Source organism: Pseudoalteromonas nigrifaciens (assembly GCF_002221505.1).
GTDB lineage: Bacteria > Pseudomonadota > Gammaproteobacteria > Enterobacterales > Alteromonadaceae > Pseudoalteromonas > Pseudoalteromonas nigrifaciens.
This window is the reverse complement of record NZ_CP011036.1, coordinates 173,014-1,095,759: the sequence shown is the minus strand read 5'-3', so window position 1 is coordinate 1,095,759 and position 922,746 is coordinate 173,014. Positions and strand designations below refer to the sequence as shown.

Sequence of the window (922,746 nt, the reverse complement as noted above, 5' to 3'; positions counted from 1 at the left end):
TGCAGAGCTAAAACAAGAAACCAGCTATGTTAAGCACCATATTCAAAAAATCTGTGCATTTTTTTGCGCTATGGAAAACTTTGCAACAGCATTAAACCAAGCCGGATTTAATGTACTGCATTTAACATTAAACGAAACCTGTAATGATGAAGATTTACCCGCATTGCTTACCCGTATAGCAGCGCAACATCAATGCAATACTATTGAGTACCAATACCCAGACGAATATAGATTAAAAACCCAGTTAGCCCACTTTGCAAACACCAGCCCATTAACGGTTAGCCGTGTTGACAGCGAGCATTTTTTACTGCCCTTTGAGGAAATAAAACACCGCTTTATAAAAGATAAACACATAACAATGGAGCATTTTTATCGCGCAATGCGCAAACAATTTAATATATTAATGGATAGCAACAAACCACACGGTGGAAAGTGGAACTTTGATAGTAATAACAGAAATAAATTTTCAGCCGCCGACTTAGCACAAATCCCGCCACCTAAATTATTTAATAACGATGTAAGCGCTATAATTGCGCGTTTAAATAAACATAATGTTAGCTACTTTGGTAAAGCCGCAGAGCAACTTCCCTGGCCCACAACCCGAAAACAAGCCATTAGCTGCTTAGATTATTTTTGTTTGTATTTACTGCCTCATTTTGGCCAGTTTCAAGATGCAATGACAGAGCAAAGTAAACATAACAGTAGCCTGTACCATAGCCGCTTATCGTTTGCTTTAAATGCAAAGTTAATACACCCACTGTTTGTAATAAAGCGCGTAATAGCCCAGTACGAACAACGTCCTAATGATATTTCTATTGCTCAAGTAGAGGGATTTGTTAGGCAAATACTGGGCTGGAGAGAGTACGTACGCGCAATTTACTGGATTAACATGCCAGATTACGCAACTAAAAATCAGCTTAAAGCCAAAAATACATTACCGCCGTATTTTTGGCATGCTAAAACTAAAATGAACTGCATGCACCATGCGCTCTGTGAAAGCTTAACTACAGCATACGCCCATCATATTCAGCGCCTCATGGTTATAGGTAATTTTTGTTTATTAACGGCTATAAACCCAGATGACGTTGATGCTTGGTATTTGGGCGTTTATATAGATGCTATTGAATGGGTAGAAATGCCCAATACTCGGGGTATGAGCCAATTTGCTGATGACGGAATTATTGCCACCAAACCCTATGCGGCAAGCGGTAACTATATTAATAAAATGAGCGACTACTGCAAAAACTGCCACTATAAAGTAAAACAAAAAGTGGGTGATGACGCCTGCCCGTTTAATAGCCTTTACTGGCATTTTATGCACACGCACAGAGCAAAGTTAGAAAAAAACCCACGTATTGGTATGGTGTATAAAAACTGGGATAAACAAGAGAATACGTTACAACAAAGTACATTACAGCAAGCCACTTACTATTTGAATAATATAGCAAGCCTGTAACTTTTAACTTTTTATCAGAACAGCAAAAAGCCGCTAAAAAGCGGCTTTACGGGGATAATCAAAAACTAAGCTTATTAAATTACTTGCCTTCTATAAGGCTACCACTGCCTATTTCAATTTTGCGTGGCTTAAGTGCTTCTGGTATTTCGCGTTCAAGGTTAATGCTCAATAAGCCATTTGCTAAATCGGCACCAAGTACTTTTACGTGATCCCCCAGCTGAAATTTACGCTCAAAGTTGCGCTCTGCAATACCTTGATGAATAAATTTACGCTCACTGGCTTGCTCTTTACCCGTTTTAATACCCGCAACAACAAGTGTGTTGTTTTCTGACTCTATGCTCAGCTCGCTTTCGCTAAAACCAGCAACTGCCATAGTAATTCGGTATTTGTCTTTATCGAGCGCTTCGATATTGTAAGGAGGAAAGCTTGGCTGCTTATCTGAACTCGCTGCCGCATCCATTAAAGACGCTAAATGATCGAAACCGATGAATGAACGATAAAGGGGTGATAAATCTACTGTACGCATAATAATATCCTCATATTTAAGCGATATTTCAGTTGTGTTTTTCTAATGAACAAACACAAATGAAGTTTAATTAATAATATAAATTTCAATTACTTCTGTTTAACAAGGACCCATCAGGCGTCCTCTACTTATCTATATATGGACGTTAAAATTGTTTTCAAGCAAATAACAAATAATTTTTTAAATTTACTCTTTTAAAATACACAACAAGGTCGTTAAACATAAATTACAATGGTAAAAATACCGCCTCAAGCGAGGCGGCTAAAACAGTGGAAAATATTTAAAGTGAATTACTTATCTTCGAGCAAATCATTGCCACCGATTGCTATTTTGCGCGGTTTTAACGCTTCAGGTATTTCACGTTGTAAATCTATGCTGAGTAAACCATGGGCTAAATCAGCAGCGATAACTCTTACATGATCTCCTAACTGAAACTTACGCTCAAAATTGCGATCTGCAATGCCTTGGTGAATAAATTTACGCTCTTTACTATCGTATTTACTTTGTTTAACCCCGCTAACTTTTAGGGTGTTATTTTCTGACTCGATTGTCAGTTCGCTATTGCTAAAACCAGCAACCGCCATAGTGATTCTATATTTGTCTTTATCGAGCGCTTCGATATTGTAAGGAGGAAAGCTTGGCTGCTTATCTGAACTCGCTGCCGCATCCATTAAAGACGCTAAATGATCGAAACCGATGAATGAACGATAAAGGGGTGATAAATCTACTGTACGCATAATAATATCCTCATATTTAAGCGATATTTCAGTTGTGCTTTTCTAGTGAACAAACACAAATGAAGTTTAATTAATAATATAAATTTCAATTACTTCTGTTTAACAAGGACCCATCAGGCGTCCTCTACTTATCTATATATGGACTGCAAAATTGTTTTCAAGATGATTTTTCAAAAAATTATTTATTTTACTTTTAACACCACATTAAGCGCCCAATAACAGTAGCGATTATTTAAAAACGCTGATCCCTAAGGCATATCAATAAAAGCGAACAGCTTAATCGCTTGTTTGCTCTTTAATATTTAACTCAATTGGTTACACTAGTAGCAATTTAATTGAGGAGTTCACTATGTTAACTGTAATTTTTGGTCGTGAAGGCTGCCCATTTTGTGTTCGTGCTAAAGACGTAGCAGAACAACTATCAAATGAACGTGATGATTTTAAATTTCGCTATATCGACATTATTAAAGAAGGCATAAGTAAAGAAGATCTTGAAAAGTCTGCCGGCAAACCTTGCCCAACAGTGCCGCAAATCTTTGTAGACCAAAAACACATTGGTGGTTTTACAGAGTTTGAGGCCTACGCCAAAGAGAATCTTGGACTTTATCAATAAGTTCTGTATCAAATATGTTAACCAGTTAAATAATTAAGTCACTTAACTGGTTAAATTTCGACCAACATCAACCACCTATAAATTAGTTGTAATTTCTACAAGCATTTACCGCATTTATCCTTTATAATGCGCGCCTCTTTAAATTCGTTGAGGCGTATTAATGTCAGAACCAGTCACGTTTGAATCTCTAAATCTTTCTCCTGCAATTTTGAAGGCAGTTGAAGAGTTGGGTTACAAGACACCATCTGAAATCCAAGCTCAATGTATACCGTTATTGCTAGAAAGAAAGGACGTACTGGGACTAGCTCAAACGGGTACAGGTAAAACCGCAGCATTTGCACTACCACTATTAAATAATATTGACCCGTCTGTGAAACAGCCACAGATCCTTGTACTCACACCAACCCGTGAGCTTGCGATCCAAGTTGCTGAGGCATTTGAACAATATGCTAAACATGTTCGTGGTATTGAAGTATTGGCACTTTATGGTGGCCAAAGCTACAGTATCCAACTAAGTGCACTTCGTCGTGGCGCGCAAGTTATCGTAGCTACTCCAGGTCGCTTAATCGATCATATTAACCGTGGCACTATCAAGTTTGATGCTCTACAAGCACTTGTACTTGATGAAGCCGATGAAATGTTACGTATGGGCTTTATCGATGATGTAGAAAACATCATGGAAAAAACACCGCGCGAAAAGCAAACATGTCTTTTCTCTGCGACCATGCCTAAGCAAATTCAAAACATCAGCAGCAAGTATATGAACAATCCTGAACAGGTTCATATTTCTGCGCGTAACTCAACTGTTTCATCAGTAGAGCAAGTGTTTTGGAATGCAAGCATTCATAAAAATAAAGCCATTGTTCGCTTTTTAGAAGCTGAGCAATATGAAGGCGCTATTGTTTTCGTACGTACGCGTAACGATACAGTACAACTTGCTGAATTATTAGAGCGCGAAGGTTTCTCTGCCGCTCCACTTAACGGTGACATGAACCAGCAAGCACGTGAACGCACAGTAGAGCGCTTAAAAAGCGGCATGCTAAATGTTGTTATTGCAACAGACGTAGCGGCACGTGGTCTAGATGTTGACCGTTTAAGTTTAGTTATCAACTACGATATTCCACAAGATTCTGAAGCCTACGTTCACCGTATCGGCCGTACAGGTCGTGCTGGTCGTACTGGTAAAGCAATTTTATTCGTAAAACATAACGAACGTTATTTACTTAAAAATATCATTCGTCATACGAATTCAGATATTGCACAAGTTGAATTACCAACAGCTAAAATTGTTGAAGAAAAACGTATCGAAGCGTTACAAGCCAAGTTAACACTTGCTCTTGAAAACAAAGATATTACTTTCTTTAATGAAGTAGCAGCAAACATGGCTCAAAAGCTTGAACTTTCTGCTGAAGACCTTGCTGGTGCGTTACTGTGTTTAGCACAGCAACAATCTCCAATTAAGGTTGAAGAAGTTAAGATTCAACCTCGCGAACGTAACGAGCGCAATGATCGTAACCCACGTAGCAATGACCGTGGTGATCGTGGTCGTCGTAACGAACGTGGCGGTGAACGTGGTGGCGAGCGCGCTGAACGTAAACCTCGTGAGCGTAACAGCCGTGATGCAGGTCCTATGGATACATACCGTATCGAAGTAGGTCGTGAACATGGTGTTCAGGTTAAGAACATTGTTGGCGCTATTGCTAACGAAGCTGACATTTCAAGCAAGTTTATTGGTGATATTCGTCTACACGATAATCACAGCACGGTTCAATTACCGAAAAACATGCCTAAAGATGTACTTGATCATTTCCAAAAAGTGTTTATTTGTAAACGTCCTATGGGCTTAACAATCACTGCTGATCAAGGTCCTGCTGAGCCACGTGGCGAACGCTCTGAGCGTCCAGCTGGCGGTGAAAAACGCAGCTTTAATAAAGATGACAGCGCACGCGGTGATAAGCGCAGTGGTCCTCGTAAAGAACGTCGCCCAGTAAGCTTTACAACGCCGAAATAAGCAACGACTCTTTAATAAAAACCTTGCCACGTAAGTGAGCAAGGTTTTTTTGTGCCTAAAATAAAGCTCTAGGCTCTAGGCTCTAGGCTCTAGGCAGAAAATAATAATCCCTAATAAAGTAGGCTTGGCGTTTTTTCTACCTCACAGCTAAATTCTCGCCTGCACACCCCTTTCTTATCTGCACTGCTCTATTACTTCTCTAAAGCGCAGTGTCTCCTATCCTCTTGGTGAATAACTCACTTAAAAGCATTTAAACAAAGAGCAGACAATCAGCAGTAAATGAGGAAGGCAATGCCATAGTAACTTTTATTGGCATTACTTTTATTGGGTTACTTTATTCGGGGTACAGTGTTTGCCCTACGGTTAAATCTGATCTCTTAACACAAAAAAGCCCCACCAATTTCATGATGAGGCTTTTACTATATTACCTATTTGTTTTACGTTAAGGCGCTAGCGCTGGGTAAACGTAGCTGGCATCAAGCCCGAGTGGGATACCAAGTGCCCAGTAACCTAATAAAAAGATACTCCAGCCAATCATAAAGGCGATTGAGTACGGTAGCATAATAGCAATTAAAGTGCCTATGCCGGTGCCTTTCACATACTTTTGACAGTACACCACCACTAATGGGAAATAGGGCATTAACGGTGTAATAATATTAGAGCTTGAGTCACCAACACGATAAGCCGCTTGAGTTAAGTCTGGCGAAATACCAAGTTGCATTAACATAGGTACAAATATGGGGCCAAGTAATGCCCATTTTGCTGAACTTGAACCTACAAATAAGTTAACAAAGCCGGTTAAAAAGATAATTCCCACAACCGTTACTGCACTTGGCAACTGCATTGCTTTTAATAACTGCGCGCCTTCGATTGCTAGCAATGCACCTAAGTTTGATTTACTAAATGCGGCAATAAATAACGAACAGAAAAATGCCATTACAATATAATATGCCATGCCGCTCATCGCTTTACTCATGGCATCTATCATGTCTTTAGAGGTTTTGAAGGTGCCTACGGTAAAGCCGTAAACCGCGCCGGGTATCCAAAATAATAAAAAGATTAACGGTACGATAGATTGCATTAATGGCGAGCTAAAATTAGTTAACGAGCCATCGCTGCTGCGCATTGCCGAGTTACTATCTGCCGATACATAAGCAAGTAACGCAAGGCCTGCAACCATAACTGAACTGGCAATTATAAATGCACGTTTTTCATCACTGCGGGCATCTTCAAATACGGGTAAATCTTCTTTAGCGCCATCTACCGCGGTTTTTTGTAAACGTGGTTCTATAATTTTATCGGTAATATACCAGCCTAATGCCACTATAAATAAGCTAGATGCTGAAGCAAATGCCCAGTTATTTAACGGGTTAATTGTCATTGCAGGATTAATTATTTGCGCCGCACTTTGGGTAAAACTTTGTAGCAATGGGTCGATACCCGATGGAATAAAGTTAGCCCCAAAACCACCACTCACACCCGCAAATGCAGCAGCAATACCCGCAAGCGGATGGCGCCCTGCAGCATAAAATATAACCCCAGCTAGTGGAATAACTAATACATAACCTGCATCAGTTGCGGTATGGCTTACAATGGCCACTAAAATAATTGAAGGCGTTAATAACTTTTTAGGCGTCACTTTAAGCATTAACTTAAGGCCGGTATTAATAAAGCCCGAATGCTCTGCAACACCCACACCTAACATAGCCACTAACACTACGCCTAAGGGTGCAAAGCCGGTAAAGGTTTTTACCATAGAGGATAAAAAGGTGGCGAGCGAATCACTTGCTAACATATTATTGATAATAATGGCTTCGCCGGTACGTGGATCTATTGCATCAAAGCTTACGCCTGAAAACCACCACGACAAAAACCAAATTAGTAACATGGCAAACAAAAATATAATGGCCGGATCAGGAAGCTTATTACCTACCCGTTCAACAAAATTTAAAAATCGTGCAATTAAACCAGTTGGCACTGCACTTTGGTTATTATTCATTCTTTAAAGCTCTCTAAATCATATTTTCAATAACCATATCCTATCTTTACACAACAGTAAATTAACCTGAGGCTAACTCCCTCATATCAATACTTTTAAACAAAAAAAACGCGATAAGCCAGTAGCGTATCGCGTTTAAATTAGTTTTAGCCTAGGTTTACTCAGGCCAATGCTTTTACTTCTTCCCACAAACGAGCAACAAGGGTTTTGTCATCTTCATTAAGTTCACCATTATGATAAGCCTTCACTAAGCTTTGCTCTACGGTTTCGTTAAGTTCATCTGTGCTAATAGTTAGCTTTTCTACTTGCGCATACCCTACTGCTAAGTCAAAGTGACCTCGCAAATAGCCTCCTGCAAATAATTCATCATCGGTGGCTTTAATCACTAAATCATCAAAATAGTGTTGGGCTGCATCAATATAGTTTACTAAACTCATTTATTCTGTCTCCTGGTTTTGCAATGGGTATTAATACCCTACTGCATACATAATGTGGTCGTTAAATCCGCATGTAACTTTAATATAACCGGTTAGTTCATCATCTAAACTGCTATCGCCGGTGTCACAAATAAGTGGGCGGCCATTTAAAGCCTGCAATTTTGTTTTTGTAGCTACTACAATAATGTTATTAGTGCCAATAGCGCGAATAAGCGCGGGGCTAAGCTGTTGATTACCACGACCAAAAATATGTCCTTGGCCGCCAATTAAGGTGATCACTAATTTAGTTTTTTGACCTTGCGTATGCTCAAGTAATTGCGCTGCGGTTAGGTCTTGCGCTATGAGTGTTTGATCTTTAACTAAATCGACACCTAACAGTGTATTTTCTAGCCCCATTTCTTCCATCACTGCAGCAACGGTTGAGCCACTGCCCATAATGTAAAAAGTGTCCTCATCCATTTCACTCACCACATAGGCGGCAATATCTACAAGCACTAACTCGTCGGTTTCTTTACCGCCATTTTTAACCGCTTGCATGTAACGCACTTCGCTTGGTACTTGCATTTCGCCATAACGTTTAGCTTTAACTGTGCCTTGTCTAAATGCCTCTTCGTCAATGTCCATTACATCGGCGTCACCTAAGGTAACTAAATCGCCTTTTACCAGCATTTCGACTACACGCCCTGCTGCTTTTGGCGTGATTGCATATACCCCTGAATGTATTTTGCAGCCAGCAGGAATACCCAGTACGGGTATTGTGTCCTCAACAGCATGGCAAATATTACGCGCTGTGCCGTCGCCTCCAGCAAATAAAACTAAATCTACACCTAGCTCTTTAAGTGCTTTTACAGCCTGCTCTGTGTCGTTGGCTGTGGTTATAGCATTGCTGTTATATATTACTTGCACCTTAAAGCCGAGTGCTTTAGCACAGTGCTCGCCCATATCGCCATTTACTGTATAAATAGTTAATTGGTTTTTATAAGGCAGTAATACTTCAAGTGCGGCTTTTGTACGACTATTAGCTTTAGGCTGAGCGCCAAGTGCTAGCGCTTTGGCTGCAGTTGCTGCGCCATCGCTACCTTTTAACGCTACAGTGCCGCCTAAACCCGCTAGCGGGTTTATAATTAAACCTAACTTAAACTGCATCCTTGAGCTCCTTGGGATGTTGCCAATTAAATTGCTGTGCACTCATTGGCCATGGCGTATTATAAAAATGGCTTAGTGCTTTTAGCAATGCCTCGGTACGGGAGTTAAAACCGTTATTAATAAGTGTTAAAACTTGTTGGTGTACTCGCTGCTGAAAATCAAAACGACACGTTTGCTCGCCATTTAAATTATCTACCGACACATTAAATTCAAAACCTGCGGCGGTACTCAATAGCCACTCAATGGCTTGCGGTTTTATTTCTACATTTTCAAATTCGGCTTGTTTTTGCTTATCGCGGCCGTCGGGGCAATACCAATAGCCGTAATCTTCAAGTAAACGGCGCTTATCGCCCGCCACCAGCCAATGTGCTATTTCGTGCAGGGCACTGGCGTAAAAACCATGAGCAAACACAATTTGGTGATACGGCGTTTTATCACAGCTAGGAATATAAATAGGTTCGTGCTCGCCTTTAACCAGCCGCGTATTATAGCTTTGGTCAAAAGTGGCTGCAAAAATAGAAATTAAATCAGCAATTTTATGCATAAAAGTTTAATTACTTACTCTGAATATAGGGCTTACTGCTCATTATATTAAAAATGTGCGCGCTAAAAACGAGGTGAATTGTACGGGCTTTCGCAGCGAATGTAAAAAATTGGATAGCGGGTTAACACTTCCATGTAACGGCGTTTTATAAAGCCCGTGGGGTTAGCTAATAATAGCTATATAAGGTGCTGTCAAATAGCTGGTATTTATACTGTTTGGCGTATTTACTGCTTGAGCAATAACCCTTACCATCACTATAACGACAGAGCTGCTTAATGAAATACTAAAATTATGTTTAAACTAATGAGTATAAAAATGGTTAAATTTTTATTTATTGCCCTGCTTGGGCTTTTGGGTGTATCACAGCCTGCTGTTGCAAAAAACATCAGTATTAATGTGTTTGCTATTCCTTCGCAACCAATCATTACTTTAATGGCGCAAACCAGTGATGCATTAAAACAAGCGGGTATGGTTAGCTTTTACGATAAAGGCATGCCGGTACACGCTACTTTATATTTAACTGACTTTGCACCCGGTACAGAGGAGGCAATTAAACTTGCGGTAAAAAACATCGTAGCGCAACAACAGCCTTTTCCCATAACCGCTGAAGGCTTTAGCGTAACGCAAAGTAATTGGGCCTTTATTAATTTACAGCCGTCGCGACAATTACAAAGACTATCTGACGAGGTAACACTTGCTATTGAACCGCTGCGCGAGCGAAATGCTACTGTGCCTACTTGGGTTAAAAACTACCCCAACAAGTTAACTGCATTTAAGCGCTACGGCAGCCCTAATGTTTTTCAAAACTTTCAGCCACATTTAACATTGTTAGCTAACGAAAAAAGCCCTCAACTGGCTGTTATAAATAAACAAATGCAGGCTAACCCACCTAAAGCGCAGGGGCAAATAATAGGTGTAGGTATAGGAGTTTCAGATCAGTTTGGTCAACAAAAGCAGGTTATTGCAGAGTACTTTTTTAACAAGGGTAAAAGCTAAATTGCTTTATTACTTTTGCTGCGCTAAGTATTTTTTTAGTAGCTGGGTGTTTCGGGTATTTGCTTTAAAGTAAGCATCAAAAATATCGCCTACTATGGGTAGTAGACCGCCCACAAAGTCGATAAGCATATTAGCTAATATACGTAGTTTTATAGTCCAGCTAACACCTAAGCGCTGCGCTTCAATTAATACATAAGCAGATAAAATAAAACCGGCCATATCACCGGCAACGGGCAATAAACCAATAATCGCATCGGCACCAACTTTAAAATTAGTAAAAGGAATTTTTAAACTACTGTCGGTAATGAAGCTAAATCGCTCCAGCCTTCTCAGTGCAGCTTGTTGTTGAGCCTTTACGTTATTTGTCATTGTCACATTTAGCTCCCTCAAACCTGTTTAATTAACTTTAGTAAAAAAGTTGAACTTGCACTGATAAATAAATACAAAAAACGCGGATCGCCCGCGTTTTTATTATCTACTTAATGTAACTCTAATTATACCGAACCGGGTATCGGCCCATGCTCGTGGTGTACATGTGGGTTTTGTCCACGTTGACGTAGCAAATGATCCATTAAAGTAATGGCCATCATCGCCTCAGCAATTGGCACAGCACGAATACCTACACACGGATCGTGACGACCTTTGGTGATCATCTCAACCGCTTCGTTTTCAGTATTGATACTGTTACCCGGTATAGTAATGCTTGAGGTAGGTTTTAGCGCAATAGAAGCAATAATATCTTGCCCCGTAGAAATACCGGCTAATACACCGCCCGCATGGTTTGAAGTGAAACCATTAGGTGTTAGTTCATCGCGGTGCTCTGAGCCTTTTTGCTCAATTACATCAAAGCCGTCGCCAATTTCAACACCTTTTACCGCGTTAATGCTCATTAATGAATGCGCAAGTTCAGCGTCTAATCTGTCAAATACTGGCTCGCCTAACCCTACAGGTACATTACTTGCCACTACTTTTACTTTTGCGCCTACTGAGTCACCTTGCTTTTTAAGGCCGCGCATATACTCATCAAGTGCTTCTAACTTGCTCACATCAGGAAAAAAGAATAAGTTGTTTTCAACTTCGTTCCAATCAAAAACGTCTGCTTTAATCGGCCCTAACTGACTTAAGCAGGCTTTTATTTCGATACCATGAAATTGTTTTAAGTATTTTTTAGCAATAGAGCCCGCAGCAACACGAATTGCCGTTTCGCGCGCTGATGAGCGACCACCACCGCGATAATCGCGCAGGCCGTATTTATGCCAATAGGTGTAATCGCCATGACCTGGGCGAAACACTTCTTTAATTTTGCCGTAGTCTTTTGAGCGTTGATCGGTGTTTTCAATCAGTAAACCTATGCTAGTACCTGTGGTTTTACCTTCAAAAACGCCTGAAAGAATTTTTATCTGATCGTCTTCACGGCGCTGCGTGGTATAACGACTTTGCCCCGGTTTACGACGGTCTAAATCTATTTGTAGGTCGGCCTCGGTGATTTCAAGACCTGCTGGTGTACCATCAACAACGCCGCCTAATGCAACGCCGTGGCTTTCACCAAAAGTAGACACTTTAAATAACTGTCCAATGCTATTACCTGCCATTACTTTTCCTCATTCCTAATGACGACTAAATGCCGAGCTCAAAGCTCGGCGGTATTTTTATACTTTTATTTATCTGCAAAGTAAGTATCAAGTTGCTGTTTGCTAATAACAAACACACCTAAACCACCTTGTTCAAACTCCACCCATTCAAATGGCGCACCCGGATACAATGCATCCATATGTACCATAGAGTTACCTACCTCTACAAACAACAAACCGTTTGCAGTAAGGTGCTTACTTGCTTCGCTTAATATAGTGCGGGTTACGTCTAGGCCGTCGTGGCCTGAAGCCAAACCAAGTTCTGGTTCATGATGAAACTCACGCGGTAAGTCGGCCATGTCCTCAGCATCAACATACGGCGGATTAGCTATGATCAGGTCATATGTTTGCCCTGGTACACCACTAAACACATCTGACTGAATTGGCAATACTCGTTCACTTAACTGGTAGTCTGTAATATTTATGTCGGCTACTTCTAGAGCTTCATAAGAAATATCAACCGCATCTACCTGCGCATTTTCAAACGCTTGTGCAAGCGCAATCGCAATACAACCAGAACCCGTACATAAATCTAAAATACGCTTAACCGACTCAGGCTCTTCAAGCCAGGGGGTAAAACGGTTATTAATTAACTCTGCAAATGGCGAACGTGGAATAAGCACGCGCTCGTCTACATAAAATGGCATATTAGCAAACCAAGCAATGTTGGTTAAATATGGCACTGGGGTAAAATCATTAATACGCTCAGCAATTAAGCCCGCTAAGCTATTTTTTTCTGTACTCGTTAAACGCGCATGCATTAATTCTTTCGGCGCATCTATTGGTAAGCTTAATGCGGGTAATAATAAATTTACCGCTTCGTCCCACGCATTATCAGTACCGTGACCAAAAAAAATACCACTGCTAGCAAATTGGCTTGTAGTCCAACGTAACCAGTCGTGTAAGGTTGAAAGTTCTGCTACAGCTTCTTCTAGCGTTGCTTCTTCTATTTGTAATTCACTCATGTGTATTGCCTGCCTGCTACTTTCAAAATTATTAATTCAATCGAGGCCACAATCGCCTCCCGATTGCCCTATTGTAACGCCTTTTATCTCGATTTTTACCCTTTTTTTGTTTAGACTGCCGCTATGAAAAAAGATCCTTATTCAAACAGCCCAATTAGCAATGATGACATTGACATGTTTCGTCAAAGCATCAGTGGTGCGCGCGTTTTTAAACAAGACACTCACCGCTTTACTAATAAGCCTAAAGTGTCACAAGCAAAGCAGTTTGCCCAGCAAAAAAAGCAACAACAGTCAGAATTCTTCTTTTCGGATGAATATATACCTGATATTGATACCAATGGTACGGTTAATTATGTACAAGATGGCCAAGACCGCTTTTTAGCTAAGCAACTTCGCCGTGGTGACTTTGTTCCAGATTTAACCCTAGATTTGCATGGCTTAAATAAAGAGTCTGCAAAGGATGAACTAGCTGGTTTGATCCACGAATGCAAAAAGAAACATTACTACTGTGCATGCATAATTCATGGTATTGGTGGGCATATACTCAGGCACAAAGTACCGCAGTATTTAGTACAACACCCAGACGTAATTGCAATGCACCAAGCACCGCTTGAATATGGTGGTAAAGGCGCTGTACTTATTTTAATTAATTTACCGCAAAGTGATGAGTTTAGGCGTTAAATAACCACAGCTCTGGTTAAATACTATTTAAGGCGATATTAGTGTCTATTTTTTCAATTATATTTCCGCTGGTATTTATTGTTACTGCTGGTTTTATTAGCACTAAGTCACAATTTTTAGAACAACAACATATAACTGGTATTAGTAAATTTACCTTTTATATTAGTATTCCCGCTTTTTTATTTTTAAATATGGCGCAAGCTAACTTACACAATAGTGTGAGCTTAAATGGCTTTTTAAGTTTTTATATTGCGGTTGTGGGTGTTTTTATAATTGGCGCTTTAATAGACCGATTTTTAATTACTAAGCACAGTGATTATCAACGCCATAGCGTATTTGCTCTTGGCAGTAGCTATTCAAATACCGTACTGGTTGGCTTACCAATAATTATTGCAGCAATTGGCCGTGAAATGATTGGTATAGTATTTATGATTATCACTTTTCATAGTGCATTGTTATTTACTCTCACCTTTTTAGTGAGTGCAAAAAGCGAAAAAAGTGCGTTTTCGTGGCAACAATTTGCCAAAAACATGCTGTTAAACCCTGTGGTACTTAGCATTAGCCTAGGGTTATTGGCTAATGTTTTAGGCCTTACATTGCCACTGGATATTATTAATGGCTTAAATTTACTCTCACAACCCGCTATTGGCTGCGCACTATTTGTGTTGGGAGCTAATTTAGCATTTTATAAAATAAGCCAAAACTGGCAACCCGCGCTAATCGCCACATTATTAAAGCTAGTATTACTGCCCTGCTTAGTATTATTGTTAGGCCGATTTGTGTTTATGCTAGAGGCGCAACTACTCAACGTACTTATATTATTAAGTGCATCGCCTTTAGGTGTTAATGCCTACCTTATTGCTAATCAAATAAAACAGCACCAAGCAACGCTTGCCAGCACTGTGGTTATGTCGACCGTTTTAAGTGGTATAAGCTTTAGCATTTGGTTGTGTCTTTTATTGTAGTTCCTCAACATACTCTGCTGCCCATCAAACAAAACAAGCTTAAAAGTAATCGCTAAGTTCACTGTAGGCATTAGTAATATACTCGATCAGCAGTTTAATTTTTTCTGGCTGATGGCGCGTATACGGATACACAGCATATACCCCTAGTTCACGAGGTTGATACTCAGGTAAAATAGCCACCAGTTCGCCAGTTAGCAAATGCTCATACACACAACAACGTGGTACATAGACAATGCCATAACCCGATAGCGCATTTTGCCTAAGTGCTTGTGCGGTATTAGCCGAAAAGTTTCCTTTAATGGCAATACTAACCTCCTCACCTTGGTGAGTAAAACGCCATTCGCGAGCACCTTTATTTTGATAGGTATAGGCTAAACAGTTATGTCGACTTAGATCGTCTAAGTTGCTTGGTTCGCCAAATTTTTCGATATAATTAGGCGCACAACACACCACCCAACGCGATTTAATAATAGGCTTTGCAATTAAACTTGAATCTGCTAATACGCCGGTTCTAATCGCTAAATCAATGCGTTTATCAACCAAGTCAATAAAGTCATTCTCTAGCCGCATATCAACATTCACATTAGGGTACTTTTCACAAAATTGGCCCACTACTTGCGCTAACAGTAGCTCCCCTGAAATGGTCGGTACGGTCATTTTAATCGAACCACTAATTGCTCCACGGTAGGCACTAACACTATTTAATGCGTCATTTAATTGTAATTCTATTGACTTTGCATGTTGATACAGCGAGCTGCCCGCTTCGGTTAAGCTTAGTTTGCGGGTAGTTCGATATAATAGCTGCACACCTAAATCCTTTTCTAGCCTACTGATTTTTTTAGAAAGAGCCGGGGTCGATATCCCCGCAACCTCTGCTGCTTTATTAAATGATTGTGCGTCAACTACTAATGAAAATAACGTCAGTTCATGGGCATTAGCCATTCATTACACCTTTTTTGGAAACAATTCATTAATTTACAGACTATATATAAACAATAAATTAACTACTAGAGTAACAGCATAAAAATTACTATAAAAAATTAAGCGTGGTTACTCTATGTCGATATACCTGCAAGCCCTGCTTGCTTTTACTCCTATCTTACTTGCCGCTTTATTGCTGATCCCGTTGCAATGGCCAGCAAAGCGTGCCATGCCCGTGGTGTTAATCGTTACTATGGCTATTGCTTATTTTGCCTGGGAAATGTCATTTAACCGTATTTTAGCAAGCAGCCTTCAAGGTATGCTGGTGACCATCTCTGTATTATGGATTATTTTTGGCGCCATTATGTTGCTCAACACATTGCAACACTCTGGTGCGATCAGCACGATTCGCAGTGGTTTTGCCGATATCAGTCCCGATAGGCGGATTCAGGTTATTATTATTGCTTGGTTATTTGGCTCATTTATTGAAGGCGCAACCGGTTTTGGTACACCCGCTGCGATTGCAGCTCCCCTCTTGGTAGCGATGGGCTTTCCTGCTATGGCAGCGATTATGATTGGCATGATGATCCAATCGACACCGGTATCGTTTGGTGCGGTGGGTACGCCGATTATTATTGGTGTTAGTAATGGCTTAGATAAAGCGTTACTCAGTGAACAATTACTGACAAATAACAGTAGCTGGGAGCAATTTTTAGTATTAATAACCTCTGAAGTTGCCATTGGCCATGCCATTACTGGCACTTTAATGCCGTTATTAATGATCTGTATGATGACGCGCTTTTTTGGCAAAAATAACAGCTGGCGCGAGGGCTTTCAAGTGGCTCCTTTTGCTCTATTTGCTGGACTTGCGTTTACCATCCCGTATGCGTTAACCGGTGTTTTTATCGGCCCTGAATTTCCTTCAATAATTGGTGCCTTGGTTGGGCTAGCGATAGTCGTACCGTGCGCGAAAGCTAAGTTTTTAATACCCACTCAGTCATGGGACTTTGCCCCGCGCGAAAAATGGCCAACAACTTGGCTGGGGAATATTGCTTTTAGCGCCCCCACTAAAATCAAAGCCCCTATGTCGTTATTTAGAGCGTGGCTGCCGTATTTGCTAGTGGCGTTATTATTAGTGGCGAGTCGTTTGTCAACAGATTTAAAAGCACTGCTTAATCAATTCTCATTACAATTTAACCTAATTTTAGACGAGCCGGATATTAGCGGCAGTATTGCGCCATTGTATTTACCTGGTGGTATTTTGTTGTTTGTATCATTGCTGACGCTGTTTATTCATAAAATGAAAGTATCTGAAATTACTGATGCCGCTAAAGATGCCTCAAAAGTACTATTCAGTGCAGGCTTTGTGTTAATTTTTACCATTCCTATGGTACGTATTTTAATTAATTCTGGCGTGAACGACGCCGGCTTAGACGCCATGCCTGTTGCTATGGCTAATTTAATTGCGTTGACTTTTGGTGACATCTACCCACTTTTTGCTCCTATGGTAGGCGCCCTAGGCGCGTTTATTGCCGGCTCAAATACCGTGAGTAATATGATGCTTAGCCAGTTTCAATTTGAAGTGGCCAATGCGTTGTCTATTTCCGGCGCGTTATTGGTTGCGTTGCAAGCCATCGGCGCTGCCGCTGGGAATATGATTGCAATTCATAATGTCGTTGCCGCCTCTGCAACGGTGGGTTTACTCAATCAAGAAGGGGCAACCATAAAGCGTACTATCATACCCACATTCTACTACGTACTCACTGCTGGATTACTCGGTTTGATCGCCAGTTACGTCTTTAATATTACCGACCCACTTAACCATTTAGGATAACAAGGATTAGCAATGAGCCAGTTAAATACAATACACCTAAGACACTACCCGACAAACCCAACCCAGGTTTACTTATTCGGCACCTGCCTCAACGATACGCTGTTTCCTGACTCAGGTATTGACGCAATTGAGTTTTTAGAGCGCCAAGGCATTGAGGTTATTTTTCCGCAGGGGCAAAGCTGCTGTGGCCAACCCGCTTATAACTCTGGCTATACCGAGCAAGCCAAAGCGGTGGCGCGTGAGCAAGTGAAGCATTTTGCATTAGATATTCCAATTGTGGTTATTTCTGGTTCTTGTGGCGGTATGATGCGCCATCACTACCAAGAACTACTTAAAGATGAGCCTAACATAAATGCGTTTTGTGACCGTATTTTTGAGTTCACTGAGTTTTTAGTGCATGCATTAAAAATAAAACTAACCGATAGCGGCCCTTATGAACGGGTTGCAATGCATACTTCCTGCGCTGCACGCAGAGAAATGGGCGTGCATATCACCAGCAAAAAATTATTATCCCAGCTCAGCCAAGTCGAGTTAATAACCCATGACTATGAAAGTGAATGCTGCGGCTTTGGTGGCACTTTTGCAGTAAAGCATGGTGATATCTCTAATGCAATGGTGGCCGATAAAAGCGCCAACTTACTAGCCGCCGACGTAGTACGTTATGTCAGTGCTGACTGGGGATGTATGATGAACATTAATGGCGCACTGAGGCATCAAAAAGCGCCATTACAAGGGGAGCATATCGCCAGCTACCTATTAAGTCGCACCACCGCAGGAGGTGAGATATGAGTGAAAAACATATCGATCCACGTCAAGCGACACAAGACGAAAGTAAATATGCCGCTTCAGCGCGTTCTTTCAAAGAAAATGTTAAACGCGACCTAGCTAACGATGAACTGCGCAGTAATTTTCGCGGCGCCATGGATTATCTGGTCGAGAAACGCAAAAATGCTTTTAGCGACCTTGATGAGCTAGAAACACTTAGAGAGCAATGTAAACTAATAAAACAACGTAGTTTAGTAAAGTTACCGATTTTGTTAGAGCTGTTAGAGCAACAACTGACACAAAACGGTATTAAGGTTCATTGGGCCGAAACCTGCTCGCAAGCCAACGAAATTATTAGCGCAATTATTGCTGATAAAGATGGCAAAACGGTGGTTAAAGGCAAGTCGATGGTGTCTGAAGAAACCGCGCTTAACGATCATCTCGAAGCTAATAATATTGAGTGCTTAGAATCTGATATGGGTGAGTACATAGTACAACTCGCTAAACAGCACCCGTCACATATTATTATGCCGGCGATTCACCAAAATAAGCAGCAAGTCGCCGATTTGTTTACAAAAAACATCGCCGGTTTTGAGCACACCACCGACGTAGATGCACTCATTCAGCAAGGGAGAAAAGTACTTCGCGATAAATTTTGCCATGCCGATGTGGGTATCACTGGGGTTAATTTTGCCGTTGCCGAGACGGGCACATTATGTTTAGTAGAGAACGAAGGCAATGGCCGTATGTGTACCACAGTGCCCAAGTTACATATTGCCATCACCGGCATAGAAAAAGTGGTTGAAAAGCTTGTTGATATTCCCCCGCTTCTGAGCTTATTAACACGCAGTGCAACCGGCCAAGCGATCTCAACCTATTTTAATATGATTAGTCACCCACGCCAGCTCGGTGAAAAAGATGGCCCAGAAGAGGTACATTTGGTGTTACTCGATAATGGCCGTAGTCAAATGTATAGCGATGAAGAGCTACGTCAAACATTACAGTGTATTCGCTGTGGTGCCTGTATGAACCACTGCCCCGTGTATACTCGTATTGGTGGTCATGCTTATGGCACAGTATACCCTGGGCCTATCGGGAAAATTGTCTCGCCCCACATGCTTGGGCTAGAAGCAACTACTCATCACCCCAACGCCTCGTCGTTATGTGGCGCATGCGGTGATGTATGCCCGGTTAAAATTCCGATCCCTAAATTACTGTTACGACTACGCCAAGAAAGCGTCAAACCAGCATCGCAGCAACCACATATAATGAAAGGCCAAGGCAGTGGTCGTAAAAATAAAGAAGTGTTGATATGGAGTATCTGGTCCATCATTCATCGCTCTCCTTGGCTGTATCAATCGAGCATGTGGCTAGTAACACGGCTACGGTTTTTATTACCCGCGAAACTTGGCCCTTGGACCGAAGCTAGAACAGCGCCAAAACTAGCGTCAAAAACATTGCACCAACGGGTGAAAGAACGTGAAAAAGCAAAGCAGCTAAAGCAACGCAAGGAATCATAATGAGTAATGCACGCAGAAGTATTTTAAACAAGCTGAAACAGCAGATACAAGAAGTAGATTATGACAAACTTCCTCAAGAATACGCTGTTAACTATGCTAAGTTAACCCCGCAGCAATACCTTGAGCAGTTTACTACACAATTAAAAAGTAACCATGCGCAAGTGATAAGCATAGCTCGCAGCGAATTAGCGACACATATTTATATTGAATTAAAAAAACGTAATATTAATCACTTACTATACGGCGAGCAGTGCCAATATACTAACGAGATTGAACAGCTAAACAGCGCGATCACTCTCGAAAAGTATAACTTTGACTTTAGTGAACATAAAGAGCGGTTGTTTGATCAGGTAGCGGCTGGTATTACAGGCTCACGCTGCGCAATTGCGCAAACGGGCACGATTGTGTTGTGGCCTACAGTTGCTGAGCCGCGCACTTTATCGTTAGTGCCCCCTGTACACTTTGTTATTGTGGATAGCCAAACACTCTACCCCACTTTTAGTGAGTTACTTGAAAAGGAGCAGTGGCATAATAAGCTGCCTACTAATGTGGTGTTTATTTCGGGTCCATCAAAAACTGCCGATATTCAACAGACGCTTGCCTATGGCGCACATGGACCCAAAGAGTTAATTGTATTAATCATCTAAGCATTTTAAATTCAAAAGATTAGCAGCTTAATAGCTGCTAATTACTTAACTGCAGCAACAACCGAAATTTCAACAAGCAAGCCATCTCGAGCCATTTTAGCTTCAACACAGGCGCGTGCAGGGGCATAGCCTTCAGGTACCCAGGCATCCCACACCTCGTTCATCTCAGCAAAATACTCCATGCTTTTTACATATATAGTCGCGCTTAGCATATTCTCTTTCGAGCTGCCGGCTTCATCTAGTAAAGTAGCTACTTTATCGAGCATAGTTTGAGTTTGCTCTTTAATATTTTTTTCAGCGTCTGCACAAACTTGTCCACACAGATAAATAATACCGTTATGCTTTACTATGCGGCTCATACGCGCATTAGTTTGAAGGCGTTCAATTGTCATAATTTATATTTTCCAAATTGTTTGGCATTAAACAGTGTCAGGCGCATTTATGTTTTTATATTCGCTGCGCTGGGTTTGCTCATTATAATTAATTACGGCAACTGCACCGGTATTAAAAATAGGCATATGGCCCACACATAACTGATCAACCAAATAACTTACTATGGGCATGTGCGCCACTACTAGCCAAGTATTACACGCAGGATGCGCCGCTATTAACGTTTCGATGTAATCGGCTGCAATTTGCGGTTTACCTTCAGGTATAATGTCTTTGCAGGTTTCGCTAAATTTAAACGTGTTATTTTTAGCAACCCCTTTTGCTGTTTGTTGAGCTCTAATGTAAGGACTAACTAACAGCGCATCGGGTGAATAGTTTTTTGCCAGCCACAGCCCCATTTTTTCAGCTTCAATATGACCCTTTTGGGTTAACTGTCTCGCTGCATCATCGGCCTGCATTGGCGTTGCTTCGCCGTGGCGCATTATTAAGATTGTTTTCATAATAAATCAACCAATTAAAGAATATAAAACAGTAGCCAATTTGCCCGTTCTTCCGCTATATTAACAAGGTAACACTATTTATTTCTTAAATAGTTCTGTCATGATATTCAGGTAAATCTTATCGCTGTATTTCTCTGTCCTGAAGTTATCATCTGTTGTTAACAAGTAAACATTTAGTTTCAGGAGCATCATTTGAATATCAGTCGCAATGATAACAGAGCCTACCGCGCTCTAACACTGGACAATGGTCTAAAAGTACTCTTAGTGCAAGATAAAGATGCAACAAAAGCCGCTGCGTCTATGGCTGTTAATGCTGGACATTTTGACGACCCTGTTGATAGACAAGGCTTAGCACACTTTTTAGAGCACATGCTATTTTTAGGCACAGATCAATTTCCTGACTCAGGTAGCTTTAATAATTTTGTATCACAAGCGGGCGGCAATACCAATGCCTGGACCGGAACTGAGCACACTTGCTACTTTTTTGACATTAATAATCAAGAATTTGAACATGCGCTAAAGCAATTTAGCCGGTTTTTTATTGCGCCATTATTAAATGCTGCAGAAACAGAAAAAGAACGTAACGCGATAGAAGCAGAATTTAAATTAAAAATTAAAGACGACGGCCGTCGTATATACCAAGTACATAAAGAAACGGTTAATCCGGCTCACCCTTTTGCTAAATTTTCGGTGGGTAATTTACAAACATTAGCCGACAGAGAGCGCTGCATTAGCGACGAGCTAAGAGACTTTTTTAAGCAGTTTTACCAAGCTCAATACATGACTTTGGTCATATGCGCTAATGAGGAGCTCGACACTCTCCAAGCATGGACAAAACAATACTTTACTGCGGTTTGTGGTAACGCCAAGCAACCAAAACCCGCAATTAGTGCGCCGCTATACCGAGCGCAAGACCTAGGAAAACTGCTGCACATTGAACCTCATAAGCATATGCAAAAGCTTATAGTGAGCTTTGCAATGCCTAATATTGATGACTTTTATCGTCACAAAACAGTGAGCTTTATTGCACACTTACTCGGTTATGAAGGTGCGGGCTCCTTATACTCTATTTTAAAACAGCAAGGCTGGATAAATGCACTTTCTGCCGGGGGTGGCATTAATGGCAGTAATTTTAAAGACTTTAATATTAGTATGGCACTAACGGATGAAGGTATTGAATACTTTGAAGATATTATTGAAATGATCCTTGAGTATATTTGCCTCATTAATAACAATATTGAACAGCTACCGCGCTTATACCAAGATAAAAAGAAGCTATTGCAAATTGCCTTCGATAACCAAGAACAATCGCGCTTAATAGACTGGGTAAGTAACTTAAGCATTAATATGCAACATTACGATCAGCCTAACTACTTACAAGGCGACTATTTAATGGAAGGCTTTAAACACGCCACCCATGAAATGGCCATGCAATGGTTAAAGCCACACAATATGCGCTTGGTACTTATTCACCCCGGGGTTGAGCCTCAACATAAAGCAGCTTGGTATAATACACCTTACAAGGTTGAAAAAATTTCGACTAGTTGGCTCGATGCACTAAGTAACATTAATAAACCACTCAATGAAATGCGCTTACCTGTTGTTAATCCTTATTTAACCAAAGACGTTGAGCTGTTTGATATAATTGAGCCACAAACAAAACCTGAGCTAATAGTCACAGAGCCTGGTTTTGATTTTTGGTTTAAACAAGACAACACCTTTCGCGTTGCCAAAGGTCATTTTTACTTGGCAATGGACTCAGACTTTGCAATAAAAGATGTAAAGCACATGGCACTCACCCGCCTCTTTTCTGATTTATTTATGGATAGCGTTAGCGAGCAATTTTACCCTGCCGAACTTGCAGGACTTAGTTATCACTTAACGTCTCATCAAGGTGGGTTAACACTACATACAGCGGGGCTCTCATCAAGCCAGTTAGAGCTGGTTGATGAACTCATTGATGCTTTATTTAACGTAGAAATTTGCTCTAAGCGTTTTGCCGAGTATAAAAAGCAATTAGTAAGGCATTGGCGTAACAGTAATCAAAATAAGCCCGTAGGTGAGCTGTTTAGCATGTTAGGCGCAAAAATAATGCCGTGGAATCCACAGCCAGACGAATTGGCTGACGCATTAAAAAACACGTGTTTTCAGCAATTTAATGAATTTAGACAAGACTTTTTTAAAGCCCTGCATGTAGAGTCTTTTTTACATGGTAACTGGCAACAAGCTGATGCAATTAGTTTTCAGAAAAAAGTAGCCGCGCACTTAAAAAGCGCCGCTGTAATAGCCGATTTAACACGGCCATTATTTAAAATTAACAAAGTAACGCGCTTTGAGTTAACGCTTCCTTGTAATGATCACGCTATGCTTATTTACTATCAAGCACAAACCGACTGTGTAAGTGAAAAAGTAAAAATGATGGCGCTAAATCATCTAATCAATCAAGATTACTTTAACGAACTACGCACCACGCAACAATTAGGTTATTTAGTTGGTGCCGGTTACGCGCCTTTTAACACCCGCGCGGGCATTGTTTTTTATGTGCAATCACCCAAGTTTGAAGCCAAAACAATACTGCAGCGCCATAATAACTTTATTCATGACTATTTAACCAATATAGATAATTTAACCCCGCAAGATTGGTTACAACAAAAGCACGGCCTAACCACACATATAGCCGAAGCAGATAAAAACCTGCGACTGCGCTCGCAACGATTATGGTTAGCTATTGGTAATCGCGATCACGAGTTTCATATGCAACAACGCTTGCTTGATGCATTAAATGCATTAACCCTTGCAGATATAAAAGCATACGCGCTAAGCCTTTTTAATGAAAATAGACCTAGATATGAGTTTTTAAGCTCTGCAAAGCCTAATAAAGCGCATAATCAGGCCCTTTACTCGCATTCTCTTTGACAGTGAGTAACGCTTGATTTAGATTGTCGTTTGAAAATTAAATGTTATAAAAACAATAAAAATAATGATCACAATAATAATAAAAATAAGCTTACTATTAGCCCTATTAGTTGCCTCGCATAGCCTATATGCCTTAGAGGCAACTTTTAACTTAAATTTAAATACCGTTGCAGTTACGGCAAGCGCAATAATTGTGCTTGTTTTATGCTACATGCTAACGGTTATATATAAACTTAAGCGCTCGCGCTATCAACTTATGCTTTCTGAACAACGCTTAAAAAGCACTGTTGAAGGCAGTGGCGATACCCTTTGGGATTGGAATATAAAAACCGGTAAAGTACTTCGTATTAACGATAAGTACTTAATGGATTCAATATTATCAACAGAGTTTCCACCTAATAAAAGCCTTATTCACCCAAGCGACATTACCCAAGTAGAATATTTACTTAAAAAACACTTTGCTCAGCAAACTCCTTTTTTTGAAGCGACTTATCGGATTAAAGATCATTTTGGCGGCTGGCTCTGGGTACTCGATCGCGGCAAAATAATAGAAAAAGACACCAACCTTAGTCCCTTACGCATGACAGGCACAGTGCGCGACATTTCACAATTAAAGCTAACCGAAGAGCGCTTAAACCTTTTTGCAAAATGCGTTGAATCGCTAACCGATGCCCTGGCTATTTACGATAAAAACTTTAAGTTAGTGGATATTAACCCCAGCTTTTTAACCTTATTTGGTGGCGTGCGCGAGCAGTACCTTAAAAAAGATTTTAATTTGCCCGGCTACGATAAAAGTTACATTAACACCATTAAAAAAACCGTATACCAGCGAGATAGCCTGCAACAAGAAGTTAAATTACGCAATAGTGCACATGTTTTATTACCCATAGAAATTTCGATTGATGAAATTAGAAATGATCAAAACCAAATAACTAACTATGTCGTTGTATACTCTGATTTAACCGAGCGTAAAAAAGCCGAATCGCAACTGCATAACCTCTCCAATAGAGACCGCACCACCAACCTGCCTAACCGTAATTTGTTTTTTACCGACTTACAAAAATTAGGGCAACTAAACTCGCACCATGCTTTGTTAGTTTTCGACTTAGATAACTTTAAAAAAATAAATGACTCTTTAGGGCACCAACTAGGTGACAGCTTATTAGCTAAACTCGCTATGCGGCTAAATAAACTCACTCGCGAAAATGACGTGTTTTATCGTTTAGGCGGCGATGAGTTTGCACTGGTAATGTCTGATACTAACGACATATATACTATTACCCGCACCGCTAAACAGTTTTTAGCGGCTATTGCTACGCCTTTTAAAATGGCCGGACATGAGCTTGCCATTACCTCAAGCGTTGGCATTGTGTTGTTCCCTGAAGATGGTAATACCCCAGAGCTACTATTAAAAAATGCCGACACAGCTATGTACCACGCTAAAAAGAAAGGTAATAGTTATCTGTTTTTTAATGACACCATGAACCGTGAAGCCGTAAAGCGCCTGCAAATAGAAAACCTAATGCGCTTTGGTTTAAAAGAAAATCATTTTGCCGTGTATTACCAACCAAAAATGAATATTCATACCGGTAAACTTGTGGGAATGGAGGCATTAGTACGCTTTATCACGCCTAAAAAAGGTATTATTAGCCCGGGTGTTTTTATCCCAATAGCAGAAGAAACAGGGCAAATAATAGAAATTGGTGAAGTGGTTTTAAATAAAGCCTGTCGCGATGTAAAAGAGTGGCTTGATGCGGGCTTATTTAATGGCAGAGTTGCTGTGAATTTATCGGCAAAGCAATTTAGTTTACCCGACCTAACAACACGTATTGATGTGATTTTACAAAAAAATGCATTGCCCTCTTACTTTTTAGAGCTAGAAATTACCGAAGGCACGGTAATGGACGACCCTAAAGATGCTATCGCAATAATGTGCTCACTCAGCGCCCGAGGTATTCATTTAGCAATGGACGACTTTGGTACCGGCTACTCTTCGCTGGCCTATTTAAAGCAGTTTCCGCTTAATACGCTTAAAGTTGATAAAGCCTTTATCGATGACATGAAAAACGAGCGCGGCCGCAATATGGTCGACTCAATTGTTACTATTGCCCATAACCTTGACCTACATGTGGTTGCAGAGGGCGTAGAGCAAGCGTCGCAAATAGAAATACTCAAACAATTAAACTGTGAAACAGTACAAGGCTACTATTACTCTAAGCCGCTATCAAAAGATGAGTTTACCGAATTTTTAAAACTCCAGCACAGCAAGTCTGTACCTAGTTTAATTAGCCAGATTAAAAAAGTAGCTGTCACTAATTAAAGTTAAAAAACAGAAATAAAAAATTAAGGACGCCATATGCAAGGGTTAATGCCTACACTTCGCAGTAACGCACGGCGATAATGTAAATTAAACAAACACCATGCAACCGGCCCAAGTAAACCCGCTAACAACAGCCAACGCTTAACCGGCATGCCCTTTTTAATCGCCTCTAAATACATAATCGCTATAAACACTGCGCTTAATAAAACAAAAATCAAAGCAATACCTAAACCTGTAAAAACAAGCCGCGTATTTTAACCATAAAATGACTATTTTTAAAGCTATGCACTTACTATTTGAATCTAAGCAATAAAAAAAGCCGAACAAGTCGGCTTTTTAATATAAATAATTAGGCGCTTACTTTTCAGCACGGCCCATAAATTTATGCTCTGCAGTATTGATACGAATACGATCGCCTGTAGAAATATGCTCAGGAACTGAAATATTTAACCCTGTAGACATACGCGCCGGCTTTGAGCGTGCACTCGCCGAAGCACCCTTAATAGATGGGTCGGTTTCTTCCACAACCAGTTCAACACTTGATGGCAAATCTAGGCCAACCGGTGCGCCATCTATTACAATAACGTGCACGCCTTGAGTTTCTTCATTTACGAACAAAATCTCTTCGCTAATCGCATCTTTACTTAGATTATATGGCGTGTAATCTTCGTTATCCATAAACACATACTCGTCACCATCAATGTACGAAAGCATAGCTTCACGACGAGTTAAATCAGCAAGTGTTAACATATCACTGTCTTTAAATGTTTCATCCACTTTGCTGCCCGTTACTACGTCGTATAAACGCATACGGTACAAACTACCACCAGCACGACCTTGTGGAACTGAGCGTACTATATCTTTTACAACTAAAACGCGACCATTAAAATCAATGGCTGTCCCTTTTTTAACTTCACTCGCCTTTGGCATGAATATATTCCTATTATTTTTGACTCTGAGAAACATACCACGAACTAGATTTTGTTCAACTAAAACTGCTTCAAAACCCCGCTATACCTTGGATTAACTCATAAAATTATGATTTTTACAAAAATACATATAATCAAACATTAAAAAAACTGTTATGGTAGTTTCATCGAGTATGACTTCAAGGAATGGATCATGGACCAACAAACTGTACATGAGTATTTAGTTAACAAACCACTAGTTAAAGTAACCCAACCTTTTTCTAAAGAAGTTGATGTTTACAAGGTAAACCATAAAATGTTTGCCACCCTTGCACTGGGTAATGATGAAAATAACGACGCCAATGGCGAGCCTATTTGGTGGTTAAATTTAAAATGTGACCCCGACGAAGCACTAGCATTAAGAGATATGTTTACTGCAGTGATCCCTGGCTATCATATGAATAAACGCCTTTGGAATACCATAATACTAGATGGCACAATCCCGCAAAACGAGATTAAGCGAATGATTGATAATTCATTTGATTTAGTGGTAGATAACATGCCAGAAAAAGATAAAAAAATTATCGCCGCCCATCTTTAAATACCCCATTTTATTTTAAATACGCTTGAAGCACTTCAAGCGTATTTATTACTAACATTTAGCCCAACCCTAACGATACCCCTGTTATATACCTCTAAATTAAAGCTAGTAGTGATGATACATCTAATAGTGAGAGATGGTATATATGGAATCCTAAATGGTTCAATATTATAAATTAACACCATAGTTCCTTGCTATGCTCTATACTCCAACAATTTCTTAATTCCTTTTTTTGAATCTTTGACTGGATATTTTTGACCTAACACATCCGTTAAAAAGTATTTTTTAAACAACGCACCACCATTATTAACAGCGTATAACTTTGTATAATTATCATGTTCAATTCGATACTCATAAATTTCTCCATCATCTAACCTCACACCGACATCATGAACAAAATAACTAGATACGACCGATGGTATTCCATGTTCATCGTAAACTATTGGCTCATCCTTTAAAGCCCAAAAACTTGATGACTTTCTTGAAATATAACCACAAAGATCAGATAAGAATATCGGCCTTTTCCCTGTATTCACGGCATATATACGTAGAAAAGGAGGTGGGTTGTCTAGGTTTTCAGATTCATCCTTAGAGCAGTCATATACTACTTTGCAAAAAACCTTAACCCGACTTTTATCTCGATAAATTGCATACGCACTCACCAACAAACTGACAACTGAAATCAACAAAGCTAACCAAGGTACGAGACTTCCCAAATTCATTTCTTTCCCCACAAGGTAGAATGCCCAAATAAGGGGCTAAAAGTTGTTTGCTATAATATTAAGACACAAAACAGAAAAATGTTTATTGTTCGTATTGATCCATTGATTTCGGGGTTGGAATTACTCCTATAAATCTAGCTAAACTAAGTAATGTCATAAACAATCCAATCATTGCTTGGCCAATAACAAGAGAGTAAGCCAGAACTCCAAGTGGAGTAACATTATAAAACCCGAAACTAGTCATAACAACAAAGCTTGTATATACGGCACCTAAAACACTTTCATGAGAACCTTGTACTGTAAAGTTAAAAATATGTTGAAAGAAAATGTATTGAGCTGCAAACCAAAATATTATTTCAAAATAGTTTTGAATTAATAGAATTATCATCCTACGATAACCATTTAACGCATAACTTTTACCTGCTTTATTCGCCCTATATTCATCAAATAAAAGTACATTAATTTGATAGATTACAACTTCAAAAACTCTCAACAATGCGTAAAATGTAATAATGAAGCTTATATAATCATTTTTTATATACAAAACAGCGGGGACTGAAAGGATTGATAAAAATACGTGAGTAAGTGCCCAAGCCTCAGAAAAAATACCAGTTCTAGATTTTGGGAATATCCAGCGAACTAAATTAAAGAATGAAACTTTTCCCAAATATAGGAAAGTTTTTGCCCAAAAGTCGACAATAAATGTATTGCTCATACAAGTAACTCCTAGTTTTGATAACGAGACTGTAGATTAACTCGCTTTTAAATTTATTTTTATTGATAAATAAAACCATAGCCGAGTTCCTCGTTTGGTACAATTGATTAATATATTTTATGCTGAATATAAAAAAGATATTTGGTATTGTTTTAATTGGTTTTTGGAAAGAACACAGGCCATTGAGTGTCTTTATTTCGATTAAAAGGATTACATTCTTAATAGAGTATTTTTATATTATGAATTAAGTAATACTGTTACCTTTACTCGCCCACTTTTGTTTGCCCGCGTAAGGTCAGTTTGTTCATACATTTATTCACCTTAATATTTCCGAATACGAGCTCTATACACCCGAGTCATTTATTACATAATCGTGGGTCTATCTTATTTTCGTCCTGTCGATGTAGCTTAGTTTTTTTGCGTGATTCAGTATTTATAAATTACTGCTGAAGCAGACGCGCTTCACAGTTTCTAACTAATCGCGGCATACCTTTATTTAGCCATAAAAAAACCGCATATAAAATGCGGTTTTTGTTAGTTAATGCTTATTTACTTATTCTTTAGCACTTGGCGCTGCAGCTTCGTCAGTGGCTTGCTCTGCAGGCTCTGACTCAACTGTTGGCTCTGGGCTTGGCTGAGCGGCATAAAACTTAGCGCCTGACTCTGCCATTGCTACAAGCGTGTCGCAAGGGGTAAAAATTGCATTGCTACTGCCTAATGTAGACATGTCTGAGCTTATTTTACTTGCGCCTAGTTTATCCATATAGCTAAATGGTCCGCCAAAGAACGGTGGAAAACCAATACCAAAAATAGCACCAATATCACCGTCACGTGGGCTGGCAATAATGCCTTCGTCTAAACAACGAACCGCTTCATTAAGCATTTGTGCAATACAACGTTTGGCAATTTCGCTTTTATTTAAACGCGGAGCTGGGGTAACGTTAAGTAGTTCATAAACTGACTCGTCAACCTTTTTGCCTTTTTTATCGTACTCATAAAAGCCACGACCAGTTTTACGACCAAGGCGTTTTGACTCTATCATACGAGTAAATGCATCGGGTGCTTTAAAACGCTCGCCTAGCTCTTTTTCTAAAATTGGCGCAATTTTAGAACCAATATCAATACCCACTTCATCAAGTAATGCCAGTGGGCCTACCGGAAAACCAAACTCAACTAAAGCTGCATCAATTTTTTCAATTGGCTCACCTGCTAGCATTAAGTTAGCTGCTTCGTTTAAGTAAGGCGCTAAAATACGGTTTACATAAAAGCCAGCGGTATCTTTTACTACAATAGGTGTTTTACCTTGTTTGCGCGCAAAGTTTACCACACGAGTAATTGTCTCTTTTGAGGTGCCGGCGTGTGGAATAATTTCTACCAGTGGCATTTTCTCTACTGGCGAAAAGTAATGTAAACCAATCACGTTTTCAGGGCGCTGAGCTTGAGCTGCAATTTGCGAAATAGGTAATGACGAGGTATTGCTCGCAAAAATAGTATTTTCTTGGCATTCACGCTCTACATCAGCAACCATGCCTTGTTTAAGCTCAAGATCTTCAAATACCGCTTCAATTACTAAATCTATATTTTTAAAACCGCTGTAATCGGTAGCGCCTGTAATACGGCTCATTGTTAGCTGCATATCGGCTTTAGACATAATGCGGCGCTTTAAGCGCTTATCTAAAATTTTATAGGTATAGCTCATTGCATTACTAATGCCCTGCTCTGCTACATCTTTAATACGTACCGGTACTTTAGCTTTAACGGCACTTACGTGCGCAATACCTGCGCCCATTAGTCCGCCACCTAACACTGCGGTTTTGTTAATTACTGGTGCGTCGTCGTTACGCCAGTCTTTTTTCATTTCTGTGGTTGCAAAAAACACACTACGCAGCGCTTTTGATTCATCGCTCATTACCAGCGTTGCAAAGCTTTCAGCTTCGGTTTTATACGCTTTTAGCTTATCGAGCTCTACGCTTGCACGTACCGCTTTAATAATTAAAAGTGGCGCAGGGTAATGTCCGCCCGTTTGTTTAATGACGTTTTCTTTTGCTTTTTTAAAGATAAAGTTACGGCCAAACGGATTTGATTCTAGCAGCTTGATCACGGTGTCGAGTTTTGGCTCTTTAGCTGGTGCTTTGCCTTTAGCGGCAAATTCTTTCGCTACTTTTAATAGCACGCTATGTGGTACGCAATCATCTAATACACCGGCTTTTTTAGCTTGCTTTGCACGAATTTGCTTACCAGTTAGCATCCATTCTAAGCCTTTTTGAATGCCAATTATTTTAGTTAAACGCTGAGTACCGCCACCGCCAGGTAATAAACCTAATTGCACTTCTGGCAAACCAATTATGGTAATACCACTGTCGGTGCCTACGCGATAATCACAGGCTAGTGCAAACTCTAACCCGCCACCTAAAGCTGCGCCATGAATAGCACTAACAGTAGTAAAAGGTAGGTTTTCCATGTCAAAAAATGCATGGTGACATAACTCGCTAATAGCTAAAGCATCTTCACGCTTTTGCACACTATCAAGCATTTTAACGTCAGCGCCAGCAATAAAGTTATCACTTTTACCACTAATAAATACCATGCCTTTTACAGACTGCTGCTTAGCTTCGGCTAGTAAGGCTTTTAAATCATCGGCAAAACTACTGCGCAGGGTATTCATTTTTTCGCCCTGCACATCTATAGTTACTACGGCGATTTTATTTTCATCAACCGTTAAATTAAATACTGAATCTGACATTACGCACTCTCCAATACAAAAGCTGCACCTAAACCACCTGCAGCACAGGCTGTTGTTAATGCTAAACCGCCACCACGACGCTTAAGCTCGTATAAGCTTTGCGTAATTAAGCGAGCACCGGTTGCTGCAAATGGATGTCCATAAGCAAGCGATCCACCTAATACGTTAAACTTATCCATGTTAATTTCGCCAATCGCTTTGCTGCGACCTAAGTGCTCTTGCGCAAACTTATCTGAGGCAAACATTTTCATGTTAGCGAGTGTTTGCGATGCAAACGCTTCGTGCATTTCTATTAAGTCTAGGTCGGCAAGGGTAATACCCGCTCTATCTAGTGCGATAGGCGTGGCATGAGCTGGACCCATAAGCATATCTTTTTCAACACCAATGGCTGAAAACGCAAAACTGCGTACATAACCAAGGATTTCGTAACCCAGTGCTTTTGCTTTGCTTTCGCTCATCATTAATACCGCAGCTGCACCGTCGGTTAATGGGGTGGCGTTTGCTGCAGTTACTGTACCGTGTTGGCGGTCAAATACTGGCTTAAGCTTAGCGTAGCCTTCAACCGTTGAGTTTTTACGAATGTTGTTATCTTCTTCAATAAAGCTTTTATATGGCGGTAAGTGCGCCGTCATTACTTCATCTTTTAATTTTCCATCTGCCCATGCTTGGGTTGCTAATGAATGCGAGCGATGCGCTAATGCATCTTGATCTTCACGGCTAATGTTATGTGTTTTAGCCATTTGCTCAGCAGTTTGCCCCATTGAAAGGCCTGTTGAGTACTCTGCAACTGCAGGAGGCACTGGCAATAAATCTTTTAAACGCAACTTTGAAAATATTTTTAAGCGCTGACCTAAGGTACGCGCTTTATTTAAATCAACTAAACTGCCAGCTAATTTTTTGCTCACGCCAATGGGTAGTACCGATGAAGAATCGGCGCCGCCCGCAATACCTACAGTAACAGAGCCGGCCATAATAGACTCAGCAACGTTGGCAATAGCCTGAAAACTAGTCGCACAGGCACGTGAAACTGAATACGCATCAACCGATACCGGCATGCCAGTACCTAATACAATTTCGCGTGCTATATTTGGTGCTTCTGGCATTTGTACTACCTGACCAAATACAAGTTGATCAATTTCTGACTTGTTGAAATTTAATCGCTCAAGCATTTCGTTAACCACAAGTTTACCCATATCAAGTGCAGGTACATGGTGGAACGCAGTTGCTTGCTTGGCAAAAGGTGTACGTAGGCCGCTAACTATGGCTATACGATCGCCTTTTGGTGTTTTAAGTATGTTTTGCTCAGACATTAATTATGCTCCCGCTGACAGGTCTGACCTGTTTGTTTTACTCGATTCTAAACAACCCGTGTACTAAAGCCAATAGATAAACTGAAATTTATCGATTAGTAGGCAAATAAAATTCTCTAAGACCTACTATATAAGTACTACAATAGGCTTTTTTAGACGCATTTACAAAGTTTTGTGATAGGCTAAAAGTCGTTAATAAATAACGAACTATTTTTAAAAATACAGTCTAACTCTTGAGTTATCCAATTTTAAACCTTATAACTAGGTCAGTATTTCGTACCCAAATAACTTTGGTATTATTCCAGCTGACGAGGACAGTCTATTTATTATGGCAGCTAACGCATTTTCACAATTAAAAACGTACTTAGATACACAAATTATTGGCCAGCCAGAGCTTACTCAAGCGCTACTTATTACCATTTTAGCTGACGGCCACTTATTAGTAGAAGGCCCTCCTGGCCTTGCAAAAACGCGCGCCGTAAACGCCTTAGCTAAAGGCATTGAAGGCTCGTTTCAGCGGGTGCAATTTACGCCCGACTTGCTCCCTGCCGATATTACTGGTACTGATATTTATCGCCAGCAAACCAGTGAGTTTGTATTTGAAAAAGGCCCACTGTTTCATAATCTTATTTTAGCTGATGAAATAAACCGTGCCCCAGCTAAAGTACAATCAGCTTTATTAGAAGCCATGGCAGAGCGCCAAGTAACTGTGGGTAAAAATACTTATCCGCTAAGTGACCTATTTTTAGTAATGGCCACACAAAACCCGCTGGAGCAAGAAGGCACTTACCCGCTACCTGAAGCGCAGCTTGACCGCTTTTTACTGCATTTGAGTATAGGTTACCCCGGCGCAGAGCACGAATTAGACATACTGCGTTTAACCCGAGGCGAAGCATTAAACGAGCAACCAGCGGTAATGCAAAAAATTAGTCAAAGCGATTTATTTGCCGCTCGTAAAGCTATTTTAGGCCTTTATTTAGCACCACCACTTGAGCAGTATTTAGTGCAGCTTATTATAGCTACCCGTGAAGGTGCTAAGTTGGATGCACAACTAGGTAGCTGGATTGAGTTTGGTGCTAGCCCACGTGCCACTATTGCCCTTGATAAATGCGCCCGTGCGCATGCTTGGTTGCAAGGCCGCGATTTTGTAGCGCCCGACGATATTCAGGCAGTAGTACATAATGTATTGCGCCATCGTATTATTTTAAGTTACGAAGCCCAAGCCGATGGCATTACTAAAGATCAGGTAATTAGCCGTATTGTTGAACTTGTAGCCGTACCGTAACTTATGCAAACACCATTAGATCCCCAAGCATGGCTTGCACAAAGCCATAGCCACGGTGTAAATTTAGCGCTTAAAGAGCTGATGTATTACAAAGCCAAAGCGCAATTGCTAGAGCTGGCTCCTAAAGTAAAAATTAAAAACACCTTAACCGGGCAATACCTTGCGCCGCATAAAGGCCGTGGTATGGAGTTTGCTGAAGTACGCCACTATCAACAAGGCGACGATATTCGCTCTATTGATTGGCGTGTAACTGCGCGCACTGGCGAAACACACACTAAGCTTTTTCAAGAAGAGAAAGAGCGCCCAGTGTTTATTTTTACTGATTTTTCAAACTCGATGCTATTTGGCTCGCAGTTGTTATTAAAATCGGTGCAAGCCGCGCACATTAGCGCATTGGTTGCTTGGTCGGCCTGCCAACGTGGTGACCGTATTGGTGGCATTGTATTTAATCAGCACTCTCATTTAGAACTCAAGCCCAGCGCCCGTGAAAAAGCGGTATTAAAGCTGTGTCATAATTTGTGTGATAGCCACCAGCAAGCCCTTAACGCAATTGACGAGCAAGCCACTAACAACTTTAGCGATAACTTAAAGCGCCTTAACCATTTGGCTAAACCCGGTAGTTTAGTGTATTTAATTTCTGACTTTAATGCCCTAGACGACGCCAGCTTTAAACAGCTCGAAATACTAAGCCGTCACTGCGAGCTAATTGGTTGCCACATAAGCGATCCATTTGAGCATCAGTTACCGGCATTTAAACAAGCCGTTACAGTAAGCGCCAATGGCCAAGACTTTGCCCTACCACTTATGGATAGTAGTTTTAGAGCGCGCTTTGCTAAAAATGCCGAACAGGCATTTAGCACACGCTTTAATCGCTTAACTAAATCGGGTCTTAATTTAATATCATTCAATGCAGCCACACCGCTTGAGCTGCAATTAGTGAGAAAATAACCATGCAAACGTCTCCACTTGATGGCCTACACGACATAATAGCGCCAAGCCAAGTAAATTGGTGGCCACTTGCCCCTGCTTGGTGGGTTATTATTGCCGTTTTGTTATTGCTGCTAAGCGCCGCAATTTATATGGCTTATAAGCGTTATAAATTTAAACAACCAAAACGCTTCGCGGTTAATTTAAGCCAACAGCACACTGATCCTCAGCAATTACATATTATTTTAAAACGCTTAGTCATTGCCTATTACGATAAACGCCTTGCTACGCAATCTACCAAGCAGTGGTGTAATACGCTTAATACACTAACCGGATTAAGTTTTAGTGAACAAGAAATTCTCAGTGTTTATAATCTTGAGCAAAACAATAGCGCGCTAGAAAATAAGTTTCGCCAAGCAATTAAGCAATTTAAGTTAAAGGAAGTGGTTAATGTTTGAATTTAGCTGGCCATGGCTGTTTATATTACTCCCCCTGCCTTTATTACTATTATTACTAAAACCGGCTGTAAACAATGCGCACACTCGACTGCGGATCCCAAGCTTTGCCAAACATAACTTAACCAGCCAAAGCATTGAAGCTCACGCACGGCGCTTAACCCCGTTCGAGTGGGTTATATGGCTATTACTGGTAATAGCTGCGGCAAACCCTACTTGGTTAGATGATCCTATTTCAATGCCAAACGAAGGCCGCGATATAATGCTGGCGGTTGATTTATCAGGCTCTATGACCGAGCAAGACATGGCTTACAATGGCCAATATGTTGACCGCTTAACTATGGTTAAAGCGGTATTAACTGATTTTATAGAGCAGCGCCAAGGCGACAGGCTCGGCCTTATTTTATTTGGCGACACCGCCTTTTTACAAACCCCCCTTACGCGTGATGTAAAAACCGTAAGTAAAATGCTTTCTGAGGCACAAATTGGTTTAGTTGGCCGCGCCACTGCCATTGGCGATGCTTTAGGGTTGTCGGTAAAACGTTTTGCAAACAAAGATAAAAGCAATCGTATTGTGGTGCTACTAACCGACGGGCAAAACACTGCGGGTAATTTACAACCCGAAGAAGCCCTACTGCTTGCCCGCGATGCTGGTATAAAAGTGTATACCATTGGCGTTGGCTCAGATAATCCTCGTGGGTTTAGTTTATTTAATATGGGCGGTATGAGCGGCGACACAATAGATGAAGGGTTATTAAAACGCATAGCCGAGCAAACTGGCGGCTTGTACTTTAGAGCTAAAGATGTAGCCGGTTTACAGCAAATTTATGCCGAACTAGACAAATTAGAGCCCATTAGTGTAGATGAGCAAACCTTTCGCCCGCAAAGCTCATTATTTTACTTGCCGTTATTAATCGCTATTTTATTAATTAGCTTAAAAGTAATGTTAACAACCCTGCGCGCAATAAAGGAGCCTAACTAATGGATTTTGAATTTATTCGCCCTGCTATTTTGTGGTTACTCATACCCGCAGTTGGGTTATTTTTTGTTGCCTTAATTAAGCGCAAAAAAGCCACCAATGAGCAGCTAATTGCACCGCATTTAGCACAGTTTATTATGAGCGACGCAAGCACTAAAACTAACCAGCCACTTTGGTTATTAGCGCTATTTTGTAGCTTAGGGATTATATTTAGTGCCGGCCCCAGCTTTGAAGAAAAACAAGTACCTGTGTTTCAAAGCAAAAATGCTCGCGTTATTGTTATGGACATGTCGTACTCTATGTACAGCACAGATATTTTACCAAATAGATTAATGCAGGCGCGTTTTAAAGCCCTCGATATGATTGATTTATTTAAAGAAGGCGACACAGCGCTAGTAGCCTATGCAGGCAGTGCTTATACCATTTCACCGCTAACCAACGACGCCACTACACTTGAAAACCTAATACCTAGCTTAAGCCCAGAAATAATGCCCGACAAAGGCTCTAATGTTTTAGCTGGCCTTGATATAGCAAAAGAGCTATTAGGACAAGCCGGTTACCTAGACGGCGATATTATTTTAATAACCGACGGCATTGATCAGCAAGAGCAAAGTGAGGTGAGCACCTTTACTAAAAACACCCAATACCGATTAAATATCTACGGTGTAGGCACCGCCCAAGGTGCGCCAATTAAACTACCCGAAGGCGGATTTTTAAAAGACCACTACGGGCAAATTGTAGTGCCAACTATTAATACCAGCCAGCTAAAAAGTTTAGCTACAAACAGCGGCGGTAAATTTGCTAGTTATCAGCCAAGTAGCGCCGACATTGCTGTTTTTGCACCTAGCGCTAATGGTGAGTTGTTAAAAGATGAAAAACAAAACCATGCGCTTTGGCGTATAGACGCCGGTATTTATGGCTTATTACTGCTACTACCTTTAAGCCTTTATTTATTTAGACGTGCGGCTTTGCTGAGTGTGTTTTTAGTGTTTAGCTTTTTACCACAGCAAAATGCCTATGCCGTAGAGCTGCCCACAGTTTTAAAAAACACCGATCAGCGAGCGCTTGATGCTTATAACAATAAAGATTATGAGCAAGCAATAACAGCCCAATCGAGCCAATTAAAAGGCGCTGCACTTTATCAGCAAGGGAACTTTGAGGCCGCGGTTAATCAATTTAGTGATGATAAATCGGCAACCGGTTTTTATAACTTTGGTAACGCACTTGCTAAAGCGGGCAAGCTAGAGGAAGCAATTAATGCTTATCAACAAGCTCAAGCATTACACCCTAACTTTACACAAGCCGCAGACAACCAAGCACTGGTTGAGCAATTACTGAATCAGCAGCAAGAGCAACAAAGCCAAGACGGCGGCGAATCACAAGACGGGCAAAAAAGTGATGAGCAAAACCAACAGCAAAATTCTGATGAAGCCAAGCAAGATCAGCAACAAAATGATGAGCAAGGCGAAGCGCAAAGCGACAGTGAAAAAAACAGTGACGATAAATCGGATAAAGACTCTGAGCAAGCACAAGAGCAAGCTGATCAACAAAATAAACCTGACATGCAAGCTGAGCCGCAAAACGAGCAAAGTGAAAATCAACCAGCCGAACAGCCAAATGATAACGCTGAGCAACAAAGTGAGCCACAGGCTGCAAACGAACCTGCGCCCGACGAGCAACAACAAACTGCCGAGCAACAAGCGCAAGCAGTACAAGCCAGTGAGCTGACTAACGAAGAAAAAGAACAAGCACAGCAGCTTAACCAGCTGCTGCGAAAAGTGCCCGACGATCCCGCTATTTTATTACGGAATAAAATGCAATTAGAAGCCCAAAAAAGACAATATCAACGTCGCCCCACAGGAGTAGAAAAGTCATGGTAATGCGATTATTTTGCTGTTTATTGCTATTAAGTGCGATGCCATTGATGGCTGCCACCAAACTCGAAGCCAGTGTAAATAAAAACCCGGTGTTAGCGGGTGAGTTTTTTATTCTTAATATTACAGTAGACGACACAATTAAAGATGAACAACCCGATACCTCAATGCTGTTAAAAAACTTTGTGGTTGGCCCTACTAGCTTAAGTACCCGCACCAATATTATAAATGGCAGTATGAACAAGCAAACCACCTGGTCGGTTAAACTAATGACCCGCCGCGAAGGCGAATACACTATACCGTCGTTTACTGTTGCGGGGCTCAGCTCGCAGCCTATTACTTTAAAAGTTGCCAAGCGCGCAGCTGATGCCGATAAAAATAACGATATATTTTTAAAAACATCGCTCTCAAGTAAATCTTTGTTTGTACAAGAAGCCGGTGTTTATACGCTTAAACTTTATTTAGCTAAAGAGCTACTTGACGGCAGCTTAGGCACACCTAGCATGGAAAATGCACAACTTAGCCAATTGGGTAAACAAACAGAGGATTATGAACTGGTTGACGGTAAACGTTATTTAGTCATTACTCGAGAGTATTTAATTCAGCCGCAAAAAAGTGGTGACTACACTATTGCCGGCCCTGCTTTTCAAGGCCGTGTGCAGCAAAATTACCGCCAGTTAGAAGTGTCGGCGCTTGGCAATGATCAGCAAATAGAAATAAAGCCTATTCCAAGTAATTACAATGGCGCTTGGCTGCCTAGTGAGTTAGTAAGCTTAGATGAGCAATGGCAACCAGAGGATAATACTGTTGAGGTAGGCACTCCTATCACACGCACAATTACCTTAACGGCACTTGGTGTAACTAAAGAGCAACTCCCCGAAATATCAATGCCCGATATTACAGGGATCCGTAGCTACCCAGACCAAAAAGAAAATAACAACGCGGTGCGTAATGGCCGTGTAGTATCGCAGCAAATTGCCTCTTATGCTTTGTTACCACAAACACCTGGCACTTATACGCTGCCCGAAATAAAACTGCCTTGGTACAACACTAAAATAAATCGTATTAGCTTTGCTACTTTACCAGAGCGCACTATTACTGTGCTCCCTAGTAGCAATGCTGCTAATCCTGTAATTATAAATGATTCGCAAAATACCAATAACCAAGCAGCAGGACAAAATAGTGTTGATGCAACTAACCCACAGCAAATACAAAGCTCAACACCATTATGGTTAATAGTTGTTGCTGTACTGGGCTATTTATTATGGGTTGTGACTGCAATTTTTTATTGGTTAAGCCGTTCTACTCATAATGCGCATGTAGCAACTATAACTGATGAAGCACCCGCGCTGCCTAGTTTGAAAAACTTATTACATGCAGCAAATAAAAACGATGCAAAAATGTTTTATAGCGCATTAAATATATATGCAAAAACAGTAACTAAGCAAAATATGGGCGCTATTGATACTTTATGCCGTGCTATTAATGATGCAGAACTAACTAATAATGTGATGCAGTTACAAACACAATTATACAGTAATAAAAAAACAACCAGCGATCTTACAGCTATAGTTAAATTACTTAAAAAGTATCAGGCTCAAACATTAAAGTCGCAACAAGCTGTATTAAAAGACCTTTACCATTAAATTTTAATGCGTGTAGACCTTTTATTATATTAAATAATATTTAACTAAAAAAGAACTTATGTTTGGAAATAAAAAATCGAATAATCAGGTCTTAATTGATATGGCACAAAAGCAAAAGCGCTACGAAGCCTTGGTTCATGTTTACCATAAAGAGCTTTACCGCTTTGCCTATTGGTTATGCCGTGATCCACACATTGCCGATGACTTAGTACAAGAGACTTTTTTGCGTGCCTGGCGCTCGCTCGACTCTTTACTGGATCAAAAAGCAGCAAAGTCGTGGTTACTTACGATTTTACGTCGCGAAAACGCGCGACGATTTGAGCGCAAACAATTTGATTATAGCGATATAGAAGATGAATTATTGGTTGATGAAACCAGCCACTCTTTAGACGATGAAATGGAGCAAACTGTTATTCAACGCCAAATAGCACTCTTGCCTGATGAATACAAAGAGCCATTATTACTGCAAGTAGTAATGGGCTGCTCAGGCGAAGAAATTGCAAATATACTCGATTTAAACAAAAACACGGTAATTACACGCCTATACCGTGCTAGAAACCAACTTAAAGAGGCTTTAAGCCGTGATGATGAGCAACTTAAAGGGGCATCAAAATAATGGATGAGCTTGAGTTTCGTCGCCGCACTATTGCGCAGCCAAACGATATTGACAATGAGCTTACCGAGTTTGCTAAAGACAACTCAGAGCGACAACGGTTTATTAACGACATGAAAGATTTCGATAAATATTTACAAAGTGCAGCTAATGACGTTCCGGTACCTGAAAACCTAGCCGAGCGAATTCTTTTAAACACCTCTTTAAAAGAAAAAGCACAGCAACAAGCGCAAATACCGGCTAATAAAAACGTTATTGCATCGCGATCGCGCTTTAAGTTTGACCGAGTACATTTAGCCCTAGCCGCTTCGTTTGTTGTTACTATAAGTGCATTCTTTTTTAGTTCTGAGCAAAATACCTATGGCGCAGGTGAGCATGCTTTAGCCCACGTTTATCACGAAATAAATTCTCTCGATAAAACACAAGCAATTAGCCTGCAAAGCGTGAATGAAAAGCTCGCCTTACTTGGCGGACAATTAAGTGAGCTACCCGGTAAAATTACTTACGCTATGTTTTGTGACTTTAAAGGGGAGAAAGGCATACATTTAGTGTTTGAATCTGACTTTGGCCCTATGACGGTATTTATTGTGCCAACTAAAAATAAAGTGTTTGAAATGGGCTCTGATGACTTTCATGATGACAGATTTGAAGGCCATATTAATAGAGGCCAACAAGCCGATACCGTATTAATTGCCAGCTTAGGTGCGCCGGTGAATATGTATAATGAACGTGTTTCTGGCGCTATTCGCTGGCTGTAACCTTGTAGCTTCTCGCACCGCTTAGACCAGCTAAGCGGTGCGCTTAATGTTTAGTAATTTACTCCTGCCCCTTAAATATTACCAACCAGCCAACTGATTTTTAAAGTAAATAATATTTCTATAGGTATAATCGACACTTTATTTTATTTAAGGATTTTCATGAAGAATTTTGTCGTTATTTTATCTTTGTTGGCCTTGCTAATGACTGCAAGCTTTGATGCACAAGCACGTAAAAAGTTTGGTAGTAGCAAACGTGGTAAAACTCCAGCTACGCAACAAACCGCACAAAAGCAACAAACAGATACCAAGGCAGTTGCGCCTGCGGCAAAGCCAGCATCTAATAAAAAAGGCATTATGGCGGGTGTATTTGGTGGACTGCTTGCTGGTGGCTTAATTGCTGCTATGTTAGGTGGTGATTTTGAAGGGTTTCAGCTGCTAGAGATGATTTTACTTGCGGGTGCAGCCTTTATAATATTTAAACTTGTTCGTGGCTTTATGCGCGCAAGGCAGTCGCCTCAACTGGCCAGTGCTGGCATGTCACAAAATGCATTTAAACAAGCACCTATTGAGCATGAACAAACAACAAGTACAGGATTTGCTAATAGTACTGCGCACGGCGACGATGTGCCTTTTAACTTACCGCCTGGCTTTGATACAAACGGCTTTTTACAAGGTGCTCGTGAGCATTACCACACACTACAAAATGCGTGGAACGAAGCTGATTATCACACTATGGCTGAGTATTTAAGCCCTGAATTAGTGGCCGAATTTAAAGCAGAGCGCGAAGCAATTACAAGCGTAGCTACTGAAGTGATGTTTATAGATGCAGAACTAGTACGCGCAGATACGCTGACTGACAAGTGGCAAGTAAGCGTACGCTTTAAAGGTAAGTATCGCGATTTAGCAGATAAACAAGAACAACCTATTTTAGAAATTTGGCATTTAGAGCGTTTAACGCTTACTGATGCACCTTGGCTGATTGTTGGCGTTGAAGATTTAATAGACGCATAGGCTCTAAATACGAGGCAAAAATAAACCGCACTAACCTAAGGTTGTGCGGTTTTTTAGTTAAATAATTTAACTAACCTGAGCTCCGGATAATAAACTTATCTCAAGCAGCTGTTTTCAGCGCTAACTGCGTTGAATTTACTTGCAATAGGCCAGCTATTGACGCGTAAATTCGCCTTGTTTTCACTGAAAACCTCTGGCTAGAGAAAATAAAATTAAATATAACGATGATTCAATATGTTAGTAAATCTCTTAACCAGAGTTCAGGTTAACTATTATGATTTACATACGTCGGCAACTGCATTTGCAAAGTATTCAATATTTGCATCACTCACGCCCGCTACGTTTACACGACTTGAGCCAACAATATAAATGCCGTACTCTTTTTGTAGGCGAGTAATTTGCTCTTTATTAATTCCTAAGAAAGAAAACATACCGTGCTGACGCTCAATAAACGAGAAGTCTTGCGCTATGTCTTTAGTCGCTAGTGTTTCTTTAATTTGTGTACGTAAACCATTTATACGGCTACGCATTTCATCAAGCTCTTGATGCCACATTTGCGTAAGCTCAGTGCTGCTTAAAATTGTATTTACAATGTCAGCACCATGCGCTGGCGGCATTGAATAAATACTACGTACAACACTAAGTAATACTGAGTTTGAAATATCAGCAGTTGCGCTGTCTTTTGCAATTAGTGAACACGCACCAATACGTTCGCGGTAAAGACCAAAGTTTTTAGAACATGAAGAACAAATAATTAACTCTTCAACTGCGTCAGCTAAAATACGTAAACCACGTGCATCTTCTTCTAGTGAAGAGCCAAAACCTTGGTATGCAATATCAACAAGCGGCGTAAAGCCCACTTCTTTTGCAAGCTCAGCAACTACCTTCCACTGTGCTTCGTTTAAATCCATACCACTTGGGTTATGACAACACGCATGTAGTAAAACCACATCGCCTTTAGGCACTTGCTTAAGTGTGTTGATCATCTCATCAAATAATAAGTCTTTATTTTCGTAATCGTAATAAGGGTATTCTTTTACTGTTAAGCCCGCTGCTTCAAATAAGCTAATATGATTAGCCCATGTTGGCGTAGTTACCCACACTGTTGCTTTTGGATTACAACGCATAATAAATTCAGCAGCAACACGTAATGCCCCAGTACCACCTGGCGCTTGCGCCGTACGTACACGGTTAGCTAGTAATGTTTTGTGCTCACCTAATAGTAAGCTTTCCATTTTTTGGCAGTAATCTAAATTACCCGCTAAACCAATATAAGATTTGCTGGTTTCATTTTCTAAACGAAACGCTTCTGCTTTTTTTACCGCTTTAAGTACCGGTGTATTGCCTAGCTCATCTTTATAGACACCCACACCTAAATCAATTTTATTAGGGTTAGTATCTTGCTTATAGGCCGCCATAAGGCCAAGAATAGGATCTGTGGGTAATGGTTTTAATACTGAGAACATTGACTATCTCTTATCATTATTTAGGGGGTTGGTGTGAGCTTAAGCTTATCATAAAAACACGCTAGGTTGACTAGTGTTATTGGTACAAAAAAGTGAGGAATTTTAATACAGCATGCCATTAATACAGTTAATACCTTGTGCATGCAAAAAATCATTATTAAAAACCTCAACATAGTCTATTTTTGTTATTTAAACTAAAAATTGAGGAATTTTAATACAGCATGCAATTAGGACTGCGAGTACTTTTTCATCAAAAAAATCATTATGAAACGCCTCAGCATCAATAATTCCTACGCATTCACCACTCCTATTAAATAAAGGTAAGCACACCTCAGACTTAACCTTTGGGTCGCAAGTATAATACTCCCCTCCTTGGCTTAAGTATTGCTCAACATTATTAATAATACGGCCCGTTTTAGAGAGCGCAACTTGCACGTTGTTACTGCCCGCGGCAAAATCGGCTGTAAGCGGAAAAAGCGGCCTACTTGGCGCGCCATGATAAGCTAACTTTAAAAGCTGTTTACCCTGTGCAGTATCGTGAGTTTGATAAATACCATACCAATCAACCCCAGTTTGCTGCTGTATGTAGTTTACAATAGCCTGTAAGTTAGCAAGCTTAGTGTGCGTTTGCTCATTGTTAGTTACGTAAGTAGTTAACTTAAACGGTTCATCTTGCAGATAACCAAATAAACTACATGCTCCGCCCTCACCTAACTGTGGAATTTGATAATGCCAGCGAACTTCAGGCAAGCTAGTGCTTGCAAGTGCTTGCTCAAGCGCTGTTAGCTCTGCTGAAATTAAACGGGTGTCAGCACTGAGTTGTGCTTGTTGTAAATAGGAACTAATCATTTGGCCATCCATACTTCTATAGTGTGCAAATATTAGCATGGATTTTTTTACAGTGCTAGCTCAACTTATAACACATTTCAACTTGGTTCCCACTGCTGTTATAAGTCACTCTCTGTGCTATTTCGTCAAGCAGTGACAGCCCGCGACCAAACTCAGCTGCGTCATTAAACAGGGTATCTTGCTGGTGAGTGTACCCGCAGCCGCTGTCGCAAATAATAAAGTATAAGTTCAAGCTATCAGGGCAGTAACTTACATCTATAGAGAGTTTTGCATTACTAAGTTCTGCAAGTTTTTTTGCGCGCAATTCATAATATTTAAAAAAGCCATCATCTTGAGTTTTTAATTGTGAGTCTAATTTAAGTACACCATGATCAAGCGCATTATTGTATGCCTCCGATAGGAGTAAAAATATATTCGCTCTATGTGCTTTTAAGCCACTAATACTGCTGAGCATATTTACTAAATCATAAACCGGATCGGTGTTTTTTATTTGCTTCGAATCTAAACTCAATGACATATTAAACGCTAATTTAGAAAATGCCTCTCTGGGTTCCGGCTTTACACTTAGTGGTAAACAATTGAGTAACACTATGCTTATATCGTCTTGTTGTTTAGTACCATCAGCAAACTGACTTACGCTATTAACGATGTTTTCGCTGCTGATCATCGGGTTCATTTTTAAGGTTTCGATAAAGCGTAGTTCACTAAAAAAAACACCTTGTTTATTCGTTGTTTCAATTATGCCATCGGTTGCAAGTACAAGCCGTGTTTGCTCATTTACTTCAAAGTGAATAACCTCATGTTCAAACTCTTGATTGTTTAATATACCCAATGCCATATGTTGCGATTCGAGCGTTTTTTTAAGGTTACCTTGCTTATCTATTAAGTAAGTATCGGGAAGTCCGCCTAGCCATGCCGATATACTTTTACCAGATACACTTAGCTCTATAATAGTTGCAGCGCAAAACATATGTCCGGGCAGTAAATTGTATAATAATAAGTTTAATTCGCGGGCAATGTCGTGTAACGCCATACCTTTTTTAACCATAGTGTAAAACACACGCGATGCAGGTAAAGCGCCTATTGCCGCCGCTAAACCATGACCGGTAAAATCACCTAACATGCAATATAAATTACCTATAGGACTTTGCGCGACTAAAAACATATCGCCGTTAAACATGGTGGCAGGCGATAAATTAAAATCGAGGTGGGTTTTAAATTGATCTTGATTTTCGAGGGAGTTATTAAAAATATGCTCAATAATTTCATACTCTCGCTCACGCTGATTTTGATGCTCCTCAAGTAATATTTTTTGCTGGTTAGCCTTTTTACTTAATTCACGGGTTCTGCAGTGGGCTTTAATTTTGGCGTGTAAAATTACTTTTTCGAACGGCTTTTGAATAAAGTCATCACCGCCAACCGCTAAACAACGCTCAAAGCTGGCGTGATCATCCAGTGCCGTAATAAAAATAATAGGTAAATGAATATCGTTAAAGCGTTGTTTTATTATTTTTGCCGTTTCAAAGCCATCCATAATAGGCATTACTACATCAAGTAGCACAATATCAATTGGGGTTTGCGCGAGTATCTTTAGAGCGGCAACACCATTATACGCCAAAGAAACTGTATAGCCTTCTTGTGTTAATAGCCTTTGCAGTAATATTCGGTTAAGGGCTTGATCATCAACAACTAAAATATGCATCATAGGGCCTGTTTATCTTTCGAGGTTAAATTTGCAGCAGTATGTTTGGTATTTAGGCAAAGCAGAGCCTATGTAGTGTGGTTATTCCCCATAAATAGGCGATAACGCAGCATAAATGCCAAACATGCGCTGCCCTTTGGGTTCTTTCTAGGGACGATTAACTCTTTGTTGTTCGGTTTTTACTTAGCCCACTAGGTTACAAACCTCGCGCCGCGATTTAATCGCCCCTAGATTGAACAAATTTTAATCCTGAAAGGTCAACAGGCCCTAGCTAATATCAAACTTCTTATCAAACCGAGATATTTGTAATATTTTTTTTAATTGTGGTTGGCAGTTGCTGATCTCAAATTTATTGACCTGTGTATCTATGCTTTTTTGCATATTTAGCAGCATACCTAATGCTGAGCTGTCCATGTAATCGGTTTCCCTTAGGTCGATAATTACTTTAGTAATGCTTTTATCTATTTGCGCATACGCTTGGCGAAAAGATTGCACTAAATTAAAGTCAAACTTACCCTTTATATGTATTGTTAACGTAGCTGCATCGGCCGATATACTTTTAGTTAAACTCATATTATGTCCTATTAATATTCTTTGAATCAAATATAACTGTTTAAAACTAATTAGCAAAAATAAAAACATCAATACACAAATTTGCTATTATTTACGCCATTGTTTGATTCAATTTTTGTATAGGGTAATGATGAGCGATAGTCACTTAGTATATTCAACACAAACGGGGCGAATAGAGCAACCAAAACCAGAGAAAGAAGTTGCAGGTAAACTATTTAAAGACGGGTTTGTGCGTATTGAGCGCCAAACAAAAGGACGCAAAGGCAAAGGCGTTATGCTGGTAGTTGGAGTCGATCCTAAAGAGCATGATTTAAAAAAATTAGCTAAAGCACTTAAAAGTAAAATGGGCCAAGGCGGCGCAGTAAAAGACGGTCTTATTGAAGTACAAGGTGATGATCGCGATAAACTAAAAGCTATTTTAGAAAGCTTAACCTTTAAAGTAAAAATTGCGGGTGGTTAAACCCGCATTTTAATTTTATTTTTCGTCCTTCGCCATTTGCTCCAATCGTTCAAAAAGCGTGGGTAAATCGCGCTCTGCAATTGGCGGGCTAAAGTAATACCCTTGTACTATAAAGCAATTGTTATTTTTCAAAAACTCTACTTGCTCAACGGTTTCTACCCCTTCGGCAACCACATCGAGTTTTAGCTTTTGCGCCATGGCTATAATTGCCGCTGTTATTGCCATATCATTATTATCATCTGGAATATCTTTTATAAATGAGCGATCAATTTTAAGAATATCCACCGGAAAACGTTTCAAGTAACTTAATGAAGAGTAACCAGTACCAAAGTCATCTATAGAAATAGAAACCCCGAGTCCCTTTAATTCATGTAGTTGTGCTATAGCAGCTTCTACATTGCCCATCAGCATACTTTCGGTTAATTCTAAATGTAGGCTTTTAGCCGACACCTGTGTACTGGCTATTATTTTTTTCAGTGTAGGTAATAAGCTGGCATCTTTAAACTGTCTGGCCGATAAGTTAATCGCAATATTACTCGCTCTACCTTGGCGCTCTAACTTAACTGCAAAATTACATGCTTGGTGTAATACCCACTCTCCCAGTTCAACAATTAAACCGGTAGCTTCTGCAATAGGTATAAATTTAGTGGGTGCAATCGCCCCTTCTGTTGGATGAAACCAGCGTAACAATGCTTCGTAACCCACTATAAGCTGAGTGCGGCTATCAATCTGCGGCTGATAATAAACCGTGAGTTGTTTATCTTTTATAGCTTGGCGTAGCTCGTTTTCAATAAACAAGCGTTCATTTGCAGCAGTATTGAGCTCTTGGCTATAAAAATGAAAGGTGTTACGCCCTTTTGCTTTTGCTTCATACATGGCTAAGTCGGCATGCTTTAACAGTTGGTCTTCTTCTTGGCTGTCGTATGGGGCCATAGTAATGCCTATACTGGCACTAATAATAACTTCGTTACTGCCAAGTTGAATAGGCTCATTAAGGGTTTTTTGAATCGTATTTGCCACTTGAGTTGCATGCTCTTGATGCTCAATGCCACTGAGTAATATAGCAAACTCATCACCGCCTAAACGCGCAATAGTATCTTCGGCTCTTAGGCGTTGCTTTAATCTATTTGCAACTTCAACGAGTAATTGATCGCCTGCATTATGGCCTAAGGTATCATTAATACGTTTAAATTCATCTAAATCAAAATAAAACAATGCAAAGGCATAATGCCCGCGTTCAGCGAGCGCCATCGATTTACGCAGCTGCATTCTAAAAAATGTTCGATTAGCAAGTCCTGTTAAAGTATCAAAATAAGCAAGCTGTTCCATTTTACGCTGGCTTTCTTTAACAAACGAAATATCCTGCGCAGAGGCTACGTAACTGGTAATTGTTCCGTCATCTTCGCGAATAGGTGAAATACTTAAAGAAACCCAAATAGGCGCTTTATTATTGCTTTCAATTAAGGTGTCGCCACGCCAACAATTACGACTGCGTAAATCAACATCTATATCATCAATTAATATAGCCATTTCGCTTGCAATAATGCTTAATAAAGGCGCTCGATTAAAATGTTCCTCTGAAAAGCTGGTCATTTCAAGCATTTTAGGGTTTACGTATTCAATGACAAAGTTTTTATCGGTGATCACCACACCAGTACCAGAAAACGCCACGGCTTTGGATAGTCGCCTGGCTGCTTTTTCTGCAATTTCTTTTTCAATAATACGCTGGTTAAGCCCATCTATTAGCTTTCTAATTTCAATGGTCATGTCTTTAAATGAGCCGTTGAGAGTGCCTATTTCATCTTTGTTTTCTTTTGGAAATTCTATTTGTAACTGGCCTTGACCAAAGTTTGTAACGGCATAAACCAAAGAATGTATACGCCTAAGTACTAGCTGATAAAGTGCTTGATGTAAGAGTAAGGCGACTAAAATGGCATAGAGTATAAATAGCCCAAAAAACTTCATCTTTAAATCTGCTAATGCTGAGAATGTTGAAGAACGTTTTTTATATACCCCTACATACCAATCTAAGCCATCTATTTTATGAATATTAATAATATACGCTTCATTATTTAATTTGAATGAGTCGGCATATTCAGACCGTTGCATTTTAATCGCATCATCTACAATTACTTGTAATGTGGGATCAATAAAGTCCTCAGGGAGTAGTTTTTTACCTGCTTTACCATATTGTGCATAACTTGATTGGGTTAAATTGGGGTGCGCTAATAACTGCCCTTGGCTGTCAAATACCACTAACTGTTTTTCTTTTCCGCCAATTGGCAATTGCGATATTAATGTTTTTAGCGCGATGTCACTGCCAGTAACACCTAAAAACTCACCCTCTTTATAAATAGGAACCGTTAAGCTAATAGCCCATTTATGCCATATAGTATCGTAATAAACTTTAGACCAAACAGGCCTATGTTGAGGATTAGTAAGCGCCTTAGCGTAATTAAAGCGCGTACTTTGTGTAAATGTATAATTAGCTGGCGCATTTAAAGCCTCGTTAGGCGGCGCTATGCGAATAAAGTTATCTTTAGTAATAAGGTAAAAATTAAAAAAATCTTGAGTTAGTGGTGGCGATATAATTTTCCAGAGCGTTTCAGAGTCTGATATTAATTGTTTATAAAAAGGTGTATAGCTAGTTTGTGGGATAAATGCAGCCGAAAGCCCATCAGTAGAGGCACTGCGTATCGTACCGTCATTATTTAATTGCAGTGTATTTACTTTATTACTTATTAACGATGACTGATCACTAAATAGCTGCTCACCCACGACTATATTTGCTTGCTGAGCAACTTTAATTTTAGTGTTTAGTAAGTTTTTGAATTGTTTTATAAGTAATTCGTTAGATTCTTTTAATACTTCATGCTCTTCAAAAACCAGTTGTTTTTCTTCAGATTTGAGCATTAACGCGGCCGCACACACTCCAGCAATTAAACATATTGCAGAAATCAACAATGACAACTTGACGCTAAGTGAGTTTATCCCGAAACGAGATGGGGGGCGTCGATACACCACAGGCTAACCTTTTTATTATTAATAATTATTATTATTTGAACCAGTAATTGAAATATACCAGATCCAAGATCATATTTATAAATTATTTGTAAACTATATAAAAAAACAAAGGGAACAAGACAAATTTATGCAACAATCACGGCCTATTACAAGTAAATCCAACACAGTTAACCTTGAAAATAGCCACTAGTGATAGATTTATTTTTCAGAGCTTAAGTTATTTAACAAAAGCGCTGTTGACATTAACAGTAACTCTCCATACATTATCAGCATGAACATTACTTACGCAGTTACTTTTTTTTCGTTTTTTAGCTTCTTTATATAGAAGAGGCTGAACTGTTTGTGAGATAAAATCAATCGAATAGCAAAGCCTCCCAACCGGGAGGCTTTTTTGTTTTTGCTGTATGAACAGCATACTTTTGGAATGAGGAAAGCCAAATGAGCAATGATGTACTAAATACACTTCGACACGATATAAATGAGATAGATTCTGATTTACTGGTTTTACTAGCCAAACGACGTCGTATTAGCCATGGTGTGGTGGAATATAAAATAGCGAACAATAAACCGATTCGTGATGAAGCTCGTGAATTAGCACTTCTAGAAAAGCTGATAGGTTATGGGAAATCGTTAGGGTTAGACGCCTATTACGTAAATAATGTTTTTCAAACTATTTTAGAAGACTCTGTATTGCATCAACAAGCTATGCTGCAAAAAAACCTTAACCCAGATGCGTTAAGCGAAACCCATCGTGTTACGTATTTAGGTGGGCAAGGCTCATACAGCCAGTTGGCCTGTCATAAATACTTTAGCCGTCGCCCAGGTAAGTTAGTTGAAATAGGCTGTAGCTCGTTTGACGAAATTACCGGTAAAGTAGAAAACGGCCAAGCCGATTTTGGTTTGCTGCCTATTGAAAACACCAGTTCAGGCAGTATCAACGAAGTATTTGATTTACTACAACATGCACAAGTGTCTATTGTTGGTGAAGTAACGCACAGTGTTGAACATTGTTTACTTGCCAACCCAGATACTGAGCTTAGCCAACTTACAAAAATATTTGCTCACCCGCAACCGTTTGCTCAATGTAGCCGCTTTTTACAAGGCCTTGGTGAGCTGCAACACGAAACCTGCGACTCAACTTCAAGTGCCCTGCAATCAGCACTAAATACGCCAAATAGTGCCGCTATTGGCTCTGCCCAAGCAGGTAAAAATGTAGGCCTAGAAGTGATTAAATCTAACTTAGCAAATCAAAGCGAAAACCACAGCCGCTTTATTGTTGTAGCGCGTAAGCCATTACAGGTATCAAAGCAAATACCCACTAAAACCAGTTTAATTATGGCCACTAAACAGCAGGCTGGTTCACTTGCCGATGCATTAATGATTTTTAAACAACATAAAATTAATTTGGTTAAGTTAGAGTCTCGCCCTATGCCAGGTAACCCATGGGAAGAAGTATTTTACGTCGACTTAGAAGCGAACCTTGCCGACAGCCAAGTAAAAAATGCATTAGAGGAGCTAAAAGAATACACTCAGTATGTACGTATTTTAGGCTGCTATCAAAGCGAAACGCTCCAAGCTGTGAGTGTAAATACGCAATAACGCACAGCTTATAATGTAAAAAGGGCTTAATTAAGCCCTTTTTTGTTTTTCTGTTTTAATCTAGCACTTTTGCGTCATTCGCTTTATTTAACAGGCTGCGACTTTGGGTTAAAAAGTGCGCTGTCGAATCTGAAAAATAAGCTTTTGCATCAGCAAAGGCATCAATAAGCGCGGGCTTATCTCCTGCTTTTAACTTTTTAAGTGTGTCTGCAAAAGTCTGTTGATACTGCGCCAGTAAGCTCTCTACGTTATCAAATTGCGCTAACATAATATCTGAATATAACTCTGGCGATTGCGCAAATAAGCGCCCAACCATCATTAACTCTAATTGATAGATAGGTGATGAACAGCTACGTAACTCCGCTAATGTATGGCTTTGTTTTGCTAAAAACTGCCCATATACAAAGGTGGTTAAATGGCGCATTACCTGAATTATTTGCATTGCTTCGTCATGTTTTTTCGCATCAAGTTCAACTAGCTGGCAACCCCACACTTGCAACTGTGCTAACAAGCCCTGTGCAACATCGTGGTCACGCCCTTCACACACCACCACTGTTTGCTTAACCCAGTGCGAAATATCTGGGCCAAACATAGGATGCAGCCCTACAACTGGGCCGCTATGCGCTGCTTTTAGTGCTTTAATTGGCGCTTGCTTAACCGATGTTATATCTACCAATAAACAGCCTTCATCTAACTTAGGTAGTTCAGCAACTACAGTTTCTAACGCATTAATAGGTACACTTAATAGTACTAATTTAGCGCCTTTTAAAATTGCTGCAGCGTTTGCTTGATCTTGCTTATCAAGGGTTTTCACTTCGTAACCAGAGCGCTGAAATTGCTTAGCAAATAATTGCCCCATAGCACCTTGCCCACCCACAATAACAATGGGTGATAAATGCGGTGCAGCACATGCAAGTTTAGCTTGCTGATTCTGATACGCTTCGCGCATCATACGCCTAAGAATATCTTCAACTAACTCTGGACTTACTCCCTGATTAATTGCTTCTTGGCGCCTTGCAGCTAATAAATCAGCTTCACGATCGGGTGCATGAAGTGGCGCACCAGTTTGCTGCTTTATTGCGCCAATTTTTTGAGTAAGCGAATTACGCCTTGCCAGCAGTGCCACCAACTGTGTATCACACTCATCAATACCCACTCTTAACTGGGCTAAATCATTTATATCCGCCACTTGCATACCACCTTAAAAAGCAAAAACGCCAACTTAAGTTTACATTAAAGTAAACTAATCAATACGATAAATACTAACAGGATCAATAGCCTGATAAAAGACTAAATAAGTAAAAGGTTAAATTGAAAAACAATACTTTGAGAAGCAACGAATACCTTTAAAGTAAATATTAATTATTTACCCTAAAAGCCGCAGTCAATAAAAGTAAATTAGCAAGCTAAAAAGCCTGCATTTGTTGCATAGTAGAGTTATCACGTTTATTCTTATATTATTCATATAGTAATTAAAATAAACAGGATCCATAAAATGGAAGAAGTTTTAGGAACAGATGTAGACGCTTCACAATTAATAGACCAAGCCATATCACTCGTTATGACTTACGCACCAAAATTTGTGCTCGCTATTATTACTTTACTGGTTGGCCTATGGCTGATCAACCGCTTTGTTAAGGTTTTAGATAATCGACTAGGCAAAAAAGATCCAACACTAAACAAGTTTTTATGTGGCTTAATTAGCGCTGTAGTGAAAATTATGCTGCTTATTTCGGTGGCCTCTATGGTAGGTATCGAAACCACCTCGTTCATCGCGGTGATTGGTGCTGCAGGCCTGGCAATAGGTCTTGCACTGCAAGGCAGTCTAGCTAATTTTGCTGGCGGTGTGCTGTTGCTGATTTTTAAACCGTTCAAGGTTGGCGATACTATCGAAGCACAGGGTTTTATGGGCGCAGTCGTCGAAATTCAAATTTTATACACGGTAGTAGATACCTTCGATAACCGCCGCATTGTTATTCCAAACGGTAGCCTATCGAATGCGACACTAGTGAACGTAAGTATTTATGACAAACGCCGCTGTGATATGACCTTTGGAATTTCGTATAACGACGACATAGATACGGCAAAAGCTATCTTAAAACGCCTGTTTGAAGAAGACGAGCGCTCTTTAACAGATCCGGCACCACGTATTTGTGTTGCCAGCCTTGGCGATAACTCAGTTAATTTAATGTTTCGCGCTTGGGTTGCAACAGGTGACTTATGGCCTTACTACTGGGATATGCAAGAAAAAGTGAAAAAAGCGTTTGATAAAGAAGGTATTTCTATTCCTTTCCCACAACGCGATGTACATGTTCATAACGTTAAGTAATTTGTATTGTGCATAGGTTCAACTAGCCTAATAACTTAGTCGCGGTAAGGTCGTATAAAGCGCCCTTACTGCCCATCCAATACCCCTTCAAGTTATACCTAGTTACACTTGGCTCCACTTTTTGAGCTATTTTCATCACCCTACTTCCTTAAATAACCAGAGTTCAAGGTTAAATACTATAATTCATCTGCCAAATTTTTATTTTCTGTGCTTTATTTGGCTTAGGTATATTTAGCTTAAGTTTTGCTTGAGCAAAGTTATGCTCATACTGGCGTTAATTGGGTTATTACGTATTCTGCGGGTAAGTTGAAAAGGTGTTTAAAACACATATTGATAAAAATTTATTGAGGTGCACTTTGTGTTTAGCAATAAAGGAAGCCTAACTATACTGGTGAATATTACGACAGTGAGACTCCTAGTCCGACAGCTGTGGTTTAAGCTTTAGTATTTAGCCTGAAATTTTATGTTATAGAAACCAAAACGGGTTGCAACCCGAAGGATGCAACCCGTTTTTTTGCGTTGATAAACAGCGCGTATTAGTTAAGTTTTTCTCTAATACGTGCAGATTTACCAGAACGCTCACGTAGATAGTAAAGCTTAGCACGACGAACTGCACCGCGACGCTTAACTGTTACGCTATCAATAAGAGGGCTGTGCGTTTGGAATACACGCTCAACGCCTTCACCGTTCGAAATTTTACGAACTGTGAATGCTGAGTGAAGACCACGATTACGCTTAGCGATTACAACACCTTCAAAGGCCTGTAGACGCTCTTTAGCACCTTCTTTTACTTTTACCTGTACAACTACTGTATCACCAGCGCCGAATGCAGGTACGTCTGTTTTAAGCTGCTCATCTTCAAGCGCTTTAATAATATTTTGGTTTACTTTTGCCATTATGTTTCTCACTTTCCTAGGTGTAACTGTCTTCTAGCCACAAGCTTTTTGGTACTCTTGCTGAAATTTCGCGAGTAATACCGCTTGCTCCTCAGTCAGAGCTAGGTTATGCAACAAGTCAGGACGGCGTAGCCAAGTTCTGCCTAATGACTGCATAAGCCGCCATTTTGCTATCTCTTGGTGGTTTCCGCTGAGCAATACAGCAGGCACCTGTTTGTCGTCCAATGTTTCTGGCCGTGTATAGTGAGGACAATCTAACAAGCCATCCGAAAATGAGTCTTGTTCTGCTGATTGGTTATGACCTAATACGCCAGGCACTAATCGCGCTACTGCGTCAATTAATGTCATGGCTGGTAGTTCACCACCACTCAAAATAAAATCACCAATTGACCATTCTTCGTCAACGTATGACTCTATTATTCTCTCATCTATACCTTCATAGCGACCGGCAATCAAAATCAGTTTTTTAGAGCTTGCGAGTTCGCTAGCTCCTTGCTGATCTAGTTTGCGCCCTTGTGGGGACATATAAATTACTTTAGCACCATCACCTGCAGCTTTTTTAGCCTCGGCAATCGCTTTTTTTAATGGCTCAACCATCATTAACATACCTGGTCCGCCCCCGTAAGGACGATCGTCCACGGTTCTATGCTTATCTAAAGCGTAGTCTCGCGGATTCCAGCAGTTAAAATCAATTAAGCCACTTTTTACTGCGCGACCGGTAACACCCTGGTCTGTAATAGCGTCAAACATGTCAGGAAAAAGGCTTATCACCCCTACCCATAATGAACTCGTTTGCGTCATTAAAACCCTGGATCCCAGTCTACGGTAATTTCTCTTGCGTCGTGTTTAACTTCGATAATAACTGTATCAGTTAAAAACGGAATTAAACGCTCTGCTTGACCAAATGCGTCTTTACTGTTTGCTTTAACAACCAGTACGTCATTTGACCCTGTCTCCATTAGGTCATCAACAATGCCTAAATCGTAACCTTTATCAGTTACAACCGACATGCCAATGAGATCTCGCCAATAGAACTCACCTTGCGGGAGTTCTGGTAATTGCGCTGAATCCATTGAGATTTCTGCGTGGGTATAAGCCACTGCTTCGTCTCGATCGTTTACTTGCGCAAATTTAGCGATAAAGCCTTTGTTGTGGCGACGCCAGTCGACCACTTCTAAGGTCTGCCATTTACCTTGCTGCCCTATCAACCACGGGCTGAAATCGAAGATCCCTGCGGGATCATCAGTAAATGAATGTACCTTAAGCCAGCCCTTTATACCATACGGGGCACCGAGCTTTCCTACGACAATTATTGATGAGGTGTTCTCTTGACTCATGGTTACACTTACGCCTATTAAGCCGCTTTACGAGCGTCTTTTACTAACTTAGCTACGCGATCTGAAAGAGACGCGCCCTGACCTACCCAGTGTTCAACACGTGGTAAATCTAAACGAATTTTTTCTTCTTGACCTGCAGCAATTGGGTTAAAAAAGCCTACTTTCTCGATGAAGCGACCGTCACGCGAGAAACGGCTATCCGCAACCACAATTTGATAGAAAGGGCGTTTTTTAGCGCCACCACGTTGCAAACGAATAGTTACCATACCGTCCTCTATAAAGATTGACTGTTTTCATTAATAAGATTTACTCCCCAGAATGGGGAGCTGGGGAATTGTACGAGTTTTTAGCAACAATGCAAGTAAGAAGTGATGCTAAAAGCCAGTTTAGTAGGTTAAAGCGTGATCCCAACTTTAAATTAGCGTTAATAGCGTTTAGCACGCATAATTTATTCAACAAAAAAGGAGCCATTTGCTCCTTTTCATATATTTTATATCGTTACATTTAAGCTACGTTAAACTCAACTTTAAAATTTAGGGCCACCGCCACCCATCATTCCCGGCGGTAACATACCTTTCATGCCGCGCATCATTTTGGTCATGCCACCTTTGCCTTTCATTTTTTTCATCATTTTTTGCATTTGGGTAAACTGTTTTAGTAGTTTATTAATTTCTTGTACTTGCGTACCAGAACCTGCTGCAATACGTTTTTTACGTGACCCTTTAATGATTTCTGGGCGGGCGCGCTCTTTTTTTGTCATTGAGCTAATAATGGCTTCCATTTGAATGAAGGTTTTATCGCCCATTTGGCCTTTAACAGCATCGGGTAAGTTAGACATACCTGGCAATTTATCTAGCATCGACATCATGCCGCCCATGTTTTTCATTTGCTTAAGTTGATCCGCAAAGTCATCAAGGGTAAAACCAGCGCCTTTAAATACTTTTTCAGCGACTCTGGCAGCTTGCTCTTTATCTACTTTCATTTCGACTTCTTCGATCAATGAAAGTACATCACCCATGCCTAGAATACGTGACGCTATGCGGTCAGGGTGGAAAGGCTCAAGTGCATCAATGCGCTCACCCACACCCATAAATTTAATTGGCTTACCGGTAATATGACGAATAGATAAAGCAGCACCACCGCGTGCATCACCATCAGTTTTAGTTAATATAACACCAGTTAGTGGCAGGGCTTCGTCAAATGCTTTAGCTGTATTTGCCGCATCTTGACCTGTCATTGCATCTACAACAAACAAGGTTTCGATTGGGTTAATTGCTTTGTGAAGATTTTTAATCTCATCCATCATGTCGCTATCAACATGCAATCGACCTGCAGTATCGACTAATACCACATCAATAAATTTCTTTTTCGCATGAGAAATAGCTGCGGTTGCTATATCAACCGGCTTTTGCGAAATATCACTTGGGAAAAAATCAACACCCACTTCAGCAGCGAGCGTTTCTAGTTGCTTAATTGCTGCAGGGCGGTATACGTCGGCACTTACTACAAGTACTGATTTTTTCTTGCGCTCTTTTAAAAACTTAGCCAGTTTAGCAACACTGGTGGTTTTACCAGCACCTTGCAGACCCGCCATCATAACAACAGCAGGGGGTTGTGCATTTAGGCTTAGCTCTTCGTTGGCTTCACCCATGGCTTTTTCGAGTTCTTCACGTACTATTTTTACAAATACTTGGCCTGGGCTTAAGCTTTTTGTAACTTCAACACCTACCGCACGCTCTTTAACTTGTTTTACAAAATCGCGAACAACGGGCAACGCCACATCGGCTTCTAAAAATGCCATGCGCACTTCACGAAGAGTGTCTTTAATATTCTCTTCTGTTAGGCGGCCACGGCCACTAATGTTTTTTAAGGTTTTACCTAATCGTTCTTGGAGATTCTCAAACATATTACGGTTCCGATAAGACGTTTATACCAACCCAATTAAAGCGCCTTTAACTCTGTGCGCTGTATTAATAGAATTAATATTATTAAATTTCAATTAAAAGCAGTATACCGTAAATGGTGTCTTACAATACAGTGTTCAAGTGCAGCTTGTTGAGTTTCTTTTTTTAAGGTCTATGCATTTGCTTTGCTATAAAATACAATGGCTATATAACAATCATTAATTATTTGACTCAAATTAAGTGGCCCAAGCACAATGCTGATTATTAGCTTAACTATTATTGCCAGTTTATTTTATGTGTTAGCAACGTCTTACGTGCTCTCACGGTTGTTTCATCAACAAGGCCCTAGCCAAAAGCTAACTATTATATTGAGTACTGTGGCTATTTTGGCGCACATGCTGTTGTTAGTAAATTCGGTTTTTAGAGCAGACGGACAAGATTTAAGTATTGTCAATGTGGCGCTTTTAACCTGCTGGGTTATTGTGATTTCTGTCACTACGGTATCGTTAAAGTTTCCGGCGACCTTATTATTGCCGGTCGTGTACGGCTTTGCTGCACTTCTAACTATGGCAAGCTTGTTTATACCACACCATATTTTACTGCAAAGTATTGATGTTGATGTGGGCTTAGTAACCCATATTTCGTTATCATTACTCGCTTACTGCATTTTAATTATTGCTACTTTATATGGCGTACAATTTTACTTTATTGATAAGCGCTTAAAGCGTAAAGATTTAGCTATTGTACACAGCCATTTACCACCACTAATGGTGGTTGAACGCCAACTGTATCAATTGGTTAACTTAGGTACTATATTACTCACTTTGGCACTATTGTCGGGATTTGTATTTCTCGATGGTATGTTCGCTACTCAATTTATCCATAAAACGATATTATCGCTTGTTGCATGGTGTATTTTTGCTGTGATTGCGCTTGGCCATATGAAAAAAGGCTGGCGTGGTAAACCTGTGGTTATTGCTATTATGGTTGCTGCTTTTATTCTTACACTGGCTTATTTTGGCAGTCGTTTTATACAAGAAGTTATTCTAAATAAATTTTAACTTGACTCTACTAACTCACTCTAGCCTAATACACGCTAGTTTATAATAAAAGGATCCATCGTTGGACGCCATATCGACCAGTACCTTGTTTATCATTTTAGGTTTTTTGGTACTTTTTTCTGCTTATTTTTCTGGCTCAGAAACCGGAATTATGTCAATCAATCGTATACGCCTGCGACATCTCACCAAAGAGAATCATCGCGCTGCTAAACGTGTCAGTAAATTACTTAGTCGTCCGGATAGGCTCATTGGTTTAATTTTAATCGGCAATAATTTAGTTAATATTGCCGCTGCACAAGTTGCTACTATTATTGGTATTCGTTTATACGGTGATTTAGGTATTGCTGTGGCAACAGGTGCGCTAACCTTAGTAGTGCTTATTTTTGCAGAAATAACCCCAAAAACACTTGCTGCTCTCTACCCTGAAAAAGTTGCCTTCCCAAGTTCTGTTGTGCTTAAAGGATTACTAAAAATCCTTTTCCCATTTGTCGTTGTTATTAACTGGCTAACCAACGGCATCTTGCGGTTATTTGGTATTAGTGCGGCACAAATAGATGAGCACAGCATGAGTAAAGAAGAGCTAAAATCAGTACTTAATGAGTCTGGTGCACTTATTCCTGCGCGTCACCAAAGCATGTTGACCTCAATTTTAGATTTAGAACAAGTAACCGTTGAAGATATTATGATCCCACGTAACGAAATTGTGGCCATAGATATTAACGATGAATGGAAACTTATTAGCCGCCAACTGACTCATGCACAACATACGCGTGTATTGTTATATAGAGATAACATAGATGACGCGGTGGGGTTTATTCATTCGCGTGATGCGCTTAGGTTACTTACAAAAGAGCAATTTGATAAACCATCGTTGCTACGCGCTGTACGTGAAATTTATTTCATTCCTGAAGGCACATCACTAAATACGCAGCTATTAAAGTTTCAGCAATCTAAAGAGCGTATTGGCTTGGTGGTAGATGAGTATGGCGACATTCAAGGTTTAGTTACCCTAGAGGATATACTTGAGGAAGTGGTAGGCGATTTTACCACCACCCAAACTCGTACGCCAAGCGAAGAAGTAACCACACAAACCGATGGCTCGTGCATTGTAGATGGCGGTGCTAACGTGCGCGACTTAAATAAAGAAATGGGCTGGGAGTTTCCACTCGACGGGCCTAAAACACTCAGCGGCTTAATAGTTGAGTATTTAGAAAACATTCCTGATGCCAATTTAAGTTTGCGTATTGCCGGCTACCCTATTGAAGTACTTGAAGTAAAAGAAAACATGATAAAGCTGGTTAAAATACAGCCGAAAAAACGTAAAAAATAAACTAAAAAAGGAGCCAATTGGCTCCTTTTTTGTAGGCTAAATAAATACAACAGATGTTATTAGCCAAAAAACAAACGCTCTAACCACCCTTTATTTAAATCTGCTTCACAACGCTTTAACTGCGCACCATAACGGCTCGCACGGTGTTTTACTTTATTAGCGACACCCATTAACCATTTTTTCTTTTTGTAAGTACCGCGTTTGTAACCGCCCCACCCTTCGTGATAATTAAGATACTGACCGTAGGCATCCCATTTAGATACGCCGTTTATTTTATGGGTTTTATAAGCAAACCAGCCCATAAAGTCGATAGCATCATCAAAGTCGTCTCTATCGGCGCCACTATTCTTACTTTCACGAATATAATCAGACCAGGTCATCGTTTTTGCTTGTGAGTAGCCATAAGCAGAGCTTGCTCTACCGGTAGGAATAATCCATAAGAAATACTGCATTGGTGGAGCTGCGTCATGTTTAAACGAGCTTTCTTGGTACATCATGCTCATAAGTACGTGCTTGGGAGCGCCCCATTTTTCTTGAGCATCTTTGGCACCAAAGTACCAACTTCTTTTTTCTTCAAAAATTTTACAAATATCATCAGGCTGCTTTGGTGGAGCTGTGGCACAACCGGCTAAACTAAGCGCTAATGATAAAACAACTACATTTTTTTTCATTTGGTTTATCTCGCTGAACTTTTGCAAAAATCAGTAGTCTGATTTTAACAATGCAGCAGAGCAGCATTGTTTCTTCCCTAAAATAATTACGCAGCTACCTTGAGCTGCGTTTTTTTTGCTTAAAACTAACTATTTATTTAGGATCAAAATAAGCATTTAAAAATGCGGTAAATGATACTGAGTCACTTTGCTCAATAGCACGCTGAGCGTCGTTAGAGCGTGTAACTTGCTCCTCTAACCATTGCTTTGAAAACACTTGATAGTCTGCAGCTTGATGGCTTTGCTTATACTTTTCAGCAATTGCTAGCGCATAATGGCCGTTATCTAGCCCTGAAGCTTCTAACTCAGCTACATAACGCCCAGAATATGTAAGTCCTGGGTTATTAATCCAAGTTGCCATGCGCTCAATAGTACTTGAATAATAACTAACGCCGTAGGCAGTATCCATGTATTTTGCCACTTCACTTAATTGCGAAAATATATCTTCACCCCACGATTGAAGGGTACGTGGTTGATTAAAGTAATTAAGTTCAAGGCCTTTTTCTCGCCCTTTATTTACTACTGTATCAAGATTTTCTGTGCTGCGTGTTTGCTCTTCCCAATCCATTGCCGGTGAGCTTTTTAATAAACAATACGTTAAAAACACATCTAAAAAGTGGAACTGCTCTATATCTATGCCCACTTCACTAAATGGATTAACATCTAATGCGCGAATTTCGACATATTCAATACCGGCTCTAAGTAGTGCATCTGTTGGTGTTTCACCGTTTTTAGCATTACGTTTAGGGCGAATTGGCGAATAAAATTCGTTTTCTATTTGCAGAATATTCTTATTTAACTGTTTTGGATTTTCGCTGGTGTAATCGTCAAGGTTGCCGTAAATATCTGAAGGTGTGTTAATTGATTTTTTCAAACCAGCTACATATTCATCTAACGAGTTATACATTACACGCAGTGATGATTGTGCGCTATTGGTGTAACCTAAGTTACCTAAGCGCAGCGCAGTGCCTACTTCTAAATACAGGGTGCCTTTACCTAGCTTTTTAAATGGTAAATCGGTTTTTCTACCCTGTAAAAACGAACTACATAACGCAGGTGATGCACCAAATAAATAACTGATCAGCCATAATTCACGTTTAAAATTACGAATAAGCGCTAAGTAACCATCAGATATAAAATCCTCTAAACTAAGGTCGCTATTTTTTAGCGTATGTAATGACTGCCACAATGAATCTGGAAACGAAATATTAAAATGCACACCAGCAATAGCTTGCATCATACTGCCGTAACGGTTTTTTAACCCTTCACGGTAAAGCGTTTTCATTTGCCCTACATTTGAACTGCCAAATTGCGCAATAACTATGTCGTCTTGATGTTCAATAAAGCACGGCATACTAATAGGCCAAAGTAATTCGTCACCCATTTTTTCTAGGGTAAACTTTTGTAAGTCTTTTAATTGCTGCAGCGTTTGTGTGGACGATTCACTAACTGGGGTAATAAATTCAAGTAACGACTCTGAAAAATCGGTCGTAATTTGGCCATTGGTAAGCGCACTGCCCACCCCTTCTGGGTGTTTTTGTGCAGAGATAACGCCATCACTTTTAATTCTTAGTGACTCACGCTCAATACCACGTTTTATTCCGTTAATTGCATGTTTATGCTGCGTTACTGAAAGAGCGTCAAGCGCGTTTGTTAGATCATGTGTTGCCAAAAAATACTTCCTCGAGCCAAGTGGCTTAATCATAAGGTTATGGGGTCTAATTACCTATACTCAAGATAAATACTAAGAAAAAATACTATTTATAGTTCTATTGTATCTGCTTTGCTTTAAACACGCTTTATTTAACGCCATAAACGATAATCTTGCCATTGCTATACAAAATATACAATTGCTTTGCACTATTATTTATCTTATCAAAACAAAAACTAACCGTACTAAAGTAAATAATTAGCTAACTATTAGCCGTATTAGTCCCATACTGGTATGTTATATATAGCTTATATAACTTTAATCTTGATTTAGATCATAAATACAGGCAATAAATAAACTGAGTGACCTTCATAATGGGATTACCCTACTACCGCTTTATATAAGCAAGTATAATAGTAAGTATTACAAAGGATGATTAAAGAATAATATGCGTCGTAATCAAAGCTTAATAAATGAAGAAGTGGCCTTCGAAGAACAACAAGAACTGGTATCAACAACTGATTTGCGCGGAGTAATCACTTACGCTAATCAAGCATTTTGTACTATAGCCGGGTATGATATAGCAGAACTTATGGGTAAGAACCATAATATAGTGCGCCACCCCGACATGCCAAAAGCTGCATTTAAAGAAATGTGGGAAACATTAAAGCAAGGCCACTCTTGGCGCGGCGCAGTTAAAAACCGTTGTAAAGATGGCCGCTATTACTGGGTTGATGCATTTGTAACTCCTATTTTTGAGCACAGCCAGTTAATTGGTTATCAATCTGTAAGAACCAAATTAAGCCCACAGTTAAAACGCCGTGCAGAACTATTTTACAGTAAAGTAAATGCTAAAAAGTCATTCTTTAATTGGCGCGAACGCACAAGTTTAAGACAAAGCTTAAGTGTATTTGCTTTATTATGTTGGTTAGTTGCAACTGCTGTATGGGCTTCATTTGCTATTGCACTAATTAGCTTAGTGGTTTGCTTAGTTATACTTGCTTTAAACTATGATGAGCTAATAACAACACCAAGAATATTAAAGCAGCAAAAACAACAAGCCGATTCTATATCTCGTTATATTTATAGTGGCCGACACCCTCACAGTATTAGTGATTACAGAGAGCAAATGCTAAGCGCTAAATTACGCACTGTACTGGGGCGTATGAAAGACTCTACCTTAAGCTTTAATGATATTGCTTTAAATTTAGATCAACAGTCAACGCTTACAGAGCAAGGTATTTCATCGCAAGGCTCGCAGCTTGAGCAAATAGCATCTGCAATGGCGCAAATGAGTTCGACTATAGGTGAAATATCAAGTAACACCTGCACCACTGCCGATAAAGTAAGTGTTACTTATCAAAGTTGCTCCGATATAAAAGTACACATTGCCGATAATAATGCCATGGTTTCTGATTTAGCCGTTCAGGTAGAGCAAGCAGCAACAACCGCTAACAGCCTAGCGTCAGAAGCCGATAAAATTGGCCAAGTAATGAGTGAAATTGAAGGTATTGCCGAGCAAACTAACTTACTTGCGCTAAATGCTGCCATAGAAGCTGCAAGAGCAGGTGAGCATGGCCGTGGTTTTGCTGTAGTTGCCGATGAAGTAAGAGCGCTTTCATCAAGAACACAAAATGCCACTGCGCAAATTCACAGCTCAATAAAGGAAATTCAAGACACCTTGTTTAGCTGGTCAAAAATAATGCAAAACACGAAGCAACAAGCCGACAGTTGTGTAAATACTACAACGCAAACACAGCAAGAGCTTGATAGCATTTTCACTCAAATTAGCGAAATAGCGCAACTCGCTACTGGTATTTCGGCTGCTGCAGAAGAGCAACAAGTAGTGAGCCACGACATAGGTACTAATGTAGAGCAGATTAAAAACCTAGGTGATGATAATTTAAACTTAAGTTTTAATGTTGCCAGGGGCGCTGCTGAGTTAGTTGAAGGCTCAAGAAAGATCAACGACTTACTGCTTACTTTTAAAATTTAATTGTCAGCACAAATAAAAAAGCCGCTATGTTAGCGGCTTTTTCGTTTTTACTTTATAACGCTTAACGGCTTGAAAACACTAAACCGTCGTCATTTGCATCAATTACAACAACACTGCCTGGCATATAATCACCATTGAGTAATTTTTGTGCTAATGGATTTTCAATCGTTTGTTGAATAGCTCGTTTTAACGGACGCGCACCATAAACCGGATCAAAACCACTTGCGGCAATACGATCTAAAGCAGCGTCGCTTATTTCGAGTAAATAACCCATTTGCGTTAAACGCTCACGTAATTTACTTAACTGAATATCAGCAATCTCTTTAATGTGCTCGTTAGCCAGTGGGTGGAAAACAACGGTTTCATCAATACGGTTAATAAACTCAGGTCTAAACTCATTGATTAAAACATTCATTACTTTTTCTTTCAAAGTAACGTAATCGTTATTGCCCGCTTGCTCTTGAATTATATCTGAGCCTAAGTTTGAGGTCATGATGATAACGGTATTTTTAAAATCAACCGTGCGTCCTTGACCGTCGGTTAAACGTCCATCATCTAAAACCTGTAGCAAAATATTAAACACATCTGGGTGTGCTTTTTCTATTTCGTCCAATAAAATAACTGAGTAAGGTTTACGACGCACGGCTTCGGTTAAATACCCGCCCTCTTCGTAGCCAACATACCCAGGAGGCGCACCAACTAAACGTGCTACTGAATGTTTTTCCATAAACTCAGACATATCAATACGCACCATGGCACTTTCGGTGTCGAACATATAGCCGGCGAGTGCTTTGGTTAATTCTGTTTTACCGACCCCGGTTGGGCCTAAAAACAAAAACGAGCCAATCGGGCGATTAGGATCGGCAAGCCCTGCACGTGAGCGGCGAATAGCATTAGCTACCGCTACAACGGCTTCATCTTGTCCGATTACTTTTTCATGTAGCTTTTCTTCCATCTGCAATAGTTTTTCTCGCTCACCTTGTAGCATCCGCGATACTGGAATACCGGTCCAACGAGAGAGTATTTCGGCTATTTCATCTTCGCCCACTTGGTTTTTTAGCAAGGTCATTTCTTGCATTTCTGCTTGCGATGCTAAATCAAGTTTATGCTCAAGCTCTGGTATGCGGCCATATTGTAGCTCCGACATACGCTGTAAATCGCTGGCTCTTCGAGCTACATCTAAATCAAGTCGTGCTTGTTCTAGCTCAGCTTTAATAACTTGAGTGCCTTGTAAAGATGCTTTTTCGGCAGTCCATATCTCATCAAGCTCATTGTACTCTCCTTCAAGCTCGGTGATCAGCTCTTGCATTTCAGTACGGCGTTTTAAACTTGCTTCGTCTTTTTCTTTGGCGAGTGCGTTATCTTCAAGTTTTAATTGAATAATACGGCGCTCTAACTTATCTAACGACTCTGGTTTTGAATCTATTTGTAGACGAATAGAAGAGCCCGCTTCATCTATAAGATCAATCGCTTTATCGGGTAATTGACGGTCACTAATATAACGATGCGATAATTGCGCAGCAGCAACGATAGCAGGATCGGTAATTTCAACAGAGTGATGCAGCTCGTAGCGCTCTTTTAGGCCACGTAATATAGCAATAGTATCCTCAACCGAAGGCTCCTCTACCAATACCTTTTGAAAGCGACGCTCAAGGGCGGCGTCTTTTTCAATGTATTTACGATATTCATCAAGAGTGGTGGCACCTACGCAATGTAATTCGCCACGGGCAAGTGCCGGTTTTAGCATATTGCCTGCATCCATTGCGCCATCACTTTTACCTGCGCCTACAATTGTGTGTATTTCATCAATAAATAAAATCACTTGGCCTTCTTCTTTAGCCAGTTCATTTAATACTGATTTTAAACGTTCTTCAAATTCGCCACGGTATTTAGCACCGGCCACCAGCGCGCCTAAATCAAGCGAAAGTACCCGCTTGTTTTTTAATCCCTCGGGCACTTCACCATTAATAATACGCTGTGCTAAACCCTCGGCTATCGCGGTTTTACCTACACCTGGTTCACCTATTAACACTGGGTTATTTTTAGTTCGGCGTTGTAAAACTTGAATTGTTCGGCGAATTTCATCATCTCGACCAATAACAGGATCAAGCTTACCTTGCTCTGCACGTTCGGTTAAATCTATGGTGTATTTTTCAAGTGCTTGGCGTGTTTCTTCGGCATTTGGATCATCTACCTTTTGCCCACCACGCACTGCATTAATGGCCGTTTCTATTTTGTCGGAGGTGATATTTAAGGTTTTAAAAATATTACCCAGCGGGCCTTTATCGTCGCAAGCAGCTAATACAAACAGTTCGCTAGAAATATATTTATCTTTACGCTTTTGCGCATACTTATCGCATAAGTTGATCAAGGATATAGTGTTGTTCGATAGCTGCACATCGCCGCCTACGCCTTCCACTTTAAATAGTTTTTCTATTTCTTGGGAAAGCTTAGTATTAAGCTCGTCAGCACTAACACCTGCTTGTGCTAATAACGCGCGCACGCTTGAGCCGCTTTGCTTTAACAAAGCATACATTAAGTGTACCGGCTCAATAAATTGATGATCGCGGCCAAGGGCTAAAGATTGCGCATCAGAAAGCGCAGACTGAAATTTACTGGTAAATCTATCTAAACGCATTGGGGTTACCTATTAATAAAACTCATTGCTTAAATAATGGGTATGTTAGGGGGGTTGTTCAAGGTGTTGCAGAAAATATAATCATTATATTGATAAATTAGTTGCGCCAGATCAAACTTGCCATGCGTCCGGTTTGGCCGTCGCGTCGGTACGAAAAAAACTGTTCAGTTTGAGAAACCGTACAGTGCTCACCACCGGTAATATTTATAATCCCTAATTGACGCAATTGAATACGTGCAAGGTGATAAATATCGGCAAGGTACTTTTGGTTTGCACACGCTTTAAACGCTTTGGCAAACAAAGGGTTTTGGGCATTAAACAATGCAAACACCTCGCTACCTACCTCAAATTTATCAGCCCCTATTGCGGGACCTAACCAGGCACTTATTTCACTTTTTTTGGCATTAAAGCAGTTTAGCGTATTTTTAATTACACCTTGCTCTAATCCACGCCAACCAGCATGTATGGCAGCTACTTCTTTTCCATCGTTACTGGCAAGTAAAATGGGCAAGCAATCGGCGGTCATTATTGCCAAAGGCTGAGCAACGAGTTGTGTATATAGTGCATCTCCTTGATGGTGAGCGTTAAATTTAAATTGCCCATCAACAATGAGTACATCGCCACTATGAACTTGATCTATCCATACAGCACTATTTGGCAAATGCTTATCCAACAAAGCACGATTTTTTAATACCTGTTGTTTATTATCACCAACATGCAGCCCTAAATTAAAACTCTTAAACGGCGCTTCTGAAACACCGCCTACACGTGTGGTACTTAATGTACTCACACCTGTTATAGGGACTTGCCATGCTGCTGATAAAAACTGCATTATCTATCTATGTCAGGATTAGCTTTTGTGTCTTCACGCAGTGCCAGTGTCATAGCAACCATGTCATCTGGAATAGGTGCTTGCCATGTCATCATTTCACCCGTAATTGGGTGCGCAATACTTAATTTAACCGCATGTAATGCTTGGCGTTTAAAACTACGCAGCAATTCAAATAACTCAGGCGTTGCCCCTTTAGGTGGACGCGGACGGCCGCCATAAGACTGATCGCCAATAAGCGGATGATTTAAATAAGCCATATGCACACGTATTTGGTGAGTACGACCGGTTTCAAGGCGTAAACGTAAACGTGTATGAGCACGAAACTTTTCAGCAACACGGTAATGCGTAATGGCTGGCTTACCCTGTTCATGTACATCCATATGCGTACGTTGCGTTGCATGGCGGCCAATAGGCTTTTCAACCATGCCACCAGCGGTCATTGTGCCATTGCAAAGCGCTTCGTATTCTCGCGTGAAATTTTCACGTTTTTGCAGTGCGGTTACTAAATGCGTTTGTGCCGGAATAGTTTTAGCTACCACCATAAGACCAGTAGTGTCTTTATCTAATCGGTGCACAATGCCCGCGCGAGGTACATTAATAATTTCTGGGTGGTAATGTAGCAATGCATTTAGCACTGTGCCATCTGGATTACCTGCACCAGGATGAACTACCAAGCCCATAGGTTTATTAATTACCAAAATATCATCATCTTCATAAACAATGTCTAATTTGATATCTTGCGCTATGTATTCACGAGGTGCTTCAATGGTTGTTTCAACATTAAGTACTTCACCACCAAGCAGTTTAGTGCGCGGTGTGTTGAATATTTCGCCATCAACGGTGATTTTATCATCCAAAATCCACGTTTTTATCCTTGATCGTGAATAATCAGGGAACAATTGTGCTAATACTTGGTCTAGACGTTTACCACCTAAATCGGTTGGAACGTCGGCTTGAAGAGAAATTTGCTCTGACATTAGTAATTTTACCCAATTTACCAGTGCAAGCTTTGCTCGACTGGGTTAGAATCGCTTTTAATAAAAGCATAATATAATACGCATAGTTTACTCGGTTTTACCGACTTGGCCTAGCCGTAGACAACGAAGGTAACAAATAAAATGATAAATAAAATAGGGAAACGTGCATTCGCCATTGTTTTTTCAGTTTCAGTGCTTAGTTTAGGTGCTTGTTCGTCGGCTCCTGACCAAGAAGACATTCAACGTGTACCTAATAAATCGGCTCACGCTTTGTATGAAGATGCCAAGCAAACTTTAGATTCTGGTTTATATGCACGCGCAATCGAACTTTTAAGTGCTATTGACTCTCGCTACCCGTTTGGCCCATTTTCTAAACAAGTACAAATGGATTTAGTCTATGCGCATTACCAATCGGGTAATACCGAGCAAGCACTAGCAACAATCGACCGTTTTATTCGCTTAAACCCAAATCATAAAGATTTAGACTACATGTATTACATGCGTGGATTAGTTAACATTAAAGCCGATAAAAACGCATTCCAAGAATATTTTGGTGTTGATAGAGCTGACCGCGATGCTAACCGTACACGTGTGGCCTTTACCGATTTATCAACCTTGGTTAAGCGTTTCCCACAAAGTGACTACGCCCCAGAGGCAAAACGTCGTTTAGTGTGGTTGTTAAACCGTATGGCAAGGTATGAGCTAAAAGTGGCCACTTACTATTATGAACGTGAAGCCTACTTAGCAGCAGCTAACCGCGGTAAGTTTGTAGTAGAACATTACTCGCAAAGCAGCTACTTAAATTCTGCACTTGAAATGATGGAAAAAAGCTACGATAAGTTAGGCTTAAGTGAGCTTAGTGAAGACGCTAAACAAACACGAATTTTTAACAGCAGAAATAAATAATTAAAAAGGCGCTTACTAACTTGAGTAAGCGCCTTTTTAGCGTACTTGTTGTAATAAAGCTTAAATCGCTTCTTCATCTTCCTCAGCGGTACGAATACGCACAACACGCTCAACTTCAGTGACAAATATTTTACCATCACCAATTTTTCCTGTTTGTGCCGTTTTAATTATTACCTCAATTGCACGGTCAACATCATCATCGCCCAGTACAATATCTAATTTAACTTTAGGTAAAAAATCAACCATGTATTCCGCACCACGATACAACTCGGTATGGCCTTTTTGACGCCCAAACCCTTTAACTTCAGTTACTGTCATACCTGTAATGCCTACTTCTGATAGGGCTTCACGCACATCATCAAGCTTAAAAGGTTTAATGATTGCTTCTATTTTTTTCATATTAATTACTTTTTAAAGCTACAGTTGCCTCGATTTTAGACAATCACAAGGCTCATAGCAAACAAAGTGACTGTATTACGCTGATAAAACAATCTGCCATGCTATGATTATGCTAATAAAAATAGCTATACTAAAACAATAAGTAACCTACGGGATCAATATGAAAAAAATACAATACGGATTCACTTTACTCGAGCTGATGGTGACTGTGGCTATTGTAGGTATTATTGCCACCATTGCATTGTGGAACAGTAGCGACATGCTAGAGGAAAACCGCGCCGAGAACTTTTTATTAGAACTAAAACGTAATATTAGTTATGCGCGCGCGCAAGCGGCAAGCACCGATGAAATAGTCGTTGTATGTCCTGCTTCTAGCGCTAATGTTGCAAGCAATCAGCCAACTTTAACTTGTCAAAGTCAATGGGGAGCGACGAGTAGTGTTATTTTATTTGTCGATGCTGATCGTGATGGCAACTACAAAAAAGATAATGATAGCCTATTGCGTGTAATGGAGGCCGTTTCTAGAAATGATAAAGTGGAATATAGCGGTAAAGTTAACAGCCTTCGTTTTAACACCAGTGGCCGCATTACCACAAGCCCTGGGGATTTTATATATTGCCCTAATAGCGATAACGAGAATAATAAAGCATTAACTGTATCTCAATCGGGCACTGCCTTTTACGTTGGAGACACCAACCTTAAGTGCAGTTAAAAACAAGCTCCATATTGTTATTTTTTGATTATTTACTAAACTAAAATAATCACCTCTCCATTTAAGGCTTCAGGGATGAAGTTAATAACATATTCAACTAAGCATAATGGTATAACCTTACTTGAGCTAATGGTAACAATTGCTATTGTGGCTATTATTAGCCAGCTTTCTATGTGGTTTTTTCCTGATTTTTTAGCGCTAAACCGTGCTGATAATCAAGTAAACTTATTACACCGAAATATTAACTATGCTCGCCTTTACGCCATAGAAAACGGTACATACGTTACTTTATGCGCGTTAAAAAACAATGAATGTCAAAAAGGTGATTGGAAGGAGCAAATATCGTTATTTATCGATAACGATAAATCTACTTCTCTTAATAACGATGAGCTAATGCTAAGCACCTTTGAACACACCCATGAGTTTGATAGCTTAGAGTACCCCCGAGAGGCACTTACTTTTAGGCCCGATGGCTCATTAAACGGTTTTCAAAATGGGACTTTTATATATTGCCCTAATAGCGATAAAGCCAATCTCGAAGGATTGGCTTTATCTGTAAGTCAAACTGGCAGAATACGTATTAAATCGACTGATAAATGCCAGGAAAGGTAACTCTAATTATCTTCCCCAACAATAGTCAATATCCTTTCCTTCGTTTGTTTTTGCTCCTTGCGCACCTTTAGTACCTATATCAGTTATAGATAGTGCAGTGCAATCACCATCTCCTTTTACCGGCCCTGCAATAGGTTTTGCTGTGATTGTAAAAGTATTTTTATCAACTACTTTAATCGCTAATTCGAAATGCCCATTCTCTGTTTTACTTTGAATCCCTAAATCACTCGCTAATTCTGTATATTCTCTGTTATCTACAAAGTACTGCTCTTGCTTATTAGCTGCATCTAATAATGCAGCAACTGCCTCTGCACGCGAAGCACGCTTCACATACTCTGTATAATTAGGCAATGCAATTGCTGCAAGTATGCCGACGATAGCAACAGCTATCATCAGCTCAATTAAGGTAAACCCACGTTGTTTTTTATTCATTTAAACACCCTTAATCATCTTAATTAGATTTGATTTCGTCGTTTTCTTCGCGCTTATAAATGTAAGTTTGCTGGGTTTTAAAACCAAAACCGACAGCTTCGCTACTTACCAGCTGTATTTTTCCGTCTACTACTTTTAACCCCGGCCCAATAACATCCACTGGTCTCATTGGGTTTTGAGCATCTTTCCCTTTTATACCCGGGCCAATTAAATAAAACTGGCTTTCCTGCTTAACATCAACGGTCGGGTTATCGTCACATTTACCATCACCATTGCCATCAGAACACGACGGTCCTTCACCAAAGTACAGTTGCGGGGTATCGGGTACGTCATAACTGGTCGAAAATTTCAGCTCGTCGTATACCTTAGTACCATAAAGTAAGTGAAACGCATACAGTGAGCCTCCACCACCACTAAGTGAACACTGGTTTACTGTTGCTGTATCTGAAGCCGGGGTAAACGAGGTAAAATAAGCCACTCCGCCCACAACTGTAGCTGCGGCAAGTGATTTTTCACCGGTTGCTAATTCATATCGCCAACCTTTAACTTTAGCTAAATTAGCCTCTAGTTCAATAAACCCATCTACATCGTCTAATAAATTACCAAATGGGTCGCTATTCATCAGCATTAAATCAGATGCCTTGATTGTTGCTGGTGCCCTTGTTTTAAATGACTTAGTCACTGTATTTTCATCTCGAATCATAAATAACTGATCTTGCTCATTAGTATCAGTCGGTTTAGAGCGATTACCACTACCTATAACTATGGCATCGTAAGGAGTATCTAAGCGCGTGGTAACTACTTCCCCTTTTTCGCCGGTGGTTTGAGTCACTTTACTAAACATAGTGCGCGCAACTAATGGCTTGTAAAAAAAACGCCTATCTTGGGTAGCACTTGTACTACCTAGCTCAGCTAATTTAAAATGGCTGAACTCACTAGTATCACTGCCCGGCATATCAATCCGCCAAATATTACCACCTGTATCTGACGCATAAATTCTATCTATATAGCCGTCATAATCAGAGTCGAGTGTGGTTAAATCGGCTGCAATACTGTGCTTGCCTGTAAAGCCATTTTCACCGGGTGTTAATGCCCAAACTTTTTTACCTGTTTTAGCTTCAACAATATAAATACCGCGGCCAGTCTTATCCTCACTACGAATAGCAGCATCTTTATTTGTATCGTAACCAGCACCAAATACCAGTAGAGGCTTATCGCCAAATGCTTTTATGTAGGCTATTTGTGGTTTAGACCAACTTTGAGCAAGTTCAGTAAAGTCACCTTTCCCGCCTTCAATTGGTTTATCCCAGAGTTTTTTCGGAGCATTTGGTGCTGTAATATCTAGTGCATAGTAGTTTTTACCACCACGGCGCATTCCTGCAAAAGCCCATACTTCATCGCCTTTGCTTGCATCTATAATGCCGTCATTTAATCCTTCACCGTTTAAACTTTTATTACTAAAATAAACACTGATTGCTCCATCCATGCCATAAACTTTAGTTTCAGCCTGGTTTTCACGCAGTGGTTTAATAATCTTGTATAGCGCAGAGGGAATAAACGCCCAACTCTCACTCACTGTATTTCCTGCGTCTTTAAACATATGTAAAAAGCCAGCATTGGTGCCAATAAGCAAACGAACGTCATCATTACCGTAATCAATTGCTACAGGTTTAGAGTGCAGCGGATCGCCAAAAATATCTTGTCGTTGGTCTTGCTTTGAGCCGTCTCTGTCCTCATCATCAACATCAACCCCCATCGCCCATTTTATATCATCACTTGCTAAGCTAAGTGTATTATCTGGAGTCGTATTAAGAATATCACTTACCACTGTAGGGCTAAATTTAACAAGCGCTCCTTGGTTCTCGGTATATAGGTTACGGCTTTGGGTATCTAAAGTAGTTAAATGTAAATTAACCCCACCCTGCGCTACTGCATTACCATCAGCAGGCTGATTACTTGGCAGCCAGAACGTTTTTGCATCTTTGCTAATTAAGCCATTATCATCCAGCGCTCCCTTAGCCTTTGAATCAACTATTTGATCACCCGAAACTTTCAACTTTTTTAAATTACCACGCCAGCGCGCACCGGTTTCGGGATAAAACATCGCAAAGTAAATCGCATCGCGGCTACGGGTTTGATCTACGTTGTTACTCGCTACAGAAGGCGATGAAAAGCTGTCGTTCACTTCTCGAATGCGCGAAATTGTATTTTTAAGTGCATCAGACAACTGCGCAGCAGTATTTGCATGCAAATATTGACCACCGCCATAATCAGCAGTTTCAGTAAGTAAATTTTTACCCGAATTACTCATACCTGTACCAAAGCCAATAGGAAATACACGGCCTATATCAAGTACATTCTTAGTGTTTTTATATAAATCGACTTCCACATCATCAGTACCATGAATTATTTTAGCTAGGGCTGCTAAATAACTATTACTAACAACAGGTGGGTTTTCAGAAAAATAGTCGCGATGAAGATCGTAAATATCATCATTTCTGTTGGAGTCATTACTTGGGTCTCCATCAGTCATTAAGATAATATTAATACTGTTATCACATCTAAGTGGCTCACCGGTAACTGGGATAAAAGGCGATTTATAATACCCAGAAGATTCGGCTGTTTTGTCACGTTCGTTTATATTAGTGCCGTAATATACTTTTTGGCCTGTTATGTATAAATAAGCTTCCCATAATGTTTCAGTCAAAGGCGTTGCACCGTTTGCAGGCAACCCTTCTATTTTATCTAGCAAGAATTTTTTTTCGGTCCCAATTCTTGCTAAAACATAGCCACCGTCACTTCCATTAAAGCGCATTAAGCCAAAATCAATATCATCATTATCATTAACTAATTGTTTAATCGCATTTTGTGCAACGTTTAGCCGACTATCATTACATGTATTGTCATAGTAATTGTTACTGTAACTGTAATCGTACCCATTTGTTGTTGGCCCATTATAAAATCGACCTCGCTTGGTGCCTGAGTTAGCTTTTTTGAAGCAATCTTTTGTATCGCGAGAGCCTGAGCTCTCAAAACATGTACTTTGATAAAACCGAGGGGAACTTGTTGAACCTCCATCCCATTGATAACATTGCTCTCCATCGGTAACATCCCAAGCCATACTTCCAGAAGTATCAAAAATCATCATGACCCGGGGTTTTTCTTTTGTCTCAACATTATAATTTACATAAAGCTCTATATCTTCAGCAATAACCGACATACTTATGGCCAACCCCACCAATGAGGCTAACACTGCATTTAATTTAAACTTCATTTTAAATCCCCTTACCTGTGCTAGCCATTTCTTGGGCTACACCAGTAACTATGGTTAGTTGATGCTTACTTTTTGAACCATATTCTATAGTGGTAGCTACTTGCACCATATTGCAGGATACTCCTGCGGTAAAATTAAATCGGCGTGGGCATTCTAAATTGAGTGCCCCTTTATTTAAGTTAATCATTTTACTTTGCATGTCATTGTGCTTAGCGATTACCATGCCACTCTCATCACCTGATGCAATGCTGGTTACTTCGTCTGGGGTTAAAAAAAACTGATTGCCTGCCCCCTTATTTGCTTCGCCCGAAATCATCCGCTGCACTTCGCCAATCAACTCATTTTCAGCAACTTCACGCTCTTGAGCTGCATTGGTGATTTTAATATCTATAGTGCTACTACTCATTAATGTTACAGCAATGCCAGTTACGGCTATTACCATAATTAATGCTGTTATAAGCACCACGCCTTGTTGCTTATTTGGTAACAACTTTAAATTTTCCATAAGTTCCCTCCAACATTACTTAAGCGAATAGTGGTAGTAAATACCGTACGCCTGTAGTTATCGGTAAATGTTAGCTCTCGTTTATCGCTACCTTCACCCAGTATATATGTTTGATTTTTAATTTTAACTCCAGGATCGGGTTGCAACGCTCTAATCAATAAAAATAGCTGTACTGTTAAAATACCTTTTCGATTTTCCCAATCAGTAGGGTTCATGTCTTTAATGCTGCGGTAAGTATCTACTCGGCTATCATTGGTAGTGTCTAAGCCAAATACAAAACGCATGTTTTCAACACCTTCCATTATCGTTTCAGAGGTCATTTTTCCATTTACTAATCGTTTTCGTCTTAATGCGGGGACTTTTATTTCTTTATTGTTTACTAAATATTTTTCTTCTTTAATATAATAAACATGATGACTATATGGCCAAATAGTTGCATTAATATTTGTTGGGGTATGTTTACCGGTTACAAAACTTGCTTGTTCTTGTTCTGCGATAAAGTAATTTATTTTATCGCTAGTAGTATTAGTACCTGCAACAGCATCATATTGAGGATCACCTTGTAAAAACTTGAGCTGAAGAATATCGGTCTCTTTATTATCAGCAGGAATAATGCCATCGTTTATGCAATTTAGGTTATCTTTACTCCTAGTCGTTTTTGCATAAATAGTACGAAAATTACTACTACTGGTTAAATCTGGAAAACTGCCGTTATTAGTTCCATCAGCACCAACGCAATCTGTAGTGGGTGCTAAAGAGCTAACAGTTGTATTTACAGCTGTGAACGAGTCATCGTAATAAGTTCCCCAAAAACCAACCTGCTCTATATCGCGTTGCATAATATTTATAGCTAAACGTCCTGACTCTTGAAGCTCACCAATTGTCATAGTGTCTTTTGTGGTTACTTTCATACTAATAAAAGTAAACATAACACCGCCGAGGATCAAGCCACCAATAAATAGTGAAATCATTACTTCTATGAGCGTAAAACCTGTTTGTTTCATGCTAGCTCCTCACATAAATATAGCTAGTTAATACCACTAATCGACGTTTATTGTTAGGGTCATCACCACAGGTAACTTTTCCTGTATCTGTGTTTGCTGTAAATTCTTGCCGCCCTTGCCATGATATAATTACCTCAATATTGAATCCTTTCCCGCCAGTGCCATCTTCTGAGGTAGACTTTATACATATGGTGGCATCATCTAAAGAGCCTGTATTATTACGTGCGCTAATAGCGCGCTTCCATTGCACGACATCCAAACCCACTATACCTTCGGAGCCACAGCTACTATTAAAGCAAGCTGATGATTCGGTCTCCGTGCTATCACTTTTTATTGCTTCCTTGCCGTTATAAGAACCATAAAGTTTAATAGACGTAATGGTATCGTTAGCACGGATACGCTGCACAATATCATTACCAAGTGCAACTGCTGCTGCACGCTGCATAGAGTCAAAGCTCGCTTGTTTGGCTTTTGCTTGCAGTGCAACGGCGCCTAACAAACCAAAGCTGAGGATGATAAAGGCAATAAGTACTTCTATTAAAGTAAAGCCTTTGCGTCGCTTAATTGGGTGTAAATGCATAATAAAACCAAATAAATATTATCTTATTATAAGTGTATGCAAATAAAATATAGATTCAAGAACTACTAAGACTAACGGTTGATTTTGTTGATAAACGGTTAATAAACACTGTTTTTGCCAAAATAGCTTTATAGTAAATGAGTTAACACAAGCTAGATTTAACTGTTTTTAGCTCGCGGCGACTAACCGCTAACAGCTCTTGGCAATTTTGTAGTTCAATAGCATGACTACCGCTACTTAATGAGTGCAGAGCAACCACCCTATTTTTATTTACTAACGTATTGCGGTGTACTCTTAAAACATGTGTGGGATAAAGGGTTTCTAATTGTTTTAAACTTTGCTCTATAAGCGCACTGCCCCCTTTAAATACCATTTTTGTATATTTTTCTTCAGCAGCAAAATAATAAATACACTCCATTTCTATACTTTTTAATGTGCCCGCGAGCTGATACGTAATTTTTGTTGTTTGTTGTTTTTGTATATGTACTTTATTTAAGCGCCCAAGTTGTTCAACTACTTTTTGTAATGATTGCGCCGATACAGGCTTTACCACATAACCCGCCGCATTTAATTGCAATGCGTCTAGCGCGTGCTCAGGGTGGGCGGTAATAAATACAATGGCGGGTGGAACTGCAAGTTTGTTAAGCTCACTTGCTACCTCCAAGCCATTAATACCCGGCATATCAACATCTAAAAACACTAAGTCAGGCTGGTTTACTTTACTTAACGCAAGTGCTTCTGTGCCATTGCTCGCTTCATTTTGTACAACTATATTTTGAGCCGCCAATAAACGTACTAAACGCGCTCTAGCTAAGGGTTCATCATCAACAATAATTACATTCATAATTGACTCTCAATATGTTTAGGGATCACTACTTTTACTCTAAATACGCCATTTTTATTAGCAATAGTGAGCTGCGCTTTACCCTTGTAATAAATATTAAGTCGTTGGCGAATATTTTCCAGCGCCATGCCGTTACTTGGCCGAGTATTAGTGGTTGCCACGGCTATTGGGTTAGTGACTATAATAGTTAAATAGCCACTTGTAACATGCAGCTCAACTTTAATGACAGCGCCTGTTTCGCTAGGCTCTACGCCATGGCACACGGCATTTTCAATTAAAGGCTGCAAAGTTAAACAGGGAATATTAAGCGCGGGAAGCTCATTGGGTATTTGCCAATCGAGCTTTAAGCGGTTACCAAAACGCCATGCTTCTAGTGCAACATATTGCTTGCTAAGGGTTATTTCGTCCTCTAATGGCACACTTTGCCCTGAGCGCATTGCCGCTTGCGATAAAGCAGCTAAGGCTAAAATAGCCTGCTCAGCTGCGGTTGCATCATGATGGGTAAGCTCTGCAGCGGTATTTAAACTGTTATATAAAAAGTGTGGGCGAATACGTGCTTGTAATGCATCAAGCTCTGCGCGGGCAAGCGCTTTAGTTTGCTGCTCTTTTTCAAAATAAATTAATAAAAACTGGACGAATAAAGCAGTCAGTAAAGCCACTATAATACAATTACGAAGTATGAAATAAATTAGGCTATTTGTATCATCTATATCAAAAGCAAAATGAGAAAATAAAATACTAAAAATGCATGTAGATAATAAAAAAAAGACAAAAAACAAACTTAACTGAAAAGTTTGAGTACGTTTTTGTAAAAAAAATCTACAGAAGTATAAAGAAGAGGTACTGACTAACACTATTAAGTGTAAAAATAAGCTTATTATTCCAAGGCGAAGCCAAATATCACCTTCTACATTGGGTGCAAAAGCCAGAACAATAGCAACAACTTGCGATACAACTAACGAGGCAAGTACGCCTCGCTCATTAAAAAGAGCCGAAAAAAGCAACCCATCCACTTGTGGCGATTTGCTCATAACGGCTCCCTTTTAAGCTAATTAATTAAATATATATTTAATTTAGATTAGCGCAGCTCAATAGGAACAGCAAATACAATGTTCTCTTCTTCGCCAGGATTTTCAGTAACTTGATTGCCACCTAGTTCTTTTAAGCGGGTTATAACCTGTTGCACTAACACTTCAGGTGCTGATGCTCCTGCGGTTACCCCAACTGCATTAACACCAGTGAACCATGACTCTTGCAAGTTTGTGGCATCGTCAATTAAATAAGCTTTAGTGCCCATTTTATCGGCAAGTTCACGCAAACGATTTGAGTTAGAGCTGTTTTTAGCGCCAACCACTAACAATACGTCTACTTTGTCGGCTAAGTCGCGAACGGCGTCTTGACGATTTTGCGTCGCATAACAAATATCATCTTTGCGCGGCCCATCAATAGCAGGGAACTTAGCGCGCAGCGCATCAATTACATCAGCAGTATCATCTACCGAGAGCGTTGTTTGACTGCAGTAAAATAAGTTGTCAGCATTTTTTACATTCAACTTAGCTACGTCTTCTACAGTTTCTACCAGGTAAATACCGCCGTCGTCATTGCCATACTGCCCCATGGTGCCCTCAACTTCTGGGTGTCCTTGGTGGCCAATTAAAATACACTCTATGCCTTTGCGGCTCGCACGGGTTACTTCCATATGTACTTTAGTAACCAGTGGGCAGGTCGCATCAAATATTTTTAAGTCACGACGCTTTGCTTCGGTGCGTACCGCTTGCGATACGCCATGCGCACTAAATATAACTATGCTGTCGTCAGGTATCTGATCAAGCTCTTCGACAAATACCGCACCGCGGCTTTTTAAGCCGTCAACCACATAGCGGTTATGCACCACTTCGTGGCGTACGTAAATTGGCTTTTCAAAAATATCTAAAGCGCGCTCAACAATACTAATAGCGCGATCAACCCCTGCGCAAAAGCCTCGTGGGTTGGCTAGTAATATTTCCATTAACCTTGCACCTCAATAATATCTACTTCAAAGGTTAAACGCTGACCCGCTAACGGATGATTAAAATCAATCGTTACCGACTCGCCTTGCACTTCGCGTACTAAACCCGGAAGCTCGGTACCATCAGGCTGAGTAAACGCTATTATAGCGCCTACTTTAGCTGGGGTTTCTGGGCCAAATTTACTGCGATCAACATAGTAAATGTTATCTGGATTTGGCTGACCAAATGCATCTTCTGGTTCTAGCTCAAAGGTTTTGCTCTCACCTGCGTTTAAGCCTAATAAGCACTTTTCAAAGTTAGCTGTTAAGCTACCATCGCCCATAGTTAACTTAGCAGGCTTGTTATGCACTTTGGTTGAGTCGGCAGCAGAGCCATCTTCTAACTTAATAGAAAAATGAAAAATAACCTGTGAGTTTTCACCAATTACAGCTTGGCTCATGCTTTATGCTCCTTCGGACTTTCGCCTGTAAAGGCGTCAAATAATAATAATGCTGCACCAATACAAATAGCGCAATCTGCAACATTAAATACCGGAAAATGTGAGTTTTTATAAAATACGTGTATAAAGTCAATTACATAACCGTATGCAATACGGTCGTATAAGTTACCAATTGCACCGGCAAGTACCAATGAATAGGCAGCGCATAATACTTTATTAGTTGCTGGCAGGCGTTTTAACCACCACACCAGCAATCCACTAATAGCAATTGCAATAGCACTTAAAAACCAACGTTGCCAACCACCTGCATCACTTAAAAAACTATAAGCTGCACCGTAGTTATGTACATAAGTAATACTAAAAACAGGCAGTAAATTAATCGACTCTTGATAAGCCATACTACTTACAACAAGTGTTTTACTAGCAAAGTCTACTACTAACAGCAGTAGACTTAACCATAGCCACACTAAACCACTTTTTTGGGCTAGTTTGCTCACTAATTAACTCCTAAGCGAATTGACGTTGCTCGCCTTCACCGTCAACATTGCTTACACAGCGTCCACAAATTTCAGGGTGAGCAGGCTCAACACCTACATCAGCGCTATAATGCCAACAACGCTCACACTTTTGTGCGTCGGTTGCAGCAACACTAATATAAAGACCATCAATTTCGGTAGTTTGTGTATCTGCTGGCTGGCTATCAACTTCGGTTACGTTTACTGCAGATGTTAAAAATACAAAACGCAGCTCGTCGCCAAGTGCTAATAATTTAGCTGCGAGCGCTTTGCCTGTATATAAATTAACAGTTGCTTGGAGCGTTGCACCAATTACTTCTTCTTTACGTGCAGCTTCTAATAGGCGGTTTACTTCATCGCGCACTGTTAGAATTTCTAACCAATCATCGTTACTAAATTGGCTGTTAGTAGGAGCTTGTAAGCCTTCGTACCAGGTTGATGTAAATACGTAGTCACTACGCTCACCCGGTAATGCTTCCCAAATTTCTTGAGCAGTAAAGCTCATAATTGGTGCCATCCAACGCGTCATTGCTTCAGCAATATGGTACAGCGCTGTTTGACAAGAACGACGTGCGTGGCTGTCACTCTTAGCTGTGTATTGGCGGTCTTTAATTACGTCTAAATAGAACGAGCCAAGCTCACCGGTACAAAAGTTCATTAGCTTTTGCGTTACTAACAGCATTTGGTAGCTATCGTAGGCAGCTAAAATTTCTGTTTGTAATTGTGCTGCACGGCCAACAATCCACTTATCAAGCTCAACCATATCATTAACAGCTACTTGATCTGTTTTTGGATCAAAACCATTTAGGTTAGCTAATAAGTAACGACTAGTGTTACGAATTCGGCGGTAACGATCTGCTGAGCGGTTAAATATTTCATCCGACACCGTCATTTCTGCGGTGTAATCGGTAGAGGCAACCCACAAGCGTAAAATATCGGCGCCTAGTTTATTCATCACATTTTGTGGTGAAATAACATTACCTAACGACTTAGACATTTTACGACCGTTTTCATCAACGGTAAAACCATGAGTAAGTACTTGGCGGTATGGTGCATGGCCGTTAATAGCGACCGATGTCATCATAGACGACATAAACCAACCACGATGCTGATCAGAACCTTCAAGGTATAAATCGGCAGGACCAGTTAAGTCTTCACGCGCATCAACAACACACGCATGCGATACGCCCGAGTCAAACCATACATCGAGAGTGTCTTGCACTTTCATGTATTGCTTAGCATCTTCTTCACCTAACAGTGTCGCTGGGTCTAAATCGTACCATGCTTGAATACCTGACTTTTCAACCAATTGTGCTGCTTGTTCAATTAACTCTTGCGTATTTGGATGAATAGCACCGGTGTCTTTATCAGCAAACAATGCAATTGGTACACCCCAAGTACGTTGGCGTGATATACACCAATCTGGACGGCCCTCAACCATGTTTGCAATGCGGCTTTCGCCCCACTCTGGTAACCACTGCGTGTTTTTAATTTCGTTTAATGAATCTTGACGCAAATTAGCCTGATCCATACTAATAAACCACTGCGGTGTAGCACGGAAAATAATTGGCGTTTTATGACGCCAGCAATGTGGGTAACTATGCGTAATAGCATGGTGATGCATTAATGCGCCATGCTCTTTAAGCACTTCAACAATGCTCGCATTTGCTTTAAACACATGCTGACCGGCAAATAACTCAGTGTCTGGTAAGTACACACCATTTGCGCCAACCGGGTTAGCCACTTCTAGTTTGTATTCAAGTCCAGCCACGAAATCTTCTTGACCATGCCCTGGAGCCGTATGTACAACACCCGTACCTGAGTCGGTCGTAACATGTTCAGCTACAATTACAGGAACACTAAAGTCATAAAAAGGGTGTGCTACTTGTAAATTTTCAAGCGCCGCACCTTTAACATAACCTAATACATGAAAGTTATTAAAACCAAAACGGTCCATTGCATCTTTAACGAGCTCAGAGCCTAATATTAAGCGTTGCTGCTTACCTTCATCTTCAACTTGTACTAGTGCATATTCTAATTCTGCATGTACTGCTACTGCTCGGTTAGCAGGCAGCGTCCACGGGGTGGTAGTCCAAATAACAGTACCAACTTTACCTGTACCTTTATGACCATCGGCTAAATCAAACGCACTTACTACTGCGTCTTGGTCGTTAAAAATAAAGCGTACGTCAATTGCTGGTGATTGCTTATCTTGGTATTCAACTTCGGCTTCGGCTAAAGCAGAACCACAATCTGTACACCAATGCACAGGCTTAGCACCTTTATGTAAATGGCCTTTTTCAATAATACGACCAAGTACACGAATAGCATTCGCTTCAAAATCAAAGTTCATGGTTAAGTAAGGCTTGTCCCAATCGGCAAATACACCTAAACGTTTAAAGTCGACCTTTTGACCTTCAACTTGCTTTTTAGCGTATGCACGGCACTTTTCGCGAAACTCGCTCGCGGTTACTTTAACGCCTGGCTTGCCAACTTTTTTCTCAACCATTAATTCTATTGGTAAACCATGACAATCCCAACCAGGTACTAATGGCGAGTCAAAGTCAGATAAGGTTTTAGACTTAACAATAATATCTTTTAATATTTTATTTACTGAATGGCCTAAATGGATATCGCCGTTTGCATACGGAGGTCCATCATGCAAAATAAAGGTTTTTTTACCTTTTTTAGCACTGCGAATTTGACCATATAGGTCGTCTTCATACCATGCTTTTAGCATTTTTGGTTCACGTTGTGCCAAATTGCCACGCATTGGAAACGGTGTTTCCGGTAAGTTCAAAGTATGTTTATAGTCGCTCATTAATCCTACATTCCGTATCTATCGGCTACCTAATTTAAACCAAAACACTGTTTAGCGGCGGCAACGTCAGTTGCTATTTGCGCCGTTAATTGTGTTAATGTCTCGAATTTTTTCTCATCGCGGAGTTTTTTAATCAACTCCACATGCATAAATTGTCCATAAATGTCTTGTGCAAAATCAAAAAGATGAACTTCTAATAAGGCACGAGTTCCATTAAAAGTGGGCTTATTGCCTATATTGGCAACCCCATAAACTTGTTTCCCTGCTATGGTTGCTTGCACAGCAAACACCCCATTTACCGGGCAAACTTGACGTTTAAGCGCTATATTTGCGGTTCTAAAACCCAGCTCTCGGCCACGTTTCCAACCATGTATAACACGCCCCGAAATGGCATAGTTGTGACCAAGCATTACCTTTGCAGTGCTTAAATCACCAGCGGCAAGCGCTTCACGAATTAAAGTACTGCTTACTCTAGCATTTAATTGGCGAAAACTCGCGGTGCTTTTAACATCCATGCTCGCTTGTTTGCCCATACTTACTAGTAAGTCAAAATTACCTTGTCGCTGCTTGCCAAATCTAAAATCATCACCAACCGTTAATGCTTTAACGCCTAGCTTTTTAATTAAAATATCACTAACAAATTGCTCTGCATGCATATTTGCAAATTGCTGATTAAAGCTAATACAAATAACTCGTTCAATACCTAACTCGCTGAGCAGTAGCAGTTTATCTCGTAAGCGAGTTAAACGCGCTGGCGCATTACTTTTAGCAAAAAACTCTTGTGGTTGAGGCTCAAACAACATTACCGTACTAGGTAAATTATTTGCTTTAGCATCAATAAGTAAGCCTTTTAATACTTCAGCATGACCTAAGTGAACACCATCAAAATTACCAATAGTAAGCACACAACCAAAATGTTGTGAGCGAATATTGTGTATACCTCTAATTAACTCCATGCCACCCAATGCCTTTTTAAGCGAGTTATTAATTCACAACTCAAAATTGAATGAAGTTGCAGAGTTGCCGATTATAATCTTTTTTTTAGTTCGATTCAGTAATTGCTACACTTTTTATCGTATTTAGTCGCACACCCATCAAAAATAACAGCGTAAAGTAACTTAACCCTGCAATTGCTAGCAACACTAGGAGTAAAATAACCTGTTCGCTAAAGTGCCAAGTCGTCCAACTATACTGCTCGCTGGTAAACCAAACCAGTAACCCCATAACAATACTTGCAACAAAGCATTTAAGGGTAAAATATAAGCTCATTGACGAAAACTGGTACACATTTTCTTTTTTAAGCTGCCTGTAAAGCAAAAATGCATTACAACTTGCCGACATTGAAGTGGCTAAGGCCAATCCTAAATAGCCAATAAAAGGCGCAAGCATTATATTAAACACCATATTAAGTACCAAGGTAATAATACCAATGCGCACTGGGGTTTTAGTATCTTGGCGGGCGTAAAATCCAGGGGCTAATACCTTTATTAGCATAAAGCTGACTAAACCAACCGAATAAGCCATTACCCCTAAGCTCACCGCTTTAACATGATCAATCCCCGCTTCTTTAAATGCACCATGATCAAACAACACAGTAATAATAAGTGGGCTAATAATCATTAACCCTATCATAGCAGGCAGGCCCAAAAATATTACAAAACGCACCCCCCAATCTAAGGTATGCTGAAAATCGCTGCTTTTTTTACTACTGTGTAATTTTGACAGTGCCGGTAAAATAACCGTTGCTATACCAATACCAAATAATCCCAGCGGAAACTCTATTAAACGGTCTGAGTAATACAACCAAGCAATTGAGCCGGTCATGAGTAATGAAGCAATAACGGTATCGAGCAATAAGTTTATTTGGCTAATAGATACTCCAAACAAAGCAGGCAGCATTAATTTACGTACTTTTTTTACATTTTCGTCTTGCCAAGCCCAGCGCGGGCGCGCCAACATTTTTGCCCGATATAAAAAAGGCAACTGAAACAGTAATTGCACCACACCACCAATAAATACACCGATAGCTAATGCATATGCACCTACCGAAAATTGGTCATGTAAAAAAATAGCACACAAAATAATAGATATATTTAATAACACTGGGGTAAACGCAGCCACAGCAAAGCGGTTATATACATTCATAACCGCCCCACTTAGCGCCACAAGGCTTACAAAAAACAAATACGGAAATGTCAGCTTTAATAATGCACTGGCAAGTTCAAACTTTTCGCCATCAGGGCCACCTTGCCACCAATCTATAAACCAACCTGTGCCAAATAGTGCAGCAATAACCGGAGACGCAACCACACCTACAATTGTCACTATTAATAAAATAGTGCCTAAGGTTCCTGCTGCTTGCGCAACAAAAAGTTTAACCTTGTCGTCGCCTTGCTGCTCTTTTATTTCGCTTAATACAGGTACAAATGCTTGAGCAAACGCACCTTCTGCAAATAAACGACGTAAAAAGTTAGGAATTCGATTAGCAAACAAAAAAACATCGGCCGCAGCACCGGCTCCCAGGAGGTTTGCAACAACCGCATCGCGAACTAACCCTAAAATACGCGATATCATTGTCATACAACTAACAATCATACCGGAGCGAAATAAACCTTTTGACACCGCAAACCCACACTAAAAATCATTAAGATAAGTAATTATGCCATAGTCTTTTTTATAAATCGCTTTAAAGCACTAGGCTGAATCCTCATGCTTTGTTACAATGTCGATATTAACTGCTAGAGCGGCAAATTGATGTTCGTTATAAGGAGCAGTTTTTCTTGGATTGTCAAAATTAAATTGACATTCATGATAAAAACAGGCATATTCCACGGCCTTTAATTTAAGCTTTATTTAAGATTGTTAGGAGCAAACCTTGGCTAACATCAAGTCTGCAAAAAAACGCGCTATTACAAGCGAAAAAAACCGTCAGCACAACGCAAGTCGTCGTTCAATGATGCGTACTTACTTCAAAAAAGTAATCGTAGCTATTGAAGCTGGTGATAAAGAAGCTGCACAGCAAGCTTTTTCTGTTGCTACACCTATCCTAGACCGTTACGCAACTAAGGGTCTAATTCACAAAAACAAAGCTGCTCGTCATAAGAGCCGCATAGCTGCTAAAATTAAAGCACTATAATTTGTTTTTGCAAGAATATAAAAACCGGCCTTGGCCGGTTTTTTTTTTGCTTTATATTTAATATTTACAGCGTTAAACAGATATATAGCTAATTCATACAGCAAAATCATCACACATTCTTATTTAGGGCAGTTGCGCTTAAATAAGCGCTTTTAATAAAATGGCGCGTAAGTTATTAAACCCCTTCTAGCTCGGGATAAAACTTTTTCAGCATAGCTGCTATTTTTTTAGGAGAGAAAGGCTTTACCACAAAACCTTTAGCCCCTTTATCAATTGCATCTTTTACATTTTCAACCCCTGAGTGCGCCGACACCATAACCACGTTTGTTTCTGGGTTCAGTTGATTAATTTGCTCAATTAACTCTTTACCATCGCCATCAGGTAACTCTATATCTAAAAAAATCATGTTATAATTTGCAGCACGACACTCATTAATACATTGTGCGGCAGTTGATGCTTCTTTTACGTTTTCTATGCCTAAATGCATCAATGTTTGGCTTAAAAAGCTGCGCACAGTACTAACGTCATCAACGATTAAAATTGCAAGCTGCGTGTTCATATTTGATCCTTATAGGCTAAAAGCAATGTTTGCAAATGCTATCATTTGCTTTAAATACAGTTATTTATTATAGAGAACTACACCAAAAAGGCCAGATTTGCTTTATGTCTACAAATACAAAAAAACAATCATTACTAGGTAAAGCACCTAGAAGTACAAAAACAACAAAAAACAAGCAAAACCGCAGTACGGCTACAAAGCCTAATAATATTAAACAAAGTGCTAATACAAGCGCTAACAATAAAGCAGCGCAAAAGTCTAAAAGCAGCTTGCTGACCACGCTTGGACTATTACTATTTATAATAATTATAATCCCTAAGCCTACACTGCTTAGTTATCATAAATTAGGTATGGTGAGTAATAGCATTTATTGGCCTGGGGTATTTGGTTACGGCGCAACGCTCCTCGATTCAAACTTACAGCCACAGCTAGACAGTAAGCGTAAGGCACTTTATTTATGTACTGATACGGTTAACTCAAAAAGCTGTCAAAAATATAAAGTAATTGCCGATAATGGAATTATTGCGGCAATAAAAGCTTACTTTTAGCATTAAAAAAACTAATCTGAAAATTTAAAATTACTTGGTTGAAAGGTGTGCAAAAGATCAACATAATGGCGCTCCTTTTTTCAACAAATGAACTATTGAAACTACCATGCTGAACGAGCTAGATTGGCTTTTAAACACGATATTACTTGCACTAGGTTTAGGTGCATTCTTTATTAACCAACTCACATTACTGCGTATTGCCGCGGTTAGTGCCTGTGGTTTGCTATTTTTATCATTTAGCTTAGATCTTATGTCGTCGAGTATTGTTTCGAATATGAGTTTGGTGTTAATCAATACATTTTATTTGTTTAAAGTTTATACTTTTGGGCAATTTACTGTAACCCAAAATTAAGCACTTCTCCTTAGAATATTTTATAGCCCAGCTTAGCTGGGCTTTTTTTTGCCTAATATTTAACAACCAAGCTGATTGCAGCTACTGCTAACTCATTACGATAGTTAACTGCAACTGAATTAACGCCGTATAGTTACTACTTTACAACTAAAAAAGAGCCTAGTTGGCTCTTTTGCTGCTTAGCATCTCTATATTTTGTGCCTTAGCTTAATATAGGCGGCCTTTTATCTGCCCACGGAGCGGCTTGCTCTAATTGCGCGGCCAGCGTAAGCAACTGCGCCTCACTGCCATACGCACCGGCAAACTGCACACCAATTGGCAAGCCATTCTTATTCCAATGCAGTGGCACCGACATTGCTGGTAAACCTGTCATATTAAATAACGCTGCAATGGGTGATGCTTTTAATACCTGTTGCACAAATGAGTCGTAGGGTTGATTTAAACTAAGTTCACCAATTTTTGGTGGTGGCGCTGTGGTCACTGGCGTCAAAATAAAGTCGTAGTCGTTAAAAAACACGTCAAAAGCTTGCCCACCTTGCTCAAAAGCACTGCGGGCGGCTAGCATTTGCTGAGCTGTAAATTCTTTAGCCCGCTGCAGGTGTCCCCAAACAATGGCTTCAAATTCGTTTTCGCGTGCTGCACGCCCTAGTTTTAATTCTCTAGCTTGTACCGCATTAAGCATACCGCTTGAAGTGGCTATGCCCATGCCGTTAAACATTTGCTCAAGTGGCAAGGTTGGCTGTGCTACTTCAACAATATGGCCTAAACTAGTCAGTAATTTAACGGTTTTATCTAAGGCGTCGCTACAATCTTGATGCACAGGGTAACCAAACGGATGGCTTTGCATTAATGCTATTTTAAGAGGCTTTGGTTTGGCGTTAACCGCAGCTAACATATTATCGTTGGGCAGGGTAACACGCGACCCTGGCTCTGCCCCTTGTGTTAGCTGCAGCAGCAATGCACTGTCGCGCACACTACGGGTAAGCGCATGATGAACCGATAACCCCATTGAGCTTTCTAAGTTAGTGGGGCCAGATGCCACCCGGCCACGGCTTGGTTTGAGCCCAAATAGTCCACAATGCGATGCAGGTATACGAATAGAACCGCCACCATCGCTACCATGAGCTGCGGGTAAAATTCTCGCGGCAACCGCCACTGCAGAGCCTGCCGAGGAGCCACCACTGCTATAGCGGGTATCCCACGGGTTAAGCGTGTCGCCATGTAAGCTCGACTCACCTGTAGGCGTTTGACCAAACTCAGGACTGGTAAGCTTAGCCATAATATTTAGTCCCGCTGCTTGATAGCGATTAACTAAGGTTGAATTTTCAGCCACACGGTTATCTTTAAAAAAACGACAACCATTAGTGGTAATAGTACCGGCCATAGTTACGCCTAAATCTTTAAGCGCAAACGGCACTCCCAACAGCGGCGCGCTGGCCATTTTAGCTGTTCGCTGGGCTGTGCTTAATTGGTTTAACTTTTGTGCTTGCTCACGCGCTTGCTCAAAATGATTAACGGCTATCATATTAAGCGCAGCATTTGTTTCAAACCTTGCAATTGCACTGTCGGTTAATTCTAATGGGCTAATATCGCCTTGGCGTAATAAATCCGCCATGGTCGACATATCCCAACTGTCGTAGTCACCAAGCGGCTGTTTAGGAGTGTTTACTGTTGCAGCCGCCGATGCTTGACTTGCAAGTGATAAACCTAGCATAGACGCACCACCAATTGCGCCGCACGCCTGTATAAGTCGTCGTCTATCTAAATCTATCTTAGTCATTATTTACTACCCCATACCTTTTGTGGTGCCACAGCTTGGGCATTTAATTGATCAATCACGCCGGCAATTTCATTTACATTTAAGCGTGCGCCTTTATCAATAGTAGGCCCAGTGCGCCAGCCATCACATAATGAGATACGCCCGCCTTGCGTTTCAAATATTTGCCCTGTTACGGCAGATGATGCCTCACTGCCTAACCAAACAACCAGCGGCGCTACATTTTCCGGTGCCCAAGCATCAAAGCTATCATCTTCTGGCTTTTTCACTAGATCAGGCATTGCTGATTCGGTCATTGCGGTGCGTGCTGCCGGTGCCAATGCATTAGCAGTAATACCGTAACGCGCCAATTCCGACGCTTGTACTAAAGTAAGCGTAGCAACACCGCCTTTTGCCGCAGAATAGTTTGCTTGCCCTACCGAGCCTTGTAAGCCTGCGCCCGAGCTGGTGTTTATAATACGTGCAGCTACTGGGTTACCTGCTTTTGACTGATCGCGCCAGCGACGGCTTAAAATATTGGCTAAACAAAAGTGCCCTTTAAGGTGCACTCGCATTACCATATCCCAGGCATCTTCATCTGAATTAACAAACATACCATCGCGCAGTACGCCGGCATTGTTAACTAGCACATGCACTTCGCCAAAAGCGGCAATGGCATCATCTACTATCTGCTGCGCCGTAGCCGTGGTAGTAATATCGCTGCTATTAGCAATTGCTTTACCGCCGGCAGTAATAATTTCATCAACCACTGCTTTTGCAGCATCAAGACGAATGTCGTTCACTACCACATTGGCGCCTTCTGCGGCAAAGGCAAGTGCATAAGCACGGCCTAATCCACCGCCACTTCCGGTAATAATAACTGTACGCTGTTGGCAAATACCCATACCTTTCTCCTTAATTATAATCGTTCAATGATAGTGACATTGGCTAAACCGCCGCCTTCGCACATTGTTTGTAGGCCATAACGCCCGCCTGTACGCTCTAATTCATGTAATAATCCGGTCATTAAGCGCACGCCGGTAGCGCCAAGGGGGTGGCCCAGTGCAATGGCACCACCATTAACATTAGTTTTTTCATGGCTGTAACCGGTTTCTTTTAGCCATGCCATTACTACAGAGGCAAACGCTTCATTAATTTCTACTAAATCAATATCATCAAGCGTAAGATTCGCTTTTTTTAATGCCGCGATAGTAGCTGGAATAGGTGCTCTAAGGTGCCAAATAGGATCATCTCCCAGCACACTAACATGATGAATACGCGCTCTTGGGGTCAGGTTATATTTTTTTAATGCGCGCTCAGACACAATAAGCATTGCTGCTGATGCATCGCACACTGAGCTCGAAACCGCTGCGGTAATACTTGGGTAAGTAGGGTCAACCGGCTCAAGTTCTGCCATTTTAGCCAAACTACTTTCTCTAGGTGTTTCATCAAATGTTAATCCTTCAATCGCCACTATTTCGCGATCAAAGCGTCCCTCTGCTGCGGCTGCTAATGCACGGCGATGACTTTCTAGCGCAAACACTTCCATATCGGCGCGGCTTATACCCCAATGTTCAGCAATGCGCTGAGCGGCATAAAACTGATTTACCGGCGCATCGCCAAAGCGGGCATGCCACAATTTACTCTCTGCAAATGGCGTACTAAAGCCAAGTGGTTGCCCGGCAAGCATTGCTGACGAAATAGGAATTTGCGTCATTGTTTGCACGCCCCCTACCGCTATCACATCTTGCGTGCCGCTCATAATCGCTTGCGCAGCAAAATGCACGGCTTGTTGCGATGAGCCACATTGTCTATCAACCGTTGTACCCGGTACATTCATTGCTAGTCCCGCCGCTAACCAACTGGTGCGGGCAATGTTTCCTGCTTGCGAGCCTATCGTGTCTACACAGCCAAAAATCACATCATCGTAATCTTCTGCTGGTATGTTATTGCGCTCAACCAAAGGTTTTAATACTGCTGCACCTAAGTCTATGGCATGCACATGGGCAAGGCCCCCTTTGCGTCTGCCTGTAGGTGTACGCAGTGCGTCTACAATATATGCATGGGTCATAGTATCGCCTCAAAAGTTTTAGAAGGAGCCAAATCGACATCAGAGTTAAGTACATAATCTTGCACTCGTGCACGATGAAAAATACTGTCACCCCAGGTGTTGTTTAATGCCCAACTGCGTTTCATAAACATTTGCAGGTCTACTTCCCAGGTATAACCCATAGCACCGTGGATTTGAATCCCGTGGCGCGCTGCAAGTGCGGCTGCTTCGCTGCAAAAATTACGCGCTTGTGAAACATGCACGTCAGTTAAAGGGTGGTTATTTTCTAGTGAACACGCCGCGCGATACAGTACTGGTTTTGCAATTTCAATTTTTCCTGCTACATCGGCCAAATGGTGCTTAACAGCCTGAAAGCTACCAATTGCTTTGCCAAACTGTTTACGCTGTACACTATAATCAACGGTTAAATCGAGCATGCGCTGCGCTAAACCGAGTAATTGCCCAGCAACCGAGAGCGCCCCGCGATTAAGCGTGTCATTCCATATTTTTTTGCCCGCCTCGCCCTGTGCAATACAGGTTTCGGCTGTTGGCTGCCAAGTTACTTGCGATAAGCGGCGCGACGAATCAATACTTAAATTAACGACGTTATCCACTTGCTCACGCGGTACTAAATGCACTTCATCAGCGTGTTGCATAAGTAGCACCTGCGCTAAATGTGCATCCGATACCAGCTCACTGCATTGATGGCCAATAGCTAAGCGCAGCTCGCCATCACAAATTTTAGCTAAGTAATCAGCTTTACAAGCCACGCTATCATCAAGGGCTGAAAATACGCCACTGCCTACATAAGCCGTATCGGCAAGCGAATCAGGAATAGCGTAATAACCTAGCTCTTGGGTCATTAATGACCACGCTATATCGCCCATTCCCAAACCACCAAACTGCTCTGGCACCGATAGCGCAGTAAGCCCTTGCTCTGCCATTTTATTTCTTAATTCGGGAGAGCGACCCGCGTCGGTTTCCCATATTTCGCGTAGTGTTTCTGGTGCTGCTTCAGTCATTAAAAAACGGCTGATAGCTTCACGAAACATTAATTGGTCTTCAGTAAAGGTAAAATCCATAGTTTCACTCGCTATCTAGGTAGGCCAAGCATACGCTCAGCAACAATATTTCGTTGAATTTCATTGGCACCCGCATAAATTGGCCCAGCTTGAGAGAATAAAAAGCCGTTTAACCAATAACCATGCTCCTCGGCAAGTGGTGCCGATGAGAGTAACTCACCACAAGTACCCAAAATATCCATCGCCGTTTGATGAATGAGCAAATCTAGCTCTGACCAAAACACTTTATTTAGGCTCGATTCAGCGCCAATTTTATCGCCATGACTAATACGTCCTACAGTGTTGTAAGCCGACAACGCATAGGCTTCTGCATCAGCCCAACATTTAGCCACCGCAGCACCAATGGCTGGGTCGCGATCGGCAGCCGCTTTGTTATCCCGGTACAGTTGTACTAGTTTGCGCACAGGTTGCTGAAAACGCGCCGGTGAGCGCAGCAACAAACCCCGCTCAAAACCTGCCGTTGCCATTGCCACATGCCAGCCTTTGCCTTCTTCGCCTATGCGGTGTTCAACCGGTACTTTGACGTTATCAAAGAATATTTCTGCAAAGGCATCTTCGCCATCCAGCGCTTTAATTGGGCGAATAGTTACGCCCTGTGCATCCAGCGGTACCATTAAAAAAGACAAACCATGGTGGCGCTGCGAACCCGCTTCTGAGCGAAACAAGCCAAATGCCCAATCGGCATAAGTAGCACGGGTAGACCAGGTTTTTTGGCCATTCACAATGTAATGGTCGCCATTGCGAATTGCTTTACTACTAATGTTGGCCATATCTGAGCCGGCATTAGGTTCAGACCAGGCTTGCGCCCACATGTCTTCACTTGATGCCATACGCGGTAAAAAGTGCGACTTTTGCTGCTCTGTACCAAATTCGAGTAAAGTAGAGCCAAGTAATAGCTGGCCATTTTGATTTACTCGTCCTGGTGCACCTGCGCCGTAGTATTCTTCTTCAAAAATAAGCCAGTCAATTAAGTTACACCCGCGGCCGCCATATTCTTTAGGCCACATAACCATTGAAAAACCCGCTTTATGTAGCTTGCGCTCCCATTGGCGGTGCAGCTCAAAGCCTGCTTTGGTGTCGTAAGTGGGCAGTTTTTCTGCAGGTACATTTTCTGCAAGCCACTGACGCACTTCCATACGGAAATTTTGTTGCTCTGTTGTATAAGTTAGTTTCATAGTCGGCCTCAAAAATTCGCTTCGCGTTTGTCTACAAACGCACGGCGGGTTTCAGCAGAATCTGGGCTGGTATAAGCTTGCAGCGTAAACCCTTGCTCCCAACGGTATTTAGCTTCTAGGTCACCGTCTTCAATACCATTTAGGCTTTCTTTAGCAATGCGGATCATATCGGAGCTTTTTGCGGCAATTTTGCTGGCAATTTCCAGCGCGGTATCGCGTAATTGCTCTTTAGGTACAATGCGTTCAATAAAGCCGTATCTATCGGCATCTTGTACCGAAATAGTTTCGCCAGTAAAAAACAAGTAACGTACTTTTTGCACCGGAAATAAGCGCTGTAAATGCGCGCCGCCGCCCATAGCGCCACGATCTACTTCTGGTAGCGCAAAAGTGGTACATTCTGACGCCACCACAATATCGGCCGCACCAGTAATACCAATACCGCCACCCAGCACATAACCATGCAGCGCAACTATTACTGGTATTGGACACAAATGTACCGCTTTAAACGTTTCGTAATTACCGGCGTTAACGCTAACAATACGCTCTGGGTATTTATCTAACTCTTTAATATCAACACCGGCACAAAAACCACGCCCTTCTGAGCGAATAATTAATACCCGAGCAGCCAAATTTTGGCCAATACTGTTGATCAGATCGGCGAGCGCTTGCCATTCAGCACTGTCGAGTGCATTTACCGGTGCTTTATTTATAATTATTTCGGCGATACCGTTTTCGATATGGCTTTTAAATGCTGGGTTCATAGCTTAGGCCTCTTCTTCGACTGACCGGTTAGTCCGGCGGATTAACAATTGCTCAAGACAGGTGTCTGCCTCGGCGATAATTTCGTTTATTAGTGTCTCAACGCTAGGTAAGTTATTTATTACCGCCGCCACTTGGCCGCTGGGTAAAATACCTTCGTCGGGTTTACCTTCAACCATAGATTTTTGAATTAACACCGGTTGATTAGCCGACATTACCAATGTTGCTGCAGCTTTGGGATCTTCACGCAGGCCATTAAAAAACACTTTGAGCATATGCAGCGATGTCATGCCGGTTTCTTTTTGCCAATGGCGCGCACTTTTTAGTGCCAACCATAAGCGCTTAACACCACCCGAGCGCTCTAAATTATCAATAAATGGCGTGTTGATCATCCGGTGACGCAGGCCATCTACCGCGGTAGAAATGCGAATGTCAGCACTGTCTTTAGTATCAAGATAACGCTGCTGGGTGACTTTTGGCGTGGGTGCATCGCAGGTCAGCAAAAAGCGCGTGCCCATTGCCATACCTGCAGCGCCTGCGCCTAATACTGAGGCCAAACCACGCCCGCACGAAAAGCCCCCTGCGGCAATTACTGGTACCGACACCGCATTTAACACTTGCGGTAACAAAATAGTGCTCGGTACGCTGCCAGTATGACCGCCCCCTTCACTGCCTTGAATGGTGATCATATCGGCGCCCATGGCAACCGCTTTTACTGCATGCTTTACTGCGCCTACGGTGGGAATGCACAGCACACCTGCCGCTTTGAGTCGCTCAATAGTGGCTTTATCGGGGCCGCGTCCGTAGCTCACCGCACGCAATTTGTAACTAATAGCTAAATCAAGACATTGCTGCGCGTTTTCTTGAAACATATGAAAATTAAGACCAAAATTACTGGTCCCTGTGGCAGCAATTACTTTTTTTATGGCACTTTCCACTTCTTCAGTGTTCATCGTCGCGCCAGCTAAAAAACCAAAACCGCCCGCACGCGTTGTTGCTATTACTAAGTTTGCATCAGAGACCCAGCCCATCGCCGTTTGAATAATCGGATAACGACAGCCCAGTGCCTCTGTTAACGGCGTATTCCAGCGGCCATCGGCATTATTGTGCTCTGTGCTCATATTTATTTTTCCTTGGCTGCTGATTTATTGGCTTGAGCCATCGCTTTCGCGTCAAAGCCACCTAAGCGGTCACCCGATATTGTTTCGTTATGCGCATGCGCAAAATGATGCAAACCAAACGCCATATCCATGGTTGAACGTTTACCCATTAAATCTTCGGCGTTATTAATTACTTGCTTAGTTAATTGCAAACCCAGTCGTGGCATTTGTGCAATCTGATTAGCTAAAGTAAAGGTCGTCTCTTCTAAATTATCCCTTGGCACTACGCGATTCACCATGCCCATTTGATAAGCACGGTCTGCCGACATACGATCGCCGGTAAATAAAAACTCTTTGGCAATACGTGGATTAAGCTCGTGCACATGCGCAAAATACTCAACCCCAGGAATACCCATGCGCACGACCGGATCAGAGAAAAATGCTTTGTCATCGGCAATAATTAAATCACATACCCACGCCAGCATTAAGCCACCAGCCACACAGGCACCTTGTACCATAGCAATCGTTGGCTTAGGCAAATCGCGCCAGCGACGGCACATTCCTAAATACACTTCGTGCTCGCGAGCATATAAAAACTCACCGCCGGGCTTATTAGCGTGATCGTAAAAAAGGTTAGTACGATCAAAGCTTTTATCAACATCGCGCCCAGGGGTGCCAATGTCATGACCAGCAGAAAAGTGCTTGCCGTTACCGGCAAGTACAATTACTTTTACTTCGTCGTCGTTACACGCAAGCTGAAAAGCCTTATCTAGCGCGTAGGTCATTTGCGAGTTTTGCGCGTTGTTATATTCAGGACGATCCATGGTAATAACCGCCACTTGAGCGCGCACTTCGTATAACACTACGTCATCTATTGTTTGAACTTCACTCATTACGACTCCTCTGGGCGTACACCCGGTGGGTTGTCTTTTAGCTGTTTAGCTCTAATATTGTGAGGATCCAATTTAGCAATTAATGCTAACTGCTCAGCTGTAGGCGCTGGTGTGGTTGGAGTGTTTGCCTCAACGTGAATTTCAAAGCCTGTTTTTTCAATTACTTCTTGTACACTCACACCAGGGTGAACGCTCACTAAGCGCAATTGATGCTCTGGACCTTGCCAATCCATCACACAAATATCGGTGATCACTAAACGAATATCGACATCCGATAGCTGATAACCTTTTGGCAAACGTGCTGGGTTGTAACCAATTGAGCACACCACATCACATTCTTGCTCTACAAATACGCGTTTACTGTGGCTTGGCACAAAAAACGAGTTAGCATGGCTAATTGAGTTACCCGGTAAACCACGTACGCCTAACATTTGTATTTTAGGTTTATCGTAGTCGCCCCCTAGGGCTGAAATATTACTTTGCCCGTACTTATCAATTTGCGTTGGCCCTATCATGGCGTGGCGTTTACGGCTCCACACATTGTCAAAAATGCGTGAAAAACCCATCCATGTTTCGTTACGCTGTACAAAATCATCGCCACGTGCGCCAATCGGATTTGGCTCACTCAGTAAGTAGGCTTCTGAGTCTGTCATCATTAAATCTGGGTTGTTAGTACTCATAGAAATACTCGCCGCTAAACGCGGAATAACCCCAATGCCGGTGGCAAGCACTTCACCATCGTTATCAAATGCGGTTGCTGCGGCACAAATCATTAATTCTGCCAAGCTGTATTGAGTTGCTGTCATTTTAATGTCCTGCCTTAGTAACTTGTGTTAGGGATTTGACGGATCGCATCGATGCCGCCTAATTTAGCTTGGTACTCTTGCTCTGATTTATTATTAATAAACTCATCAAAGTAAGCACTAAAGCCGCCTTCTTTTGCGTATTTGTTATATTGCAGCAAATGTTTATTATCAATGCCGTAAAATGGCGGACAACTGCTTGGATGCGCGCCCCCAGGTACTTCACTTACGGCCGTTGTTAAGCTGCGTTCCCAAAATACTTTATCTGCCGCTGTGCGATCATAAAAATGATCGCTGCTAACCAGCTTGTCGCAGGTGACATAGCTTTTATTTGCTGCGCGTACAAACCAATCGTCTAGGTAATGATCTGGACCTGAAATCTGGCACACACCACGCTCATCAGCATGATCAACATGTACCAGTGCAGCGTCGAGTTTAAGCGCTGGCATTGCCACCCATTCTTTATCGTCATAGGGGCTATCAATCACTTGAATATCTGGGTTGTGGGTAAGTACATCTGTGCCTAAACCAACTTGAGTTGGAATATAAGGACAGCCCCACGCCGCAGCACGAAGGCCAAGTAACAACATACCTTCGTCAATTTCCATTAGCTCAAGCTCGCCATGTTCACGGGCTTTACGAAAAAAAGGTTCTAGTGGAATAAAGTCTAGCGATACAAACGCAAAGATTAATTTTTTTACTTTGCCGGCTGCGCATAACATACCCACATCGGCGCCGCCATACGCCACAATAGTAAGATCTTTAAGATCCGATTTTATAATTTCGCGAATAAGCGCCATAGGTTTACGGCGCGGGCCCCAACCACCTATGCCAATTGTCATGCCATCACTTAGCTCAGCCACCATTTGCGCTGTTGTTTTTACTTTATTCATTATTTTTCTCCTACTGAGAAATCGTGGCCCCACAGGCTCACTCGGCTAAATTCAAAAGCGCAATGCTCTTCCCAGTTTTCAACTTGTAAACCACCAAAGCCATACTCTAAATCGAAGCCTGATGGTGTTTTCATATAGAATGAGGTCATTTTGTCGTTAAGGTGCTGACCTAAAGTGGCCGACAGTTGTACTTGATGTTGTTGTTGTCTGTCGTGAGCGCGGCCTACTTCTGTCATGTTTTCAACTTCGACCATGGCATGCACGCAACCGCTTGGTACCGGAAATTCACAAATAGCTAAACTGTGGTGACGTGCGTTGCCACAATGCATAAAGTAAATGCGAATTGGATCGGCCTCTGGTGCAGGTTTAAAATTAAATAAATCTGATAATTCAAACCCTAATACGTCGGTTAAAAACGCAAAGGTTTCATCAAAATTTGGCGCAGGTAGTACGGTGTGGCCAAGGCCCATATCGCCGGTAATAAAAGCGGGTACACCTTGAGGAGAAGTAAACGGTTGGCAGTCTGAAACATGACCCCAATACAGTTCGTGACGATTACCAGCTGGGTCATTAACTATGAGTATATTTTGTACGCGGCGCTGCTCACATAAGGCTTTATTAGCCTCTTCAAAGGCAATGCCTTTATCAAGTAATGTTTGTTTAGCGTTGTTGTAAGCTTTTGCACCTGTTAGTTCCCAACCAGAAGCAAAATAGCGCTTGTCTGCGCCGGGTATAACCAACATGCGGTATGGGCGCTCATCCATTTTGATGTAGAATCCACCGTCGTCAGTTGGCGCCGTCATCATCCCTAATACTTGCTCTGCGTAGTGTTGCCACTCTTGTGGAGCGTCAGTCTGTGCTACGAAATAACCTAATGCGCGAATATCCATGAACCCTCTCTTACAAAATTGTGATTAGGTTCATTATTAGGGCAAATTACTAATGCTTCATCGTCCATTGAGACTAACCAAAAAAACGAAAAAAAAGCATTAAGAGTCATAAGCTTAAAACTAAAAAAACAAAAAACCGCTGAGCAATAATGTTGCTCAGCGGCTTTATATTTACCAAATTATTTACTGTGTTTAGCGATACAGGATCACCAAATCGTTGATCACACTTGGTTTATCATTGCCAACCACATGAATGTTCATTTCTAGGGTTAATTGCACCCCTTTGTGCGACACGCTAATGTCTTTTACCTTACTACGGCCATAAATAGTTGCGCCCGCAGGCACTGGCGCAGGAAAACGTAAACGGTTTGAGCCATAGTTAACCATGTTGTTAAAGCCGATAATTTCAAATGGTAGTGCAATCGTTAAACGCGACTGCAGCACTTGTACTAACGAGCCATGGGCAATGGTGGTTTTAAACGGGCTATCTGTTTTTGCGCGCTCAGGATCGGTATGCAACCAGTAATCATCCCCCGATAAATCGGCAAAAGCGTTAATCAGGTCTTGATCAACAACAACCACATTACTCCAGTCAGTATATTTATTATCGGCCAGTGCATAAAGCGCAGCAAGGTTACTTAGCGGTACTTGTACTTGCCCTTTGTCGTTGCGCTCAAGCCCATTGAGCGGATTAATATATTCACGCACACCACCGGCATTATTAATAGAGGTAAAACGTAGCAAGGTATCGCCATCGCTACTCACTTTATCAAACACCGCTTTAACAGGCATGCCTATTTTAATGTCTTGCTCTGCCACATCTATTAACGTGGTATTGATACGAACGCCTTGAGCTAGTTCGACCACGGCTAATGCTTGCGGCATTTCGTCACTAAATTCTGGCATAGTTGGAATACGTGTAAGGGTGTATGAATATAAGGTGCCCTCACCGCTCACTTGTTGCCACTGCAGCTCATGCGCTAAACAATGACTACAATGATTACGTGGAAAAAACACCCACCCTTCGCACTGCTTACATTGCTGAATTTTTAACTGATTTTCTTTTAGCGCCTGCCAAAATGGTGCAGAAATTTTTGTTGCGACTGGCATAGGTTTTAACGTTGCCATACTAGCCTCCTTGTAATATCAATGCGCCCTGCTCACTCATCACGCCACCGGTGCCACTAACAAATACATTGTCACACCTTTTTAGCTGTCGTTGATCGGCAGAGTTTGAAATTTGATGGAAAGCCTCAATAACTTGAGAATAACCGCCCGCTGCTGCAGCTTGACCAAAACTAAGTTGCCCGCCGTGGGTGTTCATCGGAAAGTCGCCTTTAAAGGTGAGGTTATGCTCTTTAATAAAGCGCATGCCTTCCCCTTTAGGACAAAAGCCTGCATCTTCAAGTGATAACAACACAGTAATGGTGTAACAATCATAAATTTGCGCTGCATGTATATCTTTAGGCGACAGCCCGGCCATAGTAAACGCACGCTTTGCGGCTTCGGCAACTGGCGTCACTGTCATATCTTGCGCATACGATGGCGATTTAAATGATAAACGCTCACCAAAACCGGTAATAAATGCAGGGCGTTTTTTCGCTCTTGCAGCCACTTCTTTAGAGGCCACAATAACCGCCGCGCCACCCGATACCGGCATGACTATTTCTAGTACATGCAGTGGGTCGGCTACCATTTTAGAAGCTAATACTTGTGCAATAGTTAGCTCTTTGCCTTTAAAAATAGCGTCTTTGTGGTATTGCGCATTAAAGCGCTGATCGACTGCTATTTTAGCCATAGCCGCTTGATCGTAGCCATATTGCGCTGCGTAACGCTGTGCAATCATTGCATAACCGGTGTTTTGCCCCATGTGACCATAGGGCAAATCAAACTCTGCTTCTGGTGCGCCAAATGCCGTACTGTGGCCGCCATAGCGCATAGCTTGCGCCATCCAAGCTGGGTCTTCATTTGGTGCCATTGGTGCCATGCGAGCGGGAATAACACACAGTACCGCTTGGCATAACCCCAGCTCAATCGCTGCCGCTGCACGCCAAATTTGTGCAACTGCGGTACAGCCGCCTAAATCAACTACTTCGGCAAAGTTTACTTCTATTCCTAAATATTCTGCGGCCATTGCCGGCACAAATACTGAGGCCTCGTGAAAATGTGGGCCATTAATAACCAAACCATCTAAATCACTTTTTTGTAGCCCAGCATCTAATAATGCTTGATTGGCTAAGTCGGCCACTTGTTCTAAATGAAACATTTGCGGCGCGGTTTGGTATTTCTCTGGTTTATATTGCGCCGCACCAACAATCGCGGCGTTTCCTGCTAAGCCCATTATTTTTCCTCCTGATTGCTACAGAACGGTAAAAATCCTGCCGCTTGCAACGCACTTTCACAGTATGGCTGGTAGCAGCCTAACTTATCGTTACGTATGTAAATTGGCTCATTACACGCTACTGGGTCATAACCTTGTTTTTGTAAGTCGACTTTACGCAGTTTATAGGTTGATGTCATGTCGGCGGCTTTGCTTACCCTAATAAACTGAGGGGCGGCGTAATTAGGCACTTTTTCTATGGTTAAAGCATAAAACACTTGTGGATCAAACTGCCGCCCTGGTTGCATAACAATGGCCGCCATACCTGCTCGTCCCTCATTTTCAGGAACCTGTACGCCATAAATATTAACCAGCTCGGCGCCATCGTATTCAGCCAAAGCGGTAGCCACTTCTTGCGATGATACATTTTCACTTTTCCAGCGATAGGTATCACCAATGCGATCTACAAAATAAAAGTAACCATTGTCATCGTAGCGCAGTAAATCGCCCGAGCGCCAATAGGCGTCACCTTGCTGAAACACATTGCGTAAAATTTTCTGCTCAGTGCCTTGTTTTGAGGTATAGCCCTCAAAGCGCCCGCCACCAAAATCAGGCATGTTAATTATCATTCCCAGCCCTTCCCCTACTTCGCCAGGTTGGCATAAAACATAATGCCCGTTCGCATCTTTAACATGGGTTTCGGTTTCGGTATCAAATTTAACTAATCTAAAATTGGTGCGATCCCAGCGCGGCACGCGACCACACGAACCAATATAGTTATCTAAATTAAGTAAGTTAGTATTCGCTTCGGTAGATCCCCACCCTTCTAGCACGTCCATTTCGCCAAAGTACTCAAGCCAACGATGCCAACTAGTTTCGGTTAAACCGGCGCCTAACATGCAGCGCAGTTGATGATCTTTTGGCTTAATTCCCGTGGCCTCGGCGTAGTTAAGCAGGTAGCGGCAAATCTCACCTATGTATTGGCAAACGGTAATGTTATGCGTTTGAATATCATCCCAAAATTGCCTAACACTAAATTTACGCCTAACCACTATGCTTGACCCCGCCGCGAGCGCAGTTGAAGTCACTGAAGTGGCTGCAGCGCCGTGGTATAAAGGTAAACAACAATAAAATACGTCATTTGGTGTGGCATCAATGGTTTCAACCATCACATCACCCGAGGTTAACCAACGCATATGGCTGTAAATCGCCGCTTTAGGTAACCCGGTAGTGCCTGAGGTAAAAATAAGTAAAGTTGGGGTTTCGCCCACCGTTGAGCCACGTGCCTGCTTACAACTTGTGCCACTGCGCGCAGCCACATCGCTATCAAAGCTGCTATCAATCCACTGAGGAAGTACCGGTTTATCAACTACCTCATCATCGCCTACCAGCCAAATTGACTTATTTGCCAGCTCTGGTGTGTCAATAAAACGCTGTACACATTCTTCACCAACAATAACTACATTGGCATCTGTGGTGTTAATTGCATGTTCAAGCACGCTGCCTTGTACTTGAGTGTTAATAAAAGCGACCACTACGCCCAGCTTGGTTAAGCCAAACCACGCAAAGAAAAACTCAGGGCGATTTTCAATCGCAATAGCACACACATCACCTTCCATTAAACCACGGGCCTGTATCGCTTTAGCAAATTTACTTGCTTGGGCATCTACTTCGCTGTAGCTGTAGCTTTTACCTCGATAAATCAAAAATGGCGCATCGCCATGTGCTACTGCTTGCGCTTCTAGGCGGTCGGCAATGCTGTACTTTTGCGACGGACTAACCGAGCGTACTGCTAGTGCGCGCTTATCCATTTTTTGTTGTGTGGCGGCTCTAGATACTGGCGCGTTGTCGAGACTTCCAGCATAAGGAATTTTATTATTGTCCAACATATTATCTCCTTTGGTGTTAATCAACGAACGCGGATTTTAGGTGCTGGGGTATCACCCCGCATGGTGCGTAAAAACTGTTCAAGTGGCGCAGGAGTTGCCACTTCGGGTAACTCATCTGAATTAGGTCGATGCTGCCAAAACGACTGCCATGATGGGAATAAATCATGAAAGGTGCCGGTGTAAGGTTCGCGACCCGGCCAGCGCATTTTCATATCGCCAATTGGCGCTGAATTTATATCACTGGCGTACCAATAACATGGCAGACGACGGCGGAAGTACCACACCCCATCAATGCGTTGGTAGTCATCCCAATACAGCATTTGCATCAGTACCCATTCACGCCCGGTTTCATGCTCATTTTTAGAGTACACAACACCAATGGCGTTGTTCTCATCAACAAACTCAATAATGTGCTGCCCTAAATGATGCGATGTGCCGGTGAATTGATCGCGCAAGGTTGAGTCAACCCAGGCTTTTAAATGAGCTCGGCCGCTTTTTCCACCCCCGACACGTACATCGGGAGCAAATAAGCCTACATGTGCGTCAATGTCACGCATATCTAATGACAACGAGTATTTACCCGCGAGCTGACGAATTGACTCAATAGACTCTAAGCGGTCAATTCGTTGTTCAAGGCTTGAACTTAAGTCACTCATATTCACTCCTAAATAAAGGCCATGCCGCCATTTACTGCGATATTTTGGCCAGTAATAAAGCCAGAATCATCACACGCTAAAAAGCTCGCTACTTTGGCAATGTCTTCACCTTCGCCCATGCGCGCTAATGGAATAGCCGCGATCATTTGCTGCGTCCACTCCTCTGGAATATCAGCCATCATGGGTGTATTGGTTGGCCCTGGTACTATGGTATTTACCCGAACGCCTACTGGCGCTAGTTCGCGTGCCATACTACGCGTAAGCCCCATAACACCGGCTTTTGATGCACAATAATGACTTGGGCCTTCGCCGGTTAATGCCGCCGTGCTGGAAACATTAATAATGCAACCCGATCCTTGGGCTTGCATAACTTTCGCCGCCTCACGACAGCATAAAAAAGTACCGGTTAAGTTAACTGCAATCACTTTGTCCCAGTGCTCATCTGGGGTATCAACAAATGCATCAATAGAGCCCACACCAGCCACATTAATAATGGCATCGAGTCGGCCAAATTTTTCCACTACAGCGGCAATGGCATCACGTACTGAGTCGCTTTTTGCTATGTTGGCAGTAATAGCCACAATATTGCCGGCAACGTTTGCATTTAATTCATTAACGCTGGCATTTAATGTGTCGGCGTTAATATCTACCGCGGCGACATTAGCGCCTGCAGTAGCAAAATAACTTACTATTGATTGGCCTATGCCTTGCCCTGCACCTGTTACTAGCACAACTTGATCCTGATGTTTCATTTTTATCCCCTTGCTTTTCTCAAGCCAATTTGGCGTATATAGAGCAACATTTGCAGTCGCACCAATATTAATTTTCCAATTCATACTGGGATATGTAATAAAAACCAGCATCGTCCAATAAGACTAACCAACACAAACAAAACACTGGTCTAAATGGACGATGTTTTAAGCAAACGAGCAACGCAGTATTGAGTAGGAAAATTATATAAATAAGCAGAGGTGGTGAGCGTTCATTACCTTGTTAGCAAGGCAAAATTAGGAGTAAGAGTTTTGAATCAGCAAACAACTAATCCAGAGAAAGCACAGGATTTACCGTTACCACTGGGACACTTTGTTACCCTAGAAAACGGCCTTAAATTACATTATTTAGAGCAAGGCCAAGGCCCTATTGTTATTTGGCTTCATGGTAGTGGCCCAGGTGCCAGTGGTTTTAGTAACTTTAAAGGCAATTATCCTGAATTTGCTGATGCGGGCTATCGTAATATTGTGCTCGACTTACCTGGTTTTGGTCGCTCAGATAAACCCGATGACGTTAATTACGATTTAGCTTTTTTTGTCACAGCACTTAATGGTTTTATAAACGCCCTTGATTTACCTAAGGTGACTTTATTAGGCAATTCTTTAGGCGGTGCTATTGCGCTGGGGCAAGCTCTCGATTATCCCGATACGGTAGAGCGCCTAATTTTAATGGCTCCGGGTGGTGTTGAAGAGCGCGAAACGTATTTTCAAATGGAAGGTATAGTGCGTATGGTAGAAGTATACAGCCGTGGCCCTATGGGTGTTGATCAAATGCGCGAAGTAATGTCGTTACAACTTTTTGATTCAGCTGTACTTTCTGATGATATATTAGCAGAGCGCGCTGCAGTGGCAGTTACTCAACCGGCTAATTTATTTAGCACTATGATGGTGCCAAACATGACCGAACGCCTTGGCGAGCTTAACTGCCCAGTGCTTGGCTTTTGGGGCACTAACGATAAATTTAATCCACATCAAGGCATGCATAAAATTTTGGATAACGTACCAACAGCGCGCTTTATTATGCTTAATCGTTGTGGTCATTGGGTACAAGTAGAACATCAACGCCTGTTTAACAGCAGCTGTATTGATTTTTTACAACACGGCTAATACAGCACCTCAAAAAACATAAATAATAAGAGGTAATAATCTATGTCACATTATCAGCACTTGCTTAAACCAGGGAAAGTAGGCGGACTAACGCTGCGTAACCGCATTATGATGGCGCCAATGGGCTCTAATTATGCTGACCCTGATGGCCATTGTAGTGAGCGTATTCAAGCTTTTTATGAAGCCAGAGCAAAAGGCGGTGTGGGCCTTATTACTATGGGATCTATTGCTATTGCGTTTCCCGCAGGCACTGCCGAACCTTATCAGGTGGGTATTTCTAAAGATGAGTTTATTCCTGGATTAAAAGCACTTACCGAGCGGGTGCATAAGCATGGTGCAAAAATTGCGGTGCAATTACAGCATGCTGGTAAAACGGCAGTACGCGATTTAGCCGAAGGCCGCGAGCTTTGGGTTCCTTCACTGCCCCCTGCGCCACCACAAAGCGATATTATGCAAGCGGTAACACCAACAGAATTAAGTACCTTTGTTAGACCTCCAGCAGATAAACCCGTTACCATAAAAGTAATGGAAAAAGCCGATATTGTCCAAATGGTCGAATGGTTTGCCGCAGCGGCAAAACGTGCTCAGCAAGCGGGTTTTGATGCTATTGAGCTGCACAGCGCGCACTCGTATATTTTGGCTGGCTTTTTATCGAGCTATTATAATAAACGTGATGACGAATATGGCGGCAGTATTGAAAACCGCGCACGTTTACTACTCGAGGTAATAGCGGCAATACGCGAACGCGTAGGCCAAGATTTTCCATTGTGGGTACGCCTAGATGCGCACGAACTCAACACCCCTGGCGGTATTACCCTTGAGGACTGTATTGCAGTGAGCAAAATGGTTGAACAAGCGGGTGTAAATGCCGTTAGTATTTCTGCTTATGCCACCTTAACCACAGGCTCTGCATTTACCGCCGCGCCGCTAGTGCATAAACCAGCAGGCTTTTTAGATTGGGCTGCGGCAGTGAAGAAAGAAGTGTCTATACCGGTAATTGCCGTTGGCCGCTTAGAGCCCGATATTGCCGATGCTGCTATTGCCAGCGGTAAGTGTGATTTTATTGCAATGGGACGTAAATTATTAGCCGATCCCGAACTACCAAATAAACTCACCGCAGATCGTGAAGCCGACATTCGTCCCTGTATTTATTGCTATGTATGCGTAAGCCAAGTATTTATTAATCAGCGCGTTAAATGTGCGGTTAATGCCGCGACTGGTAAAGAATTTGAACTAAAAGTAATAATGACCGATAAGCCCAAACATATTGTGGTAATTGGTGGCGGGCCTGCTGGCATAGAAGCTGCTGTAACCGCCAGTGAACGAGGCCATAAAGTAACCTTGTTAGAGCGCAGTAAACGCTTAGGCGGCACATTATTTTTTGCAGCGCTGGCCTATCCCGAAAATGGCAAGTTACTCGACTACCATTTAAGGCAACTAGCCCAATCTAAGGTTACAGTAAAACTGAATACCACAGCGACTCCGAAATTAATTAGCACACTAAATGCCGATGAAGTATTTGTAGCAACCGGCGCCAGCCGTGGCATGCCCGATATACAGGGTTGTGAGTTAAGCCACGTTTGGTCTGGCGAACAACTTAGACAGTTACTTACCGGCGAAGTAAGTACTAACACTAGCAATAAGCTAACCGCGCTACAGCGCTTAATGTTAGGAGCGGGCAACACCCTGGGCTTAACAAAACACGTAGATAAATTACAACGCTTATCGCATTTATGGATGCCACTTGGCAAGCGCGTCACTATTGTTGGCGGTGGCTTAGTGGGCTTAGAGCTGGCCGAGTTTTTAGCTGAGCGTGGCCGCGAAGTGACCGTTATAGAAGCCGGACGTAACTTAGGCATCGAGCTGAGTATTGTTAGGCGCTGGCGGGTACTTGATCATGTTAGGCAATTAGGCGTTACTTTAATTACTCAGGCAGACGTTACCGCTATCGATACCTACGCTGTGCACTATAAAGTGGACGAGCAACCCCGCAGCTGCCTTGCCGATACCGTAGTAATGGCAACGGGTATTACCACTGATAATAGCTTAACAAACAGCTTAATTGCAGCTGGCCATACAGTAAAAGATATTGGTGATTGTAATGACGTTGCCTATATAGAGGGTGCAATTAGTGCCGGTTATAGAGCTGGCTTAAGCTGCTAATAGCGACTAATTACTAACTACTAACTACTAACACTTTTAACATAGGGGCACTCGCCCCTATTTTATTACCATAATTAAAGCTGCTGCCTTTTTATGGCTCAGCAAGAACCTCAGCAATAATACTTACAACTATTTTAAAGCGAGAAACTAACAATGAAAAACGCTACACATTTAACCAATAAAGTCGCCTTAGTTACCGGTGCCGCACGGGGTATCGGTAGAGCAATATGCCAAGCACTGGTTGACTCTGGAGCCACTGTTATAGCCACTGATATTTTAACTGAAGAGCTTAACCAAATGGCGCAAGAGCTTGGCGACAAGGTTACGCCAATGACACACGATGTAACCGATGAGCTACAATGGCAGTCGATCGTATCAGCAACTTTAGAAAAGCACCAAAAAATAGATATTTTAGTTAATAATGCGGGGATTTTACTGTTCGCAACGCTCGAAACCACAGAGCCGCAGCAGTTTCGTAAATTAATCGATATTAATATTACCGGCACCTTTTTAGGCTTACATAGCGTGATCCCCTGCATGAAAAAAGCCGGCAGTGGCGCTATTGTTAATATTTCATCAGCCTCGTCTATTTTACCTAACAATGGCACAGGTGCGTATGCTGCAAGTAAATATGCAGTAAGAGGGTTAACTCGCACCGCAGCGCTTGAGCTAGGCCCGTTTGGTATACGTGTAAATAGTGTGCATCCTGGTGCTGTAAATACCCCCATGACTAACCCACAGGGGCTAAGTAGCGAAGAGCTGAACCCACGCTATAAATTTATTCCACAGCAACGTGGTTGTCAGCCTGAAGAAGTAGCCAATATGGTTAACTTTTTAGTCTCGGATCAGGCATCTTACTGTAATGGCACCGAAATGGTGGTAGATGGCGGCCTAACGGCTGGTCAATATTATTATGGTGTACCTGGCGCGCCAGCACAGTAATAGCGACCTTCAACGCGCATTAAGGCTCTCAGCGCATGAAAAAAACCAGCCAGCAGTGAATAACTGTTGGCTGGTTTTTTTATGTTTAACTCAAGATGAGTTTTAAGGCGCTAAAGCTGCAAACCGCGCTTGATGGTAATCGGCATCACCAAGGCACATTTGTGCTACGCGAATGCGCTTTAGGTAAAGACCAATGTCTAGCTCATCAGTAACCCCAATGCCGCCATGCATTTGCACCGCTTCACCGCTGATTAAATCGGCTACTTTTGATAGTTTCCATTTAGCTAAACTAGCGCTTGAGGCTAAATTTGCGTCAGCCTTATCTGCATCCGAAAGTGCGGCTATAACACAAGATTGAGCTAATTCTAATTCTACATAACAGCGTGCCGCACGATGTTGTAATGCCTGAAAAGTACCAATTTTTACACCAAATTGTTCACGTACCTTTAAGTATTCTATAGTCATATCAAACAGCGCTTTAATAGCACCAAGCATTTCAGCACTTAAACATAAACGACCTAAATCGAGTGCTTGTTGCAGTGCTTTTAAGCTATTGCCAGCATCGCCTAATAAGGCTTCTGCGGGTAGTTTTAAGTCATTAAAAGTAAGCTCGGCGTAATTGCGTGCATCGATAAGGTTAAGGCGCTTAACCTTTACTTGCTCACTAAATGGCACAATAAACACACTACAGCCAGCGTTATGCTGCGCCGCAACTATCCAACCATCGGGGCTGACACCATCAATAACCATGGTTTTTTTACCATTTAACACAAAGCCATCTACCGCTGTTGTTGCCGTTGTTTGCATGCTGTCGGGATCGTGCCTTGCGTGTTCGTCAACCGCTAAGGCTAAGCGTTTTTCACCACTCATTATTGCTGTTAACCAGGTTTGCTGTTCTGCGTTGGCTAGTTGTTGTAATAATGAACCACACAGGGTTACCGACGATAACATTGGCGAAGCACTCAGGTGTTTACCCATAGCTTCAAATATTGCGCCCATTCCTTTATAACCAAAATCTAGGCCACCCAGCTCTTCGGGAAAAGTAATTGCTCCCCAACCTAGTTCCAGCATTTGTTGCCAAATTTTTTCATCAAAATTAACTGCGGTTGGCTTATCGCGTAATGCGCGCTGCGCTGCGACAGGGCTTTGCGCACTTAAAAACTCTTCGGCGGTATCTGCCAACATGCGATCGTCTTCGCTATATACCATACTCATCAGCTTACTCCTTTATTTTCAGGTAATTGCAATACACGCTTTGCTATCACGTTCAGCTGAACTTCTGAGGATCCGCCAGCTATGGTTTGCGAAAAACTATTTAGCCAAGCGCGAGTAATTGCTTGCTCTTGCTCGCTAAAGCTATCATCTTCCCAACCTAAACCTCGGTAACCCATTGCATCGAGTAATAATTCAAATTTAATTTTTTCTTGTTCGGTATGCACTAACTTCATAATCGACATTAAACCAAAACAGCTTTGCCCCGCTTGCATTTCTGCACCTAAGCGTTGCACCGTTAAGTTGTATGCCTGCTCTTCCATATTGGCTGCAACCGCCTTATTTAGAAGCGCGGCTTCACTAGCGCTGTGTGGCGCTGGCATGTAATCACTCATTAGTGACATTAAGTCAAAGTGCGTGGGTAATTGAAACTCACCAAACTTAGACATTGCGCTGCGTTCGTGTTGCAGCAATTCTTTAGCCAATTTCCAGCCGCCATTGAGCTCACCTATAAGATTTTCTTTGGGTACGACTACATTATCGAAAAACACTTCACAAAAAGAAGATTTACCGCTAATTAAATCAATAGGTTTGGCTTGCACACCTTGGCTGTGCATATCGAGGAGTAATAAGCTAATGCCTTGGTGTTTAGGGGCTTTAGCATCAGTGCGTACTAATGCGTACATCCAATCGGATTTGTCACCGTAAGAAGTCCAAATTTTACTACCATTAACTAAGTAATGATCGCCTTGATCAATGGCGCTGGTACGAATACTGGCCAAATCAGAGCCGGCGTTTGGCTCACTAAACCCTTGGCACCAACGTACTTCACCGCGAGTCATTGGTGTTAAAAACTGTTGTTTTTGCAGCTCAGTTCCGTGCTCTAACAGCACAGGACCTAACATCCAAATACCTAAATTAATTTGTGGCGGGCGACACTTTAAACGGCGCATTTCACTTTCTAATACGCTGTTTTGCTGCGCAGTTAAAGCACCACCACCGTACTGCGTTGGCCAACTAGGACAAAACCAATGTTTGTCGCGCATGCTATTAAACCACTGGCGTTGATCATCAAAAGTGAAGTTAACCTCACTCCCGCTCCAAATGAGCTCGCCATCAGGCGTTGGGGTGCGCAGCGACATAGGACAATTTGCCTCTAGCCAAGTACGAACCTGCTGGCGAAATTCAGTTAACTCACTCATGCTGTTATCTCCTGTTAGCGCACTGCACGTGGCATACCAATACCAAATTGGGCTATTAGTTCTCGTTGTAACTCATTAGCACCACCACCAAAGGTTAAGGTAACCGAGGCACGTACTTCGTATTCCAGCTCACCCATTAAAAATGACGCGGCAGAATCATCGCGAACCATGCCATTCATTCCCACAATATCAATCAGCTTACGCAGTATTTCAATTGAGCATTCTGAGCCATATACTTTAGTAATTGACGCCAGAGCAATATCCATATGGCCTTTTTCTAAATCGGCGGCGATGCGAAAGTTAATTAAACGCATGGCTTCTAACTTAGCGTAACACTCAGCTAACGCTGCGCGCACCCAAGGGTTATTAGCAGCAGACTTGCCTTGCTCATCTGCGGTATTAGCCCACAAATATACTCGACGAAATAAGCCAACCACTTTATCAGACCACGAACCTAAACCTAAACGTTCATGGTTAAGTTGCGAAGTAATTAAACGCCAACCGCCATTTAATTCACCCACCAGCATTTCTTGAGGTACTTTTACGTTGTCGTAATAAGTAGCCGCGGTTGGGTTTGAACACGTTGGAATAACTGTGCTGCTAAAGCCTTCACTTTGGGTATCTAAAATCATAATAGAAATCCCTTTGTGACGCGCCAGCTCTTGATCGGTTCGTGCAGCTAACCAAATATAGTCGGCCGACTCAGCGCCTGAGGTCCATAGCTTATTGCCATTAACAATAAAGTTGTCGCCCTCTAGGCTGGCTTTGGTTTTTAAAGTGGCTAGATCAGAGCCCGCATTTGGCTCTGAATAACCAATGGCAAAATGAATTTCACCATTAGCAATACCAGGCAAAAACTTTTCTTTTTGTAACTCAGTACCGTACTCCATTAACGCAGGACCTACTGTGCTAATAGTAACAAATGGTAGGGGCGCGCCTGCAATATTGGCTTCTTCAAAAAAGATTAGCTGCTCGGTGGCTTGATAACCTTGGCCGCCGTGCTCTTTTGGCCAACCAACAGCTAACCAGCCGTCTTTACCCATTTGACGTACAACCTTACGGAAGTCTTCGCCGCCTTCACTGCCTCTTAGCTTTTGACGCAGTTCGGGTGTCATTAATTGCGAAAAGTAATCACGTACTTCTAGGCGTAACGCCCGTTGTTCTGGTGTTAAATCAATGAACATTTTGCACTCCTACTCTGCGCCTAAAATTAAGCCGCTGGTGGGTACACCAGTGCCTGCTGTAACGAGTACATTTTCAACATTATCAACTTGGTTTACTGCTGTACCACGCACTTGTCGTACTGCTTCGGCCACGCCATTCATACCATGGATATAGGCTTCACCTAATTGTCCTCCGTGGGTATTAATAGGTAACTTACCACCACGTTGATGATGACCTGCGCGAATAAACTCTTTTGCTTTACCACGTTCCACAAACCCAAACTCTTCAAGTTGTGGTAATACAAATGGGGTAAAGTGATCGTAAATAATCGCAGTTTGAAAATCATCTGGCCCTAGGCCCGATTGTGCATAAAGCTCTTTTGCTACTATGCCCATTTCGGGTAAACCGGTAATGTCGTCGCGATAATACGAGGTCATACTTTGCTGACCTTCGGCAATACCTTGCGAACCGGCTTTAATTACTACAGGTTTATTTTTTAGCGTTTTTGCACGCTCAACACTGGTAATAATCATTGCCACCGCACCATCAGATTCTTGACAACAATCAAGTAAATGTAGCGGTTCACAAATCCACTTAGACGCTTGGTGATCGGCCAAAGTAATTGGTTTTTCGTAAAAGAATGCCGCAGGGTTAGTTGCTGCGAAGTCACGTGAGGCAACCGCAACAAGACCAAAATCTTCTGATGTAGCGCCATACTCATGCATATAACGCTGTGCAAACATACCCACCCAACTTGCAGGAGTATGAAAACCATGGGGCATGTAATAACCGTAATTCACATTTTCAAAAATAGGGGTTGATGAAAAGCCATAATCGCCAGTACCAAAACGATACCAAGAACGCTCGTTCATCGCCCGATATACCACTACGGTTTTAGCCACACCACTGGCCACAGCCATTGCCGCATGCACTATAGGTGCACACGCTGCGCCGCCGCCATGAGGTATTTGTGAAAAAAACTTAACTTCTTTACAGCCTAATAAACGCGCAATTTCGTACTCTGGTACTTTATCAACTGAATAACTACTAAAGCCATCCACTTCACTGGGATCAATTCCCGCATCTTTTAAAGCTGCTAATGTTGCCTCCATGGCTAAACGTAATTCAGTACGCCCTGAATTTTTAGAAAACTCTGTGGCACCCAGACCTACAATGGCAGCTTTACCACTAATTGACTCACTCATCTTGTCTCTCCTAAATTTTATGGCAATACCAATTGCACGGTACCTGTAACATGCATGCCGTATTTATTTTTGCCGGCTAAACCTACATCCACAGTGCGGGTTGTGGCATCGGTTGCGGTTACTTCGCCCATAAAGGTCATCACATCGCCTGGGTAATTAGGCATACCTAATTTAATATCAATATTTTTTAAGCGACTTTGTGGGCCGCTCCAGCCTTCTACATAGCTTTGCACTAAGCCATTAGTGGTTAAAATATTCATAAAAATATGTGGTGAGCCCAGCGCAATAGCGGCATCTTTATCGTGATGGCCTGGAAAAAAATCACGCGTTGCTAAAGCCCCATTAGAGATAAGTGCCACGGTAATTGGAATCGCTTTTTCAGGTAGCTTGTCACCTACGTTTATGTCGTTAAATTGCATTGTTTTCATCAAGGTCATATTTCCACCCCAGCTTATTATTTTCGGTTAAGGCATCGCCAAGTTTTGCCAATAATGCGGGACTCCCGCCCAAGTTTAGGCTAATAGCCCGGCTCCAATAGAGGTATCGGTAGATAACGTAACTAACATCTACACCAAAACCGCCATGCACATGTTGCGCTTTGTGACCAATAGAATGACCCGCTTCGCAGGCATGCCACGCTGTTGCTAACGCTTCGTGATCGCAGCCTAAGTTATTATCAAGGCGATAACACAACTGCCATACATTACTGCGTAATGCCTCAAGGGCAATTTTGGTATCGGCCATGGTCATTTGTACTGCTTGAAAGGTGCCTATAGCGCGACCAAACTGTTGGCGTTCACTAATATATTCAACGGTTTTTTTAATTTGCGCTTCACTAACACCTAACTGTAATGATGCCAAAGAGGCGAATATTCTTGGTACTAACCAGTCATTAGCTTTGCTATCGAGTAACGCTGCATTACTTACAAGCAGGTTATTTAGTTGTAAGTCTGCAACTTCTTCGCCTTGGGTCATCTGCCCTTTAACTAGGGTTAAACCTGGCGCTGTTGTTGCCACTAGTGCCCAGCGTGTTTGCTCATCAAGGGTTAGTGGTAGTAAAACAAAGTCAGCGAGTCCTGCAACTGCCACCGACTGCACTAAGCCATTAATACTTAAGCCGTCATTCGTTTTTTCTACGTTGAGCGTCGCTTCGCTGTGGGTATTTACTAAGTTAAATGCCAGCGTTAATAGGTTTGTGCCCTCAGCCGCAGCTTGTGCAACTGTTTGCAGCTGTGCACCCGCAAACTTTGCAATGGCAGTAGCCACCAGCTGATGACGCCACAAAGGAACTTGCCCTAACGCCCCGCCTTGCGCCTGTAATACTAAACTCAGTTCGGTCATACCTAAATCAATCCCGCCTATTGCTTCGGGAATAATTACCCCGTGCAGCCCGGTTTCTATACACGAGTTCCATAACTGCGTCATGGTGCCTTGGCCTGCTTCGTCATAGTCACGCAGAAAGTCATCGGTACAGGTATCGGTAAATAAGCTATTGGCCATTTCTGCAATGGCTGATTGCTCTTCGCTTAAATTAAAATCCATTACGACTCCTTAGTTGGAACAAGTCTAAATTGTGGCAAGGTCAGCTCACCATCAAATGTGTGATATTCGACTTGCACTTTTTGGCCAATTTTAGGAGCTACACCTTCTTCAACTCCGATTAAGCCTGCTGGAATACGTACGCCTTCTTCAAGCTCAATCAAACCAATAGGATTTGGGCTATCAAATGGGGCTACATGTGGGTAGTGCATTATCACAAATGAATACAGCTCACCCTTACCACTAGCTACTTGGTAATCAAGTTCAAACGAATGGCAATGCATGCACACAGGTGCTGGTGGGTGTTGTAATTTGTCGCAGCTTATACAATGTTGAATACGCAGCTCTTGCTCGCCAAATCCTTCCCAAAAGAAGCGATTATCGTCGCTGATCCCAGGCTTAGGACGCTTTCTAGCCGGTGCTTCTTTAGCGGGCGCTGTTTGCTCAGGCCTTTGCGCTGGTTTAAACTTAATGACTCTAAACATCATGTCGCCTACTTTTTCGTCGGCTTCACCATTGGTTTTTTCTGAGAAATAAGTCATTTTTAACGTAACAAAAAAGCCGGTGCCCAGTGCGGTGGTTTTTTCTTCACTGATGCTATCGAGTACTGTGGTGTAATAAAGCTTTTCACCCATAGTAATGTAGCGATCAAACGTTAGGTTAGAATTAACTGCCACGACCGCTGGGTAGCCATTTTTTTCAAGTATTTCGAGTACGCCATACGGGTTTTCGGTAGTTGAACCTGGTGCTAAAATTTTGTCACCAAAGCCCGCTAAACACCAACTTTGTAACATTGCTGGTGGTGCTACTAGTTGCCCATACTCGGTTGTTGCCGCGTAGTCTGCATCGGTGTAAAGTGGGTTTTCTACCCCCATAATTTCACACCACTGACGTACCATAGCTTCATTAACCTTGTCCCACGCATAGATACGACCATATTGTCGCCCTATCATCGCTTCTATTTCTGCAAACCATTCATATTTAGCCAATGTTCGTCTCCTGCATTTATCAAGATAAATTCTAAAAATTAAAATTATTAATTATTTAGTTAGTTTCGCTAGCACTAAGAAAAGCGGGCATTTCACCGCCGCCATTTAGCAGTAAATTACAGCCACTTGCATAACTTGCTTCTGCTGAAGCTAAAAACAAACAAGCGTTAGCAATATCATCTGGTTGCGCCATACGCCCTGCTGGAATTGTTGCGCTTACTGCGGCAATTCCGGCCTCATCACCGTAATGTAGGTGTGAGTTTTCGGTATGTACTAACCCTGGGCTTACCGCCACAACACGCACTTTAGGTGCCCACTCTACTGCAAGTGATTTTACTAAAGATAAAATACCCGCTTTAGCAGCGCCATAAGCCGCCGTACCTGGTGAAGCTCGCATGGCACTAATACTGCCTATAAAAATAATGCAGCCACTGTTATTTGCTTGCATTATTTCGTTTGCTTGCTGTGCTACGTTTAACGGTGCAATTAAATTAAGCTTAAGAATAGCCTCATGAAAACGAGGAGATGCTTTATCGGCCAAAGCAAATGGACTGCCGCCCGCATTATTAATGAGTACATCAAGCGTGCCATATTCTTTTACTATGGTGCTAAACATGGCTGCAGTACTATCAATATCTTTCACATCTGCTTGAATAAAGTGTGCCTGACGAGTTTTTCCATCAAGGATTACCTGTGGTAGCTGCTCTACTTGTTCACGACCACACACTACTACTTTAGCGCCTGCCGACAAGAAACCTTGTGCTATACCAAGGCCAATGCCTTTAGTACCGCCGGTTATGAGTACCACTTTATCTTTATAGTTTTTACTCGCATGCATAATTAAGCCTTGTCATAAAATAATTCCATAAAAACAGTGTACAGGCAGTATTAGATAACCAGCTTCGTCTAAATGGACGATGCTGTGTTTAGCGACAACAAGTGACAATAACAACATAGAAATTTTACTGTACGTTGCCTAGCAATGTTTTGGAGTATTGAATGACAGATACAAACGAGCCTAGCGTTTTACTAAGTTTCCCTGAGCCTGGCGTGGCCGAGTTAACGTTAAACCGACCCAGTGCCACCAATGCATTAAGCTTAGAGCTGCAAACATTACTATCTAAGTACTTTACTGAGCTGGCAAACAATAAAGACATTCGCTGTATTTTATTAACCGGTGGCGACAAAGTATTTGCTGCAGGCGGCGACATTACTAGCTTAATAGATGCAGACCCAATTGAGATTTACCAGCGCCATACAGAACGCCTATGGGCACCTATTGAGCAATGCCCAATTCCTGTAGTTGCTGCAGTAAATGGCTACGCGTATGGCGGTGGCTGTGAACTGGCCATGTTGGCCGACATTATTATTGCCGGTAAAGGCGCAAGTTTTTGTCAGCCCGAAATAGCCATTGGCATTATGCCAGGTATTGGTGGCACGCAGCGTTTAGTACGTGCAGTAGGTAAAGCTAAAGCAATGCAAATGGCGCTTACAGGTAAGCCTATTAGTGCTTACGATGCTTGGGTAGGCGGACTGGTAAGTGAGCTGTGCGAAGATGACGATGTATATAAACAGGCACTAGCAAATTGTCGTCGCATAGCACGTATGCCTCCGCTAGCGGCAGAGCAAATAAAAGAAGTTATTTTAGCAGGAATGGACGCTCCACTTGCCAGTGCTATGGCGCTGGAGCGCAAAGCAAATGCGTTATTATTTGCATCAAAAGATCAACGTGAAGGTATGGAGGCGTTTTTACAAAAACGCCATCCTGTATTTAGCGGAAAGTAAGGGTAATAGTCATTAATTTAAATTAATTAACACTCCCCTTTGTTAATTTTAGCCAGCATTTAGCTGGCTTTTTTTTGCCTACTTATTTTTACTTTAAGGTAAGGCAGGAATCGTTTGTAATAAAGTTTACAAGCTATTTCTGTCGTCGTAGCCCAGCGCAGCGACACTATTTAAAAACAATCTAACTAACTCTGTTTGCCTGCGTACACCGGTTTTAGAAAATATAGAACGTAAGTGAGCACGCGCTGTGTTACGGCGAATATTTAGCTCTTCAGCAGCTTCTTCTAACGATAAACCATTAGTTAACTGCAGTGATAGCGCAGTTTCTGCCGGCGTTAAACCAAATAGCTTTTTCGATATTTCAATACTGGTGGTCGATTTACCTACCGCATCGCGAATGTAAATTACGGCCTTGTTTTGCCCTTTACCTTCAGCCCAACCTAATGAGGGAATAACTTCAATTACTACACCAAGAGCTATTTCGCCTGATGGACGAGTAATCGACATTGCCTCTGGCATAGTTTGCTTGCCATCAGCATTAGCAAACGTTGCTTTAATTAAGCGTTTTAACTCGCGATTATCACTGTTATCTTGCGCGGTTAGTTTACCACCAATTATTTTAAGCCCGTCTTCGGCGTCGAGTATATGGCTAGCAAATACGTTTTTATCGAGTACTTTGCCATGCTCATCAATAGTAATAGTAGCAATAGACAAACGACCAATAGCACGAGAATATAACGAGCCTAAAGAGGCACTACTATAAAGCTGTAAAAAAGTAGTAATTGCGCGTCTAAAATGCGGGATAAGTAACTCTACAAACGCTTTATCAGCTTGAGAAAAATCTTCTTGTGCATCGGTTCGCGTAACCCTAAACCTTAAATGACCAACATTAGGAGTGCTAATATCGGCAGTGAGTACATGGTAAATGTTATTTTTTTCGCACCAGTGTTCTCTATATGATGAATTTTTCCATTCGTTTTCATCCATAAAATCCGCAACAGTTAACACTGTATCAAGTGGTTGATCAGCAAAAGGGGTTAATTTATATTGATAGGGTAAATGCTGAACGGTGTCCCCTTCTTCTAAACCTTCACCTACTGCGATCATTAATCCTAAATCGTCTTCCTCGGGAACTTTTAATATTAAGGTGACATAGTTTGCTTGAAGTATGCTTTGGATTAGCTTTAGAGGGATATTCCAACTTGAAGAACTGGTATCTGCCGACGCTTCATATAATGCATTTATTAATTCATTATATGCATCGAGACTTATATCTAATTGTGCCATTTTTCAACCTATAGTTATTTTTTTTGATTAAAACTTGAAAATAAAACAAAAAAATAAGCATGCTATATTATTAATTTATACTGCTATTTAATATTTCACTTACTCCACTATCACCGTTATTAGCAAGGTTTGCAAGTGACTCTTTGATTATCATTTAGTCTAATTAAAGTAATATTAATCTATTTTAACGATTAAGTTTATTGTATGAAAACTATGACAAATGATGAAATGAAGCTATTGAGTGTTGCAGCACATATTATGTTGCAACACTCAATAACAGTACTTTATTATGCGTTTGGATAATCGGTGTAGCCTGCCGCACCTGGGGTATAAAGTGTTTCACGTTTAAACTTTGCCAGCGGTAATTGCGCTGCAAAACGAGTTACTAAATCAGGGTTAGCAACATAGTGACGAGCAAATGAAATCGCTTCTGCTTGGTTTGAAGTAACCGCCTCAGCAGCAGACTCGCCATCAAAGCCATCATTAATGATCAGAGCGCCTTTAAATGCTTCTCTGCCCATTTTAAAGGCGTCGATATCGGCTGTCGGCGCACGCATAATATGCAAATAAGCAAGATCTAAATCGGCCACCGCATGCAGCAAGGCCAAATGACTTTCTGCTGGGTTTTCATCTTTGGTATCGTTAAAGCGGTTTCCCGGATTCATCCGCAAACCAACTCGCCCTGCGCCAAATACCGTCGCCATAGCTCGTATACATTCACTAGCAAATTTAGCGCGTGCTTGAGCGCTACCACCAAACTCGTCGTTGCGTTGGTTTGAATCAGAACACAAAAATTGCATAGGTAAGTAGCCACTGGTGCAATGCAGTTCAACACCATCAAAACCAGCTTCTTTTGCATTTTCGGCAGCTTGGCGATGCTCATCTATTACTTGCCACACTTGCTCTGTAGTTAAGGCCTCAGGCATATCAAATGGCTGCATACCCGCACTGTCGGTATACACTTCGCCACGAGCTTTTATCGCTGAAGGAGCAACAGTAGCTACATCACTACCTTTAATATGGTGCGAGCCAATACGCCCTGCATGCATAATTTGCAGCACTATTTTACCGCCCGCCTGATGTACTGCATCGGTTACCTCGCGCCATGCTTGAATTTGCTTTGGCGTTTCTATTCCCGGTTGGCGATTATACGCTTGCCCTGTAACAACAGGCCACGAGCCTTCAGCTACAATCAGCCCAGCACTTGCTCGCTGTGCATAATAGTCACGCATTATGCTATTAGGTGTACCATCTGCATCAGCGCGATTACGCGTCATTGGCGCCATTATTACTCGGTTTGCTATTTCTATATCACCCAATTTGCATGGGGTTAATAGTGGGTTATTTGTGGTCATACAATGTCCTTAATCTAAAGCGGTTACCAATACTGCTGCGCGGCCACCATCAACAGGTAAAGAAGCCCCTGTTATATAAGATGCGTCATCGCTGGCTAAAAAGGCAATTGCACTGGCTAACTCATCGGCGCGGCCAACACGACCCATAGGAATAAGCCTGTTGGTATTATTTAGCATACCCTCGTCACTTAACATACCTGCCGTAGCCGGGGTTTCTACTACTGCGGGTACTACCACATTAACGCGAATGTTATGCGCTGCACCTTCTGCCGCAGCCGCACGTGAAAAATTAACTACCGCCGCTTTAGAGGCGCTATATCCGGCCATCATCGGCGTACCTAATTCACCACAAATAGATGAAATATTAACAATAGCACCGCCTTTTTCTTTCATTAATTGCATTGCCGTTCGGGTGCCCCAAAATGTACCATCGACCGAGGTTGTAAAGTTGCTATGCCACTGTTCGGTGCTCATATCTTCAATTGCCCCATACGTAAAGGCCATGGCATTATTAACTAAAATATCGAGGCTGCCATATTGCTCCGCCGTTTGCTCAAGTGCTGTAACAAATGCTTGCTCGTTGCTTACATCGGCTTGTACTGCATGAGCGTTACCGCCTTGCTGGCGAATAGTCGCTACTACTTCGTCTAATGGTGCTTTATTGCGACCACAAATAATTACTGTGGCGCCCTCTTGTGCAAGTCGCTGTGCAGTAGCTGCACCAATTCCGCTGCCACCACCTGTTACGAAAGCGACTTTATCTTTAAAACGAGATTGCATGAGAAATTCCTTATATCGGAAACGTGCAAACAATGTTGCACTGAGTGAATGAGTGATAACGCGTTGCGTTACTGATATTAATATTAAGTGTTAGGTATATTTGAGCTTAAGCTCACTGGTTAAAGGCACTGCTTGGCAACTTAGCGTTAAGTTGTTTGCTAAATCTTTTTCATCGAGCACATCATTATTATTAAGTTTTACTTGCCCTGACACCACTTCACACATACACGAGGCACACATGCCCTCGCGACAAGAGTAGGGTAATTCAATACCTATTTTTTCAGCTGCATCAAGCACGGTTTGTCCGCTCTCACAAGCAATAACATAATGTTCGCCATCAAGTTCAAGCTGTATTGTTGCCGCTGGCATATTTGCTTCATCAACAACAAGTTCTGCGATATTGTCTTGAATCGGTGTTTTTAATGAATTGGCTGGTACCGGTTTTGTTGTGATTTTTGGCACTGCACTAGAAAAGCGTTCAATATGGATACGACTAGCAGGAAATTTAGCGGCTTTAACGGCCAATTCCATTGCATCCATAAATGGCCCAGGGCCACAAATAAAAGCACGTCCTTGTTGCATACCATCGGCTAACGAAGTTAACAGTGATAATGAAGGAATGCCTTGTAACGAATCTAATAAATGAATCACTTCAAGACGCTCTGGGTACTGCGCCGATAATGCCTTAAATGTTTGCTGAAATATAACCGAGGCTTCATCGCGATTAGCGTATATAACCCGCACCTTTCCGGTGCCATTAATTAACACATGTCGCAAAATAGACAGCACAGGAGTAACACCACTGCCCCCTGCACATAACAAATGATCTTCCGCTAAATCTTTTGGCACAAACAGCCCAGCAGGTTGCATCACTTCTATGTTGCTACCCGCTTTAAGATTATCGCAAATCCAGTTTGAACCTCGCCCGTCTGCTACACGCTTAACCGTGACACGTAATCCTGTATCTTGGCTTGGCGTGCTCGACATAGAGTAACAACGCATCAAAAACGCCCCTTCATAAGGGAGTTTAAGGGTCAAAAATTGACCCGGCTGATAGTCAAATTGCTCGGTTAACGATGCTGGTACGTCAAATACAATAGAGTTCGCATCAGCGGTTTCTTGTATTACTTCAGCAATAGTTAAATTATGATAACGAGACATAGCGACTCCCTAGCTTATACAAAAGGATCTGAGTTAGGTAAACCTAGCATTACAGTGCCATGTGCACGCATGTAAGTATCTGTATTGTTAGCAATATGACCACGAGACTGATTTATATCGCGAAAAATTCGCTCAATCGGATTACCTTTATAAGTTCCCGACGCTGCACAAGCGCGCATAATCTCGTTAATTCTTTCACTACACTGTTTAGGCACAGCTGCTGATTGCGCGCGCTGTAGTAAACGGTCATTAACTGGCATCATTTCGCCATTTTGAGTATGCTTTACCACTTCTGCAAAATTACGAAACAACACCAACTTCAACTGATCGCTGGTCATTATTGCTTCGGTTACTGCCATTTGCGCATTCACGTCTTCTGCAGTTTTACCACCGTGTTTACCCACATGTTCAGCGCAGCGATGACGAAATTCAGTAACAGCACCATCCAGTGCACCAATACACGCGGTAGATACAGCACGCTGAAATATCTGCACAAATGGGATACGGTATAACCAGTTATCATTAATCGCGCGCCCTTTACAAGCTGCGTCGCTGTAGTCATTAGTTTGGTGGGTGCGATACTCAGGAACAAATGCCCCTTCAACCACAATATCGTGACTACCAGAAGCGCGTAGTCCAAGTACATCCCAGTTTTTTACCACTTTAAAATCAGATTTAGGTAATAAGAATGTTCTATGTTCAAGCTCTTTACTGCCTGGTGATTTAGGCACTAAGCCACCTAAAAATATCCATTCACAGTGCTCTACACCGCTTGAAAAACCCCAACGGCCTGAAAAGTTAAAACCACCTTCCACTTTTTCTACTTTGCCCACTGGCATATAAGTAGAAGCAATCAATATTTCTGGGTTTTCAGCAAGTACTTCTATTTGTGCCCTTTCATCAAACAAGCCAATTTGCCAGTTATGTACGCCAATAACACCATAAATCCAAGCGGTAGACATACAACCTTGCGCTAGCGTCATTTGAATAATATAAAATACTCTAGGGTCAAGCTCATATCCGCCCCAGCGTTTAGGTTGTAAAACACGGAACAAACCTGCTGCAATCATTTCTTTTATTGTTTCATCAGGTACTTTACCAGCAGTTTCTGCAGCTTGGGCGCGCTCAAGTAAGTTAGGAACCAACTTCTCTGCCGCTGCGATGAGACGATTAGCTTCTGGTGTAAGAAAATCATCTGAGATACCTGTAATATCAATTTTATATGGAACACTCATGGTTGTTATCCTTCATAGAATTAGCGCGCAATTGCACTGGTTAAACTCACCAACTTGCTTAACACCAGATTTTCACACTAGCCACTATCTCTCATCGTCAATATGGACTAAGCAAAAAAACTTCTCATTCCACGCAATAATTAACAGCGCTATTAAGCAACTCACATAATAAAGAACAATATTTCCAAACTCAGTGATATCACTTTAAATTCAACAGCTTAACCAAAGAAAGGGGATTAAAATATGGGTGTAAAACTCAAGTGAACAAATACGGCAACGGACACTAACTTATATAACGCTTATAAAACAACACCAAAGCAGCAGTTTGTTTACCTCTTATTTACACATAGTCCAAATGCGTGATGCTCAACAGATCACTTATCGCTACTTTCAAACCGCAGTGTAAAAAAAGTACAACAAAATAGCGGTTAGGCATTTCCTCTTTGATAAGCTTTACTCAATGAGGGTTGCAGTAGTTAGTGAATGCCTATCGCTGAAATAAATATAAAAAATCATCGAGGAAGTGTAATGAATTTAAATGACAATAGGTTTGCATCAAATCTCACTATAAAACCGTTAGCGTTTGCTATTGCATGTGCTGTATCTGGTCAGGCATTTGCAGCGCAAGAACCAGAGCAGGCCGAAGCTAAACAGACCGCAGTTAAAGGCATTGAGCGTGTTTCGGTAACAGCCCAAAAACGTATTAGCACATTACAAGAAACGCCTATCGCCATTACCGCTTTTAACGCTGAAGCAATAGAAAACCTGGGTATTGAAGATATCAGTGATGTTAATGCGCAAGCACCCAACGTCAAAATTTTTCCTCCATATGGTAGTACCTTTAACGTTGGCATGGATATTCGCGGCCTAGGGACATCTGAACCTTCATTAGCGATTGACCCTAAAGTAGGTATTTATTTAGATGGCGTTTATTTAGCACGTAACTCTGGGGCTATTTTTAATATCGTTGATTTAGAGCGTATGGAAATACTACGTGGACCTCAAGGTACACTTTGGGGTAAAAATACAACCGGTGGTGCGCTTAACTTAGTCACTAGAAAACCATCAGATGACTTTCAATTTAAGCAAAAGGTTACTGTAGGTAATAACAGCTTACTTAGCTCAACCACATCAATTGATACCGGCGCAATTGGTAATTTTACCGCCAGACTTACGTATATGACCAGTGAGCATGATGGTTGGGCTACCAATACCTTTGCTGGTGCAAAAGAAAAAAACTTAGGTGCAGAAGATGTTGATGCACTGCGTGTTGCACTGCGTTATACCGGTGATGATTTTACCGTTAACTACAGCTATGACAATACTGATGGCAGTTCAGTCGCTATGCCTGTACAAATTAGCAATGTGCGCCCGCAATATACAGATCCAAATGTACCCACTATGGACCTATCTACGGGTAAGCTCTATGCCGGCAACGTATTTGCAATGATGGCCGCCAATGAGAAAGCGCCTGGCCGTCAAACCGAGTTTGAATTAGATCAACATGGCCGTGAGTATGTTGATATTGAAGGACACAACTTAACGTTTGAATGGGATTTTTCTGACAACCATACCTTTAAATCGATTAGCTCATTTCGCAGCTATGACTCAGATTTAAGCGAAGGTTACGATACCGATGGCGGTGCTTATTTTGCTCCAGCTTTAGATTTCAGTACTTCGCCACCAAGTGTTGACACCAGTGACGTGCTTGCTATTCCGGCGTTTCAATATACTAGCGTGAAATCACAAGAGCAAAAATCACAAGAATTTCAACTACTCGGTCAGTTTTTAGAAGGTGATTTAAAGTACGTAGCTGGGTATTATTACTTCAGTGAAGAAGGTGAAGAAAACAACCCGTGGAATATAGGTATTTTTACAGGCCAAGGCGCTAACGTATTATTCACCGGCTCACTACCATGGGGTAGCTTTTATAAAGTAAACGCTAAATCATCGGCGCTTTTTACCAATGTTGATTATAAATTAACGGACGAGTTAAATGTGGTTGCAGGGATACGCTATACAAAAGATACCAAATCTCTGACTAACGTAGCAAAGCATGATGCAATGTTAAGAAACGATTTACACTCTGAAACTGACTGGTCAAAAACAGTGGGATCACTGCTATTTAATTATGTAGTAGATCAAGATTTAACTATGTACGCTAGTATCTCACAAGGGTACGCTGCAGGGGTTTACAACCCAGGTTCTATCGACCGATTTGCTTATCTTAATCCAGCAAATATGGGCGAAGCAAACTATGAAGGAACACTAACACCTGCCGATCCTGAAGATACCACAGCGTATGAGGTTGGTGTTAAAGCAATGCTGCTGGATGACCGTTTAATGCTTAATACCGCTGTATTTTTAAATAATAACACTAACCTACAAAAAACCATTTTCGATGGCAGTATTCGTCGTTCACTTAATACTGGTGAGTCGAAAAATAAGGGGATCGAGATTGATGCTAAATTTGCTGCTACCGACAGCCTATTCTTTACCACCAGCCTTGGGTATTTAGATACGAAATACAGTGATATTACATTTACCGACAACACCTCTTATTCGGCATCTGTTGCAATGAATTGGACTATAGCCGAATTAGACTTTGGTAACTTAGCACTCAATACAAACTATGTGATGGTGGATGACTATCAATTTTCTGTATCTGACCCAAGCTTAGTGGGTGATAACTATGCGCTACTCAATGCACGCCTAACATTATCTAATATCAAGATAGGTGAGCGTTCAAACCTTAAAGTATCGCTTTGGGGGAAAAATATTACCGATGAAGAGTACATTGTATTTGGTTCAAACTTTAACTTCTTTGATGCGCAGGCATACGGTACGCCAAGAACCTATGGCATAGATGTTAGTTTTGAGTATTAATTAAATAATTATTATAGTGAAAAAGGGCCTTAATATTTATTAAGGCCTTTTTATTTGTGCTGCTATTGTTGCTACGAATACAGCTGTATTTGCACAGTAATGATCGTTGAGATAGGGTTAATACGCATAATTTGGTAGGTAGGATATAAAGTTATATTAATTATAACCTTGCTGTAATTGCGCTTAATTGACCTAGCACAAAGCAGCAAGATTATATGAGGTTCGATTATTTAGGTAGGTTTAACTCGCGCGCTAACTTTTGTGCGGAGATGGTACTGTACTGCAGCTCATCTGCTGCAGAGTTATCTGCAATCCATAACAATACATTACCTATTTCATCCGGTTCGGCTACAGCCTGCTGCAAGCCTTTAATACCCTGATCGCCAATAGTCGCTCTTAGCGTTTCAGTGTTAACAACTCCCGGGTTTACTGTAAAAGCGCGAATACCTTGATGACCATGTTCACGGCAAATAATACCCGACAGTCGCGACACTGCAGCCTTACCTGCACCGTATGCATAACCCCAGCCCCCTTTAGATGCAGGAATAGGCGGATCTTTTTCACCCGCTCCCGAGGTTATATTTATTATACAACCGCTTTGTTGCGCTAACATACTTGGTAAAACAGCTTGTGCTATTTGCACTGGCGCGCCTATGTAACCTCTAGCAACTTTTTCAAGCGTTTGCTGCGTTACATCTAGTAAAGAAGCATTAAGGCCAGCCCCCTGATAAATAGCATTATTAACAACCACGTCAATTTTACCAAAGTGTTCAAACACCTGCTTTAGAGCACTAGCAACGGAGTTAAAATCAAGTAAATCCATTTTTAGCGCAATGACCTCACAACCTAATTGCTCCATCATTTGGGCTGTTTGTTTTAAACTCCCTTGCGTACTTTGCTGTGCTACCTCGCTATCTAATTCACGAGCTGTTATTGCTACTCGATAGCCTGCTTTTGCAAATGCGATGGCTGTTGCACGACCAATACCTCTACTTGCACCTGAAATAAACGCTACTTTTGACACAAATTATCTCCTATTTTTTATTTAACTTAGCATCAATTTAGCATTGCGGCATAGTTTAAATGGACCAAGGATTTTATTGTTATATGAAAATGCTACATAACTGATTACACAAGTAATAATGTGTGTTCTAAAAGCATCTGTTGTTAGATTAAATAAGTGATTTTGTGAGGAGATTTTGTGGTAATAAAGGTTAACGTTAGCTAAAAGCAAAAAACCCAGCAACGTTAGTTACTGGGTTTTAAATTTGGTGCGGATGGGGGGACTTGAACCCCCATGCCCTAAAGCACCACCCCCTCAAGGTGGCGTGTCTACCAATTCCACCACATCCGCATTTTTTAAGCTTGCGCTTAGGTGTTAAACTTTATGATTTATTTGAGGAGTATAAATCGTTTAACGTTTTAGCTTTTACGCTAAATTAATTTGGTACGTCAGAGCGTTGCTCTTTCGAAGATGTAACTGGCACATCTTCTTCAACAGGAATAACTGTTTCTAAAGCTGGTGCTGCTTCAAGGTTTTCCCATTCATCAGTCTTTTTAATATGACTTGCAGTAAGGTTGCCCAGTACTATGCTTAATATAAAAAACACAGAAGCTAAAACTGTCGTTGTTTTAGTCATAAAGTTACCTGCACCTGATGATCCGAAAACAGTTGACGAAGCACCCGCGCCAAATGAAGAACCCATATCGGCACCTTTACCTTGCTGGATTAAAACCATTCCAACAAGCGCTAAAGCTACAACTAAATAAACTACTAGTAAAATTTCGTACATTTATACGGTCCCTTTTGCACTGTTGCAGATAGCAGTAAATGAATCTGCTTTTAAACTTGCGCCACCAATTAGGCCGCCGTCTATATCTGTTTGTGCAAATAATAATTCGCTATTTTTTTCGTTAACGCTACCACCATATAAGATGGTTAGCCCTTGTGCTAAATCGCTGTTTAATGAAGCGATTTTGTCACGGATAAATTTATGAACGCTTTGTGCCTGTTCTGGCGATGCAGTCTTACCTGTGCCTATGGCCCAAACGGGTTCATATGCTATCACAGAATCTTTGAGTGCTGCTACACCTAATTTTTCAATTACTGCATCAATTTGTGCAGCAACTATTTGTTCTGTTTTACCGTTTTCTTGCTCACTTTCGCTCTCTCCAACACATAAAATTGGCGTTAAACCAACTTGTTGTGCGCGAGCAAATTTTGCAGCTACGACATCATTGCTTTCTTTGTATATACTACGACGCTCTGAGTGACCTACTAATACATATTGGGCGCCCAACTCTTTAATAAGTTGTGCATCAACTTCACCGGTAAATGCACCGGGGGTATTTTCTGACACAGTTTGAGTTCCCGTTGAAACACCGCTGGCTATCATTGCTGACACTAACGGAAACGGAGGAAATAAAACAATGTCTATCTCGTTTGATTTAACATTGTTAATAGCATCAGACATTTGTTTAACCAGCTCTAAAGAGCCATTCATTTTCCAATTGCCTGCGACCATCGCCTTGCGTGCTGCCATTTTTCCACTCCACATGAGAAAGCGGTCGAGATATTAACTCGACTCGCCCAAAGTTACAAGAGGTTATTGTTATCAATCAGTTTGTTTGCTCATAGATTCAACAACCGTGGCTATTTTTTCTGCGCTGTCGATTACTAACTTCTCTTGTTCGGCCTCAACCATAACACGTACAACAGGTTCAGTGCCTGATTTACGTAGTAACACACGCCCCTTTTCACCTAAAGTTTGCTCAACGTCTGCTACTGCAGCTAATACTGCAGGCGCTTTTGTCGGATCTGTACCTGGGGTGTAACGTACGTTAATCATTTTCATTGGGTACTTAGTAAAACCAGTACCTAAGTCTTGTAATGTTTTATTTTGCGCAACCATAGCAGCTAGTACTTGCAAGCTTGAAATAATGCCATCGCCGGTGCTAATTAAATCAAGGTTTAATACATGGCCCGAGCTTTCGCCGCCAATAGTCCAGCCTTTTTGTTGTAGCAATTCCATTACATAACGGTCGCCTACTTTACTGCGTGCAAATTCAATACCTTTGGCTTTCAATGCATTTTCAAGGCCCATGTTTGACATAACAGTGCCAACAACACCACCACCTAAATTATCATCTTGCGCTGCTTGACAGGCAATAATATACACTAAGTCATCACCATCAAACACACGACCATTATGATCAACCATCATTACACGGTCGCCATCGCCATCATAGGCAATGCCCACATCTGCATTATGTTCAAGCACTTTACGTTTTAGGGTATCTACGTGAGTAGCGCCGCATTCATGGTTAATATTTACACCATTGGGCTCACACGCATGCGTGATTATATTTGCACCTAGTTCGCGCATAACTGATGGTGCAATATGGTAAGTTGCGCCATTGGCACAATCGAGTACAATTTTTAATCCTTCAAGCGACAAGCTTTGTGGAAATTGGCTTTTACAGAATTCGATATAACGACCATCAGCGCTAGTTAAGCGACTCGCTTTACCTAATTTATCTGACTCAACACAAGTCATTGGTTCATCAAGCATGGCTTCAATTTCAAGCTCTACTTTGTCATCAAGCTTTAAACCGCGACAGTTAAAAAACTTTATGCCGTTATCGTAATACGGATTGTGCGATGCACTAATTACTATGCCGGCCTCGGCTCTAAATGTTTGTGCTAAATAAGCAATCGCAGGGGTTGGCATAGGGCCCAGTAATACAACATCGATTCCTGCTGCAATTAACCCTGCTTGTAATGCGGTTTCTAACATATAGCCTGAAATGCGGGTATCTTTACCTATCATCACTTTTTTAGTGCCATTTTCTGATAGGACACGGCCCGCAGCCCAACCTAGTTTCATTGCAAACTCAGGATTTATAGGATGCTCACCCACGAGCCCGCGTACACCATCGGTGCCAAAATATTTTCTTTCTTTCATTTAAAGTACTCCTTGTTTGCAGGCTTGTAGTACGTTAAGTACATCTGCGGTTTCTTTTACGTCGTGTACACGAATAATATGCGCACCATTTTGTGCTGCGATTAATGCGCCCGCTAAACTGCCGGCCAATCGCTCATTTGTATTTCTATTTAATAAGTTGCCAATCATCGACTTACGCGATAATCCCGCTAATAACGGTAAACCAAACTGATTAAAGTCATTAAACTGCGCCAGTAGTTGGTAATTGTGGCTGAGTGTTTTACCAAAACCAAAACCAGGATCAAGAATAAGTTGTGTTTGCTTAATCCCCGCTGTTTTACACGCAGCAATACGCTGACTAAAAAACTGTTTTATATCTGCAAATAAATCATCATAGTGCGGCGCTGCCTGCATGCTGCGAGGTTGTCCTTGCATATGCATTAAACACACCGCAACATCAGGAAACTGCGCCACTACGTTCAGTGCGTCGCTTTCTTGTAATGCACGTACGTCATTAACAATATCGGCCCCAGCTAAAATAGCTTGGTGCATTACTTGTGCTTTACTGGTATCAATAGATATAACGCAATCACTGTTTTCACGAATTGCTTTAATCGCTGGTATTACACGTGCTAATTCATCCTCAAGGCTCACATCAGGAGCACCTGGGCGAGTCGACTCTCCGCCAATATCTATAATTTGCGCCCCGTCGTCTAACAATTGCAGCGCACGCTGCAGCGCAATATCAGGGTCTATAAACTTCCCGCCATCTGAAAAAGAATCGGGAGTAACATTAAGTATTCCCATAATTACTGGATTTGCCAAACTTAGTGTACGTTTGCGAGGCAAGTTTAGTAAATTATTCATGATGACCTTTTTTGTTTGAATTAGCTGAAGTTTATTTTATACGTTTGATACAAAAAAGCCCCGAGGTTCGGGGCTTTTAGTTTAGCTATTTTAACGATTATTCAGCTTTGTCATCAAGGTTTGTTTCATCTTTTTTAGCTTCATCAGTTGGTTTTTGATCTTCATCAACTAATTTTTCTGCTGAAACATCTTCTTTAACTGGCTTTTTTTCATGGCGGTCATGCGCATCGCGTGGTTCACGAACTTCTTGGCGCGCCATTAAATCATCAATTTGCTTAGCATCAATCGTTTCGTACTTCATCAGCGCATCTTTCATTGCGTGTAGAATATCGATATTTTCTTTTAATATCGCTTCTGCTCGCTGATAGTTACGATCTGATAATAAGCGTACTTCGCTATCGATAATTTTAGCTGTTTCGTCCGATATACTCATAGAGCGGCCACCGCCCATGTACATATCGTTTTGATCTTCTGCGTAAAGTAGTGGTCCAAGTTTTTCACTTAAACCCCAGTGCGTTACCATTTTACGGGCAATATCACTCGCACGTTCAATATCGTTACTAGCACCTGTGGTTACTTTATCTGCACCATAAATAAGTGCTTCTGCGATACGTCCGCCATACAGGCTTGAGATCATCGACTCTAGCAATTCTTTCGAATGGCTTACACGGTCTTGTTCAGGCAAGTACATAGTTACACCTAGCGCACGGCCACGTGGAATTATAGATACTTTATAAACAGGATCATGCTCTGGCACCATACGACCAACAATAGCATGGCCAGCTTCGTGGTACGCTGTCATGGCTTTTTCTTGCTCGCTCATCACCATGGTTTTGCGCTCAGCGCCCATCATGATTTTATCTTTAGCAGCGTCAAACTCAGCCATACTAACAACACGTTTATTACCGCGTGCCGCATAGAGTGCAGCTTCGTTGACTAGGTTTGCTAAATCAGCACCTGAAAAACCCGGTGTACCGCGTGCAATTAAAGCTGCTTCAACGTTGTCGCCTAATGGCACTTTACGCATATGTACTTTAAGTATTTGCTCACGACCACGAATATCAGGTAAGCCAACTTCAACTTGGCGGTCAAAACGACCCGGACGAAGTAAGGCTGGATCTAATACGTCTGGGCGGTTAGTTGCAGCAATAACGATAATACCTTCGTTACCACCAAAACCATCCATTTCTACTAGCATTTGGTTTAGCGTTTGCTCACGTTCGTCGTTACCGCCGCCCATACCAGCACCACGTTTACGACCTACAGCATCTATTTCATCAATAAAGATAATACAGGGTGATGCTTTTTTAGCTTGCTCGAACATATCTCGTACGCGAGATGCGCCCACACCAACAAACATTTCAACAAAGTCCGAACCAGAAATAGTAAAGAACGGCACTTTTGCTTCACCAGCAACGGCTTTAGCAAGTAACGTTTTACCTGTACCAGGAGGACCAACCATCAACACGCCTTTAGGAATGCTGCCACCTAATTTTTGGAATTTTGATGGGTCGCGTAAAAAATCTACCAATTCTGATACATCTTCTTTTGCTTCATCACAGCCAGCAACATCGGCGAAAGTGGTTTTAATTTGATCTTCGCTCATTAAGCGCGCTTTGCTCTTACCAAACGACATTGCGCCTTTACCGCCACCGCCTTGCATTTGACGCATGAAAAATATCCACACACCAATAAGCAGTATCATTGGGAACCAAGAAATAAATATACTTGCTAAAAATGACTGCTCTTCAGGTTTAACCCCTTTCACATTGACGTTACTTTTTAACAAATCATTTAAAATGTCTTTGTCGTAAATAGGCATAATCGTTTGAAAACGTTCGCCACTGGTTTTAGTACCTGTAATTGTGCCACTGGTACTTTCAATTGCCACTTCTTGTATAGAGCCACTGCGGGCATCTTTAACAAATTGACTATAACTTGTTTGACGATCTACTTGATCGCCGCCATTAAAGCTCTGAAATACTGACATCAGCACAACTGCAATAACCAGCCAGAGTATTAGATTTTTTGCCATATCGCTCAAGGGGTTAACCTCTTGTATCCAATTAATTTAAATTCAACTAAACGCCCAACAACTGTACTACAGTTTATATCCAGTCGCTACTATATATACTTCCCGTGAACGGGCGCGCGAGGCATCTGGTTTACGTATCTTCACTGTTTTAAAACTATTACGTACATCTTGCAAGAACTGATCAAAGCCTTCACCTTGGAATACTTTAACAATAAATGCACCATTTTTCTTTAATACTTGATTACACATATCCAGTGCAAGCTCGACCAAATACATGCTACCAGCTTGATCAACTGAATTGTTACCACTCATATTTGGTGCCATGTCAGAGAGTACCACATCAACATTTTTGCCATCAATACGTTTTAACAATGCACTTAACACTGCTTCTTCACGAAAGTCGCCTTGTAAAAAGTCAACACCCGCTAATGAATCCATAGGGAGGATATCGCACGCTATAACTTGTCCTTTATCTCCTACTTTTTCTGCCAAGTATTGTGACCAACTACCCGGTGCAGCCCCTAAATCAACAACAGTCATTGCTGGGCGGAGTAACTTGTCTCTACTTTGGACCTCATCTAATTTAAAAACAGCTCGAGAACGCCAACCTTTTTTTTGCGCCTCTTGAACATATTTATCATCAAAATGTTCTTTCAGCCATCGCTGTGAACTGGCTGACTGTTTTTTATTTGTCATAAATTAACACGCAACTAATTAGTAATATTCTTTAGATGGCGGTAGAATACCCTTAATTCAAGCCATATTCAGCAAAATTTGTATAAACATGACATTATCAAACAAACAAAAGCAGTTTTTAAAAGGTCAGGCACATAGCCTCAAGCCTGTAGTTTTACTAGGTTCTAACGGTTTAACCGAAGGCGTAGTAGTAGAAATTCAAAGCGCATTAGAAATTCACGAATTAATTAAAGTGAAGGTTCCAACTGATGATCGCGAAACTAAAGCGCTCATTTTTGAAGCAATTGTGCGTGAAACTGGTGCAACTAAATTACAATCAATTGGTCACACTATTGTGCTTTACCGCCAAAGTGAAGAGAAAAAAATTAAATTACCGCGTGGCTAAACACCTACTTGTAGGATTTACCCGGTAATATAAAAAAACCAGCACCCGCTGGTTTTTTATTATCTGTCACTTTTAAATTAATGATTAAAATCCATAGTGAGTTCACTGACCCTATATTGTGGTGCATCTTTTGGGGCTTTATCGCGTATTTTATCTAGTATGTAATAGCGCGAAAACTCATCTTCAGACATAGCACTCACCGTACCTTTTGAAAGCAGTGCCGTAAGTTCAGGCGTGGTGTTACTGTGTCCTACAACAATTACAACACCCTGTAATTTTAGTAGTTTACTTTCAAGTGAAGCTAAATCAGCTGCATCATACATTTTTACTGTAGTGCTTAAGTAAGTAGCCATTGGCGCTGCTGTTTGTAATGTACGCTTATAATTGCTGCTAAATAGCTGCACGTTTTTATGTTGTTTTATTAACTGTACCAAATACTGTGCACGTTGTGCGCCAAGCACTGTAAGCGACGGGTTTTTACCGGCTTGTTTTTCACTGTGGCGAAATAAATAAATCTTATCTGGGGCGGCAAATACAAATTGGCTATTAAACACCATAACCAGTAGCGCCAAGATTAAAAGCCTTTTATCTTTAATCATGATTTTTAGCCTCGCTTATATTTAAGCACTCTATTTATAAACTCTGTTGTAAGTTCATTTATCACCCCAGTTTCGGCATTTATTATTAAGCTAAAACCCACATTTAAATGAGGAAAAACCACTAAATCGGTGCGATAGCCTTGCACCCAACCACTATGGTAATAAAGAGTTTCATCATCGTAGTTATATACCCGCCAACCTAGCCCATAAAAAGTCTCACTAAGATGACCTTTCCATACTCGTCGGTATTGCTCTTTTTTGGTATGCGTATAGGGACGTGTTTGTACCGCTAATGCATCGAGCGATAATACATTTGGGTACTGACCTAACTGCGCCTTTAGCCATATTGCCATATCGGCGGCACTGGCATTTATGCCTGCAGCGGGGGCTACTTTATAATAATTTTTTTTCAGCTTAGCGCTATACCAGCGTTTTTTCCCTCTTACATGTGGAAATGCGTAGTTTTTATCTTGCACCATAGCGTCGTAGCCTAAACTAGTGTCATGCATTTTTAAGGGGGTAAAAATAGCGTCATTTAGCCACTGAGAGTAACTTTTATGAGTACTCCTTAAAATTACATCGTCAATTAAACTAAACATCACATTTTGATAGCCATAACACTGCCCAGGATCGCATATGGGCGCTACCGTAAGTAGCTTTTCAACAATATCTGGATAACTCATTCGTGATTCAATTAGGTTATCGTAGGCGTTGGGAACTAGGCCACTAGAGTGACTTAAAATATGATAAACCTTTAAATTATCTTTGTAGTCGGTGTTAGAAAATTCAGGAATATAGTCGCTAATAGGCTGGTATAAATCTATTTCCCCTTCACTTGCAAGCTTAGCAGCTAACGATCCTGCAAAGGTTTTAGATACTGATGCTAATCTAAAACGTGTATGTTGATTAACCCTTTGAGAGCTACCCACTTTGGTAAAGCCCATGGTATGAATATAATCACTCGACTGCATATTAACAATCGATAAAGCCGCGCCAGGTATACCTTTTCGTTTAAGCTTTTTTTCTGCGTAACGCCCATATTTTTTTACAAATGCAGGCCAATCTGGATCTACATTTGCAGCAACCTCTGAGTGGGTTATTAAAATACAAAAGGCGAGCAGGTAATAAATCGAGTAATTAAGGTACTTCATCGGTGGCTGTTTTTTCTTTTTTTAATTGCTTCTATGCATATAATATCATGAACTTTTGTCAAGACTAACGTACAATATGTTGATTATTGGCCTTTTACTGAGTGTGAAGTATTTATGCGTTTTTTAGTTGTACCACTTTTTATATTATTTTCATCGGGTTGCACTATAACCACAACAACAAATCAGCCTGCTGAGCCATTGGCAATGCCCTTAAAGCCAATGTTAAAAAGCCAAACATACCAACTGGAGTATGAGGCACAACACACCTCGCCTAAAGTAAAGTCAGTGCAATTACCAGCTCATAAAGTAATGAAAAACCAAACGGTTAAAATTGTTACCGACAGAGTAAGTGTAACCGACACTTTACTGGCGCAAATAAGCCAAGCGCTCAATGACAAACAACTAAAAGTAACTACTAAAAACGATAGTGATTACACACTTGCTATTCATCAAGTTGATCTGTCATTTACCGATGATAGTAAATACACGTTAAATCAGCCCAAACAACCTTATGCTCTATACTCTAAAGTTGCACAGCAATTTCCAACCCAGCAGTGTGCAACTATTTTAGCGCAAGTTAGCATGCGCTTAACGCATAAAGCCTCTGGTGATGTTGTTTGGTTTGCAAAATCATCTTTAGATAGTACTAGCTTTCATCGTGAATCACTGATTTATAGCTTTACCGAAGAGCAAAAAATCACTAATGAACTTGAAGTAGTCGCCTTTGTCCACCAGCAAAATACCGAACAAGCTCGTTTAGCACGCGCCGAGGCAAATACAAAGGTAACTATTCCTAAATATAATACAATGAGCAAGCTTAGCACACTGACTAAAGTGCAAGGCCCGTGTACTCGCACAGAAATAAGTGCTTTAGCACCAATGATGCAGTTTTATTTAAGCAGTATATTAATCGACAAAATTAAAGTGATATAAGCGTAAGTTAAACACTACATTTTTTTACAGGTTTAAAGGAACGTTTAACAATATACTACGCTTTATAATCATTACTTATTTAGGTTCCAAGGATGAAGCACTCAATACTTAGCTATTTTTTATGTTACACCTGCTTATTATTTGCCTGTGTATTTAGTGCCCATAGTACTGCCAGTAACCGCTATTATGCTGATAACACCTTAGAGCCTATTCAAGGCTTTGCATGGGACTGGAGCGCCGGTACTGGTTATTATATTGAAGACTCTTACCTTATCGGCATGGACTCCTATGACGATGGTATTGAATTAGATCTCAGCCTTGCGGTTTCTTTTGATAACTTTTATCTCGATTATGACCATAACCAACTCAGCGGCGGCCTTGTTATAGGCTACAGTCTAATTAACAAATATAATTGGGAGCTCGATATAATCGGTGCTAACGCCCAAGCTGGGTTTGGTCAAAAAGGCTTGGGGTTTTATAACAATGGTGTGGTTGAGGAATTACGCGGCATTAAAAAGCGTAAGTATGACTTTAATACAGGCCTTAGATTTACCCACAGATTTGATGGCTCACAGGTTTCTATTGAATTTTTGCATGACATTTCAAACGCCCACAATGGCTGGGTATTTAATTCTTTTTTTAGCAAAATACAACCTTGGCGTAACTGGGAGTTTCGCTCAGGCATAGGCTTTAGTGCCTACTCTGCTGACTTTACTAACTATTATTTTGGTATTGAGCAAAGTGAAGTTACCTTGCTGCGTCCTGCCTATAAAACCAATGCCAGCAGCAGCATTATGCTTGAGTTTCATGCTGAGTACCCGCTTAACCAAGACTGGGTGTTTTTAGCCGGCTGGTTAACGACTTTATTTTCTAAAGAAATTGACGACAGCCCTATTATTTCTCAAGGGTACCAACACAAAGCCAAGCTAGGCGTGCGTTATGTATTTTAGACGCTGGTGTTATTTACTATTAGCTTACCCTGGCAGTTTACTCGCCGAGGTGCCCCAAGAGGTAACCGCACTTAGTGCAATACCTAATACCTGCGTGGCACTACGTGAAGGCCGCCACTGTTATACTGAAGTGGTTTTATCATGGCAGCAGCCCACAATAGGTAACTACTGCTTACGAGACGCTACCTCAAAATATATTATGCAATGTTGGCTTAAGCAGCAACACGGCGTTTTTAATTATGCATTTGACTCTGAGCAGAGCTTATCATTTGAATTATTTGATAGTAATACTGCAAAAGTCATAGCCACCACTGAAGTAAAGTTACAGTGGGTTTATCAAAACAGGCAGAAAAAACGCCGTTGGCGATTGTTTTAATAAGGAAGTCTTATGGATAATTACGGTACTATTTTACTCGTTGAAGATGATATTTCTTTGGCACAATGGGTGGCTGAATATTTAACAGAGCAAGGCTATTGTGTACATGTTTGTCATCGCGGTGATGAAGTTGTTGGCCAAGTTAAAACCTTGAAACCGCAGTTAATACTACTTGATATTATGCTTCCTGGGTTAGACGGCATAAGCGTTTGTCGCGAGCTACGTAGCTTTTATCAAGCTCCTATTATTATGCTAACAGCTCTTGATGACGAAATGGATGAAGTGATTGGCTTAGAGGTAGGTGCCAGTGACTACATAATGAAACCGGTACGCCCTCGTGCATTACTAGCAAGAATAAAGTCTGCCCTTAGACTTACCATCCAAAGCAGCCAATCTCATAAACAGCATAGTATTATTAATGTGGGGGCTTTGAGCATTAATAGTGAGTCGCGAAGCGTTAAGCTTAACGATATCGATATAAATATATCTAGCGCTGAGTATTTATTGCTGCATTACTTAGCCAGTAACGCAGGGCAAGTTGTATCACGCGATGCGGTGTTTAAAGCAACCAAAGGACGCGAGTACGACGGCCTTGATAGAAGTGTTGATGTGCTAATTTCTGCGCTGCGTAAAAAGTTTAATGACGATCCGCAAAACCCTGAAAAAATTAAAACAATTTGGGGACGAGGTTATTTACTCGTTGCCACTGCTTGGTAGCTACAAATGAAAAAGTTTTATATTGCACTGCTTAGCAGCGCACTGCTTTCGATTATTGTTTTAGGCTGGCTTATTGACGCTTTTAGTCAAAATACACACGCCCCTTTAGACGAATTTAGCATGCAAAGTAAAATGATTGCAGGGTTTAGCAAGCAGCTTACTACTCTCCCCCCTGCACAGCGCAGTAATTATGTTACAAAGTTAGCCAACGACTTTAGCCTGCCGCTTACCTATAAGCTAAACGACACTTTAGCGCTTAGCCCAGCCTTACTTATGCAAATGCAAACCCATGGTGGGTTAATTTTAGAGGGCGAACAGGGTTTTCATATGCTTTATAGCAACCAAGCATTAAGCCCTTATCATTTATCTATGCGCCTCGATAACTCATTTGAAGCAGAGCAACGCGACGATATTATTCTAACCTTATTATTTTACGCTGGGCTGTGTGTATTTATGGGCTTTATTATTTATCCCTTAGCCAAACGCTTGAGCGTGTTAAATGAAGCAGCTAAAAAATTTGCATCGGGTGATGTTAAAACTCGTATCAAAGTCTCTCATTTCACGTATATAAAAGATGTAGAGCTCACCTTTAACCGTATGGCGAGTCAAATAGAAAAGCTGGTTGCTGAAAATAAGCTAATGGCTTCGAGTTTATCCCATGACATTCGCACCCCCATAGCTTGCCTGCGATTTGGTTTAGATGCTGCAATAGATAGCAATGACATGCCAAAAGTGAAGCAATATTTAACCCGCATGGAAAATGACTTAGACCATATGGAGTCTATGCTAAAAAGCTACCTAGCCTTTGCCACGCTAGAACAAAATGCCAACCGCTTAACCTACTCTGCAACCCATATGCGCAGCTACTTTGAAGATATTTTAGCGCAGCTATCGCCTAAATTAGACTCCCACAAACTCAGTGTGCAACTTAATAGCAGTAACGATGTTATTTATGCCGACTTACATTGGCTTGCCAGAGCCGTTACTAATTTAATTAATAATGCCTGCGACTTTGCCCTGCAACATATTTATGTAAGTGCCACTGTCAATGAGCAACATATTATTATTACCGTAGAGGACGATGGCCCAGGCATAGCAGCTGAAAACTTTAGCAAAGTATTTAGCCCTTTTTTTCGCGAAAACAACCACCGTAATCGAGCTGATAAAAGTTATGGCCTCGGATTAGCAATTGTTGAAAAAGTAGCTGACTGGCATCACGGCCGTGTTTATGCAGGCAAAAGTAAGCAGTTAGGTGGAGCTTGTTTTACCCTGAAAATAGCTCAACAACACCCTAGTGTAAAGTAAAGGCTACACACTGTAAATTAACAATTATTAAACAATATCAAGCTGTTAATTTTTAGTTTTAAGTTACTAAACTAAAATCTATGTTCATAACACAGAGTTTAATAAAGTAATTGTGCTAGATCAGCAAATTAGCACTTTTTATTTTTTTACATTTCCAGTAGATTGTCTGCGCCGTCACAAAATAGAGAAGTACAATAATATGAGTGCAGTAAGAGGCGAGTTTAGCTCTCGCTTTGGTTTTATAATGGCCGCCGCAGGATCTGCTGTAGGTTTAGGTAACATTTGGGGTTTCCCTACACAAACCGCAAGTAATGGTGGTGCCGCATTTTTAATTGCGTATTTAGTACTGGCATTCTTTTTGGCTTATCCTGCTTTAATGGCGGAGCTAATGATTGGTCGTCATGGCCAAGCAAATGCGGTTTCTTCACTTAGAAAAATATCTAATAAACCTTGGCAAAAACATTTTTCTTTTGCGGTTGGTTTTGGCGGTATTTTATGTGCTGGCTTTATTTTAAGCTTTTATGCCATTGTTGCTGGTTGGATGCTAAGTGCAACAGTAGAACCTATTACAACGTTAGTAGGCGCAAACTCTGCATCTGCTTGGCTAGGTGAACAGTCACTTAGCAGAAACATCATTTTCACTATGATTTTTATTGTACTAACCGTTGCTATTATTAGTCGTGGCGTTGAAAACGGAATCGAAAAATGGTCAAAACGTTTAATGCCTGCTTTGCTCAGCATTTTATTTGCGTTAATTATTTATGTAATGACCCAAGATGGCGCTATTGAAGGCTTAAAGGCGTATTTAGTACCTGATTTTTCATCTGTTTTTGATGCTAACTTGTTAGTTAGTGCACTAGGGCAAGCATTCTTTTCATTATCACTAGGTACCAGTGTGATGATTATTTATGGCTCGTATATTAGTAAAAAAGAGAACTTAGTTTCGTTAGGTGCTTATGTCACGCTTATTGATGTATTTATTGCTTTTGTCGCAGGGTTATTAATCATTCCTGCTATGTATGTAGCACAAGCACAAGGGATTGAGATTTTCTCACCGACTACCGGAAAGCTCCTCTCTGAAGACACATTAGTATTTCAAGTATTACCTGCACTTTTTGATGGTATGGGTGGTATGGGGTTATTTGTTGGCTTTGCGTTTTTTGCGCTAATGAGCATTGCAGCACTCACCTCCTCTATTTCAATGCTCGAAGCGCCGGTATCTTATACGGTAGAACGCTTTGCAATGTCTCGCTTACAGGCCACTTGGGTAATTGGTGCATTAATCACTCTAGTGAGCATCACGATAGTGTGTAACTTAGAGTTACTGTTTGGCTTAGTGATCACCTTAACCACTAAAGTGGCACAGCCATTATTAGGTCTTATGTGTTGTATATACGTAGGCTGGATTTGGTCAAGAGGCTCATTACTAAAGGCCATTCAAGAAGGTAACCCTGAAGTACACAATACCTTATTTTGGAAAGTATGGCCTTGGTACACTAAGTTTGTATGCCCACTGGCGATAGGCCTGGTATTTTTACATTCATTATTAAGCTAAAGTTAGTTTCTGCTCTTAACAACAAAAAAGCCCACATTGTGGGCTTTTTTAATCAAGGTACTAGTTGTAAAACCATATCTTGATGAGCAATGCCATCTTCTAAATATTCAGCATTAATACTTTCAAATCCGAATGAGCGATAAAACTCCAGTAAGTACGTTTGTGCACCAATATAAATATCACGTTCTGGCCATTGGCTTTTACAGCAATTAATGGCCTCTGTAACCAATTGCTGAGCCAATCCTCTGCCTCGCTCCTCTTTAGTGACTAACACGCGACCGATCGCACTGTATTTTGCGTTTTTTTCGTAGCATCGAGCATAAGCTTGTAGCGTATTATTTTTCACAGTGTAAATATGCAAGGTACTTGGTGCTATATCATTATCGTCAAGCTCTGGATAAGGGCACATTTGCTCAACTACAAATACCTCTACGCGCCCACGCATTATGGAGAATAAGGTTTGCGTATTGAGCGCAGTAAAAGTTTCACATTTAAACGCCATTGTAACTCCTGTCGTTGGCTCTAATAGACATAAAAGCCTATACGTTATTAGGGCTAGGCATAATAGCAGTAATGCAGCTAGGGGCTTAATTAACCGCTATGCTATATAATAAAATGGCTTAAAACAAAAACCCAGCATAAGCTGGGTTTGTTTTAAGTAATTATCTACCTTAGGTAAATAGTCGCTCTAACTGATCGCATAATTGCGAGAGATTTACATGGTCGTGCTCTATGGTTAAATCTACATAACCATCGCCTTTAAATGCTCTATCTAACTCAATTAACACATGGGTTTTATGTGCTTCTGGAATGAATGATAATTCAATTTCTTTCACTCCAAATAAACTGCGGCTGTTAGGCTTGTATTCTAGCTCTTGATAACAACCAGACACTGATTGAAACGTTGATGCGCGCAAATGGCCTTTTTCAACATCAGCTTTAGTTAGGCTAAAACCTAGCTTTTCCATGGCCTGCATACACGTTTTAACAGCTTCATTGGGGTACACATGTAAATGGTCTTTATCACTTGGATCAAGCGCTAAATCAATGTCCAGCCCAGTTTCAAGCCAAACATAAGATTGGTTATACCCTGCATTAATTTCAGTAATAGGTGTTTCTGAATGCAACCGTGCTTGAAAAGGAATCGTTTTAACTTCCCCTGGCTCTACCGTGCCTATATCTGTAATGCGCCACTGCTCTATAACGTGGTTGGTAAAATAGTCACCATCTTCATTTGATGCTTTAACTCGCGTCATTAATAGTAAATCTAACCCTGCAATTTCTTGGCTTACATCACCAGCTGTAATAACGATTTGCGCATTAAATAATTGCCCAGGCTGAAGGTGCTCTGTTTCTAAAATAGTGTCTACTTTGGCGGCACCAATACCAACCGATGCTAAAATCTTTTTAAACATATTTTTCTCCTTAAGCTGAGCGGCTCTATAATGTGCTCTAACTTAAACTTCGTCGTTAGCGCATCTTAACCACATTTAAATGCTCTTGTCAGTGAAAAACTACTATTTACATGCTGTTTACGATTAAATAAGTGTTAAATGTCCATTTTTCATACGCAACAGAGCAAGTATTTGATTAAACGGCGCTTAAGCCTAATCTTTTATGAAGGACTTATTGTATGAATAAAATGGTGAGTATTTGTATATTTATTTTCAATGGTATTGATTTTTCGTTACACTAAACCTCCCAATGAAGTGATATTTATAATTATGGAACTAATTTACTTTGCCGCCGCGTTTGTGTTTGGCTTTGCTGTTTATCAGCTAAAGCTCCCTCCTCTTATCGGTTTTTTACTTGCGGGATTCGCGCTTAATTTAGCGGGCTATAAAAGCACCGAATTACTCAACACCATTGCTACCTTAGGCGTTACGCTTTTATTATTTAGTATTGGTTTAAAGCTAAAAGTAAATAGCTTAATGAAACCACAAGTGTGGGCTTCTGCTACTTTACATATTATTTTGAGTAGTGCGTTATTTAGTGGCTTTATGCTATTACTTAGCCTATTTGCACTACCATTATTTGTTGATTTGAGCTGGCAAAGCGCTTTATTAGTTGGCTTTGCATTGAGTTTTTCTAGTACCGTTTTTGCTGTTAAAGTGTTAGAAGAACGCGGTGAAATGGGCAGCTTACACGGAAAAGTAGCCATTGGTATTTTAGTTATGCAAGATATTTTTGCCGTGGTATTTTTAGCTATTAGCACAGGTAAAATCCCTAATATTTGGGCTTTGGTACTTATTATTTCACTGCCGCTAGTACGCCCAGTTATGGGGTGGATACTAAACCGCTCTAAACACGGCGAACTCCTGCCATTATTTGGGTTTTTCTTTGCACTTGTGGCTGGTTATCATGCATTTGAGCTAGTTGGTTTAAAAGGTGATTTAGGGGCATTAATAATAGGTATGATGATTGCGCCTCATAAAAAGGCCAGTGAACTTTCTAAGTCATTACTTAATTTAAAAGATATTTTATTGGTTGGCTTTTTCTTAACAATAGGTTTAAACGCAGAGCTTACCACCAGCTCATTACTTGCCGCATTATTATTGGTGTTAGTATTACCAATCAAAACGTTTTTATATTATGTGCTAACAAACATGTTTAACTTACGTGCTCGCACCTCATTGCTAACCACTTTTAGTTTAGCTAATTATAGCGAGTTTGGTTTAATAGTTTGCGCTGTAGCCGCCTCTACAGGCATGATCACCTCTGAGTGGTTAGCCGTTATTGCAATTGCCGTATCAATTACCTTTATTATTGCATCCCCTTTAAATAAGCGCTCTAACGAAATTTACGCAAAAATAGAGCCTTGGCTACTAAAGTTTGAAAGTAAAACTCGTTTATCCGAAGAACTGCCTGTTAACCTTAACGACACTAAAATTGTTATATTTGGCATGGGCAGAATTGGCACAGGTGCTTATGAAACAATAAATGCTACGCACCCACAGCTAGTTGCAGGTATAGACATAAAGCCTGAAGTAGTTGATAAGCACATAAAACGCGGAAGAAATGTATTAATAGCAGATGCGACCGACCCTGACTTTTGGCAGCGCGTAAATCACTCTCGTGTTGAAATGGTCATGCTAACAATGCCACAGCATATGCAAAATATTTTTGCGTTAGAGCAATTAAAAGCATCGGGTTATAAAGGGCAAGTTACCGCTATTGCTAACTACCCTGATCAGCAAAAAGAGTTAGAAGAAATGGGTGTAAATTCTACCTATAACTTTTACTTAGAAGCCGGTAGTGGTTTTGCTGAGCACGTTAAACAAAAATTATTTTCGTAAAGCAGCACTAATTTGAATTTACATTCTTTTACAAGCTAATTCTCTAACATAGAAAAAAGCAGGTAAACTAAAGACTATTGGTAAATATTAGCGCAAGCACCTGCCCCTAGTTAGACTCCAGCTAACGAAGGGCTTACTAATAAAATATATTAATCCAGAGGGCCTGCTCCCTCGTTAAATAGGCTGTTACTTGCCCGTCACAGCCTATTTTATCTCTTTAATATACCTTACACTTAGCTATGTTTTATAAAACCTTTAAAGCCAATGGATCCTACACAGCTAAAAATTGCCGTTAATACTATTATGCCCTTTGGAAAGTACGCAGGCCGCCCTTTACTGCTTTTACCCGAGCCCTATTTAGTATGGTTTAAACAACAAGGGTTTCCCGACTCAAAGCTAGGCAGCCAACTAGCCATGATGTATGAGGTAAAGCTCAATGGGCTAGAGCAAATGTTAATGCCATTACTAGAAAAGAAAAATAATTAAATTAAGAACTTTTTTATAAAGGGGCTGTCTATTACTTTGCTACTTGTTGATTTTGATTAAAACCCAAAAAAGCGCCCTTGTTAACAAGGGCGCTTTTTTATTGAGTGTTTTTTATCTGTGTACTTTTTATTTATGTACTTTTTATTTATGTATTAAAAGCTGCTATTTATTAATCGGTAAGCTGACAATAAATTTAGCTCCGCCTAAGCTTGAATCTTCAATTGTACACTGACCTTGATGCCAAGAAATAATTTTACTGACAATAGCCAACCCTAAGCCAAACCCACCGGTTTTTTTATCTCTACTTTTATCCAATCGAGTAAATGGCTTAAATACGTTTTCACGCTCAACTTCAGCAATACCATTGCCATCATCTTCAACAATAAAAACTATATTATTAGCTTGCGCTAATAAGGTTATTTGCACACTATTATTGGCATGCTTTAAAGCATTACCTACCAAGTTTTGCATTATTCTCGCCATAAAGTGACTGTCGCAGCGGTAAATCAGTTCACTGGGTAATGTAGTGCTTAACTTTATTCGCGTATCAAAACTGAGTTTTTCAACCACCGTTTTAACCACTGCCACTAAATTACAATTGATCAGCTGTAAACTCGGTTGCTGTGAATCTAAACGTGCATACTCAAGCATTTCAGAAACCAGTGCCTCAAGTTCATTTATATCGACTTGCATATTAGCTAAGTATTTTTCGGCTTTATCATCGAGCATTCGGTCTTGAAGCATTGCAATGGCAAATTTTAACCGCGCCAGTGGCGTTCTAAATTCATGCGATACCGATGAGGTAAGCTCTTGCTGCGCGGTTAATAAAAACTCAATTCGCTGCTGCATCACTTGCAAGGTGCCCGTTATAGGTAAAAAAAATGATTTAGAGCTATCTGTTAATTGAAAGTCCTGTGAGCCACCTACGGCCTCGCATGCATTACGCAGCTTAGCAAAGTCTCGCCACAGTAAAAAACTCCACAAACCAACAGGAATGCCTACAATTAATAACAGCAATAAGTAGGGTAAAACAGAGGCAACGGGCTTGGCTGCCCCCCCTATAGGGCCAACCTGTAATAGTTGTGTGGCGTTAAGTTGAACATACCAAACTATGCGCTGTTGTTTATCATATAAATAAAGGTAGTGATTTTTTAATAGCTGAGCTTGTTGCTCGGCGGGTAATATTAAATCGCGCTGAGCAATTACTTGACTAGAAAAATGGTTTTTTAGCTTTGTAAGCCCATTAGGGGTTTGTGATAATAGCCACAAAGACTGGCCAAACTCATCGTCGAGTAGCACCTGCTGCTGCGATTCTTCATATGGCCAAAGCTGTTCAATTACCCCGCTGACAATAAATAACGAGACAATAATATACACATACAGGCTTATAAACAGCTTGCCCATTAACGCAGCTTAACACTAAGCATTAATTACATATCCCACGCGTCAGAAACAAATAAATAGCCTTGCCCCCAAACAGTTTTAATCCGATAAGGTTTGTCGCTGTTATCGCCCAGTTTTTTGCGAATTCTTGAAACGCGTACATCTACGGTGCGATCTAGGCCATCGTATTGTCGCCCTATCATATGTTGGTGCACATGTTCGCGGCTCAATACTTCTCCGGCATTTGATGCTAGTAGCCAAAGTAATTCAAATTCATGTGAGGTTAGGACTATTTCTGCACCCGATAACTTAACAATACGGCTGGTTTTATCAATAAATAAGTCGCCAAACTGCAGCTCTTCGGTGGCTTTTAAGTTAGGTTGCCCACGGCGTAATAATGCGCTAATTCTTGCTAATAATACACGTGGCTCAGCCGGTTTAATAACATAGTCATCAGCGCCAAGCTCTAGCCCTATTACCTGATCAAAGTCTTCACCTTTGGCCGTTAACATTAAAATAGGAGTGGTGTATTTATCACGTACTTGTCTGCAAACACTAAAGCCATCTTTACCTGGCAGCATTACATCTAAAATAATCAGGTCGACGGGATTACTTTCAAGGTAAGTAAACACTTCATCACCACGATCTAGTACGTCGACTTCTAAGCCATTATGTTCGAGGTAATCTTTGGTTAATTGCTGTAAACCAAGATCATCTTCAACAAGTAATATTTTTGGCATTTACTACTCCTAAATTAAAAAAAGCTCCACGGTGAACGCAGCCGATACTGTTTTTTAGTATGGGCACTTTGTACTTCAACGAGTACGCTCGCAAGTGAGTCACCGGTGTGAGGATTGATCAGGGAGTATATGGTCTCCACCTGAACACGCGCTTTATAGCTAAACTGACCAGAACCTTGCTGTTGCCAGCATCGTATTTGCATATTTTGTTGATACAAACACACATCTTTAACCGCTAACTGCTGCCATTTAAACTGCAAATTGAGATCGCAAAAATCATGCTGTTCAGAGACAACACAAACTTTGGGAGATACATCAAGAATTGTTTGCGCCACGCTAACGCCACTAAGTAGTGAAGAAATAAACACAAAAAAGATTAAATACTTCATATTAAAAAGTATGTTCAAATCCTATAAAGGCAGTCGTTGAATAATGACGTTCAAACAGCGGGCTACTATCCATAGCCGAATAGTCATAATATGCTAAATGAAAACGAAGAGCGTTGGCCTTGCTAAGGGGCCAGCGGGCATCGATTTTAGCATAAGGTTGCCAACTACTACCAACTACTATTTTACCTAACAGTGTTTCATCACTGTTTAAACCGTAATAATAGTCGTTTAATTGCGCAGACTTATAATTAACTCCCACAGTGGGCTTTAATTGCAAATTACCTACTTGCCCATGATACTGCCATTGTATTGCAGCTCGCCAACCATTATAAGCTGAGTTTACATCGTGCAATGCTTGCACGGATAACATCTGCTGTTCAGCTACAAAGGAGTAACTAATACCTGCATCTAAAACGAGCTTGCGCTTACTAATATTATTAATATTTATTTGTTGAGGCGAGGTATCTGTTTCTAACTGGGTAAATTGATTATTTGAACTAGCACTTTTTAGCGCAAATATATTTTGCGGGTGCCAATCAATAAAAAAACGCGACTCAGGGTTTAATTCTGTTACTAGGCTTAAGTTATGCTGTTGCGTTTGTTTAATCGAGTAGCCAACTCGGCCATTATCAAAAAACCACTGTTGCCCATAAAAGGCTATTTGAGGAATGATCACCAACGGAATATTATCTGCACCATATAATGGATTAGTTATTACTCCCGCCCCTATACTCATACTTAAATGCAGTTGCTCTGTAGATATATGTGCATCTACAGGCTCGTCACTTTGCGCTAATACCTGAGCATTAAACGAAAGAGAGATTAATAATATTATTATAAAATAAAACCGCATTGTGTTCATCGTACATATATAAAAAGGCCATTTATCCATAGTAGCAAGGTCATTGAGAACAAGCTCTAGGCAGTTACAATCATTAACAACTTTTATACAATTATGATTACTTTGCGGCTTATATGCTTAGCCTAACAGCTCTATTGATAGGCAATAGAGGAGCGGTAGATTAAAGGCTTACGCTATCTGGGCTTTTATACTAAGAGCAACCTTAGTAAGTGTATTGCATTAAATTATTTTTTCACCCATATTTTGCGCTATATTCCACAAGGCACTTATAGCCGGGTCGTTTAATTCCTTATGTAATACTGCCAAGCCAATATCAATACCTTTAGGTGCATGTGTATTTGTTTGTAAAACGTGTACTTTGTCTTGTAGTGGACTGTTATCTAAAACTATTTTAGGGATCATTGCTATACCAAAGCCAAGGCTCACCATAGATACCATCGCTTCGTGCCCTGCTACTTGTGCATAAATTTTTCCCTGAATATTATTTTTTCGCCACCACTGCTCCAAGCGTTGCCTAGCAAACCCTTGCTCTGGCACAATAAACTCAAGCTCTGACCAATCTATACTAGGTGTATTACTAGCAAGCTTTTGCGTAATTGAGCACGCAATTTTAGGCGCAATAAATACCAGCGGTGAATAGCCAATATCAACAAAGGCAATTTGTGCAGGTAACTTATTTGGCTTAGCAGCAATAGCCATAGATTCGTGGCCATCTAAAACACGGTTTATTGCCAGCGCAGGATCGCCGGTATTTAGGGTGATTTCTATATGCTGATGTTGAGCGCGTAACTGCTCTAAAATATGATGTAAAAAACTGTACGACGCGGTTACTGAACAATAAATACTCACGTTGCCATAAATATACTGCTGTGGCTCTTTTAGGTTCGCTTTAAAGCGCTGCCAATTAGCCAATGTGGATGTGGCGTAGTCAATAAATGCCAGCCCTTCGCGGGTTAATTTTACACTGCGGTTATCACGTAAAAATAGCATTACCCCCACTTCGCTTTCAAGCTGCTTAATATTACGGCTCAATGTCGGCGCACTTATATGACAAAGTTCACTGGCACGCGAAAAGTGCAATGTTTTTGCCAACGCTAAAAAGTAATTTAAATGCTTGTGATCCATAACCAACTCAGTATTTCATATTATGAAACACTCTAATGCAAATATATCAGTTTACGCAAGAAAAGATTTTTCATATGGTTGAGTTAAGCAAAGCAACAGCAATGCATCTAACAAACTGAATCAATAGGACACTAACATGGCGAATTATTTTAATACCTTACCCTTACGCGAACAATTGGCGCAATTAGCCCAATGTGAATTTATGAACGCAGACGAGTTTACTGACGGCGTTGATGCTCTTAAAGGTAAAAAACTGGTTATTGTAGGCTGTGGCGCACAAGGCTTAAACCAAGGCTTAAACTTACGTGATTCTGGTTTAGATGTGTCGTATACGCTGCGTGACTCGGCCATTAGTGAACGTCGTCAATCATTTTTAAACGCGTCTGAAAATGGCTTTACTGTAGGCACTTACCAAGAACTAATTCCAACTGCCGACGTAGTATTAAATTTAACGCCTGATAAACAACATACTTCAGTGGTAAACGCAATTATGCCACTAATGAAACAAGGCTCAACCCTTGCCTACTCTCATGGCTTTAATATTGTTGAAGAAGGTATGCAAGTACGCGACGACATTACCGTTATTATGGTAGCACCTAAATGCCCAGGCTCTGAAGTGCGTGAAGAATACAAGCGTGGTTTTGGCGTACCAACTCTAATTGCTGTACACCCAGAAAACGACCCACAAGGCCATGGTTTAGCTCAAGCTAAAGCCTATGCTGCAGGTACTGGCGGCCACAGAGCCGGCGTACTTAAGTCGTCATTTATTGCTGAAGTAAAATCAGATTTAATGGGCGAGCAAACCATTTTATGTGGCATGTTACAAACCGGTTCTATTTTATGTTTTGATAAAATGATTGAAAAAGGCATTGATGCAGGTTACGCCTCAAAACTAATTCAATACGGCTGGGAAGTAATTACTGAAGCCCTTAAATACGGTGGCGTAACCAATATGCTTGACCGTCTTTCAAACCCAGCTAAAGTAAAAGCGTTTGAATTAAGCGAAGAACTAAAACAAATTATGCGCCCACTATATAACAAACATCAAGATGACATCATCGATGGTACTTTTTCACGTACCATGATGGAAGACTGGAATAATGATGATGCAAACTTACTTAAATGGCGCGCAGAAACAGCCGAAACTCACTTTGAAAAAACCCCAGCGGGCAATGTTGAAATTGCTGAGCAAGAATTTTTTGATAACGGTATTTTAATGGTCGCTATGGTTAAAGCAGGCGTAGAGCTTGCATTTGAAACCATGACTGCCGCAGGCATTATTGCAGAGTCGGCTTATTATGAGTCATTACATGAAACGCCACTGATTGCTAATACCATTGCGCGTAAAAAGTTATTTGAAATGAACCGTACAATTTCGGACACGGCTGAATATGGTTGTTATTTATATAACCACGCATGTTTACCTTTACTACAAGACTTTATGCAAAAAATTGACACCGACGTAATTGGTAAAGGCTTAGGTGAGCATAGTAATCAAGTAGACAACCAAACGCTAATTCAAATTAATACAGCATTACGTGAACACCCTGTTGAAAAAGTAGGCGCTACATTACGCGGTTACATGTCAGCAATGAAAAAAATAGTTTAATCCCAAGTTAATCTAAGTTTCACTTGTTAGAAACCAAGCCCACCTGCTTTTGCGGTGGGCTTTTTCGTACCTGTATGGCGCGCTATTCATCACTCGCTCAAAATATATAATGTGTTAAAATAATCACCTACTTGGTTCAGTTGTAAACAAAATTACCCTTATGATGATACAAAACCTTTCTATTACTCAAAAAATCACCGCTTTAGGCAGTGTTATAGCAATCTGTGTTGCCGCGCTCATAGGCTTAACATCGTTACATAACGCAGAGGATATCATCGAAAAGCGCATGATAGAGTCTGAACTTCCAAGCAAGTTACAAACTATTAGTAACCATATTGGTGGCGAAATAAACGAGCTTTTAGGCGCCGCAGAACAACTTTCTTCAAATGTATTTCTGATTGATTGGGCAAATTCAGCCACCGAGGACGACTCTCAAATTCTTAATGAGTTAAATAGATTAGTACAGCAGTACGATCTTGCTACTGCATCATGGGCAAATAGAGACACCGCACAATACTGGAACCAAAATGGCTTTTTACGCGTATTAAAAAACGATGCCGCAGATGGCTGGTTTTTCGCATTTAAACAGTCAAAGCGCCCTTATGACATCAGTATTTATCAAGAATCTGCTAACGATGTAAAAATGTTTATTAACCATCAGCAACCCAATGGTTTAGGTTTGGCAGGGCTTGCTAAAAGCATTACCGATATGCAAAAGCTACTGCAGCAATTTAAGATTGAGCAATCTGGATTTGTTTTTCTTGCCAATAAAAATGGCTTGATCCAGTTACACAAAGACGCCAATAAAGTGGCTAAAGTAAATATAGATGCCCTGTACGGCGAAAATATACATAATAAATTATTAAATAGTAATGGCTTTTCATTGGCAGAAATTAACTTAGCCGGTGAAGACACCCTGGTTGCTGCAACACCAATAAAAAATACTGACCTTTTTGTTGTAGCCCAAGTACCTAAAAGCGAAGTGTTTTCGAGTGTGAGTAAATTAGAATGGCAAATTTTAACCTTCACTATAATTATCGCCCTTATAGCGAGCTGTATCAGTTATTTGCTTGCTCGCTCATTGTCGTCGCCACTGTCGAAAATAGCCGAGCTATTCTCTCGTTTAGGCACAGGCGATGCTAATTTAGCATATAGACTGCCTTACTCTGCGCAACCTGAGCTAAATAATTTAACCGATGGTTTTAATCAATTCATCGAAAAAATAGACACAGCAATTAAACAAGTTGCCCATGAAAGCCATGGGATCCGCCAAAGCTCTGACCACGTGTTTGCGCAAGCAAAACATAACTCACAAGCAATTGATCAGCAAAAAGAGCAAACAATATCGGTTGCTGCCGCCATTAACGAAATGGGCGCAACAGTACAAGAAATAGCACAAAGTGCCGCCAACACGGCGAAGTTAACCAATAGTAGCCGTGAAAACACCAGTAAAAGCCATCAACAGGTACTGCAAAGCCAAACGACTATTGCAGCTCTTGCTAGCGACATAGATGGCATTACAGAGCAAGTAACCTTACTTTCTAAAAAAACGCTTGATATTGCTAGTATTGTTGACTCAATTAGAGGTATTTCTGAGCAAACAAACTTACTTGCGCTTAATGCTGCTATTGAATCTGCGCGTGCGGGTGAGCACGGTCGCGGTTTTGCTGTTGTTGCCGATGAAGTGCGAGCGCTGGCTAATCGTACCTCACAATCAACCACTGAAATTCAGTCGATGATTGAAGAATTAACCCAAATATCGAATGATGTTGTTACCGATATTAGTCAGTCCAAAAGTAAAGCTCAGCAAAGTGTAGGGGCAATGCAAAACTCAGTTGAGCTGCTTGATACAATTACTGAAACAGCAAATCAAATTAATGATATGGCAACCTTAATCGCAACAGCAACAGAGCAGCAAAGTAATGTAGTAGCCGATGTAGGACGTAATATTGAGCAAATTAGTGAAATTAGCGACAAGTCGATGAATGAGCAATTAAATACTGAGCAGGCTATTCGCGATTTAGCAAATAGCGCACAAACGCTTGCGTCACTTGTTGCCACTTTTGAGGCAAATCGCTAACTCATTTTTTGTAACATTTAAATTATACCTCTGAGTAAAATTACAACTACACTTAACTGGTAAGTAGTTTTGCTTAGAGGTGTTATATGAAAGCCACTCAACTTAAATATTATTTATCATTTAGCTTTATACTTTTTTTGTGTGCGTGTAGCTCACCGCCAAAGTTAGCGCTGCCGCAACTCATTGAGCCAGCAAACTTTAAGCTACAACAGATCGAAACTCCAGCAGAAATATTTAAATTAGATACCAGCTTAACGCGGCAATTAGATTCTCATTTAAACAGTCAAAATTCAGCCCAACATATTGCACAAGGCATATTTAGCTTTTTATTAAAAAATGGTGATGACTCACTTGCCTATCGCTCATCTGCCACTTTAACCGCTGCACAAAGCTATCAAAATCTAAACGCTAACTGTTTGTCATTATCTATATTAGCGTATAGCTTAGCGGAGCACTTAGGCTTAAAAGCGCAATTTCAAAAAGTACATATCCCTGAATATTGGGCACTTGATCAAGGCGTTAATTTATTAACCGGACACATAAATTTAAGCCTTAATAGCCAACCTCTAATAAAAGATGCTGGCACTTTATTTTACCAACGAGATCAGCGCTTAATTATCGACTTTGACTCTAACAGCCGACAAGCACGCTTTAAAACAACACGATTATCAAAAAATACTGTTACCGCTATGTTTTATAATAATAAAGGTGCTACTGCGCTAATAAATAAACAATATGAATTAGCCTATAGCTACTTTAATGCAGCAACCAAGGTAGCACCTAATTTTAGCGTTGCATGGGGGAACTTAGGTGTTTTATTTAGGCAATTTAACTATTTAAATGAAGCCGAGCAAGCTTATAATTATGCCCTTCATCTTGATAAAAACAACAACACAGCACAAGGTAATCTTGCTATGTTGTACTTACTTACAGAGCGAGAGATGCAAGGAACTCAAATACTTAATCAGCTTGATAAACAGCGCCAAAGTAATCCTTATTACCATATATCACTTGGTAATACCGAGTACGTACATAAATATTACGCTAAAGCACTCAAACACTTTAAAAAGGCCTATACATTATCCCCCACACTTCACGAAAGTCATTTTGGCTTGGCGCGAGTTTACTTTCAGTGGGGCGATACAAAGCAAGCAAAGTACCATTTGCGTAAAGCCGGAAAAAATGCTGATTTTTTACATGACAAAAAACGTTATGGCGCAAAGTTAAAAGCGCTGCAATCATTAACCGCAAAGGTAGGTGCCCATTAAACAATTAACTGTCGTTATTATTTTTCTGCTTTTAAGCCCTTTTGTTAATAGTAAAACGGCGCAGCAGCTACTTATTGATGATTTATATTACTTAGCAGACCAGCAACTTGCAGGTAGAAAAACAGGTTCTCAAAGCGCAGAGCTTACAAGAAGCTATATAAAACACAGATTAAGCCAAGTTAATAATAACGTGGTCGAGCAGCCATTTTGCTATAAATCGGGCCTATTTAGCCAAGCGTGTGGTATTAATATTATTAGTTCCAACATAGGGGCTCTAGAGGCAGTAACAAAGGCAAGCGACCCATTACAAAAAGCCACTCGTATTATTATTACCGCACACTATGACCATTTAGGTAAACGTGGCGGAAAACTGCATCCTGGAGCAAATGATAATGCCACCGGTATTGCTGCTTTAATTTATTTAGCAAGCGTATTTAATGATAAGCCACTGCCTTTTTCTCTTACCTTTGTAGCCACAGATGCAGAGGAAAACGGCTTACATGGCAGTAAATATTTTGCCAAAACACTGCTACCAAATAGCGTTATTATGAACATAAATTTAGACATGCTAGGGGTTAAAAAACGTCGTAGCAACTTATATGTATTAACCTCTAGATCGTTAAAAAACACCTTAAATAGTGTGTTTTTAGCCGTTAAAAATAATAATGTAAATTTAAAACCGGTTTACTCCGCAGCGCAAATGAGCAGATATATAAAATCTAAAAATATAAACTGGCATAAAGCGAGCGATCACTATTCGTTTGCAAGACAAAAAATCCCTTATGTTTACTTTGGCATGGGCTACGACAGTGCCCATCATACAAGTAATGACACCGCTGAGAATATTAACAGCAAACTTTTTACTGATGCAGTGCTATTAATAGAAGCCTTTATTAACCAGCTTGCTAAAACACCACTCCCACTTAGCCCGTCTTAAATGATGCTACATAGGCTTCTTTTTTAGCCCTAGATAATTTTTTCACTTGGTATTCTAATTTACTTGCTGCACTTTTATTGCCAACACTGTGCTGATGAATAAGTAAAAGTGGGCCTTTACCTTTAAGGTTTTTTGCACCATTACCCGCTTGGTGCGTAGCAAGACGTTGCTCAACATTGGTCGTTATACCCGTATACCAATGGCCGTAGCGGGTTTGTACTATATACAAATACCAGATAGATGGCTTTTTTAAGCAGCTCTGATCACTGCATTTTAAACTTTTTTGATTATCAGTGGTCAAATCGCTACCTTAACTTAATGCCCTTAACAAAAAACAATTGCTTAAAAGGGTTTTACCTTCAGTGACTAATCGGTATCATGCAGATTATAAAAAATAAGGATCACAACTAACAATGCAGTCGTTAAAAACTTTTTCTCTTTGGCTTATCGTTGCTTTAACGCTTAGTTCAGCAGCTGGGTGTTCTAGCTGGGTATACAGAATCAACATCCCTCAAGGTAACTTTTTAGAACAATCTGATGTTGATAAACTGCGTGTAAACATGACTCGTGAGCAAGTTGTTTATGTATTAGGCAAGCCTATCGCCGAAAATGCATTTGATAATAACACTTGGCGTTATGTATATAGCTTTAATAAAGGCCGTAGTAACGAGCAGTACAAATCACTGGTTATTAACTTTGAAAATGAAAAGCTTGCTTCTATTTCAGGTGATTACGAACAGCCAGAAAACTTTACTACTCCACTCGAACAATAAGCACCCTCGCTTATAAAATTATAAAGGTGAGTTAAGCTCACCTTTATAATAGCTAAAACCTTATGCTATCGCTCTATAGGACGGCCACCGGTTACTTTATTTGCTCGCCCTTCTTCTTTCGCTTTTTCAGCTCGTTTTCTACGCGCATCTTTAGGATCGGCAATTAAAGGACGATAAATTTCAACTCTATCCCCCTCTTTTAGCTCTTGATTAGGCTTTACAGTTCTATTCCAAACACCGAGTGTTAGTGCTGTAGCATCTATTTCTGGGTGTTTTTCGATAATTCCTGATTGAATAACAGCTTGTTCTACCGTTGTTCCCTTAACAACTTCTATTGTTAAGCTTGTTGCTGTTTCGGGTAGTGCAAATACAACTTCAACATCAATCATACTCTCGCTCCATAAACCTGTTTCGCGCGCTGAGTAAACGCACTCACCATATTTTTTGCAACATCATTAAATATTTTACCAAACGCTAACTCAATCAACTTACTCGAAAACTCAAAGTCTAATTGTAACTCTACTTTGCAAGCATTTGCGTCAAGTTGTTGAAAGTGCCAACGCCCCTGCAACATTTTAAACGGACCATCTACAAGATTTAATACCACGGTTTGCTCATCAACAAAGGTATTTTCTGTGGTAAACCACTTTTTTATACCTGCTTTTGATATTTCTAAACTCGCGGTCATGCTATTATTGTGTTGCTTAATAATTTTTGAGTCTGAGCAATTAGGTAAAAACTGAGGATAGGCTTCTACATCATTAATAAGGTCAAACATCTCTTTAGTGCTGTACATAACCAGCGCACTTTTTTTTATTTGTGGCATACTCACTCCCAACTGTGTGGTGGAATTTTAGCAAGCTTTACGCGTTTCCCCAAACTTTCACGCTGCTTAAATTAATTACTAAGCTTTTAAATGCATTATTAAAAAATCGATGTAAAACATCTCGTATTACGTATAATATAGGGCACTATGGCTAAGAATAAATCATCAAAATCGACAAGCAATACCATCGCGCTTAACAAAAAAGCGCGACATGAGTATTTTTTACACGATAAGTTTGAAGCGGGTGTAGAGCTCCAAGGCTGGGAAGTAAAAAGCATCCGAGCTGGCAAAGTTAACATCACTGAAACTTATATCCATCTTAAAAACGGTGAAGCATTTTTATTAGGCGCCCAAATCCAGCCTCTTAACAGTGCATCTACCCATGTAATTTGTGATCCTTTACGTTATCGTAAGTTACTATTAAGCAGACGCGAGCTAGATCGCTTAGTAGGCGCAACTGAACGCGATGGCTATTCATTAATTGCTACTGCTATGTATTGGAAGAATTGCTGGGTGAAACTTGAGTTTCATTTAGCAAAAGGTAAAAAATTACACGACAAACGCGAAGACGGTAAAGATAAAGACTGGTCGCGTGAAAAAGAACGCTTAATGAAGCATAAAGCATAAATAAAAACGCCTAATTTATTAGGCGTTTTTTTATTTATTTTAAAATAATTTAACGCACAATTTTAAACCAAACTGCATAAATATACTGCAACTTAGTGGCTGTTAATAAAAGAATAAATTATTACAAAATAAGTGCTCACTAAACTATTTAATTCTTACCACTAATTGCAACGCAAGATTTATATTAAAACCCCGCTTTACGTCGAACTTCTATCTCCAAGTAAATAAAACACACTGACTATTTTACCAGCAACACCCAGACTAAAGTCACACCACACCGCTATTGCTAACACCTTTGTTACATGGTATTAATATGGAGGCTTTTTTAGCTACCAAATTCAACAAAACTAACAAGGACTTAAAGATGAAGCAATTTGCATTTACCCCTAGCTTAATTGCAGGGGCTACTTTGGCATTAACAGCTGGCTTTACAACAACAACATACGCCGCTGATGAAGTGAAAAAAGTAGAACGCATTGAAGTAACGGGCTCTCGTATTAAACGTTCTGATATGGAAGGCCCTTCTCCGGTTCAATCTATCAGTAGAGCCGATATTGATAACATGGGTTATGACAACCTACAGCAGTTGCTTGAAAGAATGCCTGTTGCAGGTAGCGGTACTTTCTCTACCCGTGGTAATAACCAAGACTCTACTGCAAATGGTTCTGCAGCGGTAAGTTTACGTGGCCTAGGTGCTGACGCAACTTTAGTACTTATTAATGGCCGCCGTGTTGCTATTAGTGCATTCGCTGAAGGTATTACTAACTCATTTGTTGATATTAACAGTATTCCTGTTTCAGCGATTGAACGTATCGACATTTTAAAAGATGGTGCATCGGCTATTTATGGCTCTGATGCTGTTGCGGGTGTAGTTAACGTTATCTTGAAAAAAGATATTGATGGTATTGAAGTAAACTTAGGCTACGGTGGCACTGACGGTCCTAATTACGAAGAAACATCAGCCAGCATCGTTTGGGGTACAAGTAACGAAAAAAGCAGTGCTTCCGTTATTATTGACTACTTTAAAAACACCTCTTTATCGTCAAGTGAAATGGGCAGTTTAGGCACTGCAGATCAAAGAGCTTTAGGTGGTGAGGACTTTCGTTCATCACGTGGCTTCCCTGGTTACTTTTACGTTGATGGTGTAAAAACCATTGACCCTGCTTGTCCAGCCGATAGCGCAACTGCCAGTGGCAGCTGTTTGTTCGATTACGGCCCATACGGCTATATTGCACCAGCATCTGAACGTATTGGGGCTATTTCGCAGTTTGAATATAATTTTGATAATGGTATTACCGCATTTTTAGAAATGGCAGTACAACACAATAGCTCTGTGGCTATGGGTGCGCCAACCCCGCTAGATGAAGATGCAGGGCTTACTGTGCCAGCAAATCATCCTAATAACCCATTTGGTAAAGATATAGATATTGGCCGTTACAGAACGGTTGATGCCGGTGCTCGCCAATGGGATATTGAATCAGATACGATGCGTTTTGTAGCGGGTTTACGGGGCGAGTTTAACGACTGGAGCTGGGAGACAGCGGTACAAAAAGGTCGTAGTAAATCAATGCAAACTGGCGATCGCTCACAAGGCTGGGTGCGTACCGACTTTTTACAACAAGAAATAGATGCCGGTAATTACAACCCATTTGGCGGCACTTATAACGATCCTGCAGTAATCGACAGAATCACTACTAGCTTAGTACGTCAAGGTGAGTCACATATGACCTCATTTGACGCAAACATTAGCGGTGAAGCATTTAGCTTTGGCGACGATGTGGTGATGATGGCAGCCGGTATTGAGTACCGCGAAGAAGACGTTACAGATATCCCTGATGATCAGTTCCGTCGCGGTTTAATTTTTGGTACTGAAGCTGTATCAGCCGCAGCATCGCGCGATCAATATGCTGCTTATGTTGAATTTTCAATTCCACTAGCTGATACATTAGAATTGCAACTTGCTGGACGTCACGATGACTATAGCGATTTTGGCACAACTACCAATCCAAAAGTTGCACTTCGCTGGGCACCTAGTGATGAAATCACGGTTCGTGGCTCATGGGCACAAGGCTTTAGAGCCCCCTCTTTAGCACAAGTTGGCCTAGGTCCATCAGAAAAAAGTCAGTTCTTTATTGATACTCAACGCTGTCAACAAACGGGCTTAGACTGTCAGTTACTTGATTACAACATTCAATTCTCTGGTAATGCAGACTTACAACCTGAAGAGTCTGAATCTTGGAACGTCGGCTTCATTTGGGCCCCTAGCGCAGAGTTTGGTTTAAGTGTTGATGTGTGGAGCATCACCCAAGACAATAAAATTGACCAAGAAGAGTTTGGTCCAATTTATGCTGCCGAGTGTGGTAACCAAAACAGTACTGTATGTGTTCGCTTACCGCCTACTAATGGTGAAAGCTTAGGTTCAATTCAAAAAATCTATAGCACATTTGAAAACGTCTCTTCACAAGAAGTATCTGGCATCGACTTTTCAGCAAATTACAATCATTCATTGGATGATTTAGGTTTATTGAAATTCAATTTAGAGTGGGCTTACCAAAACAAATTTGAAAAAGATGGCCGTGATTACTCTGGTGAGTATGGTTACCCTGAGCATCGTTGGATTTTCTCAACTAACTGGGAAGTGGGCGACTTTAATACTAATGTTAACTTAAGTTATGTTGGTGAGTTTGAAGACACACCTGATATCGACTTTGACGGTAACTTAGATTTTGATAGCAATACATCACGTATGATTGATTCACAAGTGTTGGTTGACTTACAAACGTCGTACCGTATCACTGAGTCAGCTAAATTATCACTAGGTATTAATAACTTGTTTGACGAAGAGCCTCCTTTTGCAATTGGTGATGGCGATTCTGACCTTTACGGTTATGCGTCTGGGGTTCATAACCCACGCGGTCGTTATATTTATACTAAAGTAAGCTTCTCGTTCTAAATTAGAAGCAACAAAAAAACCGCCAATTGGCGGTTTTTTTATTTAAAACGAGAGCTAAATTATAGATCGCCTTCGTTTTCAGATAGGAACTTAGCAACGCCTTCAGGGCTTGCATCCATACCTTTTTTACCTTCAGTCCAACCAGCAGGACATACTTCACCGTGCTCAGTGTGGAACGCTAGCGCGTCAACCATACGTAGCATTTCATCAATGTTACGACCTAGTGGTAAGTCGTTCACTACTTGGTGACGTACATTGCCTTCTTCATCAATTAGGAAAGAACCACGAAACGCAACACCCGCTTCAGGATGCTCAACGTCGTATGCTTTACAAATTTCATGTTTAATATCTGCAACTAGTGCATATTTAACTTTACCGATACCGCCATCTGCAACAGCAGTGTTACGCCATGCGTTGTGTGAGAATTGTGAATCGATAGAAACACCAATTACTTCAACGCCACGTTTTTGGAATTCTTCATAACGCTTATCAAATGCAATAAGTTCAGAAGGACATACAAACGTGAAATCTAGTGGGTAAAAGAAAATAACTGCTTTTTTACCTTTAATTTTTTCATGAAGGTTATAGCTATCTACAATTTCACCGTTACCAAGAACTGCTGCAGCGGTAAAGTCTGGTGCCTGGCGGCCTACTAATACACCCATTTTATTCTCCAAATATTTTGAGTTTGTTGTCAATTGCTTATGCAATGCTGATAGTTATATGGGCTCTAAAACTTAAAAACCAATAGCGCACATATAATTATTATTATTCTAGAGAGAACTGGTGCGAAATGACAATCGTATTTAACGATTCCTCCCATCGATAATACTGAACACTAAAAAGTGGTGGGGTTTATTTTATTAGCTCAGTTTCTTGGTTATAAAGTATTAATAAAATGAAGACACAAAAAAACCTGCAAATGCAGGCTTTTAAAATAGGTTTAATCCATTATGTCGCTGGGCATATCGCCACGAATTTGTTGCCAAATTTCACCGGTTTGATGACCATATTTACGCATCATCATGATCGCACCGTCGTGTTCTCTGTTTTCAGCCAATTTAGTTAAGTCTTTATAAAACTGGCGAGCCAACTCACGCGTCCCCGGATCTGAAAAATAATGACAACCTATTTTTGAATAAAATCCTTTAAAGCCATTGAGTATAAGCACGTAAATACGATTATTACCTGCAACAGCTAACTCGTGATGCACTTTATAATCGTAATCAGCAAATGCTTGCGCACTGTCTTCTAACTCATCGCTTTGTGAGAGAATTTCAATCACACGTTCTGGATTTAACTTTATAGCTGCACGCGTATAAATTGCGCTTATATTAGTGCGTGCAGAGAGTAACTGGTCGGTTAACTCTGGCATTTTATCTTCATCAAGACGTGCTAACGTTTCAAGAATATTTAGTCCTGACGTTTCCCAAAAGTTATTCACTTTTGTTGGCTTACCATGTTTAATAGTTAACCAGCCATCTCGAGCCAATCGCTGTAATACTTCACGTAACGTCGTTCGGGTAACACCTATTAACTCTGAGAGTTCACGCTCAGCAGGTAGAATAGATCCAGGAGGAAAATCGCCATTCCAGATAGACTCTACTATGTATTCTTCAGCAAATCCTGCTGGGCTTTTCGCTTTAAAAATTCTCATCCAATTCCCACTCGAATTAATTCACACTACTACATACGATTAACCGACTGATTGTACCAGACGACGCTCAAGTAACAAGTAAAGTACGCCATATTACTGCCAGTATGCGATTAAAATATTTGTGTCTATAAAATGCTTTATATTTTTTACTAACACTTGTCGCAAGCACTTATATATTCACCCTAGATACATTTTAAGTAGTTATTTACTTTAAGTTCGCGCCTTGCCTTATTAACTTATTACGTAAAGTCACCTCACACACATACTTTACTCGTTTAAAGGGCTACCTCTTTATTCACATTATTGGATTTTTATTGGCTTTTAGAATTATAACCTTAACTTTAATCATCATAAATGCATGTGGGTAGGCTTTAAGTCGTTTTGCTTGCCCCTAACTTTATCCTACGTCATAATCTAGCGTCTTATTTAAATACGGATTTATTATGAACTGGCTTGCACAATTACCCACCCAACGTACTCCTTGGCTTTTGTTTAGTGGTATTGTTTTTCTGCTTGAAATAACGGCACTGTTTTTTCAATATAAAATGGGATTGGCGCCATGTATCATGTGCATATATCAGCGTACTGCGGTATTAGGTTTACTTATTGCAGGTATTATTGGTACAAGTAATCCAGAGCATAGAGGGGTTCGCTTGCTCGCCTATAGTGTATGGGCTGTTTCTAGTGTTTGGGGATTTATAATTGCCCGCGAGCATATCGAAATGCAAACAACCACTGATCCTTTTGCATTTAGCTGTGAGTTTGAACCTAACTTTCCTGCCTTTATGCCATTACATGAGTGGATCCCAAGCTTTTTTGCAGCCACTGGTGATTGCGGAAACATTGACTGGCAATTTGCGGGGCTAAGTATGCCGGCATGGATGGAAGTAATATTTGCGCTGTTTGCAGCCACTTTATTTTTACTGGTAACGAGTCGCTTAATGACTAAAAGGTCGCTGTAATGCTTGTGTTTTTTTCAAGCCAAATTAATGCTCTAAAACATTTAAAAATACGTGACAGACAAGCTGTTATAGCGATTTCTTTAAGTATGCTTTCACCTGTTAATAAAGTACTACTTCGTATTATAAAATTATTATTACTCAGTCCGCTGTTTTTAATATTTGCCGTATTTGAAGGCTGGTTACTCATCCCTTTTTTACTACTCGGTGGGTTGTGTTACCCACTACTAACGACTCCAATTGAGATTAACTTTGCTAAAAAGCATTTATGTGAAGCATTAACCCAATATACTAAGGGCGCTTAACGCGCCCTTTTTAACTTAAAACGAAATCTTACCTTCAAGCTTTGCAGCTAATTTTTTACCTATACCTTTTACCATTTTCAAATCCTCTAACGATGTAAAGTTACCCTTTGCTTCGCGATAATCTATAATAGCTTGTGCTTTTTTCTTACCAATACCAGGGAGCTTAGATAGCTGGCTAACATCAGCAGTATTAATATTTAAAGCCGCCTGTTTTACTTGCTGAGTTATTGCTGAGGTATCAACATTTGCGTAGGTAAGAGTTACTGGCAACATACAAAAAGCTGCAGCTAAAATACTATATTTTAGTTTTTTCATCTTTCTTCCTTTTTTGTTCATACATGAACATTTACTTTGTTGTTTATATGTTTAAGTCATAACGCAAAAGGCTTTTTACACCTGCACTTTATTAAATACTTAAACCTAACATTCACTCCCTGTGAGATCCTTAACTGCAACGGTACACAAAAGTGATTAAGTTAAATAAAGTAAAGTTAATCTTTGTTGTCAACTATTATCACTTAATATTAATTAGGGGACTTGCAAATTTAGGCACAAACTTGTACTGTACATAAAAACAGTAATCTAATGGTTTATATATACTATATGCCACGCAAGTAAGCAGGAGAAATCATGGCTGTTGTTGTTAAATATGTTGTAGAACGAAACGGAGTCGAGCGCATGACGTTTACTACCAAAAAAGAAGCTGATGCCTATGATAAAATGCTCGATATTGCAGAGTCGCTTGAAATTTTGCTAGAAAAAGTTGATGTACCATTAAGTGAGCAACAAGTAGAGTCACTCGCTTTAGAAATGGCAAAAAGTAAAGATGACTTCATGACAATATTAAAAGGTGGTAAAGAGCCTATAGCCCCTAAAGCTGCTGTAAAAGGCAAAAAAGCAGATAATGTTGCACCCATAGAAGAAAGTAGCGACAAAAAAGCGAGTTAATAAATTTTGCATAAAAAAAGGGAGTAACCTAAGTTACTCCCTTTTTTTGTTTATAACTTTTTATAGTTCTTGTTCTACTTCATCAAATAAGGTTGTAATTTCTTTAGCTGGCTCATTGGTCATTAAGCTAACTAATACAATCGCAATACTTGATAAAATAAAGCCTGGGACTATTTCATAAATAACGCTACTTAAACTCGCACCATTAATGGTAATTGGTGCGTATATCCATATAAGTACTGTTGAAGCCCCCACTAACATGCCTGCTAAGGCGCCAGCAAAGTTCATTCTTCTCCAGTAAAGGCTAAACAATACGAGTGGTCCAAATGCAGCGCCAAAGCCTGCCCACGCATTACTCACTAAGTCTAAAATAGAACTATCTCTATCGTAAGCTAAGTAAATAGCAAACATAGCAACTAATGCCACACTAATACGCCCAACAAAAACCAGCTCTTTTTGAGAGGCTTCGCGATGCAGGTATATTTTATAAAAGTCTTCAGTTAACGAGCTTGAACACACTAGCAATTGTGAAGAGATAGTACTCATTACAGCCGCTAAAATAGCTGCTAATAAAAAGCCAGCAATCAATGGATGAAAAACCAATTCAGATAGCACTAAAAATATTGTTTCTTTATCATTTATCGGCATTTCATTTTCTAGTATGAAGGCTGCCCCAAATAAACCAGTTAGTACTGCGCCTATTGCAGATAATGTCATCCAAGACATACCAATGCGTCGCATTGCTGGAATATCTTTAACTGAACGTACCGACATAAAGCGTACTATAATATGAGGCTGACCAAAGTAACCAAAGCCCCAAGCTAACGCAGAAATAATTGCGATGGTAGAGCCACCAGCAAACCAATCTAGCATATTTAGAGAGTGAACTTCACTGGCCTTTGGCGAGATAAGTAACAGGTCATAGCTTGCATTAGCGAGCGTTTCCATTACTGGGTGATCAAGCATAGTAAACGTTACTATTGGTACGACTAATAGCGCAATAAGCATAATGCAACCTTGTACAAAGTCGGTCAAACTTACCGCTAAAAAACCACCAAAAAGCGTATAAAGTACTACAACGCCAGTAGTAACATAAAGGCCAACTTCATAGCTCATTCCAAATGAATTTTCAAATAACTTACCACCAGCAACCACGCCAGATGAGGTATAAAGTGTGAAGAAAACAATAATAACAATAGCTGAAATAACACGTAATATATTCTTATTGTCCGCAAAGCGATTTGCAAAATAATCCGGGATCGTAATTGAATCATTTGCTTTTTCAGTGTAAACACGAAGCCTAGGTGCAACTAAGAAGTAATTTGCCCAAGCACCAAGTACTAAACCAATCGCAATCCAAACCTTACTCAAACCAAAAAGATACATAGCGCCGGGAAGGCCCATAAGTAACCAACCGCTCATATCAGATGCACCTGCAGATAGCGCAGCAACACTTGGTGATAAATTACGGCCCCCTAACATGTTACCTGAAACATCGCTGGTTGATTGCTTAAATGCATACAATCCTATACCTAGCATTACAACAAAGTATAATGCTAGTGAAATAATCATTCCTGTTTCCAAATTCGCCTCCACTAATAAATTGCAACAGGCTTTTGATCCAAATAATGACTCTTAAAATATTATAGTTAAGACAGTATTGGGATAAAAACCATTCTCTGTCACTATAGCATGGGTAATAGTTAAAATTCCAACATGTCAACTTTAGTGAATTAAAAACAAACAAATCGTATATATTTAAGTCAAAATTTCTGTAACTTATTAAAAATATGTTATTAATCTAAGATAAGCTTATTTACATCATGCTATTTTTAATGTTTTGCCATATATTGTTACAATCAATAGTTATTTTTTATCTATACGGAATTTTTTATGTACTTTTACGCTGCACGCCAACCGATCTTAGATCGCGATAAAAAGCTTATTGGCTATGAATTACTATTTCGTGATGGTGTAAATAACGTGTTTCCCGATATAGATGGAGATGAGGCAACAACACGCCTAATAGAAGGCAGCCAGTTTAATTTTGGCCTTGAGGATTTAACTGACAATAAACCAGCATATATCAATTTTACTCTAGAAACTTTACTAAAAGGCTACCCTACTTTACTGAGTAAAGACGCTGTGGTGGTAGAGATACTCGAAACGGTGCAACCTGGTAAGCGTTTACTTGCTATTGTTAAAGACTTAAAAGAAAAAGGTTATACATTAGCCTTAGACGACTACATTCATCAACCTGTGTGGCGCCACTTTTATCCATTTATTGATATTATAAAAATTGACTTTTTAACCTGTAATATAGAAACAATTAAAACAATTATTGATGATTTAAAACCTTATCCACATCTAAAATTACTTGCTGAAAAAGTTGAAACCCATGAGGTGTATAACCAAGCATTGGAACTTGGCTTTGATTATTTTCAAGGGTTTTTCTTTTCAAAACCAGAGATGATCCAAAGTAAAGCGCTTCCCCCCTCTGGTATGACATTAGCCGAACTACTTTATGAGACCTCAACGCTTGATATGGATCTAAAAAAGATCACCGATATATTTGAGCGAGATGTAAATCTATCTTATAAGTTACTGCGTTATTCAAACTCTGCAGCATTTGCTAGACGTGCAAAAATAAGCACAATAAAACAAGCGCTTATCACCCTTGGTGCCAATGAAATTAAAAAGCTTTTATCTTTATTATTTGCAGCGCAAGTTTCAACAGATAAGCCTATGGAGCTAATTAGGTTATCGCTCACTCGGGCGCGTTTTAGTGAGTTACTGGCTATTTCGCATGGTAAGTTTAAAGACACAGGAATGGTTTTTTTAACCGGCATGATGTCGCTTATGGATGCTATATTAGATGAGAGTATGCAAAGTGTGATGCAAAAGCTGCCATTATCTAATGAGATTAAAGCCGCTTTACTTAATGACGAGGGCTTGCTTGCAAGCTACTTAAACTTGGTTAAGTTTTATGAGCAAGGCAATTGGCAGGCAGCTAATCAGATCAGCCAACAACTTGGTTTAGATGATAAAGTACCCGATGCTTACCACGAAGCAATTAGCTGGGTGAACGAGCAAATGCAGTTAATGAGCAATGTTTAATAACAACTTTCTAATCACTAATGAGAAAATAAAACGCCAGCATTGCTGGCGTTTTTAATAGGTTTACAAACTTTCTAAAAAATCTTCATCAAAGTCATCAGGCTCTTCTTTGATTGGCGGGTTACCGTCGTAAAGTTCGTATAATTGGCGTTGAAAATAAATATCTTTAATAAATAAGTAAGGGTCTAGTGAATCGTTCAATAAACCTTCTTGCGCAATTAGTGATGCACGGGCCTCAACAGCTTTTAACGCAAACACTAAAATTGTTTGTGGTGTAGTTAACGCTATTTCAGGTAAAACAAAGTTATCAACTACATCGCCGGTTAAGTTACGCGCTGTAGAAGGCCCCATAGCAGGTAGCATCAAGTAAGCACCATCACCTGCACCCCATACACCTAATGTTTGCCCAAAATCCTCATCTACATGTTCTAGCCCTAATGAGCTGGCCACATCAAATAAACCAAAAACACCTACGGTCGAGTTAACTAAAAAACGTGCTAAGCTAACACTGGCATTACCTGGTTTACCCTGTAAACCGGCGTTGATCATATCTACCGGCGCACTAATATTATTGGTAAAATGCACTAAGCTTTGACGCACTGGTACAGGGGTCACCGTGATATACCCTACGGCGGCCGGTCTTAGTATGTATGTGTCTAAAACATCCATATTAAAGTCGTATATTGGGCGGTTAATATTTTGTAGTGGATCGCGCTCGTCCTTTTGGCTATCAGGTACTTGTGCACACCCGGCCAGCACTAACAAAAATATATAAATTAAACCATGTTTTAACATCGCGTATCCTTAAGGTATTAATGTGTCTATTTGCAGTTGCAACTGACGGGTACTTTCACGTTTTAATGCTGCTGAATGCCCTTCTAACTCACCGCTACTTGGCATTACTGAATCATCATTAGAGATACGTGCAGTAATAACTATATCTTCTGCGCTTGACAAGTTTAATCCTGCAACCATAGAGTTTGCATCACTTAGTTCAACTGTAATAGGAAATTGATACTCGTTAAGCTTAGCAACCGCTATTGGCATTGGAGAGCCATTTAACGCTTTTGCAAAAACAAATAAAATTCCGTTTTCAGGTTGTTTATTTTTAAGCTCTGTACTTACATTTACTGTCACTTTAATTGCTGCACTCTTTGTAACGTCAACATTTTGTGCTTGTTGCTGTTCAATCTCACTAATACGCTGCGCAATCATATTATAGCGGGTATCTGCTTTATCCATACTGGCAAGTAATACTTCAAACGCTGCTTTTGCTTGTACCCAATCTTTACGTTCGTAAGCAATGAGTGCTAATAAAGAAATAGCATCTAAATTTTGCGGCTCTTCTTGCAGTACTTTTGAAAGCATACCTGCAGCACGTGTCATGCTTGCTTCACTGCCCTCAAGTAACAGCACTTGGCTGTAACTAATAAGCACCTGCATATTGGCAGGATTCATTTGCAACGCTTTATCAAACGACTGCTGCGCCATATCAAATTCGTTCAATGACATAGCCACACGGCCCAGTAACATCCAAGCAATTTCGTCATCCCCCGTTTGGCTAAGCTTAGTTCGCAGTGCCAATGCAAATGCTTGCAGCTCGTTTTCACTCAGCGGCTCGCCTTTTTGCATAACAGCTCGCTCACCGTACTCTGCCAAGTTATCCATAGCATCGTGCCAAGCCGATATTTGCTGCTGATTACCGGTCATAGAGTAAAAAATACCGGTTAGGGCAATCACAAACGCACCGCCTGTTAAGGCAAAAATACGATTATTACCACGGCTATTAAGTGACTTTTCAGGAGAGAGCTCATTGAGTAAGCGACGTTTGAGCTCGATCACTGACTCACTGTAATTTTGTGCATCAATTCGCTGGTTTTCTAAGTCGTTTTGTAGCTCAACTAAACGCTGTTCATAAATACTAATAAGTTCTGCGTTCGCATTGTGCGTAATGGTTTTAACACGCTCTTTTTTTAAAAAAGGCAACATCACAAACAACAGTGCAATAAGTGTGAGTAAAGCAAAAGACGCCCACATTAAAATCATTTAACTTTGCTCCTGACGTTTATTTTTAGCAATTAATTTAACTAACATTGCTTCGTCGTTGTTGCTCCAGCTTTGTTTTACCGATGCTTTGCGTTGGCGAATAACAATAAAACCAAAACCAAAAATCACAATCAATACCGGTAAAACCCACAGCACTAAAGTTGCAGGGGTTACTGGTGGATCGTAATGTACAAAGTAGCCATAACGATCGATCATATAATCTATTACTTCGTCTTTCGTTTTACCATCTTTTACTAAAGCTAATACTCGCTCGCGTAAATCTTTTGCTACTACCGCATCAGAGTCGGCAATATTTTGATTTTGACACTTAGGGCAACGTAACTCTTTGGTTAGCTCTTCAAAGCGAACCGCTTGCTCGTTACTGTCAAATTGGTAACGGTCTTGCTGAGCAAGCGCCCCCATACTGACAAAAAGGCTAAGGGTTAATAACAACCACTTCATTATTTGAGCTCCTGCATAATTGGTGCAAACTTAGCACGCCACACTCGCGGATTTATATCACCGGTATGGTGCAACAAAATGGTGCCGCTTTTATCAACTAAAAAAGTCTCTGGCGCACCCGACACACCTAAATCTAACGACAGTGTGCGATGTAAATCTAAAATATTAAACTGATATGGGTCGCCAGCACGCGTTAGCATATTGGTTACGTCACTACGCAGTGCTTGCATATCAAATGGCCCGTCAAAATCGGCATCGTAACCTTGCACATAGTACAAGCCTATAATTTTAACGCCTTGCTCGCGCAATTTAGTTAAGTAGCCTAGCTCTGCTAAACATGTAGGGCACCAGGTACCCCATACATTTAATAAATAAACCTCACCTTTTAACTGCTCATTGCTCCACAGCTTATTATCTTGCATTAGATCTGGCAGGCTAAATTCTGGCATAGATTGCCCTAATCGCCCTGTTTGTATTTCCCTCGGGTTAGCAAATAACCCTTGGAATAAAAACACACAAATAAAAGCAAAAACCAGTAACGGTGCTATAGCTAAAAGCTTACGATTCATGCTTCGCTCTCCGCTGTTTCTTTTGTTGATTGAGGCGATGAGGTGCGATAGCGTTTATCAAATAAAATTACAAACCCTGCTAACGAAATTAATATACCGCCAATCCACATCCAACGCACAAATGGCTTATGATAAATTCGTAATGACCACGCGCCTTCGCTTAATTGCTCACCTAACGCTAGGTATAAATCGCGTGTGAAGCCTGCATCAATTGCTGCTTCTGTCATAAACTGCATGCCAATATCGTAACGGCGTTTTTCGGCATGTAACTGAGTGACTAGCTTGTCATTTTTTAATACCGATACAACACCCGCATGGCCACTGTAATTAGCTCCGCGAACATTTTTCACTCCTTCAAAGCGGTATTGATACTGATTAAGCTGCACCGTATCACCTGGTTTCATTGATACGTCGCGCTCAACCGAGTATGCCGAAGTAAGGGTTACGCCAGCAATTACAAAGGCAATACCTATATGGCCAAGTACCATAGCCCAATAACCTAAACCTAAGCGCTTAAAGCCTTCTTTAAAGGTGCTATGTACGGTAACTTTACTGTACAAATCAATACCTGTTGTAATTACAATCCATACAGCTAACGTGGTTGCTAATAAGGTAAGCGGTGCAATCACATCATAGCTAGAAAATAACCAAGCAAAGGTAATAATAATACTGACTAATACACCCATTAGTATTTTGTTTTGTAAAAACGCCCATTTATTTTGCTTCCAGCGTAAAAACGGCCCAATACCCATTAAAATAGCAAATGGCACTAGCAGTATTGCAAACATCTTATTAAAAAATGGTTCGCCAATTGAAATGCTGCCTAAGCCCATTTCTTTGTGTACCATAGGCAATAAAGTACCTAGTAATACAATTAAAGTAGCAACCACTAAGAATATATTATTTAGCCACAGTGCTACTTCGCGCGATACTAACTTGTAACGCCCTTCGCTTCGCACTTGCGATACGCGCATGCCATAAAGTGCTAATGCACCGCCAACAACAATAGCTAAAAAGGCCAGTATAAATAAGCCTCTATCAGGGTCAGTTGCAAAAGCATGCACAGATACAATAATACCTGAGCGCACAATAAAGGTGCCCAGTAAGCTAAGTGAAAATGCTGCAATTGCTAACAGTACTGTCCATGATTTAAATACACCACGTTTTTCTGTCACACTCAATGAATGTAATAGCGCCGTTGCTACTAACCAAGGCATTAAAGATGCGTTTTCTACTGGATCCCAAAACCACCAGCCGCCCCAGCCAAGTTCTGAATACGCCCACCAACTTCCTATGGTAATACCTAAAGTTAAAAAGCCCCACGCGGTCATAGTCCAAGGACGAGACCATTTGGCCCAAGTATTATCTAGCTTGCCAGTTAAAAGTGCCGCAATTGCAAAAGCAAACGCTACAGATAGCCCTACATAACCCATATAAAGTAACGGCGGGTGTATGATCATACCCGGATCTTGTAGTAGCGGATTTAAGTCGCGCCCCTCTACCGGAAAATAAGGTAATAAACGCTCAAATGGGCTTGAAAGCAATAAGGTGTACATCATAAAGCCAACACCTAAAAAGCCAAGCACACCAAGTACACGAGCACGCAATACCCAAGGTAGTGCTTTAGAGCGCAGTGCAACAACAGCTGTCCAACCTGCTTGCATCAATAACCATAATAAAATAGCGCCTTCGTGCCCACCCCAAGTTGAGGTTATTTGATAATACCAAGGCAAAGAGCTACTTGAATGATACGCCACATATGCAACCGTAAAGTCATTTGTAAGGCTGGCATAAATAAGGGCGGCAAACGAAATAAATACAAATACAAATTGCCCTACCGCTAACGAAGGGGCAGCACGCATTAAGCGTAAATTACCGGTATGTGCCCCCCACAGCGGAAAAACACATAATAAAACGCTTAGCACCATGGCAAGCGTTAAAGAAAAATAACCAAGTTCTGGGATCATTATTAATTACCACTATCTAGGTTGTATTTAGGTTTCTCGTGTTTAATTCCTTTTAACGCTTCTGCCACTTCAGCAGGCATGTATTCTTCATCATGCTTAGCAAGTACTTCAAATGCTTCTATTACATTGGGCTCCACAAGTACACCTTGTGCAACTATGCCTTGGCCTTCGCGAAATAGGTCAGGCAAAATCCCCTGATAACGCACTACCACGGTTGGGCCTGTATCAACTAAAGTAAAGCTTACTTTTAAACTTTGCTCATTGCGCTCTACCGAACCTGGTACAACCATGCCACCAATGCGTAGCTTTTGGCCTATTTGTGGTTTTTCTTTATTGGGGCCTTTACCGTCAACAAGCTCACTTGGGGTATAAAATAAATTAATGTTTTCTTGTAATGCATACAGTACCAAGCCTATTGAGGCACCAATGCCAAACAGCACTGCAACAATAACTAAAAGGCGTTTTTTACGTCTTGGGTTCATTATATTTGCTCCTGCTTAGCATTTTTAATACGAACTTCTCGCGCTATTTGTTGCTCTACCGATGCCATAATATGTTTAGTCTCTCTGAGTGAACTAAATAAAATACCTAATAAAATAAGTGCGCATGTACCAAAAGAAAGCCACACATAAAATCCATAGCCTCCCATTGCAATAAAATCAGAAAATGAGTCAAACTGCATAACTACCTCTTAGTTAACAACTGGCGCACCCATGGGCGATGCTTTTCACGTTGTAATATTTCATTTTTAAGACGAATTAAAGTAACAGTGCCAACAAAAGCCGCAAACGCCAAAATGTTTACCATTAATGGCCAAAACATACTGGGATCAATTGCTTTGGTATCTAGCTTAGTTATTGAGGCTCCTTGGTGTAGGGTGTTCCACCACTCAACAGAGTAATGAATAATAGGTAAATTAATAACCCCTACGATAGCCAAAATAGAAGCGGCACGACCCGCTGCCTTTTTATCTTCAAAGGCATGGTACAAAGACAACACACCCAAATATAAAAATAATAAAATTAGCTCTGAGGTTAAGCGCGCATCCCATACCCACCAAGCGCCCCACATAGGTTTACCCCATGCAGCACCGGTTATAAGTGCAATCGCAGTAATGCATGCCCCTACAGGCGCAATTGCAATAACTGCAAGTTCAGCGTTTCGTAACTGCCAAACCAGCGCAATAATGGCAGCAATTGCCATTGATGAATAAGCACCCATAGATAAAATAGCCGAAGGCACATGAATAAAAATGATACGGTAGCTGTCTTTTTGTTGGTAATCGGCAGGCGCAAAACCAAGCCCCCATACCCAACCAACTAACATACTAATAACCGTAACTACGGCAAAATAAGGCAATAACGTATTGCATAGCTTATATGCACGCTCTGCTTTAGCATAGGGATGTAACCACTTCCACATATTAACTTACACTCACTTTTAATGCTGACGATATGGCGATTGGCGCACTAATAATAGCAATAACTAACATAGCGCCAAGAATGGCAAGCTGCCCACTATAATCCAGCGACATAGTACTGGTATCGATAGCTGACGTTGCAAAAATTAAAACCGGAATATACAAAGGCAACACCAATAAACTCATTAAAATACCGCCTTTTTGTAATCCTACAGTAAGCCCAGCCCCAATTGCGCCAATAAAGCTCAACAAAGGCGTACCTAATAATAGCGTTAGTAACGTAGCCATTAATGCTGTGTTATCTAAATTCAATAGTAGTGCAAACAGTGGGGTCATTAATACTAAAGGAAGCCCAGTGATCACCCAATGCGCGGCTACTTTAGCCAACACAGTTAACGATAACGGATACGACGATGCAATAAGTTGTTCAAGTGAGCCATCGTTATAATCATCTCTAAACAGCTTATCTAACCCCAACATAGTTGAGAGCAAAGCAGCCACCCAAATTATACCCGGCGCCATTCTTGCCAGTAGACCGGGCTCTGGCCCAATAGCTAACGGAAATAATGAAATAACAATTAAAAAGAACAAAATAGGATTGATAATTTCAGCGCGCTGACGAAAAGCAAGTTTAACATCTTTACTAAACACGGCTTTAAAAAGTAACCAATAGGAGTGTTGTCGGGTCATTAGTGACGATACTCCAAAGTGAGTGTTTGTAGGTCGCTAAAATGAGCCGTTAAATCTTGATGCGTGGTTAGCAATATAGCTCCGCCATTTTTTAAATGCTCAACAAAACGTTGCTGTAAAAAGGCAACACCACTTTTATCAAGTGCTGTAAATGGCTCATCTAAAATCCATAGCTTAGCTTCACTTAACCATAATCGAGCTAACGCAACACGGCGTTGCTGCCCAGCAGAGAGCGTTCTAACCGGTACATCTTCAAGGCCTACTAAGCCAAGCTTACTTAATAAAGGGTATAAATCACCTTCATTAGTGTAGCCATTAATTGCCAACCAATGTTTAACGTTTTCAAGCGCACTGAGCTGCACATTAACCCCGGTTTTATGGCCTATAAATAATAGATCTCTGGCGTACTCTTCATAGTACTTTTTAATCGACTGATTAAGGTACAGAATATCGCCTTCATCAGGCATAGAAAAGCCCGCTATAATACGTAATAAAGACGTTTTACCAGCACCATTAGCACCTGCTAATTGCATGATTTGGCCGCTATTAAGGCTAAAATTAAGATCCGCAAACAAACAACGTTCTTGCTTGATGCAGGTGACGGACTTAATGTGTAACAAGATGACGATTCTCTCTGCCAAAAATTAGGCGTTAGTCTATCATAATGATAGGGTAATACGAATATTGCTTTAAAATCGATTCACTAAAAATAAAGAAAACTTGATTTAAAATAATGAATACACCTACGCAAATTACATTATCTAATTCATTGGTTAATAACCTAACCTCTAATGCGCCTAAGCATAACTTAACCTCGCTTCCTGGCGAGATGCTTGCGGCAAAAAACATTCAGTTTTCTAAAGAATCGATTACCCTAGATGTATTAATAAATAAGCACTGGCAAACTCTCAGGCTTGGTATTACAACTGCGCCAAAAAACTTAGACAAAATAGCCAGTGCGAGCATACAGCTCAGTAACGAGGGCAAGTCACTTACAATTACCCCCAACAATACAAGGCTTACACTTAATCAACCGGTGCAATTACAGCAATTTTTAAATTATATAAATACCGGAAGCGAGTTACAAAATAATCCTATGCCGGCGCAGGTCGTATTAACGCCTACACCCAAGCTGGTAATTGAAAAGCTTAATGCCAGCATTGCAATTAATAAAGAGGTAGCGCAACTACTGGCCGCCGAGCAACCATTAAAAATAATAATTAGCACTAATAATAAAGGCGCGCAGCTAGACGTTATCAATCGCTTTGCTGAATCCGTGCATACACAACCCATAACTCAAGCAAAACTAGCAAGTTTACTTGCGCAAAATTTGCCAAATGCACAGCTACAAGCAACCCCTAAATTTGCAATTTTAACGCATGCACAACAAGCAGGTTCATTTAAGCTTAATATAAACAATAATCAACTTAACCAACTTTCGCATACCGTAACAAACGTAAACTTGAGCAGCCAAGCCAACAAACTGTTAATTCAAACTAATATAAACAGTACCACTGTCATACTTAAAAACTCGTTCACAAAACCGTTTAATCAACTAACTTCGGCGCAGCAAAGCAGCGTATCAACAAGCAATTTAAATAACCCTACTAGTCCATTAATAGCGGCTAATAACAGCCCTATTGATTCTTGGTTAAAAAGTAGTTTTGGTGAACTAAAAACGCGTATAAGTGATGCAGTAAAATACTTCGAAAACAAACCTTTTGCCGCTATAAATCAAACGACAACTGGTATTAATAAACTAAATGTCGCCGAGCAGTTAAACCAGCAACCTAACCAGTTGCCACCTTTAGTGCAGTTAACCCAATTAATTAAATCAAGTGTTAGCTTATGGCAGTTGCCAACAAGCATGCTCTTTGCAACAACAAGCAATGGCAAACTAAGTTCGCAAAATCAATTACATCCTTTAGAAGCTAAATTACTCGCTCCATTGCTAAACCAACTCAGTGCAGCTAGCGCAATAAACACACCCAATAACACGCCGCTTTTAAGCAGCAAAATAGCAGATATTGCACAGCAGTTATCGCAGCAACCAGCCGACTTAACGCGCCTCGTAAATCAGGCATTTAATCGGATGGTTTCTAGTAATAATTTACACCCAACAGCTATACAGCGCGAAATTCTTGCCACATTACAACCAACGCAACTGACAAACGACACGCTGCAAAGCAGTTTTAGTAAGGGATTAGAGCAACTTGCAGTAAGCATTTTAGCCGCGCCTATTATTAGCCAAACAACTACACCTATTAGCATTAATAATCAAACCGGCTTAGATGCACTACTGCAGGTGTTATTACCCACATTTAAAACCGGCAACTCTGGTGCTAAATTACTTGAGCAACTGCAACAAAGCCAAGTGCAAGCACTTGCGGGGGAGTTAACACAAGTTAAAAATACCCTTGGCCAAGTAAATGTTACCCCTGCTAATCAGCTAGCCGACTCAAACCCCTTGGTAAACTTTTTATTACCAATGAAATTACCGCCAGAAGCGGCGCAAACAGAAATAACATTAGGCCAATATAAAAAGCCCAGTGGCGATAAGCTAGCAGAAAAAAATGTCTGGTTTGTTAGGTTAAACTTTGATTATGCACAGCTTGGTCAGTTACAAATTACTGCCGAATTAATGGATAAAGCACTTGATTGCCAGTTATTTGCATCAAGCCAAGAAGTGACCGCTATGGCTCATCCGCATCTTGATAATTTAAGATCAAAATTAGCCAAGCATGGTTTGCAAGTAGGTGATCTTACTTTAAAGCAAGGCGATGCAAGCCATCAAGCTTTTTATAAATCGCATGCCATTATTAATATTAAGGTATAAAAAATGAGTGACTCAGCCAACAACAAATCTGCGATTGGGCTTTTATATGCAGCCGGAAACTCGCCAATGGTAAGTACCAAGGGCTTTGGTAAATTAGCTGATGAAATAATAGCAGCGGCTGAAAAAAAAGGCATTATGATCCATCAAGATGAAGCATTAGCCAAAACGTTATCACACTTAGAGCTTGGGGAAGAAATACCTAAAGAGTTGTATTATGTAATTGCTGAGCTAATTGCATTTTCGTATGTATTAAGAGGGCAATTTCCGCCAGGCTGGCAAGACTTTCAAGGTAAGTTAAATATTAAGGCGTAGCTTTAACAGCATTAAAAAGCAAAAAAGACGCTAAGCGCCTTTTTGTTTATGCAATGAAAACAGCAGTTCTGCTTCTGCTCTAGGTAATTCGCATTCACGAATTACTTCTTCTAAATCAGCTCCAAGTTCGACCATTTTTACAGCACGAGAATAAATTTTTGCATCTGGATCGTCATACTTTTGCGCTGCTTGTTGTTGAGTTAGCTCTTCATTTTGCTGCTCAACTTCAAGTACTCGCTTACCAATACTTAATAACCCAGTGCGCAACTCTTGTACCTCACTGCGTAAAATATTAATTTGCTCAGCCGAGTCTTTAAATTGCTGCAGCTGAGAGGTAAGCTCACTTGCATAGCTGCTTTTAAATAGAATGATCATCGCCAATGCTATAAGGGCAACAGCTAACGCTATAATTGCTAAACTGAGTAATAACATAATTTTTAGTGGTAAAGCTTATAAATCGCTCAACTCATCCCATTCGTCGTCACTAAGTAGCTTATTTAAATCAACTAAAATAAGTAACTCGTTTTCGCGATTACACACACCCTGAATAAACTTAGCGCTTTCTTCTGTGCCTACATTCGGCGCACTGTCTATTTCTGAGCTGCGCAAATAAACCACTTCAGATACGCTGTCGGCTAAAATACCAATAACTTGCTCTTCAGCTTCAATAATTAAAATTCGCGAATTATCTGTTGCATCCGTACCGGCTAAACCAAAACGGGCACGAGTATCAATAACCGTAACCACATTGCCACGTAAGTTAATAATACCAATCACGTACGAAGGTGCACCAGGTACAGGGGCTATTTCAGTGTAGCGTAATATTTCTTGCACTTGCATTACGTTAACACCGTAAGTTTCGTCTTCTAACTTAAACGTTACCCACTGTAGTATTTCATCATTATTATCTGCATTTTTATTTGCTGACAGTAACTTATCTTGGTTCATGCTGTTTCCCCGTAATGGTCATTACTACTGACGGCTGTCTAGGCCTTTCTCTAATAATGCATTTAAATTATTTACATCTATTAAAGCGCACATTTTTTCTTTAATAACACCGGCAAGCCATGGGCGCTTACTTTGGTTTGTACGCCATTTTACATCTTCTTTACTCAATGTAATGTTATTTATTAGCTTTTCTGCCAATAATCCCCACTGACTGTCGCCTAGTGTAATTAAATACTTGTAGTTAAGTGACGCCTCTAACTTTTCGTCATACTTTTCTGGCATAACCCAACGTGCGGTATCAACCACATTAAGTTTTTCATCTCTATTGAGCATAACGCCTTTAAACCACTTTGGTTTACCAAATAAATGATTTACTTCACTTAATTCATGTATACCGCCTAACGCTTTAAGCGGCACAGCTAGCGTTAATCCTGCCACTTCAAAAAATAAGGCTTGAAACTGCCCGTCAAAATAATCAGCTTGGCTTTGTGCGGCTAATATTTGCTCGGCCGACAGTGTTTGCTCAGCAGAGGTGACTAGGGCTTTGATTTCTTGCGCTATCGGCTTTTTAATAATTTCTGGCACAACTTGCTCAAATACTGGCGTACTTTGTGTGCTCTGCGCTTCTAAATCTGGGTGTTCAGTTTTTTTATCCGTTACTTGCTCAAGTAATTTTGCAACGGGTTCAAGATTATCTACAGGCTCGTCTTCGCACAATAACGCGCCTAGATATTGAGTCATTACTTTTTCATTAGCAAATAATTGCTTACTCATTGATTAACCTTGTTCTATTAAATAGTCGAGCAATGCCTTGTAGGCATATACCCCGCGAGACCGTGGGCAAAATTCACTTGGAACTTGTTGCGCTAAACTGGCGTCTCTAAATTTGGTATCTACCGGAACAACGCCCGGCCACACTTTATCAGTATAAGTATTTTGCAGTGTTTTATATGCCTCTAACGAGGCTTTAGTGCGCTTATCGTACATGGTGGCAATTATAGTATATTCATAGCTTTTAGCTTGAGATGTTTGCATTAACTGCATAGTACGCATCATTCTGTCGAGCCCCTTTAGCGCTAAAAACTCGGTTTGTACCGGCACTAAAATGCGTTCACTCGCAGCTAGCGCATTAACCATTAATACGCCAAGTACTGGGGGGCAATCGAGGATTGCATAGTCGTAATATTCGCTTATTTTTGCAAGCGCTTTTTTTAATATTAATCCCATGCCGGTTTTATTGCCCATACTTCTATCTAGAGTAGCGATAGCCATAGTGGCGGGTAATATATCTAAGTTTTCAATACTAGATGGACATAATGCTTGGAGTATTTCTTCGCTTTGCATGCTAGTTCCGCGTACAAAAATATCGTATACGCTAACCTCTAAATCCTCAGAATCAATGCCAAAGTAATAGGTTAATGAGGCATGAGGATCGGTATCAATCAATAATACGCGCTTACCTTGAGATGCTAAAATACCTGCAAGGCTAACCGCGGTTGTGGTTTTCCCTACTCCACCTTTTTGATTTGCTACAGTCCAAATCTTCACATTGCATCCTAATTACAGTTCATTTCGAGTCGATATACGAATACCGCCATGGGGTAAACGAATTATTTTTATTGTATTATCGTCAGAGGGTAATTCTGCTTCAGGCTCAGGTTTAACGACTACTTGTTGCGGCTCAACGCTTACTACTTCTGCTGTTGGTGGCAACCCATATTTAGATAGGGCAATAACTACTTTGCGATTTTCAGCACGCCCTTGCTTAGTATCGTTAGTGGCAAAAGGAGAATATTGACCATATCCCTCAATCGCCATTCGCGCTGAATTTATACCTAGCCTTTCAAGCTCAACTAAAACGGCTGTTGCACGCGCCACCGACAACTCCCAATTCGAGCGGTACATTTCATTACCTATGGTTTGGTTGTCAGTATAGCCGCGTACTCTAATATAGTTATCTACCGGAGCAATTATATCTTTAATTATTTTAACAACTTGCTTAGCTCGAACTTGCGCTACACTACTGCCACTTGAAAATAGCATGCCAGAACTAAGCTCAATGATCAGCCAATCTTGGCTGAGTTCTAAACTTGCTTCACCATCGCGTATTTCATCTATTAATGACGATTGCAGCTTAGCCAACAAACTATCGAGTGGTTTGCCAAGGTGTTTTTGATCAATATTACTGGTATCGCTTTGTCCGTCCAGCAGCTTTGGCCCGTGTTCTTCTTTTAAAATACTTTCGCCGTAGAGCACTTCTTGCTCTGGGGTTACTCTGTCTGTCAATATTGCGTCGCCATTTACCCCAGTTCCTTGCTGCGAATGTTGACGGGCTGACTTATCAAATACATAACCAATCGAATCGGACAGCACTTGAAATTTCTCTTCTTTGTTAATTGCTATTGCGTACAAAACCACAAAAAAGGCAAACATAATCGTCATATAATCAGCATAAGACACCAGCCAACGTTCTGTGTGTTGACTTTTAGTAGTGGTGTTGCGTAAGCGACGACGTAACATAATAGGGGCTACTCAACCACGACATTTGGGCGGTCAACCCGATAGGCTTCAAGCTTTAATTCAATGCTTACTGGGCTTTCGCCTTGGCTTATTGCAATTACGCCCTCGGCAAGCATTTCGTGATAAAGCATTTTTTGCTCAACCCGTTGCTTTAACTTATTAGCCATAGGTAAAAATAATAAATTAGCTAAACCCACGCCATAAATAGTTGCTATAAAGGCAGTGGCAACACCGGCTCCAAGCTTTTGCGGATCTGTAATAAACGACATTGCCTGAATAAGACCAAGCACGGCCCCTAAAATACCTATGGTCGGACTATAACCGCCCATAGCTTCATAAACACGACTTGCCTCTAGCAGACGTTCGCGCTCTAACAGTAAATCTATTTCTAACGTATCGCGCAGTTTTTGATCTGAGCAACCATCAACTAATAATCCAAGCCCTTTTGCAGCATAGGCATCTGGGTGGGTAAGCGCTTCGTTTTCAAGGGCTAAATAACCTTCTTGACGTGCTTTATGTGACCATCCTTTTACTTGCTCTATGGCATCTTCAATATTGTATTTAGGCGATACAAAAACCCAGTGCGTAATTTCTAGCATCTTTTTAAAAGTACTGGCTGATGTTTGTAACATTACAGCACCCAATGTGCCGCCCAGTACAATGATCAACGCAGGTCCGTTAAATAATGCCGATACCACACCGCCCTCTAACGAGTAACCTATAGCAATGGCGCCCAAGCCAATAAGTAAACCTAGTACGGAAAGCTTATCCACAGCCCACCTCTGTCTTTAAACGTATTGCTACTTCATCTAATGGCAGACTTTCGCTCGCTAAACCAGCATTAGCAATTGCTTGTGGCATACCATAAACAACACAGCTTTTTTCATCTTGTGCCCAAATGGTTGCCCCTGATTGTTTAAGCATACGAGCGCCTTCACGCCCATCTGCGCCCATACCAGTTAATACTATAGCTAATACATCACCTTGATACGCTTTAGCGGCACTGGCGAAGGTTACATCAACGCTTGGTTTGTAACTAATGCGCTCGCTGTTATCTTCAAAAACTCGTAGTGTTCTACTTGCCCCACGACCATCAATCATCATTTGCTGGCCACCCGGTGCTAAGTAAGCCACACCTGCTTGCAGTCGATCTCCTTGCTGCGCTTCTTTTACCTGAATTTTACACAAACTATTTAAGCGTGCCGCAAAAGCCGGAGTAAACGCAGCAGGCATATGCTGAATTAATAATATAGGGTGCGGAAAGTTAGCAGGAAGCTGAGTTAATATAGTTTGCAGCGCAACAGGTCCACCGGTTGATGTGCCAATTGCAACTAGTTGATAGTGCTTGCCACTCGTGCGCTTTGTTACTATTGCACTGCGACTAGTTACTGGCGAATTATTAAAGCTTCGCTCTGGTTGTACTACTGTTGTTGCTGTTTTATTTGTTTGTGCAAACCTTGCTGCTAATGCGCTTGGCGCTGAAGTAGGTGTAAATAAAGGTTTGTTTATACTGGAGGGGCTAGGGCTAGCAACACGTCTAATACGTTGGCGGCCAATTTCTTTTACTTTGCTTTGCAGCAGCTTAATGGCATCTTCGTTATTGCGAGCAATGTCTTCAAATTTTTTCGGTAAAAAATCCATAGCACCAGCATCAAGTGCATCTAAAGTTGCAGTTGCACCGGAGCGAGTTAACGAAGAAAACATTAAAATTGGCGTCGGGTTACTGGCCATAATTTCTTTTACAGCACTTATACCATCCAACACCGGCATTTCTACATCCATAGTGATCATATCAGGACGTAAACTAGCTGCTTTTTCTACAGCATCTCGGCCATTTACGGCAAAGCCAATTACTTCAATCTCGCTATCTAATTCAAGAATCTCACTCACTCGACGGCGAAAAAAGCTCGAATCATCAACAACTAAAACTTTAACGGCCATTTTGCTCTCTTATTTTTATTGTGTAGACGTATAAAGTATACGTCTACTTTATTATTTACCTGCGTAGTGTTTTAACATACTCGGTACATCTAATATAAGTGCAATACCACCATCCGAAGTAATAGTGGCACCTGCCATTCCAGGCGTACCTTGTAATAAAGCGTCTAACGGCTTAATAACCACTTCTTCTTGACCAATTAACGAATCAACCACAAAGCCAACTTGTTGTGTACCTATTTGCACAATAACCACATGCCCTTGCGCTTTACGGCTTGTACGATCGGCACCTTTCACTAGCCAATGCTCTAAATAAAATAAAGGCACTGCTTTTTTACGAACAATAATAGTTAACTGACCATCAACCACATTCGTTTTAGTAAGGTCCAAGTTAAATATTTCACTTACCCCTGCTAATGGTAGTGCAAATGTTTGCTCACTCACTACCACCATTAAGGTAGGTAAAATAGCCAAAGTTAACGGTACTTTAATTTCAAGTATAGTGCCCACACCTAGTTCTGACTCTATGCTAACCGAGCCATTTAACTGGGTGATTTTAGTTTTAACCACATCCATGCCAACACCACGACCAGAAATATCAGATATTGCTTCTTTGGTAGAAAACCCTGGCGCAAATATCAGATTGTAAGCTTCGGTGTTAGACAAACGGCTTGCTTGCTCTTGATCAAGCACACCTTTTTTAATTGCTATTTGTTTTAGTTTTTCAGCATCCATACCTGCGCCATCATCTTTAATGGTAAGCAAAATATGATCCCCCTGCTGCGAAGCAGAAAGCGTAACGGTACCTGTTCTCGGTTTACCCGCAGCTTCACGATCATCTGGCATTTCTATACCATGATCAACCGAGTTACGTACTAAATGCACTAATGGATCGGCCAGTGCCTCAACTAGGTTTTTATCTAAATCGGTTTCTTCGCCAACCAGCAATAAATTAATATCTTTATTTAAGGTACGTGCTAAGTCGCGAACAACACGCGGAAAACGGCCAAATACTTTTTTGATTGGCTGCATTCGCGTTTTCATTACCGCGCCTTGCAAATCAGCTGTAACAACATCTAAGTTAGATATTGCTTTACTCATAGATTCACTTTCTGAACTGGTGGCTAAACTCACTAAACGATTACGTACTAATACAAGCTCGCCCACCATATTCATAATTTGATCAAGGCGTTTAGTATCAACCCTTACTGTCGTTTCAGCTTGTGCAGGCGGCGCTTTTTTAGCAACTGGCGCAGCGGTATTGGTATTAGCACTTGCTGCTACAACAGCCGCTTGTGGCTGCTTAACTTTATCAACTGCTACTGGTGAGGATTTAACTACAGCTGCTTTAGGAGCCGTAACTTTATTTACAGGTGCAGGTGTTGCCGCGCTTTCTTTAGATTTTGGCGCCGCTCCCTTGCCATGCAGCTCATCTAGTAAAGCTTCAAACTCATCGTCACTTATTTCATCATCGTTAGTGCTAGCAGCCGGACTTTGAGCTGCTTGAGGTTTTGGAGTTTTATTTACCGCACCAAAACTTCCTACTCCATGAAGCTCATCTAATAAGCTATCAAATTCATCGTCGGTAATATCGCCACTTAAGTCGCTGCTATTACTTAATGACTCTTTTATTGCAGGGCCTTTACCTTTGCCATGAAGTTCATCAAGTAAGTTTTCGAATTCATCTTCGCTAATTTCATCAATATGCGCATCGTTTGCTGTAGCGTTTGTTGCTGCACTGGGTGCATCAAACAACTCATCAAATGCAAAAGGGTCATCATCTAAATTAGCATCTTGCGTTATTACTGGCGCAATAGTGTCACCACCAAGCTCTTCTTCTGTGGGCGGTAAACCTAATTTATGTAATATTTCGAGTAACTGAGGATCGGCAGGCTCTGGTTGCTCACGATTTTTAATCGTAGCAAACATTTCGTTAATAGTATCAAGTGCTTGAAGTATAACATCCATTAACTCAGAGTTAACTGTTCGCACTTTTTGACGCAGTAAGTCAAACACGTTTTCTGCGCCATGACAGGCATCTACCAGCTCTGACATCGCTAAAAAGCCCGCGCCACCTTTAACAGTGTGAAAGCCTCTAAAAATAGCGTTCAATAATTCAGTATCTTCTGGGTTATTTTCCAGTTCAACTAATTGTTCAGATAAAAGCTCAAGGATTTCTCCAGCTTCAACTAAAAAATCTTGTAATATATCTTCATCGACTTCAAAGCTCATGCAGTTACTCTCCTATTAGAAGCCCAAACTTGATAAAAGATCATCAACTTCGTCTTGATCAGATACAACATCATCACGCGATTCTTTATCAATAATAGGGCCTTCTGGGCCTGCTAATGCTTGTGCGGCAATCGAGTTTTCTGTTTTTTGTTGCTCTTGGTTATCGTTTTCATCTTGTGCTGCAAACGCAGTTAACAGATGAATTAAACTTTCTTCAACTTCGCGTACCAGCTCAATAACACGGCGAATTACTTGTCCGGTTAAATCCTGATAATCTTGAGCCATTAACACATTAGTCATTAATACTTGCAACTCATCGGTTTTAAGATGCGAGCTGTTCATAAATTTATCAATGCTATGACACAATGTTTTAAATTCACCAAGTTCAAGATCGCGGCTCATTAACCGATCCCAGGTTGGCTTGATATGCGAAATATCATCAGCTAATTGCTGGGCTAAAGGCAGGCTCGCTTCAACCGCATCCATGGTTTTGTTGGCGGCGTTTTCTGTCATTTCTATGACATAGTTAAGTCGCTTTTTAGCATCCGGAATGGCATCAGTGGTTAAATCTGTTATGCGGGTGTCAAGCTCAAAACCCTTTAAAGACTCGTGCAACTGGCGCGTTAATTTACCTACTTCTGCAAACAAATATGATTGTTCTTGAGAGGCAGTTTCTAAAATTAACTGATCAGCTTTATGTTGCTCACCGTTTTCTAAAAAAGTGACCAGCTGACGTGCTTGCTCTAAAGTAATCTGAGGCGCAGCAGGTGCTGACATAAGCCTCTCCCCTTATTAACCTAAGCGTTCGAACACTTTTTCTAATTTAGTTTTTAATGTACCCGCAGTAAATGGCTTAACAATATAACCATTAACACCTGCTTGGGCTGCTGCAATAATTTGCTCTTTTTTAGCTTCTGCAGTAACCATTAAAACCGGAAGATGCTTTAATTTGTCATCTGCGCGTATTGCTCTTAACAAGTCAATACCTTGCATGCCCGGCATATTCCAATCTGTTACTACAAAGTCAAATGATTGATTTTGCAACATAGGTAAAGCAGTTGAGCCATCATCTGCTTCTAAAACATTGGTAAACCCTAAATCACGCAATAGGTTTTTAATAATACGTCTCATCGTTGAAAAGTCATCAACAACAAGAATTTTTATGTTTTTATCCAAAACATCCTCCAGTGAGGCCTAAACCTGTATTTACTTACTTCTAATTTATCCAGTCATTGATTTTTGCTTTTAGCTTAATCATCGCCTGACCATGTATCTGACTTACACGCGACTCACTTACATCGAGTATCTGTCCAATTTCTTTTAAATTCATTTCATCGTTATAGTACAACGAAAGCACCATTGCATCTCGCTCTGGTAGGGATTTAATTGCACTTAATAAAGATTCATTAAACCTTTCATTTTTAACATTATTAAAGGGTTTGTCTAGTGCTAAATCGTGCCCAACAGGTGTTATAACATCCTCATCAATACCTAAATCTTCTATTCCCAAGATTTTACTGGAATTAACATCGGTTAAAATATGATGATATTGCTCTAGTGTAATTTCAAGCTTTTGGGCAACTTCACTGTCTGTAGGTTCACGATTCAGGCTGCTTTCTAATGCTGAAATAGCTTCTATAACCTGGCGGCTTTTACGATGTACTGAGCGAGGAGCCCAGTCTCCACGGCGCATTTCATCAAGCATAGCGCCCCGAATACGAATACCCGCAAAGGTTTCAAAACTAGCGCCTTTAGTGGCATCAAAGTTTTTTGACGCCTCTATTAATCCTATCATTCCTGATTGAATTAAATCATCGAGTTGTACACTAGGGGGTAAACGAGCAATTAAATGACATGCTACTTTTTTTACTAATGAAGCATGCTTTTCAACAATCATATTTAAATTTTGTGTTGATTCATATCCCATAGCTCTATTCACCAATGTAGTCATAGTTAGCCGTTAACGAGTTTCTCAATGAAAAATTCTAAATGACCCGAAGGCTGGTTCGGTATTGGCCACTTTGTTATTCTTGTTGCTAATGTTTTAAAGGCAAGTGCAGCTGGAGAACTAGGAAACAGTTCAACAATTACTTTTTGACGACGTGTTGCTTTACGCATATTTTCATCATAAGGAACGGTTGCAACCAGCTCCATTGATATATCTAAAAATCGGTCTGTAACCTTTGATAGCTTTGCAAATAACTCTTGCCCTTCGCGTAATGAACGCACCATGTTGGCAACAATTTTAAATTTATACACGCCATGTTCGCGGCTTAATACTTTGATCAGTGCATAGGCATCGGTTATTGAAGTAGGCTCGTCACATACCACAACCAAAACATCTTGTGCAGCGCGAGAAAAACTCAGCACCATATCCGATATACCGGCAGCGGTATCAACAACTAATATATCAAAATCAGTATTGAGTTCGCTAAAAGCACGAATAAGCCCAGCATGTTCTGCAGGCGACAACTCAACCATACTTTGTGAACCCGAAGTCGCTGGTACTATTTTTATCCCAGCGGGGCCTTCTACTAGTATTTCATCAAGCTCACATTCGCCAGATAACACATGCGATAAATTACGCTCAACACGTAGTCCAAGCATTACATCACAATTGGCTAAACCCAAATCGGCATCAAGCACTAACACTCTATTGCCTTGCTGACCTAAAGCGATCGCAGTATTTAACGATACATTTGTTTTTCCAACGCCACCTTTACCGCCAGTGACGGCGATAACCTTAACGCCGTTATTATTATTTTTGCTCATTTTACGCAGGCCGCTTGCTTGATCTAATACTGTGTTAATCATACATCTCTACTGTGCTCGACGCCACTGATTGGTGTCGTGAATGTTGTACTTTTGTTCTCTTTAAATATAATTGCTCAGCTTTTTTCACTAGTTTTTCTGCATTTGCAACTCGAATATCTTCAGGTACTCGTTGACCATTAGTAAGATACCCTATTGGCAGGCGATTTTGAATCGCAATACTAATTATCTCGCCTAAACTTAATGATTCGTCGAGTTTAGTGAAAATACAACCGCTTAACTGTACTTTTTTAAAGTGTCTTACGGTTTCTTGTAACACATTTATTTGCGCAGTGGCACTTAATACTAAGTAATTACGAATATCCACACGCTGATTACGCATTAAGGTATTTAGCTGCTCAGTTAAACGTAAATCACGTTGGCTCATACCTGCGGTATCTATAAGTACTAAGCGCTTGTTACGTAAATGATATAACACTTCAGCCAGTTCGTTCGCATCTTTAACTTGTTTAACCCCACAGCCTATAATACGGCCATATGTTGCAAGCTGCTCGTAAGCACCAATTCTGTAAGTATCGGTAGTAATTAGCGCTACTTTATCAGCACCATATTTTTGTGCACCTAATGCCGCGAGCTTAGCCACTGTAGTGGTTTTACCCACACCGGTTGGGCCAACTAATGCGTAAACACCACCTTGGCGCAAAATTTCGTTATTCGTGGTTTGCATCTGATCTTCAACCATAGTTAACAGCGCTTTCCAGCCCTGCTGACGCGGAACATCTTCAGGTACAAAACAAGCCATTTGCTCAGCAACTTCTTTATCGATTCCCATGCCTACTAAGCGGTCAATCATGCATGCGCGCGTTGGGTCACGGCGCGCCATATCTTGCTGCATTAAACCCGACACTTGGTGCTCTAATAACTGGCGAATTGCGTTCATTTCTTCACGCATTGTGCTCATTGCTTCACTTTCGGTATTTTTAGTCGTGTGTTTTTGCGCAACTGGCGTGTCTAACTCATCAAAATCACGGTCTAGGTCATCAAAACCTAAGCTGTCAGCTTGCGTTTGTGGGCGTGCTTGCGCAGCTTCTTCACGCGCAAACATATTTGTAGGGCGTTGTTTAGCGACCGGCTCTTGATAATGCTCTGAGGTATCTATACCTGATTGCGAAAACATTGAGGCCAATTCTGCTGAACGTGGACGCGGCGACTGGCGCTCTAATAATGCTTGTAAGCTGTCGGCTACCTTTGCTTGTGGCTCAGGTCTAGCACGCTGTGGCTCTGGTTTTACAAAGTTATGCATGCTTTGCGAGTGGGCAGAATGTGCCGTACGCTGCTGCAGCGGCGCACTTTGTTGTGGCGCGGCGGCTTTAGGGGCTGCTTTGTCATAATCAACCGCTGCGACAATTTCTACGCCGTTTGCGAGTTTTTTATTAGACATAATAACCGCATCAACACCTAGCTCATCTTTAACTTCTTTAAGTGCTGTGCGCATATCTTTAGCAAAAAAACGTTTAATCTTCATGGTTCAACCCCTTTAAAATCTTATTGTTGGCCTACTGAGCTAACAATCTTGATCTGCCTTTCGTCTGGTATCTCTTGATAAGACATCACTCGCAATCCTGGAATGGTGTACTTAACAAAACGAGATAACACAGTGCGTAACATTCCTGACGTTAACAGTATTGAAGGTTCACCGGCCATTTCTTGATTTTGATGCGCTTCGTTTAATGACACTTGAAGTCGCTCTGCAAGTCCTGGCTCTATTCCGGCACCTTCGTCGCCTGCATTTTGTAATGACTGATGCAACATCTGTTCCAACTCAGGCGCCAAGGTTATGACAGGGATTTCTGAAGACATGCCCACTGCATCTTGAACTATTAATCGACGCAGTGAAATACGTACCGCAGCGGTTAAAACATCTGGGTCTTGGCTACGTGGGCCATACTCTACAAGGGTTTGTACTATTGAGCGCATATCGCGAATAGCCACACCTTCGTTTAATAAATTTTGCAAAACTTTAACTATAGTAGTTAATGGCAATACATCAGGCACCAAGCCTTCTACTAACCTTGGGTGACTTTTTGCTAGCATATCTAATAGGTTTTGTACTTCTTCGTGGCCTAATAATAACGCCGCATTATTGGTGAGTAATTGGCTAATATGAGTGGCAACCACAGTCGCCGAATCAACCACGGTATAACCAAGCGATTGCGCTTCATCTTTTTGATCAGGCTTGATCCACACCGCATCTAAACCAAAAGCCGGATCTTTAGTTTCAATCCCTTTTATAGGACCAAATACTTGCCCCGGATTAATTGCCAATTCATCGCCGTGTTTTAGTTCGCCTTCGCCACTTGATACGCCCATTAAGGTAATTCGGTATGCATTTGGGTCTAGCTCTAAGTTGTCGCGTATATGTACCGGGGGCACTAAAAAGCCTAATTCTTGAGAGAGCTTTTTACGCACGCCTTTAATGCGGTTTAGCAATTCACCACCTTGGGATTGATCAACCAATGGAATAAGTCGGTAACCTACCTCTAAACCAATTACATCAACCTGCTGCACATCGTCCCAGCCTAACTCTTTTTGTTCTTGCTTATTGGCAATGCCTGTACCTACTGCGCTGCCATTAGCGGTTTCCTCAGCAAGTGCTGCTGCCGCTTTTAATTTATTTTGTTGAGTGTAGTAAGCTAAATAACCTAATAGTGCGCCCAAGCTTAAAAACGCTACGTGCGGCATACCAGGTACTAAGCCCATAATGATTAAAATGCCTGAAGCAATAAATAACGACTTTTCGTTACCGAGTTGTTTCTTAAATTGATCGCCCATGTTGTGCGACTCATTTTGACGCGTTACAACAATAGCAGTACCAATAGAGAGTAATAATGAAGGGAGTTGCGCAACCAAGCCATCACCTATGGTGAGCAAGGTATAAATTTCCATGGCATTGCCAAAGCTTAAATCGTGTTGGATCATGCCAACAAATAAGCCACCAACAATATTAATAATTAATATAACAATACCGGCAATAGCATCGCCTTTTACAAATTTACTGGCACCATCCATAGAACCATAAAAGTCGGCTTCGCGGGTAACTTCTTCGCGGCGCTCTCGGGCTTGCTCAGCGCTAATAAAACCCGCATTCATGTCAGCATCAATTGCCATTTGTTTACCCGGCATAGCGTCAAGGGTAAAGCGCGCCGACACTTCAGAAATACGCCCAGCACCTTTAGTAATTACCACAAAGTTTATGATAATCAAGATTAAAAACACCACTAAACCTACCGCATAGTTACCACCAATAACCACAGAGCCAAAGGCTTCAATTACTTTACCGGCAGAGTCACCACCATTGTGGCCCTCAAGTAATACTACTCGGGTGCTAGCAACGTTAAGTGCCAAACGCATAATAGTGGCGATTAGTAACACAGCCGGAAACATACCAAATTCAAGTGGTTTCATGGTGTATACAGTTACCAGTAACACCACCAAAGCAAGGGCAATATTAAAAGAAAATAATATATCAAGCAGGAACGGAGGAAGAGGTAAAATGACCATACCCAGCGCAGCAAGTACCATTAATGGTGTACCTACGCCTTTGGCATACTCTTTTTTATCTTTGTTAAGTTGTTGTAATACCGCTTTAAATCCCATAACCCTACAATTTCAAAAAATTGACACTACTTTGAAATTGCAATAACTATTCCAAGTTATAGGTTATTTAAATTAATACTGATAATCGTCAGGAATAGGCAGTTTTTTATTAAGTTTGGTGGGGCGTTTTCCGCGCCCTTTATTAAAGCGCTTAAGCTGAAACACATAAGCTAATACTTGCGCAACTGCGGTAAATAACTGATCCGGAATTTGCTCCCCCACTTCTGCAGTATGATAAAGCGCTCGAGTAAGCGACGGCGATTCTAAAATAGGCACTTCATTACCAATCGCTATTTTACGAATTTGCATTGCCATTTCATCAATTCCTTTGGCAACTACTATAGGTGCTCCGGCGCGTTCGGTGTCGTACTTTAAAGCCACAGAGTAATGGGTAGGGTTAGTTACAATAACATCGGCATCGGGCACATCTTGCATCATACGTTTTTGCGACATTTGCCGCTGGGTTTGTCTTATGCGCGCTTTTATTTGCGGGTCACCCTCTGAGTTTTTATACTCGTCTTTTACTTCTTGAAGGGTCATTTTAAGTTGTTTATTGTGATTATAACTTTGAAATGGCGCATCAATCGCAGCAATAATAATTAAGGTACAAGACAAGCCTAAAAACATCCAAGCCAATATTTCTAAGGCATGAATAATATTACCTGGGGCGCTTTCTACACTTAAGTGCAGTATTTCATCAAAAAAGGTATTAATTAAAAACACTGCAAAACTGGCAACTAAACCAAATTTTAACAGCGACTTTAACAGCTCCACCCCAGCTTGGGGGCCAAACATACGTTTAAAGCCTTTAGCGGGCGACATTTTACTAGCTTTAGGCGCAGCAGCTTGCCAACTAAAATTAAAGCCACCTAACATGGTGTTACCAATAAAAGCAGCTAATACAATAATAAATACAAACATTGCCATAGGGAACATCAGCGCATCGGCCACTTCGCCCCATACGGCAAACATTTTGGTGGTGTCGTAGGTTTCGTTACGGTTAAGGCTAAGCATTCTACCCATTACGTTATACAAACCTTTACCAATTTCGGGGCCGTACATGAGCAACGAAATAGCCGAAAAAATAAGCACAAACATAGTGCCCAGCTCTTTGGAGCGTGCTATTTGGCCTTTCTTTTTGGCATCCTCTACTTTTTTGGATGTGGGTTCTTCGGTTTTTTCTTGTCCAGAATCTTCAGACACAATAACCTCCTAAGGCGAGCAGCCCACTAATGAGCACATTAACTCGACCATTTTTAGCCACTGAAACTCAAACTGCGATACAAAGTTACCTAAGGTCGCCCAAATAATGATAAGCCCAGCAACTAAAGTAAACGGAAAACCAATAGAAAAAATATTTAGCTGTGGCGCGGCGCGGGTCATAATGCCAAACGACATATTAATTACCAGCATAGCGGTAAGCGGTGCCAGTGATAGCACCAGCGCTGTAGTAAACATCCAGCCGCCCCAAGTTACTATGTCCCAGTAATGATCCACCGACCACCAATTACCGTCAATAGGCAGCACTTCAAAGCTATGTATCACCATTTGAATCATCATTAGGTGACCATTAAATACAAAAAATAATAAGGTCGCTAAAATAAGATAAAACTGCCCTACTGCAGGCACACTTAAACCATTAGAGGGGTCAACCACAGAGGCAAAACCAAGACCCGTTTGCATAGCCAATATTTGCCCAGCTAACACAAAGGTATTTAACAATAAGGTAGATGCAAAGCCAATCGCAATGCCTATTAGCATTTGCTGAATAACCACTAAAATCATTTCAAACGAAAACAAATTAGTAAAGGTAGCAGGCGGCAGCATAGGCACAGCAACAAAGGTAACAACAATTGCTAAGCCCATTTTTATACGAGTAGGTACGTTTTTAGCGCCAAGGCCAGCCATTACCATAATCATTGAGCTAATGCGCACTAACGGCAGTAAAAAGTCACTCAACCATTGAATAACGACAGCAAACGGTAATTCCATACCTAGCCTGCAATTTCAGGAATAAGTAATACTAGGCGGGTAAAAAAGTCCATTAACTCTTGGGTAAACCAGTGGCCGCCAACAATAAGCGCACTTATAGTAATAAGTAAGCGTGGTAAAAAACTCAACGTTTGCTCGTTAATTGAAGTTGCAGCCTGAAACACGGCAACCACTAAGCCCACAATTAAGCCCGGCACTACAATAGCAGAAACCAATTTAATTACTAAAAACAGCGCGCTACTTAAAATATCAACAAATACTTCTGGTTCCACGGCGTACTCCTAGTGCGTAATTCGCTTAGTGTTAAGTAAGGTCATGTGCCTAAACCAAAGCTTTTTGCCAAGGTTCCCATCACTAAGCTCCAGCCATCAACCAACACAAACAGCATTATTTTAAACGGCAAAGACACTATCATTGGCGATAACATCATCATACCCATGGCCATTAATACCGACGCCACCACTAAATCCACGATTAAAAAAGGAATAAAAAACATAAAACCAATAATAAAGGCCGTTTGCAGCTCACTGGTTACAAACGCCGGAATAAGTACAATTAACGGCGTGGCCTCTGGCGAGTCTAACTGATCGTATCCTGCTATTTTGGCAAAGGTTTCTAAATCTTTAATACGCACCTGCGACAGCATAAAGGCTTTCATTGGCTCTTTTGCTAGCTCCAATGCTTCCATTGAAGTGACTTGCTCGCTTAGGTAGGGCTCTATAGCGCGCTCGTTCACTTGCTGATAAATAGGCGCCATAATAAAAATACTTAAAAATAAAGACATGCCTAGCAATACTTGATTTGAAGGGGTTTGTTGTAAACCTATGGCTTGGCGTAAAATAGCCAGCACTACAATAATACGGGTAAACGAGGTCATCATGATTATAGCCGCCGGAATAAAGCTCAGCGCGGTCATAATAGCCAATACTTGCAGCGTTACCGAGTAATCTTGGGTGCCATCTGCATTTGTGGTAATGGTTAGTGCGTCTATTCCTTCTGCACTTACATTTGGTACAAACAGCATGACAAAAATAAGAAGCAGGCATTTAGTCATAATTTTAATTCTTTTTATTTTGATTTGCTTGTGGATTTAAAAGCTTACTAAAGCGTTTTGCTAATTCTGGTAGCTCTTTTTCACTCAAAGGTGTATCTAATTTATGTAAATAGTTAATGCTGTGCGGGGTAACCCCTAACAAATGTTGTGCGTTGTCTATTTCTACCACCATTAAACGCTCACGCGAACCAAGCGGTAAACTACGCACTACTTTAAACTCATCACTATTTGCTAAATTTGGATTAAACTTTTTCACAAAAAATGCCAGTACTATAATTAGCACCAGCACCATAACAAGCGATAACACCATAGAGAGAATATCGCCTGTGGGTGTTACCTGCTCTGCTTTTGTAAATACCGAGCTGGTTAAAGCAACAACCATACTCATCGTAATTTTTTGATCCGTTCTACTTGGCTAATTACGTCAGTTAAACGAATACCAAACTTATCGTTTACTACCACCACTTCGCCATGGGCAATTAAAGTACCATTAACCAGTACATCTAACGGCTCACCTGCAACACGGTCAAGCTCTACCACCGAGCCTTGGTTTAATTGTAATAAGTTACGAATATTAATTTTAGAGCGCCCTACTTCCATAGAAATAGTCACAGGTATATCTAAAATTGTATCGAGCTTGCGCTTTTCATCGCCACTGATCTCGTGTTTTGCATCGCTTAATTCATCGAGTTCAGTTACTTTTGCTTGGCCACTGTCATCAGTGCCCTCAGCTTCGGCTAAAGCTGCTGCCCATTCATCCATAGTGTCTTGATCATCGCTCATACATTTAACCTTTTAATCAATTACCAGTCTAAGTCTACACCGTCAGAGAGGTGTAAATCATCTTCTAGTTCTGCTAATTCTGCATCTGAATCAATTTTCTTGCCGCCTTTGGTAAATACATGCAGCTCAGATTTAACTGAATCAGGTCGTTTAATTTTTTCACTAATTTGCAGCGCAACACTATCGCGTGAGCGGCCCATTTTAGCTCTAAATGTCGGTAACTCTTCAACAAATACAGTTATATGCTCAGGCATTTCTACCGGAATAATATCACCAGCTTTGAGTTCCATTATTTGTTTTAGCGTTAAATCCACTTCCAATAACTGAGTAGATAACTCAACCTCTACGTCCATTATTTCATCGCGTAGTGCCTTACTCCAACGTAAATCGGTGTCTTCGGTATCCGATTGCACACCCGCGTCAAGCAGCTCTCTAATTGGCTCCAGCATAGAATAAGGTAGAGCAATATGAAAGTCCCCTCCGCCGCCATCCAATTCAATATGAAAAGAGCTAATAACCACCACTTCGGTTGGACTTACAATGTTAGCCATAGCAGGGTTTACTTCAGAATCTAGGTATTCAAACGATACATCCATTACCGGTGCCCATGCTTCTTTATAATCTTCAAAGATTATTTTTAGTAGCATTTGCACAATGCGTCGCTCTGTAGGGGTAAATTCACGCCCTTCAATTTTTGCATGGTAGCGGCCATCACCACCAAAAAAGTTATCAACCAAAATAAACACTAAACGTGCTTCCATGGTTATAAGGCCGGTGCCTTTTAAAGGTCTAAAACGCACCATATTTAAACTAGTTGGCACAAACAAAGTATGCACATACTCGCCAAACTTAATCATTTGCACGCCATTTATAGACACCTCAGCGGTGCGGCGCATCATGTTAAATAGGCTAATTCGCATATGACGAGCAAAGCGTTCGTTAACAATTTCCAGTGTCGGCATTCGTCCACGTACGATCCGATCTTGCGAAGAAAAGTCATACTGAAGCGTATTGCCTTCACCGTCTTCACCTTCGGGTATATCTTCCTCGTCAACGTCATCAACACCATGCAATAACGCATCAATTTCGTCTTGGGATAATAAATCGCTCACGCTAGCCCCTTATTGCATCACAAAGCCGGTAAATAATACCCGCTCAATTACTTTACTGCCTTCAACGTCCATTAAGCTAGCTTGTACTTTTTCTAGTGCTGCAAAGCGTAAGTTTTCTTTACCTACACTGGTGCTTAGTTCGTCAGCCGTGGTCATAGAAAATATACTTAATAATGTACTTTCTATTAGTGGAATATGCTTTTTAGCGGTTTCTTCGTTTGCTTCGCCGCGCACTAATAATTCCACTTTAATTTGCACAATTCTATCGCGACTAGAGCCCGGTATGTTAAATACAAAAGGTCTTGGCATTGCAACATAAAGTGCGCTGCCTATTTTGGCCGATGAACCTGTAGAAGAGCTTGCTTGCTGTGCTGTAGCGGCTTCATCATTTAACGTTTCCGCTGGCGTGTCTGAGCCCGAAAGCAAAAAATAACCAACAACAGCTGCAACAATAACAAGCAATACAGCTGCAATAATTACTATGATTTTCTTTTTGCTGTTACCTGTTTCTTCTATTTCTAAATTAGTCTCTTCAGCCATGATATTTCCTTTATTAGCAAAGGTACTTGCTTGTTTTAGCTATTATAATAGCAGTACTTAGGCATAGTAATCTATTGATGATGACGTTTGTTGTCGAGAACTTGGCATTTGTGTATTAATTTGCTCATCGTTTTCATCAGTAGTCAATTCATTATTAGCTAAACGACGACTATCGTTGTCATCATTTTGCTCTGCTCCTTGCCCTCCAGGCTCACCATAAGAAATAGTACTTTCGCCTAAATCTATGCCTTGTTGGGCAAGCATTTCGCGTAAGCGCGGAAGCGATTGTTCAAGCGCTTCTTTAGCTTGCTGGTTTTGTACTACAAAGTTTATTTGTGCTTGCTCTGCATCGCTTCTGATGCGAATTTGCATACTGCCCATTTCTGGTGGGTCGAGACGAATTTCTGCTACTTTATTATTTATGCTAAGCATAGAGCTCACTCGCTCTTGCAACATTTTTGCCGCGTCACTTTTTATAATATTAAGCGCTTGCATAACGCCTGGGTCCAAGCTTGCTTGTTTAACTTGCGCTGTGCTTTGTAATTGCCCAGCCTGCAACGCTTGCATATCAATTATAGTTTGCTCATACCCTACACTATCGTATAGGCCTAAACCATTTACCGTACTGGTAATTTGCGTCAATAATTGTGCTGCTCGGGGTGATAACTGTTCAGTGTTATTTTTTTGCAATGACTCTAACGATTTAGTGAGTTCTTTATCGCTAAGTGCGTTTAATGCTTTTTTATCAATCGATGCGCTTAAATCTGCAATTGTTTGCTTAATACTTGCTAGTTGCTCACCTTGGGGCTGCTCATTTTTAATATAGCTATTTAACTGGCTCAGTAGCGCTTGTTTTTCTGGTGTGGTCAAAGCATTTATTTGAGAATTTAAGGCCTGTTTAGCCGTGTCTGCCGCGCTTGCTTTATCACTTTCAACAACATATTGAGTAAGCATTTGCTTTAACGTTGCTAGGTTGTCGTTGCCATTGGGTTTGCTACTTGCCTGCAGCTGCGTAGTTAATTGCTCATGCTGCTCGGGTGTTAGTTTAGCAAGTAACGGATCTGCTTTAATTGCCTCGCTATCTTTGCTTAGCAAGTTCATTACTGCGGCATCTACAGATTGTTTTTGCGCTGTTGCATCGCCTTTATTATTTGCAGTGGCCATACTTTGAGATAAGGGCATTAGCTTTTCGTTTGCCGCCTCAGCGCTTGCTGCAACATCGCTAAGCACACCTTTTTGCGGTGCAATTACAATAGGGGCAAGCTGATCATCAGGCTTCCCTTTTAATTGCTTAGCGTCTTCATCTAAAGCCTCGGCTTTAGCATCAGCGTTCTTTTTAACTGTGGTGTCTATAGTGTGCGCAGCATTTATTTGCGCCAACATACTATCGCCCGAAACAGCATCGTCTTGTGTTTCAGGCTGCTCAGCCTTAGCATTGCTAGCGCCTGCTTTAGCTTTGCTGTTATTATTGTAAGCCGCTTTATTGGCATCTTCTAACTGATTAAAAAAACCAGTATCAGAGTCATCATTACGTCTTGAGTTACTCGTTTGTTTATTAGAGTAAGCGTCTTGCTCAGATACCGCTAACATTGAAATATCATTAATCGTCATAAATCACCTAATATAAAGCGGCAACAAACCACCCAATAATGCCTAAAATTATAGTTCATTTAACAACAGAGCAATTAACGTGCCTTTGTTTATAAGGTACAAGCTTTTGTTAAAGCGGTTAAAGTACTCGCTACTTACTAAAGTCGATTGTTGTGTCGTTGAAAAAATTGATTAGCCGAAAATTCATCCAACATTTTTTGCTCATTTTTAGCCACTAGCACATCGGCCTTTAACTGTTGTTTTTCTATGAGTTTAGCGACTGCTTTAGCCTTAATTTGCTGCTTTAACCACAGGGTTTTACGCTGGCTAACCACTTGTTTTGCAGTGTTAACTGTATTGGCTTGTTGGCGAATTGCTTCTTCTATTTTAGCAATAAATGCATGAAACTGACTAAACCCAGCACTTGATAAGCCCGACTGCCCTTTAATGTGTAATTGCTGGGTGTATTCCAATCTAAAGTTATTTAAACCTTGGAGTTTTTGCTGGTTTGCCTGCAAATTTTGATTCGCCTGCAAATAGCTCATCCGCAGCGTTTCTTCTTTATCGTTTTCAATCTTTAGTAATAAATGCAGTTTGTTTTTAGCCATTATGCTTGCCCTAATAACTGCGCTAGCCCTTGCAGGCCGTCGTCGTAACTAATTACATCACGCATGCCTTGCTGTAAGAAGGCATTTACTCTTGGCATCATATTTATGGCTTGATCAAGCATTTGGTCTGTCCCTTTTTGATACGCACCCAAGGTGATCATGTCTTTATTTTGCTGGTACATAGAATATACCTGCTTAAGCACTCGCGCTTGTTGCATATGCGTCTCAGATACCACTTGTGGCATCACTCGCGAAATGGATTTTTCTATATCAATTGCCGGGTAATGACCGCTGTCGGCCAGTTCCCGCGAAAGTACAATATGGCCGTCGAGTATAGCGCGCGCCGCATCGGCAATGGGGTCTTGCATATCATCGCCTTCACTTAGTACGGTAAAAAAGGCAGTAATAGAGCCTTGCCCTTCTCCGCCGTTACCGGCACGTTCCACCAGCGCTGGCAGTTTTGCAAACACCGAAGGCGGGTAGCCTTTAGTCGCCGGTGGCTCGCCTACTGCAAGTGCTATTTCACGCTGCGCCATGGCATAGCGCGTTACCGAATCGAGCAATAACAAAACGTTTAATCCCTGATCGCGAAAGTACTCTGCAATTGTTACCGCACTTTCGCAGCCTTTTAAACGCATTAATGGTGAAGAATCTGCCGGTGCTGCTACAACCACCGAGCGTTTACGCCCCTCAACACCAAGTATTTCTTCAATAAATTCTTTTACTTCGCGGCCACGCTCGCCCACCAGCCCCACCACAATAACATCGGCTTCACTACCACGAGTCATCATACCAAGCAGTACCGACTTACCTACACCCGAGCCTGCAAACAAGCCCATTCGCTGGCCTTGTCCTACTGTTATTACTGAATTTATAGCACGCACACCTACATCCATAGGCTGGCTTATGGGTCGTCTTGAAAGAGGGTTTATCGGTTTTTGGGCAAACTTAAGATAGTGCTCGGCATTAATTTTACCTAAACCATCAAGAGGACGACCTAAGCCATCAACTACGCGGCCCAGCAAACTCATGCCTACAGGTAAACCTGTGTCGTTAAGTTGGGGGATCACCCGAGCACCAGGGAGCACCCCCGATATATGATCGTTTGGCATTAAATATAAGGTTTGGTCGTTAAAACCAACTATTTCGGCATCAACAAAGCCGTTCATAGTTTCTATTTTACATTGGCTACCTACAGGCGCACGTAAGCCTTTAGCCTCAAGGGTAAGGCCAACTACTCGCGTTAAAATACCCGCTACAGCAAGTGTTGGCGGTTTAATATGCTGTTTGTATTGAGATAAGCGTTCGCTTAATGAAACATCTAAAGCAGACATAACAGACCAATAAAATAGTTAGATACTACTGCTATGCAAAAAACTATCCAATGTTTCTTTGACACGCGTTTTAAGTGTCATATCAAGCGATGATTGCGCCGTTTTAACTTCGCAGCCGCCTCGCTCTAACGTTGGCTCTGCAATCAACTGCCAGTTATTATCTGTCACTGTTTGCTCGCCATAACTTTGCTTTATTAGCTCTAAATCTTCGGGGTGTAAATGAATGCGTACTTTTTCTTGCTCGGTATTAAGCGCATCAATACTGTGTTTAAGGGTGTGTAAAATAACATCAGGAGAGGTTTTTACTTCTTGATAAATAATGGCCTCTGCAAGCATAACGGCTAATTGCACTAATTGTTTTTCAGCTTGCTCATCTACTTTACTTAGCGGCGCGGTTAACCCCTCTAAAATACTACGTAGGCCAGTTAACTGCTCTTCTATTAGTGGTTTTACATCTTCTTGGCCTTGGGTTTTTCCCAGCTCTAAGCCTTCTTTGTAGCCAGCTTCTTTACCTTCGGTAACGCCTTTATCAAAACCGTCTATGTAACCTTGCTCGTGTCCTTGTTTTACACCTTCTTCAAACGCATCTTGTCTAATGCGCTCAAGTTCGGCCATAGTAAGCGCAGGTAACTCAGGTTCTTGCGGCTCTTCAATTAGCGACTCTTCAGCCATTTCTTTTCGATACAACTCAGCAAGCGGTGTACCAAAGGCAGTAGAGCGATTACCAAAGCTTTTTTCATCGGGTGCTACATCAGGAACATCCCAGTGCTTTAATAGTTCATCGGCTTCATCTGCGTGCAGTGGACGCCCTTTGTGCATTGACGATTTAGTCATGGTTTATAAAAACTCCTCGCCGCCGCCGCCGCCAAGCTGTATTTCGCCCGAGTCAGACAATCGACGCGCCGTAGAGAGTATTTCTTTTTGCGCTGCTTCTACTTCACTAATACGCACCGGCGCCATTGCCTCTAAGTCATCGGCAAGCATTTCGGCAGCACGTTTAGACATATTACCGAGTATTTTTTCTTTAAGCGCATCGTCTGTGCCTTTAATCGCTTTCATTAGTACGTCTTGTTGTACTTCGCGTAAAATTGCTTGAATACCACGGTCGTCTACGTCCATTAAGTTTTCAAACACAAACATAAGATCTTGAATTTGTTGCGACATTTCTTCGTCATGCTCACGAATAGAGTCCATTAACTGCCCTTCTACGTTGGTATCTAGGTAGTTCATAATATCGGCAGCCGCTTTTAAGCCACCCATTTTCGCAGCTTGCGCACCCGCTTGGCCTGCAAACTGTTTTTCCATAATTTCGTTAAGCTCTTGCAAGGCAGCTGGCTGCACTTCTTCAAGGTTAGCAATACGCATGGTTAAATCCAGGCGCACTTTATCAGGAAACTGCGCCAGTATTTCGGCAGATTGCTCAGGCTCTAAATAAGATAATACAATGGTTTGAATTTGCGGATGCTCATTACGAATAATGTTAGCTACTTGCTTCGAGTCCATCCACTTTAACGAATCTAGCCCTTTAGCGCCCGATCCCATTACTATTTGGTCAATTAAGCTGGCGGCTTTATCTTCACCTAATGCAGCAGTAAGCGCTTTTTTAATAAAGTCTTCTGATTGAAAACCAATTGTACTAAAACTTTGAATTTGCTCTATAAATAAATTATGTACTGCGCTTATTTTAGCTTGCGATAGATCCTGCAAACCGGCCATCGCCATACCCACTTTTTGCACCTGTTTGGGCTCTAAGTGTTTGAGTATTTGCGCTGCATCTTCTTCAGATAAACTTAATAGCAGTATGGCCGCTTTATCTACGCCATCTAGCTTATCAACATCGAAAGCTGCTGGGAGTTGTTTTTGGTTTTGATCAGTCATCTTCGGTTAACCACGCTTTCACTACTTGTGATGATAGTTCTGGTTCATTAGCTACAAGGGCACGTACGGCTTTAAGTAAGTCTTCGTCACCATGTAAATCGGGTAGCTGCAGTGTACCATCGCTTGAGAAGCCAACTGAAGCAGAATCAAAGTCTTTATTTAGCATATCTAAGCTATTATCGCCAATATCAACCCCTGAGCTAAGTGCATCTTCATCGTACTCATCAAGCGTGCTGTCCGGGTAAATTAAGCGTTTTAGCATAGGTTTAACTACAGCCATAATCAACACAATAATAACCAATGCAGCCAGTACTAAGCGTACTATTTTCATAAACCAGTCTTGTTCCCATAAAGGTACTTCAAAACTCATATCTACGGCTTCTCGTACAAAGGGAACTGTTACTACTTCTAGGGCATCGCCGCGCTGTATATCAAAGCCAACACCACCTTGTAATAAACGTCGAATATTTGACAGTGCCTCAACCGAGCGAGGGGTCATGGTGGTTTCACCGTTTTCGCCCACTGTTGGCAAATAATCAACTGCCACCGACACGCTAATTCTGCGAATCGTGCCGCTTTGTTGGCGCTTATGCGAAATAGTAGTATCGAGCTCATAGTTACGCGTGGCTTCTTTATGCGTGCGGCTCGGTGAAGTAGCACTTCCTGCGCCGCCTTGGCCTGCCACTTCTGGAATATCTGAATTTACCGGAGGCTGATTACTTAACGCGCCAGGAATACCCACAGCTAAGCCGCCTATGTTGTTTTCCTCAAACGTGGTTTCGCTTCTTACCGCTGGTAGGTCTGGGTTATAACGTTTTTGCGTTTCTTCTAATGAGCTAAAGTCCATGCTCAAATCAACTTGCGCAGTGTAATTACTCAAACCAACAATAGGGATTAAAATGCTATCAATTTTTTCTAGGTATTCTTGCTCGCGCTTACGCTCTAGGTCGTACTCTTTACGAGAACGCGCAGAAAGTGAGCTTTGTGAGCCCGAATTTAATAAACGGCCATTTTGATCGGTAACCGTTACGCGTGCAGGCTCAAGCCCTTGCACTGCTGAGGCTATCATATCCACCACAGAGTCTACTTCTTCGCTGTTAAGCGAGCGTCCGCGTTTAAGCGTAAGCACCACAGTTGCTGATGGTTTTTTCTCTCTGCGGGCAAATACGTTTTCTTTTGGAATAGCTAACAGCACCTTGGCGCGAGTGATGTTATTTAGCTCTTCTATAGTGCGGGCAAGTTGTTGCTCTCGGCCATGCTTTAGGCGCTCGCGCTCTAAGCGCTGGCTTACACCAAAGCCCATGTCTTGCATTATTATGTCTGAACCAGAAGTAGGACCTTGATCCAAGCCTTCGCGAGTCATTAGTAATTTTATATTTTGGTATTCGCTTTCATCAACCGACACTACATTGCCATCTAGTTGATAATCTATTTTTTGCGCATCTAAAAAATCAAGTGTTTGAATTAGCTCCTCGGTAGGCATTTTACCTAACGGGCGCATATCTGGCTGACGTGCCCAAATAATCACAAAAATGGCAATCGCCAAACAAATAGTTAATGCAATAATAAGGGTAACTTGACGCAATACATCAACACCGCTTAGCGCACTTAAATAGCCCGACTTTTGTTCTTGTTGATCGTCACTATCACCATGCTCAATACCGCCATCAGCAAGTGCAAGATCTGTAGATTGATTAGATTGCGCCACAATTATTCTCCACTACCTAAATTAAACAGGCATATTCATGATTTCTTTATAGGCTTCAACAAGTTTATTACGAACTTGTACGGTCGCCTCAAATGCAACAGAAGATTTCTGCGAAGCAATCATCGCCTCAGCAAGCGATACACTTCTGTCGCCCATTTCAACCGCTTTTACTTTTTGACCTGTGTCTTGCTGTAACTCATGCACAGTATTGAGCGCATTGCTGAGCATATCACCAAATTGTGCTGAAGACGTAGGCTGAGCTTGTGTAGGCAATTTATTAATTTGATTATTACGGCCCGCTTCTAAGGCCATAGATTGCATTTCTTGAAATACAGCGCTATTTTGAATTTTCATTATTTGTCTCTAACAATGCAGTTAACTCTTAAGGTTAAGAATGCACAAAGCGTGCCACTTAATTAACCCTTTAAATACAGTGTGTTAGAGTTTATTTACTTAGTCAGAGTTTTGACAGCCCTAAATTCAAGATGTTGAATTTAGGGCTTTTTTGTAGGTTATGCAGGAAGTGAAATACCTAAGTCGCGCATTTGCGCTAGTTTATAACGTAAAGTTCGCGGGCTAATACCCAAAGTTTCGGCTACGTCTTTACGCTTGCCTTGGCAACGCGCAAGTGTTTCTAAAATAATTCGATGCTCTTTATCTTTAAGCTCATCTTTATAACTGCCTGTATCTTGAGCGAGTAAATCTGATTTTTGCTCATTCGGTGTTTGCTCATCAAGCTTTTCATCACCCGACTTTTCGTCATTAATAATGGCTGTTGTTTTACTATCGTAATAGGCGCTAGTTAACGCACTTTCACTAATTGCTGGCTCTACTACAAAGTTACTTGGGGCTAAGTTTTCAATAAAAATAGCTTGCTCACTTATGCTGTTGTCACTGCGCAGTATAAGCGCACGCTGAATTACGTTATCAAGCTCACGCACATTACCTGGCCATGTATGGCTAAGGAGCTTTTGCTCAGCTTGCTTATCTAAAATAGCCAGCGGCTGCTTAGCTTTTATTAAATGGCGTTCAATTAAGTGCTTCGCCAACACAATTATATCGCCAGGGCGCTCGCACAATGGCCGCCACATTAGCGGAAAAACGTTAAGGCGATAATATAAATCTTCCCTAAACTGATTATTCGCTACCGCTTGTTTTAAATCGCGGTTACTGGTTGCGAGTATGCGTACATCCAGCGTAATCGTTTTACGGCTACCTAAGCGTTCAACTTCACGCTCTTGTAATACACGCAGTAGTTTAACTTGTAAGCCTAAATCCATTTCGGTAATTTCATCAAGTAAAATTGTACCGCCCTGTGCTTGCTCAAACTTACCTGGGCATGCCTGAATCGCGCCAGTAAACGCGCCTTTTTCGTAGCCAAATAATGTTGCTTCTAGCATGTTTTCAGGAATCGCCGCACAGTTAATAGCCACAAAGGGCTTTGCAGCACGCGCTGATTTATCATGAATAAACCGCGCTAATACTTCTTTGCCCGAGCCACTTGGCCCCAGCACCATAACACTGGCGTCTGATTTAGCTACCCTGCTTGCAAGCTCCAGCAATTGAATACTCGTTGGGTCGGCAACAATAGGGCCGTCGGTTTCTTTGGGTTTTTCGGGCAAATAGCGGCTCACCATATTTAATAGCACCTCGGGTGCAAATGGTTTGGCCATATAATCAATCGCGCCTAAGCGCATTGCCTCTACCGCATCGTCAATAGTTGCGTAAGCGGTCATCATTAATACCGGTAAATCGGGGTAATTTAATTTAATACTGCGCAGTAAATCTAGGCCGCTCATAGTGCCCATTTGCACATCGCTCACCACTAACGAAAAGGATTCTTTTTTAAGTAGTAACATCGCCTGCTCTGCACTATCGGCAGCAACGCATTCAATACCCGACATTTCTAGGGTATCTATTAATGCTTCGCGAAGCCCTGCGTCGTCCTCTACAACTAAAATAGTATTACTCATAACGATTCCTCTAATTTAGATGCTGCGCTAATTGGCAATAACAGGTTAAAACAAGCGCCGCCATGTACATTATTAGTCACCTCAATACGCCCTTGGTGCGCATTAGCAACAGAGCTAACAACCGCCAACCCTAAGCCTGTGCCTTGGCTGCTAGTGGTAAAAAATGGTTCAAACAGTTTATCTACCTGCTGTAGGTCAACACCTGGGCCATTATCACTCACGCTAATGCGTACAAAATCTGGGGTTTGCAAATCGCGCATTGCACTTACTTGCACTTGTGCCCCTGCGCCTATAATTTGAATACTGTTATGAATCAGGTTTTGAATCGCACTGGCAAGCGCGGTTTTATTCCCTAAAATCGCAATGTCGGGCTCAGGTAAGCTTACATCAAGCTCACTGTTATTAAGCGTTACCATGGCATCTGCACCGGTTTTTACTTCGCTTAATAATTGCTGCATAGACACCTGCTCAACCACATGCTGATCGCCACTTTTGGCAAATAGCAGCATGTCGTTTACTTGGTTTTCTAAATCTTTTAAGCGCGACATTAATTTAGTTTGAAAGTTATCGCGCGACGCTTCGGGTAAGCGTTTTGAACCTAAATTAGCAGCATAAAGCATAGCCGCCGACAGCGGCGTACGTACTTGGTGCGCCAAAGATGCCACCATTTTACCCAGCGCACTTAAACGCTGCATATGTGCAACCCGCTTTTGTAAGCGGCGGGTTTCACTCAAGTCTGTCATTAAAATAAGTTGCCCAGGCTCTGGGGCAAGTGCAGTAATATCAAGTTTTATTAAGCGCCCGTCTTTTAAAGACACTTCGTGGCCATCATCTTGCTGAGGCCGAAAAGAGCGCTGAATAACACTAAACCACTTTTCGCCTTCAAGCGGCTCGCCAAGCATATCAATCGCAATTTGATTCGCTTTCGCTATCATGCCTTTACCATCAAGCACAATTACTCCTGCGGGCATAGTATCTACTAAATGCGAAAGCCAACTAGCCTGTTTACGCAGATCACTTAACTCCCCTATATACTCCTCTTGAAGTAAACATGGGTTATACTGATTTGCAGAAATAAACTGTGGTTTTAACACACTAGCAAGTGCCATAATCAAATCTCTAATTGATGCAGATACAGTTTCAAATGCACAATTTATACCACCTTTTATTACCATGTATATCATTGAGTTACACAGTAAAAATGCGCGACATTAAAATGACGCGCAAATAAAAGCACCGCAACTAAGGAACTATAATGACCAAGCAAACCCGTTGCTCATGGCTCGACACCAGCAAACCCGACTACGTTGCATACCACGATAACGAATGGGGAGTGCCTGTGTATGACGATAAAAAACTGTTTGAATTTTTAACGCTGGAGTCGGCGCAAGCAGGATTGAGTTGGTACACTATTTTAAAAAAGCGTAATGGTTATAAAAATGCTTTTGCCGACTTTGATGTACACAAAGTAGCAGCATTTACCGAGCAAGATATTGAGCGACTAATGCTTGATGCGGGTATTGTGCGTAATCGCTTAAAAATTGCCGCTACTGTAAATAACGCCAAATGCTTTATTAAAATTCAGCAAGAATTTGGTAGCTTTAGTAACTATCAATGGCAGTTTGTTGGCAATAAGCCGCAAGTAAATAATTTAAACTCTGATGATGACACACCAGCAATTACCCCTACCTCAAGCGCATTTGCTAAAGATTTAAAAAAGCGTGGTTTTAAGTTTTTAGGGCCAACAACCGTATACGCCCATATGCAAGCCTGCGGTATGGTTAACGATCACAGTAATAAATGTTTTAGAAAAGAAGAAGTTAAAAAGCTAGGGGCTAGGCAAACAGTCTGATTTCAGGCTTTTAATCAAGCCTCTGTAATTAGTGCGCGCGTCAGCAAGCTTAACGCAGCAAAAGCTAAACGCTGTGCTTGGTTATTTTTTACCTAAAGCCTGAACCCTGACACCTAAAACCTGATAGCTACCCTTAGCTTTTAATCTCTCGACAAGTTATATTTTTTCATTTTTTCGACCAAAGTAGTGCGGCGTACTCCGAGTATTTCGGCGGCGCGAGCAACTACATAATCAAAGCGCTCTAATGCTTGAGTAATTAAGTTAATTTCTAGCTCAGCTAAGTATTCTTTAAGTTGAATCCCTTCGCTGGGTAACAAGCCTGAATCTGCTGCTGTAGAGTGTTCTGGCTCATCGTCATAGTCGCTAAAGTCAGTGCTAAATATGTCGTTAAAAGCATCGCGCTCCATTAACTCTTCTGGGTACTGTGGTTCATAGGCTTCAACTTCAATATAACGATACTTAGCCGGTAAATCAGGAACATCTACCACTTTTTCCGGGAACATTATCACCATCCGCTCAACTAAGTTTGCAAGCTCGCGAATATTACCCGGCCAACTATGCTCTTTTAAACTTTCGACAGCGCGCTCTGTAAACTTAGCGGTTGAGCCACTTTGCTCATTAACGCGGCGCATTAACTCTTTTAATAGCAGCGGTATGTCATCGGCGCGCTGGGTAAGCGACGGGCTTTCAATAGGAAATACGTTTAATCGGTAGTATAAATCTTCACGAAACGTACTTTCCTCTATCATGGTTTCGAGGTTGCGATGGGTTGCAGCAATAATGCGTACATCAGCCTGAATCGCTTTAGTGCCGCCTACTCGCTCATAACTACGCTCTTGCAATACGCGCAGCAACTTAACTTGCATTTGCAGCGGCATATCGCCTATTTCATCTAAAAATAGTGTACCGCCTTGCGCCAGTTCAAAACGCCCTTTACGAGCAGAAATTGCCCCTGTAAATGCGCCTTTTTCATGGCCAAACAATTCACTTTCGAGCAACTCCCCCGGAATCGCACCACAGTTAACTGGTACAAAAGGCCCTTTAAGGCGTTTAGACAATAAATGTACGTTACGCGCCACCACCTCTTTACCTGTGCCCGACTCACCTAAAATAAGTACATTAGCATCGGTTTTTGCTACTTGCTCAATTAAAAAGCGCAGGTCTTTAACCGCAGATGTTTCACCTACTAGGCCATCAAAAGTATTGTGTGGTTTACTGTGTTTGTGCTCAATAGGCAACATGCGCTGATATTGTTGGCAGTCGTGTAATAGTTGCGTGGTTATTTCGTGGCTAAATGGCTCACAAATTAACCCCACTACATTAGCAATACTCAGTAAAGGCTTGAGTGTTTCGCCAATTAGTAAAAAAGGAAACGTAGGGTAGCGTTTAATTAAACTTTCGTGATCGAGCGCCTGCAATGCACCTAAAATTACAATGCATTCTTTACTTTGATACTTACTACACGCTTGCTCAAAGTCGGCTTCCGTTTGTAATTGCACCGCTTCACCTATAAAAGTAAGTGAGGCATATAATCCTATCGAGCGATTGTTATTATTATCTAAAATTAAGATCATATTTAGCGGGCCATTCATTTCACTAATTTATTTTGTTAATCAAATTGTAAGCCAGTTGAAATTGTATGCAAGCACTAGTGGCGACTTTTTGACATTAACGCCAAAAAACAGACACTTTAATTAAAGCAACAATACTTAAGGATTAACCATTAAGTATTAAGGTTGTAAATACCCCTACATTCGCATAATAAGTTAATCGCAAAGCTTAATACTTAAATTAGAGATGTAAAGTAACTTTATAATAAAAATATTCACTAATATTTACTTAAGTTGCCGCTTTAAATGCCGATAAGTAACTATATATAAAATGCTTGGCATTATAATTGCTGGCATTGTATTAATATTTTTAGTTATCAAAATTTAGGATCTTCTCATGGCACATGCATCAATTAAAAAATACGGTCAAGTTCGTGCAAGCAGTATTAGCGAAATGACACCTTACGAACAAATAAACCTAATTTTTAGTAACATTATTGGGCGCTTAGCTGCAACCAAAGGTTTTATTGAACGCAAAGAAATTGAAAAAAAGGGCGAAAACATTTCAGCCTGCATTTTACTTTTTGGCGCATTACAAGACACACTTAATTTTGACGTTGAGCAAGGCTCAGGAATTTCAAATAATTTAGCCGCGCTATACGACTATTGTCAGCGTACACTAACTAAAGCTAACTTAAATAACGACACAGCAGCAATTATGGAAGTTTCTAGCATAGTGAAAGAAATAAAAGAAGGGTGGGATAATATTCCTGCTAGCGAACGCTCTCCTGCAGTTTAATTTATTATGCCTTTAATAACTGACCAACAGCCAGCAGAGCAAATTAAACAATTGCTCTGCGAGCTTGAAACACTGGTAAATAACAACGATGCTGACGCGGCAGCTTTACAGCTTGAAGCATTAAATACGTGTTTAAAAAGCTGGTGCGAAAGCGCTGAGCAGCCAAGTAGTGACGAGCTTATAACAACACAAGCGCATATTAATGCTATTTTAACTCAAGCTAACATCCATAAAGACGACTCGTTTAAAGCCTTGTTAAAGCATAAAAAGTCAGACAAAGCGATCAGCGCTTACAAAAGCACTTAAAAAGACAGTTAGCATAATAAGAAGTAAATTAAACGATGGTTTTATACTTTTCTTCTCTAAAGCGCAGCGCCTCTTAATATCTTTTTGTGAATAAATTATTTAAAGATCATTTTTCACAAAGAGAAAACAATGAGAGTAAATGAGGAGTAAATTAAACACATAATTGAGTGTCTTTTTTCTTCTCTAAAGCGCAGCGCGCTCTTATCCTCTTTGTGAATAAGTTATTTAAAGATCATTTTTCACAAAGAAAAAACAATGAGAGTAAATGAGGAGTGAGTTAAACACATAATTGAGTGTCTTTTTTCTTCTCTAAAGCGCAGCGCCCTCTTAACCTCTTTGTGAATATATTTACTTAAATCAAATATGCATAGCGAGGAGAGGACGCGGGGAATGAGAAGTGAGTTAAACAAGTAATTTAGTGCCTTTTCTTCTCTAAAGCGCAGCGCCTCTTAGCCTCTTTGTGAGTAAATCACTTAAAGCCTTTTTGCACTGTTTTAATCTGTTTAACGCAAAAAGTGCGGTATTGTTGTTATTAAATAAAACCGCACTTATATAACTAACAACTGCCCTTTGGTAAGCTCAGTGTTTGTATTAGCCTAAAGCCTAGTATACTCCCTAGAGCTTGAGCCCTTAATTACTTAGACTTTCTAACTACGCCAGGCATGTTATCTAACTGAGATTGAAGGTAACTACTGGTTGAATTTAAGCTTGCTACCAATAAATCCATGCTGTTGTACTGCGCATAAAGGCGCGACTCTAACGACTCCATTTTACGTGCAAACGATACTCGCTGGTCATCAATCCCACTAATTTGTTCCTTTTTACTGTCTATTCTGTTTTGAATTAAGCCATCTGATTTAGTATAAAAGTTCATTAAATCATCAAACGATTGGGCAAAGCCGCCTTCTTCTTTATTTTCGTCAATAAAAAACTGCTGTACTAAATCAACATCATTTTTTACTTGCTCGTCTAAGCGTTCGCTATCTAAGCTTAATTTACCATAGCGGTCGGCCTCAACACCTAACTGCGACAGCGATAAAGAGTTACCACCGCCTAAGTCAACACTGTTGGTAATTTCTTGCCTTAACTTTGACATAACACCACGTAGCAGAGAATCACCCGCCATTACGCCAGCACCATCTTCGCCAGATTTACCCAAGTTTTTACTTAGCTCTAACAGCTCGTTATAACTTTCGATAAACCCATTTAAGCCAGCTTTTATATTATTGTTATTTTCTTTAACGGTTAGCTTACTTAGGTCGTCGTCAACACCCTGTGCTTTTTTAGCGGTAATAGTCACGCCATCAATCACGTTTTTAAATTCGTTAGTGCTACTAGTTACCGTTACTGTGCCGTCAATAGTTATTGACGCATCAACAGCGGCAACTACTTCGCTCACATTTTTTACTCCTGCTGGTGCAGGGTCAAACGCTAAACGCGAAAGGCCTAGGGTATCGGTGTTGTTAGCATCGTCATCGGCCACTGCAATTTTAATTTGGTTTTCTACACCACTGGTTTGAGCCGAAAACACTAAGCGCTGGCCAGTATCATCGGTAATTATAGTCGCGTTTATACTTTTATTATCTTTACTGTTGTTTATTGCATCGCGCACTTCGCTTAGCGTTGCAGTGTTTGACACTGCAATATCAAAGCTATTATCGCCCGAGCTTAACGTCATGGTGCCGGCGCCAACAGGATTGGCGGCATCAAAAGCACTCGACATTATTTTATGTTCAGTGGCTAAATTATTTACTTTTACCGAGTAACCACCTGGTTGAGCGTCTTTGTCTGAGCTAAGCGATATAAAATTATCATTACCCGATATAGTACGTTTTTGATAGTTATCAACGTCGCCTAGTCCTGTCATCGACTGCTGTACCTTTTCAAGCGCGGCCTTTAATGCCCCCACCGCCGATATATCGGTAGTTAAGCTACCTTCTTTTCTATTTAAGCGCGCTTCAAATGGGGCTTTTTCGGCATTAACCAATGCACCTACAATTTCAGATACTTGTAAGCCTGATCCTAAGCCAGTAAACGAAATAGCCATGTTTATACCCCTTTACACTATTAAATAAAAAACAAAAAACTTAAAAAACGCAGCTGCTATTTAGTTATATACTTATATAGCTATACCGTTTGGTCAATCAATAAACCCGCAGTTTCAGACAACTTTGATACTAAACTTAACACTTCTTCCGAAGGGTATTGTTTAATAACATCGCCAGTTGCCTTATCGAGCACTTTAATTACATCGCGGCCTGAATCTTCATCAACCTGAAATTGCAAACTACGGTTCATTTCGCCCATAAAATCCTGCAATTGCTGCGCCACTTTTTCAAGCTGTTCATGCTCTAGCGGTTGTTGCTGCTGCGTAGCAGTGTCAGCATTACTTTGATACTGCTGCGCTTGTGAAGCACTTTTTTTAACATCATCAATAGCACTAGCCGTTAGTACCGTAGCTATTTGCCCTACTTTACTTTCGCTAGCTTGCCCAGCATTACTTGCCGTTACTAAAACTTCTGCGCCTGAGGTAATTGTATTCATAACGCCTCCTAAATAGTTTTAAACATTATACACTATTTATAAACTAGCTTAATTTAGTAAGTTAAACGACAAAAGGAGATGAACAAAGCCATCTCCTTTTTTAAGTTACTAATACTGACTTTTAATATTAGTTAGCTATTAATAAGCTAATGAACTATTGACCTAATTAGCTATTAACCTAGTAAGCTAAGTGCTGCTTGTGGTAACTGGTTCGCTTGCGACAAGATAGACGTACCCGCTTGTTGCAATATTTGGTTCTTCGTCATTTGCGCCGTTTCAGTAGCGTAATCTGTATCCATAATACGACTACGTGATGCCGACGCATTTTCTTGAATATTCGATAAATTGCTAATAGTTTGGCTAAAGCGATTTTGTATGGCACCTAGCTCTGCACGCTCATTACCAATTTGCTGTAACGCCGCATCTATTACATCAATGGCAGATTGAGAACCACCTGATGTTGAAATATCTAAATCCGCAATGCTGGTTTTTTTTGTATCAGCTGATAATGTTGCTGCACCACCACCACCAGTTACCATAGCTCCTGCTGTAACATCTAAAGAAACTGTGCCATATTTACTATCAAGAATTGCTGAAGAATAATCTAAACGCCCAGTAACTTCTGCAGAGACACTAGCAGTAGTAGAAATAGCAGCAGTTACAGTTTCAGCCGTTCCTGCTACCGAACCTGCAACGCCGGTTGCATCCGTAGTCCAAGAAGAAATCTTACCTACAGCTCCATCTGATGCCCCACCTACTATTTCCATGGTTACTGCAACATTTTCACCAGTGCTGTTCGTAAACACTAACATGTTATCTGTACCGTCGCTTTGTACACTTGCTGTTATACCTTGTGCAGTAAGAGCATCTGCAGTAGCTGTTGTTATAGCTGTATTTAAACCATCAACAATCGCATCATTATCATTACCAGCACCAGTTGTGTAAGATATTTCTACGCCCGCTACGTTTAAATTAATCTTATCGCCAGCTGTAGTATTTGTCGTGAAGTCACCTACAGCTACCTGAGTCGTTGCACCAACACCAAACACGCCCTCAACGCCATTAATTTGACCCGCTAGATTGGCAGCGCTCATACCCGTAGATACTTCAAGATTTGTCGTTTTTCCACCAACAGTAACTGCTAGTCCGTCTGTTGTTATTGCTGTAGGTGTTTTGCGTATATCTGAAAAGCCAGCCAGTGCAGAAAAAGTCATTCCCTTGCCTTCTAGACCAATATCTTTAGCTGCCGATGAGTTCAAGGTCACTCCAATAGTTTGATTACTATCAGAACCTACTTGGAATTGCTGCGTACCGTAACCACCATCTAATAACTTTTGTCCACCAAAGGTGGTGGTATCGGCTATACGGGTTAGTTCGGTTTGTAATGCGGTTACTTCTTTTTGCAGTGCTTCACGGTCAGATGTAGAGTTAGAGCCGTTTGCTGATTGCAGTGCTAAGTCACGCATGCGCTGTAGAATATCGGTAGATGATTGCATAGCCCCTTCAGCGGTTTGTGCCATAGAAATACCATCGTTAGCGTTACGCTGCGCTACACCTAAACCGCTAATTTGCGACGTTAAACGCGTTCCGATTTGCATACCAGCCGCATCATCTTTAGCACTGTTAATACGCATTCCTGATGACAAGCGTTCCATTGAAGTAGCTAAACCCTGTCCAGATTTAGAAAGGTTACGCTGAGCGTTTAGTGAAGATACATTTGTATTTACTGATATAGCCATGATAAAACTCCTGATTACTTTCGTAATATTGCTTGTTTAATTTAACCAAGAGCTGCCACAAATGTATGTTCAGCTCCGTACTGATTAAGTTAACGGCAGGAGGTAAGTTATCTTTAGAGACATTTTAAAAATAAATTGGATTATTTATTAAACAAAATGTAACTAGCTGTATTTAATGAAAATAATTTAAATTTTTTGCGACAGAATAGAGAGTGAAATTTTTAGTTGCTTTTATTATCTAAAAAATAAAAAACGCACTTCAAATTGAAGTGCGTTTATATAAACAATTACTAGTAAACCGAATAATTAACCACCTAGTAAACTAATTGCAGCTTGTGGTATTTGGTTCGCTTGCGAAAGTATTGACGTACCCGCTTGTTGCAATATTTGGTTCTTCGTCATTTGCGCCGTTTCAGTAGCGTAATCTGTATCCATAATACGACTACGTGATGCCGACGCATTTTCTTGAATATTCGATAAATTGCTAATAGTTTGGCTAAAGCGATTTTGTATGGCACCTAGCTCTGCACGCTCATTACCAATTTGCTGTAACGCCGCATCTATTACATCAATGGCAGATTGAGAACCACCTGATGTTGAAATATCTAAATCCGCAATGCTGGTTTTTTTTGTATCAGCTGATAATGTTGCTGCACCACCACCACCAGTTACCATAGCTCCTGCTGTAACATCTAAAGAAACTGTGCCATATTTACTATCAAGAATTGCTGAAGAATAATCTAAACGCCCAGTAACTTCTGCAGAGACACTAGCAGTAGTAGAAATAGCAGCAGTTACAGTTTCAGCCGTTCCTGCTACCGAACCTGCAACGCCGGTTGCATCCGTAGTCCAAGAAGAAATCTTACCTACAGCTCCATCTGATGCCCCACCTACTATTTCCATGGTTACTGCAACATTTTCACCAGTGCTGTTCGTAAACACTAACATGTTATCTGTACCGTCGCTTTGTACACTTGCTGTTATACCTTGTGCAGTAAGAGCATCTGCAGTAGCTGTTGTTATAGCTGTATTTAAACCATCAACAATCGCATCATTATCATTACCAGCACCAGTTGTGTAAGATATTTCTACGCCCGCTACGTTTAAATTAATCTTATCGCCAGCTGTAGTATTTGTCGTGAAGTCACCTACAGCTACCTGAGTCGTTGCACCAACACCAAACACGCCCTCAACGCCATTAATTTGACCCGCTAGATTGGCAGCGCTCATACCCGTAGATACTTCAAGATTTGTCGTTTTTCCACCAACAGTAACTGCTAGTCCGTCTGTTGTTATTGCTGTAGGTGTTTTGCGTATATCTGAAAAGCCAGCCAGTGCAGAAAAAGTCATTCCCTTGCCTTCTAGACCAATATCTTTAGCTGCCGATGAGTTCAAGGTCACTCCAATAGTTTGATTACTATCAGAACCTACTTGGAATTGCTGCGTACCGTAACCACCATCTAATAACTTTTGTCCACCAAAGGTGGTGGTATCGGCAATGCGGGTTAGCTCGGCCTGCAATGCAGACACTTCTTTTTGCAGGGCTTCACGGTCAGATTTTGAGTTAGATCCATTTGCTGATTGCAGTGCTAAGTCACGCATACGCTGTAAAATGTCGGTAGATGATTGCATTGCCCCTTCAGCGGTTTGCGCCATAGAAATACCATCGTTAGCATTTCGCTGCGCTACAGCTAAACCACTAATTTGTGAGGTTAAACGCGTTCCAATTTGCATACCAGCCGCATCATCTTTAGCGCTATTAATACGCATACCTGATGATAAGCGCTCCATTGAAGTAGCCAAACCTTGGCCTGATTTTGTTAAGTTACGTTGTGCGTTTAGTGACGACACATTAGTATTTACTGTTAATGCCATTTTACCATCTCCGAGTGTTTAACAGGATGTGGTTCAAAATGCTTTTGCAGGAACCACTATTAGATGCAGTTAACAAAGCAGGTTTTGTGCCAACTCACCTAACAAATTCAACGCATTGTTTTTAAAGTAAAATATAAATATTAAACTGAGTTTTAGAGTAAAAGTGAGCTTTATAATGGAAGGTTAATAAATAGTGACATTTTTTTGCCGCTTGGTTTAGTGGGGATATTCGGGGGGCGATTACCGGGGTATAACATGTTTTTACTTTAGTGTATTTGGCTCTCTAAAGCGCAGCGCCCTCTTAGCCTTTTTGTGAATAAAGCATTTAAATATTATTGCGCACAAAGAGAAAACAATGAGAGTAAATGAGGAGTAACTTAAACACATAATTTATGTGTTTTTCTTCTCTAAAGCGCAGCGCCCTCTTAGCCTTTTTGTGAATAAAGCATTTAAATATTATTGCGCACAAAGAGCAAACAATGAGAGTAAATGAGGAGTAACTTAAACAGGTAATTTATATGTTTTTCTTCTCTAAAGCGCAGCGCCCTCTTAGCCTTTTTGTGAATAAAGCATTTAAATATTACTGTGCACAAAGAGCAAACAATGAGAGTAAATGAGCAGTAACTTAAACATAATTTATGTGTTTTTTCTTCTCTAAAGCGTAGCGCCCTCATAACCTCTTTGTAAATAAATTTACTAAACCCATTTGCACAAAGAACAGTAAATTTCAGATAGTCGAAAACCAAAAAACGCGGTATAAAACCGCGCCTCCATCAACAAAAACGCCTAGCTTGGCTTGTTTTTGCCTAAAACCTGATACCTGACACCTAAAACCTGCTCTTAACCTTTAAATATAATCAAATAACGAGAGTTTGGCTAAGCGGCCGAAAGTAGCTTGCGACGCTTGGAGTGCGGTTTCTTGCTGAGTGAGTTCGCTAATTGCAGCAGCCATATCTACTTCAAGCAGGCTTGAACGATTACTTTGGTTTTGAATGTCTAGCGCAGAGTTAGAGTCGGTTACTCTTTCTAGCACATTCATCCGCCCACCTAAACTCGCTTGGGTAAACACAACTTGTTCGCTGGCATTTTGTAACTGCGTTACACCATCGTTAAGTGCTTGCTGAAAATCGTCCCCCGTAAGCGTGCCATTATTTAAGCCTGTAATTAAACCTTGTAGCGTATTAAGTACGTTTTCTTTATGAGGTGGCTCGAGACTAAAATCAAGCTGCCCAGGTGCAGCGCCGCTTAGCTGAATTTTCATGCCCGCAAATTCAATTGGCTCGCCTGCTTGTACCGCCCCGGTAACAGGTGGGTTTAATGGGTTACCTGCGCGCTGAATTTCATATTGCTGCGGATCGCCTGGGTTAGTTCCCGCAGAAACCACTATATTAAAGGTATTTGCCGAAGGTGCGGCAGTGGGATCAGCATTATATTGCTCTTTATGAAACTGATCGAACACTCCTTGTTTATCTACATACACACTACCCGCTGTAATGTTATTTGGGGGTGTTAATGTAGGAATACTGCCGGTATTTGACGCCACATTTAGCCGTGCATTGGTTTTTTCAAAGGTGTCGTAGCCGTTGTCGCTAGATTTAATCGACACACCTTCGGCAATAGTAATTTTATGCTGACCTTGATCGCCTTGGTAATTGTATGTGCCGCTGGCAGCATCAAACTGATACGGTTGCGTGTTGTCTTGGTAGCCTGAAAATATGTACTTACCATCTTCTGAACGGGTGTTCATTAAATTAGCTAACGTTTTTTGTATTTCGCTTAGCTCCGACGCTAACGACTTTAAGTCGTCTTTACTGTATGCGCCATTACCTGCTTTTAAGGCAATATCTTTAGCCGCTTGAATACTTTCGTTAATACCTTGCAGTACGCTTTCTTCGGTTTTGAGTCGGCCATTGAGCTGGTTAATATTTTTTGTATATTGCTCATTGCTTTGTATTTTATTGGTATACAGCATAGCTTGCGATATGTCGGCAGGCGCTTCTGAGGTAGATAAATACTTTTGCCTAGTATTTACTCGCTCTTGTGCGTTTGCTACGCCATTTTGATTTTGTAATATTTTATTAATGCTGTTTTGATACATTAAGTTATTTGATAAACGCATAATTACCTCGTGGCACTAAGTAAAGTGTCAAAAATAGAACGTGCAGCAGAAAGCACCTGAGCTGAAGCCGCATAAGATTGTTGAAAGCGCAGTAAATTGGCCGCTTCTTCGTCAAGGTTTACCCCAGATAACGACTCGTACCATGCCTCTGACTGCTGTGCGAGTGCGTCGAATGCTGCGCCGTTTGTTTTAGCTTGGCCTGTTACCACGCCAATGTCGGTTACTAATCCGGCATACGCTTGGTTAAACGTTTTATGGTTATCGGCATCTGAGCTTGAAACAACATTTTGGCGCACCAAGTCACCGTTTTGTAACTCGGCTAACTTTAAGCCATTGCGGTTATCGTCAAAGCCGCCTTTGTTAAACTCTAACGTAAAGCTATCGCCTGTGGCTGGCGAGCCTTCAATATCAAAGTCAAAACCATAACCGTCATAAGGAGCACCAAGGCCAGCCAAAACATTTTTGCCTGGTGGTGCAATAGTAATTGGCACATTAGCGCCGTTTCCATCGCTAATTAAGTAATCATTTGTACCCGCTGCTTTAACAATGGTTATATCTCCATTAGCGAGTGCAGGAGGAGTGGTAGTTGTAAAGCCACCAGCGGTAACACTACTCACACTGCCAGCAGAAATAGCGCCGCTACCGGTGTTATTTATGTAATCGGCGGTGCGTATTGGCGATGCTAACGCTAGGTCTTCACCGCGCCCAGTGGCGAGGGTAATATTTGCTGCGGCTTCTGAATTGAGCTTAATTTGAAATTTATCGCCTTCATTACCTGCACCAGCCATAGTTAACTGCAAACCAAATAAATCAACACCTGGGTTATTTGCCGAGTTAATTTCACCGCCTACAAATGTTGCTGTTGTAGCGGCGCCTAATGGCTCGCCTTTATTATCTACTGGCTGAATACTCACTTCGTTTGGATTTGCGGTATAAGTCACAATAAAATCACTGGCAGGTAAATTACTGCCTTTGCCGGGCTCTACTGTTGCACTAACACCCGCACCGCCGGTATTAGCTTGATAGGCAAACCCTTTTGCCGTAGGTATATTGAATATATCGCCACCCAATTTACCGTTAGCATCCATTCCCAAGTGATTTTGCTGATTAAATGCATCAGCCAACGCTAAACCCATTTGGCCTATTTGATTTTGTGCAGGTACTAAAATATCGTCTCTGAAGGCAAGTAAACCACCTATTTTGCCTTTTAATTTACTGGCATCAACTTCAAGCGGCACAGCTTTGCCGCCATTTACATCTAAGCGCAGTTCTTTAAAATTTGGATCGGGGTCGCCGCGCATCGAAAACAAGTTAAACGAGCCGTTTTGCATTACAACCGCTTCACCGCTGCCCATAAAAACGAGCTTTTCACCATTAGGGCCGTCAAGCGTTTCAATGTCGATTAACTCTGATAAATCGCGAATCGCTTTATCGCGCTCGTTATATGTGCCGCTTGCAGCAGATGCGTTGTTAGTACCATTAACACCAGCAATTTGTTGGTTTAACGATCCTATTTTTTGAATTAAGGTGTTGGCTTCATCGGAGAATATTTCGAGCTGCTCATTTACAACATTTTTTTGATCCAGCACTATTCCCGACAACCTATCCATTTGGCTTATTAAGCTGTCGGCGTTAGTCATTACTAACGAACGTGCAACCGTTGACGATGGCTGATTAAGCGCTTCTTGCACGTTATTAAATAGCGAGTTAATACCGGTCGATAAGCTATTCGCTTCTTGCGAAAATAACGTATCGACCCGGTTTGCTTCACTTACAAACTGATCAAAAAACGTTTTATTTGAGGTGTCTCGGTTTAATTGTTTTTGTGCAAATTCATTAAGCAATCTGTAAGTATTACCTTTGCCAACTTGATTGCCGATCATGGTGCCATGCTCTGTACGCTCGCGCACATAGCCGTCAGTATTTACATTAGTAATATTTTTACTGGTTGTTTGCAACAGATCAGTGTTTGCTCTTATTCCTGAATTAGCAATGTTTAATAAATTAAACGACATGTTACTTTACTCCTTGGCGGATCACGTTTGTTGCAATATTTTTAAGCTCGCTACTGTTAAGTACGCGCTTTATTTTATCCGCATAATTTGGGTCTGTTGCATAACCGGCTTGTTGTAATGAGTCTAAAAACACTGCCGGTTTGGCGGTATTTTGTAATGCTTGTTGATAGCGTGGATTTTGAGTTAAAAAATCAACAAAGTCGTTCACGCTGTCTTTTATTGAGTCGTAAGCCCTAAAACTGGCTTGTTTTTTAACTGCAGCGCCTTGTTCAAACTCTAAGGTTACTTTGTTAGCTTTTTCACCCTGCCAGCTTTTATCTGACTTAATGTTAAATAAGTTATTTGAGCTGTTACCGTCGCTTTTATTAATAATATGCTTACCCCAACCGGTTTCAAGTGCCGCTTGTGCAACCATTACCGCAGGATTTAAACCAATTTTTTGCGCTGCAGTTTTAGCGTGTTCCCATACTGAACTTACAAACTCTTCGGCCGTTTCAAAGTTTGGCTTAGCTACTTCTGGCTTTTCGGTATTCATAGCGCTTTTATCTACAGGCTCGGTTACGGCTTTTTTACGCTGTTGCTGCGGCAACTCTATGCCAGCACGCTGATCGCTTAAAAGATCGTTACTGGTTCTGAGTACTGAAGCTGGGGTGTAATTTTTTGCCGTAGGAGAAAGTTGCTGCACTATTAAGTCGGCAAGCCCTAATGAACCATTAGACGAGAGCTCTGATGAAAGTTGCTGATCGTGCATTTCTTCAAAAAACTTTACGCTACTTGAATTTAATGGGCTTTCTTTGTCTTCGAAGGCTTCGCTGGCTTTGCGCATGCTTTTAAGCAACATTTGCGTAAATATGGCTTCAAATTGTGCCGCTGCTTTTTTGAGAGCCGCTTTTGAGGCATCACTAGACGCGTCGCCACTGTTTAGGGCATCTTTACGCAAAGCGTTTAAGTTACCTAAATCAAAAAAGTTTTGCTTATCGAGATGATTTGTTTCCATCAGCTTTTTGACACAATAATGAATAATGTATAAAGCAATGCAAAAATTGAGCCAGAGGGGAAGGTGTTAAGCAAAATGCCATCGGTTACCAGCTTTTAAAACTGACCACCGATAGCATTACGTTGTTTTAAATTACAACTAGCTGGCCGTTTATTGCGCCAGCTTCTTTTAGGGCTTCTAGTATTGCCATTAAATCGCCAGGCGCGGCGCCTACTTCGTTTATAGCGCGTACTAGGTCATCTAGGCTCACTCCGGGGTTAAATACAAATGCCCGTGAGTCGTCTTGTTTTATATCTATAATACTTTGCTGGGTAACAACGGTATCGCCATCACTAAAAGCATTAGGTTGCGATACGTTTTGTTGCTCCGCAATAGTTACTGTTAAGCCACCATGGGTAATAGCCGCAGGTTGTAGCTTTACGTTTTTACCAATAACAATAGTACCGGTACGCGAGTTAACGATAATTTTTGCCGCTGTATCTGCTGGGGTAAACTCTAGGTTTTCGAGCGTTGATAAATAAGACACGCGCTGCGAGGCGTCTCTTGGGGCAATAACTCTAATAGACGCTGCATCGAGTGCTTGGGCGCTATTTGGGCCAACTAAATCGTTTATGGTTTTTTCTAATCGCTTAGCGGTAGTAAAGTCTGGGCGATTTAAGTTAAAAGTAATATAGTCGTTTTGCATAAATGGGCTTTTAACTGCGCGCTCAACGGTTGCGCCATTTGGAATGCGCCCCACTGTTGGCGTGTTTATAACGACTTTACTGCCATCAAGCCCCTCTGCGCCTAAACCACCTACAATTAAACTACCTTGGCCAATAGCGTATACGTTGCCGTCGACCCCTTTTAAAAAGGTTTGTAGTAAAGTACCACCGCGTAAACTACCTGCACTACCAATAGATGATACGGTAATATCTATAGTTTGCCCGGGCTTTCTAAAAGGCGGTAGCTCTGCATGCACTGCAACCGCAGCCACGTTTTTAATTTTTGGTTTTAAGCTTGCTGGTAACGTAATGCCAAAGCTGTTTAACATGCCTTTAAAGCTTTGCTCGGTAAATCGGCTTTGCTCGCCCGTACCAGGTAAGCCAACAACTAGGCCATAGCCTACTAATTGGTTTGAGCGTACGCCCTCAACCATAGACACATCTTTAATGCGCTCGGCCATGGCAGGAAGTTGCCAGCCAAGTAACACCATTAAACAAAAAACTTTAAATACATTCATAATGAATGTCCTCTAAAAAGGAAAAAGTGAGCTACTAAAAAAGCGTGTTAGCCAACCGGCACTTTGTGCTTCTTGAGTTTGCCCTTTGCCCGAATATTGAATTCGTGCATTAGCAATTCTATTTGACTGTACGGTATTGTCTGCAGTTACATCTTCTGGCCTTACTAATCCCTCTAAACGAATAAATTCTTCGCCTGAGTTTAACGTTAGCCATTTTTCGCCGCGAATAACTAAGTTACCATTAGGTAAAACACGCATTACATTTACCGATATATCACCGGCTAAACTATTTGACTGATTTGATTTTGAGTCGCCTTTAAATGACGCGTCGCTGCCAATACCAAATTGAATGCTGTCGCCGCCAATATTTACCGGTAATCCGCCTAAACCAATAACGGGGTCGAGTTTTGCGTCTGACTGTTTATCAGTTTCTGTTTTTGCCGCTTTAGAGGCTTGCGTAGATTCTTGCAATTTAACCGTAATTATATCGCCGGTACGCAGTGCTTTTTTATCAGCGTATAAGTCGTTCGATAAATACGTATTAAACAGTGAGCCATTAGCAACTGCCGGTTCAACATTGGGTTCTGGGTACATGGGTGCGTAGTAAGGATCGTCTTGTACTACATCACTATTTTGTGTAGACACACAGCCACTTAACAATAAAGTACCCGCTGCAAATAATATAATATTGCGCATAATAACCTCTAAAATATTATAATTGCTGATTGATGTAGCTCATCATTTCATCAACTGCCGAAATTACTTTTGAGTTCATTTCGTAAACACGTTGGGTTTCTATTAGGTTTACCAACTCTTCGGTTACGTTTACGTTTGACGTTTCTAGTGAGCCTTGAATAATAGTGCCTAGCCCATCAACCCCAGGGTTACCCTGCACCGGCGCGCCACTTACCGCAGTTTCGGTGTAAAGGTTTTGCCCTATAGGCTCAAGGCCCGACGGATTAATAAAGTCACTAATGGTAATTTGTCCAATAACCACGTTATCGGCCTGCCCTGCAACACGTACAGACACTTCACCGTCTTGCGATACAGTTATTGATTGCGCGTCGTCGGGTACGTTCATTTCAGGTTGAACTACATAACCGGCACCCGAGGTTACAACTCGCCCGTCGCCATCGGTGGTAAATTGTCCGTTGCGCGAATAAGCAATATTGCCATCTGGCTGCAATACTTCAAAAAAGCCTGAACCAGAAATCATCCAATCTAGTGAATTTTCAGTAGTTAGCATATTACCTTGCGAAAAGTTTTTTTGGTTAGCTACCACTTTAGCACCAGCACCTAGCATTAAACCTGATGGCATTTCGGTATCTTGCGATGAGCGACCGCCTGGCTGATTAATGTTTTGGTAAAGTAAATCTTCAAAAACGGCGCGGCTTTTTTTATAACCAACCGTACTGGCGTTGGCTAAGTTATTTGAAATAACCGAAATGTCGGTTTGTTGGGCGTCAAGCCCAGTTTTACTGATCCACAATGCTGGATTCATAATCGTGTCCTCATTTTAAAGTTAAACTATGCGCAACAGCTGATCTTGCGATTGATCTATTTCTTCTGCTGTTTTCATTAGCTTTACTTGTAATTCAAATTGGCGTTGATGGCTGATCATATCGACCATTTCGTGTACCGGATTAACGTTCGACATTTCTAATGCGCCGCTTATCACTTGTACGTTAGCTGAGGTTTCAACCGTTTGATTTGGTTTTGGTCTAAATAAACCATCGTTACCTTTTTCAAGTGTTGAGTTATTTGCCTCAACCACTTTTAAACGATCAACCTCTTCTAAAAAGTTAGCCGGCGCGCCTTGTGGGCGTACTTGTATGGCACCGTCTTTACTAAATTCTATTTTTTCAATCGGGACTGGCAAAATAATAGGGCCGCCTTCGCCAATTACTTGACGACCACCGCTGGTAACTAACATGCCTTCGGCGGTAATATTAAGCGTACCTACTTTTGTATAAGCTTCGTTGCCGGAGGCGTCTTGTACACTCAGCCAGGCGTTATCGCTCATGGCAATGTCGAGCTCGCGACCGGTTTGCTGTATGCCACCCGATGTCATGTTTGAACCTGGGCGCTCTTCCATAGAAAACACCCGCGATGGCAAACCTTCACCAAACGCTTGCATAGATCGAGCTTGGGCAAAGTCGGCTTTAAAACCTGTAGTGTTTGCGTTCGCCAAATTATTGGCTTTAAGGGCAAGCCCCATTAAGCTTTGCTTAGCGCCAGACGCGGCAATGTAGACCATTTTATCCATAACATCGACTCACTTAAAAATCTCTGTAAGAACAAATGCAATATATGCGCCATTGTTAAATACAGCAGTAAAACTGCACCGCCAAGCAATGTGGTATACCGCCGGTAGCTGCAGAAATTATAGGGATGAGGTTCTAGGGGCTAGGTTCTAGGTTGATACCTGACGCCTCAAACCTGATCTTATAAACAAAAAAGGCTGCAATTAAGCAGCCTTGAATATTCAAATTAATAAATTGTGCTTTATCTAATTTGCAGAATACTTTGCTGAATTGTTGAGTTAACTTCCAGCGCTCGCGAGTTTGCTTGGAAATTACGCTGTGCGCTAATCAAATCAACTAGTTCGTTAGTTAAGTTTACGTTTGACTGCTCAAGCGCTGATGAGTTGATATTACCTAATGTGCCAGAGCCTGGTTCACCAGCAATAGGCTCGCCTGACGCTATACTCGCTTTCCAACCTGTGCTGCCCACTTGTTGTAAACCTTGCGAGTTTGAAAAACGCACCATAGCCACTTGGCCTAAAAATGTTGAGTCGCCATTACTGTACGAAGCCACAACTTTACCGTCGGCGCCAATATCAATACCCGCTAAACGGCCAACCGTTGCACCGTCTTGCTCAAGTGCTTTTACTTCAAAGCGACTTGCGTATTGAGTAGGTATTTTATTAGCTGTACCGGTTTCATCACGCCAGTTAATTTCAACAGGCGCTGGGAAGGTAGCGCCATTGGTTAATAAATCAGAAAGCCCCGCTGTACCACCGCCACCAGCTGCAATAGACAATGGATTAAAAGTGTTACTTACGTTTGGCGTGCCGTCTGTACTTTGCGGTAAGCCACTTGAGTCAAACTGAAAAGTAGTCATAGGAGTGTACGGAGCTACTGTTTGCTCAACCCCATTGGCACCAAAGGATTTACCATCAAGTGTTGAATGTACGCTCCATTGATTTTCATTACCGGGTACTGCAGGGTCGCTTTTCACAAAAAATAGCTGCAATACATGTGGCTCACCGAGTGAGTCATACACGGTTGTTGAGGTTGATGAATTATAAGTTGCACTTTCGGTAGGGTTAAACGCAATTGTAGGTGCAATTGATCGTGAGTCTAAATTAAACGAGCTATACACGCTTGAAGTAGCACGCGGCGATCCTGACGAGTCAGGTATTTGTAAAGCCGATGAAGTGCTTAAACTCACTGATGTAGTATCGCCTGTTGAAGGGTCAACCGGAAAGCCTTGTAAAAAGCTGCCATTTGCATCTACCACAAAGTTGTCTTTGTTTAACTTAAATGCGCCGGCACGTGTGTAAGTAAAATCTTGCGCGCCTAGGTCTTGGCTGGTTGCAAAGTAACCTTCACCGGTAATCGCTAAATCTAACGAGTTATTGGTAAACTGTAATGATCCTTGATGAAATTGTTGTGCAACCATAGTCGTTTGCACGCCGTCACCATTTTTTGTTTTACCCGAACTAAATACCGACGATGCATACACGTCAGCAAATTCTGCGCGCGACTCTTTAAAACCCGTAGTATTTACGTTGGCTATATTATTTGCCGTAACGTTTAAATCTTTTTGTGCGGCAGCAAGGCCGGATAATGCAATATTGAAGCTCATAATTGACCTCTAAACTATTTAATTTTTAGCCCGCTGGCTAATGAATCTTTTACGCGATTTCTGCAACATCAGTCAGCCTAACCGCACCTTCTTTAGTGTTAATAATGATGCCATTTGCACCATTAATATTAACACTCTCAATATTTTTAAAGGTAGCAATTGGCAGGCTCGAAAACTCACCATTAGTACTCCCCTCAGCTTTAATTTTATATTCGCCAGGAGGTAGGCGCTCACCCGCTTCGTTTTTACCATCCCATGCAAAACGCACTGCACCAGCTGGTTGCGAGCCTAAATCTATGGTTCTAACTAACTGCCCAGACTCATCTTCAATTCTAAGCTTTAAGCTTTCAACTGGCTTTTCGGCAACAACTGAGCCTCGTGCATCACCTGCTTCATTTAAATCTAATGTGTCAGACTCTAAAAGCGCCTGCTTGCCTACTAATGTAGATGCTTGCAGTGCTGAATTTGATGTCATTGATGCAGCTAAAGCTTCAAAGTTAGAGTTTAAATTTGAAATTCCCTCAGCCATAGTAAAGCTAGTCATTTGCGCAATCATCTGATCGTTATCAGCCGGTTTACTCGGATCTTGAAACGACAGTTGCTGCGTTAGTAATGAGAAAAAATCTTCTTGGGTTAACGCATCACTCTTGTCTTTACTGGCTGCTTGTTTTTCTTGCCACCGTAAAGAGTCTAAATAGGATGAAGATGTACTAATATCGTTACTCATAACCTACCCTCTGTTACCGCTGGCCTAGCAGCAGTGTTTTACTTAACATTTGCTTTGCTGCATCGGCAACTTGCACATTTGTTTGATACGAACGAGAGGCAGAAATCATGTTTGCCATCTCCTCAACAACATTAACGTTGGGTTTATAGATATAGCCATTTTCATCCGCACTTGGATGGTTTGGGTTATATTCGATTTGTAATGGTTTGTTGCTCTCAACAATGCCTAATACTTTAACGCCAACAGCGGAGCCCTGTGGATTACTTGCTGATGCTGAAGCTTTAGTAAGCTCAGCAGCAAATACAGGTTGTCGCGCTCGGTAAGTTTTATCCTGAGAAGAACTAATAGTATTCGCATTAGAAATATTACTTGCGGTGGTGTTTAAACGCACATTTTGTGCGCTCATACCAGAACCAGCAATATCAAAAACATTATATAAACTCATAATTATTATCCTTGGCTACCGAGTGCTTTTTTCAGACCTTTAAATCTGCCGCTTAAAAATTGCAAGCTGGCCTGATACTCCATAGCATTCTGTGCATACAAGTTTCGTTCCACCTGTATATCAACCGAGTTGCCATCACCTGTATCTGGTTGATTTGCATTACGAAACATTTCTGAACCACCTACTTCTTTACTACCACCGGCAATGTGTTTACTGTTGGTTCTGACCATACTATTGCCGCCTTGTTGGTGTGACTTTGCCGTTTTTAGTGCAGAGGCAAAGTCTATATCTTTTGCTTTATAGCCCGGCGTATCAGCATTAGCGATATTGGTAGCGAGCATTTCGGCTCTTTGCGAACGGATCAACATAGCGTGCGGGTGCACACCAAGCGCTTTATCAAAACTGATAGCCATAACCATCTCCAAAAAATTGACTTAGCTTGAACAAAGCAAGAAATAAGCCATTTAACTAATTTTTGTTTAAAGTTATTTACTAAGCTGATTAAATATAGCTATTTAAAGTGCAGGTTTTAGGGAGATTTTAAGGCAATAAGTAAATTGATATGAGCCAATAAAGTTATTATAAAAATGCCAGCAGTTAAAAACTCTAAAGCACATTTGCACAATGGATGCGAATGGGAGTATATGAGCAGTGATTTAAACAGATAATTTATCTATTTTTTCTTCTCTAAAGCGCAGCGCCCTCTTAGCCTCTTTGTGAATAAAGCATTTAAATATTATTTTGCACAAAGAGAAAACAATGAGGGTAATTGAGCAGTGATTTAAACACATAATCTAGTGGTTTTACCTCTCTAAAGTGCAGCACTTCATAGCCTTTTTGTGGATATGTATGTTCGCTTAAACATATTGGCACAATGCGCTTTAAATAAGGGGATGTGCGAAGCTATAACTTATACACAGTGCTTGGTAATACACAAAGCTTGGCTAATTACTTGCTTATCGCTAAAACGAAAAACGACGCTAAATGCGTCGTTTAAAATAATGCTTAAAATGTGCAAACTGCTCACACTTCACACTTGCAGTTATTTCTTTTGGTAAATAATACCAGGATTACATCTAACCATATCAAAATCATTACTTAAACCGCTCATTGATTCCGACGCACCTAAAAGTAAATAACCTTTAGGATTAAGTGCTTGAGAAAATTTAGCAATAATTTTTGCTTTTACTTCTGGTGCAAAGTAAATCAACACATTGCGGCAAAATATAATATCAAACTTGCCTAAAAGCGCGTATGAGTCGAGTAAATTAAGGTGTCTAAAGTTAACCTGCTTTTTTATTGGGTCGATAACCTGAGCCATACCATTGCCGCTGTCTTTAAAAAACTTTTTGCGGCGTTCGGCCGAGAGCCCTCTTGCTAGTGCTAACGCGTCATACTCGGCGTGTTTACACATATCCAGCATAGTATTTGATATATCGGTAGCCACTATTTGCGCTCCCATGCGTAAAACCCCAGGAGAACTTGTCTGAAACTCAGCAACCGACATAGCAATTGAATATGGTTCTTGACCAGAAGAGCTTGCCGCAGACCATATTTTTAATGGCCTGTTAAGCCCTTTAAACTCTGGAAACAGTTTAGTTTTTAATAACTCAAACGGATATTGATCTCTAAACCATAGGGTTTCATTGGTGGTCATTGCATCAACCACTGCAGCGCGTAATTGGCGCTCATGCAAACCCAAGGTTTTATTTACTAGCTGTGACAAAGACTCAACATTAAATCGCTTCATTAACGGCGCTAAACGGCTTTTAACCAAGTATTGTTTGTTTTCGCCTAATACAATACCGCACTGTTGTTCTAAAAATAAGCGAAATTGATCGTATTCACTTTGCTGTAAATCTTTACTATTCAAATCAATAACACCTATATTTATTAATCACAATGAACCCATTTTCTTACTGCTGTTGCGAGTTCGTCGGGATTAAATTTTGCAATAAAGTCATCTGCACCTACTTTTTCAACCATGGCCTGATTAAACACGCCACTTAACGAGGTATGTAAAATAACATGTAATGGTGCCAATTTAGGATCCGCTTTTATTTCGGCGGTTAATGTATAGCCATCCATTTCAGGCATTTCTACATCCGAAATAAGTAACCCTACACGTTCTGTAATATCGTTTACGCAGTCATGTTCGGCTATTTCTTTTAATCGCTTAAGTGCTTCTTTACCATTTTTGGCAAGCTCAGTTTGAACGCCAAGTGGCTCTAATGCTCGCTTAACTTGGTTTCGTGCTACTGCTGAGTCATCGGCAATAAAAACAATTCGCTCGCCTAAATCTTTTTTAATGTCACCTTGTGTAGCCGCAACATCGGCACTTACTTCGGTATTAACTGGGCAAATTTCGTTTAATATTTTTTCTACATCTAAAATTTCAACTAATTCGTTTTCTATTTCAGTTACAGCAGTTAAGTAAGAATACCGGCCTGCACCTGGCGGTGGCGGCATTATTTTTTCCCAGTTCATATTTACAATACGCTCTACACCGCCAACTAAAAAACCTTGAACGGTACGATTATATTCAGCAATAATTATAAAACTGTCTTTAATATTTTCAATTGGACGCCCACCCACAGCCATAGAAAGGTCAATAACCGAAATAGTTTGGCCGCGAATATGGGCAACACCACGAATGTAAGCATTTGATTTTGGCATATTGGTAAGAGGAGGACATTGCAGTACCTCTCTCACTTTAAACACATTAATCCCAAAACGCTGACGCCCTCTGAGTTTAAATAGTAGTAGCTCTAAGCGGTTTTGCCCCACCAACTGGGTTCGTTGGTTTACTGAGTCTAAAATACCTGCCATTCAAATCTCCTAAAAAACAAACTATACGGAACGATAATTGCTTTGAATCTATAAAGTCACATAATACAACGGGAGCGTCTACTTTTTGACGCTAAATATTTATACCCTGTTTTAACCTATAAGCATAGCCGAAACATTATGAGTTTGTTAAAAAAAATCAGAAGATACAGTGTTTTTTATGTTCTTACTAGCCTCTGTTTAACTTTGCCTTTAGAGGCTAAAGTATTTAGCAAAGACATATTACAACAAATGGCTATAACTCATGTTGCTGCGCAAATTAACAACCTTGATGAAAATAAAATACAGCTTAGTGCGTTACCGCTCGACCCCCGCACTCCCGATCGCAGTTGCGAATCAGAGCCTGAGTTATTACTCCCCAGCGATCCGCCTTTTAATCGCCAAGTAACATTACAAATAAAATGTAACGACACTAACAACTGGGCCCAGTATGTACACGTAAGAGTAACCGAAACGGCTCCTGTTGTAGTTGCTAATGTAAATTTAGCTCGCGGCGAAGTAATAACTGCGGCGCATTTAAGTATTGAAATGCGCTCAACTCACTTTATCAGAGTACAATATTTAGATAACCCAGCATTATTAATAGGCAGCCGAAGTAAACGAAATATACGCAGCGGAATGCCACTTTTATTGAGCCAAATATGCATGGTGTGCAAAGGCGATGCTGTAAATATTAATGCTAATATTAAGGGCTTAAAAGTTAAAACAACCGGTATTGCACTTGAAGATGGTAGCCTTGGCGAGCAAGTTAAAGTAAAAAACAAAAAAACCGGTAAAGTTTTAAATGCTCGCGTAGATGGTGTAGAGTCTGTACAAGTTAATATATAATTTAAATTTATACTAAAGTATCTTATGTATATGCCGATAACTTGGCATTAGTTGGGTAATATACAGGTTTATTATTATGGTCGGTCAAGTTAATAAAGGTAATCAACAAGCAAATGTGTTAACTAACACTAAGCAGCAAAAAGTTGATATACAAAGAGATAATGCAAATACGCAAGCTGCACAGTCTTCGGCGCCTAAAGCTGCCAGCGACTCTGTAAGCTTAACCCCGCAAGCTAAACAGCTAAAAACCCTGCAAGATAAAGCGCAGCAGTCTCCTGGTTTTGATACCGATAAAGTGGCAGAGCTTAAAAAAGCAATCACTGAGGGTAAATACCAAATAGACAGCGAAAAACTTGCAAAAAACCTAGCTGAATTTGAGTTTAACGTTTATGGCTGATCACAATAGTTTAATTACCATTAAACTAAATGAGCAACACAATTGCTTAGAATCACTTAATATTTTATTAAATGACGAGCTAACATCTATTGCCTCGCGCCGTGGTGAAGGTTTAAAAGAAATTGCCCAACAAAAAATGTCTTTTTTAACCACGCTAAGCAACCTCGATAAAGAGCTCAACAAGTTGATTGCCAATAACGATGAGCAAACAACCGAGATCACCGATTTAATTAAACTAATACGCAGCAAGCTTGAGCAATGCCAAAAGCAAAATGAAGTAAATGCCCACGCAGCGCATCAAGCACAATTAAGCGTTAAACAATTAAAAGATATTTTAATTGGTGCCCCCTCTTCTATGACCTACGACCAAGCCGGTAGTGTAATAAACACCGATAATAATTTGGTACGTAATTTAAAAGCTTAATTAAAAAACAACTTCTTACATAATAAAAAAGCCTTAACTGTTGATCAGCTAAGGCTTTTTTGTTTTTAGAGTTACTAACGTTTTTAGGGGGACTAGGGTCTGTTGATCTTTCAAGGTTAAATTTGCAGCAGTGTGTTTGGTATTAAGGCAAGGCAGAGCCTATGTGGTGTGGTTATTCCCCATAAATAGGCGATAACGCAGCATTAATGCCAAACATGCGCTGCCCGAAGGGTTCTGCCTAGGAGCGATTGACTCTTTGTTGCCTACATGGATGTAGGTAAGGGGCGTGAGCAGGACGCGGAAGCTTTGCTCGGTTTTTACTTAGCCCACTAGGTTACAAATCTCGCGCCGCGATTAAATCGCCCCTAGCTTGAACAAATTTTAATCCGCAAAGGTCAACAGACCCTAGTAATAAGTTACTTTTTTAACTTCTCGGGGTTTAATTTCGCCTATGTACAGGTCGTGCACGCGCTTCATATTTAGTTCAAGCTCAGTTATATAGGTGTCGTCTACCGCGTAGGCTTTTATAACTTGTGCGCCTTTAATAATGCCCTGCACTTTGCTTTGTAGGTAATCGTCTTGTGCTATTGAACCTGCAACTGTAGTACCTGCGGTAATTTGTTGCCCATACACTTGCTCTGCAAGCTCTCGATACGCTTCTAGCTTAGAAGCTTTAATAGCCATTAACTGCTTTTGCGACTTATTAACACCCGACTGCAGGCTAATAGGTGCATAACCCACGGCTTTTAATACCGGATAATTGTTTGGCTCTACATATTTGTATTCAACGTGCTTATCAAACATATTGCTACAACCGCTTAAGGTTATGCATCCTAACGTGATAAGTAATGGCATTACTCGCATAGTACCTAGCCCTAAAAAACAAATTAAATAATTATACGATACTTATGCAGGTTTAATGCCATTGACACTTAAGTGGTGTTTACTCACAAATAATATTGGTACGCTCCTTGCTGTGTAACTTATGCTAATAGCTAAAATTTAACTGGAGTAAATGTATGAATTCGTTTTTATCATCGGTATTTGCAGGATTAAGCGCAACTGCTTTATTAACGTTTTCGCCTTTTACTGCAGCGCAGTGGTATGAATCGACCGGCCATGCACAAGTTAAAAGTAGCGATGTAGGCGCAGCTAAATCTGCAGCAATTAAAGATGCCATTACACAAGCGTTAGTGTTCTCTGGTGCGCGGGTAAGCTCGGTGCAAACCTTAGTAGACGGCGTGCTAATGCAAGATCAGCTTAAAATAAGCAGCCATGGCGAAATTCAAAAAATAGAACTTGTGAGCGAAGAACGTCATAATAATCAGCTAGCTATTACACTACGCTTAGATATTTTTGCGCAAACAGAGCAATGCCCACAAAGTAGTTTTAAAAAGTTTGTGGCCGTTACCCAAAGCCAGCTTAATCATCGTGAACAAGCCCGCATGGGTCAAATATTTGACATAGATAAAGCGGTTAGCAAAAATATTTATACCGCATTGCAAAAGTCAAAAATGAGCGCTGTACCAATCGCTTATTACAATAACGCAATAAAGGTCGATAAGTATTTTTCGCAGCAACACGACTACTCTAATGCGCAACTAGAAGATATTTCCTCGCGTAGTAACGCGCAGTACGTTTTATTAAGCCAAATAACCAACCTATCAACTAGCGATAAGCTCAATAGCGACTATGCCTTTTGGCAAGACGAAAGCTATCAACGTAGTTACCAAATAGAGTTTACCCTTTTTGATGGCACTACTTATGAACAGCTTTGGCAAAATAGCTATAAAAACCAAGCTATTTGGCCATTTGAAAAAACCGCTATTGTTGATGTTAACAGTAGTATGTTTTGGCAATCACCCTATGGGCAAAGCATAAACGATATAAACCAAACGCTAAGTTACGATTTACAATCAGCTATGGCCTGCTTGCCTACTCAAGGAAAAATTATGCACCTTGATCAGGGCAACATAGTGATTAACTTAGGTAAAGCACATGGTCTTAAAAAAGGTCAACTACTTAGCATAGCACACCACAATTACCTAACAGACGCTTTAGGCAATACTATGCCGCATAAAGTAATTACCCTTAATAGCATTCGTGTTGAGCAGTTATATCAACAAAGTGCCATTGCGGTAAGCATTAATAATGCACCACTTCCGGGCGTGCAAATTAACGATATAGTCGAAATAGTTAGCCAAAACCTTTAATTCAACGATTTAGTTAATTTAGCCTTTAAATTAGGGTGAGCCGACAACCATTCACCCAATTGTTCAACCCCCGATAAATGCGGGTAATGCTTTCTACATGCAAATACTATATTGCGCTGCTGATTAGGATAAATAGCTAAATAATTAACCCCTACGCGCTCAGTACAAGCCAATTTAGGCACAAATGTAACCCCGTCATCCATAGCCACCAGCGCCAGTAATGTTTCTAAACTATTACCCTGATACTGGCTCGACACATTAACTCCTGCCGAAAAACAAAACTGTTGGGCTTGATCTTTAAAGCAATGGCCATCACTTAACATTAATAGGCTGCATCCTTGTAATTCGCGCAGCGCTACTTTTTTTTGCTGAGCTAATGAATTATCGTGTGATACAGCCACTAAAAAATCTTCTTTGTATAAATTAACGCTATGGTACTTTTTGAGCTCGGGTACATCAGCCAAAATTGCAAAGTCGAGCTCACCGTTATCTAGCGCTTCTAAAATTGTAGCGGTTTGCATTTCAATAAACGAAAAGCGACTATTAATAAACGCCTCTTTCATTGAAGTGAGTAATACCGGCAGTAAATAAGGCGCAATGGTTGGAATAATACCAATAGTTAACTTACCCTGTAGCGGCTCGTTTGACGTAGCAGCAAGCTCTTTAAGTATTTGTGTTTGTTCTAAAATAACATTAATTTGTGTTAATAAACGCTCGCCTTTAGCGGTTAATGTTACCTGCTTAGTAGAGCGGTCAAATAAAGTAACACCTAGCTCCTGTTCAAGTTTTTTTACTTGGCCACTTAAGGTAGGCTGGCTTACAAAGCACGCATCGGCCGCTTTACGAAAGTGCTTAAAGTGCGCTATGGCTTTTACATACTCTAAATCTTTTAAGTTCATATTCATTACCAGGCTGATAGCTTATACCTATCAGTTTAATACAAACAAACGATTGGAACTATATTTAAATCACCGCCATAATGGCTATCAACAAATCAAGAGGAACAAAAATTATGTTAAACAATATTGAAGGCAAAACAATCCCAAGCGTTACATTTGCAACTCGTCAAAACGATGAATGGAAATCAGTAACAACAGACGACATTTTTAAAGGTAAAACGGTTGTTGTATTTTCACTACCGGGTGCATTTACACCAACGTGTTCGTCTACTCATTTACCACGTTACAACGAACTAGCTGGCGTACTTAAGCAAAACGGCGTTGACGAAATTGTATGTTTATCGGTAAACGACACCTTTGTAATGAACGCATGGGCTGAGCATCAAGAAGCGCAAAACATTACTTTACTACCAGACGGTAACGGCGAATTTACTGACGGCATGGGCATGTTAGTAGATAAAAATGACCTAGGTTTTGGTAAGCGCAGCTGGAGATACTCTATGCTTGTAAAAGATGGCGTGATCGACAAAATGTTCATCGAACCAGATTTACCAGGCGACCCGTTTGAAGTATCTGACGCAGATACAATGCTTGACTACATCAACCCTAAGCAAGCTAAACCAGAGCCAGTAACTGTATTTACTAAACCTGGTTGTCCGTTCTGTTCAAAAGCTAAAGCGCTTCTTACAGAAAAAGGCTTTGCATTTGAAGAAATTGTTATGGGCTCAGGCGCATCACTAACAAGCCTTAAAGCAGTATCTGGCCGTGAAACCGTTCCACAAGTATTTATTGGCGGTAAGCACATTGGTGGCTCAGACGATTTAGAAAAATACTTTGCTTAATTAATAATTTTGCTCAATTAGTAAATATAAATAGGGGCACTGGTTGCCCCTATTTTATAAGGAAAAAATAATGAAAGAATTGCAAACCGACGTTGTTGTTATTGGTGCGGGTACTGCGGGTTTAAGTGCTTATCGTAATGCTAAACAATTTACAAATAACGTACTTATGATCGAATCAGGCCCTTACGGCACTACCTGCGCACGAGTTGGTTGCATGCCGAGTAAATTATTAATTGCAGCTGCTGAAGCTGCGCACTCAATCACAATGGCACCTGCATTTGGTGTACACAGCTCTGCACCACGTATTAATGGTAAAGAAGTGATGGCACGCGTTAAAAGTGAACGCGACCGCTTTGCCGGATTTGTAGTAGAAGCTGTAGATGAGCTTCCAAGCGATGACAAAATTCGTGGCTATGCTAAATTTTTAGACGCAAACCGCATACAAATAGATGATCACACCGTAATTACTGCTAAACGCTTTGTTATAGCAACCGGCTCACGCCCTTCATACCCTGGCGTATTTAATAATTTTGGCGACAAATTAATTATAAACGACGACGTATTTGACTGGGACGACCTTCCAGAATCGGTAGCCGTATTTGGCCCAGGTGTTATCGGCCTTGAAATTGGCCAAGCACTGCACCGTTTAGGCGTTAAAGTAAAATTATTTGGTGTTGGTGGTGCAATTGGCCCCCTTACCGACCCAGTAGTAAAAGACTACGCAAACACCGTATTTGCCGAAGAATTTTTTGTTGATACCGACTCAAACGTATCCGACATGATGCAAGTAAACAACAAAGCGCAGCTTACTTACACCGACAAACAAGGTGCTAAACACACCGAGCAATTTGACTACGTACTTGCCGCAACGGGGCGCGTACCAAACACAGATAAACTCGGCTTAGAAAACACCGGTATTGAACTTGATGAGCGCGGCGTACCTGTTGCTAATGCTAAAACAATGCAATGTGGCGATTCAAATATATTTATCGCAGGCGACGCCAGTAATATGCTGCCACTATTACACGAAGCATCCGATCAAGGTCTAATTGCTGGCCAAAATGCTGGACGCTTCCCCGATGTACAACCAGGATTACGCAGAGCAAAAATTGCCGCCGTATTTAGCGACCCGCAAATAGCCATGGTTGGCGAAAGTTATAAAGAGATCACCACTCGCTTAGGCAGCTGCGACTGTTTTGAAATAGGCGAAGTAAGCTTTGAAAACCAAGGCCGCAGCCGCGTCATGCTTAAAAACAAAGGCCACATGCGTGTTTACGCCGAGCAAGGCACAGGGTTATTTTTAGGTGCAGAATTTATCGGCCCACAAGCCGAGCATTTAGCTCACCTACTAGCATGGGCGGTACAAAACAAAATGACCGTACCACAAATGTTAGAAATGCCTTATTACCACCCAGTGATCGAAGAAGGGCTACGCACAGCGCTGCGCGACTTAAACGCCAAACTTAAATTTGGCCCAGACATTATTAACCATTGTATGGAATGTGGCCCGGGGGCATAAGCTTAGGGCTTAGGGCTTAGGGCTTAGGGCTTAGGGCTTACAAGGCTAAATAAAAATAATCAGCGAGTAAATTTATTTACTCGCTTTTTTATGCTCAACTTAAAGCGAGTGACAGCCAATCGATAATGCAAAACAGCGATATTAATTGATAACATAATTTTTCGTTGGGTTTCGCTTTGATCAAGCCAACCTACGTAAAAATTAACCACCCATGTTACGTTTAACACGACTCGCCAGCGCGACAAAACCTGAATAAAGTTTTTTATATCACGGCCTAGCTTTAACTTAGTGCTGTAATATTTATTCGACTGAAGTGATAAATTGAATTAGATGTTTAAAATACAGAAGTATTAATAATCTTTTTTTGAAAATGAATGCCTGAGTTAGCACAGCTACATATGTGCTAGATAAAGTTTGAACTTCAAAGCACCAACCCCATAACTCATTGATTTTACTGGTAGCCCCTGCAAGAATCGAACTTGCAACTGCCCCTTAGGAGGGGGCCGTTATATCCATTTAACTAAGAGGCCTAAACTGAGGCTAAAATTATAACGGCATTGTCTTTTTTGGATCAAGTGCAAACTGTGTTTAATTACTTGATAAGTAGATATCTTCTTTGTTTAAAACGTATATTGGTATAAATTTTCGGCTACTGGCAACGACTTGTTTATTATTTACGTTTATAACTCGGGTATTCACTGTAACGCCATTAGCGCGGTATATTAACGTACCACCGAGTACATGGCTTGCCATATGCTTTTTGCTAAGGTTTTTTATGTCTCGTGAAAAAACAAAGTCGCCACGGCGATTTACGTTTATTGCATCACTCGTTTTAAAATCAACCACCCCATAACCAAACTTTTGTAGTTGATGAATGAGTGTTTCTGATATTTGGTTACCCAGCTGGTTGCTGTTATTTAGGGTGGCATCTAAATCGACTATGCTTGTCACCGCTATATTTATGCTCTCATCAAGCTCACTAACAGACTCTAGAGTGTCGACTAAATCAAGCGCCATTTGCTCTACATAATTAACCAAGGTTTTATGATGTTTTAACGGCGTAAATTGTCGCGACGCGTCGTATTCGCTCTGCGTTTTTAGCCCTTGTGCATGCTCATAACGAGCATTCACATCAAAATGAGTGTCTGCATTATTAGTTTTAACCTGCTTATTATTACCCGCAGTAGAGCACCCTGCCAATCCTAGCAGGATAAATAATGCGGTAACGCTATTTAATTTGTAACCCATTATTGCCTCGCTCATTTACTGGCTTGTTTAAGCATAATGCCATCGGTTCTGTAGCTACTATTAAGTGCATCAACCACTGACTGAGGAATAAAGCCTTGCGCTGTTCCTACTACGGCTTTACTAGCTAAGCCAATAATACGTGCATTTACAAGCACACCACCTTGATGGCTTACTAAAGTACCGGCTAAAACATAGTTAAAGTTTTGATCTTGGTTTAGCTCAAGGTAGTCGCGGCTAAATACAAAGTCGCCGCTTGGGGTTACGCGCATATAATCGGTAGTTTTAAAGTCGATAACAGGTATGCCAAAGCTGTGTAGTTCATGCATAAAACTTTCGGCAATTTGATTTCCTAACAAACTTGCGTCGTTGTAATCATCATCTAAAAACACAAAACTTGAAACGGCCAGTGGTGTTTTTTCGTTCACATATTGTAGGTTTTCTACCATGCTTTGCATTATGCCACGCACATAATGATTAATGTTTTTACGTGATGGCGTGCTCGATTTTGAATAATTAGTATGTTGCCCTAACCCCGACTGATATACCTGATTGTCGGTCATTGGGGCTGCCACTGCACGCTCGCCATTAGCCAATTGTACTGAGTTGTTTTGATTTTTTTGTGTGGTGTCTGAGTTCATGCCTGTTAGCATTTGTGAGCACCCAAAGCCCAATGGCAAACATAATGTAAGTAATAGCTTTTTCATTTTGTGCTCCTAATTAGTATTCGCTGCGATATAAGTTATTATCGCGTTGCTGAACTTTTTCACTGCCCCACATTACATTAATCGGGATTTCGGTACTGCCAGCTGATAAAACGTGTTTATTATTAATATTAACCAATCGGGCATTAACAATGTAAGCATGTTGCTGGCGCGTAACTGTGCCGGTAATAATTAAGTCAATATTCTGACGTTCGCGCAGTTTAGTTATATCTCTGCTAAGCGCGCTGTCGGCGTTAGATGCTAAATTTATATTATTACTTAAACGGTACTCAACGGTGTTATATCCCAATTGAGTGAATTGTGTTAGCAGGCTTTCTTGAATTTGCTGGCTTAAACCTTCAGCTTGGCCGCTGGGAAGCTTTGAATCTAGCGCGTTTGCGTAATAAAAGCTGCTTACCCCAATGCGAGAGTTACCGCTTAAAGGCCCTTTAAAGTGACTAAGCTGATAAGTTAAGTTATTTACGTAGTCGTTAACCGTATAAGGTGCCATGGTTGCTATACGCGCAGGCGTGCTCACACTTGGCTCAGGCTGTGGTGTTAAGCTACATGCTGCTAAGTTTACTAATAATAACGGTAATAAAAGGCGCATAGTTGCCATCCTCAAAAAACATGACAATAACAAAGCAATTACTATGCCTATTTATAATTTTAATGGTTGTTCTGTGTAATTACTAACAATACAACCCACTTGATGCTGCTTTAGTATATCGCAATCTGCCGTTGCATTTTTTTGAAGTTTATAAGCGCCAATTTTTAAGCGATAAAAAGTAACCCCTTTAACCTTTGCGGTTTCTACGTTGGCAATAAATGGGCTTGCTAATAGTTTTGTAGCCTTAGATTTCACTTCATTATAACTTTGGGTTAATCGTATCCAATCGGTAACCGATGCGACCTGCAGGGCAAACAATGGCTGTATTACTTTAGGTTGTACGGTTGCTTTGGCTTGCACATTAACAGCCTCTTCTGACGCTGTAGTGTCTTGATTTAGGTTGCTCCCCTCTTGCTTTAGATTACTTTGTGTTGTCGATTCTCGTTGCGCTACTTCATTTAATTGGCTAATAAGTAACTTTAAATCGTGTTCAATAACAAGCAAACGTCTAACGCCTGCTTTGGCTTGTTGCCATTGTTGAGATGATGCTCTTAATTGCGCTAATTCTTCTGCCGAAATAGTAACCTCATTACTAACCTTATTTGTGGTAGTAACATTGTGTTGAGCCTCTTTAACTTTACTACTGCATCCACAAAGTACAATTAGGCTAATACTTAACAATCTCATTAGCTGTTGTTTTATCACCTAGATTCAAATTGTAAGTGCATAACTTGTTTTGGCTAGATAAAGTGGTCAGTTGCTCATAAGCTAACTGCTTTTTCTCCGGCAAGAGATTTTACAATGAGACATTACAAACAACTGACCTATGCGCAAAGATGCCAGATCGCCGTTCTAAAGAAAAGCGGTTTTACGCAACAAAGTATTGCTGAGCTAACTAATTTATCGCAATCTACGATTTCAAGAGAGCTTTCTAGAAATACAGGTAAGCGAGGTTACAGACACAAACAAGCTCATGAGCGGGCTTTGTTTCGTCGAAGAAGTGTAAGAAAACCGCTTAAGATGACACCTGAAATGATAGCTTTAATTACCCAGAAGCTTAATGAGAAGTGGAGTCCTGAACAAATAACGGGATGGTTACGCAAAGAAAGTGAACGGTCTGTCAGCCATGAATGCATTTATCTGTATATCTGGGAAGATAAAAAAGCAGGTGGTGAGTTATACCTACATCTGCGCCGACACGGTAAGAAATATCACAAGCGCAGTCATTGTAAAACAAACCGAGGGCAAATAAAAAATCGCGTTAGCATTGAAGAACGTCCACAAATAGTTGATGAGAAAGGCCGTATCGGAGATTGGGAAATAGATACCGTCATAGGTAAAGGTCATCGAGGCGCCCTTGTTACCATTGTAGAGCGGGTCACCCAATTCACTGTATCAACTCAGGTGGCAGGAAAAACAGCGGAAGCCGTCACTACGGCGACGATAGAACTATTAAGGCCATATAGGTCAGCGCTTCATAGCATCACGGCTGACAATGGAAAAGAGTTCGCTTATCACGAGCAAATCACAGACGCTTTAAGTGTTCCTGTTTATTTTGCTCACCCTTATCACTCATGGGAGCGCGGATTGAATGAAAACACGAATGGATTACTACGTCAGTATTGGCCGAAGAGCACAGATTTTAAGGCGGTAACACCAGCGCAAGTTATACCAGTACTTGAGCAACTTAATAATCGTCCGAGGAAGACACTTGGATTTGAAACGCCTGCAAAATTGATGCAGGATCACTTGGCGGCTAAAGCCGCCTAAACGTTATGCACTTCAGATTTGAATCCGCGTCATATTATTTGCCTTTTAAATTTTTACTTGGCTATTAAATTAGCATTGAACTTACAAACTGCATTGCTGGGTTTTAACTGCTGTATTAATTTTAGCTCGACTTATAGGTATGTGTTAGCACACAGGTAAATTGAGTTTCAACGTTATAACTAATCAGCTTTAAATACCTAAAACATACTTCGCTAAATTTTTTGGGTGTAATTGCCCACAAAACAAGCTACTTGCTGCTGTATTAAGGTTTTACAATCGCTTTGTGCTGCAGCTTTACTTTTATAAGAGCCTAGCTTTAATCGATACAAAGTAACTTTGTTAGCTACTACAGGCTCGATATTAACGACTGTTTCAGTATGTATTATGTTTGGGGCTTTTAACTTTAATTGCGCTAATGCGCTATGAAGTGCGGGCTCATTTTTAAAAGCACCGACTTGTATAGAAAATAATGCTGGGGGTTTATCTAACCGAGTATTTAAATTAAATATTGTTTCTTTAGGTTCGCTTAAGGGGGGTTCTGACTGCTCTATTTGTTGCATAAGAGTGGCTGTTAGCTGCGTTAATTTGTGTTCTAGCTGGCTTATTTTGTCAACATTAGTTTGAGCATTTTTCCACTGTTTTGCAGAGTCTTGTAGTAAAACTAAATCTGCTTTTTTAATAAGTATACTTTGCGGCGCATTTACTGCGCCTTGTTTTACAAGCGGTTCTGCGCTTTCATTTTGCTTAGTTGTATTGCATGCACTTATAACTAATGACAATCCTAGTATTAGTGTAATGCGCTTAAAGTTCCATTTTAAAAGCATTAGGATTATTAACCTTTTTTGTTTATTTTTTTATAATTAATTTATAAAAAGCAGCTTAGGTAAGCTGCATATTCTATTGATAAATAAAGCATAAGCAACTTTATATTTAAAGCTAGTTGGTATAACTACAGCTTTACCGGTTTATCTGTGTAGTTACTTACTATGCAGTCGAGTTTATAAAGTTTAAACACGTTGCAATCGGCTTGGGCATTTTTAAAGTTTTGATACACGCCTAACTTTAATCGATAGTAGGTTTTATTATTAACATTTGCTGTTTCAACATTGGTGCGAATTTTATCTCTAAATAACGGCGCAGCTTGCTCATTGAGTTCTTGCCATGCTTTAACTAAGTCTTTTTCGGAATCGAGCGACGCAACTTGCAATGCAAAAACGTGCTTTGGGGTGTTTAATTTTACCGTTGGCTTTGTATTATAAGCTGGTTTAATTGCTTGCTGAGCTTTACTTGAGTAGCGTTGTTTGCGCGTGGGGCGATTATATTGGTTGTGATTTTTTTGATTAGACTGCGCAATTGCTTTGCTATTTATAATATCTATATGGTTTACCAAATAGGTAATATCTTTTTCTAGCTTTAAAAGTCGTTCAATCCCAGAGCGGGCTTGCTGCCATTGCATTGCAGCATCTTTTAATTGCGCCAGCTCTAATGCAGTAATAGACACATATTCAGGCGAGTCGTTTATTGGCTCTGCTAATAGCGTTTTGTTGGGCGCAGTTGCACAAGCAGTGCTAAACAAGAGTATAAGCAAACTCAATATTAAAGTATTATTTTTTTTATATTTAAACATGCATTCGCTGCCCTGAAAGTAGTGTAAGTACACTTACATTTCAGTTAAACATTCTTATAAGTAAGCGTTTAACTTTATTAATTGTGCTTGGATATATAACTGAGTTTATTTTATATCAATGATTACTGAAGCAATTAATGTACTTTTTAGCTTAGTAGTCAACAAATCAAACAGTAATTAACACAAATGTTACATTATATTTTGCAGCGTGTCTGCAGTTATAATGTTTTTATCGCCAAAGACTACGATATTAACGACTATAAAACAAAAAAGACGCCATATAGGCGTCTTTTAGTTACTTTTATAAAAAGTAGGTATGTTAAATTAATGTTTTAATAAACGTTTTTAACTCGTCAGCAAATTCTTCACGACGCAGTGCAAACTCAATAGTTGCTTTAAGATAACCAATTTTACTACCACAATCGTGGCTGCGCCCTTTAATTGCGTATGCATCAACAGTTTCGTGCTGCATTAGCATGGCAATAGCGTCAGTAAGCTGAATTTCGTTACCAGCTCCTTGCGGGGTTTTAGCGAGTAATGGCCAAATATTTTTACTTAATACATAGCGCCCTACTACTGCAAGGTTTGATGGTGCTTCATTAACTGGTGGCTTTTCTACCATGTTATGAATTGGCGAACTTTCGCCTTGTTTTAGCTCAACACTGCCTAAGTCAACAACACCAAATTGATCAACTTCAGCCATTGGAACTGGCTCTACCATTATTTGGCTATGTTGAGTTTGCTCAAAGCGGCTGATCATTTCGGCCAAGTTATCTTTACTAAGATCACTTTCCATATCATCAATTATTACATCGGGTAAAATAACCACAAATGGTTCGTTACCTATAATTGGCGCTGCACAGTTAATTGCATGCCCTAGGCCTTTGGCCTCGCCTTGGCGTACTTGAATAATGGTTACATCTTTAGGACAAATAGACTGTATTTCGGCAAGTAGCTGTCGTTTTACTCGTTTTTCTAGTGTGGCTTCAAGCTCAAAACTGGTGTCGAAGTGGTTTTCGATTGAGTTTTTACTTGAATGCGTTACCAGTACTATTTCTTTAATACCTGCGGCAACGGCTTCGTTAACTACGTACTGAATTAGTGGACGGTCAACAACCGGCAGCATTTCTTTTGGAATTGCTTTGGTGGCTGGTAACATGCGTGTTCCGAGGCCCGCTACGGGGATCACTGCTTTCATGGTGTTTTCCTTAATCTGTTTTGTTATACCGAAAATGGGTATTGAATAGCTTCGTGACACTCATAACCTGTCACTTCAAAGTCATCGCGTGTTACCCAGGTTTCTATATCGTTTAGTGATTTAATGTTTGGATTAATTTTTAACTGCGGCGATGCAAATGGCTCGCGTTTTAACTGCACATCGCGCATTAGCTCAAGCTGGTTTTCATAAATATGCGCGTTGGTAATTTTATGATACGCCTTACCCGCTTTATGCCCAGTAATTTGCGCCACTAATGCCAGTAATACAAAACACTGAATTTGATTAAAATTAAGCCCTAGCGGTACGTCGCAGCTACGCTGAATTGACGTTAAATAAAGTGTGTCACCTAATAATGAAAACGTGTGCGTGTGCATGCACGGGCGTAAACAGCCAAGCTCAAATTCGCCTGGGTTGTAAAAACTAATTATTTCACCGCGATCGTCTATACCATTTTTTAAGTTATTAATTACTTTTGCTAGTTGGTCTAGCGTTGAGCCATCTGGGCGCTGCCAAGCACGCCCTTGTACGCCATAAACACGCCCCATGTCGTCCTCACCTTTACGGTGCAGATTATTAAGCCAAGCGCTATTTTCGTTTGCGTTTGCATCCCAGGTTTTACAGCCTATTTCGCGAAACTGTGCCGCGCTATCGTAGCCACGCAAGTAACCGAGTAATTCGGCAATAGCTGCTTTGTAATAGCTTTTACGTGTGGTGATCATAGGAAACTGATTATTCGCCACATCGTACTCTAAATCGGCGTTGATCACGGTTAAACAGCGTGTGCCCGTACGTTTGTTTTCTACCCACTGGCCTTCATCAACAATACGCTGACATAATTGTAAATATTGTTTCATGGTATTTATTCTAACCCTTTACCGCTGTTTTTTGTGGTGCTTGCTTATAAGCCCAAATTAATAAGCCTAACCCGCCTACTATCATAGGCAGCGAGAGTATTTGCCCCATCGAGATAAAGTCGGCAAATAAACCCAGCTGTGCATCTGGTTGGCGAAAGTACTCAATACAAAATCTAAATGTGCCGTAACCTAGTAAAAATACACCCGCTACACTACCAGCAGGGCGAGGCTTTTTAATAAACCACTGTAAAATTAAAAATAATACTAAGCCTTCAAAAAATGCTTCGTATAGCTGCGATGGATGGCGTGCTAACGGCCCGCCGGTTGGAAATACCATAGCCCATGGTACATCGCTTACTCGACCCCAAAGCTCACCATTTATAAAGTTACCTATACGTCCAGCTAATAAACCTACCGGTACAAGCGGTGCAACAAAGTCGCCTACTTGCAGTATTGACTTTTTACGTGTCCAAGCAAAAATAACAACCGCGGTTATCACTCCTAAGGTGCCACCATGAAACGACATTCCACCTTGATCTATCCTGAACAAATATAGGGGGTTTTCTATAAAATAGCTAAATTGATAAAATAATACATAACCAATACGCCCACCAAGAATTACCCCTAGCATGCCGTAAAATAGGAAGTCGCCTACTTGGTCTTTAGTCCAACCTGAATTTGGTTTTGCCGCTTGGCGATTTGCAAACCACATTGCAAATGCAAAACCTATTAAATACATTAATCCGTACCAACGTACACTCAGTGGCCCGACAGAAAATATGATCGGATCGATTACAGGAAATTCCAGTGCCATAAAAATAAACCTTTAGCTAAAAACCATTTTAATTGCGATGATAACAAGTAACACCGCGAAAACTTTCTTTATTGTATTAACCGGTAAATAGTGGGTTGCTTTAGCGCCAATAGGCGCTATAAACCACGAGGTAATTACAATCCCAAATAATGCGGGTAAGTATACAAACCCTGCAAAACCGTGTTCTAAATCGGTAACCTGCCATCCGGCACTGATATAACCAATAGAGCCAAAAAAGGCGATAACAATTCCGCATGCTGCAGCGCAGCCTATGGCCTTTTTAATATCAACCGAAAAATAATGCAGTAAAGGCACTATTAGTGCGCCACCACCTATACCTATTAATCCAGATAGTGCCCCCATAATGGCGCATAAGCTGCCTAGAATAGGACCCGACGGTAAAGGTTTTTCTGACAAAGGTTTATTGCGAGCTGATAACACCATTCTTAAAGCAATAAATACCACGCTTACAGCAAATACTGTGCGTAATATTTGCTCGGGTATTAAGCTTGCAGCAAAGCCACTAATTAGCGCGCCAACAGCTACGCCCGACATAACCCAAGGTGCAATAACCCAAGGCACGTTATCATTTTTATGATGAGCCAGCGCTGAAGATGTAGAGGTAAACAAAATAGAAGCAAGCGATGTTGCAATGGCAATAACTAATACGTTTTCAACAGCCGTTACATTAAAAGCGAGTAATAAGGCACTTAATACGGGAACAATAATTAAGCCACCACCAATTCCGAGTAATCCGGCTAAAAATCCGACAACACAGCCTAGTAGCGCGCAACTTGCAACCAATAATCCTAGATCATACATAGTTATCCCATATACCTTTTATTATGCGCGTATCTTAATGGATTCTGATTACAGTTAACACGAGAATTTATTTTGGGGTGTAAAATAAGTTGCCTAATTCATGCTCTATCATAAAGCTGCGAGTTAAACGTAATACTTGCTTAGCCGACGATTGCGCTAAGCACTCTTTAAGTAATGCTTCCATTTCGCTGACATGTAAGCGCCTAAGCACCCATTTAACTTTATTTAATGATGATAAGTTCATACTTAAACGACGATACCCCATGGCAATAAGTAATATTGCGCCTTCAGGATCGCCGCCAAGCTCGCCGCATAAACTAAACGGTAGCTCGTATTGCTGGCACTCACGAGCCACATTATTTAACACTCTGAGCACTGCAGGGTGATACGGGTTAAACAGTTCTGCAACCCGCGCGTTTGATCTGTCTACAGCGAGCAGGTATTGCGTTAAATCGTTACTGCCCACTGAGCAAAAATCGACTTTTTTAGACCAGTCTGCCAGCATAAATACACTCGACGGTACTTCAAGCATAATACCTATATCGGGTCGTTCAATTGTTTGCTCTGGGTATTGCTCGTTAAGCTCAAAATACGCTTGCTCAAAAAGAGCTAATGATTCGTCTACTTCTTCTGTACCACTTATCATCGGCAGCATTATTTTTAAATTACCTAAGCCTATATTTGCTTTAAGCATGGCTTTGAGCTGATCTAAAAATAGCTCAGGGTGATCTAAACTAATGCGAATACCGCGCCAACCTAAAAAGGGATTTTCTTCGGTAATATTAAAATAATCGAGAACTTTATCGCCACCAATATCCAACGTTCGCATTACTACCGGATTAGGGTAATAACTATTAAGCACTTCTCGGTACCAGGTTTCTTGCTCTGATTGCGATGGAAACTGCCCTTTTTGCATAAACCAGGCTTCGGTGCGGTACAAGCCAACGCCGTCACAAATATGGGCACTGTTTTGCTGCGTGTTTAACTCCAGCCCCGCATTGAGTAGTAAACTTATGTGTTCACCATCAAGGGTGACCGCTGTAAAGTTTTGCTCGGCTAAAAAACGATTATTAAGTAAGTTGTCTTGGTGTTGTAATTCTGTGTATTCATCAATTAGCATTTGCGATGGGGAAATATATAACCGCCCCGAAAACGCATCCAAAATCATTGGTTTACTATTTAATTGCAGTAATGGAATATCTTCGATGCCCCAAATAGCAGGCACGCCCATAGCACGGGTTAATATTGACGCATGACTGTTTGCCGAGCCATTTATGCTCACCACCCCCACTAGGCGATCGTTAGGCACCTCAGCCAGCATGGCTGGAGTAAGTGTATGCGCTATAAGTATGGTATTGGGTGGATAATCTTTTATTGCGAATTCGGTATTAACAAGGTGGTGCAACACTCGCAGGCCAATGTCTTTAACATCAACCGCGCGCTCTTTTATGTATGGGTCTTGCATGGCATTAAACTGAGCGATTAAACGCTCAATTACTATTTTTAAGGCGCTTTTTGCACACCAACCTTGTTGCAACTCCATCTCAACGTTATGACCTAAGCTTTTAGCATCGAGTAATTGCTGATAAACATCAAAAACAGCCAAAGCCTCATGCGGAATAGAATCACTTAGTGTCATTGATAGTGTATTAAATTCTTTTCGGGTTGCCGCTACGGCTTGGGTAAATAAGCGTCGTTGCTCATTTACATCGCTTTCTTTTTCAAGCTCAATTGATTTAAAGTTAACTTTAGGAATAACTACAAATGCATGGCCAATACTAATACCCGGAGCACTCGACACCCCTTTTAATACCGAGGTTTGATGAGAAGACTCATCTTGACGCAATACTTCTTTTATTTCAGCATGCGCTAATTGTGAGGCAAGTTGCGCCGACAAAGTAATTAAAAACGATTCTTCATCTTGGCTAAATACACGCGCCATTTTTTGTTGTACTACAATAACGCCCAGTACTTTTTTTTGATGCACCACAGGCACAGACAAAAATGCGTTATAGCCTTCTTCGTTTACTTCTGGGGAGAGCTTAAAGCGGGGATGAGATTTGGCAAAGGCAATATTAATTGCCTCCTCGCGCTGTGCCACCAGCCCTACTAGGCCTTCGGTAAAGCCAATTCTAAACTTACCCACCGCATCGGGGTTTAACCCTTCGGTGGCCATAAGTACAAAGTTATCTTGGCTGTAGTCAGCAAAATAAATAGAGCAGCACTGGGTTTGCATGGCTTCTTTAACCATTGTCACAAAGCACGCTAAAGCACTGTCTAAATTCGCTTGTTGCGAAACCGACTCTGCAATAGACCTAAGTGTTGCCAGCATGTCCTGCTCCTTTAATTTACTAAACTAACTACCTTTTATTTCGCCAATGATCTTTTTGCTGTTCGCGTTTATTAAAAGGCATAGCAAAAGGAGCAAACTCTTTCATTACACGCCGATAAACATCGCGTTTAAACGACACCACCTGCCTTACCGGATACCAATAACTTACCCAGCGCCAATCATCAAATTCAGGATGATGGGTTTTAAGTAAATTTACGTCCTCATCTTTACAGCGTAGTTTTAGTAAAAACCATTTTTGTTTTTGCCCAATACATACCGGACTTGAGTCACGGCGTATTAATCGTTTGGGTAACTTATAGCGTAACCAATGTTTAGAACTTGCGACTATCTCTACATCTTCTGGTCGCAAGCCTACTTCTTCGTGTAATTCGCGGTACATGGTTTGTTCTGGCGTTTCACCATCGTCAACACCGCCTTGGGGAAATTGCCAAGAATGTTGACCATAACGTCTAGCCCAAAACACTTGTCCTTGGTTATTGCAAATTACAATTCCGACATTGGCACGAAAACCTTCGGCATCAATCACCTTAGTGCCTCATTTGTAAGTCGATTTTTAATGATTGTTCCACATTACCTGCTTTACGGCAAACAATATTGGAATATTTACTGTGGTTACTCACAGCTTGTGCATAACTTTTGTAAAACACGCTCATTTAGCAAACAAATCCACAATATAAGATCGCAAAACTGGATTTCTCCACAGATTCTGTGGATAAACATGTTTATATATGTGTACTCATTCAAACAACCTTAGTGTCACTTAATGAAAACTGAACAGTTTATTTTTAAATTTCATTATAATTCATGGGCTTATATTTATTTAACTGTTTATTAAAGTGTGTAAAATTGCACCAAACCCAAGGTGCACAAAAAACACTCAAAGGCAAAGATATCCACGGCTGGACTGATTTGCTATCATGGCGATGGTATTTATTCAACTTAAATAAACAGTATGCGACCTATAAAACCACATTCAATTAATGACTTAATGCAGCGTGTTAATAATATTGCTGGGCTTACCCTTGGCCAATTAGCCAATGAGTATAACTTTAAAACGCCTGACGATTTACTCCGTGAAAAAGGCTGGACGGGGCAATTAATTGAATATGTATTAGGCGCAACTGCTGGCTCAAAACCACTGCCCGATTTTGAAGATTTAGGCATAGAGCTAAAAACATTGCCAATTTCTTATAAAGGCAAGCCGCTAGAAACCACCTTTGTGTCGGTAACCCCACTCATTAACGTTACTGGCATGACCTGGCACGTAAGCAGCGTGCGTAAAAAACTAAACCATGTACTTTGGTTGCCTATACTCAGCGAGCGCGACATAGCCCCGTTTGATAGGATCATAGGCAGCGGCTTTTTATGGCAACCCACACCTGAGCAAGACGCTTTACTGCAACGCGATTGGGAAGAACAAATGGAGCTTATTGCGCTAGGGCGTATTGATGAAATATCGGGGCATTTAGGTGACGCAATTCAAATTCGCCCTAAAGCCGCGCACAGTAAAATAGTAACCGATGCTATTGGCCCTAATGGTAAAATTATTAAAACCCTGCCCCGTGGCTTTTATTTAAAAACCAGCTTTACCGGCGAAATTTTAAAACAGCAGTTTCAACTTTAATTTGTACAAATAGAAGTAAATTAGGGCGGCATAAAATTAAACTTGAGGCGACAACTAACTTGAAAAACTCCGTTGTGAGTAAATCATTTAAAATTTTTGCACAAAGAGAAAAAATGAGAGTAAATGAGCAGTGACAAGACACATTATTTAGTCTTTTTAGCTTCTCTAAAGCGTAGCGCCTCATAACCTCTTTGTGCATATATTCACTTAAAGTCTTTTCACACTACTTTTAACATATTTAAACTAAAAAGAGAGATAGAAAACCCCACCTAAAAATCGTATTTAAACTGTTACTGACAGTTATCTCACTTCTGATTTTCTGGTTACTGTTTTACTTTTTTTACCTAGGCAAAAAAAATCCCCACCAAAGTGAGGATTTATAAGCTTAAACATCATATTCTAATTAAAGAATTACTGACCTTTAACTTCTTTTAAACCGTTGTACGGTGCTTTAGCGCCTAATTGCTCTTCAATACGAAGCAATTGGTTGTACTTAGCAACACGATCAGAGCGGCTTAATGAACCAGTTTTAATTTGACCTGCGGCTGTACCTACTGCTAAATCTGCAATGGTTGAATCTTCAGTTTCGCCTGAGCGATGAGAAATAACAACTGTAAAACCAGCATCTTTAGCCATTTTAATTGCAGCTAATGTCTCAGTTAAAGAACCAATTTGGTTAAACTTAATTAAGATTGAGTTAGCAATACCGTTGTCGATACCACGTTTTAAAATCTTAGTATTGGTTACAAATAAATCGTCACCCACTAATTGGATTTTATCACCCATTAGTTTAGTTTGGTGTGCAAAGCCATCCCAGTCAGACTCATCAAGGCCATCTTCGATAGACACGATTGGGTACTGCTGAGTTAAATCTTGTAAGAAGAAGTTAAATTCTTCAGAGGTGAACTTTTTGCCTTCACCTTTAAGATTGTAAATATTTGCTTCTTTGTCGTAAAACTCAGAGGCAGCACAATCAAGCGCTAATGTAATGTCTTTACCTAGCTCGTAGCCTGCATTTGCAACAGCTACTTTAATTGCAGCTAGTGCCGCTTCGTTAGATGCAAGGTTTGGTGCAAAACCACCTTCGTCACCTACCGCTGTTGAGTGACCGTCTGCTTTTAGTACTTTAGCTAGGCTGTGAAATATTTCTGCGCCCATGCGTAGAGCTTCACGGAAGTTTTTAGCGCCAATAGGTTGGATCATAAACTCTTGAATATCTACAGAGTTATCTGCATGTTCGCCGCCGTTGATAATGTTCATCATTGGCAATGGCATAGAGTAAACACCCGGAGTACCGTTTAAGTCAGCGATATGTTCATAAAGCTCAACTTTTTTAGATTGTGCAGCAGCTTTAGCCGTTGCTAGCGATACTGCTAAGATTGCGTTAGCACCTAGTTTTTCTTTGTTTTCGGTACCATCTAAATCTAGCATTACTTGATCAACAGTGCTTTGCTCAAGTGCATTTTGGCCTGCTAAAGCGGTTGCGATTTCATTATTAATAAAACCAACGGCTTTTAATACGCCTTTACCTAAATAACGAGATTTATCACCATCGCGTAATTCTAATGCTTCGCGAGTCCCTGTAGATGCGCCAGACGGCGCCGCAGCACGGCCCCATGAACCATCAGCTAAATGTACATCAGCTTCAACAGTTGGGTTACCACGCGAATCCATAATTTCGCGACCAATTACTTTTACGATTACTGACATCTTGATTCCTCTATATTCCCAAAATGGTGAATTACTGCCAACTTAATTTAAACTAATTTGGTTGGCATTTAAAACAAATAAGCCGTGCAATATGCACGGCCTATTAATATTACGAAGACGCTTTTTGGTGGATGTGAGCCGCAGCTACAAACCCTTCAAATAGCGGGTGACCATCGCGTGGTGTTGAAGTGAATTCCGGGTGGAATTGCGCTGCAATAAACCAAGGGTGATCTTTGTTTTCAATAATTTCTACTAGTTTTTTATCTTCTGATAAACCAGTAAAGCTTAAACCTGCTTTTTCTAGCTGCTCTACAAAGTTATTATTAACTTCGTAGCGATGACGATGACGTTCTACTATTTCATCGCTACCGTATACTGCATGCACTTTAGAACCCGGTGTTAAATGACATTTTTGTGCGCCTAAACGCATAGTGCCACCTAAGTCTGATTTTTCATCACGCTGCTCTACTTTACCTTCAGCATCTAGCCATTCGGTAATTAAGCCAACTACAGGGCTTGCAGATTGTGCGTTAAATTCAGTTGAGTTTGCATCAACAAGGCCGGCTACGTTACGAGCGTATTCAATTAACGCCACTTGCATACCTAAACAAATACCTAAGTAAGGCACTTTGTTTTCACGCGCGTATTTAGCCGCTAATATTTTACCTTCAACGCCACGACCACCAAAACCACCAGGCACTAAAATAGCATCTAGATGAGCTAACGAATCAACGCCTTTGGTTTCTAAGTCTTGTGAGTCAATGTATTGAATATTTACCGTTAAACGATTTTTCAGACCGGCATGTTTCAATGCTTCGTTTACAGATTTATACGCATCTGGTAATTCAATGTATTTACCTACCATACCAATAGTTACTTCACCTGTAGGGTTAGACTCTTGATAAAGTACTTGTTCCCATTCAACAAGGTCAGCTTCAGGGACATCTAAATGAAAACGACGACATACAAAGTAATCTAAATCTTGCGACTTTAATAGCGCAGGAATTTTATAAATACTGTCTACATCTGGTAGTGATATAACCGCTTTTTCTTCTACGTTGGTAAACAATGCAATTTTTGCACGTTCGTTACTTGGCAGCTTACGATCTGAGCGACAAATAAGAATATCTGGTTGAATACCAATTGAACGTAGTTCTTTAACCGAGTGCTGCGTTGGCTTAGTTTTCACTTCGCCTGCAGGGCCTAAAAATGGTACTAGCGTTAAGTGAATAAATAACGCACGCTCACGGCCTATTTCTGTACCCATTTGACGAATTGCTTCTAAAAATGGTTGTGACTCTATGTCACCCACTGTACCGCCAATTTCAACAAGTGCTATATCATAACCTTCAGCGCCAGAATAAACACGTTGCTTAATATCGTTGGTAATATGTGGAATTACCTGAATTGTTGCTCCAAGGTACTCGCCACGTCGCTCACGATGTAATACATCTTTGTATACACGACCTTGTGTAAAATTATTGCGACTTGTCATCTTGGTGCGAATAAAGCGCTCATAGTGACCTAAGTCTAGATCGGTCTCTGCGCCGTCTTCTGTAACGTATACTTCACCATGTTGAATTGGGCTCATTGTGCCTGGATCAACGTTGATGTAAGGATCCAGCTTTAAGATAGTAACATTTAAGCCACGGGCCTCTAAAATAGCTGCCAATGATGCTGCTGCAATACCTTTACCCAACGAAGAAACAACCCCGCCGGTAACGAAGATAAATTTTGTACTCATGCGAACCCTAGAATATCAGGAATTAAAAGGAATATAATACCCAAACAAGTGATTTTGGAATATAAACAGGACGGGGAGAAATTGTACCAAAGCATAGCCAATCAATCCAGCTAAAATTAGAAATTGTAAGCACAAAAAACAGCCATAATTTTACTACAAACTATTTGACTTTTTTGATCTCATCCCATGCTGCATCCATCTCATCAAGCGTGGCAGACTCTAAACATTTACCTTGGGCATTTAAATAAGCTTGGACTTTTTCAAAGCGAGTTGAAAACTTGTCGCTGGCGCTGCGCAGTAATTGCTCTGGGTCGCGCTTTATATGGCGCGCAACGTTTACTGTAGCAAACAGTAAATCGCCCAGCTCTTCTGCACTATGATCTGAATACGGATTGTGAGCGAGTGCTTCTTTTACTTCGTCTACTTCTTCGCTCACTTTATCCAATGCACCATGGTAACTTGGCCAATCAAAACCAAGAGCTGCTACCCGCTGCTGAATTTTTTTAGCTTTGCTTAAGCTTGGCATATTAACGGGAATATCTTGCCACAGCGAAGATGTAGCGCTTGCAGTTTTAGCGCTGCGCTCTTGTGCCTTAATTGCTTGCCACTGCGCTGCAAGCTCATCATCGCTTAGCGCTGTTTGCTTGTCGAACACATGAGGATGGCGGCGCGTAAGTTTAGCGTTTAATTGTGTCACTATATCGTTAAAATCAAATAGTTTTTGCTCATTTGCAAGTTGAGCATAAAACACAATTTGAAAGAGTAAATCGCCAAGTTCATTTTTAAGCTCACCTAAATTGCCCGATTCAATGCAATCGGCCACTTCAAACGCTTCCTCAATAGTGTGCGGCACTATTGAGCTAAAAGTTTGCTTACGATCCCAGGGGCAACCAAGCTCAGGATCTCTTAGCGTTTTCATTATATTTAGTAGTTGCGCAAGCGCGGCGTTATCTGCCATATTTATTGCCCTCGCTTTGCACTGTGTACACCTTCAATTTGGTGTAACTTAGAAAGCACTCTATTAGTACCCGACAGATCGTGTACCTCTATTTGCATAGTAAATATAGCAATTTGATTATCATCAACGGTATTTACATTCATATTTAGCACATTCACTTTTTCGTTGGCTAACACTACACTTATGTCACGAATTAAACCTGAGCGATCGCTGGCTTCTATTCTAATACTTAGCGCATAGGAGTTATGAATATCGTCTGACCAGCTTACAGAAATAACCCGCTCTGGGTGCTGAGTTTTTAAATTATCAAACGAGTCGCAATCATCACGATGTACACCAATACCGCGCCCTTGCGTTATATAGCCAATAATTTCATCCCCCGGAACCGGACGACAACATTTAGCAACATGACTCATTAAACTGCCTACGCCGTCAACCACAATACCGTTATTATCGCCGGTTACTTTTGTTGGGGTTTTAAAGCGTATTACCGGCTCGTCTTCGGGGCGATCGGTAACAAAGTTAAGCATTTGATTAAGGCGAATATCGCCTGCGCCAATGGCGACCATTAAATCGTCGAGCTCTTTAAAGTTAAAACGCTTAATAGCGGGTGCTAAGTCTCTATAATTTAAATCGAGCTTTTGCAGTTCGTTATCAAGTATTTCTTTACCGGCACTAAGATTTTTGTCGCGATCGAGCTGTTTAAACCAATGGTGTATTTTTGCTCTAGCACGCGATGATTTTATATAGCCTAATGACGGGTTTAACCAATCGCGGCTGGGGTTTGGCTGTTTTTGGGTAAGAATTTCTACCTGATCGCCGGTGCTTAATTGATGGGTAAATGGCACTATTTTGCCAAATACTTTAGCGCCAATACAACGATGCCCCACATTAGAGTGAATATAATAAGCAAAATCTAATGGTGTTGCTCCCAGTGGTAAATCAAAAATATCGCCGCGCGGGGTAAATACGTATACACGGTCTTCTACCACTTGGTTTTTAAGCTCTTGCGCTAGGTCGCTGCCATCAACCACTTCTTCTTGCCATTGTAATAGTTTACGCAACCAGCTAATTTTTTGCTCATAACCTGAGCCTCGCCCTGGCAATGCGCCTTCTTTATACATCCAATGCGCAGCAACACCCAACTCGGCATCTTGGTGCATATCGCTAGTGCGAATTTGAATCTCTACCGTTTTGCCTTCGGGGCCAAATACCACGGTATGAATAGACTGATAGCCATTTTGCTTTGGCGTGGCTACGTAGTCGTCAAACTCTTTATGCAAATGACGCCAGTTAGTGTGCACTATGCCCAGTGCGCCGTAACAATCTTGCAGGCGCTGCACCACAATACGCATTGCACGAATATCAAACAGTTGATCAAACTCGTAGTTTTTTTGCGCCATTTTTTTATAAATGCTGTAAATATGCTTTGGTCGCCCGTAAACCTCAGCTTCTATGCCCGCCTCGCTTAAGCGCCTTTTAACTTGCGCTACCATGTCTTCCATGTAGGCTTCACGCGCTAAGCGTTTGTCATCAAGCTGTTTGGCAATGTTTTTATAAATATTGGGGTGTAAATACCTAAACGATAAGTCTTCAAGCTCCCACTTTAATTGCCCTATACCTAAGCGGTTTGCCAGTGGTGCAAAAATGTCGGCGGTTTCTTTGGCGGCAATAACGCGCTCTTCTTCTGCGGCATTTTTTACATTGCGTAAATGACATACTTGCTCTGCTAACTTAATAACAACCGCGCGCACATCCTCTACCATAGCAAGTAACATACGGCGAATATTATCAACCTGTACCGTGCCTTTTCCTTGATGCGCCAAAGTGCTAATAGTCGCCATTTGTGCGACCCCGTTTAGCAATACCGCAATACTGCTACCTAGCTGCTCTTCAACAGTTTCAAGGGTGACTAAGTTATTTATAAAATACGGCGTTAAATAAGCAGTAGCTAATGAGTCTGCATCAAGATTAAGCTCGGCTAAAATTTCGACCATTTCAATGGCTGTGCTTTGTCGGGTGGTATTGTCGCACGCTAAACAAAGTGCCTGTGCTTTATTAAGCAGCTCTACTTTTTCTGCCGACAGAGCAAGTAACTTTAAGCGACTAGCAAAATCCCCGGTTTCATCCTGTTGATGTGATTGACGTGTAGCTACCATAATGCGCTTTACCTCCGTTGAAATAACGCCATAGTTTCAATATGTCCGGTGTGCGGAAACATATTCATTAGCCCAATTTTATGCAGTTCAAAGCCTGCTTGCGAAATAATAGCGCTGTCACGGGCTAAAGTAACAGGGTCGCATGAGACGTATAAAATAGTTTTAAACTGCTTTAAAGGAAGTTGTTCTAATACCGTTATCGCCCCAGTACGTGAGGGGTCTAACACCAGTACATCTAAATTTTTATTAAACCACGAAGCCGTTTCAATTTTATTTGTTAAATCAAAGCAATTAAATTGAGCATTAGTGATTGAGTTAGTGTGCGCATTTTGCGTTGCCATTGCAACCGCTGAAGCAACCCCTTCTACACCAATTACTGTTTTTGCTTGTTTTGCCAGCACTAGTGAAAAGTTACCAATACCACAAAATAAATCTAATACGTTTTCGTCGCCTTTTAGTGCCAGCCAATTTTGTGCTTGTTTAAGCATTGCTTGATTAACGCTAGCATTAACTTGGATAAAGTTATTTAAGCCAAATTCAAACTTTAACCCTAACTCTTCAAGTGCATAAAATGGCATGGCTAAATGTGAGTGTTCAATCACTTCACTTTCGCTTTGCCACACTAATTGCCATTGTTGCTCAGCGGCACTTTGTGCTACCAGTGCTTTTATATCCTCTGAAATAGGTTTTGTGTGGCGAATAATAACAAAGTTTTGCTCATCGCCTTGGCACAATTGCAAGTGAGATACACTGTGCAATGCCTTGTGTTGATTAATTAAGTTATCAAATACAGTAAATACATTTGCAAATACTTCACTTAGTACTGGGCACTCATTAATACTAATAATACTTTTAGAGCCACTTGCTCTATAGCCTACATGCATTTTTTTTGCTTTTTTATCAAACATTACCGCTAAACGAGCACTTCGTCGGTAATGAGTGGCTTTACTTAATAAGGGTGCTTGCCAGTTTAATTCATCAAGCTTGGCAAACTTTTCAAATAATTTGCTCACTGCTATTTGCTTTTCGACTACCTGTTGGCTGCTATCTAAATGCTGTAACTGACAACCACCACATTGATTATAATGCTCACAAAACGGCGCTACGCGATATTCACTCGCCTGTAATACTTTATGTGTTTGCGCTTCGCTGTAACGCGCTTTGTCGGCAACAATGGTGGCTTTTACTTGCTCGTTTGGCAAAGCATTACTTACAAAGCACACTTTATTATTGTGTTTCGCTATGCCGCGACCATGGTGATCCATGGCGGTGATATCGAGCACTAAAGACTGTTGTTTTAGCGGTTTTTTTGTTGCTTTAAATATTTGCGCCATTAGGCATTACCTTAAACATTTGATGAATCGACTCCAATTGCAGAATACCTCATTATCCGTATATACTCTGAGCATGCTGATAACAATAATAACGCTCCCAATATGACTAAATTAGGCTTACGCGATTCTGTTTTAACACTCACTCTGATCCCCACGGTGATCATTGGATTGTTACTCGGTGGTTATTTTACAATAAATCGTTACATTGAGCTTGATGAAATTTTATATCAACAAGGGACTACTATTTCAGAGCCCCTTGCTATTGCACTTGAGCAGCCATTACTTGAAAAAAACAAACAACTACTAAATCGTGTCATTAGCTATACCCACAATAAGCACTCCCCAGTAGTAAAAGCGATTGCATTATTTGACGACAATAATAAGCTAATAATAACCAGTAACTATCATCGCTCGTTTGATGACTTGCTCAACAACGAGCAACTAAATAATCTTAATGCCACTCAAGTTCATAAAACAGATGATTTAATTACCTTTTTTACACCCATTATTAATCACACAAGTCCTGATACAAAATGGGATAAATCGATATTTCAAACCTCACTAGGAACTGTAGTATTACAGTTAAATAGAGATCAAGCAGTTATTGGTCAGCAAAGGGCCTTACTGGTCAGTGGTATTGTTATTATACTAGCCTTGGTCTTGGCCGCCATTTTAGCACTTAAACTTAGCCATATGTTTATGAGCCCTCTTAATAAATTAGTACTGGCAACCGATAGGCTCGTGGAAGGTAAAAGAGAAACTGGTTTAAACGAATCTATGGTTGGTGAGTTTGAGTTGCTCCGCGAAGGGTTAAATACTATTTCTTACTCTATGGTGATGCAAAAAGATGAAATGCAAAAAAACATTGATCAAGCCACCAGTGATTACCGCGAAACACTAGAGCAGTACGAAACGCAAAATATTCAGCTCACTATGGCCAAAAAAGAAGCCCAAGATGCCAACCGGGTTAAATCTGACTTTTTGGCAAAAATGAGTCATGAGCTACGCACCCCTTTAAATGGCGTGATTGGTTTTACGCGTCAGCTGCATAAAACGCCATTAAATAAAAACCAAAAAGATTACTTAGATACCATTGAACTGTCGGCTAATAGTTTAATGACCATTATTAGCGATATATTAGACTTTTCAAAATTAGAAGCAGGCGCTATGGAACTTGAGTCTATTCAGTTTCAGTTGCGCGATACCGTTAACGAAGTAATGACGCTGTTAGCCCCAAGCGCCCATGATAAGCAGCTTGAGCTGTCTATTTATATTAGCCCGCAAGTGCCCGATCACCTAACCGGTGATCCTACGCGATTAAAACAAGTTTTAATTAATTTATTAAGTAACGCAATTAAGTTTACCGAAAAAGGCGCTATAAAAGTCGACATTAGCCATAGACTACTCGATGATGAGCGCACCTCTATTTTAGTCTCAGTGGCCGATACCGGCGTAGGTATTCCTGTTGATAAGCAAGATGCATTATTTACCGCCTTTGGCCAAGCCGATTCAAGTATTACCCGTAAATTTGGTGGCACTGGCTTGGGGCTAATTATCACCAAGCATATTGTAGAGGCCATGAGTGGTAAAATTACACTTAACTCAGCCCCTGGTAATGGCACCTGCTTTACCTTTAATGGCGTATTTAGACTGCCTAATCATGTGTTTGCCAGTGACTTACCAACTAAATCTTTGCTCGGTAAGCATGTTTTATATTTAGAGCCACACGAGCACACCCATCATGCTGTTTTATCTTTGCTTAACGAATGGCAAATAAGTGTGACCGGCTGCTTTAGCGATGCAGAATTTTTAGCAGCAATCGACAATAAAGAGCAGCAATATGATATTTGTATCATTGGTGATATGGCCTCGGTTAACGATATGCAGCGTTTAAAGGCTCATGTAAAAGCGGTGCGTGAATCAACCGACTATTTATATTTAATGCTCAACACGGTATCGCATAGTATGCGTGAAGCCTTTATTGGCAGCGGCGCTGATGCCTGCTTAAGTAAACCGCTTAACCATCGTAAATTGTGTGAACTACTTGCCGCGCCGTATCGATTAGATCACCCGGTGCACAACATTGAGCAAAATGAGCAAACACTCTTGCCGTTAAAAGTATTAGTAGTTGACGATAATGACGCTAACTTAAAATTAATTTATACCTTACTTAATGAGCAGGTTGAGCTAATAGACACTGCGCACAATGGCTCGCAAGCTTACAGTTTGAGTAAAAGCCACAAGTACGACGTAATATTTATGGACATACAAATGCCAATTATGGATGGTATTACTGCCTGTAAGTTAATTAAAGAATCATCATTAAACGAAGATACTCCAATAATTGCAGTGACCGCACATGCACTGCATAGCGAAAAAGAGCAGTTATTAAAAGACGGTTTTGAAGGCTATTTAACTAAACCGATTGATGAGGACATGCTCAATCAAATTATTTGCGATCACAGCCCACAACTACCGGTTAGCCGCGATAAACTAAAAAACATGCCACAAAGCCCGCCCCCTTTTAAGAGTGTGCGCCTTGATTGGGGCATAGCACTGCAACATGCTGGCGGTAAAAGTGAGCTGGCATTAGAAATGCTCAATATGTTATTACTCAGCGTGCCCGAAACACTTAGCCTATTAGCACAAGCTATTGCCGATGAAGACTGCAAACAGGTACTTAGCATTATTCATAAGTTACATGGTGCGTGTTGCTACACTGGCGTTCCTAAATTAAAGTCGCTGGCCGAAACAATCGAAACCGCGTTAAAAAGTAACTGCGTATTAGCCAGCATTGAACCTGAGTTATTTGAACTACAAGACGAGCTAGAAAACTTACTACTTGATGCTAAAAATTAAAGGCTCAAAACTATAAAACGATAGCTATTGCGCCATCAGTACAATAAATAGGAAGAGACTTTATGAGCAATAACAAGGTAATTGGTAGTATTGAATGGCGCGATCTTACTGTGGCTGATGCACAACAAATCAGCGACTTTTATGCACACGTTGTTGGTTGGCAAAAAGAGCCTGTAGATATGGGCAGTTACAATGATTTTAATATGAATAACGCACAAGGGACAATAGCAGGCATTTGCCATGCTAAGGGCGATAACGCCGATTTACCAGCACAGTGGTTAATGTATGTTCGCGTAGAAAATGCTCAGCTTAGCGCACAAAAAACGCTGGAGTTAGGAGGTGAAATTATTAAAGGGCCGATTGAATATGGTGGCGAAAGCTATTTTATTATTCGCGACCCAAGTGGCGCTATTTTGGCAGTATATTCTTAACTTTTAGTGGCTTTAATTGTACTCACCCAAGCTAGTTGCTAACTTGCATAACAGCCGGGCTCAAAATTAGAAGCTCCATGCACCTAATATAACTAAGTAGCAAGAAGCTTCAAGTAGCTTATTTAAAGCGAGGCTTTAGGCACGCGCTTCAAGCATTAAGCGTTTCATATCGCGTACGGCTTTATCTAGCCCATCAATGGCGGCACGAGCAATAATGGCGTGACCAATATTAAGCTCATAAATTTCTTCCATTGCGGCAATTGGTTTTACATTATGGTAATGCAAACCATGGCCCGCATTGACAATTAAGCCAATACTGGCTGCGTATTTAACGCCTTGGCGAATATGTTCAAGCTCTTTGCTTATTGCCTCATCGGTTGTAGCATCTGCATAAGCACCGGTATGAATTTCAACATACGGAGCGCCTGTTGCTTTAGCTGCATCTAGCTGCGCTTTATCGGCATCAATAAATAACGAAACTTTAATACCTGCGTCGCTCAAGGTTTTTGTTGCTGCGGTAATTTTTTCAAGATTACCCGCCACATCAAGTCCGCCTTCGGTGGTTAGCTCTTCGCGTTTTTCTGGCACTAGGCATACGTACTCAGGTTTTACCTCAAGTGCAATATTGATCATTTCATCGGTTACGGCTGTTTCAAGGTTCATGCGTGTTTGTATGGTTTTAGCCATTACATACACGTCACGGTCTTGAATATGACGGCGATCTTCACGTAAATGAATAGTGATACCGTCGGCTCCTGCATGCTCAGCTACACTTGCTGCATGTGCTGGATCAGGGTAGCTAGTGCCACGTGCTTGGCGAAGTGTTGCAATATGATCAACGTTTACACCCAAAAGAATATCTTTCATTATTTTACCTGTAAAATTACGTTTATTGAGAGGCCGCAAATAACTCACGACTTTTTAATGGTTTATTACCAAGTAGTGGCTTTAATAAGTAGCGGCTTAATTGCTTTGCCATATATAGCACATCTGCTTGGCTAAAGTCATGATTAGCTATGGCATTAAGTTGCAAACCGCTAAATCCAGAGCGCGGATCGTCTTGTACTAAAAAGCCAACTTCTGCAAAATAGCTATACGTTCGCTTTTCATCTATGGGTTCACCGCTGGCGTCAAAACTAAAATCGACGCCATAACCTAATAGTTCTAATAGTTGAAATTCGTAAGAACGCAGTACTGCTTGTAAATTAGCACCGCTATTAAGGTTTTTTAAGTGCGTATTATAAAGCTGAAAAACCTGATCAATCGGTTCATTAATTGGCACAATTCGATTAGTTAATTCATTTAAATAAAAGCCGCAATAAAGCTCATCACCTTTTAAAAAAAGTGGCGTACCGTGCAGTTCAAATTTGTTGATGTATTTTAAATCGTACTTGCCGTTGTAATGTACCAACAAGGCTTGGAAAGGTTGTAATTGCGCTTTATGTTTAGTGGCCTGGCGGCCACTAATACGGGCTAGCATTCTAAGTTGGCCAACGCCTTCTACTAGCATATCAAGCATTACTTGGGAGTCACTATAAGGACGCCGATGTAATAAATACGCTCTGTAGAAGTCGCTATCCATAATTTAAACTGCTAGCAGATTATTAGTCTTCACCATAACCTAGGCTTCTTAATGCGCGCTCGTCATCAGCCCAACCCGATTTAACTTTAACCCAAAGCTCTAAAAACACTTTATTATCGAGCATTTCTTCAAGATCTTTACGTGCTTCGCGACCAATGGTTTTTAGCTTTTCGCCTTTATTACCAATCACCATACGCTTTTGTGTTTCGCGCTCAACGAGTATTAAACCATTGATATGCCAAATACCGTTTTCTTGCCATTTAAACTGCTCTATTTCAACAGTAACAGAATACGGTAGCTCCTCGCCCATAAAACGCATTAGCTTTTCACGAATGGTTTCTGCTGCCATAAAGCGCATTGAACGGTCGGTTACGTAGTCTTCTGGAAAATAAAATTCACTTGGCTGAAGGCGTTTAGTTACTTCAGCTTTGATCAAGTCGATATTTTTACCTTGCTCAGCCGACACTGGCATAATACCAATAAAGTCAAACTTGTCGCCTAACCACTTCATATGAGGCAGTACTAGGTCGCGATCTTTTACTAAATCTATTTTATTGATCACCAATAATACCGGCTTACCACTTTGCGATACTTTATTAAGTACCATGTCGTCATCGGCATTCCAGTGGGTGCCTTCAACTACAAATATAATAAGCTCTACATCACCAATTGAACTAGATGCTGCGCGGTTCATTAAGCGGTTAATAGCACGTTTTTCTTCAACGTGTAGCCCAGGTGTATCAACGTAAACAGCTTGATGCTTACCTTCGGTATGAATACCCATAATACGGTGGCGTGTGGTTTGTGGCTTACGTGAGGTAATACTAACCTTTTGCTCAATAATTTTATTAAGTAAAGTAGATTTACCTACGTTAGGGCGCCCTACTATTGCGATCATGCCGCAAAACGTATCTATATCGCCATCGTGTGGTTGTATTAAGGTATCAAGGTTCATTTTTGAGTATCTTCAATGCTTTTTCAGCAGCTTTTTGTTCGGCTTTACGACGCGAGCTACCAACAGAAATAATGCTATCCATGCCATCAACAATACATTCAACCGTGAATGTTTGATTGTGTGCCTGGCCTTTTGTATCAACAACTGTATAGCCCGGTAACGATAGTTTACGAGCTTGCAAATGCTCTTGCAGCAGGGTCTTAGGATCTTTTTGATTAAGCCCTGGTGAAATAGCATTTAAACGCTCTTCATACCAAGATAAAATTAATTCGCCACAGCGTTCAATATCCGAATCTAAAAACACAGCGCCAATAATCGCCTCTACGGCATCGGCAAGTGTTGACTCGCGACGAAAGCCGCCACTTTTTAGCTCGCCTGGACCTAAGCGTAAATAATCCCCTAAGCCAAACTCTAAGCCAAATTCAGCCAATGTTTGACCACGCACTAAGGTAGAGCGCATACGGCTTAAATCGCCTTCACGCGCTTTAGGAAACTTAGCATACAGCGCATTTGCAATCACAAAGCTTAAAATTGAATCGCCTAAAAATTCTAGTCGCTCGTTATGCTGACCTTTATGACTACGATGCGTCATTGCTTGCTCAAGCAAGCCTTGATCTGCAAATATGTAGTCTATTGTTTTGTATAGTTCTGTTACATTTTTTTTCATTGCTATTGAATATTACCTAGGCGTTCAAAACGAACACCAGTTGGAACCCATCCTGGTAAAATGTCATCTGGGCCATTATCAAATTCAAAACTCATCCATATAAAGACAGCTTTACCCACCAAGTTTTCTTTTGGCACAAAACCCCAAAAGCGACTATCTTGGCTGTTATCGCGATTATCACCCATCATAAAATAATGATCAGCAGGAACAACCCATTCATCGGTAGGTGTACCTGGTTGCTGATAATAACGCCCTTTACGTTCAGGCGCCTGAGGGTTAATTAAAATATCATGGCTTAACGTAGTTAAGTTTTCATTTAAACGCGCTAATGCCATTGAGCCTTGCTTAAATTCGTCATCATTAATTAATTTAAAATCAATTTTATTAAATTCATTACAAAGCAGCTCACCCTGCTGGGTTTCACCAGCTTTACAATTAGGTTGAATATATAAACGCTTATCACGATAAACAATTATATCGCCAGGCAAGCCTATTGTGCGTTTAATAAAATCGACCTTTTCGTCTAGCGGGTATTTAAAAACAATAATATCACCACGCTCAGGCTCACCTACATCAACTAATTGGCTGCGCCATACTGGGTCTTTAATTCCGTACGAATACTTTTGCACTAAAATAAAATCTCCTACTAATAAAGTAGGCATCATTGAACCTGAAGGTATTTGAAACGGTTCAAACATAAACGATCTAAATATAGTGATAGCAGCAATCATCGGAAAAATCGACTTTGCTGTTTCAGTAAGCATAGGCTCTGGTGCGATTAATGCGGCAGTTTCTTCATCTAATTTACCACCAGCAGAAGCCTCTGCCATAGCCAAATGCGCATTTCGTTTCGGCGCAAACATTAAGTGGTCTATTAACCATATTAGACCTGAGCCTAAGGTTAATAGCACCAATAAAACTGAAAAATAGCCAGCCATTTATAATCCTTTGTTTTTATTTACCAACTTTTAAAATAGCTAAAAACGCTTCTTGAGGCACTTCAACGTTACCTACTTGCTTCATGCGTTTTTTACCATCTTTTTGCTTTTTAAGTAGCTTTTTCTTACGACTCACGTCACCGCCGTAACACTTAGCAATTACGTTTTTACGCATCTGTTTTATCGTAGTACGGGCAATAACATGTCCGCCAATAGCTGCTTGAATCGCAATATCAAACATTTGACGTGGAATTAGCTCTTTTAGTGCATCGGCTAATTGGCGACCACGTGATTGCGCACTGTCGCGGTGAGCAATGATCGCCAGCGCGTCGACGCGCTCTGAGTTGATTAAAATATCAACACGTACCATATCTGATGTTTGGAAATGCTTAAAGTTGTAATCAAGCGACGCAAAGCCACGACTGGTTGATTTTAACTTATCAAAAAAGTCCATAACTACTTCTGCCATAGGCAGTTCGTAAGTTACCGCAACTTGCTTACCATGATATGACATTTTAGTTTGCATGCCACGCTTATCAACACACAAGGTAATAACACTACCTAAGTATTCTTGCGGCACTAAAATATTGGCTTCTACAATCGGTTCACGAATTTCTAAAATATCGTTTACCGCAGGTAAATCAGATGGGTTATCAATTTGGAAAGTCCCGTCTTTTTTAGTCACTACTTCATAAATTACGGTTGGTGCTGTGGTAATTAAATCAATATCGTATTCACGTTCTAAACGCTCTTGAATAATTTCCATGTGTAGCATGCCTAAAAAGCCACAACGAAAACCAAAACCAAGTGCTGTTGAGTTCTCTGGTTCGAAAAATAACGACGCATCGTTTAAGCTTAATTTATTAAGCGCATCACGAAACGATTCATATTCATCAGAAGCAATTGGGAACATACCTGCATACACTTGTGGTTTTATTTTTTGAAAACCAGGTAAACGCAATGGTGCCGCATTTTTTTGATGAGTAATAGTATCGCCAACAGGTGCACCATGTATTTCTTTAATACCAGCAATTACAAAGCCTACTTCACCGGTTCTTAAAATACCTGTGTTAGTTTGCTTTGGTGTAAATACACCTACCTGATCGGCTGTGTGTACGTGATCGTTCGACATGATTTTAATTTTGTCGCCCGCGCGCAATTCACCGTGCTTAATGCGCACTAATGATACAACACCTTGGTATGGGTCAAACCATGAGTCAATTATAAGTGCTTGAAGAGGAGCATCTTTATCGCCAACCGGTGGCGGTACATCTTTAACTATCATTTCAAGTACTTCAGCAATACCAACGCCAGTTTTAGCGCTACATTGCACTGCATCTAGGGCATCAATACCAATAATATCTTCAATTTCTTCAGCCACACGAAGCGGATCGGCTTGTGGTAAATCTATTTTATTAAGTACAGGAATAACTTCTAAGTTCATTTCAATGGCAGTGTAACAATTTGCCAGTGTTTGTGCTTCAACACCTTGACCAGCATCTACAACGAGTAACGCACCTTCACATGCTGCTAATGAGCGTGATACTTCATAAGTAAAATCAACATGCCCTGGGGTGTCGATAAAGTTAAGCTGGTAGATCTCGCCGTCATTGGCTTTATAATTCAAGGTTACACTTTGCGCTTTAATGGTAATACCACGTTCGCGCTCAATATCCATTGAATCCAAAACCTGTTTTTGCATTTCACGGTCGGTTAAACCACCACAAACTTGGATCAAACGATCTGAAAGGGTCGATTTACCATGGTCAATGTGGGCGATGATCGAAAAATTACGGATATGCTTCATAAAATGGATTCTAAACTCTATTTTAATGGACTAAGTAGATATACCTAAACAACTTGAAAATATTTATTTTTATATTTTCAAGTTGCTGTGGCGTAAGCGGGCAATTTTACATTTAATTGGCATCAATCACCATCTATTTGAGTTAAAGGAAGGCTAATTGGATGAATTTTTATCACTTTGATATCATGCCTGAATGATTTAACCCACATTTTAGCCATTAAAAAGCCAATACCGCCACCCAAAGCAGCAGCTAAAATTTGCCATCCTTCGGTAACTAACAGTAATTCAGCGGCAACTAGCGCAAAGCCTAGGCTTAAAAATAGCGGCAACATATATACAGTAAAGGCGTGTTTAACAACGTGGCTGTCATCAAGCGACAAGGTGATTTTTTGTCCCACCACTACGGGCGTGTCAAATTTATAGGGAAAGGTTTTTTTAGCACTGCCAAATAACTTACTAAACACCTGCGATCCACAACGACCATTACAGCCTTCGCATGCTTGTTTTTGTTGTGCCTCTAAATGTGCAATGTGGCCACTAAGGGCCACAACTTTTAAGGTTTGTTCTATCATAACAACTCTTTATAAATCGTTTATAATGCGCGGGTCACCGACTCTGCAATTTTTTTGGCCGTTAAACTAGGAATATTACCCACCACCGAAACATCAAAATTACCGCCGTTGTGCATATAAACTGTGGTTGCCCCAGAGGTGAGTGAGCCACTTAAGCGCTTACCCGGCAAAGGTCTTTGTATAAATACCGACACTTCTACAAAGCCATCTGAAAATAAATAGTAGTCGGTTAATTCATTATTTAAATCTAATTTATGGCGGTCTGATTTTAATAATTCAAAGCCTGCTGGCAACCAGTCTATTTTCCACGTTTTTGCCTTATCACTGACCAATGTTTCGAGTGAGTTATTTGGTAACGGGGTTGGAAAGTTGCGATTAAGTATTTCCAGCAACATACTAGCAGGCTGCTCTGTAACACTTATGTGGGTAAGTTGCAGTTGCTCTAAAGCTTCGCCTTGATGATTAACATAGGCTGCTTTTAGTAATAAAGAGGATTCCATATCAAGCCAAATCCAGTAGTTATATTTGTCTTCATCTTTAGATTCTATACGTACTAACTGAGCTGCTCGTCCTGATATACGCCCTTTTCCACCAAGTACAAAGTCATAATGGCCACTTAAACGCTCAACGTTTTTAAACAGTACTTCAGGAATTGGCCCTGCAATTGAATCAGTTGTAAGTGAATAAGGCTCTGATTGCGGCTCAAAATAAGTAACTTGGTTGTCAACGCGTACCATTTCTAGGCCCGCGCCATTGAGTAAACTTAAGTGTTCTATCTCAATGTCATCTTGTTTTGCATGTAACCAACGGTAGGGTTCCATGGTTTTACCTTTAACAACCACAAACGAGGCGTCAAAGTTACGGGTATGAACGGCATTAGCCATTTTAAGCAGTAAATCTTTGGCAGGATTGGTGTCGCTGGCAAAGGTATTAAAGCTGATTGCCAGCGACAGAATAAAAGTAATTACTTTCATTTAATTAGTTGTTTTCCTCTGGTTTTTTTGCATCCGTTTGCGCAGCCTCTAATGAATGTGCAACACGAGCTTGGCGTTGATGCTCTAAAACAAGTGCGCCAATACGTTGCTGCTGCAATTCACGCAAACCATTTTCTGCGTTTTTAAGCGCGGGCTCCGATGAATAACTCACTGGTGATGCAGTACCTGTAAAAGGTGTTGTTTGCAGCAATGGAATTTCGCTTTGTTGCGCGCCATCGCCCTGTGGCAACATATTTACGCCTACAATAGCAAACATAGCAACACTTGCTGCAATTGCAAGTTGCGCCACTGGCTTGCGCCAATTAAATGCCACAACTTTATTGTCGTTTATAGTATCACTTTGCGGCGCAGATTGCGCTTTAGACTGACTGAAATCTGCATATACTGGTTCGCTTTCGAGTGCTAACGCAACACGCTTGCTAATATCAATATGAATATCGCTGTGATCTTTTTGAGCTCGCATTGCATCACCAATTAACGCATAACGGCCAAAGGTAGCAACGTCTTGCTCTGCAATTTTTGCATCTGCTAGTTGTTGCTCGCCGTCAAGTAATGCAGATAACGATTCGTCATCTAACCTGTTAACGTGTGCTTTTATCATACTAAGACTCGCCTATTAATGGGTTTAATTTGTTATCAATTGCTTCACGGGCACGAAATATACGCGAACGTACCGTCCCGACTGGGCAATCCATTACCACAGCTATTTCTTCATAGCTCATCCCTTCAATTTCTCTGAGGGTGATTGCGGTTTTAAGATCTTCAGGCAAACTATCAATCGTATTAAAAATAACAGCGCGTACTTCTTCGCTCAGCAGTAAATTTTCAGGAGATGCGTTAGAACGCATTGAGTCCGCGCAGTCATAAAATTCGGCATCTTGTGCGTCTATATCACTTGCTGGCGGTTTACGCCCCTGAGCTACTAAATAATTTTTAGCACAATTTACTGCAATACGGTACAACCAAGTATAAAAGGCACTATCGCCCCTGAAGTTAGGAAGCGCACGATAAGCTTTTATAAACGCTTCTTGTGCTACATCTGCAATATCACCCTGATTTGACACATAACGTGAGATCAAACCGGCAATTTTGTTTTGATACTTCTTTACTAATAGGTTGAAGGCGTTTTTATCTCCTTGCTGAACCCTTTTTACTAGCGCTAAATCTTGATCCTGCTCGCTCATTCGAGCCGGTACTCCTGTGTCTAATTTTTGCTTATCATTCATAGTGTCGCCATTGTTCACAGATACTCTGACTCTTACATGAATAAAAAGTTCTGCTTTATATTGTTTTTTTATTAAATAGTCGTAAATAACCGTAGTTAGAGCCAAAATTACTACTTGGTATGATGGCAAATATGATACAACTACCACTATTGAAAACAAACATTGCTCTATATGGGCATTGTAACCGCAAAGTACCTCTGACATGAACCAAAATAAACATCACATTGCAGATGTCGCTATTATCGGTAGCGGCGCAGCGGGCTTATCACTTGCCTTATCTTTAGCTAACTATTGTAACGTTACCGTAATCAGTAAGGGAGCACTCACTGAAGGCTCCACACTCTATGCCCAAGGTGGTATAGCCGCGGTATTTGATAAGAAACATGACAGTATAGAATCACATGTGCAAGACACGCTCGATGCGGGCGGTGGCTTATGCGACAAAGAAGCAGTGCACTATACCGCTAGTAATGCCCACGATTGTTTGCAATGGTTAATTAATCAAGGCGTACCGTTTGATATAGAGCTGGATAGCCATGGTAAAGAGCGTTTTCATTTAACGCGTGAAGGCGGCCACAGCCACCGACGCATTTTACACGCCGCCGACGCTACTGGTAAAGCCGTACAAACTACATTAATCAGCCAAGTTCAAGCCCACAAAAACATCACCCTGTTAGAGCATTACAACGCCATTGATTTAATTACAGATAAAAGCGGCAATAAAGCCAGCTCGCATATAAATGGCATGTATGTATGGAATAAAAACGCCAAAAAAGTAGAAACAATTGCGGCTAAATTTGTTGCTTTAGCTACAGGTGGCGCTAGTAAAGTGTATTTGTATACTTCAAACCCTGATGTCTCCAGTGGTGATGGTATTGCTATGGCATGGCGTGCGGGTTGTAGAGTGGCGAACATGGAATTTAACCAGTTTCATCCAACCAGTTTGTACCACCCTGAATTACAAAACTTTTTAATTACCGAGGCAATGCGTGGTGAAGGCGCTTATTTAAGACGCCCCGACGGCAGCCGATTTATGCACGAGTTTGATGAGCGTGAAGAGCTTGCTCCTCGCGATATTGTTGCTCGCGCTATCGACTTTGAAATGAAACGTTTGGGTGCCAATTGCGTATTTTTAGACATTAGTCACAAAGATAAAGATTTTATTATTGAGCACTTCCCCACTATATATGCAAAGTGTCTAAGTGTCGGGCTCGATATTACCAAAGATCCTATTCCTGTTGTACCTGCAGCGCATTATACCTGTGGTGGAGTAATGACTGACTTTAATGGTAAAACCGATTTAGATAACTTATATGCAGTAGGTGAAGTTGCTTATACCGGCTTACATGGTGCTAATCGTATGGCGAGTAACTCATTACTAGAGTGTATTGTGTTTGCCCATGCGGCTGCAAAAGACATTTTAAGCAAAATTGAACATGCACCAGAGCCCATTAATCTGCCGCACTGGGATGAAAGCCGCGTAGCTAATTCAGATGAAGAAATAGTGATTACTCACAACTGGCATGAACTAAGGTTGTTTATGTGGGACTACGTGGGTATTGTGCGCTCAACTAAACGCTTAGAGCGTGCACTACATAGAGTTGAGTTGTTACAGCAGGAAATACATGACTATTACGCTAACTTTAGAGTTAGTAATAACTTGTTAGAGCTGCGTAATTTGGTACAAGTTGCCGAACTAATTATTCGCAGTGCACTTGAGCGTAAAGAAAGCCGTGGCCTGCACTACACTATTGACTATCCAGAGCAAAACGCTAATCCAACACCTACTATTTTAACTCCACAGCGTTAATTGCATTAAGTGTGGCGCGTTTTAGGCGCGCATAGCTTTGTACATCAACACTATTGGCTGTAATAATCAGCCAATAGTTGTTATTAAAACCCTTAATATAAAGCCAAACACTGTTGCCAATTAAGCGGCTTTTAGCACTTATTTCGCCTTGAATTAACCGTGTGCTATTTTCAAACCTAAACTGCTTTGGGGCTAAAATAATAACGCCTTCAAGTGGCTGTACTGCCTGCATTTTTAGCCATACAAGTATGGCCGCTACAAAGTTAACAACTATGCAAAAAATGATTGCCTCGAGTGAACTTAAAAATAAGCACAGCAATAATGTTAAAACACAAAAAAAGACCACAATAGGTTTATGGTCTGTTTTGTTTGCTGTAACTGTAAACCTATACACGAACTCGGTCTAAAATAAGTTGCACCATGCTGTTGAGCTGCTCATCTTTACATTCTTTATGGCCCATAAACCAAGCAAATAAGTCAGGATCTTCTTCGGTAAGTAAACGCTGAAAAATAGCTTGCTGTTCAACGCTAAGTGAATCAAAAGCATCCTCTACAAAGGGCATAAACAATACATCTAGCTCTAGCATGCCACGGCGACAAGCCCAACGGATACGTGCTTTACTATGAATTTCAGTCATTTTAAACCTCATATTTAATTGACCTGAGTTTAACAAATACCAATTAATTTAGCAGCTCTTAATCACTTATTAAAATAATAAAAACCCGTACAGAGTTAGCTGCTGTACCCAAGGTTGTATCTACGTTATTATGTTACCTCATTAAATAGTCAAAGAAGGTGTTTATGTCGATTGTTCATGCATGTGCTTTATCTCATCAGCTTATTAGCTTCTCTGGCGCAGATAAATTATCTTATCTTCACGGACAAATCACTCAGGATATCAACAAGCTAACCAACAACAATTATCTTTGGGCCGGGCACTGTAGCGCCAAAGGTAAGTTATGGGGCGTGTTTAAATTATTTTCTCATCAAGATCATTACTATTTAATTGGCTCTAAGGCTGAAGTGGAGTGCTCTTTAGCCGAGTTAAAAAAGTATGCGGTATTTGCTAAAGTAGACATTAACGTAGCACCACAGCGATTAATTGGCTTAATTAGCGACGACTTTACTGAGTTACTCACACAACTTAATATCGAATTTGCGGCGCAAGACACTGCATGCGATTTTAGCCATGGTAAAGCTCTTAAGCTTACCGGCAATCGACTTTTACTAATGGTAGATGAGCAATTTAACTTGCCTGATAACGTAGTAACGCTTGAAAACGATATGCTATGGCAACAAGCTGCTATTTTAGCCGGCGAGCCACAGCTTAATGAGCAAGCGATTGGTGAATACGTGCCGCAAATGGTTAACTTGCAAGCAATAGGTGGCATTAGCTTTAAAAAAGGCTGTTACGCAGGGCAAGAAACCGTAGCGCGAATGAAATACTTAGGTAAAAATAAGCGTGCTATGTATATCGTTTCAGGGCAAAGCGATGGGTTACTTACTGAGTTGGATCTAGAAAGACAACTAGGCGAAAACTGGCGCCGCGCTGGTAAACTTATCAGCCAGAGCTTTAATGAACAAAGTAAAACACTTACTGGCCTTGTCGTGTTGCCAAACGATACTGATGTTACTCAGGTACTTCGTGCAAAACACACTCCTTCGGTAGAGCTAAACATTCTTCCTCTACCCTACTCTCTTGAAGATGAATAAATAGGACTGACTATGATCGTTGCAGCAAACAAAGTGGTAAAAATGCATTATTCGGTATTAGATAATGACGGCAATACCATTGATAACTCGTTCGATGGCGAACCATTAATTTTTATTATTGGCACCGGCTATCTAATTTCAGGCCTAGAAAATGCTCTGCAAGGCAAACAAGCTGGCGACACGTTAAGCGTAAAAGTTGAACCTGATGAAGGTTACGGCGAACGTAGTGACAACTTAATGCAAGCTGTGCCTAAAGAAATGTTTGAAGGCATGGAAATTGAAGTGGGTATGCAGTTTCGTGCATCAACCGATGATGGCGATCAATCAGTCATGATCATCGACATTCAAGACGAAGAAGTTATTGTAGATGGTAATAACCCACTGGCTGGTATTACGCTTAACTTTAATGTAGAAATTTTAGAAGTACGCGATGCAACCGAAGAAGAACTAAGCCATGGTCATGTACATGGTGAAGGCGGTTGTGGTCACGACCACTAAAATGCCCTAAGCAAATAAAAAAGCGCCTAAGGCGCTTTTTTTGTTACTAAACTCAATTTAATTACATTTAAACCGCAGCAGGTTTAACATCATCGGTAGCTGCTTTAAGTGTTTCTGCAGGTTTTACCTTCAAGCGCTGTGAGTAAGCCTTGCTGATCATTAGTACCCACTCTGTATAAAGTGCCATCTTTAAGGGTAAGTTGAATCGCACTAAAACCAGACACTGTATATATCCAGCCATCGTGGGTAATACGAATACCAATACCATGACGATACGAGTTTTGCACCGCTTTAGCTTCTGCAATATCTGCAAGTGCAATACTTTGCCCAGCAACACCTGGACCAAATGCCCAACTAATATGAGTGTCATTTACTTTTACGGTTAAGCCATGAAACAAAAAACCCACCAGCACTAAAATACCGGCAAACACCATAAGTGGGCCATCAGCCCCAATTAAATTCCAGGCAAGGGCTACAAAGCCACCAATCCAGACTAATACAAAAAATATAAATAGCGCATACTGCTTATGCTGATACATAACACTCTCAAAATTAAATAACGATACGATTAAAAATAAAACAACTTAAAAGCTATAAACTAATGTTGCGCTGAGCTCTGAGTCAAACTTGAGCTTATTTTCTTCAGGTTTGGAATTATAACGATACATATAAGCAAACTTAAGTGATACCCCACCAATTACTTGGCTGATCAAGGCTGTTTCTGACTTTAATCGTGAATTAAGCCCCGACAAAGACTGCTCTATACTTACATCTTGGTTAAAGCGCGTTCGCTCAGAAACCAACCGCTCCCATTGCATAGCAAAACGCACTAAATAACCTACTTTGTTTTTATCATCTTCGCTAACATCAGACTGCTCCTCAGCCACAGAGCGATACAAACCAGGTCCTATATCAATATCAACTTTATTTTTAACGCCTTGGTAAACGCGCGCACCATAACCTGTTGCTACAGTACTTTTAAACGCTAGACCGCTAAATTTATCTTCTTCGTAATCGCCATAAATAAAAAATGAGGAATTCTTAACGCCTACTTTGTAGTTACCTTGCGCTGATATAAACACCCGGTTAGCGGTCACATCAGACTTTCCGGTGTCATCGTTATGATCGCGTTTGTATAAAGAATCTATTTTAAATTGATTACGCCAGCTTTCAAAATCTTGATAAAGGTTACCTTTGAGTTTAAAACTGGTCGAATTAGTATTGCCTTTACTTAATATAAAACCAAATTCGGTGTCGCCGTAAAGCATTTCGCCTTTATGTAAATCATGAATTTCTTCATCCGAGAGTTGTCCGTATTCATGAAAATCTTCAAAAGGATCGACAGCCCAACTTGGGCGGCAAACCATTAAAAAAATTAAGAATAAAAACTTACGCAAAACACTCTCTCTTGTAGGTGATCATAAAACAACTTTAACTAAAACTGAGTTACTCAGTCTCTTTCCATAAAATGTGACAAAAAGGCGCGTCTTTATCACGGCTAATTAAAATTTTAGCGAATAATACATCGTCATTTTCAAATTCTAAGCCTACTAACACCTGCAAAAAATGATCAGCTTCAACTTCTAGAGCAACAAAATCCTGCCATTGCTCATCGGGCTCGCCCTCTTCAATAAAACCAAGTTCTTCTCTGTATTGATTAAAAGTTTCAACGTCTTGCTCATTCAGGTTGCTTGGTGCCAACTCTAAAAAAATATCGTACGCTTGATGAGTTGCTTCTTCTTCTGTGTATAAACGCGGGCCTGACATGAGTAGTTAACCTTTGAGCTTTTAAAGTATGATCATAATACCAAAAGTTATCGTTGTTTTGAGAAAAAAACGCTGAAAAAACTGACTTTCTTCAGTCTCTTAATTGTTATAAGTAAAATCAATCAATTGAGACCTACCGCTGAATAATAAATTCATTTTATTTTAGGGTCTGTTGACCTTTGCGGATTAAATTTGTTCAAACTAGGGGCGATTTAATCACGGCGCGAGGTTTGTAACCTAGTGGGCTAAGTAAAAACCGAGCAAAGCTTCCGCGTCCTGCTCACGCCCCTTACCTACATCCATGTAGGCAACAAAGAGTCAATCGCCCCTAGGCAGAACCCTTCGGGCAGCGCATGTTTGGCATTGATGCTACGTTATCGCCTATTTATGGGGAATAACCACACCACATAGGCTCTGCCTTGCCTAAATACCAAACACACTGCTGCAAATTTAACCTTGAAAGATAAACAGACCCTAATCAACCACGCTCACTTTACTTAACTTAAATAACATCATAAGCTCAGGCAACAGGTCAGAGGAGTGCAAAATGATAAAGTTAGAAAAACAACAAGGCATTGCAATTGTCACACTAAGCAGAGCTCAAAAACAAAATGCTTTAAGCTTTGCTATGTTTGTTGAGCTTAATAAAATAATAAAAAAGCTTAAAAAAGATCGCAGCATCCGCGCCGTAGTTTTAAAAGGCGATGGCGATCACTTTTGCGCGGGGTTAGATATAGCCGCAGTTATGGCGTCGCCGCTTAATATTATTAAATTATTATTTAAATGGTTACCTGGCAATAAAAATTTAGCCCAGCGGGTAGTATTGGGTTGGCAATCGCTTAGCGTGCCGGTTATTGCCCAAATTAATGGCAACTGCCTTGGCGGTGGATTGCAAATTGCACTCGGCGCTGACTATAGAATAGTGCACCACGATGCCCAATTTGCCATTATGGAAGCGCGTTGGGGGTTATGCCCAGATATGGGGGCTAATGTTGTAATGAGCGGTTTAGTAAAACGCGACCAAGCACTATGGCTTGCCAGCCATGCTGATCCAATAAGTGCGCTACAAGCAAAAGAGCTTGGCTTGGTCACTCAAGTAACTGATGACACCGAGGCTGCCACACAAAAAATGTTGGAAATACTATTAGCCCGCTCGCCCGACACTCTGGCGGCAATTAAGCGCGTTACCCAGCAAAGCTATAAAACTCAGCAACGCAACATACTCGCCAAAGAAACCTTTAGCCAAATTAGATTATTACTTAGCCCAAATACCAAAAAGGCAATTGCTAAAGCAAAGGGTAAAACCGATATTCATTATGCCAACCCTAAACGCTGGTAAGATGATGCATGCATAAATAACAGGGATTTGTTAAAGTTAAATTCCTGACTTTCCAATGAGTTCTCTAATGAAATATGTGTTAAGTAGCGCAATTATTTTACTCTGCTTAGCGGCGGCTAAATTCATTATGCACAGTATTGGCGGCAGTTTTCCTGCGCCTTTACTAGCAATGGTTATTTTATTGCTGCTACTGTTAACTGGCATAGTAAAAGAGCATCAATTAAAGCCCTGCGCTTCACCTATTTTAAATATTATGCCCATCTTTTTTATTCCTGCGGGGGTTGGCTTTATTGAGCACCTTGGCTTAATAAAGTCGCATTGGCCTTTTTTAGTTGCCATTGTATTGCTAGTCCCTATTAGTACCTTATTGTTAGTGAGTAGTGTTATTGCCTACTTTAAAGGACGCGTAAATAATGACTGAGCAACTAAAATCGCTAACAACACAACTAACTCCAGATTTATGGTGGCTTAGCGTACCGTTTATTATTGCGCTGTTTTTATTATTAAGGCTACTTAACCAGCGGGTTAAGCATGTTATTTTAAAATCACTTACTAACCCTGTATTTTTAAGTATAGCTATTATTGCTTTACTCTTGGTTAATTTAAACTTGCCTTACACTAAATTTGCTAGCCACAGCCAATTACTAAGTTGGCTGTTAGAGCCCGCTATTGTGGCACTAGCATTACCTTTATATCAGCAGTTTGTTCATGTACGTAAAAACTTACTCTTAATTGTAACCACTTGTAGTTTAGGGATTATTAACGCCACTGTAGTGGCTTTTTTACTCAGCATGATATTTGCTGTACCCACACAACTTAGCGCCTCAGTTGCAGCATTGAGTGTAACAACTCCTATAACGCTAATTGTAACCGAGTCATTAGGCGGTATTGACTCACTCGCTGCTGCCTTGGTTATTTTTATTGGTTTATTGGGTGCTTTATTTGGCTTTGTACTTTTTAAACTAATTAAAATTTATAACCATGAAGCGCAAGGCGTTGCCATGGGTACTGCCTGTCACGCTATTGGCACCGCAGCAGCATTGGTTGAGCATCCTAAAATAGGTGCATTTTCATCGGTTGCCATGGCATTAAGTGCGCTTTTAACGGCTGTAATAGTACCGTTTTTATATCCAATCTTAGTCAACACTTTGCTATAGTTAGCAAAAATATTTAACAGCCATCTTAAGAGCATATATGATCAGCCCAGAAATAGAACAGTTTGAAAAATACTACGCCATGCTTACCGAGTATTTAGTTACCTATAGCATGCAAATTGTAGGTGCTATTTTCATACTCTTAATTGGCTTATGGGTTGCGCAAAAGCTTGCCAACGTAGTGGCTAATTTAATGGCTCGCCATAATATTGACGTCACGTTAACTAACTTTGTGAGTAACCTAGTTAAAGTGTTGCTCATAATAATTGTCATTATTATTGCGCTGGGCAAAATAGGCATTAGTGTTACCCCTTTTGTGGCCGCTATTGGTGCTGCGTCGCTTGGTGCGGGTTTGGCAATGCAAGGTATGTTGTCTAATTATGGTGCTGGCCTTGCTATTATTGCCACTCGTCCTTTTGTGGTTGGCGACACTATAGAGGTTAAAAATGTCAGCGGGCAAGTTAAAATAATAGAGCTGGGGCATACAGTACTTATTGACGAAGAAAAGGTAGAAATAACTATACCCAATAAGCATATCCTCGGTGAAATACTCCATAACTCGTTTAAGTTTTCATTGGTAAAAGGCGAAATTACCATTGCTTACAGCGCGTGCTCAAATACCGCAGTTCAACTAATTGAAGATGTTGTGAATGGCCATGAGCTTGTGGCTAAAGTGCCCAATGCACAAATTGGTATAGAACGCTTTGCCGACAATGGCGTAACTATTAGCTACCGCTACTGGGTACCAACCACTAAAATAATCGAAACCAAGTTGGCTATTAATGGTGGGGTTTATAGCGCTATGAATAAAGCGAATATTGAAATACCTTTACCGCAGCGCATTGTTAGTATTATTAAAGGTGATTAATTTATAAACCTAAACCGTTTAAAGCGGTTTAGGTTGATCTATACTGGGGTTTAATTCAAGTTTAGGCGCACTCATACCTTTTAGTAATCGGCCAAAAATATCAGCCCCAGTAATAATGCGTTTTTCATCGCCCCATACCAGTACTACATCGTGCTCAATTGCCCCATCGAATGACTTGTCTAATGAATGACTGGCGCGAATTTTTAAAATAACGTCACTTAAGCGCATACTTTCATCGATCACTATTATTGGTCTGTGGCAAAAGTGGTACGGATCAAATGTGTCTGGCTCAAACAAAGCTGCGCGTAAAAAGCCATCCGCATCAACCACTAACAAAGGATCACCGGCCTGATTAGTAATAATTACCCAGTTGTAACCAGACTTGTGCAGTTTGCGTAAAAATTCATTATCGGCACTGAGTGTTAGTTCAGGAAATATTGGTAAATCAAGCTTGGTTGGTAACGCTATGATTGAGTCGGGATCTATCACTTCGCCTTCTTGAGTAACACTAATTTCATCTAAACTAAAAAAGTTAAGTGCACCAATACCTTCTACGTGCTGTACATCGGCTTCTTCAGCTTCTATGTGCTTACGAATAATGCCTCTGAGCTCACTCTCTGCAAAGTAGGTAATACCTTCTTTGCCTAACCAAGCATCGAGTATTAGCCCTGTAGGCTTAGCAACGACATAAAACAGTAATTGATAAAACTTAATTAACGGCGACAACATGCTGGCCATTTTTAACGCATTACGTGAAAAATACGCCTGTGGTGTAATTTCGCCAATAATAGTAATAGCAATAGTTGAGAATAAAAAAGAACTTGCACCCATTAATACCGAGTCAGAAAGTAAGGTCAGCAGTACGTTAATACCTACGTTTCCCCACAAAATAGTCGAGAGTAAAAAGTTTGAATCGTTACGCAGTGCCATTACTTTTATCGCAGCGGCGTTACCTTTACTGCTTTCCATTTCGAGTTGTAATCTACTTAGCGAAAAAAACGCCAAGTTTAAACCCGAAAATATTGCTGACTGCGAAATACACAGTGCAATAGCACACCAAATCATGACATCAAAAGTCATTGTTTTTCCTATTTATTTACGCGTTCCTTGCGATACAAGGCACTATAACAGTAGCAAACTACCTAAACCTAAAAAGGTAACAAAACCAACTATATCGGTTACTGTAGTTAAAATAACTGAGCCCGAAAGCGCAGGATCTATTTTCATTTTATCTAAAATAGAAGGGATCACTACACCGGCTAACGATGCTGCAACTAAGTTAAGCAAAATAGCCACGGTAATAGTAATACTTAGCATAACGTCGTTAAACCACAAAAAGGTCAATGCGCCAATAACAAAAGCCCATACAAAACCATTTACCGCGCCCACTCTTAGCTCTTTTTTAAGTAGCGCTGCGCGGTTAGAGTCGGTTACCTGGCCAAGTGCCAAGCCACGTACAATAACGGTGAGCGTTTGACTCCCGGCAATTCCGCCCATAGAGGCCACTATTGGCATTAATACCGCTAAAGCCACTACTTGCTCTATAGTTGCACCAAACAGGCCAATAAACCACGAGGCTAAAAATGCAGTCGCCAAATTTATACCTAACCAAATACCTCGGTTTTTAGCACTTTTTCGCACACTCGCAAATAAATCTTCGTCTTCACGCAGACCACCCGCTTTAGCGGCAGCCTCGTCGGTTATTTCTTGGCGTAACTCATACGCTGAAGCAATGGTTAAACGGCCCAGTAATTTGTTATCAACATTAACAACCGGCATTGCCATTTTTTCGCTATGAATAACCACTTCCGCAGCTTCGTATAAATCATCATCTGCATGCAGCGATACATAGTCATGGTTTGCTAAAGTAATTAAACTGTCGTTGTCATTGGCTTTTATTAAATCATTAATTGCCACTTCACCAATTAAACTGCCCTTACGGCTCACTAAATAAATAACCTCTGTGAACTGCGGCAACCCTTTATGGAGTAACTTTTTAGCGCCTCCCGCGGTTAACTTTTCAGACACTTTTAAAAAGTCAAAACCTAACCAGTGACCTATTTGCTCAGAAGGGTATTGTTGCGCTAATTCATATTGCTTTGTTTGTGCTTCATCGAGTTGTTTTTTTGCATACTCAACAAATCGCTCAGGAATTACTTCTTCAAGCTCAAGCAGCTCTTCTACATTAACTTCGTCTAATAGTTTAAAACCGTCGCTATCATCTAAAGTTTGCAGTAACCATAAGGTGCTGTCATCGCTTAAATTAACAAATATTTCGTGTTGCGTGTCTTCATCTAACAACTGCCAAATTTCAAGGCGCTGCTCTTTAGGTATTGCTTCAAAAAGCAATGATAAATGCTCAGTTGATAATGTTAATTGTGCGTCTATTAATAACTTATTTTTGCGCTCTGTGGTGTCGCACTGTAATAAGTCATTTATGAGTTGGGGTAGTTTATCAACCGGATACTCAATCATCTTAAGCCTTAAATTTTAGTAGGTTATATTAGTAAATAGTCACTTATTAATATGTATTGCTATTAGTGTAACGTAGCGGGCATAAAATATTGAAAAAATATGCAAACTCATCCGCTTTTTTCGCATTGTATGCGTAAAAATAACCAGCGGTTAATGTTTTTTTATTATTTTTTAAATTTAATTATACAAGCACAATCACGACTTACTTTTGATATGATTTCAGATGCTTAAGTGTAGGCAATTTCATACATCTTCATTAACTAACCTGAACTCTGGTTAAGAGATTTACTAACATATTGAATCATCGTTATATTTAATTTTATTTTCTCTAGCCAGAGGTTTTCAGTGAAAACAAGGCGAATTTACGCGTCAATAGCTGGCCTATTGCAAGTAAATTCAACGCAGTTAGCGCTGAAAATAGCTGCTTGAGATAAGTTTATTATCCGGAGCTCAGGTTAACTAGGAAGGATTTTTTGCAGCAGGCAAAATAAAAGCCGTAACTAAAAATTACGGCTTTATAAATGATTAAATTTAAAAATATGTCTTAAATTTTAAACTGCCCTACCAATTCGCCTAAGCTTTCACCACGACCAGCTAAATGTAAACTTACCGATGACGTTGTTTTACTTGACTCTGTTAGCTCATTTACAATTTCTTGAATAGCAAAAACATTACGGTTTATCTCTTCAGTTACACTACTTTGCTCTGTTGCAGCTGTTGCTATTTGGGTACTCATATCGTTTATTGTGGTAACCGATGTAGTAACCGCGCCTAAGCTTTCTGAAATAGCACGTGATGACTCAACTGAGCGATTACAGCTTTGCTGACTTGCTTGCATAGCGTTAACCGCCGCAGTAACTAAGTTATGCAGCTCACTAAGCATTTCGCTAATTTCTAACGTACTTACTTGTGTACGACTTGCTAAGCTTCTTACTTCATCAGCAACGACTGCAAAACCTCTGCCCTGCTCACCCGCACGAGCCGCTTCAATTGCTGCGTTAAGTGCCAGTAAATTTGTTTGCTCTGCAATACCACCAATAACGCTTAATACACTATTAATCTTTTTAGATTGCTCACTTAATGAATCAACCTGTTCTGCAGCTGTATTTATTTCGGCCATTAAGTTTGATACTTCACTTAAAGATATATCAACACATTCTTGCGCTCTTGCTACTTCTTGCGTTGCTGCCTGAGTTGACACCGCAACTTGGGTCGTATTTTGAGCCACTTCGTGAGAGGTTGCAGACATTTCAGTAATCGCGGTCGCGACTAAATCAGTTTCATGATTATGTTTTAATAACTTATCTTCAATCACCAAAGTTTGCGTATTTATATCTACTGATGCTGTTTTAACATCGTTAGTTACATCAACCACACTGGCTATAATACCGTGCAATTTACTCACGAATATATTAAACGACTCACCTAATTGGCCAATTTCGTCGTGGCTGTCAATTTCTAAACGTCTAGTTAAGTCGCCTTCACCTTTAGCTATGTCATCAAGGCTTTGCACCATTCTTTGTATTGGTTTAAGCATATGGTTGGCAGCAAATAAAGCACCCGCAATAGTTAATAACAAACAAAAGAACGCAATGATCAATAAGGTGGTTACTTTTTCGTTCATGCTTTTTTGCATAGATAGCTCAAAGCCTTCAAGCTCTGCTTCTATGTCGTCCATATAAGCGCCAGTGCCTAGCATCCAGTTGGTTCCAGGGATCATCGCTGCATAACCAATTTTTTCAACTAAGCCGTTGGTATTTGGTTTTTGAAAATGATAGGTAAATGCTCCGCCACCCTGGCGTGCTTGTGCAAGTAAGCCCACAATGATTTTTTTACCATTGGGATCAGTCATGGCTATTTTGTTTTGCCCTTCTATCGCATCACCTAACATGGCATGAAAAACACTCACGCCATTAGTGTCATAAATAAAGAAATAGCCGTCTTCGCCAAAGGTTAGTTTTCTTAATGCATTTTTAGCATCTTGCTCAGTGCCATTTGCAAGCTGGTGCTGTACTACTTGACTACCAATTTCAATTTCAGTTTTTAATAGCGTTTGTTTATCTTTTAATAACTTACTTTTAAAAGTGTCAAAGCTGTGCTGCTGACTTTGCATTTCTAAATAGTACGAACTTGATAAAAAGCTGACCAATAATAATATTAGCGGCAAAATAGCTAGTAGTAACAATTTGCTTTTCAAGCTTAAATTACTCATTTCTTCTCCAAATAAACACATTGCAAGCTGTAAAAGCCCTACTCTTATTTTGTAACTTAGTCGCTGCAAAATTTATAATTTACTCTAGCCCCCCTTCATCACATAAACGGCTAAGTCTATTTAATTTAGGTAGGTACTTACTTAAAAGTATAACTAATGGCTAGTGATTATAGTCGTAGTTACTTTGGTTTAATACTAAAAGACGCCATTGTCATTAATAAACCTAAGCTGAATAGTAATAAAGTTGCAACTTACTCTAGTATAATTAATAGCCTTTAAAGTAAGTAAAACACCTAATACAGGTAAAATATTTAATTAATTGCCGCAATGATGAGCAAGCACAACATAAAATACTACTTACAATATAAACAATTTAAATTTGTTTAGTTTTTTTGCTTTTTGTAACATATAATTAAAATATTAATACTAAACTCCTATAACAAATCAGGTACAATTATTTTAATTGCACCTTGGCTATTTATTAATTAAAACGAAGGGTTAATGAAGTATTTATTTTTTATACTGCTATTTATCACCGCAAATGTAACTGCTAAACCTGAGACTAATAATAGTATCGCTTTTTATTACTCTGCACCTATGCCCTTAGCTGAAATGACTTTTTATTCGCGTGTAGTAGTGCAACCCGAGCTAATAACCAAGCACGAGCTGAACTGGCTCAAACAGCGTAACATTGCTGTTTATGCTTATTTAAGTGTTGGCGAGTCGTTTTCAAAAAGTGAGTCTTCACTTAGTGTCAATCCTAATTGGAATAGCCATATTAGCGACTTAACTGCAGCGCAGTGGCAACAGCATATACAAAATAGTGCGCTATCACTAAAGGCACGTGGCTTTAATGGCTTATTTTTAGATACCCTTGATAGCTACCAGCTATTAGACAAAAAACATAATAAAAGCGCCCAGCAAGCGTAATGCCGATCAGTTAAGGTTAATTGATCGGTTGACCGATCTAAATGATCGTGAATAATCCGTAATTAGTTTCGCTAATTACGGTTTTTTTATGGATATTCAAACAGCTCTTTCAACCACTTTCTCATCTGCTGATGAATTTACAACGCTTGATAACTTATCTGGCATATTAGATCCCGAATTACTTAACCAAGCTTTTAAAAAGTCAGGTGTCGCCACCGTTCGTAAACGTCGCTTACCACTCGATGCTGTCGTTTGGTCTGTGATTGGTATGAGCTTATTTCGTCATGAATCTGTTTGGGATATAGCCTCTAAAATGGACATCGCATTACCAGGTAAAGGGAAACTAGTTGCCCCTAGTGCCATGGTTCAAGCGAGACAACGCTTAGGTGAAGGTGCTGTCGAGCAGGTCTTCAAGATGATGGCGTCACGGCATTATAATCATGCCCACTTTGATACATTTTGTGGCTTAAATCTATTAGCTGTTGATGGCGTTGTTTTTCGTACACATGATACGCCAGAGAATAAAGACGTATTTGGGTGTGGCTCAACCCAGTATGGTGAAAATACCTATCCGCAAATTCGAATGGTATGCCACATGGAGCTAACGAGCCATCAACTCATTAATTGTACTTTTAACGGGCAACATCAAGGGGAAATGACACTCGCTGAAGAGCTCATTGAAGGTACACCGGATAACTCATTAACCTTATTTGATCGCGGTCATTATTCATTAGGGCTTTTGCATCGTTGGCATCAAGCAGGGACTGAAAGGCACTGGATGATACCTGTCAGAAAAGGCTTAACGGTTGATACCATAAAGAAAATGAGTAAAAATGACCAGTTAGTGCGTCTTAAAACATCGCCACAAGCGCGAAAAAAGTTTACTGACTTGCCAGAGTTTATAGAAGCTCGTCTGCTTACTTACACGCATAATAATAAGCAGTATCAGATTCTTACATCAATGCTTGATGTAATGCGTTACCCATCAAAAGAAATCGCTGATTTGTACATGCATCGCTGGGAAATAGAAATAGGATATCGAGAAATAAAACAAACAATGTTGCACTCAAACTATATCCTACGCTCAAAAAGGCCGGATATGATAAGGCAAGAATTGTGGGGGTTACTAATTGCCTACAATATTATAAGAATAGCCATGCGTGAGGCAGCAGAGTTACTAGAAGTATGGCCAAATCAACTGAGTTTTTCTCATTGTTCAAGACATATCAATGTATTTCTGTTAACTATCCCACTGACAAGTCCGGGAAATTTACCAAAACACTATGAGCATTTATTAGAAACGCTGACGCTATTTCAGTTACCAACAAGGCGTCATGAGCGCAGCTTTCCACGATGTGTGAAAAAGAAACCATCTAAATATCCCTATAAAAAAAAGCCAGTCAGTGTTAACTGACTGGCATTAGTATTATAGCCTGTTCTTTTGTGGCTTGTTTTACAATATAGGTGTTTGGGCTGATAAAATTATTTTTTGGTACTCTCCTAGTACTTCAATAGAAATTATCGGCACTCTCAGGGCAAGTCCTATTTACGACTTACCCATATTTTTAGCCTACTTGTCTATTATTCCTGGTATGGCCGTGTTTTTAGTAAGAATGGAAACCGACTTTGTAGAGGAGTACGACCGTTTTTACACTGCAATACGCGAAGGTGCCTCTTTAAATGAAATTTATTTATTAAAAGATAATATGATACAAACTGCTCAAGGTGGTTTATACGATATATTTAAAATTCAGGGTATTACTGTAGCTTGCTTATTACTTTGGGGTGAGCAAACACTCACTTTTATAGGCATAGATCCTAACTACAAAACCTTATTATTTATCGATGTAGTGGGTGTGGGTGTACAGGTTATCTTTTTATCAATACTCAATATTTTATTTTATTTAGATAAACGTTTTACTGTACTGGTACTCGCTGCAATATTTTTAGTCGTAAATGTTGTTTTTACCTATTTATCGGTTGCACTTGGACCACAGTTTTATGGCTATGGCTTTGCATTTGCAACTATTATTAGCTCGGTTGTGGGTTTGTTTTGGTTATCTAAACAGTTTGAAGATTTAGAATACGAAACCTTTATGCTGCAATAATAAACGCTTAACATTTCAGGCTATTTGCTTAAACCAAGCTTATAATGCTAAAACTAATAAATAAGTGTAATAAACATAAATTGATTATTACACTTATTTCTCCCAATAAAATTCTTTTATAAAGGAATATTCAATGGCTTTTGATTATGGATCGATTGATCTTGGACTTAAAAACCCCTTCAAGCTTGAAGGTAAAGTAACCGCACTAAGAGGTGTTATAGAGTCAATTACCGGCATTACGCTGCTTGTTGTTGCTGCAGGGTTAGTTAAAGAAGATGCAACTGCTGGGTGGATCTTGATGCTTTTTGGGATGATTATTTTAGGGTTTGGCATTGCTTCACTCTCAGCAGGTATTTATGCCACACTAAAATACTTTGTTGGCCGTAATCACCCTACGTCTCTGGCTTATAACTACAGTAAATCGCAAAGCTCTACCGCAAAAGAAGAAAAAAAAGAAGTTGCCTATAACGACCAAGAACTAGAAGAAATGCTTATGGGTCGTAAAAATATTACTTTTAAAGAGCCTAAAGGCTTTTTATCTCGCTTGTTGCATAGCCTTATTCCTAAACTAATGTTTTTACCCTACCCGATGCGTAATATTGCCCAGCAATTATTTGGCTCATGGGTAAGTACCTTTGTGGCACTTATTGCGTATGGACTGGTAGCTTTTGTATCTTTGTCGGGCTTTACCGGTGAAGCAGGCGAATTAGCATTTCCCATATACAGTAGCATTTTAATGTTTTATGTATTGTTCTCATGGCGCTCGGCAGGTAAACCAACCACTCGCAATGCTGCAAGAGAAATTGAACCACTTGGTGGTGGTGCACTGGCTAAAATTATTTCGCTATCGTTTATTTTACCCATTATTATTGGCCTTTCTATGTCGTGGTTAATGCAAGAACAACACATTAGTAAAGCGCAAATAGATGTTTGGTTTGAACAATTACCCAACCTACATGCGGGCATGTATTTAGTCGCTATTATTATTTTAGCCACCTTGAGCTGCGCACTGGTTTTTACTATGTTAAAAGCACGATTAAATACCATAACACCAAGCACTGAGGTATCTGAGCTGCGCGAAAACTGGCAAGAATCTGTACACCCTACTGAAATTTTTATTAATTTAGATAACCTAGTAATGGCTAACCGTCGTTATAAAGAAGTGCCTAATCGCGTATACCGCGAGCTCAACCCACAACTGCAAGAGCAAGTAGAAGGTAAAGGCGGCTTTAAAGGAGAAATAATTCAAGAAATACAACCTAAACTACATGAGCTAGATTTAGGTAAAGGTTTTAGTATGGCTAGATTATTGGCGCTACTTAGTGGTAATTTTCTGTATTTAATCGCGCTTATTTTCACGGTATTATTAGCCTACTCTTTCATCGATATTTATCGTTATATTGATAGCGCAAATATCAATTCAATAGAGCAAGCACTTAATAATCGTCATATTTCACCTATCAGCGAGCTAGTAATGGCAAGCGTACACTTATTACTGATAGGTGTATTAATTAAAGCCTTTGCTCAGCTATTAAGTAGCAATGCACATTTGTTTTTTGCTGAAATGCAATTTGAATCACTTCTGGTCTATTTTAAATGTGAAGGTACATTTACTGAGTCTAAAATATCAACCGGTACAGGTATTCACGACAGCACTCGCTCTGAAAACACCTTAGTACGTAGCAGCATTACCCCTTGGGTTATTGTTTCGCGAATAGTAACCACCACTTTTGCAGCAACAGGTATGAAAAATCTTGAGCATCCACGCCATATTATGGAAATGCACAAAGACGAAGGTCAGTTACAAGCAATTAAAAACGATGTGATTGCGTTCTTAAAAGATCGTGAGTCAATAGCCTCAATTACCAGTGAGCGTGATTTAGGTAACGCGTCGCAAATTCATCAGCTTAATCAGCAAACACGCGCTATGCCAACACAACAAAGCGCAATTACAAAAAATGATGAAGAAGCCGCCGGCTTTATCAGACAACAAGATGATTTAGCCTCAGAAACCAAGTCATAACACGGTAACTTAATTATATATCAATGCCACTGGCAATCAGTGGCATTTTTAACAGCAACTATACCTTTTTAAACCCCAGTTAACTTTGCTCACTTTAATGTCATGCTTGTTCTAAATTAAACCTTGTAACAACACACAAAGCCCTTGCTTTATGCGCTAAAACGCAAATAATAAAGCAATCTATAATTGGGTAAGAATGAGAGAATGAGCTACATACTAACCACACAATGCGCCGATGATGTAGGGCTAATAGCCAAAATCACCGGGCTTTGCCACCAGCATAATTTAAATATTACACGTAATAATGAATTTGTAGACAAAGACGCTAAACGCTTTTTTATGCGTACAGAGCTCACTGGTGAGCCACAAAGTAACTTTTTACCACTACTACGCGAAATACTACCTGCAGACGCTAAAGTGGCTTTACACAATGGTACAAAAACTAAAGTTGTGTTACTTGCTACTAAAGAAGCACATTGCTTAGGTGGCGTATTATTAAAGCAATTCGAACAAGCGCTAAATATTGAAGTGCAAGCCGTTATAGCAAACTACCCTATTTTAGAGCCGCTTGCTAAAGGGCTTAATGTCCCTTTTCATGTTATCTCTCATGAGGGATTAACACGCAGCGAACACGATCAACAAGTAGGCGATTTAATTGCCAGCTATAACCCTGACATTATTGGTTTAGCTAAATATATGCGTATTTTAAGCCCTGAGTTTGTACAACGCTTTGAGGGCAAAATTATTAATATTCATCACTCGTTCTTACCCGCTTTTATTGGTGCAAAACCTTATCATCAAGCATTTGAACGTGGCGTAAAAATCATTGGAGCCACAGCTCACTTTGTCAATAACGAGTTAGACGAAGGGCCTATTATTTTGCAAGATGTTACGCCTGTAACCCACGCAGAAACTGCAAAAATGATGGCCAATATGGGTAAAGATGTAGAAAAAACAGTATTTTGTAAAGCGCTACAACTTGCCTCTGAGCATAAGCTATTTATTAACGGTAATAAAACCGTGGTGTTTTCGTAAAACAAAAATGCCAGCAAATTATGCTGGCATTTTTAAACGATTAAATAATACTTATTGTATTACCCAGGTACTATTAAGGCGTGTAATAAGTGGGTGATCCTGGCCCTACTGGCATACCCAATACAAATACCCATAAATAAAACAAAACAACCCAACCAACAAAAAATATCATACTGTATGGCAACATAGTGGCTACCAGTGTGCCTATACCCATATCTTTTTTGTACTTAGCTGCGACAGCGAGGATCAAGCCAAAATAGCTCATCATTGGCGTTATTAAGTTAGTAACCGAGTCACCTATACGATAAGCCGCCTGAATGGTCTCTGGCGCGTAACCAACTAACATTAGCATAGGTACAAAAATAGGCGCGGTAACAGCCCATTGCGCCGAAGACGACCCTAAGCTTAAGTTAACCAATGCACACATTAATATAAATAATACAAAAACTTCGGGGCCAGTTAAGTTTAAAGCTTGCAGTAATGCAGCACCGTTAATTGCTAAAATAGTGCCTAAATTGGTCCATTTAAAAAACGCGACAAATTGCGCAGCAAAAAACACTAGCACAATATACATGCCCATTGAGCTCATACTTTTGCTCATCGCATTAATTACGTCTTTGTCGTTTTTCATAGTGCCAACAACGCGCCCATATACAAAGCCCGGAATACCAAAGGTTACAAAAATAAACACCACTATGCCTTTCAAAAAGGGCGAGTGGGCTACTAATCCGGTTTCGGGGTTACGTAAAATGCCATCGGCTGGCACTATGGTCCATGCAAGTAGCAGCGATACAACTAATAACGACACCCCTGCCCACTTTAAACCCGACTTTTCTTTGGCCGTTAACGCGGCAATATTATTTTGTGCAAGATCAGCACTGGCCTCTTCAGGATTATATTTACCTAAACGTGGTTCAACAATTTTTTCAGTAACTAAGGTGCCTAAAATCGCAATTAAAAACACCGACACCATCATAAAATACCAGTTAGCTTCTGCGCCTACTTGGTAAGTTGGGTCGATCATTTGCGCCGCTGGTGTGGTAATGCCTGCCAGTAAGGGATCTATTGTGCCTAATAATAAGTTAGCACTATAACCACCCGACACCCCAGCAAACGCCGCTGCTAAGCCCGCTAATGGATGACGCCCTAAACTATGGAATATCATTGCAGCTAATGGAATAAGTACCACATAGCCCAGCTCAGAGGCGGTATTAGATAAAATAGCGGCAAACACCACCATAAAGGTCACTAACCGCTTTGATGCGCCCATTACCATGCCGCGCATTGCTGCCGACAGCAGTCCTGAGTGCTCAGCAACACTCACACCAAGTAAAGCTACCAGTACCGTGCCCAGTGGTGCAAAGCTGGTAAAGTTAGTTACCAAGCCAGTTACAATACGCTGTAATCCCTCGGCACTAAGTAAGCTCACTACTTCAATAACACCATCGGGTTCGCGCCCAGGCGAGCCCTCAGGTCGAGGATCGATTGCACTTAGGCCAAACCAATCCGCCACTCCACTAAATACAACAATTACGATACAAAATATTGCAAATAAGGTGATGGGATGCGGTAGCATATTGCCTAAAAATTCTACGCCGGCTAAAAAGCGGTTAAACCAGCCTTTATTTGCGCTTTCATTACTACTTTGGGCCTTGGAGTCTAAAGAGTCTGACATACCATGTTCTCTTAATTATAAAATGCCCGTAAGCTAGCATTATTTTTATAGGAGATCATGTAATAAAGGTGAATGGCTTGTGATAATTGCGTATATAAGCGTAAATAAGACTAAAAAAGAGGCTTTGTGCCTCTATTCTATGCATGGTTTTATATTTGCTCTATAGGTGCTAATTGTAGTTTTGCAGCAATTAATACCGCTTGTGTGCGGTTATATACGCCAAGCTTTCTAAATATGGCGGTAATATGCGCTTTTACAGTGGCTTCTGAAATATGTAACTCATACGCTATTTGCTTATTTAGCAAACCTTCGTGCAGGTATTGTAAAACACGGTATTGTTGTGGGGTAAGTGAGGCAACTTGCGCTGCAATTTCTCGGTCTTCGCCTTGAATTTCGGCGACTTTATTTTTTAATTCTGTTGGTAACCAAGTATCGCCTTCGAGTATTTGATTAATTGCATTGGCAATATCATCTGATGATGATGACTTAGGAATAAACCCCATTGCGCCGTAACCCATTACTTTAGATACAATATTAGCGTCTTCACTTCCCGAAACTACCGCAATAGGTAAACTAGGATAGTCTTCTCTAATACGAATAAGGCCGTATAAATCACCATTACCTGGCATGTGTAAATCCAGCAGTAATATATCAAGATCTTCTTGCTCGCTTAACACCTGCAATGTACTGTCAAAATCAGATGATTCAAATACTTCTAAATCGTCAAATTTTACAGTTAGTGCACCCTTTAGTGCTTCACGAAATAACGGATGGTCGTCCGCTATTAAAAACTGACTCATGGTTCACTCCTAATAAATTCGGCTGTGCCCTATCTAGTAGAGCACAGCCGATATACTACGTTTAGAATCAACTTGTAATCAAGCTTTTAACGCGCATTTAACGATTTAATCGATTTTCAATTAACTCATCAACCACAGATGGATCGGCAAGTGTTGATGTATCACCTAGTTGTTCGTGCTCGTTGGCCGCAATTTTACGTAAAATTCGACGCATTATTTTACCAGAACGCGTTTTTGGTAACCCTGGTGACCACTGAATCATATCGGGTGACGCAATTGGGCTTAACTCTTTACGAACCCAGTTACGAATTTCTTTGGTTAACTCATCGCTTACCGTTATACCTTCGTTAGGGGTAATGTAAACATAAATACCTTGGCCTTTAATATCATGCGGATAACCTACTACAGCGGCTTCAGCTACTGCTGGGTGTGCAACCAGTGCGCTTTCTATTTCAGCAGTGCCTAAACGATGCCCCGAAATATTAAGTACATCATCTACGCGACCAGTGATCCAATAATAACCATCTTCGTCACGACGACAGCCATCGCCACAAAAATACACACCTGGGTAGGTAGAAAAGTAAGTTTGTTCAAAACGTTCATGATCGCCATAAATAGTACGTGCTTGCGATGGCCAGCTATCTAAAATAACTAAGTTACCATCAGCTTCACCTTCAAGCGTATTACCCTCAGCGTCAAATATTGCCGGCGCAATACCAAAAAATGGACGCGTTGCAGAGCCTGGTTTTAAATCGGTAGCACCTGGTAATGGGGTGATCATAATGCCACCCGTTTCTGTTTGCCACCAGGTATCAACGATAGGGCAATTTGACTTACCTATTTGCTCGTAATACCAGTTCCATGCTTCAGGGTTAATTGGCTCACCAACCGATCCTAAAATTCGTAAACTATTACGATGAGATGACGCTACAGGCTCATCGCCTTTTGCCATTAAGGCACGAATAGCGGTAGGCGCGGTATATAAAATAGTAACACCGTGTTTATCAACAACTTCGCCCATACGCCCTGCGGTTGGGTAAGTAGGTACACCTTCAAATACAACTTGGGTACAACCATTTACCAGCGGACCATAAGCAATATAACTGTGCCCGGTGATCCAACCTACATCGGCGCTACACCAAAAAACATCGTCCTCTTTTACATCAAATATATATTCGTGCGTCATCGATGCATAAACTAAATAACCACCCGTGGTATGCACCACTCCTTTTGGCTGACCTGTTGACCCTGAGGTGTATAAAATAAATAACGGGTCTTCAGCGTTCATTACCTCAGGCTCGCACACAGGCTCTTCGCCTGCTACTAAATCGTGCCACCATATATCATGGTCGTGCCAATCAACATCGCCACCGGTAAGTTGGTGCACAATAACATGCTCTATACTTGTTACAGACTCTTGCAACACAGCTTCGTCAACGTTTGCTTTAAGTGGCACGCAGTTACCAGCACGGCGTCCTTCGTCTGAAGTAATAACCACTTTTGCGCCCGAATCCTTAATACGATCGGCAATCGCAGAGGGTGAAAAACCACCAAATATAACTGAGTGAATAGCACCAATACGTGCACACCCTTGCATTGCGTAAATAGCTTGTGGGCTCATTGGCATATAAATAGCGACGCGATCACCTTTTTGTACGCCCAGCTTTTTTAAACCATTAGCAAACTTTGCTACTTCATCATGTAACTTTTGATAAGTAATATGCTCGCTTTGCGATGGGTTATCGCCCTCCCATATAAGCGCTACTTTATTGGCTTTTGTTTTTAAGTGGCGGTCAATACAGTTATACGATGCATTAAGGTAGCCATCTTCATACCACTTAATATTTATGTGGCCTTTATCAAAGGTGGTATTTTTTACTTTAGAATAAGGAGTAAACCAATCAAGGCGCTTACCGTGTTCAGCCCAAAAACTTTGTGGATCATCAATCGAGTGTTTATACATTTTATTATATTTATCGTTATCGACGAGAGCTGTGTTTTTAATATGCGTAGGAACTGGATAGATATTTTTTGACATCTTGGTCTCCATTTAAATTACTTGCCTTAGGCTTTTCTCAAGGATTACTCAGCAATGCGCTATTAAGTATTAGACCTTAGTTGTAAAGCTATTCTAATTACTAATTTGTTGTTTATAATCGCTGCGCTATTTATTACTTTTACATAAATAATACATGATGTTAAATGTAAGTAAATAATCACATTGTAATCATTACACCTTAGTCTTATAGACTAATAGATGATTGAGTAAATAGTGTACATATTTAAAAGTGTTTCACCTAAGTATTATAATATTTGCATTAATTAGCTTTAATTTTTATTTAACGAATAAAAAATCTTTAAATTAACTTTTATTCGTAAGTAATACTCTCGCTATTAATACACTCTAAATAAAAAGCAATAATCAACACGTAGCCTATAAAGGACGCAACAATGAAATTTACCCCATTAAAAACACTTGCAGCAAGTGCTGTACTATGTGCACTTTCAAGCACAGCTTATGCAGCCACTGCAGCAAAAGTTGGAGATACTGAATTTACTTACGGCGGATACATTAAATTAGATGCTATGTGGAGTGACTATTCTGCAGGCGCACCAGCGGGCACTAACGTGGGTCGTGACTTTTACGTACCGAGCACAGTGACTGTAGGCCCAGACAATAGCTCTGACGCTGTATTTGATATGCATGCCCGTGAATCTCGTTTTAACTTTGGTACAGCTACATTACTTGATAATGGCAAAACCATTAACACCAAAATTGAAATCGACTTTTTAGCTTCAGCCCCTGGTGGTAACGAGCGTGTATCTAACTCTTACGCTCCACGTGTACGTCATGCATTTATTAGCTACGATGGTTGGTTATTTGGCCAAACATGGTCTAACTTTCAAAACGTTGGCGCACTACCTGAAGCACTTGATTTTATAGGCCCAGCAGAGGGCACAGTGTTTGTACGCCAAACTCAAGTTAAATACACTACTGGCGCTTGGTCTTTCTCATTAGAAAACCCAGAAAGCACCATTACTACTGCTGGCGGCGGTATGGCTGTAACCGACGATGCTTCACTTCCTGACTTTACTGCACGTTATACCCATAAAGCTGACTGGGGTAATTTAGTAGTTGCTGCACTTGCCCGTCAACTTACTTATAAAGTAGGTGCTATTGATGCCGATGAAACATCATTTGGTGTTAGTGCATCGGGTATGGTTAAACTAGGCGAAGACAACTTTAAGTTTATGCTTACACAAGGTAAAGGCTTAGGCCGTTATGTTGGTGTTAATGTAGCCCATGGTGCAGTACTCAATGGCGATGATTTAGATGCTATTGATTCAACTTCTGGCTTTGTAGCGTATCAGCATAAGTGGAATAGCCAATGGCGTTCAACTTTCTTATATTCATTTTTCAGTGCTGATAACAACACAGACTTACTCGCCCTTACAGTCGATCCAACTAAATCAAGCCAAAGCTACAGTGCTAACATTTTATATTCACCAGTTAAACGCTTAACTTTTGGTGCTGAGTTTAAGCATGCCGAGCGCGAGCTTGAAAGCGGTAACGATGGCGATATGGACCGTTTACAATTCTCGGTTAAGTATGCATTTTAAGCGTACATAGTTTACTTCCTTGAGCGGCTTTGGCCGCTTTTTTTTGTTAATTAATTTATAAGCATCATCTGTTTTATCAACTTCATCACTCTTTATTAATCCCTATAGTACAAATTGTTATAAATAAAAACCAATAACGCAATTGCAAATCAATATCATTTAGATTAAGTTAAGCGCTTTATTTTTGAACCTTTTGGAAAACACCATGTCGTCCTCTAAAGTTTTGCGTTTATCTAAACTAAGCCTTATTACCTCTTTAATTTTATCTGGGCATGCATTTGCAAAAAACGATAAAAGCGAGCAGCAAATTGAAAAGATTGCTGTGTATGGTCAACATCATAAAAACTATATTACCGAAGAAGCACAATCGGCAACCAAACTAGGTTTAACCATAAAAGAAACTCCGCAGTCTATTTCAGTTGTTTCTCGCGCTTTAATGGATGATTTTTCACTCGATGATATAAACGCAGTGCTAGAAAGCACGCCGGGTGTAACGGTAGAGCAAATAGAAACCGATCGTACTTATTTTAAAGCCCGTGGCTTTGATATTACAAATTTTCAAGTTAATGGTTTAGGTATTCCACAAAGCTCGGGATCAATTCAAGGCAGCCTTGATACCTCAATTTACGACCGTGTAGAAATAGTTCGTGGCGCGAACGGTTTAATGACAGGTACAGGTAACCCTTCTGCTACTGTAAATATGGTGCTAAAAAAACCAACTTACACAACCCAAGCTAATGCATCTGTTTCGTACGGTTCATGGAATAAAAAACGCTTAGATTTAGATGTATCAACGCCTATTAATGAAGAGCATGCTGTTAGAGCTGTATTTACCAAACAAAAAGCCGACTCATATCTAGATCGCTACGAAACAGATAAAACCGTTATTTATTTAGCCTACGAGGGAAAGTTAACCGATAACACCCTGCTAAGTGTTAACTACGTTAATCAACAAAAAGATGCCGATAGCCCACTTTGGGGTGCACTACCACTTTATTATACCGATGGCACACCAACAGACTATGACGAATCAACTAGCACTGCGGCTGACTGGTCTTACTGGGATAACAGTGCCGAGCAAGTATATGTAACGCTTGAACAAAATTTATCAGCAACATGGGTGGCTAAAGCGCGTTACGCTCATGTTGAAAACGAGCAAGACTCTGAATTATTTTATGTATACGGTACCCCTGATAAAGACACCGAACTTGGCTTAACCGGTTACGCAAGCCGTTATGATTATAGCGATAAGCACGACTTATTTGATCTATATGCGAGTGGTAAATTTGATTTATTTGGCCAAGAGCACGACTTGTCATTGGGTGTTAGCCAAGCAAAAATGGATTACACCGAGCAATCTCTTTACGATTACACTACAGGGAATGGTTTTCCGGCAATGCCGTCACTTAAAACATGGGATGGTGTAATACCACAAGCAACACTTACAGATAGTGTAAATGGTAGCAATATAACTAATGAGCAAAAATCTGCTTATATTTCTACTCGTATCAAATTAAGCGAACCTTTAAGCCTACTAGCTGGCGTGCGTTACACTGATTGGAAAACAACAGGCACAGCTTATGGCGTTGCGCAAACACAAAGTGATTCACAGCTAATACCCTACATTGGCACTGTGTATGACTTTAACGAGTCTTTATCGGCTTATGCAAGCTACACAGAAACATTTGTGCCGCAAAAGGAGCTTGATATAAATGCCAACCAACTTGCACCTATTACAGGTAAAAGTAGCGAACTAGGTGTTAAAGCCCAGCTTTTAGACGAGCAAGTTTTTGTAACACTTGCTTACTTTGATACAAAACAAGATGGCCTTGCTATCGCTATACCTAACTCATTACCCGACGATACTCGTTACTACGCAGCGGATGGTATTAACAGTAATGGTTTTGAAGTAGAGCTAAGCGGTAAGTTTACAGATGACTTGAGTGCAAGCATTAGCTTTAGTAATTTAAGCATTGATGGCGATGACACAGTAAAAGATTACACCCCTGAGAATCAACTCAAGGTTGCAGCAATCTATCAAGTTCCTTTCATTGATGGTTTATCGTTTGGTGCAAATTATCGCTGGCAAGATTCAACAAGCCGAGTCCAAGTCAAAGATACTAACAAAATCGCAAGCGTGACTACAAAGCAAAATGCCTACGGATTACTTGATTTAATGGCAACCTATAAATTGAGTGAAAATATAGGCGTTACTTTTAATATTAATAACACCACAGGTGAAAAATACTTACACAGCCTATATTGGGCTCAAGGTTACTATGGTGCACCGCGTAACTACGCTCTATCTGTAAATTGGCAGTTGTAAATTTAAACCAAAAAAAAGCGCTAACCATTACTGGTTAGCGCTGCTTTAAAGCTCGGGTCAAATCAAGCTTAAATATTTAATACTGCTTAAAGGTCAGCTTCATCGCCTAACTTATCTTCACCATCGTCTGGTTCAATAGTTGCTTTAAGTAAAAGCATTTCGCGTAACTTGCCTTCAATTTCGTCTGCGATTTCTGGGTTTTCTTTTAAAAACTTAATTGAATTAGACTTACCTTGGCCAACTTTATTACCACAGTAACTGTACCAAGCACCTGCTTTTTCAACAATTTTGTGCTTCACACCTAAGTCAATTAGCTCGCCTTGTTTAGAAATACCTTCACCATACATAATGATAAATTCGGCTTGCTTAAATGGCGGTGCTACTTTGTTTTTAACAATTTTAACCCGGGTTTCGTTACCAACAACCTCATCGCCTTCTTTTACCGAACCAATACGACGAATATCAATACGTACCGATGCGTAAAACTTAAGTGCGTTACCACCCGTTGTTGTTTCTGGGTTACCAAACATTACACCAATCTTCATACGGATTTGGTTAATGAAAATACATAAGGTGTTCGAGCGTTTAATATTACCTGTTAGCTTACGTAATGCTTGCGACATTAAACGTGCTTGTAAGCCCATGTGCGAGTCGCCCATGTCGCCTTCAATTTCAGCTTTTGGTGTAAGTGCTGCAACCGAGTCAATAATAACTACGTCAACCGCGCTTGAGCGTACTAGCATGTCACAAATTTCGAGTGCTTGTTCGCCAGTATCTGGTTGCGATACAAAAAGCTCATCTATGTTTACACCAAGCTTTTGTGCATAAACTGGATCAAGAGCATGCTCAGCATCAATAAAGGCACATGTTTTGCCTTCTTTTTGTGCTTCAGCGATAACTTGCAAAGTAAGCGTTGTTTTACCAGACGACTCAGGACCATATACTTCTACAATACGCCCCATAGGTAAGCCACCTATGCCTAAGGCAATATCGATACCTAATGAGCCTGTAGATACAGATTCAATGTTTAACGCTTTGTTATCACCCAATTTCATAATTGAGCCTTTACCAAATTGACGTTCAATTTGTGATAAAGCCGCGTCCAACGCTTTTTGTTTGTTATCGTTCATTTTACTCTCCAAATCCAGCTAATGCGACAAGTATACTGTATGAAATCACAGTATCAAGTTAATTTTATTATTTTATCTGCTCTATTATAGTTTTTAAAGAAAATACAATAGCTTGCAGTCTAACCTGTGCTCTATCGCCGGTAAATACTTGTTTAAATACCAGCTGCTTGTCGTTAATGTGTAGTCCAAACCATACTAAGCCTACCGGCTTATCTGGGGTTGCTCCTCCTGGGCCTGCAATACCCGATACAGTAATCGCAATATCGGCATTAGTTGCTGCAATTGCGCCTAAAGCCATCTCACGCACCGTTTGCTCGCTTACCGCCCCATATTGCGTTAATGTGGCGGCACTTACATTTAGTAAATCTTGCTTTGCTTGGTTACTGTAAGTTACAAATGCACGGTCAATATAGGCAGAGCTTCCAGGGGTGTCGGTAAGTGCATAACTTACCCCGCCACCAGTACATGACTCAGCAGTAGTGATCCATAAGCATTTATCCGTTAAAATAGCGCCTAATTGCGCAGCAAGTGTTTTAATCTCTTGATGTAATTCCATATTCAGCCTTTGGGTAAATACATGTCGTTTGATCTTTATGCTCCACACACTATAAAACAACAAACCCCTATGATGCAGCAGTATCTAAAAATAAAATCAGAGCATCGCGATATTTTATTGTTTTATCGGATGGGGGATTTTTATGAACTCTTTTTTGATGACGCAAAACGCGCCGCTCAATTACTCGATATTTCGCAAACTCAGCGCGGTAAAGCCGGTGGCGATCCTATTCCTATGGCCGGTGTACCTTATCATGCCGTAGAAAACTATTTAGCCCGTTTAGTGCAAATGGGCGAATCTGTTGCTATTTGCGAACAAGTAGGCGATCCGGCTACCAGTAAAGGGCCTGTTGATCGCAAAGTGGTGCGTATTGTCACCCCAGGTACTATTTCTGATGAAGCCCTACTGCAAGAGCGCCAAGACAACTTACTTACCAGCGTATGGCAGAGTAAAAATGGTACTTATGGCATTGCATACCTTGATATTAACTCGGGTCGTTTTAACGTTGTAGAAGTTAATACCGACGAGGCATTTACTTCAACTATTCAACGCCTCGCCCCTGCAGAATTACTGTATAGCGAAAGCTTCGAAAATGTTCATTTAATTGAGCACATTAAAGGCGCGCGTCGCCGCCCTGAGTGGGAGTTTGATTTAGACACCGCCCAGCATTTATTGTGTGAGCAATTTGGTACAAAAGATTTAGTCGGTTTTGGCGTTGATAAAGCCCACTGCGCCTTAGTTGCCGCAGGTTGTTTAATGCAATACGTTAAAGACACTCAACGTATTGCATTACCCCATATTCGTGCCATTACTCTTGAACACAACGAGCATGCCGTTATTTTAGATGCTGCTACTCGTAAAAATTTAGAGCTGACCGTTAATTTATCGGGTGGATTTGAAAACACGCTAGCGCAAGTACTTGATAAAACAGCAACCCCTATGGGATCTCGTTTACTTAAGCGCCGTATTCATACCCCAGTGCGTAATAAAGACGAGCTAAACTCGCGGTTAAACGCTATTAGCGCAATTTTAGATGTACAGCTTTGTGGTGAGCTACACGAATCATTAAGAGAAATTGGCGACGTAGAACGTGTTATTGCCCGCCTTGCTTTGTGCACTGCTCGTCCTCGCGATTTAACTCGTTTGCGTAGCGCCTTACAAGCACTTGCACCGCTGCATACTTTATTAAACGATGCCAGCGATCCGCGCATTGCCAGCATTATTAAGCAATCGCCTGAGCTACCTGATTTACAAGCGCTATTAGAGCGTGCAGTAATCGAAAACCCGCCGGTACTTATTCGCGACGGTGGTGTAATTGCCCCTGGTTATAACAGCGAGCTTGATGAATGGCGTAACTTAAGCAAAGGCGCAACCGATGTGCTTGATCAGTTAGAGTTACGAGAGCGTGCACGTACAGGGATCAGCACCCTTAAAATTGGTTATAACCGAGTACACGGCTTTTTTATTGAAGTTAGTCGCGCCAATGCGCATTTAGTGCCTGCCGATTATATTCGCCGCCAAACACTTAAAAATAATGAACGCTATATTATTCCTGAGCTAAAAGAGCACGAAGACAAAGTACTTGGCAGCCAGTCAAAAGCATTAGCGCTCGAAAAGCAGCTTTACGAAGAGCTATTTAGATTTATTGCGCCGCATATTGAGCAATTACAAACAATGGCAGCCGCCCTTGCCGACTTAGATGTGCTAAATAACTTAGCAGAGCGTGCACTTACACTTAACTACGCTAAGCCGATACTTTGCGATAACGACAACATAAGCATTAAACAAGGTCGTCATCCTGTGGTTGAGCAAGTAATGAAAGAACCCTTTATTGCCAACCCAGTAGAGCTAAATGCACAACGTAAAATGTTAATAATTACCGGTCCAAACATGGGTGGTAAATCAACCTATATGCGCCAAACTGCACTTATAGTGCTAATGGCTCATATTGGCAGTTACGTACCCGCAGACAGCGCTAAAATAGGCAATATTGACCGTATATTTACTCGCATTGGCGCAAGTGACGATCTCGCCTCAGGGCGTTCTACCTTTATGGTAGAAATGACCGAAACCGCCACGATTTTAAATAATGCCACAGCGCAATCTTTGGTATTAATGGATGAAATTGGCCGCGGAACAAGCACTTACGATGGGCTTTCGCTTGCGTATGCTACTGCCGATCATTTAGCGTCAAAAATATCAGCAAAAACCTTGTTTGCCACCCACTACTTTGAGTTAACCGAGCTTGCAGAGCAAACGCCTGGGCTGGTAAATGTGCACCTTGATGCCATAGAGCATAACGACACTATTGCCTTTATGCACACGGTACTTGATGGCGCAGCAAGTAAAAGCTTTGGCTTACAAGTTGCTGCACTTGCTGGCGTACCCAAGTCTGTAATAAATCAGGCAAAACAAAAGCTTAAACTACTCGAAAATCACCAAAGTGTCACCGCGCCTAATATTGAGCAGCAAGCATTTACCTTTAATAATCAAGCCCAACAAATTAGCCCTTCTGAAGTAGAATTGCAGTTAACGGCTATCGATCCTGATAATCTATCACCGCGACAAGCTCACGATTTACTCTATAAATTAAAAGCACTTCTTTAATTTACAAACAAAAAAAAGCTGAAGAATAAAACCTTCAGCTTTTTTACACATAACATGGTACTTTATTAAAACTTACGCAAAGTGCTCAAATAAACTCTCTGTACTTAAGCCTTCTTGTTGCAAAATATCTTTTAAGCGACGTAATGCTTCTACCTGAATTTGTCTAACGCGTTCACGGGTTAACCCTATTTCGCGGCCAACATCTTCAAGCGTTGATGGCTCATAGCCTAATAAACCAAAGCGACGGGCTAATACCTCACGCTGCTTTGGGTTTAGCTCTCCTAACCAGTCAACAATGTGTTTATTCATATCGTTATTTTGTACTTCGCCCTCAGGACCAACATTGTTGTCATCGGCAATAATATCGAGCAAAGCGGTATCGTTTTCGCCGCCGATCGGCATATCAACCGAGGCTATTTTTTCATTCAAGCGCAGCATTTTGGTGACATCTTCAACCGGCTTATCTAAACAAGCTGCTATTTCTTCGGCGGTTGGTTCATGATCTAATTTTTGAGTTAGCTCGCGCGCGGTACGTAAATATACGTTAAGTTCTTTTACTACATGTATTGGCAAGCGAATAGTGCGCGTTTGATTCATAATGGCGCGTTCTATCGTTTGGCGTATCCACCATGTTGCATAAGTAGAAAATCGAAAGCCACGCTCAGGATCAAACTTCTCTACGGCGCGAATTAAGCCTAAGTTACCCTCTTCAATTAAATCAAGTAACGCTAAACCTCGGTTGTTATAACGACGAGCAATTTTTACTACAAGGCGCAAGTTACTTTCAATCATGCGCTTGCGAGACGCTTCGCACCCTTTTAAAGATTTACGAGAAAAAAACACCTCTTCCTCAGCGCTTAACAACGGAGAAAAACCAATTTCACCTAAATAAAGCTGAGTAGCATCTAAATTTTTAGTGACTTCTTCTTTGACAAAAACGTCATCATCCACAGCTTCAAGCAGCGGTGTTGAATCATCATCAACAGCAGTTTCATCTAATTTATTATCTACGAGGGTGTTTTTATCAACTTTTGCTGCATCAGCCATAAGACTTCTCCTGAGCAAGTTATCAATATCTTTAAAAATTAGGGAAGGTACTTAGCAGGATTTACAGCTTGCCCTCGGTAGCGAATTTCAAAACGAAGTGCCGTTACCGCAGATTCTGTATTTCCTATCTCTGCTATTTTCTGTCCAGCCTTAACTTCCTGTTTTTCTTTAACAAGTAGTTTCGAGTTGTGTGCATAAGCACTCAAGTAGTCGTCATTATGTTTTAAAATAATTAAACTACCATAACCTCGAAGCGCATTACCCGCATAAACCACTGTTCCTTGTGCGGCGGCTAAAACGGCAGCCCCTTTTTTATTAGCAATCTGTAAGCCTTTGTAGCCATTTTCCTTGTTCGAAAAGCGTTGTGTTATTTTGCCTTTTGCTGGCCAAAACCACTGCACTTTACTACTCGACAAATGCTTAGAGTTACTAATTTTTTTATTGGCTTGTTTCTGAACATACCCTCGTTGTTTAGGCTTATCAAGCTCTTTCTTTGATTTATTGTTATTTTTTTGTGAAGTTTTTGCGGCTTTTTTAATAGGAGGAGTGTATTTTTTTGTCTTTTTGTATTTTTTTGCTATGGCAGAAAAGGAAATACTCTGCCCGGGGAATATTGTGTAAGGTGCTGGTATTGAATTATTTTTTGCTAAGGTTCTAACATCTTGGCCTGCACTAAATGCAATTGAATAAAGTGTATCGCCTTTTTGAACAGTATATTTATCGCCATTAATGTTAATTTTTCTGCCGTAATTATTAACATCATTATTTAAACTACTGACAGGCGCCGGAACATGGCTAGACGAGCAAGCAAAGAGCAAAATACTAATAAATAAAGCAACATAACATTTTATTTGTTTATTCACTGTATTTAGCTCCTTATGTTAATAACATTATTTTATAGTGCTTAACGTAATAAAATGTATGCAACTGCAATTAAAAGCACAACTGCCCATCCAAGCACTTCAATGTATTGACGTAATTTTTGCTCCATTTTAACACCGCCCCACTTCATCAGTGCAGCAACTAAAAAGAACCGAGCGCCTCGCCCTACTGCAGACGCAATTAAAAACGGCAAAAATGCCATTTGTAATACCCCTGCTCCTATAGTAAATACTTTATAAGGAATAGGCGAAAAACCCGCTATAAACACCACCCACACGCCATAGTTTTTAAACCAATCAAGTGCAATATCAAATTTATCTTGCCAGTGCATTTGTACTATAAGTGGCTCAACAACCGGTTCAAATAACCAAAAGCCGAGTAAATAACCTACTATGCCACCAACAACAGACGCTATAGTGGCAAAACTTGCAAACCGCCATGCTTTTTTAGGCTGAGCAAGCGACATTGGTGCCAGCATTACATCAGGAGGGACAGGAAAAAACACAGACTCTGCAAAGCTCATTGCAGCTAAATAACGCTCAGCATGACGGTGCTTAGCCCACACTAGAGCCATATCGTATAACTTAGTAAACAACTTCAAAATGAATTCCTATTCAATATCACCAGCGACTAGCGGTACAAATCTAACCGGCGCAATTACGTGTTCTGTGTAGTTATTGCCATTGCGAATAACCATAGTTAATTTTTGCTCTTGCTCGCCTATTGGGGCAAGTAACACACCACCATCAGCTAATTGAGCTAATAGATCTTGCGGGATTTTAGCCGCGGCTGCAGTGACTATAATGCCGTTAAATGGCGCTTGCGACTCCCAACCTTGCCAGCCATCGCCATGCTTCATTGCCACATTATATAAATCGAGCTGATGTAAACGACGCTTAGCTTGCCATTGCAATGCTTTAATACGCTCTACTGAGTAAACCTTGGTAAATATTTTAGCCAATATTGCCGTTTGATAGCCCGATCCTGTGCCTATTTCTAGCACCTTGTCGCGCACACCAGCTAATTGCAACAGTTCGGTCATACGCGCCACAATATAAGGCTGCGAAATAGTTTGCCCTTGGCCTATTGGTAACGCAGTATTTTGATACGCTTTATGTTGCAGCACGTCACCCACAAATATATGTCGTGGTATTTGTGCAATCGCATCTAGTACTTGTGTATCCTCAACACCTTCACGCTGTAATAGCGCTGATAGCGCCTTGGCGCTGCGGGTATAATTAGCCAGCACGGTTTATCTCCAAATCAGCTAACCACTCCCCTACCGCTTTAATGCTCTCGTTAGCGGTCATATCAACACTCAGTGGGGTAACCGAGGCATAGCCATTATTAATTGCATGAAAATCGGTACCTTCTCCAGCATCACTTTCTGTCCCTAAAGATCCGTACCAGTAAATATCTCGACCCCAAGGATCGGTTTGCTTGGTCATGGTTTCGGCTTTATGGCGCGCACCCAAACGCGTTACCTGCACGCCTTTTAATTCGCTTAGAGGAATGTCGGGTACATTAATATTTATAATTTGATCTTTTGGTAGCGGATGCGACGCTAAACCTTTAATAATACTTATAGTTACCGCTGCCGCCGTTTCAAAATGCTCGCCGTGGTGCGAACACAAAGACACCGCAATAGCAGGCAAACCTAAATGGCGTCCTTCGGTTGCTGCAGCTACCGTGCCTGAGTACAAAGTGTCGTCACCTAAATTAGCGCCGTGGTTTATACCTGCGACCACTAAATCGGGCATTTCATCAACAAGCTGGTTAACGCCTAAATGCACACAGTCAGTAGGTGTACCATTAACCGATATAAAGCCATTTTCAAGCTTTGTAGCACGCAGTGGGTTAAGCAAAGTTAACGAGTTACTTGCACCACTGCAGTTTCGGTCGGGGGCAACTAAAGTGACCTCGGCAATTTGCATTAATGCTTGATATAACACCGCAATACCTTTAGCGCCTACACCATCGTCGTTACTTAATAGGATCTTCATCTTTGCTGTCCTTTTCTTTTCGCTCGCGTGGGCTTGCGTCTGTGTAATCCACCAGCTCACGTAATAATGCCGTAGCAAAACAGCCTTTTGGTAAACCAAAACTTAACTTCAAAGTGCTTTCATCTATGGTTTCTACGCTAAAATCTTGCGGGATTAAACGCAGCATTCTGCGCTCATTTTTTAGCCCTAACTCGCCTAAACCATCGCACCAAGACTGATAAGGCCCAAGCCATACTTTTTCTTGTTCGGTGAGCCCTTTTTCGCTTTTACCTACCATAGGTGCCGACATCATAATATCGCCAGAGGCTAAGCGGGCAATATTTTCATCGCTAATAGCGTCTTCAAAAAAGGCGTTACTGCCGCTGAGCATAAATACTTCACGGTGCATGGTTTTAGCTAAACCATGCTCCTTTACTCGTAAACTTACGAGTTGATTAAATACATGCGAGCGCGCTGCAGAAATAATAATACCGCGTAATTTTTTATCGCGAATACGCTCACCTGCAAACATTTTTTCAGCCATTACCAGGTTATGGCCATCACGGCCAAAGCGTTGCTCGCCAAAATAGTTAGGCACGCCACTGCGTACCGCATTAATACGGCACAAAATATCCAGAGGATCGGTAACATTGCGCAGCGTAATAGTAAATTTATTACCTTTATGACAGCCCGTTCTCAGTTTACGTTCGTGGCGTTGCTGCGATACAACAAACACGCTTTCGCTGTTTAAATCACTAAAATCAATCGGTTTTTTAATGGGTACTTTTACACTAAACCACTGCGAACACACTCCGTGGCGATCTTTCATCCCGGCATAACTTACATCGCGTGGTGATACTCCAGCTCGCTGCGCAATTAACTTTGCTACGTACTGGGTGTTTTCGCCTTTTTTTACTACTTGCAAACATACATGCTCGCCGCTACCGGTAAACTCAATGCCTAAGTCTTCATCTACCATAAAGTCTTCGGCTGTGGTTTTAAAGTCAGCTTTTGATAACGGTGCGCCGTATAAATAATTTAAATCGCTCATGCGTTTGTTTTACTCATTGACTCTTTGTTCATAATTACCACTGCATGGCTCGAAATGCCTTCTTTTCGCCCTTCAAAACCGAGCTTTTCGGTGGTTGTAGCTTTAACATTTATTTGCGATAGTTCGCAGTTTAAATCACTTGCAAGGTTGCTACGCATAGCTTGAATATGAGGCAACATTTTTGGCGCTTGTGCCACTATAGTTACATCTCCATTGCCCAATACATAACCTTGCTCTTTAGCTAAGCTCACCACATGACGCAGTAATATTCGGCTGTCGATATTTTCATATTCACTGGCCGTATCTGGAAAGTGTTTACCAATGTCGCCCATTGCAAGCGCGCCTAAAATAGCATCGCACAGAGCATGAATAGCAACATCGCCGTCGGAGTGCGCTAAAAAACCTTGCGGATAATCAATCTTTTCGCCGCCGATAGTTAATGGGCCAACACCGCCAAATTTATGCACGTCAAAACCATGACCAATTCGTATCATAATGCATTCTCGTTTTGTTGTTTTTGAAGTAAAAAACCAGCCAAGTCTAAATCCTCAGGAGTGGTTATTTTAATATTATCGCTACGCCCTGGTATTAATTTTACTGGCTTGTTAGCCCATTCAATGGCGCTTGCTTCGTCGGTAATAACTGCGCCGCTTGCCAGTGCATTTTGCAGCGCATTTTTAAGATCTTCGTATTTAAAAAACTGCGGAGTAAGGGCTTGCCATAAATCATCTCGGGGTACGGTTTGCTCAGCATAAATATGGCCACGTTTTATAGTGTCTTTTACTTTACTGGCTAAAATTCCGCCTTCATCGGCGCTTATACACTCATTTATAAGTGTATTTATGTCGTCAACAGTAACTAGCGGGCGGGCAGCATCGTGCACAAGTACCCAGTCAGGCGGGTTGGCGGCTAAAAAAAGCAAACTATTTAAAACGGAATCTGCACGCTCTTTACCGCCACAAGTACGCACAATGCGCGCATCAATCACTGGCAATTGTTCAAAGTAAGGATCGTTTTCATTTAGGGCTACAACAATTGTATTAAGCTGCGCTAAAGCAGATAATTTTGTGAGCGTATGCTCTAAAATAGTTTTACCTGCTAATTTAATATACTGTTTAGGTGCATTATGCTGCATTCTGCTACCAACCCCGGCAGCAGGTATAATGGCAGCTATAGTTGGTTTATTTGTCATATTATTGTTGAGCTGGTAAAACACGTATAAATGTTTCGCCCGCTTTAATCATTCCTAATTCGTTACGTGCGCGCTCTTCTATGCCTTCATGGCCAAGCTTTAAATCTTCTATATCGGCGGTTAATACTTTATTGCGTTTAATCAATTTTTCGTTAGTTTGTAAATGAGATGCAACCGCACTTTTTAAACGTGTGTAGTCTTGTACGCCATTATGGCCAAACCACAATCTATACTGCACAAACAGTGCTAAACATAACAAGCCAACCTGAAAAAACCGCATTTAACACTCCTTATTTAAAATTCAAATAAACTTATTTAATTAACCAAGTTACGTTTGTAATCGTTTTACATTGCGCCAATTTATACTTCCTGCCAGTAGCATTTCGCGCAGCGATAAAACCCGTGGCAAACAACGCTTTGAAAACTGCCATTGGTGCCCGCAACACGCCGCGGTTAATGACACTTTACTCGGCGTTAATAATTGCGCGTTTGGCAGCTCAAGTCCCTGCCCCGAAAACGCAAACCAACCTAGCTCATTACAATGCACTTTATTGTCGCTTACTTGGTCTAGGCTGTCTATTCTAACGCGAATTTGCTCATCACTACGCACTAAAATAGGGATTATTAACCCGACTTTGGCATTATGTTGATAAAAAAGTTCATTTGCTTGAATGTTAATCTCTGGTGGGGTCGGTTTTTGCTTTGCAAGCCAAGAGCCATTTTGCGAATCTAGTTTAAAAGGCGAGCTTGTATTAGCAACTAATGTGGCAGCACGTTCAATGTAATAAGGTAGACTTTTTAATTGGCGACGCAGCCTATCGCTATTAGGCTCAGCGACTAAACGCTGAACCTCACGTTGATAAAATGCATTACACAATTGTGCATATAACACTTTTTTTGCATCGGCTTGCCACATTTCAACTTGTTGTGGCGCGCCAACAGGCTCATTTTTTGCTGCCAATTGCCGTACTCAAAAACACTTAGGTAAATGTTTTATAACACAGTACTGCATAATTTTTAAGCGCCGAGTGCTAAATTAAGCGCTTGGCTTTTCACCTAATTTAGCTATGCCCGACTCTAAAAACTGCACTACAGTATTGCGTTTTTTACCTATGAGTAAACTGCCGTCGGCTAAAAACATAAAGTTTTGCCAGTTGCGTTTAAACACATCAAAGGTGGTTTCAATAATATTGTCGCGTGCCATGCAAAAATAAACAGTGGTATTAGCTTGCCAATCTAAGTGCGCTAAAATAGCTTCGGGAAGTTGTTCATCGCCGTTTTCCCATGCGCTTTCCCAGTTTACTTCTTGGCTATAACTTTCATCTTGACCACACCAATCTGTTTTATCAAAAAAATCTGGGTGATCAAACTCACGGCTCACCATAGTTGTCCACAGTACAGCTGCGCGCTCAAGGCTCATAGGTTTAATGTTTGCAGCATCGTCGGCTGAAACAGGCATGTCTTTATGGCGAAAAACCCATGCTTTTTTGTAATCATCTAGCGTAATATAGTTCATAGTATTGGCAAATTAGTTAGCATTAAAAGTGCAGAAACAAATTATACAAGAGATCAAAACATGACTACAGCAATAAAACCAATTTCCCTCAAATCAGGCATATACCAACACTACAAAGGGGCACAGTACAAAGTGCTTTATGTAGCCACTCACAGCGAAACCAGTGAGCAACTGGTAATTTACCAAGCGCTATACGGTGAGTTTGGTATATGGGCACGCCCTTTAGAAATGTTTAGCGAAACAGTTGAAAAAGATGGCAAAACTATTCCTCGGTTTAGCTACCTTGGTGAAGCCGGTTAACTATGGCATGATAGGATTATAAAAACTCATCTGACCTGTGACGAAAAGAAGGTAATAAAGTGCAATTTAATTCAACCGACAATTACATCGCCAGCTCTGCGCTTAAGCAAGCTGTAAACGCGGCTATTATGCTCGAAAAGCCACTTTTAATTAAAGGTGAGCCGGGTACAGGTAAAACCATGCTAGCTGAAGAGCTGGCAAAAAGTTTAGATACCGAACTTATTCAATGGCACATTAAATCGACCACCAAAGCGCAGCAAGGTTTGTATGAATACGATGCGGTTTCGCGCCTGCGCGACAGCCAGCTGGGCGACGAGCGCGTACACAACATTAGTAACTACATAGTTAAAGGCAAACTGTGGCAAGCATTTACTTACGCCGACCAACACGGTAAACGCCCGGTATTATTAATAGATGAAATAGACAAAGCCGATATTGAGTTTCCAAACGATCTACTGTTAGAGCTCGATAAAATGGAATTTCATGTTTACGAAACCAGCGAGCGAGTAGTAGCAAAAGAGCGCCCTATTGTGATCATCACCTCTAATAACGAAAAAGAGCTGCCCGACGCATTTTTACGCCGCTGCTTTTTTCATTACATTGATTTTCCATCTGCCGATGAAATGCAGCAAATTATTGACGTGCACTACCCTAATGTTAAGCAAGATTTAGTACGCCAAGCACTCGAAGTGTTTTTTAACCTACGCGAAGCAAACGGTCTTAAAAAGAAGCCATCTACCAGCGAATTACTCGACTGGCTTAAGCTCCTTATGGCAGAAGACATAGACGCAAAAACACTGCACGACAAAGCTAAAAAAGGCGGTTTAATGCCAATGTTTGGCGCACTACTTAAAAATGAGCAAGACATAAGCCTAATCGAAAAACTCGCGTTTATGAGCCGTCGTTAATATGTTAGTACAGTTTTTTTTCACGCTGCGTAAATACCGTTTACCGGTAAGCCTGCGCGAGTTGCTTGATTTAATTAACGCCTTAAAAAAGGGTGTTATATTTGCCGACGTAGACGCCTTTTACCATTTAGCACGCACCATAATGGTAAAAGACGAAACCCACTTTGACCGCTTCGACAAAGCCTTTAGCGACTACTTTAGTGGTATTGCCGACCTTGATTTACTCGAGAGCTTAAAGCAACAGCACAACTTACCAGAAGATTGGCTGCGTAAAGAGTTTGAAAAAAACCTTAGCGATGAAGAAAAAGCGCAACTTAAAGCCATGGGCGGCCTCGACGAGCTAATGAAAACCCTAAAAGAGCGTTTAGAAGAGCAACAAAAACGCCACGCAGGCGGTAATAAATGGGTTGGCACCGGCGGCACATCACCTTTTGGAGCATACGGCTATAACCCCGAAGGTGTGCGTATAGGCCAAGACGGCAACCGTAACCGCCAAGCAGTAAAAGTGTGGGATAAACGCGAATATCGCAATTTAGACTCCGACCGTGAAATTGGCTCGCGTACTATTAAACTTGCCCTTAAAAAACTGCGTAAATTTGCCCGCACTGGCGCCAGCGACACGCTAGATTTAAACGAGACCATTCGCGCTACCGCAAAACAAGGCGGCATGCTTGACGTAAAAATGGCACCAGAGCGCCACAATGCAGTAAAAGTACTCATGCTGTTTGATATTGGCGGCTCAATGGATGACTACATTCATACCTGCGAAGAATTATTTAGCGCCGCCCATGGCGAATTTAAACACTTAGAGTTTTACTACTTTCATAACTGCCTATACGAAAATGTTTGGCAAGACAACGAACGCCGTCACTCAAACGTAATAGACACCATGACGCTAATTAATAAGTTTACCAGCGACTACAAAGTAATATTTGTAGGCGATGCCACTATGGGCCCGTACGAAATAGCCTACCCCGGCGGCTCGGTAGAGCACTACAACGAAGAGCCCGGCAGTGTATGGTTACAACGTGTCACCAACCACTTTGATAAAGTGGCTTGGCTCAACCCACAACCGGTTGAACACTGGCCGTACTATCAATCAATAGGTTTTATTAAAGAGTTAATGAACAACCGCATGTATGCGCTGAGTTTAGATGGAATAAGTAGAGCGATAAAAGAGCTGAGTTGATATTGCTATTAATGTCAGCTCAGTACAAGTAAATGTCACTCAAAAAGTAGTAAAGGCAGACGCGACTCCATTCTCTATTACTTTTGTGAGTGTTTAATGACATGTAACTGACTACAAGTAGATTATGGACCTAAGAAGTATGGATAAATCAGATAATGAAAACATAGCACACACGGTCAAACTTTATTTGTTTGAAGCGAAAGATCATCCAATAAATGATGAGTGTAGAAAGTATAAAAGTAAGCGCGCAATTAAACCCACATACCAATATTAATGCTACCTATGCATAATTTACTCAGCATATTAACCTGAGGTAATTATGAATAAACAGCAAAAAATAAAACACTGGCAAGGCATTTTTGAGCAGCAAAAATCGAGTGGTTTAGCCATCATTCAATTTTGTCGTGATAACAACATTAACGCATCGACTTTCTATGTTTGGCGTAAACGCCTTTCTGACGAAACGATAAGGGTTAAAAAGCAACAGGTGATCCCGTTTGTTATTCATGAGCAAGCCTTTACACACCCTTCAATCATTAAACTCACCACACCAAACGGCTATCAAATAGACTTCGAGTCGACATTAGCGCACCAAGCACTCGCCAAATTATTGAGCGTACTGTGACACCTTGCACCCACCAAGTTTACTTGGTCACGGGATTCACCGACATGCGAAAATCAATCAATGGGTTAAGTATTATTGTCAGCGATACCCTATCTCTCGATCCTTTAAGCCAAGCGTGGTTCGTTTTTTGTAATAAACAACGCGATAAATTAAAAATTTTGTTTTGGGATACCAATGGTTTTTGGCTTTATTATCGTCGCTTAGAGCAAGGACGATTTCAATGGCCAAATCATGCTCAAGCACACGTAGCCATGGGGATTGAACAACGGCAGTTACAATGGTTATTATCTGGCTTACCGGTAAATAATAAAACCCGCCACTCAACTTTATCAGGGTTATCAGTGATATAAATTAACCAGATCGTTTTTTTTACTTGAACGATCTTTCCCATGTGTCATGCTATTAAAATGCCAGACACTATTCTCATCACCGAACTACAAAATCAGCTTGCACTTATGCAGGCTAAGCTTGATGGCTTAGAAAAAGATAAAATTTCACTGCAAGAAGATAAGGTTGAAATGCAATCGCGGATTGACCACTTGCTTGCTGAGCTTAAGTTAAGTAAATCCCAAAAATACGGTAAAAAAAGTGAAAAAGCCCCACGGGGCACCTTCAATGAAGCGGAGCAGCATAAAACGACTGAGCCGCCTAAACACCATAAGAAAGGTAAACAAATACTGGCTGAGCACTTTGAACGAGAAGAAGTTGAGCACACCTTAACCGAGTTAACGTGTCAGTGTTGCGGTGAACAACTACATCAATGTGGTAGTGAAGACAGCGAGCAAGTGAAGATTATTCCGGCGAAAGTCAGTGTCATTAAGCACAAACAATTTAAATATGCTTGCAGACATTGCGAGCATGAACAATTGGCCAGTAAAATAATCACCGCGCCTAAACCCAAGCAGCCTATTCCTGGCAGCATTGCGAGTCCAGAAGCGTTATCGGCGGTTGTTACGGGCAAATACTGCGATGCCTTACCGCTTTATCGTTTCGTTGACATACTGGGCCGTGGCGGCCTTGAACTATCGCGCGGAACATTAGCTAATTGGTGTATTAAAGCGGGCCTGCTAATCAGCCCCTTAGTGGCAGCCATGCAACGTCACTTGCTTAGTGAGCATAGTTTATGTGCCGATGAAACCCGTACACAAGTGTTAGATGAAGGTGACAACCCTAGCAGCAATTCCTACATGTGGGTTTATCGCAGCAATGAGGTCAGCCGTGAGCCTGTCGTGATTTACGATTACCAAGCAGGTCGAAGTCGCGCTTGCGCAAAAGAATTTCTTGCCGGTTATCAAGGCTATTTACAGTGCGACGGTTACCGTGTTTATGACGGTATTGAAGGCATTACCCCTGTTGGTTGCTGGGCACACGCTAGACGCAAATATAACGATGCCTTAAAAGCAGAGTCGAAAAACAAAGGTCGAGCGCATAAAGCCATCAGCTTTATCAGCCAATTATATAAACTGGAAACCCACGCTAAAAACAAACAGTTATCTCCTCAAGCGCGGTATCAGTTACGACAAGAAAAAGCCTTACCCATATTAATGCACTTTAAAGCGTGGCTTGATGAAGCCGAAGGTAAAGTAACGGCGGGGAGTTATATTGGCAAAGCGATAAAATACACGCTTAATCAATGGCCGAAATTAATGCGGTATAGTGAAGATGGCGAACTAGGGATTGATAATAATATTACTGAGCGAGATATTCGGCCGTTTACCACTGGTAGAAAAAACTGGCTATTCTCAAAATCGGTTAATGGTGCTCAGGCCAGCGCGATACTTTATAGTATTGTGATGACCTGCCGTGCCAATGACATCAATCCTTATTACTACTTTGTGCATTTATTTAAAACGTTGCCGAATCGAGATGAGGGTGATGATGATTTTACCGACCTAATGCCGTGGAATGTGCAGCTAGACTTCGATTATAGCTAAGCGCACTGCTTAAATGCGCGCTTACGTATAAAATTCAGTTACTAGCATACTCATCGCTGGCATACTTTTTGTTACTATTCCTCAAAGGTCGAGAAATTACTTCTTTTTTAGGAATAAAGATTGATCCAGGAGTATCTTCTCTTACATTAGCTGGGGCACTATGTTTTATAATTGCTTACTATATGTTTGTTTACTGGTTAACATTACAAGAATCAATCAACAGTTGGTGCATCAAAAGTGGTAAGTCATCAAGTCCTATTAAAAAACAAAATATTAGTGATACCTTTGATTTTATCCCTTCATCTTCTTTAGCAGTAAATAATTCGAAGGCTATTGCTGCACGTGAAGAGAGTAATGATGCTTTTTACAAAATAGATCGCTTAATACCAGAAGATTGGCGTGAAGAAAGTCTCAAAGCAGAGTTGGCAACACTTGAAAAGTTTACAAAGAACAATAACTTTAAAAATACCATTCCATCTAGCTATGAAAATCTAAGTGATACATATGAGCACTACTTCAATTCGCTAACTACAATTGCAATAACCTTTCAAGAGATGCATAAGCGCTTAAAGCTAGGAGGGAAAATAAATCAAAGTAATTTAGACGACGTTGAATATAAATTACAACAATTAAAAGAATTTTACGGAGATAACCAGCCTGAATTAGTTGTTGTACTCCCTATGGCAAGGCAAGTTCATCAAAAAATGAAATCGTTAGCTGATTATTACAGCGGAATCACGACAACATTCCAACAAGTTGAAAATGAAAGGTGTCAGATAATAAACAATATTTTGAAATCCAATGACTACTTGTCAGAGCAAATTTATACAAAATTAGATAGCTTATCTTTAAAAAGAAACTTTTTTAACGAAACATTGCCATATAAACTAATCCCTTTTGGTTACTCGAGTTTGGTAATACTTTTAACAGTATATTTTTTTGTTTGCCCAGCAGCTAAGTGAAGGAAACCCTCACTCGTATTTTTAGCTTGTTTAAGTGTAGCGAGAAAATAGGTATCAAACACTACATTGAGATCAAAAAATCACATTAAGGTCAGGTCTTTTTTTTGACTTTTAAGATAAATAAGCGGGTTTACCTAAATGCCTCATTCATTTTGATAAGGCTTATAAAACTCTACAACTCAGCTATATGATTCAATGTCTCAGGATGACGCTGCACAAGCTTTAATAAAGTAATTGCTTGCCCATTAGGCGCGCTACGTCCTTGCTCCCAGTTTTCGAGTGTTCTCGCTGATGTATGTAAAATGTTTGCAAATACACCACGCGACATATTAAATTTTTCTCGAATATTTACTATTTCATCAGGTGAAATAGCAAGGTCGTTAAACTCATTTACTGTATGGGTACGCAATGTAAGTTTGCCTTGTGAGTGTGCTTTAGCATCAACAAGGGCTGTAGTTAATTCTGAAAATAAATCACGTTTGCTCATTTTTCCATACCTCTAAAAACGCTTTTAATTGCTTTTTATGATCTGCTGTTAAATCTGTCACTTCGTTTTTACTGTAGATAGTTAGTAAGTAAAAACGTGTTTTATCGTCCAAATAATAATATATAACTCTTGAGCCGCCGCGTTTACCTTTCCCCTTGCTCGCAACTCGTATTTTACGTAAGCCACCTGTACCTTGAATCACATCGCCCTGTTTTGGGTTAACCATTAGATCTGCTTGAAATAAACGATATTCGTCATCATTCAAGTACTGTGCTCGGTACTTTTCAAATACAATTGATTCAACAAATAAGCTTTTCATACGCCAAAGTATACGCAATTAGCGTACAAATGCAATGTACGCTAATTTATTGCTTTATTGAATTTTTTTACTTACATCATCATCCACACAACAAATGCCACAGAAAAACCGACTAAGTACAGCAGCCCTATCCAGCTTAAACTTTTAAGTAGTACGCCGTGTTTAATGCTGGGCTCAGAGCGCACTAGGCTAAAGTTTAGCCAAGCAAATATAGGAGTGGTTACAAATGACAGTGTCATGGCAAAGGTAAGCATAGGACCTAAGGCTGATTCAAAAAATAAAATAACCGCCATACCAGCAAGTGCTTGCAGTATTAGCCATGTGTTTAAGCTGTGTTTTGATTGCTTAAAACCAAGTAATTTATGCGATTCGTTTAAAGTACGCGCGTAACCATCTAGTACCGTTAATGTGGTGCCAAACATACATAAAAAAGCAATGGCTGATACTAGCGGCCTTGCCCACTCGCCAATGGTAAGTGCGTACATATCAATAAGCTGTTTGGCAAAAGCGACTCCGCCGAGTTCTATATTACTGCTTTGCCCGTATTGCACTAATACACCTAAGCTAAAAAACACCAGCGCTAAGCCTGCGGTTAACCAGTAACCCACGTTAAAGTCGAACAAGCCTTCGCGTTTAGATATTATTTGTTGTGCTTGTTTTTCTTTTAACCACAGTGAGCTAAGTGCGGATATTTCAATGGGGGCGGGCATCCAGCCCATTAATGCCACCATAAAGCTAAGCATGGCTAACTCATACGGTGAAGGGCCTACATAGTCAGCAGGTGCCATTGGGCCATTACTAAAGGCAATAGCAAGTGCTATTAATGTTGCTAATGTAAGTAGCCCCATAATGCCTTTTGCCACGTTATCTAGCGCTTTAAAGTGCCCTAGCAAAAGTATGGTTAAGCACACGCCAAGTAAAATCCAACACAGCAGTGTTATTTCTATTGTGATAGGTAGTGCGTAATGCAACAAGCTTGCGGTGAGTAATAATACGCCTGCGGTATTAACGATAGCGGCAACAACATTTAGGACAATGAAGCTGTAAAAATAAAATGGCCCTTTGCTTTTATAACCCTCTACTAGGCTATTTTTGGTAGCGAGTGTGTACTCCATGCCAAAGCGAAAAAATGGGTACTTTAAAACGTTTACTACTAAAATAAGCCAAAATAATTGCCAGCCAAATATGGCTCCCGCTTGGGTTGATGCCACTAAATGTGAACCACCAATTGCAGCGGTTGCCATTAGAATTCCCGGCCCCAATGCATTTAAGCGAGTTTGCCAATTTGATACTACAGAGCGCATGTGTGTACTTACTGTTTATTTATAATAATGAATAAATTACAGAGTTTTAACGCAAAATGAAAGCTGAAAAGTATTAATAAATGAGGGGGTAAAACGAAGCTAATAAATAATGGTTTTAGGCCCTAAAAGTTAGGGCCTAAACTCTAAAAACGTTAACGAAGATCCATCTCTTGGATGATTTCGTGTGCAATTTCTGGGGTTGTTATTTCTGGTTTTTCATGCAAATTAGCTTTAATTTGCCCTTTGCGATGTTTTAGTGACGTATCTAGTTTTTTTGCGGCACTACTAATTGCTGGATACAGCACTTCGTTTTCGCCCTTAACCGATATACGTGCACCTTCGTAAATAGTGCTAATTTCCGCTTGAAGCTTGTTGTGAACTTTAGAAAGAATAATGTCGAGCGCGATCAAAGATGGAAAGTGATTCGCTATTTTTGAAAACTTTTCGTTTACGTGTTCTCTAATTGAATCAGTAACGTCAACATGGTGACCTGTAAGATTAATTTTCATTTTATATCCTTTTATGTGTTACTTCATAGTTAGTATTGGGGGCAATATGAATTAACACAAGGAGAAATGTAACTATTTAAGCAAATATTTGTTAGTAAAGCTGATTTAGATCACTCACTGAACATTAAACATGCAAAAGCCCGCATTATACGGGCTCTTTAAGCGGTTAAATAACATACTAACCGCGTTATATTTGTGCTATTAATCTGTGTATGAACAGCAATAATCAGCAAAATCGCTTACTTTTACCTTAAAGCTTACGTTTGCATCAACATTAAATGATTCGCCCGCATTAAATGTTTTCCACTCGCTTTCACCTGGCAATAAAATATCCCACTGCCCTGCTAATAATTCCATACATTCTTTTTGGTTAGTGTCGAACACAAACTCACCTGGTTGCATAAAGCCTAATGTTTTTGCTTCACCACTGCCTAATAAAACGGTTCGGCTTGACACTTTGCCATCAAAATACACATTGGCTTTTTTAATTACACTAACATTTTCGAACTTTGACATATTTAGCTCCTGCTAATAATTTAAGATTTTTATTTATAAATTTTATCGCACTACCTTGCCTGATAGCTTACTTTCTTGCAAGGAAAGCAGTATTGCTTTAAGTGAAGTTGTTTCATATTCGGGCATAAAAAAACCCGCAACATATGCGGGTTTTTCAATTGCTTACTTTATTTAATCAAAGGCGATTAAAAAAGTTCGTTTGCTTTGTTTACTATGTTCTCAACAGTAAAGCCAAAGTGCTCAAACAGCTCACCAGCAGGCGCTGACTCACCAAAGGTAGTCATACCTACTACTGCGCCATTTAGGCCAACGTACTTGTACCAGTAATCAGCAATACCTGCTTCTACTGCTACGCGGCGTGAAACAGATGCTGGCAATACACTTTCTTTGTATGCTGCGCTTTGCGTTTCAAAAGCATCAGTACACGGCATAGATACAACACGTACCTTTTTACCTTGCTTGCGTAGTTCGCTTGCAGAATCTTGTGCTAGTTGCACTTCAGAACCCGTTGCAATGAAAATAAGCTCTGGATTGCCGTCGCAGCTAAGGATGTAACCACCCTTTTTAACGTCGCTCAGTTGCTGTGCGTTACGTGCTTGTTGCTCTAAACCTTGGCGAGTAAAGATTAGTGATGTAGGACCGTCTTTACGCTCAATAGCTTGTTGCCATGCAATTGCCGACTCAACTTGGTCACATGGACGCCAGTTGTATAAATTAGGCGTTAAACGCATGCTTGCAATTTGCTCTACTGGTTGGTGAGTTGGACCATCTTCACCTAAACCAATTGAATCGTGCGTGTATACAAAAATGCTTGGTTGCTTCATTAATGCAGCCATACGTACGGCATTTTTTGCATATTCAACAAACATTAAGAACGTAGCACCGTAAGGAATAAAGCCTTTATGCAGCGCAATACCATTCATAATTGCCGACATACCAAACTCACGTACACCGTAATAAATGTAGTTACCGCTTGCATCGTCGCGTGTTAAGCCTTTAGAGCCATCCCAAATTGTTAGGTTTGAGCCAGCTAAATCGGCAGAGCCACCCATAAATTCTGGTAATAACGGGCCAAATGCGTTTAATGCATTTTGCGACGCTTTACGAGACGCTGGGTTTGCAGGGTTTGCTTGCAGCTCTTCAATGTATGCTTGAGATTTTTCAGCCCAATCGCCTGGCAGTTCGTTGTTAATACGACGCTTGTATTCTGACGCTAGCTCTGGGTATGCTTTTGCGTATGCTGCAAATTTTTCATCCCAGCTTGATTCAAGCTGTTGACCTTTTTCTTTGCTATCCCATTGTGCATAAATGTCTGCAGGGATTTCGAATGCATCGCCAGTCCAACCTAAAAATTCGCGAGACGCTTTAATTTCGTCCTCACCTAGTGGTGCACCGTGACAATCGTGGCTACCCGACTTATTAGGTGAGCCGTAACCAATAATTGTTTTACAACAAATTAGTGATGGCTTATCGGTAACACTTTTAGCTTCTGCGATTGCAGCACTTATAGCATCGCTGTCGTGGCCATCAACACCGCTAATTACATGCCAACCGTACGCTTTAAAGCGAGCTGGCGTATCATCGGTAAACCAACCTTCTACTTCGCCATCGATTGAAATGCCGTTGTCATCCCAAAATGCAACAAGTTTACCCAGACCTAATGTGCCTGCAAGTGAACCAGCTTCATGAGAAATACCTTCCATTAAGCAGCCGTCGCCCATAAATGCATAGGTAAAGTGATCAACAATATCGTGACCTTCACGGTTAAACTGTGCAGCTAGCGCTTTTTCGGCAATTGCCATACCTACTGCGTTAGTGATCCCTTGACCTAACGGGCCGGTAGTAGTTTCGATTCCTGGTGCATAACCGTACTCTGGGTGACCAGGTGTTTTTGAATGCATTTGACGGAAGTTTTTAATTTCGTCTAACGGTAAATCATAACCCGTTAAATGTAATAAAGAATAAATAAGCATTGAACCGTGGCCGTTCGATAATATAAAGCGATCTCGGTCAGCCCACTCTGGGTTTGTTGGGTTATGTTTTAGATAATCGCGCCATAATACTTCTGCGATATCTGCCATGCCCATAGGGGCTCCAGGATGACCAGATTTGGCCTTTTGTACTGCGTCCATTGACAAGACACGAATAGCATTTGCAAGTTCTTTGCGAGATGGCATGAATTCTCCTACCTTAATATATTTTTGCGCGGGTATTTATGTATTCGATTATGCCGCCGTATAACTTGGCGACTAGTGTATAGTCCATTCTTACTTATTGTAGGGGCGGTGTGCAATTAAAAACCCATAATAATAGGTCATTATGAATATTTTTTGAGACCGAAAAGTTATTAAATATTTTATTTAGACGTCTAGGCGTAAAAACACTATGCAAGGTGTTTTGTTTTCGATAAAATACGCCCCTTAATTTTTAAGCGCTAATACCGACGTTTGTGAAGCGCAATATTTGTGAGCAGAAATACAATGGCAAAACATTTATTTACTTCTGAATCTGTTTCTGAAGGTCATCCGGATAAAATCGCCGATCAAATCTCTGATGCGGTACTTGATGCTATCCTTGAGCAAGATTCTCATGCCCGAGTTGCGTGTGAAACTTACGTAAAAACCGGTATGGTTATGGTTGGTGGTGAAATCACTACTAGCGCATGGGTTGATATCGAAGAAATTACACGTAAAACAATTCGCGACATTGGCTACACTAATTCAGATATGGGTTTTGATGCAGATTCATGTGCAATTTTAAACACTATTGGTAAACAGTCTCCTGACATTAACCAAGGTGTTGACCGTACTAGCCCAGAAGAGCAAGGCGCTGGCGATCAAGGCTTAATGTTTGGTTACGCATGTAACGAAACTGAAGTACTAATGCCTGCTCCTATTACCTACTCACACCGTTTAGTGCAGCGCCAAGCACAGGTTCGTAAAAGCGGCGAGCTTAACTGGTTACGCCCAGATGCAAAATCACAAGTTACGTTTGCATACGAAAACGGCAAGCCAGTAGGTATTGATGCTGTTGTACTTTCTACGCAGCACAGCGAAGATATTTCACAAAAAGATTTAATCGAAGCGGTGATGGAAACTATCATCAAGCCGGTACTTCCTGCTGAGCTAATTACTAGCGCGACTAAGTTTTTTATTAACCCAACAGGTCGCTTTGTAATTGGCGGACCAATGGGCGATTGTGGCTTAACCGGTCGTAAAATCATTGTAGATACCTACGGCGGCATGGCTCGTCACGGTGGCGGTGCTTTCTCTGGTAAAGATCCATCAAAAGTTGACCGTAGTGCTGCCTATGCTGCACGTTATGTTGCTAAAAACATTGTTGCTGCTGGCCTTGCTGATAAGTGTGAGCTACAAGTATCGTACGCTATTGGTATTGCAGAGCCTACGTCTATAAGCGTAGAAACCTTTGGTACCAGCAAACTAGAAGAAAGCCGTTTAATTGAGCTTATTCGTGAGCACTTTGACTTGCGCCCTTACGGTTTAATTAAAATGCTTGATTTAGAGCGCCCTATCTACCTTCCAACGGCGGCTTACGGCCACTTTGGTCGTGAAGAGTTCCCTTGGGAGCGTACTGATAAAGCAGAAGCACTTCGCGCTGCTGCTGGCCTTTAAGCCAACATACTATTAAAAATATAAACGGCCCTTTTAAGGGTCGTTTTTATATCTAAAGCTTATTATTCAAGCCGTGAAACATAAATCACTCTCGAATTGTTTTGCACTTTCGGTATATACTCGTTTTACTATAAAAGCTTAGGGAATTAAAAATGGCCGACAACTTTCGTGTTACCTTTGTAGGACTCGCTGAGGGCGTTGACAGCAAAGCTGTTACTGCCATGCTTGCTACTAAATTAAAAACATCAAATGAAAAAGTGTCGCTTTTTTTTAATGGTAAACCGCTATTTGTGCCAAGCAATAAAGACAAAGCCCTAAAGCAAGCCAAACTACTTGCCAGCTTAGGTATTAAAAGTAAGCTGCAGGCTGTTACCAACCCTAATCAAAATACTCAACTGGCAAGTGCAACGAGTAGCCAGCGCGATGACAGAATTTTTGATGCGCTTGATTACATTACCAGTAGCTTAATTCGTCTTGAAGAAAAACTAGACGAGCTTGAACAGCGCCTACCCGAGGTTGAAGCCACAGCAATTACCGATGAACACATAGAGTGGCAAGACGATGATCTTATGCTTGATGATGAGTTGCTCACGCCACTGCAAAAACGCAGTAATGTGTTGTTATATTCACTCATAGCAACTGTGGTTACTTTGCTTATTTTATTAGCAATATATTTAACCGTCCCTAACTTATTCTCTTTTTAATTACGGGGTGAAATCCTAAAGTGAGCAATAAACGTGCAACAATAAGAGCGTCTGTCCGCGAACTGCGTAATAATTTATCAAGTAACCAACAATTAATTGCCGCCCAATCGCTAAAAGTGAATTTTATTCAATACTTAAATGGCAAAAAAAACACTAAAAAAGAGCATATTGCCATTTATTTTAGTAACGACGGCGAGTTAGATACCTCATTGTTAATTAATGAATTATGGGATAAAGGGCACACCCTTTACCTACCTGTAATCCACCCCTTTAACGGGGCTAATTTACTATTTCAGCGTTATGAAAAAAACTCACCCATGAAGGCAAACCGCTATGGTATCTTGGAACCTAAGCTCAATTGTACTCAAATATGCCCGTTACCAGAGCTTGATTACCTACTTATGCCATTAGTGGCATTTGATAACCAAGGTAATCGCTTAGGAATGGGGGGTGGGTTTTACGATCGGACATTGGCGCGGCTACACCAGCAACACTGGCAAAAGCCGCAACTTATTGGTTTAGCACATGAATGCCAAAAAGTAACAGCTTTACCCATAGAATCATGGGATGTGCCACTTAAAACAATTATCACCCCAAATAAAACCTACTGTTGGTAAAGCGTTACTTTGTATACCAGCAGAAATTTTTGACATAAATGAGCATAAAACAATGACACAAGACGAATTAAAAAAAGCAGCTGCTTGGGCAGCGTTAGAGTTTGTAAAAGAGAACACTATTGTAGGCGTAGGTACAGGCTCAACGGTTAATCACTTTATTGATGCACTAGGCTCAATAAAAGACACCATTAAAGGTGCAGTTTCTAGTTCAGAAGCCTCAACAGCTCGTTTAAAAGCGCTAGGCATTGAAGTATTTGAACTTAATGACGTTGATGTTTTAGATGTATACGTTGACGGCGCTGATGAAATTAACGCCCATAACGAAATGATTAAAGGCGGCGGTGCAGCCCTTACTCGTGAAAAAATAGTAGCAGCGGTAGCTAAACAATTTGTGTGCATTGTAGATGACACCAAATTAGTAGCAACCTTGGGTGGTTTTCCACTGCCGGTTGAAGTTATACCCATGGCACGCAGTTACGTAGCACGCGAATTATTAAAACTTGGCGGTGATCCTGTGTATCGCCAAGGTGTAGTTACCGATAACGGTAACGTTATTTTAGATGTACATAATTTAAAAATTACCCAAGCTAAACAACTTGAAACACAAATTAATCAAATTGTTGGCGTAGTTACCAACGGCCTATTCGCAGAGCGTGGCGCTGATAAAGTGATTATCGGCACTAAAAATGGGCCACAAATTAAATAGGATGAGGTTATGAGTAAGGTATCGTTGGCAAAAGACAAAATTAAAATTCTTTTGCTTGAAGGTGTTCACCAAAGCGCTGTTGAAACGCTAAAACGTAACGGTTATAGCAACATCGACTATGTTAAAACATCCTTACCTGAGGACGAGCTAAAAGAACGTATTAAAGACGTACACTTTGTGGGGCTTCGTTCTCGTACTCATATTAACCAAGCTGTGTTAGAAGCAGCTGAAAAGCTCGTTGCGGTTGGCTGTTTTTGTATTGGCACCAACCAGGTTGACTTAAATGCGGCGCGCGAACGTGGTATTGCAGTATTTAACGCACCATTTTCTAACACCCGCTCGGTTGCAGAGCTTGTACTTGGTGAAATACTGTTGCTATTACGCGGTATTCCTCAGCGTAATGCTGCTGCACATCGTGGCGGCTGGTTAAAAACCGCAAACGGCTCGTTTGAAGCTCGTGGTAAAACATTGGGTATTATTGGCTATGGCCACATTGGTACCCAGTTAGGTATTATGGCCGAAAATATTGGTATGCATGTTGAGTTTTACGATATTGAAGATAAGTTATCACTTGGCAACGCTAAGCAAGTACATAATTTAACTCAGCTATTACAACGCTCTGATATTATTACTTTGCATGTACCTGAAACCCCACAAACTAAGAACCTTATTGGCACTGCCGAACTTGCGGTTATGAAACAGGGCGCTATTTTAATTAATGCGTCTCGCGGTACTGTAGTTGATATTGATGCATTGGCAGAAGCGCTTACCGATAAAAAACTCAGCGGCGCAGCAATCGATGTATTCCCGGTTGAGCCTAAATCTAACGATGAAGAGTTTGTATCGCCACTGCGTAATTTCGACAATGTTATTTTAACGCCGCACATTGGTGGCTCAACTCAAGAAGCGCAAGAAAACATTGGTATTGAAGTAGCTGGAAAACTAGCTAAATACTCAGATAACGGCTCAACTATTACTGCTGTTAACTTCCCTGAGGTTTCACTACCAGAGCTTGCTAATCGTAGTCGCTTACTGCATGTACATCACAACCGTCCTGGCGTATTAACACAAATAAACCAAGCGTTTGCGCAGCACGGTATTAACATTGCCGCGCAGTACCTACAAACAGATGAGTCAATTGGTTATGTAGTTATTGATGTAGATACCGACCACTCAGAAGTTGCCCTTAAAGAGCTAAGCGCTGTTGAAGGCACGATAAGAGCACGTATTCTGCATTAACTAATTTAAGCTCTAGAAAATTTTAAGCCGCGTTTGCTTTATAACAAACGCGGCTTTTTTATTGCCCTACTTAGCGGTAAAACTAATTAAAAGAGTAATAAATTTAATTTTGATTAACGGCCTGCTCTATTCTTTTATCTGGCACTAACCATAGCAGCGCCACTGCTACATATATTACTTGTGCTAACCATGGTGCTACAAATGCTACGCCTACTGCCGATAAGTAAAGCGCCATAGACACTTTGCCTTTCCAGTCTGCACCGATTGCTTTGCGCAATACAGAGCTGCAGCCATCTGTCGCCATTATGCTGCGTTGTAAAATATTATACGCAATCGCCGCCATAAACAGCACGGCACCATAAGTCGCGGTAGGTAGCGGCTCAAAGTGATTACCTCCCATCCAACTGGTCGAAAACGGGAATAATGATAACCAAAAAAGTAAATTTAAATTTGACCACAATACCCCACCCGAAACACTGCCAGCAGCGTGTAATAAATGATGATGGTTATTCCAGTAAATCCCTACGTATACAAAACTTAAAACATAGCTAAAAAAGTTAGGGAGCATAGGCACAAGTGCTTCAATTCCTGCGCCTTCAGGTATTTTTAGCTCCAATACCATAATGGTAATAATAATTGCCAACACACCATCACTAAAAGCTTCTAATCGACCTTTTCCCATCTGTAACCCCATTCAACTTTAAGTAATTAGTTTGAGCCTTAATGGCTATTTAATATGATAAATAACAGTTTTTGTAGTAATGAATACTAACGATTAAATGAGTGCTGGTAAACTAATTGTTAATTTTGAGAGTTAACACCTAGTCTAAACGCAAAATTTACGCATAAAAAAGCGCGAGTTAAACTCACGCTTTAATTATGTGTATCGTGCTATCATTTTTAACTGATATCGCGATTGCTATAGCTACTTTTAGTCGCCTTTAACTTCTAGATTAATGTACTCTACAAGCTTTTCAGGCTGGCCTATTAGCATCATTATTTGTTGGTTAACTTCCATCATAGTTTTGCCTTCAGGTAGTTTTGCCGACACGCTAAATGAATTTAAGCCTTTAACAAAGCCGCTAATCGCTTCTGCAATTTCTTCGGTTACTGGCGCTTGCTGTAGCTGCTGCTCAACCATCATTTGCATTTGCTCAACACTCATACCTTGCTTAATAAGCTCGCTTTCTAGCAATGCTTTAAGCTCGCCTTGGTTATTAAGTTCAAAGTTAACACTGCGCGGCTCTAACTTACTCATAGCTTGCATTATTAGCGTTTGCTGCTGTAATTCTTGCTCATAAGTTAAAGGTTCGCTGCCCGCTGCTTGCTGTGCTTTACTGATCGCAAGCGATGCATCCATAAGTGCTTGTGTGTTTGCCAGACCCATATTCATATTAAAGCTAACAATGTCTTTTGCATCTAACTTAACTACCACATCGCTGTCGCCCGATTTTTCATCGTAATCAAGTGATGAATGTAAATCGTAACTGGCCGACGCTAACATAGTATTTGTATCGGCTGGTAATTTAGCCACAAAGTCTTTATTAAATTGAAAGCTTTTTACATCAAATGTAGTGTGTGGTGAAATTTTATCGGTTTCGTAGCCTGTCACTTCAATGCTTTGAATACTGGCAACATTATCGCCTTCAGAACTAATGACTTCCATATTGCTAATTTCTACACTATTGGAAATAACACTAGCCGATAAGTCTGCATACTTAAATGTAGCGCCGGTTTGCTCGCTCACTAGTGCTAGTTGCTTATCTATTTCTGCACGTACTTCTTTAGTGGCTACGTGATTTGCATAACTTACGCCACCAACACCGGCAGCTACAATTGCTGCAGCTATAACTAACTTTTTCATGTTATTTCCTTATTTAAGTCTTTATATAAATTGTTTCAGCTCAAGAGTAACATTGCAGAACATCACCGATAAGCGTTTTTGCTAATTAATTAAACTAAGTAACTCATGTACTGTTTTTATCGGGGTGATCTTAGCGCCCAGCCCTTCCATTGATTTATGGTAATTACGAAATGGAATAAATATTTCCGTAAAGCCATGCTGCGCAGCTTCTTTAACGCGCGGTACGCCACTGTCTATTGGGCGTACGTCGCCATTTAAACTCAGCTCTCCCATAATACAAGTGGTACGTGGCACCACAAAATCATTTAAGCTGCTAAGTAGCGCAGCAACCAACGCTAAATCTATACAGGTTTCTGATTCATCAATTTTTAAGCCACCCACTATATTAAAAAACGTATCGTGAAATATTTTAGTTTTTGTGTGCTTACGCAGTATGCCGGTGAGCATTTTTATTCGGTTCATGTTTAAACCAACGCAAACACGCTGCGGAAATTCCGCCTCAATTTCAGTGGTTAAACATTGAATTTCGAGTAATAAATTACGATTACCTTTACGAATACACGTAATTGCAGAGCCAGGTGAATCTGTAGTTGAGCCTGATAAAAATATTTCGCTGGGGTTATCAACGCTGAGCATACCGCGTTCGCACATTCTAAAAATACCGACTGTATCTATATCACCAAAGCGGTTTTTATTTGCTCGTAAGGTACGAATTTGCCCATCGTTAGTATCTATATGCAATAGTGCGTCAACTATATGCACCAGCGTTTGCGGACCAGCTATTTCGTTGTTTTTATTTACATGGGCAATAATGAACATAGTGACATCATTTTGCTTACAGTATTGCGTAAGTGCTTGCGCGGCACTTTTTACTTGCGAAGGCGAGCCTGGGCTACCGTTAGCTGTGTCGGTGACCACTGCTTGAATGGAGTCTATTACTGCAAACTTAATTTTATTTTTATCGAGTTCTTCAATGATGGTTTCAACACTGGTTTCGGAAAGTAAATAAAGCGCATCAGGGTTATAATTTAACTTTAAACGATTCACTCTGTTTTTAAACTGCGATAAAGATTCTTCTGCGGTACAGTAAAGTGAGGGCATGCGTTGTGACATTCGTGCCACTAAATCAGATAACAAGGTTGTTTTACCAGCCCCTGGATCGCCAGAGATTATATTAACTGACCCCGTTGTTACACCGCCACTTAAAACACGATCGAGCTCGCCAATTTCAGTTAACTGTTTTTCAGTTTCTGCGGTAGCAATATCATTAATTTTTTTAGAACCGCCACCAATCCCCCCAGCATAACCACCTACACTTACGCGTGCCGATGCTTTTTTACTTTGCCCTGCTGACGGTTTAAATTCTGCTAATGTGTTCCATGCACCACAGCGGCATTGACCTTGCCAACGTTGGTAGTTCATGCCACATTCGGTACAAACAAACTCTACTTTTGCCGCTTTAGCCATTTATAACTTTACCTACTATTCTTTAATTTTAAAAATACTTAATGTTAAGTGCTTATTTTACCATTTTAAACTTTCGCCTAACAATGAGTCATGCCAACAAGATAATTTAGCACTACTATTATTATCTATAAATGCTGTTTTCTTTTTTACTATACTTTAGGGCATACTTATTGCTTGAATAATAGTTTAAAGTAACTTGCCAATAAATTGGTATTTAACACATAATAACAAGCGCTAAACTGTAGTTACTCGAATAATCGTACCTATATTAACAACAATAACACGATACGACATTTATTGAGTTTTCTAATAAATGGATTTAATAGTATACCTACTTTTTTAATTAGACGGTGATGGTTTTATAAATGGCTGAAGACATACTGCTCAAGCACGAAGATCTTATATCTGAATTAAAACATTATTTAGGCAACCCTAAATTTGATTTAATTTTTAAGTCTAAAATAGCTGGGCTTACAAAGCCTGAACAGTTTTTAATGAAAATGGAAATGACACGCTTATCTCAGCCGATAGCGCGCTTTATTGACTTACGTGGTTTAGTGACTGGGCAGGTAAAGCCTTATGATCACAATGGCAAGCAACATTTCATGGATGAAACAGCGATTGAAGTATTTGAAGCTGCGCTAAAACAACACGGTGGTTATACCCTTGCCGTTTATGAGGCAGTGATGAACACCGAAAATAATCATCGGGTGTTACAACGCAAAACCACAGAAAAAATTGCAGAGCAAGCCATTGATGACTCCCTTAATACAAATGTTATAAAGTTTGCCTCTTATGAAAGCCGCTCTGAAGAGCGAATGAACTATTCAATTAAAGTAACGGTTGAATACAACGACAAAAAAAGTATTGCTGCTAGCACTTCCGATATATCCCTCAGTGGTTGTAAAATAAAGCTAGCCACTCGTTATGTGCTAAAAAAAGGACATTTAATCGCCTTGCGTTTGGTAGGTTTAGAGCAAGACTTTGAGCTAGGTTTAAAAAATGGCATTCAGTATGAGGTTGTCGCCGTAGAAAATATTTCTAAAGAGTTTAATCATATTCGTTTAAAACGCACCTTTATTGAAAATAATGAAGCGTTTGATAATTTTTTAGAAAGCTTTATCCACGGTAATAAACGTCGCTATAAAGTAAACCTTGATAATACGCTCGATGCTGTGGTTTCTAAGGGTTACGAGCAATACTATATTCCACGCGTCACCTCTTTATATGTGTTTTTAAGTAAAAAAGACAATGTACTTTATCCTAGCTTAAGTCTAACCACCGAAAACAACATTTTTATTCAACGTTACTTTACCGATGAACGCCAAAACCCTTGTTTATACAGTGTGCTTAATGAGCAACGTATTAATGCATTACTTTTAAAACAGACTCCAGTTAAAGAAGATTATTTATATACTTTTACTCATATTTCAGCGGGCAAAATTTATTATTATTCTGCAACACGTAATGAGCTTGAACAAAACCCTCAGCTAAAAAACTTATTTTTAGCTTTTGGCAGTCAAAAAGACACCTGGCAGTGCTTTAAAATACAAATTATGCCAAGCCATCCAGATGACTCATTTATTCCTTTATCGTTACCAAACACTGTAAGTAAAAATATTGAAAAGCTCAATAAGCCGCCTTCTCCTCGGGTAGAAGGGTTAGTGAAAAATGTAAAATATATGGTGGTACTAACTGCTATTGGTAATAAAACTGAACAGCAACACAATCAGCAATTAAATTACGATAAAGCTTTGATTAATCAATTGAAGCATTTTGGCCATAGCAAAAGTAAGTCTGCGCCTTATTTAGATATTGTACCTTTAGAGTATGTAAATCTTCGCTCTGATAAGCGCTACTTATATAAAACGAATGTGTCGATTAGCGTAAACGATGAGGTAGTACATGGCCTTACTCGCGACTTTTCGGTTATGGGCTTGCAGCTTGAATGCAAACAACCAGTAAGCTTAAAAAAAGGCGACATTGTTTTACTCTCGTTTCCTGACTTACAAAAAATAACCAAAACATATCAGCTTAGTGAGCTAAAGTACGAAGTGATGGCTGTAAATAAGTCGTTCACTATTATTAATTTAAAAGCCAGCCGAGTTGCCGACTTACCCCATGCTGGAGTGCTGTTTTTTACGCAGTTAATTAACAGTAATAAAGATAAACTAAAAGTGTCAGAAGAAGCGCCCAAAGTGCCTGGGCTCTCTACAGCACTTAGAAATATGGTAACTAAAAGCGTTTGCCAGTTCCCACTTTATTTACATAAAGAAGGAGCGCACTTTAAAGCAGGTGCAATTGGCTTTGGCTTATACCCTAGCCCACTACATGTGCTTTTACAAAACTTTGGTTTGTTGGGTAATAAAACCGATTTATCGAGCATTATTACTGATGAGCAAATCGTTAATGTGATCACCCCACAGATAAAAGATCTTAGCCGCCAAGATCCGCCAAGCGCCTTTACACTTGTGATTAATTTTGATCCCCGTAAGGGCAGTATTTCAGAGTCTATTACCAGTTATTGCATAGCAGGTGAGGATTATAATGATTTTCAGGAACAAATAAGCAAAGGCTTAAAGTCGAATCTTATTTTTGTTATGCGCTTGTATATATCACGTACTGGACGCCCAGATACCGATTATTTATCTAACGAACTAAAATATGTGAGTCAATATGCGCTGCATAAAGCAAGGGAATTAGAAGAGGCATTGTGGTCTGTAGCGGGTGTCGGTGATATTGTCGATATCACCGAAGAAGCCTTAAGCCATTTAAAACTTGAACAGCAACAAGTTGACCAAATGGGTCGCCGCAAACTGCTTTGGCTAAACCGCCTGCGTTAAACAGTAGCCTCACTATTTAATGGTATAGCTAGCATATACAGTAATTGTAATAACGAGCCTTGGCAAATAGCTGCTTGGGCTTGCTCAACCACTTTTGCTTTACCATGTACTGCTACACCTAGCCCTGCTGTTGCCATCATTTTTAAATCGTTAGCCCCATCGCCAATCGCCACTGTTTGCGACTTTATTAATCCCAGCTGTTGCTGTAATGACTCTAAAATAACGGCTTTTTGCTGTGCATCTACAATTGTGCCTAATACTTTACCTGTGAGCTTATTATCTTTAAATTCAAGCACATTAGCGTGTACTTCATCTAAATTGATTAACGCTTGTACTTGCTCTGCAAAGGGTACGAAACCACCCGACGCAATGGCTAAGTGCCACTGATGCTGTTTAAGTATTTGGCAAAGCATTTTAATACCCGGCATTAAAGGTAAATTATTTTTTAACTCATCTATTAAGCTTTTTTCAATTCCGGTAAGTTTAGCGACGCGCTGATTTAGGCTTTCACTAAAATCAAGCTTACCAGCCATTGCCAGTGCTGTTACCGAAGCAACCTCATCGTATACGTTAGCTAAGCGTGCAATTTCATCTATGCACTCAATAGTAATAGCGGTTGAATCCATATCCATTACCAATAAACCTGGCTCATACAAGTTGGGTGGGCAAGCTATTTGCACTAGCTGAAAATCAAGTGTGCTGGAAAATTGTTGTAATACTAGCGGGTTAATCGGCAGCTCTGCTTGCTTAATATAAAAACACAGTGCCGCTGGTAAACTTAAGTCCGGCTGATACTGGCAAAGCCCTGTAACGGTTTGATTATGCTTCGCAAAAAAATCTATTATGGCTTTAATATGGGTAATACTAAAATTGCCAGCAAAGGCAATACTAAATAAACCTTGGTGTTTATTAGGTAGGTTTTTTAACGGTAAAAACACCTCATCCTGATAGCTAAACCATTTATTTAATACTAACTGCGTTAATGGTTGCTCAGCACCAGGCTGTGCCATGTTCGTTTGCGACATGGATTCTCCGTGAATTTTTTTGTTATCCTGATAGCTACTTACAAAATGTTAAATATATTACTTGCGCTAAATTCGCCATCAGGTGGGGTTTAAGGTTATAGTATACCCAAACAACTTGGGTATAGCATTTGTAACATCAAATCAAAATGCTGTCAGTAGTATATACGGTGACTATGAAAAATAACCATCTTAAAAACCCTATCACTGCCTCACAAAAAAAACGCTTAGTGCGTTTATTGCTTGCTACTGCCTGCTTAATATTACTGAGCTGGGTGGGCATTAATAGTAGTTTTCAAAGCCATCAATTACTTTATGACAGTGCCGATAGTACGGCAAAATCGCTCACCAAATTTATGGCATTAAATGCTAAAACCCCGTTAATTGAAAAAAACAAACCGCAACTTAATGCATTATGTAACAACATAAGCAAAGATGAATTTGTACTTTCAGCCACAATTTACGACCAGCAAGGCATGCTTATAGCCAGTAGCGATAATTGGCAATCGCTGCATGTTAACGGCCAGCTATCTGAATCAACTCCTGGTGTTAGTAAACTTAAAACACCGTTTATAGAGCCCGTGGTAAGTGACGACGACAGACCTGTTGGTTTTGTATCTATTACTTATTTAACCCGTGCGGCAGTTACATCTAGCCACAATCATTTTCATGACTTAGGTCGCCAAGTATTATTAATGTTGGTAATTGCATGTATTTTTACTTGGCAATTTGGCCGTGGCTTAAAAATATGGCAGGTTAATCGTTATATACAAAAAACATCACAGCATGAGTCGTAAAGCTCTGTAGCTAGTTGCTCTTTGTGTTGTTTGGGCTTTAATTCACACAATACATCAAATACCCGCACTATTTGCAGCGGCGTATTGATCTTCCCTTGATAACCACATAGCGGCATTGATGGCGAGTCGGTTTCAAGCACTAGGTGCGATGTATTTATATTGGCAATTACATCGCGCGTTTTAACCGCTCGCGGGTAGCTAATAACACCGCCTACACCGAGCTTAAAACCTTGCTTAATATAATATTGAGCTTGTTGAAGTGATCCCGAAAACGCATGAATAACCCCCCCATACTTAGGCTTACAACGCTTAAACGACTGCGCTATTAAATCATGGCTTTGCCTATGATGCACAATTAACGGTAATCCTAGCTGATTAGCCAGTGCTATTTGTTGTTCAAATAAAAAGGTTTGTTTGGAGAGGTTTTCAATACTTCGATCTAGACCGCATTCGCCAATTGCCACCAGCTGGTTTTTATTGGCCGTAGCAAATGTAAATAGCAGCTCTATATGGGACTCTTGATGCTGATTTAAAAAGTAAGGATGCAGTCCTGCAGCTATTTTTACGCCTGCAAAGTTAATTTTAAATTCAAGTAGTGCACGCGATTGGGCCAAACTAATACCGGGCACCACAAACTGCTCAACTCCCTTTGCTACACACTCGCTAATGAGTGACTCGCGGTTTGAGTCAAACTCTGTAAAGTCGAGGTGGCAATGAGAGTCAATAAATTGCATTGTTACTTACTCATCGATTTATTAAGGGTTTAAGCGTGTAATTTGCCAGCTGTTGTCTGCTTGGCGCTGATACATAAAGCGGTCGTGCAGGCGGTGTGCCCCACCTTGCCAAAACTCAATTTTTTGCGGTACAACACAATAGCCACCCCAAAAGTCAGGTAAAGGAATTTCACCTTTAGCAAACTTGTTTTTCATATTGGCAAAGGTTTCCATCAACACTTTACGCGATGAAACTGGGCGACTTTGTGCTGATGCCCACGCTGCTAGCTGGCTTTCTTTAGGGCGAGATAAAAAGTACTTAGCCACCGCAGAAGTAGGTAAAGGTTTAGCCTCGCCATACACAATTACTTGGCGTTCCATAGGGTGCCAAGGAAAGTGCAGCGATATTTTATTATTACCTTTAAGCTCCTGCGCTTTGCGCGAACCTGTATTAGTAAAAAACACAAAACCATCATTATCTAAATGCTTAAGCAATACAATACGCTGCGAAGGCTGCCCGGTATCATCAACTGTCGCCACTACCATAGCGGTTGGATCACGTAAATTACTTGCTACAGCTTGCTCAAGCCAGGTTTCAAACTGTTTAAACGGATCATCAAGCAAGTTATCTTCGCTTAACGCGTTTTGCAGGTATTCACGACGGATATCTTCGAGTTTCATAATAAATCCTTTAAATAAAGCGTTAGAAAAGAGCTTAGAGTAACGAGCTTAAATAGTGATGCTAGTAACAACAAACATCAAGCTTTAGGTACATTCGATAGCAATAAACACAGAGTCTCAGGTGTATCGTTGGGTTTCGTTTCATTCAACCCAACCTACGGTGTAAAGCGTTACATCTGCAAGTGTAGGAGTGCTAGCAAGGCGGTAAAACTATTTATGCCAAGGAGCATACGGTTTGTATGTGACTTAGGCTAAATAGTTTTATCAACGCAGCTAAAGCGAACTACACGCAGCAGACAGTTCACCTAAGTAGTTTAGCCTAAGACAAGGCGTCCAATCCGGCTTATCCCTATGAGCATACGGTTTGTATGTGATTAGGGTAAGTCGGATTGGATAACGCAGTATTAGGTTAAAATACGACGGTGATTACATTTGTTCCATGACTTCAATGCCTAGTAAGTCTAATCCCGTTTCTAATGTTTTAGAAACCAAATTACATAACACTAAACGGCTATCACGTACGTTTGGCTCTACGCCTTCTTTAAGTACTGGGCAGGCTTCGTAGAACGTCATATATAAGCTTGCTAGTTCATATAAGTAACCACATAGTACGTGTGGTGTGGCTTCGCTGATCATTAAATCAAGTACTTCTTCAAGCTGCAGTAACTTAAGCGCTAGCGCTTTTTCTTGCGGCTCTACGATAGTAACGTTTGAATTTAGTGTAGCTGCATCAACGCCTGATTTACGAAAAATACTGCGTATACGCGTATAGGCATATTGTAAGTAAGGTGCTGTTGCGCCTTCAAAGCTTAGCATGCTGTCCCAGTTGAAAATATAATCACTGGTGCGGTGCTTAGAAAGGTCGGCATATTTAACTGCGCCAATACCTACTTTGCGGGCAATTTCGCTGCGCTCTTGCTCTGATAAATCAGATTCACGCTCGGCTAATTTTATTGCTGCGCGATTAATCGACTCTTCGAGTAAATCGGCAAGTTTAACTGTGCCACCGGTACGGGTTTTAAATGGTTTGTTGTCGGCGCCCATCATGGTGCCAAACGGGCAAAACTCATAGCTAGTTTCATCGCGTAAAAAACCAGCTTTACGTGCTGTAAGCTCTACTTGGTTAAAGTGCAGGCTTTGGCGCGCATCAACAAAAATTAAGATACGATCGGCACCCAACTTATTTGAGCGGTAATCACATGCGGCTAAATCTGTAGTTGCATATAAAAAGCCGCCACCCGATTTTTGTACAATAAATGCCGATGGTTCGCCATCTTTGTTTGCTAGTTCATCTAAAAATACAACCTGTGCGCCTTGCGACTCCACGGCAATATTTTTATCTTTTAATAAACTAATAATGTCATTTAGCTCAGCGTTGTATGCGCTTTCAGCCATAATATCAGCTTGTGTAAGCGTTACATTTAAGCGCTTATATACTTCTTCAGAGTGCTTAACTGAAGTGGCAATAAAAAGCTTCCACAGTTTTTCACAATGCGCGTCACCGCCTTGTAATTTAACTACATAATTACGTGCTTTGTCGGCAAAGCCTTCTTCATCGTCAAAACGTTTTTTAGCGTCGCGGTAAAAGGTTTCTAAATCGGCAAGTGCTACTGTATCTAAATCTACGCCTTGGCTAATTTGATCTTCTAAATGCGCAATCAACATACCAAATTGTGTGCCCCAATCACCCATGTGATTTTGACGCACAACGCTGTCGCCTCTAAATTCAAGCGCACGCACAATAGCATCACCAATAATGGTTGAGCGTAAATGGCCTACGTGCATTTCTTTAGCAAGGTTTGGCGATGAGTAATCAACAACCACTTTTTGTGGATTAGCGTGTTCATTAACCGCTAATTTTGCATCACTGTTCGCCGCTTTAACGCTTTGTGCTAAAAATTCAGGCTTTAAATGAATATTTATAAACCCTGGACCCGCAATTTCAGTTTTTTCGGCAATGTCGCTTACATCTAGGTTATCAATAATTTTTTGCGCAAGCTCTCGTGGGTTGCTTTTCATTTTTTTAGCCGCGCCCATAGCTGCATTAATTTGGTAGTCACCAAATTGTGGACGAGTACTTTGTGTAACTGCTGGGTTAGTATCTGCTGGTAAGCCTACAGCTGTCATAGCGGCAATGGCTTTTTCTACTAAAATAGTACGAATGTTCATATTTTTTACCTTAATAAGCCCGCCAAAGCAGGCTTTTAAAATTTTACTAAGCTGGCTTTAGTTTTCGCGTGTATGGCTAAAGGTGACTTCTGGGTAGCGCTCTACTGATAAATTAAGGTTTACACGGCTTGGCGCTATGTAAGTTAAATTATCGCCGCCATCTAAGGCTAGGTTGCTTTCACATTTACGCTTAAAGTCTTCAAACTTTTTAACGTCGTCGCTGCTTACCCAGCGGGCTGTATTTACGTTAACCCCTTCGTAAATTGCATCTACGTTATATTCTGCTTTTAAGCGCGCTACAACCACATCAAACTGAAGTACACCTACTGCGCCTACAATTAAATCGTTGTTTATTAGCGGTCTAAATACCTGTACAGCACCCTCTTCTGAAAGTTGTACTAAGCCTTTTAATAACTGCTTTTGCTTAAGCGGATCACGTAAACGAATACGGCGGAATAATTCCGGTGCAAAGTTAGGAATACCACTAAACTTAAGCTTTTCACCTTGGGTAAAAGTATCACCTATTTGAATCGTACCGTGGTTATGTAAACCAATAATGTCGCCAGCGAATGCATCACCTGCGCGCTCACGATCGCCAGCCATAAACGTAACCGCATCAGAAATACTTACTTGTTTGCCAATTCGCACATGATTCATTTTCATGCCTTGGCTGTATTTACCCGACACTATGCGCATAAAGGCAATTCGGTCGCGGTGTTTCGGGTCCATATTGGCCTGAATTTTAAATACAAAGCCAGTAAAGTTCTCTTCAGTGGCAACTACTTGGCGGTCTTCTGTTTCACGTGGCAATGGCGTTGGCGCCCATTTAGTTAAGCCGTCAAGTACATGGTCAACACCAAAGTTACCTAGTGCTGTACCAAAATAAACTGGCGATAGTTCGCCGGCTAAAAACAGCTCTAAATCAAATTCATTGGATGCGCCAATAACCAGCTCTAGCTCATCGCGTAATTGCGCGGCAAGATCGTCACCAATAGCATCAACCAGTTCTGGGTTATCTATCCCTTTAATGGTGCGCACGTCTTGAATTTTATGACCTTGGCCAGTTTTATATAAAACCGCTTCATCGTTATGAATATGATAAACGCCTTTAAAGCCTTTACCGCTACCAATTGGCCAAGTAATAGGCGCACACGCTATTTTAAGCTCGGTTTCAACTTCGTCAAGCAGCTCCATTGGGTCGCGTATATCACGGTCACATTTATTCATAAAAGTAACAATTGGCGTAGTACGCAGGCGTGTTACTTCCATTAATTTACGCGTACGGTCTTCTACACCTTTGGCCGCATCAATAACCATTAAGCACGAATCGACTGCTGTTAGCGTACGGTACGTATCTTCTGAGAAGTCTTCGTGTCCAGGTGTGTCGAGCAGGTTAACCAAGGCGTTTTTATACGGAAACTGCATTACTGAGGTAGTAACAGAAATACCACGCTCTTTTTCCATGTCCATCCAGTCAGATTTAGCATGCTGGTTAGAGCCACGGCCTTTTACTGTACCGGCTTTTTGGATAGCTTGTCCGAATAAGAGTACTTTTTCGGTGATGGTGGTTTTACCCGCATCTGGATGCGAAATAATCGCGAAGGTACGTCGTTTATTAATTTCACTGAGGAGATTTTGCTCTGCCATTAAAAAGTTCTTTTAGTTTGAATACGGACATTTATGTATGCTGACGTTTCAGAGCTAATATTGCTCAACCCCGAAAGCTCAACACACCCTAGGAAGAACCCAATTTGGCTCCTCACACGCGATCCGTTATGTTAATCGTAATTGAAGACTATTTTCGCTGATCTTCACTCTATAAACAATCAATGCTTAGTTATTAACTGATTCTTTTTTTATTAACTCTCCCAGAGCGCGTATTTACTCAATTATTGTCCTAGATTGTGCTTAGTTATAAATATTACCAGCACAATAAACAAACGCTAAGCTTGAGTAATATAGCTGTAAAACATATTATTACTAACATTACATGGAGGATGTGTTGTTTGGTAATGAAAACCAGTAAGTTAAGCATTAGGTTATTATGGTATATAACGCCGTTAGTTATACTTCCGCTGTTATTTTTAGGTGGTTTTACGCTAACTAATGTAACCAACTCAACACAAAAACAAGCTGATTTAATTATGAGCCGGTTTGTTGAACAACAACAACAAAAAGTATTTAACTATATTGACTCATTTCAATCCACTGCCAAGCTATTATCCACCTCACCCGTATTGAACGATTTTTTAGCTAACGATTTACATGCTGATGGTGGCTACACCTATCGCCTAGGTGCGTTAATGGATGTGTTTGCCAGTTATAGCGAGGCCTATCCCGATATTATTAGCATTAACTTAATGTCGGTAAATGGCAAAAGCGATGCCTACTACTCAAGTAATTTAAGCATAGCGCCAAAATCGTATCCTTTTTTTGACAAAGTACAGCAAAGTAATTTAAGCCAACAGCAGTTTATGATGCAAAAAGCAGATGGCACCACCAGCTTGTATTTTATTCAGCGTATTTATAGCATTGACTACTATCTTAAGCGCCCACAACAGCTTGGTTTTATAGTACTGCATATTGATCCTTCTATTCTTAACACCAGTATTTTAGAAGCCCCCTACAACAACACCCTCAACTTACTCGTTAGTAATGAGGGGAAAATTTTATTTAGTTCCGATTATAATATTCGTGGCCAATATATTAGCGAATTTGAGCTCAACCAAGTACATAACTTAGCCGACATTGGCTCTTTATCAACCATAGAGCTTTCGAGTATAGATAAAATAGAGCGGATGATTTTTGCGGTGCAAATGAGCGGTGGTTATTATGTATCGACTATTCCTAAAGCCGTTTTGTATCAATCGGGTAAGGCTATTAGCTTAATTACCGGCTTAATTGTTATTATTTCGGTTATTACGCTGCCAATACTTATTTTTATTGTAGTGCGTAATTTATTACTTAATCCTATTGAGCTATTAGGTGCAGCTAGCCACCGTGTAGGTGATGGCGATTTAGGTGTTTCACTGCCCGCGCACACCGATGATGAAGTAGGCATATTGTTTAACGACTTTAATCACATGGTTAATCAAATTAGGCATTATCAAGAGCAGTTAGAAGAATATAAACATCACCTCGAAGACAAAGTAGAAAGCCGCACCAAAGCGCTAGAAACCATGAATAGCCAGTTAGAGCTTGCGATTGGCCAAGCAGAGCAAGCAAATCAACTTAAAAGTCGCTTTTTGGCTAATATGAGCCACGAAATTCGTACCCCACTCACGGCAATAATGGGCTTTACCGAACAGCTTTTACATAACGATAAAATCACCAACAACAAACAGCATTTAGGCACTATTTTACGCAACTCTAAGCATTTACTAGAGTTAATAAATAACATTTTAGATTTGTCTAAAATTGAAGCCGAAAAAATTGCTGTAGAGCAAGCCCCACTAAATGTAGTGCGCTTAATTCACGACATTGAGTCAATTATTGAACCGCTGGCACAACAAAAAAAGCTAAAGCTTAGTATTAATTATCAACTCCCGTTACCACACACTATAAACAGCGACGAAACCCGCTTAAAACAAATACTGATCAACATTGCCAGCAATGCAGTTAAGTTTACCGAGCAAGGCCATGTATCTATAACGGTTCATTACCTACCAAGCCAAGAGCTGATGTTTGTAATACAAGATAGCGGAATTGGTATGGTTGAAAGTCAAATTAAGCGCTTATTTACTCCTTTTGAGCAAGCAGACGCTACCACAACCCGTCGCTTTGGCGGCACCGGGCTTGGGCTATGTATTTCAAAAAATTTAGCACAACGTCTTGGCGGTGATATAACCGTTAAAAGTGAATTAGATGTAGGTAGCTGCTTTACTATAACCATAGCCTGTAATTTACAAACGCCATTAGCCGATAACCTGTTTTTAGAGCAATCCAATCAACTCATTCCAGAAAAAGATCCGCTGCTTTCCTTCGCTAGTAATAATTTTGATGCACATATTTTAGTGGCCGAAGATAACCCCGATAATCAATTATTAATAAAGCTGCTGCTGCAAACTTGGGGATTAGAGCCCGACATAGCAAACAATGGCGCTGAAGCGGTAGAAATGGCGCTAGTAAACGACTATCAGTTAATTATTATGGATATGCAAATGCCAGTAATGGGTGGCCTAGAAGCGACTAAAATATTACGCCATGCAGCATACGACGGCCCTATAATCGCACTCACTGCGAATGTAATGAACCATGACGTAGACACATATATTGCTGCAGGATGCGACAAGGCTCTGGCGAAACCTATAGATAAAGACGCCCTAGAAAGCGTATTAGTAAGTTACCTACACCTTGAAAAAGACAATCAAAATAAATGGGACGACATACTCAAAAGTGAAAAATTCCAACAAATAAATGCAAATTACGTCGCTAACCTGCCAACTTATTTAGCTGAAATAAAAAGCTTACAATTTTCGGGTAACTTAGTCGCATTACGCGCATTAGCACATAATATAAAAGGCAGTGCTGGGTGTTTTAACTTTGATGATATTTATCACTGTGCTGCGCGTTTAGAAGATCATTTAAAAAGCGATAGCAAAGCCGCGTTAAACGAATTAACAGCTAACTTAATTAACGCTATTGAGCAGGTTATTAGTGAGCAAAGTAAGCCGGTATAAGTTATCGGCTTACTGCAACAATATTCTTTATACAGTTATCACTGCAAACTCTTCACTACAAAATATTATTGAAAGTTTAAGCCCAGTGCCATGCCCATTAAAATAGCGTCTTCAAATCCGTTTTTAGCAGGATTGTCGCTTGGGTAATAGTTTTTACGCACTGACATTTCTATAAAGCCTGCATTTTCGTAGAGCTTTATTGCGGGGGTATTTGATTCGCGTACTTCTAAAAATAAATTTTCAGCATTTTGCTGCTCACCATAATCAATAAACTGGTTCAGTAGCTGTTTTGCAATGCCTTTTCCTTGCTCGCTTGGGGCAACGCAAATATCCATCAAGGTAAAGTCGGGCCCGGCCTTTTCGCCAATATAAAAACCTACCATGGTATCGCCGTTAAACGCTGCTAAATTAAAATAGCGCCCACCAATACATGAGCTCATAGTATTTAACGTCCACGGGTGGCTGTGGCATGCGGTTTCTATAGCCATTAATTGCGGTATAGCGGTTGCGTCTACTGATTTAAAGTTTATCAAGATGGTCACTCATTAAAGCCCATAAAGCACGTTTATCGGCAGTACTGAGCTGTGAATTTGTTAAAACTAACTGATCGCCATGTAATTGCATTGCCGTGCCTTGTATTACACTATTGATGGTAATGGGGGCTATGGCACGCTTTATATCTGCAAATAGCTGGCTTGTGAGCGAAATAGGCTCAGGCGCGACGCTGTCTGCTTTAGTGTCAGTTGCTTTATTATTTATTGGCTGGTTATTAACCGTTTGATAATGCTGATTTAATTCGAGGTTTTCTATACCAAAAACAGCTGCGTAACGTGAATGCATAACGACTCGATGAAATTAGTAAGTAAGGTAATATAAGAAGTAATAAATTCGATGTAAAGAAGAAATGGCAGGGGCGGAGAGATTCGAACTCCCAACCGTCGGTTTTGGAGACCGCTGTTCTACCAATTGGAACTACGCCCCTGCAATACCGACGAATTATAGAGACCTTTGGCCAAAGGTAAAGAAAAAAATCATCTTTTTGGTTTGATTGCCTTTTAAATAAACAAAACGACGAATTAGCAGGCTAATTCTTCATTTTTTAATTACTTAGACTCAGGCAAATATTAATAGCCGAGCACTAAATTAATTATTTTTACGTTTTGTGAATAAAAATATAATAGCAATAAAGTGCTGTAGCTTACTTTATCTCACTGTGCTGATACTACTATTTGTTGTGGTTCAATAAAACTAGGCACTAATTTAGATAGTTTGCTAATAACTTACTGATAGCTTGCTGATAGCTTGCTGATAGCTTGCTGATAATTTGCTGATAGTTTGCTGATGGTTTGCTGATGGTTTCTAGGCAGCTTTTAGATACTTTTTAAATAGTTTTTACAATTTGAATAACTCAAGCTCCCTGCCTTACTAATTTTAGCATGCTCTTAAATCTTCGCTATTCCCTTTAAACTTGCTCTTGTAGCTAAATTATCACCTTCAAACCATATTGATAAGAACAAAGCGTACTACTATTCCGCCCCCCTTTGGCTATCGCCTTTTGGCGCATTTTTAGAGCCATGCTGGTGATAATATTACCGGTTACACAAAATAAAATGTAAAGCCGATAGCATTGACACAGAGTCGATTCCTCCTTACCATTGAAATAATAGACCAGTCGTTATAATTTGAGGTGTTTTAGTTATGAGTGAAAAAGTAAAGCCGAAAGACGTTCTAATTGAGACGGCATCACGCTTATTTAGAGTGCGCGGATATTGCGGAGTGGGCCTAAATGACATAATTGAAGAAAGTGGCGTACCTAAGGGCTCCTTGTATTACTACTTTCCAAAAGGCAAAGAGCAGTTGGCGACTGCTGCAATTAACAATACTAAAAGACTTGTTATGGAAGATATTCAAAAAAACTTTGCGGGTGTATCCAATCCAATAGATGCTTTTCAAGCTTATGTTTATGAATTATCCAGAGTGTTTGGACAAGGCGGAACCCCTCTTGGCTCTCCAATTGGCACTATTGCTGGAGAAAAACATTCCACTAGTGAACCTATTCGCTTGGCGTGTGAAGCGACCTTTAAAAGTTGGCAATCTATTTATACTGAAAAGTTTCTTGAAGCAGGCTACACAGAGCAACAGTCCACAAGTTTAGCTACTGTTTTTCATGCGCTAACTGAGGGCGGTATTCTCTTAGCTTTAACAATGAAAACGGGCAAGCCGCTTGAAACAATAGCAGAGCAAATTCCCTCATTGCTTATTAAAAAGCAAATTTAAAAAGTAAATAAAGTATCAATCAACACAGGTCAATTTAGTTAATCAGCGAAGAGAGTTTTAATGTCTACAATTGCATATGAACAAGATAAAACAGTTATAAGACCAGTCCCTATTCTAATATCCTTTTTAATTGCCGGATTCATTGGCTTATTTAGCGAAACTGCTTTAAATATGGCACTTGGCAATTTAATGAGTGAATTAGATGTTGTTTCCTCTACCGTGCAGTGGATAACAACAGGTTACTTACTGACTATGGGGATCCTTATTCCCGTTTCTGCACTATTAATACAATGGTTTAGTACTCGGCAATTATTCGTTGCTTCGTTACTTTTTTCGATTATTGGAGCGATAGTTTCCGGTATAGCCCCCTCTTTTAGTGTTTTGCTGTTAGGTCGTATTATTCAGGCAATCGGAACCGGCTTATTAATTCCCTTAATGTTCCATACAGCCCTCATCATTTTCCCTGTTCATAAAAGAGGCACTATTATGGGATTGATTGGCCTTGTTATGATGACTGCACCGGCTGTTGGACCAGCTACTTCGGGGCTAATTATTGAGCTGTTGAGCTGGAATTGGATTCTTTGGTTACTCATTCCGTTTCTTGTTTTTTCATTAGTATACGGGCTGGCTTATGTGCAGAACGTTTCTGTTTTGAGTAAGCCTAAAATAGATGTGCTGTCAATTTTGTTATCGACTGTCGGGTTTGGTGGCATTGTATATGGCTTTAGTATTGCAGGTGAAAAAGGATGGGGGAACTTACTGGTAATTAGTACCATTATAATTGCGCTAATCTCTCTTATTATATTTTCGTTAAGACAGTTTAAACTCGATAAACCAATGTTAGATTTACGTACTTTAAAATACCCAAAGTATACTTTAGGTTTATTGAGTGTATCTGCCACATTCATGATTATTTTATCAACCATGATTCTTTTGCCTTTATACTTACAAATTGGCCTTGGATTAACTGCGCTTACTGCTGGCCTTGTGCTTATGCCAGGTGGAATAATAAATGGGGCTTTGTCTCCGATCGCGGGGCGCATATTTGATAAGTTTGGCTCTAAGTGGCTACTTACACCTGGCTTTATTATTATGATTATTACGCTATGGAATCTGTCGAATGTAACCACAGAAACCTCTATTGCAATGGTTATCTTTTTGCATTCATCTCTCATGATTGGCGTAACATTAATTATGATGCCTGCGCAAACAAATGGTTTAAATGAGCTCCCCAGAGAACTATATGCTGACGGGACCGCTTTAATAAACACTTTACTGCAAGTATCTGGCTCAATTGGCACCGCCTTGGCGATTACAATCATGTCGGCTTCTCAAAATAGTTTTTTGGAAAACGTGGCCGATCCATCAGCGCCCTCTGCAGTAAGTAGCTCATTAACAGCGGGTGTACAAACAGCGTTTATTTTGGGAATTGTACTTGCGATTAGCGGGTTAATTATGTCGTTCTTTATAAAGTCATCTAAAAATACTTAAAGTAATATTAGCAACAAAAAAGCCCATGAAATCATGGGCTTTTATTTTTATATACTGCTAATACTAGCTAGTAGCTAACGCGCGATTATTCCCACTCAATAGTTGCAGGTGGTTTACCCGAAATATCGTAAACAACACGCGAAATACCATCAATTTCATTAATGATACGGTTTGAAACCACACCTAAAAATTCATATGGTAAATGTGACCAGCGCGCGGTCATAAAGTCGATAGTTTCCACGCAGCGCAGTGATACAACCCAATCGTATTTACGCGCATCACCCATAACCCCTACCGATTTAACCGGTAAAAACACAGTGAACGCTTGGCTTACTTTATGGTAAAGCTCTGCTTTGTGAAGCTCTTCGATGAAAATAGCATCGGCGCGACGCAGTAAATCACAGTATTCTTTTTTAATTTCGCCAAGTACACGCACACCTAAACCTGGTCCAGGGAAAGGATGACGGTAAAGCATGTCGTACGGTAAACCTAGCTCTAGGCCAATTTTACGTACTTCATCTTTAAATAACTCACGTAGCGGCTCAACTAGGCCCATTTTCATGTCTGCTGGTAATCCGCCCACATTGTGGTGCGATTTAATTACGTGTGCTTTACCGGTGGCAGATGCCGCAGATTCAATTACGTCTGGGTAAATTGTACCTTGCGCTAACCATTTTGCATTTTTAAGCTTTTTAGCTTGCTCATCAAATACATTAATAAACGTGTGGCCAATGGCTTTACGCTTATCTTCTGGGTCTGACTTACCAGCAAGGTCATTTAAAAATTGCTCTTCGGCTTCAACTTTAACAATGTTTAGGCCAAACTTATTACCAAACATGTCCATAACTTGCTGGCCTTCGTTTAAACGAAGTAGGCCGTTATCAACAAATACACAAGTTAGCTTTTCGCCAATTGCACGGTGAATAAGCATAGCCACAACCGATGAATCAACACCGCCCGAAAGACCTAAAATAACTTCGTCATCGCCAACTGTTTCTTTAATGCGCTCAATGGCATTATCGATAATTTTTGCTGCAGTCCATAATTTTTCACAACCACAAATATCAATAGCAAAACGCTCTAATAAACGCTGCCCTTGATGTGTGTGCGTTACTTCTGGATGAAACTGTACGCCGTAAAAGCGTTTTTCTTCGTTCGACATTGCCGCATGCGGACACGTAGATGTTTTAGCTGTGGTTTTAAAGCTTTGTGGAATATCCATTACTTTATCGCCATGGCTCATCCATACATCTAGTACGCCATTGCCGCCGTCGGTGATATGATCTTCTATCGCATCAAACAACGCACAATTACCCACTTTTTCTACTTGGGCGTAACCAAACTCTTTTTTATCAGAGCTGTGTACACTGCCGCCAAGCTGAGCTGCCATAGTTTGCATGCCGTAGCAAATACCTAGTACTGGCACACCAGCATTAAATACATATTCAGGAGCGCGTGGGCTGTTTTCAAGTGTTGTCGACTCTGGGCCACCAGAGAGAATAATACCTTGTGGGTTGAACTCGCGAATTTGCTCTTCGGTCACATCCCATGCCCACAGTTCACAGTAAACACCAATTTCGCGCACACGACGGGCAATTAATTGAGTGTATTGTGAACCAAAGTCTAAAATGAGAATTCGTGAATCGTGAATGTCTTTGCTCATGGAGTATCTCGTAAAGTCAGATGCTAAATAATGCTACTGATATAGTGAGTAGCTATTTAAAAAGGGCTAGTAAAACTAGCCCATAAATTGATGTAATTACGGCTGATTAGCCTAAACGGTAGTTAGGTGCTTCTTTAGTGATTTGCACGTCATGTACATGCGACTCACCCATACCAGCTGAAGTAACACGTACAAACTGTGGTTTGGTGTTTAGCTCTTCAATAGTGGCACAACCGGTTAAGCCCATTGCGCTGCGCAGGCCGCCCACTTGCTGATGGATAATAGTTGCAATAGGACCTTTGTACGCTACGCGACCTTCAATACCTTCTGGTACTAACTTGTCGGCTTCGTTTGATTTTTGGAAGTAACGATCTGATGAACCTTCTTTTTGATCCATCGCGCCTAACGAGCCCATACCACGGTATGATTTGTAGTAACGGCCTTGGTAAAGCTCTACTTCGCCAGGTGCTTCTTCAGTACCAGCAAGCAAAGAGCCCACCATTACACACGATGCACCAGCAACAAGTGCTTTTACAATATCGCCAGAAAAACGAATACCGCCATCGGCAATTACCGGAATATCGCGGCCTTTTAAGCCATCAACAGCATCTGAAATAGCCGTAATTTGTGGCACACCACAACCCGTAACAATACGCGTAGTACAAATAGAACCTGGGCCTATTCCTACTTTAACCGCATCGGCTCCAGCGTCTGCAAGCGCAACAGCGCCTTCTGCTGTTGCTACGTTACCAGCAATAATTTGTAAGTCTGGGTATTCTTTGCGGGTTTTCGCAACGCGGTCAATAACACCTTGAGAATGGCCGTGCGAAGTATCGATAAGTAATACGTCAATACCTGCTTCTACTAATGCAGCAATACGCTCATCAGTACCTGCGCCAACACTCACAGCAGCACCTACACGCAAACGACCTTGGTCGTCTTTACAGGCATCTGGTTTTTCTTGTGCTTTTTGGTAATCTTTTACGGTGATCATGCCCTTTAGTTTAAACGCATCATCAACCACAAGAATTTTTTCAATGCGGTGTTCGTGCATTAAGCCTAAAATCTCTTCGCGCGCAGCACCTTCGTTTACAGTAACTAGCTTGTCTTTTTTAGTCATAACAGTAGAAACAGGCTGTTCAAGCTTAGTTTCAAAGCGCATATCACGCCCTGTTACAATACCAACAAGATTGTTATCGCTATCGGTTACTGGAAAGCCCGAAAAACCTTTTTCTTGCGACAGCTCAAGTGCATCTGCAATGGTTAAGTCGGCAGTTACTGTAATAGGATAAGTAACAATACCCGCTTCATAGGTTTTAACTTTACGAACGTTTTTCGCTTGTTCTGCAATAGTCATGTTTTTATGAATAAAACCAAGACCACCTTCTTGCGCAAGGGCAATAGCTAAACGAGCTTCGGTAACAGTATCCATAGATGCTGAAACAAGCGGCAAGTTAAGTTTGATTCCACGCGTTAAGCGAGTTGAAATATTTGCCGTATGTGGCAAAACAGTAGAATGACCAGGTACTAAAAGTACGTCATCAAAGGTAAGAGCTTCTTTAGCGATTCTAAGCATTTTGGCAACTTCTCACATGGTGGATCTAAGATAAGGAATTGCGGCCAAATTTTAACAGCGTTGCTGGCACTAGTAAATCATATTTTGTAAATATTTATGATAAACTAGGGTTATAAATAGTTTTTGGTAGTTTTTTATGTTTTCGAAGCCTTTGCAAACGATTTACACCGTGTCACGCCTTAATAGAGAAATACGCGCCCTACTCGAGCAAGGCTTTGCCTCGCTGGTACTAACTGGCGAAATTTCGAACTTTATTACTCCGGCGTCTGGGCATTGGTATTTTTCGTTAAAAGACGATAAAGCACAAATAAAAGCAGCCATGTGGCGCGGCAATAATCGTAACCAAAGTTACCGACCCATTAACGGTGCGCAGGTAACGGTAAAAGCGCGCGTTTCACTTTATGAACCACGCGGCGACTATCAACTTATTGTTGAGCATATGGAACCTGCTGGCGAAGGACAACTTAAGCAAGAGTTTGACGCCCTAAAAATGCGTTTAGCCGCTGAGGGGCTATTTAGCTCGGTTTATAAAAAACCTCTACCGCAAAACATTAACCGTATCGGGGTAATAACCTCTGCAACTGGCGCGGCCATAAAAGATATTTTAACCGTACTAAAACGCCGCGCACCGCAGTTAGAAGTTATTATTTACCCTGCTATGGTGCAAGGTAAAGACGCACATCTGCAGTTAATTAAACAAATAGAGTTGGCTAATATTCGCAGCGAAGTAGACGTGCTTATTTTAGGGCGTGGTGGCGGCTCTTTAGAAGATTTATGGTGTTTTAACCATGAGCAACTTGCACGCGCTATATTTAATAGCCAACTGCCTATTGTGAGCGCGGTAGGCCACGAAATCGACACCACTATTAGCGACTATGTAGCCGACGTACGTGCAGCTACGCCTTCTGCGGCGGCAGAGCTGGTAAGCCCTAATACGCAAGAGTTACATAATAAAGTAACTCAGCTAGTTAACCGTCTTGCTAATGCGTTTAAACACGATATGAGCGAAAAGCGCGCTCAAGCATTACAACTACAGCACAGGTTAAATTTATGCCATCCGCGTAATCAGTTAAATCAAAAAGCGCAGCGCTTGGATGAGCTAAGCATTGCACTACAACAAGCTATGCGTAATAGTTTATATCAACAAGAGCGCACCCTTAATAATTTAACGCCTAGATTAATGCGCCAATCACCCGACAAAAAGCTCACTCAAGCAAGTCACCAACTCGCACAATTACAAACTCGGCTTAACCAAGCAATACAGCAGCAATTACAGCAAGCTAATAACAGCTTAGCACTGCAGGCAAGTCGCCTAGATTCGGTAAGTCCACTTAATGTATTAGCGCGAGGCTATAGTATTACAAAAACAGATAAGCAAAAGGTGGTTAAATCGGTAGCGGATGTAAAAGTCGGAGATACTTTAATTACTGAACTGGTTGACGGCACGTTACACTCGCAAGTACTAAGTTAGCAGCGTCTTACTCTTTAGTGCTCACTATAAAGTCTATCTGTTCATCGGTTGAATTTGACGAAGTGAGCTTAAATTGCTGCCACCATGGCATTAGCGCTAACTTATCGTTCAGCTCGCGCCACTGCACATGCCCTTGCTGATTAGTTTTATCGGCAACTAGGCTAAACTTACAAAGTGTTTGTTTGCACTCTAAACTAGTTAGTTGCGCGGTATTACTTAAATCGCTGGTAATTAAAAAATCAGTTAGCGCGGTTTCTACTTCGTAGCTCCACTGGCTATTTTCATCCTCAGCTATAAACTTCTCTTCTAACTGCTTAGCAAAATCAAGCTGATCTAGTTGCGCTAATTTTAACGCTTGTTCAACGCGTTTAAGTTGTTTGGTTTTAAGCTCAAGCTCATTGGTAAGCGTGGCAATTTTATGCGTATATGGCGCAATACTCTCAGCCTGAAAGTTACCATCGGCAGGGTTAACATGCTCGTCAGTACTATTGAGTGACTCATCGTTAGCTTGCTTTATAACAATACTTTTATAAGGAAACGGCTGGCTTTGTTGCGCTTGAATAGGCATAGAATGTAAAAACAAAAAGTAACCACTGGTTAATCCTACGCCTAAAATAAAACAGCACAGGCCAAGTAAGTTACTTTTGTTTAGCATTTTAAATTGCTCATTACTTTATAGCATAGAGCTAGTATGCGATTCATTTTCAGGCTCAGGTTTAGCTAAAAAGTTTTGGTTCATACTTTTTGCAGGGCATTCGCAATCTGGGCGACCAATAATTTTTGCCGGTACACCTACCGCTGTAGTGTGTGGCGGTACATTACTTAGCACAACAGAGCCTGCGCCAATACGCGCGCCCGCCCCCACTTCAATATTGCCTAATATTTTAGCCCCAGCACCAATAAGTACCCCGGCTCTAATTTTAGGGTGACGATCGCCTTGCTCATTGCCCGTGCCACCTAAAGTAACCGACTGCAGTATTGATACGTTATCTTCAATTACCGCCGTTTCACCAATAACAATACCGGTTGCATGGTCAAACATTATTCCTTTACCCACTTTACAAGCAGGATGAATATCAACGCCAAATACTTCTGAGCTACGGCTTTGAATAAAGCGCGCCAACTCTTTACGGTTTTGCGTCCACAAACAATTAGCTAAACGATGCGCCTGAATAGCATGGAAACCTTTTAAATTTAATATTACCGTAAGGTAAGTTTCGGCTGCAGGGTCACGATCTTTTACCGCTTTAATATCGTGAGCAACGTGCGTTAGCATACGCTCACACCTTACAAATGACTGATCAAATAGCTCACGAATAGTAAATGCCGACACCACCGCATCTGCCAATTTATTAGCAACAATAAAACTCAGCGCCGCCCCTAAACATTCATGGTTCAAAATACACGAATAAACATGGCTCGCTAAAAGAGGTTCGCGTTTTACTACTTCATTTGCTTCGCTGCGAAGCTGTTGCCAAATTTCATGTCGCATATTACTGCCTTTGTTGATCAAAAAGAGCCTTTTGCTAAGTTTAACGGATTTAGCCGATAAGGTGTTAATTCCTTCTTTATTTTATCTGGTTATTAGATATAACCGTAATGAGCATAAGGTAGTACAGCAAAGCCCACATTAGCTTAAATCTGTCACTCGCACGCTATTTTTACCGGCTGTTTTTGCTTTATAAAGCAGTTTATCTGCTTCATTAAGTAAATCTTCAGCGCAGCTGTTATTACTTGGTATTATGGTCGCTATTCCCACACTTACAGTAACTATTTTACTTGGTAATGAGTGCTTATTTTCGATATTTAGTGCCTTTAATTGCGTAACAATCCGATCTATGTTGGCCGTTGCTTGTAAAGAGTTTGTATTGCCGTAAATTAATACAAACTCTTCGCCTCCAAAACGTGCACATAAGTCGCTCGGCCTTTTGCTATATTGCTTTAACAAGTTAGCAATTTGTTGTAAGCAAACATCACCTTGTTGATGACCATAGGTATCGTTTAACAGTTTAAAATTATCTACATCTATCATCGCAATTGATAAAGGCAGAGCCAAACGCTCGCAGCGCCTCCACTCACTATTTAATACGCTATCAAAATACCTGCGGTTAGCAATTTTCGTCAACCCATCAAGTCTTGCCAACTGTTTAGCTTTATTTTCGGCCTGTTTTCGCTCGGTTATATTGTTATGGTTAATAACATAGTATTCACTGTTATTATGACTAAATGGCATCACCCTCATCATAAACCAACGTTGTTCATCATCGCTGTGACATGGATATTCTAAATAAAAATCAGCCTGTTTATGGCTTATTACAGCAGTAATTCCCTTCAAAGCACTGACACCAAACTCATCGCCTTGTTCTGCCGCCTTTTTGCATTCATGTAAATAATTATACTGTTGTGACATAGCTATATAATTACTGCTATTTTGTACGCCAAAAGATTGCCAACTTTTATTTTCATAAATAATTTCACCAACCTTATCAATCACCACAATGTGATCAGGTATGGTATTTAATATCGATCGTAAAAATACTTTGTCGTCTAACATCTCTCCTCCATACCTATTTAATGTCACTTTATTTACTGTAATTAATAACTCAAAAAAGCAGTTTTTAACTAACTAAAAAAATACCCCGAATATATCGGGGTATTTTACTAAGTTAATTTTAATTGTTGCACTAATTACTTACTTAAATACTTTATCTACTGCTATTACTGCAATATTTTTTGCCGGAATAGCTAATTTGTAATCGGCAATCACTTTATCTTCTGCAACAAGCTCTGCTGGTTTATCGGTATTATAAACCATTGGCGATGTTTGCTCAGGCGCTAAACGCTTTTGCATATCAGCGCCGTCACCGGTAATAAATACATAATGGATATTATCGGTTTGTAGATTATCTTTAATAACGCGGTTTACATCCTTTACTGTTAGCGTTTTAAGTTTGTTAGTTACGTAACTTACAAAGCTGTCGGTATTGTAAAACTCACTATCAAGTGCATAACCTAGTTGGCGATTTTGGCTTGCCACCATTTGCGGCACAAAGTTAATTAAAAAGTTACGCGTGGCTTCAAAGTCGTCTTCACTCATGCCATTTTTAATTAGCTTATCAAGCTCAAACAAGGCGGTACGAGTCGCAAAATGCGCATCGTTATTAGAGCGAAGTGGGCGTAACCACACTTGAAATATTTGCTCAGAGCGTCCTAGGTTTGCATCAGGCTTAGTTTGAAACATACCTCGCGGAAAGTATTCAATGTACGCGTAATCGCCGTAGTTCATGCCACGGGTTTCACGAATACGCTCATATAAAAAGCTGTTAGAACTACGGTGCTCACCAAAGTAAGAACGCACTAACCACAGTGCAGTCCAGTCCTCACTACTTCTTATTGTATCAATTGGAAAACCAAACGATACCGCTGTCGACTGCGCACTCTTTTCAACAATAGTAGCATGATGGCCTTTAAGCTCAGGCGCATCAGGAATACTTAAACGGCTTTGCTCGCCTTTAGGCAGGCCTGCTAAATCAGCTAACATAGTAGCTTTTAGTTTTTCCGGTACTGCACCAATTAAGCCAAGTGTTAGCTTAGATTGCGTAAGCTCTGTGTTATAAAACGTTTTAACATCATCAAGCGTAAGTGCTTCTAAATCTGAAATATCACCATAGTTGTAGCTTTCATAAGGATGGCCTTTGTAAAGCGCGCTGTAGAGTACTTCTTTACCTAGTTCTTCATCGTTAGATGCTTTTAAGCCCGATTTAATACCGTCAATTAGCTCTTTTTTAAGGCGCTTAAAGTCATCTTCTCTAAAACCGGGATTAAGTAACTGATCGCTCACTAATGCATACCACTTAGCAGCGTTATCTTTATGAATACGCCCTTGAAACGACAGCATTTCTTTATCTATTTGATAACCAAAGCTACCTGCCAGCGGATAAAGTGCTTGTTTAATATCTTTATAGCTTGTTGATTGTGAGCCACCTTGCGCCAGCATAGCTGCAGTTAATGCGCCAAGGCCTTTTTTACCTTGCGGGTCAGCAGCAGCCCCGGTATTGAATAAAAAGTTTACGTCGATTAATGGCGAGCTGTTAGTTTTATCTAGCACTTTAAATGCAGCAGCCTGAGGTGCTTGCTCCAGTTTTGCAACCAGTGCGTTTAAATCAACCTCTTGCTCAAAATTTGGCGCTTTATCAAGTGCCGACATAGTCACGGTAGTGCGTGCATTATCAACAAAATACTTGTTAGCAATTGCTTTAATATCTTCAGCTGTTATTTCATCTGAGGTTTTATATAGCTGGTTTATTACCCTAGGGTCACGCTCAAAATGCATATAGCTTGCAAGGGTTGCAGCAATTGCTTGCGACGAATCTAAACCATTTATAAAGCTGTATTTAAGGTTAGATTTTAAGTCGCTGAGTTTTTGGCTATCTACTAACTCAGTACGCGCTTGAGCGTAGGTACGATTGATTGCATCGCGTACTTTGGCTAAATCGTCTGCTTTTTCTACTTTTACAAATACATGCAGTAAACCCGGATCTTTGGTTTCTGGGTTATAGCTAAACATTTGGCTGGCAATTTGTTTATCTACCACTAGCTCTTGGTATAAATCTGAGTTGTTTGAAAAATAAAGCTGCGAGAGTAAATCAAGCGCAGCTCTGTCTTTTTTAGCCGGCTCCCACGCAGTGCCTTTATACGATACTAATAACCAATGCCCTGGTAAGCCTGGGTTTTGTTGATGACTATATTTTGGCGCTTGCTGTGTTGGCTCTGCTTTAATGTCGGCAACATAGTCACCCTTTTTCCACGCACCCCAGTGTTTTTTAACCATAGCCATAGTGGCTTTTGGGTCTACATCACCCACAATTACGAGTGATACATATTCGGGCTTATAAAATTTGGCAAAAAATTCTTTACCATAAGCCATTTGATCAGGCATGGCTTCTATGTCTTTAAAAAAGCCCATAGTGGTGTGTTTATAAGTGTGTTGCTCAAAGGCCTCTTCGCGTACTGCGCTAAGTAATTTACGCACTGGGCTGGCATTATTTTTTAAGTACTCGCCTTTTACCGTTTGCGCTTCGGTTCTAAATTGCTCTTCGGTATAGGTTAAGTTTTGAAAAATATCAGCTTCAAGTTCAAGTACTTTATCAAGATGCTGCTTTGAAAAGTTTAAATGATAGTTAGTGTAATCGTTGGTGGTGTAAGCGCGGTTATCAACGCCAGAATTTTTTAAAATACTTGAATACACAGCCTCAGGAAATTTTTCAGAGCCTTTAAACATCATGTGTTCAAAAAAATGCGCAAAGCCCGTTTTACCCGCTTGCGTTTCATTACGTGATCCTACCGATACAGGAATTTGCAACGAGACTACATCAGGGTAATCGGTTTTAACCACCATAACGCGCAAGCCATTTTCAAGCTCTTCTAGTAAGTAGTCTTGTGAAAAAACGCCCTCGCCCGTAGTGTTTGTTTGTTGTTGTGTTACTGCTTGGCTCGTTTGATTTTGTTCAATAGCGCAACCCGACAGTGCCAGCGATACCGCTAAACTGGTTGCTAAAAATTTAAATTTCATTGTTTTTCCTTTTATAGCAATCAATTTTAATCGCTAAACGTTGAGCTAGTTTAATAAAAAGTACCATCTGATTATGCCGCAAAGCCGCCAATAATAAGAGCCTAAAGCGTTGTTATTATGTAAACAACTGTATCAAATTTACTAATTGGTAACGAGCTTGTATGAATAAACCTCACTACGATTGAAAAACTTTCATTAAATAAAGCTATCTAGCCATCTAAATGGCTGCTATATTAATTCCATCGTAACAAACTAAGCTGGAATGAGGATTATGGCTTTATCACTTCAAGAGAAAATAGAAGATAGCAATCAAGGCGTATACCTTATTGGTACTACGCCGCCAAAAATTGGTACCGATAAAGCGCAACTAAAAACCATTGCAGAAAAGCTATTGGGTCGCCTACACGAAATTGAATACGACGGCGTAATAATTTACGACATTCAAGACGAAAGCAGCCGTACTAATCAAGCGCGTCCGTTTCCATTTAGGCAAACTGTCGATCCACGTGAATACAGCAACCTATTACGTGGCTTATCGCACCTTGATGTAATTACCTATAAAAGTGTGGCGCAACGCAGTGCGAACGAGTTTAAAGATTGGCTAAGTGAAACTAAAAACGACTACGATTTAAAAAATATTGTTTTAGTAGGTAGCCCATCATCGATAGGCGATATAAAACTAAGCCTACCAGATGCGTATAAAACGCTGGCAGAGCAATCTGATGACTTCTTTTTAGGCGGCGTTACTATTGCAGAGCGTCATTCTAATAAACGTAATGAACACGAGCGCCTAATAGAAAAAACCGCTCAAGGCTGTAAGTTCTTTATTTCGCAAGCGGTTTACGACGCACAAGCAACAATAGAGTTAATAACTAGCTATGCACGTAGTTGTAAAGCACAAGGGCTTGAGCCTAAGCGCCTTATTTTAACTTTTACTCCGTGCGGCGGCGAAAAAACCTTAGAGTTTATGCAATGGTTGGGGATCTCAGTGCCAGAGGCCACTAAATGGCGCATGCTTGATGCGAACAATACGCTGAGTGAGTCGGTACGTATTTGCCGCGAAAATCTCGATTTAATACTTAAAAGCTGTGCGCATTTAAACGTGCCGCTGGGCTTAAATATAGAAAGCTTAACTAACCGTAAAGAAGAAATTGACGCATCAATTAACTTATACCGCTTATTAAAAGCCACCATGGAATTAAATCTAGCTGAAAAGTTAATAGCTTAAGGGCTAAGCATTTAATACAAAACCAGATTAATTAGTTACACTCTTTGGCAAGCCTTATAGCTTGCCTTTTTTTATTTTAAATTTGAGAAGTAACGTATTTAGTTAAAGGTAAGGGGGAATTAGCAGTTATGTGCTAAATGCATTTTGCGCTTTATTATCAATGTTAACTATGTTTACTTTTGTTGCTGGCCGCTTTTGTTACTAACCTTTTGCCCTGAATAGCTTTTTAACGCAGCTCCCATAGCAGCGCACATAACACCAAAAATAACTCCTTCGTTAGATATAAACCTAAAGCTGGTAAAAACATCTAATAAACTTATTATTGCCAGCGATAAAACTAAACCTATGCCTGAATACAGCAACCATATTTTAGTAACTTTGTTCATAAATTAATTCCTTTTAAATGCTAAATTTAGCCTAATACAACCCCGCGGCTATTTTTCGGGGTCGTATTATTTCACTGACAATTGAAAGCCAAAACTAAAAAACTGTTATTTACGTCTTCTACTTGGCTCTCTTTGTCCTGTAATGCGTTTTTTATCGCGGTCTTTTCGTGATTTATTGGTGTTTTTGCGGTTATCTTTTGGCTTTTTGTTTGGATCTGGCTCGTAGCCTGCTAGCCACTGTGGCGTTAAGCGGGTATCTAACAGTACTTCTATTTCTTCAAGTAACCATTGCTCGTCAATACTTACTAGCGACATTGCAAGCCCTTGCTCACCAGCGCGACCTGTACGGCCAATGCGATGTACGTAGTCTTCGGCTATGTATGGCAGTTCAAAGTTAATTACAAACCTAAGTGTCGGAATATCCAAACCACGTGCGGCTACATCGGTAGCAACTAATACACGGGTAATGCCTTCTTTAAAGTTTTGTAGTGCACGGTCGCGTGCGCCTTGTGATTTATCACCATGGATTGACTCGGTTTTTAAACCGTCTTTACACATTTCTTTAGCCAGTTGGTCGGCCATTTGTTTGGTGCGAGTAAAAATAAGCACTTGGCGCCAATTTTTCATGCCGATCATGTGCGATACCAGCTCGCGCTTGCGATCCTCGTCTACTGAGTAAATTACTTGCTCAACCTCAACTGCTGCTGAGTTGCGTTTATCAACTTCAACTAATTCTGGGTTTTTAAGTAGTTTTTTACTAAGCGCAAATACGCTGTCATCAAAAGTCGCCGAAAATAACAAAGTTTGGCGATCGCCTGGAATATGGCGCAATATACGTTTAATTTCGTCAATAAATCCCATATCAAGCATACGATCGGCTTCATCAAACACCAGTGAGTCAACACTTGAAAGCACCACACTGCCTTTAACAATATGATCGAGTAAGCGCCCCGGGGTGGCTACTATTACTTGCGCATCTTTTAGGGCTTTTATTTGTGGGCCTATGCTTGCGCCGCCATACGCTAATGCCCCTTTAATATTGGTGCCTTGGGCATATTTTTCAAAGCTGGCAAATACTTGCTGAGCAAGTTCGCGAGTTGGCGTTAAAATTACCACGCGAGCAACACCTGGCTCATCTTTTTTAGGGGTGTTTAAAAGTTTGTGTAGCAGTGGTAGTACAAACGCTGCGGTTTTACCTGTGCCAGTTTGTGCACTGCCCATTACATCACTGCCCGCTAAAATAGGCGGGATGGTTTTAATCTGAATTGCGGTAGGTTGAGTGTAATTATTTTGCTCAATCGCAGTTAATAACAACGGGTCGAGATTAAGTGATGAGAACGTAGTGGCAGACATAGGCTTAGCTTTAAAATGACAAAGAGCGCTATTGTACTCATATTCACTCATGCCGTAAATTAGAGTGCTTGAGAAAACTATTTAATCGTATTTATCTGCTTTTATTTGTGCCAATAAAAAAGGCGCTAAATAGCACCTTTTAAAATTCATCTCGTTTTTAAGCTGGTTTTAAATTTGCTTTGCGCTCGTTGTAAAAAGCAATCAAATCATCAACCGTAGCTTGGCAGTACTCGCGAATACCCGATACCACCATGTGCTTTTCACCAAAACCCACTTTTTTACCGTTTTCTAGCAAATTAAAGCGCAAAGTAATTTTGCCGCGTTTACCTGCGTATTCAAAACTAGGCTCTGCAAATTCAAGTGTCGGTGCACTAATTTCAACAGTATCAAGATTTATAATCATCGATTCGTAAATAATCATCGGGCGTGCAGGGTTAATCATTACCTCTTGCTTACCCATGAGCGGAATAATCACGTGCGGAAACGCCGCGCCTGAAAACTCAACATAATTTTTAATTAAGCTATTAGTAAGTGCTGGGCATTTGCTGGTTTTACCTTCGCGTTTTACCTTTAAAATTACTTTATCGCCGTTTGTTACATCAAATTCATCGGCCTCTGCAGGGAAGCTAAGTTTGGTATTTTCGTCAACCATACCCGCAAAAGTAAACTCCATGCGTTCACTAATACCGTAACGATCTAATACTAATGAAAAAAGTAAGTCTCCTGGAGCACAAAATTTCTTCGCATCTTTATCGTGAAGTGGGTTGTAATCATCAGCAATACACTTGGCGAAACGACAGCCTTGCTCACGAGAGATCGAAACATAATCAGCATGTTGCTGATAAAAAGGACTTAACATAGGGTGTTCACTACTTAAACGGCTTATAACCTGGCTATACTAACAGAAAAAATAAAATGAGAGGTCGAATCTGTTAGATTAGTTACTAAATAAAACAGAGTAATAAAAAAATAATGACTTTTTATTTATTAGCATTATCGATTATATGTGTTTTTCCGTACTGTAAAGTATCAATAATACGGCAACCACTTTGGCACTACTTAATGGCTTTAAGTGTTATATGTGCGTATTTTGAGGGTTATATAAATTTATATGGACTGCTCAGTACTGGGCTTTACGTTGTTTTATATCACTTTGTGCTATATACAAAGCAAACAATAATACGCGCTATATTAAGCACTGTTTTTATAGTTTCCTCATTGGCATTAGCGCTTCATTGGGTGCCTGGTTTTAACAACCTTCCTATTGCTATAAACGAGCATATTACCAGCGATGCAATTGCTTTTACCCTTTATGCTAATTTTGATAAAGCTATGGCTGGCCTCTTTCTTTGTGCTTACTTTTATTCAAATATAAAGCCTTTAAAAGCAGAGTCTAAAAAGACGACTTCATTAATTAACCCCCCTATTTTAATAATTATTACTACCATTTTAGCCGCACTTACTGCAGCTTTAATGCTTGGGCTGGTAAGCTTTAACCCTAAGGTTCCTGACTTCTGGTTAGCATTTATTGCTATAAACCTTTTATTTACCTGTGTTGCTGAGGAAGCTTTATTTAGAGGCTTATTACAAACCAAGCTTAGCCAAATTATTACGCCTACCCGCTTGGCAATATTTGCGCCTGTAATTACTGCAGGTATTTTTGCTTTGGCACATTTTGCTGGGGGAGTTAGCTATGTATTAGTTTCATTTATTGCAGGTTTGGGATACGGCTATGTTTTTTATAAAACGCAGCGTTTAGAGTGGGCTATTTTATGCCATTGGTTAGTAAATATTTGTCATTTCTTTTTGTTTACTTATCCTATGCTAAGTAAAACCGAGTGCATATAAAGTCATTTACAAATACTAACAATTTACTCAGTAGTAAACATTGCCCACATTCGATTTTGTTAGTAATTTACTACTTCAAACAATAAATTAAAGGACTAATTAATATGCTACGTTTTATGGCAATAATAACTGCACTGGCTACTTTAAGTGGTTGCTCAAACATGACTTTTCATACTGATATAGACAACGACGTTTTATCTCAAGAAATTGGTACCTACGTTAATAAAAGAGATTTGCAGCAGTTTTACAGCGACCAAGAAGCACACGAAAGTGGCGCTACACTTTTAGGCCGAATAGCAGGTGAAAGCTGTGATGGCGATGGTATGGGTAACAATAATGTAAGCTATAACCGTTCTAAATCAAATGCTATTGATTTACTTAAAGCTGATGCCATGCGCAGAGGCGCAAATGCTTTTACTATTAACTCTTGTAGCGAAACCTCTGTATCGTATTGCGACCTATCTGTTTTATGTACCGGACAGGCCTACGACTATTAATAAATCATATATTAAGTGCAAAGCTCAGTAGCACACGCTTTCCAGACTCGATTTTAGATACGCTGTGTTCGTACTTATCGGGCCTAAATAAATACACCCTATTAAACCAGTTAATAATACATTTAGCGCATTTAAACACCCCACCGCTTTTAGGTTTTACTAATACAAAGTTGAGTTTGTAATAGCGCCCTTGCTGCACCGGATCAATGTGGTTCATTACGCTGTGATTAGTTGGGTAAGTAACAAGGTTTATCGAAAATGTATTACTGCTAAAAATGGCTTTGTTTTTAACGGTTGCAATCATACGGCCTCCTATGAGTTTATATGCCGCATTATAGCATTTAGTAAATTATGAATGCTTAGACTAAACAATATCAAAATACGATGTCATATAACTAAACAACCTGAAACAAAAAAGCCGAACTTATTTACTAAGCTCGGCTTTTAAAAATGCATTATTTAGCAATTATGCACTTGGGTATTCGCGGTAGGCACGTTCGATATTTTTAGCCTGCTTTTTAGAAATACCTAAATGCGCCAATGCTACACGTAAACGAGCACGCGATAGGTCAGAGCCTAATATTTCCATAGCATCAAGCACAGAGGTAGATGACGTTTTACCCGTAATTGCCACAAAAATCGGCTCTAAAAAGTCTTTAATTTTAAGCTCGTGGAACGTTGCTACTTCTTTTGCAATGGCAAAAATAGCTGATTTATCAAAGCTACGTAGGCCTTCTAGCTGCCATACAAAAAATTGTAGTGCTTGGCGAATTACGTCTTCATCGGCTTTGCCCGCTGTTAATAGCGCAGGATCATAAGTAGGTATACCGCCTACAAAGTGCCCTGCTAAGTCAACTAAGTCCGACAATGTGTTAATACGTGCTTTGGCTTCTGGTAATACTTTAGCTAGCATTTCGCCATTAAACTTCCAATCAACAAAGCGCTGAATTAACTGCTCGTCAGTTAGGTTTTCGCGGATCCACATGCCGTTTAACCAGCTAAGTTTATCTACGTCGAATACTGGGCCACCTAGTGACACGCGCTTCATATCGAAGTTTTCAATCATTTCGTTAAGAGTGAATTTTTCACGCTCATCTGGCATTGACCAACCCATGCGGCCTAAATAGTTAAGCACGGCTTCTGGCAGGTAACCCATTTCTTTATAGTAGTTAATAGAGGTTGGGTTTTTACGCTTAGACAGTTTTGACTTATCTGGGTTACGCAGTAGCGGTAAATGCCCAAGTACTGGCGCTTCCCAACCAAAATCTTCGTAAAGTTTTAATAGTTTAGGCGCTGAGTTAATCCACTCTTCGCCACGGAAAATATGGCTAATTTGCATATGGTGATCGTCAACTACGTTCGCTAAAAAGTAAGTTGGGAAGCCATCAGCTTTTAATAGCACTTGCATATCGACGTTTTCCCACGGGATCTCAATTTCGTCGCGTAGGTAGTCGTTAAATTTAAAAGTGCCTTCGCTAGGGATTTTCATACGTATAACGTAAGGTTTACCCGCTGCTAGGTTTGCTTTAATTTCGTCGTCTGTGTGGTTTAAGCCACGGCCGTCGTATTTAGGGCGTAGACCTTCTGCCATTTGCTCTTCGCGCATTTTATCCAGCTCTTCGCTTGTTGCAAAACAGTAAAATGCTTTGCCGTCGTCAACGAGTTGGTGTGCGTATTTTTTGTATAAATCGCTACGCTCAGACTGGCGGTACGGGCCAAACTCACCGCCCACATCTGGGCCATGATCCCACTCGAGTCCTAACCAACGCAAACTATCCATAATTGCTTGCTCTGACTCGGCAGTGCTACGTACTTGGTCGGTATCTTCAATGCGAAGTACAAATTCACCACCTTGCTGTTTAGCAAAACAGTAATTAAATAAGGCGATATAAGCGGTGCCAAGATGCGGGTCGCCAGTTGGCGACGGGGCAACACGGGTGCGAATTGTCATGGTAATGTCTCTTTTAATAAGTGAGATGGTAAAGTTATTTATGCTGCTACTTTGTTTATATAAGCAATAATATCGTTTGATTCGTATAGCCAAGTTACTTGGCCATTTTGCTCGATGCGCAGACAAGGCACTTTAACTTTTCCGCCTTGTTCTAGCAGTTCTTGACGATATTGCTCATTACTTTTTGCATCACGCGTTTCTATTTTAAGGCCTTCGCGCTTAATAGCACGGCGCACTTTTACACAAAACGGGCATGCTTTAAATTGATAAAGCTTAAATTGTGCGGTTTGCTGATCAAGCTGCTGTTGCACTTCTGGAGCACGTTTTTTACTACGTGGCGTAAATACAAAATTAAAGAATAAAATTATACTTCCTAATAACCAACGAACTAATTTCATTAACTGCACTCTATTTACAACAAATTTAAGGTGCCAGATTTTAACACAAAAATAGCAGCAAAAAAGCTCAAATATACTCAGCCAGTATATTTGAGCTTTGTAAGCTCAACCTCGGGTCAGGTTAATTATTTAGCTACTAAAATGGGAGCTTATTTATTCAGCTATACTGCTTTTTATTACAGTAAAATTAAGTCATCGCGATGCAGTACTTCTGCCCCGCCATCGTAATCAAGTAATTCACCTATTTGCTTAGAGTGCGCGCCTTTAATTTTATTAACTTCGCTGCTGCTAAAGCGGGTTAACCCACGAGCAATAAGTTGTTTGTCGCTATTTATTACACTTATTAGATCGCCGCGCTCAAATGCCCCCAACGCATTGGTCACGCCTTTAGCAAGTAAGCTTGCACCTTTAGTTTGCAGCGCGGTTATTGCACCGGCATCAATAACAATTTGCCCGCTACTTTTAGGTCCAGCGAGTAACCACTTTTTACGCCCTTCTTTTGGCGCAGTGAGCTTTAAAAAACGTGTGCCGGGCAGTTGCTCGCTCATACATTTTAAAATGACATTTTTACCCGCACCTTTGGCAATTATAACCTCAACCCCAGCACGCCTTGCAATGTCGGCTGCTTGTAGTTTGGTTGCCATACCGCCGGTGCCCAAGTTTGTGCCACTACCACCAGCAAGCTGGCGCAATTCGTCGTTAATATCACTCACTTCACCAATTAATGTGGCATCGGCATTAGTGCGCGGATCGCTGGTAAATAATCCTTCTTGATCGGTAAGCAATAACAGCTTATTGGCATTAGCTAAAATAGCCACCAACGCTGATAAATTATCGTTATCGCCTACTTTTATTTCACTAGTAGCAACCGCATCATTTTCGTTAATGATGGGCACTACGTCGTAGTTTAATAATGCATTTAGTGTATCGCGGGCATTTAAATAGCGCTCTCGGTCGTTAACATCGGCGCGGGTTAACAGCATTTGCCCTACGTTTACACCATACAAAGCAAACAAGCTTTGCCAAATATGAATGAGCTGGCCTTGACCAACTGCTGCTAGCATTTGCTTATCTATTACGCTGCGGCCACAGGGCTTTAGTAATTGTTCTCGTCCGGCCGCCACGGCTCCGCTCGAAACTAAAATAACGTGATGCCCTTGCTTTTTAAGCTCACAACATTGGCGCACTAGTTCAACCATATGCGCTTTATCTAGCTTATCGGTGCCGCCAGTCAGTACGCTTGTACCTAGCTTTACAACGATTACCTGATCCCTTTGCATTTATTTTTACTACTGAATAATTAAAGATGAATTTATTTATACCAGCTGGGTATTTTTCAACAAGTAAAATATATTCATGCTAGGATCTGATTTTATTCAATTGTGTAAATTACCTGCTATGCCTGCCAGTTTATGTTTAATTATTGCCACCTTTTTATGGGGTAGTTCCTTTATTGCACTTAAGTATGCCATTGCTATTTACGACCCCGCTTTGGTGATATTTTTACGCATGCTAACCACATTATTTTTATCGCTGTGCTTATGGCGCTATGTAATACGCTTTGAATACAGAGTTGGTGACTGGAAGTATTTAATTGCTATGTCGCTGGCTGAGCCTTGCTTGTACTTTTTATTTGAAGGCCATGCAATGGAATATACCTCGGCATCGCAGGCGGGGGTAATTGTGTCGTGCTTGCCTATTATTATTGCTGTACTGGCTTTTTTTATGCTTAAAGAATACATCAGTAAATCTATTATTATTGGCTTTACTTTTTGTATTGGTGGCAGCATTTTGCTCACTGTGCTTTCACCAAACTCCGATCAAGCGCCTAACCCATTATTAGGTAATTTTTTAGAACTTATGGCCATGGTATGTGCGGCGTTTTATACCGTTTGCATTAAACACTTAGCGAGTCGTTATTCACCGTTAACGCTTATAGCGCTGCAAGGCATTAGTGGCAGTTTATTTTTTGCACCGTTTTTGCTTTTTATCGACCTACCAAGCGAAAATCAACACAATATAACCGCTTTATTAAGTATTTTATATTTAGGCTCGTTTGTTACTTTAGGCGGTTATGGTATGTATAACTACGCTATTAGTAAGGTATCGGTATTAACCGCAGCGGCTTATTCAAATTTAATTCCTATATTTACGCTGATTCTTTCGGCCATCATTTTAAATGAAGTGCTTAACTTGTGGCAGTGGCTGAGTATATTTGTGGTATTTGTTGGCGTAATGATCAGCCAACGTCATCAAGAATTAGTGGTTGATATCCCCAGCGCCGAGTCGGGCGAGGATATTTCCACCGATCTTACTACCTCCGATATCATATCGGCCGAAACCAATAGCCTAAATTCGGTTCCCGATGCTAACGCGTCAAAAGGGTAGCACGTTAGTAAATACAATTGTGCAGTGTGTAAAAATGTGTTTTCTGACCCATGAATTACCTCGCTGCCGGTTACTTTATAATGCTGCAAGGTGCCATTTTGTAATTGCAGGGTAAACTGCTCTCCCACTTTAACGTGCTGTAAAAAAGCAAAGTGAGTGTCGTTATGCCCTGCAATGAGTGCCCCAGCTTGTTTACTACCAAGCTCTGCTGCGGGTAAAAAGTGGCTGGGCGCAAAGGCTAAATTACGCCCGCTAGCACCTGCTAATACGGTGAGTTTTTCATTATGCGCCGGCCAATTTAATTGTGCGGTTACATAACTATCGGCGTAAAACCATGGCTTAACTTTTGCTTCAGGCGTTTTAAGAGCCTGCTGCCAGGCCTGTTCAATTAGTAATTGCGCCAGCCATGCTTTGCCTTGCATGTAAGCGCCATGACCAAATAACCCCAAACCAAGTATTAATAGCCCCGCGCTTAGCCACTTTTTCATTTAAAACGCCTTACTAGCACAAACCCACTTAACAATAAAATTCCTAATATTATATGTACTTTGCTTTGCCCATCGGTTTGTGGCAAACGCATTGCCATACCCTGAGGAACTGCGTTAGTAGCATTAGCTGTTTGTTGTGCTATTGGATTAATTTGTGTTTGCTCTATTGCTATAAAAGCCGTGAATGGGCTGAGTAATTGATGAGTAAGCGCCAATTGTTGCACTTCGTCTTTAACTGCATTTTGTGAGTTATAGAGCAGCAACGACTTAATTTTTTGACGAGCCCACAGCTTAGCAATTCCTTTAGCATTTGAGCCTGCTTGTGTGTTTAGGTTAATACTAATAGGCCCTTGTGCAGTTTGCCCGTTTAATATTACATTACTGGCATTATTGAGCTTTATAGCCACCATTATTGGCTCATTAAAATAGAGATCTGGCAGTGGCGAAGGCCAAAAGTCTAGGCTATTACCGTTTTCATCGCTTAGCGCTAAATTAGTAATTGCAGGATGTGCGAGCTTATCAAATAACTGCTGCATTTTAGGTTGCACCTCGCTAGTGCTGCCTATAAAAGTAAACGAGCCCTTGCCTACATCTGCCGCACGGCGCATAAAAAAGCTATTGGGGGCGCTGCCAATACCAACTGTAAATAAGCGGCTATCGCCTAATTTAGCTTGAATACTTTTAAACAGTGCATCTTCGTTGCTTACGCTACCATCGGTTAAAAATATTACTTGGCGTACAAAACCATCAAACTGCGAACCATCTAAAACGGCATCAAGTGCGCCTTGTATTTCTGTACCGCCGTCGGCTTGTAACCCATATATAAAGCGCTCTGCGCGGCGTAAATTAAAGCCACTTGCAACTAAAGGTTTATCGCTCATTAGGGTTACTACATTATCAAACCCTATAATGTTAAAACTGTCGTTACTGTCTAGCAGCGATAGCGCATAAAACAATGCGTTTTTAGCTTGCTCCATAGACTGCCCATGCATAGAGCCCGAAGTATCGACTACAAATACTGTTTCGCGGGCTAATCGCTGCGTTGCTATAAAGTTATCTGCAGGCGGCATTAGCATAGCGAGCCCGTAGCGCTCGCCATTTTCAAACTGCTCGGTAAAAAATGCAGCTTGGGCTTGCTCTTTTTGCAGAGGTTTAAACTCCAGTACAAAGTCGCGGTTTAGCGCATTTTGCTCATTTAACTCTATTGAGTATTGTCCAAATGCAGTGTTTTGAATATTTACATTATGAAATTTAGAATTTATATCTACCAGCTCTAAACCTACGTCTATATCTAAGTTTAAATTAAACTGACTACTTGGCTTATCGTCATTTTTTTGCGTGCTATAAACTGGGCTTAGCCAACCATGTGGTAGCGAGTTAGTTGGTTTTTGGCTTTCTTTATTTATGTCAATTTCACCTTGGGTTACATGATAACGCGGTGTGATTGTGCCCGGAAAGCGCACTGTAAAGGTGCCGCTGCTGTAATCAATTATTTCTTGATATTCCAGCTCAATAATAACCTGCTCCCCAGGGGCTATATTAGCTACGTTTGTAATAAACATATTAGCGCGTTGCTGGCGTACTAGTGCTGCTTGCTTGCCGGCCTGTTTGGCTTCTGCGTATTTTTTTTCGGCCGCCACTTTTTTATCAATTTGGCCCTTAATTACTCGCTCGCCAATACGCATGGTCATAGCATGTACTGCGCTTTCATCGGGCAGCGGAAACACATAACGCGCATTAACAGCAAACGGGTTTTGGTTTTGATAAGTTTGTTTAACTACAACATGATTTATAAGTCCGGTTAATGTCATATTTGCATCACTTTTTAATATTATTGCAGGGCCTGCTTGTGCGCCGCTGCTATCAAAAAGTTCTAACTTGGGAGAGTGTGCGTGGCTTTTAAAGCTCGTTAACATCACCAGTATACCCAGTGTAAAAAGGCTTACCCATTTAAGGGTAAGCACTTTGCTTGGTTTACTCAAAAAAAACATAAAATCACTCCATCGAAGGCTTTAATTTAATTACTTGCTGTTTGGCTATTTACAGGATTTATTAAACGAGTAGTAAGGGTTACCCGCCGATCAAACGTGTTGTCTTCTACTGTGTTAGTTTTAGCAAGTGTTTGCTGCTCACCAAATGCTTGCGTGCTTAAGCGCGTGTGGCTTACGCCCTGTTTTATTAAATAGCTTTGCACCGCATTTACACGTGCTTTTGAAAGTAAAAGGTTGGCTTGTTCATCACCGCGTTGATCGGCAAACCCACTTAAATCGAGCGCTAACTGTGGCTGGTTTTTTAAAAGCGTAACGAGTTGGTCTAACTGCAATGCAAAATGTGGCGCAATAACACGTGAGCCGGTTTTAAACTGTACTGTCATGGCAAGTAAATTATTAATTTGCGATTGTGTTAACTGCTCATTTTGATTAGCAAGCACTTCGATTTGTTGCTCTAACTGGCTGTTATGGCTAAGCAGGTGTTGGTAGTCGTTGGTTTTTTCTGTCATTACAATTATTGCACGCTGTTGCTGGGCAATTTTGTTATCAGCAACTTTTGCATCGCCTATTAAACCACCAGCAAATGCTCCCACAAAAGCACCAATAGGGCCGCCTACTACACCACCTATAATAGCGCCCGATCCTAAGCCTATTGCGGTTTCGGTGTGCGCTTCTTTTGTAGCCGTATTATTAGAGGTTGATGCTAATGCGGGACCGCAAAAAACGGCCGCTAGGGTTAGCGCTATTAATGTCTTCTTCATGATTGATCCTTAAACTTACTTTTTAATTTATGATGTTTTGTTTTGATGGGTGTATTAAAACAAGCTCAAGTGGCAACAAAGGGGAGCAAAAATGGCAAACCACTGAGCAATTGTGGCAAAAAAAAGGCAATTGCCTTTTTAAGCGTACTTAGCTTAAAAACTTCGTTATAGTGCGTTGGTAATAAAGAGGATAAACCCAGAAATGAAAAAAATAGCCATCATTGAAGATGAACCCGCCATTCGCGAAAACTACACTGAAATGCTCAGCGCACAAGGTTATCAGGTAACTGGGTATGCAAATCGTAGTAGCGCAGAAGCGGCGTTTAAAAATGCCCTGCCCGATTTAGCCATTGTTGATATTGGCTTAGGTAATGAAATAGATGGTGGGTTTTTGCTGTGCCAAACATTGCGATCACTGTCTAAAACGCTGCCTATTATTTTTTTAACCGCTCGTGATAGCGAAATAGACACTGTATGCGGCCTACGTATGGGCGCCGACGACTACCTCACAAAAGATATTAGTTTGGCTCATTTAGCGGCGCGTATTGGTGCGCTATTTCGTCGTATGGAAGCACTTAAACAACCTGCCGACGAAAATGCACTTATAACTCGTGGGCCGCTAACGCTCGACACACAGCGCATGCAGGTGTTTTGGCAACAACTATTAGTTGATTTAACAGTAACCGAATTTTGGATGTTGCACTCCCTCGCACAGCGCCCCGGACATGTTAAAAGCCGTAATGAATTAATGAGTGATGCTAAAATTTATGTAGACGACAGCACCATAACTTCACACGTAAAACGTATTCGTAAAAAATTTATAGCACTCGATAGTAACTTTGACTGCATAGATACAGTGTATGGCATGGGCTACAGGTGGGAGCAAATTTAATGTTGCGATTTGGCCTACGTAGTAAGTTTATTTTACTTTCTTGCTTTTTATTTTTATTGCCCTGGTTGGGCTACGAATATGTGTGGGAAATGGAAAAGTTTTTACGCCAAGGCCAAGAAAAAACCTTAGTAGGCACTACCCGTGCCCTCGCCACTGCCCTGCATGAACGCCCTGCATTATTTGATCAGCAAACTAGTTTTTTAGATCAAGTTGTAAAGGGCCGCGATCTATACGCGTACAACCTTAAAAATCCTATTCAACTCGATGGTAAGCTCACAGATTGGGAGAGCTATCAGGCATTATTTTGGCAATACGACAAACGCTACTTACAAAAAACCGACAACAAGCATCAAGCCAGCGATCTGTCGTTTGAGCACATGGTAGGAAAGTTTGATAATTACCTTTATGCACTGTTTAAAGTAACTGATAACCAACTCGTTTATCGGCCAAAAAACAGTTTAAGTATTACTAATAACGACCATTTAAAAATTGGCTTAAAAACACCTGATGGGCAGTTTAACCGCTATATTATTGCGCCACGGCAAGATGGCTGGGTAAACGCTTTTAATGCAGATAGCAAAGTACCCTTTACAAAAATTCAGGGCTATTTTAGCAGTACGGCGGCTGGCTACAATATTGAGCTACGCTTTCCTATTAGTATGCTTGGCAATAAGCTTGGCTTTGCCATTGTTGATGTAGATAACAAAGAGCCCTTGTTAGAACCTAAAATAATGTCGACCTCAAATTTAAATAACCCCAGCGATTTAGGTTCAGTACTTGTGCCCTCTCCCGAAATTAATCGTATTTTAAAAGGCATGGGCCACAGTGGCAGCCGTATTTGGGTGGTCGATAAGCATCATAGAGTATTAGCACAATCGGGCTCGATTCATCATGCCGATGGCGTATGGGCTGACGGCCTTGCCAATCAAGCTCCTGAAACTTGGTGGCAACAGTTTGAGCAAAACTACTTGCATCCCCTTTATTATAAAATTTTAACACGCCCCGAAAACGAATTTTTAGATACTCTGCACGACGTAGCAGCTATGCAAGGCAGTCATTTAGCCAAAGCACTAAAAGGCCAGCCTGCATCATCGTGGCGATTAACCCCCGACAGTAAAGCCGTTATTTTATCGGCTGCTTACCCTATTTGGATCCAAGATAAAGTAATTGGCGCGGTAATAGCCGAGGAAACTACCAATGGCGTACGTACACTGCGTAATAAATCGCTCGAAAAATTATTTAACGTTATTTTAGCCGTGATGCTTATTGGCACAGTAACGTTATTCTTTTTTGCCTCTCGAATATCGAGCCGTATTAGGCGTTTGCGCGATACTGCAGAGCAAGCTATAGATGCACAAGGGCGAGTTACTGGCAGTATTAATTACAGCGATGCTAATGACGAAATTGGCGATCTATCACGCAGTTTTGCTAATATAGTCAGCCGCCTTGGTGGCTATACCAACTATTTAGAAAATATGTCGTCGCGGTTATCGCACGAGCTGCGTACACCTGTTGCGGTAGTGCGCTCATCGCTCGAAAACCTACAAATGCAACCACAAAGCGAGCTGAGTCAAAAGTACTTAGATCGTGCCAGTGAAGGCGTTGAACGCTTAGGTAAAATTATTACCACCATGAGCGAAGCCACTCGCTTAGAACAAAGTATTCAAAGCAATGAGCCTGAGCCATTCGACTTACAAAAAGTAATAAGTGGCTGCATGCAGGGCTACCAGCTTACTTACCCTAAGCAGCTGTTTACACTTGATATATGCCAAGCTGCGCTTCCTATGCAAGGCGCACCAGAGTTTATAGCGCAACTGCTCGATAAGTTAATTAATAATGCAATTGAATTTAGCCACGCAGAAAAGCCAATTAGTGTTAGCTTAAAACAAAACGACAGTGCAGCAATTTTAACCGTAGGTAATTATGGTCCATTATTACCTGCAGGTTTAACTGAGCATATTTTTGATTCTATGGTGTCGGTGCGTAGCCAGCAAATGCAGCAACAGCCACATTTAGGATTAGGACTCTATATTGTAAGGTTGGTGTGCGACTACCATAATGCCAGTGTAACCGCTAAAAACAATCAACAGGGCGATGGCGTAGTGTTTACTGTAAGCCTGCCATTAGTTAAGTAAAAGTGGGTTGTAATTTACTTAACTAATACTCGCCACTGGGTTGGCTTTTTTTGGGTTACAATTTAGTAAGAGTTAAAATGTAACTGTTCACTTTTAATTCAGTGGCAAGACCCTAACCTAGCGCTAATCACACTAAGCTAAGGTTTAATCATGCACCCACTATTAGAACAAGAAGAGCTAGATTTTATATTTGAATTATATAGGCCAACAACAAGCACTAAACCTGTAAGCGAGCAGAGCCAAAACCGCAACTATAAAAAAGTAACGCAGCGCCAGTGCAATAAAGATAACAGCACATCAAGTTACTTAATTTAATTACTTTTAATACCCTACTCACTGTGCCTGTTTTTCTCGTGTTAAAAACGCTTTTACACAGTTTATTTCCGCTTGTTTAACTTCCTCGCCTATTTCTGGGCCTTTTTTGCCGCTGTTAAGTGCAGCTTGTACCACTTGTTTTTTATCTAGCTTTAATAGTTCTGCATGAATAGCACGCAGCTTAGCTGCTTGCGGGTAAGGTTTATCTACGAGTGTTTCGCCGCGCCCTTGTGCATCGCATTGGCATGCTTGAGTAAAAGCAATAAAACGTTGTGGATGAACCAAGGCGTTTAAATTAGTCACAATTAACTTATGAACCGTTTCGGGCCTTAATTGCTCTAATGTATGACAAAGAGTGTGATTATCGCTAGTAAGTACGCCAATATCGCGAAAGCAATTAGGTATTTTTAAACGTTCACAAAACTGTTCAACTACAGCAACCCCATCTCGTTCATGGCCACGTAAATTACCGCGTTTTTTAAAACTGATCGCTTTACCAAAGTCGTGAGTTAATGCAGCAAAACGCGTTGCTAAATCAAAATTCAAATCGGCTGCACGCCTAAGTACTAACATGGTATGCACAAACACATCACCCTCGGGGTGATGTTGTTTAGGTTGCGGCACATTAACCATTTTCTCAAGCTCGGGAAAAATCCCTAAGCCTTGCAACGCTTGAAAATAAAGTTCGGGATGCTTTTCACCCAGGGCTTTTTCGGTCTCTAACCATACTCGCTCTGGCACTAAATGATTAAGCTCGCCTTGCTGCTTAAGCTGTTGCATTAGTGCATAAGTGCTCGGATGTATACGCCACTCGCTGCCAAAACGGGCTAAAAAGCGAGCTATACGCAACACCCGCACTGGGTCTTCTACAAATGCATCTGTTGTATGGCGCAGTATTTTATCTTTAAGGTCTTGTTGGCCGTTAAATGGGTCAATTATATTGTCGTTAGCATCGAGCGCCATAGAGTTTATAGTTAAATCACGTCTGGCTAAGTCTTCCTCTAGAGTCACATCTGGGCTGGCATCAACCACAAAACCGGTATAGCCTTTACCACTTTTTCGCTCAGTGCGCCCAAGTGCATATTCTTCTTTGGTTTTTGGGTGTAAGTAAACCGGAAAGTCGCTACCTATTGGCACAAAGCCTAACGCTTCCATTGTCTGTGGCGTTTCGCCAATAACAACATAATCGTTGTCATTTGATGCTCTTTTTAGCAGTAAATCACGCACTGCACCACCAACTAGGTAAACCTGCTCCAATGCTTTATCCACGTAACCTCCAAAAACAAATACCAAAACTGCAATTAATGGTACTAATTATACCCAAAACCATATTAAAAGTCTGAGTAGTTTGACCTACCGCTAACTTGCTCATTACAATAGCGCTTTATTTTTAGCTAAAGTCATAACAACAATGAAAAAGCACTCTGCAAAAAAAGAACTCATGCTACTGCCTATATTACTGGTGGTTATTTTAATGTGTGTGGTGGGGCACTTTTTTATGCAAGCAGATTATCAAGACAGTAACATGATTGAATACATGTTAGCAGCGCTACCATTTGCAATGTTTGGCTTAGTGGTTGTAGCCTTTAAAATGGCGGCTAAAAGCGAAAAAAAAGAACAAAACGAGCAGGATTCTTAATCCTGCGTTATGTGTTTAAAGTACATGATAACCAAACCAATCAGGTTTAATTTTTTGTGCTTGCCCACTTGGGGTCAGTTTTATACTAAGCTGGCTGTCGAGTAAATCTATTGCAAAGCAATCGTCTACGTCGTGTAAATCATCTTTATGAATATGGCTAAAGCCAGCGAGTAAATCGTTTTTAGCGCGCTGTTTGGCCTCTTGACTACTGCTTGCTACATACAGTGCAAAGTCGTGTTGCTCAGCCATTAAATCGCTTCTGTAGGCGCCTAAGTTTACAAAGTAAAGCTGTTTAGTTTGCTCAACGGGCGTGTCGCTTACTGTAACTTTATAACCATCTATGTGGTTAATTGCCATATAGCTATCCATATGCACGCTGTTTTTGTCGCCCACCCATTGGCTTTTTAATTTAGTATAGGTTTGCTCAATGTTTTGCCCAACTACAAAACGAATGTCGTGCATTTCTATATGACAGCCCTGAATTCGCCCACCTAAATACACCATAAATAACTGCATGTTTAGTTCCTATAAATTGGTTATTTAAGCTAAATTATCAACATCTATATTGTGCTTTTTAATCAGTTTATAAAAATCTGAACGGTTACGTTTAGCTAGTTTTGCGCCTTCGGCGACATTTCCACCAGCCATTTTAAGGGTGTTTATTACGTAGTCGCGTTCAAATTCTTTTTTAGCGTCGTTTAGCGACAATGGCTCTACATTTTTTTCGTTGCTATTTAATGCACTTAGCACTAAATGCTCTGAAATAACTTCGCTTGGGGTAAGTGCTACAACTTGCTCTACCACGTTTTGAAGTTGGCGAATATTACCTGGCCAGTCGTAACGCACGAGTGCGTGCATGGCGTCGTTGGCAAAGTGTTTTTCGCTTTGCTTCATTCGCTTTGCAATACTGGCGCTAAAGTATTGTGCAAGTAGACTTATATCTTCGCGACGCTCGCACAAAGGAGGGAGTTTTAAATTAACCACGTTTAAGCGGTAGTATAAATCCTCCCTAAACTGCTGATTTATAATCGCTTCGGGGAGGTTTTTATGAGTTGCCGATACAATGCGAACATCTATGGCTATTTCTTCTTGAAAGCCGACTGGACGTATGGTTTTTTCTTGCAATACGCGCAGTAACTTAACTTGTAAATTAAGCGGCATATCACCTATTTCATCTAAAAATAAGGTGCCTCCCTCAGCTTGTTGAAACAGTCCTTGGTGATCTTTTATTGCCCCAGTAAACGAACCTTTTTTATGACCAAATAATTCTGACTCTAGCAGTTCACCCGGTACTGCGCCGCAGTTTATCGCTACAAATGGGCCTTTACTTACATGGCTATGCTGATGAATAGCTTGAGCTAATAACTCTTTACCCGTACCACTGGCTCCCGATATTAATACGTTAACTTGCGTTGGCCCTAGCAGTTTAACTTGCTCTAGCAAATGTAGCATAGCGCCGCTACGGGTAACTATATTGCTAGTGGGTATTATTTCATCGGCATTTACGCCGTGTATTTCTATCGCTTTTGCTAAGCTGTCGAATAACTCGTCTTTATCTATTGGTTTGGTAATAAATGCAAAAATGCCTTGTTTGGTAGCCTCTACCGCATCAGGAATAGAGCCATGCGCTGTCATCATAATAACGGGCAATGCCGGATAGCGGCTTTGCAATTGGCGGTGCAGTGCCATGCCATCCATTTCGTCCATGCGCAGGTCGGTTACTACGGCATCGAACACTTGGCTTTTTAATATTTGTAACGCAATTAGGCCGCTCTCGCAGGTGGTAACCTCGTAGCCTTTTGATTCGATACGAATAGCGAGCAATTTTAATAAGCTGGCATCGTCATCCACTAATAATACTTTTGCACCTTGCGGTTTTATTGCTGGCATAACTACTGCTCCTTAGTTTCTTCGCGTAATAACAGTTGCTGCTCTATGGTTGCTAATGACGAGAGCGTTTGTTGCATTTTATTATTAAGTGCTTGCTGCTCTTTTTTAGCATTTATTTGTAGTGTTACTTGTTGTTTTTGTAGCCATAAATACTGTTTTATATCGTCTGGCCAATAGTAAGCTTGGTCAAGTTTAAGTAACTTACTCATTACCGTATTAGGATCGCTACTAGTGTTTAAACACATAAATTGAAAAAAGTTTTTTAGTTCTTTTTCGCCAACAAAATCTTTGTTATCTGGGGTTAACTTAAAACCACCACATTTATTAGCATGCCAGGCTATTACTTGCTCCGCAGGGGGATACATAGGATCGCTTTTAGGCCGAGGCTTTGGGCTTGGCTGGCTGTTTTTATCGCTCGTTACTTTAGTTTGAGTTTGCGCCACAGGGCTATCAACCACTTGCTGTTGGGGGTTATTAGTTTTGCACCCCGATAAAATGATGGCACTGCCACACACACATAAAATAGCCATTAAACGCGAGGTCATGCTAGTTAACTCCTTGATTTGTTATTATGGGAAGCGTAATTAAAAATCGACAACCTTGGGGTTCATTTTGCTCTATTAATAATTGTCCGTTTAATTGCTCTACTGACTCTTTAACAATAGTTAAGCCTAAGCCACTGCCTTGTAGCGTAACATTTTTGCTATGCTTACCTTGATAAAATGCGCTAAAAACATGTGCTTTTTCGTGCTCTTTAATTCCGCATCCCTCGTCGCTTATCGCCATTTTTAGCTTACTGTGCTCAAAGGTTAACGCTATAGATACTGCCTGCCCGTGTTGTGAAAACTTTAAGCCATTAGAAATTAATTGCACTAAAATCATTTCAATTAACTCCCCAGGTAACGCAAGCGCCTTATTAGGTAAGTTGTTATGCCAAATAAGGATTTGCTCTCGGGCTGTTAGGCGGTGCTCAAAATGACTATTAATTTTATTAATTAAATGATTAAACTCAACCTCACTTACGCTGTCTTTACTAGTACGAATCGCGTTATAACTAAGTAGGCTGTCAATCATAGTACGAAGGCGCACCATAGACTGGCTAATAAGCTCAAGTACAGCGCGTTGCTCTTTAGTTATAGGGCCAACTATTTCATCGCTGAGCAAGTCGGTGCCCTCGACCATTGAGGCTAGAGGTGTTTTAAGTTCGTGGGTAACGTGGCGTAAAAAGGTGTCTTTTTGCTGCTCAAGTATATGTAACTGAGCTTGCACCCATTGTAATTTATTACCTAATTCAACTAGCTCTGCTGAGCCTTGCACGGCTATTTTTTGTTGCCAGTCACCTTGCCCTAATTTACCAATAATTTTAGTCAAGCTTTTTAAGCGGCCACTTATACGCCACAAAAAACCGCCTCCTACTAAGAGTGTTAGCGGAATTAGCGCCACCAGCCAGTTAATAAATGAAGTTTGTAACTGCGCTATTTCTTTTTGATTATTAGTAATTTGGGTTTCGCTTTTATCGCGTAACCATAAGGTAAGTTCGGCGAGTAAATCGCTAATAGGTAAAAACAAGGCTACCTGCTGTTGTTTTTGTTCAACAAGTTGAGTGTGTGCTAGTTGCAGAGTATTCGTTAAACGCTGCCATTGTGCGGTGTGACTTTTACTGGGCGCTATACGTGTAAGATCTTCAATACTTTGTAGCGATGCTTGCCACTTATCAACTATGAGCGTATCGAGTGACTCACTTTTTAGTACCCAATTTTGCCGAGTAGCGCGCTCTAAACTATTGAGTTCTTGTTTTAAAATATTAAACGATTTAGTTACTTGGTAGTTATTACTAACAATTTGCTGAGTTACAGCTAACTGCTTATTAAGCGCATTTAAAAATACAATAACCACTAACGATAAGGGTAATAACGACAGCAGCATACTCATTACAAACTGGCTAATTAAATTAGGGCGCCAATTAAGTATTGCTTTGTATTTTTCAGCCATCGCTGCTGGCATTGCATCCATCCTTTAGTAACTTTAAACAGCCTATTATTAAGCGTTTAAGTTATACACTAGCTGAATCAATTTATATATCTGTTATTCGTACTGTAAAGCCGCCTGTTGCCAAACAGCAACAACTCAACTCTTTGATTTGTATTGCTTCTTTATTTATAAGCCAAATTTCGTTGCAAAAAACACACAGATACCTGTAAAACTTGCTTAACCTATAACACCAAAAACCATAAGCAACTGAATTTAAAAGATAAAAATAATTGGCATCGTTTTTGTAATAGTTAATCTAAGTTTATCTTATAAGGAAATGACCATGAGTAATCGCTTTTTAATTATTATGCCAATCGTTGCGCTAGGCTTTTTGAGCGCTAACGCGCTGGCAATGGATGTACAAGCTACTTTTAATGAACTTGATAAAGACAGTAACGGTACTCTCAGCGAAGCTGAAGCTGGTGAGGACGCTGTACTTCATGAAAACTTTTCACAAATAGATACTGATCAAAATGGTCAGTTGTCGCTAGATGAGTTTAAACAGTTTATTAAGTAACTAACCTAGTAACCAAAGGAGTTTTTTATGAAACAGCTTATAGCCGCATTTTCGTTACTGTTTTTAGTTATTAGTGCTACTGCCCTGGCTTCATCGTTTAATGCTCGTTTTGCTTTTTTAGATAAAAATATGGATGGAAAAATATCTATTACCGAAGCCAAAAAAGATAAAGAAGTAATGAAACAGTTTTCTGATTTAGATGTAAATAACGATGAAATGATCTCTAAAAAAGAGTTTGAGGCGTTTAAGCCTTAAGTTTAAATTCAAGTTTAATCTTGTAAAATTAACTAAAAGTATTTGCTATAACCCCTGAGGGAGTGTGTAAATGGATTTAATGTTGGGCGTTAAATTATGGCAAGTACTTTATTTTATTACGAATGACATTAAAATGAGCTTTGCGAAGGAGCACCATGAAGATACGCGCTTGTTTAGTTAGTTGCTTATTATTACTAAGCTTTAATTCATTAGCACTTGATGTAAAGCAACGTTTTGATCACCTTGATACAGATCAAAGCGGCTATTTAATTCACCATGAGCTTGAGGCTCAACCGCACTTACTAAACAACTTTAGCAAATGGGATAAAAACCAAGATAATAAAATTTCATTGGTTGAATTTAAAAATTATCTTACGAATAACCTCTACTGAGTAATTTATGAAAAATATAAGCTATATAGCGCTCGTTGCGCTTAGTATTTGTAGCACACCAAGCTTTGCCAGCAGCAATAACATTGCCAAGCAATTTGAAAAATTTGATCGTAACCAAAACGGCTTATTAAGCCGAGCAGAAACAGCCAGTGACCCTGCCCTATGGTCTCGTTTTGCAAGTTACGATAAAGACAAAGACGGCCACCTTTCTTTAAGCGAATTTACACTTTATGCAAGTCAGTAATTAATTTACCAATAAATTAACTGGCTTACTCTGCACAAATAACAATCCAACCACCTCAAGTGGTTGGTATTATAAAAGTGAGTTTGTTATGTTAAAGCCATTAACAATAAAAATAAGCTCACTATGCCACTCAAAAAAATAATCAAACCTTTGCTACTCGCTTGCCTTTGCGCAGGCTCAAGCCTTGCGGTTGCGCAAACTAAAGTTATTTACAACGCCAACGGCTACACACCTTTGTACAAAGGTGAAGTGCAGCAGTTTTCTACTTTAGTTATAAAAAACGGTAAAGTAGTTAAACTTGGCGGCGATACGCTGAAAAATAGCTTTCCAGATGCCAAGCTTATTGACGCTCATGGCAATACGCTATTACCGGGTTTAATTGACGCACACGGTCACATTATTGGTTTAGGCAATAACCTGTCACAATTAGATTTACGCGGTGCGCTTTCTATTGATGAAGTTACTAATAAACTCAAGGTATTTGCAAATAACAAACAAGGTTGGATTATTGGCCGTGGCTGGAATCAAGAGCTGTGGCAAAAAAAGCAGTTTCCTACCGCTGCCGATTTAGATAAAGTAGTGAGCGATCGCCCTATTGTACTATCGAGAATTGATGGCCACGCTATTTGGGTAAATAGCAAAGCCCTAGAGCTTGCGGGCATTACTGCAAACACCCAATCGCCAGAAGGCGGCGAAATTATTAAAGACGAATTTGGCAATCCTACTGGTATATTTGTAGATAAAGCAGAATCGTTAATTAAACAATTTATGCCAAAACCATCAAAACAAACTCTTAGTGACTCTTTAGATGCTGCCGGTAATCATTTATTAAGTTTAGGGATTACCTCAACCCATGATGCGGGTATAGATAAAACCACTTGGGAATTATACAAAGAACGCGGTGAACTAGGCAATTTACCACTGCGTATTGTGGCAATGCTCAGTGGCGCGAGTCCTGATTTAAAAACCATGTTAAAAGCAGGTCGATACCAAGATGCCAACGACTTTATGTCTATTCGCAGCGTTAAGGTTTATGCTGATGGCGCATTAGGTTCGCGTGGCGCGGCGCTAATTGAGGATTATGCCGATAGAAAAAACCACCATGGCTTAATGCTCGAAACCCAGCAAAAACTAGAAGAGTTATTTACGCTTAGTTTTAAAAGCGGTTTTAGTGCCAACACCCATGCAATTGGCGACAAAGCTAACCACGTTGTATTAGATGCTTATAAAAATGTATTTAAAGCAACCGGCGGAATTTTACTACGTAACCGTATGGAGCATGCACAAATAGTAACGCTTGATGATATTAAGCGCTTTAAAACATTAAAAATTATTCCTTCAATGCAACCAGTGCATGCCACCTCTGATATGCACATGGCAGAGCAACGCTTAAGCGAAAAGCAATTAGCGGGTGCTTATGCATGGCAAACCTTTTTAAAACAAGGGTCAGTGATTGCAGCAGGATCTGACTACCCAATAGAATTGGCAAATCCTTTTGATGGCTTGTATGCAACAATTACTCGTATGGATCACAACCAACAACCAACCCAGGGCTGGCGCGCTAGCGAAGTATTAAGCCGTGAAGACGCACTGCGTGCTTTTACCCTAGGCGGCGCTTATGCAGCGCATCAAGAGTTTAAAGTGGGTAGTTTAGAGCAAGGAAAGTGGGCCGACTTTATTTTAATAGATAAAGATTATTTTAAAGCCCCGGTTGATGAACTATATAAAATAAACGTATTACAAACATGGATTGCAGGCAAACTTCGTTACGAAAAAGAGGCTGTGACTGCGCAATAAACTGAATACAAACTGAAAATAACAAATTAATGATAAAATTTAATTAAAGTAATCAAAAAGTGTGTCGATAAAGTGGGGTATTTAAAAATTCTCTTATGTTTCAGGAAGAAAACATGTTATCTAAAAAAATATCTCTTACTTTATCGGCACTTTTTACCCTTTCACTTTCAGCTTGTTCTAGTCACCCTGTTTACAATGGTCACGCTCCTCATAATGACTATTCTCATAACAAAAGGCACGTTCAAAATGACTCGCCTCGCGTGAGTAACTGGCAGTTTCCAGAAAAAAATTACCGCCCAATAAATAGCAGTAAATTACTTAGTAATTACACCGAACAATTAGCCATGAAGCTAATTGAAAATATGAATTACATAAATAGTAATACCCCTATTGCCATTACTTCTTTTGTAAATTTAGATGATAACCTACAAACAACTAATATTTTTGGTAACCATTTAGCTGAGAGCTTTATTACTGAACTACAAGAGTTTGGATTATCTGTTGTAGATTACAAACACACAGGAACTGTACATGTAACCCCAAATGGCGACTTTTCATTTAGTCGTAATGGTCGAGAAATTAAAGGCTACCCGCATATTGAATACACTTTGACTGGCACACTTACTTATACCAATCGCGGTGTTATTGTAAACGCACGTATTATTGGCGCTAAGTCAAAGGTAGTGGTGTCTTCGGCTAAAGGATTTGTGCCTAGTTTTGTGGTTGAGTCGTTATATCCCACTCGCCGCGTTGACGGCATAGCGCTTGACGCAATCTTATAAAAACCAAAAAGGATTAGCTTAGGCTAATCCTTTTTAGGCTCTGGCTGTTTATTACGGTATAATTTAAAAATATGATACGCGTTTACAAACGCGAGTAAGCCGTTAGTAAAGGCAACGGGTACTGCACCAATAGCTAAGCCATAAATAGTAAAGGCGATACACCCAAATAAATTATACCAACGCAGCTTTACCACGTCGGTCATTGTTAACGATGCAACCAGTAAAGCAGATGCTATATAACCTAAATATTCCCAACTCAATTGTTCTCTCCTAGGCTTTAGGTTAGCATTGCATATTAAACTTTAGTACATTGAATCTGTACAGCAACGTAACAGCTAAATAAAAGTTAACCTATAAATGGCTTAAAACTCTGTTGGTTATCAGCAGCTATACTGCTCAAATAATTAGTCCAACAGTGCCAGCCCATTATATTAGCAGCACCTGATATGTTAATTAATTTAACATAATTTCTTAGAGCTTTGATGCTATCGCCATTAAGGTGCAATAAATAGGACAATTGTCCGAAGAGTATGATTGATGTTTCAATACCATTTTTCCAGTTATCTTGTTGAACAACTACTTACCTTTGCCGGTAGTAGTTATCAGCAATCAAAAAAAGAAATATTAATACAACAAGACCAGCCTTTAACTAAGTTGGTACTTGTGCGCAGCGGAACTGTGTCGTTTAGTTACGATGTAGGTAACGGACGACGCCTGCTGCTTGGTCAACTCGATTGCAATAACACCCTCATTGGTGAAATAGAAGCGCTCAATAATAACCCCTGCATTTATACAGTAACCTGCTTTAGCGATGTAACTTATAATTTAATTGAGTTAAAGCATTGGCGTGCGTTATTACTTGAAAAACCTGAGCTGAGTTTATACACAGCACAAACTATAGCGGCTAAATTTCAAGAAAATCAAAAAATAAACCTAGATAAATTATTATTGCCACTGAGCTATAACATAGCTAAAGACTGCCTACTAAGAGCCGAGAACAACAACCCTACACTGCTGCGTGCATATCCTACGGTAAATGCCGAAGCAGAACGTTTTGCAACCACTGAGCGCGCTTACAGGCGCGTTGTAACAGAACTCGTAGAAAAAAGCTTAGTACAAAGAAGTACCCAAGGTTTATTAGCAGTAGATATACCGCGCCTAAGCCAATATGTAGATAGCTTTGCGCAATTGTAATTTATTACATCAGGTTACATAGGTTGAAACGTTAAGTTTTATCCATAAAAAAAGGCCTTAATGGCCTTTTTTTTATTTATGCAGGTTGATTATTTTTCTAGCAAAATGTCATGTATTTTTGCTAGGTCTGATTTGCCAGCAATAATTTCATCCGGTGTTAAACCCGATAACTCATGCGGAAACACTAGCCATTCTTCAGACTCATGAATATAGTAATCTGGCTTCATGTCTACTTTAGAGTTTTTAGGCTTGTAGTAAGGGCATGCAATGCGAATATCGCGCGGTAAGTTTAAACGCATTAGCTCTGAAAGCTTTTCTTTTAATGCAAAAATACTGCGGCCAGAGTCAAACACATCATCAACAATGAGTAATGAGTCACCTGCATTAGCATTTTCTACAATGTAGTGTAAACCATGTACTTTTATCTCTTTAGATTGCTTTCCAATGCCATAATAAGACGATGTACGTACCGCAATGTGATCGGTTTCAATGCCTTTGTAATCGTAAAATTCTTGCACTGCAATACCTATGGGTGCACCACCTCGCCAAATACCAATAATGAAATCTGGACGAAAGCCATCATTATACACTTGCGCTGCTACGCGAAATGAATCTTCAAGTAATTGTTGAGCCGTGATATAGCACTTATCTGACATAGTTAGGATCCCAGTGGTGAGTACAACATTTGAGCGCAGCTTAGATTAAAGCTGTAAATGAAACGTTCAAACATCTAAGGCGAGGGATTTTACCGTAATTTAAATCAAAATGCTTGTTTGCAGCACAAAAAAATAGGCACCAAACGGTGCCTATTATAATTTTTTAATAAACTAACTCTGCAAATATTACGCTTTTTCTAACAAGGTGCGAGCAACAGTACGCATGCCTTGTGTGGTAGCGCCTGCAGCCCATTGGTTAGTGCTGCTCATATTAAATGCAGCTGCCAGATCAATATGCACCCAGCCTTTGCCATCATTTGCTACAAAGCGCGATAAGAAACCAGCCGCATTTGATGCACCACCATAACCACCGCCTTTTTGCGCACGGCTGTTAGCTGTATCGGCATAAGCCGATGGGCAGTTTTGCTGATGCCACTTTTCAAGTGGTAATGGCCACGCTGCTTCCATTTCTTGAGAAGCAAAGTCTTCAACTTCACGTACTAGCTCTTTATCAAGTGCAAACAAAGCATTGTACTCTTGGCCAACAGCAACTAGCGCAGCGCCGGTTAGTGTTGCAGCATCAATAATTAATGGCGCACCACTCTCACCTGCGGCCATTAAGCCATCAGCTAATACTAAACGCCCTTCAGCATCGGTGTTTACAATTTCAACTGTAGTGCCATTTTTATACGTTAAAATGTCACCCAATTTATAAGCATGGCCAGAAATTAAGTTTTCTGCACAGCATAAAAACAGCTTAATACGTTTTTCAATACCGCGATTAATAGCCAGTGCCAAACCAGCCGTTACTGTAGCAGCACCGCCCATATCGCACTTCATGCCTAGCATACCTTCGCTTGACTTAATTGAGTAACCGCCTGAGTCAAACGTAATCCCTTTACCTACAAGCGCAGCGCTTACTGGCGCATTTGCGTCGCCTGTTGGGTTGTAATCAAGCTCAAGTAAAACTGGCGGGCGAACACTACCACGGCCAACAGCATGAATACCGATCCACTGTTGCTCTAATAATGCATCGCCTTTAATAATTTGGTAGCTCACATGCTCAGGCGCTAACGATTGAATAAATTCAGCGGCTTTTTCAGCAAGGCTTTCTGGGTAAATGTCATCGGCAGTACCGTTAACCATTTCGCGAGCCCAAATAGCTGAGGTTTTTAAGTTACCTAGCTCTTTAATATCTGACTGTGCGTTGTCAACAAAGGTAACGCCATTTAACGATTTAGGCGTTACAAACCCTTGATAAAACGCCCACTGGCTTTCGGTACACCAAGTATCGCCAGTTAGTTCAACAGCTTTTACGCCTTGAGTAGCAATAGTACGCGCTGCTTTTTGAACATTTTTTAATGTTTCTTGCTCAGATAAATGAACGGTTGCCCCGTGTTCATTAAAAGATAACGACGCGTTTTCGCCCCAATGGCTTGGTGCTGACTGCTCGCTTAGTTGAACAACAAATTTTTCACTCATGTTAGAATATCCTTGCACTTAAATGTGCCACCGAGTTTACTATAGAGCGCTTGAGTTCCCAACAGCTTGAGATAAATAACATAAATTACGCTACGGAAGTTATTATGAAGTACCAACCTGCCCTGCAATCAGCCACCTTATTAAAACGCTATAAACGTTTTTTAGCTGATTTACAGCTCAGTGATGGCTCAGAGTTTACCGCCCATTGTGCCAATACAGGTAAAATGACTGGCTGCGCTGAACCCGGTTTTAATGCTTTTTACTCCACCAGTACTAATAGCAAACGCAAATACCCGCAATCGTTAGAGCTCACCCAAAATAGCTTATCGCAACTTATTTGCGTTAATACCGCAGTGGCAAATAAAGTTGTTGCTGAAGCTATAAATGCCAATCTTATTAGTGAGCTTAGCAATTATGAGCAATTACAAAGCGAAGTTAAATATGGCAACGAAAACAGCCGTATCGACTTTTTACTAACCAGCGATGAGCGTCCTAATTGCTACGTTGAAGTTAAATCGGTAACGCTATTAAGCCAAGATAACCCCCGCAGTGGCCAAGGCTACTTTCCTGATGCACCAACTCTGCGCGGGCAAAAACATATTCGCGAATTAATAGAGATGGTAGAGCAAGGTCATCGTGCAGTATTGCTTTTTGCTGTACTGCACCAGGGAATAAACCAGGTAAGCGCTGCTGCTCATATAGACAATAAATATGCACAGTTACTAAATGAGGCAATTAACCAAGGCGTTGAGGTATTAGCATATAAAGCAGATATTTCTACCAACGAAATCATCTTAAAAGAGAAGCTCCCTTTTATATAATCATCATTTAATACAAAGTGTTGTAATTAGGTTTTGGTAAATACAAATATAAAGCAGCGGTAATGGGCTAAATATATAAAGTAAACTTTAAGTAACACCTTGTTTTTTAAATTTTAGCCCACATATATAGGCAAGTTTAGAAACCGATAGTGCGATTAAAAAAAGTACAAATATTACTTATCATACTTTTAAATCAATAAACGTGGTTACAGCTAATTCGATTAATTAAAAATAAATTTGCCTAGGGTATGAGATTCTGTTATTTATACCGCCGGCTAATGCTGAGGCATTAAATTAAGGATTTAGGAGAGAGTTATGCCAAACCAAAATAGATTAGGATTATTGGCTCAAGCCGGTTTAGAACCATACCAAGAAAAACCAGGTGAAGAGTATATGAATGAAGCACAACGTGTTCATTTTAAAACAATTTTAGAAACTTGGCGTAACGATTTACGCAACGAAGTTGATCGTACTAAATCGTATATGCAAGATGAAGCTGCTAACTTTCCTGATCCAGTTGACCGTGCTGCGCAAGAAGAAGAGTTCTCTTTAGAACTGCGTACTCGTGACCGCGAACGTAAACTGATCAAAAAAATTGAAAAAACAATCAACTTAATTAAAGAAGATGATTTTGGTTTTTGTGAGTCTTGTGGTATCGAAATTGGTATTCGCCGCTTAGAAGCGCGCCCGACTGCTGATTTATGCGTAGACTGTAAAACACTTGCAGAAATTAAAGAAAAGCAATCTGGACGTGGCTAATTAACTTATATTAATTAGTTATGTTTACTACAGCCGTTATTACGCCAACGCGTAAATACTGCGGTCGCTTTGCACCGTCTCCTTCTGGGCCATTACATTTTGGCTCATTAGTAGCGGCTGTAGGTAGCTATCTTGATGCTAAAGCTAACCAAGGAAAATGGTTAGTTCGCATCGAAGATATAGACACCACTCGCGTTGTAAAAGGCGCCGACACCGACATTCTAAATACCTTACAAGCCTATTCTCTGCACTGGGATGAAAACGTCGTTTATCAAACACAACGTTTAGATTTATACCAAGATGTTGTTAACTCTTTACACAATAAAAACCTTATTTATGCCTGTAGTTGCTCGCGCAAACAAATTAAAGCTATTGGCGGAATTTACCAAGGTCATTGTAAAAACCTGCACCAAGATATAACCCACAGTGCCCTGCGCCTTAGCCAAAGCTTTGCCACCAACCAATTTAACGATTTAATTCAAGGCGACATAAACGTTAATAACGCCTTTGCTGCTGAAGATTACATAATAAAGCGCAGCGATGGTTTATTTGCCTACCAGCTTGTGGTGGTAATTGACGATATAGACCAAGGGATCACGCGCATTGTTAGAGGGGCTGACCTAATTGAGCCTACCGTTCGCCAGATCAGTTTGTTTAAACAACTTAATAGCCCAGTCCCCCAATTTGCTCATTTACCCTTAGCGGTTGCAAAGCCAGGCTTTAAGCTCTCAAAGCAAAATTATGCGCCAGCAATTTGTAAGCAAAACCCTAAACCGGTACTTATCGATGTGTTCGCGTTTTTAGGCCTAGCGGTACATAACCAGCTTATGGACTTAAATATTGAGCAACTACTTGCATGGGGGGTAAATAACTTTAGCTTAAATCAAGTGCCAAACCTTGCTGAAATTCAAATTTAGCAGCCCACAACTCCCCGCGCGCAATAATTTAGACCTTTAAGTAAATAAAAATCGCTAAAAATGGCTTAATTTCAGTGCAGCAACTTAATTTTTAAACCTTGCTGGTATATGATAGCCGCCTAAATATATGCTATTTACATTAATCAGCCAGTAATAGGTTATAACACCTACATTTGCTGTAATTTTGATTGCAATGGCAAGTCAATCAACACCTTCTAGGAGACAGACTATTATTTCCAAGCTTTTTCAATTTTGTCGACAAATAATCGGCCCTAATGCCAGTGCCGAAAACACGGCAATAAGCAGCGAACCGCTAGTGATCTCACGAGGTGAACATGGTATTTCTCGTAAACAATTTAGCCCAAATGCAATCAAAGTTTTATACCGTTTAAAAGACGGTGGTTTTGACGCCTACCTAGTTGGTGGTTGTATTCGCGATGTATTGTTAGGTCAACAGCCAAAAGATTTTGACGTGGTAACAAATGCCACGCCAGAACAAGTTAAAAAGTTATTTAGAAACTGTCGTTTAATTGGCCGCCGCTTTCGTTTAGCTCACATTGTATTTGGTCGTGAAATAATAGAAGTAGCTACCATGCGCGGGCACCACGAAGCGCCAGAGGACAAAAACCAAATAAGCCAATCGAGTGAGCAAGGACAATTGCTACGCGACAACGTATTTGGCAGTATTGAGGAAGACGCAGAACGCCGTGACTTTTCAATCAATGCACTTTATTACTCAATTAACGATTTTTGTATTTACGATTACGCCAATGGTTTAGCCGCAATAAAAGCTAAACAAATTGAGCTAATTGGCGATCCAGAAACGCGTTACCGTGAAGATCCGGTGCGCATGCTACGTGCGGTACGCTTTGCCACTAAGCTAGATATGAAAATTGCACCAAACAGCGAAAAGCCGATGACTGCTTTAGCAAGTTTGCTAGATAACATACCACCAGCGCGTTTGTTTGAAGAAATACTCAAACTGTTTTTAAACGGCAAAGCACAAGCTAACTACTTAATGCTGCGCAAATACGGCCTATTTAACTCACTGTTTCCAGAGCTAAACCGTATTTTAGATAATAATCCTGGCGGGCTTGAAGCCACTTTTATTGAAAACATGTTTAAAAATACAGACGATCGTATTAACGCAGATAAAAAAGTAACCCCTGCGTATGTATTTGCTGCGCTACTTTGGTTTCCGCTATTAGAGCGCACCAAAACAGTACAAAATGAAGAGCAGCTCTCTGAATACGATGCATTTTCGCAAGCAATTAATAGTGTACTTAGCGATAACGCCCAGCACATAGCTGTTCCTAAACGCTTTACTTTAGGCGCACGCGACATTTGGCATATACAGCATCGTTTAGATAAACGTGCCGGCCAACGTGCATACAGATTAACGCAGCAACCTCGCTTTAAAGCCGCATACGACTTTTTATTAATGCGTGTAGAGGCAGGCGAAACACAACATAGCGAGCTTGCTCAGTGGTGGACACAATATTTGAGCCTAGATATTAATGGCCAAAAAGAAATGGTAAGAACCTTGGGTCAGCCTGCGGGGCCAAAACCACGCAGACGCGCTCGCCGCCGCACACCTAAAAAGCCAACAGAGTAACTTCTATGCACTGTGTTTATTTAGGTTTGGGTGCCAATTTAAACTCACCAAAAAAGCAGCTTGATAACGCTATTGCCGCGCTTAAAAAGCTGCCAGATTGTGAATTTATAAGTGTTTCGCATTACTATGCGAGTAAGCCCATGGGCCCACAAGACCAACCTGACTATATTAACGCCGTTGCCTGCATAAACACTACGCTTAGCCCTGAAAAGCTGCTTGATTTAACCCAAGCAATTGAGCTTGAGCATGGCCGTGTTAGAAAAGCCGAGCGTTGGGGGCCACGTACTTTAGATATAGATATGTTATTGTTTGACGCACAAACAATTAATACCGAGCGCCTTATAGTGCCTCATTATGGTTTAACTGAACGTGAGTTTGTTGTGTATCCACTGCTAGAACTTGCGCCAAAACTTATTTTACCCAGCGGCATTGCACTACACACTATTGCAAATACATTACCGCTTAACAATTTACAACAATTACCACAGTAATTAACTAAGGCTTATGCCGGTGAGAAAATTATGTCTAAAATAACAGTTTCAACTTTAAATAAAATGAAAGCAGAAAAAAATAAAATTACTGCTTTAACAGCTTATGATGCCAGTTTTGCTAAGTTATTTCATGATAACGGCGTTGAAGTTATTTTAGTTGGCGACTCTTTGGGTATGGTATTACAGGGCGGCGACGATACACTTGGCGTAACTAATCAAGATATTGCCTATCACACTCGTTGCGTACGTGCGGGTAGCCGTGAGCTGTTTGTAATTGCTGATATGCCGTTTATGACTTATTCGAGCCCCAATGACACCTGTAAAAATGCCGCTGAGCTAATGCGTGCTGGTGCAAACATGGTTAAGTTAGAAGGGGGTGAATGGCTTTTTGAGAGCATTGAAGCCCTAACTCAACAAGGTATTCCTGTGTGTGGTCATTTAGGCCTAACGCCGCAGTCGGTACATGTGTTTGGTGGTTTTAAAGTACAAGGGCGTGCAGAAGAGCAAGCACTAAAAATAATTGCCGATGCTAAAGCCCTTGAAGCGGCTGGCGCACAATTATTAGTACTGGAATGTATTCCAAGCGCACTGGCAAAACGCGTTACCGACGCATTAACTATTCCTACTATTGGCATTGGCGCGGGTAATACTACCGATGGTCAAATATTAGTAATGCACGACTTAGTAGGTATTTCTGCTGGGTTTATTCCTAAATTTTCGAAAAACTTTTTACTCGAAACAGGCAATATGCCTGAAGCCGTTAAAAAGTATTGTACCGATGTAAAAAGCGGTGCCTTTCCAAGTGCCGAACACGAGTTTAAATAATGCAGTCAATTACTGAAATTAAATCATTACGTAGCCAAATTAAAGCATGGCGCCAAGCCGGATTAAGCATTGCCCTAGTACCCACTATGGGCAACTTGCACTTAGGCCACTTTTCGTTAGTCGAAAAAGCAAAAATGATGGCCGATAAAGTCGTAGTAAGCATTTTTGTTAACCCTATGCAATTTGGCGCTAATGAAGACTTAGACAATTACCCTCGTACCCTTGATGAGGACAAGCGTGGCTTAGCCGACCTTGAAACTGATATTGTATTTACGCCAAGTGTAGAGACTATTTATCCTAATGGTTTAGCTGCACAAAGCTTTGTAGATGTACCTGATATTTCATTAGGTTATTGTGGTGGTTCACGCCCAGGGCACTTTAGAGGTGTGGCAACAGTTGTTACTAAACTCTTTAATTTAGTGCAGCCAGATTACGCTTGTTTTGGCGAAAAAGACTTTCAGCAGCTACAAGTAATTAAAACTATGGCTCGCGACTTATCGATTCCGGTTGAAGTTATTGGTGTATCAACTATGCGTGAAGTCTCTGGGCTTGCTATGAGTTCGCGTAATGGTTACTTATCGAATGAGCAAAAAGACAGTGCCACCGCACTTTTTAAAGTGCTTAATAACTGCGCTGAGCAACTTAAAAGTGGTAATACTGACTTTGCTACGCTGGAAGAAACAGCCAAACAAAGTTTACAGCAAGCTGGATTAAAACCAGACTATTTTTCGATAGCTCAACGAGATACGTTAAAAGCTGCTACACTCGATGATAACAAATTTGTTATTTTAGCCGCGGCCTATTTAGGCAGTGTTAGATTAATCGATAACCTTCAGGTTGAAGTTTAATATAACCGCGACTTTCATTTAAGGATAAGCATGCATACTTTAATAAAAATGAGCGCAGTAGCCCTTACATTTATGCTATTAGCAGGTTGTCAGAATAACGCTGGAAATCCAGAGTTAAATCAATGTGCACAACAAAACTATCAATGCGAAAGTAGTTGTGAGCAACAATCAACTGGCGAAGGTTTAAAGCAGCAAGTATGCTCAGCTAAGTGTGTTGAGAGCTATAATCAGTGTAAAGCACAAGCCGAAAACTTAGGTAACATATAAGTATTAGGCTTGTACCTGAACAGTAAATATAAAAAACCGCTCAATGAGCGGTTTTTTATTGCGTATAATTTAGTGACTTAATTTAAGCCTAACTTTTTAAGCTCAACTTCAGCCAATTTGGCTGAAAGCGGTACATAACCGTCTTTTTCTACAATTTTCTGCCCATCTTTCGACAATACCATTTTTAAAAATTCAGCTTCAATTGGTGCTAATGGTTTATTCGGGTGCTTGTTCACGTAAAGGTATAAAAAGCGCGACAGCGGATACTTACCTTGTGCTACATTTTCAAGCGTTGCATCAACAAAGTGGCTGCCTTTTTTGGCCAGTGGAACTGTGCGTACACCAGAGGTTTTATAGCCAATTCCTGAGTAGCCAATCGCGTTCAATGAAGATGAAATAGACTGCACTACAGATGCTGAACCCGGTTGCTCATTTACGTTATTACGAAAGTCGCCTTTACACAGTGCTTTCTTTTTAAAGTAACCATAAGTGCCTGATACCGAGTTACGCCCATACAATTGAATATCTTTGGCAGCCCATTCTCCAGTTAAACCTACGTCACTCCAGCGGTTAACTTGCTGCGTTGCACCGCACTTACGAGTAGATGAAAAAATAGCATCTATTTCATCAATACGTAGCCCTTCTATAGGGTTGTCTTTGTGTACAAATACCGCAAGTGCATCGATGGCAACCCGTACTTCTGTGGGTTTATAACCATGGCGTTTTTCGAATGCTTCAACTTCTTTTGATTTCATTTTACGGCTCATTGGCCCTAAATTTGCTGTGCCTTCGGTTAATGCCGGTGGCGCAGTTGATGAGCCAGCTGCTTGTATTTGAATATTTATATTTGGATAAATACGTTTATATTCTTCAGCCCAAAATGTCATCATGTTCGCTAATGTGTCTGAACCTACCGATGAAAAATTCCCTGAAACACCACTAATTTTTTGATACTCAGGTAGTGCGTTATCCAAAGCGACTGCTTGTGCAGATACAAACGTTGTAACAGCCACACCCATTGCGGCAACTAAGTTTTTAAATTTCATGTGGGGTTCTCCAATTTGTTCGTCCCATTTTTTAACTGTGTTCACTGTAAATTGTGTAGATGACAGTGATATTACCCTTAAATGACACTTTTATGACTTGCCACTTGTTTGTACTGTGCTGCTCATAGGTACTATTTTATTACTTGAAAAATCAAAAGAAAAACACGAACCTTGACCCAAAACACTACTAATATTTAACTGGCTATTGTGGCGAGTTAATACGTGTTTGGTAATTGCGAGCCCAAGGCCTGAACCACCTGTAGTGCGACTGCGCGCTTTATCTACCCGGTAAAAGCGCTCCGTTAAACGATTTATATGCTCAGGCGCAATACCATCACCATTATCGGTTACGCTAAAGCAAGCTCGATCGTTTTGACGCTGCCAACATATTGTTATTTTTCCGCCTGGTTTAGTGTAATGAATGGCGTTAAAAACTAAATTAGAGAATGCACTGCGCAGTTCATCTGCTGATCCGCTAATATCTAAGGAAGTATCAATATTAAAAATAAGCTGATGCTTTTTTTGCTGATTAATTGAGTTAGCTTCTGTTTGAATATAGTTAAGTAGTAAGGGTACATTAACCGCTTTATCGTTATTTTGCTTACGCGCACCTTCTATACGTGATAGTGATAGCAGCTGAGTAACTAAACTGTCCATGCGTTTGCATTGCTCAAGCATAGTATTTTGGGCTTTATTCCACATTGCGGGCGGTGGCATCATGTCGCTATCCATCATCTCAAGATAGCCTGTAACCACCGTGAGCGGGGTTCGCAGTTCATGCGACACATTGGCAACAAAGTCTTTGCGCATTTGTTCTAGTTGCTTTAAGCGGGTTACATCGCGTACTACTACCATTAACTGTGTGCTGGCATAGGGCATAACTCTAAACTCAAGTATTTGCTCTATGTTATGACCACTTTCAAGCTCCAGTGGCTCGGTAAATTGGCCGCGGTGCATATACTTAGCAAATTTAGGTTCACGAATTAAGTTATCCAGACGCTGCCCTTGATCTGTAGGCCACTGCAAGCCTAATACTTTTAATGCCAGTTGATTACACCAATAAATGGTTAAATCATTTTGCAGCACTATCACCGCATCAGGAATGGCTTCAGCACCATCACGAAAGCGATGAATTAATGCCGATAGTTCATTACGCTTTTTACGATTACGATGCTGCAGCTGATAAATACCTTCGAATACCTGCTCCCATGCGCCCTCTCCTTCGGGCGGGTTAAAGCTTTGTTGATTAAGCAACCAATCACTTAAACGATAAAGTTGGTAGTAGTGCCAAATAAGTAGCGAAAATGAGCCTAAAAATAACAACAAAAATGGGGCACCTACTAACAGCCCTATTAGCAGTAAAGGTATAAAATAGATAAACAGCCGTTTAACTAAGGTGCGTTTATTAATAACTCTATACATACACTGTTACCTTAAAGTCGCTATCCATTGGTACTTAGTTAAGCTGCAAGTACATTATAATTTACTTGAAAAGCGATAACCTGCTCCGCGTACCGTTTGCACTAAGCGGTCATGCCCTAAGGGTGAAATAGCTTTACGTAAGCGGCGAATATGTACATCAACCGTACGGTCTTCAACGTATACGTTAGTACCCCAAACTTGATCAAGTAATTGCTCACGGCTATATACGCGCTCGGTGTGGGTCATAAAAAAGTGTAGTAATCTAAATTCGGTAGGCCCCATATCAAGCTCACTGCCACCTGAGGTAACGCGGTGCGAAATAGGATCAAGGCGCAGGCCATGTACGTCAATTGCTTCTTCTAATGAGGTGGGCGACACACGACGTATAACCGCTTTAATGCGGGCCATGAGTTCTTTGGGCGAAAATGGCTTAGTAACATAGTCATCGGCACCTACTTCTAGGCCGCGTACTTTGTCTTCTTCTTCGCCACGAGCGGTGAGCATAATAATGGGAATAGCGCGCGTGTATTCATTTTGTTTAAACTTTTTAGCAATTTGAATTCCACTACCCCCAGGTAACATCCAATCGAGTAATACCATATCTGGGTATGGCTCTACCATTGCCGCAATAGCAGAGTCGTAATCTTCTGCTTCAATTGCCTGAAATCCATTTTGTTCTAAAACAAAAACCAACATTTCTCTGATCGGTGCTTCATCATCAACGACTAATACTTTACGTGACATTCCATTTATCTCTTAGCTATCGAATTTGTTTTCATTATTATGACTAAGTATGACACTTTTATGAAAACCTAGCGCGTAAGTTAATATAACAGTAAAAAAACACAAAATAGTGACAAAATAAATATTTACACGCAATTATAGCGATAAAGCAAAGCGTATAGCAGGATCATTATTTTACTAACATTGTGTGTTAAAGCAGCCAACTTTGCTCAGTTAAATAGCATACGCTAACCTAGTAATACAATTATGATCTGCATTGTGATGATCTTAAATTAAAAGATCAGAGTTTTATTAAGCAGATCCGTTTTGGGATCACTATTATACCCAGTGAAATAGCTAAGCTGATGATTGTTTGTACTATTCTTTTATTTAATAATGAATTTAAGCGCCAACTAGGGCTAAAATACCGGTTTACTTAGTAAAGTAATGATCTCAAACTGATCACGTTAGTAATTCAGTGATCCTAATTACCTGCTGTTAGTAAGATATTGATCCCTAAACGGCATAAAAAAAGCCAGTGACAATGCAACTGGCTTTAGTAAAAAGTCTAAAATGATCAATTATTTAATGCGTGGGTCTAACTCGCCGCTTAAATACTTAAGATGCATTTCATCTAATGAAATTGGTTTAATTTTGCTAGCTTGGCCTGCTGTACCAAACGACTCATAACGCGAAATACAAATATCGGTCATGGCTTGAGTTGCTGCCGCTAAAAATTTACGCGGATCGAAGTTTGCCGGATTAAGCGCCAAATGGCGACGCACCGCACCGGTAGATGCTAAACGTAAGTCTGTATCAATATTAACTTTACGTACGCCAAACTTAATCCCTTCAATAATTTGCTCTACTGGCACACCGTAAGTTTCTGGAATTTCGCCACCGTACTGATTAATTATTTCTAACCATTCTTGTGGAACCGATGATGAGCCATGCATTACTAAGTGAGTATTTGGAATACGTGCATGAATTGCTTTAATACGATCAATCGCTAAAATATCATCCGTTGGTGGACGAGTAAATTTATACGCACCGTGCGATGTACCACAAGCAATTGCCAGCGCATCAACATGGGTTTTATTTACAAAGTCAGCCGCTTCTTCTGGATTAGTTAGCATTTGCTCAGTGGTTAATTTACCCTCTGCGCCAATACCATCTTCTTCGCCTGCTTCACCTGTTTCAAGCGAACCTAAAACACCCAGTTCGCCTTCAACAGAAACACCACACGCATGTGCCATTTCTACAGTTTTACGGGTTACTTCTACGTTATATTCGTAGCTTGAAGGTGTTTTACCATCGCTCAATAATGAGCCGTCCATCATTACTGATGAAAACCCAAGTTGAATTGAACGCTGACATACACCCGGTGATGTACCGTGATCTTGATGCATAACCACTGGAATATGTGGCCACTCTTCAACCGCTGCTAAAATCATATGACGAATAAATGGGGCACCAGCATAAGCACGTGCGCCTGCAGAACCTTGCACAATTACAGGGCTATTGGTTTTGTCAGCCGCTTCCATTATTGCGCGCATTTGCTCTTGGTTGTTAACGTTAAAAGCAGGTACGCCATAACCATGCTCAGCGGCATGATCCAGAAGTTGTCGCATACTGATTAAAGCCATTGGGTTTTCTCCAATTTTTTGATAGCAGTTCTCTGCCATCTAGTTTGAACGGATGTGTTAGTTTGGCGCAATCACTGCGCCACGAATTAGTACTGATAAACAGTAACTAACGCGTAAAAATCAATTATTAAATTAGGGTGAGAGGTATTTAATAATTAATTATTGCGGATGAAGTAACCTCCATCCGCTTACGCCTAAATAAAATAAATTACTTAGCGCGCGATTCTAGCATTTCAACTGCTGGTAGCTTTTTGCCTTCTAAAAACTCTAAAAACGCACCACCACCAGTAGAAATATACGATATTTTATCGCTAATGCCGTACTTATCAATTGCCGCTAAGGTGTCGCCACCGCCTGCAATCGAAAACGCATTTGAATTAGCAATAGCTTGGGCAATAGCACGAGTACCGTTACCAAATTGGTCAAACTCAAACACGCCAACAGGGCCATTCCATACTACAGTACCTGCATTAGCAATTATTTTTGCCAGCTTGTTTGCTGTATCTGGGCCAATATCAAAAATCATATCGTCGCTGGTAACTTCACTTACATCTTTAAGTGTTGCTACTGCTGAGTCTGAAAACTCATTACCTACAACAACATCAGTCGGTACTGGAATTTCACCATTGTTAGCAACAGCCGCTGCGCATAAGCGATTCGCTTCATCCATTAAATCAGCTTCGTAAAGCGATTTACCAACAGGATAACCCGCCGCCGCAATAAAGGTATTAGCAATACCGCCACCGGTTACTAGCTGATCAACAATTTTTGATAGTGAATCAAGCACTGTTAATTTAGTAGACACTTTTGAACCACCCACAATCGCCACTAATGGGCGAGCTGGGTTATCAAGTGCTTTGCCAAGAGCTTCAAGCTCTGCCGATAATAATGGCCCTGCACACGCAACATCTGCAAATAATCCTACACCATGGGTAGAGGCTTGTGCGCGATGCGCCGTACCAAATGCATCCATTACGTAAACATCACATAATGCTGCAAGTTGTTTAGATAGCGCCTCGTCGTTATTTTTTTCGCCTTTGTTAAAGCGTACGTTCTCAAATACCACCACTTCGTTATCAGCAAGTTCAACACCGTTTAGGTAGTCTTTTTCTAAACGTACTGTTTGCTCTAGGGCATCGTTTAAGTAATTAACGACAGGAGCAAGAGAAAACTCTTCGTCATATTCCCCTTCCGTAGGGCGGCCAAGGTGTGACATAACCATTACTTTTGCGCCTTTTTCAAGGGCTAACTTAATTGTTGGTAGCGCCGCACGAATACGCGCATCTGACGTCACTTTACCTGCTTTAACGGGTACATTTAAATCTTCACGAATTAATACACGCTTGCCGTTTAAATCTAAATCTGCCATTTTTATGACCGACATGAACATCTCCTTAGTTAACGATACTAAACCCAATAAAAGGCGGTTATTTTATATTAGTTATTTTTTCTAACGCGACCATTGCACGCGCAGTGTCGAGCATTCGATTAGCAAAACCCCACTCGTTATCGCACCAAACTAGTAACTTTATCAGTCGTTTATGACTAACTCGTGTTTGGGTACCATCTATAATACAAGAATGTGGATCATGATTAAAATCAATCGATACTAGTGGCTCTGCGGTGTAACTTAAAATGCCTTCAAGGCGATCTTTAGCTTGTGCTTTAAGCGCGTTATTTACTGCATTTAAATCTACATCGGTATTAACCGTTACACTTAAATCCATAGCCGTTACGTTAATAGTAGGCACGCGTACAGCAATGGCTTCAAAGCGGCCTTTAAATTTAGGTAAAATACGGTCTATACCGCGGGCTAGTTTTGTATCAACTGGAATAATAGATTGGCTGGCTGCGCGTGTACGGCGTAAATCGTGGTGGTAGGCATCAATTACCGGCTGATCGTTCATCGAGGCATGTATTGTGGTAATAGCACCCGATTCAATACCAAATGCATCATCTAACACTTTAATAACCGGCACTACACAGTTAGTAGTACACGAACCATTAGAGACGATAGTGTGCTCTGGTTTTAGCTCATCGTCGTTAATACCATAAACAATAGTGGCATCAACATCGTTATCAGCTGGATGCGAAAACAACACTTTTTTAGCGCCTGCGGTTAAATGTAGCTGTGCATGTTCGCGCGAGTGATAAACCCCAGTACATTCAAGTACTACGTCTACACCTAAGGTTTTCCAAGGTAATTCCGCCGGATTTGGCTCACAGAAAAGAGCAATAGCATCGCCTGCTACGCTAATGGTGTCCTCACCAAGCTTTACAGGAAAAGAGAAACGACCATGAGAGGTGTCGTATTTTAATAAGTGAGCAATAGCTTCAGGGTCAGCAAGTTCGTTAATCGCAACAATTTTTATCTCGTTGCTCAAACCTGATTCGTATAACGCGCGGACAATATTTCGACCAATACGACCAAAACCATTAATTGCAAGTTTGATTGCCATGAAATATAAAATCCACTCTTTTGCGTGCAGATAAAGGCAATATGCCTTTTAGATGGCGGTATTGTAATCGACCTTGAGCTTTATTATAAGAGGGAGCGATTAGAAACTTTAAATAAATGATAAGTTAAAAATTAAATATTAACTTATAAGCTGCTAGAGGCTCGGCTATATAAGGTAATAACCTTAGCTATAGCCGAAGCAGTTAAATTTTATGTAGTGTTACTCTAATTAATAGCTACACCCTAGCAGCTAAAACTTAATTATTACCATAGCCATTTATTAAAGTTATTTATCACCTAAATACTCTGCCATTATTTGTTCAATTTTTTGATCTTCTGCAAGCCTTAATAAAACTAAGTTAACGTCGTTAACTAGTTTACTGTCGGCTCTAAATGCGAAGCCGTAACCTTGCTTATAATACTCCGCACTTGGAATATGAATATTCTCTGCTTTATGTTTATTTTTATAAAACAACAATTGTGGACGGTCAAAAACAACGCCATCAACACTTTTATCTTTTAGTCTTTCCATGGCTTGGCTTAGGTTATTTACCAATACTTTTTGGCCTTGATGTTCTTCAATAAAGCCTATAGCTGGCGAGCCTGCTGATGCTGCAATTTTTTTACCTGGAAATTGTTCAACTTGTGTAATAGTAGAACTGCTAAAGCTTGATACGGTAAGAGTACTGGCAATACCTGCAATCATTGATGTAGCAAAAATTAATGAAATAATCATCCAACAACCAGCTACAACTCGGCCTTTTAAGCTCACCGGTGCCATGTCGCCATAACCTGTTGTACTCATAGTCACTATGGCTAGCCACATACCGTTAGCTATCCCTCTTTTTGGATCTGCAGGAAACTGCTCTGGAGAATGTTTGCGCTCAGCAAGCCAAAAGAGCAGCCCAACAATGGCTAGTAAAGATAAAAATATGGCAACAGCAATTAGTAATTGCATGCTAAAAAAGGGTTTTATTTTACCCCAAATACTGGCATTTTCATCGCGCGAGGCAATAGTAAGACTCGATTGGTAATAAGGCTGAGAAAACAGAAACTTTTCCACTCGCTCCGAGGTAATACTAATCGGCCCAGCAAGTAAATCAACTTCGCCTTGCTGCAAAGCGGTAAGTGCCTCATCAACCGTAGTAAAATATTTATATTGGTATTCCCAATTTTTTTTATCGGCTATATTTTCCCAAATTGTAAGTGAAATCCCCTCTAGTGAATTATTTTGGGGATTGTGTATAACAAAGGGAGCATCCCCCGCTACACCAACGGTCAAACCTGTCTCTGGCAAAGCACTTTGAGCATGCACCGATAAGGTTAAAATTGCCATAAGGCTTAAAGCGCCTACACGTAATGAATTTAATATTTTTGTTAGCATAAAAACTCAATTGTTTGGGGTGATGTGAATAGCTTATAAGCTCACAAACATACTAATAGAATATGTATAAGGTTACGAAAGTGTAAAATAGTTTCAAGCTAAGGTCAAAAATAGCTTGATTTAGCGCTTAATTTTCAGATGGTAGCCTTAGCTTTCAGATAAAAATAAAAGCCAAGTACGGTGTTTAAAATGCATAAACACTATTTATTAAAGAGGTTAAGAGTGCATAAAGTAGTGATTTAAATCGTAGCAAATAAAGCTAGCAACTAAGCAAGCTCCCTCACTTTTAATCCTCTGCCGCTACTTATTTGATGGCACTGCGCCAAAAATAACTCTGCTGTGGCTTGTGCGTCGGTAAGTGCGTGATGACAATGATAACTAGGCAGTTCGTAGCGATTACGACATTCGTTTAACGTTAAATCATCTTGCTTTATTTCGACGCCTTGATGTTGCAGGCGCTTTTTTTCTATTTGTAAGGTGCAGAGTATTAGTTTTGGCCGCGTAGTAATATTGGCATTTTTAAGCGCTGGTTTTAAAAAACCCCAGTCGAGCATGGCATTATGAAACACTAAAATACAGTCATTAAAGTGCTCACTAAGGTGCTCTAAAATACTATGTAAACTTTGCCCTGCAGCTACATTATCATTATTAATGCCGTGATAAACTGGGCTTTGTGCCAAGTTTTTAACCTCTTTATTAATTAAATGCTGCGACTGACTCATTTTTATACATTGATTTTCTATAACCACCCAAGCTAGCGACACTATTTCGTGCTGCTTAGCGTCAAGCCCTGTTAGCTCTAAGTCAATCACTAGGTAGCGCTGCTTTAAAGCAGCATGTGCCAGTAGCTGTCGCCTTTTAAAATAACGGGTAATTAAGCGCTTAACCATAATGTTTATTACTCGCTTTGTGCGCCGCTTTTTTATAAGCAGCCATGCTATAAGCTACCACGGGCAAATTTAAACACAGCGGCTTGCTGCGCTTGTTTTACCAGATAAAATGCTTCTTTTAGTTGGTGGCGCTCTAAAGAGTTTAATTGGTCGGGGTTAATACAATTACTGGGCAGCCCTTCTTGATTTATTTGCGTGCTTAATCGCAGCTGGGTTAAAAAACGCCAGCAATCTTTTAGGTTATAAATATCTTCTTTGCTGAGTAAAGTGTGTTTTAACAATGCGTCTAAACGCTCTTGGGTATTGGCACGGCGAATCCCCGCTCTTAATGCATATAAACGCACTATGTCGTTAATTATTACTACGCCACGTTTTTTTAAGTCGATATATTTATAGTTTTTTTCTGTTTTTTCGGTTTTAAAATTATTAAACAAGCCTATAGGCACGCTGTTTGAGTCAATGTCGTTGGCCATGGCGGCGTAAAATAATTCGTTGCGTGACATGTGCGTAAGTTGCTCATAAAACTTACTATAAAGTGTGTGTGAGCCTTCGATAAAGCGTAAATCAAAAAATATTTTACAGTTGAGCATGGCTTGAGGGGTTGGGCTGCTTATCCATTTAAAAAAGCGCTCGCGCCAGTCACTAATACTCATTCGGCACAACTCGCTACTGGCCATTATATTGCCAGGGCAACGTCTAATGCCGCACTCTACTAAGTTTTCGCAAACATATTCCCCCATGCCTTTAAAGTAGGCTAACTCATCGTCATTTAAACCATCGGGTAATAATAAGCCATTATCTTGATCTGAATGTAGAGTTTGTTCTTCACGGGCTTGGGAGCCAAAACAAATAAAACTAAAACTACTTGGTGCTACTCCATGTTCTTGTTGATACAAATAAATTAGCCGCGAGGTGAGTGCATCGGTTAGGCCACTGAGTAATTTGCCAATTAGCGATATGTCGTCAATATTGTACGAAAAGCCGCGTAGCAACTCTGGGATCTCTTTGGCGTAGCGTTTTAAATCGACAATAGCGCGCGCTTTATAAATACGACCTATAAGTTGTACCGGGTCGCTTTTTTGCTGGCGTAATAAATCGGTACTGGTGATCATTCCCAAAGGTTTGTGGTTTTCGTCAAGTACTGGAATATGATGAATATTATGTTTAAGCATTAGGTGCAGCGCTGAAAAAACCCGGTTATTTTCAAAAATAAACTTGGGTTTTGCTGTCATTATGCTGCTTACGCTTTGCTGTGGATCAACTTCATCTGCCAGTACCCGATTACGTAAGTCGCGGTCGGTTACTACCCCAACTAAGTGCGCATCTTGGGTGATCATAATAGATGACACACCATACTCTTGCATTTGTTTTGCCGCGTGGCGAATACTCGAATCTGGCGTTAAAGTAATGGCTTTTCGGGTCATTAATTCCGATATTTTTCTCTCCGACCAGCTTTCAGTTTTACTTTTATAATGTGATGAGAGTAAGCGGTTTGCATGAGCGCGAACAAAATATTGCTCAAACGGTTTATATTCACGGCGCAAATAATCAAACGGCTCCTGAGGCAGCATATACACTATGCCCTCTTTTTGTACTTCCAACCTGTTTTGCATCGCCTCACCGGTTAATAACGATGGAAAACCAAAATAATCACCTTGTGCTAAACGCGTAACTATATCGCCTTTACTATCCACTAAATCGTATAAGCCTGAGCGAATTAAAAATAACTTAGGATGCTCACTTTGCAGCCATTGTGCTTGGTTTTCACGGTTGAGGTAAGCAATATCAAGGTGCTTTACAAAATAACTGCAAGCACTCGCCTCAAGCATGCTAAACGGGGCCTGCATAGTTACAAATTGGGTTATATCTTGCTGCTCTGCACTCATAGTTACGCTCGTTAAGTGATTTATATAAGGTTTAATGTAATCATTTATTAAACAAATAAAAAGCCCGACTTAAGTCGGGCTTTTGGTACTTTTATTGCCTGTTAAGCAAATAGATTTAGTGATCGTGAGCTTCACTAGATCCTTTAGGATTACGAATACCTTCAACCAACTGCTGAATTTCCAGTGGTGTCGGTTTAGTAAATTTAAGTACTATTGCAGCAACTGCAAAGTTAATTATCATACCTACTAAGCCAATACCTTCAGGCGAAATACCTAAAAACCAATGCTCGGCACTATTAAGCTCTGGGCTAACAAACTTAAAGTAAATAATATAACCGGCGGTAAAACTAATACCCGTTACCATGCCAGCAATTGCGCCTTCTCTGTTCATTGCTTTAGAGAATATACCCATAATAATAGCTGGGAAGAAACTCGCTGCCGCTAAGCCGAAGGCAAATGCGACCACCGATGCCACAAACCCTGGCGGGTTAATCCCAAAGTAGGCGGATATAACAATAGCGACCATGGCAGCTAACCTCGCTGCGAGTAACTCTTGCTTATCGCTAATATTGGGCTTAAGGGTTCGCTTGAGTAAATCGTGCGATACGGAGGTAGAAATAACTAACAGTAAACCTGCGGTTGTTGATAATGCTGCTGCAATACCACCGGCAGCAACTAGGGCAATAACCCATGCTGGTAAGTTAGCAATTTCAGGATTAGCAAGTACCATAATATCGCGGTCAACATCTACTTCATTAGCACTGTTTGGATCGTCAATGCTGCCTGAAGTGTAAAACATTTTGCCATCACCATTTTTATCATTAAAGGTAATTAAGCCGGTACGTTCCCAGTTTTTGATCCACGTTGGTGCTTGTGCATACTCTGTACCGCTACCATCTTTACCGTTAATAGTATCAACCATGTTTACGCGAGCAAATGCAGCAACTGCTGGTGCTGTAGTATAAACAATAGCAATAAACACTAAGGTCCATGCCGCTGATATACGCGTATCTTTAACGCGAGGTACAGTGAAAAAGCGAACAATTACATGTGGTAAACCTGCAGTACCCACCATTAATGCACCGGTAATAGCAAATACATCAATCATACTCTTAGAGCCTTCGGTATACTGAGAAAAGCCCAATTGCGAACTTATGCCATCTAGCTTATCAAGCACATAAGCACCTTCTCCGCCAATCAGTGTGGCACCAAAACCAGTTTGTGGCAGGAAGTGACCTGTCATCATCATAGAGATAAAAATGGCCGGTACTAAGTAAGCAAATACCAGCACACAATACTGTGCAACCTGCGTATAAGTAATACCTTTCATACCACCTAAAACAGCATAAAAGAATACAATAACCATACCTATGTATACACCGGTTTCAATTTCTACTTCTAAAAAGCGAGAAAAAACCACGCCTACACCACGCATTTGCCCTGCAATGTAGGTAAAACAAATGAATATGGCACAAAAAATAGCAACTAAACGTGCGGTACGTGAGTAGTAACGGTCGCCAATAAAGTCTGGCACAGTAAACTTGCCGAATTTACGTAAGTAAGGCGCTAAACACATGGCAAGTAATACATAACCACCTGTCCACCCCATTAAGTAAACGCCGCCGTCGTAACCCGCAAACGAAATAATACCCGCCATTGAAATAAACGACGCCGCGCTCATCCAATCGGCAGCGGTTGCCATACCATTAGCTAAAGGAGGTACGCCGCCGCCCGCTACATAAAACTCTTTAGTTGAACCCGCTCGGGCCCAAATTGCAATGCCGATATAAAGCGCGAAGCTTAAACCAACAATTAAAAACGTGAGTGTTTGAACATCCATTGCTTAGCTCCTATTCGTCTACGCCATATTTTTTATCTAACGTATTCATTTTGACTACGTACACAAAAATCAAAGCCACAAAGGTATAAATTGAACCTTGCTGGGAGAACCAGAAGCCAAGTTTAAACCCAAAAAAACGTACTTCATTAAGTACATCAACCAGTAATATGCCAAAACCAAATGACACGACAAACCACACTGCTAATAATTTAAATAACAGTGAAATATTTTCCGCCCAATAAGCTTTTGCTTGTTCTTCATCTTTAAAAGCCATTTTTATTTTCCCCTTTAAGCATCACTAAAAAGTAATGAGTGGTTTATTTTTCATCTACCAATTTAGCAACGCAATGCAAATATTGAATTGCGACCATAGTCGTAACAGCCTGTTAACCTTTTGGCGAAAAACCAGTGTTTAGCTGATATTAAAATTAAAAAGCATTATTTTTCAGCTATTTAAAACTTTATTCAGATCCCACCAGTTAACATTTTGATAAAATTTAGATTGCATGCGACATTAGTCTTATACTGTATTGCTATAATTTAATGTTTATAAATAGCAATTAAAAACAACAGCTTAAACTTATAAATAAATATCGCACCCACACTTAATTCAAGCTCTGGTATTGTGTATAGTCCATGCTAGTTGAGTGCATATTCAAAAAGGTTTAATAAATACATGACTGCCGTACTAATTTTTGTTGCTTTGAGCTATATAGGAGTGCTGTTTTGGCTCGCAAGTTGGGGCGATAAAACCACGCCTTTGGCTAAGCGTATTAGTCATCATCCTTTTGTGTATGCATTTTCACTGGGCATTTATTGTACATCTTGGACCTACTACGGCTCGGTAGGAACTGCAGCCACAAGCAGTTGGAGTTTTTTGCCAATATTACTAGGCCCCGCATTATTATTTTTTTTCGGCCAAGGCTTTTTACGTAAATTAGTTTTAGTGAGTAAAAAGCAAAATATTACCACCATTGCCGACTTTATTTCTGCCCGTTATGGCAAGCGCCAAACCACCGCTATTATGGTGACTTTAATCGCGCTATTAGCGACTATTCCGTATATTGCGCTGCAATTAAAAGCGCTCAGTTCGAGCTTTTTACTGCTACAAACAAGTAATAAAATATCTGGAGATATAGTCGCCCTGTCGGCAACCTTAATTATGGCGTTATTTGCGATATTTTTTGGCACTCGAAAAGTTGATGTCACTGAATATCGTTCAGGGCTAATGCTTGCTGTAGCGTTTGAATCTCTCATAAAATTAATTGCACTCATGGCGGTGGCTGGGCTGGCTGTGTATTCTTTATTTAACTTACCTGAGTCTTATGCTAATCAAGTAGACGAGCCTTTGTGGACACACTGGGCCGACTTTGACTTTTTTAGTTTTAACTTTATTGGCCAGTCATTAATGGCTGCGGCGGCTATTATTTGCCTACCGCGTCAGTTTCATGTGACCGTGGTCGACAATCAAGACAAGCGTCATTTATTTACCGCGCGCTGGGCGTTTCCACTGTACTTATTACTTACCGCAGCAATGATTTTTCCAATAGCAACTGCCGCTATTCACCCAGAAATAGGCCGTAGCTTTTCACCCGACAGCTTTGTTTTAGCCCTGCCAATGCTGCACTATAATGCCTTTTTAACCACCTTCGTTTTTATTGGTGGCTTGTCGGCTGCCACTGCTATGATAGTGGTAGCAACACTCACTTTAAGTACTATGATTTCAAACGATGTAGTACTGCCCCTAATACTGCGTCGCAAATTTAAACGCAACTTAATAACCACCAGCTATAGATCGAGAATACTATTAGTACGACGCTTTGCTATTGCCGGTATTTTAACCTTGGCTTATTTTTATCAGCATTGGTTTGGTCACGGAAGTGCATTAGCGAGCATGGGCTTGGTGGCATTTTCGTTAGTAACCCAATTATTACCCGCTATTGTAGGTGGTTTATATTGGCGAAAAGGCCATGCTTATGGCGTTTATGCGGGCTTACTTGCAGGCTTTATATGCTGGGTGCTGTTTTTAATGCTGCCTATTTTAGATGCTGGCAACACGCTAAATAACGAGCTACAACAAACCCTTATGACCCGCGGCACGCTGATTGCGTTATTTGCTAACATAGGTTGTTATATTAGCTTTTCGTTAGGGGCTGAGGAGCGATTAATTGATAAAATTCAGGCTGCTGCATTTGTTAACCCAAAAGATCAGACTATTTTATCAAAGCGTTTAAATAAAGATGTTAAAGCCACGGTATACGACTTTAAAATACTGCTACAGACCTTTTTAGGTATTCAGCGCAGCCAGCAAGTATTAGCCAATTATGCCCTAGCCCATCATTTAAGTGACAACAACGCGCACCCCAAACCTGAGTTTATTGCTTATTGCGAACGTGCGTTAACCGGTGTACTTGGTGCATCGTCGGCTCAGGCATTAGTGCACACTGTATCGTCTGGTAAGCGCATGGCATTTGAAGAAGTGGTTAACTTTTTTGATGAAACCACCCAAGCACTGCAATTTAACCAAAACTTATTGTTTACCTCGCTTGAAAACTTAAGCCATGGTCTTTCTGTGGTCGACAAAGATTTAAAACTTGTTGCTTGGAATAAACGCTATAGCGAAATGTTTAATTACCCTGAAGGCTTTTTAGAAGTGAGCCAACCGGTAGAAGACATAATACGTTATAACGCAGAGCGTGGTGAATGTGGTCCAGGCGAAATAGAACGCCATGTAGATAAGCGGGTTCGTCATTTAAAAAATGGCACCTCGCATCATTTTATTCGCCACCGCCGCAACGGCCAAGTGTACGAAATGATAGGTAACCCTTTGCCTGATGGCGGCTTTGTTACCAGCTTTTCAGACATAACAACACATATTAATACTCAAAATGCGCTGGAAGAAATTAATATCGATTTAGAAAACCGCATTGAGGCGCGTACTCAAGAAGTACAAACCATTAATAAAGACCTTCAAGCGCAAATAGATAGCCGAGTCCAAACTGAGCAGGCGCTAACTTTAGCCAAACGTGAGGCCGAAAAAGCCAACGACAGTAAAACCCGCTTTTTAGCACTGGCGAGCCACGATATTTTACAGCCATTAAATGCCGCGCGCTTATACCTTGCCGCCATTGACGAAAAGCAGCTCAATAGCACTAATCAAAATAATCTTGATAAACTAGGAGACAGCCTAGACTCTACCGTGCATTTAATGTCGGCTCTGCTCGAAATAGCCAAGTTAGAACAAGGCGCAATGGCGCCTACACCACGCCACTTTTGTATTGACGATATTTTGCAACCGCTTAAAAGCGAGTCGAGTATTTTACTCAGTGTAAAAGGGTTATCGTTCAAAGTGCTTTCTAACCAACAAATAGTGCACAGCGATATTACTTATTTACGACGCATTATCCAAAACCTGCTCTCTAATGCAATTAAGTACACACAAAGCGGTAAAGTTTTAATTGCCTGTAGAAACCGTAAACATAGCCTGCGCATAGAAGTATGGGATACAGGACAAGGGATCAGTGAAGCAGAGCAAGCTAAAATTTTTAATGACTTCTACCGGGTTGAGGCTGGCGACAATAAAGGCATAGGCTTAGGTCTAGGAGTAGTAAAAAGAATGGCTGACTTACTCAGCTTACCGCTTGATGTATGCTCAGTGCCTAATAAAGGCAGCCGCTTTAGTATTGAAGTACCTTATGGTGATGCAAAATTTGTACAGCATAAAAATATTGCTAATAGTGTAATGGAAAACCGCGCCGCCATTAATATTGTTGCCGTTGACGACGATCCTGCCAATCTAGCTGCCATGGCAAGCTTACTCAACAAATGGCAAGCCAATTACACCTTATTTGATAACGTTGAACAGGTGCTTGCGCACGCTAATGAGCACAGCGCACCCGATGTGATTTTAATGGATTACCAGTTAGGTAATGATTGCGACGGCATAACACTTATAAAAACCCTGAGAGATATTTGGCAACACCAAGTCCCTGCTATCTTAATAACAGCGGTGCGCGATGAAGAGCTTAAACAGGAAACTAAAGCGGCTAATATTCATTATCTAAGTAAGCCTATTAAACCGGGCAAACTAAAAGCGCTGCTAAATCACAGTACTTAAAAATTATACCCAGCCTGTTAGTAATAGCGGGCTGGGTTTTCCTTTACTTTATTTTATAAAGGCTTAAGCAAGGTTAGCGCGGCTTCTCAGCTTTTGAAACAACCAGCTAAGCCCGACTAAAGATAACCCTAATCCAATAAACGATATCGCTTTTAGTAAACCTGTTAAGTTTGCCATATCGATTAAAAATACTTTTAAAATAACCGCGGCCAATAAGCCTAAACCTACTTTTTGTATTAGTAGCTGATTTTTAAGATGGCCCACAATAACCGTACTTGCTCCCAGTACTAGCCAAATAATAGAATAGCTGTAAAGCTCAGCGTTACCTACCCCCTTAGATAAGTAAATATACGCCCCTTGCCAATATTGACGAATTAAACTGTTAATTGCCAAGAAGGTAAATATTCCCGCAATTGCGAGAACTATTGCAATTACCTTAGTATTTATAGCTTTGCTATTTATAGTTTTAAGTAACCTTGCTAACCACAAAGTTAACCCTGCAGGTACTAACCATAATAACAATAACCAGTTAAATATTGGCGTTGTACCAATATCTATTGCACTCAATAACGGATTGTCGTCAACTAAGGTTTTTAGTGCAAACACACCAGCTAAGCCCGCCAATGCAAAGCCGCCAATGCGATACAGTTTTGCTAAACTCCCTACTATTCGCGCGCGATATAAATACACACAACCTAACCCAAGCCAGTTACAAACCAGTAATACTTGCTCGTAAAAACTCAATGAATCAAATTGTGGATAATGCCCTACTAGCTGATAACTGGTTTCGGTGGTAATAAATAATGCCAAGCAATGCAGCGCTGCACCTTCTAGCCATAACTGCATTTTTGATGTGTTAAAACATCTTGCTGCAACATAAAATAGCACCGTACACAGCGGGTACACCACTATACTCCAGTGCAAACCAAAAATAGTAAGAGCCTCGTAACTTGGTGTCCACGGTGAGAAAGTTAGTCGCAATAATAATGCTGCCACCAGTGCTTTAATAGGCCAATGTGGCATAGGTATGCTGTGGCGTTTGATCAGCAAGCTAATCAATAACACTTGAATAGCCAGCGCTATGGTTAAGCCACTGTCGTTTAATAGCATAGTAATCGCGAGCGTAATATTAGCATTTGCTGCTATCCAGTAGGTAAAACGCTGATACAAACTAGCACTGTGCTGCGCACTTTTTATTAAAACAGCACTACCAACAAGTAATATAACTGCCCAAAGCGGATACGCTGTACTTAACGCTGAATTAGGAATAAGTGCGTATAACGTGGCTATCATTAAAAAGAAACTAAATGCGCCGGTAATATGAAATGCCAAGCGCTTAGGAAACTTACGACCAAAATAAAGGCCATAAGCAGTCAAAGTAAAACCTAGTATTAAACCTAGTCCATATTCTTGTTTAAATATAAACAAGGCATCATCAAAATCAAAAGTTTGCTGGGTACTGACTAAAACGACCAGGGCTATGACTAAACACACAGCTTGCCATAAATCCCAGCGGCTATTTTTTAATACTAAAAACAGCATTAGCACTAAAGTTATTAAGCTAAATATCTGAAACTGCGCGTCGAACCTATGCAATAGCATCATCAAAATAAACGGTGCGGTAAACACTAACATTAACGGGTGATCGGGCAGTACATTAATTAAACGCTTTAAGCTGTGCGGGCGAAACTCAATTAGTGTAAACCTTCCCCCTAAACGAGGGATAGCTACGAGGCCAATAATACTGGCGACTGCATAAACACCCAGTAACCAAATGGTGCTGCTTTCGAGTAAAACAAAACCCGCTAAGTACCAAAAAACATGCCCAGCCCAGAGTAAATACCACAGCCAAATACGCTGCACTTGGTGCGCCACTATGGCGGCAAATAAACTAACAAAGCCAACATACATAAATAAAGAAAATAAATTAACGCTATTACTACTAACCCAAATAGGCACGCTGTAGGCACCAATAATGCCCAAAACAGCAAGTAAAGGACCAAACTTAATTGCCATAACGCTTGCACTTAAAGCTATAATCGCCAATAGCACAAATGCAACAGTGGAGCTAAGCATGGCGTAGTTACTGTAAGCAAGTAAGGCTAACGCAAAGCAGGTAATAAAGCCGCCACTAGCAAGGGCTGCCGGAATATAATTATTAAACCCTTCAAATACAATGCGTTTATAATGTAAATACCCTGCAGCTGCTATTAAACCAAGGCCAAATAGTGCACCTAAACTCAACCGCATAACGGGCGAAAGTAACCCAGCTTCTAAGCTGTATTTTGCTAAAAAAATACCGCCAAACGCAAGCGCTATCGCGCCTATCCAGGTCATCCAGTTTTCTTCAAATCCTGCACGTAATTTATTAAATAATGTATGTAAAACGCTAGGTTTTTTAGGGAAGGTATTTGTTTTAGCTGTTTTAGTAACTGCAGCTTCATTGCCGCTTATAGCCGCAGTTTTTACCTGCGTTGAAACAGTTGCTGGTGTGCTTACTCGTGGTTGTGGTTGCGCTTGTGGTGGCGCTTGCTTACTAGCAAGCGGTGTTAATTGCTCTTGTTGCTGGAGTAAACTATTAACTTTAGCTGTTAACTGCACAACTTGTTGCCTTAAACTTTTAAGCTGTGTAAGTGCAATAAACCCGCAAATAGCGCCTGCTATTATCGCTAATATAAATAGCCCTACTAACCCAATCAACTCATCCATGGCATGCTCTTATTATTTTATTTAATATAAATTAGCGGTATTAAATTACCGTCGTTAACCACCATATACCGATTACAAAAACAGTTAAAGTAATCATGGCTTTAGTTTTATGTTTACTAATAAGTTGCTCGGCTTTATTACCGGCGTAATACACAACTACCGCTAAAGCAAAATATCGTATAGCACGCGAAATTGCGCTGGCTAATAAAAATAACCCGAGGGAATATTTAGTCGCCCCCGCTGCCAGCATGGCTATTTGAAATGGAATAGGCACTATGCCTAGCGTTATTACAAACCAGAAGCCTTGATTGTGCATTTGTTGTTTAACATTTTCAAACTGCTCGGGGCTTGAGAAACTATTAATAACCCAATCGCCAACTGCATCAAATAAGTAATAACCCAGCGCATAACCAAATAACGCCCCCACAATACATCCCAAAGTGGCCATTAAAGCAATAAGCCATAATTTTTCACGACGCGCTTGCATTAAGGGTACTAAAACAGCTTCAAGCGGAATAGGTACTATGGTCGACTCTAAAAACGACGCCACGGTAATGCCACTGAGCATATGTTTAGATTCAATAAAATTACGTGTTTTTTGTTTAAGCTTTTTTTGAATCGCCATAATAACTCCCTTTCATTGTGAATAAAACGCGATTTCAGATGCTTTATCATTACATACTTAAGTTAATCTAGACTGAAAATATAAACCGTTAGTTATAAAACACTTTAATTATTAACAAATTGGTAATAGCTACGGCGATCTTTTATTATTGAGTTATATCATTGAATTTACTTATCACAGTAGTTATTAATTTATGCAAAGTGCGCGTTTTATTCCCTTTAGAAAGCAAGATATTGTTGATATGTGTAGCGAAGAGCTCAATAACAGCACACAACAAACATCGTTTAAACAGTTTTGTGATTTACTAGCTAGCCTTATTCATTACGATTACCACGCAACACTTGAGGCACTTAAAAACAATTATGCACCATTTGATCCCAACAGTGACACGCGATCGTTAGCCCCCGTATCGGCTGATCAAAAAGCACAGTGCCAAAGTGAGTTTGCTAAAGACTTTGCCAAGGTACTTAACGCCGCTAATTTTGAAGTAATCACCAATGAAGACTTACAAGAGGCATTAAACGAAGAATCACTATTTAAAGTGCGCCTTGAAGTTGAATTTGACGACTTTGAAGAAGTGGTATTTTATCGCCGTGGCGAGTCGCAGCTCACTGAAACGATTACCAGCTTTTGGGGCTTGCGTAAAAAGCCGCTGCATTTTACTAATTACGATCGTGTTGCGGTGTTTATTCGCTTTAAAGATAGCGCTTATTTTGAAGCTAAAAACAAAACGCCACTGGGATTTGAGCCAAGCTCAACCATAGTAAAGTTGTTTCAAAATGTGCCTAAGGCCGATCTCGAAATGCTATTTCCTAATAGCGAAGTACGCATGCGCCCTATCGATAAGGTCATTATTGGATCGTCTGCTTTAGTTGGCGGTGCGGTGGTACTTATTACTAAATTGGGCGCATCAATCGTATTATTGCTTGCTCTGTTTGCTTTTTGGGGTGGTTTTAGAAGTGAAGCTGTAGAAATGACCCAACAACACTTTATTACCTTTGCTATCGGTATGGGCGTGTTTGGCAGCTTTATTTTTAAAGAATGGAGTAAGTTTAAAAACCGCAAAATAAAATTTATGAAAGCCCTAAGCGATAACCTCTACTTTAAAAACCTCGATAACAACGCGGGCGTATTTCACACGCTTATTGATGCCGCCGAAGAAGAAGACATAAAAGAAGCCTTGCTGGCGTATACCTTTTTACTAAAATCTGAAAGCGGATTAAGCGCACAAATGCTTGATGAGCAAATAGAGCATTGGTTTAAAAGCAAATACCAGTGCGTTCTTGATTTTGAAATTAGCGACGCGCTTGAAAAGCTGGTACGTATGCGTTTGGTAACGTGTAGTAACGAAATAGAAGGTAATGAAGTGTATAGCGCGCTGAGTTTAGAACACGCAAAAACCATTTTGGATGAGCGCTGGGATAATCTTTTTCAATATAATTAATGTAGTATTTTTACTAAATAATACTCAAAAAGAGCAGCTGTAAATACAGCTGCTCTTTTGATCAAGCTTTAAATAGCGAGTACTTAAGCTAACTCAGCTTTTGCTTTTTTAGTAAATTTAGAATGCACTAACTTATAAAGCGCAGGCAATATTAATAGTGTTAGTAGAGTTGATGAAATAATTCCGCCAACCACTACCGTTGCTAAAGGTTTTTGCACTTCAGAACCCGTCCCCGAATTAAGCGCCATAGGTATAAAGCCTAAACTTGCCACCAGCGCCGTCATCAGTACTGGGCGCAGGCGCTGTAATGCGCCGCTGTGAATTGCATCAAACAAACTTAAACCATCGCTTCGTAACTGCTTAATGAACGACAGCATAACCACGCCGTTTAATACCGCTACACCACTTAGGGCAATAAAGCCGACACCTGCTGAAATTGAAAGCGGCATATCGCGCAGCAATAACGCAAGTACACCACCCGTTAATGCCAGTGGCACACCACTAAATATAATCAATGAATCTCGAAGCGATCCAAAGGCGCTATAAAGTAAGCCAAATATAAGCAGTAAAGTGACCGGCACAACTAATGATAACCGCTTACTTGCCGATTGTAGCTGCTCAAACGTGCCGCCATATTCAAGCCAATAGCCACTTGGTAAGTTAAGTGATTCATTCATGCTCGCTTGCGCATCACTTACAAAGCTTGCTAAATCGCGCCCCTCTACATTGGCAGTTACCACTACGTTGCGCTTACCACTTTCGCGGTTTATTTGATTAGGCCCTTTTTCAATGCTGATTGTCGCTACTTCGCCAAGCGGTACAAATGCAAGTTCTGGGTTGCTATCTTTAGGTAAAGCAACTGGCAAACGGGCAAGTGCTGATACATCGCTCGACCAACGCTTATCAAGGCGCACTAATAACGAAAAGCGTTTATCGCCCTCAAAAATTAGCCCGGTTTGCACACCACCAACAGCGGCGGCAAGTGTTTGTTGAATGTCGTTTACACTTAAGCCTAATAACGCCATGTGGTCGCGCATTGGTGTTACCGAAAGTGTTGGCAATCCTTCCATTTGCTCCAAACGTACATCGGTAGCGCCTGCAATATTACGCATTAGCCCTGTAGCTTTTTCGCCAAACTCTTTAAGTACGCTTAAGTCGTCACCGTAAATACGCAGTGCTACATCGGCGCGCACACCAGCAATTAACTCGTTAAAGCGCATTTCTATTGGTTGTGTGAATTCGTAATTATTACCGGGCACATCGTTAACACGAGTACGAATTTGCTGAACCAACTCTTCTTTATTGAGTGCTGGATTTGGCCATTGTTTTTGAGGTTTTAACATTAAAAAAGTATCGGCTACGTTTGGCGGCATAGGATCGCTTGCCACGTCAGCAGTACCAATTTTTGAAAAAACGTTAGCGACTTCGGGTTGCTTTAAAATGGCTTGTTCAAGCTCTTTTTGCATTTGTACCGATTGCTCAATACCGGTGCCAGTAATGCGCAGCGCATGCATAGCAATATCGCCCTCATCAAGCTGCGGTAAAAATTCTGCCCCCATATTTTTAACTTTAAAACCAAGTACCAATACTAATGCAGTAGCAATACCCACCATAAGCCACGGTAATTTAAGCGATATACCAAGTAATGGCTTATACACTTTTTTAACGCCGCGCATGACTGCGTTTTCGGTTTCATTAACCTTACCGCGAACAAATACCGCAATAGCAGCAGGTACAAAGGTAACGCCAAATATAAGCGCGCCTATTAATGCAGCAACTACAGTAAACGCCATTGGCTGAAACATTTTGCCTTCAACGCCGCTTAGTGCAAATAAAGGTAAGTAAACCAGCATAATAATAACAATACCAAATACAGCCGGTGTAAATACTTCTTTGGTGGCGGCGGTCACTACATTTAGACGCTCATTTAAGGTAAGTAGCCTGCCATGTTTATGCTGAGCTACACCGAGTTGGCGCAGGCAGTTTTCAACAACAATTACAGCGCCATCAACAATTAAACCAAAGTCGATTGCACCTAAGCTCATTAGGTTACCCGATACGCGATTACCCACCATACCTGTAACGGCAAACAACATACTCAACGGAATAACCATTGCCGTAATTAGCGCGCCCGTTACATTACCCAGCAGTAATAGCAAAACTACTATCACTAAAACGGCACCTTCAAATAAGTTGGTTTGCACAGTTGCTATGGTTTTATCAACAAGCGTAGTACGGTCGTAAACCGCTTCAACAATAACGCCAGCGGGTAAGCTTTTTTGCACATCAACTAACTTATCAGCCATAGCTTTTGCCACCACGCGGCTGTTTTCGCCAATGAGCATCATGGCGGTGCCTAGCACGGTTTCTTCGCCGTTATAAGTCGCCGCACCGGTTCTAAGCTCTTTACCTAAAAGCACGTTAGCCACATCTTTAATGCGTACAGGTGCGTCGTCGCGCTTAGCAACAACGGTATTGGCTATGTCTTCTAGCGTTTTAAGCTGCCCTGGCGAGCGTACTAAATATTGCCCATCAAAGCGCTCAATATAGCCTGCGCCTCGGTTACTGTTATTAACCTCAAGTGCACTAATCACATCGCTAATAGTAAGCTTATAGGCAATGAGTTTTTCGGGCACTGGCGCTACTTGGTATTGACGCTCAAAACCACCTTGGCTGTTTATTTCGGTTACGCCTTTTACTTTTAAAAGCTGCGGACGAATAACCCAATCTTGCAAAGTACGTAAGTCTTCTGCGTTATATGGCGTGCCATCGTCTTTTAACGTATTAGGCTCTGTATGCACAGAGTAAGTAAAAATCTCCCCTAGGCCGCTAGCAATTGGTCCTAAGTTTGGCTCAATATTGGCTGGCAAGTCTGAGCGAATACTTTGAATACGCTCACCTATTTGCTGGCGCGCCCAATAAATATCGGTGCCTTCATCAAAAATAACCGTTACTTGCGAAAGCCCATAACGCGAAAGCGAACGGGTATAATCAAGCTTAGGTATGCCCGCCATGGCGGTTTCTACCAAATAAGTAATGCGTTGCTCTACCTCTAATGGCGTAAACCCCTGCGCTTTGGTATTAATTTGCACTTGTACGTTTGTTATATCGGGTACTGCGTCTACTGCTAAATTTTGAATGTTGTATACACCAAATCCAGCAAATAAAAATGTAAGCGCAAGCACCAGCATGCGGCGTTTAACCGCAAAAGAAACTATCCAATTAATCATGGTGCCTCCTAGTGAGCGTGGCTTGCGCCGCTTTTTAAAATATCAGCTTTAATGACATAACTATTGTCTGTTACGTATTCGCTACCTGCGTTTAAGCCTGTAAGTACTTCTACCCACTCGCTATTTTTTGCACCTAAGGTAACGGGGCGCACTTCAAATACATTATTTTTACGAACAAACACACTGGGTTGACCGTTAAATTCTTGAATTGCTTGTGGCTTTACACGCACGCTGGCATTTATTTTAGCCACACTTACATCGCTATTTATATGCATGCCTGGGCGCCAATGCCCGTCTGGGTTATTAAGCTCTATACGTGCACGGGCTATGTGCCCTCCAGTCATCATTGGGGCTATAAAAAACACTTTGCCTTGCGTATTTAAATGATGATGTAAGTCGTACACTTTAGCGCTTTGCCCTATGGCTAGCTTTTCAATGTTTTCGGGAAAAGCCGACAGCTCAACCCATACTTTATCAAGGTTAACTACTTGCATAAGTGCGCTGGTGCTTGCAAGCTCACCACGCTTTAAATATTGCTCAGTTACAACGCCACTAATAGGGCTTTTAATGGTGTAGTTTTGTAGTGTTTCGCGGTTAGTGATACTTACAAGCACCTCGCCTTTTTTAACGCTTTGGCCAATGCTTACAAAAATATCGCTGATCAATCCTGTATACGGCGCCATTACTTCTACTGTGCCGTGCTGGGTTGGCGCAATAACACCAAAAAGCGTGTCGGTAATATCTACCTCACCACTTTGCGCTATCTCAGTTTTAATACCTGCGCGCTCAATAGCTCGCTCTGTTAACGTGGTACGGCCTTCGTGTTGCTCGTACTCATAGCTAATACTCTCACCGTTATAATTAGCAGTAACGGCAAGTACAAATGAATGCGGTTCGTTAATTGATTGCGTGCTTACAAGGTAGTCGCCCTCAGCTGAAAACTGTATATTTTGCGGCGCTTCAACTAATCGTTTTAAACTCATTGTTATGTTTAAATCACTTATATTAATTGGCTTGCTTTGCTTGTAAGCGTATATACGCAGCTCAACATTACCGGCAAATTCTTGTAATTTAAGTTCAAGAGTTAACTTAGGATCAACTAATAAAAAACCACCGTGTGGACCTTGCTTTTGCTCGTGTTGTTCTGTTTCTTTATGACCTGACTCGCCATGCTCAGCAGAGGCAAATACATCTGTGCTTAACACGCTGCCAGCAAGTGAAAGTGATACTAATAATGCAATTATATTTTTATTCATGATTGGTAAGTCTCAATTAAAGATTGGCCAGTTAAACGCTCAAGAGTAAGTAGCACTTGGTACAGCTCTGCGTGGGTTGCAATGAGTGCGCGTTTAGAGTCAAAGTGTGCTTGCTGGGCATCGAGCAACTGCAACACCGAAATTTGCCCGCGTTGATAGCTGTTTAAGCTTTGCTCAATCAATGTTTGTGTCTGAGGAATTATTTGCTTATTTAATAACGTGGCTTGATTTGCTATCCCTTGATAATAAGCATACAGAGTACGTACTTGCTGGCGTAACTGAACTCGCAACTGCCCTTGCTGCTGGTTTAAAAGCGCAAGTTCACTTGCTGCTGCAGCAATATTACCGCTATTAGCATTACTGATTTGCAGTGGCATAGAAAACGAAAACAACAATGAGCTAGAGTCATTTTTTTGGTTGTAACGCACACCACCACCTACATTAATATCGCTTTGCCCATTGGCTTTTTGCAGCGCTAAGTTAGCCGTTTGCTGTATATATTGCTGCTGAAGTAAGGCAAATTCAGGTGCTAAATTTACCGCATCTAAAAGCGCTTGCTGTGACTTAAGCGGCGTGATGACGTTAATATTTCCCGCTAAAAAAGCACTACTTTGCTCATCAATCCAAAGCTCATTAAGTAATAAACGCGCGCGCTCAAACTCACTTGTTAGCTTTACTTGCTCAAGCTCTACTTGGCTAAGTGCATAACGCATACGACTTACATCGGCTTGCGATACAGCCCCGGCATTTGCTCTTTGCTCAATTGTTTTGAGCGCCTGTGTTACAACGCTTTTTCGCTCAACATTTAATGCTAATAAGGTTTGAAATTTAAGTGCGCTATAGTAACGCTCTGCGGTGGTAGCTAATAACGCTAAACGAGTATTTTGATACTGTATAGCCTGCGCTTTAATATTTGCAGTAGCAAAACCTACTCTACTTTGGCGTTTATCGCCCAGCTCAATAAGTTGGCTAAGCCCGAGCGTTATTTCAGCGCCTTTTACGCCACGCGCATCATTGGTGCCTAACACGTTTTCAACCGCAACACTAAGCACAGGGTTTGGCGAAAGTGTGGCTTGTGATTTAAGCGCGCTCAATATTTTTTGATGATAGGGGTAGCGTTTTAATATCGGATTTTGTTGCTCGGTATTACTCAGTGCTTGCTTAAGCGTGAGTATATTTTCACTGGCACTAACATTAGCCAGCGCATTAAATACCGGCAGCACGCAAAGTAGTGCCACCAGCATAATTGGTTTTTTATTCATATAGCTTGTCCGTTTTTTAACAAACAGGGTTAACTTACAAAATAATTTAAAATTAAAAATCGCAATGTAAATTTGTAAGCAACCTAAATATGCATATAACACAGCCTATATAGCGTCTAAACGCAGGCAGTAAAATGCACCATATTTTATTAAGGTAAATTAAAACTAGCTAAGTGAAATAGGAGGGCGCGACATAGGTGGATAAATTAATCCACAATAGCGTACAGGTAACGCGGGGTTACTCTGCTCAGGGCTGATTGAATGATTTACTGTACTGTAATAGCCACTATGACAATGTTGGTGGGCATGAATTTCGGCAGAGGCTTGAGCCTCATTTTGGCTACCATCGGCAGTTATATTACTTTGTAACTGCGCGCTGGTTATGTGATCCACGTCTTCTTGTAAATGATACGCAGCACCATCACAGCTAATAAAGCTGTGTACAAGTACTAAAAGTATCACTATTAAAAAACGCTTTGAATGCATTGTCTGCCTACAAACTCTAAAAAGAAGTCCCTTCTAAATACTTGAATATAAAAGGAGTCAGCAGCATAATAAACCTTCTAGTTACTGGAAGGTCAATATGCAAATCAAGCAACTTGCTCACTTAGTTAATATTAATGCAAAAACAATTCGCTATTACGAACAAATAAACCTTATTCCTGCTCCAAAAAGAGAGAGCAACGGCTATAGAACCTACACCCAAGCAGATACAGAGCGTCTTATTTTTATTCGACGCTGTCGCGATTTACAAATTCCAATAGACGATATTAAAACTCTACTTGTTGCGCAATCATACGGCGATAAATCGTGTGTTGAGGTTGACGATATTATCGAAAACCAATTAATTAAAGTACGAGCGGCACAAAAAGAACTTAAAAAGCTCGAGGTATCGCTTGCCAGCTTATTAACTAACTGCACCGCAAATACTATAAACGACTGCCAAATAATAAAAGAATTAAATAGTTAATACATATATCGAGTAGGGTGAGGCTTTTGCCTCATCCCTCTCACAGAACCGTACGTACGGGCCTCGTATACGGCTCCTGTATTCTTCTATCCCTTCGGCTTATTTTCTAAACGCCGATTGAGCAAGCCATCCTGTACTTACTTTTTCCATTGAATATAAACCTTGCTCCTCAAACCATTGGTTTGGCATCGCTACATTCGATAATGGACTTAGAGAGTTTCGCCATGAGTTCATTTTGATGAACTTAAATGGCGGCTTTTTCCCTAATTGTTTTAGTCGCTTATGCAACCTCGCTGGGTTTTTCCACAACCTTAACTGAATTGCCCTTAATCGTCGTCTCACCCACCTTGCCAACAAATTTAGCACTCGTTTACAATTGGCTATACTGAAATAATTTACAAAGCCGCGCACCACTGGATTGAGTCTTTTTATTACTTCAATTAAGTTCATGCCACTATTTCGCTTTGTTAATCGTTTAACTCTTTGTTTAAAGCCTTTGAGTTTTGTGGCTTTGGTACGCGTCCAATTACTGCCTATCTCCCCTCCCAAAAATTTTACGCCTTCACTACTATGCGCTATGTGCGTTTTCTTTTCGTTGACTGTTAACTTTAAGCCTTTTTCGAGTATCTGAGTCGCTACTGTGAGTGCATTCTTGGCTGCTTTTTCTGTGCAGCATAAGATCAATATGTCGTCGGCGTACCTCACTATTCTGTGATTTCGCTTTTTCATTTCTTGATCAAATGCATCTAGGTAGATATTCGCCAACAGTGGACTGATAACACCACCTTGTGGACTTCCTAGCTCACTCGCTTCCCAATTATTGCCTATCATTACTCCGCTTTTTAAAAACTGTTTGAGCAGTTTTAAGATGCTACCGTCTGTCACTTTGCTTTTGACGCTGCTTATGATCAAGTCGTGATCGAGTAGGTCAAAACACTTCGACAGATCCATATCAACCACCCACTCACGGTGATATTTACGAATAAATACCGTGGCTTTGCTGATGGCGTCATGACAACTTCGTTTCGGCCTGTACCCATAACTTGATGGGTGAAAGTCGATGTCGAAGAGCGGTTGGAGAATGTTCAATAGTGTTTGTTGTACTATGCGGTCGCGAACTGTTGGAATTCCCAGCAGTCTCACACCACCATCATCTTTCGGTATTTCTATCCGTTTGACTGGCTGTGCGCGATACTGCTTGCTTTGCAGTTCACCTTGCAGTTGTTTCAAGTTTTCTTCTAAATTCAAGGCGAACGCGGCTATGGACTGCCTATCTATTCCGGCCGCTCCTTTCGCTGCTTTCACTTTTTTGAATCCCTTGTACAGGTTATTAATATCTAATAATTGCCCATACAAGCTGTAGTAAACTGTCATCAATTGCCTTTGCTTACGGTATGTCTGTCGTTTCACATTGATGTATAGTGGTGTTCTTCATGAGGACATTAGGTGTGCTAGCCGAATGGCAATCTGCCTAAGTGGTCGCTCATTACTCCCATGCTCGGCCTTCAGTTCTCAGCGTCCACATTCCTGCTTAGCCGTCATCTCTTGCCTATTTCCGTCGAAATACATGTGAGCCTATACGTCGATACTCCTGATTTTCATACACTTAAAGAATACTTCCCCCCTTCGCAATCAATTAAAACTTTTGATTAAAATTGACCCTATCAAACATTCTGTTGATAGTCGGCTTGGTTTTGTCCTCCACACCATTACTGGCTTTCATCGGCCTAGCCTTACTCACTACTACGGGTTCATCTGCCACCTCACACCGACGTTAAACCTTGGGTTTCCCCTTGAGTTTAGGCCACTTATTTACACTAAGTTTAGATGCCAGGCTTCCCCAGTTACTGCACTGGCTCCCTGTTAGAAATCCCACCCTCAAGCACAGTATTGGTCTGACTAAGTATAGGGCGTTGCGCTATTTTGCACGCTGACCCACCAATACTGCCGAAACAGGTTACGGTTAGTTGTGTACCTCTAACTTCTTATGGCTTCCTTCAGACCCCACCGTTGGCCAGTGACGCCCTTGCCATTCAGATTATCTTCCCCTTAGTCAGGGTAATAAGGCATCTTTCAGCCTATCGGGTTTGCCAGCTTCGCTGGGCAAACAAAAAAACCGCTAACCTGTAAGGCTAGCGGTTTTTATTAATAACACTTTAAATTAAGCGACTGCTTGTTCTAAAATTTCACGACTTTCTTTTAGCGTGATTGCTTGGTTTTCACCAAGGGCAAGCATGCCATGCGCTTCAAGTTTGCCAATAATATTGTCAATCGCTGCTGCTTTATCTTCACCATGTTCAGTAAGCTGCGTAGCTACATCAAGGCTATGGTAAAACGCTTCAATTGCTTGAATTGTTAGCTCTGCTAAATCGTCTGATTGTGCAAGGCCAAATACGTTTTTACCCATTTGCTCAAGTTTTGCTTTTTTAACTGCAAATTGATTGCGTAGTAAAGAAGGCTGAACTATTGCAAGCGAACGTGCATGGTCAACACCGTATGCAGCTGTAAGTTCGTGACCAATCATGTGGGTTGCCCAATCTTGCGATACGCCAGAACCAATCAAACCGTTTAATGCTTGATTCGCTGACCACATAAGATTTGCACGCCATGCGTCATCTTGGTTTTCAAAGTTATCGCCAAGTACTTTAAGTGCTTTAAGCAATGCTTCAGCGTAACCATCTTGTACTAATGCACCTTCAGGGAACGTTAAGTACTGCTCACAGGTATGCACCCATGCGTCTACTAAACCATTTACAAGTTGACGCTGTGGTAATGTTTTCATTACATCAGGGTCCATAATCGCAAATTTAGGTTGTACTGCTGGTGACATAAACGGAAGTTTTTGTTTTGTAGCAGCTTTGCTTACTACTGAGCCTTGGTTAGACTCTGAGCCAGTAGCTGGTAATGTAAGTACTGCACCAATTGGTAATGCGCTAGTTACTTTATGCTTACCAGTAGGAATATCCCAGCCTTCGCCATCGTATACTGCTGAAGCTGCAATGTATTTAACGCCGTCAATTACTGAGCCGCCGCCAACACCTAGTACAAAGTCGATGTCTTGTTCTTTACAGATTTTTACTGCTTGATCTAGTACTTCAATTGTTGGGTTAGCGCCAACGCCCGAAAACTCTACCCAATCAAAACCTTCAAGTGCTGCTGCAACTTGGTCGTATACGCCGTTCTTTTTAATTGATCCGCCGCCGTACACAACTAGTACTTTTTGATCTTTTGCGATCAAATCAGTTAGTGAGGCTATTTGTTGTTGGCCAAATTGAATTAGTGTTGGATTTACGTAGCTAAATTTCATTATTTTATCCTAGGGTGACGATTAAATATGGTTCAACTTACTTAGTTACTAACTAAGTAAATTTTCAATGAGTGCATATTACTGGCAAAACAAACATAAAAAAAGCCCAATAACGCGCAAAAGCTTGCCTAAAACTATCAACATTGTTATTTTACGTAAAAGTCAGCCATGTAAAGATGCTTTTATGTCCACCATTGCCAATATGTTGCAGCAGTACGCAGAACAAAATCAGTTACTCAGTTTTGAAGGCACGATGGAAACCATTATTACTGGGGTTTATTTTCATCGCGCCAGTAAAAGCTCGCCGCGACAGCCGCTTATTTATAACTCTGGGATTATTGTGGTCGGGCAAGGGCATAAAGTAATTCATTTTACAGATCATAAAATACAATATGGTGCGGGGGATTATTTAGTATTGGGCGTTCCTGTACCGCTAGAGTGCGAAGCCTTTACTGATGGCGACTTACCAGTGCTTGGGATTGCTGTTGATATTAACCCTGCGTTATTGCACAAACTCGTTAACCAAATGACTGAGCATAAACAATTTGCTCTGCCACCAACATGCGGGCAAATGAGTGGCGTGCAATCGGCTAAACTCGATAACGCGATGGAGCTGGTAACTAAGCGTTTATTAACCGTGTTAAATAACCCACTTGAAGCACAAGTATTTGGCGAAGATATAGTAAAAGAATTAGTATACCGTGTACTTTGCGGCCCCCAAGGACATACCTTGTTTGGCCTTGCTATGCACGACGGCCACTATGCACGTATAGCGCGCACACTGTCTATTATGCATAGTAATTATGCCAACCCCATCACAGTAGAAGGGTTAGCAGAGGACGTAAATATGAGCATTTCGTCGTTTCATCGCGCCTTTAAACAAGTGACTTTTGAGTCGCCGTTACAATATTTAAAAAAGCTGCGTTTAGCCAAAGCAAAAGCACTTATAACCGCCAGTGGCAGCAAAGCCAACGAAGCCGCATTAAAAGTAGGCTATACCAGCCCATCGCAATTTAGCCGAGAATTTAAACGCCACTTTAATAAAACACCAAAAGAAATGTTACTCTAAGCAAACCGCTAAAGCTGCGTTTTAGCGGTATTAAAAGCAACCGGATTAACGTATTTACGGTTTATAAAATGGCTAAAAATAAGCGTAAACAACACCGAGCTAATAGTTGCCACTGTATAAACTTGCCAAATTAAAATATCGTATTTTAATAGCAATGCAATGGCGGCAAAAAATATACACCCACCTAATGAGCCAATAATACCGCCGTTTAGTATTTTAAACGCTGAGTCTTTTTTATCACTGATATACGCTATGCTGCCCATTACCGCTAAAATAACCGGAAAAGTAGAAAGCAACCCACTCCATGCCGAGCCAATATGCTCAGAAATAAAGGTAACCAACATAATAAAACTAGTTACTAACACTATTTTTATTGGCAGCTCCCATTTTGAATTTAAAGGCTTTGCATCTATCGCTACTTTTAATTTTGTAGTAGCAAAAGTTAAAGCCAATAAAGTACTAATAGAGAACAAGCACGCTACAAAAATATTAACCGGTAAAAATAATGTCAGTATGCTAAATAAACACCACACACTCAGCGCTATTAACAACGACTTTGCTAAGCCACACTTATACGAAACCGCCATATACACAAAGCAAAATAAACCAATACCACTCATGCCATATAAAGCGCCCACCGCTGAGTTAGCTGCAAACAGTTTTCCTTGCTCTATAGCAATAAAATATGAAATAGGCCCAGAGGTGATTGGCAGGCCAGGAATAATACCGCTTATAAAACTACCAAACTTTTTTTGCGCGTAAGAAATAAAGAGCAGTAATAGCGGGGCAACCATTAATTTAACTAACATGACTAATAATAAAAGATGAGTAATGGCGCAAATTCTACTTACTTAGTTAATACAGTCAATCAATATTGAGTTGAATTTAAATCATCTCATCAGGCGTATTTATCTTTTTATGACTAATTTATAGCTACTTTTTAATAACTTAAAATTATTTACTCAATTGAGAATGAATTGGCATTACAATTAAGCAGCTAAAAAACAAAGGTTGCAGTAATTGGTAATATAATAATTGCACTTTGGTATGTTAAGTTGGTTTTAAATACGTTACAGTCATGTGCAACAATGTAAATATTTAACTTTATACTGAGGTACTAATGAATAAAAATAACATTACACATCTTATTAAGCCCGGCGCTTTAATTGCCCTCACTACCTCTTTGGTTATTGGTTGTGTTAGCCAACAACCAAAAAGCACTGAGCAACAAGCTAACCCATTAGTACCCGCCTCTAAATTTGATTTATCTCAGTGGAAAATTAATGTACCGGTTGATTTAGATAACGACGGTAAAATTGATGAAATAGATGTTAAAGAAATTCAGACTTACTCACATCCTGATTTTTTCTATCTGGATGATAAAGGTTACATGGTATTCACCTCGCCAAACAAAGCACTCACCAGTGCCAATTCTACCAATACACGCAGTGAATTTAGGCAAATGCTCCGCGGAGCAAATACAAAAATAAAAACCAAAAGTCCTAAAAACAATTTTGCTCTTGCTGTACACCCACTATCGGATCGATTTGGCTCTATTGGTGGCAAAATGGAAGCAACGCTAAAAGTAGATCATGTTGCATTACGTGCTACTGATCCAAGTAAAAATGCGGCCTACTCTGTTGTTGTGGGGCAAATTCACGCAGGTAAAGATCAGGCGCTTATTGACACTAAGCTTGGCTATGGCTGGGGTAACGAGCCACTAAAAATATATTATAAAAAGTGGCCTGGACATAAAACGGGATCGGTTTTTTGGAACTACGAGCGTAACCTACCAAAAACAGATCCTAACCGTACTGATATAGCTTATCCTGTTTGGGGTAACACATGGGAAAACCCTAACAAGCCAGGCAATGCTGGTATCGCGTTAGGTGAAGAGTTTAGTTACACAGTAAATGTGTATAAAAATGTGATGCACCTAACATTTAGCACAGCAGGCAAAAACGATGTTAGCTACTCTATTAACTTAGGTAATAACGTAGATGCGTATGGCAACGTAGACGAAAAAGATCACCCGCATGGGTATGCGGCTGATTGGCACTACTTTAAAGCAGGCGCGTATAACCAATGTAGTACCAAAAATGCTAAAGGCATTTGGTATCCGGGCTGTTTAGGTACGGGCGACTGGGCTACAGATAAACAAAACGGTGACTATGCACAAGTGAGCTTTAGTAAACTTGTATTAAGCCCCGCTAGCCCACAATAAAGGTAACTAAATTATTACTGCCCCGCTTGTTTGCCTTATTAAATAAAGTAAACAAGCGGGATAAGGGTCTGTTGATCTTTCAAGGTTGAATTTGCAGCAGTATGTTTGGTATTTAGGCAAGGCAGAGCCTATGTGGTGTGGTTATTCCCCATAAATAGGCGATAACGTAGCATTAATGCCAAACATGCGCTGCCCGAAGGGTTCTGCCTAGGGGCGATTGACTCTTTGTTGCTCAGTTTTTACTTAGCCCACTAGGTTACAAATCTCGCGCCGTGATTAAATCGCCCCTAGTTTGAACAAATTTAACTGTAAAGGTCAACAGACCCTAACTTTTCTTAAATAAAACCTCGGGGTTAACCATGGTTTTCATTTCGAGTACGTTACCGTTAGGATCTTCTATAAAAAATGTTTCTTGTTCAAACTCATCTCCTATAAAACGGCGATATGGCTTATCTAAATACTCCAAGCCCGCGCTTTCAATACGTTGTTTTAACGCATTAAATTCGTTTTCAGATAAATGAATGCCAAAATGTGGTACGGCAACTGCGCCCATATCAACATCATGGCGAACTGTAGGTAGGCGCTCAACACTTTGGTGCAGTGTTAACTCGTTACCCCAAAAATCAATATCTATCCAGCGTCCTTGCTCGCTATTTCCGGTTTTACAGCCAAGTACATCGCAATAAAAAGTTTTAGCTATATTTAAATCACCAGCCGGAATAGCCAGATGTAAACAGTTAGACATAAATTACCCTTGATAATAGCTTTTAATAAATTAAACAGTCAGCATTATACATGCTTTGTAATTTATAGAACATTAACGAGTATATTTTAGCATTTACAGCCCTTACAACTATTAGGCTAATAAAATGATTAAATTCTGACACCTACTATTTTTGGCAATTAGCTATTATTAGTTATGCTATAAAATTCTAGCTTTGAGCTATCAAACATAAAAGTGTTACTTTATTATACGCACGCTATAAGGTACTAATTTGCGCGCTATGATTAAATTTTTATTATTAAAGTCCATCACATTTTTTGCCGGCTGTATGTCGTGCTTTGTAATGCATACAACATTTGCATTACCACTTGTTATATCTGCAGCATTAACCGGGCTAATTGGCTCGTTTATTCCTTTTCCTAAGCTTTATCAAAACCACCCTTATGCGGCCATATATGCAGGTAGCTTTGCCGGTATGTGCTCAACTAGCTTAATTACTAGCTACTGGGAAGTGGCGATAATCTCAATTATTGGCGCAACGCTATACACCCTTACCTTAAATGCATTTGCTGGTTTTGGTGGCCGATTAGGCAGCGTAGCCTTTGCAAGTGTTGCTTTGTATTCTTTAGCTAAAGGCTTAGTGTAATGAGTATTGAATATTCTATATTAGCTTTGATAGGCGCTTTTTTAACATTTTATTTAGCCAAGCATAGTCGTTTTGATGGTATTAGAGCTTCTGCGGCCTTATCTATAGTTACTTACTTAATTTTTTACTGGCTTAACCTTGATCCTGAGTTATACAGCGTTGTGTTTTTTGGTGGTACTTTTATTGGTATGAGCGCCCCACACCGCTTTGGCATATATACGCTTGCCAGCTCCGCTGTTATATTTTCGTTATTATTTGAGTACTTAGTACCCATACTCGACGGCTACGGCGGTGCTTTAGGTGTGAGTGCATTTTTGTCGGTATGTATTTGTCACTTATTCATTATATTAGGTGCACCACGCAGTAAAAACATTTCCTTTCGACGTGTTAAATAAGCAGTTAATTGGAACTTGTAGGGTAACCAAATATCACTTTTAGCTTTGCCGTTACCCCTTTTGCTTTAAATGCACTTTTTACTAAATAAGCCCATTGATGAAAAGTTATGGTCAGTGGGTTGTTACTATTTAACTGCCCAACAATACCGTACTTACACGGTTTATCGGCTTTTTCCTCGGCGTAAGTGCCAAATAACTTATCCCAAATAATGAGTACACCGGCAAAATTTTTATCTAAGTAGCCGGGGTTAATAGCATGATGTACTCGATGATGCGATGGGGTGTTAAATACCTTTTCAAACCAGCCTAGTGTACTTACCGTTTGGGTATGCACAAAAAACTGATAGGCCAAATTAAGCGCCACTACGGTAAATACACTCAGCGGATCAAAGCCGATTAATATCATTGGCAACCAAAATAACCACATACCCGCAAGCGGATACATTAAGCTTTGCCTAAATGCGGTTGAAAAGTTCATTTTAGTTGAACTGTGATGCACCACATGGGCAGCCCATAACCAATGAATATGGTGCGACGCTTTATGAAACCAATAATACAAAAAGTCTTGTAGTAAAAATGCGCCAAATATCGTCAGCACCGACAGTTCAATATCAAATAACCTATATTGATGCAGCCAATAAAAAAATGGCATTAGCACAATTAAAGCAATTGCATCGGCGCCTTGGTGCATAAGCGCCAGTGCTGTATTCGCCAAGCTGTCTTTTATGTCGTAATAACGCCGATATTTAATAAATTCATAACTTACAAAAATAATAAATACAGGACTAAGGGCAAGTAAAATTATTTCTATGCTCATGATATGTTGCCCTTAAAGTTGGCTTTTAGTTTATTAAGCGCTTGTGCTATATCTTTTTTAATAAAAAATTTAATCACTAGGCTTGGCAGCCACCAAGGTGTTTTACAGCGTATGTTATAGGTAACTTCGGTGCTTGTTGGGGCATTGTCACTAACGCAAAAATAAATATCGCCACGATGCTCTGCAACTGGTTTATTACCTATTATTTGATAACTAATATGATTGCTATCGGCGCTAATTATACGCTCTTCAAAGCGAACTCCTGCCATTATAACTTGCCTAATAGCACCTTTACCGCCAATAATTTCGCCTTCATTTTGCTTTTTTAACAGGACAAATTTAGCATTAAAAAAACGTTCTAATTGCGCATGATCAAGCAAAGCGTCTCTGACTTGTAGAGGCGTTGCTGCAATCTTTTGTTTTAAGGTTATTTGTATCATTTTTATATAATAAGTATTTTCATAATGCCCTACCATATAAAATTTTTTCGTGGCAAACTTGCTGTTACACGACCATTTTTTAGCTTTAGGCGACAAATGAGCACACTTGCCGATCATTATTTTTCAAGCTGTATTGATTACCTTGAAACACTTGGACTTAATAGCCAAGCTGTTTTGTCGGCTATTAACTTTAATGAATACAGTAATAAGCAAGCTCAGCAACTCGCGCCACGCATTAGCTTAAACTGTTACAACGCACTGCTAAATTATGCTCAGCAAACTCTAAACGAGCCTTTGTTTGGCTTTAAGCTTGGTCAGCAAATTCGAACTGCCGACTTTGGCATATTGGGTTACTTAATTGAATCGAGTAATAACTTAGCCAGCGCTATTACCGCACTGCTTAACTACGACAGTTTAGTTGCAGATATTGGTAGAGCAGAGTTTGAACAGCAAGGTGAGTTGGCAATTATTCGTTGGCTACCTAATACTAACTGTAGCCCACAGGTTATTTTACGTAATATGACCGCTTGGGTAAGTGTTATTCGACAACTATTAAATCCACAGCTATCGCCCAGTACTATTTATTTTACCCAAGCTTCTACCAGCAATGAAAAAACAGTACTCACACACTGGTTTAACTGCCCCGTTAAAACTAACGCACAGTATAACCAAGTGGTATTTCCGAGCAGTTATTTAGCACTGCCATTTAAAACCGACAATACGCAAATTAATTTAGTGCTTAAACAGGTTTCTGAGCAGCAACTTTCACGCTTTAAAAGCCAGCAGCTACTAACCGAAAAAATTAGCCAGTTATTTATAGCTAAAAATGACTTAATCGACTGCAGTTTAATACGCACAGCAGGCGCGCTAAACATGACCCCGCGCACCTTGCAACGCCATTTAAAGCGCGAACAAATATCGTTTGCCGACTTACTTGAGCAAGAGCGTAAAAGGCGCGTAATACTGTGCATTGGCAAAGAGCCATTAAGTAACATAGCAATTAAACTTGGCTTTAACGACCAAAGTTCATTTAATCGTGCTTTTAAACGCTGGTATAACTGCACTCCACTGCAATATCTAAAAACACTACCTAAAAACATTGGCTAAAAATCAAACGTTACTTAACTCTTTAATTCAACATAGGTAATAAAAAGCCGCGGTTAAATTTAACCACGGCTTTTTATTCGCTTACTCGTGCGCTTAATAATACGCTTACTTTCCTATCGCTTCTTTAGCAAACAAATGCTTTATTGGGCCTAAGTTATCAACCATTGAAAGCCCAACTCCACGAATTAGTTTTTTAATTGGGTTAGCACCGGCAAATAACTCTTTTAAAGAGTACATCATGGCAATGTGTTTTTGCGCATCGAGTTTACGGGTGCGCTCGTAATCACGTAAAGTACGCGTGCTGGCAAATTCTTTATTATCACTTGTTAGTAACTCAATTAAATAAGCGGCATCTTTTAGGCCTAGGTTCATCCCCAAGCCTGCAAGCGGATGAATCGTATGTGCAGCATCGCCAATTAATACGACTTTACCTGCAACCCATTGCTGGGCATAACGCATTTTAAGTGGAAATGCAGCGCGTACACTTTGCACTTCACACAAACCACATTGGCCATCTATTGCCGCCATAATGGCTTTGTTAAACTGGTTGTCGTCCATTGCTAATAGCTCTTCACAATGCGTTGGGTTTGTAGACCACACAATTGAATGGGTGTTGGCATCGCTCAACGGTAAAAATGCTAATGGCCCGCTTGGTAAAAACACTTGGCGTGCGGTATTGGCGTGTGGCTCTTGGGTTTTAACTGTAGCCACCAATGCATGGTGGTCGTAGTCTTTAAAGCTCAGCGCCATATTAAACTGCTTTCGAATTGCCGAATTTGCACCATCGGCGGCCACCAGCAGCTTTGCAATGATTGGCTCACCACTTTTTAAAGTAACAAATACATCCGATTCGCTTTGGTGTATTTGCTGATAACAAGTGTCGAACATCAGCGTAGCATTTGGCTGCTGCTCTAGCTCCTTTACAAGCGCGTAGCAAATAATATCGTTTTCAACTATATGACCTAAATGATCAAGCTCTAGTTGCTCACTATTAAAAGCTATTTTGCCAAAGCTGTCTGCATCGCGCACATCCATATGGGTATAGGCACTAGCACGCAAAGCAACTATGTGTGGCCATACGTTTAATTGTTCAAGCAAGGTTTGACTCGCAATACTCAGCGCACTTACGCGCATGCCATACTCGTCTGTTGGCGGTGTTTGCTTTGGCGCAGCGTCAAGCACGACTACGCTTATACCTGCTTTTGCCAACCCAAGCGCTAAGGTAAGCCCTACGCTGCCACCACCTACAATACATACCTGTGCTTGTTTCATAAACCTTGACCTTGTTTAACTTGCCCCATTAACTGCTTAGCCAATGGCGCTTTTAAAGAGGGGAATAAATCCATCGAAAACAACCCAATACTACGGCCAAGTGCCAGTATGCGTGATGAATTTGAAAAAAGCCTTACTAAACCATCTGTTAGGGTCATCACGTTATTTATATCAGCGCTGCGCTGCTGTGCATACTCGCGAGTAAATGCATAACTGCCTAAGTCATTTGGGCTCTGGGCAATTAAGTTACTAAGTACTTGTACATCTCGCAGGCCTAAATTAAACCCTTGCCCTGCAATGGGATGAATTGCATGCGCAGCATTACCTATTACTACCGTGCGGTGCGCAATAAGCGATTCTACTTGCCCATACACTAAGGGGTAATTAGCACGCATACCCACTTTAGTAAATTGACCACCGCGATAACCAAAGGCACTTTGTAGTGCGCTTATAAAGTCGTCTTCACTTTGTGCCATGTGCTGCTCAACGTGCTGTTGCTGCATACACCACACCAGTGAATAACGGTTGTTGCTCATAGGTAATAGCGCCATGGGGCCATGTTGCGTAAATCGCTCAAAAGCATGGTTATTATGCCCACCAGCTACTTCTATATTGGCAATAATAGCCCCTTGCTCATAAGCTTGAGTGTTAAACTTAAGTCCAAATAAGCTGCGAGTTGGCGACTGTGCACCGTCGGCAATAACTAACAGCTTGGCGGCTATTTGCTCGCCACTTTGCAAAGTAACTATATTATTATGTAATTGCTGCTCAATGGCACTTACGCTATCAGGGCAATATAAACTGATATTTATTTGAGCGTTTAATAATTGATGTAACGAGCGGCCAAACGGGTTTACTTCAACCACATAACCAAGGGCATCTTTAGCAAACTCTTCACAGTTAATATCTGCTTTACCAAAATGGTGACGATCAGACACACTTACTTTTTTAATTGCTGTAGCGTACGGTGAATTTAACGCAAATAAATTTAAGCCTTGCAAGTACTCTACCGACTGCTGAGCAAGTGCTATGCTTCTATCATCAAAGCTCGGGTGATAGTCATTACTTACTTCATTCGCCTCAACAACAGCAATACTAAGCGCGGGATTTATTTTAGCCACGCTTAACGCACAGCTAGCACCGGCTAAACCGCCACCAATAACAACAACATCAAACTGCTTAGGCACTTTTTTCTCCTAGTCTTATGCGCTTTTATTGCTTTGCATAAGTGCTTCTATATCGCTTATGGTTTTTGGCGCACTTAGGGTGAGATTTTCATAACCACTTGGGGTTACTAATAAGTTATCTTCAATGCGAATACCGATACCTCGGTATTTTTGCGGTGCATTTGAATCTTCGCTGATATAAAGCCCAGGCTCTATGGTCAGTACCATGCCCGCAGCAAATGCGCGTTCGCTATTGTTTTGCTTGTAGTCGCCTACATCATGTACGTCTAGGCCTAACCAATGCCCCAAACCATGCATGTAATATTCTTTACAGGCTTGCTTTGCCATTAACTCATTAAAGTCGCCGGTTAAAATACCCAAATCTAGTAGACCTTGGGTCATAACTGCCATTGCTAAAGCATTAGCATGCGACATATAACCGCCGGGTTTAATTTCTGCAAACGCCACTTCTTGCGCTTTAAGAACAATATTATATAACGCGGCTTGCTCGGGGCTAAATTTACCATTCACTGGAAATGTACGTGTAATATCAGCAGCGTAGCCTTGTAGCTCGCAACCTGAATCTATTAACACTAGATCGCCACTTTTAAGGGCGTCGCTGTTTTGGGTGTAATGTAAAATATTAGCATTGTCGCCACTGCCTACAATAGTGCCATACGCTGGGTGCCGCGCACCATGCATTGCATAATGATGATGTAGCTCTGCTTCTAATTGATACTCGGTTGCACCGCTATGGGCAAAACACATTGCTCTAACATGGCCTTGCGCGCTAATTTCGCAGCCTGCGCGCATAATGTTTATTTCACTTGGTGATTTAAATAAACGCATTTCGTGAATTAACAAACGAATATCTTTAATGGTACTTGGCGCTGTGTCACCTTTTTTAGGGGCGCTGCGCAGAGTATTAAGCAAAGAGAAAACACGCCCATCAAAAGCCGAATATGCACCTTGCGCATAATATAAAACCGCTTTGCCATTGAGCAAATTAAATAACTGTTCACTCAACTCACTTAATTCATGGGTTGCATCAAACAAATATTCGTTTTTTGCTTTTTCAAAGCCTATTCTACGGCCATGCCATACTTCGGCTAGTTTATCTTTATTAAGGCAAAATAATGTACTGGGGGTGTCACTATTTGGAGCAAGTACAAGTACGGCATCGGGCTCATTAAAACCAGTTAAGTAAAAAAAGTCACTGTCTTGTCTAAATGCATAGTGAGTGTCGCGGCTGCGCGTAACTTCGCTCGCCGCAGGTATAATTGCCACACTGTTACTATCCATTTTTGCAAGCAGACGCTCACGACGTGCTTTAAACTCTGACTTTTGTATTTCAACCATGTGCAACAAACCCATTTAACTTAAACTATTAATGAAGTGTTTTTTTAGTGCTAGCAGTGCTTTGATCTTTACCTAACTCTGCAAAGCAAAGTAATGCCGACACACGCACATACTCAATCACTTCATGTAGTGCTTGGCTGTCTTCTTCAGTTTCTTCAAAGGTAGTATCAAGGCGAGTAATTTCGCTAAAATCGGTAATAACTTCTTTTACATCGGCTGATAATTTACCGTAATCTTTTTGCTTTAAACCAAAGCCAAGCATAAAACCTGCAACCCAAGAAACCAAACCATTAGCCTGATCTATAAGTGTTTCATCGTCGCTGGGTAAAAACAAATCAAACGCAAACTCTTCATCATTAAAACTAGCAACGACCTGCTTATAAATGCTGCCAAAAAACTGTTTTAAATTATTACTAAACGAATCACCATCGTTAAACACATCGCTTAACAGCCCTAGGTATTCTTTGTCGTCAATCGTTAACCCACAAGCTAATAAACCACTAATTACACCGTGCGCTTCGGCCGGTGATACAAATATTTCGTTTTTTTCTAATAATAATTGGGCTTCTTCGTAATCTGGTAAATCGCTCATTGTTATATCTTCATTTTGCTAGTTAAGGCAATGCTACCACTCGATAAAAAGCAACTCCAATAAATTCTATAATCAAACCGCTTAAGGGCCACTATTAAACACTTTAATAGTGGCAGATCTTTATTGCTGCGGTATGCTTTATTAAGCCCAATATATAAAAAACATATTTATGGCTAAAAAGCACACTCATAAGTAAATAACTAATGATAAGTGCACAATAACCACGCAAACAAAATAATATTTTGCTTTTGGGGTTTAAGCTTTCGATTATGTCTTATATACTGGATTTGTTCCCTGGGGTGCTGGAGCTTGGTTAAGTCCCTGAGCCGATAAATTTTATACCAGGGTTTCTGTTCGTATACTATTGTGCAAGCTCGGCATGTACCGAGAAGCCTACGGTAAACCGCAGATTCCCGCCCTGAAACCTCAAGGTTTCAGGACTGACACCAACACCACACTTTGGGGAACACCTTCTTATTTTTATAATCCCTCTTATTATTTATTTGTCTTTTTTGTTATAACTTTCTAAATTATTTTTATAATCTTTGGCAAAAAAAAGCTGCAAGTAATTCCTTACTTACAGCTAAACTCTAAATGCTTACACTTATTTACTTAAACCAACCCTGAAAACGCTCCATGAGCATATAATTTACCGGTACTAGCAATAAAGTAATGAAGGTGGCGAATATAATTCCAAAGCCTAAGCTCACAGCCATAGGAATTAAAAATTGCGCTTGAGTCGCTTTTTCAAATAATAACGGCATTAATCCTATAAAAGTGGTTAAGCTAGTTAGCATAACTGGGCGAAAACGTGACGCGCCGGCAAGTTTAACTACCTCAATTAATTCAATCCCTTCTGTGCGTTTTTTATTAATATAGTCAACTAATACCAGCGAGTCATTAACCACTACGCCAATTAATGCTAGCATGCCAAGCAAGCTCATAATGGTTAATTCCATTCCCATGATCCAATGCCCTACTACAGCGCCTATCATGCCAAAGGGTATAACACTCATTACTATTAATGGCTGTAAATACGATTTAAACGGTATCGCTAATAGCGCATAAATAATAAAAAATACAAATACTAACGCCCAAGCAAGTGAACCAAACGACTCTCTTTGCTCTTTTGCTTCTCCTTCTAATGCATAATCAACTCCTGGGTATTGCTGCATTAGCTCATCCAAATACTGGGATAAATCAGCTTGGAGTATGGTCATGTTAGTGTTGCTTTTTTCTATATCGGCGGTCACATTTAAAGTACGGTAACGATCGATTCGATTGATAGTAGACGGGCTTTGCCCTGTAATTAAAATAGCCACATGCGATAAAGGCACTGAGCCACCGGCAGGTGTGTTTATGAGTATATTTTGTAAGTCGGCTACCGAGCGTCTTTCATCAATAGGCAAACGTACCATTACGCGCACATCGTCTCGCCCACGTTGGATCCTTTGTACTTGCGAGCCAAAAAACGAGTTACGCACTTGCCCTGCTACATTTACTCTATTTAAACCCAGCGCTAAGCCTTGCTCTGTAAGCTCTATTTGTAACTCTTCTTTACCATCAGACATACTATCGGCAATATCGAATACAGTTGGGTAGGTCGATAAACGCGTTTTAATATGATCTGCCACGTCTTGTAAAACCTTTAACGATGTACCGCTAAGCTGCACATCTATTGGATCTGAACTACGACCTATTTCGGCTCTAAAGGTGAGACTTTCAGCGCCGGGAATAACGCCAATTAATTCGCGCCATTCACTGGCAAGCTCGCGTGAGCCTATATCTGAATCACGTTTTTCAGCTGGGGTAATTTCAAAGCGTACTGCGCCTGAGTTAGATACTCCGCCGCGCCCGCCCGTTGTTGCTAAAATATTTAAAATAACGCTCTCCCCCGTATCAGGGTCACGGTATTTTTCTTGCAATTGCTGCGCCTTTTGCGACATATCAATCACGTACTTATTAGTTACTTCAAACGGCGTGCCAGCAGGCAGGGTTAAGTTTACCCGTACGGTTTCGCTGGGAATACGTGGAAAAAATACAAACTTAGTCCAACCACTGGTGATCATAGTTAAAATAATTAAAAACACGCCAACAAATAAGCTCACCGTTGCCAGTTTATGGCGCAGAGCTAAATTAAGAATAGGTTGATAATATTTTAAAATCGCACTTTCAAAGCCATCAGCAAAACGTTGCTGTAGCAGATCAAACTTTGATTGCTTACCTTTTTGGTGACGTAGCTTTATATATTTTAAATGTGCAGGTAAAACAAATTTAGATTCAATTAAAGAAAACAATAATACCGGAATAACCACCACCGGAATTTGTGCAAATAATGCCCCGCGTGCACCTTCAATAAAGGCTAATGGCAAAAAGGCCGCTACCGTGGTTAATACACCAAAAGTCACTGGCGTTGCTACTTCTTGGGTACCTAATATGGCAGCTTGTTCGCCCGATTCGGCTGTTTTTAAATGGGTGTAAACGTTCTCTCCGGTGACTATGGCATCATCAACCACAATACCGAGTACTAAAATAAAACCAAACAAGCTCATTACATTAAGCGTTACGCCAAAAATAGGCATAGCAATAAATGCCCCCATGAACGACACCGGAATACCAATAAACACCCAAAATGCGATAGCTGGGCGTAAAAATAAGGTTAGCAGTGCCAGCACTAAAATACCGCCTTGCAAGGCGTTAGTGGTGAGTGTGGCAATACGGCTTTTAACTAGCTCTGAGTCGTCATCCCAATAACTTAATGCAAAACCTTGCGGCAATGAAGGTTGCTGGGCATTTATATAAGCTTTTACTTCATCGGCAACAGTAATTGCACTTTGTGGGCCTATTCGGTATACGTCGATAAAAGCGGCTTGTTTTCCGTTAAAACGTGTACGCACTGGGGTTTCTTCAAAGCCGTCATTAATTGTGGCTATATCACCTAAGCGAATAATAGTACCGTCGCTTTGGTTTTTAACCACTATGCTGGCAAATTCATCTTTTCGGTATGCTTGTCCTTTTGAGCTAATAAGTACATCGCCACCTTGGGTTTTTAAGTTACCCGCAGAAATGTCTGAGCTTGAGTTAGCAACCGCATTAGAAATTTGCGCCAGTGTTAAGTCATATTGGCGCAATGTATCTTGGCTTACTTCAATAGCCAGTTCGTAGTCGCGCACGCCACTTAACTCAACCTGCGTTACACTGGGTAAACGTAATATTTGATCGCGTACTTGCTCTGCATACTCGCGAGTTTCTTTTTCGCCATAATCACTAGATACAGTTACCGCTATAACCTCTCGTTTTCGCTCAGCTAGAGCAACGATGGGTTTTTCAGCATCCCCAGGAAAGGTATTAATAGCATCAACACGGCTTTTTATATCAGCGAGCAACTCTCGAGGATCGTAGCCGCTTTCCACTTCAACAGTGACAGAGCCCGAACCTTCAGATGAGCGGCTAAATATTTGCTTTATACCCTCTAAATCTTGTACAGACTCCTCTATACGTATAGTGACACCTTGCTCAACATCCTCTGGCGTCGCGCCACGTAAACTAACCTGAATGCTGATCATATCGGTTTCAAACGAAGGAAATACTTCGATCGGTATTTTCGTCGATAAACTAAACAGCCCAGACAGCAACAAAGTTACTAACAATAAATTGGCAGCAACATGGTTTTTGGTAAACCAAGCAATCATGGCTTATCTCCTTGCTTTGCTGCGCGACGTTTTTTTACTAGCTCTGCAACACTAATGCCTTGCTCTTTTGCTTGTTGTGCTAATTGCTCTGCTGTTGGGCGTTGCTTCATACTTTGTGGTTTAGTCGCTTTATTATCTTCGCCTAAAATATTCACTTGTGTACCCGAACTAACTTGCCCCAGTGGCGTAATAACAAGTTTATCACCTGCTTTTAAGCCGGTTTTTATCATTGCAAAAGCGGCATTTTGCCATGCAAGCGTTATATCTTTACGCTTTAATACTCCCTGCTCAACAATATAAACGTAAGACCCCTGATAAATAGTGCTATTTGCAATAATAAGTGCATCAGAAACTGTTTTTCCGGTGATCTGCGCTTTAACGTATTGCCCTATTTTTATTGGGTATTGATTACTTTGTGTTGCTTTATAAGGGTCATTAATTTTAGCAACCACGTAGAGTTGCTGTGCACTTTCATCAATAGCACCTTCGGTACGCGCCAACTGCCCTTGCCATGTTTGCTCACCAACTAAATCAGAGCTAAATTTAATCACGGATCCGGCCTGGTTTTTAGCACCGTCGCGGTACTGCTCAGGTAAATTAATAAAAGGTAGGTCTTTGTTTTTTATTGGCAACCGAATCTCTACGCTGTCTATTGCGTAAATAGTAGCGAGCTGAGTATTGTTGCTAACAACTTGGCCTAAATCTACATTACGACTAAGTACTCGTCCTGCAAAAGGCGCTATTATTTGGGTACGTTCTAAGTTTAACTTGGCTTTTTCAAGTGTTGCTTGCGCCGATAATACTTGTGCTTGTGCTGCAGCTAATTGTGGCTCACGTAGCACCAAGCTACTTGCAGGTTTATCATTACCTAAACGCTGCCAATCTGTAATAGCCTGCTGCCCGCGGGCTTGTTCTTCTAAAAGGCCTTGCTTTGCTGTTAATAAGTTAGCCTGTGCCGATTTAACCTCTGCTTGATAGTCTCTATCGTCGAGTTGGATTAGTACCGCACCTTTTTTAAAAAAACCACCTTCTCTAAAGTCATCGCTTATATTTATAATTAAACCCGATGCTTGAGCAACTAATAAGCTTTGTGTACGTGGTTTTACTGTGCCGTAGCTGTCTACCATCACTTGATAGTTTTGCGGCTGCAACATTTGAACTGCTACATTAATTGATGCTTTTGGTGGTGCACCAAAGCGATTAGCTTCTGGCGGGTTACCTTTAATAAACATGACGATTAAAATAGTGGCAATAATAACCGCGATTGGAATAATAATTTTTGCTGTTTTAGTTTTCATTGCTATTACTCTGTAGTTCGGTTGAAGTGTTTGCAAAATCGCCACCAAGGGCAAGGTGTAAATTAACTCGGTTTGCTATCAATTGATTTTTAATACTAATTAAGGAGCTTTGAGCATCGAACGAGCGTCCTTGTGCATCAAGCACTGTAGTGTAGCTAACCAAGCCACTTTGATATTGCTCAAACGATAATTGCTCGGCAGCAAGGGCATTTTCTTGTGCTTCTAGCGTGCTTGTATATTGCGCTTTAAGTGATTGCTGTAGCGTAATCGCATTTTCTACGTCGCTAAAAGCATCGTAAAGTGTTTGTAAATACTGCTGCTCTTGTTTTTGACTATTTAAACGCGCAATTTCTTCATTCGCTTTTAACCGGCCGCCATTAAAAATAGGCGCTGAAATACTGCCAAGTAATGACCATGCTAGGCTAGATGGCGAAAACAAATCACTTACTCTATCAGTAGTATCACTTAAACTTGCCGTTAAATTTAAACTTGGAAAACGTTGCTTATGGGCATAAGCCAAGTTTGCATCACTTGCTAAAAGCTGATACCAATTTGCACGTAATGTTGGCTTTCGGGTAATTAACTCTGAGGGTAAACCTAGTGGAATGTCGGTATTGATAACTGGTAGGTCATTATTTGCCGAGATAATTCCTTTCGGATAATCTCCCAATAAACGCTCAAGTACTCTTGCTGTAGTTAATAAGCTAGCTTGCTGAGTAGCAATACGTGAACGCTCATTATTTAGCTCGTTGCGAGCTAAATAAACATCGAGAGCTTCGTTTAATCCTTGACGATAACCTGACTCTATAATATCAAGATTTTGCAAAGCATTGGCTTCACGGCGCTTATATAAATCAAGTAATTGCTTTGCGGTTACTACATCAAACCAGCCCTTTACTACATCGGCAACTAGCTGTTGTTTGGCTTGTTCAAAGCGCGCCTGTTGCGCTAAGTAGTTTAAATTAGCTTGGCGATTAGAATCTGACAGCTTGCCCCATAAATCAACTTCGTAACCTAAATTCAAGCTCACTGAACTTGCATTATTATAACTAATTGGGCGGTTATTTTTACTACGGCTAGTACGCGCAGATAAGTCCAGAGTTGGCCACAACGCAGCGCCCGACACAATTAACTGCTGCTTTTGGATCGCTACATCGTAACTACTTTGTAAAAGCTGCTGGTTATTTTTAAGTGCCTGCTCCACAAGCTTATTCAGCTGTGGATTTTGTAATTGTGTAAGCCATTGCTGCTGTACGTGTAATACCGGCGCAGAGGTTTTTTGTTGCCATTGCTGCGGTACATTGTTAGGTGCTTGTTCGCGCTGCTGTGAATTTATATTGCTCGCACAGCCGCTGAGCAGCACAATACTGAGTGCCAATAAAGTTGGCTGGTATTGTTGCCAAATCATAATTAAACCTGAATTACTGCTATTTATAATGTAATTCAAGCACTTTGAACTAAAACGCTCAACTTACTTTACATAACATTACATAATTAGCCATAAACTATCGGATAACTATTTATACTCTATTTCGACATTAATGATCATTAAGAAAGTTGAAAGTAACTATAAGTGGTTTGTATCACTAAGGGGGTTGCTAAGTAGTGTACTGATAAGCTTAAAATTAGTCTGGAACAATTTTAAGCTGTATGGGATGCAGGGATAAATAATCTTTATAAACAAAAAAACCTCACAAATGTGAGGTTTTTTAATAAATGGTGCCTCGACGCGGAATCGAACCACGGACACGAGGATTTTCAATCCTCTGCTCTACCGACTGAGCTATCGAGGCACATAAACTGTGCGAGTTAACTAAATATTCTAAGCTAACTTTTTACTAAACTGATTTAGTAAATAAATGGTGCCGACTAACCGAGTCGACGGGTAACTTGAACAGACTACTGATTACAGCTTTCTTTTCAAATTACATTATAAATGGTGCCGACTAACCGAGTCGAACGGTTGACCTACTGATTACAAGTCAGTTGCTCTACCAGCTGAGCTAAGTCGGCACACAAAACTGTGTGCTAAGGCACTTTATCAATTTTAAAGATTGATAACTTTTAATAAATGGTGCCTCGACGCGGAATCGAACCACGGACACGAGGATTTTCAATCCTCTGCTCTACCGACTGAGCTATCGAGGCACATAAACTGTGCGAGTTAACTAAATTTTCTAAGCTAACTTTTTACTAAACTAATTTAGTAAATAAATGGTGCCGACTAACGAAGTCGACGGGTAACTTGAACAGACTACTGATTACAGCTTTCTTTTCAAATTACATTATAAATGGTGCCGACTAACCGAGTCGAACGGTTGACCTACTGATTACAAGTCAGTTGCTCTACCAGCTGAGCTAAGTCGGCACACAAAACTGTGTGCTAAGGCACGCATAATACTGTTTAATATCTTTGATTTCAAACACTATTATTTAATAATGGTGCCCAGACGCGGAATCGAACCACGGACACGAGGATTTTCAATCCTCTGCTCTACCGACTGAGCTATCTGGGCAATACTCGGTTTTAATAAAACCCTTCAAAAGGATTTTCAATACAATTCCCACTGAGCTCTACCGACTGAGCTATCTGGGCGTGCGGCGTATTAAACGAGTTTTGCTGTTACAAGTCAACTTTTTTTTCATTCTTTATAACTGTTTGCACGGTTTTTATGCAACTCGGGTCTTTTTTAATTAACACTGCTCATTTATACTACAAACAAGTGAAAAGTAGCACCATAATTTTAATCTAAACTATGCTAAAGTTGCGGCGAGTTATTTTTACTTGTTTTGTTTATCCCAAAGTACGGTAAAGGCTTACCGTGTTATTAATATACCAATTAGGAAAAATCCATGCAGAGTAAGTTCTCTTCAGTGATAAAAGGTTTGTTACCTCTTTTTTTATTAAGTAATATAATTATAACCACACTGTTTATAATTGCCATCTCACTTTATTCTCAAAGTGAGATGGATACTAAAAAAAGTACACCGCTTATTGACATCACTTCACTGGCTAACAAGCTAGAAGCTCCTCTAATCGACGCTTTAACTATATACGGACAAGGTAAAGTACAAGAGCTGCTTGAGCTTACCTCTGTATTTAGTGACAACTTTGAATACACGCTATATCGCTTTAGCGCTACATCACAAACGGAGCTGGTATATAGTACTAACAAACCTGCAATTGCTGCTATTAAACTTAACGAGCATTTAGTTGATCAAGGTATTTTACATAAAGTTTTAACGCTTAACGATCAACCTATTGGCGAGCTTATTTTAAAACAAAAAAAATCCCCTCCCACTTTAACTAAACAAACGTCATTATTGAGCGCCTATTTTATGGCTTGTATAGCGGTTATTACATTATTTGTATTAGCATTGCTATTAAACCAATATATTAATAACCGTTTACGTAAGAGTACGGGCTTGCTTAGCGAAGAATTACAGGCTGTAACTGATAGCAGTAATTTTAACAGCACTGTAAATGAACAGTTAGGTAATGGCTTAAATGTGATTGCACTAAATATTAATTTTTTATTGAAAAAAGTACAAGCAGCTTTATCTGAGAATGAAAAAACTCGAAAAGAATTACAAAAACTGCAAAACAATCTTGAAATTGAAGTGCAAACTCGAACCCTTGCACTTGAAAAAGAAACTTTAAATGCGCAAAAAGCAAGTGAAGCTAAAACCACCTTTTTAGCAACTATGAGTCATGAAATTAGAACCCCTATGAATGGCGTTATAGGGACTATAGATTTACTGCGCCAAACAAATTTAGACGGTTCACAATATCGTCTTAGTACCATTATTCGTGAATCGGCTTTTTCTTTACTGAGTATTTTGGACGACATTTTAGATTTTTCTAAAATTGAAGCAGGCAAACTAAATATTGACCCTATCCCGTTTTCTGTAACCGATACGATTGAAGAAGTGGTGCGCGTGCTTTCTTCTATAGCTAAACACCGCGATCTAGATTTAAACTTATCAATTGCTCCTGATATCCCTATTAATCTTATTGGTGATAACACTCGAGTACGCCAGATACTATATAACCTATGCAGCAATGCGATTAAGTTTACCAGTACGAGTGAATCGCATAAGGGGCAAGTTAATATCTCTGTAGAGGTGGCTCACAACACAGCAGAACACTTCACTTTACGTTTTTGTGTAACCGATAATGGTAAAGGCATGAGCCAAGCGCAATTAAGAGAAATATTTAATCCGTTTATTCAAGCGGAAAGCTCAATAACCAGAGAATACGGTGGAACCGGCCTTGGCTTGTCAATTTGTAAAAGTTTAACCGAGTTAATGCTGGGTACTATATCGGTTAATAGTAATATTGGCATAGGCAGTGAATTCATCGTGGAGCTGCCATTTAGTACTTCGGGTAAAATTAAGTTCGCACATAAAAATAGTTTAGATGGCAGGCATATTGTTGTAGTGAGTAATAATGTTGACCGTGAAAAAGTAATCTATCGTTATTTATCATTTATGGGCGCCAAAATAACTTATGTGCACAACGAGCAAGAAATTGAGTCTCTGCACGACGCTAAAGATATCATTTGGGTTGTTGATGGCATTGATGATATGGACAGCATAAATGCATTTTTAAGGCGTTTACTTTACTCTTTAGAGGATAATAATCAGCAGGTTGTCGTTTTAAGCAAGCTAGATGATGCAGCTATTAATCATAAAAATATTTTTTATATTAACGCAACGCCATTATGTAAGTCTAACTTTATGCTATCAATACTTGTAGCTGCAGGTTTACATCAGCCTAAGCACATTAAAAAAACCATAGCATACGACAACTATTTAACTACAGAGCAAGCTTTAGCCGCTAACAAGCTTATTTTACTAGTTGAAGACAACCTTTTGAATCAGCAAGTTATAACTGATCAACTGCACATCTTAGGTTACGGTGTTGAAGTAGCTAATAACGGTGAGGAAGGGATTAATATGTGGCGAAAAGGTAACTATTCGCTCATTTTAACCGATTTACATATGCCGATAATGTCGGGCTACGATATGGTCGAAAAAATCCGCAATGAGGCCGAAATGCTAGGTTCGATTGTATCGCAACCTTACATAATTGCCGTGACAGCCAACTCTTTAAAAGGTGAAAAAGAACGCTGTTTAGCTGTTGGTATTAACGACTTTATTACTAAGCCTGTTGAGCTTAACGTTTTAGAAAATACACTAATACGCTGGAATGAAAAAAGTAATCACAAGAGCATAGACATACCACATCAAAAGCCAGCAATGCCAATAGATATGGATTCAGTAGCTAAATACATTAATGGCGATGACGCGAAGAAAATACGTTTTTTTAAAATGTATTTAGAGCAGAGCCAAGAGCTAATAAAGTCGATTAACTTTGGTGTTATGCAAAGCAACGTTAATGAGATTCTTGAGGGGTGTCATCAATTAAAGTCTATATCTAAAACCATTGGGGCGCATCGCGTCGCTGAACTGGCCGTCGTGTTTGAAGAGCAATGTAAAACAGATGAACTAAACAGCGATAAGTTAATTGATTTAAGAGATCAATTAGAAATTGAATATTCTAAAGCTGCTCAATTTTTAAAAGAGCAAATTAAAAGTGCCGAGCAGCAAGAACAACCGAGTTAATTAATTTAGGTATAAAAAAAGGGCTATTTAGCCCTTTTTTTATTCCACATAACAATTACTTTTCTGGTGGTTTGTAGCCTTCAATTTCTACTTCTTTGTTTTCAAACAAAAAACCAACCATTTGCTGCTCTAAAAAGCTACGATGCTCTGGGTCCATCATATTTAAATGCTTTTCGTTAATCAGCATTGTTTGCTTGTGCTGCCACTGCGCCCAAGCCTCTTTAGAGATATTGTTAAAGATTTTTTCGCCTATTTCGCCAGGATATAATTGAAATCCAAGCCCTTCAGCTTCTTTTTGTAACTTTTGACAAAATACTGTACGTGCCATAATTAATTCTCTTTAGCGATAGTTATAAACAAGTCTAACCTATTGGTGCAATTTGTTTAACCAACTTTTTAGTTGGTGCTGCTAAACCCACCTCAATTGACTGATCTAGTGGGTACCAAACTAATTGTCGATCGTTAATTACATCTGAAATTTGTACTACATTTAGTACATGTGGATTAATAGTAAGTTCAAAGTGCGAAAATATATGGGTAAAGGGTTCAAGCGCCACTAAGTCAGCTGTTAGCCCTTGCTGCGCTATAAACACCTCTAGTTCGCTCAATTCATTAAACTCAAAAAAGCCAAACAACCCGCCCCATATTCCTGAGTTAGGCCGTTTTTCCATGAGCACTTTTTCATCATGTTTAATAATTAACTGATGGCAGCTTTTTTTCGGCACTGCTTTTTTAGGTTTTGAGTGTGGGAATGTTTTTACCTGCTGCGTTTTAAATGCACCACAGCGGCTACTTAACGGACATGCAGGGCAGTCAAAACGACTACGCGAACATAAGCTAGAGCCTAAATCCATCATAGCTTGATTAAACTCGGTTACGTTATTTTTAGGCGTTAGCTGCTCGCTCAAATGCCAAAGTTGGCTTTCGACTTTTTTAACACCATACCAGCCTTCAACCATAAAAAAACGTGCTAATACTCGTTTAACATTACCATCGAGTATGGGGTGATGCTGCCCAAGTGAAAGTGATAACACTGCACCGGCTGTAGAGCGCCCTATTCCGGGTAAATCAATAACCTCTTCAAGCGTTGTAGGAAACTGCCCCTGATACTTGTCACGAACTATTTTAGCTGTTTTATGTAAGTTACGTGCCCTTGCGTAATACCCTAAACCAGTCCAGTGATGCAGCACCTGATCTTCATCGGCGTTAGCTAAAGCAATAATATCGGGAAAGCTTTGCATAAACCTTTCAAAATAAGGGATAACGGTCACTACTTGAGTTTGTTGTAACATCACTTCAGACACCCATACTTTATAGGGTGTTTTTGCTAACTGCCACGGCAGCGTTTTTCTACCATGAAGATGATACCAATCAACCACTTGGTTAGAAAACCAATCTGACTGCTGTTTATTTAAATCCAAAATAGTTTACTTTTTACTTATGCTCAATGGCGGCTCAGTTTATTGCAGTTAGTGAAAAGATCAAGCCATAGCGCCTCTATACACCTAGTAAAATCAGCTAGAGCTTGTTATCCATGGCTTGGTCAGGGATAATACGCAACCATTTTTTAAACCAGTTATTTTTGTCAGGCCAATAATATGAGTGAATCAAGTAACACTAATCTTGAGCAAGCAAAGCAAGAAGGTAAGTATATCCGCACTATTCGTAGTTTTGTAAAGCGCGAAGGTCGTTTAACCAAAGGCCAAGCTGCCGCTATCGAAAAATGCTGGCCAATAATGGGCTTAGAGCATAAAAATGGCATGCTTGATTTAAGCGAAGTTTTTGGCAATAACAATGATGTAGTGCTAGAAATTGGGTTTGGTATGGGCAAATCACTGGTTGAAATGGCAAAAAATGCCCCGCATTTAAACTTTATTGGCATAGAAGTACACCGCCCAGGCGTTGGTGCTTGTTTAATGGATGCTGATGAAGCGGGTATTACTAATCTGCGTATTTTTGAACACGATGCGGTTGAAGTTTTAGCCGATTGTATAGCAGATGAAAGTTTAACAACCTTACAATTGTTTTTCCCTGATCCTTGGCATAAAAAGCGTCACCATAAACGCCGTATTGTACAAGGCGAGTTTGTTGAAAAATTACGTTCACAGTTAAAAATGGGCGGTGTTTTTCATATGGCTACCGACTGGGAAAATTATGCTGAGCATATGCTTGAAGTAATGCAAGCTGCGCCTGGCTTTAAAAACCAGTCAGCAACAAACGACTACGTACCACGCCCTGATTTACGCCCGTTAACCAAGTTTGAGCAACGCGGCCATCGTTTAGGTCATGGTGTGTGGGACTTAATGTTTGAACGCACTAAGTAATCTGTATTTCGGATAATAAATACCTTAACCAACATTTAGGTTAAGTACATAACTCTGTAAATTATATAATCTGTAAGGTAAAGCCACTTATGAGCGTATTAACCAATCCAAGCCTACTGTTACTTCGCAATAGCGAAAAGTTAGTTGGGAAATCTATATTGGTGGTCAACTTTGTTCAAGATGGCTTTTTAGCCGAGCTTAAAAAGCGCAACCCTGAGAGTAAAATAACCGCCTTTAGCTACAATCATGCTAATGGCGAATTTGCCAAAAACACACCCGGCGTTGATGTATGTGTAAACCACTGTATTAGCGGTAACGACTTTGATTTAGTGATTCTTTACTATCCAAAATCAAAACCTGAAGTTCTTATGGCGCTTGATAATATACGCGCAGTAATTACAGCAGATGCTGAGTTACTGGTGGTTGGCGAAAATAAGAGTGGTGTTAAATCAATAGAAAAACAGCTTACTGATAAAGCTAATTTTAGTAATAAAATAGACTCAGCAAAGCACTGTGTTTTATATTCATTTGCAGAGCTTAAACAACTTAGTCAGTTTAATATTAGCGATTATCATAAGCCATTTACGGTCAGTGTGGCCGATAGCGAATTTACCGCTATCAGTATTCCTGGGGTATTTAATCACGGTAATTTAGATGTTGGCACTAAAATATTGCTTGAAAACGCTCCGTTTATTAAGCAAGGTACTGTGCTCGATTTTGGTTGTGGCGCTGGCTTAATTGCAACTTATTTAGGGCTGCAAAATCCGGCATTGAGCTTTGTTTGTAGTGATGTGAGCGCTTTGGCAATCTATGCAACAACGCAAACCCTTAAGCTTAATAACATTAAAGGCGAAGCCCTCTTAAGTGATGGACTTACTAACATTACAGGTAAGTTCGATCTAATTATTAGTAACCCACCTTTTCATACCGGTATTGCAACCGACTACACAGTGGCTGAAACCTTTTTAGCCAATGCTAAACAGCACCTAACTAAAGCAGGTAAGTTAAATATTGTTGCTAATAGCTTTTTAAAATACCCGCCAATTTTAGAAGCACAATTTGATAACTATCAAACCGTGTTTAAAAATAATAAGTTTGCCGTTTACAGCAGTTAATAATGCTCATGTTTGAGCACCTCACGTGCTCAAACTTATTTATAAAATTAATTACCCTCCTGAATTTTTACCGCTTAGCAATAATAGTCAAAATATTGAGGGGAATAGTAAAATCAAGTATTTGACCTTTTTATAACAAATAAATAAGAATAAGGTGCAAGAACTATTTCAAGCCGTCTATCTGCTGGCAAACCTGTTAAGTAATATCCAAGTAAACTCTGAGCGTAAAACAGCTTTTATAGTCAAAGTAAAAACGACACTCACCAACAACACCACAGCTTAAACAACGTACTAATTAATTATAAGCATGCTCTTGAATTTTAACTTTATGACCTCATTAATAGAGCATTCGTTATTCAACTATATTATTTAGTGAATTAACTGCTTAAAGTTAAATATTTTCTGAACTTTAATGCTTTTAAGATATCACATAGATTGATGAAAGGTTGGAAAGTGATATAATTTCGTTTTGAATTAGTCTGATTATTTTAAGTATCTTTACCTGATTGATGGATGTATCAATTACTAAAGGGAAATGGCTTTGACTTTAATAATTCAAAATATGCATCCAATTTTAAAGATCAATTAAACAGTAGCTTTACTCTATACCTTTTAAGTAGGCTGTGCGGATCCTGCTGTTTTTCTCTAATTGTTTTTACTTGTTAACAATTAGATATAATCCTATACTCTTTTAGTAATCGGTTTATAAAACTATACCGGTTTTTTTTATAAATAAAATACACCAAAAGGTTAATTAAAAATGCAAACGCCAGTCATTCTGATAGTAGAGGATGAAGACGTAACTAGACTAAACCTCGTTAGTTTATTTGAAGCTGAAGGTTACAAAGTTATTGAAGCCATTGATGGCGATGACATGCATGATAAGCTTACAAATAATGACGACGTCAATCTTGTAGTTATGGATATCAATCTACCGGGTAAAAACGGGCTAATTTTAGCACGTGAGTTACGCCAAAAACGCAAAGTCGGTCTTATTTTCTTAACAGGCCGTGACAATGATGTAGATCGTATTTTAGGCCTAGAAATTGGTGCTGATGACTATATTACTAAACCGTTTAATCCTCGCGAATTAACTATTCGTGCGCGTAATTTAATTACTCGTACTGCCCTAGGTGGTGAAGAGTCTGCACTTGAAACAAATGGTGTAATTACGTTTAACGGTTGGGAACTTGACGAAAACAGTCGCTGTCTTACTTCTCCAGGTGGAGACGCAAAACGTCTACCTAAAGGCGAATACAGAGCACTGCGTTTAATGCTTGACTCTCCAGGTCGTATTTTTAGCCGTGAGCAATTAATTAAACACATGACTGGCCGTGAGCTACGTGCAAACGATAGAACAGTTGATGTTACAATTCGTCGTATTCGTAAGCACTTTGAAAGCGACAACTCAACAACTGAGTTGATCAGCACCATTCATGGTGAAGGTTATCGCTTCATTGGTAAAATCGACAGCTAATTAGTTACTCTAATTGCTGTAAGAATAAATGAAGGGCATGTTGTCCTTCATTTATTTTGTCTGCTAAAACATCTAACCACTGCTTTAATACCTCGTCAGATTCATCCAGCGCACCATACTCCATTACTTTTGCATGTAATTGCACATCATTTAAGCCTACAGATCCCGCAGCACCTTTAAGCTTATGTGCAACTGATTTATATTCTTCTCTGTCGCCTGAGTTTAACGAGGTAAGTAACTCTTGCTGATACTGGGGATTGAGTTTTTCAAATAACTGACTACTGCGTTTAAACACCACCAAACCCATTGAGTTTACAAAGTCTTCTATAGTTTCAACATCAAGTAAATGTGCATTAATGTCAGCAAGCGCTGCTGTACTTACTTTTAATTGTGGCTCATTACTTCTTGTTTGTTTTATACCAAATAAATCAGCTAATATTTTATCTAGTTTTACCGTATTGATAGGCTTAGCGAGCGCTCCTTGGATTGAAATCCCCTCTAGCTCTTGCTCTGCACTGCGCACATTTGCGGTAAGCGCTACAATAGGTAGTTTATCAAAATGGCTATCGGCTCTTATTTGCCTTGCTACTTCATCACCGTTTATATCGGGTAACTGCATATCAAGTAAGATCAAATCTAAATCGTCTTCAGTTTCTACAAAAGACAATGCATCTTCGCCGGTCTCAGCCCAAATAACTTCATGACCACGCTGTTCAAGTAAGTTAGTCGCAATTTCGGCATTTAACGGCACATCTTCTACTAACAGTATATTTAAGCTGCGTCCTACATAACTATTCTCAGTGGGTGCGCTACATAAAATTAGCGGTATTTCTACTATAAAGCAGCTCCCCTCGCCTTCGGTACTATTAACCGAAATAATCCCCTGCATTGCATCAACTAAGGCTTTGGTTACTGCTAAGCCAATGCCAGAACCAATAGCATTGGTGCCTTTAAGATCTGGCGCTTTATAATACATATCAAAAATACGAGAGAGCTGTTCGGCTGGTATGCCTTCTCCGGTGTCTGATATTTTCATGGTAAGCCAAGGGCCATCATCTCGATTTTCACGAATACAGGTGAGGGTTACACTGCCCTTATGAGTAAATTTAACCGCATTATTTATTAAGTTCCAAACAACTTGGCGAAGTCGGGTTGGATCTAGTTGCGCATAAATATCTAGCATGCCTAAGCGTTTAATATCAAAAGAAAGATCTTTTTGTTCAGCAATTAGGCCTGCAAAGTTAACCACATCATTAATAAAGTCAGATACGTTTATAGCATTAGTTGCAATATCTAACTGCTCTCTGTCTATTTTGTCTAAATCTATAATGTCGTTAAATATATTACCTAGTGTTTCGGCACTCGAAAACACCGTATTACACCAACTACGCTGCTGTTTATTAAGCTCTGTATCAAGCAACATACGTGTTAAACCAACAATGCCATTAAGTGGTGTACGTAACTCATGGCTCAAAGTGGCAATAAACTTACCTTTATCTTTGTAGGCTGTTTCAAGTGCTTCTGCAGCCTCTTTACGACTCGTAATATCACGGCCAAATGCAAGTAAACCTATGTACTTACCTTTATCGTTAATAAATGGCAATTTACGTAATTCAAACCAACGCGTTTCGCCGCCCACATCGTATTGAACATCTATAGTTAATGCTTGATGAGTTTGCTCTACCTGTTTATCGGTTTTTAAAACTTCAGATAAAAATTGATTAGGAAATATTTGTTCAGCACTCTTACCGATTAATTCGTCACTGGTTTTACCCATTACTTCTTCAAACATTTTATTACAGCCAGCAAACACACCGTTGTTGTCGCGGTAATAAAATAAATCGGGGGAGGAGTCTACTATTGAGCGCTGTAGCATACTTTGCTGGGCAAGCTCTTGTTGTGTTTTTTTACGCTCAGCAATTTCTTTTCTTAGCTCTTCTATTGCCCGGTGCTTGGCATGGAACGCCATTTTACGCTCATCAATTTCTACATTTAAGCGATTTATATTATCTTTTAATGTTTGATTGAGTAGCTTTTCTTGTTTTGTCGCACTGTCTAAATATGCATAGGAGGCATCTAGTTGCCTGATTGAATTTATTAGCACGCTTATAACCAGAGGCGATACCACAGAGGTAAAAAATACCACTGCTAATATATCAACAAGATTAACTTCTCCAACGGCAACATAATAAAACATACTTGATAAAACAAGCGAAACTGCCAATAACAAAGCATAGCAAATGGCTGCAGTTTTAAACTCACCAAACCGAGTTATTAAACTAGAAAGAACTCGAGCCCAAGGGCTCAAAGAGGAATCGGTCATATATCAGTGTGTCTCTTAGCTTAATTACAAAAAGGTTTAAATTGTATGTTATGGTTAATTTTAGCATTTTCTATCAGCTATTTTCATGTTGTGCGATAAAAACTCTAATATTTATTGTTTGAATCATTAGCTGGCTACAACTCATCATTCCAGCAATAAATTATTTAGTGTAAAATGCGGCGCTTTATTATTGCTAATAACGAGTAACACACCATGCAAACTAATATGCCCGATATAGCTAACACGGCTCCCGCCTTACAAACTGGTACATTAGACTGGGTGGGAATGGGTGAAATTGAACTGCCATTTATTTTTGAGTCGCATGGCATAACGCCAGTTACTGTTAATGCTAAAGCCCGCGCTTTTGTAAACTTACACAAAGAAGATGCAAAAGGCATTCATATGTCGCGCTTATTTTTAGCGCTCGACACGCTCTCTACTGAGCAGCAAGTTAATCCTCAAACATTAGCTCAAGCGCTCGATTTTTTTATTAGTAGCCACGAAGGCTTAAGTGATAAAGCACTTATAGAATTTAAGTTTGAATTACCACTGCGCCGTAAATCGTTATTAAGCGGCAAGGCTGGCTGGAAAAGTTACCCCGTTATATTAACCAGCACAATTGAACAAGGTGTTATTAATTACGAGCTAAGTGTTGATGTAACCTATTCATCAACTTGCCCATGTTCAGCGGCACTTGCGCGTCAGCTGATACAAAATGCATTTGCCGAAAAATTCAGTCAAGAAACCCTCAGTCAAAAAGAAGCACTAGAATGGCTAGGTACTACGCAAGGTATTGTAGCCACCCCACACTCGCAGCGCTCAATTGCTAATGTAAAAGTAAAGCTCGACAGTAATATTACTCAATTTGACGTAGTTAATTTAATTAACACGATTGAAGATGAATTAAAAACGCCAGTACAAGCGGCAGTGAAACGTGAAGATGAACAAGAGTTTGCCCGCCTAAATGGTCAAAATTTAATGTTTTGTGAAGATGCTGCTCGTAAAATTAAAGCGCTACTAGAAACACAGCAATACAGTGATTACTGGTTACAAATAAATCATTACGAATCGCTGCATGCGCACGACGCACTCGCTATTGCAGTTAAAGGCGTTGCTGGCGGTTATAGAGCTTAAGTTCTTATTTTGCAGTGTTCAATATCCATACGGGAACATACTACTTAACTAACTAATTTAGGCACGTTAATTGCTTTACTTAAGCAGTGTCAATTTGTTGTTATGGAGTTACCGTATGGAATTCGCTTTATTATCAATTTTAGTATTAGTTGTTGGGGCCTCTGTTGTTGCGTCAAAGTTTAACGATGATGGCGGAAACCCTTATCCTTTTACCCGCAAGCAAAATGTATTTACTCAAGTAGAAAGTGCTTTTTTAAATTTATTAGAACGCGCAGTGGGCGATCAGTATAAAATTGTTAGTCGTGTAAAACTAATCGACGTGATTGATTGCAAACAAGGTTTATCGGCAAAGTCTAAGCGTGCAGCAATGGCTAAAGCTAAAAATAAACAGCTTGATTTTGTGCTAGTCGATAAAGAAAAAATGACCATAGTGGCAGCCGTAGACTTAGTAAACAATGCCAATAAAGATGGCCATAAAGCACAACGCGACTGGTTTGTTAATGGCGCATTAGAGGCCGCTGGCATCCCGCATATTCGTATGAAAGTAAAATCAGGCTATCGCCCAAGTGAAGTACGCGACGCTATTATGTTTAAACTCGGCAAACCTGCGGCTACGCAAACAGCTCGCCCTATTCGTACCCGAGTTCAAAAACCAGCGGTGCTATCACCCTCTCAAGCTAAAGCGCACTCTACAGCACTAGCCGAAATTTAACGTAAATAACATAATAAAAAGCGAGCAAAGTAAAACTGCTCGCTTTTTTGTTTTTTAGCGCTAACTTCACGTATAATCAGCGCATTCAAACTCAGGAACTTAACACTATGAATGTTGGTATTATTGGCGCAATGGAGCCAGAAGTTAAAATTTTGCGCGAAGCAATGCAAAATCCACAAACTTTAACTAAAGCTGGTTTTACTTTTTATACCGGTGAATTAGCAGGTAACACAGTAACATTGGTTCAATCTGGTATTGGTAAAGTAGCATCAACTATTGCAACTACATTACTTATTGACAACTTCGCCCCTGATTGCGTAATTAACACCGGCTCTGCCGGCGGCTTTGATCCGTCATTAAATGTGGGCGATGTAGTTATTTCGTCAGAAGTTCGTCATCATGATGTTGATGTAACTGCCTTTGGTTACGAAATAGGTCAAGTACCACAAATGCCAGCAGGTTTTGCAGCACACCCTAAATTAGTGGCTGCCGCAGAGCAAACTATTGCGCAAATTAGTGACGTAAAAACCTTAGTTGGTTTAATTTGTACCGGCGACATATTTATGTGTGACCCAATACGTATTGAAAAAGCCCGTAGCGACTTTCCTACAATGCTTGCAGTAGAAATGGAAGGGGCATCAATTGCGCAAACCTGTCATACACTTAATACACCGTTTGTGGTTATTCGCTCGATGTCAGATATTGCCGGCAAAGAGTCGCCGCAGTCGTTTGAAGAATACCTAGAAACAGCATCAATCAATTCATCTAAAATGGTAGTGGCGTTACTTGAAAAGCTAACGGCAGTTTCACTGTAAATGCTCAGCAATATGGTTCAAAATCACTTGGACTTTATTGTATTTATAATGGCGCTCCTTGCTGAGCGCTTTTTACCACTTGTTAGTTGGTATCATCCTAACACCGCTTTAACGGCTATTTTTAGCGCTATTGGTAAGCGTATTTATAAAGCAGCAGAACCCAATAGCTATCAATATTTAGCCGCAGCCCTTGCCAGTACACTTATTTTAAGTGTGGTACTTATTATTATTGTATTACTACTGGAATTTGCATTTTACCCTGAATTACTCGCCGGGCTTATTTTATATTTATGCCTTGAGAGTAAAGCTATTGATAAAAAAGCACTACGTATTGCTAAGCTTACCAAACAAAATCAAAAATCTGCCGCCCGTGAGCTATTAAAGCCATTAGTAGCCCGAGATGTTACTAAACTCTCTGGTGCAGGCATAATTAAAGCCTTAATAGAGAGCCTAATATTACGTACTGCAAGATATTACTTTGTGGTGATATTTGTTTTTTTAGTACTTGGCCCTATTGCAGCGCTTGCCTATCGATTACTTACTTTAATTGAGCAGGCATGGCGCAGTAACATTAAACCCAACAGCCCTTTTTTAAAGCCGCTTAAAATTACCTTGTTTATTATTGAATTTATTCCTATGCGCTTATTGGCACTGACTATTGCAGCCAGTAAAGCGAGCAAGCTAAGCATGCATTATATAAAGCATTATGGCAGGCACTTTTATCAAACTAATACCGGGTGGCTTTTAAGCACTTGCTCTGCATCATTAGGCGTACAACTAGGCGGGCCTGCAGTGTATTTTGGCGAACGTTTTAACAAAATGCGTATTGGTACCGAACGCCTCCCTATTGCTGAGGACGTGCCGATTACTATTAATAGACTAAATCAAGCGCGGGTATTTTGGTTACTGGTCGTTGTTTGCATAGAAATACTTAAAAACATTTAGCTAAGGGCGAGTTACACACCTATTATTAAAAATACAAAAAATATAAGCACAAAAAAACCAGCCGTGGCTGGTTTTTAGCGTTTTACCGTTTAGCTTTACGCTACAGTAATATTTGCAAACTTACGCTTACCTACTTGGTAAATAGCCGTACTGCCTTTTGCTATTTCAAGTTTAGTGTCTGTAATTTTATCTTCGCCGTTGAGCTTAACTGCACCTTGCTTAATCATGCGCATTGCTTCTGATGTACTAGCAACTAAGTTAGCTTCTTTAAGCAAGTTAGCAATTAAAATGCTGTCTTGCTCAATGGTTACTGTTAGTTCAGGTATTTCATCCGGCAGAGCTTTTTTCTGAAAGCGCTGAATAAAGTCATCATGAGCTGCTTGTGCATCGGCTTCACTATGAAAGCGCGCAATAAGCTCTTTTGCTAACTCAATTTTAATATCACGAGGATTTGTACCTTGCTCTACACGCTCTTTTTGCGCGTTAATACCAGCAATCGACAGCCCGCTTAATAAGTCGTAGTAACGCCACATTAGCACATCACTAATCGACATTATTTTACCAAACATATCGTTAGGCGCATCGGTAATACCTATATAGTTACCCAACGATTTAGACATTTTTTGCACCCCATCGGTGCCCTCTAATAACGGCGTCATTATTACTGTTTGTGGTTTTTGGCCTTCGTCTTTTTGTAGCTCACGACCCATTAGCAGGTTAAAGCGCTGATCAGTACCACCGAGCTCTACATCAGCCTCAAGTGCAACCGAATCCCAACCTTGCACTAACGGATATAAAAACTCATGAATAGCAATAGACTGGCCACTAGCGTAACGCTTTTTAAAATCATCACGCTCTAACATACGCGCAACGGTTTGGCGTGCTGCAAGTTTGATCATTCCAGCTGCGCCTAAATTTTCCATCCAGGTAGAATTAAATGCGACCGTGGTTTTTGCAGGATCAAGAATTTTAAATACTTGCTCTTTATAAGTCTCAGCATTAGCAAGCACGTCTTCGCGAGTAAGCGGCTTACGCGTTACGTTTTTACCTGTTGGGTCGCCAATCATACCGGTAAAGTCACCAATTAAAAATACAACCTCATGACCTAAGTCCTGAAAGGTTTTCATTTTATTAATAAGTACCGTGTGACCTAAGTGTAAATCAGGCGCGGTTGGATCAAAGCCCGCTTTAATTTTTAGTTTTTTTCCAGATTTTAATTTTTCAACTAACTCATCTTCAATTAATATCTCTTCTGTACCGCGTTTTATCTCTGCAAGAGCGGTTTGTAAATCCACTGTGTGTTACTCCAAAAAATTCTGTTAACGAAGGGGTTAATTATTAATATGCTCGCGGCTTATTACTAGATAAGTAGCACTTTTAGAGTCAATAAACCTATGTAACTAAGATAGCAAATTATTACCTAATTAAAACAACTTTTTAAACGATAGCGTCACTAAATAAGGCAAAGCGGCATAAGTTGCATAAACGAGTAAAGATAACTGTTTGCAACACTTTAAAAACAGCACAAACAGCTGCAGCTTTGGTTTTTAAATTACTAACGTGATGATGCATCATTGTTTTATTATTTTGCTCAAAAATACCGCGGTTTAGCCCTAGTTCTAGATTAATAAAACACCTAGATCATAAGCTGCTTTAATACTAAGATGCCTATAAGCCCTGTGATTTTAGCTTAATTTAGCATTAGTTTAAATCTACAAAATACTAGTATTCGTACATTATTCGTTATATCCTGCAAGATAATCTATTAATTTTCTTGACAGCAGAAAAAGGCACGTTATGGTTCACGTGGTTCACACGCTCCCCAAAAAACACAAATTGCTTATTTTAGGCTTAGTTTCTGCTATTGCTGGCTTAGCTTTTCTCCCTTCTGAAAAAGCCACTGCATCCAAAGACAATAGTGAAAACACGCTAGAAATTGGCAAGCGCTATGAGTTACAAGTTAAAGTTGATGACAACGAAAAATTAACTGCGTTAAACTCAGAGCAAGCAGCAGACAAGCTGCCAGAATACGACTTTGTTGATCACCAAGTAAAAAATGGAGATAACTTAGCTATTATTTTTAAACGTGCTGGCTTTTCAGCTCAAACGTTACATAAATTAATTAACACTAACGCAGAAACTCGCAAACTTACTAAAATTCACCCGGGTGAAACACTGAGTTTTGCCACTGCAAAAGATGGCGATTTAGCACAGCTGCGTTACGTTATTTCAAAAACAGACACTTTATTTGTTACCTTAAACGATGAAGGGCAATACGACACTTCAATCGATAGTAAAGAAATAGAAACACTAACTAAAACAGTAGGCGGCGAAATTTCTAGTAGCTTTTGGACTTCAGCAATAGCTGCAGGTTTAAGCGAGCGCCAAATAATGAACTTTGCCGATATATTTGGTTGGGATGTAGATTTTGCTAACGATATTCGCAAAGGCGATGGGTTTGGTTTAATTTATGAATCTCACTATGTAGATGGTGAGTTTATTGGTACTGGTAAAATTATTGCTGCGGAATTTGTTAACCAAGGCCAGCGCTATGCTGCAATTCGCCACACTGACGGTAGTTTTTATACTCCTGAAGGGCGCAGCATGAAAAAAGCATTTTTACGTGCACCAGTTAGTTTTAAATATATAAGCTCAAGCTTTAACCCGCGACGTTTGCACCCAGTAACGGGGCAAGTTAGAGCGCATCGCGGTATAGACTTTGCGGCGCGCACTGGCACGCCGGTAGTTGCCTCAGGTAATGGTAAAGTTATTAAATCGGGTTACAGTAAATATAATGGTAACTATGTATTTATTAGCCATGGCACACAGTACGTAACTAAGTACTTGCACCTTAATAAACGCCTAGTAAAAACAGGGCAAAAAATTAAGCAAGGTGAGCAACTCGGTACTGTTGGCTCTACTGGTCGTGTGACCGGTGCCCACTTACACTATGAATTTTTAGTTAATGGTGTTCATCGTAATCCTAAAACCGTTAAATTGCCTAAGTCAGAGCCGCTGCCACGTGCAGAGCTTGCCAAGTTTAAGCCTATTGCTGATAACTTTATTGCCCAGTTAGAGCGCAACCGCGAACTACAGTTAGCACTTAAGTAACATTAAATCATTATTAAAAAAGCCTTTGCTAGGTAACTTGCAAAGGCTTTTTTGTACCTATAATTTTTTTGCCTATGAATAATAGACTGACACACTAATTCATTAATACATAAATTAGCTGTACCACTAACGATACCATTACCAGTGGCCATATATACTTACTGTATTTTTTAGCGCCATCTAAGCCTATTTTACTTTGATACTTTTCTAATAACGGAATTAATATTAACAATGCGACAAACAAGCTAATTAAAATAACGAATATATTCATAGTAATACCTTAAGTGGGGGTCTAAATTAGGGTAACTCGTGCCCTTTGGCGCTGACATATAATGCATACCAATGCTCTCGGGTTAATTCTATATTTACAGCGCTGCACGATGCAGCCAGTCGCTTAGCATTAGTTGTGCCTATTACCGGTTGAATTAATGCCGGATGGCGCAGTAACCAAGCCAATACAATAGCCTCGGCAGACGTGCTATAAAGTGCTGCTAACTTATTAACTAATATAGCGGTATTAATATCTGCAGGTGATGCATTTTGCAGCTGTTTTCCTGAATATAATCCTTGGCATAAGCTACCCCAGCTTTGAATTTGTATTTCCTGCTCGGTGCAATATTCTATAAAGCCGGGAGTAAAGTTAATGTCTTTGCCATCGCGGTTACCGACATATACCCCCTCATCAACCCAGGCTGATTGCTTTAAGCTTGCTTCAATTTGGTTGGCAACTATGGGCATATCAAGGGCTGTTTGTAAAAACTGTATTTGTTGCTGCGACATATTAGACACCGCAAAATGACGTACTTTGCCACTTTCTTTTAAGCGACTAAATACCTGAGCTACTTCTTCAACTTGTATCAAAGGGTCGGGTCTGTGCAGCATAAGTACATCTAAATAATCAGTATTTAACCGCTTAAGAGAGCCCTCTACTGATTGCTCAATCCATTGCTTTGATAAGTCGTAGCGCTTTGGCCCTTGCTCATCGGCAAAACGAATTCCGCACTTTGACTGGATATAAATTTGCTCTCTCAGCTCTGGGCGCTGCTTAAGGACTTGGCCAAACACCTGCTCAGCTTTACCAAATGTATAAATATCGGCGTGATCAAAAAAATTAATGCCACCGGCTATTGCTGTATCTATACAAACATGTGCCTGCTGGGTATGAGTATTAGTTAAGGGGTCTTTATTCCAGCCTCCCCCAAGTCCCATACAACCAAATATGAGCTTGCTAACATTAGGTAAATATTTTGCCAAAGGAGTGTCATGCATGCCGGCTATCCTTAATTAATTACAAGTAGCTTACTGTAACAAAAACAGTCAATAAATTAAGCATAAAAAAAAGCGCAGTAAACTGCGCTAATCGGTTGGATTTTAAAATTGATGTTAGCCAACAAGTGCTAATAAAATACCTGCTGCAACTGCACTGCCTAGTACTCCGGCAACATTTGGCCCCATTGCATGCATAAGTAAAAAGTTATGTGGATTGCTCTCAAGGCCTACTTTATTTACTACGCGCGCCGCCATGGGTACAGCCGATACTCCCGCAGCACCAATTAATGGATTAATCGGCGTTTTAGATATTTTATTTAACCCTTTAGCCATAAATACGCCCGAGGCTGTACCTATAGCAAAAGCCAGTGCGCCAAGCACTAAAATACCAATCGTCTCAACAGTTAAAAACTTATCTGCAGCAAGCTTTGAGCCTACAGCTAAACCTAAAAATATAGTTGTAACATTGATGATTTCGTTTTGAGCACTGTTACTTAATCTATCAACAACACCCGACTCTCGCATTAAGTTACCTAAACAAAACATACCAACCAGAGGTATCGCCGCAGGTAAAAACATTGCTGTTAAGCTAAGTACCATTAACGGAAAAATAATTTTCTCTTTTTTAGATACTTTACGCAGCTCTGGCATTTTTATTTGGCGCTCTTCAACCGTGGTTAATGCGCGCATAATTGGCGGCTGAATAATTGGCACTAATGCCATATACGAATAAGCAGCTACCGCAATCGCACCTAACAAGTCGGGTGCCAGTTTAGAGGCTAAAAATATAGCGGTTGGGCCATCAGCTCCACCAATTATCGCAATAGCCGACGCATCTTGCAGGCTAAATTCAAAACCAGGTACATAGTTAAGTAAAATAGCGCCAAACAAAGTCGCAAAAATACCAAACTGTGCAGCTGCACCTAATAGCAACATACGAGGGTTAGCAATTAGCGCACTAAAATCAGTTAACGCGCCTACTCCCATAAATATTAATAGTGGAAAAATACCGGTATCAATACCTACATAATACACATAATGCAGTAAGCCGCCGGGGTCGGATAAACCTGCCACCGGAATATTAGTTAATATTGCACCAAAGCCGATAGGTAATAATAATAGGGGCTCAAATTTTTTGGCTATTGCCAAAAACAATAATAAACAGCCTACCGCAATCATAATCAACGCTGGAAATGTAAAGTTAGCAATGCCTGTGGCATGCCAGAGGTTTAAAATACCATCCATCCTCTATTTACTCCTAAGCTAATGCAATCATAGCGTCGCCGGTAGTTACAGCATCGCCTTCACCAACTAACACTTCAGCAATTGTTCCGGTGTGCGTAGCGCGTATTTCAGTTTCCATTTTCATGGCTTCCATAATAATCACTACATCACCTTCATTCACAACTTGCCCTGCTTTTACCTTTATCTTAAAAATATTACCGGCTAAAGGGGCGTTAAGTGTTTCGCCTGATGCAACCGAAGCAGACTGAGGAATATGTTCTGAGTCTTTTAATGTAACTTCTTTAAGCTCGCCGCCTTGAGCTACAACAACGTCGTAAACCTTACCGTCTACTTTTACGCTGTATTGCTCAGCTTTAACGCTGTTGTTATTTGAAGCTGATTTAGAGGGAGCTTTATTACTTTTATCTTCAACACAAGGAACTGGCTCAAATGCATCTGGGTTGTTACGGTTTTTAATAAACTTCAAACCAACCTGTGGGAATAATGCATACGTTAGTACGTCATCAATTTGCTCATCAGCAAGAGTTAAACCTTGCTCTTGTACTTCTTTTAATAATTCAGCCTCAAGCGTTGCAAGCTCAGGTGCAATATTATCTGCAGGACGACAAGTAATTACCTCTGCTCCATCAAGCACACGCTCTTGTAGCTCTTTATTCATAGGTGCTGGTGTTAGGCCATATTCACCTTTTAATACGCCAGCTGTTTCTTTAGTAATTGTTTTATAGCGCTCACCCGTTAGTACATTAAGTACCGCTTGAGTGCCTACAATTTGCGACGTTGGTGTAACAAGCGGTAAAAAGCCTAAATCTTCTCGTACACGTGGGATCTCAAGTAAAACTTCATTAAGCTTATCTGCTGCGCCTTGCTCTTTAAGCTGGTTTTCCATGTTAGTTAACATGCCACCAGGTACTTGCGCGAGTAAAATACGGCCATCAACCCCTTTTAAGCTACCTTCAAATGCCGCGTATTTTTTACGTACATCTCTAAAGTAAGCAGCAATTTCTTCAAGGTGATTTAAATCAAGCTCAGTATCACGCTCAGTCCCTTCAACTATCGATACAATAGTTTCAGTTGCGGTGTGTCCGTAAGTCATACTCATAGATGAAATTGCGGTATCAAGCATATCAATGCCTGCATCAATCGCTTTTTGATAAGTCGCAGTACTTAAACCTGTTGTGGCGTGGCACTGCATTGCAATTGGAATAGATACAGTTTCTTTTAGTGCTTTAATTAGTTTTTCAGCATCGTACGGCTTTAATAAACCCGCCATATCTTTAATACAAATTGAATGACAGCCTAAATCTTCCAACTGCTTAGCTAGCGTTAACCACATATCAAGCGTATGAACAGGGCTTACTGTATAAGAAATAGTCCCTTGGGCATGTGCGCCTACTTTTATAGCCGCTTTAATTGCCGTTTCAAGATTACGTACATCGTTCATTGCATCAAATATACGAAATACATCAACGCCATTTTTATGGGCACGCTCTACAAATTTTTCTACTACATCGTCAGCATAATGGCGGTAACCTAATAAATTTTGACCGCGTAATAGCATTTGCTGTTTAGTATTTGGCATCGCTTTTTTTAGTGCGCGAATACGCTCCCAAGGATCTTCACCTAAATAACGAATACACGAATCAAACGTAGCTCCACCCCACGACTCAATAGACCAATAACCTGCATCATCAAGCTTTTTTGCAATCGGTAGCATATCGTCAAGGCGCATACGAGTTGCTAACAATGATTGATGCGCATCACGTAGTACCAGTTCTGTTAATTTTAATTTAGCCATTTAAGTGCTCCTTTAATTATTGTTTGTTTTGTACTGAGCAATGGCAGCACTAATTGCGGCGATGTGCTCATTAGGCACACCTTGTGATTTAAAAGACGGTGTTCTGGCAGGCATTGCAAGCTCAGGCTCTGCAAAGCGAGATACCAGCTTAGACATAACCGTAACGCAGGTAATTAATAATGACAGAAACACAAACACCCCCACCATACCGGTTAGCATTAAGTTGCTTGCTGTTGTAAGTAAAGCAGCGATATCCATTTTCCTCTCCTATAAAACTTATACCGAAATCAAAATAAAAAATCATTTTACGTAAATAATTATTCACCGAATAATAACAAAAAACAGTGTTTTGTCTATAGCCTGTAAATTGGTAAAACCAATTTAAACAAAACTAACATGCTATTAATTAACTTAACACTACAAAAAGGACTAGATACGCGCTATTACATAGATAATAAAAATAGTGAATATAAATAAAAGTTATATAGGCGACCTAAAAACCGTTAATAATGCACTTAAAGTAAAGCGTTAACAGTTCTATTAGCATAAAGTAATTTCACCACTGGCAATTGGTCTTACCAAATATATTTGTTAATTATTCAACCATTTAAATAGCCGCTGTTATTAAGCCCGCTATGCTCGCAAGTCTCGAACTGCAATTTAATAGCTCTTAAACTCAATTCTAAAAATCAATATGCGCTAACTTCTCTTATAAAAAACTAACATCCATAATCACTTGTATCAGTATGAATAAATTACATAGCAAAGCGTAAAACTTACCATTGAGTGCACGCTGAAATAACACAAACAAAAGCAAACCATTGATTTAAAAGCAAAAAAAAACAATGGCACGTAACTCGCATCATATCCATTGAGCAAATTTGATAAACCAAGGAGAATACAATGTTACGCTGGACAATCACTTTTTTAGTAATTGCTTTAATTGCTGCAGTGTTAGGTTTTGGTGGTATAGCAGGCGCCGCAGCGGGTATTGCAAAAATTATATTTTTTATATTTTTAATACTTTTAGTTATATCTTTAGTATCGGGTGCCCTACGTGGCAAAAAGCCCTAGGTAACAAACTAAAGTTTTAAACTAATTAAAAATCATTTAAATCAAAATTTACAAGGAATTACATTATGAATTCGACAACTTTAAGAGCAGCACTAATTGGCCTATTCGCAAGTTTATTTATTATGGGCTGTGAAGATAACCACGCAGAAGATGCTGGTGAACGTATTGACGAAGCAGTAACTGACGTGCAAAACAAAGTTGAAGATGCATGTGAAGAAGTAAAAGAAGGTGTAAATGCAGAAGAAACTAACTGTTAATTCTTCTAATTTATTAAAAAAACGGCTCTAAAATGAGCCGTTTTTTTATGTGTGTAATAAAATAATATCTAAATTAAAGGTTGGATCTGATAAATAATAAACGCCAATATCTTTATCTATTATGCAGTTATTTATTATATAACTGCGCATTTACTGGTTAGCTTGTTAAAATGCATATAACTATGTTTTAAGAACTTCTATATGACACTTACAACAACCTACACGCTTGATAAGCCTTATTTTTATGAGTGCTTTGACGAATCAGTTGCGCATAGCAAGCGCGCGCAACCAAAATACTTTTTATTGGCGCTATTAGTAGCACTCGGTTTATTTGGAATTTATGGTTTAGACGATCATTACCTAGGATCTTTTCTGATCATGGTTGCGGTACTCGAATGTATTGCCTTTTATTATCGCCGTCCTTGGTGGGTTACTAGACAAATGCTAAGCAAAGCCTCGGGGTCTGAGGTCACCCTTACCTTTGACGAAGAAGGGATTAAATCGAGTAACTTTTATAAAAACACCCAACTTCTGTGGTCAGATATTAACGAAGTTATAACCACAGAGCGCGGCATACTATTAAAAAACAAAAAAGGTATGCAGTATATATCCAAGCACATATTAACTGCCGAAACACTTAATTTTATACACAAAAAAGCCACTCAGTGAGTGGCTTTTGGCAATAACTCAGTATGTAACTAAGTTATATACATTGCTGATTAAGCATTGCCAGGTTCAGGGTTAGACTTTTCAGCTTGAATACGCATGTAAATTTCTTCACGATGCACTGAAACGTCTTTTGGTGCGTTAACACCGATTCGAACTTGATTCCCTTTAACACCTAGAACAGTAACGGTTACTTCGTCACCGATCATTAGGGTTTCACCTACTCTACGAGTTAGTATTAGCATTCTTTTGCTCCCTTGTTCCAATAAAATTATAAGATTCCGCTAAAACATTTTAATGAAAATTAGACTAAAAAGTAAGTAAAACCTATCAATCTATTCATTTTCTGTTAAAAATATCTTATGTAATGCACGAACAGCCAACTCTAGGTATTTTTCATCTATTAAAACCGATATTTTAATTTCTGATGTAGACACTAAAATAACATTAATATTTTCTGCAGCTAATGCATCAAAAAATAAACTAGCAACACCCGAATGTGACTTCATACCCATACCAACAGCAGACACTTTAGCGACTGTTGTTAACCCAAAAATATTTTGTGCTGTTAACTGAGCTTGCTGCTCTGTTAAAACGTCTAATGCGTGTAAATAATCATTTGTGTGTACAGTAAAAGCATAGTCTACTTTGTCAACATTATGATTAACTTGATTAATCATATCTATTTCGATGCCATTATCTGCAAAAAGTTTCAAAATCTTTGCAAGATATCGTGTACCACTAAGTACACCCTCTACATTTATTAAACATTCATCACGATTAAACGCAATACCCGAAACGACATTACCAGGCATATCGCTCTCCTCAAAACTAATCAATGTACCAGCATCAGGGTAAAAACTTGATAGCACCCTAAGTGGCACATTGTGCTTTCCTGCCGCTTCAACTGAACGAATATGCAATACTTTAGCCCCTAAACTTGCTAACTCTAGCATTTCAGCAAAGGTAACTTGGCTCATTCGTCGTGCATTAGGTTCAACACGAGGGTCTGTAGTATATACGCCGTTAACGTCGGTATAGATCTGACATTCGTCAGCTTTTATTGCTCCAGCAATTTCAACCGCCGAAGTATCGGTACCGCCACGCCCTAATGTAGTTACATTTCCTTCAATATCACGGCCCTGAAAACCCGCAATAATTGCAATACGGTTATGCTCAAGCTCATGTTTTAAACGCGTTGCAGCTACATCTGTAATACGGGCTTTGCCAAACATATTATCGGTTAAAATATTAACCTGATCGGCTAATAAACTCACAGCAGAATGACCGCGTTTAATAATAGCCATAGCTAATAAAGCCACCGAAACCTGCTCGCCGGTGCTAATTAATACGTCAAGTTCACGGCTACTTGGCCGAGTATCTATTTGTTTGGCGAGATTAATTAAGCGGTTGGTTTCTCCCGACATAGCCGAGAGCACTACAACCACTTGATGGCCTTGTTGTTTAGTTTTAACAACAAGGTCGGCAACCGCTTCAATTCGCTCTATTGAACCAACTGAAGTGCCACCGAACTTTTGAACAATAAGTGCCACTTAAGCTTGTGTTTTCTCAGTAAACCAAGCTGTTACACTGTCTAATGCTGCAGTTAGGTTTTCTGGCTCAGAGCCACCCGCTTGTGCCATATCTGGACGGCCGCCACCTTTACCACCTACTTGGCTGGCCATATGGTTAACTAGCTCACCGGCTTTAACTCTACCGGTTAAATCTTTAGTTACACCTGCAATTAAGCTCACTTTATCATCGCTTGCAACACCTAGTGCAATAACACCCGAGCCAATTTTGTTTTTAAGATCATCAACCATACCACGTAACGCTTTTGACTCAGTGCCCTTAACGTTGGCTATTAATAGCTTAATACCGTTAATTTCTACTACTGAATCAAGTAATGAGGCACCCGCAGCACTTGCTAGCTTATCGTTAAGTTGCGCAATTTGTTTTTCTAGCTGTTTTGATTTATCAAGCAGCGCAGTTACTTTTTCAAGTACTGACGCGCTGTCGGCTTTAACTACAGCAGCTACATCATTTAGCTTTTGCTCTTGCTCACTCACGTAGGCAATCGCGTCAGCGCCGGTTACCGCTTCAATACGACGAACACCCGCAGCAATACCGCTTTCAGATACTATTTTGAATAAACCAATATCACCTGCGCGTTCAACATGTGTACCACCACAAAGCTCAATAGAGTAGTCCCCAATAGTAACTACACGTACTTCGTCATCGTATTTTTCGCCAAATAGCGCCATTGCACCTTTTGCTTTAGCGTCATCTATTGCCATAAGCTCGGTACTTAACGCAAAGTTACAACGAATTTCATCGTTTACTACACGTTCAATTTCGCGTAATTCTTCTTTGGTAACAGCTTCAAAATGTGAAAAGTCAAAACGCAAACGCTCTGCTTGAACTAGCGAGCCTTTTTGACCTACATGTTCGCCTAATAATTGGCGCAGTGTTTCGTGTAATATATGCGTAGCAGTATGGTTTTTCTTGATGCGTTCGCGGCGTGCGTCATCAATTGTTGCTTCTACTTTATCGTTAAGACCAATACGGCCTTGTACTATACCGTGGTGTGCAAATGCATTACCTAATTTAGTCGTGTTAGTTACTGTAAACTCGCCACCAGCAACGCTAATTACACCTGTATCACCAACTTGGCCGCCCGACTCTGCATAAAATGGCGTACGGTCTAGTATTACAATGCCTTTTTGGCCATCTTCTAGTAATGAAACCGACTCACTGCCAGCAAACACTTCAACCACAGTCGCACTATGGCTAGTGGTGGTGTAACCTTTGTAAGTTGTTTGTTTGTCTGACTTTAATTGATCGTTATAATCGGCACCAAATTTACCGGCCTGCTGCGCTGTTTTACGCTGCACCGCCATGCACTCTTCAAAGCCTTTATTATCAATCGTCATTTGACGCTCACGCGCCACATCTGCAGTTAAATCCGCAGGAAAGCCATAAGTATCGTAAAGTTTAAATACTAAGTCGCCAGGAATTACATCACCTTTAAGGTCGCTTAAGCTTTCTTCTAAAATAGCTAAACCACGCTCTAGCGTTTTACCAAACTGCTCTTCTTCAATGCGTAATACTTTTTCAATAATTTCTTGCTGCTTTGCAAGCTCTGGGTACGCTTGGCCCATTTGCTCAATAAGTGCAGCTACTAATTTATAGAAAAAGGCACCTTGTGCACCTAACTTATTACCATGGCGAACAGCACGGCGAATAATACGACGTAGTACATAACCACGGCCTTCGTTAGATGGCATAACCCCGTCAGAGATTAAAAATGCACACGAACGAATATGATCCGCCACTACGCGTAGTGATTTGTCGTCCATGTCTTGTGCGTTAGTAACACTTGCAGCAGCGGCAATTAAGCCTTTAAATAAGTCAATTTCATAGTTTGAATGAACGCCTTGTAAAATAGCAGCAATACGCTCAAGCCCCATACCTGTATCAACCGATTGCTTAGGTAGTGGCAGCATAGTTCCGTCGTTTTGACGGTTGTACTGCATAAATACTAGGTTCCAAATTTCGATAAAGCGATCGCCATCTTCCTCAGGTGATCCTGGAGGGCCGCCCCAAATATGCTCGCCATGGTCGTAAAATATTTCAGAACACGGGCCACACGGACCGGTATCACCCATTGACCAAAAGTTATCTGCAGTGGCAATTCTAATAATGCGATCTGCAGGTAAGCCTATATCGTTAGACCAGTAGTTAAACGCTTCTTCATCGTCATGGTAAATAGTAACTAACAGTTTTTCTTTAGGTAGCTTTACTTCCTCTGTTAAAAACTGCCACGCAAATTTAATCGCGTCTTGCTTGAAGTAATCACCAAAACTAAAGTTACCTAACATTTCAAAAAATGTATGGTGACGCGCAGTATAACCAACGTTTTCTAAATCGTTATGCTTACCGCCAGCACGTACACAGCGCTGCGAGCTAGTCGCACGCGTATAAGGGCGGCTTTCTGCGCCTAAAAATACATCTTTAAATTGCACCATACCGGCATTGTTAAATAACAAAGTGGCATCGTTACCCGGTATAAGCGAGCTTGAAGGAACAACTTGATGTTGTTTGCTGGCAAAAAAGTCTAAAAACTGTTGTCTAATTTGTGCGGTAGTCATGTGCTGCATGTGAAGGTCTCACCCGTATTTACTGTGCTTGCATTGCAAAATCGATTTCATCGTAGCTAAAGCCTCTATACATTAGGTAGCGCACGCGCTTGGCCTTGTCTTTGTACTCGAGGTCTGCCGGTGTATTTGAATATTTTTTATTGTACGCATCCTGCGCCAGCTCAAACCAATCTACTTCAAGCTCTTCAATTACTTTTTCAAGTAATGAACGGTCAATCCCTTTGCCCATAGCTTCGCTTTGAATGCGCCTTAAGCCATGGCATTTAAATATGTGTTTTCTAACAAAGCCTTCACAGTAACGTTGCTCGTTTACAAAATTGTGCTTTTCGCACCAATCAAGCAAGGTTTCGATAAACTCATCTGTGGCTTCTTTTTTTTGTAATTTAAACGTTAATTCTCGGCGTGAATATTCTTGCCTTGATAACAACCAAAGTACATAGTTTTTTAATTTCTGCTTTAACTTATCATCCATTAAGCGTCAAAACGCCCACTAGACTCACTACTTAATGGCGTAATATTGCTATCGTCACTTGGTGGTACAACCGGCATAAAAATAGCTTGATAAGATACAAAAAAGCTAATGTAGCAAATAGGCATTAAAACCAACAAGGGTAAGAACGATAAAAACATCGAAAGCACTATAAATAACCCGCAAATAATAGCATAAACGCTTAGCGGTAAAATATTATAATAAAACACCATAAAGGAGTTTTTAAGAGCGCTAAAAATACGCTGTTCTTTATTAAAGTAAACTAATGGAACCGCGTAAGCGAATGCAGTTAAATAAACAGACAACGCTAATAAAAATAGCACCACGCTTGCCATAGAAATACTCTCTAACATTTGGCTAATTGCTATATTAGGATCTAAATCTGGCTGCGCCATAACCGCAATTGCATCGGCAAATAAACCGTTTGCTAATAATGCCATTAAAATACCCGCACCCATTTGGTACAAAGCCAAACGCAGTAAACCTAAACGATTACCTTTAGTGGTAATAGGCTTGAGAATATCAGCGAGCATAATTTTACCGCCTTGCTGCTTAGTAAGCACAGCCTGATAAAATCCTGCGGTTAAAAATGGCGTAGCTAAAGCCGCTACCACTTGTAATAGCGGTAAAAATAACGACAACAGGCCAACAATACCAATAAATAAATGCATAAAAATAAAAGTAAGCGGCTGGGTTTTAAAAATAAGCCAGCCCGCTCTAAACCACTTTAGGGCAGCATCGGCCTTAAAAACTCGTAATTGTGTAGACATAGTTACTCTTAATTTAAGGTTTTTTAATTTTTTTGATATCTAACATGTGCGCGCCATGTTTAATTTTGGTTTCTAAATACGCTTTATTACCCGCAACACCGGCTTTAATGTGTGCGTGCGTACCCACAACCGAATCAACCGTAATACCAGCATCTCTTAGTGCATTTAGCTTTTTAGGGTTATTGGTCATTAATTTAACGTGGGGTAAATTAAGCGCATTTAGCATTAGCACCGCATCCGAAAAATCACGTAAATCATCGGCAAAACCTAAATGATTATTTGCCTCATAAGTGTTCATACCTTGCGACTGCAACACGTAAGCATCTATTTTATTATACAAACCAATACCACGACCTTCTTGGCGTAAATACAATAAAATACCGCCTTGCTCGTGCATCATTTCAATACACTCATTTAACTGCTCACCGCAATCACAACGCGACGAGTAAAATACATCACCCGTTAAACACTCTGAATGCATACGAATAAGCGGTACATCTTGCTCTGTATCAGCGTTGTTAAACACCATAGCAATATGTTCTTTGCCATCTTTTAAATCAGTAAACGAGATAATTTCAGCGGGAATATCACTGTTCTTGCCAACATTAAGCTGAACTCTTGCTCTTACTTGCGCCACGACAAATCCAAATATTTAAATAACTACGACACGATAATGAAGTGATATTATCACAAAAGAATACAAAAAGATCGAAATCCAAGGGTATTTATTGCAATTATATGGCGACGAGAAGCTTAATTATCAATGCATAATTACAATATATAATTCTCACTAAAGCCCTTACTGTTTACCTTTATTTACATCAATTCATGACTAATTATAAGTAAATTGTTAATGTGTTAAAAAGTATAATAATTATAATATGGAACATTATGAAACCACATAAACTCGCCTTACTGCTTAGCCTTAACCTTTCAGTTATTACTGCATCGGCTTTTGCAAGCGAAGCTACAAATGCAAACACTGCATTTTCTCAAGCGTACCAAAATTACTTAAGCGCCGTAGATACCAACGAAAACATACAACAAGCTGCCAAACTCGCTTACTCTTTAGGTGCTAAAGTATATGGCGATAACGCAGATAACACCGCAAATTTAGCCATTAATTACGCTAAAGCTATCAGCGGATTTAACCAGGAAGACGAAGCTAAACGCTACGAACTGTATAAACAGGCGTACAATATTTTAGCTAACAATCATGGTGAAAGCTCAGTCGAGACAATAGACGCCTTACTAGGTATGGCAAGCAATACTAAATCAGCGCGTCAGGCCGATAGCCAATTGGAACGTATAGTTGATATAGCAAAGGAGCTTAAAAAACCAAGATTTGTAGCCGACATGCAATTTGCTGCAGCCTCTTTGTTAGTTAAAAAGTTTGTGCCAGAAAAATACCGTTCTGCTAAACACTACGCCGAAGAAGCTGACGAGTATTACCAAGCAAACTTACCTGAAAACGCTGTAGAGCGTATCAAATCAGATTTTTTAATGGCCTCGTTTGATGAAGGTCGTAAAAAATATGATTCAGCAATTACAAGGTTAAACCGCATAGTCACCGTATTTGATAATAACTTAAGCTACGATCACAGCGCCGAGCTAAGCGCTCACTCTAAGCTTATAGCACTATACGAAAAGCAAGGCGAAAGTGAGCAAGCAACTAAGCACTGCTTAGCTATTGCTAAAATGGTGCCTTGGGAAGAAAGCCAAGAACAAACCCCGCTTTATCGTGTTAATCCTGACTACCCTATGGGCAAAGCACGCCAAGGTAAAGATGGCAGTGTAGTTATGGAATTTGAAGTAGACACCGCAGGCTTTGTTAAAAACGTGAGTGTGCTTGATTCAAATGGTGGCGTAACTTTTGAGCACTCGGCAAAAAAAGCGGTAGAGCAATGGCGCTATGCTCCTAAATTTGAAGATGGCATACCTGTAACAGCAAAAACCCAAGTACGGCTCGACTTCAAAATTAACCGATAACTTAGTGAACTACCCAGCGACTAAATATCACAGGGTTTTCTCGCTAAGTAATCATAAATTTTCTAATAAAAAAGGCGCAATTTAGCGCCTTTTTTATTCACTGTAACGCACAAGGCCATTACTTAAATATTGGGGGTTAATTTAGCTAATATTTTATCACTTGCTGCTTCAATTAAATCTAGCACCTTTTCAAAACCATCGTCCCCACCATAATAAGGATCGGGAATAGCACTTACAGCCTGCTCACCAAACTCTAAAAACAGTGCAAGCTTATACTGTAAATGTGCTGGGCAACGCTGAGTTAAATCGGCTAAATTTTGTTTGTCGGCGGCTAAAATCAAATCGAATTCAGTAAAATCACTACTGCGCACTTTACGCGAATAAATCCCTTTGAAGCTGTAACCTCGTTTTTCGCCCGCCTGCATAGATCGGCTGTCTGGTGAATTGCCTTCGTGATGACCTATAGTACCGGCCGAATCAACTTTAACGGCAATACCTAACTGCTCAGCACGTTTTTTTAATACCGCTTCAGCTGTAGGCGATCGACAAATATTACCTAAACACACAACCAGTATTTTTTTCATAGAGCCTCCCTCTAAACTAAACGCTATTAATTACTGAACTAAATAACCTTAAACACTATTGCATTGACGCAAGCATAGCCTGCTCATTTTGTAATAAAGTTTGCATTGCTGGTAATGCTTTTACACGCTCAAAAAGTGCAGCTAAATTTGGCCAGCGCTGTGCATTAATCTGCTCGCCCGCATGCTGCATATTGATTATTTGCGACGCAAACGCTATATCAGCAAGGGTTAACGCGTTACCTACAAAGTAATCATTATGACCTAGCACGCCTTCAAGATAGTCAAAGTGCGGTGGTAACTGCTCATTCATAGCCAACTTTACTAAACTTTCATCACATACTTTTTGCATACCTAAATTAATTACTCGCTGTTGAAACACAGTAAAAGTAGTTAACGGCGCAAGTTCATAATCAGCGTATTTTTCTAACCAGCGTACCTGAGCAGTCTGCTCGACAGTGTCGCCAAGTAATGCTGTATTCCCTGTGTATTTATCATCAAGGTATTGGCAAATAACACTCGAATCAGCCAGCACTAAATCACCATCTTTAAGCGCTGGTATACGCCCTAATGGATTTAACTCAAAAAACCAAGCCGGTTGATTAAACGGCGACACTATTTCTAACTTATAATCTAACTGCTTTGCAGCCAAACACAGACACACCTTGCGTACATAAGGAGAAAGAGGTACGCCATAAACAATTAAACTCATGTTAAACCCTTATCAGAAGAAAAAAGCGCAACTAATACGCTAATTAAAAAAGCTATTTAATACTTAAAATCGTTTTAAAATTGCTTTAAAAGTTCTTTAAAATACTTGCATCATAGTCATTGGCATCAAGTGTTAAATTATACTTAGCCGCCACACTATCCAGCTCAGCTTGCTTAATTGCTAAGTCATCCATAGTGATTGTATTGTCATCGAGCTGCCATAACAATTTAGAGCCCGCGTAACTGTAATGAATAGCCAATAGCGCATCACTATTACCTTCACGCCCTGCAGCCTTTAATTTCGCCATTTTACGCGTTATTTTATTAAGCGCTTGTTTAAGCTCCCACACATACACCACTTCAATCATAAACGGATGCGTGCGGTATTTATTAAGTAACCACGCAAGCCCTAATGCGCTAATAACAACGCCCGTTACGTTCCAATGAAAGTGAGTGCCGCTCTCATCAGGAAACAAAGCAATCAGCGTTTGCGATATAGCTAAACTCCCCACAGCCAAACCCACAGCACAACCGGCAATAACACGGTTTAAATGCTTACGATAACGCGCTTTATTTATTTCAATGAGTTGCATAACAGCCTAAAAATTAAGTGAACAAAATATAACTGCCGCCATTGTAACTAAACAATCCACTTATCGAAAAATCTATTTGCGTTCTTTTTGATTTAACAACAGCATTAGTGCTATTAGCCCTCTGCAACGTTAGGAGCTGTTAATCAATGGTTAGCCAACGAATTAATTTGCACTGCGCCTAGATGCGTAGGATAGTAACCAGATAATCGCTGTAACTGTATAGGACTATCATGCTTAAACTACTATTTGCTTCAAGTTTAATTTTTTCTTCTTGCTCGGTTTTGAGTAACAATTTAACAACCGAAGAGCTACGAATTGAAGCCGCCACCCACGCCATGCCTCAGGTGCTAACGGCCTTTGCTGATGAAGTGAGTCAATTTGAACAGCAATGGAAAAGTCTTAACAACTTCAAGCATGCAACAGACTTAATAACTGATTATTCAAGTCAATTATGGTTAAACGCCAAACAACGTATTGTTACAACTAAAAACTACGATGATCGCGAGCTTTACTGGGCACGATTACTTTCAAGTAAAATAATTCGCTCTGTTAAGCCAAAATTTACCCTCTCAGTTGCTGAGCAAAATAACCTTTTAACTCAGTTAGAAAAAGGCAGTCGCGGTCATAACGACCTCAGCTTTACTCAAGGCAGCACTAAAAAAATTATCCTTACCGGCTTTGACCCCTTTTTATTAGATAAAAACATAAATCAAAGTAACCCATCTGGGGTTGCTGCCCTCTTGCTAGATGGTCAAGTAATTAACTACCAAGGCATTAGCGCTGAAATTAACACCGTTATGGTGCCCGTTCGTTATGCCGACTTTGATCAAGGTATAATCGAAGCACTCCTCGCGCCCTATTACGCCCTGAATAATGTCGATATGATTGTTACTGTAAGCATGGGTCGCAAAGATTTTGATTTAGAAAGATTTCCCGGTAAGCGCCGCAGCGTAACTGCCCCAGACAATGCCAATATTATATTTGGCGGGACACAAACAGCTCCCTTGCTCCCAAGTTTAAATAACCAGCCACTGCCAGGTAACGAATTTGTACAATTTAGCCTTCCCGTGGCAAATATGCAGCAAGCACAAGGGCCGTATAAGGTTATTGATAATCATAAAATCACTACCTTAGAAAAAACTTACGAGCCTGCAACACTTGGCGAGCTGCAAAATAGCATTGCCGTAAATGGCTCTGGCGGTGGATACCTGTCTAACGAAATTTCGTATCGCAGTATACGCCTTCGTAATCAACTTAATTCAACCATTCCAACAGGCCATATTCACACACCCAGAATTCAACAGTTTGAGCCGAAAACGGAAGCAAAAATAGTAAAGCAAATTACCGCAATGCTAGAGCACAGCTTAAGTGCGTTGTAAGTAGCTGACTTGTCGGATGGCGCGGCTGCGCCGCTTATCCAACCTACGTATAAACAAAAAGCCTGCAAATTTGCAGGCTTTTTGTCATTCAAAATGAGTAATCATAAACACGCTTATAAAAGTAAGCGCGCATTTAAGCAGTGCGCTTAGCTATAATCGAAGTCTAGCTGCACATTCCACGGCATTAGGTCGGTAAAATCATCATCACCCTCATCTCGATTCGGCAACGTTTTAAATAAATGCACAAAGTAGTAATAAGGATTGATGTCATTGGCACGGCAGGTCATCACAATACTATAAAGTATCGCGCTGGCCTGAGCACCATTAACCGATTTTGAGAATAGCCAGTTTTTTCTACCAGTGGTAAACGGCCGAATATCTCGCTCAGTAATATTATTATCAATCCCTAGTTCGCCATCTTCACTATACCGCATTAATTTCGGCCATTGATTAAGCGTGTATTTTATCGCTTTGCCAATATAACTCCCCGCCGTTACTTTACCTTCGGCTTCATCAAGCCACGCTTTAAAGTGCATTAATATGGGTAAGGCTTTTTCTTGTCGTAACTGATACCGCGCTTGAGGAGATAACTGTTTGTTTTTAGCGTGGGTTTCCAGTTTATATAATTGGCTGATAAAGCTGATGGCTTTATGCGCTCGACCTTTGTTTTTCGACTCTGCTTTTAAGGCATCGTTATATTTGCGTCTAGCGTGTGCCCAGCAACCAACAGGGGTAATGCCTTCAATACCGTCATAAACACGGTAACCGTCGCACTGTAAATAGCCTTGATAACCGGCAAGAAATTCTTTTGCGCAAGCGCGACTTCGACCTGCTTGGTAATCGTAAATCACGACAGGCTCACGGCTGACCTCATTGCTGCGATAAACCCACATGTAGGAATTGCTGCTAGGGTTGTCACCTTCATCTAACACTTGTGTACGGGTTTCATCGGCACATAAACTATGCTCACTAAGCAAGTGACGTTGCATGGCTGCCACTAAGGGGCTGATTAGCAGGCCCGCTTTAATACACCAATTAGCTAATGTTCCGCGCGATAGTTCAAGGCCGCCACGGCCCAGTATGTCAACGAAACGATAAAGCGGTAAGGCATCGCAGTATTTGCCCGTAACAACCGCCGATAACGCTTCTGGACTCGCAATGCTGCCAGGAATAGGCTGCTTGGGTTTAGGCGCGGTGATTATTTTACTGGCCAATTGTTCATGCTCGCAATGTCTGCAAGCATATTTAAATTGTTTGTGCTTAATGACACTGACTTTCGCCGGAATAATCTTCACTTGCTCGCTGTCTTCACTACCACATTGATGTAGTTGTTCACCGCAACACTGACACGTTAACTCGGTTAAGGTGTGCTCAACTTCTTCTCGTTCAAAGTGCTCAGCCAGTATTTGTTTACCTTTCTTATGGTGTTTAGGCGGCTCAGTCGTTTTATGCTGCTCCGCTTCGTTGAAGGTACCTCGCGGGGCTTTTTCACTTTTTTTACCGTATTTTTGGGATTTACTTAACTTAAGCTCAGCAAGCAAGTGGTCAATCCGCGATTGCATTTCAACCTTATCTTCTTGCAGTGAAATTTTATCTTTTTCTAAGCCATCAAGCTTAGCCTGCATAAGTGCAAGCTGATTTTGTAGTTCGGTGATGAGAATAGTGTCTGGCATTTTAATAGCATGACACATGGGAAAGATCGTTCAAGTAAAAAAAACGATCTGGTTAATTTATATCACTGATAACCCTGATAAAGTTGAGTGGCGGGTTTTATTATTTACCGGTAAGCCAGATAATAACCATTGTAACTGCCGTTGTTCAATCCCCATGGCTACGTGTGCTTGAGCATGATTTGGCCATTGAAATCGTCCTTGCTCTAAGCGACGATAATAAAGCCAAAAACCATTGGTATCCCAAAACAAAATTTTTAATTTATCGCGTTGTTTATTACAAAAAACGAACCACGCTTGGCTTAAAGGATCGAGAGATAGGGTATCGCTGACAATAATACTTAACCCATTGATTGATTTTCGCATGTCGGTGAATCCCGTGACCAAGTAAACTTGGTGGGTGCAAGGTGTCACAGTACGCTCAATAATTTGGCGAGTGCTTGGTGCGCTAATGTCGACTCGAAGTCTATTTGATAGCCGTTTGGTGTGGTGAGTTTAATGATTGAAGGGTGTGTAAAGGCTTGCTCATGAATAACAAACGGGATCACCTGTTGCTTTTTAACCCTTATCGTTTCGTCAGAAAGGCGTTTACGCCAAACATAGAAAGTCGATGCGTTAATGTTGTTATCACGACAAAATTGAATGATGGCTAAACCACTCGATTTTTGCTGCTCAAAAATGCCTTGCCAGTGTTTTATTTTTTGCTGTTTATTCATAATTACCTCAGGTTAATATGCTGAGTAAATTATGCATAGGTACCATTAACATTGGTATGTGGGGTTAATTACGCGCTTACTTATAAAACAATTATGCTCGTTACTAAGTAGGCTATAAGTGTCAGGCCACCAGCGAACAAGGCATAGGGTAGCTGGGTTTTAACGTGGGTGAGTAAGTCACAGCCTGAGGCGATAGCCGATACTGCGCTGGTGTCGGATATGGGCGAGCAGTGATCGCCAAATATACCGCCACCTAAAATAGCGCCTAATACCAACGACGGCGGCAAACCCAATGCTTGAATAAGCGGCACGCCAATAGGGATTAAAATTGCAAAGGTGCCCCACGATGTACCCGTAGTAAACGACATAACCGCACCGGTTAAAAACAGTGCCGGTACCACCAAGTAAATAGGAAGGTAATCGCCCACTAAAGATGCCACAAACACACCAGTACCCAACTCTTTTAAGCTTGCTCCTAAAGTTAACGATAACAATACAATGCCTACTAATGGCAGTAATTCGCCCATCCCTTTAAAGCCTGTTTCAACTAACTTATGGTGGCTAAATTGGCGTGATGCTAGCATTAAAAAGTAAGCTACAACTATGGCTAAAACGGTTGCATACAATACCGACTTTGAGCCACTACCTTCTGCCAATACACCGTTACCTGTGTAAAACATAAAGCCCACCATGCTAACAATCAGCGTAATAAGGGGCACTAACATAAAGCGTGCTTTAGAGCCTTTTACTTCTTCTTTTAAGTCAGTTGTTTGTAGCTCTAGTTTTTGCTCAGCTTGTTTCATTGGGCCATATACTTTATCAAACGCAATGGTGTAAAAAACAATAACAAGCGTGATTATGGCGTAAAAGTTATAGCCTACGCTGCCCCAAAGTACCGATACAGCCGATTCACCTAACTCGTAGTTACTTAATAACCCTAGTACAAATGCGCCCCAGCCATTTAGTAATATTAAAATACATACCGGCGCACTGGTGCTATCGATAATATAAGCTAGGCGGGCGCGGCTCATTTTAAATTTATCGAATAATCCGCGCGATAAAATACCCGCAGTAAGTACACTCAGGTTTGACTCTATAAACACCGCAATGCCAGTAAACATAGTTAAAAAGCCAACTTGGCGCTTACTTTTCGCTATACCTTTGTTCATTAACATATTAACGGTAGCGGCTACTCCACCCGACTCGCGAATGTAGGCAAGCAAAGCACCAATCAAAATACTAAAAATTAAAATACGGGTATTGCCGGGCGAGCTTGCTACGCTAACAATACGTTCAATAGTGTTTAAAAAGGTATTAAATACACTACTGCCCTCCCCCTGTAATGCGAGTAAAAACTCTGACGAAGCCACTGCAAGCAACAGCGCCATAATGACCTCTTTGCGCCAAAATACGACAGCAATGGCGATTAACGGCGGTAAAATAGAATACCAAGACATAAATTAACCTTTATTTTAGTGTGCTTATTTACGGGGTAAATATTTTACACTTTGTTATCTAGCTTAAGTTTTACAGTCAAAACCCATTTAAGTAAACCACTAAGCACATTGATATATGCTATTTATACTGTCAGTTTATTGATTTAATAACGCTTCGTATATTAATGAAACAACCGAGCCATATTGTGCAGTTTCATAATTTTTACCACTAAATTGATAACTTTTTTGCGAGCCTGTAATTGGCGTATGCCGCGCATTAGTTAATAAAATAATCGCTAAGTCGTAAACGGGATCAATTACCGTTACTGTGCCTGTCCAACCTGTATGCCCATAAGCCTGTGCGCTTGCGTAAGGGCCAAAGTGCCAACGCCTTGCTTGGTTGTTACCAGCAAGCCTAAAGCCCAGCCCGTAGGTTTCATCGCTACTTTGTGGGGTTAAAAACTGCGCCAAAGCACTTGCACTAAAAAGCTGCTTATCGCCGTAACCACCATTATTTAATAGTAGCTGACAAAGTATGGCTAAATCTGGCGCATTACTAAATAACCCCGCGTGCCCTGCTACGCCACCTAGAGAATAGTACGCACGCTCGTCATGTACTTGGCCTTGTAAAACATGGGTGCGAATATTATCAAATTTGATTCGTCCGTCTCGCGTGTTACCACCCAGCTCTGTAGCGGCAAATTGCTGAGCATTAAAGCCTTTTTTAAGGGGGTTAAACACAGTGTTATGCAATTTTAATGGCGCATATACTTGTTGCTCTAGGTAATCGTCAAGTGAAAGACCGGTTATACGCTCAACCAATACTCCTAAAATCATGTAATCAATGTCTGAATAAACATGCTGCCCGAGCGATTTTGCGCTAAGTGGCACACTGGTAAGTAAGAGCTTTTTTGTAGTATGGCTATTTTGTGAGTAAAACACATCGCCATTGCTACTGTCTTTACGATGAAAATCAAACACCGGCGGATAGCCTGCGCTATGCGTGAGTAAATCTTTTACGCGTCGCTGCTCTCGACCATCGCCTTGATACTCTGGTAAATATAATTGCACTGGCTTATTAATATTTAATAGGCCTTCGCTTACTAACTTCATTAATGCAAAGTTGGTAGCAAATATTTTAGTATTAGAGGCTAAGTCAAATAAGGTATCGGTTTGCATTGGCTCTGGGCGTAATAGCATTAAATCGTTCTGTTGATACTGTTTTGCATCGCCATAAGCAGTTAATTTAATTAACTCACCATTTTTTACTACCGCTAAAACAGCACCAGGAAAACCCGCTTTAATATCTCGCTCTATTAATGCATCTACCTCACTAAAATTAGCCTGCTGATGCGACGCTTTATTTAAAGTAGGAAACGCAAAGCGCAGCGTTAAACTTGCTCCCGCTGGTTGAATGTTTGCAACTTTAAAGGTGTTAACCCCGTTATGCGTTAGCTTAGCTAAACTATATTGGTACACAGTATTAGCGCCGAGCAATTGCTTAATATTAAGCAGTTGATTATTTATATAAATGTCGGCACTTTTAGCACTATGATTTTGAATTAACAGCTGCCCATGGCCTTTATAGGCTTTAAACGTGCCGCGATTATTTACATACTTACGGCTACTAGGGTTTGGCTCAGGAAAGGTAACAATTACTTGCGCATTAGGCAGCTCAACAAGTTTACTTTGCGTTAATAGCGCCTTGGGCTCGAGCGGCTCTACAGAGGAGCTACATGCCCCCAGCATAAAACTTAAAGCCACTATTAATAACTTTTTTATACTGTAATAATTTTTATTTTTTAAATATAAGTACATAAGCTGCCTTTTACTCATATAACAAATAAGGTGCTCTTTGCTGTTTAAATTGCATCAACCCCGCCTGCCAAGTTTGCTTTATTAGTTGTGCCGATTGCCCCGCCTCAATAGCTAAGCGCAGCTTATCGGTACCTGCTAACTTATCCATAAAATCAGCGCGCTCAAAAAACGTAATATCATTATTATTAAGCTGCTTATAAGCACTTATTAAGTAGCTTAAATCTAACCCTTTAGTGGTGGCTTGGCGTAAGTCGAGCCCCTGCACTGCTTGGTTTTTAAATTTAGGGTTTAGGGCCGCGCCTTTAATTGCACGCGGGGTAAAACTAAACTCTCCTAAAGCAACCGGTGAATACCCTATAACCTGAAACGCAAAATCGGTGCCTCTGCCAATACTAATTGGCGTGGCTTCAAAAAAGCACAATGATGGATAAAGCGAAATAGCAGTATCATTTGGTAAATTAGGGCTTGGCTTTATCGGTAAACTATAGCTAGTTGCGCGCGTATAACCAGTAACTGGGATCACGTTAAGCTCTAAAACAGCAGCTTGATTGATCCAGCCTTCACCTTTGATCATATTTGCAAGCTCGCCCACAGTCATACCATGAACTATAGGAATGGGGTGCATACCTACAAATGACTTAAATTGCGGCTCTAATATGGGCCCATCAACATAGGCTATATTTGGGTTTGGCCTGTCGAGTACTAAAAATTCGATCCCCTGCTCTGCAGCTGCTTCCATCATGTAATGCATAGAGCTTATATAAGTATAAAAGCGCACTCCCACATCTTGAATATCAAAAATCATTACATCAACATCAGCTAAAACTTCGGCACTTGGTTTTTTATTGTTGCCGTAAATGGAGATAAGCGGAATACCCGTTTTACTATCAACGGTATTTTTTACGTGTGCCCCTGCATCGTGATCGCCACGAAAGCCATGCTCAGGTGCAAATATTTTAGTTATGTTTACGTTTTTTGCCAGTAGGCTATCGACTAAATGGGTTTTCCCTACTGTTGATGTTTGATTAACCACCAGCCCTACGCGTTTATTTTTTAACTGCGGTAAATATTTAGCATATTGCTTCGCACCCACAACAATTGAACCTTTAGCTTCATCAGCTTGTACGCTAAGTATTAAAGTAGCGCTTAAAATAAAAAATAACGTAATAAATAGGGTTTTAAACATACTGCAATATCCTTTTAAACAAGGCGTTTAAAGTAACATAGGTAGTGATAAAGAGCAGCTTTAGAAAGGGGTTAAGTGGGCTTGAGCAGGCTTTGAATTGATATAGTGATTAGGCTCTGCGTCTACGACGAATAAATAAACTCGGTGTCTACTGGGTAGCAACCTACATTTCACTTTATTTCAGGCATATCGAGTAGGGTGAGGCTTTTGCCTCATCCCTCTCACAGAACCGTACGTACGGGCCTCGTATACGGCTCCTGTATTCTTCTATCCCTTCGGCTTATTTTCTAAACGCCGATTGAGCAAGCCATCCTGTACTTACTTTTTCCATTGAATATAAACCTTGCTCCTCAAACCATTGGTTTGGCATCGCTACATTCGATAATGGACTTAGAGAGTTTCGCCATGAGTTCATTTTGATGAACTTAAATGGCGGCTTTTTCCCTAATTGTTTTAGTCGCTTATGCAACCTCGCTGGGTTTTTCCACAACCTTAACTGAATTGCCCTTAATCGTCGTCTCACCCACCTTGCCAACAAATTTAGCACTCGTTTACAATTGGCTATACTGAAATAATTTACAAAGCCGCGCACCACTGGATTGAGTCTTTTTATTACTTCAATTAAGTTCATGCCACTATTTCGCTTTGTTAATCGTTTAACTCTTTGTTTAAAGCCTTTGAGTTTTGTGGCTTTGGTACGCGTCCAATTACTGCCTATCTCCCCTCCCAAAAATTTTACGCCTTCACTACTATGCGCTATGTGCGTTTTCTTTTCGTTGACTGTTAACTTTAAGCCTTTTTCGAGTATCTGAGTCGCTACTGTGAGTGCATTCTTGGCTGCTTTTTCTGTGCAGCATAAGATCAATATGTCGTCGGCGTACCTCACTATTCTGTGATTTCGCTTTTTCATTTCTTGATCAAATGCATCTAGGTAGATATTCGCCAACAGTGGACTGATAACACCACCTTGTGGACTTCCTAGCTCACTCGCTTCCCAATTATTGCCTATCATTACTCCGCTTTTTAAAAACTGTTTGAGCAGTTTTAAGATGCTACCGTCTGTCACTTTGCTTTTGACGCTGCTTATGATCAAGTCGTGATCGAGTAGGTCAAAACACTTCGACAGATCCATATCAACCACCCACTCACGGTGATATTTACGAATAAATACCGTGGCTTTGCTGATGGCGTCATGACAACTTCGTTTCGGCCTGTACCCATAACTTGATGGGTGAAAGTCGATGTCGAAGAGCGGTTGGAGAATGTTCAATAGTGTTTGTTGTACTATGCGGTCGCGAACTGTTGGAATTCCCAGCAGTCTCACACCACCATCATCTTTCGGTATTTCTATCCGTTTGACTGGCTGTGCGCGATACTGCTTGCTTTGCAGTTCACCTTGCAGTTGTTTCAAGTTTTCTTCTAAATTCAAGGCGAACGCGGCTATGGACTGCCTATCTATTCCGGCCGCTCCTTTCGCTGCTTTCACTTTTTTGAATCCCTTGTACAGGTTATTAATATCTAATAATTGCCCATACAAGCTGTAGTAAACTGTCATCAATTGCCTTTGCTTACGGTATGTCTGTCGTTTCACATTGATGTATAGTGGTGTTCTTCATGAGGACATTAGGTGTGCTAGCCGAATGGCAATCTGCCTAAGTGGTCGCTCATTACTCCCATGCTCGGCCTTCAGTTCTCAGCGTCCACATTCCTGCTTAGCCGTCATCTCTTGCCTATTTCCGTCGAAATACATGTGAGCCTATACGTCGATACTCCTGATTTTCATACACTTAAAGAATACTTCCCCCCTTCGCAATCAATTAAAACTTTTGATTAAAATTGACCCTATCAAACATTCTGTTGATAGTCGGCTTGGTTTTGTCCTCCACACCATTACTGGCTTTCATCGGCCTAGCCTTACTCACTACTACGGGTTCATCTGCCACCTCACACCGACGTTAAACCTTGGGTTTCCCCTTGAGTTTAGGCCACTTATTTACACTAAGTTTAGATGCCAGGCTTCCCCAGTTACTGCACTGGCTCCCTGTTAGAAATCCCACCCTCAAGCACAGTATTGGTCTGACTAAGTATAGGGCGTTGCGCTATTTTGCACGCTGACCCACCAATACTGCCGAAACAGGTTACGGTTAGTTGTGTACCTCTAACTTCTTATGGCTTCCTTCAGACCCCACCGTTGGCCAGTGACGCCCTTGCCATTCAGATTATCTTCCCCTTAGTCAGGGTAATAAGGCATCTTTCAGCCTATCGGGTTTGCCAGCTTCGCTGGGCAAACAAAAAAACCGACTCAAGTGTCGGTTAATGTATGAAAGTGGTGGGCGCAGGAGGATTCGAACCTCCGACCGCTCGGTTCGTAGCCGAGTACTCTATCCAGCTGAGCTATGCACCCACTTTCATTGTTTGCTTATTTAAACTCTAAGCAGAGTATATAACTTTAAAATAAAAAAACCGATTTTCATCGGCTTATTTTTCTTACACTTAAAAGTATATGAAAATATGAAAGTGGTGGGCGCAGGAGGATTCGAACCTCCGACCGCTCGGTTCGTAGCCGAGTACTCTATCCAGCTGAGCTATGCACCCACTTTCATTTTTACTTTACTTGTTTTTACTCTAAGTGAGAGTCTATAAAGTGGTGGGCGCAGGAGGATTCGAACCTCCGACCGCTCGGTTCGTAGCCGAGTACTCTATCCAGCTGAGCTATGCACCCACTTTATAGTTTACTTATTTTAACTCTAAGCAGAGCTTTTACTTATTTAGACTCTAAGCGAGTTATTAAAGTATGGTGGGCGTAGGACGTATCTTCTAAAATGAACCTCCGACCGCTTGGTTATAAAGCCAAACACTTTAATTGCTTATTTATGCTCTAAGCAGAGTTATTAAAGTATGGTGGGCGCAGGAGGATTCGAACCTCCGACCGCTCGGTTCGTAGCCGAGTACTCTATCCAGCTGAGCTATGCACCCATACTTTAAAACTTACAAAACACGCCATTAAAAATGGTGGAGAGGGAGGGATTCGAACCCTCGATAGAGCTACAAACTCTATACTCCCTTAGCAGGGGAGCTCCTTCGGCCACTCGGACACCTCTCCGTCTTGTGGGGCGTATAATAAAGAGTTCAGAAAATATGTCAAACACTTTTCTACCAAATGTGCCTATATGGTTATAGATTGTGCATCTAGTTAGTTTTAATGTGTAGTTAGTTTAAAATTCAAACAACTTTTAACTTTTTTCTGGTGGGTTAACGCCTAACACAGGCACTAAATCATCATTTAACTCTGCAAGATACTGCTCTTGATAACCTAACTTTTGAAACTCTGCAATACAGGCTCGGTAATAGGCTTGTCTTGCATCTTCGGTTTCGCAGTTATTGATTGGGTTTTCAATATGTTTATTTTTCATATTATAATTTATAAATCCATTTAATCTTTTTATTTAGAGCCTTAAATCAATTCTCTAAATTTCCGTCGTAGTGTAGCGAATAACTTTACACAAATGCAACAGTGCGTTTAAAAAACACTCAGATTAAAAAGTTATAACCCAGACACAAAAACGCCGCATTTAAGCGGCGCTTTATTACTTTACATTATTAAGCTTAGTCGGCTTGCGGGCGCATATGCGGGAACAAAATAACGTCTTTAATGGTTGGCGAATCAGTAAACAACATTACTAAACGGTCAATACCAATACCTTCACCTGCAGTTGGCGGTAAGCCATACTCTAGTGCGCGTATGTAGTCTTCATCGTAATGCATTGCTTCATCATCACCTGCGTCTTTCTCTTCAACTTGACGAGTAAAGCGCTCTGCTTGGTCTTGTGCATCGTTAAGCTCCGAGAAACCATTAGCCAGCTCACGTCCGCCAACAAAAAACTCAAAGCGGTCTGTAACAAATGAGTTTTCGTCGTTACGACGTGCAAGTGGTGATACTTCCCATGGGTAGCCGGTAATAAACGTAGGTTGAATAAGCATGTGCTCTGCTGTTTCTTCAAATATTTCACACAAAAATTTACCTGGGCCCCAAACACAGTTTTCAGGAATTTTAACGTGTACTTGCTTAGCGTACGTTTTTAATTGTTCAAAATGGTTTTCTGGGTCGTTAAATACTGCCGCATCAAACTCAGGGTTATATTTTAAAATAGCGTCGCTCATGCTTAAGCGCGTAAACGGTTGGCCAAAGTCGTACTCAACTGAGTCAATTACTTCGCCGTTTTCGTCTTTAGTTGTGTTAACCACAACTGCACTACCAAGTACGTTTTCTGCAACTGTACGTAGCATGTCTTCGGTAATGTTCATCAGATCGATGTAATCAGCGTATGCTTGGTAAAATTCAATCATAGTGAATTCTGGATTATGACGCGTAGATAATCCTTCGTTACGAAAGTTACGGTTAATTTCGAATACGCGATCAAAACCACCTACCACTAAACGCTTTAAGTACAACTCTGGCGCTATACGTAGGTACATGTCTATATCAAGTGCATTATGGTGCGTTACAAACGGACGCGCCGATGCACCGCCAGGAATAACCTGTAGCATGGGTGTTTCTACTTCCATAAAGTCACGGTCTGCTAAAAAGCGACGAATGCCTTCAACTACTTGTGAGCGAATGCGGAATGTTTCACGCGTTGCTTCGTTAGTAATTAAATCAACGTAACGTTGGCGGTACTTAGTTTCTTGATCTGATAAGCCATGGAATTTTTCAGGCAACGGACGAAGTGACTTAGTTAAGAGTTGGTACTCTGTCATCTCTACGTATAAATCGCCTTTACCCGATTTATTAAGCGCGCCTTTAACACCAATAATATCGCCAGTATCTAGTTGGCCATATTTTTCTTTTAAATCTTTTTGCACATCTTTAGACGCATATGATTGTACGCGGCCTTTCATGTCTTGAATTACAAAAAAAGGTCCGCGCTTTGCTAAAATACGTCCAGCAATAGACACTACTTGTTGTAACTCTACTAATTCTTCTTTGCTCTTATCACCAAACTGGGCTTGCAAATCTGCCGTGTAATGCTCACGACGGAATTGGTTTGGATGACCGTTGGCTGGGCAATTTTGGCGTATAGCATCTAATTTGCCACGACGCTCAGCGATTAACTTGTTTTCGTCTTGGATTTGATCAGTCATTTTTTTAGCTCTTTATTAGCTTGGTGGTTATAAACCAGATTTTAAGCTGGCTTCTATAAATTTGTCTAAGTTGCCGTCAAGTACCGATTGGGTATTACGGCTTTCAACGCCTGTACGTAAATCTTTAATGCGAGCGTCATCGAGTACGTATGAACGAATTTGACTGCCCCAACCAATGTCCGACTTTGAGTCTTCTTGGGTTTGTTTTTCAGCATTTTGTTGTTGTAACTCTAGCTCAAACAGTTTTGCTTTTAACTGTTTCATTGCTTGGGCTTTATTTTTATGTTGTGAGCGCTCATTTTGGCACTGCACTACGGTATTTGTTGGTACGTGCGTAATACGAACCGCTGATTCAGTGGTGTTAACGTGCTGACCACCTGCGCCCGAGGCACGGTAAACGTCAATACGTAAGTCAGACGGGTTCATATCAATTTCAATATTGTCGTCAACTTCTGGGTAAACAAATGCAGAGGCAAACGAAGTATGACGACGACCACTTGAGTCAAACGGGCTTTTTCGCACTAAACGATGCACGCCAGTTTCGGTACGTAACCAACCATACGCGTATTCGCCAACAAAGCGAACTGTTGCGCCTTTAATTCCTGCAACATCGCCGCCAGTAGCTTCCACTAATTCAACTTTAAAGCCTTTAGCTTCGCCCCAGCGTAAATACATGCGCAGCAAAATATTACACCAGTCTTGTGCTTCAGTGCCGCCAGAACCAGATTGTAAATCAAGGTAAGCGTCGTTTGAGTCATGAGGACCGCTAAACATACGACGAAACTCTAACGCTTCTAGTTGCTCGTTCAAGTCTGCTAGTTCGCTTTGTGCTTCATCAAAGGTTTCTTGATCTTCGGCTTCTACAGCAAGCTCAAGTAAGCCTTCAACGTCGTCAGTACCCGTCACTAAAGTATCGATAGTTTCAACAACAGCTTCTAATGCCGACTTTTCACGGCCGAGAGCTTGTGCGCGTTCAGGTTCATTCCATACGGCTGAGTCTTCAAGTTCGGCGTTAACTTCTTCTAAGCGTTCTTGTTTAAGAGCATAGTCAAAGGTACCCCCGAAGCAACTCAGTACGTTCGCGAATTTCCTTGATTTGGTTAATCACAGGATTCACTTCAAACATGGTCATTACTCCAAAATGGCTAGGTTATTACGCTCCTTAAAAAGGAATTAACGCAATATATTATCGTCAAATGATAAAAACGCCCGATTTTAACAAAAAACCGTGCGCTTTATTAGCACTTTATGCGATCTATTCTAGATATTTTTTAGCTGGCTTTTTCTAGCTCTCGGATAATTAATTGCAGGGTGAACTTGCCTCTAAACTCATTTATATCGAGCTGATACGCTGCTTTAACAAATTGTGCGTTGTTATCTGGCCATTCTTTTAAATCAATGCCAAAAGCTATGGCATCAACTAAGCGGCCTGATTGATGTTTTAATACCAGTTTTAAATGCTTTTCGCCCACTATACGCTGCTGAATTAACTCAAATGTGTGCTCAAATACCGGTTCAGGAAATTGCTGCCCCCAAGGGCCCGCTTGTTTTAATTGCTGGGCAAAATCCATGGTAAAACACTCATTTGGCAACTCGCCATCGGTAAATACAATGCAGCGTTTACTTTCTTCACTAAGCTGGGCGCTAACGGCAGTATCAAAGGCGTGTTTAAATTCGCTAAATTGCTGCTCGTTAATACTTAAACCGGCCGCCATGGCATGGCCACCAAACTTACTAATTAAGTGCGGATCGGCCGTACTTAGCCCTTCGAGTAAATCGCGTATGTGCAGCCCTTCAATTGAGCGACATGACCCTTTTATCTCACCGTTTTCGCCACCCGCAAATATAACTGTTGGGCGGTGGTATTTTTCTTTTAAACGCCCGGCTAAAATACCGATAACACCTTGGTGCCAATCCTCTTGGTATAAACAAATAGCGTCGGGAATATTGTCATCATTAAACGCTAACTTATCAAGCACAGCTTGCGCTTCATGCTGCATGCCTTGCTCTATTTCGCGGCGTGCAAAGTTTAAGCTATCTAGCTCACTGGCAATACGCCTAGCTTGATTTATATCGGTACTGAGTAAGCAGGCTATGCCTAAACTCATGTCATCTAAACGCCCTGCGGCATTTAAGCGCGGAGCAAGCGAAAAACCAAAGTCGCTGGCACTCAATCTTGAGGCATTACGATTAGCAACCTCAATGAGGGCAGTAATGCCTGGGCGAGTTTTACCACTGCGAATACGCGCTAGTCCTTGGTGCACCAATGTCCGGTTATTGGCATCAAGCGCCACTACATCGGCTACAGTACCAAGCGCAACTATGTCGAGCAGGTCGGCTAAGTTAGGCATAGGCTGCTGCGCAAAATGATTTTGCTCACGCAGTGTGCTTCTAAGGGCAATAAGTAAGTAAAAAGCCACACCAACACCTGCAATCGATTTAGACGGAAAGCTGCAGTCGTGCCTGTTCGGGTTTACTATGGCATCGGCATTAGGGAGTGTTTCGCCCTGTAGGTGATGGTCGGTAACCAGTACTTTAATATTGGCGGCTTTTACAATATCAATACCTGCAATACAGGAAATACCGTTATCGACTGTAATTACTAAATCGGGTTTAAGCTGTACTATTTGCGCAGCTAACGCCGGGCTTAAACCATAACCTAAGCTAAACCGATCAGGTACTAAGTAATCTAAATGAGCAAAGCCAAACATGGCCAAGCCTTGCATTAATGTAGCGGTACTGGTTGCACCATCAGCATCAAAATCGCCAACAATTAAAATATGGCTTTGGGCATGTAGCGCCTCAATTAACAAGTCGCAGGCTTTGTCCATATCTTTAAATAACTTAAAGTCGTGTAATGTGGCGGCGCTGTTATTTAGCTCATCGGCATGGGAAACATTTCGCGTGGCATAAATTTGCTTAATTACAGGGTGTAAATGACTCGGTAAATGTGAATCATCGACGTTTTCGCGCGTTTGGATCGTTTTTTTCATGCAGATTTTTAACTTATTTGGTTTATCATAAATATACAAAAAAAGGCCTTTCGGCCTTTTTTTATGCGCACCGTAAATTTAATTACTATGGGGCTTTACTAGCGTTAAGCGCAGCGCTTAATGCGGCAGCTGGCTGATAACCTGGGATCATGGTGCCATCTTCTAAAATAATAGCAGGTGTACCGGTAACACCAAAGCTTTGACCTAGCTGATAATGCTCAGCAACTGGCGCACTACAACCTTTAACTGCTGTAGTATTTGAGCCACTTTTAGCTTCGGTTAGTGCTTCTTGTTGATCTTTAGCACACCATACGTTCATTAAGTCATTATAACCTGAACCTTGTAGGCCACCGCGCGGAAACGCTAAATACTTAACGGTAATACCCGCTTCAAGTAAATCATCTAGCTCACGGTGTAATTTACGACAATAACCACAGCTAATGTCGGTAAATACGGTAATGCTATGTTTTTCGTTAGGTGCTTTGTACACTATCATCGAATCTTCGTATTCTTTTAACCCAGCTTGGCGTACGCCGTTTAGTGCTTTTTCGGTTAAATTACTACGATTATTTAAGTCTATAAGTGTCCCTTGCATTAAAAACTGTCCGTCTGGGCTTGCATAAAGCACACCTTGATTAGTGATCAGTTCTTTTAAACCCGCTACTGGGGTTGGGTTTATTTGCTTAACGGTAACGCCAAGCGCGGCAAATTTAATAACAATAGGATCATTAGCGTTAGGGGCTACAGCCACATCATTCGCTACGGCACTTAAACTAGTGCATAACATGGCACCTGCTAACATTAATTTTTTCATAATTCTTCTCTATTTTTATAAATACATATCAATTGACCGGCTTAGTGATAATAAATTTCATATTAAGCACGTGGATGATGCTGCGCATGTACCGATTTTAATCGCTCATTTGCAACATGCGTATATATTTGGGTGGTTGATAAATCACTGTGTCCTAACATCATTTGAACCACACGTAAGTCTGCCCCATGATTTAATAAGTGGGTTGCAAATGCATGGCGCAATGTATGCGGTGACAATGACGACTCAATTGATGCCAAAATAGCATAGTGCTTCACTCTATGCCAAAAAGTTTGTCGGGTCATGCCAACCCCTCGCTTTGAGGGAAACACAAAGTCGGTGGCGTGTTTAATCATTTGCGCCCGTCCCACCTTTAAAAACTGCTCAAGCCAATACATGGCCTCTTCGCCCAGTGGCACTAAACGTTCTTTATTCCCCTTACCTTTTACAAACACTACAGCTTGGCGCAAATTAATTTGTTCAATCCGCAGCCCTACAAGCTCACTAACCCGCAAACCTGTTGCATATAGTAACTCAAGCATGGCTTTATCGCGCAGCCCCATTGGCTCATCGGTATTGGGAGCGCTCAGTAGCGCCTCTACTTCAGCCTCCGAAAGCGTTTTAGGCAAAGACTGTCCTGCTTTAGGTTGCGCAATATTGAGCATTGGCGAGTCGCTAATTAACTTTTCGCGCACAAAGTACTGATAAAAACGCTTAAGCGCACTAATACTACGCGCAGTACTACGCGGCTTTAAGCCTAGATCAACTCTATGGGCTAAATAGCTTTCAACGTCTAGGCCGGTTACAGTCATTAAATTTTTGCCTTTTAAAAACTGGCAAAACTTATCTAAATCGCTGCGATACGCCGATAGTGTATTTTCACTCACCCCTTGCTCTAAATACAAACAATCTAAAAAGGTTTCTAGGTAATCGTTATTGCTTTTTGGTGCCGTGCTTGGTTCTGAAAAGTCGTCAGCTAGCGTTGTCACTTTTGTGCTCTCATTTTTGTTATAGCCATTGCCTAAGGTATCAATTAAAAACACCTTACGGTAAACTTGAGCTTATCATATCAGGCAATTACACAGTGATAAATACGATGCAAATTGGTTTATTTTTTGGCTCTACTACCTGCTACACCGAAATGGCAGCAGAAAAAATTCGCGACATTATTGGTGCCGATATCGTTACCTTGCATAATATTAAAGACGAACCACTAAAAAATGCAGAGCAATACGATTTCATTATTTTTGGCATTTCAACCTGGGATTTTGGTGAAATACAAGAAGACTGGGAGTCAAAGTGGGACGACATAGCAGACGTAAACTTAAATGGTAAAACCATCGCGTTATTTGGCATGGGTGATCAACAAGGTTACGGCCAGTGGTTTCAAGATGCGCTTGGCATGCTACACGACGAAATAAGTCCGCAAACATTTACCCAGTTAGGTTTTTGGCCAAACGACAATAGTTACGAGTTTGAAGCATCTAAAGCACTCACCGAAGACGGTACACACTTTGTTGGTTTAGCCCTTGATGAAGACAGCCAGTACGAGCTAAGCGACGAGCGTATTGCCACTTGGGTTGAACAGGTAATGACCGAGTACAGCGAAACCCTGTAATACTGTTTATTATTGTTGTACTTGTAAAGCGCAGCCACACTGCGCTTTAATTTTATTGGCTAACTACTCTACTCTTAGCCAATATTGGTTACGATAAAAAAAGCCAATATAACCACGCACTTCTAATTTTTCACCAGCATCTTGAGTCGTTAAGCGTACTGTATAGCTTTTACCGTTATTTGGGTCGAGTATTTGACCGTCTTCCCAACTACCATCACCGCTATCTATCACATTATCAATAATGGTCATGCCTAATATGGGCTGATCTTTTTTATCGCCCGAGCACTGCGAGCACACTGCATTTTGCTTATCTTTATTTAATAATGTTTCAATGGTGCCGCTTAAAACCCCGTTATTTTCAACAATACGGACATACGACTTAGCTTCATTAGTGTCTTCATCAATGGTTTTCCAAAGCCCAACAGGCGTCATACTGGCAAGTACGCTCTGCGTTGTAAAAAATGTAGCGGCTAAGGCGCTTAATAATACTGATTTAGTTCGTTTTTTCATTATAAGTTACCTGTATACATATAAACTCATCATACCAGCACTGTTTACCACATTACATCTTCAAATAAAATGCTTTGCATAGCGTAATATAATCTTCGCTATAGTTGTTTTCATTATCTTTTATACACAAAGCTGATTCCACAATGCTCTGGTTTATATAGCTAAAGGTCATTAGGTTTCGGCTAATCGCTTTATTTGGCGTCGCCTTTACTTGGCAATGAGTATTTAAAAAAAGCCCGTTTTGAGTAGCAAGTTCAATAAACACCGCAGCCTCTGTAGTGGGTAAAATTAAGCTAAAGGTTGAGCCTGCATGACTGAGCTTTTTAAAAGCACTAATTAGCTCAGCAAAACTTAAACCATCTGTATGGCGCGCAATATTACGCGCCTCATTATTACCTTTTAAACTGTGATTAAAATACGGCGGATTGGCTATCACTACATCAAACGGCTGCGCGCTGTTAAAAGTTTGAATGCTTTGCTGGTGCACCTCTATATTTGGCCACGGGCTAGCGGCAATATTTTGCAACGCTTGTTGGTAAGCATTTTTATCAACTTCTACCGCCGTTATAGTTAACTGGGGGCTGCGCTGTTTGCACATAAGCGCCAGCAATCCCGTGCCTGTACCTATATCGAGCAAGCTGTTGGCATTACTTAAATTAGCCCATGCTCCAAGCAAAATACCATCGGTTGATACCTTCATTGCACACTGTTCGTGCGCAACTTTAAATTGTTTAAATGCAAAACCAGACATTTTTTCACCTTTTCATTCACCAAGCAGGCGTAACCGAGTATAATTAGTGCCATTGTCCTTTATTTTTGACACTCTATGCAATTTTCTGAATTTGATCTTGATAACAAGCTACTCGACGCCATTAATAAAATGGGTTACGAAACGCCAACCAGCATTCAACAACAAGCTATTCCTGAAGCACTTCAGGGGCGTGACATTTTAGCATCTGCGCCTACAGGTACAGGTAAAACAGCCGCCTTTTTAATTCCGGCTATTCAATATTTATTGGATTTTCCGCGTCGTGATCCTGGTTTTGCGCGCGTATTAGTAATGACGCCAACTCGTGAGCTAGCTTATCAAATTCATGAACAATGCGAACTACTTGCTAAACGTACTAACCTTAAAATTGGGGTAGTAACAGGCGGTATTAACTATGGTACGCATAAAGAGATTTTTGAAAAAAATAATGACATTTTAATCGCCACCCCAGGGCGTTTAATGGAATATTTAGAAACCGAAAACTTTCATGCTGAACACGTAGAAATGCTTATTATTGATGAAGCCGACCGCATGCTAGACATGGGCTTTAAAAAAGAAATGAGCCGTATTTGTGATGAAGCTAAAAATCGTCGTCAGTGCTTTTTATTTTCAGCAACCCTTGAAGGCGACAGTGTTGAAAGATTTGCTGAAACAACGCTAAACGATCCAGCATTGCTTGAAGCTGAATCGTCACGCAAAGAAAAGGCTAAAATTCACCAGTGGGTACATTTAGCCGACGACTATCATCATAAACTTGAGCTGTTAGTTAATACCCTTAATGGCCCAGACGTAACTAAAGCCATAGTGTTTGTTAAAACCCGTGAGCGTCTTGAAACGCTAATTGGTGAACTAACAACTAACGACGTTAAAGCAGCCTGGTTACGCGGCGAAATGCCGCAAGACAAACGCATGAAAGCGATGGAAAACTTCCATAGCGGCAAAACCCGTATATTAGTTGCTACCGATGTAGCGGCGCGCGGTATCGACGTGGCTGATATTAGCCATGTAATAAACTTTGACCTACCACGCACAGCCGATATATACGTACACCGTATTGGCCGTACGGGCCGCGCTGGTAAAAAAGGCATCGCTATTTCACTGGTTGAAGCGCACGATATTGGCATTCTTTATAAAATAGAGCGCTATATTGAGCAAAAACTTAAACGTCGTGTTATTAAAGGATTAGAGCCAAAGCATAAAGAAGCTAAGCCGCCGGCTAAAAAGCGTAAAGATCCGGTTAAAATGAAAGCGAAGAAAAAAGCTAAGGTTAAAAAGAAAAAGTAACTTAAGCGCATACTATAAGTAGTATTATATTAGCCGACAAAAATGTCGGCTTTTTAATGCCTGCTCCTCCATAACTGCATGGTTTAGGGCTATGTAATCTCTACTTAGTTTTATGTAACAATTGCCCACCTGAATTCCCACTTAATAAAATAGCCTTTATTTTCAGTATATTAAATATGGAACGATAATTGTAACTATCATGGTAACTCTGCCTAATTTGGCTACCCGATTAATTGCAATGTAAGGATATGATTATGAGCCGTTTAAAATTAACTATCGCTTTAGTATCATTTTGTTGTTTGTTTTTATTAGCATGCGCTACAAAAGTGAGTGCTACAACAAATATGGTTGTCGTTAGCAGCCTAGCAACCCAACCTAACTTACAGCAATCGATTACCCACACTTTGCGTACCAACCCCAATTTAGCGCTAAGCGATATTCGCGTACAAGTTAAAAATGGCGAAGTAGATTTATACGGTAAAGCGCAAACAGGTTTTGAGCGTGCGTTGGCACAAAAGTTTTTAGAAAATATGGATGGCGTAAAAATCATTCGTAACAAAATTGATATTATTTAAGTTTTACTTAAATAACTTACATAAAAAATGCCGCTTATTGCAAAATAAGCGGCATTTTTTTCAGTGCTCATATATTCAGTAATCAAGCCCAAGCTTAGTAATAAGCCAAACAGGCTAACTACTTTTTAAGCTATGAGCTCTATTTAGCTCTTTGGCGATTACTCGCTACCTTTGGTTTTGTATTGGCCTTATGAAATTGGCTAAAACCAGTATGGCGCGTTAATGCTGGGCGCCCACCTCGACTACTTCCTTTTGCAGCTCTTTCGTCGCGCCCTTCTTCTGGCACTAAGCAATTTGGCGCTTTACCTATTAGGTTAGCTTTACCCATTTTGCGCAGTGCTTCGCGGATCATTGGCCAGCCCGCAGGATCGTGATAGCGTAAAATTGCTTTATGTAAACGACGCTGGCGCGCACCTTTCGGCACAGGTACTACTTCGGTATTATTTTTAATATTACGCAGTGAGTTCATCTCGGTATGATAAATAGTGGTCGCATTTGCCATTGGAGATGGGTAAAAATTTTGTACCTGATCAAGTTTAAAGTCGTTCGACTTAAGCCACAAAGCCATGTTTACCATGTCTTCGTCTTTAGTACCTGGGTGCGCCGAAATAAAGTATGGGATTAAATACTGTTTTTTACCCGCTTCTTTTGAGTACTTATCAAATAACGCTTTAAACTGATCGTAAGCTCCCATACCTGGCTTCATCATTTTTGATAATGGTCCATCTTCGGTATGCTCTGGCGCTATTTTTAAATATCCACCTACATGGTGAGTAACTAATTCTTTAACGTAACGTGGATCTTGCACGGCTAAATCGTAGCGTACACCCGAGGCGATTAATATTTTTTTAATGCCTTTAACTTCACGGGCTTTTTTATACAGCTCAATTGTTGGCGTATGATCGGTATCCATATGCTTACATATTTCAGGGTATACACACGATAAACGTCTACAGGTACTTTCTGCTTTTTTGCTAGTACAACCCAATTTATACATGTTGGCTGTTGGGCCACCTAAGTCAGAAATAACCCCGGTAAACCCGGGTACTTTATCTCTAATTTGCTCAATTTCTTCAATTATTGATTCTTGCGAACGGCTTTGAATAATCCGCCCTTCATGTTCGGTAATCGAACAGAAACTGCAACCACCAAAACAGCCTCGCATAATATTAACTGACGTTTTAATCATGTCGTAGGCAGGTATTTTTGCATCCCCGTAGCTAGGATGAGGAATACGTTGATACGGCAAACCAAATACAGCGTCCATTTCATGTGTTTCTAGTGGATATGCTGGCGGATTAACCCAAATAGAACGATCGCCGTGGCGCTGAAAAATAGCACGAGCACAACCTGGGTTAGTTTCTTGGTGCACAATACGAGAAGCATGTGCATACAATGGCTTATTCACACTTACTTGCTCAAACGCAGGTAATTTAACGTAGGTTTTTTCCCATGGCTTAGGGCGCGCTGGCTGAATAGTAATAACCTTGGCGGCTTCGGCTTTTAAGTCTATACCTGCTTGTTTAAATTCTGATTTGCTACAGCCAACATCATCTGCGCCATACGGGTTTGGAATTGGATCAATTTTACCTATTTTATCAATAGCGGTAGAGTCACTGCCACGCCAGCCTGGTAACGGCTCTTTACGAATAACCGCAGTCCCTCGTACATCTTGAATGGTATCGGTACTTTCGCCCGCTGCAATACGATGAGCAACCTCAACCAGTGGGCGCTCCGCATTACCATATATTAAAATATCGGCTTTAGCGTCAAACAAAACACTACGACGCACTTTTTCTTGCCAATAATCGTAATGAGCAACACGGCGTAAACTTGCTTCAATACCACCTAAAATAAGTGGTACATCTTTATACGCTTCGCGGCAACGTTGTGAGTAAATGATTACCGCACGATCAGGGCGTTTACCACCAATGTTGTCTGGCGTGTAGGCATCATCATGGCGCATGCGTTTTTCAGCAGTATAACGGTTAATCATCGAGTCCATGTTGCCAGCGGTTACACCAAAAAATAAATTGGGTTTACCCAGCGCCATAAACGCTTCTTTAGAGTCCCATTCTGGCTGGGCAATAATACCCACTCTAAAACCTTGCGCCTCAAGTACTCGGCCAATTACTGCCATCCCAAAACTAGGATGATCTACATAAGCATCGCCACTAATAATAATTATATCGCAGCTATCCCAGCCAAGTGCATCCATTTCTTCGCGTGTAGTAGGTAAAAATGGTGCTGTGCCATAACACTCTGCCCAATACTTTGGGTATGAGAATAAGCCGCGCTTAGCTTTAAGTGTGCTCATAAAGTTGACCGTTTAATAACAAAAGGCGCAAATTATACCCTATACCAACCTACCTTGATAGAGCACTACTTTGCTGTGCCGCGTGGTTTTAAATTGAAGTTTCGTTATTTTTTAGCACTCATACACCTCTATTAACTATTACTTTTCATAGGTTGTGGCTAAGTATCTAGTTCAATTAAAAAATAGCTGCTATAAAATTAACCTCGAAAGTTAAGCACACCCGAGTTAATATGCTAGATTAATAATAAGTTACGAGTTTGTAACCTAATTTATCTGAGGTTTTTTATTAAAATATTAAAAACGTTAGTGCAATTTTTATTAATTTTACTCTTACTTTTTATCGTTATTGGCCTATTACTACCACAGAGCTATAACGTAACAAAGAGTATTAACATTAATGCTAATACGCACATAGTAAAACCCTTAATCACTGATTTTTCGCAGTGGCATAAATGGTCGCCTTGGAAGAAGCTAGATCCCTCAGTGGAACTTTCCTTAGGTGAGCCAAGCACAGGGGTTGGTGCTCATCAATCATGGCAAAGTAAATGGGGCGCAGGTGAAATGACCACCACAGCGTTAAGTGCAAACAAAATGGTGTTGAATATTTTATTTGCTCAAGAACACATTATTGCCGCTAAAGTAATATTTACGCAAAATGCAAAAACGGTCACGGTTACTTTTCAAATTACGGGGCAAGCCACGCTGCCTTTAGTTTCTGGGTATGTGGCTGTGCTTAGTGAGCACATTTTAAGTAACGCAGTATCACTGGGGCTCAATAATTTAAAAACAGTAGCGCAGCTAAGTGATGCACAAACAATAATGGAAAATCATGGCAGTCAAAACCGCACAAGCAAGAATTAATCTCGCTAATACCATAGAGTCGTTACTGGGCTATCCTATTATTAAAGTAGGCAATAATGAGCAAAGTTATGGCCCCCAAGGCAAGGTTAAACCGCTATATCGCATTAATAGCGACAATACAGTTTTAGCTAGAGCACAAAAAAGACAAGACTTACTGCTCATTAAACAACAGCAAAATATAGAAACAATTTTAGCTATGGCAATGGATTTTTGTCCTGACGTAGCCAGTAGTAAACAACCCGATGCCGATTGGGTAGAACACTTTGTAGCACTATGTGGTGATACCTCAAATCAATCTATGCAGTCACTTTGGGCAAAAATACTCACCGGTGAAACGCTTAACCCGGGGACTTTCTCAATAAAAAGTTTGCAAACACTTAAGCATATGACCCAGCGCGAAGCTGACTCTCTACAAAAGTGTGTACCCCTCTCTGGTTATAATGAAAAAGACGATAGCCACTTTATTTTACTAGGGTTTTATAAAAAACCATCACTATTTGATTTGTTACGTAAGGGCAATAAAGTATCTTTAAATCTAGGAAAAACAGGGATTAGCTTTCCTGATATATTAACTTTAATGGATTTAAATTTACTATATCGAAAAGAGATTGAATCTGCGGTACTAAAAACTGGGCAAGAACTTACGTTATCGTTTTTATCACAAAAAGTAACGTTAAAAGCAAAAAATAGCGATTTAGTATTGAGTTATTATAAGTTTACGCAAACAGGTGATGAGCTATCTAAACTCATTAACTACCCGGTAAATAAAGTGTATAAGCAGTTACTTAATAGTGCACTTGAGAGTGAATTTGAACTAGCGTGGCATACTACTAAGTAGCAAAACCACGCTATATACTATTAATTAGCAGTGTAATTAAAAGTGTACTTGAATGCCCGCAAATGGACCCGATGCATCAATATTAGTGTTAATATCATCAACATCGTCTAGCTCTAATGTCATTGAGCGGTAACCTGCTTTAACAGCAACATCTATTGCTAGGTTATCAATAAATTCCCATGCAATACCCATTTGGTAATCTTGAACTTTGCTATCGTCTATTGCTAAAAAGCTGCCTTCAAAAAACACGCTTAACCCGGTAAAAGGTAAACCTGCTTCAGCACGGCCGTAAACTAATGGTACAAAGCCTGAAAATTCGACAGTTTCAGATTGCTTACTATCACTTGCATTATTTTGAGGGATATATTCTACACTTATTTCGCCATCAAACTGTTTAGCATTTATACCTAAATCGATAGAGATTAAGTCGTTATCAAAGATTTCGTAATAAAAAGTGTAATCTATGTGAGTTAAATCACTCACTGTATTAATATTCCGACCCTTTTCAAAACTCTGATCACCAAAGATAAACTGACTATTAAGCTCTGTAGCACCGGCCAGCTCAAGCTCTGTGTATCTTAATTTAATATTAGGTACTAATGGCACTGGATGCTCAAGTGCAGCGTAGTAGCTTACGAAGGTTTCATCGTCAAAATTAAAATCTTGTAGTGCATTTCCTTTATAAGAAAAGCTTCCTTCGTTATCCGCTTTCCAACCATCAACACCTACATACAAGCCTAGTAAGGTATCAGCTTGCGCTGCAGGTGCTAAACATGCCATTGAAAGGGCTGCTGCTAAACAATACTTTTTCATTTTCTATCCTTGGGTCAATAATTCGCTAAGTTCAATAAGAGCCGCGTTGGCTCTAGATATATAATTTGCCATAACCAGTGAATGATTTGCTACATAACCAAAACCATTCCCATTTAATATCATTGGGCTCCATACTGTTTCTTGAGTTGCCTCAAGCTCTCGTATAATTTGCTGCACACTTACGCGTGCATTCTTTTTCTCAAGCACATCGGCAAAGTCATATTCTACCGCTTGTAAGAAATGCAATAAAGCCCAAGTAGCACCGCGCGATTCATAAAATACATCATCAATGTCTAACCATGGCGTTTTAGCTTGCTGTTGTAATGGAGAAAAAGTGGCTTGTGTATTTGATGTATTACCCGCTAAATCAGTGTTTACTTTATCTTGGCCTACACTAGCGCTTAAACGCTGACTCAAGCTACCTAAACGCTTTTCAGCTTCTTTTAGCCAACTGCGCAAGTTATCGGCGCGAGCATAGAATTGACTGTCACGCTCATGGTCATTCGCTATTTGAGTACGATATACCAATAAGTAATCAATGCCTTTTTGGTACTCACCTTCAGCGCTTGGCCACGCCCACGCTTCAGAGCTAATATTAAACTGCGGCTGTGCTTTTTTTAGAGCTTCGTGTTCAGTTGATTGCGATTGCGAACGGCTAAAATCTTTACGCATAGAAAGGGCTAAATCACGCACCATTTCGAGTGCGCCATATTCCCACGCAGGCATATCGTCCATTATTATACTTGGCGGCAAAACATCATTTGATAAATAACCGCCTGGCTTTTCGAGTAACGTACTTGCTACCGTTATTAATGTTGATGTTGTTGTATAACCAATAACAAATTGCTCATTACGTTGCTGCGCTTGCTGCTTTGCTTTTTCTACCACATTAAAACGAGCAGGCTCCGTATTCCAATAAACAGCTATTGCGTAAAAAATAATTAGTAATATAGCTAATGCAGCAACTATTTTCCCTTTATGTTGTGACATTGATCCTCCTAATGATGAGTATGTTGTTTTGATGCTTGTGATTGTTCTGCTTGTGATGCAAGCGATACCACCTGAGCATTGGTAAATACACGGTTGCCATCACTAAAATATAGTGTGAGTTTGCGTTGTTGGCCTACTTTTAACGGTTCTTGTGGTTCAAAAATCATTAAATGATAGCCACCAGGCTTAAAATCGATTTGTTGATGGGCGTTAATTGTTAACGATTCAACTTTTTGCATTTTCATCATGCCATCTACGTGCGAGTGCTCATGAATTTCAACGCGACCTAAGCCATCAATAGTTGCTTTAGTCAACGTAGCCACAGTATCACTATGATTTATAATACTTAAATAACCTACACTTGAAGTTGTGGCAGGTAAAAACTCCCTTACTTGTGCATTACTAACCTTAATAATAGCAACATCCGCATCGTGATCATGCCCTGAATGTGCCATCGATGATGATGAAAAAAGACTTAAAACCGACACCAAAACAATTGAAATACACTGTTTAATCACCACTCTAATCCTTGTTAAAACATAATGCTAAGTATCAAATTTAACATAGTTCAGTTGCAATAGTCAGTTAATTTGGAGTTAAGATGCTACTTTTTTGTTATCAGCTACTAACCAGCAAAGTACCGCAATAAATAGTAACGGCCAAGCAATCATCAGCGATCCAAATAAAAATGCCAATACAGTTCCGACTAATGCAACTGCTGCTGCGCCAACTAATCCTATCGTTATTAGTATGCAACAGCTACAAAAATAATAATAGCCGCTAAAGCTCCTATTAGCTCAAGCCCAATCCAACTTGTATCTGCAATCCAAAGCGGTAATTGCCAAGTATCAAGTGCATCGCAGAGACAACATCAGTAAAAAATAGTAAATAAACAATTATACATACGGCTAACGCTTTCATTTAGCTCTCCTTAATTCAATCTAAATGTAAATTAGCTTAAATTGCTTTTTCTTCTAGGCAGCAATGCGCAATAAAATAACCTAGTGCAATTGCAAACGGAAAACTCAAAAATAATAAAATAGTGACAAGTCGTGTTGACCACACAGGTAAATCTAATCGCTGCGCTAAACCACTGCACACACCAGATATTTTTTTATCAAGTGGATCTTTGTACCAACCACGTTTGCTGTTAAAACTATTCATAATTATCTCCTTAAGCACTCTGTTTTAAGTTAGTTTTTAAATCAGCTTTTAAGCGAGCTAATTCTGCATCTACTTGTTCGTTTTTCGCCAAAGCGTCTATTTGTGCAGCTATAGTATTTTCTGAATCAGTAAGCTCGTACGCTTCTACCTGTGCTTCAATACCTTCTACGCGCTGCTCTACTTTCTCAAATCGAGAGAGTGCATGTGCAACTTTTTCACTTTGTAATTGGCTATTTATTTGCCCCCTTGCAGCCACTATATTGTGCCGCTGTACTAACTGTGTTTGCTTGGCTTTAGCCTCGGCTATTTTTTGTTGCAAACGCTGACAATCCGCTGTCATTTTAGTTATTGATTGCTGCAGCGTTTCTAGTTGCAGCTGCTTTGCTACAACTGTGTTACTAATGGCTTGTTTTTCAAGTAAAGCTGATTTTGCTAAATCATCTCGACCTCTCTCTATTGCTAGTTCAGCTTTATCCTGCCAATATACTAAATTGTTATTTTTATTTTCAATTTGACGTTTAAGTGTTTTTTCTTCGCACAACAAAGCCGCTGTCGTAATGCGACACTCAGTAAGTGCATCTTGCATCTCGCTGATCATTAAATTAAGTAATTTTTCTGGATCTTCTGCCTTGTCTAATATCGACACGATATTTGCTTGAACAATATCGGTTACGCGATTAAATATTCCCATGAGATTCTCCTGTTAACTTTTTAAGTGATTACACAAATTAGATTCCAAGAGTTATGCCAAGTAATAATATAAACAGTAAAACACATTAAATTCAGCAACTTAAACTTATAATTTATAAATTAAAGTTACTTTTAACTGAATATGATTAAGTGTAATTAGCCAATAAACTAAACTTTTGACTATTTTTTAGGATCAAAAAAGCCATCCGAAGATGGCTGTATTTATTCATTTATTAAATTATTCACTTAGCTGATTATTTAGGTACAAAACTCAAAGCTTTATCCATTACCGATAAGTCGGCTTGTTTTCCATGGCCATTTTCAGACAGATGACGCCTAAATCCACGGGCACCAGGCTGCCCCTGAAAAATCCCCAGCATATGACGAGCAACATGCCAAAAGTTAGCTCCTAAGCGCATTTCGTCTTCAATATAACTATACATAGAGCGCACGACTTCATGACGAGATTGCGTGTTAGCGATATCACCATAAATCTTTTCGTCCACTTCATTGAGTATAAATGGGTTGCTATACGCTTCTCTACCAATCATCACACCATCAATATGCTGTAAATGCTCTAAACTTTGTTCAATTGTTTTAACGCCACCATTAAGACTTAAATCGAGTTGTGGATAATCTTTTTTCAACTTATAAACACGTGGATAATCAAGCGGCGGTACCTCACGGTTTTCTTTAGGGCTTAACCCCTTTAACCAAGCTTTACGAGCATGAATAATAAAATCATCACAACCAACATTATGCGACGCTTCTATAAGTGCACACAAAAACTCATACGAGTCTTGCTCATCAATACCAATGCGCGTTTTAACCGTAACAGGTATATTTACTTCTGCTTTCATTGCCGCCACACAGTCAGCAACTAATTGCGGCTCACCCATTAAACAAGCACCGAAACGACCATTCTGCACGCGATCTGACGGGCAACCTACGTTTAAGTTAATTTCGTCATAACCACGCTCACCCGCAAGCTTTGCACATTGTGCAAGAGCCTGTGGATCAGAGCCACCCAGCTGCAATGCAACGGGCCCTTCGTGTTGATTAAAGTGTAGGTAGTCGCCTCGGCCAAACAAAATAGCACCCGTGGTGATCATTTCCGTGTACAACACTGTATGCTTAGTCATTTTACGATGAAAAGTACGACAATGGCGATCAGTCCAATCCAACATGGGTGCTACAGAAAAGCGTCTATCGAGTGGTTTCATTGGTACACCGTGCTATATAAGTTTAAGTACATTTCGTTCAATTTAAATATCTCTTTTTTGCTTATTTACACACATTTAGATCTATTATTAATAAATAACTACACCGTAGGGAACAATCAAAAGGGGTGTTTTAGAATATAAAATCAGGCGTATCTGCGCTAAATTCAAACATTATTATATCAGAATAAGCAAAAAATATAGATACCATTTATATTGAAAACGTCAGCGTTCAAAGTTCAGCCACCCACATTTCACTTTCCTGCAGACGTAAAAAAGCCCGACTATTTCTAGTCGGGCTTTCTACAATTTGGAGCCTGGCAATGTCCTACTTTCACATAGCAAATGCTACACTATCATCGGCGCTGTTTCGTTTCACTACTGAGTTCGGCATGGGGTCAGGTGGGTCCAAAACGCTATTGTTACCAAGCAAATATGGTGCAAAGAATGAATGACAAGCACATAGTGCTACCATTTTCTTTGCGCAAGGTGCCTCAACTTTAACGCTGCGCGCTAAGAGCACCACTGAATTTGGAAAATATCTGATAATATTTTTTAAGTCTTTGCGTAAATATCTACTTTAGTCATATTAACTTCTTGCTTGAACTGTCACATAAAACGCGTTTGGCGTTGTATGGTTAAGCCTCACGGGTAATTAGTACAAGTTAGCTTAATGCCTCACAGCACTTCCACATCTTGCCTATCAACGTTGTAGTCTCCAACGGCCCTTCAGAGAGCTTATAGCTCTAGTGAGAAATCATCTCGAGGCCTGCTTCGCGCTTAGATGCTTTCAGCGCTTATCAGTTCCGAACGTAGCTACCGGGCAATGCCATTGGCATGACAACCCGAACACCAGCGGTTCGTTCACTCCGGTCCTCTCGTACTAGGAGCAACCCCTCTCAATTCTCAAACGCCCACGGCAGATAGGGACCGAACTGTCTCACGACGTTCTAAACCCAGCTCGCGTACCACTTTAAATGGCGAACAGCCATACCCTTGGGACCGACTTCAGCCCCAGGATGTGATGAGCCGACATCGAGGTGCCAAACACCGCCGTCGATATGAACTCTTGGGCGGTATCAGCCTGTTATCCCCGGAGTACCTTTTATCCGTTGAGCGATGGCCCTTCCATTCAGAACCACCGGATCACTATGACCTACTTTCGTACCTGCTCGACGTGTCTGTCTCGCAGTTAAGCTGGCTTCTACCATTACACTAACCGTACGATGTCCGACCGTACTTAGCCAACCTTCGTGCTCCTCCGTTACTCTTTAGGAGGAGACCGCCCCAGTCAAACTACCCACCAGGCACTGTCCGTAACCCCGATTCAGGGGCCAACGTTAGAACATCAAAACTACAAGGGTGGTATTTCAAGGTTGACTCCAACAAAACTAGCGTCTCATCTTCAAAGTCTCCCACCTATCCTACACATGTAGGTTCAATGTTCAGTGCCAAGCTGTAGTAAAGGTTCACGGGGTCTTTCCGTCTAGCCGCGGGTACACAGCATCTTCACTGCGATTTCAATTTCACTGAGTCTCGGGTGGAGACAGCGTGGCCATGGTTACACCATTCGTGCAGGTCGGAACTTACCCGACAAGGAATTTCGCTACCTTAGGACCGTTATAGTTACGGCCGCCGTTTACCGGGGCTTCGATCAAGAGCTTCTCCCTAAGGATAACCCCATCAATTAACCTTCCGGCACCGGGCAGGTGTCACACCGTATACGTCATCTTGCGATTTTGCACAGTGCTGTGTTTTTAATAAACAGTCCCAGCCACCTGGTCACTGCGGCTCCCGTCCGCTTAGAGAGCAAGTCTCATCACAGATAGGAGCGTACCTTCTCCCGAAGTTACGGTACGATTTTGCCTAGTTCCTTCACCCGAGTTCTCTCAAGCGCCTTAGTATTCTCTACCTGACCACCTGTGTCGGTTTGGGGTACGATTCCATATAATCTGAAGCTTAGAGGCTTTTCCTGGAAGTATGGCATCAGCAACTTCATCACCGTGGTGACTCGTCTCGTGTCTCAGGTTTAGTGTTCGTCCGGATTTACCTAAACAAACGCCCTACTCACTTTCACATGGACTACCAACGCCATGCTTGCTTAGCCTGCTCCGTCCCCCCATCGCAATTATATCGAGTACAGAAATATTAATCTGTTTCCCATCGACTACGCCTTTCGGCCTCGCCTTAGGGGTCGACTTACCCTACCCTGATTAACATGGGATAGGAACCCTTGGTCTTCCGGCGTGGGAGTTTTTCACTCCCATTATCGTTACTCATGTCAGCATTCGCACTTCTGATACCTCCAGCAACCCTCCCGGGTCACCTTCAACGGCTTACAGAACGCTCCCCTACCACTCAGAATAAATTCTGAATCCGCAGCTTCGGTGCATAGTTTAGCCCCGTTACATCTTCCGCGCAGACCGACTCGACCAGTGAGCTATTACGCTTTCTTTAAAGGATGGCTGCTTCTAAGCCAACCTCCTGGCTGTCTGGGCCTTTCCACATCGTTTCCCACTTAACTATGACTTTGGGACCTTAGCTGGCGGTCTGGGTTGTTTCCCTCTTCACGACGGACGTTAGCACCCGCCGTGTGTCTCCCGGATATTACTTTACGGTATTCGGAGTTTGCAAAGGGTTGGTAAGTCGGGATGACCCCCTAGCCTTAACAGTGCTCTACCCCCGTAAGTATTCGTCCGAGGCTCTACCTAAATAGATTTCGGGGAGAACCAGCTATCTCCCGGTTTGATTAGCCTTTCACTCCTAACCACAAGTCATCCCCTAACTTTTCAACGTTAGTGGGTTCGGTCCTCCAGTTGATGTTACTCAACCTTCAACCTGCTCATGGCTAGATCACCGGGTTTCGGGTCTATACCTTGCAACTATTCGCCCAGTTAAGACTCGGTTTCCCTACGGCTACCCTAATCGGTTAACCTCGCTACAAAATATAAGTCGCTGACCCATTATACAAAAGGTACGCAGTCACCCAACAAGTGGGCTCCTACTGCTTGTACGTACACGGTTTCAGGTTCTATTTCACTCCCCTCACAGGGGTTCTTTTCGCCTTTCCCTCACGGTACTGGTTCACTATCGGTCAGTTGGGAGTATTTAGCCTTAGATGATGGTCCACCTATATTCAGTCAAAGTTTCACGTGCTCCGACCTACTCGATTTCACTTAAAATGTCTTTTCATGTACGGGACTATCACCCTGTATCGTGGCGCTTTCCAGCAGCCTTCCATTAACACATAATAAGCTTAAGGGCTGTTCCGATTTCGCTCGCCGCTACTTTCGGAATCTCGGTTGATTTCTTTTCCTACGGGTACTTAGATGTTTCAGTTCTCCGCGTTCGCCTCGTTAACCTATGTATTCAGTTAACGATACCTGCAAGCAGGTGGGTTTCCCCATTCGGAAATCCTAGTCTCAAGTGCTTTTTACTAGCTTGACTAGGCTTATCGCAAGTTAATACGTCCTTCATCGCCTCCAACTGCCAAGGCATCCACCGTGTACGCTTAGTCACTTAACCATACAACCCAAACGGGTCTTTGTTGTGTGACAGTTTAACTTCGCCAGAAGTCAATATTGAATACTAAAGTAGATACCAATCAATCAACTCAAAGAGTTAACTAAATGGCACTGAATGGTACTGCTACCATTCTTTTTTTACTTTTGAAAACTCTTGATAAATACAATGTATCTATCAGAATTTTATTATCAGCTTTTCCAAATTTTTAAAGAGCATATTAATTAGTTATCCCAAAGAATTAAACACACTTCATTCTCAGGTCGTTTATGACCCGATAAAGAATATTTATTTTTAAGAAGTAAAGTGGTGGAGCTAAGCAGGATCGAACTGCTGACCTCCTGCGTGCAAGGCAGGCGCTCTCCCAGCTGAGCTATAGCCCCACATATGCTGGTCTTACTGTTTGTATACCGACTTATTTTTAAGACAAGGCGTAAGTTGAGGCCGTTTAGTTTACTAAACAACGAAGCTTACAACGAAGTATTAAAAAGAAGTGGTGGGTCTGAGTAGATTTGAACTACCGACCTCACCCTTATCAGGGGTGCGCTCTAACCAGCTGAGCTACAGACCCAAACAATAAGTGTTGTTCTCTTTACAATTAACAATCATCTGTGTGGACACTACGAACAAATAAGTTCTAAATCGTATAAGGAGGTGATCCAGCCCCAGGTTCCCCTAGGGCTACCTTGTTACGACTTCACCCCAGTCATGAATCACTCCGTGGTAAACGTCCTCCCGAGGGTTAGACTATCTACTTCTGGAGCAACCCACTCCCATGGTGTGACGGGCGGTGTGTACAAGGCCCGGGAACGTATTCACCGCGTCATTCTGATACGCGATTACTAGCGATTCCGACTTCATGGAGTCGAGTTGCAGACTCCAATCCGGACTACGACGCACTTTAAGTGATTCGCTTACCTTCGCAGGTTCGCAGCACTCTGTATGCGCCATTGTAGCACGTGTGTAGCCCTACACGTAAGGGCCATGATGACTTGACGTCGTCCCCACCTTCCTCCGGTTTATCACCGGCAGTCTCCTTAGAGTTCTCAGCATTACCTGCTAGCAACTAAGGATAGGGGTTGCGCTCGTTGCGGGACTTAACCCAACATCTCACAACACGAGCTGACGACAGCCATGCAGCACCTGTATCAGAGTTCCCGAAGGCACCAAACCATCTCTGGTAAGTTCTCTGTATGTCAAGTGTAGGTAAGGTTCTTCGCGTTGCATCGAATTAAACCACATGCTCCACCGCTTGTGCGGGCCCCCGTCAATTCATTTGAGTTTTAACCTTGCGGCCGTACTCCCCAGGCGGTCTACTTAATGCGTTAGCTTTGAAAAACAGAACCGAGGCTCCGAGCTTCTAGTAGACATCGTTTACGGCGTGGACTACCGGGGTATCTAATCCCGTTTGCTCCCCACGCTTTCGTACATGAGCGTCAGTGTTGACCCAGGTGGCTGCCTTCGCCATCGGTATTCCTTCAGATCTCTACGCATTTCACCGCTACACCTGAAATTCTACCACCCTCTATCACACTCTAGTTTGCCAGTTCGAAATGCAGTTCCCAGGTTGAGCCCGGGGCTTTCACATCTCGCTTAACAAACCGCCTGCGTACGCTTTACGCCCAGTAATTCCGATTAACGCTCGCACCCTCCGTATTACCGCGGCTGCTGGCACGGAGTTAGCCGGTGCTTCTTCTGTCAGTAACGTCACAGCTAGCAGGTATTAACTACTAACCTTTCCTCCTGACTGAAAGTGCTTTACAACCCGAAGGCCTTCTTCACACACGCGGCATGGCTGCATCAGGCTTGCGCCCATTGTGCAATATTCCCCACTGCTGCCTCCCGTAGGAGTCTGGGCCGTGTCTCAGTCCCAGTGTGGCTGATCATCCTCTCAAACCAGCTAGGGATCGTCGCCTTGGTGAGCCATTACCTCACCAACTAGCTAATCCCACTTGGGCCAATCTAAAGGCGAGAGCCGAAGCCCCCTTTGGTCCGTAGACATTATGCGGTATTAGCAGTCGTTTCCAACTGTTGTCCCCCACCTCAAGGCATGTTCCCAAGCATTACTCACCCGTCCGCCGCTCGTCAGCAAAGTAGCAAGCTACTTTCTGTTACCGCTCGACTTGCATGTGTTAGGCCTGCCGCCAGCGTTCAATCTGAGCCATGATCAAACTCTTCAATTAAAAAGTTTTATGTCTTTCGACAGCTCAATGAATTCTGAATTTATTTTAATATCTTTCGATATTGAATTGACTGTGCCGAAGCAACTTATAAATAAGTTACTTCTGTTGGTCACTCAGTTTTCAATTGAGACTCTAATTTGTTTGCCTTACTTAGCGAACTAAGCTTGGCTGTTAGAACTCAATCTGTACGAGTGCCCACACAGATGATTGCTTTATATTGTTAAAGAACGTTGCGACAACAAAGTAAAACTTCATCTCGCTAGGGCTGCGCATATTACGCTTTCCTATTTTTTTGTCAACACTTAAATGTAAACTTTATAAAAATCTAAATTTAAGTTTTACTCGACTCACTGATTGACTCTTGCCTCGCTAAGCGTTGCTGTCTGCCGTCTGCCGTCTGCCGTCTGCCGTCTCAGTAGGGTCGCATTATAGGGCGCAGCCAGTTTTACGCAAGCGTTTTTTAAAGAAAACTTAAAATAAAATACTGTTCGCTTGATATTTAAACCAAACGATTAAAAACAATACTAAACCATCTGTATTTTGGGTAACTCGACTTGGTTTTACATTCTAAGCTGGTATTGAGCAGTGCATAATTTAAGCACCACTCGATTGTTTGGGTAAATAAAGTGTGCTTATTACGCTACGCATATTAAGCATGCACAAATAGTAAACAAAACTAAAAGTCATGCAATTCTTTATAAGTAATAACCTGAGTAATTAGAAATTAGAAATTAGAAATTAGAGAAAGCCAATGTACTTTTAATGTAGTTTAAAACTAATGGCCTTCATTATTTTACTATATAGTACTGAGGCTACTACATAGGTATTATTTACTTGCTCATTTACTACAAGCAAATATCCAAACAAGCGTTATCGCTTATTAATGGAAAATAGCGACACTATATAATAAGTACTGCCCTCCCTAAAACCAAACTCGCTACTATTAATTTAACCTCTAAAGATAAACACGCCTTAGTGAATAGCTTTAACAAACGCGTTTAATTTAAACACTGCAACTTAAATACAGTGTGATATTATATCAAGGTAGCATAAGGATAAGAGAACGATGAATATAGAATCACTCGTAAGTAAAGCAAAACAAGTATGTGACAACCGTGGTGCGCGATTTACACCTATCCGTGAAAAGGTGTTTCGTTTACTTGCAAGTGCGCAAGGTGGTGTGGGCGCGTATGATTTGCTTGAGCAATTAAAAGTAACAGAAACTGGCGCTAAACCTGCCACGATATACCGTGCATTAGATTTTTTGGCTGAGCTTGGTTTTATTCATAAAATTGAAAGCACTAATGCATTTATGTTGTGCCATCATTTTGATCATATTCATCCTGTACAGTTATTAATTTGCGATACCTGTGGTTTTGTTAAAGAACTGCATTCAACCGTTATTTCGCATGAGCTAAATAGCTTAGCTGCGGAAGGTGGGTTTGTTGTATCGGCGCAAACAATAGAAGCACATGGAAGGTGTGAGTCTTGCAGAGTTGCATAGTTTTAGTAGCGATATAAATATTTTATATAGCTATTTTTTAGCACTAATTTAAGAGTAAATTATATGAATGTAGAGTTCATCAACCCTTTTTTATCTTCTTTAATCAATGTATTAAGTACAATGGCTCAAACACAATTAAAGCCAGGTAAGCCACGCATTAAAACTGATGAGAAAGCCTGTGGCGATGTATCAGGCCTGATCGGAATGGTTGGACCGCAAACACGAGGCTCTTTTTCAATAACTTTTGATGAGCAGTTAGCACTAACTATCATGGAGCGTATGCTTGGCGAACGTCCGGATAGTATAAATGAAGAAGTAACCGATATGGTAGGCGAAATTACTAATATGGTTACAGGTGGCGCTAAAAATTTATTGGGTCAAAAAGGTTTCGACTTTAATATGGCAACTCCAATAGTTGTATCTGGTAAAGACCATACTATTACCCATAAAAGCCAAGGAAAAAAAATACTCATGCCATTTACCTGCGATGCGGGTAACGCCAATATTGAAGTGAGTTTCGATAAGTTATGAGTTGGCAACAAAAAGTCATTACTTTAAAACCTCGTATCCGAGGTTTTCATTTAATTGATAACGAAATACTCATTCAAATTCCCGAACTCACAAATTATAAGGTGGGTTTACTGCACTTATTTATTCAACACACTTCAGCTAGCCTAACCATTAATGAAAATGCCGACCCTACTGTACGTATGGATATGGAGAGCCACTTTAATGAATTTGTTCCGCAGTGCCAACCCTATTATCGTCACGATTATGAAGGTGACGACGACATGCCAGCTCATATAAAAACCAGTATTTTAGGCTGTGAGTTAAGCATCCCTATTACAAATGGCTATTTAGCTTTAGGTACATGGCAAGGTGTTTATTTAGGTGAGCATCGAGACAGCGGTGGTACTAGGCGAATTGTAGCAACCATTCAGGGCGAGTTGTTTTAACAAGTCGCCTCTTCAACACTTAAACTGCACTCCCGCCGCATGCCCATTAATTACCACAGTAAAAACACATCACTTTATTGGTAAAGAACTTGTCCTTCGCGAGTAACTATCGTTGCTAATTACTAAAGGCTTTAACGCAATTTTTTATCGAACGCATAGCGAGAAAACTAAGTGTTCTTTAGTCGCTGGGTAGTTCACTGCATATGAAATTAGATAGAGAAAGATTGTATTTAAAATAAGAAATTTTTATGGCTTTTTGTTTGGGATATTTTTGATAGATATAAAAGATTGGAGCGGTACACGAGGCTCGAACTCGTGACCTCGACCTTGGCAAGGTCGCGCTCTACCAACTGAGCTAGTACCGCATTATAAAGTAGTCAGTAATTCGTCCGTTGGTGCGCGAAAAATCGCGTTCAACATTCTGGCAACTGAACTAGTACCGCATTTTTATTCAACACTGCAATTTCTTTTGGTTAGAAATTGGAGCGGCACACGAGGCTCGAACTCGTGACCTCGACCTTGGCAAGGTCGCGCTCTACCAACTGAGCTAGTGCCGCATTATAAAGTAGTCAGTAATTCGTCTGTTGGTGCGCGACAGGTCGCGTTCAACATTCTAGCAACTGAGCTAGTACCGCATTTTTACTTCTAGTTATATAAATAACTTCAATTTCTTTTGGTTAGAAATTGGAGCGGCACACGAGGCTCGAACTCGTGACCTCGACCTTGGCAAGGTCGCGCTCTACCAACTGAGCTAGTGCCGCATTTTTATTTCTTTAGTTATTTTACGTTGGTGCGCGACAAGTCGCGTTCAACATTCTAGCAACTGAGCTAGTATTGCTTTATATTTAAACAACTCAAACACACTAACCCCGCGTGGGTTATCGTCTTGAGCGGGGCAGGATTCTACAATAATACAGTGTGTTTGCAAGTGTTTTTTATAAATTAAAGAATTTTTCTCTATAGACCTTTAATTCCATAATCGAATCTTTAATGTCGTCTAGCGCAAGATGTGAGCCTTTTTTATTCACTTGTGCAAGTACCTCTGGTTTCCAGCGACGCGCGAGCTCTTTAATTGTGCTTACATCTAGATTACGATAGTGAAAAAAGTCTTCCAATTCGCGCATATATTTATTCATAAAGCGACGATCTTGCCCTATGGAGTTACCACACATCGGTGATGCACCTGCAGGTACCCATTGTTTTAAAAAGGCTATTGTTTGCTCAACCGCATAGGCTTCGTCGTAAGTACTTGCCTTGCAGCGTGCTGTTAAACCCGATTTTCCATGCTGAGTGGTGCACCACTCATCCATACTATCAAGTAACTCATTACTTTGATGAATGGCAATAGTTGGTCCTTCAGCTAATATATTCAAATCAGCATCAGTGACAACGGTCGCAATTTCGAGTATTTTATCGGTCTCTGGTTCGAGTCCGGTCATTTCAAGATCGAGCCAAATTAAGTTTGATTTATTAATATTCATAATTACCTAAGCGGTGCTTTCCTTTAGATCCAGCGCATTTCGATATATCATATTAGCATCATACGTCGAGCTAAAGCATTTTTTAGCTAAGTCGACATTTAACTAAGGTTATAGGCCTCCTGTGGCAAAACAAAAAAAATTAAGTAAAGGCCAGTCTCGTCAGATCAAGGCTAATCATCAAAAGCGTATAAGCAGTGCCGATGCAAGGCCTGCTAAAAAAGGTGCGCAAGAATGGCAAACTGATAATTTAGGCCAAGTAGAAAGCGCTATTGTGATCAGTCGTTTTGGTCAACATGCTGATGTGGAAGTTGAAAGCGGCGAAGTACTACGCTGTAATATACGCCGTACTGTGTCTAATTTAGTGTGTGGGGATGAAGTACTGTTTCGCCGCGCTAAAGTAAGCGAAGGCGATTTAGCTGGTGTAATTGAAGCCACGCAAGAGCGTCGCTCACAACTTACTCGCCCTGATTTTTACGACGGTGTAAAAGTAATAGCTGCTAATATTGACCAAATATTAATGGTGTCAGCAGTACTACCCGAATTTACCCCAAGTATTATCGACCGTTATTTAATAGCCTGCGAAGATATGGGTATAGAGCCTATTTTAGTACTAAATAAAATAGATTTAATCGATGCGCAAGGTCTTAGTGAAATACAAAAAGTACTCGATGTATACCGCAAGCTCGACTACAAAGTTTTATTGGTTAGTAATATAAGTACCGATGGCATTGACGAATTAAAAGATGTACTCGTTGGAAAAAACAATATTTTTGTTGGTCAAAGTGGCGTAGGTAAATCTACTTTAGTTAATACCGTACTTCCAGATGCTGAAATTTTAACTAAAGAAGTTTCTGAAAACAGTGGTTTAGGCCAACATACCACCACGGTATCTCGCCTACATCATTTACCAAGCGGCGGTAACTTAATAGATTCACCAGGTATACGTGAATTTGGTTTATGGCACTTAGAAGTTGATCGTGTAACTTGGTGCTTTAAAGAATTTAGAGAATTTATAGGCGGGTGTCGATTTAGAGACTGTAAACATTTAAACGATCCGGGCTGTATAATTAAAGAAGCCGTAGCTGATGGCAAAATTTCGCAATTGCGCTTTGACAGCTACCACAGAATTTTAGAAACAATGGCCGATGGCCGTGCAGGCTCTCGCGCGCCTCGCGTATAATTTAGGAAAAAACCAGTGAGTTTAGATAAATTTAAAATCGCAATGCAGTACGCAATGCCAAAACACTTTATTTCACGCGTAGTAGGAAAACTAGCCGCTGCTAAAGCGGGTGTGTTAACAACCACGTTAATTAAACTGTTTATTAAGCAATACAAAGTAGATATGAGTGAAGCTAAACACCCAGATCCTGCTCATTATGAAAGCTTTAACGAGTTTTTCACCCGTCCGTTAAAAGATGGCGCACGCCCAATAGTTGCAGACAGCGACATTATTATTCATCCAGTAGATGGCGCAATTAGCCAATTAGGCGATATTGTTGACGGCCAACTAATTCAAGCTAAAGGTCACGATTACAGCCTACAAGCACTACTTGGTGGTAATAAAGACGATACAACCCCATTTTTAGGCGGTAAGTTTGCAACTATTTATTTAGCGCCAAAAGACTACCACCGTATTCATATGCCAATTGATGGCACATTAAGTAAAATGATTTACGTACCAGGCGATTTATTTTCAGTAAATCCGCTGACTGCGCAAAACGTACCTAACTTGTTTGCACGTAACGAACGTGTGGTTGCTATTTTTGAAACTGAAATAGGCCCACTTGCTATGGTACTGGTTGGCGCAACTATTGTTGCCAGCATTGAAACTATTTGGGCGGGTACAGTAACACCACCAGCTGGTAGCGATGTATTTAGCTGGAACTACCCAACCAAGGGCGAAAACGCTATTAGCCTTAAAAAAGGTGAAGAAATGGGCCGCTTTAAACTTGGCTCTACCGTGGTACTTGCTTGGGGCGACGACAAAGCGGATATTCTTGATGATCAACTTCCTGAAACAGTGACCCGCTTAGGCACCCCGTTTGCCAAAATTGATGATTAAGATATAGATATCGATATCGATATAGATATCAGGTAAAAAAACCCCGCGTTTATGGTAATAAACGCGGGGTTTTTATTTTTCAGTGAGTTTATAAATTCAATCGCGGTGGAAAATAACTCGCCTACAGTTTGCTTAAATACCGAGTTTGGCTGATCTCTGCCTGATACCTAACACCTGAAACCGTGGCTTTACCTACACTCCTTACAGTCGATATCTTTCACCACTTTAAATTGTTGCTGCTGCAAAGTGAGTGCATTAATACTCATAAACACACAATCGCTAGAATGACCTAATAACATATTGAGTGTCAGCTGCGCCTGCATTGAGCCGATAATACCTAACAGCGGACTAATTACTCCGGCGTTATCACAATTGATAAGCGGCGCAATATCGCTTTGTGGAAAAATACAGCCATAACACGGGCTATTAGCATTTCTTAAGTCTAAGCTAATCAGCTGCCCTTTTGTTGCCAGTGCCGCACCGGAGATTAATGGGGTTTTATGCTGTACACAAAAGCGATTAACACTGTAACGAGTGGTAAAGTTATCACTGCAATCCAACACAATATCCGCATTATTGAGTAATGCTGCGCTATTATCTTGAGTAAGCTTTTCAGCGTGAGTAATTATAGTGATTTGGTTATTCAGACTTGCAAGCACTTTACCTGCTGCAACCACCTTTTTTTGCCCTAAGTGATTTACTTTATAAAGCACTTGGCGCTGTAAGTTCGAAAGCTCAACCGCATCATCATCAATTAAAATAAGCTTACCAATACCCGCAGCAGCTAAATACAGCAATGCGGGGCTGCCTAAGCCACCCGCACCTACTACTGCAACACTTGCCGACTTAAGCTTTAACTGTCCTGCAAGTCCCACTTCTTTAAGCAATATATGGCGACTATAGCGCAGCATTTCTTTATCGCTAAGTTCATTCATTTGGCTATTAACCTGGCCCACTTTAATTTATTGCCGCTTGTAACGCACTTATTGCCTGCACATAATCATCAGCTTCGCTAATTGCACGTACCACAGCCACACTACCAACGCCTGTTTTGGCAACTTGGCTGGCACGCTTTAAATCTATACCGCCAATTGCCACTGTTGGGTAGCTTTGCATTAAGGGGACAAATTTAAATAACTTTTCTAGTCCCTGTATTTGCCCTGTCATATCTTTGGTAGTGGTAGGATAAATAGCGCCAAATGCCAAATAACTTGGGCGGTAATTATGTGCGCGGAGCATTTCATAGAAGCCATGTGTAGAAAGCCCGAGCCTAAGCCCTGCATTTTTAATCGCCGCTAAATTAGTGTTTTCTAGATCTTGTTGGCCTAAATGCACACCATATGCACCATGCTTAATTGCAAGTTGCCAATAGTCGTTTATAAATACCTGCGCATTATATTGCTCCCCCAGTGCCACCGCTTTTGCCACTAATTCGTCAAGTTGTGCATCGTCTTTATTTTTAACTCGTAACTGCGCAGTTTTAACGCCCTGTTGTAAGCACTTTTCTAGCCAGTCAACACTATCAACCACTGCGTATAAACCTAATGATTTACTTTCGCAGGGTGCAAAATCTGCAGCCATATTAAAATCAAGCGGAACGTCAAAATCGAGTTCATCACCTAACCAACTGCCCGCTTCTATTACTTGGGGGTAATCGGCTAAGTTGGTTGGAAATGAGGTTTGTGCTACTGGGCCAATTCCTTCTCCGTAGCGCACCGCTACTTTCAATCCTTGATTAATATAAGCTTTAGCTAAAATAAACGCATCTTTTAACGGGTAGTCTTTTGCTAAGCAAGCAGCAATAACCGAGGCCATACTGCAGCCTGTACCATGGTTATGTGGCGTTTGAATTTTTTCATTTCCCAGCCAGTATTCTTCGCCTTTTTGAGTGAAATTATTTATGCAGTAATCTATACAGTAGCCGCTTGGATAATCCCAATGTCCGCCTTTTATAACCACGGCTTTTGCGCCCCAGCTTAATAACTTATTGGCAGCTTCTTTTATTGCTGCGGGGCCAATTAAGTACACGCCAGTTAATAACTGAGTTTCGTGCGTATTTGGGGTTATTACATCCACCAGCGGTAATAAGCATTCTTTAATCGCACTTACTGTGTCTTCCTCTGTTAATAAATCGCCGCTAGTAGCAATAGCTACTGGGTCGTAAACAATAACAGGGGACACTGGCCATTTGGCTTTGTAGTGGCTTATATGTTCACTGATCAATTGAATTTGCTGCACATTTGCCAGCATGCCTATTTTAATTACTTTGGCTTTCATATCTTTTTCGAGTGCCAAAAGCTGCGATTCAATAATATCGGTTGATACGGCATTAATTGCCTCAACACCTAAACTATTTTGCGCAGTCAGTGCTGTAATAGCAGTGCACCCATGCACACCAAAACTTTGCATTGCTTTTATATCGGCTTGAATACCTGCGCCACCGCCTGAGTCTGAGCCGGCAATCGTCCATACTACGTTATTCATATTCGTCTCACTTATTCTTGATGCCAAAATGGCATACCCATAGTCGGGGTTGAAGGGGCTGCAACGTCTTTTTCAGGCATTGCTTTGGCGTTATATGCAAAACGTCCAGCCTCTACCGCGGCTTTAAATGCTCGGCTCATGGTTATAGGGCAACCCGCTCCAGCAATCGCCGAATTTAATAATACTGCATCATACCCTAGTTCAAGTGCTTGGCAGGCATGCGAGGGCAAACCTAAACCAGCATCCACTATTAATGTTGTCTCTGGTAAGCGCTCTCTGATTGTTTTTAAATTATAACTGTTTAACAAGCCTTTACCTGTACCAATGGGTGCACCCCATGGCATTAATACTTCACAGCCTAAAGCATTTAAACGCTGGCACAGCACTAAATCGTCTGTGCAATATGGCAGTACTTTAAAACCATCATCAATCAGTATTTTAGTTGCCTCAAGCAGTGCAAATGGATCGGGCTGCAAGTTGTAATCGTCCCCTATCAGTTCAAGCTTAATCCAATCGGTAGCAAACACTTCACGGCACATTTTAGCAAGCGTAATGGCCTCTTTAACACTATGACACCCTGCTGTATTTGGTAAAATTTTAAGCCCAGTATTTTTTATTAACTGCCAAAAATCATCACCCGCAGCCGCACTTTGCTGACGCCTAAGCGACACCGTGACTATTTCAGCGCCCGATGCAACAATCGATTCATTCATCACTGCAGGCGACGGGTAAAGCGCCGAGCCTATTAGTAATCGGCTTTTTATTTGCTCACCATAAATAGTTAAATAGTCATTATTTAGCATAGCTGTTATCCGCCCTGAATCGGCGAGAGCAGCTCAATACTATCACCCTCAGTTAATTGATAATCGCTATGCTGGCTTTGCGGTATAAACTCACCATTAATCGCCACCGCAAATGGCGCAACACCACCAAAATCTTGCAAACAGTTAATGAGCTTATTACTGCTAATAGCTATTAACTCACCATTAATTGTTATGTTCATTTAATTTTCACTCTATGCATAAAAGGGCATTTGCCACTAAACTTGGCGCTAACATGTAACCATGACGATATAAGCCATTAATGCTAATAACTCGCCCAACGTGTGTTACTTGTGGGCGGTTATCGCAAAATGCCGGGCGTAATCCTGTTTGAATATTTAATAGCCGCGCTTCGGCAAAACCGCTGTGCACTGTATAAGCTGCCGAAAGTAACTCTAAAGCAGAGCGCACTGTGGCTGGGCCTGTATCTTGCGACTCTATTTCAGTCGCGCCAATTACGTATTCATTATTGGGTTTAGGCGCTATATAAATGGGGTAACGCGGATGCATTAAGCGCACGGGCCTCGTTAAACTCACCTCTGGCGCGTATAATCTAGCGACTTCTCCACGTACGCCCCGCAGAGGCTTATCATCTTTTGCGCCAAGCCCTCGGCAATCAATAATATAATCAAACTCTCGGTTATTAATTTTATTATCGTTAATCGTGACCCGTTGATTAAATACAAACTTTACTTTGCGCTTATTAAGTTGTGTAAAGCTGGCTTGATAAAATGCCTGATTATCTATTTGCCCGTCGCAGGGTAAAAATAATCCCTGACTAAAACGATTAGCAAGCTCAGGCTCTAACATTTCAATTTGCTGGGAGTTCACCGACTCCCCGGTATAATTAGCTAACGGTTTTAGCCGCTGAGCAAAGCTTAGTAAATCGCCTTTATCTTGCTGATGCGCGACAACTAATGTGCCCTGCTGTTGAAAAAAAACCTCACTATCAAGCTCATCAATAACCCCAGGCCAACGCTTTATAGAATCAAGTCCCATTAAAGCTAAATCAGCCTCGCACAATACCGACTCAGCAAGAGGAGCAAGCATAGCCGCAGCCACCTTGCCCGCACTGTTTTGGGTATGTTCATTATCAGCCTCAAATACAGTAACTCGGTGTTGCTTGCTCAACTCAAGCGCCGCCAATCTACCGGTCAAACCAAACCCCACCACTGCAATATTGTAAAACATAAAAGTTCCTTTTAGCTGCGAGCTCTCACTACGAGCAGCAAGGTATTAAACTCCCCTCGCTGCTCGCAGCCCAATACCTTAAGCTGACTTATATCGCTTTATGATATATTTCTGATCCGGTTTTTTTAAACTCGTCCGATTTAGCTTTCATTTGTGCTTCTACATCAATCATTTTTATTGTAATCGTATCTGCAGCATTAGCAGGGTCAATGCCACGCGCTTCTAAATCTTTTGCATATTCGCGTACTTCTTGACTGATTTTCATTGAGCAAAACTTAGGGCCACACATAGAGCAAAAATGCGCTACTTTACCCGACTCTTGCGGGAGTGTTTCATCGTGATATTCGCGGGCACGTTCTGGGTCTAAACCAATATTAAATTGGTCATGCCATCTAAACTCAAAGCGCGCTTTTGACAGCGCATTATCACGCTCTTGCGCACCGGGATGGCCTTTAGCTAAATCGGCGGCATGGGCGGCAATTTTATAAGTAATTAAGCCTTCTTTTACGTCTTCCTTATTTGGCAAACCTAAATGCTCTTTAGGTGTTACGTAACACAGCATTGCACAGCCATACCACGCTATTTGGGCCGCACCTATACCCGAGGTAATATGGTCATACCCAGGTGCTATATCGGTAGTTAACGGGCCTAAAGTATAAAATGGTGCTTCGTCGCAATGTTTAAGCTGCTCATCCATATTGGCCTTAATCATGTGCATTGGCACATGTCCTGGGCCTTCTATAAATACTTGTACATCGTGTTTCCAGGCTAACTTTGTCAGCTCACCTAGAGTGCGTAGCTCGCTAAATTGAGCTTCGTCGTTGGCATCAGCAATCGAGCCTGGGCGAAGGCCATCGCCAAGCGAAAAACAAATATCGTATTGTTTTAAAATTTCGCAAATGTCTTCAAAGTGGGTATATAAAAAGTTTTCTTTATGATGCGCTAAACACCACTTTGCCATAATAGAGCCACCGCGCGATACAATACCGGTTACTCGTTTTGCGGTCATGGGTACGTAACGCAGTAGCACACCGGCATGAATAGTAAAGTAATCGACGCCTTGTTCAGCTTGCTCAATGAGCGTATCGCGAAAAATCTCCCAGGTTAAGTCCTCCGCTACACCGTTTACTTTTTCCAGTGCTTGGTAAATAGGAACTGTGCCAATAGGTACAGGCGAGTTACGTACTACCCATTCGCGAGTTTCATGAATATAACGCCCGGTTGATAAATCCATAACGGTATCGGCACCCCAGCGGGTAGACCACACCATTTTTTCTACTTCTTCTTCAATCGATGAGCTTACCGATGAATTACCAATATTAGCGTTTACTTTTACCAAAAAGTTACGCCCTACAATCATAGGTTCGGTTTCGGGGTGGTTAATATTGTTGGGTAATATAGCGCGGCCACGCGCAATTTCGTCGCGTACAAATTCAGGCGTAATAAAATCAGGAATACTGGCCCCAAACGACTCGCCTTTATGCTGCGCGGCTAATAATTCAGCATGAATTTTTTTGCGGCCCATGTTTTCGCGTATCGCTACGTATTCCATTTCAGGAGTAATAATGCCTTGGCGTGCGTAATGCATTTGCGTGACATTTTTACCCGCTTTACCGCGGCGTATTTTAGGTAAATGTTCAAAACGAAGATGATCAAGCCCTTCATCAGCCATACGTTGTTGCGTAAAGCGTGAAGTAACTGATTCAAGTAATTCGGTATCACCGCGACTTTCAATCCATTGTTCACGAAACTTTGCTAAGCCTTGGCGTACATCAAGCTCAAAGTTTGGATCGGTATACGGGCCTGATGTGTCGTAAACACGTAGCGGCTCGTTTGGCTCATACACTGGGTTTTCATCACTGCCGCCAATATAAGTATCGCTCAGGGTTATTTCACGCATTCCTACACGGATGTTGTTTTGCGTACCCTCAACATACACCTTATGCGAATTAGGAAACGGTTGTCCCGTTAAGTTATAAATATATTCAGATGCAGCGGCTCGCGTTTCACGACGCGATGATTTTTTTGCAGTATTCGACATGACTTACCTCATAGTTTATGGGTTGTCTTGTACGAAGAATTGAGAAGGCAAAATGCCTTATTGGATCGTAGATTGGTTAGGCAGTTTACTGTCATAGCCAATCTTGGCAGCCAACAGAACTTAATACCGGATGGTATAACTTGTACGCATAAAAAAAGACGCACAAGCGTCCTATTTTAGGCAGCTTGTTCCCTACGCAGGTATTAGCCTGATCAGGTTCACGGATCCCGCTTTCGCGATCTCAGCCTTAACTAATTATTTAGTTAGGCACTCCGACAAGTATTAATACCAATTATTAAATATACCTTTGCCACTTATAACTGCAGCTGCAATGCTAAGTTGCTTAGGTATCAAATTGGTATTTGTAATTTATTAATTTGCGAATAGTATCTAGCAAATCAGCGTTGAGTGTACGCCAGTTAAAAATCGCCTGCAAGAGGGCGTTTTTTATTTCGCAATAAATACAAATGTTTTCTCGCCCTGCATTACCAATTGCTGGTCTTGCATTTTAAGCTGCGCGCCTTGTTGCAGTGCGTGTAGTAACTGCTGCTCAAACTTATCAAGTTGTTGGCCACACGACTTACGGGTCATCCCTATTTTGTTAACTGTTAAGCTACTATCGTCCAGCTCACCTTCACCAAAAAAATTATTGCAGCCAGCAAAACCATTGACTTGCAGTGCTTCAATAAAACCCACCGACGCATTAAACGAAGGCGGAATAGCTAGGCCATCAATACGTGATAACTGCCATTGAGTATGTTTAAGCTGCTCTGAGGTAACCGTTTGCGTTGATGCACAACCAACACATAAACCGATTATAAGCATGGGTATTGCTGCTAATTTCATGTTATTACTAATTATTTGTCTAATTACTGTAATAATAACAATTTTTAGCGAGTTAATCCGTTAAAAATACATGTTTAAAGTGTAAATTTTATTCTAAGATAGTTTGAAAATTACGCTGTTTTTTTATTCAGAATCCGTTTTAAATAAATTATCTATTTGCGCTGGTAAAAATGGCCGACCTTTTTCATTTAAAGCTGTGCCGATTACCAATGCATTAAGCATTATTCTTTCATCGTGTTTACGGATCAGAGTTTGTTTAAAAGCAAATTTAAGTCGGCTAATACGTTGTGGCTCTACAGCTACATAAAATTCATCGCCCGGTAATAATGACTGTTTATAATCCATTTCGCTGCGCATCACGACCAGGTTAATTTTATCTTTGGCAAGCTGAGCAAAATCAACCCCATGTGCATGCAAAAATTCATGGCGCGCATGCTCTAAGTAATTAAAATACACACTATTATTTACAATGCCTTGTAGGTCGCATTCGTAGTCACGCACTTTAAAGTCTACTGTAAAGGTCATATTCGTAATCCAAATTATTTAACGTATAATTGCCGCGTTTATAGCACATGTACTGAAATAATTGCTACCATGCAAGTCCCTAAAATGGAGTTAAGTAACTTAATGAACTTACGTTTGTCTTTAATTACCGCCGCATTATTACCACTGTTTGGTGCATCAGTTACCGCCAACGCTGACGATACAGATCTAGAACGCATTGTTGTTACTGGTGATTTTCAACGAGAAAGCATTCAAACCTTAAGTGCTAGCGCCAGCTTATTTAGCGAAGATGAAGTTAATTTACGAGGTGCAACCTACCTAGATGAAATGCTTGGGAGTACTGCCAATATTAATTTTGCTTCTGGAGCTTCTCGCGGTCGTTATATTCAAATTCGTGGCGTAGGACTACGTTCACAGTTTGTTGACCCCATAAATCCTTCGGTTGGTTTAGTTATTGATGGCATTAACTACTCAGGCCTTGGTGGCAGTGCATTATTATTTGATATTGACCAAGTAGAAATTTACCGTGGCCCACAAGGTACACGCTTTGGTGCCGACGGTATGGCCGGTATGATCCAAATGCAATCGGCGCAAGCAACAAGCGATCCTAGTTTAAAACTACAAGTAGGTGCAGGCACTTATAACAGCCGCGAAGCTGGTCTTGCTGCAAGTACAGGTTTAACCGACGATACCAGCGCTCGTGTTAGCTACTTTCGTAGAAAATCAGATGGCTATGTAGATAACCTATACCTAAATAAGCCAACTCAAGGGCAAGACGAGCAAGTAGCTCGCTTTAAATTAAACAGCCAAGTGACTGCCAATTTACGCACAGAATTAAATCTACACTATATTGATATTAATAACGGTTACGATACCTTCGCACTTGATAACGGCCGTAACAGTGTTGCCGATGAACCCGGTGAAGATAACCAATTAAGTTACGCTATCGGTCTAAATAACACGTATACGGGCTTTGATTTATTTGACGTAAACCTAAGCTTATCGGCAATCGACAGTGAATTATTTTATAGCTTTGATGAAGATTGGGTATGTAACGATCCGAGTAAACCACAGCTTTGCGCCGCCGGTTTGCACCCTGAAGGTTACAGCTCAACTGATGTTTACAGCCGCGATCGCGATGATCAAGGGGTCGATTTACAATTTAAAAGCAAAACCGGCAACTGGGTTGCAGGTCTTTACTATCAAAACCGCGACGTAGATTTAGAACGCCAATATACCTGGTTAGCTAGCCCATTTAACTCAACGTATGAAACCAATAACGTGGCAGTATATGGCCAATTAGCGACTCCTATTGGGCCTAAAACCACCTTAATTACTGGCTTACGTGTTGAGCAATACCAAGGTGATTACACCGATAATAACGGTTTTATTGAAGATACCGACGACATTATGGTTGGCGGAAAAATAGCGCTTGAGTACCAAGTAATTGATCGCACCATGATCTACACCAGCATTACCCGTGGTTATAAAGCAGGCGGCATTAACTCAGAAGCGCTCGCTAAAGCCAAAGATGAAGGCTTAAACCTTGATGCTGAATTTTTTAAACAACACACCAGTTTTGATCCAGAATACTTATGGAGCGGTGAGTTTGGTGTTAAGGGATCATCCCTTGATGATAAATTTATTCTACGTTTAGCTGCGTTTTACATGCACCGCGACAACATTCAGTTAAAGTCATGGCAAGTACAAGATCAGAAGTTTACCGGTTATGTAGATAACGCGAGCTCTGGCAGTAACTATGGCCTTGAACTTGAAGGTAGCTATCAGCTAACCGACGATTTACTTATTACCGGTAGTGCTGGTTATTTAAATACTAAAATAAATAAATTTGTAACTAAAGCGGGTTTAAACCAAGACGGTCGCGACCAAGCACAGTCACCTAAATATCAATACGCACTGAGTGCTCGTTATAACCTTACCAACGAGCTTTATGCCATGGTAGGTGTTGAAGGCAAAGACGATTATTACTTCTCAGATAGCCATAATGCACAGGCACCAAACAGTAACTTAGTGAATGTAAGCTTAGGTTATGAAGCCGATAGCTGGGCTGTACGCGCCTGGGCACGTAACGTGTTTGACGAAACAGTACCTACTCGCGGTTTTGAGTTTGGCAACAACCCACTTGATGGTTACGCTGATCATACCTACACCCAACTAGGTGAGCCACGTGTAGCTGGCGTTACCTTTACACTTAATTTATAAAGTAAAGCTGACAGCTTTTAGTACTCTGTTAAAAAACCGCGTTTATTAAAATAAATGCGGTTTTTTATGTGCTAGTCGTAGAGCCTGATCATGCGAGAGGTTAGTTACTAACTGACAGCCCCCCTGCATGTTAAGTTGCTTTAAGCCCTTGTCACATCAAACGCAATAACTTCTTTTATATTACTCTTTTGCGTGGCTAACATTACTAGCCTGTCTATGCCCAGCGCTACCCCTGCACAAGGCGCCAATCCATGTTCAAGCGCAGCAATTAAATGCTTATCCATTGGTACTTGCTTTAAGCCATTTTGTTTACGATATTCATTATCGTCATTAAAACGCTTAGCTTGCTCTGTCGCATTAGTTAGCTCGTTAAAGCCATTAGCTAATTCCATATTTTTATAATACAGCTCAAACCGCCCTGCTACGCGACTGTCATGATCGCAAATTTGTGCCAGTGCTGCTTGCGATGCCGGAAAGTGATACACAAAACACGGCTTATGTTGGCCAATTGTTGGCTCTACTTTCATACAAAATAAAAGCTGCAGTAAGGTATCTCTATGCGTTTCATTTTTAGCTATATCAGCAAACCCTTGCTCGCAGGCAAGTTGTTGTAATTGCTCTAAACTAGCAGTAAGAGGATCAAGTCCAAGTACTTGTTCAAATGCGTGTTGGTAAGTTAACCGTTCACTCGGCGCAACATCTAAAATAAGCTGCATTAGCTCATCTATTTCAGCCATTAATGCAAATTCGTCAAACCCTGGTCTATACCATTCCAGCATAGTAAATTCAGGATTATGATGGCTGCCAGCTTCTTCGTTTCTAAATGCTTTACACAACTGAAATATAGGCCCTGAGCCCGCCGCTAACAAGCGCTTCATTGCAAACTCTGGAGAGGTTTGTAAATATAGCTCAAGGCCGCTGGCGTGCCCTGGGCCTACAAATCGAGTGTTAAAACTCACTAAGTGTATATCGGTTACACTGGCTCCGCTTAAACTGGGGGTTTCTACTTCCATTACATTGCGAGCATAAAAGAACTCGCGAATACTGCGTAAAATAACAGCTCGCTGCTTAAGTGTTGCAATACTTGCACTGGGAGCCCAAAGATTTACTGACATATTTTCTCCAAAAAAAATCCCAGCTTTTAAGCTAGGATTTTATAAAGCGACGCTTAAAATTACTTAACGCGGCTTACGTATTCACCGTTACGAGTGTCTACTTTAATAACTTCGCCTATTTGTACAAATAGTGGAACACGTACTACAGCACCTGTACTTAATGTTGCAGGTTTACCGCCAGTTCCGGCTGTATCACCTTTAAGGCCCGGATCAGTTTCAGTGATCTCCAACTCAACAAAGTTAGGTGGTGTTACTACAATGGGATTACCGTTCCATAATGTAATTGTACACACGTCATTTTCAACTAACCATTTACCCGCATCGCCTAACGCTTTTTCGTCAGCAGCAATTTGCTCAAATGTTTCGTTATTCATGAAATGCCAAAATTCGCCGTCTGTGTATAAATACGCTAAATCAGTATCCATTACATCAGCACCTTCAACAGATTCACCCGATTTAAAGGTTTTTTCAAGTACTTTACCTGAAATAAGTTTACGGATACGAACACGGTTAAACGCTTGGCCTTTACCAGGTTTTACCATTTCATTTTCTATGATACTACTAGGCTCGCCATCCATCATAATTTTTAGGCCGCCCTTGAACTCGTTGGTGCTATAATTCGCCATCGTTTCCTCTATTTATATTTTTTCGAGTAATCTACGTGCCAATGATACAAAGAAATGAAGCAAATTTGCATAAAAACTGGCAAAAAGAATTAGCAAATGTAGTTACCTGCCCAAAAGTGTTGCTAGAAATGGTCGGTTTATCGAGCCAAGTCCATGATAACGACATAAAAGCTCGTAGCTTGTTCCCAGTTCGTGTGCCAATACCATTTATAAAAAAAATGCGTAAAGGCGATGCAAACGATCCATTATTATTACAAGTTATGCCGCGCCATCAAGAATTCTTAACTAAAAGTGGTTTTAATAAAGATCCCCTGCTTGAGCAAAGTAACCAGCAGCCAGGGCTATTACACAAGTATAAATCGCGTGTTTTAGTAATGTTTAAAACCGGTTGTGCAGTAAATTGCCGCTATTGTTTTAGACGCCATTTTCCGTATCAAGAAAACCAACTTAATAAGCGTAGCCTGCTAGATGCGCTTAGCTATATAAAATCCGACAATAATATAAATGAAGTGATTTTAAGTGGTGGCGATCCGCTTATGGCCAAAGACGATGCCATTAGTTGGTTTTTAGATGAGCTTGAGCAACTACCACAAATTAAACGCATGCGAATTCATACCCGTCTGCCGGTGGTTATTCCGGCGCGCATCACCGATGAGTTATGCGAAAGACTTGCAAGGTCGCCATTAAAAATTGTGTTTGTTAATCATATAAACCATGCCAACGAAATAGACGACGACTTTAAAGCCGCAATGCAAAAGCTTAAACAAGTAGGTGTAGTGCTATTTAATCAAGCGGTTATTTTAAAAGACGTGAACGATACAACTGCAGCACAAGTGAATTTAAGTGAAGCGTTATTTGATGCCGATGTATTGCCCTATTATCTACATTTGCTAGATAAGGTAGAAGGGGCAAGCCACTTTGACATTAGTGAGGAGCAAGCAATAAAAATAATGGCAGAGCTGTTAGAAGCCCTACCTGGTTTTTTAGTGCCTAAATTGGTCAGAGAGATTGGCGGTGAAAAAAGTAAAACGCCAATCGATCTCAAGTTAATTTAAAGCCGTATTTAAACGTAAATGTTTACGTTATTACCCAGTGTTGCAGTCGCCGACTTAGTCGGTGTTTGCGCGCTGGATGACTGCGCAGCACCCTCAATCAGTGCTAATGCAGCTGCGCCATCAGCTAGTTGCTGTTTTTTAGACAATGCAGCGCTCAACACCTCGCCGCCTTGGCTTGAACTTGGCATTACCGGTAAATTTCCACCTGATATATTCATAAAATTAATCCACCTTTAATCAGTGTTTGTTGTGCAATTATTTAAAAGGAGTTAAACAAGGCACAGTGCTAAAAACCTGACTTTTAAATATAATCCAAGTAACATATACAGTATACGCATGCTACATAATAAATTATCGGCAACTCAATACAAAGCTTTAGGAAAACCATGGATTCTATTATTGAACAACTCAACGCTAACTTAAAAATTGTTTACCGACAGGCGCTTGATGCTGACAAAAAACTCGACGAGTTACAACAGCAAGGTCACGGCAAATTTAAAGCACTCTTTACAGCCGACTCAGGTTTTACCTTTGAAGCTAAACGCTTTAAGCCATATGTGCTTGATGTAGCAGCCGACGTAGAGAGCTTATCTAGTGACGGTTTTAATGAAGAAAAACTTAAAACCACTGTTATTAAATTACAGCAACTACTTACTTTGTTAGCTACGTTTAAGTAACGTAAACTTTAGTTAAAAAGTTTATGATTCTATAAGCATTAAAAGCGCCGCTATTTAGCGGCGTTTTTGTAAAGCTTAGTTAATCAACTTTCGGTAATATTTCCTCACCAAACCACTCTGTAAGTAAGCGCTTTTCGTAATTAAATGGCTCATCTCGGCCCATTTTAATTTTATCCATAAAGCCCATATCTTTGAGCTTTACATCACTTGCTGCACTTATTACCTCACCTTTATCATTGGTAAGTGAATAATTAAGTTTGAGTTGCGGAAAATAAATAGGCTTAACCACCCTGATTTCATTTATACCGCCATAGCGTACATCGCCAGCTAAATCGACATCAGTAATCTCTAGGCTAAGTTTGTAGTCTTTTGGCAATTGCTCTGCAAGTTTAGCAACATGCTCTTCAATACTGCTCGCTATATGCTTATGGTACGAAGCTTTACCTTGATTGGATTCGCGTACATCACGATAGTCTTTAAAATCATGCCATTTAATAGCCGACTCACCCGCATGGGCAAGTGCTGGTAGTGCAAAGCACATTAACATTGCGATTTTGTTTACTGGATTCATATCACTCTCCAAAAAGGTGCGCCGAATATTACATTATTGCAATTAGGGCATGCTCAGTATTAACTAACACCTAAATAACTGAGTTCATTTTAACAGCTGTTTATTAACTATAACTATAACTATAACTTAATCTTATGACATAAGTGTTATTTAAAGCGTTCGAAATGTAATCAAATATGTAAATCTAGCTTTTTTAAAATAACAGCGTATTTAAAGCAGATAATGCATGTAAAATATCGCAATTTATGGTGCAATCAACATTATTGATAAAAGGTATCCACGGAGCATTCATGACTATTTTAGTAACCGGTGGCGCAGGCTATATTGGCTCGCACACTGTTTTAGAACTTTTACAACAAAACAGTAATGTTGTTGTTATTGATAATTTAAGCAACTCATCATCAGAGTCACTTACGCGCGTTAAAAAAATTACCGGTAAAGAAGTAACTTTTTACCAAGGTGATATTCTCGATAAAGCATTTTTAGACTCAGTATTTGCTAAGCATACTATTGATAGCGTAATTCACTTTGCTGGCTTAAAAGCGGTGGGTGAGTCGGTTGTAAAACCAATTGAGTACTATCAAAATAACGTACAAGGTACATTAACACTAGTTGATGCGATGCGCGATGCGGGTGTATTTAAGTTAGTATTTAGCTCATCTGCAACCGTTTATGGCGACCCAGCAAGCTTACCTATTAAAGAAGACTTTCCTGTTGGTGGCACCACCAACCCTTATGGCACATCAAAGTTAATGGTTGAAATGATGTTGCAAGATATCGCAAAATCAGACGAGCGCTTTGCCTTTGCTATTTTGCGTTACTTTAATCCAGTAGGCGCGCATGAATCGGGGTTAATTGGCGAAGATCCGAACGGGATCCCTAATAATTTATTACCGTATATTTCACAAGTTGCCGTGGGCAAGCTCAAGCAACTAGCCGTATTTGGCGATGATTACGACACAGTAGATGGCACCGGCGTGCGCGACTACATTCACGTAGTCGACTTAGCTTTAGGACATTTAAAAGCGCTGAATAAAATTGCCACAAACACCGGTGCATTGGTTTATAACCTAGGTACAGGCAACGGTTATTCAGTACTGCAAATGGTGAATGCCTTTATTAAGGCCAGTGGGCAAGCAGTACCATATCAAGTGTCACCACGTCGTCCAGGCGATATAGCCGCTTGTTACGCAGCTCCTGAAAAAGCCCTGAATGAACTAGACTGGCAAGCGATGCGCGGTATCGATACTATGATGCAAGACACCTGGCGCTGGCAGTCAAATAACCCAAATGGGTATAAGTAGAAAACCATATACCTATAATCAATATGTCCCTATTTTTATAGGGGCATGTTAATTATGATTGGAGTAAGTCATTTATTTAATTCAATAAAGATATACGTGTTCAAATTTAAGCTCAGAGTTTAAGGTTTAGAGTTTAACCTAGAACCTAGCCCTGATTTACTTCCTAGTACGATTATTATTTTTACCAATTTTGCATTTCGACTATACGCGATTGCGTTCGTGCATATTCAAAGCTTAGTTTTTTACCTTGATACAAGGTGTCTATATCAGCCTGTGCATTTATAACCAGTAACTTATGGCAGTCATAAAACTCATCGACCAAAGCAATAAAACGTCGTGCTTCATCATCAAAAAAGTGCTCGTCTAGAGTTTGTTTTTCACGCTGGTAGCTGTCCTCTATACCGTGCACTATTACTTTACCGGTTGCTCCTACACCCATTTTTGGCACGTTTGCCACATATAACACAGAAAATTGCTGAGCTAAAAACATGTAATCGTTAGCACTTCGTGGGCCAGAGCACAACGCCATAAAATCAATCATTAAGGCATTTGCTGTTTTTAATAAATAAGGCAGCGCTCTACCGTGTACCGTGATATTGCCACAGTGCGATGCTTGCGGGTACTGCGTTAAAAATTTAGCTTTAAAGTCATTACTGGGTAAATTAATAAAGTAATGACTACTATTTTTACCATAACGAAAACGATGATCCTCCTCTCCCGCTACATTAACTATCTCGCAATAATTATTAATTAAATCTATGGTAGGTAAAAATCGTGCTCGCTGCAGGCCATTGTAATAAAGCTGCTCTGGTTTTGCGTTTGAAGTGGCCACCAACACTACACCTTGTTTAAATAATGCATCAAACAGCCGGGCCATAATCATAGCGTCGCCAATATCGCTAACAAAAAACTCATCAAAACATAGCACCCGAATATTTTTGGCCCAATTTTTAGCTATAATTATTAACGGATCTTTTTGCCCTTGTAACTGCCCTAACTGCTGGTGTACCTGCGCTATAAAGTGATGAAAATGCAGCCGCTGCTTTTTACTTATAGCAACATTGTTATAAAATAAATCCATTAGCATGGATTTACCACGCCCTACCGGCCCATACAAATACACACCTTTTATGAGTGGCGACTTTTGCCACCAGCTGTAGTGTATTTGTAATTGTTCACTAAGCGAATTAAGTGCCTGTACGGCATTATTTTGCGCAGCATCGAAGCTAAGATCGCCCGATGCAACCTTAGCTTGGTAAAGGCTTATTATTTGTGTGTCCTGCACTGTCATGGTATTTCACTATCCGTTATAATCGCGTCCATTGTAGCCGACTCAAAATGTGAACCCCAATGAAATTCCCTTGCCGCCTAGATAAATTTATTAGTCATTTAGCAGAGCTGCCACGCTCAAAAGCCAGAGCCAGCATTAAACGCCAAGCCGCACTCGTCAATGGTGAAGTGGTCACTGCTTTCGATTTTCAAATTAAGCAGCAAGACGAAGTCGTTTTTCAAGGTGAACAACTCGTATTTTTAGGTAAACGCTACTTCATGTTAAACAAACCCGTTGGTTATGTAAGTGCCAATAGTGATGAGCTACACAAAACGGTATTCGATTTAATTGACGAGCCAAATATGAGCGACTTTCACGTAGCAGGCCGCCTCGATATTGACACCACTGGCTTAGTTATCTTAACCAACGATGGCGACTGGTCGCATAAAATAACGTCTCCTAAAAACAATAAATTTAAAACCTACTTAGTAGAAACCCAAGAGCCCATTACTGACGAATCGTTAGAGGCACTGCGCGAAGGGGTACAATTACATAACGAAAAAGCTCTAACCCGCCCGGCAAAAGCAGAGCGCCTCGCTAATTACGGCTTACGTTTATCTATTTGTGAAGGTAAATACCACCAAGTTAAGCGCATGTTAGCCGCTGTAGACAACAAAGTGGTTGAATTGCACCGCGAACAAATTGGCAATATTAAACTAGACGAAAACCTAGCAGCGGGTGAATATCGCTTGTTAACAGCCGAAGAAATTAAACTGTAAAGAATTTTTTAGGCTTCAATCAAGTATTAATAACGAAAGATAAGGCAGCCTAAAAACACAGCACTTTTAACACAGATAACGAGCATAACAGAGCTTCGAGACTCTAATTTATTAAAAGGATATAACAGTGAAAGTATTAACCGTATTTGGCACCCGCCCAGAAGCGATAAAAATGGCGCCGCTAGTACATGCATTAACTAACGATAGTCGCTTTGAAGCTAAAGTTTGTGTAACGGCGCAGCATCGTGAAATGCTAGACCAAGTACTTGAGCTGTTTAAAATAACCCCTGACTACGATTTGAACCTGATGAAAGCGGGCCAAACATTACCAGAAGTAACCAGTCGTATTCTGCTAGAGTTAACGCCCGTACTTAAAGAGTTTAAGCCAGATGTAGTGCTTGTTCATGGCGATACAGCGACTACTTTTGCAGCAAGTCTGGCGGCTTATTATGAGCAAATCGCAGTAGGTCATGTCGAAGCAGGCTTGCGTACAGGTAATATTTACTCACCCTGGCCAGAAGAAGGTAATCGTAAATTAACCGGCTCACTTACAAAGTACCATTTAGCACCCACCGAAAATTCAAAAGCTAACTTATTAAAAGAAAACTACGCGGCTGAAAACATATCTGTAACGGGTAACACAGTAATTGATGCGTTATTAATGGTTAAACAACAAATTGAAAATGATGCAGAATTAAGCAATACACTCGCATCGCAATTCCCAATGCTTGATGAAAATAAAAAGCTTATATTGGTTACAGGCCATCGCCGTGAAAGTTTTGGTGGTGGGTTTGAGCGAATTTGCGAAGCATTAGCGCAAACCGCAAAAACTCATCCAAATACGCAAATACTTTATCCCGTGCATTTAAACCCGAATGTACAAGAGCCGGTAAAGCGCATTTTAAAAGATGTTGATAACGTACATTTAATAGAGCCACAACAATACCTGCCATTTGTATACTTGATGAATCGTGCTCATATTATTTTAACTGACTCTGGTGGCATTCAAGAAGAAGCACCAAGTTTAGGTAAGCCTGTATTAGTTATGCGTGATACCACAGAGCGCCCAGAGGCAGTTGAAGCAGGTACAGTGAAATTAGTTGGTACCGATGTAGCTAAGATCACCGCAGCATTAAATGAGTTGTTAACTGATGATGCTGCATATAAAACAATGAGTCGCGCTCACAACCCTTATGGTGACGGCAATGCATGCCAACGTATATGTGATATTTTAGCGCGTTAAAAGTTCATGGCACTAGGTTCTAGGCAATTTATAACGACGAGGCCTAATTGTAAATGCGTGCTTGGCTAATTAATTACTGAAACCTGAAACCTAATACCAGCTCTTAATTTTTAAGACTTTATTTGCACTAAATCAAAGCTCACCATACCTGGTACTATGGCTTGTAGGCGAGATTCAGTCACATCAAGGGCGTTTAAACATTCGCAGTATTCTGCAGCTTTTAGTTCGAGTTGGCGGGCTTTTTCTTGGAGTGATTTATCTATTTCTGATGAAATAATATCCATGCGTTGGCTCATGTCGTTCATTCGATCTTCAATATTACCTTCGCGCGATTTAAATGCATCGCCTAACGACATTAAAATAGCCCCGAGGGAGCCATGCACTGCCGAGTGAATTTTTTTGCTAATATCTTTAGTGAAAAAGTCGTCTATTTTGGAAAGTGATTGCGGCGCAATAAAGAAAAAGTCATCGCCGCGTTTAAACTTATCCATTAGCGCACGTTCAACGTACTGCAATTGCGTTTTAAGCACTTCTGATTCTTTATCTGTCATGCCTTCAACAACATGCTCAATTGCACTGAGCCCTAAATTAACGCCATCGGTGGCTAAGTTAACGAGCTCAGGAACAGTTTGACGAATACCGCTGCTAAACTGCTCAAGGACTTTACTTTCGTCATCACTTAAGTCAATCCAATAGCCACGGATAAACAATTGGTTATTATTATTAATTTGTACGCGGGTTTGGCCCTTATCAACAATGCGAATAATATCATCAGTAATGATTAAACCGTGACGAAGCTCTACATCACACTGCTTTTGCGCAAATACGTTATTGCTTAAAAGTGCTACAGACAACGCCAATATCGAACGAGATAAAAACGCCATAAACACCTCAAAATAGCCACAACAGAAGGCCGGTAGATTAACAAAAAAACAACTTTATGCAAGCAAAAGTAACACAATAACAAAGACAGCTCTGCGTATTGAACCTATGCAATGAGTAATACAAAAAACACCGCGTTTAAATTAAGCACGGTGTTTTTTAATTTCTTAGTTAAAAGCCTCCTGCTGCTTTATTGCTAAAAGCGATCCTTTTAAATTGGCGAACCTGGCGGGATTGGTAATGCTTTAAAGTTATCTGGCCAGCTACCTGTGGTTAAAAACAGGTTAACTTGTTCAGCTAAATATTGTTTAAACGCGCTTTCACCTATACTGGTGTTGCTTAGTAGTGAATTTTGTTCAAAGTCATCTTTTAGCTTAGTTAAATAGTAACGCAGTTGTGCTTGTACTTCTGGACTTACGTTATCGCTGGCCACTAAATCAGCCATTGTTTTAGCACTTAAAAATTGCACTCGCTGAGTGATCTTTGCCACCATGTTATTGGATGGCAATGCCAAAAAAACCTGCTTATAAAGCTGTAAAAGTAACTCATCTAAACTATAAAAATCATCACTGCGTGCTTGTTGTTGCGCAAGGCGATTTAAACGCTGTGCATTTAGTAATAACGATAAGCTATGCTGCACGGCAACTTCAGGTAGGGCCATAGCATCAAGGGTTAAACCGGTGCGCCCCACTATACTTTCACGCGTTCTAGACTCACCATACGCTTTAGGTGGAATAAGTGCGAGTATTGACTCTGGCAACACTAAATTACGGCCCTCAAGAGTGGTTAAAATAGCTTTAACCGCTTGTTGTTGCGCTTGCTTAGCAACCACTTGCGCGCCTTTTACAGGTTTATCACCGCGTACTTCGTACTCGTAATTTACTCCAGCAATTAATTTAGCCACCGCCTCTACTTGATAACGGTGAAATAAATACAAGGGCACCAGTTTTTCTTCTAATTGCGATAACGCCTCTCCCGTTTTTATATTATGAATACCAAATTGTGCGAGTGCTTGCTTACGCACTTCTAGTACTCTTAATAGCTCTTCGCTTGGTGCTGCGCCGTTATCCCACAAATGAGCCGTAGGATGCGCACCACCGGCAGCGCGTGCGTCGCTATCAGATATAAACTCGAGCCCTTTAGTGTTGTTTTCTTTTAAAATAGCCGCCAATGCTGCTGCTTCGTTTTGATTAGTAAAGTCGCTGTAGCCGTATTTAATAACTTGTGTATCCCACACGCCCATACCCGTAGCATAACCGCGTGACACATCAAGCTTGCCTTGTTCATCAAAGCTAAGCAGCGGATGCGGATAATCCATTACCGAGGCTCTATCGCCCACTGAAGCGGCAAAGTTATGAGAAACCCCCAAGGTATGCCCAATTTCGTGAGCACTTAACTGCCTAATACGATCAAGCGCCATGGCTTGTAGAGTTTTTGCTATTTCATTGCCGTTTAAGTAAGGCGCAGCCAGCGCTTCTGCAATTAAAATATCTTGGCGTACGCGCAGTGAACCAAGCGTTACATGCCCTTTTATTATTTCGCCGGTGCGCGGATCAATTACCGAACTGCCATACGACCAACCACGAGTAGCACGATGCACCCACTGCACTACGTTGTAGCGAATATCCATAGGATCAGCGTTTGTTGGTAGTACTTTTATTATAAATGCATTTTTATAACCCGCTGCACTAAACGCTTCATCCCACCACTGTGCACCTTCAAGCAATGCACTTTTTACCGGCTCCGGCACCCCAGGATCAAGGTAATAAACAATCGGCTCAATAGGCTCGCTAATAGGTAAACTCGGATCTTTTTTAGTTAACCGATGGTGCGGTATATATCGCACATACATAGACTCACCAAGTGCTGCAGCATAGTTTTTATGCTCAATACTCCAAAAACCCGATTGTGGATGGAAGTTGCGCGGGGTGTAGTTATCGTCTGGTAATTTAATTAGTGAATGGTGCATATGCACCGTTAACGAATAAGCGTCAGGGCTTATTTCACGCACAAACTTACCCGGTTGAGTACCGGCAAAGGTCAGCACAGCTTCAAGCTCTGTATTATTAATAAATGCTTTAGAGCGACTCATATAAACTGCACTACGCGATTCGTCTAGATTAAAGTTACCTTGTTTAGTCGCTGCCAGGGTACGATTTACACCGTGTACATCACTAAGTAAATACGGAGTGTAATCGATTAATAGCGCCCGCTTATTTTGCGCAACCACTTTAAAGCCCGCTAATATACTTGATGCAAACGCTTCATTAATACTTTGCTGCTCGGCTTTATTACTGGTATTTGCGCGATAGTAAGTATTTACAGCACGTAGCATTACTTTGTCGCCAAAGCGCTCAAATTGCACTAAGTGTGTATTACCAAGCTGCCCTCTATCGAGCCCTATATCGTTAGAGCCCAAGCCATTTGGCAAGCTTTGCTGTAGCAAAAATTGCTGCTCTAGTTTATCTACTTTTAAATAAACCTTGCCGTTTTCTGTATCGTAAAAAAATGAAAAATATCCCGGAAAATGATTCATCTTTCCAGTAAATTCATCAATAGACTTAATTGCTGCGTGCGCTTGAGTTATCATAGTGAGCAACACAGTAAAGAGAATGTAACCTAGTAGTTTTATTTTTTGCATAATCTTATCTTTGTTATTGGCGTTTTAAGTACGATTAGGTAACCCCATTATAGGGGGGAATTTAAACAATACAGTTATTTAAGACGAATTTCAGCGCTCCAAACTAATCCCTCTCACATTATGATTAGTTTAATCACGTTATCAGGAAAATAGAATGCGTAGACTTCCTCCAGTATTACTTGAAGATGGTTGCCCAAGAGAATTAATCTCTTTGATCAGAACTATTTTAGCCGCATGTAAAGAAATTTCATTTCGTGTTGGCCAAGGCGAATTATCGGGTGTATTAGGCTCAACACTTGACGAGAATATTCAAGGCGAAACTCAAAAGAAGCTTGATGTTTTAACCAACCAACTGCTTAAAGATATATTATTGGAATCGGGCTACGTAAAAGCCATCGCCTCTGAAGAAGAAGACTACACAGTTGCTGGTAATCCTGATGCAGAATATATTGTAGCGTTTGACCCACTTGATGGCTCATCAAACACCGACATAAACTCGTTAGTAGGTACTATTTTTTCAGTAATGAAAGCGCCTGAAGGCGCAGATCCTACTGACCAAAGTATTTTTATGCAACCGGGTATTAATCAAGTAGCGGCAGGTTATGTATTGTATGGCCCATCGACTATATTGGCGCTAACGACAGGTAAAGGCACCCGCTTTTTCACCCTAGATAAAACGCACGGCACCTTTTTATTAACTCAAGATTTTGCAAAAATACCAGCAGATACCAATGAATATGCTATTAATGCGTCAAACCAACGCCATTGGCAACCGGCTATGCAAAACTACATTAACGACCTTGTAGGTGGCGACACTGGCCCACGCGCTCGAAACTTTAATATGCGCTGGATTGCTGCAATGGTAGGCGATGTACACCGCGTATTAAGCCGTGGCGGGTTATTTACCTACCCAACCGATACCAAAAACCCAAGCCAGCCAAATAAGCTTCGTCTGCTTTACGAAGCAAACCCTATGGCCATGCTAGTAGAGCAAGCTGGCGGGATTGCGTCAACTGGCACCGAGCGTATTATGGAGATACAGCCTAATGCCATTCACCAGCGCGTAGCTGTAATTTTAGGCTCAAAAAACGAAGTAGAAACCTGCTTGGGATATCATAAGTAATAAATAGAAATACAAGGTTTTAGGTATCAGATTTTAGGCGAGAATTAAGCCAGCGCGGTGTTTAAGTTAACCGTAGATACAAGGCGGGGCTTTATGCCGCGCTTATTAAATTTATAAAATGCGCGAGGTAAACTCCCGCCTACGGTTCGGTATTTTATCAACACCTGAGATCTCGTACCTTTAATACTTGACTAAAAATCAGCCACGCTTTTACTCTTGTAAAAGCGTGGCTAATTTGGCGAGCTTTTCATAATTAAGCTCGCCCATTTGCTCACTGTTACTAAGTGCATAAATAACGCCCTCACATTCAGCGCAATCAATATCATCTCGCGCTTCAATCACATTCGCCCACAGTTCCAAATCATCAAGTGCTATTTCATTGTGTAAACAACGCTCAAACACATTTAGCATGATTGACGTACTTAGGGTAAATAATGGCTGTTTTGCTGCTGCCGCAGATACAATAACAGCAATAGCCTCGTCTTTTTCTGAGCCGAAGGTAATAAACTGCGCTAATGCTTTTTGTATATCCATAATATTGTTATTCTGCGCTCACCGTGATTTAAAAGTAAAATAATGACCCAAATTAACTGCCCCCAATGTAATGCTGCTCTTACCTGTAATGTGACTGACATATCAGCATGTTGGTGCAACGAGTTACCCGCTATTTTACCGTTAGATCTTAACGCTACAAGCTGTTTATGCCGTAACTGTACGCTGGCTAAAATAAACACTTACTTACAAAGCCTTTACTCGCAGCCGATTAAAATACAACTCGCGTTTGCTAAGCAATTTAAAAATAATGGAGAGCTGATTGAAGGGCTCGATTACACTATGCAAAACAGCTATATGGTATTTAGTAAGTGGTTTTTTTTAAAGCGTGGCACATGCTGTAAAAATGGCTGCAAAAATTGCCCGTATAAGTAATAGCAGGTGTTAGATTTTGATACGACCTCGATAAAGTAGATACGAGGTTTAAGTTTTGGGTAGCTGGTTGGGGTTTTATACCTCGCTTTTTTTAATTAAAAAGCACGAAATAAATTCGCATCTACAGGTTTGGTGTTTGTCGTTAGCGGAGTTTTTCAAGTTAGTCGTCGCATCTACGAAAGAGCAGTGTTCAGCTAAAAAGCTAAACTAATTTAGTGTTTAATTAATGCCTGATCTCTTCTCATTTACGCTCATTATCTTCTCCTTGTGCAAAAAGTGTTTAAGTGAAATATTCACAAAGAGCATAAGAGACGCTGCGCTTTAGAGGAGTAATTAGTTATGGCTAAGGGCTATGAGTTAAGGCAACGAGCAATATGGTGTAATCTATTGCTTTTGTTTGCTCATTGGCTTCTCATTGTGCAAGTAGGCTTTATATTTTTAAGCGATATTAGATGAATGCGAAGTGAATTTGCACGCAGGGCCGGTATTTAGGTTTAGCGCGGTGTTTGTTACAGGATCGTTTTTACTAATAACTCACCGCGGCTTTATCTACTCTTTATTTTCTTCCCCATTCACTCCATGAACCGTCGTAAACACTTAAGTTAGCGTAACCGCACTCATCAGCAAATAACGCTAATATGCAGGCGGTTATACCCGCGCCACATGTAAATTGTAGTTTTTCTGCATTACCGACTAGGGCTTTAAATTGCTGCTGTATTTCGCTAAGTGACTTAGCCTCACCACTGCACAATAATTCGCTATAAGGTAATGAAAGGCTATTAGGAATATGGCCGCTGCGCATATCAGCACGGGGTTCAGGGTCTTCGCCTGTAAAGCGTTTATGTGCACGCGCATCGAGTAATACTATGGCCGGATCATCAATTGCGTTTTGTACCTGTTGCTTATTAATAAAATAACCCGCTTTATAACGTGCAAAAAAATTACCATTATGTTTTGCCTTGCTATAGCCTTGCTGTACCGGGTAGCCACTCTCAAGCCATTTACTTAGCCCACCACTGAGCACTTTTACATTATCAAAGCCCATAGATTTTAGCATCCACCATGCCCTAGCTGCGCTAAACAAGCCCTCATCTTCATAAATAACAATGTACGAATCGTGGTTAACGCCTGCCTTTTGCATTACTTGAGTAAATTGCGTTTCGCTACGCAAAGTATTAGGTAATGGGTTAGAGCGATCTGCTAGTTCATTTTTAATATCAAAGCGCTGCGCGTTAGGCAGCATAGCTATTGGAGAGTACTCCCCAATAAAGGATGCGCGCAACATCCCTGCATCAAGAATAACGAGTTTAGCTTGCTCTAAACGCGCATATAACCATTGTGTGCTGACTATATTTTTCATTTTTTACCAAATTTGAAGGCATGCAATAACTATATTTTGTTAAAGTCTGCTTATAAATAAAATTTAGGCTGGTTACAAATTAGAAAAATGCTAAAATAGCTGCTTTGATATTTCTAAATAGAGTAAAAATTATGTCAATCCCTTTTTACATTATCAACATGCAAGGCTGTGAAGAGCGTTGGGAAGCAACTCAAAAGCAACTAACCAACTTGCATTTAACGGCTGAACGCTTTGAAGCTACCATTGGCAAAAATCTTAGTGAGCAAGAGATCCTCAACTGGTATTGCCCGAAAAAAAATAAAAAACGCTACAACCGCGATCTGACATTGGGTGAAATTGGATGCTATGTTAGCCATATGCGTATTTGGCAAAAAATAGTTGATGAAAATATATCTTTTTGTGTCGTATTAGAAGATGATCTCTCCATTAAGGCTTCACTTAAAGATGTTGTTGATGTAGCGATTAAATTAAATAATTGGGATTTAATAAAGCTATCAAATGACCGAAACTTTCCATTTATAGACAGTGCTATATTAGAAAATAATCTAACAGTAGGCAACTATAAAAAAGCCCCTAACGGTACTCAAGGCTACATCATTACATTAAGCGGCGCTAAAAAGCTACTGCAAAGAAAGCCATTTTTTAGACCTGTAGATGTCGATATACAATTTCACACAGAAGTAGGGCTAAATATGATTGGCATAAAACCCTACCCAATTGCCGAAGATCGAAGTTTTATTAGTGAAATATCAACTATGAATGGCGGTAAACACTCTAACCACAGTACATTCATCAGAAATTTAATCCACAGATCGAGTATTTATAGGCAAAGACAGTATAAAACAGCAGATCTTTCTAGCATTATTGGTAAATAATAAAAGCGCCATCTCATCTTTCGCAATGTTCGATTACATTTTAATAATATTGCTCCGTAACAGCGCCATTTTCGATATTATTTTATTTTGTACCGGATGGGGTATACTTTGCTCGTCCATCGCATTAATTAGCAGATCGACTACATGATTAAAATCTTTTTCATTAATATTCATGCCGGTATGAATAGCAACCATAGAGTCGCCTTTATACTCACACGGGCCGTTTGTTAGCGCGCATAAGTGGCTTATAAAGCCTTGGCGAAAATGAGTAATGTTACTGTGCTCAAAATAGTGAAACACTTGCCTGTCATTACCTATTTGATAAATAAAGCTATCCACTAGGGGCTGTTGATCTTTGTAGTACATATATCAATCAGCCCACATTGGTAGCCACATCATAGTAAATGCTAAAGCGAGCATTGAATGATAATTTCGTTCAAGCTTTTCATACCGCGTGGCTATCCCTCTATATTGCTTAATACGGCCAAATGCATTCTCAACCAAGTGCCGATATTTGTACATGCACCAGTCAATATCTTCATTGCCTACTAAACTGTTGCCCTTACGTGGAATAACGGGTGTAGCGTTATTATCACGAACAAACGCTCTCAGTTTTTCACTGTCGTAGCCTTTATCTGCGACAACCATATTACTTGTTGGGCAATTAGCTACGAGTGACTCTGCATGGACGATATCATGCGTATTTCCACAGGATAATTCATAATAAACAGGCAACCCTCCGCTATCGACTGCAAGATGAATTTTCGTAGAATTTCCACCTCGGCTCTTTCCAATTGATTCATTGTCAGCAGTTCTTGCACCGCAACTATGTTGATGAGCCCTGACAATACTGCCATCAATGAAGACCCAATCCATGTCCGCATCACGAGATAATGCGCGAAACAGTTCATTCAAAATCCCTTTTTTGGACCATAAATTAAACCGTCTGTAGATAGCACTCCAACGGCCAAAATCAGAAGGTAAATCTCGCCATGGAATACCTGTGCGCATCTTATACAGTATGCCTTCGAGCGTTTTTCTATGGTTGGGCTTATTATAAATTCGACCACTTAAGTACATTACTTTTGATAAGACATTCCATGTCCCGTCTGTTAACATTAATCTTGGCATGTAGGTTCGGTGTAAAGTTTTCTGGCGAATTCAATTATACCTTATCTTCATGCTGTTTGTTTTTCATACCACAAAGATCAACACGCCCTAGTTTTTCTATGCCGGCATTACCATTTATTTGCTGATACAAACTCTGTTTAGGCTTGCTGCTACAGCCAGCTAATACACTTGTAGCCAATAAAAATAGTATAAAAACTCTCATTACCAATATCCTGTCACCGATAAATACCAACCGATTTGATCGCTTGCTCCAGCTATACTGCCTAAATCTAAGTAGGCGGCGGTTACGCTCATATGTTTATTTGGCATCCAAGCTACAAACACATCTTTCCAATCTTGCTCGCCTAATCCTAGGTTATTTGTTTTTTGACGATACTCAACACCTAACGCTACTTCACGGCTTAAAAATATCGCTGTGCTTGCCTCAAATAACAATTTATTGCTGGTATTATTACCGCCATAACCCAGTAACCCTAGTTGGTTGGCTTTGCTGTAACGGGTGGTCACGTTCCAAAACCAGTTGTATCCTTCAATAGCACCTAAGTGTAATTTGCTTACCGCTAAGTAAAAGTCAGTGCCGCTGGTGCTCTGTGCACCCACTAGCTTTGCAACCGTGCCATCGTCTAACGACTTATGCTGTATACCCAAACTTACTTGTGGCCAACTACTGTAAACAATGTCGCCATATAAACGAACTTTAGCACCAGTTATCGACTGCTCTATTTGCGTACTCAGCGCGGGTACATCAAACTCTTGCTGCGCATAGCTAAGCTCAACGCGATTAAACAAATTAAGCTGTGCGCCACATACATCTAACGTATAGTCGGTTACATCTGCACGGCTACAAAAGCCATTAACCGAAACCTCATCCTCACTGGCATACCCCGCAAGTTGCGCCCACGGAACAAGGCCACCGCCACCAGCCCCCTCAACTTGAGACACCCCAGGAGTAGCTAATAATTTACCGCTACTCGCAGCAGTAATAAAACTGGCTGTGAGTAATACCCCTGCCATAAAACACTTAATGTACGCCATCGTATTCCTCTAACCACTGCTCTAATAGCTCAGCTTTTAATGGCCGACTTAAATAATAACCTTGGGCGTGATCGCACTTCATTTGCTTAAGTAGCGCTAAAGTACCTACAGTTTCTACTCCTTCGGCAACTACCGAAAACCCTAATTGATGCCCTAAAGTAATACTCGACTGCACAATAAATTGATCTTTTTGCGATTCATCTAGTTTTAAAATAAAGCACTTATCTAATTTAAGCTCATCAATTGGCAGCATTTTTAAACGCCCTAACGATGTTTGCCCTACGCCATAATCATCAAGCGATATTTTTACCCCAATAGCTTTTAAGTTTTCGAGGGCAATTATGCCTTTTTCTTCATTTTCAATCATATCGCGCTCGGTGAGCTCAATGGTGATCAACGCAGGGTTAACCTTATGCTTTTTTAAAGTACGTACTAATGACGAATGAAACCCCGCAAACGCAATATCTTGTGCCGATACATTGATAGCCGCTTGTAAATGTATGCCTTTTTGCTGCCAAGCGGCAACTTGTGCAATAACGGTATTAACCACCCAGGCGGTAAGCTCTACAATTAATCCCGACTGTTCGGCTAAATCAATAAACACCTCAGGCGACACCCAACTACCATCTTTACGTTGCCAGCGAATTAAGGACTCAACCTTATCAACCTTTTGTATTTTCATATTTAGTTTTGGCTGATAGGTCATAAATAACTGGCCGTCATCATCGCTTATAGCTTGCTTAAGCTCATCAAGCATAACTAAGCGCTCTAAATGCGCTTCGTCTTCGCCTTGTTGATAGTAATGAATATTTTGATGATGGCTGGTTGCGCTTTCTACTGCTATAAGTACTCGACGAATTAGATCCTCAGCTTGTTCACCGTGTAGCGGATATTGCACCACCCCCACACTAAAGCGTAAATTTATTTTTAAGTTTTGAATGGTGTAACCCGCTTGGAGCTGCGCCATTAAAGCAATAATGCCGCGTTTAAATTCGCTCACTGCCCCCGCCGGAAATACGGTTAAAAATTCATCACCACCAATACGCGCATGAAACCCACCCAACTCCTCTGAAAACTCACGAATACGATGTGCCACCGCTTTTAAGCACTTATCACCAATGCGTGGCCCCAACTTATCGTTTATATGTCGCAGGCCTTTAATATCGATAGCTACTAACGTGTGTGCAGTGCTTTTATTTAATTGTTTAGCTAGCATTTCTAGCATAGCCGAGCGGTTATAAAATCCGGTTAGCGCATCATGGCGAGCTTGGTAGCTAATTTGCTGTTCACGTTCATTTATATCGCTACCCATGTTATGAAAAGCATCCATAAGGGTAGCTATTTCACTGCTTTGTTTGCTGCCTTTAAATTCAAAATTATAATTACCCTTTGCAAATTGCTTAGCCACCACGGCCAATTGCGACAGTGGTGTAGTTAAATTATTTGCTAATAAACTACTGGTTACTACCCCAACAATTAAAGTAAGTATGGCAAGTATAATCAGCGTAATAAATAGCTGTTCAAAATCGCGATAGCTTTGGGTTAAATCGGCGCTGAGTAAAATTATTACCGGGTGAGCTTGCAGTGCAGATAGCTCAATTTCGCGATTTTTATACACTAAATAATCACCAAAAAAGCGCGACGTCGTTTTGCTATTAAAATAATTAACTGGTTGAAAATTTGCTGGAGGGGCTACCAGTGAGGTTTTTACTAAGCTATCTGCGTTCGCTATAAAGCTTACTTCCATACCGGTTAGGCTTTTAAGTTCTGAAGCTACATTACTGGTTATTTTAAAACCCACCAAACTGTAAGCTATGGTGCGCGGGGTTTTAACTGGCAGTAAAATAACCTGATACAGCTGGCCATTTAATACCACAAAACTAGAGCGCTCCGCGGTAGTTAATAACTCACTCATTAAAGGCTGCAGATTATCGGTAAAGTTGTCCTCATCATCATTGGTTGATATTAACAGCCCCGACAAATCTAACAGCAGCATTAAATCGGCATTTATACGCTGGCTATGATTGTATAAAACACTGCTTATAGTAGCAGCGTCACGCGTGGCAACCGCTTGTTTAAAGCCAAAATCGGAGGTGAGTACTTTAGCGGCAGTTAATAGTAGGTTTTCTTTCGAGTTTAAATATTGTTTATAAACATTTTGTGCCACGCTTATGTCTTGATTGACTTTTTCTTCTTGAAACTTACTTGTAGACCACCAAAAGCTCAGCAAACTAACCACAGTGGTTAATAACACCAAGCCTACACATAAAATGGTTATACGGTTTCGCAAATTGTTAGTCATTACCGCCCTTAAACTGACTGCCAAAGGTGTTACGTGGTGCTGGCGAGGAAGTATTTATGGTTATCGGTAAAATAGCTTGTGGCTCTATATTCATCATTTTTTTATTTTCTAAAGGCGCAGTTTGCAACGCATGCCAAATACTTATTTGCAAAGGCTGCGTAGTAACAGGCAAACTTACAACTCCGTTTTTATCGGTTTTATAAACTTGCTCACTCTTAGCCACATAGATATAACCCACCATAGAATCATGAATATTACAGCCTAGTACCACAACACCTTGAGTGTCAAAAATAATTGGCTCTTTGGGTTGCCCTGAGTAGAGTTTTAATTGAAAAGATTTAGCGCTTGAAAACGAATACACGTTATGGCGAATATTATCGCTATTAGGAAAGTTAACTAATTGCCCTTGCTGCACAATAAGTAGCTCAGGTAAAAACTGCTTATTTACCTGATCTATTACCGCAACGGGGAGCTTTTTAACACTTGGATTTGTAGGCTTAAAAGCAGTGTTTGCTTGGCCTATTTCAACAACGGCATTGGGTAATACCATACCGTGTTGATCTTTTATTACTAAATCAATATTTGCGCTAATAGCAGCGTGGCTAAAAAGCACACTTAAAGCGAATAAATAACGTTTTTTTGCAAAAAATTGCAATGCTCGTTCAAACATAACCATACTCAAATATTAATTTTAAGTTCAGTTAATTAGAGACGAGCAAAAATTGCAAGAAATATAGTTCAGTCACTAAAAATAAACATTTTAGCATTCATTTTTTAGCACTTTAGTCGTGTTATTTTATAATTAATCCATAATCGGCATCTAAAATAGCAATTACTTCTTGACGCGGATCAGCAGGAATAACAATCTCTTTGCCCACTATTTTACTGGCAATGCCTACGTAGGTATTTGACACTTCAAGCATTACTGACTCAGGTAAAATGTAATCTTTAGCTAGCTGCTCACGCTCATCCATGCGGTCTTTATTAAGTAGTACGTCACTCTCTGGCACGTTATTAATTAACAGCTGACGAAAACCTTCCTTTGAGTTTTCAACAATCTTGCCATCTTTATAAGATGCCTCATCCCAAATACGTGATGAATCAGGCGTGCCTACTTCATCAATATAAATAAGCTGCTCTGCGCCATTTATATCTTCTACATAGCCAAATTCAAATTTGGTATCTACAAATATTTGCCCAAGCTTAGCCAGCTCGCCACTTATTAGCTCAAAACCTTCCACTAATAACTTTTCGTATTGGGCTACATCATCTGCCGTTCTAAAGTTAAATACGCTTAGGTTATTAGTAATATTGCTACGCGTTATATTTACATCATCAACTGGGGGAATATCTGCCACACCAGTAATAATGCCTTTGGTAGAGGGAGTAATTAATACTTTATCGAGCTTTTGATTAGCTGTTAAACCTTCTGGTAAATTAATACCACAAAAGTCTCGTACACCTTTAGCGTAGTCGCGCCACATGCTGCCTGTAATATATTGGCGGGCAATGGCTTCTACTTTTACCGTACTGGCTTTGCGTACAATCCAAACATACGGATGCGGAATATCAACAATGTGATTACCCGCCAAACCGGCTTCATTAAACATGTTAAACCAATGAGCAGCCACTGAGTTTAATGCAATCCCTTTACCAGGAACGCCATTTAGGCCATTTTCACCTTGCCATATGCAATCAAAAGCAGAAATTCTGTCTGAAATAACCATAATGGCTAATTCAGTATCGGCAGGAACGTTATAGCCTTTTTCATTTATTAAGCGTTTGCTATCTGCATCGGTTAACCAATAAACTGAACGCACTTTGCCACTATGTACTTTACCTTTGGTACGAATGGGTAAGTCATCGTTTACGTCTAAAACTTTATAGCTAGTCATGCTATCTCCGGGGTTTGGCATGCTCAAAGAGCAAAGTATGGAATTGGGGTTAGGCGCTCTATAATAATCTAGCCAACCACAAAGCTCAATCTTAGGCTAAAAACAAATCATCTCAGTATATTTATCTAGCTAGCACATTGGGGTAAACTTGAATGATTACTTGCCCTAAGGAGCTAGCTTGAACTATTTAACTGCCACTAAGAATAAGAAATATTTAATGTATATTTCTCAAAATTATTCCTACGCTATTTTAAGACCTTTGCAAGCAGAAATATTTGCTCAAGGAGGGGAAGTTAAATGGTTTTTAGAAGGTGATGAAGTAGACCCTAAGTTTTTAAAACCAACTGAACATCGCCTTGAATCAGTCAAAAGTATAAAAGATTGGGAGCCAGATGCTGTGTTCATACCAGGCAATACTATTCCAAGCTTTATTCCAGGAAAAAAAGTAGCTGTATTTCATGGTTTTAATTCTGGAAAACTAAATAGAAAAGGTAAAGAAGACCATTTCAATATTAGAGGTTGTTTTGATTTATATTGTACACAAGGACCTAATACGACTTTAAGGTTTCAAGAGCTTGCTAAAAAGCATGGCTTTTTCCAAGTTTCAGAAACTGGCTGGCCCACACTAGATCCTCTATTTAATGATCATGCAAGTAATCCTTATTTAAGTAAAGACTCTCGCCCAACAGTATTGATCTGCTCTACATTCTCAAAACGCTTATCTCTTGCACCTAAACTTTATGAACAAATAAAACACTTTAGTGAAAGCGGTAAATGGCGACTCTTAGTTCAGTTTCATCCTAAAATGGCACAAGAGTGGGTTGATAAATACAAAGCGTTAAGTAATGACAATCTAACCTTTGTTGAAACAGACAATGTTATTCCTTTATTACAATCTGCTGATGTAATGCTGTGCGACACTTCATCCATATTACTGATGTTTTTGGTACAACGAAAACCGGTTGTAACGTTTTGCAATAAAGCACCTGAAAAACACTTACTTGATATTACGGATAAAAATAACGTTGAAGCCGCAATAGACTACGCACTAACTTACCCAAAAGAACTTGTAGATAATATTGAAGCTTTTTGCCAAGAGTTACACCCATACACAGATGGTAAGTCAAGCCAACGAGTACTTTGCGCAACCAATGAACTGTTGCATAGTGATGAAAAGCTCAAAGCTAAACCGCTTAATCTTCTTAGACAATTTAAAATGCGCAAAAGACTTAACTATTGGAGTTGGTAAGCCGTTATGATCAACCTTGAGAATGTCTCTTTCAAATGGCAAAAAAGCGCAGTCACCCCGACTCTCGCTATTAAGCAGCTTACGATTAATGCTGGGGAACATGTTTTTTTACATGGTCCAAGCGGCAGTGGTAAATCTACCTTACTGGCGTTACTGGCAGGCATTAATGTTACCACTAGCGGCCAACTTTGTGTTTTAAACCAAAACCTAAGTGCGCTCACCAACGCACAGCGCGATGTATTTAGAGCGGATCATATTGGCTATATTTTCCAAAACTTTAATTTACTACCTTATTTAACCCCATTAGAAAACGTGTGTTTAGGGTGCCAATTTTCGAAAAAGCGTCAGCAACACGTGCTCAGCCAAGCCGATAATATAGAGAGTGAAGCAGCCAGATTACTCAATGCACTGGGGTTAGAGCCGCACTTTCATAATCAAAATGTTGCCACTTTAAGTATTGGGCAACAACAGCGTGTTGCTGCAGCACGCGCATTTATAGGCAGCCCAGAGTTAATTATTGCCGACGAGCCCACATCGGCGCTCGACACCAACAACCGTCAAAGCTTTATAAAACTGCTGTTTGAGCAAGCTAAGCACGCCAACAGTACTTTAGTCTTTGTTAGCCACGACGAAAGTTTGCAACCACTTTTTAATCGCAGCATCGATTTAGTTAATTTGCAGGCAGCATCATGATCTTAATTAAACTCGCCTATAAAAGCCTATTAAACCGTCGTAGTAGCGTGCTGTTAACCCTGCTTACTATCGCTATTAGCGTTATGTTACTGCTAAGCATTGAACGGGTACGCATAGACGCAAAAAGTAGTTTTAGTAATACCATTTCGGGCACCGATTTAATTGTCGGTGCGCGCACTGGCGATATTCAATTACTGCTCTCGTCCGTATTTCGAATAGGCCACACTAACAACGGTGTGAGTTGGCAAAGCTATGAATACATAACCGAGCAACACGGCGTAAAGTGGAGCATTCCAATAAGCCTTGGCGACAGCCACAAAGGCCAAGCAGTATTAGGTACCACCCTTGATTACTTTAATTATTATCGGTTTGGCAAAAAGCAGCCACTGAGCTTTAAGCAAGGCCACGCATTTAACACGATTAACCAAGTAGTGCTGGGGAGTGAGGTAGCGAGTAAATTAAACTATAAACTGGGCGACAGCATTGTTATATCTCATGGTATGGGCAGCACTAGTTTTCATCATCATGATGACAACCCGTTTAAAGTGGTCGGTATTTTAAATGCCACCGGCACCCCTGTAGATAAAACGCTGCATATACCGCTGGCTGCTATCGATTTAATCCATGGTGGCCATAGTGCTGAGCATGACGAACATGAGCACGAGGAACATAGCAACTTAGTTGGCCACCCAAAACAAATTACTGCGTTTTTAATGGGCTTTAACTCACCACTTTACACGCTGCAAATTAGGCGCAATATAAACCAATATAAAAAAGAAGCACTGCTGGGTATTATGCCTACAGTTACACTAAAAGAGTTATGGGAAATGCTCGCCATTGTTGAAAAAATACTGCTGTTATTTTCTGTTGTGGTAGTCATTATTAGCTTGCTTGGCATGTTAACCACGCTCCTAGCTAATCTTAATCAGCGCCGTAGAGAGCTTGCCATATTACGCTCAGTAGGCGCTCGGCCATGGCAATTATTTACTCTCATTAGCATAGAGTCGCTGCTTACCACTTTACTCGGCTGCATAGTTGGGTGTGTATTATTTTATGCGCTGATGTTTTTTGGCGCAGGTTACTTACAAAGTCACGCTGGTATTAGCATTAACATTGCTATGCTCTCTTACTATGAACTCACACTTATAGGCGTTATTATGATTGCAGGATTTATTATTGGTTTAATTCCCGCAACTCGCGCTTACTTTTACTCACTCAGCGATGGCATGAGTATAAAAATATAACTAGGACAATCATGACGTTTTTAAAAACAACTTTTCAATACATCGCCTTGGTAAGCTTAATACTAACCAGCTTTGTTAGTAGTGCAAATCCACCCAAAGAAATTTTTTGGGAAGACCTAATTCCACAAGGTCATATGCAAATAAACACCCAAGCGCAAGCTAACCACGAAGGCAGTGAGCAAAACTGGGTTCAACCAGATCTAAACGCACCTGTAGTAAAAGCACTTGATGGTAAATCGGTAAGCCTACCGGGCTTTGTAGTACCACTTGAAGGCGACAGTGAAGTAATTACCGAATTTTTACTGGTTCCTTATTTTGGCGCCTGTATACACGTACCGCCGCCGCCGCCAAATCAAATAGTACATGTAACCATTAAAGGCGGTGTCCCCATCGACAGCCTATACGACGCCATAGTAGTGACTGGTGTAATTAGCACCCAAACATGGTCAGGCGAAATAGCCCAAGTAGGCTACACAATGAAAGCCGTAGGCGTAGCCCCGTTTGAGCTTTAAAACCGGAGGTTTCAGCGGGTAAGGTTCCCCCTCCACATCACGATCTCACCCTCTTTGTGAATTAATCACTTAAAAGCATTTTGCACAAAGAGGGTAGATGAGAATCTTTAGTACTATTCGCTGCCCTTCACTTCTGACACTTCCCACAAAACACAGTACTTCTTTGCCCTAACCTAACTTCTTGTAATTCGCTTTTACACACCAAGCAAGGTTGCCCTTTGCGACCGTACACTAAAAGTTGCTGAGCAAAGTAACCCGGTTTCCCATCGCTTTGGGCAAAATCTTTTAAGGTGGTGCCTCCTTGGGTTATTGCTGCGGCTAGCGTGTCTTTAATTATAGGGATAAACGCTTCAAAACTTTTCAGTGATACTTTACCGGCTTCGCGGCGAGGATCTATTCCCGCTTTAAATAATGATTCGTTAGCGTAAATATTACCGACCCCTACGACAATAGCGTTATTCATTATAAATTGTTTTACCGGCACTTTTTTATTGCGTGATTGCTGATATACCTGTTTCGCAAAAAATTCGTCCGTAAGCGGCTCAGGCCCAAGCTTTGCCAATAACTTATGAACTGAGCCCGGCGCTTGCCATAGGCAACAACCAAAGCGGCGCGGATCGTTTAAGCGCAGCGCTTTACCGTTAGCAAAAATAAATTCTATATGATCGTGTTTTTTAAGTGGCTCGTTAGCACTTACTACGCGTAAATTTCCCGACATACCTAAATGCAAAATAGTAGAGCCTAACTCACAGTGTAATAACAAATATTTTGCGCGGCGCTCAACGCCCGTTACGGTTAAACCCGTTAGCTGATATACATCGTCTGGCACTGGCCAACGCATGCTGCCATTATGAATATTTACCTTAGTAACAACTTGATTTAAAACATGCGGGGTTATGCCCATGCGGCTTACTTCTACCTCTGGTAATTCAGGCATTTAATACACTCACTTTATTATAAAGATTATTGTTCGCTCGGGGTTGAACTAGGAAACAACTGTTTAACTACAGCTAAATCAAGCGCAAATACACGCTGGCTATTTTTTTCGAGTAGATAATACTGCCCATCGCCCTTGTAAAGCAAATACACCCAAGGTAAAGGTTCGCCCGCCAGTTCAAAGGTAGCTACCGAAAGTGGCGCATTAGGATTAAAAACAACTGACTCATGAACCGACATAAGCTGAGCACTTTGCCACACGTTAACCAGTTCACCTAGCTGCTGCTCCGTGCCTTGCCAAGTAAGCGGCACATCGATTTGTAATGCGGTTGTACGCCAGCTTGTGCCTATACGTTCAATTTTTTGATCAACAAAACTCAACGTTAATACAAAACTTTGTATTGGTAACACTGGTTGCAGTACCGGCTCGATATTATTACCACCAATATTTTTATGCCAACCATTTAAAAAGAAGATCATAATCAACATCGAAAAAATAATAACGTTGTTCCAACCTTTACGGCTTAATTGCATGCTCGATGTTCCTAATTAGTTCAATAGTTTAAAGTGTAACCAAAACTTAATTACACTGTCTATATGTTAAATCCACTATACTTTGTTAGAATACGCGCAAATTTTTAGGAGTTTCATCAATGTCAATGTATGTAGTGGGCCATAAAATCCCAGATTCAGATTCAATATGCGGCGCAATTGCACTCGCTTATTTAAAAAACCAAATTAATGAACCAGCCATTCCAACGCGTCTTGGTGAAATTTCACCAGAAACTCAATTTATTCTTGATAAATTTGGCTTCGAAGCGCCAGAGCTAAAGCTTAGCTACGCCGGCGAAGATGTGTATATTGTTGACCACACAGAAAAAACCCAAGCACCAGATGATATAGACCAAGCTCGCATAGTCGGCGTAGTAGATCACCATAAGCTTGGTGACCTAACCTCATCAGCACCACTAGAGTGTTGGATCCGCCCTGTAGGTTGTTCAAACACCATAATTAAAATGATGTACGATTTTTACAATGTAGAAATCCCTAAAAACATCGCCGGTATTATGATGTGCGCTATTTTAAGCGACACCGTTATTTTTAAATCGCCAACGTGCACTACTGCCGATATTAAATGTGTTGAAGCGCTAGCAGAAATAGCCGGTATTGACGATCCTAAAGAGCTCGGCATGGAGATGTTTCGCGTTAAATCGGCAGTTGCCGACACGCCTATACGCGACCTGGTTATGCGCGACTTTAAAGACTTTAACATGAACGGCAACCTAGTAGGTATAGGCCAGCTAGAAGTGATCGACCTTGCAGTATTTGACGATATTAAAGCTGATTTAGCGACCGATATCGCCAAGCTTAAAACTGAAGGTAACCGCCACTCAGTATTTTTACTGCTTACCGACATCATGAAAGAAGGCTCAGAAATGCTAATTGCATCAGACGACGCAAACCTAGTAGAGCAAGCTTATGGTGAAAAACCAGCAGACGGAAAAGTATGGCTAGACGGCGTACTGAGCCGTAAAAAGCAAGTAGTACCACCACTACAAGATGCTTTTCAAAAAGTATAATGTAAGCAGATACTAGAGGTCAGCAATCAGACTTCAAAAAAACACCGCGTTTATTTAAACGCGGTGTTTTTATTTAAAATCGTAGTAATCAAATGCTATAAAGTCACACTATCAAACACTACTCTGCTCTTTATTTATGACTAAAACCTGACCACTGCCCTTGAACCTTTAGCTGGCTCTTTCAACTCTTATTTCTGCCTGACCACTTGCTACCTGCTATCTGCTATTTACTTTCAATCACTACCAAATAAATCGCGTGTGTATACTTTATCTGTAATATCACTCAACTCTTCAACCATACGGTTAGAAACAACTACATCAGATATTTGTTTAAATTCATTTAAGTTTCTAATAACGCGAGAGTTATAAAAAACATCTTCTTTAAGCTCTGGCTCATACACCACCATTTGCACATTACTGGCTGCAATTCGCTTCATGATCCCTTGAATAGCAGACGCTCTAAAGTTATCAGATCCCGTTTTCATAACGAGCCTGTAAATTCCAACGACTTTAGGATTTCGTTTAATAATTGAATCCGCTATAAAATTTTTACGTGTGGTATTGGCATCAACAATAGCGCAAATCATATTGTTGGGTATGTCTTTATAATTTGCTAATAACTGCTTGGTATCTTTTGGCAAACAATAGCCACCATAGCCAAACGATGGATTGTTATAATGATTACCAATGCGAGGGTCAAGTCCAACCCCTTGTATAATTTGTTTACTATTTAATCCATGCGCTTCGGCATACGTATCAAGTTCGTTAAAATATGCGACCCGCATTGCAAGATAGGTATTTGAAAATAATTTAATGGCTTCAGCTTCGGTCGACTCAGTAAACAACACTGCTATATCTTGTTTAATCGCCCCTTGCTTAAGTAAATTAGCAAATACAGCAGCACGCTCACTTTGCTCACCAACCACAATGCGTGATGGGTGTAGGTTATCGTAAAGCGCCTTACCTTCACGTAAAAATTCAGGAGAAAATATAATATTGTCTACGCCCAGCTGCGCTTTCATCCGCTGCGTAAAACGCACTGGCACTGTCGATTTAACAATTATTACCGCGTGAGGATTATAAGCCAAAGCGTCGTTTATCACGGCCTCAACAGAGCTGGTATTAAAATTATGAGTGTGGGTATCGTAATCGGTAGGGGTCGCTATAATAATAAAGTCAGCGTTACAGTACGCCATGCTTTTATTAGTTGTTGCAGTAAAACTTATATCATCTCGTTGTAAATATTCACTTATATGAAAATCGACTATCGGCGATTGCTTATTATTTAAAAGGGCTATTTTTTGCTCATCTATATCAAGTGCTATAACCTCGTTATGCTGGGCTAGTAACATGGCGTTCGACAAACCAACATAACCAGTACCTACAACTGTTACCTTCATATTCATCCCTAATATTTAAAATATTCTATATCAGCTAAAAGTATAGTTAAGGCTAAATTATAGGCAAATTGAAAAGTGCAAAAAACACACTAGCAACACACTCTGCCCTTATTTTTATTTCTAACTGAAAACTAATCGCAACCCATTACCTACCCTTGCATTTAAACTAATTAAAACTAAGCTGTTACAAACAATACGTTAAAACACTTAAAAGCTGCTTTCATCTTTAATTGAAAGTTACGGCTAAAAGTAGATCACCGCCCTTTTTAAGCATACAAGGACGAACAATGAAAATGGACGAACAATGAAAATACTGCATCATGGGGCTGTTAATGGCGTTACCGGTTCGTGCCATGAACTAGTGATAAATAACAGCACATCAATACTCATTGATTGTGGACTATTTCAGGGGGAGGATTCAAAAACTGATTTAGCTATTGGGTTTGATATAACTAATGTTACGGCATTAATTGTTACTCATTGCCATATTGATCATGTGGGGCGCATACCGTATTTATTGGCTGCGGGATTTAAAGGGCCTATTTACACCACTAAAGCGTCGGCCAGTTTATTACCACTGGTGATAGAGGATGCATTAAAAGTAGGGGTAACACGCGATCCTAAAATAATTGCTGCCTGTTTAAGCTTGTTAGCCAAGCGTATTGTTGCGGTTGATTTTAAAACCTGGTTTAACTTACCTATCAATCCAAGCGTTAATAATGCTGAAAATACCCAAACAGCCAAAGCACGGTTTCAGCGAGCCGGGCACATTTTAGGTTCAGCCTATGTTGAAATTGACATTCTTGAGAACAAAAGCACTAAAACCACTCCTAACAACACACAAGGTAAAAGTACGCATCGCGTGGTGTTTTCTGGCGATCTAGGCGCGCCCTATACTCCCCTATTACCCACACCTAAGCCGCCGTATAAAGCCGACACTCTAGTCATTGAATCGACCTATGGCGATAAAAACCATCAAGGGCGTAAAGAGCGTACTCAAACATTAAAAAAAGTAATCGAAGGTGCGGTTGCCGATAACGGCGTAGTACTCGTGCCCGCGTTTAGTATAGGTCGAACTCAAGAGCTACTTTACGAACTAGAGCAGTTAATTCACAGCGCACCTAAAAACTCACCATGGCACAGCATACACGTAATACTAGACTCCCCCATGGCGGCAAATTTTACTGAGCAGTACAGAAATTTTAAACATTTATGGGACGCTGAAGCCAAACGCAAAGTTGCCAAAGGCCGCCACCCGCTCGACTTTAAAAACCTAACCACAATCGACACTCATAAAGAGCATGTGGCCATTATTAACTACTTAGCCACTCGCCAAACCCCCGCCATTATTTTAGCCGCCAGCGGCATGTGCACCGGCGGGCGCATTGTAAATTACCTAGCGCGTTTTTTAAGTGACAAAACCACCGACATACTGTTTGTAGGCTATCAAGGACGCGGCACATTAGGGCATGATATACAAACCTATGGCCCTCGTAACGGCTATGTATTTGTAAACGACACTCGCATTATCATAAACGCCAAAGTACACACTATAAGCGGCTACAGCGCCCACGCAGATCAAAATGGGTTAATAAAATTTGTAACCGGCATGCGTAAAAAGCCCAACCATATAAAAATAGTGCATGGCGATGATGATGCGAAAAATGCGCTCGCAAATAAATATCGCGAAATTTTAGGAGAAAAAACATTCGTGGAAATCGCTAAATAATAAAAATTAACCATAGGTAAATGAAGTCTTAGTACACAGTGTGTAAAGCTGCCATTTCGTTCAATTATCCACAATGAAAACTTTTATTAAACAGCATTTAATATTGAACATTTTAATTTTCAAATCATAAAGATCTTCCTCCCTTTTTTAGTCATAATGCGTAGCACATATAAGCGCTGTCGCTTTCTCTGGAATGATACTCTGAGCCAGATGCAAGTATGCCAACCTGGTAAATAATCACCTGTTTGGGGGAATCACGCAATTATACTGACCTAAAGTCATTGCTTCGCTCTCAACGACATCAAAGCCTTTACAAGCAAATATCTACACGTATCATTTTTAAGACTAGTAAATAAAAGGACTCTTCTTGTTTAAACTTCCCTCGACTACCATTGCACTTATTATCGTTTGTAGCGGCTCTATCATAGGGCCACTTGGCATGGCAGGCGTTAACATAGCGATCCCAAATCTCGCTGAAGATTTAAATGCGAGCGCGAAAATGATCGCGTGGATGCCCACCTTGTATTTACTCAGTAGCGTCATGTTTATGCTACCGTGCGGAAAAATAGCAGACAACTATGGCCGCAAACGCGTATATGCTTCTGGTTTAGCCTTAAATGCGCTGGCCTCGCTTATGTGTGCGCTGGCAACATCGATTGAGTGGGTGCTTTTTTGGCGCTTTATACAAGGAGCCGCAGGCGCCATGATTTTTGGTATCGGCGTTGCCATCATAACCTCTGTCACACCTGATAATAAACGAGGGATGGCACTGGGCACCTCTGCGGCATGTGTGTATATAGGGCTCAGTGCTGCCCCGGCAATGGGTGGTTGGCTTACTGAAATGTGGGGATGGCGCGCCGTGTTTTACTCGCAGATCCCACTGGTACTTATGCTGCTCATTACCATTAAATTGTTTTTACAGGGTGAGTGGAAAAACGATAAAAAATCACCGTTTGACTGGTGGGGCACCGTTATCTTCTCGCTTTTCGCACTGTGCTTAGTATTAGGGTTAAGTGATTTACCACGTATGTCAGGCTGGCTTTTAACATTACTTTCAATCACCTTTTTGATGTTATTTATTGTTCATCAAAGTCGCAGCCGGCGGCCACTCATTAGGGTACAAATGTTTTTAGAAAGCCGTGTATTTAGCCTCTCACTGTCTACGTCATTTTTAATGTATGCCAGTAACTTTTCACTGGCCTTTTTGTTAAGTTTGTATTTGCAATACATTAAAGGATTAAGCCCCGCACATGCTGGGAAAATAGTGTTACTCCAAGCGGTTTCAATGGCTATCATGGCGCCACTGGCAGGTAAATTTGCCGATAAAATACAACCACGCTTACTTGCCACATTAGGCTGTATCATTGTTATGATTGGCTTTTTTCTACTTTCTCTACTAACGGTGAACTCAAGCACAACTTATATTAGCGGCTCACTGCTATTATTGGGCATTGGCTTTGGCTTATTTTCGACCCCAAATAACAATGCCATTATGGGCGCAGTAGATAAAAGCGAGCTAGGTGTCGCATCTTCTTCAATGAATTTGTCACGCACGATTGGTAATTTATTTGGTATGAGCTTAATCAACTTAATTGTGCAGTATTACCTTGGAGACAGTACTTTTTCAGCGCAAAATAGCCCCGCATTAATGAGTACCATTTCATTGGCGTTTAAAATGTCTTTAGGATTTGTAATTCTAGCAAGCTGTATTTCTGCACTGCGTGGTCGAGCTTAAATTGTGTTTAAAAATAATTTAAAGTATGTATAAATACTAAATTACGCTTCACGTTATAGAACGAGAATGCCGCAAATACCGTTAAATAGTGTGCTTTTAGGTTTATTTATTCGTGCGTCTGTTTTAGCACTCTTTATTAGTCACATTTCAAACAGGGGACAGAATTGGCCCTTTTTTATAATTAAGTTACATAAAATCAGAAGCTTGATTATAAATCACCTTGCTTTAAATAATCATCAAACACGGCTCAAACTAGGTAAGCAATTGAAATATAAATAAAAAACAAACTAAGCGTCGCAACAATAAAACCCCGTGATATTATCAACTTTATAAGTGCCTATCAGGTGTCGATTTTAGCGCTCTGTGTGGATACGTTTTAAACAAGGACGCGAACTGGTCTTGAATCAATTTTAAACTATTTAAAATCAATTACTTAAATTAAAACTATCTTGCTTTAAACAGTAATAAAACACGACCAAACCATATAAACCATTGAAATTTAAATAAAAACCTCATCCAATAGTTCCCGCTATTAGAAGAAAACACCCCCTCCCCGACAGCCCTTATACAGCAAGGCTTTGCGCGCGATTTAGCTTTTTAAATGAGACACAAAAACGTCTGATTTTTAACATTTGAGACAGTTTTAATCGGGCAAAATGCGAGTGAAAAGTGTCTCAATATGGCCATTTACGACACGCTAGCACATCAAAAGTCTGAGATGAAAAAGTGTAAAAATTCACTTTTTAATATGCCAACATATTAAATAATGCCCATAAAAAAGGGATTCACCGTGTCTCAATCTGGCCATTTACGACACGCTAACACACTAAAAGTCTGAGATAAAAAAGTGTAAAAATTCACTTTTTAATTATATAGTCAGGCAATTTCTCACCTCATTTAAGGCTGATTTTACGCGTTAAAATGACAACCAGTGAGTCGGCTTGGCGCGCTCAAGCCTGCGATTTTATCGTAGCTTCATCCGTAACTGGTGAAATAGTGAATGTAAAAGTGAATACTCAATGCTAGACGCGCTATACAGCGCCTAAATGGGGTGAAGTCGATAGGTATAGCGTGGTGCTTTTGCGCAAAAGCGCCAATGTTACTCATGTAAATAATCAATATGTGTACATGATGTACCACTTATAAAGACCTAATGAAATGAGAGTGGTTTAGAGCGTAAAATCACCGGTTTTATGCGTAAGCGCGAGTGTTTATGCGTGAAAATGACTGCTTTACTCATGTATAAATACTAGAATCTTACACATATGACCATTACAACTCACTAACCGCCTTTCTTTAGGACCAAGAATACATATTTACGTAAAGCGCGAGCGTTTATGCGTGAAAACGCCTGTATTACTCATGTAAAAATACCAATTATCTGCATGGATGACCGCTTGCTATGACCTAATGACATTAGCGTAAAGTATTAATTTAACAGGTAAAGAGGCAGTGTGCCTGCGAAAAGCATCCGTATCATCAAGGTCAAAACTCAATATTTATACATAGATGACCTATTTTAAACGGCCTAGTGAAATAAAAGTGGTTTATAGCGTACAGCACCTGTTTTTATGCGTAAAAGCACCCACCTTACTCGTGTAAAAATGCCTATAATCTGCATAGATGACTATTTAAACTCAACAATTGTCTCCTTTTTGGACAAAAGAAAGCATATCTGCATCAATTGTTAGTGTTGCACATGCAAAAATATCAGGAGTCATACATAACTGACCTCTCGTTGATTGGTCCTTTTTAGAACAATAATCCACACAATATGTAGCCTTAAGATTAATTATTGTTACTATATATAAAAACAAAAAGGGAATTAACAAAATGAGAACAGCATTACTTACCACAGTCATATCGCTTGCCGTTTTAAGTGGTTGTAAATCAACCCACCGCTACGATGTATTAGCGCCTAATGATCCAATACCGTTAACTATCAACAGTACAGATGTATATAAGTGGGACAACGATGATAGTGTGCCGTTTAATCTTGCCAGATTAGGGTATAACTCAGGTGTAGGCCGTGGTGTAAACGACTCAGCTAACCCGCAAGCGAATACCGTAGGAAAAAGTAGCGTTGGCTTATCTGCTGCAACTGGGTTTCTTTTCGGTGGCGTTCTTGATGCTGTAGGTAACGGTGTTCTTGCGTCTAACACCAACGACCGACGTGATTGGCGGCCTTACATTGTAGATTTTGTGCCTGTTGAGCAATTAGATATAACGAAACCCGTTGATGCCGCGTACATTGTCCAGCAAAGACTTGGTGGTTATTTTAAAGAAGCGATGGCTGAAATAGATGGCGCTGATTTTCATGGTGCGTTTTTCCAAAAAAATAAACGTATCCCATCTGATAACTATATTGTTTACTCAGGCGATGAATGCGTTAAAGCTTACAGTTATATGCATACAGAAAACAACCTTATAGGTGTTAAATCTGATTTCTGGAAGAAAAACATTGTAAATATCACAGACGAAGCTAGCTCTTTAGAAACGGGTTGCGCTGTTGGCTTTACATCTTCTGTTGCAGGTGTCTTGAATGGCCATTATATCGTGGTACATGAAGCTAGCGTTCCAAACATGGGGATATATACAATGCTATTAGCAGCACCAAAGCTACCGATTGCAACGGTATTTCCTAGTTCACTGCAAATGAGTGATATAAACACAGGTAAAAAATCACGTGTTTCTTTACCTACCTCTTTTTCATACGTTAATGGTGTAAAGCTGTATTTTGATTCAAATGTGAAAAGCAAGCCTATTATTTAAGCGTGTTCCCCCCTATCGATTCAAAGACTGGGGGACTTCTAACTGAATCTAAAGATAGCCATATGGCCAACTAAAGAATTATTTGTAAGCGTATAGCTTACGGCACCTGGCTTGTTTAATGTTCCAAGGTAACAGCGATTCAAGATTATCATGCTGCTCAATAAGGTGCTGTAAACAAGTAGAAATATAATCATGCACTATAAGGTCATTTGCCCTTGCGGTTTATACGTAAGCGCGCAATTAAACCCACATACCAATATTAATGCTACCTATGCATAATTTACTCAGCATATTAACCTGAGGTAATTATGAATAAACAGCAAAAAATAAAACACTGGCAAGGCATTTTTGAGCAGCAAAAATCGAGTGGTTTAGCCATCATTCAATTTTGTCGTGATAACAACATTAACGCATCGACTTTCTATGTTTGGCGTAAACGCCTTTCTGACGAAACGATAAGGGTTAAAAAGCAACAGGTGATCCCGTTTGTTATTCATGAGCAAGCCTTTACACACCCTTCAATCATTAAACTCATCACACCAAACGGCTATCAAATAGACTTCGAGTCGACATTAGCTAACCAAACACTAGCCAAATTATTGAGCGTACTGTGACACCTTGCACACACCAAGTTTACTTGGTCACGGGATTCACCGACATGCGAAAATCAATCAATGGGTTAAGTATTATTGTCAGCGATACCCTATCTCTCGATCCTTTAAGCCAAGCGTGGTTTATTAGCGACAATTACGGTGGCCGGTCTAGCGACAATTATCTTGGCCGGTTGATCTGATAAGGTTCGGTACAGCAGAACGGAGGAGTTCACTGTGCCGGGAACACGAATCACTGATCAGTAGGTCGCTATTTATATGAAACATAGAAAGCGTAATAGCCAAGTTATCCGGCTGCGAAAGCAGGTATTTCAGAACGTTCAGCAAGGCGCATTGATAAACTGGATGAGCAGCCATTGTCTAATAAACGCCAATGGCGAACGCGTATAGATCCACTTGAGTCTATCTGGGACAGTATTGTTGGCCAGTTACGTTTTCAGAGAGCCCGGTGTATATCCATGCTTTTATGAAGAACTCGAATAATTACAACTTCTTTCTTGCCGAATTCTTTGTAATAGATGACATGACTCCCTTGCGGTCGCTTTCTATAGCCTTCTCTAATGTAATCACAAATATAACCTAGCTCTGGTTCTTCTGCAATTTGATGAAAAACGCTATCAAGTAATTTTAAATAGTCATTTCTCTGCTGCCTGCCCCAGTTAAGTTGCGTGTAACGAGCGATTTTTATTAAATCTGATTTAGCTTTTTTAGATATATGAAATTTCATATCAATGATTTTCTTTATCTAAATCACTTAATAGTGTGTCATATGAATAGTCAGCTATTCCGCTGTTTTCTCCCTCAACCAACATATTCCTTAGATTGTTCATTTTCAATTCTTGATCTTCTAAGGCTCTTAATCCAGCTCTTAGAACTTCACTTGCAGATCCATACCTACCAGTCTCTAATTGCTGACTAATAAATGAGTCAAAATGCTCACCTAATGTAACACTTGTATTTTTCGCCATGCCAACCTCCAATACCAATATTTAATATATTCTGGTATCAAAAACATATCAAGTCAATTAAGAAAGACAAAAAACACCCCCTTGAATCGCTAACAAAGCGTATTGTAATATTTGCTGCAAGTTCACCCCACGAAGACCTATACTATAAAAAGTCGTTACTTTATGAGTTCCCTACCCCTACATCAGATACAAGTGTATTGGCCAATGCAGTCTCTGATGTAATTAATGATATTTTTAAGGCTAATACGCGGTTTTATCGCTGTGGTATTGGTGCAATAGAATTAGAAAGTGAGCTGTATCAACAAGCTGATATGTTCAGTGTTAATTCCGACAACCCTCAAATGATGAAATGCTTAGCAGTTTCGCCGTAAACCCTCGCCCGATCCGAGGGCGGGGATATAAGGCGTAAAGTTCGAAGAACTTTAATCTGGTGTGGATTGGCTATCAACATAAGCTCGAAGCGTTTCAATCGTTGCTCCACCCGCACTGCAAGCAAAGTAAGACCTAGACCACAAAGCAGCACTCTTACTTTGTCTTGTTAAATGCGTATTTTGTAATCTCAGCATCCGTGATGAAACGGCTTTAAGATTATTCACCATTACGCTAATTGAAAGTTTTGGCGGGTACGCCACAAGTAGATGTATGTGATCTTGTTCTCCGTCCATCTCAATAAGTTCACATTCTAATTTTCCGCAAGCTGACTCAAGTGCATCCCTTAACTGTTCGATCATTACGCCAGTAAGTAACTTACGCCTGTACTTCGTTGTGAAAACTAAATGCACTACCAACTTGCTTACGCTGTGGCGCTTTCTCAGGTAATTACTCAACAGCTCTTTATTGTGTGCACTCACTTTACAAATCCAGTTTAACTTAATAATATATAGATATTATACAGATGAGCACTGAAATGTTAAAAGCAACAAAGGTACGTATTTACCCAACGCAAGAACAGGCTGAGTTTTTAATTGCTCAGTTTGGCGCTGTGCGTTTTGCGTATAACAAAGCTCTTCATTTAAAATCTCACATGTACCGCAAGTATGGTGTCACTCTGAATCCTAAAAAGGATATAAAGCCACTACTTGCAGTTGCCAAGAAATCACGAAAATACCACTGGTTGAAGCAATACGACTCCATCGCTTTGCAGCAATCGGTGATTAACCTTCATCAGGCCTTTGATAACTTTTTCAATCCGAAGTTAAAAGCCAAATACCCGCAATTCAAACGTAGGCAGGGCAAACAATCTAGTTATCACTGCGTAGGTGTTAAGGTGCTTGATGGCGCAATCAAGCTCCCAAAGATGAAGCCTGTTAAAGCGAATATCCATCGTGAAATTATTGGCTCAGTTAAAAGCATCACGGTAAGCCTAAGCAAAACGGGTAAGTTCTACCCAATAGCGCCAAGTGCTCCATCTAAATCTAATGAGCCAAAGCGAGTTAATTTAGGTGGTGGTGAAAGGCGCACCACCACGAAGTGGTGGCTTTAATCAAATCCTTCCTGCTGAGCTAAATATTGCTTCACGATTTCAAGTGGTGCACCTCCGCAACTAACCAGACAATAACTTCTGCTGTAAAAAACTGGCTTCCAGTAAAACTCACCCAAGTGTTCGGAAAACTCCTTTCGCACAAGTCTTGATGTAGCAGTTTTTAAACTGTTCACCATTTTACTTGGTTGCATCTTGGGATTAGCAGAAATTAAAAGGTGAAGGTGATCTGGCTCACCATTGCACTCCAAAAGCTCACAATCCCAAGATTTTAACAACCTTTTGTACTGAGATTCTAAGTACGCGGCAACCTCTGGCGTGATACAGCGATGACGATATTTAGTTACAAGGACTAAATGGTAGTGAATATTATAAACGCTGTGATACAGCGTATTTAGGGCTTGTTTTTTCATAATAACTAAATATAATTAGTTGTTATGAAAAAAGCAATCCGTAAAGTTACATATAAAATGAAATCATCAGTTTCTCAAGAAGAATCGCTGATGGATTTGTTTGTCCACCATCACCAGTTGTACAACTGGGCTTTACGTGATCGCATCGAAACATATCGTGATTCTAATTACAGTCTTAACTTTCACGAACAGTGCAAAATCAACACTCTGTGGCGTAATAATCGTAAAGCGCATGGCATTTTCAATGCTAATGCTCAGAGTGAGCAAGTCACATTAAAACGTGTTGCACTGGCTTTTGACGGTTTTTTTAGACGGCTCAAAAAAGGTGATAAGAAAGCTGGATTCCCACGTTTTAAACCATTTCAACGCTTTAAAGGTTGGGGCTACAAGGCTCATGGTGATGGTTGGAAGCTCAACCTGAAAGAAAAAAAGCATGGTGCTGTTTATTTGGCTGATGTTGGTATCGTTAAGATCCGAGGTAAAGCTAGAAACACAGGAGGCAAGCCGAAAACTGCCGAAATCATCCGAAAGAATGGTGAGTGGTTCATTTCAGTTTCAATGGAGTATGACACCATTGAGAGAAACTGTGGCACTAAAGCTGTTGGCTTGGATTGGGGTGTTTCTCATTACTTTTCGACTATCGATCAGGATGGTAATTTTGAGCAAGTCGAAAACCCCCGTTACCTCAGAAACAGCAAAGAGCGATTAACCTCTTTACAACGTGACCTCGCGTTAGCGAAAAAAGGCACTCGCACCCAGCGAAAATTAAAGCATCAAATTGCCAAACTCCACCAGAAAATCGCCCGTCAAAGACTCGATTTTACTCATAAAGAAACTGCAAAATTAGTTGAAGTGGCGGCATTGATCGCCACCGAAAAACTCACCGTTAAGAACATGACTCGTAGTGCCAAAGGTACTGTCGAGAAAAACGGAAAAATGGTGAAACAAAAGGCTGGTCTGAATCGGGAAATTCTGAACACCGCGCCAGCCATGACTCTTAATTTGCTGCGATACAAAGCGGAAGAAGCTAGTAGCGAATTTGTTGAAGTACCAACAAAGCAAGTTAAGCCAAGTCAAACCTGCCCAGACTGCGGAGCTAAGAAGAAGAAATCCTTAGCAGACCGCTGGCACTCATGCGAATGTGGTTGTGAGAAGCCCCGCGATGTAGCCAGTGCGCAAGTTAACTTAAACTGGGCGTTAGGTATTCAGGCTGGGAACCAGCCTAAAAAGGTAGCTTAGGCTTTCTTTTTGAAACTCCTTCAAAACGCGCAGCGTTTAGTGGGAGTTGTTCATGCCTCGCTCCTTGTTGATGATGGAGTTGAAGCGCCAGTACTGCTTCACACGATAAGTAAGGTTACAGGTATCGATCTAGGTTTATCTCATTTTGCTATTCAATCTAATGGCAGAAAAACCGCCAACCCAAGATTTGTAAAACGTGCTGAGAAAAACCTCAGACGCAAACAGCGTCAGTTATCCAGAAAAGCAAAAGGCAGCGCAAACAGGGCAAAAGCACGTTTGCTGGTTGCCAAATGCCATGAAAAAGTAGCGAATGCTCGCGCTGACTTTCAACACAAACTCTCTCGAACTCTCGTTGACGAAAACCAAGCGGTGATAGTTGAGACATTGAAATCAGCCAATATGATGAAAAACCGCAAACTGGCGAAACACATAGCGGATGCCTCATGGCATGGCTTTGTCGTTAAGTTGGAGTACAAACTGAAAGAGCAAGGTAAGCACCTAGTGAAGCTCGACCAGTGGTATGCAAGCTCTAAAACTTGTCATTGTTGCGGTCATAAAATGGATGAAATCCCCTTATCAGTTCGCAAGTGGGATTGTCCATCTTGCGGCACTACAGGTATAGATCGCGACTTAAATGCCGCCCTCAATATCCGTGATAAAGGTATTCTGGAATTAAAGGCGGCTGGACAGTCGTCTCTGCTTATGGAAGCTGCGTAAGTCTCGATACTACCGAGCAACGGCTAACGAAATAAGAAGCATCGCCTGATAAGGCGGTGAGTAGTCACTCAAACCTGGAATATGAAGCGTGCTTTTTTGTCGCCGCATTACACAACACGTTGGTCTGATATTCCTATTATTAAATGCAGTGATTAAATATCTGGATGTTTAATCATTGGCATTGTTGGTAAAAAATATTTAGCGCAATAACAGCGTTAAAGTTAACAAAAATACGCAACAAATTTTAAATAAAGCAGCGAGCAGAAAATACAAATCCGCTAACACCCTCCAAAAAAAACCGTACACAAAAGTATACAAAACCCTGATTTAATCTTAAAAACCCCATCGTCAACATAAAACAATCAAAAAACTCACAAAAATTTTAAAAATTCAAAGAGACATTTATTTTAATAAAGCAAAAAACGAACAACCCCTAAGCCATTGAAAATATGCATCATTGATGACTTTTAAACGAACATTGTTTTTTATTAAAAATATTTTTATCGCCTGATCTTTTTCAGGTGCTAAAAAAGGGGTCTCTAATCTGAGACACATTAAAAAATTCCTTTACTATTTATTTTATTCACATTTTAGCTATTGAGTCATTTTAATACGTGAGGATGTTTAAGTTTAGTTCGCCAAATAAGTATACCTACAAAGCAGGAGTTAATCGCCGCTGTAGCAAAAAAAGCGCGTTACCATAATTAAACATAAATAAATAAATGAATAAATTAATTTATAAAAAATGCAGGAGGTTTTTATGAAACGCAAAAGTTTTCACTTTTTAAAAAAAAATTGGTAGAGCATCAAAAATAGGTACCTCTGTCACACACAAAAATTTTTTTATTCTTTATTATGGACAAGATAAATGTTTTTGGCGCTTACCTCTTAAGAGTTTTTTTACAAAACGCGAATGGTTTATTCGCCCTGAATAAGTAGGCCTACATAGCCGGACATAATCGTCAAAACAAAAATGGTAAAGGGTTACCATAAATTAAACATGAATACGTTAATTAAATAGAGTAAACCAATGAAATATAAGAAAAAAAAGATTCAGTTAACCAATGCGAAATTACAAGTTCACCCACAATTAATGGAGCTGACTAAAAATGATGTCGTAAATTTAAAAGTAAACCACTGCATTGGTGAGTTACCCATTGAGGTAATACAAACGTTATTAGATTTAAATCCTTTGAAATTCACTTCTCTAATTTTAGTCAATTTCAGCGCGATATTAATTAGTAACAAAATGAACACACCAGTAATCGTGACATTAAATTATATAAGGAACCCATGTTGTGCCAAAGATTAAAAAACTATCGTTAAGCGCGCTTAAATTGCGACAACACCCAACGCTGACTACTGTGGTATCAGACGATAGGTTTACGCAGAAAAAACTACCCGACATTCAGTTTTTTTCAATTGAACAGCTTCAGTGTTTGCTTGACTCTAGCCCTATACCTGTCTTAAAGAGTAAAGAAGAAGGGGAGTATATAGCATTAGCTATTATACCTCTGATCAAAATTCTTCTCAGTCATAATGCAGCATTTAAGTTAATTGCATCACTCATTATTTATGATGAAGCTGAGCCAATAATATCCACCCTTGCGTTAATAAAGCCAGCACTACTTACACCCGAATTCAGATCTTTACCGCAGAAATTACACGGCCGGCATAACAAGGCTAAGTCTCTTAATTTAGCTGTACCCAATCAAAAACAGCTTAGTCATTTAGCTCAAGTATCTCGGTCAAGTATTAGAGGAGTTAAACGAACCTGATAAAAACTAAATTCATTAGCAGAATTTTTTGAATAAATACCATGCGATTTATTCATGTTTTTAAACATCACTAGTGTGCTGAGGAGGGCCTACTTTTTAGCTTTAAAGTTAACCGATTCCAATAACGAACAACCAGATGAGACGTGTATAAACGATGAGTAAAGAAGCCATAAAATCAAAAGAAAGATTTAAAAATAGTGGAGCCCCATTTCCCAATGCTAGGCATTATGCTCTTAAGTTATTGGCGGCTTTAATAAGATTAATAAAAGTATATAAACCATCATCAAGTACAAAAGTAACAGCATATGATCGCGCACTTTTTAACTTCTTATATCTGTGGCTAACTGGTGCTCTCACGTCATGTAAATCAAGCAAAGATATTCCAGATATCACCATTGTTAGTGGCAATACCCCTTGTCAACAACATAGTTTAAGGAGTGTCCGTAGAAATAATCCTTCATGGATCGAATATGCTATTGCTTACCCAACTAAAGGCAGTATTAGCTGGCAATGGCAACCTATCCCAAATGGTTTAAATCACTGGTTTTCTGATGCAATAACTAAAACGAAGCAAGCCAACAATTGCTGGGTGATGAGCCAAGAAGAGAAAGAGGTATTCTTATGTTTTATTAATGACAAATGGCAAACTCCTCCTATATTAAAAGCAAAATACCTAGTTCGTAAGGATGTTTTGTTTAATTACTTCAAAAAAATGGTTCAATGCGACCCTAGCCTAACAACACCGGCAAAAGCAGTTTTACTTGGAGTTGATAACTTACATCATTCTAGTGCCTTTCATTATCAAAGACGCGACAGTGATCAAATAAGATCTGATATTTTTGTTGCCCAAACATACTACTTAAAACGACTATCGCAAGCTATCTATGAACCAGAACTCTTAAAGTTATTTAGCGCTACAAAGTCTATTTTGCATAATGACTCTCAGCTAATTCGCAATACTACTAAACAACAAGACTACCTATTTAGTACATCAGGAAAAATACCTTCTTTATACTATGATATATCGGCAGCAAGACGAAAATATATAAATACCCCACCTATTTTTATAGGTTCAATACGATATGTAAATGTTGATTCAGTACGTCGTTTTTTTCATGAACTTCACTTGCAAGGCCAAAAGCTTGAGCAAAGTAAACATACGCTAGAAAGCTTACTGGAGCTGTATAACTTTAGGGTATTTGAACTTGCACTATTATATATTGCATTAACAAGTGCACGTCCAACACACGAAATTACATTTAAAAAAGAATATTGCTTCGATAAACACTCTGTCATCATTTTTGATAAAGGTCGTTATCGTACTATTTGGCTATGTGACTATTTTCGTCTTGCATTATTACGCTACGAGTTTTTACTGCAAAACTTGCAACTTCATTCATCTACTACTTTTGATTCTCCATTAATGTGGTTTTTGATTGATGAAAATTTGGCGGTCAAGCCATTATCAGCAAAAATTTTGCGACCGTTTATGGCTAAGTGGTGGTCAAAAGCTAATCCTGGGGAAGTAAAAATAGTACCTTACCATCTGCGACACTTTTTTGCCCAGCATGCATTAACATCACTATCTCCTACGCTCACGTCGCAAGATATAAGTCGACTTATGGGCCATGCAAATTATGGAGAGCAACTAGGAAGCGATGAGCTATTTCCTGTCGTACTAAACAGATTTTGCTCCTTTTTAAATAAAATCCCTGAGTTTTTAAATTTAGCGGAGATAAAAGGAGCAAATCATGGCTAAAAAACCACTAACGGCTCAGAGTATTATTACCTACCGTGAAGAGCTCGGTATGGATTGCGAGGAAACTAGTAACCTTCAGTGGGTATGCGATCTAATTAACTCTTTGAATATTAATGAGCGAGCATTATCAAAAGAGCAGCTCAACGATATTAATAAGCGAATTAAAAGTATTCCCACAGGTAAACAACGGGTGTTATTAAGTGCACTTGATCACGTTTTATTTTATTTGAAAGAAATATGTAATTGGCAGTTACCAGAAGTAAAAGAACAAGCTTTTACGGATGAGTCAACGATGTGGCTATTTAGTATTCATGAGAAAAATCTATTAGCAAGTCAATGCTTTGCCAGGTATGAATCACAACGTGAATCTTTTATGGATAAGCGATGGCATGACTTAGGTTGGGTATTACTCGTGCTAAACTTTGAAGTTGCCCCACTACATTTGTCATACTGGCAAAGAATATTATCAACACCTACCTGTATTGAGTTTTTCGAAGGACAATTTACACTCAAAGTGTCACACCCTAAACCTATTTCTTCATATGCAGATGAAGACAAAGCGAGTTTCACACGTTACCCACTGCCTGTTTTCCCTTTAAGGGTTTTGCTAAACTTTTATAAATATCTTCCTGAAAAGGCGTTAACAACAAAATCATTATTGGACGCTATTAATCGGTGGGTAGATACTGAGCCATATTATTTCGCTGCAATGAGCCCCGCAGAATGGTTGCGTACATTTCAATCATTTTGGCATCACCACTATGCAGTGCCACCAAAATTATTACGTGACTTAAGTGATCCTATGCGTCATGTATCGCCACTTGATTCCACAGAATGTTATGCTATTGATACGGTAAAAGAAAAATTATTATTCATCCCCCCGTTGAATAATGCGGTTGTAGGGGCAGAAAAAAAAGCCCCCGCTGATGCATGGCCTCATAAAAATCTTATTAAGTACCATAAACAATCATCCAAAGAAAACTCTACAAAACCTACTGCGCCAGCTTGGGGTACCGACAATGTTATACCTAAACTGTTTTATCACTATACTGATGAGCTATTTAATGAAGGTGGGGTTCACAAAAAGACACTCCTTTCTCAAAGTATCGACCGCTATACAAACTTTTATAAAAGCTTAAACCCATTAAGCTTTGATGATGCCACTAATCCGGAAACATTGCATCGTTGGGCACATAAAGAGTTCGATCGTTTAGATGAAAAAACAACACCGTGGCATTTATATAATTTCCTTCGCAGTGCATCACATCAAGAACTCACTGATGAGCTAGATCTAGAACAGTTCGAGCGCCCTGAGCTGCCTTCTCTTGTTGATCCATTTTGCTTAAATGTGTCTCAGATAAACAGCACCGTAGAGCTATTACTTTCTTCAAAAAACGGGGATGCCATGCAACGACTATTTGCCAGCATAGCGGTCATCTTAGGGTATTACGGGGCTATGCGAAGAGGCGAAGTTTTAAGGCTGTGTCTAGGTGACATTACTATTGTGAACCCACAAAAAAAGCAGCTTTTTAGTATCGTTATAAGAAATACGCCAGAGGGGACGACTAAAAATAAAAAGACGAGAATAATTACTGTATTTATGCCAGAGCCGGCAGCCAAACTTATACGAATATTATTAAAAATCAAAACAGGCTGTGATGAAACGAAGCCTTTACTTGGTTTTGAATACGAATCTATAGGCTTGCGTTCAAGCTATTATATCTACCCTGTAACTCAGGCACTCAAAGCACTATTCGGTCCTAAAGTACGTTTCCATCATTTGCGTCATGGTGGTGCGGAATTACTTTACTTACAGGGATTACATCTCGCTTATCAGCGTCAAGGGTGTCACTTATCAAGTATCCTTCAAGATGAAGCTACAGAGGCAATGCTATCTAAAGAAAGCTGTTTAGCGCGTTTTGATTTTTGGTTAGAAGGCCGACTATTTGACAAAATGAATGCCGGACTATTATTAGATGTTATAGCAAAACAGCATGGACACTCTAGCTACGCAACCACTCGTCGTCATTACCTTCATGGTATGGAAAAAACAATTGCATTATTCAAACCTGTATATCGCCAATACTCACGAGCAGAGCTTCGCTATATCTATGATATTCCAGTAGGTTCAAATGATATTTCGCGTATTTTAGATTCACTTAGCCAAGAGCACTCATTACTTAGTAGTGAGGATAAAAAGCAGTTTCAGCCTGAGCTAACAGAGAGCCAAATTATAAAAAAATTGAAATTAAATACCCTCATAGTAGGTAAAGTTACTACGACCAATAAACAGCCTTCTACATTTAATAAATGTGATTTTAAAACTCTATGGGAGAGCTCCTTACCTGAAGATTTTATCGATAAAAATACGAATACGTTTAATTACTTTTGTCAAAAAGTATTCAAAGCACTAAATAATAAAACCTTAGACTTTAAAACAGCCAATATTCAGTGGCGTCAATTAGCAAAAGGACAATATTTTAACTTTGTCTCTAAAGAGCTAAAAGCGCTTAAAACATTGGGTAAACCTAAAATAATTCTCCAGAAACCACAGGGGAAATCACATACCGAAACCCTTAACATTCAATTTTCTTGTGTATGTAACCAAAAGACATTGCAAGCTTTTAAAACTATTTGCCACAAAGGATCATTAAAGCATTATACGGCTACTTTTTTACTAATCCAAAATAGAAAAAGCCTTAACAGTAACAAATTAAATATGGTTAAGAACCAGTTTTTACGTAAAGACGATAATTTTAACTGGCATAAAACGCCAGGTGGGAACACTCAATTAATTATCACACTGAAAACACTCATTCCTTCTACATTGCTAGCGCAAACGTTGGAACAATACTTTTTAAATATAACCTTAAAATAAGGATAACTGATGATGGCAAAAATAGTTCTTAAACCAAAAGAGCAAACTTCGATAAGTGATTTTTTAAAGAGCGTAATAAAATTAGATGCTGAAGCTCGGATTTCATTTATTATCGATGATAAAACATGCAAAATAATTATGGGGGCAGATGATAGCATGCAAATAATCAGTCTAGATGTTGAAGAAGATTGGTTATTAAAAAATGGACAGTGGAGTCTATCAGCAAGTAGCTTTAAGCAGTGTTTGTGTCTCCATTCACAACAGACCAATATTGAAGTCGATATTGAGTATACCTCCAAAAGCCCCTACCCACACGTTGACACCCTAACAAAAGGCGAGTCACGTATATATATTCTGGCTAAAGAGATAGTGGCAGAACACCTTGATTTTTTAATGTTTGTTGAACAAGCAAAGAAGCTAACAATACCAACAGCCTCAGCAATAGAAATGGCCAATATCGCAAATTCATATACGCCTTACGATTCATTTGAAACGAATAAAGCAGAATCGAAAATTCGTATCGAACGTGACAACAGAATTATCCCATTTGATGTTCCTGAAGGGTTTGCACCAAAATTTGACTTATTATTGAATAAGGATGGCGTTGAAAACTTAAAAAACCTCGCTCTATCAACTAAATCTAAAACTGTGACTATATATACTGATGATGAACGGGCAGTATTTAGTGATGGTTATAACGTAATATCAAACTCGTTACTTTCTTTACGAGATTATGCTAATAAAAAAGAAATAAACTACGTCGTTGAGCAAAAGCTTGTTATCAGTATCTATACCTTAAAAGATGAAATTACAAGTTATCGTAATATGGGCATAGTAAAAAAAGCAAACGAAGCACTATTGTACATAGACAGTAATTGCGTAATGTTAGCTGGGTTAACTGAAGAAACTGGCGGTAATTGTTTTTTATCCACACAGCATATCAAAGAAACATCGTCTATGATTTACCGCATTAACTTAAGTGCACTTTCAAAAGTGAAAATTAGTGATATCACAACAGCTAAGCAAATCAAGTTGCAAATGTTGTTAGATGAAGATGGAAAACGTAGTCTCGGTTTTTATAGCGATAAAGACTCTGTCAATCCATATCAATGTATTGATGATATTGAACTTGCACCTGAAAAAATGAACAAGGTAATAGAAGCTAAAAAAGCATTGGAGAAAAAACTTGGGAAACGTGGGGAAGACTTTAGTGATCCACAACTTCCTGGTATGGGGTTTGATGATGTTTAAATTATCTACTAACGCTAATGTGTTTATGTTGGGCGCATTAGCGTTACTCACTCACATTGTTTGCAAAAATTTCAAAATCGACAAATTAACAACAAAACACTGGACAAATAGACAGCACTTGCTATATTTTAATAATGAAATTCTAATCAGTTGCGCGATTTCGTACTTAGTGTATGGTATTGGTGTAACTGAAGATAAAATAAGCAGTTGGGGTAAAGAGGCTGCAACCTCCCTACCCCGTACCGGCTGCGCTGTGTTTAACCTGACCCAGCCGATGATCCAATTCTAACGAATTCCATCGGTGAGGGATAGATCTATTTATAGATCCATTAACTGATGGAGGCCTTTATGGCTCACATTCGCATTCGCCCCAATGGGCGTATTCAATTTGATTTACACATTTATGGGCAGCGCTTTCGTGAAGGCACTAAGCTCATGGCAACCCCTGTTAATATTAAAAAAGCCAATGCAACGCTTAAAAAAATTAATGCTGAGATTGATTTAGATACGTTTCAGTATCGCGATTATTTTCCTGAGAGTAAAAAAGTCGCTAAGTTTGAAGCCTTGCAGCGCGAAAAACACCCTGATCGTCTTTATCCATTTTTTAACGATTACGCGAATGAATGGTTCGATCGCCAAAAAGCAAAATGGAAAAGCAGCTATCAAAGCGTGGTACGAAATACGCTCGACCGTTACCTCATTCCTGAATTTGGCAATATATTAGTTAATGAGATCAAGTTGGCTAATGTGGACTATTTTCGCGAAAGCTTAATGGTGTGCGATACCAAAAGGGTCCGTAAACTTTCTAATAAACGCATTAACGGTATTTTATGGCCGTTTGTGGCTATTTTGAGTTTAGCCGCAGAAGAGCACGACTTCCCTTATCCATTACGCCGCTATAAAACCCTAAAAGAAGAACGCGCAAATTCATTGCCGCTTATTGCCGATGAAGTACAACGCTTTTTAGAGTGTACCCCTACACAATGGCGCGATTATTTTATGGTGCGTTTTTGGACCGGTATGCGAAGTTGTGAAATACATGGTCTTCGCTGGGAAGATGTGGATTTTAATCACCGCCTCATTCGTATTCGTCACAATTGGGTAAATGGTGAACTCGGGGATGTAAAAACACCTAAGTCGCGCCGCGACTTAAAAATGTGTAATACACTCTTTTCGCTATTCAAACGCTTACAAAAACAAACAACCAGTGAATTTGTGTTTACTCACAAAGGCAAACCGCTTAATACCCACTTTGTAAGCACTCAACTGTGGTACCCCACACTTAATAAAGCGGGCCTTGCACGTCGCCGCCCCTACGAAACACGCCACACTGCCGCTGTACTGCATATCGCAGCACATGAAAACCCGCTGTACATTTCGCACATGCTGGGCCACAGCGACACACGTTTATTGTTTGACGTATACGCACCCTATGTTGCCAATGCGTCAAGGCAAGATGGCTTTGCGTTTAATGAAATGATGATTGAACGCGGGATTGCATAAAGCACACACAGTTAATGGCTATGCGTTTGATTGCTTAACGCCAAACAAACGCATCCCACACCTATAACATTTAATACTAATATCGCGCTTATGCGCATTTAATTTACTACTAACCCAAAAGAGGTTACTTATGATTTGCAAACAATGCCCAAGTAATACGTTAGCGTACCCATTAACTAAAGAGTTTGAGATAGATTTAAACGTAGCTCAAACTGCGTTTGCTAAGCTAATGGATATGTCATTAAAGCAGCTAAATAAACGCCAATGGTATGCTGAGTTTAAAAACAAAATGATGTTTCAGCCTATTATTGGTTTGTTTAAGCAGTACGAGTGCACCATTCCTCACTCTGTTTTTGACCAAAAGCAGGCATGCCAAAAACACATTGCACAATTTTTAGGATTTAACGAGGAACCATCAAAACAGCGGGGCCGAATGTTGCGCTATTTATCTCAGTATATTACTAAAGAGAGCAATATTACGCTGTGCCCTTGTGCCTTAATAGCGCAAAAAACAAACCATGCAGTGCAGCTTCAAACAACGTTACAGCATAAATTAGATAACATACTTGATAATAGAAGAGTCGCGGATCCAAATTTATTATCGTTAACTGTTGAAGTTAATTATGTTCACTCAAAACGCGATTATCGCTATACCTTAATCGCTGAATTTTCAGAGGCAAGAAATAAAGTTGAAAAGCGCATAGCCGAAACATCCACTAAGTTACTCAAATATGCAAAAAATATACAGGCGGTGTCTTATGACCTTGAAGACATGAACACACCTCAAAAAATTAAAACATTTAAAGCAAGCGTGAAAAAAGAGCTACAAAAATTTAGTGATGCAGCGCATGTTACTGATATTAAGGTATACACATCTGATTATGTTCCTGAGTATCAACGTCCTGACTTTAAAAACTATTTTAAACAAAAAGATAAGTACATCATTGATATTGTCATTGCCGATTACTTTATAGCACGCACAACATTGTCTTCACTTAGAAAAAGACAAGACGGTGGAAAGGTGTGTGACATGATAAGCAGTGATGCAAAAATTATTAACGACTTATACCGAATTTCAAATAAGTTTAAACTATACCCTATATGGTCGGTACAGGTAGAGCGTGGTGAAAAAGAAAGCACAGGTAAGCAGCGCATTCATGCTCACATTACATACACAAATGGTGAAACTGACTACGTGAGGAATTTTTCAAACTATCCGGGGGTCGACCAGCCTATATTATTACTACCAACTGGTGATAAGAAAATAAAAAGCGTGCCGGCTTATGGCCCTTTTTCGCATACCCATATTATTTTTTATGTATGGAGCGGTATTATTCAAACCGAAGGTACTAGGGAGGTTATTTATAAATTTGGCATAAGTCGTTTTGATTGGGCCGATAAGCAAACATATACAGTCGATGAGTGTGTGCAGTCGGTCATGAACCGACAATTAAACTACTGTCGCTCACATAATCTTGTTGCTAATGAGATTAACATTGAGCTTATTTCAACCCCTATCCCGTTTAGCGGTAATTGGGGAGGTAGCGCATTAGGCCAATTAGAAAATTGGCTTAAAAAGCCTGAGAACAATCCGCTATTAATACGCAATGATATGTCGGATGACTATAACGTGACGAGCACCAATTCAACAGAGTTCATGTGTGACGATAGGCTTAGGCAGCTGTTTGTTATTCCCTTTATTAAAAATTACATTAATACTATGGAGAATGAGCAGCCTATTACCTTTATTGATTTAGATAATGGTGAGTGTGGAAGTTACACTGTTCCTCGCGGCAACGACGATTAATGTTAAATGGCTATTTGGCGAGGTTTAATTTAGGTAAGTAAATATCATATCAGCCCGTTAAGTAACGGGCTGATATGATTTATACGTTATAGTTTTTAGTAGTTAAACGGGTGTTTTTTGAACTACAAAAAGTGGCTGCAATTATTTTTTTACAGCCAATCCTAATTTACAAGCGATTTTAAATGCTCAGTAAACTCTTCACCTAAACTTTCATGGCGCATGCTGTATTCTACAATGGCTTTTAAATAACCGAGCTTATCACCACAGTCATGCGAGCGGCCGCTCATATGAAACGCTTCTACTGTTTCCTGTGCAATTAGCGCATCAATCGCATCAGTCAGTTGAATTTCGCCACCAGCGCCAACGTGTGTTTTAGCCGCCCATTATGAGTAAGCATTTATTATCTATTATCAGTAAATAAAGCAGACTGTATCGTTTAAAATCTAATAATTTATAGCAGCTTTTTTATTGCAGTAGCTATATGCTCAGCCTGCGCTTGTGATACAACAGAGTCAGTTGATTCAACCATAACCCTTATAAGCGGCTCAGTGCCCGATTTACGTAGTAAAACACGCCCTGTATTCGCAAGCACGGTTTCAGCTTCTACTACTGCTTGCTTAACCCCATCGGTATTGAGTATCTCATCTGCATTATTTTTTGTTAAACGCACATTTAAAAGTACCTGAGGTAATTTTTGCATACCAGCAACATACTCTCTTAAAGACTGCTTTTGTTGAATAAGCGCTGTTAATACCAATAAAGAAGCGACAATGCCATCACCTGTGGTGGCGTAATCTAAATGCAAAATATGCCCTGAGCCTTCACCGCCTAGCTTCCAACCTGTGTTTTTTAGCTGCTCAACAACATAGCGGTCACCTACTTTAGCGCGTTTAAACGGAATATCCATATCATTAAGTGCTAGCTCTAACCCAAGGTTAGACATTAGCGTACCCACAACTCCACCGTGCATGTTCCCTTGTAGTTTTGCGGCTTTTGCTAAAATATAAAGAATTTGGTCGCCATCAACTACGCTACCTAAATCGTCTACTAGCATTAACCTGTCGGCATCGCCGTCAAGTGCTATGCCTAAGTCGGCTTTGTGCTCTAATACAGCGGCTTGTAAGCTATCTAGATGTGTTGCACCGCACTGCTCGTTAATGTTTAAACCATTAGGTTTATCATTAATGCTAATAACCTCTGCACCCAACTCTGCATATACATTAGGAGCAATATGGTAAGCAGCACCATTTGCGCTATCTACAACAATTTTTAAACCTTCCAGAGTTAACTCTTTAGGGAATATTGCCTTACAAAATTCAATGTATCGGCCTGCGGCATCGTTAATGCGCCTAGCTTTACCTAACAACTCAGAACTTACACATTGCATAGCATTGTTGTTAAGTGCTTGATCAAGCAAGGCTTCAATTTCTAGCTCTTGTTCGTCGTTTAGCTTAGTACCAAAGTTATTAAAAAACTTAATACCGTTATCATAAAATGGATTATGTGATGCACTAATTACTACGCCTGCATCGGCCCTAAATGTAGATGCTAAATAAGCAACGGCGGGGGTTGGCATAGGGCCAACAAAGGCTACATTTACGCCGGCAGCAGAAAGGCCTGCTTCAATAGCCGATTCAAACATATAGCCGCTATTACGGGTGTCTTTACCTATTAAAATTTCTTTAGTACCACTTGATGCTAAAATAGTGCCCGCAGCCCACCCTAGCTTCATTGCAAAATCAGGGGTAATAGGAAAAGTACCCACTTTACCTCTTACCCCATCGGTCCCAAAATACTTACGTGCCATAATTATTCCTTAATAAATTTTACAAAATTTAGTTTCAAAAATAGTCTTTAAAAACAAAAAAGCTGATTTAAAGTTTCACGCTTTAAATCAGCTTTTTTATGTACTAAACACTTTTAAATTGCCTTAAATCGAGTGCTAATTTTAAAGACAAATTAATATTACTTAACTGTTGAATATTCTTTTTCGGGTAGGTTTAGTATACGTCTACAAAAATTTATTACTTTACAGTGATTAACTAATATTACTAAGTAGCCTATAAAGGCAGCTATAAAGCTATAAAACATAATGTATTCTGGTAATAAAAGTATTTCGCCTAGTATACCGATGCCTGCAAACACTGAGGCAATAAAGCAAATTAGACCTAACGTTTGTAACGACGACAACCCCAAACGCTGACAAATATGATGTAAATGATCACGATCTGGCTTAAAAGGTGATTTACCTTGTTTGACCCTGCGTATCATAATTGAAACCATGTCCATTAACGGTACTGCGATAAGCCATAACGCGGTTACCGGGCGAATCATTGGGTTACCTTCTGCTTGGCTTGCACCAATAAGCAACCAAATGACTGTAAAACCTATCATCATACTGCCGGCATCACCCATAAATACTTTTCGTTTATGCCCAACCAAACCCAGATTCATTAAAATATATGGGATCATGCAAACAACTAATAATATACATAAGTAACTTAAACTTTGCTCATCCGAAAGTGATAATAATATACCTACACTGCCAAATGTTACTATTGATAAACCACCTAATAGCCCATCAATGCCGTCAACCATATTAAAGGCATTAATACAGCCAATAACGGCAAGTACAGTGACTAAGCCACCAAGTATTCCTAGCTCGATTACACCAAAGCCTAATAGGTTTCCTAAGCTATGCATTTCAGCATTAGCAAAATAAATCATAGCTACTGATATTAGTGCTTGTACTAACATACGTATTTTAACACTTAAATCAAAGCGATCGTCCAGTGCCCCTACTGCTGTTAAACCAAATATACACAACATATATAAGTTTGCGTGATTAATCATACCTGGATGCGAATATATGTAATTTATAATAGTAATACATATAGAAATCCCCCCAACTAGCGGAATATTACCAGAGTGTAATTTTCGCCCAGATGGCTTATCAACTAGGCCTACTCTACGCGCAACTTTACGCATTAAAAACAAAATTGCAAACGCAATAAAAAAGGTGAAAAGTAGATCTAAAAACATAATAGTTCCATTAACAAATTTGGTATTTCACTTTATCTACATTCTATTTTTTAGATAAAGCAGTCCATTGATATTTGTATTCCTAATAACTAAAAAAGTAACAGTAATATTATTGAAAAAGAAAAACATTATTCAATTAAGTATTTTTAGCTTAATAATATTTTTGCATGCATTTCAACGAACGGGCCTTCTTTTATTTCTAGCATTAATGCATGCTCCGATACACATTCTACGCTATGCACATCGCCCGGTTTAAATTCAATCGCTTGAGTATCTTGTTCATCGCCTACCAAAAAAGAGCTTATTACAGAGCCATCTTTATGGTGCAGCGTTACTTTTAATACCCCACTTTGCACTATAAACATTTCCCATTGATGCGCAAAAGCATGGTAATGTGGCTCTACATAACTGCCTTGCAATAGTGCTATGTATAGCCTTTGCACTTTATCATCAAAGCTGGTGTGTAAGTTAAGGTGCGCTCTTTTTCTGGGCGAGTTACTAGCCTGCTCAAATAAAAGTTCGATGTCTGATTGGGTTATTTTCCTCATTATTGCTCTTTTAATTTTTTAACAATGTTAGCGGCGATAGCAGTAACTGAAAATTCATTTTTTAACAGCTCATATGCTCCATTACCTAGCTGCTTACGTAAGTTGGGATTTTCGTAAAGCGCTATGGCGTTTTTTAATAGCTGCTCATCGTCGCCATTTTCGCTGATAACCCCCGCCCCGCTTGAATTAACTAGCGCTTGCAGGTCGTTACCACTATTTACACTGCCTAAAATAGGCAACGACTGCACCATATAGCCTAATAACTTTCCTGGAAAGTTATGCGCAGTATGCTTGGCCGATAAAGAAAACAGCCCTATGTCAATGTCGGCTAATATACGTTTAAATTCATTTTGATTAACCGAGGGCAAATAAGTGTAATTTGTTAACTGCCACTGTTGCGCCAGCTTGTTAATTAACTCAACTTCGTCGCCTTGGCCAATAAATAAAAAGTGTGCATGGGTACAATATTGCATGTTTTTAACTAAGCGCATTAGGTTTGCCATATCTTGCGCATGGCCAATGTTGCCACCATAAAAGTAAATAACTTTATTTTCTAGTTGCAGCTGCATACGAATAGAATTAACGCTGCTCTCAATATTAACGGGGGTTGTATCTGCCCAGTTACGCAAAATTTCGGTGGGATAATCTGTGCGGTTACTTTGGCTAAATACTTCTCTGTTTTTCTCTGACATTAAGCCAATGGTGTTTGCGGCTTGGTATGAGTACTGTTCAAAAAATTTAAAATAACGCGCTATTAAAGAGCCTTTTTTTATCATTCCAGCATCTATAACCCACTGTGGAAACAAGTCACGTAACACTAAATAAGAGGAACAGTTACAACACTGCTTAATTTTATTAACTAAGCCACCAAAAAATATGGAAGGAGAGTAATAAATTACGCCATCAAAGGTGTTCTCATTTACATGTTGCTTAATAGCCGACCAAGCTCTAAATGAGAGTAAGGTTTCGTTTAACGCTCGTGTTACTTTGCCCACATCTTTAATAGGACCAGAACTAAAGCGCCAAACTGTTACACCGTCTATGCTTTGTTCAGTAAATTTTTTCGCTTGCCCTACGGCAGGGGTAATTACTGTTACATTATGCCCACTTGCCAAGAGCTCAAGTGCGAGTTCATGAAACATTTTAGCACCAACCCTGGTGCTGTCTGGCAAGTAGTCATCAATGACTAAAGCAAGCTTCATTAATATTTTTTCCACACAACTCTATTTATATAGTCAGTATAAGAATGAATTATTCTTACTACTTTATCTGCTACATTTGGCATGCTGTAATCATAGACTTGACGAAGTAAGCGTTGCTCTCCCGTTGGTTGAGATTCTAAAATATGTAATCCCTGCATAACACGCTCTGCTCCTAAACCAACCATCATTACTGATGCTTCCTCCATTCCCTCAGGGCGCTCGTGCGCTTCGCGTAGGTTTAACGCTGGAAAATTCATGATAGAAGACTCTTCGTTGATAGTTCCACTATCAGAAAGCACTGCTTTAGCATTTTTTTGTAAATTATTATAATCATGAAAACCTAGTGGTTTTAATAATCTAATATTTTTATGAAACTCAATTCCTTGTGCTTCTATTCTGTTTCTTGTGCGCGGGTGAGTCGAAATTATTACCGGCATATCATAATGCTCAGCAACTACATTAAGCGTATTTGCCAAGTTTATAAGCTGCTTGGGAGAATCAACGTTTTCTTCTCGGTGAGCACTCACTACAAAAAACTGGCCTTTTTGTAGCTCCAGCTCTTTTAATACGTTTGATGAATCAATTTGAGGCATATAATGCGTCAGCACTTCAAACATCGGGCTGCCTGTTTTTATAATACGATCAGCAGGAATTCCTTCAGCTAACAAATAGTCTCTCGCAATAGTGCTGTAAGTAAGATTAATATCAGCAGTATGATCGACTATTTTACGATTAGTTTCTTCAGGGACTCGTTGATCAAAACAACGATTACCAGCTTCCATGTGGAATATAGGAACCTTACGGCGCTTTGCTGGTATAGCTGATATACACGAATTTGTATCACCCAATACAAGCATGGCCTCGGGCATAACCTCTTCAAGTACTTCATCAACTTTAATGATTACTTGGCCAATTGTTTCAGCCGCATTTTTACCAGCAGCATTTAAAAAATAATCAGGCTTTCTTACATCTAAATCGTTAAAAAAAACTTCATTAAGTTCAAAATCATAGTTTTGGCCAGTATGTACCAAAATATGTTCGCAATGCTCATCAAGCTTTGCAAGCACTCGAGATAAACGAATTATTTCTGGTCTTGTTCCTACAACAGACATTACTTTTAATTTTTTCATTTTTTCACTTTAAACTTATTAAAATTAAATAACCACGTGTTATAAAGGCATAGCGACAGTATCTGGTTTATCTCTATCGAATATTTCATTTGCCCAGAGCATGACAATTAGCTCTCCTGAACCAATATTAGTTATATCATGAGTCCAACCAGGTACCGTTTCCACTATAGTACGAACTTGGTCAGATGTTGTAAGTTCATACTTTTCGCCTGTAACAATGTGCTTGAACTTAAAACAAGCTTCACCTTTAAGTACTAAAAACTTTTCATTCTTAGAGTGGTGATAATGCCCACCACGTGTAATCCCTGAATGTGCAGTAAAAAATGAAAACTGACCTGAATCAGTTGTTTTTAGCATTTCGCTAAATGAACCACGTTCATCAGTATAACTAGGCACGTCATAAGTAAATTGTTCAGGTTTAAAATAACTTAAGTAAGTAGAATAAAGTGCTCGCTCAAACCCCACACCCACCTTATTAGTTATTAGAGAGGCGCGGCTCTGTTTAAAGTCACTTAATAAGCTTAGAACTGTACCCACTGTAGTTTTATAAACTGGTTCTACTTGGCTATACTCTTCTGGTTCTGAAGGCGTGTTGATTAGTAAATTAACAAACGAATGGCATACATCATCTATATAAACAAGACTAAGGGGTGCATCAGCATTGTGTACCGTAATTGGTAAGTCGTTTATTGTGTTATAACAAAAGGTAGCAACTGCCGAGTTGTAATTAGGACGGCACCATTTACCAAAAACATTCGGTAATCTATAAATGTAAGCCGCGCTTCCTGTTTTTTCCCTGTAAGAAGTAATAGCAGACTCTGCTCCTGCTTTACTTACACCATAAGGATTATTTAATTCAGCTTGAATTGATGAAGTAAACAAAATTGGAGTACTACGCTCATCATTAACTAGTATATCAACTATCTTTTGAGTTAGGTCAGTATTCCCAGCTTTAAACTCATCATCATTTTCAGGCCTATTTATACCTGCTAAATGGTATATAAAATCAGCATGCTTTACTTTTTCATCAATACTTTTGTCGTTATCATCTCGGGTGATTGTTTCAATATTTTTAAAACCAGCTTCTTTTAAATGAATACATAAGTTTTGGCCAATAAAGCCTTTTGCACCTGTTACTAAAATATTCATTACACACCTTCTGGCACTATTAATTTACCAGCTTCAATATCACGCATAAAGTCAAGTTTACGCAGTAATTGTTTCATGCCTTCAACGTCTAAACGCTCTGTGTTATGAGAGTTATAATCTTCGATTGCAGATAAGTCTTTGTCGCCTTCTTCAGTATACTGCGCATAATTTAAATCGCGATTATCAGCAGGAATTCTGTAATACTCACCTTGGTCTTGTGCAACAAACATTTCTTCACGGCTACATAATGCTTCAAATAACTTCTCACCGTGGCGTGTGCCAATAACATTAACTTTATGCTCTGGTTTGCCAATCATCTCAAGAATTGCTTTAGTTAATACTTCGATAGTAGCAGCTGGCGCTTTTTGAACAAAAATGTCACCATTAGTACCGTGTTCAAAAGCATGTAACACTAAATCAACTGCATCGTCCAATGTCATCATAAAGCGGGTCATCGAAGGGTCTGTTAATGTAATGGGTATATTTTCGATAACCTGGCGAATAAACAAAGGAATCACAGAACCACGAGATGCCATTACATTACCGTAACGAGTACCTGAAATAACCGTATTTGTACCCTCTAAGTTTCGGCTCTTAGCAACAATCACCTTTTCCATCATAGCCTTAGAAATACCCATTGCATTAATAGGATACACTGCTTTATCGGTGCTTAAACATACAACGCGACTTACACCATGGAATATAGCAGACTCCAGTACATTCTCAGTGCCTAATACGTTAGTTTTTACAGCCTCGAGAGGATAAAATTCACATGATGGCACTTGTTTTAAAGCTGCAGCATGAAACACATAATCAACGCCACGCATTGCGGTAGAAATACTTTGAGGATCACGCACATCACCAATGTAAAATTTTAATTTTTCATTATTAAATGCTTTACGCATATCATCTTGTTTCTTTTCATCTCGAGAAAAAATACGTATTTCTTTAATATCTGTATCTAAAAAACGACGTAAAACTGCATTACCAAATGAGCCTGTACCGCCAGTGATGAGTAGAACCTTATCTTTAAACATGTTTGACCTTTATTTTATCTAATTTATTTTTTTAATATACCTAAAACCCTAGTGTTTTCGACAACAATAAGAACATTCACTTTTTTATCATCCATAACATCGTATGCCTCTTGAATACTGCTTTCTGGTAAAATAGTTAAAGGATCAAAAGTACATATATCTTTCACTAAAAGGTCAAAAATATCTTTACCATATTTAACAATTGCTCTTCGTAAATCACCATCAGTAATCACAGCTTTTAACTTTCCAAACTGAAGTACAAGTACCACTCCAAAATTACAACTGGAAATAGTATTTATAGCATCTGTTACCGGTGATTCTAATGTGATTGTTGGTAAATTTTCAGTGAACATATCATCACTTACCTTTCCTAATAACCTTCTCCCCAAACTCCCCCCTGGATGAAAACGAGCAAAATTTTCAGGTTTAAACTGCCTTTTCCCCATTAACACTACAGTTAAAGCATCGCCCATCACTAAAGTAGCAGTGGTAGATGATGTTGGCGCTAACTGTAAAGGACAAGCCTCTAACGGTACTGCGACATTCAAATGACAATGAGATTTTACTGCTAGAGTAGAAGTGGGCTTTCCTGTCATAGCGATCACAAAATTACCATTACTTATTAAAAAAGGTAATAACCTTAGGACTTCGTCTGTTTCACCGGAATTCGATATAGCTATAAACACATCCTCGGATTTAACCATACCTAGATCACCATGAAATGCTTCACCTGGATGCATAAAAAAACTTGGTGTCCCTGTACTAGCAAAAGAAGAAACTATTTTTTTACCTATAAGCCCAGACTTTCCCATACCGCAAACAATAACTCTACCAGTAGAATTAATTATTGCCTCAATAGCTTTATCAAAATTTGAATCAAGCTGATTAGCCATGTGCTCTAAACCTAATATTTCAGTTGTAATTACACTTTTTGCTATAAGTAAAGAGCTCATATCATGTCTCCATTAATTGCTTTAATTTTTGATAATCTTGCAAAGTATCAACGCCATGAGGCGTTACTTCGTTAAATTCCATAGCACCGATCCTCATACCATGGCTTAAAGCCCTGAGTTGTTCTAACTTCTCATACTTTTCTAATGGCGCCTCTTCATATTGACAAAACTTTTGCAATGCATACTTCCTATACGCATAAATACCAATATGTCGAAAGGCCAAACTAAAATCACTCGGATTATCTCTATTGAATGGAGCTGAAGCACGAGTGAAATATAAAGCACAATTATCAGCTCCCACTATAGCTTTTACAACATTAGCATTTAATAAATCAGCTTTACTCGTTAATGCTGAGATAGCAGTAGTAATATCAAATTGAATATTGTCATCAGTAAATGCGATTAACTTTTTAATTAGTTGAGATGGAATTAATGGCTCATCCCCCTGTACATTCAAAATAACAGTATTATTAGGCCAATCATTTAACTGTGCTACCTCATTGATCCGGTCTGTTCCACTTATATGCTCAAGTGATGTCATTACCACAGGAACTTTTAACTCAACAGCTAGTGACTCAATTTTCTTATTATCCGTTGCTACAATAACATCTTCGAGCAAAACCCCAGCCTCTAAAACCCTTTGCACAACATGCCAGAAAATTGGCTTATTGTTGATAAGGAGTAAGGGTTTTCCTGGTAAACGGGAAGAGTTGTATCGCGCAGGAATCACAACTTTAGTTAGCATTTTCATTTACTGCTCAATACCATCAATATAGTTCTCAGTCACTTTGTTCATTAATGGTACGTATATTTCTATTAAAGGCTTTTTCAATTGTTTCTCTAATAATGTATCAACAAATTCGCGCACCATCCCAAAACCACCATTTTTAGACATTACCCAATCAGCAGAGTTTAGCACCAGTGAGTGGGCATCAGCAGGGGCTGCACTTAAACCACAAGTATTCATAATAGGTAAATCTAAGATATCATCACCACAAAAAGCAACTTCATCCAAGGAAACATTATATTGCCGACAAATAGCCACTAGTTTAGGTAATTTATTCTTACAACCAGTAACAACAATATCGAACGCCAATTGCTCACAGCGCTTGTTTAATGCCTTACTTGCTTTGCCTGATATAACACCAGACAATATATTATGGCTTCGTAATAACTCTATCGCTATACCATCCTTGGCATTAAAAGACTTCACCTCTTCCCCATGCTCAGAAATGAATATAGAGCCATCGGTCATTACGCCATCTACATCAAATATTACAAGACGTATATTTGTATTTAAACTCTTTAGTTTCAAGTTTTTCACCTAAGTTGCTTTTCAATAAACGGACGGCGATGAACAACTTCATCTATTTCTAATAAAGTTTCTAACAACTCTTCCATATGCTGTAAGGGCAACATGTTTGGGCCATCACATAGAGCTTTATCTGGGTTCGGGTGCGTTTCAAGAAATAAACCATCAATACCGACAGCTACAGCTGCACGAGCTATCGCAGGGACATGTACCCTATTACCGCCTGTTGAACCGTTTAATGCTCCCGGCATTTGGACACTATGTGTTGCATCCATAACAACTTTACATCCTGTTTCTTTCATTATAGTCAAACCAGGCATGTAATTAATTAGTGCTCCAAAGCCAAAGCTAGTACCACGGTCACATAGCCATATATCTTCATTACCAACAGCTCTACACTTCTCAACAACTGGAGCCATATCAGCTGGGTGCATCCATTGTCCTTTTTTTATATTTACAGGTTTGCCCATCGAGGCTACACGTTGTATAAAACTTGTTTGCCTAACGAGAAAAGCTGGTGTTTGAAGTACATCGACAACTGATGCAACCTCATCAAGTGGCGTGTCATCATGGACATCGGTTAATATTTTAACTCCTAATTGATCTTTTGCTTTTTGAAGTATTCTAAGTCCCTCATCAATCCCGGGACCTGTAAAAGCGTTTCCGGATGAACGATTTGCTTTCGTAAAAGAAGACTTTGCAATATACTCAATTCCAAGCTTTTTCGTTATTTCCTGTAACTTACCAAAGGTATCGAGAACTAAGCCTTCAGACTCTATAACACATGGTCCTGCAATTAAAAACATATATACTCCTAATTTATTTTTGCTTTAATAAAGCTAATTAACTCTTCACCCCAACACTGAGGTGTATTATTTTTTACATATCTCACAGCAGCACTAGAGTTGATAAGCGTTTCTCTGGAATAAGGCAAATCAGAAACTAAAATATCGCAGCCAAAGTAACTGGCTTCAAGTAATGGTAATCCTAACGTTTCTATAACACTTGGAAAAATAAGATGCACACCTTCTTTTTGATAGATAGAAAATACTTCATCTCTGTCAATGAAGCCTAAAAAATCGCAATATTCCGCCACCTCATAGAATTGAGCTTTTTGATACGTATAACTATCCTCATCTAAAGTAAACAAAAAAGTGAATGCATCTAATAATGTTGGCTCTATTTTTTTTATATAGTTGAGGGCCTCTATAAGTAAATGGTGATTTTTATATAAATACTCACTTGCAGGGTAAAACAGATATAGATGCTTACTTAGATCAGTTGTACTCTTTTTAACAAAAAGCTCATCGAGCTTAAATAATGGTTTTTCTATAAAAACTTTTGTTTGGTTAAATTTAAAATAAGAAGATAATGCATTTTTCACCCAAGAAGCCTGAACAATGTATGACACATCTGGACTATCAAAAAACTTTACAAAAAAAGGATAAATGTATTTATAAAAGGCTAATTGTCTCTCACCTTTTTTAAAAGGGTTCCAGTGAATATTAGTCAAAGGGATTGCTTGATGATAATAAACAGACTGTTTAACCCCCTTAACCCCCTTAACACCAGTATTCTGCAAAGAAATGATTTCATAAACACTGATATTTTCACTTTTTATAAAACGAGATACCCCTAAACAATCCCAAATAAAACGCTTTAGACCAGTAACACCAATTTTTTCAATGTAACGAATATTAGATGCAGCAGGAAAGTTTTCTTTAGATACTCCTATAAAAAAAATATAAGAATTATTGGGATTACATTCTTTTATAAAGGATTGCAATACAGTTAGTGCTCCTCCCTCTTTTGATGCAACAGCATTTACAATTGTATACTCCATTAAATAAAATCCTTCACCCAATGCGTTACTAGATATTTATTATAAATTTTAATTGGTGTTGGCTCATATGGTGTATTCATAAAAGAGTCAGGTACAACAGGATTTCCCCGATCAACAACTAAAATATTGTTAGGATTATAAAAATCATATTTTTTTACTTGTGGGTTTGTAGTTATCAATTTTTTCTGTAGACCTAGCGCTTCAAATGTACGAATAGTTAACCCTTGCTGCCCAGGCTGATGAATATCAAGTATCGCACGGCTTGCAGATAGAACCTCTAATGTTTCAATTTCTGTTAAAGGACGGCTCTTTATTTCAGAAAAACTGATCCCACCAAGCTTATTTTGCTTAATATACTTGTTTAAAAAAAATGACATTTTAGAACGGAGCAAGTAAATAAGACTCTGCTTAGCTAACTTGGGGTTAAGCTTCAGAAATAGCTGAGAAAACTCATAACGATCACTATGGTGAGTGCCAACAAATGAAACAAGGTACTTTTCTTTAATATTATTTTTCGCATACGCTTGATGCAATGGATTAAAAAAAAGAGGTTTATGAGTTAAATTCAGTTTATTGGAATCATCTTTATCAAATGTGAACACGCGGTTAAAATAAGGGATTTGCTGTTTGAGTAAAGGAAGGTTTTTTTCAAAATCCCATTGGTACATCACACGATTCTTTGGAGCAAACTTAAATTCTAAGTCATTCAAAATATCAAAGGTAAATAACTCCCCTCTAATTAAAAATAACGTATCACAACATGTAGATTTAAGATTTAAAATATAAGCTCTAAATATATGACTTTTAAGCTGCTTTGGTAGCTTTAAGAAAAGCTTTCGAATAAGGGGGTATCTTGAGTAAGGTAACTCATCAATAACACAAACATTAATATCAAGCTTTTCTAGTGCAATTTTTATATGCTGGTAAAAACCAAAAACAGTCGGAGCAATAAGTACTATTGTTTTTTTAGACATAGTTGAGAAAGCCCTGTTATAGCTATTAAAATAAAAACATTTGAAAAATGAATAGGCTGTTGTGATATCAGTAAAATTACAATTAGACCGCCAATCCATATATTATTATTTCCGATATGTGAAACTCCCTTGGCTAATATATATAAATATATGCTAAAAAAAATAGCCCCCGTCTGATATAGCATAGACAAAATACCATTACTGCTTCCTCGGGCCAAACCATTAGTGTCTGTATTATATTGAATAGCTATAGCCTCATTAAAGATACTATACCCAAAAATAGGTTGATTTAGAAATAGCTTCCACCCATAAGCTAGATCATTTGCTCGTAATGAAAATGATTGCGAATTTAATTTAAGGAATAAGAAATCAACCAAGAAAGAAAATATTATAATTATAATTATAAGTAAAATAACTCTCGCATACTTTTTTTTAATTGCACTGAAGACTATCAGCCCACCTAAAAATATACTAACGGGCGAAAATGTTAGCAGTAAATTCAAAAGTATTACACTTACTTTAAAAATTGAGTAACTAGAAGTGCGTAAAGCCCAAAGTAATGCCATACACAGAAAAACACCAAAAACACCAGGCTCATAATAAATCCCTGAATTCCTAACGATTGATGCTGTACTAAAGTCTACACCATAAAATGTATTGAATAAGTAAGTTTTTACCTCTCCAATTTCATATATAGGTAAATATACATTACCAAAAATAATTTTAATCAGATATAACGAGATAGAAATACAAGAGAAATAGAATACCCACTTAAAAATACCATCTAATAACAAGTAAACTTGATGCTGATCATTTATACACAAAAACATTAATAATAAAAACTTTAAAAAAAACACAATAAATGTAAGTAATGACAAGCTTTCGAATGATATATTTAAAAGAAAGCTAATAATAGAAACGATAAATAGTAGGCTAAAAACACAAATGGATTCTAGCGTAAGTTTTACTTTAGTAAAGTAAATAGCAAGACCAATAAAAATAGCTAAAAATGCATTTATGGCGGGTCCATAAAGAATAGAAATAAAGGTACCACTAGATAAAACGAAAAAAAGAGTTAAAAAAATACGATTAATTTCAATTAATTTTCTCATTTAAAAATCTTATTTAAGGCCATAGGAAATTTCGGAAAAAGCAGTGAGTCATCTTGGAAGTGACCTTTTGATAAAAATATGAATATCAGCTCATATAAAAATGAATCTACTACCTCCTGATTAAATTCAGCATTAACCGCTTTAGAAAGTAAATCCGATAGTGGCGCACCTCTATAAAAGTCAAATGTAACTCCTTTATTTGAATAATAAGAATTACCTAGTGTAACCACTTTAGTACCCAGTAATAATGATTCTATACCTACCGCTGAGTTATTTAAAATATTTACTTCAGCATTAATGAGCAGGTTATTTAAGTCAACTTTATTACCTAAATAGATTTTAGGGTTATTGTTAATCAGATCGTAAATTCGATTGTCGTATTTATTACGATATTGAGGGTGCTCACGAATAATTAAAGCATAACCACTAGGTAATGCATCAACAACATCTTTAACCATTTCGTAGAAACATTGATAGTTAGGTGAATGCTCAATTAATTGTGCATCAACAGGTACTTGTAAATAAAGCCCTATATATTTTTTTGGAAGTACTTCAACTTCAGCTTCTGAGTGATTGGCAGTATTAAATAAAAATTTACTTTTAATTTTTTCAACAAAAAAACTTTGAAAACTCAAACCTATTTGCAGATCAACGGGTGTTTTTTTTAAAAACAATTTAGGTGGATACATTAAGAATAGAGTGGCTAAATTATTGAGCCGCTCTTTGGTACTAAACTTATAATTATACCAGTACTTTTTAACTTGCTTATTCTTGTAGTTAGTTTTGAAGTTATTTAGTTTTTCAATTTGTTCAGCAGTAAGTTTGTTTAAGCTAGGAGCAAAAGAAACATTAGCATTAACCCCCATTTCATCAATCATAGTAGTATTAAAAGGCCCTTGTTCAAAATAAATTATTTTGACACTGTACTTTTTTGCTAAATAAATCACTACAGATGGTAACAACCGAGAGTCACCTGAAGATATAAGAAAGTCAAAGGCCTCCCGCTCAAAAATCGGCTCGAGTATATTCAAATATTTTAAAGCTTGCAACTTCAACTCTACTGTATAATTTTTATTGTACAAAGCCAGCGACTTTTTATTAAATCTAATTAACTTCTCTAATAATAAATTATTTTTCTCTAAAGTATAAGCCTCTTCATTCACCCTTAATGAAGGCAGATAAATAGAGTGTTTATTATTTGATATAAAAAAATTATGTGCGCAAGGATAAATACTTATATTAAAGAAAACATTTTCTTTTTTTGATCTTAAATCTATTTCATCTTCTAAAAACGAAAAATAACGCGCAAAGTCCTTGAAATAAGTTGTTGTTATAAATTTCATAGTTTTATCTTAGAGAAAATATCAACTAATAATTTATCCTTAAATACAAATAAAATTATAGGGTAAATGATTAGAGAAAACAGTGTTAAAATGACAAAACGAACTATCAAAGTTAATGGCTCTGTCAGTTCATAGCAAACTAAAACAAGGATACAATAAATAGCGCAAGCAGAGCTTAATTTTAAAAACCGTAAATTAATGATAAAAGAAAAACTTATGCCTGCTTTATATATAACATAAAATTGATAGAGCATTATAGAAAACTCAGCAGATAAAGCCGCAATAGCTGCACCATTATGTTGATATATTGGTATAAGTGACAAATTCATTACTATACAAACAAAGGCACCAACGCCTAAAGATTCAGCTACTTTTTTCTCTAATTTATTTGAGTACAAAATTTGCACACCCGTAAAGTTAGTAATAGTTGAAATTACAATTAAGCCTGAAGTTATTTTCAATGCCAAACTTGCAGACATAAAGTCTTTACCCGCAAACATATAAATCAATTCATCTGAAAGTATACTTGTAAAAATAGCTATCGGTAACGACAACATTAACAAAAAAATAAATAGGTCGAGTAGGAGAGCTTGATATTTAATACTTTTATCTTCGGCTAAACGTGATGCTTCAGCAAAAAAAACAGTTGTTGCTGAAGATATCAGCGTAGTTATTACTCTTACTAAGCGAATTGCTGTCGTATATAAGCCTACAAAGTAATTAGATGTCATAATGCCTAAAATAACACTGTCTAACAATGTGTACACAGTGGACATAAGTCGTGTACTCAAAAAGTACACTATAGGTTTTAGGTGCTTTTTAAACTTTAAATTTTTATATTTAAAGTTAATTATTTTCTTAGCTGAAAAAATATTAATTATATTTGCAATACTCAAAGCAATAACACTAATTAAAACATATATCTCTACATCGTCACTATCTAATACCAATGTAAATACGAGTGTGATTGATAGTAACTTTGTTATAAAGCTTCTTATTGCTAATATTTTAAACTTCTCTAAGCCTTGGAATAACCAATCAATTTGAAAGAAACTCAGAACGATATTTATAGCTGCGATGTAGTATAGTGTAATATTATCAGACATAATATTAATTGAATTAATAACGATAAAATAAAGCAACAAGGATATAAATGCACTAATTGCATTTATAAACATTAATTCAGAAACAACATAGTTTAACCTTTCAGGTTTACCTAAGCATCTTGCAACTTCTCTAATACCATAAATTGGGATCCCTAAAGAAGCTATAGTCGTGAAGTAGGTTGCTGTGGTAAGTGCTAAACTTGCTGCGCCTACCCCCTCAACACCTAGTATTCGAGAAATATAAGGAAATGTAATTAATGGAAACAACATATTTAACAAGTAATATAGTGCATTGAATATTAAATTTTTAACTTTTTTTAGATCAAACACTTTTAATTTAACTCTTATTTATCGAACTATTTATATTCATGGCGTGTTTTATCTAGCCAAGTTATTAAAACAGTGTCTAGCTATCTTGTATCGCTTATGTAGTTTAATTAAATACCAGACTTTACCTGTTTCCAACTAAATATCTAAACCTATGATATGAGCATATTTAAGGTAATTTATAGCCATTTATCTAAGAAAGTAAATATTCCAAATCTACTCTAGAGCAAGCAGCACCCACTATTAAGTTGCACTTTTTCAACTTTGTATCTCAGCTTTATTACAACCCACTGAGACACTTTTTTCCATTTTGAGACAGTCAACATTAACCATCTCATTGTAATCACTTGTTTTTATACTTTTATTTAAAAGTGCCCAATAGGCCACCTATTTCATATAGTTTCGAACTAATACAAGCATCACACTCAACATACCACCTAGCATTGTACCAAGTATTGCAATTAGTGCGCGTTTTGGCTTGAATTTTTCTTCTGGCACTAATGCCGCATCAATCGTTTTAAATACATATTCGTCGCGTACTTTTGCAAACATAATTGTTTTAGTTTGCTCTTCAACTAATTTGTAAAGTACCGCACGTATATCAGCAATTTTAGTTTGCTCTAGCTGCTGAGTTAAAAAGTCAGTGCTTTTTACTGCCTCTAAAACATCTCGTTCTTTCATGCTTTTATTTATATCTTCAATCAGCCAGCTAACCCATTGCTGAGCAACACTAGGAGATACATGCTCTACCGACACGGTAACCATACCGCTTTCTTTATCAGTACTTGCACTTATTATTTTGCTAAAAACCTTAAACGCTTCCTGCATAGATGGCTCTGGCTTAAAAGGCGCTTTAACCTCTCGTATCCATTTATTGTTTTGAGCATCGTACATTTCGCTATCATATACAACAGTATTCGTTTGCATATCCCACGTTTTAGCAGCCATTAAGTCTGGTAAGATATTATGCTTTTGAATAAAGTCGCTGGTAAACTGGCGTGACTTTAAAACCTCAATGGCTAATTGTGCCTTATTACTTGAACCACCACCTAAATTAACACCCGCCAAGCTGGCTAAACCACCAAACTGCCCAGCTAAGCCCGCCAAACCACCAGAACCTTCTTGCTCTGCAGGCGCTAACAATGCTTCTGACTTATAGATATTAGGCTGGTTAATTGCATAAACAACTGATGCAACTGCGAACAGTGCTGTAATTGCTATTATTAGCCATTTTCCTTGCCAAATTACAGCAAACAGCTCACGTAAATCGATTTCGTCGTCAGCGATGTTATTGTTATGGCTTTGCACGTATTCGTTATTCTCTTTTATATTTGCTTGGTTATTGTTCATATAAATCTCGGTTGATAGCTAAAGCTATTTATTAGTCTTGCAGCCAGGCTTGCGGTCCGGTTCGTCGCAGAGGTGTCTTGCTTCAACTTGGAAGTAAAACCATTTACTTTCAAGTCATTCAGACACGCTTCCGCCCCTAGGTTGCAGTTCCTACGTACTGATTTAATTGCTAATTTTTGTTTTTACTATTTTGTACATGTTAACTAAAACCAAAGGATTACTTTGGTTTTAGTTTTTAATTTATTACTTTACTTAAAGGCTACCGATTGCAGCTACTGCTACACCTAATTGATACAGTATTTGTGTTGCGGTGCTCCACAGCGTTAGCTTATCCATGTGCCCTGTGTCCATAGGTACTACTATGGTGTCGCCTGCTTCTAGTTGCTCTGAGTTATTAACTGCAAACCAACTACCCGTATTAGGTATTTTTACCGAGCCATTGGCTTTAATTATATAAATACGGTCGTCATCGGCACGCTCTTTAAGGCCTCCACTTAGCTTAAGGTAGTCGTCTACGCTTATACCCGCCTTATATAAGTGAGTAGTTGCATAATTAACCTCTCCCACTACGCTGATAGAGTCGCGCTTACTAGGCACGTAAAGTGTATCACCATCTTGTAGCACTAAGTTTTGCTGATTATTTACAATTAAAGGCAGGTCGATAACTAAGCGCCCAACTGCTTCTACATCGGCTAGGTCGTTTAGTAGTTTGTTCATTTCGTCGTACGAAAGCGTGCTGCTGTTTATAGAGTCTTGAAAGCTTTTAGATGCCACATCGCGGCGTAATTCGTTAGTCAAACGTGCTAACTGCTGTTGCTCTTGCTGCTTAACTGACTGGCGAATAAATACCGCTGCCTTTTGCTCAGCAAAATCTGAAAAACCACCTGCGCGCTCTAACAAATTAGTTAATGTTTCGCCACGGCGAATTGTGTAAGTTCCCGGGAATAATAGCTCCCCCTTTAAGGTTACTTTTACGTTTTCTTGCCAGTTTGGAATTGCAAAAATATTCAGGCTGTCTTTACTTTGTAAAGCAATACGGTTTTGTTCATTACCATTTACTACTTGATCAAAGTCTATTTTTATATGCTCTACTTTTGAAGCATCACCATCAACCATACGGGTAATTTCGGCTTGTTTGGTATAAGCCGATTCAAGTAAGCCACCCGCTGCCGTCACAAGGTCAGCAACTTCGCCACCTATCGTTAATGGGTAAACACCTGGGTAAGTAACACTGCCGTTAACTTCTACTAGCTGAATAGCTTGCTCGGTCGATGCTTGGCGTTTAAGCTTTTTAATGATTGGCGCTAATAAATTGTTACGGCTATAAGGTGTATAACTTGCTGCACTTAATTGGTTACTATTTTCACCTTGTGTTGCAGCTTGCTCAATTGATGTATCTTTTTTAGTACCTGAGCCAGTTGCCGCTAACGTTAACTTTTCATCTTGTTTTTCTTCAAACTCACTAAATACAAGTATTTTGTCGTTGGCGTTTAAGGCTAGGTCGTTTTCGCTATTTTTAATAATAGCTAAAGCTACATCAAACTGATGCACTTCTATGTCACCATTTATGTTTATTTCGCGTACTAATAAGCCATAGCTTAAATCAGCTTGGGGAAGTAGATCGCCACGTACCGACTTTAGAACATCGGAAATACGTTTACCTTGGTGCCATTGATAGCTACCAGGGCGTACTACGGCACCGACTAAATTAACTGAATTTTTATATTGTGAGCTTATGGTATTAAAGCGTACGCGGTCGCCGTCTTGGGGAATATAGTTTATGCTATTAGCAGAAAAGTCTACGGTAAGTACTTCTTTACGATTGTTGTTAAAACGCTCTACCACTGCATTTTTTGTATAGGCACCTGGTTTTAAGCCGCCAGCCATAGCTAGTAATTCTTTCGCCGTTTCGCCTTTTTTAAGTTCGAATATAGCTGGGCGTTTCACTAAGCCTTCTACTTTTACTTGTGCACCAACTGAAGGTACAAATACGGCGTCACCGGGCTTTAAAGTTATATCGTTACTGCTATCACCATGAATAAGTAAGTCGTACAAATCAAAATTAGCAACTACTTTACCCGCACGCTTTACTTGAATGTTACGCAATGAAGCAATATCAGATACACCACCACTTACAAATAATGCATGCGACACAGTAGTTAAAGACGATACATTATAACTACCAGGCTTGTATGCTTCGCCAAGTACTAAAATACGCATGCTGCGTAACTGACCAAGCGACACAAATACTTTAACGCCAATAATTTCTTGTTCTACTTTAACTTTTATTAATTCTTTAACCTCAGCGAAGGTTAAACCTGCAACTTGTACTGGGCTTAAGTTAGGGATGCTAATGCGCCCTTCGCGATCAACGATCACTTCAAATCTATCGCTTTCTTTACCATAAAAGTTAATTAGTAGCTGATCGCCACGCCCTACTAAGTAGGTGTCGGGCACTGCTGCGGTTTCGCTAGGCATAAATGTAGTCGGTTCACCGGCAAAAAGTTCATAACCAAATGGCTTAACTGTATTAGGGTTTTGTTTTGCTGGTTCTGCTTTTGCTGCTTGCTCTTGTTGTACTAAACGAGGACCGATTGTGGGTTCTTCAACTTGAGGTTGATTACTTGATTGGCTTGACCCAGTTATTACCGATAGGTCAACACCGTACTGCTTTGCCAATGCCTGCTGCTGAGACTTTGGTAGTTTTTTAAATTGCTCTATTTGCGACGCACTCGGGGTGAATGCTAATGCACTAAAGCTACATATTAATACTAAAGCACTAAATAAGTGTTTAAAAAGGCTCACGAGTAGGTATTTCCCTAGGTCTACAACAAGAATTGCTGTGTATTCTACATTACTATTGAACAAATAAAAAAGGGACTTTTGCCCCTTTAGTCATTTAAATGTCATTAACTTGGTATTATTGGTTAAAAACTGTAAACCAGTGTTAGCGAGGTCTCTGTATCGGTGCTTTCTTTGTCATCAGCAACATCTGAGTTGTTAATAATATTGTAAGCAACCTTCATTTGTAATGAACCATTTATTTTAGCAAGTAGTGCAGTTTCTGAGCGTGTTTTGGTGTTGGTGTCACCATACTCTACTGTTACTAATTGCGTAAAACGAGCGTTATCAGAAATCTTCCAGTTGTAATCTAATTTACCTAAGGCAATAATTTCGCCTTCGTATTCACCAGCAAGTGAATTACCATTTTCGTCAACTTCTGTGCTTACATCTGGATACTTAAAGTACTTATAACCAGGACCAATTTCGGCACTTAACCACATGGTTTTTTCGTTTAATAAACGTAAACCATAACCAGCAGAAACTACCGATTCACTTCTATAGGCACCAAAATAGTCTGAAACGTGTGAACCATAAATGAATAGGTGCGAGTGTTTTTCATTTAATTTGTAATTGCCTTGTGCAGAAATAGCGTATTTTTCGTTAGTACGCTGTTTGTCTTTTGTACCATCGTCGTTTTCTACTTCGTCTTCTTTATAAATACCGTCGATTTTGTACTCATTATTCCAACGTTCTAGATGATGCAATACCTTAATACCACCTTTAAGTGTGGTGGTTTCGGTGTTACCGCTGGTAATAATAGCGCCTAGCTCACTGGTAACTTCCCAGGTTTTTTGCTCAGCGTCGTCTGCAAATGCGTTAGTTGCTGCTGTTGCTGCAACTAAAATTGATAAAAGCTTTAGTTTCATTTAAAAATAACCTTTGTATAGCTGTAAGTAAATTAATCTTGTTTGCGTAAATGTACATCCATCTGAGGAGCTGGAATATTGATCCCTTGCTCATCAAATATAATTTTAATTTCTTCGAGTAAACTCCAGTACGTAGGCCAATAATCGGCTGACTCAACCCACGGGCGAACTATAAAGTTTACGCTTGATTCAGCAAGCTCAGATACTGATACGTTATAAGCCGGATCTTTTAAAATGCGTGACTCGCTATCGAGTATTGATTTAAGCACTTCTTTCGCTTTGCGTAAATCGGCATCGTAATCTACACGAATTACTAAATCTATACGGCGTGTTGACTCTCGTGAGTAATTAACGATTGCATCTGACATGATTTTTGAATTTGGCATTATGATAACTTTGTTATCTGGGGTGCGCAGCTCTGTTGAAAATATTTCGATTTTTTTAATAGTGCCGGCTTTATTACCTGCCTCTACGTAGTCACCCGATTTAAAAGGGCGTAGTAAAATAATCAGCACGCCTGATGCAAAGTTAGAAAGCGAGCCTTGTAGTGCTAAACCTACAGCTAAACCAGCAGCACCTAAAATAGCAATAAATGAGGTTGTTTCGATCCCTATTTGCGACAGCGCCATTAAAACGGTCGCCATAAATACTATGGCAAATACAATACTAGAAACAAATGAGCCTACTGCTTTGTCTACTTTCTTTTTGTCGAATGCTTTTTCGGTTAAGTTTGCACAAAATTTTGCAATTCGCCCACCTAATAAAAAGATAACCAGCGCTATTACCGCTTGTATTCCATAGTGTAAGATTAGGCCTGAGTTTTCATTAAGCCAATTGAGTACCGATTCCATTTTGTGGTCCCTGAAAGTCGTTCATCTGATTTTATTGGCAAATTATATATTATTTACATTTTAGATTCACTACATAATGGGTTTGCATAAATAAGTTTTAATCCAGTTACTTATTAAAACATTAGTTAACTTGACTGCTTTTCGTGCAAAACACACACTAAACATGCTATTTCGCTCTTTTTTTAATTTTTTTCACTTTTTTGCTTCACAACTTTTAATACTTTATGTATTATGCGCCTCACACCAACCAAGGTGTGTTGTGGCGGTTGTAGCTCAGTTGGTAGAGCCCCGGATTGTGATTCCGGTTGTCGCGGGTTCAAGCCCCGTCAATCGCCCCAATTTTTCTTTCCTCAAGAAAAATCAAAAATCAAAAAAGTATTAATCCTTTAAGTTGTTTATCCAGTTTTTATATTTTTAAAACCCACATTAAATAAGCTTAAAATACCTAGCTTGTAGTAGTAGTAGATTTACCTTACGCTTTTTTGATTTTTAACAAGCGCGGCATAAAGCCCCGCCTACGGGTAATTTAAACACCGATTTTGGTTTAATCTCTGCCTAAAACCTAATGCCTGAAACCTGCTCTTACCCGCCCTTTAATCTACTTTGAAAGATAGCCCTAATGATGCAAGCATTTTTGAGCGTTTATCAATAGAATCTGATTCGACTTCTACTAATTGTGCTTGAGTTAGGTTTTCGCTTGAGGTTTCACTAATATTGTAAATGTTACGGCTAATCTCTTGCGATACCATACTTTGTTCTTCGGCAGCTGTAGATATTTGGCTCGTGAGATCTGAAATATCACTAATAGAAAGATGCACCTGAGAAACAACGTCTTGTGTTTGGCGTGTTTCTTTAACACAGTCTTCGGCAGCGTTTTTTCCAACTTCCATCGTTTTAGACCAGCTTAATAACGTTGACTGCATTTCTGCTATAGATGTTTGTATTTGCTCAGTGGCAGAGTGGGTTCTGCTTGATAACGCGCGAACTTCATCTGCAACGACAGAAAAACCTCTACCATGCTCTCCAGCACGCGCTGCCTCTATGGCTGCGTTTAACGCAAGTAAATTAGTTTGATCTGCAATACCTTGAATTTCTTGCATGATATCGCCAATTTTACCTGCCTCTTTGGCTAATTCTGTTGCTGAATTAGCTGAATTATCTACCTCATTTGCGAGTAAAGAAACTTTATCCATAGTTTGCGACATAGCCTGCGTAGCTGCTTCACAATTTGAATGCGCTTGATTTACTTTCTGGGTAGTTATAACAGTACTTTTGGCAACGTTATCAATTGAGTTAACCATTTGCTCAACCGCTGACGAAACCTGATGTAGCTCTGCAGCTTCTTTTTCAACCCCCAATTTAGATTTTTGAGCAACGGCTTTGAGTGAGTTGGCACCCTTTTCTAAACTCAATGTTCCATCGATGATCCGCCCTACTATTGTAGTGACTTTTCCTTCGAGTAATTTAATTTGAAAATCAGCAAAACTAAATATATTACTGCCCGAAAACACATGGCGAGAGATACTGTCTGACTCAGTTTTTCTTTTTTTAAGGTATCGCTGCGATAAAACGAGCTGATCATAATAAATAACAAAAGGCAGAGGAATAAACAGCAAAATAAACCACAGTGAATAACTAGCTAACCAAGCAAAAAGTGCACTAAAGCATAAATATAGAGGGAGTTTGAGTGCCGACAGATTATGAGTAAATGTATTTATAGACTTGCCACTATTAATACGCTTATACAGATTTTCTGCGCTGTTTAAGTACTCAGGTAATAGTCGGCGCCTAACAGATTGATAGCCTATTTTTTTCCATTTTCATAAATTGGCGTTACAAATGCGTCAACCCAGTAGTATTGACCATTTTTACATCTGTTTTTAATTGCACCTCGCCAAGCAATATCATTCTTTAAATTAGACCATAAATCGGCAAACGCAGCTTTGGGCATATCAGGGTGGCGCACCATGCTGTGGTTATTACCTACTAGCTCATCTAATGTATATCCAGCAACTTTACAAAAGTTATCATTTGCGTAAGTTATGACTCCTTGTAAATCTGTAGTAGAGAGTAGTTCTTCATCAATACCAAAAGTAACTTCCTGGTCGACTATCGCTTGTTTTTGCTGACTCATTTGAATGATATTCCCTTAGGGTGATATATCGCTGAACTATAATTTATAAATGTAAAAGGCGCAAATGAAATGCTTTTTTATTTGTTTTATTTTTTTAAATAGTAAAAAAGTTGATTATATTGAGTGTATTTTTAGTTACAAATAACTATTGTTAAAAGAGTAGTTTGTTTTTTGAGTAATGTGAGGGAAGCAGGGAAGAAGTTATAAATTATAAAAATATTAAAAGCGTTAGATATAAGGTTCTAGCTTTTAAGTTCTAGCTAAGTGATATAGACCGAGCCTGACTTGTATACGGGAGTTTACCTCGCTCAGTTTTTTAATTTTAACAAGCGCGGCATAAAGCCCCGCCTACGAGGAAATTAAACGCCGATTTTGGTTTAATCTCTGCCTGAAACCAGCCCTTTTACTCTGGCCTGCCTTTATTGCGTTTACCTAATAAGTACGCGTCGCGGAATTTTATAAAATGCTGTTCTAGTTTTGTGGCTGCATCTTTCTCTCCCGCTAACGCTAGCACCATAATGGCCACTTCTGCGGTGCCAAGTTGATGCGCATGGGGAGCAACGCGAAGGCGGTAGTCTGAGAGTTTGTCGGCAGTGATCGACAATACCGGAAGGTTATCTAAATACGGGCTTTTGCGGATCATTTTTTTAGCTTCGCGCCAGGTGCCGTCTAGAAATATAAATAGCGGTTTTTTACCGGCTGTTATATTTACTTCAGTTACGGCTCTGCCCGGCTCTACATCTTCAGCAGGAAATACAACCATAGGTTGATATTGCGGATCGTTTATTAATGCTAAAAGTTTGGCATCGGGATCAGTTCTGTCCCATCTAAATGCATAGTTTTCAGGTACTATTTCGGCAATTAAACGCCCAGTATTTGAAGGTTTAAAGCTTTCATTATGATACATAAGTAAACAAACAGCGGCGTCGCAATCGGCTTGTACAACCCCTTCACAAATACAGTAAAGCTCTGCAAGTAGGCATTGCTGGCAACGTGTCATTTTAGCGCCTCGAGCGTTAAACTCACGGCGCGATTCGCTTATTTGTTGGGCACGTAATGCTAAAACGGCATTTTTCACTGGGGGGTTTACCTTAAATAAATTAGGCGCGCATTGTAGCTAAATTTGATGAAAATAGATATGTAAGGGCTTTAGGTATTAACAAGGTGATACAACCCTGTAGGGGGAGTTTACCTCGCGCAATGTTTTTTGAACCTTAAACAAGCGCGGCATAAAGCCCCGCCTACGGACGGCCTAAACACTGAGCTTGGTTTGAGCTCTGCCTAATACCTAATACCTACAACCTGCTTTTCGCCCATAAAAAAACCCAAGCTGGGCTTGGGTTTTTAAACAATTAACTAAAAGAAATTACTTTTTCTTTTTAACTGCTTTTTTATTTGGTAAGTCAGTGATTGAACCTTCGTAAATTTCAGCTGCTAAGCCAATTGATTCGTTCAATGTTGGGTGAGCATGAATGGTAAGTGCTAAGTCTTCGCCATCTGCGCCCATTTCTACTGCTAGGCCAATTTCGCCCAGCATTTCGCCTGCGTTAATACCAACCATAGCGCCACCGATTACACGGCCACTTTCTTTATCAAAAATAAGCTTAGTAGAACCTTCAGTACGTGCAGATGCAATTGCACGACCTGATGCAGCCCACGGGAATACCGCAGTTTCAATGCTAAGGCCTTGCTCTTTTGCTTCTTTTTCAGTTACACCAACCCACGCCATTTCTGGATCTGTGTAGGCAATTGAAGGAATACATTTAGGATCAAAGTAATGTTTTTGACCAGAAATAACTTCAGCTGCAACGTGTGCTTCGTGAACCGCTTTATGCGCAAGCATAGGCTGACCAACAATGTCGCCCACTGCAAAAATGTGCTCAACGTTAGTTTTAAGCTGCTTATCAACATTAATAAAGCCGCGATCATCAACGTTAACGCCTGCTTTATCTGCATCAAGTAACTTACCGTTTGGTGTACGGCCAACTGCTACAAGTACTTTGTCGTAACGTACTGGTTCTGCTGGTGCGTTTTTACCTTCAAACGTTACATATAGGCCATCGTCTTTTGCGTCAATGCCCGTTACTTTAGTAGAAAGCATTACATTAAATTTGTCGCTTACGTACTTTTGGTAAATTTTAACAATGTCTTTATCAGCAGCTGGTACTAGTTGATCAGCAAATTCAACTACGTCGATTGCTGAGCCTAGTGCACGGTATACTGTGCCCATTTCAAGGCCAATAATACCACCACCAAGTACAAGTAGCTTTTCAGGGATATCTTTAAGCTCTAGTGCGCCAGTTGAGTCAATTACGCGATCATCTTCTGGGATGAAAGGTAAGCTAACTGGTTTAGAACCTGCAGCAATAATTGCGTTATCGAAGGTAATTGTTGTTGTACCGTCGGCGCCTTCAACAGCAATGGTGTTGCTGCCAGTAAATTTACCGTAACCGTATACAACTTTAACTTTACGCATTTTCGACATGCTAGTTAAGCCACCAGTAAGTTGGCCAATAACAGAGTCTTTCCATGAACGGATTTTGTCTAAGTCAATTTGTGGTGCGCCAAAAGTAACGCCATGATCGGCCATTGCCGCTGCGTCATCAATTACTTTAGCTACATGTAAAAGCGCTTTTGAAGGGATACAACCCACATTTAGACATACACCGCCTAGTGTATCGCGAGACTCAACTAGTGTAACTTCTAAGCCCAAGTCAGCAGCACGGAAAGCCGCAGAGTAACCACCAGGACCACCGCCTAGTACAACAACTTGAGTTTTTAATTCGTTGCTCATGCTATTACCTTAATTATTTGAACGGGACACAGCCCCAAGGTTTAACTGCCATGCTTCTGCGAGGCAGAAATTCTGTGCAAAGATTGTATCATTGCAAATGGTAAAAATCCCAGCAAAAAACAACTGGCTGGGATTTGATTTCATACATTTTTAGCAATTACATCACTAATTGACGAATATCGCTCATGTAGCTTGCCAGCGTAACAGTAAAGCGTGCTGCTAGCGCACCGTCAATCACTCTATGGTCGTACGACATTGACAATGGCACCATAAGTTTTGGTTCAAACTCTTTACCATTCCATTTTGGCTTCATTTCAGATTTAGACACACCTAAAATAGCCACTTCTGGCGCGTTAACAATCGGCGTAAATGCCGTACCGCCAATACCGCCTAAGCTTGAAATAGTAAAACAGCCTCCTTGCATATCTGCCGAGGTAAGCTTACCGTCGCGAGCTTTAGCTGATACTTCCATTAGCTCGCGCGATAGTTCAATAATACCTTTTTTATCAACATCTTTAAACACAGGTACTACTAAACCATTTGGCGTATCAACCGCTACACCAATATTAATGTACTTTTTAAGAATTAAGCTTTCGCCGTCGTTAGACAGTGACGAGTTAATAGTTGGAAATTCGGCCAATGCTTTTGCTGCGGCTTTCATTACAAATACTAATGGCGTAATTTTAACACCTAGATTTTTCTTCTCGTTAAGCGCATTTTGCTCTTTACGGAATTCTTCAAGGCTTGTTATATCGGCTTCGTCGAACTGAGTAACATGTGGGATTTGCACCCAGTTACGGTGTAAGTTTTTACCCGATAGCTTTTGAATACGCGATAGTTTTTTCTCTTCAATTTCGCCAAACTTAGCAAAATCAACTTTAGGCCATGGAATAAGCCCAAGCTCACTGCCGCCTGCGTTGCCTTTACCTGCCGACAATTGACCAGATTCAACTTGCTTAACTAGGTTTTTAACATAGTTTTGCACGTCGTCTTTTACTACGCGGTTTTTACGACCAGAGCCTTTTACATTAGCTAGGTTTATACCAAACTCACGTGCTAAGCGGCGTACCACAGGCGATGCATGTGCATACGCGCTGTTATCAGCAAAGCTTTCGTTGCTAGCTGCTGGAGCAGATTGCGTCGCTGTTTCGGCTTTTGGTGCTGGTTTTTCGCTTTTAGCAGCAGGTGCTGACTTTTCGGCTTCAGGTTTAGCTGCTGCAGCAGGTGCGCCACCAGCAACTTCAAAAACAAAAATTAACGAGCCGGTCGATACTTTATCGCCCGTAGCTACTTTAATTTCTTTAACTGTGCCTGCAAACGGTGCCGGAAGCTCCATTGCCGCTTTGTCGCCTTCAACGTTTAGTAACGATTGATCTTCAGTAACGCTGTCGCCAACGGCTACTAAAATTTCGGTCACTTCAACTTCGTCGCCACCAATATCAGGCACGTTAACTTCTTTTGTGCTTGATGCTGAGCTTTGCTCGGCCGCTGGCGCTGCTTTAGTTTCGGCTGGTGTTGACTCAGCAGCTGGTGCTGCAGACTCACTACCCGCTACTTCAAATACAAATACCAATGAACCGGTTTTTACTGTATCGCCAGTCGCTACTTTAATTTCTTTAACTGTGCCAGCAAATGGCGCAGGTACTTCCATTGATGCTTTGTCGCCTTCAACGCTTAAAATAGACTGATCTTCAGTAACGCTGTCGCCAACGGCTACTAAAATTTCTGTTACTTCAACTTCGTCATCGCCAATATCTGGCAAGGTTACGTCTTTTGCTGCAGAGCCAGAAGCAGCTGGTGCTGGTTTAGCGTCAGTTGCAGGCGCTTTTTGCTCTGCTGCAGTGTCGCTTTTAGCTTCACTTGCACTTTCGCCTTCACTCTCGCCTTCAAAGATAAACACTAAAGAGCCAGTAGCTACGTTGTCGCCAATGCTTACTTTAATCTCTTTTACCGTGCCAGCTGTGTCGGCCGGTACTTCCATTGATGCTTTGTCGCCTTCAACGGTTAGTAATGCTTGGTCAACTTCAACAACGTCGCCAACGGCTACTAAGATTTCGGTTACTTCTACTTCATCACCACCGATATCGGGTACTTTAATTTCAATACTCATTGCAAACCTCTTATGCGTACAGTGGGTTAAGTTTGTTGGTGTCGATATTAAACTTTTTAAGTGCTTCAATAACTACCGACTTTTCAACTTCACCACGTTTAGCAAGTTCAGATAACGTAGCAACTACAACGTAGTCTGCGTTAACTTCAAAGTGACGACGAAGGTTTTCGCGGCTATCAGAGCGGCCGTAACCATCGGTGCCTAACACTTTATAGTTATTGCTAGGGATAAACGAACGCGCTTGCTCTGCGTAGTTTTTCATGTAATCGGTTGCTGCAACCGTTACTAAATCGCTTAATACGCTAGTGATATACGCTGTTTTTTGCTCGCCTTCAGGGTTAAGCATGTTAAAGCGCTCAACATCTTGGCCATCGCGCGTTAGCTCGTTGAAAGACGTTACTGAGAATACGTCAGACGCAACACCGTAGTCTTCGCTCAATACTTTAGCTGCTTTACGTACTTCAGTCATAATAGTACCCGAGCTTAATAGCTGTACGTTGGCTTTTTTGCCTGTGTAGCTTTCTAGCTTGTAAATACCTTTACGAATACCTTCTTCAGCGCCTTCTGGCATAGCTGGCTGATGGTAGTTTTCGTTCATTAACGTTAAGTAGTAGTAAATGTTTTCTTGATCGTCACCATACATACGACGAATACCATCTTGAATGATAACCGCTACTTCGTATGCATACGTTGGATCGTAAGAAATACAGTTAGGTACTGTGCTGGCAAGAATATGGCTGTGGCCATCTTCGTGTTGTAAGCCTTCGCCGTTAAGCGTAGTACGCCCTGCTGTTGCACCTAATAAGAAACCACGTGCTTGCTGATCCCCTGCCATCCATGCCATGTCGCCAACGCGTTGGAAACCAAACATAGAGTAGTAAATGTAAAATGGGATCATTGGTAAATCGTTAGTGCTGTACGATGTTGCTGCAGCAACCCATGACGACATTGCACCTAACTCGTTAATACCTTCTTGCAGTACTTGACCCGATGTAGCTTCTTTATAGTAAGAAACAATATCGCGATCTTGAGGTGTGTAGTTTTGGCCATGCGGGTTATAAATACCAATTTGGCGGAACAAACCTTCCATACCAAAGGTACGTGCTTCGTCGGCAATAATAGGTACTATGTTTTTACCAATACCTTTATCTTTTAATAAAATATTAAGTGCACGAACAAAACCCATAGTGGTAGAAATATCACGTTTTTGTTCTTCAAGTAGCGGGTTAAACGCTTCTACTTCTGGCACTGTTAACTTTTCGCTAAAGCGTGCAATACGCTTAGGTGTATAACCTTTAAGCTCTTCACGACGAGCGTGTAAGTAAGTGTGCTCAGGAGTGCCTTCTTCAAGTGTTAAATAAGGCAGTTCGGTTAGTTGCTCTTCAGATATTAAATCGTCAAGGCCTAGGCGTGAGCGTAGGTGTGCAACATGCGACATGTCCATTTTTTTAACTTGGTGCGCAATGTTTTTACCTTCAGCTGCTTCACCCATGCCGTAACCTTTAACGGTTTTAGCAAGAATAACAGTAGGACGACCTTTGGTTTCTTCTGCTTTTTTAAATGCAGCAAATAATTTAGATGGCTCATGACCACCACGCTTAAGCGCAAAAATTTCGTCATCTGTCATATCAGCAACAAGTGCTGCTGTTTCAGGGTAACGACCAAAGAAATGTTCACGTACATACGCGCCATTTTTTGCTTTATACGTTTGGTAATCGCCGTCAACCGTTTCGTTCATTAGTTGTAATAACTTACCGGTTTTATCTTTAGCCAGTAATATATCCCAACCGCTGCCCCACACTAGCTTAATTACGTTCCAGCCAGCGCCTTTAAATAGGCCCTCTAGCTCTTGAATAATTTTACCGTTACCCATAACTGGGCCATCTAGGCGCTGTAAGTTACAGTTAACTAAGTAACATAGGTTGTCTAGCTTTTCGCGTGCAGCAAATGAAATAGCGCCACGTGATTCTGGCTCATCCATTTCGCCATCACCTAAAAACGCATATACACGTTGGTTTTTAGTGTCTTTTAAGCCACGGCCGTCTAGGTATTTTAAAAAGCGTGCTTGGTAAATAGACGAAATAGGACCAAGGCCCATAGAAACCGTAGGAAACTGCCAAAATTCAGGCATTAATTTAGGATGCGGGTACGACGGTAAACCTTCGCCACCTACTTCTTGACGGAAGTTATCTAGCTGCGATGCCGATAAACGCCCTTCAACAAATGCGCGTGCATAAATACCCGGAGAAATATGCCCCTGGTAATAAACTAAGTCGCCGCCGTCTACATCGTTTGGTGCTTTAAAAAAGTGGTTAAAACACACTTCATAAAATGCCGCAGACGATTGGTAAGACGCCATATGGCCGCCTAAATCGAGATCTTTTTTCGATGCACGCAATACAATCATTATCGCGTTCCAACGAATTATTGAACGAATACGGCGTTCAATATTTACATCTCCCGGGTAAGCAGGTTCTTGCTCTACCGGAATTGTATTGACGTAGTTAGTGGTAATACCCGTTGGCATATCTACGCCATCTAAACGGGCTTGCTCTAACACTTGCTCAAGTAAAAACTGAGCTCGTTCAACACCTTCTTCGCGCACAACCGATTCAAGAGCTTGTAACCACTCTTGTGTTTCTAGCGCGTCTACGTCAATTTTATTGACTTCAGACATATGGAGGTTTCCTTATGTTTAAAATACGAATGTTGTGTATTTAACACATCCCACTTACTAATTTTGAGTAAGGATGTATTTGCTTAATTTTGTTTAGTGCGTCTTAAACTGCGTTCAATTCGCGAATGTTCTTTACCCGCTTCCAGTAATGCTTCTTCTATATATGCTAAATGCGCATTACTAGCTAAGCGTGCTTCTTCGGGCTTACCTTCAATAACAGCATCCATTAGCAAACCACGGTGGTGGCCTAATTGGTTACTGATATCTGATTTTGTTAATAACACGGTTAAATTTTGTAATACATTTTGCTCAAGCAATGCCTGCATGCCTCTCACTAAATGTAGTAAAACAATGTTATGTGACGCCTCTGCAATACAAAAATGAAAAGCATTTATTGCTTTCGCTTTTTGTTGTAAGTCGTCTTGTACCAAAGCAATTTGATCAAAGCTTTGTTTTACTTTAATAAAATCGTTATTGGTGCCACGCAGTGCAGCGTAATACGCAGCAATCCCTTCTAATGCATGGCGAAATTCAAGTAAATCAAACTGCGACTCAGGGTGTTTACTGATCAAATCAAACAGCGGATCAGTAAGCCCTTCTTCGAGCTGATTTTTTACATACGTACCGCCGCCTTGGCGTCTGGTTACTAAACCTTTAGCTTCAAGCTTTTGAATCGCCTCGCGCAGTGATGGCCGCGACACTTCAAATTGCTTAGCTAACTCACGCTCCGGTGGCAGTTTTTCGCCTGGTGCCAACGACCCCTCAAGAATCATGTTCTCAAGTTGTTGTAAAATCACATCCGATAATTTTGCAGCTTTAATCTTTAAAGACATCAGTCAACGTCCGCGTTGTATAAATACCAAAAGCCCTTAAAACCAGGCTTTGAACTGAACAATTTAGCCAAAAGGTAAATTGGTCATACCAAATTTTGACATACGGTAACAAAAAGCCTAATTGCTGTCAATTTACAGTAGCTTTAAGGACACTTAGCCAGCGTAACGCATTCAGCGCAAAGTTTAAAGAATACACAAAATAGTATAAATAAAGAAAGGTAAATGAGACGAAAATAAATTGGTCAGACCAGGGAGGGTAAAAGTGATAACGGAGAGTTTAAGTGTTAGCCCGTAGGCGGGAGTTTACCTCGCGCAATGTTTTTTTAATTAACCAGCGCGGCATAAAGCCCCGCCTACAACAAACACCTACCCGTAGGCGGGAGTTTACCTCGCGCAATGTTTTTTAATTAACCAGCGCGGCATAAAGCCCCGCCTACAACAAACACCCACCTGTAGGCGGGAGTTTACCTCGCGCAATATTTTAATTTTAACCAGTGCGGCATAAAGCCTTACCTTCGGCAAATTTAAAAATTACTGCTACTTTTAAATTATGACTTTTCTAATGATTATTTTAAATGAAAAAATCACAGCTACTTCGTAAAGGGCGTGTATCTTTAGCTAATCACTATTACAACGTAACTCTAGTTACATATGACAGACAATGCTTATTTACTGATCTTTATTTAAATAGATTATTAATAAATGAAATGAGAATTCTGGAGGAACAAGACGCATCTAAAACGATTGCCTTTGTGTTTATGCCCGATCATATACATTGGTTATTTCAATTAAAAATGAGCTCTTCTCTTAGCTGCTTGATTCGTACATTCAAAGGTCGCTGTACAAAACAAGCAAGGGAGCAATTTTTAATACAAAAGCTGTGGCAACCTGATTTTTATGACCATTTAATTAGGGATGAAAGCGACTTAACTAATTGTGCTCGTTATATAGTAGCAAATCCCCTTAGAGCATCTTTAGTTAAGAGTGTTGCTTTTTATCCTCATTGGGATTGTATATATATTACTTGAACTCGCGCAGTTTTTTAATTTTAACCAGCGCGGCATAAAGCCTCGTCTACAACAAACACCTACCCGTAGGCGGTAGTTTACCTCGCGCAATGTTTTTTTAATTAACCAGCGCGGCATAAAGCCCCGCCCACAACAAACACCACCTGTAGGCGGGAGTTTACCTCGCGCAATATTTTTTTATTTTAACAAGCGCGGCATAAAGCCCCGCCTACAACAAACACCCACCTGTAGGCGGGAGTTTACCTCGCGCAATGTTTTTTAATCCAGCCCACCAAACAGGGTTAATAACGCAATCAGTACTAAATAAAACAATACATTACGCTTTACCAATTTAATCATACAAGTGGCTTCGTACGCGCAGTCGTAGTAGCGTTTTTCTACTTGCTCTGCGGCTAAGGCGGTGTAAGTAACCACTTTGCGGTTAGGGCTTGAAAAATCAAGCGCGTAGTGTAACCAGCAACTAGTGCCTTTATTAAAGTTACCTATTACTAAATAACCAAAGCTGGTAATGCGCGCTGGTAACCAGTCAAGCCAAAATAATAATCTGTGTAGCATTTTAGAATGCTTTGCTATTATTTCGTCGTCATCTTGCGTTACTAAATCGGCGAATGTGCGTACAAGTGCATATAAAACCGCACCGGCTACGCCTAATATTACAAACCAAAAAATCACCGCGCAGTAAAATCTAAAGTTAACCCATGCCAGGGTTTGTCCAACTGTTTCGCCGTCTTGCTCTTCTTCTGTGCGATTTTGGCCCATTTGCAGTGCATATAAGGTAGCCGCAGTTTTATCATCTCGGGTTAAAGCGTTTAAGTACGACTTATATAATGCACGCTGCTTAGCACAGCCAAAACACACGAGTAATATTGTTACATTAAAAATAAGTTGCCACAGCACAAAGTCTGATAACAAATATAAACAACCAATAGCCAGTACAGGTAAAAGTAGCCACACTAAAAAGCCAACACCCGAGCCAAATACGCCTTTATTAGTGAGCAGGTTTGCCGAGCGATTTACATAACCGTCTGCGTAGTAGCTAATTTGCCAATGGGCTGAACGAGCACCTAAGCGCTCAAGTATTAATGCAATTATTATCGAAACCAAAATCATTGTTGTTACTCACTTAGCCTGATTGTTTAAGCATAGTTAAAAATAAATGCCAGTTAAAGCTACTACCGGGGTCTGTTTTTCGCCCTGGTGCAATATCGCAATGCCCTACAATTCGCTCTGTTGTTATATTTGGATAGCGTTGCATTATGGCTTTACTTAGTGTTTTTAAACTAGTGTATTGCGCTAAAGTATAAGCGGTGGTGTCGGTTCCCTCAAGCTCAATGCCAATGCTAAAGTTATTGCAGTTAGTTTGCCCATTAAATTCAGACGCACCAGCATGCCATGCCCGTTTATTAAATGGCACGTACTGCACTAGCTCACCGCTGCGTTTAATAAAGCAATGTGCCGACACCCGCACACCGTGTAAATCGCTAAAGCTGCTATGCGCTTCACAATTAAGCGTACCCATAAATAAATCATCAACATAAGGCGTGCCAAACTGCCCCGCCGGCAAGGATATATTGTGAATTACCAATAAAGAAACGTCTGTATCACTCGGGCGCTCATCAAAATGCGAACAACCACGCTGCACAGCACAATTTACCACCCCATTTAAATCTATGTTCATAATTTAAATCAAAAGATCGACATAACATCGATGCTAAAGGATTTAATTTAAAAATGATAGATGAAGCAATAAAAGCTTACCAACCAGCGAACTTGTAGGCGGGAGTTTACCTCGCGCTGTTTTTTAATTTTAATCAGCGCGGCATAAAGCCCCGCCTACGTGTAACCTAAACACTGAGCTTGCTTTGCTCTCTACCTAAAACCAACCCTTTTCACAAAGAGAAGACAATGAGAGCAAATGAGAAGCCACTTAAACAACTAATTTACTTATTACTCCTCTAAAGCGCAGCGCCCTCTTAGCCTATTTGTGAATATGTTTTTCGCACTACGTGCGGCGCGGTGGCAACCCCCTCGCCTACAGGTAATTTAAACATCGAGCTTGGCTCTAGCCAAAACCAACCCTTTTCACAAAGAGAAGACAATGAGAGTAAGTGAGAAGCCACTTAAACAACTAATTTATTTTTACTACTCTAAAGCGCAGCGCCTCTTAGCCTCTTTGTGAATATGTTTTTCGCACTACGTGCGGCGCCCCCTGTGTCAGGATAGTTGTCGCCTCTAACTTTTAATAGAGGCAGATATAATGAGACGTCAATTTACACAAGAATTTAAAGTTCAAGCGGTTGAAAAAGCATTATCTCAATGTGATGATGTTCGCTTAGAAGATATTGCAGATGATTTAGGTGTCGGTTATTCAACGTTACAGCGTTGGATAGCACTCGCAAAAAAACATCAACTTGAAACACACCAGACGGGTAGCCAAATGACAGCAGAAAAACGACCACAAGACTGGAGTTTAGAAGAAAGACTCAGCGCGATCATTGACTGTGGTCATTTAGATGAAACAGCCATTAATGAATACTGTCGTAATAAAGGGCTTTACCCGCATCATATTAAGCAGTGGAAGCAAGATTTTGCCCAAGGACCTACAACGAAACTAGCTAAATCAGACAGTAAACAGCTTAAGCAAGAGATAAAACAGCTGCAAAAAGAACTGAATCGTAAAGATAAGGCCTTAGCTGAAACAGCCGCTCTGCTTGTACTCAAAAAAAAAGCGGATGCACTTTGGGGTTTCAACGAGGACGATTAACAACAGCGACTGAGCGACATGAATTAATAACGCTTATCACAAACGCACAGGCTTCAGGGGCAAGGAAAGAAAAGGCATGTGAGTTACTTGGACTGACACTAAGAACCGTTCAGCGGTGGATTGAAGCAGACGATATGACTGACAAACGGACGAGTACGAAAAAACAGCCGCCAAACCGTCTCACAGAGTTAGAGCGGCAGCGCATTATTAATACGGTTAATTCAGCCGAATATGGGCATTTACCGGCCAGTAAAATAGTCCCTAAGCTGCTTGATAAGGGCATATGGATAGCGTCTGAAAGTTCGTTTTATCGTGTCATGAAGGCACATAACTTATTAACGCATAGAGAAAAAGTAAAGCCGGCTAAGCCGATGAAAAAGCCAAGAGCATTGAAGGCTGTGCGTGCAAATGAAGTATACACTTGGGATATCACCTATTTACCAACGAGCGTAAAAGGGCAGTTTTTATACTTATATTTAGTGATGGACATTTTTAGTCGAAAGGTTGTTGGCTGGCAGGTTTACGACACACAGTTAAGTGAATTAGCCGCAGATTTAATGAAGGATATTTGCAGTCGGGAGCAAATAAAGCGCGAGCAAGTCACGTTGCACTCAGATAATGGTAGCCCAATGAAAGGCGCGACATTACTGGCAACATTACAGGAGTTAGGGATTGTGCCATCATTTAGTCGACCGTCAGTAAGTAATGACAATCCATACTCTGAGTCGTTATTTAAAACGTTAAAGTATCGCCCAGAATACCCAGAAAAGGCATTTGAAGATATAAGCGCAGCAAGAGAATGGGTAAGTGGGTTCGTTGATTGGTACAATAATGAGCACCTTCACAGTGGTATAAAATTTGTGACGCCAAACCAGCGTCATTCAGGTTTAGATAAAGAAATATTAGCTAAGCGTCAGCAGGTAAACGACGCAGCTAAATTGAATAACCCAAGTCGTTGGTCAGGAAAGTCACGAGACTGGTCAATGATAAATGAAGTAAATTTAAACCCTGAGAAAAAAGAAGAAATGCGGGCGGCATAAAATTTAACTTGAGGCGACAACTAACTTGAAAAACTCCGGGCGCGGTGGCAAACCCCTCGCCTACAGGTAATTTAAACACCGAGCTTGGCTCTAGCTAAAACCTGATACCTGATACCTGAAACCTGCTCTTCCCTAAAACCTGATACCAGCCTTTACCACAAAGCTGGTTATTGCAATTCAAACATAGTAAAATTTGCTTAATTTATTTACTGTTACGAGCTTTTTTATGCCTATTCCACACACTTTAGTTAGTCAACTAGTTACTCTTGCACTTGGTGAAGATTTAAATTACCAAAGTGCTGAAAATGGCGACATTACCGCGCAACTTATTCCTGCAAACGAGCAAGCAAACGCTAAAGTAATTACCCGTGAAGACTGCATATTTTGTGGTAAAGACCTAATTATTGAAGTATTTAAGCAAGTAGATCCAAGCGTTGTAGTAAATGTACTAGTAAACGATGGCGATGCAGTTAAAGCTAACAGTACTTTATTTACAGCAACAGGCTCGGCTCGCGCTATTTTAACTGCAGAGCGTACAGCACTTAACTTTGTACAAACACTTTCGGGTACTGCTACTACCACAGCTCATTATGTAAAAGAACTTGCGGGTACAAAAACCCAACTACTCGATACCCGTAAAACCATACCTGGTTTACGCATTTTACAAAAATACGCTGTTAAATGTGGTGGCGGTGCAAACCACCGTATTGGTTTATACGACGCGTTTTTAATAAAAGAAAATCACATAGCAGCGTGTGGCGGTATAAACAAAGCCGTGGCGCAAGCTAAACAAAACCAACCAAACAAACCAATAGAAGTAGAAGTTGAATCACTTGTTGATCTAAAACAAGCGCTTGATGCGGGTGCCGATATTATAATGCTCGACAACTTTAACGTAGAGCAAATTAAACAAGCTGTAGTGGTTACTAACAAACGTGCAAAACTTGAGGTTTCGGGCAATATGACTTTAGAAACGCTGCGCACCTACTCACAAGCAGGCGTTGATTTTATCTCCAGCGGCGCACTTACAAAAAATTTACAATCAATTGATTTGTCTATGCGTTTTGAGTAATTATGCTTTTGTATTAGAATTTTATATTTACCTAATCCGTTGACAATTTGAGCAAAAAAGCATTAAATACGCCGAAAGGCTTATTCTGTAACAAACTGTTAATTTTAGAACCACTTCTAACAAAAAACAGTGTTAATATAGGCCTCTAGGATTAATTAAATTACATAAAACTAATCCTAAAGAGTTATTTTTAGCTGTTGCTTTGCTGAAGATCGTTTTTTAAATAAACGTGCTCAGCGAAATTAACAACAATAAAAAACAACTATCGAGTATAGTTATTTTTTAAATTCGATGAAATGCAGCTAACATCACTTTCAATAAGCAATTTTAGTGCTAAAGTAGTTCTAACAGAGTAATTTTAAAAAAACCGTAAGATAAGGCAGTTACAGTAGCTACCGTGATAATCCACGTTACGAACATAACTTTTTTAACTTACAAAAAACACTATCCTTTAGGAGAGGAACATGGAAAAAATGACACAACAAAGTCAAAAGGGTTTTACCCTAATTGAATTAATGATTGTAGTAGCAATCATCGGTATTTTAGCAGCAGTCGCACTGCCTGCTTATCAGAATTATACGAATAGAGCTAAATTTGCTGAAGCAGTTTTAGCTGTTACACCATATAAAACTGCTATGGAGTTAGCTATTCAGACTAAGAACATAACAGCAAAAACTGATTTAAATGCCGCTACGTTTGGTATTCCTGCTGATATCGCGCTTACAGCGAATGACCATGGCGTAGTTGCTGCTGATGGCGTAATTACAGTTACTTGGAAAACAGATAAATCACCGTTAGATGGAGTAACTTATACGCTAACTGCCGATGGTGTTACACCACCAGTTAACTGGGCCGAAGGCGGTACTTGCTTAACTAACGGTTTCTGCTAAAAGATACTTTTTGCATCTCTATGAATATATATAATGTAATTAATAAACCTAAAGGTTTTACACTCATAGAGATGCTAATTACTCTGGCTATAATAGGCTTACTTGCCTCAATTGCCATTCCCCAATATAACCTTTACCTTAACAGAGCTAAGTTTTCCGAGGTCATTTTAGCTACCTCAATATATAAAAACAGTATAGAGATTGCTTTTGCAACAAATAGTTACACCTCCCTTGATGAGTTTGATGGAGGGAATTTAGGAATACCTGAAAACAACTCACCACAAATTATTCCTCACAAACACATAGCTAACAGCACAGTGATTAATGGAGTGATATATATCGAAAGCTCGATCTCATTAGATGGTTCAAATGTAACCTACATACTCACACCAACCATTAGTGCAAAGAATACTTTATCTTGGAACACAACTGGAAGTTGCATTGATGCTGGTTTATGTTAAGTAATTTTTTATGAAAAAGAATAGTGATTTAGATACCTTTCAATGGATCGGTGTTAGTACTCGCGGGAAACGCCTTGAAGGTGAAATGACTGGCGCAAGTATTGCTTTAGTTAAAGCGCAACTTCGTAAACAAGGTATCACCCCCTCAAAAGTAAAGCGTAAAGCCAAGCCTTTGTTCGGCGTGCGTATGCAGGCTATTACCCCGAAAGATATTGCCTTAGTTACTCGACAAATCGCTACTATGCTAATGGCGGGTGTACCGCTAATTCAATCGATTGAGATGATAGGCTCAGGCTCTTCCAATAAAAGTGTAAGTAAACTGATGGAAACCATTGCTGATGAAGTAAAAGCTGGCCAGCCATTATCGCAAGCACTAAGACGCCATCCTCGTTATTTTGATGATTTATATTGCGATTTAGTAGCATCGGGCGAGCAGTCTGGCGCTTTGGATAAAATATTCGACCGCGTGGCCATTTATAAAGAGAAGTCTGAAGCGCTTAAATCAAAAATAAAAAAAGCGATGTTTTACCCAATTGCAGTATTAGTTATCGCACTTATAGTTACCTCAATACTACTAATATTTGTAGTGCCGCAGTTTCAGGATATTTTTTCCGGATTTGGTGCTGAACTCCCTGCTTTTACCTTAATGGTTATTGGTATATCGGAATTTATGCAGGAATATTGGTGGATGATGCTAATAGTTATTGTTGCATTCGGTTGGGCCTTTAAAGAGGCGCACCTTAAAAGCTTAAAGCTCCGCGATGCTACCGACCGAGCTATATTAAAGCTCCCCGTTATTGGTATGATTTTAAATAAAGCGGCTGTTGCCCGTTATGCTCGTACGCTTTCGACCACCTTTGCCGCTGGTGTACCGCTAGTTGATGCGCTGGATTCTGCTGCAGGTGCCTCAGGTAATGCGGTTTACCGTTATGCTATTTTAGAAATAAAAGCAGAGGTAAGCTCGGGGAACCAAATGAACTGGGCAATGCGTAACTCTAAAATATTCCCTGATATGGTAATACAAATGGTGGCTATTGGTGAAGAGTCGGGATCACTTGATAGCATGCTAGGTAAAGTAGCGACTATTTATGAGCAAGAAGTTGATGATGCAGTAGATGGGCTCTCAAGCCTCTTAGAGCCAATGATTATGGCCGTATTAGGCGTGCTAGTAGGTGGTTTAATTATTGCCATGTACTTACCTATATTCCAACTTGGCTCTGTTATTTAGTTTTAGGCTTCGGAAAGTAGCATTATAGATTAGTGAATTGACGATCTAATAAAATATTCACAAAGAGGGTTAAGAGCATGCGGCGCTGTAGAGGAGTAAAATTGTTTAAGTGGCTTCTCTTTTACTCTCATTACCTTCTCTTTGTACAATGATCTTTAAGTAAATATTCACAAAGAGGTTAAGAGGGCGCTGCGCTTTAGAGAAGTGAAAAGTAATAGCTTAGAGGATGTAACTTATTTAATGGCTTCTCTTTTACTCTCATTGTCTTCTCTTTGTGCAAAAGATCTTTAAGTAATTTATTCACAAATAGGGTTAAGAGAGCGCTGCGCTGTAGAGAAGTAAAATTGTTTAGTGGCTTCTCATTTACCCTCATTGTCTTCTCTTTGTGAAAAAGCTCTTTAAGTAAATATTCACAAATAGGGTTAAGAGCACGCTTGCGCTGTAGAGAAGTAAAATTGTTTAAGTGGCTTCTCTTTTACTCTCATTACCTTCTCTTTGTACAATGATCTTTAAGTAAATATTCACAAAGAGATTAAGAGTACGCTGTGCTGTAGAGAAGTAATTAAAACAGTTTTATATGTATTTTATCTTCTCATTTACTCTCTTTGTACAAATTATTTTTAGTGAGATATAGAAAGCTTTAAGTGTGAAGGAATACATATGGAAATTGATTTATTGACACAGAAAGTGATTGGTTGTGCCATTGAGGTCCACAACCAGCTCGGACCAGGATTATTAGAATCGAGTTATGAAAAGTGCTTTATATACGAGTTACAGCAAGCTGGAATTGTTGCAAAAAGTCAGGTTGAGCTTTCAATTAACTATAAAAACATATTAATTGATGCTGGTTATAGATTAGATATTTTATTACCTAATCAATTGATAATTGAATTAAAAGCTGTTGATAAATTACAACCAATACATTCAGCTCAACTGTTAACTTATATGAAACTTACGAGCATAAGCTCGGGTCTTTTAATAAACTTTAATGTCAAAAAGTTAACTGATGGTGTTAAGAGGTTTAATTTACCTAAAGGTGAATAACCAAAAATTTAATAATGCACTGTATTATGATAGTTAAAGTTGCTGATAAATAGGTAAAATACTCACAAAGAGGTTAAGAGATCGCTACGCTTTAGAGTAGTGAAAAGTAATAGCTTAAAATATTAACTTATTTAATGGTTTCTCATTTACTCTCATTGTTTTCTCTTTGTACAAAAGATTTTTAAGTTAATACTCACAAAGGGGATTAAGAGCACGCGGCGCTGTAGAGAAGTTAAATTGTTTAGTGGCTTCTCATTTACCCTCATTGTCTTCTCTTTGTGAAAAAGCTCTTTAAGTAAATATTCACAAAGAGGTTAAGAGGGCGCTGCGCTTTAGAACAGTGAAAAGCAATGACTTAAATGTTAACTTATTTAATGGCCTCTCATTTACCCTTATTGTTTTCTCTTTGTGATAATGTTTTTCACATAACTTTTATAAATAGTTTTTAGGTAGTTAAATGCAAAGTTTCTTTCTAGATATAACCACAGTAATGCAAAGCCAATTGTGGTTTTATTTAACCACTATTGGCTTGGTGAGTTTGTGTGTTGGCAGTTTTTTAAACGTAGTTATTTACCGTTTGCCACTAATGATACAACGCGAATGGCAAGGCGAATGCCGTTTGCTGCTAGAAAGCGAGCTGAAAAGTAATAAAGCAAACACTAACGAGCCTTTTAGTTCAGGTTTAAACTCAACTTTTAATTTAGTAAAGCCCAACTCTACCTGCCCTAAATGTAAAACTGCAATTAAAGCATGGCAAAATATACCTATTATTAGCTGGTTATTTTTAAAAGGTCAATGCGCCAGTTGTAGTAACCCGATATCGGCTCGCTATCCTATTGTAGAGGCAATAACTGCACTATTAAGCTTAGTAGTTGCGTATAAGCTAGGCGCTACCGAGCAAGCTTTACTTTATATAGCAATTACTTGGGCTTTAGTTGCGCTTACCTTTATTGATATTGACCATATGCTACTGCCCGACCAAATTACCCTACCGCTTGTATGGCTGGCGCTTATTGCAGCAGTACTTGGCTACACCGTCAACCCAACTGATGCCATTATTGGGGCGGCTTGCGGCTATTTGAGTTTGTGGAGCGTATTTTGGTTATTTAAATTACTTACCGGTAAAGAAGGCATGGGCTATGGCGACTTTAAATTACTTGCCGTGTTTGGTGCTTTGCTTGGCTGGCAATCGTTATTGATTATTATTTTGCTCTCGAGCGTAGTGGGTGCCATTATTGGTATTGCGCTATTAACGATTCAAGGAAAAGACAAAGCCACGCCTATTCCGTTTGGCCCCTACCTAGCTATTGCAGGCTGGATCACCATGTTATGGGGCGAGCAATTGCAAGCTAGCTACTTTAATTTAATTGGTTACTAATATGAGCGAACAAACTGTTAAAGTAACAAACATAAATAATTGGGTGCTGGGTTTAACTGGCGGTATAGGTTGTGGTAAAACGGCTGTAAGTAATATGCTTGAAGCGCTGGGTATTTGCGTTGTTGATGCCGATATTATTGCGCGCCAAGTAGTTGAACCAGGCAGCGCAGGGTTAAAAGCAATTGTTGCACACTTTGGTGCTGATATACTCTTAGCCGACGGCAACTTAAACCGCAGTGCTTTACGCAAGCTTGTGTTTAGCAATACTGAGCATAAAAACTGGTTAAATACCCTATTACACCCACTTATTCGCCAGCAAATTATTACCGATTTAAATAATGCCACCAGCCCTTATGTGGTACTTGTTGCCCCGCTACTTTTTGAAAACGGCCTAGATAAATACTGTAACCGCACTTTACTTATAGACGTGCCAAAAAACGTGCAAATAGAGCGCACGGTTAAACGTGATAACATAAGCTTAGAGCAAGTAAATAGTATTATTGCCGCGCAAATGTCGCGTGAACACAAACAACAACAAGCAGATGATATTTTAAATAATGATCGCAGCCTAACTCTAGTTAAGCACGACTTAATAGCTTTGCATAAAGGCTATTTAAAACTGGCGTTAAAATAGCCATAAATTATAAAAACAGCTATTTTAGTTGCTAAAATTAGCCTAGATTGTGATGGGCAATGTAATCCCTGCTTTTTTCTGATAAATTGCTAACTATTGAAGGATTTATACAGGTGCGCAATGAATATTAACTCACCGTTATTAAGAAAATTTATTACCCTTGGCCGTGTTGATGCCGATATAGTAAAAACTAAACAGCAAGAGTTTGCCTCTACTGCTGAGCTTATTGCTAAATGTGGAAAAATTGAAAGTAAAGATTTAGCGGCGCAATGCATTGATTTATTTAGGGTGCCTTTTTTTGATTTAAAAGACTTTAATACTGCACTTATTTCTCCTGAGTTAATAAAAGAAAAACTGATCCGTAAGCATCATATTCTGCCTTTGGTACAAAAAGGCAGAAAAGTGTATATTGCCGCCTCTGATCCTACCGATTACGGCGCATTTGAAAACTTTGAATTTAGTACTGGTTTGTCTTGCGAAGTGGTAGTGGTTGACTACATTCAACTCGATAAAAAAATAGAACAATTGCTTGATGCCACTGGCAGCTTAAATTTAAGTGATGACGAGTTTAAAGAATTTGCCGAACTAGACGCCGATATACAAAAAGACACCTCTAAAGATGATGATAAAGACGATGCACCAATCATTGTTTACATTAATAAAATATTAATGGATGCGATTAAAAAAGGTGCGTCTGATTTACACTTTGAACCCTACGAGCACAAATACCGTATTCGCTTTAGAATTGACGGCATTTTACACGAAGTAGCCAGCCCACCAAACACTTTAGCAACTAAGCTTTCGGCGCGTATTAAAGTAATGTCGCGCCTTGATATTGCCGAAAAACGTAAACCGCAAGATGGCCGCATAAAGCTAAAAATAACCGAACGTAAAAGTGTCGACTTTCGGGTAAGCACCATGCCCACTTTATGGGGCGAAAAAATTGTAATGCGTATTCTTGATTCATCTAGCGCCATGCTTGGCATTGATGTATTAGGTTACGAACCCGAGCAAAAAAAGCTGTATATGGATGCGCTTGAGCAACCACAAGGGATGATATTAGTAACTGGGCCTACTGGCTCGGGTAAAACGGTATCGCTTTACACCGGCTTAAATATATTAAACCAGCCTGAGCGTAATATTAGTACCGCCGAAGATCCGGTAGAAATTAACCTCGAAGGGGTTAACCAAGTACAAATTAATATAAAAGCCGATATGACCTTTGCCAACGCACTACGGGCATTTTTACGCCAAGATCCCGATGTAGTAATGGTAGGTGAAATACGTGACCTAGAAACCGCTGAAATATCAATTAAAGCGGCGCAAACAGGTCACTTAGTGCTTTCGACCTTGCATACTAACTCGGCGCCCGAAACCATTACCCGCTTATTAAACATGGGCGTACCGGCATATAACGTAGCAAGTTCAATTAGCTTAATTATAGCCCAGCGCCTAGCGCGCCGCTTATGCCCTAAATGTAAAACGCCTGAAAATTTACCTAGTGAAGAGCTTCTACGCCAAGGTTTTAGCCAGCAGCAAATTAGTGAAATGACCTTGTATGCTCCTAAAGGTTGCGAAAACTGTACCGATGGTTATAAAGGTCGTGTAGGTATTTACGAAGTAATGAAAATTACCCCAGAAATAGCACAAATTATAATGCGCGGTGGTAACTCACTAGAAATAGCCGAAGTGTCGCTTAAAGCCGGATTTAATAACCTGCGTTTATCGGGCATTCGTAAAGCCGCCGACGGCATGACCTCGTTAGCTGAGATTAATCGGGTAACGAGTTTTTAATATCAGGTATCAGGTATCAGGTATCAGGTATCAGGTATCAGGTATCAGGTATCAGGTATCAGGTATCAGGTATCAGGTATCAGGTATCAGGTATCAGGTATCAGGTATCAGGTATCAGGTATCAGGTATCAGGTATCAGGTATCAGGTATCAGGTATCAGGTATCAGGTATCAGGTATCAGGTATCAGGTATCAGGTATCAGGTATCAGGTATCAGGTATCAGGTATCAGGTATCAGGTATCAGGTATCAGGTATCAGGTATCAGGTATCAGGTATCAGGTATCAGGTATCAGGTATCAGGTATCAGGTATCAGGTATCAGGTATCAGGTATCAGGTATCAGGTATCAGGTATCAGGTATCAGGTATCAGGTATCAGGTATCAGGTATCAGGTATCAGGTATCAGGTATCAGGTATCAGGTATCAGGTATCAGGTATCAGGTATCAGGTATCAGGTATCAGGTATCAGGTATCAGGTATCAGGTATCAGGTATCAGGTATCAGGTATCAGGTATCAGGTATCAGGTATCAGGTATCAGGTATCAGGTATCAGGTATCAGGTATCAGAAAATGATACGACTCTATAAAAGCCAATACAATACTAAAAGCATTTAAACTGACTTAGAGTTTAGCTATTAGACAGCACCATTTAAAACAAGATTGAGAGATTACTATGCCAACTATTGTTAACTGCCCAACCTGTAAAAGTAAGGTTGAATGGTCAGAGCAAAGCCCACACCGCCCGTTTTGTTCAAAACGTTGTCAGCTTATTGATTTAGGCGAATGGTCGTTTGAAAATAACAGAATTTCAGCTCCTATCACTTCAGCTGAAGATTTTAGCCAAGACATGATTGAAGACATAGAAGCCATGATGGCAAAAAATGAAGATGACTTTTTTAAGTAATAAATAGGTTTAGAGAGCAGCAAAGTATATAAGCCAAGCACCTTGCTTGGCTTTGTCTTTTGTCTGGAATTTGTAGGCGGGAGTTTACCTCGCGCAATAGTTTTAGAGTTTAACTAGGCGGCATAAAGCCCCGCCTACAATAAACCCCCAACCCGTAGGCGGGAGTTTACCTCGCGCAGTTTTTAAATTTAACCAGCGCGGCATAAAGCCCCGCCTACGGGTAATTTAAACACCGAGCTTGGCTTTGTCTTTTGTCTGGAGTTTGTAGGCGGGAGTTTACCTCGCGCAATAGTTTTTAAGTTTTAACCAGCGCGGCATAAAGCCCCGCCTACGAGTAATTTAAACACAGAGCTTGGCTCTAGCTAAAACCCACCATTTTCACAAAGAGAAGACAATGAGAATAAATGAGAAGCCACTTAAGCAACTAATTTATTTTTTACTCCTCTAAAGCGCAGCGGCTCTTAACCTCTTTGTGAATATATCTTTAGCACTACTTGCGCACGGTGGCAAGCCCCCGCCTACGGGTAATTTAAACACCGAGCTATTTTGAATGTTTTTTCTTACCCATGCGCTTTTGCATTTTTGCAAACTTTTCTTGCTGCTCTGCATTTAGAACTTGCCACACTTGGTGCTGAGTTTTTAATTTAATTAAACCCATTTCTTCACCTTTTTCGTGGCGTTGAGCTAGTAGCTCTTTTGCTGCATTTTCGTCAAACGTTGCAGCTGATAACAAGCTTTCCATTTTAGCTTTGTGAGCGGTGCGCTGTGCTTTACGCGCTTCTTTGTCGGTGCCTTTAAGTGCTTGCATTTGCGTTTTTTGTGCTGCAAATATAGCTTCTAATTTAGTTTGCTGCTCTTGTGTTAAATCAAGTTTATCAGCGCCGCGCTCCGATAGTAAAAAGTGCGCTTGTGAGTGGCGACCTTGCTTATGCATATCGCCTTTGGCCATAACACTGGTTGCACCGAAAGTAGCGGTTGCTAAGCCACAAATAAGTACTAGTTTTGAAAGTGTATTTACTTTAGTCATAATCATTACCTTTACTATTGGATTGGTTGTTTTAATCTGTTGAGCTAACTATACCCGCTGCAATGCAAAGTAACGCAAAGCAGTGTAAAGGTTATGTAAAGATTCACTTTTGTACTATTTAGCAGGTAAAATCAGCACATACGGCACAACCCAAGGGTTTGAAAATGAAACTATTAATGATTGATGATGACACAGGTTTGTGTGAACTATTAAGCGAGTATTTAACCGCGCAAGGATTTAACGTGCAAAGCGTACACGACGGTGAGCAAGGCTTAAAACTAGCGCAAGCGAACGACTACGCACTAATACTACTTGATGTAATGCTGCCTACCCTTGATGGTTTTGAAGTACTTAAACAACTTAGGCAAACCAAGCTTACGCCGGTAATTATGCTTACCGCCAAAGGCGAAGATTTTGATCGTATTTTTGGCCTTGAACTTGGCGCAGACGATTACATACCTAAACCTTTTAATCACCGTGAGTTACTTGCCCGAGTTAAAGCAATTACGCGTCGTATTGAACATATAACCACCATGAATGCCACTAGCAATAATAAATTAGTGGTTAACGGGGTTACTATTAATTTAGCCGCCCGTGAAGCATTAATTAAACAAACAACCTTAACCCTTACCGGCACCGAATACGAAATACTCGCATTACTTGCCAAACGTGCTGGCGAGGTGGTTAGTAAAGAGCAAATAAGTGAAGACGTACTTGGCAGACGCTTAGCCTCGTTTGATCGCTCTATTGATATGCACGTTAGCAACATTCGTAAAAAAATAGCTGAGCACTTACCTAACGAGCTAATTAAAACCATTAGAGGGACGGGCTATGTCTTTATTCAAGGCGAATAAATTGGCAAGTTTTAGCTGGCTTAAACATCCTCGGCACTATTTGTTTTTTAAAATTTTCACTTGGTTTTGGTTAACTATTATTGGCACAGGTGCGGCACTTATATTTTTAAGTAGTGTTACAACTATTAACTCTGTTAGTTATAACCCTTTGCATGGCCCAATGGAAAAAAACTTAGCTTATACCGCTAAAAACATTGAGCGCTCTACCATAAAGCACAAGCGTTCGCTTAACGATACGCTAAAGCACCCTCGCCGTACTAATGGTAAGCTTTTATATTTAAATGCAGAGCAGCTAGAAGATTCGCTAACAAATAAAAGCATACCCGCCGATGTTGATTTAAGCTTGCTTAACTTTACTAAGAGCATGCCGCCGCAAGTTATTTATACCGAAAAATACCAAGCAATTGGGCCAATAAAAATTAGAGTACCTGAAGGTGATTTTTATTTATATGAAATAGATATTTACAACCATACGCCGCTATATCTGCGGTTAAAGTTAATGCCGGGTTGGATAAAAATATCAATTGCTATAATTGCCTCACTTATTTTAAGTTTTTTATTTAGCCGTAACTTAATTGCCCCTATTAATAGCTTAAAAAAAGCCGCTATAAAACTCTCTGCGGGTGATTTAACAGCCCGGGCTGCTATATCCGCTAATCGTAAAGATGAGCTGGGAATATTAGGGCGCGACTTTAACCGTATGGCCGACCAATTAGCGCAATTAATTAGCGCACAAAAGCGCTTACTAGCTGATATATCACACGAGCTACGTTCGCCACTTACTCGCTTAAAAATGGCGACAGGCCTTGCGCAGATGCAAGCTAACGAAGCCAGCCAATCGTACTTACTGCGCATAGAAAAAGAAGCCAACCAGCTTGATAAAATGATTGCCGATGTATTGCAAGTGTCGCGCTTAGAGGCAAATAGCCAAGCGTTATCGCTACACAAACAGTCACTGCAAGATATTGTTGATCATGTACTTAACGATGCCACCTTTGAAGCAAAACAGCACAACAAGCAACTGCAAGTAAGCGGCTCGGCGGCGGTAACACTAAATTGCGATGAAGCGCTAATTGCCAGCGCACTGGAAAACTTACTGCGCAACGCGATTAAATATGCACAGCACACCATTAGCCTTACCCTAAAGCACGGTGATGCCATTTATATTGAAATATGTGATGATGGCCCAGGTGTACCAAACAATCAGCTTAGTAAGCTATGTGAGCCGTTTTTTAGGCAGTCAGATGCGCGCGATCGAGTGAGTGGTGGCACGGGTTTAGGCTTAGCGATTGCCAAAAATGCGATTATTGCTCATGGCGGCAGCTTGATTTTATCAAATAAACCACAAGGTGGCCTGTGCGCCATGGTTACTTTACCAATAATAAAAGAGTAGAGAATGTTTTACAGTAGTGAAAACGAGCTTATTGATAATCAACCCAGTATTAATGATTTTTATAACAACACCCTAGTTAAAGCCTATTTAAATACCCCTGCCGGGCAGTTATTTTACGCCTATGCAAAACCTGAGCATGCGCATACCGCGATTGTTATTAGCTCAGGGCGTATTGAAGGGCTTGATAAATACAAAGAGCTATTGTGGGAGCTGTACACTAATAATTTTGCCGTGTTTATTGTTGATCATCAAGGCCAAGGTCGCTCTTACCGACAGTTAGCTAATAAGCATAAAGGCTATGTAAAATGCTTTACTGATTATCGCCACGACCTGCATTTATTTAATCAACAAATTGTTGATAACCACTGGCAAGGCAAAAAAATACTGCTTGGTCACTCAATGGGCGGCGCAATTGCCTTTGACTATTTAGCCCACTTTGAAAATAGTTTTAGTGGGTTGTTTTTATCGGCACCTATGTTTGATATTCACACTAAAAACACCCCAAAACCGCTGGCAAAACTAATTGCTAACGCAGCTGTTTTTTTCGGTTTTTCACAAAGTTATGCCCTAGGGCAAAACGATTACAGCCCAGAAGAGTTTGCTTTAAACTCATTAACTAGCAGCCAAGTGCGTTATAAAAACTTTAGGCAAACTTATCAAGACCCACTACTGCAACTTGGTGGCGTAACCTATGGTTGGCTACAAGCCGCATTTACCTTTATTGCATCGGTTGATAAGTTAAGCATTAATATTCCGCTGTTTATTGCCAGCGCAGAGCGCGACGAAGTCGTAGATAACACCGCGCAATATAAATTAGCAAACCGACATAACCAGGCAATAATAAAGAGCTTTGCCGGTGCTAAGCACGAACTATTATTTGAGCGTGATGAAATACGCCAGCCATTGCTAACAAGTTTGTACCAGTTTTGTGAATAGGTGTGGAAGAGCAGGTTTTAGGTATTAGGCGTCAGGTTTTAGGTAGAGAAAAAACCAAGCTCGGTGTTTAGGTTAACCATAGGCGGGGCTTTATACCGCGCTTGTTAAGTTTTTAAAACCCTGCGCGAGGTAAACTAACGTCTACGGCAAAGGTTTAGATTTGAGGTATTAGACGTCAGGTTTTGGTAGGAATTAGCCAAGCTCGGTGTTTGGGTTAAACCGTAGGCGGGGCTTTATGCCGCGCTTGTTAAGCTTTTAAAACCCTGCGCGAGGTAAACCTCACGTCCAAGGCAAAGGTATCAGGTTAAATCCGGTGTTTGCTTGGTTTTAACCTGAAATACCAGCTTTGCTTACGGTTCAGTTACCGCAGCTCCCTCAGTGTCACTCAATTCCACAGAAGACAAAGGATCTAGATGAATTAGAATATCAACTTCTGACTCAAATTCTTTAGTGATCATTGCCTCTACTTCATCGGCTACGTTGTGCGCGCGAATTAAGCTTAGGTGATCGTCAAGCTCTAAATGCAGTTGAATAAACTTAACTTTCCCACCTTGACGGGTACGAACGCCGTGTACACCGCGTACGTCAGTATGGCTTTTCGATACATCTAAAATACGTTGTTTTTCTTCATCTGGCAGTTCTTTGTCCATTAAGTGATCTGCGCTATCTCGGGCTATATCCCAGCTGTTATAAAGTAGATAACCGGCAACGCCAACTGCAAAAATAGGGTCGGCGTACAACACACCATAATACGAGAGTAAAATAGCCAGTAGCACCGCAGCATTTAAAATCAAATCTCCTTTGTAATGTACTGAGTCGGCCTTTATTGCAATAGATTCGGTATGTTTAACTACTTTATTTTGTACAAATACAATCACTAACGTACAGGCAATGGCAAAAATACTTACCCATACACCTAACAATGAATGAGTGAGCTCTAAAGGATTAAACAAGCGCTCTATACTATGAAACGCTAATAAACAGCCAGAACCTGCAATAAATGCGGCCTGCCCTAACCCGGCAAGCGCTTCGGCTTTGCCGTGACCAAAACGGTGGTCGTCATCGGCGGGGCGCAGCGCATAACCTAATACTAAAAAACTCATAGCTGTGGCGGTAATATCCATGAGTGAATCGGTTAATGAGCCCAGCATTGACGCTGAACCCGAGGCAAGCCATGCCCAGGTTTTAGCTGCAATCATTAAGCTCACCATGACCATAGTGACTAAACTAGAGGTTTTTACCCAAAATTCGTAACTGCGATTATGCACGTATTTATCCGTTAATAAGTGTATTGAATAAAGTGAGTATATCAGTTTTTTACACGCTTTCGTGTATACTGCAAATCGTTAAATTACTGACTATTTTATAAGGCTCGTTATGCTGGATATTGTTTTATACCAACCTGAAATCCCACCGAATACGGGTAATATTATTCGCTTATGTGCAAATACGGGCTATTCGCTACATTTAATTGAGCCACTTGGCTTTGCATGGGATGACAAACGAATAAAACGTGCCGGCCTTGATTATCATGAATTTAGCCATGTACAGCGCCATGCTTCGTTTGAAGCTTACCTAGAAGCATGCAAGCCTAAAAAAATATACGCTTGCACCACTAAAGGCAGCCAATTTCATCATCAGGCACAATACGAGGCCGGCGACTGTTTAGTATTTGGCCCTGAAACGCGCGGCCTTCCGGATGAGCTAATTCAATCGCTTCCAAACGAGCAACGGGTACGCATTCCGATGCAAGCCAATAGCCGCAGTATGAACTTATCTAACGCGGTTTCGGTGTTTGTGTATGAATCATGGCGCCAGCTTGGGTTTCCGGGCGCGAAGTAAATAGTTTTAGGCGCAAGGTTTAGGTAAGTGATATAAACCAAGCGCCTAACTTGTAGGTGGGAGTTTACCTCGCGCAGGGTTTAAAGCTTAACCTGCGCGACATTAAGCCCGCCTACGGTTTAAAAAACACCGAGCTTGGCTAATGTCTACCTAAAACCTAGCTTTAATGAAAGCTGCCCTTTTATTCTGAGCGCTGCTCTCGGCCTAATAAAGCCATAGCCGCTTCTTTCATGTCTTTATTTTCGTACAGTACTTTATAGATTTGCTCGGTGATTGGCATTTCTACACCGCTGCGCTGCGCTAATAAATACACTTCTTTAGTGTTTCTAAAGCCTTCGACCACTTGGCCTATAGACTCTATTGCAGCCTCTACGCTTTCGCCTTTACCTAACGCCAAACCAAAGCGACGATTACGCGATTGGTTATCTGTGCAGGTTAAAATTAAATCGCCAAGGCCTGCCATTCCCATAAAGGTTTCGGGTTTTGCGCCCAAAGCACAGCCTAAGCGTGTTAGTTCTGCAAGGCCGCGAGTAATTAGTGCCGTGCGTGCATTAGCGCCAAAACCCACACCGTCGGAAATGCCTGCACCAATAGCAATAACGTTTTTAACCGCACCACCTAGCTGTATGCCAATAAAATCATCGTTGTTGTACACTCTAAATGAGCGACCGCAATGCAGTAAATCAGCTAACTGCTTGGCAAATTCTGTAGAGGTGGATGAAACCGAAATAGCAGTAGGCGATCCCATGGCCATTTCTTTAGCAAATGTTGGCCCCGAAAGCACCGCTAATGGAATTGCATCGCCAAGCTCTTGCACTGCAACTTCTTGTAATAAGCGCCCGGTATTTGGCTCTAACCCTTTAGTTGCCCACGCAACTTTTGCGCCTTGCTGTAAAGCAGGTTTAATTTGCTTTAAGGTGTCGCCAAATGCATGGCTAGGCACAACCACTAACACTATTTCATTACTTGCAGCAGCACGTTGTAAGTCGGCTTCAAGAGTCAAAGTGTCGGGAAAAGGAATATCAGGTAAGTAACGTTGATTTTTTCGCTCAGCTGCAAGCGTGGCAACGTCGTCGCTATTGCGCCCCCAAAGTGTCACTTGGTGACCATTTCGGGCTAAACAAATAGCAAGGGCGGTGCCATAAGACCCCGCCCCCAATACAGTAACAGCTGAAGTTGCTGTACTCATAATTTATGCGTCTACTGATGCCTGCTCAGCTTGCGCTGTGCGTTGTTGCATGTATTGTGCAAATAATGCGTCAAAGTTAACTGGCGCAAGGTTAAGCTGTGGAAAAGTACCACGGTTAACAAGGTTAGAAACTGCTTCACGCGCATATGGAAACAATACGTTAGGGCAAAATGCACCAAGCATATGAGCAAGTTGTGTTTCTTCAACGTCAGCAATAGTAAAAATACCTGCTTGTTGAATTTCACATAAAAAGGCCGTTTCTTCGCCAATAGATGCAGTCACTGTTAGTGCTAAAACCACTTCAAATACACCTTCGTCTAACTTATTAGAGCGAGTGTCTAGGTCTAACTTAACTTCTGGTGTCCATTCTTTTTGAAAAATAGCTGGAGAATTTGGCGTTTCAAACGACACGTCTTTTGTGTAAATACGTTGAATAGTAAATTGTGCGCCAGTTTCTTGTTGTGCTGCTGCGTTTTGCGTTTCTTCGTTCATTGTAATCCTTAACCTGTTCGTTATTATAATTAGTTAAAATTTAAGCGTTTAGCTTTTTATCAAGCTGGCCTTGTGCTTCTATTGCCATCATGTCGTCGCAGCCACCTATATGCTCATCATTAATAAAGATTTGCGGTACCGTGCTTGCGCCGCCTGCTTTGGCGATCATTTCATCACGCAGTTCAGGCTGTACACCAATATCAAAGTTTGTGTATTGCACGCCTTTACTGTCTAAAAGTGCACGAGCACGTTGACAAAAAGGGCAATACGCTTTGGTGTATAAAACAACATTACTCATAATATATCCTCTATCGGACTACTAATATTTATTAGCGACCGGTTGTAGTTGGTAAGCTCGCAGATTGCCACGCGCCCATACCACCAGATAACACACTTACCTGCTCAAAACCCGCTTTATGCATAGCGGTTGCAGTTCCTGAAGCGGTCATGCCTGTAGTACATACCAATATAATGGGTTTGCTCTTATACTTTTCAAGGCTTGAAAAGTCAGATTTTTTCGCATTTTCAGGGCTTAAATGCTGAGCACCGGCAATATGCCCGGTGTTAAACTCTTTTTGCGCACGCATATCAATAACTTGACCGTCTTCACGGTTGATAAGCAGTGTTAACTGCTGAGGGTTTATTTGGCGCACTGCTGAGAGTTTACTTTTGATCCAACCACTAACAATAAGAAACACAATACCCACCCAAGCTGCACTTAAGATTGGGTGATTGGTGATAAATTCAATATATTGATCCATTCGACATCCACTATAAAATTACATCCTAAAACGTGATGTTTTAGCTATTTTTTCGTTCAATACCAATTGCATTAACTCTATAAGCAAGTATAACAAGAGGTAAGCTACTCACAAACAACATAAAATTTAAACAGGAGTACTCACTTCTGTAAAGATTTTAAACACAATATATACCTAATTTACCTTACTCGCATACACAGCGCTTTAATAAAGTTGGTATTATACCAATTGCATTAAATTAATGGGCTATTAAAGCGTCAATATAATGGGTCAATAACAAGTAAAAAATGATGATATATAGTTGTTCTATATGAGTTATTTTTAACGCAGTTAGTGAGCTATTTAATCCGCTAAAATGTGCATGTTTTTAATAAAATTGGTATTAGCTGCGCAAGTATACCCAAATCAGCTAAAAATGCGAGTTAAGGCAAAGCATAATACGCTTTTACGAGGTGCTTTTAGTAAGAACAAAGTAATAGCTTGTTGTTAATTTTTAGCCAGATATTAAAAAGTTTTAATATCTTATTTTGATTGCTGATCCTAGCTATAAAACACGGTATGCTTAGCATCAGCATGTTAGCGGTAATGTTAGCGTGTTTTATCGCAACGTTAACCTTGAGGAGTGACTATGTCAGAGCATAAAAAACCACTGGTATTAATGATTTTAGATGGCTGGGGATACCGCGAAGATGAGCAAAGTAATGCGATTCTGGCTGCAAACACCCCTGTATTAGATGAATTATGGGCCACCCGCCCGCGCACATTAATTTCAGCTTCGGGTTTTGATGTAGGCCTTCCTGATGGTCAAATGGGCAACTCTGAAGTTGGCCACGTTAATTTAGGCGCAGGACGCGTTGTTTATCAAGACTTTACTCGTATAACAAAAGCGATAAACGATGGCGAGTTTGACTCTACCCCCGCACTAGTCGATAACATAGATAAAGCCGTAAGTGCAGATAAAGCCGTGCACATTATGGGGCTATTAAGCCCAGGTGGCGTACACAGCCACGAAGATCATATTGTGGCAAGTATTGAACTTGCTGCAAAACGCGGTGCAAAAGAGGTGTACTTTCATGGCTTTTTAGATGGCCGCGACACACCTCCACGCAGTGCTAAAGCTTCTATTGAGCGCATTGAAGCGGTATTTGCAAAGCTACAATGTGGCCGCTTAGCATCGCTAATTGGCCGTTATTACGCAATGGACAGAGACAACCGCTGGAACCGCGTAGAAAAAGCCTATAACTTACTTACGTTAGCACAAGGCGACTTTAGCTACCCGACTGGCGTAAGCGCACTTGAAGCTGCTTATGAGCGCGACGAAAACGATGAGTTTGTAGCCGCAAGCACCATTACTCCTGCAGGCGCAGAGCCTGTACAAATTAACGATGGCGACACGGTTATATTTGCTAACTTTAGAGCCGATCGCGCCCGTGAAATTACACGTGCATTTGTTGAGCCTAACTTTGACGGTTTTGCCAAACAAAAATCGCCTGCACTTAGCGCATTTGTAATGATGACCGAATACGCTGCAGATATAGACGCCCCAGTTGCATTTGGCCCTACGCCACTGGTAAACGTACTTGGCGAATGGTTTGAAAAACACGGTAAAACTCAACTACGTATTTCTGAAACTGAAAAATATGCTCACGTAACATTTTTCTTTAGTGGTGGCCGCGAAGACGAATTTAACGGTGAAACCCGCGAGCTTATCCCTTCACCACAAGTTGCAACGTACGATTTGCAGCCCGAAATGAACTCAGAAATGCTTACCGACAAACTCGTTGCGGCAATTAAAAGTGGTAAATACGACGCTATTATTTGTAACTACCCTAACGGCGATATGGTGGGTCACTCTGGTGTATTTGCAGCGGCAGTTAAAGCCTGCGAAGCAGTTGATCACTGTATTGGCCGCGTAGTAGCTGCACTTAACGAATATGGCGGTGAAGCGCTTATTACTGCCGACCATGGTAATGCTGAGCAAATGGCCAACCTTAAAACAGGCCAAGCCCATACTGCACATACTAGCGAGCCGGTGCCATTTATTTACGTGGGCCGCGACGCAACACCATCTGAGGGTAAGGCGCTTAGTGATGTAGCGCCTACTATGCTGCACTTAATGGGCATGGAGCAACCAACTGAAATGACAGGCAAACCTATCATGACGTTGAAATAATCTATGCAAAAATGTATTAATAGCGTTACTAAGCTAATTTTAATACTGACTTTTTTAGCGACTGCAACTGCAGTCGCTAATGAAGATCGTACCAAAAAAGATCTCAGCGAAGTACAAACGGCACTTAAGCAAAGCCAATCTGAATACAACGCGCAACGCAAAAAAGTTGCCACGCTACAAAAAAACCTACAACAGCACGAACTCGAAATAGCTAAAAACGCCAAAGCCCTAAATATGGCTGAGCAGTCGATTAAAAAAACCGAACAACAGCAACAACTGCAACAGCAAAAAGCCGATCAACTCGAACAACAACATGCACAGTTTCAACACGCATTAGCTGCGCAACTTAAAAGTGCTTATATGGCCGGTGGCGACGATGATTATGCAAAAATGCTGCTCAACCAAGAAGACACGGCTAAATTTGAGCGCACCCTAAGCTATTATAATTATTTAAATAAAGCCCGCATTGAACAACTCGAAGAGCTAAAAGCGCTGCAGTTACAAATAGCGAAAAACCAGGCTGAACTGGCTAAAACAAAGCAAAAACTAGTAAACCTGCATGATGAACAAAAAAGACGCCAAACCGCATTAGTTAGTGCTCAAAGCGAACGCCAAGCCAATTTAAAAAATTTACAGGCACAGCTAAACAGCACCAAAAGCTCAATTAACTATTTAAAAGAAAACCAACAAACGCTGATCACAACTATTGAAGAGCTAGAGAAAGAAAAAAATAAAAAAGTTGAATTACTCGGCCTCAATAATAGCAAAGGCAAACTTAACTGGCCAAGCCGAGGTAAGTTAGAGCACACTTTTGGACAACGAAAACACGGTGGTATTGACTGGAAAGGCGTATTAATTGGCGCAAAAGAAGGCAGCAATATTAACAGTGTTCATAACGGCCAAGTGGTATTTGCCGATTGGTTAAAAGGCTACGGCTGGGTAATTGTAGTTGACCATGGTGAGGGCTTTATGAGCCTTTACGGCCATGCACAAACCTTATTGAAAGATGTTGGCGACATGGTAAGAGAAGGCGAAACGGTAGCGCTAGTTGGCCAAAGCGGCGGGCAAGCAAGTTCTGGTCTATACTTTGAAATGCGCCATAAAGGGCGTGCAGTAAATCCTGAAAAATGGTGCAAACGCATTTAGCAAATACCAATCTTATTTAAAACATACCATTGGTATAAATTAACCGCTGCGCCGCATTGGAGCAGCCGATGGACAAAAAAAGCACCGAAGCAAAATGGTTTAAAAATACAGGCTTTACGCTTAACTTAAGCCTGTATTTACTTGCCCTATTAATTTTTATTAGCTTTTCAGCTAATGTATTTTCTAGTTCGATTAAAGAATTAAAAAGCCAACAAATAACCGAAATCCTATTTAATATTCATACCTACTACGTTGAAGATCTTGCACTCCAAAACACCACACATACTAGCTATAACAACCAACAATTTGCGCATTTATATGCCCAGCTCGATCCCTACTCTAAATACCTTGATGAACACGAATTAAATACTTTATTTGATAACACTAATGGCCGCTATACCGGTTTAGGTATTGAGGTTAAACAAATAAATAACAGTGTAACCATTGTAAATGTAGTGAGTAACTCACCTGCTAAAAGTGCTGGAGTTATGGCCGGTGACATTATCATTAGCGTTAATAATCAAACAACACAAAACAGCACCGTAGAGCATGTTGCCCAGCTAATAACAGCAAGCAAACTTAGTAATATTAGTTTAACCATAAAGCGTGATAACCAACCGCAACCACTTAATTTTAATGTGAGTCGCCGTAAAATAAAGCTTGAAAGCGTTACTAGCCAGCGCTTAGATTTAGGCAGCGGTTATTTAGCTATAAATAGTTTTTCTAACCACACTTTACATGAAGTGGCTTTGCAAATAGCAGCCATGCAAAATCACTTTGGGGACCCACTTAAAGGCCTAGTTATTGATTTACGTGATAACCCCGGCGGTACACTTAGAAGCGCTGTTGCGGTATCGGATCTGTTTTTACAAAACGGTACTATTGTTACAACCAAAGGGCGCTATAACGAGGCAAATAAAGCTTTTTATGCCAAACACGGAGACATTTTAAAAGGCGCCCCTATTGTCGTGCTAATTAACGAAAACTCGGCATCAGCAGCCGAAATTTTAGCTGCCGCATTAAAAGATAATAACCGCGCCAAGGTTGTTGGCAGCCAATCTTTTGGTAAAGGCTCAGTGCAATCGCTTATTCCACTCGGTGATGGCAGCACTGCATTAAAGCTCACTACAGCTAAGTACTTTACCCCTTTGGGGAAATCAATCGAGGGTGTTGGTATTACGCCCGACGTGGCGATTAATCAAACAACCCTTTCACAAAGTGATAAAGCCGTTATAATCAAAAACCAGCAAGCTAAAAGCAAACAAACACAACTAGCCAGCAAGGTAACTGATTTACAATTAGCTAAAGCTAAACAATTACTTAACCTGCAATAATTTTAGCCTTACTGATGTTGAATTAATAAGCTCTAAAAATAATAAAAACTATAAATTTAAAAAGCGATAAAGATGAAAGTAATTATAGGGCTGATATTGATGCTTGGTTTTGCGTCACTCAATGCTAAAGCCAAGCAAATAGCGATAGTAATAGACGACATAGGCTATCACCAGAGAGATTTAGAACTGTTAACTTTGCCCGGCCAAGTGTCGTATTCAATTTTGCCTCACACGCCTTATGCACAAGCTTTTGCCACTTTAGCCAGTAAAACAAATAAAGAGTTATTACTGCATATTCCCATGCAAGCACTTAACGGCAAGGAGCTTGGCCCTGGCGCACTTACGTTAAATATGAATAAAGAGCAGATACAGCAAATACTTGGCACTGCTTTGGCCAGTTTACCGCAAGTTAAAGGGGTTAATAATCACATGGGATCGGCGCTCACCCAGCAAGGTCAAGCTATGAGGTGGATAATGGAAGTGCTTAAAAAGCGACATTTATACTTTTTAGATAGCCGCACCACTGAATTAAGCCAGGCACAAAATGCCGCTAACTTTTTAGGCGTTGAAAATATTGGCCGTCATATTTTTTTAGATAACATAACCACACGAGAACAATTACAACTGCGCCTAGATGAGCTAAAACAACACGCTACTGAGCATAAGTTTGCCATTGCAATTGCCCACCCCTACCCTGAAACAATCGCATTTTTACGCCACGTTTTACCACAGCTCAGCAAACAAGGTTTTGAATTAGTACCCGTATCTAAGCTGGTAGAGCGTAAATATATACAACTAGCAGAGAAGCGCTAAAGAGTAAATTGCAGCAGCCTGCTCTTTAATAAGCACGGCATTAAGCCCCGCCTACGCACAACCTAAACACTGACCGTGGCTAATTTCGACCTAGTCCTAATGTAGCTAACCCCAGGATATATTCACATTATGTCACAGTATAGTTTCAGCTAAAAAAGTTGTCGCTGCAAGCAAAGCGTGACATACGCTGGATAGACATAACAATAACTTACAAATAACCTGCAACCATTCCCCGACATAAAATACAACCATACGATGACATAGAAGTTAAGGATTATGTGTGTTTAAGGCTGCCGTTGGCAAATCGCTATCGTCAGTACGTACATAAAGAATAGGTAGAATTTCAGTATTTACGATTATAGGGCTGAATTCCAGCCTATCCTAATACTTGGTTTTCGCTCAAACCGAACTTCGCAAAAGTGCCATAAGCTGCCTTTCCGGTTTAACTCATATCTGCCCAAAAATCATTTAGAGCTAATGCTTATTACACCTTCAAAAGACCTTACTTACCCCAATTTTTATAATGAATCAGTATATGCTCAGTTGATTAATTACTGGATTGTCCTAAGTCTAGGGATATGGTGTCTATTTACTTTTATCAGATAAACCTTTGGCGATCTAGCAACCCAGATGCTTAGGATACCCGAAGTGCATATTTCAAAAGTTAGAATTGAAAAATTCCGCAATTTTCGTGAATTGGAATCATGAACTTTCTATTCGGATGAGGGAGAGGGGCTTAACTTGCCCTCTTGTTATTTAGTTGTGCCACTGCGATTTCTGACTAATTTATACCCCCTCTAAAGCCTCTCTAAGCTTGTCGAGCACAAAGTTGACATTAGCAGACTTTAAGCGACAAACACCCAGCCTAGTCAACTCACATAATAACTCCAAACTGCCAAACTCAGCCTTAAATTTCACGCTATCAACCAAATACCGCTTATCTGAAATGATAGTACTGAAATCATCTCTAATGTCTTTTATGCCATTCACTGTAATTTTCGCAGAAGCCCCCTGTGAAACACGGATGCCATATGAGGACAATTGAGTAACTTTCAAAGAATCAGACGCGCGCTCCAAGTAACCAACCCAACGCTCGGGGGCCACATTAACTTCAGATAGCACTAACCCTAAACCAGTCATCTCGTGTAGTTTATTCAAAAACTTCCTTAACGAGCGAGGAGGATTAGTGATATACATATATTTAGAGCTCGAGGACCAGTTAAACTGACATGTGTAATAACTTACCGATTCAATCTCAGTAACCTCACCAAATGGGTCTTCAACCACACTTCGTTGGACTTGCTTCTCAACGTATTTACCTGAAAGCTTTGACGGAGTAGATACAGAAAGCAAAAAGCCCAAACCAGTTTCTTCTGAATATTGTTGTTCCTTCATCAGTCTTGATAACTCGGTGAGAGTTAGAGGAAGTTCAGAGTATAACCATTTTGCTTTAATCATTATCTACACCTTCTTGTCGTATGCTTCAATGGTTTTGGCCAAAGCCTTCTCTGATGCATCTCTAAGATTGACGTTGTACTTCTCATTTTCATAAGGAGTAGCAGCTTTTCTGGTGACATTGTACTCGAGAGTTCTAGAGTTGTACGGATATAATCCTCTAACGGTGTACATAAATTCCGTGCATAAGTCAGGCCGACCAAAACAGGCCTCAAATTCCACTTTAGGTCCTTCATGAGTCCTATCTATTGCTGTCCAGATAATTTTGTAAATATAAAAGCCTCGTTTATGAAGCTGCTTAAATTCTGTTGAATCTAACACTCCTTCTCCTGCCAGCGCTGCTTTATTGATATAGGAAGCTAATCTAGCTTCAACAGTATCATCCTCATCAAGCTCGTCTTTCTCTTCCTGTTCCAAATGATAAACATCTACACTAGAAACATTATCAAACTTAAAGTCAGGAACATTACGGATTAAACTATCAAAGAATTCACTTCTACATGAGGCATTAGTGATAGATTGTAACGAAATGGAAAACTCTTCTAGCTCAGTACCCGTATCTTTTATTACTTGCGCTTGAACAGCTTTTTTAAGCGTCTCAGAAACTTCTTTAGCTTTTTTTGTTGATGGAAGTTTCATCACCACCCCATCTTTACCTTTCTCAAGCTTTATTTCGCAAGTCTTAAGTGTGCGTTGACGCATCTCTGTTTTTGTAAAGTCATGATCAACATAACTAACTGTTAGTGTTGTTGTATCACCACTTTTAGTAACCTTTACAGAATCATCACCAATTGCGGTCAAATTCGCTTTTACTGCTGAACAAGCAGCTTGGATTTGCGAGTCCTCAATTTCTCCCTTAAGTTTGGAATGCGTTGTTTTGTCTTTCCTGTTTGGGTTTTCTAGTAACTTACCAATCCAGTTGAAATCAGAATAGCTAAGGGCCAAAGAACTAATTTTTTCAATTAACGCATCTTTAGAAGTGCTGCTAGAGACTAAAATACCTCTTCCTCTTAGGAATAAAACTAACTCACTATGAGTTACTTTCTTGTGCTGTAAAGCGTCAAATATGTTCTTATCAGTAGGGATATAAATGGACGGGCCAGTTCTGAGTTTAGACATCTTCTCGCATTCCTATTTCCATTGGATTAAAGCAAGTTGTGAACTTAGTGATAGTTTCAGCTTCAATAACCGTCATCTGCTTCTCACGGGCATCGTCATTGCCCCACATTTTTAGATACTCACGTTTTGCTTTCTCAAAATTGACTGAAGCATGCTTACTTGCATCTGTAAACCGAACTCGTATCGTGTAATCACTACTGAGCATCTGATAGTGCGACATAGCGTCGATAAGATAAATAAACTCATCAACTGTTTCCCCTGACTGGTGGTAATAGATGACAAAACCACTATCAAAGTCATCCCCCGATCGATGCTTGATAATTAACCAAGGAGATGTTAACGCTTCAACCGTAGCTGGCTTATCCCATTCGTCACCACAACGACGAGCACGAATCAAATCTGGGTAAAAGAAAGTGAAATCTTTAGGACTAGGGAAACTATCATCAGCCTTCAGCTTTTGCATATCACTTACGACGTCACAAAGACGTTTAATTAAGTGTGGCCCCATTACAACAATTTCTTTGTCTTCCAAAAGTGGGATTTCCCGAAAACCCACTCTTCCCATCAAATCAGAAAAGTCGTAGTCGTATTTGTCGTCATGGTTGTAGATGAACAATAACCCTGCAACACTCCCAAATCCAACATCATCCAGAAGAAATGTACTTTGCCAACTTTCACTGATGTTTGCGCATTCAACAGACATTGCAAGTGATTTAAGAGCTTTTGATACAGAACTTGTATTAATAGACCCAGCCTTGTAACTCTTAAGGTCAGTATTTAAATATTTAGTATCACCCGAGTATGGGTCATCATAATAAAACACAACATCTGACGGGTGAGTAGTTTTGCCATGATGCTCTGTCACACACTCCCAGTTCTCATCCTTTGGCAAACAAGTTTCCCATTTGAACCACTTAAATATATCCTTGGAAACTAATTTTGCTAGCTTCTCTATATTTCCAGTTTCTGCCATTACTCATATTCCCACACAAGCACCGCAATACGATGCATACTAAATAAGTTTTATAAGGCGATATTAATTCATTCTTAAGTTTGTAACAATTGGCTTTGCGCAAAATATCAACACTGAGTTGCACAAGCAGTTCTGGATGGCAAGTTTAGTGATTGACCATACCTGTAGTTACACATTGCTAATATTCAATTCTTCGAAACTCATTTTTGTCCAAAACGAGTTGACCCGACAGTCCGGTTATCGCTCTTTGCCGAAGTTCGGCTCAGTGCCAATTGCGGACATCGAGCAAGATAGTCACTTGTTATGTTTTGATTACTACGACATATCTATTATCCAAGGCATAGTAATACCTAAACTAACCGACGATACTCCAAGGATAAACTTTAGATGATTCATAGAGCTACATTTGGAATACATATATACCCCTGAAAAAAATGCAAGTACCGACCACATGGCAGACCCCATAAAATATGCTCGAAGTGCACTTTGATTTAGTGACGTTGTATAAGCAGGGCCTGCAATAAAATTTAAAAGAAGTGCGACGAATACCCCCATGAACGGTAAAAAACCTATCATAAAAATTCTTTTTTTGAGCACCCATTTCTTCATATGTGAGTCCATTCCATTAAAAACATAACGAGGCTGTAGAATAACTCCAACAGCCAAGAACAATTAAAAAACAAGCTCCTGCAATTAATTCTAAGCGTTTTTAGAGTATTAGGTAATGCATTTGGAATCCATAAAACATACTGTTTTTCTTAAAAAAGAGTAATTCTACAGCCTCAACACCTCGTTAAGAGACAAATAATATGTTGGCTAAAAGCGACGCAGGAGCAAAAGCCAACTGTTATTTGTCCTGCTTTAACGACTTGGTAGAATTACTTACCGCCTCATACAAAAATGGACTTACATGCGACATATATTTGTGACCGTTCATTGTGAATTCCTGATTAATTTCAGGTAATAATGATTGAAACTTTTTCCCTGTATTTGTTACTAAAAAAGAATCTGGTTTACCCGTGGTATAGAAGTTTACAATTTCTTCCAATTCACTATTTGTGAACTTGCTTGAATATATTGGAGCGATTGAAAGTTTCACTTTCTCCCAAGAGAAGTAATCTTCTTCCCACTTTTCAACTAAACCTGAATATGGCTTTAAGCTAGGGTCTGTCATATACATTACTTTAGCCATTTGACCTTTAGATTGAGCAAAAAAGGCTTTGGCTCCATTTACTTCAAGAAGCTTAAATACCAGTTCGTTTGCGTTAATAAAAAAAGGGAGCAATAACACAATTAATAATAATTTTTTCACTTAAACCTCGATGTAATTCTAACAGCTAATTGAACACCATTTTGGTGGTTTATAACACACCAAAACGTTGTATATTATATACCCTGATAATTTCACTAATAATTACCTTTGTAAACAAGTAATTAAACCAGCTAGGAATTGAGCATATTATTTCCCCCCCAAACGGCGTTTAATAATGTTATTGGACAAAATTAGGCTCCTACCAAAGAAGTAGGAATAAATTTAACTTTTTTCAGTGTCCGGTTATCGCTCTAAACCGACTATCAGCCAGTTACTTGAGATGCTATATTAAATATAACTTTAGCAAGCTTAGAGATGTGCATGCCTAGCTATATTCAACCTAGTGCTAATCGTAAATTTGTAGAGATACTCAGCGATGGAACAATTAATTTAAACTCAAACCCTTTGGATGAAATTGAATTGATTCAGCGTGGCTTAGATATAAACTGTGTTGAGAAATTTAGACTTGAGTTACGCTGGGATCTACAATCGTTTACTAAGGCGATTGGTACAAATACAAAAGCTTTCGAACGCTATATAAAAGAACATAAACGTTTAAATGTAACCTTAAGTGAAAATATCGTTGAATTAGCTCATTTGGCATCAGCTTGTATTGATTACTTTGAGAGTGTTGAAAGGTGGACCACATGGCTTAATACACGCTCTTTGCAATTTAGTTCAGAAATGCCTTTGACGTTTGTTAACACTATTGCCGGACGGGAGTTGATCAAAAAAACTGTAGACAGCCTCAACCATGGTTATAATGCTTGAATTAAAAAATCTCAGATGTTTTTTGATGTAGCTTGATATTAGAATTTTCGAACTTACAGCGCAATATCACCAATATCATTAATTGGGGAACTTAATACTCCCTAAAAATAGAGTCTGTAATCTTAAATATATTTCTAATTCTTAAATCAAAAACCAGCCTTCTAACTTAAGGCTGGTTTTTAAACTTTTACTCACTGCCTTTTCGGCAGAATTACATTAACTTAAACATCGAATCGATTGTTTTTATCTTCAGCTGCCTATACGGCAGGTCACCTTTATTTCGATGGCGCATGTAATCCAAATCCATTCTCAGCTGCCTACTCGGCAGGTCACTTTGCAAACGCTGTATTATTGCCGTGCATATCATTCTCAGCTGCCTACTCGGCAGGTCACATAAAAACACACCTGCACCACCGCAGCAAGGCATTCTCAGCTGCCTACTCGGCAGGTCACTATAAAAGTAGCTAAGCTTATTTATATAATTCATATAATTAAAAAGCAAATTCAATTTTACCCATATTTTTATATGCTTGCTCAGAGGGTTCTGTTATTAACGGCTTATAATGAAGACATTAATAAAGGTTAATTACTTTCTATTAAAGGTGATAAATCAGGAACCGTGCCTTTAAACTTTTCATTTGAGGCAAAACCATAATTACTAAAGTCTGGCTCTACTTGGCTATCGGCATTTTGCTTTTGAATATGCAGAATATAATCCTCTTGTGAGCTTTTACTAGTCATAGCTACCCTATGAAATATATCAACCTCTCTTGGAGCTTCGATCTTTTTAGGATTAAAATTTTCACCTCTTGCTAACGCTCTTTTTTGCAGGCGCTTTAATCTTCTTCTACTTTCACCTGTAAAAATTTTTGCTACCGCCTGATTACGTATAAAACGTATCTCTTTGCAGCTCTCAGGAACGGCTAAAATTTGGCTTATTTTAAAAAAGCCACAATCTTGCATGTCAACAAAATATGCTTGCTCTTTAAGGCTGTTTAAAATCTCCATGTCTTTATGAACAAAAGCAATTACATTGCCAATTGATGAATCAGACCACGCAGGAAACGTAACTCCCATCCCTTCAATATTATGCTTTAAAATAAACCCATGCATGATAGAAATACAACGGCCAGTTAGCAGCGCTAGATTAGCTTGTTTTGGTAAAAATTGGACTATGAAGTAATACCTTTGCATAACTACGCCTTTTTAGACTCTGCTTTTTTCTGGAACATTCCACCCTTAATCAATACAGAAAATAAATAATAAATAGCTGGGTCTATATTTTCATTTTTATTAGTAATGCAATTTTTAAGGGCTGACAAATACCATTCAGTATTTTTGAAAATAGCATAAAAGTTCTGCTCAGAATCGGGAGGACGTCGGGCAATGCCTATTTCTTTATCTGCACCAAACTCATGCACACGTAACCTTTTACTTGCATCCTCATCCCACCAATCATCAATTGACTGAAGCGCTGCACCTATTTTTACAGAATTAAAACTTACAGCATAACGGCCATCTGCACATTTAGCTTTTACAAACTGTTTAGAGGCCTCTCCTTGCTTAACTTTGTCGTTAAGTATTTGGCTTGGGTAAATCTCTTGGCAAAATGAGGCTTCTATTTTCGCGGTTATATCGGCACTCCAAAACACATTAGGATCAGTTAATGCGCACTCAATTTCATCACTTAGTTCTTCCAATACTTTTTGAACATCAGAAGTCCATTTACTTTCCCAAGCCAGCTTACGAGTGTTATCGATTAAGTAACTATTTCCTTTACTAGTTTTAATTTCAATTTGAGTGTTACCCGTGTTTTGATTACGCCAAAGCCATGTACCTAATAAAATATTTCTGCAATAACGAGTGGCTAACTCTTTATAACCATCACACTCTTTAAATGTTTCTGCCAACTCTTTTAATAAAGAAAAAACATCTGGATCACTACAGCCTGAAGGGGCCAACGAGTTCGCTTGCACCCTCAAAGAAAACCGACAAAATATATGTTCCACATTTGGAGGTACATAACACTCTTCTAGAGTTAATATATTATTATGTGTTAAGTCCTGAGGTGAGATGTTTTTTGGTAAAAACTGCGGGGTGAATGCTTCAGTAAAACCATATTTAGGGCCTCTAATTTTATTAATATCAGCTTCTAGGGGAACAAAGTTAGAGTCAGCCGTTTTATAAAAAAACACAGCTTTACCAGGATAAAGCGAGCGATCATATTTTAATATATTACATAGTTCCATTGAGCACCTTCCGGTCAAACCTTTTTCATTAGCATAAACTTTTCTCGCGCATCTAGCATCCAAAAAGATGTTTTAAAATAATTGCTAATACCTTTTAACCTAATGCTAATGGCAGTTTCGTATTTCACCACTCCTATTGCTGGTTCAGCATAACAATGTAGTTTTTCAAGCGCTCCTACTCTAGCTTTGGGTTCAGTGAGTAATAAATATCCCATCATAGATGGGCTCAATTTAGAGTCATTATTTAATAATAAGAGTAGCTCATCTAAATCCTCTATTTTGTGGTCAGTTGGCATTACCCAACAACCTGATAAAGGGAGTCGCCTAAGCTTTTCAAACAGCTGATTTTCATTACTATACAAACAGCACCAATTTACGTTTGAAGTAAGCTCAGGCTGATGCATAACACCACCTGCAAAGTTAGATGGAAAATGCGCTTTCAAAATGTCGGGCTCACTATCTATAACCTGCAAATCACAATCATAGCCATCAACATGTACTATTAAATCAAATACCAAATCACAATATTTGCCATCAATAATCCCTGGGCGCTTAAGCTTATTTTGCTGAGCGCCTTGCAGGCTGAGTTCAGGAAGCTTTTTCCCTGCAACCGCAGAATAATCCCTAATAAACCAAGAGAAGGATGTGAACCGTACCTTTATCCCAAGCGCTTCATTAAGCTTTCTTTGGTAGCTATGAAGCATGCCCCAAACAGCAGTTAAAGATGGAACACCTGAGCAGTAAGGGTTCGATAACGCTTGTGCATCAAACACGCGTATACCGCTTAAATGTAAATAACGAAAATGTTCTTCATCTACTTCAATCGGTTCATTTTTTTGATCTGTAAGATTGATAAGGAGCCATTGTAAAGCTGCTTTCAAAGGGCTCATTAATTTAGGGTGAAACGCATACCTTTGTGTCATGCTCACACCCCCAAGCATTTCATTTAGTAACCTAAATAAAGGAATCGTTAGCGAAGGGAGTTCGTCGTCGGGCAGCGATAGTATTTTATACTCTAGTCGGTCTGAAGCACTCTCAAGCTGTTCTAAGTCATCCCCATTCTCAATAACGTCCAAGCGCCATTCAAATACAGGTGAAAACCATTCTAAAAGCGTGTTTCTCAGCTCTTTAATGTTTTTTACTTTTTGTTGTCTACGCTGTTTAAGAGCCAGCGCATTATTACTAAATATAATACCTTCTAAAGCTTTAATTAATTCCGGCTTTAATAGTGCCTCAACATTAAATACTGTTTGCCCATTATTTAATTTAAATGCTCGTGAGTTACTTAAACCATGATATTTACTTCGTATATAAGGAGGGTCATTAAGCACATTAACAACACCACCTAAGGAAGCAGCTAACATACTGACAGCAGCTGGACGGGTAAACTCTACATTGCTAAATCGAGCTCGTTTATCAATTGCCGCCTGTTGAATTCTTGATTGAACAACATGGCTAATTACAGGCGTAACAGCTAAGTAACCATCATGATAAGGCATTCTAATTTGGCGAGAGTAGCGGTCAACAGAGTCGGGAATGGCCTCTTCAGGCAATGATTTTTTAACGGTTACACATAAGCTTTTAAATGCCTTAACGGATAACCCTAGAGAGGTAAATGCGGCTTTCCAGTTATCCGAGTTCGTAGCTAATACTTGTGCCAGACAACTGACTTGATTTTGCCATTTAAAGTAACTAATAAATAGTTTAGCTACATTCACCTTAGCTGAGTCATGTGACCAGCCATAGGCTTTAGGGTAGTTAGCACTACTCAAAACATAAGAGTGCAGTAGTGGGGGCTCAACAGCTAAATTTTGCTTACTTACTCTAATATCAGGGTACTTTAAATTATGAGTATGAAACCACGCTATTTCCTTAATACATTTATTAATATGATCTTCACTTTTTAAAGCCTGTTTTGCTAATTGCTTATCCAGCAAGTCATCAACTTGGTTTTTTCGGTAAGTCAGGTTTAACAAAATAATCAGAGCTGTGGCTTCGCTGCCTGTTATATCAGTCATTGCCGTATAAGGGCTAAAAGCACGACGTAACAACCTATCTCGCTCAGTGATGTCTGTAATTTCTAACAGTTCTTTTAAATGCATATACTCACCATGCCGACAAATACATTCTAGCTTTATCATTTCCAAAACTAGTTTTGTACTCTATTACTTGCCTTAAAAAAAATACGCCCTTGTAAGGGTTGATTCGCTGGTTCATTTTATGACGAAATGCCGTTTGCAATATACCATCCTGATACAATCTATAAACCTGCTCTACTGAAGTGCCTAACAAAGTTGCAGCCTCCAATACACTTACTAATAAATCGGCTGCGTTTGGTTTTTTAGTTTTAGGATTACTCTCAACCAAAGTAACTAAATAATCTAATAGAGCCCTATAAATAAAGTGAAGTTCTCTCTGCATTTGAGTACTAGGGCAAGCCAAAATAGCATCACCGAAAATAAACTTAAACTCTGTTTTATTAAACAGATCTATTAGCTTCATTTCTGCATTTTTACTTAGTTCATCAAGCTCTTTATAAAAAACTGCTGGCCACATACTAAAATAGTCCACAGCGTCATCTAAACAAAAGTTATCTGTTTGAGAATACCGCCCCTGATACCAAAGAAGCGCAGCAGAGCATTCTGTAAGAGTAGTGTTGCTAAATAGCGGGTTGCTATCATTGCGCTCACTTTTATCCAGCAATTTATTTAAATGCTCAATGCTTAATGCATTTACAGGCGAGGTACTAGCGCAAGTTAGCTCAAAACCGCATGAACAATGAGTGATTGACTCATTTTCTATGTAGTTAATTGGAGCGCAGCATTCAGGGCAGTTATGAGCCAAAGTACACTGATGTTTAGTACATGCATCTACCCACTTTATGTGCCAGCTTTGTTTTATATAAGCTTCTTCTGCAAGACATTGTGGGCATACCGGAATCGAATCAACGGCTGCCTCGGCGTGATAACGAAAAAATTTCTGGGGAATATCTACGCCATTTTTATATAAGGCAGCTGAGGAGTTAAATTTAATATCTGACTTTAACAAAGCCAGTTTTTGTAGCTCGTATCGAGGTAAATCTAATAATGTTTCGAGTAAACCTAAAGCCCGCATCCTAAAGTGGCTATTATGCTTGGCGTGGTATACGTTGAGTCTTTTTAAATCTATCGGGAATGCACCATGCGCCTCAAAATCAAGCTCATGTAGCTCTTCGCGAATAGCTAAGCTTAGCTCTTGATACGAATCGAAAAAATTCTCTGAAACGACCCGTAATAAGTAACTTTCCAACGATTCGTCAGAAAATGCCCGAGCCTTGGGAGAAAATAGAAAAGTCATCCAACACCTTAAAACTTAGAGGTCCTAAGTTACAAGGTAAAGTCTTCTAGTAAAAATTACAAGTCGATATCATCACTAAGCATAACCAACCCCCCCACTTCAGAGAGTGGATACTAATTCAAAACAATATTTGAATATTATAAGAGTGAGGCTCAATATGTTGAACTACAAGAATGCCTCTATAACTCTTGTTCTAAGTGATTTAATTTGTATATTACTCAATGAACAACCTAAAAGCCGCTCATCATAAGCTGTATTGAGACCAGAAGATAAATCGCCTAAAATGAGTTTATCAATGTTCACTTTTAACTTACTACATGTGTCTCTTAGCGGTGGTTTAAAACGTCTAAATATGTCTTCTCCCACTGAAATTGAGTCACATTCCATATCAACATAAGAGCAACTACCTGGTATATCAATATTAATGCGCTCAGCAAACTCAACTAATCTTGTTTCTGCAAATGTGAATAACCAGGCGAATTCAATTTTACCTTTGCCAGACCTAAGAATGCGCCCTAGAACTTGCCTAAAGTACAATTCCGTTTTTATAGAACTTAAATGACAACAAACTTGTAGCCTAGGTATATCAGTTCCTTCACTGATCATACCAACACTAACAATCCACTGTTCAGTAGATGACTTAAATGAGTTAATCTTCCGTGTCGAATTATCATGCAAGTAAGTAACTATAGTTGACGTTTGATTAAATTCTTCAATTAATAGACTGTTTATCATTTCAGCGTGCTTAACTGAAGACGCGACAACTAGACCGCCAGCAATCGGGTTTGAATCTCTTATCTCCGACAATTTTAATACTGCTAACTTCAATAAATATCTAAGTGCGGAGTCATTATTAAGTACCTCTTGGTACGTTGATTGAGCTTGTTTAACAAATTCAGCTATAGACCCATATGTATCGTGACCATCCGAAATACTATTGCTATCAACTAAGACTATTTTTGGCTCTCTACACACGTTATCTCTAATAGCCTGAATCAAGCTGTATTGATAATCGCATATCAACTCACCTTCTGGGTTAGAATAGCTCACTAAAGCAATAGGAAGGGCGTCTGAGCGCCAAGGAGTGCCCGACAGCGCAAGCGTGTAAGTTGCAATATCCTGTAAATGGAAAACAACTCTCTCACCCCACGTATTGATTTTAGATTTATCTTGCGAGAATGAGCAGTGATGTATTTCATCAAAAATAAAAAATGTACGATACTTTCTAAGCCTATCCCAAGTACTTTCAGGAATAGAGCATAAACTTTGATAAGTCATTGAAGCACCTACAGCCGTAAATGAGCCATCAAACGAACACCCAATTATTTTTCCAAATGTTCTTTTGATATTATTAGCCACTTCAACCGATGGTGAAAAACAGATCACTCTGTCTATCATTCCCTTATCAAATAACGTTTTGGCCAATAAAGCTGCCATTATTGTTTTACCAGCACCAGGAGTGGCCTGACATAAAAAGTGCTTATCACTAGCAGTATATTTCTTTACTGCTAACTCAACACATTCTTTTTGCCAACTTCTCAGCATTGCGGAGCATCATTGTTCAAAGAAGCCAATATAGTGGTTAAAGCGTTAACTTTTCCTAATAACTTAGCTGAATTATTTTTAGCATCATCTAATGCAGAGTAGAACAAGCTAAGGTGCTCAGGGAATCGCTTTTGTAGGGCTTTATACTCATCAACTTCCCCTAACAAAATAGCAAGCTCAGCCTCAAACTGTTTCTTTTCATTCAATAAAGTCTCAATAAGCGGTGATGCTTGATTATCGATATTACTGGTACTTAGTTTCTCTTGCTCAATTACGGCCTGTTTCGCCACAAACGTGGCGTTATTGAACAGCCCAGTTTTAAAATACTTTTTATGGCGACCACTTCCTTTTGAATTTAAGAGTTCCTTCCGCTCAAGAGCTGTCGTTTGCCTATAAATGAATTTACGTGCCTCATCTATATCTTGATATGTATCAGTTACGGTTAATAACTCATCTCTGAGCTCGACAATTGTAAAACCATTGCACTCTTTTTCGATCAAAAGGGAATAAATGTGTTGGTTTAATTTAATAACTTGGGGCATTTCTTATACTACATCAATTAAGAAAACTTAGGGTTGCTAAGTATATAGAACAATGCAAAACTTAGAAATACTAAGTTTTATACTTGAGAGTGATTTTAAGAACATACCCACAAATTACACTTAGGATTCCTAAGTGTACAATCCATTGTAAAACTTAGACAATCTAAGCCATTAGAGACTGAAAAATGATACTTCTGTGTTCCAAAATCCAATCCCAATTAGACTCAAACAGGCCCGCGCTAAGTCAGGTATTACTCAAAAGCAGCTGGGGATACTTATCGGTATGGATGAAAACTCAGCGAGTGGTCGCATGAACCACTATGAGAAAGGCCGTCACATCCCAGACTTAGCAACCCTAAAAAAGATTGCTGATGAACTAAATGTTCCATTGAATTATTTTTTCTGTGAAGATAATACAACAGCAGAGCTTGTAATTGAGATCTCAAAATTAGATATAGAGAAGAAGTTCGAGCTAATCAAACAACTTAAAGCAACTGCAAAATAACGAGAATTTAGGGAATACACGACTTAATACTAATGCATACTTTAAACTCTATATTATAAGTGTAGAAGCCATCTACAACATATTGACTTTCATGACTATTTATCTGTGAGTATGTTGCTACCAGTAAAAAAATAAAATTTATAAAAGGAATTAAACTTGAAAGTTAAAATGTTCCCCGCCGAGAATGGGGATGCGTTTTTGCTCTGTTCTACCAATATCAACATATTAATTGATGGTGGTTATGCAAAAACCTTTGATAAATACATAAAACCAGACCTTGAAGATTTAGCAAGTAAAGGAAAAGTTCTGGATTTAGTCATTGTAACCCACATTGATGCTGATCATATTGGAGGAATAATTCGCTTTCTCACATTGAACGGTATTCAAAATCTGAAAAAAATTATCCCTATTAATAAAATTTGGCACAATAGCCTTCGAAGCTTGAGTTCACCTAAAAAGATTGATGTACCGCCTGAGGGCATCGATATTCTTAAAGCTATAATAAAACGCGGCCATCCCAAAGAATCAATTTTTAAATCTTCCAATATTGAAGAAATCAGTGCAAAACAAGGGTGTACACTCGCAGCTCTAATCCGTGAGGGTGGGTATCGGTGGAATGAAAGTAATGGATTCGATAGCATATGCGTTGAAGAATTTTCATTTAGCGAAACCTATAACGACTCAATAAAAGTTATAAACCCCACAAGAGCTAAATTACAAGAACTTTTACTATATTGGAAAAAAGAATTAAGGCGGTTTGGGCATTTAGACGATATTGGTTCTAATGAAATTATTGATGATGCATTTGAATTCAATTTTGAGCATCACCAAGATTCTAATATTACTGGACAAACATTAGTTGCAGCTGGCTGTAAAAATGAACTTAAGGATGTATACCGTCCAGATAGGTCACCTACAAATGCGAGCTCCATTGCAACTATCGTAAAACTCGATGGTGTACGCATTCTGATGTTGGCAGATGCTCTTGCAGAAGATATTTTGAATGAACTGATTAAAATGCAAGCTGATGGAGAGTCAATGCTATTTGATGCCATTAAGATATCGCATCACGGTAGTAATTATAATACGAGCCCTGATTTACTTTCAATTATAGACGCTCCTAAATACTTTATTTCGACTAATGGGGGTGGGAAACATAACCACCCTGATATAGAGCTTCTCCGTGCAATTGTTAATAGAGCAGCTGATTTTACGAGAACTTTATATTTCAATTACTCTACTGATGCTTCTAAAGAAATAAGAAATTTCCAAGCGACATACTCCAATTTCATTATTGAAGAAAACTTTACTGGCTGGATAGAGATTATAAAGGAAAAATCATGTTAGATGCTGAAGCTAAGTACGCAACATGTAAGGTTAATTGTGGAGGAGAGCAAGGAACCGGCACACTCATCACAAATAAAGTCGTGATGACTGCAGCACATTGCGTTAATAGTACAATAGACAATAAATTCACAATAGAAGTAGTCTTTGATTTTAATGATAAGCCTTTAGCGTTGGAAGCGCGAGTTATTGCTTATAGCTTAGATTTAGACATTGCATTACTTGAATTAGATAAAGATTGCGGTATACGGCCGATAAGTTTACGTAGCACATCACCAGTGAGCGGAAGCCGCTTCTTTTCATATGGATTTCCTGCTAATAAACTAACGATGGGCCATCGATTAGAAGGCAATCTAGAACAGGTTTTCGATAATTTCAAGTTAGGTTCTGATATAGAGATCAGTATAGATGCAGCACTATCTTTAGATAACTATCAAGGCTTTTCTGGCGCGGCAATTATTTGTGAGGGAGCATGTGTCGGTGTCATTAGAGTTTCAATCGAAAAAACTATGGGCGCTATTTCTATTTCGGCAGTTTATGATTTTTTGAATGAATATGGAATCCATATTAAGCCCGAAGAAACCCATAAGAAGAGCTCTCATCTTATCTCAAGAGAAATATTTATAGAAGAATTCGATAGCTTCGTTTGTTCACAAATAAATAAATATATATTTATTAAAGGAGCTCATGGACTTGGAAAGTCAGTATTCTGCGAAACTTACTCGCCTTCAAATTCAACCTTAGAAAAATTTGGTGCATATAGCTTTACCACAAAAAAAAGTTCAAAGAATGCTATTCAACTAGCTCAGCCTCAAGAGTTTTTTAATTGGTTAAATATACAAGTATCAATGTTAATAACCAGTAACCCTGGGCGAAAAGAAATACTCGATTATCAAAAAATAATAGATAAAACAGGTGAACTATTTATACAGTTGGCCGAGTTTTATACACTTAAGAACAAAGTTGGAATATTATTTATAGACGGGCTTGATGAAGTTGAAAGACAGGATGCTGAAACTCTTAACAAATTGATTGGATTAATGCCTGCAAGGTTACCACCAGGGTTAGTTATCGTTTTTTCTGCTCCTAATTATGACCAATTTGCCACACGTCTAGGTAACCGGCTAAGCAATGAGTCATGTATATCACTCCCTCCTCTTAATCATGAGCCTGTTCAAGCTTTCTGCTATCAGTCTCTTAGAGAAAAGCATTCTAATTCAAAAACAGTAAACTTAATCTGTGAACGAGCTCAAGGTCACCCATTATATCTGCATTATTTAATCGATCTTGCTAACTCTGGGACAAGTGCCGATGAAATTAAAAGCTTGCCCTTAATCGAAGGAAGTATCAGAAAATACTACGACATCATCTGGATGCAACTTAGGGAAGATAATGACGCTGTAAATTTATTAGCTATAGCCGTGCGTTTACGCTGGGGAATTCCTATCAGCCACTTCACTGATATTTTGAATTCACACGAGCAAGCAATACTAATCAGCACTCTTGGAAGAATGCAACACTTACTTTTAGATAATAGTGAGACGACAATATACCACTCTTCTTTCTCTGATTTCATTATTGAAAAAACACAGTTACGAGAGCGTGATATTCAATTACGATTAGCTAAACATTGCGAAGAAATGAAACTGAGGAGATATTGTTTACTAAACTTAATTTATCATAACCTAAAAGCTAAAGGAGCAGAAAAAACGCATGTAATGGAACTATGTAATCAAAACTGGGTTGATGATTGTGTTTATAACGATGTAGAACCAGATACTCTAATTGATGATCTTCATAGTGTTTTAAAAGTAGCAACTGAGCAGGGAAATTTGGTTGAAACAGTTCGTATTCTTTTATTATCTCAAAGAATCCAATTTCGCTATAATACATTACTTTCTCAATCTGCTGATTTAACAGCAAATGCTTTAATTTCAATTGATAAAAAGCAAGAGGTTATAAAGCATATAAGTCGGTATGGTCATTTAATTGTTTCATTTGATGAAGCGCTCTCTATAGCTTTAAAACTTATTGATTCAAATAATAATGAAGAAGCTCTAGAGTTATTAAATATCGTAGAGAGTCATTTAACAGAAAATCTTGAAGCGGTCTTTAAAAGTAATGGCTTATCCTATAAAAATTTCCTATATATTTATGATCTCCAAATACAGCAATTCCTTCTAAGAGTTCGTGCAGGACACCATAGTTCTAAGTTAGCAATTGCTAACTTTCAGCACCATTGGATGAACATAATTGACAAAACATCAGAGAATGAAGAAGCAAGTAAATTAATTCGCAGTGAAATGTTTACTTATATGCAAACGGCATCAATGTGCTTAATTGATCGTTTTATAACTATTTCCGAATTGCAAAAAGTTTACTCTGGACCATTAAATGAATTAGCTGAACCAATTGTATTTTCAGCGTATTATTACCAAATGTTATGTGAAAAATACGGCATAAATCAAAACATACTTTTACTAGAACAGGCCTTTTCAGATATTAAAACGTTAATATCTGAAGCTTGGAATGCTCAAATGAAAGTCCATCCCAATGTAGTTGATAGCTTCATACTTAATGGAGCACCTAGAGACATTATTATTGCTTTGTCTAAAGATAATAGCAGTGCACCTGCACCTATAAATTTCATTTCAAGTGACAGTGTTTTTGTCGATGAGGAGGCACTTAATGATGGCATGAGCGAGTGGAGAATGAAGGCATTTATTGAGGCAAATTTTCCGCGCCCTAATTTAGTTAAATTACATTCAGAAACATGGATCGTTGGAATTAAATCAACTCTACAATTAATAGCATGGTGTGATGGTTCTGCAAGACGCTTCAAAAGTACTGGTAATATAGCCAGCCTAGAATCCGTTTGGAACATTTTACATGTGGATATTTTAAATCAACTAAAATTTCGCCTTTCAGAGCGTGCTGAGTGGATAGATTCTTATGGATTACCAGAAGATATACTCCCATATATATACGAGTCCATAATCAAGTTAGTTAGTGATATTTTCCCTGAAAAAGCTTACGAAATTCTGAGCTTTATAGAAGGGCAATTTAAGCACCAGTGTGGTATTTACTCTGAAGGGTTTAGAAGGATTCTTAGTGAGGTTTTAGATATTTTTACTAGATCAGGATTAAATTTAGAAGCTGAAGACAAAGCTTTTGACCTGGTTGAACTTTGGCTAAAATTTGTAATTCCCAACCTAAAAAACAGACACGAATTGGTTCCTGACTTATTGAAAATAATACCATTATTTACCAAGTTAGGTGCAACTGAAAAGGCCGCTGAAACTTATCGACTGGTCTTAGCATACTCAATGGGCCCTAATTGGTATAAAGAAGACCAATTAGGATTAAGCATAACAGCACTTAAATCGCAGAATAGTGAACTAACGTTACCATCAGGGTCGGTAAATCAAATCGCTGGATTGCTAGATGCAGCAGGCGGTGAAATGACGTTTCAACGTTATGTTAGATATGCTAAACGCGACTTTTTATCTGCTTTATGTTCACGCAGTGACTACCTCAATGCCGTGAACTACTTTATAAAACAGACCTACGGAACAATATACCAAATGTATCAGGATGTAACTCACGATGATATTGATAGAGTATCAAAGTTGAGAGGGACTCGCTTTCCAGGTACTGCACTAGATGAACAAGATTCAGTTCTTGTTATAATTGAGTCCTTAGCGCCAAATGCAGACTGGCAATTATGCTGGGCGTTATTAGAAAGCTACCAGTTTGGCGACTCTCGTTATATCACTCGCTTTGCTGAAGTTTATGGGTTGTTGATCGATAAAGTATCAGAAGATGATAAATCAATGTCTCTGATAATAGATAGACTGGAGATTATTTGTGAATCTGAATTTTCAAATAAAAGTAATTGCTCTGAATTTATTGCATCTATTGCTCCATTCATACCTGAACAATACAAAAATATATTTGAAGATAAATTTTGTGAATTATTGGCTGTATCCAGCACAGGAAAATTCAAAGTTCAAACGGCTGAAGAAAAGAAAGATAAGGTTGATAATATAGGTAATCAACAAGCTGAAGAAACTTCTGACTTACTCTATATGCCTGGAACTTTTGGTCGAAAAGATTCGATAGATGAAGCTGCTACAGCTTTCTCTAACGCTGAAAGGTTTCTACGACGTCAAAATTACTCCGAGGGACAAAAAGAAATAATATCTGGACTAAATTCGATTCAAACTGCTGGGTGGCCTATATGGGCTGGGCAAATGTCAGAAAGTGTAGTTGCACAATCTTTACTTTTAGAAACTACAAACTCAGTCACTAACTTAATCAAGCTCTATTCTCCTTTAATACTAAATGAACGCTATGCTGATAATTGGCGAATTGCTGATTGTTTAATAAAATGGTTAACTTCTCACTCGTCAGATAATGAACAATTAGAGCTTATTCGAGTAACTTGTGAACATACTAAGCTAATGGTTGGTAATATTAACGAAGAAACTGCTATTTTTAGTTCTCATGATAATATGAAAGAATCATCTAATTGTTTAGTTACTTTACTTCTTCATGCAATTGAGCACCCAAGTTGGCAGCGTCGTGAAAAAGCGTCAGATATGCTTATTTGGTTATCACAAAGTTTTTCTAAATTTGTTCATCTTTTTGGAGCTAAAGCTTTTACAATGGATAGTGGCGCTCATCCTGATCTTATTTGTGGGGCTCTTGAACAATTATCTTCATCATCTCCGAAACTTTGGGAAACTTTATCTAAAGAGCTAGATTTTTGCTTCATAGAAAAAAACTGTAAGCATCTAGGAAGGTATTCAGTTTTAGTAAAACTAGCCCGTGATGCAGCATCAAAAGAGTTAGAATCAGCTGAAGAAGCTCTAAACACATTAATGACTCGTTTTGATTGTGTGGGTGCTGACAAAGATAAGAAAAACTATATTGAACTACCATCATGGGCGGAATGTATAAGTGACAAATGGGAAAAATTAAACTCGCTAGGCTTTTTAAGTACGGGTGTAGTAACTGAAGCTGAATCAATACTAAAAGTGATTTGCTCATCATTTTCTGCAAATATAAGCTTAGAGTTGGAGCAATTGCTAGCAGAAGGTTATTATGGAAATGTAAAAAATCCAGTTCGCTGGCAAGATAAAGTCTGTTTCGTACTTCAAGTTGCACTACAAAATTTTAGAGATGAATCAGATTACAAAAAAATTGAAAGTATTTTTAGAAAATATAACCCTTCACGTTTAGATAACTTAAGAGTTAAAAAATTTAAATCCCCTGCTTTACATTGGCTAGAATCTAAAAAGATCAGTCCAATGCAAGAAGACATTATTTTCTTAGACTATTGCGAAAGAGTTTTTTTTCAAGGAAAACTTCGATTAGTTAGACTTACAGCATACCTTTCTGATAAACCTAATGAAATATCCCTACCCTCGGGGCGGTTTTTATCAGTAGATAAGCCGATGTTAGATAATACAAGCTTGCTCGACACTTGTGCTAATGTTAGCCCTTTACCTGCATATTTCGGTAGTTTTACACCTGCAATCCCGACTACGGATTTCATGAGAAATACAAATTCAAGTAGCTCTAGTATAAAACGGGCTTGGTGGAGATCAGGAAGGCTAAAAGATACTTATAAGGGCGCCCCTTCGCATGAAGGATGCTTTTTATCTATTAAAGCTAGCTCACTTCAATTACCTCAAGGATTCAAGTTAATTTGGATTTTTGAGTTAGATCATAAACCTGTTAGCATCATTTCTTTTGGATAAAAAAGACTATTTATGAATTTTGAAACATACGATACACCAAGAACGAGGTTAGAGTTTGAATTACGTTTTCATTATTTGCACTCAACCATGAAAAAAGGAAAGTTTTCTGTGAGCGCTGATGTATCTATTGAGGGCATTTTAAATGTAAGAAAACTACCAAATGGGCGAATTGACTTCCTCAGTGTTAATGAAAGTGCCCGTCTTCACGCAAATACTGTTTTTCATATGCGTAATTTTAAACCTCCAGAATAAAATAATTTTTCATAATTAGCTAAGTTAAATCTCAAGAAAGTATAGGACTGAATTTATTGGCTTCATTTTAAACTGAATGCAACAAGAATCTAAGGAAGTAGAGTTTTGATCGATTTTTCTACCATTAATGCTTTTAATAAAGGACAAAGAGAATCTTTTGAAGATCTAATTTGTGTGCTAGCTCGCCGTGAAAAACATGTAAATGGAGTAGATTTCCAGCCTAACAACGGTAGTGGAGGTGATGGTGGCGTTGAGGCTATTTGGCTTTTAAGTAATGGAAATAAAATAGGTTATCAAGCAAAATTTTTCCTATCAATAGGTACCTCTCAGTGGGCGCAAATGGATGAGTCAGTAAAGCAAGCCTTAAAAGTCCATCCTGAGCTACAAACTTATATTTTTGGGTTATCAAAAGATCTTACTCCTGAGAGAGGAGTAAAAGGGAAATCTCAAAGAGAAAAATGGGATAGCCATGTTATTAAATGGACGAGCTGGGCAAGAGAAAAATCTATCACGGTGGAGTTTAAACTTTGGACTGAGACAGATCTACGAGAAATGCTTCTCAGAGATGAAAATATCAATTTGGTTAAGTATTGGTTCGGGCAAGATGTTTTAAATGATTATTGGTTTACTCATCAAGTCAACCATGGAATAAAAGCATTAGAGGATCGCTTTAACGCTCGAGAACACGTTAGTGTTGAAATTGAAACTCTCTTTGATTTTATAGCTCGCACTGATAAAGCTAGGGACGAATTAATTAATGGTTTTAGAGAGTTTAAAAAGTCTAAATTGCCAATTATTGAACCTTCATTACCAATACGAACCCCCGCGCCTGAATTACAGGATCAAATACTTCAAGCATGGAATGAAGTTGTAAAATGTAAGAAAAAAATAACAAAGGACTTTAACCAAAAATGGGATATTCCTGCCATATTAAAAAGTTTAGATTCTTTTAATACATGCTTTTATATTCTTAAAAATCATTTCGACTCTTTTGATAGTAAAACCGATAGATCACTATTAAAGAATACTTTCGATAGTCTAAGTAAACTTTCTTCTTCGTTTAACTCATTAAACAAGCTTCTTTGTGACGTTAAAGTAAAAGCTGAAACCCATCAGTGCGCATTAATTCATGGGCCTGCTGGGATTGGAAAATCTCACGTACTAGGTCTTGTTGCAGATAAGAGAATTCAAGCAGGCTTACCAACAGTATTACTTCTAGGTCAAAGCTTTTCAAACTCTCCTTTTTGGGAGCAACTAGGCTCCCTTTTAGGACTAGAGGGTCGAACACCTGATGATCTATTAGGCATATTAAATTCAGCTGGAGAGAGGATTGGTGAAAGGTGCCTTATCTTAATTGATGCAATTAATGAAGGTGTAGGTTCATCATACTGGAGAAATCACTTAAATGAGTTTATTAGCCATATTAAAAAATACCCATTCCTAGCTATAGTTTTTTCATGTCGTGAGGAGTATTTACCATATACCATACCCAATTCACTTACAGTCGAACTTCCGAAATTACCTGTTAATGGCTTCAGTTCCTTTGAAGAAAAAGAAGTAGCTGCAATTAATTATTTGGATAAAAAAGGAATTGCCAGACCAAATACCCCATGGTTATCGCCAGAGTTTTATAACCCTTTATTCCTTAAAACTACCAGTGAGGCTTTAAAAGCAAAAGGTTTAAATGAGTTTCCTCGTGGTTTAAGTGGTATATCCAGTATCATGGCTCTTTATTTAGATGCGCTGAGCTTGAGAACAGGATACAAGTCACTGCATAGTGAAGATATTTCAAAATCTATAAAGCAGTGTGTTGTTGACTTCTCAAAGCATATGGCAAAAAATGCTTGTGATTATGTTGAGCTTCAAGAAGCAACTAATATCGCAGCTACTAGCTTTATAGGTAGGGTTCCGCCTGAAGGTAAAACTTGGTTAGAAGTACTAATCAATACAAGTTTATTTCGTAAAGACCCACCTCCTTTTTCAAAAAACATAGATCCATTTAGCCCCCCCTCAGAATTGATACGATTTTCATTTCAAAAATTTCAAAATCATCTTATGGCAAAAGCTTTAGTTGAAGAAATAACTGTTGAAAATCAACACTTAGCCTTTAGTAAGAATGGCACTCTTAATTTTTTATTTCACGGAAATAATTTAGATGATGGTATAAAATACCAATATGCTGGTTTAATTAGTTCACTATCTACTATATACCCTGAGCAGCTTAGCTTAGAATTTTCTCATACGTTACCAAATTGGGAAAAACATTGGCACAATGAGCAATTACTTCAGAAGGGTTTTGGAGAAAGTTTTAAGTCTAGATGTTCTGGCGCATTCACAGACTCAACAAAAGAGTTGCTAAATCAACTTAACGAAAATCACATACAATATTTTGAGATTATTCTAGAAGTTTCCTTGATGATAGAGCATCCATTTAATGCTTTGTCCTTACATGAAAAGTTAAAACAGTATCATATGCCTGAAAGAGACAGTTATTGGACTCGCTGGATTAATTGGGCATCAAAAGAAGAAGGCAGTCAAATTAACCGATTGGTTTCTTGGGCTCTATCTGGGTCGAAAGATACTAATACTGTTCAGCATATTGAATTGGCATCTCTAGTTTTAGCTTGGGCGTTGACATCATCTCATATAACGCTAAGAGATAAGGCTACCAAAGCCTTAACTAACTTATTTTTGTCACATCAAGACAGCTTTATTTATCTGTTAAATAAAATGCATGATTGTAATGATCCTTATGTTGTTGAGCGGCTTTATAGCGCTGCATTTGGATCATGTTGTATTGATCAAAGCTTTGAACGACTTTCTACTTATTCACAAGAAGTATACGTAAAGTGCATATTCCGGTGATGGTGAACACCGATTCCGGTTTTATCGTGAACACTTAAATTCCACGCATTGGGTTCATGACATTTTTAACCTAAGTGTTCACGATGGTCAATTTTAGATTGAATTTTTCTCATAGACTCCCCCTTTAATTTTATCCGATGAGCATTGTGCATTAGTCGATCTAAAATGGCATCGGCTAAGGTATTATCGCCGATGGATTGATGCCATTCTTCGGTGGGTAATTGACTGATGATGGCGGTTGATGAACTGCCGTGCCTATCATCCATGATCTCCATTAAGTCATTTCGTTGTGCCGCTTTAAGTGGCTCAAGCCCCCAATCATCTAAAACGAGTAAGTCGATCTTAGCGAGTGACTGTAACATTCGACTGTAAGTGCCATCTGCTTTGGCTTGTGTCAGCGCAAGCATCAACCTTGAGAGTCGGTAATATTTAACGCTGTAGCCTTTCATGCATCCTGTATGCGCAAGCGCACAAGTGATATAGGTTTTACCGCTACCGCAAGGGCCTGTGATGAGTAAGTTTTGTGATTTATTCAGCCAATCACATTGCAGTAGCGATGCCATCATCGATTGATTGAGACCTCGCGGGTGATGATAATCTATGTCTCTGGCGTTAGCGGCTAATTTAAGTTTTGCCGCTTTAAGTAAGCGTTGTTGTTTTCGGCTCTCTCGGTCTTGGGCTTCACTGTCTGCTAGCAGTTGTAGTCGCTCATCGAAGGACAACCCTTCATAAGTACTTGGTTGTTCTATTTGGCTCACTAAGGCGTTGGCCATACCACTGAGTTTGAGTTGACGAAGCTGAGTTATCGTTTGTTCTAACATAGAATTTCCTTACCTTAATGGAAGCTTTTAGGACCACGGATATTTTCATGGGATTGTGGCAATAACGTCGACGGCTCTTCTTGCGTTCGCGGCAATTTATCTTGGTTGCTACTGAGTATGTCTTTGATATGTTTTAACCGATATAAACTGTATTGATTGGCTATCGCACAGGCGTTATTGAGCCGATCGGCGGGATAGCTTCTTGATAGGTTGAGTAAGCCTAAGCACACACGATACGCTTGTTCTTCATGTTGTTTCTGTGCCAATTGTGCTTTCACCCAGAGCAAAACGTCATCTCCAATATCTTTCGCCCAATTCATTAAACGCCCTGGTGACCATTTATGATGCTTCTCATGCTTTACAGGCATGTGCTCGGATGTGGTGGTCATGCCCGGATGATATTTTCTCGGGTGACTGGTGATGCGTTTATGCTTGAAATAAGCCTCAATCAAGTTGTCTTTGGCATGAAGTTCAAGCTTTTCACCCACCAAGTGATGGGGTACCGAGTAAAGATGGTTATCATACTGAACGTGATAATCAATATTCACTTTGACGTGTTTAATATCCGTGAATTGATAAGCTAGTTTGGGCATGGGCGCGAGGGCGGGTTTGTCGATTGACTCGAACCATGATTGTCGTGTCCCACTCAGTTGCTTAAAGGGCTTATTATTGACCTCAAGCAGTAAGGCTTTGATGCAATGGTTTAGCTCAGCTAATGAGAAAAAGGTTTGGTGTCGTAACTTGGCGAGTATCCAGCGTTCAATGATTTGCACGCCCACTTCGGCCTTGGCTTTATCTTGTGGTTTTCTGGGACGAGCAGGCACAATCACGGTGCCATAATGCGCGGCCAATTGCTGATAACTCGGGTTAACATCAGGGTCGTAGCGACACGCTTTACTGACACCACTGCGTAAATTATCGGGGATAACCATGTCAGGTATACCGCCGATAAATTCAAATGCTCGCACGTGACTGCCGATCCAGTCGGGTAGACTTTGGCTCCAGGTTGCTTCACAAAATGTATAATTTGATGCGCCCATCACCGCCACGAATATCTGGGCGAACTTCACTTCACCCGTCGCATTACAAACAATGGGCATCGTTTGACCCGCATAATCGACAAAGAGTTTTTCTCCTGCTTTATGCACTTGTCGCATCGAACGTTTTTGCTTTTTAAGCCAGGTCATATAGCGATCGCAGAACTGAGAATAGCTGTAACAACGATTCGGATATTGCTGAGTATATTCTTCCCAGAGTAAGTTCTTGGTGACGCCTTTGCCCGTTAATTCTTTTCGAATGGCTGGCCAATCTGGCACTTCAAATCGCTGGGATGGCCGAGTGTCGGCGCGAGGATAGAACTGACTAGCAAGCACAGAATCATCAAGCTCGTCGGGCAGTGGCCAACTTAACGATAAAGCTCTGGCTTTAGTGAGTAGTTTTTGAATACCACCGACACTGATCTTAGTGCTGGCACTTATTTTTCTGACACTGAGTTGGGCAGCAAAATGTAGCCTCAACACTTCTCGAATTTTACGCATTGTGATCCTCTTAGTCGCCATATCCCTTCCTCAGTAATACAAAAAGGAAATAGCTTAACAAAGTAATTAATAATCAATGCGTTGAAATTGTACTGGTTTGGTGTGAACACCGATTCCGGAAAATCAGTCAAAAGTGTTCACGATAAAACCGGAATGAGCGTTCACGCTAAAACCAGAACGGGTGTTCACGATGGGCCGGAATCACTGTTCACGATGCTCCGGAATATGCATAAAGTTTTTTGCTAATGTTTCGCCTTCGAAAGCCTTATTAACTAGAGACTATGCGTTAGGAATAATTGAAGTAGCTAAAGTCAATAATGCATTCTGTAACAGCTTATCCATAGAAAACTGCTTCCCCCCATTTAAATCTGAGCTTCCAACTTTTAATTTAAAAATCGAAGAAGTTGAAAGGTTAGCTGAAGTTTGCGGTGGTAAGGATATTTTTCATTCAGCTTCGAGTGAATGGGGAGATTTTGGTAAATACTCGATCCCAGGCAAGGTAGATGTTTTTTTAACGAGCCAGCTTGATTCACCTGCACCTATTTCATTTGAAGAACGAAAAAAATTATTTATTGAGAATATAATCAAGCCGTTCGGTGAAAGAGTCACTGCTTTGAATGAATTTGAAAAAGTAAACCTCTTGATCAATTTGTTACCATTCTCAGCATTCCATGAAGAGAGTGAAGAAGAAAAACGGTTAGAAACTGAAAAAAATGAAAAGTTAAAGCACTTAGAAACTTTGCTAAATGAATTTGAAATATCAAAACTTCATAATGAGTATTTAAACGAGCAAAGAAATGATGAATTTGAGAAACTTGATGTTCAACAATGTCGCCTATGGATAACAAAAAGAGCTTATGAGCTTGGTTGGAACTCTAAGTTATTTAACAATGACGGATATGGTACTAGTCATAATCGGCATGAAAATGATCTTGAGAGGATAGGTAAAAAATATCAACGTATTGCCTTGGATGAGCTTCAAGCTCGATTAGCTGATAACTATTGGGAACTTCAAGGCTGGCCAGAAAAACCCTGTATATACAAATACAGCCATCAGAACTTTCGCCGCGATTATGAGCCGACTATTTTACCTTTAAAAGAACAAGTAAAAACACAAAACACTAATAGTTGGATGACGGCACCAAACATAGAACTTCCTAATGTAGCTGAAAAAGACTTAAAAGCATGGCCATTTAAAGAAAACCCTACATTATTTTTTGAGCAAAACTTTCTTAAAGTTGATGAAAGTGGAAACTCTTGGTTTACTTTGTATGAATATAATTCAGATAAGCAAAGGTACAAAGAACCTAATGTTGGCGAGCATGGACTCCGTTTTGAGGAGTTCAGGTTTCTTTATTGTGTATTTGTAGAAAAAAATGAAAAAATGAATTTTATAAATTCACTCAAATCACAAAATAAAATTGATGGCCATTCATTTCGACCAGTTGAGTTTACCGATGGTCCTTATTTATTAGAAGCATTTTGGCGCTCCACTTGGGAGTCTGGTAAATTTTCTGAAAACTTATTTCACAATGATAAAAGTATTGAATTTGCAATACCTGCAACAAGGTATCTTTGGGAGAGCCATTTAGATAAATCACTTCCTGAAGGTTTTACTATCCACATGCCACAAAAGTGGCTCGCGGAAGAACTTAATCTTTCAATCTCAAAAAGTGACATAAGCAAATGGGTAGATAAAGATAATAATGTTGTTTTCCAATCAATGGATAATACCGATGACAGAACTGCAGTTTTAATTAACCAGGATATCTTAAGTTCTTACTCTAATAAATTTAACATTGAACCTGTTTGGTTAATGATTTCAGAACGAAGTGCATTTCCAAATGGTAGTAATTCACATTTTTGTGGTAGACGTTCTGAAGGTATCGCGTGGCTCGAGGAAGGCAACTGGAAAACGTTCAAATGGAATAGAGATACGAAACGTTAATTACTAACTTACTTTGAAAATTCGACTAAATTCAAACCCAAATAGAGTAAGACTCTAATTATTATTCATGACAAATTACGAGACGTTAATATGGAAAAATGTAAGTTCTGTTTAGAAGATAAAAGTAGTTTGCAGATATCTCATATCATCCCAAAGTTTGTATACAATTGGATGAAAAAAACTGCAACAACAGGAAGAATGCGAGACGGGAGAAACGTTAATCAGCCAGCTCAAGATGGATATAAAACGCGTCTTTTATGCTCATCATGTGAAAACGACTTTTCAGCTTATGAGTCATATTTTGCTAACTTTGTATTCATGCCGCTAACTAAAAATGACGGTTTCATTTCCCATGAAGAAATCAATTGGCAAAAATTTAATATGTTCATTCTCTCTTTATTATGGAGAGCTACATATATTATGGCTAATACCAAAGAAACAAATAAGGAATATTACGAGAGTGAAATAGAGGAGTTCAATAAATGTGCTAATGCAATAAAAAAAGCATTTAAGCATAAAGAAAGCCTTCCTTTTAAAACATTTTTTGTGCCCCTAAATAAGCATAGCTATCAATCAGGTGTGATTGATATTGAAGATTATGTTTACTTTGAACGCTCCATAGCAATAAATTTACGTGTTGATGATGAAAATAATCAGGCATCTACTTTATATATAAAGTTACCGTATATTTTAATTGTTTGTGAGCTATTGAACTTTAAGAGTAATAATTGGCAAGGGTTAGAGTTAAATAAAGAAGAGAACTTCAATAGCCCAGACTCTAAGGTACCAAATCATGTTGAAAGTTATCTTAAATACAATTGTACGTCCTGTTACGAAATAGCAAGTGAAATTCCTGATAGTCAAGTCGATAAAATAATGAAGATGGCTTCAAAAAAAACTTCATTAGAAAATGGGACTGCTACGGCAATTTTAAAAAACAGAAATAGAAAAAAGTATTCAAGTTAATGATAAAATATTAAATCACTTGGGCTCCACTGAACTAATACAACTAATAATACAACTGAACACTCTGTAAATCTTTTAGCCCCATTTAGAAAAACGGATTCCAACATTTGAATGCCTTAATCAAGCCTGGCTAGTATAGCTTACTTTTCTATTGCGAATTTTCGACCTGTAAGCATATCTTCTGGGTCTAATGCATTTGGGTTATAAGATGAGTTTTTGATCACCTCATAAATTTCAATATCTTTAATATCTTGTTTAAAAGGATTTTTTAATTTTAGTTTTTCCTTATCATTAAAAAAATCAAACTTTTTATAAGCAGTAATCAAATGTTTGTTTTCAAGATACTCATCGCAACTCAATGCTAATTTTAAAGCCTCCAACAGTAGATGTTTAAGTGCTCTATTTTCACCTCTACAAGCTGCAAAAAGCGCCGTAGCGGTATGCCTACTTTCAAGCTTAGGCGGCGCATCAAATGGCATTTTCTTCGCTAGACCCATTAAATATTGGCGAAAGTACTTGCTGTCGTTCTTTAAGCTAAAGTATTCGAGTTTTCTTTTTCTAACTAAGCGAGAAGCCCATTGAGGTTCTTCAGCTATTTTTGCAGCCCAAGGCATACCAACCAGTACTATTGGCACTTTGGCTTCTTCACTAATAAACTTTAGCCCATTTGCGATTTGTTGCCGTTCTTGTACGCTTTTGAACTCTATTAACTCCTGAAACTCGTTAATGATGAGTAACTCAACTTGAGCTTTAATTAAGCTTTCTACAAGCTTTTTAGTAAGGTCGGTTTTGTAGCCTCGCTTTTTAATTTGACTACTTCCAAATAGCTCCAGATCTGCTAGCATTTGGATTAAAGTAGCATCTAAGCCTTTTCCCCTAGATATACGGCTTATTAAAACTGGCATAGTGTTTCGGCTATAATTCTGTGTAGCTAGAACTCTTTTTTTATAGTGATTAATGGTATGGCTTTTTCCAACTCCTGTATCACCAATTAATAGCATACACTGTTGGTCTGTTTGGAATTTACGGTTTAATCTCAATTCATCAAAGTCATTAAAAATTGTTTTAATTTGCGGGTGCATAACGATGCAATCGCTAAAGTTGTACAACTGTTCTATCTGTATTTCTGTTAAGACATTCATTCAAATGCCTCTAAGTCATCATCCCAATCATCAAATGTATCGTTAACTATATTTTTTTGCACCGGGGCTGTTTTTTCTTCAGAGATTTTAATAGTCCCTTTACCTGTATTACTTACATCGGCTATTTGAGCCTGCTTTTTAACAGCTGTGATCTTGCTTTTAGTTTTTGATGCGATAAAAAACTCTTGCTCTTGTTTTACTCGCTCATGAATAGCCATGCGAGCTTTAGATAGCCCTAAGACGTCTTTAGATTCTCTTATAATTTCTCTGTTAATTTTTTTTATCATTTTATGCGCATAAATACTTAACCCATCCGTATAACCGGTAGGATCTGTACACGGTACTTCTAGGTAGCTTTCAAGCTCTTCTAAGTAAACATAAATTTTTGAGATGTCATCTGGGTCGACTTTAATCAGTTTCTTTACAGTTTCTTTTGTTTGCGGATAATGTTTACGGTAATCAGCTAAAGCAGTCGAGTCATACATTAGCTCTTCAAACTTTATACCATTTCTAGCTAACGTTCTTGAGTCTGAAATGCGCATTAACATAGTAAAACGCGCTTCATCTTCTTCATTCATAGTTAAAGGAGGATAGACATCATATCCTTGTTGCCACTTCTTGATTGGGATATCGGAGTTTTTCAAGTTAGTTGTCGCCTCAAGTTAAATTTTATGCCGCCCGCATTTCTTCTTTTTTCTCAGGGTTTAAATTTACTTCATTTATCATTGACCAGTCTCGTGACTTTCCTGACCAACGACTTGGGTTATTCAATTTAGCTGCGTCGTTTACCTGCTGACGCTTAGCTAATATTTCTTTATCTAAACCTGAATGACGCTGGTTTGGCGTCACAAATTTTATACCACTGTGAAGGTGCTCATTATTGTACCAATCAACGAACCCACTTACCCATTCTCTTGCTGCGCTTATATCTTCAAATGCCTTTTCTGGGTATTCTGGGCGATACTTTAACGTTTTAAATAACGACTCAGAGTATGGATTGTCATTACTTACTGACGGTCGACTAAATGATGGCACAATCCCTAACTCCTGTAATGTTGCCAGTAATGTCGCGCCTTTCATTGGGCTACCATTATCTGAGTGCAACGTGACTTGCTCGCGCTTTATTTGCTCCCGACTGCAAATATCCTTCATTAAATCTGCGGCTAATTCACTTAACTGTGTGTCGTAAACCTGCCAGCCAACAACCTTTCGACTAAAAATGTCCATCACTAAATATAAGTATAAAAACTGCCCTTTTACGCTCGTTGGTAAATAGGTGATATCCCAAGTGTATACTTCATTTGCACGCACAGCCTTCAATGCTCTTGGCTTTTTCATCGGCTTAGCCGGCTTTACTTTTTCTCTATGCGTTAATAAGTTATGTGCCTTCATGACACGATAAAACGAACTTTCAGACGCTATCCATATGCCCTTATCAAGCAGCTTAGGGACTATTTTACTGGCCGGTAAATGCCCATATTCGGCTGAATTAACCGTATTAATAATGCGCTGCCGCTCTAACTCTGTGAGACGGTTTGGCGGCTGTTTTTTCGTACTCGTCCGTTTGTCAGTCATATCGTCTGCTTCAATCCACCGCTGAACGGTTCTTAGTGTCAGTCCAAGTAACTCACATGCCTTTTCTTTCCTTGCCCCTGAAGCCTGTGCGTTTGTGATAAGCGTTATTAATTCATGTCGCTCAGTCGCTGTTGTTAATCGTCCTCGTTGAAACCCCAAAGTGCATCCGCTTTTTTTTTGAGTACAAGCAGAGCGGCTGTTTCAGCTAAGGCCTTATCTTTACGATTCAGTTCTTTTTGCAGCTGTTTTATCTCTTGCTTAAGCTGTTTACTGTCTGATTTAGCTAGTTTCGTTGTAGGTCCTTGGGCAAAATCTTGCTTCCACTGCTTAATATGATGCGGGTAAAGCCCTTTATTACGACAGTATTCATTAATGGCTGTTTCATCTAAATGACCACAGTCAATGATCGCGCTGAGTCTTTCTTCTAAACTCCAGTCTTGTGGTCGTTTTTCTGCTGTCATTTGGCTACCCGTCTGGTGTGTTTCAAGTTGATGTTTTTTTGCGAGTGCTATCCAACGCTGTAACGTTGAATAACCGACACCTAAATCATCTGCAATATCTTCTAAGCGAACATCATCACATTGAGATAATGCTTTTTCAACCGCTTGAACTTTAAATTCTTGTGTAAATTGACGTCTCATTATATCTGCCTCTATTAAAAGTTAGAGGCGACAACTATCCTGACACAGGGGGATATGCGTTTCACGAGAGTCACTATCTTGATGGTATACATCTACAATCCAGTGCTGGAACTCTTCTACAAACGTTGAAAAACGTATAATTGCATCTTTTTCAGGGTTATATTCTTCTTTTTCTAGAATATTTGAGAATGTTTTCCCTGGAAATTCTGATATTAAATACTGATTTATGACTTTAAAAAAACGCTCTACAACGGGCTTTAGCCAAGGTTTGCGTACAGGGTTATATTGAATATTTATTCCTGCTGACTGACAAGCATGCTCTAAGTTTTTAGACCAAAACTCAGCACCATTATCTACAACTAAGTTTTCAAATTTACCAAAGCAAGGCCAATCATTTTGTAATTGTATACTCATAGCATCAAGTTTCTTTGGTTTAATAGCATGAGTAATAGCCTTAGCAGCAGATACGTACGAAGGAGATTTATAACTAAGATGAAAACCAAGGACACAACCACTAAATACATCAATAAGTAATGTTAGGTAAGGTCTTCCAATGGGAATAAGTAACTCATCATCAAGCAGGATCAAATCAAGTGGTGTATGATCAATCTCTACACGCTCTAGAATTCTTGTCGGTGGCACGTGTGCCGAACAGTAAGCGAACCATTGATCTGCTTTAAACTTACCATGCCTTGCTACAGCCACCGCGTATGGGGGTATTGCTTTAATTCTTTTATTAAAAGCGGTGTAAGATATGATTGGAATTTTGCCTTCAACAATATTCTCATTTTCAATAATAATTAGGTCTTTATAATACTGGTATGCTGTTGCTATAGTCGGTCTTTTAGCATCTAAAAAACGCTCTAGCGCTTTATCAAAAAACTTATCATCCCCTTTTATACGCTTGGTTCTGTTTCCCATTTTATGGTTTTTATCAGCAAGAGAGGCAATATTCCCGTTGCTGTCAATATACTTTTTACGCCAACGAGCAACAGTCCGCCAATTTGGCCGATCTTGAGTATTCTCTTTAAAAAGATCGTCTAAAATAGGATCTAAATTTTGCTGGGTCCACCCACGTGAAAGTTTTTTATCTATAGAGCTTATTAGCTTATATCTTTGTAACGCTTGGCTTTTTAAAGCGTCATTAAAGGTATCCAGATCACGCTTGATTAAGTTGGCATCATCTAATTTGACGTATTGTGTGGGCGTTTGTGGCTTTAATGGCGCTAGTGATTCATCAAATTCATTAAAAAAATCAGTCATGGTGTAGCCCATAATGTTGGATTATTAGTTAAATCATCACACCCTAGATCAGCCTTAACCAACCCTTTATGCATGAGCCCAAATAAAAAAGATCGTGTTTCACCAATTGGTATCCCAATCTGAGAGCTTATATCATTTAGCTTGATTGCTCCGGATTTATGAATAAAGCTGAGGAGCTCGTTTTGAATGCCATTAACACCATAAACACCGGAATAACGGTGTAATAGTTTTAAGTTACTTAATATTGGATTTACCCTAATCTGCCTATCAGTCACTAAAACAAGATCAATTCCCAATTTTAATGATGCATCTCGTCTCGCAGCAAATTTTGCTCTAAATAGTGGGGAAGTAATTTTAGAGTAAGGTTTATATTCGTGGTATTTTTGGGTTTTATTCGTATACGAAATCAGTGCATCAGGTGTGTAAGGTAAGCTTTTACCCATAAACTCATATTTAAAGCCTTCAGGCTGACTGCCATAACTTTCAATTTCATCGTTATATTCATGATGAAAACATGCATCAAACTCTAATGTACTTTCACACATAATTACATTACTGACTTTAGTGCTCGCAAATTTGAATACATTTTTATTTGGAGATGGCTTTCTTAAGTTGCGTATATACATGACTGAAATAACTATTTTTTTACTATTGTACACATACTATACAAACAAAAAATAATTATGTCACACTATGGTTTAATAAAAATGCAATACATTGATTTTAACAAGATTAATTATTACCATCATTTTTAATAAGGGGTTTTATGTCAAAGTATGGTTTAATTATGTCACTATATGGTTGTATTATGTCAAACTATGGTTTCAGCGACAAAAGTACATACTTAACAATGAATTAGAATAAAACTCACTTGTTCATCGCAGCTTTTACGTATACATCGAAGCGGTTTTTTTTCGTTTTAATTTGCATGCTAGGAGTTTTATCGTTTAAAAACGGGGCATAGTCGGGGCGCTTTACTACCACGCGCTTACTGGCAAGTGGGTAGGCAAATTCGAGTAAATCGTCGGCGTCGGTGTCGGCGCCTACTAAGTCTTGAAATACGCGCATTTCTTTTTTAACTAAGGCTGATTTTTCGCGATGCGGAAACATAGGATCTAAGTAAACTACATCTGGCATGCTTTCGCATTGAGCAAGTAAGGTATGGCTTGAGCCAAATATGAGGCTCATGTTTTGCTGCATCCACGGACCAATTTCAATGTCGTTGTATGCGCGCTGCAGACCATCGTATAAAAGTGCTGCAACTACGGGGTGGCGTTCGTGCAATATAACTTTACAACCAAGCGACGCTAATACAAAACCATCACGTCCTAGCCCTGCTGTAGCGTCGAGAACTACCGGAGTAGCCCCTTTATTTAAGCCTACTGCTTTGGCAATTGCTTGGCCTTTACCGCCGCCAAACTTTCGTCTGTGCGCTGCAGCGCCCGTAACAAAGTCAACGCTTATTGCGCCTAGTTTAGGCTCATCGGTTTTATATAAGCTCAGGCCTGTATCGTCGTAATGCAGGCTAAAACCACTGCTTTGATCTGCCCAATGGGCTAAGCCAAAACGTGTTTCTAACTCATTTAAATAAGGACGGCATTCTTTAAAGGCACACTTAATAACCACTCTACACTCCGACGATAAAATACTTTTTTAGTATATCAAGCGCCTTAGTTTAAAGCATTAAATTAGCAATGAAAGGAAAACAATAGTCTTGAATTTGAGAGTAATTAAAGTTCAAATGCTGTAAAAAATAAAGCGGTCAGTTTCATAATGAAAACTGACCGCTATATATTGGTGAGTAACTCAAAGTGTATAGAGTTAACTTTATACTTTAGGCAGCAATACCGCTGTGGCGAAGAAGTGCGTCAACATTTGGCTCGCGGCCACGGAAGTTTTTAAATAATTCCATTGGCTCTTCGCTGCCGCCTTTTTCTAGGATGTGCTGCATAAATGCTCGCCCTGTTTCTGGGTTAAAAATGCCCTCTTCTTCAAATTTAGAATAAGCATCGGCAGAGAGTACTTCTGCCCATTTATACGAGTAATAACCTGCGCTATAACCACCGGCAAAAATATGGCTAAAGCCATGCTGAAAGCGGTTAAATTCTGGCGCTTTAATCACCGAGGTGCGGCTACGTACGTCGTTAAGCACAGCTTGAATATTACATGGCTCACCGGCTATGTAGTCGTTATGTATTTTAAAGTCGAATAACGAAAACTCTAACTGACGCAGCATTTGCATGCCCGAGTTATAGTTTTTAGCCGCTAGTAACTTATCTAGTAGCTCTTTTGGTAGTGGCTCGCCGGTTTCGTAATGCCCTGAAATAAAGCTAAGTGCTTGCTCTTCGTAGCACCAGTTTTCTAAAAACTGACTTGGTAGCTCTACCGCATCCCATGCAACGCCGTTAATGCCTGCAACAGGAGCTGCATCTACCTGAGTTAGCATATGATGAATACCATGGCCAAACTCATGGAATAAAGTAGTTACTTCGTTATGAGTAAACAAGGCCGGCTTATCGCCTATTGCTTTGTTAAAGTTACAAACTAAATACGCCACTGGTGTTTGCAATTCGCCGCTAGCGCGTACTTTGCGCCCCATACAGTCGTCCATCCATGCGCCACCTCGTTTATGATCGCGAGCATATAAGTCGAGATAAAAACGGCCACGTAACGTATTACTGCTGTCGTATATTTCAAAAAAGCGTACATCTTTGTGGTAGCTGTCAAAATCACTGACTTCTTTTACGCTAATGCCAAATAAACGGTTAACTGTTTCAAACAAACCACTTAATACTTTATTAGCTGGAAAATACGGGCGGAGTACTTCGTCTGAAATGGCGTATTTGTCTTGCTTAAGCTTTTCGCCGTAATAACCAAAATCCCACGCTGCTAGTTCGGTAATACCGTGTTTTTGCTCTGCGTAGGCTTGTAGCTCTGCAAGTTCTTGCTCTGCTTGTGGTTTTGATTTAGCCGCTAGGTCTTCTAAAAATGAGAATACTTGTGCAGGCGTCTCAGCCATTTTAGTGGCAAGTGACTTTTCAGCGTAGCTATTAAAGCCAAGCAGCTGTGCTAGTTCATGACGTAGCGCTAGCTCTTCGCTCATAATTGCTGAGTTATCAAATTCACCCGCATTAGGGCCTTGATCAGACGCACGTGTAGAAAACGCTGTGTATGTTTCTTCGCGTAGTTCGCGATTATCGGCGTAGGTCATAATAGGTAAGTACGATGGAAAATCGAGCGTAAATACCCAGCCGTCTAATTCTTTACTTTTTGCGGTATCGGCAGCTAAAGCCAACGCCGACTCTGGTAAACCAGCCAGTTCACTTTCATCGGTAATGTGTTTATGCCAAGCCAATGTGGCATCCATAACATTGTTGCCAAATTTAGAGGCCAGCTCTGATAAACGCGCGCTAATTTCGCCATAACGTTTTTGCTGCGCGGGCTCTAGTGCAATACCCGATAATTTAAAATCGCGTAATGCATTAGTAATCGACTTTTGCTGAGCGGTAGTGAGGGTTTTAAATTCATCACTGTTATATAACGCGTTGTAAGCTGCAAACAAACCTTGATGCTGCCCTACAAAAGTTGAGTACTCAGAAATAAGTGGTAAACATTGCTCGTATTGCTCACGTAGTTCGTCGTTATTCATTACTGAGTTTAAATGCGATACCGGCGAAAACATCCGTGATAATTTATCATCGGCTTCTTCTAGTGGCAGTACTAAATCGTTCCAAGTGTATGATTTTTTAGCAAGCACATCTTCAATGGCTTGGCGGCACTGCTCAATCCCGTGCTTTAGTGCTGGCACTACGTGCTCTGGCTTTATTTTTGAAAATGGCGGTAAGCCTTCAAGCCCAATTAATGGGTTAGTGTTTGCATTGGTCATATTTATCTCAAATTTGTGCATTATAAGCATTAAAGTTGGGGCAAAGTGACTAAATACAAGAGCATTTAAGCTTATGATGATCGCAATAAGATCTTTTTCGTTTATACAGGGTGTATGGTAATTTTACCTATGCTGATTAAGTAATTTGCCTTGAGCATATGCTATCATCGGCACAATACAGTTAAATAAACTTTGAGGATTAAACATGGCTCAGCATTTTGATTATATTGCAATTGGCGGTGGTAGCGGCGGTATTGCGTCAGCAAACCGTGCGGCAATGCGTGGCGCTAAAGTAGCACTTATTGAAGCAAAGCATATGGGTGGCACATGTGTAAACGTAGGATGTGTACCTAAAAAAGTAATGTGGCATGGTGCTCAAGTTGCTGAAGCAATTAATTTATATGCGCCTGATTACGGATTTAATGTTGAAGTAAAAGGTTTTGATTGGGGCAAATTAGTAGAAAGCCGCGAAGCCTACATTGGCCGAATCCATAAAGGTTACGATAATGGCCTTGCAAACAACGGCGTTACCGTAATTAAAGGTTTTGCTAAATTTGTAGATAATAAAACAGTTGAAGTAGATGGTGAGCATTATACTGCTGATCATATTTTAATTGCTGTTGGCGGTCGTCCAAGCATTCCAAACATTGAAGGTGCTGAGCACGGCATTGACTCTAATGGCTTTTTTGAGCTTAAAGAGCAACCTAAACGCGTTGCTGTTATTGGCGCAGGTTACATTGCTGTAGAGCTTGCAGGCGTACTACATAGCTTGGGCACTGACACGCATTTATTTGTGCGTAAACACGCACCACTGCGTAACTTTGACCCATATATAATCGATACGCTAGTTGAAGTAATGGCAAAAGAAGGCCCTACGCTGCATACCGAATCTGTACCACATAAATTGGTTAAAGAAGACGACGGCTCAGTAACCTTGCATTTAGATAATGGTAAAAGCCATAACGTAGACCAAGTAATTTGGGCTATTGGCCGCGAGCCAACCACAAATGCAATTAATATTGCTGCAGCAGGCGTAGAAGTTAACAGCAAAGGTTTTGTTAAAGTAGACGAGTACCAAAATACCACAGCTAAAAACGTATACGCTGTGGGCGACATTATCGAAAACGGCATTGAGCTTACCCCAGTAGCAGTTAAAGCTGGGCGTACTTTATCTGAGCGCTTATTTAATAAAGAACTGCCAGATGATTTAAAAATGGATTACAGCTTAGTTCCTACAGTAGTATTTAGTCACCCACCCATTGGTACTATTGGCTTAACAGAGCAAGAAGCTATATCGCAATACGGTGCAGAAAACGTAAAAGTATACCAATCAGCTTTTGCCGCTATGTATACCGCGGTTACGCAACATCGCCAGCCTTGTAAAATGAAGCTAGTGTGCGCAGGTCCAGATGAAAAAGTGGTCGGCTTGCATGGTATAGGTTTTGCTGTAGACGAAATGATTCAAGGTTTTGCTGTCGCCATGAAAATGGGCGCAACTAAAGCTGACTTTGATGCTGTGGTTGCTATACACCCGACTGGCTCAGAAGAGTTTGTAACGATGCGCTAAGTATCGACTTTAAACTGCAAAAGGCCTTTACTATTTATTTAGTAAGGGCTTTTTTTATGCTCAATATATTTACACTTGCAACACACAACAAACCAACCAAACCATTACAAGAAAAACATCAAGAACAGGGCTAGTTATTCCGATTCATCCCACCGACGCCGCTTCGCGTCGATCAATGGGTTTTCTCGGAAGGATTCGATAAAAAGTTTCCATAATATTTTGGCTTTCTGTCCTTTTTGTAATTAAAATCTCGCGCATGGTCTCCTATGTGGATTTTTTCATGTTTTTACTACGATCTTTTATTTACTTATTATGCTTAGCTGGTGTTGCCTCATTAATTCAGCTTGAAGGCTTTGAATTACAGCAAAATGCACTTTATAGTGAAGAAACACTCACTGAGCACATGCAAGATATTTTAACTTTTTTAAGTGCTATTTTGTTTTTTTATGCCTCGCGTATTAGCTCGAAACTTAAGGTAGCTTCGGTATTACTTGCAGCTCTAACAGCAATGATGTTTGTAAGAGAATTTGATACATACCTTGATATGTATGTTTTTGATGGCGCCTGGCAAACTATCGTTTATTCAATACTTGCTTGTATATTTGTTTACCTAATAAGAAAAAGAGGGACTATTTTTAGCTCCATCCAAGCCTATACTCAAACACCAAGTTATGGCATTTGCTTATCTGGCTTGGTTACGTTGTTAGCTTTTTCTCGCATTATGGGCAGAGGTGAATTTTGGCACTCTATAATGGGTGAGAGCTACGTGCGTATAGTTAAAAACATTATGAACAACTCCCACTAAACGCTGCGCGTTTTGAAGGAGTTTCAAAAAGAAAGCCTAAGCTACCTTTTTAGGCTGGTTCCCAGCCTGAATACCTAACGCCCAGTTTAAGTTAACTTGCGCACTGGCTACATCGCGGGGCTTCTCACAACCACATTCGCATGAGTGCCAGCGGTCTGCTAAGGATTTCTTCTTCTTAGCTCCGCAGTCTGGGCAGGTTTGACTTGGCTTAACTTGCTTTGTTGGTACTTCAACAAATTCGCTACTAGCTTCTTCCGCTTTGTATCGCAGTAAATTAAGAGTCATGGCTGGCGCGGTGTTCAGAATTTCCCGATTCAGACCAGCCTTTTGTTTCACCATTTTTCCGTTTTTCTCGACAGTACCTTTGGCACTACGAGTCATGTTCTTAACGGTGAGTTTTTCGGTGGCGATCAATGCCGCCACTTCAACTAATTTTGCAGTTTCTTTATGAGTAAAATCGAGTCTTTGACGGGCGATTTTCTGGTGGAGTTTGGCAATTTGATGCTTTAATTTTCGCTGGGTGCGAGTGCCTTTTTTCGCTAACGCGAGGTCACGTTGTAAAGAGGTTAATCGCTCTTTGCTGTTTCTGAGGTAACGGGGGTTTTCGACTTGCTCAAAATTACCATCCTGATCGATAGTCGAAAAGTAATGAGAAACACCCCAATCCAAGCCAACAGCTTTAGTGCCACAGTTTCTCTCAATGGTGTCATACTCCATTGAAACTGAAATGAACCACTCACCATTCTTTCGGATGATTTCGGCAGTTTTCGGCTTGCCTCCTGTGTTTCTAGCTTTACCTCGGATCTTAACGATACCAACATCAGCCAAATAAACAGCACCATGCTTTTTTTCTTTCAGGTTGAGCTTCCAACCATCACCATGAGCCTTGTAGCCCCAACCTTTAAAGCGTTGAAATGGTTTAAAACGTGGGAATCCAGCTTTCTTATCACCTTTTTTGAGCCGTCTAAAAAAACCGTCAAAAGCCAGTGCAACACGTTTTAATGTGACTTGCTCACTCTGAGCATTAGCATTGAAAATGCCATGCGCTTTACGATTATTACGCCACAGAGTGTTGATTTTGCACTGTTCGTGAAAGTTAAGACTGTAATTAGAATCACGATATGTTTCGATGCGATCACGTAAAGCCCAGTTGTACAACTGGTGATGGTGGACAAACAAATCCATCAGCGATTCTTCTTGAGAAACTGATGATTTCATTTTATATGTAACTTTACGGATTGCTTTTTTCATAACAACTAATTATATTTAGTTATTATGAAAAAACAAGCCCTAAATACGCTGTATCACAGCGTTTATAATATTCACTATCATTTAGTTCTTGTAACTAAATATCGTCATCGCTGTATCACGCCAGAGGTTGCCGCGTACTTAGAATCTCAGTACAAAAGGTTGTTAAAATCTTGGGATTGTGAGCTTTTGGAGTGCAATGGTGAGCCAGATCACCTTCACCTTTTAATTTCTGCTAATCCCAAGATGCAACCAAGTAAAATGGTGAACAGTTTAAAAACTGCTACATCAAGACTTGTGCGAAAGGAGTTTTCCGAACACTTGGGTGAGTTTTACTGGAAGCCAGTTTTTTACAGCAGAAGTTATTGTCTGGTTAGTTGCGGAGGTGCACCACTTGAAATCGTGAAGCAATATTTAGCTCAGCAGGAAGGATTTGATTAAAGCCACCACTTCGTGGTGGTGCGCCTTTCACCACCACCTAAATTAACTCGCTTTGGCTCATTAGATTTAGATGGAGCACTTGGCGCTATTGGGTAGAAGAAGGGATAGAAACACTTGGTTATACTTTAATTTTAATTTCAGCTATTGAGCTTGTACTTTTGTGTCGTAAACAGCTTAATAAACAGCATCACCATGTTGGCAATGGAGTAACTGACTAACCCAACTTAATTTTTTTGAGGTTAAGTTTGCTAATTGGTTTCATAAATCAATATACTAAGCTTGTTTGCAATTACTCGTATTTTGGAATTTATGATCAAAGATATACTACTACACCCAGTTCTTATCTCAGTGGTGGTGCTCACTATCGCATTTAGTTTAAAAGTACTTGTTGATAAGTTGGCGCGATATAGAGCAGAAAAAAAAGAAAAAGATACTCGCTACATTGCACACAATATTAAGCACTTTATTAACTTTACTATGGTTTTGTTACTGCTGTTTATATGGTCGACTGAGATTCAAAACTTTGCACTGTCTATAGCCGCTTTTGCCGTTGCTATTGTGCTTGCCACTAGAGAGTTTATTCAATGTGTAATTGGCTTTTTTTACTTAGTAACAACCCGCCCATTTAGAATTGGCGACTGGGTACAAGTTGGTGAATATTATGGCGAAGTAGCAGAGACCAACTGGATTAAAACCACCTTACATGAAATTGATATGCGAACTTATCAATTCTCTAGAAAAACAATATTTATTCCTAATAACAAATTAATTACCAGCCCAATAAAAAACTTAAACTTTGTTAAACGCTTTGCTACTCATCATTTTAATATTGTGCGTAAAGACAGCTTTAATCCGTACCCTATTTACGAAACTCTTCGCAATAAAGCCAAGCATTACTGCGAAGAGTTTGAAGAAGTGGCGAGCCGGTATAACTCTATTATCGAAAGAAAATTAGATGCAAAAATTTCAGGCCCAGAACCCGAAATTCACTTTGGTACTACTGAGTTAGGAGAATTTAGAGCAAGCTTCACCCTATTTTGCCCAACCGATAAAGCACTTGAAATAGAACATAAGTTAACTGAATGCTTTATGGAGCTGTGGTATAGCGAAGCAACTAAAAATAATATTAAGGGTTAAAGGTCTACTACTAAATTAATAGAAGTCGAACTTATTAAAGTGACTTTTTATCGAGGAAAACCCAGAGTTCAGAGCGAAGCTATGTCGCTGGGTAGCTCACTTAGGCGAAAGAGAAGAAATATGACTATCACTCTACTGCCTACTAATAAGGCTGCAGTAGAGTAATTATTCACGCTTATAAAATAAAAGTAGCCACCTTATCACTCAAATCAGCAGCGCGATCTTTAAGTACTTTTGCTTGGCTTAAATGGGTCAAAGCCGACTCAGTGATCTCATCAGTAACATCTTTTATAGCAACCGTATTTTGCGTTATTTCATTTGTTACTTGTGTTTGTTCTTCGGCTGCTATGGCTATTTGTCCTGCCATATCAGAAATTATATTAACCGCTTGAGTAATTTCTTCGAGGGCTTTCGCTGCAGCATTAACGTCATCAACACTATTATTAGCTAACCTTTTACTACTATCCATTAAACTAACAGCCTGCTTAGTCGTGTTTTGTAAAGTTTCGATAGTAGTATAAATTTCAGCAGTAGACTCTTGAGTGCGGCGAGATAGAACGCGTACTTCATCGGCAACAACGGCAAAGCCGCGACCGTGCTCACCGGCACGAGCAGCTTCAATAGCCGCATTGAGTGCTAATAAAATTTTAAGTAAATATCGTGAAACAAACAAAAAAACCCCGCATTTTATATGCGGGGCTTTTTTTTGTTAGCTAAATGGTTAGGTTTACACCATTGCAGCTTGTAGCTTTTTCATCGCTGTTTTTTCTAACTGGCGAACACGCTCAGCCGATACACTGTATTTTTCAGCAAGTTCTTGTAGCGTTGCTTTATCGTCGGTTAACCAACGTGCGCTTACAATGTCTTGCGAGCGTTCATCTAGCGTTTTAAGAGCGCTAAACAAACGAGTATGTGATTGTTCTTGCCATTGTTGCTGCTCAATATCGTCAGCTAAGTCAGCAGTGCCATCAGTTAAATACTGTACTGGTGAATAGGTGCTGCTTGGTGCGCTGTCGTCGTCATCACCTGTAAGGTCAAAGCCCATGTCTTGGCCGCTCATGCGCGATTCCATTTCACGTACTTCTTTTTCACTCACACCTAGCTCGCTAGCTACTGTGCTAACTTCTGCTTGGTTAAACCAACCTAAACGTTTTTTATTTTTACGAAGGTTAAAAAACAATTTACGCTGTGCTTTAGTGGTAGCAACTTTTACGATGCGCCAGTTTTTAAGTACAAACTCATGAATTTCTGCTTTAATCCAATGCACTGCAAACGATACTAAACGCACACCCACTTCTGGGTTGAAACGCTTTACCGCTTTCATCAGGCCAATATTACCTTCTTGGATTAAATCTGCTTGTGGCAAGCCATAACCCGAGTAGCCTTTTGCAATATGCGCTACAAAGCGTAAGTGCGACATAATGAGTTGCTTTGCAGCACTAAGATCACCTTCTTCCTGAAGACGTGTTGCCAGCTCTTGTTCTTGCTCTACTTTAAGCATAGGAATAGTGCTTACCGCTTGAAGGTAACCGTCCATGCTTGCGCTTTGCTGTCCAACTGTAAGTGCCATTGCGTATAAATCTTTACTCATTTTTCACCTCGGTGATAAACATTTGAAACTATCTTAGCACTCTTTGCCTAAGAGTGCTAACCCCAATTTAAAACTTTTCTTAAGTATAAATCAAGTGGTTTTTTGTATTTTTTAAGTCTACGCTAAGCGACTGAATAAGTGATGAATTAAGCCTGCTATAGCTTTAAAGCACTTTTATAAAAACTGCTTTAAAAAGAATAATATAAAAATGTGACCATTTTATGTCAGACTTTATCTGGCTCAATTTCTTTTATATAACGATTAACCGATAAGTACGAACCAATAAACCCTAAGCTAGTAGCAAGCAGTACCAGCGAGCCAAATTCTTTTAAGGTTAAACCAATTAAAGAAAAACTAGTTTGGTAAACGCTTGCCACACTGCTAACCGCAGTTGATAGCCACCACATCATTAGCGCCACACATATAAATGCAAATAACCCGCCTATAACGCCATACCATATTCCGGTCCATAAAAAGGGGGCGTGAATAAAAGTATTAGTAGCGCCTACCAGCTTCATTACTTGTATTTCTTCTTTTTTATCCATAATAGACAAACGAATAGTGTTACCTATTATTAGCGTTACCGAGGTAAGCAATAGCAGCGCAATGGTAATAACACTTTCTTTTAATAGGCTTAGCAATGCATTTAGGCGCTCAAGCCAAGCTATGTCGAGCTTGCCAAAATCAACTTCTCGCTCACTTTCAAGCTTAGTTAAAAGTACTTTTGCGGCATTAGGTTGTCTGTGTCGCGATGTTGGTATAACGAGCACAACATCGGGTAACGGATTGCTATTTAAATAGCTTAACGCCTGACCAAATCCAGATACTTGCTTAAACTCTTGTAGAGCTTGCTGCTTAGAAATAAAGGTCACGCTTTCCACTTCTGGGTAGAGTGCTAAGCGCTTTACTAAGGTTTGGGTTTCTTGCTCGTTCATGCTTTCTTTTACGAACAAAGAAATTTCGCTGGCCTCTTCAAAGCCACTGCTTACCTGTTGCACATTTTTAACCACTAAGTATAAGCTAGCTGGCAAGGTTAAGCTCAAACCCAGTACTGCAATAGTCATTAACGACGCTAGAGGTGTACGCCACATTTCACCTAAGCTATGTACGCCTTGGCGAAAAATATTAATAATAAAAAAATAACCGCCAGCAAATACTGATTTTTTTTGTTTATCGTTACTATTTTGACGACTTTTAAAAAGTAAACTCATAATGCGCCCTCGGCTAACGGATCTTGAATCATACGACCATCTTTTAGGGTTAAGCTGCGATACTTCATCCGGGCCACTAATCCTAGATCGTGGGTAGCAATAAGTACGGTTGTCCCATGGTTATTAAACTCTTCAAAAAGACGTAATATTTCCATTGAAAGCTCAGGATCTAGGTTACCCGTAGGTTCATCTGCTAATAATATTGGCGGGGAGTTAACAATTGCGCGGGCAATACCCACACGCTGCTGCTCGCCACCAGAGAGCATAGATGGGTGGCATTTAATTTTATCAATCAAGCCAACCTTATCAAGCGCGCCATGCACACGCTTTGCAATTTGCTTATGGTGTGTGCCTTCAATGATCAAGGGCAGTGCTACGTTATCAAATATAGTGTAGCGCTCTAATAAGCGGTGGTTTTGAAATATAATGCCGATGTCGCGACGGGCATAAGGAATTTGCCGTGAGTTTACTTTGTTTAAATCGATACCGTTAATAAACACACTTCCAGCAGAAGGGCGTTCCATTAAGCTAATTAGCTTTAACAGCGTACTTTTACCCGCGCCACTGTGGCCGGTTAAAAACGCGAGTTCACCAGGTTTAATATGAAAATTAACTTTTTCAAGAGCGCGATGCCCGCCTGGATAGGTTTTACTTACTTGCTGAAAATTTATCATTTTTTATTATGCCAACACTATTAAACATCAATAAAGCTGGTATTCCTCGCAATTAAAAAGGGAGCAAGCTCCCTCTTTTGGTAAATAAAAGTTCCACCTTTTAAAGGTGTGTTATAAACCACACCTACAGAACCGGAAAATCAAAGTACAAACATGACCATTTGGGTGAAGCTTTCACTTTATGAACGTCGCGCTGATCACTTTTCAACGCTTGTACTAATAGCTTGCTAAGCTTTAAGCGTCGTCTTCATCTTGGCTAAATAGCGCATCAATAAAGTCATCGCTTTTAAAGGCACGTAAATCATCAATACTTTCACCCACACCAATATAGCGAATTGGAATGTTAAACTTATCTGCTACCGCAAAAATAACACCGCCTTTTGCCGTGCCATCTAGTTTTGAAAGAGTAATACCGGTTAAACCAACGCATTGATTAAACAAGTTTACCTGGCTAATCGCATTTTGCCCTGTGCCTGCATCAATAGTTAACATTACTTCGTGCGGCGCATCAGGATCAATTTTTTTCATTACTCGCGCTATTTTTTCAAGCTCTTGCATTAAATTGTCTTTATTTTGCAAGCGCCCTGCTGTATCTGCGATTAATACGTCAACGTTACGCGCTTTTGCCGCTTGAAAAGCATCAAAAATAACAGACGCACTGTCAGCACCAGTATGCTGTGCAATAACAGGAATACTATTACGTTCGCCCCATACTTGTAGTTGCTCAACCGCTGCGGCTCTAAATGTATCACCCGCAGCAAGCATGACCGACTTGCCTTCGCTTTGAAATTGCTTAGCCAATTTACCAATGGTCGTCGTTTTACCTACACCGTTAACACCTACCATTAATATAACAAATGGTTTTTTATCGGCTGGAATAACCAACGGCTGCTCTGCAGTTTTAAGCATTACGGCCATTTCTTGTTTCATTAGCTCATAAAGTGCGTCACCGTCTTTTAATTGCTTACGGTTTGCCGCATCAGTTAGGCGGTCTATTAACTTCATTGTGGTATCAACGCCTAAATCGGCGGTGAGTAATTGCGTTTCTAGCTCTTCAAATAAATCATCGTCTATTTTTTTACCGCTAAATATGGAAGCAAAACCAGAACCAATATTAACGCGAGTTTTTAATAAACCTTTTTTAAGGCGAGAGAAAAAACCTTCTTTTTTAGGTTTCTCTACTTTTTGAGTTGCTTCGCTTGCAAGTTCATCTGCAATACGCTGCTGCTCTAAGCGCTCAGCCTCTGCTTGTTCAGCTGCAACACGCGCTTGTTCTAAACGCTCAGCTTCTGCTTGCTCTGCTGCAATACGTACTTGCTCTAAACGTTCAGCTTCTGCTTGCTCTGCTGCAATTCGTGCTTGCTCTAAACGCTCAGCTTCTGCTTGCTCTGCTGCAATTCGTGCTTGCTCTAAACGCTCAGCTTCTGCTTGTTCAGCTGCAATACGCTGTTGTTCTAATCGCTCAGCTTCTGCTTGCTCTGCTGCAATTCGTGCTTGTTCTAAACGCTCAGCTTCTGCTTGCTCTGCTGCAATACGTTGCTGTTCTAATCGCTCAGCTTCTGCTTGCTCTGCTGCAATACGTACTTGCTCTAAGCGTTCAGCTTCAGCCTTTTCCGCTGCTGCTTTTTCTTGATCAAGGCGCATCTGCGCTTCTTGCTCTGCTAAACGCTGCTGTTGCTCTAACTGTAATGCATGAGCATCGGCTTGCTGTTTTGCGAGTAACTCAGCATTGGCTTTTTCAATCGCTAGCTTTTCAGCTTGCTCTCTCTGTGCTTGCTCGGCTGCAAGTTTTTGCTGCTCTAAATACTCAGTTTCAGCTTGCTCTGCTAAACGCTGCTGTTGCTCTAGCTGTAATGCATGAGCATCGGCTTGCTGTTTTGCGAGTAACTCAGCATTGGCTTTTTCAATCGCTAGCTTTTCGGCTTGCTCTCTCTGTGCTTGCTCGGCTGCAAGCTTTTGCTGCTCTAAATTCTCAGCTTCTGCTTGCTCTGCTACAATACGTGCTTGCTCTAAACGCTCAGCCTCTGCTTGTTCTGCTGCTGCTTTTTCTTGCTCAAGGCGCATCTGCGCTTCTTGCTCTGCTAAACGCTGCTGTTGCTCTAGCTTTAATGCATGAGCATCGGCTTGCTGTTTTGCGAGTAACTCAGCATTGGCTTTTTCAATCGCTAGCTTTTCGGCTTGCTCTTTTTGGACTTGCTCCGCTGCTATTTTTTCTGCAGCCTCTTGCTCCGCTTTTTCAGCGACCAGTCGCTGTTGCTCTAAATGCTCTGCTTTAGCTTTTTCTGCTGCTAAGCGCGCTTGCTGTTGGTTATCGGCCTCTTGGGCACTTTGTTCCGCTTGTTGTTTTTTATCTGACTTACCAAAACCTAACCAAGACAGTAATTTACTTTTTTTTGCCATACTTGCTAATAACCACTTATAAAAATCTGATAAACTAACGATAATAATAGTATGTGCGTTAACTGCTATTTTAAACTGTTTAAAGGCACAATCTATTGTCTAGGATGCTTATACTACCACTTTTAATGCAGTTGAAAAATAATACGCTATGATATGATTGCAATATTATCTGAGCTAGATAGCAGATACCAATTTTTAGTGAGCTAAATGAGAAAAAAAACAACACAAAATAAAGTAACTAGCAAATCCAGCGATGGCTTTATTAGAGTGATCAGTGGCCAATTTAGAGGCCGAAAGCTGCCCGTTAAAGACGTACAAGGGCTGCGCCCAACAACCGATCGTATAAAAGAAACAGTGTTTAATTGGTTAATGCAAGATACCCGAGAGGCAAATGTGCTCGACTGTTTTGCTGGTTCTGGCGGTTTAGGTTTTGAGGCACTGTCGCGATTTGCTAAAAGCGCTACTTTTGTTGAACTTGACGCTGCCGCAGCAAAGCAAATTGAGCTAAACATTAGCACTTTAAAGCTGCAAAACGCACACGTAAAACATACCAATACACTGGCATTTTTAGAGCAAATTAATAGTAATGAGCCATTTAATCTAGTTTTTGTTGACCCGCCATTTCGTAAAAACTTGGCACAATCGAGCGCTGATTTACTAGAAAACAATCAATGGCTAAGCAGTGACGCTTTAATTTACATTGAGGTAGAAAGCGAGTTAAGCACCTTTACTGCACCAATCAACTGGTTGTTAATTAAAGAAAAAAAGGCTGGGCAAGTTTTTTGTCGTTTGTATCAACGCCAAGTAAATTAACACTGTTTTAGATGCCAGCTTTCTGTTAATATTATCCTTTACATGTGGTGTTGCTTCGGATTACAATACCGCACCATTTTTGAACCACTTGATCAATGTTTGATCAACTTGAGCAACGCTCATAATTTAGGTAGGTGAATTTTTAATGCCAGTAATTAAAGTAAGAGAGAACGAACCGTTTGACGTAGCACTTCGTCGCTTCAAGCGTTCATGTGAAAAAGCAGGAATCCTTTCAGAAGTTCGTCGTCGCGAGCACTATGAAAAACCAACAGCTGAGCGTAAGCGTAAAAAAGCTGCTGCAGTAAAACGTCACATGAAAAAACTTTCTCGTGATAACGCACGTCGCGTTAAATTATACTAATATATTAGGTCTTGTATAAATGAGCCTTTTAATAACGCTAAAAGATGCGCAAAAAGATGCGATGAGAGCCAAAGACAAATTACGTCTTAACCCTATTCGCATGGTACTTGCTGAAGTCATGAAACGTGAAAAAGACGAGCAAATAACATTAGACGACGCAGGTATTACCTCCGTTATAGTGAAGCTTGTTAAACAACGTCGTGACTCTTACACTCAGTACAAAGATGCTGGGCGTGATGATTTAGCTGATATTGAAGCCAATGAAATAGTAGCACTTGAAACTTTCTTACCTCAAAAATTGAGTGAAGAAGAAATAATTGCTCTCATTGATGCGGCTATTGCTGACACTAACGCAGCAGGTATGCAAGACATGGGTAAAGTAATGGGTATAATCAAAAGCAAAGCTGAAGGTCGCGCCGATATGGGCAAAATCTCTGGTTTAATTAAGCAACGATTAACAGCCTAGTACTCCCACATACATTAAGTATGATTGAAGTAAACCGAGCCTAGAGCTCGGTTTCTTTGTTTTTGTATCCGATTTGTGTTCAAATCTACAAACGTGCTATTTGCACCCGCCCTATTTAATAGCAATTAATATATGCGTATAAAATCGTTTGATTTTATTTGTAGGGTTATAAACTTAATCTCGCTTTCATTGTTATTCTAATTATCTCAGGACGTTATTTTACTAATGGCTGGAAAGATCCCACGTAATTTTATAGATGACTTGCTTGCCAGAACCGATATTGTCGACCTGATAGACTCAAAAGTAGGTCTTAAAAAAGCCGGTAAAGACTACCAAGCTTGCTGCCCATTTCATAACGAAAAATCGCCTTCGTTCACCGTTTCCCAAGATAAACAGTTTTATCACTGCTTTGGCTGTGGCGTTAACGGCAATGCTATTTCGTTTGTTATGGAATACGAAAAACTTGAGTTTGTTGATGCTATTGAAGAGCTTGCAAGTTTACTTAATTTAGAAGTTCCCCGTGAGCAAGGTAGCGGTTCTGCACCTGAGCGTACTGCAGCGCAAAAACGCTCTGATTACGATTTAATGCTCCATACTGCAAGGTTTTATCAACACCAGTTAAAGCACCATAGTAATTCTGCCGCTGTTATTGAATATGTTAAAGGCCGGGGCTTAAGCGGCGAAATAGTTAAAAAGTTCATGATAGGTTATGCACCAAGTGAATGGGATGGTTTGTGCCTACAGCTTGGCCGTAACAAAGAACAAAAAGAGCAATTGGTAGAGCTAAAACTCGCCTCAGAAAAAACACCTGGCAGACAGTTTGACTTTTTTCGCGATCGTTTAATGTTCCCTATTCGCGATAAACGTGGCCGCGTTGTTGCCTTTGGTGGGCGCGTAATGCAAGCCGATCAAGGCCCTAAATATTTAAACTCGCCAGAGACACGTATTTTTCATAAAGGCTTTGAACTCTATGGTTTATATGAAGCTAAACAAGCACATAAAAAGCTCGACCATGTACTGATTGTTGAAGGTTATATGGATGTGGTGGCGCTGGCAGAGCAAGGTATTGAATATGCCGTTGCAGCACTTGGGACAGCAACAACCAGTGAGCATATGCACACTCTATTTAGAACAACAGATAAAGTAATTTGTTGTTACGATGGTGACCGTGCAGGGCGTGATGCAGCTTGGCGTGCGCTCGAAAACGCACTGCCTTATTTAAATGATGGTAAAGCATTAAACTTTGTATTTTTACCCGACGGCGAAGACCCCGATTCCTTAGTACAAGCCGAAGGTAAAGATAAGTTTGAACAAAGATTAAATGCAGCCGATGATTTCACTAAAGTGTTATTCAATAAGCTCAGCCTTGAAATAGATTTAACGCTTGATTCGGGTAAAGCCAAGTTACTTAGTGCCGCATTGCCATTAATTGAAAAAATTCCTAGTGAGTTTTATCAAGAAAATATTCTTGAGCAGCTCGGGCGATTAATTGGCCGTACTCGTGAGCAGCTTAATAATCGCTTAAAAACCCCCAAGCAACAGCATTCTATTGAGCGAAAATTTAAAATAACCCCCATGCGCCAAGCAATCGGTATTTTAATTCAACACCCGCAAATGGCGAAAAGCGTGCCCTATTTGCCCGATTTAGCACAAATGAATATTGCCGGCATTGGTTTGCTACTACGGTTACAACATCAAGCGTTGCAAAAAGAAGATGTTACCACAGCGCAGTTGCTCGAATTTTTTAGAGGCACTGACGATTATGACCCGCTAACTAAGCTGGCAACGTGGCAACATCAAATAAATGAAGAGCGTTTAGAGACTGTTTTTCAAAATACTTTTAAATTTATTGAAGATCAGTGTTTAAATTATCGACTAGAGACCCTATTAATAAAGGATAAGACGCAAGGTCTAAATAGCGATGAAAGACTTGAATGTCATTTGTTAATGACAGCGTTAAAAGCGACTAACAGCTAGTCAAATTTGATTTAAACTGTTATACTACGCTATTCACTGCGTCACATTATTCTAGTTTAGCTTTAAGGCAAACTACATGATGGCGCCTGTTGTATCAACTTATCAGAGTGGAAGAAAAAATCTCTATGGATCCAACTCCTCAGTCACAATTAAAACTTCTGATTCTAAAAGGTAAAGAGCAAGGCTACTTAACTTTTGCAGAAGTAAATGATCACCTTCCACAAGATATTATAGACTCAGATCAAGTAGAAGATATCATTAGCATGATTAATGACATGGGTATCAAGGTTAGCGAAAACGCGCCAGATGCCGATGAACTAATGATGCAAGAAACAACGACAGACGAAGACGCAGCTGAAGCTGCCGCTGCAGCCCTTGCGACCGTAGAAAAAGAGATCGGCCGCACAACGGATCCGGTACGCATGTACATGCGTGAAATGGGTACTGTTGAACTTCTGACCCGTGAAGGCGAAATTGTAATCGCTAAGCGTATTGAAGAAGGCATTAACCAAGTACAAATTTCGGTTGCTGAATACCCTGAAGCAATTACTTACCTACTCGAGCAGTGGGATAAGTTTGAAGCAGAAGAAATGCGCCTTAGCGATATTATCGTTGGCTTTATTGATCCTAATGAAGATACAGCGCCAATTTCAGCAACTAATATTGGTTCAGAATTAAGTGCTAAGCAACTTAATGATGACGATAAAGACGATGACGACAGCGACGAAGATGATGAAGACGAAGAAGAAGTAGACACAGGGCCAGATCCTGAAGAAGCACGTGTTCATTTTGAAAATTTACGTGATTTATATAATAAAGCACGTGAAACGTTTGAAGCTAAAGGTCGCTCGCACCCAGATTCTCTTGCCGCTATATTTGAAATTGGTGAGTTATTCAAAACCTTTAAATTAATACCTAAGCAATTTGATCGCATGGTTAATAACATGCGTGAAATGATGGACAGAGTTCGCGTTCAAGAACGTCTTATCATGAAACAAGCAGTACAAATTGCTAAGTTACCAAAGAAAACGTTTGTTAAGCACTTTGCTAATAACGAAACGGATGCAACTTGGGTTGATTTAGAAATTGCAGCTAACGAAAAGTACTCGGCAAAACTTGAAGAAGTTAAGCCTGAGATCATTCGTAGTCTTAATAAGTTACGTGTTATTGAAAGTAGCACTGGCTTAAATATTGAGCGTATAAAAGACATAAACCGTCGTATGAGTATTGGTGAAGCTAAAGCTCGCCGTGCGAAAAAAGAGATGGTTGAAGCTAACTTACGTTTGGTAATTTCAATTGCTAAAAAATATACAAACCGTGGTTTACAGTTCTTGGATTTAATTCAAGAAGGTAATATTGGTTTGATGAAAGCCGTTGATAAGTTTGAATATCGCCGTGGTTATAAGTTTTCGACTTATGCTACGTGGTGGATACGCCAAGCAATTACGCGCTCTATTGCTGACCAAGCAAGAACGATCCGTATTCCGGTACATATGATTGAAACGATTAATAAACTTAACCGTATTTCACGTCAAATGTTACAAGAAATGGGCCGTGAGCCAAATCCAGAAGAATTAGCTGAACGCATGATGATGCCTGAAGACAAAGTTCGTAAGGTACTTAAAATTGCTAAAGAGCCAATTTCGATGGAAACACCGATTGGTGATGATGAAGATTCGCATTTAGGTGACTTTATCGAAGATACGACCATTGATTCGCCAATTGATTCGGCAACTATGGAGTCGCTTCGTGGCGCAACTAACGACGTACTTGCTGGCCTAACAGCCCGTGAAGCTAAAGTACTGCGTATGCGTTTTGGTATTGATATGAATACCGACCACACCTTAGAAGAAGTAGGTAAGCAGTTTGACGTAACACGTGAACGTATTCGTCAAATAGAAGCAAAGGCACTGCGTAAATTACGTCACCCTTCTCGCTCTGATTTACTGAAAAGCTTTTTAGACGCTAAATAATAAGCGGCTAATACATATTAAAACTAAAAAGGCCGCTCTTGCGGCCTTTTTTCTATTTACCCCCTTTATCTGGAAATAAACATGGCTTGGATCCAAATTCGTATTAACGCCAACGCTGATAACGCTGATTTAATTAGTGATCTACTAGTTGAAGCTGGTAGTGCATCGGTTACTTTTATTGACGCCAAAGACACGCCTATCTATGAGCCTAAAATAGGCACTGTGCAATTTTGGGCCGATACTACGGTAATAGGCTTATTTGATGCTAATCACGATATGGATAGCGTTGTAGCGCTGTTAAACGCAGATAAATCAGTTGCGCAAAATCTAACATATAAAATAGAACAACTTGAAGACAAAGATTGGGAACGTGAGTGGATGGATAACTTTCACCCAATCCAATTTGGCGAAAGACTTTGGATTTGCCCAAGCTGGCGCGATATTCCTGATCCAGATGCAGTAAACGTATTACTCGACCCAGGCCTTGCATTTGGTACTGGCACTCACGCGACTACCGCATTGTGTTTAAAATGGCTTGAAAGCCAAGATTTAACCGGTAAAACCGTGGTTGATTTTGGTTGTGGCTCGGGCATTTTGGGCATTGCTGCTATTAAACTTGGCGCAGAGCGCATGATTGGTATAGATATAGACCCACAAGCACTAGAAGCGAGCTTAGATAATGCTAACCGTAATGGTGTTGCCGACAAATTAGAAGTATACCTGCCAGAAAACCAACCTGAATTTAGTGCCGATATAGTCGTTGCTAATATTTTAGCGCAACCGTTACGTGAACTGCATAGTGTTATTTTAGGGTTATTAAAACCCGGTGGCAAAATAGCTATGTCGGGGATTTTAACTGAGCAAGCGCAATCGGTTGCCGATGTTTATGCCCCCTTTATTGAGCTGGACGACATTGCTATTGAAGGTGATTGGACCCGTGTAAGTGGCACTAAAAAAGCATAAGCACTGCCCAACGCTATTTAGAGCTTTTACTTAAAACAAGCATCTGAAGCCTGTATTTAACAGGCTTTACCATTTATTTACAAAATAAAATTTATCTCTATTTTATACTAAAAATAAAAGCTGCTTAAATTTCAAACAAATAAACCGCTTTGTCATACGGTTATCAAATGTCAATACGAAAAAGGCAAAAAAAAGTCACTTTTGTTCAATTTATAGCCTTTGATTTTTGCTAAAAAAACCGTAAACTTAGCGCCCCTTGAAAAGAGGCCTATTGAATATAGTGCGTATCGGTAAATACCAACTTGAGAATAACGTAATTGTCGCGCCTATGGCCGGTATTACAGATAGACCATTTAGACAACTTTGTCGCCGCTTAGGTGCGGGGCTTGCTGTGTCTGAAATGTTATCATCGAATCCTGATGTTTGGAAAACCGAAAAATCGATGAACCGTATGGATCACAGCGGTGAGTCGGGAATACGCGCGGTGCAAATTGCAGGAGCTGATCCTGAACTTATGGCACAGGCCGCACAATTCAATGTTGCTAATGGTGCACAAATCATAGATATCAATATGGGGTGCCCAGCAAAAAAAGTGAACAAGAAACTCGCTGGCTCTGCTTTATTACAGTTTCCTGAACTTGTGGAAGAGATTATTGATGCAGTCGTTAATGCTGTTGATATACCTGTAACACTTAAAATCCGTACTGGATGGGATCTGGATAACCGTAATGGTGTAGAGATTGCGAGAATAGCTGAACGTTATGGCATAGCGTCACTTGCCGTACATGGGCGCACACGCGCATGTATGTACAAGGGTGAAGCTGAGTACGCCACGATTAGGGACATTAAACGTTCGGTGTCGATTCCTGTGGTTGCAAACGGTGATATTACATCACCAGAAAAAGCAAAGCAGGTATTAGATTATACGGGTGCAGATGCCATTATGATTGGCCGAGCCGCCCAAGGTCGCCCTTGGATATTTAGGGAGATAGACCACTATTTGCGAACCGGAGAGCATTTACAGCCACCTGCTATTGCAGAGGTGCGCAGTATTTTAATGGAGCATTTAACTAATCTCCATACGTTTTACGGTGAGCCAATGGGAGCGCGAATTGCTCGTAAGCATGTATCTTGGTATTTGCAAACCCATGACCGTGATGGTCAGTTTAGGCGAGTATTTAATACGATCGACAACCCACTTACACAAGTTGACGTATTAGAGCAATACTTTAAAACACTAGCAGCTAACTAAGAAAGAAAGAGATTAAATAATGTTCGAACAAAACGTGACTTCTCCATTTATCACTAACCCTCATGTTCAGGCACACGAGAAACCGCAGCCATTACGTGACGCAGTAAAGAAAGCTGTTCACCACTATTTAAAGCAGCTTAACGGTCAAGATGTGCAAGACGTTTACGACCTTGTTCTTTCAGAGCTAGAAGCGCCATTACTGGAAGAAGTAATGACGTATACACGTGGTAACCAAACACGTGCAGCAATTTTACTAGGTATCAACCGTGGTACTTTACGTAAAAAGCTTAAAAAATACGGCATGAACTAATACTTTTTGTATTGACTGGTAAGCATGCTTACTAAGCCAATACATAGGGTATAAATTAATAGCTATTTATGGCCGTTAATTTATATAAAAGCACCTTAGGGTGCTTTTTTTATGCCTGCTATTTAACCTGATTTCCAGCTAGTAAACCTATCTTTAGCAGCTATTTTCAACGCACTGAGTTAGTTATTTAATAAGCTAAAATGCTCATGTTTTAGTTGGTTGGTGTCACTAAGCGTTAGTATTATTCATGTAGATTGGCGTTGCCTTTTAAGCATAATTTAGGTTAAGTACTCAATTATGCTAGTAATAAATGCATAACATAAGGTTTAACCTTAGTTAATCCATAAGGAGCTGCATTATTGCTACAAGTGCTAATTGCAAAATGCTCACCCTTAATAAGTCGTTTTTTGAGTTGTTATCAGTTAAAATGCCCGCTTCTAAGCTAGCTCATAAACTGAGGAAATCAAACTACAATGGATACACATCGTCCCATTCGTCGCGCACTATTAAGTGTGTCTGATAAAACCGGTATAGTTGAATTTGCCCGCGCATTAGAAGCGCAAGGTGTTGATATTTTATCAACTGGCGGTACCTGTAAACTACTTGCTGATAACGGCATAAAAGTCACTGAAGTATCAGATCACACAGGTCACCCAGAAATCATGGATGGCCGCGTAAAAACACTTCATCCAAAAATTCACGGCGGCATTTTAGCGCGTCGCGGACAAGATGAAAGCGTAATGGCAGAAAACAATATTTCTGCTATCGACATTGTTGTAGTTAACTTATACCCCTTTGCGAATACTGTCGCTCAAGAAAACTGCAGCCTTGAAGATGCTATTGAAAACATAGATATTGGCGGCCCGACTATGGTTCGCGCAGCGGCTAAAAATCATAAAGACGTTACTATTGTGGTAAACGCCAGCGACTACGACCGCGTGATCAGCGAAATGCAAAGCAATAAGGGTTCTACTACCTATAAAACCCGTTTTGACCTTGCTATAGCAGCCTACGAGCACACCGCTCAGTACGATGGCATGATTGCTAATTACTTCGGTAAAATGGTTCCTGATTACACAGAGGAAGCCGCCGAAGATACTAAGTTCCCACGCACTATCAATATGCAGTTCACTAAAAAGCAAGATATGCGCTACGGCGAAAACTCGCATCAAGACGCGGCTTTCTATGTTGAAAACGATATTGTTGAAGCTTCAGTAGCAACAGCAACTCAGCTGCAAGGTAAAGCGTTATCTTTCAACAACATTGCTGATACCGATGCTGCGCTTGAGTGTGTTAAAGAATTTGACGTACCAGCCTGTGTAATCGTAAAACATGCAAACCCATGTGGCGTGTCTATCGGTAGCAATATTCTTGAAGCATATGAACGTGCTTTTAAAACCGACCCTACGTCGGCATTTGGTGGCATTATTGCCTTTAACCAAGAGTTAGATGCAGCAACCGCGGAAGCAATTGTTGAGCGTCAATTTGTGGAAGTAATTATTGCTCCTAGCGTATCTGACGCTGCAGCCAAAATTGTTTCGGCTAAACAAAACGTACGTTTATTAGTATGTGGACAGTGGACAGGTAAAGCCGCAGGCCAAGATATTAAACGCGTTAATGGCGGTATTTTAGTGCAAGACCGCGACTTAGGCATGGTAACGCAAGGCGATTTAAAAGTTGTATCTAAGCGTCAACCTACTGAGCAAGAGCTTAAAGACTTATTATTTTGCTGGAAAGTAGCTAAATTTGTTAAATCTAACGCCATTGTATATGCCCGTGACGGTATGACAATCGGTGTAGGCGCGGGCCAAATGAGCCGCGTTTACTCGGCTAAAATTGCCGGTATTAAAGCAGCAGATGAAAACCTTGAAGTTAAAGGTTCAGTTATGGCATCGGATGCATTCTTCCCATTTCGTGATGGTATTGACGCAGCTGCAGCCGCTGGCATAACGGCAGTAATTCAGCCAGGTGGCTCAATGCGTGATGCAGAAGTGATTGCCGCAGCAGACGAAGCTGGCATGGCAATGGTACTTACTGGTATGCGCCACTTCCGCCACTAATCACTTATAGAGCTAAACACTGAAGTTTGAGTTTAGCTCTGTTTGTTTGCAATCAATTAACGTATTCTGATTGTTCATTAAACTAACAGTGAAGAATAAAATGATGAAATTTGCTTTAAAATCTATACTTGTCGCCACTATTGCGCTTAGCTCTGCAGCAAGCTTGGCTCATAACCACAGTGAAAACTCATTAGTTGCTAATGCACTTAATTATGAGCAGCGCGCTGCTAAAAACAGTGAGCGTGACAAGTTTCGTCATCCAGCACAAACGCTGGCATTTTTTGGCTTAAAGCCGAATATGAGCGTGGTAGAAATATCGCCCGGTGGTGGTTGGTACAGCGAAATTTTAGCGCCTGTACTCAAAGATAATGGCAAATTTTACGCCGCGCATTTTCCAAAAGATGCGACTGGCTTTTATCAGCGTTCTCGCTCTGAGTTTGAACAAAAAGTAACGCAAGACCCACGTTTTAGTAAAGTAATAGTAACTGAGTTTGCTCCTGTTACTCACACCGAACTTGCCCCTGCAAATAGCGCCGATATGGTACTTACCTTTAGAAATGTGCATAACTGGTATATGGGTAAAAATAAAGACGGCGCACTTAGTGCGTTTAAATCTTTTTATACCGCGCTCAAACCAGGTGGCACCTTAGGTGTAGTGGAGCATAGATTGCCTGAAGCACGCGCCGATGACGATCAAAAAAGCAGTGGTTACATGAAGCAAAGCTACGTAATTGAAATAGCTAAACAAGCTGGGTTTGAATTAGTTGCTAGTAGTGAAATAAATGCTAACCCAAAAGATACAGCCGATCACCCTAAAGGGGTATGGACGCTACCACCAAGCTTACGTTTAGGCGAGCAAGATGCCGATAAATATAAAGCTATTGGTGAGAGTGACCGCATGACGCTGAAATTTAAAAAACCGCTTTAAATAGGAATTTTTCGCCATGAATGTTTTAGTCATTGGCAGCGGCGGCCGCGAACACGCTCTTGCGTTTAAAGCCGCTCAAAACACCAAAGTAAACACAGTATTTGTAGCCCCTGGTAATGCGGGCACAGCACTTGAGCCAAAACTTGAGAACGTTGCAATAAATGTTGACGACTTAGACGGTTTACTTCAGTTTGCACAACAAAATAATGTTGAGCTTACTATTGTAGGCCCTGAGATCCCGTTAGTATTAGGTGTGGTTGATAAGTTTCGTGAACACGGCCTAGCTATATTTGGCCCAACAGCGGGCGCAGCTCAGCTTGAAGGCTCAAAGTCGTTTACTAAAGACTTTTTAGCGCGTCACAATATCCCTAGTGGCGATTACCAAACCTTTGAACAGGTTGCCCCTGCCCTTGCTTATTTAAAAGAAAAAGGCGCGCCAATTGTAATCAAAGCAGATGGTTTAGCCGCAGGTAAAGGCGTTATTGTTGCGATGACTGAAGCCGAGGCTGAAGATGCTATTCGTGACATGCTTGCGGGTAATGCTTTTGGTGATGCTGGTAGCCGCGTAGTTATCGAAGAGTTTTTAGAAGGTGAAGAAGCGTCTTTCATTGTGATGGTAGATGGCAAAAACGTATTACCATTTGCCACTAGCCAAGATCATAAACGCGCTTACAATGGCGATGCTGGCCCTAACACTGGCGGTATGGGTGCTTATTCACCTGCGCCAGTAGTTACCGATGAAATTCATCAGCGTATTATGAACGAAGTGATTTACCCAACGGTAGAGGGCATGGCGAGCGAGGGTCATCCGTACACAGGCTTTTTATACGCTGGCTTAATGATAGATACCGATGGCACGCCAAAAGTAATTGAGTATAACTGTCGTTTTGGCGACCCGGAAACTCAACCTATGATGCTACGTTTGCAATCAGACTTAGTCGAGTTAATTGAAGCGGCTAATCGTGTTGAACTGGATAAAACCACCATTGAGTTTGATCCACGTGCAGCCGTTGGTGTAGTACTGGCCGCTAAAGGCTATCCTGGTGATTATCCTAAAGGCGATGTTATATCGGGTTTACAGGTTGACTACCCTGCTGGCGAAAAAGTATTTCATGCTGGTACTAAACAAAACGGTAATGACGTAGTAACTGCGGGCGGACGTGTATTATGTGCCACCGCACTGGGTAATACAGTAACCGAAGCGCAGCAACGCGCTTACGAGCTAATAAAGCAACTCAGCTGGGATGGCATGGAATATCGTACTGATATTGCATATCGTGCTATTGCGAGAGAGCAAAATAGTTAAATATAACCTATTGGTTAATATTACTATTAAATGTAAACATCAAAAGCGCAGCTTGTCTGCGCTTTTTTAGTGCTACACTATTTGAAAGGATCAAAAAAAGCACAGCATAATTTGGAATTTAAAACGTTACGTTATCATGCGCTAGCCGCAGCAATACTTATATTAATATTTTTTATCAACTTTTGCCGTAATACACCGCTCCTTTAGGTCGGTGATATAAGGCAATAGTCGCGAAGCGACTAAGTGGGTTGTTCCTTTTTAATTATACTGTATATAATAACAGTATGGTTATTCGCAAAGCTTATAAATTTCGTTTAAAAACAACACCCGATATTAACGCTAAAATGGTGCAATATGCGGGAAATTGTCGATTCTTGTGGAATAAAGCCTTAGCGATTAACTTATTTAAGTTACAGAATAAACAAAAAATTTGCTACTACCAAGAGTTGGATTTCTTTTCCAAACTTTGGAAAAAAAAGCGAGGAGTATGGCTTTTTAACACTATCGCCCGCACAAACTATCCAACAAACATTAAAACAGCTTGAACGCGCCTTTAAAGATGCATTCGATAAAAACCAACCACTCAAACGGATGCCTACTTTTAAGAAAAAAGGAGAGGTGAATAGCTTTAATTTTCCTCAAGGCTTTAAAATCGACAAGAATGGGAAACGTATTTTTTTACCTAAAATCGGTTGGGTTAATGTTAGAAAAAGCCAAGCTATTTTAGGAAAAGCTAAAAACGTCACTGTTTCACAAAAAGGAAAGCACTGGTTTGTTTCAATCCAAGTTGAACAAGAAGTAGCACCACCTAAGCACCCATCAAACGCCATGATTGGGGGAGATTTAGGCGTGAAACGCCTAATTACCCTTTCTGATGGCAGTTTTGTGGAGCCGATAGATACCAGTAAACAGACAATCAGGATCAAACGATTACAGAAGCAACTTGCTAGAAAAGTGAAATTTTCAAGTAACTGGAAAAAATTAAAAGCAAAGATCACAACATTTCATACGAAAGTTGCCAATATTCGTCATGACAAATTACATAAGATCTCAACACAGTTGAGCAAAAGCCACGCAATCATCGTGCTAGAAGATCTTAAAATTAGAAATATGACGAAAAACAGCAAAGGCAGCAGTGAGCAGCATGGAAAAATGGTGAAACAAAAATCTGGCTTAAACCGCGTCATTCTCAATCAAGGATGGGGAATGTTTAAAGAGATGCTGAAATATAAGCAGGATTGGCTCGGCGGTCAGGTTATTTTTGTTGATCCGAAACATACCAGTCAAACGTGTCCGGCGTGTGGTCATCAATCAAAAGATAACCGATTAACGCAGTCTAAGTTTGAATGTGCGAAGTGCGGTTATCAAGATAATGCGGATCATGTTGGCGCATTAAATATTTTAGCGCGAGGTCATCGCGTTCTAGCCTGTGGAGAGATTGACATTAGTCAGCTTGTTGAAGCAGGAACTTGCCTTATGAGTGATCACAAGGCCCCGATGGTTTTAAACTAATCGGAATCCCCCTCCTTTCCTGAACTTGTTCAGGCGCTTGGCGAGGTGGTGGAGGATGTCAACAATTACTATTTAAGGGGTAGAAACGCAAGAGGTTCACGACTTACTTAAAGGTATGAACGCCGATCACGCACAAGGATACCTTTACGCCAAACCACTCGCGTATGACGATTATTTACAGTACTTAAACAGCCAATATAATTTAAAAATGTTAGACTCCCCCTTTTAACATCTTTAGGGGCCAAGTAAAGATGCAAGGCACATTGCGTAAATTAAAATCGAGCTTAACCGAGCCGGTACAATATCACTTACCTGTGGGTGAGCACTTAGTCGACTTAAATGCATTTATAGGTAAAGAGCTAACGCTTACTTTTAGCGGCACAATTTTATGCTCTAGCTGTGGTAAAAAAACCAAAAAAAGCTATTCTCAAGGCCATTGCTTTGTATGCATGCGCAAACTTGCTAGTTGCGATATGTGTATTATGAAGCCAGAAACCTGCCATTACGATCAAGGTACTTGCCGCGAGCCAGAGTGGGGAGAAGAAAATTGCATGATCCCGCATTACGTCTACCTCGCTAATACCTCAGGACTAAAAGTGGGTATTACTCGCCACACGCAAATACCAACTCGCTGGGTTGATCAAGGCGCTACCCAAGCATTGCCTATTTTTAAAGTGCAAACACGGTTGCAATCAGGCTTAGTAGAAGTGGCATTGGCTGAATTTATTGCTGATAAAACTAATTGGCGCAATATGCTAAAAGGCCAAAACGAAGCGCTAGATTTGAAAGCTGCAGCCGCTGAGCTTATTCCACAAATTAGTGCAAAGCTAAATGAGCTAAGCGAGCTATTTGGCGCAACAGCTATTGAACAGCTAGATGAAGACGTAGTTGATTTAAACTTTCCGGTAAGCGAATACCCAACCAAAATCAGCTCGTTTAACTTTGATAAAGACCCGGTAGTAAGCGGTGTTTTACAAGGCATTAAAGGTCAGTATTTAATTTTTGAAAAAGGCGTTATTAACATTCGAAAATTCACCTCTTACGAAGTAACCGTAGGCTAAGTGCCAGTTGGTTGAGTGCTCGCAGATAAGTCGTTTAACCGATAAAAATCAAACCATTGCCGCTGCGTTAACGGGCGGCAATAGTAATACCCCTGTATAACATTACACCCTAAGCTAATAAGGTAGTTTTTTTGAGCTAGCTGCTCAACTCCCTCTGCCACTACCATTAAGTTTAAATTGCTTGCCAGTGCAATAAGCGCTGCAACTATTTGGCTATTGCCGTATTCATCAGGGATTTTAGCAATAAAGCTCGCGTCTATTTTTAATGTATCAAAAGGCAGTTTAGTTAAATAACTCAATGCCGAGTACCCGGTACCAAAGTCGTCTAATGCTATATGCACGCCCAGCTTTTTTAGCTGCTGCAACTGCGTTTTAGCCTGTGTAAATGAGCTAATAAAGCTGCTTTCTGTCAGTTCTATTTCAAGTAAACTACCGGGTAAATTATAATGTTTAAGCATAGTGCCAATATTGTTTGCCAGCTTGCCTTGGCTTAAATGACATGCCGATATATTAATTGCTAAGCGCCCAGCCACCAGTCCTTCTTTTTGCCATAGCGTTAGTACTTTACCCGCCTGATTAATAACCCATAAATCTAACCGCACTATCAACCCTAGCTCTTCAGCAAGCGGAATAAATTGCGCGGGCGATATCATTCCCAAATCGGGGTCGTGCCAACGCAATAATGCCTCAACGCCCATAATCTGTTCACTTTTAAGGCATTGTTTTGGCTGAAAATACAATTCAAATTCGTTATTATCTAACGCATGCTGAAAACGACTCATCATGGCTAGGCGCTCTAGCGAGCGAGCATTCATAGAAGGTTTAAATAATTGAAACGAATTACGCCCCACATCTTTTGAGCGATACATAGCAATATCGGCATGCTTTAGCAGTGTTTCGCTGTCTAGGCCATCATCAGGGTAAACAGCCGCACCAATCGAAGCTGTTACACCTACTTCAACATGGTCTAATTGAAACGGAGTGTTTAAATTATTTAGTATTTTTTCAGCTAAATTAGCTACTGCATCAATCTTATTTATTTCGCACAGCACTACAAATTCATCTCCTCCTAAACGCGCTAAGGTATCGCCTTCGTTTAAAGTAGCTTCGATACGCGCAGCAACCAGAGTTAATAAACAATCCCCTGCGCTATGGCCTAAACTATCGTTTACTTCTTTAAAGCGATCGAGGTCAATAAACATCACCGCCAATAAATGCTGGTCGCGGTGGGCTGCAGCCAAAGCCATTTTGAGCCTGTCGTTAAACAAACGCCTATTTGGTAGGCCCGTTAATTCATCAAAATAAGCCAACTGCACAATTTTATCTTCAGCATTTTTTCGCTCGGTTATATCACTAAAAATTGCCGCATAAATAGCATCTGAATTATTAGGCTCTTTAATTTCAATTATAGTTAACCACTCTACATAAATATCGCCATTTTTTTTACGATTACAAATTTCACCCTGCCATACACCCGTTTTGTTAATTGCACCCCACATTTTTATATAAAAGCTTTTATCATGCCGCCCCGAGCTCAATATACTTGGGCACTTACCTATAACTTCATGTTCTTTATAGCCGGTCAATTGGGTAAATGCTGGGTTTACTTGCATAATAGTGCTGTTGCTATGGGTGATCATTATGCCGTCGAGTGATGAATCTATTATTTTATTGGCTAAATATAGGTTTCGCTGCGAGTGCTGTAGGGCTAAATCTCGTTGCACTAATACTTTTTCTAGCTCAGCACAATACGCACTTTCAATTTCATGTATTAAATGTTCGAGTGACAACACGCCTTTAATTTCATCTTTGTCGCTCACCACTAAATGCCGTACTTGGCTATCTAACATTAATTTGTAAGCATCAAACAGGCTATCTTGTGGGGTTATTTTATAAAGCGGCCGACTTGCTAAATCCCAGCAAACACTCTGCTCGCTCTGGCGTGTGATCAGTTGTAATAAATCGCGCTGCGTAATAATGCCATGTTCTTTTTGCTGTTGATTAAAAACTAAAATAACTTTTTCGCTGCGTTCACGCATTAGTTTCACCGCTTCATTTACCGCTAATGAGCTAGGTACAATTGTTATGTTTTTAGTGTACTGGTCGTTAATAGTGCGAAACTGTAAGTAATGATCAAGCCCTTGATTGCGCACAATATCTGTAATGCTAATTACCCCACACGGTACGTTGTTGTTATCGGTAACGAGTAAATGCCTTACACCATGCTGATGAAAAGTTAGTGCGGTATCACTTAATAACTGCTGGCTAGGGACACTTAAGACCGGGCTCGTCATCACATCTTTAATGCTAGTGCTTGTAACTGCAGGATTGGTAAAGTCGAGTTTTAAACAGTCTGTTTCTGTCCAAACACCTAATATGCGTTGTTGCTGCGCAATAAATATTGCACTGATATTATGTGCCCGCATTAGTTTAACCGCATCAATTAATGGCGTATGCTTGCTACAGGTTATTACCTTATTAGTAAAAATATCACCTACTTTTTGAAAACGGCTACTGTGTGGCATTATTCTACTCCCTAAATTTGCACTAATAAGCGAGTATAAATCGAGCAAATATTCCCCCTTTGATGTAGGACAATAAATAAGCATGTCGTATCCAAAAATTATTATTTATAACAATGAAATTGAGTTAGCTGAGCAGCCTGATGAAGTAGATGATTTTGTATATGCGATGGATGAGCTGCAAAAAAGCAGAATTATTATTTTAGATAGTAAGTATAGTTATACAACATTAAGTGGCGAGCCAAAAACAGCCATTAGTGCCATTGAATTAGCAGATTTAGTGAAAGATTATTTGCTAAAAGAAGGTCAGTGTTGCCTAAGTAAAATTAAGCAGCTAACACCTGAGCAAGCATTTGCGTTACTCATAATCGACTAACGCTTTTACATGTGCAATTGCACTGCGACCCAATGCAGAAAGCGCATACCCCCCTTCTAAATACGACACTATACCGCGGCAATTATGCTGCTCACTAAAGCGGGCTAATTGCTCGGTTAGCCAGCGGTAATCTTCCTCTACAAACTTTAAACTAGCCATATCATCTTCGAGGTGAGCATCAAATCCTGCGCTAATAAATAACATGTCAGGCTTAAAAGCATTTAGTTTAGGCAGCCATTGCTGCTCAAATACCGCTTTTAAATCGTTACCGTCGCTGGCAATTGGCAAAGGTGAATTAACTAACGTGGTGTTATTTTCAACCACTGTATTGGGATAAAATGGATGCTGAAATAAAGAGCAAAACAAGACGTTTTTATCATCTATAAATATATCTTGAGTGCCATTACCATGATGTACATCAAAATCAACAATAGCAATGCGCTTAACCCCTTTGCTTTGTGCATATTTAACCGCAATAGCAAGGTTGTTAAATACACAAAAACCGGATGAGGTAGTGCGATTTGCATGATGCCCCGGCGGGCGCACCGAGCAAAATGCAGCATCAAGGTTGCCCTCTAGTATTTCATCTACCGCTAAAATACCGGCTCCTACTGCACGCTCAATTGCTTTTAATGAATCGGGACATAACCAAGTATCACCGTCTAAATCGACAAGCCCTTGGGTAGGTATTTTACTTTCAACAAAGCTAACTAATGATTCGTCATGCGCAAGTAAGTAATGCTCTCGTTGCGCTTTAGGCGCTTGCTTTTGCTCAATAGCAATATCTAACCCGCTTGCTAGTAAGCGATCGTTAATAGCATCTAACCGCTCTGGGCACTCTGGGTGATCATCAATCATTTTATGTTTACGACAATGAGGGTGAGAAATAATTGCGGTACGCATAAAAGCTCCTAACTGTATCATTAAACATAATATAACAAAGCCACCCGTGGGTGGCTTTGCGACTTTGGTGTATACCCTTTACGCTAGATATAGCAAATTAGGGATAGCAAAAACAGTTATTTTGCTGTTAGTTTTAAATTTCTAAAGTCAAAACTAAAGTCGGTTACTTGCGTTGAAACTGCACGCATTTTAGCGCTACTCACTCTATTTTCTGTATTCATATTAAAATTAATAAACGCATCAGCCTCAAGTAGCTTTTCATCCCACTTAACAATAAAAGTATTGCCAGTGTAATGCTCAAGTGAGCCTTTTAAGCCCTTGGTATGCGTAAAATCAATATGTAATTTGCCATCAAGCTGCTCAATAATTACATCGCCGTACCAATTATCGTGCAATGTACCAGTGTAATTAATATTAGGTAGTTGCGGTTGATAATCAGCTGGCGCTGCAGGCTTTGCGTTAGCGTATGCTTTCTCTTTGCTTTCAAAATGCTTTTTAGCTAAGTCTTCAACCCAATCTTTATCTTCAAGCTCAAGCGCATCTTCAAGCACTTCGTGGGTTACTGCCGCTAGCGCACCAAATGCTTGCTGATTACTTAAAATAACAATACCGAGTTTTTTCTCAGGCAGTAATGTAACCTGCGACACCATGCCTAAAATACCGCCACCGTGACCAAGCTTTTTAAAGCCGTGGTAGTCCTCAATACTCCAGCCTAGCCCGTAACCTCTAAATTGCTGATGATACGCCTCAAACGCGCTTTTAGACGCCATAGCCGTTATATGTGGATGCCACATTTGCGCTTGTTGTTTTTCGCTAAATAACTGCTCGCCATTTGGCATTGTGCCACCAGCAAGTTGCGTACGTAGCCATTGGCTCATATCGCTGGCACTTGAGGCTATTGCCCCAGCGCCTCTAAAATCTTCTAGGTAGTTAACAAAAAATGGATGGAGTTGGTTATCCATCGGAATATGCCCCGTTGCCCAGTTTTTATTGCTACTTGGAATGCGCGAAAACCCCGCTCGCGAGTGAGTCATATTTAGCGGTTGTAACATGTTTTTTTCGATATAATCGTTCCAACTCATCCCAGATACGCGTGCTACCACTTCCCCTGCGGTAACAAACATTAAGTTGTTATACGCATATTGGCTGCGAAAGCTGCTGGCCGGTTTTAAGTATTTTAAGCCGGCTAAAATATCATCAACCGACTTGTCGGTACTTGGCCAAATCATTAAGTCGCCTTGCCCAAGCCCCAACCCACTGCGATGGCTTAGCAGATCGCGAATACGCATTTCGCGGGTTACGTATGCATCGTATAGTTGAAATTCTGGCAGGTGATCAATCACTTTATCGTCCCAGCTCAACTTACCTTCATCAACCAACTTAGCCAGCGCCGCACTGGTAAATGCTTTGGTGTTAGATGCAATGCCAAACAAGGTGTCTTTATTAACCTTATTGCCGGTGTTTATATGGGTTACACCAAAACCTTTAGCAAATATCACTTTGTCGTTTTCAACAATAGCAACAGCCATTCCTGGCACATCAAAACGTGCCATGGAGGTTTTAATTACCTGCTCTATTTTATTGGTATCTACTTGTGCCCAGGTACTAAACGTAGCCCCTGCTAATAAAGCAATTGTGGCAAACTTAATTAACTTCATTGTTATCCTTTTTTATTATGATTATTTTTGATGTACTGCAAATTCAATTTCAGCACGTTCTAGGTTGCTGTCGCTTTTTTGCGCGCGGTTTAATATTGCATCACTGTATGCTTTTGGAACGCCAGCTTCAAGCGCGCCGCGATGAACGTGTTTAATATACCAGTCGTAGGGTAGCGCTTCACTATCGTGGGTATTGGCAATATAGCAATGAGCGTTAACGTCTTCGCCGCTTAAAAGCTTTACGGTTATATTTACGCAGTCGTAACCTGCACCTTCTATACCATCTAAAATGACTTTTTCGGCATCACTTATTTGATAAACAACCCCATAAACTAACGCATCCTCTGCATCACTTGGGCTAATACTGCACTTACCTGAGCCATCTTTAAAATACATATCAAAGGTTAGCTCATAACCTTGTAATACGGCTGTACCAATGCGCTTAGCATTAGGCAGGCGCGCCAGTAAACGGTGAGACGACATGTTAGAACCAAACGAAAAATTATAAAGCGACATACCTACTCCTAAAATTAAATAATGTAACTTGGTTTTAAATTACAACACGAATAGCCAAAGCTATTAAAATAACGCCAATGCAGCGATCAAACCAATAACCACTGCGCTGGAAAAAGCCACGTACCTTAGTTTTACAAAGCACTATTGATAACATTGAAAACCACGCCCAGGTAGCCAGTGCCATATAAACGCCATAACTTACTTGTACTATTGTAGGAGTGGTTGGGCTTATGACTAAAGTAAATAGCGACATAAAAAACAAGGTGGCTTTAGGGTTTAATGCATTGGTTAAAAAACCGCGCCGAAAGGCAAACCAAACGGGCTCTGCTGGCACCATTTTGTCGGCAATATCATCATTTAAATTTACCCCCGGTTTGGCTGCTCGCAGTGCTTGCACTCCCAAATAAGCTAAATAGGCACCGGCCAAGTATTTAAGCCCCATAAACACCTTGGGCGACTGCATTAAAATAAGTGCTACACCTAACACGCAATAAGCTACGTGTAATAAAATAGCCGCACCAACACCTGCACTAGTCCAAAGAGCATTGCGCCTACCTTGCTGCACACTTTGCTTTAATACCACAGCAAAATCGGGCCCTGGGCTTGCTACTGCAAAAAAGTGCGCTACGGCAATCAGTAAAAATTCGTCTAAGTAATTCACACAATATCTCTGCTTAGTTTGGCATATACGCTAATAACAGCGGGTTAGCTGAGTTATTGACTAATGCTTTAATTTCTTTTTGCGCTTTTTTAAATTGGCCACGCAAATGCGGCTTTAAATGCTGCTTAGAGCGTTTATCATTTTTAAAGTAACTCACTAACGCATGCATAAATACCGTATGGGTTTCGCTCAACGACGCTTCGCGATTTGCATAAGGGTTATAACACGAGCCACAGCCGCCCTTAAACTGATATACCGTATTGCTCATCATTACCCCAAAGCCTAAAAAACACGCCAAGGCATCAGTGGCTTGCGGTAAATACTCTTTACCACCTGGGGGCAGCACCCCTACGTGATGAATTAATATGGTGGCAAGTGTACCGGCAAAACTCGCCACTAAGTCTTGCGGTTGATTAATTTGATTAGGGTTAAACGACACATTAATAGTATGACTGGCTGGTACTATTAAATGACACTCTTCGCCACGTAAATGCTGACTAAATTCAAAGTGTGGAAACACCTGTGGTTGTAATTGTTGCGGTGCAACCAAGGTTACTGGCCATTCATTCATACCAGCGTATTGCTTAACACGCGCAAACACTTTGCTGGCCATTTCCTCAATACTTGAAACCGAGTCAGGAAAAAACTCAACCGTTGGCAAAATAACTTGGCTGTGTTTGGTAAAAAAATCCAAATCAAAGTTTTCTGCTGCCCATATAAAGGTATCAACCAGCCATTGTTGTTCTTGTTCTGCCAATAAGGGCTTTGATTTAAATAGAGTTAACATAAACTACTCTTGCCCCTTCGCCCATTGCCATGCTTGTGTATTGTATAAAGGCACCGTAGAGAGCGCATGATGATGACTGCCCGTAGACTCTTTCGTTGAGTATGATAAATATAATAATGTATGGGTTTTAGCATCATAAATACGGCGAACTTTTAATGACTTAAACAAAATACTCTTAGATGATTTAAACACGACTTCACCGGATTTACTGCGGTCGATAGACTGTAATTGGTCTGGCGTTATTGGCCCGGTTTGACGACAGGCAATCGACATATCTGATGGGTCTGAAAAATCTAAATTCGCCTCAATATGGCTAATATGACAGGTTACACCGGTCACTAGCGGGTCTTGCTGTGAATTAACCACCACATCTTTAGTGGTAAATAGCCCAAGACTTACTGAGGCAACATCATCAGAACACCCTGCAAGCCCTGCTAAGCATACAATTAAACCACCCATTTTGAGATACTTCATAGCAAGTCCTTCGTTCATATTAAAAATTAAGTTACGCCTTATACTAAACGCTTTCACCGCGATAAAACAAATTTTATCCACCAACTCAATACTGTAATGGTTTAAAGGGTATTTCGCAGCAAGATACACAATAAAAAAGGCACGCCCGAGGGAGTGCCTTTGCAAACAAATACAGCTAAAGGTTATTAAAAGCTATATTGTGCACCTAGATAAACATAACGACCGGCACCGCCGCCGTAGCCACTATAAAAGTTACCACGACCACTTGGGTAAAATGCCCCTTTGTCGTCAAATACATTGTTAATACCGCCAAATACACGTAAGTCACTCTTATCAGTCAATGCCATAGTGTAAGACGCTGATAAACTATGCTTTAAAAATGAACCGTAATTTTGATACGCAAGTGGCTCTGGGTTTGCAATACAACCTGCATCGCCCTCAGCACAGCGCTCATCATTTGCAGCAACATACTCAAGGTAGTCTTTCTCATCTTCTTGGCTTGCTTTAAATGCGCCTACGTAATTCGTACGCCAGCGGATACGTAAGTCATCCATTTTCCATACAATCGACATAGCGGCTTTATCTTTTGAACGGCCATAACCTGCATACTGTGAAGTAACACTGTTACCATCTAACCCTTCATAGGTTTGTGAGTTTTCAATAATGTGATTGTAATCAAGCTTAAATGACAAGTTGCCATAGCTGCCTATGTCATATTTGTAAGTTGCAACGACATCGTAACCGCGCGCTGTTAACTCATCTAAGTTATATTCACGCTGTAGTATTTTTACAATGTTACCTTCGTCGTTACGGGTAATATCGTTACAGTATTCGTTATCACTGCCCCACGCAGCCTCTGAGTTATAACATTCACGCATGATGTTTTCGTTACTTATTTCATCAATCGCATCAACAATGGCAATGTCGTAGTAATCCACCGCTAAGTTAAAGCCATCTAAAAACTCAGGTGAAACAGTAATACCAAAGGTGTAAGTATCTGCTGTTTCTTCTTTTAAGTTTGGGTTACCCGTATTTGGCGAGTAGTTATTATCTTCACTTTCAAACTCAAAGTTAGGATCATCTGCTAACTTTTGCGCTAACGTAGGCTCTAAACGACAATTAGCATGTCCCGGCTTAGTAGATGTAGCCGTTAATCCATCACAAATATCATCGTACGAATCAAAATCGCCTTGAGGTGGTGACATCAGCTCAGTAATTGTAGGTGCACGTTGTGCTCGTGCATAGTTAGCACGCACCACATAGCCTTCAATCGGCTGCCATAACAAACCTAACTTATAGCTAGCTACGGTACTAATATTTTCCATACTGTAATTAGCTAAGCGCAACGAGGTTTCAGCTGATAAACTTTTAGCCAGTGGCGCATCTTTTAATAAGGGTATTGCTAGCTCAGCAAACGCTTCATACACTTCTACCTCACCTTGAAACGAAGGTACTACGTTAAAGGTAATGCCACCGGCTTTCATATCATCGCTAATATCTAGGCTTTGCGAATCTTTACGGTACTCTGCACCAAATACTGCAGACACATTACCTGCTGGTAATTCGTATAGGTCGCCGGTGATATAACCCATTACCGTATATTGCTGAATCTCAGTATCAATAATTGGGTTTGTACGGATCCAGTCAGCCATTTCAGGGGTAATAGACCCTTCACCAAATAAATTAAGCGGGACACATCCTTGCGCTCGCGCTTCGGCGTCTTTACATTGAATAGTGCCATCGGCTAGCTTTTCAGCTTGCAGTGCTTGATTGACACGTACCGTATTTAACTCGTTACTACGGATTTGATGTTGTTTGAATTGCCCGTATCCAGCAGAGATATCCCAATCCCATGTATCATCAAACATCATGCCCTGTAGGCCTGCCCAAGTGCGGATGGTCGTACGGTCGTTATCGGTGCTGATATTACCTACTTCACCAAAACGACGATCCCAATAAATGCGGTCTTTGTATGGGTTGCTGTCAATAATTTCTTGTGGCACGTATGGGTTATCAATAGGAATGTAACCTGGCGCAATATCATCGATAGGGTCGCCAGTCACTGGGTCGTAGCGAGGTACGTAAGCCCCTTCGTATTCATCTTCTGGTGACTTATCGTTGAACGAGCCACTTTTGCTGTATTGAATTTGGAAGTAGCTCATAATGTCGTCTGTTACATCATAATCTACTTTTATCGCGGTCGAAAAGTTATCACTAGGTACATCAAGCATGACGTATTGTGACGAATTTATACCATAAATTTCTTCATTACCTTTCCAGTCATCACGCAGCGTTTGCCCGTCATACCAAAACTGAGTGTCGTTTCGGCTGCTTTCTAAAAATACACCGCCTAAAGTGCCATCGCTTTTGTTTGCCCAATCAGCTTGTGTAATACCACTCATACACTGATAACCATCAGCAGTGTACATTTGATTACACATTAACTCATCATCGTAACTATGTGCCGCTTCTATTTTTGCGCGGTCACGGTCGTAAAAGGTCATGCCAAAATCACGATCCCAGTTTGAGCTGACAAATACATAACCGCGATCATCAGCAAATGACGTTCCGTAGTTTAAATCAAGCGTAAACTCGCGACCGCCACCATCTGTTGTTTCACCGCCACGGGCTTGAAATTCAAAGCCTTCTTTTTTTGACTGGGTAATAATATTCACTACACCGGCTACCGCATCGGCACCATAAGTGGCCGATGCACCACCACTTATAATTTCAACGCGCTCCACCATGCCACTTGGAATGGTATTTAAACTCACATAGTTACCACCATAACTATTTGATACCACACGGCGGCCATCAATAAGCGTTAGCGTTCTGTTAGCGCCTAAGTCGCGAAGCTGCACCGTTGATAAACCGGTCCCCGAAATACTTGATTGGCTGGTTGTGTTACCAATACTTTCGCTCAGTGCAGGCATGTTATCGATTAATACATCTGAAAGATTGCCTAAACCTGTATCCTGAATCGACGCTCTATCCATGGTTACCAGCGGGGTTGTTACCGAAAAACTATCACGCTTTAAACGCGAACCCGTTACGGTTATTTTTTCTGGTGCTTCTTGAATTACTACATCCGTTTTTTTAGCGATAGATTGACGCTCAATTTCTGCGTCATTTGCAAATGCTTGGCCTGATAAACAAGCGGTAATCGCTAATGCTAATGTGCACTTTTTAGTTGCTATATTACTCACACAATTCCCTTACTATTTGTTGTTACACAAGTTAAGGCATTATCTATTTTGGGTAGGCTTTTAACGGCGTTATCGATAACGTCTTAACTAATTATTTTATAAGAAATAGTTTGTATGCAATCGTGAATGAAAACACAATGAAAGGTATCTCGTTTATATCCCTATTTTATATCTATTTAACATCTACTCCTTTGCAATCATTCACTTAAGTGTTTATTATTAAACAGCTGTTAATTAATAAACGCACAACTCATCGTGCAACTTTGCTTTTAGCTGTATCTGTAGTTACTTTTTCAAACTGTAAATATATTAAGGTGTGAATGCATTATTTATGAAAACTAAGTCGCCATTTTCAGTAGGAAACTGCCACGTTTCTCCATTTGAAAATAAGCTAAACCATGCTGACAATGAATGTATTTTACAACCTAAATTTATTGAACTACTTTGTTTTCTAACCGAATGCTATCCACACGCCGTTACTCGCGAAGAATTAATTGATAACGTGTGGGATGGTAATCAATTTGTGGGCGAAAAAGCCCTGACTAATGCTATTTGGCACTTACGAAAAGCATTTAAAGAGCTCGACCCTAGTAATACCTATATAGAAACATTGCGTAAAACAGGTTATCGCCTAGCACAACCTCCTCGCTTTACTACAGCTGATGAATCTGCTCAAAAAAATAACAATACACCTAAAACAAAGTACCTTTACCCTTTTATCCTCAGTGTTTTATTAATCATTATTATCTGTGGCAGCTATTTATACTCTTTAAAAATGCCACCAACGAGCAAGCAACACGTAGCAGATATCCGCCTTTATGAACATATAGAAACTATTACAACAAGCCCTGGCCGTGAGTTATTTCCTGCCATATCGAACGATAATCATTTTTTAGTTTATTCTTGGCGCCGCCCAGGTTTCAAAGCTAATTTATACTTACGCGATCTATATATGCCAGAACAAGCTGCCGTTGCCTTAACAGACACCCCTTTTATAGAAGGGCGTGCCGTTTTTAGTCATGACCGTGAGCAGCTATTTTATTATCAACGCGGAGCAGGCAGCAGTTGTAAAATTATAAAATATACGCTCGCAAACGCAAAAAAAGTAACCCTTGGTGAATGTGGTAATCGCCTCAGTACCGATTTAGATATCAACGCTACAGATAGCCAATTAGTATTTATTAGCGGCAATAAAAATAGCCAAGTAAATCAAACTCAGCTTAATTTAGTCGATTTACACTCAAGTCCGCATGCAATCACACAAGTGCCTTGCCCTAATAATTGCCAGTTTTATGATGAGTCTGTGGTGTATTCACCCGATGGCAAGCAACTCGTTGTATCGCGTAATCTACCATCCGGGTTTGAAGAGCTATTTTTAGTCGATATTAATACCGGCAGTGCCCAACAGTTAACATCTGGGTTTGTTGAAATTAAAGGTGTTGATTGGCACCCTAAAAAAGATTTACTGGTGTTTTCAGGGATTAAAAAAAGTAAACGACAAGGCTATTTTTATAATTTCACCACTAAAACACTAACAAACGCCCACGTAGACGGCTTAAGCTACCCTGAGTATGCACAAGATGGGAGCCTATACTTTCATCAGTGGAATACTGATTCAGCAGTAATGCGAGTAGCAACTAATAACGCAGTGGCAAGTTCACCCTTCCCCATTTTATCTACGCACTTTAATACTCGCTTTCCTGATTATAATGAACGCAGCGGTAAGTTAGCATTTGTATCGAATGAATCTGGATCTAAAGAGCTTTGGGTAGCAAATAAAGATGGTACCGCTCGCAAGCAATTAACTCAGTTAAAAACGAATATTTACAGCCCTATTTGGTCTCCAAGCGGACGCTACATTGCGTTTGTAGTAGCAAAAAGAGGCGAGCATGCCTTTTACGTTTATGATTTTAACTCGCAAACCAGTACCGCATTAACAACCAATTTTAGTAGCCATGGTAAACCCAGTTGGTCGCATGATAGCACCAACGTATTAGTATCAGATGGTGAGCATGTATTTCGTTTTGATTTAAAAGGAAACAACCTAGGACAAGTGATTAAACAATCCACCTTATATGCCTATGAAGATAAGCAAGGTGCGCTTATATTTGCCAACCCCGACGCCAAGCAACTCTGGATCAAGCCCCCTGGTAGCGAAAATGCGCAACTCCTCGTTGCGTCTATTAATTTATCTAACCATACATCATGGTACTACCAAGAAGGCGAAACACAAGCACTGTCACGCGTGTATTACTTTAATGTAGCGCAGGGCGACTATCGCTTAAGTTACTATGACTTTGCCTCAGCGAGTCATCACGACATAATACGCCTACCTGAGCGTTCATTTAGCAGAACATCTGGCTTAACTTATATTGCTACCGCTGGTTGGTTAATTTATACCTCTTATAAATCTCCGCAAATAGATATTAAGCGAATAGATGCAAAGTATTTACCCTGAGCAACATAATTGTTCATTACGATTACCTGATTGCTACAGTGTCATGATTTAATTTTTTTTAGCTATAAAATTCACTCGCCCAGGGGTTAGCGAGTAACCTGGTATTTGGTATAATAAGGTTCACACATGTAGTAACTCATAATAGGAACGCCTAAATGCCGCACATTATTATTGAACACTCAGAAGACCTCCCTGTATTACCACAAGTACTTGTAGAAAAAATTCACAACGCCGCTTTCCAAAGTAATCTATTTGATTTAGAAACCATAAAAACACGCGCTATTTCCTATCAGCAATATCTACTGGGCGCAGGCAGGTCGGGGTTTATACATATCGCGGTACACATTTTGGCAGGGCGTTCTATTGAGCAAAAACAAATGTTAAGTGAGCAACTACTTGAGTGTTTAAAAACCTATTGCAGAGCATCAGACAGCTTAAGCGTTAATATTTACGATATTGAACATGAGATCTACCGCAAAAATTAATTTATCGAATACTGCCGAGAAAACCCAGTGTTCAGAACGAAGTAATGCCGCAGGGATGAATCATATGTCACTCCTGTTTTCTTAATGCTACTAAAATGACATAGATTTCTAAACAGTAAAAAGTCCCTTGTTGGGACTTTTTACTAATTATCTTTGGATAGCTGAAGCTTTATTTACGACTTGAACCTGGGAAGAAATAGCTCGCTCAATAACTTGGCTATAAACTCGCTTCTTCTCGCTTGAGCTAGAATCTAACACAAAGTCTGAAAGCTTAGAGTTTTGCGTTGGCTTTGGCTTAATTAAATTTGAAAACATAAACTCTCCTAAAGCTCGTTTTTTGAGCTGGATGGTGATTCTATCAGGCTCTCCAGATCTTCTCTAGTGAATTTTTCATCTAAATGATGCTCTATAGCCTGAACATTACCGTGATAAAAACGAGTTTTACCTTTGTTATTTTTAACTAATAAATCAACTTGTATTTGACTACCAAAATTTAACTTAAGCTCCCTTATAACCTCCTGAGAGGCAAAGAACTGATCAATGAAGATATTTGGTAGAATTCTACGCCCTTCTAGCTTTTCTCTTGCCTCAACGAACTCCCAAGCGAGTTCTGGCTTCTGATATACAAACAAAATAAGTACCTGCCTTCCCTTGCGAATAGAGCGTTCAATATTCTTTTTTGCAACATCATAGCTTGCCAAAGTTCCATCTAACAAAAAAGACTGCTTGTTTTTAAACGCATGGTCAAGTGTCCGCTCTACGATAAAAGAAACTGCGCGATGAAATAAATACGAGTTATCACCTGAATAACCAGGTATAAGCTCTCTTAGCTCATCAGGATCAAGCCTTAGTACATTATCAGCTCCAATTTCTTCTAAAAAAGCTTTTGATGTCTCAGTTTTACCTGCACCTGGTGAACCTGACATAAAAACAGAAACAGGCCTTATGTCTGAAGGGAACTCGTTTTTATCTGTTAGTTTGCGAGCTATACGTGTTCTATTGTTACCAGCAATGCAAAAATGATCCACTTCAACAATTGAAATCTGATCCAGTTAACTTAACACTGGTGCTTTTCGGTAAGCACCATGATTTCAAAAGAAGAGTTCATGAAAATAAAAGTCTTAGCCATGCAAGGCATGTCTCAACGAGCCATTGCTAAACAGTTAGGCATATCGCGTAACACCGTTAAAAAATACCTTCAAGGTGATTTTGACGAGCCGCATTATGCTACTCGTAAAACGGGTATTTCAAAATTAGAGGCCTTTAAACCATATTTGCATTCTCGGTTAGCTAAAGCTGCTCCAATACACTTATCAGCCGTTGTTTTACTCAGGGAAATTAAAGAGCAAGGCTATACCGGAGAAATATCGTTACTACGTCAATACCTGCATCAATATCGAGGGAGCGTTGAACCCCAACCCATTATTCGCTTTGAAACAGAAGCAGGTAAACAAATGCAAGTTGATTGGGGCCAAATGCGAGGTGGGAAATCACCTCTGCATGCCTTTGTCGCTGTTTTAGGCTATAGCCGTGCATTGTTTGTCGCGATTACTGACAACATGCGCTATGAAACGCTCGAAGCATGTCATCGCCAAGCCTTTGAGTATTTCCAAGGCATTCCACAGCAAGTGTGGTATGACAACATGAAAACCGTTGTTATAGAGCGTGATGCTTACGGTGAGGGTAAACACCGCTTTAATCAGCATTTTTACCAATTTAGTAAAGAAATGGGGTTCATTCCAAAGCTATGTAAGCCCTACCGCCCGCAAACAAAAGGCAAAGTAGAGCGAATGGTACGCTATGTGCGCGATAACTTTTATCAGCCATTGGCCACTAAATTATCTGCCCTTGAACTTACTTTGGACGTTGAAACTGCCAATGTTGAAGTCATTAACTGGTTGAACACAGTGGCTAACCAGCGTATTCACGACACAATAAAAGTAAAACCCGCAGATAGATTAAAAGAAGAGCAGACATACCTTCAATCTTTACCCCCGCTCCAACCTGTTGCACCACCACAGCCGGCAGAAGTGAGCATGCCTTTATTTGATATGTCCTTCGAGACTCAACCGTTACATCATGATTTAAACATTTACGCGCAGTTTTCGGAGGCTTTATGAACTTACAATTAGCACGTTTGCATGAGCTAACAGAGGAGCTTCAACTCGCTGGTGTTGAAACGAACGCGACAGCGCTAGCGCAGCAAGCAGCAAAAGAAGAATGGGATTATTTACAGTTTCTAGAGCGCATACTGCAAAGCGAGCAGAAGCACCGGCATCAACGTAAACAGGTTATGTTTACACGTATGGCTGGGTTTCCGTCATTAAAATCGCTCGAGGAATTTGATTTTACGTTCGCCACTGGTGTGCCCAAAAAACAGGTTAACGAGCTTGCCACACTCTCGTTTATTGAACGAAAAGAAAACATCGTTCTGCTCGGGCCATCTGGTGTAGGCAAAACACATATTGCCAGTGCGCTAGGTTACAAGGCAGTGCAAGCAGGCTTGAAAACCCGCTTTATTAGCGCATCTGATTTAATATTGCAATTAACCACCGCCCAACGACAAGATAAGTATAAACAAGTGATGCAGCGGTCAGTGCTGGCACCCAGGCTACTAATCATTGATGAAATAGGTTATTTACCGTTTAGTGCTCAAGAATCCAAGTTATTGTTTGACGTCATTGCAAAGCGTTATGAAAAAGGAGCGATAATACTCACAAGTAATCTCCCATTTGGACAATGGGGAAGCATTTTTGCGAATGATACAGCGTTAACATCAGCTATGTTAGATAGAATTTTACACCACTCACACATTGTTCAAATTAAGGGGGAAAGTTATAGAATTAAAGAAAAGAAACAAGCAGGGTTAATGGAAAACCTTAATAAATAGTGGATCAATATTCAAATGGTGGAGTGGATCACTTTTCGGTTGTTGTTGACATCTATTGCTTTTTGCAAAAGTTATAGCCTGCTGCTCTAGTTCTTCTGGTGTCATATAAAGCCTTAATCATCTCTACCCAGTATGTCACTTAAGTAGTTATTCGCAAGTGATTCAAATTCAGAGTAAGCCTCATATTTAAAAGCAGTCTGTTCTCTTTTTTCCCATTGGTAAATTATCTATTTTGTATTATTAATAAAGACCCCCCCTGTAAAACAGGGTAATACAAGCATCAAAGCTTTATAGAACGAAACATCTTTGATGTAAGGCTAATCTTTTAATACATACAATTTTTTATTCACAATTAGTTGCTCTAATAAGTTAAGTTTTTTGTTATTGTGAGAAGTATCAAAGGGTAATTTCGGTTAGTAGATATTTGTATTTACTTGGGAAGCTTGTAAAAGTGGTGGCCCCTCCCAGACTCGAACTGGGGACCTAACGATTATGAGTCGTGTGCTCTAACCAACTGAGCTAAGGGGCCAACTTTTTGTATAACTGTAAACAGTTAATTTTTTAAGAAGCGTTTAGTCACATAGCGACTAAAGCGGGGTGCAGTATAAAAAGTTTTTAGGGGCTTGTCACTAGCAAAAGTCTTTATTTTAACAATCAATGGTCTAACTGCTTAAATAGTAATCTTTTTATGGGTGTAATATTAAAATTTGCAGAATTTAGGGTTAATACTGGCAGCTAAGTAAAAGTGAAATGGAAGGCTGTATATCGCGTAATTTACAAATTGAGCTTTAAACAAGCAACTCACAGCTTATATTACGCGACAAACAGAAATGAATTATTTTTTTGCGATAATGTATATTGCATGTATTACTCCAGGGAAGTAACCAAACAACGTAAGTAAAATATTTATCCAAAAATGTAAGCCTAAACCCACCTGTAAAAATACTCCCAGTGGTGGCAGTAAGATTGAAAAAATAATACGTATAATATCCATAAATATTCTCCTTATTTATAAACTAAAAAGCTTATAAGCAAAAACCCAGCAGAGCTGGGTTTTATAAATACTATGTTACTTTGCAACTATCGTTAGTTTATCTACTACATCGCGAACATCTTCTGCATTTTTAGCAATTTTTACTGCAAGCTGTTTTTCAGCATCTGAGTTCACTGTACCGGTAAGAGTAACTACACCGTTGTCAGTATCTACATCAATGTTTGTACCACCAACTTCTGAGTTAAATAAATAACGCGTTGTGATGACTGTGGTAATTTTAGCGTCGGTTAAGCCGCTACCATCATCATCTTTCATGTTGTCATGGCTTTTACTGTTCATGTTTTTCACAACAGTAAGCTGGTTATCAACATCGGTTACACCATCTAAACTCAGTACAAGTTCTTCTGCTAACTCTTTGTCGAGTTCGCTATTAACTTTACCTGTTAGTATAACTTTGCCATTTTTTACATCAGTGTTGATGTCAAAGTTATTGAGGTTAGTGTTCATAAGAAGTACTGTTTCAGCCTTACCATCAATCCAAGCATCTTTACTTTCATTTTCCCAGCTGCTCGCTTGAGCACCCATAGCCGTAGTACCTAAAACTAACGCCGCAATGATAGATTTGTTAAATGTTTTCATAATCTTTCTCCTTTTGATTAAAGACACTTTAATTAATGCCAGCTTTAGGCCAACTTTAATAAACAAGTAAAATCATGAACTTAAGGCGGGATATAAAATAACTTTACTTTGTATACATCACTTTTTTACCGACTTATCGGTAAAAAGTTCTCAGTAGTGAAAATAACTAGATAATTACCATTTTGGTTAATGGATCGTTAATATAACAAAGTCACAAATAGGCTAAAAACATAACAAGCTGATTAATAACAATAATATTTTTGGTATATGCTTTGCTTATATAGTGACAATAGTAAAATAAAAGGAATACCCTAATGAGCGTAAAAATAACAGACCGCCCGCAAGAGCAAGTGCGTGAAGAAGTGATTGATCAACTAATTTATAATTACAGCCACGGAGTTATTTCTGTAGAAGCATTTGAAAGGCGTTTAGATGAGGCAATGGCTACAAATAATAATGAAGTCCTTGTTAGCTTAGTTGAGGATTTAACCCTTAATACTGATCAGCAATATAATGCCCAAAAACATTCGCAATTTTCACCCAATTACAGCGCTCAGCAATTTAGCCAGAGTGACTTTACATTACGCAGTATTTTAGGCTCCAATGAAAGAAGTGGCCAGTGGATTGTGCCTAAAAATATTTACCTGACTAACTTTATGGGCTCGGTAGTACTTGATTTTACCGATGCTATTTTTACCCACCAAGAGATAACGATTCATGTTAACTGTATTTTTGGCAGTGATGAAATATACGTACCAGAACACGTTAATGTAGTATCAAAAATGTTTAGCATTATTAGTAGTGTTGAAAATAAAACAGTGGCACTTAACAAGCATCAAGGCCCGACCATCCATATTGAGGGAAAGGCTATTATGGGCTCGGTAGAAATAAAGATTAAGCGCACCATTAAAGAAAAATTTATTAGCTTTGCTAACCAATTAAAAACCCAACTTGGTGGTAAAAGTGGTACTCCAATGTGATGAACTACCTATAAAAGCATGTTCATAGCTTTTAACTTGGGCCCAGGTTAAAGAGTAAAAAACATGCTAAATTTTTAAAGCACTAGAACACATTTAAAAAGTGCTTTGCAGATTCATCAATGCTGAATTTGTATAAAATGCCCTGCACATCAAGTAAGTACAAAAAACAAACAAAAGTATTTAGGCTTTGTTGTTTACTTTATGGCAAAAGTCGCTAAAATACGCCAGCTAAAATATATAAACGTTCTTTTACAACCCAAAGGTAATACCATGCATCCAATGTTAAACATTGCGGTTCGCGCTGCGCGTAACGCAGGCAAAATTATACTTCGTGCAAGTGAAGATTTATCAAAAGTTGAAGTTCAACAAAAAGGCACTAACGATTTAGTGACTAACATTGATAAAGAAGCTGAAGCTATAATTCGCGACACCATTTTACGCTCTTACCCTGATCACTGCATTGTTGGTGAAGAATTAGGCGAGCATAAAGGTAAGGATGCAGATTACCAATGGATTGTTGACCCGCTTGATGGCACAACTAACTTCATCAAGGGTATTCCTCATTTTGCGGTTTCTATCGCACTTAAAGTAAAAGGTCGTTTAGACCAAGCCGTTATTTATGATCCAATTCGTGGTGAGCTTTTCACTGCCTCTCGTGGTCAAGGCGCACAACTTAATAGCAAACGTTTACGCGTTTCTAAAACAGTTGATTTAGGCGGTTCAATCTTAGCTACTGGCTTCCCTTTCAAGCAAAAACAACACCTAGATGCATACACAGAAGCGTTTAAAGCTTTATTCATACATACAGCTGATATCCGTCGTGCGGGCTCTGCTGCGCTAGACATGGCTTATGTTGCTGCTGGACGCGTTGATGGCTTTTTCGAAATTGGTTTAAAACCTTGGGATACTGCTGCAGGCGAGCTATTAGTAAAAGAAGCAGGCGGCATGGTTGTAGATTTTGCTGGCGGCGTAAACTATAACAATAGTGGTAACATTATCTGTGGCGCACCTAAGCTAACTCAAGCAATAATTCGCGAAATTCGCCCTGTATTAACTGAGTCATTACTTCGTTAATAAAAACTGCATGGTTTAAAAAAGGAGCTTAGGCTCCTTTTTTGTTGTCTGCAAAAAATTATTTATGACGATTAAACTGCTTAGTGAAACAATTAACTTTGTATCTCGCTTTTTATCCTTTAGCGCAGCTTCAGTATGATAAGTGTTAATACCACAAATAAAATGGCATCGTTTTATTTAAGAGTAAAGCAGTGGTAGTTAATGTATTGAATACTTGGCTTTAGTGCAGACAATAAAAAACCGCCCAGATGGGCGGTTAATATCGGCTCACAAATCTATTACGGCATAGCGTCTAGATCAGCACCTTCTTTTTCAATCACTTCTGGTATTAAATCTTCTTTACTGACGCCAAGTGCAATAGCAACTGAGCTGGCAACGTAAATAGATGAATAAGTACCAATAAACACACCAAATAACAATGCTGTAGCAAAGCCATGAATGGTTTGACCGCCCCAAATAAACAAGGCAATTAATACTAAAATAGTGGTAATTGACGTTACTAAGGTACGATTAAGCGTTTGTGTTAAAGACATATCGATAATTTCTATCGTGTCATCAATACGCACTTTGCGAAAGTTTTCACGAATACGGTCAGATACTACAATGGTATCGTTTAGTGAGTAACCTATTACCGCTAATATAGCCGCTAATATGGTTAAATCGAACTCTAAACCTAATACCGAAAATAAGCCTACGGTAATAATAACATCGTGAATTAAGCCACTTACAGCGCCTACTGCAAAACGCCATTCAAAGCGAAACGCTACATAAATCAAGATACAAATAAGTGCAGTTAACATGGCCAGGCCACCCTGCTCTTTTAAATCTTCACCTACGCTTGGGCCAACAAACTCAATACGGCGCATTACTACGCTTTCGTCTGCTAGCTTTAGTGCAGCAATAACTTGGTTACCAATAACTTCAGCTTTTACGTCATCGCCGCGCGGCGCTAAACGAACTAAAATTTCTTGGCTTGAACCAAACAATTGTACCGATGCATCTGCAAAACCATTTTCGGCAAGTACATCACGCACCTTTTTAAGATCTGCAGGTTGCGAAAAGCCAACTTCAACGGCAGTACCACCGGTAAAGTCTAAACCAAAGTTTAAGCCTTTAGTAAAAATCGCTATAAATGACGCTAAAATTAATAACGTTGAAAAACCCATTGCCACTTTACGAAGAGACATGAAACGTAGGGTTTTGCTACCCAATTTTAAAATTTGCATGGCTACTCCTTAAATTGAAAGTTTATCAACACGTTTACCGCCGATAAATAAGTTGATAATCGCGCGCGTACCAACAATAGCTGTAAACATTGACGTTAAAATACCAATTGCTAACGTAACCGCAAAGCCTGCAATTGGGCCAGTGCCAACAGCAAACAAAATAACGGCAGCAATTAAGGTGGTGATATTAGCATCAAAAATAGTGCTAAATGCACTGTCATAACCAAAATGAACGGCTTGTTGAGGGCTACGGCCATCGGCCAGCTCTTCACGAATACGTTCAAAAATAAGTACGTTGGCATCAACCGCCATACCTACGGTTAGTACAATACCGGCAATACCTGGCAGAGTAAGCGTTGCGCCTGGAATTAACGACATAACACCAATAATAAGTACTAAGTTAGCAGCAAGCGCAAGGTTAGCAACCATGCCAAAGCCTTTGTAGTAAATAAGCATAAATGCAAGTACGAATGCAAAACCAAGTGCTACCGCGGTCATACCTGCTTCAATGTTTTCTTGCCCTAAGCTTGGCCCTACGGTGCGCTCTTCAACTATTTGAATTGGCGCTACAAGTGCACCAGCACGTAGTAATAAGCTTAAGTTATGTGCTTCTGCTGGGTTATCAATACCGGTAATACGGAACGAGCGATCAAGGCGTGCTTGAATAGTTGCTACGTTAATAACTTCTTCAACCTTAATAGGCGGAAGCGCTTTACCGTCGGCATCTTTTTTACCTGATGGTTTGTATTCAATAAATACCGTGGCCATGCGCTTACCAATAGCTCGCTTGGTAAAGGCATTCATTTTTGCCCCACCTTTGCTATCTAGCGTAATACTTACTTGCGGGCGTTGGTATTCATCGCTACCTGATTGCGCGCCAGTAATATGGCTACCTTCAAGAATAATACGTTTTTTAAGTACCACAGGGTAACCGTCACGGCTCATGATCATTTCAGTACCCGGTGGGATACGACCTTGAGCAGCAGCGCTAATATCGGCGTTTTCTTCTACTTCGCGAAACTCAAGTGTGGCCGTTGCGCCTAAAATCTCTTTAGCACGAGCAGTATCTTGAATGCCGGGTAGTTGCACAATAATTCGCTCAGCACCTTGGCGCTGTACGTTTGGCTCAGCAACACCAATTTGGTTAATACGGTTACGAATAATCGTTTCGTTTTGCTTGATAGCGTAATCACGAATTTCTTTGAGTTTTTGCTCACTCATAGTCGCATAAAATGCGTTATCGTTACTGCTATCATCTATGTATACATTTAATGGATACTGCGTCTTTAAGAAGCGCTCTGCAGCGTCTTTATCTTCTTCGCTGCGCATTTCTACACGCATACGATCAGAGCCCGCTACACGGCGAACACTGCGATAACGAAGTTTTTCTTCACGTAGGTCGCTACGAAAGTCTTCTTCCATTTGCTCAAGCTGGTTATCAACGGCTGTCGCCATGTCAATTTCCATGGTGAAATGCACACCACCACTTAAGTCTAGGCCTAGCTTCATTGGGTTGCCGCCAACCGCTTTTAACCAAGCTGGTTGCGCTGGAGCCATGTTTATAGCAGAAATGTAATCATCGCTAAGAGAGTTACGCAATAAATCTTGCGCTTTTAGCTGCTCTTCAACGTTTCTAAAGCGAACGAGTATTTGCCCATCTTCGAGTTTCGTTGATTTAACACTAACGTTATGTTTTTTGAGGGTTGCGTTTACTTTGTCTATTACACTGAGATCAACATCAGCACCTTTAGCGCCAGAAACTTGTATAGCCGGATCGCGACCATACAAGTTTGGAGAGGCGTATAAAAGGCCAACGGCTACCACAGCTAAAACAAGTAAATACTTCCAAAGTGGAAACTTGTTTAACACGGGGTCGTCCTTATTATTTTTATAGCGACTTCATTGTGCCTTTTGGCAATACCGCAGTTACGGCTGATTTTTGTACTGTTACTTCTGCTTGCTCGTTTAATGAGATAACAACAAAATCTTTATCATCTGCAATTTTTACTATTTTACCCACTAAACCGCCTTGGGTAAGTACTTCATCACCTTTAGCCATCGCGCTCATTAAGCTTTTATGCTCTTTAACACGCTTAGCTTGCGGGCGATAAATCAAAAAGTAAAAAACCAAACCGAAAATAGCTAACATTATTAGCATTTCCATTCCGCCACCGGCAGATGCAGAACCAGTACTTGCGTGGGCATTCGAAATAAATAAACTCATGATACTTCCTCTTTAATTTTTAAAATTTAATTTGTTATATCTGCAAGCTCTGGCACGTCTTGGCCACGGCGAGCATAAAAATTCTGAACGAACTCATCTAACTTACCTGCGCTAATTGCGTTACGTAAGCCTTCCATAACACGTTGATAATAACGTAAGTTATGAATAGTATTTAATCGTGCGCCTAAAATTTCGTTACATTTATCAAGGTGATGTAAATAGGCACGTGAGTAGTTTCCACAGGTATGGCAATCACACTCAGGGTCAAGCGGGCCAGTATCTGTTTTATGTACTGCGTTACGTATTTTAACCACACCTGTGGTTATAAATAAATGACCATTACGAGCGTTACGGGTTGGCATAACACAGTCAAACATATCAATACCACGGCGTACCGACTCAACTAAGTCTTCTGGCTTACCTACACCCATTAAATAACGTGGTTTGTCTGCTGGCATTTTGTACGCGCAATGATCAAGAATATTGATCATTTCGTTTTTCGGCTCACCTACCGATAAACCACCTAATGCATAGCCATCAAAGCCTATTTCTTCAAGTCCGGCTTGCGATTGTGCACGTAACTCTGGGTACATACCACCTTGAATAATACCAAACAGTGCAGATGGGTTGTCGCCATGGCCTTCTTTTGAGCGTTTAGCCCAGCGAAGTGACAATTCCATTGAATCTTTAGCTTCTTTTTCGGTAGCAGGGTATGGTGTACATTCGTCAAAAATCATCACGATATCTGAACCCAAGTCGCGCTGTACTTGCATTGATGATTCTGGCGTCATCATAATTTTCTCGCCATTTACTGGGGAGCTAAATAATACGCCTTCTTCGGTAATTTTACGCATAGCACCTAGGCTGAACACCTGGAAGCCACCTGAGTCAGTTAGAATCGGGAAATCCCAATTCATAAACTTATGTAAACCACCGTGTTGCTTAATGATTTCAGTGCCTGGGCGCAGCATTAGGTGAAACGTATTACCTAAACAAACTTGCGCGCCTGTTGCTTTTACTTCATCCGGTGTCATGCCTTTAACAGTACCGTAAGTACCTACAGGCATAAATGCTGGAGTTTCTATTACACCACGGTCAAAAATCAAGCGGCCGCGGCGCGCTTTACCGTCTGTAGTGTCTAATTCAAATTTCATATTGTCCTCAATGTCGGAAAAACAGTCCAACAAGCTATAATTTAACCGCTCGATTCTACCCTTTTTACTGCGTTAATACTATTAACTGCGGTAAATTCAATGCTGATTTAAAAGCAAATAGCCAGCTTAAACAAGTAAATTTTGTGGTGTTTATTTACGGGTTAAAAACATCGCATCGCCATAACTAAAAAAACGATACTGCTGCTCTATGGCGGTGTTATATGCGCCCATAATATTGTTTTGTCCGGCAAAGGCACTTACCAGCATAATAAGCGTTGACTCTGGTAAGTGAAAGTTCGTGATCATGGCATCAACCACATTAAATTGATAACCCGGATAAATAAATATATCGGTATCACCAAAGTAAGTATCTAACTTACCACCGTGTACTTTTGCTGCCGATTCTAGAGAGCGTACAGACGTTGTACCTATGGCAATAACACGCCCACCATTGGCTTTAGTGTTTGCTACAGCAGCAACCACATCATCTGGCACTTCTATGTATTCTGAGTGCATAATGTGCTCATCTACCGTGGCAACACGCACCGGTTGAAACGTCCCCGCTCCCACATGCAGTGTAACAAAAGCCATTTGTACGCCTTTATTTTTTAGCGCGGTCATTAACTTATCGTCAAAATGCAAACCGGCGGTAGGAGCCGCAACCGCTCCAGGCTTTTCGCCGTACACGGTTTGATAACGCTCACGATCGGCTTCGTTATCAGGGCGATCTATATACGGCGGTAATGGCATATGGCCAATATCATTTAATATATCGAGTACGTTTTGGCTATGCTCAAACTCCAGCTCAAATAAGGTATCGTGACGCGCAACCATGGTTGCTTTTGCCTTGCCTTCAAGAATTACTTCGTTGCCTGGCTTTAGCGATTTACTCGCGCGCACATGTGCCAGCACTCTATGCTCATCAAGCACACGCTCTACTAATACTTCAACTTTTCCGCCTGACGCTTTTTGACCAAACATACGGGCAGGTATTACTCGCGTGTTATTAAACACCAACAAGTCATTTTCGTTAACTAATTCAAGCAAATCACTAAATACTTTGTGCTCAACTACACCACTTGGGCCATCTAGGCTCAATAAGCGGCTACTTGTTCTGTCTTGCTTAGGAAAACGAGCAATTAATTCGTCGGGAAGGTCAAAGCTAAAATCAGCCACGCGCATAGTTGGTAATCCACATCATTTAAAGTCGCGCCAAGTGTATATCTATCGCTTATGAAGCTCAAGAAATCAGGTAAATTCTCATTAAATTACACTTGTTTTACTGCATTTATTATCATGCCGTAAATACGCTTGTCCTAAGCGGTAAATATCATTACTCTTACTCTTTTGAATAATCGTGATTTTTTAGGGGTACTCTAAACGTGGTAAATCAGCTTAAATTGCTAATATTAAACGCCAGCAGTGCTGAGCGTGGCACTATTCGAGCCACTTTAGAGAAATTAAATGTTTTTGAATTTATAGAAGTATCTGATAGCCAACAAGCTTTAAAAATATTAAAAAAACAAGCCGTTAATATAATTATTACTGGCCTTGATGTAGGTAAAATTGATGGCTGGCGCTTCTCAAGAATGATCCGCTCGGGCTTATTAAATACCCCTAAAAATACCCCAATCTTACTTATTCCCCCTATTTATTGTGAACGAATAGCTGAAACTACTGCCCGCAGCTACGGTATTGATGCAGTATTACCTTTTGAGCGCCAAGACATGCTGCCGCAAGTGCTGGCAAGTGTGCTCGCTAACCATTTAGAAAAAAGCAGTCGTTTAAACCTCTTACTGTTAGAGCCGACTAACACTAAAGCCAATGAAATCAGCAAGCCGTTACTGCTCAATTTTTCGATCACCCATGTTACCTCGAGCCAAGCCGCGCTTAATGCTTATAACCAGCAACAATTTGCAATTGTTTTACTTGATGCAACCGCTGCAAGAGCAGAAGAGTCGAGCGTGCTAGTATCTGAAATTTTACAACATAATCCTATGCAAGCAATTGTAACTATTATAGATAGTGATGATGCAGATTATGCGGAGCAGCTTTTACTTTCGGGCGTAACCGACTTTATACGTGCCCCATACGATCCGCCATTTTTAAATAAAGTATGCGACCATGCAGCGCGTCGCGAAGACTTTATGGTGAGCTACGCTGAATTTGCTAACAAAGTAGAGCAACTGAGCATAAGCGAAGTGCGATACCGAGATTTATTTTCTGCGCATCAACGTATTTTATTGCATTTAAATACTGTCGTTCTAGAACTTGATCAGCAAGGGCTTATTCGCTTTATCAACCCAGCGTGGGAAGCATTGAGTGGCTTTGGTGTTAAATCGACACTACAACAGCAATTAACTAATTTTTGTATTGCTGAATGCCAAGTAAAACTACAAGCAACAATAGACGACATTCTTTGTGGTGGTGAGTACAAACAACAAGTTGAAATAAGGCTACAACATAAAAATGGCAGCCAAATTTGGGTTGAATGTCGGCTGCAGCTCATACAAAACAGCCATAATAACGCCACTATTACCGCCACAATCGACAATATTCATGAACGAAAACAAGCGGAACTGCAGCTGCGCCATTTAGCACTTCACGATACGCTTACTGGCCTGCATAATCGCTATTACTTTGACCAACAGCTGAATCGTATTTGCCAACCTCAGCACACGCATTCTGATATTGAACACGCGCTTATTTATATCGATTTAGATCACTTTAAAATAATTAACGACAGTAAAGGCCATCAACAAGGCGATATTGTTTTAAAAGAAGTAGCGCAATTATTTATAACAAACATAAGTACCGAGCATTTAGTGTGTAGAGTTGGCGGCGACGAATTTGCAGTGATCCTCAAACATACTAACTTGCTTGACGCGCATTTAATTGCCGAAGGTATATGTAACGCGATTGAACAAAATCAATTTAAATCTGAGGAGCAAATATACTCAATCAGTTGCTCAATTGGTTTAACTCAAATTACCAAAAAGAATTGCGACCCAAGCGAATGTTTAAAACAAGCTGATATTGCCCTGTATATCGCTAAAAATTTAGGTCGTAATTTAGTACATTGCTATGCAAAACAAGATGCCCATAACAATACGCTACAAACGGGTTTAGAGTGGGGTCATGGTATTCGCCAAGCGCTACAACAAGACAGCATTGAACTGCATTACCAACCAATTTGGGATTTTAGGCGCAATGAAGTTGCTTACTTTGAGGTGCTGCTGCGCTTAAAAATAAATGATGAACTAGTTTTTCCTAATCAATTTATTCCTTCATTAGAAATGCTAAACGATACTTTTTTAATGGATCAATGCGTTATTCGTAACACAATTGCTAATGTTGCCCTCTACCCAGAACTTAACCAAGTAGCTATAAATCTCTCTGCGCAGTCATTTTTAGATGAGCGTTTAGTGCCATTAATAGAGTCAAATTTAGCAAAGTATCAGGTTTTACCAACACAAATAATTTTTGAAATTACCGAATCTGCCAGCATTAACAACTTAGCAGCTACGCGTAAAATGATTGAAAAACTCAATATTTTAGGCTGCCACTTTTCCATTGACGATTTTGGCACCGGCTTCAGTACTTTTAACTACTTGAAACAACTGCCAGCACAGCATGTAAAAATTGATGGCTCGTTTGTTTGCGATATGCTCAACGACCCTATTGATTTAGCACTAGTAAAGGCCATTAACGACATTAGTCATTCACTCGATAAGCGCTCTGTGGCTGAGTATGTAGAAACCGAAGAAGTATTTTTTGCATTAAAAGAAATTGGCGTTGACTACGGCCAAGGCTATTTTATAGCTCGCCCTATGCCTATTAAAGGTGTTAAAAGTGAACTTGAAAAGATTTTAAAAAATAAAACGTTTTACCAACAACTACCTAGCAAAAAATAAACAGCTGTAAACAAAATTAAGCTCTTTACTACTATCATAATTATCTTTCTCGGCTATACTTTACTTACAAATCAGCAAATGTCGCGCAATTAATACGATAAGCGCAAAAAAACATGACATTATAAATCAGCCCAAATAAGACGACAATTTGTTGGATGTTGGATGTTGGATGTTGGATGTTGGATGTTATTAGAGTTTAAGGAGGTAAATATGACACAGCTAGTTGTTTTATTACTACTTATGCATTTTGCAATTGCGTTTCAGTGTTACCGATATGCACACATTAAAGGTTATCCTGTTCGGGTATTTACTGTATTAGGGCTAGTGCCTTACTTTAATCTGGTTGTTTGGGTTTATTTACTTTTTTTACCTAAACTAGAACCATATGAAAGCCATAACCATGAAAACAAGCAGCTATCTTAGCTGCTTGTTGCTGTCTCTTTAGCAAAGTCTAAACTACATTGGTGTTTTAAAAACACCTCTAATTGCTGGCTGAACAATTTAAAGTCGCGAATTCGTCCGGTTGTTTTACGCCACAAAATACCAATTTCACGGTATGCCTCATTCGCCGATGGAGTTGCTAGCATATTTTTATTATCTAAAATGCCGGCATTAATCGCCATTTGCGGTAAAAAGGTCACCCCCAACTGATACTCCACCATGCTCAATAAAGTATGCAAGCTGGCTGCTTCAAACGGGTTTATACAGCTGACACGGTTTAAATGACATGCACTAAGCGCGTGCCCGGTCATACAGTGCTCACGTTCTAGTAAGAACACGCTGGCGTCGGGTAATAAGTTAAAGTCTTGCACGTTCTTTGCTGGCGTGTAATCTTTGTGATGTACCAAACTAAAATGATCTCTAGCTAACACCTGAGTATGAAACTTATCGGTTTGATACGGCAGTGCTAATAAGGCTAAATCTATCTGACCATGCTCTAATTTATCGAGTAACTTATCGCTAGTATCTTCTACTAATACCAGTTCTAAATCGCAAAATTCTTGCTTACAAAAGTGATACAAAGGCGCGGCAATAAAGCTCGCAATAGTAGGAATAACCCCTACGGTTAACTTACCACTCAGCGGCGTTAAAAAGCTTTTAGTGAGCTCTTTTAAACTGATTGTGTCGTGAATAATTTTGCGCGAACGTTCAACTACTTCATCACCAATGGTGGTAAACATTAAACTGCGGTTTTCACGTTCAATAAGTTGGCAGCCTAGTGTTTCTTCTAAGTTTTGAATGGCTGTACTTAATGTTGATTGGCCAATAAAGCACGCACTAGCAGCGCGGCCAAAATGTTGATATTGATGTACTGCAAGTAAATACTGCAGCTGTTTTATACTCGGAAGATTAGTCATTTTTTCTTTCCACAAGTGAACTACTCAGCGACTAAAGATCACTGGGCTTCTACAATCTAGCTTTTGGGCTAGGCTGCTACTTTTTTCTCAGATCCAACAGCAAACTTCGATAGCTCGAAGACTTTCGTTTTAATAGCTGATTTCTGCTGAGATATGGGGTTAACCCTTGCGACAATTCCAGCCGCAATTAAATCTAATTCACCTGTTTTAGCTATACTTTTTGCCGCAGATAAGTCGCGACCTTGATATGTCCTGCAAGCCAAACAAGTGAAATTTCTATCTTTCAGTGTCAAAACATGATGCTGGCCGCATTCACTGCAAATCCCTGTGGATTTTTCAAATCTGCCAATTTCATGATAGATCTTACCTTCAAGCTCAGTTTTATACTTTGAAAGCTGAGTGATGAGCCCCATTACGTTGTCGGCCACCGTACTGCCATTAAATTTCTGCATTGCTTTTACATTTAAATTTTCAAAAATTAAAATATCATTTTCATTGGTTATCTGTCGTGAAATTTTATGCGCAAAGTCGAGCCTTTGCCTTGAGATTTTACCATGTAATTTATTGATGCGTTGTTTTGTTTTGTGCCAGCGATTAGAACCTTTTTTACGGCGTGCAAGCTGGCGTTGCAATTGATTCAGCTTCTCTTTTGATTGCTTTAAAAACTTTGGATTATCGGCAACATAACCGTTTGAGCCAACAACCGTCTGCTTTGAGTTAATATCAAAGCCTGTAATTGTTTTTAACACGCGAAGCGCGGCCTTGCATTCCACTTCTTGAGTTATACTACATTCCCATTTTCCGTGACGATACTGAACAGTCACGGTCTTGATTTTACTTGCTAATTTGCGATGTAAAATAATCGGAACTCTGCCGATTTTAGGGACACTAATAGCACCATTTTCAATGCGAATACAGTTGGAGTTGTTAACCGCCCGAAACGAGTCATTGTGAAGTTTTTTCTTTTTGTAAGTGATTTTATGTTTTGGAAAGCGTTGCAAACGACCTTTAGAGAATGCATTTTTCAACGCGGTTTCCAAGTCGCGAGCAACTTGCTGAGCCGCAGCAGAATCAAACGCTTTTATCCAATTAAACTCTTCAAAAGGCTTTAGCTCTTTAAGAACCGAGGCCATGTCTTTGTAAAACAAAAACGTTTTATCATACTCATATCGCCGCATGTTTTCAGATAACAACATATTCCAAATGCCTCGCGAAGTCGCGCCAAACTCAAAGAGTTTAACTTCTTGCTCTGGCGTTGGATTTAGCCTGTAGTTGTATCTAAGCGTCTTTTTCATACACTGTATAGACCACTGTATAAGCTCAGGTTGTCAAGATGCAATATGACATTGACATCCTCCCCCACCTCGCTTCGCGCCCGACAAGTCGGGAAAGGAGGGGGATTCCTGTTTCATAGCGTATCGCTTTAAATTCAAAAGAATCTAAAGTCTTACTTACGCTCCACAGGCTAACACTGTCTGCCCGACAGCTTTAATATTCAGTGCCGCATTTATGTCGCGGTCTAGCTCGCTAGAGCATTGAGGACACGACCATTTACGGATATGTAACGGCAAGGAATCGACAACCTGACCGCAGCAATTACAGCGTTTAGAGCTTGGATACCACTTATCAATCTTAACTACAGTTCGACCGTACCACTCAGCTTTGTAGGTAAGTTGGCGCACGAACTCGCCCCAGTTGGCATCGCTAATTGCTTTAGCAAGTTTTCGATTCTTGACCATGTTTTTTACGCTCAGACTTTCACAGCTAATCACTTGATTATCGTTTATCAATTGGGAAGTCAGTTTGTGGGTGAAGTCGTGACGACAATCAGCAATCTTTGCTTGAACGCGAGCGACTTTCTTTCTGGCTTTGTGGAAGTTAGAAGAACCTTTCTTCTTCTTCGATAGCACACGTTGAGTCTTAGCTAGTTTACTAGCGTAACGCTTGGTGTGACGGGGATTTCCAGACTTGAAACCGTTGGAGGCAATAACAAGATCAGTCAAACCTAAATCAATACCGACTGTATTTTTACTAATCGATAGTGGTTTTGGCTCGAAGCGACACAGACAAGATACAAAGTAGCGACCCGCACTGTCTTTGCTAATTGTAATGGTGGTTGGTTCGCTAGGCAGCTCTCGCGACCAACGAACATTTATAGGTTGCTTAGATTTAGCCATGAACAACTGACCATCAGTATATCTGAATGCTGCTTTGGTTAGTTGTGCGCTTTGTTTTGAGCGCTTCTTTTTGAAAGTTGGGTATTTAGCTCGACCCTCAAAGAAGTTCTTAAAAGCAGTTTGTTGGTTTCTGATTGCTTGCTGCAAAGGAACGCTAGAAACATCATTAAGCCAAGGGAACTCAGGGTTTTTCTTGAGTTCAGTTAGATAGCTTGATGCTTTGTTGTAGTTAATCTTGATTTGCTCATTGTAGTAAGCATCAGTACGCCAACGAAGAATAGAGTTGTAAACAAAACGCGTACAGCCAAACGTCTGTTCAAGTAAGGTTACTTGCTCAGGTGTTGGGTAGAACCGTTGTTTAACCGCTATCTCTTTCATGCCTTACAAGATACACAGTGTTTTTGTGAGATTCAAGCTCTATTGTTAGCGCGTTGCGCTAAAACCTTACATCCCCGACCTAAAGGACGGAGTTTTTCGGCTCAAATGATAAAAAGACCCCAACACCTAGGGCATTGAGATCTTTTCAAGCTAAAAGTCTTTAAGTACTTTTTTATTAAACCCCAAATGCGGTTCTTAGTACGTAGAAAATAACAATAGCAAGGCCTGCGCCCACTGGCAATGTAATTACCCAAGAAACTACAATGTTTCTAATAACACCCATGTTCAGTGCGGCAATACCGCGTGCCATACCTACACCCAACACCGCACCCACTAAGGTTTGCGTAGTTGAAATTGGTAAGCCTGTGCCAGATGCAATTACAACTGTTGAAGCAGCAGCTAATTCGGCAGCAAAACCACGGCTAGGGGTTAAATGTGTGATCCCTTCGCCAATCGTTTTAATTACTTTTTTACCTAAAATAGCTAAACCGGCCACAATACCAAAACCACCTAGTGGTAATATCCACCAAGCAATAGCCGCTTGTTTTGCAATTTCACCGTTGTTTTCAACAATACTTACCACAGCCGCAAGAGGACCAATAGCATTAGCAACGTCGTTAGAACCATGAGCAAATGCCATACAACAAGCCGTTAAGACCATAAGTACTGCAAAAACTTTTTCAACGTTATTAAATTGCATTTTTTTATCGGCCTGAGGGTCGATTTTTAAACGTGAAATTGCAATTTTACCAATAAAGCCTACTACTACTGCAATCGCAATAGATAGACTAATACCTTCCACTGTGCCTAAGTTAATACCAATATGTTTTAAGCCTTTTTTAATTGTCACAAGTGACATAATAAAGCCAGCTAAGCCCATATAAATTGGCACGAAACGTTTAGCATTTTTAAGCGGAGTAGCCGTATCAAAAATAAGCTTTTGTGCGCTCATAAATATTAAGTAGGCAATAAAACCCGATATAGCAGGCGTTACTATCCAACTACCAACAATTCCTGCAACCTTGTTCCAATGAATCGCTTCACTGCCTACTGCAACTAAAGCAAAACCTATAATAGCGCCAATAATAGAGTGAGTAGTTGATACTGGCCATCCTAAGAATGATGCCATTAATAGCCAGGCGCCTGCTGCAAAAAGCGCAGAAATCATACCTAATATCATTAATTCAGGAATATCCATAAATGGCGTTGAATCAATAATGCCATTACGAATTGTCGATGTAACTTCGCCGCCGGCCAAGTAAGCACCTGCAAACTCAAAGATCATCGCGATAAAAATCGCTTGTTTAATCGTTAGCGCTTTAGAGCCTACTGATGTGCCCATTGCATTGGCAACATCATTTGCGCCAATACCATAAGCCATAAAAAAGCCAACTGCTGCGGCAATTAAAATTAATACCGTGCCGTAAGATGCAATGATATCCATTGTGTAACCTTAATCTATCGTTTTTGAACTGATTTTAAATTAACGAGCTAACATCAGCTCAAGACGTGATCCTACGCGCTCTGCAATATCTGCAAGCTCGCCAACCCATTCAATGATCTTATATAAAAACATCACATCAACCGGGTTTAACTCACCTTCTACTGCGCGTAGTTGGCGGCGTATTTTAATTTGCATTTCATCCGTGTCTTGTTCTATGGTATCCAATTCAACGAGCATTTTTTCAACCAAGGCCACTTCGCGACCTTTAAAACCTGTTTCTAATAACTCTTCTAACTCATTTATCGCATTAGATGCTTGTTTAGTAGCATCAACACAACGTGTTAAATAAGCTAAAAAGTCGATTTGAATTACTTTTGGTATGATCATCTCACGACCAATTACACGCCCTGCAATGTCTTTTGCTTTATTGGCAATTTTATCTTGCTGGGTTACTAATTCGAGCAGATCTGTACGCTCTACCGGCATAAATAATCCACGCGGTAGTTGTAAACGTATATTTCTTTTCATTTCATCGGCTTCACGTTCTAAATTACGAATGGTTAAACGTAGCTCTTCAGCTTGTTGCCATTCTTCTTTAAATACGTGATTAAAAAAAGGAATCAAAGCTTTACTAGCTTGATGAACCTTTCGAATATGTTCTTCCATTGGTTTGATAGGAGATTTTGCAAATACTCCTAGAAACGCGTTAGTTTGCATAACTGACCCTTAAATCAATTTAGTATGCTGTGCGGCATGAATTTTACAGTATTAAGCTCGATTGTGAACGCTTTTTATTGCTCAACCGCCAGCAAACTAAAAAAAAATTATAATTCGTCGTTGTAATAAAAAGGACTAATTAAAAAAATTATAAAGACTTTTCTATATCTTCTTGAGATGTATGACGAATATCTTTTCCATTAACAAAATAAATAATATATTCAGCAATATTTTGACACCGATCACCAATGCGTTCTAATGAACGAACTGACCACACTAAATCCATAATTTTCGGGATTGAGCGCGGGTCTTCCATCATATAGGTCATAATTTGACGAATAATGGCTTCGTACTCTCTATCAACTTTAGCATCCTCTTTGTGTACTTCAAATGCACGTTGTACGTCCATACGTGCAAATGCATCAAGTACATCGTGCAACATTTTTGATACTTGGCGTCCCATATTTTCAATATTTACTAATAAAGCCTGTTGGTCTTTAGTAAATGAATCTAATGCAACTTTAGCAATTCGCTTTGCTTCATCGCCTATACGCTCTAAATCAGCAATGGTTTTTGCAATAGCCACCACCAAACGCAAATCGCTCGCAGCAGGCTGACGCCTGGCAATAATTCGCGTACATTCTTCGTCAATACTTACTTCCATTGCATTAACTTTATAATCATTCTCTCGCACTTTTTGCGCAAGCATAGCATCATTTTGGCTCACTGCATCTAACGCACTGTTAAGCTGTTGCTCAACCAGCCCGCCCATACTAAGCACAAGGTTGCGTACGTTTTCTAATTCTTGATTAAAACGGCCAGAAATATGCTTATTAATGTTATGTTCCATCGTTATTATCCTATCAATATTGTACACATAATATCGGCTGAATTAGCCGTAACGACCGGTTATATAGTCTTCTGTTTTTTTCTTATTAGGCGTTGTAAATAAAGTATTGGTGTCTGAGTATTCAATTAGCTCCCCCATATACATAAACGCCGTTTGGTCAGAAACCCTGGCGGCCTGTTGCATATTATGGGTAACAATTACCACTGTAAACTTGCTCTTTAAATCGTTAATTAGCTCCTCTATTACTAAAGTAGAAATAGGGTCTAGTGCCGAGGTAGGTTCATCAAGCAGTAATACTTCTGGCGAAATAGCAATTGAGCGCGCAATAACTAAACGTTGCTGCTGTCCCCCCGACAACCCAAAAGCGCTGTCGTGTAGCCTGTCTTTTACTTCATCCCACAGCGCTGCACCACGCAATGATTGCTCAACTACTTCATCTAATTTACGTTTGTCTTTAATACCTTGTAAGCGCAGACCATAAACCACATTTTCATAAATTGATTTAGGAAAAGGGTTAGGTCGCTGAAATACCATGCCTACGTTACGACGCAGCGCCGCTACATCAACGCTTTTATCGTAAATGTTTTGTCCATGTAGCAGTATTTCACCTTCTATGCGGCAAATATCAACTAAGTCGTTCATGCGGTTAATACACCGTAATAAGGTTGATTTACCACACCCCGACGGGCCAATAAAGGCTGTTACTTGGCCCTTTGGAATATTCATATTTACTTTACTCAGCGCTTGTTTATCGCCGTAGTAAAGATCGAGATCTTTAATCTCTAACGCTGTTTGCTCTGTGGTTAAATTGTCTAAGTCTAACTTCAAGCTGGTATTGGCTTGATTTACTTTTGGAGCGACTGAAATCATGTTTGTTACCTATTAAATCTTATTAAAGCTCAAGCGATCTGAATTTTTCACGTAAATGATTACGTATACCAATAGCGGTTATGTTGAGGGTAATAATTACCGACACTAATAAAAATGCCGTTGCATATACCAGCGGTCGCGCCGCTTCAACATTCGGGCTTTGAAAGCCAACATCGTAAATATGAAAACCTAAGTGCATAAACTTTCTGTCTAAGTGAAAGTATGGAAAGTTACCATCAAGCGGTAACGTAGGTGCCATTTTTACTACACCCACCAGCATTAATGGCGCTACTTCACCTGCTGCACGCGCAACAGCCAGTATTAAACCTGTCATAATTGCTGGGCTTGCCATAGGTATAACAATACGCCATAAGGTTTCTGCTTGTGTGGCACCAAGCGCTAATGATCCGTGGCGTACCGTACTTGGAATACGCGATAGTCCCTCTTCAGTGGAAACAATAACCACAGGCAAGGTAAGTATTGCCAGTGTTAAAGCCGACCACATAACACCTGGTGTACCAAATACCGGAGTAGGTGATGACTCAGGATAAAATAATTGGTCAAGGCTGCCACCTAGCATATAAACAAAAAAGCCTAAGCCAAATACACCATATACAATAGAAGGTACACCGGCTAGGTTAATTACCGCAATACGGATCATCTTAGTTACCGCATTTTTAGCCGCGTATTCATGCAAGTAAATTGCAGCAACCACCCCAAATGGCGTCACAATAACAGCCATTAGCATAACCATAAACACGGTACCAAATATGGCCGGAAATACGCCACCTTCGGTATTTGCTTCGCGAGGGTCGTCTGATACAAACTTACCTAATTGGATGAAGTAATGGCCCAGTTTGGTTAAAAAGCTCATGTCGTTTGGAAACCACACATCTAATACTTGATACAATGGAATGGTGACTATTTCGCCGCGCATATCTTTAACCATAACTTGGTCGCGCTGTGCTTGTTTACGCAGTGCAAACAGTTGCTTTTCGAGCACCGCATACTCGGCACGTAGTTCTGCACGCGCCTCTGCAAGCTCAGCAACACGTTCGTCTGTAAGTTCATTATCAAGTAAGTAGGATTTTTCTTTTAGCCTTAGACGTTCCAGTTCATAGTTAATATGACCAATATCACCGTTTTGTAAATTAAGTGCTTCGTCGTTTAAATCAACTGCCCGTTCAACCAGCTTATGTAAATAGGCTACCTTATCGCCGGTAACAGGTTGTCCGTCTTCAATTACGCCTTCTACGTAGCCATAAAAATTACCATTTTTGCTACGCTCAAACACGGCAAGGGTGGTAGGCGTTGATTGGTTTTTTATGTCGGTATTTAATATCCAACGAAAATCTAAATCTACATATTCACGGTTACCGGTTTTAATTAATAACCGCTCAAATTCTTCCCTATCATATGCCGAAACATCAACACCGGTTGCCGCTAAACGCGCTTTGGGTACTAATTCTCGATCGTAAATTTCACCAATAATAGTTTGTTTTGCAATTGAGCCTTCCAGCTCAAATTGCACTACCTCTGAAGGCCAGAAAAAGCTTAACCCTTTCCACGCTATCATAGCTAATAAACCAATTACTGAAATTAAGCTGATGCTCACCGCACCACCGGTCATCCAAATCCAAGGAGAACCAGACCTAAACCACTGCTTTACCATGTCGTGTTCTCCACTTACATTGAGCTGTATTTTTCACGCAGTTGCTGACGAACAAACTCAGCAATGGTGTTAAAAACAAAGGTAAATATAAATAATACAAATGCTGCTAAAAACAATATTCTGTAATGCGAACTACCCACTTCCGACTCTGGCATTTCAACCGCAATATTTGCCGCAAGCGTACGCATTCCCTGAAACACACTCCAATCCATAATCGGGGTATTACCGGTTGCCATAAGCACTATCATGGTTTCGCCTACTGCGCGGCCAAGGCCCATCATTACCGCAGAAAATATTCCAGGGCTGGCGGTAAGTAATACCACGCGTATCAGTGTTTGCCACTGTGTTGCACCCAGTGCCAGTGAGCCATTAGACAAATGCTTAGGCACGCTAAATACCGCGTCTTCCGCAATCGAAAATATAGTAGGAATTACAGCAAAGCCCATCGCAATACCCACTACCAAGGCATTACGCTGATCGAAGGTCATGCCAAGCTCGTTAGTTAAATATTGGCGCACGTTACCATCAAACATCCACAGCTCAACAGTTTCGCTCATCGCAAACGAAAGCCAACCAATAAATAACACTACCGGTATAAGTATAATGGCATGCGATCCTTCAGGAATTTTATGGCGAATACTGGCTGGTAATTTAGTCCAACCAAGCGCAGTAGCCAAAATACCTAAAGGTAATAACACCAGTAAGCCAACTATGGCTGGTAAGTGCTGCTCTATTAAAGGCGCTAACCATAGACCCGCTAAAAACCCCAAAATAACGGTAGGAAGTGCTTCCATTATTTCTACCGTTGGCTTAACCACTTTACGCAGTTCACTCGACATAAAGTAAGCGGTATAAATAGCAGCAGAAATCGCGATAGGTACGGCAAATAGCATGGCGTAAAATGCCGCCTTTAAAGTACCAAACGAAATAGGCACTAACGAAAACTTAGACTCAAAGTCGTCACTGGCTGAGGTTGATTGCCAAATATAACCTGGCTCTGGGTAACCTTCGTACCACACTTCTTGCCAAAGTGCAGACCAAGTAACTTCAGGATGTTCGTTATGAACTTCTAATACGGTTAGTTTGTTGTCAGCAACAATTAGCGCTGCATTTGCACGCGGTGCTATAGCAAAGTTTTTAATTGCTCCTTCGCTTACTTTGCCTTGCCACAATTTTGCTTGGCTTGTGGTGTAATAAACGCCTAACTCACCATTACTACTGGTAGTAAAAAAGGTACGGCGGTAAAACTCAGTAAATACGTTTAACTTACTTTGCTTTGTTGTTTCAAATGAGCGGATTTTTTGATATTCACGGCCACTATCGGTATTTATTTCAAACCACTGCGATACCTTTCCATTATCGTTTGCCAACATAAGAGAGTTAGCGCCCGCAAGTAATTGCGCCGCAACAATATTAGCGTTTTCTTCATTGGCAGACAGTAATTGAATTTGCTCTACTTCGCTTGGGTCACGCGTATCGTAAACATAAATTTGATTAGCTGAGCGCACAAATACTCGGGTAGTATCTGGCGACATAAGTAACTCATCTACTCGCCCAGCAACATCTAGCTCGGTGCGTTCCACAAGCCATTCAACTTCACCGCTAAACATGTTTTCTTCAGCAACAAAGCTACTAAATAAAACGCGCTTGTCGGCTGTTAGCGCAACAACGGCTGTTTTGTCTTCAAAGTGGCTAAATGCAAAACGCTTTATAGCAGCACCTTGCTCGTCTACCTCTAAAGCAAGTTCGCCTAGCGGATAATCTAAACGTGGAGTTAATTTACGTTCGTTATTTGGAAACGTCACCATAAATTTAGGAATAACAATTTTTACACTGCCATTTTCTAAACCATATGCATATTGCCCCTGAAACGGTGCACTGGTAGCAAAGCTACTCACATCGCTAGGCAGGGTTACCTCTAGCGTTTTTAGCTTTTTACCAAAGTTAGCTTTTTCAACACTATAAAAGTCAACACTCCCTTTCTGGCTTAATAAATAAGCAACTTCAGTTTGTTCCTCAACGCCTACTCCCACTATTTGCTCTGCGTTTGTAAGATTAAAACTGTCGCGCTTTTCAACTTTAGCTGATTCAAAAATTGGCTGTACTATATAAAGAAGGTAGAAAAAAATTAATAGCAGCGCTATTAATACCATTACTCCACCTACGGTTATGCCAAACTGGGCAAGTCGGTCTTTAAATAGACGGCTTCGATCCGTATTAAAAGTCGGCTTATTCGGATTGGAAGTCATCAAAACATCCTTTAATCTTAACGTTGCAGTGATTATATTTCATCAAAGTGACAGTAATGTTACAGCGGTAATAATTATTTACCGTGTAATTTAAATATCTTTAAGATCAAATAGCAGCCGTGTTTATGCAGTATTGATGAACTAAATATTATATTTATTGGACAAAGTATTTATCGAGGTCAATACTCAGGAAGCATTTAGTTAATAATTATAGTTTGTTGCAAGGGCTGCACTGTAGAATTAAAGGTCTAACTTTAGCAGCTAAATCATAATATTTAACCTGAACTCTGAATAGAGTTAAACAACACTTAATGCCTATGCATTACCTTATTTGGGCTTTAAAGAAGAGAACTATTTATGAAGCAGTTGGTTATAACCATTTTAGGACAAGATCGTCCTGGTTTAGTAGAGAGCATTTCATCCGTTATTTTAGAGAATCATGGCAACTGGCTAAGCAGCAACTTGAGCCATTTGCTCGGTCACTTTGCAGGTATTATTCAGATTGAAGTTAGTGAAGAGCATTTTCAGGCACTGCAAAATGCGCTCAATGCTCTGCCTAAACTTGATGTACGTATTGAAACAGGCAATACAGAAATCGAACCCGCCACACGTGAGCAACTTAACTTTGTTATTACCGGTAACGATCGCCCGGGTATTGTGCAAGAGCTTGCAAGTGTAATTCGTCATAAAGGAGCCAATATTACTCACTTAAACTCAAGGCAACAAAGCGCACCTAATTGGGGCGTGCCTATTTTTAGTGCTGTTGCTACAGTAACACTACCTAATGGGTTGAATAAAGAAGAAGTAATTAATGCATTAGAGTCGATAACAAGCGACTTAATTGTTGATGTAGAAAAAGTTTAACAAAATAACGACGCTACACACCATAGTGTAGCGCCGTTATTTTTATTAGTTTTAACTGTATATAAATTTACATAACCTGAACTCTGGTTAAGAGATTTACTAACATATTGAATCATAGTTATATTTAATTTTATTTTCTCTAGCTAGAGATTTTCAGTGAAAATAAGGCGAATTTACGCGTCAATAGCTGGCCTATTGCAAGAAAATTCAACGCAGTTAGCGCTGAAAATAGCTGCTTAAGATAAGTTTATTATCCGGAGATCAGGTTACATATCTATATGTCGGTTTATGCTTTGTACCATTTGTTTTAATCCTTGGTACTCAAGCTGCAGTATTTGTCCGAGTTTTTCTTTACCGTCTGCAGTTTGTGTTTTTCCCTCTAAGTACTCATAAGCATTTATTACTTTTTGATGCTGATCAGACAAATAGCCCTGAATAGCTTGCTCATCTAATTGGGTACTTCGATCTAAATCAGTAAAATTCAGTAGCTCTGGATTTTCTGCAAAATACTCATAGCAGTATGTATCTAACGTATTTATGGTGGTGATTGCTTTAAAGCCAATTAAATCTTCAGCGAGTTTTTTTTCGTATTTAGTACAGTAATCAACTAATTGAGTATTATGCTCACCTAATAGTTCCCGCACACTAAAAAAGTTGGCCGCCATTTGTGTATGAAACAAAATAGTCCAGTCATACATTTGTTGAATTGTTTTAACTTGCATCTGCATTCCTTACTTAAGCTGAGTAAACATAGTAATGCGTAAATCGTGCCATATAAAAAAGTGAGCAATATCAATAGCAAAGTTGCAGGCTATGTAACTTAATACTGTTTTTCAGTATAAGTTACATAACCAATGTAAATATTATAGGTCGCGTTTGCGCCACAATAAATACGTTGCCGGTATTACTAATAAGGTTAAAACAACCGCACTAAACATACCCCCTACCATAGGCGCTGCTATGCGGCTCATTATTTCACTGCCCGTGCCAGTGCCATAAAGTACCGGTAATAAACCTATCACTATAGTAGCTACTGTCATCATTACGGGGCGTACTCTTAGCCCTGCGCCCTCTGTTATTGCTTGCTTAAGCTGCTCATAATTAAGCGGCACACCAGTTTGTTGTGCTTGGGTAATTTTTTCTTGGTAGGCCTGATTTAAATACACCAGCATGATCACCCCAATTTCTACGGCCACCCCTGCAAGTGCAATAAAGCCCACCCCAACAGCCACCGAAAAGTTAAAGCCTTCTAGGTACATTAGCCATATTCCGCCAATCATCGCCAACGGTAAAGTAACGATAATAATCAATACCTCCGCAAAGCTTCTAAAGTTCAGATACAGCAGCACTACAATAATGGCTAACGTTAGTGGTAATACGTAAGCAAGCTTATCTTTAGCACGCTGCATATATTCATATTGCCCAGCCCAGGTAATTGAATATCCTGCAGGTAGTATCAATTGCTCATGCAAAATTTGCTGGGCGTTTTCTACATATGTACCAATATCAATATTTTCTATATCAATAAAGCTCCAACCATTTAAGCGGGCATTTTCACTTTTTATTCCGGCTGGGCCATCTTCAATAAATACCTTAGCAACATCGGCTAAAGCTATACGCTGCCCGGCTGGAGTTACAATAGGAAGTAACATTAGCTCCTCAGGTGAATCGCGGTAACCTTGCGGGTATCGTAAACTTACCGGATAGCGCTCTTGCCCTTCTACGGTTTGGGTGACATTTGTGCCGCCAATAGCAGTAGCTACAACTTGCTGTATATCGGCAATATTTAAACTATAGCGCGCCGCTTTTTCACGGTTTATATCTACCTTAATATAACGCCCACCAGCAACTCGTTCAGAATAAACGGATGCCGTACCCGGTACATCTTTTAAAATGCTTTCAATTTGTTGACCTATTTTTTGAATTTCACTCAATTTAGGGCCAGCAACTTTAATCCCCACCGGGGTTTTGATGCCGGTTGCTAACATATCAATACGGGTTTTTATTGGCATAACCCATGCGTTAGTTACCCCGGGAAACTTCACTAAACTATCTAGCTCTTTTTTGAGTTTATCTAGGGTCATACCTTCGCGCCATTGATCTTTAGGCTTGAGCTGAATAAAGGTTTCTATCATGGTAAGCGGCGCTGGATCTGTGGCGGTTTCTGCTCGCCCTACTTTACCAAATACAGTTAGTACCTCTGGCACAGTGGCAATTAATTTATCGGTTTGCTGTAACAACTCCCGCGCTTTACCAATCGAAATACCTGGATAAGTAGTTGGCATATACATTAAATCGCCCTCATCAAGGGGGGGAATAAACTCACTCCCCATTTTATTTACAGGATAAAAGCCAATCACTGCAATCAACGTAGCTAAGGCCAAAGTTGCTTTAGGAAACTTAAGTACTGCGTTAAGTAATGGTTTATAAGCATTTACCAGCATACGGTTAACCGGATTTTTTTGCTCTGAAATTACTTTGCCGCGAATAAAGTAACCCATAAGCACCGGTACTAAAGTAATTGCAAGCCCAGCAGAGGCAGCCATAGCATAGGTTTTAGTGTACGCCAACGGGGCAAACATACGCCCTTCTTGCGCCTCTAAAATAAATACCGGCATAAAACTTACCGTAATTATCATTAAGCTAAAAAATAATGCGGGGCCGACTTCACTGGCCGAATCGATCACCACTTGCCAGCGGTTCTCATCGGTTAGTGGGGTTTTTTCCATATGTTTGTGCATATTTTCAATCATCACTATAGCGCCATCGGTCATAGCGCCAATTGCAATGGCAATACCGCCAAGCGACATAATATTGGCATTAATACCTTGCCAATACATAATTAAAAATGCTGTTAAAATACCCAGCGGTAGAGTAATAATCGCTACTAAAGATGAGCGCACATGAAACAAAAATACAATGCAAACCAAAGCAACCACAACCAACTCTTCGAGTAATTTACTGCTTAAGTTATCAACTGCATCTTTAATCAAGTTGGAGCGGTCGTACACGGGTACAATTTCAACTCCCGCTGGTAACCCTTTTTTTAATGACTCGAGCTTTGCTTTTACCAGCTCAATGGTTTTTTGCGCGTTTTCACCGTATCGCATTACCACTACGCCACCAGCCACTTCACCTTCGCCATTAAGTTCGGCAATACCACGGCGCATTTGCGGCCCTAGACGAATATCGGCCACATCACGCAATTGCAGTGGTGTGGCATTAGTATTTACACCTAAAGGAATCGCTTCTAAATCGGCGACACTTTTAATATAGCCGGTGCTAGTAACCATGTATTCAGCCTCGGCCATTTCGACTACCGATGCGCCCATTTCTTGATTGCCTTGGGCAATGGCAGTTTGAATTAAGCTCAGTGGAATGCCATAAGCTCGTAACTTATCGGGGTCAACCGTAACTTGGTACTGTTTTACCATTCCCCCTACTGAGGCAACCTCAGATACGCCAGGTACGGTTTGTAATTCAAATTTTAAAAACCAATCTTGTAAGCTGCGTAATTGGCTAATATCGTGTTGATTAGTTTTATCTACCAGTGCATATAAGTAAATCCAACCAACACCGGTGGCATCGGGGCCAAGCTCTGCGCTGGCTGTAGCTGGCAAGCGGCTCGCTACTTGGCTTAAATATTCTTGTACTCGGCTACGTGCCCAGTACAAATCGGTTTTTTCATCAAATATTACATATACGTAAGAGTCTCCAAAAAATGAAAAGCCCCTTACTGTTTGCGCTCCTGGCACCGATAACATTGCAGTGGTAAGTGGAAAAGTAACCTGATCTTGCACTACTTGCGGCGCTTGCCCCGGATACGAGGTTTTAATAATTACTTGCACATCTGATAAGTCGGGCAAGGCATCAACTGGGGTATTTTTAACAGCAAATAAGCCCCCGCCAATTAAAATAACGGTCAGTAACAACACAAAAAAGCGATTAAGAACGGACCAACGTATAATTGCAGCTATCATATTGCCTCCTAATGCGCGTTATGCAATTGCATAGTGTGATTGTCAGATGCGCTTGTAGAGTGCTCACCATTTATGTGGCTAATCACAAACTCCCCTTGCTGCAAACTAAAGGTAAAGTTTATTTGTTGCTGCGCTGCAAGTGCGGTTAAATCTATATCATCTGCAAAGGTAAAATCGAGCCTTGCAGGTTCGCGTCCCCATTTTTCTATTGCACCACGGCTAATATTTGCTATGCGCTGTGCTTTATCAATACTGTTAATTGTGCCCAAAACAGTTGCTGTATTTTTTTCGCTATTTGTTACTGTGCTTTTCATTATATGAATAGCCGTTAATACATAACTGCCATCAGCTTGCTTAGTCAGCTCAAAATGTAATGTTTGGCCATTTTCAAAAGCAGTAAAGTCAACATCATCAGCAACCGTAAAGTCCATTGTCATACTAGGCCAATCAAGTTCAGCTATCGGCTCATGGCTAATATTAACCATACGATGTTCCGCCATAATGCTATTAACAATGCCCTCGCTCCATACAGAGCTAACAGCTTGAGGGGCTTGCATGCGTTTAAAGTCTGAGCTTTTACTTGATTCTGAATCTAATAAAAATTGCGCCGAAACCACCACGTCATCATCTGCCATTATTCCTGATAATATTGCGGTGTTTTTACTGTCACTTCTGCCCATTTCTACAGCCACAGATTTAAAGCGCCCCTCGCCCAAGGCAACCACTACACGGTTTTGGTTACCGGTGCGGATCACCGCTTCTTTAGGGACTACTAATTGCGCTTTATTGGCTTGAGTATGAATATTTACTTGGGCAAACATATTAGGCTTAAGTTTATGGCCTTCGTTATTAAAGCGCAGGCGCACTCGCAAGGTCCGGTTTTTAGCATCGAGTGTTGGGTAAATATAATCCACTTTACCCTGCCAGCTTTGGCCACTTAAATAATCAAGCGTCATGCTTACTGGCTGGCCAATCTTAATTAGCTCAGCTTGGCGCTCAAACACTTGCGCTTCAACCCATACCTCATCAAGCTTACCAATACTCATCATAGTGGTGCCGGGGTTAACATAAAAACCTTCGCGCACATTTAGCTCTTCAACTACGCCACTTTGAATGGCATAAAAGGTAATGTTTTGCATTACTTGTTTACTTTTTTGCAGCCGCTCTACAAAATCATCCGATATATTAAGTGACTTTAAGCGTGCTTTAGCTGCGCGAATAAGCACCTGATTGTTACGATTGAGCGCTAATAGAAACTCTTCTTGGGCATTCACTAATTGCGGTGAGTACAAGGTATAAAGTGGCTCACCTTGCTCAACACTGTCGCCGGCTGCTTTGATATAAAGCGTTTCTAACCAACCCTCTACACGAGGGTGAATATGAATAAGTTGATCTTGATTATATTGCACATAGCCAACCGTTTTAACATCATTTTGTAACGCTTTGTACTGTACTTTGGCGATTCTTACCCCGAGATTATTAACCACCGCTGGCGAAATAGTCACAGCACCTGGGCCATCTAAATTGCTACTACTGCCTGGTGCTTCATCGTAAACAGGCACTAAATCCATGCCCATTGGCGAAAGCCCGGGTTCATCACGTCGATAATTACTATCCATGGGTGCTACCCAGTACAGTGGTTGTTTTTCTGTGCTTGCTTTAATATCAGTATTGCTCGCGGGCATAAGCGATAATACTAATGCCGTTACTCCACCACCCACTACAGCTGCTATTAATAGTTTTAAATTAGTATTCACGATTTTGCTCTCCTAATTGCTCAAGCATCACAGCAGCGTCTTGGCTACTGGCATAATAATTTAGACGAGCAATAATAATTTGTTGGTCTATTTGAATATTTAAGCCGTCAATTTTGGCATTAAGCTCACTAATACGAGCACGCATAACTTCTGAAAAATCACCGTCGTCCCGCGTGTATGCATTGAGTGTGGCTTGGGCTTGCTCTGCCATTTGCGGTAATAACTTAGTTTGATAAAGCGTATCGCGTTTTTGTAGCTGCATTAATTGGCTAAACTCTTTGAAATACATCCCTTTTAACTTTTGTAGCGCTATTAACTTTTGAGTTTTAACTGCTTCAGCTGTCGCTATTGCAGCGTTAACTTGCTGATCTTGGCGGTTACTAGTAAATAACGGCAAATCAATACTTACCCCAACAGAGAGTAAATCGGCTCGTGAGTCTCCCATAGGCGTATCACCTCGATGGCTATAGCCCATATTTACTCCAAACTGCGGCTTATAACTTTGCTTTGCGAGCGCTATTTCTGTTTGCTTAGCTGTTACTGTTTGATCAATAGCAACAATCGCGGGATGCGCCATAAGTAACGACATTAGCGCCTCAAATTCCAGCGTGGTAAAACTAATTAACGGCTCAATAGCTGTGTTTTTAGTACTTACTGGTTGAGTTAGCATGCTCATTGGCAACCATTGCGACAGCCGTTTTTTAGCACTTTCAAGTTGCTGCGCTAGCATTACTAATTTATCTTCTAGGCGAGTGAGCTCTAACTGAGCGCGAATAATATCTTGCTGACGAGTTTTGCCTAGCGAGCTGGCATAACTTGATTCGGTTATATCAATCAGTTGCGAAAATAAGGCTTTATCTTGTTCGATAAGCGCAATGCTGCGCTGAGCTCTGTACGCATTAAGCCATGATTCAATAACAATTGTTTTTACTTGTGCAAGGCGATCGGCTCGCAACCAAGGATGTTGCTGCGCAGATTGTGCTAAGGCTTGCTGTTTTAATGCTAGGCTGTCGCCACGACTAAACATTTGGCTTACACCAATACTTAGCTGCATCATACCTTCTTGATCTAAAGCAAAACCATCGGTTGGCACGCCCATTAAACCCAAAGTTAATACCGGATCAGGCAAACTACCTGCGGCTATACTTTGTGCTTGCTCTGAGGCTTGTTGGTACTGGCTTGCCTTTAGCCAAGGCTCATGGTTTAGCGCATACGAAAGCGCCTCATCTAGGCTAAGTTCATTGCTGTGTGCTGAGATTGCAGTTCCTAGCATTAGCGCTAAAAAACTGACTTTAAATACTGCAAAGTGATTCATCACTTACTCCACTAAAATTAAAAGATTAATTTAGAGGCAGAAAAGGTGAATTAAACGACTTGACCTAATTTTAGGTACACCTATCCTGCAATTAAGCAGACATAGGGGGGCGGTATAGCGAGCTGACTAAATGGTGTTGGTTTTGTGAGGAATAGAGCTGTATTTTTTCAGAAATAATCAGTGGGGTGCTAAATAAACCATCAACACTCAACATTGAGTACGCTGAACAAGCATTAATTGGGCAATTACATTCTTGCTCGGTTGCTGCATCATCGCAACAGTCCATATTCATCATACTGACTGACATTTGCTGATGTACTTTTTCAGTTGCAACATTAGTTGCAGCATGCTGTGTTTGGCTCAGATGCGGCATTTCACATAGCATAGCAACAGACGCAACAGCCTGACCCACAAGCGTGAGTAACATAGCGATGATCAGTAAACTAGAGTAAATGCGTTGCAAAAAGTTGCCTTATTGAGGTTCTAGGTTCTAGGTTCTAGGTTCTAGGTTCTAGGTTCTAGGTTCTAGGTTCTAGGTTCTAGGTTCTAGGTTCTAGGTTCTAGGTTCTAGGTTCTAGGTTCTAGGTTCTAGGTTCTAGGTTCTAGGTTCTAGGTTCTAGGTTCTAGGTTCTAGGTTCTAGGTTCTAGGTTCTAGGTTCTAGGTTCTAGGTTCTAGGTTCTAGGTTCTAGGTTCTAGGTTCTAGGTTCTAGGTTCTAGGTTCTAGGTTCTAGGTTCTAGGTTCTAGGTTCTAGGTTCTAGGTTCTAGGTTCTAGGTTCTAGGTTCTAGGTTCTAGGTTCTAGGTTCTAGGTTCTAGGTTCTAGGTTCTAGGTTCTAGGTTCTAGGTTCTAGGTTCTAGGTTCTAGGTTCTAGGTTCTAGGTTCTAGGTTCTAGGTTCTAGGTTCTAGGTTCTAGGTTCTAGGTTCTAGGTTCTAGGTTCTAGGTTCTAGGTTCTAGGTTCTAGGTTCTAGGTTCTAGGTTCTAGGTTCTAGGTTCTAGGTTCTAGGTTCTAGGTTCTAGGTTCTAGCGAAGTTTATGATAATTGAATAGTTAATACAAACCTTTAAATATTTTTTGCATCGGTTTTAATAAAGCTACTCGCGGCAATGGCAAATAAGCAATAACCGGTAAAATATCAAAAGCCATTCCCTAGTTCGGCGTGCATTTTAATTAGCCCACCAGCTTCACCCTCGGCATTGCCTGCAAGATAAGTAACAATAAGTGCAATAACAAACACATCTACCATGCTCCACTTACTTAAAGCGCAAATAGTTACTCCCAGTTTTTGCTTAAACTTACTCGCTGGCAATAAGAAAAATACTAATTGCATTAGTAACTTAATAGTCGGTATTACAATTGAGAAAAAAGTCACCAACACCGCCACTAAATAATTTTTATCGAAATTTTCCGAGAAAACCCATTGATCGACGCGAAGCGGCGTCGATGGGATGAATCGGAATAGTTAGCCCTGCTCTTGAATGTATTTTCGAATTGTATCAGCAGCCGCATTTCCAACAGAGCAAACAAAATATCCGTCAGACCAAAATGTTTTTTTAACCCAGAATTGCTTTTTAAACCATTTAAATCTCGACCATAGACTTTGCGTTGTAGATTGTTTAATTCTCCTAACGTAACTCGCAACACTGATATTGGGAGAGATCGTTAGCAATATGTGTATATGATCTTTGTCCACCTCGATCTCTTCGATATTAAATTCTGAGCGCTCTGCAATTTCAGTGATTTTTTGTTTTACAAAATCACCTACATCACCTTTTAACAATTGTTTTCTATATTTAACCACAAGTATTAAATGTAGCGCTATTAAATATTTACAGTGAGATTTAGTGTCATATTCCATCTTGACAACTCATTTCCATACAGTAGTCTATACAGTATATGAAAAAGACGCTTAGATACAACTACAGGCTAAATCCTACGCCAGAGCAAGAAGCTAAACTCGTTGAGTTTGGCGCGACAGCGCGTGGCATTTGGAACTTATTGTTGTCTGAGAACATGCGTCGATACGAGCACGATAAAACGTTTTTGTTTTACAAAGACATGGCCTCACTACTTAAAGATATCAAGACGTTCGAAGAGTTTAACTGGATCAAAGCATTCGATTCTGCGGCAGCTCAACAAGTTGCCCGCGACCTGGAATTAGCGCTCAAGAATGCTTTTACTAAAGGTCGCTTGCAACGCTTTCCAAAGCACAAGATCTCATATAAAAAGAAAAAACGTCACAACGATAGTTTTCGAGCGGTCAATAACTCGCACTGTATCCGCATTGAAAATGGCGCTATCAGTATCCCAAAGGTAGGCAAGATACCCATTATCTTGCATCGCAAACTAGCAAGTAAAATCAAGACTGTAACTATCCAGTATCACCACGGAAAATGGGGATGCAGCATCACTCAGGAAGTTGAGTGCAAAACAGCTAAACAAGTTTTAAAAACAATCACAGGTTTTGACATTAACTCAAAGCAAACTGTTGTTGGCTCAGATGGTTTTGTGGTCGATAACCCCAAGTTTTTAAAGCAGTCAAAAACAAAGTTAAATCAATTGCAACGCCAGCTTGCACGCCGAACTAAAGGTTCAAATCGCTGGCAAAAAACCAAACAACGCATCAACAAATTACACGGCAAAATCTCACGGCAAAGGCTCGACTTTGCACACAAAATTTCACGCCAGATAACCAATGAAAATGACATTTTAGTGTTCGAAGATTTAAACGTAAAAGGGATGCAAAAGTTCAATGGCAGCATGGTTGCCGACAATGTGATGGGCTTAATTACTCAGCTTTCAAAATACAAAACTGAGCTTGAAGGTAAACTCTATCACGAGATTGGCAGGTTTGAAAAATCCACTGGGGTTTGTTCTGGATGCGGCCAACATCATGTTTTGACATTGAACGACAGATATTTCACATGTACGGCTTGTGAAACTAACCAAAGCCGAGACTTGTCAGCGGCTAAAAGCATAGCAAAAACAGGTGAATTAGATTTGATTGCGGCTGGGATCGTCGCAAGGGTTACCCCCACATCTCAGCAGAAATCAGCCATTAAAACGAAAGTCTTCGAGCTATCGAAGTTTGCTGTTGGAACTGAGAAAAAAGAAGCAGCCTAGTCTCTAAGTCAAGGCTGTAGAAGCCCATTGATCGACACGGAGTGGCGTCGATGGGTAGTTCACTATGAGCCAGTTCGTTAACCGTTCCCCAAATGCTGCGTGTTTTTTGATAAGCACTTATCTCACCTTCAAGCTTATCTAACCCAAACATGCTTGATGCCATCATCAGCATGTTTCGAGTGTTGCGGTCGCCTTCATCGGCAATCATCTCAATGCCTGTTTGCGCTAATTTAGACTTATCTATTTTCCCCTCTAGGGATAATACAGGCTGGGTAACACCGGGAAGCAATAAAGCTAAAGCAATTAAAATACTAACTATAGGGAGAAGTAAGCGCATAACATATCAAAAAAATAAACCATCATGCGCTTATCATACGCAAACTTAAACGCTGCGTCTTGCTCAATGCTAAACCGAGTTTGCTGTATTTAATTATTGTAATTTGCAGTTACAAACAAGATATAACCATACTTTTTATATGGATATGCGCTAATCCTTAGTGCAAATGTACACAAAGAGCCCAGATGGAGGTATAATAACCACATAATATTTTTGTAAAAACAGCATAAGAGCCTCCTATATGAGCATTGAACAAGCCTTAGTAGAACGTAGTAATAACCAATGTGAATTATGTGCAGCAACAGATACTTTATCTGTGTACGAAGTTCCGCCAGTTAAAGAAGCCCACTCAGATAAATGCATTTACACTTGCCAAGTATGTAAAGATCAAATTGAAGACACCGCTGAGCTAACCCCTACCCATTGGCATTGTTTAAACGACAGCATGTGGAGCCAAACTCCTGCAGTTCAAGTAGTTGCTTATCGTATGTTGAGCCGCTTAGCTGCCGACAATGGCTGGGCACAAGACGCCCTAGACATGATTTACTTAGAAGAAGATACATTAGCATGGGCTCAACAAGTACTTGCTGAAGATGACGACCTAAAGCATCTTGATAGCAATGGCGTAGTACTTAAAGCCGGTGATACCGTAACGCTAATTAAAGATTTAGATGTAAAAGGCAGCAGCCTAACCGCTAAACGCGGTACTGCAGTACGTAATATTGGCTTAACCAGTAACCCTGAACATATTGAAGGGCGTGTTGATGGTCAACGTATTGTAATTCTGACCAAGTTTGTTAAAAAGTAAAAACATTTATTTAGGGCGCATAAGCGCCCTTTTTTACGCGTTGTAACAATCACTAAGCCAAACTTTTACTCCTCAATTAAGCCTTAATTAAGTAACTAAGCACTATCTTCATTTAAAATCATCTAATTTAGTATTAAAGGAACAACGATGTTTAAACGTAAGCCAAGTTCAATTTTAAAATCGGTAGCAGGGATCAGCTTCTTAGCCAGTGGCGCATTGGTATTATCTGGATGTGATGATGCAAAGAACACTGCACAGGCAACACAGGCAGAGTCAACAGCAACGCTAACAACTGAAGTTAGTTACCTTGATCGCAGCATGTTGGCGCCTAATTCACAGCTAACAGTAACACTTGCCGATGTATCTAAAATGGATATTAAAGCAACCGTTATTAGCCAGCAGGTTATTGATTTAAATGGTGGTCCTCCTTATACAGTAGAGCTTGCCTACGACACTAACAAAATTAATAAAGCACTTAGCTACAGCGTTAGTGCACGTATTGAAAATAATGGTGAGCTACTCTACACCAGCACAAGCAACAACAACCCATTCGCAGCAGATGCACAAACCAGCCCGTACAAAATTGTGGTTACAAAAGTAGATCAAAAACCAGATGTTGATTTAGCAAATACATATTGGAAAGCAATCACTTTAGCTGGCGATAATGTTACGGTTACAACAAAAGAACCTTTCATTCAATTTAGTAATGATGGCAAAGTGCATGGGTTTTTAGGCTGCAATAACTTTAACGGTGGTTATGAAGTTAATGAGCAAACGGTGACTTTTGATCACATAGCGGCAACGCAAAAAATGTGTCATGAAAACATGGATCAAGAAGCTGCAATGTCTAGCATGCTAAGTAAAGCTGCGCAGTGGCAAGTTAATGGCGAATCGTTGAGCTTAAAAGATGAAAAAGGTGAGCCACTAGCTACCTTTAAAGCCGTTTACTTTAACTAAAATAACTGCAGTAATAATTAAAATGCCCAGTTTAACTGGGCATTTTGCTATGTGGGTTACTCTGCGACTAACTGCTCGCTGCGATAAAAACCACTTGATTCACTCAATATACTCACCAGCTCTGGCAACACCTCGTCCATAACCTGTTTTAATTTCCACGGTGGATTAATTACTATCATCCCCGAGGCAGTCATGCCATGCACGTCGGTATCGGCTTTGGTAGCTAGCTCAAATAATTGAATATTACGCATGCCAGAGTCAATTAGGTCTTGCTCCATGTTGTCAATGCGGCTACGGTCAACAACAGGATACCAAATCATGTATGTGCCTGTAGCAAAGCGCTGATACGCTTGCATCAACGTAGTAATAACAGTGTCGTAATCGTCTTTGACTTCATAAGGTGGGTCTATTAACACGCAGGCTCTGCGCGATGCAGGGGGTAATAAGCCAACCAAACCAGCAAAACCATTTTCGCCACGTACTCGAATCGAACGCTTCCCTTGCATGTTCTCCTCTAGTAATAACAAATCACGTGGGTGCAGCTCAAAAAACCAGCCTTTATCTTGGCGGCGTAAAAAGTGTTCCGCAATTTTTGGCGAACCCGGATAAAACTCTAACTTGGCTGTTTGGTTAAACGATTTGATCAGTGCAATATAGTCGTTTAAAGCTGAGTGTTTACTAGTGTGTTGCCACAGTTTTTCAATGCCGTCTTGATACTCTTGTGTTTTTTGTGCATCGGCCGCTGCTAATTCGAAAAAGCCCGCACCCGAATGAGTGTCTATATAATCCAGTGGCTTATCTTTTAAAGTTTGGTAACCTAACACTTGTGCTAACACTAAATGTTTAAGTACATCGGCAGGGTTTCCGGCATGAAATGAGTGTCTGTAACTAAGCATTATTTATTTTCGCCATACGCTATTTAATAAAAACAGTGAACCATAAGCACTGTACTTTGACAACCTATCCCCTGATAAGCGGCCATTAAAATGAACCATTTCTGAATGAAAAAGCCAATACACTGAATTATCCCTTAACAGAGAATAAAAATCAGCTAAAACCAGCGTAAATGCTGGTAAATAAACAAACTTTGCTTTACATTTGCATTACCTTAATTACAGTTATATGAGCGCCTTTATGAATAACAACACTCTTCAACAACTCGAACAACTGATCGACCAATTAATTCAGCGTAATAATCAATTACAAGCTGATGTTTCTAATTTAAAAGAACAAAATAGTAAACTCGCTGACGACAACGAGCTTTTGCAATTAGAAGCCCTTGAAAACGAAGAAAAGCAAAAAGATGCCAGCACTACTTTATCTGGCCTGCTTGATAAGTTACAAAGCGCACAACAGGCTAGCTAATGTCTGAGCTGCAAAACCAGCGAGTCACTGTTGAATTGCTTGGTAAAGAGCAGCAATTTGCTTGTCCACCTGGGCAAGAAGAGGCACTTAAAGCGGCAGCTAAAAATCTCAATGATTTAGTTGAGCAAATGAAACAACGCTCTACTGTTAAAAATGAGCAAAATGCCCTACTTATGGCAGCCTTAAATTTAAGCCACGAATTGCTAGAAGCAAAGACTATAAAAGCCGTTGATCTGCAACACCAAGATCAACTCATTGATAAGTTGAGTCAGCACTTATCAAATGACTCTAAACATAATAAATAAAAGCGCCTAGAGCGCTTTTATTTATTACGCAGCTTTTAAACCATAATAGAGAGCGTTATATGAAGTCAGCCCTGCGTTTATTTAAATTAAGTAAGTACCTACTACTGCTTAACTCTTTTTATTTTGCAGCCAATGCTAACGCCGATGTTACGTGGGAGAAAATAAGTCCCAATATTCAATTTTTAAAACAACAGCATAAACTACGTTTTTACGACTCAAACCAAGTATTAATTGAAGGTAGTAAATGCGCACTGTTAGTAGATACCAGCGGCAACTTTGCTGCAGTAGAACAACTTGCTAGCGATTTAAAAAAGCACGTAACAACACCTTTGTGTTACTTAGTGGCCACTCATTTTCATGACGATCATTTGCTGGGGATGGCTGTAATGCAGCACTTTTACCCCGATGCGCAATTAATTACCCATCAGCAAGTAAAAACTGACTTTGCCCTTTATCAGCAAGCATTTAACGATAAGCTAGAGGGATTCGAAAAAAGCATTGAGCTTAGCTACCAACGCTTAGCAACACTCCCCGAAAATGAGCAAGCCCAGTGGCGCACAAAGTTAGAACGCGCTAAACAGCGCCTATTCCGCTGGCAAAAATATCAACTCAATGCACCTGAAATAAGCATAAACACCAATAAAACACTAGACTTAGGCAATTTTGAGATTACTTTAAACGCCCACCAAGCACATACCAATGGCGATTTAACCATTACAACTAACAGTGGCAGCACTTTGATTGGTGGAGATATTGTTGACTGGCTTCCCTACCCTGGCCACGGCGAGCTAAGCAGCTGGCGCGCACTGCTACAACAATATATTAATGACTCAGTGCTAAAAACTATAATTCCTGGTCATGGTGAACTAACTAATAAGTCGCAACTGCAGCAGTCGCACGCATTTTTAACCGCCATTACAGAGCATGTAGCTAATAATAGTGGGCAAACAATAGAGCAGTTAATGCTGTCATTTCCTGATGTCGCGATTAAACCCTACATGCAAGAGTCGCTTAATGCCAAGTCGAGTAATTTATTTTTACAAGCAGGATTAATTCGCGCGATAAACGCAAAATAACTCAACACAACGGACTGTGTTAAAATAGTAAAAGGATTTTAATAGAAGTGAATGTTATGCGCAGTTTGGTTTTAGCTTGTTTAGGTGTTTTTTTATTTGGCTGTGAAACCACCAAGCCAGAGCCTATAGAAGCACCGCAAATATTTACTCACTTTAAGCCAAGTTACAGCGCCCCTAGTGAATTAAAAACACCGCAAAGCACAAAAACTAACTTACGCATAACGCCGCCTAAAAATACAAAAAATAAGATAATAACGCCACCGGCCAAAACAACTGACTTATGGCAGCATATCGCTAATAATCTGCATTTTCCTATTGAGCAAAATAAAGCGCTGAAAAAGCGTATTAATTGGTATTTGCAGCAACCCGATTACCTGCAAGTTATGAGCAAACGAGCCGCTCCGTATTTATACCATATTGTAAAAAAGGTAGAACAACAGCAACTACCAATAGAGTTAGCACTGCTGCCTTTTGTAGAGAGCGGATTTAGACCCACTGCACACTCATCGCAGCAAGCTGTTGGCGTATGGCAACTGGTAGGAGCAACTGCACATCATTTTGGGGTTAAGTCTGATCAATGGTATGACGGCCGCCAAGATGTACTTGCCGCCACCGACGCAGCACTGGCGTATTTAAGTTACTTATATAAACGCTTTGATGGCAATTGGCTGCACGCTCTCGCCGCTTATAATAGCGGTGAAGGGCGAGTTAAACGCGCGATTAAACAAAATAAAAAGCACGGTAAAAGCACTGATTACTGGTCGCTAAAATTACCTCAAGAAACCGCCGATTATGTACCCAAGTTACTGGCACTAAGCTACTTAGTTAAACACCCGCAACAAGGTTTTAAACGCCCAAAGCTCGCTTACAAAGCATTGACCACCCATATGAATGTAGGCCAACAATTTGATTTTTCAATCATTGCCAAGCTCTCTGGAGTAGGCTCTAAGCAGCTACATGCACTTAATCAAGGGTATTTAAAAAATCAAAGTTCACCCAATGGTCCGCATACGTTATTACTGCCAATTGAGCAACAGGCACTATTAAACAGTTCGTTTTTTAAAACTAACTTTGCTGGAGAGTACATAGTTAAACAAAACGATACGCTTTACAGTATTGCTAGGCGCTTTGGCATGCCTTTAAGTACCTTAAAGCAACTTAATAATAAACAAAACAACTTAATTGGCATTGGTGAAAAATTACTTGTTGGCCAGCCCAAAACACTTCCGGAATCATTGACTATTGATTATAAAATTAGCCCCTACCTTGAGCATCAAGAAGTGGTAATTGCAACACTCGAAATAGACTATGAAGTGCAACCAGGCGATACCTTGTGGAGCATTAGTCAGCTTTACAATGTGCCGCATAGTGACCTAGCTAAATGGAATAAACTGTCGGCGTCGAGTATGCTCAAACCAGGTATTCAATTAGTGTTATTTATTCCTCAAGCCGAAAAGCCTCAAGTAACAACAATTAAAAAAGATTTATTGTTAGATCTACAAAAAACATTAAATCAGCCACGTTAAGTTTCTAAAAAAACATATTTCGCGTAAAATTACGCTCTAACTAATACAGTCAAAATTTAAAGAGATAAGCATGCAAATTAGTAAAAATTCAGCCGTTGAATTTCATTACACCCTTAGCGAAGCCGGTGAGCAAATAGAAACCAGCACTAACGAAGCGCCTCTTACTTATATTCATGGCAGCGAAGGCATGCTTCCTGGTTTAGAAAATGCGCTGGAAGGCAAAGCCGCTGGCGAAAAGTTTAGCGTTACATTAGCGCCAAGCGAGTCATACGGCGAACGTGTTGATAACTTAGTACAACGCATTCCGTTAAAGCATTTACAAACACAAAGCAAAGTTAAAGTATGGAAACCAGGCATGACCGCAATGGTAAGCTCGGATCAAGGTCGTCATCAGGTAACTATTATTAAAGTAGGCCGCTTTAATGCCGATTGTGATTTAAATCATCCATTTGCAGGTAAAACACTGACTTTTGATGTTGAAGTAGTGTCGGTACGTGAAGCCACCAGCGAAGAAGTATCGCATGGCCATGTGCATGCAGCAGGCGGATGTGGTCACTCTCACTAATTAAAAAGTAATAACAAATAAAGGAGCAAGTATGTCAAAAGTGGCTATTGTTACCGGCGGCACCAAAGGTATTGGTTTAGCGGTAGTACAGCGCTTACTAGCAAGCGGCTATGAAGTACATAACCTTGATATAACACCAAGTAACTTTGGTGAGTTTCATCATTGTGATGTAAGCGATGTCACTGTTGTACGTCGTTGTATTAATGCCATAGTTGAGCAAACGCAGCGCATTGATGTACTTGTTTCTAATGCAGGAAAACATTTAAGCGCCAACATAGAAAGTACCGATGAGCAAACTCTCGATGCACTATTTGCGCTTAATGTAAAAGGCGCGTATGCGGCAGTGCAAAGTGTATTACCAATAATGAAAACCCAAAACAACGGCGCTATTGTGCTTATAGCCTCAGATCAGGCAATTATAGGTAAAAAAAATTCATTTGCTTATAACCTGACTAAACACGCCCTTGCTTCTATGGCAAAAACCACCGCGCTTGATTACGCGAGTTTTAATATTAGGGCTAATGCCGTGTGCCCTGGCACTATAGAAACACCGTTATTTCATAACGCCATAGACGCTTACTGTAAAAACAGTGGTGCCAATAAAGCACAAACAGTAGCCGAAGAGGCGGCATTGCAGCCACTTAACCGTTTAGGCCAAGCTGATGAAGTAGCCGCTTTAGTGAATTTTTTAGTCAGCGATGATGCAAGCTTTATCACCGGTAGCTTGCAAAGTATTGACGGTGGTTATACAGCGCAATGAGTAGTGCTATTATTGACCCCCATGTGCATTTTTTTAATCTACTTGAGGGGCAATATACTTGGTTACAAGGCGCTAACCCGCCGCCATGGCCTAACTTAGACAAAATAAAGCAGCCGATCAGTGCTGCGCAATTAATGCAAGATTGCGACTTTAAACTTGCAGGCTTAGTGCATATTGAAGCGGGGTTTGATAACAGCGCACCTATAAACGAGCTTAACTGGCTCACCAAGCACTTGGCTGGTATTACTTACAAAGCCGTTAGTTTTTCCCAGATTGATCAAAGCAATCAGCTATTTAGCCATGCGCTCAGTAACCTTTCCCATCCAAGCTTAGCGGGCATTAGAGATATTACCCAAGGTGATGACGCCAAACGTTTGCTCAGCAGTAATTGCTACAATAACTTTGAAACGTTACAGCAGTTAAAATTACATTTTGAAGCCCAGTTTGAGCTTGAAAACCATATTATAGTTAAGCAAATTGCTCAATACGCCAAACAGTTTCCACAGTTACAAATTATACTTAATCACGCAGGTTTACCCCACAATATGCCAGCGTGGCAGCAAGGCATTAAATTACTCGCCAAGTACCATAACATTGCAATTAAGTTTTCGGGATTTGAGTTACTTAAGCTCAATAGCGGGCAGCAAGCACAGTGCTTTAATATTATTTTGCAACACTTTGGCGAGCAAAGAATAATGTTTGCGAGTAACTTCCCCGTTTGCCAAATCAATACCCAATATAACGACTTATGGCAGGCACACTTTAACTTATGTAGTAACCAAGCACTTTGGCAGCAATTAAGCTATAAAAACGCTAAACACTGCTATCAACTCTAAATAAAAGCCGCTATATTTAAATTAATCGTTTAAAAATAGAGCTTCTTATATGCACTCTAAAATTCGTGACAAAAAAACAACAACACTCGCTTCCTTAGCACTGCTTAGCGTTTTATCTGGGTGTGGCGGCGGTAGCGATAGCGAGGGCCTTACTCCTAATAGCAATACCAATAGCTGGAACGCAGGGGTATTTGCCAGTGCCAGCCAATTTAAAGGACAATGCCAAGCAAGTAATGAAAAAAACTGGCTGCGTTCGTGGAGTAACGAAACCTACCTTTGGTACGATGAGATAATAGATACCGATCCAGCGCTTACAAGCGGCGTAGTTGCTTATTTTGATACCTTAAAAACCAATGAACTGACCGATTCAGGCGCTAAAAAAGATAACTACCACTTTAACTTACCTACCGATGAGTGGCAGCGCCAAAGTCAATCAGGGGTAACCTATGGCTATGGCTTTAATATAAAAATACTTGCTAGCAGCGCGCCACGCCAAGCCGTTATTAGCTATACCGAGCCAAATACACCTGCGAGTAATCAAAACCTTGCTCGTGGCTTTGAACTTGTTGCAGTAGATGGCATTGATTTTGTAAATACGACTTCCAGCAGTGAAGTTGCTCTTATTAGTGCAAGTTTGTTTCCTGAGCAAACAGGTAAAACGACCGAGTTTGTATTTAAAGACATAAATACTAACCAAAACCGTACCGTAACACTCACCTCGCAAAATATTACCTCGCAACCGGTAGTCAATGTGCGTACCGACTTAGCCGATGGCGATGTGGGTTATTTTCAGTTTAATAGCCATAATGCGATTGCTGAAGATCAGCTCTACAATGCATTTAACCAATTTGCAGCAAGTAATATTAAAGACTTAGTGATTGACGTACGCTATAACGGCGGCGGCTTTTTACAAATGGCCAGCCAAGTAGCCTATATGATTGCGGGCCGCGCGAACACCCAAGGAAAAGTGTTTGAGCGTACTGTTTTTAACGATAAAAATCCAAATACCAACCCGGTAACTGGGCAAACACTTAGCCCAATGCCGTTTACTAATCAGTTTGTGGGATTTGCTGATAACCCTGCAACTGTGCCCGGTAGCGCACTGCCAACATTAAACCTAAACCGCGTATTTGTTCTCACGACTAGCAGCACCTGTTCAGCAAGCGAAGCCATTATTAATGGTCTGCGCGGCGCCGACATTGAAGTGATCCAGATAGGCTCTGGTACCTGTGGCAAGCCTTATGGCTTTTATCCTACCGATAACTGCGCAACCACCTATTTTACCATTCAGTTTAGCGGTATAAATAATAAAGGTTTTGGCGAGTATGCTGATGGCTTTGCGCCAAAAAACACTATTGATAACGCTTTTCAACCCGTATTATTAAATGGTTGTGCGCTTGCCGATGACTTTTCTCAGCCATTAGGTAATGCCAATGAAGCACTGCTTAAAACAGCGCTTAACTATCGAAATACCGGTAGCTGCCCTGCGCCAAGCTCCATAAACAGTAAACAAGGTTTTGCACCTGCTATTACAACTGATTCGCCTGAAGTAAAAGATACGCGAATTCAAACCTTGCTTGAGCAAAATACTATTCTTAGCGATAACATGAGATAAACCATGAAAGTACGCCGACTTACAGTAATCGCATTTATAACAACCGCACTCAGCGGCTGCTTAGCACAAAGCGCTGAGCCAACTCCTAAGCTGCAGCATGCGCTATTAGTAACACCTAATAGCATAGCAGTAGCTAATGCTATTGCTAGCTTGCTGCATAGCTCACAAGTGCAATTAGCCGATGATGTATTTACTACTAACAGTACTGTGACGCTCGATAAACTCAACCATAAAGACTCTATGGGTAATCCTATTATGGGTAAGCAGCTTAATATGCCCGACCAGTTTGAGTTAATGATTAAAGGCAAGCAATGCTTTGTTCGCCATCTTGATAGCAAAGCAACGCAGCAGTTAAAAGGCGTGCAGTGTAAAATTAATCAGCTATAACAATAACGCCAAATAGAAAAAGCCGCGTAGTGAGCTATCACTACGCGGCTTTTTAATCTGTATGCTAAAACTATTTAATTTCTACACGCTGCGAGCGCATTACAATCTCATCGTTTAATTCAATACCAATACCTGGCTCTTCCGACACTTGAAAAAAGCCATTTTTAGGTTGAGGATCTTGCAGACACAACTCACGGTTCCATTTTTTAATCGCATAAGTATGATGCTCATGAATTAAAAAGTTAGGAATGGCTGTTTCTAAATGCAGTGAAGCTGCAGTCGCTACTGGCCCGCCGCATACATGCGCTTGAATGCGCACATCAAAAATATCGGCGTAGTCACACACTTTTTTCGTTTCGGTAAAACCACCACATAAACCAATATCGGGTTGCAATACATTAATACTTTGATCTTCTAAGTATGGGCGTACACCCCAGCGGTTATACAAGCGTTCACCACCAGCAATTGGCACGGCCACTTTATCAGCCACTTTGGCATGCAATGAATGGTTTAAATAGTTAACGGGTTCTTCAAAAAACATGCAATCGAATTCTTTCGCTATTTCGCCCAATTGAATTGCCGAAGTCACCCCTGGTAAGCTATGGCATTCAAAAATAATATCAACTTCGTCGCCTACCGCTTCACGAATCGCTTGCATACGCGCACGGTACAACTTCATTTCAGCGCGGGAAATAATATTAGTGCGATCGTAGTAAGTATTGCCGTCTTTATCGTACTGAATTGGGTCTACTTTTACTGCATCGTAACCCTCGGCAACCGCTTTTAAAGCCGCTTCGGCGTATTCTTGTGGCTGCACTAATGCTTTAAACTCGCTATCCCAGTCAAACTGCAGTTGCGATGCATAAGTGCGTAATTTATCGTTAACCTTACCACCAAGCAGTTGATACACAGGTACACCCAGTGCTTTACCTTTAATATCCCACAGAGCAGTATCAATCGCACTCATTGCAGCATATACAACAGGCCCACCACCTAAACCCCAAAAGCTTTCACGTAACATACGCGACCAAAGCTTTTCGGTTTGAAATGGGTCGTGGCCAATTAAAAATGCATCGGCCATTTCTTTGATCATAGCGGCAGCAGCGCTGTGGCCTAAATCGTATGCAAGGCCCGCTTCACCCACACCACTAATGCCTTCATCAGTATGAATACGTACAAATACTGGAGTCCAAGCAGGACGATCTGGGCAATGAATATCAAACACTTCAACGCGATTTACTTTCATGAATATTCCTTATTAACCTTTAAATGGTTATTTTGCAAAACTAGGATCAAGTCGGTACGCTTTGCGCAGCATAGCTGGCCACGCTAACTGCCCGCCAGTACTACCACTGTGCACTACATTTGCTTGATTATAAATATTGTCGATTATAGGCTGCGGGACGCTAATAGCCTGCTGCGAACTGGCTTGAATAGCGAGCTGTATTTCACAGGCGCGCTGTAAATCATAAAAGCGCATAAAAGCATCGCCCACCGTTGGCCCCACTGTTAAGCCACCGTGGTTAACTAACAACATATGGTTAGTATTGCCTAAATCATCTTGTAAGCGTTTTCGTTCATCATCGTTAACCGCTAACCCTTCGTAACCATGATACGAAAGCGACGGCAAAGAGAACATGGAATACTGACTTAGTGGCAATAAGCCATTTTTTTGTGTAGCAACAGCTATGGTTTCTTTCGTGTGCAAATGAATCACACAATGCGCATCGTCGCGTACTTCGTGAATTGCGCTATGAATAGTAAAGCCAGCTGGATTAATATTAAATGGCGTGTCGTCAATAATATTGCCGCTTAAATCTACTTTAACTAAGTTAGAAGCGCTGATTTCATCAAAGGTTAAACCAAAGGCGTTCACTAAGTAATGATCACTGCCCGGTATCCGCGCCGATAAATGCGTGTAAATTAAATCGCCCCAACGAAAATGATCCACCAACCTATAACAGGCTGCTAGATCAACTCGTAGCTGCCATTCTTGTGCTGATACTTTATTTTTTAAATCGAGCTGGGGTAAATCAAACATAATAAGCCTTTAAATACACATAAGGTCAATTGCGCAATAGATGTTTAGAAGTCTAAATTAGTATTTAGGTTATAGCAATCAGGAAATAAAACAGCCACACTAGGTGTGGCTGTTTTTTAATAAAAATAATTAACTGCGTTTATTATTTTACGTTTGCAAGGTAATCAGCAATTGCAGCAAACTCTTCATCTGTTACGGTTGCTACCATAGCTTTCATAGCCATAGACATACCATTACTGCGCGCACCTGATTTAATGTCTTTCATTTGTGCAACTAAATAGTCTTTATTTTGACCATTTAATTTAGGGTACATGCCCATAATAGGTGCCTTACCTTCTGCGCCGTGACACGTTTGGCAGTTTTTAGCAGTGTAAAGTGCAGCACCATCTGCAGCAGCTGCATTAAATGACAAGCTTGCGGCTAAACTAATACCCGCGCCTAATAAAAGTGTTTTAATTTTGCTCATTGTATTTACTCTTCTTTTTTTGACGGTTAAAAAACTGTTCTGGTGATTGTAGTCAACAACACTATAAAAAGCATACGTAACTAATAGCGTTTGACGATCAATCAGAACAAATACATGTACAGCTCATTTAAGTTAACTTTAGCAAAAATTAAATGAGTCTACACTTAACTAAAATTTACCACGTTAAATCATCTGGTATTTCAAAATCGGCGTATGGATCGTCTTCATCTTTTACTTTGCTTTCTGGCTCAACATGAAAAACAATATAATGTTCATCTACTTCAGCTACTTTACGTGCCGGTTCGTCTTCTAATACGTAAAATCGGCCTTCGAGCACACAAATAGCTAAGCGACCACCCGATAACGCTTTTTGCGTTCTTTCGTTTACTTCAATGCTCTTTACTTTGTTTTCGTAAGTAAAGTTAAAAGTACGCTCACCACGTATTGCTTCTTGGTTATGGTGTTCTAAAATTTGTTTAACACGGGCACTTTGCTCGCGCTGCTTTAAACTACCTTGGCGTGCCTGGTTAAGCTCTTCTGCTTTTTGTTGCTGCTCAAGTTTTGTTTGTTGAATATGCTTTTGTAAATCGCTAGGGTTATTGGTTGCACCCTTTTTTTGCTTTTTTTGCTGCTTACGCTTTTCTGATTTAGCAACTTTAGCTTTATGCGATGTTGTTAATCCTGCTTGGAGCAATTGCTCTTGAAGTGACCCCATGGCTCTATTCCACTAAAAACTAATATTAAGACTATTTTAATCACCAATGCCGGCAAATAACAGCGCTATCATCATTAATCTAACAAACGACGATAAAAACACCATGATTTAGCGCAAAGATAGCGGCTCTTTTAGTAAACAATTACTTATTACTGTTTATGGGTATACCAAATAGTCGCTTAAAGTATTCGTTTTTAGATTATCAAACACAAGGGATTTTTAATATACTGCCACTTAACTATTAGTTACTCGCCAAGCTATATAATGCGCCTACCTCACTTGTTGCTTTGCTCTGTATTTATTTTTTTTGTACTTTACGCTCCACAACCACTGCTTGGCCTATTTGCAGTTGAGTTTGGTGTTGCCCCCGCCGTTGCTGGCAGCTTAATGACTGCGGCTATGCTACCACTGGCTATTGCGCCTTTAGTGTATGGGTTGTTTTTAACTAAACGTAATCCTTTATTTATATTACGCATTGCTATGTTGTTATTGGGAGGATGCTGTTTATTATTTGTTTACGCCCCCACCTTTGAGCTGCTGTTATTGGTACGCTTTTTACAAGGCCTAATATTACCAGCGGCATTAACAGCCATGACCAGTTATATTGGCATGAGTTTTAGTGCCGATACACTGCAAAAAAATATGACAATCTACATTGGCAGCACCATAGTAGGTGGCTATTTTGGGCGTGTTCTGGCAGCTATTTTTAGCGATATATGGCACTGGCAAAGTTTTTATTATTTTATTGCCACCATGCTCATTTTGCTTGCGTGGAGTATTCCCCATACCCGCTTTAAAAGTAATAACGTTAAATCAATACTTTCACCACTAGACTATATTAAACAACTACGTGAAGGGCCGCTGCTAAAAGTGTATGGTGCGGTATTTTGTATGTTTTTTTGCTTTGCCGCTTTACTTAATTATTTACCTTTTATTTTGCAAAATACTTTTTTAATCACTAATACTCGCGACATTGGCTTGGTTTACAGTGGTTATTTAATCGGCGCTTTAGCGTCTATTACAACACCTTGGTTACTTAAAAAAGTGCCCTCTGCATGGCATTTATTAACGGCTATATTTTTGTTTTACAGTATTAGCATTGTCATGTTAATGAGCCACCAGCTAATAGTGTTTTTAGCCGCATTTACATTATTTTGCGGGTCTATGTTTGTGATTCACTCAACTGCCGCTCCCTTAGTTAATAAAATAAGTAAAGCACCACCGAGTGTTACTAATGGCGGGTATGTATCGTTTTATTACAGCGGCGGTGCACTTGGGTCGTTATTACCAGGGGTGATATACCAGCATCATGGGCAAACCGCATTTATGGCAGCTTTATTGGCTGTTTGCCTATGCGGCTTGATGCTGGTTATATGGGCTTACCTTGAAGGTAAAAATACTACGCGAGGCTGATGCTCAGTAAAGTTAAAAAACTGCTCTAAGTCTGCTTTATTAAGTAACCAGGTTTGGGTGTTTTCAAACGGATGACAATGAAATAGCTCACCTTGCCAAATATCTTGATCTAGCCAAACGCTTACTTCGTTTTGCTTGTCGTTCATTAGGCTAAGCATAGATACACACCCAGGTGCTACTTTTAAATAGCGCGCTAAACGCTCGCTTGAGGCAAATCCTAACCGCGATAACCCTTGTTGTTTTGATAATACTTTTAAATCAAGTTGCTTGTCATGGGCGGTTATAACTAAAAAGTGCCGCTTACCTTCATTATCACGTAAAAATAAATTTTTAAGTCGTGTCCCTGGGCGCTCCACCATAAAGGCATCGGCATCTAAACTGCCATGTAATGGTGGGTGCTCTATCACCTCATAATTAATATTTAACTGCGCTAATAGCGCTGCTAACTTTGTTTTATCAGCTAACATACTACAAACAACGTCCTCTTAATTGCACACTTAAATCACGCCACAGTACCTCATTAATTTCATGCTTAGCGGGGCAATAGTTGCGTGTTTCAAGCTCTTTGTTTAACAATTCAACAGCTTGATCTTCTAACTGCAATTTTAAAATACTCGACTCTTCAAAATGCTCTTGCGCTGCAAAACGCTCAAAGTCACTGCGGGTAAACTTTTTATCTAAATTAATGTTCTGGCGGCTTTTAGCCTTTACCGATACTACGTAGGCAAATAGCTTATTTCCTTGTTCATCTTGTTTTTCATGAAACTGTTTATTATTTATTTCATAAGGTTGCTCGTCACTTGAGTTAGCACAGCCAACAAGCAAAACCATCAGTACTAAGGCATACTTTTTCATTTTTAATTGTCTTTTTACTGAATATTGTTGTTGAGTCTACCAAAATTTCATCTAAACGGTAAAATTAGTGAAAAAATACTTGACCTATTTTATAAAAAATCTTAAAGTTCGTCCCGCTTGAGAATCAGCAATCAAGCTTTTACGTAATATGTAAAATTTAGGAATGTGGGGCTATAGCTCAGCTGGGAGAGCGCCTGCCTTGCACGCAGGAGGTCAGCAGTTCGATCCTGCTTAGCTCCACCACTTTCCTACTCCCTCTTTAGTATTGTCTCAAAGCCATCAATTTATTCGCTATTTTATCTTAAGTTTCACTCTGTATTTAAACCCCAAAATATACGCCATATAGTTAAAACTAACGCTATTGCACGCTTTTTAATTTTACTGGCTAGCGAAGTAGAGCCTAAGTTAGTTTATTGCACAAAAAAGCCGAGCTGCAGCTCGGCTTTTGAAATTCATAATATGTTTTGTCCTGAAATAAACTAAGTTTATTCGCGGATCTGACCGTCGCCATTAACTAAATACTTTTCAGTAGTTAGTGACTCAAGGCCCATAGGTCCGTAGGCATGTAGCTTAGACGTTGCAATACCAATCTCGGCACCTAAGCCCAGTTGTGAACCGTCTGAAAAACGCGATGAAGCGTTAACAGTTACTACCGAAGCATCAACACTACGTTGGAATAACTCTGCCGTAGCAGCGTTTTTAGTACAAATTACTTCTGTATGATGCGAACCAAATTGCGCTATGTGCTCTACAGCTGCCGCAAAACTTGGAACCACGCGAATGGCTATTTCTAAATCTAAATACTCTTCACCAAATTCATCGTCGCCCAGTACTGTTGCATTGTCAAAATACGTAGCTGCTTGGCTATCGGCATTAATTTTAACGCCTTCTTGACGTAACACTACCGCACACAAGTTTAAAAACTCATCGGCAATATCTTGATGTACAACTAAGCCTTCTAAAGCATTACACACGCCGGTGCGTTGCGTTTTACCATTAAGCAGTAGGTTAATTGCCACTTCAAGGTCGGCGTCTTTATCAACATATAAATGACATACACCTTTAAAGTGTTGGATCACTGGAATTGTGCTGTTTTCGGTTACAAAGTTTATTAACCCTTCACCACCACGCGGTATAATTAAATCAATGCTGTCACGTTGCTGCATTAATTCCATTAATAAGCCACGATCGGGGTCAGGAATTACCGAAATAAGTGCTTCTGGTAAATTATGCTTTGCTAGCACGCTGTGCATTACGCTAGCAATTGCTTGTGAGCTTTTTAGTGCTTCTTTACCGCCGCGTAAAATAACGCTATTACCCGATTTAAAACACAATGCACCCGCATCTGCGGTTACATTTGGGCGCGCTTCGTAAATCATACAAACTACGCCTAGTGGTACGCGCATTTTACGAATTTTAATGCCATTTGGACGCTCGGTAATATCGCGTAGCTGACCAACCGGATCATCTAAGCTTACTATCACTTCGATGCCTTCAGCCATTGCTTCAACACGTTCATCGTTAAGCGTTAAACGGTCAACCATTGCTGCTGCTAAGTTATTGTCGCGTGCCGCGGCTAAATCGCTTTCGTTTTCTTTAATAATAAATGCTTTTTCTGCACGTAGTGCTGCAGCCATGTCCAATAGCACTTTATTTTTTGTCTCGGTATCGAGTAACGCTAACTGATGAGCAGCTTTTGCTGCCTGGCGTGAAATATCCGTAATTAAACTCATGACTTCTCCAATAATGCGATATGTTTTTCAGATATAACAGGTCCAATTGAGTCCTGCATTTTTTCGCTGAATTCACTCTGTTCGTTGTCAGCAATAAAGCTCAACAAACAGCTACTATAATTTGCGGTTGCTTTGGCTAAACGCGTACCATCTTCACTGCGTACTAAAATAGTGTCACCAATTGCGAACTCGCCATGCACGGCCATTATTTCATCGCCACGAATACAGCCTGTTTCGCCTTCGAGTGACTTATCAAACGAGCCATCTACAACAACTTCACCCTGCTCATTTGCAGTGTGCGTCATCCAATGTACAGAATCTTGCATTGGTTTTTCGTATGGTAAGAAAATAGTCCCAGGGTTTTCACCTGCAAGTAAACGCGTAAATGTCTCTTCTTTAAAGCCGTTAATAATATAAGTTGAAATCCCATGTGAGGTTGCTTTTTCAGCCGCTTCAATTTTGGTTTTCATACCGCCTGTACCAACTGCGCTAGTTGCACATCCTGCCATAGCATAAATAGAGTCATCAATTGATTTTATTTCAGGCAGTAAAATAGCATCGTCATGCAAGTTAGGGTTTTTATCATATAACCCATCCACATCTGAAAATATAAGCAATGCGTCTGCATCAGCTGCTGCTGCAACCATAGCAGATAAGTTATCGTTATCACCTACTTTTAGATCATCGGTTGTTACTGCATCATTTTCATTAATAATAGGTAACACGCCGTGCTCAAGTAAAGTAAATACAGTTTCGCGAATACTTTGATAGCGTTCATGATCACGTAAGTCACCGTGGGTTAATAATAATTGAGCTGATGGAAAGTCAAAAAACCTATCCCACATTGCTATCATTTCTGTTTGACCTGCGGCAGCCATTGCTTTTTTCATCACGACTGAACGTGCTGTATCTGATGGGAACAAATGTGCCCCCGCAGCAACTGAGCCTGACGAAACTAAAATAACTTCAATACCACGAGCACGACAGCGAACAATAAACTGTGCAATGGTTAATATGTAACGTGAACGGCAGCCATCTTGATCCGGTGCAATTAAAGCACTACCTACTTTAAGTACTATACGTCGCCAATTTAACTTATTCATAAATGTTCAACTTTCCATTTTATTTGCGCTCATACAATGTGATGAGCTAAAACTAGTTAGCTAGGTTTAAAACATAGCTTCGAATTTGGTTTATCATTTAAAAACACTTTTTTACACACGCAAAGCGACTCTATCTAAAACTGTTGTTATAGATTTAAGCGCAAGTACTAAATAGCAACAACTCAACGGTGTTGAATAGTACTAACAAAAAATTTAAAAAGTGTTGTTTATGTATCGCTGTAAAAGCTGTGTGTGGCTTTTTTATTAACAACATACATAGAGCCTCTTAAGTCAGATACACCAACAGATAGGGTGATGACTTAAGGACCGAGATTTAACCGCCACGATGGGGGCTAAATATTGAAAGGTAATAATTCAACTCAAACCTTTATTTATTTAAATAGTTAAATAAACTTGTTTAGCAAAATCATACCAAAGAGTTCGGTAAATGATATTTATACTGCTCAAACCCTTAAATCACTACAAAACAGTATTATACCGCTTTAATGTGACTCTAATATTAATAAGTTATTATTTTAAAATAACCACTTAATTAGACAACTAATTGTTTGAACACGAAGCATAATACGCTAAAACTGCAGGTAAAATCAAGGTTAAAATTCAAACTAAGTAAAATGCAGCTTGTTTTTCGAACTGTTTTTATATTAATTATCAAAAAGTTAAATCCTTTTTGTAGGGTATTTATTAAAATTACTGATAAAATAACAGACTTTAAAACCCGTAATATCTGATAAACAGCTAAAATTCTATTAGCAAAATTTAACTTATCCGTGTATACCCCTGTATTATAATTAACATAAGTTATACTTTTATCTATCATATTCACAAGGAATTCTTATTCTATGTCAGCAATTTATATAGCCGGTATCGCACTTTGCTCCGTGCTTGCCCAGTGGGTCGCATGGGCGTTTAGAGTCCCTGCTATTCTGTTTTTATTGCTTACAGGACTATTATTAGGGCCATTTACTGGCGTACTAGATCCTGACGCGCTTTTAGGCGATTTACTCTTTCCTGTTGTGTCACTCAGCGTTGCTATTATTTTATTTGAAGGCTCTCTCACCCTGCACTTCAGAGAATTAAAAGGCATCAGTAAAGTAGTCAGAAACCTGTGCTCTATTGGTATGCTCACTACGTGTATAATTATTAGCTTTAGTGCCTATTGGCTATTAGAGCTTAACTGGCGGGTAGCTGCTGTGCTCGGCGCTGTACTTGTTGTAACGGGTCCTACTGTTATTGCCCCTTTGCTAAACTCTATGCGACCAACTCAAGACATCGACCGAATACTACGCTGGGAAGGCATTGTTATAGACCCTATTGGTGCTCTTTTTGCCGTATTAGTTTTCGAAGCCGTGATGTTGGTTGGCGAAGGTCAAATATTTAGCCATACCATTATTGCGCTAGTTAAAACCTTAGGTGTAGGCTTAACAATTGGTGTTGTTGCAGGTTGGCTTACTACACAACTTATGCGCCGAGAGTGGCTACCATTTGAGTTGCATAAGTTTGGCATTTTAGCCCTAGTGCTTATAAGTTTTTCAGTGTCTAATCACTTAAGCCATGAATCAGGTTTATTAGCGGTGACTGTATTTGGTATTTGGCTTGCAAACCAAGATGATTTAGAAATTGATTCGGTGCTTGAGTTTAAAGAAGATCTATCGATGATTTTAATCTCAACACTGTTTATTTTACTTGCAGCAAGGTTAGAACTCTCTGATTTAATGATGCTAGATAGTGACGTTTTTATATTTTTAGCTATCGTGCTATTTATAGCTCGCCCTGTGTGTATTGCAATATCGACTTTTGGTACTGACCTACCAATGAAGTCACGCTTAGTACTCGCTTGGATTGCGCCACGCGGTATTGTTGCCGCAGCTGTTGGTTCTGTATTTGCGCTGAGCATGATGGAAGCTGGTGTTGCTGATGCAGAAAAAATGGTACCGCTCATATTTACCGTTATTATTATTACCGTGGTGCTGCAAAGCCTAACTGCCATCCCTTTAGCTAAACTGCTTGGTGTACGTCAACCATCACCAAGTACCATTTTAATTATTGGTGCAAACCATGTATCGCGTGCTATTGCGCGTGGCTTAAAAGATCAAAATATTCCTGTGCATTTATCTGACCCTGCATGGGAAAACTGTAAAATGGCCCGTATGGATGGCTTGCCTTGCTACTACGGTAATCCACAATCTGAACATGCTGAGCGTTACTTGCCTTTAACCACTATTCGTAGTGTGTTGGCACTGTCACCAAATCGCCATCACAATGCGCTAGGTGTACAGTATTTTTCTCACTTACTTAATGATAAAAATGTGTTTTCACTACGTTCATCTTCATCGCATGCTAAAGCGAATAAAGACAGTGCTACTTTCTTATCGCGCCAAATTTTATTTGGTGAAAATGGCTCTTATGCACGCTTAAGCAGTGTGATAGCGAAAGGCGGTAAAGTAAGTGCTACCCGTATTTCTGATGAGTTTAGCTGGGAGCAATATCAAGAAATGAACCCAGAAGCAATTCCACTGTTTATTCTCAAAGGGGATAAAGATGGCGATGACGATGCGCCAGTTAAACTTAGACCCTTTACCAGTGATATGGAAAAACCACCGCAAGAAGGTGAGCGCATTGTTGCTTTGCAACCGGCTAAAATATCACTACTAAAAGATTCACAAGCAAAAGCTAAAGAAGAAAGTTAACACTTTTATTAGTTTTTAATAAAAAGGCCTAACTCGCAAGAGTTAGGCCTTTTTAGTGTATTTTTGGTATATCAATATGCTTACATAGGTAGGCGAGCACGAGCCACAACGCTGGCTGGCATTTTTTCGGCTAACTGAGCTAATAAGCGCTCAATTTTTTTATGTGTATTGGCATCTGCAACCTTGGCATAAAATAACCAACGATACATATCTTCAAAGTCGCGTGGACTGCCGTAGCCTTGGTTAAATAACTTAACTAAGCGAAACTGCGCTTTTAAATTTCCCTGCGATGACGCTTCACGCAAATAAGTGATTGCCATTGCTTTATCTTGTTGTACCAAACGCCCAATGTCGTAGTAACGCCCTAACTGCTCTAAAGCCGCTGCTAAGCCCTGCTCAGCCGCTTTTTGCATATAGTACACACCTAACTCTACATCGCGATCAACACATACGTTATAGGCTAGCATATCGCCATATAAAAACTGATACGATGGTAATGCCATTTTATTGGCTCGCGCTTCTATATCTTGTACTAACTGGCAATCATCTGCCTTAACCCGGGCTAAATGGGTGTTTTTATTAATTAGCGAAATTAACTCAGTCTCAGTATACAGTGGCACTGCTGCTGCCGTTTCTTCTGCTAAGCTATTGCTGCTCATCAATAAAGAGAGTGTCATTAATGGTAATAACAAAACTGAATGACTAAAAAGTAACTGCATCTTTATCACTTATAAAAATAAACCTATTAAATACTATACAAAGATCGTTCCAAAATTAATATTTAACCTGAACTCTAGTTAAGAGGTTTACTAACGTATTGAATCATAGTTATATTTAATTTTATTTTCTCTAGCCAGAGGTTTTCAGTGAAAACAAGGCGAATTTATGCGTCAATAGCTGGCCTATTGCAAGTAAATTCAACGCAGTTAGCGCTGAAAATAGCTGCTTGAGATAAGTTTATTATCCGGATCTCAGGTTATTTATTATACTCTATTGTTATTTTTAGACATAAAAAAAGCTGCATTAAGCAGCTTTTTTCAAGTCTAGTTGATATTACGCAAACGGATTGCGAAGTATCATAGTTTCTACACGATCAGGACCAGTAGAAATAATATCAACAGGAACACCTGTGAGCTCTTCAATACGCTTAACGTAATCAATCGCTGCTTTTGGTAAACCATCAAGGCTAGTTACACCAACAGTATTTTCTGACCAACCAGGCATTTCTTCGTATATTGGCGTTACTTTTTCGTAACCTTCAGCTGCTAATGGCGTTACGTTAGTAACTGTGCCATCTTCAAGCTTATAACCAGTACAGATTTTAAGTGTTTCTAAGCCATCTAAAACATCAAGCTTAGTTAAACAAAAACCAGAAATACTATTGATTTGCACTGCACGACGCATTGCTACGGCATCTAACCAACCAGTACGACGAAGTCGACCAGTGGTTGCGCCAAACTCATGGCCTTTATCGCCTAAGTGCTTACCAACTGGGTCTTGCTTATCAAGGCCGTCGTAAAGCTCTGTAGGAAAAGGGCCTGAACCAACACGTGTAGTATATGCTTTAATAATACCAAGCACATAATCAAGGTGTAGTGGGCCAAAACCAGCACCAGTAGCAACGCCACCAGCTGTAGTGTTAGAAGACGTTACATAAGGGTAAGTACCATGATCGATATCAAGTAACGTACCTTGTGCGCCTTCAAACAAAATGTTGTCGCCAGCTAAACGCGTTTGATCTAAAAGCTCAGTAACATCAACAATCATCGCTTTTAAAATATCAGCAACGGCCATTGCGTCATCAAAGGTTTTCTGAAAATCAACAGCATCTACTTTATAGTAATTAACTAAAGTAAAGTTATGGTATTCAAGAACTTCTTCTAGTTTTGCTGCGAATAGTTCAGGATTAAATAAATCCCCTACGCGCAAACCACGACGTGCCACTTTATCTTCGTACGCAGGACCGATACCACGGCCAGTTGTACCAATTGGCTTATCACCACGTGCAGTCTCACGGGCTACATCTAATGCAACATGGAAAGGCAAAATTAATGGACATGCAGCACTGATTAAAAGACGCTCGCGTACAGGTACGCCACGTGCTTCTAACATGCCAATCTCTCTCATTAGCGCTTCTGGTGATAATACAACACCATTACCAATCACACATTTAACATTGTCACGTAATACACCCGATGGAATAAGGTGCAGAACTGTCTTTTCACCGTCGATCACTAAGGTATGGCCAGCATTGTGCCCACCTTGATAACGAACTACTAAAGATGCTTTATCTGTAAGGAGGTCAACTACCTTACCCTTACCTTCGTCACCCCATTGGGTGCCTAATACAACAACGTTTTTACCCATTGTAACTTCACTTAAAAAAATTAGGACAAGATTTTACCAGAAAACAAAGCCAAAGTTCACCCCGTTTAGCTTATATTTTCCGCTCGTATATTTATATGTATAAATATTAACTAATAACCACATAGATAACAGTGGTTTAATGCATTAAATCTGTTTCAATAAAAAGCCCCACTAACGCGAGGCTTTTAAGATTTAAATATATTGGTTAGCTTTATTGTGCAGTAGCACCTTTCATATATTTAAAGAAGTCGCTATCTGGTGAAAGAACCATTACGTCTTGCTTGTTTTTAAAGGTTTGTTTATACGCCTCTAACGAACGAACAAAACTAAAAAACTCAGGATCTTTATTGTACGCATTAGCATAAATAGCTGCTGCATCTGCATCACCTTGACCACGTACTGTACGTGAATTACGCTCAGCATCGGCAAGCATTACCGTTACACGACGATCAACGCCAGCACGAATTGTTTCGGCTTTTTCTTGACCCTCTGAACGATGCTCTTTAGCAACCGCAGTACGCTCAGCACGCATACGTTGATAAATCGAGCTGCTGACTTCTTGTGGTAAGTTTATTTGCTTAACACGCACGTCAAGTACTTCAATACCTAGCTCGCGGGCACTTTCAGAAGCTTGTACTAACGCCTCTTCCATTAACTCGCTACGCTCACCCGACACTATTTCACGAATAGTACGCGTACCAAAGTTAGTACGTAGACCGTTATTTACTTTTTGTTCTAGCAGCGTTTCAGCATATTGCTTATCGCCACGAGCACGCAAGTAAAAAGCACTAAAGTCGTTAACACGCCATTTTACAAACGAGTCAACAATTAAGTCTTTTTTCTCGCTCGTTACAAAGCGGTCTGGTGTACCATCAAGCGTTTGAATACGTGCATCAATACGACGTACTTGGCTAAAAAATGGTACTTTAAATTGTAAGCCTGGGCTGTACACTATGGCTTGATCATCACTGTCTTTTTGTACTTTACTGAATAACAAAACAATTGCTTTTTGCCCTTCAGGTACAACAAAAACTGACGAGAAAGACATTACAATGGCAGCTAATAGTATGACTAAACTAAAGTTTTTCATTATTGTTATCTCCCATCATTAAAACGATCGTTGTTAAAGCGGTCACTACCACTATTAACAGAGCTATTGCGTGACGTATTTACTTTGTTACGTAAATCTTGAATATCACTTGAGCTAGGAAGTGCAACACGGGTTGCTGTGCCTTGCTTTTCCATAATTTTATCAAGTGGTAAGTACATCATGTTGTTGCCACCTTTTACATCAACAAGTACTTTAGAGCTATTGCCTAATACTTCTTGCATTGCATCAATGTATAAACGTTCACGAGTTACTGTTTTAGCCGCTTGATATTCTGGTAATAGCTTTTCAAAACGAGCAACTTCACCTTGTGCCTCAAGTGTAATACGCTCTTGATAACCTTCGGCTTCTTGAGTCATACGTGTAACTTGACCACGAGCACGAGGTTCAATTTCACGCGCATATGCTTCAGCTTCACGGATAAAGCGCTCTTCATCTTCTTGTGCAGCAATTGCATCATCAAACGCATCTTTAACTTCAGCCGGTGGACGAGAATCTTTAAAGTTCACGTCAGTCACAATTAAACCTAAGTTATAAGGTTCAATAACCTTGTTCAGCTCATCCCATGTATTTTGGCGCACAACCTCACGGCCGTTTGTCAGTACTTGGTCCATTTTTGCATGGCCAACTACATAACGTAGTGCACTTTCTAGTGCTTCTTCTAAGCTACTATCAGCATTAGTTACACTAAATTTATACAAGTATGGGTCAATAACACGATATTGAACTTGGAACTCAACGCTTACTACGTTTTCGTCTTCAGTTAACATAAAACCAGACGTTGATAATGAACGAACAGCTTCAATATCTACTGGTATTATGGTTTCAATAAAGGTCATTTTCCAACGCAGACCAGGATCAGCAATACGATCATACTTACCAAATTGAAGAACCACACCACGCTCAGCTTCTTTCACGGTATAAATACCACTGAGTGCCCATACAATTACAGCAATTATAAGTATAAATGAAATACCGGCTCCACCAAGTCCACCGCCGCTACCATTGCCCGGTTTTTTGCCGCCAAATAAGCCACTAAACTTGTTACTGAATTTACGCAGCACCTCGTCTAAATCAGGTGGGCCTTGATCTCGTCCGCCTTTGTTATTCCACGGATCTTTATCATTGCCATTATTACCCGGTTCATTCCAGGCCATAGCTATACTCCATTGTTATCTAAATAAATAAGGAAATTGAGTTAAATCTAACAAATCTACTGCGTTTCTTATACAAAAACCGACATTAATTACATCAATTTTTAATCACAGACGATAAAACCAGCAATTTCAGGACCAAATTCTTTAATTAAACGATTCCACTCAACTACAGGTAACCTGACATCTAACAGCCAGTTACCTTGTTCATCAAAGCGCTCGTCGCTTACCGCACTTAAACTAAATAACGACGATCTTAACCGTCCATATTGTGGTGCGAGCAATAATGTTTCGCTAAGCATTTGTTTAGCAAGTAATTCGCTAATAGCTTCGCTAAGTAACTCGCAACCTTCGCCGGTTTGAGCAGAAAGCCATACCCTTATAGGTTGGCCTTCATCATCGCGATCAATACGCGCAGTAATATCATCCAGCGCATCAATTTTGTTATAAACCAATAATTGCGGTACTTCATCAGCTTCAATTTCTTTGAGTACTGATTGTACTTGTTCAATATTTTCTTTTAGTCGTGCATCTGCCACATCAATAACATGCAGCTGTAAGTCGGCTTCTCGCGTTTCTGTTAGCGTCGCTTTAAATGCCGCCACTAAGTCATGCGGCAAATGGCGAATAAAGCCAACAGTATCGGCTAAAATAACCGGACCAACATCGCCTAACTCAAGTTTTCGTAACGTTGGGTCAAGCGTCGCAAACAATTGATCTGCAGCATAAACATCTGAGTTTGTAATACGATTAAATAATGTTGATTTACCCGCGTTAGTATACCCTACTAACGATACAGTTGGTATTTCGTTACGGCTACGAGCTCGTCTACCTTGCTCGCGCTGTACAGCAACTTTATCTAGGCGTGCACGAATATTTTGCAGGCGGGCGCGCAATAAGCGTCTATCGGTTTCGAGCTGTGTTTCACCTGGCCCACGCAAACCCACGCCCCCTTTTTGACGCTCTAAATGCGTCCAACCACGAATTAGTCGCGTGGACATATGACGCAATTGCGCCAGTTCAACTTGCAACTTACCTTCGTGGGTACGTGCACGTTGCGCAAATATATCAAGAATAAGGGTGGTTCTATCAAGCACACGACATTGCAAAATGCGTTCTAAGTTACGCTCTTGGGACGGTCTGAGTTGATGATTAAAAATAACGACATCGGCATTGTGGATTTTAACAGTCTCAGCTATTTCTTCTGCTTTACCAGTTCCGACAAATAGTTTCGGATGTGGTGCTTGACGGCTGCCTTGCACAACCGCCAAACTACTAACACCAGCAGAAGATACCAACAATTCTAATTCGTGAAGATCTTCACGATCCCCCTCTTTAGGAAAGTCAATATGAACTAAAACTGCCTGTTCGCCAGATTTATAGCGGTCAAACAAGCATCACGCTCCTAATTTAAATGTTTCCAGCTTCAGGTTCTTCAGTGTCGTCATTTTCTTGAACACCTTGGAAATTAACTGCACGAGCAGGAACAACTGTTGAAATTGCATGTTTATACACCATTTGATTTACGGTGTTTTCTAGTAAAATAACAAATTGATCAAATGACTGAATTTTACCTTGTAATTTTATGCCATTAACCAAAAAGATTGATACTGGGATGCGCTCACGGCGTAGTGCATTCAAAAATGGGTCTTGTAACGATTGGCCTTTTGCCATGTTATTATTCCTTCGTTCTAGGTGTTATTATAATTAAGTGGCTGAACTTATTTAACAAAGCTAAATTTTATTCAACTACTACTAGCTTAGCGAACTTACTACACGATGCAAGTTTTCTTCATCACCCGTTGTTAACCATGTAACATCAGGCCAGCTTCTTAACCAAGTTAATTGGCGTTTAGCCAATTGACGTGTAGCCGCAATGCCGCGAAATACCATTTCATCATGGTCAATTTCACCCGCAAGGTAATCCCACATTTGTCTATAACCTACACAACGAATAGAAGGCATATTGGGGTGTAAATCCTTACGTAGATATAGGGTCGAAACTTCATTTTCAAACCCCTGTTCGAGCATTATTTTAAACCTTTTTTCAATTCGCTGATGTAATTCACTGCGCTGCGTTGGCGCAATAGCAAATTGATGAAAAGTATAAGGTAAAACCGGCTGTTTTTGCTTTTGCAGCTCGGTCATGGTTTTACCTGTTAATTTGTATACCTCTAAAGCACGATTAATTCTTTGTGAATCGTTTTCACTCATTTTTTGCGCTGCTTGCGGGTCTATTTTTACCAGTTCTTGATACAAATGTGGCCAGCCATATTGCGCAGCTTGCGCTTCAAGTTCGGCTCTTATTTCCACGTTAGCTTCTGGCAGTGGTGATAAACCATCAATCAGAGCCTTGAAGTACAACATGGTGCCGCCAACTAATACCGGCACCTTACCTTGCTGATGAAATTCATCTATTTTTATTATCGCATCACGTCTAAAATCAGCAACTGAATAAGTTTCACTTGGGTCAAGTAAATCAATTAAGTGATGCGGAGCACGTGCTAACTCTGATGCATCGGGTTTAGCCGTGCCAATATCCATACCCTTATATACTAACGCTGAATCAACACTAATTATTTCGGTATTTAAATGCTCACACAATGAAATTGCCAACGCCGTTTTACCCGCTGCAGTTGGACCCATTAAAAATATGACTGGTAAATTACTCAACACGAATACCTTAATCTAATTGCGTTAAATAGTGCTCTATATCTATTTTAACTGCTTTTACATGCAAACGTTCAATTGTTTGCGGATTATTTTGCATGCGGGCTTGCTGCGCTAAAAAGATATTGCTGGAATAAAAACGCGCTGGTGTGTGCTGCATCTGCCACGCCAACCAGCTTTCTATGTTTTCAAGTGGTGCTTTACACGCTTCCAGCAGGCTTTCAACCGCGCTAGTAACGTCTAATAAATATAAGCACGCAGGAAGTTTTTTAACCATCACAAACTGTTTTTCAATAATTAGCTCAAAACCTAATAGCGTAAACCACGACTGTTGCGCTGCTATTAGCTCACAGTCTTGCTTGGATAAATTAACCCGTACTGGCAACAACAGCGCTTTGCCCTCTAAGCTGCCCTGCTCTTTTATTTGCTCATGCCAATCATCAACTAATGCATATTTAAAATGTGAGCAATACAATTGCTGCTCGCTGCTAAACACACACACGCCTTCGTTGATGCTGATAATAGCAACCGTTTTTAAAGCCACTGCCTGCTCCACAGCGTGTGACTGGTTAACCCCAACAGATACGTGAGCGCCTTGGTCAAAATGCGCGGCATGCTGCTCACTCACGCCCTGATAAAAAGCATTAATATCATGATGATTAGTGCTAGGTGTAGCTCTGTAGGCGCCGCCACTCCCTCCCGCACTACGCGAACCTAGCGATGCGCCGCCAGAACTGACACTATGAGATGGTTGCAATTGCGATTTAGGATAATCAAATACCTCACCCGACTCAAAATTCCCAGTGGGAGAACGCGCAGTGTCTGTCTGACTAAATGCCGTATCGGCTAGGTTATTTAAAGGCTCATTAGTAAACTCACCTTGCAGTGGCACAACAACTTGTTTAATTGCTTGTAGTATAAAGTCGTGTACTAAACGCCCTTGATGAAAACGTACTTCGTGTTTTGCCGGATGAACATTTACATCAACTTGACGAGGGTCAATATCAATATAAATAACAAAACCGGGTAACTCTTGGGCACCACTTACTTCTTCAAATGCTTGGCGAATAGCGTGCAGTATAAGCTTGTCGCGCATCATGCGATTGTTTACATAGGTATACTGCACGGTGTTAGCAGAACCAACCGGCAATACCCAGCCATGGAGCTGCAAGCCCCCCTCGCCCGATTGAATATGCAAGCCTTGCTCAGCAAATGCTTTACCCGCCACTTGCGCTACACGGGCAATTGCTTGGCTAGGATCAGTTTTAGCACGGTACTGCCTGACTACTTTTTCATTATGAGTAAGGGTAATAGATACATCAAATCGACTCAGCGCAATGCGCTTTATAAGCTCATCAATATGGCTAAACTCTGTTTTTTCGGTACGTAAAAATTTGCGCCGGGCTGGCGTATTAAAAAATAAATCTTTTACTTCTATGGTGGTGCCATCTGGGTGCGCTACTGGTTTTACTTGCACAGCCATATCGCGGCCTTGTGCAAATGCTTGCCAAGCGGCTTCTTGATGTTTAGTTTTTGAGCTTAGCGTTAAGCGCGAAACGGAACTAATTGACGCCAGTGCTTCACCTCTAAATCCCAGTGAGCAAATATTTTCTAAATCATCGAGGGATTTCAATTTACTGGTTGCATGGCGAGAAAGCGCCAATGTAAGCTCGTCTTGAGCAATACCCGCACCATTGTCACGAATACGAATTAGTTTGTGCCCACCTCGCTCAATATCTATTTGAATGCGTGTAGCACCAGCATCTAGGCTGTTTTCTACTAATTCTTTTACCACCGACGCGGGGCGCTCGACCACTTCACCTGCAGCAATTTGGTTCGCTAAACGTGCGGGTAGTATTTCAATACTCATTCAACTTCCTAACAAACATGGCTCTAATGATAAGCAATTAACTTTGCGGTATATCGAGTTCTTGGCCAATAAATAAGGTATTAGAGCTTAATTTATTCGCCTGCTTTAACTTGTTTATAGTTATGCCGTAGCGACTCGCTAACATGCTTAACGACTCCCCCGGGCGAACTTTATGCTTGGTTGGATATTGCGACTTTAACTTGGCAAATAAAGAATCGTCAGGTGGATTTTTTAAGTAATAATTTTTAATTGAGGTAAATATAGCTTTGGCTAAACGCTCTTGGTGATTAGCACTTTTTAGCAATTTTTCTTCACGGGGATTAGAAATAAACCCTGTTTCGATTAAAATAGAAGGAATGTCTGGTGACTTTAATACTGCAAGACTCGCATGTTGAGGGTCTTTTTTATGTAACTTTGCCACCTTACGCAGCTCTTTTACTACTTCATCAGCAACGCTCAAACCGGTTTTCATCGAATGATCCATCGACATATCAAGCAGTGCTTGCGCTAAGTACTTTTCATTGGCGGCATCTTTTATTACATCTGCCGCGCCACCTAAAAGCTCAGAGTGTTTTTCTTTATCTTCAATCCATTTACCTATTTCTGAGTTAGCACGGCGCAGTGATAACACCCACACTGAGGCACCATTTGGACCTGGGCTCGTAAATGCATCAGCATGAATAGAGACAAAAAAATCAGCTTTTTTCTCACGAGCACGATTGGTGCGGGTATTGAGCTTTACAAAGTAATCGCCGCTGCGCACCATACGCGAAATCATCCCGCGCTCAGAGTCAATCATCCTCTCTAAGCGTTTAGCTATTTGTAATGTAATCGTTTTTTCATAGGTACCCGATGGGCCAATTGAGCCAGGGTCTTCGCCACCGTGACCAGCGTCAATCGCAATAACAATATCGCGCTCTTGGCTTAATTGACGGTTTTTAGCCGCTGTTTGCGCTGGTGATACTGCTGTGGATGATTCACTTTTATCATATAGATCAACAACCAACCTGTTTTTATAGGGGCCCGTTGGTGCTAATGCAAAAACCACAGGCTTTACCGGGGCACTCAATTCAAATACAAAGCGCACGCTGTGTTTATTTTTTGGTTTAGAATAACGAAGCTTACTAACAATTTGATGCTCAGGCGGAATACCGGGTAACACTTTAAGCTCCCGTGTTTGCTCTAAATCAACCACTAAACGGCTAGGATTTTTAAGCATAAAATAACTAAAGTCAGGCTTTTCAGTTAAATCAAATACCACCCGAGTGCTATCGGGAGATGGCCAAACACGCACACTATTAATGGTATTTTGTGCCCATAGCGACGAACTCATAGTGATAGCTACAAGATAAATAAAGAGTTTAATTACACCGCGACTCATGTTGATAGTGACTGCCTTGACTATTTTATTATTTGTTATATAACCAATTTTATTACTCTGAGGTTAAGTTATTTAGTTTTTCAATAATTACGCTACCACGCTCACTGGCACTATTAATAACGATATTTCGCTCATCGCCTACATAGCTTAAGGTAATATTTAAATCTGGCACAGGAATAAACTCTCCGCCTTTTTCTGGCCATTCAACCACACAAATTGCTTGCGCTGAAAAGTAATCGCGTATTCCCATATATTCAAGTTCTTCTGGATCGCCTAAACGATACAAATCAAAGTGGTAAACATTAGCGCGCTCCAGCTCATATGGCTCTACTAAGGTATACGTTGGACTTTTAACCTTACCTGTATGGCCAAAACCTTGCACTATGCCACGTGTAAAGGTGGTTTTACCCGCGCCTAAATCGCCATGTAAATAAATTACCGCACCTTGCTCTATAATAGCCGCAATTCGATTGCCCATTGTTACCGTGGCAATATCATCACTCAAGTGAGACTTAAAACTACGTGACATTATTACCTTTACCTCAAAAATTTATTAAAGCGCATATTTGTTAATCATACCAGATTATTTATTTAAGGTGATACAGCCAATTTTTAAAGATAAAAAAACCGGCTAAGCGCCGGTTTCTATTAACGAGGAATTATAGTCCCAATTTTTTCTCAAGATAGTGGATATTAGTCCCACCATTTTGGAAGTTTTCGTCTGCAAGAATTCTTTTATGCAGCGGAGTATTGGTTTTAATACCGTCGATTACTAATTCATTTAGTGCGTTACGTGCACGAGCAATTGCTACGTCACGGTTTTCACCGTAAGTAATTAGCTTACCAATCATTGAATCGTAATGTGGTGGAACCGTGTAGTCAGCATAAATATGGCTGTCCCAACGAATACCTAAACCACCCGCAGGATGAAAACGTGTAATTTTACCCGGTGACGGAATAAAGGTTTCTGGGTCTTCTGCGTTAATACGACATTCAATTGCATGGCCGCGAATAACAACATCGTCTTGAGTGAACGACAATGGCTGACCAGCAGCAATTTTTAGCTGTTCTTTAACTAAATCAATACCTGTAACCATTTCAGTAATTGTATGCTCAACCTGAATACGGGTATTCATTTCGATAAAATAAAACTCGCCGTTTTCGTATAAAAACTCAAACGTACCAGCTCCACGATAACCAATTTCAATACAGGCACGCGTACAGCGCTCACCAATAAATTTACGTGTTTCTGCTGTAATTCCTGGAGCGGGTGCTTCTTCTACTACTTTTTGGTGACGACGTTGCATAGAGCAATCACGTTCACCTAAATGCACTGCATTACCTTGGCCATCAGCTAAAATTTGTACTTCGATATGACGTGGGTTTTCAAGGTATTTCTCCATGTAAACCATGCCATTACCAAAGAACTGCTTCGCTTCTTGTTGGGTTAATGCAATTGAATCAATCAGTTCAGCTTCGCTGCGCACAACACGCATACCGCGACCACCACCGCCACCGGCGGCTTTAATGATTACCGGATAACCAATGCGCTTAGCAATTTGCATATTGCGCTCTTTGTCATCTGATACTGGACCATCTGAGCCTGGTACACACGGAACACCTGCTTTACGCATTGCTGCGATTGCAGATACTTTATCGCCCATAAGACGAATTGTATCGCCAGTAGGACCAATAAATACAAAACCACTTTGCTCAACTTGATCGGCAAAATCAGCATTTTCTGCAAGAAAACCATAACCAGGATGAATCGCTACAGCGTCAGTTATTTCAGCCGCGGCAATAATACGCGGAATATCTAAATAACTTTCTGTTGCTGCTGGTTTACCAATACAGATGGTTTCATCTGCAAGCAATACATGCTTAAGATCGCGATCTGCCGTTGAATGCACAGCAACCGTTTTGATCCCAAGCTCTTTGCAGGCGCGCAATATACGAAGTGCAATTTCACCTCGGTTTGCAATGACTACTTTATCTAACATTAGAGTTGGCCTTTTAGGTTGCGCTATTATTCAATGATGAATAAAGGTTGATCAAATTCTATTGGCTCGCCATTTTCAGCTAAAATAGCTTTTACTGTACCAGCTTTGTCTGACTCAATTTGGTTCATCATTTTCATTGCTTCGATGATACATAATGTATCGCCAACTTTAACTTGAGAACCAACTTCTACGTATGCTGGCGCTTCTGGTGAAGCTGCAGCGTAGAATGAGCCAACCATAGGTGATTTAACTTGATGACCTGTAGAGGCTGCTGGAGCAGCGGCTTCAACTGCTGCTGCAGGAGCTGCAGCAACTGGAGCGGCAACTGGTGCTGGTGCATATTGCTGTGGCGCAAACTGAGCATAGCCTGGGCCTGCACTCATGTTATTACGATTTATACGTACTGACTCTTCACCTTCAGTGATTTCTAGCTCAGCAATACCTGACTCTTCTACTAATTCAATAAGTTTTTTGATCTTGCGAATATCCATAAACGGCCCGCCTATTAGTTTGTGTGTTTAAAATTAATTTGAGTTTTGCAATAGGTTTACTGCAGCTTCAAGCGCTGCGTGATAACCCATTGCACCTAATCCACATATTACGCCTTGCGCCACATCAGAAAAATACGAATGATGGCGAAACGCTTCACGTGCGTGCACGTTGCTTAAATGCACTTCAAAAAACGGAATATCAACACTTAACAATGCATCACGTAATGCGACGCTCGTATGCGTAAATGCAGCAGGATTAATAATTATGTAATCAATCGCTTGCCAAGTATCGTGAATACGCTCTATCAGTGCTTGCTCACTATTACTTTGGAAGTGCGTTAACTCAACATTTAAACTATCAGCGGCACATGTTAGTTCGCTCATAATTTCGCTTAGCGTACGTGAACCGTATTTATCTGGCTCACGTTTACCTAGCATATTTAAATTTGGGCCATTTATAACTAAAAGCTTGAATTTTGCAGCCATAATACGCGATATATCCTATAAGTAATGAGTTAAGCAGTCGTTAGCTAATTTTTTACAAAAATGTGAGTATAAAAAATAAGATAACAACAATTTCTCACGTTAACCAACTATTATAGTGATTTCGACGTAAATAACAGCAAAATACTGGTCTTATCTCTGTATTGGGTACAAGTGTTGAGGCAGTAGTAATAGCCCCACCTTTAAATTATGGGGGGCTATTATATTGCTACTTTACGCTGGCGCGTAGTGTAGATAGGTGCTGAGCAAAATCTTCAGCATTCAAAAAGCCGGTAACACGTTGTGCACTTAGCTCCTCTCCTTGGGTATTAAAAAACAAAATACTAGGTAAACCAAACACCGTATATTCTTCCATTAGTTCGATTGTTTTGTTATCGCTGTCGGTTAAATCGACTTGAATAAGCTCAAAGTGACTAAACTCATTTTGCACTTTTGCATCGGGAAAGGTGTAATGCTCAAATTCTTTACACGCAATACACCAATCAGCATATAAGTCGACCATAACCAGTCGGCCTTGCTCATTAGCGTGAGCAACGGCTGCTTTTAACTCAGTTAAATTGGCTACTTGCTTAAACTCATTACTTTGCGCACTTACTTGCATTGTTTGCATGTGTACTGGCCAAAAATAATTTTTAGTTAAGTTAAAGCCACTAACAACGAGTAACGTTGCAGCAAACCACAGTGCTGTTTTTAATTTTCCTTGTGTTTGGCTACTTTGCCAGTGATGCAAGTAAAGCGCGGTTGCCAAGGCCAATACTCCCGCCATTAATAAAATAACATCGGCATCTAAAAGGCGCTCAAGTAATATAAGTGGCACAACTAGCATAATAAAGCCAAATAGGGTTTTAACTTGTTCCATCCAGCCACCGGCTTTAGGCAATAATTTTCCGCCCGATGTACCGAGTAACAATAATGGCAGTCCCATCCCTAAACTCAGTACATAAAGCGTTAATCCCCCCACTAAATAGTCGCCACTTTGTGCTACAAACAATAGCGCCGCTGACAAAGGTGCGGTGGTGCAAGGCGAGGCAATCAAGCCCGATAATACGCCCATTAAAAACACACCAACGTAGTTGCCACCTTTTTGGTTATTACTTACTTGGGTTAACTTGTTCATCATGCCACTTGGTAGCTTTATTTCGTACCAACCAAACATCGACATTGCTAATAATACAAACAATAAACTAAAGCTAATAAGTACATAAGGGTGCTGCAAATAACCTTGAACTTGCCCGCCAAGTGCGGCCACAACCAAACCTAATGCCGCGTAGGTCACTGCCATACCTTGAATATATACAAATGATAACGCGAAGGCTTTTTTAGTTGAGAGATTTTTTTGCCCAGCAATTAAGCTCGACAAAATTGGAAACATTGGAAATACACACGGTGTAAAAGCCAGACCAACACCAACAACAAAAAATATCAGTAAATTAGTAATTAGCCCTTGGCTTGCTAACTGCTCGGTAAAGGTCAGATCTTTTTTAGGCGCATTGCTTGTCGGCGCATTAGCCTGACTTAATGCTGTAAATGCGTTTGCAGAGGTTGCACTGTGCGTAGCATCATCAGCATTTTGCAGCTGTTCACCGGCAATTTTGTTTAGCGGAATACTAATAACTTCAGGTGGGTAACATAACCCAGCTTCAGCACAACCTTGGTAACGCACTTTTACTACTGCTCCCTCAGTTACATTACTGAGCTTACTAACAATACTAAGTGCATTAAAAAAAACTTCTGTTTTACCAAAGAACTCATCTTCGATAACTTCTCCATTACCTAAGTCGCCTACTTCTATATTCGCGCCTTTGGCAATAATCTCTATTTTATTTTTATATAAGTAGTATTCAGGTGCAATATCCCAGCCTATAAATAAAGTATTATCTTGCTGATCAAAATCAAATACAAATGCTTGGTCTACTTGTAAAAAGGTTTGTTGTGGAGGTGCAAGTAAATCACCAAGTATATTATTAGCCTTAGCTGGAGCCGCTAATAATGCAACCAGTAACAAAAAGAAAAAACGCATTAATTAAGTACCTCATCCATCCAATTAAAATAAGCTAGGTTACCCGTTGCCACATCAACAACCTGGATCTCTGGCACTTCGTAGCTGTGTAATGCTTTAATAGTTAAAAATACATCGTTCATTTTATCTAACTTTGTTTTGATCAATAGTTTAGCTTCGGTTGCCTCAACTACTTCACCTTCCCATATATAAATAGAAGCTACCTTTGGTAGAATATTCACACATGCAGCCAGTTTTCTCTCAACTAATGCTTTTGCCAGCTCTCTTGCTTCATTTTCATCTTTGCAGGTAGTAAAAATAAGTTTAAATTGCGCCGCCATAATGAACCTTTATGTGTTTAATAATGTCTGTAAGCATAGTATCTGATAGCGTATGTAATGTGTAGGTGCTATAACTGCAAAAAAATAGTAATAGCGCTTACTGTATCCTTGAAATTAGACCGCTCCACCCTCACTTATATTTCATCAACTCTTTTGAGTTTCATTATTTAGAGAGCTTTATGTTTAGATTTTTATTTGTGTTGTTTATCATTATTCCTATTATTGAAATCGCCTTACTTATACAAGTAAGCGAGGTAATAGGTGGTTTTTCGACAATTGCGCTAGTAATTATTACCGCGATTTTAGGCGCAAAAATGGTAAAACAACAAGGTATGAGCGCGCTACAAAAAGCACAAACTCAAATGGCCGAAGGGCAAATGCCTGCGAAAGAATTATTTACTGGTATATGCGTTATTATAGCTGGCGTATTATTGTTAACGCCTGGCATTATGACCGACGTTTTTGGGCTACTATTATTAACGCCAGTAATTCGCAACAAACTGGCAGCCGGCCTTGCTAGCCAAGCTACTGTACGTATGAGTGCAGGTATGCAACAAGGTGGTTCACCATTTACCCAGCACAGTCAAACTGAGGCAGATCCTCATCAAGTGAACAAACCGACCATCATAGATGGTGAGTTTGAACGAAAAGATTAATTTTTTTAATTTTACGCTTGGATTTTGGCGTAACACCCCCATTATTGAATGCAACCAATATAAGCTTTTTTCTGCCCTTCGCAGAAACTGTTAGGAGAACTAAATAAATGAATATTCGTCCTTTACATGATCGCGTGATCGTTAAGCGTCTAGAAGAAGAAACAAAATCTGCTGGCGGTATTGTATTAACTGGCTCTGCAGCTGAAAAATCAACCCGCGGAGAAGTTGTAGCCGTAGGTAATGGTCGCATTTTAGAAAGCGGTGATGTTAGAGCATTAGAAGTTAAAGCCGGTGACACTGTGTTATTTGGCTCATATGTTGAGAAAGTTGAAAAGATCGAAGGTCAAGAGTACCTGATCATGCGTGAAGATAATATTTTAGGCATTGTAGGCTAAACCTACTTTTCGTTTATAAACATTTAAGAATTTAGAGGAATTTAAAACATGGCAGCAAAAGAAGTACTTTTTGCAGGTGACGCACGCGCTAAAATGCTAACTGGCGTAAACATCCTGGCAAACGCAGTAAAAGTTACATTAGGTCCTAAAGGCCGTAACGTTGTACTAGATAAATCATTTGGCTCTCCAGTTATCACTAAAGATGGTGTATCTGTAGCAAAAGAAATCGAACTTGAAGACAAGTTTGAAAACATGGGCGCACAAATGGTTAAAGAAGTTGCATCTAAAGCTAACGATGCAGCCGGCGATGGTACAACTACCGCTACAGTACTTGCACAGTCTATTGTAAACGAAGGCCTTAAAGCTGTTGCAGCAGGCATGAACCCAATGGACCTTAAGCGCGGCATCGACAAAGCAGTAATTGCTGCTGTTGCAGAGCTTAAAGCGTTATCTGTTCCATGCTCTGACACTAAAGCAATTGCACAAGTAGGTACTATTTCAGCTAACTCTGATAAAGAGATTGGCGACATCATTGCACAAGCAATGGAAAAAGTAGGCCGTAACAGTGGTGTTATTACTGTAGAAGAAGGTCAATCACTAGAAAATGAACTCGATGTTGTTGAAGGCATGCAGTTTGACCGTGGTTACCTATCTCCTTACTTTATTAACAGCCCAGAAAAAGGTACTGTTGAACTAGATAACCCATTTATTCTACTTGTAGATAAAAAAATATCTAACATTCGCGAATTATTACCAACATTAGAAGCAGTTGCTAAAGCAAGCAAGCCACTACTAATCATCGCAGAAGACCTTGAAGGCGAAGCATTAGCTACATTAGTAGTTAATAACATGCGCGGTATTGTTAAAGTATCAGCAGTGAAAGCTCCTGGTTTTGGCGACCGTCGTAAAGCAATGCTACAAGATATCGCTGTATTAACTGGCGGTACTGTGATTTCAGAAGAAATCGGCCTTGAGCTTGAAAAAGCAACAGTTGAAGACCTAGGTACAGCTAAGCGCGTAATTATCACTAAAGATGATACAACTATCATTGATGGTGCTGGCGAAGAAGCAGGTATTAACGGCCGTGTTTCACAAATTAAAGCACAAATCGAAGAAGCAACATCAGACTACGATAAAGAAAAACTACAAGAGCGCATGGCTAAACTAGCTGGCGGTGTTGCAGTAATCAAAGTTGGTGCTGCGACTGAAATGGAAATGAAAGAGAAAAAAGACCGCGTTGAAGATGCATTAAATGCAACTCGTGCAGCGGTTGAAGAAGGCGTAGTACCTGGCGGCGGCGTTGCACTAGTTCGTGCAGCAAGTAAGCTTGTAGATTTAGTTGGCGACAACGAAGATCAAAATCACGGCATTAAGGTTGCACTTCGTGCAATGGAAGCGCCACTTCGTCAAATCGTAACAAACGCAGGTGACGAAGCTTCAGTTGTAATTAACGCAGTTAAAGCAGGTTCAGGTAACTTTGGTTACAATGCTGCTACTGGCGAATACAATGACATGATTGAAATGGGTATCCTAGATCCAACTAAAGTAACACGCTCTGCACTACAATTTGCAGGGTCTATTGCGGGTCTAATGATCACTACCGAAGCTATGGTAGCTGAAATCCCTAAAGATGATAGCGCTCCTGATATGGGTGGCATGGGCGGTATGGGTGGAATGGGCGGTATGATGTAAACCCCACCTAAACCTCCCGGTTAAAAAAACCCAGCCTCGGCTGGGTTTTTAATGTTATAGAAAAAATAAAAAACTAACTATACTCTTAGTCACTTAAGTACTATTGCTTAAGATAGTTGATTATTGAGTTGCAAATAAAAATTACTTCAACGTATTCTAGTGCAATTAAGCTTATGCCGAATCATACTCAGAGTAAGTTTTATTTACATAAACATTATTAAGGATATTGAGTTGAATAAAAGACCTGAAATAATCATCTCATCATTAGATGCAGATAGACTATATGATTTAATCGAATCATTGCCAGCAAACAGTTTTGCGGGTGAAAAAGAACTTGAAGCAGAATTAGGACGAGCAACTATAGTTGATCCTAAAGACGTTCCAGCAACAATAGTTACCATGAATTCGACGGTAAATTTTGTTGTAGAATCTTCAAAAGAAGAATTTAATTTAACTCTTGTCTACCCGAAAGATCTTGACGCTAGCGGCCAAAAAATATCAATTTTAGCCCCTATAGGCGGCGCTTTACTTGGGCTATCACAAGGAGATGAAATTGAATGGCCTAAGCCTGGTGGAGGTTTAATAAAAGTAAAAATAAAAGAAGTAACCTACCAACCTGAAAGAGTCGGCGAACTACATAGATAATTTAACGAAGCTAATAAGTAGCTCCTAGCGCATTAAATTAATTAAAAACCCAGCTCATGTTGGGTTTTTAGTTTGCGCTATCATTTTAGCTCAAATCATTTCACAATATCACTTCCATAAACTTACTAACTGTTAAGCGTGATAATAACCGGGAGTTAATTCCAACAACCCATTAAATATTCTAATTTATAATTAGTGCAGACCACTAAACTCGATAAATTGCTTGTCGTAGGTAAAACTGAGGCAATTATAGCTCCCACCTCACTAAGGATATAATACGGCAACACTTGCTAATTACCACAGATGCTATGCCATCCGGACAGCACCCAGTGGCCATTACTAGTCACCCATATTGATAGATATGTAAAACCTGCCAATGATACTCTTACCTCCATATTTGCCATAGCTTAATCCAGTTGAGCAAGTATGAGCATGGATAAATATACTCACTTAATAAATAGCATTTGCTATCGATGCACTACGCAGTAGAAAAGCAACAATCTAGCTATTTTTGATGCTCTTTATCGTCGGGTGTCGCTACGCTCGCCCAACCTACGCGGGAGACTTGTGTACATTATTCACCCACACTTCACTTTTCTGCAGACGTAAAAAAGCCCGAATCGTTAAATTCGGGCTTTCTACAATTTGGAGCCTGGCAATGTCGTGGTGCCCACAGCAGTGGAGAGTCACAGTGCAAATGCACTAAACTCATTGGCTAGTGATGATGTTTTTATGATTTGAGTGTCGGGTGTCGCTACGCTCGCCCGACCTACGCGGGAGACTTGTGTACATTATTCACCCACATTTCACTTTTCTGCAGACGTAAAAAAGCCCGAATCGTTAAATTCGGGCTTTTTTACAATTTGAAGCCTGGCAATGTCCTACTTTCACATAGCAAATGCTACACTATCATCGGCGCTGTTTCGTTTCACTACTGAGTTCGGCATGGGGTCAGGTGGGTCCAAAACGCTATTGTTACCAAGCAAATTAGGGCGTTAATTCGTATCACTACAAATTAACTGAATTTGGAAAATATCTGATAATATTTTTTAAGTCTTTGCGTAAATATCTACTTTAGCAATATTAACTTCTTGCTTGAACTGTCACATAAAACGCGTTTGGCGTTGTATGGTTAAGCCTCACGGGTAATTAGTACAAGTTAGCTTAATGCCTCACAGCACTTCCACATCTTGCCTATCAACGTTGTAGTCTCCAACGGCCCTTCAGAGAGCTTATAGCTCTAGTGAGAAATCATCTCGAGGCCTGCTTCGCGCTTAGATGCTTTCAGCGCTTATCAGTTCCGAACGTAGCTACCGGGCAATGCCATTGGCATGACAACCCGAACACCAGCGGTTCGTTCACTCCGGTCCTCTCGTACTAGGAGCAACCCCTCTCAATTCTCAAACGCCCACGGCAGATAGGGACCGAACTGTCTCACGACGTTCTAAACCCAGCTCGCGTACCACTTTAAATGGCGAACAGCCATACCCTTGGGACCGACTTCAGCCCCAGGATGTGATGAGCCGACATCGAGGTGCCAAACACCGCCGTCGATATGAACTCTTGGGCGGTATCAGCCTGTTATCCCCGGAGTACCTTTTATCCGTTGAGCGATGGCCCTTCCATTCAGAACCACCGGATCACTATGACCTACTTTCGTACCTGCTCGACGTGTCTGTCTCGCAGTTAAGCTGGCTTCTACCATTACACTAACCGTACGATGTCCGACCGTACTTAGCCAACCTTCGTGCTCCTCCGTTACTCTTTAGGAGGAGACCGCCCCAGTCAAACTACCCACCAGGCACTGTCCGTAACCCCGATTCAGGGGCCAACGTTAGAACATCAAAACTACAAGGGTGGTATTTCAAGGTTGACTCCAACAAAACTAGCGTCTCATCTTCAAAGTCTCCCACCTATCCTACACATGTAGGTTCAATGTTCAGTGCCAAGCTGTAGTAAAGGTTCACGGGGTCTTTCCGTCTAGCCGCGGGTACACAGCATCTTCACTGCGATTTCAATTTCACTGAGTCTCGGGTGGAGACAGCGTGGCCATGGTTACACCATTCGTGCAGGTCGGAACTTACCCGACAAGGAATTTCGCTACCTTAGGACCGTTATAGTTACGGCCGCCGTTTACCGGGGCTTCGATCAAGAGCTTCTCCCTAAGGATAACCCCATCAATTAACCTTCCGGCACCGGGCAGGTGTCACACCGTATACGTCATCTTGCGATTTTGCACAGTGCTGTGTTTTTAATAAACAGTCCCAGCCACCTGGTCACTGCGGCTCCCGTCCGCTTAGAGAGCAAGTCTCATCACAGATAGGAGCGTACCTTCTCCCGAAGTTACGGTACGATTTTGCCTAGTTCCTTCACCCGAGTTCTCTCAAGCGCCTTAGTATTCTCTACCTGACCACCTGTGTCGGTTTGGGGTACGATTCCATATAATCTGAAGCTTAGAGGCTTTTCCTGGAAGTATGGCATCAACAACTTCATCACCTTAGTGACTCGTCTCGTGTCTCAGGTTTAGTGTTCGTCCGGATTTACCTAAACAAACGCCCTACTCACTTTCACATGGACTACCAACGCCATGCTTGCTTAGCCTGCTCCGTCCCCCCATCGCAATTATATCGAGTACAGAAATATTAATCTGTTTCCCATCGACTACGCCTTTCGGCCTCGCCTTAGGGGTCGACTTACCCTACCCTGATTAACATGGGATAGGAACCCTTGGTCTTCCGGCGTGGGAGTTTTTCACTCCCATTATCGTTACTCATGTCAGCATTCGCACTTCTGATACCTCCAGCAACCCTCCCGGATCACCTTCAACGGCTTACAGAACGCTCCCCTACCACTCATCCTAAGATGAATCCGCAGCTTCGGTGCATAGTTTAGCCCCGTTACATCTTCCGCGCAGACCGACTCGACCAGTGAGCTATTACGCTTTCTTTAAAGGATGGCTGCTTCTAAGCCAACCTCCTGGCTGTCTGGGCCTTTCCACATCGTTTCCCACTTAACTATGACTTTGGGACCTTAGCTGGCGGTCTGGGTTGTTTCCCTCTTCACGACGGACGTTAGCACCCGCCGTGTGTCTCCCGGATATTACTTTACGGTATTCGGAGTTTGCAAAGGGTTGGTAAGTCGGGATGACCCCCTAGCCTTAACAGTGCTCTACCCCCGTAAGTATTCGTCCGAGGCTCTACCTAAATAGATTTCGGGGAGAACCAGCTATCTCCCGGTTTGATTAGCCTTTCACTCCTAACCACAAGTCATCCCCTAACTTTTCAACGTTAGTGGGTTCGGTCCTCCAGTTGATGTTACTCAACCTTCAACCTGCTCATGGCTAGATCACCGGGTTTCGGGTCTATACCTTGCAACTATTCGCCCAGTTAAGACTCGGTTTCCCTACGGCTACCCTAATCGGTTAACCTCGCTACAAAATATAAGTCGCTGACCCATTATACAAAAGGTACGCAGTCACCCAACAAGTGGGCTCCTACTGCTTGTACGTACACGGTTTCAGGTTCTATTTCACTCCCCTCACAGGGGTTCTTTTCGCCTTTCCCTCACGGTACTGGTTCACTATCGGTCAGTTGGGAGTATTTAGCCTTAGATGATGGTCCACCTATATTCAGTCAAAGTTTCACGTGCTCCGACCTACTCGATTTCACTTAAAATGTCTTTTCATGTACGGGACTATCACCCTGTATCGTGGCGCTTTCCAGCAGCCTTCCATTAACACATAATAAGCTTAAGGGCTGTTCCGATTTCGCTCGCCGCTACTTTCGGAATCTCGGTTGATTTCTTTTCCTACGGGTACTTAGATGTTTCAGTTCTCCGCGTTCGCCTCGTTAACCTATGTATTCAGTTAACGATACCTGCAAGCAGGTGGGTTTCCCCATTCGGAAATCCTAGTCTCAAGTGCTTTTTACTAGCTTGACTAGGCTTATCGCAAGTTAATACGTCCTTCATCGCCTCCAACTGCCAAGGCATCCACCGTGTACGCTTAGTCACTTAACCATACAACCCAAACGGGTCTTTGTTGTGTGACAGTTTAACTTCGCCAGAAGTTAATATTGAATACTAAAGTAGATACCAATCAATCAACTCCTAAAAGTTAATTAAATGGCACTGAATGGTACTGCTACCATTCTTTTTTTACTTTTGAAAACTCTTGATAAATAACAATGTTATTCATCAAAATTTTATTATCAGCTTTTCCAAATTTTTAAAGAGCAAGAGAAATAAAAACTTCTCAAAATTAAACACACTTCATTCTCAGGTCGTTTATGACCCGATAAAGAATATTTATTTTTAAGAAGTAAAGTGGTGGAGCTAAGCAGGATCGAACTGCTGACCTCCTGCGTGCAAGGCAGGCGCTCTCCCAGCTGAGCTATAGCCCCACATATGCTGGTCTTACTGTTTGTATACCGACTTCGATTTGAGACAAGGCGTAAGTAGAGGAGGTTTAGATAACTAAACGACGAAACTTACACGAAGTATCAAGAAGAAGTGGTGGGTCTGAGTAGATTTGAACTACCGACCTCACCCTTATCAGGGGTGCGCTCTAACCAGCTGAGCTACAGACCCAAACAATAAGTGTTGTTCTCTTTACAATTAACAATCATCTGTGTGGACACTACGAACAAATAAGTTCTAAATCGTATAAGGAGGTGATCCAGCCCCAGGTTCCCCTAGGGCTACCTTGTTACGACTTCACCCCAGTCATGAATCACTCCGTGGTAAACGTCCTCCCGAGGGTTAGACTATCTACTTCTGGAGCAACCCACTCCCATGGTGTGACGGGCGGTGTGTACAAGGCCCGGGAACGTATTCACCGCGTCATTCTGATACGCGATTACTAGCGATTCCGACTTCATGGAGTCGAGTTGCAGACTCCAATCCGGACTACGACGCACTTTAAGTGATTCGCTTACCTTCGCAGGTTCGCAGCACTCTGTATGCGCCATTGTAGCACGTGTGTAGCCCTACACGTAAGGGCCATGATGACTTGACGTCGTCCCCACCTTCCTCCGGTTTATCACCGGCAGTCTCCTTAGAGTTCTCAGCATTACCTGCTAGCAACTAAGGATAGGGGTTGCGCTCGTTGCGGGACTTAACCCAACATCTCACAACACGAGCTGACGACAGCCATGCAGCACCTGTATCAGAGTTCCCGAAGGCACCAAACCATCTCTGGTAAGTTCTCTGTATGTCAAGTGTAGGTAAGGTTCTTCGCGTTGCATCGAATTAAACCACATGCTCCACCGCTTGTGCGGGCCCCCGTCAATTCATTTGAGTTTTAACCTTGCGGCCGTACTCCCCAGGCGGTCTACTTAATGCGTTAGCTTTGAAAAACAGAACCGAGGCTCCGAGCTTCTAGTAGACATCGTTTACGGCGTGGACTACCGGGGTATCTAATCCCGTTTGCTCCCCACGCTTTCGTACATGAGCGTCAGTGTTGACCCAGGTGGCTGCCTTCGCCATCGGTATTCCTTCAGATCTCTACGCATTTCACCGCTACACCTGAAATTCTACCACCCTCTATCACACTCTAGTTTGCCAGTTCGAAATGCAGTTCCCAGGTTGAGCCCGGGGCTTTCACATCTCGCTTAACAAACCGCCTGCGTACGCTTTACGCCCAGTAATTCCGATTAACGCTCGCACCCTCCGTATTACCGCGGCTGCTGGCACGGAGTTAGCCGGTGCTTCTTCTGTCAGTAACGTCACAGCTAGCAGGTATTAACTACTAACCTTTCCTCCTGACTGAAAGTGCTTTACAACCCGAAGGCCTTCTTCACACACGCGGCATGGCTGCATCAGGCTTGCGCCCATTGTGCAATATTCCCCACTGCTGCCTCCCGTAGGAGTCTGGGCCGTGTCTCAGTCCCAGTGTGGCTGATCATCCTCTCAAACCAGCTAGGGATCGTCGCCTTGGTGAGCCATTACCTCACCAACTAGCTAATCCCACTTGGGCCAATCTAAAGGCGAGAGCCGAAGCCCCCTTTGGTCCGTAGACATTATGCGGTATTAGCAGTCGTTTCCAACTGTTGTCCCCCACCTCAAGGCATGTTCCCAAGCATTACTCACCCGTCCGCCGCTCGTCAGCAAAGAAGCAAGCTTCTTTCTGTTACCGCTCGACTTGCATGTGTTAGGCCTGCCGCCAGCGTTCAATCTGAGCCATGATCAAACTCTTCAATTAAAAAGTTTTATGTCTTTCGACAGCTCAATGAATTCTGAATTTATTTTAATATCTTTTGATATTGAATTGACTGTGCCGAAGCAACTTATAAATAAGTTACTTCTGTTGGTCACTCAGTTTTCAATTGAGACTCTAATTTGTTTGCCTTACTTAGCGAACTAAGCTTGGCTGTTAGAACTCAATCTGTACGAGTGCCCACACAGATGATTGCTTTATATTGTTAAAGAACGTTTTGAGTCGCTTTAGCGCCTCAAGGGATGCGTATAATACATCCTTTATTTTTCGAGTCAACACTTAGTTTTAAACTTTCTTTTGGAAGATTTAAAACCGAAGTTTTATTTAACTCTCTAAGTAGTTACTGCCTTGCTATGCTTCGGCGTTTCCCTTCTCAGTGGGGTCGCATTATAGGGAGATCCGAAAACAGATCAAGCCTTTTTTTAGATCTTTTCACTGTTCGAACAAAATGTAATCGATAGCAAGTGAAACATGATAAAAACATGTATAAAACGATGCTTTTTCACCCTGTTTTATATTATTTACTATAAATTTTATTGCTATGTTGAATTAAGGCGTTAAGATAGCAAGTTCACAATGTTAAATTAATGTTTATTTCCTGTTTATTGGTAGATCAAAATGAAATTACCCGATCAAAAATCTTTTATCCTCTCAGTTATTCTTGCTGTTGTTGGTTTTGTTATAGTTAAGTTCGCACTTGAAAGCCTAGAGTTAGACCCTGCACTACTATTTGCTGTTGGTTTGCTCATTGGTGGTATTGTTATTGCTGCGATGTCGTCTGACGGTGTAGTAGAAGCCGAAGTAAAAACCAAAACGCTTTATGTTGGTAACCTTCCTTATCGTGCAAACGAAGGTGTGGTACGTGCTTTATTTGAAGAGCAAGGCAAAGTGTTCAACGTTCGCTTATTAAAGGACAAAAATACAGGTAAGCGTCGTGGCTTTGGTTTTGTTGAAATGGCGCAAGCTGATGCCGACAATGCAATAGCGCAGTTAAACGATAGCGAGTTCCAACAACGTACCTTAAAGGTACGTGAAGCAAAACAAAAACAAGAAGATGATTCTAACGCTCTTCGTTCTGAGCCGGATCAATCAGTGTAACTAGCTTTACAGCTAACTTACTACTCACACTAGCCGTTGAATAATATTGCAGCGGCTTTTTTGTATCTGCAATATTGTTATTCGTTAAATTAAGCTGGCTAATTAAGTAATGAACTCGCTTAGCAATCGCTGCACCTGAATCAAGTAGCTGCACTTTCCTATTAAAGTACTGACTAATCGGCTCTGCCAAAATAGGAAAATGCGTACAGCCTAATACTAATACATCTATAGACTGATCTATGTTTAAACGATCGAGTTCTTGGTGCAGTTTAGTTGTATCTAAACTTTGTTCGAAAAACAGACGCTCGGCTAAAGTAACTAGTTCAACGCTACTATATAAGCTAACTGCTATATTGTTGGTATGTTCTTGTATGAGTGTGCGCGTATAGGGACTTGATATAGTTGCTGGAGTTGCCAGTAGGCCGATATGTTTAGATTGTGTAAGTTGCGCAGCAGGTTTTATCGCCGGTACCACCCCCACTATAGGAATAGTAGTAATTTGGCGCACTGCCCCAAGCGCAGAAGTAGAGGCGGTGTTACATGCAATGACAATTAAATCTACATTAAGCGCTTGCTGGTTAATAAAGTGAATGAGTGCGCATAAGCGATTAATAATCGTTTGCTGTGACTGAGCGCCGTATGGCAATAGTGCATTATCCATAAAATAGCTGTATTGCGCATCTGGAATACTTTGCTGAATATGTTCAAGTACCGTAGTACCACCAATACCTGAATCAAAAACCATTATGTGCGCTGACAAACTACTGTCCTTATTCTAAGTTAAGAACGGCAGTTTGCCATGTGATTTTTATAAAAGAAAGTAGTTTAGTGGTACAACTATTGTTGATTGGCTAGCTCGTCCGTTGCTGCATTTAATTGATTAAGGTTTTCGAACATAGCTTTGGTGTAATCTACCAATTTATCTATTTCTGCTTGATCTTGATTTAACCACTGCACAATACCCGATAACTGGTTTTGTATGCCCAGCTCTGTGGCTTTATTAAACACAGCTTTTAAGTCGTCGTTAAACGGCGCTAATTTATCAGCTACTGCTTTTTCAGGAACTGGCTTGTACTCTTCGTAACCTTTAACTGTAGCGACTGTTTTGGTTTGTCGTAAATCCATTGAAAAAGCCACCAGCTGTTCGTTGCCTAAGCTTAGTGCTTGCGCCTCTTCAAATGCTTTATCTAAGTCACCACTGAAAAAGGTGCTACTTACACTTTGTAAGTCAGCCATTAGCTCATTAATCGCCTTTTGTTCATTCTCATTTAAATCGCCATTAACCGACATAGAAAATGACAACTCACGAGACTGCGACGACTCACTTACAAAAGATCCACTATTCCCATTTTGCTGATAACGACTGGCTGATTGTGACTCATAAGCATCAGCAAAACTAATACTCACTTCGTCTCCTTCGGCGGTAGTAAATTTATATTCTGCTTTGTTACTTAAACTTGCATACTGAGCTTGGCTAACAGAGACACTGGCAGGTTTAGGATTAAATAAATCGTCTTCAAATTTGTCCAGGCCATTAAATATGCCTTCTTTACATTTATTAATACCCTGTGCGATATCGTCGTTAAACACGCCATTGCCTTTTAATTCATCAACCGCGTCATCAATCCCTATTTGCACACCTTTTCGAGCATCACCTAACATACCTTTGAGTTTTTCATCGTCGGCACCATTGGCTTTTGCTTTACGTACTGCACTGGTAACGAAGTCTAAAACGTTTTTAACGATTTCATCAAAATCAAAAAGCGGTTTATCTTTTTTCGGCTCGCTTATCGGTAAGCCAAGAGCTTGAGCCATTTTGTCACCGAGCACTTTGGCAGCAAGTTCTTTACCGCGCTGCTGATAGTTATCTTGAGGCGACTGTATTGTAGGTTGCTGTAAAGCCCCTTTATTACCGTATTTATTAATATTGTGGTTTGGAACAAAGCCAAAGTTACCGATTTTCATGATCCGACTCCTATCTATGCTTGCCTTACTTATCGGCACTGTAAGTTATTTCTGTAGCTAGATGCTCAAAAAAAAACCAATATATATTTCATCAAAACTAGACAAATACATCTCGCTCCCTACAATAGCGCCGATAAACAGCTCTCAAAGATAAGGTTATAGCGTTAATGGCAGTTATTAAAATAGACACCACACAGTACGATGCGCAGTTAAGCGAAAAAGAACAGCGTATTGCTGCCCAATTTCAACGTTTTGGTGTGGATAAACTTGAGGTATTTAGCTCAGAGCCGATTAACTACCGCCAACGCGCTGAGTTTAGAGTATGGCACGATGGTGACGATCTGTTTCATATAATGTTTGATCAACAAACTAAAGACAAAATTCGCGTTGATAGCTTTGACCCTGCCGCTCCTTTGGTAGGTGAAGTGATGCAAGTAATGATTGATAATTTAAAGTCGTGTGAAATTTTGCGTCGTAAACTATTTCAGATTGATTACTTATCTACGCTAAGCGGTGAGATTTTAGTGAGTCTGTTATATCACAAGCCACTTGATGAGCATTGGCTGAGTGAAATTAACGCGCTTAAAGAAAAGTTAAGCAATAAGTATAAAATTGACTTTATTGGCCGTGCCCGCAAACAAAAAGAAATGCTTGGTGATGACTACGTTACCGAACGCTTAAACGTGAATGGCCAAGAACTAATATATCAGCAGGTAGAAAACAGCTTTACCCAGCCAAATGCCAAAGTAAATATTAAAATGCTAGAGTGGGCGCAAGACTTATGTAAGCCACTTAAAAATGATTTACTTGAACTTTATTGTGGCAACGGTAACTTTTCTATTGCGTTAGCGGGTTCGTTTAATAAAGTGCTGGCAACCGAAATATCAAAGTCGTCGGTACACTCAGCGCAGTACAATATAGCGCAAAACAAAGTTGCCAATTTAGATATTATTCGCATGTCGAGCGAAGAGTTTACTCAAGCCATGAATGGCGAGCGTAGTTTTTCTCGCTTAGAAGGTATAGATTTAAACAGCTACAATTGTCAAACCATTTTAGTTGATCCGCCACGTGCCGGTATGGATACTCTAACGTGTGACTTAGTAGCAAATTACGAAAGTATTATTTATATTTCGTGTAACCCAGAGACACTAGAGCGCGACCTTGATCACTTAACCCGCACCCATGAAGTTAAACGCTTTGCGATTTTTGATCAATTCCCTTATACGCACCATATTGAGTCGGGTGTATTTTTACAAAAAAAGAATATTTAAAATTACCAGCTAAAAATTACCCATAAAAAAAGCTCCTTAGGAGCTTTTTTTATGGGATTAACTTTACTTGCTTGCCAAGTAGTTAATTAATTTAGTGATATCTGCTGGTTCGCTAATACCCGATTCGCGGCCTAGAAGTAGTTTGTACTTACCATTTACGATAAAAGTAGGTACGCCACGCAATGCACCTTTCTCTTTAAAGTAGTCTTGGTCGCGCTTCATTTTTGAGCTTAATGTACGTACCGAAAAGCTTTTAAATAACTTATCGAACTTATCGCCATCAACGCCTTGGGCTACAAACACATCTTTTACGTCGGCTAGCTCATTAAAATTTGCGCGCTTGGTATGAATGTGGCTAAAGATAGCCGCAATAATTTTATCTTTTTGTGGTAACACTTCAGCCGTTGCTAACGCTTGGCTAATCATTTGTTGATGCTCGGTATCGCGTACACCAACAAAATCAACGTGGCTCTTTTTAAACTTTACGCCTTTATCAAGCATTGGTTTAATTTCGGCTACCAGTGGCTCCATGTTATTACATGCAGGACAGTAAAATGAGAAAAACTCTTTCACTTCTGGTTTTTTAGTTGCGCGCTCAGACACAACCTCATAATGCACACCTTCCTCAAAGGTTGCTGCAAAACTTGTTGCAGCAAAAGGTAGTAATACAGCAAGCAAACCTGCTTTAACTAATTTTATCATTATTATATGGCTCCAATATTTTATAGTGCGAGTAAAAATGAAACTAACTCATCAAGCTCTTCTTGGCTCTTGATGGTATTTAGATTGATTTTATATTTGTCGTTTACAATAAAAGTAGGAACGCCTGTTAACGCACCTAATTTTGAGTATTTATTTTGTTTATCTTGCATTGCTTGTTCAGCTGCAATAATTGGCATACTGGCAATATCTTGATCAAATGTATCGCTACTAATGCCATTTATATCTAATAATTTTTTTAGATCTTTAATTTCAGTCAGTGGTGCGCGCTGAACATGAATACTTTTAAAAATCTTGTCTGTAATCGTATCTGCTTGTCCGTGCTTTTTAGCAACTAAATAAGCTAGGCTCAAGTTACTTTGTGCTTGTGGTGATACGCCGCCTAAAAAGTTAACGTGATTTTTTATAAACACCGCACCTGTAGGTAGGTTTTCTTCAATTGCGTGTGCAACCGGTTCAAACTTGAAACAATGCGGGCAATAAAACGAAAAGTATTCGGTAACTTGTGGTGTAGTACTTTTTTCGATATCGATAACTGTATATTGATTACCTACTTCAAAGTTTGCTGCAAGTGCTGCAAAAGGTAGACAAAGAAGTAGTAGGCTCAGTTTTAATTTTTTAAGCATTAGTCTCTCGTTGTACATATTTTTGAATAAAATGTTATGGCAATAATTTTAACGGTGCTTCTTGCAATGCGGCAAGCTGCTCTTTAAGTGCTAAAATTTGTTGCTCCCAGTATTTGTCATCGGCAAACCATGAAAAGTTCCGCACAAAAGCCGGATCGCTCCATCGTTTTGCAACCCACCCCATGTAATGGATGATACGCATAGCCCGAAGTGGTTCGATCAACTTAAGCTGTGAGTGATCAAAATCACAAAATTCTTCATAGGCGGTTACTAAGGTATCTAACTGTAACAGCTGCGTTTGTCGATCGCCACTTAGCATCATCCATAGATCCTGAATGGGTGGCCCCTGGCGACTATCATCTAAATCAACAAACATTAACGCATCGCCTGCCCATAATATATTGCCAGCATGGCAATCCCCATGCAAACGTATCGTTTTTACATTGATATACTGTGTTTGAGCCTGCTTAATAACCAAATCTAAAATGGTATAAAAAGCAGTTTCTAATCCCATAGGTACTAAGTTACTTTTTTGCAGATGAACTTTTGCTGTATGTAAGTACTCTTCGCAGGTTAGGGTGGGCCTTTGTGTAAATGGTTTTGTTTTAGCAACTTGGTGCATTCTGCCAATTAAGCGCCCTAGTACATCAAGTTGATCTAAGTTATCGACTTCAAATAAACGCCCGCCAACACTTGGAAATAAAGTAAATAAATAGCCTTGGTGTTCAAATAAGCTTTGCCCGTTATATTCCATTGGCGCAACAACCGGTACTTCGGCCTCTGCTAACTCAAAGGCAAAGTCATGCTCTTCTTGTATTTGCTCCTCGCTCCAACGCTCTGGACGATAAAACTTAACAACGTAGCGTTTTCCGCCTTCTGCTACAAATTGATACACTCTATTTTCGTAACTATTTAATGCCAATAAACCAGACTCAACATAAATACCAACACTTTCTATGGCATCAAGAATTAGATCTGGTGTTAAATCAATAAAGCTAAATTTACTCATACACTTCTTATATAAAATAAAAGCGGGGAACACCCCGCTTTTTGTTAAACTTTACCGCGCTTTAAAAAAGTTACTCGACTGTGATATTTGATTGTCGGGCTCGCCTACCGGCGATAGCACAAAGTTAAATTCTGTCATTGGCGCTTTTAAGTCATACGGATCCATAACCAGTGATAAAGGCACATTGTGCGATTGCCCTGCGTTAACCCTAAACGTTTGTTTACCTATGTACTTAAAGTTATCGAGCCCTTGCACTTTAATTGTAAAGGTTTGCTCATACTGCGCTTTGTTGATCACTTTTAAGGTGTAGGTGTTTTCTACCAACCCTTCAAAATTAACCCTATATAACTGATTACGATCGCGAATAATATCAAATTCCATCGTTTTACGCAGCGCAATATTGGCAACCAAGGCACTGGTTAAAATAACCAGGATCACTATATAACCAATAATTTTTGCCCGCAGTGGGTTGGTTTTATTCTCTGGCGTTTCTAAGTTTCGCTCAGTGGTATAAGAAATAAGTCCGCGTGGATAATTCATTTTATCCATCACCCCATCACATGCATCAATACAAGCGCCACAGTTAATACACTCTGCTTGTAAGCCATTACGTATGTCTATACCGGTTGGGCACACTTGCACGCATAAATTACAGTCAATACAGTCGCCTATTTCTAAATCTTCATGTGCCACTTTGCGCGAGCGTGGGCCACGGCTTTCACCGCGTTTTTCATCATACGATACTGTATAGGTATCTTTATCAAACATGGCTGACTGAAAACGTGAGTATGGGCAAATATGTAAACACATAATTTCGCGCATCCACCCAGCATTACCGTATGTACAAGCAGCAAAAAAGATAATGCTCATTAAAGCATAGCTACCGGCATTAAAGGTAACAAAGTCAGGGAGTAGCTCACGAATAGGGGTAAAGTAACCAACAAATGTAATTGCTGTATATAAAGAAAACAAAATCCAACTGGTGTGCTTAGCGGTTTTGCGCCAAAACTTATCAAAGTCCATTGCTCGTTGGTCGAGCTTTTTACGTTGGTTTGCCGTACCTTCAAACTTTTCTTCAAACCAAATAAAGGTAAAAGTCCACACCGTTTGTGGGCAGGTATAACCACACCACACTCGTCCATAAAATGTAGTGACCAAAAACAAAGCAAACGCGGCCAACATAAAAATAAAGGCGAGTATGGTAAAGTCTTGCGGCCACAGGGTTAAACCAAAAATGTTGTATTTTTGACCTATTAAATCAAATAAAACGGCTTGCTCACCATTAAAATTTATCCAAGGTAGCAGCATAAATGCCAACAGACCTAAAAAGCCAATTCGCTGCCTAAGAAGTTGGTGCAAGCCATTAACAGCACGCACGTAAATACGATTACGTGGATTAAACCGATCCTGTTGCCCGCTAAGATCCGGCTTTTGAATCTTTACTTCAACTGGTATATTTTTTACTTTAATTTGTTTGTCCATCGAAGTTCCTCAACACCGCTTGGAAATAAAAATTCAGCTATATTCAAGGTTTACCTTATAGTGTAATAACGTACTTATTACGTATAATATTTATAACTAGACTTGAATACTTTCAGATATTTCAGAAATATCTAACTGCTGTTAGCTATTATAACAATATTGACTAAAATTACTGGCATAGATCGCTAATAATTTATTCACTTTAGTTACTTGCTTTTCAAATGCATTTTATTACACTGCAGCATCATTTTATGTTATTTGGATCAAAGTTTACCCAACTATGAAAAAATTTATTATTTTGGTAATAGTAGTCCTCGCCTTTTTCACAGTCGATCACCCTTTGGTGAAAGAACCTCGTGAGCGGTTATTTAACGATGGTATTGACTTTTTAAGTGATGCGAGCAAAGTGAATCGCAGCCCTACTGCCAGTATGGCTAAAAACGAAATTAGTGCGCAGTTAACACTGTCTGAATCTGAGCGTGAGTACACCGAAAAAACATTTACTACCGATGACTCAATAAGATTATTTCACTTACGCTACTGCCGTGAGCGCGACTTAAACCTATATTTTTATGATGAGCGCTTAAATACTGTATGTAAAATAGTATCCGGCTCACTAGAACACATGCGAGGTAAATAATGGACTTTTCTGGATTAAATAAAAAGGCCAGCGACTCATTTCACCAGCAACGTAATATGCTTAAAAAACTCACGCAAGGTAAAACGCTAAAGTGCGAACAATGTAATGGGGTTTTAACACTCGACTTAGCCACCAGCGAGCCGGGCAAAGGGCTGATTAAGTGCAAGCAAGGCTGCACTGATATTATATTAGAGCTAGGCGCTTAAATTTATTTCACGGCTATATTTTAAGCTCAACTCATTACTGCGCCTAAACTACTCTTCCCATCCTTCATCTGTATACAAGCCACTATTAAGTGCGACTATTTCCACTAGCTCTGCAAAGCCTAGCGCAAAGTCGCCCATTAGCTCATATTGCTGCTGGCAAAGTAACTGCTCATCAATACTGTTTTGTAACGCTATTTGGCTAATGGTTTGCCCATCAAGTGCAAAAAAGCTTAATGTGGCTTGAGCGCTTTCGAGGGCTTGTTTATATTCTGCCTCTAACGCGGTTGAACTTAATAACTTTTGAGTATATGACGTTGTTGCCGTTACAAAACCTGCGCTCCAATTACTGCAAAATTCGTAATTATATTGTGCTGGTAATTTATAGCCTACTTCAAATACTTGCTCGCTAATTTGATGGTATAGCGCCATAAATAAAAATAGCATTTCTTCATCTACATTATTAGCTGTATTAGGCAAAATTGCTGCCATCCACTCATGTACGTCTAGAGGCTCAGGAGAGCAAATTACGCCAAATAAATAACCTTGGCTTTGCGTTAGCGTCATCGCTTGAGACTGGGTGTCTAAAAATGTGCTGAGCTGCTTAGCGTGCTGCTCAGTAAATTGGGGTAATTGCATTAAAACTCTTTATATTAAACATTAAAAGTTGAGCGGGTAACGGCCTTGATTATCTGGACGACCTAAAAACTTAACCGCATCATGTACATCTTTTGGCAACGTGGCATCGGGCTTTACATAGCCTGATACTTTAAAGTCAAAATTAGCTTTTAGGGTTGCATCAGCTTCAAGCCCTAAGGTGTTATCTGGGTCGATAAGTATGGCTATGTCGCCCGATTTACAGCTTAGGTTACCACCAAGCGGGCCTATATTAAACCAACCGTTCAAACCTTGTACGTCAATATTAGGGCTCGCTATCTCGCCTTGCAGTGACTCACAATAAGGTGCGCCCGATGTATACTCTGCCAATTCCAAGATCACACGACCTTTAGCGGTTACAGGTAACGGAAGTTGTATGCGTTGCATCGCTCTTTCAACTGTTGAGCGCACTAATCCATTGGTTACTTTCACTTGCTTATTAAATAAACCAAAGCTCACATCTGCATAACCCGATATATCACTGCGCTCACGTGGGTCACCAAATTTTACATTGGCATTTAACTTACCGGTAAATAATGCCCACCCGGCAACATCCCAACGCACATTATTTAATTGCTCACCTTGGTAGCGCACTTGCATCATTTGCCCTTGCCAAATAGTGCCAACACTTTGCCCTACTTCAAGTTGCTTAGGAAAATAAGGTTTTGCTAGGTCAATGGCCACCGCTACAGGTAACTTAATAATACAAAACACAATAAAACTAAGTAAAAATACAATGGATAAGGTTATTATTTTTTTCATTCATTACTTCTCTAATAGCAAACGGCTAACACGTACATAGCCCGACTTATCGTCACGGCTCAAATCTAAATTTTCGACCCGTAGACCATGTTGATTGACCAGTTCATCAAGCCACAGTATTAATTGATTAAACTCTACTGAGTCGAGCGTTAAACGTAGCGAGTTATTACTTGGCTGCATTTTACTAATATTTATTTTATAGCGTCCGCGGGTGGCGTTAACTATTTGGCTAATGTTTTGACTATTAACCACTTGTGTATTACCAGCGGCCTTGAGCTTTACAATACTTTCATCAACCCACACTAGTAGCTCTTGCTGTTTTAATTGCGATTGCTCGGCACTTGCTATTGCATTATTTAAGGGTCTAAAAATGCCCATCACTAAAATAAACACAATAAAAATACCACTCGCAACGATTATTAACTGCTGCTCTTGCTCTTTTAGTGAGCGCCAATATTTAATTAACTGCTGTTTCATACTGCACCTCGCAGTTTAATTTCGCCAACTACAAAGTCACCATCGTTACTTAACGAGCCTTGATCAACCGTTAACCCTTGCTGTTCAAGTATGGCTTTAACTTTACCAAAGGTTTGAAAGTCTTTTGCGCGTGCTCTCATACGTAATTCATTACGTTTTTTGTCATAACGCAGTGTTTCAGGGGTAAAATTACTTACCTGCGAAAACACCCCCACTAACTCTGTGGTTAACTCTAAAAATCCAGCGTCGCTGGTATCTTGTATTTTTGCCAGTGCACCTTTAATTTGGTTTTTAATAAGATGTGGGCGAACCTTAGTTCCCGGAAATGCCTTTTGGTAGTGCTCAATTACCTGTGCTTTAGCAAGTTCTAACTGGGTATTTAGCTGATGCAACTCTATAGCTTTAATCGTAATACTCGCTACTAAGGCAACGCTGGTAATAATGGCAGCACTTTTCCAGTACCCCCACCATAAGGTGCTTTTCTTTTTAAGCTGATACATACCTTGGCGAAGATTAAACTTAGTATGCTCTAATTGCTTAGCAAATAAGGCCAGCGGTAGGTCGTAATCACTGGTTTGAGCCTGTAAGTTTACCGTTTCAGGAAACTGAGTCGCCGGACTAAAATGCTTTACATCTGGATTACCCATTGCTGTTAAGTAACCATTTAACCAGCTCGTCTCTACTGCACTTATACGCCATGGGCCTTGTTTAAATAACCACTGATTATTAAGTGCTATTGCCGTTACTGTGTCCTCATCTGCTGGGGGTAATAACAAAGCATCGGGTAATATTTTATATACCGATAAATTATGCTCTGCAAATAGCGCTAGCCACGCCTCAAACCATTCGCGGTCGGTCATAGCAACACGAACAGCATGCTGCTCGCCAATCATCACTGGCTCACCTACAGCAATAAATAGCTCATCTATATCGCACGCTATATCTTCTTCGAGCATATAAGGCAAAGCTTGCTCTAACTTACGATTCCATTTAGTCGGTAGCATTACCGTTTTTAATTGCACTTGGTCACAAGGCAATAATACAACGACTTCGCGCCCTAGCGATTTTTCGCTCAGTTCGTTTAAATAACTGGCATTAACTAGCTCACCACTGGCTATTATTTGTTGTTCTTGTGGTGAGTATATTAACCAATTAAGTAACTCTTGTTCGGTTTGACCCGTGCGGATCAACAGTATTTCTGTCACTGTACGCCTCCAAATTTTCGCGCCAGTATCGTTACGTCGCCATCTTTGGCGTGCAGTAATGTGGTCATCGAAAAACGCAGATCAACAAAGTTTGCCTGCGTTTGTAATTTAAAATATTCGCTATTAATACTAAACAATTTTTCTACCGCTTTGACGTTTTGCCCGCCTTGCTGCTGAACTTGTTCAAAAAAGGCAGCTTTACTTTCAAAGCCTGCATCTGGGCGAGCAGCAATCACAGCTTCAGCACCCGATACACTTAGCTCATCTATAAGGGTACTTAAAATGAGTGCTTGCTCTGCTGCTAAGGTATTCACATTAATAGACAATAAAGTGCTACCAGGTATTACACAAACATAAGGCAGCACTTTTTCCATTACTAATGGGTTAAAACCTTTAACCAAACGCAGCTCTGAGGTTGATGCAAATAAGCTATTTGCGGTCATGTACGGAAATTGACGCGACAAGTATTCCCCTTCTTCTGCTCCTGAACGGTATGTAATGCTGTTTTCGTCTAGCCAATCAAACACACTGTCAGCCATGGTTTCCTCTGACTCTTGTGCCGGTAAATCTTCAATATTTTCAAGTAATGCGAACAAGGCCTTGTGCGCTGGATTGGTTTTGCTAGCACTATTTAAATCTGGTTCTACGGCTATAGCATTTAAGTTTAAACATGCTTGTAAATCCGTTATTTTTCCGCTTAGTGTGCCGTTATCAACTGGGTAAGGTATATCGCCTTGCTGCGCCCATATTTGATCTAACGTGGTTTTGTCAGGATCGTCTCTTTTGCTTTTAATCAGCGCTTTTATGGCAAGCTCTTCTGCACCATAGGCATACCACTTAGCTTGTTGATGACCCTGTAAGTTAGTACTTTTTTGCACTTGCACCATTAAGTTAGCACTCATTTCTACGGCTAAAATGGCCGCTAATGCAACAATAAACAGCACAATAACAAGTGCGGCTCCACGAGAAGAACGCAGCCCCATTACTGCCCACCTTCTTGCGGGTTACCTTCATCGGCCAGTGCATCATCAGTTGATGGGCTCGATGGTAGAATTTCTTTACCTTGTCCTGGCACTAAAAATACTCGCCTAATTGGCTCTGCCTCTATTTGTTGCAGCGTAACAGCAACCGCTTTAGGAAGTGCTTTAATTTGCCACTTAGCTTGCCATTCGTTTTTATCGTCTAAAAATTCAAACTTTAGCTCTTCAATGTTTTTTAAAACAACCTGTACACGCGGCTCCATATTGTCAAGCTGATCAACATATACCCGGTACACTCGCTCCAAGTTGTCGTTTATTACGCGATAACCCACAGCTTGTAATTCTGAGCGTGGTAATAAATTAATTGGATTTATCCAGCCGTCGCGCACAAAGCCAATGCCATCATATTGGCTATCTAAAACATAGCGTCCGGCTAGCAAATACTGCTCTTGCACATCGCCTGCTTCATTGCGTACAGCACGTTTGGTCATTTGACTAAAATCTTGATCCATTAACCTAAAGGTGGTTTGCAAACCATTTAGCTCGGCTATTTTATCATCCGAAGCCTCTTTGGCGCGGGTAGTGGTATCTAGTATTTGGTGCGTGGCCATAATAACAAAGCCTAAAATCCCCAAGGCTACCATCACTTCAAGTAAGGTAAATCCGCGTTGCTTCACTTATTTTTTGCCTTTATTTAAATAAGTTGCCAGCTCATATATTGAGTGTTCGTATTTTTCATCACTAAATATATTAATGGTTAATTTTACAAAGTCTTTATCTGCGGTTTTACCTATATCTTGGCGCCAAAACCATTCAACACCCGCCATAACTTCACTACCGCGCACGCCGTCTTTCCCTTCCCATTGTTCGCCTTTGGTACGCTGCTCTACCATAATGTTTTCGGCAACCCATGAGGCGTAAGTTTGCTCTTCTATGCTAGATAGATGATGAATGTGTTCACTGGTTGCTTGCATTGCTGCAATACCTGCCATAGCACAAATACTCAATGCCACTAGCACTTCAAGTAAAGTAAAACCTTTATTATACTGGCGCATTATTCGGGCTCTCGGCGTAAATTCACTGGCGCAGTAAACTCGCCTTCAATAAAGTAAACCGGCTCGCTTTGCTCTTTTAATTCGAGTGTTAATTGAAATGCACTTACTTCGCCCGAAGATAGTATTAGCACTTGCGGAATTTTAAACTTTTTAAGCTCCAATAAGCTGTCTTCGTCGCCGCTCATTAGCTCACGCCAATTTGCTTGCTCGAGTAAGTTATCTTGCGCCCAAGCTAAGTCGTCTAGGTTAAGCGCTAGTTTAAAGCGTGGATCAAATTCAACCGGCTCAAATAATGCTTCTCTGACAAAGTTTACCCACTTTTCACCATCAAAAACTAAAAACTCAAATACGTTGTTGTCTATATGAAAACCCAATTCAACTTGGTTTAAAATAGCAAATTCTGATGCCATATTAATGGTGGTATGCAGCCTAAGCGCTTGAGTATCTAACTCATCCTCAGCGCCGCCTTCTAAGCTATATACCACCATTTTTGTGGCAAAAGCGATGATCACTAATACCACTAAAATTTCGATTAAACTAAAGCCGCGGCTTTTTGCACGCAATCTCCCAGAGCTTACTTGCATAGTAAGCCCTGGGTATTAGTATATAAATACACTGCGCGATTGATGGCCATTACTGTTTTTCTTCATCCCAGTTACCAATGTCGTCATCGGTGCCTGCTTGGCCATCTGGACCTAAAGAAAAAATATCAAATTTACCAATTTCTCCTGGGCTAATTAACTGATAAGTATTGCCCCACGGATCCTCTGGTAATTTACTAATAAAGCCACCATCTGGAAAACGTTTTGGTATTGGCTCTATGCTGGTTTTATTAACCAATGCTTCTAGGCCTTGCTCGGTACTTGGGTAGCTTTTATTTTTAAGCTTATAAAGGCTCATTGCATCTTCAAGCTGCTGAATATCTAAGTGTGCTTTATCGATAGCGGCCTCTTCTTGTTGACCCATAATATTAGGTGCCACAATTGACATGATCATGCCAATTATAACCAGTACGACCATCACTTCTAGCAAAGAAAAACCTGATTGTTTATTCACGTAATTACCTCATTATTCTAAAAACACTAAACAATGGTTTATTAAACCATTAATTTACTTTTAAGTTAAAGCCCTACAGCTTTATTCATTGCCATAATTGGCTGTAAAATTGCCATTACTATAAATAATACAATAACCGCCATTAAAGCGATCATTGCGGGTTCTAATAGTTTTAGCGATACATTAACCATACTTTCAAATTCGCGATCTTGGTTATTAGCAGCGCGTTCTAACATTTGCTCCAGCTCGCCAGATTTTTCACCGCTGGCTATCATATGTAGCATCATTGGCGGAAACAATTTAGTTTGCTGTAAGGCCGCTCTTAAACTTGCCCCTTCGCTTACTCTATCCGCTGCATCGGCAACTGCTTTTTTAATTCTTTCGTTGATCAGCACTCCACCCGCAATACGCATACCTTCAAGTAGCGGTACCGAGCTTGATGATAAAATACTTAAAGTTCGGGCAAAGCGGGCGGTATTAATACCTCTAGCTACTTTACCAATACCGGGCATATGCAATATTTTATCATCCCACCAAAAACGAATTTTAGGCTGTTTTAAAGCATGCTTAATCCCTATCGCTAGGCCCGTTATTACAATTAAACTAATAAACCAATAATTTTGTACAAAATGACTTCCCGCCATTACCCACTCAGTGGTCCAAGGGAGTACTTGCTTGGTTTTCTCAAACGTTTTAAGTATTTTAGGTACTACAGTACCTAATAAAACCGACACAATTGCAATAGCAAACACCACTAAAATAATGGGGTACACCATAGCTTGCGTTATTTGACTGCGCATATATTGGCGCTGTTCGGTGTAATCGGCAAGCCGGTTTAGTACTTGGTCTAAATGCCCTGACTTTTCGCCTGCGGCAACCATAGCGCGGTATAAATCGTCAAACACATGCGGAAACTCACTCATACCGTCGGCAAGGGTATACCCTTCCACTACTTTTGAGCGAACCGACATCAGCATGCGTTTTAAACGTGGTTTTTCACATTGCTCAGCCACAGCCATTACCGCACCCTCAACTGGCAGAGCCGATTGAATGAGTGTTGCTAACTGGCGAGTTATAAGCGCCAAATCTGAGGTTGATATAGTAGGTTTAAACAAACCGCCAAGTAATGACGTTTTTTGGCCTTTAACCTGTTTATCACTTTGCGCCGCGGGTACAACTTCGAGCGGCGTTAATTTTTGATCGCGTAATATTTGGCGAATTTGTTTTGCTGTATCCGCTTCTAAAATGCCTTTTTTTTCTTTGCCTCGGCCATCTAAGGCACGGTATTCAAATGCTGCCATTATTAGCCTTCCTCACGGGTAACACGCAATACTTCTTCAAGTGTTGTTTTACCTGCAAGTACACGGCTACAGCCATCTTGACGAATACTTGGACTGAGCTTGCGAATGTATTTTTCAACGCTTTGCTCGCCCTTACCATTGTGGATCATTTCACGAATGGTTTCGTCCACCACTAATAACTCATGAATACCAGTACGGCCTTTATAACCATTAAAGTTACATGCCTCACACCCTACTGCACGGTGTATAGTTGGTTTGCTTTCAAACGGTACGCCTAATAACTGGCACTCGCGCTCATCGGCTACATGTTCTTTTTTACAGCTTTTACACAGTGTGCGTACTAGTCGCTGCGATAACACACCGAGTAACGACGATGACAGTAAAAATGGCTCCACTCCCATATCTTCCATACGAGTAATAGCGCCAGAAGCAGTATTTGTATGCAACGTAGACATTACTAAGTGACCGGTTAATGATGCTTGCACACCAATTTGAGCGGTTTCTAGGTCGCGTATTTCACCAACCATCACTACATCGGGATCTTGACGTAAAATAGCCCGTAAGCCACGCGCAAAGGTCATACCTACTTTAGTATTTACTTGCGTTTGGCCAATGCCCGGTATTTCGTATTCAATGGGGTCTTCAACCGTTAAAATATTACGATCGCGAGAGTTTATTTGACTCATACCTGCGTACAAGGTGGTACTTTTACCAGAGCCTGTAGGCCCGGTTACTAAAATAATGCCATGAGGTTTACTAATTAAATTTGCAAACAATTCACGGTTTTGTGCGGTCATACCTAAATCTTCAAGATTTAAGTGCGCGTTATTTTTATCCAGTAAACGCAGCACAACACGCTCACCAAAACTCGATGGCATGGTTGATACCCGTACATCAACTGCACGCCCTGCAATACGCAAACTAATACGGCCATCTTGTGGTATACGTTTTTCGGCAATATCGAGCTTAGCCATTACCTTAATTCGCGATACCAGCAAGGATGCTAATTTACGATTAGGTTTAAGTACCTCTTTTAATACACCATCAACCCTAAAGCGAATAACCAGTTCTTGCTCAAAGGTTTCAATATGAATATCAGACGCACCCTCTTTAATTGCTTCACTGAGCATCGCATTTATAAGCTTAATAATTGGCGCATCATCATCGCCTGCCAGTAAATCTTCGGTTTGTGGCAGTTCGTCTACTAATGAAAACAAGTCAACTTCGTTGCCAATGTCTTCCATCATTTGTTGCGTTTCAGAACTATCTCGCTGATACGAAGCCTCTAGCAGTAGCTCAAACTTGTCATCATCAATCTGCTCAAGCGTAAAACCATGTCCTGCAATACGGCGTACTTCTAACAGTACGTCAATATCAAGTTCGCCACGGTAATACACTATGCGCTGCTCTTTATTTTTACTCAGCAACACTCCGGCTCGCCGTGCGTATGAAAAAGGCAAACGTTTAGCGGGCAGCTCAACTAAGTCGTCACTGGTTAATAGCTCGTCCGGATGATGCACATTAGGATGAACCACATCTTGATTTATCTCTGCAATCGCCTTAGTCATCTTTACGCTCTTGTGCATTTTGTTTGCGTAAATGCTCTTCATACGTAGGTGGCAGTATTAGCTCATCATTCCACTCGGGTAAAATAGGCGTGTCGGTTCTTGGCATTAACTCTATACCATCTTCGCGCTGCTTAAATTGCTCGCCACGAATAAAGTTATATTTATTAAAGCTCAACTTATTCATGCTAATTCCGTCGCGAATAATAGTCGGGCGAATAAATACAATCAGGTTACGCTTACGTCGTGTGGTATTAGTTGATTTAAATAAGTGACCTAAAATAGGAATGTCGCCTAGTAGTGGCACCTTAGACACACTTTCTTGTACGTCTTCATCTATTAAGCCGCCAAGCACCACCATACCGCCATCATCGGCCATTACCGTGGTTTTAATTGAACGCTTATTAACTGAAATATCAACAGCAGTAGCACCACTTACACTCGACACTTCTTGTTCAATGGTTAACTGCACAGCAGAGCCGTCGTTAATTTGCGGGGTTACTTTAAGCTTTATACCCACTTCTTGGCGTTCAACGGTTTGAAATGGGTTGGCGTTATTGCTACCCGTTTGCGAGCCAGTAATTATGGGCACTTCTTGACCCACTAAAATAGACGCTTCTTCATTATCCATAGTAGTAATAGAGGGAGTCGCCAAAATATTTGAATTACTATCGGTCGAAACGGCTTGAACAATTGCGCCCCAGTCATTTTTTATCACCCCCATGGCTAAACCATTAATGCCACCGAGTAATGATGCTAATGGGCCGTAGTCACCCTGAGTGGTTTCATCAACCTGAGTAACAGTGCCGGTTTCGGTGCCAATTATATTTTTAGAGACGGTAGTATCACGTGCTTGCTCAGCCGCTACAGCTAACGCACCAACCGGTACAGTTGTGCCATTATTAAACTGCAGCATACCGCCTTGCTCAGAAATCCACTGCAAACCAAAGTTAATCCCGTCGCCTTCCATTACCTCAATTATAATTGCTTCAACCAATACTTGCGCACGGCGAATATCTAAACGCTCTATAACTGACTCAAGCGAGCGCATAGTATCGGGTTGTGCTGTAATAATTAATGAGTTTGAATCGGGGTGGGCTTCTATGCTGGTGTCGTTGTTACTGCGAGTACGTGTTTTGGTTGCGCTGCCGCCTTGAGTGTCATCTGTTAGCGACTTACTAACACCTTGCAATACTTTAACTAAATCTTCTGCTTTTGCGTAATTTAGATAAAATACTTTAGTGTTCCCTTGGCTTTCAAGCTCACCGTCTAAGCGCTTAATAAGCTCAATAGCACGGGTGCGTGCTTGGCCTTCGCCACTAACAATAACGCTGTTAGTACGGCCATCGGCAACCACTTTAGGTATTAAAAACTCTGGAATACTGCCTTTTCCGCTGTCTTTATAAATATTATCAACTACAGATACCACATCATCTGCGGTAGCAAATTTAAGCTTTACAATATCAACACGCTTATCGCCCGCTTGATCAACCGAGCGTATTATTTCAACTAAGCGGTTTACCGATGCAGCATGCCCGGTAAGCATCATTACGTTTGCGGCATTAAAGTTGGCAACATGGCCGCCATCTTTTTGGTCGCTAAATTGACGAACCAAAGGACCTAGCTCTTGCACGCTTACGTTTTTAACCCGTACAACTCGGGTAATCATCATATCGCCACTGGCTTCACTGCCATCAGTAATTAGCGGTACGTTTGACTTTTTAGCATCCGAGCTTTTTTCAATTTTTATTATATTATTGTCCATTTCAATGGCTGAATAGCCATAAACTTCTAATACATTTAAAAAGAATTGATAATAAAGCGCTTCGCCCATTAACTCATAACTACGCACATTTACTTTGCCACGTACGTTAGGGTCAATAATTATTGTTTTATTAAGATTTTTACCAACAATATTAATAAACTCATTAATATCAGTGCCTTTAAAGTTAGCAGCGTATTCAACAGCAGCAACAGAAAACGAAATGCTTGCTGCTAGAAAAAGTGCTGCGTACTTAGCTAACCCTTTTTTAATTTTTGTGAGGTGTAGCGCCTGAACCATTATATTAAAACTCCAATGCTAAGTTATTGCAGACTAAATTGTACGTCTATTTGCTGGTTATCACGTTCAATAGTGATAGTGGCATCTGTACTGTTACGCAGCTCATTAATGGCTGCCATGGCCTGTTTTAAATCTGTTAGTTGATAGCCATTAATTGCAACAGCTAAATCGTTATTTTGTAATCCCATCTGCTTAAATAGCTCAGGCTCTTTACCTGGACTCAAGCGATAACCAATAAGTTCCCCATCGCTCATCGCTTGTGACACGCGAATATAGTCAAATAACTTACCGGGCTCTTCGAGCAACTCTTCACGGGTTTCGATTAAAGCCTGCTTAATGTGTGGATCGGCAGTTACATCTATTTGTTGCTCACTTGGGGCAGGCCCTAATTGTGGGCCCATTTCAGCTTCATCACGTGCAGCTAAAACCGGCATAGATACTGTTTTTGTAAAGTCGAGACCATCTAACATTAATGTTTCAAATCGTCCGTTTACCGTTAAAATAACGCGGTCAGGTAATATCTGCGCTAGTTTAGCTCGCGTCCCTTGCACTGCTTCATCTACTAAGTAGGTTTCTTGCTTGCCTTGTGACTCTATAATAGCGAGCCCCGCTTTATCGTCGTTATTTACCGCTACAATACCAGTAAGATTAATACTTAAGCGCGTTTCAGGGGCATCATTTACAACTTTTGCAGCGTGATCATCGCTCTTGCTTTTAACAATTATTTTACCAAATATAAATTGCTCAATTATATGTTGAGAATAATTGTTACTTGCTGCAGTTGAATGTTGTCCGTAGTAGATTGGCGTGAGTGGTGACACAATAGGATTTGGCCACATAAGCCAAACGAGTTTAGACGATAAAAAAGCAATATAAACAACAACTAATAATGTAACAACCGCACTCAATTTGGCATGCGGTAAACGGCTTATAAAATGTTTAAATTGTTGAACTTGCTGTTCCATAAATAGTATTCTTATTTTAGTTTTTACCTAATCGCTATGCATAGTACCTTTTCATTTTTCATTCAACAAGCATGCTAATATTAAACTTTGTAAACAGATTGATTTTAATTTAGCCGCTGCATAAAAACAGCTGTTGTAGTAATCCTTCATCGCAAATAGCTTTTATGGTAAATTTTAAAATCTAGGCAAACACTTATTAAAGGTGCTTTATGGCTAAAAAAAGTAATGCTAACCCTAATTTAGAACATAAAGATGAGCTAAAAATTAGATTAGACAAATGGTTATGGGCGGCACGATTTTATAAAACACGTGCTGCGGCTCGCGAAATGGTACAAGGCGGAAAAGTACATTATAATGGCCAGCGTACCAAAGCAGGCAAAATAGTAGAAATAGGCGCAACTATAAAATTAGCCCAAGGGGTAGATGAAAAAATAGTAACTGTGCTCAAAATACTTGAAAAACGCCAAAGCGCCCCCATTGCACAGACCTTGTATCAAGAATCTGATGCCAGTATTGCTAAACGCGAAGAAAATTCTATCGCGCGCAAAAATAACAGCCTTTTTGCACCTCATCCGGATAAAAAACCGGATAAGAAGCAAAGACGCGAACTTTTAAAATTGAAATTAAGTTAGGTATAGTCGCTCATGCAACAAGATTTACTCCACCGTTATTTATTCGACAATCTCGATGTTCGTGGCGAACTCGTACAAATTGAGAATGCCTACAACGAAATGATCGCCAATCATAATTACCCTGATGCAGTTAAAGCATTATTGGGTGAACTGCTTGTTGCGACCTGTTTATTAACAGCCACCTTAAAATTTGAAGGCGAAATAGCGGTTCAACTACAAGGTGATGGGCCGGTTAAATACGCGGTAATTAATGGCGACGATAAACAAAACATGCGTGGTATAGCTCGCTTACAAAGTGAAGTAACAGGTAGCACAGTAAAAGAGTTGATAGGCCAAGGCTATATGGTTATTACTATTACGCCAACTAAAGGGGAGCGCTATCAAGGTATAGTGCCTTTAGAGCATGAAACCTTAAGTGAATGTATAGAGGCTTACTTTGAGCAATCAGAGCAATTAAAAACGCGTCTTTGGTTTGCAACCGATACAACCGAGGGAAATGCCAAAGCTTGTGGTTTATTTTTACAAGTTTTACCCGTTGATAAACAAAAATCTATTGAAGACTTTGCCCACTTAGAAGCTCTTAGCCATACCATTAAAGATGAAGAACTATTAGAGCTTGATGCTAACTCCGTACTAACTCGTTTGTACCACGAAGATAACCCGCGTGTGTTTGAGCCACAAAGCATTCAATTTAAGTGTGGTTGTACCCGCGAAAAAACCATGACTGCATTAGTTAATATTGGCCAACAAGCGCTACTTGATGATGTTGCTGAGCATGGCGAAATCAAAATTAGCTGCCATTACTGTCTAAAAGATTATCTTTTTGATGAGCAAGATGTGAAAAACATTTTTAACTAATCACGCATTAAATCTAAATTATAAAAAAGTCACATGCTATGCGGCTTTTTTTATAATTTTAAAATGACACCGGTATCATAAAAATAGCCGTTTTTATGATACCGGTGTCATTGAAATTATTCATGTTTTTTACCCAATATATGTGTTTTTAACACCTTCATAAGCTCGAATATCCTTAGCTCATCTGTTACTATAATCGCAGCTTAAAGGTTAACAAGACCCAGGCTATCCCGTTCAATCTCACACAATTTAGGTATAAACATGACTTCAAGCGCTACTCGTTTTGTCGATCTAACTGCAGCTGAACTTGTCGAACACGCGATCCGTCGTGGCGAGGGTACTTTAGCAGCCAATGGTGCTTTTGTAGCAAATACTGGTCATCGCACCGGTCGTTCTCCAAAAGATCGCTTTATTGTTCAAGAATCTAGTACTGAAAACGAAATCCAATGGGGCAACGTAAATCGCCCATTCGACGCAGATAAGTTTGATGCTTTGTGGGCACGCGTAGAAGCGTATGTACAAAGTAATGATCACTTCATCTCTCACCTTGAAGTAGGCGCTGATCCAGAGCACTATCTACCTGTTGTTGTTACTACAGAAACTGCATGGCATCATATTTTTGCTAAAAATATGTTTATTCAACCTAAATCTTACAACTCATCTGACGTACCTCAGTGGCAAGTAATGAACGTTCCTTCATTTGTATGTGAGCCTGAGCGCGATGGCACAAACAGTGACGGTACGGTACTCATTAACTTTGCACAACGTAAAGTATTACTTGCTGGCATGCGTTATGCCGGTGAAATGAAAAAATCAATGTTCTCTGTACAGAACTTCCTACTTCCAGCGAAAGGTGTATTACCAATGCACTGCTCTGCAAACGTAGGTGAAGCAGGCGATACCGCTTTATTCTTTGGCTTATCTGGTACAGGTAAAACAACTCTTTCAGCAGATCCAACTCGCTTTTTAATTGGCGATGACGAACACGGTTGGGCACCTGGTAGTGTGTTTAACATTGAAGGCGGCTGTTACGCTAAATGTATCGACCTATCACAAAAAAATGAACCTGTTATTTGGGATGCGATCCGCTTTGGTACTATTTTAGAAAACGTAGTGCTTGATGAAAATCGTGTACCTGATTTTAACGATACTAGCCTTACACAAAATAGCCGTGCTGCGTACCCTCTTGAGCACGTTGAAAAACGTAAAGTAGAAAACCGCGCAGGCGAGCCAAAAGCAGTGGTATTTTTAACGTGTGACGTAAGTGGTGTACTTCCTCCAGTATCAATATTGACTGAAGAAGCGGCAGCATTTCACTTCTTAAGTGGCTACACTGCAAAAGTAGGCTCTACTGAGATTGGTTCTACAAGCGATATTGAGTCAACATTCTCAACTTGTTTTGGCGCACCATTCTTCCCACGTCCAGCAGGTGTTTATGCTGAGCTTCTAATGAAGCGTGTACGTGAGTTTGGCGCTAAAGTATACCTAGTTAACACAGGTTGGACTGGCGGCCCTTACGGTACTGGTAAGCGTTTTGATATTCCAACTACACGTGCTGTAGTAGATGCTATTGTATCGGGTAAACTAGTTGGCGTAGAAACTCAACACATTGATGTTTTAAACCTAGACGTACCTGTAGCCGTTCCAGGTGTAGACAGCAACTTACTTAACCCAATTAATACCTGGGAAGACAAAGCTAAGTATGCTGAATATGCAGCTAAACTTGCAGCCGATTTCACTGAAAACTTCACTAAATATGACGTATCAGACGAAATTAAAAATGCAGGACCTAAAGCATAATAGCTTTAACCTCGCATAACAAACGCCAGCTTAACGCTGGCGTTTTTGATCCCAGCCATAAATATAAATGACCAAAGTTAAAAGAGAGTATTAGCCAACCAATCAAGCCTAAGTGACTTAATGTAGCAAAGGTAATAACAGGACTTTAATTTAGCACTACAGCCCAGCCTTACTTCTTACAATGCCAATACAGTACACAGTATCAATCACAGCGACAAAACACCACTTAGCTACCCCATCGTAAGCCTGCCTAAATAGCCCCTCTTAAAATCACTAAGCACTCTTTTTATAGCTAGGTTCTAAAAGGTTTACTTTATATCAGGCATTAAAAAACCGAGCGTAAGCTCGGTTTTTTTAGTACTAATTAGCTAGGCTAATTATTACGCTACGATGTTTGCAACAACGCCAGCGCCTACAGTACGACCACCTTCACGGATAGCGAAACGAAGACCTTCGTCCATCGCGATTGGCGCGATTAGAGTTACTGTCATCTTAACGTTATCACCAGGCATTACCATTTCTACGCCTTCTGGTAACTGTACGTCACCAGTTACGTCAGTTGTACGGAAGTAGAACTGTGGACGGTAACCTTTGAAGAATGGAGTATGACGACCACCTTCATCTTTTGAAAGTACGTATACTTCTGATTCAAAAGTAGTGTGTGGCTTGATTGAACCAGGCTTAGCTAGTACTTGACCACGTTCAACGTCTTCACGCTTAGTACCACGTAAAAGTGCACCAATGTTCTCACCAGCACGACCTTCGTCAAGCAGTTTACGGAACATTTCAACACCAGTACAGATTGACTTAGTTGTATCACGGATACCAACAATTTCAATCTCGTCGTTGATGCGGATAATACCAGCTTCAACACGACCAGTTACAACAGTACCACGGCCTTGGATTGAGAAAACGTCTTCGATAGGCATGATGAATGGCTTATCGATGTCACGCTGTGGCTCTGGAATGTAAGAATCAAGTGCGTTTGCAAGCTCAACAATCTTATCTTCCCACTCTTTCTCGCCTTCAAGCGCTTTAAGTGCTGAACCTTGAATTAGTGGTAAGTCATCACCTGGGAAATCGTATTCTGAAAGAAGTTCACGAACTTCCATTTCTACTAGCTCAAGTAGCTCTTCGTCATCAACCATGTCACATTTGTTCATGAACACGATGATGTAAGGAACGCCAACTTGACGAGAAAGTAGGATGTGCTCACGCGTTTGTGGCATAGGGCCATCAGTCGCAGCAACTACTAAGATAGCGCCATCCATTTGAGCAGCACCAGTGATCATGTTTTTAACATAATCGGCGTGACCAGGACAATCTACGTGTGCGTAGTGACGTGTAGGTGTATCGTATTCAACGTGAGACGTTGAAATAGTGATACCACGTTCGCGCTCTTCTGGAGCGTTATCGATTGATGCGAAATCTTTAGCAACACCGCCGTATACTTTTGCAAGTACGTTAGTGATTGCTGCAGTTAGTGTAGTTTTACCGTGGTCAACGTGGCCGATTGTACCTACGTTTACATGCGGTTTTACGCGTTCAAACTTTGCTTTTGCCATCTTAAAAAATTCCTATAAAGAAATTAAAGTCTAACTCACTATTGAGTTAAACAAGCTAAAAATCATATTACAGCGCGAGCTGAAATTATTGTCTCTGCAACATGTTTCGATGCTTCGGCGTACTTCAAAAACTCCATAGAGTATGAAGCACGACCCTGTGTTGCAGATCGTAAGTCAGTAGCATAACCAAACATTTCAGAAAGGGGAACCTGTGCATTAATTTGCTTCAGTCCACCTAATGCATCTTCCATGCCTTCGATCATGCCGCGGCGACGGTTTAAGTCACCAACTACATCACCCATGTTTGCTTCAGGAGTGAGTACTTCAACCTTCATTACTGGCTCTAAAAGTACCGGGCTCGCTTGCAGCGCGCCTTGCTTCATTGCCAATGAACCTGCTATTTTAAATGCCATTTCATTCGAGTCTACATCATGGAATGAACCATCATATAAAGTCGCTTTAACGCCAAGTAATGGGTAGCCTGCCAGCACACCTTGAGACATTTGCTCTTGGATGCCTTTGTCTACCGCAGGGACGTATTCTTTGGGAATAGAACCACCTACAGTTTCGTTAACGAACTCGTAAATTGGTGCTTCGTCATCCGTAATATCCATCGGTTCAAGTTTAAGCCAGACGTGACCATATTGACCACGACCACCTGATTGACGTATAAACTTACCTTCAACTTTAACAGTTGAACGGATAGCTTCTCGGTATGCAACCTGCGGCTTACCAACGTTACATTCAACACTGAATTCACGTTTCATACGTTCGACGAGGATATCGAGGTGAAGTTCACCCATGCCAGATATTATAATCTGACCCGATTCTTCGTCGGTTTGTACACGAAAAGATGGATCTTCAGCCGCTAGTTTACCCAGCGCGATCCCCATCTTATCTTGGTCAGCGATTGTGCGAGGCTCAACCGCAACAGAGATTACTGGTTCAGGAAATTCCATACGCTCAAGCGTAATAATGGATTTCGGATCACACAGTGTTTCACCTGTTGTTACGTCTTTGAGACCAATAGCCGCCGCGATGTCGCCTGCGAAGACTTCTTTGATCTCTTCACGTGAGTTTGAATGCATCTGTACGATACGACCAAGACGCTCACGCTTACTTTTAACTGGGTTGTATACCGCGTCACCCTGTTTAACAGTACCAGAGTAAACACGGAAAAAAGTTAAGGTGCCAACAAACGGGTCCGTTGCAATTTTAAATGCAAGTGCAGCAAACGGCGCTTTATCATCAGCAGGACGCTCTTCTTCGGTACCATCTTCTAGGATACCTTGAATTTGTTTCACTTGCGTAGGAGCAGGCATGTATTCAACAACGCAATCAAGCACTGCTTGAACACCTTTGTTTTTAAATGCGCTACCACACGTCATAGGAACAATGTCGTTTGCTAATGTACGTTGGCGTAAAGCTTCTTTTATTTCGGCTTCACTTAACTCTTCACCCTCTAAGTATTTATCCATTAGTTCTTCAGTAGCTTCAGCAGCACTTTCAACTAAATGAGAGCGCCATTCATCGGCTAATTCCTGAAGTTCTGCCGGTATTGCCTCATAAGTGAAAGTCATTCCCTGGTCCGCTTCGTTCCAGTTAATAGCTTTCATCTTAATCAGGTCAATAACACCTTTAAAGCCGTCTTCAGCGCCTATTGGCAACTGAATTGGAACAGGCGTTGCTCCAAGACGAGATTTCACCTGGTCAACAACTGCAAAGAAGTCAGCGCCTGTGCGATCCATTTTGTTTACGAAGATCATTCTTGGAACTTCGTATTTGTTCGCTTGACGCCAAACTGTCTCAGTTTGCGGCTGTACACCAGATGAAGCACAAAGAACAACTACCGCACCATCTAATACGCGTAAAGAACGCTCTACTTCGATAGTGAAATCAACGTGTCCTGGAGTATCAATAATATTGATACGATGAGCGTCAAATTGAGCGTCCATCCCTTTCCAGAAACACGTAGTTGCAGCAGAAGTGATTGTGATACCACGCTCTTGTTCCTGCTCCATCCAGTCCATAGTTGCAGCACCATCATGCGTTTCACCGATCTTATGAGAAAGACCCGTGTAAAACAGAATACGTTCTGTTGTGGTGGTTTTGCCTGCATCTACGTGAGCACAAATACCGATATTACGATAGCGCTCAAGTGGAGTTGTACGTGCCATAAAATCCTCTTAAAGGTTAAGGGCAGATTACCAACGGTAATGAGCGAATGCTTTATTCGCTTCAGCCATACGGTGAACGTCTTCACGTTTCTTAACCGCAGTGCCTTTGTTGTCAGCAGCGTCAACGATTTCTTGAGCTAAACGTAAGCCCATAGATTTTTCGCCACGCTTACGAGCAGCGTCTACTAACCAACGCATACCTAATGCGTTACGACGAACTGGACGTACTTCAACTGGTACTTGGTAAGTTGAACCACCAACACGGCGAGATTTAACTTCTACCTGTGGGCGGATATTATCAAGTGCCGTTTCAAAGATTTCTAGGTGCGACTTGCCTGATTTCTCAGCAGCCACATTTAGCGCACCATAAACGATTTTTTCAGCAGTAGATTTCTTGCCATCTAACATTACGATGTTTACGAATTTCGCAAGAAGCTCCGATCCGAACTTAGGATCTGGAAGAATTTTACGTTGACCTATTACGCGTCTTCTAGGCATTTTGTATCTCCGGTTTATTCAGGTTTGCTCTTATCGAGTCAATAACCCAAAACAATAATTAAAAATATTTAGTGCTTGGCCTTACTAACGGAGAACTATTAGCCTTTAGGGCGTTTAGTACCGTATTTAGAACGAGCTTGGCGACGATCGCTAACGCCTGCACAGTCAAGTGCACCACGAACGGTGTGAAAACGCACACCTGGTAAATCTTTAACACGACCACCACGGATTAGGATTACACTGTGCTCTTGAAGGTTATGACCTTCACCACCAATGTATGAAGTTACTTCGAAACCGTTAGTTAAACGTACACGAGCTACTTTACGTAACGCCGAGTTTGGTTTCTTAGGTGTAGTTGTATATACGCGAGTACATACACCGCGCTTTTGCGGACACGCTTTAAGCGCAGCTGAGTTACTTTTCGTAACCTTGCTACGGCGTGGCTTACGCACTAGCTGGTTAATAGTTGCCATTTAAATAGCTCCTGAAATTAGAATTACTACTGAAAAAATAAAAAAATCCGCCCGTTTTTACAAGTTTGTTTTAAACGCACAGGTAAATGGGTGGCGGAATTTTAATGAGCAAAGATTGACCTGTCAACCTAAACCGCTCGCAAGGTAGAAGATATCTACCTTGCGAAAACCTAATCTATTGATTTGGTTTAGTTTATTGATTTCCAGATAAATCCGCATTTAAAGCATCAGTTAGCGCTTGAGTTGCCTCTTCTGCACTTACAGTCTGCTCTTCTACTACTTTGCTTTGTTTACGGCGAGCCATACGTTCTTGATGATACGAAAAGCCGGTACCGGCTGGGATCAAACGACCCACTATTACGTTTTCTTTCAGACCGCGTAACTCATCGCTCTTACCATTCACTGCTGCGTCGGTTAAAACACGTGTTGTCTCTTGGAAAGAGGCTGCAGAGATGAAAGATTCTGTTGCTAGTGATGCTTTTGTGATACCCATTAACTGGATTTCAAACTTAGCTGGGATCTTACCTTGAGCTTCAAGGTCGCGGTTTGCGATATTAACGCGTGCCACTTCAATTTGCTCACCGGCTAAGAAGTCAGTATCACCACCGTGCATAATGGTACATTTACGTAACATTTGACGAATAATAGTTTCAATGTGCTTGTCATTGATCTTAACGCCTTGCAAACGGTAAACCTCTTGCACTTCGTTAACAATGTAGTTAGCAACATGAGTCACACCACGTAAGCGTAAGATGTCATGCGGTGATTCTGGACCATCGGCGATAACTTCACCTTTAGACACTCGTTCACCTTCAAACACGTTAAGTTGACGCCATTTAGGGATCATCTCTTCGTAATGATCACCTTCATCTGGAGTAATAACTAAACGCTTCTTACCTTTAGTCTCTTTACCAAAGCTAATTGTACCGGTAACTTCAGCTAAAATAGCTGGTTCTTTCGGTTTACGAGCTTCGAATAAATCGGCTACGCGTGGTAGACCACCCGTGATATCACGAGTTTTCGACCCTTCTTGCGGAATACGTGCTAATACGTCACCTGGGTTTACTGTCGTGCCGTCAATTACTTCAATCGTAGTGAATGAAGGAAGACGTGTTTCTTGTAAGCCGCGCTCTTCACTTTCAATGATAAGCTTAGGTTCTTTCGCATTCGCTTTAGAAAGATCTTTAACAACTATACGGGTTAAACCGGTTAGTTCATCTGTCTGTGTTTCAGTATTCGAGTCATCGATATCGCTGAACGATACTTTTGACTTATGCTCAAGTACGATTGGGTGACTATGCGGGTCCCAAGTAGCAACGATGTCGTTACCTTGAACTTCTGCATTGTCTTGTACTGTTAATACTGCACCGTAAGGTACTTTATAACGCTCTTTTTCACGGCCATAACTATCAATGATAGTAATTTCCGTAGAACGCGAAATAATAGCAATCTTACCGTCTGTATTTAATACGTACTTAGCGTTGTGAAGCTTTAATGTACCGTTAGTTTTAACTTGTACATTATTCTCAGCAGACGCTCTAGATGCCGCACCACCGATGTGGAATGTACGCATCGTTAACTGTGTACCTGGCTCACCAATTGATTGTGCCGCGATAACACCTACTGATTCACCTGCGTTGATGATATGGCCACGTGCTAGGTCACGACCGTAACAGTTAGCACAAACACCAAAGTCATTATCACACGTGATAACAGAACGTACGCGAACTTCATCTACTGAATGCTCTTCTAAAAGGTCACACAGTTTTTCGTCAAGCATAATGTTACGCTCAACTAGTACTGTATTAGTACCTGGAATAACAATATCTTCAGCAACAACACGACCTAGAACACGTTCTCGAAGCGCTTCTACAACATCACCACCTTCAATAAGCGGTTTCATTGTTAAGCCATCTTCTGTGCCACAGTCATCTTCATTGATTACCAAATCTTGTGCAACGTCTACTAGACGACGCGTTAGGTAACCAGAGTTAGCTGTTTTAAGTGCTGTATCGGCAAGACCTTTACGCGCACCATGCGTTGAGATGAAGTACTGAAGTACGTTTAGACCTTCACGGAAGTTAGCTGTGATTGGTGTCTCGATGATTGAACCATCTGGACGTGCCATTAGACCACGCATACCCGCCAACTGACGGATCTGAGCAGCACTACCACGAGCACCTGAGTCGGCCATCATAAACACTGAGTTAAATGACGCTTGCTCTACTTCTTCACCTTGTGCATTAATAACTGTGTCTTTCGACAAGTTAGACATCATCTCACGTGATAAGTTTTCATTTACACGTGACCAAATATCGATAACTTTATTGTACTTTTCACCAGCCGTTACAAGACCTGATTGGAATTGTTGGTTGATTTCAGTAACTTCAGCTTCAGCTGCTTCAATGATCTGCGCTTTAACCGGTGGGATAACTAAGTCATCAATACCGATTGAAACACCTGACTTCATTGCATAATGGAAACCGGTGTACATAATTTGGTCAGCAAACATAACTGTGTCTTTAAGACCAAGACGACGGTAACACTCATTAATTAAGCCAGAAATCTGCTTTTTACCTAGCGGCTGATTGATTGACTCATACGGCATGCCTTTTGGTAAAATTAGCGACAGAATTGCACGACCAACAGTTGTATCGATAACAGTGATAGTATCTTCTACTACGCCGTTTTCGTTTTTAACTGATTGACTAATACGTACTTTCACAATTGCGTGAAGGTCTGCATTGCCACTACGGTATGCTTTTTCTGCTTCTTTTGGATCTTTAAATATCGCGCCTTCGCCTTTAGCGTTAATACGGTCACGAGTCATGTAATAAAGACCCAATACAACATCCTGTGAAGGAACGATGATTGGCTCACCATTCGCAGGAGATAGAATGTTGTTTGTAGACATCATTAAGGCACGAGCTTCAAGCTGCGCTTCAATTGTTAGCGGTACGTGTACCGCCATTTGGTCACCATCGAAATCGGCGTTGTAGGCCGCACATACTAATGGATGCAAATGAATCGCTTTACCTTCGATAAGCACAGGTTCAAACGCTTGGATACCCAAACGGTGAAGTGTTGGTGCACGGTTAAGTAATACTGGATGTTCACGAATTACTTCGTCAAGCACATCCCATACTTCCGGCATTTCACGTTCAACCATCTTCTTCGCAGCTTTGATTGTCGTAGCCATGCCGCGACGCTCTAATTTGCCATAGATAAATGGTTTGAATAGCTCAAGTGCCATCTTCTTAGGAAGACCACATTGGTGAAGCTTAAGTGTAGGACCCACTGTAATTACAGAACGGCCTGAATAATCCACACGCTTACCAAGTAAGTTCTGACGGAAACGACCTTGCTTACCCTTGATCATATCGGCAAGAGATTTAAGAGGACGTTTGTTAGAACCTGTAATTGCACGACCACGACGACCGTTATCAAGTAGCGCATCTACCGCTTCTTGTAACATACGTTTTTCGTTGCGTACGATAATATCTGGTGCTGCTAAATCTAATAGACGCTTAAGACGGTTATTACGGTTAATAACACGACGGTAAAGGTCATTTAGATCAGACGTCGCAAAACGACCACCGTCTAGTGGTACTAATGGGCGTAGATCAGGTGGCAATACTGGAAGTACTGTCATGATCATCCACTCAGGGTTGTTACCTGATTGGTGGAACGATTCCATTAACTTAAGACGTTTGGTGATTTTTTTACGCTTAGTTTCAGAGTTAATTGTTGGTAACTCTTCACGCATTTCAGCAATTAATTGTGCAAGATCGAGTTCACGAAGCAAGTCTAAAACTGCTTCAGCACCCATCTTAGCTTCAAATTCATCACCATGCTCTTCAAGTGCATCTAAGTATTCTTCTTCACCTAATAGCTGACCACGCTCAAGCGTTGTCATACCAGGCTCAGTTACTACGAATGATTCGAAGTAAAGAACACGTTCAATATCACGAAGCGTCATATCTAGCATTAAGCCGATACGTGACGGTAATGATTTTAAAAACCAAATATGCGCAACTGGGCTCGCAAGGTCAATATGACCCATACGATCGCGTCGCACTTTAGTGAGTGTAACTTCAACGCCACACTTCTCACAGATCACACCGCGGTGTTTAAGACGCTTATATTTACCACATAAGCATTCATAATCTTTCACTGGGCCGAAAATACGGGCACAGAATAAGCCATCGCGCTCAGGCTTGAAAGTACGGTAGTTAATAGTCTCAGGTTTCTTTACTTCACCGTATGACCACGAACGAACCATGTCTGGTGAAGCAAGACCAATGCGAATTGCATCGAATTCTTCGGTCTTATTTTGTTGCTTCAGAAACTTAAGTAAGTCTTTCACCTTAGCTCTCCTGTCGGAGTTAATCTTGAGGACGGGTAGTCTCGTCCCTACATTCTATTCGGCCGTAACAGATGCTGCAGCGTTAACTGCAGCATCTAATTGGCTTAATTTTCTTCCAACTCGATGTTGATACCCAGTGAGCGGATTTCTTTTAACAATACGTTAAACGATTCTGGCATACCTGGTTCCATTTTATGGTTACCATCAACGATGTTTTTATACATCTTAGTACGACCGTTCACGTCATCCGATTTCACTGTTAGCATTTCTTGTAGAGTGTAAGCAGCACCGTAAGCTTCAAGTGCCCATACTTCCATCTCACCAAAACGCTGGCCACCGAACTGTGCTTTACCACCCAGCGGCTGCTGAGTAACAAGGCTATAAGAACCAGTAGAACGCGCATGCATTTTGTCATCAACTAAGTGATTCAGTTTCAGCATGTACATGTAACCTACGGTTACTTGACGTTCGAACTGATCGCCAGTACGGCCATCATAAAGTGTAACCTGACCACTTCTTGGGTAGCCCGCAAGCTCTAGCATGTCTTTGATTTCGTTTTCTTTCGCGCCATCAAATGCTGGAGTAGCTATTGGTAAACCACCTTTTAAGTTTTCAGCCAAACGACGAATTTCGTCATCTGTAAAGCTATCAATGTCTACTACTTGACGAGATTCGCCAATTTCGTAGGCTTGCTTGATGAAGGCGCGTAACTCATGCAGCTCACGTTGCTCTTTCATCATTTCTTCAATGCGTTCACCAATACCACGTGCAGCTAGACCCATATGTGTTTCAAGGATCTGACCGATGTTCATACGTGATGGTACACCCAGTGGGTTAAGTACGATATCTACCGTACGACCTTTATCATCGTATGGCATATCTTCTACTGGTACGATAGTCGAGATAACACCTTTGTTACCATGACGACCCGCCATTTTATCACCCGGTTGGATACAACGTTTAACAGCTAGGTATACTTTAACAATCTTAAGTACGCCAGGTGCTAGGTCATCGCCTTGAGTGATTTTACGACGTTTGTTTTCAAACTTCTTATCGTATTCAGCTTTAAGCTCGTCATACTGGGCTGCTAATTGCTCAAGCTCAGCTTGCTTGTCTTCTTCAGCAAGGCTTTGCGTAAGTAGCTTCTCAGCATTTAATAACGCTAATTTGTCTTCATCAAAGCCAGCTGCGATAAGTAACTTACGCGCACGGTCTAATACACCAGCTTCTAGAATACGGAACTCTTCGTTGAAGTCTTTCTTCGCATCGCGAAGCTGCATTTCTTCAACTTCTAACGCACGCTTATCTTTTTCAACACCATCACGGGTGAAAACTTGCACATCAATTACAGTACCAGTTACAGAATTTGGTACACGTAAAGAGCTGTCTTTAACATCAGACGCTTTTTCGCCGAAGATAGCTCGTAGTAGCTTCTCTTCAGGAGTTAATTGCGTTTCGCCTTTCGGAGTCACTTTACCTACTAGAATATCGCCGCTTTTAACTTCAGCACCAATATAAACAACGCCTGATTCATCAAGCTTGCCTAGTGCAGATTCGCCCACATTCGGGATATCTGCAGTGATCTCTTCAGAACCTAATTTAGTATCACGGGCAATACACTGTAGTTCTTGAATGTGGATAGTCGTTAGACGATCTTCTTCAACTACGCGCTCTGATAGTAAGATTGAATCCTCGAAGTTATAACCATTCCATGGCATAAATGCCACGCGCAAGTTTTGACCAAGAGCTAAGTCGCCCAAGTCAGTCGAAGGACCATCTGCTAACACATCGCCACGAGTAACCGGTTCGCCAACCATACAAGTTGGTTTTTGGTTAATACATGTATTTTGGTTAGAACGTGTGTATTTGGTTAAGTTGTAAATGTCGATGCCCGCTTCGCCTGGAACGCGTTCTTCTTCATGTACATTAACAACGATGCGACTTGCGTCACAATACATTACTTCACCACCACGTTTTGCAACGATAGTAACACCAGAGTCTTTCGCTAGTGTTAACTCAATACCAGTACCTACTAACGGCTTATCCGCTTTCAATGTTGGTACTGCTTGACGTTGCATGTTTGAACCCATCAATGCACGGTTAGCATCATCGTGTTCTAGGAACGGGATAAGTGCTGCCGCTACAGAGATCACCTGTTGTGGTGATACATCCATATATTGCTGGTCCATACGTCCCATAAAGGTAGATTCACCTTTGTGACGACATGGAATAAGTTCATCTACAAACTCATTGGTTTCGGTTAAGTTTGAGTTCGCCTGTGCGATAACAAACTGACCTTCTTCAATGGCTGATAAGTAATCAACTTCATCAGTTACAACACCGTCTACCACTTTGCGGTAAGGTGTTTCTAAGAAACCATAATCATTAGTACGTGCGTACGTAGATAATGAGTTAATTAGACCGATGTTTGGACCCTCAGGAGTCTCGATTGGACATACGCGACCATAGTGAGTTACGTGAACGTCACGCACTTCAAAGCCTGCGCGCTCACGAGTTAGACCGCCCGGCCCTAATGCAGAAATACGACGCTTATGCGTTACTTCTGATAGCGGGTTATTTTGGTCCATAAACTGTGATAACTGAGACGAGCCGAAGAACTCTTTAACCGCTGCCGAAATAGGCTTAGCGTTAATAAGATCTTGTGGCATTATCGCATCTAGGTCACCTAAGCTTAAACGCTCACGTACAGCACGTTCTACACGTACTAAACCTACACGGAATTGGTTCTCAGCCATTTCGCCAACACTACGGATACGACGGTTGCCTAAGTGGTCAATATCATCTACATCGCCAACACCGTTACGAATAGCAATCAATACCTTCATAACCGACACGATGTCTTCTTTGCTTAATGTGCCTGGGCCTGTATCGGTATCGTAACCAACACGGCTATTGAACTTCATACGACCTACCGTTGATAAGTCATAGCGCTCTTCTGAGAAGAACAAGTTCTGGAATAAGGCTTCAGCCGCGTCTTTCGTCGGTGGCTCGCCTGGGCGCATCATGCGATAAATTTCTACTAATGCTTCTAAACGGCTGCTTGAAGAGTCAATGTTCAAGGTATTTGACATGTAAGCACCGCTGTCCACTTCATTGATATATAACGTATCAATTTTAGTGTGACCGGCTTTAACCAATTCAGCCATTAATTCAAGCGTTAGCTCGTCATTTGCATTAGCTACAACTTCACCTGTTGACTCATCAACATAGTTTTTCGCTAATACACGACCAATGATGTACTCATGTGGTACTTCTAATTGCTTAATGCCTTTTTTCTCGATGTTCTTGATATGGCGAGCCGTAACACGACGACCACTTTCAACAAACACTTCACCGTCTTCGCTCTTAATATCAAAAGCGGCGGTTTCACCACGTAAACGTGAAGGTACCAGTTCCATAAGAACTTTACCGTCAGTTACTTCAAACGTAGTGTTGTCGAAGAAAATACCAAGAATGTCTTCACTCGAGTACTCAAGTGCACGTAAGATAATAGACGCCGGTAATTTACGACGACGGTCAATACGTACATATAAGTTATCTTTTGCATCAAATTCAAAGTCTAACCATGAACCACGATATGGGATAACACGTGCGTTATATAACACTTTACCCGATGAGTGAGTTTTACCGCGGTCGTTATCAAAGAATACACCAGGGCTACGGTGTAGCTGAGAAACGATAACACGCTCTGTACCATTGATTACAAAGGTACCGGTATCGGTCATGAGCGGAATTTCGCCCATGTAAACTTCTTGCTCTTTAATGTCTTTAACTGTGCCTGGAGCTTCTTTGTCCATAACTACAAGACGCAATTTCACGCGAAGTGGAGCAGAATAAGTCACACCGCGAATTTGACATTCTTTTACATCGAAAACTGGCTCGCCAATACGATAACTTACGTATTGCAGCTCAGAATTTCCTGAGTAGCTTTTAATTGGGAACACAGAACGGAAGGCTGCTTCCAAACCATGATCGCCATCAGCGTCAGGCACTAAGAATTTTTTAAACGATTCTAACTGTGTAGATAGTAAGAAAGGTATATCCAAAACTTGTGGACGTTTACCAAAATCCTTACGGATACGTTTCTTTTCAGAATAAGAGTAAGCCATGGGGTTCCTCAGCTTGCTGATCTTTGACCCGACCTGTTCTTGTAAGAACAGACTTAACTGGCATCTATGCCAAGATTTACAACATTTGATTGTTGTTCTAATTTAGTCCCACTTTAACACTAGCAAACTATAAAGCGTTGAAAGTAAAGAAAAAACCAGATTTTATTTGAACTAAAAGAGTGCATCACTCTATAGCGCAAAAAGGCCGGTGATTAAATAATCACCAGCCCTTGCCTGATTTCTCAGGCAGCGAACTTAGCAAAAGCTAAATTACTTAACCTCAACTTCAGCACCAGCTTCAGTAAGGTCTTTAGCAAGAGCTTCAGCTTCTTCCTTAGAGATACCTTCTTTAACAGGTGTTGGTGCAGCTTCAACAAGAGCTTTCGCTTCTTTAAGGCCTAGGCCAGTTGCGCTACGAACTGCTTTGATTGCAGAAACCTTGTTAGCGCCAGCGCCAGTAAGGATTACATCAAATTCAGTCTTTTCTTCAACTGCTTCAGCAGCTGGACCAGCTACCATACCAGCAGCAGCAGTTACGCCGAATTTTTCTTCCATTGCTTCGATAAGAGCAACAACGTCCATTACTGACATTTCAGCAATTGCGTCAAGGATTTGGTCTTTAGATACAGACATTTCAAATTTCCTAATAATTAACGGACTTTAAGTCCAAATAAATTTTACACCGAAAGGGATTAAACAGCTTAAAATTAAGCAGCTTGCTCTTCTTTCTGTACACGTACTGCTTCAATTGTTTTACACAATTTACCAGCAGACGCTTCTTTCATAGCGCTCATTAAGCGTGCAACAGCTTCGTCGTATGTAGGTAATGTAGCAAGCATTGCTGCATCAACAACATTTCCTTCAAAAGCGGCCGTTTTAAGCTCAAATTTCTCGTTCTTTTTTGCAAAAGCAGAAAAGATACGCGCAGCAGCACCTGGGTGCTCTGATGAGAAAGCGATTAAGCTTGGACCAACAAATGAATCAGAAAGGCACTCAAACTGTGTTCCTTCAAGAGCACGTTTTGCTAAAGTGTTACGGACAACTTTCATCCAAACACCATTTGCACGAGCTTCTTTACGAAGGGCAGTGATTGCGCCAACTGTTACACCACGAGAATCTGCAACAACTGCAGATAGAGCACCATTGGCTGCTTCGTTGACTTCAGCAACTATTGCTTGTTTGCCTTGAAGATTTAAAGCCATGGGTGTTACTCCTGGTTTAATGGGGTTACCGACACTCGGTGTCCCCTGTTCTACTCTTCCCTATCAAACAAGATAGAGATGCTTTTTACGGCGAGAGCCAGAAGGATTAGGAAAAATCTATCTGGGGTCTACACCGTCTACGTAGGTGAGTATTAAGGCCGAAGCCACCTACGGTCTTGGACGGAAGTCCAATTTATCGCTTTACCCTAAGGTGCAACGAAATTATGGACTTCAACCCGAATTCTTTACTTTGCTGAAAAACGAATTAATCAACAAAATGGCGCGAAATTATAGTACAAATTTCACGCCATGTAAACACCGATTAAGCTACAGTTGTGCTTAACGTGTTTTGGTCAACAGCAACGCCTGCGCCCATTGTTGTAGAGATGCTTACTTTCTTCACGTAAACACCTTTAGCTTGAGAAGGTTTAGCCTTCTTAAGCGCAACAATTAGTGACTCAAGGTTTTGTTGTAATTGCTCAGCAGTGAAATCAACCTTACCAATAGTAGTATGGATGATGCCATTTTTGTCATTACGGTAACGTACTTGACCCGCTTTTGCATTTTTAACTGCTTCAGCAACGTTAGGTGTTACTGTACCAGTCTTAGGGTTTGGCATTAGACCACGTGGGCCTAAGATTTGACCTAGTTGACCAACAACACGCATAGCGTCTGGTGATGCAACAACAACGTCAAAGTTCATCTCGCCTTTTTTAACTAGCTCAGCAAGATCTTCCATACCTACTAATTCAGCACCGGCTTCTTTCGCAGCTTCTGCGTTAGCGCCTTGTGTGAATACTGCAACGCGAACGTCACGACCAGTACCGTTAGGTAGTACAGTTGCACCACGAACGTTTTGATCAGATTTACGAGCATCGATACCAAGGTTAACAGCAACGTCAACACTTTCTACAAACTTAGCTGTCGCTAACTCTTTTAAAAGCGCGATCGCTTCGTTGATTTCGTAATCTTTAGTTACTTCCACTTTTTCGCGGATAGTACGCATACGTTTAGTTAATTTAGCCATATTCTTAGTCCTCTACGCTCAAGCCCATCGCACGAGCAGATCCTGCGATAGTGCGAACCGCAGCTTCTAAATCAGAAGCTGTAAGGTCAGCTCGTTTAGTCTCAACAATCTCTTCAAGTTGAGCACGAGTTACTGTGCCTACTTTTTCAGTGTTAGGACGGCCTGAGCCTGATTTAACGCCAGCTGCTTTAAGTAGCAAGTATGCTGCAGGTGGAGTTTTCATGTCGAACGTAAAAGAACGGTCACCGTAAACAGAGATCACTACAGGAACTGGAGCGCCTTTTTCGATAGACTCTGTACGTGCGTTAAACGCTTTACAGAATTCCATGATGTTTACACCGTGTTGACCTAGTGCAGGACCTACTGGTGGACTAGGATTAGCCATACCAGCATTAACTTGTAGCTTGATTAGAGCTTCAACTTTTTTAGCCATTATAAATACCTCATTAAGTGGGTCTCAGCCTTGTGCGCGCGAGGACGCGTACTCTAACGGCTCCCCAATATAAAAAATTGTTTCGTACTTTTTGTAGCGTAAAATTAATTTACCCAAATACAAAAAGGCCGCTGATTATAAGTTAATCAGCGGCCTTTTTCAAGCTTCGTGCCAAATTTTATAAAAAATTTAGCATCACTTTTTTAATCAATTACTTATCTTGTTCAACTTGACCAAATTCAAGTTCAACCGGTGTAGAACGACCAAAAATAAGTACCGACACTTTAACGCGGCTCTTTTCGTAGTCAACTTCTTCAACAACACCGCTAAAGTCAGCAAATGGACCGTCAGTAACACGAACAACTTCACCTGGTTCAAATAAGGTAGCAGGTTTAGGTGCTTCAGCATTTTCTTGTAAACGATTAAGAATACGCTCAGCTTCTTTGGCACTAATTGGTGCAGGACGATCAGACGTACCACCAATAAAGCCCATAACACGTTCTGTGCTATTAACTAAATGCCAGCTTTTATCGTTCATATCCATTTGAATTAGTACGTAACCTGGGAAGAACTTACGCTCAGATTTACGCTTTTGACCAGCGCGCATCTCAATCACTTCTTCTGTTGGTACTAATACCTCACCAAAGCTCTCTTCAAGGCCTTTGATTTTAATGTGTTCTAAAATAGTTTGTGCAACACGCTTCTCATAACCTGAGAAAGCCTGTACTACGTACCAACGTAGCTTTATTTCGTTGTTCTCATCCGACATGGGATCAGATCTCCAATCCAGTTAAAAAGCCTACAGCGCGGAATAAAATACCATCTAATCCCCAAAGGATAAGTGCCATTATCGCTGTTGCAACCATTACAATTAATGTCGTGTGGATAGTTTCTTGACGCGTTGGCCAAATTACTTTGCGCACTTCAATTCTTGCTTCTTTAGCAAAAGTAAGGAAAGTACGTCCTTTAGCTGTTTGCGAGGCAATTGCTAAACCAGCTGCTATTGCAACTACAACGCCAATCGCACGTAGTAATACAGACTGATCTGCAAACATGTGATTACCAACAACTGCGCCTGCAAGTAGCACTATTGCTACTAACCACTTTACTGACTCCATCGCACTTGATGGCGTTTCTACATTCGTGCTCATAATATTATTACCTTAACTACAGACACAACAACCCTACGCTATGGTAGGGTTAATCCATTAAAATCTAAACTTAAAAACAGACTTATTTAAACCGATTTTTAACCCCAGACTTACCCGCATCGCGAGTAATATTGGCAGGGGCGGAGAGATTCGAACTCCCAACCGTCGGTTTTGGAGACCGCTGTTCTACCAATTGGAACTACGCCCCTGCAAAGTGGATGCCTATTATACTTACGCAGTTCATTAACACAAGAGTAAAGATTGTCATCTGATAAAATCTTCACCGTTAATTTACACACCGCATTATTTAACCACTTAACCCGCTAAATTAATATTTATTTATGCAATAAAAAGTCATTCCTGCAATGAGTTACCGTAAAAAAATCAAAATAAACGTACCAACTCGCCACGATAGAAATCGCATAGCAACCAAATTTGCTCAAATGCATGCGTTTGCGGCACACTAATCATTTTAAGCTGAGCATCAAAGTCGGCTTTATGCCAAATAGTGCTGGCATTGCGAATTAATAACCAAGTTCGCGCTGAATGATAAGATTTAGTGGCTTTTTGCTCCAGTAATCTCTCTAACGCTAGGCGTAACCTTTGCTCACTTGGGGCTTGCGCCATATCGGCCAATGCCCGTTGCATTGGAATTGACAGTGGCCGGCCAAGTACTGCCATTGCTTCGGTTTCACTGGCATATAAATGCGCAACTTCAATATCAAGTTGCTGATCGCCTTTGTAGCAGCTAACGTCGGGCTTATTGGGCTCATTATGCCAAATATGGCGCATATGAATGCCATATTGCTGCTCATAACAACGTAAAAACAACCTCGCTGCCTCGTGCTCTAACTGTTGTTTTTCTTGTTCGCTATCACGCTTCATTTAATACCGCGTACACATTAGTTAATAAACTTGATGCGCCAAATCTAAAGGTATTTGCTTGTAAGTAGTCATTACCCATAATAGTGCTTGCAAGGGTTAAGTAATCGCTCGCATCTGCAACTGTTTTAACTCCTCCCGCCGCTTTAAAGCCAACTAGCTTGCCCGATTCTTTAATGGTATTGAGTATAGTTTTTGTCGCATCAAGCGTGGCATTAACGGCGACCTTACCGGTACTGGTTTTTACAAAGTCGGCACCGCCTTTAATAGCTAATAATGTGGCTGATGCGATTAAATCAGGTGTTTGTAACTCGCCGCTTTCTATAATCACTTTAAGTAGAGCGCGCGACCCACAGACTTTTTTGCTCTCGGTAACATACTCAAGCACACGGCTTTTATCACCCGCTATTAGCGCTTTATATGGAATAACTAAATCAATTTCATCTGCACCGCGCTCTATGGCAATTAGTGTTTCGTTTATTACGGTATTTAAAGGTGCGTCACCCGTTGGAAAGTTAGTTACTGTGGCTACTTTTATATGGCTTAGCTCTCTGGTAGCTAAGGCTATTTTTGCTTCTGCTACAAAATCACTGTAAACACATACTGCAGCGGGCGTGCCTAATTTAGGGTTAATGCTGTTCACTAACGTATTAATAGCGGCACTATCATCGTTGCTATTTAAGCTGGTTAAATCCATTAAGGCGACAGCCAAAGCAGCCTCTTTTTGTTGTTTAATCATAGTAACCTCATCATATTTATACCGTGATTTAATACCTGTAATTATAGTAACCTAAACTTGCTATAGCTCATAACCAAACACTCTAAGCCCTTAGTTTTACATGCAACCGACCGCAAAGCCTTACTAATTAAGATTTCGGCCTTAAAAACCCACTCGTTATAACTTTTAGTTATAACGAGTGGGTTTTAATTATTTTTTACTTAGTATGTGGCGCTATATTGTGGCTATCAGGCTAAACGAGCCATTTATTTTAGGGGTGTGATTAACGTGCAGTATTTACCTATCTTTACCAAACTCGACAACAAACCTGTATTGGTTGTTGGCGGTGGAGATGTTGCCTTGCGCAAATGCAGCGCGCTTTTAAAAGCGCGTGCCAGTATTACTTTAGTCGCTCCCAAATTTTGCCAACAGCTCATTGAACTTGCTAGCGAAAATAAAGTAACGCTTATACATGAGTACTTTAGCGAGCAACATTTAAAAAATATGATGCTGGTAATTGCTGCTACTGATTTAGAGCATGTAAATAGCCAAGTGTTTGAACTGGCTAATGCTCATAACATTTTTGTTAATGTAGTTGACGATCAGCCTAAGTGCACCTTTATATTTCCATCGATTGTCGATCGCAACCCAATCACAATTGCTATATCAAGCGCAGGCACTGCCCCGGTATTAGCACGTCGCCTACGCGAAAAATTAGAAACCCTAATACCGCAACATATTGGCCCGCTGGCAACGCTTGTGGGTGGCTTTAGAAGCAAAGTAAAACAACGCTTTAAGCACTTTGCCGATCGTCGCCAGTTTTGGGAAGGCGTATTCGACTCATCTGTTGTTAGTAAAGTACAAACCGGCGACACCCAAGCCGCAGAGCAACAGTTAGAACACATGCTAAATGCTAAAGCCGAGCCCGAAGGCGAGGTTTATGTAGTAGGTGCAGGCCCTGGCGATCCTGAATTGCTGACACTTAAGGCACTGCAACTTATGCAACAAGCCGATGTAGTGGTTTATGACTATTTAGTGTCTGACGAGATCATGGAGTTAGTGCGCCGCGATGCCGACCTTATTTGTGTAGGCAAGCGTTTAGGCGATCACAGCGTAGCGCAGCAGGACACTAACCAAATGCTGGTCGATTTAGCCAAGCAAGGTAAAAAAGTATGCCGTATTAAAGGTGGCGATCCGTTTATTTATGGTCGTGGTGGCGAAGAAGTACAAGTACTTGCGGCTAACAAGGTAAATTATCAAATTGTACCTGGTATAACTGCCGCTGCAGGATGCAGTGCCTATGCGGGTATTCCGCTTACCCATCGTGACCACGCACAAGCGATTCAGTTTGTAACCGGGCATTGTAAAAAAGACGGCCAAGAACTCGATTGGCAATCGCTGGCTAAACCAAATCAAACCTTAGCTATTTATATGGGCGTGATAAAGTCGCCACATATACAAGCTGAGCTTTTAAAGCATGGCCGCAACGCCAATACACCCGTTGCCATTATTGAAAACGGCACCCGTAAAAATCAACGCGTAATTACTGGAAAGCTGGGCGAGCTTGCCGATTTAATTACGCGTAACAGTGTGGTTTCTCCTGCGCTGCTTATTATTGGCGAAGTAGCATCCTTGCACCAAGAGTTACATTGGTTTGGTGCCAAAGCGCAAACTAGCAGTTTTGCGCAACCCCTTACCGATGTGGCATAAGCTTTATACATTTATTAGATTTTAACTTTTAATTATTTTAGTAGGACGACTAACAATGGCTTTAACTCACCTTCAGCAGCTTGAAGCTGAAAGTATCAAAATCATGCGCGAAGTCGCCGCTGAGTTTGAGAACCCAGTAATGCTTTACTCAATTGGTAAAGATTCGTCGGTACTTTTGCACTTAGCGCGTAAAGCATTTTACCCTGCAAAAATTCCGTTTCCGTTATTACACGTAGACACTAATTGGAAGTTTAGCGAAATGATTGAATTTCGTGACCGTATTGCCAAAGAATACGGCTTTGAGCTACTAGTGCATAAAAACCCAGAAGGCATGGAAATTGGTATAAGCCCATTCGAGCATGGCTCTGGTAAACATACCGATATAATGAAAACTCAAGGTTTAAAGCAAGCACTCGACAAATATGGCTTTGATGCCGCCTTTGGTGGCGCACGCCGCGACGAAGAAAAGTCACGCGCTAAAGAACGTGTTTATTCATTTCGCGATAAGCACCACCGCTGGGATCCTAAAAACCAACGCCCAGAGCTTTGGAATACGTACAACAGCCAAGTAAATCCAGGTGAAAGTATTCGTGTATTCCCACTGTCTAACTGGACCGAGTTGGATATTTGGCAATATATTTATCAAGAAAACATCGACATGGTGCCTTTGTATCTAGCCAAAGAGCGCCCTGTGGTTGATCGCGACGGCACCTTAATTATGGTTGACGATGAGCGTATGCCACTTTTGGAGGGTGAAGTGCCAATGATGAAGTCGGTACGTTTTCGTACTTTAGGCTGCTATCCACTTACCGGTGCAGTGGAATCAACGGCCAGCTCATTAACCGAAATTATTGAAGAAATGCTGCTATCTACGTCATCTGAACGTGAAGGTCGGGTTATTGACCATGACTCGGCAGGCTCAATGGAAAAGAAAAAACGTGAAGGGTATTTCTAATGGCTAATCAAAATAACGACACATTTAACGAAGTAAAAGCAATCGGTATAGACGCTTACCTAGCACGTCAGCAAGACAAAAGCTTATTACGCATGCTTACCTGTGGCAGCGTAGATGACGGTAAATCAACACTCATTGGCCGCCTACTGCACGACAGCCACCAAATTTATGAAGATCAGTTAGCAGCGCTACATAAAGATAACGAAAAAGTAGGTAACGCAGGTGATGACCTTGATTTAGCATTACTTGTTGATGGCCTACAAGCTGAGCGTGAGCAAGGTATTACCATTGACGTAGCGTACCGTTACTTCTCGACCGCTAAGCGCAAGTTTATTATTGCCGATACCCCAGGGCACGAGCAGTATACGCGCAACATGGTAACGGGTGCATCAACCAGCGATGTGGCCATTATTTTGGTGGATGCACGTTACGGCGTGCAAGTACAAACTAAACGTCACAGCTTTATTTGTGACTCGCTTGGTATTAAGCAATTTGTTGTGGCTATTAATAAAATGGATATCGTTGATTTTGACGAAACTGTTTATGAAAAAATTAAAGCTGATTACTTAAAATTTGCCGAGCAACTTAATGTAAGTAACATTAAATTTGTACCTATGTCGGCGCTTAAAGGCGATAACGTAGTTACTCGTTCTGTACATACGCCTTACTACACCGATAAACCATTGCTAGAGTTATTAGAGGACTCGCCAGCAGCGCAAATCGACACTGACTTTGAAGCACGTTTACCGGTGCAATATGTGGCGCGCCCTAACTTAAACTTTCGTGGTTTTCAGGGCACGCTAGCCTCAGGCAAGTTACAAGTGGGCGATGCAATAAAAGTACTACCATCGGGCAAAACTTCTAGCATTAAAGAAATTGTTACCTTTGATGGCAACCTAGACAGTGCACAAGCTGGCCAAGCAATTACCGTTACGCTAAATAGCGAAATTGATATTAGCCGAGGCGATGTCATTGTACCAGCAAGCTCTACGGCAATAGTTACCAACCAGCTACAAGCTAAATTAGTATGGATGCACGAAACGCCGCTGCAACTAGGTAAAAGCTATAACTTTAAACTTGGTAGCAAAAACACCTCTGCTCAAGTTACTAAGATTGATCACACTATCGATGTAAATACCTTAGAGCATGGTAGCAGCGACACTCTACAGTTAAACGAAATCGCTATTGTAACGCTAGAACTTAGCGAAACTATTTTGGCTGATGAGTATCACAGTAATCACGAAACCGGCTCGTTTATACTTATCGATCGCTTATCTAACTTAACTATTGCAGCCGGTATGATAGAGCAAGTACTGCAAAGCCAAGCGCAGCAAAGTAACTTTAGTGCTTTTGAAGTTGAGTTTAACACTTTAGTACGCAAGCACTTTCCGCATTGGCAAGCGCTTGATATATCAAAGTTATAATACTTTTTTAGCCTGTTATAGGATATAAAGCATGGTAGATCAGCTCATTTTAACAGGCATTATGCTTACTTTAGTCGGGTGCCTTTTTGGCACTCGGCTTAATCCTGCATGGCTATTTGTGGGAGCCATTGGCAGCAGCTACTTAGCAGGGCTAATAGATTTAGAAAGCATGTTAGTTAATTATACTAACCCGTCGCTAATTACTTTGGTGTTATTAATATTAGTGTCAATTGCGATTGAAAAAACCACCCTTATTCAAAAATTAGCGCAATCACTATCGAGCGGTAGTTTAGTTAAATCAGTGACTAAATTGGGGCTTTCGACCGCGTTTTTATCGTCGTTTACCAATAACACTGCCGTGGTTGCCTCCTTAATTACCGCGATAAAAGACAACCCCAACCACTCGCCATCAAAGTTATTATTACCGCTATCGTACACCGCTATTTTAGGCGGCACTATTACCCTTATTGGCACATCTACCAACTTAATCGTAAATGGTTTTGCCGTAGATGCGGGCATGGCGCCACTGGGCTTTTTTGACTTTACCTTAGTAGGTTTGGGCGCATTAAGCGTGGGCTTAATCACTATTTTAGTCATGTTAAAATACTTACCCGACAACGGTAAAAGCGACCAAGAAGTCGTGCCTTTTTATCTTGAAGGTAAAGTACAAGCCGGTTCAAAGTTAATTGGCCGCACCGTAGAAGAAAATGGCCTGCGTGAACTTAAAGACTTATTTTTAGGCGAAATAATTCGCGATAACCAACGTATTTGTGCGGTCACGCCACAGCAAATAATTAAACAAAACGACATATTACTTTTTGTGGGCGATATAAAATCAGTCCCCCTACTTACGCGTTTCGATGGTTTAAAAGTAGTGCACGACAATCATCAAAAAGACATAGAACACTTAGTAGAAGTTGTTGTAAGTCAGTCTTCAAAATTTATTGGTAAAACCGTAAAAGAAGCCCGCTTTAGAGAGCAGTTTCATGCGGCCGTTATTGCTATTCGCCGCGGCCACGATCGCCTGCAAGGTGGTTTAGGGCAAGTGCGTTTACAAGCAGGCGACTCACTAATACTCGCCCCGGGTAAAAACTTTTACAGCTTGCCTAATTTAAAGCGCGAATTTGTGTATATATCGGGGTTTGATTTACAAACTCACCTAGCGCCTAAACAGTCAAACATTGTGCTGCTAAGCTTTGCCGCTGTACTGGGCTTAAGTATTATTGGCTTAGTGCCGCTAGTTAAAGGCTTATTAGTATTACTGATTGGCTTTATGCTTTGCGGTACTATTAAGCTTAGCGAAGTAAAACGTCGCTTTCCTATTGAGTTACTCGCCGTAGTAGGCAGCGCCATAGGCTTAGCAAAACTAATGATAGGCACCGGACTTGCTGGGCAAATATCGGCGGCTATGTTTGTAGTACTTGGCGACTTTGGCCCATACAGCGCCTTTATCGCAATATTTTTAATGACAGTATTATTTACCGAGCTGATAACCAATAACGCCGCTGCAGCATTGTCGTTTCCGGTTGCCTATTCACTTGCCGTTGGCTTTAACGTAGACCCACTGCCATTTATTATGGCGGTTGCGTTTGGCGCATCAGCAAGTTTTATATCGCCGTTTGGTTATCAAACTAACCTTATGGTTTACAGCGCGGGTAACTATCGTTTAAAAGATTATGTAGTGATGGGCTTGCCCCTTTCTATTATTTATTCAATAACAGTATTAACCTTGATCCCGCTAGTATTTCCGTTTTAATACCGGCACGCACAGCATAAAGAGATAACTCACTATGGATGAAAATATTGTTTGGCATAACTACGCAACCACTAAAGCACAACGTAGTGAGCAAAAAAAGCATCAGAGCGCTATTATATGGTTTACCGGATTTTCGGGCTCAGGTAAAAGCACTGTAGCAAACGCGCTAGAAGCCGCACTTAATCAACAAGGTATTCATACTTACCTGCTCGATGGCGACAACGTACGCCACGGTTTATGTAAAGACCTAGGCTTTAGCGACGCAGACCGAGTTGAAAATATCCGCCGCGTTGGTGAAACCGCCAAACTAATAGTCGATGCTGGATTATTGGTACTCACCGCATTTATTTCCCCATTTCGCGCTGAACGCGATATGGTAAGAAACTTAGTCGATGACGGTGAATTTATCGAAGTGTTTTTAGACACACCACTGGACGTATGCGAAAGCCGCGATCCAAAAGGCTTATACAAAAAAGCCCGCGCAGGTGAAATAAAACACTTCACAGGTATTGATTCAGACTACCAAATACCAAATTCACCGGAAATAATTTTAGATACCAGCAAAAACACCCTAGACCAATCGGTTGTTCAGCTGATAACGTATCTAAAACAACAGCACATAATATAGGTTAACCCCAATGAACCAAACCGAACTGCTAGAAGAAACCCTGATCCTTGCCCGCCAAGCGGGTAGCGCCATAATGGGAATTTATCAAAAGGACTTTAACGTTGAATACAAAGCCGATGAAAGCCCTGTAACCGACGCCGACTTAGCAGCTCATAAAATTATTGTCGCAGGGCTACAGCAGCTCACTCCCGACATTCCTATATTAAGTGAAGAAAACGCCGATATCAGCTGGGATATCCGCCAAACGTGGACCCGCTATTGGTTGGTTGACCCAATCGACGGCACGAAAGAATTTATTAAAAAGAACGGTGAGTTTACCGTTAACATCGCCTTGATTGAAAACGGCAAACCTATCTTAGCGGTAGTAGATGCGCCTGCGCTAGGCGTGTCTTATCTCGCAGCTGAGGCCATCGGCGCATTTAAAGACCGTGGTGATGAACGCATTGAGCTTAAAGTAACGACTAAAGCAAATAAAGGCTTAATTCGCGTAGTCGGCAGCCGCTCGCATCCTTCTCCTGATTTAGCCGAGTTTGTAAAACGCTTTGATGAGGTTGAAATGGTCTCAAAAGGCAGCTCACTAAAACTGTGTTTAGTCGCCGAAGGCAGCGCCGATATTTACCCACGCCTAGGCCCAACCTGCGAATGGGACACCGGTGCCGGCCACGCCATTGCCGAAATCGCCGGCGCAAAAGTCACTAAACTCGACGGCAGCCCGCTGTTATACAACACCAAAGATGAATATTTGAATCCGTATTTTATTGTTTCGGCTTTAGAGGGGTAAGAGCAGTTTTGAGTGGTTAGCTATCAGTTGTCAGTAAGATAAGTGATAGCTTTTTCTCTTCATATTATTAAGAAACGACAGCTATACATTGAGAAACCATTGTCTTATAAGAATGCTTATTGTACGTCTTTAGTTTGCAGGCTTATTTCTGTATCTTCGTAACTTTCTTAATAAGTGTTCGGGATCTTCGTCCGAACCTTTAGCTCTCAAAAATTCTTCGACTATTTAATATTGCGAACGTTTTTTCTTTTTATTACCAATAGTTTCCATCGATAAAGTCATATCTAAAAATTTAACGTCTTGCTTTTTTGCTTCTCGTCCAGAAAAATTTCCAATGCCTTTAATTGGTTTCCCACAAAATAATTCTTCAAGATCAGCTTTACCAGCTTGTAACATATACAGCTAATAAACCTCTGATATTTACAGTTGTAATTAAGGTGCTGGGTAAATCCCAAATTCCATAAAATATGTAAGTTTCCCAAGTGGGTTTTCTGACTCTATAGAACGATTATTTTCTAAATTTAACTCACTATAAAAATGTTTATTAAGATACCCCCAAGCCCCCTCTAATTCATTGATGGTTTGCTCATTAATATCTAGGTATTTTCTCTTCATAGCTAACCTTCAAGATATTACTGTAAATGAATGCAGTAATTATGCTGTTAATATTTTCAAAAACAGGGTCATGAGGGTTTAGTTGTCTTTCTCTTAACTACCTGTAGTATCATTATTAGCCACATTCCAAGAAATCGTTCTGATCGGACAGTAAATTTAAAGTTTAGAAGCAAGATTTCAAATGAAGTTTAGTAACATGGTGCAGGGATGGTATTAAAGGAAAATGTCAATGGAAAGTAGTAATTGGTTTATATTCCCACAGCTCCGCTTCAATCTTAAATTACGTCTGTTCTGTTTGCATTTTGTAGAAGGAGACACTTCCATATATACTAATTGGCGGGAGCACTTTCCCGAGTGTGAGAAAATCATAGGTGTACAATCATCTGGTAGAGCAACGCGTATAGCTGAAATGCACTATTTGGCAGATGCACTTTTACCAGACATTATCCAAATACTGGATTGCCCCTAGTATTTTTTGACTATAACCATGGGTGCCGCGTAAGTTATGAGCTGATATCACGAATTCAACAACTAAACGTCAGGCAGACCGGTTACTTTTTAGCATCAGGCTATCGAGATCCGTACACTGTAGCCGAACGCGAATCTATATACTATTTACCCAAAAGCTACGAGAGCTCAATCGTGTGCCAGAGGAAGTCCTGAATAACAATGAACTCATGCAGCTGGTAGTGCATATACTTCGAGCAGACTTAAGGATTGCCGACACCTATAAAGCAGATGAAAAGTCTGTAAACTGTACAGTTTTGGTGTTTCGCGGTCTACAGAATCCTTATGCATCAGAATCAGCTATCACTGGCTGGCGACGACTTTCTCTGCATACTACCGATAAATATCATTTTTTCTTGTAATCACTTTTTCATAGAACAAGATGGAGAATAAGTATTGAAATGCATAACCGCTATTGCTAAGGAGCTTCTTGATGAAATCATCTATCTCTAAGCCAACTTTGTTTTTGCCTAAGGATGGTGAAATGCCATTAGGAAGACTTCCCTCATCCTCTTTTATTAGAGAGTCGGGTATGATCTCCCTTAACAGGTGGCAAAACTTAGCTATCAGTTACTGCGAATTCGACCAAGCACAGTTCAGTCAGAGCTTATTTTCTGAACTGCATATCAAATTCCCAGAGAAACTGAACCAGTCAGTCACAAAACGAAAGGCTGAGTATTTAGCTGGCCGCTGTTCAGTTCAACAGGCTTTCCAAGCTGCGGGCTTAGCCTGGGAGCCACCGGGTATCGGAAGACATGGTGAACCCTGCTGGCCGGCGGGAATCAACGGTTCAATTTCTCACAGCAAGGCTCTCGCCGTAGCAGTAGTCAGCAAAAGAGAAGACTACCCTTTTCTTGGCATTGATGTCGAAGAACTTATAAGCCAGAATGTCGCTAAGCAGATCCAATCAGAAGTGTTGTTACCTGATGAGCTGCACTTGAGCAAATCAATCAAGCTAGATGAAACTGAATTTCTAACCTGGGTATTCTCAGCCAAAGAAACCTTATTCAAAGCTATCCACAAATACGTTGGAAAATACTTTGGCTATGAATGCGCCCAAGTGATTGATTTTAAACTTGAATCTGGAAAAATACTACTAGAATTGACTGTCAATCTCGCCCCAGGACTTCACAAAGGTCGCCGCTTTACCTGCATCACAAGTAAACTTAGCGACCATTTTTTAACCTTGATAGCCAGTTCTGGTTAAAAAAATTCGAGAACAATATGTTCTCAGGCATCTCAAGCCGAATTAATTACACAGCCATAGCTATCTGAGTACATTAAAATTTCACTCCACCAATAGCTAGGACATCCTAACCAGCTATTGCTGCCATCATTCTTTCAATCAGACAGGTAAAGCCCCTGTAACGACAGACCCTATCAGGCTTACTCATTTAATCGAGAGCTGAGCATGAACTCTTGGAATATTAATTACGTGTTATCACATCGCCAGCCTGAATATTTTCGTAAGTCTATCAATAGTCTCGCAGCAATTATTGAGCAAAATATCTGTATCAGCCATGAGTGGTAAGATGTTGCGTTCGGATAAAACTGGCTTCGCCTCATGGTATAAATGCCTCGAAAAGACAAGTTTAAGTGATCCAAAAAAACAGATGACGTCGTTAGACTGACTGCTAAGCAGTGGCAATAGCTATTATCTGGATTATCGATGATTACCTATGAGCAGCTCAATTATGGTTATAGGATAGATCATAACAGTGATTTTTAGATCACAAAAGTAAGCATCTAACAAAGTGCTTCTACTAATAATTCGTCAAAACTATTAAGCTATCTCTGAATTACAATCAATGAAGTAACGATGAGAAAAACACGTAGCCTTGAGCCTTGGCGTAATATTATAGAGGAGCAACAATGAGTGATTTAACTATAACTGAGTATTGTCAGCAAAATACTTTATCAAAAACAACTTTTTATACCGCGAAAAACTAACTAAAGGCATTACCTGGGAATTTTGTTCGCGTCAGAATGGCCTTGTAATGCACGACTACATTGATACTTACAGCAACTAACTGAGCTTGCCCAATAACCTAGATCCGCTTCTGCAATAAAATATTAAGCAAGGCTAGATGCCGTTAGCTAAACGCTTACCTTATATCCAAACTGACGCATATAACATCTTTGCTAGTGGACTGTTGAATAATGTCCATTCGTTTACGCATTAAGTCACGAACAGCTCTGAATTCTCGAAGATGAATATAGCTCTAAGGTACAATGTTTAGATGCAACATTTCAGCTAGCCAGCATGTATCAAAATAGTCATCAGCATCTTTAAATCTGAATATTGTTGAACTCCAGCGGGGTATGCTGGGCGATAAAAGCAAGCGAGTGCTGATTAAATAAGTCAGGGCGTTCCACATTACAAACATGGCCGCAATGGTGAATAGTTTGCAGTACGCTGTTTTTATGGCGCTTCACCATTTTTTTAACAGGGCCAAGGAACATATGATCCTCTTTACCCATTATGTAAAGAATGGGAATATCGATGTCTTTTTCTTTGAAATATTGCATTAAATGGTTTACGTCCATGGCTAATTTAAACCATTTTATAAACTCTTTTTGGCACAAGCGTTTTGCTTCACGAACAAACAAAAGTCGGGACTCTTTATGGCGCTTTTTTGGCATCATAATAAAAGCAAATAAGCGATACAGCACATATAAGGCAAGAAGTGTTTAAAAGTATTACCTAAATAAACCAATGTATTACTGCGAGTATTAAAACGAGTCACTGCACCGCCTAGCACCATGCTAGAAACATATTGCGGCGCAATTTCAGCAATATTGCGAATCAGAATAGTACCCAATGAAATGCCAACAAAGTGTGCGCTGGGGATATTGTTATGATCTAACATATCGATAATGTCTTTAGAGACTTTATTAAACGAATAATTATTATCCACAAAGTTTTGCACTAAGTTATTCGATTTACCGTGACCACGAAGATCAAGCAACAACACATTATATTCTTTTTTATAGGCTTTAAGCTGACGAAACCAGATTGCCGAACTACCACCGGCTCCATGGATAAATACAACCCATGTTTTACTGGTTCCGTGTGCAAAAGTAGTATGGAAAAGAATTTCTGTGCTCATTGCAGTTAGCGCCTATTTACTTCGTTTGGCATATTCAATCGCAAGAAGTATAACGGAGTTTAATAAAAACCTCTCATGAAGTTCAGGACAATAGCTCCTACTTAACAACTTTTCGGAACAGATTTTGATTTTTTAAATAGAAAATAAATAAGAACGACTTGCTTCTATTCTCAACGTATTTTAGGCGCTTGCCCGTGAAAATCTAAATACAGTTTTTTAAGTTTGCCTGGAACGAGTGGTCAACCTATTTCAACTCCTATGGGAGTGGCCTTGCAAAATAAGTGCTCAACGTAATAAGTGTCTATGTACTCAAGTTCAGCAGGACTTGCAGAGTCTAATTTTAGACTCATATATGACAAGTGCTTTAGAGCGTTGGTGACCTTATTTTCGTTGAATGCAAAAGTTGTTAAGTTTGCAAACTCTTCCATGCGAAAAGCAAGCGCCCAACTTTCATGTTTATCCATTAGGGGGATCACATCTGGAAACTTATATTGTATATCCTTAATGAATCTTATTATTTCTTGCTTTTCCATATACTCCCTTGCTGCACATAGTTATACAAATGCCATTGTACCAGCTAAAAATAGTTGACTAAAATTTTGTGGGGCACGGAAAAAACCAACTGTTCTTGTCCGTGTTTACGATCTCGTTAACTTAACGTTTTGATAACCATACTCACGCCATATAATTTTTTAAATGCCTAAATATTGTTTTTATTTAAGACTTACGCTCAATACGTTAAGTTTTTAAGGCCGAAAACTATTTTTTAGTAAGCTTCCAATCGCCCTGCACCACTTCCAAAACTTCCCTAAAGCTTTGCTTATGTTAGCTTTTTAAATAATAACGATATAAAAAATCAGTCTTCAACAACTCTATGAAACAGTTAAACGTATATTAATTAAATATCTTTACATGAAGATACTTGACACAAAGTTAATTCTTACATATCTTTACGTCGAGATTCTTTACAACCCTTTAACTTTAAATTGGAGAACATTATGAAAAACATTATTCAAGTAGCTGGCATTATCGACCGAGAAGAAGCAAATCTAATGCTGGAGTCTGGCATTAAGTGGCTTGGCTTTCCTTTGCGCTTACCTTCTGGAAAAGATGATATTTCTGAAACAGATGCAATGAGCATTATTAAAGGCTTAAGTGAGCCTCAAGCCGGTGTGTTGATTAGCTATATGGTAGATGCTGAAGAAGTGAGCGGTTATTGCAGTGAACTAGGTGTAAAAGCAGTTCAACTACACGGTGATATTAGTGTGGCAGAAATGAAAAAGCTTAGAGAGCTGCGCCCTGATCTTTTCTTATTAAAAAGCCTTGTTGTGAAAGAAGACAATGCTGAAGAGCTGTTAGAAATTGTTGATACCATGGCTGACTTTGTTGACATGTTTATCACTGATACGTTTAACCCCAAAACGGGTGCTAAAGGCGCTACTGGTTTAACGCATAACTGGGACGTAAGCGCTGAACTTGTTAGACGTTCTCCAAAACCTCTAATGATGGCTGGCGGTTTAACGCCTGAAAATGTAGCTGATGCAATCTATAAGGTTAAACCAGCCGCAGTTGATTCACATACGGGATTAGAAGGTAGCGACGGCAGAAAAGATGCCGCTAAAGTGAAGAAATTCATTCGCGAAGCTGAAAAAGCATTTTCGGAGATCAATGCTTAATATAATTCACTGCCAGATTAACACCCCTAATCTGGCAGACTCAAATAGGGAGAGCGTTATGAATGCAAATCAAGTTATTCAAATATATAAAAAAGACTCACAAATACTCTCAAGTAGTGTGATCGAGTTACCGCAAACAAATAGACTAAAATACCTGCATGCAAAAATGCGTGACAAGGTAGCTAGTAAAAGCCAATTCATTTTTTATGCTGATCAAGTGTTTCGTCTGCTGATTGAAAAAAGCTTAGAATTAGTACCATTTAAAGATCTCGATGTAACTACTCCCGTAGGAGAAACATACAAAGGCAAGCAGTTTGCAGATCCAATATGTGCCGTTTCTGTGGTTCGTGCTGGTGAAAGTATGGAAAATGAGCTGCGTCATATTGACTTAAAAATCCCCATCGGAAAAATTTTAATACAACGCGATGTCGTCACAAAATTGCCAACTCTTTATTATTCAAAACTTCCGGATCATATCGCTAAATGCCGCGTGCTGATATTCGAACCTATGTTGGCGACAGGCGGCTCTGCAATTTGTGCTATTCAGATACTTATAGATGCTGGTGTTTTAGAAGAAAATATCATTTTTGTTAACCTTTTGTGCTCCCCTGAGGGGATTCAAAAAGTTACTCAGCAATTTAAGAAAATTCAAATAGTCACGTCTTCAATTGAAGAGTATCTAAATGCAAACGCATTTATGATACCTGGAATTGGCGACTTCGGAGATCGCTACTTCGGTACGACCGATGTGGGGGCCGTATGACAAATAAACAACTAATACTTTGGATGTTAGTTGCTATGATTGCCCCAACAATTTGGGGCAGTACATACATAGTAACGACCGAGCTGTTACCGCCAGATATGCCTTTAATGGCGTCAACACTTCGTGCTTTACCTGCTGGTATTTTATTAGTACTGATTGGTCGAAAGCTACCTAAAGGCATCTGGTGGGTGCGTTCTATCGTACTTGGCATACTTAATATTGGTGGCTTTTTTTACTGTTTATTTGTAGCAGCCTATCTATTACCCGGTGGTGTAGCTGCACTTGTTATGTCGTGCCAGCCTATCATAGTCATGATACTTGGTGCGCTACTCTTTAAAGATACCCTTAATTTAAGGCAATTTATTGCTTGTGCAATTGCAGCTGTTGGAGTTGCGATGTTGGTATTAGAACCAAATATGAATTTACCTGTTCAAGGTGTTATTGCAGGTTTAATTGGTGCCGCTTCAATGGCCACGGGAATAGTATTAACAAAAAAATGGGGCAAGCCTGCTGACGTTAATTTATATACTTTTACAGGCTGGCAACTCGTTGTAGGTGGATTATTTTTACTCCCGATTGGATTAGTACAAGAAGGCTTACCTAGTAACCTAACAGTGGACAATATAATTGGTTATTCCTACTTAAGTATCATTGGCGCTTTGTTCGCTTATATAGTTTGGTTTAAAGCTATTGAAAAACTGCCTGTTGTTACGGTGTCTTTTATATCGTTTGCAAGCCCAATCTCAGCAACATTATTGGGTTATTTTATTCTTTCGCAAAGGCTAACGATGAGTCAAACATTAGGCGCTGTCATTATTGTATTAGCCATTGTTATATCTCAAGTACAGCTGTTTAAAAAATCAAGTTCCAATTTTAATCTGGAACCATCATTAGACAAAAAAAATAGTTAAAGGAAGTAAACATGGACAACTTATTTACAGAAGCTCGTTTTGGGAAAATCAACGCAAGTAATCGCTTTGTAATGGCACCAATGAGTAGAAACAGGGCAACAGCTGAAGGATTAGCAACGCCTCTTATGGCAACCTATTATGCTCAAAGAGCAACAGCTGGGTTAATTATTTCTGAAGGTATTCAACCTAACCAAGTTGGTCAAGGTTTTATGAATTCTCCAGGACTACATAATTTACAACATGTGAAAAGCTGGCAGCCCATTACTGAAGCAGTACATAAAAGGGGAGGCAAAATTGTAGCTCAATTGATGCATTCTGGTCGTATTGGGCATCCTGAATTATACCCCAGTGCTCATCAATCAATAGCGCCTTCAGCAATTAAAGCTACCGGAGACGCTTTTACACCAACAGGGCCAAAGAGCTACCCTACACCAAAAGAAATGACGTTAGATGAAATTACAGCAACCATTGAAGACTTCGCAAAATCAGCTGAATTAGCGATTCAGGCAGGTTTTGATGGGGTAGAAATACACGCGGGAAATGGTTTTTTACTTCACCAATTTATGGCAAGCAATACAAATAATAGAGCCGACCTATTTGGTGGTAGCGTCAAAAACCGTTTAAGATTTACGCTAAAAGTAGTGGCGGCTGTTACACAAGCTATTGGTGCTAAAAGAGTCGGTATTCGTATTTCTCCCGACAATACTTACAATGACATTATTGAACAAGACAGTGAAGTACTCTACCAAACTCTTATTAGTCAGTTGCCAACTGATCTGGCGTATTTGCATATTATGGAAGCGGCTAACCGTGAGCACACTCAGCAGATCCGTAACCAATGGTTAGGTAAGCTTATATTGAACCCTCACAAATCTTGGCAGGATGGCCCTGTAACCCCTGCTATTGCATCAGATGTGTTAAATGAAAATCTATGCGATGGTGTGGCATTAGGGGCACTCTTTTTAGCAAACCCTGATTTGGTAGAACGTACTAAGTTAAATGCTTCTTTTAATAATGTAGATCCCGATTCGTTTTATGGTGGCGACGAAACCGGTTATACCGATTATCCTACAATGGTAGATAAAAGTGCATCGCTATCTGAGAAACAAAGTGAATCTATATTAGAGCGTGTTGAGCTTTCGTGATTAATTTTGCAGCTGTATGTTTGGTAGTTAGGCAAGGCAGAGCCTATGTAGTGTGGTTGTTCCCCATAAATAGGCTATAACACAGTGTAAATGCCAAACATGCGCAGCCCTTAGCGCTCTTCCTAGGGGCGATTGACTCTATGTTGCTCGATTTTTACTTAGCCCACTAGGTTACAAATCTCGCGCCACGATTAAATCGCCCTTAGATAGAACAAATTTCAATCCACAAAGATCAACACGCCCTAGATAGAACAAATTGTGCTGCTGAAAGGCCAGCAGGCCTTATTTATAAGTAGAGCTAGAAAGGCCTAAAAGTAATTTTTTAAGTAATACTGCGAGTTGCTGCTGCTCCGACTTATCTAAAGGTGACAATAAAGACTGCCCTTTTGCAATATGCTCCTCAACAACCTGATCAATCAATTGAAAACCTTTCTCTGTTAAAGACACCATAACGCCTCGACGGTCGTTAGGATCGAAGCTGCGTGCAACCAAGTCTTTAGCTTCTAGTTTATCGATACGGTTTGTCATTGAGCCTGAGGTTAGCATTAATGTCTGCAATAGTTGACTTGGACTTAATGTAAACGGTTTTCCTGAACGCCTAATTGTCGCTAATACATCAAATTCGCCACCATTGAGGCCAAAACGGCCAAATACAGTTTGTAATTCTTTGCTAAACATTACATCGGTACGAACGAGTCGGCCCATAACTCCCATAGGTGAAGGGTCTAAATCAGGTCTTTCTTTATTCCACTGGGCTATAACGACGTCAACAAAATCATTTTTCATCATATCTACTACTCTAATTTAAATTGATAAACCAATATAACTCACAACAACCTCTACAGCAAGACTCATCACAACAAGTATCTTTACGTAAAGATGCTTGACATTGAGATTGTATGCATTATCTTTTACCTAACTTTGTTACATGAGAGTTATGTGTAGTACTCATTTTTAACAAGACAATTCAAAAATTAGTCATCTATAAAATTTTAAATAAAGGAATAGGCATAGAAATGAAACTACATAATCAACTAAATCGAACCGAAAATCTTGAACAAGATCAGATATCTTTTTTGGGAGAAAGTGATACTCGAACATTGTTTGATTTAATTCAAAAGCAAATTATTGAAACACCTGATGAAACTGCAGTAATTAGTAACCAAGGAGATTGGAGCTATAAAATGCTGGATAAAAAATCAGCTAACATTGCCTCTTTACTCCATCAGCATGGTGCTAAGCAAGGTGAATATGTTGGTTTGTTTGTCGATCCATCGCCTGACTTAATTTTTGGTGTGTGGGGAGCTATTTATGCAGGATGCGGATACCTTCCACTGTCTCCTGAATACCCTGAAAAACGTATTAGTTATATGCTAAAAGACTCTAAAGCGCGTTTAGTTTTAACTCAAGCACATTTAAAAGAGCAAATTACTGCATTGGTTAGCAGCGACATTACTGTGATTTCGATAGATGATGTTGATGATAATACGTCATATTATGCGCCACTATCACAAGATAGCCTTGCTTATATGATTTACACCTCTGGAAGCACAGGTGATCCAAAAGGCGTCATCATTGAGCATAGCAGTATTGTTAATCAGCTTCTGTGGTTAAAAGAAGAGCATAGCTTTAGCCAATCAACTCGTATTGTACAAAAAACGCCTTTTAGCTTTGATGCAGCCCAATGGGAGATTTTAGCTAATGCAATCGGTATTTGTGTTGTTACGAGTGAAGCTGGAATGTATCGCGATCCGCTTGCACTTATTGATTTAATCATTGAAAAACAAGTGACCGTTTTGCAATGTGTTCCTACCCTTTTACAAGCTTTGCTTGATTCGCCTTGTATTCAATTGTGCAACTCATTGTCTCACGTGTTCAGTGGGGGTGAAACGCTTACTAAGCAGCTCGCCTTACAATTTTTTGAAACACTGCCTGAAAAAGATCTAATCAATTTATATGGGCCAACAGAATGCACAATAAATTCATCCAGCCATAAAGTAACGCCTCATACTTTAGAGCAAGCGTTTGATGCAATTACCATTGGTAAGCCTGTAGCCAATACTCACTACTATATACTTGATGAACAGTTAAACTTAGTTGATGAGGGTGAATCTGGTGAGCTTTATATTAGTGGTGTGCAGGTTGCTAGAGGTTATTTAAACCGTAACGATACAACGCTCGAAAGATTTATATCTAATCCTCACAATAGCGAGCCTATGCATAATACGCTCTATCGCAGTGGTGATATTGTAAAACGTGATAAAGAAGGTAACACACACTTTTTAGGTCGCGCCGATAATCAAATTAAATTACGTGGTTACCGTGTAGAGCTTGATGAAATTAGACTTGCCATTGAAAAGCATGATTGGATAAAAAATGCCGCAATGATTGTAAAAAATGACCAGCGTACCGGTTTTCAAAATCTTATTGCATGCATTGAATTAAATCATCGTGAAGCCGCTTTAATGGATCAAGGCAAGCAGAGTGAACACCATCAATCTAAAAAAAGTAAATTACAAGTTAAAGCACAACTCTCTAATGCTGGATTTAGACAACCACAAGCGCTGTTAAACTTACCCGTATTTAATTTACCAAATAAAAACGCATCAAAAGAGCAAACTGAAACTGTTTTTGCTCGTAAAACTTATCGTTACTTTGATGGTGGAAATGTGTGTGAGCAAGAAATACTTAACTTACTCAAAAAACAAAAATCAGAGATCCCTACACGCCCTGTCAGCGCATTAGAATATGATGAATTTGGTCAAATCATGAGATATTTTGGCCAGTTTAAAAGCAAGCAACGCTTACTGCCCAAGTATGGCTATGCATCTCCAGGCGCCCTGTATGCTACGCAGTTATTTTTAGAAATACATAATTTATTTAATTTAAAATCGGGTATTTATTATTATCACCCTGAACTACATACCCTGCATCTTGTACGCTCATTAGCGCCTGCAAGCACGGTTAAATTAACTTGCCATTTTTTAGGTAAACAATCAGCTATAGAACCTGTATATCAAAATAATATATTAGAAGTTTTAGAAATGGAAACAGGCCATATGCTTGGCTTATTTGATCATATTTTACCTCAGTTTGGCCTTTCAATTGGCGCTGCTAGTTTTGACAATGAATACCAAGATTACTTAGCTGTTCACGAAGATGACGCCTACTTAGGGAGTTTTGATATTAGCCAACATAGCGAAACTGACCCGCTTTCAAATGTTGAGACCTTAGTGCAAATTCAAAATGTAGATGGTTTAAATTCAGGACAATACACAGTTCAAGATAATCAGCTGACACCCCTTTCTGATCAGCTAATTGAAAAGAAAAAAGTGATTGCCATTAATCAGCAAGTCTATGATAGAGCTTCTTTTGGTATTTCTTTACTTAATCATTCTACAACGGCTTGGCGACACTATATTGATTTAGGTCGTAAGTTACAGCAGTTACAAATGAACGACTTAAACATAGGTTTAATGTCTTCTGGTTATAGCTCAAAATCTGGTAATAATTTACCTTCAGCCAATCGTATTGAAGAAATTTTATCTGATGCGAACTGTACAATGAAACCATTTTATTTTTGTATTAGTGGAAAAATTTCAGATGAGCAAAAACGCAGTGAAGGTATGAAAGAAGACGCTATACATATGCGTGGACCCCTTGAAATGTTGAATCATGATTTACAAAATTCGCTACCTAGTTACATGGTACCTAATAAAATTATAACTTTTGCTGAGTTTCCACAAACGGCAAATGGGAAAGTCGATTATCTAGCTCTAAAAAATTCAGAGAAACTTAATAATATTGAAAATAAGGCAGCCTACATTGAGCCTCGAAATAAATTAGAAGAGAAAATAGCTGATATTTGGCTTCATGTTATGAAATGGGACAAAGTATCAGTCCAAGATAATTTTTTTGAAAGTGGTGGAAACTCTTTAACAGCCGTTACATTTATGAATACTTTAAATAAAGAGTTGAGCATTAGTATCCCAATGCAAGCTATCTTTCAAGCCCCCACTATTGAAGCACTTGCTCTTTATATTAAGCAAAACGATAACAGCTCACATAGTCGGCTGATTAATTTAAATAACTCTACACAAAAATCGCGAATTTTCTGCTGGCCTGGTTTAGGTGGCTATCCAATGAGCTTAAAACCTTTAGCTGAAAAAGTGGCCGATGAAGCGACGTTTATTGCGGTGCAAGCGCATGGCCTTAATTCTGATGAAATTCCTTACGATACAATACAAGAAATGGCAGAAGCTGATATCAAGCTAATCAAAAATGAGCAATCGACGGGTCCTTATACGTTATGGGGATACTCTTTTGGGGCTCGTGTTGCATTTGAAGTGGCGCATCAACTTGAAGCCAGCGGCGAGGCCGTGGAAGCACTTTATCTCATTGCACCTGGCTCACCTAATCTACCTCAGTATTCACAAAAAGAGCAGACACCTTGTTTTACTTCTCCTGCATTTGTCACCATTTTATTTTCAGTGTTCTTTCAAAAAATACAAGGCCCGGTATTAGAACAATGTTTATCGGCAGTGACTAATAAACAACAGTTTATTGACTTTGTATGTATGAATCATCGCACTTTGAATCGAGATGTTGTCAGTAAAATCATAGAAGTAGTCATGCGCACTTATGAGTTTAAATATACATTCACAGAGTTGCTTGAACGCCAAGTAAAAGCACCAAAAGTGATATTTAAAGCACAAGGAGATGATTATTCATTTATTGAAAACATTCCTGAGTACAACGAAAAAGAAGCGATAACACAACACTTACAAGCAGATCATTACGCATTATTAAAACATCAAGGTGTTGATGAGCTGTTTAATTGCATTGTGCAATCTCAAGGTTCTTACGAGAGCCATCGTTCATTATTAATAGCGTAAGGACGCAACATGCCGCATATCAACATACATTATTTTGATTCTCACGTATCCAGTTCTACCAAGAATAGGCTCGTGAAAAAAATTTCGGCACTGATAAGTAAAGAGTTTAAATGCAATAACGACTTTATTTCAATCGCACTGCATGCAGAGCAACCGAAAAATTGGCGACAACGTGTTTATAACAAACATATTATTCAGCAAAAATATAAATTAATTAAAAAACCAAGTTATTAGAGGAAAAATAAAATGAACAATACAAAGATAAATCTTGTTATTAAGCCTGAAATTAAACGGGCTCTTGAGTTAGGGCTTGCGGTCGTGGCGCTTGAGTCTAATGTTATAACGCATGGCTTAGATTACCCTGAAAATAAACACACCGCGTTACAAGTAGAAGCAGCAGTTCGTGAATCGGGTGCAATCCCTGCAACCATTGGAGTCGCTAATGGTAAATTACTAATTGGCATGGATGAAAGTGAGATTGAGTTATTTGCAACAACCGCAAATATACCTAAAGTCAGCACGCGTGACTTACCCGTTGTATTAGCGACTAAGCAATTGGGTGCAACCACCGTTGCTTCATCTATTATTGCAGCTGATTTAGCAGGAATATGCTTTTTTGCATCTGCCGGCATTGGTGGCGTTCATAGAGGAGCAAACAATACGATGGATATTTCTTCAGATCTTATGCAATTTACACGTTCACGGGTTGCCGTTGTATGTGCTGGTGCAAAAAACATACTCGATCTAGGTTTAACACTTGAATACTTAGAGACCCACAATGTCCCTATTATATCTTATCAATTTGATGATTTCCCTGCATTTTACTGTCGCTCAAGTGGCTATAAAGCACCACAACGGATAGATGATGCATCTATTTTAGCCGACATAATTGAAACCCAATGGCTGCTTGATAATAAGCGCAGTGTATTAATTACAACACCCACTAAGCTCGAAGATGCCATTGATAGTGATGATGTTAATGATGCTATCAACGCGGCAATTAGCTCGGCTCAAGCGCAAGGGATCAGTGGAAATAAAGTCACTAAGTACATTATGAAAGCAATTGATGAAGTAACTAAAGGGCGTTCAGCTAAAGCTAACAGTGCCGTTTTGATCAATACAGCGCGTGTTGCAGGGCATTTAGCTGTTGCCCATGCAAAGCAATCTAGTAATAAAAGAGAAGTAGCGTAAAAATAATGGGTGAAGTTTATTGACAAATTTTTTTAATTATATATCTTCATATAAAGATACTTTACATAAACAAACTTCACCCAAGCATATTACCTACTAGATGCGCACAAGGAGCTAATTATGAATTTCATTCCATGGATTACAACGACAGGCATACTAGCAATTTTAATAGCGGGCAGCTTTGCAGTTAAAAGTAACATCATTGATGCGCGCAGCAATATAGGCAATGAACAATCGGCTAATGTCGAAGCTATGTATGTAGAAAAAGTTGCTCATCAGTCACATATAGATATTAGCGGTATCGTAAAAGCCCCTAAAACATTATCGTTAATTAATGAATCAGCAGGTAAAGTTACAAAACTCTATTTGCAATCTGGCGGTATTACTTATGCAGGTGATACGTTAATCGAAATAGAACACGAGGAGGAAAAAGCACAACTGCAAATAGCTAAATCACGCTTTGAACTACAAAACACAACCGTAAAGAGATATAAAAGCCTTTATAATTCAAATAAATTGAGCGCTCAGCAATTAGATGAATCAACGGCTTTACTTGCTCAATACCAAGCAGAAATAAACCTACTCTCAGCTAAAATTGCTAAAAAAGTGATTACAGCACCATTTACAGCCCGCGTTGGTATACATGACTTGCAAGTCGGTCAGTTTTTACCTGCTAATACAAATCTAACTCAGCTCATTGGTATTGAAAAATATATGTGGGTCGATTTTTCACTCCCGCAAACCTATACAGAGCTAGCAATTAATACCCCGGTAGTATTAACGCTACTTGATGACACACAGACAGAAATAATTGCACAAGTTGCCTCTGTTGCACCAGAAATGTCAAAACACTCAAGACAGCTGAAATACCGTGCAAAAATTACATTAGGAAATACTAAACTAAATTCAAATCAACTCGTTAAAATTAAGGTACCTATTGGCAACAAAAAAGAGGTTGTTGCGATCCCATATTTAGCAGTTATTAAAGGCAAATTAGGGAACTATGTATATTTATTAAATAAAGACGAGGAAGGAAAAACATACGCTAAGCGTACACAAGTTGAATTAGGCGAACGTATTGGGGATCTCGTTATGATCACCAATGGCTTAACCTCAGGCGCATTAATCGCAAGTCATGGAGCATTTAAATTGCGTGACGGTTTAAGAGCGTACTTGCTTAATTCAGAGCGTACTGTAGCTATGGAAGATACGTTATCTCCTAAGGTATCATTATGAAAAACAATCATTTTATGGATCGATTCATAACACAACCAACACTTGCAATCGTTTTATCCGCCATTATTTGTATTGCTGGGATTTGGTCAGTGCTTAAGGTGACTGTGCTACAGTTTCCAAAAATTGAAAGTTCATCTTTAGTTATTTCAACTAACTACGTAGGCGCATCAGCTGAAACAGTTAAAGGTTTTATTACAGAACCAATTGAACGTATTTCCGCTACGGTTCCAGGTGTTGATTATGTTGAGTCAGTCACAATTGCAGGGAATAGCACTGTAACAGCTTACTTAAATTTAAACGAAGATAGTACTCGGGCTTTATCACAGCTTACTGCTCGTCTTAGCCAAGTTAAATATATGCTCCCTAATGATACTGAGGATCCCATTGTTAGCGTTAAGCGCACCGATCGACCTCATGCGCTATTTTATTTAAATATAGAGCATGAGGGCGAATCACTTACACAACTAACCGACTTTTTATCAAGGCAAGTGACTCCTATAATTACAGATATTGAGGGTATTCAAAGAGTCGCAATTGAAGGCAGTAGAACGCCTGCGATGCGCGTGCATTTAAATTCTGCAAAGTTAGAAGCATTTGATCTTAGCGCTGACGATATTTACTCCGCGTTGGCCGCAAATAATACAATAGCTACGCTAGGTTATATAGAAACTAATAAACAAAAAATTGATCTGGTCGCTAATACACAATTGAAAAGTATCGATGAATTTAAGCAGTTAATTGTAAAACGTATAGATAATGATGTTATATATCTGAGAGATGTAGCCGATATTGAACTTGGCTCTGAGCAGCCAACGGTAAGTGCTCGCTTAAATCAGCATGATACTGTTTATATTTCAGTTTGGCCGCAACCAGGTGCAAATGAAATTGAAGTTGGTGATGCACTTTACGCATTAACCGATAAAATTAATAAGACTTTACCGGATGGTATCAGCATTGGTTATGCCTATGATGGTACTTTATATATGCGCGATGCATTAAATGAGATTTTTAAAACACTTATTGAAACGGTTATTCTAGTAGGCGTTGTTGTTCTTTTTATGATGGGATCATTTAGAAGCTCAGCGGTACCTTTAGTGACTATTCCTATTTCAATATTAGGTGCTATTGCCGCAATGTATGTCGTCGGTTTTTCGTTAAACTTACTAACCGTGCTCGCTATTGTTCTCTCTGTTGGCTTGGTGGTTGATGATGCGATTGTTGTTGTAGAAAATGTTTCACGTCATATTCGTGCAGGAAAATCTAAAATTGACGCTGCGCTCACAAGCTCCAAAGAGCTGTTTGTACCAATTGTATCAATGACTCTCACACTAACAATGGTGTATTTACCGATTGGCTTTCTGTCTGGACTTACCGGCGTATTATTTAAAGAATTTGCTTTTACCTTAGCAATATCAGTGCTTATATCAGGCATTGTTGCCCTCACACTTTCACCAATAATGAGCGCGTATGTTATCCCTGCTGAAGGGCAAGAAACTAAATTAACAAAAAAAGTAAGCTGGGTATTTGATCAGCTAAGAAATAAATATGCGTTGTTACTTACTCTTTTATTGTCGTGGCGAAATCAAGTGATTGTCGCTGCAATTGCGTTAAGCCTTATGATAATACCATTTTACCAAGGTGCACAAAAAGAGCTTGCGCCAGTTGAGGATCAAAGCAGCATATTTGTACTTGTACAATCCCCCCCTGAGTCATCGCTAACTTATAATGAAGATAACATTCGTGGCATGGTTGATAGCTTATTAGAAATACCCGGCACAACTCAAATGTGGCAGAACATTTTTACCAATAGTGCTTTTGGCGGTATTGAATTTATAAGTGCTAGCGAACGAGATTACACAACTAAATCAATTCTTCCTGAGGTTTATGGACGCTTGGCTAAAACCCCTGGAGTCAACCCGTTGCCTATTCTTCCAGCGCCACTTCCTACTGCGGGCCAATTCGATGTAGAAATGGTCGTTAAGTCCAGCGATAGTTTTGAAATAATGCAAAGCTATACGGGGCAACTTATAGGTAAAGCATTTGCTAGTGGGCACTTTTTATACGCAGACACTGATTTAAAAATCGATTTACCCCAAATACAATTACAATTAAAGCGCGATAAAATTGCCGATTTAGGAATGGATCTCGCTTATGTCAATCAGCAACTGAGTGTTCTTTTATCAAATAACTACGTTAATCGATTTGATGCTCAAGGAAAAGCTTATCAGGTAATCCCTGTTATTGACCGAAATGTAAAGTCAGATCCAGGAAAACTACTAAGCTTAAACATTAAATCAATTAATGGAACCAGCGTGCCATTATCTGCAATAGCTGAAGTTAAATGGGCAACAGTTCCTAGACAATTAAATAGCTTTGGACAGCAAAATGCCTTTCGCATATTTGGAGCCGTATTACCTAATTCCACAAAAGAAGAGGCACTTTCAGCATTAGAAAATGCCGCAAAAGAATTACTCCCCCCTTCATACACTGTTGATTATGCCGGAGAGTCTAGACAAATAAGACAACAAGGTAATAGTTTATTAGGCGTTATGCTAATTTCACTGGTCATTGTTTACTTACTGCTTAGTATCCAATTTAATAGCTTTCGAGACCCTCTAGTTGTGTTAATTGGGAGTGTACCTTTGGCAATGGCTGGCGCGTTGATGCTATCGTATTTTGAATTAACGACTATCAATATTTATTCTCAAATCGGTTTAATCACACTCATTGGTCTGATTGCAAAAAACGGTATCTTAATTGTCGAATTTGCAAATCACCTACAAGAGCAAGGTAAAAGCCGCATAGAAGCCGTAATTGAATCTGCATCAACCAGATTAAGGCCTATTTTAATGACCACTGCTGCCACTGTTCTTGGGCACTTCCCATTATTAATGGTATCTGGAGCTGGGGCTGAAGCCCGAAATAGTATTGGCATTATATTAGTAGCAGGAATGCTTATAGGAACCCTTTTTACTCTTTTTGTATTGCCCGCTTTTTACGTAAAACTGGCTTCAAAACGAGTGCCTAAAGAAGTAAATAAAAGTAACCTTTGCAGTTCAAATGAAAAATCATCTTTTTCTATTAGTTGAGGTTTGTTGACCTCTCAGGATTAAAGTTTGTTCTATCTAAGGGAAATTTAATCCCGTCGCGAGATTTATAACATAGCCGGCTCGGTAACAGCTCCTGCGTTACCCTGCTGGCTTACATGCAAACATGCTGCTGCAAATTCAACGACCAAAGATCAACACGCTCTAATAAGCTATAGCTCTTATCGCGATAAATTATGTAATATCTGCAGCGTATAAAGGACTTTGTTTCATACAAAAAACCTGACAGTAGTTACTTCGTTCAAATAAACAACACATTGTATAATTATTACTTTATACATTGCTCACTTTTAAATCACTGTTTCAGATTAATTACACGAGTAATTAATCTGCTACAAAAAGCTGCTCGCTAAAATGTTTTATCACATGAAAAATAACTTCAAAAACTATATGCTTTGCCGCAATTATTGTTCTAATAACTGGATTAACTTATGCCACCATCTCAAGATGCAATGCTTTCAAATGCATCTACAGCAAGACAGTCTTCTTGGACTTTACACGACACACAGTGGACGTTAAGCCTATTTGGTACCGCCGTTGGCGCGGGTATTTTATTTTTACCTATTAATATTGGTATTGGTGGTTTTTGGCCGTTAATTATTATGGCCTGCTTAGCCTTTCCAATGACTTTTTTAGCGCACCGCGGTTTAGCGCGCTTTGTACTGTCGTCAAAAAATAAAGACGCCGACTTTACCGATGTGGTTGAAGAGCATTTTGGCGTTACTGCTGGTCGGTTAATCTCTTTGCTGTACTTTTTATCTATTTTTCCGATTTTACTTATTTATGGTGTCGGTTTAACCAATACCGTAGACAGCTTTATGGTGAACCAGCTTGGCATGGAGCCGCCTTCGCGAGTGTTGCTTTCTGGTGTATTGGTTGCCGGTATGATTAGCTTAATGATGGGCGGCGAAAAGCTGATGCTTCGTGCTTTTACTATTTTAGTTTACCCGCTTGTGGGCATATTGTTTTTTTTATCCTTGTATTTAATCCCTAGTTGGCAAATGCCGAATATGGCGCTGCCAGAAGTGGGCAGCTTTGGTAAAACACTGTGGTTGTCGATTCCTATTATTGTATTTTCGTTTAGCCACGCAGCGGCTATTTCGAGCTTTGTAAACGTACAACGCGGTCATTATGGTAATAAAGCGGTTGCTAAGTCTGAGGCGATATTAAAGCGCACCAGTTTACTGTTAATTACCTTTGTATTGCTGTTTGTGTTTTCGTGTGTGTTGTCCTTAACTGGCGAGCAAATGGCGGCGGCGAAAGCGGCAAATGTGTCGGTTTTATCGTACCTTGCCAATATTACTGACAATTCGTTTATTGCTACGCTTGGCCCATTGGTGGCGTTTATTGCGATTATGTCGTCATTTTTAGGGCACTTTTTGGGTGCACGTGAAAGCTTTACTGGCTTAGTAACTAAGCAGTCGAACATAAGCGCTAAAGTTGCCGATAAGGTAGGTGCTGTACTAATGTTTTTTGCTATTTGGTTTTGCGCGGTTAAAAACCCGAGCATACTCGATATGATGGATCAGTTATCTGGCCCTATTATTGCGATGATTTTATTTATTATGCCCATGATTGCTGTTTATAAAGTACCGGCATTACACAAGCATCGTAATCGTTTAAGCACCTTATTTATATTAGCGGTTGGCTCAATGGCGGTAATGGCTTTGCTTTACAGCATGCTTAAATAATACTAAATATACTGGCTATAAGCTTTTTAACACAAAAAAATGGCGCTCATTGAGCGCCATTTTTATTGACTATATTTTGCTATTTAATCTAGCTCTGGCAAGTTACGGCCATAGAATATTTCTTGCATTTCACGGGTCAGTTTAGAGCGAATTTCTTCCTCTTCTTCATCTGACAAATCATCCGTAGAAAGGCCGAATAAATAGGTATTTAAATCAGTCTCTTTTAACATCATTTTAGTGTGAAACAGGTTTTCTTGATACACGTTTACGTCCATCATTTGGTACGCTTCTTTGGTATCTTCTGTCATGAAGTTTTGAATTGAGCTAATTGCATGATCGATGTAGTGCTTAACGCCGTTTATGTCGCGGGTAAAACCACGTACGCGGTAGTCAATTGTTACTACGTCTGACTCTAGACTATGAATAAGGAAGTTTAACGCTTTAAGTGGCGATATTATGCCACACGTTGACACTTCAATATCGGCGCGAAAAGTACAAATACCGTCATCAGGGTGAGCTTCTGGGTACGTGTGCACACAAATATGGCTTTTATCTAAATGGGCAACCACTGAATCTGGTAATGGGCCTGGAGCTTCGTCAGCATCGTAATTTTGCTGCTCTTCTACCGGCTCTTCTGAAACCAAAATAGTTACGCTTGCACCTTGCGGTTCGTAGTCTTGGCGCGCTACATTTAAAATGTTAGCACCTATAATATCAACAACTTCACCTAAAATGTCGGTTAGTCTATCTGCACTGTACTGCTCATCGATATATTCAATATATTCTTTACGTTGTTGCTCGGTCTTTGCATAGCAAATGTCGTAAATACTAAAGCTTAAACTTTTAGTTAAATTATTAAAACCATGAAGTTTAAGTTTATCGAAGGGTTTGTTCATAATAAACCAACCTATAAATTAGTGAAATCTGCTCTAGCAGAATAAAAGTTCGCGGATTTTATACGAATTTTACTCATGGAAAAAGCGTTATTTTACTTGATCTTGCATAACTTCGTGGCTATGCGTAATTTTTACTGTTTTATCAAGCATTAATGCGACCGAGCAATACTTTTCAGCAGAGAGTGAAACAGCGCGTGCAAGGTGCTTTTCAGACACATTATTGCCCGTTGCTACAAAGTGTAAATTAACTTTGGTAAATACTCGTGGGGCAGTTTCGGCGCGCTCTGCCGTTAACTGTACTTCTACGTTGCTAAAATCTTGTTTGGCTTTTTTTAAAATGCTCACTACATCAACCGATGAACAACAACCGATTGACATTAATACCATTTCCATAGGGCTTGGTGCAGCACTGTCGCTACCACCGTCAAATACAACATTATGATTTGAATTAGAGCGACCAATAAAGGTATTACCTTCAACCCATTTTACATTTGCTTGCATTGTTATACCTCAAAAATTATTTTCTTGATTGTATACCAATCAGCTTTAATAAGTGAGCGCCCAGCAATAATATAAATTAGCTTGATCAAGGCACTTAAATTTATGCAAGGGTGGTAAAACCGTCAGCGCATTTAAAGCGTGCTACCGGAAAATATAGAAGGGTTGCGGGCTAAGAAACGGCGTTATCAAATAGGTTTTTAACCAAACCACCAAACTCATCAATAAACATGTGTTGCTCTACCGTAACAGGCCGCGAGGTGATGCTACTGAGGACTTCTTGTAAATCGTAAACTATGCCATCAACTTCACGCACAATTTGGCTACGCTGCTCTGTAGTGAGCTCTGTGTGCTGCTGACATATGAGCATTACGTTTTGTGCAATCACGTCTTCGATTAATTCCATAACCGTAGGTGCACCTGGTTTTATTTCACCCGGCTTTTCAAATAAAGCTAAGTTTTGAGTTAGGTACATAATTAAGTCGTCGTACCCTTGCCTATTTAAAACCATTACACGTATACCTTAAAAATAATTAATTCAGTAATTTAAGCAGAAAGCACTAATAATTACTAGCTTAGCGACATAGCTAATACAAAAAAAGCAGCCGAAGCTGCTTTTATAATTATTTAGTAGTAATTTTAGTCTATTTTTAAGCCTGGGCTTAATGTAGCTGGCATAGCAACTTTTTCAAGCTCTACTGATGCTACTGGGTATGCACAGTAATCGGCAGCGTAATACGCGCTGGCTCTGTGATTACCCGATGCGCCAATACCACCAAACGGTGCAGCACTTGATGCGCCAGTAATTGGGCGGTTCCAGTTAACAATACCAGCGCGAATACGGCGTAAAAAGTGCTCGTAGTCGGCTGCACTGTCGCTAAGTAAACCTGCTGATAAACCAAAGCTTGTGTCGTTGGCTTTATCAATTGCTTGGTCAAAGTCGTCAAAGCGGAATACTTTTAGAAGTGGTCCAAAATGCTCTTCATCTGGGAAGTCGCTAATATTTGTACACTCAATAATACCTGGTGTTACAAAGCCAGTATTAACTGTATGCTCAAGCTCTACCAATACTTGAGCACCAAGCTCAACAAGTTCGTTTTGCGCTTTAACCATACCGGCAGCGGCGGCTGATGAGATCATTGAGCCCATAAATGGCTGATCTGCATCGTCATAATTACCTACTTTAATCGCTTTAGTTGCGGTAATTAAACGCTCCAGGATTACATCACCTTTGCTACCCGTTGGTAAAAATAGTTTACGTGCACAGGTACAACGCTGGCCACTTGAAATAAACGCAGATTGAATAATATCGTGAACAACCGCTTTAGTATCTTCAACGTCAGTAATAATAAGTGGGTTATTACCGCCCATTTCTAGCGCTAAAATTTTACCAGGTTGACCCGCAAACTGTTCATGTAAAATATGACCTGTGCGCGAAGAACCCGTAAAGAACAAGCCATCAATACCTTTGTGAGCAGCAAGGGCTTTACCCGTTGCTACTTCACCTTGTACAAGGTTAATTACACCCGCTGGTAAACCTGCTTTTTCCCACAGCTTAAGCGTAAGCTCGGCCACTTTAGGCGTAAGTTCTGACGGTTTAAATATAACCGTGTTACCCGCTAAAAGCGCTGGCACTATGTGGCCATTAGGTAAATGCCCCGGAAAGTTATACGGACCAAATACAGCTACAACACCGTGTGGCTTGTGGCGGATCATTGCGCGCCCTAGTGGCATTGCATTTTCTACGTCGCCAGTGCGCTCTAAAAACGCTTTTTCAGAAATGGCAATTTTACCAACCATAGCACCCGCTTCTGTGCGAGTTTCCCACAGTGGCTTACCTGTTTCTTGTGCAATAGTAATGGCAAGCTCTTCGCTGTTTTCTTTTAATTGCGCTGCGAATGCTTTAACTATTTCTAAACGTTCAGCAAATGTTTTATCAGCCCAAGCATAAAACGCTTCGCGCGCTGCGCTAACTGCAGCGTCTACTTGCTCTGCAGTTGCTGAGTTTGCTTGGAAAATAACATTGTTATTGGCTGGGTTTACTGAACTAAATTCGGTTCCTTGGCCTTGTGACCATTGACCATTAATAAATTGTGCAGGATGAGTCATTATACTTTCTCCTAAATTAAATCGTGGTTGCGCTTACGCTATCGCCCGCTTGTAAATACAGTGCATCGGCTACTTGTTGCGTTATTACTATGCTGCTCATGCGCTCATCGAACGTCATAGGCACTACAGTTGCTCTAAAATCTGTAAGCTTTTCGTTGGCTAATAACACCATGGTGTCGCCACTTGGTTCACCTATTTCAACTTTAAAGTGTTTAGCATTGCGAATGGTGGCAATGTTATCTACTTTTGCTTCAACTGTGGGGCCGGCATCAAAAATATCAACATACCCATTAAAGGTAAAACCTTCACTTTTTAATAGCTCAATTGCTGGGCGTGTGTTGTCGTGTACTTTACCAATAACAGCTTGCGCATTTTTGCTGAGCAAATTAACGTAAATTGGGTACTTAGGCATTAATTCAGCAATAAATACTTTTTGGCCTATGCCTGTTAAATAGTCGGCAGTTGGAAAGTCCATTGAAAAAAAGTGCTCTTCTAGCCATTGCCAAAATGGGCTGCTGCCATTGTCGTCAGACACACCACGCATTTCTGCAATGACGGTTTGTGCAAAACGCTGCTGATGCTGCTTAATAAACATAAAACGCGATTTTGAAAGTAATTTACCGTTACTGTTTTTGCGGTATGCGTCTTTCAAAAATAATGTACATAGCTCTGTAGCGCCGGTGTAATCGTTACAAAGCGTTAAAATATCAACTGCTTTATATACGTTTAGAGTGCGTGAAGAATGAATCACTTTACTTAAATGATAGTGATAAAATGCATCATCTAAGCCAACAGCGGCTTCTATACCTGAGGTGCCAACTACTTCACCTGTTTCGGTGTCCTCTAGTACAAATAAATAACCTTCGTCGCCCGGCTCGGTAGCAGCTTTTGCAAATGAGCTAACCGAATGATCTATTTTCTTTTGCAATAACTTTTCATTATTAGGTAAAGAAGTAAAGCCATGACCCGATTCGTGGGCTATTTTCACTAATGCAGGGTAGTCACTTTGTTGGATTGGGCGAAGGATCATCATAAACCCGCTTACTCCCTTATATTATAACGGTAAATTAAAATTAGAGGGCAAACTAGGTCTGCCCTTAATAGATATTGTTTGGCTATGTTAAGCGCTTACAACACTGGCTACTGCTTTTTCAAAGCGTGCCATACCTTCACGAATGTCGGCTTCTGGGATAACTAATGATGGTGTAAAACGAACCACGTCAGCACCGGCAACTAATGACATAAGACCGTGCTCAGTACCTGCCACTAAAAACTCTTTTGCACGACCTTTGTATTGCTCGCTTACTACTGCACCAATTAATAAACCTTGGCCGCGAATTTCGCTAAACACGTGGTATTTATTATTAATTTCAGTAAGTAGTTGGTTAAATAATGCTGCTTTTGCTGTTACACCAGCAAGTACTTCTGGGGTATTTACAGTATCGAATGCTGCTTCGGCAACGGCGCACGCTAATGGGTTACCACCATAAGTAGAACCATGCGTACCTACTTTAAGGTGTTGTGCAATTTCAGTTGTGGTGATCATAGCACCAATAGGAAAACCGCCGCCCAATGCTTTAGCCGTAGTTAAAATGTCAGGAACAACGTTTAAACCTTGGTATGCGTATAAGTTACCTGTACGGCCAACACCTGTTTGCACTTCATCAAAAATAAGCAGTGCATTATGTTTAGTACATAAATCACGAACGCCTTGTGCAAATTCGTCAGTTGGCGAAACAATACCGCCTTCACCTTGTAGTGGCTCCATCATTACGGCACATGTTTTGTCGCTAATAAGGGCTTCAAATGCTGCCAGGTCGTTGTAATCACAATGTACAATGTCGCCTGGCTTAGGACCAAAACCATCTGAGTATGCCGCTTGGCCACCAACAGTTACGGTAAAGAATGTACGGCCGTGGAAACCTTTGTTGAATGCGATGATTTGTGATTTTTCTGCGCCAAATTGATCAAGGGCAAAACGACGCGCTAATTTAAGTGCTGCTTCGTTTGCTTCTGCGCCTGAGTTGGCAAAGTAAACTTTTTCGGCAAAGGTTGCATCAACCATTTTTTTAGCTAAGCGTAGTGCTGGCTCGTTGGTCATTACATTTGATAGATGCCAAAGCTTTTCGCCTTGCTCTTTTAATGCGCCTACTAATGCAGGGTGGCAATGGCCAAGACAGTTAACGGCAATACCACCAGCAAAGTCGATAAACTCTCGACCTTGTTGATCCCATACGCGAGAGCCTTCGCCTCGAACTGGAATTACGCTTGAAGGTGCGTAGTTAGGAACCATTACGTGATCAAATAATTCGCGATTGACTGTCATTTTATTTCCTCTTAATTGTGTACATCACAAAGCCGTAAATAGCTGTGTGGTAACCTGTAGCATATGTGTTTTTTAGCAAACTCAGTATAGCGATATTTGCATAAAAAGGGCTGTGTGGTTCAATTTTCAGACGCTTATTATTTCAGAAAACATTGATTATGTCTCTTCAAAAACTTTCATGTAACCCTTGATAATAAAGGGCTTGAGATATAATTTCATAGATAGTGAATAACTATTTGCTTGCTTTATGCAACTCGTTTTTAGCCAATAAAGCGCCTGAACAACGAGCGCGCCTCACTTTAAACGGGGAAATGTATTGAAAAGAGATAATAAAAAGTGAATGGATAGTCGCAAAAAAATTAACAAATTTAATCAATTTGAATAGCAAGATTATTAAAATTGCTTGCTTGGAGTGCTTTTAGCTCTTTTTTGGTGAACTTAAAGTACGAAAACCAACTAAGCGTTTCATCCGGTTCAACTAGCTGATGCTGCTTTAGCGTTAAGTACTGAGAGTAACATCGTGCTTTTAGCATTACCTGCGTTAAAGGCAGCGCTGTATCGCCTTTTTCTACACCATTAACGAGTTGCTGCATTACGCTATTAAACGGCAAATACTTAAAGGCCATTTTTTCAATTATTTTAGCGCTAATAGCCAACGACTGTTCGCTCAGTAAGGTGGTTAAAAATAAAGGGTCTGGTTTTAGCTCTAGCAATGCAGTATGCAAGCCTTTATTCGCTGTAGTGCGAGCAAATTGTACTTTTCGCTGCCAAATTTGCTCAAACACTTTTAAATATAAACGCACTAAGGCTATTTGCCCCACGTTTAATAACATCCCTAAAGTAAAAGCATGGCTTGGGTTAACCTCGTTAACTTCAGCAATTTTTTGTGCAGCAATAGCATTCGCCATGGCGCTTTCTTTTAAGCGCCTTTTTAGTAACGAAAAAGGCTCTGTGCTATAAGGCATCCAATGGCGCACTGCAAAAGTTGGTACTACTAGCTGTAAGTTATCTAGGCCAATATAACGCAGCGCTAAAGCGGGGCTATCTACTTTCACTGCGGTATTTTTGCTGCGCTGATTACGATAATAAGGCAAGTTAACTAAAGTAACTAACTCTCTGCCAAGCCAGCTTAGGTCGTTAACTAAGGGCTCTAAGCGCCCAACCGATGCGCTTTTTGTGGCTAAAATATCTAACATGGCACATACGCTGTCCTCTACACCTATGGTGTTTTGAATAACACTGTCTATATCGCTAAGCTGCTCAGACATCATTTTTTCTATTGCTTTATGCAGTTGCTCGCTCGCTGCTGCACGATATTTATGATGCGCGGTGCTTTTTAGCTTGCGCTTTTGCTGAGCGGCAACCTCTACTTCAAGTAATGTGCGTTGCTTTAGTGGTTCGCCATAGTCCATTTCTAGCGTATGAATAAAGCCAATTTGTTGATGAGCAAAGTTATGACCAAGCAGCAAATCATGTGCTCGTTGATTAAGCATTTTAACAATACGCGGTTGCTGCACTATTTCGGTCATGGCTCTCTGTCTTTAATGTAATGATATTTACTTAATACTATAAGCTTAGAAGCGAGTTAAAAAGTTATCAAGTAACGCTAAACCTTGCTCAGTTAAAATAGCTTCCGGATGAAATTGTACACCTTCAAGTGCTAAGTCTGTATGTAATAATCCCATAATTTCGTCAAACTCACCTTGCTGGGTTTGTGTCCAGGCTGTTACTTGCAACTCTTTAGGCAGCGACTGTGCCTCAACAATTAAAGAATGATACCGACAGACCGTTAAGGGCTTAGCTAAACCTTTAAATACTCCTTGATCGCTATGGTAAATTGGCGATGTTTTACCGTGCATTACTTTTTTAGCACGCACCACCTTTGCTCCTAAGGCTTGGGCAATAGTTTGATGCCCTAAGCAAATTCCTAAAATAGGATACTGCCCTTTTAATTGCTCAACAATACTTAATGAAATACCCGCTTCGCTTGGGCTTTTAGGACCGGGTGATATAACAATATGTTGAGGATTTAACTGCTTAATTTGGCTAAGCGTTATTTGGTCGTTGCGCTTAACCAGTACCTCTTGATCTAAACGCTGAAAGTACTGTACCAAGTTATAGGTAAACGAGTCGTAATTGTCGATCATTAAAAGCATGTAATAAAGCACTCAAAATAGTTATTGTTTGCGAGGAGTTGTTGCATTTTGTATTCTAACTTAAGCATCTTTGAGTGTCAGTGCTTTGTATAGTGATATATAAGTATTTCCGTAATAATAATTAATAACGGCTATGTGTTGATTTATACTCAAGCAACCCCCAGCTCTAATATTATGGCGTACATAAATACCCATACAATCTGAATTTAACTAAACCCTAAGCGTGTTATTTTTAAAACACATTTATTACACGCACCGTTAAGGAGTACCTATGTTAGGCGAAGATCATTCATTAACTCAAGACTTTCCTGAGCACCTAAATACCATTAAAAAACTCAATAGCAATGATCCAGAGTTTGCAGATAAAGCCAAAAAATACAACGCGCTTGATAAAGAAATTCGTACCTTAGAGCTGCAAGACGCGCCTATCGATGACGAGGAAATGCTGCAATTAAAACATGACCGTGTGGTGTTAAAAGATTGGCTACATCAACAACTGTTAAAAGCCAGCTAAGCGCAATTTATACCCATTGTATTTAAGAGCCCTCTGACTTATGGGCTCTTATTACCCTTGCTTCTTAATATACACTGCCACCACCCTTGGTATAAATTACAGCGTTATAGCTATAACAGCCCTTCCTAATATTTAAAAAGCATTGCTATTAATTTAACTTGCAGACAAGCTATCTGTATCTAAGATAAATAACGTTAAGCTTATGTCTAAATACATACTCTCGATTGATCAAGGAACTACCAGCTCTCGGGCTATTTTATTTACCAAAGATGCCAAGGTAGTTGATACTGTTCAGCAAACATTCCCGCAGCACTTTCCCAATAATGGCTGGGTTGAGCACGACCCTAACGATATTTTACAAACCGTACTAAGTACCTGTAAAACAGTACTGGCTAATAACCAGGTTACAGCCGAGCAGGTCATTGCCATTGGTATCACTAATCAGCGCGAAACCACTTTAGTATGGAATAAAAAGACTGGCCAACCAATTTATAATGCCATTGTGTGGCAAGATCGCCGTACCAGCGAGTATTGCGAGCAAATACGTAGCGATAAACTCAGTAAAAAAATTAGCGATAAAACCGGGCTATTATTAGATCCGTACTTTTCAGCCACTAAAATTCGCTGGATTTTAGATAATGTTGCCGATGCACAGCAACAAGCGCTAGCCGGCGAGCTAGCATTTGGTACGGTTGACAGTTATTTACTGTGGCATTTAACCGCTGGCAAAGTACACCGTACCGATGCCACCAACGCCTCACGTACACTATTATTTAATATACATCAGCAATGTTGGGATGAAGAGTTACTAACGCAGTTTAATATTCCACACTCTATGCTTCCAGAAGTGATGGACAGCGCAGCCGAGTTTGGCAGTACCAGCAGTGAAATTTTTGGTGCACCGATTAAAGTTTGCGCTATGGCGGGGGATCAGCAAGCCGCATTAATTGGCCAAGCTTGCTTTAAAGAAGGCATGGCTAAAAGTACCTACGGAACGGGCTGCTTTTTAATGCTTAATACGGGCGATAAAGCCCTTACCTCTAATAACCGCTTATTAACTACTGTGGCTTACAGGCTCAATGGTAGAGTGACCTACGCTATAGAGGGCAGTATTTTTATGGCGGGTGCCACTATGCAATGGATTGTTGAGGGCTTAAAGCTACTTGAACATGCCGGCGACAGCGAGGCTATGGTCAAAGACGTGCCACTGGATCACGGCGTATTTTTAGTGCCTTCGTTTACCGGTTTAGGCGCCCCATACTGGGATGCCAATGCCCGTGGTGCTATTTTAGGTTTAACCCGTGATTCGGGCATTAGCACTATAGTAGCAGCGGCGCTGCAGTCTGTTGGCTATCAAACCAAAGATTTACAAAAAGCCATGGAAGGTGATGGCCTGCGTCCAAGTATTTTGCGCGTGGACGGTGGCATGGCAAAAAATAATTGGGCCATGCAGTTTTTAGCTAATATTTTAGGCGCAAGTGTGGAACGCCCAGCGCTAACAGAAACAACCTCTCTGGGTGTTGCCTATTTAGCAGGGCTGCAAACTGGGATTTATAAGTCAACGGAGCAATTAGCTACTATGTGGCAATGCGACCGTCGTTTTGAACCAACCATGAGCATAGATGAACGTAACGATTTATACGCAAAATGGCAGCACTGTATAGCACAAGTCACACTTTCAAATAACGCAACAAAAGACGACTGCTAATGCGATAGTGTTATTGGCTATTGATATGCCATCGCTTAAATTAATAAAGAGGTATTCAGTGAAATTACTCGATAATGAATATGATTTACTGGTTATTGGCGGTGGCGTTAATGGCACTGGTATTGCGGCTGACGCCGCCGGTAGAGGCTTAAAAGTATTACTGTGTGAGCAAAATGATTTAGCCTCTGCTACATCATCAAGTAGCAGTAAACTTATTCATGGTGGACTACGCTATTTAGAGCATTACCAATTTAGGCTAGTAAAAGAGGCACTTAAAGAGCGTGAAGTGTTATTAAAAAATGCCCCACATATTATGTGGCCGCTATCTTTTAGGCTGCCACATCAAGCGCATTTACGCCCTTACTGGATGATTAGAATTGGGTTGTTTATATACGACCATCTTGCCAAACGCATTACTTTACCCGCATCAAAATCAATTAAATTTACCCGCGATAGTATATTGAATAATACTATTACCCGCGGTTTTGAATACGCTGATGGCTGGGTTGATGATTCGAGGTTAGTTATTTTAAATGCGTTAGCAGCACAGCAAAAAGGTGCAACCATTTTAAGCCGCACGCGCTGTATTAAAGCAGTTCGCAATAACAATAATTGGAGTGTGACCTTAGAGCAACAAGGTAGCAAAAAGCAATGTTCTATAGTTGCTAAAGGAGTTGTTAATGCAGCGGGCCCTTGGGTTGCATCACTTTTTGATGAGGTAATTACTGGGCCGTCGCCACATAATATTCGCTTAGTTAAAGGCAGCCATATTATTGTGCCGCGTATTCACACTGAGCCGCAGGCCTATATTTTACAAAATAAAGATCAGCGTATTATTTTTGTTACCCCATTTGAAGATGACTATTCACTGATTGGCACTACAGATGAAGAATACAGCGACAATATAGCAGATGTAAAAATTAGCGATAAAGAAGTCGATTACTTAATTGGCATTACTAATAATTACTTTAAAAAACAACTTACTCATAACGACATAGTGCATACCTTTAGTGGTGTACGCCCCTTACTAGATGATAACTCATGCGACGCACAAGCCGTTACTCGCGACTACAAACTGATATTATCGAGCAATAATAACCAGGCACCACTGCTAAGTGTATTTGGTGGGAAAATTACCACTTATCGCAAGCTCGCTGAAAACGCAGTAAACGAACTCGCCAGCTTTTATCCGCATATGGGCCAAACATGGACAAAAAATACTCCATTACCCGGTGGCGACTTTTCATCAAAGGTAGTATTAAAGCAACAACTACAGGTAAAGTATGCATGGTTGCCTGAGTTTATTTTAAATCGCTTTATACGCAGTTACGGTACTGGCACTTATACCCTACTTACAGATGCCCAAAGCGTAGCTGATTTAGGCCAGCATTTTGGCCATGGTTTATACGCCACTGAAGTAAATTATTTAGTTAATAGCGAGTGGGCTCGCTGCGCCGAGGATATATTGTGGCGTCGTAGTAAGTTAGGTTTGCGTTTTAATACTGAGCAAATAACAGCGCTGAGCCAGTATATTCAAAATTATAATGGCTCAATACCGCTGTAAACATTTACCAAACTAGCTAGCCGGGGCTAAATGCTCATTAAGTGACGATTTTTCAGATACTGAAAGCGATTGCTTTGCTTTTGCTGCAAAATCGTAACGTACCAATACCGTTTTACCAACTGCACAGCAGTTACCTTGCTGGTGAGCTTCTTGGCGTAATACAAATGAGCTGGTACCTACATGCTCTACTGAGGTTTTAATGGTTACTTCATGGCCATAAAATAACTCACCAACAAACGACACTTCGACTTTGGCAATAATTAGCTTCCAGTCATGTGGGTTTAAATCTGGGGTAAAAAACCTAAAAATAGGCGCACGCGAAGCTTCAAACCATACAGGGAGTACGGTATTGTTAATATGTCCTAGCGCATCTGTTTCACTAAAGCGCGGCATCACTTTTTCAATAAACATAATAATCCAATAATAATTATATAAAGGTAAACTATGACGGACTTTATTCGCGTATACGATAACGCGCTCAGCAATGACTTTTGTGATAACTTTATCACTACCTTTTCTCAAAGCCCGCATATAAAACAAGGGATGACATCTGGCGGTATCGATTTAAATAAAAAAGATAGCCACGACTTGCACTTAAACAATCATCCGGAATACGTTGAGCAATTAAAACACATTCAACAAACCACTGCACAGTATGTTTTTAAATACATTGAAGAACATATTTTTATTATGATTGGTGCCTTTGGCCTAAAAGTGTATCACCCTAAAAGTGGCGAACCTGTTGACTTAACACACGCAAACTTTGATGAAGTGGGTAAACCACAACTGCCCTTATTAGTGCAGCAAATTTTTAGGCTAGGAAATATTCAGGCGCAAAAATACCAAGTTAATAAAGGCGGTTACCCGTATTGGCACAGCGAAGTTTATCCGCAGTTAAATCATAACGAGGCGCTACATAGAGTATTGCTGTTTATGTTTTATTTGAACGATGTTGAACAAGGTGGGGAAACGGAGTTTTATTATCAAAAGCGTAAAATTGCGCCTAAAAAAGGCACTATGGTAATAGCGCCCGGCTACTTTACTCACACTCACCGTGGCAATAAGCCAGTATCTAACGATAAGTATATTTTAACCTCGTGGGTACTGTTTAACCGCGCAGAGCAAATATACGGTGCGCCAAAGAGCTAGCGCACCTTTTTTATGTATATTAACCTAGTAGCTCATCAAACAAATTAAATAACTGATCAAGCTCTGCGGTGGTGTTGTAGTGCATGCAACCAATGCGCACTACGCCACCTTTATCAAGTACGCCTAATTGCTCACACAAACCTTGCGCGTAAAAGTTGCCATCCCATACACAAATATGTTGCTTACCTAAACATTCAGATACAGCGCGCGGCTCTAAACCTTCAAAAGTTAACGCAAAAGTAGGCGTACGCTCATTTAAACGATCTAAATCATCTATACCAAACAATTTAATACGCGGGTAATTAACTAAGCGCGTTAAAAAGTATTCACTCAGCGCCATTTCGTGTTGCTTGGTTTTAGCAAAGGCAACACTTAACTTTTCGCGGCGTGAATGGCTGTCGTCAAGCTCGCTAATTGCTGCAATGTAATCAACCGCCGCTATAAAACCAGCCATGGCTTCAAAGCTTTGCGTGCCGGTTTCCCAGCGACCAGGCGCTACGTCTTTAGCTGGCTCAACTTTGTACGGGGTAAATCCTTCAAGGTGCTCTTTTTTGCCATAAACCATACCTAAATGCGGGCCAAAAAACTTGTACGCAGAGCAGGCTAAAAAGTCGCAATCAAGCGCTTGTACATCTACAAGTTCGTGCGGTGCATAATGTACGGCATCAACATAAACAAGTGCGCCTACGTTGTGGGCAAGCTCTACAATACGTTTAATATTGTTAATTGAACCTGTGGTATTTGAAGCATAAGTTACCGCTACCAGCTTAGTATTACTGTTTAGTAAACTCTCGAACTGGGCCATATTGAGTGTGCAGTCGGTTTCGTTAATAAGCGCAGTATTAACTTTAACACCTTTATCTTCTGCGGCTTGCTGCCACGACGAAACGTTAGAAAAGTGATCCGCGTTAGTGACAATAATTTCATCACCCGCTTGCCAGTCGCGTGAAATTGCGCGGCTAAAGCTAAACGTTAAGCTGGTCATATTCGGACCAAATACAATTTGTTGTGAGCTGGGCGCATTGAGTAAATCGGCAGCAGCTTGGCGAGCATTTGCCATTAGCTCAACGGTTTTATCGCTTGAGAAAAATGCTCCACCTAAATTTGAGTTGTAATAACCCAAATAAGCAGTCATAGCGTTAAGTACCGATTGCGGTACTTGCGAGCCACCGGGGCCGTCTAAAAACACGGGAGATTTACCATTAACGCTTTGCATTAATGCCGGAAATTGCTCACGTAATTGCGTTATATTCATGCTCATTCCTTAAGACGTTAATACAAAGCAATCCAGGTAACCTGGCTTACTGGCATCAAGTTTATTCATTGGAGTAGCGTTATGCCACACTTGACGGTCGTTAATTACTGCAAACATACCGTCTTTTATGGCCATTTTAAAACAGGGATCGGCTTGCTTGTTTTCGTATACAAGCAATTCACCGCCCTCTAAGTTTTCATGCGATACACCACATACACACACATGATCAAAACCATCTTGGTGCACGCCTTCTGGCGCTGCAGGCGTATCACTATCAATGGCTAACATACGAAATTGGTGAATTTCGATATCACGTTCTTCATCAATCCCGGTAATTTGACGAAACTCATTCACAATACTTTTCATGCCCGCTGACTCAAGTAGGCTTTGCTCTAAATTTTCGTAACTACGCTCAACATTACCCTGAAAGGTATTAATTGCATCATCTTGTACAAATGCTTTTGTTGCTTGTAGCTTTAGCTCACCATTTTGTAGTTTAACTACAGAGTAACGGCGTTTACGAAAGGCGCCATCTGCATAAGGATTAGTCGGCAGGTTATCAAAAGAAGGCTTAACCAAATCAATATTTGTTTGGTTAATAAAACGCAGCTGCAGTAAATTCTGGGGGTTTAAAGCGGTCATAAAAATCCTGCTATAGTAATTATAATATTGCAGGGATTTTAATGCATGCAAAGAGGATTTATTGCTTTATTATTTAACTTCAAAACAATTAACCACCAAAATTAATACAATAAATGCAAAAAAACAACATTAACTATCTAAAATTTATTTTTGCCAATAAAAAACCCGCAAAAGCGGGTTTTTAAATAAGCTGTAAAAATTATACTGCTTGTTGAATGATCACGTTGTCTGCTTTTTTAGTGTAAGCAGGCATGCGATGGAAGTTCAAGTAGCGATATGTATCTGACGCTGTTGCATTGATCTTCGCTGCATATTCTTGATACTCAGCAGCAGTTGGCAATCGACCGATAATTGCCGCAACTGCAGCAAGTTCAGATGATGCTAAAAATACATTTGCACCATTACCTAAACGGTTAGGGAAGTTACGTGTAGAGGTAGACACTACCGTTGCTTTATCTGCAACACGTGCTTGGTTACCCATACATAATGAACAACCTGGAGTTTCTATACGTGCGCCAACACGACCAAAGATGCCATAGTAGCCTTCTTCAATTAGTTGGTCTTTGTCCATCTTAGTAGGTGGAGCAACCCAAAGCTGAGTAGGTAGTTGACCTTTAAAGCCATCTAGTAACTTACCAGCCGCGCGGAAGTGACCAATGTTAGTCATACAAGAACCGATGAATACTTCATCAATTTTCTCGCCAGCAACATCAGAAAGTAAACGCGCGTCATCTGGATCATTTGGAGCACAAAGAACTGGCTCTTTAATCTCAGCTAAGTCGATTTCAACTACGTGAGCGTATTCAGCATCTTTATCTGCTTCCATAAGCTCAGGATTAGCTAACCAGTCTTGCATTGCATTAATACGACGTTCAATCGTACGTACATCGCCATAACCTTCAGAGATCATCCACTTAAGCATAACAATGTTTGATTCTAGGTATTCAGAAATAGACTCTTTTGAAAGCTTAACCGTACAACCTGCAGCTGAACGCTCAGCAGATGCATCTGATAATTCAAACGCTTGCTCAACAGTTAGGTGCTCAACGCCTTCAATTTCTAGTACGCGACCAGAGAACTCGTTGATTTTACCTTTTTTCTCAACTGTTAATAAGCCTTGCTTGATACCGTAGTAAGGGATTGCATGTACAAGGTCACGTAATGTGATACCTGGTTGCATTTCGCCTTTAAAACGAACCAAAATTGACTCAGGCATATCAAGAGGCATAACACCTGTTGCTGCTGCGAATGCTACTGCACCCGAACCAGCTGGGAATGAAATACCTAATGGGAAACGTGTATGCGAATCACCACCAGTACCTACGGTATCTGGTAATAACATACGGTTTAACCATGAGTGAATAATACCGTCACCTGGGCGAAGTGAAACGCCGCCACGGTTCATGATGAAATCAGGAAGCGTGTGATGCGTGTTTACATCAATAGGTTTTGGGTATGCCGATGTATGACAGAAAGACTGCATTGTTAAGTCTGCAGAGAAACCTAAACAAGCTAAATCTTTAAGCTCATCACGTGTCATAGGACCTGTTGTATCTTGCGAGCCAACAGTTGTCATTTTAGGCTCACAGTATTGACCTGGGCGAATACCTGCAACGTTACATGCTTTACCAACCATTTTTTGCGCTAGTGTAAAGCCTTTATCTGATACTTCAGTTGCTGTTGGTACTTTAAATATATCAGTAGCACCTAAACCAAGTGATGTACGTGCTTTGTCTGTTAAACCACGACCAATGATTAGTGGAATACGACCACCAGCACGAACTTCATCTAAAATCACTTCAGATTTAAGTTCAAACTTAGAGATTACTTTATCAGTACCATGCTGCTTAACAACACCTTCGTATGGGTAGATGTCAATTTGCTCGCCCATGTTAAGTTCATCAACATTTAGCTCAATTGGTAAAGCGCCAGAATCTTCCATAGTGTTAAAGAAGATTGGTGCAATTTTATTACCTAGACATACACCGCCAACACGCTTATTTGGTACAAACGGGATATCATCGCCCATAAACCAAAGCACTGAGTTAGTTGCAGATTTACGTGAAGAACCCGTACCAACAACATCACCAACGTAAGCTAGTGGTAAGCCTTTAGTTTTTAATTCTTCTAGTTGGGTGATTGGGCCTACTTCGCCTGGTTTGTCAGGAGTGATACCATCACGTTCAATTTTTAGCATAGCTAAAGCATGTAGTGGAATATCTGGACGAGACCATGCATCTGGTGCAGGTGATAAGTCATCCGTATTTGTTTCGCCAGTTACTTTAAATACAGTAACTGAAATCTTTTCAGCAACAGCTGGTTTATTAGTAAACCATTCTGCATTTGCCCAAGACTCAATAATTTGCTTAGCGAATGTGTTACCCGCTTTTGCTTTTTCTTCTACATCGTAAAATGCATCAAACATTAATAATGTGTTTGAAAGGCCTTTTACTACGATAGGTGCAAGTGTGTCGTCATCAAGTAGGTCTATCATAGGTGCGATATTGTAACCGCCTAGCATAGTACCTAATAATTCTGCCGCTTTTTCTTTAGAAAGTAGTGGAGAATTAGTTTCACCTTTAGCAACTGCCGCTAAAAATCCTGCTTTGATATAAGCTGCATCATCAACACCTGCCGGTACACGATTAGCAAATAAGTCGAGAATAAACTCTTCTTCACCAGCCGGTGGAGTTTTGATTAATTCAATAAGATCAGCCGTTTGCTGAGCATCTAATGGCGCTGGCCCCTGCCGGTACACGATTAGCAAATAAGTCGAGAATAAACTCTTCTTCCCCAGCCGGTGGAGTTTTGATTAATTCAATAAGATCAGCCGTTTGCTGAGCATCTAATGGCGCTGGTACGATACCTAACGCGGCACGTTCTTCTACGTGTTTACGATATTCTTGTAGCACAATATTGCCCTCTTGGTGACGTGAAAGTATTCGGTAGCGCTTCATAAGCGCAATGTTACCCAATACTTATAGTATTCTAACGCTTAATTATAAAGCTTTTGTAGGTAGATGAAAATCTATCCAGTTCAGCAACTGATTATACCGACTATAAGTATTATGAATAGTAGATAAAGTAAAATCAATTTCTATGAATGTTTATTAAGTAAGAATCATTAGTATTTATTTTTAATTTGAGTTTTTAACAGACATAAAAAAACCCAGCGTAAAGCTGGGTTTTTGTAATTCAATCGATTTTATTAACGTAAAACTTTAACGTTTTTAATCGTTTTGATATGCGCTTCTACACGACGGTTTTCTTCGTGTGCTGCTTTAGTGTTCGCTTCATTTTTAAGACGCTCTTCACCTAGACCAACTGTAGTAATACGGTCTTCTGCTACGCCATCAGCTACTAATTTTTTAGCTACTGCGTCAGCACGTTTTTTAGATAACCACTTGTTGTAAGATGCTTTACCTACAGAAGAAGTATGACCTTCTAAAAGAACAGTTGTATCTGGGTACTCTTTTAAGAACTCAGCTACTTTATCGATATCGTTTAAGTACTGTGTAGATACTGCAGAGGTATTATTAGGGAAAGTCACTAATAAGCTTACAGTTACTTCTTTATCTTCGTATAAAGTACAACCTGTGCCATCAACTGCATCTGTCATTGGTGTGTTAGGACACTGATCATCTGCATCTGGAATGTTATCGTTGTCGCTATCTACTGGTGCAACTTCAACAATTACTGGCTCTGGAGCTGGTTGAACTGGCTCTTCTGCTACTGAACTTTGACCAAATAAGTAGTTAATACCTAGTTTAGCGTTCACATCGGTATAACCACGGTCAAGACCTTGATAAACAGATGTTTCTGCGTTAACAAATAAGCCGTCTGTAATGAAGTGCTGGTAACCAACACCTGCGTTTAAGAAAGTATTATCTGTTGCTACTTTTACTTCTTTAATACCAAATAAACCATAGAAAGGACCGCCACCAAAGTGGTAAAGTGCATCAACACCAAAACGCTCGCCTTCTACGTCGTTACGATTACCATTAGGAATCGGATTTTTAAGAAATGCATTAAAGTCCATATCTGCATACTCAAGACGTGCACTCCAGTAATCACTGAAACGGTAACCAACTTCAGCACCCCAACTTGCAGATTCATTAACTTCCAAGTTTTGGTACATGTTCAAGTTTTTCCAAGATGCATCGTAATAGTCACCGAACACACCAATGTAAAAACCTTCAGTTTTTTCTGCTGCAAATGCTGATGCGCTAGTTGCAGCTAACGCGATTGCGATTGTAAGTGATTTTAATTTCATTGTTTTCTTCCCATTTTAACAATTAAAAAATATAGCTAATTCGTTCTAGCTCAACCAGTTTTATTAATATTACCTGATCCTTTATTAATCAATACTTAACAAAAGATAAATAAATTCGTTTTCAACACTCTATATACAAGTATCAGTAAGTTTAGGACATATTAATTACTTTACCCAACCCCTAGATAATAAATACTATCGCTGGTATCTAAATTTATTAAATAACCATACCGACTTCACTAGCTGAGTTTATATTGAGCTCCAGCCACTTAGCTTTAAATGCATATCAATAATATCAGCTCAATTTATTGTGCTCAATAATAAAGCAGCGCTACGACCGCTAAATGACCTTTAATAATCAGTAACTTAAATTTCAACCTAATAATTAAGTACCACAAAAAGTATAATACTCTTTATCACTGCTAGGTGCATCCTGAAATTTTGCCAATTTGTCAGTATTTTCATAAGGTGTGTGCATAACCTGCATAAACTCATGCAGTAATTCACTTGAGCCAGCCTCATTATACTCACTAAGTATTTTTTCGATCACATGGTTACGAGGAATAACTCGCGGATTAGCTGCCCGCATTACGGTATAGCTGCGATCATCGGTGCGTTTTTGCCACTTACCGGCCCACTGAACTAATACCACTGGTATGCTCACTCCACCTGTTAAAGACTCGGTTAGTGCATCAAACGTAATGGTGTAGTCGAGTTGATGCTCTTTTAATAACTGTAATAGCTCTGCAATTAACTCTTTATCGGCTGTATCTGTACCTGCTAAGCCTAGTTTTGTTGCCCACATTGCACTAAATTCAGCATTAAATTGCTCAGCAAAACCATCTATTATTGGGGTCATTAACGCCACAGCTTGTTCGTCGTCATCATTTACAAGCGGTATTAAACTCTCAGCAAAGCGGGCGCAGTTCCAGTTAGCAATATTAGGTTGATTACCAAATGCATAACGCCCTTGCTTATCAATAGAGCTAAACACGGTATCAAAATCGAAGCTGTTCATCATGGCACATGGGCCATAGTCGATAGTTTCGCCGCTAACCAGCGTATTATCGGTATTCATTACCCCATGTATAAAGCCTACTCGCATCCAACTAACCACCAGCTCAACTTGGTTTTTAATCACTGCAGCTAAAAATGCTAAATAGCGCTCAGGTCCTGTTGCTTGAATTTTTGGGTAATGACGCTCAATAGCTAAGTCGGCAAGGTTTTTAAGCCCTGCAACGTCGCCTTGCGTTGCTAAATACTGAAACGAGCCAACACGAATATGGCTACTGGCTAAGCGCGTTACAATAGCGCCAGGTTGAGGTGGGTTTCGGTACACTGTTTCGCCACTACCAACCACAGCTAAGCAGCGCGTAGTTTTTATACCTAACGCTTGCATTGCTTCGCTCATTATATATTCACGAATTGCTGGGCCAAGTGCACAGCGGCCATCGCCACCACGAGAGTAAGGAGTGGCACCAGAGCCTTTTAATTGAATGTCCCACAACTGGTTTTGCGCATCCTCTACTGCACCTAGCAAATGAGCACGCCCGTCGCCTAAACGTGGTGAAAAATGTCCAAATTGATGCCCTGAGTATCCCAGTGCAACCGCTGCAATTACTTGCTGTTCGTTGCCGCTAAAAGTACTGGCCCGTAACTCAGGAACGACATTAATATTAAACGCTTTAGCTAAGCTGTCATTCCAAAGTAATAGCTGTGGGGCGGCCACCTTAGATGGGCGATCTTCAATTGCAAAATTGTCGGCTACTTGTCTGTACCTTGGCATTAAATTCATAACTACCCTCTACTGTTGTTGGCTTATACCTACACGATTATCGCCTACACTGTAGGCTATAATTAAGCTTAGCTCTTGCATGCTCAAACCGCTTTGTTGCTGTAATTCATTAAAGAACGCTTGCGCTGCAGTTAACGACTTTTTAGTTTGTAAGCCACCATCAATAATTTTGTGCGCGCGCAAATAACTCTCAACATCCCGCGATAATAAAAAGGTATCTTTACCCAATGCACGCAAAGTATAAGGGCCGGTATTTCCACCCAAGCGTGCACCGTGTTTTTTTAAGTACGCCCACAAACCAATAATATCTTCACTTGGCCAGTCTGCAATAAACTGACTAAAGCTACCATGTTGCTGGGTAACCTCATGGATCATGAACGCATTTTCGGGGATCGTTTTTACTTTTTTATAATTGCGAACAATACGCTTGTCGCTGGCTTTTTGCTCCAACATATCGGGTGGCATCATTAATAATTTTTCAACGCTAAACTGCCAAAAAACCTCTCTAAAGCCTGCCCACTTGCTGTTAATAACCGACCAGTAAAAGCCACTTTGAAAAACCTTGCGCGTAAACTCTTCCAGCCAATCATCATCACTTAAAGCTACTAATTGTCGCTTAGATGCAGGTTTAGCAAGTAGTTGCTGTAGCATTTGTGTTGAGCCTTTTCGCTCTACTGCTCGCTGATAAATATCATTAAATTTTTCCATCTGCTTGAAACCTTATTTTGCAGTTACAAATTTCGCGCCGCGATTACCCCCTAGTTTAAGGGAAATTGTCCTTATACGTAACCGTTACCAAAATCGATGACACTATCTGCACTTAGCTGCTTGACACCCAGATGGCTAAAATGATTTAATCATTGCACTTACCCTATTTAATTATATTTGTATTGCTAGCAGTACAAATATAAAGGGCTGGAAGAGGTGCGTTATTCAGGTAGCGTATGTTAGGAGCACAAACTCCATTGAGCATACGTAAGGGGAATCAACGCCGAGAAACAACAATATTTGTGTCATTGTTGTTTCGGGCGACTAGGTTGAATCCTAGCGACTGTCACCAATAGCTATTTAAACGTAGCTTATTAGTTTGGTGGAGAGCTTCTGGTCTTAGTATAATAAGGCCGTGCGCCCTATTATTTAAGCCCATTCGCTCTTCGAATTATAACATATCCTACACGTGGGTATTTGTTCGAACGATGTTAATGCGGCTCTTTCCTATATAGCTTCTTAACTCACCGAACATTCTATAAGTTCGCGAGAGATGATCAAAAACTTTAATTTAGATGACTACTCAGTCTGGACGGCGCTCGTTACTCCGTTTAATCAAAATGGTACAATCGACTATGGCACCTTAACCACTTTGGTTGCTGAGCAAGCCGCTGCCAATAATGCTATTTTATTACTAGGCAGCACAGGCGAAGGCTTAGCCTTAACACTTAAAGAGCAACAAGCCATTGTTGAGCACGTGTGCCAATTATCGCCTAATGTACCCTTAATGGTGGCTGTAGGTGGTATGAACCTCAAACAGCAATTAGCCTGGGTTGAATACTGTAACCACTTGCCTATTCATAGCTTTTTACTTGGCTCGCCGCTTTATGCAAAGCCCGGTGTACTTGGGCAAACCCATTGGTTTGAAAGCCTTTTAAATATAAGTAAACACCCTTGTATGCTTTATAACGTACCAGGGCGAAGCGCTGTCGATATTCCAGTGGCAACCATTCAAAACCTACAGCAACATAAAAACCTATGGGCACTAAAAGAAGCCAGTGGCAACATTGCGCAATTTGAAGCTTACCGTCAAGCGGCTCCTAACTTAGCTATTTTTAGCGGCGATGATGCGCTTATGCCCTACTTTGCCCAAGCCGGTGCTAAAGGACTGGTATCGGTAGCAGCTAATGCTTGGCCGCTACAAACTCACGAATTTGTACAGCGTAGCCTAAGTGGCCAATACCCCAATTTATTTACTCAGTGGTCAAGCGCAATCAGTAGCTTGTTCACTGTAGCAAACCCCATTCCCGTTAAAGTACTCATGCATTTACAAGGGCGATTAACGAGTTCGTATTTACGCCCACCGTTAACTCACCTCGAATTAACGCAAACAACGTGCATTGAACAAGCAAACAACACCATTTTATCTTGGCATTAAACATAGGTTTTTATAATGAGCTGGTTAGAACTATTAAATAATTTAGAGTCGGGCGCAGTACGCGCAGCATCACAAAACGAAAGCGGCCAATGGCAGGCTAACGTTGCAGTAAAACAGGGTATTTTAGAAGCCTTTAAAAATGGTACAAACACCGAATTTGTCGGTGGCTTTGTTGATAAACATAACTTAGCTCCGCAAGAGTTTAGTGCCACCGATGGCGTACGTATGGTCCCGGGTGGCTCAAGCGTTCGCCGTGGTGCTTATGTAGCTAAAGGCACTATTATTATGCCACCAGCGTATGTAAATATTGGCGCATACATTGACGAAGGCACTATGGTAGATAGTCACGCTTTAGTTGGCTCGTGCGCGCAAGTGGGTAAAAATGTACACCTTAGCGCAGCCGTGCAACTTGGCGGTGTGTTAGAGCCAATTGGTGCCAGCCCAGTGGTAGTTGAAGATAATGCATTTATTGGCGCAGGCTGCGTAATTGTTGAAGGCGTAGTAATTAAAAAAGGCGCAGTACTTGCCCCTGGTGTGCGTTTATCGGCCACAATTCCGGTTTACGACTGTGTAAACGAGCGCCAACTAGACAAAGGCGAGCCAATTCCTGAGTACGCTATTGTAATACCAGGCTCTCGCCCTGCTTCAAACGAATGGGCGCGTGCACAAGGTTTAAGCATGTCGTGCGCGTTAATTGTTAAGTACCGCGATGAGCAAAGTGATGCATCATTACTACTTGAAGAGGTTTTACGTTAATGAGCTTTTTGAGCACGGGCGTTAAAACGGCAATTAATGAATTATCAAGCCAACTCGATAGCCCATTTTTTGTTTACGACCTAGATACGCTAAATAGTCACTTGGCACAATTGGTCGCACAAACCGAGGTAAAACTTTGGTATGCGGTTAAAGCGAATCCGCTGTCTAAAATTATTCAATGCTTAGATAACGCCGGGTTTAATTTTGACGTAGCCAGTAAAGGCGAGCTTGAGCAAGTACTTGCTCAAGGCGTTAGTAGCGATCGCGTGCTCAACACCGGGCCAGCTAAAAGCCCAAAACAAATTAAACACTTTATTGAGCGCGGCGTACGTACTTTTGTTGCCGAAAGTCTTAATCAAGTTCGCTGGCTCAATGAGCAAGCCAAGCTACAAAACTGTCAACTACAGGTATTACTGCGCGTACAGTTACGTTGGCCCGAGGGCGAAAAAAATCCACTAGGTGGCGATAGCCTCACGCCATTTGGACTCGGTTGTACAGAGTGGCAGGCACTTAATATTACCGACTATGACGCACTTAGCTTTGATGGCCTGCATATTTTTCAATGGGGAAATATGCTCAGCACGCAAAAACTCAGTGAGTTGTGGTCACAAATGATTGCTCCACTTAGCCAACTTGCCCGCGATTTAAATATAAACCTTAAAATTTTAGATTTAGGTGGCGGCTTAGGTATTCCGTATACGCAAAACGACATAACGCTTAATTGGGGTGACTTAATAACTGCCCTCGCTAAAATTAAAAAACAGGCGGGCGTTGAAGAGTTATGGATGGAGCTTGGCCGCTATGCCGTGGGTGAATGCGGACATTACGCAGCCCCAGTAGTAGAGCGCAAACAAAACTATGGCCAACAACAAGTTATTTTAAGTGGCGGTATAAACCACTTATTGCGCCCAGCCGTCACCAGTCAAGACTTTCCAGCAGCATTACTACGAGATTCACACACACCAACCCAAGCTATGAGCTTATACGGGCCACTTTGTACCGCACTCGATAGCTTGGGCGAGCACGCATTACCAAGTGATCTCAATGAGCACGACTGGTTGGTGTTTAGTCAATGTGGTGCCTATGGCTTTAGTGAAAGTATGCCGTACTTTTTATGCCACGAACTTGCTGGCGAATATGTTTTAGAACAAAACAAACTTAGCTGTTTGCGTGCAGCCGAAGATGCCAGTTATTACTTGAGATAATGTACCTAAGATAATGTACCTGAGATAATGTACCTGAGATAAAATTAAAATGTTGAGATACTCATGATCGCCTCACCAATTAGTCAAGAAAACATCGTCGTTGGTGAAGTTGCCAATGGCTTACCACTCACTATTCCTGTGTATCGTTTAAAAGGCGATGGCACGGGGCCAAGTGTGTATATTCAGGCCAACATGCACGGAGCTGAAGTACAAGGTAACGCGGTAATTTTTCAACTACTTGAACAATTAAAGCACCTTAATCTTAAAGGTGATATTACTTTAGTGCCCTATGCCAACCCTATTGGTTGCAATCAAAAGTCGGGGGAATTTACCCTAGGTCGGTTCGACCCTATCACCGGCACTAATTGGAATAGGATGTATCATTATAATACTGATTTAGTCACTCAGTTTGCACAAAACCATATGCAATACGACGATGCCATATTAAAAAGCGCGTTCAAACAGGCACTTATTGACGAAGTTGACAGTAAACTTAATGGCCCTGCTTATTTACTCAATACTGGTAAACGCATTGCGCTTAACTTACAAAAGCTCGCTCACCAAGCTGATATAGTACTGGATTTACACACAGGTCCTATTTCAAGCAAGCACTTGTACTGCCCAACCTATGCGACTAATAGCGCTCGCTACTTTAATATTGAGCACGTACTGCTTATTCCAAGTGACTTTGATGGTGCGATGGATGAAGCAAACTTTTGTCCGTGGTGGCATTTAAGCGAAGCACTGAGCAAGCAAGGCCGCGAGCTCAGCATACCTGTAGAAGCTTTTACTGTAGAGCTAGGCAGCCAAGAAAAAATAGACTTGAGCGAAGCACTAAACGATGCAAACAGTATTTTAAGTTACTTAAATTATAAAGCCGTATTTGTAAATGCGCCCCACACTCCAGCTAACATTACTCGCTACGCGTGTCATTTAAACGATTACTTTGCTTACTACGCGCCCATGGGCGGAATGGTTGAGTATATTGCCCCCCTAGGCGGGCATATAAAAGCCGGTGAGCCAATTGCTAAAATACTGCGCATGGAGCGTTATTTAAGTGAACAACCACTACAAACACTTTCCCTTGAATCTGACGCTATTGCCATACTGCATTTTGCCTCGGCGAGCGTTAATCAAGGCACTGAACTGTATAAGTTTTTTACTAACGTATTTGAGCTTTAAGCTCTCCCTTCTCATTGCGTGAGAGTAAGTTAACTATAGTTAATTTGCATTATAAAAGCGGCTTAGGCCGCTTTTATTTTGATCTAATTATACTAAATATACGTAAATTCAGTAAAAGTTCACCGTTACATATGTAAAAAGGCGTTATAATTAAATTAACGCATTAAACCATCAATACTCACAAAGGAATTACAATGAGCTGGCGATACTTGATCATACTTTCAACATTAGTTAGTACTACTGTTTTTGCTGAAGAAAAACCTAAAAGCAATGAGCAAAATAGTAATATTGAGCTGGTAAAACAATGTATTTTAAATGAAGTGATTGGTGGAGACGGCAAGCAAACACTCGATCAGCTTCGTAAAAAGTGCTCCGCTCTTGAAGAAGATAAGCAACTTACCGCCATCGATAAGCGCAAAGCACGAGAAGCAGTAAGCCAAAAAAACCGTAATGTGATTACGCCACATAAACGTAACTACATTTTACCTATTTCATATGTATCGCATCCGAACAATAGCTCGTTTGAAACATTTGACGAGCTAACTGGCGAAAAAAATGACGAGCCACTCGATAACTTAGAAGCCAAATATCAGCTTTCAATTAAGGTGCCTCTATTCAATGACTTTTCTGATGAAGACCAAGCTATATTTTTTGCCTTTACACTACAGTCATATTGGCAGCTTTATAACAAAGAAAGCTCATCACCATTTCGTGAGACCAACTACGAGCCAGAAATTTTTTGGGTTAACTATTTAGATCCAGAACACGTTCCTTGGGGCGATGAAATGGCTGTTGTTTTGGGTATTTCGCATCAGTCTAACGGTAATAGCCAGCCAAATTCGCGTTCATGGAACCGTATTTACGCTAACTTTATTTGGGAAAAAAATGGCTTTGTGTTTAACTTTAAGCCTTGGTATCGTATTTCAGAAAGCGAGAAAGAAACACCTTTAGACCCAAGAGGCGACGACAACCCTGACATTTACAAATACATGGGTTACTTTGAGTTTAGCGGTGCGTATCGCCTTAATGAACATGAATTTAGCTTTATGACCCGTAACAACTTAAATTCAGACAATCGTGGTGCATTACAGCTCGATTGGTCATTTCCGCTTTGGGGCCGAGTGCGTGGTTATGCACAGTACTTTAATGGCTATGGCGAAAGCTTAATTGATTATAACGCTGATATAGAACGTATTGGTGTGGGTATACTACTTACCGATTTACTTTAATTAATGAGCGACTAAAGTAAACAAATTAAAAAGCCAAGCATTGCTTGGCTTTTTAGTGCTTAATTCAACTATAAAGTGCTAACAGCTTATTTTTTTACTACAAACTGCCCTTCAAATTCAGCCACTACCTTATCACCATCATAAATAATAACAGGTACTAAATAGCTGGCTTTACCCTCAGTTTCTAGCTCGCTGAGCTTACCCTTACAGTTTTGTATATCAACACAGCCGCGTGGATCACTGCTAAGCGGTTTTAAATATTTAATATTGGCATCGGCTAATACAATATTTCCTTCAAGCCCTGCTTCTTTAAGTGCTAAGTAGGTTGCCCCCCACCCCGTAAGGGTTGCTAAGCTATAAATAGAACCAGCAAACATAGTGTTATGTAGGTTTAAATTAGCATCTAAATCTGCGCTAGTCGTAAATTGCCAGTCGGTATAGCTCTCTACTTTAATGCCCATTGCATCACTAATTGGAATTGACTCACGCCAAGTGTTTTGCAGCACTTGAGTCCAGTTAGGGTGGCGAAACCAGCCAGGCTCTGATGGCTTTTGTTTTACCATTTTATAGTGTTGTACATCGCCGTACGCCAAATGCGCTTTTTCTTGTGTTTCATAACCATGGCGCTTATAAAATTCGAGTGCGCGCTCGCGTGCAAATAATACTAACTCTGCAGCGTCTTGTGACCATGCTATTTTTTCTAGGTCATGTAATAAACGACTACCAATATGCTGATTACGACTTTCTTCAGCTACAGCCATATAGCGAACTTGAGCTTGTTGCTGGTTATTAAAGTGCAGCCGCGCCACCCCTAATACTTTACCCGCTTTATTTTTAATAAAGCGATGCTCGGCATCTTGTTCTAAATCATCCTGCTCAGAACCACGTGGCTCACCCCAAGGGGCACGTAAAATTTCCCAGCGTAATTGATAATAGGCTTGCCAATCTTCACTACTTTGCGGTGTACTTACCTGAAACATACATACTCCTGCTGTTAAGCCGTAAATAAAATACAACGTCACTTAATTATGGCAAATACCATACTCCATCTAAAAAAAACTGCCAATACGACTTTGGTGATGGCAAATACAAAGTGTAAAAAATTAATGACAAAAGCCATTGCGCTTTGCCTCGGCTAGTTTATGCTGAGCAACATGAGCGAATACATAAACCCTGTAAATGGCCTAATTAATAGCTATTTTATTGAAAACAGCCACAGTATTGGCCAGTTACTTTATTGGCATAAATATGGGGGCGATCACATTCAAGTACGTCAACATCAGCAACTGCGTTGGCTGCTAATAAATGACACTCTGCAATCTGTGGTAACGCAGCAGCAACCAAGCAATTTATTACTTCCACACTTACAGTGCTTAGCACAGCATTGGCACACTTTAAGCGCCCCTAAAAAAGTACTCGAGCTGGGGCTTGGCGGCGGCGCAATTCGTAATTATTTGCTGCACCAATATCCACACGCAAAAATCACCTCAGCTGAAATAAATGCAGATATAATTAGTTGTTATAAAAAGTTTTTTACTACGCAGCAAGTGCCTAGTAATAATACACAGCGGTTACTTTGTGAGGATGCTCAGCAAGTACTGGGGCGCGCCCGCAACATAGATTGGATTATTTTAGATTTATTTAGCCAAATAGACGCGCCACGATTTTTATTCGCCCCCGCTTTTTATCAAAAAATACACGCAGCCCTTAACAACAACGGCACGCTATTTATTAATTTTTTATCGCAACATGAGTCGCAATTAAAACAGTTACAGCAAGTATTACTTAATGTATTTGGTTATAAAGTTAGCCCGCAAAAGGTAGCAGGCTATATAAATCATATTGTGGTGATCACTAAACAGCTAAATTAAAGGTCACTGGCCCATCGTTACACAAGCTCACTTGCATATCGGCACCAAACTCACCGGTAGCAACCGTTAAATTAAGCGCCTTGGCTTGCGCTACAAAGTACTCGTATAACTCATTAGCTTGGCTTGGGGTTGCCGCCGATGAAAAACTAGGTCGCATGCCCTTTTTAGTATTTGCCGCCAAAGTAAACTGCGATACCACTAATAGCTCACCAGCAATATCTTTTAGACTTAGGTTCATTTTGTCGTTTTCGTCAGTAAAAATGCGGTAATTACTAATCTTATGCAGCAACTTATCGGCCGCTTGCTCGTCATCTTGTTTTTCAACACCCAACAACACTAAAATTCCTTGGCCAATTTCGCCAACTACTTGGTTATTAATTTCTACTTTGGCATGTTTTACACGTTGTATTAAACCTTGCATTTTATAGCGTATCCTTTGTATTTTCTTGCTCGTCTAGCTCTATTTCGGGCGTGTCTTCAATATTTTCAGGGCTAATACACGCCGTAAGCTCAGCGCCTAGCAACACCACTATCCACGACAAATATATCCACACAAACAAAATAGGAATGGTAGCAACTGCACCATAAATAACTTCATAAGATGGAAAGTGGCTAATATAAAGCGCAAAACCTTTTTTAGTTAACTCAAACAACATGGCAGCAAATAGTGCACCTGGTATCGCCGCTTTAAACGAAACCCGAGTGTTGGGCACCAAGGTGTAGAGCATAATAAAACCCACCATAGAAATGCCGTACGGCAATAACTTTAATAAAAAGCCACTAAACCCCGGAATCCCCTGATCAGCAAACGACACCAACGATACAATATACGAAGTAACTGCAATACTGCCGCCTAAAAATACGGGCCCTAAACTAAGTACCATCCAATAAACGGCAAACGAAATCATCATTGGACGCTTTTTCTTAATTCGCCAAATACGGTTAAGCGTGGCATCAACATTACGAATAAGTAACAAGGCAATAGCAGCTAAAAAGCCAATGCCCACTGCGGTCATTTGATTTGCATTGCCCGCAAACGAGCTAATATGCTCTTTAATAACATCTGACGAAGTGGGCACAAAGTTAGTAAATAAAAAGCTTTCAATTGCTAATCGAGTTGATTCAAACCCCGGAAAAGCCGAAAATATCGCCACACCTACGGCAATTAATGGCACCAAAGACAGCAAAGTTACATAAGCTAAATAGCCCGCGTTAACGGTTATTTGGTCATCAATACAGCGGTTAATATATTGCATCCACCAGCCGGGTTGCTGCCGTAAAAAAGATCCAACTTGCTGTTTATAATAAGAGAGCTTATCGTTCATAACATTGACTTGTGCTAATATAATTTTGACCATAATAACAATCAGCACCATAATTTACAGCATTAACACACGTAAATAGGAAACCAAATGAAAAAACAAACATTACTGAGTGTTACCGTACTTGCACTTGTACTAACATTATCGGGTTGCCAGTCGGCTTATTACTCGGCCATGGAAAAGGTAGGCGTACACAAGCGCGATATTCTTATTGACCGCGTAGAAGAAACCAAAGACTCGCAACAAGAGTCTCAAGAAGAGTTTAAATCAGCGCTTGAGCGCTTAACTACACTTATTGATTTTAATGGTGGCGAACTGCAAGACACTTACAATCAGTTAAACGATGACTATGAGTCGAGCTTAAATGCCGCTAACGAAGTGTCAACTAACATCAATAAAGTAGAAGACGTAGCAGAAGCCTTATTTGATGAGTGGAGCGATGAGCTTGAGCAATATAAAAGCGCATCACTTAAACGTGAAAGCAGTAAAAAGCTAGCCGCGACTAAGCGTCAATTTGATCAGCTATTACGCTCAATGCGCAGCGCAGAGAGCAAAATGGAGCCGGTATTAACATCGCTTCATGATAACGTTTTATACTTAAAGCATAACTTAAACGCACAAGCGGTATCGGCTATTAAAGGCGAGTTCACTAACCTTAAACGCGATATACAATTGCTTATGAACGACATGAACAAATCGATTGCCGACTCAAATAAATTTATTGAACAAATGAATAGTGCCGGTTAATTAGCTGATATTATATTTAAATTTGCCTGCATTATTGCAGGCTTTTTTATGGCTGCATGGCTGCTTTAGCACTATTTAAAACGGATTTAATTATGAAACACATTACCCTTATAATCTTTATAAGCTGTTTTTTATCAGCGTGTAGTACACCTAATCAGGTGCAAAAAATAGCTGATAAAAACTCAGTTATTGCTGTTAACAACCAAACAGGTCGTTACCATAATTTATATCAAGGCAAAAAGATTTACCCAACCACCTGCGAGCAAAACTGCTACCCGCCACATCCGAACTTGATTTGCGAAACACCCAGCAGCAACTGCCAGTATCAAGGTAAGCAAATTAAGCCGCCGCTCAATACCGGTTATACGGTTCGTTGGTTAGGGCATGCCAGCTTTGTGGTCAGCACACGTAATGGGCAAAATGTATTATTTGATCCGGTTAGTGAGCAGTTTGATTCACCGGTTGATTTAGGCTTTAAGCTTGCAGGTGGGTTTTATCGCAAACCCGGAGCATGGCCAAATAAGCAAACACTTGAAAACATTAACGCCGTTATGTATTCGCATATTCATTATGATCACTTTAATAAAGCAGATATTAAAAAACTGGGTAATCAACCACGTTATTTAGCCCCGCTAGGCATGGCAGATAACTTCCCAACGGGTGGCTTTAATATTACTGAAATGGCGTGGTATGCAAAAACCAGCATTGAGGACTTAACCATACACGCAGTGCCTGCACATCACTTTAGTAATCGGGTGCTTATTCCCTATATTTACGAAGATGATAATAAAGATTCTTGGAATGGCTGGCTGCTTGAACAAAATGGCAGCACCTTATTTTTTGCCGGCGATACTGGCTATTCAAAACACTTTAAAGACATACAACAAAAATACGGTGATATAGACCTATGCCTAATGCCAATTGCCTCTTATTACCATAAAACCAACGCTAAAGGGTATCGCTACGTTCATACCACGCCAGAGGATGCCCTTAATGCGGCCACAGAGCTTAATTGCAAAGTAATGATACCATGGGGATATGGCAACTCAAGCTGGCAAATGGGCGATCACAGCAGCCACTCAGCACTATCGCGCTTACTGCATATGTATAAACAAATGAATGCACCAATACCGCTGTATATTTTAAATGAAGGCGAAACAATTAAACTTTAAGTAATGTACGTAGGTTGGGTTGAGCGCAGCGAAACCCAACGAAAAATACCTTACCAACAAACACTAGTACTTAGCCTTATCGGCTGTTTTAAGCTCACTCTGCGTACAAAAGATCTTTAAGTGAATTATTCACAAAGAGGTTAAGAGGCGCTGCGCTTTTAGAGGAAAAAAATCAATGTAGTGAACAAGTGCACAGCATACCAATTATCGCGGTGGTGGTAATTTCTTTAATCTACCCTCTTTAACCTTTTATTTAGCTAACCCACAAACACAAAAAAGCCGCTGTATTTTGCAATACAGCGGCTTTTAAAATCATTATTCTAAATTAATAGATTATGACTTAGGAGCACGACCCGCACGTTTACGTTCGTTTTCTGTAAGATGACGCTTACGAATACGAATGTTTAGTGGCGTTACTTCAACTAACTCATCTTCATCAATAAACTCAAGCGCTTGCTCAAGTGAATAGTTAAGGTGCGGAGAAAGCGTTTGCGCTTCATCTGTACCAGATGCACGTACGTTAGTTAACTGCTTGCCTTTAAGGGCGTTAACTGTAAGGTCGTTATCACGGTTATGAATACCGATAACCATACCTTCGTAAACTTCAACACCGTGGCCGATGAATAAACGGCCGCGCTCTTGTAAGTTAAACAATGCGTTAGTCAGTGCTTTACCTGTAGCATTTGCAATCATTACACCATTTTTACGAACACCAATGTCACCACCTTTGTGAGGACCGTAATGATCGAACGTATGGTACATAAGACCAGTACCTGATGTAATTGTCATAAAATCAGTTTGGAAACCAATTAAGCCGCGACTTGGGATAATAAAGTCTAAACGCATACGGCCTTTGCCATCTGGAGACATGTTAGTAAGCTCACCTTTACGTAGGCCAACTTGCTCCATTACAGAACCCTGATGCTCTTCTTGACAGTCAATTGTTACTGTTTCAAACGGTTCTTCTAATACGCCGTCAACAGTACGCAAAATTACCTCTGGACGAGATACTGCAAGCTCGTAACCTTCACGACGCATGTTTTCGATTAAGATACCTAGGTGTAACTCACCACGGCCAGAAACACGGAAGCTATCTGGGCTAGCAGTATCTTCAACGCGAAGTGCTACGTTGTGCACTAATTCTTTATCTAAACGCTCACGGATATTACGTGACGTTACAAACTTACCTTCTTTACCACAAAAAGGTGAGTTATTTACAGAGAATGTCATTGTTACTGTTGGCTCATCAACACTTAGTGGTGGTAATGCTTCAACGTTAGTAGGACAACAAACAGTGTCTGAAATCTTAAGCTCGCCAATACCGGTTACAGTAACGATGTTACCTGCATAACCACGGTCTGTTTCAATACGCTCAAGGCCTAAGTAGCTTTGTACTGTACCAATTTTACCGTTACGTTTAGTACCGTCAGCACTAATAATAGTTACTTGTTGGTTTGGAGCAACAGAACCACGCTTGATACGACCAACACCAATTACACCCACGTATGAGTTGTAATCTAGTTGAGAAATCTGCATTTGGAAGTCACCTTCAGGATCTGCATCTGGTGGTGATACTTCGTCAACGATCATTTGGAACATGTCATCCATGTTATCAGATGGCTTGTCTAAATCTAATGTTGCCCAGCCATTGATTGCTGATGCATAGATTACTTTAAAATCTAACTGATCATCAGTGGCGCCTAAGTTATCGAATAAATCAAAGATTTGATCCATAACCCAATCAGGACGTGCACTTGGCTTGTCGATTTTATTAATTACTACGATTGGCTTTAAACCTTGCGCAAATGCCTTTTGCGTAACAAAACGCGTTTGTGGCATTGGGCCTTCTTGAGCGTCAACAATTAGTAATACTGAGTCAGCCATTGAAAGTACGCGTTCCACTTCACCACCGAAATCGGCGTGTCCTGGAGTATCTACGATATTAATGTGGTAGCCGTTCCATGAAATAGCGGTGTTTTTCGCTAAAATGGTAATACCACGTTCTCTTTCTATATCGTTTGAATCCATCACGCGCTCTTCATTACCGCCGCGTGTTTCTAATGTGCCTGAAAACTCAAGCAGTTTGTCAACCAGTGTAGTTTTACCGTGGTCAACGTGGGCGATAATTGCTATATTTCTTATCTTTTCGATACTCATTAATATTCACTCAGAGAAATTGAATCTCATTGATCCTGCAGGGGCTTACGCACTCACCTGCGTTTTCACGAGATGTCCCAGCATAGGATTTAAAAGGGCGCATATTATCCCTTATAAATGGAATGGATGAAAGTTTATCCAAAATAAATTTGCAAACTTTCTGGTTTTTTTATTTAACCTACTGTTTTAAATTAACTAATTATAAAAATAAAATTTTTAATATTTTTATAAAAACCTCCACTTTAATGACTTTATTGCTATTTTGGTCAGTCTTTTGTATTTACTTTATGTTAGTCTATCACGATTAAATAGCGAGCAACTTTTTACTCTGTAACTGTTGCACTATATTGAAGCATTTACGCACCATAATGGTGCGCATTAGAAACAGCCGTTATTACTTTTGTATTTTTTATGTTTATAAACATTAAGTTACAATAGTGGCACAAAATCAGCTTATAAAACACAAAGCATTTAAGCAGCAATAACAAAACCTTATAGTTGGAGGACACATGTCGCAATCGGTTTTAGATTTTATTAAAGAAAATGACGTTAAGTTCATTGATTTACGCTTTACTGATACAAAAGGTAAAGAGCAGCATATTTCAATTCCTCATCACCAAATTGATGAAGACTTTTTTGAAGATGGTAAAATGTTCGATGGTTCTTCAATTGCTGGCTGGAAAGGCATAAACGAATCAGACATGGTGCTAATGCCTGTTGCTGAATCAGCTAAGCTTGACCCATTCACTGAAGAAGCCACATTAATTATACGTTGTGACGTAGTAGAGCCTTCTACATTACAAGGTTACGAGCGCGATCCTCGCTCTGTAGCAAAGCGTGCTGAAGAGTATATGCGCTCTACAGGTATTGCTGATACGGTTTTATTTGGCCCAGAGCCAGAGTTCTTCGTATTTGATGACGTAAAATATAAAACAGACATGTCTGGCTCTATGTACAAAATCGATTCTAAGCAAGCTGCTTGGAACTCAGATAAAGAATACGCAGACGGCAATACAGGTCATCGCCCTGGCGTTAAAGGCGGTTACTTCCCAGTTGCTCCTGTTGATGACTTTCAAGATTGGCGCTCTGCTACTTGTCTAGTATTAGAAGAAATGGGACAAGTTGTTGAAGCACATCATCACGAAGTAGCAACTGCAGGACAAAACGAAATTGCTACGCGCTTTAATACTATGGTGATTAAAGCCGATGAAATTCAAGAAATGAAATATGTTATTCATAACATGGCTCATTTATACGGCAAAACAGCCACTTTTATGCCTAAACCTATTGTTGGCGATAACGGCTCTGGTATGCATTGTCATCAGTCGTTAGCTAAAGACGGTGTTAACTTATTTGCAGGTGATAAGTACGGCGGTCTTTCTGAAGATGCGCTTTATTACATTGGCGGTATTATTAAACATGCTAAAGCAATTAATGCGTTTGCTAATGCCTCTACTAACTCGTACAAACGTTTAGTACCAGGTTACGAAGCACCAGTAATGCTTGCATACTCTGCACGTAACCGTTCTGCATCAATTCGTATTCCGGTAGTACCATCAGCTAAAGGTCGTCGTATTGAAGTACGCTTCCCTGATGCAACGGCTAACCCGTATCTTGCTTTTGCTGCCATGCTTATGGCTGGCCTTGATGGAATTAAAAATAAAATCCATCCTGGTGATGCAATGGATAAAGATTTATACGACCTACCTGCAGAAGAAGCAGCAGAAATTCCAACCGTTGCCTCTTCATTAGAAGAAGCACTGGCATCTCTTGATGCTGACCGTGAGTTTTTAAATCAAGGTGACGTGTTCTCTAATGATTTAATTGATGCTTACATTAAACTTAAGAGTCAAGAAGTTGAAAGACTTAACATGACAACGCACCCAATTGAGTTTGAAATGTATTACAGCTGTTAATTTTAATTAACAGTTATAAAATATACCTTTAAGCCCGCTTTGCGGGCTTTTTTAATGGTAAATTAGTACTTTCTCCACTAAAGTAAAGTTAATGTTAAAAATGCAGGGTTGCAGAGTGAGTAGCAAGATTTTATTACTACTAATTACTTCATTATTAAGTGTTTGTAGTTACGCTGGTGAAAAAAAAATTTACGCATGGAAAGATAAAAATGGCGTACTGGTGTTTTCAGATACCCCCCATATTGGCGCCAAAGAGATAAAACTCACCAGCCAAGATTTAACCATGCCTGCAACAAATACAGATATATTAAATAATCAAACTAAAGCGCAGCCGGTTGCATTTAGTATTGGTATTGCATCGCCTGAGCATCAGCAAACTATTCGTGAAAACACCGGCTCTGTGTATGTATCTACTCGCATTACCCCCCGCTTTGAAAACGACTTTACAATACAGCTATTTCTTGATGGTAAAGCCTATGGCGCAGCAAGTGATACCTCAACTTTTGCTTTAAGAGATGTAGAGCGTGGTGAGCACACTCTGCAAGTTAAGCTGTACAACAAACAAAACCAAGTCATTGCGACAAGCCCATTGAGTGTATTTTTTATGCATAGAAAAGGCTTAAGCTTAGGTAATTAACTCCCACCTAATTCACATTAAAAATAGCAATTGCAGTGCAATTTCATTAAATTACTTGCCTGAAAACACAGGCGCACTAAAATGGTGCAACAATGCTTAATAAAACACACTTTAGTCCTGAGCTACTCAATGCCATATGGCAAAATCAAACCACCGCCGTGATGCTTTTAAACGAAAGCTTTACGCTTATTTATGCCAATACCAGTACCAGTGAGCTGCTTGGTTTAGGCACTAAGCGTTTATTAGGGCAGTCTTTTGATGATTTATTTAACTACCATTCAATCGATTTAAAACGCATAGCGCAATACTCTTTAATTGATGGCGTAGATTGCCACCAGCATAGGGCTGACGTGGTATTTGTTGATTCTCGCCATGCTAAATTAGCAGTCAGTTCAAAACAGATAAAATACCAAGGTGCACTTTATATTTTATTAGAATGTCGGCAAACCGATGATGAAATTAAATTCGATCAAGCATCAAATCAAATGCACCAATACCAAGCCGCACGTAATTTAATTCGAGGTTTAGCGCACGAAATTAAAAACCCTTTAGGGGGAATTCGCGGAGCGGCGCAGTTATTGCAATACGAGGTAGACCAGCAAGAAAGAAATGAATGTGCCGAGCTTATTATTGAGCAAGCCGACCGATTGCGTGAATTAGTAGATAGACTGCTTGGGCCTAACCAATTACCGCAAAAGTCTTATGGCAATATACATCAAACCTTAGAGTCGGTGATCAAATTAAGTACCCTAGATAATAGTGACAATATTCGCTTGGTAAAAGATTACGATCCGAGTATTCCCGATGTTTATATTGACCAAAGTAAAGTGCAGCAAGTGGTGCTTAATATTGTGCGTAATGCCCAGCAGGCATTAGTTAATGGTGGGGAAATAAAAATTAAAACCCGAATTAACTATCAGCACCGCCGGCCCGGTAAGGCACCCAAAAAAGCCTTGTTAATTCAAGTGCTCGATAATGGCCCAGGGATTGATATTAGTGTACGCGATACTTTGTTTTATCCTATGATCACTAATAAAGATGGCGGCTCTGGATTGGGGCTTTCTATAGCGCAAACATTAATTGATCAACACAATGGTTATATTGAGTGCGATAGCTGGCCTGGTCACACCGAATTTAATATTTATCTGCCTTTTGCAGATTAACGCCTTGGAGTATGCATGAAAACAGTTTGGCTTGTAGATGACGATGCCTCAATTCGTTTTGTATTAGAAAAAGCGCTTACTCGCGCAGGTTTTACAGTACAAAGCTTTGCTGAAGCACAAAGTGTGCTTAATGCATTAAAATTTAGCCAACCTAGTGTGCTGATCTCCGATGTAAGAATGCCCGGTATGGACGGCATGGCACTGCTAGAGCTAATAGCAGAGCAAGTGCCCGGCTTACCGGTTATTATTATTACCGCGCATTCAGATCTCGATTCCGCCGTAAATGCCTTTCAAAAAGGGGCTTTTGAATATTTAGCCAAACCTTTTGATTTAAACGAGGCGATTGCCCTAGTTGAAAGCGCCTATAGAGCTAATTCTACAAAAAAAGTTAAACGTAAACTCACGCCCCCTAAAAGCGCACATATAATTGGTGAAGCACCTGCCATGCAAGAAGTGTTTAGGGCCATAGGTAAGCTTGCAGCCTCAAGCATGAGTGTACTTATTAATGGTGAGTCAGGAACGGGTAAAGAGCTTGTTGCCAGCGCCCTGCACAACCATAGTCCACGTAAAGAAAACCAATTTATTGCGCTAAATATGGCCGCAATCCCTAAAGAGCTGGTTGAGTCAGAATTATTCGGCCATGAAAAAGGGGCTTTTACTGGTGCAGATAGCGTGCGAAAAGGCCGTTTTGAACAAGC

At 40.4% G+C, this 922,746-nt stretch carries 829 protein-coding genes, 24 tRNA genes, 6 rRNA genes, 1 other RNA gene, 12 pseudogenes and 2 riboswitches (2 of these 874 cut by a window edge); of the genes and pseudogenes, 311 read left to right on the top strand and 561 right to left on the bottom strand.

What is annotated here, in order from left to right; translation table 11 throughout:
- Positions 1-1,456, top strand: partial view of a cryptochrome/photolyase family protein gene (locus PNIG_RS05190; RefSeq protein WP_089367960.1) — the 3' portion only. It extends 98 nt beyond the left edge of the window; 1,456 of the gene's 1,554 nt are visible here — the last part of the coding sequence; its start codon lies off the left edge, out of view; the stop codon is at positions 1,454-1,456.
- Between the two features lie 79 nt (positions 1,457-1,535).
- On the opposite strand, the gene PNIG_RS05185 is transcribed toward PNIG_RS05190, so the two are convergent.
- Both PNIG_RS05185 and PNIG_RS05180 read right to left on the bottom strand, forming a co-directional pair.
- Positions 1,536-1,982, bottom strand: coding sequence for an Hsp20 family protein (locus tag PNIG_RS05185; RefSeq protein ID WP_011327682.1), 447 nt, complete (start codon positions 1,980-1,982; stop codon positions 1,536-1,538).
- 290 nt (positions 1,983-2,272) lie between these two features.
- A complete protein-coding gene (locus PNIG_RS05180) occupies positions 2,273-2,719 on the bottom strand; it encodes an Hsp20 family protein (protein WP_089367959.1) in 447 nt (148 codons plus the stop codon).
- Positions 2,720-3,068: 349 nt separating this feature from the next.
- On the opposite strand from PNIG_RS05180, the gene PNIG_RS05175 reads away from it, so the two are divergent.
- Together PNIG_RS05175 and PNIG_RS05170 are read left to right on the top strand one after the other, a co-directional pair.
- A complete protein-coding gene (locus tag PNIG_RS05175; RefSeq protein ID WP_011327680.1) occupies positions 3,069-3,332 on the top strand; it encodes a GrxA family glutaredoxin in 264 nt (87 codons plus the stop codon).
- Between the two features lie 160 nt (positions 3,333-3,492).
- A complete protein-coding gene (locus tag PNIG_RS05170; RefSeq protein WP_089367958.1) occupies positions 3,493-5,343 on the top strand; it encodes a DEAD/DEAH box helicase in 1,851 nt (616 codons plus the stop codon).
- Positions 5,344-5,785: 442 nt separating this feature from the next.
- On the opposite strand, the gene PNIG_RS05165 is transcribed toward PNIG_RS05170, so the two are convergent.
- The 4 genes from PNIG_RS05165 to PNIG_RS05150 all read right to left on the bottom strand — a co-directional run bounded on the left by PNIG_RS05165 (position 5,786) and on the right by PNIG_RS05150 (position 9,469).
- Positions 5,786-7,342: an AbgT family transporter gene (locus PNIG_RS05165; protein ID WP_011327678.1), complete on the bottom strand. Its 1,557-nt coding sequence runs from the start codon at positions 7,340-7,342 to the stop codon at positions 5,786-5,788.
- Between the two features lie 161 nt (positions 7,343-7,503).
- Positions 7,504-7,779 carry a YfcL family protein gene (locus PNIG_RS05160; RefSeq protein WP_011327677.1) on the bottom strand — a complete coding sequence of 92 codons (276 nt, stop codon included), beginning with the start codon at positions 7,777-7,779 and terminating at the stop codon, positions 7,504-7,506.
- Between the two features lie 30 nt (positions 7,780-7,809).
- The gene (locus PNIG_RS05155) at positions 7,810-8,925 is read right to left on the bottom strand and encodes an ATP-NAD kinase family protein (RefSeq protein ID WP_089367957.1); all 1,116 of its coding nucleotides are present in this window, start codon (positions 8,923-8,925) and stop codon (positions 7,810-7,812) included.
- Positions 8,915-9,469: an elongation factor P hydroxylase gene (locus PNIG_RS05150; protein WP_089367956.1), complete on the bottom strand. Its 555-nt coding sequence runs from the start codon at positions 9,467-9,469 to the stop codon at positions 8,915-8,917. The genes PNIG_RS05155 and PNIG_RS05150 overlap by 11 nt, the downstream gene beginning before the upstream one ends.
- A gap of 315 nt (positions 9,470-9,784) precedes the next feature.
- Here PNIG_RS05150 and PNIG_RS05145 point away from each other — a divergent pair, with 315 nt between their 5' ends.
- Positions 9,785-10,465, top strand: a complete 681-nt coding sequence (locus PNIG_RS05145; protein WP_244181063.1) for a 2'-5' RNA ligase family protein — start codon at positions 9,785-9,787, stop codon at positions 10,463-10,465.
- A gap of 9 nt (positions 10,466-10,474) precedes the next feature.
- Here the strand turns inward: PNIG_RS05145 and PNIG_RS05140 are convergent, their stop codons facing one another.
- From PNIG_RS05140 to prmB, 3 genes are all read right to left on the bottom strand, one after another.
- Complete coding sequence (locus PNIG_RS05140; RefSeq protein ID WP_089367954.1) at positions 10,475-10,834, bottom strand: DUF4112 domain-containing protein; 360 nt, start codon at positions 10,832-10,834, stop codon at positions 10,475-10,477.
- A 125-nt stretch (positions 10,835-10,959) separates the two neighbouring features.
- Positions 10,960-12,057, bottom strand: coding sequence for a chorismate synthase (aroC, locus tag PNIG_RS05135; RefSeq protein WP_089367953.1), 1,098 nt, complete (start codon positions 12,055-12,057; stop codon positions 10,960-10,962).
- 65 nt (positions 12,058-12,122) lie between these two features.
- Positions 12,123-13,061 (bottom strand): 50S ribosomal protein L3 N(5)-glutamine methyltransferase, encoded by a 939-nt coding sequence (prmB, locus tag PNIG_RS05130; protein ID WP_089367952.1) that lies wholly within the window; start codon positions 13,059-13,061, stop codon positions 12,123-12,125.
- 123 nt (positions 13,062-13,184) lie between these two features.
- Here prmB and smrB point away from each other — a divergent pair, with 123 nt between their 5' ends.
- Both smrB and PNIG_RS05120 read left to right on the top strand, forming a co-directional pair.
- Complete coding sequence (gene smrB, locus PNIG_RS05125) at positions 13,185-13,742, top strand: endonuclease SmrB (protein WP_089367951.1); 558 nt, start codon at positions 13,185-13,187, stop codon at positions 13,740-13,742.
- Positions 13,743-13,783: 41 nt separating this feature from the next.
- Positions 13,784-14,707, top strand: coding sequence for an AEC family transporter (locus tag PNIG_RS05120; RefSeq protein ID WP_089367950.1), 924 nt, complete (start codon positions 13,784-13,786; stop codon positions 14,705-14,707).
- Positions 14,708-14,746: 39 nt separating this feature from the next.
- Here the strand turns inward: PNIG_RS05120 and PNIG_RS05115 are convergent, their stop codons facing one another.
- On the bottom strand, positions 14,747-15,649 hold the full coding sequence (locus tag PNIG_RS05115) for a LysR family transcriptional regulator (RefSeq protein ID WP_089367949.1): 903 nt from the start codon (positions 15,647-15,649) through the stop codon (positions 14,747-14,749).
- 115 nt (positions 15,650-15,764) lie between these two features.
- On the opposite strand from PNIG_RS05115, the gene PNIG_RS05110 reads away from it, so the two are divergent.
- The 4 genes from PNIG_RS05110 to PNIG_RS05095 are packed head-to-tail and all read left to right on the top strand — an operon-like array spanning position 15,765 to position 20,394.
- Positions 15,765-17,462, top strand: coding sequence for an L-lactate permease (locus tag PNIG_RS05110; RefSeq protein WP_011327667.1), 1,698 nt, complete (start codon positions 15,765-15,767; stop codon positions 17,460-17,462).
- Positions 17,463-17,474: 12 nt separating this feature from the next.
- Entirely contained in the window at positions 17,475-18,251 is a 777-nt protein-coding gene (locus tag PNIG_RS05105; protein ID WP_011327666.1) for a (Fe-S)-binding protein, read from the top strand.
- The gene (locus tag PNIG_RS05100) at positions 18,248-19,747 is read left to right on the top strand and encodes a LutB/LldF family L-lactate oxidation iron-sulfur protein (protein ID WP_011327665.1); all 1,500 of its coding nucleotides are present in this window, start codon (positions 18,248-18,250) and stop codon (positions 19,745-19,747) included. Before PNIG_RS05105 ends, PNIG_RS05100 begins: the two co-directional genes overlap by 4 nt.
- Entirely contained in the window at positions 19,747-20,394 is a 648-nt protein-coding gene (locus PNIG_RS05095) for a LutC/YkgG family protein (protein WP_011327664.1), read from the top strand. The genes PNIG_RS05100 and PNIG_RS05095 overlap by 1 nt, the downstream gene beginning before the upstream one ends.
- A 41-nt stretch (positions 20,395-20,435) precedes the next feature.
- Here PNIG_RS05095 and PNIG_RS05090 read toward each other — a convergent pair whose 3' ends face one another.
- Both PNIG_RS05090 and sixA read right to left on the bottom strand, forming a co-directional pair.
- Positions 20,436-20,786 (bottom strand): RidA family protein, encoded by a 351-nt coding sequence (locus tag PNIG_RS05090; protein ID WP_011327663.1) that lies wholly within the window; start codon positions 20,784-20,786, stop codon positions 20,436-20,438.
- 27 nt (positions 20,787-20,813) lie between these two features.
- Complete coding sequence (gene sixA / locus PNIG_RS05085; RefSeq protein ID WP_089367948.1) at positions 20,814-21,284, bottom strand: phosphohistidine phosphatase SixA; 471 nt, start codon at positions 21,282-21,284, stop codon at positions 20,814-20,816.
- A gap of 192 nt (positions 21,285-21,476) precedes the next feature.
- Between sixA and PNIG_RS05080 the strand changes: the two genes are divergently transcribed.
- The gene (locus PNIG_RS05080; RefSeq protein WP_089367947.1) at positions 21,477-24,200 is read left to right on the top strand and encodes an insulinase family protein; all 2,724 of its coding nucleotides are present in this window, start codon (positions 21,477-21,479) and stop codon (positions 24,198-24,200) included.
- A 64-nt stretch (positions 24,201-24,264) separates the two neighbouring features.
- The gene (locus PNIG_RS05075) at positions 24,265-26,520 is read left to right on the top strand and encodes a sensor domain-containing protein (RefSeq protein WP_089367946.1); all 2,256 of its coding nucleotides are present in this window, start codon (positions 24,265-24,267) and stop codon (positions 26,518-26,520) included.
- Between the two features lie 23 nt (positions 26,521-26,543).
- Here the strand turns inward: PNIG_RS05075 and PNIG_RS05070 are convergent, their stop codons facing one another.
- Together PNIG_RS05070 and efpL are read right to left on the bottom strand one after the other, a co-directional pair.
- Entirely contained in the window at positions 26,544-26,738 is a 195-nt protein-coding gene (locus PNIG_RS05070) for a hypothetical protein (protein ID WP_011327659.1), read from the bottom strand.
- Between the two features lie 139 nt (positions 26,739-26,877).
- The gene (gene efpL, locus PNIG_RS05065; protein ID WP_011327658.1) at positions 26,878-27,450 is read right to left on the bottom strand and encodes an elongation factor P-like protein EfpL; all 573 of its coding nucleotides are present in this window, start codon (positions 27,448-27,450) and stop codon (positions 26,878-26,880) included.
- Between the two features lie 192 nt (positions 27,451-27,642).
- Between efpL and PNIG_RS05060 the strand changes: the two genes are divergently transcribed.
- Positions 27,643-28,029 carry an MmcQ/YjbR family DNA-binding protein gene (locus PNIG_RS05060; protein WP_086998279.1) on the top strand — a complete coding sequence of 129 codons (387 nt, stop codon included), beginning with the start codon at positions 27,643-27,645 and terminating at the stop codon, positions 28,027-28,029.
- A gap of 194 nt (positions 28,030-28,223) precedes the next feature.
- Here the strand turns inward: PNIG_RS05060 and PNIG_RS05055 are convergent, their stop codons facing one another.
- The 4 genes from PNIG_RS05055 to fadI all read right to left on the bottom strand — a co-directional run bounded on the left by PNIG_RS05055 (position 28,224) and on the right by fadI (position 33,519).
- Positions 28,224-28,763 (bottom strand): hypothetical protein, encoded by a 540-nt coding sequence (locus tag PNIG_RS05055; RefSeq protein WP_208619489.1) that lies wholly within the window; start codon positions 28,761-28,763, stop codon positions 28,224-28,226.
- Between the two features lie 70 nt (positions 28,764-28,833).
- Positions 28,834-29,466 carry a hypothetical protein gene (locus PNIG_RS05050; protein WP_089367944.1) on the bottom strand — a complete coding sequence of 211 codons (633 nt, stop codon included), beginning with the start codon at positions 29,464-29,466 and terminating at the stop codon, positions 28,834-28,836.
- 553 nt (positions 29,467-30,019) lie between these two features.
- Entirely contained in the window at positions 30,020-32,209 is a 2,190-nt protein-coding gene (gene fadJ, locus PNIG_RS05040; RefSeq protein WP_089367943.1) for a fatty acid oxidation complex subunit alpha FadJ, read from the bottom strand.
- Positions 32,209-33,519 (bottom strand): acetyl-CoA C-acyltransferase FadI, encoded by a 1,311-nt coding sequence (fadI, locus tag PNIG_RS05035; protein WP_011327655.1) that lies wholly within the window; start codon positions 33,517-33,519, stop codon positions 32,209-32,211. Before fadI ends, fadJ begins: the two co-directional genes overlap by 1 nt.
- 328 nt (positions 33,520-33,847) lie before the next feature.
- Here fadI and PNIG_RS05030 point away from each other — a divergent pair, with 328 nt between their 5' ends.
- From PNIG_RS05030 to PNIG_RS04990, 9 genes are all read left to right on the top strand, one after another.
- Positions 33,848-34,804, top strand: coding sequence for an AAA family ATPase (locus PNIG_RS05030; protein WP_089367942.1), 957 nt, complete (start codon positions 33,848-33,850; stop codon positions 34,802-34,804).
- 3 nt (positions 34,805-34,807) lie between these two features.
- Positions 34,808-35,752 carry a DUF58 domain-containing protein gene (locus tag PNIG_RS05025; RefSeq protein ID WP_086998270.1) on the top strand — a complete coding sequence of 315 codons (945 nt, stop codon included), beginning with the start codon at positions 34,808-34,810 and terminating at the stop codon, positions 35,750-35,752.
- Between the two features lie 2 nt (positions 35,753-35,754).
- Positions 35,755-36,189, top strand: coding sequence for a DUF4381 domain-containing protein (locus PNIG_RS05020; RefSeq protein WP_011327652.1), 435 nt, complete (start codon positions 35,755-35,757; stop codon positions 36,187-36,189).
- The gene (locus PNIG_RS05015) at positions 36,182-37,168 is read left to right on the top strand and encodes a vWA domain-containing protein (protein ID WP_089367941.1); all 987 of its coding nucleotides are present in this window, start codon (positions 36,182-36,184) and stop codon (positions 37,166-37,168) included. Before PNIG_RS05020 ends, PNIG_RS05015 begins: the two co-directional genes overlap by 8 nt.
- The gene (locus tag PNIG_RS05010) at positions 37,168-39,045 is read left to right on the top strand and encodes a vWA domain-containing protein (protein ID WP_089367940.1); all 1,878 of its coding nucleotides are present in this window, start codon (positions 37,168-37,170) and stop codon (positions 39,043-39,045) included. Before PNIG_RS05015 ends, PNIG_RS05010 begins: the two co-directional genes overlap by 1 nt.
- Positions 39,039-40,685 (top strand): BatD family protein, encoded by a 1,647-nt coding sequence (locus PNIG_RS05005; protein ID WP_089367939.1) that lies wholly within the window; start codon positions 39,039-39,041, stop codon positions 40,683-40,685. The genes PNIG_RS05010 and PNIG_RS05005 overlap by 7 nt, the downstream gene beginning before the upstream one ends.
- A gap of 100 nt (positions 40,686-40,785) precedes the next feature.
- On the top strand, positions 40,786-41,301 hold the full coding sequence (locus tag PNIG_RS05000; protein ID WP_244181074.1) for a sigma-70 family RNA polymerase sigma factor: 516 nt from the start codon (positions 40,786-40,788) through the stop codon (positions 41,299-41,301).
- Positions 41,301-42,056, top strand: coding sequence for a DUF3379 domain-containing protein (locus PNIG_RS04995; protein ID WP_011327647.1), 756 nt, complete (start codon positions 41,301-41,303; stop codon positions 42,054-42,056). Before PNIG_RS05000 ends, PNIG_RS04995 begins: the two co-directional genes overlap by 1 nt.
- A gap of 159 nt (positions 42,057-42,215) precedes the next feature.
- On the top strand, positions 42,216-43,067 hold the full coding sequence (locus PNIG_RS04990) for a Tim44 domain-containing protein (RefSeq protein WP_089367937.1): 852 nt from the start codon (positions 42,216-42,218) through the stop codon (positions 43,065-43,067).
- 272 nt (positions 43,068-43,339) lie between these two features.
- Here the strand turns inward: PNIG_RS04990 and PNIG_RS04985 are convergent, their stop codons facing one another.
- The 4 genes from PNIG_RS04985 to PNIG_RS04970 form a co-directional block, all read right to left on the bottom strand.
- A complete protein-coding gene (locus tag PNIG_RS04985; RefSeq protein ID WP_011327645.1) occupies positions 43,340-44,533 on the bottom strand; it encodes an amino acid aminotransferase in 1,194 nt (397 codons plus the stop codon).
- 189 nt (positions 44,534-44,722) lie between these two features.
- A complete protein-coding gene (locus tag PNIG_RS04980; protein WP_089368942.1) occupies positions 44,723-45,382 on the bottom strand; it encodes a GAF domain-containing protein in 660 nt (219 codons plus the stop codon).
- Positions 45,383-45,437: 55 nt separating this feature from the next.
- Positions 45,438-47,087 (bottom strand): fused response regulator/phosphatase, encoded by a 1,650-nt coding sequence (locus PNIG_RS04975; RefSeq protein WP_089367936.1) that lies wholly within the window; start codon positions 47,085-47,087, stop codon positions 45,438-45,440.
- A 264-nt stretch (positions 47,088-47,351) separates the two neighbouring features.
- Entirely contained in the window at positions 47,352-47,657 is a 306-nt protein-coding gene (locus tag PNIG_RS04970) for an STAS domain-containing protein (RefSeq protein ID WP_089367935.1), read from the bottom strand.
- Positions 47,658-47,787: 130 nt separating this feature from the next.
- Here PNIG_RS04970 and PNIG_RS04965 point away from each other — a divergent pair, with 130 nt between their 5' ends.
- Complete coding sequence (locus tag PNIG_RS04965; protein WP_089367934.1) at positions 47,788-48,117, top strand: SUI1 family translation initiation factor; 330 nt, start codon at positions 47,788-47,790, stop codon at positions 48,115-48,117.
- 15 nt (positions 48,118-48,132) lie between these two features.
- Here the strand turns inward: PNIG_RS04965 and PNIG_RS04960 are convergent, their stop codons facing one another.
- Positions 48,133-51,141: a bifunctional diguanylate cyclase/phosphodiesterase gene (locus PNIG_RS04960; protein ID WP_089367933.1), complete on the bottom strand. Its 3,009-nt coding sequence runs from the start codon at positions 51,139-51,141 to the stop codon at positions 48,133-48,135.
- 438 nt (positions 51,142-51,579) lie between these two features.
- On the opposite strand from PNIG_RS04960, the gene PNIG_RS04955 reads away from it, so the two are divergent.
- Positions 51,580-52,740: a chorismate mutase gene (locus PNIG_RS04955; RefSeq protein ID WP_086997942.1), complete on the top strand. Its 1,161-nt coding sequence runs from the start codon at positions 51,580-51,582 to the stop codon at positions 52,738-52,740.
- A 55-nt stretch (positions 52,741-52,795) separates the two neighbouring features.
- Here the strand turns inward: PNIG_RS04955 and tyrA are convergent, their stop codons facing one another.
- Entirely contained in the window at positions 52,796-53,929 is a 1,134-nt protein-coding gene (tyrA, locus tag PNIG_RS04950) for a bifunctional chorismate mutase/prephenate dehydrogenase (protein ID WP_089368941.1), read from the bottom strand.
- 306 nt (positions 53,930-54,235) lie between these two features.
- Between tyrA and PNIG_RS04945 the strand changes: the two genes are divergently transcribed.
- Positions 54,236-55,069, top strand: a complete 834-nt coding sequence (locus tag PNIG_RS04945) for a mechanosensitive ion channel family protein (protein WP_086995304.1) — start codon at positions 54,236-54,238, stop codon at positions 55,067-55,069.
- A 536-nt stretch (positions 55,070-55,605) separates the two neighbouring features.
- Here the strand turns inward: PNIG_RS04945 and rplS are convergent.
- From rplS to ffh, 5 genes are all read right to left on the bottom strand, one after another.
- Positions 55,606-55,965 carry a 50S ribosomal protein L19 gene (rplS, locus tag PNIG_RS04940; protein ID WP_011327636.1) on the bottom strand — a complete coding sequence of 120 codons (360 nt, stop codon included), beginning with the start codon at positions 55,963-55,965 and terminating at the stop codon, positions 55,606-55,608.
- Positions 55,966-55,998: 33 nt separating this feature from the next.
- Entirely contained in the window at positions 55,999-56,766 is a 768-nt protein-coding gene (gene trmD / locus PNIG_RS04935; protein WP_011327635.1) for a tRNA (guanosine(37)-N1)-methyltransferase TrmD, read from the bottom strand.
- On the bottom strand, positions 56,766-57,302 hold the full coding sequence (gene rimM / locus PNIG_RS04930; RefSeq protein WP_011327634.1) for a ribosome maturation factor RimM: 537 nt from the start codon (positions 57,300-57,302) through the stop codon (positions 56,766-56,768). The genes trmD and rimM overlap by 1 nt, the downstream gene beginning before the upstream one ends.
- A gap of 17 nt (positions 57,303-57,319) precedes the next feature.
- Positions 57,320-57,568, bottom strand: coding sequence for a 30S ribosomal protein S16 (gene rpsP / locus PNIG_RS04925; protein ID WP_011327633.1), 249 nt, complete (start codon positions 57,566-57,568; stop codon positions 57,320-57,322).
- Between the two features lie 260 nt (positions 57,569-57,828).
- Positions 57,829-59,208: a signal recognition particle protein gene (gene ffh, locus PNIG_RS04920; protein WP_011327632.1), complete on the bottom strand. Its 1,380-nt coding sequence runs from the start codon at positions 59,206-59,208 to the stop codon at positions 57,829-57,831.
- A gap of 252 nt (positions 59,209-59,460) precedes the next feature.
- Between ffh and PNIG_RS04915 the strand changes: the two genes are divergently transcribed.
- Entirely contained in the window at positions 59,461-60,267 is an 807-nt protein-coding gene (locus PNIG_RS04915) for a cytochrome C assembly family protein (RefSeq protein WP_011327630.1), read from the top strand.
- 61 nt (positions 60,268-60,328) lie between these two features.
- Positions 60,329-61,597 (top strand): HlyC/CorC family transporter, encoded by a 1,269-nt coding sequence (locus tag PNIG_RS04910; RefSeq protein ID WP_140391177.1) that lies wholly within the window; start codon positions 60,329-60,331, stop codon positions 61,595-61,597.
- A 59-nt stretch (positions 61,598-61,656) separates the two neighbouring features.
- On the opposite strand, the gene PNIG_RS04905 is transcribed toward PNIG_RS04910, so the two are convergent.
- Positions 61,657-62,268: a transglycosylase SLT domain-containing protein gene (locus tag PNIG_RS04905; protein ID WP_058372888.1), complete on the bottom strand. Its 612-nt coding sequence runs from the start codon at positions 62,266-62,268 to the stop codon at positions 61,657-61,659.
- A 133-nt stretch (positions 62,269-62,401) separates the two neighbouring features.
- Entirely contained in the window at positions 62,402-63,979 is a 1,578-nt protein-coding gene (gene gshA / locus PNIG_RS04900; RefSeq protein ID WP_011327627.1) for a glutamate--cysteine ligase, read from the bottom strand.
- 427 nt (positions 63,980-64,406) lie between these two features.
- On the opposite strand from gshA, the gene PNIG_RS04895 reads away from it, so the two are divergent.
- Positions 64,407-65,954, top strand: a complete 1,548-nt coding sequence (locus PNIG_RS04895; RefSeq protein WP_089367932.1) for a methyl-accepting chemotaxis protein — start codon at positions 64,407-64,409, stop codon at positions 65,952-65,954.
- A gap of 61 nt (positions 65,955-66,015) precedes the next feature.
- Here PNIG_RS04895 and clpB read toward each other — a convergent pair whose 3' ends face one another.
- The 3 genes from clpB to rluD form a co-directional block, all read right to left on the bottom strand.
- Positions 66,016-68,592, bottom strand: coding sequence for an ATP-dependent chaperone ClpB (gene clpB / locus PNIG_RS04890; protein ID WP_086997204.1), 2,577 nt, complete (start codon positions 68,590-68,592; stop codon positions 66,016-66,018).
- A 97-nt stretch (positions 68,593-68,689) separates the two neighbouring features.
- Positions 68,690-69,424 (bottom strand): peptidoglycan editing factor PgeF, encoded by a 735-nt coding sequence (gene pgeF / locus PNIG_RS04885; protein ID WP_089367931.1) that lies wholly within the window; start codon positions 69,422-69,424, stop codon positions 68,690-68,692.
- Positions 69,424-70,401 (bottom strand): 23S rRNA pseudouridine(1911/1915/1917) synthase RluD, encoded by a 978-nt coding sequence (gene rluD, locus PNIG_RS04880; RefSeq protein ID WP_011327623.1) that lies wholly within the window; start codon positions 70,399-70,401, stop codon positions 69,424-69,426. The genes pgeF and rluD overlap by 1 nt, the downstream gene beginning before the upstream one ends.
- A gap of 141 nt (positions 70,402-70,542) precedes the next feature.
- Between rluD and PNIG_RS04875 the strand changes: the two genes are divergently transcribed.
- Entirely contained in the window at positions 70,543-71,307 is a 765-nt protein-coding gene (locus PNIG_RS04875; RefSeq protein WP_011327622.1) for an outer membrane protein assembly factor BamD, read from the top strand.
- Between the two features lie 60 nt (positions 71,308-71,367).
- Here the strand turns inward: PNIG_RS04875 and glnB are convergent, their stop codons facing one another.
- Positions 71,368-71,706 carry a nitrogen regulatory protein P-II gene (gene glnB / locus PNIG_RS04870; RefSeq protein WP_011327621.1) on the bottom strand — a complete coding sequence of 113 codons (339 nt, stop codon included), beginning with the start codon at positions 71,704-71,706 and terminating at the stop codon, positions 71,368-71,370.
- 160 nt (positions 71,707-71,866) lie between these two features.
- Between glnB and PNIG_RS04865 the strand changes: the two genes are divergently transcribed.
- Together PNIG_RS04865 and PNIG_RS04860 are read left to right on the top strand one after the other, a co-directional pair.
- Entirely contained in the window at positions 71,867-72,418 is a 552-nt protein-coding gene (locus PNIG_RS04865; RefSeq protein ID WP_011327620.1) for a GspH/FimT family pseudopilin, read from the top strand.
- A gap of 75 nt (positions 72,419-72,493) precedes the next feature.
- Positions 72,494-73,030, top strand: coding sequence for a GspH/FimT family pseudopilin (locus PNIG_RS04860; protein WP_089367930.1), 537 nt, complete (start codon positions 72,494-72,496; stop codon positions 73,028-73,030).
- A gap of 6 nt (positions 73,031-73,036) precedes the next feature.
- Here PNIG_RS04860 and PNIG_RS04855 read toward each other — a convergent pair whose 3' ends face one another.
- The 13 genes from PNIG_RS04855 to murJ all read right to left on the bottom strand — a co-directional run bounded on the left by PNIG_RS04855 (position 73,037) and on the right by murJ (position 88,033).
- Positions 73,037-73,462 carry a type IV pilin protein gene (locus PNIG_RS04855; RefSeq protein ID WP_089367929.1) on the bottom strand — a complete coding sequence of 142 codons (426 nt, stop codon included), beginning with the start codon at positions 73,460-73,462 and terminating at the stop codon, positions 73,037-73,039.
- 19 nt (positions 73,463-73,481) lie between these two features.
- Positions 73,482-76,736, bottom strand: coding sequence for a pilus assembly protein (locus tag PNIG_RS04850; protein ID WP_089367928.1), 3,255 nt, complete (start codon positions 76,734-76,736; stop codon positions 73,482-73,484).
- 1 nt (position 76,737) lies between these two features.
- On the bottom strand, positions 76,738-77,241 hold the full coding sequence (locus tag PNIG_RS04845) for a pilus assembly protein PilX (protein ID WP_089367927.1): 504 nt from the start codon (positions 77,239-77,241) through the stop codon (positions 76,738-76,740).
- Positions 77,229-78,245 carry a PilW family protein gene (locus PNIG_RS04840; protein ID WP_089367926.1) on the bottom strand — a complete coding sequence of 339 codons (1,017 nt, stop codon included), beginning with the start codon at positions 78,243-78,245 and terminating at the stop codon, positions 77,229-77,231. The genes PNIG_RS04845 and PNIG_RS04840 overlap by 13 nt, the downstream gene beginning before the upstream one ends.
- Before the next feature lies 1 nt (position 78,246).
- Complete coding sequence (gene pilV, locus PNIG_RS04835; protein WP_089367925.1) at positions 78,247-78,825, bottom strand: type IV pilus modification protein PilV; 579 nt, start codon at positions 78,823-78,825, stop codon at positions 78,247-78,249.
- Positions 78,826-78,967: 142 nt separating this feature from the next.
- On the bottom strand, positions 78,968-79,669 hold the full coding sequence (locus PNIG_RS04830; RefSeq protein WP_089367924.1) for a LytR/AlgR family response regulator transcription factor: 702 nt from the start codon (positions 79,667-79,669) through the stop codon (positions 78,968-78,970).
- Positions 79,666-80,700: a sensor histidine kinase gene (locus tag PNIG_RS04825; RefSeq protein WP_089367923.1), complete on the bottom strand. Its 1,035-nt coding sequence runs from the start codon at positions 80,698-80,700 to the stop codon at positions 79,666-79,668. Before PNIG_RS04825 ends, PNIG_RS04830 begins: the two co-directional genes overlap by 4 nt.
- A 47-nt stretch (positions 80,701-80,747) precedes the next feature.
- Positions 80,748-81,677 carry a 4-hydroxy-3-methylbut-2-enyl diphosphate reductase gene (gene ispH, locus PNIG_RS04820; protein ID WP_089367922.1) on the bottom strand — a complete coding sequence of 310 codons (930 nt, stop codon included), beginning with the start codon at positions 81,675-81,677 and terminating at the stop codon, positions 80,748-80,750.
- Positions 81,677-82,117 (bottom strand): FKBP-type peptidyl-prolyl cis-trans isomerase, encoded by a 441-nt coding sequence (gene fkpB / locus PNIG_RS04815; RefSeq protein WP_011327610.1) that lies wholly within the window; start codon positions 82,115-82,117, stop codon positions 81,677-81,679. Before fkpB ends, ispH begins: the two co-directional genes overlap by 1 nt.
- The gene (gene lspA, locus PNIG_RS04810) at positions 82,114-82,614 is read right to left on the bottom strand and encodes a signal peptidase II (protein WP_011327609.1); all 501 of its coding nucleotides are present in this window, start codon (positions 82,612-82,614) and stop codon (positions 82,114-82,116) included. Before lspA ends, fkpB begins: the two co-directional genes overlap by 4 nt.
- Positions 82,615-82,624: 10 nt before the next feature.
- The gene (gene ileS, locus PNIG_RS04805; RefSeq protein ID WP_089367921.1) at positions 82,625-85,453 is read right to left on the bottom strand and encodes an isoleucine--tRNA ligase; all 2,829 of its coding nucleotides are present in this window, start codon (positions 85,451-85,453) and stop codon (positions 82,625-82,627) included.
- A gap of 29 nt (positions 85,454-85,482) precedes the next feature.
- Positions 85,483-86,409, bottom strand: a complete 927-nt coding sequence (ribF, locus tag PNIG_RS04800) for a bifunctional riboflavin kinase/FAD synthetase (protein ID WP_011327607.1) — start codon at positions 86,407-86,409, stop codon at positions 85,483-85,485.
- 85 nt (positions 86,410-86,494) lie between these two features.
- Positions 86,495-88,033 (bottom strand): murein biosynthesis integral membrane protein MurJ, encoded by a 1,539-nt coding sequence (gene murJ, locus PNIG_RS04795; protein ID WP_011327606.1) that lies wholly within the window; start codon positions 88,031-88,033, stop codon positions 86,495-86,497.
- A gap of 295 nt (positions 88,034-88,328) precedes the next feature.
- Here murJ and rpsT point away from each other — a divergent pair, with 295 nt between their 5' ends.
- Positions 88,329-88,589, top strand: a complete 261-nt coding sequence (gene rpsT, locus PNIG_RS04790) for a 30S ribosomal protein S20 (protein WP_002958225.1) — start codon at positions 88,329-88,331, stop codon at positions 88,587-88,589.
- A 175-nt stretch (positions 88,590-88,764) separates the two neighbouring features.
- On the opposite strand, the gene PNIG_RS04785 is transcribed toward rpsT, so the two are convergent.
- Positions 88,765-89,148, bottom strand: coding sequence for a response regulator (locus PNIG_RS04785; protein WP_011327605.1), 384 nt, complete (start codon positions 89,146-89,148; stop codon positions 88,765-88,767).
- A gap of 104 nt (positions 89,149-89,252) precedes the next feature.
- Between PNIG_RS04785 and PNIG_RS04780 the strand changes: the two genes are divergently transcribed.
- Both PNIG_RS04780 and PNIG_RS04775 read left to right on the top strand, forming a co-directional pair.
- Positions 89,253-89,696, top strand: coding sequence for a hypothetical protein (locus PNIG_RS04780; protein ID WP_041454670.1), 444 nt, complete (start codon positions 89,253-89,255; stop codon positions 89,694-89,696).
- A gap of 106 nt (positions 89,697-89,802) precedes the next feature.
- On the top strand, positions 89,803-90,048 hold the full coding sequence (locus PNIG_RS04775) for a hypothetical protein (protein WP_011327603.1): 246 nt from the start codon (positions 89,803-89,805) through the stop codon (positions 90,046-90,048).
- A 202-nt stretch (positions 90,049-90,250) separates the two neighbouring features.
- On the opposite strand, the gene PNIG_RS04770 is transcribed toward PNIG_RS04775, so the two are convergent.
- The 16 genes from PNIG_RS04770 to PNIG_RS04695 all read right to left on the bottom strand — a co-directional run bounded on the left by PNIG_RS04770 (position 90,251) and on the right by PNIG_RS04695 (position 107,066).
- Entirely contained in the window at positions 90,251-91,828 is a 1,578-nt protein-coding gene (locus PNIG_RS04770) for an amidase (protein WP_089367920.1), read from the bottom strand.
- Positions 91,828-92,709, bottom strand: coding sequence for an SDR family oxidoreductase (locus tag PNIG_RS04765; RefSeq protein ID WP_089367919.1), 882 nt, complete (start codon positions 92,707-92,709; stop codon positions 91,828-91,830). The genes PNIG_RS04770 and PNIG_RS04765 overlap by 1 nt, the downstream gene beginning before the upstream one ends.
- A 14-nt stretch (positions 92,710-92,723) precedes the next feature.
- Complete coding sequence (locus tag PNIG_RS04760) at positions 92,724-93,875, bottom strand: acetyl-CoA C-acetyltransferase (protein ID WP_011327600.1); 1,152 nt, start codon at positions 93,873-93,875, stop codon at positions 92,724-92,726.
- On the bottom strand, positions 93,872-94,936 hold the full coding sequence (locus PNIG_RS04755; RefSeq protein ID WP_089367918.1) for an acyl-CoA dehydrogenase family protein: 1,065 nt from the start codon (positions 94,934-94,936) through the stop codon (positions 93,872-93,874). The genes PNIG_RS04760 and PNIG_RS04755 overlap by 4 nt, the downstream gene beginning before the upstream one ends.
- Before the next feature lie 11 nt (positions 94,937-94,947).
- Positions 94,948-96,111, bottom strand: a complete 1,164-nt coding sequence (locus tag PNIG_RS04750) for an acyl-CoA dehydrogenase family protein (RefSeq protein ID WP_089367917.1) — start codon at positions 96,109-96,111, stop codon at positions 94,948-94,950.
- An 8-nt stretch (positions 96,112-96,119) separates the two neighbouring features.
- Positions 96,120-96,872: an enoyl-CoA hydratase family protein gene (locus PNIG_RS04745; protein ID WP_089367916.1), complete on the bottom strand. Its 753-nt coding sequence runs from the start codon at positions 96,870-96,872 to the stop codon at positions 96,120-96,122.
- A gap of 3 nt (positions 96,873-96,875) precedes the next feature.
- Entirely contained in the window at positions 96,876-97,991 is a 1,116-nt protein-coding gene (locus tag PNIG_RS04740; protein ID WP_011327596.1) for an NAD(P)H-dependent flavin oxidoreductase, read from the bottom strand.
- Between the two features lie 2 nt (positions 97,992-97,993).
- The gene (locus PNIG_RS04735; protein ID WP_011327595.1) at positions 97,994-98,863 is read right to left on the bottom strand and encodes an enoyl-CoA hydratase; all 870 of its coding nucleotides are present in this window, start codon (positions 98,861-98,863) and stop codon (positions 97,994-97,996) included.
- Complete coding sequence (locus tag PNIG_RS04730) at positions 98,863-99,669, bottom strand: CoA-transferase subunit beta (RefSeq protein ID WP_011327594.1); 807 nt, start codon at positions 99,667-99,669, stop codon at positions 98,863-98,865. The genes PNIG_RS04735 and PNIG_RS04730 overlap by 1 nt, the downstream gene beginning before the upstream one ends.
- A gap of 14 nt (positions 99,670-99,683) precedes the next feature.
- Positions 99,684-100,559, bottom strand: coding sequence for a CoA transferase subunit A (locus PNIG_RS04725; protein WP_011327593.1), 876 nt, complete (start codon positions 100,557-100,559; stop codon positions 99,684-99,686).
- Entirely contained in the window at positions 100,559-101,449 is an 891-nt protein-coding gene (locus PNIG_RS04720; protein WP_011327592.1) for a VOC family protein, read from the bottom strand. The genes PNIG_RS04725 and PNIG_RS04720 overlap by 1 nt, the downstream gene beginning before the upstream one ends.
- A 192-nt stretch (positions 101,450-101,641) precedes the next feature.
- Positions 101,642-102,577, bottom strand: a complete 936-nt coding sequence (locus PNIG_RS04715) for a bifunctional OB-fold nucleic acid binding domain-containing protein/MaoC family dehydratase (RefSeq protein WP_011327591.1) — start codon at positions 102,575-102,577, stop codon at positions 101,642-101,644.
- Between the two features lies 1 nt (position 102,578).
- Entirely contained in the window at positions 102,579-103,790 is a 1,212-nt protein-coding gene (locus tag PNIG_RS04710; protein ID WP_011327590.1) for a thiolase family protein, read from the bottom strand.
- Positions 103,790-105,658, bottom strand: coding sequence for a long-chain-acyl-CoA synthetase (locus tag PNIG_RS04705; protein WP_089367915.1), 1,869 nt, complete (start codon positions 105,656-105,658; stop codon positions 103,790-103,792). Before PNIG_RS04705 ends, PNIG_RS04710 begins: the two co-directional genes overlap by 1 nt.
- Positions 105,659-105,678: 20 nt before the next feature.
- Positions 105,679-106,314 (bottom strand): nuclear transport factor 2 family protein, encoded by a 636-nt coding sequence (locus PNIG_RS04700; protein ID WP_011327588.1) that lies wholly within the window; start codon positions 106,312-106,314, stop codon positions 105,679-105,681.
- An 8-nt stretch (positions 106,315-106,322) separates the two neighbouring features.
- Positions 106,323-107,066, bottom strand: a complete 744-nt coding sequence (locus tag PNIG_RS04695; protein WP_089367914.1) for an SDR family NAD(P)-dependent oxidoreductase — start codon at positions 107,064-107,066, stop codon at positions 106,323-106,325.
- A 270-nt stretch (positions 107,067-107,336) separates the two neighbouring features.
- Here PNIG_RS04695 and PNIG_RS04690 point away from each other — a divergent pair, with 270 nt between their 5' ends.
- The 3 genes from PNIG_RS04690 to PNIG_RS04680 all read left to right on the top strand — a co-directional run bounded on the left by PNIG_RS04690 (position 107,337) and on the right by PNIG_RS04680 (position 111,296).
- The gene (locus tag PNIG_RS04690) at positions 107,337-108,191 is read left to right on the top strand and encodes an alpha/beta fold hydrolase (protein ID WP_089367913.1); all 855 of its coding nucleotides are present in this window, start codon (positions 107,337-107,339) and stop codon (positions 108,189-108,191) included.
- Between the two features lie 42 nt (positions 108,192-108,233).
- Positions 108,234-110,354 (top strand): oxidoreductase, encoded by a 2,121-nt coding sequence (locus tag PNIG_RS04685; protein WP_089367912.1) that lies wholly within the window; start codon positions 108,234-108,236, stop codon positions 110,352-110,354.
- A gap of 153 nt (positions 110,355-110,507) precedes the next feature.
- Entirely contained in the window at positions 110,508-111,296 is a 789-nt protein-coding gene (locus tag PNIG_RS04680; RefSeq protein WP_011327584.1) for an SDR family NAD(P)-dependent oxidoreductase, read from the top strand.
- 102 nt (positions 111,297-111,398) lie between these two features.
- On the opposite strand, the gene PNIG_RS04675 is transcribed toward PNIG_RS04680, so the two are convergent.
- From PNIG_RS04675 to PNIG_RS04640, 8 genes are read right to left on the bottom strand one after another with little or no spacing between them, the layout of a single operon-like run.
- Entirely contained in the window at positions 111,399-112,511 is a 1,113-nt protein-coding gene (locus PNIG_RS04675; RefSeq protein WP_011327583.1) for an acyl-CoA dehydrogenase family protein, read from the bottom strand.
- Complete coding sequence (locus PNIG_RS04670) at positions 112,511-113,710, bottom strand: acyl-CoA dehydrogenase family protein (protein ID WP_089367911.1); 1,200 nt, start codon at positions 113,708-113,710, stop codon at positions 112,511-112,513. The genes PNIG_RS04675 and PNIG_RS04670 overlap by 1 nt, the downstream gene beginning before the upstream one ends.
- Positions 113,711-113,724: 14 nt before the next feature.
- Positions 113,725-114,894, bottom strand: coding sequence for an acyl-CoA dehydrogenase family protein (locus PNIG_RS04665; RefSeq protein WP_011327581.1), 1,170 nt, complete (start codon positions 114,892-114,894; stop codon positions 113,725-113,727).
- 9 nt (positions 114,895-114,903) lie between these two features.
- Positions 114,904-116,079, bottom strand: coding sequence for a lipid-transfer protein (locus PNIG_RS04660; protein WP_089367910.1), 1,176 nt, complete (start codon positions 116,077-116,079; stop codon positions 114,904-114,906).
- A gap of 17 nt (positions 116,080-116,096) precedes the next feature.
- The gene (locus tag PNIG_RS04655; RefSeq protein ID WP_231617931.1) at positions 116,097-116,507 is read right to left on the bottom strand and encodes a MaoC family dehydratase; all 411 of its coding nucleotides are present in this window, start codon (positions 116,505-116,507) and stop codon (positions 116,097-116,099) included.
- Complete coding sequence (locus PNIG_RS04650; RefSeq protein WP_089367909.1) at positions 116,488-117,621, bottom strand: acyl-CoA dehydrogenase family protein; 1,134 nt, start codon at positions 117,619-117,621, stop codon at positions 116,488-116,490. The genes PNIG_RS04655 and PNIG_RS04650 overlap by 20 nt, the downstream gene beginning before the upstream one ends.
- Positions 117,621-118,607 (bottom strand): OB-fold domain-containing protein, encoded by a 987-nt coding sequence (locus PNIG_RS04645; protein WP_041454365.1) that lies wholly within the window; start codon positions 118,605-118,607, stop codon positions 117,621-117,623. The genes PNIG_RS04650 and PNIG_RS04645 overlap by 1 nt, the downstream gene beginning before the upstream one ends.
- Positions 118,608-118,662: 55 nt before the next feature.
- On the bottom strand, positions 118,663-119,445 hold the full coding sequence (locus PNIG_RS04640; protein ID WP_011327576.1) for an SDR family oxidoreductase: 783 nt from the start codon (positions 119,443-119,445) through the stop codon (positions 118,663-118,665).
- Positions 119,446-119,606: 161 nt separating this feature from the next.
- On the opposite strand from PNIG_RS04640, the gene PNIG_RS04635 reads away from it, so the two are divergent.
- Positions 119,607-120,392 carry an enoyl-CoA hydratase gene (locus PNIG_RS04635; protein ID WP_011327575.1) on the top strand — a complete coding sequence of 262 codons (786 nt, stop codon included), beginning with the start codon at positions 119,607-119,609 and terminating at the stop codon, positions 120,390-120,392.
- Positions 120,393-120,518: 126 nt separating this feature from the next.
- Here PNIG_RS04635 and PNIG_RS04630 read toward each other — a convergent pair whose 3' ends face one another.
- From PNIG_RS04630 to PNIG_RS04610, 5 genes are all read right to left on the bottom strand, one after another.
- Positions 120,519-121,679, bottom strand: coding sequence for a helix-turn-helix transcriptional regulator (locus PNIG_RS04630; RefSeq protein WP_089367908.1), 1,161 nt, complete (start codon positions 121,677-121,679; stop codon positions 120,519-120,521).
- A 287-nt stretch (positions 121,680-121,966) separates the two neighbouring features.
- Positions 121,967-123,034, bottom strand: a complete 1,068-nt coding sequence (locus PNIG_RS04625) for an alkene reductase (RefSeq protein WP_089367907.1) — start codon at positions 123,032-123,034, stop codon at positions 121,967-121,969.
- A 9-nt stretch (positions 123,035-123,043) separates the two neighbouring features.
- Positions 123,044-123,814, bottom strand: coding sequence for an SDR family NAD(P)-dependent oxidoreductase (locus PNIG_RS04620; protein ID WP_089367906.1), 771 nt, complete (start codon positions 123,812-123,814; stop codon positions 123,044-123,046).
- Between the two features lie 90 nt (positions 123,815-123,904).
- Complete coding sequence (locus PNIG_RS04615) at positions 123,905-124,975, bottom strand: ferredoxin--NADP reductase (protein ID WP_089367905.1); 1,071 nt, start codon at positions 124,973-124,975, stop codon at positions 123,905-123,907.
- A 14-nt stretch (positions 124,976-124,989) separates the two neighbouring features.
- Positions 124,990-126,210, bottom strand: coding sequence for an acyl-CoA dehydrogenase family protein (locus PNIG_RS04610; RefSeq protein WP_011327570.1), 1,221 nt, complete (start codon positions 126,208-126,210; stop codon positions 124,990-124,992).
- A gap of 528 nt (positions 126,211-126,738) precedes the next feature.
- Between PNIG_RS04610 and PNIG_RS04605 the strand changes: the two genes are divergently transcribed.
- Positions 126,739-129,096, top strand: a complete 2,358-nt coding sequence (locus tag PNIG_RS04605) for a TonB-dependent receptor (protein WP_089367904.1) — start codon at positions 126,739-126,741, stop codon at positions 129,094-129,096.
- Positions 129,097-129,322: 226 nt separating this feature from the next.
- On the opposite strand, the gene PNIG_RS04600 is transcribed toward PNIG_RS04605, so the two are convergent.
- From PNIG_RS04600 to rlmE, 8 genes are all read right to left on the bottom strand, one after another.
- A complete protein-coding gene (locus tag PNIG_RS04600; RefSeq protein ID WP_011327568.1) occupies positions 129,323-130,120 on the bottom strand; it encodes an SDR family NAD(P)-dependent oxidoreductase in 798 nt (265 codons plus the stop codon).
- A 245-nt stretch (positions 130,121-130,365) separates the two neighbouring features.
- Positions 130,366-130,450: transfer RNA gene (locus PNIG_RS04595), tRNA-Leu, on the bottom strand.
- 85 nt (positions 130,451-130,535) lie between these two features.
- Positions 130,536-130,889, bottom strand: coding sequence for a preprotein translocase subunit SecG (gene secG, locus PNIG_RS04590; RefSeq protein ID WP_011327567.1), 354 nt, complete (start codon positions 130,887-130,889; stop codon positions 130,536-130,538).
- Entirely contained in the window at positions 130,890-131,639 is a 750-nt protein-coding gene (gene tpiA, locus PNIG_RS04585) for a triose-phosphate isomerase (RefSeq protein WP_011327566.1), read from the bottom strand.
- 72 nt (positions 131,640-131,711) lie between these two features.
- Positions 131,712-133,061, bottom strand: a complete 1,350-nt coding sequence (gene glmM, locus PNIG_RS04580; protein ID WP_089367903.1) for a phosphoglucosamine mutase — start codon at positions 133,059-133,061, stop codon at positions 131,712-131,714.
- Positions 133,062-133,907, bottom strand: a complete 846-nt coding sequence (gene folP / locus PNIG_RS04575; protein ID WP_089367902.1) for a dihydropteroate synthase — start codon at positions 133,905-133,907, stop codon at positions 133,062-133,064.
- Positions 133,908-134,004: 97 nt separating this feature from the next.
- Complete coding sequence (ftsH, locus tag PNIG_RS04570; RefSeq protein ID WP_172459236.1) at positions 134,005-135,951, bottom strand: ATP-dependent zinc metalloprotease FtsH; 1,947 nt, start codon at positions 135,949-135,951, stop codon at positions 134,005-134,007.
- 57 nt (positions 135,952-136,008) lie between these two features.
- Positions 136,009-136,638 carry a 23S rRNA (uridine(2552)-2'-O)-methyltransferase RlmE gene (rlmE, locus tag PNIG_RS04565; RefSeq protein ID WP_011327562.1) on the bottom strand — a complete coding sequence of 210 codons (630 nt, stop codon included), beginning with the start codon at positions 136,636-136,638 and terminating at the stop codon, positions 136,009-136,011.
- A gap of 88 nt (positions 136,639-136,726) precedes the next feature.
- Between rlmE and yhbY the strand changes: the two genes are divergently transcribed.
- Entirely contained in the window at positions 136,727-137,023 is a 297-nt protein-coding gene (yhbY, locus tag PNIG_RS04560; RefSeq protein WP_011327561.1) for a ribosome assembly RNA-binding protein YhbY, read from the top strand.
- A gap of 77 nt (positions 137,024-137,100) precedes the next feature.
- Here yhbY and PNIG_RS04555 read toward each other — a convergent pair whose 3' ends face one another.
- Both PNIG_RS04555 and PNIG_RS04550 read right to left on the bottom strand, forming a co-directional pair.
- Complete coding sequence (locus PNIG_RS04555) at positions 137,101-137,622, bottom strand: SixA phosphatase family protein (RefSeq protein WP_011327559.1); 522 nt, start codon at positions 137,620-137,622, stop codon at positions 137,101-137,103.
- 5 nt (positions 137,623-137,627) lie between these two features.
- Positions 137,628-138,773, bottom strand: coding sequence for a serine hydrolase domain-containing protein (locus PNIG_RS04550; RefSeq protein ID WP_089367901.1), 1,146 nt, complete (start codon positions 138,771-138,773; stop codon positions 137,628-137,630).
- Between the two features lie 114 nt (positions 138,774-138,887).
- On the opposite strand from PNIG_RS04550, the gene PNIG_RS04545 reads away from it, so the two are divergent.
- The 6 genes from PNIG_RS04545 (at position 138,888) to PNIG_RS04520 (ending at position 144,609) form a co-directional block, all read left to right on the top strand.
- Positions 138,888-139,706, top strand: coding sequence for a hypothetical protein (locus PNIG_RS04545; protein WP_089367900.1), 819 nt, complete (start codon positions 138,888-138,890; stop codon positions 139,704-139,706).
- Between the two features lie 92 nt (positions 139,707-139,798).
- Positions 139,799-140,656 carry a MipA/OmpV family protein gene (locus tag PNIG_RS04540; protein WP_086993499.1) on the top strand — a complete coding sequence of 286 codons (858 nt, stop codon included), beginning with the start codon at positions 139,799-139,801 and terminating at the stop codon, positions 140,654-140,656.
- The gene (locus PNIG_RS04535; protein WP_041454364.1) at positions 140,646-141,032 is read left to right on the top strand and encodes a DUF3019 domain-containing protein; all 387 of its coding nucleotides are present in this window, start codon (positions 140,646-140,648) and stop codon (positions 141,030-141,032) included. Before PNIG_RS04540 ends, PNIG_RS04535 begins: the two co-directional genes overlap by 11 nt.
- 12 nt (positions 141,033-141,044) lie before the next feature.
- Positions 141,045-141,749: a response regulator gene (locus PNIG_RS04530; RefSeq protein WP_089367899.1), complete on the top strand. Its 705-nt coding sequence runs from the start codon at positions 141,045-141,047 to the stop codon at positions 141,747-141,749.
- Between the two features lie 6 nt (positions 141,750-141,755).
- The gene (locus PNIG_RS04525) at positions 141,756-143,054 is read left to right on the top strand and encodes an ATP-binding protein (RefSeq protein WP_089367898.1); all 1,299 of its coding nucleotides are present in this window, start codon (positions 141,756-141,758) and stop codon (positions 143,052-143,054) included.
- Between the two features lie 199 nt (positions 143,055-143,253).
- Positions 143,254-144,609, top strand: coding sequence for a sodium-dependent transporter (locus PNIG_RS04520; RefSeq protein ID WP_089367897.1), 1,356 nt, complete (start codon positions 143,254-143,256; stop codon positions 144,607-144,609).
- A gap of 52 nt (positions 144,610-144,661) precedes the next feature.
- On the opposite strand, the gene PNIG_RS04515 is transcribed toward PNIG_RS04520, so the two are convergent.
- Entirely contained in the window at positions 144,662-145,111 is a 450-nt protein-coding gene (locus tag PNIG_RS04515; protein ID WP_086993505.1) for a GNAT family N-acetyltransferase, read from the bottom strand.
- Positions 145,112-145,280: 169 nt separating this feature from the next.
- Positions 145,281-146,024, bottom strand: coding sequence for a sporulation protein (locus PNIG_RS04510; RefSeq protein ID WP_011327550.1), 744 nt, complete (start codon positions 146,022-146,024; stop codon positions 145,281-145,283).
- Positions 146,025-146,333: 309 nt separating this feature from the next.
- Here PNIG_RS04510 and PNIG_RS04505 point away from each other — a divergent pair, with 309 nt between their 5' ends.
- Positions 146,334-147,905 carry a cation:proton antiporter family protein gene (locus tag PNIG_RS04505; RefSeq protein WP_041454668.1) on the top strand — a complete coding sequence of 524 codons (1,572 nt, stop codon included), beginning with the start codon at positions 146,334-146,336 and terminating at the stop codon, positions 147,903-147,905.
- 264 nt (positions 147,906-148,169) lie between these two features.
- Complete coding sequence (locus PNIG_RS04500) at positions 148,170-148,391, top strand: DUF3820 family protein (protein WP_041454363.1); 222 nt, start codon at positions 148,170-148,172, stop codon at positions 148,389-148,391.
- A gap of 162 nt (positions 148,392-148,553) precedes the next feature.
- Here the strand turns inward: PNIG_RS04500 and PNIG_RS04495 are convergent, their stop codons facing one another.
- The 5 genes from PNIG_RS04495 to ilvY all read right to left on the bottom strand — a co-directional run bounded on the left by PNIG_RS04495 (position 148,554) and on the right by ilvY (position 152,890).
- Entirely contained in the window at positions 148,554-149,795 is a 1,242-nt protein-coding gene (locus PNIG_RS04495) for an ATP-binding protein (RefSeq protein WP_089367896.1), read from the bottom strand.
- A gap of 26 nt (positions 149,796-149,821) precedes the next feature.
- Positions 149,822-150,514, bottom strand: coding sequence for a response regulator (locus PNIG_RS04490; protein WP_011327546.1), 693 nt, complete (start codon positions 150,512-150,514; stop codon positions 149,822-149,824).
- A gap of 14 nt (positions 150,515-150,528) precedes the next feature.
- Positions 150,529-150,903 (bottom strand): DUF3019 domain-containing protein, encoded by a 375-nt coding sequence (locus PNIG_RS04485; protein ID WP_172459237.1) that lies wholly within the window; start codon positions 150,901-150,903, stop codon positions 150,529-150,531.
- A 1-nt stretch (position 150,904) separates the two neighbouring features.
- Positions 150,905-151,756, bottom strand: coding sequence for a MipA/OmpV family protein (locus PNIG_RS04480; RefSeq protein ID WP_089368939.1), 852 nt, complete (start codon positions 151,754-151,756; stop codon positions 150,905-150,907).
- Between the two features lie 228 nt (positions 151,757-151,984).
- The gene (gene ilvY, locus PNIG_RS04475; protein WP_011327543.1) at positions 151,985-152,890 is read right to left on the bottom strand and encodes an HTH-type transcriptional activator IlvY; all 906 of its coding nucleotides are present in this window, start codon (positions 152,888-152,890) and stop codon (positions 151,985-151,987) included.
- Positions 152,891-153,026: 136 nt separating this feature from the next.
- On the opposite strand from ilvY, the gene ilvC reads away from it, so the two are divergent.
- The 4 genes from ilvC (at position 153,027) to PNIG_RS04455 (ending at position 158,784) form a co-directional block, all read left to right on the top strand.
- A complete protein-coding gene (ilvC, locus tag PNIG_RS04470) occupies positions 153,027-154,499 on the top strand; it encodes a ketol-acid reductoisomerase (protein ID WP_011327542.1) in 1,473 nt (490 codons plus the stop codon).
- A 160-nt stretch (positions 154,500-154,659) separates the two neighbouring features.
- Complete coding sequence (locus PNIG_RS04465) at positions 154,660-156,579, top strand: methyl-accepting chemotaxis protein (RefSeq protein ID WP_089367895.1); 1,920 nt, start codon at positions 154,660-154,662, stop codon at positions 156,577-156,579.
- An 86-nt stretch (positions 156,580-156,665) separates the two neighbouring features.
- The gene (locus PNIG_RS04460; protein ID WP_089367894.1) at positions 156,666-157,847 is read left to right on the top strand and encodes a tetratricopeptide repeat protein; all 1,182 of its coding nucleotides are present in this window, start codon (positions 156,666-156,668) and stop codon (positions 157,845-157,847) included.
- Positions 157,837-158,784 (top strand): M28 family peptidase, encoded by a 948-nt coding sequence (locus tag PNIG_RS04455; RefSeq protein ID WP_089367893.1) that lies wholly within the window; start codon positions 157,837-157,839, stop codon positions 158,782-158,784. Before PNIG_RS04460 ends, PNIG_RS04455 begins: the two co-directional genes overlap by 11 nt.
- Here PNIG_RS04455 and PNIG_RS04450 read toward each other — a convergent pair.
- On the bottom strand, positions 158,771-159,085 hold the full coding sequence (locus PNIG_RS04450; RefSeq protein ID WP_089367892.1) for a GIY-YIG nuclease family protein: 315 nt from the start codon (positions 159,083-159,085) through the stop codon (positions 158,771-158,773). The two genes, PNIG_RS04455 and PNIG_RS04450, sit on opposite strands and share 14 nt — an antisense overlap.
- Positions 159,086-159,197: 112 nt before the next feature.
- Between PNIG_RS04450 and PNIG_RS04445 the strand changes: the two genes are divergently transcribed.
- Positions 159,198-159,557 (top strand): outer membrane protein assembly factor BamE, encoded by a 360-nt coding sequence (locus PNIG_RS04445; protein ID WP_086993523.1) that lies wholly within the window; start codon positions 159,198-159,200, stop codon positions 159,555-159,557.
- 65 nt (positions 159,558-159,622) lie between these two features.
- Here the strand turns inward: PNIG_RS04445 and PNIG_RS04440 are convergent, their stop codons facing one another.
- Complete coding sequence (locus PNIG_RS04440) at positions 159,623-159,946, bottom strand: RnfH family protein (RefSeq protein ID WP_089367891.1); 324 nt, start codon at positions 159,944-159,946, stop codon at positions 159,623-159,625.
- Positions 159,943-160,383 carry a type II toxin-antitoxin system RatA family toxin gene (locus PNIG_RS04435; RefSeq protein ID WP_011327535.1) on the bottom strand — a complete coding sequence of 147 codons (441 nt, stop codon included), beginning with the start codon at positions 160,381-160,383 and terminating at the stop codon, positions 159,943-159,945. The genes PNIG_RS04440 and PNIG_RS04435 overlap by 4 nt, the downstream gene beginning before the upstream one ends.
- Positions 160,384-160,530: 147 nt before the next feature.
- On the opposite strand from PNIG_RS04435, the gene smpB reads away from it, so the two are divergent.
- On the top strand, positions 160,531-161,010 hold the full coding sequence (smpB, locus tag PNIG_RS04430) for an SsrA-binding protein SmpB (protein WP_011327534.1): 480 nt from the start codon (positions 160,531-160,533) through the stop codon (positions 161,008-161,010).
- A 364-nt stretch (positions 161,011-161,374) separates the two neighbouring features.
- The gene (locus tag PNIG_RS04425) at positions 161,375-163,963 is read left to right on the top strand and encodes a TonB-dependent receptor (RefSeq protein ID WP_089367890.1); all 2,589 of its coding nucleotides are present in this window, start codon (positions 161,375-161,377) and stop codon (positions 163,961-163,963) included.
- Positions 163,964-164,022: 59 nt separating this feature from the next.
- Here the strand turns inward: PNIG_RS04425 and PNIG_RS04420 are convergent, their stop codons facing one another.
- Positions 164,023-164,628, bottom strand: a complete 606-nt coding sequence (locus PNIG_RS04420; RefSeq protein WP_011327532.1) for a peroxiredoxin — start codon at positions 164,626-164,628, stop codon at positions 164,023-164,025.
- Positions 164,629-164,906: 278 nt separating this feature from the next.
- Entirely contained in the window at positions 164,907-165,620 is a 714-nt protein-coding gene (gene fadR / locus PNIG_RS04415) for a fatty acid metabolism transcriptional regulator FadR (protein WP_011327531.1), read from the bottom strand.
- Between the two features lie 443 nt (positions 165,621-166,063).
- Here fadR and dsbB point away from each other — a divergent pair, with 443 nt between their 5' ends.
- The gene (gene dsbB, locus PNIG_RS04410; RefSeq protein WP_011327530.1) at positions 166,064-166,582 is read left to right on the top strand and encodes a disulfide bond formation protein DsbB; all 519 of its coding nucleotides are present in this window, start codon (positions 166,064-166,066) and stop codon (positions 166,580-166,582) included.
- Positions 166,582-166,884: a DUF6170 family protein gene (locus PNIG_RS04405; RefSeq protein ID WP_011327529.1), complete on the top strand. Its 303-nt coding sequence runs from the start codon at positions 166,582-166,584 to the stop codon at positions 166,882-166,884. Before dsbB ends, PNIG_RS04405 begins: the two co-directional genes overlap by 1 nt.
- Before the next feature lie 15 nt (positions 166,885-166,899).
- Here PNIG_RS04405 and PNIG_RS04400 read toward each other — a convergent pair whose 3' ends face one another.
- Positions 166,900-167,199 (bottom strand): ComEA family DNA-binding protein, encoded by a 300-nt coding sequence (locus PNIG_RS04400; protein ID WP_089367889.1) that lies wholly within the window; start codon positions 167,197-167,199, stop codon positions 166,900-166,902.
- Positions 167,200-167,514: 315 nt separating this feature from the next.
- Between PNIG_RS04400 and PNIG_RS04395 the strand changes: the two genes are divergently transcribed.
- Entirely contained in the window at positions 167,515-167,832 is a 318-nt protein-coding gene (locus PNIG_RS04395) for a YebG family protein (protein WP_089367888.1), read from the top strand.
- A 60-nt stretch (positions 167,833-167,892) separates the two neighbouring features.
- Here PNIG_RS04395 and putP read toward each other — a convergent pair whose 3' ends face one another.
- Complete coding sequence (gene putP, locus PNIG_RS04390) at positions 167,893-169,404, bottom strand: sodium/proline symporter PutP (RefSeq protein ID WP_089367887.1); 1,512 nt, start codon at positions 169,402-169,404, stop codon at positions 167,893-167,895.
- A 321-nt stretch (positions 169,405-169,725) separates the two neighbouring features.
- On the opposite strand from putP, the gene PNIG_RS04385 reads away from it, so the two are divergent.
- Positions 169,726-170,949 (top strand): EAL and HDOD domain-containing protein, encoded by a 1,224-nt coding sequence (locus PNIG_RS04385; RefSeq protein ID WP_011327525.1) that lies wholly within the window; start codon positions 169,726-169,728, stop codon positions 170,947-170,949.
- Positions 170,950-171,012: 63 nt separating this feature from the next.
- Here PNIG_RS04385 and PNIG_RS04380 read toward each other — a convergent pair whose 3' ends face one another.
- Genes PNIG_RS04380 through ccmA form a run of 10 tightly spaced genes read right to left on the bottom strand, consistent with a single transcriptional unit; the run spans position 171,013 to position 178,723 of the window.
- Positions 171,013-171,744, bottom strand: a complete 732-nt coding sequence (locus PNIG_RS04380; RefSeq protein WP_011327524.1) for an MlaA family lipoprotein — start codon at positions 171,742-171,744, stop codon at positions 171,013-171,015.
- A 9-nt stretch (positions 171,745-171,753) separates the two neighbouring features.
- Positions 171,754-172,995 (bottom strand): c-type cytochrome biogenesis protein CcmI, encoded by a 1,242-nt coding sequence (gene ccmI, locus PNIG_RS04375; RefSeq protein WP_089367886.1) that lies wholly within the window; start codon positions 172,993-172,995, stop codon positions 171,754-171,756.
- Entirely contained in the window at positions 172,996-173,457 is a 462-nt protein-coding gene (locus tag PNIG_RS04370) for a cytochrome c-type biogenesis protein (RefSeq protein ID WP_011327522.1), read from the bottom strand.
- Complete coding sequence (locus PNIG_RS04365; protein WP_089367885.1) at positions 173,457-174,026, bottom strand: redoxin family protein; 570 nt, start codon at positions 174,024-174,026, stop codon at positions 173,457-173,459. The genes PNIG_RS04370 and PNIG_RS04365 overlap by 1 nt, the downstream gene beginning before the upstream one ends.
- On the bottom strand, positions 174,023-175,993 hold the full coding sequence (locus PNIG_RS04360) for a heme lyase CcmF/NrfE family subunit (RefSeq protein WP_011327520.1): 1,971 nt from the start codon (positions 175,991-175,993) through the stop codon (positions 174,023-174,025). Before PNIG_RS04360 ends, PNIG_RS04365 begins: the two co-directional genes overlap by 4 nt.
- Before the next feature lie 2 nt (positions 175,994-175,995).
- Entirely contained in the window at positions 175,996-176,475 is a 480-nt protein-coding gene (ccmE, locus tag PNIG_RS04355) for a cytochrome c maturation protein CcmE (RefSeq protein WP_011327519.1), read from the bottom strand.
- Complete coding sequence (ccmD, locus tag PNIG_RS04350; protein WP_011327518.1) at positions 176,475-176,675, bottom strand: heme exporter protein CcmD; 201 nt, start codon at positions 176,673-176,675, stop codon at positions 176,475-176,477. Before ccmD ends, ccmE begins: the two co-directional genes overlap by 1 nt.
- A 2-nt stretch (positions 176,676-176,677) precedes the next feature.
- Positions 176,678-177,415 carry a heme ABC transporter permease gene (locus PNIG_RS04345; protein WP_011327517.1) on the bottom strand — a complete coding sequence of 246 codons (738 nt, stop codon included), beginning with the start codon at positions 177,413-177,415 and terminating at the stop codon, positions 176,678-176,680.
- Between the two features lies 1 nt (position 177,416).
- Positions 177,417-178,103, bottom strand: coding sequence for a heme exporter protein CcmB (gene ccmB / locus PNIG_RS04340; RefSeq protein ID WP_011327516.1), 687 nt, complete (start codon positions 178,101-178,103; stop codon positions 177,417-177,419).
- A complete protein-coding gene (ccmA, locus tag PNIG_RS04335) occupies positions 178,103-178,723 on the bottom strand; it encodes a cytochrome c biogenesis heme-transporting ATPase CcmA (protein ID WP_089367884.1) in 621 nt (206 codons plus the stop codon). The genes ccmB and ccmA overlap by 1 nt, the downstream gene beginning before the upstream one ends.
- A 113-nt stretch (positions 178,724-178,836) precedes the next feature.
- On the opposite strand from ccmA, the gene fliK reads away from it, so the two are divergent.
- The gene (fliK, locus tag PNIG_RS04325) at positions 178,837-180,939 is read left to right on the top strand and encodes a flagellar hook-length control protein FliK (RefSeq protein WP_089367883.1); all 2,103 of its coding nucleotides are present in this window, start codon (positions 178,837-178,839) and stop codon (positions 180,937-180,939) included.
- A gap of 3 nt (positions 180,940-180,942) precedes the next feature.
- Positions 180,943-181,251 carry an EscU/YscU/HrcU family type III secretion system export apparatus switch protein gene (locus tag PNIG_RS04320; protein WP_011327513.1) on the top strand — a complete coding sequence of 103 codons (309 nt, stop codon included), beginning with the start codon at positions 180,943-180,945 and terminating at the stop codon, positions 181,249-181,251.
- A gap of 30 nt (positions 181,252-181,281) precedes the next feature.
- On the opposite strand, the gene PNIG_RS04315 is transcribed toward PNIG_RS04320, so the two are convergent.
- From PNIG_RS04315 to PNIG_RS04165, 31 genes are all read right to left on the bottom strand, one after another.
- Complete coding sequence (locus tag PNIG_RS04315) at positions 181,282-181,683, bottom strand: DUF2802 domain-containing protein (protein ID WP_011327512.1); 402 nt, start codon at positions 181,681-181,683, stop codon at positions 181,282-181,284.
- Positions 181,684-181,701: 18 nt separating this feature from the next.
- Complete coding sequence (locus PNIG_RS04310) at positions 181,702-182,199, bottom strand: chemotaxis protein CheW (RefSeq protein ID WP_011327511.1); 498 nt, start codon at positions 182,197-182,199, stop codon at positions 181,702-181,704.
- Between the two features lie 24 nt (positions 182,200-182,223).
- Positions 182,224-182,973 carry a chemotaxis protein CheW gene (locus PNIG_RS04305; protein WP_089367882.1) on the bottom strand — a complete coding sequence of 250 codons (750 nt, stop codon included), beginning with the start codon at positions 182,971-182,973 and terminating at the stop codon, positions 182,224-182,226.
- Positions 182,974-182,976: 3 nt separating this feature from the next.
- Positions 182,977-183,747, bottom strand: coding sequence for a ParA family protein (locus tag PNIG_RS04300; RefSeq protein WP_011327509.1), 771 nt, complete (start codon positions 183,745-183,747; stop codon positions 182,977-182,979).
- A gap of 12 nt (positions 183,748-183,759) precedes the next feature.
- Complete coding sequence (locus PNIG_RS04295; protein WP_089367881.1) at positions 183,760-184,719, bottom strand: flagellar motor protein MotB; 960 nt, start codon at positions 184,717-184,719, stop codon at positions 183,760-183,762.
- 8 nt (positions 184,720-184,727) lie between these two features.
- Positions 184,728-185,492 (bottom strand): flagellar motor protein, encoded by a 765-nt coding sequence (locus PNIG_RS04290; protein ID WP_058372798.1) that lies wholly within the window; start codon positions 185,490-185,492, stop codon positions 184,728-184,730.
- The gene (locus PNIG_RS04285; RefSeq protein WP_089367880.1) at positions 185,485-186,660 is read right to left on the bottom strand and encodes a protein-glutamate methylesterase/protein-glutamine glutaminase; all 1,176 of its coding nucleotides are present in this window, start codon (positions 186,658-186,660) and stop codon (positions 185,485-185,487) included. Before PNIG_RS04285 ends, PNIG_RS04290 begins: the two co-directional genes overlap by 8 nt.
- A gap of 51 nt (positions 186,661-186,711) precedes the next feature.
- Complete coding sequence (locus PNIG_RS04280; protein ID WP_011327505.1) at positions 186,712-188,889, bottom strand: chemotaxis protein CheA; 2,178 nt, start codon at positions 188,887-188,889, stop codon at positions 186,712-186,714.
- A gap of 15 nt (positions 188,890-188,904) precedes the next feature.
- Positions 188,905-189,666, bottom strand: coding sequence for a protein phosphatase CheZ (locus PNIG_RS04275; protein ID WP_011327504.1), 762 nt, complete (start codon positions 189,664-189,666; stop codon positions 188,905-188,907).
- 15 nt (positions 189,667-189,681) lie between these two features.
- The gene (gene cheY / locus PNIG_RS04270; protein WP_011327503.1) at positions 189,682-190,065 is read right to left on the bottom strand and encodes a chemotaxis response regulator CheY; all 384 of its coding nucleotides are present in this window, start codon (positions 190,063-190,065) and stop codon (positions 189,682-189,684) included.
- A gap of 40 nt (positions 190,066-190,105) precedes the next feature.
- Positions 190,106-190,816, bottom strand: coding sequence for an RNA polymerase sigma factor FliA (locus PNIG_RS04265; RefSeq protein WP_011327502.1), 711 nt, complete (start codon positions 190,814-190,816; stop codon positions 190,106-190,108).
- A gap of 26 nt (positions 190,817-190,842) precedes the next feature.
- Positions 190,843-191,703, bottom strand: coding sequence for a MinD/ParA family ATP-binding protein (locus PNIG_RS04260; RefSeq protein WP_011327501.1), 861 nt, complete (start codon positions 191,701-191,703; stop codon positions 190,843-190,845).
- Positions 191,696-193,186: a flagellar biosynthesis GTPase FlhF gene (gene flhF, locus PNIG_RS04255; protein ID WP_011327500.1), complete on the bottom strand. Its 1,491-nt coding sequence runs from the start codon at positions 193,184-193,186 to the stop codon at positions 191,696-191,698. The genes PNIG_RS04260 and flhF overlap by 8 nt, the downstream gene beginning before the upstream one ends.
- A 20-nt stretch (positions 193,187-193,206) precedes the next feature.
- Positions 193,207-195,318, bottom strand: a complete 2,112-nt coding sequence (gene flhA / locus PNIG_RS04250) for a flagellar biosynthesis protein FlhA (RefSeq protein WP_089367879.1) — start codon at positions 195,316-195,318, stop codon at positions 193,207-193,209.
- 72 nt (positions 195,319-195,390) lie between these two features.
- A complete protein-coding gene (flhB, locus tag PNIG_RS04245; RefSeq protein WP_089367878.1) occupies positions 195,391-196,521 on the bottom strand; it encodes a flagellar biosynthesis protein FlhB in 1,131 nt (376 codons plus the stop codon).
- 9 nt (positions 196,522-196,530) lie between these two features.
- Positions 196,531-197,310 (bottom strand): flagellar biosynthetic protein FliR, encoded by a 780-nt coding sequence (fliR, locus tag PNIG_RS04240; RefSeq protein ID WP_058372791.1) that lies wholly within the window; start codon positions 197,308-197,310, stop codon positions 196,531-196,533.
- A 2-nt stretch (positions 197,311-197,312) separates the two neighbouring features.
- On the bottom strand, positions 197,313-197,582 hold the full coding sequence (fliQ, locus tag PNIG_RS04235; protein ID WP_011327496.1) for a flagellar biosynthesis protein FliQ: 270 nt from the start codon (positions 197,580-197,582) through the stop codon (positions 197,313-197,315).
- A 41-nt stretch (positions 197,583-197,623) separates the two neighbouring features.
- Entirely contained in the window at positions 197,624-198,364 is a 741-nt protein-coding gene (gene fliP, locus PNIG_RS04230; RefSeq protein ID WP_089367877.1) for a flagellar type III secretion system pore protein FliP, read from the bottom strand.
- Positions 198,365-198,368: 4 nt separating this feature from the next.
- Complete coding sequence (fliO, locus tag PNIG_RS04225; protein WP_041454360.1) at positions 198,369-198,752, bottom strand: flagellar biosynthetic protein FliO; 384 nt, start codon at positions 198,750-198,752, stop codon at positions 198,369-198,371.
- Complete coding sequence (gene fliN / locus PNIG_RS04220; protein ID WP_011327493.1) at positions 198,749-199,147, bottom strand: flagellar motor switch protein FliN; 399 nt, start codon at positions 199,145-199,147, stop codon at positions 198,749-198,751. Before fliN ends, fliO begins: the two co-directional genes overlap by 4 nt.
- A gap of 20 nt (positions 199,148-199,167) precedes the next feature.
- Positions 199,168-200,259 carry a flagellar motor switch protein FliM gene (fliM, locus tag PNIG_RS04215; protein WP_011327492.1) on the bottom strand — a complete coding sequence of 364 codons (1,092 nt, stop codon included), beginning with the start codon at positions 200,257-200,259 and terminating at the stop codon, positions 199,168-199,170.
- A gap of 9 nt (positions 200,260-200,268) precedes the next feature.
- Positions 200,269-200,799 (bottom strand): flagellar basal body-associated protein FliL, encoded by a 531-nt coding sequence (gene fliL, locus PNIG_RS04210; protein WP_089367876.1) that lies wholly within the window; start codon positions 200,797-200,799, stop codon positions 200,269-200,271.
- 57 nt (positions 200,800-200,856) lie between these two features.
- On the bottom strand, positions 200,857-202,410 hold the full coding sequence (locus tag PNIG_RS04205; RefSeq protein WP_089367875.1) for a flagellar hook-length control protein FliK: 1,554 nt from the start codon (positions 202,408-202,410) through the stop codon (positions 200,857-200,859).
- Positions 202,411-202,547: 137 nt separating this feature from the next.
- A complete protein-coding gene (gene fliJ, locus PNIG_RS04200; RefSeq protein ID WP_041454359.1) occupies positions 202,548-202,997 on the bottom strand; it encodes a flagellar export protein FliJ in 450 nt (149 codons plus the stop codon).
- The gene (fliI, locus tag PNIG_RS04195; RefSeq protein WP_011327488.1) at positions 202,997-204,331 is read right to left on the bottom strand and encodes a flagellar protein export ATPase FliI; all 1,335 of its coding nucleotides are present in this window, start codon (positions 204,329-204,331) and stop codon (positions 202,997-202,999) included. Before fliI ends, fliJ begins: the two co-directional genes overlap by 1 nt.
- A gap of 18 nt (positions 204,332-204,349) precedes the next feature.
- Entirely contained in the window at positions 204,350-205,165 is an 816-nt protein-coding gene (fliH, locus tag PNIG_RS04190; protein WP_226898005.1) for a flagellar assembly protein FliH, read from the bottom strand.
- A gap of 3 nt (positions 205,166-205,168) precedes the next feature.
- The gene (gene fliG / locus PNIG_RS04185) at positions 205,169-206,209 is read right to left on the bottom strand and encodes a flagellar motor switch protein FliG (RefSeq protein WP_011327486.1); all 1,041 of its coding nucleotides are present in this window, start codon (positions 206,207-206,209) and stop codon (positions 205,169-205,171) included.
- Positions 206,202-207,917: a flagellar basal-body MS-ring/collar protein FliF gene (gene fliF, locus PNIG_RS04180; protein ID WP_089367874.1), complete on the bottom strand. Its 1,716-nt coding sequence runs from the start codon at positions 207,915-207,917 to the stop codon at positions 206,202-206,204. The genes fliG and fliF overlap by 8 nt, the downstream gene beginning before the upstream one ends.
- 21 nt (positions 207,918-207,938) lie before the next feature.
- Positions 207,939-208,271, bottom strand: a complete 333-nt coding sequence (fliE, locus tag PNIG_RS04175; protein ID WP_086993596.1) for a flagellar hook-basal body complex protein FliE — start codon at positions 208,269-208,271, stop codon at positions 207,939-207,941.
- Positions 208,272-208,429: 158 nt separating this feature from the next.
- Positions 208,430-209,890: a sigma-54-dependent transcriptional regulator gene (locus PNIG_RS04170; RefSeq protein WP_089367873.1), complete on the bottom strand. Its 1,461-nt coding sequence runs from the start codon at positions 209,888-209,890 to the stop codon at positions 208,430-208,432.
- Positions 209,887-210,999: a sensor histidine kinase gene (locus PNIG_RS04165; RefSeq protein WP_089368937.1), complete on the bottom strand. Its 1,113-nt coding sequence runs from the start codon at positions 210,997-210,999 to the stop codon at positions 209,887-209,889. Before PNIG_RS04165 ends, PNIG_RS04170 begins: the two co-directional genes overlap by 4 nt.
- Positions 211,000-211,145: 146 nt before the next feature.
- Here PNIG_RS04165 and PNIG_RS04160 point away from each other — a divergent pair, with 146 nt between their 5' ends.
- On the top strand, positions 211,146-211,742 hold the full coding sequence (locus tag PNIG_RS04160) for a DNA-3-methyladenine glycosylase I (RefSeq protein WP_089367872.1): 597 nt from the start codon (positions 211,146-211,148) through the stop codon (positions 211,740-211,742).
- Positions 211,743-211,882: 140 nt separating this feature from the next.
- On the opposite strand, the gene PNIG_RS04155 is transcribed toward PNIG_RS04160, so the two are convergent.
- Positions 211,883-213,316 carry a sigma-54 dependent transcriptional regulator gene (locus PNIG_RS04155; protein WP_089368936.1) on the bottom strand — a complete coding sequence of 478 codons (1,434 nt, stop codon included), beginning with the start codon at positions 213,314-213,316 and terminating at the stop codon, positions 211,883-211,885.
- Between the two features lie 373 nt (positions 213,317-213,689).
- On the opposite strand from PNIG_RS04155, the gene fliS reads away from it, so the two are divergent.
- Together fliS and PNIG_RS04145 are read left to right on the top strand one after the other, a co-directional pair.
- A complete protein-coding gene (gene fliS, locus PNIG_RS04150) occupies positions 213,690-214,091 on the top strand; it encodes a flagellar export chaperone FliS (RefSeq protein ID WP_089367871.1) in 402 nt (133 codons plus the stop codon).
- Positions 214,092-214,097: 6 nt separating this feature from the next.
- Positions 214,098-214,397 carry a hypothetical protein gene (locus PNIG_RS04145; RefSeq protein WP_011327478.1) on the top strand — a complete coding sequence of 100 codons (300 nt, stop codon included), beginning with the start codon at positions 214,098-214,100 and terminating at the stop codon, positions 214,395-214,397.
- A gap of 634 nt (positions 214,398-215,031) precedes the next feature.
- On the opposite strand, the gene fliD is transcribed toward PNIG_RS04145, so the two are convergent.
- The 17 genes from fliD to PNIG_RS04060 form a co-directional block, all read right to left on the bottom strand.
- Entirely contained in the window at positions 215,032-216,444 is a 1,413-nt protein-coding gene (gene fliD / locus PNIG_RS04140) for a flagellar filament capping protein FliD (protein ID WP_089367870.1), read from the bottom strand.
- Between the two features lie 80 nt (positions 216,445-216,524).
- Complete coding sequence (locus tag PNIG_RS04135; protein ID WP_089367869.1) at positions 216,525-216,941, bottom strand: flagellar protein FlaG; 417 nt, start codon at positions 216,939-216,941, stop codon at positions 216,525-216,527.
- 173 nt (positions 216,942-217,114) lie between these two features.
- Entirely contained in the window at positions 217,115-218,680 is a 1,566-nt protein-coding gene (locus tag PNIG_RS04130; protein ID WP_089367868.1) for a flagellin, read from the bottom strand.
- A gap of 306 nt (positions 218,681-218,986) precedes the next feature.
- Entirely contained in the window at positions 218,987-220,555 is a 1,569-nt protein-coding gene (locus PNIG_RS04125; RefSeq protein WP_089367867.1) for a flagellin, read from the bottom strand.
- Positions 220,556-221,402: 847 nt separating this feature from the next.
- On the bottom strand, positions 221,403-222,674 hold the full coding sequence (flgL, locus tag PNIG_RS04120; RefSeq protein WP_089367866.1) for a flagellar hook-associated protein FlgL: 1,272 nt from the start codon (positions 222,672-222,674) through the stop codon (positions 221,403-221,405).
- Between the two features lie 2 nt (positions 222,675-222,676).
- Entirely contained in the window at positions 222,677-224,689 is a 2,013-nt protein-coding gene (gene flgK, locus PNIG_RS04115) for a flagellar hook-associated protein FlgK (protein WP_089367865.1), read from the bottom strand.
- A gap of 1 nt (position 224,690) precedes the next feature.
- Complete coding sequence (flgJ, locus tag PNIG_RS04110) at positions 224,691-225,686, bottom strand: flagellar assembly peptidoglycan hydrolase FlgJ (protein WP_089367864.1); 996 nt, start codon at positions 225,684-225,686, stop codon at positions 224,691-224,693.
- 127 nt (positions 225,687-225,813) lie between these two features.
- On the bottom strand, positions 225,814-226,908 hold the full coding sequence (locus tag PNIG_RS04105) for a flagellar basal body P-ring protein FlgI (protein ID WP_089367863.1): 1,095 nt from the start codon (positions 226,906-226,908) through the stop codon (positions 225,814-225,816).
- A 12-nt stretch (positions 226,909-226,920) separates the two neighbouring features.
- Entirely contained in the window at positions 226,921-227,604 is a 684-nt protein-coding gene (gene flgH, locus PNIG_RS04100) for a flagellar basal body L-ring protein FlgH (RefSeq protein WP_011327469.1), read from the bottom strand.
- A gap of 16 nt (positions 227,605-227,620) precedes the next feature.
- The gene (gene flgG / locus PNIG_RS04095) at positions 227,621-228,409 is read right to left on the bottom strand and encodes a flagellar basal-body rod protein FlgG (RefSeq protein WP_011327468.1); all 789 of its coding nucleotides are present in this window, start codon (positions 228,407-228,409) and stop codon (positions 227,621-227,623) included.
- Between the two features lie 21 nt (positions 228,410-228,430).
- Entirely contained in the window at positions 228,431-229,174 is a 744-nt protein-coding gene (locus PNIG_RS04090; RefSeq protein WP_011327467.1) for a flagellar basal body rod protein FlgF, read from the bottom strand.
- A 239-nt stretch (positions 229,175-229,413) separates the two neighbouring features.
- Complete coding sequence (gene flgE, locus PNIG_RS04085; protein WP_089367862.1) at positions 229,414-230,778, bottom strand: flagellar hook protein FlgE; 1,365 nt, start codon at positions 230,776-230,778, stop codon at positions 229,414-229,416.
- A gap of 49 nt (positions 230,779-230,827) precedes the next feature.
- Entirely contained in the window at positions 230,828-231,505 is a 678-nt protein-coding gene (locus PNIG_RS04080; protein WP_011327465.1) for a flagellar hook assembly protein FlgD, read from the bottom strand.
- Between the two features lie 13 nt (positions 231,506-231,518).
- Positions 231,519-231,950, bottom strand: a complete 432-nt coding sequence (gene flgC / locus PNIG_RS04075) for a flagellar basal body rod protein FlgC (protein WP_011327464.1) — start codon at positions 231,948-231,950, stop codon at positions 231,519-231,521.
- A gap of 5 nt (positions 231,951-231,955) precedes the next feature.
- Positions 231,956-232,363, bottom strand: a complete 408-nt coding sequence (gene flgB, locus PNIG_RS04070; protein ID WP_041454356.1) for a flagellar basal body rod protein FlgB — start codon at positions 232,361-232,363, stop codon at positions 231,956-231,958.
- Positions 232,364-232,992: 629 nt separating this feature from the next.
- Positions 232,993-233,823, bottom strand: a complete 831-nt coding sequence (locus tag PNIG_RS04065) for a CheR family methyltransferase (protein ID WP_011327461.1) — start codon at positions 233,821-233,823, stop codon at positions 232,993-232,995.
- A 20-nt stretch (positions 233,824-233,843) separates the two neighbouring features.
- The gene (locus PNIG_RS04060; RefSeq protein ID WP_011327460.1) at positions 233,844-234,779 is read right to left on the bottom strand and encodes a chemotaxis protein CheV; all 936 of its coding nucleotides are present in this window, start codon (positions 234,777-234,779) and stop codon (positions 233,844-233,846) included.
- 138 nt (positions 234,780-234,917) lie between these two features.
- On the opposite strand from PNIG_RS04060, the gene flgA reads away from it, so the two are divergent.
- The 3 genes from flgA (at position 234,918) to flgN (ending at position 236,446) form a co-directional block, all read left to right on the top strand.
- Positions 234,918-235,625 carry a flagellar basal body P-ring formation chaperone FlgA gene (flgA, locus tag PNIG_RS04055; protein ID WP_011327459.1) on the top strand — a complete coding sequence of 236 codons (708 nt, stop codon included), beginning with the start codon at positions 234,918-234,920 and terminating at the stop codon, positions 235,623-235,625.
- 76 nt (positions 235,626-235,701) lie between these two features.
- Positions 235,702-236,022 (top strand): flagellar biosynthesis anti-sigma factor FlgM, encoded by a 321-nt coding sequence (flgM, locus tag PNIG_RS04050; RefSeq protein WP_011327458.1) that lies wholly within the window; start codon positions 235,702-235,704, stop codon positions 236,020-236,022.
- Positions 236,015-236,446: a flagellar export chaperone FlgN gene (gene flgN, locus PNIG_RS04045; RefSeq protein ID WP_011327457.1), complete on the top strand. Its 432-nt coding sequence runs from the start codon at positions 236,015-236,017 to the stop codon at positions 236,444-236,446. The genes flgM and flgN overlap by 8 nt, the downstream gene beginning before the upstream one ends.
- Positions 236,447-236,851: 405 nt before the next feature.
- On the opposite strand, the gene PNIG_RS04040 is transcribed toward flgN, so the two are convergent.
- Positions 236,852-237,310: an LPP20 family lipoprotein gene (locus PNIG_RS04040; RefSeq protein WP_011327456.1), complete on the bottom strand. Its 459-nt coding sequence runs from the start codon at positions 237,308-237,310 to the stop codon at positions 236,852-236,854.
- A 155-nt stretch (positions 237,311-237,465) separates the two neighbouring features.
- Between PNIG_RS04040 and PNIG_RS04035 the strand changes: the two genes are divergently transcribed.
- On the top strand, positions 237,466-238,659 hold the full coding sequence (locus tag PNIG_RS04035) for a flagellar assembly protein FlgT (RefSeq protein WP_011327455.1): 1,194 nt from the start codon (positions 237,466-237,468) through the stop codon (positions 238,657-238,659).
- Here the strand turns inward: PNIG_RS04035 and PNIG_RS04030 are convergent.
- Positions 238,656-239,558, bottom strand: coding sequence for a LysR substrate-binding domain-containing protein (locus tag PNIG_RS04030; protein WP_041454354.1), 903 nt, complete (start codon positions 239,556-239,558; stop codon positions 238,656-238,658). The genes PNIG_RS04035 and PNIG_RS04030 overlap by 4 nt on opposite strands.
- A 113-nt stretch (positions 239,559-239,671) precedes the next feature.
- Between PNIG_RS04030 and PNIG_RS04025 the strand changes: the two genes are divergently transcribed.
- Positions 239,672-240,400 carry a glutathione peroxidase gene (locus PNIG_RS04025; protein WP_011327453.1) on the top strand — a complete coding sequence of 243 codons (729 nt, stop codon included), beginning with the start codon at positions 239,672-239,674 and terminating at the stop codon, positions 240,398-240,400.
- Between the two features lie 70 nt (positions 240,401-240,470).
- Positions 240,471-241,919, top strand: a complete 1,449-nt coding sequence (locus PNIG_RS04020) for a dihydrolipoyl dehydrogenase (protein ID WP_089367861.1) — start codon at positions 240,471-240,473, stop codon at positions 241,917-241,919.
- A 455-nt stretch (positions 241,920-242,374) separates the two neighbouring features.
- Here the strand turns inward: PNIG_RS04020 and PNIG_RS04015 are convergent.
- The 5 genes from PNIG_RS04015 to PNIG_RS03995 form a co-directional block, all read right to left on the bottom strand.
- Positions 242,375-242,449 (bottom strand) — tRNA-Arg (locus PNIG_RS04015).
- A 58-nt stretch (positions 242,450-242,507) separates the two neighbouring features.
- On the bottom strand, positions 242,508-243,167 hold the full coding sequence (locus tag PNIG_RS04010) for a FlgO family outer membrane protein (protein ID WP_089368935.1): 660 nt from the start codon (positions 243,165-243,167) through the stop codon (positions 242,508-242,510).
- A gap of 11 nt (positions 243,168-243,178) precedes the next feature.
- The gene (locus PNIG_RS04005; RefSeq protein ID WP_011327450.1) at positions 243,179-243,871 is read right to left on the bottom strand and encodes a FlgO family outer membrane protein; all 693 of its coding nucleotides are present in this window, start codon (positions 243,869-243,871) and stop codon (positions 243,179-243,181) included.
- Positions 243,872-243,884: 13 nt separating this feature from the next.
- Positions 243,885-244,478, bottom strand: coding sequence for a FlgO family outer membrane protein (locus tag PNIG_RS04000; protein ID WP_089367860.1), 594 nt, complete (start codon positions 244,476-244,478; stop codon positions 243,885-243,887).
- A gap of 51 nt (positions 244,479-244,529) precedes the next feature.
- Complete coding sequence (locus tag PNIG_RS03995; protein WP_089367859.1) at positions 244,530-245,165, bottom strand: SPOR domain-containing protein; 636 nt, start codon at positions 245,163-245,165, stop codon at positions 244,530-244,532.
- A gap of 114 nt (positions 245,166-245,279) precedes the next feature.
- On the opposite strand from PNIG_RS03995, the gene PNIG_RS03990 reads away from it, so the two are divergent.
- A complete protein-coding gene (locus tag PNIG_RS03990; protein ID WP_089367858.1) occupies positions 245,280-246,248 on the top strand; it encodes an IS30 family transposase in 969 nt (322 codons plus the stop codon).
- Between the two features lie 212 nt (positions 246,249-246,460).
- Here the strand turns inward: PNIG_RS03990 and PNIG_RS03985 are convergent, their stop codons facing one another.
- From PNIG_RS03985 to rppH, 8 genes are all read right to left on the bottom strand, one after another.
- On the bottom strand, positions 246,461-247,072 hold the full coding sequence (locus PNIG_RS03985; protein WP_089367857.1) for an SPOR domain-containing protein: 612 nt from the start codon (positions 247,070-247,072) through the stop codon (positions 246,461-246,463).
- Between the two features lie 125 nt (positions 247,073-247,197).
- Complete coding sequence (locus PNIG_RS03980) at positions 247,198-247,875, bottom strand: SPOR domain-containing protein (RefSeq protein WP_089367856.1); 678 nt, start codon at positions 247,873-247,875, stop codon at positions 247,198-247,200.
- A gap of 319 nt (positions 247,876-248,194) precedes the next feature.
- Positions 248,195-249,073, bottom strand: coding sequence for a UTP--glucose-1-phosphate uridylyltransferase GalU (gene galU, locus PNIG_RS03975; protein ID WP_011327445.1), 879 nt, complete (start codon positions 249,071-249,073; stop codon positions 248,195-248,197).
- A 23-nt stretch (positions 249,074-249,096) separates the two neighbouring features.
- Positions 249,097-249,948, bottom strand: a complete 852-nt coding sequence (locus tag PNIG_RS03970) for a thymidylate synthase (protein WP_089367855.1) — start codon at positions 249,946-249,948, stop codon at positions 249,097-249,099.
- 10 nt (positions 249,949-249,958) lie between these two features.
- A complete protein-coding gene (lgt, locus tag PNIG_RS03965; protein ID WP_089367854.1) occupies positions 249,959-250,762 on the bottom strand; it encodes a prolipoprotein diacylglyceryl transferase in 804 nt (267 codons plus the stop codon).
- 12 nt (positions 250,763-250,774) lie between these two features.
- Entirely contained in the window at positions 250,775-251,584 is an 810-nt protein-coding gene (locus PNIG_RS03960; RefSeq protein ID WP_089367853.1) for a sulfite exporter TauE/SafE family protein, read from the bottom strand.
- Between the two features lie 67 nt (positions 251,585-251,651).
- Positions 251,652-253,916: a phosphoenolpyruvate--protein phosphotransferase gene (gene ptsP, locus PNIG_RS03955; protein ID WP_089367852.1), complete on the bottom strand. Its 2,265-nt coding sequence runs from the start codon at positions 253,914-253,916 to the stop codon at positions 251,652-251,654.
- 28 nt (positions 253,917-253,944) lie between these two features.
- A complete protein-coding gene (rppH, locus tag PNIG_RS03950) occupies positions 253,945-254,463 on the bottom strand; it encodes an RNA pyrophosphohydrolase (protein WP_008111786.1) in 519 nt (172 codons plus the stop codon).
- A 426-nt stretch (positions 254,464-254,889) separates the two neighbouring features.
- On the opposite strand from rppH, the gene mutH reads away from it, so the two are divergent.
- Complete coding sequence (gene mutH / locus PNIG_RS03945; protein ID WP_089367851.1) at positions 254,890-255,561, top strand: DNA mismatch repair endonuclease MutH; 672 nt, start codon at positions 254,890-254,892, stop codon at positions 255,559-255,561.
- Between the two features lie 411 nt (positions 255,562-255,972).
- Here mutH and eno read toward each other — a convergent pair whose 3' ends face one another.
- The 5 genes from eno to rlmD form a co-directional block, all read right to left on the bottom strand.
- Positions 255,973-257,271 carry a phosphopyruvate hydratase gene (eno, locus tag PNIG_RS03940; protein WP_058372749.1) on the bottom strand — a complete coding sequence of 433 codons (1,299 nt, stop codon included), beginning with the start codon at positions 257,269-257,271 and terminating at the stop codon, positions 255,973-255,975.
- Between the two features lie 109 nt (positions 257,272-257,380).
- Entirely contained in the window at positions 257,381-259,015 is a 1,635-nt protein-coding gene (locus tag PNIG_RS03935) for a CTP synthase (RefSeq protein WP_011327437.1), read from the bottom strand.
- A gap of 160 nt (positions 259,016-259,175) precedes the next feature.
- The gene (gene mazG / locus PNIG_RS03930) at positions 259,176-259,973 is read right to left on the bottom strand and encodes a nucleoside triphosphate pyrophosphohydrolase (RefSeq protein WP_089367850.1); all 798 of its coding nucleotides are present in this window, start codon (positions 259,971-259,973) and stop codon (positions 259,176-259,178) included.
- Between the two features lie 2 nt (positions 259,974-259,975).
- Positions 259,976-262,132 carry a GTP diphosphokinase gene (gene relA, locus PNIG_RS03925; protein ID WP_089367849.1) on the bottom strand — a complete coding sequence of 719 codons (2,157 nt, stop codon included), beginning with the start codon at positions 262,130-262,132 and terminating at the stop codon, positions 259,976-259,978.
- A gap of 8 nt (positions 262,133-262,140) precedes the next feature.
- Positions 262,141-263,466 carry a 23S rRNA (uracil(1939)-C(5))-methyltransferase RlmD gene (gene rlmD / locus PNIG_RS03920; protein ID WP_089367848.1) on the bottom strand — a complete coding sequence of 442 codons (1,326 nt, stop codon included), beginning with the start codon at positions 263,464-263,466 and terminating at the stop codon, positions 262,141-262,143.
- A gap of 102 nt (positions 263,467-263,568) precedes the next feature.
- Here rlmD and barA point away from each other — a divergent pair, with 102 nt between their 5' ends.
- Positions 263,569-266,325 (top strand): two-component sensor histidine kinase BarA, encoded by a 2,757-nt coding sequence (gene barA / locus PNIG_RS03915; protein WP_089367847.1) that lies wholly within the window; start codon positions 263,569-263,571, stop codon positions 266,323-266,325.
- Positions 266,326-266,387: 62 nt separating this feature from the next.
- Positions 266,388-266,756 carry a VOC family protein gene (locus PNIG_RS03910; protein WP_089367846.1) on the top strand — a complete coding sequence of 123 codons (369 nt, stop codon included), beginning with the start codon at positions 266,388-266,390 and terminating at the stop codon, positions 266,754-266,756.
- Positions 266,757-266,891: 135 nt separating this feature from the next.
- Here the strand turns inward: PNIG_RS03910 and pdxJ are convergent, their stop codons facing one another.
- The 10 genes from pdxJ to rpoE all read right to left on the bottom strand — a co-directional run bounded on the left by pdxJ (position 266,892) and on the right by rpoE (position 275,456).
- Positions 266,892-267,623, bottom strand: coding sequence for a pyridoxine 5'-phosphate synthase (pdxJ, locus tag PNIG_RS03905; RefSeq protein ID WP_011327431.1), 732 nt, complete (start codon positions 267,621-267,623; stop codon positions 266,892-266,894).
- A 22-nt stretch (positions 267,624-267,645) separates the two neighbouring features.
- Positions 267,646-268,338 carry a DNA repair protein RecO gene (recO, locus tag PNIG_RS03900; RefSeq protein WP_011327430.1) on the bottom strand — a complete coding sequence of 231 codons (693 nt, stop codon included), beginning with the start codon at positions 268,336-268,338 and terminating at the stop codon, positions 267,646-267,648.
- A gap of 22 nt (positions 268,339-268,360) precedes the next feature.
- Positions 268,361-269,293 carry a GTPase Era gene (gene era / locus PNIG_RS03895; protein WP_011327429.1) on the bottom strand — a complete coding sequence of 311 codons (933 nt, stop codon included), beginning with the start codon at positions 269,291-269,293 and terminating at the stop codon, positions 268,361-268,363.
- Entirely contained in the window at positions 269,283-269,960 is a 678-nt protein-coding gene (rnc, locus tag PNIG_RS03890; protein WP_041454353.1) for a ribonuclease III, read from the bottom strand. The genes era and rnc overlap by 11 nt, the downstream gene beginning before the upstream one ends.
- Positions 269,961-269,962: 2 nt before the next feature.
- Positions 269,963-270,898 (bottom strand): signal peptidase I, encoded by a 936-nt coding sequence (lepB, locus tag PNIG_RS03885; RefSeq protein ID WP_089367845.1) that lies wholly within the window; start codon positions 270,896-270,898, stop codon positions 269,963-269,965.
- A 16-nt stretch (positions 270,899-270,914) separates the two neighbouring features.
- Entirely contained in the window at positions 270,915-272,705 is a 1,791-nt protein-coding gene (gene lepA, locus PNIG_RS03880; protein ID WP_011327426.1) for a translation elongation factor 4, read from the bottom strand.
- Positions 272,706-272,827: 122 nt separating this feature from the next.
- Positions 272,828-273,277: a SoxR reducing system RseC family protein gene (locus PNIG_RS03875; protein WP_011327425.1), complete on the bottom strand. Its 450-nt coding sequence runs from the start codon at positions 273,275-273,277 to the stop codon at positions 272,828-272,830.
- Between the two features lie 20 nt (positions 273,278-273,297).
- The gene (locus PNIG_RS03870; RefSeq protein ID WP_089367844.1) at positions 273,298-274,251 is read right to left on the bottom strand and encodes a MucB/RseB C-terminal domain-containing protein; all 954 of its coding nucleotides are present in this window, start codon (positions 274,249-274,251) and stop codon (positions 273,298-273,300) included.
- Positions 274,252-274,255: 4 nt separating this feature from the next.
- Positions 274,256-274,873: a sigma-E factor negative regulatory protein gene (locus PNIG_RS03865; RefSeq protein ID WP_011327423.1), complete on the bottom strand. Its 618-nt coding sequence runs from the start codon at positions 274,871-274,873 to the stop codon at positions 274,256-274,258.
- 1 nt (position 274,874) lies between these two features.
- Positions 274,875-275,456, bottom strand: coding sequence for an RNA polymerase sigma factor RpoE (gene rpoE / locus PNIG_RS03860; RefSeq protein WP_011327422.1), 582 nt, complete (start codon positions 275,454-275,456; stop codon positions 274,875-274,877).
- Positions 275,457-275,700: 244 nt separating this feature from the next.
- Here rpoE and nadB point away from each other — a divergent pair, with 244 nt between their 5' ends.
- Positions 275,701-277,308, top strand: coding sequence for an L-aspartate oxidase (gene nadB / locus PNIG_RS03855; RefSeq protein ID WP_011327421.1), 1,608 nt, complete (start codon positions 275,701-275,703; stop codon positions 277,306-277,308).
- Here nadB and PNIG_RS03850 read toward each other — a convergent pair.
- Both PNIG_RS03850 and PNIG_RS03845 read right to left on the bottom strand, forming a co-directional pair.
- Positions 277,286-277,654 carry a hypothetical protein gene (locus PNIG_RS03850; RefSeq protein ID WP_041454661.1) on the bottom strand — a complete coding sequence of 123 codons (369 nt, stop codon included), beginning with the start codon at positions 277,652-277,654 and terminating at the stop codon, positions 277,286-277,288. The two genes, nadB and PNIG_RS03850, sit on opposite strands and share 23 nt — an antisense overlap.
- Positions 277,655-277,694: 40 nt before the next feature.
- Positions 277,695-277,946 (bottom strand): FAD assembly factor SdhE, encoded by a 252-nt coding sequence (locus tag PNIG_RS03845; protein WP_011327419.1) that lies wholly within the window; start codon positions 277,944-277,946, stop codon positions 277,695-277,697.
- 164 nt (positions 277,947-278,110) lie between these two features.
- On the opposite strand from PNIG_RS03845, the gene ygfZ reads away from it, so the two are divergent.
- Together ygfZ and PNIG_RS03835 are read left to right on the top strand one after the other, a co-directional pair.
- Positions 278,111-279,022: a tRNA-modifying protein YgfZ gene (gene ygfZ / locus PNIG_RS03840; protein WP_089367843.1), complete on the top strand. Its 912-nt coding sequence runs from the start codon at positions 278,111-278,113 to the stop codon at positions 279,020-279,022.
- 12 nt (positions 279,023-279,034) lie between these two features.
- Positions 279,035-279,520 carry an FKBP-type peptidyl-prolyl cis-trans isomerase gene (locus PNIG_RS03835; RefSeq protein WP_011327417.1) on the top strand — a complete coding sequence of 162 codons (486 nt, stop codon included), beginning with the start codon at positions 279,035-279,037 and terminating at the stop codon, positions 279,518-279,520.
- A 104-nt stretch (positions 279,521-279,624) separates the two neighbouring features.
- Here the strand turns inward: PNIG_RS03835 and PNIG_RS03830 are convergent, their stop codons facing one another.
- The 3 genes from PNIG_RS03830 to PNIG_RS03820 form a co-directional block, all read right to left on the bottom strand.
- Entirely contained in the window at positions 279,625-280,059 is a 435-nt protein-coding gene (locus PNIG_RS03830; RefSeq protein ID WP_089367842.1) for a hypothetical protein, read from the bottom strand.
- Between the two features lie 45 nt (positions 280,060-280,104).
- Complete coding sequence (locus tag PNIG_RS03825; RefSeq protein WP_086995029.1) at positions 280,105-280,887, bottom strand: DUF481 domain-containing protein; 783 nt, start codon at positions 280,885-280,887, stop codon at positions 280,105-280,107.
- A 79-nt stretch (positions 280,888-280,966) separates the two neighbouring features.
- Entirely contained in the window at positions 280,967-281,287 is a 321-nt protein-coding gene (locus PNIG_RS03820; protein WP_011327414.1) for an HI1450 family dsDNA-mimic protein, read from the bottom strand.
- A gap of 547 nt (positions 281,288-281,834) precedes the next feature.
- On the opposite strand from PNIG_RS03820, the gene PNIG_RS03815 reads away from it, so the two are divergent.
- The 4 genes from PNIG_RS03815 to PNIG_RS03800 all read left to right on the top strand — a co-directional run bounded on the left by PNIG_RS03815 (position 281,835) and on the right by PNIG_RS03800 (position 284,648).
- Positions 281,835-282,626 (top strand): crotonase/enoyl-CoA hydratase family protein, encoded by a 792-nt coding sequence (locus tag PNIG_RS03815; protein WP_089367841.1) that lies wholly within the window; start codon positions 281,835-281,837, stop codon positions 282,624-282,626.
- A 67-nt stretch (positions 282,627-282,693) separates the two neighbouring features.
- Entirely contained in the window at positions 282,694-283,047 is a 354-nt protein-coding gene (locus PNIG_RS03810; RefSeq protein ID WP_011327412.1) for a CidA/LrgA family protein, read from the top strand.
- Positions 283,040-283,783 (top strand): LrgB family protein, encoded by a 744-nt coding sequence (locus tag PNIG_RS03805; RefSeq protein WP_086995023.1) that lies wholly within the window; start codon positions 283,040-283,042, stop codon positions 283,781-283,783. Before PNIG_RS03810 ends, PNIG_RS03805 begins: the two co-directional genes overlap by 8 nt.
- Positions 283,784-283,820: 37 nt before the next feature.
- Entirely contained in the window at positions 283,821-284,648 is an 828-nt protein-coding gene (locus PNIG_RS03800) for a mechanosensitive ion channel family protein (protein WP_089367840.1), read from the top strand.
- A gap of 18 nt (positions 284,649-284,666) precedes the next feature.
- Here PNIG_RS03800 and PNIG_RS03795 read toward each other — a convergent pair whose 3' ends face one another.
- The 3 genes from PNIG_RS03795 to PNIG_RS03785 all read right to left on the bottom strand — a co-directional run bounded on the left by PNIG_RS03795 (position 284,667) and on the right by PNIG_RS03785 (position 289,335).
- On the bottom strand, positions 284,667-285,728 hold the full coding sequence (locus tag PNIG_RS03795; RefSeq protein ID WP_089367839.1) for a DUF21 domain-containing protein: 1,062 nt from the start codon (positions 285,726-285,728) through the stop codon (positions 284,667-284,669).
- A 42-nt stretch (positions 285,729-285,770) separates the two neighbouring features.
- The gene (locus tag PNIG_RS03790; protein WP_011327408.1) at positions 285,771-287,123 is read right to left on the bottom strand and encodes a magnesium transporter; all 1,353 of its coding nucleotides are present in this window, start codon (positions 287,121-287,123) and stop codon (positions 285,771-285,773) included.
- Between the two features lie 544 nt (positions 287,124-287,667).
- Positions 287,668-289,335, bottom strand: coding sequence for a methyl-accepting chemotaxis protein (locus tag PNIG_RS03785; protein ID WP_011327407.1), 1,668 nt, complete (start codon positions 289,333-289,335; stop codon positions 287,668-287,670).
- A gap of 501 nt (positions 289,336-289,836) precedes the next feature.
- Here PNIG_RS03785 and PNIG_RS03780 point away from each other — a divergent pair.
- The 5 genes from PNIG_RS03780 (at position 289,837) to purU (ending at position 295,431) form a co-directional block, all read left to right on the top strand.
- Positions 289,837-290,265, top strand: a complete 429-nt coding sequence (locus PNIG_RS03780) for an endo alpha-1,4 polygalactosaminidase (protein WP_225741070.1) — start codon at positions 289,837-289,839, stop codon at positions 290,263-290,265.
- Between the two features lie 88 nt (positions 290,266-290,353).
- Positions 290,354-291,679, top strand: coding sequence for an IS4 family transposase (locus PNIG_RS03775; protein ID WP_089367838.1), 1,326 nt, complete (start codon positions 290,354-290,356; stop codon positions 291,677-291,679).
- A gap of 19 nt (positions 291,680-291,698) precedes the next feature.
- Positions 291,699-292,373 (top strand): exopolysaccharide Pel transporter PelG, encoded by a 675-nt coding sequence (pelG, locus tag PNIG_RS03770; protein ID WP_255319069.1) that lies wholly within the window; start codon positions 291,699-291,701, stop codon positions 292,371-292,373.
- 133 nt (positions 292,374-292,506) lie between these two features.
- Entirely contained in the window at positions 292,507-294,396 is a 1,890-nt protein-coding gene (locus PNIG_RS03765) for a hypothetical protein (protein WP_089367837.1), read from the top strand.
- Between the two features lie 204 nt (positions 294,397-294,600).
- A complete protein-coding gene (gene purU / locus PNIG_RS03760; RefSeq protein WP_011327398.1) occupies positions 294,601-295,431 on the top strand; it encodes a formyltetrahydrofolate deformylase in 831 nt (276 codons plus the stop codon).
- A gap of 73 nt (positions 295,432-295,504) precedes the next feature.
- On the opposite strand, the gene PNIG_RS03755 is transcribed toward purU, so the two are convergent.
- The 3 genes from PNIG_RS03755 to acs form a co-directional block, all read right to left on the bottom strand.
- Entirely contained in the window at positions 295,505-297,106 is a 1,602-nt protein-coding gene (locus PNIG_RS03755; protein ID WP_011327397.1) for an AbgT family transporter, read from the bottom strand.
- A 149-nt stretch (positions 297,107-297,255) separates the two neighbouring features.
- Positions 297,256-297,906 carry a LuxR C-terminal-related transcriptional regulator gene (locus PNIG_RS03750; RefSeq protein WP_011327396.1) on the bottom strand — a complete coding sequence of 217 codons (651 nt, stop codon included), beginning with the start codon at positions 297,904-297,906 and terminating at the stop codon, positions 297,256-297,258.
- A gap of 97 nt (positions 297,907-298,003) precedes the next feature.
- Entirely contained in the window at positions 298,004-299,944 is a 1,941-nt protein-coding gene (acs, locus tag PNIG_RS03745; RefSeq protein ID WP_089367836.1) for an acetate--CoA ligase, read from the bottom strand.
- A 413-nt stretch (positions 299,945-300,357) separates the two neighbouring features.
- Here acs and PNIG_RS03740 point away from each other — a divergent pair, with 413 nt between their 5' ends.
- Positions 300,358-301,527 (top strand): DcaP family trimeric outer membrane transporter, encoded by a 1,170-nt coding sequence (locus PNIG_RS03740; protein WP_089367835.1) that lies wholly within the window; start codon positions 300,358-300,360, stop codon positions 301,525-301,527.
- A 205-nt stretch (positions 301,528-301,732) separates the two neighbouring features.
- Entirely contained in the window at positions 301,733-303,853 is a 2,121-nt protein-coding gene (locus PNIG_RS03735) for a TonB-dependent siderophore receptor (protein ID WP_089367834.1), read from the top strand.
- 86 nt (positions 303,854-303,939) lie between these two features.
- Here the strand turns inward: PNIG_RS03735 and recA are convergent, their stop codons facing one another.
- Positions 303,940-304,983 (bottom strand): recombinase RecA, encoded by a 1,044-nt coding sequence (gene recA, locus PNIG_RS03730; RefSeq protein WP_011327391.1) that lies wholly within the window; start codon positions 304,981-304,983, stop codon positions 303,940-303,942.
- 67 nt (positions 304,984-305,050) lie between these two features.
- Complete coding sequence (locus tag PNIG_RS03725; protein WP_041454352.1) at positions 305,051-305,539, bottom strand: CinA family protein; 489 nt, start codon at positions 305,537-305,539, stop codon at positions 305,051-305,053.
- Positions 305,540-305,560: 21 nt separating this feature from the next.
- On the opposite strand from PNIG_RS03725, the gene mutS reads away from it, so the two are divergent.
- Positions 305,561-308,146, top strand: a complete 2,586-nt coding sequence (gene mutS / locus PNIG_RS03720; protein ID WP_089367833.1) for a DNA mismatch repair protein MutS — start codon at positions 305,561-305,563, stop codon at positions 308,144-308,146.
- Positions 308,147-308,218: 72 nt separating this feature from the next.
- On the opposite strand, the gene rpoS is transcribed toward mutS, so the two are convergent.
- The 11 genes from rpoS to PNIG_RS03665 all read right to left on the bottom strand — a co-directional run bounded on the left by rpoS (position 308,219) and on the right by PNIG_RS03665 (position 315,816).
- Positions 308,219-309,193, bottom strand: a complete 975-nt coding sequence (gene rpoS / locus PNIG_RS03715; RefSeq protein ID WP_011327388.1) for an RNA polymerase sigma factor RpoS — start codon at positions 309,191-309,193, stop codon at positions 308,219-308,221.
- Positions 309,194-309,231: 38 nt separating this feature from the next.
- Positions 309,232-310,056: a peptidoglycan DD-metalloendopeptidase family protein gene (locus PNIG_RS03710; RefSeq protein ID WP_089367832.1), complete on the bottom strand. Its 825-nt coding sequence runs from the start codon at positions 310,054-310,056 to the stop codon at positions 309,232-309,234.
- 41 nt (positions 310,057-310,097) lie between these two features.
- Positions 310,098-310,676 carry a YqaA family protein gene (locus PNIG_RS03705; RefSeq protein WP_041454351.1) on the bottom strand — a complete coding sequence of 193 codons (579 nt, stop codon included), beginning with the start codon at positions 310,674-310,676 and terminating at the stop codon, positions 310,098-310,100.
- 9 nt (positions 310,677-310,685) lie between these two features.
- The gene (locus PNIG_RS03700) at positions 310,686-311,324 is read right to left on the bottom strand and encodes a protein-L-isoaspartate(D-aspartate) O-methyltransferase (protein ID WP_011327385.1); all 639 of its coding nucleotides are present in this window, start codon (positions 311,322-311,324) and stop codon (positions 310,686-310,688) included.
- Positions 311,314-312,078 (bottom strand): 5'/3'-nucleotidase SurE, encoded by a 765-nt coding sequence (gene surE / locus PNIG_RS03695; protein WP_011327384.1) that lies wholly within the window; start codon positions 312,076-312,078, stop codon positions 311,314-311,316. The genes PNIG_RS03700 and surE overlap by 11 nt, the downstream gene beginning before the upstream one ends.
- Positions 312,059-313,108 (bottom strand): tRNA pseudouridine(13) synthase TruD, encoded by a 1,050-nt coding sequence (truD, locus tag PNIG_RS03690; protein WP_011327383.1) that lies wholly within the window; start codon positions 313,106-313,108, stop codon positions 312,059-312,061. Before truD ends, surE begins: the two co-directional genes overlap by 20 nt.
- Positions 313,105-313,602, bottom strand: coding sequence for a 2-C-methyl-D-erythritol 2,4-cyclodiphosphate synthase (gene ispF, locus PNIG_RS03685; RefSeq protein ID WP_011327382.1), 498 nt, complete (start codon positions 313,600-313,602; stop codon positions 313,105-313,107). The genes truD and ispF overlap by 4 nt, the downstream gene beginning before the upstream one ends.
- Positions 313,599-314,300 (bottom strand): 2-C-methyl-D-erythritol 4-phosphate cytidylyltransferase, encoded by a 702-nt coding sequence (ispD, locus tag PNIG_RS03680; RefSeq protein ID WP_089367831.1) that lies wholly within the window; start codon positions 314,298-314,300, stop codon positions 313,599-313,601. The genes ispF and ispD overlap by 4 nt, the downstream gene beginning before the upstream one ends.
- Position 314,301: 1 nt before the next feature.
- A complete protein-coding gene (gene ftsB / locus PNIG_RS03675; protein WP_011327380.1) occupies positions 314,302-314,580 on the bottom strand; it encodes a cell division protein FtsB in 279 nt (92 codons plus the stop codon).
- A 48-nt stretch (positions 314,581-314,628) separates the two neighbouring features.
- Positions 314,629-315,261 (bottom strand): hypothetical protein, encoded by a 633-nt coding sequence (locus PNIG_RS03670; protein WP_041454349.1) that lies wholly within the window; start codon positions 315,259-315,261, stop codon positions 314,629-314,631.
- A gap of 75 nt (positions 315,262-315,336) precedes the next feature.
- Positions 315,337-315,816, bottom strand: a complete 480-nt coding sequence (locus tag PNIG_RS03665) for a DUF2947 domain-containing protein (protein ID WP_058372700.1) — start codon at positions 315,814-315,816, stop codon at positions 315,337-315,339.
- Positions 315,817-315,876: 60 nt separating this feature from the next.
- Here PNIG_RS03665 and PNIG_RS03660 point away from each other — a divergent pair, with 60 nt between their 5' ends.
- The 7 genes from PNIG_RS03660 (at position 315,877) to PNIG_RS03630 (ending at position 321,734) form a co-directional block, all read left to right on the top strand.
- Positions 315,877-316,116 carry a DUF1653 domain-containing protein gene (locus PNIG_RS03660; protein ID WP_011327377.1) on the top strand — a complete coding sequence of 80 codons (240 nt, stop codon included), beginning with the start codon at positions 315,877-315,879 and terminating at the stop codon, positions 316,114-316,116.
- Between the two features lie 59 nt (positions 316,117-316,175).
- Entirely contained in the window at positions 316,176-317,024 is an 849-nt protein-coding gene (locus PNIG_RS03655; RefSeq protein ID WP_058372698.1) for an AAA family ATPase, read from the top strand.
- Between the two features lies 1 nt (position 317,025).
- Positions 317,026-318,213, top strand: coding sequence for a vWA domain-containing protein (locus tag PNIG_RS03650; protein ID WP_089367830.1), 1,188 nt, complete (start codon positions 317,026-317,028; stop codon positions 318,211-318,213).
- A 319-nt stretch (positions 318,214-318,532) separates the two neighbouring features.
- Positions 318,533-318,838 (top strand): IS66 family insertion sequence element accessory protein TnpA, encoded by a 306-nt coding sequence (gene tnpA / locus PNIG_RS03645; protein ID WP_010555472.1) that lies wholly within the window; start codon positions 318,533-318,535, stop codon positions 318,836-318,838.
- Entirely contained in the window at positions 318,835-319,188 is a 354-nt protein-coding gene (gene tnpB / locus PNIG_RS03640; RefSeq protein ID WP_254910727.1) for an IS66 family insertion sequence element accessory protein TnpB, read from the top strand. The genes tnpA (PNIG_RS03645) and tnpB (PNIG_RS03640) overlap by 4 nt, the downstream gene beginning before the upstream one ends.
- A 39-nt stretch (positions 319,189-319,227) precedes the next feature.
- Complete coding sequence (gene tnpC / locus PNIG_RS03635) at positions 319,228-320,772, top strand: IS66 family transposase (RefSeq protein WP_086960352.1); 1,545 nt, start codon at positions 319,228-319,230, stop codon at positions 320,770-320,772.
- 68 nt (positions 320,773-320,840) lie between these two features.
- Entirely contained in the window at positions 320,841-321,734 is an 894-nt protein-coding gene (locus PNIG_RS03630; protein WP_147279478.1) for a hypothetical protein, read from the top strand.
- Positions 321,735-321,906: 172 nt separating this feature from the next.
- On the opposite strand, the gene PNIG_RS03625 is transcribed toward PNIG_RS03630, so the two are convergent.
- From PNIG_RS03625 to tkt, 6 genes are all read right to left on the bottom strand, one after another.
- Positions 321,907-322,221, bottom strand: a complete 315-nt coding sequence (locus PNIG_RS03625) for a helix-turn-helix domain-containing protein (protein ID WP_089367828.1) — start codon at positions 322,219-322,221, stop codon at positions 321,907-321,909.
- Positions 322,208-322,540, bottom strand: a complete 333-nt coding sequence (locus tag PNIG_RS03620; RefSeq protein ID WP_089367827.1) for a type II toxin-antitoxin system RelE/ParE family toxin — start codon at positions 322,538-322,540, stop codon at positions 322,208-322,210. The genes PNIG_RS03625 and PNIG_RS03620 overlap by 14 nt, the downstream gene beginning before the upstream one ends.
- A gap of 71 nt (positions 322,541-322,611) precedes the next feature.
- On the bottom strand, positions 322,612-323,784 hold the full coding sequence (locus PNIG_RS03615; protein WP_370446746.1) for an NRAMP family divalent metal transporter: 1,173 nt from the start codon (positions 323,782-323,784) through the stop codon (positions 322,612-322,614).
- Between the two features lie 212 nt (positions 323,785-323,996).
- Positions 323,997-324,353: a ribosome hibernation-promoting factor, HPF/YfiA family gene (hpf, locus tag PNIG_RS03610; protein WP_011327370.1), complete on the bottom strand. Its 357-nt coding sequence runs from the start codon at positions 324,351-324,353 to the stop codon at positions 323,997-323,999.
- 201 nt (positions 324,354-324,554) lie between these two features.
- On the bottom strand, positions 324,555-324,869 hold the full coding sequence (ppnP, locus tag PNIG_RS03605; protein ID WP_011327369.1) for a pyrimidine/purine nucleoside phosphorylase: 315 nt from the start codon (positions 324,867-324,869) through the stop codon (positions 324,555-324,557).
- Between the two features lie 185 nt (positions 324,870-325,054).
- Positions 325,055-327,046, bottom strand: coding sequence for a transketolase (gene tkt / locus PNIG_RS03600; protein ID WP_089367825.1), 1,992 nt, complete (start codon positions 327,044-327,046; stop codon positions 325,055-325,057).
- Positions 327,047-327,349: 303 nt separating this feature from the next.
- On the opposite strand from tkt, the gene metK reads away from it, so the two are divergent.
- From metK to serA, 5 genes are all read left to right on the top strand, one after another.
- Positions 327,350-328,501: a methionine adenosyltransferase gene (metK, locus tag PNIG_RS03595; protein WP_011327367.1), complete on the top strand. Its 1,152-nt coding sequence runs from the start codon at positions 327,350-327,352 to the stop codon at positions 328,499-328,501.
- 152 nt (positions 328,502-328,653) lie between these two features.
- Positions 328,654-329,205, top strand: a complete 552-nt coding sequence (locus tag PNIG_RS03590; protein ID WP_011327366.1) for a hypothetical protein — start codon at positions 328,654-328,656, stop codon at positions 329,203-329,205.
- Between the two features lie 20 nt (positions 329,206-329,225).
- Positions 329,226-329,822 (top strand): 5-formyltetrahydrofolate cyclo-ligase, encoded by a 597-nt coding sequence (locus tag PNIG_RS03585; protein WP_089367824.1) that lies wholly within the window; start codon positions 329,226-329,228, stop codon positions 329,820-329,822.
- A 52-nt stretch (positions 329,823-329,874) separates the two neighbouring features.
- Positions 329,875-330,528, top strand: coding sequence for a ribose-5-phosphate isomerase RpiA (rpiA, locus tag PNIG_RS03580; protein WP_089368934.1), 654 nt, complete (start codon positions 329,875-329,877; stop codon positions 330,526-330,528).
- 9 nt (positions 330,529-330,537) lie between these two features.
- Positions 330,538-331,767: a phosphoglycerate dehydrogenase gene (gene serA / locus PNIG_RS03575; protein ID WP_011327363.1), complete on the top strand. Its 1,230-nt coding sequence runs from the start codon at positions 330,538-330,540 to the stop codon at positions 331,765-331,767.
- Between the two features lie 103 nt (positions 331,768-331,870).
- Here the strand turns inward: serA and PNIG_RS03570 are convergent, their stop codons facing one another.
- The 3 genes from PNIG_RS03570 to radA form a co-directional block, all read right to left on the bottom strand.
- Positions 331,871-332,449, bottom strand: a complete 579-nt coding sequence (locus tag PNIG_RS03570) for a TMEM175 family protein (RefSeq protein ID WP_011327362.1) — start codon at positions 332,447-332,449, stop codon at positions 331,871-331,873.
- 249 nt (positions 332,450-332,698) lie between these two features.
- Entirely contained in the window at positions 332,699-333,631 is a 933-nt protein-coding gene (locus PNIG_RS03565) for a hypothetical protein (protein ID WP_089367823.1), read from the bottom strand.
- An 81-nt stretch (positions 333,632-333,712) separates the two neighbouring features.
- The gene (radA, locus tag PNIG_RS03560; RefSeq protein ID WP_011327360.1) at positions 333,713-335,098 is read right to left on the bottom strand and encodes a DNA repair protein RadA; all 1,386 of its coding nucleotides are present in this window, start codon (positions 335,096-335,098) and stop codon (positions 333,713-333,715) included.
- A 365-nt stretch (positions 335,099-335,463) separates the two neighbouring features.
- On the opposite strand from radA, the gene PNIG_RS03555 reads away from it, so the two are divergent.
- The gene (locus tag PNIG_RS03555) at positions 335,464-337,941 is read left to right on the top strand and encodes a PilZ domain-containing protein (RefSeq protein WP_089367822.1); all 2,478 of its coding nucleotides are present in this window, start codon (positions 335,464-335,466) and stop codon (positions 337,939-337,941) included.
- Here PNIG_RS03555 and serB read toward each other — a convergent pair.
- Positions 337,938-338,966 carry a phosphoserine phosphatase SerB gene (gene serB / locus PNIG_RS03550; RefSeq protein ID WP_011327358.1) on the bottom strand — a complete coding sequence of 343 codons (1,029 nt, stop codon included), beginning with the start codon at positions 338,964-338,966 and terminating at the stop codon, positions 337,938-337,940. The two genes, PNIG_RS03555 and serB, sit on opposite strands and share 4 nt — an antisense overlap.
- 173 nt (positions 338,967-339,139) lie before the next feature.
- On the opposite strand from serB, the gene PNIG_RS03545 reads away from it, so the two are divergent.
- Positions 339,140-339,760: an AhpA/YtjB family protein gene (locus PNIG_RS03545; RefSeq protein WP_089367821.1), complete on the top strand. Its 621-nt coding sequence runs from the start codon at positions 339,140-339,142 to the stop codon at positions 339,758-339,760.
- Here the strand turns inward: PNIG_RS03545 and PNIG_RS03540 are convergent.
- From PNIG_RS03540 to prfC, 4 genes are all read right to left on the bottom strand, one after another.
- Positions 339,727-340,494, bottom strand: coding sequence for a TatD family hydrolase (locus PNIG_RS03540; RefSeq protein WP_089367820.1), 768 nt, complete (start codon positions 340,492-340,494; stop codon positions 339,727-339,729). The two genes, PNIG_RS03545 and PNIG_RS03540, sit on opposite strands and share 34 nt — an antisense overlap.
- Before the next feature lie 21 nt (positions 340,495-340,515).
- The gene (gene pdxH, locus PNIG_RS03535) at positions 340,516-341,154 is read right to left on the bottom strand and encodes a pyridoxamine 5'-phosphate oxidase (protein ID WP_089367819.1); all 639 of its coding nucleotides are present in this window, start codon (positions 341,152-341,154) and stop codon (positions 340,516-340,518) included.
- A gap of 426 nt (positions 341,155-341,580) precedes the next feature.
- Positions 341,581-343,323 carry an arginine--tRNA ligase gene (gene argS / locus PNIG_RS03530; RefSeq protein ID WP_089367818.1) on the bottom strand — a complete coding sequence of 581 codons (1,743 nt, stop codon included), beginning with the start codon at positions 343,321-343,323 and terminating at the stop codon, positions 341,581-341,583.
- Between the two features lie 57 nt (positions 343,324-343,380).
- The gene (gene prfC, locus PNIG_RS03525; RefSeq protein WP_011327353.1) at positions 343,381-344,970 is read right to left on the bottom strand and encodes a peptide chain release factor 3; all 1,590 of its coding nucleotides are present in this window, start codon (positions 344,968-344,970) and stop codon (positions 343,381-343,383) included.
- A 365-nt stretch (positions 344,971-345,335) separates the two neighbouring features.
- Between prfC and PNIG_RS03520 the strand changes: the two genes are divergently transcribed.
- Positions 345,336-348,002, top strand: a complete 2,667-nt coding sequence (locus PNIG_RS03520; protein WP_089367817.1) for an ATP-binding protein — start codon at positions 345,336-345,338, stop codon at positions 348,000-348,002.
- A gap of 65 nt (positions 348,003-348,067) precedes the next feature.
- Here the strand turns inward: PNIG_RS03520 and rimI are convergent, their stop codons facing one another.
- The 3 genes from rimI to PNIG_RS03505 all read right to left on the bottom strand — a co-directional run bounded on the left by rimI (position 348,068) and on the right by PNIG_RS03505 (position 348,984).
- Positions 348,068-348,535 (bottom strand): ribosomal protein S18-alanine N-acetyltransferase, encoded by a 468-nt coding sequence (gene rimI, locus PNIG_RS03515; protein WP_089367816.1) that lies wholly within the window; start codon positions 348,533-348,535, stop codon positions 348,068-348,070.
- The gene (locus PNIG_RS03510; protein ID WP_089367815.1) at positions 348,522-348,842 is read right to left on the bottom strand and encodes a hypothetical protein; all 321 of its coding nucleotides are present in this window, start codon (positions 348,840-348,842) and stop codon (positions 348,522-348,524) included. The genes rimI and PNIG_RS03510 overlap by 14 nt, the downstream gene beginning before the upstream one ends.
- A 65-nt stretch (positions 348,843-348,907) precedes the next feature.
- A tRNA-Trp gene (locus tag PNIG_RS03505) sits at positions 348,908-348,984 on the bottom strand.
- A 716-nt stretch (positions 348,985-349,700) separates the two neighbouring features.
- Between PNIG_RS03505 and PNIG_RS03500 the strand changes: the two genes are divergently transcribed.
- The gene (locus PNIG_RS03500; protein ID WP_089367814.1) at positions 349,701-350,279 is read left to right on the top strand and encodes a TetR/AcrR family transcriptional regulator; all 579 of its coding nucleotides are present in this window, start codon (positions 349,701-349,703) and stop codon (positions 350,277-350,279) included.
- A gap of 60 nt (positions 350,280-350,339) precedes the next feature.
- Positions 350,340-351,770 (top strand): MDR family MFS transporter, encoded by a 1,431-nt coding sequence (locus PNIG_RS03495; RefSeq protein ID WP_011327348.1) that lies wholly within the window; start codon positions 350,340-350,342, stop codon positions 351,768-351,770.
- A gap of 85 nt (positions 351,771-351,855) precedes the next feature.
- On the opposite strand, the gene guaA is transcribed toward PNIG_RS03495, so the two are convergent.
- Positions 351,856-353,433, bottom strand: coding sequence for a glutamine-hydrolyzing GMP synthase (guaA, locus tag PNIG_RS03490; protein ID WP_011327347.1), 1,578 nt, complete (start codon positions 353,431-353,433; stop codon positions 351,856-351,858).
- A 106-nt stretch (positions 353,434-353,539) separates the two neighbouring features.
- Positions 353,540-355,009: an IMP dehydrogenase gene (gene guaB / locus PNIG_RS03485; RefSeq protein ID WP_011327346.1), complete on the bottom strand. Its 1,470-nt coding sequence runs from the start codon at positions 355,007-355,009 to the stop codon at positions 353,540-353,542.
- A 136-nt stretch (positions 355,010-355,145) separates the two neighbouring features.
- Here guaB and xseA point away from each other — a divergent pair, with 136 nt between their 5' ends.
- Positions 355,146-356,480 (top strand): exodeoxyribonuclease VII large subunit, encoded by a 1,335-nt coding sequence (gene xseA / locus PNIG_RS03480; RefSeq protein ID WP_089367813.1) that lies wholly within the window; start codon positions 355,146-355,148, stop codon positions 356,478-356,480.
- 7 nt (positions 356,481-356,487) lie between these two features.
- Here xseA and PNIG_RS03475 read toward each other — a convergent pair whose 3' ends face one another.
- The 4 genes from PNIG_RS03475 to PNIG_RS03460 all read right to left on the bottom strand — a co-directional run bounded on the left by PNIG_RS03475 (position 356,488) and on the right by PNIG_RS03460 (position 362,052).
- Positions 356,488-357,135, bottom strand: a complete 648-nt coding sequence (locus PNIG_RS03475; RefSeq protein ID WP_089367812.1) for a hypothetical protein — start codon at positions 357,133-357,135, stop codon at positions 356,488-356,490.
- Positions 357,136-357,153: 18 nt separating this feature from the next.
- On the bottom strand, positions 357,154-357,972 hold the full coding sequence (gene cysE / locus PNIG_RS03470; RefSeq protein WP_011327343.1) for a serine O-acetyltransferase: 819 nt from the start codon (positions 357,970-357,972) through the stop codon (positions 357,154-357,156).
- 138 nt (positions 357,973-358,110) lie between these two features.
- Positions 358,111-359,034: a sensor domain-containing diguanylate cyclase gene (locus PNIG_RS03465; protein WP_089367811.1), complete on the bottom strand. Its 924-nt coding sequence runs from the start codon at positions 359,032-359,034 to the stop codon at positions 358,111-358,113.
- Positions 359,035-359,172: 138 nt separating this feature from the next.
- Positions 359,173-362,052, bottom strand: coding sequence for a M16 family metallopeptidase (locus PNIG_RS03460; protein ID WP_086997831.1), 2,880 nt, complete (start codon positions 362,050-362,052; stop codon positions 359,173-359,175).
- A gap of 271 nt (positions 362,053-362,323) precedes the next feature.
- Here PNIG_RS03460 and PNIG_RS03455 point away from each other — a divergent pair, with 271 nt between their 5' ends.
- On the top strand, positions 362,324-363,280 hold the full coding sequence (locus tag PNIG_RS03455) for a methylenetetrahydrofolate reductase (protein ID WP_011327340.1): 957 nt from the start codon (positions 362,324-362,326) through the stop codon (positions 363,278-363,280).
- A gap of 173 nt (positions 363,281-363,453) precedes the next feature.
- Here PNIG_RS03455 and PNIG_RS03450 read toward each other — a convergent pair whose 3' ends face one another.
- The 3 genes from PNIG_RS03450 to PNIG_RS03440 all read right to left on the bottom strand — a co-directional run bounded on the left by PNIG_RS03450 (position 363,454) and on the right by PNIG_RS03440 (position 365,878).
- Positions 363,454-363,666 carry a hypothetical protein gene (locus PNIG_RS03450; RefSeq protein ID WP_089367810.1) on the bottom strand — a complete coding sequence of 71 codons (213 nt, stop codon included), beginning with the start codon at positions 363,664-363,666 and terminating at the stop codon, positions 363,454-363,456.
- Between the two features lie 105 nt (positions 363,667-363,771).
- Positions 363,772-365,019 (bottom strand): DEAD/DEAH box helicase, encoded by a 1,248-nt coding sequence (locus PNIG_RS03445; protein ID WP_041454344.1) that lies wholly within the window; start codon positions 365,017-365,019, stop codon positions 363,772-363,774.
- A 157-nt stretch (positions 365,020-365,176) separates the two neighbouring features.
- Positions 365,177-365,878, bottom strand: a complete 702-nt coding sequence (locus tag PNIG_RS03440; protein WP_011327338.1) for a DUF3581 domain-containing protein — start codon at positions 365,876-365,878, stop codon at positions 365,177-365,179.
- Between the two features lie 203 nt (positions 365,879-366,081).
- Between PNIG_RS03440 and PNIG_RS03435 the strand changes: the two genes are divergently transcribed.
- Positions 366,082-366,867 carry a CPBP family intramembrane glutamic endopeptidase gene (locus PNIG_RS03435; protein WP_244181061.1) on the top strand — a complete coding sequence of 262 codons (786 nt, stop codon included), beginning with the start codon at positions 366,082-366,084 and terminating at the stop codon, positions 366,865-366,867.
- A 104-nt stretch (positions 366,868-366,971) separates the two neighbouring features.
- Positions 366,972-367,364: a hypothetical protein gene (locus PNIG_RS03430; RefSeq protein ID WP_011327336.1), complete on the top strand. Its 393-nt coding sequence runs from the start codon at positions 366,972-366,974 to the stop codon at positions 367,362-367,364.
- A 4-nt stretch (positions 367,365-367,368) separates the two neighbouring features.
- On the opposite strand, the gene PNIG_RS03425 is transcribed toward PNIG_RS03430, so the two are convergent.
- The 4 genes from PNIG_RS03425 to proB (PNIG_RS03410) all read right to left on the bottom strand — a co-directional run bounded on the left by PNIG_RS03425 (position 367,369) and on the right by proB (PNIG_RS03410) (position 370,993).
- A complete protein-coding gene (locus PNIG_RS03425; RefSeq protein ID WP_011327334.1) occupies positions 367,369-367,668 on the bottom strand; it encodes a hypothetical protein in 300 nt (99 codons plus the stop codon).
- Between the two features lie 162 nt (positions 367,669-367,830).
- Positions 367,831-369,315, bottom strand: a complete 1,485-nt coding sequence (gltX, locus tag PNIG_RS03420; RefSeq protein ID WP_089367808.1) for a glutamate--tRNA ligase — start codon at positions 369,313-369,315, stop codon at positions 367,831-367,833.
- 38 nt (positions 369,316-369,353) lie between these two features.
- Positions 369,354-369,713: a glutaredoxin family protein gene (locus tag PNIG_RS03415; protein ID WP_011327332.1), complete on the bottom strand. Its 360-nt coding sequence runs from the start codon at positions 369,711-369,713 to the stop codon at positions 369,354-369,356.
- 176 nt (positions 369,714-369,889) lie between these two features.
- Positions 369,890-370,993, bottom strand: a complete 1,104-nt coding sequence (gene proB / locus PNIG_RS03410) for a glutamate 5-kinase (RefSeq protein WP_011327331.1) — start codon at positions 370,991-370,993, stop codon at positions 369,890-369,892.
- A gap of 118 nt (positions 370,994-371,111) precedes the next feature.
- Here proB (PNIG_RS03410) and PNIG_RS03405 point away from each other — a divergent pair, with 118 nt between their 5' ends.
- On the top strand, positions 371,112-372,101 hold the full coding sequence (locus PNIG_RS03405; protein ID WP_041454657.1) for a DMT family transporter: 990 nt from the start codon (positions 371,112-371,114) through the stop codon (positions 372,099-372,101).
- Here PNIG_RS03405 and PNIG_RS20125 read toward each other — a convergent pair.
- From PNIG_RS20125 to pdsO, 3 genes and pseudogenes are all read right to left on the bottom strand, one after another.
- Positions 372,101-372,523 (bottom strand): annotated as a pseudogene (locus tag PNIG_RS20125) (class GN sortase); the annotation flags it as partial. The gene PNIG_RS03405 and the pseudogene PNIG_RS20125 sit on opposite strands and share 1 nt — an antisense overlap.
- A gap of 62 nt (positions 372,524-372,585) precedes the next feature.
- Complete coding sequence (locus PNIG_RS03395) at positions 372,586-374,580, bottom strand: marine proteobacterial sortase target protein (protein ID WP_089367806.1); 1,995 nt, start codon at positions 374,578-374,580, stop codon at positions 372,586-372,588.
- 26 nt (positions 374,581-374,606) lie between these two features.
- Entirely contained in the window at positions 374,607-375,341 is a 735-nt protein-coding gene (gene pdsO, locus PNIG_RS03390) for a sortase-associated OmpA-like protein PdsO (protein ID WP_089367805.1), read from the bottom strand.
- 202 nt (positions 375,342-375,543) lie between these two features.
- On the opposite strand from pdsO, the gene pdsR reads away from it, so the two are divergent.
- From pdsR to PNIG_RS20010, 3 genes are all read left to right on the top strand, one after another.
- On the top strand, positions 375,544-376,233 hold the full coding sequence (pdsR, locus tag PNIG_RS03385) for a proteobacterial dedicated sortase system response regulator (RefSeq protein WP_011327326.1): 690 nt from the start codon (positions 375,544-375,546) through the stop codon (positions 376,231-376,233).
- Entirely contained in the window at positions 376,233-378,368 is a 2,136-nt protein-coding gene (gene pdsS / locus PNIG_RS03380) for a proteobacterial dedicated sortase system histidine kinase (protein WP_089367804.1), read from the top strand. Before pdsR ends, pdsS begins: the two co-directional genes overlap by 1 nt.
- A gap of 150 nt (positions 378,369-378,518) precedes the next feature.
- Positions 378,519-378,683, top strand: a complete 165-nt coding sequence (locus PNIG_RS20010; RefSeq protein ID WP_011327324.1) for a hypothetical protein — start codon at positions 378,519-378,521, stop codon at positions 378,681-378,683.
- 18 nt (positions 378,684-378,701) lie between these two features.
- Here the strand turns inward: PNIG_RS20010 and PNIG_RS03375 are convergent, their stop codons facing one another.
- Positions 378,702-379,952 (bottom strand): multifunctional CCA addition/repair protein, encoded by a 1,251-nt coding sequence (locus tag PNIG_RS03375; protein ID WP_011327323.1) that lies wholly within the window; start codon positions 379,950-379,952, stop codon positions 378,702-378,704.
- Positions 379,953-380,094: 142 nt separating this feature from the next.
- Here PNIG_RS03375 and PNIG_RS03370 point away from each other — a divergent pair, with 142 nt between their 5' ends.
- Positions 380,095-380,322, top strand: a complete 228-nt coding sequence (locus PNIG_RS03370) for a hypothetical protein (RefSeq protein WP_089367803.1) — start codon at positions 380,095-380,097, stop codon at positions 380,320-380,322.
- 15 nt (positions 380,323-380,337) lie between these two features.
- Here the strand turns inward: PNIG_RS03370 and PNIG_RS03365 are convergent, their stop codons facing one another.
- Genes PNIG_RS03365 through PNIG_RS03350 form a run of 4 tightly spaced genes read right to left on the bottom strand, consistent with a single transcriptional unit; the run spans position 380,338 to position 384,216 of the window.
- Positions 380,338-380,838, bottom strand: a complete 501-nt coding sequence (locus tag PNIG_RS03365; RefSeq protein WP_011327321.1) for a DUF1543 domain-containing protein — start codon at positions 380,836-380,838, stop codon at positions 380,338-380,340.
- Between the two features lie 24 nt (positions 380,839-380,862).
- Positions 380,863-382,212, bottom strand: a complete 1,350-nt coding sequence (locus PNIG_RS03360; RefSeq protein WP_011327320.1) for a sigma 54-interacting transcriptional regulator — start codon at positions 382,210-382,212, stop codon at positions 380,863-380,865.
- A 2-nt stretch (positions 382,213-382,214) separates the two neighbouring features.
- On the bottom strand, positions 382,215-382,757 hold the full coding sequence (locus tag PNIG_RS03355) for a hypothetical protein (RefSeq protein WP_011327319.1): 543 nt from the start codon (positions 382,755-382,757) through the stop codon (positions 382,215-382,217).
- Position 382,758: 1 nt separating this feature from the next.
- A complete protein-coding gene (locus tag PNIG_RS03350; RefSeq protein ID WP_089368933.1) occupies positions 382,759-384,216 on the bottom strand; it encodes a HAMP domain-containing sensor histidine kinase in 1,458 nt (485 codons plus the stop codon).
- Between the two features lie 310 nt (positions 384,217-384,526).
- Here PNIG_RS03350 and PNIG_RS03345 point away from each other — a divergent pair, with 310 nt between their 5' ends.
- From PNIG_RS03345 to PNIG_RS03320, 6 genes are all read left to right on the top strand, one after another.
- Complete coding sequence (locus PNIG_RS03345; RefSeq protein ID WP_011327316.1) at positions 384,527-384,760, top strand: EF-hand domain-containing protein; 234 nt, start codon at positions 384,527-384,529, stop codon at positions 384,758-384,760.
- A 27-nt stretch (positions 384,761-384,787) separates the two neighbouring features.
- Positions 384,788-385,015 carry a hypothetical protein gene (locus PNIG_RS03340; RefSeq protein WP_058372653.1) on the top strand — a complete coding sequence of 76 codons (228 nt, stop codon included), beginning with the start codon at positions 384,788-384,790 and terminating at the stop codon, positions 385,013-385,015.
- Between the two features lie 155 nt (positions 385,016-385,170).
- The gene (locus tag PNIG_RS03335; RefSeq protein WP_011327314.1) at positions 385,171-385,407 is read left to right on the top strand and encodes an EF-hand domain-containing protein; all 237 of its coding nucleotides are present in this window, start codon (positions 385,171-385,173) and stop codon (positions 385,405-385,407) included.
- 7 nt (positions 385,408-385,414) lie between these two features.
- Positions 385,415-385,651, top strand: coding sequence for an EF-hand domain-containing protein (locus tag PNIG_RS03330; RefSeq protein ID WP_011327313.1), 237 nt, complete (start codon positions 385,415-385,417; stop codon positions 385,649-385,651).
- Positions 385,652-385,774: 123 nt separating this feature from the next.
- Positions 385,775-387,448, top strand: coding sequence for an amidohydrolase (locus PNIG_RS03325; protein ID WP_089367802.1), 1,674 nt, complete (start codon positions 385,775-385,777; stop codon positions 387,446-387,448).
- 113 nt (positions 387,449-387,561) lie between these two features.
- Complete coding sequence (locus PNIG_RS03320) at positions 387,562-388,230, top strand: FlgO family outer membrane protein (RefSeq protein ID WP_011327311.1); 669 nt, start codon at positions 387,562-387,564, stop codon at positions 388,228-388,230.
- 23 nt (positions 388,231-388,253) lie between these two features.
- On the opposite strand, the gene PNIG_RS03315 is transcribed toward PNIG_RS03320, so the two are convergent.
- Positions 388,254-388,490, bottom strand: coding sequence for a YgjV family protein (locus PNIG_RS03315; protein ID WP_089367801.1), 237 nt, complete (start codon positions 388,488-388,490; stop codon positions 388,254-388,256).
- Between the two features lie 277 nt (positions 388,491-388,767).
- Here PNIG_RS03315 and PNIG_RS03310 point away from each other — a divergent pair, with 277 nt between their 5' ends.
- Positions 388,768-389,424 carry a Crp/Fnr family transcriptional regulator gene (locus tag PNIG_RS03310; protein WP_011327309.1) on the top strand — a complete coding sequence of 219 codons (657 nt, stop codon included), beginning with the start codon at positions 388,768-388,770 and terminating at the stop codon, positions 389,422-389,424.
- Between the two features lie 89 nt (positions 389,425-389,513).
- On the opposite strand, the gene PNIG_RS03305 is transcribed toward PNIG_RS03310, so the two are convergent.
- On the bottom strand, positions 389,514-390,080 hold the full coding sequence (locus PNIG_RS03305) for a phosphoribosyltransferase (RefSeq protein ID WP_011327308.1): 567 nt from the start codon (positions 390,078-390,080) through the stop codon (positions 389,514-389,516).
- A 186-nt stretch (positions 390,081-390,266) separates the two neighbouring features.
- On the bottom strand, positions 390,267-391,562 hold the full coding sequence (pepB, locus tag PNIG_RS03300) for an aminopeptidase PepB (protein ID WP_011327307.1): 1,296 nt from the start codon (positions 391,560-391,562) through the stop codon (positions 390,267-390,269).
- A 104-nt stretch (positions 391,563-391,666) separates the two neighbouring features.
- On the opposite strand from pepB, the gene sfsA reads away from it, so the two are divergent.
- From sfsA to PNIG_RS03260, 8 genes are all read left to right on the top strand, one after another.
- Positions 391,667-392,383: a DNA/RNA nuclease SfsA gene (gene sfsA / locus PNIG_RS03295; protein ID WP_089367800.1), complete on the top strand. Its 717-nt coding sequence runs from the start codon at positions 391,667-391,669 to the stop codon at positions 392,381-392,383.
- A gap of 315 nt (positions 392,384-392,698) precedes the next feature.
- Complete coding sequence (gene dksA, locus PNIG_RS03290) at positions 392,699-393,142, top strand: RNA polymerase-binding protein DksA (RefSeq protein ID WP_011327305.1); 444 nt, start codon at positions 392,699-392,701, stop codon at positions 393,140-393,142.
- Between the two features lie 20 nt (positions 393,143-393,162).
- On the top strand, positions 393,163-394,059 hold the full coding sequence (gene gluQRS, locus PNIG_RS03285) for a tRNA glutamyl-Q(34) synthetase GluQRS (protein ID WP_089367799.1): 897 nt from the start codon (positions 393,163-393,165) through the stop codon (positions 394,057-394,059).
- 193 nt (positions 394,060-394,252) lie between these two features.
- Positions 394,253-395,674: a polynucleotide adenylyltransferase PcnB gene (gene pcnB / locus PNIG_RS03280; protein ID WP_080516806.1), complete on the top strand. Its 1,422-nt coding sequence runs from the start codon at positions 394,253-394,255 to the stop codon at positions 395,672-395,674.
- 5 nt (positions 395,675-395,679) lie between these two features.
- Positions 395,680-396,165, top strand: coding sequence for a 2-amino-4-hydroxy-6-hydroxymethyldihydropteridine diphosphokinase (gene folK / locus PNIG_RS03275; RefSeq protein WP_011327302.1), 486 nt, complete (start codon positions 395,680-395,682; stop codon positions 396,163-396,165).
- A 30-nt stretch (positions 396,166-396,195) separates the two neighbouring features.
- Positions 396,196-396,990, top strand: coding sequence for a 3-methyl-2-oxobutanoate hydroxymethyltransferase (gene panB, locus PNIG_RS03270; protein ID WP_011327301.1), 795 nt, complete (start codon positions 396,196-396,198; stop codon positions 396,988-396,990).
- Complete coding sequence (panC, locus tag PNIG_RS03265) at positions 396,990-397,838, top strand: pantoate--beta-alanine ligase (protein ID WP_011327300.1); 849 nt, start codon at positions 396,990-396,992, stop codon at positions 397,836-397,838. Before panB ends, panC begins: the two co-directional genes overlap by 1 nt.
- Before the next feature lie 30 nt (positions 397,839-397,868).
- Complete coding sequence (locus tag PNIG_RS03260; protein ID WP_011327299.1) at positions 397,869-398,105, top strand: hypothetical protein; 237 nt, start codon at positions 397,869-397,871, stop codon at positions 398,103-398,105.
- 77 nt (positions 398,106-398,182) lie between these two features.
- Here the strand turns inward: PNIG_RS03260 and PNIG_RS03255 are convergent, their stop codons facing one another.
- The 11 genes from PNIG_RS03255 to PNIG_RS03205 all read right to left on the bottom strand — a co-directional run bounded on the left by PNIG_RS03255 (position 398,183) and on the right by PNIG_RS03205 (position 411,674).
- The gene (locus PNIG_RS03255) at positions 398,183-399,151 is read right to left on the bottom strand and encodes a PstS family phosphate ABC transporter substrate-binding protein (RefSeq protein ID WP_011327298.1); all 969 of its coding nucleotides are present in this window, start codon (positions 399,149-399,151) and stop codon (positions 398,183-398,185) included.
- 90 nt (positions 399,152-399,241) lie between these two features.
- Positions 399,242-400,573 (bottom strand): phosphate regulon sensor histidine kinase PhoR, encoded by a 1,332-nt coding sequence (phoR, locus tag PNIG_RS03250; RefSeq protein WP_089367798.1) that lies wholly within the window; start codon positions 400,571-400,573, stop codon positions 399,242-399,244.
- Between the two features lie 54 nt (positions 400,574-400,627).
- Positions 400,628-401,317, bottom strand: coding sequence for a phosphate regulon transcriptional regulator PhoB (gene phoB, locus PNIG_RS03245; protein WP_011327296.1), 690 nt, complete (start codon positions 401,315-401,317; stop codon positions 400,628-400,630).
- 560 nt (positions 401,318-401,877) lie between these two features.
- A complete protein-coding gene (gene fba / locus PNIG_RS03240; RefSeq protein WP_011327295.1) occupies positions 401,878-402,942 on the bottom strand; it encodes a class II fructose-bisphosphate aldolase in 1,065 nt (354 codons plus the stop codon).
- Positions 402,943-403,150: 208 nt separating this feature from the next.
- Positions 403,151-404,326, bottom strand: a complete 1,176-nt coding sequence (locus PNIG_RS03235) for a phosphoglycerate kinase (RefSeq protein ID WP_011327294.1) — start codon at positions 404,324-404,326, stop codon at positions 403,151-403,153.
- Between the two features lie 43 nt (positions 404,327-404,369).
- Complete coding sequence (epd, locus tag PNIG_RS03230) at positions 404,370-405,401, bottom strand: erythrose-4-phosphate dehydrogenase (RefSeq protein WP_089367797.1); 1,032 nt, start codon at positions 405,399-405,401, stop codon at positions 404,370-404,372.
- A 285-nt stretch (positions 405,402-405,686) separates the two neighbouring features.
- Positions 405,687-406,784: a transporter substrate-binding domain-containing protein gene (locus tag PNIG_RS03225; RefSeq protein WP_115121833.1), complete on the bottom strand. Its 1,098-nt coding sequence runs from the start codon at positions 406,782-406,784 to the stop codon at positions 405,687-405,689.
- Positions 406,785-407,050: 266 nt separating this feature from the next.
- Complete coding sequence (locus PNIG_RS03220) at positions 407,051-407,674, bottom strand: 3'-5' exonuclease (protein ID WP_089367796.1); 624 nt, start codon at positions 407,672-407,674, stop codon at positions 407,051-407,053.
- Positions 407,675-407,721: 47 nt separating this feature from the next.
- Positions 407,722-409,560 (bottom strand): putative nucleotidyltransferase substrate binding domain-containing protein, encoded by a 1,839-nt coding sequence (locus tag PNIG_RS03215; protein WP_089367795.1) that lies wholly within the window; start codon positions 409,558-409,560, stop codon positions 407,722-407,724.
- Between the two features lie 115 nt (positions 409,561-409,675).
- The gene (locus PNIG_RS03210; RefSeq protein WP_089367794.1) at positions 409,676-411,400 is read right to left on the bottom strand and encodes a sodium:solute symporter family protein; all 1,725 of its coding nucleotides are present in this window, start codon (positions 411,398-411,400) and stop codon (positions 409,676-409,678) included.
- Positions 411,401-411,410: 10 nt separating this feature from the next.
- A complete protein-coding gene (locus PNIG_RS03205; protein WP_011327286.1) occupies positions 411,411-411,674 on the bottom strand; it encodes a DUF4212 domain-containing protein in 264 nt (87 codons plus the stop codon).
- A 402-nt stretch (positions 411,675-412,076) separates the two neighbouring features.
- On the opposite strand from PNIG_RS03205, the gene PNIG_RS03200 reads away from it, so the two are divergent.
- Positions 412,077-415,517, top strand: coding sequence for a PAS domain-containing hybrid sensor histidine kinase/response regulator (locus PNIG_RS03200; RefSeq protein ID WP_089367793.1), 3,441 nt, complete (start codon positions 412,077-412,079; stop codon positions 415,515-415,517).
- Between the two features lie 63 nt (positions 415,518-415,580).
- Here PNIG_RS03200 and PNIG_RS03195 read toward each other — a convergent pair whose 3' ends face one another.
- Together PNIG_RS03195 and PNIG_RS03190 are read right to left on the bottom strand one after the other, a co-directional pair.
- On the bottom strand, positions 415,581-418,226 hold the full coding sequence (locus tag PNIG_RS03195) for a DUF2339 domain-containing protein (protein WP_089367792.1): 2,646 nt from the start codon (positions 418,224-418,226) through the stop codon (positions 415,581-415,583).
- A 40-nt stretch (positions 418,227-418,266) separates the two neighbouring features.
- Complete coding sequence (locus PNIG_RS03190) at positions 418,267-418,851, bottom strand: YqaA family protein (RefSeq protein WP_011327283.1); 585 nt, start codon at positions 418,849-418,851, stop codon at positions 418,267-418,269.
- Positions 418,852-419,044: 193 nt separating this feature from the next.
- On the opposite strand from PNIG_RS03190, the gene PNIG_RS03185 reads away from it, so the two are divergent.
- Positions 419,045-420,295, top strand: a complete 1,251-nt coding sequence (locus PNIG_RS03185; protein WP_089367791.1) for a TMEM143 family protein — start codon at positions 419,045-419,047, stop codon at positions 420,293-420,295.
- Between the two features lie 83 nt (positions 420,296-420,378).
- Here PNIG_RS03185 and PNIG_RS03180 read toward each other — a convergent pair whose 3' ends face one another.
- From PNIG_RS03180 to PNIG_RS03165, 4 genes are all read right to left on the bottom strand, one after another.
- Entirely contained in the window at positions 420,379-423,525 is a 3,147-nt protein-coding gene (locus PNIG_RS03180; RefSeq protein WP_089367790.1) for an efflux RND transporter permease subunit, read from the bottom strand.
- Positions 423,526-423,533: 8 nt separating this feature from the next.
- Positions 423,534-424,781, bottom strand: coding sequence for an efflux RND transporter periplasmic adaptor subunit (locus PNIG_RS03175; protein WP_089367789.1), 1,248 nt, complete (start codon positions 424,779-424,781; stop codon positions 423,534-423,536).
- The gene (locus tag PNIG_RS03170) at positions 424,778-426,043 is read right to left on the bottom strand and encodes a TolC family protein (protein ID WP_041454652.1); all 1,266 of its coding nucleotides are present in this window, start codon (positions 426,041-426,043) and stop codon (positions 424,778-424,780) included. The genes PNIG_RS03175 and PNIG_RS03170 overlap by 4 nt, the downstream gene beginning before the upstream one ends.
- A gap of 165 nt (positions 426,044-426,208) precedes the next feature.
- Positions 426,209-426,529, bottom strand: coding sequence for a hypothetical protein (locus PNIG_RS03165; RefSeq protein WP_011327276.1), 321 nt, complete (start codon positions 426,527-426,529; stop codon positions 426,209-426,211).
- 97 nt (positions 426,530-426,626) lie between these two features.
- Here PNIG_RS03165 and PNIG_RS03160 point away from each other — a divergent pair, with 97 nt between their 5' ends.
- Positions 426,627-427,013, top strand: coding sequence for a Cd(II)/Pb(II)-responsive transcriptional regulator (locus tag PNIG_RS03160; protein ID WP_011327275.1), 387 nt, complete (start codon positions 426,627-426,629; stop codon positions 427,011-427,013).
- Between the two features lie 99 nt (positions 427,014-427,112).
- Here the strand turns inward: PNIG_RS03160 and ltrA (PNIG_RS03155) are convergent, their stop codons facing one another.
- Entirely contained in the window at positions 427,113-428,387 is a 1,275-nt protein-coding gene (gene ltrA, locus PNIG_RS03155) for a group II intron reverse transcriptase/maturase (RefSeq protein ID WP_089367769.1), read from the bottom strand.
- Between the two features lie 787 nt (positions 428,388-429,174).
- The gene (locus tag PNIG_RS03150) at positions 429,175-430,320 is read right to left on the bottom strand and encodes an iron-containing alcohol dehydrogenase (protein ID WP_011327274.1); all 1,146 of its coding nucleotides are present in this window, start codon (positions 430,318-430,320) and stop codon (positions 429,175-429,177) included.
- 184 nt (positions 430,321-430,504) lie between these two features.
- Between PNIG_RS03150 and PNIG_RS03145 the strand changes: the two genes are divergently transcribed.
- Positions 430,505-431,389 carry an AraC family transcriptional regulator gene (locus PNIG_RS03145; protein ID WP_041454651.1) on the top strand — a complete coding sequence of 295 codons (885 nt, stop codon included), beginning with the start codon at positions 430,505-430,507 and terminating at the stop codon, positions 431,387-431,389.
- A gap of 8 nt (positions 431,390-431,397) precedes the next feature.
- On the opposite strand, the gene PNIG_RS03140 is transcribed toward PNIG_RS03145, so the two are convergent.
- Positions 431,398-432,198, bottom strand: coding sequence for a hypothetical protein (locus PNIG_RS03140; RefSeq protein ID WP_050754469.1), 801 nt, complete (start codon positions 432,196-432,198; stop codon positions 431,398-431,400).
- 311 nt (positions 432,199-432,509) lie between these two features.
- On the opposite strand from PNIG_RS03140, the gene PNIG_RS03135 reads away from it, so the two are divergent.
- The gene (locus tag PNIG_RS03135; RefSeq protein WP_089367788.1) at positions 432,510-433,613 is read left to right on the top strand and encodes a polysaccharide lyase family 7 protein; all 1,104 of its coding nucleotides are present in this window, start codon (positions 432,510-432,512) and stop codon (positions 433,611-433,613) included.
- Positions 433,614-433,938: 325 nt separating this feature from the next.
- Here the strand turns inward: PNIG_RS03135 and PNIG_RS03130 are convergent, their stop codons facing one another.
- Positions 433,939-434,358 carry a VOC family protein gene (locus PNIG_RS03130; protein WP_011327270.1) on the bottom strand — a complete coding sequence of 140 codons (420 nt, stop codon included), beginning with the start codon at positions 434,356-434,358 and terminating at the stop codon, positions 433,939-433,941.
- A 259-nt stretch (positions 434,359-434,617) separates the two neighbouring features.
- Between PNIG_RS03130 and PNIG_RS03125 the strand changes: the two genes are divergently transcribed.
- Positions 434,618-434,983, top strand: coding sequence for a hypothetical protein (locus PNIG_RS03125; protein ID WP_172459239.1), 366 nt, complete (start codon positions 434,618-434,620; stop codon positions 434,981-434,983).
- Positions 434,983-435,378 carry a hypothetical protein gene (locus PNIG_RS03120; protein ID WP_011327268.1) on the top strand — a complete coding sequence of 132 codons (396 nt, stop codon included), beginning with the start codon at positions 434,983-434,985 and terminating at the stop codon, positions 435,376-435,378. The genes PNIG_RS03125 and PNIG_RS03120 overlap by 1 nt, the downstream gene beginning before the upstream one ends.
- 4 nt (positions 435,379-435,382) lie before the next feature.
- Here the strand turns inward: PNIG_RS03120 and PNIG_RS03115 are convergent, their stop codons facing one another.
- Positions 435,383-436,195 (bottom strand): sterol desaturase family protein, encoded by an 813-nt coding sequence (locus tag PNIG_RS03115; RefSeq protein WP_086997331.1) that lies wholly within the window; start codon positions 436,193-436,195, stop codon positions 435,383-435,385.
- Positions 436,192-436,635 (bottom strand): SRPBCC family protein, encoded by a 444-nt coding sequence (locus tag PNIG_RS03110; protein ID WP_089368931.1) that lies wholly within the window; start codon positions 436,633-436,635, stop codon positions 436,192-436,194. Before PNIG_RS03110 ends, PNIG_RS03115 begins: the two co-directional genes overlap by 4 nt.
- Before the next feature lie 96 nt (positions 436,636-436,731).
- On the opposite strand from PNIG_RS03110, the gene PNIG_RS03105 reads away from it, so the two are divergent.
- Positions 436,732-437,742 carry an AraC family transcriptional regulator gene (locus PNIG_RS03105; protein WP_089367787.1) on the top strand — a complete coding sequence of 337 codons (1,011 nt, stop codon included), beginning with the start codon at positions 436,732-436,734 and terminating at the stop codon, positions 437,740-437,742.
- Positions 437,743-437,847: 105 nt separating this feature from the next.
- Here PNIG_RS03105 and PNIG_RS03100 read toward each other — a convergent pair whose 3' ends face one another.
- Genes PNIG_RS03100 through PNIG_RS03085 form a run of 4 tightly spaced genes read right to left on the bottom strand, consistent with a single transcriptional unit; the run spans position 437,848 to position 442,131 of the window.
- A complete protein-coding gene (locus tag PNIG_RS03100; protein ID WP_089367786.1) occupies positions 437,848-439,014 on the bottom strand; it encodes an FAD-dependent oxidoreductase in 1,167 nt (388 codons plus the stop codon).
- Positions 439,011-440,201: a 2-octaprenyl-6-methoxyphenyl hydroxylase gene (gene ubiH / locus PNIG_RS03095; RefSeq protein ID WP_089367785.1), complete on the bottom strand. Its 1,191-nt coding sequence runs from the start codon at positions 440,199-440,201 to the stop codon at positions 439,011-439,013. The genes PNIG_RS03100 and ubiH overlap by 4 nt, the downstream gene beginning before the upstream one ends.
- A 15-nt stretch (positions 440,202-440,216) precedes the next feature.
- Positions 440,217-441,539, bottom strand: a complete 1,323-nt coding sequence (pepP, locus tag PNIG_RS03090) for a Xaa-Pro aminopeptidase (protein ID WP_011327262.1) — start codon at positions 441,537-441,539, stop codon at positions 440,217-440,219.
- A 28-nt stretch (positions 441,540-441,567) separates the two neighbouring features.
- Positions 441,568-442,131, bottom strand: a complete 564-nt coding sequence (locus PNIG_RS03085; RefSeq protein WP_011327261.1) for a UPF0149 family protein — start codon at positions 442,129-442,131, stop codon at positions 441,568-441,570.
- 288 nt (positions 442,132-442,419) lie between these two features.
- Here PNIG_RS03085 and ssrS point away from each other — a divergent pair.
- Positions 442,420-442,601: non-coding RNA, 6S RNA (gene ssrS / locus PNIG_RS03080), on the top strand.
- A gap of 138 nt (positions 442,602-442,739) precedes the next feature.
- Here the strand turns inward: ssrS and PNIG_RS03075 are convergent.
- From PNIG_RS03075 to PNIG_RS03040, 8 genes are all read right to left on the bottom strand, one after another.
- Complete coding sequence (locus tag PNIG_RS03075; RefSeq protein WP_011327260.1) at positions 442,740-445,823, bottom strand: efflux RND transporter permease subunit; 3,084 nt, start codon at positions 445,821-445,823, stop codon at positions 442,740-442,742.
- A complete protein-coding gene (locus PNIG_RS03070; RefSeq protein WP_089367784.1) occupies positions 445,820-447,121 on the bottom strand; it encodes an efflux RND transporter periplasmic adaptor subunit in 1,302 nt (433 codons plus the stop codon). The genes PNIG_RS03075 and PNIG_RS03070 overlap by 4 nt, the downstream gene beginning before the upstream one ends.
- Positions 447,111-448,529, bottom strand: coding sequence for an efflux transporter outer membrane subunit (locus PNIG_RS03065; RefSeq protein WP_086993246.1), 1,419 nt, complete (start codon positions 448,527-448,529; stop codon positions 447,111-447,113). Before PNIG_RS03065 ends, PNIG_RS03070 begins: the two co-directional genes overlap by 11 nt.
- 309 nt (positions 448,530-448,838) lie before the next feature.
- Positions 448,839-448,914 (bottom strand) — tRNA-Phe (locus PNIG_RS03060).
- Between the two features lie 144 nt (positions 448,915-449,058).
- Positions 449,059-449,134 (bottom strand) — tRNA-Thr (locus PNIG_RS03055).
- A gap of 59 nt (positions 449,135-449,193) precedes the next feature.
- Positions 449,194-449,269 (bottom strand) — tRNA-Phe (locus tag PNIG_RS03050).
- Between the two features lie 144 nt (positions 449,270-449,413).
- Positions 449,414-449,489, bottom strand: a tRNA-Thr gene (locus PNIG_RS03045).
- 72 nt (positions 449,490-449,561) lie between these two features.
- Positions 449,562-449,637 (bottom strand) — tRNA-Phe (locus tag PNIG_RS03040).
- A gap of 337 nt (positions 449,638-449,974) precedes the next feature.
- Here PNIG_RS03040 and PNIG_RS03035 point away from each other — a divergent pair.
- Entirely contained in the window at positions 449,975-452,749 is a 2,775-nt protein-coding gene (locus tag PNIG_RS03035) for a hybrid sensor histidine kinase/response regulator (RefSeq protein WP_089367783.1), read from the top strand.
- A 55-nt stretch (positions 452,750-452,804) separates the two neighbouring features.
- Here the strand turns inward: PNIG_RS03035 and PNIG_RS03030 are convergent, their stop codons facing one another.
- Positions 452,805-453,077 carry an oxidative damage protection protein gene (locus PNIG_RS03030; protein ID WP_011327256.1) on the bottom strand — a complete coding sequence of 91 codons (273 nt, stop codon included), beginning with the start codon at positions 453,075-453,077 and terminating at the stop codon, positions 452,805-452,807.
- A 34-nt stretch (positions 453,078-453,111) separates the two neighbouring features.
- Positions 453,112-454,173, bottom strand: coding sequence for an A/G-specific adenine glycosylase (gene mutY / locus PNIG_RS03025; protein ID WP_089367782.1), 1,062 nt, complete (start codon positions 454,171-454,173; stop codon positions 453,112-453,114).
- 174 nt (positions 454,174-454,347) lie between these two features.
- Between mutY and trmB the strand changes: the two genes are divergently transcribed.
- The 3 genes from trmB (at position 454,348) to arcA (ending at position 457,665) form a co-directional block, all read left to right on the top strand.
- Positions 454,348-455,073 carry a tRNA (guanosine(46)-N7)-methyltransferase TrmB gene (gene trmB / locus PNIG_RS03020; protein WP_089367781.1) on the top strand — a complete coding sequence of 242 codons (726 nt, stop codon included), beginning with the start codon at positions 454,348-454,350 and terminating at the stop codon, positions 455,071-455,073.
- An 89-nt stretch (positions 455,074-455,162) separates the two neighbouring features.
- Positions 455,163-456,188, top strand: coding sequence for a methyltransferase (locus PNIG_RS03015; RefSeq protein ID WP_089367780.1), 1,026 nt, complete (start codon positions 455,163-455,165; stop codon positions 456,186-456,188).
- Between the two features lie 760 nt (positions 456,189-456,948).
- On the top strand, positions 456,949-457,665 hold the full coding sequence (gene arcA / locus PNIG_RS03010; protein WP_011327252.1) for a two-component system response regulator ArcA: 717 nt from the start codon (positions 456,949-456,951) through the stop codon (positions 457,663-457,665).
- Between the two features lie 4 nt (positions 457,666-457,669).
- On the opposite strand, the gene arcB is transcribed toward arcA, so the two are convergent.
- Entirely contained in the window at positions 457,670-459,988 is a 2,319-nt protein-coding gene (gene arcB, locus PNIG_RS03005) for an aerobic respiration two-component sensor histidine kinase ArcB (protein WP_089367779.1), read from the bottom strand.
- 213 nt (positions 459,989-460,201) lie between these two features.
- Here arcB and folE2 point away from each other — a divergent pair, with 213 nt between their 5' ends.
- The 4 genes from folE2 to PNIG_RS02985 all read left to right on the top strand — a co-directional run bounded on the left by folE2 (position 460,202) and on the right by PNIG_RS02985 (position 463,594).
- Positions 460,202-461,122: a GTP cyclohydrolase FolE2 gene (folE2, locus tag PNIG_RS03000; RefSeq protein ID WP_086993242.1), complete on the top strand. Its 921-nt coding sequence runs from the start codon at positions 460,202-460,204 to the stop codon at positions 461,120-461,122.
- 115 nt (positions 461,123-461,237) lie between these two features.
- Entirely contained in the window at positions 461,238-461,834 is a 597-nt protein-coding gene (locus PNIG_RS02995; protein WP_011327249.1) for a DUF2726 domain-containing protein, read from the top strand.
- A 107-nt stretch (positions 461,835-461,941) separates the two neighbouring features.
- Complete coding sequence (mtnN, locus tag PNIG_RS02990; RefSeq protein ID WP_011327248.1) at positions 461,942-462,649, top strand: 5'-methylthioadenosine/S-adenosylhomocysteine nucleosidase; 708 nt, start codon at positions 461,942-461,944, stop codon at positions 462,647-462,649.
- The gene (locus PNIG_RS02985; protein ID WP_089367778.1) at positions 462,650-463,594 is read left to right on the top strand and encodes a cobalamin biosynthesis protein CobD/CbiB; all 945 of its coding nucleotides are present in this window, start codon (positions 462,650-462,652) and stop codon (positions 463,592-463,594) included.
- Positions 463,595-463,689: 95 nt separating this feature from the next.
- Here the strand turns inward: PNIG_RS02985 and tyrS are convergent, their stop codons facing one another.
- Positions 463,690-464,889, bottom strand: a complete 1,200-nt coding sequence (tyrS, locus tag PNIG_RS02980; protein WP_011327246.1) for a tyrosine--tRNA ligase — start codon at positions 464,887-464,889, stop codon at positions 463,690-463,692.
- Positions 464,890-465,391: 502 nt separating this feature from the next.
- Between tyrS and PNIG_RS02975 the strand changes: the two genes are divergently transcribed.
- A complete protein-coding gene (locus PNIG_RS02975) occupies positions 465,392-466,705 on the top strand; it encodes a peptidoglycan DD-metalloendopeptidase family protein (protein WP_011327245.1) in 1,314 nt (437 codons plus the stop codon).
- 94 nt (positions 466,706-466,799) lie between these two features.
- On the opposite strand, the gene PNIG_RS20005 is transcribed toward PNIG_RS02975, so the two are convergent.
- The 5 genes from PNIG_RS20005 to PNIG_RS02955 all read right to left on the bottom strand — a co-directional run bounded on the left by PNIG_RS20005 (position 466,800) and on the right by PNIG_RS02955 (position 471,272).
- Positions 466,800-466,976 (bottom strand): hypothetical protein, encoded by a 177-nt coding sequence (locus PNIG_RS20005; protein WP_011327244.1) that lies wholly within the window; start codon positions 466,974-466,976, stop codon positions 466,800-466,802.
- 26 nt (positions 466,977-467,002) lie between these two features.
- Positions 467,003-467,974 carry an aldo/keto reductase gene (locus PNIG_RS02970; RefSeq protein ID WP_089367777.1) on the bottom strand — a complete coding sequence of 324 codons (972 nt, stop codon included), beginning with the start codon at positions 467,972-467,974 and terminating at the stop codon, positions 467,003-467,005.
- Between the two features lie 114 nt (positions 467,975-468,088).
- Positions 468,089-469,219 (bottom strand): sodium ion-translocating decarboxylase subunit beta, encoded by a 1,131-nt coding sequence (locus PNIG_RS02965; protein ID WP_011327242.1) that lies wholly within the window; start codon positions 469,217-469,219, stop codon positions 468,089-468,091.
- A 13-nt stretch (positions 469,220-469,232) separates the two neighbouring features.
- Positions 469,233-471,014, bottom strand: a complete 1,782-nt coding sequence (oadA, locus tag PNIG_RS02960) for a sodium-extruding oxaloacetate decarboxylase subunit alpha (protein ID WP_011327241.1) — start codon at positions 471,012-471,014, stop codon at positions 469,233-469,235.
- Positions 471,015-471,026: 12 nt separating this feature from the next.
- Complete coding sequence (locus PNIG_RS02955) at positions 471,027-471,272, bottom strand: OadG family protein (RefSeq protein WP_011327240.1); 246 nt, start codon at positions 471,270-471,272, stop codon at positions 471,027-471,029.
- Positions 471,273-471,917: 645 nt separating this feature from the next.
- Between PNIG_RS02955 and PNIG_RS02950 the strand changes: the two genes are divergently transcribed.
- The 3 genes from PNIG_RS02950 to PNIG_RS02940 all read left to right on the top strand — a co-directional run bounded on the left by PNIG_RS02950 (position 471,918) and on the right by PNIG_RS02940 (position 473,014).
- Positions 471,918-472,088, top strand: a complete 171-nt coding sequence (locus PNIG_RS02950) for a DUF1328 family protein (protein ID WP_011327239.1) — start codon at positions 471,918-471,920, stop codon at positions 472,086-472,088.
- Positions 472,089-472,153: 65 nt separating this feature from the next.
- Entirely contained in the window at positions 472,154-472,345 is a 192-nt protein-coding gene (locus tag PNIG_RS02945) for a hypothetical protein (protein WP_011327238.1), read from the top strand.
- Between the two features lie 201 nt (positions 472,346-472,546).
- On the top strand, positions 472,547-473,014 hold the full coding sequence (locus PNIG_RS02940; RefSeq protein WP_011327237.1) for a YcxB family protein: 468 nt from the start codon (positions 472,547-472,549) through the stop codon (positions 473,012-473,014).
- A gap of 50 nt (positions 473,015-473,064) precedes the next feature.
- On the opposite strand, the gene csrA is transcribed toward PNIG_RS02940, so the two are convergent.
- The 6 genes from csrA to PNIG_RS02910 all read right to left on the bottom strand — a co-directional run bounded on the left by csrA (position 473,065) and on the right by PNIG_RS02910 (position 479,068).
- Entirely contained in the window at positions 473,065-473,256 is a 192-nt protein-coding gene (csrA, locus tag PNIG_RS02935) for a carbon storage regulator CsrA (protein WP_011327236.1), read from the bottom strand.
- Positions 473,257-473,346: 90 nt separating this feature from the next.
- Positions 473,347-474,564, bottom strand: a complete 1,218-nt coding sequence (locus PNIG_RS02930; RefSeq protein WP_089367776.1) for an aspartate kinase — start codon at positions 474,562-474,564, stop codon at positions 473,347-473,349.
- The gene (alaS, locus tag PNIG_RS02925; RefSeq protein WP_011327234.1) at positions 474,565-477,171 is read right to left on the bottom strand and encodes an alanine--tRNA ligase; all 2,607 of its coding nucleotides are present in this window, start codon (positions 477,169-477,171) and stop codon (positions 474,565-474,567) included.
- A gap of 19 nt (positions 477,172-477,190) precedes the next feature.
- Entirely contained in the window at positions 477,191-477,643 is a 453-nt protein-coding gene (locus tag PNIG_RS02920; RefSeq protein WP_011327233.1) for a regulatory protein RecX, read from the bottom strand.
- Entirely contained in the window at positions 477,643-478,431 is a 789-nt protein-coding gene (locus tag PNIG_RS02915; protein ID WP_089367775.1) for a BPSS1780 family membrane protein, read from the bottom strand. The genes PNIG_RS02920 and PNIG_RS02915 overlap by 1 nt, the downstream gene beginning before the upstream one ends.
- Positions 478,432-478,444: 13 nt before the next feature.
- Complete coding sequence (locus PNIG_RS02910; protein WP_011327231.1) at positions 478,445-479,068, bottom strand: GTP cyclohydrolase II; 624 nt, start codon at positions 479,066-479,068, stop codon at positions 478,445-478,447.
- A gap of 254 nt (positions 479,069-479,322) precedes the next feature.
- Here PNIG_RS02910 and PNIG_RS02905 point away from each other — a divergent pair, with 254 nt between their 5' ends.
- Positions 479,323-480,420 carry an energy transducer TonB gene (locus tag PNIG_RS02905; protein ID WP_011327230.1) on the top strand — a complete coding sequence of 366 codons (1,098 nt, stop codon included), beginning with the start codon at positions 479,323-479,325 and terminating at the stop codon, positions 480,418-480,420.
- 122 nt (positions 480,421-480,542) lie between these two features.
- On the opposite strand, the gene PNIG_RS02900 is transcribed toward PNIG_RS02905, so the two are convergent.
- The 3 genes from PNIG_RS02900 to PNIG_RS02890 all read right to left on the bottom strand — a co-directional run bounded on the left by PNIG_RS02900 (position 480,543) and on the right by PNIG_RS02890 (position 482,305).
- The gene (locus tag PNIG_RS02900) at positions 480,543-481,004 is read right to left on the bottom strand and encodes a low molecular weight protein-tyrosine-phosphatase (protein ID WP_089367774.1); all 462 of its coding nucleotides are present in this window, start codon (positions 481,002-481,004) and stop codon (positions 480,543-480,545) included.
- Positions 481,005-481,059: 55 nt separating this feature from the next.
- Positions 481,060-481,713, bottom strand: coding sequence for a glutathione S-transferase family protein (locus tag PNIG_RS02895; protein WP_089367773.1), 654 nt, complete (start codon positions 481,711-481,713; stop codon positions 481,060-481,062).
- 85 nt (positions 481,714-481,798) lie between these two features.
- Positions 481,799-482,305, bottom strand: coding sequence for a DUF3087 domain-containing protein (locus PNIG_RS02890; RefSeq protein ID WP_086993283.1), 507 nt, complete (start codon positions 482,303-482,305; stop codon positions 481,799-481,801).
- Positions 482,306-482,535: 230 nt separating this feature from the next.
- Between PNIG_RS02890 and PNIG_RS02885 the strand changes: the two genes are divergently transcribed.
- Positions 482,536-483,684 carry a hypothetical protein gene (locus tag PNIG_RS02885; protein ID WP_089367772.1) on the top strand — a complete coding sequence of 383 codons (1,149 nt, stop codon included), beginning with the start codon at positions 482,536-482,538 and terminating at the stop codon, positions 483,682-483,684.
- Between the two features lie 146 nt (positions 483,685-483,830).
- Here PNIG_RS02885 and tnpC (PNIG_RS02880) read toward each other — a convergent pair whose 3' ends face one another.
- The 18 genes from tnpC (PNIG_RS02880) to xerD all read right to left on the bottom strand — a co-directional run bounded on the left by tnpC (PNIG_RS02880) (position 483,831) and on the right by xerD (position 500,448).
- A complete protein-coding gene (gene tnpC / locus PNIG_RS02880) occupies positions 483,831-485,375 on the bottom strand; it encodes an IS66 family transposase (RefSeq protein ID WP_086960352.1) in 1,545 nt (514 codons plus the stop codon).
- A 39-nt stretch (positions 485,376-485,414) separates the two neighbouring features.
- Positions 485,415-485,768: an IS66 family insertion sequence element accessory protein TnpB gene (gene tnpB, locus PNIG_RS02875; protein WP_254910727.1), complete on the bottom strand. Its 354-nt coding sequence runs from the start codon at positions 485,766-485,768 to the stop codon at positions 485,415-485,417.
- On the bottom strand, positions 485,765-486,070 hold the full coding sequence (tnpA, locus tag PNIG_RS02870; protein WP_010555472.1) for an IS66 family insertion sequence element accessory protein TnpA: 306 nt from the start codon (positions 486,068-486,070) through the stop codon (positions 485,765-485,767). Before tnpA (PNIG_RS02870) ends, tnpB (PNIG_RS02875) begins: the two co-directional genes overlap by 4 nt.
- 80 nt (positions 486,071-486,150) lie before the next feature.
- Positions 486,151-487,527: a Na+/H+ antiporter NhaC family protein gene (locus PNIG_RS02865; protein WP_089367771.1), complete on the bottom strand. Its 1,377-nt coding sequence runs from the start codon at positions 487,525-487,527 to the stop codon at positions 486,151-486,153.
- A 135-nt stretch (positions 487,528-487,662) separates the two neighbouring features.
- Complete coding sequence (gene pbp4b, locus PNIG_RS02860; protein ID WP_089368930.1) at positions 487,663-489,324, bottom strand: penicillin binding protein PBP4B; 1,662 nt, start codon at positions 489,322-489,324, stop codon at positions 487,663-487,665.
- A 10-nt stretch (positions 489,325-489,334) separates the two neighbouring features.
- Positions 489,335-490,510, bottom strand: coding sequence for an exo-beta-N-acetylmuramidase NamZ family protein (locus tag PNIG_RS02855; RefSeq protein ID WP_089367770.1), 1,176 nt, complete (start codon positions 490,508-490,510; stop codon positions 489,335-489,337).
- Between the two features lie 280 nt (positions 490,511-490,790).
- The gene (ltrA, locus tag PNIG_RS02850; RefSeq protein ID WP_089367769.1) at positions 490,791-492,065 is read right to left on the bottom strand and encodes a group II intron reverse transcriptase/maturase; all 1,275 of its coding nucleotides are present in this window, start codon (positions 492,063-492,065) and stop codon (positions 490,791-490,793) included.
- A 772-nt stretch (positions 492,066-492,837) separates the two neighbouring features.
- Positions 492,838-492,914 (bottom strand) — tRNA-Arg (locus PNIG_RS02845).
- 114 nt (positions 492,915-493,028) lie between these two features.
- A tRNA-Arg gene (locus PNIG_RS02840) sits at positions 493,029-493,105 on the bottom strand.
- Between the two features lie 50 nt (positions 493,106-493,155).
- Positions 493,156-493,232, bottom strand: a tRNA-Arg gene (locus PNIG_RS02835).
- Between the two features lie 177 nt (positions 493,233-493,409).
- Positions 493,410-493,486 (bottom strand) — tRNA-Arg (locus tag PNIG_RS02830).
- Positions 493,487-493,520: 34 nt separating this feature from the next.
- Positions 493,521-493,613: transfer RNA gene (locus PNIG_RS02825), tRNA-Ser, on the bottom strand.
- Between the two features lie 130 nt (positions 493,614-493,743).
- A complete protein-coding gene (locus tag PNIG_RS02820) occupies positions 493,744-493,923 on the bottom strand; it encodes a hypothetical protein (protein ID WP_058372591.1) in 180 nt (59 codons plus the stop codon).
- Positions 493,924-494,116: 193 nt separating this feature from the next.
- Positions 494,117-495,652 (bottom strand): lysine--tRNA ligase, encoded by a 1,536-nt coding sequence (gene lysS / locus PNIG_RS02815; RefSeq protein ID WP_089367768.1) that lies wholly within the window; start codon positions 495,650-495,652, stop codon positions 494,117-494,119.
- 27 nt (positions 495,653-495,679) lie between these two features.
- Positions 495,680-496,778 (bottom strand): peptide chain release factor 2 gene (prfB, locus tag PNIG_RS02810; RefSeq protein ID WP_011327220.1). Its coding sequence is split into 2 segments (ribosomal slippage): positions 495,680-496,702 and positions 496,704-496,778, totalling 1,098 coding nucleotides; the frame shifts between segments, so codons are not numbered across the junction.
- A 145-nt stretch (positions 496,779-496,923) separates the two neighbouring features.
- A complete protein-coding gene (recJ, locus tag PNIG_RS02805; RefSeq protein ID WP_089367767.1) occupies positions 496,924-498,645 on the bottom strand; it encodes a single-stranded-DNA-specific exonuclease RecJ in 1,722 nt (573 codons plus the stop codon).
- Between the two features lie 85 nt (positions 498,646-498,730).
- Positions 498,731-499,459: a bifunctional protein-disulfide isomerase/oxidoreductase DsbC gene (dsbC, locus tag PNIG_RS02800; RefSeq protein WP_089367766.1), complete on the bottom strand. Its 729-nt coding sequence runs from the start codon at positions 499,457-499,459 to the stop codon at positions 498,731-498,733.
- A gap of 62 nt (positions 499,460-499,521) precedes the next feature.
- Positions 499,522-500,448: a site-specific tyrosine recombinase XerD gene (gene xerD / locus PNIG_RS02795; RefSeq protein WP_011327217.1), complete on the bottom strand. Its 927-nt coding sequence runs from the start codon at positions 500,446-500,448 to the stop codon at positions 499,522-499,524.
- 107 nt (positions 500,449-500,555) lie between these two features.
- Between xerD and fldB the strand changes: the two genes are divergently transcribed.
- Positions 500,556-501,077: a flavodoxin FldB gene (gene fldB / locus PNIG_RS02790; protein WP_011327216.1), complete on the top strand. Its 522-nt coding sequence runs from the start codon at positions 500,556-500,558 to the stop codon at positions 501,075-501,077.
- A 63-nt stretch (positions 501,078-501,140) separates the two neighbouring features.
- Here the strand turns inward: fldB and PNIG_RS02785 are convergent, their stop codons facing one another.
- Positions 501,141-501,587 (bottom strand): DUF2147 domain-containing protein, encoded by a 447-nt coding sequence (locus tag PNIG_RS02785; RefSeq protein ID WP_011327215.1) that lies wholly within the window; start codon positions 501,585-501,587, stop codon positions 501,141-501,143.
- 52 nt (positions 501,588-501,639) lie between these two features.
- On the bottom strand, positions 501,640-502,338 hold the full coding sequence (locus tag PNIG_RS02780; RefSeq protein ID WP_089367765.1) for a tRNA1(Val) (adenine(37)-N6)-methyltransferase: 699 nt from the start codon (positions 502,336-502,338) through the stop codon (positions 501,640-501,642).
- Between the two features lie 75 nt (positions 502,339-502,413).
- Between PNIG_RS02780 and srmB the strand changes: the two genes are divergently transcribed.
- Together srmB and PNIG_RS02770 are read left to right on the top strand one after the other, a co-directional pair.
- Positions 502,414-503,640 carry an ATP-dependent RNA helicase SrmB gene (srmB, locus tag PNIG_RS02775; RefSeq protein ID WP_011327213.1) on the top strand — a complete coding sequence of 409 codons (1,227 nt, stop codon included), beginning with the start codon at positions 502,414-502,416 and terminating at the stop codon, positions 503,638-503,640.
- Positions 503,641-503,894: 254 nt separating this feature from the next.
- The gene (locus PNIG_RS02770; RefSeq protein ID WP_011327212.1) at positions 503,895-504,215 is read left to right on the top strand and encodes a BON domain-containing protein; all 321 of its coding nucleotides are present in this window, start codon (positions 503,895-503,897) and stop codon (positions 504,213-504,215) included.
- Positions 504,216-504,354: 139 nt separating this feature from the next.
- Here PNIG_RS02770 and PNIG_RS02765 read toward each other — a convergent pair whose 3' ends face one another.
- Complete coding sequence (locus PNIG_RS02765) at positions 504,355-506,532, bottom strand: YgiQ family radical SAM protein (RefSeq protein WP_089367764.1); 2,178 nt, start codon at positions 506,530-506,532, stop codon at positions 504,355-504,357.
- Between the two features lie 306 nt (positions 506,533-506,838).
- Here PNIG_RS02765 and PNIG_RS02760 point away from each other — a divergent pair, with 306 nt between their 5' ends.
- Positions 506,839-507,393, top strand: coding sequence for an SRPBCC family protein (locus PNIG_RS02760; RefSeq protein ID WP_089367763.1), 555 nt, complete (start codon positions 506,839-506,841; stop codon positions 507,391-507,393).
- On the top strand, positions 507,362-508,231 hold the full coding sequence (locus PNIG_RS02755) for a TIGR03899 family protein (protein WP_089367762.1): 870 nt from the start codon (positions 507,362-507,364) through the stop codon (positions 508,229-508,231). The genes PNIG_RS02760 and PNIG_RS02755 overlap by 32 nt, the downstream gene beginning before the upstream one ends.
- A 36-nt stretch (positions 508,232-508,267) precedes the next feature.
- On the opposite strand, the gene PNIG_RS02750 is transcribed toward PNIG_RS02755, so the two are convergent.
- The 12 genes and pseudogenes from PNIG_RS02750 to PNIG_RS02695 all read right to left on the bottom strand — a co-directional run bounded on the left by PNIG_RS02750 (position 508,268) and on the right by PNIG_RS02695 (position 518,813).
- Complete coding sequence (locus PNIG_RS02750; protein WP_089367761.1) at positions 508,268-509,044, bottom strand: TIGR04219 family outer membrane beta-barrel protein; 777 nt, start codon at positions 509,042-509,044, stop codon at positions 508,268-508,270.
- Between the two features lie 3 nt (positions 509,045-509,047).
- Complete coding sequence (locus PNIG_RS02745) at positions 509,048-510,034, bottom strand: DUF2333 family protein (protein ID WP_089367760.1); 987 nt, start codon at positions 510,032-510,034, stop codon at positions 509,048-509,050.
- A gap of 8 nt (positions 510,035-510,042) precedes the next feature.
- A complete protein-coding gene (locus tag PNIG_RS02740; RefSeq protein ID WP_086996934.1) occupies positions 510,043-510,552 on the bottom strand; it encodes a copper chaperone PCu(A)C in 510 nt (169 codons plus the stop codon).
- Positions 510,553-510,630: 78 nt separating this feature from the next.
- Positions 510,631-510,955: pseudogene (locus PNIG_RS20000) on the bottom strand (hypothetical protein).
- A 36-nt stretch (positions 510,956-510,991) separates the two neighbouring features.
- Positions 510,992-511,198, bottom strand: coding sequence for a PspC domain-containing protein (locus PNIG_RS02730; RefSeq protein ID WP_086996915.1), 207 nt, complete (start codon positions 511,196-511,198; stop codon positions 510,992-510,994).
- Between the two features lie 10 nt (positions 511,199-511,208).
- A complete protein-coding gene (locus tag PNIG_RS02725; protein ID WP_089367759.1) occupies positions 511,209-511,889 on the bottom strand; it encodes a PspA/IM30 family protein in 681 nt (226 codons plus the stop codon).
- Positions 511,890-512,142: 253 nt separating this feature from the next.
- The gene (gene dusA, locus PNIG_RS02720; protein WP_089367758.1) at positions 512,143-513,111 is read right to left on the bottom strand and encodes a tRNA dihydrouridine(20/20a) synthase DusA; all 969 of its coding nucleotides are present in this window, start codon (positions 513,109-513,111) and stop codon (positions 512,143-512,145) included.
- 312 nt (positions 513,112-513,423) lie between these two features.
- A 5S ribosomal RNA gene (gene rrf / locus PNIG_RS02715) occupies positions 513,424-513,538 on the bottom strand.
- A 204-nt stretch (positions 513,539-513,742) separates the two neighbouring features.
- Positions 513,743-516,633, bottom strand: a 23S ribosomal RNA gene (locus PNIG_RS02710).
- A gap of 304 nt (positions 516,634-516,937) precedes the next feature.
- Positions 516,938-517,013: transfer RNA gene (locus tag PNIG_RS02705), tRNA-Ala, on the bottom strand.
- Positions 517,014-517,124: 111 nt separating this feature from the next.
- Positions 517,125-517,201: transfer RNA gene (locus PNIG_RS02700), tRNA-Ile, on the bottom strand.
- Positions 517,202-517,277: 76 nt separating this feature from the next.
- A 16S ribosomal RNA gene (locus PNIG_RS02695) occupies positions 517,278-518,813 on the bottom strand.
- Together the 16S, 23S and 5S rRNA genes with 2 tRNA genes alongside form the textbook arrangement of a ribosomal RNA operon.
- 1,066 nt (positions 518,814-519,879) lie before the next feature.
- Between PNIG_RS02695 and PNIG_RS02690 the strand changes: the two genes are divergently transcribed.
- The 3 genes from PNIG_RS02690 (at position 519,880) to PNIG_RS02680 (ending at position 521,273) form a co-directional block, all read left to right on the top strand.
- A complete protein-coding gene (locus tag PNIG_RS02690; RefSeq protein ID WP_089367757.1) occupies positions 519,880-520,317 on the top strand; it encodes a transcriptional repressor in 438 nt (145 codons plus the stop codon).
- A gap of 63 nt (positions 520,318-520,380) precedes the next feature.
- Positions 520,381-520,848: a chemotaxis protein CheX gene (locus PNIG_RS02685; protein ID WP_089367756.1), complete on the top strand. Its 468-nt coding sequence runs from the start codon at positions 520,381-520,383 to the stop codon at positions 520,846-520,848.
- A complete protein-coding gene (locus PNIG_RS02680; RefSeq protein ID WP_089367755.1) occupies positions 520,845-521,273 on the top strand; it encodes a secondary thiamine-phosphate synthase enzyme YjbQ in 429 nt (142 codons plus the stop codon). The genes PNIG_RS02685 and PNIG_RS02680 overlap by 4 nt, the downstream gene beginning before the upstream one ends.
- A 289-nt stretch (positions 521,274-521,562) precedes the next feature.
- Here the strand turns inward: PNIG_RS02680 and PNIG_RS02675 are convergent.
- From PNIG_RS02675 to orn, 4 genes are all read right to left on the bottom strand, one after another.
- A tRNA-Gly gene (locus PNIG_RS02675) sits at positions 521,563-521,638 on the bottom strand.
- A 116-nt stretch (positions 521,639-521,754) separates the two neighbouring features.
- Positions 521,755-521,830, bottom strand: a tRNA-Gly gene (locus tag PNIG_RS02670).
- Positions 521,831-521,958: 128 nt separating this feature from the next.
- Positions 521,959-522,034 (bottom strand) — tRNA-Gly (locus tag PNIG_RS02665).
- A 174-nt stretch (positions 522,035-522,208) separates the two neighbouring features.
- Positions 522,209-522,754, bottom strand: a complete 546-nt coding sequence (gene orn / locus PNIG_RS02660) for an oligoribonuclease (RefSeq protein WP_058372577.1) — start codon at positions 522,752-522,754, stop codon at positions 522,209-522,211.
- Positions 522,755-522,875: 121 nt separating this feature from the next.
- Here orn and rsgA point away from each other — a divergent pair, with 121 nt between their 5' ends.
- Positions 522,876-523,934 carry a small ribosomal subunit biogenesis GTPase RsgA gene (rsgA, locus tag PNIG_RS02655; RefSeq protein ID WP_011327196.1) on the top strand — a complete coding sequence of 353 codons (1,059 nt, stop codon included), beginning with the start codon at positions 522,876-522,878 and terminating at the stop codon, positions 523,932-523,934.
- 15 nt (positions 523,935-523,949) lie between these two features.
- Complete coding sequence (asd, locus tag PNIG_RS02650) at positions 523,950-524,816, top strand: archaetidylserine decarboxylase (protein ID WP_041454339.1); 867 nt, start codon at positions 523,950-523,952, stop codon at positions 524,814-524,816.
- A 188-nt stretch (positions 524,817-525,004) separates the two neighbouring features.
- On the opposite strand, the gene PNIG_RS02645 is transcribed toward asd, so the two are convergent.
- From PNIG_RS02645 to PNIG_RS02610, 8 genes are all read right to left on the bottom strand, one after another.
- Positions 525,005-525,751 (bottom strand): HesA/MoeB/ThiF family protein, encoded by a 747-nt coding sequence (locus tag PNIG_RS02645; protein WP_086993126.1) that lies wholly within the window; start codon positions 525,749-525,751, stop codon positions 525,005-525,007.
- A gap of 22 nt (positions 525,752-525,773) precedes the next feature.
- Positions 525,774-527,300 carry a thiamine phosphate synthase gene (thiE, locus tag PNIG_RS02640; protein WP_089367754.1) on the bottom strand — a complete coding sequence of 509 codons (1,527 nt, stop codon included), beginning with the start codon at positions 527,298-527,300 and terminating at the stop codon, positions 525,774-525,776.
- Between the two features lie 11 nt (positions 527,301-527,311).
- Positions 527,312-528,103: a thiazole synthase gene (locus PNIG_RS02635; RefSeq protein ID WP_089367753.1), complete on the bottom strand. Its 792-nt coding sequence runs from the start codon at positions 528,101-528,103 to the stop codon at positions 527,312-527,314.
- 5 nt (positions 528,104-528,108) lie between these two features.
- Positions 528,109-528,303: a sulfur carrier protein ThiS gene (gene thiS, locus PNIG_RS02630; RefSeq protein WP_011327191.1), complete on the bottom strand. Its 195-nt coding sequence runs from the start codon at positions 528,301-528,303 to the stop codon at positions 528,109-528,111.
- A 7-nt stretch (positions 528,304-528,310) separates the two neighbouring features.
- The gene (locus tag PNIG_RS02625; protein ID WP_086993122.1) at positions 528,311-529,312 is read right to left on the bottom strand and encodes an FAD-dependent oxidoreductase; all 1,002 of its coding nucleotides are present in this window, start codon (positions 529,310-529,312) and stop codon (positions 528,311-528,313) included.
- 88 nt (positions 529,313-529,400) lie between these two features.
- Positions 529,401-531,353, bottom strand: a complete 1,953-nt coding sequence (gene thiC, locus PNIG_RS02620) for a phosphomethylpyrimidine synthase ThiC (RefSeq protein ID WP_058372571.1) — start codon at positions 531,351-531,353, stop codon at positions 529,401-529,403.
- 172 nt (positions 531,354-531,525) lie between these two features.
- A riboswitch (TPP riboswitch) is annotated at positions 531,526-531,638 on the bottom strand.
- Positions 531,639-531,800: 162 nt separating this feature from the next.
- Positions 531,801-532,199 (bottom strand): META domain-containing protein, encoded by a 399-nt coding sequence (locus tag PNIG_RS02615; RefSeq protein ID WP_304363527.1) that lies wholly within the window; start codon positions 532,197-532,199, stop codon positions 531,801-531,803.
- A 123-nt stretch (positions 532,200-532,322) separates the two neighbouring features.
- Positions 532,323-532,724, bottom strand: a complete 402-nt coding sequence (locus PNIG_RS02610; RefSeq protein WP_086993121.1) for an acyl-CoA thioesterase — start codon at positions 532,722-532,724, stop codon at positions 532,323-532,325.
- Between the two features lie 102 nt (positions 532,725-532,826).
- On the opposite strand from PNIG_RS02610, the gene PNIG_RS02605 reads away from it, so the two are divergent.
- Complete coding sequence (locus tag PNIG_RS02605; RefSeq protein WP_086993125.1) at positions 532,827-534,926, top strand: TonB-dependent receptor; 2,100 nt, start codon at positions 532,827-532,829, stop codon at positions 534,924-534,926.
- Between the two features lie 140 nt (positions 534,927-535,066).
- Here the strand turns inward: PNIG_RS02605 and epmA are convergent, their stop codons facing one another.
- Together epmA and efp are read right to left on the bottom strand one after the other, a co-directional pair.
- On the bottom strand, positions 535,067-536,041 hold the full coding sequence (epmA, locus tag PNIG_RS02600) for an elongation factor P--(R)-beta-lysine ligase (RefSeq protein ID WP_011327185.1): 975 nt from the start codon (positions 536,039-536,041) through the stop codon (positions 535,067-535,069).
- 59 nt (positions 536,042-536,100) lie between these two features.
- Entirely contained in the window at positions 536,101-536,667 is a 567-nt protein-coding gene (efp, locus tag PNIG_RS02595; protein WP_011327184.1) for an elongation factor P, read from the bottom strand.
- Between the two features lie 41 nt (positions 536,668-536,708).
- Here efp and epmB point away from each other — a divergent pair, with 41 nt between their 5' ends.
- Positions 536,709-537,722, top strand: coding sequence for an EF-P beta-lysylation protein EpmB (epmB, locus tag PNIG_RS02590; protein ID WP_041454337.1), 1,014 nt, complete (start codon positions 536,709-536,711; stop codon positions 537,720-537,722).
- An 8-nt stretch (positions 537,723-537,730) separates the two neighbouring features.
- Here the strand turns inward: epmB and PNIG_RS02585 are convergent, their stop codons facing one another.
- Entirely contained in the window at positions 537,731-537,940 is a 210-nt protein-coding gene (locus PNIG_RS02585) for a hypothetical protein (RefSeq protein ID WP_089367752.1), read from the bottom strand.
- A 168-nt stretch (positions 537,941-538,108) separates the two neighbouring features.
- On the opposite strand from PNIG_RS02585, the gene PNIG_RS02580 reads away from it, so the two are divergent.
- A complete protein-coding gene (locus PNIG_RS02580) occupies positions 538,109-538,399 on the top strand; it encodes a hypothetical protein (RefSeq protein WP_011327181.1) in 291 nt (96 codons plus the stop codon).
- Positions 538,400-538,478: 79 nt separating this feature from the next.
- Here the strand turns inward: PNIG_RS02580 and PNIG_RS02575 are convergent, their stop codons facing one another.
- Positions 538,479-538,970 carry a DUF3016 domain-containing protein gene (locus PNIG_RS02575; protein WP_089367751.1) on the bottom strand — a complete coding sequence of 164 codons (492 nt, stop codon included), beginning with the start codon at positions 538,968-538,970 and terminating at the stop codon, positions 538,479-538,481.
- A 290-nt stretch (positions 538,971-539,260) separates the two neighbouring features.
- Between PNIG_RS02575 and galE the strand changes: the two genes are divergently transcribed.
- Positions 539,261-540,274, top strand: coding sequence for a UDP-glucose 4-epimerase GalE (gene galE / locus PNIG_RS02570; RefSeq protein ID WP_089367750.1), 1,014 nt, complete (start codon positions 539,261-539,263; stop codon positions 540,272-540,274).
- Between the two features lie 181 nt (positions 540,275-540,455).
- Here galE and zapE read toward each other — a convergent pair whose 3' ends face one another.
- Positions 540,456-541,565 carry a cell division protein ZapE gene (zapE, locus tag PNIG_RS02565; protein ID WP_089367749.1) on the bottom strand — a complete coding sequence of 370 codons (1,110 nt, stop codon included), beginning with the start codon at positions 541,563-541,565 and terminating at the stop codon, positions 540,456-540,458.
- A 59-nt stretch (positions 541,566-541,624) separates the two neighbouring features.
- Between zapE and rsuA the strand changes: the two genes are divergently transcribed.
- Positions 541,625-542,323 (top strand): 16S rRNA pseudouridine(516) synthase RsuA, encoded by a 699-nt coding sequence (gene rsuA, locus PNIG_RS02560; protein WP_089367748.1) that lies wholly within the window; start codon positions 541,625-541,627, stop codon positions 542,321-542,323.
- Between the two features lie 127 nt (positions 542,324-542,450).
- Positions 542,451-543,566, top strand: coding sequence for a non-hydrolyzing UDP-N-acetylglucosamine 2-epimerase (wecB, locus tag PNIG_RS02555; protein WP_089367747.1), 1,116 nt, complete (start codon positions 542,451-542,453; stop codon positions 543,564-543,566).
- 110 nt (positions 543,567-543,676) lie between these two features.
- Here the strand turns inward: wecB (PNIG_RS02555) and PNIG_RS02550 are convergent, their stop codons facing one another.
- Positions 543,677-544,450, bottom strand: coding sequence for a YggN family protein (locus PNIG_RS02550; RefSeq protein ID WP_089367746.1), 774 nt, complete (start codon positions 544,448-544,450; stop codon positions 543,677-543,679).
- A gap of 209 nt (positions 544,451-544,659) precedes the next feature.
- Positions 544,660-547,089: a zinc-dependent metalloprotease gene (locus tag PNIG_RS02545; protein ID WP_089367745.1), complete on the bottom strand. Its 2,430-nt coding sequence runs from the start codon at positions 547,087-547,089 to the stop codon at positions 544,660-544,662.
- A 154-nt stretch (positions 547,090-547,243) separates the two neighbouring features.
- Between PNIG_RS02545 and PNIG_RS02540 the strand changes: the two genes are divergently transcribed.
- Complete coding sequence (locus tag PNIG_RS02540; RefSeq protein ID WP_089367744.1) at positions 547,244-548,212, top strand: class 1 fructose-bisphosphatase; 969 nt, start codon at positions 547,244-547,246, stop codon at positions 548,210-548,212.
- A gap of 210 nt (positions 548,213-548,422) precedes the next feature.
- Here the strand turns inward: PNIG_RS02540 and PNIG_RS02535 are convergent, their stop codons facing one another.
- Positions 548,423-548,746: a hypothetical protein gene (locus PNIG_RS02535; protein ID WP_089367743.1), complete on the bottom strand. Its 324-nt coding sequence runs from the start codon at positions 548,744-548,746 to the stop codon at positions 548,423-548,425.
- Between the two features lie 42 nt (positions 548,747-548,788).
- Here PNIG_RS02535 and PNIG_RS02530 point away from each other — a divergent pair, with 42 nt between their 5' ends.
- Positions 548,789-549,139 (top strand): cysteine-rich CWC family protein, encoded by a 351-nt coding sequence (locus PNIG_RS02530; RefSeq protein ID WP_089367742.1) that lies wholly within the window; start codon positions 548,789-548,791, stop codon positions 549,137-549,139.
- Between the two features lie 556 nt (positions 549,140-549,695).
- Here PNIG_RS02530 and PNIG_RS02525 read toward each other — a convergent pair.
- Complete coding sequence (locus PNIG_RS02525; RefSeq protein ID WP_089367741.1) at positions 549,696-550,499, bottom strand: sulfurtransferase; 804 nt, start codon at positions 550,497-550,499, stop codon at positions 549,696-549,698.
- A gap of 131 nt (positions 550,500-550,630) precedes the next feature.
- Between PNIG_RS02525 and PNIG_RS02520 the strand changes: the two genes are divergently transcribed.
- The gene (locus PNIG_RS02520) at positions 550,631-551,374 is read left to right on the top strand and encodes a glycosyltransferase family 25 protein (RefSeq protein ID WP_089367740.1); all 744 of its coding nucleotides are present in this window, start codon (positions 550,631-550,633) and stop codon (positions 551,372-551,374) included.
- A 33-nt stretch (positions 551,375-551,407) separates the two neighbouring features.
- On the opposite strand, the pseudogene PNIG_RS02515 reads toward PNIG_RS02520, so the two are convergent.
- From PNIG_RS02515 to PNIG_RS02485, 7 genes and pseudogenes are all read right to left on the bottom strand, one after another.
- Positions 551,408-551,722, bottom strand: a pseudogene (locus PNIG_RS02515) (group I truncated hemoglobin); the annotation flags it as partial.
- Positions 551,723-551,743: 21 nt separating this feature from the next.
- The gene (locus tag PNIG_RS02510; RefSeq protein WP_089367531.1) at positions 551,744-552,505 is read right to left on the bottom strand and encodes an IS5 family transposase; all 762 of its coding nucleotides are present in this window, start codon (positions 552,503-552,505) and stop codon (positions 551,744-551,746) included.
- Positions 552,506-552,539: 34 nt separating this feature from the next.
- Positions 552,540-552,707, bottom strand: a complete 168-nt coding sequence (locus tag PNIG_RS02505; protein WP_244181059.1) for a hypothetical protein — start codon at positions 552,705-552,707, stop codon at positions 552,540-552,542.
- Positions 552,707-553,540 (bottom strand): DUF3034 family protein, encoded by an 834-nt coding sequence (locus PNIG_RS02500; protein ID WP_089367739.1) that lies wholly within the window; start codon positions 553,538-553,540, stop codon positions 552,707-552,709. The genes PNIG_RS02505 and PNIG_RS02500 overlap by 1 nt, the downstream gene beginning before the upstream one ends.
- Positions 553,527-555,842: an EAL domain-containing protein gene (locus PNIG_RS02495; RefSeq protein WP_089367738.1), complete on the bottom strand. Its 2,316-nt coding sequence runs from the start codon at positions 555,840-555,842 to the stop codon at positions 553,527-553,529. Before PNIG_RS02495 ends, PNIG_RS02500 begins: the two co-directional genes overlap by 14 nt.
- Positions 555,835-556,512, bottom strand: coding sequence for a methylamine utilization protein (locus PNIG_RS02490; protein ID WP_089367737.1), 678 nt, complete (start codon positions 556,510-556,512; stop codon positions 555,835-555,837). Before PNIG_RS02490 ends, PNIG_RS02495 begins: the two co-directional genes overlap by 8 nt.
- Before the next feature lie 121 nt (positions 556,513-556,633).
- A complete protein-coding gene (locus tag PNIG_RS02485) occupies positions 556,634-557,737 on the bottom strand; it encodes a phosphoribosylaminoimidazolesuccinocarboxamide synthase (protein ID WP_089367736.1) in 1,104 nt (367 codons plus the stop codon).
- Positions 557,738-557,954: 217 nt separating this feature from the next.
- Between PNIG_RS02485 and PNIG_RS02480 the strand changes: the two genes are divergently transcribed.
- Genes PNIG_RS02480 through PNIG_RS02465 form a run of 4 tightly spaced genes read left to right on the top strand, consistent with a single transcriptional unit; the run spans position 557,955 to position 561,435 of the window.
- On the top strand, positions 557,955-558,986 hold the full coding sequence (locus tag PNIG_RS02480) for a CDP-glycerol glycerophosphotransferase family protein (protein WP_089367735.1): 1,032 nt from the start codon (positions 557,955-557,957) through the stop codon (positions 558,984-558,986).
- A 6-nt stretch (positions 558,987-558,992) separates the two neighbouring features.
- Entirely contained in the window at positions 558,993-559,679 is a 687-nt protein-coding gene (locus PNIG_RS02475) for an ABC transporter ATP-binding protein (RefSeq protein ID WP_089367734.1), read from the top strand.
- The gene (locus tag PNIG_RS02470) at positions 559,676-560,923 is read left to right on the top strand and encodes an ABC transporter permease (protein ID WP_089367733.1); all 1,248 of its coding nucleotides are present in this window, start codon (positions 559,676-559,678) and stop codon (positions 560,921-560,923) included. Before PNIG_RS02475 ends, PNIG_RS02470 begins: the two co-directional genes overlap by 4 nt.
- An 11-nt stretch (positions 560,924-560,934) precedes the next feature.
- A complete protein-coding gene (locus PNIG_RS02465; protein WP_011327159.1) occupies positions 560,935-561,435 on the top strand; it encodes a DUF3299 domain-containing protein in 501 nt (166 codons plus the stop codon).
- Positions 561,436-561,562: 127 nt separating this feature from the next.
- Here PNIG_RS02465 and mutM read toward each other — a convergent pair whose 3' ends face one another.
- Positions 561,563-562,372: a bifunctional DNA-formamidopyrimidine glycosylase/DNA-(apurinic or apyrimidinic site) lyase gene (gene mutM, locus PNIG_RS02460; RefSeq protein ID WP_089367732.1), complete on the bottom strand. Its 810-nt coding sequence runs from the start codon at positions 562,370-562,372 to the stop codon at positions 561,563-561,565.
- A gap of 26 nt (positions 562,373-562,398) precedes the next feature.
- A complete protein-coding gene (locus PNIG_RS02455) occupies positions 562,399-562,905 on the bottom strand; it encodes a hypothetical protein (protein ID WP_089367731.1) in 507 nt (168 codons plus the stop codon).
- 119 nt (positions 562,906-563,024) lie between these two features.
- On the opposite strand from PNIG_RS02455, the gene PNIG_RS02450 reads away from it, so the two are divergent.
- Complete coding sequence (locus PNIG_RS02450) at positions 563,025-563,951, top strand: manganese-dependent inorganic pyrophosphatase (protein WP_011327155.1); 927 nt, start codon at positions 563,025-563,027, stop codon at positions 563,949-563,951.
- Between the two features lie 233 nt (positions 563,952-564,184).
- Here the strand turns inward: PNIG_RS02450 and PNIG_RS02445 are convergent, their stop codons facing one another.
- Positions 564,185-565,351 (bottom strand): nucleotide sugar dehydrogenase, encoded by a 1,167-nt coding sequence (locus PNIG_RS02445; RefSeq protein WP_011327154.1) that lies wholly within the window; start codon positions 565,349-565,351, stop codon positions 564,185-564,187.
- 361 nt (positions 565,352-565,712) lie between these two features.
- Between PNIG_RS02445 and PNIG_RS02440 the strand changes: the two genes are divergently transcribed.
- From PNIG_RS02440 to tnpB (PNIG_RS19875), 5 genes are all read left to right on the top strand, one after another.
- Positions 565,713-567,080 carry an MBL fold metallo-hydrolase RNA specificity domain-containing protein gene (locus PNIG_RS02440; RefSeq protein ID WP_370446737.1) on the top strand — a complete coding sequence of 456 codons (1,368 nt, stop codon included), beginning with the start codon at positions 565,713-565,715 and terminating at the stop codon, positions 567,078-567,080.
- Between the two features lie 367 nt (positions 567,081-567,447).
- A complete protein-coding gene (locus PNIG_RS02435; RefSeq protein WP_089367729.1) occupies positions 567,448-568,815 on the top strand; it encodes an MFS transporter in 1,368 nt (455 codons plus the stop codon).
- Positions 568,816-570,648: 1,833 nt separating this feature from the next.
- Complete coding sequence (locus PNIG_RS02430) at positions 570,649-571,587, top strand: hypothetical protein (protein WP_089367728.1); 939 nt, start codon at positions 570,649-570,651, stop codon at positions 571,585-571,587.
- Between the two features lie 308 nt (positions 571,588-571,895).
- A complete protein-coding gene (tnpA, locus tag PNIG_RS02425; RefSeq protein ID WP_089367727.1) occupies positions 571,896-572,201 on the top strand; it encodes an IS66 family insertion sequence element accessory protein TnpA in 306 nt (101 codons plus the stop codon).
- The gene (tnpB, locus tag PNIG_RS19875) at positions 572,198-572,380 is read left to right on the top strand and encodes an IS66 family insertion sequence element accessory protein TnpB (protein WP_256620754.1); all 183 of its coding nucleotides are present in this window, start codon (positions 572,198-572,200) and stop codon (positions 572,378-572,380) included. The genes tnpA (PNIG_RS02425) and tnpB (PNIG_RS19875) overlap by 4 nt, the downstream gene beginning before the upstream one ends.
- A 254-nt stretch (positions 572,381-572,634) precedes the next feature.
- On the opposite strand, the gene PNIG_RS02415 is transcribed toward tnpB (PNIG_RS19875), so the two are convergent.
- Both PNIG_RS02415 and PNIG_RS02410 read right to left on the bottom strand, forming a co-directional pair.
- Entirely contained in the window at positions 572,635-572,925 is a 291-nt protein-coding gene (locus PNIG_RS02415; RefSeq protein WP_008114000.1) for a type II toxin-antitoxin system RelE/ParE family toxin, read from the bottom strand.
- Between the two features lies 1 nt (position 572,926).
- On the bottom strand, positions 572,927-573,166 hold the full coding sequence (locus tag PNIG_RS02410; RefSeq protein ID WP_008113998.1) for a type II toxin-antitoxin system ParD family antitoxin: 240 nt from the start codon (positions 573,164-573,166) through the stop codon (positions 572,927-572,929).
- On the opposite strand from PNIG_RS02410, the gene PNIG_RS20290 reads away from it, so the two are divergent.
- The gene (locus PNIG_RS20290; protein WP_174819157.1) at positions 573,151-573,537 is read left to right on the top strand and encodes a DinB/UmuC family translesion DNA polymerase; all 387 of its coding nucleotides are present in this window, start codon (positions 573,151-573,153) and stop codon (positions 573,535-573,537) included. The genes PNIG_RS02410 and PNIG_RS20290 overlap by 16 nt on opposite strands.
- 51 nt (positions 573,538-573,588) lie before the next feature.
- On the opposite strand, the gene tnpA (PNIG_RS02400) is transcribed toward PNIG_RS20290, so the two are convergent.
- Positions 573,589-573,996 (bottom strand): IS200/IS605 family transposase, encoded by a 408-nt coding sequence (gene tnpA, locus PNIG_RS02400; protein ID WP_370446749.1) that lies wholly within the window; start codon positions 573,994-573,996, stop codon positions 573,589-573,591.
- A 77-nt stretch (positions 573,997-574,073) separates the two neighbouring features.
- Here tnpA (PNIG_RS02400) and PNIG_RS02395 point away from each other — a divergent pair, with 77 nt between their 5' ends.
- Positions 574,074-574,649 (top strand): RNA-guided endonuclease InsQ/TnpB family protein, encoded by a 576-nt coding sequence (locus PNIG_RS02395; RefSeq protein ID WP_244181058.1) that lies wholly within the window; start codon positions 574,074-574,076, stop codon positions 574,647-574,649.
- Here the strand turns inward: PNIG_RS02395 and tnpA (PNIG_RS02390) are convergent.
- Complete coding sequence (tnpA, locus tag PNIG_RS02390; protein WP_036932744.1) at positions 574,646-575,059, bottom strand: IS200/IS605 family transposase; 414 nt, start codon at positions 575,057-575,059, stop codon at positions 574,646-574,648. The two genes, PNIG_RS02395 and tnpA (PNIG_RS02390), sit on opposite strands and share 4 nt — an antisense overlap.
- Before the next feature lie 24 nt (positions 575,060-575,083).
- Here tnpA (PNIG_RS02390) and PNIG_RS02385 point away from each other — a divergent pair, with 24 nt between their 5' ends.
- The 9 genes and pseudogenes from PNIG_RS02385 to PNIG_RS02335 all read left to right on the top strand — a co-directional run bounded on the left by PNIG_RS02385 (position 575,084) and on the right by PNIG_RS02335 (position 587,991).
- Positions 575,084-576,298 carry an RNA-guided endonuclease InsQ/TnpB family protein gene (locus PNIG_RS02385; RefSeq protein WP_024605726.1) on the top strand — a complete coding sequence of 405 codons (1,215 nt, stop codon included), beginning with the start codon at positions 575,084-575,086 and terminating at the stop codon, positions 576,296-576,298.
- Between the two features lie 9 nt (positions 576,299-576,307).
- The gene (locus tag PNIG_RS02380; protein ID WP_008464268.1) at positions 576,308-577,015 is read left to right on the top strand and encodes an RNA-guided endonuclease TnpB family protein; all 708 of its coding nucleotides are present in this window, start codon (positions 576,308-576,310) and stop codon (positions 577,013-577,015) included.
- A gap of 75 nt (positions 577,016-577,090) precedes the next feature.
- Positions 577,091-577,171 (top strand): annotated as a pseudogene (locus PNIG_RS20365) (DUF4113 domain-containing protein); the annotation flags it as partial.
- Between the two features lie 1,142 nt (positions 577,172-578,313).
- On the top strand, positions 578,314-578,793 hold the full coding sequence (locus PNIG_RS02365) for a hypothetical protein (RefSeq protein WP_008464267.1): 480 nt from the start codon (positions 578,314-578,316) through the stop codon (positions 578,791-578,793).
- Between the two features lie 154 nt (positions 578,794-578,947).
- Positions 578,948-580,552, top strand: coding sequence for a site-specific integrase (locus tag PNIG_RS02360; protein WP_089367724.1), 1,605 nt, complete (start codon positions 578,948-578,950; stop codon positions 580,550-580,552).
- Positions 580,545-583,430: a site-specific integrase gene (locus PNIG_RS02355; protein WP_089367723.1), complete on the top strand. Its 2,886-nt coding sequence runs from the start codon at positions 580,545-580,547 to the stop codon at positions 583,428-583,430. Before PNIG_RS02360 ends, PNIG_RS02355 begins: the two co-directional genes overlap by 8 nt.
- Before the next feature lie 9 nt (positions 583,431-583,439).
- Positions 583,440-584,681: a hypothetical protein gene (locus PNIG_RS02350; RefSeq protein ID WP_089367722.1), complete on the top strand. Its 1,242-nt coding sequence runs from the start codon at positions 583,440-583,442 to the stop codon at positions 584,679-584,681.
- A gap of 348 nt (positions 584,682-585,029) precedes the next feature.
- Positions 585,030-586,184: a site-specific integrase gene (locus PNIG_RS02340; RefSeq protein WP_089368928.1), complete on the top strand. Its 1,155-nt coding sequence runs from the start codon at positions 585,030-585,032 to the stop codon at positions 586,182-586,184.
- A gap of 130 nt (positions 586,185-586,314) precedes the next feature.
- On the top strand, positions 586,315-587,991 hold the full coding sequence (locus PNIG_RS02335; RefSeq protein ID WP_089367720.1) for a hypothetical protein: 1,677 nt from the start codon (positions 586,315-586,317) through the stop codon (positions 587,989-587,991).
- A gap of 161 nt (positions 587,992-588,152) precedes the next feature.
- Here PNIG_RS02335 and PNIG_RS02330 read toward each other — a convergent pair.
- The 21 genes and pseudogenes from PNIG_RS02330 to PNIG_RS02230 all read right to left on the bottom strand — a co-directional run.
- Positions 588,153-588,368: pseudogene (locus PNIG_RS02330) on the bottom strand (UTP--glucose-1-phosphate uridylyltransferase); the annotation flags it as partial.
- A 74-nt stretch (positions 588,369-588,442) separates the two neighbouring features.
- Complete coding sequence (gene glmM, locus PNIG_RS02325; protein WP_089367719.1) at positions 588,443-589,798, bottom strand: phosphoglucosamine mutase; 1,356 nt, start codon at positions 589,796-589,798, stop codon at positions 588,443-588,445.
- Positions 589,799-589,956: 158 nt separating this feature from the next.
- A complete protein-coding gene (gene wecA / locus PNIG_RS02320) occupies positions 589,957-591,033 on the bottom strand; it encodes a UDP-N-acetylglucosamine--undecaprenyl-phosphate N-acetylglucosaminephosphotransferase (protein ID WP_089367718.1) in 1,077 nt (358 codons plus the stop codon).
- Between the two features lie 146 nt (positions 591,034-591,179).
- Positions 591,180-591,581: a WbuC family cupin fold metalloprotein gene (locus PNIG_RS02315; RefSeq protein WP_089367717.1), complete on the bottom strand. Its 402-nt coding sequence runs from the start codon at positions 591,579-591,581 to the stop codon at positions 591,180-591,182.
- Positions 591,581-592,798, bottom strand: a complete 1,218-nt coding sequence (locus PNIG_RS02310; protein WP_244181057.1) for a glycosyltransferase family 4 protein — start codon at positions 592,796-592,798, stop codon at positions 591,581-591,583. Before PNIG_RS02310 ends, PNIG_RS02315 begins: the two co-directional genes overlap by 1 nt.
- Positions 592,783-593,913 carry a non-hydrolyzing UDP-N-acetylglucosamine 2-epimerase gene (wecB, locus tag PNIG_RS02305; protein ID WP_089367715.1) on the bottom strand — a complete coding sequence of 377 codons (1,131 nt, stop codon included), beginning with the start codon at positions 593,911-593,913 and terminating at the stop codon, positions 592,783-592,785. The genes PNIG_RS02310 and wecB (PNIG_RS02305) overlap by 16 nt, the downstream gene beginning before the upstream one ends.
- A gap of 39 nt (positions 593,914-593,952) precedes the next feature.
- Positions 593,953-595,062 (bottom strand): UDP-2-acetamido-2,6-beta-L-arabino-hexul-4-ose reductase, encoded by a 1,110-nt coding sequence (wbjC, locus tag PNIG_RS02300; RefSeq protein ID WP_089367714.1) that lies wholly within the window; start codon positions 595,060-595,062, stop codon positions 593,953-593,955.
- The gene (locus PNIG_RS02295; protein WP_089367713.1) at positions 595,062-596,099 is read right to left on the bottom strand and encodes a polysaccharide biosynthesis protein; all 1,038 of its coding nucleotides are present in this window, start codon (positions 596,097-596,099) and stop codon (positions 595,062-595,064) included. Before PNIG_RS02295 ends, wbjC begins: the two co-directional genes overlap by 1 nt.
- 23 nt (positions 596,100-596,122) lie before the next feature.
- On the bottom strand, positions 596,123-597,052 hold the full coding sequence (locus PNIG_RS02290) for a KpsF/GutQ family sugar-phosphate isomerase (RefSeq protein WP_089367712.1): 930 nt from the start codon (positions 597,050-597,052) through the stop codon (positions 596,123-596,125).
- A 1-nt stretch (position 597,053) separates the two neighbouring features.
- Positions 597,054-597,803 (bottom strand): 3-deoxy-manno-octulosonate cytidylyltransferase, encoded by a 750-nt coding sequence (gene kdsB / locus PNIG_RS02285; protein WP_244181056.1) that lies wholly within the window; start codon positions 597,801-597,803, stop codon positions 597,054-597,056.
- Positions 597,804-598,367: a KdsC family phosphatase gene (locus PNIG_RS02280; RefSeq protein WP_244181055.1), complete on the bottom strand. Its 564-nt coding sequence runs from the start codon at positions 598,365-598,367 to the stop codon at positions 597,804-597,806.
- Between the two features lie 5 nt (positions 598,368-598,372).
- A complete protein-coding gene (gene kdsA / locus PNIG_RS02275; protein WP_089367711.1) occupies positions 598,373-599,170 on the bottom strand; it encodes a 3-deoxy-8-phosphooctulonate synthase in 798 nt (265 codons plus the stop codon).
- Between the two features lie 8 nt (positions 599,171-599,178).
- On the bottom strand, positions 599,179-600,207 hold the full coding sequence (locus PNIG_RS02270) for a glycosyltransferase (protein ID WP_089367710.1): 1,029 nt from the start codon (positions 600,205-600,207) through the stop codon (positions 599,179-599,181).
- Complete coding sequence (locus tag PNIG_RS02265; RefSeq protein ID WP_089367709.1) at positions 600,207-601,181, bottom strand: WaaS/CpsH family glycosyltransferase; 975 nt, start codon at positions 601,179-601,181, stop codon at positions 600,207-600,209. The genes PNIG_RS02270 and PNIG_RS02265 overlap by 1 nt, the downstream gene beginning before the upstream one ends.
- Positions 601,163-602,293 carry a hypothetical protein gene (locus tag PNIG_RS02260; protein WP_089367708.1) on the bottom strand — a complete coding sequence of 377 codons (1,131 nt, stop codon included), beginning with the start codon at positions 602,291-602,293 and terminating at the stop codon, positions 601,163-601,165. Before PNIG_RS02260 ends, PNIG_RS02265 begins: the two co-directional genes overlap by 19 nt.
- Positions 602,290-603,636, bottom strand: coding sequence for a capsular polysaccharide export protein, LipB/KpsS family (locus tag PNIG_RS02255; protein WP_089367707.1), 1,347 nt, complete (start codon positions 603,634-603,636; stop codon positions 602,290-602,292). Before PNIG_RS02255 ends, PNIG_RS02260 begins: the two co-directional genes overlap by 4 nt.
- Complete coding sequence (locus PNIG_RS02250) at positions 603,633-605,072, bottom strand: flippase (RefSeq protein WP_089367706.1); 1,440 nt, start codon at positions 605,070-605,072, stop codon at positions 603,633-603,635. The genes PNIG_RS02255 and PNIG_RS02250 overlap by 4 nt, the downstream gene beginning before the upstream one ends.
- 384 nt (positions 605,073-605,456) lie before the next feature.
- Positions 605,457-606,419 carry a Wzz/FepE/Etk N-terminal domain-containing protein gene (locus PNIG_RS02245; protein ID WP_089367705.1) on the bottom strand — a complete coding sequence of 321 codons (963 nt, stop codon included), beginning with the start codon at positions 606,417-606,419 and terminating at the stop codon, positions 605,457-605,459.
- 252 nt (positions 606,420-606,671) lie between these two features.
- The gene (locus tag PNIG_RS02240) at positions 606,672-609,224 is read right to left on the bottom strand and encodes an SLBB domain-containing protein (RefSeq protein ID WP_089367704.1); all 2,553 of its coding nucleotides are present in this window, start codon (positions 609,222-609,224) and stop codon (positions 606,672-606,674) included.
- 122 nt (positions 609,225-609,346) lie between these two features.
- On the bottom strand, positions 609,347-610,129 hold the full coding sequence (locus tag PNIG_RS02235; RefSeq protein WP_089367703.1) for a DUF481 domain-containing protein: 783 nt from the start codon (positions 610,127-610,129) through the stop codon (positions 609,347-609,349).
- A 32-nt stretch (positions 610,130-610,161) separates the two neighbouring features.
- Positions 610,162-610,980: a mechanosensitive ion channel family protein gene (locus PNIG_RS02230; protein ID WP_011327107.1), complete on the bottom strand. Its 819-nt coding sequence runs from the start codon at positions 610,978-610,980 to the stop codon at positions 610,162-610,164.
- Positions 610,981-611,242: 262 nt separating this feature from the next.
- Between PNIG_RS02230 and PNIG_RS02225 the strand changes: the two genes are divergently transcribed.
- Positions 611,243-611,318, top strand: a tRNA-His gene (locus PNIG_RS02225).
- A gap of 255 nt (positions 611,319-611,573) precedes the next feature.
- Here PNIG_RS02225 and PNIG_RS02220 read toward each other — a convergent pair.
- The 6 genes and pseudogenes from PNIG_RS02220 to pdhR form a co-directional block, all read right to left on the bottom strand.
- Positions 611,574-613,114: pseudogene (locus tag PNIG_RS02220) on the bottom strand (methyl-accepting chemotaxis protein).
- A gap of 403 nt (positions 613,115-613,517) precedes the next feature.
- Positions 613,518-614,192 carry a tRNA-uridine aminocarboxypropyltransferase gene (locus PNIG_RS02215; protein ID WP_041454330.1) on the bottom strand — a complete coding sequence of 225 codons (675 nt, stop codon included), beginning with the start codon at positions 614,190-614,192 and terminating at the stop codon, positions 613,518-613,520.
- Between the two features lie 288 nt (positions 614,193-614,480).
- The gene (gene lpdA / locus PNIG_RS02210) at positions 614,481-615,908 is read right to left on the bottom strand and encodes a dihydrolipoyl dehydrogenase (protein WP_089367702.1); all 1,428 of its coding nucleotides are present in this window, start codon (positions 615,906-615,908) and stop codon (positions 614,481-614,483) included.
- Positions 615,909-616,065: 157 nt separating this feature from the next.
- Complete coding sequence (aceF, locus tag PNIG_RS02205) at positions 616,066-618,018, bottom strand: pyruvate dehydrogenase complex dihydrolipoyllysine-residue acetyltransferase (RefSeq protein ID WP_089367701.1); 1,953 nt, start codon at positions 618,016-618,018, stop codon at positions 616,066-616,068.
- Positions 618,019-618,028: 10 nt separating this feature from the next.
- Positions 618,029-620,695: a pyruvate dehydrogenase (acetyl-transferring), homodimeric type gene (gene aceE / locus PNIG_RS02200; protein ID WP_089367700.1), complete on the bottom strand. Its 2,667-nt coding sequence runs from the start codon at positions 620,693-620,695 to the stop codon at positions 618,029-618,031.
- An 83-nt stretch (positions 620,696-620,778) separates the two neighbouring features.
- Entirely contained in the window at positions 620,779-621,528 is a 750-nt protein-coding gene (pdhR, locus tag PNIG_RS02195; RefSeq protein WP_011327101.1) for a pyruvate dehydrogenase complex transcriptional repressor PdhR, read from the bottom strand.
- Positions 621,529-622,103: 575 nt separating this feature from the next.
- Between pdhR and PNIG_RS02190 the strand changes: the two genes are divergently transcribed.
- Positions 622,104-622,556, top strand: coding sequence for an REP-associated tyrosine transposase (locus tag PNIG_RS02190; RefSeq protein WP_089367699.1), 453 nt, complete (start codon positions 622,104-622,106; stop codon positions 622,554-622,556).
- A 258-nt stretch (positions 622,557-622,814) separates the two neighbouring features.
- Here the strand turns inward: PNIG_RS02190 and ampE are convergent, their stop codons facing one another.
- Positions 622,815-623,666, bottom strand: coding sequence for a beta-lactamase regulator AmpE (ampE, locus tag PNIG_RS02185; protein WP_089367698.1), 852 nt, complete (start codon positions 623,664-623,666; stop codon positions 622,815-622,817).
- A 13-nt stretch (positions 623,667-623,679) separates the two neighbouring features.
- Complete coding sequence (gene ampD, locus PNIG_RS02180) at positions 623,680-624,234, bottom strand: 1,6-anhydro-N-acetylmuramyl-L-alanine amidase AmpD (protein ID WP_089367697.1); 555 nt, start codon at positions 624,232-624,234, stop codon at positions 623,680-623,682.
- 579 nt (positions 624,235-624,813) lie between these two features.
- On the opposite strand from ampD, the gene PNIG_RS02175 reads away from it, so the two are divergent.
- The 12 genes and pseudogenes from PNIG_RS02175 to yacG all read left to right on the top strand — a co-directional run bounded on the left by PNIG_RS02175 (position 624,814) and on the right by yacG (position 635,764).
- A protein-coding gene (locus PNIG_RS02175; protein ID WP_089367662.1) for an IS3 family transposase occupies positions 624,814-626,360 on the top strand; the annotation gives its coding sequence in 2 pieces (ribosomal slippage) (positions 624,814-625,294 and positions 625,294-626,360; 1,548 coding nt in all).
- Positions 626,361-626,586: 226 nt separating this feature from the next.
- Positions 626,587-627,432 carry a carboxylating nicotinate-nucleotide diphosphorylase gene (gene nadC, locus PNIG_RS02170; protein ID WP_089367696.1) on the top strand — a complete coding sequence of 282 codons (846 nt, stop codon included), beginning with the start codon at positions 626,587-626,589 and terminating at the stop codon, positions 627,430-627,432.
- 464 nt (positions 627,433-627,896) lie between these two features.
- Positions 627,897-628,322 carry a pilin gene (locus PNIG_RS20255; protein ID WP_307724743.1) on the top strand — a complete coding sequence of 142 codons (426 nt, stop codon included), beginning with the start codon at positions 627,897-627,899 and terminating at the stop codon, positions 628,320-628,322.
- A gap of 20 nt (positions 628,323-628,342) precedes the next feature.
- Entirely contained in the window at positions 628,343-628,783 is a 441-nt protein-coding gene (locus PNIG_RS20250) for a pilin (protein ID WP_089367695.1), read from the top strand.
- Positions 628,784-628,793: 10 nt separating this feature from the next.
- Positions 628,794-630,011 carry a type II secretion system F family protein gene (locus tag PNIG_RS02155; RefSeq protein WP_089367694.1) on the top strand — a complete coding sequence of 406 codons (1,218 nt, stop codon included), beginning with the start codon at positions 628,794-628,796 and terminating at the stop codon, positions 630,009-630,011.
- Positions 630,012-630,671: 660 nt separating this feature from the next.
- The gene (locus PNIG_RS02150; protein ID WP_089367693.1) at positions 630,672-631,055 is read left to right on the top strand and encodes a GxxExxY protein; all 384 of its coding nucleotides are present in this window, start codon (positions 630,672-630,674) and stop codon (positions 631,053-631,055) included.
- A gap of 457 nt (positions 631,056-631,512) precedes the next feature.
- The gene (locus PNIG_RS02145) at positions 631,513-632,433 is read left to right on the top strand and encodes a prepilin peptidase (protein WP_089367692.1); all 921 of its coding nucleotides are present in this window, start codon (positions 631,513-631,515) and stop codon (positions 632,431-632,433) included.
- Between the two features lies 1 nt (position 632,434).
- Complete coding sequence (gene coaE / locus PNIG_RS02140; protein ID WP_089367691.1) at positions 632,435-633,067, top strand: dephospho-CoA kinase; 633 nt, start codon at positions 632,435-632,437, stop codon at positions 633,065-633,067.
- A gap of 120 nt (positions 633,068-633,187) precedes the next feature.
- The gene (gene pilB / locus PNIG_RS02135) at positions 633,188-634,861 is read left to right on the top strand and encodes a type IV-A pilus assembly ATPase PilB (protein ID WP_089367690.1); all 1,674 of its coding nucleotides are present in this window, start codon (positions 633,188-633,190) and stop codon (positions 634,859-634,861) included.
- Between the two features lie 15 nt (positions 634,862-634,876).
- Positions 634,877-635,122: pseudogene (locus PNIG_RS20360) on the top strand (hypothetical protein); the annotation flags it as partial.
- On the top strand, positions 635,010-635,447 hold the full coding sequence (locus tag PNIG_RS20355; protein WP_425273571.1) for a hypothetical protein: 438 nt from the start codon (positions 635,010-635,012) through the stop codon (positions 635,445-635,447). The pseudogene PNIG_RS20360 and the gene PNIG_RS20355, both read left to right, overlap by 113 nt.
- 86 nt (positions 635,448-635,533) lie before the next feature.
- A complete protein-coding gene (gene yacG / locus PNIG_RS02130) occupies positions 635,534-635,764 on the top strand; it encodes a DNA gyrase inhibitor YacG (RefSeq protein ID WP_011327088.1) in 231 nt (76 codons plus the stop codon).
- A gap of 541 nt (positions 635,765-636,305) precedes the next feature.
- On the opposite strand, the gene PNIG_RS02125 is transcribed toward yacG, so the two are convergent.
- Positions 636,306-636,791, bottom strand: coding sequence for a Spy/CpxP family protein refolding chaperone (locus tag PNIG_RS02125; RefSeq protein WP_086996570.1), 486 nt, complete (start codon positions 636,789-636,791; stop codon positions 636,306-636,308).
- Positions 636,792-636,955: 164 nt separating this feature from the next.
- On the opposite strand from PNIG_RS02125, the gene PNIG_RS02120 reads away from it, so the two are divergent.
- The 3 genes from PNIG_RS02120 to PNIG_RS02110 are packed head-to-tail and all read left to right on the top strand — an operon-like array spanning position 636,956 to position 639,974.
- A complete protein-coding gene (locus tag PNIG_RS02120; RefSeq protein WP_089367689.1) occupies positions 636,956-637,645 on the top strand; it encodes a response regulator transcription factor in 690 nt (229 codons plus the stop codon).
- The gene (locus PNIG_RS02115; RefSeq protein ID WP_089367688.1) at positions 637,623-639,038 is read left to right on the top strand and encodes an ATP-binding protein; all 1,416 of its coding nucleotides are present in this window, start codon (positions 637,623-637,625) and stop codon (positions 639,036-639,038) included. Before PNIG_RS02120 ends, PNIG_RS02115 begins: the two co-directional genes overlap by 23 nt.
- Positions 639,039-639,041: 3 nt before the next feature.
- Positions 639,042-639,974, top strand: a complete 933-nt coding sequence (locus PNIG_RS02110) for an alpha/beta fold hydrolase (RefSeq protein WP_089367687.1) — start codon at positions 639,042-639,044, stop codon at positions 639,972-639,974.
- A 350-nt stretch (positions 639,975-640,324) separates the two neighbouring features.
- On the opposite strand, the gene PNIG_RS02105 is transcribed toward PNIG_RS02110, so the two are convergent.
- The gene (locus PNIG_RS02105) at positions 640,325-641,242 is read right to left on the bottom strand and encodes a cation diffusion facilitator family transporter (RefSeq protein ID WP_255319070.1); all 918 of its coding nucleotides are present in this window, start codon (positions 641,240-641,242) and stop codon (positions 640,325-640,327) included.
- 109 nt (positions 641,243-641,351) lie between these two features.
- Here PNIG_RS02105 and trmL point away from each other — a divergent pair, with 109 nt between their 5' ends.
- On the top strand, positions 641,352-641,816 hold the full coding sequence (gene trmL, locus PNIG_RS02100; protein ID WP_011327082.1) for a tRNA (uridine(34)/cytosine(34)/5-carboxymethylaminomethyluridine(34)-2'-O)-methyltransferase TrmL: 465 nt from the start codon (positions 641,352-641,354) through the stop codon (positions 641,814-641,816).
- A 181-nt stretch (positions 641,817-641,997) separates the two neighbouring features.
- On the opposite strand, the gene gpsA is transcribed toward trmL, so the two are convergent.
- From gpsA to PNIG_RS02080, 4 genes are read right to left on the bottom strand one after another with little or no spacing between them, the layout of a single operon-like run.
- Positions 641,998-643,005: an NAD(P)H-dependent glycerol-3-phosphate dehydrogenase gene (gene gpsA, locus PNIG_RS02095; protein WP_058372461.1), complete on the bottom strand. Its 1,008-nt coding sequence runs from the start codon at positions 643,003-643,005 to the stop codon at positions 641,998-642,000.
- A gap of 3 nt (positions 643,006-643,008) precedes the next feature.
- The gene (secB, locus tag PNIG_RS02090) at positions 643,009-643,497 is read right to left on the bottom strand and encodes a protein-export chaperone SecB (protein ID WP_011327080.1); all 489 of its coding nucleotides are present in this window, start codon (positions 643,495-643,497) and stop codon (positions 643,009-643,011) included.
- A gap of 40 nt (positions 643,498-643,537) precedes the next feature.
- Positions 643,538-643,795 carry a glutaredoxin 3 gene (grxC, locus tag PNIG_RS02085; RefSeq protein ID WP_086996610.1) on the bottom strand — a complete coding sequence of 86 codons (258 nt, stop codon included), beginning with the start codon at positions 643,793-643,795 and terminating at the stop codon, positions 643,538-643,540.
- A 31-nt stretch (positions 643,796-643,826) separates the two neighbouring features.
- Positions 643,827-644,258, bottom strand: a complete 432-nt coding sequence (locus tag PNIG_RS02080) for a rhodanese-like domain-containing protein (RefSeq protein ID WP_058372459.1) — start codon at positions 644,256-644,258, stop codon at positions 643,827-643,829.
- Between the two features lie 628 nt (positions 644,259-644,886).
- On the opposite strand from PNIG_RS02080, the gene gpmM reads away from it, so the two are divergent.
- The 4 genes from gpmM (at position 644,887) to PNIG_RS02060 (ending at position 649,724) form a co-directional block, all read left to right on the top strand.
- On the top strand, positions 644,887-646,431 hold the full coding sequence (gpmM, locus tag PNIG_RS02075) for a 2,3-bisphosphoglycerate-independent phosphoglycerate mutase (RefSeq protein ID WP_089367686.1): 1,545 nt from the start codon (positions 644,887-644,889) through the stop codon (positions 646,429-646,431).
- Between the two features lie 3 nt (positions 646,432-646,434).
- Entirely contained in the window at positions 646,435-647,577 is a 1,143-nt protein-coding gene (locus PNIG_RS02070; protein WP_089367685.1) for a murein hydrolase activator EnvC family protein, read from the top strand.
- A gap of 68 nt (positions 647,578-647,645) precedes the next feature.
- The gene (locus PNIG_RS02065; RefSeq protein WP_089367684.1) at positions 647,646-648,911 is read left to right on the top strand and encodes a S41 family peptidase; all 1,266 of its coding nucleotides are present in this window, start codon (positions 647,646-647,648) and stop codon (positions 648,909-648,911) included.
- 72 nt (positions 648,912-648,983) lie between these two features.
- Positions 648,984-649,724 carry a divergent polysaccharide deacetylase family protein gene (locus PNIG_RS02060; protein WP_089367683.1) on the top strand — a complete coding sequence of 247 codons (741 nt, stop codon included), beginning with the start codon at positions 648,984-648,986 and terminating at the stop codon, positions 649,722-649,724.
- 786 nt (positions 649,725-650,510) lie between these two features.
- Here PNIG_RS02060 and PNIG_RS02055 read toward each other — a convergent pair.
- From PNIG_RS02055 to PNIG_RS02035, 4 genes are all read right to left on the bottom strand, one after another.
- Entirely contained in the window at positions 650,511-651,182 is a 672-nt protein-coding gene (locus PNIG_RS02055; protein ID WP_089367682.1) for a hypothetical protein, read from the bottom strand.
- A gap of 3 nt (positions 651,183-651,185) precedes the next feature.
- A complete protein-coding gene (locus PNIG_RS02050) occupies positions 651,186-652,298 on the bottom strand; it encodes a hypothetical protein (protein WP_089367681.1) in 1,113 nt (370 codons plus the stop codon).
- Positions 652,291-653,271: a PD-(D/E)XK nuclease domain-containing protein gene (locus PNIG_RS02045; RefSeq protein WP_089367680.1), complete on the bottom strand. Its 981-nt coding sequence runs from the start codon at positions 653,269-653,271 to the stop codon at positions 652,291-652,293. Before PNIG_RS02045 ends, PNIG_RS02050 begins: the two co-directional genes overlap by 8 nt.
- Positions 653,272-654,118: 847 nt before the next feature.
- Positions 654,119-654,583, bottom strand: a complete 465-nt coding sequence (locus PNIG_RS02035; protein WP_089367678.1) for a DUF2059 domain-containing protein — start codon at positions 654,581-654,583, stop codon at positions 654,119-654,121.
- Between the two features lie 321 nt (positions 654,584-654,904).
- Between PNIG_RS02035 and PNIG_RS02030 the strand changes: the two genes are divergently transcribed.
- The gene (locus PNIG_RS02030; RefSeq protein WP_089367677.1) at positions 654,905-655,354 is read left to right on the top strand and encodes an antitoxin Xre/MbcA/ParS toxin-binding domain-containing protein; all 450 of its coding nucleotides are present in this window, start codon (positions 654,905-654,907) and stop codon (positions 655,352-655,354) included.
- Positions 655,355-655,936: 582 nt separating this feature from the next.
- On the opposite strand, the gene cas6f is transcribed toward PNIG_RS02030, so the two are convergent.
- From cas6f to PNIG_RS02000, 6 genes are all read right to left on the bottom strand, one after another.
- Positions 655,937-656,548: a type I-F CRISPR-associated endoribonuclease Cas6/Csy4 gene (gene cas6f, locus PNIG_RS02025; protein WP_089367676.1), complete on the bottom strand. Its 612-nt coding sequence runs from the start codon at positions 656,546-656,548 to the stop codon at positions 655,937-655,939.
- A gap of 2 nt (positions 656,549-656,550) precedes the next feature.
- A complete protein-coding gene (gene csy3, locus PNIG_RS02020; RefSeq protein ID WP_089367675.1) occupies positions 656,551-657,603 on the bottom strand; it encodes a type I-F CRISPR-associated protein Csy3 in 1,053 nt (350 codons plus the stop codon).
- A 14-nt stretch (positions 657,604-657,617) separates the two neighbouring features.
- Entirely contained in the window at positions 657,618-659,705 is a 2,088-nt protein-coding gene (locus PNIG_RS02015; RefSeq protein ID WP_089367674.1) for a type I-F CRISPR-associated protein Csy2, read from the bottom strand.
- 4 nt (positions 659,706-659,709) lie between these two features.
- Positions 659,710-660,939 carry a TniQ family protein gene (locus tag PNIG_RS02010; protein WP_089367673.1) on the bottom strand — a complete coding sequence of 410 codons (1,230 nt, stop codon included), beginning with the start codon at positions 660,937-660,939 and terminating at the stop codon, positions 659,710-659,712.
- Positions 660,940-661,104: 165 nt separating this feature from the next.
- The gene (locus tag PNIG_RS02005; RefSeq protein ID WP_089367672.1) at positions 661,105-662,484 is read right to left on the bottom strand and encodes a DEAD/DEAH box helicase; all 1,380 of its coding nucleotides are present in this window, start codon (positions 662,482-662,484) and stop codon (positions 661,105-661,107) included.
- Entirely contained in the window at positions 662,478-663,026 is a 549-nt protein-coding gene (locus PNIG_RS02000; RefSeq protein ID WP_089367671.1) for a hypothetical protein, read from the bottom strand. Before PNIG_RS02000 ends, PNIG_RS02005 begins: the two co-directional genes overlap by 7 nt.
- A 196-nt stretch (positions 663,027-663,222) precedes the next feature.
- On the opposite strand from PNIG_RS02000, the gene PNIG_RS01995 reads away from it, so the two are divergent.
- The 5 genes from PNIG_RS01995 to PNIG_RS01975 all read left to right on the top strand — a co-directional run bounded on the left by PNIG_RS01995 (position 663,223) and on the right by PNIG_RS01975 (position 673,757).
- The gene (locus PNIG_RS01995; RefSeq protein ID WP_089367670.1) at positions 663,223-663,531 is read left to right on the top strand and encodes a helix-turn-helix domain-containing protein; all 309 of its coding nucleotides are present in this window, start codon (positions 663,223-663,225) and stop codon (positions 663,529-663,531) included.
- Between the two features lie 156 nt (positions 663,532-663,687).
- The gene (gene avs1a / locus PNIG_RS01990; RefSeq protein ID WP_089367669.1) at positions 663,688-664,878 is read left to right on the top strand and encodes an AVAST type 1 anti-phage system MBL fold metallo-hydrolase Avs1a; all 1,191 of its coding nucleotides are present in this window, start codon (positions 663,688-663,690) and stop codon (positions 664,876-664,878) included.
- The gene (gene avs1b / locus PNIG_RS01985) at positions 664,872-670,640 is read left to right on the top strand and encodes an AVAST type 1 anti-phage system protease Avs1b (protein ID WP_089367668.1); all 5,769 of its coding nucleotides are present in this window, start codon (positions 664,872-664,874) and stop codon (positions 670,638-670,640) included. The genes avs1a and avs1b overlap by 7 nt, the downstream gene beginning before the upstream one ends.
- 12 nt (positions 670,641-670,652) lie before the next feature.
- Positions 670,653-670,892 carry an AVAST type 1 anti-phage system protein Avs1c gene (gene avs1c / locus PNIG_RS01980; protein ID WP_089367667.1) on the top strand — a complete coding sequence of 80 codons (240 nt, stop codon included), beginning with the start codon at positions 670,653-670,655 and terminating at the stop codon, positions 670,890-670,892.
- Between the two features lie 105 nt (positions 670,893-670,997).
- Positions 670,998-673,757 (top strand): NACHT domain-containing protein, encoded by a 2,760-nt coding sequence (locus PNIG_RS01975; protein WP_089367666.1) that lies wholly within the window; start codon positions 670,998-671,000, stop codon positions 673,755-673,757.
- Between the two features lie 65 nt (positions 673,758-673,822).
- Here PNIG_RS01975 and istB (PNIG_RS01970) read toward each other — a convergent pair whose 3' ends face one another.
- Together istB (PNIG_RS01970) and istA (PNIG_RS01965) are read right to left on the bottom strand one after the other, a co-directional pair.
- Complete coding sequence (gene istB, locus PNIG_RS01970; RefSeq protein WP_024603886.1) at positions 673,823-674,578, bottom strand: IS21-like element helper ATPase IstB; 756 nt, start codon at positions 674,576-674,578, stop codon at positions 673,823-673,825.
- A gap of 14 nt (positions 674,579-674,592) precedes the next feature.
- The gene (gene istA / locus PNIG_RS01965; RefSeq protein ID WP_024600838.1) at positions 674,593-676,137 is read right to left on the bottom strand and encodes an IS21 family transposase; all 1,545 of its coding nucleotides are present in this window, start codon (positions 676,135-676,137) and stop codon (positions 674,593-674,595) included.
- A 169-nt stretch (positions 676,138-676,306) separates the two neighbouring features.
- Between istA (PNIG_RS01965) and PNIG_RS01960 the strand changes: the two genes are divergently transcribed.
- On the top strand, positions 676,307-678,064 hold the full coding sequence (locus PNIG_RS01960) for a hypothetical protein (protein ID WP_089367665.1): 1,758 nt from the start codon (positions 676,307-676,309) through the stop codon (positions 678,062-678,064).
- A gap of 90 nt (positions 678,065-678,154) precedes the next feature.
- Positions 678,155-679,030 carry a hypothetical protein gene (locus PNIG_RS01955; protein WP_089367664.1) on the top strand — a complete coding sequence of 292 codons (876 nt, stop codon included), beginning with the start codon at positions 678,155-678,157 and terminating at the stop codon, positions 679,028-679,030.
- A gap of 140 nt (positions 679,031-679,170) precedes the next feature.
- Here the strand turns inward: PNIG_RS01955 and PNIG_RS01950 are convergent, their stop codons facing one another.
- The 7 genes from PNIG_RS01950 to prlC all read right to left on the bottom strand — a co-directional run bounded on the left by PNIG_RS01950 (position 679,171) and on the right by prlC (position 687,537).
- Positions 679,171-680,172, bottom strand: a complete 1,002-nt coding sequence (locus tag PNIG_RS01950; protein WP_089367663.1) for a TniB family NTP-binding protein — start codon at positions 680,170-680,172, stop codon at positions 679,171-679,173.
- Positions 680,169-680,816 carry a Mu transposase C-terminal domain-containing protein gene (locus PNIG_RS01945; protein WP_244181054.1) on the bottom strand — a complete coding sequence of 216 codons (648 nt, stop codon included), beginning with the start codon at positions 680,814-680,816 and terminating at the stop codon, positions 680,169-680,171. The genes PNIG_RS01950 and PNIG_RS01945 overlap by 4 nt, the downstream gene beginning before the upstream one ends.
- Before the next feature lie 25 nt (positions 680,817-680,841).
- Positions 680,842-682,388, bottom strand: a protein-coding gene (locus PNIG_RS01940; protein WP_089367662.1) for an IS3 family transposase whose coding sequence is annotated in 2 segments (ribosomal slippage) — positions 680,842-681,908 and positions 681,908-682,388 — 1,548 coding nt in all. Because the reading frame shifts where the segments join, the coding sequence is not laid out codon by codon here.
- 21 nt (positions 682,389-682,409) lie between these two features.
- Positions 682,410-683,651 carry a DDE-type integrase/transposase/recombinase gene (locus PNIG_RS01935; protein WP_244181053.1) on the bottom strand — a complete coding sequence of 414 codons (1,242 nt, stop codon included), beginning with the start codon at positions 683,649-683,651 and terminating at the stop codon, positions 682,410-682,412.
- Positions 683,648-684,196, bottom strand: a complete 549-nt coding sequence (locus PNIG_RS01930) for a TnsA endonuclease N-terminal domain-containing protein (RefSeq protein WP_244181052.1) — start codon at positions 684,194-684,196, stop codon at positions 683,648-683,650. The genes PNIG_RS01935 and PNIG_RS01930 overlap by 4 nt, the downstream gene beginning before the upstream one ends.
- Before the next feature lie 322 nt (positions 684,197-684,518).
- Complete coding sequence (locus PNIG_RS01925) at positions 684,519-685,277, bottom strand: class I SAM-dependent methyltransferase (protein WP_089367660.1); 759 nt, start codon at positions 685,275-685,277, stop codon at positions 684,519-684,521.
- 208 nt (positions 685,278-685,485) lie between these two features.
- Positions 685,486-687,537: an oligopeptidase A gene (gene prlC, locus PNIG_RS01920; RefSeq protein WP_089368924.1), complete on the bottom strand. Its 2,052-nt coding sequence runs from the start codon at positions 687,535-687,537 to the stop codon at positions 685,486-685,488.
- A gap of 205 nt (positions 687,538-687,742) precedes the next feature.
- Between prlC and gorA the strand changes: the two genes are divergently transcribed.
- Positions 687,743-689,104: a glutathione-disulfide reductase gene (gene gorA, locus PNIG_RS01915; protein ID WP_011327071.1), complete on the top strand. Its 1,362-nt coding sequence runs from the start codon at positions 687,743-687,745 to the stop codon at positions 689,102-689,104.
- Between the two features lie 280 nt (positions 689,105-689,384).
- Positions 689,385-689,909: a hypothetical protein gene (locus tag PNIG_RS01910; RefSeq protein WP_225741007.1), complete on the top strand. Its 525-nt coding sequence runs from the start codon at positions 689,385-689,387 to the stop codon at positions 689,907-689,909.
- Between the two features lie 36 nt (positions 689,910-689,945).
- Here the strand turns inward: PNIG_RS01910 and PNIG_RS01905 are convergent, their stop codons facing one another.
- Positions 689,946-691,160, bottom strand: a complete 1,215-nt coding sequence (locus PNIG_RS01905; RefSeq protein WP_024605726.1) for an RNA-guided endonuclease InsQ/TnpB family protein — start codon at positions 691,158-691,160, stop codon at positions 689,946-689,948.
- A gap of 24 nt (positions 691,161-691,184) precedes the next feature.
- Between PNIG_RS01905 and tnpA (PNIG_RS01900) the strand changes: the two genes are divergently transcribed.
- Together tnpA (PNIG_RS01900) and PNIG_RS01895 are read left to right on the top strand one after the other, a co-directional pair.
- Positions 691,185-691,598: an IS200/IS605 family transposase gene (gene tnpA / locus PNIG_RS01900; RefSeq protein ID WP_036932744.1), complete on the top strand. Its 414-nt coding sequence runs from the start codon at positions 691,185-691,187 to the stop codon at positions 691,596-691,598.
- 309 nt (positions 691,599-691,907) lie between these two features.
- Positions 691,908-692,735 carry a mechanosensitive ion channel family protein gene (locus PNIG_RS01895; RefSeq protein WP_089367659.1) on the top strand — a complete coding sequence of 276 codons (828 nt, stop codon included), beginning with the start codon at positions 691,908-691,910 and terminating at the stop codon, positions 692,733-692,735.
- 175 nt (positions 692,736-692,910) lie between these two features.
- On the opposite strand, the pseudogene PNIG_RS01890 reads toward PNIG_RS01895, so the two are convergent.
- The 5 genes and pseudogenes from PNIG_RS01890 to ftsY form a co-directional block, all read right to left on the bottom strand.
- Positions 692,911-693,378: pseudogene (locus tag PNIG_RS01890) on the bottom strand (methyl-accepting chemotaxis protein); the annotation flags it as partial.
- Between the two features lie 84 nt (positions 693,379-693,462).
- Positions 693,463-694,326, bottom strand: coding sequence for an RNA polymerase sigma factor RpoH (gene rpoH, locus PNIG_RS01885; RefSeq protein ID WP_011327068.1), 864 nt, complete (start codon positions 694,324-694,326; stop codon positions 693,463-693,465).
- Between the two features lie 224 nt (positions 694,327-694,550).
- On the bottom strand, positions 694,551-695,537 hold the full coding sequence (gene ftsX, locus PNIG_RS01880; RefSeq protein WP_011327067.1) for a permease-like cell division protein FtsX: 987 nt from the start codon (positions 695,535-695,537) through the stop codon (positions 694,551-694,553).
- Positions 695,534-696,211, bottom strand: a complete 678-nt coding sequence (gene ftsE / locus PNIG_RS01875) for a cell division ATP-binding protein FtsE (protein ID WP_058372450.1) — start codon at positions 696,209-696,211, stop codon at positions 695,534-695,536. Before ftsE ends, ftsX begins: the two co-directional genes overlap by 4 nt.
- Positions 696,212-696,445: 234 nt before the next feature.
- Positions 696,446-698,611: a signal recognition particle-docking protein FtsY gene (ftsY, locus tag PNIG_RS01870; protein ID WP_089367658.1), complete on the bottom strand. Its 2,166-nt coding sequence runs from the start codon at positions 698,609-698,611 to the stop codon at positions 696,446-696,448.
- Positions 698,612-698,818: 207 nt separating this feature from the next.
- Between ftsY and rsmD the strand changes: the two genes are divergently transcribed.
- The 14 genes from rsmD (at position 698,819) to PNIG_RS01805 (ending at position 713,593) form a co-directional block, all read left to right on the top strand.
- Positions 698,819-699,424 carry a 16S rRNA (guanine(966)-N(2))-methyltransferase RsmD gene (gene rsmD, locus PNIG_RS01865; RefSeq protein ID WP_011327064.1) on the top strand — a complete coding sequence of 202 codons (606 nt, stop codon included), beginning with the start codon at positions 698,819-698,821 and terminating at the stop codon, positions 699,422-699,424.
- Between the two features lie 145 nt (positions 699,425-699,569).
- Entirely contained in the window at positions 699,570-699,785 is a 216-nt protein-coding gene (rpsU, locus tag PNIG_RS01860) for a 30S ribosomal protein S21 (RefSeq protein ID WP_002957797.1), read from the top strand.
- A 19-nt stretch (positions 699,786-699,804) separates the two neighbouring features.
- Positions 699,805-700,251 carry a GatB/YqeY domain-containing protein gene (locus tag PNIG_RS01855; protein ID WP_041454325.1) on the top strand — a complete coding sequence of 149 codons (447 nt, stop codon included), beginning with the start codon at positions 699,805-699,807 and terminating at the stop codon, positions 700,249-700,251.
- 225 nt (positions 700,252-700,476) lie between these two features.
- Complete coding sequence (gene dnaG / locus PNIG_RS01850) at positions 700,477-702,228, top strand: DNA primase (RefSeq protein WP_011327062.1); 1,752 nt, start codon at positions 700,477-700,479, stop codon at positions 702,226-702,228.
- 125 nt (positions 702,229-702,353) lie between these two features.
- Positions 702,354-704,201: an RNA polymerase sigma factor RpoD gene (gene rpoD / locus PNIG_RS01845; protein ID WP_011327061.1), complete on the top strand. Its 1,848-nt coding sequence runs from the start codon at positions 702,354-702,356 to the stop codon at positions 704,199-704,201.
- Between the two features lie 81 nt (positions 704,202-704,282).
- Positions 704,283-705,164 carry a 50S ribosomal protein L11 methyltransferase gene (prmA, locus tag PNIG_RS01840; protein WP_089367657.1) on the top strand — a complete coding sequence of 294 codons (882 nt, stop codon included), beginning with the start codon at positions 704,283-704,285 and terminating at the stop codon, positions 705,162-705,164.
- A 280-nt stretch (positions 705,165-705,444) separates the two neighbouring features.
- Positions 705,445-706,416: a tRNA dihydrouridine synthase DusB gene (gene dusB, locus PNIG_RS01835; protein ID WP_172459251.1), complete on the top strand. Its 972-nt coding sequence runs from the start codon at positions 705,445-705,447 to the stop codon at positions 706,414-706,416.
- A 19-nt stretch (positions 706,417-706,435) separates the two neighbouring features.
- Positions 706,436-706,726 carry a DNA-binding transcriptional regulator Fis gene (fis, locus tag PNIG_RS01830; protein ID WP_011327058.1) on the top strand — a complete coding sequence of 97 codons (291 nt, stop codon included), beginning with the start codon at positions 706,436-706,438 and terminating at the stop codon, positions 706,724-706,726.
- Positions 706,727-707,199: 473 nt separating this feature from the next.
- A complete protein-coding gene (purH, locus tag PNIG_RS01825; RefSeq protein ID WP_086996647.1) occupies positions 707,200-708,786 on the top strand; it encodes a bifunctional phosphoribosylaminoimidazolecarboxamide formyltransferase/IMP cyclohydrolase in 1,587 nt (528 codons plus the stop codon).
- A 103-nt stretch (positions 708,787-708,889) separates the two neighbouring features.
- A complete protein-coding gene (locus PNIG_RS01820; protein ID WP_089367656.1) occupies positions 708,890-709,714 on the top strand; it encodes a class I SAM-dependent methyltransferase in 825 nt (274 codons plus the stop codon).
- A gap of 16 nt (positions 709,715-709,730) precedes the next feature.
- The gene (gene purD, locus PNIG_RS01815) at positions 709,731-711,020 is read left to right on the top strand and encodes a phosphoribosylamine--glycine ligase (protein ID WP_011327055.1); all 1,290 of its coding nucleotides are present in this window, start codon (positions 709,731-709,733) and stop codon (positions 711,018-711,020) included.
- A gap of 284 nt (positions 711,021-711,304) precedes the next feature.
- Complete coding sequence (locus PNIG_RS20350) at positions 711,305-711,565, top strand: helix-turn-helix domain-containing protein (RefSeq protein WP_197108402.1); 261 nt, start codon at positions 711,305-711,307, stop codon at positions 711,563-711,565.
- Positions 711,471-712,532, top strand: a complete 1,062-nt coding sequence (locus tag PNIG_RS01810; protein WP_425273570.1) for an RNA-guided endonuclease InsQ/TnpB family protein — start codon at positions 711,471-711,473, stop codon at positions 712,530-712,532. The genes PNIG_RS20350 and PNIG_RS01810 overlap by 95 nt, the downstream gene beginning before the upstream one ends.
- Positions 712,533-712,783: 251 nt before the next feature.
- Positions 712,784-713,593 (top strand): DUF2797 domain-containing protein, encoded by an 810-nt coding sequence (locus tag PNIG_RS01805; RefSeq protein ID WP_011327052.1) that lies wholly within the window; start codon positions 712,784-712,786, stop codon positions 713,591-713,593.
- On the opposite strand, the gene PNIG_RS01800 is transcribed toward PNIG_RS01805, so the two are convergent.
- Positions 713,590-716,118, bottom strand: a complete 2,529-nt coding sequence (locus PNIG_RS01800; protein WP_089367655.1) for an EAL domain-containing protein — start codon at positions 716,116-716,118, stop codon at positions 713,590-713,592. The genes PNIG_RS01805 and PNIG_RS01800 overlap by 4 nt on opposite strands.
- 82 nt (positions 716,119-716,200) lie before the next feature.
- Here PNIG_RS01800 and PNIG_RS01795 point away from each other — a divergent pair, with 82 nt between their 5' ends.
- Complete coding sequence (locus PNIG_RS01795) at positions 716,201-716,491, top strand: DUF4144 family protein (protein ID WP_011327050.1); 291 nt, start codon at positions 716,201-716,203, stop codon at positions 716,489-716,491.
- Here PNIG_RS01795 and PNIG_RS01790 read toward each other — a convergent pair.
- The 7 genes from PNIG_RS01790 to PNIG_RS01760 form a co-directional block, all read right to left on the bottom strand.
- Positions 716,474-717,394 carry a histone deacetylase family protein gene (locus tag PNIG_RS01790; protein WP_011327049.1) on the bottom strand — a complete coding sequence of 307 codons (921 nt, stop codon included), beginning with the start codon at positions 717,392-717,394 and terminating at the stop codon, positions 716,474-716,476. The genes PNIG_RS01795 and PNIG_RS01790 overlap by 18 nt on opposite strands.
- Before the next feature lie 116 nt (positions 717,395-717,510).
- Positions 717,511-719,052 (bottom strand): serine hydrolase, encoded by a 1,542-nt coding sequence (locus PNIG_RS01785; protein ID WP_086995902.1) that lies wholly within the window; start codon positions 719,050-719,052, stop codon positions 717,511-717,513.
- A gap of 21 nt (positions 719,053-719,073) precedes the next feature.
- Complete coding sequence (locus PNIG_RS01780; RefSeq protein ID WP_011327047.1) at positions 719,074-719,568, bottom strand: gamma-glutamylcyclotransferase family protein; 495 nt, start codon at positions 719,566-719,568, stop codon at positions 719,074-719,076.
- Positions 719,569-719,602: 34 nt separating this feature from the next.
- Positions 719,603-720,229, bottom strand: coding sequence for a LysE family translocator (locus tag PNIG_RS01775; RefSeq protein ID WP_089367654.1), 627 nt, complete (start codon positions 720,227-720,229; stop codon positions 719,603-719,605).
- Positions 720,230-720,242: 13 nt separating this feature from the next.
- Entirely contained in the window at positions 720,243-721,016 is a 774-nt protein-coding gene (locus PNIG_RS01770; protein WP_089367653.1) for a hypothetical protein, read from the bottom strand.
- 3 nt (positions 721,017-721,019) lie between these two features.
- Positions 721,020-721,490 (bottom strand): CreA family protein, encoded by a 471-nt coding sequence (locus tag PNIG_RS01765; protein ID WP_013465976.1) that lies wholly within the window; start codon positions 721,488-721,490, stop codon positions 721,020-721,022.
- A gap of 185 nt (positions 721,491-721,675) precedes the next feature.
- Positions 721,676-724,696 carry a TonB-dependent receptor domain-containing protein gene (locus tag PNIG_RS01760; RefSeq protein ID WP_089367652.1) on the bottom strand — a complete coding sequence of 1,007 codons (3,021 nt, stop codon included), beginning with the start codon at positions 724,694-724,696 and terminating at the stop codon, positions 721,676-721,678.
- Between the two features lie 331 nt (positions 724,697-725,027).
- On the opposite strand from PNIG_RS01760, the gene PNIG_RS01755 reads away from it, so the two are divergent.
- Positions 725,028-727,154, top strand: coding sequence for a winged helix-turn-helix domain-containing protein (locus PNIG_RS01755; protein ID WP_089367651.1), 2,127 nt, complete (start codon positions 725,028-725,030; stop codon positions 727,152-727,154).
- Positions 727,155-727,309: 155 nt separating this feature from the next.
- The gene (locus PNIG_RS01750; protein ID WP_058372437.1) at positions 727,310-727,639 is read left to right on the top strand and encodes a 5-carboxymethyl-2-hydroxymuconate Delta-isomerase; all 330 of its coding nucleotides are present in this window, start codon (positions 727,310-727,312) and stop codon (positions 727,637-727,639) included.
- Between the two features lie 147 nt (positions 727,640-727,786).
- Here the strand turns inward: PNIG_RS01750 and PNIG_RS19995 are convergent, their stop codons facing one another.
- Together PNIG_RS19995 and PNIG_RS01745 are read right to left on the bottom strand one after the other, a co-directional pair.
- Positions 727,787-727,954, bottom strand: coding sequence for a hypothetical protein (locus PNIG_RS19995; protein ID WP_011327041.1), 168 nt, complete (start codon positions 727,952-727,954; stop codon positions 727,787-727,789).
- A gap of 8 nt (positions 727,955-727,962) precedes the next feature.
- A complete protein-coding gene (locus tag PNIG_RS01745) occupies positions 727,963-728,667 on the bottom strand; it encodes a zeta toxin family protein (RefSeq protein WP_255319064.1) in 705 nt (234 codons plus the stop codon).
- A gap of 57 nt (positions 728,668-728,724) precedes the next feature.
- On the opposite strand from PNIG_RS01745, the gene istA (PNIG_RS01740) reads away from it, so the two are divergent.
- Together istA (PNIG_RS01740) and istB (PNIG_RS01735) are read left to right on the top strand one after the other, a co-directional pair.
- Positions 728,725-729,759 carry an IS21 family transposase gene (gene istA / locus PNIG_RS01740; protein WP_089367649.1) on the top strand — a complete coding sequence of 345 codons (1,035 nt, stop codon included), beginning with the start codon at positions 728,725-728,727 and terminating at the stop codon, positions 729,757-729,759.
- Positions 729,756-730,529, top strand: a complete 774-nt coding sequence (gene istB, locus PNIG_RS01735) for an IS21-like element helper ATPase IstB (protein WP_089367648.1) — start codon at positions 729,756-729,758, stop codon at positions 730,527-730,529. The genes istA (PNIG_RS01740) and istB (PNIG_RS01735) overlap by 4 nt, the downstream gene beginning before the upstream one ends.
- A 452-nt stretch (positions 730,530-730,981) precedes the next feature.
- Here istB (PNIG_RS01735) and PNIG_RS01730 read toward each other — a convergent pair.
- The 3 genes from PNIG_RS01730 to PNIG_RS01720 all read right to left on the bottom strand — a co-directional run bounded on the left by PNIG_RS01730 (position 730,982) and on the right by PNIG_RS01720 (position 732,162).
- Positions 730,982-731,058, bottom strand: a tRNA-Ile gene (locus PNIG_RS01730).
- A 306-nt stretch (positions 731,059-731,364) separates the two neighbouring features.
- On the bottom strand, positions 731,365-731,523 hold the full coding sequence (locus PNIG_RS01725; protein ID WP_011327039.1) for a YqaE/Pmp3 family membrane protein: 159 nt from the start codon (positions 731,521-731,523) through the stop codon (positions 731,365-731,367).
- 75 nt (positions 731,524-731,598) lie between these two features.
- A complete protein-coding gene (locus PNIG_RS01720) occupies positions 731,599-732,162 on the bottom strand; it encodes a BON domain-containing protein (protein WP_011327038.1) in 564 nt (187 codons plus the stop codon).
- Between the two features lie 314 nt (positions 732,163-732,476).
- Between PNIG_RS01720 and PNIG_RS01715 the strand changes: the two genes are divergently transcribed.
- A complete protein-coding gene (locus PNIG_RS01715) occupies positions 732,477-733,142 on the top strand; it encodes a LiaF domain-containing protein (protein ID WP_011327037.1) in 666 nt (221 codons plus the stop codon).
- Positions 733,143-733,412: 270 nt separating this feature from the next.
- Positions 733,413-734,216 (top strand): inositol-1-monophosphatase, encoded by an 804-nt coding sequence (suhB, locus tag PNIG_RS01710; protein WP_011327036.1) that lies wholly within the window; start codon positions 733,413-733,415, stop codon positions 734,214-734,216.
- A 278-nt stretch (positions 734,217-734,494) separates the two neighbouring features.
- Here suhB and secF read toward each other — a convergent pair whose 3' ends face one another.
- The 5 genes from secF to queA form a co-directional block, all read right to left on the bottom strand.
- On the bottom strand, positions 734,495-735,442 hold the full coding sequence (secF, locus tag PNIG_RS01705; RefSeq protein ID WP_089367647.1) for a protein translocase subunit SecF: 948 nt from the start codon (positions 735,440-735,442) through the stop codon (positions 734,495-734,497).
- Positions 735,443-735,451: 9 nt separating this feature from the next.
- On the bottom strand, positions 735,452-737,311 hold the full coding sequence (gene secD / locus PNIG_RS01700) for a protein translocase subunit SecD (RefSeq protein WP_011327034.1): 1,860 nt from the start codon (positions 737,309-737,311) through the stop codon (positions 735,452-735,454).
- A gap of 19 nt (positions 737,312-737,330) precedes the next feature.
- Complete coding sequence (yajC, locus tag PNIG_RS01695) at positions 737,331-737,666, bottom strand: preprotein translocase subunit YajC (protein ID WP_011327033.1); 336 nt, start codon at positions 737,664-737,666, stop codon at positions 737,331-737,333.
- A gap of 26 nt (positions 737,667-737,692) precedes the next feature.
- The gene (gene tgt / locus PNIG_RS01690) at positions 737,693-738,820 is read right to left on the bottom strand and encodes a tRNA guanosine(34) transglycosylase Tgt (protein WP_089367646.1); all 1,128 of its coding nucleotides are present in this window, start codon (positions 738,818-738,820) and stop codon (positions 737,693-737,695) included.
- 150 nt (positions 738,821-738,970) lie between these two features.
- Positions 738,971-740,002, bottom strand: a complete 1,032-nt coding sequence (gene queA / locus PNIG_RS01685) for a tRNA preQ1(34) S-adenosylmethionine ribosyltransferase-isomerase QueA (protein WP_011327031.1) — start codon at positions 740,000-740,002, stop codon at positions 738,971-738,973.
- A 200-nt stretch (positions 740,003-740,202) separates the two neighbouring features.
- On the opposite strand from queA, the gene PNIG_RS01680 reads away from it, so the two are divergent.
- Together PNIG_RS01680 and PNIG_RS01675 are read left to right on the top strand one after the other, a co-directional pair.
- Positions 740,203-742,734 (top strand): two-component system response regulator, encoded by a 2,532-nt coding sequence (locus tag PNIG_RS01680; RefSeq protein ID WP_089367645.1) that lies wholly within the window; start codon positions 740,203-740,205, stop codon positions 742,732-742,734.
- 210 nt (positions 742,735-742,944) lie between these two features.
- Positions 742,945-743,157 carry a hypothetical protein gene (locus PNIG_RS01675; RefSeq protein ID WP_011327029.1) on the top strand — a complete coding sequence of 71 codons (213 nt, stop codon included), beginning with the start codon at positions 742,945-742,947 and terminating at the stop codon, positions 743,155-743,157.
- On the opposite strand, the gene PNIG_RS01670 is transcribed toward PNIG_RS01675, so the two are convergent.
- The 9 genes from PNIG_RS01670 to PNIG_RS01630 all read right to left on the bottom strand — a co-directional run bounded on the left by PNIG_RS01670 (position 743,154) and on the right by PNIG_RS01630 (position 754,449).
- On the bottom strand, positions 743,154-744,092 hold the full coding sequence (locus PNIG_RS01670) for a hydrogen peroxide-inducible genes activator (protein ID WP_089367644.1): 939 nt from the start codon (positions 744,090-744,092) through the stop codon (positions 743,154-743,156). The two genes, PNIG_RS01675 and PNIG_RS01670, sit on opposite strands and share 4 nt — an antisense overlap.
- A gap of 68 nt (positions 744,093-744,160) precedes the next feature.
- Positions 744,161-745,387 carry an RNA-guided endonuclease InsQ/TnpB family protein gene (locus PNIG_RS01665; RefSeq protein ID WP_089367643.1) on the bottom strand — a complete coding sequence of 409 codons (1,227 nt, stop codon included), beginning with the start codon at positions 745,385-745,387 and terminating at the stop codon, positions 744,161-744,163.
- A 156-nt stretch (positions 745,388-745,543) separates the two neighbouring features.
- Positions 745,544-746,647 carry an RNA-guided endonuclease InsQ/TnpB family protein gene (locus tag PNIG_RS01660; RefSeq protein WP_089367642.1) on the bottom strand — a complete coding sequence of 368 codons (1,104 nt, stop codon included), beginning with the start codon at positions 746,645-746,647 and terminating at the stop codon, positions 745,544-745,546.
- A gap of 175 nt (positions 746,648-746,822) precedes the next feature.
- Complete coding sequence (locus PNIG_RS01655; RefSeq protein WP_041454322.1) at positions 746,823-748,091, bottom strand: inorganic phosphate transporter; 1,269 nt, start codon at positions 748,089-748,091, stop codon at positions 746,823-746,825.
- A 39-nt stretch (positions 748,092-748,130) separates the two neighbouring features.
- On the bottom strand, positions 748,131-748,808 hold the full coding sequence (locus PNIG_RS01650) for a TIGR00153 family protein (protein ID WP_089367641.1): 678 nt from the start codon (positions 748,806-748,808) through the stop codon (positions 748,131-748,133).
- Between the two features lie 148 nt (positions 748,809-748,956).
- A complete protein-coding gene (gene phoU / locus PNIG_RS01645; protein ID WP_011327025.1) occupies positions 748,957-749,658 on the bottom strand; it encodes a phosphate signaling complex protein PhoU in 702 nt (233 codons plus the stop codon).
- Between the two features lie 42 nt (positions 749,659-749,700).
- Entirely contained in the window at positions 749,701-750,528 is an 828-nt protein-coding gene (pstB, locus tag PNIG_RS01640; protein ID WP_011327024.1) for a phosphate ABC transporter ATP-binding protein PstB, read from the bottom strand.
- Positions 750,529-750,550: 22 nt separating this feature from the next.
- A complete protein-coding gene (gene pstA, locus PNIG_RS01635; protein WP_089367640.1) occupies positions 750,551-752,200 on the bottom strand; it encodes a phosphate ABC transporter permease PstA in 1,650 nt (549 codons plus the stop codon).
- A 14-nt stretch (positions 752,201-752,214) separates the two neighbouring features.
- Positions 752,215-754,449 (bottom strand): ABC transporter permease subunit, encoded by a 2,235-nt coding sequence (locus PNIG_RS01630; protein WP_089367639.1) that lies wholly within the window; start codon positions 754,447-754,449, stop codon positions 752,215-752,217.
- Positions 754,450-754,806: 357 nt separating this feature from the next.
- Between PNIG_RS01630 and PNIG_RS01625 the strand changes: the two genes are divergently transcribed.
- Positions 754,807-755,313 carry a glycine cleavage system transcriptional repressor gene (locus PNIG_RS01625; RefSeq protein ID WP_011327021.1) on the top strand — a complete coding sequence of 169 codons (507 nt, stop codon included), beginning with the start codon at positions 754,807-754,809 and terminating at the stop codon, positions 755,311-755,313.
- 266 nt (positions 755,314-755,579) lie between these two features.
- On the opposite strand, the gene PNIG_RS01620 is transcribed toward PNIG_RS01625, so the two are convergent.
- From PNIG_RS01620 to tnpA (PNIG_RS01590), 7 genes and pseudogenes are all read right to left on the bottom strand, one after another.
- A complete protein-coding gene (locus PNIG_RS01620) occupies positions 755,580-756,035 on the bottom strand; it encodes a hypothetical protein (protein ID WP_011327019.1) in 456 nt (151 codons plus the stop codon).
- 141 nt (positions 756,036-756,176) lie between these two features.
- Positions 756,177-759,293, bottom strand: coding sequence for an efflux RND transporter permease subunit (locus PNIG_RS01615; RefSeq protein WP_089367638.1), 3,117 nt, complete (start codon positions 759,291-759,293; stop codon positions 756,177-756,179).
- A gap of 8 nt (positions 759,294-759,301) precedes the next feature.
- The gene (locus tag PNIG_RS01610; RefSeq protein WP_089367637.1) at positions 759,302-761,050 is read right to left on the bottom strand and encodes an efflux RND transporter periplasmic adaptor subunit; all 1,749 of its coding nucleotides are present in this window, start codon (positions 761,048-761,050) and stop codon (positions 759,302-759,304) included.
- Positions 761,040-762,365, bottom strand: a complete 1,326-nt coding sequence (locus tag PNIG_RS01605; protein WP_089367636.1) for a TolC family protein — start codon at positions 762,363-762,365, stop codon at positions 761,040-761,042. Before PNIG_RS01605 ends, PNIG_RS01610 begins: the two co-directional genes overlap by 11 nt.
- Positions 762,366-762,456: 91 nt before the next feature.
- Complete coding sequence (locus PNIG_RS01600; protein WP_089367635.1) at positions 762,457-762,828, bottom strand: hypothetical protein; 372 nt, start codon at positions 762,826-762,828, stop codon at positions 762,457-762,459.
- A gap of 599 nt (positions 762,829-763,427) precedes the next feature.
- Positions 763,428-763,763, bottom strand: a pseudogene (locus PNIG_RS01595) (paraquat-inducible protein A); the annotation flags it as partial.
- Positions 763,764-763,826: 63 nt separating this feature from the next.
- The gene (gene tnpA / locus PNIG_RS01590; RefSeq protein WP_089367634.1) at positions 763,827-764,222 is read right to left on the bottom strand and encodes an IS200/IS605 family transposase; all 396 of its coding nucleotides are present in this window, start codon (positions 764,220-764,222) and stop codon (positions 763,827-763,829) included.
- Between the two features lie 38 nt (positions 764,223-764,260).
- Here tnpA (PNIG_RS01590) and PNIG_RS01585 point away from each other — a divergent pair, with 38 nt between their 5' ends.
- Positions 764,261-765,487 (top strand): RNA-guided endonuclease InsQ/TnpB family protein, encoded by a 1,227-nt coding sequence (locus PNIG_RS01585; protein WP_089367633.1) that lies wholly within the window; start codon positions 764,261-764,263, stop codon positions 765,485-765,487.
- Positions 765,488-765,550: 63 nt separating this feature from the next.
- On the opposite strand, the pseudogene PNIG_RS01580 reads toward PNIG_RS01585, so the two are convergent.
- A pseudogene (locus tag PNIG_RS01580) lies at positions 765,551-765,824 on the bottom strand (paraquat-inducible protein A); the annotation flags it as partial.
- Between the two features lie 241 nt (positions 765,825-766,065).
- Here PNIG_RS01580 and PNIG_RS01575 point away from each other — a divergent pair.
- Both PNIG_RS01575 and PNIG_RS01570 read left to right on the top strand, forming a co-directional pair.
- Positions 766,066-766,632, top strand: coding sequence for a PhnA domain-containing protein (locus tag PNIG_RS01575; protein WP_011327013.1), 567 nt, complete (start codon positions 766,066-766,068; stop codon positions 766,630-766,632).
- A gap of 147 nt (positions 766,633-766,779) precedes the next feature.
- Positions 766,780-767,589, top strand: a complete 810-nt coding sequence (locus PNIG_RS01570) for an META domain-containing protein (protein ID WP_089367632.1) — start codon at positions 766,780-766,782, stop codon at positions 767,587-767,589.
- A 56-nt stretch (positions 767,590-767,645) separates the two neighbouring features.
- Here PNIG_RS01570 and PNIG_RS01565 read toward each other — a convergent pair whose 3' ends face one another.
- A complete protein-coding gene (locus PNIG_RS01565; RefSeq protein ID WP_089367631.1) occupies positions 767,646-768,485 on the bottom strand; it encodes a 23S rRNA (adenine(2030)-N(6))-methyltransferase RlmJ in 840 nt (279 codons plus the stop codon).
- Between the two features lie 238 nt (positions 768,486-768,723).
- Between PNIG_RS01565 and PNIG_RS01560 the strand changes: the two genes are divergently transcribed.
- The 9 genes from PNIG_RS01560 (at position 768,724) to PNIG_RS01520 (ending at position 776,024) form a co-directional block, all read left to right on the top strand.
- A complete protein-coding gene (locus tag PNIG_RS01560; protein WP_011327009.1) occupies positions 768,724-768,954 on the top strand; it encodes a cell division protein ZapB in 231 nt (76 codons plus the stop codon).
- Positions 768,954-769,259, top strand: coding sequence for a cell division protein ZapA (locus PNIG_RS01555; RefSeq protein WP_011327008.1), 306 nt, complete (start codon positions 768,954-768,956; stop codon positions 769,257-769,259). The genes PNIG_RS01560 and PNIG_RS01555 overlap by 1 nt, the downstream gene beginning before the upstream one ends.
- A gap of 59 nt (positions 769,260-769,318) precedes the next feature.
- Entirely contained in the window at positions 769,319-770,335 is a 1,017-nt protein-coding gene (locus PNIG_RS01550; protein ID WP_089367630.1) for an MBL fold metallo-hydrolase, read from the top strand.
- A gap of 56 nt (positions 770,336-770,391) precedes the next feature.
- Entirely contained in the window at positions 770,392-771,861 is a 1,470-nt protein-coding gene (locus tag PNIG_RS01545; RefSeq protein ID WP_011327006.1) for a transglycosylase SLT domain-containing protein, read from the top strand.
- A 70-nt stretch (positions 771,862-771,931) separates the two neighbouring features.
- A complete protein-coding gene (locus PNIG_RS01540) occupies positions 771,932-772,426 on the top strand; it encodes an FKBP-type peptidyl-prolyl cis-trans isomerase (RefSeq protein ID WP_011327005.1) in 495 nt (164 codons plus the stop codon).
- 31 nt (positions 772,427-772,457) lie between these two features.
- Positions 772,458-773,186 carry an SDR family NAD(P)-dependent oxidoreductase gene (locus PNIG_RS01535; protein WP_089367629.1) on the top strand — a complete coding sequence of 243 codons (729 nt, stop codon included), beginning with the start codon at positions 772,458-772,460 and terminating at the stop codon, positions 773,184-773,186.
- The gene (locus PNIG_RS01530; protein WP_089367628.1) at positions 773,183-774,022 is read left to right on the top strand and encodes an amidohydrolase family protein; all 840 of its coding nucleotides are present in this window, start codon (positions 773,183-773,185) and stop codon (positions 774,020-774,022) included. The genes PNIG_RS01535 and PNIG_RS01530 overlap by 4 nt, the downstream gene beginning before the upstream one ends.
- A 49-nt stretch (positions 774,023-774,071) precedes the next feature.
- Positions 774,072-775,637 (top strand): S41 family peptidase, encoded by a 1,566-nt coding sequence (locus PNIG_RS01525; protein ID WP_089367627.1) that lies wholly within the window; start codon positions 774,072-774,074, stop codon positions 775,635-775,637.
- 3 nt (positions 775,638-775,640) lie between these two features.
- Positions 775,641-776,024, top strand: coding sequence for a hypothetical protein (locus tag PNIG_RS01520; RefSeq protein WP_011327001.1), 384 nt, complete (start codon positions 775,641-775,643; stop codon positions 776,022-776,024).
- Between the two features lie 70 nt (positions 776,025-776,094).
- Here the strand turns inward: PNIG_RS01520 and PNIG_RS01515 are convergent, their stop codons facing one another.
- The 4 genes from PNIG_RS01515 to PNIG_RS01500 form a co-directional block, all read right to left on the bottom strand.
- Positions 776,095-777,270: a mandelate racemase/muconate lactonizing enzyme family protein gene (locus tag PNIG_RS01515; protein WP_011327000.1), complete on the bottom strand. Its 1,176-nt coding sequence runs from the start codon at positions 777,268-777,270 to the stop codon at positions 776,095-776,097.
- A 27-nt stretch (positions 777,271-777,297) separates the two neighbouring features.
- Positions 777,298-778,065, bottom strand: coding sequence for a class II aldolase/adducin family protein (locus PNIG_RS01510; RefSeq protein ID WP_011326999.1), 768 nt, complete (start codon positions 778,063-778,065; stop codon positions 777,298-777,300).
- Positions 778,066-778,207: 142 nt separating this feature from the next.
- A complete protein-coding gene (locus PNIG_RS01505) occupies positions 778,208-778,531 on the bottom strand; it encodes a c-type cytochrome (RefSeq protein ID WP_011326998.1) in 324 nt (107 codons plus the stop codon).
- Between the two features lie 175 nt (positions 778,532-778,706).
- A complete protein-coding gene (locus PNIG_RS01500) occupies positions 778,707-779,246 on the bottom strand; it encodes a DUF2058 domain-containing protein (RefSeq protein WP_089367626.1) in 540 nt (179 codons plus the stop codon).
- A gap of 264 nt (positions 779,247-779,510) precedes the next feature.
- On the opposite strand from PNIG_RS01500, the gene PNIG_RS01495 reads away from it, so the two are divergent.
- Positions 779,511-780,659: an MFS transporter gene (locus PNIG_RS01495; protein WP_089367625.1), complete on the top strand. Its 1,149-nt coding sequence runs from the start codon at positions 779,511-779,513 to the stop codon at positions 780,657-780,659.
- Here the strand turns inward: PNIG_RS01495 and PNIG_RS01490 are convergent.
- Positions 780,626-781,126, bottom strand: a complete 501-nt coding sequence (locus PNIG_RS01490; protein WP_011326995.1) for a prolyl-tRNA synthetase associated domain-containing protein — start codon at positions 781,124-781,126, stop codon at positions 780,626-780,628. The two genes, PNIG_RS01495 and PNIG_RS01490, sit on opposite strands and share 34 nt — an antisense overlap.
- Position 781,127: 1 nt before the next feature.
- Entirely contained in the window at positions 781,128-781,514 is a 387-nt protein-coding gene (locus PNIG_RS01485; protein ID WP_011326994.1) for a hypothetical protein, read from the bottom strand.
- A gap of 167 nt (positions 781,515-781,681) precedes the next feature.
- On the opposite strand from PNIG_RS01485, the gene PNIG_RS01480 reads away from it, so the two are divergent.
- Positions 781,682-781,757, top strand: a tRNA-Ala gene (locus PNIG_RS01480).
- 242 nt (positions 781,758-781,999) lie between these two features.
- Here the strand turns inward: PNIG_RS01480 and PNIG_RS01475 are convergent.
- Both PNIG_RS01475 and proB (PNIG_RS01470) read right to left on the bottom strand, forming a co-directional pair.
- Positions 782,000-783,247 carry a glutamate-5-semialdehyde dehydrogenase gene (locus tag PNIG_RS01475; protein WP_086994847.1) on the bottom strand — a complete coding sequence of 416 codons (1,248 nt, stop codon included), beginning with the start codon at positions 783,245-783,247 and terminating at the stop codon, positions 782,000-782,002.
- Positions 783,244-784,350: a glutamate 5-kinase gene (proB, locus tag PNIG_RS01470; RefSeq protein ID WP_011326992.1), complete on the bottom strand. Its 1,107-nt coding sequence runs from the start codon at positions 784,348-784,350 to the stop codon at positions 783,244-783,246. Before proB (PNIG_RS01470) ends, PNIG_RS01475 begins: the two co-directional genes overlap by 4 nt.
- An 863-nt stretch (positions 784,351-785,213) precedes the next feature.
- On the opposite strand from proB (PNIG_RS01470), the gene PNIG_RS01465 reads away from it, so the two are divergent.
- Complete coding sequence (locus PNIG_RS01465; protein ID WP_058372400.1) at positions 785,214-787,061, top strand: cation:proton antiporter; 1,848 nt, start codon at positions 785,214-785,216, stop codon at positions 787,059-787,061.
- Between the two features lie 80 nt (positions 787,062-787,141).
- Here the strand turns inward: PNIG_RS01465 and PNIG_RS01460 are convergent, their stop codons facing one another.
- The 15 genes from PNIG_RS01460 to cutA form a co-directional block, all read right to left on the bottom strand.
- Positions 787,142-787,780 carry a tetratricopeptide repeat protein gene (locus PNIG_RS01460; protein WP_011326989.1) on the bottom strand — a complete coding sequence of 213 codons (639 nt, stop codon included), beginning with the start codon at positions 787,778-787,780 and terminating at the stop codon, positions 787,142-787,144.
- Between the two features lie 334 nt (positions 787,781-788,114).
- On the bottom strand, positions 788,115-789,428 hold the full coding sequence (locus PNIG_RS01455) for an adenylosuccinate synthase (RefSeq protein WP_011326988.1): 1,314 nt from the start codon (positions 789,426-789,428) through the stop codon (positions 788,115-788,117).
- Positions 789,429-789,639: 211 nt separating this feature from the next.
- Complete coding sequence (gene hflC, locus PNIG_RS01450; RefSeq protein WP_011326987.1) at positions 789,640-790,518, bottom strand: protease modulator HflC; 879 nt, start codon at positions 790,516-790,518, stop codon at positions 789,640-789,642.
- Between the two features lie 5 nt (positions 790,519-790,523).
- Positions 790,524-791,693 carry an FtsH protease activity modulator HflK gene (gene hflK / locus PNIG_RS01445; protein WP_011326986.1) on the bottom strand — a complete coding sequence of 390 codons (1,170 nt, stop codon included), beginning with the start codon at positions 791,691-791,693 and terminating at the stop codon, positions 790,524-790,526.
- 101 nt (positions 791,694-791,794) lie between these two features.
- A complete protein-coding gene (gene hflX, locus PNIG_RS01440; protein ID WP_011326985.1) occupies positions 791,795-793,084 on the bottom strand; it encodes a ribosome rescue GTPase HflX in 1,290 nt (429 codons plus the stop codon).
- Positions 793,085-793,100: 16 nt separating this feature from the next.
- The gene (gene hfq / locus PNIG_RS01435; RefSeq protein WP_011326984.1) at positions 793,101-793,364 is read right to left on the bottom strand and encodes an RNA chaperone Hfq; all 264 of its coding nucleotides are present in this window, start codon (positions 793,362-793,364) and stop codon (positions 793,101-793,103) included.
- A gap of 81 nt (positions 793,365-793,445) precedes the next feature.
- A complete protein-coding gene (gene miaA, locus PNIG_RS01430) occupies positions 793,446-794,363 on the bottom strand; it encodes a tRNA (adenosine(37)-N6)-dimethylallyltransferase MiaA (RefSeq protein ID WP_041454320.1) in 918 nt (305 codons plus the stop codon).
- Between the two features lie 10 nt (positions 794,364-794,373).
- The gene (gene mutL, locus PNIG_RS01425; protein ID WP_089367624.1) at positions 794,374-796,230 is read right to left on the bottom strand and encodes a DNA mismatch repair endonuclease MutL; all 1,857 of its coding nucleotides are present in this window, start codon (positions 796,228-796,230) and stop codon (positions 794,374-794,376) included.
- Positions 796,231-796,267: 37 nt separating this feature from the next.
- Complete coding sequence (locus PNIG_RS01420) at positions 796,268-797,611, bottom strand: N-acetylmuramoyl-L-alanine amidase (RefSeq protein ID WP_041454319.1); 1,344 nt, start codon at positions 797,609-797,611, stop codon at positions 796,268-796,270.
- 52 nt (positions 797,612-797,663) lie between these two features.
- Complete coding sequence (gene tsaE, locus PNIG_RS01415) at positions 797,664-798,140, bottom strand: tRNA (adenosine(37)-N6)-threonylcarbamoyltransferase complex ATPase subunit type 1 TsaE (protein ID WP_011326980.1); 477 nt, start codon at positions 798,138-798,140, stop codon at positions 797,664-797,666.
- Positions 798,141-798,270: 130 nt separating this feature from the next.
- The gene (gene accC, locus PNIG_RS01410) at positions 798,271-799,611 is read right to left on the bottom strand and encodes an acetyl-CoA carboxylase biotin carboxylase subunit (protein ID WP_011326979.1); all 1,341 of its coding nucleotides are present in this window, start codon (positions 799,609-799,611) and stop codon (positions 798,271-798,273) included.
- Between the two features lie 26 nt (positions 799,612-799,637).
- Positions 799,638-800,102 (bottom strand): acetyl-CoA carboxylase biotin carboxyl carrier protein, encoded by a 465-nt coding sequence (gene accB, locus PNIG_RS01405; protein ID WP_011326978.1) that lies wholly within the window; start codon positions 800,100-800,102, stop codon positions 799,638-799,640.
- A gap of 33 nt (positions 800,103-800,135) precedes the next feature.
- Entirely contained in the window at positions 800,136-800,588 is a 453-nt protein-coding gene (aroQ, locus tag PNIG_RS01400; RefSeq protein ID WP_089367623.1) for a type II 3-dehydroquinate dehydratase, read from the bottom strand.
- Between the two features lie 226 nt (positions 800,589-800,814).
- Positions 800,815-802,626 (bottom strand): protein-disulfide reductase DsbD, encoded by a 1,812-nt coding sequence (locus PNIG_RS01395; RefSeq protein ID WP_089367622.1) that lies wholly within the window; start codon positions 802,624-802,626, stop codon positions 800,815-800,817.
- Positions 802,626-802,946: a divalent-cation tolerance protein CutA gene (cutA, locus tag PNIG_RS01390; protein WP_011326975.1), complete on the bottom strand. Its 321-nt coding sequence runs from the start codon at positions 802,944-802,946 to the stop codon at positions 802,626-802,628. Before cutA ends, PNIG_RS01395 begins: the two co-directional genes overlap by 1 nt.
- Before the next feature lie 179 nt (positions 802,947-803,125).
- Here cutA and PNIG_RS01385 point away from each other — a divergent pair, with 179 nt between their 5' ends.
- The 4 genes from PNIG_RS01385 to rnk all read left to right on the top strand — a co-directional run bounded on the left by PNIG_RS01385 (position 803,126) and on the right by rnk (position 806,334).
- Complete coding sequence (locus PNIG_RS01385) at positions 803,126-803,602, top strand: FxsA family protein (RefSeq protein ID WP_011326974.1); 477 nt, start codon at positions 803,126-803,128, stop codon at positions 803,600-803,602.
- Between the two features lie 107 nt (positions 803,603-803,709).
- On the top strand, positions 803,710-803,997 hold the full coding sequence (locus PNIG_RS01380; protein ID WP_011326973.1) for a co-chaperone GroES: 288 nt from the start codon (positions 803,710-803,712) through the stop codon (positions 803,995-803,997).
- Positions 803,998-804,045: 48 nt separating this feature from the next.
- Positions 804,046-805,689, top strand: a complete 1,644-nt coding sequence (gene groL / locus PNIG_RS01375; protein ID WP_011326972.1) for a chaperonin GroEL — start codon at positions 804,046-804,048, stop codon at positions 805,687-805,689.
- 231 nt (positions 805,690-805,920) lie between these two features.
- A complete protein-coding gene (gene rnk, locus PNIG_RS01370; RefSeq protein ID WP_041454318.1) occupies positions 805,921-806,334 on the top strand; it encodes a nucleoside diphosphate kinase regulator in 414 nt (137 codons plus the stop codon).
- An 868-nt stretch (positions 806,335-807,202) separates the two neighbouring features.
- On the opposite strand, the gene rrf (PNIG_RS01365) is transcribed toward rnk, so the two are convergent.
- From rrf (PNIG_RS01365) to PNIG_RS01345, 5 genes are all read right to left on the bottom strand, one after another.
- Positions 807,203-807,317 (bottom strand): 5S ribosomal RNA (gene rrf, locus PNIG_RS01365).
- 145 nt (positions 807,318-807,462) lie between these two features.
- Positions 807,463-810,351: ribosomal RNA gene (locus PNIG_RS01360) — 23S ribosomal RNA — on the bottom strand.
- Positions 810,352-810,658: 307 nt separating this feature from the next.
- Positions 810,659-810,734: transfer RNA gene (locus PNIG_RS01355), tRNA-Ala, on the bottom strand.
- Positions 810,735-810,844: 110 nt separating this feature from the next.
- A tRNA-Ile gene (locus PNIG_RS01350) sits at positions 810,845-810,921 on the bottom strand.
- Positions 810,922-810,997: 76 nt separating this feature from the next.
- A 16S ribosomal RNA gene (locus PNIG_RS01345) occupies positions 810,998-812,533 on the bottom strand.
- 633 nt (positions 812,534-813,166) lie between these two features.
- On the opposite strand from PNIG_RS01345, the gene PNIG_RS01340 reads away from it, so the two are divergent.
- Positions 813,167-813,646 (top strand): RNA recognition motif domain-containing protein, encoded by a 480-nt coding sequence (locus PNIG_RS01340; protein ID WP_011326970.1) that lies wholly within the window; start codon positions 813,167-813,169, stop codon positions 813,644-813,646.
- Here PNIG_RS01340 and murI read toward each other — a convergent pair.
- On the bottom strand, positions 813,609-814,406 hold the full coding sequence (gene murI / locus PNIG_RS01335) for a glutamate racemase (RefSeq protein ID WP_089367621.1): 798 nt from the start codon (positions 814,404-814,406) through the stop codon (positions 813,609-813,611). The genes PNIG_RS01340 and murI overlap by 38 nt on opposite strands.
- Positions 814,407-814,483: 77 nt before the next feature.
- On the bottom strand, positions 814,484-815,611 hold the full coding sequence (locus PNIG_RS01330; RefSeq protein ID WP_089367620.1) for a DUF5610 domain-containing protein: 1,128 nt from the start codon (positions 815,609-815,611) through the stop codon (positions 814,484-814,486).
- 167 nt (positions 815,612-815,778) lie between these two features.
- Here PNIG_RS01330 and trmA point away from each other — a divergent pair, with 167 nt between their 5' ends.
- Positions 815,779-816,882, top strand: a complete 1,104-nt coding sequence (gene trmA, locus PNIG_RS01325; RefSeq protein WP_089367619.1) for a tRNA (uridine(54)-C5)-methyltransferase TrmA — start codon at positions 815,779-815,781, stop codon at positions 816,880-816,882.
- 63 nt (positions 816,883-816,945) lie between these two features.
- On the opposite strand, the gene PNIG_RS01320 is transcribed toward trmA, so the two are convergent.
- The 4 genes from PNIG_RS01320 to ccoG are packed head-to-tail and all read right to left on the bottom strand — an operon-like array spanning position 816,946 to position 820,719.
- The gene (locus PNIG_RS01320) at positions 816,946-817,584 is read right to left on the bottom strand and encodes a thiol:disulfide interchange protein DsbA/DsbL (protein WP_011326966.1); all 639 of its coding nucleotides are present in this window, start codon (positions 817,582-817,584) and stop codon (positions 816,946-816,948) included.
- A 20-nt stretch (positions 817,585-817,604) separates the two neighbouring features.
- On the bottom strand, positions 817,605-818,228 hold the full coding sequence (locus PNIG_RS01315) for a thiol:disulfide interchange protein DsbA/DsbL (RefSeq protein ID WP_089367618.1): 624 nt from the start codon (positions 818,226-818,228) through the stop codon (positions 817,605-817,607).
- 34 nt (positions 818,229-818,262) lie between these two features.
- Positions 818,263-819,237, bottom strand: coding sequence for a serine/threonine protein kinase (locus PNIG_RS01310; RefSeq protein ID WP_089367617.1), 975 nt, complete (start codon positions 819,235-819,237; stop codon positions 818,263-818,265).
- A gap of 51 nt (positions 819,238-819,288) precedes the next feature.
- Positions 819,289-820,719, bottom strand: a complete 1,431-nt coding sequence (ccoG, locus tag PNIG_RS01305) for a cytochrome c oxidase accessory protein CcoG (RefSeq protein ID WP_089367616.1) — start codon at positions 820,717-820,719, stop codon at positions 819,289-819,291.
- 280 nt (positions 820,720-820,999) lie between these two features.
- Here ccoG and PNIG_RS01300 point away from each other — a divergent pair, with 280 nt between their 5' ends.
- Both PNIG_RS01300 and PNIG_RS01295 read left to right on the top strand, forming a co-directional pair.
- Positions 821,000-821,359: a hypothetical protein gene (locus PNIG_RS01300; RefSeq protein ID WP_089367615.1), complete on the top strand. Its 360-nt coding sequence runs from the start codon at positions 821,000-821,002 to the stop codon at positions 821,357-821,359.
- Positions 821,359-821,565: a hypothetical protein gene (locus tag PNIG_RS01295; protein WP_089367614.1), complete on the top strand. Its 207-nt coding sequence runs from the start codon at positions 821,359-821,361 to the stop codon at positions 821,563-821,565. Before PNIG_RS01300 ends, PNIG_RS01295 begins: the two co-directional genes overlap by 1 nt.
- Before the next feature lie 48 nt (positions 821,566-821,613).
- On the opposite strand, the gene PNIG_RS01290 is transcribed toward PNIG_RS01295, so the two are convergent.
- The 13 genes from PNIG_RS01290 to gspC form a co-directional block, all read right to left on the bottom strand.
- Positions 821,614-822,201, bottom strand: coding sequence for a UPF0149 family protein (locus tag PNIG_RS01290; protein ID WP_011326960.1), 588 nt, complete (start codon positions 822,199-822,201; stop codon positions 821,614-821,616).
- A gap of 21 nt (positions 822,202-822,222) precedes the next feature.
- Positions 822,223-822,981: a type II secretion system protein N gene (locus tag PNIG_RS01285; protein WP_011326959.1), complete on the bottom strand. Its 759-nt coding sequence runs from the start codon at positions 822,979-822,981 to the stop codon at positions 822,223-822,225.
- 3 nt (positions 822,982-822,984) lie between these two features.
- Positions 822,985-823,458, bottom strand: a complete 474-nt coding sequence (gene gspM / locus PNIG_RS01280) for a type II secretion system protein GspM (protein WP_058372380.1) — start codon at positions 823,456-823,458, stop codon at positions 822,985-822,987.
- Positions 823,455-824,663 (bottom strand): type II secretion system protein GspL, encoded by a 1,209-nt coding sequence (gspL, locus tag PNIG_RS01275; RefSeq protein WP_089367613.1) that lies wholly within the window; start codon positions 824,661-824,663, stop codon positions 823,455-823,457. Before gspL ends, gspM begins: the two co-directional genes overlap by 4 nt.
- Positions 824,660-825,646, bottom strand: a complete 987-nt coding sequence (gene gspK / locus PNIG_RS01270) for a type II secretion system minor pseudopilin GspK (protein WP_011326956.1) — start codon at positions 825,644-825,646, stop codon at positions 824,660-824,662. The genes gspL and gspK overlap by 4 nt, the downstream gene beginning before the upstream one ends.
- On the bottom strand, positions 825,646-826,320 hold the full coding sequence (gene gspJ / locus PNIG_RS01265) for a type II secretion system minor pseudopilin GspJ (RefSeq protein ID WP_011326955.1): 675 nt from the start codon (positions 826,318-826,320) through the stop codon (positions 825,646-825,648). The genes gspK and gspJ overlap by 1 nt, the downstream gene beginning before the upstream one ends.
- Positions 826,321-826,698, bottom strand: coding sequence for a type II secretion system minor pseudopilin GspI (gene gspI / locus PNIG_RS01260; protein ID WP_086996694.1), 378 nt, complete (start codon positions 826,696-826,698; stop codon positions 826,321-826,323).
- Positions 826,698-827,282 (bottom strand): type II secretion system minor pseudopilin GspH, encoded by a 585-nt coding sequence (gspH, locus tag PNIG_RS01255; protein WP_089367612.1) that lies wholly within the window; start codon positions 827,280-827,282, stop codon positions 826,698-826,700. The genes gspI and gspH overlap by 1 nt, the downstream gene beginning before the upstream one ends.
- A gap of 49 nt (positions 827,283-827,331) precedes the next feature.
- Positions 827,332-827,754, bottom strand: a complete 423-nt coding sequence (gene gspG / locus PNIG_RS01250; RefSeq protein WP_041454317.1) for a type II secretion system major pseudopilin GspG — start codon at positions 827,752-827,754, stop codon at positions 827,332-827,334.
- A gap of 65 nt (positions 827,755-827,819) precedes the next feature.
- Positions 827,820-829,055, bottom strand: a complete 1,236-nt coding sequence (gene gspF, locus PNIG_RS01245; protein WP_089367611.1) for a type II secretion system inner membrane protein GspF — start codon at positions 829,053-829,055, stop codon at positions 827,820-827,822.
- A gap of 2 nt (positions 829,056-829,057) precedes the next feature.
- Positions 829,058-830,623: a type II secretion system ATPase GspE gene (gene gspE / locus PNIG_RS01240; RefSeq protein WP_089367610.1), complete on the bottom strand. Its 1,566-nt coding sequence runs from the start codon at positions 830,621-830,623 to the stop codon at positions 829,058-829,060.
- Complete coding sequence (gene gspD / locus PNIG_RS01235; protein WP_089367609.1) at positions 830,616-832,682, bottom strand: type II secretion system secretin GspD; 2,067 nt, start codon at positions 832,680-832,682, stop codon at positions 830,616-830,618. The genes gspE and gspD overlap by 8 nt, the downstream gene beginning before the upstream one ends.
- A gap of 23 nt (positions 832,683-832,705) precedes the next feature.
- Positions 832,706-833,647, bottom strand: a complete 942-nt coding sequence (gene gspC, locus PNIG_RS01230; protein WP_089367608.1) for a type II secretion system protein GspC — start codon at positions 833,645-833,647, stop codon at positions 832,706-832,708.
- A gap of 209 nt (positions 833,648-833,856) precedes the next feature.
- Here gspC and hslR point away from each other — a divergent pair, with 209 nt between their 5' ends.
- The 3 genes from hslR (at position 833,857) to PNIG_RS01215 (ending at position 836,937) form a co-directional block, all read left to right on the top strand.
- Entirely contained in the window at positions 833,857-834,279 is a 423-nt protein-coding gene (gene hslR / locus PNIG_RS01225; RefSeq protein ID WP_011326947.1) for a ribosome-associated heat shock protein Hsp15, read from the top strand.
- A gap of 12 nt (positions 834,280-834,291) precedes the next feature.
- Complete coding sequence (gene hslO / locus PNIG_RS01220) at positions 834,292-835,137, top strand: Hsp33 family molecular chaperone HslO (protein WP_089367607.1); 846 nt, start codon at positions 834,292-834,294, stop codon at positions 835,135-835,137.
- Between the two features lie 261 nt (positions 835,138-835,398).
- Positions 835,399-836,937 (top strand): phosphoenolpyruvate carboxykinase, encoded by a 1,539-nt coding sequence (locus PNIG_RS01215; protein ID WP_089367606.1) that lies wholly within the window; start codon positions 835,399-835,401, stop codon positions 836,935-836,937.
- A gap of 380 nt (positions 836,938-837,317) precedes the next feature.
- Here PNIG_RS01215 and tuf read toward each other — a convergent pair whose 3' ends face one another.
- The 15 genes from tuf to deoC all read right to left on the bottom strand — a co-directional run bounded on the left by tuf (position 837,318) and on the right by deoC (position 855,580).
- Positions 837,318-838,502, bottom strand: coding sequence for an elongation factor Tu (tuf, locus tag PNIG_RS01210; protein ID WP_011326944.1), 1,185 nt, complete (start codon positions 838,500-838,502; stop codon positions 837,318-837,320).
- A 62-nt stretch (positions 838,503-838,564) separates the two neighbouring features.
- The gene (fusA, locus tag PNIG_RS01205) at positions 838,565-840,679 is read right to left on the bottom strand and encodes an elongation factor G (RefSeq protein ID WP_011326943.1); all 2,115 of its coding nucleotides are present in this window, start codon (positions 840,677-840,679) and stop codon (positions 838,565-838,567) included.
- Between the two features lie 27 nt (positions 840,680-840,706).
- Positions 840,707-841,177, bottom strand: a complete 471-nt coding sequence (gene rpsG / locus PNIG_RS01200) for a 30S ribosomal protein S7 (RefSeq protein ID WP_011326942.1) — start codon at positions 841,175-841,177, stop codon at positions 840,707-840,709.
- Positions 841,178-841,275: 98 nt separating this feature from the next.
- Positions 841,276-841,650, bottom strand: a complete 375-nt coding sequence (gene rpsL, locus PNIG_RS01195; protein WP_008165517.1) for a 30S ribosomal protein S12 — start codon at positions 841,648-841,650, stop codon at positions 841,276-841,278.
- Between the two features lie 193 nt (positions 841,651-841,843).
- Entirely contained in the window at positions 841,844-846,016 is a 4,173-nt protein-coding gene (rpoC, locus tag PNIG_RS01190; RefSeq protein ID WP_089367605.1) for a DNA-directed RNA polymerase subunit beta', read from the bottom strand.
- A gap of 104 nt (positions 846,017-846,120) precedes the next feature.
- Positions 846,121-850,146 carry a DNA-directed RNA polymerase subunit beta gene (gene rpoB, locus PNIG_RS01185; protein WP_086995185.1) on the bottom strand — a complete coding sequence of 1,342 codons (4,026 nt, stop codon included), beginning with the start codon at positions 850,144-850,146 and terminating at the stop codon, positions 846,121-846,123.
- A gap of 270 nt (positions 850,147-850,416) precedes the next feature.
- A complete protein-coding gene (gene rplL, locus PNIG_RS01180; RefSeq protein ID WP_011326939.1) occupies positions 850,417-850,779 on the bottom strand; it encodes a 50S ribosomal protein L7/L12 in 363 nt (120 codons plus the stop codon).
- Between the two features lie 74 nt (positions 850,780-850,853).
- Positions 850,854-851,348, bottom strand: coding sequence for a 50S ribosomal protein L10 (gene rplJ / locus PNIG_RS01175; RefSeq protein ID WP_011326938.1), 495 nt, complete (start codon positions 851,346-851,348; stop codon positions 850,854-850,856).
- 322 nt (positions 851,349-851,670) lie between these two features.
- On the bottom strand, positions 851,671-852,375 hold the full coding sequence (rplA, locus tag PNIG_RS01170) for a 50S ribosomal protein L1 (RefSeq protein ID WP_011326937.1): 705 nt from the start codon (positions 852,373-852,375) through the stop codon (positions 851,671-851,673).
- 4 nt (positions 852,376-852,379) lie between these two features.
- A complete protein-coding gene (gene rplK / locus PNIG_RS01165) occupies positions 852,380-852,808 on the bottom strand; it encodes a 50S ribosomal protein L11 (RefSeq protein WP_011326936.1) in 429 nt (142 codons plus the stop codon).
- A gap of 211 nt (positions 852,809-853,019) precedes the next feature.
- Positions 853,020-853,577 carry a transcription termination/antitermination protein NusG gene (nusG, locus tag PNIG_RS01160; protein WP_011326935.1) on the bottom strand — a complete coding sequence of 186 codons (558 nt, stop codon included), beginning with the start codon at positions 853,575-853,577 and terminating at the stop codon, positions 853,020-853,022.
- Positions 853,578-853,581: 4 nt separating this feature from the next.
- A complete protein-coding gene (gene secE, locus PNIG_RS01155) occupies positions 853,582-853,959 on the bottom strand; it encodes a preprotein translocase subunit SecE (RefSeq protein ID WP_011326934.1) in 378 nt (125 codons plus the stop codon).
- Between the two features lie 132 nt (positions 853,960-854,091).
- Positions 854,092-854,168 (bottom strand) — tRNA-Trp (locus PNIG_RS01150).
- A gap of 175 nt (positions 854,169-854,343) precedes the next feature.
- A complete protein-coding gene (locus PNIG_RS01145; RefSeq protein WP_089367604.1) occupies positions 854,344-854,844 on the bottom strand; it encodes a hypothetical protein in 501 nt (166 codons plus the stop codon).
- Positions 854,834-855,580, bottom strand: coding sequence for a deoxyribose-phosphate aldolase (deoC, locus tag PNIG_RS01140; RefSeq protein ID WP_011326932.1), 747 nt, complete (start codon positions 855,578-855,580; stop codon positions 854,834-854,836). Before deoC ends, PNIG_RS01145 begins: the two co-directional genes overlap by 11 nt.
- Before the next feature lie 267 nt (positions 855,581-855,847).
- Between deoC and cysG the strand changes: the two genes are divergently transcribed.
- The 6 genes from cysG to cysQ are packed head-to-tail and all read left to right on the top strand — an operon-like array spanning position 855,848 to position 862,813.
- Positions 855,848-857,269 (top strand): siroheme synthase CysG, encoded by a 1,422-nt coding sequence (gene cysG / locus PNIG_RS01135; protein WP_011326931.1) that lies wholly within the window; start codon positions 855,848-855,850, stop codon positions 857,267-857,269.
- 55 nt (positions 857,270-857,324) lie between these two features.
- A complete protein-coding gene (gene cysD, locus PNIG_RS01130; protein ID WP_011326930.1) occupies positions 857,325-858,224 on the top strand; it encodes a sulfate adenylyltransferase subunit CysD in 900 nt (299 codons plus the stop codon).
- Positions 858,224-859,648, top strand: a complete 1,425-nt coding sequence (gene cysN, locus PNIG_RS01125; RefSeq protein WP_011326929.1) for a sulfate adenylyltransferase subunit CysN — start codon at positions 858,224-858,226, stop codon at positions 859,646-859,648. The genes cysD and cysN overlap by 1 nt, the downstream gene beginning before the upstream one ends.
- A gap of 31 nt (positions 859,649-859,679) precedes the next feature.
- Positions 859,680-861,404, top strand: coding sequence for an SLC13 family permease (locus PNIG_RS01120; protein ID WP_011326928.1), 1,725 nt, complete (start codon positions 859,680-859,682; stop codon positions 861,402-861,404).
- A gap of 34 nt (positions 861,405-861,438) precedes the next feature.
- Complete coding sequence (gene cysC / locus PNIG_RS01115; RefSeq protein WP_089367603.1) at positions 861,439-862,032, top strand: adenylyl-sulfate kinase; 594 nt, start codon at positions 861,439-861,441, stop codon at positions 862,030-862,032.
- 10 nt (positions 862,033-862,042) lie between these two features.
- Complete coding sequence (gene cysQ / locus PNIG_RS01110; protein WP_089367602.1) at positions 862,043-862,813, top strand: 3'(2'),5'-bisphosphate nucleotidase CysQ; 771 nt, start codon at positions 862,043-862,045, stop codon at positions 862,811-862,813.
- 225 nt (positions 862,814-863,038) lie between these two features.
- On the opposite strand, the gene PNIG_RS19870 is transcribed toward cysQ, so the two are convergent.
- Both PNIG_RS19870 and PNIG_RS01105 read right to left on the bottom strand, forming a co-directional pair.
- The gene (locus PNIG_RS19870; RefSeq protein ID WP_157695999.1) at positions 863,039-863,209 is read right to left on the bottom strand and encodes a hypothetical protein; all 171 of its coding nucleotides are present in this window, start codon (positions 863,207-863,209) and stop codon (positions 863,039-863,041) included.
- 36 nt (positions 863,210-863,245) lie between these two features.
- Entirely contained in the window at positions 863,246-863,428 is a 183-nt protein-coding gene (locus PNIG_RS01105) for a hypothetical protein (RefSeq protein ID WP_089367601.1), read from the bottom strand.
- A gap of 223 nt (positions 863,429-863,651) precedes the next feature.
- On the opposite strand from PNIG_RS01105, the gene PNIG_RS20345 reads away from it, so the two are divergent.
- Together PNIG_RS20345 and PNIG_RS01095 are read left to right on the top strand one after the other, a co-directional pair.
- Entirely contained in the window at positions 863,652-863,897 is a 246-nt protein-coding gene (locus tag PNIG_RS20345; RefSeq protein WP_115121812.1) for a thioesterase domain-containing protein, read from the top strand.
- Between the two features lie 471 nt (positions 863,898-864,368).
- Positions 864,369-865,142 (top strand): 4'-phosphopantetheinyl transferase family protein, encoded by a 774-nt coding sequence (locus PNIG_RS01095; protein WP_089367599.1) that lies wholly within the window; start codon positions 864,369-864,371, stop codon positions 865,140-865,142.
- A 1,082-nt stretch (positions 865,143-866,224) separates the two neighbouring features.
- On the opposite strand, the gene PNIG_RS20105 is transcribed toward PNIG_RS01095, so the two are convergent.
- From PNIG_RS20105 to PNIG_RS01075, 3 genes and pseudogenes are all read right to left on the bottom strand, one after another.
- The gene (locus tag PNIG_RS20105; protein ID WP_244181050.1) at positions 866,225-866,581 is read right to left on the bottom strand and encodes an alpha/beta fold hydrolase; all 357 of its coding nucleotides are present in this window, start codon (positions 866,579-866,581) and stop codon (positions 866,225-866,227) included.
- On the bottom strand, positions 866,578-867,045 hold the full coding sequence (locus PNIG_RS20100) for an alpha/beta fold hydrolase (RefSeq protein WP_244181049.1): 468 nt from the start codon (positions 867,043-867,045) through the stop codon (positions 866,578-866,580). The genes PNIG_RS20105 and PNIG_RS20100 overlap by 4 nt, the downstream gene beginning before the upstream one ends.
- A 170-nt stretch (positions 867,046-867,215) precedes the next feature.
- Positions 867,216-867,578: pseudogene (locus tag PNIG_RS01075) on the bottom strand (DUF7674 family protein).
- Between the two features lie 465 nt (positions 867,579-868,043).
- Here PNIG_RS01075 and PNIG_RS01070 point away from each other — a divergent pair.
- From PNIG_RS01070 to PNIG_RS01055, 4 genes are read left to right on the top strand one after another with little or no spacing between them, the layout of a single operon-like run.
- The gene (locus PNIG_RS01070; RefSeq protein WP_089367598.1) at positions 868,044-868,721 is read left to right on the top strand and encodes a phosphoribosylanthranilate isomerase; all 678 of its coding nucleotides are present in this window, start codon (positions 868,044-868,046) and stop codon (positions 868,719-868,721) included.
- A 58-nt stretch (positions 868,722-868,779) separates the two neighbouring features.
- On the top strand, positions 868,780-869,484 hold the full coding sequence (upp, locus tag PNIG_RS01065) for a uracil phosphoribosyltransferase (RefSeq protein ID WP_244181048.1): 705 nt from the start codon (positions 868,780-868,782) through the stop codon (positions 869,482-869,484).
- A complete protein-coding gene (locus PNIG_RS01060) occupies positions 869,481-870,395 on the top strand; it encodes an EamA family transporter (RefSeq protein WP_089367596.1) in 915 nt (304 codons plus the stop codon). The genes upp and PNIG_RS01060 overlap by 4 nt, the downstream gene beginning before the upstream one ends.
- A gap of 11 nt (positions 870,396-870,406) precedes the next feature.
- Positions 870,407-871,540, top strand: coding sequence for an alkene reductase (locus PNIG_RS01055; protein WP_089367595.1), 1,134 nt, complete (start codon positions 870,407-870,409; stop codon positions 871,538-871,540).
- A gap of 282 nt (positions 871,541-871,822) precedes the next feature.
- Here the strand turns inward: PNIG_RS01055 and PNIG_RS01045 are convergent, their stop codons facing one another.
- Positions 871,823-872,329: a MarR family winged helix-turn-helix transcriptional regulator gene (locus PNIG_RS01045; RefSeq protein ID WP_172459219.1), complete on the bottom strand. Its 507-nt coding sequence runs from the start codon at positions 872,327-872,329 to the stop codon at positions 871,823-871,825.
- Positions 872,330-872,556: 227 nt separating this feature from the next.
- On the opposite strand from PNIG_RS01045, the gene PNIG_RS01040 reads away from it, so the two are divergent.
- The 6 genes from PNIG_RS01040 (at position 872,557) to PNIG_RS01020 (ending at position 883,660) form a co-directional block, all read left to right on the top strand.
- A complete protein-coding gene (locus PNIG_RS01040; RefSeq protein ID WP_089367593.1) occupies positions 872,557-876,435 on the top strand; it encodes an amino acid adenylation domain-containing protein in 3,879 nt (1,292 codons plus the stop codon).
- A 72-nt stretch (positions 876,436-876,507) separates the two neighbouring features.
- On the top strand, positions 876,508-876,669 hold the full coding sequence (locus tag PNIG_RS19865) for a tautomerase family protein (RefSeq protein WP_007376273.1): 162 nt from the start codon (positions 876,508-876,510) through the stop codon (positions 876,667-876,669).
- A 12-nt stretch (positions 876,670-876,681) separates the two neighbouring features.
- Positions 876,682-877,626: a pseudouridine-5'-phosphate glycosidase gene (locus PNIG_RS01035; protein WP_089367592.1), complete on the top strand. Its 945-nt coding sequence runs from the start codon at positions 876,682-876,684 to the stop codon at positions 877,624-877,626.
- Positions 877,627-877,746: 120 nt separating this feature from the next.
- On the top strand, positions 877,747-878,862 hold the full coding sequence (locus tag PNIG_RS01030; protein WP_089367591.1) for an efflux RND transporter periplasmic adaptor subunit: 1,116 nt from the start codon (positions 877,747-877,749) through the stop codon (positions 878,860-878,862).
- Positions 878,859-881,951: an efflux RND transporter permease subunit gene (locus PNIG_RS01025; protein ID WP_089367590.1), complete on the top strand. Its 3,093-nt coding sequence runs from the start codon at positions 878,859-878,861 to the stop codon at positions 881,949-881,951. Before PNIG_RS01030 ends, PNIG_RS01025 begins: the two co-directional genes overlap by 4 nt.
- Positions 881,952-882,400: 449 nt before the next feature.
- Positions 882,401-883,660 (top strand): aromatic amino acid transport family protein, encoded by a 1,260-nt coding sequence (locus PNIG_RS01020; RefSeq protein ID WP_089367589.1) that lies wholly within the window; start codon positions 882,401-882,403, stop codon positions 883,658-883,660.
- Positions 883,661-883,743: 83 nt separating this feature from the next.
- On the opposite strand, the gene speD is transcribed toward PNIG_RS01020, so the two are convergent.
- From speD to PNIG_RS00980, 8 genes are all read right to left on the bottom strand, one after another.
- Entirely contained in the window at positions 883,744-884,556 is an 813-nt protein-coding gene (gene speD, locus PNIG_RS01015) for an adenosylmethionine decarboxylase (RefSeq protein WP_089367588.1), read from the bottom strand.
- A gap of 87 nt (positions 884,557-884,643) precedes the next feature.
- Positions 884,644-885,057, bottom strand: coding sequence for an OsmC family protein (locus tag PNIG_RS01010; RefSeq protein ID WP_089367587.1), 414 nt, complete (start codon positions 885,055-885,057; stop codon positions 884,644-884,646).
- A gap of 169 nt (positions 885,058-885,226) precedes the next feature.
- Positions 885,227-885,565 (bottom strand): DUF3802 family protein, encoded by a 339-nt coding sequence (locus PNIG_RS01005; RefSeq protein ID WP_011326915.1) that lies wholly within the window; start codon positions 885,563-885,565, stop codon positions 885,227-885,229.
- A 128-nt stretch (positions 885,566-885,693) separates the two neighbouring features.
- Positions 885,694-887,163 carry a succinylglutamate-semialdehyde dehydrogenase gene (astD, locus tag PNIG_RS01000; protein ID WP_011326914.1) on the bottom strand — a complete coding sequence of 490 codons (1,470 nt, stop codon included), beginning with the start codon at positions 887,161-887,163 and terminating at the stop codon, positions 885,694-885,696.
- Between the two features lie 16 nt (positions 887,164-887,179).
- Positions 887,180-888,196, bottom strand: coding sequence for an arginine N-succinyltransferase (gene astA, locus PNIG_RS00995; RefSeq protein ID WP_086993843.1), 1,017 nt, complete (start codon positions 888,194-888,196; stop codon positions 887,180-887,182).
- Positions 888,197-888,283: 87 nt separating this feature from the next.
- Positions 888,284-889,489 (bottom strand): aspartate aminotransferase family protein, encoded by a 1,206-nt coding sequence (locus PNIG_RS00990; RefSeq protein WP_011326912.1) that lies wholly within the window; start codon positions 889,487-889,489, stop codon positions 888,284-888,286.
- A 368-nt stretch (positions 889,490-889,857) separates the two neighbouring features.
- A complete protein-coding gene (locus tag PNIG_RS00985; RefSeq protein WP_011326911.1) occupies positions 889,858-891,018 on the bottom strand; it encodes an HDOD domain-containing protein in 1,161 nt (386 codons plus the stop codon).
- A gap of 45 nt (positions 891,019-891,063) precedes the next feature.
- Positions 891,064-891,645 (bottom strand): anthranilate synthase component II, encoded by a 582-nt coding sequence (locus PNIG_RS00980; RefSeq protein WP_011326910.1) that lies wholly within the window; start codon positions 891,643-891,645, stop codon positions 891,064-891,066.
- Between the two features lie 271 nt (positions 891,646-891,916).
- On the opposite strand from PNIG_RS00980, the gene PNIG_RS00975 reads away from it, so the two are divergent.
- The 3 genes from PNIG_RS00975 (at position 891,917) to glpD (ending at position 895,431) form a co-directional block, all read left to right on the top strand.
- Positions 891,917-892,159, top strand: a complete 243-nt coding sequence (locus tag PNIG_RS00975; protein WP_011326909.1) for an HP1242/YdcH family protein — start codon at positions 891,917-891,919, stop codon at positions 892,157-892,159.
- Positions 892,160-892,361: 202 nt separating this feature from the next.
- On the top strand, positions 892,362-893,867 hold the full coding sequence (gene glpK, locus PNIG_RS00970; protein WP_089367586.1) for a glycerol kinase GlpK: 1,506 nt from the start codon (positions 892,362-892,364) through the stop codon (positions 893,865-893,867).
- Positions 893,868-893,925: 58 nt separating this feature from the next.
- A complete protein-coding gene (gene glpD / locus PNIG_RS00965) occupies positions 893,926-895,431 on the top strand; it encodes a glycerol-3-phosphate dehydrogenase (protein WP_089367585.1) in 1,506 nt (501 codons plus the stop codon).
- Positions 895,432-895,443: 12 nt separating this feature from the next.
- Here glpD and PNIG_RS00960 read toward each other — a convergent pair whose 3' ends face one another.
- Positions 895,444-895,842, bottom strand: coding sequence for an acyl-CoA thioesterase (locus PNIG_RS00960; RefSeq protein ID WP_011326906.1), 399 nt, complete (start codon positions 895,840-895,842; stop codon positions 895,444-895,446).
- 33 nt (positions 895,843-895,875) lie between these two features.
- On the opposite strand from PNIG_RS00960, the gene PNIG_RS00955 reads away from it, so the two are divergent.
- Positions 895,876-896,580, top strand: coding sequence for a 2OG-Fe(II) oxygenase (locus PNIG_RS00955; RefSeq protein WP_011326905.1), 705 nt, complete (start codon positions 895,876-895,878; stop codon positions 896,578-896,580).
- A gap of 19 nt (positions 896,581-896,599) precedes the next feature.
- Here PNIG_RS00955 and PNIG_RS00950 read toward each other — a convergent pair whose 3' ends face one another.
- From PNIG_RS00950 to PNIG_RS00920, 7 genes and pseudogenes are all read right to left on the bottom strand, one after another.
- Positions 896,600-897,835 carry a cysteine desulfurase-like protein gene (locus PNIG_RS00950; protein WP_089367584.1) on the bottom strand — a complete coding sequence of 412 codons (1,236 nt, stop codon included), beginning with the start codon at positions 897,833-897,835 and terminating at the stop codon, positions 896,600-896,602.
- A 9-nt stretch (positions 897,836-897,844) separates the two neighbouring features.
- Positions 897,845-898,477, bottom strand: coding sequence for a 2OG-Fe dioxygenase family protein (locus tag PNIG_RS00945; RefSeq protein ID WP_011326903.1), 633 nt, complete (start codon positions 898,475-898,477; stop codon positions 897,845-897,847).
- A 199-nt stretch (positions 898,478-898,676) separates the two neighbouring features.
- Positions 898,677-901,274: a bifunctional aconitate hydratase 2/2-methylisocitrate dehydratase gene (gene acnB / locus PNIG_RS00940; RefSeq protein ID WP_089367583.1), complete on the bottom strand. Its 2,598-nt coding sequence runs from the start codon at positions 901,272-901,274 to the stop codon at positions 898,677-898,679.
- Positions 901,222-901,389: pseudogene (locus PNIG_RS20340) on the bottom strand (hypothetical protein); the annotation flags it as partial. The gene acnB and the pseudogene PNIG_RS20340, both read right to left, overlap by 53 nt.
- A gap of 296 nt (positions 901,390-901,685) precedes the next feature.
- On the bottom strand, positions 901,686-902,750 hold the full coding sequence (locus tag PNIG_RS00930; RefSeq protein WP_089367581.1) for an OmpA family protein: 1,065 nt from the start codon (positions 902,748-902,750) through the stop codon (positions 901,686-901,688).
- A 385-nt stretch (positions 902,751-903,135) separates the two neighbouring features.
- On the bottom strand, positions 903,136-904,545 hold the full coding sequence (locus PNIG_RS00925; protein ID WP_089367580.1) for a protein adenylyltransferase SelO: 1,410 nt from the start codon (positions 904,543-904,545) through the stop codon (positions 903,136-903,138).
- A 9-nt stretch (positions 904,546-904,554) separates the two neighbouring features.
- A complete protein-coding gene (locus PNIG_RS00920) occupies positions 904,555-905,253 on the bottom strand; it encodes a DNA-3-methyladenine glycosylase I (protein ID WP_089367579.1) in 699 nt (232 codons plus the stop codon).
- A gap of 203 nt (positions 905,254-905,456) precedes the next feature.
- Positions 905,457-905,654, top strand: a riboswitch (Lysine riboswitch).
- Between the two features lie 152 nt (positions 905,655-905,806).
- Between PNIG_RS00920 and dapA the strand changes: the two genes are divergently transcribed.
- The 5 genes from dapA to PNIG_RS00895 all read left to right on the top strand — a co-directional run bounded on the left by dapA (position 905,807) and on the right by PNIG_RS00895 (position 911,063).
- Positions 905,807-906,691 (top strand): 4-hydroxy-tetrahydrodipicolinate synthase, encoded by an 885-nt coding sequence (dapA, locus tag PNIG_RS00915; protein ID WP_089367578.1) that lies wholly within the window; start codon positions 905,807-905,809, stop codon positions 906,689-906,691.
- A 15-nt stretch (positions 906,692-906,706) separates the two neighbouring features.
- Positions 906,707-907,447 carry a 2,3,4,5-tetrahydropyridine-2,6-dicarboxylate N-succinyltransferase gene (locus tag PNIG_RS00910; RefSeq protein ID WP_089367577.1) on the top strand — a complete coding sequence of 247 codons (741 nt, stop codon included), beginning with the start codon at positions 906,707-906,709 and terminating at the stop codon, positions 907,445-907,447.
- On the top strand, positions 907,447-908,652 hold the full coding sequence (locus tag PNIG_RS00905) for a PLP-dependent decarboxylase (protein WP_089367576.1): 1,206 nt from the start codon (positions 907,447-907,449) through the stop codon (positions 908,650-908,652). The genes PNIG_RS00910 and PNIG_RS00905 overlap by 1 nt, the downstream gene beginning before the upstream one ends.
- 63 nt (positions 908,653-908,715) lie before the next feature.
- Positions 908,716-909,834, top strand: coding sequence for a succinylglutamate desuccinylase/aspartoacylase family protein (locus PNIG_RS00900; RefSeq protein ID WP_089367575.1), 1,119 nt, complete (start codon positions 908,716-908,718; stop codon positions 909,832-909,834).
- Between the two features lie 194 nt (positions 909,835-910,028).
- Positions 910,029-911,063 carry a phospholipase A gene (locus PNIG_RS00895; protein ID WP_089367574.1) on the top strand — a complete coding sequence of 345 codons (1,035 nt, stop codon included), beginning with the start codon at positions 910,029-910,031 and terminating at the stop codon, positions 911,061-911,063.
- Positions 911,064-911,149: 86 nt separating this feature from the next.
- Here PNIG_RS00895 and PNIG_RS00890 read toward each other — a convergent pair whose 3' ends face one another.
- On the bottom strand, positions 911,150-912,043 hold the full coding sequence (locus PNIG_RS00890; protein ID WP_086993800.1) for a bifunctional GNAT family N-acetyltransferase/hotdog fold thioesterase: 894 nt from the start codon (positions 912,041-912,043) through the stop codon (positions 911,150-911,152).
- Positions 912,044-912,205: 162 nt separating this feature from the next.
- Here PNIG_RS00890 and PNIG_RS00885 point away from each other — a divergent pair, with 162 nt between their 5' ends.
- Positions 912,206-912,934, top strand: a complete 729-nt coding sequence (locus tag PNIG_RS00885; protein ID WP_086993798.1) for a spermidine synthase — start codon at positions 912,206-912,208, stop codon at positions 912,932-912,934.
- Here the strand turns inward: PNIG_RS00885 and dtd are convergent.
- Entirely contained in the window at positions 912,918-913,355 is a 438-nt protein-coding gene (dtd, locus tag PNIG_RS00880; RefSeq protein ID WP_058372331.1) for a D-aminoacyl-tRNA deacylase, read from the bottom strand. The genes PNIG_RS00885 and dtd overlap by 17 nt on opposite strands.
- Position 913,356: 1 nt before the next feature.
- Positions 913,357-914,259 carry a virulence factor BrkB family protein gene (locus PNIG_RS00875; protein WP_011326889.1) on the bottom strand — a complete coding sequence of 301 codons (903 nt, stop codon included), beginning with the start codon at positions 914,257-914,259 and terminating at the stop codon, positions 913,357-913,359.
- Between the two features lie 87 nt (positions 914,260-914,346).
- Here PNIG_RS00875 and PNIG_RS00870 point away from each other — a divergent pair, with 87 nt between their 5' ends.
- Both PNIG_RS00870 and PNIG_RS00865 read left to right on the top strand, forming a co-directional pair.
- Positions 914,347-915,003, top strand: a complete 657-nt coding sequence (locus PNIG_RS00870) for a DUF2959 domain-containing protein (RefSeq protein WP_011326888.1) — start codon at positions 914,347-914,349, stop codon at positions 915,001-915,003.
- 92 nt (positions 915,004-915,095) lie between these two features.
- On the top strand, positions 915,096-916,175 hold the full coding sequence (locus tag PNIG_RS00865; protein WP_089368923.1) for an MBL fold metallo-hydrolase: 1,080 nt from the start codon (positions 915,096-915,098) through the stop codon (positions 916,173-916,175).
- Positions 916,176-916,508: 333 nt separating this feature from the next.
- Here PNIG_RS00865 and typA read toward each other — a convergent pair whose 3' ends face one another.
- The gene (gene typA, locus PNIG_RS00860; RefSeq protein WP_086993789.1) at positions 916,509-918,332 is read right to left on the bottom strand and encodes a translational GTPase TypA; all 1,824 of its coding nucleotides are present in this window, start codon (positions 918,330-918,332) and stop codon (positions 916,509-916,511) included.
- 509 nt (positions 918,333-918,841) lie between these two features.
- Here typA and glnA point away from each other — a divergent pair.
- The 4 genes from glnA to ntrC all read left to right on the top strand — a co-directional run.
- The gene (gene glnA / locus PNIG_RS00855) at positions 918,842-920,248 is read left to right on the top strand and encodes a glutamate--ammonia ligase (RefSeq protein WP_086993786.1); all 1,407 of its coding nucleotides are present in this window, start codon (positions 918,842-918,844) and stop codon (positions 920,246-920,248) included.
- A 115-nt stretch (positions 920,249-920,363) separates the two neighbouring features.
- Complete coding sequence (locus PNIG_RS00850; RefSeq protein ID WP_089368922.1) at positions 920,364-920,885, top strand: DUF4124 domain-containing protein; 522 nt, start codon at positions 920,364-920,366, stop codon at positions 920,883-920,885.
- A 92-nt stretch (positions 920,886-920,977) separates the two neighbouring features.
- A complete protein-coding gene (gene glnL / locus PNIG_RS00845; protein WP_089367573.1) occupies positions 920,978-922,048 on the top strand; it encodes a nitrogen regulation protein NR(II) in 1,071 nt (356 codons plus the stop codon).
- 15 nt (positions 922,049-922,063) lie between these two features.
- Positions 922,064-922,746: the 5' portion of a nitrogen regulation protein NR(I) gene (gene ntrC, locus PNIG_RS00840; protein ID WP_011326882.1), read on the top strand. Its footprint extends 703 nt past the window's final position; the window shows 683 of its 1,386 coding nt (coding positions 1-683); its start codon is at positions 922,064-922,066; the stop codon falls past the right edge of the window.

What these genes read in the sequence shown, in the direction of transcription:
- PNIG_RS04495 (WP_089367896.1), bottom strand. Translation starts at nt 149,795, where the DNA reads ATGGGCAAGCTGTTTATAAGCCTGTATGTGTATATTATTGTCTCGTTA.
- PNIG_RS03180 (WP_089367790.1), bottom strand. Translation starts at nt 423,525, where the DNA reads ATGATTAATTGGATAGTTTCTTTTGCGGTTAAACGCCGCATGCTGGTG.
- fldB (WP_011327216.1), top strand. Translation starts at nt 500,556, where the DNA reads ATGCAAATTGGTTTATTTTTTGGCTCTACTACCTGCTACACCGAAATG.
- accC (WP_011326979.1), bottom strand. Translation starts at nt 799,611, where the DNA reads ATGTTAGATAAAGTAGTCATTGCAAACCGAGGTGAAATTGCACTTCGT.
- thiE (WP_089367754.1), bottom strand. Translation starts at nt 527,300, where the DNA reads ATGAATAACGTAGTATGGACGATTGCCGGCTCAGACTCAGGCGGTGGC.
- PNIG_RS01025 (WP_089367590.1), top strand. Translation starts at nt 878,859, where the DNA reads ATGAAAAACAATCATTTTATGGATCGATTCATAACACAACCAACACTT.
- flgG (WP_011327468.1), bottom strand. Translation starts at nt 228,409, where the DNA reads ATGAATCCAGCATTGTGGATCAGTAAAACTGGGCTTGACGCCCAACAA.
- fliD (WP_089367870.1), bottom strand. Translation starts at nt 216,444, where the DNA reads ATGGCTATTTCGTTTACTGGCTTAGGATCAGGCTTACAAGTATCTGAA.
- rpsL (WP_008165517.1), bottom strand. Translation starts at nt 841,650, where the DNA reads ATGGCAACTATTAACCAGCTAGTGCGTAAGCCACGCCGTAGCAAGGTT.
- PNIG_RS05025 (WP_086998270.1), top strand. Translation starts at nt 34,808, where the DNA reads ATGCAAACACCATTAGATCCCCAAGCATGGCTTGCACAAAGCCATAGC.
- dapA (WP_089367578.1), top strand. Translation starts at nt 905,807, where the DNA reads ATGATCAAAAACTTTAATTTAGATGACTACTCAGTCTGGACGGCGCTC.
- fadJ (WP_089367943.1), bottom strand. Translation starts at nt 32,209, where the DNA reads ATGTCAGATTCAGTATTTAATTTAACGGTTGATGAAAATAAAATCGCC.
- PNIG_RS01655 (WP_041454322.1), bottom strand. Translation starts at nt 748,091, where the DNA reads ATGGATATCATTGCATCTTACGGCACGGTATTAATTTTAATTGCCGCA.
- PNIG_RS19995 (WP_011327041.1), bottom strand. Translation starts at nt 727,954, where the DNA reads ATGTTTTCAAATTTAATTAAGCCAAAGCCAACGCAAAACTCTAAGCTT.
- rpsG (WP_011326942.1), bottom strand. Translation starts at nt 841,177, where the DNA reads ATGCCTAGAAGACGCGTAATAGGTCAACGTAAAATTCTTCCAGATCCT.
- pdsS (WP_089367804.1), top strand. Translation starts at nt 376,233, where the DNA reads ATGTTGCGATTTGGCCTACGTAGTAAGTTTATTTTACTTTCTTGCTTT.
- PNIG_RS02260 (WP_089367708.1), bottom strand. Translation starts at nt 602,293, where the DNA reads ATGAGAAAATTAATTGAAATTAATCGTATTTTTTTAACTCTTTTTTTC.
- fliN (WP_011327493.1), bottom strand. Translation starts at nt 199,147, where the DNA reads ATGAGCGATGATCAAGACACTATGGATGAATGGGCAGCAGCTTTAGCC.
- PNIG_RS01510 (WP_011326999.1), bottom strand. Translation starts at nt 778,065, where the DNA reads ATGTTTGATTTACCCCAGCTCGATTTAAAAAATAAAGTATCAGCACAA.
- relA (WP_089367849.1), bottom strand. Translation starts at nt 262,132, where the DNA reads ATGGTAGCTACACGTCAATCACATCAACAGGATGAAACCGGGGATTTT.
- PNIG_RS04550 (WP_089367901.1), bottom strand. Translation starts at nt 138,773, where the DNA reads ATGAAGTACCTTAATTACTCGATTTATTACCTGCTCGCCTTTTGTATT.
- PNIG_RS02770 (WP_011327212.1), top strand. Translation starts at nt 503,895, where the DNA reads ATGAGCCGTTTAAAATTAACTATCGCTTTAGTATCATTTTGTTGTTTG.
- PNIG_RS02465 (WP_011327159.1), top strand. Translation starts at nt 560,935, where the DNA reads ATGACGTTTTTAAAAACAACTTTTCAATACATCGCCTTGGTAAGCTTA.
- PNIG_RS04205 (WP_089367875.1), bottom strand. Translation starts at nt 202,410, where the DNA reads ATGACGATTAATGATATTTCAATGTTAGCGGTATCTGAGCAAGACGCT.
- panC (WP_011327300.1), top strand. Translation starts at nt 396,990, where the DNA reads ATGCAGTCAATTACTGAAATTAAATCATTACGTAGCCAAATTAAAGCA.
- PNIG_RS01010 (WP_089367587.1), bottom strand. Translation starts at nt 885,057, where the DNA reads ATGCAAGCAAATGTAAAATGGGTTGAAGGTAATACCTTTATTGGTCGC.
- PNIG_RS04310 (WP_011327511.1), bottom strand. Translation starts at nt 182,199, where the DNA reads ATGAACCAAGATAAGTTACTGTCAGCAAATAAAAATGCAGATAATAAT.
- PNIG_RS02455 (WP_089367731.1), bottom strand. Translation starts at nt 562,905, where the DNA reads ATGCAATTAAGCCGTAAAGGTTGGAACAACGTTATTATTTTTTCGATG.
- PNIG_RS02765 (WP_089367764.1), bottom strand. Translation starts at nt 506,532, where the DNA reads ATGAGCACACTTAAAGCTAAGCGCGGCTTATTCTCATACCCAAAGTAT.
- PNIG_RS01620 (WP_011327019.1), bottom strand. Translation starts at nt 756,035, where the DNA reads ATGCAAGTTAAAACAATTCAACAAATGTATGACTGGACTATTTTGTTT.
- PNIG_RS02725 (WP_089367759.1), bottom strand. Translation starts at nt 511,889, where the DNA reads ATGGGAATATTTAATCGCGTAACCGATATTGTTCAAGCAAATATCGTG.
- rpsP (WP_011327633.1), bottom strand. Translation starts at nt 57,568, where the DNA reads ATGGTAACTATTCGTTTGCAACGTGGTGGCGCTAAAAAACGCCCTTTC.
- fliI (WP_011327488.1), bottom strand. Translation starts at nt 204,331, where the DNA reads ATGTCTGCTTTAGATGTTTCATTAAGCGAACGCTTATCTCAATACAAA.
- dtd (WP_058372331.1), bottom strand. Translation starts at nt 913,355, where the DNA reads ATGCAAGGTTTAATACAACGTGTAAAACATGCCAAAGTAGAAATTAAT.
- aroC (WP_089367953.1), bottom strand. Translation starts at nt 12,057, where the DNA reads ATGGCAGGTAATAGCATTGGACAGTTATTTAAAGTGTCTACTTTTGGT.
- PNIG_RS04985 (WP_011327645.1), bottom strand. Translation starts at nt 44,533, where the DNA reads ATGTTCTCAGTATTAAAACCATTACCCACAGATCCTATTCTTGGCCTT.
- PNIG_RS04980 (WP_089368942.1), bottom strand. Translation starts at nt 45,382, where the DNA reads ATGATTAGTTCCTATTTACAACAAGCACAACTCAGTGCTGACACCCGT.
- PNIG_RS03615 (WP_370446746.1), bottom strand. Translation starts at nt 323,784, where the DNA reads ATGGCAACCGCTGCAATTGGTGGTTCACATTTAGTGGCATCAACCCAA.
- PNIG_RS01935 (WP_244181053.1), bottom strand. Translation starts at nt 683,651, where the DNA reads ATGACTGATTTTTTTAATGAATTTGATGAATCACTAGCGCCATTAAAG.
- PNIG_RS02295 (WP_089367713.1), bottom strand. Translation starts at nt 596,099, where the DNA reads ATGTTTAAAGATAAGGTTCTACTCATCACTGGCGGTACAGGCTCATTT.
- PNIG_RS04535 (WP_041454364.1), top strand. Translation starts at nt 140,646, where the DNA reads ATGTATTTTAGACGCTGGTGTTATTTACTATTAGCTTACCCTGGCAGT.
- accB (WP_011326978.1), bottom strand. Translation starts at nt 800,102, where the DNA reads ATGGATATTCGCAAGATCAAAAAACTTATTGAATTAGTAGAAGAGTCA.
- PNIG_RS03970 (WP_089367855.1), bottom strand. Translation starts at nt 249,948, where the DNA reads ATGAAACAATATTTACAATTATGTCAGCGTATTGTTGATGAAGGCCAG.
- PNIG_RS05170 (WP_089367958.1), top strand. Translation starts at nt 3,493, where the DNA reads ATGTCAGAACCAGTCACGTTTGAATCTCTAAATCTTTCTCCTGCAATT.
- PNIG_RS05030 (WP_089367942.1), top strand. Translation starts at nt 33,848, where the DNA reads ATGGCAGCTAACGCATTTTCACAATTAAAAACGTACTTAGATACACAA.
- PNIG_RS04000 (WP_089367860.1), bottom strand. Translation starts at nt 244,478, where the DNA reads ATGCGCCTTTTATTACCGTTATTATTAGTAAACTTAGCAGCATGTAGC.
- phoR (WP_089367798.1), bottom strand. Translation starts at nt 400,573, where the DNA reads ATGTATAGAGTTATTAATAAACGCACCTTAGTTAAACGGCTGTTTATC.
- gspF (WP_089367611.1), bottom strand. Translation starts at nt 829,055, where the DNA reads ATGGCAGCATTTGAATACCGTGCCTTAGATGGCCGAGGCAAAGAAAAA.
- flgA (WP_011327459.1), top strand. Translation starts at nt 234,918, where the DNA reads ATGAGTTTGTTAAAAAAAATCAGAAGATACAGTGTTTTTTATGTTCTT.
- PNIG_RS04425 (WP_089367890.1), top strand. Translation starts at nt 161,375, where the DNA reads ATGAAGCAATTTGCATTTACCCCTAGCTTAATTGCAGGGGCTACTTTG.
- PNIG_RS04745 (WP_089367916.1), bottom strand. Translation starts at nt 96,872, where the DNA reads ATGAACCCAGCATTTAAAAGCCATATCGAAAACGGTATCGCCGAAATA.
- PNIG_RS02480 (WP_089367735.1), top strand. Translation starts at nt 557,955, where the DNA reads ATGTATATTTCTCAAAATTATTCCTACGCTATTTTAAGACCTTTGCAA.
- PNIG_RS02315 (WP_089367717.1), bottom strand. Translation starts at nt 591,581, where the DNA reads ATGAGGAAAATAACCCAATCAGACATCGAACTTTTATTTGAGCAGGCT.
- PNIG_RS03395 (WP_089367806.1), bottom strand. Translation starts at nt 374,580, where the DNA reads ATGTTTTTTTTGAGTAAACCAAGCAAAGTGCTTACCCTTAAATGGGTA.
- PNIG_RS00930 (WP_089367581.1), bottom strand. Translation starts at nt 902,750, where the DNA reads ATGAAATTAAAATCACTTACAATCGCAATCGCGTTAGCTGCAACTAGC.
- rpoB (WP_086995185.1), bottom strand. Translation starts at nt 850,146, where the DNA reads ATGGCTTACTCTTATTCTGAAAAGAAACGTATCCGTAAGGATTTTGGT.
- PNIG_RS03330 (WP_011327313.1), top strand. Translation starts at nt 385,415, where the DNA reads ATGAAAAATATAAGCTATATAGCGCTCGTTGCGCTTAGTATTTGTAGC.
- PNIG_RS04320 (WP_011327513.1), top strand. Translation starts at nt 180,943, where the DNA reads ATGAGTGACTCAGCCAACAACAAATCTGCGATTGGGCTTTTATATGCA.
- PNIG_RS01910 (WP_225741007.1), top strand. Translation starts at nt 689,385, where the DNA reads ATGTTTTTACTACGATCTTTTATTTACTTATTATGCTTAGCTGGTGTT.
- surE (WP_011327384.1), bottom strand. Translation starts at nt 312,078, where the DNA reads ATGAAGATCCTATTAAGTAACGACGATGGTGTAGGCGCTAAAGGTATT.
- cysC (WP_089367603.1), top strand. Translation starts at nt 861,439, where the DNA reads ATGGATGAAAATATTGTTTGGCATAACTACGCAACCACTAAAGCACAA.
- PNIG_RS01930 (WP_244181052.1), bottom strand. Translation starts at nt 684,196, where the DNA reads ATGTGTGAAAGTACATTAGAGTTTGATGCATGTTTTCATCATGAATAT.
- PNIG_RS00945 (WP_011326903.1), bottom strand. Translation starts at nt 898,477, where the DNA reads ATGACCGCTTTAAACCCCCAGAATTTACTGCAGCTGCGTTTTATTAAC.
- PNIG_RS03335 (WP_011327314.1), top strand. Translation starts at nt 385,171, where the DNA reads ATGAAGATACGCGCTTGTTTAGTTAGTTGCTTATTATTACTAAGCTTT.
- sixA (WP_089367948.1), bottom strand. Translation starts at nt 21,284, where the DNA reads ATGAAAACAATCTTAATAATGCGCCACGGCGAAGCAACGCCAATGCAG.
- PNIG_RS20250 (WP_089367695.1), top strand. Translation starts at nt 628,343, where the DNA reads ATGAATATATATAATGTAATTAATAAACCTAAAGGTTTTACACTCATA.
- hflC (WP_011326987.1), bottom strand. Translation starts at nt 790,518, where the DNA reads ATGAAAAACTTTAGTTTAGTCATACTATTAGCTGCCATTGTAATGTCT.
- rplK (WP_011326936.1), bottom strand. Translation starts at nt 852,808, where the DNA reads ATGGCTAAAAAAGTTGAAGCTCTAATCAAGCTACAAGTTAATGCTGGT.
- PNIG_RS01035 (WP_089367592.1), top strand. Translation starts at nt 876,682, where the DNA reads ATGAACAATACAAAGATAAATCTTGTTATTAAGCCTGAAATTAAACGG.
- ampD (WP_089367697.1), bottom strand. Translation starts at nt 624,234, where the DNA reads ATGAACATAGATTTAAATGGGGTGGTAAATTGTGCTGTGCAGCGTGGT.
- PNIG_RS02865 (WP_089367771.1), bottom strand. Translation starts at nt 487,527, where the DNA reads ATGTCTTGGTATTCTATTTTACCGCCGTTAATCGCCATTGCTGTCGTA.
- PNIG_RS03845 (WP_011327419.1), bottom strand. Translation starts at nt 277,946, where the DNA reads ATGACTGAAATTCATAGTAAAGCACGTATCCGTTGGGCTTGTCGCCGT.
- rimM (WP_011327634.1), bottom strand. Translation starts at nt 57,302, where the DNA reads ATGAGTCAAGAGAACACCTCATCAATAATTGTCGTAGGAAAGCTCGGT.
- putP (WP_089367887.1), bottom strand. Translation starts at nt 169,404, where the DNA reads ATGATTATTTCACTAGCATTATACTTTGTTGTAATGCTAGGTATAGGA.
- PNIG_RS01105 (WP_089367601.1), bottom strand. Translation starts at nt 863,428, where the DNA reads ATGAAGAGAAAATACCTAGATATTAATGAGCAAACCATCAATGAATTA.
- PNIG_RS03015 (WP_089367780.1), top strand. Translation starts at nt 455,163, where the DNA reads ATGAGCGTATTAACCAATCCAAGCCTACTGTTACTTCGCAATAGCGAA.
- PNIG_RS03255 (WP_011327298.1), bottom strand. Translation starts at nt 399,151, where the DNA reads ATGAAATTTAAAAACTTAGTTGCCGCAATGGGTGTGGCTGTTACAACG.
- PNIG_RS04625 (WP_089367907.1), bottom strand. Translation starts at nt 123,034, where the DNA reads ATGACCACAAATAACCCACTATTAACCCCATGCAAATTGGGTGATATA.
- PNIG_RS02355 (WP_089367723.1), top strand. Translation starts at nt 580,545, where the DNA reads ATGGCTAAAAAACCACTAACGGCTCAGAGTATTATTACCTACCGTGAA.
- PNIG_RS04265 (WP_011327502.1), bottom strand. Translation starts at nt 190,816, where the DNA reads ATGGGATATGAATCAACACAAAATTTAAATATGATTGTTGAAAAGCAT.
- PNIG_RS01020 (WP_089367589.1), top strand. Translation starts at nt 882,401, where the DNA reads ATGCCACCATCTCAAGATGCAATGCTTTCAAATGCATCTACAGCAAGA.
- fliK (WP_089367883.1), top strand. Translation starts at nt 178,837, where the DNA reads ATGAATACACCTACGCAAATTACATTATCTAATTCATTGGTTAATAAC.
- PNIG_RS02610 (WP_086993121.1), bottom strand. Translation starts at nt 532,724, where the DNA reads ATGACCTTTACAGTAGACTTTAAAGTGCGTGACTACGAATGCGACCTA.
- PNIG_RS02900 (WP_089367774.1), bottom strand. Translation starts at nt 481,004, where the DNA reads ATGAAAAAAATACTGGTTGTGTGTTTAGGTAATATTTGTCGATCGCCT.
- rpiA (WP_089368934.1), top strand. Translation starts at nt 329,875, where the DNA reads ATGACACAAGACGAATTAAAAAAAGCAGCTGCTTGGGCAGCGTTAGAG.
- PNIG_RS02750 (WP_089367761.1), bottom strand. Translation starts at nt 509,044, where the DNA reads ATGAAAAAGTATTGTTTAGCAGCAGCCCTTTCAATGGCATGTTTAGCA.
- PNIG_RS02475 (WP_089367734.1), top strand. Translation starts at nt 558,993, where the DNA reads ATGATCAACCTTGAGAATGTCTCTTTCAAATGGCAAAAAAGCGCAGTC.
- ispD (WP_089367831.1), bottom strand. Translation starts at nt 314,300, where the DNA reads ATGACAAATAAACCAACTATAGCTGCCATTATACCTGCTGCCGGGGTT.
- PNIG_RS04965 (WP_089367934.1), top strand. Translation starts at nt 47,788, where the DNA reads ATGAGCGATAGTCACTTAGTATATTCAACACAAACGGGGCGAATAGAG.
- PNIG_RS02820 (WP_058372591.1), bottom strand. Translation starts at nt 493,923, where the DNA reads ATGAAAAATAAACATATTGAAAACCCAATCAATAACTGCGAAACCGAA.
- panB (WP_011327301.1), top strand. Translation starts at nt 396,196, where the DNA reads ATGTCTAAAATAACAGTTTCAACTTTAAATAAAATGAAAGCAGAAAAA.
- PNIG_RS02535 (WP_089367743.1), bottom strand. Translation starts at nt 548,746, where the DNA reads ATGGATATACAAAAAGCATTAGCGCAGTTTATTACCTTCGGCTCAGAA.
- PNIG_RS04555 (WP_011327559.1), bottom strand. Translation starts at nt 137,622, where the DNA reads ATGATTAAAGATAAAAGGCTTTTAATCTTGGCGCTACTGGTTATGGTG.
- PNIG_RS01855 (WP_041454325.1), top strand. Translation starts at nt 699,805, where the DNA reads ATGAGCCTTTTAATAACGCTAAAAGATGCGCAAAAAGATGCGATGAGA.
- gspD (WP_089367609.1), bottom strand. Translation starts at nt 832,682, where the DNA reads ATGGTTCAGGCGCTACACCTCACAAAAATTAAAAAAGGGTTAGCTAAG.
- PNIG_RS04770 (WP_089367920.1), bottom strand. Translation starts at nt 91,828, where the DNA reads ATGACTAAGATAGATTTAGATAGACGACGACTTATACAGGCGTGCGGC.
- PNIG_RS04635 (WP_011327575.1), top strand. Translation starts at nt 119,607, where the DNA reads ATGACAGATACAAACGAGCCTAGCGTTTTACTAAGTTTCCCTGAGCCT.
- fadI (WP_011327655.1), bottom strand. Translation starts at nt 33,519, where the DNA reads ATGTCTGAGCAAAACATACTTAAAACACCAAAAGGCGATCGTATAGCC.
- PNIG_RS05160 (WP_011327677.1), bottom strand. Translation starts at nt 7,779, where the DNA reads ATGAGTTTAGTAAACTATATTGATGCAGCCCAACACTATTTTGATGAT.
- PNIG_RS04750 (WP_089367917.1), bottom strand. Translation starts at nt 96,111, where the DNA reads ATGAAACTAACTTATACAACAGAGCAACAAAATTTCCGTATGGAAGTG.
- galE (WP_089367750.1), top strand. Translation starts at nt 539,261, where the DNA reads ATGACTATTTTAGTAACCGGTGGCGCAGGCTATATTGGCTCGCACACT.
- PNIG_RS04670 (WP_089367911.1), bottom strand. Translation starts at nt 113,710, where the DNA reads ATGAGTGAGTTAACTGAATTTCGCCAGCAGGTTCGTACTTGGCTAGAG.
- PNIG_RS04295 (WP_089367881.1), bottom strand. Translation starts at nt 184,719, where the DNA reads ATGTTACGTCGTCGCTTACGCAACACCACTACTAAAAGTCAACACACA.
- PNIG_RS04005 (WP_011327450.1), bottom strand. Translation starts at nt 243,871, where the DNA reads ATGAAAAAGCTATTACTTACATTATGTTTGCCATTGGGCTTTGGGTGC.
- PNIG_RS02890 (WP_086993283.1), bottom strand. Translation starts at nt 482,305, where the DNA reads ATGCAACTCATTGAAATAAATAAAGCGCGTTATCGTAAGCATTTAAAC.
- rplS (WP_011327636.1), bottom strand. Translation starts at nt 55,965, where the DNA reads ATGGCAAAAGTAAACCAAAATATTATTAAAGCGCTTGAAGATGAGCAG.
- PNIG_RS03435 (WP_244181061.1), top strand. Translation starts at nt 366,082, where the DNA reads ATGGCTTTAAGTGTTATATGTGCGTATTTTGAGGGTTATATAAATTTA.
- flgM (WP_011327458.1), top strand. Translation starts at nt 235,702, where the DNA reads ATGGTCGGTCAAGTTAATAAAGGTAATCAACAAGCAAATGTGTTAACT.
- PNIG_RS03260 (WP_011327299.1), top strand. Translation starts at nt 397,869, where the DNA reads ATGCATACTTTAATAAAAATGAGCGCAGTAGCCCTTACATTTATGCTA.
- lepA (WP_011327426.1), bottom strand. Translation starts at nt 272,705, where the DNA reads ATGAAGCATATCCGTAATTTTTCGATCATCGCCCACATTGACCATGGT.
- PNIG_RS03520 (WP_089367817.1), top strand. Translation starts at nt 345,336, where the DNA reads ATGAAAACCAGTAAGTTAAGCATTAGGTTATTATGGTATATAACGCCG.
- PNIG_RS04945 (WP_086995304.1), top strand. Translation starts at nt 54,236, where the DNA reads ATGGAAGAAGTTTTAGGAACAGATGTAGACGCTTCACAATTAATAGAC.
- PNIG_RS04360 (WP_011327520.1), bottom strand. Translation starts at nt 175,993, where the DNA reads ATGATCCCAGAACTTGGTTATTTTTCTTTAACGCTTGCCATGGTGCTA.
- PNIG_RS01520 (WP_011327001.1), top strand. Translation starts at nt 775,641, where the DNA reads ATGAAAGTACGCCGACTTACAGTAATCGCATTTATAACAACCGCACTC.
- PNIG_RS03805 (WP_086995023.1), top strand. Translation starts at nt 283,040, where the DNA reads ATGACTGAGCAACTAAAATCGCTAACAACACAACTAACTCCAGATTTA.
- nusG (WP_011326935.1), bottom strand. Translation starts at nt 853,577, where the DNA reads ATGTCGGATGAGAACAACGAAATAAAGCTACGTTGGTACGTAGTACAG.
- fusA (WP_011326943.1), bottom strand. Translation starts at nt 840,679, where the DNA reads ATGGCACGTACAACTCCACTTGAGCGCTATCGTAATATCGGTATTTGT.
- recO (WP_011327430.1), bottom strand. Translation starts at nt 268,338, where the DNA reads ATGGATAGCGACTTCTACAGAGCGTATTTATTACATCGGCGTCCTTAT.
- ribF (WP_011327607.1), bottom strand. Translation starts at nt 86,409, where the DNA reads ATGGAGTTAATTAGAGGTATACACAATATTCGCTCACAACATTTTGGT.
- PNIG_RS05175 (WP_011327680.1), top strand. Translation starts at nt 3,069, where the DNA reads ATGTTAACTGTAATTTTTGGTCGTGAAGGCTGCCCATTTTGTGTTCGT.
- PNIG_RS03750 (WP_011327396.1), bottom strand. Translation starts at nt 297,906, where the DNA reads ATGAGTCAGTTTTTAATAGCGGACGACCATCCGTTATTTCGTGAAGCA.
- PNIG_RS03990 (WP_089367858.1), top strand. Translation starts at nt 245,280, where the DNA reads ATGAGACATTACAAACAACTGACCTATGCGCAAAGATGCCAGATCGCC.
- PNIG_RS04620 (WP_089367906.1), bottom strand. Translation starts at nt 123,814, where the DNA reads ATGCAATCTCGTTTTAAAGATAAAGTCGCTTTCGTAACAGGTGGTGGC.
- purH (WP_086996647.1), top strand. Translation starts at nt 707,200, where the DNA reads ATGGATACACATCGTCCCATTCGTCGCGCACTATTAAGTGTGTCTGAT.
- PNIG_RS01535 (WP_089367629.1), top strand. Translation starts at nt 772,458, where the DNA reads ATGTCAAAAGTGGCTATTGTTACCGGCGGCACCAAAGGTATTGGTTTA.
- PNIG_RS02995 (WP_011327249.1), top strand. Translation starts at nt 461,238, where the DNA reads ATGGAATTCGCTTTATTATCAATTTTAGTATTAGTTGTTGGGGCCTCT.
- PNIG_RS05020 (WP_011327652.1), top strand. Translation starts at nt 35,755, where the DNA reads ATGCAAACGTCTCCACTTGATGGCCTACACGACATAATAGCGCCAAGC.
- flgL (WP_089367866.1), bottom strand. Translation starts at nt 222,674, where the DNA reads ATGCGTTTATCAAATAACTTAATGTATCAAAACAGCATTAATAAAATA.
- tnpA (WP_010555472.1), bottom strand. Translation starts at nt 486,070, where the DNA reads ATGAATAAACAGCAAAAAATAAAACACTGGCAAGGCATTTTTGAGCAG.
- PNIG_RS01460 (WP_011326989.1), bottom strand. Translation starts at nt 787,780, where the DNA reads ATGCAGTTACTTTTTAGTCATTCAGTTTTGTTATTACCATTAATGACA.
- ccmD (WP_011327518.1), bottom strand. Translation starts at nt 176,675, where the DNA reads ATGCAGTTTGACTCATTTTCTGATTTTATTGCAATGGGAGGCTATGGA.
- ampE (WP_089367698.1), bottom strand. Translation starts at nt 623,666, where the DNA reads ATGATTTTGGTTTCGATAATAATTGCATTAATACTTGAGCGCTTAGGT.
- murJ (WP_011327606.1), bottom strand. Translation starts at nt 88,033, where the DNA reads ATGACAATGATATCGCGTATTTTAGGGTTAGTTCGCGATGCGGTTGTT.
- ltrA (WP_089367769.1), bottom strand. Translation starts at nt 492,065, where the DNA reads ATGACAGTTTACTACAGCTTGTATGGGCAATTATTAGATATTAATAAC.
- PNIG_RS03135 (WP_089367788.1), top strand. Translation starts at nt 432,510, where the DNA reads ATGAATAAAAATAACATTACACATCTTATTAAGCCCGGCGCTTTAATT.
- prmB (WP_089367952.1), bottom strand. Translation starts at nt 13,061, where the DNA reads ATGAGTGAATTACAAATAGAAGAAGCAACGCTAGAAGAAGCTGTAGCA.
- PNIG_RS00985 (WP_011326911.1), bottom strand. Translation starts at nt 891,018, where the DNA reads ATGACCGAAATAGTGCAGCAACCGCGTATTGTTAAAATGCTTAATCAA.
- PNIG_RS04520 (WP_089367897.1), top strand. Translation starts at nt 143,254, where the DNA reads ATGAGTGCAGTAAGAGGCGAGTTTAGCTCTCGCTTTGGTTTTATAATG.
- fliH (WP_226898005.1), bottom strand. Translation starts at nt 205,165, where the DNA reads ATGACTAAATCGTCAATGCACAAAGGGCGTCCACTGCACGCAGATGAA.
- rplA (WP_011326937.1), bottom strand. Translation starts at nt 852,375, where the DNA reads ATGGCTAAATTAACTAAACGTATGCGTACTATCCGCGAAAAAGTGGAA.
- PNIG_RS02070 (WP_089367685.1), top strand. Translation starts at nt 646,435, where the DNA reads ATGCAAAAATGTATTAATAGCGTTACTAAGCTAATTTTAATACTGACT.
- PNIG_RS05015 (WP_089367941.1), top strand. Translation starts at nt 36,182, where the DNA reads ATGTTTGAATTTAGCTGGCCATGGCTGTTTATATTACTCCCCCTGCCT.
- PNIG_RS04160 (WP_089367872.1), top strand. Translation starts at nt 211,146, where the DNA reads ATGACCAAGCAAACCCGTTGCTCATGGCTCGACACCAGCAAACCCGAC.
- PNIG_RS04480 (WP_089368939.1), bottom strand. Translation starts at nt 151,756, where the DNA reads ATGCGGTTTTATTTTATAATAATATTATTAATCTCTCTTTCGTTTAAT.
- PNIG_RS03220 (WP_089367796.1), bottom strand. Translation starts at nt 407,674, where the DNA reads ATGGTTAAGCGCTTAATTACCCGTTATTTTAAAAGGCGACAGCTACTG.
- PNIG_RS01780 (WP_011327047.1), bottom strand. Translation starts at nt 719,568, where the DNA reads ATGTCGCTTTATAATTTTTCGTTTGGTTCTAACATGTCGTCTCACCGT.
- PNIG_RS01800 (WP_089367655.1), bottom strand. Translation starts at nt 716,118, where the DNA reads ATGCCACACAGTAGCCGTTTTCAAAAAGTAGGTGATATTTTTACTAAT.
- PNIG_RS04755 (WP_089367918.1), bottom strand. Translation starts at nt 94,936, where the DNA reads ATGGATTTTACCTTTACTGAAGACCAATTAATGTTTCGTGAAGCTATC.
- glpK (WP_089367586.1), top strand. Translation starts at nt 892,362, where the DNA reads ATGTCTAAATACATACTCTCGATTGATCAAGGAACTACCAGCTCTCGG.
- secG (WP_011327567.1), bottom strand. Translation starts at nt 130,889, where the DNA reads ATGTACGAAATTTTACTAGTAGTTTATTTAGTTGTAGCTTTAGCGCTT.
- PNIG_RS01475 (WP_086994847.1), bottom strand. Translation starts at nt 783,247, where the DNA reads ATGAGTTTAATTACGGATATTTCACGCCAGGCAGCAAAAGCTGCTCAT.
- istB (WP_024603886.1), bottom strand. Translation starts at nt 674,578, where the DNA reads ATGTTAGAACAAACGATAACTCAGCTTCGTCAACTCAAACTCAGTGGT.
- PNIG_RS02975 (WP_011327245.1), top strand. Translation starts at nt 465,392, where the DNA reads ATGGTTCACGTGGTTCACACGCTCCCCAAAAAACACAAATTGCTTATT.
- PNIG_RS02945 (WP_011327238.1), top strand. Translation starts at nt 472,154, where the DNA reads ATGAATTCGACAACTTTAAGAGCAGCACTAATTGGCCTATTCGCAAGT.
- PNIG_RS02125 (WP_086996570.1), bottom strand. Translation starts at nt 636,791, where the DNA reads ATGACTAAAGTAAATACACTTTCAAAACTAGTACTTATTTGTGGCTTA.
- rsmD (WP_011327064.1), top strand. Translation starts at nt 698,819, where the DNA reads ATGAGAAAAAAAACAACACAAAATAAAGTAACTAGCAAATCCAGCGAT.
- fliO (WP_041454360.1), bottom strand. Translation starts at nt 198,752, where the DNA reads ATGAGTATGGTTGTTGCTTTAACCAGCTCGGTATTTACAAAAGCAGAG.
- PNIG_RS04155 (WP_089368936.1), bottom strand. Translation starts at nt 213,316, where the DNA reads ATGATCTTAATTTTAGATAATAATAACAATCGCTCGATAGGATTATAT.
- PNIG_RS03740 (WP_089367835.1), top strand. Translation starts at nt 300,358, where the DNA reads ATGAAATTTACCCCATTAAAAACACTTGCAGCAAGTGCTGTACTATGT.
- tsaE (WP_011326980.1), bottom strand. Translation starts at nt 798,140, where the DNA reads ATGTCACGTAGTTTTAAGTCTCACTTGAGTGATGATATTGCCACGGTA.
- ygfZ (WP_089367843.1), top strand. Translation starts at nt 278,111, where the DNA reads ATGTCGATTGTTCATGCATGTGCTTTATCTCATCAGCTTATTAGCTTC.
- PNIG_RS02155 (WP_089367694.1), top strand. Translation starts at nt 628,794, where the DNA reads ATGAAAAAGAATAGTGATTTAGATACCTTTCAATGGATCGGTGTTAGT.
- fliS (WP_089367871.1), top strand. Translation starts at nt 213,690, where the DNA reads ATGGCACATGCATCAATTAAAAAATACGGTCAAGTTCGTGCAAGCAGT.
- PNIG_RS02270 (WP_089367710.1), bottom strand. Translation starts at nt 600,207, where the DNA reads ATGGAGTATACAATTGTAAATGCTGTTGCATCAAAAGAGGGAGGAGCA.
- PNIG_RS02545 (WP_089367745.1), bottom strand. Translation starts at nt 547,089, where the DNA reads ATGCAAAAAATAAAACTACTAGGTTACATTCTCTTTACTGTGTTGCTC.
- aroQ (WP_089367623.1), bottom strand. Translation starts at nt 800,588, where the DNA reads ATGGCTGCAAAATTCAAGCTTTTAGTTATAAATGGCCCAAATTTAAAT.
- folK (WP_011327302.1), top strand. Translation starts at nt 395,680, where the DNA reads ATGCACTGTGTTTATTTAGGTTTGGGTGCCAATTTAAACTCACCAAAA.
- glnA (WP_086993786.1), top strand. Translation starts at nt 918,842, where the DNA reads ATGTCGCAATCGGTTTTAGATTTTATTAAAGAAAATGACGTTAAGTTC.
- PNIG_RS05105 (WP_011327666.1), top strand. Translation starts at nt 17,475, where the DNA reads ATGAGCCAGTTAAATACAATACACCTAAGACACTACCCGACAAACCCA.
- dsbC (WP_089367766.1), bottom strand. Translation starts at nt 499,459, where the DNA reads ATGAAAAAATTAATGTTAGCAGGTGCCATGTTATGCACTAGTTTAAGT.
- deoC (WP_011326932.1), bottom strand. Translation starts at nt 855,580, where the DNA reads ATGATTAAACAACAAAAAGAGGCTGCTTTGGCTGTCGCCTTAATGGAT.
- PNIG_RS02615 (WP_304363527.1), bottom strand. Translation starts at nt 532,199, where the DNA reads ATGAAATTAGCAGCAATACCCATGCTTATAATCGGTTTATGTGTTGGT.
- serB (WP_011327358.1), bottom strand. Translation starts at nt 338,966, where the DNA reads ATGTCGCAAACGAACATGGCACAGCCTGGTGCTGAGCAACCATTAACG.
- PNIG_RS03590 (WP_011327366.1), top strand. Translation starts at nt 328,654, where the DNA reads ATGGCCGACAACTTTCGTGTTACCTTTGTAGGACTCGCTGAGGGCGTT.
- pilV (WP_089367925.1), bottom strand. Translation starts at nt 78,825, where the DNA reads ATGCATTTACACCCAATTAAGCGACGCAAAGGCTTTACTTTAATAGAA.
- PNIG_RS04990 (WP_089367937.1), top strand. Translation starts at nt 42,216, where the DNA reads ATGAAGAATTTTGTCGTTATTTTATCTTTGTTGGCCTTGCTAATGACT.
- lgt (WP_089367854.1), bottom strand. Translation starts at nt 250,762, where the DNA reads ATGGCACTGGAATTTCCTGTAATCGATCCGATCATATTTTCTGTCGGG.
- PNIG_RS01385 (WP_011326974.1), top strand. Translation starts at nt 803,126, where the DNA reads ATGTTTAGATTTTTATTTGTGTTGTTTATCATTATTCCTATTATTGAA.
- kdsB (WP_244181056.1), bottom strand. Translation starts at nt 597,803, where the DNA reads ATGAAAATGCTAACTAAAGTTGTGATTCCTGCGCGATACAACTCTTCC.
- PNIG_RS03425 (WP_011327334.1), bottom strand. Translation starts at nt 367,668, where the DNA reads ATGATTGCAACCGTTAAAAACAAAGCCATTTTTAGCAGTAATACATTT.
- PNIG_RS04380 (WP_011327524.1), bottom strand. Translation starts at nt 171,744, where the DNA reads ATGTTAAAACATGGTTTAATTTATATATTTTTGTTAGTGCTGGCCGGG.
- PNIG_RS05155 (WP_089367957.1), bottom strand. Translation starts at nt 8,925, where the DNA reads ATGCAGTTTAAGTTAGGTTTAATTATAAACCCGCTAGCGGGTTTAGGC.
- PNIG_RS04435 (WP_011327535.1), bottom strand. Translation starts at nt 160,383, where the DNA reads ATGCCACAAATAAAAAAAAGTGCGCTGGTTATGTACAGCACTAAAGAG.
- PNIG_RS00920 (WP_089367579.1), bottom strand. Translation starts at nt 905,253, where the DNA reads ATGGAAAAATTTAATGATATTTATCAGCGAGCAGTAGAGCGAAAAGGC.
- wecB (WP_089367715.1), bottom strand. Translation starts at nt 593,913, where the DNA reads ATGAAAAAATTAAAAGTAATGTCTGTTGTAGGAACAAGACCAGAAATA.
- PNIG_RS00990 (WP_011326912.1), bottom strand. Translation starts at nt 889,489, where the DNA reads ATGACAGTCAATCGCGAATTATTTGATCACGTAATGGTTCCTAACTAC.
- sfsA (WP_089367800.1), top strand. Translation starts at nt 391,667, where the DNA reads ATGAAGTACCAACCTGCCCTGCAATCAGCCACCTTATTAAAACGCTAT.
- PNIG_RS03215 (WP_089367795.1), bottom strand. Translation starts at nt 409,560, where the DNA reads ATGAGTGCAGAGCAGCAAGATATAACCCAATTTGTAACTATGCAGGCC.
- PNIG_RS01630 (WP_089367639.1), bottom strand. Translation starts at nt 754,449, where the DNA reads ATGACTTCCAATCCGAATAAGCCGACTTTTAATACGGATCGAAGCCGT.
- PNIG_RS04145 (WP_011327478.1), top strand. Translation starts at nt 214,098, where the DNA reads ATGCCTTTAATAACTGACCAACAGCCAGCAGAGCAAATTAAACAATTG.
- PNIG_RS02780 (WP_089367765.1), bottom strand. Translation starts at nt 502,338, where the DNA reads ATGTCTGGTTTTGCATTTAAACAATTTAAAGTTGCGCACGAACAGTGT.
- PNIG_RS02445 (WP_011327154.1), bottom strand. Translation starts at nt 565,351, where the DNA reads ATGAAGGTAACAGTTGTAGGTACTGGTTATGTTGGTTTGTCGAACGCC.
- PNIG_RS04655 (WP_231617931.1), bottom strand. Translation starts at nt 116,507, where the DNA reads ATGAAAACAATGCAATTTAACGACATAAACGTAGGTGACAAGCTACCT.
- pcnB (WP_080516806.1), top strand. Translation starts at nt 394,253, where the DNA reads ATGGCAAGTCAATCAACACCTTCTAGGAGACAGACTATTATTTCCAAG.
- glmM (WP_089367719.1), bottom strand. Translation starts at nt 589,798, where the DNA reads ATGGCACGTAAGTATTTTGGGACCGATGGGGTAAGAGGTAAAGTGGGT.
- PNIG_RS01030 (WP_089367591.1), top strand. Translation starts at nt 877,747, where the DNA reads ATGAATTTCATTCCATGGATTACAACGACAGGCATACTAGCAATTTTA.
- PNIG_RS01560 (WP_011327009.1), top strand. Translation starts at nt 768,724, where the DNA reads ATGAATAACAACACTCTTCAACAACTCGAACAACTGATCGACCAATTA.
- fliJ (WP_041454359.1), bottom strand. Translation starts at nt 202,997, where the DNA reads ATGGCTAAAAACAAACTGCATTTATTACTAAAGATTGAAAACGATAAA.
- PNIG_RS01290 (WP_011326960.1), bottom strand. Translation starts at nt 822,201, where the DNA reads ATGCAATTACCCCAATTTACTGAGCAGCACGCTAAGCAGCTCAGCACA.
- ccmB (WP_011327516.1), bottom strand. Translation starts at nt 178,103, where the DNA reads ATGACCCGACAACACTCCTATTGGTTACTTTTTAAAGCCGTGTTTAGT.
- PNIG_RS05165 (WP_011327678.1), bottom strand. Translation starts at nt 7,342, where the DNA reads ATGAATAATAACCAAAGTGCAGTGCCAACTGGTTTAATTGCACGATTT.
- PNIG_RS03320 (WP_011327311.1), top strand. Translation starts at nt 387,562, where the DNA reads ATGTTATCTAAAAAAATATCTCTTACTTTATCGGCACTTTTTACCCTT.
- PNIG_RS02235 (WP_089367703.1), bottom strand. Translation starts at nt 610,129, where the DNA reads ATGAAACTAAAGCTTTTATCAATTTTAGTTGCAGCAACAGCAGCAACT.
- galU (WP_011327445.1), bottom strand. Translation starts at nt 249,073, where the DNA reads ATGAAAGCAGTGATCCCCGTAGCGGGCCTCGGAACACGCATGTTACCA.
- PNIG_RS03340 (WP_058372653.1), top strand. Translation starts at nt 384,788, where the DNA reads ATGAAACAGCTTATAGCCGCATTTTCGTTACTGTTTTTAGTTATTAGT.
- PNIG_RS03830 (WP_089367842.1), bottom strand. Translation starts at nt 280,059, where the DNA reads ATGTATCAGCATAAGCAGTATGCGCTATTTATATTTTTTGTATTAGTC.
- arcA (WP_011327252.1), top strand. Translation starts at nt 456,949, where the DNA reads ATGCAAACGCCAGTCATTCTGATAGTAGAGGATGAAGACGTAACTAGA.
- PNIG_RS01500 (WP_089367626.1), bottom strand. Translation starts at nt 779,246, where the DNA reads ATGGGGTCACTTCAAGAGCAATTGCTCCAAGCAGGATTAACAACATCG.
- PNIG_RS01555 (WP_011327008.1), top strand. Translation starts at nt 768,954, where the DNA reads ATGTCTGAGCTGCAAAACCAGCGAGTCACTGTTGAATTGCTTGGTAAA.
- PNIG_RS04460 (WP_089367894.1), top strand. Translation starts at nt 156,666, where the DNA reads ATGAAAGCCACTCAACTTAAATATTATTTATCATTTAGCTTTATACTT.
- tnpA (WP_036932744.1), bottom strand. Translation starts at nt 575,059, where the DNA reads ATGAAAAAACAAGCCCTAAATACGCTGTATCACAGCGTTTATAATATT.
- fliP (WP_089367877.1), bottom strand. Translation starts at nt 198,364, where the DNA reads ATGACTAAATGCCTGCTTCTTATTTTTGTCATGCTGTTTGTACCAAAT.
- PNIG_RS02970 (WP_089367777.1), bottom strand. Translation starts at nt 467,974, where the DNA reads ATGCATGACACTCCTTTGGCAAAATATTTACCTAATGTTAGCAAGCTC.
- PNIG_RS01585 (WP_089367633.1), top strand. Translation starts at nt 764,261, where the DNA reads ATGAAAAAGACGCTTAGATACAACTACAGGCTAAATCCTACGCCAGAG.
- PNIG_RS04165 (WP_089368937.1), bottom strand. Translation starts at nt 210,999, where the DNA reads ATGGCACTTGCTAGTGTGTTAAAACCACAGTTTATTTCTGCAAATCAG.
- fliL (WP_089367876.1), bottom strand. Translation starts at nt 200,799, where the DNA reads ATGGCTGAAGAGACTAATTTAGAAATAGAAGAAACAGGTAACAGCAAA.
- PNIG_RS20350 (WP_197108402.1), top strand. Translation starts at nt 711,305, where the DNA reads ATGGTTATTCGCAAAGCTTATAAATTTCGTTTAAAAACAACACCCGAT.
- PNIG_RS04765 (WP_089367919.1), bottom strand. Translation starts at nt 92,709, where the DNA reads ATGGGTATTTGCCAACAGCGTACAGTTATTATTACCGGAAGTGGCGGT.
- PNIG_RS03075 (WP_011327260.1), bottom strand. Translation starts at nt 445,823, where the DNA reads ATGATTGCTTGGTTTACCAAAAACCATGTTGCTGCCAATTTATTGTTA.
- PNIG_RS01330 (WP_089367620.1), bottom strand. Translation starts at nt 815,611, where the DNA reads ATGAAAATCGGTAACTTTGGCTTTGTTCCAAACCACAATATTAATAAA.
- PNIG_RS04665 (WP_011327581.1), bottom strand. Translation starts at nt 114,894, where the DNA reads ATGTTCATTGATTTAACACCAGAACAACGGGCGTTACGCCTAGAAGTA.
- guaA (WP_011327347.1), bottom strand. Translation starts at nt 353,433, where the DNA reads ATGAGCAAAGACATTCACGATTCACGAATTCTCATTTTAGACTTTGGT.
- aceE (WP_089367700.1), bottom strand. Translation starts at nt 620,695, where the DNA reads ATGTCTGAAGTCAATAAAATTGACGTAGACGCGCTAGAAACACAAGAG.
- PNIG_RS02855 (WP_089367770.1), bottom strand. Translation starts at nt 490,510, where the DNA reads ATGTTTAAAACCCTATTTATTACGTTATTTTTTATTTTAAGCGCTACT.
- PNIG_RS02230 (WP_011327107.1), bottom strand. Translation starts at nt 610,980, where the DNA reads ATGGAATCGGTACTCAATTGGCTTAATGAAAACTCAGGCCTAATCTTA.
- PNIG_RS03500 (WP_089367814.1), top strand. Translation starts at nt 349,701, where the DNA reads ATGAGTGAAAAAGTAAAGCCGAAAGACGTTCTAATTGAGACGGCATCA.
- PNIG_RS01650 (WP_089367641.1), bottom strand. Translation starts at nt 748,808, where the DNA reads ATGCAAACTAACGCGTTTCTAGGAGTATTTGCAAAATCTCCTATCAAA.
- PNIG_RS01785 (WP_086995902.1), bottom strand. Translation starts at nt 719,052, where the DNA reads ATGAAGTTAATTAAGTTTGCCACAATTGCTTTATTAGCAGGGGCTACG.
- PNIG_RS01545 (WP_011327006.1), top strand. Translation starts at nt 770,392, where the DNA reads ATGCGCAGTTTGGTTTTAGCTTGTTTAGGTGTTTTTTTATTTGGCTGT.
- PNIG_RS04650 (WP_089367909.1), bottom strand. Translation starts at nt 117,621, where the DNA reads ATGGATTTTAATTTAAGCGAAGAGCAATCAGCCATTGCAGAAATGGCC.
- recA (WP_011327391.1), bottom strand. Translation starts at nt 304,983, where the DNA reads ATGAACGATAACAAACAAAAAGCGTTGGACGCGGCTTTATCACAAATT.
- PNIG_RS04825 (WP_089367923.1), bottom strand. Translation starts at nt 80,700, where the DNA reads ATGAGCAAATCGCCACAAGTGGATGGGTTGCTTTTTTCGGCTCTTTTT.
- PNIG_RS03225 (WP_115121833.1), bottom strand. Translation starts at nt 406,784, where the DNA reads ATGCTAACAAAAATATTAAATTCATTACGTGTAGGCGCTTTAAGCCTT.
- yacG (WP_011327088.1), top strand. Translation starts at nt 635,534, where the DNA reads ATGCCAACTATTGTTAACTGCCCAACCTGTAAAAGTAAGGTTGAATGG.
- PNIG_RS03545 (WP_089367821.1), top strand. Translation starts at nt 339,140, where the DNA reads ATGAAAAATAACCATCTTAAAAACCCTATCACTGCCTCACAAAAAAAA.
- PNIG_RS04865 (WP_011327620.1), top strand. Translation starts at nt 71,867, where the DNA reads ATGAAAAAAATACAATACGGATTCACTTTACTCGAGCTGATGGTGACT.
- PNIG_RS00865 (WP_089368923.1), top strand. Translation starts at nt 915,096, where the DNA reads ATGAAACACATTACCCTTATAATCTTTATAAGCTGTTTTTTATCAGCG.
- PNIG_RS00975 (WP_011326909.1), top strand. Translation starts at nt 891,917, where the DNA reads ATGTTAGGCGAAGATCATTCATTAACTCAAGACTTTCCTGAGCACCTA.
- PNIG_RS04060 (WP_011327460.1), bottom strand. Translation starts at nt 234,779, where the DNA reads ATGGCAGGTATTTTAGACTCAGTAAACCAACGAACCCAGTTGGTGGGG.
- PNIG_RS04970 (WP_089367935.1), bottom strand. Translation starts at nt 47,657, where the DNA reads ATGAGTTTAACTAAAAGTATATCGGCCGATGCAGCTACGTTAACAATA.
- astA (WP_086993843.1), bottom strand. Translation starts at nt 888,196, where the DNA reads ATGATGATCCTTCGCCCAATCCAACAAAGTGACTACCCTGCATTAGTG.
- PNIG_RS02955 (WP_011327240.1), bottom strand. Translation starts at nt 471,272, where the DNA reads ATGGATATCGCTGCTTTACTTACAACAGCAAGCAACTTAATGCTAACC.
- PNIG_RS02500 (WP_089367739.1), bottom strand. Translation starts at nt 553,540, where the DNA reads ATGGCGTACATTAAGTGTTTTATGGCAGGGGTATTACTCACAGCCAGT.
- PNIG_RS04720 (WP_011327592.1), bottom strand. Translation starts at nt 101,449, where the DNA reads ATGGATATTCGCGCATTAGGTTATTTCGTAGCACAGACTGACGCTCCA.
- PNIG_RS02245 (WP_089367705.1), bottom strand. Translation starts at nt 606,419, where the DNA reads ATGAACAATAACCAAGCAAATATAAAAGAGAATAACGAATACGTGCAA.
- trmD (WP_011327635.1), bottom strand. Translation starts at nt 56,766, where the DNA reads ATGACGCAAACGAGTTCATTATGGGTAGGGGTGATAAGCCTTTTTCCT.
- PNIG_RS02920 (WP_011327233.1), bottom strand. Translation starts at nt 477,643, where the DNA reads ATGGATGATAAGTTAAAGCAGAAATTAAAAAACTATGTACTTTGGTTG.
- PNIG_RS03360 (WP_011327320.1), bottom strand. Translation starts at nt 382,212, where the DNA reads ATGCCAGCAATAAAACCGCAAGGTGCAAAAGTATTATTAGTGGATGAC.
- oadA (WP_011327241.1), bottom strand. Translation starts at nt 471,014, where the DNA reads ATGGCTAAATTAAAATTAACAGAACTGGTACTACGTGATGCGCATCAA.
- PNIG_RS01515 (WP_011327000.1), bottom strand. Translation starts at nt 777,270, where the DNA reads ATGAAAGTAAATCGCGTTGAAGTGTTTGATATTCATTGCCCAGATCGT.
- PNIG_RS02510 (WP_089367531.1), bottom strand. Translation starts at nt 552,505, where the DNA reads ATGCCAAGATTAATGTTAACAGACGGGACATGGAATGTCTTATCAAAA.
- PNIG_RS05110 (WP_011327667.1), top strand. Translation starts at nt 15,765, where the DNA reads ATGTCGATATACCTGCAAGCCCTGCTTGCTTTTACTCCTATCTTACTT.
- radA (WP_011327360.1), bottom strand. Translation starts at nt 335,098, where the DNA reads ATGGCTAAAGCGGCAAAAGTAGAGTTTGTTTGTACCGAATGTGGCATG.
- PNIG_RS02470 (WP_089367733.1), top strand. Translation starts at nt 559,676, where the DNA reads ATGATCTTAATTAAACTCGCCTATAAAAGCCTATTAAACCGTCGTAGT.
- PNIG_RS04875 (WP_011327622.1), top strand. Translation starts at nt 70,543, where the DNA reads ATGATAAATAAAATAGGGAAACGTGCATTCGCCATTGTTTTTTCAGTT.
- PNIG_RS03810 (WP_011327412.1), top strand. Translation starts at nt 282,694, where the DNA reads ATGAAATATGTGTTAAGTAGCGCAATTATTTTACTCTGCTTAGCGGCG.
- PNIG_RS04785 (WP_011327605.1), bottom strand. Translation starts at nt 89,148, where the DNA reads ATGAACACGCAGCTTGCAATTTTAATCGTTGATGACGTTAGTACTGTG.
- rpoH (WP_011327068.1), bottom strand. Translation starts at nt 694,326, where the DNA reads ATGAGTAAAGATTTATACGCAATGGCACTTACAGTTGGACAGCAAAGC.
- PNIG_RS01790 (WP_011327049.1), bottom strand. Translation starts at nt 717,394, where the DNA reads ATGCGTACCGCAATTATTTCTCACCCTCATTGTCGTAAACATAAAATG.
- PNIG_RS00885 (WP_086993798.1), top strand. Translation starts at nt 912,206, where the DNA reads ATGCTGAGCAACATGAGCGAATACATAAACCCTGTAAATGGCCTAATT.
- PNIG_RS03555 (WP_089367822.1), top strand. Translation starts at nt 335,464, where the DNA reads ATGGCTGAAGACATACTGCTCAAGCACGAAGATCTTATATCTGAATTA.
- PNIG_RS03140 (WP_050754469.1), bottom strand. Translation starts at nt 432,198, where the DNA reads ATGTTAGTTAAATTAATGGTTGCCCCGCTATTACTGCTCTTTATTTCT.
- PNIG_RS03365 (WP_011327321.1), bottom strand. Translation starts at nt 380,838, where the DNA reads ATGCAGTTATTTATGGTGTATTTAGGTGGGCGAATTCAGGGCTGTCAT.
- PNIG_RS04845 (WP_089367927.1), bottom strand. Translation starts at nt 77,241, where the DNA reads ATGGAAAATTTAAAGTTGTTACCAAATAAGCAACAAGGCGTGGTGCTT.
- PNIG_RS02755 (WP_089367762.1), top strand. Translation starts at nt 507,362, where the DNA reads ATGGCAGTCAAAACCGCACAAGCAAGAATTAATCTCGCTAATACCATA.
- PNIG_RS03790 (WP_011327408.1), bottom strand. Translation starts at nt 287,123, where the DNA reads ATGATTGAGTATCCGGTTGATAAACTACCCCAACTCATAAATGACTTA.
- trmA (WP_089367619.1), top strand. Translation starts at nt 815,779, where the DNA reads ATGGCAGTTATTAAAATAGACACCACACAGTACGATGCGCAGTTAAGC.
- tnpA (WP_010555472.1), top strand. Translation starts at nt 318,533, where the DNA reads ATGAATAAACAGCAAAAAATAAAACACTGGCAAGGCATTTTTGAGCAG.
- ccmE (WP_011327519.1), bottom strand. Translation starts at nt 176,475, where the DNA reads ATGAACCCAAGACGTAAAAAACGCCTTTTAGTTATTGTTGCAGTGCTG.
- PNIG_RS00910 (WP_089367577.1), top strand. Translation starts at nt 906,707, where the DNA reads ATGAGCTGGTTAGAACTATTAAATAATTTAGAGTCGGGCGCAGTACGC.
- pbp4b (WP_089368930.1), bottom strand. Translation starts at nt 489,324, where the DNA reads ATGTACTTATATTTAAAAAATAAAAATTATTACAGTATAAAAAAGTTA.
- PNIG_RS02030 (WP_089367677.1), top strand. Translation starts at nt 654,905, where the DNA reads ATGCCTAGCTATATTCAACCTAGTGCTAATCGTAAATTTGTAGAGATA.
- PNIG_RS20345 (WP_115121812.1), top strand. Translation starts at nt 863,652, where the DNA reads ATGTCAATGGAAAGTAGTAATTGGTTTATATTCCCACAGCTCCGCTTC.
- PNIG_RS01670 (WP_089367644.1), bottom strand. Translation starts at nt 744,092, where the DNA reads ATGACTAATCTTCCGAGTATAAAACAGCTGCAGTATTTACTTGCAGTA.
- cysN (WP_011326929.1), top strand. Translation starts at nt 858,224, where the DNA reads ATGGCTAATCAAAATAACGACACATTTAACGAAGTAAAAGCAATCGGT.
- era (WP_011327429.1), bottom strand. Translation starts at nt 269,293, where the DNA reads ATGAACCTTGATACCTTAATACAACCACACGATGGCGATATAGATACG.
- PNIG_RS02110 (WP_089367687.1), top strand. Translation starts at nt 639,042, where the DNA reads ATGTTTTACAGTAGTGAAAACGAGCTTATTGATAATCAACCCAGTATT.
- suhB (WP_011327036.1), top strand. Translation starts at nt 733,413, where the DNA reads ATGCATCCAATGTTAAACATTGCGGTTCGCGCTGCGCGTAACGCAGGC.
- PNIG_RS04725 (WP_011327593.1), bottom strand. Translation starts at nt 100,559, where the DNA reads ATGAATAAAGTAAAAACAACAGCGCAAATGGTGGCTGAGCTAAGTGAT.
- PNIG_RS05180 (WP_089367959.1), bottom strand. Translation starts at nt 2,719, where the DNA reads ATGCGTACAGTAGATTTATCACCCCTTTATCGTTCATTCATCGGTTTC.
- PNIG_RS00925 (WP_089367580.1), bottom strand. Translation starts at nt 904,545, where the DNA reads ATGAATTTAATGCCAAGGTACAGACAAGTAGCCGACAATTTTGCAATT.
- PNIG_RS01145 (WP_089367604.1), bottom strand. Translation starts at nt 854,844, where the DNA reads ATGAAGCGTGATAGCGAACAAGAAAAACAACAGTTAGAGCACGAGGCA.
- PNIG_RS02005 (WP_089367672.1), bottom strand. Translation starts at nt 662,484, where the DNA reads ATGCTGAGAAGTTGGCAAAAAGAATGTGTTGAGTTAGCAGTAAAGAAA.
- PNIG_RS01750 (WP_058372437.1), top strand. Translation starts at nt 727,310, where the DNA reads ATGCCGCACATTATTATTGAACACTCAGAAGACCTCCCTGTATTACCA.
- hpf (WP_011327370.1), bottom strand. Translation starts at nt 324,353, where the DNA reads ATGAAAATTAATCTTACAGGTCACCATGTTGACGTTACTGATTCAATT.
- ccoG (WP_089367616.1), bottom strand. Translation starts at nt 820,719, where the DNA reads ATGGACAAACAAATTAAAGTAAAAAATATACCAGTTGAAGTAAAGATT.
- PNIG_RS01570 (WP_089367632.1), top strand. Translation starts at nt 766,780, where the DNA reads ATGTTTAAACGTAAGCCAAGTTCAATTTTAAAATCGGTAGCAGGGATC.
- prlC (WP_089368924.1), bottom strand. Translation starts at nt 687,537, where the DNA reads ATGACCAATGCAAACACTAACCCATTAATTGGGCTTGAAGGCTTACCG.
- PNIG_RS00890 (WP_086993800.1), bottom strand. Translation starts at nt 912,043, where the DNA reads ATGTTTCAGGTAAGTACACCGCAAAGTAGTGAAGATTGGCAAGCCTAT.
- PNIG_RS02690 (WP_089367757.1), top strand. Translation starts at nt 519,880, where the DNA reads ATGAATATAGAATCACTCGTAAGTAAAGCAAAACAAGTATGTGACAAC.
- PNIG_RS01715 (WP_011327037.1), top strand. Translation starts at nt 732,477, where the DNA reads ATGAGCGTAAAAATAACAGACCGCCCGCAAGAGCAAGTGCGTGAAGAA.
- PNIG_RS04685 (WP_089367912.1), top strand. Translation starts at nt 108,234, where the DNA reads ATGTCACATTATCAGCACTTGCTTAAACCAGGGAAAGTAGGCGGACTA.
- PNIG_RS20100 (WP_244181049.1), bottom strand. Translation starts at nt 867,045, where the DNA reads ATGAGCACAGAAATTCTTTTCCATACTACTTTTGCACACGGAACCAGT.
- PNIG_RS04705 (WP_089367915.1), bottom strand. Translation starts at nt 105,658, where the DNA reads ATGTTGGACAATAATAAAATTCCTTATGCTGGAAGTCTCGACAACGCG.
- PNIG_RS02965 (WP_011327242.1), bottom strand. Translation starts at nt 469,219, where the DNA reads ATGGATGGTATTTTAAACCTCTGGCATGCCACAGGCATTGCTAACTTT.
- wecA (WP_089367718.1), bottom strand. Translation starts at nt 591,033, where the DNA reads ATGTTTTTAGATCTACTTTTCACCTTTTTTATTGCGTTTGCAATTTTG.
- PNIG_RS04975 (WP_089367936.1), bottom strand. Translation starts at nt 47,087, where the DNA reads ATGATGCATATTTTAGTTGTTGATGATCAAGCCCTTAACCGAATATTA.
- PNIG_RS04660 (WP_089367910.1), bottom strand. Translation starts at nt 116,079, where the DNA reads ATGAGTGAGTCAATTAGTGGTAAAGCTGCCATTGTAGGTCTGGGTGCC.
- PNIG_RS01055 (WP_089367595.1), top strand. Translation starts at nt 870,407, where the DNA reads ATGGACAACTTATTTACAGAAGCTCGTTTTGGGAAAATCAACGCAAGT.
- PNIG_RS04030 (WP_041454354.1), bottom strand. Translation starts at nt 239,558, where the DNA reads ATGAACTTAAAAGATTTAGAGTATGTAAAAGCCATAGCGCACTTTAAG.
- PNIG_RS19870 (WP_157695999.1), bottom strand. Translation starts at nt 863,209, where the DNA reads ATGTTACAAGCTGGTAAAGCTGATCTTGAAGAATTATTTTGTGGGAAA.
- dusA (WP_089367758.1), bottom strand. Translation starts at nt 513,111, where the DNA reads ATGAAACCACTCGATAGACGCTTTTCTGTAGCACCCATGTTGGATTGG.
- flgH (WP_011327469.1), bottom strand. Translation starts at nt 227,604, where the DNA reads ATGCGCAATATTATATTATTTGCAGCGGGTACTTTATTGTTAAGTGGC.
- istA (WP_089367649.1), top strand. Translation starts at nt 728,725, where the DNA reads ATGATTTCAAAAGAAGAGTTCATGAAAATAAAAGTCTTAGCCATGCAA.
- PNIG_RS02550 (WP_089367746.1), bottom strand. Translation starts at nt 544,450, where the DNA reads ATGGCGTTTTTATCTCGTTCGATATTGGCGTTGTCTGTAGCACTTTTA.
- PNIG_RS02410 (WP_008113998.1), bottom strand. Translation starts at nt 573,166, where the DNA reads ATGGCGAAAAATACAAGTGTTACATTAGGTGAGCATTTTGACTCATTT.
- PNIG_RS04775 (WP_011327603.1), top strand. Translation starts at nt 89,803, where the DNA reads ATGCTGAACGAGCTAGATTGGCTTTTAAACACGATATTACTTGCACTA.
- PNIG_RS01665 (WP_089367643.1), bottom strand. Translation starts at nt 745,387, where the DNA reads ATGAAAAAGACGCTTAGATACAACTACAGGCTAAATCCAACGCCAGAG.
- PNIG_RS02080 (WP_058372459.1), bottom strand. Translation starts at nt 644,258, where the DNA reads ATGGATCAATATATTGAATTTATCACCAATCACCCAATCTTAAGTGCA.
- PNIG_RS01725 (WP_011327039.1), bottom strand. Translation starts at nt 731,523, where the DNA reads ATGGATATTATACGTATTATTTTTTCAATCTTACTGCCACCACTGGGA.
- PNIG_RS04525 (WP_089367898.1), top strand. Translation starts at nt 141,756, where the DNA reads ATGAAAAAGTTTTATATTGCACTGCTTAGCAGCGCACTGCTTTCGATT.
- epmB (WP_041454337.1), top strand. Translation starts at nt 536,709, where the DNA reads ATGATACAAAGAAATGAAGCAAATTTGCATAAAAACTGGCAAAAAGAA.
- guaB (WP_011327346.1), bottom strand. Translation starts at nt 355,009, where the DNA reads ATGCTTAGAATCGCTAAAGAAGCTCTTACCTTTGATGACGTACTTTTA.
- PNIG_RS04855 (WP_089367929.1), bottom strand. Translation starts at nt 73,462, where the DNA reads ATGAATAAAAAACAACGTGGGTTTACCTTAATTGAGCTGATGATAGCT.
- dksA (WP_011327305.1), top strand. Translation starts at nt 392,699, where the DNA reads ATGCCAAACCAAAATAGATTAGGATTATTGGCTCAAGCCGGTTTAGAA.
- PNIG_RS02745 (WP_089367760.1), bottom strand. Translation starts at nt 510,034, where the DNA reads ATGTCACAACATAAAGGGAAAATAGTTGCTGCATTAGCTATATTACTA.
- PNIG_RS05060 (WP_086998279.1), top strand. Translation starts at nt 27,643, where the DNA reads ATGGACCAACAAACTGTACATGAGTATTTAGTTAACAAACCACTAGTT.
- PNIG_RS02255 (WP_089367707.1), bottom strand. Translation starts at nt 603,636, where the DNA reads ATGAAATTTATAACAACAACTTATTTCAAGGACTTTGCGCGTTATTTT.
- PNIG_RS02645 (WP_086993126.1), bottom strand. Translation starts at nt 525,751, where the DNA reads ATGAATGAACTTAGCGATAAAGAAATGCTGCGCTATAGTCGCCATATA.
- zapE (WP_089367749.1), bottom strand. Translation starts at nt 541,565, where the DNA reads ATGACAGTGCAGGACACACAAATAATAAGCCTTTACCAAGCTAAGGTT.
- hfq (WP_011326984.1), bottom strand. Translation starts at nt 793,364, where the DNA reads ATGGCAAAAGGCCAATCGTTACAAGACCCATTTTTGAATGCACTACGC.
- PNIG_RS02340 (WP_089368928.1), top strand. Translation starts at nt 585,030, where the DNA reads ATGGCTCACATTCGCATTCGCCCCAATGGGCGTATTCAATTTGATTTA.
- wbjC (WP_089367714.1), bottom strand. Translation starts at nt 595,062, where the DNA reads ATGAATATTTTAGTAACAGGTGCAAAAGGCTTTATTGGCCAAAACTTA.
- pepB (WP_011327307.1), bottom strand. Translation starts at nt 391,562, where the DNA reads ATGAGTGAAAAATTTGTTGTTCAACTAAGCGAGCAGTCAGCACCAAGC.
- PNIG_RS05075 (WP_089367946.1), top strand. Translation starts at nt 24,265, where the DNA reads ATGATCACAATAATAATAAAAATAAGCTTACTATTAGCCCTATTAGTT.
- PNIG_RS04850 (WP_089367928.1), bottom strand. Translation starts at nt 76,736, where the DNA reads ATGAAGTTTAAATTAAATGCAGTGTTAGCCTCATTGGTGGGGTTGGCC.
- PNIG_RS03350 (WP_089368933.1), bottom strand. Translation starts at nt 384,216, where the DNA reads ATGCCAGCAGCGATGGCTGAAAAATACAAAGCAATACTTAATTGGCGC.
- PNIG_RS02065 (WP_089367684.1), top strand. Translation starts at nt 647,646, where the DNA reads ATGGACAAAAAAAGCACCGAAGCAAAATGGTTTAAAAATACAGGCTTT.
- PNIG_RS03935 (WP_011327437.1), bottom strand. Translation starts at nt 259,015, where the DNA reads ATGAGTACAAAATTTATCTTCGTTACCGGCGGGGTTGTTTCTTCGTTG.
- PNIG_RS03785 (WP_011327407.1), bottom strand. Translation starts at nt 289,335, where the DNA reads ATGAGTAATTTAAGCTTGAAAAGCAAATTGTTACTACTAGCTATTTTG.
- PNIG_RS02575 (WP_089367751.1), bottom strand. Translation starts at nt 538,970, where the DNA reads ATGAATCCAGTAAACAAAATCGCAATGTTAATGTGCTTTGCACTACCA.
- pdxJ (WP_011327431.1), bottom strand. Translation starts at nt 267,623, where the DNA reads ATGAAAGATATTCTTTTGGGTGTAAACGTTGATCATATTGCAACACTT.
- gpmM (WP_089367686.1), top strand. Translation starts at nt 644,887, where the DNA reads ATGTCAGAGCATAAAAAACCACTGGTATTAATGATTTTAGATGGCTGG.
- gspC (WP_089367608.1), bottom strand. Translation starts at nt 833,647, where the DNA reads ATGGAACAGCAAGTTCAACAATTTAAACATTTTATAAGCCGTTTACCG.
- PNIG_RS01755 (WP_089367651.1), top strand. Translation starts at nt 725,028, where the DNA reads ATGAAAACTAAGTCGCCATTTTCAGTAGGAAACTGCCACGTTTCTCCA.
- mazG (WP_089367850.1), bottom strand. Translation starts at nt 259,973, where the DNA reads ATGGCAGATAACGCCGCGCTTGCGCAACTACTAAATATAATGAAAACG.
- PNIG_RS03030 (WP_011327256.1), bottom strand. Translation starts at nt 453,077, where the DNA reads ATGGCACGTACAGTATTTTGTCAAAAGTTACAAAAAGAAGCTGAAGGG.
- PNIG_RS01770 (WP_089367653.1), bottom strand. Translation starts at nt 721,016, where the DNA reads ATGTTAACTCTATTTAAATCAAAGCCCTTATTGGCAGAACAAGAACAA.
- PNIG_RS01120 (WP_011326928.1), top strand. Translation starts at nt 859,680, where the DNA reads ATGGTAGATCAGCTCATTTTAACAGGCATTATGCTTACTTTAGTCGGG.
- PNIG_RS03165 (WP_011327276.1), bottom strand. Translation starts at nt 426,529, where the DNA reads ATGCATTCAAAGCGTTTTTTAATAGTGATACTTTTAGTACTTGTACAC.
- PNIG_RS03185 (WP_089367791.1), top strand. Translation starts at nt 419,045, where the DNA reads ATGCAAAGTGCGCGTTTTATTCCCTTTAGAAAGCAAGATATTGTTGAT.
- cysE (WP_011327343.1), bottom strand. Translation starts at nt 357,972, where the DNA reads ATGCGACATGAAATTTGGCAACAGCTTCGCAGCGAAGCAAATGAAGTA.
- PNIG_RS04275 (WP_011327504.1), bottom strand. Translation starts at nt 189,666, where the DNA reads ATGTCAGCACCTGCTGCGCCTCAGATTACTTTAGAGCAAGCACGTCAG.
- gspH (WP_089367612.1), bottom strand. Translation starts at nt 827,282, where the DNA reads ATGCAAGTAAGCTCTGGGAGATTGCGTGCAAAAAGCCGCGGCTTTAGT.
- PNIG_RS02730 (WP_086996915.1), bottom strand. Translation starts at nt 511,198, where the DNA reads ATGAATAGTTTTAACAGCAAACGTGGTTGGTACAAAGATCCACTTGAT.
- PNIG_RS03035 (WP_089367783.1), top strand. Translation starts at nt 449,975, where the DNA reads ATGCAGAGTAAGTTCTCTTCAGTGATAAAAGGTTTGTTACCTCTTTTT.
- PNIG_RS04905 (WP_058372888.1), bottom strand. Translation starts at nt 62,268, where the DNA reads ATGAAAAAAAATGTAGTTGTTTTATCATTAGCGCTTAGTTTAGCCGGT.
- PNIG_RS03650 (WP_089367830.1), top strand. Translation starts at nt 317,026, where the DNA reads ATGTTAGTACAGTTTTTTTTCACGCTGCGTAAATACCGTTTACCGGTA.
- PNIG_RS04780 (WP_041454670.1), top strand. Translation starts at nt 89,253, where the DNA reads ATGTCTACAAATACAAAAAAACAATCATTACTAGGTAAAGCACCTAGA.
- PNIG_RS02680 (WP_089367755.1), top strand. Translation starts at nt 520,845, where the DNA reads ATGAGTTGGCAACAAAAAGTCATTACTTTAAAACCTCGTATCCGAGGT.
- PNIG_RS02940 (WP_011327237.1), top strand. Translation starts at nt 472,547, where the DNA reads ATGACACTTACAACAACCTACACGCTTGATAAGCCTTATTTTTATGAG.
- PNIG_RS01720 (WP_011327038.1), bottom strand. Translation starts at nt 732,162, where the DNA reads ATGAAAACATTTAACAAATCTATCATTGCGGCGTTAGTTTTAGGTACT.
- PNIG_RS04715 (WP_011327591.1), bottom strand. Translation starts at nt 102,577, where the DNA reads ATGGCAACGTTAAAACCTATGCCAGTCGCAACAAAAATTTCTGCACCA.
- PNIG_RS01675 (WP_011327029.1), top strand. Translation starts at nt 742,945, where the DNA reads ATGACACAGCTAGTTGTTTTATTACTACTTATGCATTTTGCAATTGCG.
- rnc (WP_041454353.1), bottom strand. Translation starts at nt 269,960, where the DNA reads ATGAAAAAAAATGTAACAGAACTATACAAAACAATAGACTACATATTT.
- secB (WP_011327080.1), bottom strand. Translation starts at nt 643,497, where the DNA reads ATGAACGAAGAAACGCAAAACGCAGCAGCACAACAAGAAACTGGCGCA.
- PNIG_RS20005 (WP_011327244.1), bottom strand. Translation starts at nt 466,976, where the DNA reads ATGAATATATTCGTTATTTTAATTAGCTTGTTTGTCGCATTGTTAATA.
- PNIG_RS02495 (WP_089367738.1), bottom strand. Translation starts at nt 555,842, where the DNA reads ATGACTAACAATTTGCGAAACCGTATAACCATTTTATGTGTAGGCTTG.
- PNIG_RS02635 (WP_089367753.1), bottom strand. Translation starts at nt 528,103, where the DNA reads ATGCTAAATAATGACTATTTAACTATTTATGGTGAGCAAATAAAAAGC.
- PNIG_RS03960 (WP_089367853.1), bottom strand. Translation starts at nt 251,584, where the DNA reads ATGTATGATCTAGGATTATTGGTTGCAAGTTGCGCGCTACTAGGCTGT.
- PNIG_RS05100 (WP_011327665.1), top strand. Translation starts at nt 18,248, where the DNA reads ATGAGTGAAAAACATATCGATCCACGTCAAGCGACACAAGACGAAAGT.
- proB (WP_011327331.1), bottom strand. Translation starts at nt 370,993, where the DNA reads ATGCAAAGGGATCAGGTAATCGTTGTAAAGCTAGGTACAAGCGTACTG.
- ltrA (WP_089367769.1), bottom strand. Translation starts at nt 428,387, where the DNA reads ATGACAGTTTACTACAGCTTGTATGGGCAATTATTAGATATTAATAAC.
- PNIG_RS02585 (WP_089367752.1), bottom strand. Translation starts at nt 537,940, where the DNA reads ATGAATATATCAGGTGGAAATTTACCGGTAATGCCAAGTTCAAGCCAA.
- PNIG_RS01285 (WP_011326959.1), bottom strand. Translation starts at nt 822,981, where the DNA reads ATGAAAAAAATAATAACCTTATCCATTGTATTTTTACTTAGTTTTATT.
- PNIG_RS04105 (WP_089367863.1), bottom strand. Translation starts at nt 226,908, where the DNA reads ATGAATGTATTTAAAGTTTTTTGTTTAATGGTGTTACTTGGCTGGCAA.
- aceF (WP_089367701.1), bottom strand. Translation starts at nt 618,018, where the DNA reads ATGAGTATTGAAATTAAAGTACCCGATATCGGTGGTGATGAAGTAGAA.
- PNIG_RS03195 (WP_089367792.1), bottom strand. Translation starts at nt 418,226, where the DNA reads ATGGATGAGTTGATTGGGTTAGTAGGGCTATTTATATTAGCGATAATA.
- PNIG_RS02060 (WP_089367683.1), top strand. Translation starts at nt 648,984, where the DNA reads ATGAAAGTAATTATAGGGCTGATATTGATGCTTGGTTTTGCGTCACTC.
- yhbY (WP_011327561.1), top strand. Translation starts at nt 136,727, where the DNA reads ATGACATTATCAAACAAACAAAAGCAGTTTTTAAAAGGTCAGGCACAT.
- PNIG_RS02395 (WP_244181058.1), top strand. Translation starts at nt 574,074, where the DNA reads ATGTTAAAAGCAACAAAGGTACGTATTTACCCAACGCAAGAACAGGCT.
- PNIG_RS03100 (WP_089367786.1), bottom strand. Translation starts at nt 439,014, where the DNA reads ATGAAACAAGCACAGGTATGTATTGTAGGTGGTGGCAGCGTAGGGCTT.
- PNIG_RS02905 (WP_011327230.1), top strand. Translation starts at nt 479,323, where the DNA reads ATGAAACCACATAAACTCGCCTTACTGCTTAGCCTTAACCTTTCAGTT.
- tnpC (WP_086960352.1), bottom strand. Translation starts at nt 485,375, where the DNA reads ATGTGTCATGCTATTAAAATGCCAGACACTATTCTCATCACCGAACTA.
- PNIG_RS02605 (WP_086993125.1), top strand. Translation starts at nt 532,827, where the DNA reads ATGAACTTACGTTTGTCTTTAATTACCGCCGCATTATTACCACTGTTT.
- cas6f (WP_089367676.1), bottom strand. Translation starts at nt 656,548, where the DNA reads ATGCAAAGGTATTACTTCATAGTCCAATTTTTACCAAAACAAGCTAAT.
- pepP (WP_011327262.1), bottom strand. Translation starts at nt 441,539, where the DNA reads ATGGTTGAAATACAAAAGTCAGAGTTTAAAGCACGTCGTGAGCGTCTG.
- PNIG_RS03870 (WP_089367844.1), bottom strand. Translation starts at nt 274,251, where the DNA reads ATGAAAGTAATTACTTTTATTCTGTCGCTGGCAATCAGCTTTAATACC.
- PNIG_RS03495 (WP_011327348.1), top strand. Translation starts at nt 350,340, where the DNA reads ATGTCTACAATTGCATATGAACAAGATAAAACAGTTATAAGACCAGTC.
- PNIG_RS02685 (WP_089367756.1), top strand. Translation starts at nt 520,381, where the DNA reads ATGAATGTAGAGTTCATCAACCCTTTTTTATCTTCTTTAATCAATGTA.
- PNIG_RS03725 (WP_041454352.1), bottom strand. Translation starts at nt 305,539, where the DNA reads ATGGAATTACATCAAGAGATTAAAACACTTGCTGCGCAATTAGGCGCT.
- rplJ (WP_011326938.1), bottom strand. Translation starts at nt 851,348, where the DNA reads ATGGCTTTAAATCTTCAAGGCAAACAAGCAATAGTTGCTGAAGTCAAC.
- grxC (WP_086996610.1), bottom strand. Translation starts at nt 643,795, where the DNA reads ATGAGTAATGTTGTTTTATACACCAAAGCGTATTGCCCTTTTTGTCAA.
- PNIG_RS00905 (WP_089367576.1), top strand. Translation starts at nt 907,447, where the DNA reads ATGAGCTTTTTGAGCACGGGCGTTAAAACGGCAATTAATGAATTATCA.
- PNIG_RS01060 (WP_089367596.1), top strand. Translation starts at nt 869,481, where the DNA reads ATGACAAATAAACAACTAATACTTTGGATGTTAGTTGCTATGATTGCC.
- rpoD (WP_011327061.1), top strand. Translation starts at nt 702,354, where the DNA reads ATGGATCCAACTCCTCAGTCACAATTAAAACTTCTGATTCTAAAAGGT.
- PNIG_RS02915 (WP_089367775.1), bottom strand. Translation starts at nt 478,431, where the DNA reads ATGTCTACACAATTACGAGTTTTTAAGGCCGATGCTGCCCTAAAGTGG.
- PNIG_RS02335 (WP_089367720.1), top strand. Translation starts at nt 586,315, where the DNA reads ATGATTTGCAAACAATGCCCAAGTAATACGTTAGCGTACCCATTAACT.
- PNIG_RS05090 (WP_011327663.1), bottom strand. Translation starts at nt 20,786, where the DNA reads ATGACAATTGAACGCCTTCAAACTAATGCGCGTATGAGCCGCATAGTA.
- gluQRS (WP_089367799.1), top strand. Translation starts at nt 393,163, where the DNA reads ATGTTTACTACAGCCGTTATTACGCCAACGCGTAAATACTGCGGTCGC.
- PNIG_RS04400 (WP_089367889.1), bottom strand. Translation starts at nt 167,199, where the DNA reads ATGAAAAAACTAAAATATAGTATTTTAGCTGCAGCTTTTTGTATGTTG.
- purU (WP_011327398.1), top strand. Translation starts at nt 294,601, where the DNA reads ATGAGCTACATACTAACCACACAATGCGCCGATGATGTAGGGCTAATA.
- purD (WP_011327055.1), top strand. Translation starts at nt 709,731, where the DNA reads ATGAATGTTTTAGTCATTGGCAGCGGCGGCCGCGAACACGCTCTTGCG.
- PNIG_RS02010 (WP_089367673.1), bottom strand. Translation starts at nt 660,939, where the DNA reads ATGACTTTTCTATTTTCTCCCAAGGCTCGGGCATTTTCTGACGAATCG.
- ptsP (WP_089367852.1), bottom strand. Translation starts at nt 253,916, where the DNA reads ATGCTGGCAACACTTAGGTCTATTGCAGAGTCGGTTTCGCAACAAGCG.
- flgB (WP_041454356.1), bottom strand. Translation starts at nt 232,363, where the DNA reads ATGGCTATCAGTTTTGATAAAGCGCTTGGTGTGCACCCGCACGCTATG.
- tuf (WP_011326944.1), bottom strand. Translation starts at nt 838,502, where the DNA reads ATGGCAAAAGCAAAGTTTGAACGCGTAAAACCGCATGTAAACGTAGGT.
- xseA (WP_089367813.1), top strand. Translation starts at nt 355,146, where the DNA reads ATGTTTTCGAAGCCTTTGCAAACGATTTACACCGTGTCACGCCTTAAT.
- phoU (WP_011327025.1), bottom strand. Translation starts at nt 749,658, where the DNA reads ATGGAACATAACATTAATAAGCATATTTCTGGCCGTTTTAATCAAGAA.
- trmB (WP_089367781.1), top strand. Translation starts at nt 454,348, where the DNA reads ATGAGTGAATCAAGTAACACTAATCTTGAGCAAGCAAAGCAAGAAGGT.
- PNIG_RS00875 (WP_011326889.1), bottom strand. Translation starts at nt 914,259, where the DNA reads ATGAACGATAAGCTCTCTTATTATAAACAGCAAGTTGGATCTTTTTTA.
- PNIG_RS04315 (WP_011327512.1), bottom strand. Translation starts at nt 181,683, where the DNA reads ATGTTATTACTCAGTTTAGCAATTATAGCGTTAGCTGTTGCCCTTATA.
- ilvC (WP_011327542.1), top strand. Translation starts at nt 153,027, where the DNA reads ATGGCGAATTATTTTAATACCTTACCCTTACGCGAACAATTGGCGCAA.
- rpoE (WP_011327422.1), bottom strand. Translation starts at nt 275,456, where the DNA reads ATGAGCGAGCAGGATCAAGATTTAGCGCTAGTAAAAAGGGTTCAGCAA.
- PNIG_RS03800 (WP_089367840.1), top strand. Translation starts at nt 283,821, where the DNA reads ATGATCAGCCCAGAAATAGAACAGTTTGAAAAATACTACGCCATGCTT.
- PNIG_RS01765 (WP_013465976.1), bottom strand. Translation starts at nt 721,490, where the DNA reads ATGAAGTATCTCAAAATGGGTGGTTTAATTGTATGCTTAGCAGGGCTT.
- PNIG_RS01905 (WP_024605726.1), bottom strand. Translation starts at nt 691,160, where the DNA reads ATGAAAAAAGCAATCCGTAAAGTTACATATAAAATGAAATCATCAGTT.
- PNIG_RS03205 (WP_011327286.1), bottom strand. Translation starts at nt 411,674, where the DNA reads ATGGCTTTTAAAGATGAAGAACAAGCAAAAGCTTATTGGGCGGAAAAT.
- PNIG_RS03775 (WP_089367838.1), top strand. Translation starts at nt 290,354, where the DNA reads ATGGATATTCAAACAGCTCTTTCAACCACTTTCTCATCTGCTGATGAA.
- speD (WP_089367588.1), bottom strand. Translation starts at nt 884,556, where the DNA reads ATGAACAAACCCTTCGATAAACTTAAACTTCATGGTTTTAATAATTTA.
- PNIG_RS03665 (WP_058372700.1), bottom strand. Translation starts at nt 315,816, where the DNA reads ATGAACTATATTACGCTAGATGATTACAAAAAAGCATGGGTTTTTCGC.
- PNIG_RS04465 (WP_089367895.1), top strand. Translation starts at nt 154,660, where the DNA reads ATGATGATACAAAACCTTTCTATTACTCAAAAAATCACCGCTTTAGGC.
- mutH (WP_089367851.1), top strand. Translation starts at nt 254,890, where the DNA reads ATGCGACCTATAAAACCACATTCAATTAATGACTTAATGCAGCGTGTT.
- PNIG_RS01605 (WP_089367636.1), bottom strand. Translation starts at nt 762,365, where the DNA reads ATGAATCACTTTGCAGTATTTAAAGTCAGTTTTTTAGCGCTAATGCTA.
- tnpA (WP_036932744.1), top strand. Translation starts at nt 691,185, where the DNA reads ATGAAAAAACAAGCCCTAAATACGCTGTATCACAGCGTTTATAATATT.
- fba (WP_011327295.1), bottom strand. Translation starts at nt 402,942, where the DNA reads ATGGCTTTAATCAGTATGCGACAACTTCTGGATCATGCCGCTGAGCAT.
- glmM (WP_089367903.1), bottom strand. Translation starts at nt 133,061, where the DNA reads ATGAAAGAAAGAAAATATTTTGGCACCGATGGTGTACGCGGGCTCGTG.
- PNIG_RS04675 (WP_011327583.1), bottom strand. Translation starts at nt 112,511, where the DNA reads ATGAGTATGGTATATAGCGAAGACGATCGCATGTTGGCAGATACCGCC.
- ftsX (WP_011327067.1), bottom strand. Translation starts at nt 695,537, where the DNA reads ATGAGTTTACTTTTTAAAAGTCGTCAAAATAGTAACGATAAACAAAAA.
- PNIG_RS02145 (WP_089367692.1), top strand. Translation starts at nt 631,513, where the DNA reads ATGCAAAGTTTCTTTCTAGATATAACCACAGTAATGCAAAGCCAATTG.
- fliG (WP_011327486.1), bottom strand. Translation starts at nt 206,209, where the DNA reads ATGACTGATCAAAACCAAAAACAACTCCCAGCAGCTTTCGATGTTGAT.
- PNIG_RS03625 (WP_089367828.1), bottom strand. Translation starts at nt 322,221, where the DNA reads ATGAGCAAACGTGATTTATTTTCAGAATTAACTACAGCCCTTGTTGAT.
- PNIG_RS03995 (WP_089367859.1), bottom strand. Translation starts at nt 245,165, where the DNA reads ATGAGATTGTTAAGTATTAGCCTAATTGTACTTTGTGGATGCAGTAGT.
- PNIG_RS02580 (WP_011327181.1), top strand. Translation starts at nt 538,109, where the DNA reads ATGGATTCTATTATTGAACAACTCAACGCTAACTTAAAAATTGTTTAC.
- PNIG_RS01615 (WP_089367638.1), bottom strand. Translation starts at nt 759,293, where the DNA reads ATGATAGCTGCAATTATACGTTGGTCCGTTCTTAATCGCTTTTTTGTG.
- PNIG_RS04860 (WP_089367930.1), top strand. Translation starts at nt 72,494, where the DNA reads ATGAAGTTAATAACATATTCAACTAAGCATAATGGTATAACCTTACTT.
- nadB (WP_011327421.1), top strand. Translation starts at nt 275,701, where the DNA reads ATGAACCAAAATAAACATCACATTGCAGATGTCGCTATTATCGGTAGC.
- smpB (WP_011327534.1), top strand. Translation starts at nt 160,531, where the DNA reads ATGGCTAAGAATAAATCATCAAAATCGACAAGCAATACCATCGCGCTT.
- PNIG_RS04285 (WP_089367880.1), bottom strand. Translation starts at nt 186,660, where the DNA reads ATGGCCGTTAAAGTTTTAGTTGTTGATGATTCGAGCTTTTTTCGCCGT.
- PNIG_RS05005 (WP_089367939.1), top strand. Translation starts at nt 39,039, where the DNA reads ATGGTAATGCGATTATTTTGCTGTTTATTGCTATTAAGTGCGATGCCA.
- phoB (WP_011327296.1), bottom strand. Translation starts at nt 401,317, where the DNA reads ATGTCACGTAAAGTATTAGTCGTTGATGATGAAGCACCGATCAGAGAA.
- PNIG_RS04505 (WP_041454668.1), top strand. Translation starts at nt 146,334, where the DNA reads ATGGAACTAATTTACTTTGCCGCCGCGTTTGTGTTTGGCTTTGCTGTT.
- coaE (WP_089367691.1), top strand. Translation starts at nt 632,435, where the DNA reads ATGAGCGAACAAACTGTTAAAGTAACAAACATAAATAATTGGGTGCTG.
- gpsA (WP_058372461.1), bottom strand. Translation starts at nt 643,005, where the DNA reads ATGAGTACAGCAACTTCAGCTGTTACTGTATTGGGGGCGGGGTCTTAT.
- PNIG_RS01575 (WP_011327013.1), top strand. Translation starts at nt 766,066, where the DNA reads ATGAGCATTGAACAAGCCTTAGTAGAACGTAGTAATAACCAATGTGAA.
- PNIG_RS04370 (WP_011327522.1), bottom strand. Translation starts at nt 173,457, where the DNA reads ATGAAGTGGTTGTTATTAACCCTTAGCCTTTTTGTCAGTATGGGGGCG.
- PNIG_RS04695 (WP_089367914.1), bottom strand. Translation starts at nt 107,066, where the DNA reads ATGAAACATCAGGATCAAGTTGTGCTAGTAACAGGTGCAGGGCAAGGC.
- PNIG_RS03765 (WP_089367837.1), top strand. Translation starts at nt 292,507, where the DNA reads ATGGCTTTTGATTATGGATCGATTGATCTTGGACTTAAAAACCCCTTC.
- PNIG_RS02430 (WP_089367728.1), top strand. Translation starts at nt 570,649, where the DNA reads ATGAGAACAGCATTACTTACCACAGTCATATCGCTTGCCGTTTTAAGT.
- PNIG_RS03465 (WP_089367811.1), bottom strand. Translation starts at nt 359,034, where the DNA reads ATGTTAGACGACAAAGTATTTTTACGATCGATATTAAATACCATACCT.
- PNIG_RS01070 (WP_089367598.1), top strand. Translation starts at nt 868,044, where the DNA reads ATGAAAAACATTATTCAAGTAGCTGGCATTATCGACCGAGAAGAAGCA.
- mutM (WP_089367732.1), bottom strand. Translation starts at nt 562,372, where the DNA reads ATGCCTGAATTACCAGAGGTAGAAGTAAGCCGCATGGGCATAACCCCG.
- upp (WP_244181048.1), top strand. Translation starts at nt 868,780, where the DNA reads ATGAATGCAAATCAAGTTATTCAAATATATAAAAAAGACTCACAAATA.
- PNIG_RS04445 (WP_086993523.1), top strand. Translation starts at nt 159,198, where the DNA reads ATGCAGTCGTTAAAAACTTTTTCTCTTTGGCTTATCGTTGCTTTAACG.
- tnpC (WP_086960352.1), top strand. Translation starts at nt 319,228, where the DNA reads ATGTGTCATGCTATTAAAATGCCAGACACTATTCTCATCACCGAACTA.
- pstB (WP_011327024.1), bottom strand. Translation starts at nt 750,528, where the DNA reads ATGATTTCAGTCGCTCCAAAAGTAAATCAAGCCAATACCAGCTTGAAG.
- arcB (WP_089367779.1), bottom strand. Translation starts at nt 459,988, where the DNA reads ATGACCGATTCCTCTTTGAGCCCTTGGGCTCGAGTTCTTTCTAGTTTA.
- PNIG_RS03980 (WP_089367856.1), bottom strand. Translation starts at nt 247,875, where the DNA reads ATGTTTAAATATAAAAAAAATAATACTTTAATATTGAGTTTGCTTATA.
- PNIG_RS04090 (WP_011327467.1), bottom strand. Translation starts at nt 229,174, where the DNA reads ATGGATAAAATGGTCTACATTGCCGCGTCTGGCGCTAAGCAAAGCTTA.
- PNIG_RS03065 (WP_086993246.1), bottom strand. Translation starts at nt 448,529, where the DNA reads ATGATTTGGCAACAATACCAGCCAACTTTATTGGCACTCAGTATTGTG.
- PNIG_RS04395 (WP_089367888.1), top strand. Translation starts at nt 167,515, where the DNA reads ATGGCTGTTGTTGTTAAATATGTTGTAGAACGAAACGGAGTCGAGCGC.
- typA (WP_086993789.1), bottom strand. Translation starts at nt 918,332, where the DNA reads ATGAGTATCGAAAAGATAAGAAATATAGCAATTATCGCCCACGTTGAC.
- PNIG_RS03755 (WP_011327397.1), bottom strand. Translation starts at nt 297,106, where the DNA reads ATGTCAGACTCTTTAGACTCCAAGGCCCAAAGTAGTAATGAAAGCGCA.
- PNIG_RS04830 (WP_089367924.1), bottom strand. Translation starts at nt 79,669, where the DNA reads ATGAATGTAATTATTGTTGATGATGAACCCTTAGCTAGAGCGCGTTTA.
- PNIG_RS03085 (WP_011327261.1), bottom strand. Translation starts at nt 442,131, where the DNA reads ATGAGCGATTTACCAGATTACGAAGAAGCCCAATTATTATTAGAAAAA.
- flgK (WP_089367865.1), bottom strand. Translation starts at nt 224,689, where the DNA reads ATGTCGTTTAATTTATTAAACATTGCTAATTCAGGAATAAGAGCAAAC.
- ftsB (WP_011327380.1), bottom strand. Translation starts at nt 314,580, where the DNA reads ATGCGGTTTTTTCAGGTTGGCTTGTTATGTTTAGCACTGTTTGTGCAG.
- PNIG_RS02120 (WP_089367689.1), top strand. Translation starts at nt 636,956, where the DNA reads ATGAAACTATTAATGATTGATGATGACACAGGTTTGTGTGAACTATTA.
- tkt (WP_089367825.1), bottom strand. Translation starts at nt 327,046, where the DNA reads ATGCCATCTCGCAAAGAACTTGCAAATGCTATTCGTGTCTTGTCAATG.
- hslO (WP_089367607.1), top strand. Translation starts at nt 834,292, where the DNA reads ATGCAACAAGATTTACTCCACCGTTATTTATTCGACAATCTCGATGTT.
- PNIG_RS03200 (WP_089367793.1), top strand. Translation starts at nt 412,077, where the DNA reads ATGACTGCCGTACTAATTTTTGTTGCTTTGAGCTATATAGGAGTGCTG.
- PNIG_RS00895 (WP_089367574.1), top strand. Translation starts at nt 910,029, where the DNA reads ATGAGCTGGCGATACTTGATCATACTTTCAACATTAGTTAGTACTACT.
- PNIG_RS02415 (WP_008114000.1), bottom strand. Translation starts at nt 572,925, where the DNA reads ATGAAATTTCATATATCTAAAAAAGCTAAATCAGATTTAATAAAAATC.
- PNIG_RS04135 (WP_089367869.1), bottom strand. Translation starts at nt 216,941, where the DNA reads ATGAATACAATTACCTCAGGCGCAGAAGTTTTAGTAACGGCAAGTAAT.
- PNIG_RS04735 (WP_011327595.1), bottom strand. Translation starts at nt 98,863, where the DNA reads ATGAGTGAAGTTCAAACAATAGATGACGTAGTGTTATACGAAGTGCGC.
- gspK (WP_011326956.1), bottom strand. Translation starts at nt 825,646, where the DNA reads ATGGGGCTGCGTTCTTCTCGTGGAGCCGCACTTGTTATTGTGCTGTTT.
- orn (WP_058372577.1), bottom strand. Translation starts at nt 522,754, where the DNA reads ATGAATATTAATAAATCAAACTTAATTTGGCTCGATCTTGAAATGACC.
- PNIG_RS00980 (WP_011326910.1), bottom strand. Translation starts at nt 891,645, where the DNA reads ATGCTTTTAATGATCGACAATTACGACTCGTTTACCTATAACTTGGTA.
- PNIG_RS01485 (WP_011326994.1), bottom strand. Translation starts at nt 781,514, where the DNA reads ATGAAAAAGTATGCCTTAGTACTGATGGTTTTGCTTGTTGGCTGTGCT.
- groL (WP_011326972.1), top strand. Translation starts at nt 804,046, where the DNA reads ATGGCAGCAAAAGAAGTACTTTTTGCAGGTGACGCACGCGCTAAAATG.
- PNIG_RS03510 (WP_089367815.1), bottom strand. Translation starts at nt 348,842, where the DNA reads ATGCATTCACGTTACGCAGCTGTTTTTGGTATAGAAAACCTCGAATTA.
- PNIG_RS03070 (WP_089367784.1), bottom strand. Translation starts at nt 447,121, where the DNA reads ATGAAAACTAAAACAGCAAAAATTATTATTCCAATCGCGGTTATTATT.
- alaS (WP_011327234.1), bottom strand. Translation starts at nt 477,171, where the DNA reads ATGCAGCACATGACTACCGCACAAATTAGACAACAGTTTTTAGACTTT.
- PNIG_RS02045 (WP_089367680.1), bottom strand. Translation starts at nt 653,271, where the DNA reads ATGGCAGAAACTGGAAATATAGAGAAGCTAGCAAAATTAGTTTCCAAG.
- PNIG_RS01095 (WP_089367599.1), top strand. Translation starts at nt 864,369, where the DNA reads ATGAAATCATCTATCTCTAAGCCAACTTTGTTTTTGCCTAAGGATGGT.
- ffh (WP_011327632.1), bottom strand. Translation starts at nt 59,208, where the DNA reads ATGTTTGAGAATCTCCAAGAACGATTAGGTAAAACCTTAAAAAACATT.
- PNIG_RS03660 (WP_011327377.1), top strand. Translation starts at nt 315,877, where the DNA reads ATGACTACAGCAATAAAACCAATTTCCCTCAAATCAGGCATATACCAA.
- PNIG_RS03190 (WP_011327283.1), bottom strand. Translation starts at nt 418,851, where the DNA reads ATGGCGATTCAAAAAAAGCTTAAACAAAAAACACGTAATTTTATTGAA.
- glnL (WP_089367573.1), top strand. Translation starts at nt 920,978, where the DNA reads ATGCTTAATAAAACACACTTTAGTCCTGAGCTACTCAATGCCATATGG.
- PNIG_RS01960 (WP_089367665.1), top strand. Translation starts at nt 676,307, where the DNA reads ATGGGCCGGAATCACTGTTCACGATGCTCCGGAATATGCATAAAGTTT.
- PNIG_RS04730 (WP_011327594.1), bottom strand. Translation starts at nt 99,669, where the DNA reads ATGACAGCAACTCAATACAGCTTGGCAGAATTAATGATTTGTGCCGCA.
- PNIG_RS20255 (WP_307724743.1), top strand. Translation starts at nt 627,897, where the DNA reads ATGGAAAAAATGACACAACAAAGTCAAAAGGGTTTTACCCTAATTGAA.
- argS (WP_089367818.1), bottom strand. Translation starts at nt 343,323, where the DNA reads ATGAACATTCGTACTATTTTAGTAGAAAAAGCCATTGCCGCTATGACA.
- clpB (WP_086997204.1), bottom strand. Translation starts at nt 68,592, where the DNA reads ATGCGTTTAGATAGATTTACCAGTAAATTTCAGTCTGCGCTTTCTGAT.
- glnB (WP_011327621.1), bottom strand. Translation starts at nt 71,706, where the DNA reads ATGAAAAAAATAGAAGCAATCATTAAACCTTTTAAGCTTGATGATGTG.
- PNIG_RS04995 (WP_011327647.1), top strand. Translation starts at nt 41,301, where the DNA reads ATGGATGAGCTTGAGTTTCGTCGCCGCACTATTGCGCAGCCAAACGAT.
- fliR (WP_058372791.1), bottom strand. Translation starts at nt 197,310, where the DNA reads ATGGAATTACCGTTTGCTGTCGTTATTCAATGGTTGAGTGACTTTTTA.
- PNIG_RS04420 (WP_011327532.1), bottom strand. Translation starts at nt 164,628, where the DNA reads ATGGGTGTATTAGTAGGCCGCCAGGCACCAGACTTTACCGCTGCAGCA.
- PNIG_RS20105 (WP_244181050.1), bottom strand. Translation starts at nt 866,581, where the DNA reads ATGATGCCAAAAAAGCGCCATAAAGAGTCCCGACTTTTGTTTGTTCGT.
- PNIG_RS03370 (WP_089367803.1), top strand. Translation starts at nt 380,095, where the DNA reads ATGAAAAAGCACTCTGCAAAAAAAGAACTCATGCTACTGCCTATATTA.
- flhF (WP_011327500.1), bottom strand. Translation starts at nt 193,186, where the DNA reads ATGAAGATTAAACGTTTTTTTGCTAAAGATATGCGCACAGCACTTAAA.
- PNIG_RS05095 (WP_011327664.1), top strand. Translation starts at nt 19,747, where the DNA reads ATGAGTAATGCACGCAGAAGTATTTTAAACAAGCTGAAACAGCAGATA.
- PNIG_RS04125 (WP_089367867.1), bottom strand. Translation starts at nt 220,555, where the DNA reads ATGGCATTAACAGTAAATACTAATGTGTCGTCACTAAACGCACAACGT.
- PNIG_RS01550 (WP_089367630.1), top strand. Translation starts at nt 769,319, where the DNA reads ATGAAGTCAGCCCTGCGTTTATTTAAATTAAGTAAGTACCTACTACTG.
- PNIG_RS01495 (WP_089367625.1), top strand. Translation starts at nt 779,511, where the DNA reads ATGCGCCTACCTCACTTGTTGCTTTGCTCTGTATTTATTTTTTTTGTA.
- fkpB (WP_011327610.1), bottom strand. Translation starts at nt 82,117, where the DNA reads ATGAGCCAAGCTGTAATTGGTGAAAACTCACAGGTTATTTTTCATTTT.
- PNIG_RS04280 (WP_011327505.1), bottom strand. Translation starts at nt 188,889, where the DNA reads ATGAGCTTTGAAGTCGATGAAGATATATTACAAGATTTTTTAGTTGAA.
- PNIG_RS03460 (WP_086997831.1), bottom strand. Translation starts at nt 362,052, where the DNA reads ATGAAATTTAAATTTTTAGCAACCAGTTTAGCGGTATCGCTGGCACTG.
- PNIG_RS04630 (WP_089367908.1), bottom strand. Translation starts at nt 121,679, where the DNA reads ATGGCACAATTAGATATAAGTCTCGATGCATATAATGAATTAATAAAT.
- PNIG_RS04895 (WP_089367932.1), top strand. Translation starts at nt 64,407, where the DNA reads ATGCGTCGTAATCAAAGCTTAATAAATGAAGAAGTGGCCTTCGAAGAA.
- PNIG_RS03130 (WP_011327270.1), bottom strand. Translation starts at nt 434,358, where the DNA reads ATGTCTAACTGTTTACATCTGGCTATTCCGGCTGGTGATTTAAATATA.
- PNIG_RS04710 (WP_011327590.1), bottom strand. Translation starts at nt 103,790, where the DNA reads ATGGGCTTAGCAGGAAACGCCGCGATTGTTGGTGCGGCGCAATATAAA.
- rluD (WP_011327623.1), bottom strand. Translation starts at nt 70,401, where the DNA reads ATGTCAGAGCAAATTTCTCTTCAAGCCGACGTTCCAACCGATTTAGGT.
- PNIG_RS01340 (WP_011326970.1), top strand. Translation starts at nt 813,167, where the DNA reads ATGAAATTACCCGATCAAAAATCTTTTATCCTCTCAGTTATTCTTGCT.
- PNIG_RS03910 (WP_089367846.1), top strand. Translation starts at nt 266,388, where the DNA reads ATGAGCAATAACAAGGTAATTGGTAGTATTGAATGGCGCGATCTTACT.
- PNIG_RS04130 (WP_089367868.1), bottom strand. Translation starts at nt 218,680, where the DNA reads ATGGCTATATCAGTAAATACAAATGTATCTTCACTAAACGCTCAGCGT.
- PNIG_RS04545 (WP_089367900.1), top strand. Translation starts at nt 138,888, where the DNA reads ATGCGTTTTTTAGTTGTACCACTTTTTATATTATTTTCATCGGGTTGC.
- PNIG_RS03475 (WP_089367812.1), bottom strand. Translation starts at nt 357,135, where the DNA reads ATGCTAAACAAAAGTAACTTACTTGGCCTGTGCTGTTTTATTTTAGGC.
- PNIG_RS01955 (WP_089367664.1), top strand. Translation starts at nt 678,155, where the DNA reads ATGGAAAAATGTAAGTTCTGTTTAGAAGATAAAAGTAGTTTGCAGATA.
- ccmI (WP_089367886.1), bottom strand. Translation starts at nt 172,995, where the DNA reads ATGATTTTAATGTGGGCGTCTTTTGCTTTACTCACACTTATTGCACTG.
- PNIG_RS04365 (WP_089367885.1), bottom strand. Translation starts at nt 174,026, where the DNA reads ATGAATCGTAAGCTTTTAGCTATAGCACCGTTACTGGTTTTTGCTTTT.
- gorA (WP_011327071.1), top strand. Translation starts at nt 687,743, where the DNA reads ATGGCTCAGCATTTTGATTATATTGCAATTGGCGGTGGTAGCGGCGGT.
- PNIG_RS02350 (WP_089367722.1), top strand. Translation starts at nt 583,440, where the DNA reads ATGATGGCAAAAATAGTTCTTAAACCAAAAGAGCAAACTTCGATAAGT.
- hflK (WP_011326986.1), bottom strand. Translation starts at nt 791,693, where the DNA reads ATGGCCTGGAATGAACCGGGTAATAATGGCAATGATAAAGATCCGTGG.
- PNIG_RS04915 (WP_011327630.1), top strand. Translation starts at nt 59,461, where the DNA reads ATGCTGATTATTAGCTTAACTATTATTGCCAGTTTATTTTATGTGTTA.
- PNIG_RS03735 (WP_089367834.1), top strand. Translation starts at nt 301,733, where the DNA reads ATGTCGTCCTCTAAAGTTTTGCGTTTATCTAAACTAAGCCTTATTACC.
- PNIG_RS03565 (WP_089367823.1), bottom strand. Translation starts at nt 333,631, where the DNA reads ATGAAAAAGTTAGTTATAGCTGCAGCAATTGTAGCTGCCGGTGTTGGT.
- PNIG_RS05000 (WP_244181074.1), top strand. Translation starts at nt 40,786, where the DNA reads ATGGCACAAAAGCAAAAGCGCTACGAAGCCTTGGTTCATGTTTACCAT.
- PNIG_RS04680 (WP_011327584.1), top strand. Translation starts at nt 110,508, where the DNA reads ATGAAAAACGCTACACATTTAACCAATAAAGTCGCCTTAGTTACCGGT.
- csy3 (WP_089367675.1), bottom strand. Translation starts at nt 657,603, where the DNA reads ATGGAACTATGTAATATATTAAAATATGATCGCTCGCTTTATCCTGGT.
- tnpA (WP_089367634.1), bottom strand. Translation starts at nt 764,222, where the DNA reads ATGGAATATGACACTAAATCTCACTGTAAATATTTAATAGCGCTACAT.
- prfC (WP_011327353.1), bottom strand. Translation starts at nt 344,970, where the DNA reads ATGGCAGAGCAAAATCTCCTCAGTGAAATTAATAAACGACGTACCTTC.
- pdxH (WP_089367819.1), bottom strand. Translation starts at nt 341,154, where the DNA reads ATGAAACTCGAAGATATCCGTCGTGAATACCTGCAAAACGCGTTAAGC.
- PNIG_RS04955 (WP_086997942.1), top strand. Translation starts at nt 51,580, where the DNA reads ATGAGCAATGATGTACTAAATACACTTCGACACGATATAAATGAGATA.
- PNIG_RS03865 (WP_011327423.1), bottom strand. Translation starts at nt 274,873, where the DNA reads ATGATAAAAGCACACGTTAACAGGTTAGATGACGAATCGTTATCTGCA.
- cysD (WP_011326930.1), top strand. Translation starts at nt 857,325, where the DNA reads ATGGCTTTAACTCACCTTCAGCAGCTTGAAGCTGAAAGTATCAAAATC.
- mutL (WP_089367624.1), bottom strand. Translation starts at nt 796,230, where the DNA reads ATGAGTATTGAAATACTACCCGCACGTTTAGCGAACCAAATTGCTGCA.
- PNIG_RS03325 (WP_089367802.1), top strand. Translation starts at nt 385,775, where the DNA reads ATGCCACTCAAAAAAATAATCAAACCTTTGCTACTCGCTTGCCTTTGC.
- PNIG_RS02050 (WP_089367681.1), bottom strand. Translation starts at nt 652,298, where the DNA reads ATGTCTAAACTCAGAACTGGCCCGTCCATTTATATCCCTACTGATAAG.
- avs1c (WP_089367667.1), top strand. Translation starts at nt 670,653, where the DNA reads ATGAATTTTGAAACATACGATACACCAAGAACGAGGTTAGAGTTTGAA.
- PNIG_RS04515 (WP_086993505.1), bottom strand. Translation starts at nt 145,111, where the DNA reads ATGGCGTTTAAATGTGAAACTTTTACTGCGCTCAATACGCAAACCTTA.
- PNIG_RS02290 (WP_089367712.1), bottom strand. Translation starts at nt 597,052, where the DNA reads ATGAGCTCTTTACTTATAGCAAAAAGTGTAATTACAACTGAAATATTA.
- ftsE (WP_058372450.1), bottom strand. Translation starts at nt 696,211, where the DNA reads ATGATAAATTTTCAGCAAGTAAGTAAAACCTATCCAGGCGGGCATCGC.
- PNIG_RS05150 (WP_089367956.1), bottom strand. Translation starts at nt 9,469, where the DNA reads ATGCATAAAATTGCTGATTTAATTTCTATTTTTGCAGCCACTTTTGAC.
- flgE (WP_089367862.1), bottom strand. Translation starts at nt 230,778, where the DNA reads ATGAGCTTCAATATTGCATTATCCGGCCTTGCTGCCGCACAAAAAGAT.
- PNIG_RS01505 (WP_011326998.1), bottom strand. Translation starts at nt 778,531, where the DNA reads ATGAGCAAAATTAAAACACTTTTATTAGGCGCGGGTATTAGTTTAGCC.
- pilB (WP_089367690.1), top strand. Translation starts at nt 633,188, where the DNA reads ATGAATATTAACTCACCGTTATTAAGAAAATTTATTACCCTTGGCCGT.
- PNIG_RS03115 (WP_086997331.1), bottom strand. Translation starts at nt 436,195, where the DNA reads ATGAGCATAGAAATAATTTTACTTGCCCTTAGTCCTGTATTTATTATT.
- PNIG_RS03145 (WP_041454651.1), top strand. Translation starts at nt 430,505, where the DNA reads ATGTCCACCATTGCCAATATGTTGCAGCAGTACGCAGAACAAAATCAG.
- PNIG_RS01295 (WP_089367614.1), top strand. Translation starts at nt 821,359, where the DNA reads ATGGACTTTTCTGGATTAAATAAAAAGGCCAGCGACTCATTTCACCAG.
- PNIG_RS02265 (WP_089367709.1), bottom strand. Translation starts at nt 601,181, where the DNA reads ATGTCTAAAAAAACAATAGTACTTATTGCTCCGACTGTTTTTGGTTTT.
- PNIG_RS00900 (WP_089367575.1), top strand. Translation starts at nt 908,716, where the DNA reads ATGATCGCCTCACCAATTAGTCAAGAAAACATCGTCGTTGGTGAAGTT.
- secE (WP_011326934.1), bottom strand. Translation starts at nt 853,959, where the DNA reads ATGAGCACGAATGTAGAAACGCCATCAAGTGCGATGGAGTCAGTAAAG.
- PNIG_RS04540 (WP_086993499.1), top strand. Translation starts at nt 139,799, where the DNA reads ATGAAGCACTCAATACTTAGCTATTTTTTATGTTACACCTGCTTATTA.
- PNIG_RS05010 (WP_089367940.1), top strand. Translation starts at nt 37,168, where the DNA reads ATGGATTTTGAATTTATTCGCCCTGCTATTTTGTGGTTACTCATACCC.
- metK (WP_011327367.1), top strand. Translation starts at nt 327,350, where the DNA reads ATGGCAAAACATTTATTTACTTCTGAATCTGTTTCTGAAGGTCATCCG.
- PNIG_RS02360 (WP_089367724.1), top strand. Translation starts at nt 578,948, where the DNA reads ATGAGTAAAGAAGCCATAAAATCAAAAGAAAGATTTAAAAATAGTGGA.
- PNIG_RS04615 (WP_089367905.1), bottom strand. Translation starts at nt 124,975, where the DNA reads ATGTCTCGTTATCATAATTTAACTATTGCTGAAGTAATACAAGAAACC.
- hslR (WP_011326947.1), top strand. Translation starts at nt 833,857, where the DNA reads ATGGCTAAAAAAAGTAATGCTAACCCTAATTTAGAACATAAAGATGAG.
- PNIG_RS02985 (WP_089367778.1), top strand. Translation starts at nt 462,650, where the DNA reads ATGCTCAGCAATATGGTTCAAAATCACTTGGACTTTATTGTATTTATA.
- PNIG_RS05050 (WP_089367944.1), bottom strand. Translation starts at nt 29,466, where the DNA reads ATGAGCAATACATTTATTGTCGACTTTTGGGCAAAAACTTTCCTATAT.
- tnpA (WP_089367727.1), top strand. Translation starts at nt 571,896, where the DNA reads ATGAATAAACAGCAAAAAATAAAACACTGGCAAGGCATTTTTGAGCAG.
- PNIG_RS01465 (WP_058372400.1), top strand. Translation starts at nt 785,214, where the DNA reads ATGTCAGCAATTTATATAGCCGGTATCGCACTTTGCTCCGTGCTTGCC.
- queA (WP_011327031.1), bottom strand. Translation starts at nt 740,002, where the DNA reads ATGCGCGTGGCTGATTTTAGCTTTGACCTTCCCGACGAATTAATTGCT.
- PNIG_RS04035 (WP_011327455.1), top strand. Translation starts at nt 237,466, where the DNA reads ATGAATTCGTTTTTATCATCGGTATTTGCAGGATTAAGCGCAACTGCT.
- smrB (WP_089367951.1), top strand. Translation starts at nt 13,185, where the DNA reads ATGAAAAAAGATCCTTATTCAAACAGCCCAATTAGCAATGATGACATT.
- PNIG_RS04385 (WP_011327525.1), top strand. Translation starts at nt 169,726, where the DNA reads ATGTACTTTTACGCTGCACGCCAACCGATCTTAGATCGCGATAAAAAG.
- truD (WP_011327383.1), bottom strand. Translation starts at nt 313,108, where the DNA reads ATGAGCGATTTAAATTATTTATACGGCGCACCGTTATCAAAAGCTGAC.
- PNIG_RS04530 (WP_089367899.1), top strand. Translation starts at nt 141,045, where the DNA reads ATGGATAATTACGGTACTATTTTACTCGTTGAAGATGATATTTCTTTG.
- eno (WP_058372749.1), bottom strand. Translation starts at nt 257,271, where the DNA reads ATGTCAGTAATCGTAAAAGTAATTGGTCGCGAAATTATGGATTCGCGT.
- PNIG_RS02885 (WP_089367772.1), top strand. Translation starts at nt 482,536, where the DNA reads ATGCTTAAACTACTATTTGCTTCAAGTTTAATTTTTTCTTCTTGCTCG.
- PNIG_RS04260 (WP_011327501.1), bottom strand. Translation starts at nt 191,703, where the DNA reads ATGATTAACACAGTATTAGATCAAGCAAGCGGCCTGCGTAAAATGAGC.
- PNIG_RS03345 (WP_011327316.1), top strand. Translation starts at nt 384,527, where the DNA reads ATGAGTAATCGCTTTTTAATTATTATGCCAATCGTTGCGCTAGGCTTT.
- efp (WP_011327184.1), bottom strand. Translation starts at nt 536,667, where the DNA reads ATGGCGAATTATAGCACCAACGAGTTCAAGGGCGGCCTAAAAATTATG.
- PNIG_RS02785 (WP_011327215.1), bottom strand. Translation starts at nt 501,587, where the DNA reads ATGAAAAAACGAACTAAATCAGTATTATTAAGCGCCTTAGCCGCTACA.
- PNIG_RS02895 (WP_089367773.1), bottom strand. Translation starts at nt 481,713, where the DNA reads ATGAGTTTAATTGTTTATGGCGTACCTCTTTCTCCTTATGTACGCAAG.
- folP (WP_089367902.1), bottom strand. Translation starts at nt 133,907, where the DNA reads ATGAATAATTTACTAAACTTGCCTCGCAAACGTACACTAAGTTTGGCA.
- cutA (WP_011326975.1), bottom strand. Translation starts at nt 802,946, where the DNA reads ATGGCGGCGCAATTTAAACTTATTTTTACTACCTGCAAAGATGAAAAT.
- PNIG_RS00870 (WP_011326888.1), top strand. Translation starts at nt 914,347, where the DNA reads ATGAAAAAACAAACATTACTGAGTGTTACCGTACTTGCACTTGTACTA.
- PNIG_RS03455 (WP_011327340.1), top strand. Translation starts at nt 362,324, where the DNA reads ATGGCTTTATCACTTCAAGAGAAAATAGAAGATAGCAATCAAGGCGTA.
- PNIG_RS02055 (WP_089367682.1), bottom strand. Translation starts at nt 651,182, where the DNA reads ATGATTAAAGCAAAATGGTTATACTCTGAACTTCCTCTAACTCTCACC.
- PNIG_RS01320 (WP_011326966.1), bottom strand. Translation starts at nt 817,584, where the DNA reads ATGATAAAATTAGTTAAAGCAGGTTTGCTTGCTGTATTACTACCTTTT.
- rsuA (WP_089367748.1), top strand. Translation starts at nt 541,625, where the DNA reads ATGAAATTCCCTTGCCGCCTAGATAAATTTATTAGTCATTTAGCAGAG.
- gspE (WP_089367610.1), bottom strand. Translation starts at nt 830,623, where the DNA reads ATGACTAAGGCGATTGCAGAGATAAATCAAGATGTGGTTCATCCTAAT.
- ispF (WP_011327382.1), bottom strand. Translation starts at nt 313,602, where the DNA reads ATGATACGAATTGGTCATGGTTTTGACGTGCATAAATTTGGCGGTGTT.
- kdsA (WP_089367711.1), bottom strand. Translation starts at nt 599,170, where the DNA reads ATGTTTTTAATTGCAGGACCATGTGTTATAGAGTCTGAAGGCTTAGTT.
- PNIG_RS04440 (WP_089367891.1), bottom strand. Translation starts at nt 159,946, where the DNA reads ATGATTGATGTTGAAGTTGTATTTGCACTACCCGAAACAGCAACAAGC.
- rpsU (WP_002957797.1), top strand. Translation starts at nt 699,570, where the DNA reads ATGCCAGTAATTAAAGTAAGAGAGAACGAACCGTTTGACGTAGCACTT.
- PNIG_RS01820 (WP_089367656.1), top strand. Translation starts at nt 708,890, where the DNA reads ATGAAATTTGCTTTAAAATCTATACTTGTCGCCACTATTGCGCTTAGC.
- PNIG_RS02530 (WP_089367742.1), top strand. Translation starts at nt 548,789, where the DNA reads ATGACCCAAATTAACTGCCCCCAATGTAATGCTGCTCTTACCTGTAAT.
- PNIG_RS01530 (WP_089367628.1), top strand. Translation starts at nt 773,183, where the DNA reads ATGAGTAGTGCTATTATTGACCCCCATGTGCATTTTTTTAATCTACTT.
- avs1b (WP_089367668.1), top strand. Translation starts at nt 664,872, where the DNA reads ATGTTAGATGCTGAAGCTAAGTACGCAACATGTAAGGTTAATTGTGGA.
- PNIG_RS01950 (WP_089367663.1), bottom strand. Translation starts at nt 680,172, where the DNA reads ATGAATGTCTTAACAGAAATACAGATAGAACAGTTGTACAACTTTAGC.
- PNIG_RS01525 (WP_089367627.1), top strand. Translation starts at nt 774,072, where the DNA reads ATGCACTCTAAAATTCGTGACAAAAAAACAACAACACTCGCTTCCTTA.
- PNIG_RS03795 (WP_089367839.1), bottom strand. Translation starts at nt 285,728, where the DNA reads ATGACTTTTGATGTCATGATTTGGTGTGCTATTGCACTGTGTATTTCG.
- PNIG_RS01040 (WP_089367593.1), top strand. Translation starts at nt 872,557, where the DNA reads ATGAAACTACATAATCAACTAAATCGAACCGAAAATCTTGAACAAGAT.
- trmL (WP_011327082.1), top strand. Translation starts at nt 641,352, where the DNA reads ATGCTGGATATTGTTTTATACCAACCTGAAATCCCACCGAATACGGGT.
- PNIG_RS04510 (WP_011327550.1), bottom strand. Translation starts at nt 146,024, where the DNA reads ATGTTTAAAAAGATTTTAGCATCGGTTGGTATTGGTGCCGCCAAAGTA.
- PNIG_RS02190 (WP_089367699.1), top strand. Translation starts at nt 622,104, where the DNA reads ATGAAAAAATCACAGCTACTTCGTAAAGGGCGTGTATCTTTAGCTAAT.
- PNIG_RS05140 (WP_089367954.1), bottom strand. Translation starts at nt 10,834, where the DNA reads ATGACAAATAACGTAAAGGCTCAACAACAAGCTGCACTGAGAAGGCTG.
- pdhR (WP_011327101.1), bottom strand. Translation starts at nt 621,528, where the DNA reads ATGTCTTTAAAGATTAAAGCTGCAAAATTATCGGATGTGATTTTACAA.
- PNIG_RS02000 (WP_089367671.1), bottom strand. Translation starts at nt 663,026, where the DNA reads ATGCCCCAAGTTATTAAATTAAACCAACACATTTATTCCCTTTTGATC.
- PNIG_RS01380 (WP_011326973.1), top strand. Translation starts at nt 803,710, where the DNA reads ATGAATATTCGTCCTTTACATGATCGCGTGATCGTTAAGCGTCTAGAA.
- PNIG_RS03355 (WP_011327319.1), bottom strand. Translation starts at nt 382,757, where the DNA reads ATGACCTCGCGTTTAATGGCTATTTTATGTGTGTGTGGCAGTGCCATC.
- PNIG_RS03125 (WP_172459239.1), top strand. Translation starts at nt 434,618, where the DNA reads ATGATTAAATTTTTATTATTAAAGTCCATCACATTTTTTGCCGGCTGT.
- PNIG_RS03445 (WP_041454344.1), bottom strand. Translation starts at nt 365,019, where the DNA reads ATGTCTGCCACTACGTTCTCATCACTTAATCTCGACCCGTTGTTATTA.
- istB (WP_089367648.1), top strand. Translation starts at nt 729,756, where the DNA reads ATGAACTTACAATTAGCACGTTTGCATGAGCTAACAGAGGAGCTTCAA.
- mutS (WP_089367833.1), top strand. Translation starts at nt 305,561, where the DNA reads ATGTCGTTTGATCTTTATGCTCCACACACTATAAAACAACAAACCCCT.
- PNIG_RS03415 (WP_011327332.1), bottom strand. Translation starts at nt 369,713, where the DNA reads ATGAAATTAGTTCGTTGGTTATTAGGAAGTATAATTTTATTCTTTAAT.
- flgC (WP_011327464.1), bottom strand. Translation starts at nt 231,950, where the DNA reads ATGAGTTTATATAATGTTTTTGATATTGCTGGTTCTGGTATGAGCGCA.
- PNIG_RS03985 (WP_089367857.1), bottom strand. Translation starts at nt 247,072, where the DNA reads ATGCTTTTAAAATGGAACTTTAAGCGCATTACACTAATACTAGGATTG.
- PNIG_RS05145 (WP_244181063.1), top strand. Translation starts at nt 9,785, where the DNA reads ATGGTTAAATTTTTATTTATTGCCCTGCTTGGGCTTTTGGGTGTATCA.
- PNIG_RS01625 (WP_011327021.1), top strand. Translation starts at nt 754,807, where the DNA reads ATGAAGCAGTTGGTTATAACCATTTTAGGACAAGATCGTCCTGGTTTA.
- PNIG_RS01540 (WP_011327005.1), top strand. Translation starts at nt 771,932, where the DNA reads ATGCAAATTAGTAAAAATTCAGCCGTTGAATTTCATTACACCCTTAGC.
- PNIG_RS02385 (WP_024605726.1), top strand. Translation starts at nt 575,084, where the DNA reads ATGAAAAAAGCAATCCGTAAAGTTACATATAAAATGAAATCATCAGTT.
- nadC (WP_089367696.1), top strand. Translation starts at nt 626,587, where the DNA reads ATGCCTATTCCACACACTTTAGTTAGTCAACTAGTTACTCTTGCACTT.
- PNIG_RS02450 (WP_011327155.1), top strand. Translation starts at nt 563,025, where the DNA reads ATGTCAATGTATGTAGTGGGCCATAAAATCCCAGATTCAGATTCAATA.
- mtnN (WP_011327248.1), top strand. Translation starts at nt 461,942, where the DNA reads ATGAATGTTGGTATTATTGGCGCAATGGAGCCAGAAGTTAAAATTTTG.
- PNIG_RS03450 (WP_089367810.1), bottom strand. Translation starts at nt 363,666, where the DNA reads ATGAACAAAGTTACTAAAATATGGTTGCTGTATTCAGGCATAGGTTTA.
- PNIG_RS02015 (WP_089367674.1), bottom strand. Translation starts at nt 659,705, where the DNA reads ATGCATTTAAAAGAACTGTTAGAAATTACAGACATCACTGAGCGAGAT.
- PNIG_RS02115 (WP_089367688.1), top strand. Translation starts at nt 637,623, where the DNA reads ATGTCTTTATTCAAGGCGAATAAATTGGCAAGTTTTAGCTGGCTTAAA.
- PNIG_RS04485 (WP_172459237.1), bottom strand. Translation starts at nt 150,903, where the DNA reads ATGAAGTATTTAATCTTTTTTGTGTTTATTTCTTCACTACTTAGTGGC.
- PNIG_RS03570 (WP_011327362.1), bottom strand. Translation starts at nt 332,449, where the DNA reads ATGGGAAAAGGTCGATTAGAAGCTTTTAGTGATGGTGTGTTGGCAATT.
- istA (WP_024600838.1), bottom strand. Translation starts at nt 676,137, where the DNA reads ATGGCGACTAAGAGGATCACAATGCGTAAAATTCGAGAAGTGTTGAGG.
- PNIG_RS02150 (WP_089367693.1), top strand. Translation starts at nt 630,672, where the DNA reads ATGGAAATTGATTTATTGACACAGAAAGTGATTGGTTGTGCCATTGAG.
- PNIG_RS03210 (WP_089367794.1), bottom strand. Translation starts at nt 411,400, where the DNA reads ATGGATGTTCAAACACTCACGTTTTTAATTGTTGGTTTAAGCTTCGCG.
- PNIG_RS05115 (WP_089367949.1), bottom strand. Translation starts at nt 15,649, where the DNA reads ATGGCTAATGCCCATGAACTGACGTTATTTTCATTAGTAGTTGACGCA.
- PNIG_RS04305 (WP_089367882.1), bottom strand. Translation starts at nt 182,973, where the DNA reads ATGAGTAAGCAATTATTTGCTAATGAAAAAGTAATGACTCAATATCTA.
- PNIG_RS01300 (WP_089367615.1), top strand. Translation starts at nt 821,000, where the DNA reads ATGAAAAAATTTATTATTTTGGTAATAGTAGTCCTCGCCTTTTTCACA.
- ftsY (WP_089367658.1), bottom strand. Translation starts at nt 698,611, where the DNA reads ATGGCAAAAAAAAGTAAATTACTGTCTTGGTTAGGTTTTGGTAAGTCA.
- astD (WP_011326914.1), bottom strand. Translation starts at nt 887,163, where the DNA reads ATGACTCATCCTGCACAATTTATTAATGGTCAATGGTCACAAGGCCAA.
- PNIG_RS04020 (WP_089367861.1), top strand. Translation starts at nt 240,471, where the DNA reads ATGAAAGAATTGCAAACCGACGTTGTTGTTATTGGTGCGGGTACTGCG.
- PNIG_RS03405 (WP_041454657.1), top strand. Translation starts at nt 371,112, where the DNA reads ATGCCTGCCAGTTTATGTTTAATTATTGCCACCTTTTTATGGGGTAGT.
- thiS (WP_011327191.1), bottom strand. Translation starts at nt 528,303, where the DNA reads ATGAACATAACAATTAATGGTGAGTTAATAGCTATTAGCAGTAATAAG.
- PNIG_RS03835 (WP_011327417.1), top strand. Translation starts at nt 279,035, where the DNA reads ATGATCGTTGCAGCAAACAAAGTGGTAAAAATGCATTATTCGGTATTA.
- epmA (WP_011327185.1), bottom strand. Translation starts at nt 536,041, where the DNA reads ATGTCAGTAAATCTTTGGGCTCCCAGTGCAAGTATTGCAACACTTAAG.
- PNIG_RS04610 (WP_011327570.1), bottom strand. Translation starts at nt 126,210, where the DNA reads ATGAGTGTTCCATATAAAATTGATATTACAGGTATCTCAGATGATTTT.
- PNIG_RS03780 (WP_225741070.1), top strand. Translation starts at nt 289,837, where the DNA reads ATGAAGTATTTATTTTTTATACTGCTATTTATCACCGCAAATGTAACT.
- PNIG_RS03305 (WP_011327308.1), bottom strand. Translation starts at nt 390,080, where the DNA reads ATGTCAGATAAGTGCTATATCACGGCTCAACAATTACTTGAAGATTCA.
- pgeF (WP_089367931.1), bottom strand. Translation starts at nt 69,424, where the DNA reads ATGCAGTTTTTATCAGCAGCATGGCAAGTCCCTATAACAGGTGTGAGT.
- PNIG_RS01795 (WP_011327050.1), top strand. Translation starts at nt 716,201, where the DNA reads ATGTCGTATCCAAAAATTATTATTTATAACAATGAAATTGAGTTAGCT.
- PNIG_RS01895 (WP_089367659.1), top strand. Translation starts at nt 691,908, where the DNA reads ATGATCAAAGATATACTACTACACCCAGTTCTTATCTCAGTGGTGGTG.
- csrA (WP_011327236.1), bottom strand. Translation starts at nt 473,256, where the DNA reads ATGCTAATACTAACTCGTAGAGTAGGTGAAACCCTAATGATCGGTGAC.
- PNIG_RS03175 (WP_089367789.1), bottom strand. Translation starts at nt 424,781, where the DNA reads ATGAATAAAAATATAATTGCATTATTAGTATCACTTTCACTTGCTGGC.
- PNIG_RS01045 (WP_172459219.1), bottom strand. Translation starts at nt 872,329, where the DNA reads ATGATGAAAAATGATTTTGTTGACGTCGTTATAGCCCAGTGGAATAAA.
- rlmE (WP_011327562.1), bottom strand. Translation starts at nt 136,638, where the DNA reads ATGACAAATAAAAAACAGTCAGCCAGTTCACAGCGATGGCTGAAAGAA.
- PNIG_RS04080 (WP_011327465.1), bottom strand. Translation starts at nt 231,505, where the DNA reads ATGAGTAACGATATTAGTACATCTTCATCCTATTTAGACTCTTTACGG.
- PNIG_RS00955 (WP_011326905.1), top strand. Translation starts at nt 895,876, where the DNA reads ATGACGGACTTTATTCGCGTATACGATAACGCGCTCAGCAATGACTTT.
- folE2 (WP_086993242.1), top strand. Translation starts at nt 460,202, where the DNA reads ATGCAAACTAATATGCCCGATATAGCTAACACGGCTCCCGCCTTACAA.
- rplL (WP_011326939.1), bottom strand. Translation starts at nt 850,779, where the DNA reads ATGTCTGTATCTAAAGACCAAATCCTTGACGCAATTGCTGAAATGTCA.
- PNIG_RS01490 (WP_011326995.1), bottom strand. Translation starts at nt 781,126, where the DNA reads ATGTTAGCTGATAAAACAAAGTTAGCAGCGCTATTAGCGCAGTTAAAT.
- PNIG_RS03440 (WP_011327338.1), bottom strand. Translation starts at nt 365,878, where the DNA reads ATGTTAAGTCCTTTTTATCAGCAACATGCTGATTATGTTTCGATCTCT.
- gspI (WP_086996694.1), bottom strand. Translation starts at nt 826,698, where the DNA reads ATGCGCCAGTATAATAAAGGTTTTACTTTACTTGAAGTGCTAGTGGCA.
- PNIG_RS02525 (WP_089367741.1), bottom strand. Translation starts at nt 550,499, where the DNA reads ATGAAAAATATAGTCAGCACACAATGGTTATATGCGCGTTTAGAGCAA.
- PNIG_RS03235 (WP_011327294.1), bottom strand. Translation starts at nt 404,326, where the DNA reads ATGTCGGTCATAAAAATGGCAGATTTAGATTTAAACGGCAAGCGTGTA.
- ilvY (WP_011327543.1), bottom strand. Translation starts at nt 152,890, where the DNA reads ATGGATCACAAGCATTTAAATTACTTTTTAGCGTTGGCAAAAACATTG.
- serA (WP_011327363.1), top strand. Translation starts at nt 330,538, where the DNA reads ATGAGTAAGGTATCGTTGGCAAAAGACAAAATTAAAATTCTTTTGCTT.
- PNIG_RS03110 (WP_089368931.1), bottom strand. Translation starts at nt 436,635, where the DNA reads ATGATACAAATAACCTTAAAACAAAAGATTGCAGCAACGCCTCTACAA.
- PNIG_RS00950 (WP_089367584.1), bottom strand. Translation starts at nt 897,835, where the DNA reads ATGAATATAACGCAATTACGTGAGCAATTTCCGGCATTAATGCAAAGC.
- PNIG_RS01660 (WP_089367642.1), bottom strand. Translation starts at nt 746,647, where the DNA reads ATGAAAGAGATAGCGGTTAAACAACGGTTCTACCCAACACCTGAGCAA.
- PNIG_RS01395 (WP_089367622.1), bottom strand. Translation starts at nt 802,626, where the DNA reads ATGCGTTTTTTCTTTTTGTTACTGGTTGCATTATTAGCGGCTCCAGCT.
- yajC (WP_011327033.1), bottom strand. Translation starts at nt 737,666, where the DNA reads ATGAGTTTATTTATTTCGAATGCCCACGCAAGTACTGGTTCTGCATCT.
- fliE (WP_086993596.1), bottom strand. Translation starts at nt 208,271, where the DNA reads ATGAAAATTCAAAATAGCGCTGTATTTCAAGAAATGCAATCTATGGCC.
- PNIG_RS02540 (WP_089367744.1), top strand. Translation starts at nt 547,244, where the DNA reads ATGCGTAGACTTCCTCCAGTATTACTTGAAGATGGTTGCCCAAGAGAA.
- gspM (WP_058372380.1), bottom strand. Translation starts at nt 823,458, where the DNA reads ATGAAACAGCAGTTAATTAAATATTGGCGCTCACTAAAAGAGCAAGAG.
- PNIG_RS04025 (WP_011327453.1), top strand. Translation starts at nt 239,672, where the DNA reads ATGTTAAACAATATTGAAGGCAAAACAATCCCAAGCGTTACATTTGCA.
- cysQ (WP_089367602.1), top strand. Translation starts at nt 862,043, where the DNA reads ATGAACCAAACCGAACTGCTAGAAGAAACCCTGATCCTTGCCCGCCAA.
- PNIG_RS03150 (WP_011327274.1), bottom strand. Translation starts at nt 430,320, where the DNA reads ATGAAATTTAGCTACGTAAATCCAACACTAATTCAATTTGGCCAACAA.
- PNIG_RS01315 (WP_089367618.1), bottom strand. Translation starts at nt 818,228, where the DNA reads ATGCTTAAAAAATTAAAACTGAGCCTACTACTTCTTTGTCTACCTTTT.
- rlmD (WP_089367848.1), bottom strand. Translation starts at nt 263,466, where the DNA reads ATGGCGCAAATATTTAAAGCAACAAAAAAACCGCTAAAACAACAGTCT.
- PNIG_RS04170 (WP_089367873.1), bottom strand. Translation starts at nt 209,890, where the DNA reads ATGAGTAATACTATTTTAGTTGTAGAGGACGACGCAGGGCTTCGCGAA.
- PNIG_RS01215 (WP_089367606.1), top strand. Translation starts at nt 835,399, where the DNA reads ATGACTTCAAGCGCTACTCGTTTTGTCGATCTAACTGCAGCTGAACTT.
- PNIG_RS01455 (WP_011326988.1), bottom strand. Translation starts at nt 789,428, where the DNA reads ATGGGTAAAAACGTTGTTGTATTAGGCACCCAATGGGGTGACGAAGGT.
- PNIG_RS03620 (WP_089367827.1), bottom strand. Translation starts at nt 322,540, where the DNA reads ATGAAAAGCTTATTTGTTGAATCAATTGTATTTGAAAAGTACCGAGCA.
- PNIG_RS01565 (WP_089367631.1), bottom strand. Translation starts at nt 768,485, where the DNA reads ATGCTTAGTTACAGACACTCATTTCATGCCGGAAACCCTGCCGATGTA.
- ppnP (WP_011327369.1), bottom strand. Translation starts at nt 324,869, where the DNA reads ATGTCAAAGTTCGAAAATGTTAGTGTAATTAAAAAAGCCAATGTGTAT.
- pstA (WP_089367640.1), bottom strand. Translation starts at nt 752,200, where the DNA reads ATGGTAAAGCAGTGGTTTAGGTCTGGTTCTCCTTGGATTTGGATGACC.
- flgN (WP_011327457.1), top strand. Translation starts at nt 236,015, where the DNA reads ATGGCTGATCACAATAGTTTAATTACCATTAAACTAAATGAGCAACAC.
- barA (WP_089367847.1), top strand. Translation starts at nt 263,569, where the DNA reads ATGACTAAATTAGGCTTACGCGATTCTGTTTTAACACTCACTCTGATC.
- PNIG_RS02520 (WP_089367740.1), top strand. Translation starts at nt 550,631, where the DNA reads ATGTCAATCCCTTTTTACATTATCAACATGCAAGGCTGTGAAGAGCGT.
- lpdA (WP_089367702.1), bottom strand. Translation starts at nt 615,908, where the DNA reads ATGAGCAACGAATTAAAAACTCAAGTTGTTGTACTAGGCGGTGGTCCT.
- fis (WP_011327058.1), top strand. Translation starts at nt 706,436, where the DNA reads ATGTTCGAACAAAACGTGACTTCTCCATTTATCACTAACCCTCATGTT.
- pdsO (WP_089367805.1), bottom strand. Translation starts at nt 375,341, where the DNA reads ATGAAGAAGACATTAATAGCGCTAACCCTAGCGGCCGTTTTTTGCGGT.
- fadR (WP_011327531.1), bottom strand. Translation starts at nt 165,620, where the DNA reads ATGAGAATTTTTAAAGCGAAAAGCCCAGCAGGATTTGCTGAAGAATAC.
- flhA (WP_089367879.1), bottom strand. Translation starts at nt 195,318, where the DNA reads ATGGGATTTAAAGCGGTATTACAACAACTTAACAAAGATAAAAAAGAG.
- dsbB (WP_011327530.1), top strand. Translation starts at nt 166,064, where the DNA reads ATGAACTGGCTTGCACAATTACCCACCCAACGTACTCCTTGGCTTTTG.
- PNIG_RS02505 (WP_244181059.1), bottom strand. Translation starts at nt 552,707, where the DNA reads ATGAGAGTTTTTATACTATTTTTATTGGCTACAAGTGTATTAGCTGGC.
- PNIG_RS03160 (WP_011327275.1), top strand. Translation starts at nt 426,627, where the DNA reads ATGCAAATCAAGCAACTTGCTCACTTAGTTAATATTAATGCAAAAACA.
- PNIG_RS02950 (WP_011327239.1), top strand. Translation starts at nt 471,918, where the DNA reads ATGTTACGCTGGACAATCACTTTTTTAGTAATTGCTTTAATTGCTGCA.
- srmB (WP_011327213.1), top strand. Translation starts at nt 502,414, where the DNA reads ATGCAATTTTCTGAATTTGATCTTGATAACAAGCTACTCGACGCCATT.
- PNIG_RS04345 (WP_011327517.1), bottom strand. Translation starts at nt 177,415, where the DNA reads ATGTGGAAGTGGTTACATCCCTATGCTAAAGCAGAGCGTGCATATAAG.
- secF (WP_089367647.1), bottom strand. Translation starts at nt 735,442, where the DNA reads ATGCAAATTTTAAAATTGGGTAGCAAAACCCTACGTTTCATGTCTCTT.
- epd (WP_089367797.1), bottom strand. Translation starts at nt 405,401, where the DNA reads ATGGCAATCAAACTTGCAATTAATGGTTTTGGTCGTATTGGTCGAAAT.
- efpL (WP_011327658.1), bottom strand. Translation starts at nt 27,450, where the DNA reads ATGCCAAAGGCGAGTGAAGTTAAAAAAGGGACAGCCATTGATTTTAAT.
- PNIG_RS01005 (WP_011326915.1), bottom strand. Translation starts at nt 885,565, where the DNA reads ATGGTTTTAAATAGGCAAGGGTACGACGACTTAATTATGTACCTAACT.
- PNIG_RS03815 (WP_089367841.1), top strand. Translation starts at nt 281,835, where the DNA reads ATGATAAAGTTAGAAAAACAACAAGGCATTGCAATTGTCACACTAAGC.
- PNIG_RS04500 (WP_041454363.1), top strand. Translation starts at nt 148,170, where the DNA reads ATGGATCCTACACAGCTAAAAATTGCCGTTAATACTATTATGCCCTTT.
- lepB (WP_089367845.1), bottom strand. Translation starts at nt 270,898, where the DNA reads ATGGCTGGCTATTTTTCAGTTTTATTGGTGCTATTAACCTTAGGCTCA.
- PNIG_RS03820 (WP_011327414.1), bottom strand. Translation starts at nt 281,287, where the DNA reads ATGTCAGGCCCGCGTTTATACACAGAAGAAGAAGCAACTCATCAAGCG.
- prmA (WP_089367657.1), top strand. Translation starts at nt 704,283, where the DNA reads ATGGCTTGGATCCAAATTCGTATTAACGCCAACGCTGATAACGCTGAT.
- tpiA (WP_011327566.1), bottom strand. Translation starts at nt 131,639, where the DNA reads ATGGCAGCACGCAAGGCGATGGTCGCAGGCAATTGGAAAATGAATGGC.
- thiC (WP_058372571.1), bottom strand. Translation starts at nt 531,353, where the DNA reads ATGTCGAATACTGCAAAAAAATCATCGCGTCGTGAAACGCGAGCCGCT.
- PNIG_RS03105 (WP_089367787.1), top strand. Translation starts at nt 436,732, where the DNA reads ATGAGCACACTTGCCGATCATTATTTTTCAAGCTGTATTGATTACCTT.
- PNIG_RS02490 (WP_089367737.1), bottom strand. Translation starts at nt 556,512, where the DNA reads ATGTTTGAACGAGCATTGCAATTTTTTGCAAAAAAACGTTATTTATTC.
- PNIG_RS04405 (WP_011327529.1), top strand. Translation starts at nt 166,582, where the DNA reads ATGCTTGTGTTTTTTTCAAGCCAAATTAATGCTCTAAAACATTTAAAA.
- acs (WP_089367836.1), bottom strand. Translation starts at nt 299,944, where the DNA reads ATGTCAAAAAATATCTATCCAGTTCCTACGCATATTAAAAACACAGCT.
- PNIG_RS02485 (WP_089367736.1), bottom strand. Translation starts at nt 557,737, where the DNA reads ATGACTAGCTATAAAGTTTTAGACGTAAACGATGACTTACCCATTCGT.
- PNIG_RS03170 (WP_041454652.1), bottom strand. Translation starts at nt 426,043, where the DNA reads ATGAATAAAAAACCAATTATGCTGGTGGCACTACTTTGCGTGCTGCCG.
- flgJ (WP_089367864.1), bottom strand. Translation starts at nt 225,686, where the DNA reads ATGGAAACAAATCATCTCGATAAGCAAAACTTTTTTGATTTAGGTAAC.
- PNIG_RS03825 (WP_086995029.1), bottom strand. Translation starts at nt 280,887, where the DNA reads ATGGTTTGCCGCCCAAGTTGGGCTGTCGATCCTTTTGAAGATTTTCAT.
- recJ (WP_089367767.1), bottom strand. Translation starts at nt 498,645, where the DNA reads ATGAAAAAAACGATCCAAACGCGCGAAAACGTCGATGATTCACATTTA.
- PNIG_RS04040 (WP_011327456.1), bottom strand. Translation starts at nt 237,310, where the DNA reads ATGCGAGTAATGCCATTACTTATCACGTTAGGATGCATAACCTTAAGC.
- gltX (WP_089367808.1), bottom strand. Translation starts at nt 369,315, where the DNA reads ATGACAATTCGCACCCGTGTTGCCCCGTCGCCAACTGGCGACCCGCAT.
- PNIG_RS02625 (WP_086993122.1), bottom strand. Translation starts at nt 529,312, where the DNA reads ATGTTTTACAATATTGCAGTGGTGGGGTTTGGTTTGACCGGTAGATTG.
- PNIG_RS03875 (WP_011327425.1), bottom strand. Translation starts at nt 273,277, where the DNA reads ATGATAGAACAAACCTTAAAAGTTGTGGCCCTTAGTGGCCACATTGCA.
- lysS (WP_089367768.1), bottom strand. Translation starts at nt 495,652, where the DNA reads ATGACTGATCAAATCCAAGACGAAAACAAGTTAATCGCTGAGCGTCGT.
- PNIG_RS01805 (WP_011327052.1), top strand. Translation starts at nt 712,784, where the DNA reads ATGCAAGGCACATTGCGTAAATTAAAATCGAGCTTAACCGAGCCGGTA.
- tgt (WP_089367646.1), bottom strand. Translation starts at nt 738,820, where the DNA reads ATGAAATTTGAATTAGACACTACAGACGGTAAAGCGCGCCGCGGCCGC.
- PNIG_RS04490 (WP_011327546.1), bottom strand. Translation starts at nt 150,514, where the DNA reads ATGCCAAAAATATTACTTGTTGAAGATGATCTTGGTTTACAGCAATTA.
- PNIG_RS04700 (WP_011327588.1), bottom strand. Translation starts at nt 106,314, where the DNA reads ATGAGTGACTTAAGTTCAAGCCTTGAACAACGAATTGACCGCTTAGAG.
- pdsR (WP_011327326.1), top strand. Translation starts at nt 375,544, where the DNA reads ATGAAAAAAATAGCCATCATTGAAGATGAACCCGCCATTCGCGAAAAC.
- PNIG_RS04640 (WP_011327576.1), bottom strand. Translation starts at nt 119,445, where the DNA reads ATGCATGCGAGTAAAAACTATAAAGATAAAGTGGTACTCATAACCGGC.
- dnaG (WP_011327062.1), top strand. Translation starts at nt 700,477, where the DNA reads ATGGCTGGAAAGATCCCACGTAATTTTATAGATGACTTGCTTGCCAGA.
- PNIG_RS01310 (WP_089367617.1), bottom strand. Translation starts at nt 819,237, where the DNA reads ATGAGTAAATTTAGCTTTATTGATTTAACACCAGATCTAATTCTTGAT.
- ispH (WP_089367922.1), bottom strand. Translation starts at nt 81,677, where the DNA reads ATGGAAATATTACTAGCCAACCCACGAGGCTTTTGCGCAGGGGTTGAT.
- PNIG_RS03430 (WP_011327336.1), top strand. Translation starts at nt 366,972, where the DNA reads ATGCTACGTTTTATGGCAATAATAACTGCACTGGCTACTTTAAGTGGT.
- PNIG_RS20010 (WP_011327324.1), top strand. Translation starts at nt 378,519, where the DNA reads ATGCACCCACTATTAGAACAAGAAGAGCTAGATTTTATATTTGAATTA.
- PNIG_RS01420 (WP_041454319.1), bottom strand. Translation starts at nt 797,611, where the DNA reads ATGAGTCGCGGTGTAATTAAACTCTTTATTTATCTTGTAGCTATCACT.
- rpoS (WP_011327388.1), bottom strand. Translation starts at nt 309,193, where the DNA reads ATGGCTGATGCAGCAAAAGTTGATAAAAACACCCTCGTAGATAATAAA.
- PNIG_RS00960 (WP_011326906.1), bottom strand. Translation starts at nt 895,842, where the DNA reads ATGTTTATTGAAAAAGTGATGCCGCGCTTTAGTGAAACAGATGCGCTA.
- PNIG_RS04760 (WP_011327600.1), bottom strand. Translation starts at nt 93,875, where the DNA reads ATGACCCATGCATATATTGTAGACGCACTGCGTACACCTACAGGCAGA.
- PNIG_RS04840 (WP_089367926.1), bottom strand. Translation starts at nt 78,245, where the DNA reads ATGAAACAAACAGGTTTTACGCTCATAGAAGTAATGATTTCACTATTT.
- PNIG_RS03540 (WP_089367820.1), bottom strand. Translation starts at nt 340,494, where the DNA reads ATGCAATTTATTGACTCTCATTGCCACCTCGACTTTACAGAGTTTGAC.
- PNIG_RS03310 (WP_011327309.1), top strand. Translation starts at nt 388,768, where the DNA reads ATGTTTCAATACCATTTTTCCAGTTATCTTGTTGAACAACTACTTACC.
- PNIG_RS05185 (WP_011327682.1), bottom strand. Translation starts at nt 1,982, where the DNA reads ATGCGTACAGTAGATTTATCACCCCTTTATCGTTCATTCATCGGTTTC.
- ileS (WP_089367921.1), bottom strand. Translation starts at nt 85,453, where the DNA reads ATGAGCGACTATAAACATACTTTGAACTTACCGGAAACACCGTTTCCA.
- PNIG_RS04010 (WP_089368935.1), bottom strand. Translation starts at nt 243,167, where the DNA reads ATGGGTTACAAATTAAATAGCGTTACCGCATTATTTATCCTGCTAGGA.
- PNIG_RS03120 (WP_011327268.1), top strand. Translation starts at nt 434,983, where the DNA reads ATGAGTATTGAATATTCTATATTAGCTTTGATAGGCGCTTTTTTAACA.
- PNIG_RS04605 (WP_089367904.1), top strand. Translation starts at nt 126,739, where the DNA reads ATGAATTTAAATGACAATAGGTTTGCATCAAATCTCACTATAAAACCG.
- proB (WP_011326992.1), bottom strand. Translation starts at nt 784,350, where the DNA reads ATGAATAAGTTAAATTGGCGACGTATAGTACTTAAAGTAGGTAGTGCT.
- PNIG_RS04740 (WP_011327596.1), bottom strand. Translation starts at nt 97,991, where the DNA reads ATGAGCACAGAGCACAATAATGCCGATGGCCGCTGGAATACGCCGTTA.